Raw genomic sequence first — 905,967 nt, 5'->3', positions numbered from 1 at the left:
GACGGCGAGCAGAGCCGCTCCTTCATGTACATCGACGACTGCCTGCACGGCAGCCAGATGATCATGTGCGGGGACAGCGGCGAGCCGGTGAACCTGGGCTCCTCCGAGCTGGTGACGATCAATCAGCTCGTGGACATCGTCGAGCGGATCGCCGGTGTGCGCTGCGAGCGCAAGCACCTCCTCGACGCCCCGCAGGGCGTGCGCGGCCGCAACTCCGACAACACCCTGATCCGCGAGATCCACGGCTGGGAGCCGTCCGTCACCCTGCTCGACGGCCTCGAGAAGACGTACGCCTGGGTCTACGACCAGGTCAAGCGCTCCCACCAGTGATGCCCGACCGAGCATCAGGACAGGGAGTACCGATGCGGATCCTCGTCCACGACTACAGCGGTCACCCGTTCCAGGCGCAGTTGAGCCGGGAGCTGGCCCGCCGCGGTCATGACGTCGTCCACTCGACCTGCACGGCGTACGTCTCCGGCAAGGGCAACCTCGCCGGGGACACGCCCGGTCTGCGCTTCGCCACCATCGGGGACGGCACCGCGCTGAAGAAGGACGCCTATGTCCGGCGTCTGCGCCAGGAGACCCTGCTCGGTCTCGAACTGGCCCGGCAGGTACGGCGGGAGAAGCCCGACGTGGCACTGCTGTCCAACCTGCCGATCCCGGTGCTGGTGGTGGCGGCGGCCGTGCTGCGGCGGCTGCGCATCCCCTGGGTGCTGTGGCACCAGGACGTCACCGCCGTGGCGCTCAAGAGTTTCGCCGCCGAGGGCGTCGCCCGGTCGATGGGGATCGCGGCCAAGGTCTTCGGGGCGGGCGAGAAGTGGTCCGCGCGCAGGGCCGCGGCCGTGGTGGTGATCGCCGACTCGTTCCTGCGGATCCACCGCGAGTGGGGCACCGCCGACAAGGTCACCGTCATCCCCAACTGGGCGCCGCTGGACGAGATCGTGCCGGTGGACCGGGCCAACGCCTGGTCGGCCGAGCACGGGCTGAACGGGGTGCGCACCGTCCTCTACTCCGGCACCCTCGGCCTCAAGCACAACCCGGAACTGCTGGTCCAATTGGCCGAGCGGCTGCGCGGGCGCGGCTGCCCGGTACGGCTGGTCGTGGTCAACGACGGTCCCGCGGTGCCCGTGCTGCGCGAGGCGGCGGCCGCCCGGGGTGTGGAGCTGACCCTGCTGCCCTTCCAGCCGTACGAGCGGCTGCCCGAAGTCCTGGGCACCGGCGACCTGTTGGTCGTGCTCCTCGGCGCGGACGCCGGGGAGTTCTCGGTCCCGTCCAAGACGTTGTCGTATCTGTGCGCCGGGCGTCCGGTGCTCGGTCTGATGCCGGCCGGCAATCTGGCCGCCCACCTGCTGCGCCAGGCGGGCTCGGCGGTCTTCGCGCCGGAGGAGTCCGCGCTCGACGAAGCCTCCGTCTGGGCCGCCGGCATCCTGTCGGACCCGGCGCGCGCCGAGGCCCTCGGCAAGGAGAGCCGGGCCCTGGCCGAGCGGGAGTTCGCCCTGGAGGACTGCGCGTCCCGCTTCGAGGACATCCTGCGCTCGGTGAGTCTCCTCCCGGTGCGCTGAACCCCGCGCACGCGCTCTCCGCGGGCGGTCCGGCCGCGTACGGCGGCCGGACCGCCCGCCGTCGTCATCCGCGACGGCCGCGGTACAGCTCCTCCAGCCGGTCCACGACGGCACGGATGGAGAACACCTCGTCGATGGCCCGCCGCCCGGCCGCGGCCAGCCGCCCGCGCAGCGGGGCGTCGGCGAGCAACCGGCCCACCGCGTCCGCGAGTTCCTCCGGACTGCCGTCCGTCACCAACGCGGCCTGCCGGCTCGCCAGCTCGGCGGCGATGCCGCTGCTGTCCGTGCACACGACGGGAGTTCCCTCGGCCAGCGCCTCCAGGACCGTCATCGGGAACGGCTCCCGCACGCTCGGCAGGACGTACACGGCGGCCCGGCGGTAGGCGGCCAGCGCCGCATCGTGGTCCAGCGCGCCGCCGTAGGAGACCACGCCGGTCAGTCCGCGCTCGGCGATCAGCCGCCGCACCTCGGGCAGGGATCCCTCGTCGGCGCCGTAGAGCGTGAACCGGGCGCCGGTGTGCTCCTTGTGGACCAGGGCGGCCATCTCGACGAACGCCTCGGGGCGTTTGCGCGGGTGCAGCCGCGCCAGGAAGATCACCTCGCGGTCGCCGCGCACCCCGTCGCTCGCCTCCTCGGGGGCGCAGCGCAGGCCATTGGGCAGCGACACCAGCGGGGGTCCGTCGGGGCCCAACACCTCGGCCAGGTCCCGGCGTTCGTGCTCGGTGAGCACCAGACAGCCGCGCGCCCGGCGCAGCAGCGGCACGAACGCCCGGTCGAAGAGCCGGGCGACGGCACCGGTGCGGGGCGCGACCATGCCGTGGGTCTGGGTGACGAACTCCTTGCGCCGCAGCCGGGCGACGGCGAGACCGGCGAGGGAGACGAGGTCGCGCCCCGCGTGCAGATGCACGACGTCCGCCCGCCCCATGGCCCGCCACAGGTCCCGCAGCAGCAGCGGATGCATCAGGCCGAGGCAGCCCCGGCCGGGGACGATCCGCCACGCCGGGCGGGAGACGAACCGGACACCGCCCAGGCGGGGCGCGGCCGGTGCCGCGCCGCGCCACAGCGAGACCAGCGTCACGTCGTGTCCCCGCACCGCGCACTCCTCCAGTTGCGCGACGGCCACGCTGGTGGGGCCGCCGAACGCCCCGTCGTCGCTGACGAGGGTGACCACATGGACGATTCTCACGCCGGGACCGCCTTTCCGGCCTGCCCGGCCGGACCGGCCGTCAGGACCGCGCCCGACGCCAGGTCCTGGTGGGCGACGGCGCCGGCCCCGACCACCGCGCCCCGGCCGACGGTGACCCCGCGCAGCACGACACCGCGGGCCGCGACCCAACTGCCCGGCTCGAGACGGACGGGGCCGTTGTCGAACTCGAAGGTGGCGGAACGGCGGCGGTGGCTCCCGGTGCACAGCAGCGCACCCTGCGAGACACAGCAGTCGCTGCCGATGGTGACGGGTTCGAGGTTGAGGATCCAGGCGTCCTCGCCGATCCAGACGTCGTCGCCGATGTCCAGCTTCCAGGGCCAGTGGACGCGTACCCCGCGCCGGATCAGCACCCGCCGGCCGACGCGGGCGCCGAAGGCGCGCAGCAGGACGGGCCGCCAGCGGGCCGGGAACCACCATTTGACGAAGAGGAGATGGAGCGCGGCGTACCAGGCGGCCTGGATCAGCGGTGGGCGCCCCTTGTCGTATCCGGCGCCGGTGAAGCCGCGCAGGGACCGCGCCGGGACCGCGGGCCGGGCGGATGTGGTCTGTACCATGACGCGATCCTTCACGCCGCCGGGGACACCGCGGCCCGGTTCACCGCGTGTTGACGGCAGACGTGCCCGGATGGCGGACGTACGGCGAGGACGCGGCCCCGCGGGGAATCGGGGCCGCGTCCTCGTGCGGGGCCTCAGTAGGCGCCCTGGCCGTCCAGCACCGCGCGCAGGGTGCGGGCCATCACGTTCATGTCCCCGGCCAGCGACCAGTTGTCGACATAGCGCAGGTCGAGCGCGACGGTCTCGCGCCAGGACAGGTCCGAGCGTCCGCTGACCTGCCACAGTCCGGTCAGGCCCGGTTTGATGCTGAGCCGGCGCATCTCGACGCCGTTGTACTTGAGGACCTCCTCGGGCAGCGGCGGACGCGGCCCGACGAGGGACATGTGGCCGAAGAGGATGTTGAAGAGCTGGGGGAGTTCGTCCAGGGAGTAGCGGCGCAGGATCCGGCCCACCGGGGTGACCCGGGGGTCGCGCCGCATCTTGAACATATGGCCGTCGTTCTCGTTCTGTGCCTCCAGACCGCTCTTGAGCCGGTCCGCGTCGACCACCATGGTGCGGAACTTCCACATGGCGAACGTCTTCCCGTGCCGGCCGACCCTGGTCTGGCGGTAGAGCACGGGACCGGGTGAGCCGAGCCGGACGGCGAGCGCCAGCAGGACGAGCAGCGGGGAGAAGAACAGGATCAGGGCGAGGGCGCCGGCCCGGTCGAGCGCCGACTTCGCCACGGTGTGCGAACCGCGCTGGAGGGGCGGCGCGATGTGCAGCAGGGTGAGACCGGCCGCCGAGGTCAGCCGGATGCGCCGGCGGGCCACGTCGGTGATGCCGGGCAGCACCATGAGCGAGCGGCCCCCGTCGTGCAGGGCCCAGGACAGCCGGCGCATCCGCTCCCCGGACATCAGCCGGCCGGGGGCGACGAAGACCAGGTCGGCCGCGATCTCGTCGGCCGCGGTGAGCACGGCGAGCGCGTCCGTCTCCGGCGACTCGGGGGCCTCGCCGGGCAGCCGTACGTACTCCGGCACCCCGGAGCGCATCTCGCCGTCGCCCACCGGACAGGCGCCGACGACGACGTACTCGTGGTCGGTGCGCTGGGCGAGCTGCTCGACCACCGCGTCGACCGTGGGGGCCTCGCCGACGACCAGTACATGGCGCAGGGCGCGGGCGTTGCGGCGGGCGGCGAGCAGATGACGGTGGATCGACTTCTGGCAGACGGCGGTGAGGACGAGCGCCGGGATGAGGGCGGTGAACGCCTCGGCCGGCACACTGTCCAGACCGCAGACGACCCGGACCGTGGCCAGGGCGCCGACGAGGACCAGCCAGTCCCGTATCACGGCCCTCAGGCCGCCTCGGTCGCCCCAGGCCAGCGGGGTGTACCGCTTGCTGAACACACCGATCAGGGGCCACAGCAGGGCCGAGGCTGCGGCCAGGCGCAGCGGGTGGGGCTCATGGACCTCGACGAACGCCGCGGCGATCGGCAGGCCGGCGGCGAGGACGTCCACGGTCAGCGCCGTGGGACGGTACCAGTGTGCCCCGGTCTCCACGCGCCGGACCGGCGGGCGGGCCACGGGGATCGGCGCCTGTCGGGACATCGGGACTCTGAACAGCCGCATGGTCTCCTTCAAACCCCCAATCACGGATAGCGGGCGCGACCGCACGGACCATCGATGCGTACGACCACGCCCCTTCACATGATCCTTATATCACCGCATACATACCAATATCGGACTTTTGACCGCCGACCGTGCGGGCCCGGCCCACACATGGCGGCACGGCGCGGCGTGGGGCACGGTGGAGTGACGCGTGACAGACCCGACGCCGCCCGCGCGGCCGAGAGGAGCACCCGATGTCGAACCACACCTACCGGGTCACGGAGATCGTCGGAACCTCGCCGGAGGGCGTGGACGCGGCCGTGCGCAACGGCATCACCCGCGCCTCGCAGACCCTGCGCAACCTGGACTGGTTCGAGGTGACCCAGGTGCGCGGGCAGATCGAGGACGGCGAGATCGCCCACTGGCAGGTGGGACTGAAGGTGGGCTTCCGCCTGGAGGAGTCGGAGTGACGGAAGCGGCCGCCGGCTACGTCCGCCCTTCCCCCTCCTGAGCGGTCCTCAGCTCGGCGGAGGGGGCCGTCCAGCGCGCCCGGACGACGGTGAACCCGGCCCGTTCGGCGTCGACGCACACGAGTTCGTCGTCGTCCACCAGCATCCGCACCTCCCGGCCGCGGGCGAGCCGGCGCAGCACCTCCAGCTTGGTGCGCCGGGCGGGCCGCCGGTCGTGGTCGCGCCGCATGTGCACGTCCCCCTCGGGCAGCCCGTGCGCGGCGAGCCAGGCCAGGGTGTCGGCCCGGCAGCGCTCGGGCCGGCCGGTCAGATAGACGACCTCGCACTCCTCGGCGCTCTTCCGGGCCAGCGCGACGCCCTCCCGGATCGGCGGGTCCTGCGGCGCGGCGGCGAAGAACGCGTCCCAGTCGCGCGGCCTGCTCTCCAGGAACCGCTGCCGGTGGGCCGTGTCGGCCAGGGTGTTGTCCAGATCGAAGACGGCGAGCGGCGGTCTTTGGCTGTCGGTCACCCGGCCACCCTAGACAGCGCCCGCCGAACCGGCACGCCCGCCCGTTCGCCGCGGAATCCCCCGGGCGGCGCAGGGCGTTGAAGGCGGTATGAGTTCCGTCCTCGCCTCGGCCCGCTTCTCCGTGCTCGACCGCTCCCGCGTCCGCGAGGGCCGCACCGCCGCCGAGGCGCTGCGCGACACCGTGGACCTGGCCCGGGAGGCGGAGCGGCTCGGCTACCACCGGTTCTGGGTCTCCGAGCACCACGGCGTGCCCGGCGTCGCCGGATCCGCGCCCACCGTCCTCGCGGCCGCCGTGGCGGGCGCGACCCGCACCCTCCGGGTGGGCACCGGCGGGGTGATGCTGCCCAACCACCGCCCGCTGGTGGTGGCCGAGCAGTTCGGGGTGCTGGAGTCCCTGTTCCCCGGCCGGATCGACATGGGACTCGGCCGCTCGGTGGGGTTCACCGACGGGGTGCGCCGGGCGCTGGGCCGGGACCGGGACGACGCCGACGCGGACGACTTCGCCGCCCAGCTCGACGAACTGCTCGGCTGGTTCCGCGGCACCTCCCCCACCCGGGCGCACGCCTATCCCGCGGAGGGGCTGGCCGTGCCGCCGTTCGTGCTGGCCATGGGCGAGGGCGCGGCGATCGCCGCCCGCGCGGGTCTGCCCATGGTCATCGGGGATCTGCGCGACCGGGACCGGCTGCGCCGCGGCGTCGACACCTATCGCGCGGAGTTCCGGCCGTCACCGTGGGCGAGCGAGCCGTACGTCGTCGTCTCGGGCACGGTCGCCGTGGCCGGGACGCCCGAGGAGGCCCGCCGGATCCTGGTCCCCGAAGCCTGGTCGATGGCGTACGCGCGCACCCACGGCACCTTCCCGCCGCTGCCGCCCGCCGAGGCGGTCGAGGCGCGGGAGATGACCGCCAAGGAGCGCGGCTTCTACACGTCCGGTGTCGCGGGACAGCTCGCCGGCACCGAGGAACAGGTGGCCGACGAGCTGGAGGGCCTGCTCAAGGACACCGGCGCGCAGGAGGTCCTCGTCACGACCAGCACCTACGACCGTACGGCGCTGCTGGACTCCTACACACGGCTGGCCCGGATCGTGAACGGATCCGGGCCCGCCGTCTGACCGGCGTCACGCCGTCAGGTCTTGGCCGGATGGTCCGAGTGCACCACGATGTGGCCGTCCACCGCGTCCACCCGGGCCCGGTCGCCGGGGTTGAGCTGTCCGGAGAGCAGCAGGTCGGCGAGCCGGTCGTCGACCTCGCGCTGGATGGTGCGGCGCAGCGGACGCGCGCCGAAGTCGGGCTGGTAGCCGAGGTTGCCGAGCAGGTCGGCCGCCCCGTCGGTGACCTCCAGGTCCACGTCCTGGGCGCGCAGCCGGCGCTTGGTGTGTTCGAGCAGCAGATCGACGATCTCGCGGATCTGGCCGCGCTCCAGCCCGCGGAAGACGATGATCTCGTCGATGCGGTTGAGGAACTCGGGCCGGAAGTGCTGCTGGAGCACCGGCATCACCGTCTCGCGGACCGCCGTGTAGTCCTCCACCCCGGCCGCGAGGATCCGGTCGGCGCCGATGTTGGACGTCATGATGACCACGGTGTTCTTGAAGTCGACGGTCCGGCCCTGGGAGTCGGTGAGCCGCCCGTCGTCCAGGATCTGCAACAGCGTGTTGAAGACGTCCGGGTGGGCCTTCTCGATCTCGTCGAACAGGACGACGGAGTACGGCTGCCTGCGCACCGCCTCGGTGAGCTGGCCGGCCTCCTCGTGGCCGACGTATCCGGGCGGCGCCCCGACCAGCCGGGAGACGGTGTGCCGCTCCTGGAACTCGCTCATGTCGAGCCGGATCATGCGGTGCTCGTCGCCGAAGAGGGCGGCGGCCAGGGCGCGGGCCAGCTCGGTCTTGCCGACGCCGGTGGGGCCGAGGAAGAGGAAGCTGCCGACGGGGCGGTTCGGGTCGCTCATCCCGGCCCGGGCCCGGCGGACCGCGCGGGCGACGGCGGTGATCGCCTCGTCCTGGCCGACGACCCGCTCGTGCAGATGCTCCTCCAGCTTCATCAGCCGGGCCCGCTCCTCCTCGGTGAGCTGGGCGACCGGGATGCCGGTGGAGCGGGAGACGACCTCGGCGATGTCGTCGGCGGTGACCTTCGGGGTCGTCTCCTCCGACTTCTCGGCGCTGCCGTCCAGCTCGGCCTCCGCCTCCTTGATGCGGTCGCGCAGTTCCTTGGCGCGCTCGTACTCCTCGTCGGCGACGGCCTGGTCCTTCTCCCGGTTGAGGGCGGCGAGGCGGTCCTCGATCTCCCGGGTGTCGGCCAGCGGGGTGCGCGAGCGCAGCCGGACCCGGGCGGCCGCCTGGTCCATCAGGTCGATCGCCTTGTCGGGCAGGAAGCGGGAGGTGATGTACCGGTCGGACAGCTCGGCCGCCGCCACCACCGCCTCGTCGGTGATCCGGACCTGGTGGTGGGCCTCGTAGCGGTCGCGCAGACCGCGCAGGATCTCGATGGTGTCGTCCACGCTGGGCTCGCCGACCAGGATCGGGGCGAAGCGGCGCTCCAGGGCGGCGTCCTTCTCGATGTGCTTGCGGTACTCGTCGATGGTGGTGGCGCCGATGAGGTGCAGTTCCCCGCGGGCCAGCGCCGGCTTGAGCATGTTGCCGGCGTCCATGGCGCCCTCGCCGCCGCCTCCGGCGCCGACGACGGTGTGCATCTCGTCGAGGAAGAGGACGAGCCCGTCCCCGTGCTCGCCGACCTCGTCCAGGAGCTTCTTCAGCCGTTCCTCGAACTCGCCCCGGTACTTGGTGCCGGCCACCATCCCCGCCAGGTCGAGCGAGACCAGCCGCTTGCCCTCCAGGGTCTTCGGCACGTCGCCCGAGGCGATGCGCTGGGCGATGCCCTCCACGATGGCGGTCTTGCCGACCCCCGGGTCGCCGATCAGGACCGGGTTGTTCTTGCTGCGGCGGGAGAGCACCTCGATGGTCTGCTCGACCTCGTCGTCCCGGCCGATCACCGGGTCCAGCTTGCCGGCCCGGGCGTCCTCGGTGAGATCGCGGCCGAACTCGTCGATGGTCGGCGTGGAGCTGGGCGCCTTGCGCTCGCCGCCCTCGGGCATCCGGGTCGCGCCCTCCCAGCCGGTCTCGGCGAGCGTGCGGCCGGCCGCCGACTCGGGGTTCACGGCGAGGGCCCGCAGCAGATGCTCGGGGCCGATGTACGAGGAGCCCTCGGCGCGGGAGATCTGGTAGGCGTCGAGCAGCGCCCGCTTGGCGGCCGGGGTCAGGCTGGTGGGCTCGGTGCGCGCGCCGCCGCCGTGACCGGAGGAGAGGCGCTCACGGATCCGGTCGGGGTCGGCGCCCGCCTCGGCGAGCAGCCGGCGGGTGGAGTCCTGCGTGGTGGCGGCGGCCAGCAGATGCCGGGCGTCTAGGTCCTCGCTGCCCTCCTCGGCGGCGATCTCCCGGGCCTGAGCGACCAGCTCACGGGCCCGCTCGGACAGCAGGGAGCCGATGTCGACGCGCTGGGGCCGCCGGGCGGGCGAGGCGGGGCCGCCCCCGCCGGCGCCGCCGAAGAACCGGGACATCAGCTCGTCGAACTCCTCGAACGGGCTGCGTCCGAATCCGAATCCTGGAGTAGTCATGATCGCGGGCCTCCCCGGTTGCGGCGACAGGCATCGGCGCTAACCAACCTGCCACGGCACACGCGGCCCCGCACCCGCGCCGGTCACCGGGCGTGACGGGGTGGCCGGTGCGGGGACTCGCGGGGTCCGTCGTGACGTGTACGGAAGGCTCCCGCATGTCCAGTCCGCCCGCCCGAGGACTCCGGCGCCGTACACTCCCGCATGACCGACACCCGGCCGCCCTTGCTGCTCATAGACGTCGACGGCCCGCTCAATCCCTACGCCGCCAAGCCCACCCGGCGGCCCGAGGGGTACCTCACCCATCGGATGCGGCCGCGTGGCTGGGACGACCCGGCGGTGAAGCCCTTGCGGGTGTGGCTCGACCCCTCGCACGGCGCGGCCCTGCGGGCGTTGCCGTACGAGTTGGTGTGGGCCACCACGTGGGAGGCCGAGGCGAACGTGTGGATCGGGCCGCAGATAGGGCTGCCGGAGCTGCCGTACATCGACTGGGGGCCGGGCGCCCGGGAGCGGACGCCCACGGGTGTCTTCTGGAAGACCGAGCGGATCGTGGAGTGGGCCGCCGGACGGCCCTTCGCCTGGGTGGACGACGAAGTCGGCGACCGGGACCGCGAGTTCGTGACCCGCCGTCATCCGGGACCGGCACTGCTGCATCACGTCGACCCGCGCCGCGGTCTGCTCCCCTACGACTTCGCACGGCTCGCGGCATGGGCCGAGGCCCTGCGCGACGGGTAGGGCCTCTCTTTCGGATCTTGCCGAGGGTCGCGGGCCCTGGCACGCACATCTGCGGCGTTGTCGTCGGTTGCCGACGCTCCGCGTCGACGCCCTCCTCCGCCTTGCATCTGCACGCACCAGACCCCGCTCGGGCCCGCCGAGACGCACCGTCGCTCGGAGCCGGCCAGATCCGAAAGAAGGACCCTAGGCCCCCGCCGCCGAGGCCAGGGTCGCGCGGTCGGGGTGGGTGCCCGGCGGGATCAGCGGCAGCAGTTCCGCCTCGGCGATCAGGCCGCGGGTCGAGGCCACCCGCCACAGGGAGGCCGCCAGGGAGTCGTCGCCGACGTAGGCGGGCGCGGTGCTGGGCGCGCCCGTGGCGTCCCGGTAGCGGATGCGTACCGGCTGGACCGGGACCCCGGCGTCCAGGGCCGCCTGGAACACCGCCCGCCGGAAGGGCCCTCGGGCGCGGCCGCACCAGGTGCTGCCCTCCGGGAACACCGCGACGGCCCGACCCGCGCGCAGGGTTCCGGCGATCCGGGCGACCGTGCCGGGCAGTGCGCGCAGCCGGTCGCGGTCGATGAACAGGACGCCGCCGCGCGCGGCCAGCGCGCCCGCGACCGGCCAGGTCCGGATCTCGGCCTTGGCGAGCATCCTGGCCGGGCGGATCCCGGCCAGCAGCGGGACGTCCAGCCAGGAGATGTGGTTGGCGACCAGGAGCAGACCGCCGGCCGCGGGCGGCGCGGGCGCGCCGGTCACCCGGATCCGGACGCCGGCCGCCCGCACCACCGCCCGGCTCCACCGCCGTACCGCCCCGGCCGGGATCCGCGCCCCGAGCGGGGACAGTACGACGCCGGTGAGGACGAGCAGCAGGACGGCGGTGAGCCGCAGCACGGCCCGCGGTACGGCGGTGAGGCCGGCCGTCGTGCGGACGCAGCCCCGCGGGGTGCAGGGCGCGGTGGGCAGCCAGGCGCTCATGAGGCGGGGACGAGGGAGAGGAAGTGGCGCAGATAGCGCGGGTCGACCCGGCGCATCGACAGCAGCACGTACAGGTCGGCCACCCCGAAGTCGGGGTCGTGCGCGGGCTCCCCGCAGACCCGGGCGCCGAGGCGGACGTAGCCGCGCAGCAGGGCGGGCAGTTCGGTGCGTCCCGCGGGCGGCGGCACGGCCGGCACCCAGGGGCGCAGCGGCCGTACGCGGTGCTCCTCGGGGGCCAGGTGCCTGGCGCGGACCCGGTCCCAGGTGCCGACGGCGAGGGTGCCGCCGTCGGTGAGCGGGATCGAGCAGCAGCCGGCCAGCCACTCGTGGCCGCGGTCCACCATGTAGCGGGCGATGCCGGCCCAGATCAGGCCGATGACGGCGCCGTCGCGGTGGTCGGGGTGGACGCAGGAGCGGCCGACCTCGACCAGGTCGGGGCGGATCGCGTCGAGGCGGGTGAGGTCGAACTCGCTCTCCGCGTACAGCCGTCCGGCGACGGCGGCGCGCTCGGGCGGCAGCAGCCGGTAGGTGCCGACGACCTGTCCGGTGCCGGTGTCGCGGACCAGCAGGTGGTCGCAGTGGGCGTCGAAGGGGTCGACGTCGAGTCCCGGCCGCGGGGAGGTCAGCAGGGCGCCCAGCTCACCGGCGAACACCTCGTGCCGCAGCCGCTGCGCGGCCCGTACGTCGTCCTCGTCGCGGGCCAGGGTGACGGTGTAGCGGACGGGGGCGGTGGAGTGCGGGGGACGGTCGAGGGTGGATACGCCGGACATGGCTCACTCCTGGGGACGGGCCACAGCGGGGACGGTGGCGCTCCCCCTGTTTCTCCCGATCCCGGTTGGCGTGTACGTGACCGGTGCCGGGAGAACGGATGTGGGAATGCTGAATGCCAGGGTCCGGGCCGGGCCGGCGTCCTCGGGCAAGCCAGACGGGACCGGGGATGAGCACCACTCCCGGTCCCGCCCGTCCGCACCGTCGGCGAACGCTCTTCGCTGCTTTCCCGCCGCGGCCTACCGCTTGGCCGCCTTGCGGGTGGCGCGCAGCCACTCCTTGTTCATACCGGTGATGGAGACCAGCGGGATCCCCTTCGGGCAGGCCGTCGCGCACTCCCCGGCGAGGGTGCAGCCGCCGAAGCCCTCCTCGTCCATCTGCGCCACCATGTCGAGGACCCGGGTCTCGCGCTCGGGCGCGCCCTGCGGCAGCACGTTCAGATGGTTGACCTTGGCGGAGGTGAACAGCATGGCCGCGCCGTTGGGGCAGGCCGCCACGCAGGCGCCGCAGCCGATGCACTCGGCGTGCTCGAAGGCGAGGTCGGCGTCCGGCTTGGGCACCGGGGTGGCGTGGGCCTCGGGGGCGGCGCCGGTCGGGGCGGTGATGTATCCGCCGGCCTGGATGATCCGGTCGAACGCGGACCGGTCCACCACCAGGTCCTTGATCACCGGGAAGGCGGCGGCCCGCCACGGCTCGACGTCGATGGTGTCGCCGTCGCGGAAGGACCGCATGTGGAGCTGGCAGGTGGTGGTGCGCTCGGGGCCGTGCGCGTCGCCGTTGATGACGAGGCTGCACGCGCCGCAGATGCCCTCGCGGCAGTCGTGGTCGAAGGCGACCGGGTCCTCGCCGCGCAGGATGAGTTCCTCGTTGAGGGTGTCGAGCATCTCCAGGAAGGACATGTCGGGCGAGATGCCGTCCACCTCGTACGTGGACATGGCGCCGTCGGCGTCGGCGGCGCGCTGCCGCCAGACGCGCAGGGTGAGCTTCATGCGTAGCTCCGCTGGGTGGGGTGGACGTACTCGAAGACCAGGTCTTCCTTGTGCAGGGCGGGGGCCGTGCCGGTGCCGGTGAACTCCCAGGCGGCCGCGTACGAGAACTCCTCGTCGCGGCGGGCGGCCTCGCCGTCGGGGGTCTGGGACTCCTCGCGGAAGTGGCCGCCGCAGGACTCGGCGCGGTGCAGCGCGTCGAGGCACATCAGCTCGGCGAGTTCCAGGTAGTCGACGATCCGGTTGGCCTTCTCCAGCGACTGGTTGAACTCCTCGCCGGTGCCGGGGACCTTGATGCGGCGCCAGAACTCCTCGCGGATCTGCGGGATGCGTTCCAGTGCCTTGCGCAGTCCGGCGTCGGTGCGGGCCATCCCGCAGAACTCCCACATCAGTTCGCCGACTTCGCGGTGGAAGGAGTCGGGGGTGCGGTCGCCGTCGACGGACAGCAGCAGGTTCAGCCGGTCCTGGGTCTCGGCCAGCACCTCCTGGACGACGGGGTGTTCGGCGGTGATGTCGCCCTGGTGGGGGTTGCGGGCGAGGTAGTCGTTGATGGTGGCGGGCAGCACGAAGTAGCCGTCGGCGAGGCCCTGCATGAGGGCGGAGGCGCCGAGCCGGTTCGCGCCGTGGTCGGAGAAGTTGGCCTCGCCGATCGCGAACAGGCCGGGGACGGTGGTCTGGAGGTCGTAGTCGACCCACAGTCCGCCCATCGTGTAGTGCACGGCCGGGTAGATCCGCATGGGCACTTGGTACGGATCCTCGTCGGTGATCCGCTGGTACATGTCGAAGAGGTTGCCGTACTTGGCCTCGACGGCCTTGCGGCCCATGCGCTTGATGGCGTCGGCGAAGTCGAGGTAGACGCCCTGTCCGCCGGGGCCGACTCCCCTGCCCTCGTCGCAGACGTTCTTCGCGGCGCGGGAGGCGATGTCGCGCGGGACCAGGTTGCCGAAGGAGGGGTAGATGCGCTCCAGGTAGTAGTCGCGCTCGTCCTCGGGGATCCTGTTCGCCGGCCGGTCGTCACCCTTGGCCTTGGGGACCCAGATCCGGCCGTCGTTGCGCAGCGACTCGCTCATCAGCGTCAGCTTGGACTGGTGGTCGCCGGTGCGCGGGATGCAGGTGGGGTGGATCTGGGTGAAGCACGGGTTGGCGAAGTAGGCGCCGCGCCGGTGCGCCCGCCACACGGCGGTGGCGTTGGAGTTCATGGCGTTGGTCGACAGATAGAAGACGTTGCCGTATCCGCCGCTGGCGAGGACGACGGCGTCCGCGAAGTAGGTGTCGGTCTTTCCGGTGATCAGGTCCCGGGCCACGATGCCGCGGGCCCGTCCGTCGATCACGATCAGGTCGAGCATCTCGGTGCGGGGGTGCATCTCGACGTTCCCGGCCGCGATCTGCCGGCTGAGCGCCTGGTAGGCGCCGAGCAGGAGCTGCTGGCCGGTCTGGCCGCGGGCGTAGAAGGTGCGGGAGACCTGGACGCCGCCGAAGGAGCGGGTGTCGAGGAGTCCGCCGTACTCGCGGGCGAAGGGCACGCCCTGGGCCACGCACTGGTCGATGATCTCGACGGAGATCTGCGCGAGGCGGTGCACATTGGACTCGCGGGCGCGGAAGTCGCCGCCCTTGACGGTGTCGTAGAACAGCCGGTGGACGGAGTCGCCGTCGTTGCGGTAGTTCTTCGCGGCGTTGATACCGCCCTGCGCGGCGATCGAGTGGGCGCGGCGCGGGGAGTCCTGGTAGCAGAACTGGACGACGTGGTAGCCCTGTTCGGCGAGGGTGGCGCCCGCGGAGCCGCCGGCGAGGCCGGTGCCGACGACGATCACGGTGTGCTTGCGCCGGTTGGCGGGGTTGACGAGCTTGGCCTCGAAGCGGCGCGTGTCCCAGCGTTCGGCGACGGGCCCCGCGGGGGCCTTGGTGTCGACGAGCGGGGCGCCGGTCGTGTAGGCGGTGTAGTCGGTAGTCATGTTCAGCTCACCACTCCGGTCATGACGCCCACGGGTACGGCGATGAAGCCGGCCGTGAGCACCAGCGCGAGGACGTTCGCCGTGGCCTTCAGGGCGCGGTCGCGGCTGCGGCTGCCGGCGCCGAGGGTCTGGGCGGCACTCCAGAAGCCGTGCCGGACGTGCAGCCCGACGGCGAGCATCGCGACGATGTAGATGACGTTGCCGTACCAGGTGGAGAAGGTGTCCACGACGTTCTGGTAGGGGTGGCCCTCCTGGAAGCCGCCGCTGTGCACGGTGCCGGTCGTGAGGTCCAGGACGTGCCAGACGATGAAGAGCGCGAGGATGATGCCGCCCCAGCGCATGGTGCGGGTGGCGTAGCTCGCCCGCGCCTTCTTGTGCACGTACTGGGTGGGGCGGGCGCGGATGTCGCGGCGGCTGAGCTGGTAGGCGGAGACGGCGTGGGCGACGACGGCGGCCACCAGCACGATCCGGACCAGCCAGAGCGTCCACTCGTAGTGCATGAACGGTTCGCCGACCGTGCGCAGCCAGTGCGCGTAGTGGTTGAACTCGCCCGCCCCGAAGAAGATCTTCAGGTTTCCGATCATGTGGACGACCAGGTACAGCAGCATGATCAGGCCGCTGACGGCCATCACGGTCTTCTTGCCGACGGTGGAGTTCCACACCGTGCGCGCCATCGACGGCCGTCGGTCCGTCCGCGTTGCCAGAGCCATGCCGCCGACGCTAGGGCCGAACGGCCCCATCGGTCCAAGACATGGTCCGGCTCGTTTCGATAGGCCGTGCCTATCATGGCTGGATGCAGTTCCAGCAGCTCCAGTACTTCGTGGCGGTCGCCGAGACCCGGCACTTCACCCGGGCCGCCGAGCTGGTCCATGTCGCCCAGCCCTCGCTGTCCCAGCAGATCCGGGCGCTGGAGCGGGAGCTGGGGGCCGATCTCTTCCAGCGGGCGCGCGGCAACATCACGCTCACCGACGCGGGCGAGGCGCTGCTGCCGCTGGCCCGGCGGATCCTCGCGGACACCGAGACCGCGCGCTACGAGGTGCAGGAACTGGTGCAGTTGCGGGCCGGCCGGGTGCGGCTGGGGGCGACGCCGAGTCTGTGCACGGGGCTGCTGCCGGACGTGCTGCGTGCCTTCCACGACCGCTATCCGGGCATCCGGCTGCTGATCGAGGAGGGCGGCTCGCACGATCTGGTGCGGGAGCTGGCCCGCGGCGCCCTCGATCTGGCGCTGGTCGTCCTGCCGCTGCCGACACCGTCCCCGGCGCTGACCACGGTGGAGCTGCTGCGGGAGGACCTGGTCGTGGTGTCCTCGCCCGAGTCGCCCCGGCCGGGCGAGGGGCGGCGCGCGGTCCATGTCGCCGATCTGGAGGGCGAACGCCTCGTGATGTTCCGGCACGGCTACGACCTGCGGGAACTGACCGTCGCCGCGTGCCGGGCGGAGGGGTTCGAGCCGGACTTCGCGGTGGAGGGCGGTGAGATGGACGCGGTCCTGGGCTTCGTCCGGGCGGGCCTCGGCGTGGCGGTCGTCCCCCGCATGGTCGCCGCCCGCTCGGGCCTCGGCCTCCGCGTCACCCCCCTCGCCCGCCCCGGCCTCCACCGCACGATCGCCCTGGCCCACCGCAGCGACGTGGCTCCGCCGCGAGCGGCGAGGGAGTTGCAGCGGATGCTGCTGGAGCGGTGACGCCGGGGAGCGGGAAGGGGGCTTCCCGGCGGGGACACTCCCCCTCCTCAAGAAGCCCCGCCTCACCCGCCCTGAAGAAGGCCCCGTCTCACCCCGCGTCTCAGCCCGCCGCGTCCACCAGCGCCAGTTCGTGGAGGCGGTCCGGGGGGCCCGGGCGGGCGTAGTACCAGCCCTGGGCCGTGTCGCAGCCGAGGAGGCGGAGCTGTTCGGCCTGGGCGCCGGTCTCCACGCCCTCCACCGTGACCGCGAGGTCCAGGCTGTGGGCCAGGGAGACGATCCCCTCGACGATCTTGAGGTCGACGGGATCGGCGGGGAACTGCTGCATGCCCTGGGTGAAGGAGCGGTCCAGCTTGAGGACGCTCACCGGCAGCCGGCGCAGATTGGCGAGGTTGGAGTAGCCGGTGCCGAAGTCGTCCAGGGCGATGTCGACGCCCATCTCGGCGAGCCGGCGCAGCGGCTTGAGCAGATCGTCGTCGGCGCCGATCAGCGCCGACTCGGTCACCTCCAGGCACAGCACCCGCGGCTCGACGCCCGCCCGCTCCAGGATGTCGACCGTGTCCTGCACCAGACCGGGATGAGTGAGCTGGCACGGCGACAGGTTGACGTTGATCCGCACCGGATCCGTGTCCCCGGACCGCTCGCGCCACTGCCGGGCCTGGTCCACCGCCTGCTCCAGCACCCAGCGCCCCAGCGGCACGATCAGCCCGGTGTGCTCGGCGAGCGGGATGAACCGGTCGGGCCCGAGCACCCCGTGCTGCGGATGCAGCCACCGCACCAGCGCCTCCGCACCGCGCACCCCGCCGTCGCCGAGATGCACCAGCGGCTGGTACTCGATGAAGAACTCCCCGCGCTCCAGCGCGGCCGGCAGCGCGGTGGTCAGCCCGTGCCGGGTGATCGCGCGGGCGTCGGCCTCGGGGTCGGCCAGCTCGAAGCGGTTGCCGCCCGCCGACTTGGCCCGGTACATCGTGATGTCGGCGCTGCGCAGCACCTCCGCCGGACTGCGCTCGGCCGCCGGTCCCTCCACGATGCCGATGCTGCCGCGCACGGTCAGCTCCCGGCCGTCGATGCGCACCGGCGCCACCAGCGCGTTCTGGATCCGGGTGGCGAGTTCGTCCACCTCACGGTCGGTGTCGGGACCGGTGGTCAGCGCCACGAACTCGTCACCGCCGAGCCGCGCGACCATCTCGCCGGGCGCCGTCGCACAGGACTGGAGCCGGTCGGCGACCTCGACCAGCAGCCGGTCGCCGGCCGCGTGGCCGAGACTGTCGTTGATGGTCTTGAAGCCGTCCAGGTCGAGGTAGCACAGCCCGAACCGCTGGTCCCCACCGGCGCTCAGCACCTTCTCCAGCCGCTCGAAGAACAGCGTGCGGTTGGGCAGCCCGGTCAGCGCGTCATGGGTCGCCTCGTAGCGCAGCCGCAGGTTGAGCAGCCGGCGCTCGGTGGTGTCCTCCATCAGCGCGAGCTGGTACTGCGGCCGGCCGTCGGCGTCCCGCAGCAGGGAGACCGTCAGATTCGTCCACAGCACCGTGCCGTCCGGCCGGTAGAACGCCTTCTCCGTGTGGTAGTGCTCGCGTTCGCCGCGCACCAGCTCCTCGTAGAGCCGCCAGACCTGCGGGGCGTCCTCGGCGTGCGTCCAGTCACGGACGTTGCGGCCGCGCACCGTCTGCTCGGACCCGCCGAACATCCGCAGCATCGCGCCGTTGCACTCCAGGAGGTTGCCCTCCAGGTCGGAGATGCCGATCCCTATCGCCGCGCCCTCGAACACCGCGCGGAACCGGGCCTCCGTGGCGTGCAGCGCCTGCGCCACCACGCCCTGGGCCTGCAACGCGGCCCGGGCGATGGCCTCCTGCTCGGCCAGCGTCCGCTCGCGCAGCGCCTGGGCGTACCCGGCGGCCATCGCGTGCTGGAGCCGCGAGGCACGCGTGCGCAGCTCCTCCTGCGGGCCGTCCTCACCGCAGTACAGCACCAGATACGCGTCCACGCAGTCCAGCGCCCGGCTCAGCGCCTCGGGGTCCGTGCAGTGCGCCTCGACGAGGGCGGCGCCCACCTCCTTGCCGGTGTCGGCGTCGAAGGACCGCGCCAGCAGTCCGGCACGCAACCGCCGTGCCAGCGGCAGCAGTTGCCGCTCGAACTCCGGCCGGGTCAGCGAGGTCGAGGTCACCGGGAACACGGCCCGGCTCCAGATCGTCGCGAAGCGGCGCAGTCTGTCCTCCGGCCCGTCCGGCTCCGCGGTCACGCCGTACGCCCCACGCCGGCGAACCCGGAGAAGGCATAGGGATCCTCGTCCTCCGGTGCGGTGTCCGGCCGCCACTCGGGCATCGGCACCAGTCCCGGTTCCACCATGTCGTACCCCTCGAAGAACCGCGCGATCTCGTCGCGCGAGCGCATGATCAGCGGGTTGCGGATGTCCTTGTACACGTCCACCGCGCCCCCGGCCCGCTCGGTGGGCAACGGGATTCCCTCGTACGAGGCATGGGTGAGCACCAGCATGCTGCCGGGCGCCAGCGCCGCGCTCAGCTCGGCCACCGCCGTGTACGGGTCGTCCGCGTCCTCCACGAAGTGCAGTATGGCAACGAGCAGCAGGGCCACGGGCCGGTCCAGGTCGATCAGGGCACGCACCTGGGGGCTGTCGAGGATCTCCCGCGGCTTGCGCAGATCGGCGGCGACGACATCGGCGTCCGCGTTCTCCGCGAGTACGGCCTCGCTGTGCGCGACGGCCACCGGGTCGTGGTCGACGTAGACGACACGGGCGCCGGGGCGGGCCGCCTGGGCCACCTCGTGGACGTTGCCGAAGGTGGGGATGCCCGAGCCGATGTCGAGGAACTGCGTCACGCCCTCGCCCGCCGCCCAGCGCACCGCGCGCCGCATGAACGCCCGGTTCGCCTGCATGATCTTGGGCAGTCCCGGCATGAACTCCATCGCCTTGCGCGCCGCTTCCCGGTCGACCTCGAAGTTGTACGAACCGCCCAGGTAGTAGTCGTAGATCCGCGAGACACTGGGCACCGAGATGTCGATGCTCCGTGGGGCCCAGGCGGGACGCTCCATGTATCTCTCCAAGGCGTAGGCGATCCGGTGTTCGAGCTGAGGCTACTGATCGCCCGCCAAAGGGGCGAGCCGAAACGGAAATTGACCGTCCGTTCCCGGTCACTGCCTGCGGCGCGAGCCGAATTGACGCCCTCCGAAGGGCCCCGAAAAGCACCGAAGGATTCCGGAGAGTTCCGAAGTGGCCGGAAGGGCGGCGAAAGTCTACGCATACGGAGGACGCCCGCAGCACAGCGGTCCGCCCCCTCCGTGCGGCGCGGAGGGGGCGGACCGGGGGTCGGACGCCGGCGGCTGCGGGGATCAGCCCTGGGGAGGTGATCTCTTACTGCGCCGGGGCGCCGACCAGCTTTCCGTCGGGGGCGACGGCGTACCACTGGCCGCCCACGCCCTGGCCGTTGATGTCACCGGGCGACTTGTCACCGGCGAAGGTGTAGATCGGGGAGCAGTTGACGGTCATCTGCTTGATTCCGTCGCTGCGGGTGAAGCTCATCAGGCCCTTCTTCTGCACGCCCTTGGTGTCGTCGGTGGCGACCGGGGCGACGGCGGGCCACTTGTCCAGGCAGGCGCCGTTGCAGTTGGAGACCGGCTCGGGCCAGGCCTTGTCCTTGAGGAAGCGGTAGACCGTCATGCCGTTCTTGTCGACGACGATCTTGCCGAGGTTGGGGTCGTTGCGCACGGAGAGACCCGGCAGACCGGCCTCGGAACCGCCGCCGCCCGAGCCGGACGCCTTGGCCTTCTTGCCCTCGGGGGTCAGCGCGAACCACTTGTTGCCCACGCCCTGGCCGGTGGTGTCACCGGCGTTGGCGTCCTTGGCGTAGTAGTAGGCGGGCCAGCCGGCGACCGTGAGCTGCTTGGTGCCGTCGGAGCGGGTCACCTCGCCGAGCAGCGACTTGTCGATACCGTCGCCGGCCGTCACGTCGTCGGCGGCGACCGGGGGCCAGGCGGTGGCGCAGTCGCCGTCGCAGTTGGACTTCGGCGGTTCGGCGGTGTCGGAGTCGAAGCGGTAGAGCGTCTTGCCGTTGCCGTCGGTGAGGATCTTGCCCAGGTCGGTGGCGGCGCTGATGGCCAGTTCGCCCGCGCCGCCCGCGGCACCCGCGTCGGAGCCGCCCGGGCTCTCCGTGACACCGGCACCGACACCCGCGCCGACGCCGGACCCGGCACCCACGCCCGCGATCGAGCCCGGGGCGGTCGCGCCCACGTTCTCGCTCGAGCCGGACGTACCGCTTTCCTGACCGCACGCCGTCGCCAGCGTCAGCACGGCCACCACACTCGCCGCGAGTGAGGCGCTCCGCCAGGAGGTCTTCATCGTCAACAACTCCCCGATAGTCCTAAGGGTGTCGCAGCGCCCTGCTGCGCCGCCCACGGCACTGGGTACGCACGCGAGCGCCCGTTGTGTTCAAAGGCGGCGCGAAATTCTTTCCGCCAAACCCCTGGGCGCGGACTTCCCCCGATCGGGGCAATCCCCTCCCGGGCCCGGCGTGGTGGGCTGCGGAAAGCCGCATGATCTCGACGTGCATCGACCCGAACCGACCCGAACCGCCGTCGCCGCCCGGGTGTCGGCCCTGGTGACCGCCCTTCTGCTGCTCGCGGCGGTACCGGCCGGGGTGGCCGTGGCCGACGCGTGCGCCTGGGCCTCGACGGGGCCGGACGGCACCGAGGCGGTGGCCGTCGCCGGCAGCTCCACGACGGGCGGCGCGAGCGCCTGGACCGGCTCGGGCGGCCCGGGTTGGCCGAAGAAGCCGACGCCCCCGGTGTGCCCGCCGCCCCCTGAACCGACCCCGCCACCGCCTCCACCCCCTCCACCGCCGCCTCCACCCCCTCCGCCCCCGCCGAAGCCCACGCCGCCGCCCCCCGAGCCCACGCCGACACCCACACCGCCGCCGAAACCCCGGCCCACCCTCCGTCCGACGCCACCACCCCCGCCTGCCCCCCGCGCGGCACCCCGGCCGGCACCACCCCCGGCCCCCGCGCCACCGCCGAAACCCGCCCCGCCCCCGAAACCGCGCCCCACGCCCAAACCGACACCCACGCCCACGCCTTCGGCGACCCCGGTGCACTACCCGGCCTACCACTCCCCGCCCCGCCCGCGGCAGACCGGCGGCGGCCAGTCCCCCGTCACCTACGTCCTCCTCATCACCGTCCCCGCCCTGATCGCCGTCGCCGCACTGCGCCCCCGCTAGGGCCTCTCTTGCGGATCTTGCCGGGGTCGCGGGCCCTGGCACGCACTCCCCCAGAGGGGGGACCCCCAGCCGCGTTGTCGTCGGTTGTCAACGCTCCGCGTTGCCGCCCTCCTCCGCCTTGCAGCTACACGCACCAGACCCCGCTCGGGCCCGCCGAGACGACACCGTCGCTCGAAGCCGGCCAGATCCGAAAGAAAGACCCTGGCCCCCAGGAGGCCCCTCTTGCCGGAATGGCTTGTTCTTACCTTCGCGATGCTCGCCGCCTGCGCGGTGGTGATCGCCGTGACCCTCGTACGGCACCGGACGGCGGCCGAGGACGAGGATCCCTCCGAGACCCCGGACGTCATCGAGTACATGACGATGTGGATCGGTGTGGTGTACGCCATCGTCCTGGGCCTGGCCATCGCCGGGGTCTGGGAGGCGCGCGGGGTCGCGGAGGACCACGTCCAGACCGAGGCCCAGGCGCTGCACGAGATCTCGGAGCGGGTGCGGGTCTATCCGCCCGACGTCCGTGACCGCATTCGGGCGGATGTCAACGCCTACGTCGGACATGTCGTCACCGTCGAGTGGCAGGCGATGGCCGACAAGGGGGAGGTCACCGAGCGCGGGGACGAACTCCTGATGCGGCTGCGCGAGGACGTCACCGACTACGAGCCCGCGGACGATTTCCAGGCGCAGGCGTACCAGCCCCTGCTGGACCAGATGGCCACGGCCGACCAGGCGCGCAACGCCCGGGCCGGCTCGACCGGGGCGACCATGCCCGGGGTGGTGTGGTTCGGGCTGCTGGCCGGGGCGGCCATCACGATCGGCATGGTCTTCGCCCTCCAGATCCGGCGCACCACCAGAGAACTCGTGCTGGCCGGGCTGTTCTCGGCGCTGATCGCGTTCCTGCTGTTCCTCATCTGGGACTTCGACGCGCCCTACAGCCGGGGGGTCACCGCCTCCGCGGAACCCTTCCTGCACCACTTCCCCGGGGTGTCGCAGAAGTGAGGGGACGGTCCGGGGAACGGCGGCGCCACGCCGTCACCGTCCCCCGGACGCAGCAGCGTTCGTCCCCTGGGCGGCCCACACGCGTGCCCCATTCGCGCGACACCGATCGCGCCGACGCACACCTGTTCCTAGCGTTTCGGTCATCGAGGTGCATTTCCGGCGCGAACGGAACAGGTCCGTCGCCGCTCCTCGGGTACCGGAGGTTCCACCATGTCCGCGATACGCGTCGCTTCGGCCGCACTGCTGGGCGTGACCGCCCTGACCCTCTCCGCCCCGGCCGCCGTCGCGATCGGCGACGACGACCACTACGTCATGTCCACGGGCTACAGCGTGGTGCCGTCCCTGGTGGAGCCGGGCGGGCAGGTCAGCCTCCGGGTGGACCGCGAGGTCACCGGGTGCAGAAGTCATGTGACGGTGTCGTCGGGGGTGTTCGACGCGGTCACCATTCCGCGCGGATCGTCCTCGGCGGCGGCCGAGGTGGACTGGGACGCCAAGCCGGGGGCGTCGTACCGGGTGACGTTCAGTTGCGGCGGGCTGAGCGCCGTCAAGGATCTGACGATCGCCTCGGGGCGGCCGAGTCCGCTGCCGTATCCGTCGTACCACGGGGTGCACGCCGGTGAGGGCGGGAGTTTCGGCGGGTTCGATCTGAAGGAGATCGGTCTGGGGGCCGCGCTGATCGCGGGCGCCCTCGGTGCCGCGTACCACTTCTCGCGCCGCCGCACCGGCGAGGACGCCGGCTGACGGCCGGTGGGACGCAAGGGCTTCGCCCCGGAGACACGGAGGTCTCCGGGGCGAAGGAGGGCACACCGCTCAGGCGCGGCGCTCGGAGCGGCGGCGCATCCAGAACAGCGCGCCGCCGGCCGCGGCCGCGGCGACCAGGCCGCCGCCGATGGCCATGTCGGTCGGGGTGGCGCCGGTGGAGCTGCTGCCGCCGAGGCCGCCGCGGACACCGCCGATGACGGTGAAGGCGGCCGGAGCGGTCAGCGTCTGGCCCGAGCAGTAGACGGTGATGTCGTAGGGACCCGGGCGGGCGTTGTCGTTGATGGTGGCGGTGCCCCTGGCGGACTGGCCGACACCGTTGACGGGGGTCAGGTTCGACTGCGGGAAGGCGCTCGAGGTCATGTGACCGCCGGCCGGGCAGCCGTCGACGCTGACCGTGATCTGGCCGCCGCGGGCGATGACGCTGGGCTGGACGACGACGTTCCTCGGGTTGGCGGTCATGCCGTCCCGGGCGACGGCCGCCGGGGCGGCCAGGCCGAGAGCGACGGCCGCGGCGGCCGAGACCGCCGAGGCCGCCACGATTCGTGGCTTGCGCATGTGTTCCTCCGCGGAAGGCGCCCCGGGGCCCGTCCCCGGTGTGTCGGCGAGAAAGCGCCTCCCGGAACGACCCTCAGATGCCGTCTGCGCGCCCGCATTTCGAGAATGGTCCGTCCTGGTGAGCGGACACGCCGGGGGAAAAGCGTGCGCGGCGATATCGCCGCAGGTCACGGACCGTCAGAAAATAACTTTGGGCGGCAACTCGGATGGCGCACCGGACGGCTGGGGCGCCACCCGTTCGCCGTCGCCCCCGTCGCCGGTTTCCGTGCGGGGAATTAGCGTTCTCGTATGCGCGAAAGGACGTGGCGACGGCCATGTCGAAAGGGGCTGGCGAATGTCTGCGTATGAGCTGTCCGAGGCGGCGGAAGAGGAGGAGCGGCAGCAGCGGAAGCGGGCCCCTTGGGGGGTGATAGCGCTGGTGCTGCTGACCGGTCTCGCGCTCATCCGCAACGGCTCGGGGGAATTCGACATCGGGCCGCCGCAGCCCGCCGCCGCGGCGGCCGCGGACAGCCGGACCGGTGTGGGTGTGTTCGGCAAGGCGCCGGCCGCGCTGCCGTACGGGATGCCCGACCGGGTGCGGATCCCGGCGATCCAGGTCGACGCGCCGGTGATGCCGGTGGGGCTGGACGCGGACGGCTGGGTGGCCGCGCCGCCGCCGGAGGACCCGAATCTGGCCGGCTGGTTCACCGGGGGCGTGACACCCGGCGAGAAGGGCACGGCGGTCGTGGTCGGCCATGTCGACAACACACAGGGCCCCGCCGTGTTCTACGGACTCGGGGCCCTGAAGAAGGGCAATCGCGTCGAGGTGGTGCGGCAGGACGGAAAGACGGCCGTCTTCGAGATCTACGGCATCGAGGTCTTCGCGAAGAACGACTTTCCCGGTGACCGCGTCTACGCCTCCAAGGGCACCCCGGAACTCCGGGTGATCACCTGCGGCGGCGGTTTCTCCAAGGCGAACGGCTACGACGGCAACGTGGTCGCCTTCGCCCGCCTGGCCGAGGTCCGCTGACGGACCCCGGCCGGGCGGGGGGCCGCGGTGGCTAGGTGTACTGCCGGCGCGGCACGGTGATGTGGTAGCCGGAGTCGAGGAGCCGGGGCAGATAGCGGCGCAGGGCGGCGACGCTCTGGGAGCGGTCGCCGCCGGCGTCGTGGGAGAGCACCACGACGCCGGGTCCGGCGCCGTCCTGGACGCGGGAGACGATGGTGCCGGTGCCGGGGGCGGTCCAGTCGAGGGTGTCGACGGTCCAGGCCAGGGGTTCCATGCCGAGTTCGGCGCCGAGCTGGAAGGTGGTGCGGTTCCAGGCGCCGTAGGGGGCGCGGAACCAGCGCGGGGGCTCGCCGTAGCCGTCCTCGATGACCTCGCTGGTGCGGGTCATCTCGGAGCGGATCTGACGGCGGGTGAGCGAGGTCAGCAGGGGGTGCGACCAGGTGTGGTTGCCGACGACGTGCCCTTCGTCGGCCATCCGCGCCAGCAGGTCCTTGTGGTCGGTGGCCATCTCCCCGCACACGAAGAACATGGCGCGTACGTCGTACTCGGCGAGGGTGTCGAGGACTCCGGGGGTGTAGCGGGGGTCCGGGCCGTCGTCGAAGGTGAGGACCATGGTGCGGCCGCGGCCGGTCATCTTCAGCATGGGTTCGCTGCGGACCGGGGTGCGGCCGGGCGCGGTGCGCGGTGGACCGTATCCGGTCAGCGGCTGGAGGCGGTAGGCGGAGGGCTTCAGCGGGACGCCGCGGGCGGGGGCGCCGGCGGCCGGGGCGGCGGCTCGGACCGGCTTGTCGCCCGAGCCCCACGCGAGCAGTCCGGCCGTGCCGGCCGCTCCGACGGCGGTGGCGCCGGCGAGCAACACGCGGCGCCGCGTGAACAACTGATCCTTCTTCATGAAGACATCAGTCGCCCGTCGCGGCCCCGACGCACCACAGCGACACCGGTCCGGCGGCACGATTCCACCCGGGCGGGCGCAGGCCGGTGGCGGCGGGCGCGGATCCGTGTCAGCGGCGGCGGACCAGCGGGAACGGCAGGGTCTCGCGGATGGTCAGGCCGGTGAGGAACATGATGAGGCGGTCCACGCCGATGCCGAGGCCGCCGGTGGGGGGCATGGCGTATTCGAGGGCGTCGAGGAAGTCCTCGTCGAGTTCCATGGCCTCGGGGTCGCCGCCGGCGGCGAGCAGGGACTGTGCGGTGAGCCGGCGGCGCTGTTCCAGCGGGTCCGTCAGTTCGGAGTAGGCGGTGCCCAGTTCGGTGCCGAAGGCCACCAGGTCCCAGCGTTCGGCGAGCCGCGGGTCGGTGCGGTGCTGCCGGGTCAGCGGGGAGACGTCGGTGGGGAAGTCCTTGTAGAAGGTGGGGAGGCGGGTGCGTTCCTCCACGAGCCGTTCGTACATCTCCAGGACGACGTCGCCACGCCCGTCGTCCGGGGTGTACGGGACGCCGGCCCGGTCGCAGTGGCGCTGGAGGACGGTGAGGTGGGTGTCGGCGTCGACGCTCTCGCCGAGGGCGTCGGAGATCGCGCCGTAGACCGTGCGCACCGGCCACTCCCCCGAGATGTCGTACTCCTCGCCGTCCTTGTGGGCGAGCGGGGCGCCGTAGGCGGCGGTGGCGGCGCCCTGGACGAGTTCGCGGGCGAGGGTGAGCATGACGTCGTAGTCGGCGTACGCCTGGTACGCCTCCAGCATCGTGAACTCGGGGTTGTGCTTGTAGGAGACGCCCTCGTTGCGGAAGGTGCGGCCCAGTTCGAAGACCTTCTCCAGGCCGCCGACGCAGAGCCGCTTGAGGTACAGCTCGGGGGCGATCCGCAGATAGAGGTCGAGGTCGTAGGCGTTGATGTGGGTGGTGAAGGGGCGGGCGTTGGCGCCGCCGTGGATCTGCTGGAGCATCGGTGTCTCGACCTCCAGGTAGCCGCGCGTGAGCAGGCCCTGGCGCAGGGCCTGGACGGCGGTGGAGCGGGCGCGGATCACCTCGCGGGCGGCGGGGCTGGAGGCGAGGTCGAGATAGCGCATCCGGACCTTCGTCTCGGGGTCGGTCAGGCCGCGCCGTTTGTCGGGCAGGGGGCGCAGGCATTTGGCGGTGAGCTGCCAGGAGGTGACGAAGAGGGTCGGTTCGCCGCGGTCGCTGGTGCCCTCGGTGCCGGTGACGAGGATGTGGTCGCCGAGGTCGGTGTCGGCGCGGAAGGTGCCGAGCGCCTCGCGGGTGAGGGCGAGCTGGTGGTCGGCGGACCAGTCGCGCAGGGTCACGAAGACGATGCCGCCGAAGTCCCGGACCCGCATGATCCGTCCTGCCACGGTGGCCGTGTCGCCGGTGCGGACGTCGGCGAGGGCGTGGGTGCGCGCCGGGACGCCGACCGGATAGGGGTCGGTGCCCCGCGCGCGCAGCCGTTCGAGGGTGTGGCGGCGGACGCGGACCTGTTCGGGCAGGCCCGCGTCCGCCCCGCCGGTCCCGGTCTCGTCCCCTCCGTCGAGGCCGAGTTCCGCGGACGGCGGCAGTCCCTCGGTTCCGGCGGGCGGGGGCCCGGCCTTCGGGCTCCGCCGGCCCCACAGGGTGCGCAGGGAGGGCACGGAGACGAAGCCCTCGGCGATGCCGGAGGCCAGGCCCACCCGGGCCAGGGAGCCGGCGTCGCCGTAGCAGAGGAAGCGGGGGTACCACTCGGGGCGGTACTTGGCGTTGGAGCGGTACAGGGCTTCGAGCTGCCACCAGCGGGAGAGGAAGAGGAGCAGTCTGCGCCACAGCCGCAGCACGGGTCCGGCGCCGATGCGGGCGCCCTCCTCGAAGACCGAGCGGAAGACGGCGAAGTTCAGGGAGATCCGGCGGACGCCGAGCTTGGGCGCGGCGGCGCACAGGTCGGCGACCATGAACTCCATGACGCCGTTGGGTGCCTCGCGGTCGCGGCGCATCAGGTCCAGCGAGATGCCCTCGGTGCCCCAGGGCACGAAGGAGAGCAGGGCGAGGAGGCGGCCGTCGCCGTCGAGGGCCTCGACGAGGAGGCAGTCGCCGTCGGCGGGGTCGCCGAGCCGGTCCAGGGCCATGGAGAAGCCGCGTTCGGTCTCGGTGTCGCGCCAGGCGTCGGCGCGGTCGACGATCTCCTCCATCTCCTGGTCGGTGAGGGTGGAGTGGCGGCGGACCCGGCAGCTCGCGCCGGTGCGGCGGACGCGGTTGACGGCCTGGCGGGTGACGCGCATGTCGCGGCCGGAGAGGTCGAAGGAGGCCACGTGCAGGATCGCCTCGTCGCCGAGTTGCAGGGCGCCGAGGCCGGAGCGGGCGTAGGCGCGGGCGCCGTCCTCGGAGGCGCCCATGACGGCGGGCTGCCAGGCGTGCCGGCGGGCGGCGTCCAGCCATACGGCGATGGCGTGCGGCCATGCCTCGCGGTCGCCGACGGGGTCGCCGCCGGCCAGGCAGACGCCGGCCTCGACGCGGTAGGTGACGGCGGCCTTGCCGCTGGGCGAGAAGAGGCGGCCTTGTCGCGCCGGGTGGCGAAGTAGCCGAGGGAGTCCTGACCGCCGTAGGTCCTCAGCAGGGCGCGGATGCGGGACTCCTCGTCGCCGTGCAGGGCGGCTTCCATGCGCTGGGAACGGAACAGGGTGGCGGCGGCGTTGAGCAGGGCGAGGGCGCCGAAGAGGCCGAGCAGGAAGTAGAGGGCGTGCGGGGGCCGGCCGTCGAAGGAGCCGGGTGAGACCAGTCCGCCGAGGACCCGGTTGGCGGCCCAGCCGAGCCGCTGTCCCGCGGGCAGGGTGCCGGGGAACAGGGCGACCAGTCCCCAGCCGACGAGGATCGCGAGGGCGAGCCCGGCGGCCAGCACGAGCAGCGCGCGGCGGACCGCGCCCTTGCGGGAGACGGCGTAGAACTCCCCGCGGGCGACGACCAGCAGGGCCAGGGCGAGGGCGCAGACCACGAGCGAGGGGAGCGACGCGGCGTACAGGCCGACGGCCACCCCCGCGAGGTCGGTGAGGACGACCAGGCCGAGGTAGACCACCACCAGCCACCAGGCGATCTTCTTGCGGGCGGCGGTGGCGGCGGCCAGCAGGAAGAGGAAGACGGCGTAGGCGAGGTTGGCGCTGACCGGCACGATCACCAGGTCGAGAAAGCGGACGACCGGGCGCAGCAGCCGGCGCAGCGGCGGGAAGAGGGCGAGCAGGACGCACAGCAGGCCGAGGGCGCCGAAGAACACCGCGAAGCCTTGCGGCACACGGCTCAGCAGCCGCCCCGCGGACCGGGCACCCGGACCCGTACCGCCCTTGGCCGAGGTACTCGCCACGGTGGCACTCATGTTCCGACTGTAGGAACAGCGGGGCCGTGGCGCCCGTCGAAAGGGTGGGGGGCGGTGGGCGCCACCGGGGGTTTCGGTAGCCTCGGGGGGTGACGGAACAGCACGCGCCGCAGCCCGCGCACCGGTTCGAACGGGGTACGGACGGCCCCAAGGTGATCCTCGTCGGGGTGGACGGCTCCGATTCGTCGCTGCGGGCCGCGGCCTACGCGGGCGGTCTGGCCCGCCGCCAGAACGCCCTGCTCGCGGTGGTGTACGTCCAGCCCGTGATGACGGCGGGCGCAGCGCTCGGGGTGTCGGTCGCGGAGACGACCGACGAGATCGCGGAGGACCTGGTCGCGCAGATCCGGGAGGCGACCGAGCGCACGCGCGGGATATTCGACGTGCGCTGGGAGTTCCACACCTTCCGCGGGGACCCGTACAACGGGCTGGTGAAGGCCGCGGACGAGCTGAAGGCCGACGCGGTGGTGGTGGGCGCCTCCGAGCAGGCCGGCCACCGGATCGTGGGATCGGTGGCCGTACGGCTGGTCAAGGCCGGGCGATGGCCGGTGACCGTGGTGCCGTAGCCCGCCGCGGGCCGACTCGGCCGGTCAGAGGGTGCGCAGGAAGTCCGTGATCACGGCGGTGAACTCCTCGGGCTTCTCCATCATCGGGTAGTGCGCGGTGCCCTCGATCAGCACGGACCGGCCGTCGCGGACGGTGTCGGCCAGGCGCTGCGCCGCGGCGAGCACGTCGGGGGTGTCCAGGGCGCCGTTCAGGGTGAGCACCGGGACGTCGATCTTCGGCACCCGGGACCAGGTGTCGGTCACTCGCACGTGCCGGTCCTTCTCTCCGGGCCTGTGCTTGGAGAGGGTGTTCAGGGCCATCTCGGTCAGCCGCCGCGGGATGTCCGGGTCGACCTCGTCGAGCGTGCGGTGTGGGCCGGGCACGAAGCTCAGGAACGCCTTCAGCCAGCCCTCGACGTCCCCGGCGGCCAGGCAGCGGGCGGTCTCCGCCTGGATCTCCCGGTGCCAGGGGTCGGTGTCCCGGAACTCGCCGGTGGAGGCGCCGGCCACCACGGCGGCGCGCACCAGCTCCGGGTGTTCGAGCAGCGTGTCGGTGACGATCACCCCGCCCATCGAGACACCGGCCAGGACGGCGGGCCCCGCGTCGAGGTGGCGCAGCAGCGCGGCGAGGTCGTCGGGCCAGCGGAAGGGCCGGGTGGCGTTGGCGGAGGCGCCGTGGCCGCGGACGTCGGGCGCGATCACCCGGTGGGTGCGGGCGAGCGCCGGGATCACGTCGTCGAAGACCCGGTGGTCGACGAATCCGGAGTGGATCAGGACCAGCGGATCGCCGGATCCGGCCTCGCGGTAGGCGAGGTCCCCGTCGGCGGAGGCGAAGTACGTCATGTCCGAAGCAACGGCAGTCATGACAACCAAGGTGTCATCTTACGAGGAATTTGGCAACCAAGGTGTCATGTTGCCGGGGGTGCATGATGTGGGGGTGAACGACACCGCCCCGCCGCCTCCCGCCGACAGCCCCCTCCCACCCGACGAACTCGGCCACCGGCTCACCGAGGTCTTCGATCTGGTCGGCCCGCTCTACCGGCGCGCGCTGCGCAAGGTCGAACAGGGCGAGGCCGTGGAGGGCGCGTCCGTCGGGGTCCGCTCGGTGCTCGATCTGCTGCGCCGCAAAGGCGATCTGACGGTCCCTCAGCTCAGCCGGATCCAGGCGCTGAGCCGGCAGTTCGTGCAGCGCATGGTCAACGACGCGGCGGCGCACGGGTGGGTGGAGATCCTCCCCAACCCCGCGCACCAGCGGTCGTCGCTCATCCGGATCACCGAGGAGGGCCGGACCCTGATCGCCACCGTCCTGGACCGGGAGCACACCCTGAACCGCCAGGTCGGGGGCGATCTGACCGACGCGGAGGTACGGGCCTGCGTACGGGTGCTGCGGGAGATGCTGAGGACGTTCGACCACGTCGACGTCGACGACTGACCGCCCGCCCCCGCACCCGCCGCCGGCTCCCCTACTCCCCCATCACCAGCCCGTCCTTGGCGGCGCCCCGGCTCAGGACGACGTCCCGGATCCGGTCGCGCACGCCCTCGACGGCCGCGCCCTGGGCGAGGACCTGGTTGAGGTTGACCACCCGGCCCGCGTCGACGTCGTACATCTGCGGCACGAACTCGGCCTTGCGCACCTCCCAGCGGCCGCCGGCCTTCGCGGGCGGGGCGAAGGTGAAGCGGGCGACGGTGGACTGGTTGCCGCGCGGGTCGCGGGCGCCCGCGTTGTTGAACATCTCGCCGGCGACCTGGTCGCCCATGCCGTAGACCACCCAGGTGCCGTTGACCTTCTCGTACGCCTGCGGGACATGGGCGTGGGTGCCCAGGATCAGATCGATGTCGGGGCGGTCGCCGGTGCGGGATGCGGTGAGGGCGCGGGCCAGGGTCACCTGCCGGTCGTCCGGCGCGTCCTGCCACTCGGTGCCCCAGTGCAGGGAGACGACGACCACGTCGGCGCCCGCCTGCCGGGCGGCCTTGGCGTCGGCGAGGATACGGCCCTCGTCGATCAGGTTGACGGTCCACGGCTGCCCCTCGGGCAGCGGGATGCCGTTGGTGTCGTAGGTGTAGGCGAGGTGGGCGACCTGGGCCGGACCGGCGCGCATCAGCGTGATCGCGCTGCCCTCGGCCTGGGTGCGCGCGGTGCCCGCGTGGCGCACGCCGGCGCCGTCGAGCGCGTCGAGGGTGCGCTGCACGCCGGCGGCGCCGTCGTCGAGGCTGTGGTTGGAGGCGGTGGAGCAGCCGTCGTAGCCGGTCGCGGCGACGGCCGGGGCGATCTCGGGCGGGGACTTGAACACCGGGTAGCCGGTGTAGAGGCCGTCCGCGCCGTACACGGTCTCCATGTGACACAGCGCCAGATCGGCGCGGGAGACGACCGGTCGGATGCCCTCGAACATCGGGCGGAAGTCGTAGCCCGCGCCGCCGGCGTCGAAGCGCGCCCGGTCGATGACCGAGTCGTGCGGGACGATGTCACCGGAGGCGACGAGCGTGAAGCCGCGGCCGGCGGCCGGCGCCGGGTTCCCGGCCCGGTCCGCCGGGCGGTCGTCGCGGGCCTGGCAGGCGGCGGCCGCGGCGAGGATCGCGGTCATGGCGAGCGCCACCTGGTGTCTGCGGGCGAGGAACACCGGTTCACCTCAATTCTGACGCATTGTCATATTTACGCACGTACCACCTTTAGCTCATCGACGCGAAGGGGACGCCCCGGCACTCCCGTCGCCCGGCCCGATGCGCGCGATCGGCCTAGACGCGGTCGGCGCGGTCGGCGCGGTCCGACCGTTCGTCGTACCGTTCGCCGACGCGATCGACCGTCCGCCGCACGCCCGCGTGCGCGCCCTGTCCCGAAACCGTCCCTTGCGATGCCATACGCGCATGACCGCCGGGACCGCCCTCACCACCAGGACGACGACCGCCGAGCACGAGCTGGCCGCACTCCAGCGCGAGCACGGACGGCCGCTCTTCGCGCTGCTCCTGAGGCTCTGCGACGGCGATCGCCAGCGCGCCGAGGACCTCGTCCAGGAGACCCTGGTGCGCGCCTGGCAGAACCCCGAGGCGCTGCGCGCCGACGCCTTCGACTCCGTACGGCCCTGGCTGCTCACCGTCGGCCGGCGGCTCGCGATAGACGCGCGCCGGGCCCGGCAGGCGCGCCCCGCCGAGGTCGGGGACGCCGTCCTGGAGAACGCGCCGGTCTGCGCCGACCACGCCGAACGGGCCGCCGCGACCCTCGATGTGCGCGAGGCTGTGAAGACACTCACTCCCGAACACCGTGACGTCCTGGTGCTCGTGTACTTCCGCGGGGCCAGTGTGGCGGAGGCCGCCGAGACCCTCGGCATCCCGCCCGGTACCGTGAAGTCGCGCGCGTACTACGCGCTGCGCGCCCTGCGCCGGGTGCTTCCCGGTTACGCGCCCGACCTGGGCTGAAACCCGGCGTCGAGTCAAACCTCCGTAAAGTGCCTTGCCGTGGACCTCGGTTGAGCAGTCGGGTGTCCTTATCCGTGTTCCGGACCGGCGATCCCGGCATCGGGCGACGCGCACGCACCGGAGGAAGGCAGGAAGGGATGCTGCACAGAGGTCATCGGAGCACGGAAGGCCCCGGCGGCGGTGAACTCACCGTTCCCATGGCCTGGTTGTACGCCGAGTACATCGCCGACGAACTGCTGCGGACCGGCGATCTCATGCCGCCGACGTCCTTCGAGTTCCGCGCCGGGCGCGACGCGCTGGCCCTGACCATCTTCCTCTCCGACACCGACGGGGAACTGCCCGGCATCCGGGTCGTGACTCAGTTGGAGACCTGGCTTTCGCTCACGGCGTACGACCAGCCGTGGCAGAACTGGGTCGCGGAACGTATGTCTCAACTGAAGGCGGAGGCCGCCCGGTCGGACTCCCCCGCCCCCGATCTCGATCTGGCCGAGGCCGCCTGGCGCTGGCTGGAGGAGACCGAGCTGCTGGCGCCGGATCTGAACGCGGTTCCGGGCGGCGCCCCGGCCGGCGAGGACGAGGGTCCGAAGGTGTGGACGCCCGCCTGGCAGCTCGGTCTGCCCCTCGGCCACCTGGCGATTCATCTTTTCTAGATTCACACCAATCCGCGCGCGCGACCGCTCCGAACACCTGGGTCACGATTCGGTACGTGGCTTGAGTGATTCGGGTGCCTGGTCCGTACCGGTGGGAGCAAGGAGTAACCCCACTGGCACCCAAAGGCACGAGGTTTCGGCATGAGGTCCCTGGAAAGGCATCGCGACGTCGCCGCGTACGCGCTCGGCGTGCTGGACGAGGCGGAAGCCTTCCGTTTCGAGGACCACCTCATGGAGTGTGCGAGCTGCACCGCGCAGGTGACCGAATTCGGCCCCACCGCACGGCAGATGATGCTCTACCGCCGCGCCACCCCGCGCACGGTGCACCCCTTCGCGGGTCCCGGGCCGCGGCTCCTCGACCGGCTGCTCGGTGAGGTGGCGGCCAGGCGGCGGGCCGCCCGGCGCCGGCTGATGTTCGCCCTCGCCGCCTCGGTGGTCGTGGCCCTCGCCGGACCCGCCGTCGCGATGATGGCGGGCGGGGACGGCGGCGGTGACCCGGTCCGGGTCACCGCGACCGACGAGAAGTCCGGGGTGTGGGCCGAGGTCACCGTGGAGGACGCGGCCTGGGGCAGCCAGATCGAGCTGAAGGTGAAGGACGGCGCCGGTCCCCGGCCCTGCCGGCTGGTCGCCATCGGCCAGGACGGCTCCGAGCAGACCGTCACGAGCTGGACCGTCCCGCTGCACGACGCCCGCCCCAACACCATGCACGGCGGTGCCGCCTGGCACCCCGAGGAGATCGTCCGCTACGAGCTGCGCACCGCGACCGGCGAACACCTGGTGACCCTGCCGGTGGACTAGCCGCCGAGGCGATCTACCAGGTCAGGGCCTGTTCCAGGTCGGCGCCTGTTTCAGGTCGGCGCCTATTTCAGCAGCCGGGACATCCGGCGGTCCGCCAGCGGCTTCCCGCCCGTCTGGCAGGTGGGGCAGTACTGGAGCGACGAGTCGCTGAAGGACACCTCGCGGATGGTGTCCCCGCACACCGGGCACGGTTCCCCGGTCCGCCCGTGCACCCGCAGCCCCGTCTTCTTCTCCGCCTTCAGCCGCCCCGCGGCCAGGCCCCGGGAGCGGTCGACCGCCTCGGTGAGCGTGCCGCGCAGGGCCTCGTACAGCGTGTGGATCTCGGCCGGGGTGAGTGACGCGGCCAGCTTGAACGGCGACATCCGGGCCGCGTGCAGGATCTCGTCGCTGTAGGCGTTGCCGACCCCCGCGATCAGACTCTGGTCCCGCAGGGCGCCCTTGAGCTGACGCCGTTCCCCCGACAGCAGTGCGGCCAGCCGCTCCTCGTCGAAGTCCGGGGCCAGCGGGTCGGGGCCGAGCCGGGCCACCCCGGGCACCTCCGCCGGGTCCCGGACCACGTACACCGCGAGCCGCTTCTGGGTGCCGGCCTCCGTCAGGTCGAAGCCCTCACCCGTCTCCAGGGCCACCCGCAGCGCGAGGGGTCCCTTGCCGGGCCGGGGCGGTCCGTCGGGCAGCCGGTCCCGCCAGTGCAGCCAGCCGGCGCGCGCGAGATGCGTGACGAGATGCGGTCCGCCCTCCGTCCGGAAGTCCAGGAACTTCCCGAACCGGTGCACGGCGGTGACCTCGTGCCCCTCGACGGCGGTGAGCGGCGGGTCGTACGTCTTCAGGACGCTGATCGCCACCGGCAGGACGCGCACGATCTCTCGGCCGACGACACGCTCGGTGAGGAAGTCCTTGAGCGCTTCGACCTCGGGGAGTTCCGGCATACGTTCCAGAGTGCCACGCGGGACGGCAGGCGCTGCGGAGCGGCGGCGTCAGGACTCGTCCGGTACGACGAACTCGCACCACACGCACTTGCCGCCGCCCCGCGCCTCCACGCCCCAGACGTCCGCGAGCAGGTCCACCAGGAGCAGTCCCCGTCCGGAGACCCCCGACTCGCCCGCCTCGCGGCGGCGCGGCAGGGCGCTGGAGGAGTCCTCGACCTCGACCCGCAGCCGCCGGTCGGCGCCGGTGAAGGCCCGCAGGGTGACGATCGCGGCGCCCTCGGTGTGCATCAGGGCGTTGGTGATCAGTTCGTCGGCGACCAGCTCGATCTCGTCGGCGTGGTCGCGGGCGCCCCAGGCGCGGACGGCGGCGCGGATCATGTGGCGGGCCCCGGTGAGGGCCTCCGGGTCGCCGGGTGCCACGTGCTGCTGGAGCCGGCCGCCGGTGCGCGGGGTGTCCTGGCCGCGCCGGCGCAGCAGGAGCAGGGCCACGTCGTCGTCCCCGCCGCGCTCCTCGGCGACCTCGATCAGCCGGTCGGCGAGCCCGCGGACGTCCTCCGGGCCGGTGGCGATCAGGGCGGAGAGGCTGAGCATGCCGTCGTCGACGTCGGCGCCGGGCTGTTCGACCAGGCCGTCGGTGCACAGCAGCAGGGTGTGGCCGGGGTCCAGTTCGATGGTGCCGACGGGGTATTCGAGGCTGCCGAACTCGGCGGAGAGCCCCAGCGGCAGCCCGCCGGGGACGGAGATGCGCCGGCAGGTGCCGTCCCGGTCGCGCAGCAGCGGGTCGATGTGCCCGGCGCGGACGAGCTGGACGACGCCGGTGGACAGGTCGGCCTCGGCGTACAGGCAGGTGGCGAAGCGGTCGGTGTCCAGTTCGTGCAGGAAGACCGAGGCGCGGGCCATCACCGTGGCCGGGGTGTGGCCCTCGGCGGCGTAGGCCCGCAGGACGATGCGGAGTTGGCCCATGACGGCGGCCGCGTGGGTGTCGTGGCCCTGGACGTCGCCGATGACCGCGCCGACCCGTCCGCCGGGCAGCGGGATGACGTCGTACCAGTCGCCGCCGATGTCACGGCCCAGGGAGCCGCCGATGGTGGCGGCGCGGTAGCGGACGGCGATGTCGGCGCCGGGCACGCCGGGGATGGTGCGCGGCAGCATGGCCTGCTGGAGGCCCTGCGCGATGTCCTTCTCCTGCTCGTAGAACATGGCGCGCTGGAGGCTCTGGGCGATGCTGCTGCCGAGCGCGACGAGGATGTTGCGCTCCTCCTGGGTGAACCCGGCGCGGTTGCTGTAGAGCAGGCCCATCGCGCCGATCGGGTGGGCCTGGACGATCAGCGGCAGATAGGCCGCCGAGGTGATCTTCAGGTCGGTGATGTGCGGCCAGAGCACGGGGTAGCCGGCCGCGAACTCCTCGGGCGACTCGATGAACCGGGGGGTGAGGGTGCGCACCACCTCGCTCATCGGGTACGGCTCGTCGATCCGGGTGACGAGGGTGCCGGGGACGAAGCTGCCCTCGGGGCCCTCGGCGACCAGCCGGATGCGGCCCGCCTCGACCAGGCCCATGACGAGGCTGGTCGCGCCGAGGTGGGTGAGCCCGTGGGTGTCCTTGAGGACGTCGATGACGTCCTGCACGGTCCGGGCGTGGGCCAGGGCGGCGGTGGTGAGCTGGACGACGTTGGTCTGTTCGCGGCGGGCGTCGTCCAGGGAGGCGTCGTCGGCACGGGCGGCGAGGGCGCTCAGCTCGTCGGTGGCGTCACGGACGATGCCGACGATCCGGCGCGGGCGGCCCGTCCCGTCGCGCCGGATGTAGCCCTGGGTGTGGGTCCAGCGCAGGGTGCCGTCGCGCAGCCGCATCCGGAAGTAGGCGCCGTAGTTCTCGCTGCCGTCCTTGATCGCCTGGGAGACCAGTTCGTCCAGGCGGATGCCCTCGGCCGGCGGTACGCGCAGGCCGAGGGAGGCGGGGTCGCCGTCGAACTCGTCGGGCCTGAGGTCGAAGATCTCGTGCGCCCGGGCGTCCATGTGGAACTGCCCCGAGTCGAGGTCCCAGTCGAAGCTGCCCATGCGGTTGAGCGCCAGGATCGGATCCGGGTGGGCGGGCCAGTCGTCCGGGAGTGACAGGGCGCTCGCTCCCCGATCAACCATGGGCCCACCTTGCCAGGGTTTGTCCGATTCTTCGACCGGGGAGCGGCCGAGGGTCACCGTCCGCCGGTGAGGGCGTCGACGGGACTGGCGAAGACGGTGTCGGCGGACACTCCGGCTTCCTGGAGTTCTTGGAGTCCCTGGAGTCCGGCGTCGGGCTCTTCCGGGACCAGTCCGTCGGCGTCGGCCGTGTCGGACTCGTCGGGCCCGTCCGGGACCAGACCGCCGCCGTCGGGCAGGTCGGGCACCTCGGGAACGGTCTCGGGACCGAGGCCGTCAGGGGAAAGGCCATCGGGCGAGAGGCCGTCGGGGGAAAGACCGTCGGGGGAAAGACCCGACTCCAGGTCGGAGCCGAAGGGCTCGGCGAGCGCGTCGCGCGCCTCCCCGGCCGGGACGACCAGGCGGGTGCCCGGTGCCGGATCCGTACCGGCGTCGCCCCGCCCGGCGGCGAGGACCGTCGCGGCGATCGCGGCGACGGTGAGAAGGACTGTCGTGGGTAGTCGCACCGCGTTCTCCCGTATCACCCGATGTCATGTCGATGGCACTTCGTCCCTTATTGTCTGCTTCACTCGCCAGGGTTACGCAAACGGAGGACGCGGACACCCTGGGTGACGGGTCCGGAATGGAACGAAGGAGCGCACGGCCGTGGAGTGGTTCACCGCACCCGAGTACGGGCTGAGCCGGCTGGTCTTCCAGCGGGCGCTGGCCGCCGTGTACCTGGTGGCGTTCCTGACGGCCGCCCTCCAGTTCCGGGCGCTGCTCGGCGAGCGCGGGATGCTGCCGGTCCCCCGGTTCACCGCGCGGGTGGGCTTCCGGCGGGCGCCGAGCCTGTTCCACTGGCGCTACTCCGACCGGCTCTTCGCGGGCTGCGCCTGGACCGGGTGCGCGCTGTCGGCGGCGCTGATCGCGGGGGTGGACGGGCTGCTTCCGCTGTGGGCCGCGATGCTGCTGTGGGCGCTGCCCTGGGCGCTGTACCTGTCGATCGTCAACGTCGGCCAGACCTGGTACGCGTTCGGCTGGGAGTCCCTGCTCCTGGAGACCGGGTTCCTCGCGGTGTTCCTCGGCAACGACGAGGTGGGTCCGCCGGTGCTGGTGCTGTTCCTGCTGCGCTGGATCCTGTTCCGGGTGGAGTTCGGGGCGGGGCTGATCAAGATGCGCGGCGACGCGTGCTGGCGCCGGCTCACCTGCCTGGACCACCATCACGAGACCCAGCCGATGCCCGGCCCGCTGAGCTGGTTCTTCCACCGGCTGCCGAAGCCGCTGCACCGGGTCGAGGTGGCCGCCAACCATGTCACCCAGTTGGCGGTGCCGTTCCTGCTCTTCACCCCGCAGCCGCTGGCGACGGCCGCGGCGGCCCTGATGATCCTGACCCAGCTCTGGCTGGTGCTCTCCGGGAACTTCTCCTGGCTGAACTGGATCACCATCGTGCTGGCCGTGTCCGCCCTGGCCCTGCCCTCCGGCGACCGCTCCTTCCCCGCCGCCCCGCTCTGGTACGAGGTGGTGGTGTGCGCCGTGGCCGCGCTGCTGCTCTTCCTGAGCCACCGCCCGGTGCGCAACATGCTCTCCCGCCGCCAGGTCATGAACCGCTCCTTCGACCCGCTCCACCTGGTCAACACCTACGGCGCGTTCGGCAGCGTGAGCCGGGTCCGGCACGAGGTGGTCGTCGAGGGCACGCTCGACGAGGTCCCGCGCGAGGACTCCGACTGGCGGGAGTACGAGTTCAAGGGCAAGCCGGGTGATCCACGGCGCTGGCCGCGCCAGTTCGCGCCCTACCATCTGCGGCTCGACTGGATGATGTGGTTCGCCGCGCTCTCCCCCTCCTACGCCGGCGCCTGGTTCGGAGCGCTGGTGGAACGGCTCCTGGAGAACGACCGGGACACGCTGAGGCTGCTGCGCCGCTCCCCGTTCCCGCCGGACCGGCCGCCCCGGCACATCCGGGCCCGCCTCTTCCGCTACCGGTACACGAGTTGGCGCGAGCTGCGGGAGACGGGCGCGTGCTGGGAGCGGACGTACGTGCGCGAGTACCTGCCGCCGACCCGGCTGGCGACCACAGGAGAACCATCGCCGTGACGGCCTCTCGACGTGGGCCCGGCGGCGCGGCACAGTTCTCCTGGGTACTCGTCAGTAACGCCACGCACACCGAGGGAGTCGCCGTGACCGACTGGGCCGGCCGGACCGCCGTCGAGATCGCCGCCGCCGTACGCGCGAAGGAGGCCGCGCCCCGGGAGGTGGTGGCCGGGCACCTGGCGCGGATCGAGCGGCTGGACGCGCGCATCGGGGCGTTCCGCGTGGTGCGGACGGAAGCGGCGCTGGCCGAGGCCGACGAGGTGGCCGCCCGCCCGGACCTGGCCGAACTGCCGCTGGCCGGGGTGCCGGTGGCGGTCAAGGACAACATCGCCGTACGGGGCGAGGCCACGCTCGTGGGGTCGGCCGCGACCCCGGACACGCCGGCCGGCGCCGACCATGTCACGGTGGCCCGGCTGCGGGCGGCGGGCGCGGTGGTCGTGGGGCTGACAAATGTGCCGGAGCTGTGTGTCTTCGGGACCACCGAGGGCGTGTACGGCACCGCCCGCAATCCGTGGGACACCTCGCGCACGGCGGGCGGTTCGTCCGGCGGCAGCGCGGCCGCGGTGGCCGCCGGGATGGTGCCGCTGGCGCTGGGCAACGACGGCATGGGCTCCCTGCGCATCCCGGCGGCCAACTGCGGTCTGGTCACCATCAAACCGGGCCACGGGGTGGTGCCGGCGGGGATCGGTGAGGGCGACTGGTTCGGAATGTCGGAGAACGGCCCGCTGGCCACGACGGTGGCGGACCTCCGGCTGATGCTGTCGGTCCTCGCGGCCGCCGACGTGGCACCGCCCGAGGAGGCGCCCGGGGCGCTGCGGATCGCCGTCTCGGCGCGCAGTCCGCTGGCGGGGGTCGGGGTGAGCGCGCCGTACGCGGGCGCGGCGCGGGACGCGGCGGGGGTGCTGATGCGGGCGGGCCATCAGGTGCGGCGGGCCGAGCCGCCGTATCCGCTGTCGCTGTCGGTGACGTCGCTGGCGCACTGGACGGCGGGCACGGCGGTGGACGCGGCCGGTCTCGACAGCCGGCTGCTGACCCGGCGCACCCGGGTGCACGCGGCGATCGGCCGACGGTTCGTGAACCGGGTGCGGGACGGCGCGGCGCGGGAGGGGCTGCGGCGCCGGCTGGAGCCGTTCTTCGCGGAGTACGACGTGCTGCTCACCCCGGCGCTGGCGCGGCGCTCGCCCCGGTCCGGGCCGTGGCACGAGCGGGGCTGGCTGCGCAATGTCCTGGCGAACACGAACTACTCGCCGATGACCCCGCCGTGGAATCTGACCGGCTGGCCGGCGATGGCGGTGCCCTTCGGCACGCTGCCGTCGGGTGCTCCGGCCGCCGTACAGCTCGTGGGGCGGCCGGGTTCGGAGGGGGAACTGCTGCGGGTGGCGGAGCAGTTGGAGTCACTGCGTCCGTGGCACCGGACCGCCCCGCTGGAGGACTAGAGCCTGTCGGGGCGGTGTCCGGCCGGGAGGGTCAGTCCACGCTGGGCAGGATGTGGGGCTCGGCGAGGTCGTCCTCGTAGCCCGCGAGGCGGATCGGGGCGGAGCGGGCCCACACGTCGAGGCTGCGGATGTCGCCGGGCCTGCGGCCGGCCCGCTCCGGGCGTTCCTTGGGACGTTGCTCGCGATTCGTCTTCTCCGGTGTCACCGCGCACTCCTTATGTGTCGGGTCACCCTCGGGGCGTGCCGGTCAGTCTGCGATCCGGCGCTGAACGCTCCCTGGGGTCTGGCTGGAGCCGGTGGCGACGCTGTGGTGCCGGTGGCTCCGAGGAGAGCTGGCCGTTGTGAACCGGCTTGTCCCAGACGGACGGTGGGTGTGGGTGGCACTCCGTCCTGCTGTCCGTCGGCTACAGAGTAACCAGATGAGCGGGGGGTCGCTCGATAGGGCTGAAAATTTGGGGTAACCATGGCACGTCACCCGTATGTCCCCGCAGGTGAATTGAACCTTTATCCCTGTAAAAGCACCCACCGTGTTCACCCGTCCGGCGTACACGTGTCACGGCCGGGGCGGCTCCGGGAGCGTCCGGTGCGCAGTTCAGCCGGCGTTCGCCCGGCGGCAAGCGGGCCATGGTCTGCTGACGTACCGAACGGCTGTCTCGCGGGTGGACTCGGGAGGACTGACGCATGGAGCTGCGCGGCGTCGAGGAGCTGATGGACCTGCTGTACGCCTGCCGGGGCGTGCGGGACACCCCCGGGAGTCCGGGCGCTCCCGGGCCCGATCTGCACGAGCACGCGCTCCGCACGGCCGCGCTGCTGCGCCGAAGCCGCCCCGCGGACAAGGAACTCCAGCTCACCGGGCTGGTCCAGCCCATAGGCCGGCTGCTGCGCCCCACCGACCCCGCGGGCCGTGCCGAGCGGGCCGCCGAGGCCGTCCGTCCGCTGCTGGGCGCCCGGGTCGCCCGTCTGGTCGGGCTGCACCCGTGGCGCGGCGTCCCGGCGGACGACGATCTGCTCCGGCTGCGTCAGGCCGCCGAGGACGGCAGGACCGCCGGGTTCGACGCCGGGGTGCTGGAGGACTGGCGGACGGTGCTGGAGCTGGTCGCCGCCCGCAACGCCCGCCTCGGGGCGGTCGATTGAGGGCGCACCGCCGAACGACGGCGCGCCGCCCCCTAGAAGTCCTCCCGCGTCACCACTTGCCCGGCACGTAGTCCTTGAGGAAGACCCCGTACACGTCGTCGCCGGTCTCGCCGCGCACCACGGGGTCGTAGACCCGGGCCGCGCCGTCGACCAGGTCGAGCGGGGCGTGGAAGCCCTCCTCGGCCAGCCGCAGCTTGTCGTAGTGGGGGCGCTCGTCGGTGATCCAGCCGGTGTCGACCGAGGTCATCAGGATGCCGTCGGTCTGGAACATCTCCTGGGCGCTGGTGCGCGTGACCATGTTCATCGCGGCCTTGGCGGCATTGGTGTTGGGGTGTCCGGCGCCCTTGTAGCCGCGGCCGAAGACGCCCTCCATCGCGGAGACGTTGACGACGTAGGCGCGCTTGCTGCCGGCCCTGCGCGCGGCCTCGGCCATGGCCGGGCGGAGCTTGCTGATGAGGATGAAGGGCGCGGTGTAGTTGCAGAGCTGGGTCTCCAGCAGCTCCACCGGGGAGATCTGCTCGATGGTCTGCACCCAGGTGTTGGTGTCGACGACGTCGGGGACCAGCCCGCCCGCGTCGATGGCGGTGCCGTCGAGGTGCCGGGCCACGCTGGCGTTGCCGGCGACCAGCGCGAGGTCGGCGACCTGCTGGGCGTCCAGCCCGCTGATGCCGAGGGGCAGCGCGGCCAGACCGTCGACCGCTCCGGAGTTGAAGGCGCCGATGACCTGGTGGGCGGGCAGCTCACCGGCGGGCAGCGGGGCGCTCTCGCCCTCGACCAGGGCGGCGTAGGCGGTGGGCAGCCGGCGGACGGTCTGCGTCGCGTTGTTGATCAGGATGTCGAGCGGGCCCTGCTCGGCCACCTGGTCGGCCAGCGCGACGGCCTGGGCCGGGTCGCGCAGGTCGATGCCGACGACCTCCAGGCGGTGGATCCAGTCCCCCGAGTCGTCCATCGCCGTGAAGCGGCGGATCGCGTCCTTGGGGAAACGGGTCGTGATCGTGGTGTGCGCGCCGTCGCGCAGCAGCCGCAGCGCGATGTACATGCCGATCTTGGCGCGGCCGCCGGTGAGCAGCGCGCGCTTGCCGGTGAGGTCGGCGCGGACGTCCCGCTTGGCGCGGTTCAGCGCGGCGCACTCCGGACAGAGCTGGTGGTAGAAGTAGTCGACCTCGACGTACCGCGTCTTGCAGGTGTAGCAGGAGCGCGGGCGCTGGAGTATCCCCGCGATCTTCCCGGCCTCGGTGACCGAGGACGGCAGGATGCCCTCGGTCTCGTCGTCGATGCGCTGCGCGGAGCCGGTCGCGGTGGCCTCGGTGACCGCCTTGTCGTGGGCGGTCTTGGCGGCCCGGCGCTCCTGGCGGCGGCGCTGCTTCACCGTGCGGTAGATCCCGGCGGTCGCCCGGCGCACCGCGATCGCGTCGGGGTGGTCGACGTCCAGCTTGTCGAGCTCGTCGAGCACGGCGAGGCAGACGGCGAGCCGCTCGGGGTCGATGCCGGGGCCGTAGACCGTCTCGTCCATGGCCGCCGGGCCGTCCTCTGTCACCGTCATCGCGCTGCCGTTCCCTGATCGCCGTGCGGCGCTCCGACCGCGCCCGCTTTCGAACGGGGAAGTCTACGGAGCGCCGGGCCCCTCCTCCAAACCCGTTCCGGTCAAGGGCGGCAGGCCGTGATGAGTGTCTCCATCTCGGCGGTCAGGGCGTGCGCGAACCGGTCGAGATCCGGTACGGCCTCGGCGTCGGCGACCAGCCCGTAGTGGACCCGGCCGCGGTACGTCGAGACGGCGACCGCCAGGGACTGCCCGGCGGCGAGCGGGGCGTACGGGAAGACCTCGTCGACCTGGTTGCCGCCGAGCTTCAGACCGATGCCGGGCAGCGGGACACTGGTGACCAGGATGTCGAACCAGAGCCGGGCGGCCTGGCCGACCAGCGGTCCGCCGAGCCGGTGGCCGAGCGCCGGGACATGGTCGGCGAGCAGGGCGACGGCGCCCGCGCCCCGGCCGGGTCCGGCGTCCTTGTTGCGGTCCATGGCGGTGCGGACCTGCGCGAGCCGGCCGAGCGGGTCGGGGTCGTCGACCGGAAGCCGTATCAGGTACCCGGAGAGCCGGTTGCCCTGCGGGTGGGCGGTGCGCGGACGGCGCTGGGAGACCGGGATCAGGGCCCGGGGCCGGATGCCCTCGCTGCCGTCGCCGCGCTCGTCCAGCCAGCGGCGCAGCGCGCCGGCGACCAGGGCGATCAGGACGTCGTTGACGGTGCCGCCGACGACCTTGCGGACCCGGTGCACGTCGTCGAGGTCGAGGACGACCCCGGCGGTGCGGCGGGTGCCGGTGGGCTCGGCGGTGAGCGCCGACGACGAGCGCACCCCGAGGGTCGATACGGCGACGGAGGCGCCGATGTCGAGGGCGCGGCCCACGTCGGAGACGGCGCCGCGCAGCAGTCCGGGCAGCCGGCGCACGTCGGGCAGCAGACCGCGGGCGGGCTCGGCGGGGCGCGGCCGGGGCGCGGGCATGTCCAGCGGGTCCAGCACGGCGGCGGCCAGGGTCAGGGCGCGCAGTCCGTCGGCGAGGGCGTGGTGGAACTTGAAGAGCACGGCGAAGGACGACCCACCGGTCTCGCCCGGGATGACGTGGGCCTCCCACGGCGGGCAGCCGCGCTCCAGCGGGCACTCCATGAGCCGGCCGGCCTCGGCCTGGAAGTCGGCGGCCGCCGGATGCAGCCGGACGTGGTGGGCGGGGTCGAAGTCCGGGTCGCTCTCGCGCACCGCCCGCCCGAAGCCGAGCGGTCGCCACCGGTCCCGGATCCGCATGCGCAGCCCGGGGACGGCGGCCGCGCGGGCGGCCAGCAGGTCGGCGGCATGGGCGGCCGCGGCGGGCGAGTCCGCCGAGAACACCCCGAGGGCGCCCAGGTGCATGGGGTGCTCGGGCGAGTCGATGCTCCAGAACGCCAGGTCGAGGGGTGCCAGCAGATCATCAGCAGTCACGGGCTTGCCTCGCGTCGACGACGGGTGGACCGTCAGTCAACCCCGCACGGGCGATTACGGTCAAGCACGCTCATGCTACGCACAGTTAACAGCGGATTAAGTTCAGGGCACCCGCTGCCCCTTGCCCAGGGCGATCACCCCGGCCTTGGACACGGAGTACAGCTCGGCGTCCCGTTCCGGGTTCACACCGATGGTCGCACCCGGGGGCACCTCGACGTTCTTGTCGAGGACGGCGCCGCGCACCACCGCGCCCCGTCCGACGCGCACGTTGTCGTGCAGGATCGCCCCCTGGACGACCGCGCCCGGATCGACCACCACGCCCGGTGACAGCACGGAGCGGGTGACCTGCCCCCGGATCAGACAGCCCGCGCTGATGATCGACTCGCTGGCCATGCCGCCGGAGTTGAACCGGGCGGGCGACAACTGGTTGGCGTGGGTGTAGATCGGCCAGTCGCGGTTGAACAGGTTGAACGCGGGCCGCTCGGCGAGCAGGTCCATATGGGCGTCGTAGTAGGCGTCGAGCGTGCCGACGTCCCGCCAGTAGCCGCGGTCGCGGCTGGTCTCGCCGGGCACGTGGTTGGCGCTGAAGTCGTACAGCCGGGCCTCGCCGCGGGCGGTGAGCTGGGGCAGGATCGAGCCGCCCATGTCGTGCACGGACTGCTCGTCCTCGGCGTCCCGCTGGAGTGCCTCGATCAGGGCCTTGGTGGTGAAGACGTAGTTGCCCATCGAGGCGAACACGCACTCCGGGTCGTCCGCGAGACCGGGCGGGTCGGCGGGCTTCTCCAGGAACCGCTGGACGGTCTGCCCGTCGGAGCCCGGGGTGATCACCCCGAAGGCGGAGGACTCGGCGCGCGGGACCCGGATCCCGGCGACGGTCACCCCGGCACCGCTGTCGATGTGCTGGGCGAGCATCTGGCGCGGGTCCATGCGGTACACATGGTCGGCGCCGAACACCGCGACGTACTCGGGCCGTTCGTCGTGGACCAGGTTCAGCGACTGGAGGATGGCGTCGGCGCTGCCCAGGTACCAGCGCGGGCCGAGCCGCTGCTGCGCCGGGACCGGCGTGATGTAGTTGCCCAGCAGGCTGGACATCCGCCAGGTGGTGGTGATGTGCCGGTCCAGCGAGTGCGACTTGTACTGCGTCAGCACGCAGATGCGCAGGATGTCGGCGTTGACGAGGTTGGACAGCACGAAGTCGACGAGGCGGTAGGTGCCACCGAAGGTGACCGCCGGTTTGGCGCGGTCCGCGGTGAGGGGCATCAGGCGTTTGCCCTCGCCGCCCGCCAGCACGATCCCTAGCACCGAAGGTCCACCACGACGCATGGGCCGCTCCCCTCACCCTGGTAGAACCATGGTTGTCGGTAGAACCATGGTTGCCCCCGGCGGCCGAAACTAAGCCTGTTTGAGGATCTCCTCGTACAGGGCGACCGTGCGCCGGGCCACGGCGTCCCAGCCGAACTCCCCGACCGCGCGCGCCCGTCCGGCCTCCCCCATCCGGCGCCCGGCCTCCGGGTCGCCGAGCAGCGCGTCCAGCGCCCGCGCGAGACCCGTCTCGAACTCCTCGTCCAGGGTGACGAGCGTGCCGGTCACGCCGTCCTCCACGACCTCCGGGATCCCGCCGACCCGGGAGGCCACGACGGGCGTCCCGCACGCCATCGCCTCCAGATTGACGATGCCCAGCGGCTCGTACACCGACGGGCAGACGAACACGGCGGCGTGCGTGAGGAGTTGGATGACGTCGGGGCGCGGCAGCATGCGCGGGATCCAGTGCACGCCGTCCCGGGCCCGGCTCAGCGCGCCGAACAGATCGCGGAACTCCTGCTCGATCTCCGGGGTGTCGGGCGCGCCCGCGCACAGCACCACCTGCGCCGCCGGGTCGATGTCCCGTACGGCGCGCAGCAGTTGGGGGACGCCCTTCTGCCGGGTGATCCGGCCGACGAACAGCACGAACGGCCGGTCCGGGTCGAGCCCGATCCGGGTGAGCGCGTCGGTGCCGTGGTCGGGCCGGTACAGGGTGGTGTCGATGCCGTTGTGCACGACGCGCACCCGGTCCGGCGCGAGCGTCGGATAGCAGGCGAGGACGTCCTCGCGCATGGCCGAGGAGACGGCGATCACCGCGTCGGCGGCCTCCACCGCGGTCCGCTCGGCCCAGCTCGACAGGGCGTAGCCGCCGCCCAGTTGCTCCGCCTTCCAGGGCCGCAGCGGCTCCAGCGAGTGCGCGGTGACGACGTGCGGAACGCCGTACAGCTCCTTGGCGAGATGGCCGGCGAGCGCCGCGTACCAGGTGTGGGAGTGCACGAGGTCGCGGCCTTCGAGGGCGGCGGCCATGGCGAGATCGACGGAGAAGGTGCGCAGCGCGTCGTTGGAGCCGTCCAGCGCGGACCAGGGGCGGTGGCGCCGGACGCCCTCCGCCCGCTCCTTGACGGTGCCCTCGCCCCAGCAGTGCACATCGAGGTCGACGAGCCGCCGCACCTCGCGGGCGAGGAACTCGACATGGACGCCCGCCCCGCCGTACACGTCCGGGGGGTACTCCCGAGTCAGCAGTCCCACACGCACCCGGAACCCCCCGTTCTCCTCGGCCGGTTCCTCACATGGTCACCCAGACCGGCCGTGCGCGGAAGGGCGCGGCGGCCGTGTGAAGCAACAGTCGCCGCAGACGCCTCCGCCGGGCACCCGGTAGTAGAGGCAGCAGCTACGGCGGCGGAAGGCGGTCCCCGGTTCCGTCAGGGTGCCGGTGGGGGCGAGCAGGGGGTGGGTGAAGAGGTCGGCGGTGAGGGCACGCGCGTGCGCGGCGGCATCGGGGCGGCCGTGCGCACGGGCCCACTCCTGGAGCTGCCGGGCGGCCCCGGCCAGCGCCGACGCGGCGTTGCCGCGCAGCAGACCGGGGGCGAGGCGGTGGCGGGCGCGCAGGGTGGTGGCGAGGGGTTCGAGGTGGGCGTCGAGGACGGTCGCGACGAGCGACGCCGTATCTGCCGGTCTCGGGCGGATCTCGGCCGGCCACAGGTCGTCGGGGGCGCTGCCGTCCGGGTCCCAGCGCAGCAGCCGGGGATCGAGGTCGGGGATCCGGCCGTACAGGACCGCGCAGCCCAGCGTGATCGACCAGAGCCGGGCCGCGAGCCCCTGCTGCGCGATCGAGGCGGCCACCCGCTCCTCGGACGTGCGCAGCGCCCGCCCCACCTTCCGGACACGGAAAGTCAGCGGATCCCGGTAAACATCCCATGTTCGGTTCTCGTACACCTCCGCCAGGGTCGGCAGCGGGCGGGGCGGAACTCCGGCCGGGCGTAGGACGAAGAAGCCGCCGAGCGGGCGGAGGGCCGGAAGTGCGGGGTCGAGGTCCACGACGTGCAGTAGTACCAAGGAGGTCGGGGTCGGCGATCGGGGGGATCCCCCAGGGGTCACCCACCTGAGGGAGGACCGGGGGCCGGTCGTACTCCATCGGCAGTAGGACCCAATGCGTGCTCAGGGACGACGACGGGAACAGATCGACAGGGCATCGTGTTGCTCATGGAAGCCGACCGTTCGCCACGCCGGGCCCCGTGCCCCGCCCTCACGCAGAGGAGCAGCTCATGAGCGCCCTCGCGTTGTCCGTGGTTCTGTCGTTGGTGTCCGCCGTGGCCTACGCCGCCGGCGCGATCGTGCAGGAGCGGGTCGCGGTGTCCTCCCCGGACGCCGAACAGTACGCGCCGCTGCGCCGCGCGAGCTGGTGGGCGGCGGTCGCGCTGAACGGCCTGGGCGGTCTGCTCCATGTGGTGGCGCTCGCCTACGGCCCCCTGTCCCTGGTCCAGCCGCTGGGCGCGCTGACCATAGTCTTCGCGCTGCCGATGGCCGCGCTCTTCGTCGGCCGCAAGGCCGGTGCGACGGCCTGGCGCGGCGCGATCATGGCGACGGTCGGTCTGGCCGGTCTGCTGTCCCTGGTCGGCGCCTCCGACGCGCAGTCCCTGAGCACCCCGCAGCGGATCACGGTCGCCGTGGTCACCGCCGGCGCGGTGGTGGCGCTGATGGCCGCCGGGCGGGCCGCGCACCGGCACCCGGCCGTGCGCAGCGTGCTGCTGGCGACCGCGTCCGGTATCGCGTTCGGCATGTCCTCGGTGTTCACCAAGACCGTCGCGGTCGACTGGACCGGCGGCGTCTCGGCGGCCGACGTGCCCTCGCTCGCCGTGATCGGCGTCCTCGCCACCGCCGGCATCCTGCTCTCCCAGGCGTCCTACCGGGGCGCGGGCCTCGCGGCCCCGCTGGCCACGCTGACCGTGGTCAACCCGGTGGTCGCGGCCGCCGTCGGCATCACGATGTTCGGCGAGACGTTCCGCTACGGCAGCACGGGCACCCTGCTCGCGCTGGGCTGCGGTGTCGTCGCGGCGGGCGGGCTGATCCTGCTGACGACGGAGCGGTTGCAGGCGGCGCGGGCGGAGGGCGCGGACGCGGGCGCGGGCGCGGGCGCCGTGGAGACGTCCGAGGGCGGCCTCGAGAAGGCGGCGGTGACCGCCGAGCCCGTGCCCGAGCCCGTGCCCGTGGTGCTGCGGAAGGGCACCCTGGTGCCGGCCGCGGACGTGCTCGTAGCGGCGGCCGCCGGGGAGACCGTCCACGGCGACGACACCCCCGACGACCCCGACGGGGACGCGCCGGTCTTCTTCCACGGCTCGCTCTACGGCGGCGCGTACATCCCGATGCCGGTCGTGGACCGGCATCGGGTGCGGATCAAATCCTGACGCCACCGGCCCGCAGATAGCCCAGCGGGTCGACATCCGTACCGAACCCGGGCCCCGTCCGCACCTCGAAGTGCAGATGCGGGCCCGTGCTGTTGCCCGTGGAACCGGATCTGCCGATGCGCTGGCCGCCGCTCACCGACTGCCCGTCCCGGACGGAGATCGCGGACAGGTGGGCGTACTGGGTGTAGCGGCCGTCGCCGTGCCGGATGACGACCTGGTACCCGAAGGAACCGCCCCAGCCCGCGCTGACCACCGTGCCCGCGCCGACCGCCTTCACGGAGGTGCCGGTGGGCACGGGGAAGTCGACGCCCGTGTGATAGCCCTTCGACCAGGAGGAACCGCTCGCGTGGTACGGCGTACCGGCGGCGGCGCTGACGGGGGCGACCAGGGAATGGCCGGTTTCGGTTCTTTCCTTGGACTTGGCCTTCTGCTTGGTCTCCGCCGGCTTGTGGCTCTCCTTGTTCGGCTTCTCCTTGTTCTGCTTCTTCGCCGGGGCGTCCACGCGCAGCCGTTGGCCCGGGATGATCAGGTCGGGGTCGCCGCCGATGGTCGTGCGGTTGGCGGCGTACAGGCCACGCCAGCCGCCGCGGACGTCCTGCTCGTCGGCGATGCCGGAGAGGGTGTCGCCGCGGACCACCGTGTACATCTCGGCCTTGCCCGCGCGGGACTGGGGTGTGGCCTGGGGACGCACGTCTTCCAGGGAGGTCTTGGTGGTCTTGGTGGTCTCCTTGGCCTGCCCGGACGTGCCGTTGGGGTGGATGGCGGGGGTGTCGCCGCCGCGGGTGAGACCGGCCCGGACCGAGCAGACCGGCCAGGCGCCGGGCCCCTGGCCGTCCAGCACCTTTTCGGCCACCGAGATCTGCTGGTCCCGGGTGGCCAGATCCGCGCGCTGCGCGTACCGCTTGCCGCCGTACGCCTCCCAGGTCGACTGGGAGAACTGGAGCCCGCCGTAGTAACCGTTGCCCGTGTTGATGTGCCAGTTGTTGGTGGACTCGCACGCGGCGACCTTGTTCCAGGTGTCCACGTCGGCCGCCTGGGCCACGCCGGTGCCGATGAGCGGTATCGCCATGCCGGCGCCGCTCGCGGTGACGGTGAGCGAGGCCCGGTTGATCCTGTTCGGCTGATACCGGCGGTGCCGGCCGCGTACGGCCATGGAGATCCCCCTCGACATGCGTCAGGAGGGGCAAAAATAAGGGCCGCCGACCGGCCGGGACAAGGCGGCAATCAGCCGCCCTGGTCGCGGGTGCGGCCATGTGGGGACGGGCTGGATGGAGCACCATGGGTACGGGATTTCTTTCGCAGCCGGATCCCTCTCCAGCCTTGAGGAGCCAGTCGTATGACCACCTCCACGTCAGCCCAGATCGGCGTCACGGGACTCGCGGTGATGGGCCGCAATCTCGCCCGCAATTTCGCGCGCAACGGCTATACGGTCGCGCTGCACAACCGGACCGCGGCGCGGACGCACGCCCTGGTCGAGGAGTTCGGCGAGGAGGGCATCTTCGTCCCCGCCGAGACCGCGAAGGAGTTCGTGGAGGCCCTGGAGCGGCCCCGGCGCCTGGTCGTCATGGTGAAGGCGGGTGAGCCGACCGACGCGGTGATCCAGGAGTTCGCCCCGCTGCTGGAACCCGGCGACATGATCATCGACGGCGGCAACGCGCACTTCGCCGACACCCGGCGCCGGGAGCGCGAGCTGCGCGAGCAGGGCATCCACTTCGTCGGCGCGGGCATCTCCGGCGGTGAGGAGGGCGCGCTGCACGGGCCGAGCATCATGCCGGGCGGCCCGTCCGAGTCGTACGACTCGCTGGGGCCGATGCTGGAGCGGATCTCCGCGAAGGCGGCGGACGGCGCGCCCTGCGTGACGCACATCGGTCCGGACGGCGCCGGTCACTTCGTGAAGATGGTGCACAACGGCATCGAGTACGCCGACATGCAGCTCATCGGCGAGGCGTACCAGTTGCTGCGGGACGTCGGCGGGTTCACGCCGGCGGAGATCGCGGACATCTTCCGCACCTGGAACACCGGGCGGCTGGACTCGTACCTCATCGAGATCACGGCCGAGGTGCTGTCGCATGTGGACGCGGCGACCGGGCGGCCGTTCGTGGACGTGGTGGTGGACCGGGCGGAGCAGAAGGGCACCGGGCGCTGGACCGTGCAGATCGCCCTCGACCTGGGGGTTCCGGTGTCGGGCATCGCGGAGGCGGTGTTCGCGCGGTCGCTGTCGGGGCACGCGGCGCTGCGGGACGCCTCGCGCGAGCTGGCGGGGCCGACGCCGACGCCGCTCGGCAGGGAGGAGGCGGCGGCCTTCGCGGACCGGGTGGAGCAGGCGCTGTACGCCTCGAAGATCGTGTCGTACACCCAGGGCTTCCACGAGATCGCCGCGGGCAGCGAGGAGTACGGCTGGGACATCGACCTGGGGGCGGTCGCGTCGATCTGGCGGGGCGGCTGCATCATCCGCGCGGCGTTCCTGGACCGGATCCGCGCGGCGTACGACGCCCGGCCCGACCTGCCGAGCCTGCTGTCGGACGCCACGTTCGCGGAGGAGATCGCGGCGGCGCAGGACGACTGGCGTGAGGTGCTGGTGTCTGCGACGCGCAAGGGGGTCCCCACACCCGGCTTCGCGGCGGCCCTGGCGTACTACGACGCGCTGCGCGCCCCACGACTGCCTGCGGCGCTGACCCAGGGCCAACGGGACTTCTTCGGCGCGCACACGTATCGGCGTGTGGACCGCGAGGGCTCCTTCCACACGCTGTGGGGCGGGGATCGGGGGGAGGTGGAGGCGTAGGGGGTGGTGGGCGGGGGCGGGTCTGCGGGTGCGGGCCGGTGGGGGTGTTCGCGCAGTTCCCCGCGCCCCTGGGGGGTGACGGTGGGCGTCGCGTGAGGGGGTGCCGGGGGCGGCGGACCCTGCGTCTGCGGCTGCGGCCCGGTGGGGGCTGAGCGCGCAGTTCCCCGCGCCCCTGGGGGGCGGCGGTGAGCGTCGCCTGAGGGGTGCCGGGGCGGCGGACCCGACGTATGCGGCTGCGGGCCAGTGGGGGCTGAGCGCGCAGTTCCCCGCGCCCCTGGGGGGGTGACGGTTGGATCCCATGGCTACGGGCCGGTGGGGGCTGGGCGCGCAGTTCCCCGCGCCCCTGGGGGGCGACGGTGAGCGTCGGCTGAGGAGTCCCCGTGGGGGGCCGAGCGGGTGAGTGCCCGGAGCGCCGCCGGGTACGCGGGGGAATAGTCCAGAGCCGACACCGCGACCCTGCCGGGAGCCCCCGATGACAACCCCACCCCCCGTCCCCCCGGACCCGTACCCCACCCCGGTCCCACCCCCGACGCCTCCCCCGGGCCCGGACCCGACCCCAGGCCCTGACCCGATCCCCCAGCCCCCGGCCCCTCAACCCCCGGTCCCCCCGGACCCCATCCCCCCGGGCCCGGAACCAACTCCGCCCCCAGAACCGGGCCCACCCCTCACCTAACGCCAACCGTCACCCCCCTAGGGGCGCGCGGAACTGCGCGCCCGGCACCCCTCAGCCAACGCCCACGCTCACCCCCTAGGGGCGCGGGGAACTGCGCAAACAACCCACCGGCCCGCACCCGCAAACACCGGGCTAACAGCAACCGAACCCTTCAGCCGACCCCCACAGTCACGCCCCAGGGGCGCGGGGAACTGCGCGCCCGGCCCCCACCGGGCCCGCAGTCGCAGACGCCGGGGTCAGCTGCCACGGGACCCCCTCACGCTACGCCCACCGTCATCCCCTAGGGGCGCGGGGAACTGCGCGAACACCCCCACCGTCCCGCAGCCACGCAACCTCACCCCTGGGACGCCGCCCAAGCAGCCGCCGCAAGCCCCAGCCCAGGACTGGCCAGCACAGGAACGGACGTGATCGTCAGCTCCCGCGCCGGCGCCATCGACGCCTGCGCAAGGACAATCACGTCGGCATCCACCCCGCTCACCGCATCCGCAGCACCCGCGACCAGCCGCACATACCCCTCACCGTCCCCCACAGCGAAACGCTCGAACGCACCAGGGACAAGCACCGCACGAACCGTGACGCACCGCCCCGCCCGCCCCGCCTCCTCCTCGATCAGCTCGGTCGTAGGCGCGATCGTGCTCTCCACAGTCGCCAGGACAACGATCCGCGCCCCCGCAGCCACCGCCGCCGCGGCCATCGGCCGATCGACCCGCAGGACAGGCACCCCGACCACAGATCCCGCGGCCTCCGCCACCGCCCCGATCGTCGAACAGGTACAGAGCACGGCACGCGCACCCCCCGCAGCCACCCGCGCAAGAACGCCACGGATGTCGTCGGCAACCGCGTCCGGCCCATGCTCACGGGCCCGCGACAGCAGCTCCTCATCGACGTGGTGCCGCAGCTCCAACCCCGGATGGGTGTCATCGCGCAGGGCATCGAAGACCGGAACGTGGACAGGCGAGGTGTGCAACAGCGCAAGCATCGCCGTTCAGAACCGCCCCGGATGCGCGCGCAGCCAGTCCTTGGCCGCGCCGAGCAGCTCAGGATCGGCGGCCGGTGCCTCCTCCGGATGCCGGGCGGCCCACTTGACGACGTACGGGCAGAGCGGGGCAACGGGGACGCCCTCACGCGCGGAGATGCCGTACAACTCGCGCGCGAGGGACCCGGCGATGCCCTTCCCCTCATGGGCGGGCTCGACGATCGTGTGCACCGGGACCAGCGCCGGCCGGGGCGCCTCCAGGACGAAGTACTCGATGCGGCCCACGACCTCACCGCCGTCCCCGACGGCTTCGAGGCGCCCCGCCGCCCGGTCGTCCCGGATCTCGATGCCGCTCACGGTGCCGCTCTTGGGGTCGCTCATGGGGTCGCTCATGGATGCTCCCGGTGCGATGCGTACGGTGTCCCCGTCAGGCGGTCACTGCCTGCGGGCTGCGCTGCTGGTCGGAGCCCGGTACCGGCTCCGAGGGATCGGCGCCCAGCGTCACGATGCGGTTGTCGCGGTCCACGTGCACGACCCGCGGCACCAGCGCCCGCGCCTCGGCGTCGGCCACCTGAGCGTAACTGATGATGATCACCAGATCACCGGGGTGCACGAGGTGCGCGGCGGCACCGTTGATCCCGACCACCCCGGACCCGCGCTCCCCCTCGATGACGTACGTCTCCAGCCGCGCGCCGTTGGTGATGTCGACGATGTGCACCAGCTCTCCCGGAAGGAGATCGGCGGCGTCGAGAAGATCGGCGTCGATGGTCACGGATCCCACGTAGTGCAGGTCGGCCTGGGTGACGGTGGCACGGTGGATCTTGGACTTGAACATGGTGCGCAACATCGGGACACTCCCAAAAGTAGGCTCCCTGCCTGCGTATATGCAGGTCAAGGGCTGTTTCGACACCTTACAACGCGTCGCACGTCCGGACAGCCTTCCCCAGGTTTTCCTGGACTCATGCTGACCACTTGCCGACTTCCCTGACGCCTCGCCAGGTGATCGCGGAGGGCTTCGCCCACGCTCGCGGACCCCACCGCGGCGACAGCCCAAGCCTACGCAGCGCTCCCGAAGGACGTCCGTGATCACTGTCACGCGGACGGTCTGGACGGTGGTCAGGAGCGAAGGCCCTCGGCCGGAACTCGAACCACGCGCCGTCATAGGCCGACTGGCCCACTCCTCCCATCCACACCGGAACGCCGTAAGAGGGAACATGGCGGCTCCCGGTCCTGACCTCCCAGGAGTCGGAACTGGCCCCATGGCCGTTCCTGCGGAAATTCCCCTGGTGGCGACTCCGTTTCCGCCCCGAACACCCGGACTCCGAGAAGGCCCTCGACACCGCCTTGGACGAGCTGGTCGGTGCCGGCGTCCTCGGTTCCTGGACACGGGCCATCTACGAACCGGAAGAGACTGCCTTCGGCGGATGGGCGCCATCCGGCGTCATCCGCCCCGCGGTGAAGGGCTCCGATTCCCTTCGCGTTCACGGAGGCACCCCCGTGCTCATGGGGCCCGGAGGTGTGGAAAGTGTTATGCCCGGGGCGCCCGCTCGTCTCCTGCTGCGACAACCGCTCACCAGAGCAGCCACATCTGCTCTCGTCCGAGGATGTATCGCATGCGACATGACGGGTCCGACAGGGCCGACACGTTTCCGGACCGCCGCACGGTCGAGGCAGCCCGCGCCGGGGACGCCGGGGCCGTCGAGCGGCTCACCGCAGGAGTGCTGCCGCTGGTCTACAACGTCGTCGGGCGGGCGGCGGAGAGAGACCTCGATGTCGACGACATCGTGCAGGACACCATGGTCGCGGTGATCCGCGCACTGCCGGAACTGCGGGACGCGGCGAAGTTCCGCTCGTGGCTGGTGGCCATCGCGGTCCGTCAGCTCACCGACGCCCGGCGCCGGGCGCGGTCCGGCCGGCTGACGACCCTGGAGCACGCCGACGAACGGCACGCACCGGAACCCGACTTCGCGACCCTCTTCCTGCTGCGCCAGTCGCTCTCCGCCGAGCAGCGGCAGGTCGCCGCGGCCACCGCGTGGCTCGACCCGTCGCATCGCGACCTACTGTCGCTGTGGTGGCTGGAGGCGTGCGGACGGCTGTCCCGGAAAGACATCGCGGCGGCTGTGAACCTTCCGGCGGCTCATCTGGCGGTCCAGGTCCAGCGCATGAAGGGCCAGCTGGATGTGGCGCGGACGGTCGTCCGAGCACTGTCCCGCACCCCGCGCTGCGCAGAGCTGACCGAGCTCGCCGGCCCGGGTGACCCGGATCCCAGCCCCCTGCTGCGCAAGCGGATCGCCCGGCACCTGCGCTCCTGCCAGCCGTGCGGTCATCCCGCCGGCCGACTCGTCCCGCCCGAGCGGCTGCTCGCGGGCCTGCCCCTGCTCGTACCGGGCCGCACGGGAGATCCTGGAGCGGCCGGGGCGACGGGGTGGACCGGGCCGGCAGAGCAGCCGGCGCTCGGCGAGGCGGGGAGTCCGCCGGATGCCGTCGGCGGGCCGGGCCCGGGCGCGGACGACCCGGTCGGGGCCGGTGCCGCCGGCTCCGGGGGCCACCCCCACCCGGCCGCCATCGGCCGGCACACCGCTCACCGGCCGGCGCCCCGCGGGCACGGCCGTCGCACGACCGGCCGCACTCGTGGCGACCACGGTCTGCTCGGCGGGCTGTCCGCCAAGGCGACGGGCGCGACCGTCGCCGCCGGGGTGGCCGCGCTCGTCGTGACGGGCCTCGCCATGGTCCCTTCGGGGGCGGAGAACTCCGCCGACACGCGCAGTACGGCCTCCCAGGTGAGTCCGCCGGTGATGACGACGACAGGGAGGCCCTCCCCCACCGCGCCCAGGAGCGCCACCCCGCGCCGCCCCCAGCCCGCCTCCCCCGCCCCCGCCCCGTCTCCCGTCGACGCGCGCGTCCTCCGTACGTCCCTGCCCGCGAAGACGCCCGCCCCCACCTACTTCGTGAGCCCCGGCGGCAGCGACTCCAACCCCGGCACGTCGGCCGGATCCCCCTTCCGCACCCTCCAGAAGGCCGCGGACCTGGTCGAGCCCGGCGACGTCGTCGCCGTCATGAACGGCACGTACACCGAGCCCCGCAAGGGATCCAACGTGCTGACCATCAAACGCTCGGGGCGTCCGGGAGCTCCCATCACCTTCACGGCGTATCCCGGCCACCGGCCGGTCCTGAACCCGAGGACGGCCTGGAACGGCATCAGCGTCTACGGCGCGTCCCACATCGTCATCGAGAACCTGGAGGTCAAGGGCAACAACGCCGCCCTGTCCCTGGCCGACGCCGAACGCTCCTCGAGCAAGACCGACCCCACGTACAACACCAACTGCATATCCGTGGAGAAGAACCGGGAGTCCGGCACGTACCCCCACCACGTCGACATCACCGGCAACCTGGTGCACGGCTGCGCGGGCGGCGGGATCTCCGCGATCGAGGCCGACCACGTCGACATCATCGGCAACCACGTCCACTCCAACGCCTGGTTCACCGTCTACGGCACCAGCGGCATCTCCGTCCTCACGCCCCGCGACACCGGCGGCGGCGACCCCCGGACGTACAAAATCCGCATCACCGGCAACCGCGTCCACGACAACGAGACCAAGGTCAAGTGGGAAGGCTGCCACTGCTATTCGGACGGCAACGGCATCATCGTCGACACGACGAAGGGCGACCCCGAGCGCGGGAGGCCGGCCTACAACGGACGCGTTCTGGTCGCCAACAACATCAGCTACGACAACGGCGGTTCAGGTATCCACGCCTACAAGAGCCAACACGTCGACATCGTCCACAACACGGCCTACCTCAACGGCCGCAGCACCCGCATCACCACGCCCTACGCCAACATCTTCGCCCACGACAGCACCGACGTACGGCTCCTCAACAACATCGCCTACGGTCGCCCGGGCCAGGCGACCAACAGCACGTCCCGCAACGTGAACGTCACGTACGACTACAACATCTACTTCGGCGGCAAGGCACCCGAGACCAAGGGCCCGCACGACATCGTCGCCGACCCGAAGTTCACCGCCCCCGGCAAGAGCCCGGACGCCGACTTCCGGCTCACGAAGGGCTCACCCGCCATCGGCTCCGCCACCCCGTTCCCGGCCATGACCACCGACTTCACCGGAGCGACCCGCAAGGGTGGCGCGCCGGACCGGGGCGCGTACGGCTTCGGAGCCACCGCGCAGGCCGCCACGGGTGGCGGTGAGGCGTCGGCGCCGGGAGGGGAGAGCCCGAACGCGGGTGCCGGCGAACCGTCCGGTGACACGGAGGCGGGCCCCTCGGCCGGCGCGGACGCGGCCGACGGGGCGAGCGGTGACGACGACCCCGGCCTCACGGCCCACGGCGGGAGCCGACCGATGGCGCGGACCGGCGGGTTCGACCCGGTGCTGCCGCTGGGCATCGCCGCGGGCGTCCTGGTCGCCGGGGCCGGCCTGCTCGTGCTCACCCGGCGCAGGCGTTCCTGACCCGGCCGGGCCGTCCGTCGGGGCTGCCGGGAAACGGCCCGGACCCTGATCGCGGCGAGGGCGGCCGGGGCCGGACTAGTCCGGCCCCGGCCTGGTCATAGGCTGCCCCACGACGGCGATCGTCCCGGGCAAGCGAGTACATCCCTCGGCACCGCCGGTCGCCCGACGGCGACACGCTGAGGGCGTGAACATCGGTGTGCGGTCGTTCGGCGGACGTCGGGACCTCGTGGTGCGTTCCGAGCCCGCGGGGCAGGGAGAGACCGGCCGGAGCGACCGCCGAGCTCACGGCGAGCACCGCGCAGGCACCCAGGGCCGCCGCGAGCGTCACCCACGGGACCTCGATGGACGTCCGCACCGAGAGCAGGCCCAGCGTGCTCCACATGCCCATCAGGTTGAACCCGGCGACCAGCGTTCCCAGCAGTCCGCCGACCATGACCACCATCAGCGCCTCGGCGCACACCAGCCGCAGAACCTGCCACCCGGTTGCGCCGGCGAGCCGTGGCACAGCCAGCTCGCGGACCCGGTCGGAGGTCGCCATGACCATCGTGTTGGCCAGTGAGATACCCCGCCCGACGCACGCACCCGCCTGCCGCAGACCAGCGGCCACGGTGCCCGCGTCGGCACCGTCCGCGAGGCGTACGTCGACCCGGTCGACGGGTGCCGCGGGGGCATTGCGCGGGGTGACATGGACGCCGTTGTCGCCGGTGCCGATGGTCATGACCGCGGCGATCTTCAGGGACTTTTTCGTGCCGTCGCCGAGCCACACGTTCACGCGCTCGCCGACGGTGTGCTTCTGCCACTCCTCGTTGACGATGATCGAGTCGTCGTCCAGTTCGCTCACCTTCCGCGCGGCGAGCGGGAGACGGGCCGTTGCGAGCTTCCCATGCCCGGCCGGTTGAGCCGGAACCGGCGGTGGTCCGGGCGGCGCCCGGCTCTGTGGTGCCGGTGCGGCGGGAAGAACTGGACGTGACGGTGCTGCCGCCGGACTACCAGCGGATCATGCACGTCCTGGCCGATCGTGAGCGGGCCGACGAAGGGTCTGCGATCTGACGGCAACTCGCCAGTCTGTCGGGCCTCAAGGTCGTTCCGGCGATGATTGAAGGAGTGCGGCCCAAGGCGACGCGTGTGGCACCCAAGTTCGACCCGCAACCGAACCCGTCGGTACGACAAGAGCTACTTACGCGTCGGAGTGCTCCGGCAGGGCGAGCCAGTCCGACCAGGAGATCTCTCGGCCGAGGAAGCGCGGCTGCTCGAACGGCCAGTCGGCGGCGATCCACTGCGGCACCAGCTCATCGAGGGCCTGCTCGACCTTGCTGTCCACCAGCTCGTCCACCACCCACCAGGAGATCTCGCCGTCCGCGCCGGCCCTCTCCGGTGGGTCGATGTAGACGCAGCCGAGCAGAGCTGTCTCCTCCGCGTCGAACAGCGCGTAGTTGAAGGACTGGTGTGCGGCGATCTCCTTCTCGTGCCGCAACAGGTCGGCCTGGTCGGCCTCGTAGGTCATGGTGGCCGCAGGCCAGCCCCAGGCCGGGCCGAAGATGGTCCACAGCCGCTCGCGCGAACCCATCACAGCCGGATAGTCGAGCGGGGTGTCCGCCTCCCGGATCGGCCGCAGGTGGTGACCACTGCCCGGCAGCGGTACCAGGACGGGGTGGACGAAGTCATCGGGAAGCCAGCTCATAGCGCCCGACCGTAACAGCGCGCGGCCCTCCGGTCCTTTGGATTTAGCGCGAGTAGATCACACGATCGAAGGAGTCGGCCCCAAGTTGCCTGGCAGCCCCGAGCTTCTGCGGCACCCACGTGGTGGCGAACGCGATCGCGTGACGCACCAACCTGCGAAGTGGGTGGAGATGGCCGACCGCGAGACGCGCGCAGAGCTCTCGTCGCGGCCGGGCCGGCCGGTGCGGTGGGCAGCACGCCTGTCGGCGGCCGGTCACGACCTGCTCGCCTGCACCCGCGCCCGTCCTGCCCCGGCGCCCTCCCCGCCGCAGCCCGGGGCGCAGGACGTGTAACTGCTTCCGTCGCAGATGGTGGCGCTGCGCGTGTTCGTCGGGTTGACCGGGCAGTTGAAGTCGCCACCCGCCCAGGGCCTGGTGGAGCTGGCCGGTTCGGCAGCGGAGGCCAACCGCGGGATCCGCACCTGCGGTGGGGCCGCGCAGATCCGCTGCGGGCCGCCCGACGACCATGCCGCTGACGGGTATCGACGTCGGCTGAGCGCGGCGTGCCTCTACACCGTGGCGGGCATGCGCGCGCAGGCAGCGATGGTGTTGACGGCGATATGTGAAGTTGGTTCAGGCAAGATTTTCGTGAATGGTTCACGGGCTGTGACGTCGTCCGGATGTCACTCGTCGTAGTACTCGCCGTCATCTCCCTGGACCCGCGCGTTGAGAGCTTTCGCAACCTGGCGCATCTTCGCGATCAGAATGTCGCTCGGGTTCTTGGCCCTGATCTCTCCCGACGCCCAGTGCAAGGCGGTTCCGAACCGCTCTTCGTCAGGATGCGTGGTCATCACTGCAGACCACTGAGAGGGCCCGCTCCATTCAGACGGTGGAGGAATCATGGACAGGTCGGCGTCACTCTCCACGACTGCCTCCCATTCATGCGTGGCAATCCCCGGTCCGCCTTCGTCCCACCAGTCCTCACGCCGGGTGATGTGGATGTCGTAGCCCATGGCGCGAGACAGTAGACGACGCTACTGACAAGAGTCCGGGAGTCAGGATCTGCCGCTACCGCGTCTTGAGTCGATTGACGTGCCCTTCGACGACGCCGGAGCTGTAGTCCAGGGCCACTCCGGCCAGTACCGCATCAAGGTCCTGGCGCAGGACCCCCGCGAAGCCCTTGATCGGCAGCGGCGCGGTCCAAGAGTAGGCTCCCTGCCTGCGTATATGCAGGTCAAGGGCTGTTTTCACACCTTACGACGACACCAGCCTACGCAGCACACCCCGGGAGGTGTCCGTGATCACCGTCACTCGGGCGGGCGGGGCGGGCGGGGAACGCCGTCGGGGTCGCCGACGTTGGGGTGGATACAGTGCGCGCGACGCGCGAGACGGCACCCGGTCAGGAGGGGAAGCGTGACCGACACCAGCGATGCCCGGCCCGTCGACGGCGAGGCGGAGGCACGGGCGGATGCGCCGCGGAGGGGGCTGCTGCGCCGCGTGATGCGGTACGTCCCCCTGATCGCGCCCGTCCTGCTGTGGGCCGTGCCCTGCTGGGTGCTGCTGTTCGCCGGTCAGCACTGGCCGTTGCCCGTGACGCTGGCGGGCACCGCCCTGTTCGCGCTCGGTCTCGTCGTCATGCCGCTCGCGATGGCGCGCGGTCACGGTCGGCGCCAGCAGGACCGGGCGGCGATCGTCGGTGCGACCCTGCTGGGCGCGAGCTGGGTGCTGTTCACCTGGTCCGTGCTGCTCGGCGTCCTCCTGCGGCTCGCGCTGACCGTGGCCGGCGTCGGCGAGGGGCAGGACCGGGCCCGGATCGTCACCTGGGCCGTCCTCGGTGTGACGGCCGTCCTGCTCGTCTGGGGATACGCCGAGGCCCGCCGCGTGCCGCGCGTGCGCCGACTCGACGTGCAACTCCCCCGGCTGGGAGCCGGGTTGGACGGCACCCGCGTCGCCCTCATCACCGACACCCACTACGGCCCGCTCGACCGCGCCCGCTGGTCGGAGCGGGTGTGCGAGACCGTCAACTCCCTGGACGCCGACCTCGTCTGCCACACCGGCGACATCGCCGACGGCACCGCCGAGCGCCGCCGCGCCCAGGCCCTCCCCCTCGGCACCGTGCGCGCCACCCGGGCCCGGGTGTACGTCACCGGCAATCACGAGTACTACAGCGAGGCCCAGGGCTGGGTCGACCTGATGGACGAGCTGGGCTGGGAGCCGCTGCGCAACCGTCATCTCCTGCTCGAACGCGGCGGCGACACGCTCGTGGTGGCTGGCGTGGACGACGTCACCGCCGAGTCCTCCGGCGTGGCGGGCCACGGCGCGCATCTCGCCGGGGCGTTGGACGGCGCCGATCCCGAGTTGCCCGTCCTGCTCCTGGCCCATCAGCCCAAGTTCGTCGACCGGGCGGCGGCCGCGGGCATCGACCTGCAACTCTCGGGTCACACCCACGGCGGCCAGATCTGGCCCTTCCACCACCTGGTCGGCCTCGACCAGCCCGCCCTGGCCGGCCTCAGCCGCCACGGCACCCGCACGCAGCTCTACACGAGCCGCGGCACGGGCTTCTGGGGGCCGCCGTTCCGCGTCTTCGCCCCCAGCGAGATCACTCTGCTCGTACTCCGCGCACCGTGAACCCCACGAACCGGGCCCACCCGTCACGCCCGACGGCGAGGTGGGGCCGGGTCACGTCCTTGGAGTCGCGTATGTGGACGGCCTGTTCGCCGACGGCGACCTCCACGCAGTCGTCCCCCTGGGTACCGCTGTAACTGGACTTGAACCAGGCGAGTTCCGTCGTACTCATAGCTCTCCTCGCAGTCGCTCCAGCAGGCTCCGCGATTCTTTGGGGTTCAGGGCCTGCGAGCGCAGTGTGTCATAGCACTGGTAGAGGAGGCTCACCTCTTTCGCGTCGGAGATCAGGCGGCCGTTCTGCTGCCCTTCGGAGTACGCGAGCCGTCGCCGCTCCGGGGTCTCCAGCAACCGCACCGGACCGTCCAGGCACGCGTGGAACTCGGTGTCCAGCGGCATGACTTGAAGGGTCACATTGCGCGGCGCCGTCAGTTCCAGCACGTGGTCCAGCAGCCCACGCGTCACCTCGGCCCCGCCGAGCCGACGCCGGAACAGATGCTCCTCGACGATGAAGCTGAACGGTACGTTCGGCCGCTCGTACAACATCCGCTGCCGCTCCAGCCGCGCGAACACCTGGGCCTCCAACTGCTCGTCCGACAGCGGAGGAACACTGTTGTCGAACACGGCCCGCACGTACCCCTCGGGCTGCAAAAGCCCCGGCACGAGCCTGCACTCATACGTGCACAGACTCACCGCCACCTTCTCCAGCCGCGCCCACCGCCGGAACCAGGCCGCCAACCCCGGCTCGCCGCGCGTGAGATGACCCGCCGCCTTCCGCAGCGCGCCCGTGTTGCCCAGTGCCTCCCAGTGCCTCCTCCGCACGCTCCACGAACCGCTCGTCGGGCATCCGGCGCCCCAACTCCACCGACTCCACGGTGTACTTGGAGTACCGCACCAGCGTCCCGAACTCGACGCGACTGAACCCGGCGTGCTCGCGCAGGGCCTGGACGACCGCCCCGAACGTCCGCAGACTGTCGGACGGATCAGGCTCACGCTCCCCCACGCAAGCCTTCACATCGCTACGGTCCGTCATACGCGGCCACCTCCACGTGCGTACGTCCCCCGCGGCACCTCCGCGAACGACCGCACCCAGAGTGACGGCAACCCGCCCGTACCGTCCACAGAACGTGCCCGTACGCTGACACAGCGTACGGACGTCACCCTGAACTCGACCGGACGTAGATCCTCGTACGGCCCGACGCGAAGTCATGGGCGTAGATGTCGACGCAGCTCCGCAGACGCCTGCCCTCCGGAGTCCCGGTGTCCTCGGGGCAGAGCGAGGTCTTCCTCAGGTCCGACGTGATCGTCTCCGGCTCGGTCAGTCCCAGACGCGTGAACGGGGCGTCCCCCTTGTACGCGTCGGGCTCCGGCGCGATGTTGGCGATCATCCGGGTGCCCTCGGGCACCATCCGGGAGAGATAACCGTTCGCGGTGTCCTCAGCCAAGGTGAACGCCAGAATCCCCGTGCTGTACCGGGAGTTGCGCTTCACCGCAGCCCTCCGGTCCGTGGCCTCCTCGGGCATCCTGATCCCGATCCGTTCGCCGAGCCCGGCGGGAGTGACGCCCTTCTCCCAGCAGCAGTTCCTCTCCTCGGCGCCCGCATCGGACACAGCACGATCCCCGAGCAGCACCAGACCGACGATGCCCCCGGCCAACACCACAAGCACAACACCCAACACGACAAACACCCTGCGCCCACCCACCGACCGCACCGCGCTGGCCGCTCGACTCAACGTTTCGCCCTTCCCCTGCTCCACTGAACTTCTGTCCTGCGCGTCCGTACGCCTGAATCGCCTGAACGTACAGGTCCTTGACCCTCGACCTTGTCGAGGGCTCAGAGTTACGGGTGTGGAGAACGAGATGCGCAGCATCGGGGAGTTGGCGCGGGACTGCGGGCTGAGCGTGAGCGCGCTGCGGTTCTACGACCGGGCCGGTGTGCTGGTGCCCGCCTGGGTGGACCCGGTCAGCGGGTACCGCTGGTACGAGCCCGAGCAGTTGGAGGAGGCCCGGTTGCTGGCCCGGCTTCGCCGGGCGGGCATGCCGTTGGCCGACATCCGGCTCGTGCTGGCCGGCTGGGCCGGCACGGACACGGACCTGGTGCGCGGTCTCCTTGAGGCGCACCTGCGCCGTCTCGAACTCGGGCTGTCCGACGCCCGCAGCGAGTTCTCCACGCTTCGAGCCCTACTCGACCGCAGGGAGACCGACCCCATGACCTCGCTCCGCACCGCTTCCGTCCGACTGTCCCTCCCCTCACCGGAGTTGGCCGCCGCGCTGGACACGGTCCGTTTCGCCGCTAGCACCGACGGGGACCTGCCCGTGCTCGGCGGGATCCTGTTCGACTTCGAGGGAGGGGCGCTCCATCTGGTGGCCACCGACCGCTACCGGATGGCCGTCGCACGGGCACGCTCGACCGGATACGGCGGGCCTCGGACGCAGGTGGTCGTGCCCCTTCCGCTCGCCGACGCGATGCGGGCGCTGCTGACCGGCAAGGATCCCGTCCAACTCACGATGGACGGCGACCTCGTGACGCTGGAGGCCGGCGACCGTCAGACATCCGGCCGGAGTCTCGGCCACGAGTTTCCCGACTACCGCCGCCTCGTCCGACTCCCGGCCGGTCGCCGGGCCCACGTCGATACGGCAGCCTTCCGCCAGACCCTGGAGACCGGTCCGGTGCGCACGAGCGGGACCCGTGAGCCGAACGGCGGGCCCTACGACCTCAGCGTGCTCCGGGTGGCGGGGAACGGAACCGTGGTCGTGTGCGACGACGGTGACGACGCCCAGGACAACGTGGCCGTCAACCGCGAGTTCCTGCTGCACGCCCTCACCGCCGGCGCCCGGGACGAGCTGGTCCTAGAGCTGGGCGCGCCCACGGCACCGCTGGCGATCCGCCGACCCGACGACGAGGACACCTTCTCACTCCTGATGCCGGTCCGTCTGGACGACTGACAGCGGCCGTCCGCAGCCCGGCGGGAACGAGCGTGCTCTCCGTATGGCTCGTGCCGCGCATCGCGACGGTGCCGGTGGTCGCTCAGCCCTACTCGTTCCCTCCCGGCTCGCCCCCGCGCAGGCGGCGTGCTCGCTCGGCGATTCCTACGGCGAGTCTGCCCGTGGCCGAACCTGCGCGGTCGAGGGTCACCTTGCCGCGGCTTCTGGCGGCGTCGACGCCCTTCGCTCCGGTCTCGAGCGCCTTGTCCCGGACCTCGGCGGCCGCGTCGGCCCATCGTCTCGCGTCGGACGACCAGCCTCCGGACTCGATCCCTAGCCGCTCGTGGAAGTCGTGGACGCCGATCGCGACCTGGTTGCTCGACTGGACCACGGCCGGGGACTTGGCCGGGTGCAGTAGCACCTTCGCGTTGGCCCTGCCGGCGACCGCGTTCATCCGGGCCACCAGCCGCTCGGTACTGCGCGATATGAGGTCCCGCCGGTCCTGCCGGGCGGCCTTCAAACCGAGGCGATGGGCGTCCAGTTCGTCCGGGGACGCGTCCTGCACCCGGTCGAGTTCGAGTACGGCGATCGCGTCCTGCAGTTGGAAGCAGCGGGCCAGGACGACGAGCCACTCCCGGACCGGGGCCTCGGCCTCCCTGACCGCGGTGGCGAGATCGCCGATCTTGGACTGGCGCTCCATCCTGTCCGCGATCGCGTCGAGTTGGCGCAAGGCGTACACCTGGGTCTCCGCGATCGCCGTCGGCGCGTCCTGCACCTTCGACCACATGATCTCGTCGACCCTGCCCCTCTTCTCCCGGATGGTCATGGACTCGTCGATGACGAAGCCCACTCCGATCATGCGGGACAGCACCGTGTCCTTCTGGGCGCGCAGCACGTCGTCGACCTTCGCGTCGATCGTGGCGAGATAGTCGGAGATCTCTTCCATGCTCTGCTGCATCGCGACCTGCGACATGAGCTTCGCGGCATTGGCGAGAGCCGTCGGGTTGGTCATGAGCGATCGGGGTGCCTTCGCGAATTCCACGAACCCCTTGATCTGACCCTTCTGCCCCTTCAACACCCCTGTGCCGAGGCCCGTCTTCGAGCTTTCCCTCAGTCCGTACTTTCTGACGAGCTGTGCCGACTTCGGGGTGAGCTTCACCCAGCGGCCGGAGTTCTCCGCCAGCTCCGAACCTGCCTGTGCGACCGCGGCCCCGGCGTCGAAGACGGACTTGAGCCAATGCGATCCGAGGTCCTGGGAGGGCGACAGTCCTTCCGAGACGAGGAAGCGGTCGACGTCCGCCGCACGGCCCATGACCATCAGCCCATCGTCGTCGCTGATGAGCTGAATCTCGTTGTCCATCGCCCGCCCCTGAAGTCGCGTCCAGCACTTGCGCCGAGGGTACTGATCGGCGGCACCGCGTGACCGCCCACCGGGTCACTGCCCCACTCGGCCGTCCACGCGTTCGCGGAGGAGGTCGGCGTGGCCGCAGTGGCGGGCGTATTCCTCGATGCGGTGGATCAGGAGTTCGCGGACCGCGATGCCGTCCTTGCCGAGGCGTTCGCCCAGGTCGGGGTGGGCGGCGAGGGCGGCGTCCGTGGCGGCCTGTTCGCGGGCCAGGTCGGCGTGGGCGGCGTCCACCGTCGCCTGGTCGCCGATCGCCTGGTCGAAGTCCGCGTCACGGACGCCGTACAGCTTCGGCAGCGGGTCGGCGTCGGTGATCCAGTTGCGCCAGTCGCGTTCCACCTCGGCGAGGTGCCGGATCAGGCCGAGCAGCGACATCGTGGACGGGGGGACCGAGCGGCGGGCCAGTTGCTCGGGGTCCAGGCCGTCGCACTTCATCCGCAGGGTGTGGCGGTAGTTGGTCAGGAAGTCCTGGAGGGTGGCGAGTTCGCCGTCCGGGCTGACTCCGTCGCTGTTGCGGGGGTCGTCCGCCGGGTCGGTCCACATGTCGGGGTAGACGGTCGCCTGGGTCCAGCGTGCGGGTTCTTCGGTCATGCGCGCCATGGTCGTGCGGGCCGGGGCCGGGCCGCCAGCGAGTTATCCGTTCTGTACGGACGCACATGCCAGGCCTGATGATCGGAAGGTCCAGCTCATGCAATGAGACAAGGGTCTTACACCTCGCATATGCGCCAGTATGATCGGCGAAGGCATCGTGAGTTTCGCAAGAGTTCCCTGAAGAGTTCCATGTGAAGGAGTCAGACCGTGACGACCGCTTCCGCGCGCCGCGCCCGACGCACCCCCCGCACCCTTCGGGCCGCCGGTGCCGGGGTGGCCGTGCTGCTGGCCCTGAGCGCCTGCTCCTCCTCCGACGACTCCGACTCCGCCGGCTCCTCGCCGTCCGCGTCCGGCGGCTCGGAGAAGCTGTCCGGCACCGTCACCGTGTTCGCCGCCGCCTCCCTCAAGGAGAGCTTCACGACGCTGGGCAAGGAGTTCGAGAAGGCCCACCCCGGCACGAAGGTGACGTTCAACTTCGGCGGCAGTGACTCGCTGGCCGCGAGCATCACCGGCGGGGCGCCTGCCGACGTGTTCGCCTCCGCCAGCCCCAAGACGATGAAGATCGTGACGGACGCGAAGGACAACGCCACCGAGCCGGTCACCTTCGTCCGCAACCAACTGGAGATCGCCACCCTCCCCGGCAACCCCGACAAGATCACCTCCCTCAAGGACCTCACCAAGTCCGGGCTGAAGGTCGTGCTGTGCGACAAGGAGGTGCCGTGCGGCGCCGCCGCGCAGAAGGCCCTCGACGCGAGCGGGCTGAAGCTCACCCCGGTCTCCTACGAGCAGGACGTCAAGTCCGCGCTGACCAAGGTCGAGCTGAAAGAGGCCGACGCGGCCGTCGTCTACAAGACCGATGTGAACGCCGCGGGTGACAAAGTGGAGGGCGTGGACTTCCCCGAGTCGGCCGACGCCGTCAACGACTATCCGATCGCCCTGCTGAAGGACGCGCCGAACGCCGACGCCGCCGAGGCGTTCATCGCGCTGGTGCAGTCGCCCGAGGGCCAGAAGGTCCTGACGGGGGCCGGGTTCCTCCAGCCGTGACCTCCCCGCACGACAAGCCCGCCGCCGTGGCCGACACCCTGACGGGCGGTCCACGGCGCGGGCGCCCCCGCAACCGGGTGGGGCGCGGTGTCCCGCTGCCGCTGCTGCTGCCCGCCCTGCTGGGGCTGGCGTTCCTGGTGCTGCCGTTGGTCGCGCTGCTGGTGCGGACCCCGTGGGGCACCCTGTCGGACCAGCTCACCAGCCCCGAGGTGTGGCAGGCGCTGCGGCTGTCGCTCGTCTGCGCCACCGCCGCCACCGCGGTGAGCCTGGTGCTCGGCGTGCCGCTGGCCTGGCTGCTGGCCCGGGTGGAGTTCCCCGGGCGCGGGCTCGTGCGCGCCCTCGTCACCCTGCCGCTGGTGCTGCCCCCGGTGGTCGGCGGTGTGGCCCTGCTGATGGCCCTCGGCCGCAACGGCGTCGTCGGCAAGTGGCTCGACGCCTGGTTCGGGATCACCCTGCCCTTCACCACCGCCGGTGTGGTGGTCGCCGAGGCGTTCGTCGCGATGCCGTTCCTCGTGATCAGCGTCGAGGGCACGCTCCGCGCCGCCGACCCCCGCTACGAGGAGGCCGCCACCACCCTGGGCGCCTCCCGCTTCACCGCGTTCCGCCGGGTCACGCTGCCCCTGATCGCGCCGGGCGTCGCCGCGGGGGCGGTGCTCGCGTGGGCGCGGGCGCTCGGCGAGTTCGGGGCGACCATCACCTTCGCCGGCAACTTCCCCGGCCGTACCCAGACCATGCCGCTCGCCGTCTATCTCGCCCTCCAGAGCGACCCGGAGGCGGCGATCGCGCTCAGCCTGGTGCTGCTGGCCGTGTCGATCGCGGTCCTCGCCGGACTGCGCGACCGCTGGACGACGGCCTCATGACGGCCGCTGTTTCCGGTGCCCCGGCCGGTCTCGACGCACGTCTCGTCGTCGACCGCGGCGACTTCCGGCTGGACGTGGCGCTCACCGCCGCGCCCGGTGACGTCGTCGCGCTGCTCGGCCCCAACGGTGCCGGCAAGACCACCGCGCTGCGCGCCCTCGCCGGCCTCGTCCCGCTCACCGGCGGGCATCTGCGGCTGGACGGGGCGTCGCTGGAGCGGACCCGGCCCGAGTCGAGGCCGGTCGGTGTGGTCTTCCAGGACTACCTGCTCTTCCCCCACCTCACCGCCCTCGACAATGTGGCCTTCGGGCCGCGCTGCCAGGGCGTCGGCAAGGCGGAGGCCCGCGCCCAGGCCACCGTATGGCTGGAACGGATGGGCCTGTCCGCGCACACGGGCGCCAAGCCGCGCCGCCTCTCCGGCGGCCAGGCCCAGCGCGTCGCCCTCGCCCGCGCGCTGGCCACCCGGCCCCGGCTGCTGCTCCTCGACGAGCCCCTGGCGGCGCTCGACGCCCGCACCCGCCTGGAGGTACGCGCCGAACTCCGCCGCCATCTGGCCGAGTTCGAGGCCGTCGCCGTCCTCGTCACCCACGATCCGCTCGACGCGATGGTCCTCGCCGACCGGCTGATCGTCGTCGAGGACGGCCTGACCGTGCAGGAGGGCTCCCCGTCCGACATCGCCCGCCGGCCGCGCACCGACTACATCGCCCGGCTGGTCGGCCTCAACCTCTACCAGGGCCGCGCCGACGGGCACACGGTACGCCTCGACTCCGGCCCCAGCCTGACGACGACGGAGGACCTGTCGGGACCGGTCTTCGTGGCGTTCCCCCCGAGCGCGGTCACCCTGCACCGCGACCGCCCCACCGCCACCAGCGCCCGCAACCTCTGGCGCTGCGAAGTGGCCGGCCTGGAGTCCTACGGCGACCAGATCCGAGCCGACCTCACCGGCGAACTCCCCCTGGCCGCCGACCTCACGACGGTCGCGGCGGCGGAACTGGGCCTGCACCCCGGCACGGAGATCTGGGCAACGGTGAAGGCCGCGCAGACTCACGCCTATCCCGTGTGAGTGGCCTGAGGTGAACGACCGCGTGCGGGCGGCCCCGTGCGGACGGCCGCGTGTGAGTCGTCCAGCGTGGCGGCCCTGCGCGGGCGGCGCCATGTGGGCGGACGCGCTCAGCTCACCCGGGGCGGTACGACTCCCGCACGGCGGAAGACGTAAGGGAGCAGCGGCGCAGGTGCCTCTGGGCCGGGCGGCCCCGGGCGGCCAGGGGGCGGACGAGGTGAGCGGTCCGGCGCGAGCGCGCACGCCGGGTCGGGGTGGGCGACGTCACCGGTGAGGGCGTACGTCTGACGGCGGCTGTCGCCGACGCGGGCGGGCGGACCGGTGCGAGCGGCGCCCGTGATCAGCTCCGCTGAGGGCGCCCGTCGCGGTACGGCTCCGGGCCGGCGCGGCCGGCTTCGGGGAGGCCAAGGTGCGGAGGAGGTGGCGGTCCGGGCCGAGCGCGCACGCCGGGTCGGGGTGGGCGGCGTCACCGGTGAGGGCGTACGTCTGACGGCGGCTGTCGCCAATACCGGCGGACCCGTGCGAGCGGGGTCCCATACGGGCGGCCGCAGGTGAGCGGCCCCGAACGGGCAGCGCCCGTGAGCAGCCCCGCTCAGGGCACCCGTCGCCGTACGGCTGCGGCGCGGCAAGAGCGCGGACGAGGTGATCGTCCGGCGCAAGCGCGCACGCCGGGCCAGTACGGGCGGCGTCGCCGGTAAGGGCATACGCCGGCAGCCGCCGACGCGGGCGGGCGGACCCGTGCGAGCGGCCCCATACGGGCGGCCGCGTGCGAGCCGCCGTCCCGTACGGGCAGCCCCTGCGGGCCGCCCCGTGTGGGCGGCCCGGGCCGCGCCGTGTGAGCGGCGACGTTCAGCCCACCCGCCGGACACGCTACGGATGACGCGGTGGTCCGGCGCCGGCCCGCGCGCCGGGTCCGTGCGGGCGGCCCCCGTGTGAGCGGACGCGGTCAGGGCACCGGTCGTGGTGCCGCTCCCGGGCGGCGGGGGACGTACCGGGGTGGGGGCGCGGTCGGGGTGGTCAGGGTGTGGATGATGTGGTGGTCCGGGGAGAGGGCGCAGGCCGGGTCCGTGCGGGTGGGGTCGCCGGTCAAGGCGTAGGACTGGCAGCGGCAGCCGCCATGGTCCTCCTCGCGGCGGGGGCAGGTGGAACAGGGGCCGGTCATCCAGTCCGTGCCGCGGTAGCGGGCGAACGCCGGGGAGTGGTCCCAGATCCAGTCGAGCGGGCGGTCGCGGACGTTGGGCGGGTCGAGGTTCGGGAGGGATGCGGCGGCCGGGCAAGGCAGGGCCGTGCCGTCCGGCGTGACCGTGAGGGAGACGGCTCCCCAGCCGCCCATGCAGGGCTTGGCGACGCCGTCGAAGTAGTCGGGCACGACCCACACGAGTTCGACCTCGCCCGCCAGCCGCTCGCGGCACCGCTCTACGGTCTCCCGTGCGCGGGCCAACTGCTCGCGGGTCGGCAGCAGCGCGGCCCGGTTGAGCAGGCCCCAGCCGTAGAACTGGGTGTTGGCCAGCTCGATGCGGTCCACGCCCCAGGAGACGCCCAGGTCGACGAGCGCGCCGATCGCGTCGAGGTTGTCGCGGTGCAGCACCACGTTGAGGCCGAGCGGGAGCCCGGCCGCGCGGACCAGGGCCGCCGCCCGCTCCTTGGCCGCGAAGGAGGAGACGCGGCCGGCGATCCGGTCGTTGGCGGTGGCCTCGGCGTGCTGCACGGAGAGCTGGACGCTGCGCAGCCCGGCCGCCCGGAGCGCGTCGAGGCGGGCCTCGTCCAGTCCGGTGCCGCTGGTCACGAGCTGGGTGTAGACGCCGGCGGACTCGGCGGCGGCGACGATCTGCTCCAGGTCCGCCCTGAGCAACGGTTCGCCGCCGGAGAGGTGAGTGTGGACGACTCCGAGCGCGGCCGCCTGCCGTAGCACGTCCGCCCACTCGGCCGCCGTCAACTCGGATGAGCGGCGGGCCAGTTCTAGGGGATTCGAGCAGTAGGGGCAGTGGAGCGGGCAGGCGTGGGTGAGTTCGGCGAGCAGGGCCCAGGGGCGGGGCGGCGCCTCGCCGGGGGCGGGGTGCGGGACGGTCATCTCAGCCAGCCCTTCTGCCGCATCCCGTCCAGAAAGGCCGGGACCTCCGTGGCGACCGGGGCGCCGGGGTGGCGTGCGGCCAGCGTGCCGACGATGCCGTCCACGGTGCGGGTGCCGTCGCACAGGCCGACGACCTGACCGGCGTGGCCCGTGAGGACGACGACCCGTTCGGGCAGGACCAGCAGATCGGCGCCGCGCACCGGGTCGTGACGCAGCATCAGGGCGGGGGCGAGGGCGGGGCGCCAGGCGCGGCCGGCCGCCGCGGCGGTCATCCCCGGCCCCGTACGGCGTCGTAGCGCACCGCGTCGTACTGCACCGCGTCCAGCAGGGCCCACAGGACGTCGCACTTGAAGGTGAGCGCGGCGATCGCGCGTTCCTGTTGCTCCCGGGTGACGGCCCATTCGAGGACCAGCGCGAGCGCCTCCGCGCTGTCGCGCCGCCCCTGGTCGACCCGGGTGCGGAAGTAGGCGAGGCCGTCCGGCTCGATCCAGCGGTAGTGGAGTTCGAAGGCGTCGATGCGCCGCCGCATCAGGCCGGGCGCGGTCAGTTCGGTGAGCGAGGCGGCGACGGCCTCCAGCGGCGGGCGCAGCCGGCAGAAGTTGACGTATCCCTCGACCGCGAGCCGGACGCCCGGCAGGACGGCGTCGCCCGACAACAGGTCCTCGCGGTCCAGGCCCGCCGCCTCGCCGAGCCGCAGCCAGCGTTCGATGCCGCCCTCGCCCTCGCCGCGCCCGTCGTGGTCCTCGATCCGGCGCAGCCACATGCGCCGCAGCCGCGAGGAGTCGAGCTTCGCGGTGATCAGGGCGTCCTTGACGGGGATATGGCGCTGGTAGTGGAAGCGGTTGGCGATCCAGGAGCGGACCTCGTCCCGGGAGAGGTCGCCCTCGTGCATCCGGACGTTGAAGGGGTGGCGGTCGTGGTAGCGCTCCTGGGCCACCGTGCGCAGGCGGTCCTCGAACTCGGCCGGGGTCCAGGGGGCGGTCTGCGGGGCGAGTGCCGTGGTCACAGCTCGATCACCATCTCGTCGTCGGCCACCTCGATGCCCAGCCGGGCGAGCCGCTTGTGCTGCTCCGCCGCGGGGTCGACGAGGGGGTTGGTGTTGTTGAGGTGCGTGTAGAGGCGGCGGCGCGCGGACAGTCCGGCGAGGATGCCGGCGGTGCCGCCGGGGCCGTCGATCGGCAGATGGCCCATGCCGGTGGCGGTGCGGGAGGAGATGCCGGTGCGGCGGGGTTCCTCGTCGTCCCAGAAGGTGCCGTCGACGATGACGCAGTCGGCCTCGGCGGCGACCCGGTGCAGGGTGTCGGACCAGGCGGCCACGGCGGGGGCGTAGAGCGCGGTGCCGCCGGTGGCCGGGTCGTAGAGGCGCAGGGCGACGACCCAGGCGTCGTCCTCGGGGGCGTCGGCGGCGTAGCTGGGGCGTTTGGTGGAGACGGGTACGGCGCTGATCCGCAGGCCGCGGTCGGGCCGGCCGGAAGTGTCGCCGGTGAGGGACCGCGCGCCGTGGCAGGGCAGATCGCGCCAGGTCAGGGTGGTGTAGGGGCCGAGGACGGCGCCGAGGCGGAGCCGTTCGTCGAGGGCGCCGCGGACCGGGGCGGTGGCGTGGATCTCCAGGGCGTCGGCCTCGCGCAGCCGGGCGATGCCCAGGGTGTGGTCGAGTTCGGCGTCGGTCAGGACGATCCCGGCGATCGGGGTCTGCCGGGGTCCGGGGCCGGGGTGGAGGCAGGGGTGGGCCTCGATCTGGTCGCCGAGGTCGGGGGTCGCGTTGACGAGGTACCAGCGGCCGTCGTCCGTACGGACCGCGAGGGAGGCGTGCCGGCGGCGCCGCTCGGGATGCGCGCGTGCCCCGGAGCACCCGGGGCACGCGCAGTTCCACTGCGGGACGCCGCCGCCGGCCGCGGTGCCGAGCACACGCAGCAGCATGGCGGCGTGCTCAGCGGGCGGCGAGGGAGTAGGCGGTGACCTCCAGCGCGGTGTCGACGACGGTGTAGCCGGGCGTCTGCCAGGCGCCGTGGTCGGTGTGTTCCGCGGTGGGTGCGGCGGCCGTCTGCCGGGTCCGCTCGGTGGTCTCGTTCATGGTGGTGTGCCTTCCTGTGAGGCTGGTGGGGTTCACCCCTGCGTACGGATACGGGACGGAGGGGAGTCGGGGGCCGGTCACTTCACGGTGATCTTGAGGATGCGGTCCTTGTCGTCGCCGCCGTCGGTCGTGCCGAGCCACAGCTCGTCGGCGCCGGGCACCTTGGCGATCGCCCGCAGCCGCCCGTAGCTGTTCTTGTAGTACGACGTCCCGGTCTTCACGCCCTTGCCGGTGCTGTCGATGGGCAGGGCCCAGAGCCGCTGGCCGAGCAGGGTCGAGACGTAGACGACGTCGTTCGCGATGGCGATCTGCGCCGGTACGCCGCCCTCGTCCGGGTGCCAGACCTTCTTGGGGTCGGTCAGTCCGGCCTTGCCGCAGGAGCCCTCGCAGGTGGGCCAGCCGTAGTTGGCGCCGGGGGTGATCAGGTTCAGCTCGTCCCAGGTGGACTCGCCGATCTCGCTCGCCCAGAGCCGGCCGCGGGAGTCCCAGGCGAAGCCCTGCGGGTTGCGGTGGCCGAAGCTGTAGACCCGGGTGCCGAACGGGTTCCCGGGGGCCGCGGCACCGGACTTGGTGATCCGCAGGATCTTCCCGTTGAGGGAGTTCTTGTCCTGGGCGAGGTTGCGCTTGAGGGCGTCGCCGACGGCGACGTAGAGATAGCCGTCCGGGCCGAAGGCGATCTTGCCGCCGTTGTGGTCGCCGCCGCGGGTGATGCCGCCGAGGACGACGGTGTAGCCGCTCAGCGAGGTGCCGTCGAAGCGCATCCGCACGACCCGGATGTCACTGGCGGCGGTGTGCACGAAGAAGACGTCCTGGTCGGTGGTGCCGTTCCAGGTCGGTGACGGGGCGACACCCATCAGTCCGCCGCTGCCCACCCGGCGGGCCGGCGAGGGGTAGACGGTGTTCGGCACCGTGCCGACCTTCTTCTTGGTGCCGTCCCTGCCCTGGAGCCAGACGGTGGAGCTGCGCCGCTCGGTGACCAGCGCCTGCTTGCCGTCGGGCAGGAAGGTGATGGCCCACGGCCGCGTCCACTGTCCGGACAGCACGGAGACACCCGTGGGGGCGCCGACGGCGGCGGACTCCGCGGGGGCGGCGGTGTCGGCCGTGTCGGCCACGGCCGTCGCGGGCTGGAGGAGGCAGGCGCCGAGGAGGGCGGTGGCGGCCGTGGCCAGGGCGGTGACCGGACGGATCCGGTGCAGCGCCGAGCGCGCCGATCGAGACATGCGGGGGCCTTTTCTGTCGTGGGGGGACAGCCGGCCGCGTTCCGGGAGGGGTGCGGAGTACGGCGGCGCGTCGGAGAGGGCCGACATCAAGGAGTATTGACACCGGCCCCGCCCCCGGCCACCCGGGATCACCCATCCTGCTGACGGGCGCAACCGCGCACCGGACGGAATACGTATCCGGATACGTGTTTCTACTGAGGCCCGTCCTCCCATCGGCCGTCTACGTTCGGGGAGTCGGGGACGGGCACGGGGGACGAGGGGACCGAGTGGGAGACAAGACCCGCCGACGGCACAGGAGTTGGGTGCCGCTTCTGGTGACGGGTGTGCTGGTGGGCGGGTGTTCGGCTCCGGGAGGTGACGGGGACGAGGCGGGTGACCGTACGGCGTCCGGGTCCGGGCGTCCGCCGTCCGCCGCCGGTGCTCCCTCCCCCGTCTCCACGACTCCCTCCCCCGTCTTCGCACCCGACCCCTCGCTCGTGCCCGCCACCGCCTCCGGCGGGCGGAGTCTCGTCGACGCCGTGGTGTTCACACCGGCCGACTGGGGGCGCGGCTTCACCGCCCGGAACCCGGCCGAGAGCACGCCGGGTACCTGGGCCGTCCTGGACGGCGACTGCCGGTGGCAGCGCGAGCGGCTTCCCGCCGGGGTGCTGGCCGGGCTGTCGCGGTACAGCGTGCGGCGGGACGCCGGGGGCGCGGGCTCCGTCACGGTGACGGCCGTGGCCACCGTGCACGCCTCGGTGACGAGCGCCGACGGACAGCTCGTCACCACCCTGGAGGAGGTGCTGCGCTGTCCGGAGCAGCGGCCCCGGGACGGCGAGCTGATCAGCGGTCTGACCTCGACCGGCACGCCCTTCGGCGCCCGTGAGCAGAACTACGCCGACGACTCGGTCCTGGAGGTCGGCCTGTACGCCGAGCGCGGCGGCGCGGCCCAGCCGTACCGGTGGATGCTCGCCCGGCTGGGCACGGTCGTCGTGGCCGTCTCCGTGACCGGCTCGAAGAATCACCCCCAGGCCGAACTGGACCAACTGGGCGGCAACGCCCTCGCCCGGATGCTGGAACGCGTCCGGCAGCGGCTGGAGGCCAAGTGACGGAGCCGCTGCTCGCCACCGACCCCGCCCGGATCGCGGGCCACCGGCTGCTCGGGCGCCTCGGCGCCGGCGGCATGGGCGTGGTGTACCTGGCACGCTCGCCCGGCGGGACGCTGGTCGCGCTCAAGGTGATCCAGGCCGAGTACGCCGAGGACGGGGCGTTCCGGGAGCGGTTCCGGCGCGAGGCGGACGCCGCCCGCCGGACGGACAGCCCCTGGGTGGCCGGCCTCGTGGACGCGGGCCCGGGGGCCGTACAGCCCTGGCTGGCCACCGTGTTCGTGCCGGGCCCCTCGCTCGCCGAGGCGATCGCCGCGCACGGCCCGCTTCCGGTACGGAGTCTGCGCGTCCTGGGCGCCCGGCTCGCGGAGGCCCTGCGGGAGCTGCACGCGGCCGGTCTGGTGCACCGGGACGTCAAGCCGGGCAACGTCCTGCTCGCCCCGGACGGGCCCCGGCTGATCGACTTCGGCGTGGCCCGGGGCCCGGAGGACACCTCGCTCACCTCGACCGGGGTCGTCGTCGGCACGCCCGGCTATCTGCCTCCGGAACAGGCCGGGGGCGGGGTGGAGCCGGTTCCGGCCGGTGACGTCTTCTCGCTGGGCTGTGTGCTGGCGCACGCGGCCACCGGGCGGCCTCCGTTCGGCACCGGCGCGGCGGACGGGCTGCTGTACCGCACGGCGCACGACGCGCCGGATCTGGAGGGGCTCCCGGCGGAGCTGGCCGAGGTGGTGGGGCGGTGCCTGGCGAAGGAACCGGCTCGGCGGCCCACGGCCGACGACCTCGCCGACCTCCTCGGCCGGCCGACCACCGGCACGCCGATGCCCGATCCCCGGGTGGCATGGCGGGCGGACGCCGACGGGACCGCCGTACCGGAGGAGCGTGCGACCGACGACGGGTGGTTGCCCGAGCCCCTGGTCCGGCTGATCGCCGAGCGTTCGGCCGCCTCCCTCGCGCTGCCCGGCGTCGACGACACCGAGGTCGACGCCGAGGGCAAGGCAGGTGGGCCACTCAGGCGCCGGTTCCTGTTGCTGGGCGTCGGCGCCGCGGCCGTGGCGGTCGGCGGCGGTGCGGCCCTGTGGGCGGCCCTCTCCGACGGCGACGGCGGTACGGGCGGCGCCTCCGCATCCGGGAAACCCGTCCGCACCATCGGGCTGCACGCCGATCTGAGCGGTGACCAACGGACCGTCGGCCGGGCCCAGGAGCGTGGACTGCGGCTCGCCGTCGCGGAGTTCAACGCCGACGCGCGGCGGCCGTTCACCCTCGCCGTGCGGACCGTGGACGACGGCGGGGACCCCGGCCGGTCCCGCGCGGCGGCCGCGGAGCTGGTCGCCGACCGTTCCGTGCTCGCGGTGATCGGCGCCACCACGGACGCCACCACCCTCGCCTCGCTGGCCACCTACGACGCGGCGTCGCTGCCCCTGATCGCGGTGGCGCCCGGCGGCAGCGCGCTCGGCGCGGCGGGCAGCCGGTCCTTCCTCCAGGCGCGGGTGACGGACACGGTGCTGCCGTTCTATCTCGACGTGTATCTGCGCGGCACCGCCGGGTCGCGGAGCGTCGGGATCATCGACGACCGGGCGGCGGACGCCTACGCCTGGGAGATCAGCAGCACCCTCACCCGGATCCGGCAGAAGGGCCGGCTGCCCGCCGTGCCGAAGGTGGTCAGCGCGCTGCGGTCCGACTTCGGGCCCGCCCTCGACGCCTTCGCCGAGGGCGGCGCGGACTCCGTGGTCTTCGCCGGCTACCACGACCGGGCCGCCCTGCTGGCCCGGGAACTGACCGGGCGTGGCTTCCGGGGCGCGCGGACGGCGGCCGAGGGGGTGCTGGACGCCCGGTTCCTGTCGGCCGCCGGGGACGCGGCCGAGGGGTGGGTGATCGTGGCCACGGTCATGGATTCGGCCGCGGCCTCCGCCGCCCCGGGGGCCAAGGCGTTCAGCGCCGCCCACCGCGAGCGGTACGGCGCGCCGCCGGAGCCGTACGCCGTCGAGACCTACGACGTGGCCCGCATGGTCGCCGGCAGGCTGGTCGCCCTGGGCGCCGGGAAGGCGGCCCGCCCCGGCCTGGCGACGGCGCTGCGCTCGGCCGGCTACGAGGGGATCACGAAGAAGTTCGCGTTCGACGCGAAGACCGGGACCCTGGTCATCGACGGCACCGGCGTGCATCTGTGGAAGGTCGTCGGCGGCCGGTTCGCGTACCAGGGCGTGGCGCCGTTCCAGGTGTCCGCCTGAGGGGGTGTCGATGGAGTCGCTGCGCGGTGCCGATCCGGCCGCGATCGGGGGGTACCGGCTGCTGCGCCGGCTCGGTGCGGGCGGCATGGGCGTGGTGTACCTGGGGCGTTCGGCCGGGGGCGCGCTCGCCGCGGTGAAGGTGATCCGCGCGGCGCACGCCGGCGACCCGGGCTTCCGGGCGCGGTTCCGGCGTGAGGTGACGGCGGCGGGCCGGGTGGTCAGCCCGTGGGTGGTGCCGCTGCTCGACGCGGACCCGGACGCGCGGTCGCCGTGGCTCGCCACCGCGTTCGTGCCGGGCCCCGCGCTGTCGGAGGCGGTGGAGGAGTGCGGGCCGCTGCCGTACGCCTCGGTCCGTCTCCTGGGCGCCCGGCTCGCCGAGGCGCTGGCGGCGGTGCACGCGGCGGGGCTTGTGCACCGGGACGTCAAGCCCGGCAACGTGCTGCTCGCGGTCGACGGCCCCCGGGTGATCGACTTCGGGATCGCCCGTGCCCCGGAGGACACCGCGCTCACCGCGAGCGGGGCGGTGGTCGGCTCGCCCGGCTTCCTCGCCCCGGAGCAGGCCCTCGGCAGGGGGCGGGAGATCGGTCCGGCCGCCGACGTCTTCGCGCTGGGCTGTCTGCTGGCGTACGCCGTGACGGGTGAGCGCCCCTTCGGGGCGGGCGCGACGCCGGGCGTGCTGATGCGTACGGTCCACGACGACCCGGATCTGGACGGTGTCCCGGCGCCCCTGCTGCCGCTGCTGCGGAGCTGTCTGTCCAAGGAGCCGGGGGGCCGCCCGGCCATGGCCGAGGTGCGGACGGCCCTCGACCGTCAGGGCGACGGCGGCGCGGGTCGACTCCCGGAATCCGTCACCCGGTTGATCGCGCGCCGCGCCGCGGCCGTCCTCGCGCTGCCGGCCGTCGAGGCGACCGAGGTGCCGGGCACGCCGTCGGCCGACACCGTGCCCGGCGGTGACGAGCCGTCCGGCGGCGGCACGCGCCGTCGTCTCCTGGTGCTCGGCTCGGTCGCCGGGGTCCTGGGGGCGGGCGGAACGGCCGCCTGGTGGACGGCGCGAGGCCCCGGGCGCACCTCCGCGTCGGGCGGCGGAGCGCGGCTGCCGCGGCTGGGTCTCGCCGTGCACGCCGACCTGAGCGGCGCGGGCCGTGCCGTCGGACAGGCCCAGGAGCACGGGGTGCGGCTCGCCGTCGAACGGTTCAACTCCCGTACCGGGCGCGCCTTCGACCTGGCGCTCCACGTGCACGACGACGCCGGAGATCCGGCGCGGGCGCGACGGGTCGCCCGGCGGCTGATCGGCGACGAGCAGGTCCGCGCGGTGATCGGGCCGACCACCGACGCCTGCGCCGAGGCCGTCCTCTCCCTCTACGGGAAGGCCCGGCTGCCCATGGTCTCGGTGTCGGTCGGGCTGGTCGGGGTGTCGCCCGTCGCCGACCGGTCGTACGCGGCGCTGCGACCCGACGACATGACGCTGGCGGCACCAATCGCCGCGCACCTCGTGCGGTCCGTGCCGGCGGGCCGGGCCGTGCTGGTGGACGACGCGGCCGTGGGCGACGCGGGCTGGCAGACCCTCGGGCTGGTGGACGACGCCGTGCGGTCCGCGCGGCGCACCACGGTCCGGCGCACGCTCGCCGCCGGGGACGACTCGGACGCCGCGTTCCGTGCCCTGGCCGCGTCGGTGACCGCCGACCGGGCGGACGCGGTGGTGTTCTCCGGCGGGTACGCGCGTACTGCCCGGCTGGCCCGCGCGCTGGCTGCCGCCGGTTTCTCGGGGACGCGGCTGGCCACCCAACGCGCCCTGGATCCACGCTTCCTGACCGCGGCGGGTGCGGCCGCCGAGGGCTGGGTGTTCGCCGCGGCGTTCCTCGATCCGGTCCGGGTGCCGGCGGCGCGGGCCTTCGTGACCGCGCACCGGAAGCGCTTCGGGACCGCCCCGGGCTGGTACGCGGCCGAGGCGTACGACGCCGCGCTGTTCGTCGCCCGCGCGATGACGGCGCTGGGGGCGCCCCGCGCGGAGCGGGCCGCCGTCACCGGGCGGCTGCGCGAGACCGACCACCGGGGCGTCACCAAGCGGCTGCGCTACGACGCCGCCGCCTACCGCTACACCGACGCGATGTATCTGTTCCGGGCGGCCGGGGGCGGCTTCCGCTGGCTCGGTGAGTACCGGGACGTCACCGGGTGAGGGCGGGTCAGCCCGTGAACGGGTGGCCCGAGGGGCGGCCCGCCATCAGTGCTGCGAGGGCGGCCCGGGAGGAGACGCCGGTCTTGCGGTAGATGCGGGAGACGTGGGTCTCGACCGTGCGGCGGCTGAGGCAGAGCCGGTCGGCGATGGAGGGGCTGGTCAGACCCTCGGCGACGAGGCCGGCTATCTCCCGTTCGCGGGCGGTGAGTTCGGCGAGCCGGCGCTCGGGTCCCTCGGAGGCGCCGGCCACCGCGGGGCGGATCGCCTCGGCCAGGCCGGTCAGCATCTCGGCTCCCCCGGCGGCGGCGAGCCGCAGCCCGCGCTGCCAGGCGGCCTGCCCCTGCCGGGGTCCCTCCGGGCCGCCGGCGGCGAGCAGGGGCGCGCCGATGAGCAGGGAGAACGCCTCCCAGAACAGCGCGCCGCTGCGGGCGGCCTCGTCGGCGGCGGACACGAACAGTTCGGCCGCCGCGCGGGCGTCCCCGAGGCCGAGCGGGATGTGCGCGGCGCTGCGCATCGCCGAGGCCCGCTGCGCGGGCAGGTCGAGCCGCTCGGCCTCCTCGCGGGCCCGCTCGGCCCACTCGTTGGCGGACTCCAGGTCCCCGCCGGCGACGGCGGCCGTCACCAGGACCTCCAGGAACAGCGGCCGCATCGACGGCTGGAGCCGCCGCAGCCCGGGCCCGCCCGCGTACAGCACGGCTTCCTGGGCGCGGGCCGTGTCCCCGGCGGTGAGGGCGGCGTAGCCGAGCATGCACCAGGCGATGGAGGCCCACCAGTTGCCGCCGAGACCGGCCGCGGCGACGGCCTCCTCGGCGACGGCGAGGGGGCGGGGGTCGCCGGGCGGGCAGGCGGCGACCACGGCGTGCGCCTTGGTGGCGAGGACGAAGGCGAGGAGTTCGTCGCTGCCGATGCCGCGGGCGATGTCCTCGGCCTCGTCGGAGAGTTCGACCGCCGACACCGGCCGGCAGATCTGGACGTGGACGTGCGCCTTGCACAGCAGCAGATGGGGCAGCAGATAGAGCTGTCCGGTGCGGCGGGCGATGGCGAGGCCCCGGTCGGCGTGCCGTTCCGCGTCGGCGTGGCGTTCCAGGAACGCCTCCGCCCAGCCCAGCCGGGCCAGTTGCTCGCACAGGCCGGTGAGGTCGTCGTCCGGCAGCGAGTCGACGAGGTCGGCGGCCTGGCGGGCGTAGCGGTCGGCGGCGGCCATCTCCCCCTCGTACGCCTCCCCCAGCGCGGCGACGGACAGGGCGCCGGCCACGCCCACGTCGTCGCCGAGGGCGCGGGCGACCTCCAGGGTGCGGGCGACGTCGGCGCGGACGGTGGGGTACGAGGTGTCGTGCGGGGCGGAGGAGCCCAGTTCCAGGCCGAGGGCGACCTGGTCGGCGGGCGAGGGGACGGGGTCGTCGCGGTGCAGTTCGCGGCGGAGCAGGGCGACGGCCTCCGAGTAGCGGCCGAGGTGGCGTTCCATGACGGCGCACAGGACGACGGCGGAGGCCCGGGATCCGGCGCCGTCGCCGCCGGGGTCGGGCATGGCGATCACCTGGTGGAGCAGGTCGCGGCTCTCCCTGAGCTGTCCGCAGGCGCCCAACGCGCGGGCCCGGGACAGCATCAGCGAGCGGCGCTCGACGGCGCGGTCGGGGGTGTGCGGGAGGTGGCGCAGGACCACGTCGAGCCAGTGGGCGCAGCTCGCGGGCGCGGTGTGCGCGGCCTGTTCGGCGGCTTCGGTGAGGACGGCGACGGTCGCCGGGTCGTAGCCGGACAGCGAGCGTTCTGCGTGGTGGGCGCGTTCGGCCAACGGGGCGCCAGCACGGGCCAGTTCGGCGGCGGCGAGCCGGTGGGTCTCGGTGCGCAGCCAGGTGTCGGTGCCGTCGTGGACGAGGCTGCGCAGCACGGGGTGGCGCAGTGCGAGGCGGCCGTGCGGGCCGGTGCGCAGCAGGTCGCGCCGGGTGAGTTCGCTCAGGTCGGCGGCGAGGTCGGCCGGGGTGCGGCCGGTGACGGGGGCGAGCAGGGCGGGGGTGGCGTGGTCGCCGAGCGCGGCGACCGTCTCGACGAGGCGGCGCTGCGGTGCGGTCAGCGGGGTGAGTTCGTCGAGGAGCAGCGCGCCGAGGCCGGTGGTGGACAGCCGGCTCACGGAGGCGCCCTCCCGGTGGGCCTGGAGCAGGGCGAGGAGGTAGAGCGGGTTGCCCTCGCTGGCGGTGAAGAGCCGTATGGCCTGGTCGGTGGGGAGTCCGGCGGTGAGCCCTTCGACGCAGTCGCGTTCGGCGAGCGGTCCGAGGACCGTGCGGTGCACGGCACCGGTGTCGGTGCCGCGGACCAGGGTGGCGGTGAGCGGGGCGGGGCTCTGCCGGGCGCGGCGGGCGACGACCAGCAGGACGCGGGCGCGCGGGGGGTGCCGTACGAGGTGGTCGAGGAGTTCCAGGGAGGCGGGGTCGGCCCAGTGCATGTCGTCCAGCACCATCACCAGGGGGTCGGTGGCGGCGTGGGCGAGGAGGGCGGCGGTGGCCCGGTGCAGGCCGAAGCGGTCGGCGCCGCGGGGGGCGCCGGTGAGGACGGGGGCGGCCTCGGCGGCCGCCGGGAAGGACGCGCGTACGGCCGGGTCGAGGTCGGCGAAGGCGTCGGTGAACGGCTGGAAGGGGATGTGGCGTTCGTACTCGGTGGCCCGGCCGCGCAGCACGCCGGCGCCGAGCCGGGCGGCGCGCCGGCACAGTTCGTGGACGAAGCGGCTCTTGCCGATGCCGGCCTCGCCGCTGACGTCGAGCACCGCGGGTCGTGCGTCGGCGTCGCCCACCGGGTCCATGAGGTCCGTCTGCGGGGCCATGAGGTCCGCCAGGGCACGGTCGACGCGCGCGAGTTCGGCGTCTCTGCCGATCAGCGGTGTCCGTTCCGTCGTCATCCGTCACGCCCCCGCGCCCCGTGGTGGTCTGTCCGGTCATTCTGTCGTACGTCACGGACAGTCCCCTCCGTCCCGTCGTGCGACGGCCGGATCTCGCGCCTCGCGGAAGAGCATCCGCCGCCGGGCGGCGATTACGTAACCGGCCTACGTAACACCACGGTCGTCACGGCCCGCCGCGTCGCGAAGGATCACGCTGCTTGCACGGCGGAGCTGAGCGTGTGCGGGACGAGGAGGACGGTGTGGGCAGGTTCCGGTTCCGACCGGTGTACGAGGCGGTCTGCGAGGTCACGGTGGGCGGCCGCGTGCTGGTGGCGTACGCGGGGCATCGCAAGGTGATCCGGCTGGCGGATCCGGTGGCCCGCGAGGACGTGGCCGTGCTCGCCGGGCCGCGCACCTGGGTGCGGGCGCTGTGCGAGGTACGGGCGGACGGGCGGCCGCTGCTGGCGTCCGGCGGGCGGGACGGTGTGGTCCGGCTCTGGGACCTCGACGGCGGGGGCGCCCGGGTGGCGGACCTGCGAGGGCACCGCGGCTGGGTGAACGCCCTGTGCACGGTCGACGTGGCGGGGCGCGAGCTGCTGGCGTCGGCGGGGCGGGACCGGGTGCTCCGGATGTGGGACCCGGCCGACGGCCGGCTGGTGCGCGCGTTCGACACCGGGCGCGGCCGTGGCTGGATCTTCGCGCTGACCCGGCTCCGGGCGGGCGGGCGCACCCTGCTGGCCGCCGGGCACGGCACCGGCTCGGTGACGGTGTGGGACGCGGAGTCCGGTGAGCCGGAGGTGGAGCTGACGGGGCATCGCGGGTTCGTGTGGACGCTGTGCGAGGTCCCCGACGGCGAGGTGTCCGGCGACACGGGGTCCGACGGCGAGGGGTCCGACGGCACGGTGTCCGACGGCGGGGACGCCCTGCTGGCCTCCGCCGGCCGGGACGGGCTGATCCGGCTGTGGGACCTGCAAGGGCGGTGCGAGGTAAGGGCGTTCACCTCGGGCACCGGCCCGGTGTTCGCCCTGTGCCGGGCGGACGTCGGCGGGCGGACCCTGCTGGTGGCGGGCGGCGACGGCCCCGGCACCGCCGTCTGGGACCCCGCCACCGGCGAACGCGCCGCCTCCCTGGGCATGGACCTCGCCGGGCTGATCAGCGGCCACGGCTGGGTGCGCGGGGCCTGCCAGGTGCGCCCGGCCGAGGGCCCTCCTCTGATCGTCACCGCGGGCTACGACGACGGGCCCCGCGTGTGGGACGTGACGAAGGAGATCACCTGACCTCAGGGCAGGGCGGGCGCCGCCGGCTCCTCGAACTGGGTGCGGTACAGCTCGGCGTAGCGGCCGTCGGCGGCCAGCAGGGTGTCGTGGGTGCCGCGTTCGACGATGTGGCCGGCCTCGACGACGAGGATGAGGTCGGCGGCGCGCACGGTGGACAGCCGGTGGGCGATGACGACGGCGGTGCGGCCGCTGAGGGCCTCGGTGAGCGCCTCCTGCACGGCCGCCTCTGAGGTGTTGTCGAGGTGGGCGGTCGCCTCGTCCAGGATGACCACGCGCTGGCGGGCCAGCAGCAGCCGTGCGATGGTCATGCGCTGGCGTTCGCCGCCGGAGAGCCGGTAGCCGCGATCGCCGACGACGGTGTCGAGGCCGTCGGGCAGGGCGCGGACCAGGTCGTCCAGGCGGGCGCGGCGCAGCGCGTCCCACAGGTCGTCCTCGCCGGCGGCGGGCCGGGCGAGCAGCAGGTTGGCGCGGACGGTGTCGTGGAAGAGGTGGCCGTCCTGGGTGACCATGCCGAGGGTGGCCCGCAGCGAGGCGGCGGTCAGGTCGCGGACGTCGACGCCGCCGATCCGGACGGCGCCGCCGTCGACGTCGTAGAGGCGCGGCAGGAGCTGGGCGACGGTGGACTTGCCGGCGCCGGAGGAGCCGACGAGGGCGACGGTGCGGCCGGGTTCGGCGCGGAAGGAGATGCCGTGCAGCACCTCGGCGCCGCCGCGGGTGTCGAGCGTGGCGACCTCCTCCAGGGAGGCGAGGGAGACCTTGTCGGCGGACGGGTAGCCGAAGCGGACGTCCTCGAACTCGACGGAGACGGGTCCTTCGGGGACCTCGCGGGCGTCGGGTTTCTCCTCGATGAGCGGTGTCAGGTCGAGCACCTCGAAGACCCGCTCGAAGCTGACCAGGGCGCTCATCACCTCGACGCGGGCCCCGGCGAGTGAGGTGAGGGGCGCGTACAGGCGGGTGAGGAGCAGGGCGAGGGCGACGACGGCGCCGGGGTCGAGGGTGCCGTTCAGGGCGAGCCGGCCGCCGAGGCCGTAGACGAGGGCGAGGGCCAGGGCGGAGACGAGGGTGAGGGAGGTGATGAACACGGACTGGGCGGTCGCGGTGCGCACGCCGATGTCACGGACGCGGGAGGCGCGTTCGGCGAACTGGGCGGATTCGTCCTCGGGGCGGCCGAAGAGTTTGACGAGGGTGGCGCCGGGCGCGGAGAACCGTTCGGTCATCCGGGTGCCCATCGCGGCGTCGAGGGCGGCCGCCTCGCGCTGCATGCCGGCCATCTTGCGGCCCATCCGGCGGGCCGGGATCACGAACACCGGCAGCAGGACGAGCGCGAGCAGGGTGACCTGCCAGGACAGGGTGAGCATGACGGCGAGGGTGAGGACCAGGGTGACCAGGTTGGCGACGACTCCGGAGAGGGTGTTGCTGAACGCGCGCTGAGCGCCGATCACGTCGTTGTTGAGTCGGGAGACGAGCGCTCCCGTACGGGTACGTGTGAAGAACGCGACCGGCATTTTCTGCACATGATCGAACACGGCCGTGCGCAGATCGAGGATGAGCCCCTCCCCGAGCGTCGCCGACAGCCTCCTGCCCAGGATGCCGAGCGCCGCCTCCAGTACCGCGATCCCCGCGATCAGCAGGGCGAGGCGTACGACGGTGTCCGCGTCGCCGTGCGACACGATCGCGTCGACGACCCGTCCGGCGAGGACGGGCGTGGCGACGGCGAGCAGCGCGGACACCACCCCGAGCAGGACGAAGTGCGCGATCCGGCGGCGGTGCGGCCGGGCGAACGCGCCGATGCGGCGCAGGGTGGCGGGGTCGAAGGGGCGGCGTTCCTGCTGGGCGTTCATGACGCTGTACAACTGCGTCCACGCGGTGGCGTCCATGCTCATGGCAGCGAACGTAGAACCTCGACCAATGTTGAGGTCAAGCCCGGCGCCGGTCCGGTGTCTCCCCGTGCGAAGGATCCGATGACCGTACGAAACGTCCCGTCCCCGCGCCCGCTACCCCTGGTTGGCCCCGTGCCGCGACCCTCTGCGAGTGTGACGACCGTCCCCCTCCCCCGTGCCCCCCGGCGGTTCCCCGTCCGCCGGGTCCTGTGTCTCGTGCCGGTCCTGCTGGTGTCCGTGGTCGCGGTGCGGCACCACGCGGTGCTGGCCGAGGGCCTCGGCCGGCTGCGCACCGCCGAGTGGCCCTGGCTGCTGACGGCGGCCGCGGTGACCTGTCTGACCTGGGTGGCGGCGGCCGTCACCCGGCAGGGCGCCGTGGTGGAGCGGCTGCCCCGGCTGCGGCTGCTGGCGACCCAGTTCGCGGCGGGCGCCGCCAACCATCTGCTGCCGACCGGCCTGGGCGCGAGCGCCGTCAATCTGCGGTTCATGACCGTGTGCGGGGTGCCGCTGGCCCGCTCCTCGGCGGCTCTCGCGCTGTATCTGCTGGCGGAGGGGGTCGCCCGGGTCGGTCTGCTGGCGGTGCTGCTGCTGGTGTTCCCCGACGCGCTGCGGTTCGGCGCGCTGCTGCCCGAGTCGGCGTTCGGTCCCCTGGTGGCCGCCGCGGCGGCGGCCGTGCTCCTCGCGGCCACCGCGCTGATCCTCGTACGGCGGCTGCGGCGGGCGGTGTGGTCGTTCCTGCGGACGGCGCTCGGTGAGGCGCGGTCGGTGCACAGCCGTCCCGCCAGGGCGCTGGCGCTGTGGGGCGGCGCCCTGGCGTTCCCGGTGCTCCAGGCGTCCGCGCTGGTCACGGTGGGCCTGGCGCTGGGGCTTCCGGTGCCGGTGGCGCACATGGCGGTGGCGTATCTGGCGGCGACGGTCGCGGTGGCGCTGGTGCCCACCCCGGGCGGGATCGGCTCGGTGGAGGCGGCGCTCGTGCTCGCGCTGGTCGCGGCGGGCGCCCCGGTGGCACCGGCGACGGCCGTGGTGCTCGCCTTCCGGGCGGTCACCGTCTGGCTGCCGTTGCTGCCGGGGGCGTTGACGCTGGGCGCACTGGTGCGGCTGAAGGTGATCTGAGCGACGCGCGCGCCGGGGGCGCAACGCCTGTGAACTGGCCGAAGACGTCCGCCCGCTGAGAGCGCGGGGTACGAACTGCCGTGCCGGATACGGCAGGATGAACGGTCGCGCCCGCGTTCGGCGGAGGCGCGACCGCACATCCCGGAAACGAGCAGGTGACAAGGTGACGAGTCTTCACATCCGGCCCCCGGCGGCCCGGTTCGCGGCGCGGCGGCCCTCCGGAGGCGGCCGGTGAACCGCGCGCTCACTCTGGACGACGGCGTCCTCGCCGGTATCGCGCTGGCCGCGGGCTTCCTGGTGGCCTTCCTGTCGCGCGGACTGCTGCGCTGGCTGGCCAAGCACGCCAAGCGCACCAAGTGGAACGGCGACGACGTCGTGGTGGACGCCCTGCGCACGATGGTGCCGTGGGCCGCGATCGCGGGCGGCGCGGCGGCGGCCGCGGCGGTGCTGCCGCTGACCCGGGCGGTGCACCACACCGTCAACCAGTGCCTGACGGTGCTGCTGATCTTCGCGGTGACGGTGTCGGCGGCCCGGGTGGTCGCCGGGCTCGTGCAGTCCGTGACCTCCTCCCGCTCCGGGGTCGCGGGGTCGGCCACGATCTTCGTGAACATCACCCGGGTGCTGGTCCTCGCGATCGGCTTCCTGGTGGCGCTCCAGAGCCTCGGCATCTCGATAGCGCCGATGCTCACCGCGCTGGGCGTCGGCGGTCTGGCCGTGGCGCTGGCCCTTCAGGACACGCTCGCCAACCTCTTCGCGGGCATCCACATCCTCGCCTCCAAGACCGTGCAGCCCGGTGACTACATCCGGCTGAGCAGCGGCGAGGAGGGCTATGTCGAGGACATCAACTGGCGTCAGACGACGGTGCGGGCGCTCTCCAACAACCTCGTCGTCATCCCCAACGGCCAGCTCGCCAAGACGAACATGACCAACTTCATGCGTCCCGAGCAGCAGTTGACGATCCTGGTGCAGGTCGGGGTGGCCTACGACAGCGATCTGGAGCATGTGGAGCGGGTCACGACGGAGGTCGTCGCCGAGGTGATGACGGAGATCACCGGCGCGGTCCCGGAGCATGAACCGGCGGTGCGTTTCCACACGTTCGGCGACAGCCGGATCGGGTTCACGGTGATCCTGGGCGTCGGCGAGTTCAGCGACCAGTACCGGATCAAGCACGAGTTCATCAAGCGGCTGCACCGCCGCTTCCGGGACGAGGGCATCCGGATCCCGGCGCCCGCCCGCAACGTCTCGCTCCAGCCGGGCGCCGCGGTGGTCATCCCGCAGCAGCGCACTCCGGACGAGGCGGGCGACGTGTTCGCCGCCGCCCGCCTCGACAACTGACTGGCCGTCAACTATCTCAGAGAGTGGCGGAGTTCTCGTGCCGGTGCGCGCCCGTCGTGCGCCGGTGCGGGGCGACGAGGGACGGCGGCACCGGGGTGACCGTCCAGTCGGGGTGGCCCGGCATCCGCGGGGTCGTCGTGCCGTACAGCCAGTCGCGCAGGAAGCCGGAGACGTCCTGGCCGGAGACCCGGGAGGCGACGGCGATGTAGTCGTCGGTGGACGCCGAGGCGTTGCGGTAGCGGGCGAGGAAGGCCCGCTCGACGGCGCCGAAGGCGTCCTCGCCGATCAACTGCCGCAGCGCGTACAGGACGAGGACGCCGCCCAGATAGCGCTGGGAGTCGAAGAGGGTGGCGGCGGTCGGCGAGGCGACCGGGCCCGAGGTCCTGCGCCACTGGTCGCCGAGCGCGTACGTCGCCCGCATCCGGGCCTCCAGGGTGGTCAGGCCCAGGGAGTCCGCCCAGCCGCGCTCGTAGCGGTAGAGCAGGCCGTAGAAGTCGGCGTGGCCCTCGTTCAGCCAGAGGTCGGCCCAGGTGGCGGGGCTGACGCTGTTGCCGAAGTAGGAGTGGACCAGCTCGTGCATCATGTGCGAGCCGATCTTGGACTCCTCCTGGAGGAGGTAGTTCGGCTTGTACAGGGTGAGGGTCTGGGTCTCCAGGCCGGTGAAGTCGAAGGCGTTCGGGGCGTCGTTGTTGCAGGGCAGCAGCCCGTACGTCTCGAAGGGGTAGGCGCCGAGCCGCTGTTCGACCCAGTCCACCAGGGCCGGGGTGAGCGCGAGGGCGGGCTCCAGGGCCTCGGCGCGGGCGACGGGCACGACGTCGCGCAGGGGCAGCCCGTGCGGGCCCTGCCGCTCCTTGACCACGTAGTCGCCGACGGTGATCTGGACGACCTCGGTGGCGATCGGCGAGCGGGAGCGGTACGTGTACGCGGTCCGGTCGCCGGAGAGGGCCTCGGTGCGCACGAGGGAGCCGCTGGCGACGGCCTTCAGAGCGGCCGGGACGGTGATGCGGAAGCTGAAGTCCGCCTTGTCCGAGGGGTGGTCGTTGCAGGGGAAGACGGTGTGCGCGGAGTCGGGCTGCGGGCAGATCGCGAAACCGTCCGGGGTGGGCACCCAGGCGGTGTGCGGGAGCGTGCGGCGCGGGTCCGCGCCGTAGGTCACGCGCACACGGGCCTTGGCGCCGTCGGGCAGCGCCCGGGCCGGGGTGATCCGCAGCTTTTCGGCCACCTGTTCGAACTCGGCGGGGCGGTCGTCGACGCTCACGGAGCGCACGTCGAGCCCCAGGGCGTCCAGGGAGAGCCGGGTGAGGCGGCGGGTGGCCCGGATCCGCAGCGTGGCCGTGGCGTCCACCAGGGCGGTGCCGGCGTCGTAGGCGAGGTCGAGGTGGTAGGCGCGGACCCGGTAGCCGTCGTTGCCGAGGTCCGGGTAGACCGGGTCCCCGAGGGTCTCGGGCGCGGGTGCCGGACCGCCCCCACCGGTCCGGGCGGCCGCGGTGGCCGTGCCGTCCGCGCCGGCCGCCGTGGTCGCGGCGTGGGCGGCGTTCTGGCCGGTCAGGGCGGCGGCGGTGCCGAGCAGGGCGGCCGCGGGTGCCGTCACTCTGGTGCGATATCTCATGGTCCGCTTTCGATCGGGCGGCCGGGTGGTCGGTCCGGCCGTCGGATGAGTCGACGATCTACCTCCTTGACGGACGAAGCGGCGGGCTCGGTTGCTCCGGACGGGTGTATGGCCGGTTCCCGCGCGTGGCCGGATCCCTTCGGGTCCGCGGGCGGGGACCGGAGACGGACGGGGGCGGCCCCGGCCCGATCGCGCACGGACCGCGGGCGGACCACGCACGGGCCGCGGGCGGACCGCTGTCGAGCCCGGCCCGGTCACGAGATATCTTGATGTCGAGCAATGTTGCAGACGTGGACGTGGAGCGGAGCACCCGGTGACTGACTCGACCATCATCTATACCCACACTGACGAGGCCCCGGCCCTGGCGACGTATTCCTTCCTGCCGGTCGTCCAGGCGTACGCCTCGCAGGCGGGTGTCGCCGTGGAGACGCGGGACATCTCGCTGGCCGGCCGCATCATCGCGGTGTTCCCGGAGTACCTGACCGAGGACCAGCGCATCCCGGACGCCCTGGCCGAGCTGGGCGAACTGGCCAAGACGCCCGAGGCCAACATCATCAAGCTGCCCAACGTCTCGGCGTCGGTCCCGCAGCTCAAGGCCGCCGTGGCCGAGCTCCAGGCCCAGGGCTACGCGCTGCCGGACTACCCGGACGACCCGAAGACCGACGAGGAGCGGGAGATCCAGGCCCGCTACGACAAGGTCAAGGGCTCCGCCGTGAACCCGGTCCTGCGCGAGGGCAACTCCGACCGGCGTGCCCCCGCCTCGGTCAAGAACTACGCCAAGACCCACCCGCACCGCATGGGCGCCTGGTCCTCGGACTCGAAGACCAACGTGGCGACCATGGGCGAGAACGACTTCCGCTCCACCGAGAAGTCCGCCGTGATCTCCGAGGCCGGCGCCCTGCGCATCGAGCTGGTCGCCGAGGACGGCACCACCACCGTGCTGCGCGAGTCCGTACCGGTCCTCGCCGGTGAGGTCGTCGACGCCTCCGTGCTGCACGTCGCCGCGCTGCGCGAGTTCCTGACCGCGCAGATCGCCCGCGCCAAGGCCGAGGGCGTGCTGTTCTCCGTGCACCTCAAGGCCACGATGATGAAGGTCTCCGACCCGATCGTCTTCGGCCATGTCGTCCGCGCCTTCTTCCCGAAGACCTTCGAGCAGTACGGCGCCACGCTGGCCGCCGCCGGTCTCTCCCCGAACGACGGTCTGGGCGGCATCCTCAAGGGCCTCGACGCGCTGCCCGAGGGCGACGCGATCAAGGCGTCCTTCGACGCCGAGCTGGCCGAGGGCCCGGCCCTGGCCATGGTCGACTCCGACAAGGGCATCACCAACCTGCACGTGCCGTCCGACGTCATCGTCGACGCCTCGATGCCGGCCATGATCCGCACCTCCGGCCACATGTGGGGCCCGGACGGCCAGGAGGCCGACACCCTCGCGGTCCTGCCGGACTCCTCCTACTCCGGCGTCTACCAGGCCGTCATCGACGACTGCCGCGCCCACGGCGCCTACGACCCGTCGACCATGGGCTCGGTGCCCAACGTCGGTCTGATGGCGCAGAAGGCCGAGGAGTACGGCTCCCACGACAAGACCTTCGAGATCGCCACGGCCGGCACGGTCCGCCTGGTCGACCAGGCCGGTGACGTCGTCCTGGAGCAGCCGGTCGCCGCCGGTGACATCTTCCGCGCCTGCCAGACCAAGGACGCGCCGATCAAGGACTGGGTGAAGCTCGCCGTCACCCGCGCCCGCGCCACCGGCAACCCGGCCGTGTTCTGGCTGGACGAGACCCGCGCCCACGACGCCAACCTGATCGCCAAGGTCACGGCCTACCTGGCGGAGCACGACACCGAGGGCCTGGACATCCGCATCCTCGCCCCGGTCGAGGCCACCAAGCTGTCGGTGGAGCGCATCCGCCGCGGCGAGGACACCATCTCGGTGACCGGCAACGTGCTGCGCGACTACCTGACCGACCTCTTCCCGATCCTGGAGCTGGGCACCAGCGCCAAGATGCTGTCGGTCGTCCCGCTGATGGCGGGCGGCGGCCTGTTCGAGACGGGCGCCGGCGGCTCCGCACCCAAGCACGTCCAGCAGCTCGTCAAGGAGAACTACCTGCGCTGGGACTCCCTCGGCGAGTTCTTCGCGCTCGTGCCGTCCCTGGAGCAGTACGCCACGGCGACCGGCAACGCCCGCGCCAAGGTGCTGGCCGACACCCTGGACCGCGCCACGGCGACCTTCCTCAACGAGGACAAGTCCCCGACCCGTCGCGTCGGCGGCATCGACAACCGCGGCAGCCACTTCTACCTGTCCCTGTACTGGGCGCAGGAGCTGGCGCGGCAGACCGACGACGCCGAGCTGGCGAAGGCGTTCGCGCCGCTCGCCGAGACGCTCACGGCGGCCGAGCAGACCATCGTGGACGAGCTGAACGCCGTCCAGGGCCGGCCGGCCGACATCGGCGGCTACTACCAGCCCGACCCGGCGAAGGCGGCGGCGGTCATGCGTCCCTCCGCCACCTGGAACGCGGCGCTGGCGTCCCTGAGCTGACGCTCCTCGCGCGACGAACCGCCCCGGCCGGGACTCTCCGGCCGGGGCGGTTCGCTGTCCGCCCGTGACGGTTCGCCTGTGTCCACCCGTGCCGTTCACCTGTGTCCGCCTGTGCCGGTTCACCTGTCCTCCCGTTGCCTCCCGTTGCCGCCCGTTGCCGACGCATGTCGTTTGTGACGTCCTCATGTCATGGTTCGTGCGGGCCTGTCGGGGCCTGTCCGGTTGTGCTTACCTCGTCGCACGTTCGCGCTCTCCCCGCACGAGGAGCACCATGAGCACCCAGCCCGACACCTCGGCATGGTCGTTCGAGACCCGGCAGATCCACGCCGGCGCCGCACCCGATCCCACGACCGGCGCCCGCGCGACGCCGATCTACCAGACGACGTCGTTCGTGTTCCGCGACACCCAGCACGCCGCCGACCTGTTCGCGCTCGCCGAGCCCGGCAACATCTACACCCGGATCCACAACCCCACCCAGGACGTCTTCGAGCAGCGCGTCGCCGCCCTGGAGGGCGGGGTCGCGGCCGTGGCGCTGGCGTCGGGGCAGGCCGCCGAGACCCTCGCGATCCTGACGGTGGCGGGCGCGGGCGACCACATCGTGTCGAGCACCTCGCTGTACGGCGGCACGCACAACCTGCTCAAGCACACCCTGCCGCGGTTCGGCATCGAGGTGTCGTTCGTGGACGACCCCGACGACCCGGAGGCGTGGCGGGCCGCGATCCGGCCGAACACCAAGGCACTGTTCGCGGAGACGCTGGGCAACCCGCGCGGCAACGTCCTCGACATCCGCGCCGTCGCCGACGTGGCCCACGCGGCGGGGGTGCCGCTGATCGTGGACAACACGGTGCCGACGCCGTATCTGCTGCGGCCGATCGAGCACGGCGCGGACGTCGTCGTGCACTCGGCGACCAAGTTCCTCGGCGGCCACGGCACGGCCATCGCGGGTGTGGTGGTCGACGGCGGCACCTTCGACTTCGGCGCGCACGCCGACCGCTTCCCCGACTTCACCGAGCCGGACCCCAGCTACCACGGCCTCCAGTACTGGCCGGCGCTCGGCCCCGGGGCGTTCGCGGTCAAGCTGCGGGTGCAGTTGCTGCGGGACCTCGGCCCCGCGCTCTCCCCGCACTCGGCGTTCCTGCTGCTCCAGGGCGTGGAGACGCTGAGCCTGCGGATCGAGCGGCACTCGGCGAACGCGCTGGCGCTGGCGGAGTGGCTCCAGCGGCGCGACGAGGTCGCCGCCGTCCACTACCCGGGCCTTGAGTCCAGCCCGTGGTACGAGGCGGGGCAGCGGTATCTGCCGCGCGGCGCGGGCGCGATCGTCTCCTTCGAGCTGCGGGACGGTGTCGAGGCGGGCAAGCGGTTCGTGGACGCGGTCGAGCTGTTCAGCCACCTCGCCAACATCGGTGACGTGCGCAGCCTGATCATCCATCCGGCGTCCACGACCCACAGCCAGCTCGACGAGGAGCAGTTGGCGGCGACCGGCACCACGCCGGGTCTGGTGCGCCTGTCGGTCGGCATCGAGAACGTCGCGGACCTCAAGGCGGACCTGGAGGCCGGGTTCCGAGCGGCCAAGGGCGCGTAGGTGGCGCTGCCGACGACGGTCCCGCTTCCGCCGGCCACGGGGGCCTGGCGGGAGGGGGACCCGCCCGGGCGGCGCCGGTGGTACGCGGCCGAGCGGTCGCTGGCGCTGGAGGCGGGCGGTGAACTGCCGGGCGTACGGCTGGCGTTCGAGACCTGGGGGCGGCTCGCGGCGGACGGCTCCAACGCGGTGCTGGTGCTGCACGCGCTCACCGGGGACAGCCATGTGGTGGGCCCGGCCGGGCCCGGGCATCCGACGCCCGGCTGGTGGGACGGCCTGGTCGGACCGGGGCGGCCGCTGGACACCGACCGGTGGTTCGTGGTCGCGCCGAACGTGCTCGGCGGCTGTCAGGGCAGCACCGGGCCGGCCTCGGCACGGCCCGGCACCGGTGGCCGCTGGGGCGGCGCCTTCCCCTTCCTGACCCAGCGCGACCAGGTGGCCGCCGAGGCGGGGCTCGCGGACGCGCTCGCCATCGAGCGGTGGGCGCTGGTCGTCGGCGGCTCGATGGGCGGCATGCGGGCGCTGGAGTGGGCGGTGTCGTACCCCGGACGGGTGGACGCCCTGCTCCTGCTCGCGACGACGGCGGCGGCGAGCGCGGAGCAGATCGCCTGGGCGAACGTGCAACTGCACGCCGTCCGCGCCGATCCGCACTGGCAGGGCGGCGACTACCACGACACCGGGCGCGGCCCGCACGCCGGTCTGGGGCTCGCCCGCCGGCTCGCCCACATCACCTACCGCAGCGAACCGGAGCTGGCGCTGCGCTTCGGCCGGACCGCCCAGGGCACCGAGGAGCCCTTCCGGGGCGGCCGCTACCAGGTCGAGTCCTACCTCGACCATCACGCGGCCAAGCTGGTACGGCGGTTCGACGCGGGCAGCTATGTGGTGCTGACCGAGGCGATGAACGCCCACGACATCGGCCGCGGCCGGGGCGGCACCCGCGCCGCACTGGCCCGCGTGACGGCCCGGACCCTGGTGGCCGGCGTCGACTCCGACCGCCTCTACCCGCCGCCCCAGCAGACCGAACTGGCCGCCCTCATCCCCTCCGCGGACCACCCCCGGCTCATCGAATCCCCGTACGGCCACGACGGCTTCCTGATCGAGACGGACCAGGTGGCGGCCCTGGTCCACGAGATCCTCGGCTGAGACGACGGCCGCGCTCACCAGTCCCGCGGGGCGATCAGCTCCTCGATGTCGGCGTCCGGGAAGCCGTACGCCCCGGCGACGAACCAGAACTCCTCCGCTATCGCCTCCCGCGCGACCGTCTCGATCTCGCTGCCGGCCTCCCAGAAGGCGTCCTGGAGGGTGTTGAACTCCTCGGTGGCGGCATGCGTCAGCACGTACAGGGCGTCGACGTCGGCCGGCCGCTCGGTCTCGACGCGCTCGCACAGACGCAGCAGGATGCCCCGGCCCCGGTCCACCACCCGGTCCGGGTAGTAGTCGTCCCGGTAGAGCGCCTTCAGGAACGGGTGCCCCGTCACCTGCTCGTTCGTCACGGCCATGCCCGATTCCCCGTTCCCGACGCGTCGTGTTGTGATGGCTCCGTCGATCTCCTTCGATCATGCATCACGCCACTGACAACGCCCCGGGAGCCGCCCGATGTCCTCCGCCGACGCACCGTCCTTCGCGCTGCTGCCCGGCGGGGCCGGTTCGCCGGTGATTCTGCATGTGCCGCACTCGGCGCGGGAGATACCGGACACCGTGCGGGACGGGATCGTGCTGGACGACGGGGCGCTGGAGCAGGAGCTGGACCACATCACGGACGCGCACACCGCGGAGATCGCGGAGGCGGCGGGCCGGCTGGCCGCGGTGGCTCCGTGGCGGTTCGTCAACCGGCTGTCGCGGCTGGTCGTCGACCCGGAGCGGTTCCCGGACGAGCGGGAGGAGATGCGGGCCGTCGGGATGGGCGCCGTCTACACACGGACCACGCACCGCGAGGTGCTGCGGGCGGACGACGTCGGCCACGAGCCGCTGGTCGAGCGGTACTTCCGGCCGTACGCGCGGGCCGTGTCGCGGGCCGTGGCCGACCGGCTGGCCGCGGTCGGGCGGGCCGTCGTGATCGACGTGCACTCCTACCCGTCCGCGCCGCTGCCCTACGAGCTGCACGGGACCGGGCCGCGGCCGCCGGTGTGCCTGGGCACGGACCGCTTCCACACCCCGCCCGAGCTGCTCGCCGCCGCGCGGAAGGCGTTCGCGCCGGTCGGGGAGACCGGCCTGGACAGCCCGTTCGCCGGGACGTACGTCCCGCTGGAGTACTACGGGTCGGACGCCCGGGTGTCCGCGCTGATGGTGGAGATCCGCCGGGACACCTACATGACCGAGCCGGGCGGCCCCGCGGGCCCTGGACTGACCGCGCTGGCACGGGCGTTGGCGGACCTGGTGGACGCCGTGTCCTGACCGGCCGGCGCGCGGACCTCCCCTACGCGCGCAGCCACTCCGTGACGACCACCTCGCCGCCGGTGCGCAGCCGCAGCGCGAACGGGCCGCCGGACGGTCTGTCGCAGGTGAAGCGGCCCAGGGCGTCGGCGGTCAGCGGAACACCGGCGCGCGGGCCGTGCAGCACCTCGATGGAGGCGGTCTGCGGCGGCAGGAGCTGGCCCATCAGCCCGTCCCCGGTCACCTCGACGTCCACCGTGAGGTCGCCGGAGTGGAAGGTCAGCATCCGCGGCGCGTCCTCGGCTCCGCGCACCGGGATGGCGTCGGTCAGCGAGTCGAAGGTCAGCTCGGCGATCCGGGCGTCGAGGTCGTGCAGCGCGTACGCCTCGACCGCCGTCCGCCGCAGTTCGGCGGGGACCGGGTCGAGGATGGCGGCGGCCTGCCGCAGTTCCTCCTCCAGGGCGCCGAGGTCGAACTCCTCGTCGTCGAAGGTGTCTTCCCCCGGCCGGGGGCCATGGTCGTTGTCGTCGATGCCGTTCACAGTGCTCCCCGTGCGTCGAGTCGGGCCCGCAGGCGGCGCAGGCAGCGCTGGCGCATCGGTCCGATGCTGCCCACGGCGATGCCCAGGGCGGCCGACACCTCCTGATAGCTGGGCGGCGGTGAGGCGATCAGCACCCGCAGCAACTGCCGGCAGCGGTCGCCCAGCGCCTCGAACTCCTGCCAGAGGAAGCGGACGCGCTCGCTCTGCGCGGCCGCCTCCTCCGAGTCCAGTACCGATTCCTCCGGTGTGCGGTCCTCGCTGGCGCGGTCGAGGAGCTGCGGATCGTCGGTCGGTGTGAGCCGTCGGGCGCTCTTGATCACCTTCAGGCACTCGTTGCGCGCGGTGATCGCGAGCCAGGAACCCGCCTTGTCCGGTTCCCGGATCCGGCCCAGGTGCTGGGCGAAGCGGAACCAGACGGTCTGGTACACCTCGCTCCCGTCCGCGTCCGACAGGCGGTGCGAGCGCACCACCGACCAGACCAGCGGGCTCAGCCCTTCGACCAGTGCCTTCCAGGCCGCCGTGTCACCGTCGACGGCGGACTGGACGAGCGCGCCGACATCAGTACGGTCCACGGCCCCACCCCTCGTGTACGGCCTGTCATCGTACGCCGTGGCGGGGCATCGCTCGGACCTCATGACGGTGTCCTCATGACCGCTTCCTCATGCCGGCCCGACCGGGACCGGGCGCCAGGTGGCGGGCAGCAGAGCCGGCACGTGCGCGCCGCGCACCTCGGCGAACTCGACGTTCTTCTCCAGGAGTTGCCGGGCCGCCGCGCGCGGGTCGGTCTCCTGGTGGGCCGTCATGTGGGCGGCGACGAGTCCGGCCACCACGGGCGTCGCGAAGGACGTGCCGCTCCAGGACGCGTAGCCCTCGAACATCACCTGGTCCGGCTTGCCCGTGCCGTCGCTGAGGACGCCGTTGTGGCGCGGGGAGCGGCAGGTGCAGGCGTAGCCGAAGCCGTAGCGGCAGGCGTCGTAGGTGGAGTGCTGGTAGATGTACGGGACGGGGCTGTCGAAGCCGGTGAGGGCGCTGGTGAGGCGCTCGCCGGGGGCGTAGACGCGGACCCAGCCGCCGTGGTTGCTGAAGCAGGCGCCGTACTCGCCGTCGCCGCGCAGCGCGCCGACCGACAGGACCGCGTCGGCGTAGTCGGGCTGGGTGGCGTAGGCGGCGGGCCAGAAGGGGGTGGCGCTGGCGTTGTTGCCGGCGGCGGCGACCAGCAGGGTGCGCTGTCCCCTGAGCGCGCGCATGAAGCCCTCGACGCCGAGCAGTCCGTCGACGCGGCCGTTGGAGCTGCCGGCGGAGAGGCTGAGGATGTCGGGCCAGCCGCCTTCCTCGACGGCGTCGAACAGCGCCTCGCCGAAGGCGTCCTCCAGGATCGCGCCGGCGTCGTTGAGGGTGCCGCGCACGGTGACGGCGGTGTTGGGCGCGACGGCCGCGACGAGTCCGGCGATGAACGTGCCGTGTCCGACGTACTGCTGGAGGACGCCGTCGTCGTCCGTCTCGCGGATCTGGAGGTCGCCGTCGGTGTGGGCGAGCGGCGGGTAGGAGCGGTAGTCGTGCATCAGGCCGGTGTCGACGACCAGGACGCCGACGGCGCTCGCCGGGTCGTAGGTGCCCGGCGCCGGGGAGGGGTTGGGCTGCTCGGTGTGGGCCACGGGCACGGGCTCGTCGCCGGGGCAGGCGTTGACGGCGATGGACACCACGTGGTTGCGGCTGACGAGCCGGTGGCCGGTGCGGCCCTCCGCGGTGCGCAGCGCGCGCAGGGCTCCGGCGACGGCGTCGTCCCCGCCGCCGCGGATCCCGGGGCCGCGGTCGGAGGGGTCGCCGACCTGGATGCGGGTGATGCCGGAGCGGTTGGTCCGCGGTCCGGCGCGCCGTACGTGGTCGCCGACGAGTCCGGCGGTGGCGGTGAAGTGGTCGCGCACGGTGTCCTCGACGACCCGCGCCTCCTCGCCGTCGCGGGCGAGGACCACGCCCCGCTCGTAGATGAACTCGGCGGAGTCGTCCGGCCCCATCGCCAACGGGACGTCGGGCAGCGAGCGTTGGATCTGATCGAACTGCTCGTGGAATCGCTGTGGTGCCATGGCGTGTCCTCCCCAGTGCCGATGTCGTCAGTCTGAGCCGCGAGGCCCGGTCCTGATACAGCAGTTGCGACGGCCGGGACGGGGGGTGCGGTTGCGGACACCGAGGGTGCGTTCGTCCGCGCGCGCCCCACCCGTCCACCGGGCGCCGGGCGTGCACGCCGTCCACGCGCCGCCAAGTACGTTGACATGATGTCCAATTGATATCCCCGGATACGGCACCGAACGGGTGTGGGGTACCGGCCGGAGCACTACCATCCGTGGAGTGACAGCGGGAACAACGGGCAACGAATCGGTTCTCGAACTGCTGCCGATGGTGTTCGCCGCCCCCAACGACGCGTTGTCGCGGGCGGAAGGAGTCCTCGACACCGACCCGACGCCGTTGCACGCCTCGGTCGCCCATCAGGTGATCGGCATCTGGCAGCGGGACTGGGGCGATCTGCGGATCGCTCTGGACCATCTGCGGCGCGCCCGTGACCTCGCGGCCCGCGCGGACTCGGCGGAGCGCGAGGCCGATGTGCTGGCCACGCTCGGGGTGGCGCTGATCCACGCCGGGCGTACCCGGCAGGGCCTGGAGGCGTTCGAGCGGGGCGTGGAGCGCGGCAGCGGGCACACCCGCGCGCGGGTGCTGTACCGGCGGGCCTACTCCTGGTGGGTGCTCGGGCACCACCGCGAGGCGCTGGAGGACGTACGGCGGGCGATTCCCGTGCTGCGCGGGGCGGACGACGTCATCTGGACGGCGCGCGCCCTCACCCTGCGCGCCACCGTGCATCTCGCGCTCGGCTCGGTGGAGCGGGCGGAGGCGGACTTCACGGCGGCCGAGGCGCTGTGGGACACCACGGGCCAGGAGCACGACAAGGCGGACGCGGTGGAGAGCCGGGGGCTGGCCGCGTTCCGTTCCGGGGACGTCCCGGCCGCGCTGCGGCTGCTGGACGAGGCCGAGGAGCGGTACGCCAAGCTCGGCACGCCGACCTTCATGCTCAACATCCGGCGCTGCGAGGTGCTGATGGCGGCCGGGCTCGCGCCGGAGGCGCTGGCCGAGGCGGACGCGGCGATCGCGGTCCTCGACGGCATCGGCGGGCAGTCCACGCGCAAGGCGGAACTGCTGCTGGTGGCGGCGAGGGCGGCCAGGCTGGCGGGCGACCCGGGGACGGCGATCGCGCGGGCGGCGGTGGCTGAGCGGCTCTTCGCGGGGCAGCGGCGCGGCTGGTGGGAGACGCACGCCCGGCTGGTGCTGATCGAGGCGCGGGTGGCGACCGGGCGGGGCTCGGGCCGGCTGGTGGCGGACGCGGCCCGGCTGGCGGAGCGGCTGTCGGCGTTCGGGGCGCCCGCCGCGCCCGAGGCGTGGCTGCTGGCGGGCCGGATCGCGCTCGGCCTGGACTGGACGGCGGACGCCGAACGCTATCTGGAGATCGCGGCGCGCAGCCGCCGCAGCGGGCCGCCGCTGGCCCGGATGACGGGCTGGGCGGCGCAGGCCCTGTGGGCGCGGGCCACCGGCTCCGGGCGGGGCGTGCTGGAGGCGTGCCGGCGCGGCCTGGACGTGCTCGACGACCACCGGATGACGCTGGGCGCCTCCGAGTTGAGGGCGCGGGCCACCGCGCAGGGCGCCGAACTGGCGGCGCTGGCCCAGCAGGTGAGTCTGGAGCGGGGCGGGCCCCGGCAGTTGCTGGGCTGGAGCGAGCGGTGGCGGGCGACGGCGCTGTCCACCCCGCCGACCCGGCCGCCCGCCGACCCGGAGCTGCTGAGCGGGCTGACGGCCTTCCGGGAGATCGCGGCCCGCGCGGAGAGCGCGCGGATGGACGGGCGCCCGGTGCCCGCCCTGGAGCGGGAACAGCGCAGGCTGGAGCGGGAGATCCGGTCCCGGACCCTGCACAGCCGCGGGGACGCGCCCGGGGACGGCGCCCGGTTCCAGGCGAAGCGGCTCCTGGAGCGGCTCGGGGACACCCGGCTCGTCGAACTCGCCGTCCTGGACGGGCGGGTGCAGGTGCTGCTGTGCGGCGGCGGCAAGGTGCGGCGGTTCGCGGGCGGGCTGCTCGCCGAGGCGGAGCACGAGGCCGAGTACGTGCAGGCCGCGCTGCGCCGGCTGGCCCATCCGGGCGCGGAGGGGCGGCTGCCGCTGGCCGAGGCCGCCGGACGGCGTCTGGAGGAACTGCTGCTCGGTGAGGCGGCGGGGCATCTTGGGCCGGGACCGGTGGTCGTGGTCCCGCCGGCCCGGCTGCACCGGGTGCCGTGGGCGCTGCTGCCGTCGCTGCGGGAGCGGGTGGTCAGCGTGTCGCCGTCGGCGAGCGGCTGGCTGCGCGCCCGCGAGACCGAACCGCCACCCGGCCGGCGGCACGTCCTGGTGCGCGGGCCCGGCCTCGCCACCGGCGGGGCCGAGGTACCGGAGGTCGCCGGACGCTACGGTCGGCCCACGGTGCTGGAGCACGCCGACGCGCGCGTGCCGCGGGTGCTGGAGGAACTGGACGGGGCGACCCTCGCGCACATCGCGGCGCACGGCACCTTCCGCGCCGACAGCCCGATGTTCTCCTCCCTGCGGATGGCGGACGGCCCGCTGATCGTCCACGACTTCGAGCGCCTCGCCCGCAGCCCGTACCGGATCATCCTGTCGAGCTGCGACACCGCCCGGCTCGCCCCGGCCGGCGCCGACGAACTCCTCGGCCTGGTCACCGCGTTGCTGCCGCTCGGCACGGCGGGCGTGGTCGCGAGCAGCGCGCCCGTCAACGACGCCGCCGTGGTCCCCCTGATGCTGGCGCTGCACCGCGGCCTGAGCGGCGGCCTCTCCCTGGCCGAGGCCCTCCGCGACGCCCGCGCCGCCCTGCCCGGCGACTCCGTCCACCGGGCGACGGGCTGGGCGTTCACCGCGTTCGGGGCGGCCTGACCACTGACTGGGCCTCCTAGGCGGGCTGTTCCACCAGCCACGGCAGGGTCGTGCGGTCGGCGGTGCCGAGGCGGGCGTAGGCGCCGTAGAGGTGGTTGCCGACGGTGCGGACGGAGAGGGTGAGGCGCTCGGCGATCTGTCGGTTGGTGAGGCCGGCCGCGGCGAGGGTGACGATCTGGCGCTGGCGGGCGGTGAGTTCGCCCAGCGCCGGTCCGGACAGGGCCGGGGTGCGGGCGCCCTGGCAGCGGCGGGCGAGCGCGGCCGCGCGGGTGCGGGCGGTACGGGCCGCGGTGGGGTCGCGGTGCGCGGAGGCGGCCTGGGCGTACGCCTCGGCGGCGTACAACAGGAAGCCGCGCTCGCCGAGTTCGGCGGCCACCCGGTCCAGGGCGGCCCCGTCGGCACGGGCCAGCGCACGCGCGTGCCGGGCGAACACCCCGTCCGGCGGCAGCAGTTCGAGGGCCCGCTCGGGAGCACCGAGGCGTACGGCGTCGTAGGCGTCGGGGTCGTCGGTGACGCCGTCGTCGGTGGCGCCGTCGTCGGGGCCGGGTTCGCCCGACCGGGCTGCCGTCAGGGCGAGTTCGCGGCGGCAGGCAGGGTGCCGGGGTGTCTCGGACAGGCCCTCGCGGGCCCAGGCCGCGGCCTCGCGGAGTTCGCCGCGCAGCCGGGCGAAGCGGGCGCGGACGGCGGCGTACCCGGCCGGGACGGGCGCGCCCTCGGCGACCAGCCACTCCCCCACCGGGGTGCGGGCGGTGCGGACGTCGTCGCGGGCGATGCCGTCGAGCAGGGCGGCGGCCTCCGTGTCGAGGGCGTCGGTGAGCGGCCCGCGCAGCCCGGACAGCCGCCGTGCGCGCAGCCGTCCGGCGGTGGCGCGCAGCATCGTGCCGTGCAGGGGGTGGGCGAGGCGCACGGTGTCGTCGTCCGCCACCTCGATCAGGGCGTCCGCCTCCAGGCGTTCCAGGGCCCGCAGGTCCAGGGTGCCGGCGGGCAGCGGCAGGGGTTCGGCGAAGGCGAGGCGGTCCAGAGCCTCGCGCTCCTCGGGGCAGGGGCGAGCCAGGACGGCGGCGGCGCGCTCGCGCAGCGCCGGGGTCGGCGGCACCGGGCCGCGCCACGCCCACAGGCCGGTCTCGGGCAGGCGGGTGAGCAGGCCCGTGTCGTGGACGGCGGCCGTCAGGTCCCGCAGCAGCCGCAGGTCGCCCCGGCACAGCCCACGCAGCCGGTGCGCGGTGAGGGCGTCCAGGGGGCCGCCCGCCGCGGCCTCCAGGAGCGGGTCCGTGGCGTCGTCGGGGAGCGGCGCGAGGGCGAGCCGGGGCAGTGCCTCGCCGGTGCGCAGGCGGGTCACCGCGGCGGGCGCGGGCACGCCGTCCGTGACGGTGACCAGCAGCCGGGTGCGGCCCTGGACGGCGAGGTGGTGGAGCAGGGCGGCGGAGGCGTCGTCCAGCAGATGCGCGTCGTCGACGCACAGCAGCCGCACCCCGGACAGCAGGCGCACGGCGCGGTGGAGGGTGACGGACTCGGGCAGTACGGGGGCGAAGGCGCCGAAGGGGGTGGTCCGGGTCTCGGGGGTCGGGGACACCCGGACGCAGTCGGTGCCGCGCACCGCCTCGGCGGCCAGCCGGGTACGGCCGCAGCCGGCCGGTCCGGTCACCACGATCCCGGGCCGTCCCGCCGCCAACGACCGCCGCACCAGGTCGAGTTCCTCCTCCCGTCCGGTGAACGGCCAGTGCGGGCGCAGGGTCTCGGCGCGCGGTGCGACGGTGGCCGCCCGAAGCGGGGTCACGGCACGAGGTGTCACGGCGTGGGGAGTCACACCATGTGGAGTCGGTGTACTCACGCCTGATACAGGGCGACTTGAGTAGCCCCCGACTCAGGCGCCGGGGCGACGGGGCGCGGCACTGTGGGGGCATGACGGCCCGCTACTGCTCCCTGCCGCGGCAGCCGGCCCCCGTGTTCGCCCCGGGGCTGGCCGCCGAACGGCTCGGCGCGCTGCTCAGCGGGCGCCGGATGTGGGTCAACGGCACGGTCCTGCACTACCACTTCTTCGACGGCGAGGGCGACGGGTCGGTCATTGCCGTACCGGGTTCCGGCGGCACCCGGTGGGTGTCCTGGGTGGGCGACGAGGCCCAGCGGGACGTGGTGCGCGACTGCTTCGGCGCCTGGTCCGGGCTCGGCATCGGGGTGTCGTTCGCCGAGGTCGCCGACCGCTCGGAGGCGGAGCTGCGGATCGGCTTCCAGCAGGGCGACGGCTCCTGGTCGGCGGTGGGCCGTGACGCGCTGTTCGCCGGACTCGCCGAGCGCACCATGAACTTCGGCTGGGATCTGACCGCGCCCGGTGAACGGGCCACGGCCCTGCACGAGATCGGGCACGCGCTCGGTATGCAGCACGAGCACCAGAGCCCGTTCGCCGGGATCCACTGGGACGACGAGGCGGTGTACGCCGATCTGGCGGGCCCGCCGAACCACTGGAGCCGGGACCGCACCTACGTCAACATCCTGCGCAAGCTGGACCCTGCCGAGGTCAACGGCTCGGTGTGGGACCCGCATTCGGTGATGGAGTACCCCTTCTCCGCCGGACTGATCCTGGAGCCCGAGCAGTTCCGCGGGGGTGTCCATCCCAGCGGTGAACTGTCGGCGCTGGACAAGGAGTTCGTGCTGCGCTGGTATCCGTCGGCGGCCGCGCAGCCGCCGGAGCTGGTGCCGTTCCGGTCGGTGCCGCTGTCGCTGGGGCCGGGCGGGCAGGCCGACTTCGCGGTGGAGCCGCCGGAGACCCGCGAGTACACCGTCGGCACCTTCGGCGACGGGGACGCCGTGGTGGTGGTGTTCGAGGAGCGGGACGGCGTGCCCCGCTTCCTCGCGGGCCGCGACGACGGCGGCACCCCGGACAACGCCACGATCCGGGCCCGCCTGGTCAAGGGCCGCCGCTACTTCGTCCGGGTGCGGCTCTACTCCGGGTGGGGGTCGGGCCGTACGGCGGTCATGTGCTGGTGACACCGGCCACGACCGCCCTCGATACCGCAGTCCGGCGCCGGGGGAAGCGCCGGGATCACGTCCCCTCGGGGGAGGGTGACGTGATCCCGGCGCACCGGCGTCCCGCGGCCGGTGTCAGGGGGCCTCGGGCAGGTGCCCGCGGCGGCGCCACTCGTCGGCGAGCAGGGTGTAGGAGCGGACCCGGTCGGTGTGGTCGTGGGTGATGGTGGTGATGAGCAACTCGTCGGCGCCGGTGGCCTCCTGGAGCTGTTCCAGCCGGTCGGCGACCTGGGCCGGGGTGCCGGTGAACTGGGTGTCGAGCCGGTCCTGGACGAGGGCCTGGTCCTCGTCCGTCCAGGGCAGGGCGCGGGCCTGCTCCGGGGTGGGGAAGGCGATGGCGCCCTCGGCGGTGCGGATGCTGCGCACCCACGGCCCGTACCCGGCGGCCAGCTCCCGGGCGCGGTCCTCGTCCTCGGCGACGACGACATCGGCGGAGACGCTCACGTACGGCCGGTCGAGGGTCTCCGAGGGCTTGAAGCGGGCCCGGTAGCCGTCCACGGCCTCCAGGACGGTGGCCGGGCTGACGTGGTAGTTCGCCGCGAAGCGCAGTCCGCGGGCGCCCGCGACCTCGGCGCTGGTGCCGCCGCTGCTGCCCAGGATCCACACCTGGACGTCGGCGCCCTCGCCGGGCACGGCATGGGCCTCCAGGCCCTCCGGGGAGCGGTAGCTGCCGGCGAGCAGGGCGAGGAGGTCGTCGATCTGCTCGGCGTAGTCCTGGGACTCGGCGCCGGGCAGTTTGAGCAGTCTGAGCTGGAGGGCGATCCGCGGGGAGCCGAGGAGGTTCTCGAAGGAGAACCGGGGCGGGATGACCAGCCCGTTGGGCGCCCGGCCGTCGACCACCGGGGTCGCGGTGGGCGGCGGTTCGGCCGGGCGGCCGGAGGGGCCGCCGCCGGAGCGGCCCACGCCGAGGTCGAGCCGGCCGGGGTGCAGGGCGTCGATCAGCCCGAACTCCTCGACCGTGTTCAGCGCGGTGCGGTGGCCGAGCTGGACGGCCCCGGAGCCGAGCCGGATGGTGTCGGTCACGGCGGCGGTGAGGGCGAGGAGGACGGCGGGTGAGGTGCCCGCGACGCCGGGGTTGAGGTGGTGTTCGGCGAACCAGTAGCGGCTGTAGCCGACCTGTTCGGCCCGGCGGGCGAGGTCGAGGGAGTTGCGCAGTGCGTCGGAGGCCGTCGCCCCGGCCGGGACCGGGACCAGGTCGAGGACGCCGAGGGGTGTCTCAGGCACGGGCGGGCTCCTCCTCGGCGGGCGCCGCCGGGAGCACCGGGCCCCAGGCGAACGGCGGGTCGGGTATCTCCTTGCGCAGCACCGGCGCCACCTGCGCCTGGAACCGCTCCAGCGAGTCGCGGTGCTGAAAGTCCGTCAATCCGCTCGCGTCCGCCTGTAGATGGAGCACGGAGTGCCCGAACTGCTCGTGGTAGCGGTGGACTTTGTCGATCACCTGCTGCGGGCTGCCGATCAGGGCGGAGCTGCGCTCGACGAAGTCCTCCAGCGTCTCGAAGACGACGGGCAGGCCGGTACGGCGCTGGAAGTCGAGGTTGCTCTCGAAGATCGGCCGGTACGTCTCGCGCGCCTCCTGCGAGGTGCGGGCCACGTACACCCCGGCCGATCCGGCGCCGACCGCGATGTCCGCCGGGTCGTGGCCGTAGTGCTCCCAGCGTTCGCGGTAATGGCGGACCAGTTCGGCGTAGGGCTCGACGGGGTGGGTGACGTTCGCGGAGAACAGCGGGTCGCCGTAGCGGGCGGCCAGGTCCACGGACTCCTTGCTGGTGGCGCTGCCGTGCCAGACGCGGACCGGCCGCTGGTAGGGCCGGGGCCACACCTCGGCGTCCTTCAGCTCGGGCCGGAAGCGGGTGGCCGCGGTGACCTTGTCGTGGCGCCAGATCTGCCGGAACACCTCGTAGCTCTCGGCGTTGCGCTCCCACTGGTCCTCGGGGGTGACGTGGAACAGGTCGCGCTGGGCGGAGCCGTTGCCCTTGCCGATGATCAGGTCGAGGCGGCCGCCGGAGAGATGGTCGAGGGTGGCGTAGTCCTCGTAGGCGCGGACCGGGTCGAGGAGGCTGAGGGTGGTCACGGCGGTGAACAGCCGGATCCGCCGGGTCAGGGCGGCGACATGGCTGAGGACGACGGTCGGCGAGGAGGAGATGAACGGCCGTTCGTGCCGCTCCCCCACGCCGAAGCCGTCGAAGCCGAGTTCCTCGGCGAGCAGGGCGTTGTCGAGCACCTCGCGGAAGCGGTCCTGAGTGGACTTCAGGACGCCGGTGACCGGGTCCGGGCGGTGCACGATCAGGGTGATGGCGAGGAACTTCACGACGCGGCCCGCTCGTGGCGGATGTCGTCCGGGTGCGCGAGGCCGAGGTGGTCGCGCAGGGTGGTGCCCTCGTACTCGGTGCGGAAGACGCCCTGTTCCTGGAGGAGCGGGACGACCTGGTCGGCGAAGGTGTCGAGGCCGCCCGGGGTGAGGTGCGGGACCAGGATGAAGCCGTCGCTGGCGTCGGCCTGGACGTAGTCGTTGATGGTGCGGGCGACGGTCTCGGCGGAGCCGACGAAGTTCTGCCGGTTGCCGGTCTCGATGACCAGGTCGCGGATGGACCAGTTGTTCGCCGCGGCGCGCTCGCGCCATTCGCGGGCGGTGGCGATCGGGTCCCGGTACATCCGGACCTGGGCGCGGCCGCGGGCGATGTGGTGCTCGCCGGGGTCGGGGTCGATGTCGGGCAGCGGGCCCTCCGGGTCGTAGCCGGAGAGGTCGCGGTTCCAGACGAACTCCAGGTGCTTGATCGCGGTGGCGCCGCTGACCTGCTGGCGGCGGACGTCGCGGGCGATCTCCTCGGCCTCCGCGTCGGTGTCGCCGAGGACGAAGCTGGCGGCGGGCAGGATCAGGAGCTGGTCGGGGCGGCGGCCGTAGCGGGCGAGGCGGGACTTGACGTCGGTGTAGAAGGCGCGGCCGTCGTCGAGTCCGGCGTAGCGGCTGAAGATGGCGTCGGCGGCGGAGGCGGCGAACTCGCGGCCCTCGTCGGAGTCCCCGGCCTGGAAGATCACCGGGCGGCCCTGGGGGCTGCGCGGCACGTTGAACCGGCCGTGGATGTCGAAGTGCCGGCCCTCGTGGACGAACGCGCCGGCCTTGGCATCGCGCAGGAAGGTGCCGGTGGCCTGGTCGGCGAGGATCTCGTCGCCCTGCCAGGAGTCGAAGAGTTCGTTCGCCGTGGCGAGGAACTCCTTGGCGCGGGAGTAGCGCTCCTCCTGCGGGAGGAAGCCGCCGCGGCGGAAGTTCTCGCCGGTGAAGGCGTCCCAGGAGGTGACGACGTTCCACGCGGAGCGGCCGCCGGAGAGGTGGTCGAGGCTGGCGAACTGGCGGGCCACCTCGTAGGGCTCGTTGAAGGTGGAGTTGATGGTGCCGGTCAGTCCGAGGTGTTCGGTGACGGCGGCGAGCGCGGCGAGGACGGTGAAGGTGTCGGGGCGGCCGACGACGTCCAAGTCGTAGATCTTGCCGCCCTGTTCGCGCAGGCGCAGGCCCTCGGCGAGGAACAGGAAGTCGAACTTGGCGCGTTCGGCGGTGCGGGCGAAGTGGGCGAAGGAGCTGAACTCGATATGGCTGCCGGCCCGCGGGTCGCTCCACACGGTGGTGTTGTTGACGCCGGGGAAGTGCGCGGCCAGGTGGATCTGCTTCAGGGGCTTGCTCATGGTCGTCGGCTCTCCGTCCGGCTCAGGCTGCGGCATAGCGGTTGGCGGGGCGGGTCAGACCGAGGAGCCCGCGCAGGGTGTCGGCCTCGTAGGCGCGGCGGAAGGCGTCGCGGCGCTGGAGTTCGGGGACCAGGCCGCGGGTGATCGCCGGCAGGTCGTGGCCGGCGACGGCGGGGCGCAGCCGGAACCCGGTGAGTCCGGCCTCCTGGAACTCCTGGAGCAGGTCGGCGAGTTGGGCGGGGGTTCCGGTGAAGATCCGGGCGTCGCTCGTGAACTCCTCGCCCGCCAGGGCGTCGAGGCGCTCGCGGCGGGCGGCGGCCTCGGCGGGGTCCTCGTCGAGGAAGACCACCAGGTCACCGAAGATGTGCAGCGGTTCGGCGGTCCGGCCCACCGCGTCCTGTTCGGCGCGGATCTCGGCGACGATCGCGCGGGCCTGTCCGGTGTCGTGGGGCGTGACGAAGCCGAGGTCGGCGGCGCGGGCCACCAGCCGGTAGGGGACGGTGTCGTGGGCGAGGGCGGCGACCAGGGGCTGGCCCTGCGGCGGGCGCGGGGTGATGGAGGGGCCCTTGACGCTGAAGTGGCGGCCCTCGAAGTCGATGTAGTGCAGCTTGTCGCGGTCGATGAAGCGCCCGGTGGCCGCGTCCCGGATCTCGGCGTCGTCCTCCCAACTGTCCCAGAGCCGGCGGACGACCTCGACGTGGTCGGCGGCCTCGTCGAACAGGTCGGCCACCACCGGGCCGCGCAGGTCGTCGATCGGCGGGATCGTACGGCGGCCGAAGTGGGCGGCGTCGCTCTGCCGGCCGGTGATCTGGACGCGTACACCGGCGCGGCCGGTGCTGACGTAGTCCAGGGTGGCGATGGCCTTGGAGAGGTGGAAGGGCTCGGTGTGGGTGGTGACCGCGGTCGGCACCAGCCCGATGTGACGGGTGAGCGGGGCGACGCGGGAGGCGGTCAGGACGGCGTCGAGGCGGCCGCGGACCTGGTCGGTGCGGTCGTCCGGATCGAGGAAGTGGGAGGACTGGAGGCCGAGGCCGTCCTCGAAGGTGACGAGGTCGAGGAGGCCGCGCTCGGCCTCGGTGACCTGGTCGGCCCAGTAGCGGGCGGTGAACAGCTCGCGGGGGCGGGCGACCGGCTCGCGCCAGGAGGCGGGATGCCAGCCGGTGCCGTCGAGGGCGACGGCGAGGTGCAGCGGGGAAAGGGATGCTGAGGACACGGTGGTGCCTTCCTGGAGGTCCGTACGAGAGCGCACGTCACCCGCGCCATGGGGTGCGGCATCGGGGAACGGGTGTCAGGAGCGACAGAGCGCGCCGGCCACGCGCTGGAGGTCGATGTGGGCCCGGGAGTGGAGGTGCACGGCGTGGAAGGTGGACGTCACGGCCTTGCACCTCCCTCTCCCGGGGCGCGCTGTCGCGCCTCACATGCCTCTTCTACGGTGGAACGCCCTGGCCGGACCCGATGTTCCCGGCTGACGGCGTGTCAGGAATTGTCGAGCGGCAGGCCGGGCGGGTTCACCTCGGACTTGGCGACGGCCTCGTTGGAGAGGTTGTAGACCTCCAGCCACGTGGCGTACTGGCCGTTGTCGATGAGGTAGTTGATGGCCTCGGCGAGCGGCTCGGCGAGACCGCTGTCCTTCTTCGCGGTGGCGGCGATCAGGCCCTGGAGGGTCTCGCCCGCGCCGGAGAAGGTGCCCGCGTTGGCGGTCGCGTTGGCCGTGCCCGCGGTCTTGGCGACGTTGTAGGCGATGCCGGGGTTGGGGCCGAAGTAGGCGTCGATCTTGCCGCTGTTGAGGGCGAGATAGGTGCCGTTGCGGTCCGGGTAGTACTTGACGGTGAGCTTCTTGCCCTCGCTCTCCAGCTTCTTCTTCCACTCCAGCAGGATCTTCTCCTGGTTGGTGCCGGAGCCGACGGAGACGGTGAGTCCCGCGAGGTTCTTGTAGTCGCCGTCGAACTTCCAGGTGCTGGACTTCTTCACCTCCCAGCCGAGGTTGTCCTGGCGGTAGGAGGCGAACTCGTACTTCTTCTTGCGCTCCTCGGTGTCGGTGACGTTGGAGAAGGCCACGTCGACCTTGCCGCTGTCGATGCCGACGAACAGGTTCTCCCAGGTGAAGTTCTTGGTCTCGGGCTCCAGGCCGAGGACCGCCGCCACCAGTCGGCCGAGGTCGGGCTCGGCGCCGGTGAGGGTCTTCTGGTCGTCGCCGACGTAGGCCAGCGGGGCGAAGCCGGAGGGCAGGGCGCCGACGCCGATGGTGAGCTTGCCGCTCTTCTTCACGGCGTCCGGCAGCTTGGCGCTGATGGACTTCACCTCCGAGACCTTGATGGTGGTCTCCTTGGCGGCGCCGTTGGACACGCGGCCGACGGTCACGCCCCCGGCGGCGGCGCTGTCGGTCGTGGTGGCGGCGTCGCTGTCCCCACCGCAGGCGGCGAGCCCGGTGGCGAGGGTGGCGACCGCGGTCGCCGCGGTGATGCCGCGTATCAGGCTGCGTCGGGTGACGTGGGCAGACATGGGCCGTCCTTTGGTGCTGGGTGAGAGAGGGTGGTGGTGTGGGGGCGGGGTGGTGCGGGGTGGTGCGTGGGGGAGATCAGGGGGTGCGCGCGGGGTGCGCCCGGGTTGCGCGCGGGTCAGAGGACCTTGCTCAGGAAGTCCCGGGTGCGCTCGTGCTGCGGCTTGTCGAGGACCTCGGCGGGCGGGCCCTGTTCGACGATCCGGCCGCCGTCGATGAAGACGACGCGGTCGGCGACCTCGCGGGCGAAGCCGACCTCGTGGGTGACGATGACCAGGGTGGTGCCGCTGGTCGCCAGGTCCTTGATGACCGCGAGGACCTCGCCGACGAGTTCGGGGTCGAGGGCCGAGGTGGGCTCGTCGAAGAGGATGACGCCGGGGCGCAGCGCGAGGGCGCGGGCGATGGCGACGCGCTGCTGCTGGCCGCCGGAGAGCTGGCGGGGGTAGGCGCCGGCCTTGTCGGCGAGGCCGACCCGGTCGAGGAGTTCGCGGGCGAGTTCCTGGGCGGCGGGGCGGCTGAGCTTGCCGGTGGCGACGGGGGCGGCGGCGATGTTGTCCAGCACGGTGAGGTGCGGGAAGAGGTTGAAGTTCTGGAAGACGAAGCCGATGCGGCTGCGCTGGGTGAGGATGGCGCGTTCGCTCAGCTCGCGCAGCCGGCCGCCGTGCCGGCGGACGCCGATCGGCTCGCCGTTGATGCTGACATGGCCGATCTCCGGCTTCTCCAGGTGGTTGATGACCCGGAGCAGGGTGGACTTCCCGGAGCCGGACGGGCCGAGGATCACGGTGACCTCGCCGGGCCGTACGGTCAGGTTCACGCCGTCCAGGACGCGGTGGGCGCCGTACCACTTGTGCACGTCGTGCACCTCGACGGCGGCGGGCACGCTCGCCCCGGGGGCGGTGGTCGCCTCGGCGGTCTCGGTGGTCATACGGCGGCCTCCCGGCGGATGCGGGCGCGCAGGTCGGTGAACCCGGTCCGCAGTTTCTGCAACGGCGTCGGCGGCAGGGAGCGGGTGGCGCCCCGGGCGTAGTACCGCTCGACGTAGAACTGGGCGACGGACACCAGGCTGGTCAGGATCAGGTACCAGACGGTGACCACGAGCAGCAGCGGCACGATGTCGCCGGGGTAGGTGGAGCCCATGGTCTGCGCGGTGCCGAACAGGTCGAGCAGGGACACGTAGAAGACCAGGGAGGTGGCCTTGATGAGGCCGATGAGCTGGTTGACGTAGTTGGGGACGATCGAGCGCAGCGCCTGCGGGAAGACGATCTTGCGGAACTGGTAGCTCTTGGGCAGGCCGAGCGCGGCGGACGCCTCGTGCTGGCCCTGGTCGACGGAGAGGATGCCGCCGCGGACGACCTCGGCGGCGTAGGCGGCCTCGTTGAGGCTGAGGCCGACGACGGCGATCACCATGTCGGTGGCGAGCCGGGACTCGTCGAAGGTGAAGAAGGCCGGTCCGAAGGGGACGCCGACGCTCAACGTCTGGTACAGGGCACTGAAGTTGTAGAGGAAGAGCAGGACGACGATCAGCGGGATGGACCGCAGGGCCCAGACGTAGGTCCAGCTCACCGCGCGCAGCACCGGGCTCCTGGAGAGCCGGGCGAGGGCGAGCAGGATGCCGCCGAGAAGGCCGAGCACCGCGCTGTAGGCGGCGACTTCCAGGGTGATCAGCAGTCCGTCGAGGATGACGGGCCGCAGGAACCAGTAGCCGAAGCGGTCCCACTGGTAGAACGGGTTGGCGATCAGGCCGTGCGCGAACTGGGCGACCAGGACCAGGACGATCGCGGTGGCGATCCAGCGTCCGGGTCGTCGTAGCGGCTGAACGCGCTGTGCTGAGAGCTGTTTTGACGGGGTGTCGGCTATGGGCTTCGCGTCGAGGGTCGCGACGCCTGGGGGTTCGCTCATGAGGGGCTCCGGCGGAAGTCGGGCACCCCGGACGGGCACGGCCGTGGTGGCGGCCGCGGGAGGGCGCGCGGCGCACGGTCGTGTACGGAGAACCGGGGTGGGGCTGCGGTGGACGGCTCACCGCTCGGGCGGTGTGCGTCGGGAACGCGGCGGGGCGAGGGGAATGTGCTGCGGTGGTGCCGGGTCTGCTGGTGTCAGCCCCGACAGCGGGCACGGCCCGGTGCGGTACACAGTGCGCTGTTCACGCGGAGCAGATCGACGGCCCGGTCGGCGACGAGGGGCTGCTGCGCGGACGGACGGACGCAGCCCCGAAGGCGGCGGGGCGCCGTCCTGGGAGCTGCGTACATGGGACTCTCCGTCACTCGTGCGGCCCCCGCAGGGGCCCTCGCGCTTACCGGATCCGTGCGGTCACGTCATCCGGTCCGGTCGTCACCTGGGGCACCCCACCGCGATGCGAGGGTTGCCGGTCAGCAAGCCAGGGCTTGTCGCTGACGCTCATGACCGTTCTGGGCCGTAAGTAAAGACAGGCACCCGAACGAATGTCAACGCCGGTCCACGTGCTGGAACGGCTGCGGGGCCGCAACGGCCCCGCGTCCCGGGGCGGTTACGGGGCCGGCGCGATGTGGGCGGCCCAGTCCAGGATCTGCACGGCGGCGCCCGCGGCCTCCAGGCCCTGACAACGGGCGTGGTGGCGGCGGGCGATGCCGTCGAGGTCGAGGTGCGCGCCGAACGCGGGGTGCGCGGCGAGCCGGCGGGCGTGGGCCCACAGGGCGGGGTGGCCGGCGATGCGCTGCACGGCGGACGCGTCGAGATGATGGCGGTGCACGGTGTCGAGCTGCACCAGCGCGACCCACAACTCCACGTCGGCGGCGGTGATCTGATCGCCGATCAGGTACGGCTGCACGCGCAGTCCCTGGTCCAGCACGCCGAGGGTGTGGAGCAGGGTGTCGAGCGCGGCGGCGCGTTCCTCGTCGCCGGTGCCGGCCGTACCGGCGCGCTGCGCGGCCCGCTCGATGCCCTGGGCGCACATCCGCTCGACGGCGTCGATCTCGGACTCGGCGCCGCACGGGTACAGCGCGGTCCGGCCGCCGCCGAAGCGCCGGGCGAGGTCGCGGGCGATGTCGGGGCCGTGGGTGGAGACGATCCGGCCCGACCAGTCGTCGCTGAGCACGGGCGCGACGGCGGGTCCGGTGTAGTGGTGGGCGCTGGCGTCGTAGAGCGGGCGCAGCGCGGAGTGGCCGCCGTCGGGACAGTCGGGGACGGCGGGCAGGAACGTGACGGGACAGGCCCGTTCCAGGCCGAGGAGGCTGTGGGTGACGGCGATGCGCAGCCCGTCGGGGTCGGCGGCGGACAGATGGAGTCGGTAGCGGCGCGGCACGGCGTAGTGGCCGCTGCGGGCGTCACTGCCGATACGGCCCCGGAAGACGGGGACGGAACGGACCGTCAGCCGGGCGGCCGGTGGTGTGAAGGACATGACTCTCCCCGGGGGCGGCGCGCGCGGCGGACCGGCGCGCGGCGGATGCGACGACGGAGGACGACGGAACGGGGGGACCGTGCGGCCGCGCGCCGGGCGGGTGGTGCCCAGGGGGCATCACCGGGGCGGAGGGCGCGGTAGGGGCGGCCGGCTCAGCGCTGGGCGCTGATCGCGCTGCACACGCGCTGGAGGTCGATGTGACGGCGGGAGGTCAGAAGGGGCGACGACCATGACGTACGGCTCGCTCGGCCGGTGGCCGGCTCCTGTCGCCCCATGATTCCCTACCCGTTCACTAGGATTCCCGTACCGAGTGTCGATCCGGCCTCGCGCGGCGTCAAGGGGTCGTCCACCAGGTGAGTCGGCGAGGGGCGGGAAGGGCCCCGCGCACAAGTCGCCGGTGCCGGGTCACGCATGGCAGGTCACGCACGGCAGGTCGCCGTCGCGGCGAACGCGTCGGCCGCCGCGAGGTCGAACGTGCCGTGGTCGCTGCCGAGGCCCTGGGCGACGAGCGCCGCCGCGGCGCTGCCGAGCACGGCGGCGTCCCCCGGCGTACGGCCGAGGCTCACGCCCCGCAGATAGCCCGCGGAGAACGCGTCGCCGCAGCCGGTGGTGTCGACGACGTCCACGACGAACGCGGGCACCGGCTCCGCGCCGTCCTGCGTGACCACGAGCGCGCCCTCCCCGCCGCGGGTGACGGCGACGACACCGGCCCCGGCGGCGAGCAGCTTGCGCGCCCCCGTCAGCAGGTCGTCCTCGCCGGTGAAGCCGCGCACCTGGTCCTCGTTGGGCAGGAAGTGGTCGATGTACGGCAGGGCCGCCTCGATCTGCTCGAAGCTGCCGAGGACACCCGGCGCGAGCAGGTCGACGGAGGTGACGACACCGTGGTCCCGGGCGTACGACAGGATGCGCGCGGCGACGTCGACGCCGATCAGCTCGGGGCCGCCGAGGTGCAGATGGGTGGCCCGCGCGAGGGCGTCCCAGGGGACGTCGTCCGGGCCGTAGGTGATGTTGGCGCCGAGGAGGTGCAGCGAGGGCCGGTCGCCGTTGGGGCGGATCGGCAGGACGCTGGCGGAGGTGGCGGTGTCGGTGCGCCGGACCAGGAACTCGGTGCCGACGCCCGCCCTGTCGAGCAGCGCGACGAGCAGGTCACCGGTGGGGTCGCTGCCGACGGCACCGGCGCTGTGCACCTCGGCGCCCAGCTTGGCGAGGGTGAGGGCGGTGCCGCCGGCCGTTCCGGCGGCGGTCATCCGGATGTCCTCGACCAGGGTGGCGCCCTGCCCCTCGGGTATCGCCTCCACCGGCCGGACCAGGACGTCCAGCACGTGCACGCCCATCGTGAAGACCTTCATCGCTGCCCCTCCTGCACGGGTGGTACGGGTCGTACGGGTTGTACGGGTCGTACGGGTGATCCGGATGCCGCGGGTGCCACGGGGTGGGTGGTGCCGTAGTCGCGGGCGAGCGCGGCCTCGATCACCGCCCGCTGCTGCCGCTCGTCGAGGAAGCGGGGCCGGCCCATGGCGGCCGCGCGCTGGTACACACCGCAGGCCCATTCGAGAAGCAGGGCATGCTCGACGGCCCGGTCGAGCGTCGCCGCGTGGGTGACCGCACCGTGGTTCGCCATCAGCGCGGCACCGCGGCCGTCCAGGGCGGTGAGGACGGACTCGGCGAGTTCCGGGGTGCCGAAGGTGGCGTACGGCGCGACCCTGACCGTGCCGCCCAGCGCGAGCAACTGGTAGTGGATGCACGGGAGTTCGTCCAGTACGCAGGCGACGGCGGTGGCCATCGGGGCGTGCGTGTGGACGAGGGCTCCGGTGCCGCGCCGACGGTGCACACCGAGGTGGAGGTCGAGTTCGGAGGTGGGCCGCAGGGTGCCGGACACGAGCGTGCCGTCGAGGTCGACCACGGTGACCTGATCCGGGGTCAGTTCGGCGAGGACGGCTCCGGTCGCGGTGACGGCGACCAGGTCGCCGGTGCGCACGCTGACGTTCCCCGCCGTGCCGATCAGGAGGCCCTCGGCCCCCAGGCGGCGGCAGGCGTCCGCCACGGCGGCCCGTTCCTCGCTCAGCGCCGAGCTTGAGGCGGTCATGGGCGCGAAGGTAGCGTAAACGTGAAACAAAGTCACGTTCACGTTCGGAGACGATCCTTGGACCGGCCGACCCCGCCTCCCCTGCCCCAGCCGGACCCGCCACCCGGTGCCGCCGCCCTGCGCCGCACGCCCCGGCAGGCCCGCAGCAGGGCACGCCTCGCGCTGCTGCTGGCGGCCGCCGAGCGGATCCTGGTGGAGGAGGGCGTGGAGGCGCTGACCACGACCCGGGTCGCGGCGGAGGCGAAGGTGTCGGTCGGCTCGCTGTACCAGTACCTGCCGGACCGGGGCGCGATCATCGACGCCCTGGCGGCGGGCTGGTTCACCCGTCTCGAAGGGGTGATGGACGACCTCGCACGGACCGCGACGCGCGAGCGCTGGGAAGACCCGGTGGGTGTCCTCGTCGACACGTACGCGCACATCTACCGGACGGAACACGGCTTCCGCGCCCTGTGGTTCGGCAGCGGGCTCACCGAGCGCACCCGGGAGGCGGACCGCGAGCACAAACGCCGGATGGCCGACGGGATCCGCCGGGTCCTGCTGGCACTGGGCGTGGCCCGCGACGACGAGGCGCTCACCCGGTCCTGTCACGCCGCGATCCTCGCGGCCGACGCGCTCGCCCAGGAGGCGTTCCGCCGGGAGCCGGAGGGGGACGCGGCGCTGCTGGAGGAGGCGAAGGTGATGCTGCGGGGGTATCTGGGGGCGGTGGTGGCGCGGTACTGAGGCCGCTTCGGGCGGAGAACGCCGAAAGCCTGATGTCCTGCGCACGCCGAAAGCCGCTCTCCGAGGTCCGGAGAACGGCTTCCGATCGGTGATCCACCGGTCGGGACGACAGGATTTGAACCTGCGACCCCTTGACCCCCAGTCAAGTGCGCTACCAAGCTGCGCCACGTCCCGCCGCGTCGCCGAGCCGTTGAACTGCGGTGACGCGCGGGTCCAACCCTACCGCACCCGGCCGACCCCGACGGCCGGGACGGGATGCGCGGCCGGGTCAGTCGGCCAACGGGTGCTTCGCGTCCAGGAGTTGCGCGATCCGCTCGGCGACGGGCACGGAGGTGTTGGTGCCGGGGGACTTCGGGCCGACGGTCGTCGTGACCGCGATGGAGAGGCGCTTGTGCGGCTCGTACGCCATCACGGCCGCGTAGCCGAAGAAGGACGGGTTCTGGAGGACCCAGCCGTTCTTGACGACGACGCCGAGCCCGAAGTGGAACTTGTCGGTCATCGGCAGACAGACCGTGGCCGGGCACTTGGCGGTCGGCTTGCCGAGACCCACCGTGCCCGGGTTCAACTGCGTGCGGAAGGCCGCCGGCGAGAGCAGCTCGCCCGCTCCGATGCCCTGGCCGGAGCGGGCGAGGTCACAGATGTCCTGGGTGATGATCGCGCCGGGCGCGGTGGTCCAGGACGGGTTGAAGTACGTGGACTCCTCGTAGAAGCCGCGCTCGCTGTCGTAGGCGTGCAGGACGGGCTCCGGGATGACCGCGGTGGTGTTGCCGCGGGTGTTGCGCAGGCCCAGGGGGCGGTACACGCGCTGCTGGTGGAGGCGGTCGAGCGGGGTGCGGGTGATCTTCTCCAGGGCCTTGCCGAGGAGGACGAAATTGGCGTGCGAATAGCTCCAGTTGGTGCCGGGCTTGTACCACAGGGGGTGGCTCAGGGAGTAGCCGACGACCTCCTTCGGCGTCCAGTGGCGCCACGGGTCGGCGTAGAGCTTCTTCTGGAACGCCGGGTCGGTGACGTAGTCGTGCAGTCCGGAGGTGGAGGAGCCGAGCATGCGCAGGGTGATCTTGTCGGCGTGCGGCAGCTCGGGCAGCCAGCGGGACACCTTGTCGTCCAGGCTCACCTTGCGCTCCTGGACGAGTTGGCTGAGCACGGTGCCCATGAAGGCGATACCGACCGAGCCGGTGCGGACGTGCATGGCGGGGGTGGCGGGCACGCCCGTCATGGACTCGCCGACCGCGGCCGTGACCAGCGGGCGTCCGTCGACCGTGACGCGGACGATCGCGGCCTGCAGGTCGAGGTCCCGCTGGGCCTTGCGGACGATGTCGACGACCTTGCGCGCCTGGCCGGACGGCTTGTGGGTGGCGGTGCACGCCCGGTCCCGGGCGGCGGACGGGGCGGCAGCGGCAGGTCCGGCGGTGGCGGCGGTGGCCTGGAGGGTGGTGGCGAGAAGAGCGGCGGCACACAGAGCCGCCGCCGTACGGGTTCGCGTCATAGGCGCACTATGAGCCGATTGACTGGAAAGCTCGCATATCAACACTCCGGGCCCTCGCGCGCCGGACCCGTACGGACGCACGGGAGAGGGCCCTTCCCGGACACTCGGCAGTCGACACGCGGAGTTTTCCGAACCGTCGACCGGGGCCCGGAAAAGGGCGGCTCGATTCGGACATGTAATCCAAAGGAACGCATTTCTTTCGGTCGTTCATGTTTCCACGGTGTGAGTCGTGAGTGAACGGCGCCGGACGGCGTCGGACCCGAAAGGAATTCATCCGATTTCCTACGCCCCGGCGCCCCGCCCGCGAATGACCGAATCATTGCGCCTGGTTACCGGCCGATCGTTCGAACGTTGACCAGTGAGTAATAAGAGCACTACCTTTCAACGCGTTTCGAGCAAGCGTCTTTGCACGTGTTCGTGTTCCGTGCCTCGCCTTTGCTGTCTGTCCTGAACCCCCCACCCTGCGGTTTCTTCCTTGATTCGGAGAATCATGACGTCCGCTGCGCGTTCCGAGGACATGATCATCGGCATCACTCCTTTCGGTGAGCCCGACGCCGGACTCGCCCTGGCCGTCGCCCGGGCCGGCGGTCTCGGAGTGCTCGATCTGGGGCCCGGCGACCGAAGATCGAGGGAGGCGCTGGCCCGGCTGCGACGCGCGTCACCCGGCGGCTTCGGGGTCCGGGTGGGCCCCGGCTGCCGGCTCGCCCCCGACGATCTGGGAGCCGGCGGTCCGCACACGGTGGTCCTGGCGGCGGACGCCCCGTGGCCGGTCGCGCGGACCGCCGAGCGGCACCGGGTCCTGGTGGAGGTCACCGACCTGGACGGCGCGCGCGAGGCGGTGCGCGCGGGGGCGCACGGGCTGCTCGCGCGGGGTGCGGAGTGCGGCGGCCGGATCGGCGAGCTGAGCACGTTCGTCCTGCTCCAGCAGCTCCTGGCCGCCCCCGGTGTGGACCTGCCGGTGTGGGCGTACGGCGGTGTCGGGCCGCGCACGGCCGCCGCCGCGGTGGCGGGCGGGGCGGCCGGGGTCGTCCTGGACGTCCAGCTCGCGCTGCTCGCCGAGTCGGCGCTGCCCGAATCCGCGGCCGCGGCGCTGCGGACCATGGACGGCTCGGAGACCGTCGTCGTCGCCGGGCACCGTTTCCTGCCGCGCCGCGGCCCCGGCGCCCCGGAACTCCCCGCGGACGCCGCACCGGAGGCCGTGGCGGCGCTGCTCGGCGCCGGGGACCCGGCCGCCCGGCTGCTCCCGGTGGGCCAGGACGGCTTCCTGGCCGCCCGGTTCGCCGACCGCTGGGGCGATGTCCGGCGCACGGTTCGGGCGCTGCGCGACGCGGTCCTGGACGCCGTACGCGACGACACGGCCGTACGGGCGCTGCGGGCGGACTCTCCGATGGGGCGGGCGCTGGGGACGCGGCTGCCGTTGGCGCAGGGGCCGATGACGCGGGTGAGCGACGAGGCCGGGTTCGCCGCCGCGGTGGCCGCGGAGGGGGCGTTACCGTTCCTGGCGCTGGCCCTCGCGGACGGCGCGCGGACCCGCGCCCTGCTCGCCGCGGCCCGGGACGCGGTGGGCGACGCGCCCTGGGGTGTGGGGGTGCTCGGTTTCGCGCCGGAGGACGTGCGCGCCGCCCAACTGGACGCCGTACGGGAGCTGCGGCCGACGCACGCCATCATCGCGGGCGGACGCCCTTCGCAGGCACGGGTGTTGGAGGAGGCCGGCGTCCGGACCTTCCTGCACGTGCCGTCGCCGGGGCTGCTGCGGCAGTTCCTGGAGGCGGGGGCGCGGCGGTTCGTGTTCGAGGGCGCGGAGTGCGGCGGGCACGTCGGACCGCGCGCCTCCTTCCCGCTGTGGGAGGCCCAACTCGCCGTACTGGAAGACTTCCTGGCCGACTCCCCGGACTCCTCCGGCGACTCGACGGCCGCGGGGATCGAGGTGTTCTTCGCGGGCGGGGTGCACGACGAGCGCTCGGCGGCGATGGTGGCCGCGCTCGCCGCTCCGCTCACCGCGCGCGGGGCGGCCGTCGGCCTGCTGATGGGCACCGCCTACCTGTTCACCGAGGAGGCGGTGGCGCACGGCGCGATCCGGCCGCTGTTCCAGCGGCAGGTGCTGGCGGCGGAGCGCACCACCCTGCTGGAGTCGGCGCCGGGCCACGCCACGCGCTGTGTGCCCAGCCCGTTCGCGGCCGGGTACCGCGAGCAGGGGGCCCGGCTGCGCGCCGAGGGCGTCCCGGACCGCCGGATCTGGGAGGAGCTGGAGCGGCTCAACGTCGGCCGGCTGCGCCTGGCCAGCAAGGGAACGACCCGGGACGGCGACGGCACGCTCACCCCCGTCGACGAGGAACGCCAGCTCGCCGAGGGGATGTTCATGGCCGGGCAGGTGGCCGTGCTGCGCTCGGCGACCACCACGCTGGACGACCTGCACTCGGCGGTGACGACCGGAGCGGCCGCCCATCTCGCCGCGCGAGCGGCGGAGTTGGCGCCGGACGAGGCCATGGCGGCGGAGCCACCCGCCCCGTTGGACATCGCCGTCGTCGGGATGGCCTGCATGTTCCCTGGGGCGCCCGATCTGCCGTCCTTCTGGGCGAACGTCGTCGCGGGCACGGACGCGGTCGGCGAGGTACCGCCGCAGCGCTGGGACCCGGCCGTCCACCACGGCACGTCCACCCCGTCCAAGTGGGGCGGCTTCCTGCCCCCGATCCCCTTCGACCCGCTGCGCTACGGCATCCCGCCCGCCTCCCTCGGCCATGTCGAACCGGTCCAGCTACTGTCCCTGGAGGCCGCCCGGCGTGCCCTGGAGGACGCCGGATACGGCGACGGGGGAAGGGAGTTCGACCGGGCGCGCACCTCGGTGGTGTTCGGCGCGGAGGCGGGCAGCGACCTGTCGAACGCGGCCACCCTGCGGGCCGTGCTGCCCTCGTACTACGGCACGGTCCCGGCCGGGCTGGACGAGCAGCTCCCCCGGCTCACCGAGGACTCCTTCCCCGGCATGCTCGCCAACGTGATCTCCGGGCGGATCGCCAACCGGCTCGACCTCGGCGGCGCCAACTACACGGTGGACGCCGCCTGCGCCTCCTCCCTCGCCGCCCTGGACGTCGCCTGCAAGGAACTCGTCGGCGGCACCAGTGACGTGGTCCTGTGCGGCGGCGCCGATCTCCACAACGGCATCAACGACTACGTGCTGTTCTCCTCCGTGCACGCCCTCTCCCCCACCGGCCGCTCCCGGGCCTTCGACGACTCGGCCGACGGCATCGCGCTCGGCGAGGGCGTCGCCTGCGTCGTCCTGAAACGGCTCGCGGACGCCGAGCGTGACGGCGACCGGATCTACGGTGTCGTCAAGGGCCTGGGCTCCTCCAGCGACGGCCGCTCCCTCGGCCTGACCGCGCCCCGCCCCGAGGGCCAGCGGTCGGCGCTGGAGCGGGCCTACCGCAACGCGGGCGTCTCCCCGGCCGACGTCGGCCTGGTCGAGGCGCACGGCACCGGCACGGTGGTCGGCGACCGCACCGAACTGCGCATCCTGAGCGAGGTGTTCACGGAGGCGGGCGCGTCGTCCGGCGACTGTGTGCTCGGTTCGGTGAAATCGCAGATCGGGCACACCAAGTGCGCCGCCGGACTGGCCGGGCTGATCAAGACGGTCCTGGCGCTGCACACCGGCGTCCGGCCGCCCACCCTGCACATCGAGACGCCCAACGCGGCCTGGGACCGGGAGAGCAGCCCCTTCGCCTTCCACACGCAGGCCCGGCCGTGGGCGGCGCCGCCCGAGGAACGCGTCGCCGGGGTCAGCGCGTTCGGGTTCGGCGGCACCAACTTCCACGCGGTGCTGGCCGCGCACACCGACGGGGTGCCGCCGGTGCGCGGCCTGGACGCCTGGCCGGCCGAGCTGTTCCTCTTCCGGGGCCGGGACGAGCAAGCCGCCCGCCGCGCGGCGGACGACCTGCTGACGGCGGCGGAGGCCGAGGGGCGCCCGTGGCGGCTGCGGGACCTGGCGCTGAGCGCGGCCCGCCGGGCGGACGCGAGCGCGGACCCGGCGTGGATCGCGCTCGTGGCGGACGGCGTGGACGACCTCACCGCCAAACTCCGGCGCGCCCTGAACGGCGACCACGCGCCGCGGGACGGCGTGCACCTGGCCGGGCGGGACGGGGACGCCGAGGCGGGCAAGGTCGCGTTCCTCTTCCCCGGGCAGGGCAGTCAGCGGCCCGGGATGCTCGGCGAACTGTTCGTGGCCTTCCCCGAGTTGCACGCGTATCTGGAGCTCGGCCGGGCGCACGCGGGCGCGTTGTACCCGCCGGCCGCCTTCGACGACACCGGACGGGACCGGCAGCTCGCCGCGCTCACCGACACCCGGGTGGCCCAGCCCGCCCTGGGGATCACCGGGCTCGCGGCCCACGCCTGGCTGACCTCCGCCGGCGTCCGCCCGGACATGGCCGCCGGGCACAGCTACGGCGAACTGGTCGCTCTGAGCGCGGCCGGTGCCCTCGAACCGCAGACCCTGCTGGAGCTGAGTTCCGATCGGGCGGCGGCGATCCTCGCGGCGGCCGGGTCCGCGGGCCCGGAACCGGGCACCATGGCCGCCGTCGCGGCAGGCGCCGACCGGGTCCACGAGGCGCTGCGGACCACGGGCGCGCCGCCGTCGGTGGTCGTCGCCAACCTCAACTCCCCCCGGCAGACGGTGATCTCGGGCCCGACCGACGCCGTCACCGAGACCGTACGGCTGCTGCGCGCGGCCGGGTTCGGCGCGAAGCGGATCCCGGTGGCCTGCGCCTTCCACAGCCCGCTGGTGGCCGGTGCGGGCGAGCGGTTCGCCGAGGCGCTCGCGGCCCGCACCGTGCACCCGCCCGAGTTCCCGGTGTGGGCCAACCGCACCGCCACCCCGTACCCCGCCGACGCGGACGCCGTACGGCAGGGACTCGCCGCCCAGATCGGCGCCCCGGTGGCCTTCGCCGAGCAGATCGAGGCGATGTACGCGGCCGGGGCGCGCGTCTTCGTGGAGGCCGGTCCCGGAGCGGTGCTGACACGGCTGGCCGGGGAGATCCTCGGCGACCGTCCGCACCGCACGGTGGCCCCCGAGCCCCGCCCCGGCTCCGGGCTGCGCGGCTGGCTCGACGCGCTGGCCAAGCTCGCCGTCGCGGGGCTGCCGGTGCGTGCCGGAGGGCTGCTGCGCGGACGGGACGCGGTCGACGCCGTCCGCACGCCCGTCCCGAAGCGGCCCGGCTGGACGGTGGACGGCCATCTGGTCCGTACCGCCGACGGCGCGCTCCTGCCCGGCGCGCTCGCACCGGCCCGCCGGGTCGAGGCAGCAGCCGTGGCCTCTGTCGTGGAACCTCTGGAGACGACTGTGACGACGAACCCCCCGCACGGCGTCCCGTCCGACCGGGACGCGCTGATCTCCGAATTCCTGCGCACCAGCCGGGAGATGATCGCCGCCCAACGGGACGTGCTGCTCACGTACTTGGGGGCGGAACCGGCTGCCGCCCCCGCCGCCCCCGCCGTCGCGGGCCCGCCGGTGCTTCGGGCCGTGGCCGAACCGGCTCCCGTGGTCGTGGAGTCGGCGCCCGAGCCCACCGCCGCCGCCCCGGTCGGTGCGGACGTGGGGCAGATGGTCCTGGAGATCATCAGCGAGCGCACCGGCTATCCCGTCGACATGATCGAGCCCGATCTCGACCTGGAGGCGGACCTCAGCATCGACTCCATCAAGCGGGCGGAGATCGCCGGGGAGCTGGCCCGGCGCCTGGGCGCGGGCACCGGCGCCGACCTCGCCTCGATGGACGACGCCGAGCTGGAGGAACTGGCGAAGGCACGGACGGCCGCGGCGGTGACGGACTGGCTCAGGGTGCGTCTGAACGGGAACGGCGACGACTCGGCACCCCAGGCGACCGGCGGGGCGGCCCCCGACACGGACACCGCCGCACCCACCGGTGAGCCTCCCGTCCGGCACGTCCTGCGCCCGGTGCTCCTCGCCGCGCCGGACTCCGCCCCCGGCCCCGCCGCCGTCCTCACCGGCACCCGCTGGACGGTCCTCGGCGACGCCCCCGAGACCGCCGCCCTGCTGGCCGCCCACGGTGCCGAGGTCGTCGTACGCGGCCGGGAGCACGCGCTGTCGGAGGCGGACGGGCCGGTCGACGGTGTGCTGTACGTGGGGGCCCTGACGGACGCGGACGGTGCGCCGCTGCTGCCCGACGCGTTCCCCGTGCTCAAGGCGGCCCTGGCGCGCGGCCCGAGATGGCTGCTGGCCGTCCACGGCACGGACCGCACCGACGGCACGGCGTCGGACGGTCGGTCGGCGGGGCTGCGGGGGCTGTTCCGCACGGTAGCCCGTGAGTATCCGGAGACGGTCGCCCGGGTCGTGGAGGTGGCGGACGCCTCGCCGTCGGCCGTCGCGGACGCGGTGGTCGCCGAGGCCGTGGCCGCCGACCGGGAGCCGGTGGTGCTGCGGACGGCGGCGGGCCGGCACGGCTTCGAGCTGGTGGCGGCGCCGCTGGGCGTGCTCGGCGGCACCGGCGCGGGACCGGCCGGTGACGGCGCCGCGGAGGCGGCCGCGCTCGGCCTGGACCGGGACTCGGTGGTGGTCCTCGCGGGCGGGGCGCGGGGCATCACCGCGCAGTTCGCCGCCGCGCTCGCCGGTGCCGCCCGCTGCCGGCTCGAACTGCTCGGCCGGACACCCGCGCCGGACGGCCCGGAGGACCCCGACACCGCCGCCGCGCGCACCCCGGAGGCGCTGCGGGCCGTGCTCGCCGCCAGGGGCGGACTGAAACCGGCCGAGATCAACCGGGCCGTCGAACTCCTGCTCGCCCAGCGGGAGATCGCGGCCACGCTCGCCGAACTCGGCGCGCTGGGCAGCCGGGTGCGCTACCGCCCGGTCGACTTCCGTGAACCCGACGCGGTGCGGCAGGCGGTGAAGGAGATCCACGCCGAGCACGGGCGGCTCGACGGGGTGGTGCACGCGGCCGGTGTCATCGAGGACCGGCTGATCGCCGAGAAGAGCACCGAGTCCTTCCAGCGGGTCTACGCCACCAAGGCGACCGGCGCCGACGCACTGCTCACCGCCTTGGAGGAGCTGCCGACGGCACCGGCGTTCACCGTGCTGTTCGGCAGCATCGCCGCCGTCCTGGGCAACCGGGGGCAGGCGGACTACGCGGCCGCCAACGACGCCCTGGAGACGCTCGGTACGGCCTTCGCGGCCCGCACCGGGCACCGGGCGCTGACCGTGCACTGGGGGCCGTGGGCACCCGCCGCCGGGCACGCCGGGATGGTCGGCGCGGAGCTGGCCCGCGAGTACGCCCGGCGGGGCGTCCGGCTGATCGACCCCGAGGAGGGGACCGCGGCGCTGCTGCGGGAGCTGGCGTGGGGCGAGGAGTCGGCCACCGCGGTCGTCTACACCGCCTCGGGCTGGTGACGGCAGCGGTGACGCCCCGTCAGACTCCGGTCGCGATCGTCGGGATGGCGGTGCTGCTGCCGGGCGCCGCCGGGCTCGACGCCTACTGGCGCAATCTGCGCGACGGCGTGGACGCGATCGGCGAGGTGCCCGCCGGACGCTGGGACCCGGACTACTACCGTCCCGGCACAGCGTCCGAACCGGCCGTCGCCGACCGGGTGTACGCGCGGCGGGGCGGGTTCGTGGACGCGCTGGCGGAGGTGGAGGTCACCCGGTTCGGGATCATGCCGAACTCGGTGGCCGGGACCGAACCCGACCAGCTCATCGCCCTGCACGTGGCCTCGGCCGCGCTCGACGACGCGGGCGGCACGGCCCGGCTGCCCGACCGGGCGCGCGTCGGTGTCGTCCTGGGCCGGGGCGGCTATCTCACCCCCGGACTGGTCCGGCTCGACCAGCGGGTGCGCACGGCGGGCCAGCTCGTGCGCACCCTGGGCGAGCTGCTGCCCGACCTGACCGCCACTCAACTCGACCGGGTGCGGCAGGCTTTCACCGAGCGGCTCGGTCCCGACAGCCCCGAGGCGGCGATCGGCCTCGTGCCGAACCTCGCCGCCTCCCGGGTCGCCAACCGGCTCGACCTGCGCGGCCCGGCCTACACGGTGGACGCGGCCTGCGCCTCGTCCCTGGTCGCGGTCGACCAGGCGGTGGGCGAACTGGGCTCCGGGCGCTGTGACGTGATGCTCGCGGGCGGTGTCCACCACTGTCACGACATCACCCTGTGGAGCGTCTTCTCGCAGTTGCGCGCCCTCTCCCCCAGCCAGCGCATCCGGCCCTTCCACCGGGACGCCGACGGCATCCTGATCGGCGAGGGCACCGGCGTCGTCGTCCTCAAGCGGCTCGCGGACGCCGAGCGGGACGGCGACCGGATCTACGCCGTGATCCGCGGCACCGGAGTGGCAAGCGACGGCCGGGCCGCGGGACTGGTCAACCCGGACCCGGGCGGCCAGGCCCAGGCCGTACGGCAGGCGTGGCGGGCCGCCGGTCTCGACCCCGCCGCACCCGGATCGGTCGGCCTGCTGGAGGCCCACGGCACGGCGACCCCGGCGGGCGACGGTGCCGAACTGGCCACCCTCGCAGAGGTGTTCGGGCCACGGCACGCGCACGGACACGATGACGGGACGGCTGTCATCGGCTCGGTGAAGTCGATGATCGGGCACACCATGCCGGCCGCCGGCGTGGCCGGTCTGATCAAGGCCGCGCTCGCGGTCCACCACGGCGTGCTGCTGCCGACCCTGCACTGCGACGACCCGCACCCCGCGCTGGCCCGCACCCGCTTCCGCCCCCTGGAGAAGGCCGCCGACTGGGAGACCGGCGCCGGGCAGCCGGTGCGCCGGGCGGCGGTGAACGCGTTCGGGTTCGGCGGGATCAACGCGCACGTGGTGCTGGAGCAGGCGCCCGGCGCAGGGCCGGTGACGGCGGTCAGGGCCGCCCAGGTCGTCGAGCCCGAGCGCGTCCTCCTGCTCGCCGCCCCCTCCCCGGCCGCCCTCGCCGCGCTCCTCGACGCCGACGACACCACCGTGCGCGCCGGGGGCCTCGACCCCGCCACCGCGCGGCCGGACGCGGGACCGGCCAGGCTCGGCATCGTCGACCCGACCGCGAAACGGCTGGCCCTGGCCCGCCGCGTCGTCGCCAAGGGGCGTGCCTGGCACGGCCGCAGCGACGTCTGGTTCCGGCCGGGCCCCCTGCTGGGCACCGGGCACGGCAGGCTGGCGTTCGTCTTCCCCGGCCTGGAAGCCGAGTTCACGCCACGCGTCGACGACATCGCGGCCCGCTTCGGGCTGCCCGCGCCGGAGGTGCCGAGCGAGCGGTCCGGTGACATCGGCCGGCACGGCTTCGGTGTGGTCGCCGTGGGCCGACTGCTCGACACGGCGCTGCGCCGCAGCGGGATCGTGCCGGACGCGGTCGCCGGGCACAGCGTCGGCGAGTGGACGGCGATGGCGGCGGGCGGACTGTACGCCGGGGACGAGGTCGACGCCTTCATGGCGGAGTTCGACCCGGACAGTGTGCGCGTGCCCGGTCTCGCGTTCGGGGCGATCGGCGCGGGCGCCGACCGGGTCCTCGCCGCGCTGCGCGAGGAGGGCGGCGCGGATGCGGGCCTTGTCCTCTCCCACGACAACGCGCCGGGCCAGTCGATGGTGTGCGGCCCTGAACCGGCCGTCGAGGAGTTCGTCCGGGCGTTCCGGGCCCGGGGTGTGCTCTCTCAAGTGCTGCCGTTCCGGTCGGGCTTCCACACGCCGATGCTGCGGCCGCATCTCGCCCCGATCGAAGAGGCGGCGGCCCGCTTCCGGCTGCGTACGCCGCACACCCCCGTCTGGTCGGGGACGACGGCCGCCCCGTTCCCCGAGGACCCGGCCCGGATACGGGAGTTGTTCGTCCGGCACCTGCTGGAGCCCGTGCGTTTCCGGCAGTTGACCGAGGCGCTGTACGACTCGGGGCATCGGGTGTTCGTCCAGGTCGGACCGGGACAGCTCGGTTCGCTCGTCGGCGACACCCTGGGGAGCCGGGACCATCTGGTCGTCCCCGCCAACTCCCCGCACCGCACGGGCCTCGCGCAGCTCCGCCGGGTCGCCGCCGCCCTGTGGACGGCGGGGGCGGAGGCGGCACAGGCGCTCCTGGCGTCCCGGCCCACCGCGCAGCCCGCGCACCGGCGGCCTGCCGTACGCCTCGACCTCGGCGGCGCCCTGGTGTCCCTGGCACCGGAACGACTGGCCGCCCTGCGCGCGGAACTCCGTACCGAGACACGCATCTCTCCGCCTGCGGCCACCACGGCGCCGCTCGACACCCTCTCCGAACACCAGCCTCTCGCGGCCGAGTTGAGCGCCCTACTCCGCGAGACGGCGGACACGGCCGCCGCCCTCATGACCGCCCGGCCCGCGCCTCGCGCACTGCCCGCACCCCTGCGCACCACCGTCCGCGTCTCCCCCGACACCATGCCTTACCTCCTGGACCACTGCTTCTTCCCGCAGCGCCCCGGCTGGCCGGACGTGGCCGACCGGTGGCCGGTCGTGCCCGCGACGACGATCGTGCGGCACATGATGGACGCGGCCGCCGAGGCCGTGCCGGGCGCGGTGCCCGTCGCCGTGCACGGGGCGCGGTTCGAGGAGTGGCTGACCGCCACCCCCGCCGTGGACGTCCCGGTGACGGTGACGCCCGAGGGGCCGGACCGGGTGGCCGTCTCCTTCGGTCCGCGCGCCCGCGCCACGGTCGAACTGGCCCCGGAACACGCCCCGTTCACCGCCGCCCCCTGGCCGCTCGACCCGGCGCACGAGCGGGTCCCCGACCACACCGCCGCGCAGCTCTACGCGGAGCGCTGGATGTTCCACGGCCCGGCGTTCCAGGGGGTCACCGAGCTGACCGCGATCGGCGACCGCCATGTGCGCGGGGTCATCACCACCCCGTCGGCACCGGGCGCGCTGCTCGACAACGTCGGCCAGATCCTCGGCTACTGGATCATGGCGACCCGCACCGAGCGGACCGTCGTGTTCCCGGTCGGCATGCGGGAGATGCGCTTTCACGGCCCGCATCCGGCGGCGGGGACGGCGGTGGACTGCCACGTCCGGATCACCTCCCTCACCGACACCGTCCTGGAGGCCGATGTCCGGCTGACGGTCGACGGCGCGGTGTGGGCGGAGCTGTCCGGCTGGCAGGACCGGCGGTTCGACAACGACCCGCGGACCCGTCCGGTGGAGCGTTTCCCGGACCGCAACACGCTCTCCGAGGCCCGGCCGGGCGGCTGGTCGCTGCTGCACGAGCGCTGGCCCGATCTGGCCTCCCGCGAGCTGATCATGCGCAACTCCCTCGGTGGCGTGGAGCGTTCGGCGTACGCGGAGCACGCCCCGCGCGGGCGGCGCCAGTGGCTGCTGGGCCGGATCGCGGTGAAGGACGCGGTCCGCCGCTGGCTGTGGGACCACGGCGAGGGGCCCGTCTTCCCGGCGGAACTCCGGGTGCGCAACGACGACTTGGGCCGCCCGTACGTCACGGGTGTGCACGGCCGCGTGCTCCCGGCGCTGGACGTGTCCCTGGCGCACCGCGGGGAGGCGGGCGTGGCGATCGTCCGGCCCCACACCCCGGGGCCGGGCCCCGGTATCGACATCGAGGAGGTCGTCGACCGCACCCCGCAGACCCGTGCCACGGCTCTCGGTCCGGACGAACTCCGGCTGCTGCACAGGCTGTCGGCCGAAGACGGGGACTCGGAGGCGCGCTGGTTCACCCGGTTCTGGGCGGCGAAGGAGGCGGTCGCCAAGGCGGAGGGCATCGGGTTCGGCGGGCGGCCGCGGGACTTCACGGTGCTCGACGCGACCCCGTCCGGCGACCGGCTGACCGTCGCCGGCCGGCTGGAGCGCGCCTACACCGTGCACTGCGAGCCGTCCGTCAACCCGCCCGGCCTGCCGGCCCGGGAGTACGTCGTGGCCTGGACCACGGGCCCCGTCCCAGCGAAGGAGTACGACCGATGACGCCCGTCACCGCGGACGAGGGGACCGTCCTCGCCGATCTCACCGGCATGCTCGCGCGGCTCCTGGAGGACGAGTACGGCCTCGACGACGTCGAGATCGACATGGGGACGTCCTTCAACCGCGATCTGGAGCTGGAGAGCATCGATCTGGTGACCCTGGCCGGGATGCTCCAGGAGCGGTACGGCGAACGGGTCAACCTCGCCGAGTTCCTGGCCGGTCTGGAGTTCGACGAGATCATCGAACTCACCGTCGGCGACCTCGTGGAGTACGTGGTCGCGCAGCTCAGAGCGACGGAGGCGGGCTGAGCATGGCGATGGTCGACACCGGCGCCGTCCGGTTGCACGTCCAGCGGACCGGCCCGCGCCAGGGCCGCCCCGCCGTGGCCACCGTCGTCCTGGTCCACGGGCTGCTCACCGACAGCCTGGCCAGCTACTACTTCACCGTCGCCCCGGCGTTCGCGGCGGCCGGACTCGACGTGGTGATGTACGACCTGCGCGGGCACGGCCGCAGCGAACGCCCCGTGGGGGGCTACACCCTGGACCACAACATCGACGACCTGGAAGCCCTCCTCGACCGGCTGGCGGTGACCGGCCCGGTGCACCTGGTGGGCAACTCCTACGGCGGCACGATCGCGTTCGGCTACGCGGTGCGCCGGCCGGAGCGGGCCGCGAGCGTCACGCTGATCGAGTCCGAACCGGCCACCTCCGCCTGGGCGGTGAAGCTGGAGCGGATCCTGCACCGGGTGTCGGCCCAGCTCGCGGAGAACGAGCCCGAGGCCCTCGCCTGGGTCACCGCCCACCGAGGCCGGCACACCGCCCGGCTCGCCAAGGGCGCCGCACGGCTCGTTCGCGAGACCACCCTGAGCCAGGAGATCCCGGCCAGCCAAGTGCTGACGAGGGATCGGATCCGTACGGTGTCCTGCCCGGTGCTCGCCGTCTACGGCGGTGACTCCGACTTGGCCGAACAGGCGCCCCGGCTCAAGGCGTTGCTGCCGGACTGCAGGACCGTGGTCGTGCCCGGGCATGAGCACTCGGTCCTGGTGGAGGCGTCCGGGACGGTGGGCGGGCACATCCTGACCCTGGTCGAGGAGACGCTCCGGGTGGCCGTCCGGTGAGCCGGTTCCTGTTCGTCGTACCGCCGTTGGTCGGGCACATCAACCCGACCGTGGGCGTGGCCGCCGAACTCGTCGCGCGCGGACACCGGGTGGCGTGGGCGTGCCCCGATCCGGCGCTGGTGGCGCGGCTGGCGGGGGCGGATGCCGAGGTGTTCGGGTGCGCGGGTGCCGCGCCGGGTGAACGGCCCGCCGAGCTGCGCGGCCCGGAGGCGCTGAGGTTCCTGTGGGAGTGGTATCTGCTGCCGCTGGCGGAGGCGATGGCGCCCGGGGTGCGGGCGGCCGTCGGGGCGTTCCGGCCGGACGTGGTCGTCGCCGACCAGCAGGCGTTCGCGGGGGCGTTGACCGCCGAGCGGCTGGGTCTGCCGTGGGCGACCTCGGCCACCACCTCGGCGGAGTTCACCGACCCGCTGGCCGGACTGCCCAAGGTGCGGGAGTGGCTCGCGGAGCGGCTGGCGGAGCTGCGGTCGGCCCTCGGGGCCCCGGCGGCGGGCCCGGACCCGCGGTTCTCGCCGCGTCTGGTCCTCGCCTTCAGCACCCCGGAGCTGGCGGGCACGGCGGTCCCGGACACCGTCCGCTGGGTCGGTCCCTCGGTCGTGGGCAGGCCGGACGCCTCCGGCTTCCCGTGGGAGTGGCTGGACCCGGGGCGGGCCACCGTACTGGTCACCCTCGGCACCGCCAACACCGACGTCGGCGGCCGGTTCCTGGACACCTGCCGGAGTGTGCTGCGTGAGCGGGCGGACCGGGTGCAGTCGGTCCTGGTCGACCCGGGCGGCGTCCTGGACACGCAGGCGAAGGAACACGACAAGGACGTGCTGATCGTGCCGTCCGTGCCCCAACTCGCCCTGCTGGAAAGGGGTGTCGACGCCGTGCTCTGTCACGCCGGGCACAACACGGTGTGCGAGGCGCTGTGGCATGGCGTACCGCTGGTGGTGGCGCCGATCCGGGACGACCAGCCGGTGGTGGCCGGGCAGGTCGTGGACGCAGGGGCGGGGGTGCGGGTGCGGTTCGGCCGGGTCACGGCGCGGGGGCTGGGCGCGGCCGTCGACTCCGTCCTGGACGACCCGGCGTACCGGAACGCGGCGGCACGGATCGGCACGGCGTTCCGGGCCGCGGGCGGGGCGTCCGCCGCGGCGACCCATCTGACCGAACTGGCCGAGGAGTCGGGATGAGCGACGAGAGCGGGACCACCGAGCGGATCGCGGCCCTGCGCCCCGCCTACCGGGCCGACCTGGAGGCGGGCCCCGACCGGTTCTTCGAGCCGACGCGCACCGACTGCCCCTGGTGCGGCGGGACGGAGCTGAGCACCCGGCTGCGCACCACCGACCTGCTCCAGCACAAGCCGGGCCGTTTCACCCTGGACCGCTGCGGCGGCTGCGGGCACACCTTCCAGAACCCCCGACTCAGCCCGGCGGGGCTGGAGTTCTACTACCGGGACTTCTACGACGGGCTGGGCGAGAAGAAGCTCGGCGACACCTTCGGCGCGCGCACCGGGATGTACCGGCGGCGGGCCGAGGCGGTGCAGCCGTACATCCCGGCACCCAAGTCCTGGCTGGACGTCGGGACCGGGCACGGGCACTTCTGCGCGGTCGCCCGGGAGGTGCTGCCGGACACGGTGTTCGACGGTCTCGACTTCACCGACGGTGTCGAACTGGCCGAGAAGGCGGGCCGGGTGGAGCACGGCTACCGGGGCGCCTTCCCCGAACTGGCCCCGGAGCTGGCGGGCCGCTACGACGTGGTGAGCATGTTCCACTACCTGGAGCACAGCACCGAGCCCGACCGTGAACTGCGGGCCGCGCGGGAGGCGGTGCGGCCCGGCGGGCATCTCGTCGTCGAAGTGCCGGACCCTGAAAGCCGGTTCGCCCGCCTCCTCGGCCGCTGGTGGCTGCCCTGGCTCCAGCCGCAGCATCTGCACTTCGTGCCCGTGGCCAATCTCCGCCGACGCCTGACCGAGCTGGGCTTCACCGTGGTCGCGGAGCAACGTGCCGAGGCACATGACCCGGTGGACCTGCTGGCCGCCACCTGGCTGGCGCTGGACCACACGGCACCGCGGGAGGACGCGCCCTGGCTGCCCCGACGCCCGAGCGCCCTGCGCCGCGCCCTGCGAACGGCCCTCCTGCTGGCCGGCATCCCGGCCCTTCTGCTGGCCACGCTCCTGGACCGCCTCGTACTCCGCCCCCTGGCGGGCCGCCTCCGCCTCTCCAACGCCTACCGCGTCGTGGCCCGCCGCGACTGACCCCCGGCCACCGCTCAGGACACGCCGGCCAACGCCGCCTCGGCGACCACGCGGGCCACGGCCTCCGGCTGGTCGATCTGGACGGCGTGACCGGCGTCGGGGACCGTGACCAGGCGGACGTGCGGGCGCCCCTCCAGTCCGCGCCGTTCGCCGTCCGTCAGGCCGATCTCGTCGTGGTCGCCGCGCACCACCCAGACCGGGACCCCGGCCTCGCACAGCCGGGGGACCAGGGACGGATACCGGTCGAGATAGGCGTAGTACGCGCGCACGATCCGGCGGCAGGTCGCCGGGTCGTTGCCGCTCATCGCCGCCGCGAGCGCCTGGGCGCGCTCCGGGGGCAGTCCGCGGGCCACCGCCCGGGGCAGCAGGCCGAGCATGCCGGCCCACACCGCGATGCCCAGCCCCGGCACCCGGCCCACGGCGTCCAGCGCGGCCAGGGACCTCATCTCGTCGCCGCGCGAGAAGGCGGGCGACAGCAGCACCAGCGGGCCGGTGAACAGTCCGGCCGCCGCCATCTCGATCGCCACGTTGGCGCCGAGACTGTGCGCCACGACCACCTCGCAGCCGGTCTCGTCCGCGAAGGCGGCCATCAGCCGGGCGTACCCCTCCATGGTCACGTCCTCGGGGGCCTCGGTGCCGCCGAAGCCCGGCAGGGCCGCCGCGACCAGCCCGAGGCCCGCCACCGCCGGCTCGGCCATGACGTCCGCGAAGAACTCGGTCGTGCACAGCCCGCCCGGAATCAGCAGCACCCGCCGCGAGGCGTCCTCCGGCCCCGCCCGCCGAACGTCCCAGCCTTCACCCATACGACGAGCGTGACCCGTCCGGACGACCATCGCACCCCGAGCCGGGCGCCCCGAAAGAGATGCCGCTGGAGACGTGCCGCGCTCCGCGCCCGCCGGCGCGACCCGACGACATGTCCCCCCACCTCCCCGTTCCCGGGACACAATGTCGGCGCCGGAACCGCGCCCCCGCTCGTTAGGGTCGCCGCATGACCCACAGCTTCGCTCTGCACATCCCCGACGCCGATCTCGAACCCGACCCGCTCGACCCGGCGCAGATCGTCTCCGGCACCCCCGAGGTGAGCGGGAAGGTGGTCTGGGAGTCCGAGGACGGCCAGCAGATCCGGGGGATCTGGCAGATCACCCCGGGCGTGGTCACCGACACGGAGGCGGACGAGCTGTTCGTCGTGATCAGCGGGTCCGCGACCATCGAGGTCGAGGGCGGCGACACCTTCACCGTCGGCCCCGGCGACCTGGCCGTGCTGCGCGCGGGCGACCGTACGACGTGGACGGTCCACGAGACCCTGCGCAAGGCGTACGCGATCAACCTCTGAGCATCAGCCGCCGTCGGCCCTCCGCGTCAGCCGCCCGTCCGGCCTGCGCGTCAGCCGCCCGTCCGGATGTCCGGCGGCAGGTTGTACGGCGTCACCACCTGGATCGCCGACGGCAGGGTGGGCCCGGCGGGCGGCAGCGCGCCGTGGGCCCGCATCACGATGTGGCACGCCTCGCGCATGTCGTGCCGCAGGTCGTGGTGGAGGACCACGGACAGCCGGTGTTCGCGCAGCAGCCGGGTGTTGTCGTGGTCGAGGTCGTGCGCGACGAACACGGCGCACTCCCGGCCCGCGTCGGCGAAGGCGCGCAGGGTGGCGATGTTGCCGCCGCCGATCGAGTACACCGCCCGGATCTCCGGATCGCGGTCCAGGGCGGCGCGCACCAGGTCGTACTGGGTGGCGTCCAGGCCCTGGCCCTCGGCGATCTCGACCAGGGCCCGCCCGGGGTGGCGGGCCCGCATCGCACCGCGGAACCCCATCTCGCGCTCCTCCTCGTTGCGGAAGAAGCCGCTGGACAGGCTGGTCAGGACGTTGCCGGGCCGGTCCCCCAGCCACTGGCCCATCAGATAGGCGGCGGTGGCGCCCGCGGCGCGGTTGTCGATGCCGACGTAGGCCAGCCGGGCGCTGGCGGGCAGATCGGTGACCAGGGTGACGACCGGGATCCCGGCGGCCACCAGCCGGCCGACGGCCGCGGTGACCTCGGGGGTGTCGGGCGCCTTGAGGATCACGCCCTGGGAGCCGCGCCGGGCGATCCGGTCGAGGGTCGCGACCGGCTCGTCCACCGACCCGGTCTCGCGGAAGTGGAAGCGGGAACGCACCACGGCCGGGTGCAGGGACGGCAGTTCCGCCTCCAGCGCGGCGCGTACGGCGGTGCTGAACCGCTCGGGCGTCTGCATCACGATGTCGACCATGAAGGTACGGCCGACGAGCCGGACCTGGGTGCGCTGCCGGTCGAGGTCGGCGATGGCCCGCTCCACCTCACGCGCGGTCGACTCGCGCACCCCTCCCCTGCCGTTGAGGACCCGGTCCACCGTCGCCTCGCTGAGACCCGCCTGACGTGCGATCTCACGGATCGGGAAGGGATGGCCCACGGAACGCTCCTCGCCTCATCCTGAGGGGTTTTTGATGGCCGCCTGCTGGTTGTTCGACGGGTTTGTACTGACAAGAATGACAGCACGGATACGCCGCTGTCACGAAGGGACGCCGATGTCCTTCACCCCCGCAACCCCCGTCACCCCCGACTCCAGAGCGCTTCACGAGCGCGCCTGGCTCACCGAGCAGGACTGCGACCTCGACGTCCTGCGCACCCTCGTCGAGCGCACCACCGGCCTCGCCGACTACCCGCACGCCGCCTCGGTGGAGAGCAACGTCCTCGTCTACGACAGCGAGCGGCTGCGCGCCGCCGCCGGGAGCCGCGAGGTGCGCGCCGAACTGGTGCGGGCCTTCGCCGACGGCCCCGGGGTCGTGGTCCTCAAGGGCGCCTTCCCCGACCCGGCGGTGGTGGACCGGGCGACCGACGTCTTCGACGCGCTGATCGCCGAGCAGCACGCCGCGGGCGCCACCGCCGGCGACCACTTCGCCCGGCCCGGCGCCAACGACCGCGTCTGGAACGCCCTGGAGAAGGCCGCCCTGCACGACCCGGAGGCGTTCACCGACTACTACGCCAACGAGATCCTCGCCCTGGTGTCCCGGGCCTGGCTGGGCCCCGGCTACCAGATCACCTCCCAGGTCAACGTGGTCAACCCGGGCGGCACGGCACAGAGCGTGCACCGCGACTACCACCTGGGCTTCCTCTCCAACGAGACGGCCGCCGCCTACCCGGCGCACGTCCACCGTCTGTCCCCCGTGCTCACCCTCCAGGGCGCGGTGGCCCACTGCGACATGCCGGTGGAGTCCGGCCCCACGCTCTATCTGCCGTACTCGCAGACCTTCGAGCCGGGCTATCTGGCGTGGCGACTGCCGGAGTTCCAGGCGTACTTCGCCGAGCACCACGTCCAACTGCCGCTGGCCAAGGGTGATGCCGCGTTCTTCAACCCGGCGGTCTTCCACGCCGCCGGCACCAACCGCACCGCCGACGTACGGCGTATGGCGAACCTGCTCCAGGTGTCGTCGGCCTTCGGGCGCGCCATGGAGACCGTGGACCGCGAGGCCGTGGCGAACGCCGTCTTCCCAGTCCTGCTCAAGCGCCGGGCCGAGGGCGTGGACGAGGCGTGGCTGGAGCGGGTCGTCGCCGCGAGCGCCGAGGGCTACCCCTTCCCCACCAACCTCGACAGCGATCCCCCGGTCGACGGACTGGCCCCGCCCTCGCAGGCGGACGTGGTGCTGCGCGCACTGCGCGAGGAGTGGACCCCGCAGGCACTCCGGGACGAACTGCGGGCCGGCGCCGAGCGCCGTACGAGCTGAAAGGACCTTCCTTCCATGGGACTTCTCGACGACAAGGTCGTCCTCGTCAACGGCGGCAGCCAGGGCGTGGGCGCCGCCGTCGCGCGGGCCGCGGTCCGCGAGGGGGCGACCGTCGCCGTCACCGGGCGGCGCGCCGAGCCCGGCGAGGCGCTGGTGGCGGAGCTGACCGCCGCGGGCGGCACCGCCCTGTTCGTCCGGGCCGACCTGGCCGACGCCGAACAGGCGCGGACGTCGGTGGCCGAGGTGGTGACGGCGTACGGCCGGGTCGACTGCCTCGTCAACTCGGCGGGCCTCACCTCCCGGGGCACCCTGCTGGACACCACGCCCGAGCTGTTCGACCAGCACATCGCGATCAACCTCAGGGCGCCGTTCTTCGCGATGCAGGCCGCCGTCGCGGACATGGTGGCCCGCAAGGAACCGGGCACGGTCGTCAACATCATCACCTCCTCCGCGCACGGCGGACAGCCCTTCCTCGCCCCGTACGTGGCCGCCAAGGCCGGGCTGATCGGCCTGACCCGCAACGCGGCGCACGCCCACCGCTTCGACCGGGTCCGGATCAACGGCCTGAACATCGGCTGGACGGAGACCGAGGGCGAGGACGCCACCCAGCGGGCGTTCCACGGCGCCGGCGACGACTGGCGCGAGCAGGCGGCGGCCCGGCTGCCGATGGGCAAGCTCGGCCGGCCGGACGAGATCGCCGACTTCGTGGTGTTCCTGCTCTCCGAGCGGTCCGGGGTGGTCACCGGTTCGGTGATCGACTGGGACCAGAACGTGCTCGGCGGCCTCGACTGACCCCCGTTCCTCCCCTCCCTCTTCCCTCTCCCCTCTTCGCACCACCTCAAGGAGCCGCACCCCATGCGCATCGGAATCCTCGGCCTCGGCCGTATCGGCGCCTTCCACGCCGAGACCCTCTCCGGACTCGGCGCCGTCGAGACGCTCGTCGTCGCCGACCCCTACGCCGCGGCCGCCAAGGCCGCCGCCGAACGGTTCGGCGCCGAGGTGGCGGACTCCCCGGAGGCCGTGCTGGCCGCGGGCGTGGACGCGGTCGTGGTGGCCGCCGCGACCGACGCCCACCCGGGGCTGATCCTGGCCGCCGTCGAGGCCGGCGTCCCGGTGTTCTGCGAGAAGCCGGTCGCCCGCACCATGAGCGAGGGCGTCGAGGTCCTCAAGGCCGTTCAGGGCAGCGGGGTGCCGATCCAGATCGGCTACAACCGCCGCTTCGACACCGGGTTCGTCAACGCGCGCGCCGCCGTGCGCTCCGGCGAGCTGGGCCCGCTGCACACGGTCCGCTCGACCACCCTGGACCCGGCGCCGCCGCCCGCCGCGTACATCGCCGCCTCCGGAGGTATCTTCCGGGACTGTTCGGTGCACGACTTCGACATCATCCGCTGGGTGACGGGCCGCGAGGTGACCGAGGTGTACGCGGTCGGCGGCAACCGGGGCGCCGACTTCATCAAGGCCGCGGGCGACGCCGACACCACCGGCGCGATCCTCACCCTGGACGACGGCACGATCGCCGTTGTCTCCAACTCCCGTCACAACGCCCGGGGTTACGACGTCCGCATGGAGATCCACGGCTTCGCGGACTCCATCGCCGTGGGCCTGGAGGACAAGCTGCCGCTGCGCTCGGTGGAGCCCGGGGTCACCTTCCCGGCCGGCACCCCGCACGACTTCTTCATGGACCGCTTCGCGGCCGCCTACCGCGCCGAACTCACCGCGTTCACCGAGGTGGTGGCGGGCACCAGGACCTCGCCCTGCACGATCGAGGACGCCCTGGAGGCGGGCTGGATCGCGGAGGCGTGCACACTGTCGCTGGCCGAGCACCGGCCGGTGACGATCACGGAGGTGCGAACCGCCTGACGGAACACGGAGGTTCACGATCTGAGCGCGGCTCCGAGGGGGCCGCGCTCAGGCGTTGCGGGACACGGACGGGAAAGCGCCGACGCGCCCCCGCCCTGTTCGGCGGTGGCGCGTCGGCGCTGCTCTGCGAAAAGCCCTGCTGGGGCGCCTCAGTCTCAGGCGGTCTTCTCTCCCGGGGAGGCCGAGGAGGCCGAGGAAGCCGCGGAGTCCGCGGCGGCCGTGGAAGCCACCGGCGCCTTGAGATCCGTCTCCTCCGGCAGCTCCTCGACATCCACACCCCGAACCTGCGCCAACTCATGCTTGAGCGCCGCGAGTTCCGCACCGCCCGCCATGTGGTTGGTGAGTTCCTCCAGGCTGACCTCGTCACGGGAGGCGGAGAGTTCGAGCGTGCCGAGCCGCAGCACGCTGAAGTGGTCGCCGACCATGTAGGCGTGGTGGGGGTTGTGGGTGATGAAGATGACGCCGAGGCCGCGGTCGCGGGCGGCGGCGATGTACTTCAGCACCACGCCGGACTGCTTGACGCCGAGGGCGGCGGTGGGCTCGTCCAGGATGAGCACCCGGGCGCCGAAGTAGACGGCGCGGGCGATGGCGACGCACTGGCGCTGGCCGCCGGAGAGCGTGCCGATGGGCTGTTCGAGGTCGTCCAGGACGATGCCCATGTTGCGCAGTTCGGTGTCCGCGGTGCGCTTCATCGCGGCGATGTCGAGACGGCGCACCGGCCAGGGGCCCTTGGTCATCTCGGAGCCGAGGAAGAAGTTGCGCCACACCGGCATCAGCGGGACGGTGGCGAGGTCCTGGTAGACGGTGGCGATGCCGCGGTCGAGGGCCTCACGGGGGCTGGAGAAGCGGACGGGTTCGCCGTCCACGAGGAACTCGCCCTCGGTGTGCCGGTGCAGCCCGGAGACGATCTTGATGAGGGTGGACTTGCCGGCGCCGTTGTCGCCGAGCACACAGGTCACCCGGCCGGGGTGCACGGTCAGGTCGACGCCGTGCAGGGCGCGGATGTTGCCGTAGGACTTGCCGGCGCCGCGCAGTTCGACGAGGGGGTGCTCGCCCGCCCCGGGTGCGGGGTCCGTGAGGACCGCTCCGTGCGTTCCGGTTCCGTTGCTGGTGGTCATCGGGTCGGTCACCTCCGGGTCGCCGTGCGCTGGACCCACAGATTGATGAGGACGGCGCCGAGGAGCATCACGCCGAGGAACGCCTTGAACCAGTCGGGGTTCCAGCCGGCGTAGACGATGCCCTGCTGCACCATGCCGAACATGAAGGCGCCGAAGACCGGGCCGATGGCGGAACCGGCGCCGCCGGTGAGCAGACAGCCGCCGATCACGGCCGCGGCGATGTAGATCAGCTCCTGGCCGACGCCCTCGCCGGACTGGACGGTGTTGAACGAGAAGAGCTGGTGCATGCCGACGAACCATGCGCCGAAGCCGACCAGCATGAACAGCGAGATCTTGGTGAAGGTGACCGGGACGCCGACGGCGCGCGCGGACTCCTTGTTGCCGCCGACCGCGAAGATCCAGTTGCCGTACTTGGTGCGCAGCAGCACCCAGGTGGCCAGGGCCGCGAAGACCAGCCACCAGACGATGGTGATCTTGACCTGGACGCCGCCGATCTCGAAGGACGAGGCGAAGATCTTCTTGGCCTGGTCGAAGCCGTCCATGTCGCTGATGTCGTCGGTGGCCACGTTGCCGGTGATCAGCTTGGTGACCGCCAGGTTGACGCCCTGGAGGATCAGGAAGGTGCCCAGGGTGACCAGGAAGCTGGGCAGGCCGGTCTTCACCAGCATCCAGCCGTTGAACATGCCGATGCCCAGGGAGACCACCAGGGCGGCGATCACGCCGACCCACACGTTCATCGTGAGCTGGTAGCTGAGCATGCTCGCGGTGAGCGCCGAGGTGATCACCGCGACGCCGGCGGAGAGGTCGAACTCGCCGCCGATCATCAGCAGGGCCACCGGCAGGGCCATGATCCCGATGGTGGAGGACTGGTACAGGATGTTGGCCATCGAGGCGGCCTCGCGCACCGGCGGGGCCGTGATCAGGAAGAACACCCAGACGGCGAGGGCTCCGAGGAAGACCCCGACCTCGGGGCGGGCCAGCAGCCGCAGGGCGAGGGGGCGTCTCGTGGTCCGGCCGTCTGTCTGTTGCGGGCCGGAGGCCGGCGGTGTGGTCACCGCCGGCTCGGCGTGGTGGGTCATGCTCATCACCGGGTGCCCTTCGCGGCGAACGCCGCCACCGCGTCGACGTTGGACTTGTCGACGAAGGCCGGGCCGGTCAGCACCGGGGCCTCGCCGCCGCCCATGTAGTTGCCGTTGTTCTTGTAGAGCCACAGCGAGTCCACGGCGAGGTAGCCCTGGAGGTAGGGCTGCTGGTCGACCGCGAAGTCGACGGTGCCCTTGCTGATGGCGCTGGTCAGGTCCTTGTTGAGGTCGAAGGTGGCGACCTTGGCCTTGCTGCCGGCGTCGGACACCGACTGGCCCGCGGTCAGGGCGAAGGGGGCGCCGAGCGTGACGACGTAGTCGATCGCCTTGTCCTGGGTGAGCTTGGCGGTGATGGTCGACTTCACGGACGGCATGTCGGTGCCGTTGACGTAGAGGACCTCGGTGGTGCCGGAGAAGGTCTTCTTCACACCGTCGCACCGCTGGGTGAGGCCGATGTTGCCCTGCTCCTGGATGACACAGACGGCCTTCTTGGCGCCGGCGCTGTTGAGCCGCTTGCCGAGCGCCTCGCCCGCGACGGTCTCGTCCTGGCCGAAGAACTGGAGCAGGCCGAGCTTCTGCCATTCGCTGACGCCGGAGTTGAGGCCGACCACGGGTATCTTCGCGGCGTTCGCCTTGGCCACGACGTCCTTGAGGGCGTCCGGCTTGGCGAGGGTGATGGCGATGCCGTCGACCTTCTGGTCGATGGCGTTCTGCACCAGGTTGGCCTGGCCGCCGGCGCTGGGGTCGGCCGAGTAGACCAGCTTGACGTTGTCCTTGGCCGCGGCGGCCTCGGCGCCCTTGCGGACGATGTCCCAGAAGGTGTCGCCGGGCGACTGGTGGGTGATCAGGGCCACCGTCATCTGCGGGGTGCTCGCCTTGCCCGCGGAGGCGCCGTCGGCGCTCTCGTCGGACTTCTTCCCGCCCGAGCTGCTGGAGCAGCCGGCGACGGTCAGGGCCACCGCTGCGGCCAGGGCCACGACCGGGACGATTCTGCGGGAACGGGGCGAAGAGCTGTCCATCTTTCCTGCACCTCACTGTGCGACGGGAGAAAACACGGGGGATCACGAGGGAAAGGGAGGCGATCTCAGGGATCGGTGGCCCGCTACTGCTCAGGGTGGGGCCAGGGAGCCGGGACCGCGACCGTTCGGGTGACGTGGACTCGGTGTGTGCGCTGTTGGGACGGGATCCAATCCCTTGGCGGGTCCACTGTCAAGACTTTGTTAAGACATCATTTCACAAGCAGGTCCGAATGTAAGAACAAACCATTGACACAGGGGGCCGCGGGGACCTACACCTGGAAGACGCCACGGGTCGTACCGGGGCGAAAATCTACCCGCTGCGCAGGGGCGCACCCAAAGCGGCCAGGAGGTTTGCCCGATGGCGAAGACCGGCGAACGGAGCCGTGCGGCGGCCGGTTCGGTGCTGGACGGCCTGCACTTCGCGCTCGACCGCTCCAGCCCGGTGCCGCTCTACTACCAGCTCGCCCAGCAACTGGAGGCGGCGATCGAACACGGGGCGCTCGCCCCGGGGAACCTGCTCGGCAACGAGATCGATCTGTCGACCCGGCTCGGCCTGTCCCGGCCCACGGTCCGCCAGGCCATCCAGTCACTGGTCGACAAGGGGCTCCTGGTGCGCCGCCGCGGCGTCGGCACCCAGGTCGTGCACAGCCAGGTGAAACGGCCGCTGGAGCTGAGCAGCCTCTACGACGACCTGGAGGCCGCGGGACAGGGGCCGACCACGCGGGTCGTACGCAATGAACGGGTGCCGGCGAGCGCCGATGTGGCGGCCGCCCTGGGGACCGCGGAGGGCGCCGAGGTCACGCTCCTGGAGCGGCTGCGCTCGGCGCACGGCCAGCCGGTGGCGTTCCTGTGCAACTACCTGCCCCCGGCGCTGCTGGACCTCGACTCGGCCCGTCTGGAGGCGACCGGCCTCTACCACCTGATGCGGCTGGCAGGCATCACCCTGCACAGCGCCCGGCAGACCGTCGGCGCCCGCGCGGCGAACGCCGAGGAGGCCGCGCTCCTCGCCGAACGGGAGGGCGCGGCCCTGCTGACCATGCGGCGCACGGCGTACGACGACACCGGGCGCCCGGTCGAGTACGGGACGCACATCTACCGCGCGTCCCGGTACGCCTTCGACTTCCAGCTCCTGGTCAGGAGCTGAGGGCTGCTACCTGGGCGCCATGCGCAGCGCGCCGTCCATCCGGATCGTCTCGCCGTTGAGGTAGTCGTGGTCGACGATCGCCAGCGCGAGCTTGGCGTACTCCTCGGGCAGGGCCAGCCGGCGCGGGAAGGGCACGCCCGCCGCGAGCCCGGCGCGGAACTCCTCCGAGACGGTGGCCAGCATCGGCGTCTCCACGATGCCCGGCGCGATGGTGCACACCCGGATGCCGTACTGCGCCAGGTCACGGGCGGCCGGCAGGGTCAGCCCGACGACACCGCCCTTGGAGGACGCGTAGGCGGCCTGGCCGATCTGGCCGTCGTAGGCGGCGATGGAGGCGGTGTTGACGATCACGCCGCGCTGGCCGTTCTCGTCGGCCTCGGTCTCGGCGATGGCCTCGGAGGCGAGCGCGAGCACGTTGAAGGTGCCGCCCAGGTTGATCTGGATCACCTTGGCGTACAGACCCAGGTCGTGGACGCCCTTCTTGCCGAGGATCCGGGCGGACGGGCCGATCCCGGCGCAGTTGACGACCGTGCGCAGCGGCACGCCGGAGCCGGCCGCGGTGGCCACAGCCGCGCGGACCTGCTCGGGGTCGGTGACGTCGGCGGGCACATAGGTGACCCCGTCGACCACGGGCGCCTTGTCGACGCCGTCCTTGAGGTCGAGGGCGAAGACCCGGGCGCCGGCGCCGGCCAGGGCCTTCGCGGTGGCCGCGCCGAGGCCGGACGCACCGCCGGTGACAAGGGCGGCGGTGTGGGCGAGCTGCATCATCACTCCTTGCCGAGGACGGTGAGCACACCGCCCTCGTTACGGTCCAGCGCACGGGAGATGATCATGCGCTGGATCTGGTTGGTTCCTTCGAAGATCTGCATGACCTTGGCCTCGCGCATATAGCGCTCGACGGGGAAGTCGCGCGTGTATCCGTACCCGCCGAGGACCTGCACCGCGTCCGTGGTCACCTTCATGGCATTGTCCGTGGCCACGAGTTTGGCGATCGACGCCTCCCGTGTGAAGGGCAGCCCGAGGTCCTTCAGCCGCGCGGCGGCCAGCGCGGTGGCCCGCGCCGACTCGATCGCCGCGCCCATGTCGGCCAGCACGAAGGCCAGCCCCTGGTGCTCGATGATCGGCTTGCCGAAGGTCTCCCGCTCACGGGCGTAGCGCACCGCGTGGTCGAGGGCGCCCTGGGCGAGGCCGCAGGCCACGGCGGCGATACCGAGCCGGCCGTGGTCGAGGGAGGCGAGCGCGATCTTCAGACCCTGTCCCTCCTCCCCCACGAGCCGCTCGGCCGGCACCCGGACGTCGTCCAGCCGCATGGTGGCCGTCGCCGAGCCGGTCAGACCCATCTTCCGCTCCGGCGGATCGGCGCTCAGCCCCGGGGTGCCCGCCGGGACCAGGAAGCAGGAGATGCCGTGGGTGCGGTCGTCGGAGGTGCGGGCCATGACCGTGTAGAAGTCGGCGTAACCGCCGTGCGTCGTCCACGCCTTGGCGCCGTTGAGGACGTAGTCGTCGCCGTCGCGGACCGCGCGGGTCAGCATGGCCGCCGGGTCGGACCCGGCGTGCGGCTCGGACAGGCAGTACGCGCCGAGCAGCTCACCGGCGAGCATCTCGGGCAGCCAGCGGCGGCGCTGCTCCTCGGTGCCGAAGCGGGCCAGCGGGAAGCAGGACAGGGCGTGCACCGAGATGCCGACGGCGACGCTCGACCAGACGGCGGCGACCTCCTCCAGCACCTGGAGGTACACCTCGTACGGCTGGCCCGCCCCGCCGTCCTCCTCGGCGAACGGCAGTCCGAGCAGACCGCTGCGGCCGAGGGTGCGGAAGACGTCGCGGGGGAAGGTCCCGTCGGCCTCCGCGTCGGCCACCCGGGGTGCGAGTTCCTTGGCGGCGAGGGTGCGCGTGAGCTGGATCAGCTCGACGGCCTCCTCGGTCGGCAGGGCACGAGTGGCCGGCATGGCGACCTCCACGGTAGTACTGGAAGTGATACTGGAGTGCGTACGAACGTATCATTCACAGTACTGCACGAGGGTGTGCCGCAGCCAGGCGGAAGAGACGGGAAGCACGCCGGGTCAGGAGGTGACGGCGTGCACGATCAGGGAGGCGAGCTGCTCGTACGCCTCGGCGTCGGTCAGCCCGGTGCGGGCCTGGAGCTCGCCCTGCTGGATCTGGCGCATGGTCGCGGCGGCGACCTCCCCGACGAACGCGGTGTGCACGTCCCGGAAGGCGCCGCCGGACACCCCCTCGGCGATCAGCCGGCGGACCCGCTCGGCGGCCATCCGCGTATTGGCCTCGTAGACCTCACGGGCGGGCGGGAAGTCCGCCACGTCGTCCAGGAACCGGCGGGAGAGCGGGCGGAGCTGCTCGGCCACCGCCGTCAGATACACCCGGACCCGGTCGGACGGCTCGACGGTCTGCGCCACCCGCTTCTCCACGGCCTCGGTGGCCCCGCGGAAGTAGTGCTTGACGGCCTCCACGACCAGCCCCTGCTTGCTCCGCGCGAGCTGGTACAGCGTGGTCTTGGAACAGCGCAGCCGTACGGCGAGGTCGTCCAGGGTGAGGTCCGAGAACCCCTCCGCCGTGAGCAGCGCCACGAGTCGTTCCAGCAGGTCGGCCTGGCGGGCGGTGCGGCGGGTGGACGGCATGATCCCAGCCTAACCGCCCTCCCCGGCGCACCCCCCTCCCCGCCGACGGTTCAGTGCACGCCGTCGAGCCGGGCCCGCTGGTCCGCCGTCAGCTCCAGGTCCACGGCGGCGAGGCTCTCCTCCAGTTGGGCCACCGACGACGCCCCCGCCAGCGGCACGATCGGCGCCTCACCGCCCAACTGCCAGGCCAGCACCACCTGGTTGACGGTGGCGCCGGTCTCCCGGGCGACGTCCCGCAGCGCGGCGAGCCGGGCCGGGGTGCCCGGGTGGTCGTAGTCGGCGGGCAGCGGCTTGTCCTGCCGTACGTAGGCACCGGCGAGCAGCGGCGAGTAGGCGACCAGGGTGAGAGTCGGCTCGGCCCGCAGATAGCCGAGGAGTTCGGGACCCGCGTGCCCGAGGCTGCCGTCCGGGAACAGGTCGCTCGGCACGTCGAGGCGCGGGCGCAGATGGCTGTGCTGGTACTGGAGCACCTCGTAGCCGGGCAGCCCGGCCGCGGCGGCGAGCGCGCGGGCCCGCTCGACGCGCCACATGGCCTGGTTGCTCACCCCGAGCAGCCCGACCGTGCCCTCCGCGACCAGGCTCGCGAAGCCCTCGACGGTCTCCTCCTGCGGGACCGTGTGGTCGTCGATGTGCGCGTACAGCAGGTCCAGCCGCTCCACCCCGAGCCGCTCCCTGCTGCGCTCGGCCGCCTCCCGGATCACCTTGGCGGACAGGCCCTCGGGATTGTCGGTGTAGCTGGTCCCGGGGGCGAGGGGCCGGGCACCGACCTTGGTGGCGATGACCACCTCGTCGCCGATACCCCGGCTGCGGCGCCAGCGGCCGAGGAGTTCCTCACTCTGGCCGCCCTGACCGCCGTCCACCCAGAACGCGTAGTTGTCGGACGTGTCGATGAAGGTGCCGCCGGCCTCCACATACCGGTCGAGGATCGCGAACGACGTCGTCTCGTCCGTCAGCGATCCGAACAGCATCGCGCCGAGCGCGAGCACGCTGACCTCGCGGCGGGTGGCGGGGTCGGTGCCTATGGTGCGGTACTTCATGATGGATCCTCCCGTTCGGCCCGGATCCGTCCCTCGGCTCCGGCCCGAACGGGAGTCTTTCTGTTGAAGCGCACACGAAGGCAAGCCCCGAAAAAAACGAGGCCGCCCGAAAGTCCGCCGCGGAAAAGAAAACGGCCGCCTCGGATCTCTCCGAAGCGGCCTCGCGACTCGCGTGTCCACAAGTCGGGACGACAGGATTTGAACCTGCGACCCCTTGACCCCCAGTCAAGTGCGCTACCAAGCTGCGCCACGTCCCGGTGCGCGGTCCCCGCGGCACAGGCCGCGTGATCGCGCGGACAGCACTTTACCGCACCCGGGGCCGTACCCCGAAGACGGCCCCGGGCGGGACAATGGCCGTATGGGCGGTGCGACGAGCGGGGACACGGGGACACGGGACCGGGACGGCGAGGGGCGGGCGCGGAACGCGCGGCCCCGGGACGGGCTGGGACGGCCGCTGCCGTACGGCGCGGCGGGCGTGGAACGGCAGCCCGAGGGCGTCGTACGGACCCCGGCCGAGACCGTCGGGGAGGCACAGGCGCTGCTGGACGCGGGGAAGCCGTTCCACGCGCACGAGGTGTTCGAGGACGCCTGGAAGTCGGGGCCCGAGTCCGAGCGGGCGCTGTGGCGGGGGCTCGCCCAGCTCGCGGTCGGCCTCACGCACGCGGCCCGGGGCAATGTCACGGGCGGGGTGCGCCTGCTGCGGCGGGGCGCCGGGGCCGTCGAGGAGTGGGCGGGCACTGGCCCGGACCGGGCCCGGCCCTACGGTCTCGACCTCGCGGGGCTCACCGGCTGGGCGCGCGCCCTGGCGGCGGAGGTGGAGCGCACGGTCGCGCCGGTGGACGCGGCGGCCCGCGCCCCACGGCTGTACGGCGGCACCTGACCCCCGCGCGTGCGGCAGACTCGGGGCCGGGTGACCCCCGCGCGTGCGGCAGACTCGGGGCCGTGCGAAAGATTCATGTCATCGGTATCGGCGCGGGCGACCCCGACCACCTCACCCTCCAGGCGGTCAGGGCCATGCGGAGCACGGACGTGTTCTTCGTCCTGGACAAGGGCGAGGTGAAGAGCGATCTCACGCGGCTGCGCACGGACATGCTCGCCGCCCATCGGCCCGAGGGCGGCTACCGCGTGGTCGAGGCGAGGGACCCCGAGCGGGACCGGCGGGCGGACGGCGCGGCCTACTCCCCCGCCGTCGACGACTGGCGCAGCGCCCGCGCGGCCATCCTCGGGCGGCTGATCGCCGAGGAGCTGGGCGAGGACGAGAGCGGCGCGTTCCTGGTCTGGGGCGACCCCTCGCTCTACGACAGCACGCTGGCCGTCCTGGAAGAGGTGCTGGCCGGCGGCACGGTCGCGTTCACGTACGACGTCGTGCCCGGCGTCAGCAGCGTGTCGGCCCTGCTGGCCCGGCACCGGATCCCGCTGAACCGCGTGGCGCGGCCCGTGCAGATCACCACCGGCCGACGGCTCGCCGAGGGCTTCCCGCAAGGGGTGGACGACGTGGTGGTGATGCTGGACGCCCACCAGACCTTCCGGCGGTACACCGGGGACGACATCGACATCTACTGGGGCGCCTACATCGGCACCCCGGACGAGATCCTCGTCTCGGGCCCGATCGCCGAGGCCGGCCCCCGCATCGAGCGGCTGCGCGCCGAGGCACGGGAGCGCAAGGGCTGGATCATGGACACGTATCTGCTGCGCCGGAACCCGGGACAGCGCTGACCCGCGCGTTGTTAACCTCCCCACAAAAGCCGCGCATCCGCCGTCAGGAGCCCGCGCGATCACGCACCCTTCAGGGGTGAGCGAGATCCTGACGACGACCGCGCCGCCCGCGCCCCGGCTCCTGGACGGCTTCTCCCTGGAGATGACCGGCAAGGACGTGGCGCATCTGGAGGCGGCCCGGGAGGCCGTTCCGCCGGGCACCCGGGTCAATGTCGCCTTCCTCGGCACCGAGACGCAGGAACTGCGGCTCGCCGCGGTGCGGGCGGCGGCCCGGCTGGGCTTCGTCCCCGTCCCGCACCTCTCCGCGCGCCGGCTGCGTTCCCGGGCCGAGCTGGCGGAGTTCCTCGCCGCGCTCCGCGAGGCCGACGCCACCGAGCGCGTCTTCGTCGTCGGCGGCGACCCGGCCGTCCCGCGCGGCCCGTTCCCGGACACGCTGTCGGTGCTGCGCTCCGGGCTGCTCCAGGAGTACGGCGTCCGGCACGTCGGCGTCAGCGGCTATCCCGAGGGCCATCCGGCGATCGACGGGCCGGTGCTCTGGTCGGCGATCGAGGAGAAGGCCGCCGTGCTGCGGGAGCAGGGGCTCGACGGCAGTGTGATCACCCAGTTCGGTTTCGACGTCGAACCGGTCCTGACCTGGGTGGAGGAGCTGCGCTCGCGCGGGGTGGACCTGCCGGTGCGGGTCGGGGTGCCGGGTCCCGCCGGGGTGCGGCGGCTGCTGTCGTACGCGACCCGGTTCGGGGTGGGCACCGGCGCGGGCATCGCGCGCAAGTACGGGTTCTCCCTGACGAACCTGATGGGGACGGCGGGGCCGGACCGGTTCGTCCAGGACCTCGCCGAGGGGTACGACCCCGTCCGGCACGGCGATCTCGGGCTGCACTTCTACACGTTCGGCGGGCTCGCGGCCACGGCGGACTGGGTGGCGGCCCGCGCCTGACACTGAAGCCCCGGGGAGCGCCTACCGCAGGAGCAGGTGGACACCGCCCAGCACCGTCGCCGCGATGACGAGCTGCTCGAACAGCCGCTGGTCGATGCGGTGGACGGCCCACTTGCCGAGCAGCGCGCCGGGGACCACGAAGGCGACGAGCGCGGCGTCCAGCAGCAGCGAGCGGCCGTCGATGAGACCGAGCCCGACGCTGAACGGCACCTTCGACACGTTCACGATGAGGAAGAAGAACGCCGAGGTGCCGAGGAAGCCGAGCTTGCGGAAGCCCGCGGACAGCAGGTACATCGACATCACCGGGCCGCCCGCGTTGGCGACCATCGTGGTGAAGCCGCCCAGGACGCCGTAGGAGCGGGCCTTGATCCGGCCCGAGCGGGTGACCACCGCGTCGGGGCCGGGGGCCGACTCGGCGGTGCGGCGGCGCCACAGCGTGACGGCGGCCATCAGCAGCAGGATCGCGCCGATCGAGGTCCGTACCGCGCCGTCGCCCGCCCACTTCAGGAAGAGCGTGCCGAGCACCACTCCGGCGGCGACGGCCGGGAACAGCCGCAGCAGGGTGGGCCAGTGGGCGTGCCGCCGGTAGGTGAGGACCGCCAGGACGTCCCCGGCGATCAGCAGCGGCAGCAGCACACCCGTGGAGGCGCGGGCCGGCAGGACCGCGGCGAAGATCGCGAGGCTGACCGTGTTGGCGCCGCTGACGGCGGTCTTGGAGAAGCCGACGAGCAGCGCCGCGAGGGCGAGGGCGGCGAACTGCCAGCCGGTGATGTGCCACAACGTCATCGTGTTCATGCGGAGGCCGATGGTACGCACATCTAATGTCCACCGTACGGGGGACCCCACCGACCATCCGTCCGCACCATCGGAGGCGCCATGACCGAGCACGTCCTCACGGGCACCCGCGGCAGACTCGTCGCCCACGAGTGGCCGCACCCCGATCCCCGTTACATCGCCCTGCTGGTGCACGGGTACGGCGAGCACGCTGGCCGCTACGCCGAGATCGCCGGCGTGCTGAACCGGCACGGCGCCGCCGTGTTCGCGCCCGACCACCTCGGGCACGGCAGGTCGGAGGGCGAGCGGGTGGTGATCGAGGACTTCGAGGACGTGGTCACCGATCTGCACACCGTGGCCCGCCTCGCCCGGAGCGCCCGTCCCGGGCTGCCGGTCGTCGTCATCGGCCACTCCATGGGCGGGCTGATCGCCGCCCGCTACGCCCAGCGCCACGGCTCGTCCCTGGCCGCGCTCGTCCTCTCCGGCCCGGTGCTCGGCGTCTGGGAGCTGCCGGGCCGGCTGCTCGCCCTGGACGAGATCCCGGACGTCCCCGTCAGCCCCGCCGCGCTCTCCCGCGACCCGGCCGTGGGCGCGGCGTACGCGGCGGATCCGCTGGTCTGGCACGGGCCGATGAAACGGCCGACGCTGGAGGCGTTCGTCCGGACCCTGGAGACCGCGGCCGGGGCGGGTGACGTGGGCGCGCTGCCACTGCTGTGGCTGCACGGCGAGGACGACCGGCTCGTGCCGCCGCCGGGGAGCAGGACCGGAGTCGAGCGGCTGGCCCCCGGCCCGCGCACCGAGCGGATCTACCCCGGGGCCCGCCACGAGGTCTTCCACGAGACGAACCGGGCGGAGGTCTTCGCGGACCTGATCCGTTTCCTGGACGGCGTGCTCACCCGCTGAGACGGCCCGGCGGGGGCCCGTTTGCGCCGGTGGGGCGGGGGCACTCGGTCGCCGACCGCGTGGACGCGAGCAGGAGGAGTAATACGCATGGCTGTCGTCAAGAGCCCCCTTCCCGAGCCGGCCCGGCAGGTCACCTACGACGCCCTCCAGAGCACGCTGGTGGATCTTCTCGGGCTGTCGCTGATCGGGAAGCAGGCGCACTGGAACATCGTCGGACCGCGGTTCCGTTCGGTCCATCTCCAGCTCGACGAGGTGGTCGCGGCGGCCCGCGGGTTCGCCGACACGGTCGCCGAGCGGGCCTCCGCCCTCGGGCTGCCGCCCGACGGCCGACCCGAGACCATCGCCTCGGCCTTCACACTGCCCAGCCCGAAAGACGGCTGGCTGCGGGACGAGGAGGTCGTCCAGGTGATCGCGGAGACGCTGGGCGCCGCCATCGGGCGGCTGCGCGAGCGCATCACCGCCACCGAGGAGGCGGACCCGGTCACCCAGGACCTGCTGATCGGCATCACCGCCGAACTGGAGAAGCAGCGCTGGATGTTCGAGGCGGAGAACGTCACGAGCTGAGCCGCGCGAGCGCGGCCGACACCAGGGTGCGCGCCCCGGGCACGAGCACGGAGGTGTCCGGGGCGAAGGACGGACTGTGGTTCCCGGGCACACCGGCAAGTTTCTCCGCCAGGTCCCGCCCGGGGGCCGCGTCCCACACGGCCGCCGGGGTCGAGGTCACGTACCAGTAGTCGTACGGCACTCCCGGCGGCGCGAGGAGGGAGAAGTCCTCGCTGCCCATGACCGGGCCGAAGTCGAACACCGTGTGCGCGCCGAACAGTTCGCGGTGCACGGCGGCGATCTCCCCGTCCAGGACGGGGTCGTTGACCGTGCTGGGACAGCCGGGGACCACCGTGATGCCGGGCGGCACCGGGCAGCCCGCGGCGGCGCACTCGCCCTCCACGATCCGCCGGACGGCGGCCAGGACGCGGTCGCGCACCCGGGTGTCCTGGGTGCGCACGTTCAGGGAGAGCCGGGCCTCGGCGGGGATGACGTTGGCCTTCGTCCCGGCGTGGAAGCGGCCCACGGTGAGCACCACCGACTCGCCCGCCGCGACCTCCCGGGCGACGACGGTCTGGAGCCGGGTGACGACGTAGGCGGCCGTCACCACCGGGTCCACGGTCGACTCGGGCCGCGATCCGTGCCCGCCCACCCCGTGCACGACGACCTCGATGTCGTCGGAGGCCGACAGGGTCAGACCGGGGGTGTGCGGGAAGAAGCCGGCGAGGCCGGGCGCGACATGCTGGCCGAACAGCGCGTCGGGGCGCGGGAACCGCTCGTGGATCCCGTCCGCGACCATCGCCGCCGCCCCGCCGCCCGCCTCCTCGGCGGGCTGTCCGACGACCACCAGCGTGCCGGACCAGGTCTCGCGGGCCGCGGCGAGCGCCCCGGCGGCGGCCGCGAGCCAGGTGACGTGCAGATCGTGACCGCAGGCGTGCATCACGCCGTCGACGGTGGAGGCGTACGGCAGCCCGGTCGCCTCGGGCACCGGCAGCGCGTCCATGTCGCCGCGCAGCCACACCACCGGACCGTCGCCGCGGGCGAGGACCGCGACCACGCCGGTGCGGGCGACGCCCTCGGTCACCGTGTACCCGGCGGCGCGCAGCCGGCCGGCGAGCCGGGCGGCGGTGCGGTGTTCCTGGAAGGAGAGTTCGGGGTGGCGGTGCAGATCCCGGTAGAAGTCCTCCAGGTCCCCCTGTTCCAGGTCCGAGGTGATGTCACCGGCCAGCCGGGCCACGGCCGCCGCCGCGCTGGTGTCGCCTGCGCTCATGTCGCCTCCCGCCGCCGTCCTACCCGGGCGGGAGGCCCAGCACGCGCGTGATGGTGCGCAGCACCCCGTCGTCGTTGTTGGACGGGGCCAGATGGCGGGCCCGGCGCACGACCTCCGGGTGGGCGTTGGCCATGGCGAACGACCAGTCGGCGGCGTCCAGCATCTCCAGGTCGTTGAGGTAGTCGCCGAACACCATGGTCTGGGCGGGGGTGATGCCCAGCTCCCGCTGGAGCCGGCGCAGCGCGGCACCCTTGTTGGCGGTGCGGTTCATGACGTCGACCCAGTGCTCGCCGGAGACCACGACCTGGTGAGTGGCGGCGAACGCGGCGAGCGCCGGGGCGGTGGTCTCCTCGGCGGCCCCGAAGTCGAACAGGGCGACCTTGATCACGTCGTCGTCGACGGCCGCGGCGTCCTCGACGACCTCGCAGCGCAGGTAGTACTGCTCCACCTCGGCCAGGAAGGCCGGGTCGGAGCGCTCGACGTACGCGGACCGCTTGCCGCAGACCACGGCGCCCAGATCGGTGCCGGCGGCCGCGAGCCGTCGTACGGTCCCTACGAGGCGGGCCACGACGGCCGGGTCCAGCGGGTCGGAGCTGAGTTCCACGCCGTCGCGCACCACATAGGTGCCGTTCTCGGCGATGAACACCATCCCGTCGGCGACCTCCGCGAACTGGGCGGCCAGGGTGGCGTACTGGCGTCCGCTGGCCGGGGTGAAGAGGACACCGCGCTCGCGCAGCCGGGCCAGCGTGTCCCACAGTCCGGCGGGCGGCCGTTTGGCGTCGTCCAGCAGGGTGCCGTCCATGTCGGTGACGACCAGCCGGATGCCGGCGGGGTCGGCGCCGGGGCCGGGGACGGTCGGGCGGGGGGCGTGCGAGTAGGGCATGTCCTGCTTCCTGTGCTGCGTCCGGCGCCGTCCTGCCGCTGCGCACCGGCCGGACCGTCACCCTACCGGGGGACCCCGAAGCGGTCGGGACGGCGGTGACCGGCCCGGCCTGATGTGCTGTTCCGGCGGTCCCGGCGGCCGTGAAAGCCTGACGGACACGTACGGACGACCGATCGTGGAGGACGTATGACGACCCTGGCCGACCCGGTTCCCGGTGGCCGCCCCGGCGAGGTGGAGCGGGCCGGCGCGCTCGCCGGGGAACTGTCCGCGCGGGGCGTCCACGGCGTCGTCCTGTCGTACGTCGACACGGCCGGCGTGGGCCGGGTGAAGACGGTCCCGACGGCCCGGCTGGAGCAGGCGGTGGCCTGGGGCGTGGGCATGTCCCCGGTGTTCGACACGTTCCTCGCGAACGACCACATCGTCACCACCGATGTGCTCGGCTCCCCGGACGGCGATCTGCGGCTCCATCCCGACCTCGACCGGCTGGTGGCGCTGGCCGGGCAGCCGGGGTGGGCGTGGGCGCCCGTCGACCGGATCACCCAGGACGGCACCCGGCACCCGGGCTGCTCGCGCACGGTCCTGCGCCGGATCGTCGCCGACGCGGCGCGCGAGCACGGTCTCGCGTTCCGGGCCGGCATCGAGATCGAGTGGTCGGTGGGCCTGGACTCGGCGCCCGCCGGGGAGTTCGTCCCGGCGACGACCGGTCCCGCGTACGGGGCGACCCGGCAGGTCGAGCTGAGCGCGTACACCGCCGAACTGCTGGCCGCGTGCGCGGCGCAGGGCGTGGACGTCGAGCAGATCCATCCCGAGTACGCGCCGGGCCAGTTCGAGATCTCGGTGGGCGCCCTGGACCCGGTGGCGGCGGCCGACCGCAGTGTCCTGGTCCGCCAGACGATCCGGGCGGTGGCGCTGCGGCACGGGCTGCGGGTCTCCTTCTCCCCCGCCGTCACCGCCGAGGGCGTCGGCAACGGCGGGCACGTCCACCTCTCCGCCTGGCGCGACGGCGTCAATCTGCACGCCGGGGGCGCACGCCGGTACGGGATGACGGCCGACGCGGAGGCGTTCGCCGCCGGGATCCTGGACCGGCTGCCCGCCCTGACGGCGGTGACCGCGCCCAGCCCGGCCGGCTATCTGCGGCTCAAACCCTCCCAGTGGGCCGGGGTGTTCACCGCCTGGGGCCTGGAGACCCGGGAGGCGGCCCTGCGTCTGGTGCGGGGCACGGCCGGCGCCCGGGAGCGGCAGGCCAACGTCGAGGTGAAGCCCGTGGACCTGGCCGCCAACCCCTATCTGCTGCTCGGCACGCTGATCGCGGCCGGGCTGGACGGGATCGCGCGGGCCGCCGTCCTGCCGGAGGAGACCACCGGCGACCCGGCCGCGCTCCCCGCCGCCGAGGCACGGGCGCGGGGCGTACGGCGGCTGCCGACGTCCCTCGCCGACGCCGTCACCGCGTTCCGCGCGGACGAGGTGCTGCGCGACGCGCTCGGCCCGGTCCTCGCCGACGCGGTGGCCGCCGTACGGCAGGGTGAGATCGACGCCGTCGCCGGGCTGGACGACGAGCGGGTGGCCGCCGCCTACCGCTGGGTGTACTGAGATGGCCGGCGGCCCCGTCCACCAGGCGCTCGCGGACCTCGAGCTGGTGGACCACCACTGCCACGGCGTGGTCACCGTGCCGCTGGACCGGCCGGACTTCGAGGCGCTGCTCACCGAGGGCGGACGATGGCCCGGCACCACGACCTTCGACACCCCCGCCGGGGTGGCCGTGCGCCGGTACTGCGCGCCGGTGCTCGGCCTGGAGCGGCACGCCCCCGCCGACGTCTATCTGGCCCGGCGGGCCGAGCTGGGCCCGGCCGAGGTGAACCGGCGGTTCCTCGCCGCGGCCCGCACCGGGGTGTTCTGCGTCGACACCGGGTACACGCCGCAGCCGCTCACCAGCCCCGCCGAACTCGCGGCGGCGGCCGGGGCGGTGGCGCACGAGGTGGTGGCGTACGAGGTGGTCCGGCTGGAGTCCGTCGCGGAGGCCGTGGCCGGGCGGGGCGTCGACGCGGGCGGTTACGCCGACGCGTTCCGGTCGGCCGCGCTGGACGCGGTGCGCCGGCCCGGGGTGGTCGGCGTGAAGTCGGTGGCGGCCTACCGCACCGGCTTCGTGCTGGACCCGGCCCGGCCCTCGGACGCGGACGTGACCCGGGCGGCCCGGCGCTGGCTGGCCCGCGGCGGGCGGCTCGACGACCCGGTCCTGGTACGGCATCTGCTGTGGACGGCGGTGGACCTCGGACTGCCGCTCCAGCTCCACACCGGCTTCGGCGACCCCGACATCCGGCTGCACTCCGTGGATCCGGCCCATCTCACGGACTGGCTGCGCCTGATCGCGGGCACGATCCCGGTGCTGCTCCTGCACTGCTGGCCGTACCAGCGGCAGGCCGGTTATCTGGCCGCGGTGTTCGAGCAGGTGTACCTGGACGTGGGGCTGACCCTGCACCACGTCGGCCCCGCGCGGGCCCGGGCGGTCCTGGAGGAGGCGCTGGAGATCACACCGTTCCGCAAACTGCTGTACAGCTCCGACGCCTACGGTGTGGCGGAGTTCTACGGGCTGGGCGCGCTGGCGTTCCGCCGGGGTCTCGGGGAGCTGCTCCAGGACCGGGTGGACGCCGACGAACTGGCCCTGGCCGACGCGTTGCGCCTGGCACGCTGGGCCGCGGCGGACAACGCCCGCCAGGTCTACCGGCTTCCCGACGGACACTGAAAGTATGATCAAGCAATGTCAGACATGACCGAGACCACGCCCGGTTGGCTGAGTCAGGACGAGCTCGAACTGACCCGCGCCCGGATGCCGATCCTGTACGTCGAGGCCGTGCCCGTGCGCGTCGACGAGAGCGGCGAAGTCACCAGCATCGGCCTGCTGCTGCGCATCGGCCCGGACGGCAACGTCAGCCGGACCCTGGTCTCCGGCCGGGTCCTGCACCACGAGCGGGTCCGGGACGCCCTGCTGCGGCATCTGGAGAAGGACCTCGGCCCGGTGGCGCTGCCGCGGGTGCCGACCTCGCTCCAGCCGTTCACGGTGGCCGAGTACTTCCCGACGCAGGGCGTCACGCCGTACCACGACCCGCGTCAGCACGCGGTGTCGCTGGCCTACATCGTGCCGGTGTCGGGCGACTGCCGGCCGCGGCAGGACGCGCTGGACCTGGTGTGGTTCAGCCCCCAGGAGGCGGTCTCGCCCGCGGTGCAGAGCGAGATGCCGGGCGGACACGGCTTCCTGCTCCGCCAGGCCCTGTCCCACGTCGGCCTCTCGGCCTCCTGACCGGGATGGTTCCAGGTCAACGCGCGCTGATCGGCGCCGCCGGCAGCCGCCCCTGCACGCTCGTGGTGTGCCGGGGCTGCTGCTGCGGCGACGCCCGCAAACACCCCGGCTACGACCACGCCGGGCAGCTCGACCGGCTCCGCGCGGCGGCCGCCGCCTCCGACGGCGCCTTCCAGGTCCGTACGACGGACTGCCTGGGCCCCTGCGACCAGGCGAACGTCATCGTCGTCCAGCCCTCCACCGCGGGCCGCCGCGCGGGCGGCCGCCCCACCTGGGTCGGCTTCGCCACGGACGACGCCTCCACCACCGAACTCCTCACCTGGGCCACAGCCGGCGGCCCGGGCCTCGCCCCACCCCCACCGACCCTGGAACTCCAGTTCGTGAGCCCACCGAGAGCCGCCAGAGTCCGCAGCCGCCGCTGACCCCAGCAGTCGGCGAGATGCCCTCAGTGCACGTACGGATCGGTCAGTGGCAGCGGTGTCCGGGCCGCTTCCAGCGCCGGCTCCGGGAAGGCGGGGCCGGCGATGTAGAAGCGGGCGCGGGTGCGGCCGACCGGTGTGAGGACATCAGCCGCGACCAGGTCCCGGAGGTCGCGCTGAGCCCGCTGGAGACTCAGGTCCTCCGCTCGTTCGTAACGGGTACGACGTACCCGTCCGGACATCGCCACGTCGTGCAGCGCCGAGACCACCCTCTCCTCAAGTCCTCGGACGGTGGCGAACTCTCCGAGCACACGCCACACCTGACTCGAACGATCCAGGCGGCTGCGTACGGTCTGCGCCTGCTGGTGGTACGCGGTGAGGTTGAACCGCACCCAGTCGGAGACGTCCTGGTCGGGGCGGTAGGTGGCCCCCCGGCGCTGCAACTCGCGGTAGTACTCCCAGGTGTTGCCGGGGCGCCCCAGCCAAGCCTCGATCGAGGAGAACTCCGGGGCCAGTTCTCCCTCTCTCGCGATCACGAGTGTCTGCAGCGACCGGGACATACGGCCGTTGCCGTCCGCCCACGGATGGATGGCAACGAGATGCAGATGCGCCATGGCGGCCCGTACCAGCGGGTGGGTGCCGTCGTCCGTGTTCAGCCACTCGACCAATTCCCCCGTCAGCGTGGGAACATCGGCCGCATCCGGTGCCGTGTACGCCGCGATGCTGGGATCGCGGGCGTCCGTCACATACACCGCTCCGCGCCGCCACTGCCCGGCCGGCTTGCGCGGGCCGTGCCGGTGTCCCTGAAGCATCCAGTGGAGCGCGTTGAGCAATTCCTTGCTGTAACGGAAGTCCGCGACATCGTGCAGCGTCTGGATGTAGGCCATCATCCGCTGATAGGCGAGCGTCTCTTCGCGGTCCTCGTCCGAGACGTCGACATCCCGCTCGCCCTCCAGGAGGTCCTCGACGTCGACCGTGGACACTTTGAAGCCCTCGATCGAGTTGGAGGCCGCCACCGCGTCCGCGGTCAGGAACTTGCGCAGCCCTTCGGTCCACTTCGTCGGAGTGGACCGGACCTGCAGGCGCAGCGAGCGGCGAAGGTCTTCGATCTCACCGAGAACGCGCTGATCCTCGGCGTTCAGCGCAGGCGTGGGGAAGAGCATGCCCTCACGCTAGATTGACGCAAACATTACGTCAATGCGTCAGCCTTCACCCGGTCCACAAAATGACCAAGGGGCGGTTTCGGATTCCTCCGAAACCGCCCCTTGGCGACGACTCCATCGAGTCGGGACGACAGGATTTGAACCTGCGACCCCTTGACCCCCAGTCAAGTGCGCTACCAAGCTGCGCCACGTCCCGTTGCCTGTCTGACCTGGGGTTTCCCCTGGCCGGACGTGCAGGGAAACAATACCGCACTCGGGTCGGTGGTCGCGCACCCGTTTAGGCGGGGGCGGGTGCCGTCACTCCGGGGCGGGGAGGCCCAGCTCGGGGTAGGACTCCAGGAGGTGGGGCGGGGCCGCCTGGCGCCAGGAGTCGGCGAGGATGTCGCGCAGTTCCCGTTCGTCCTCGACGGCGGCGAGCCGGGCGCGGACCCAGGCGAACTGGGCCTCGTGGTCCGCGATCCAGAACTTCTCGGGCTCGGCGAGCACCAGTTCGTCGCGCTCCTCCTTGGGGCAGCGCACCGCGAGGGACGTCTCGTCCTCGGGCAGGGTGGCGAACATCTTCCCCGCGACCCGGAACGTGGGCATGCTCCAGGCGGTCTTCTCGGTCGTGTCCGGCAGGGAGAGGGCGACACGGCGTACGTCTTCTGCGTCGGGCATGCTCCGCACGGTAGCGGCTGCCACTGACAGTCACCCCGGGGCGACGCTCTTGTAGTACAGGCTGGTCGGCCGCAGCACGCCGTCCGGGCTCGCCGCGTAGTCGGGGATCACCCCGGCCAGGGTCCAGCCGGCGCCGCGATAGAGCCGTTCGGCGGGGCTGTCGGTCTCGGTGTCCAGGTGGAGCAGGGTGACCCCGGCGGCGACGGCGGCCCGCTCGGCGGTGTCGAGGAGGGCGCGGCCGAGGCCCTTGCCGCGCAGGTCGCCGTGGACCATCAGCTTGACCAGTTCGGCGCGGTGGCGGCTGTTGGGCTTGTCCGGGAAGGCCAGGCCGACCGTGCCGACGACCCGGCCGCCCTCCTCGGCCGTCCAGACGGCGAGGTCACCGGCGGCCACCGCACGGGCCCGGTCCCGCCACCACAGGACGGCGTCGGCGTGGTCGAGGGGCGCGAGGAAGCCGATCGAGGCGCCGCCGCGCACGGTGTCGACCAGCAGCCCGGCCAGATCGGCGGCCCGGTCGAGGAGCCCGGCGGCGTCGAGGCGGACGGTCGTCACGGCAACACCACCGCCAGCAGGTACCGCGCCTCCGTGTCGCCCGGGCACCGGAACCGGGTCGGCCCCCAGACCCGCAGCCGCAGACAGTCGCCCGGGCCGAGCCGGTGGGCGGCGTCCCGCTCGGTCACCTCCAGGGCGCCCTCCAGCACCCAGATGTGCTGTTCGAGGCCGGGCACGGGCGGCCGGTCGTAGGCGAGGTCGGCGCCCGGGGCGAGCCGCGCCTCGACCAGTTCGCCGCGCAGCGCGGGGTGCGGCGGGGACACCGAGCGCCGTTCGAAGCCGGAGGTCCGGTCCAGCCAGACGGACTGGTCGGTGGCGCGCAGCAAGGGCGCGGGTTCCCCCTCGACCTCGCTGAGCAGCCGGGACATGGTCAGTCCGTAGACCTGACAGAGCCGGTTGAGCAGGGCGGCGGTGGGGCTGATCTCGGCGCGCTCGGCCCGGGACAGGGTCGAGCGGCTGATGCCGCTGCGCTCCGCCACCTCGCCCAGGGACCAGCCGTGTTCGGCGCGCAGGATGGCCAGACGGGCGGCGAGCCGGGCGTCGACGGCGTCGGGAGCCACCGCTCCCTCGGGGTGTCTCATATCCGGGACGCTATCCCTGATGTGCGACGGGGGTGTTACGTGCGTCTTACAGCACGGCGGCCTCGCCGAGAGCGTCCAGGACGGGCCGGATCAGGGGGTGCTCCTCCGCGCCCCGCCGTACGGCGGCGAAGACCCGGCGGGTGGGGGCCGCCTCGTCTATCGGGCGTACGACGACACCGGTGAGGTCCATGCCGCGCAGCGCCGAGCGCGGCACGAGCGCCACACCCGCGTCGGCACGGGCGAGGGCGACGACCGCGCGGAAGTCGTCCGAGGAGTGTTCGAGCCGGGGCAGGAATCCGGCGTTCTCGCAGGCCAGGACCACCACGTCATGGCAGGGGTTGCCGGGGTAGGGGCCGATCCACGGGTCCTTGGCCAGCTCCGCGAGGGGCACCTCGGGGGCGTCGGCGAGACGGTGGCTGACCGGGACCACGGCGTCGAACGGCTCGGCGTACAGCGGGATGTGCGCGAGCCGGGGGTCGTCGGCGGCCGGGGCGCCCCGGTACTCGACGGCGACGGCGACGTCCACCTGCCGGTCGAGGACCATCGGCAGGCTGGCGTCGCCCTCGGCGTCCTGGACGCGGATCCTGATGCCGGGCGCGGTGCGGGCGAGCCGGGCCACCGCGGGCGCGACGACCAGGGCGATACCGGTGGCGAAGGCGGCGACGGTGACCGTGCCGGCCTCCCCGGAGCCGTAGGCGGCCAGTTCCGCCTCGGCCCGTTCGAGCTGGGCGAGGACGGCGTGGGTGTGGGCGAGGAGGATCTCGCCGGCCGGGGTGAGCCGTACGCCCTTGGCGCCGCGCTCGACCAGGCGGTGGCCGGTCTCCTGCTCCAGGGCGGAGAGCTGCTGGGAGACGGCGGAGGGGGTGAGATACAGCGCGGCGGCCGCCGCCGTCACGGTGCGGTGGTCGGCCACCGCACGGAGGATGTGGAGCCGCCGCGCTTCGATCATGGGATCGATTATCGCAATTTATCGGGGCCGTACGGACCACAGTCGGCCGCAGGGCCCGCTCAGCCCTCCGGTTCCGCTCAGCCCTCGAGTTCCGCGCGGGCCGCGACGAAGGCGTCCACCGCACGGTGGACGTCCTCGGTGGAGTGCGCGGCGGAGAGCTGGACGCGGATCCGGGCCTGGCCCTGCGGGACGACCGGGTAGGAGAAGCCGATCACGTACACCCCGCGCTCCAGCAGCAGCTCCGCCAGCCGGCCCGCCTTCGCCGCGTCGCCGATCATCACGGGCGCGATGGCGTGGTCGCCGGGGAGGATCTCGAAGCCCTCCTCGGTCATCCGGCGGCGGAAGAGCGCGGTGTTCTCGGCGAGCCGCACCCGCAGGTCGTCCGCCGACTCCAGCAGGTCGATGACCTTCAGGGAGGCGGCCGCGATCACCGGCGCGAGCGTGTTGGAGAACAGGTACGGACGCGACCGCTGGCGCAGCAGGGCGACGATCTCGGCGCGGGCGGCGACATAGCCGCCGGAGGCGCCGCCGAGCGCCTTCCCCAGGGTGCCGGTGATGATGTCCACCCGGTCCATCACACCGTGCAGTTCGGGGGTGCCGCGGCCGCCGGGGCCGACGAAGCCGACGGCGTGCGAGTCGTCGACCATGACCATCGCGTCGTAGCGGTCGGCGAGGTCGCAGATCTCGCGCAGCGGCGCCACATAACCGTCCATGGAGAAGACGCCGTCGGTGACGATGAGGCGGCGGCGGGCGTCCGACGCCTCCTTCAACTGCCGCTCCAGGTCCTCCAGATCACGGTTCGCGTACCGCATGCGGCGGGCCTTGGACAGCCGGATGCCGTCGATGATCGAGGCGTGGTTGAGGGCGTCGGAGATCACCGCGTCCTCGGGGCCGAGCAGGGTCTCGAAGACACCGCCGTTGGCGTCGAAGCAGGAGGAGTACAGGATGGTGTCCTCCTGGCCGAGGAACGCGGACAGCCGCGCCTCCAGCTCCTTGTGCACCTCCTGCGTGCCGCAGATGAAGCGCACGGACGCCATGCCGTAGCCCCAGCGGTCCAGGGCCTCGTGGGCGGCCGCGATCACCTCGGGGTGGTCGGCGAGACCCAGGTAGTTGTTGGCGCAGAAGTTGAGGACCTCGCCGGGGCGGCCGCCCGCGGTGACGGCGACGGTCGCGGACTGCGGGGTGCCGATGACGCGTTCGGGCTTGTGCAGTCCGGCGGCACGGATCTCGTCGAGGGTGGTCCGCAGGTCGTCGCGTACGGATTCGAACATGGGAAGCTCCTAAGGTGCTGCGCGGGAAGGGGAGTTACGCCGTCCAGTCCAGGATGACCTTGCCGCCCCTGCCGCTCGCGGCGTCCTCGAAGGCCGCCTCGAAGTCGCGGTGGCCGTAGCGGCCGGTGATCACGGGGGCGAGGTCGAGGCCGCCTTCGAGCAGCACCGACATGGCGTACCAGGTCTCGAACATCTCGCGGCCGTAGATGCCCTTGACGGTGATCATCGAGGTGACGATCCGGGCCCAGTCGACCGGGAACTCCTCGGCGGGCAGGCCGAGCATGGCGATCCGGCCGCCGTGCGTCATGTTGGCGATCATGTCGCGCATGGCCTCGGGGCGGCCGGACATCTCCAGGCCGATGTCGAAGCCCTCGCGCAGGCCCAGTTCGCGCTGGCCGTCGGCGATGGGCGTCCGGGCCACGTTCAGGGCGAGGCTGACACCGATCTTGCGGGCCAGCTCCAGCCGCTCCTCGCTCACGTCGGTGATCATGACGTGCCGGGCGCCGGCGTGCCGGGCGACGGCGGCGGCCATCAGACCGATCGGCCCGGCGCCGGTGATCAGCACGTCCTCGCCGACCAGCGGGAAGGACAGCGCGGTGTGCACGGCGTTGCCGAACGGGTCGAAGATCGCCGCGATGTCGAGGTCGACGGGGACCCGGTGCACCCACACGTTGGAGGCGGGCAGCGCGACGTACTCGGCGAACGCCCCGTCGCGCCCGACCCCGAGCCCGACCGTGGCCCGGCAGAGGTGGCGGCGGCCGGCGAGACAGTTGCGGCACTTGCCGCAGACGAGGTGCCCCTCGCCGCTCACCCGGTCGCCGACGGCGATGTCGGCGACGTCCCGGCCGGTCTCGACGACCTCGCCGACGAACTCGTGGCCGAGGACGAGGGGGGTGCGGATCGCCTGCTGCGCCCAGCCGTCCCAGGCCCGGATGTGCAGGTCGGTGCCGCAGATGCCGGTCCGCAGGACCTTGATCAGTACGTCGCCGGGGCCGATGGTGGGCTCCGGGACGTCCGTGAGCCACAGCCCGGGCTCCGCCTTCTCCTTGACCAGCGCCTTCAAGCTGCGGCTCCCGTGGGTGAGGTCCCGGGCGCGGGCAGGCCGAGGCGCCCCGCGTCCGGGGAGGGGTGAGGATTCGGACAGCAATCTGCCGTATTCCGCGCACCCGGTCCATCGAGCTTTTCTTAAGCGCCGCGTCAGCTTTCCTTAATCACCCGTCCGGCCCCCTACCGGCCCGGTCCCCTACAGCAGCGTCCGCGCCTCCAGCCGTACGGCGAGGTCGGCGGCCGTCGACTTGATGGTCTCCAGGCCGGCCTTCCCCCAGGGCCGGGGCGCGAGGTCGGCGACGCACACCGTGCCGAGGACCATGCCGGTGGAGTCGATGAGCGGGGCGCCGAGGTAGGAGCGGATGCCGTACTCGTCGACGAGCGGATTGCAGGCGAACCGCGGATAGTCGCCGACGTCCTCCAGGGCGAGCGCTCTGCGCCGGACGACGACGTGCGGGCAGTAGCCGTACTCGCGGGGCAGCCGACGGCCCACCGCGGGCTTGCCGCCGCGGGCGGCGCGGCCCCCTTCGGGGGTGTGCAGTCCGGCGAAGAACTGCCGTTCCTCGTCGAGGAAGTTGACCATCGCGTACGGCGTGCCGGTCAGCTCGGCGAGACGGTCCGCGAAGGCGTCGAGCGCGGGTTCCGGCTGCTGCCCGAGGCCGAGTCGGCGCAGCCTCAGGGTGCGGGCGGGAGCCTCGCTGTCCTGCGGGGTGAGCAGCAGACGACCGGCCGGGCGTGGCGGGTCGTAGCTCATGGCCGGCCTCCGTCGCTGGGGACGTGTGGCATGTGCGGCTCCGGTGGGTCGGGGACGGGGTCGGTCCGGTGCGGTGGGACGGGTGTACGGCGGGGGGCGGCTCGGGCGGGGTGTCACATGTGGGCGCCGCGGCTCGGCTGGGGGGTCGCGGGGGCGTGGGCGATGAGGTGCCGGACGAGGGTGAGCAGGGTCTGCACGCTGGACGCGGAGATCCGGGCGTCGCAGCGGACGACGGGGATCGCCGGGTCCAGGTCGATGGCGGCCCGTACCTCCTCGGGGTCGTAGCGGTGGGCGCCGTCGAACTCGTTGACGGCCACGATGAATCCGAGGCCGCGTTCCTCGAAGAAGTCGACGGCCGCGAAGCACTCCTCCAGGCGGCGGGTGTCGGCGAGGATGACCGCGCCGAGGGCGCCCTCGGAGAGTTCGTCCCACATGAACCAGAAGCGCTCCTGTCCCGGGGTCCCGAACAGGTACAGCACGTGCTGCGCGTCCAGGGTGATCCTGCCGAAGTCCATGGCGACGGTCGTCTCGACCTTGTTCTCGATGCCGTCGAGGTTGTCGGTCGCGGCGCTGACCGTGGTGAGCAGCTCCTCGGTACTGAGCGGCGCGATCTCGCTCACGGCTCCGACGAACGTCGTCTTGCCGACCCCGAACCCGCCCGCGACCAGGATCTTCAGTGCGGTCGGGAAGGGGTCGGGGCCGTCGTCGTGGTCGTAGGCGTCGTACCCGCCGCTCTCAGAGCTGTCGTCGTAATCCATCGAGCACTGCCTCCAGTAGGGCCCGGTCGGTGGGGTTGTGGTGGAACTCGGGGGGCTTGGTGGTCAGCGCCCCGCAGTCCACCAGGTCCGACAGCAGCACCTTGGTGACCACCGCCGGCAGCTTCAGGTGGGCGGACACCTCGGCGACCGGGACCGGGGCCCGGCACAGGTCGAGGGCCTGCGCGTGCTCGGGGCCCAGATAGCCGAAGGGGGTCACGCCGGTGGCCATCACCTGGGACATCAGGTCCAGGACGACGCTCGGCTCGGTGCGGCCGTTGCTGACCGTGAACGGGCGCACGAGCCGTCCGGCCGCGTCGTCGAGCCAGGGCCCGTCGCCGGCCGCCGCCACCCTCAAGGTCCCGTCACCGACTGTTCGACGGCGTGCTGCCGGGGCGCGGTCATCAGGTACGGCCGCACGCTCTTGACCAGCATCGACATCTCGTAGCCGAGCACGGCGGCGTCGGCCTCGCGGCCGGCCAGCACGGCGAGACAGGTCCCGGAGCCGGCGGTGGTGACGAACAGCAGCGTCGCGTCGAGTTCGACGACGACCTGCCGGACGTCCCCGCCGTCCCCGAACCTGACTCCGGCGCTGCGGCCGAGGGAGTACAGACCGGAGGCCAGGGCGGCCATGTGGTCGGCGCTGTCGGGGTCGAGGCCGTGGACCGACTTCACGAGTCCGTCGCTGGACAGCAGCACGGCGCTCGTGGTGTGCGGTACGCGCTGCACGAGGCCGCTCATCAGCCAGTCGAGATCGGAAACCTGGCCGGTCGGCGCGTCGCTCGCCATGGTGGATCGACTCCTTGGGGTACGAGGGCCGGCGGAAGCGGCGGTGGTGGGCGTGATCGCGCTGATCATCCGGAGGACGCGCTCCCGTCGTGCCGGGGGGTGTGGTGGTCACTGCCGGCACCGTGACCCGGTGCGGCCAGGGGCGGACTCGTCGCCTCGGATATCGCCCCCGCCCCCTCACCACCGGACCCCTGGAGCCGGGGGGTGAACGGGGCGGGGGTCCCGAAGGCGAGGGGCCGCCGAGCCGGACTCCCGGGGCGATCCGGGGTGGACCTGCGGGGCAGGATCGAGTGCGGAGCGGAGGCAGCCGGGGGCGCGGGATCCTCACCCGTCGCCGGCACTACGGGTTCCCCGGTACCGCTCGACCGGCCGACGGGCCACCCCGTACCCGTGGCGGGCGTACGGGCCGAACCCCCGGCCCAGGGGGAGCTGCCGGGCGCGTCGGTGGGCGGAGCCTCGGCGGGCGTGGCGGGCGAACCCGCGAGCGAGGACCCAGCCGGGGTGACCGCCCAGGACGACAAGGAGGCGGCGCGCTCTGCGGGCGGAGTCCCGGCCGGGCTGCCGGGGGGCGGAACATGGGCCGAGCCCCCGGTCAGAGACGGGTCGGCGAACCCACCCGTGGACGAGACCGAACCCGGACTGCCGCCCCAGGACGAGTCGGCGGACTGCCCTGCGGACGGCATCTCGGCGGGGCTGGAAGCCCAGGACGAGTTGGCAGACCGGTGGGCAGGTAGAGCCTCGGCAGAGTTGCCGACCTGGGACTGACCGGCGGGCTGCCCCGCGGGCGAAGCATCCACCGGGGTGCCGGACCAGGACGAGCCAGCAGGCCCGGGCTCGGTCGAAGTCCCGGCCTCGGTCAGGCTGGCAGGTCGCCCCGTGAGCGAGGTCTCCGCCAGACCGCCGGACCAGGGCGAGCCGGTGGGCCGGTCGGCGGATCGGGCCTCGGCCGGGTCCCCCGTCACGGGCGCGTCAGCAGGTCGTCCGGTGGGGGTGCCGGACCAGGACGAGATGGCAGGTCGAGCTTCGGGGGAACTGCCGGTGTCGGTCGGGTCGGCGGGTCGGTCGACAGGGTGGGCCCCGGTCGGGGAGGGGCCGGTGGCGCGGGGCTCCGGCTCCGTCTCGGATGCGGGGCGCGGGCGTACGACCGGGTTCGAGGCGGTGCGGAGGGCCGCTTCCAGGGCGCCGGACACCGGGTACGGGCTGCGGTCCAGGGACTCCCAGGACGGCAGGGGTTCCGATTCCTCGGCGCCCGGTTCGAGGTCCTCCGCCTCCAGGCTCTGTTGGGCCTCCGCGAGGCCGATGCCGCGCTGGAAGGCGGCCATCAGGCCGGGGTCGTGGCCGACGGGTTCCTCGTTGTCACTGCGTGGGGTGGGGCCGCCGCGAAGCTGGGGCACGATGTGTTCCTGGGCGCGGCGGCGGGGCAGCGAAGGCTTGCCCATGGTGCCGCGTACGGCACCGCTGCGCGGGACGGGCACGGTGCCCGCGTTGTTCTCCACGGTGGCCCGGTCGCCGGGCCGGATGCCGGGGACGGCCTCGGCAGGGTTGGCCCGTTCCTCGTGCGCGCCCCGGACCGGCAGTGGGGTCGCCCCGCGCTGGTGCGTGGCCGCCGGGTCGTGCCGCGGCGGCTCCGGCGACGCGTCGGACGGCCCCGGGCGGCCGTCTTCGGCGGGCCGTCCGGAGACGGGCCCGCCTCCGTCAGCGACACGTGCGCCGGGGACGTCCTGCGTGGCTGGTGTGGCGGGTGAGGCCGTCGCCGACCGGTCCCGGCGGGGCAGCCGGGGCTCGTGCGGGGCCGGGAGCGTGGGCCGCTCCTGCACGGCGGGGGAGGCTCCCGGGCCGGTCCCGTTCACGCCCGCCCCGCGCCGGGGGACGACGTCGAGCCCGGTACCGGGCGACGCCGACCGCACCCCGTGCGCCGGCGTCTCGGCCGACGGTCCCGGCAACTGCCCCGGCGCCGAGCCGCCCAGCAGCGCCTGCGGTACGACGAGGACCGCCTGGACCCCGCCGTAGATATTGCCCTGGAGCCGGACCCGGATGCCGTGGCGGCGGGCGAGCTGGGAGACGACGAACAGGCCGATGCGCCCGTCGGCGAGGAGCCGGCCGACGTTGACCTGGTCGGGGTCGGCGAGCAGGGCGTTCATCCGGCTCTGTTCGTCGACGGGCATGCCGAGCCCGCGGTCCTCGACCTCGACGGCGAGCCCGGAGGTGACGAGGTTGGCGCGCAGCAGCACCTGGGTGTGCGGGGCGGAGAACACCGTGGCGTTCTCGACGAGTTCGGCGAGCAGATGGATGACGTCGGCGACGGCGTGCCCGCGCAGTTCGCCGTCGATCGGCGGGACCAGCCGCACCCGTGAGTACTGCTCGACCTCGGCGATGGCGGAGCGCAGCACCTCGGTCATGGAGACGGGGTTGCTCCACTGCCGCCGGGAGACGGCCCCGCCGAGCACGGCGAGGTTCTCGGCGTGGCGGCGGATCCGGGTGGCGAGGTGGTCGACGTGGAACAGCCCCTTGAGCAGGGCCGGGTCCTCGATCTCGTTCTCCAGCTCGTCGAGGAGGGAGATCTCGCGGTGGACGAGCGACTGGAGCCGTCGCGCGAGGTTGACGAAGACCTCCAGCTTCTGTTCGCTGCCGGTCTGGCTGGAGAGCTGGGACGCCTGGACGACCGCCCCGACGGCCCCGTCGTGCGCGCGGGCGAGGTCGGCGGCGAGCAGTTCGAACTCGTCGGCGTCGTCGGGCGGCCCGCCGCGCGCCTTGCGCTGGGGCGGTGCCTCGCCGCGGCGCAGGGCCTCGGTGAGCGCGCGCAGGTCGGCCTCGCCGCGGGCGCTGTGCCGGCGCAGGGCGGCGACGCGGTCGCTGACGGCACGCGCGGCCCGGTCGGCGGCCACGGCGGCGACCACGATGCCGACGCCGGTGACCGCGACCGCGCCGGCCAGGACCGCCCACAGGGTGGCGCTGGGGCGGGCGCCGGTGGAGCGCACGGTGAACAGCACCGCCGCGGAGGCGCTCAGGGCGACCGCGGTCGGCGGCAGCACGGCGAGCCGCAGGAGCTGAGGCCGTATGTGTGTCTCGGCCGTCGCGGGTGCGGTGCGGGCGGCGGGCCGCCCGTGCCGTCCGCCCTCACGGCGGTCTGCGCGTGCGGCCGGTGCGCGGAGGTGAGACATCGGTGTCCTCGTACTGGGTCCGTCGGGCCTGGTGGCTCGCGCAGGGTGCGCGGCCCGGGCGTGCGCCATCGCGGTGTCGGTCGCGCGAGCTGAAGAATTCGGCCCGACGTCGCCCGACGGACACTCACAGTAGTCGTCAACGCATCAGGTGCGGTGGGCAGTTGACAAAGTCCCCCGCGGAGGGTCCCGCTCTGGTATGAGGCTTCGCACGGCAGACCGATACCGGAACGGCATCGCGCGCCAACCTCGGACAGAAATCGATCAGACCTGGTCGGAGCTGCTCCCGGACGAACAGGAGGGCCGGGGAGTCCTCGACTCCCCGGCCCTCACCGCCGTACGCCACTCGATCGCGTTCAGCCCGCCGGAACGACCTCCGGCGCCTCGCCGTCGCCCGGCGCACCCTTCTCGATGTCACTCTCGGTATCGGCTTTGGCCTTCGCTACCGGCTTCGCGTCCGACGGCCAGCCGCCCGCCGGGGCGTGCGCGGCGTCCCGCCACCACGGCCGGTCCGGGACGCTCTCCCCGCCCGGCTCGAAGGGCTCGCCCGGCCGCGGCAGCGCGACGGGCGCCCCCACCGCGCGCGCGGAGGCCAGGGTGCCCTCGCCCGGATCCGTCCACGCGTGCGTGGCGAGGTTGAAGGTGGCCCAGTGGATCGGCAGCAGCACGCCCGCCGGCCCGCCGCCCTGGAGATCGAGATGGGCCCGCACGCCCTCCTCGGGCGTCATGTGGATGTCGGGCCAGAAGTCCGAGTACGCGCCGATCTGGATCATCGTGGCGTCGAAGGGGCCGTGGTCGGCGCCGATCTCCTTGAAGCCGTCGAAGTAGCCGGTGTCGCCGCTGTGGTAGATCCGGTGCCGCTCGCCCTCCACGACCCACGACGCCCACAGCGTGTGCTGGGTGTTGCGCAGGCCGCGCCCGCAGAAGTGGCGCGCCGGTGTCGCGGTGAGGGTGAGCCCGCCGACCTTGGTCGCCTCGTGCCAGTCCAGCTCGCGCAGCCGGCCGGCGGACACGCCCCAGTGCTCCAGATGGGCGCCGACGCCCAGCGGCACGGCGAACAGGGTGTCGGTGCCGGCCAGCGCCTTGATCGTGGGCAGGTCCAGATGGTCGTAGTGGTCGTGCGAGATGACGACGACGTCGACCGGGCCGAGCGCGGCGATCGGCAGCGGGACCGGATGCAGCCGCTTGGGGCCCACGAAGGCGAAGGGGGAGCAGCGCTCGCCCCAGACCGGGTCGAAGAGCACCCGCTGCCCGTCGATCTCGGCGAGCACGCTGGAGTGCCCCATCCAGGTCAGCCGCAGGCCCGTGGCGGCCGGGCGGGCCAGGTCGGCGAGGGTGGTGGCGTGGACGGGGACCGTGCCCGCGGGGGCGCGGCGGGGCCGCTGCTCCTTGTCGAAGAAGACCTTGGCGAAGTCGAGCGGCGAGCCCGAGGGGCGGGTCCGCGCGGGACCGCCGGGGTTCTGGAAGACGCCGTCCTTGAAGTGGGGCGATCTGCGGATGCGCGCCATGCGCTCACCGCTCGGGTCCGCGCCGAAGGCCGCGGGCTGCACGGCGCGGAGCCCGGAGCTCAGGGAACGGAAACCGGACACGGTACCTCCAGGTGGAGTCGCTGAGGCATTCCATTATGGTCGCCCCCTCCGACAACGCCCCCGCGTCCCGGTGACGACGCCCCCGCGCCCCGGTGACGACGGCCGCCCGCTCCGCGTTGACAGGTTCCCGCCCAGCTCCGGATACTGACCCGCTGTTCAGTACACCGTCCGGTCGAGGAGACCCGATGACCACCGCGCTCCCCGAGGCCGCCGCCCCCTTCCTGTCCCTGACCTGGACCGACGACATCACCGGCCGCCGGGGTTTCCTGGTCGTCGACCGGCTGGTGCGCGGGGTGTGCAGCGGCGGGCTGCGGATGCGGGAGGGCTGCACCCTGGACGAGGTCACCGGGCTCGCCCGCGGCATGAGCCTCAAGGAGGCCCTGCACTACGACCCGCGGGCCCGTTACGTCCCCCTGGGCGGGGCCAAGGGCGGGATCGACTGCGATCCCCGGGACCCGGAGGCGTACGGGCTGCTGGTGCGCTATCTGCGCGCGGTACGGCCGTACGTGGAGAGCTGCTGGACCACCGGGGAGGACCTGGGGCTGAGCCAGGACCTGGTGGACCGGGCGGCCGCCGAGGCGGGCCTCGTCTCCTCCGTGCAGGCCGTGTACCCGCTGCTGGACGACGAGACGGCGGCCCGCGCGCGGCTCGCGGACGCCTTCGCGGTCGAGGTGGACGGCATCGGCCTGGACGAGCTGGTCGGCGGCTGCGGGGTCGCCGAGTCGGTGCTGACCGCCCTGGACCGGGCCGGGGTGCCGTACGCGGGGACGCGCGTCTCGCTCCAGGGGCTGGGCACCATGGGCGGGGCCACCGCGCGCTTCCTCACGCGCGCGGGTCTGCCGGTCGTGGCGGTCGCCGACGTCAAGGGGACGATCGTCAACCCGTCGGGGCTCGACGTGGAGGCGCTGCTCGCCGCGCGGGACGGCCACGGCACCGTGGACCGCGCGGCGCTGCGCCCCGCCGACCGTGAGCTGCCGGGGGACGCCTGGCTGTCGGTGGCGGCGGAGGTGCTGGTGCCGGCGGCGGTGTCGTACGCCGTCGGGGTGGAGGAGCAGGCGCGGATCGGGGCCGGGGTCCGGTGGATCGCCGAGGCGGCGAACATGCCGGTCCTGCCGGAGGCGGAGGCGCTGCTGCACACGCGTGGGGTGCGGGTGCTGCCGGACGTCGTGGTGAACTCCGGGACCAACGCCTGGTGGTGGTGGACGCTGTTCGGCGACATCGGCGCGGACGCGGACGAGGCGTTCGCGCACACGCGCGGCGCGATGCGGACGCTGGTGGACCTGGTGCTCACACGCGCGGAGGCGGACGGCACGACCCCGCGGGCGGCGGCGCACACGATCGCCGCGCAGCGGCTGACGGCGGTGACGGAGCGGTTCGGCCCCTGTCGGTGAGCCGTCGGAGCAGGTCATGGCTCTGTGTAGGGTGACCGCGTGGCGAGGGTGCGGTTGAGCGTGGCCGAGCGGCGCGAGGAGCTGCTGCGGGCCGCCATCGGGCAGATCGAGGCGCGGGGCGTGGCGGCCGTCAGGATCGCCGACGTGGCGGCGGCCCTCGGTGTGAGCAACGCGCTGGTGCTCTACCACTTCTCGACCAAGGAACAGCTCGTCGCCGCCGCCTTCGCGCGCGCCGCCGAGGACGATCTGGCCCGGCTGCGCAAGCTGCTCGGCCGGCGTACGACCGCACTGCGCCGGCTGCGCTCGGCGGTCCGCTGGTACGCCCCCACCGGCCAGGCCAAGGGCTGGCGGCTGTGGATCGAGGGCTGGGCGGTGGCCCTGCGCGAGCCCGCGCTGCGGGAGGTGGCCCGTGACCTCGACCGCGCGTGGAAGGCCGCGCTCACCGAGGTGATAGCGGAGGGCGTGGCCGCGCGGGAGTTCCACTGCCCCGACCCGTCGGCCACGGCCCTGCGGCTGACCGCCCTGCTCGACGGCCTCGCCGTCCAGCTCACGTCCTACGGCGGCACCCTGTCCCGTACCCGGGCCCAGGTCTGGGTCGACGAGGCCCTGGCCCGGGAACTCTGCCTGTCCCCCGAGACGTTGAGCACGCGGACCCGCAGAGAGCCCCCGGCCGAGCCGCCCGCCGAGGGCGGCGTCGGGCCGGGGGCCCGGCTGCGGACCAGGGGTCAGGACACCTCGTAGACGGCTGTCACCGTCGCCGTCGCGCGGATCTCGCCGGGGGCGGTCGGTACGGCTCCGCCGGTGCCGGCCGCGTCCGCGAACTGCGCCGTGGGGCGGGGGTAGCCGACGGAGTCCTCGCTGAGGGAGACCAGACGGCCCAGTTCATGGCCGCTGAGGCGGGCGAGCTGCTCGGCCCTGGCGCGGGCGTCGTCGTGGGCGGCCTCGCGGGCGCGGGCCTGGAGCGGGACCGGGTCGGAGACCTCGAAGGCGACGGAGTGGATGCGGCCCGCGTCGCCGGTGGCGTCGGTGATCGACTGGAGGACGGCCCCGGTCCGCTCCACCTCACGGACCTTCACGGAGAAGGACTGGGCGGCCTGGTAGCCCTTGAGCCGGGTGCTGCCGCCCTCGGTGTCGTAGACGGGCTGGAGGGAGATGTTGTCCGTGCGGACGTCCCGTTCGGCGACGCCCTGGGCGCGGACGGCGGTCAGCAGGGCGCCGGCCGCGGTGTTCTGCGCGTCGAGCGCGGCCTGCGAGGTGGCGCCGGTCGCCTCCACGGCCACGGCGACGACCGCGACGTCGGGCGGGGCGGTGGCGCTGCCCTCGCCGGTCACGGTGATGGTGGCGGGGGCGGGGTCGACGCGCGCGGCGGCGGGCCGGGCGGGCGACGCGGCGGCGGCGGGCGCGGCGACGGCCGGCAGCCCCAGGGCGAGGAGCGTGACGAGGGCCGCGGCGACGGGCGTACGGGTGGGGCGCATACGGAACCGGTCCTTCGGAGGGGCGGACGGGGCGGGTGATGTGCGGTCATCCCAGCACCCGGACCCGCGCGCGCCCGCGCACCACTCCCGTCCGATCACCTCACTGGTGGAGCGGCCGGTCGTACCTGTCGTGCAAACGGCGTCGGACGGCCGCCCCGTCCTCTCCGGTCACGCCACCGCCGAGATCCGGGTCCGGATGTCGTCGGGGGAGAGCGTGCCCTTGGCGGTCACATGGTCGCCCGAGGACTCCCCGCGCAGCCGCCGCCCGATCCACGGCACCAGGTACTCGCGCGCCCACTGGACGTCGTCCTTGCGGATCTCCAGGGTGCCGCGCGGCGGGAGCTGCGGCCAGGGCTGCTCCGGGTCGGCCGGCACCTCCAGGCCGAGGACCTGCCCGGCGCGCAGCGCCACCCGCGTGTGCCCCTCCGGGGAGAGGTGGAGGCGGTCGCCGTCCCAGGCCCGGCGGTCCTGCACGGACCGCAGGGACCACAGGTCGAGCACCGGGCAGCCGTAGCGGTCGGCGACGGCGCGAACGTGCCCGTTGTAGGTGGCGATCTTGCCGCGCAGATGCTTCAGGACGGGGACGCCACGGGTGTCGAAGCCGGTGGTCACCAGGACCGTGCCGGACACGGCGGTGAGTGCCGCGACCGCCCGCTCGAAGCGCTCGGCGACCTCGTCGGGGTCGGTGCCGGGCCGCAGGATGTCGTTGCCGCCGGCACAGAAGGACACGAGGTCGGGCGCGAGGTCGACGGCCTGCGGAAGCTGGTCCTCCATGATCTGGTCGAGCAGCTTGCCGCGCACGGCCAGGTTCGCGTACCGGAAGTCGCCCTCGGGTCGGCGGTCCGCGAGGAGTACCGCGAACCGGTCGGCCCAGCCGACGAACGCCCCGTCGGGGCCAGGGTCGCCGACGCCCTCGGTGAAGCTGTCCCCCACCGCCACGTACGACCCGATCACTGATCTGTTGTCATTCTTCGAATCGTCTGCCACGGCAGATCATGATTCACCTTCTAATGTGACTTACGCGACCGTAGGCAGGGGTTGACGGACGGTGAGATAAGCCACTCCTAAAGAGTTGGCCAACCAGGGAATAACGTCCCGCGGCACGTCGAAGGCCGGACCCCGGGGGGCGGGGTCCGGCCTTCGACGGCGCGTCAGGGCCTGTCAGGGCGCCTCAGGAAGCGCTGGTGCGGGGGTCAGCCGACCGAGACTCCGTGCGAGCGGAGGTAGGCGACCGGGTCCACGTCCGAGCCGTAGTTCGGCGTGGTGCGGATCTCGAAGTGCAGGTGCGGTCCGGTCACGTTGCCGGTGGCACCCGAGAGGCCGACCTGCTGGCCCGCGGTCACGGTCTGGCCGGCCGAGACGGAGAGCGAGGACAGGTGGGCGTACTGGGCGTAGTGGCCGTCGTTCAGCCTGATGACGACCTGGTTGCCGTACGCGCCGCCCCAGCCGGCGGAGACGACGGTGCCCGCCGCGACGGCCTTGAGGGAGGTGCCCGTCGGGACGACGAAGTCGACACCGGTGTGGTAGCCGCTGGACCACATGCTGCCCGACATCCGGTACGGCGTGCCGACCGTGGCGCCGGCCACCGGCAGGCTGAACCCGGAGGAGGCGGTGGTGGAGTTCTCGGCGGCCTGGGTGCTCGGCTGCGAGGACGACGCCTGGGAGTCCGAGGAGCCGGCGGACGACGAGGACTGCGCGGGCTGCGACTTCTGCGCAGGCTTCGAGGGCTGCACGGGCTTGGCGGACTGCGCCGACCCGCGCGCCTCGGAGGACTTGGGCGCGGTGGTGGGGGCGGAGGACGCGGCCTTCTTGCCGATCGACAGCTTCAGGCCCGGGTGGATCAGCGAGGGGTTGTCGCCGACGGCCCGCCGGTTGTCCTGGTACAGCCGCTGCCAGCCGCCGTCGACGCCCTGCTCGTCGGCGATCCGCGAGAGGTAGTCGCCGGAGCGGACGGTGTACGTGCTGTGCTTCGCGCCCGACTTGCCCGACTTGTGCGCCACCGGAGCCGCCTGCACGGTCTGCGTGGCCTTCTCCGCGGCCCGTTCCACGGTCTTCGCCACGGCCTGTTCCGGAACGGACGCCGCGGCGGACTGGGTGGGGGCCGCGTGGGCACCCGTGGCTCCCAGGAGCGGGAGGGCGAGAGCGGCTCCGCCGGTTCCGGCGGCGGCGATGGAGCGGGTGAATCGCTGGGACTTCGGACGGCGGTGCTTACCCTTCGCGGGCATGGCGCATTCCTCTCCGGCGCCTGCGAGGTGAGCTGTCGGGTGCGGACTGGAGATGTCCGGCCGTGCCGAGGCACGGCTTTACCCCAAGCCTGTTCCGGGACCGGAACAGGCGGTTGTGCCTGTGGGTCCCCCGCTCCTGCCGTGCACGGGTGAGTGTGCGGTCCCCGGACGGCGGCAGGATTAGGCGTCCGTCCGGATTGGTCTGGAACGTAGGCGACCGCGACGCACAGGGACAAGCAGAGGTTGTGCCGTTGACGCATTTCTCTTGATCCGCAGGGATACTTCCCGGTGACACTCCGTGTTTCGAATGGCCCCTTTTTCCCTTAACACCCTGGAAAAGCATGCGAATTACGTGAACATGACGGGCGACGCACGGTCACGGTATGACGCTGCTCACGTGACAGTGCTCCAGGATCCTTTATTCCAGAGCGAGTTGGAATGAAGGATTTCAATTCGGACAGAACGCTCAGATGCGACGCAGCCGGATAACCGCCGCATCGAGGTCACCGCTCAGCCCGGTCCGCATTCCGTGGTGCAGCAGCACCGCACCTCGGTGCACTTCGCCCGTTTCGCGGCATTCGTACGTCGCCGCCGGGTCGAGTCCGCGCAGCCGCAGCGCCGGGACGGGCTCGCCGTAGCGCTGGGCCTGGAGCCAGGCGAGGACGACGCTCTCGTCACCGCGCACGTACTGCACGGCACTGAGCCCGCCCGTCGGCGGGCGCAGCCGGTACAGGTCGCCCCGCTGCACGACGGGCCTGATCTCCTTGTAGAGGTCCACCCAGCGGCGGGCCTCGGCCAGCTCCTCCGCGCTCCACTCGGAGAGGTCCCCGCCGATCCCGAGCACCCCGGCCATGGCGCTCACGAACCGGAACCGCAGGGAGCTGACCCGGCCGTTGAGCTGGGTGTTGGGGCTGTCGGTGACCCAGGCGGCCATCACCCGGGCGGGATGGATCTGGCTGAAGCCGTGCTGGATGTCGAGCCGGTCCAGCGGGTCGGTGTTGTCGGAGGTCCACACCTGGTCGGTGCGGCTCATGATCCCGAGGTCGATCCGCCCGCCGCCGCCCGAGCAGGACTCGAAGGCCACCCCGGGGTGGGCGGCCCGCAGCCGGTCGAGCAGGGCGTACAGCGCCCGGACGTGGTCGACCCACAGGCGCTGCGGATAGGGGTCGTCCGGCCAGCCCGCGTCGGTGAAGCAGCGGTTGAAGTCCCACTTCACATAGTCGACGGGCGCGCTGGAGAGCAGCCCGTGGAGCTGGTCCCAGAGGTACTCCTGGACGTCCTCGCGGGCGAGGTTCAGCATGAGCTGATTGCGGAACTCCGTCCGCTTTCGTCCCGGTTGGAACTGCACCCAGTCGGGGTGCGCCCGGTACAGATCGCTGTCCGGGTTGACCATCTCGGGCTCGACCCAGATCCCGAACCGCATGCCGAGGGCGTGCACCCGGTCGGCGAGCGGCTTCAGGCCGTGCGGGAAGCGCTCGGGGTTGGGCCGCCAGTCGCCGAGTCCGGCCCGGTCGCTGGTGCGGGCCCCGAACCAGCCGTCGTCGACGACGAACAGCTCCACGCCGATCTCCGCGGCGCGCCGCGCCAGGGCGGCCTGCTGCTCCTCGGAGATGTCGAAGAAGGTGGCCTCCCAGGAGTTGAACAGCACCGGCCGGTCCCGCTCCGCGTCCGGGACGACATGGGCGCGCTGGTAGGCGTGCCAGGTGCGGCTGGCGCCGCCGAAGCCGCCGTCGCTCCACAGTCCGGCGAAGAGGGGCGTGGTGAAGGACTCCCCCGCGGCGAGCAGCAGCAGGCCGGAGTCGTCGTGGCCGGCGCCGCCGGTGATCTGCACGCGCGCGTCCGGGAGTTGCGCGACGGCGATGCGCCAGGAGCCGGACCAGCCGAGGGCACAGCCGTAGACCTCGCCGCGCTCCTCGGTGGCGTCGGTGTCGAGCGCCACCCAGGGCAGATGCTGGTGGCCGGTGTGGCCGCGGCGGCTGCCGATGACCTTCTCGCCGTAGGTCAGAGGCGCCCGGACCAGCCGGGACTCGGCGGCCCAGCGGCCGTGGAGCTGGGAGAGCCGCCAGCCGTCACGCTCGGGCAGGGTCCAGGTGGCGGAGTCGGCGCGCAGCAGCTCCTGGGGTTCACCGCCGTCGTTGCGCAGGGTCACCCAGCGCTCCACGACATCGCCGCGCATCCGGTAGTGCAGGGTGACCGACAGGCCGCCGTCCCGGAACCGCAGCCGCAGTTCGTCACCCGCGTCGCCCTCGGTGTCGTACCCCTCGAAGGTCCACTCGGTGCCGCGCCGTCCGGCCGTGCGCACCGACAGGGCGGGCCGTACGAAGCGGGGGCCGCCCTCGGCCGGGTACTCCTCGCGGCCGTCGAGGTGGGACTCGAAGGAGGCGCGGCCCTGGAGGGGGACGGCGGCGAGGGCCTCGGCGTCGGCGAGCGCGATCCGCGGGCCCCAGTGCAGATGGATCAGCTCGTCGGCCCCGGTGAGGTGGAGGGCGTAGCTGCTGGTGGGCCCCGAGAGGAGCCAGGTGCGGCCGTCCGCGGCGGTCTCGGGCCGCACGGCGCCCGGCTTCACGGTCTCGGGCATCAAAAACCCCCACTGATTCGAACAGGTGCGATCAAGGATCAACATAATCGAATGCGTGACGATGTCATGGCAACGCCCCTGGGCAACCCGTTGCCCGGGGAATCCATGTCGTATGGTCATGAAGGTCCCGTCGGCCATCACGAGCCGCGCCGGCGGCGCCCGACCGGGAGGGAGCCCCCGTGACGCAGCAGATCCCGTCGACCGAGCCCGAGCTGGCCGGTGTGCGCAATTTCCGTGACGTGGGCGGTCTGCCGACGGTGGACGGACGGCGGGTGCGGCACGGCGTGCTGTTCCGCAGCGGTCACCTCGCGCACGCGACCGAGGAGGACTCCGCGTTCCTCGCCTCCCTGGGCCTGCACACCATCTTCGACTTCCGCAACGCTGCGGACCAGAAGCTGGAGGGCCCGGACGTCGAGCTGCCGGGCGTGCGCAATGTGAACCTTCCGCTGTCGGACCCGGCGGACGGCGCGGAGTTCTGGAAGATGGTCCGCGACGGCGACCTCGACCAGCTCCGCGGGATCCTCGGCGACGGCAAGGCCGCGGACCGCATGATCGCGTCCTACCGCACGATCGTCGTCGAGCGCACCGCCGAGCACTCCCGGGTGCTGCACGCGCTCGCGGAGGACAGCGTCCCGGCCCTGATGCACTGCGCGGCCGGCAAGGACCGCGCGGGTCTGTCGGTGGCGGTGACCCTGCTCGCCGTGGGCGTGGAGCGCGACGCGATCGTCGCCGACTACCTGGAGTCCAACGCCAAGCACCGCCGCTACAAGGTGCACCGCAGCGGCTCCGCGTCCTCGGCCTACACCCCCGAGGTGATGGAGCTGCTCGGCCCGCTCTTCGACGCCCGCGCGGAGTATCTCGCGGCGGCGTTCGACACCGTCGAGACGACCTGGGGCGGTGTCGACACCTATCTGGAACAGGGGCTGGGGCTCACCCCCGCGACCCGCGAGCTGCTGCGCGAGCGCCTGCTCGACTGACCTCCGCCGACCGCGGACCCCTACTGGTTGGCCCCCACCTCGAACAGCAGCCAGATGAACGCCGCGAGGACGTGCCCCACCGCGATGTAGATGATCAGCCGGATCCAGATGCCGCGCGGCAGCCGTTCCTCCGTGTCGCTCATGGTGTCTCTCCAAGGTCTCCAGGGGCGGGGCCCAGGCACAGCGTGGCCGTGGGGCTCTGCAACAGGGTGTGGACGAACAGCAGGTCGACGCCGTCGGAGTCCTCGGCGGCGAGACGGTGCGGGGTCAGCGAGTCGAAGTGCGCGCTGTCCCCCGGTCCGAGCAGATGCGCGGTGTCCCCGAGGCGCAGCCGCAGCCGTCCCCGAAGGACGTGCAGCCACTCCTCCCCCGGGTGGACACGCACGATGTCGCCCTGCGAGCCGTGCGGGACATGCACCCGCAGGGCCTGCATCCCCCGGCCGGGCGCGCCGGACTGCCAGTAGGTCCAGCCGCCGGCCCGGGTCGGTTCCATGTCCGCGGCGCGGACGACGGCGTCCTGGTCGGCGACCCGTTCCCCGAGCAGCTCCGAGACCGTCGTACCGTAGACGCGGGCGAGCGCGAGCAGCATCGGCAGCGAGGGCTGACGGCGGCCCGTCTCCAGCCGGGACAGATGGGCCGGTGACATCGTGGCGGACCGGGCGGCGGCCTCCAGCGTGAGACCGGCCCGGCGGCGCAGGGACCGTAGCTGCGGTGCCACGGCGGGCAGCGCGTCGGCGGGGAGCGCGTCCGGAGGAGGCGCGTCGGGCGAACTCATACGTCCATTCAGCCCGAGTTTTGCCTCTGCGGCAAATTTCTTGCCTCAGAGGCAAAAGGCCGGAGGGACCCGGAGGGGACTCACCCCCCGGGCGCCTACCGGTTGGCCACCGCCTGCTTGATCAGGGTCTTGCCGAAGTCCCACATCAGCCCGTTCCCGCTGTGGGCGTCGTCCATCACCTCGGTGAAGGCGTCCACGAACCGGTCCACGTCCTGTTCGTCGACGACCAGCGGCGGGATCAGCTTGATCACCTCCAGATGGTCGCCGGAGACCTGGGTGAGGATCCGGTGCCGCTGGAGCAGCGGGACGACCACCATCTGCGCGAACAGCCCCTTGCGGGCGGTCTGGAGCATCGCCCACCGGCTGCGCAGCCCCAGTGAGCGGGGCCTGCCGAACTCGATGCCGATCATCAGGCCCCGGCCCCGGACGTCGGCGAGCAGCTCGTACTTCTCGGTCAGCGCCGACAGCCGCGAGCGCAGGAGGTCGCCGGTGACCCGGGCGTTGGCGACGATCTGCTCGTTCTCCAGCACGGACAGGACCGCGAGCCCGCCCGCCATCGCCTGCGCGTTGGAGCCGAAGCTCGCCGAGTGGACGAGCACCCGGTCGATCGACGCGTACACCTTCTTGAAGATCCAGTCCCGGCCGAGGGTGGCCCCCACCGGCACATAGCCGCCGGAGAGCGCCTTGGCGACACAGACCAGGTCGGGTTCGACGCCGTCCTCGTGCTGGTAGGCGTAGAAGTCCCCGGTGCGGCCGAGGCCGGTCTGCACCTCGTCGGCGATCAGCAGCGCCTTGTGCCGGTGCAGAAGGTCCTGCGCGGCGCGCAGATAGCCGGGCGGGGCCTCGTGCACGCCCTTGCCCTGGATCGGCTCGACGATCAGCGCGGCCACGTCGCCCTTCTTCAACTCCCGCGCCAGGGCGTCGAGATCGCCGAGCGGGACGGCCGTGTCGGGCAGCAGCGGGCCGAAGCCGTCGCGGAACCCGTCCTCGCCGTTGACCGACAGCGAGCCGGTGGTCAGTCCGTGGAAGGCGTGGTCGCAGTAGAGGATCCTGGGCCGGCCGGTGGCGCGCCGGGCGAACTTCAGCGCGGTCTCGACGGCCTCGGTGCCGCTGTTGCCGAAGAACACCCGGTCCAGATGGGGGCTGTGGGCCAGCAGCCGTTCGGCGAGCAGTCCGGGCAGCGGCTGGCAGTCGAAGCGGGTGAGGTCGGCGAGCGAGGCGTCGAGGACGTCGTGCAGCGCCTTGCGGACCACCGGGTGGTGGCGGCCCAGGCCCATCACCCCGAACCCGGCGAGCATGTCCAGGTAGTCGTTGCCGTCCGCGTCCCAGAAGTGGGCGCCCTCGGCCCGCTCGTAGACCTTGTCGAAGCCGATGGTGTGCAGCATGCGCGGGAGCTGGTGGTTGAGGTACCGGGTGTGCAGCTCGTAGCGCTCGGCTCCGCGCTCGGCCAGGAGGGCGCCGAGGTCGAACTCGTCGGTCATACGTCCTTCTCCTCGACTGTGCCCGCTTCTGTACCCGCTTCGGTGCCCGCCTCCTTGACGGCGAGGACCGCCAGGCTCGCGCTGATCCGCCCCGCGACCTCCACCGGGGTGAGGCCGATGTCCGCCAGCACCTCCGCGCGCTTGGCGTGCGCGAGGAACTGCTCCGGGATGCCGAACCGCCGTACGGGCACGTCCACCTCGGCGTCGCCCAGGGCCAGCGCCACCGCCGAACCGACCCCGGCGGCACGGCTGTTGTCCTCGACGACGGCCACCAGCCGGTGTCCGGCGGCCAGTCCGGGCAGCGCCGGGTCGACGGGTTTGACCCAGCGCGGGTCCACGACCGTGCAGCCGATGCCACGCGCCTGGAGCAGTTCGGCGGCCTGGAGGCAGACGGGGGCCATCACCCCGACGGCCACCAGCAGGACGTCCGGCGTCTCGGTGGTGTCGGAGCGGTGCAGGACGTCCATGCCGCCCACCCGGCCGACCGCCGGGATCTCCGGTCCGACCGACTCCTTCGGGAAGCGGACCAGGGTCGGCGCGTCGTCCACGGCGACCGCCTCCCGCAACTGGGCGCGCAGTTGCTCGGCGTCACGCGGGGCCGCGATCCGCAGGCCGGGGACGACCTGGAGGACGGACATGTCCCACATCCCGTTGTGCGAGGCCCCGTCGGCGCCGGTGACACCGGCCCGGTCCAGCACGAACGTCACCCCGCACCGGTGCAGCGCCACGTCCATCAGCAGTTGGTCGAAGGCCCGGTTGAGGAAGGTGGCGTAGACGGCGACGACGGGGTGGAGCCCGCCGGTGGCGAGGCCGGCCGCGCTGACGGCCGCGTGCTGCTCGGCGATCCCGACGTCCCACACCCGGTCCGGGAACCGTTCGGCGAAGGCGCCGAGGCCCACCGGGTGCAGCATCGCCGCCGTGATCGCCACGACGTCGTCGCGTTCCTCGCCGATCCGGACGATCTCGTCGCCGAACACCGACGTCCACGACGGCCCGCCGGACGGGGCGAGCGGCGCGCAGGTCAGCGGGTCCATCACCCCGACCGTGTGGAAGTGGTCCTCCTCGTGCGCGAGCGCCGGTTCGTAGCCGCGGCCCTTCTCGGTCAGGCAGTGCACCAGCACCGGCCCGTGGAAGCGCTTGGCGCGGCGCAGCGCGGACTCGACGGCCCTGAGGTCGTGTCCGTCGATCGGGCCGACGTACTTCAGGCCGAGGTCCTCGAACATGCCCTGCGGGGCGAAGGCGTCCTTGAAGCCCTTCTTGGCGCCGTGCAGCGACTCGTAGACGGTGTGACCCACCACCGGGGTGCGCAGCAGGACGTCCTTGCCCCAGGCGAGGACCTTCTCGTAGCCGTCGGTGGTGCGCAGGGTGGCCAGATGGTTGGCGAGGCCGCCGATGGTCGGCGCGTAGGAGCGCTCGTTGTCGTTGACGACGACGATCAGCGGCCGGTCCTTGGCGGCGGCGATGTTGTTCAGCGCCTCCCAGGCCATCCCGCCGGTGAGGGCGCCGTCGCCGACGACGGCGACCACATGGCCCTTCTCGCCCTGCACCTGGCGGGCCTTGGCGAGGCCGTCGGCCCAGCCCAGCGCGGTGGAGGCGTGGCTGTTCTCGATGACGTCGTGCTCGGACTCCTCGCGGGAGGGATAGCCGGACAGGCCGCCCTTGCCGCGCAGCTTGGAGAAGTCCTGACGTCCCGTCAGAAGCTTGTGGACATAGCTCTGGTGGCCGGTGTCCCACAGGATGCGGTCTCTCGGGGACTCGAAGACCCGGTGGAGCGCGACGGTCAGTTCCACCACCCCCAGATTGGGGCCGAGGTGCCCCCCGGTCCTGGCGACCGCGTGCACCAGGAACTCCCTGATCTCTTCGGACAGTTGGCCGAGTTCCGGCTCGGACAGCGCCTTCAGGTCGCGCGGCTGCCGGATGTTCTCCAGGATCGTCACGTCGGGCCCCCTTCGGTCCGTGCTCTTCAACTCACGGTGACGGCCGGCTCCCCCGCCGCGACGCCGTCCTGCTCAAGCTGTTCGGCGATCTTCATCGCCTCCTCGATCAGGGTCTCCACGATCTTCGACTCGGGGACGGTCTTGACGACCTCGCCCTTGACGAAGATCTGGCCCTTGCCGTTGCCGGAGGCGACCCCCAGATCCGCCTCGCGCGCCTCGCCGGGGCCGTTGACGACACAGCCCATGACGGCGACGCGCAGCGGCACCTCCATGCCGGTGAGGCCGGCCGTGACCTCGTCGGCCAGCTTGTAGACGTCCACCTGGGCCCGGCCGCACGACGGACAGGAGACGATCTCCAGACCGCGCTGCCTGAGGTTCAGCGACTCCAGGATCTGGTTGCCGACCTTCACCTCCTCGGCGGGCGGCGCGCTCAGCGAGACCCGGATGGTGTCCCCGATCCCCTGGGAGAGCAACGCCCCGAACGCCACCGCCGACTTGATCGTCCCCTGGAAGGCGGGACCCGCCTCGGTGACCCCGAGGTGGAGCGGGTAGTCGCACTGGGCGGCGAGCTGGCGGTACGCCTCGATCATCACGACCGGGTCGTTGTGCTTGACCGAGATCTTGATGTCACGGAAGTCGTGCTCCTCGAAGAGGGACGCCTCCCACAACGCCGACTCCACCAGCGCCTCGGGCGTCGCCTTGCCGTACTTCTGGAGCAGACGCCGGTCCAGGGAGCCCGCGTTCACACCGATGCGGATCGGAGTGCCGTGGTCGCGCGCGGCCTTGGCGATCTCCCTCACCTTGTCGTCGAACTGCTTGATGTTGCCCGGGTTCACGCGCACGGCGGCGCAGCCGGCCTCGATCGCCGCGAACACGTACTTCGGCTGGAAGTGGATGTCCGCGATCACCGGGATCTGCGACTTGCGGGCGATCGTGGACAGGGCGTCCGCGTCGTCCTGCGTGGGGCAGGCGACGCGGACGATCTGGCAGCCGGACGCGGTCAGCTCGGCGATCTGCTGGAGCGTCGCGCCGATGTCGGACGTACGGGTCGTGGTCATCGACTGCACGGAGACCGGGGCCCCGCCGCCGACCGCGACGGAGCCGACCTGGATCCGCCGCGACACCCGGCGCTCGGCGACCGGCCGGGCCGGTACTTCCGGCAGGCCCAGGGACACTGCGGTCACGGCCTCACTCCCGGTTCCCGGAGACCGTCTCGCGCATGGCGCGCAGCGACTCCTTGAGCGAGCCCATGGTGGCGAGGACGGCGGTCGGCTCGTAGCCGCAGTGCGCCATGCAGTTGGCGCAGCGCGGGTCCTTGCCGCGGCCGTACTTGTCCCAGTCGGTCTCCTCGATCAGCTCGCGGTAGGTCGGCACGTACCCGTCGCTCATCAGGTAGCAGGGGCGCTGCCAGCCGAAGAGCGAGTAGTTGGGGATCGCCCACGCGGTGCAGGGGAAGTCGACCTTGCCCTCCAGGAAGTCCAGGAAGAGCGGGGAGTGGTTGAGCCGCCACTTCCTGCGGTTGCCGCCCGAGAACGCCTTCTTGAACAGTTCCCGGGTCTGCTCCACGCCCAGGAAGTGCTCCTGGTCGGGCGCCTTCTCGTAGGCGTAGGCGGGCGAGATCATCATCTCGTCCACCTTGAGGTCGTCGTTGAGGAAGTTGAGGACCTCGATGATGGTCTGCGGGGTGTCGGTGTTGAAGAAGGTGGAGTTGGTGGTGACCCGGAAGCCGCGCCGCTTGGCCTCCTTGATGGCGGCTACCGCCTCGTCGAACACGCCCTCCTTGGCCACGGACTCGTCGTGCCGTTCGCGCAGTCCGTCGATGTGCACGGCGAAGGCGAAGTAGGGCGAGGGCGTGAACTTGTCCATCTTCTTGCGCAGCAGCATGGCGTTGGTGCAGAGGAAGACGTACTTCCTCTTGGCGACCAACTGCCGGACGATCTCGTCGATCTGAGGGTGCATCAGGGGCTCACCGCCCGCGATGGACACCATCGGCGCACCCGACTCCAGCACCGCGCCGACGGCCTGGGCGACCGGCATACGCTGTTTGAGGACGCCCGCCGGGTGCTGGATCTTCCCGCAGCCCTCGCACTTGAGGTTGCAGGCGAAGAGCGGCTCCAACTCCACGATCAGCGGGAACTTGTCCCGCTTGCGCAGCTTCTGTTCGGCGAGGTATGTAGCGACCTTGATGGACTGGCGCAGCGGCATGGCCATTCGGCTCACCTCCGGGGGAGCAGCACATTACGATGCCATTCGAAAAACGCGGGCAGTACGGAACGAAGGACACGGAAAGCCGATATTCCACCGCGTACCGTGCCGATCCGGACGAGTTCATGTTCAGGAGCGTCCACGACCACCCGGACGGCCGCAACCGGGCGCTCGCCGACGCGGACGGCGCTCAGCAGGGTGGCCGCCGACTCCATGTCGACCGCGATCGCGCCCGTCGCGAGCAGGTCGGCCCGCTCATGGCCGCGGACGACATGGTCGGAGCCGGTGACGGGTCCGGTGTGGACGGTGCGCCCGGGCAGGGTGCGCACGAGTTCCTTGACGAGCAGTTCGGTGCCGACGCACGGGACGGTGCCCCGTGGGTCGCGGGTCTCCTCGGCGACCACCAGATCGCCGGGGTGCATACCGGGGGCGAGTCCGGCGCAGAAGCCCGTGGCCAGCACGGCGGCGCCGCCGAGCACCGGGTCGGCGAGGACCCGGGTGACGGAGCGCTCCGCCGCCTTCGGCCCCATGCCGGAGCGCAGGACGGTGACGGGCCCGGCGGCCTCGCCGCGGTCGCCCATGCGCAGCGCGAGGTGCTCGATGCCGAGCGCGCAGGCGATCAGCAGCGGTGCCGGAACGGGCTGTGTGCCCATCAGCCCCCCTCTGCCTCGGCGGCGGCCCCGGTGGCGGGCCGGTCGGCGAACGGTTCGCCGTGGACGTACCGGCCGAGCGCGGTCAGCGGGAAGACCTGCCGGTAGAGGTGGTAGTTGATCGAGAAGTCCCAGGGGAAGCCGGTGCCGGTGAAGTACGGCTCGTCCCAGGAGCCGTCCTCGCGCTGGGTCTCCACCAGCCAGGCGACGCCGCGTTCGACGGCCTTGGAGTCCCGCTCCCCCGCCGCGAGGAGCGCCATCAGCGCCCAGGCGGTCTGGGAGGCGGTGGAGGCGCCGCGGGCGCTCCAGCGGGCGGGGTCCTGGTAGGAGCGCAGGTCCTCGCCCCAGCCGCCGTCGTCGTTCTGCACCCGCTCCAGCCAGCCGACCGCGCGGCGGATCGCGGGATGCCGGACGGGCAGTCCGGCGGCCGTCAGCGCGGGCACCACCGACCCGGTGCCGTAGACGTAGTTGACGCCCCAGCGGCCGAACCACGAGCCGTCCGGCTCCTGTTCGGCCAGCAGCCAGGCGATGCCGCGCCGGGTGCGCGGGTCGTGGGAGAGGCCCTCGACGGCGAGCATCTCGACGACGTGCGCGGTGACGTCCGCCGACGGCGGGTCGATGACCTCGCCGAAGTCGCAGAACGGCAGCCGGTTGGGGAACCGGCTGGTGTTGTCGACGTCGAAGGCGCCCCAACCGCCGTTCCTGGACTGCATGCCGAGGTTCCAGCGCACGCCGCGCGCGATGGCCTTCTCCATGCGCTGCGGGTCGTGGTGCTCGACGCGGCGCAGCGCGAGGACGACCTCGGCGGTGTCGTCGATGTCGGGGTAGTTGTCGTTGTGGAACTCGAACGCCCAGCCGCCCGGGGGCAGTTGGGGCCTGCGTACGGACCAGTCGCCGGGCCGTACGATCTGCTCGCCGAGCATCCAGTCGGCGGCCTTGACCAGTTGCGGATGGTCGGCGGGGACCCCGGCGTCGGCCAGCGCGATGGTCGCCAGACAGGTGTCCCACACCGGGGACTGGCACGCCTCGATCATCCGGGAGCCGTCCTCGCGCCAGACGGCGTACCGGTCGAGGGACTCCAGTCCCGCGCGCATCACGGGGTGCGCGAGGTCGTAGCCGAGCAGATGCAGGGCGATGATCGAGTACACGGCGGGCGGCTGGATGCCGCCCCAGGCGCCGTCGTTCTCCTGCCGCTCCACGATCCAGCGGGCGGCGGAGTTCAGGGCGGCCCCGCGCAGCCGGCGCACCGCGACCGTGCGATAGCCGCGCACGACCTTGTCGAGCCGCTGGAAGAGACCGTCCCAGGTGTGCAACGGGGCGAGCGGGCGGGGCGGGTTGGGGAGGTCGGGGTCGGTGTGCAGCTCGTCCAGCGGGAAGGGCGCCGGGCGCACCGGGCGTTTGGCCGAGACGACGGTGAGCGGGACGATCGTCTGCCGGGCCCAGCAGCCGAAGTTGTAGATGCTGAGCGGGAACCACTTGGGGAAGTACAGGAGTTCCGGCGGGAGTTCGGGAAGGTCCTCCCACTTCCACCAGCCGAACAGGGCCAGCCAGATCCGGGTGAAGACACGGGCGGCAGCGATGCCGCCCCGGTCGCGGATCCAGGCGGCGGCCAGGGCCATGTGGGGGGCGTCGGGGGCGTCGCCGGCCAGGCGCAGCGCGACGTACGCCTCGACGGTGGCGGAGAGGTCCGGCGGTCCGCCGTGGAAGGTGGCCCAGGTGCCGTCCTCCCGCTGCCGGCCGCGGACGAAGAGCGCGGTGGCCTGTGTGGTCGCCTCGTCACGGATGCCGAGGAACTGGCGGAGCAGCAGGTCCTCGGCGTCCATGGTGACGTTGGTCTCCAGGTCGCCCTTCCACCAGCCCTCGGCGTCCTGACGGGCGAGCAGATGGGCGGTGGCACGCTGGACCGCGCGTACGGCGGCTTCTTGTCCCCCGGCCGCCACGGGGATGGTGATGTCGGTGTCGGTGGCCGCGGCAGCGCGGGGCGGCAGGGCAGCCCCGGTGCTTCCGTCGGTCGTCGCTGTCATGGCTTCCCCTTCGTGCAGTGTGCATGTGGTGACTCTGCTGTGGGTCCGCCGTCGGCCGGTGCGCCTCTCGCCTCGCTGCACCGGCCGGCGACTACGCGAGGACTATTCGACCGATAGTGATCATCTCTTTCGTACGACGACGAAGTCGGCGAGCGCCGTGAACCGGTCCCGCACCTGCTCGGGCATGTCCACGGCGTTCAGGGCCTCGAGGGCGACGGTGTGCTGGCGGCGGGCCTCCTCGGCGGTCCACTCGCGGCCGCCGGCCTCCTCGATGAGCGCGGCGCGGGCCGCGAACTCCTCCTCGGAGAAGGTCGCGAAGTCGCTGCTCTTGGCGTCGGCCGCGAGGATCTCGCCGAGCCGCTCGGAGGCGGGCCCGTGCGCCGCGAGCGCGGCCACCACCGGCAGGGACTTCTTGCGCTGGCGCAGATCGCTCCAGGTCTGCTTCCCGGTGGCCTCCGGGTCGCCCCAGATGCCGAGGAGGTCGTCGACGGCCTGGAAGGCCAGGCCGAGGTGGTAGCCGTACCGCTCCAGGGCGTCGGCGGTGCGGTCGTCGGCGCCGCCGAGCACGGCGCCGATGGAGCTGGCGCAGGCCAGCAGGGCGCCGGTCTTGTTGCCCTCCATCTCCAGGCACTCCTCGACGCTGACGCGGTCGCGGTGCTCGTAGGAGATGTCCTGGGCCTGGCCGTCGATCAGGGCGCGGCTGGCGGTGGTCAGCCGGCGGGTGGCGCGGCCGGCCTCGACGGTGCCGAGTTCCAGCAGGACCTCGTTGGCGAGGGCGAACAGGGCGTCGCCGACCAGGATGGCCTGGGCGGGGCCGTGCACCTTCCAGACGGTGTCGCGGTGGCGGCGCTGTTCGTCGCCGTCCATCAGGTCGTCGTGCAGCAGGGAGAAGTTGTGGACCAGTTCGACGGCGACCGCGCCGGGCACCCCGGTCTCGGGGGCGGCGCCGGTGACCTCGGCGGAGAGCACGGCGAGCGCGGGCCGTACGGCCTTGCCGCCGTCGCCGTCGGTGGGCCGGCCCTGGGCGTCGATCCAGCCGAAGTGGTAGGCGGCGACCGTGTCCATGGGCGGCGCGAGCCGGTCGACGGCCGCCCGGAGCACCGGAGTGGCCAGGGTGCGGCCGCGCTCCAGGAGCGCGGCGACGTCCACCGCGGTCCTGCGAGCGGCCGGCGAGGCCGGTGGCACAGTGGGCACAGTTTCTCCTCTTGTAGCGGTACCGGAGGGGGTGCGGGGGTGTGCCGAGCCGTGCTGATCGAGCATCAGGCCGCCTCCTCGACAGCGAAGAGGTGGGTAGGTCGGGGCCGGCCGAGGGCGCTCAGGGCGGCGTCGGCCGCGCTCACGCCGCTGCGGACCGCACTCTCCATGGTCGCGGGCCACCCTGTGGCGGTCCACGCACCGGCCAGGTACAGGCCGGGGGCTTGGGTGCGGGCGCCGGGCCGCAGCCGTCCGACGCCGGGGGTGGGGGCGAACGTCGCGGTGCGCTCCCGGGTCACGAAGAAGTCCCGCACCTCGGCGTCGCGGGTGCCCGGCAGCAGCTTGCGCAGTTCGGGCAGATAGCGGGCGCGCAGGTCGGCGACGGGCAGGTCGATCTCGTCCTGGGCGGCCGACTGCGACACGGCGAGGTACTGGCCCTCGCGCAGTCCGGAGGCGCCGGTGCGGTCGAAGACCCACTGCACGGGGGTGCCGAGGGCGGCGAGGAAGGGCGCGCGCAGCACCGGGCGGTCGTAGACGACGTGGACGTTGAGGATGGGGGCGGTGCCGATGTCCAGCAGCCGTTCGCGGGCGTCGAGGGCCCCGGCGGGCAGCAGGTCGTACGTCTCGCGCTGGGGTACGGCGAGGACGACGGCGTCGGCGGTGAGCGTCTCGCCGGGAACCTGAACGTTCCAGCAGCCGTTGTCGGTGCGGGAGAGGGAGGTGACGCGGGTGCGGGTCTCGGTGCGTACGCCCGCGGAGTCGAGCGCCTTGCGGGCGAGCCGGTCGTGCAGCTCGCCCAGGGGCACGTGCGCCCAGCCGATGTCGGCGGCGCCGGGGTCGGAGAGCAGTCCGGTCTTGAACACCATGGCGGCGAGCGCCAGCGAGGAGTCCCCGGCGACGGCGTTGAGGGTGGCGACGCCGACCAGGTCCCACAGGGCCTCGACGGCGCGGGCCGACTGGCCGTGCGCGGTCAGCCAGCTCCCGAAGTCCTGTGTGTCGAGGGCCGGGTCGGTGAGGTCGAGTGCCTTGAGCGCGAGCGCGGCGCGGCCCACCCGGGCGCGTTCGGCGAGGGAGAGGTGCGGGTAGGCGGCGAGGCCGCGGCCCAGGTGCAGGGGGACGGGCAGCGGGTCGCGCCGCAGCCGGCCGAGCCGCCGCCCCTCGGGCCGGTCGACGTCGACGACGGGCACGTCGAGCCGGGGTTGGAGGGGGGCCAGCGCGCTGCCCTCGATGCGGTCGAGGAACCAGCGGTAGGCGGTGCAGCAGCGCAGATAGACGTGCTGGCCGTTGTCGACGGTCAGCTCACCGCGCTGGAAGGAGAAGGCGAGGCCGCCGAGCCGGGGCCGGCCTTCGAGCAGGGTGACGCGCACACCGGCGTCGGCGAGCGCGAGCGCGGCGGTGACACCGGCGAGTCCGCCGCCGACGACCACGGCGGTACGGCCCGCCCGCCGCGGGGCGTCCGGGAGCGGCGCGTGGCTCATGACGTCCCCTCCCCCGCGTCCGGGCCGAAACGATGCGCCGGCCGGCCGTGATGATTGAAGGCTGCACGGCCGACCGTCGCAGTCAGGGACGCCGTGCCGGTCCGGAGGGTTGCGTGCCGCTTCCCACCGGTTCGTCCGGCCCGGCCGGCCGGTACGGCTTTGTCGCCCGTGGCGTCCATCAGGCGTGCCTCCTGACGGTCCGCCGGGACGCGTGCCGGGCGTCCAGACCCGACAGTCCGCGCACGGCGACGTACGCCTTCTCCGGGCCGGGCAGCGAGACGCGGCCGCGCAGGACGGCCTCGGGGTCGCGCTCGATACGGTCCAGGAGGCGGCGGTAGATGCCGGCCATGGCGGCGACACAGGCGCCGCTGCGCCGGTCGAGCATGGGCAGCAGCCGGTAGCCCTCGGCGAAGAGGGTGCGGGCCCGGCGCACCTCGAAGTGCACGAGACCCGCGAAGTCGGAGCCCTCCGGCGGCTTCGGCCCGTCGAACCCGGCCGAGCAGCCGAACTTGGCGAGGTCGTCGGCGGGCAGATAGGTGCGCCCGCCCGTCGCGTCCTCACGGACGTCACGGAGGATGTTGGTGAGCTGGAGCGCGAGACCCAGCGTGTCGGCGTACTCGGGGGCGCGCTCGGCGCCGCGCGCGCCGGGTTCGGTGCCGAACACGCCGAGCGAGAGGCGTCCGATGGCGCCCGCCACACAGCGGCAGTACCCCTTCAGGTCGTCCCAGGTCTCGTAGGTCTCGCCGCGTACGTCCATCAGCACGCCGTCGATCAGCTCGTCCAGGCCGCCCAGCGGCACCGGGAAGGCGCGGGCGGTGTGGGCGAGGGCGACGGCCACCGGGTCGGTGTCGTCCTCGTCGACCTCGCCCTCGCGGACCCGGGTGAGCAGGGCGCGGGTGTCCTCCAGGCGCGCGATCTTGACCTCGTCGGCCAGGGCGCCGTCGCCGATGTCGTCGACACGGCGCGAGAACGCGTACAGCGCGGACATCGCGCGGCGCTTCGGTGTGGGCAGCAGCCTGATGCCGTACGCGAAGTTCCGGGCCTGCTGCCCGGTGACGGCCTCGCAGTAGCTGTAGGCGGCGAGTACCGGCGCGGACACGTGCGGTGACGGCTCCACGGTCCGGATCACCCCTCTCCTCGCAGGGTCACGCCCACCTCACGCAGCAACCGGAGCTTGCCGGGCTTGGGCGGGCCGGGAAGTACGTCGAATTCGGCGGCGGCGATCGCGTGGATCGCCGCCCGTCCCCCCGCCACGAACCCGGCGAGCAGCAGTCTCAGCCTGCCGTGGACGCTACCCACCAGGGGGGCGCCTTCATTCAGAAGGCCGCCGGCGCGTTGCGCCTCGTACGCGACCAGCGCGCGCACCGATGCGCCGGCGCTGTCCGCCGCGAGGTCGGACTCGCCGACGTGGAAACGTTTCATGTCCTCGGCGGGCAGGTAGACGCGGTCACGGCCGAGGTCCTCGGACACGTCCTGGAGGTGCTCGACGATCTGGAGGGCGGTGCAGATCGCGTCGGAGCGGCGGATCCGCTCGGGGGTGGCGGTGCCGGTCACGGCGAGGACCAGCCGGCCGACCGGGTTGGCGGACAGCTCGCAGTAGGCGACGAGGTCGTCGTAGGTCTCGTAGCGGGTGACGAGCTGGTCCTGGCGGTTGGCGGCGATCAGGTCCAGGAACGGCCCGGGGGTGAGGGAGCGGCGGCGGACCGTGGGCTGCAGGCGGCGCAGCAGGGGGTGGCGGGGCTCGCCGTCGAAGACCCGGCGCAGGTCGGCCTCGAAGGCGTCCAGCAGGACCATCCGGTCGTCGGCGTCGGCGGGCGCGACACCGAGCAGCCGGGCGTCGGCGCCGCCGGGGGCGAGGTCGCCGTCACCGATGTCGTCGACCAGGCGGGCGAAGCCGTAGACCGCCATGAGGTCGTCGCGCCAGGCCCGGGGCAGGAAGAAGGGCGCGACGGGGAAGTTCTCGTCGGCGGCCTTGGCGAGGGTGCCGCGCTCCGGGTCGCCGGTGCGGGGGGCGGCGGGCGCCGTCACCGGGGACTGCCCGGGGCAGGGACGGCGCACGCTGCGTTGAGCTGGGGAGTTTCCGTAGCCATTGCCGTCACATCTCCCGTTCTACACCGCCGACCCAAGACACACTATTTCGGACACGCCCGCCCGGCCGTCCCGGCGGAAGGTGTCGCGCATTATCGCCCTACTTGACGTGGTTCGGGACCTGTACAGCTTACGTTGTACAACGCAACATGGTTCGTGGGGGTGTCCCGCGCATCACAACAACACACCAATTGGCGCCAAGATTCCGAAGCGCGGCCGGAGTTGACGTTTCCTTTGCAGACGCCGGGCCCCGCCGGACAGTTCCGGCAGGGCCCGCGCATGTCGCCGCCTACTTGCCGGTGAACTTCTCGTACTCCTTGAGGACCTCTTCGGTCGGGCCGTCGAGGCGCAGTTCGCCGCGTTCCAGCCACAGCACGCGGTCGCAGGTGTCGCGGATCGACTTGTTGCTGTGACTGACCAGAAATACCGTGCCCGCCTGCTTGCGCAGCTCCCTGATGCGTTCCTCGGAGCGCTTCTGGAACTTGCGGTCGCCGGTGGCGAGGGCCTCGTCGATCATGAGGACGTCGTGGTCCTTGGCGGCGGCGATGGAGAACCGCAGCCGGGCCGCCATGCCGGAGGAGTAGGTGCGCATCGGCAGGGTGATGAAGTCGCCCTTCTCGTTGATGCCCGAGAAGTCGACGATCTGCTGGTAGCGCTCCTTGACCTGCTCGCGGGTCATGCCCATGGCGAGCCCGCCGAGGATGACGTTGCGCTCGCCGGTCAGGTCGTTCATCAGGGCCGCGTTGACACCCAGCAGCGAGGGCTGGCCGTCGGTGTAGACCCGGCCGCTCTCCGGCGGCAGCAGACCGGCGATGGCGCGCAGCAGGGTGGACTTGCCGGAGCCGTTGGAGCCGATCAGACCGATGGCCTCGCCCCGGTAGGCGACGAAGGAGACCCCGCGCACCGCGTGCACCTTGCGCACGCCGCGCGCCTCGTCGCCGGAGCCGCGCTTGACGATCCGGCTGAGGGCCGCGGTGGCGCTGCCCTTGCCGGTCCTGGCGCCGTTGACCCGGTACACGATGTGCACGTCGTCGGCGATGACGGTGGGGACGCGCTGTCCCGGAAGCTGCTCAGCCACGGCCGTACCTCTCCTCCGCCTTCCAGAAGTACAGGAAGCCGCCGACGGCGAACAGCAGGGCCCAGCCGACCGCGACCGCCCAGACGTGGTCCGGGAGGTTCTTCGAGCCGTACTCCTCGATGAGCGCGTAGCGCATCAGGTCCATGTAGATGGCCGCCGGGTTCCACTGCAGGACGTTCGCCACCCAGGCCGGCTTGTCCGCGAGGAAGACCGGGATGGAGAACATCACGCCGGACGCGTACATCCAGGTCCGCATCACGAACGGCATGAGCTGCGCGAGGTCCGGCGTCTTCGCGCCGGCCCGGGCGAACACCAGCGCCAGACCGGTGTTGAAGCAGAACTGGAGGACGAGGACGGGGACGATCAGCAGCCAGGAGGCGTCCGGGTAGCTGCCGAAGCCGATGACGACCAGGAACAGCACGATCATCGAGTACAGGAGCTGCTGGAGCTGCTGGAGCGCGAAGGAGATCGGCAGCGAGGCGCGCGGGAAGTGCAGGGCGCGGACCAGGCCGAGGTTGCCGGAGATCGCCCGGACCCCGCTCATCACCGAACTCTGGGTGAAGGTGAACACGAAGACGCCCGTGACCAGGAACGGGATGTACACGTCCTTGGACATCCCGCGGCTGGCGTTGAGCAGCACGCCGAAGATCATGAAGTACACGAACGCGTTGAGCAGGGGCGTGGCCACCTGCCAGAGCTGGCCGAGCTTGGCCTGGCTGTACTGCGCGGTCAGCTTGGCCCGGGAGAACGCCAGGATGAAGTGCCGGCGTCCCCAGAGCTGGCGGACGTACTCCCGCACACGGGGCCGGGCGCCGCTCACGGACAGCCCGTACTTGGCGGCCAGCTCCGCGGCCGTCAGGCCCTCGTCGGGCGACGGGGGCGCGCTCACCGCGACTCCGCCGTCATGCGTTGTCTCACTCACAAGTAGGAAACTTTCGTCTTCGCGATGCGCAGCCTTGACGGGGCTGGCATGAGCCGGGGGGCCCGCCGAACGTCCCGGGGAGCCCTCAGGGACGAGCTTGTCAGATCACCGGGGGCCGGCCCAGTCGGGTCAGCCGCCACACCGTACGCCACTTCATGGGCCTGCGTGGACCGCAGGGTGTGGTCCAGCCTTCCCGGAAGCCGCCGAGCCACGCCCGCAGCGCCGGCCCCGAGGGGCGCCGGGCCAGGGTGAGCAGCAGCCACACCCCGAGATAGACGGGGACCAGCGGGGCGGGCAGGTTCCGGCGGGCCAGCCAGACCCGGTTGCGGGCCACCATCCGGTGGTAGACCGCGTGCCGGGAGGGCGCCGTCGTGGGGTGGTGGAGGACCATGTCCGACCGGTAGTCGATCATCCAGCCCGCGTCGAGGGCCCGCCAGGCGAGGTCGGTCTCCTCATGGGCGTAGAAGAACTCGTCCGGCAGTCCACCCACGTCTGCGAAGACCTTCGTACGGACGGCGTTGGCGCCGCCCAGGAAGGTGGTGACCCGGGAGGAGCGCATCGGGTCGGCGGCGCGCAGCCGGGGGACGTGGCGGCGCTGGGTGACGCCGGTGTCCGGGTCGGCGATGCGGAAGCTGATGATGCCGAGCGCGGGGTCGGCGGCGAACGCCTCCCGGCACAGCGCGGCGGTGTCGTGCCGCGGCAGCAGGCCGTCGTCGTCGAGGAAGAGCAGGACGTCGACGTCCCGGCCGCCGGGTCCGAAGGACTCGATGCCGACGTTGCGGCCGCCGGGGATGCCGAGGTTCTCGGGCAGCTCGACCGTGCGGACGCCCTCGGGGACGTCCGGGACGGGCGAGCCGTTGCCGACCACGACGACCTCGACCGGGTCGCCGTCCTGCTGGGCGACGGAGTCGAGCAGGGCCCTCAGCTCGTCCGGCCGGTTGCCCATGGTGATGACGACCGCGCCGACCTTGACGCCACTCACTTCAGCCTGCTGGAGGCGAGGATGGACACCAGGTGCAGCACGGTCTGGAGCAGCGCGATGCCGGCCAGGACGGCCACCCCGAGCCGGGTGAAGAAGAGGTCGCCGCGCACCTGGTCCACGACCGCCAGGGCCAGGATCAGCAGGGACGCCTCGATGCCGAGGATCAGCCGGTGGAACTTGAGCGCGGCGGCCGCCCGGCGGGCCAGCGCCATGCCGGAGGAGCGCGGCTCGGCGGCCGCCTCCTTGACCGGCGGCAGCCCGCCCTGGTGGCGGGCGACGCCCACCAGGTCGGTCTCCGCCTTGATCAGGATGGCGCCGAGCGCGGCGAGCGTGCCGAGGAAGGCCCACAGCCAGTCGATCCGGCCCGTCCCCCACAGGTCGGCGGCGCGCAGACCGAAGCCGACCAGCACGGCGGCGTCGGTGAGATAGGCGCCGACCCGGTCCAGGTAGACGCCGTTCAGCGAGTACTGCTTCTTCCAGCGGGCGATCTCGCCGTCGACGCAGTCCAGCAGCAGATACATCTGCACGCAGACCACGCCGAGCACGGCGCCCGTGATCCCCGGCACCAGCAGTGCCGGGGCGGCGAGCACGCCGAAGACGGTCATCAGGTACGTGAGCTGGTTGGGCGTGACCCTGGTGTTCACCAGGTAGCGGTCGACCCGCAAGGACACCTCACGCATGTAGAGGCGCCCCATCCAGTGCTCACCGCTGCGCCGGTCCTTCACCCCCGGAGGGTGGACGACCGGTCTGAGTTCAGCTACCGATGGCCTTGACATAGTCGGCGTAGGTGTCCTTGATCTGTTCGGGCTTGAGGTCGAGGTGTTCGAGGATCGTGTAGCGGCCGGGCCGGGTCTCGGGGGCGAACTCCACGACGCGGACGAACTCGTCCACCGTGAAGCCGATCTCCTCCGGGAGCACCGGAAGCCCGTGTCTGCGCAGCACCTCGGCCATGTAGGCCGACTCGTCGTGGGCTCCGCGCAGATACATCGCGAAGGCCGCGCCGAGACCGCACTGCTCGCCGTGGGCGGCGGCCCGCTTGGGGAAGAGCAGGTCGAAGGCGTGGTTGATCTCGTGGCAGGCGCCGGAGGACGGGCGGGAGTCGCCCGAGACCGACATCGCGATACCGCTGAGCACCAGCGCCTCGGCCAGCACCTGGAGGAAGCCGGTGTCGCCGACCCCGCCCGGGTGGCGCAGGACGGCCTCGCCGGCCTGGCGGGCGATCGCGGCGGCTAGGCCGTCGATCTTCTCGCCCTTGACCCGGGCCGCCAGCTCCCAGTCCGCGATGGCCGAGATGTTCGACACCGCGTCGCCGATCCCGGCCCGTACGAACCGCACCGGGGCCTCGCGGATGACGTCGAGGTCGATCACGACGGCGATCGGGTTGGGCACGCCGTAGGAGCCGCGGCCCGCGTCGTTGTCGAGGGTGGCGACCGGCGAGCACAGTCCGTCGTGCGCGAGGTTCGTGGGGACGGCGACCAGCGGGAGGCCGACCCGTGCCGCAGCGAACTTCGCGCAGTCGATGATCTTGCCGCCGCCGAGGCCCACGACCGCGTCGTAGTGGCCGGCCTTTATGTCGCTCGCCAGCCGGACCGCGTCGTCGAGGGTGCCGCCGCCGACCTCGTACCAGGCGGCGCCGGGCAGGGACGGTTCGAGCCGGGCGCGCAGCCGGGCGCCGGAGCCGCCGCTGACGGCGACGGCGAGCTTGCCGGAGTGCGAGATGCGCTCGTCGGCGAGGACGCCCCCGAGGTCGTCGAGGGCACCCGGGCGGATGTCGACGACGACCGGTGAGGGGATGAGCCGGGTCAGTACTGGCACGCGATCTCCCGTCCCCGGGCGAGGTCGTCGTGGTTGTCGATCTCGACCCAGGCGACCTCGCCGATCGGGGCGACGTCGATCCGGAAGCCGCGGTCGACCAGCTCCTGGTAGCCGTGCTCGTAGAACTGCTGGGGGTCGGTCTCCCAGACCTTCTTCAGCGCGTCGGCCAGGTCGGGGGCGGCGTCGCCCTCGATGAGCGTGACGCCGATGTACTCACCGGTGGCCTCGGCCGGGTCCATCAGCTTGGTGATCTTCGTCATGCCCTGGGCGGGGTCGACGACGACCTTCATCTCCTCGTCGGCCAGGGACTTCACGGTGTCCAGCGCGAGGATGATCCTCTTGCCGTCGCCGCGGGCGGCGAGCAGGGTCTTCTCGACGGAGACCGGGTGCACGGTGTCGCCGTTGGCGAGGATCACGCCGTCCTTGAGGGCGTCACGGCCGCACCACAGGGAGTAGGCGTTGTTCCACTCCTCGGCCTTGTCGTTGTCGATCAGGGTGAGCTTGAGGCCGTACTTCGCCTCCAGCGCCTCCTTGCGCGCGTACACGGCCTCCTTGCGGTAGCCGACGATCACCGCGACCTCGGTCAGACCGATCTCGGCGAAGTTGCCGAGCGTCAGGTCCAGGACCGTGGGCTCGCCCTCTATGCCCGCGGGCCCCACCGGCACCAGCGCCTTGGGCAGGCTGTCGGTGTAGGGGCGCAGACGGCGTCCGGCGCCGGCCGCCAGCACGAGGCCGATCATGCGGGTTCTCCTTCGTCGTGTACGGCTGGGGCCCCTGCGGAGACCCAGAAGCGGGTGCTCTCGACGAGCACCACGAGGGCGACGGCCACGGCCAGGGCCGTGAGCGCGACCGTGAACTGCGCGCCGGTGAGCAGCGCGGCCAGCACGGCGACGAGCAGGGTCCGCCCGTCCTGTCCCCCGATGGCACGCACCAGCCAGGCCGGCGGCGCTCCGGCGTCGCCGCGGATGCGGTACACCGTGTCGTAGTGATGGTAGGCGACGGCGGCCACCAGTCCGAAAGCCGCCGGAAGCGCTCCGTTCACATCGGAGCGGGCCGCCAGGACCAGGACGGTCAGGTACTCGCCGGCCCGCAGGATCGGCGGGACCAGCCAGTCCAGGGCGCCCTTGAGGGGGCGGGTGACGGCCTCGGCCGAGGTGACGACGTACAGGGCGGCCGGCAGGACGACCCACCAGCTCGGGCCCCAGGCCCAGGCGGCGGCCACCACCAGGACGGCGCCGAGACCGGCACTGAGCGGTGCGATGCGGGGGCCGCGGCCCTTCAGGACGGGAACGAGCGCACCGACGAGCGGACCGTTGTCCGCGAGGTCCGCCAGTGCCCTGGCCGCCCGGTCCGTGCGGCGGGCCTTGCGGGTCAGCGAGCGCAGCACGCGTCCGGCCGTGGTGTAGGTCGCCGCGAAGGCGCAGCCGATCAGCAGGACGTAGAAGGTGATGCGGGGGGTGGTGACCGCCGTGAGGACGGCGATCATGGCCCAGCGTTCGCCGATGGGCAGGACGATCATCCGCCGCGCCCAGACCGTCCAGCCGACGCTGTCGAGCTTGCCGGAGAGGGCGGCGGTGGGGCTGGTGTTGGCCGTGGCGTCGTGGTTGGCCTCGTTGAAGGAGAAGTCCACGACGTGCCGGCAGGTCTGGAGGATCATCGCGCCCAGGGCGAGCGCCCACACGTCGTCGCCGCCGCGGGCCGCGCCGAGGGCGAGGCCGGCGTAGTAGGCGTACTCCTTGGCGCGGTCGAAGGTGGCGTCGAGCCAGGCACCGAGCGTGGAGTACTGGAGGGAGTAGCGGGCGAGCTGGCCGTCGGTGCAGTCCAGCACGAAGGACGCGATCAGCAGCACGCCTGCCGCGACGAATCCGCCCCGGGTGCCGGTGGCCGCGCAGCCGGCCGCGATCAGCGCGGTGATCAGGGAGGCGGTGGTGACCTGGTTCGGGGTCAGCCCGCGGCGGGCGCACCAGCGGGCGATGTAACGGGAGTACGGGCTGATGAAGAAGGTGGTGAAGAACCCGTCGCGGGCCTTCACGGCCGACTTCAGGCGTACGGCCTCGTCGTCGACGGCGGCCACGGCCTGCCGTGCCTCGTTGCGGGTCTGGGGGTCGGTGGGGACCTCGGCGACCAGACGGCCCAGCTCGGGGCGGTGGACGTCGTCACCCTCGGCCGCCAGGACGTCGGCGATCCGGTCGGCGAGGCTGTCCACCACCAGGGCGCCGCCGCTCGACGCGTTCTCGTGGGCCAGCGCGCGGGTGAGGGCGGCGCGGGCGGCGGGCTGCGCGGTGAGCGCGCCCGGCACCGCGGCGAGCGGGAAGCGGGGGTCGGTCAGACCGAGGCGCAGCGCGTGCGGGTGGCCCACGAAGCGGGCGTCGACCACGGCGACGCGCTCCTGGGCCGGTATCGCGGCGAGCAGGCTCCCGGTCTCGGCGGCGTCGGCGGCCGAGAGGACGTCGAAGCCGAGGGACCGCAGGTCGCTTTCGAGCGACGATCCGGGAACCGGCTGACCGGTGAGGATGGCGGTCGACAACCGAAGTCACTCCCTGGGTGCCGACGCGTCCGCGCCGGTCGTGTGCAGGTGGGGGCGCCCGTGGGGTGCACCGGGCGGGGCCGGGCGGGCGGCGTTGTCGGCAGAGGCTATCGGATGCCGGGAAGACCGTGTTCACCGGCCGTTCAGGCTCCCGTCGGCATGCTCCGGCCGTGCGGCGCGGTGCCGACGGACCCGGTCCGTGCCTGACGCGGACCGGCCTCCGCCGAGATCATCATGGGTGATCGGCGACCCGGCTCACAAACCGCGCCTCCCGAGCGGGCGGACATCGGGGACATTGCGGGCGGCGCCGGGGTGTCGGCATAGGGTGGGCGGCCATGACCTGGCTGATCACCGGCGGAGCCGGATACATAGGCGCCCATGTGGCGCGTGCCATGACCGCGGCCGGCGAGCGCGTCGTCGTCCTGGACGACCTCTCGTCCGGGGTGTCCGCCCGGCTGCCGGCGGACGTGCCGCTGGTGCGGGGCTCGTCGCTGGACGCCGCCCTGGTGGAGCGGGTGCTCGGCGAGCACGCCGTGACGGGCGTGGTGCATCTGGCCGCGCACAAGCAGGTCGGCGAGTCGGTGGCGCGGCCCACCCTGTACTACCGGGACAACGTCGGCGGTCTGGCCACCCTCCTGGAGACGGTCGCCGCGGCCGGGGTGCGCCGCTTCGTGTTCTCCTCGTCCGCGGCCGTCTACGGCAACCCGGATGTGGACCTCATCACGGAGGACACCCCGTGCGCCCCGGTGAACCCGTACGGCGAGACCAAGCTCGCCGGCGAGTGGCTGGTGCGGGCGGCGGGGCAGGCGCACGGCATGGCGACGGCCTGTCTGCGCTTCTTCAACGTGGCCGGGGCGGCCGAGCCCGTCCTGGCCGACACCGGGATCTTCAACATCGTCCCGATGGTCTTCGACCGGCTCACCCGGGACGAGGCCCCGCGGATCTTCGGCGCCGACTACCCGACCCCGGACGGCACCTGCGTCCGGGACTACATCCACGTCAGCGATCTGGCCGAGGCGCATCTCGCGGCGACCCGGCGGCTGTCCGCGCCGGACGCGGCCGGGGATCTGACGGTCAACATCGGCCGGGGCGAGGGCGTCTCGGTGCGTGAGCTGATCACCCTGATCGGCGAGGTGACCGGGGACACCCGTCCGGCGCTGGTGGAGGACCGGCGGCCCGGGGACGCGCCGCGCGCGGTCGCCGGGGCCGGACTGGCCGCGCGCGAGCTGGGCTGGACCGCGCGGCGCGGGGTGCGCGAGATGGTCGAGTCGGCCTGGCTGGGCTGGCAACTGCACCACGGCGCGCAGGCGGCGCCGACCCGCTGACGGGCCCGGCAAGCGCTCTGACCTGGGGATCGTTTCCGCAGGTCAGAGCATATGACAACGGTGTTCAGTGCCGCGTTGCCGGATACCCCCCACCCGTAGTTCACTGTGATCCCGGGCGACCACAGGGAGGCTGCTGCCATGGGGGCTGGGCACGACCACGGCCATACGCACACCCACGCACCGACGACCGGTACGGCCGCCGCGGCGTACCGGGGCCGGCTGCGGGTGGCGCTGGCGATCACGCTCACCGTGATGGTGGTGGAGATCGTCGGCGGGGTGCTCGCGGACTCCCTCGCGCTGATCGCGGACGCCGCGCACATGGCGACCGACGCGCTGGGCCTCGGCATGGCGCTGCTCGCCATCCACTTCGCCAACCGTCCCGCGAGCACCCATCGCACCTTCGGCTACGCCCGCGCGGAGATCCTCGCCGCGCTCGCCAACTGTCTGCTGCTGCTCGGGGTGGGCGGGTACGTCCTGTACGAGGCGGTGCAGCGGTTCTTCACGCCCGCGCCCACCGAGGGCGGGCTGATGATCTGGTTCGGCGCCGTCGGCCTGGTCGCGAACGTCATCTCGCTCACGCTGCTGATGCGCGGTCAGGCGGAGAGCCTGAACGTGCGCGGGGCGTTCCTGGAGGTGGCGGCGGACGCGCTGGGCTCGGTCGCGGTGCTGGTCTCGGCGGTGGTGATCCTGACCACCGGCTGGCAGGCCGCCGACCCGGTCGCCTCGCTGGTCATCGGGCTGATGATCGTGCCGCGCACGGTGAAGCTGCTGCGCGAGACGCTCGACGTGCTGCTGGAGTCGGCCCCCAGGGGCGTCGACATGGCGGAGGTGCGCGCCCATATCGTCGCCCTGGACGGGGTGGAGGACGTGCACGATCTGCACGCCTGGACGATCACCTCGGGAATGCCGGTGCTGTCGGCGCACGTCGTGGTCCGCTCGGACGTGCTGAACGCGATCGGCCACGAGAAGATGCTGCACGAACTCCAGGGGTGCCTGGGCGACCACTTCGACGTCGAGCACTGCACCTTCCAGTTGGAGCCGGTCGGCCACGCGCGGCACGAGGCGCGGCTCTGCCACTGAACCGGGTGCCCGCGGGAACCCGGTGCCGGAACGGACCCCGTGCCGGAACCGACCCCGTTCCGGATGGGAACAGCCGTTCTGGACGGTTCTCCGCCCACCCCGCCGGGCAAGATCACGCACGGGCCCGGCCGCCGTGCGCGGGACATGCGCGCGTTGGCGCGAAGTGCCGGGAGTGCCGGGCGCGTACGGCAGACTGGGGACGCGAGGACCGATTGCTAAGGATGGGTATGTCGATCACACCTGCCACCGCGAAGCACAGCTCGGCGGACGGCACCGCGGAAGCGATCTTGCTGGAGCTCGTCGACGAGAACGGCGTGACCATCGGCACCGCGGAGAAGCTCGCCGCCCACCAGCCGCCGGGGCGACTGCACCGCGCCTTCTCGGTGTTCCTCTTCGACGAGCAGGGCCGGCTGCTGCTCCAGCAGCGGGCGCTCGGCAAGTACCACTCCCCCGGTGTGTGGTCCAACACCTGCTGCGGCCACCCCTACCCCGGTGAGGCGCCGTTCGCGGCGGCCGCCCGGCGCACGTTCGAGGAGCTGGGAGTCTCCCCCTCGCTGCTCGCCGAGGCGGGCACGGTCCGCTACAACCACCCGGACCCGGCGTCGGGCCTGGTGGAGCAGGAGTTCAACCATCTCTACGTCGGGATGGTGCAGTCGGCGCTGCGGCCGGACCCGGAGGAGGTGGGCGACACGGCCTTCGTGACCCCCGCCGAGCTGGCGGAGCGGCACGCGAAGGACACGTTCTCGTCGTGGTTCATGACGGTGCTGGACGCGGCCCGTCCGGCCGTGCGGGAGCTGACGGGGCCGTCGGCCGGCTGGTGAGCCGGGGGCCGGTGGCCCTCAGGGCAGGCGCACGGGCTTGAGCGGCAGGGCGGCCCAGATGACCTTGCCGCCGCCCGCCGTGTGCTCGACGTCGCACACGCCGCCCGCCTCCCGGGCGATCTCGCGCACCAGGAGCAGTCCGCGGCCGCCGGTGCGGCCGTGGTCGGCCTCCAGGGCGGTCGGACGGTAGGGGTGGTTGTCCTCGACGGACACCCGCACCCACTCGGCCCCGACGGCGACCTCCACCGCGAGCACCGGCGACAGCAGGGCCGCGTGCCGTACGGCGTTGGTCACCAGCTCGGAGACGATCAGCAGGAGCCCCTGGACGAGATCGTCCGAGACGGGCACCCCCTGCCGGTGGAGCAGGTCCCGCACCGCGTGCCGGGCCTGCGGGACCGAGGCGTCCACGGCGGCGGCGGTGAACCGCCAGACGCCCTCGTAGGGCAGCGGCCGCGGCTCGTCCCGCGGAGGTCCCGGGGGCCCGAGAGGTGCGTCCGCCCCGCCTGCTGGGCGTGGGTCGGGCCCGCGCCCATGATCGTCCATCGTCCGGTCGCCACCCTCGCGCTCGATTGTCACCACACGTCGAGTGTTGGTAACAATGCGCTCCCCTCCGAACCACTGAACAGAAGTCAGCGATTATCGCCCGTTTTCGATCGTTCGCGAGTGAGGCGATCCACTCCGCGACCGTTCCTGTTCCGGCCATGCCGCCTTCGCGCACTCTTCGGGTTGTACGGGCGCGGCGGCCCCGTCGCCCTTTTCGTCCGGGATTCGCCCCCGGTTCGTCCGACGGCCGACGTGTCCGGGCCGGGAGGGCTGCGGTTAGCATCCGGGCCATGGAGCCCGAACTGCTGCACGGCGTCACCGACGGGGTCGCCACCGTCGTCCTGCACCACCCGGCGAAGCGCAACGCCATGACCGCCGCGATGTGGGCGGCCCTGCCGCCGCTGCTGGACACCCTGGCCGCCGATCCCCGGGTGCGGGTGCTGGTGCTGACGGGCGCGGGCGGCACCTTCTGCGCCGGGGCCGACATCTCCACGCTCCAGGGCTCGCCGGACGAGGCGCAGACGCTGGCCGTCCGGGCCGAGGAGGCCCTCGCGGCGTTCCCCAAGCCGACGCTGGCGGCCGTGAAGGGGCACTGCGTGGGCGGCGGCGCGCAGCTCGCGGGCGCCTGCGATCTGCGGTTCGCCGAAGAGGGCGCGCTGTTCGGGGTGACCCCGGCCAAGCTCGGCATCGTCTACCCGGCGTCCGCCACCCGGCGCCTGGTCTCCCTGGTCGGCCCCGGCGCCGCCAAGTACCTGCTGTTCTCCGGCGAGTTGATCGACACCGAGCGCGCGCTGCGCACCGGTTTCGTGGACGAGGTGCTGCCCGTCGACGCGCTCGACAAGCGGGTCGCCGAGTTCACCCGGGTACTGGTCTCGCGCTCCCAGCTCACCCAGGCCGCCGCGAAGGAGTTCGCCGACGGCCGCACCGACCGCGACGCCCACTGGAGCGCGCAGGCCCGGGCCAGTGACGACACCGCGGAGGGCGTCGCCGCGTTCCTGGAGCGCCGGGAGCCGCGCTTCACCTGGACCGTCCCGCGCTGACGGCCGCCGCCGCGCGGGGCCCGCTCCGGACCGCGCCGGGCCGCTCACCGTGCCGTGATCCCCGGGTGTCGGTCCCACCTGCCACAATTGCGGCGCAACCCCAGTCAAGAAGGCGGTACGGGATCGTGACGACACCCGGGTCCATCGAATCAGGGTCCATCGAAGGCAGGATCGCCGAGGAACTCGGCGTACGGGAGCGGCAGGTCAGGGCCGCCGTGGAGCTGCTCGACGGCGGCTCGACGGTGCCCTTCATCGCGCGCTACCGCAAGGAGGCGACCGAGATGCTCGACGACGCGCAACTGCGCACCGTCGAGGAGCGGCTGCGCTACCTGCGGGAGCTGGAGGACCGGCGGGCGGCGATCCTGGAGTCGGTGCGTGAGCAGGGCAAGCTCACCGACGCGCTGGAGGCGCAGATCCGCGGCGCCGAGACCAAGGCCCGGCTCGAGGACATCTATCTGCCCTACAAGCCCAAGCGGCGCACCAAGGCGCAGATCGCGCGGGAGGCGGGCCTGGAGCCGCTCGCCGAGGGCCTGCTCACCGACCCCGGTGTGGAGCCGCTCGCCGCGGCGGCCGCGTTCGTCGACGCCGACAAGGGCGTCGCCGATCCGCAGGCCGCGCTGGACGGCGCGCGGGCCATCCTCACCGAGCGCTTCTCGGAGGACGCCGACCTGATCGGCGAACTGCGCGAGCGCATGTGGGGGCGCGGCCGGCTGGTCGCCAGGGTGCGCGAGGGCAAGGAGGAGGCGGGCGCCAAGTTCGCCGACTACTTCGACTTCGCCGAGCCGTTCACCGCGCTGCCCTCGCACCGGATCCTGGCCATGCTGCGCGGCGAGAAGGAAGACGTCCTCGACCTCGTCCTGGAGCCGGAGGAGCCCTCCGAGCAGCCGGGTCCTTCGTCGTACGAGGGAATCGTCGCGTCGAGGTTCGGCATCGCCGAGCGGGGCCGGCCGGGCGACAAGTGGCTGATCGACACGGTCCGCTGGGCCTGGCGCACCCGGATCCTGGTGCATCTCGGCATCGACCTGCGGCTGCGGCTGCGCACGGCCGCGGAGGACGAGGCGGTGAACGTGTTCGCGGCGAACCTGCGCGACCTGCTGCTCGCCGCCCCGGCCGGCACCCGCGCGACGCTCGGTCTGGACCCCGGCTTCCGTACGGGCGTGAAGGTGGCCGTGGTCGACGCGACCGGCAAGGTCGTGGCGACGGACGTGATCTACCCGCACGTTCCGGCCAACAAGTGGGACGAGGCGATCGCCAAGCTGGCCCGGCTGGCGAAGGAGCACGCCGTCGAGCTGATCGCCATCGGCAACGGCACGGCTTCCCGCGAGACCGACAAGCTCGCCGGTGAACTGATCACCAAGCATCCCGAGCTGAAGCTCACCAAGGTGATGGTGTCCGAGGCGGGCGCCTCCGTGTACTCGGCCTCCGCGTTCGCCTCGCAAGAGCTGCCCGACATGGACGTGTCGCTGCGCGGCGCGGTGTCCATCGCGCGCCGGCTCCAGGACCCGCTGGCCGAGCTGGTGAAGATCGACCCGAAGTCGATCGGTGTCGGCCAGTACCAGCACGACCTGTCCGAGGTGAAGCTGTCGCGCTCGCTGGACGCGGTCGTCGAGGACTGTGTGAACGGCGTCGGCGTGGACGTGAACACGGCCTCCGCGCCGCTGCTCGCGCGGGTCTCCGGCATCACCTCCGGGCTCGCCGAGAACATCGTGGCGCACCGCGACGCCAACGGCCCCTTCACCGCCCGTACCCAGCTCAAGAAGGTGGCGCGGCTCGGCCCCAAGGCGTACGAGCAGTGCGCGGGCTTCCTGCGGATCCGCGGCGGTGACGACCCGTTGGACGCGTCCAGCGTGCACCCGGAGGCGTATCCGGTGGTGCGGCGGATGGTGAAGACCTCGGGGCAGGAGGTGGCGGCGCTCGTCGGCAACACCGGTGTCCTGCGGTCGCTGCGGCCGGACGACTTCGTGGACGAGACGTTCGGTCTGCCGACCGTCACCGACATCCTGAGGGAGCTGGAGAAGCCCGGCCGCGACCCGCGGCCCGCCTTCAAGACGGCCACCTTCAAGGACGGCGTGGAGAAGATCTCCGACCTGGCGTCCGGGATGGTCCTGGAGGGGGTCGTGACGAACGTGGCGGCCTTCGGGGCGTTCGTCGACGTCGGCGTCCACCAGGACGGTCTGGTGCATGTCTCCGCCATGTCGCGGACGTTCGTCAAGGACCCGCGGGACGTGGTCAAGCCGGGTGACATCGTCAAGGTGAAGGTCCTCGACGTCGACATCCCGCGCAAGCGGATCTCGCTGACGCTCCGGCTGGACGACGAGGCCGCGCCCCAGGGCCAGGACCGTCCGTCGGGCGGCGCCCGGCAGCAGCGCGGCGGTGACGGGCGTCCGCCGCAGCAGCGCCGGCAGAGCGGCGGGCAGGGCGGTGGCCAGCGGGGCGGCAACGGCGGTCAGCGCGCGGGCGGTTCGCGTCAGGCGCCGGCGCCGGCGAACAGCGCGATGGCCGACGCGCTGCGCAAGGCGGGCCTGCTCGACCCGAAGAAGGGCCGCGGCTGAGCCGGGGTGACGAAGGGCGGGCCCCGGTGTGGTGCCGGGGCCCGTCGGTTCAGCGTTCGGTCACCTTGCCGGCCGCGACCTCCAGGCGGCGGGTGACCCGGACCGCGTCCAGCATGCGCCGGTCGTGGGTGACAAGGAGCAGGGTGCCCTCGTAGGCGTCGAGCGCCGATTCGAGCTGCTCGATGGCCGGCAGGTCCAGATGGTTCGTCGGCTCGTCCAGGACGAGCAGGTTGACGCCCCGGCCCTGGAGCAGGGCGAGGGCGGCGCGGGTGCGCTCGCCGGGTGACAGGGTGACCGCCGCGCGTGTCACATGGTCCGACTTCAGCCCGAACTTGGCCAGCAGGGTGCGCAGTTCGACCGGTTCGGTGTCGGGGACGGCCGAGCGGAACGCGTCGAGCAGGGACTCCGGGCCGTGGAACAGCTTGCGCGCCTGGTCGACCTCGCCGATCAGGACGCCCGAGCCGACGGCCGCGTGCCCGGCGTCCAGCGGGATCCGGCCGAGCAGCGCGCCCAGCAGGGTCGACTTGCCCGCGCCGTTCGCGCCGGTCACCGCGACCCGGTCCGCCCAGTCGATCTGGAGGGTGACCGGTCCGAAGGCGAAGTCGCCGCGCCGCACCTCGGCGTCGCGCAGGGAGGCCACGACCGCGCCGGAGCGCGGGGCGGCCGCGATCTCCATGCGCAGCTCCCACTCCTTGCGGGGCTCCTCCACGACCTCCAGACGCTCGATCATGCGCTGCGTCTGGCGGGCCTTCGCGGCCTGCTTCTCGCTGGCCTCGCTGCGGAACTTACGGCCGATCTTGTCGTTGTCGTTGCCCGCCTTGCGGCGCGCGTTCTTCACGCCCTTGTCCATCCAGGAGCGCTGCGTCTGCGCCCGGTCCTGGAGCGCGGCCCGCTTGTCGGCGTACTCCTCGTAGTCGTCGCGCGCGTGGCGGCGGGCCACGTCGCGTTCCTCCAGATAGGCGTCGTAGCCGCCGCCGTAGAGGTTGATCCGCTGCTGGGCGAGGTCGAGTTCGAGGACCTTGGTGACCGTGCGGGTGAGGAACTCGCGGTCGTGGCTGACGACGACGGTGCCGGCGCGCAGGCCGGTCACGAAGCGTTCGAGGCGCTCCAGTCCGTCCAGGTCGAGGTCGTTGGTGGGCTCGTCGAGGAGGAAGACGTCGTAGCGGGAGAGCAGCAGGGAGGCGAGGCCCGCGCGGGCGGCCTGGCCGCCGGACAGGGACGTCATCGGCTGGTCGAGGCCGACGGCGAGGCCGAGCGAGTCGGTGACCTCCGCGGCGCGCTCGTCGAGGTCGGCGCCGCCCAGGTCGAGCCAGCGCTCCAGGGCGGTCGCGTAGGCGTCGTCGGCGCCCGGTGCCTCGTCGACCAGCGCCTGCGTCGCCTCGTCCATGGCGCGCTGGGCCTCGGCGACGCCGGTGCGGCGGGCGAGGAACTCCCGGACGGTCTCGCCGGGGCGGCGCTCGGGTTCCTGGGGCAGATGGCCGACGGTCGCGGTCGGCGGGGAGAGCCGCAGCTCGCCCTCCTCGGGCGCGGTGAGCCCGGCGAGCAGGGTGAGCAGGGTGGACTTGCCCGCGCCGTTGGCACCGACCAGCCCGATCACGTCCCCGGGGGCGACGACGAGGTCGAGCCCGGAGAAGAGGGAGCGGTCGCCGTGCCCGGCGGCGAGGTTCTTGGCGACAAGGGTGGCAGTCATCAGGTCGTAGATCCTAGGCCCTGCCGGCCCGTGGTCCCCCGCCCCCGTCCCCCGGCCCGGTCCGTCCCGGTCTCGCCGATCGGCGTGCGGTCGGCTAGCGTCCCGGCGTGAGTACTCGGGCGAACGGTGAAGTGGTCGTGGTCGGGGGCGGGGTGGTCGGGCTGACCACGGCGGTGGTCCTCGCCGAGCGGGGCCGGCGGGTGCGGGTGTGGACCCGGGACCCGGTGGAGCGCACCACCTCGGCGGTGGCCGGGGCGCTGTGGTGGCCGTACCACATCGAGCCGGTCACGGCGGCCCGGGCGTGGGCGCTGCGCTCCCTGGAGGTGTACGGGACGCTGGCCTCGCGGCCGGAGGAGACCGGGGTGCGGCTGGTCGACGGCGCGATGGGCGAGACGGACCTGGCGGACGTGGAGAGCTGGGCGGCCGGACGGCTGCCGGAGCTGCGCCGGGCCACGGCACGGGAGTACGCCCCCGGGCCCGCCGTGTGGGCGCGGCTGCCGCTGATCGACATGGCGGTGCATCTGCCGTGGCTGCGGGAGCGGTTGCGGCGCGCGGGCGGTGCGGTGGAGGAGCGCACGGTGTCCGATCTGGCGGAGGCCGACGGCCCGGTGGTCGTCAACTGCACGGGTCTGGGCGCCCGGGAGCTGGCCGGGGACGCGTCGGTGCGGCCGGTGCGCGGGCAGTTGGTCGTGGTGGAGAACCCGGGCGTCGACACCTGGCTGGTGTCCACCGCCCCGGACGGCGCGATGGCGTATCTGTTCCCGCAGCCGGGGCGGCTGCTGCTGGGCGGTACGTCCGAGGACGACGTGTGGGGGCTCGACCCCGACCCGGCGGTGGCCGAGGGGATCGTGGCGCGGTGCGCGGCGCTGCGCCCGGAGGTCGCGGGCGCGCGGGTCCTGGAGCACCGGGTGGGGCTGCGCCCGGTGCGCGACGCGGTACGGCTGGAGCGGACGGTCCTGCCGGACGGGCGGCCGCTGGTGCACCACTACGGGCACGGCGGCGCCGGGGTGACGGTGGCCTGGGGGTGCGCGGAGGAGGCGGCCGCGCTGGTCGCCTCCTCCTGACGCGTCGCCCGGTTCAGGGAGTCCGGGTCCAGGGGGTCCGGGTTCAGGGGTCCGGGTTCAGGGGATCCGGTGCGCCCGTGGTGCGGTGGGTACGCCGTCCAGGCGCCCGGGGGTCGTGGGCGGGCCCGCGACGCTCCCGGCCGTGGCGGCGGCGAAGGCGGGGGCGCCGCCGACGAACGGGACCCGGGCCGAGGTGCGGGCCAGGTCGAGGGTGAGGGTCGGGGTGTCGGCGGGCGGGTCGATCAGGTCCCTGTCGGTGCCCGCGACGTTCAGGGCGAGGCGGTGTCCGGCCGGGACGACATGGTCGGTGGCCGCCAGCTCGACGGTGATCGTGTACGGCCTGCCCGGGGTGAGCGGGGCGCCCTTGCCGGGGTCGGCGTGGGTGCCGAGGTCGGCCCAGCCCCGGCTGAGGACGGTGAAGCCGACGTCGGCCGTCGCCGCCCGCGTCTCCTTGTAGCAGGCACTGTCCCCCGCCGTGCTCGCGCCCCAGCAGGTGCGGTCGGTGAGCGTGGTGATGCCCTCGCCGCTCGCCGTGTAGTCCCGGATGGTGTCCGGGCCCAGGTCGACCAGGACGGCGCTGAGATGGGCGGTCGGGGTGGTGGGCGTGGCGGTGACGGTCACCCGGGAGGAGCCGGCCAGCCGCAGGTCGCGGGTGAGGGGCCCGGTGACGAAACCGGCCTTGTCGGGGGTCGGGGTGTCGACACGGGCGGCCCAGTCGCTCTCGCTCCGCCGGGGGTCGTCGGTGAAGGAGGCCGTGCCGGTGCCCTTGCGCAGACCGAGGGTGCCGACGCCGGGACGCGGTCCGGTGCCGGGGCGCAGGGTGGCGGCGCGGGTGCCGTTCGGCGGCCAGACCTTCGAGGTGACCCACTGGTCGGGGTGGCGTTCGATGTCGGCCATCGGCTCGCGGTCGATGCCGTTGTCGTAGCCGAGGAGTTCGTGGTCGAACCAGCGGTGGAGGGTGTCGACCCAGTCGGCGCGGCGGAAGTCGAAGGGGTCGACATGGCCGGTCTGGGAGAGCCAGATCTTGCGGTCGACGCCGTTCTCCGCGAGCGCGTCCCACCACTGCCCGAAGTGCCTGGCGCGGACGTTGAGGTCCTGGAGGCCGTGGACGACGAACACGCTGGCCTTGATCCGGCGGGCGTCCGCGACGTAGTCGCGCTCGGCCCACAGGGGCGTCAGGTCGCCGGTGCGCGGGGCGCCCTCGACCAGCCGCCGTCCCACCTCGGCGCAGCGGGGGCGGGCGTCGGGGCTGTTCACGTAGTCCGCGAGCCGGTCGGGGCCCGAGTCGTAGAGCGGGGCGCCCTGCTGGAAGTAGTAGTCGTACCAGGAGGAGATGGCGGCGATGGGGACGATCGTCCGCAGGCCCTTCACTCCGGTGGCGGCGACGCCGTTGGCGATGGTGCCGTCCCAGCTCTTGCCGATCATGCCGGTTCTGCCGTTGCTCCAGTCCGCGGCGGCGGTCGTGGCGCCGGTGCGGGTGGTGTACGCGCGGGCGCGGCCGTTCAGCCAGTCGACGACGGCCTTCGCGGAGCGGATGTCGGAGCGGCCGCCGACGTCCACGCAGCCGTCGGAGCGGCTGGTGCCGGCCAGGTCGACACCGACGACGGCGTAGCCGCGCGGGACGAAGTAGTTGTCGTAGAACAACGGCATCTGGACCACGCGGCCGTCCGCGTCGTACGTCTTGCGCTGGCTCTCGTTGCCGCGGCCGCAGCACGCGTAGTAGGGGCTGGCGTCCATGATGACGGGCACCTTGCGGCCCCGTTCGGCCGGTTCGCGGGGGCGGACGATGTCGACGGCGACCCGGTCGGGGCGTCCGTCGCCGTCGCCGTCGAGCCCGGTGTCGACCCAGACGGCCTCGCGGATCGCGTGCTCGTAGGAGTGGACGGGGCGGCTCTCGCGCGAGGCGCCGAGGCCCGTGGTGCCGTGGGCCGCCGCCGGGGTGAGGAAGGCGGCCGTCAGCAGGGTGACGGCGGCCGCCGCGAGCGTTCTCCAGATCGTGAAGCGCGTGCGTGTCGGCATGCGCGGGACGGTACTCGGGTCAACTCCCGTACAGAAGAGGGCCGTTGTGGCGGTCGTGGGCCGGGTGTGGCCGGATCACGTCCATGGGGGTGGTTCGGTCGTGACGGCCGAATGGCGATCGTGTGACAGCGGGGGCGTCGGCGGATCCTGGGCACAGGAAGTTCCTAGGCTTCCAACCGACCGTGTGTTCCCCCCACTTGGAGTTCCTGTGCATCCCAGACTCATCGCGCCGGGCGCACTCGCCGCCGCGTCCGTCCTGCTGGCGATCCCGGCGTCGGCCGCGAGCGTCGGACCCGGTGCGCCGGGCGTCGGCGACCCCTACTACCCGGCCTACGGCAACGGCGGATACGACGTCTCGCACTACGACCTCCGGCTGAAGTACCAGCCGGCCACGGACGAACTGGAGGGCACCGCGACGATCCTCGCGCGCACCACCCAGGATCTGTCGCGCTTCGACCTGGACTTCCTGCTCGACGTGGACGAGGTACGGGTCAACGGCGTGAAGGCCGCGTTCGCGTCCTCCGGCGAACATGAGCTGGAGATCACGCCGAAAACTCCGCTGGCCAAGGGCACGGCCGTCACGGTCGTGGTGCGGTACCACGGTGTGCCGTCCTCGAAGCAGGCGTACGGCTTCACGAGCTGGCACCGCACGCCGGACGGCGGGGTCGGCGCCAACGAGCCCGAGGCGGCCTGGTGGTGGTTCCCCAGCAACGACCACCCGAGCGACAAGGCCACCTACGACGTGTCCGTGCAGGTGCCCGACGGCACCCAGGCGATCTCCAACGGCACGCTCCAGTCGGCGGTCTCCCGGCTCGGCTGGACCCGCTACTCCTGGCGCTCGGACAAGCCGCAGGCCACCTATCTGGCCACGCTCGCGGTGGGCAGGTTCGACCTCACCACCGGGACCACGGAGAGCGGCATCCCGGTCGTCAACGCGTACAGCAAGGACCTGGGCGCGAACGCCGGGGCGGCGCGGGCGAGCGTCGAACGGACCGGGGAGATCGCCGACTGGCTGAGTGAGTACTTCGGCCCGTACCCCTTCAACGCCCTCGGCGGGTATGTGCCGAACACGAACACCGGGTACGCGCTGGAGACCCAGACCCGGCCCTTCTACAGCCCGCGGCAGTTCGCGAACGGCTCGAACACCTCGGTCGTGGTGCACGAGCTGGCCCACCAGTGGTACGGCGACCTGGTGTCCGTCGCCGGATGGAAGGACATCTGGATCAACGAGGGCTTCGCGCGGTACGCGCAGTGGCTGTGGTCCGAGCACGAGGGCGAGGGCACGGCGAAGGAACTCGCGGACTACGTCTACGCCTCGCACCCCGCCGACGACCCGTTCTGGAAGGTCGCGCCCGGGGACCCGGGGCCGGAGAACCAGTTCCACCTGGCCGTCTACGACCGGGGCGCGCTGGCCCTCCAGGCGCTGCGGGACGAGATCGGCGACGACGCCTTCTTCGCCGTGCTGAAGGGCTGGCCGCAGCGGTACGCCCATGGCAACGCGTCCGTCGAGGACTTCCGGCGGTACGCCGAGGAGGTGTCGGGGGCGGCGCTGGGTGCGCTGTTCGACACCTGGCTGTTCCAGCCGTCGAAGCCGACGGTGGCGGCGGCGCGCGCCGCGTCGCTGACAGTGCCTTCGGCTGCATCGGCGGCATCGGCGGCGGCGGTCGAGCCTCGGTCGTGGCGGAAGATCGCCGCGACGAACGGGGTGCACGACACGCACTGAGCGGCGTCCGAGCGCCCCTCAGTGGAGGGCGTCGCGGGTCGCCGCGGCGCTCTCCGTGGCGGGGATCGTGCAGGCGTACGCCCCGGCCTTCGCCCCGAACTCCGCGCATCTGAGCGGGGGTTCGCCGCCCAGACGGCCGTAGAGGAAGGCGGCGGCGAAGGCGTCGCCCGCGCCGTTGGAGTCCACCACCGGTGCGGGCGGTACGGCGGCCGGTACGTGCGTCAGCTCGCCGTCGGCCAGCAGACGCGCGCCGGCCGCGCCCGCCGTGGCGACGACGATCCGGGCGCGGCCGCGGTCGGCGATCCGGCGCATGGTCGCCTCGGGGTCGGTGAGCGCGGCGGCGGAGAGGAAGACGATGTCGGCGGCGTACGCGAAGGACGCGTGGTAGGGGTTCTCGCCGTCCCAGTCGTGCAGGTCGGTGGAGAGCGTGACGCCCGTCTCGCGCAGCACCGGCAGGGCGTCGGCGCAGGGCTGGGTCAGGGACACGTGCGCGTGGCGGCTCGCGCCGGCGAGCAGGCGCAGGGTGTCCTCGGGGAAGCGGTCGGCGGGGTGGGCGCGGCTGGTGTCGTACAGGGACAGGCGGCGGCCGTCCGGGCCGACCAGGTTGACCGCGCGCTTGGTGCCGAGGGGCTGGGGTACGGCGGTGAGGGCGATGCCGTGCTGGTCGTGCAGGGCGCGGACGAGGTCGCCCTCGGGGTCGTCGCCGAGGAAGTCCAGGTGGTGCGTGCGCAGGCCGAGGGCGGTGAGGCCGAGGGCGACGAAGTCGCCGGTCTGGCCGGCGCGGGTGCGGATCCCCTGGTCGATCATGTAGCTGTCGGCGTACGGGAGGGGTAGCTCGGGCACGTGGACGATCGTGTCGACGCCGGCTCCGCCTAGGACGAGGACGTCGATCTCTTTCGGCACGGGTGCCCCTTCCTGGGGTGTTGTCGGCGAGATCGCAGCGTATCCGCTGCCGCGGGGGTCGCAGTGGGTGAGTGCGGGTGGGTGGGGGCTGGTCGCGCAGTTCCCCGCGCCCCTTGGGGGCGGTCGTGGGTGTCGCAGTGTCGGTGGGACAGTGATACTGCTGCATATGACGATCGAGACCGAGGAGACGGACCTCACGGTCGACGAGTTGGCCGCTCGTGCCGGGGTCACGGTGCGGACCGTCCGCTTCTACAGCACCAGGGGGCTGCTGCCGCCGCCGGTGATCGGTCCGCGCCGGGTGGGCCGTTACGGGCCGCGCCATCTCGCGCGGCTCGCGCTGATCGAGGAGCTGCAACGGCAGGGCATGACGCTGGCGGCGATCGAGCGCTATCTCGGCGGGCTGCCGCCGGACGTGGACGCGCACGGGCTCGACCTGCACCGCGCGGTGGTCGCCTCCTGGGCGCCGGCCGACGTGGAGACGGTGACCGGGCAGGAGCTGGAGCGCCGGGCGGGGCGGCCGCTGTCCGAGGAGGACATCGGGCAGCTCACGGCGATGGACGTGCTGGAGGAGGCCGGTGACGGCTCCTACCGGGTCGACTCCACGCTGCTCGCGCTCGGGGTGCGGCTGCTGGACGTGCCGCTGTCGCCCGAGGTGATCCTGGCGGCCCGTACGACGCTGATCGAGCACTCGCGGGCGGCGGCGCACGAGCTGTCGCGGCTGCTGCGGGACGCGGTCGCCGAGCGGGACGCGCGGGACGTGAAGTCGCTGACGGCCCATATGCATCCGCTGGTGGTGCAGGCCCTGTTGACGACGTTCCAGCGGTCCCTGCGGGACGAGCTGCGGCAGTGGCTCACCGAGCCTCCGTCGGAGGAGTGAGTGCCACGCGCGGGACCCCGGGCTCGGGGTCCCGCGCGTGGGCCGTGCGTCAGGGGGTGTCGGTGAAGGTCTCGCCCTTCTCCGCCTTCTCCACCAGCAGGGCCGGAGGCAGGAAACGGTCGCCGTAGCGGTCGGCCAACTCCCGTGCCCGGGCCACGAATCCGGGCAGGCCGCCCTCGTAGCCGTTGATGTACTGGAGGACGCCGCCGGTCCAGCCGGGGAAGCCGATGCCGAAGAGGGAACCGATGTTGGCGTCGGCGACCGAGGTCAGGACGCCTTCCTCCACGAGGCGGACGGTGTCGAGGGCCTCGGAGAACAGCATGCGTTCCTGCATGTCCCGGAACGGGATCTCGGTCCCGGGCTTGGTGAAGTGCTCGCGCAGGCCCGGCCAGAGCCCGGCGCGCTTGCCGTCCACGTAGTCGTAGAAGCCGGCGCCTCCGCTGCGGCCGGGGCGCTCGAACTCGTCGACCATGCGGTCGATGACCGTGTCGGCCGGGTGCGGGGTCCAGGTGCCGCCGGCCTCCTCGACCGCGGTCCTGGTCTCGTTGCGGATCTTGCGCGGGAGGGTGAGGGTCAGTTCGTCCATCAGGGACAGGACCTTCGCCGGGTAGCCCGCCTGGGCCGCCGCCTGCTCGACCGACGCGGGCTCGATGCCCTCGCCGACCATCGCGACGCCCTCGTTGATGAAGTGGCCGATCACGCGGGAGGTGAAGAAGCCGCGGGAGTCGTTGACCACGATCGGCGTCTTGTTGATCTGGCGGACGAGGTCGAAGGCGCGGGCGAGTGCCTCGTCGCCGGTGCGTTCGCCCTTGATGATCTCGACGAGGGGCATCTTGTCGACGGGTGAGAAGAAGTGCAGACCGATGAAGTCGGCCTGGCGCTCGACGCCTTCGGCGAGGGCGGTGATGGGGAGCGTGGAGGTGTTGGAGCACAGCAGCGCGTCGGGGGCGACGATGTGCTCGATCTCCTCGAAGACCTTGTGCTTGAGGGCGGTGTCCTCGAAGACGGCCTCGATGACGGCGTCGCAGCCCGCGAGGTCGGCCGGGTCGGCGGTCGGGGTGATGCGGGCGAGCAGCGCGTCGGCCTTGTCCTGGGTGGTGCGGCCCCGGGCGACGGCCTTGGCGCACAGCTTCTCGCTGTAGCCCTTGCCCTTGGCGGCGGCTTCGGCGGAGACGTCCTTGAGGACGACGTCGATGCCCGCCCGGGCGCAGGAGTAGGCGATGCCCGCGCCCATCATCCCGGCGCCGAGGACGGCGACCTTGCGGACCTTGCGGGGCTCGACGCCCTGGGGCCGGTTGGCGCCGGAGTTGACGGCCTGGAGGTCGAAGAAGAACGCCTGGATCATGTTCTTCGACGTCTGCCCGGCCGCGAGTTCGACGAAGTAGCGGGCCTCGATGACCTGCGCGGTCTCGAAGTCGACCTGGGCGCCCTCGACGGCGGCGGCCAGGATGTTGCGCGGGGCCGGGTAGGGGGCGCCGTTGGTCTGCTTCTTCAACGTGGCCGGGAAGGCGGGCAGGTTGGCGGCGAACTTGGGGTTGGCGGGGGTGCCGCCCGGGATGCGGTAGCCGGGCTTGTCCCAGGGCTGGGCCGACTCGGGGTTGGCGTCGATGAACGCGCGTGCCTTGGCGAGGAGTTCCTCGGGCGTGGCGGCCACGTCGTCGATCAGGCCGTTCTCCAGGGCCTTGCGGGGGCTGTACTGGGTGCCCTGGAGCAGGACCTTCAGCAGGGCGTCGGCGATGCCGAGGAGACGGACGGTGCGGACGACGCCGCCGCCTCCGGGGAGCAGACCGAGGGTGACCTCGGGGCAGCCGATCTTGGAGCCGGGGGCGTCGAGGGCGACGCGGTGGTGGCAGGCGAGGGCGATCTCGTAACCGCCGCCGAGCGCGGCGCCGTTGAGGGCGGCGACGACCGGCTTGCCGAGGGTCTCGATACGGCGCAGGTGCCGCTTGATCTCCAGGCCGCCGTCGAGGAGTTGCTGCGCGGTCTCGGGGGTGACGCGGATCAGGTCGCGCAGGTCGCCGCCGGCGAAGAAGGTCTTCTTGGCGGAGGTGAGGATGATGCCGCGGATGGAGTCCTTCTCGGCCTCCAGGCGGTCGGTGACGGCGGCGAGGGACGCGCGGAACGCCGCGTTCATGGTGTTCGCGGACTGGTTCGGGTCGTCCAGGACGAGGGTGACGAGACCGGTGCGGTCCTGTTCCCAGCGGATGGTGGTGCTCTGTGTCATGACGGGGGTCTCCGTTGAAGTCGCTTGGTTCCGCCGGGGTTTCAGACGCGCTCGACGATCGTGGCGATGCCCATGCCGCCGCCCACGCACAGGGTGGCCAGGCCGTACCGCTTGTCCTGGCGCTCCAGTTCGTCGACGAGGGTGCCGAGGATCATCGCGCCGGTCGCGCCGAGGGGGTGGCCGAGCGCGATCGCGCCGCCGTTGACGTTCACCTTGTCCAGGGACAGGCCCATGTCCTTGACGAAGCGCAGCACGACCGCCGCGAACGCCTCGTTGATCTCCACCAGGTCGATGTCGTCGATGGTCAGCCCCGCCTTGGCCAGCGCCTTGCGGGAGGCGGGCGCGGGACCGGTCAGCATGATCGTCGGCTCGGATCCGGACACCGCCACGGACACGATCCGGGCGCGCGGGGTGAGGCCGTAGCGCTCGCCGACCTCCTTCGAGCCGATCGCGACCAGGGAGGCGCCGTCGACGATGCCGGAGGAGTTGCCCGCGTGGTGGACGTGATCGATGCGCTCCACCCAGTGGTACTTCTGGAGCGCCACCGCGTCGAAGCCGCCGAGTTCGCCGATGTCGGCGAAGGACGGCTTGAGCTTGCCCAGGGAGTCCGCGGTGGTGCCCGGGCGCGGGTGCTCGTCGTGGTCGAGGACGACCAGACCGCTGCGGTCCTTCACCGGGACCACCGAGCGGTCGAAACGGCCCTCCTTCCAGGCCGTCGCCGCCCGCTCCTGCGACAGCGCCGCGTACTCGTCGACGTCACGCCGCGAGAATCCCTCGATCGTGGCGATCAGGTCGGCGCCGATGCCCTGCGGCACGAAGTTGACCGTCAGGTTCGTCATCGGGTCGTTGAACCAGGCGCCACCGTCCGAGGCCATCGGGACACGGGACATCGACTCGACGCCGCCCGCGAGGACCAGGTCCTCCCAGCCCGAACGGACCTTGGCGGCGGCCAGGTTGACGGCCTCCAGACCCGAGGCACAGAACCGGTTCTCCTGGAGGCCGGCCACGGTGTCCGGCAGCCCGGCGGCGATCGCGGCGATCCGCGCGATGTCGGAGCCCTGGTCGCCGACGGGTCCGACGACGCCGAGCACGATGTCGTCGATCGCGGCCGGGTCGAGACCCGGGAAACGGTTGCGGAGTTCATGGATGAGGCCGACGACGAGATCGATCGGCTTGGTGCCGTGCAGGGCGCCGTTCGCCTTGCCACGCCCGCGCGGGGTGCGGATCGCGTCGTACACAAACGCTTCGGTGCTCACGAGGGGCCTTTCAGTGAGGGTCGGAGAGGACGGTCTCGGGGGTGGGGCGGGGCCGGTCGAGTCCGGGGGTGGGGCGGGTCTGGTCGCGCTCGGGGGTGGGGCGGGTCTGGTCGCGCTCGGGGGCGGGGGCGGCCTGGTCGCGCTCAGAGTCGGGGGCGGCGAGGTCACGCTCGCAGGCGGCGCTGGCCTGGTCGCGCTCGGGGGCGGGGCGGGGCCGGTCGCGCTCAGAATCGGGGGCGACGAGGTCACGCTCGGCGGCGGAGCCGACCCGGTCGTCCTCGGAGGCGGGGGCGGAGAGGTCGCGCGCGGGGGCGGGGGCGGCCTGGCCGCGCGCGGGGGCGGGGGCGGCCTGGTCCCGCTCGGGGGCAGGGCGGGGCCGGTCGCGCTCAGAATCGGGGGCGACGAGGTCACGCTCGCAGGCGGAGCCGGCCCGGTCGCGCTCAGAGGCGGGGCGGGTCCGGTCGCGCTCGGGGCCGGCGAGGTCACGCTCGGAGGCGGAGCCAGCCTGGTTGCCCTCGGAGGCGGGGCGGGTCCTGTCTCGCCCAGAGTCGGGGGCGGAGAGGTCACGCTCGACGGCGGAGCCAGCCCGGTCGCCCTCGGCGGCGGGGGCGGGTCCGTCGAGCAGGTGCGGGACGTCCCAGTCGCTGGCCACGGCGGCCGTGTCGGCGCCCGGCAGGGCCGGGCCGCTGTGGACCGTCGTGGGGGTCGCCGAGAAGCGGGGCGCGGGTGCGGGCTGGGTGATGCCGCCGTGGTCGGTGAAGGTGCCGCGGGTGGCGAGGTGCGGGTGGTGCGGCGCCTCGCGCAGCGACAGCACCGGCGCCACACAGGCGTCGGTGCCCTCGAAGACGGCCGTCCACTCCGCGCGCGTACGGGACTTGAAGCGGGCGGCGACGGCCTCGCGCAGTTCGCCCCAGCGCGTCCAGTCGTCGCGGGCGCCGCCGAGGTCGCCGAGGCCCAGGAGGTCCACGAACGCGTCGTAGAACTGCGGTTCGAGCGCGCCGACGGCCATGTGGCCGCCGTCGGCGGTCTCGTAGGTGCCGTAGTACGGGCAGCCGCCGTCGAGGAGGTTGGCGGCGCGCCGGTCCTGCCAGCCGCCGGCCGAGAGCATGCCGTGGATCATCGCGGAGAGGTGGGCGGTGCCGTCCACGATGGCCGCGTCGACGACCTGGCCGGTGCCGGTCGCGCGCGCGTGGTGCAGGGCCGCGAGGACGCCGACGACGAGGTAGAGGGAGCCGCCCGCGTAGTCGCCGAGCAGGTTGGCGGGGACCGGCGGGGGCGTGCCGGGGTCGCCGATCATGCCGAGGGTGCCGGTGAGGGCGATGTAGGCGATGTCGTGCCCGGCGCGGTCGGCGAGCGGGCCGTCCTGGCCCCAGCCGGTCATCCGGCCGTAGACGAGGCGGGCGTTGCGGGCGTGGCAGTCCGCGGGGCCGACGCCCAGGCGCTCGGCGACGCCGGGCCGGTAGCCCTCGATCAGCACGTCCGCGCGGGCGGCGAGGTCGAGCACGCGCGCGGGGCCGTCGGGTGCCTTGAGGTCGACGACCACGGACCGTTTGTTGCGGTTGGTCACGTCGTGCGCGGGGTCGATGCCGAGGGCGGGGCCGCCGGGGCGGTCGACCCGGACGACGTCGGCGCCGAGGTCGCCCAGGAGCATGGCGGCAAACGGGCCGGGCCCGATGCCCGCCAGTTCGACCACGCGCACTCCGGTGAGCGGGCCGCGCCCGGGCGGCGTGTGTGCCGTTGTCATCCAGCCCCCTTGCTGTGACACAACCGATGTAACACCAGTGATGCTAGGAACACGTTCCAGTGGTGACAAGAGGTGGCGAGCAAGCGCTTAGCCAGTCTAGGACGGAAGCGGCCCCGGCGGCGTACGGGCGGAGGGCCGTGCGCTCAGCGGGCGTCCAGCTCCGCTATGAGCCGTTTGGGTGCGATGGTGCGGTAGCTCTCCTCGACCCAGTCGCAGAGCAGCTCGGCGGGCGGGGCGCCCTGCTCCTCCAGCGGGATGCGCACCCAGCCCGACTTCCCCAGGCCGTATCCGGCGGGTTCGGCGCCCGGGGAGGCCAGCGCGTGCCCGTGCGCCGTCTCGTCCCGCAGCTTGCAGGTGACGCCCAGGGGGTAGCTGCCGTCGGCCACGCCCAGGAAGACGAACACCTTGCCGTTGACCTTGGCGACGGACTCGCTCCACGGGAACTCCTCGGCCGCACCGGGCAGACCGAGCGCGAACGCGCGTACTTTCTCCCATTTCCTCAGGGCGTTCCTGGCCACGGTCACCTGTCTGCCTCCGGGCTCGTCGTCGGGCTCCGCACTCCTCACGCTAGCCTCAGCCACCGACAGCGGCGCGGGCTGCGGGCACCGAGGGGTGCCGTGAGCGGACATGAGCGGACAAGGGGTGTCATGAGCAAGACAAACGGGACGGACCGCCCGTACGACATCGTGCTCTTCGGGGCGACCGGATTCGTCGGGACCCTCACCGCGGAGTACCTCGCCGCCCACGCGCCCGAGGGACTGCGCTGGGCCGTCGCCGGGCGCGACGAGGGCCGGCTGCGGGCGCTGCGCGAGCGGCTGGGCACGGACGTCGGGGTGCTGCGGGCGGACGTGTCCGAACCGGCGTCGCTGCGTGCCCTCGCGGAGCACACGCGCGTGCTGGCCACGACCGTCGGCCCGTACGTCCGCTACGGCGAGGACCTCGTCGCCGCCTGCGCGGACCTCGGGACCGACTATCTCGACCTCACCGGTGAACCCGAGTTCGTCGACCTCACCTACGTCCGGCACGACGCACGCGCGCGGGAGACGGGCGCGCGGCTGGTGCACGCGGCCGGCTTCGACTCCGTGCCGCACGACCTGGGCGCCTACTTCACCGTGCGGCAGTTGCCCGAGGGCGTGCCGCTGACCGTGGACGGCTTCGTGACCGCGGACGCCGCCTTCTCCGGCGGTACGTTCGCCTCCGCGCTCGGCCAGTTCGCGCGCGGCCGGCAGATGGCGGCGGCCGCCCGGGAGCGGGGCCGGCACGAGCCCCGTCTGATGGGGCGCCGGGTGGCGGCCCCCGTGGGCGGCCCCCGCTTCGCGGCGGAGGTCGGCGCGTGGGCGCTGCCGCTGCCCACGATCGACCCGCAGATCGTGCGCCGCTCGGCGAAGGCCCTGGAGCGCTACGGTCCCGACTTCCGCTACCGCCACTACGCGGCCGTACGACGGCTGCCGGTGGCCGTCGGCGGGGTCGCGGCCGTCGGGACGCTCGCCGTCGCCGCGCAGTTCCCGCCCGTCCGCCGCGCGCTGTCGGACCGGCTGAAGCCGGGCGAGGGGCCGAGCGCCGAGAAGCGGGCGCGGAGCTGGTTCAGCGTCAGGTTCGTCGGCGAGGGCGGCGGCCGGCGGGTCTACACCGAGATCTCGGGCGGCGACCCCGGCTACGACGAGACGGCCAAGATGTTCGCCGAGGGCGCGCTCGCCCTCGCCCTCGACGACCTCCCGCCGACGGCGGGGCAGGTCACGACGGCGGTGGCGATGGGCGACGCGCTCACCGAACGGCTGATCCGCGCGGGCATCCGCTTCCGGGTGGCGGCGACCCGCTGACCCGGGGCCGTCACTGGCCGATCGTCGCCTCCTGAAGCGCCCGCCGGCACAGGGAGTCGGCCCTGCGGGTGGTCTCCGGCAGCCGGAAGCGCGGGGTGAGCGCGAGGGTGTGCGCGCAGGCCCGCTCCAGGCTCACCCGGTGACCGACGGACACGAAGACCGGCTTGACGCCCGCCCTGGTCCGCAGGGCCCGCCCGACCTCCTCACCGCCCGCCGCGAGCAGCGGTGAGGAGGACCCGCGCGGCTCGCCGGGCTCGTCGTAGGTGAAGGTGAACGGGTTCTTGGCGACACCGATCGTCGGCAGGCCGGTCAGCACCCCGAGATGGCTGGCGAGACCGAACCGGCGCGGGTGGGCCAGCCCGTAGCCGTCGCAGACCACCAGCCCCGGGTCCCCGGGCAGCGCGTCGAGGGCCGCGAGCACGGTGGGAATCTCCCGGAACGCGAGCAGCCCCGGCACGTACGGAAACGAGATCCGCCCGACCGCGGTGGCCTCGGCGACCACATCGAGACTCGCCGCGTCCAGCACGACGGCGGCGGCCACGACGACGTCCCGCTCGTCGTCGTACGCCACATCGACCCCGGTCACCCGCCCCACCCCGACCTCGGGCCCCACCTCCCCGACCACCACCCGAGCCCGCAACTCGTCCTGCACGGCCCGCGCTTCTTCTTCGCCCGCGGGCCAGCCCGCGGGAACACCGACGGTTGTTGTCATAGTGCGCACGAGCGTACGGCCCCCGGGGACATGGGCGGCGGGCCGGGGAGAATGACCGGCATGACACGCCTCCGGTCTCCGTTCGGCAGATGGGATCCGGCCCCGCTTGGCGAGGTTGCCGCGAGGTTCTCCGGCGTGGAGTCCTGTTGGTGGGTGGCGGGGGGCCTCGCGATCGAGCTGGCGGTGGGCCGCCGGATCAGGAGCCACGGGGACGTCGACGTCCTCCTGCTGCGGCGTGACCAGCTCATGGCCCAGCAGGCTCTGGCGGGCTGGCAGTGGTGGGCCGCCGATCCACCGGGAAGCCTGCGCCCTTGGGCCCCGGACGAGGTACTGCCCCCGCACGTTCACGACATCTGGTGCCGACCAGGGCCCGACGCGCCTTGGAGCATCCAGATCATGCTCGACGAGTCCCACGGCGAGGAATGGGTGTCCCGGCGTGACGCCCGGGTGCGCCGGCCGATCAGCGCGCTGGGGACGACCTCGCCGGACGGTGTTCCCTTCCTCTCCCCCGAAGTGCAGCTCTACTACAAGGCCAAGGCATCCCGGCCCAAGGACGAGGAGGACTTCGCCGCCGCACTGCCCCTGCTCACGGATCATCAGCGGCAATGGCTCGTCGGCGCGATCTCCACGACGTACGGATCCCACCCTTGGATCGAGCGCCTTCAGGCGTGATGTTCCCCGTGCGGGTCAGTCCTTGCGCCTCACGACGGCCGGGGGCTGCCAAGTGCCGTCGAGGGCCTGGGGGTGGGGCCAGTAGGCGCGCAGGTAGAGGGAGAAGGGGCCCTCGGGGGCGGGGAGCCAGTTGGGGTGGGACTGGGCGTCGGTGGGGGGTCGGGCGCCGGCGTGGAGGGTGAGGGAGCCGTCGGGGTTGCGGCGGAAAGACGTGTTCTTGGTGCCCAGCGAGTACCGGTCGAGGTCGTTGGGGTGAAAGAAGTGGTGCTCGTTGTAGAGGGTGACCGACCAGAAGCCCCGCACCGGCGGCAGCCCGTCCGCGGGGAAGGTGAGGGTGTAGTCGTGGTCGCCGGTCAGCCGTTCGCCGTCCCGGTCGAGGTCCTGGTAGAAGTACGCGGTCTCGGACGGCAGGTTGACGAAGATGTTGGCCCTGGCCATCGCCGTGCGGCCGAGGTAGTCGCCGCCGAACGCCGCGCCGTTGCGCTGGGTGCTCCAGTGGTGTCCGAGCGGGATGCCGATGTTGCGGAACTCGAACAGCTCCCGCACCAGCGTGGCCTCGGCGTCGATCGCGGTGTCCCGCAGGACGGCCGCGGCACCGGGGCTGCGCGCGGCCTCGTCGAGCAGCGACCGCAGGACGGCGTACAGGGCCTCCTCGCCGGGGCGCGCCGGCACCTCGTCCAGGACGGCGGGCAGGAGGTCGAAGAAGGTCGCCGGGTCCACCCACCGGGTCTCCCGCTCGCCGCTGGTCGCGTCGCCGGCCGGGTAGAGCGGGGCCTCGGACCAGTCGGTGGTGCGCGGCCGTCCGGTGTACTCCGCGAGCGGGTAGGCCATGATCTGGTTCACCAGCGGCTGGATCGCGGCCCGGTCCGCGTCCGTGTCGTTCATGAAGACCCGCGGGATGCACACGGCGATACGCGTGTCGAAGCGGAAGACGCCCGCGATGCCCTCCGGGACAGGCCCGTCCCAGTCGGCCGGCGCCAGCAGGTGGCAGCCGGGCTCGGTGCCGTACATGGCGCCCAGACGCGCGAACGACTCGGTGCGCTGGTCGACGGCCTGGTAGACCCAGAAGCGGCCGCCGAAGTCCGGGACCTGGATCACCGACGGGCCCCTGCGGGCGTCCAGGATCCCGAACCCGTAGACGACGTCCTGGTTGGGGCAGGCCACCACCCGCTCCTGCGGGACGACGTAGTCGTGCAGCATGCCCAGCGAGCCCGGCGGGCCGACCGGCACGATGCCGCCCAGCAGGCCCGGCGCGGGTACCTGCTCCATGACGGTGAGCCGGTTGTGCAGGTTGACCAGCGGCCATCCCCACAGGTAGGCGAACCGGCCCAGGGTCCGCAGACTGTCGGCGGTCATCCGCTGCCCGGGGGCGGGGACCGGGAGGGCGGGGCCGAGGGGACCGTCGGCGGAGGGCGGAGTCGACATGGGGCGACCGTAAGCGTCCGCCCCCGGTACCACCCACCCGTGTTACGGCGAACGGGGAGGGAGACGTGCTCGGTTGCCGGTGGCCGGTCAGCGGTTCAGGCGGGCCACCCGGCCCTGCTCCCCCGCCGCCCAGCAGGACCGGTCGGCCGTGCACGTCACCGTGTCGTACGAGCCGGTGTCGATCGTGTGCCACGTGCGGCCCGCGTCCGTGGTCAGGTCGGTGCCGGTGGGGCCGACCGCGAGGGCCGTGGTGCGGGTGTGCGGGAGCCAGGTGACGCCGGAGCGGTAGGCGGGGGGTGCCGTGCGGGCGGGGCGCCAGGTGCGGCCGCCGTCGGCGCTCGTCGCGGCGGCGTGCGGGGAGGGCTGTTCGGGGCGGTAGTCGCCGCCGACGGCGAGGCCGTGCGCGCGGTCGCGGAAGGCGAGGGCGAACACCCCGCGCGCGGGGTCCCCGGCCGGGACCGGTGTGTCGGACGCGCTCCAGGTGCGGCCGCGGTCGGCGGAGTGCAGCACGCGCGCGCGTGCGGCCCCGCCGGTGGCCAGCCAGACGTCCCGCGGCCCGGCGGTGACCAGGCACTGACCGCCCGCCGCGAAGTCGGCCTCGCCCTCCAGGGCGGCCGGCATGCCCCGGTCCGGCAGCACCGTCCAGGTGCGGCCGCCGTCGCGGGTCGACAGGATGCGGAACCTGCCGTCGACCGGGTCGCTCATGGCGAGGCCGTGACGGCGGTCGAAGAAGGCCAGGCAGTCGTAGAAGGCGCGGGCGTCGGTGTTGCGGAAGGACTCCGTCCAGGTGGCCCCGCCGTCGTCGGTGCGGTAGACGCGTGACGCCTCGCCCTCGCCGATGGCCAGCACCACCGCGTGCCGCGCGTCGAACGCCTCGACGTCCCGGAACTGGAGGTCCGCGGCGCCCGGCGGGGAGACGTTCCGCCAGCTCGCACCGCCGTCGGTGGTGCGCAACACCGTGCCCTGGCTGCCGGCGACCCACGCGGTGTGCCGGTCGACGGCCGCGAGGCCCCGGAACCGTACGGCGGGGGTGCCGGTGTCCGTGAGTTCCCAGTGCGGGGCCGCGGAGGCGTGTGCCGATGCGGCGGTCGTCGTCAGGGAGACGAGCACCCCCGCGCACGCCACCGCGGCCGCCCGGGCCCTCTTCCGCTTCGGTCCCGCCGCCCGTACCGTGCGTCGCGTCTTCCCCAAGCGCCTCATGGCGGGGGAAGCTAGCCCACGGTTCCGGTGGCGTCCAGAGGACCTCGCTTCGTCTCGGGTTCGCCCCAACCGCCCCGGCCCGCACGGGAGATGGAACACGTCACTCGTGTGCATGAAACGCGGTGACCGAGGTCACTCGGAATCCGTGTGCACGAATCGGCCGGTTCCAGCGTCTCTATCGAGTGTCCGGCACCGTCCGACCGGCACCCGTCACATCGTCGTCGCAAGGGAGCAAGGCGTTGTCCACCGTCATCGAGCAGCCCGTAGAGGCCCGCCTGGTCGCCGCCGCGCCCCGGATGCCCAGCATCCCCGCGACGCTGCACTACGACCGCACCGATCCGTTCGCCGTCCGGATGACCTTCCCGGCCCCGGCCACCCTGGAGGGCGTGGAGGTCTGCTGGACCTTCGCCCGTGAGCTGCTCGCCGCGGGTCTGGACGACTCCGAGGGCCACGGCGACGTCCGCGTCCGCCCGTACGGCTACGACCGTACGGTGCTGGAGTTCCACGCCCCCGAGGGCATCGCCGTCGTGCATGTGCACTCGTCGGAGATCCGGCGCTTCCTCCAGGCCACGAACGACCTGGTGCCCTCCGGTCTCGAACACCTCCAGCTCGACCTGGACCACGATCTGGCGGAGCTGATGCGCGACGCGTGCTGAGCCCGCCGGAGAGGGCCGCCGTTAATCCTTTGACAGCGCCACCGGCTCCTTCTACCGTGTGAAACGGTCCTGTTGCCGCCGATTGGAGAAGGACGTTGCTCGTCTGAGGTCCTGAGACACCACGCCACACGCGTTACGTGTGTGTGCGCTGCGTGCGACCTCGGCGTTCGAGCCGTCCCTGCGCGACAGGGCTTTCCGTATGCCCTCGCGCTTACCGCTCCCCGCGGTGGTCGCCGCCTTCCGGTGTCTCGATACGTGTTGCCCTGACCGCACACGCAACCGCGAGGCCCGTTTTGACTCATTCCGCGACCCATTCCATCACCTGCTCCTCCCTCGCCTTCTCCTGGCCGGACGGCACCCCCGTCTTCGAGGACCTCGACGTCTCCTTCGGCCCCGGCCGCACCGGACTCGTCGGCGTCAACGGCTCCGGCAAGTCGACCCTGCTCAAGCTGATCGCCGGACGGCTCACCCCGTCCGACGGCTCGGTGCGCGTCGCCGGCGAGGTCGGCCACCTCCCGCAGAACGTGGCGCTCGACACCGCCCTGCGGGTCGACGAGGCGCTCGGCATCGCGGCCCGCCGGGCCGCTCTGCACGCCATCGAGGCCGGAGACGTCTCCGAGGAGCACTTCGAGACCGTGGGCGACGACTGGGACGTCGAGGAGCGCGCCCTGGCCACCCTCGGCGAGCTGGGGCTCGGCCACATCGGCCTGGACCGCACGATCGGCGAGGTGTCCGGCGGCGAGTCGGTGCTGCTGCGCCTCGCGGCCCTGCTGCTGCGCCGCCCGGACGTCCTGCTGCTCGACGAGCCCACCAACAACCTCGACCTGTACGCCCGCCGACGGCTCTACGCGGCCGTCGCGGCCTGGCCGGGCGTCCTGGTCGTGGTCAGCCACGACCGGGAGCTGCTCGACCTGGTCGACCAGATCGCCGATCTGCGCTCCGGCGGGATCACCTGGTACGGCGGCAACTTCTCCGCCTACGAGGAGGCCCTCGCCACCGAGCAGGAGGCCGCCGAACGCATGGTGCGGGTCGCCGAGGCCGACCTGCGCAAGCAGAAGCGCGAACTGGTCGACGCCCAGGTCAAGCTGGCCCGCCGCAAGCGGTACGGGCAGAAGATGTGGGACCAGAAACGCGAGCCGAAGATCGTCATGGGGGCCCGTAAGCGCGCGGCGCAGGAGTCCGCGGGCAAGCACCGCATCCTGCACGAGGAGCGCCTCGCCGAGGCCAGGGAGCGGCTCGACGACGCGGTGGACTCCGTCCGGGACGACGACGTGATCCGGGTGGACCTGCCGTACACGGCCGTCCCGCCGGGGCGCGGCGTCCTGAGCCTGCGGGACCTGGAACTCGCGTACGGCGCGCGCGTGGCGGGCGGTCTGGATCTGCACGGTCCCGAGCGGGTGGCGCTGATCGGGCGCAACGGCGCGGGCAAGACCACGCTGCTGCGCACGATCGCCGGGGAGCTGGCACCGGTGTCGGGCGAGGCGCACACGCATGTGCCGCTGCGTTTCCTGCCGCAGCGCCTCGACGTCCTCGACGGTGAGCTGACGGTCGCCGAGAACGTGGCACGGTTCGCGCCGGACGCCACCCCGAACCGGATCCGGGCCCGGCTGGCCCGCTTCCTGTTCCGGGGCGCCCGCGCGGACCAGAAGGCGGGCACCCTGTCCGGCGGGGAGCGCTTCCGGGCGGCCCTGGCGGCGCTGATGCTGGCCGAGCCCGCGCCGCAGCTCCTGATGCTGGACGAGCCGACGAACAACCTCGACATGGCGAGTGTGCGTCAGCTCACCACCGCCCTGGAGTCCTACGAGGGTGCGCTGATCGTGGCCAGTCACGACCTGCCGTTCCTGGAGTCCCTCGGGGTGACCCGCTGGCTGCTGCTGGACGGGGAGTTGCGGGAGACGACGGCCGAGGAGGCGGCGGACCCGGCGTAGCGGACGGCCGCGGCCGGGACGAGCGGGCGGGACGAGCGGGCGGGTCTCGGGAAAGGCACAGCCCGGCAACAGGGGTTTTGTCCTGGTGCACCGGGGCTGCATGATGGCTGACCGGCGCCGCCACCGACGGCGCGCCGGCAGGCCGTCCGCCGCGCGATCCGCCGGGCGGCCCTCCACCCCGCCGATCTACTCCCCCCGATCTGCTCCCCGCCGATCTACTCCCCCGCCGATTCGGAGACCTGGACGTGCCCACCAAGAAGGCCCTCATCCGCCGCCCCGGCCCGCGCCTCGCCGAGGGCCTGGTCACGCACATCGAGCGGGAGCCGGTCGATGCGGAGCTGGCCCTGGAGCAGTGGGAGGCGTACGGCGAGGCGCTGCGGGCGCACGGCTGGGAGACCGTCGAGGTCGACCCGGCCGACGACTGCCCCGACGCCGTGTTCGTCGAGGACACGGTGGTGATGTACAAGAACGTCGCGCTGATCGCCCGCTCCGGCGCCGAGTCCCGGCGCGACGAGGTCGCCGGTGTCGAGGAGGCCGTGGCGCACCTGGGCTGCTCGGTGAACTGGATCTGGGAGCCGGGCACGCTGGACGGCGGCGACGTGCTGAAGATCGGCGACACGATCTACGTCGGCCGCGGCGGCCGGACCAACGCGGCCGGGGTCCAGCAGGTGCGGGCCGCCTTCGAGCCGCTGGGCGCCCGCGTGGTCGCCGTTCCGGTGAGCAAGGTGCTGCACCTGAAGTCGGCGGTCACGGCGCTGCCCGACGGCACCGTGATCGGTCACATCCCGAAGGTGGACCGGCCGTCGCTGTTCCCGAGCTTCCTGGCGGTGCCGGAGGAGTCCGGGGCGCACGTCGTGCTGCTCGGCGGGGCGAAGCTGCTGATCGCGGCGAGCGCGCCGAAGAGCGCCGAGCTGCTCGCCGACCTCGGGCACGACCCCGTCGTGGTCGACATCAGCGAGTTCGAGAAGCTCGAAGGCTGTGTGACATGTCTCTCCGTCCGGCTGCGCGACCTGTACGCCTGACGGATGAAACCGATCACCTTTTCGGCCCCGGGACCTGCGGTTCCCGGGGCCGTTTCGGTGTACCCGAACACCCTCCGAAAACCCGGTTGATCAGCGGTCTTTACGGAGACCTTAACCTACGGATTCGTAACCTACGGATTCGTAGCCTACGATCCCGTAAGTTCCGGCGCTCGCCCGCCGGAGTGTTCGGCTCCGTTTCGCGTCCCCTGGAGTACCCCGTGACGATCACCTCCCCGCACCTCGGCAGCCCCGCCGTCTGGACCGACGCCAAACTGCTGTACGCGCTGGAGGAAGTGGTCGAGACCGAACTCAACCGGCATCTGAAGGTCGCCAAGGACTGGATGCCGCACGAGTACGTCCCCTGGAGCGACGCCCGCAACTTCCCCGGCCTCTTCGAGGACGGCGAGTCCTGGGACAAGGAGCAGTCGAAGGTCACCGAGATCGGCCGGATCGCGCTCGTCGTCAACCTGCTCACCGAGGACAACCTCCCGAGCTACCACCACGAGATCGCGTCCCTCTTCGGCCGGGACGGCGCCTGGGGCACCTGGGTGCACCGCTGGACCGCGGAGGAGGGCCGGCACGGCATCGTCATGCGCGACTATCTGCTCGCCTCGCGCGCGGTGGACCCGGACAAGCTGGAAGCGTTCCGCATGGCCCACATGAGCGAGGGCTTCGAGTCGGACAACCGCCACTCGATGCTGCACTCGGTCGCCTACGTCGCCTTCCAGGAGCTGGCCACCCGCATCTCGCACCGCAACACCGGCCACCAGTCCGGCGACCCCGTCTGCGACCGCATGCTGGCCCGTATCGCGACCGACGAGAACCTGCACATGGTCTTCTACCGCAACCTCCTCAAGGCCGCGTTCCAGCTCGCCCCCGACCTCACCATGCAGGCCGTGCGGGACGTCGTCGTGAACTTCCGCATGCCCGGCCACGGCATGCCCGGCTTCGAGCGGTTCGCCGCGCAGATGGCCATCGGCGAGGTCTACAACCTGCGCATCCACCACGACGACGTGCTCCAGCCGGTGCTGCGCCACCTCAAGGTCATGGACATCGACGGCCTCGGCCCCGAGGGGCAGCAGGCGCAGGACGAGCTGGGCCTGTTCATGGGCGGCCTGGACTCGGAGGCTTCGAAGTTCGACGAGAAGCTGGCCGCGCGCAAGGCCCGGATGGCGGCCCGCGCCGCCGGCTGACGCGCGAGCGTTCTCGGGCCGGGTCAGCGCGCGCGTCGTAGCTGGAGGCGTTCCTTCTCGGAGAGGCCGCCCCAGACGCCGAAACGCTCGTCGTTGGCCAGGGCGTAGTCGAGGCAGGCCATGCGCATCTCGCACATCCCGCAGATGCGCTTGGCCTCCCGCACCGAACTGCCCGGCTCGGGAAAGAAGAAGTCCGCCCCGGTCTGCGCGCACAGCGCCTCCCGCTGCCAGGCGAGGTCGGGAGTGGAGATCGTGTCCGTGTACATGCCGAGGATCGTGCCGCGCGGCGAAAAACGTTCGATCAACGTCGCATATACGTGCGGTCGGCGTGGTCGGTCATCCGTGCGGGCGGTGCGGCCGGTGGTTCGACGGCGGGCAGTCCGATGGTGGCCCCGCGGTAGGCCCTGACGCACGGCGGCGCGCGGAATGATCCGGACGGCGCGCCGTGACACCAGGCGCCGCGTCGTCACACCGCGCGCCGCACTCCGGCGGCGATTGTCAGTGGGCGGTGCCAGACTCGACAGGGCAGGCAACGGGACCCATCCGAGGAGGGCGCAGATGCTCACCACCCGTTTCGTCGACGGCGCTCCGAACTGGATCGACGTGGGCACGCCGGACATCGACGGCGCGACGTCCTTCTACGGCGCGCTCTTCGGCTGGCGGTTCGAGTCGGCGGGCCCCGAGGCCGGCGGCTACGGCTTCTTCCGGCTGGACGGCAGAACCGTGGCGGGCGGCATGCAGACCACCCCCGAGCAGGGCCCGCCGTCCTGGACGGTGTACTTCGCGACACCGGACGCGGACGCCACGGCCAAGACGGCCGAGCAGGCGCACGGCAGCGTGCTGGTCCCGCCGATGGACGTCATGGGGCAGGGCACGATGGCGATCCTCGCCGATCAGGCAGGGGTGTCGTTCGGCCTCTGGCAGGCGGCGCGGACCAACGGCGTGGACGTCGTGGGCGAGCCCGGTTCGCTGTGCTGGGTCGAGCTGTACACGCCGGACATCGCGGCCGCGGCCGCCTTCTACCAGGCCACGCTCGGTCTGGAGACGTGCGCCGTCGCCTTCCCCGGCGGCACCTACACCAGCGTCAACCCGGCGGGCCTCGGTGAGGACGCCGCGTTCGGCGGGGTCGTCCCGCTGGCCGACGATCCGGTCGAGGCGCGCACGGGCTCGTACTGGCTGCCGTACTTCGAGGTCACGGACGTGGACGAGATCGTGGCCCGGGCGCAGGAGCTGGGCGGCTCGGTGCGGATGCCGGCCACAGACGTGGAGAGCGTGGGCCGGCTGGCCCGACTGGCCGACCCGTACGGGGCACGCTTCGCGGTGATCAAGAGCGCGGGCCCGCAGCAGGCGTGACGCGGGGCGACTGCGCCCGGCCGGGGTGCGGTCAGGCCGAGGCGCGGCGCACCAGGGTGGTCGGCAGGACGAGACCGGCCGGCGGGTCGTCGGTGGCGTTCGGGTCGAGGCGGCGCAGCAGCAGCCGGGCCATGATCCGGCCCATCTCCTCGATGTCCTGACGCACCGTGGTCAGCGGCGGGTCGGTGCCCTCGGCGACGGGCAGCATGTCGTCGAAGCCGACGACGGCGACGTCCTCGGGCACCCGGCGCCCCTGCTCGCGCAGCACCCGCAGGGCGCCGGACGCGGCGAGGTCGTTGGCCGCGAAGACGGCGTCCAGGTCGGGCCGGCGGGCGAGGAGTTCCCGCATCGCCCGCTCACCGCCGCCCGGCGTGAAGTCGCTCTCCGCGACGAGATGCGGATCGGCGTCGCCCCGTACGTCCCGGAACCCCTGGAGCCGGTCCGCGGCGGAGGTCTGGTCGAGGGGTCCGGTGATGTGCGCGATCCGGGTCCGGCCGAGGCCGGCGAGATGGCGGACGGCCGCGCGGGCGCCGCCGCGGTTGTCACTGTCGACGTACACCGCGGCCTCGGGGCCCCCGTGCCAGTCCGGCCGGCCGCCGAACACGGTCGGGATGCCGGCGCCGCGGATCAGACCGGGCAGCGGGTCGTCGAGGTGCAGGGAGAACACCAGCGCGCCGTCGACATGGCCGCCGGCGAGATAGCGGGCCACGCGCGCGTGGTCGTCCCGGCCCTCGGTGAGCAGCAGCACGAGTTGGTTGTCGTGGGCCGTCAGCTCCTTGCTGATGCCGCGGAGCTGGAGGGCGAAGAAGGGGTCGGCGAAGACCCGGGTCTCGGGTTCGGCGATGACGACGGCGACCGCGTCGTGGCGTCGCGTCACCAGGCTGCGTGCGGCCTGGTTGGGCACGTACCCCAGTTCCTCGACGGCCTGCCGCACCCGCTCGACGAGCGGCTCGCGGACGCCGTCGCCGCCGTTGACGACCCGTGAGGCGGTGGCCCGGGAGACACCGGCCCGCGCGGCCACGGCCTCCAGGGTGGGGCGTGGCGCGGTCTCGGTCACGACGGGGCTCCTCCTCGGTGGATGCGGGACAGGATAACTCCGCGAGGCCAGGTGAAAACGCCCAGTCGCCCCAGTCCGCGCCCCCTGGGGCATCCCCTATGCCTCCCCCTTCTTCGCCCGGCTCGGCTGGACCCGTTTCGGCTCGCCCGGCATCTTCGGGTACTCCGGCGGATACGGCAGGTCGCCCAGCCCGTGCTCGTGTTCGTCGCGGCGGGCCAGTTCGAGGAGGGCGTCGAGGGAGAAGGCGTGATCGTCCATGTCCGCGTGGACGTCCCCGAGTTCGGCGAACCGGGCGGGCATGGTCGCGATGTCGAAGTCAGCGGGATGCGCCACCCCCACCTCCTCCCAGCGCAGGGGCGCCGAGACGGGCGCGTTCGGGCGAGGCCGCACGGAGTAGGCGGAGGCGATGGTCCGGTCACGGGCGGTCTGGTTGTAGTCGATGAAAATCCGCTCGCCCCGTTCCTCCTTCCACCACTTGATCGTGACCTGGTCCGGCATGCGCCGTTCCATCTCGCGGCCGACGGCGATCGCGGCGCGGCGCACCTGGGTGAAGGTCCAGCGGGGCTCGATCGGCACGAAGACATGCAGCCCACGCCCGCCGGAGGTCTTGGGCCAGCCGCGCAGACCGCCGAACTCGTCGAGTACGGCGCGCAGTTCGTGGGCCGCGCGGACCGCGTCGTCATAGTCCGTGCCGGGCTGCGGGTCGAGGTCGATACGGAGTTCGTCGGGACTGTCGACGTCGTCGCGGCGCACCGGCCAGGGGTGGAAGGTGAGCGTCCCGAACTGCGCGGCCCACAGCACGGCCGCCTCCTCGGTCGGGCACATCTCGTCGGCGCTGCGGCCGCTGGGGAAGGTGATGTGAGCGGTCGGGATCCAGTCGGGCATGTTCTTCGGCGCCCGCTTCTGGAAGAACGACTCCCCGCTCACCCCGTCGGGGTAGCGCTCCAGGGTGGTGGGCCGGTCGCGCAGGGCACGCAGAATGCCGGGCGCGACGGCCTGGTAGTAGCGGGCGACGTCCAGCTTGGTGAACCCCCGCTCCGGAAAGAAGACCTTGCCGGGACTGGACAGCCGCACCGTCCGTCCCCCCACCTCCAACTCCACCGCATCACCCATGCGAGCCACGCTAGGCGCAACCCCGAAAGCACGCATACCGGGCGATCCGGTAGGCGGGGGCGCAGAATCGCACTATGGATCTCCCGGTCATGCCGCCCGTCAAGCCGATGCTCGCCAAGTCCGTGGCGGTGATTCCGGAGGGGATGCAGTACGAGGCGAAGTGGGACGGGTTTCGGGCGCTCGTGTTTCGGGACGGGGGTGAGGTCGAGCTGGGGAGTCGGACCGGGAAGTCGTTGACCAGGTATTTTCCGGAGTTGGTGGAGGCGTTGCTCGGGCGGGTGCCGGAGCGGTGTGTGCTGGACGGGGAGATCGTGATCGCGCGGGAGGGGCGGCTGGACTTCGACGCGCTGACGGAGCGGATCCATCCGGCGGCCTCGCGGGTGCGGACGCTCGCCGAGCGGACGCCGGCGTCCTTCGTGGCGTTCGATCTGCTCGCGCTGGAGGACAGTTCCCTGGTCGACGTGCCGTTGGCCGAGCGGCGCGAGCTGCTCGCCGCGGCGTTGCGCGGGGTGACGCCGCCCGTGCATCTGGCGCCGGCGACGACGGATGTCGAGATCGCGCGGCGCTGGTTCGAGGAGTACGAAGGCGCGGGTCTGGACGGGGTCATCGCCAAGCCGCTCACGCTGCGTTATCTCCAGGACGAGCGCGCCATGTTCAAGGTCAAGCACGAGCGCACCGCGGACGTGGTCGTCGCCGGGTACCGCCTCCACAAGAGCGGGCCGGTCATCGGCTCGCTGCTGCTCGGGCTGTACGACGACCGCGGCGCCCTTCAGCACGTCGGGGTCGCGGCGGCGTTCACCATGAAGCGGCGGGCGGAGCTGGTGGAGGAGCTGGAGCCGTTGCGGATGGAGGATGTCTCCGGGCATCCGTGGGGCGCCTGGGCCGACGAGGCCGCCCATGAGAGCGCCCGGCTGCCGGGGGCGCCGAGCCGGTGGTCGGGGAAGAAGGACCTGTCGTGGGTGCCGTTGCGGCCGGAGCGGGTGGCCGAGGTGGCCTACGACCATATGGAGAACGGCGCCCGCTTCCGGCACACGGCCCGGTTCCGCCGCTGGCGCCCGGACCGTACGCCGGAGAGCTGCACGTACGCGCAACTGGAGGAGCCGGTGCGTTACGACCTCGCCGAGATCCTCGGCACTCCGCCCGCGGCGCCGGCGCCCTGATCAGGGGGTCATGAGGATCTTCACCGCGCCGTCCTGCTTGTGCTGGAACATCTCGTACGCGTGCGGCGCCTCGCTCAGCGGCAGCCGGTGCGTGGCGAAGTCGTCGACGCCGAGCGGGTCGTCATCGGTGAGGTAGGGCACGATGTCGTCGCTCCAGCGGCGGACGTTGGCCTGGCCCATGCGGATCTGGAGCTGCTTGTCGAACAGGGTGAGCATCGGCAGCGGGTCGGTCATCCCGCCGTAGACGCCGACCAGGGACAGGGTGCCGCCGCGGCGCACCATGTCGATGGCCATGTAGAGGGCGGCGAGGCGGTCGACGCTGAAGCGTTCCGCGAGCGGGCCGCTGATCTGGCGCGGCAGCATCGCGGCGGTGTTCTGGACCAGCCTGGCGGCCGCGCTGCCGTGCGCCTCGGTGCCGACGGCGTCGATCACGGCGTCGGGTCCGCGCCCGTCGGTCTCGTCCCGGACGGCCTCCACGAGTTCCTTCTCGCTGTCGAAGCCGCGCAGGTCGAACGTCTCCACCCCGCGCCCCCGGGCCCGCAGCAGCCGCTCGTCCACCAGGTCCACCCCGAACACCCGGCCCGCGCCGCGCGCCAGGGCGACCCGGCAGGCCATGTCACCGATGGGGCCGAGGCCGAGCACGGCCACGGTGCCGCCCTCGGGGACGTCCGCGTAGGCGACGGCCTGCCAGGCGGTGGGCAGCACGTCGGAGAGGTAGACGAACCGGTCGTCGGGCGGCCCCTCGGGGACCTTGATCGGGCCGAACTGCGCCTGCGGCACCCGTAGATACTCGGCCTGGGCGCCCGGCACCGCGCCGTACAGCCGGGTGTAGCCGAACAGGGCGGCGCCCATGCCCTCGCCGGTGACCTGGGTGGTCTCGCACTGGGTGGGCAGCGAGTTGAGGCACATCCAGCAGTTGCCGCAGGCGATCTGGAAGGGCACCACGACCCGGTCGCCCGCCATCAGGTCGGGAACGCCGGCGCCGACCTCCTCGACGATGCCCATGGGTTCGTGTCCGAGGATGTCGCCCGGGGTCATGAAGGGGGTGAGCACTTCGTAGAGATGCAGGTCGGAGCCGCAGAGCCCGGTGGACGTGATGCGGATGACGATGTCCGTCGGCTCCTGGATCTCCGGATCGGGCACGGTCTCCACGCGGACGTCCCGCTTCCCCTGCCAGGTCACTGCCTTCATGGTGTCGCGCTCCCTCCACGGGGCACCGGTCCGCCCGGTGGGTCCGGGGATCCCGGGTCCCGGCAGTCGCCCGGGTACCCGTGCCGCCACGACATGAATCACGGCAGCCCCTCGACCGGCCTCCCCCCGCCATGGCGCACACCAGTCCGACAAGCGCACAATCAAGTCACGGAACGGGGGTACCGAAGGTGGCGGACACGCGACGCGCGAGACGGGCCGTGGCGGCGGTGCTGGCCGCCACGGCGGCACTCTGCCTGACGGCGACCGGCTGCTCCACGTCCTCCGGTCCCCCGTCGGCGGACGACAGCCGCGGCGCGGACCGGCGGCCGAGCCCCAACCCCACGCCCCTGCCCACCGGCACGCCCACGGCCACCGCGACGGAAACCCCCGCCGTCGGCCCGGTGCTCGCCGTGAAGATCGACAACGCCCCCGCCGCCCGGCCGCACACCGGCCTGGACGCCGCGGACATCGTCTACGTCGAACAGGTCGAGGGCGGCCTGAGCCGTCTGATGGCGGTGTACGCGACCGCCGTGCCGAAGTCCGTCGGGCCGGTGCGCAGCGCCCGGGAGTCCGATCTGGAGCTGCTGGGACAGTTCCGGGAACCGGTGCTGGCGTTCTCGGGCGCGCAGGGCAAGCTGCTGCCGCTGATCGACCGGGCGCCCGTGGACCCCGTGACGCCGTCGGACGTGTCCGGCGCCTACTACCGGGGCACGAGCCGGGCCGCCCCGCACAACCTCTATCTGCGCCCGGCCCGGCTGCTGCCCACCCCGCCGGGCCCGGCCGGGCTGACCACCGGTTTCCGGTACGGCCCGGCCCCCGGGGGCGGCACGCCGAAGGCCACGCGGACCGTGCGCTATCCGGCCGCCCGTTTCACCTTCACCTGGTCGGAGCGGCAGGACCGCTGGCTCGTCGCCATGGACGGCCGCCCGGCCGTGACGACCGACGGCAAGCGGCTGGGGCCGGCCACCGTGGTCGTGCAGTACGTGACCGTGCGCCGGTCCGGCTTCCAGGACTTCCTGGGCAACAACACGCCGTACACGGAGACGGTCGGCTCGGGGCGGGCGGAGGTGCTGCGCGGGGGCCGTTCGTACGACGTGCAGTGGACGCGTCCGACCTCGCTGGACGGCACCCGGTTCACGACCGGTGACGGCACGCCCGTCGACTTCGCCGAGGGCCAGGTGTGGGTGGTGTACGCGAAGGCGCCCTGAGGCCCCGCGAGGAGACGCCCCCGTCAGGGCTGCCGCGTGACGACCGGTTCCCCCGGGTTGCGCAGCCCCTCCGCCGCGTCCGCGACCCGGCGGATGAGGTCCAGGAACAGGGTCTGCTCGTCGGCCGAGAGCGGGGAGAGGAACACCTGGTTCATCCGGGCGGTGCGCACGGTCAGTCGGCGGTGGGTACGCAGCCCCTCGTCGGTCAGCGCGAGCAGATAGCGGCGGCCGTCCTCCGGGTCGCGGACCTTGTCGAGCAGGCCCCGCCGGATGAGCCGGCTGATCACCTCGGCGACGGTGGAGCGGTCGAGGCCCACCCGCTCCCCCACCGTGCGCTGGTCGAGGTCCCGCTCCGCGACGAGCGCGTTGAGGACCGCGAACTGGGGCGAGGTGATCTCCTCGGAGACCATCGCGTTCCACAGCAGGTAGTGGGCCTGCTGGAGCCGCCGGGCCAGGTGCCCGGGGTGGCTGGTGAGGTCCACGGCGGCCATGTGCGCTCCTCGGCATGGTGAGAGATTTCGTCGGTGCACTGAACGATACCCGGTGATCCCTTGGGCGTCTCACCCCCGATGAACGATCGGACCGCTCGCGGCCTGGGGTCTTGACTGCGCCATACGGCGATGGCAGCGTGTGACCACCACCTCGGAGAGATAATCAGTGCCCTGATTAATTTGGTGGCAGGCAGAGAGGGGGCTCCCCGGATGGACAAGGTGGTGGCCACGGCCCTGGAGGCGGTGGCCGACGTGCCGGACGGCGCCTCGCTGGCGGTGGGCGGCTTCGGACTGAGCGGTGTGCCCGGTGTCGTGATCGGCGCCCTGTACGAGCGGGGCGTGCGCGGGCTGTCGGTCGTCTCCAACAACTGCGGGGCGATGGAGTCGGGCCTGGCGGTACTGCTCGCCGCCGGGCGGATCGCCCGCGTGACCGGGTCGTACATCGGCGCCAACAAGGAGTTCGCCCGCCAGTACCTGGCCGGGGAGCTGGAGGTCGAGCTGATCCCGCAGGGCACCCTCGCCGAGCGGCTGCGGGCAGGCGGCGCCGGCATCCCCGCCTTCTACACCCCCGCCGGAGTGGGCACCCAGGTCGCCGAGGGCGGTCTGCCGTGGCGCTACGACGGTGCCGGCGGCGTCGCGCTGGCCTCGCCGCCGAAGGAGGTGCGGGAGTTCGACGGCGTGGAGTACGTGCTGGAGCGCGGGATCCGCACCGACTTCGCGCTGGTGCGGGCCGCGAAGGGCGACCGGCACGGCAACCTGGTGTTCAACAAGTCCTCCCGGAACTTCAACCCGCTGGCCGCGACGGCCGGACGGGTGACGATCGCCGAGGTCGAGGAGCTGGTCGAGCCCGGGGAGATCGACCCGGACGCGGTGCATCTGCCGGGGATCTTCGTGCAACGGGTCGTGGCCCTCACCCCGGAGCAGGCGGCCGACAAGAAGATCGAGCGGCGGACGGTGAGCGTCTGATGGCCTGGACACGCGAGCAGATGGCGGCGCGGGCGGCCCGCGAGCTGGAGGACGGGCAGTACGTGAATCTCGGCATCGGGCTGCCGACCCTGATCCCGAACCATCTGCCGGACGGCGTCGAAGTGGTCCTGGAGTCCGAGAACGGCATCCTGGGCACCGGCCCCTACCCCGCCGAGGACCGGGTCGACCCCGATCTGATCAACGCGGGCAAGGAGACCGTGACGGTCCTGCCGGGCGCCTCGTTCTTCGACTCGGCGCTGTCGTTCGCGATGATCCGGGGCGGGCACATCGATGTCGCCGTGCTCGGCGCCATGCAGGTGTCCGAGGCCGGTGACCTCGCGAACTGGGCCGTGCCCGGCAAGCTGGTCACCGGGATCGGCGGGGCCATGGACCTGGTGCACGGCGCCCGCAGGGTCGTCGTCGTGATGACCCACACCGCCAAGGACGGCTCCCCGAAGATCCTCACCGAGTGCGCGCTGCCGCTCACCGGCACGGCGTGCGTGGACCGGATCGTCACCGACCTCGGCGTCCTGGACGTCACACCGGACGGGCTGCGGCTCGTCGAGACCGCGCCCGGGGTGAGCGTCGAGGACGTCGCCGCCGCGACCGGCGCCGAACTGACCGTCGCGGAGGAGCTGTTGTGAGACACGGAGGAACCGCCGTGAGAACCGTCTACGTCGTGGACGCCGTCCGCACCCCGGTCGGCCGCTACGGCGGCGCGCTCGCCGGGGTCCGCCCGGACGACCTCGCCGCCCATGCCGTACGCGAACTCCTCTCCCGTGCACCCGAGTTGGATCCGTCCCGGATCGACGACGTGTACGTCGGGAACGCCAACGGGGCCGGTGAGGAGAACCGCAACGTGGCCCGGATGGCGGCGCTGCTCGCGGGTCTGCCCACCTCGGTGCCGGGGGTGACGGTCAACCGGCTGTGCGCCTCCGGTCTGGAGGCGGTGATCCAGGCGGCCCGCGCCATCGCGGTCGGCGACGCCTCCGTGGCCGTCGCGGGCGGGGTGGAGTCGATGACCCGGGCGCCGTACGTGCTGCCGAAGCCGGACCGGCCGTTCCCCGCCGGGCACTCCGAGCTGTACTCGACCACGCTCGGCTGGCGCATGGTCAACCCGAGGATGGACCCGCAATGGACCGTCCCGCTGGGCGAGTCGGCCGAACTGATCGCCGAGAAGCACCAGATCAGCCGTGCGCGGCAGGACGCGTTCGCGCTGGACAGCCACCGCAAGGCCGCGAAGGCCCGGGCCGAGGGCCTGTTCGACGCCGAGCTGGCGCCGCTGTCCCTGCCGCGGCGCACGGGCGACCCGGTGCTCTTCGACGCCGACGAATGCGTACGGCCGGACGCCTCGCCGGAGGCGATGGCCGCGCTGAAGCCGTCCTTCCGTACCGAAGACGGCACGGTCACCGCCGGGAACGCCTCGCCGCTGAGCGACGGCGCGGCCGCGCTGCTCCTCGCCGACGAGGAGGGGCTGCGGGCCATCGGGCGCGAGCCGCTGGCACGGGTGTCGGCCACCGGGGTCTCCGCGACCGAGCCGCACTACTTCGGGCTCGCCCCCGTCGAGGCCGTGAACCGCGCGCTCGCCAAGGCCGGCCGGTCGTTCGCCGACCTGTCCGTCCTCGAACTGAACGAGGCGTTCGCCGCCCAGGTGCTGGGCTGTGTCGCCGAGTGGCCCGAGTTCGACCCGGCGATCCTCAATCCGCAGGGCGGGGCCGTCGCCCTCGGTCATCCGCTCGGCGCCTCCGGTGCCCGGCTCGCCGGGACGGTCGCCCACCAGCTCGCTCGCCGGGGCGGCGGCACCGGCGTCGCCACCCTCTGCATCGGCGTGGGCCAGGGCCTCGCCCTCGTCCTCGAACGCTGACACTCCCGGGAACCCACATGACTCTCACCCAGCAGGACATCGACCGCGAGATCGCCGCCGAACGGGCCGCCTACGAGAAACGGCTCGCGGACGGCGGCCCGGTCGAGCACCAGCCGCGCCGCGACTACCCGCCGTACCGTTCGTCGGCGCTGCGGCATCCGAAGCGGCCGCCCGTCACCATCGACGTGACCCAGGACCCCGAACTGGTCGAGCTGCACTCCCCCGCCTTCGGCGAACGGGACTTCACAGAGATCGACAACGATCTGACTCGGCAGCACCACGGCGAACCCATCGGCGAGCGCATCACCGTCTCCGGCCGGCTGCTGGACCGCGACGGGCGGCCGGTGCGCGGCCAGCTCGTGGAGATCTGGCAGGCCAACTCGGCGGGCCGCTACGCCCATCGGCGCGAACAGCACGACGCCCCGCTGGACCCGAACTTCACCGGCGTCGGCCGCACCCTCACCGACGCCGAGGGCCGCTACCGCTTCACGACCGTCCAGCCGGGCCCGTATCCGTGGCGGCAGCACCTCAACGCCTGGCGGCCCGCCCACATCCACTTCTCGCTCTTCGGCACGGCGTTCACCCAACGGCTCGTGACCCAGATGTACTTCCCGGGCGACCCGCTGTTCCGCTACGACCCGATCCTCCAGTCGGTGACGGACGACGCGGCCCGGCAGCGGCTGGTCGCGACCTACGACCACGCCCTGTCGGTGCCGGAGTTCTCGCTCGGCTACCACTGGGACATCGTGCTCGACGGGCCGCGGGCCACCTGGATCGAAGAAGGACGCTGACCTGCCATGACACGCATCGACCCCAGCCGGCCCGAGACCGTGCTGCCCACCCCGTCGCACACCGTCGGACCGTTCTACGGCCATGCCCTGCCGTTCCCCGGCGGCGGCGACATCGCCCCGGCCGGCCATCCCGCCACCGTCACCCTCCAGGGGTATGTGTACGACGGCGCGGGCGCCCCGCTGCCGGACGCCTTCCTGGAGCTGTGGGGCGCCGGTCCCGACGGACGGGTCCCGCACACCGACGGCTCCATGCGCCGCGACCCGGCCACCGGCGGCTTCCTGGGCCGCAACGGCGTGGAGTTCACCGGCTGGGGCCGGGTGCAGACCGACGCCGACGGCCACTGGACCGCCCGGACGCTGCGGCCCGGCGCGCGCGGGACCAGCGCCCCCTACGTGAGCGTGTGCGTGTTCGCGCGCGGTCTGCTGGTGCACCTCTTCACCCGGATCTATCTGCCCGGCGACGACCCCGCGACGGCCGCCGCGTTCGCCGCCGACCCGCTGCTGTCCCGGCTGGACCCGGCGCGGCGCGACACGCTGATCGCCTCCGACGACGGCGCGGGCACCTACCGTTTCGACATCCGCCTTCAGGGCGAAGGCGAGACGGTCTTCCTGGAGTTCCAGTGACACCAGCGACACCCGCGACACCAGCGACACCCGCTCACCCCGACGACGCCGGTCTGCTCGCCCCCGGGTGGACCGGCTCCCCCGCCGCCGCGGCGACCGCCGACGGCGCGTTCCTGCGCGCGCTGCTCGACGCGGAGGCCGCGCTGACCCGCGCCCAGGAGTCCCTGGGGCTGACCCCCGAGGGGGCCGGGGCGGCGGTCACCCGGGCGGCCGCCGGACCGTACGACGTCCGGTCCCTGGCCGAACGGGCCCGTGCGGGCGGCAACCCGGTGATCCCGCTGGTCGCCGACCTCACGGCGGCCACCGGCGAGACGTTCGGACCGTACGTCCACCGGGGCGCGACCAGCCAGGACATCATGGACACGGCCACCATGCTGGTCGCCGCCCGCGCCCTGGACCTGGTGCTGGCCGACCTCGGCCGCACCGAGCGGGCGCTCGCCGCGCTCGCGGCCCGGCACCGGGACACGCCCATGGCCGGCCGGACGCTCACCCAGCACGCCGTGCCGACGACCTTCGGGCTGAAGGCCGCCGGCTGGCGGTCGCTGGTCCTCGACGCCCGCGACCGGGCGACGGCCGTACGGGACGCGCTGCCCGCCCAACTCGGCGGCGCCGCGGGCACCTTGGCGGCCTTCGGCGCGTACGGCGCCCCCGACGCGACGGCGCTGCCCGCCGCGTACGCCGGTGAACTCGGCCTGCGGGCACCGCTGTTGCCGTGGCACACACTGCGCACGCCGATCGCCGACCTGGCCGGGTGCCTCGCCTCCTCGGCGGGTGCGCTGGGCAAGCTCGCGGCGGACGTGCTCACCCTCTCCCGCACGGAGATCGCCGAGGTGGCGGAGGGCGGCGGCGGCGGGGGGTCGTCCGCCATGCCGCACAAGGCGAACCCGGTGCGCGCCACACTGATCGCGGCCGCCGCCCGGCGCGCCCCGCAGCTCGCGGCGGTGCTGTACGGCTGTCTGGTGGCCGAGGACGAGCGGCCGACCGGGGCCTGGCACGCCGAGTGGGAGCCGCTGCGGGACCTGCTGCGGCTGGTCGGCGGGGCGGCCCGAGACGCCGCCGAGCTGGCCGAGGGGCTGCGGGTGCGGCCGGACGCGATGCGGGCGAACCTGGACCTCACCCATGGACTGATCGTCTCCGAGCGGCTGTCCGCCGAACTGTCGTCCGTGCTGGGCCGGGCCCGCGCGAAGGAGCTGCTCACCGAACTCGCCCCGCGTACCACCGCGGAGGGCCGCCCGCTCGCCGAACTGCTTTCGGAAGAGGCCGAGTTGCGGGGCATCGACCTCGGTGCTCTCACCGACCCGGCCCTCTACACCGGATCCGCCGGGATCCTCACCGACCGCGCCCTGGAGCGACGTTGACCGAGAAGCTGCTCAACCATCGTGCCGAGGGCCCGGATACGGCGCCCGCGCTGCTGCTCGGTCCCTCGCTGGGCACGTCGTACGCGCTGTGGGACAAGGTCGCGCCCGAACTGTCCGTCACGCACCGGGTGGTGCGCTGGGACCTGCCGGGGCACGGCGGCTCCCCCGCCGAACTGATCGGCCCCGGCGCCACCGTCGGGGATCTGGCCCGGCTGGTGCTGGCGCTCGCCGACTCCCTGGGTCTGGACCGGTTCGGGTACGCGGGGGTGTCGCTGGGCGGTGCGGTGGGACTGCACCTGGCGCTGCACCACCCGGAGCGGGTGTTCCGGCTGGCGGTGATCTGCTCGTCGGCCCACTTCGGCGGGGCGGCGCCGTGGGAGGAGCGGGCCGCGCAGGTGCGGGCCGAGGGGCTCGATCGGCTCGCGGAGAGCGCGAACGCCCGCTGGTTCACGTCCGGTTACACCGTGCCGGAGCTGGTGGCCGACCATCGCGCCGCCGACCCGGGCGCGTACGCCGCCTGCTGCGACGCGCTCGGCGCGTTCGATCTGCGGGAGCGGCTGGCCGAGGTGAGCGTGCCCACGCTGCTGGTCGCCGGGCGGCAGGATCCGGCGACACCGCCCGCGCATCTGCGGGAGATCGCGGACGCGGTGCCGGACGCGACGCTGGTCGAACTCCCCGGCGCCTCGCACCTGGCGCCGGCCGAGCGGCCCGAGGCGGTCCTCGCCGCGCTGCGGGCCCACTTCGACGGGCTCGCCGGGCGGGGCATGGAGGTGCGGCGCCAGGTGCTCGGCGACTCTCATGTGGACCGTGCGCAGGCCCGGCAGTCGCCGTTCACCGCCCGGTTCCAGGACTTCATCGCGCGCTACGCGTGGGGCGAGATCTGGACCGACCCGACACTGAGCCGCCGCGAGCGCAGCATGATCACCCTGACCGCCCTGGTCGCCCACGGCCACCACGACGAACTGGCCCTGCACGTCAGGGCGGCCCGCCGCAACGGCCTCACGCCGGAGGAGATCGGCGCGGTCCTGCTCCAGACGGCCGTGTACTGCGGTGTCCCGGCCGCGAACGCGGCGTTCGCGACGGCCCAACGGGTGCTGGAGGAAGAGGAGTAGAGGAGAACCGGGTGCGCCGCTAGTCGGAGTCCAGCGCGCCCAGTCCCTTCAACGCCTCTTCCGCCGTCGTGACCAGGCTGTCCGCGCCGCAGGTGCGGGCCAGGGCGAGGCCGCGGTTGAGTTCGGAGACCGAGCGGGCCAGAACGCCGTACTCGACGCGGGCGGCCGCGTGTTCGTACTGGCAGGGGGACGACTCCAGGTAGGTCGCCGCCTGTTGGGCCAGACGGACCGCGCGCTGTCCGGTCTCCAGGGCGGCGGCGCAGCGCAGGGCCTCGCCGATCGCCGTGTCGGTGCCGAGGCGTTCGGCCTGGCGGCGGGCCTCGGAGGCGAGCCGGGCGGCGCGGGCCGGGTCCTCGGTGGCCAGGGCGCGAGCGAGGTCGACGGCCCAGGGGACCATCACCGGGTTGAGGTGGCCGCGGGCGGCCGCCGCCTTCTCGGCCTCCTCCAGTTCGTTGACGCCGTCCTTGAAGCGGCCGACGGCGAGCAGCAGCCGGCCGCGCACGGAGCGCGGGTCGGGCAGCACGATCGTGGACGGGTAGGGCGGTCCGAAGTCGAACTCCTCGGCGACCCGCCACGCCTCGTCGACATGGCCGCGGGCGAGCAGGACGTCGACCAGGTTGCAGGTGGCCGACCAGTACAACGGCAGTCCGCGCCCGACGCGTTCGGCGAGGACGAGGGACTTGCGCAGGGACTCCTCGGCCTCCTTGAGACGGCCGCGGCGGCGCAGGCCGAGCCCGAGGTAGGCGTGGGCCAGGGAGGTGTGGCCGCCGCTCCAGCCTGCCGACTCGTAGGCGCGGACGGCTTCGTTGAAGAGGGTGTCGGCGCGGTCCAGGCGGTCGGTGTAGGCGTAGGAGCTGGCCAGCATCATCAGCAGTTCGATGCCCCACTGGGGGTCGGTCCAGCCGAGGCCCGGGGCGAGGCGGCCGTTGACGAGGGCGCGGTCGCAGAACTCGATGACCTCCTCGGCGTTCTCGCCGTGGGTCATGGCGTCGAAGCCGCGCAGGATGAGCAGGGCGCGTTCGGAGTTGTCCCGGCCGGCGCAGGTCGCGGCGAGCCGGGCCAGCCGGTCGGAGCGGGCCGGGGAGGCGACCTCCGCGTGGATGCCCTCCCACATGAACTGCACCGCCTGGAGCCGCATCTTGGCCGGGCCCGGGGCGTGCCGGGCGGCCTCCGCCTCGACGGTGCGGACGGCCTCCCCCAACTGGTCGTTGTGCATCAGCGCCTGGGACAGACGGATCACGGCGTCCACCCGCAGATCGCCGTCGAGGCCGGTCATGGCGAGGGCGGTGCGCAGATGGTCGACGGTCTTGGCGGGCGCGGTCAGCAGGGTGGCGCAGCCGAGGTCGTAGAGCACCTGCGCGTGCACCTCGGGGGCGGGCGGTTCGGCCAGGGCGCGTTCCAGACAGCGGCGGGCCGCGTCGGGCGCGCCGACGGCGAGGTGTTCGCCGGCCGCGCCGCGCAGTTGCTCGACGAGTTCCTGGTCGCCCTCGGGGTGGACCTGGATCAGGTGCCGGGAGGCGGCCGCGAGTCCCTTGCCCGCGTCGGTGACGACCTGGGCGGCGATGCCGTGCATCGCGGTGCGCAGACTGCCGGGGATGGAGTCGTAGACGGCGGTCGCGATCAGCGGGTGGACGAACTCGAGGTCGCCCTCGGCGACGGGCGCGGCCGCCGGGTCGGGGTCGGTCAGGATGCGGGCGGTGCGCAGGAGTTCGGCGCAGCGCACCGCGTCGTCGCGTTCCATGACGGCGAGCCGGGCCGCCTCGTCGATGGAGATGCCGACGCCGAGGATCGCGGCGGCCATGGCGAAGCGGGTGGCGTCGACGCCCAGTTCCTCCAGGCGGGCGACGAGTCCGCCGCCGCGGGCCGACTTGCTGAGCGGGCGCAGCTCGATGGCCGACGCCTCGCTCGGTTCGAAGCCGCTGTCGCCGACCTTGGCGAGGAGTTCGACGGTGTCGTAGGGGTTGCCGTCGGTGACGGCCCACACCTCGCGGCAGAACGCGCCGTCGGCGTGCGGGCCGAGGGTGGCGCGGGTGAGCCCGGCGACGGCGGCCGGGGTCAGCGCGCTGAGGCTGGTGACCGAGGGGCCGGCGACGGCGCCGATCGTGGCGAGGTGGTGGGCGGCGTCGCCCTTGATCTCGCCGGGCCTGCGGGCGACGACGACCAGCACGGACAGGTCGTCGAGGCGTTCGACGAAGGCGGCGAGCCAGCGCAGGGTCTCCAGGTCGGCCCAGTGCGCGTCGTCGATCAGCAGCACGAGCGGGTAGTAGCGCCTGGCGAGGCGTCGTACGGCGGCCACCAGGCCGTCGCACACGGCCTGCGGGTCGGGGTGCCCCTCGCCCGGTTCCGCTATGCCGAGGGCGGGTCCCGCGATGTCGTACCAGTCGCCGAGGTACTCGCGGGCCTCCTCCGGCAGCAGGGACAGCAGCGCCGGCTGGAGCAACTGCCGTACCACGTTGAAGGGGACGGCCCGTAGCGTCTCGCCGCCGCGGGCCGACCACACCGTGCAGTTGCGGGCCTCGGCGATGCGACGGGTCTCGGCCAGGAGTGCCGTCTTTCCCAGTCCCGCCTCGCCCCGGAGCACCAGCAGATGGCCCGAGGAGGACCGGTCGGCGCACAGGGTGTCCACCGCCTGCGCCAGAACGGCGACTTCCGCGTCGCGCTCCCACAGGGAAGCCGAGGCGGCCGCGGCCGGCCGTACCTCCGTCATCCCGCTACCTCCCCAAGTCGCCCGAACGACGTACAGACCACGAGCGTAGCCCTCCGGCGGCCCGTTCGGAGGCCGGTCCGCGCAGGTCCTGCCTCGACGGGTGACGGCGCGGCCCCCGGCAGGGCCCGACGGGCCTGCGGGGACGGCCCCGGAACGTCAACGACGGGCGACGCGAACCGAATTGACGTCGATTTCCCGCCAGCGGCGCCACGAGGGCGCGGGGAGGCGCCGGAGGGGCGCCGGCACGGATCGGGCTCCCTCTCATCCGCCTTTCACCGATGCCAAATACGGTGGGGGTATGACGCAGGTGACTCCTCCCGGGTGGTACCCCGACCCGGGGCAGAAGAATGACGGTCCCGCCACCGAACGCTGGTGGGACGGCACGGCATGGACGGACCAGACCCGCCCCGTGGGCTCGGCCGCCCCTTGGGGTCCGACCGCGCAGGCGCCGGCCGACGGAACGTACGGCGCGTACGGGGCGTACCCGACGTATCCGGCGTACCCCTCGCCCCCGGTGGGCGGCGGGCGGCGCGGGCTGCGCACCGGGATAGCCGTGGCGGTGGCGGTCGCGGTGCTGGCCAGTATCGGGGTCGGCGTGTGGGCGCTGGCCGGGGACGACGGCGGCTCGGGCGGCGGCAACGGCACCGCGCAGGGGTCCGGTGGACAGGACGGCGGGTCGTTCGGCGGGTCCGGGGGCTCCGGTGATTCCGGGGGCTCGGGCGACTCGGGCGGGTCCGGAGGCCCAGGTGGCTCCGGGGGCTCGGGTGGGGACACGCCCTCCCCCGGCGAGTCCGAGGCGCCGAAGATCAAGAGCGGTTCGGTGCCCGACCCGATCAACGGCATCAGCATCCCGATCCCGGACGGCTGGACCGGGCAGCAGATGAACGTGGGCGCGCAGGTGTCGTCCGACTCCACCTACCCCTGCCCCGGCGACACCTCCAAGACCTGCACCGAGGGCGGGGTGTACTCGGCGCCGGCCGAGGTGCTGGAGGCCACGGGCGACACCGCCGAGGAGGTGGCCAAGGCGGACATCGCGAAGAACGCGGAGGACTCCTACGGCGGTGACACCTACGGCGCGATCACCTCGCACAAGGTGCTGGCCTCCAAGGCCGTGACGGTGGCCGGGCAGAAGGGCTACCTGGTGCGCTGGCAGGCGGTCACCAGCAAGGGCGCCGACGGGATCGTCGAGTCGGTGGCCTTCCCGGCCCCGGCCGACACCGGACGGCTGGTGGTGCTGCGCTTCGGCGTCGACGCCGACCAGAGCGCGTCGGTCATCGACACCATCCTCAAGGGCGTGAAGGTGTCCAAGGGCGGTGGCAGCGGACAGGACGTCTGAGCCGCCGCGTCCGAGAGGCCGGAAGCACACCGGCCGGGTGGGGCGCCCCTCCGCTCAAAGGGGAGCCCCGCCCGGCCGGGGGTTGCGCGCCGCCCCCGTCCCCACGGTGCGGCGCGGTCAGGTCACCGTCCGGTCATCCCGGGGACGGCGGCCTGGGTCTGGGTGGGGGCCCGCGCCCCGGCGGGTGCCGGTGGCGTGCCCTGGGCGAGTCCGAGCGCCGGGAGGACGGCGGCCTCCACGAAACGCACCAGGTAGTCCTGGTCGGCGTACTCCCCGTCCACCACGGGACGGGCCCGGATCACTCCGAACATCTGCGCCGGTACGTACTCCAGCGCGGGATGGTCCGCGGCGACCTCCCCGCGTTCGACGCCGCGCCGCAGGATCTCCCGCAGGGCCTCGATCTCGGGGTCGATCAGCGCCTCGCGCAGCGCGAGCGCCAGTTCCTGGTCACCGGTGACGGCGTGGCCGAGGGCCTGGAGCAGCTTGGTGTCGTTCGTCGACCAGCGGCCGGTGGCACGGGCGGCCTCGCGCAGGTCCGCGGCGAGGGACCCGGTGTCGATCCCGGCGAGCCGCGCGGTCCGGCGCGAGCGCAGGGCCGCGACGACGAACTGCGGCTTGGTCTTCCACTGCCGGTAGAGCGTGGACTTGCTGCACCGGGTGGTGGCGGCGACCCCCTCCATGGTGACGGCCTCGTATCCGCACTCGCGGATCTGTTCCAGGACGGCGTCGAAGAACTCCTGCTCGCGCTGGGGCGTGAGCTTGGAGCGGCGCGTGGCGGTGACCGGCTCCGGTCCGTCCGCGGCCTGCGACGTCATCGTCCCTCCTCATGTCCGGCGTGGCGTGGTTCCAGTGTGGCGCATGTCAATCGATACGCCAGTGTACCGGTACTCGAACGTATCGGTACACTGCCGTATCGGTACGACACCGTATCGATCGATCAAACGCACCACCGTCAGTGAAGGGGCCGGGGGATGAATGCCCGCACCGAGCCTGGAAAAGCGGAGCCGGTCTCACCGGCACGGCCGCCGATAGCGCGCGAGCTGCTGCTCGTCGCCGGACTCTTCCTCGTCTACAAATTCGGGCGGCAGCTCGCCACGGGCCACACCGCCGAAGCCTTCCGCAACGCCCATGACGTCTGGCACGCCGAACGGTGGCTGCGCCTGCCGGGCGAGGGCGCGGTGCAGTCCCTGCTGCTGCACGGCGACACCCTGACCGAGGCCGCGAACACCTACTACGCGGCCGTCCACTTCCCGGCCACGCTCGCCTTCCTGGTCTGGCTCTATCTGCGGCGCCCCGCGCACTACGTGTGGGCGCGCCGCGTGCTGGCCGCGCTCACCGCGGCCGCCCTGGTGCTGCATCTGGCGTTCCCGCTGGCGCCGCCCCGGATGCTCGCGGCGACCGGACTGGTCGACACGGCCCGGGTGTACGGGCCCTCGGTGTACGGGCCGCCGCACAGCGACCACCTCTCCAACCAGTTCGCGGCGATGCCCTCGCTGCACTTCGGCTGGGCGCTGATGGTCGCGATCGGCCTGATCGTCGCGACCCGCTCGCGGTGGCGGTGGCTGTGGCTGCTGCACCCGCTGCTGACCCTGCTGGTGATCGTGGGCACGGCCAACCACTACTGGCTCGACGCGCTCGTGGCGGGCGCGCTGCTCGGGATCGTCGTCGCGGTCGTCCGCGCGCCCCGGCGGCGTGCCGTGACGAGCGCGGGGCGGGTCGTGGCGCGGGGCGTCCCGGTTCCGGCAGCGGCCGACGAACGCGTCTTCACACGAGCGGGAGCGGGCCGATGAACGCCACCCTGCTCGCCGTCGTCCTCTCCCTCTTCTCCGCCGTCGCCTACGCGTCCGCCGCGGTCGCCCAGGAGCGGCTGGCCTCCCGGTCCACCGGGACGGGCCTGCCGCGACTGCTGGGCAGCGGCGCCTGGTGGTGCTCGGTGGGACTGAACGCCGCGGGCGCGCTGCTGCACGTGGTGGCGCTGCGGTACGGGGCGCTGACCGTGGTGCAGCCGCTGGGCGCGCTGACGCTGGTCGCGGCGGTGCCGATGGGCGCCCGGATCGCGGGACGGCGGGTCACCGCGCCGGAGTGGCGGGGCACCGCCTACACGCTGGCCGGCCTGGCCGCCGTCCTGGTCACGGCGTCGGGACCGGCGCCCGACGATGTGCTGAGCGGGCCCGAGGCGGTGGCGGTGGCCGGCGCGACGGCCGTACTGATCGGGCTGCTGGCCCGGCGCGGCACCCGGCCCGGGCTGCGGCACGCGACCGCGTCGGGCTTCGCCTCCGGGGTGGCCTCGGCGCTCACCCAGACGGTGACGGTGGCCGCGACGGACGGCTCGGCACCGGTGCTGAGCGTGCGGGTGATCGGGGTGGCGCTGCTGGTCGCCGCGTTCGCGGCGGGCGGGCTGCTGCTGGCGCAGACCGCCTACCGGGGCGGACTGGGCGCTCCGCTCGCGATGGTGACGCTGGCGAATCCGGTCGCCGCCGCGGTGATCGGCCTGGCCCTCCTGGGCGAACGGCTCCAGGGCGGACCGACGGGCGTGCTCCTTGCGCTCGTCGGGGCGGGCCTCGCGGGGCGGGGTGTGGTGCTGCTCTCGCGGGCGGCGCCGGAGCCCGGAGCGGAGGACAAGGACGACTCGGACGACGCGCACCCCGTGGCCGTCGTGCTCGCCCTGAAGCCGGAGACGGCGTCGGCGGAACCCGCGCTGCTGCCCCGGCCCGCGACCGGACCGGGGCACCTCACACCGCTGTGAGCGTCAGCGGTGTGGGCCTAAGCGACGTGGGCGTCAGCGCCGTGCGTGTCAGTTGCGTGGGCGTCAGCGCCGTGCGTGTCAGTGGTGCGGGCGCGGTCAGCCCAGTCCGCGCGCGTCCTGCTTGAGCGCGGTGTCGACCGTCAGCGCGGTGGCGACGACCAGGCTCAGCAGCGGCTCGGGGAGCTGGTAGTGGATCTGGAGGACGTAGTTGTCCGCCGTGGTGAACATCGTCTTGGCGAGGCCCTCCCACGTCTTGGTGATCCGGGCGACCTCGTTCTGGGCGTGGTCGACGATCGCGAAGTTCCAGGCCCGCCAGTTCTCCGCCTTGATCGCGCCGACCTGCTGGCCGCCCGCGTTGATGGCGAAGTTGATCTTCCCGAAGACGTTCTGCTGGACGATCTCGCCGACCGGCGTCCCGTCGGGGCGCGTCACGATCACCCGCGACTTGAGGAACTTGGCCGGGCGGGTCAGCAGCAGCACCGGCTGACCGTGGACGTCACGGATCTCCAGGCGGTGCGTCAGGAACTGGTCGATGCTGGCGACGAAGCGCAGGACCTTGCGCAGCGCGCTCTGGCCGACCTGGATCACCGAGCCGAGCTGATTGCCCTGCTGGTCCATGACCTTGTACTCGTTGGTCAGCTCGATCAGCTTGGCCTTCTGGTTCACCACCAGCACGGGCTCGGTGAACAGGGTGCCGCCGCCGGGGCCGCTCGCGGCGACTCCGGCCTGCTGCTGCACCTGGCGCTGGACCCGGGGGTCCGGCCCGGCCTGCTGGTGCGGCACCTGCGGGGCGGGCTGCCCCTGGCCGGTGTGGGTGTGGTCGGTCCACTGGGTGCCGTCCCAGTAGCGCTGGGTCTGGGCCGCCCCGTGCGGATCCGGGTACCAGCCAGCAGGTGTGTTCGAATGCGTGGTCACCGGGGCACACTATCCCGAGCCCTCCGGGACCTGAACAGACCCCACCATGCGGTGTTCACCAGGCTTTTACCCCCGGCCGCTCCTTTCCGGTGGGCACCGCCTCGGTCCGCGCCTCGGTCCGTGCCTCAGTCCGTGCCTCGGTCCGTGCCTCAGTCCGTGGCGAGGCCCGGATCGCTCACCCCGGGACGGCCGTTCTCGACATGTCCGACGAACCGCCGCAGATAGGACGGCTGTCCGTCCGCGGTGACGGTGAGGTCGTACCACCGCCGGCTCGCGCCCAGGTCGACGGTGCGCCGCACGACGGCCCCGGAGCGCACCCGGACGGTGGTCGTACGACCGCTGCGGCCGTCCGCCAGCCGCAGCACGGCGGTGCCGGTGCCCCGGTGGGTGAAGGTGAGCCTGACGTCGTCGCCGACGTGCCGGGCGGTCACCTCGGGGCCGGTGCCGGTTCCCCTGAAGGCGCGCAGGAAGCCGTTGGGGCCGTGCACGGTCAGGTCGTACGAGCCGCCCGAGTACGCCGAGTTCCAGGTGTCGGAGACGGTCCGGCCGGCCGAGGCGGTGTAGTGCCACGGTCCGTCGGTGCGGTTGCCGGAGGTGACGAGGAAGACGGCGCCGGCCTCGGCGCCCGAGGCGAAGGTGAGCGTGATCCGGCCGGGCCCGCCGCCCTCCTCGGTCGCCGAACCGTCCACGTACGGCGCGTACTTGAGCGGGCGGGTGGGACGCGTGCCGCGCTCCTGCCGGGGCAGGACGCCCACGGCGGGCGGGGTCGGACGGTAGTCGGGGTGACGCTCGCGGTCCGGGGGCTCGTAGCCGTCGGTGTCGGGGAAGGCGACCGGCCCGGTGTCGGTGCGGGTGAAGTCGAAGGCCGAGGTGAGATCGCCGCAGACGGCCCGCCGCCAGGGTGAGATCTGGGGCTCGCACACCCCGAAGCGCTCTTCCATGAACCGCACGATCGAGGTGTGGTCGAAGGTCTCGGAGCAGACGTAACCACCCTTGCTCCAGGGCGAGACGACCAGCATCGGCACCCTCGGCCCGAGTCCGTACGGTCCCGCGACGCGGTTGCCGCCGCCCGGATAGAGGTCGAGGGTGACGTCGACCGTGGACCTGCCCCGCTCGTCGGAGGCCGGCGGGAGCGGCGGGACGACGTGGTCGAAGAAGCCGTCGTTCTCGTCGTAGGTGATGAACAGGGCCGTCCTCGCCCACACCTCCGGGTTGGAGGTAAGGGCGTCCAGGACCTGGGCTATGTACCAGGCTCCGTAGTTCGAGGGCCAGTTGGAGTGCTCGGAGAACGCCTCCGGGGCGGCGATCCAGGAGATCTGCGGCAGTGTGCCCGCCCGTACGTCGGCCCGGAGCACGTCGAAGTAGCCGTCGCCGTTGCGGACGTCGGTGCCGGTGCGGGCCTTCTCGTGGAGCGGGTCACCGGGCCGGGCGTTGCGGTAACTGTTGAAGTACAGCAGCGAGTTGTCGCCGTAGTTGCCCCGGTAGGCGTCCGGGATCCAGCCCCAGGAGCCGCGTGCGTCCAGGCCGTCGCCGATGTCCTGGTAGATCTTCCAGGAGACGCCGGCCCGTTCCAGGCGTTCGGGGTAGGTGGTCCAGTCGTAGCCGAGTTCCTCGTTGCCGAGGACGGGTCCGCCGCCGAGGCCGTCGTTGCCGGTGTGTCCGCTCCACAGGTAGTAGCGGTTGGGGTCGGTGGAGCCGATGAAGGAGCAGCGGTAGGCGTCGCAGACGGTGAACCGGTCGGCGAGCGCGTAGTGGAAGGGGATGTCCTCGCGGGTGAGGTAGGCCATGGTGGTGGTGCCCTTGGCGGCCACCCAGTTGTCGTAGCGGCCCCGGTTGTAGGCGGCCTGGCCGTCGGGCCAACTGTGCGGCAGTCCTTCCAGGAACCGCATGCCGAGGTCGTCGGCGGCCGGCCGGAACGGCAGCAACTCCCTTTCCCCGTACGGCTGGTGCCAGACCGACTTGCCGCTCGCCAGCGTGACCGGGTGCGGGTCGCCGAATCCGCGTACACCGCGCAGGGTGCCGAAGTAGTGGTCGAAGGAGCGGTTCTCCTGCATCAGGACGACGATGTGCTCGACGTCCTCGATCGACCCGGTGCGATGGTTCGCGGGCAGGGCGGCGGCTCGCTCGATGCTGCCGGACAGTGTGCTGAACGCCGTGGTGGCGCCAGCGACTTGGAGGAAGCGGCGCCGGTTGACCTCGGGCATGGGTGGGGGACCTCTCGGCGAAGGCGGCCTGTGCGACCGACTGTTGTGGGGGGCACGCGCGTCAGAAGTCTTCCCGGGACACGGAACACCGGGGAAGGGGCGGGTGGCGCCCGTGTGAAAGTCGACCGTACGCAGGGGGTGCGGGCGGCCCGCGGAACGCCGGAGTCCGGTGGGGGCGGAATTGCGGCGGGATGGCCGAGAAGTCGTGTCCGGTACGACGGCCGGAGAGACGGCGAATGGTCGGGTACACGCCAATAGCGGCCGTGACCTCCCGCGCGCCGATTCAGTGCGTCACCCACCGACTACAGTGCGCGTGTGCAGGCTTTCCGACGCCCTCACGGCTTTCCCACGCATTCTTCGCCAAGGGAACATTTCCGGCCGATCGCCGCATCCCGCATGATCCACGGGGACGACGCCGCTCGCGCCGCCTGCCTAGCCTCCCGGGCCATGCGATCACCTCTGATGCGACGCCTCGGCCTCGCCACCGTCCTGGCCGCCGTCCTCGCCGTGTTCGGCCTGGCCCCCAGCGCGAGCGCCGACCCGGCGCCGGCCACGCTGACCTTCGCCACGAGCGGCGCGACCACGACGCCCGGCGGCACGGTGGACCTGTCGATGACGATCACCAACAACCACAGCTACGACATCTGGTTCGTGTACCAGAGCATCGACCCGACCTGGCTCACCACCCAACGGCCTGATCTGAAGTACGCGTTCACCGGCTGCGCCCTGACCACCGCCGCCGGAAGCACCCCGTGTACGGGCACCGGACCCGCCAACCTCGGCGGCAACTACGGCACCACGGTCCCGCCCGGCCAGAGCCGTACCGTCACGCTGACGCTCCAGGTCGCGGCGGACTCCGGCTGCAACGGCAACATCGGCTTCTACTCGTACTTCTACGCCGAGTTCAGCGACAGCACGAGCATCAGCGGCGGGCCCGTCTACACGCCCGAGACGCGCGTCCTCTGCTCCTGAACTCCTGCCGGAAACCGGCCGGTTGGGACCGGAGATGACCTGAAATCAGTCTGTGACCAGGCCCACATCGTGGTCTGGACCACCGGCAGTGCGCCCGGCGGGCCCCCGTGGCCCGCCGGTGCGCCGTTCAGCGCCCGGACCAGCACACGGAGCCCTCGCGCCCATCGGACCCCGTCCGTCCCCCCGACGGAAAACCGTCCGATTCGGTTCCGGGACGGACCTGTAGGACACCTGCTCTTTTCCGTCATGTTTCGCAGCATGACCGCGAAAGCTACACAGACACACCACTATGTTGACGCGACGGATACGGGACGACTGGCTTCTGAGGGGGACGCCGGCGTCGCGTAAGGGGGTGCGTCCGCTCCATGGGAGCCGTGCTCACCCCTGCCCGGGGAGGGGACTTCACCGCATGAAGCGGACCACACGCACCACCGTCCTGACGGTGGGCGCGCTCATCGCCGCGCTCGGTCTGCCGGCCGGCGCGGCCCAGGCCGACGACACCACGCCCCGCATCGACCTGCGGGTGCTCGTGGTGAGCGACGGCGGACCGGCCACCGACGCGATCGCCGCGGAACTCGCGGCCGCCGGTACGCCGTTCACCGCGATCGACCTCGCCGACACCGGCCGTCCGGTGATCGACGCGGACTTCCTCGCGGACACGGTCGACGGCCGGCCGCGCGCCAAGTTCCAGGCCGTGGTCCTGCCCAACGACAATCCGTTCGCGGCCGGTTCGGCGGAGATGGCCGCGCTCGCCTCCTACGAGCAGACCTACGCGATCCCCCAGGTCGACGCCTACACCTACGCGCGTCCGGAAGCCGGTCTCCAGTACCCGGTGTACGGCGGCTACGCCGGCAGCCTCGACGGGGTGCAGGCCGCGGTGACGGCCGCCGGACAGGCCGGTCCCTTCGGCTATCTCGACGGGGCGGTCCCCTTCGAGGACAACGACGCGGCGGTGGGCGAGAGTTACGCCTATCTGTCGACCCCGGCACCCGGCGCCGACTTCACCTCCTACGTCGACGCGCCGATCCCCGGACAGTCCACCCGCGGCTCGCTGGTGGGCGAGTACCGGCACGACGGACGGCGCGAGCTGGTCGTCACGTTCGTCTACAACCAGTACCAGCAGCAGTTCCGGCTGCTGGCCCGCGGCATCGTGGAGTGGATGACCGGCGGGGTCCGTCTCGGCGCCTCCCGCAACTACTTCGCGGTCCACGTGGACGACGTGTTCGCCGCCGACGACCGCTGGAACACCACCCTGAACTGCACGCCCGGCGACGTCGACTGCACCGACCCGAACGCCACCCCGGACCCGATCCGGATGACCCCCGCCGACGTCACCTACGCCGCCTCCTGGCAGACCGGTCACGACTTCACCCTGGACCTCGCCTACAACGCGGCCGGCACCGTCGACCAGCGCGCCGACAACAACGGCGCCGACCCGCTCGCCGACGCCCTGCTCGCCGAGAAGGATCGATTCCGCTGGGTCAACCACACCTACACGCACGCCTTCCTGGGCTGTGTGCAGGACACCACGGTGGTGCCGTGGAAGTGCGACACCAACCCCGACGGCAGCGTGAAGTGGGTGAGCCGCGCCGAGATCTCCGACGAGATCGCCACCAACCGCGTGTGGGGCCAGACCGCCGGACTCCCGCTGGAGAACGACGAGTTGGTGACCGGCGAGCACTCCGGCATGAAGGTCCTGCCGCAGCAGCCCCAGGACAACCCGAACCTGGCGCTCGCCGTCGGCGACAACGGCATCGACTGGCTCGGCTCCGACAACTCCCGTGAGCCGCACCAGCGTCAGGTCGGCCCCGCCACCACCGTGCCGCGCTACCCGATGAACGTCTTCTACAACGCGGGCCGGGCCGCCGAGCAGGTCGACGAGTACAACTGGATCTACACCAGCCGCGCCCAGGGCGGCAGCGGCATCTGCGAGGACAACCCGGCCACCACCACCTGTCTGGCCGCCCCGCTGGACCCGGCCACCGGCTACACCGAGCACATCGTGCCGCTGGAGACCCGGATCGCCCTCGGGCACGTCCTCGCCAACGACCCCCGCCCGCACTTCATCCACCAGTCGAACCTGGCCGAGGACCGTATCGCCTACCCGGTCCTCAGCGGTGTCCTCGACGGCTACGACGACCTGTTCGCGGCCGACACCCCGGTGGTGAACCTGCGGATGAAGGACATCGGCGTCGAACTGGGGCGCCGTGCCGCCTGGCAGGCCGCCCTGGACGCCGGCCAGGTCACCGCGTACCGGATCGGCGACACGGTCACCGTGCAGGCACCCTCCGGCACGGCCGTCACGGCGACCCTGCCGGCCGGCAGCACACTGGCCGGCGGCGCGTTCGGGACGCCGTACGCGGGCGGGGTGTCCGGCTGGACGCCCGCCGGCGGCAGCCCGCTGGCGTTCGCCCTGCCGGCGTCCGCCGCGGCCCCGGCGGCCGACAGCGCCGAGGGACTCACGGCCACCGAGCCGGCGCCGGACACCCGGGTCCCGGCGGGCGTGCGCGAGCAGGTCCCGCCCACCGCGGGCGATTGAACCGCGTACCGCCGCACCGTCCCAAGGAGCGAGCCGGCCGCACCCGCGGCCGGAACCCCACCGGTGGCCCCGCACCCCGGGCCACCGGGCACGACCACCCCACACCTCGGCCGTGGAGCACACCGATGCACGTTCCCCATGGCGCGCGACGCCCCGGCGCAACGCGCGTCACCCTGCTCACCGAAGGCACCTACCCGCACAGTCACGGCGGCGTGAGCGTCTGGTGCGACCAGCTCGTCCAGGGCATGCCCGACCTCGACTTCGACGTCATCGCCGTCACCGGCACCGGACGCGAACCGGTCGTCTGGGACCTGCCCGCCCAGGTCGGCGAGGTGCGGTCCGTCCCCATGTGGGGCGCCCCGCCCGAGGGCCGCACCCCCAGGGGCCGCGCGCTGGCCCGACTGGCCGCCGCCTACGAGGAGTTCCTCACCGCGCTCCTCGACCCGCGCGCCGAGAGCGGCTTCGCCCCCGCGCTGTACGCGCTGGCCCGCGCCGCCGCCGACGGCACGCTCAGCCCGTTCCTGCGCGGCGACCGGGCGATCGCCCTGCTCACCTCGGTGTGGAACCGGCCCGGTCTCGCCGTGCGCGAGGCCCGGCCGACCGTGCACGACGCGCTCACCGCGACCGCGCTGCTGGAACACGCCCTGCGCCCGCTGGCCGCGCCGCCGCCGCGCACCGGAGTCGCGCACGCGGTCAGCGGAGGCGTCGCCGTCCTGCCGGGGCTCGCCGCGCTCGACCGGCACGGCGTTCCGCTGCTGCTCACCGAGCACGGCGTCTATCTGCGCGAGCGCTACCTCGGCTACCGCACCGCGCCCTACCGCTGGCCCGTGAAGGCGGTGATCCTCGGCTTCTTCCGGCTGCTGGCCGAGGAGAGCTACCGGCGGGCCGCCCTGATCACCCCCGGCAACCGCTACAACCGGCTCTGGGAGGAGGAGGGCGGCGCCGACCCCGGGTCGATCCGCACGGTCTACAACGGCGTGGACCCGGCCGCGTTCCCGCCCGCCGGGCCCGAGCCGGGGACGCTCACCCTGAGCTGGGCGGGCCGGGTCGACCCGATCAAGGACCTGGAGACCCTGATCCGCGCCTTCGCCCGCGTACGGGAGCAACTCCCGGACAGCCGACTGCGGTTGTTCGGCGGCACCCCGCGCGGTGGGGAGGCGTACCGGGAGCGCTGCGAGGCGCTCGCCGCCGAGCTGGGGCACGCGGACGCGGTCACCTTCGAGGGCCGGGTCGACGACATCAAGGACGCCTACGCGGCCGGGAACGTGGTGATGCTCTCCAGCATCAGCGAGGGGTTCCCCTTCACCCTGATCGAGGCCATGTCGTGCGGGCGGGCCACCGTCTCGACCGATGTGGGCGGGGTCCGCGAGGCGGTCGGCGACACCGGGCTCGTGGTGCCGCCGCGCGATCCGGAGGCGATGGCGGCGGCCGCGCTGGAGCTGCTGGGCGACCCGGCGCGGCGCCGGGCGATGGGCGAGGCGGCCCGGCTGCGGGTGATCGAACAGTTCACCCTGCGTCAGACCATCGACACCTTCCGCTCCATCTATCTCGAACTGCCCACGCTCCAGCGGCCGTCGGAGCCGGTCGCGGCCCCGGCCGCACCGCTGCCGACACCGGCACCGGCACCGGCACCGGCGGGCACGGTGGCCGGATGAGCGGGCCGATATCCCTGGAGCCGGGCGGCGCCGAGCAGGACACCCTGGCGCTGCGGCTGGCCGACGTCCGGCCGCGGCGGCGCCGTCCCCGCTGGGCCCTCGACGACAGCACGCTCGCCATCCGGCTGCCCCTGCGCGGCCCCGACGAGGACGCGGTCAGCCGGCTCGCCGCCGACCTCGCCGACCGCATCGGCCCGGCCGTCCACCCCTACGAGGTGGCCGCGCTGCTGGAGGCGGAGGGCCTGACCGCGGGGACGATCAAGGAGCGGTACGGCCATCCCGATCTGTTCTCGCTGGCCGCCGCACTGTACGAACGGGTCCCGCGGACCTTCCCGGAACCGGCCCGCGGGCCCGACCCGTGGCGTCCCGACACCGTGCGCTGCCTGCTGCGGGGCGTGCTGTTCGCCCTGCCCGGGCTGGCGTATCTGCTCACCGCGCCGCTGTGGGACGCGGGGGCCCATGCCTCCGCGTTGATCGTGGCGGGGCTGGTCTCCTGGGCCTGGGGGCAGGCGCTCGGCCACCGCGCGCATCTGCGGATGGTGGCAGGACGGCGGGAGGCGGCCCTGACGCTGCTGGCCGGCGCGCCAGCCGGAGCGGTGCTGGCCACGGCGGCCGGGGCGGTGTCCGGCGGGGTCGGCCCGGTGACCCTGGTGGTGGCCGCGCAGTCGCTGTACCTGGCGGCCGCCGGTGTGCTGCTGGTGCTGGCCCGGGAACGGCTGCTGCTCGCCGCGCTCACCCCGCTGGTCGCCGGGGCGGCCGTCCTGCCGTGGTGGGAGCCCGGCGAGGCGGCGCGTGCCGGGCTGCCCGCGCTGGCGCTGCTGGCCACGCTGGCGGTGACCGGGCGGGTGCTGTGGAGCGCGCTCGCGGCGAATCCGGCGTCCGGTGCGGCGGCCTCGGGGTCAGCGGCTTCGGGCGTCGTACGGCCGAGTCCGCTGCGCTCGCTGCCGTACGGACTGTTCGGGCTGGCGGCCGGGGTGCTCGTGCTGCTGGAGGGACGCCGGGAGCCGTACGCGGTGATCGTGCTGACCGTCAGCATGGGGCCCGCGGAGTGGCTGCTGTACCGCTACCGGGGCCTGTCGGTCGCCGCGCTGCGGGCCGCCGCCACGCCCGCCGGGTTCCTGCTGCGGTCGGCCGGGATCCTCGGCCTGTGTCTGGCGGCCTATGTGCTGCCGCTGTGGCCGGCCGCCCTGCTGACCGGCGCCGCGCCCGACGCCCTGCTCACGCTCGCGGCCGTCCTGTGGACCGCGCTGCTGCTCCAGGCGTTCGGCGCCGCCTGGCCGTCCGCGCTCGTCTGTCTCGCCACGGCGGCGGGCGCCGGGACCGTCACCCTGCTCGACGCGCCACCCGGGCCCGGCGCGGCCCTCGCCCTGAGCTGCGGCGCGGCCGCGCTCTGTCTCACCGGGTGCGCGCTGTGGCGGCTCGGCCGTCCCGCGCCGCACGCCTGACCGGCACCCGCCCGCCGTGCCCCTTGCACGGCCGGCTCACCCAACCCCCCCACTCAACCGACCGGAAGGACAACGGAGTTGACCGCCACACCGCTCGCCGCCGTCACCGGAGCCGAGGGTTTCATCGGCTCCCATCTCACCGAGGCGCTGGTCGCCTCGGGACACCGGGTCCGTGCCATGGCCCAGTACAACTCCTTCTCCTCGTACGGCTGGCTGGAGACCCTGCACCCCGACGTCCTGGACCAGGTCGAGATCGTCCTCGGTGACGTCCGGGACCCGGGCTCGGTCCGGGGTCTGCTCGACGGGGCCGACACGGCGTACCATCTGGCCGCGCTGATCGCGATCCCGTACTCCTACCAGGCGCCGCACAGCTATGTGGACACCAATGTGACCGGCACCCTCAACGTGCTGGAGGCGGTACGCGCGTTGGGCACGCCCCGGCTGGTGCACACCTCCACCAGCGAGACCTACGGCACCGCGCAGACCGTGCCGATCACCGAGGACCATCCGATCAACACCCAGTCCCCGTACGCCGCTTCGAAGGCGGGCGGGGACCGGCTGGCCGACAGCTACCACGCCAGCTTCGACACGCCCGTGGTGACGCTGCGGCCGTTCAACACGTTCGGTCCGCGCCAGTCGATGCGTGCCGTGATCCCCACCGTCATCGGTCAGGTCGCCGCCGGGCAACGGGCGATCACGCTCGGCGATCTGCGGCCGACCCGGGACTTCACCTTCGTCAAGGACACCGCGCAGGCGTTCCTCGCCGTCGGCAGCGCGCCCGCCGAGCAGGTGGTGGGCCGCACGTTCAACGCCGGGACCGGCGGGGAGATCTCGGTCGGCGATCTGGTCCAGTTGATCGGCAAGGTGATGGACACCGCGCTCGACGTCCGCGAGGACGAGGCCCGGATCCGGCCCGCCAACTCCGAGGTGATGCGGCTGGTCGCGGACGCCTCCCGGCTCACCGCGGCCACCGGCTGGCAGCCCGCGCACTCCCTGGAGGAAGGACTCGCGCACACCGTCGAGTTCTTCCGCGACCCCGCGAACCTGGCCCGCTACAAGACCGGCATCTACAACATCTGACACCCGTCCGGCACACCGCACGCGAGCACATCCGAGGAGTCCGAGGAGTCCGAGGAGTCCGAGAACTCCGAGTACCCGAGAACTCTGAGCACTCCGAGAGCTCCTTGAACTCCGAGAACTCCCAGAAGGAGGAGACCATGCACGCAGTGATCCTGGCGGGGGGCAAGGGCGTCCGGCTGCGGCCCTACACCACCGCGCTGCCCAAGCCGCTCGTGCCCATCGGCGACCAGCACGCCATCCTGGAGATCGTGCTGCGCCAACTTGCCGGCGCCGGCTTCACCCACTGCACCATCGCCATCGGCCACCTCGGCGAGATCATCCGCGCCTATGTCGGCGACGGCTCCGCCTGGGGCATGCAGATCGACTACGCCACCGAGGAGAGCCCGCTGGGCACCATGGGCCCGCTGCTCACCCTGCGCGAGCGGCTGCCCGAGACGTTCCTCGTGATGAACGGCGACATCCTGACCGACCTCGACTACGCGGACGTCCTGCGCACCCACCGGGAGTCGGGGGCGCCGCTGACCATCGCCACGTACGCCCGCAAGGTGCACATCGACTTTGGGGTACTCACCACCGACTCGGCCAAGGTGGTCGCCTTCACCGAGAAGCCCAGCATGAACTACCACGTCTCCATGGGCGTCTACGGCCTCTCGCGCTCCACCCTGGCCGACTACACGCCCGGACTCCCGCTGGGCTTCGACGAGTTGGTGCTCGATCTGATCAGAGCGCGCAACGAGCCGCACGCCTACGAGTTCGACGGCTACTGGCTGGACATCGGGCGCCCCGACGACTACGACCGGGCCAACGCCGAGTTCACCACCCGCAAGTCCCATCTGCTCAAGGGAGCCTGAGCACGTCATGCGCATTCTCGTCCTGGGCTTCACCGGATATCTCGGTGCCCATGTCGCCGAGCGGCTGCGCGTCCTGCCGGGCGCGCGCGTCCTGGGCGCCGGCCGCTCCGCCGGCGCCGCGTTCCCGGTCGACCTCGCCACGGCGCGCCCCGAGGAGCTGGCGAAGACCCTGGCCGCGGCCGCGCCCGACGCGGTGGTCAACTGCGCGGGCGCGACCGGCGGTGACGCCGTGACCCTCGCCGAGGTCAACGCGCGCGGACCGGCGGTGCTGTGCGAGGCGCTGCGCGAGGCGGCGCCGGGGGCCCGGCTGGTGCATCTGGGGTCGGCCGCCGAGTACGGCCCGGGGGCGCGGGGCACTCTGGTGACGGAGTCGGCGGCGACCTCCCCGGCCGGCCCGTACGGGGCGACGAAGCTGGCGGGCACGGCCGCGGTGACCGCGTCCGGGCTGGACGCGGTGGTGCTGCGGGTGGGCAACCCGGTGGGCCCCGGCGCCCCGGCCGCCGGGCTGCCCGGCCGGCTGACGGCCCTGCTGCGGGAGACGGACCGCGGCCCGGACGCGGTGCTGCGGCTCGGCGACCTGTCCGCCCACCGTGACTTCGTGGACGTACGCGACGTGGCGCGGGCCGTCGAACGGGCGGTCACGGCCCCCGCTCCGCTGCCGCCGGTGCTGAACATCGGCGCGGGCCGGGCGGTCCCGGTGCGCGAGCTGGTGCGGGGCCTCGCGGCGCGGGCCGGGTTCCGGGGCCGGATCGAGGAGACGGCGGACGGCGGCCGCTCGGTCCGCTCGGGCGAGGTGTCCTGGCAGTGTTCGGACATCGCCGCCGCCGAGGCCGCGCTGGGCTGGCGCCCGGTCCACACGCTCGACGAGGCGCTGGCGGCGCTGTGGGAAGCCGACGGCACGCGGTGAGCCCGCCGATGCCTTGGATCGCGCCGACTGCCCTGAATTTGCTGACTGCGCTGACTGCGCCGTTCCCGCCGGACGGCGCGCCGTGAGCCTGCTGATTCCGCTGTATGTGCACCCGGCCGACGATCCGGGCGCCTGGCATCGCCTGATCCAGGCGGCCGGGCGGACGTACGGTGTGATCCTCAACCCGGCGAACGGTCCCGGCGAGCGCCCCGACCCGGCCTTCACCGCGGCCGCCGGCGCTCTGCGGGAGGCGGGCGCGCGGGTCCTCGGGTACGTCGACACCGACTACGGGGTGCGCGAGCGCGCCGCCGTCCTGGACGACGTACGCCGCCACCAGGACTGGTACGCGGCCGACGGCTGCTTCCTCGACCAGGTGACGGCGACACCGGAGGCGCTGTGGGCCTGCCGGCGGCTGGTGCGGACGGTGCGCCGGGCGGGCGCCGGGACGGTGGTGCTCAACCCCGGGGTCCACCCGGCGCCGGGGTACGCCCGGCTCGCCGACCTGACCGTCACCTTCGAGGGGCACTGGTCGACGTACGTCTCGGCGTTCAGCCGCCCGGAGTGGGCCGCACGGCATCCGCCGGAACGGCTGTGCCATCTCGTCTACGGCGTCCCGGCGGCCCTGGTGCCGCTCGCGGTACGCACCGCGGGCGAGCGGGGCGCCGCCGTCTGCGGCCCGGTGACCGGAGAACTACCCAACCCTTGGGCCGAGTTGACCCCAGCCCTGACCGGATCGGAGTCATGAGGTACTACACGCTGAGGGCGATGCTGCTGGCGAGCGCGCTGGCCTTGGCCGGCTGTTCCGGCACGGGCGGCGGAGACGGCGGAGGCGGGGACGGTGCCACACCCCCTCCGAAGGGGAAACCACGCTGGCAGCCCCGCCCGGGCCTGGCCTGGCAGTGGCAACTGGACGGCCCGGTCGACCCGTCGGTGGACGTACCGGTCTACGACATCGACGGCTTCGAGAACACGGCGGCGGACGTGGCCCGGCTGCACCGCGACGGCCGCAAGGTCATCTGCTACATCAACGTCGGCGCCTGGGAGGACTTCCGCCCCGACCACGCCGACTTCCCCCGGTCGGTGCTCGGCGGCGCCAACGGCTGGTCGGGCGAACGCTGGCTGGACATCCGGAAGATCTCGGTACTGCGCCCGATCATGGAGCACCGCTTCGACATGTGCGCCGAGAAGGGCTTCGACGCGGTGGAACCCGACCTGGTGGAGGGCTACTCCAACGACACCGGCTTCCCCCTCACCGCCCGCGACCAGCTCCGCTACAACCGCATGATCGCCGACATCGCCCACGCCCGCGGCCTCTCGGTCGGCCTCAAGAACGACCTCCCGCAAATCCCGCAGCTCCTCCCCCACTTCGACTTCGCAGTCAACGAGGAGTGCGCCGAGTTCGACGAGTGCGCCCGCCTGTCCCCCTTCATCAAGGCCGGCAAGGCGGTCTTCCACGTCGAATACGCGGAACCCAACAGCACGTTCTGCACCGAGTCCCGCCGCCTGAACCTGTCGTCGATGCGGAAGCGCCTGGAACTGGGGGTGTGGCGAAAGCCGTGCTGAGCGCGGGGCCGACGGCCCCGAGCCCTCCTACGACGGTGTCACGCTCCCTTCGAAAACGGTGAGTTCCGGACATCCGATGTGCGATCGTCATGACCTGACGATGAACGCCGATCAGGCGAACCACAGTTACGGGGGGATCGTGCCGACGGAGGTGCCCGCTCAGCCGGTGAAGGCCGTCTCGGACTGGGGCGTCGGCAAGACCGACGACGTGCAGGCCGCCGCGGCCCGCAACGCGGCCGATTTCGTCGTCCGCATGGTGAGCGAAGGCGCCCTGGACCCGCACACCTGGCAGAGCCGTCACACGAGCTGACCTGACGTCAAGGGAGGGGCTTCGTGGCCCTGTTCAACAAGAAGGCACGCACCGTCGACTCGCTGATCCGCGAGGCCAACGCGGCGTTCGCCGACTTCTCGGCGGATCCCGAGTATGTCGAGAACGTGCTCAAACCCGTGCTGCCGAAGCTGTACGCCGCCGTCAAGATGCGGGAGTTCACGTCGACGGACCAACTAGAGGCGGTGGCGGCTCCGTTGAAGACGCTGCCGCCGCTCGACGCCGCGCTGTGTGCCGCGTCCGTGTTGCACGCCGCCGGACGGCTGCTGGCCTCGGACCCGTTGGGCGAGTCGCTGGCGAACTTCGTCGCCATCGCCGGCACGGCCGGTGCCTGGAAGGCGGTGCCGCTGGTCAAGGAGCCGCGGGACGTACGCCGTCTGATCGACGCGCTCAATGTGCTGTGGCGGTACGAACCCTCGCCCTACCGCGAGTTGGACCACGCCCAGGCCGTGTACGCCGGCGGGCATCTGTCCCTCGCCCTGGGGCTCGACCACGACGCGTTGACCAGCCGTTGGCGGGAGGCTCTCCGGCTGCTGTCCGAGGTCGACCCGGCGCTGGGCCGCAGCCCGCAGGAGCGCGAGAGGATCACGCGTACCCGGCAGCACCTGGAGCGGGAGTGGAGCGAACAGCTCGCGTCCCTCTCAACCGGGGAGTGAGATGGCCCGGTTCAAAGGGAAGGACGCCCGCATCGAGGCCGCCGCCGGGCTGTACCGCCGCTTCCTCTTCTCGGAGCCGGTGACCGTCCCCACCCTTGAGGACGCGGCGATGGCGGCGATCGTCAACGGCGTGGTCGACCGGGTCGCTCCCGGCGCCTCGCTGGGTGTCTCCCTGCCCGCACCGGACCCCGACCCCAACGCCCCGCGCATCGCCCTGCTCACGGAGGCGATCGCCCTGCTGGACCCGATGCTCGCGCGGCGGGTCCGCGCGCCCGGCCCCTTCGCGCTGTCGCTGGCGGCCCGCTGCCTGTACGCGCTGTACCGCGAGACGGGCGACACCGCACCGCTGCGACGCGCGGTCGAGCTGGGGGAACGCGCGGCCGCCGTCGCGGCCCCGACATCTGGCCCGGACCCGGCGGATCCGTACCCCGACATCGCGCACGAGTTGAGCATCGCGCTGCTCGACCTCGCCGCGCACGAGGAGGGAACGGACGCCCTCTTCCGCGCGGTGCACCACGCCGTGCGGGCCATTCGTGCGCCCTCCGCCTCCGACCGGCTCAAGGCCGCCTGCCAGAGCCTCCTCAGCCGTACCTTCACCGCGCTCTTCCAGCGCACCGGTGAGGACGAGCATCGTGAACAGGCCCTTCGCATGGCCGTGTTGGGCCGGGACTTCACCGAGGAGACGGTCAGCGCCGAGGACGGGTACGTCCTGGGCTCGCCGTTCCTGGCGGCCCATGAGGCGACCGGCTCGGTGCGCGACCTGGAAACCGCGATCGTGGCGTTGCGGGAGGCGGTGGACCGCGACCCCCGCCCGGACCATCTGCTGGCACTGGCAAGGGCGTTGCGCCTGATGTATCCGGTGAACGGCGACGAACGGGTCCTGCGCGAGTCCGTGACGATGTCACGGCGTGCCCTGGCCGCCGCCCGCCCGACGGAACCCGCGCGCCACCGGTACCTGGAGCAGGCGGCGTACGCCCGGCTGCTCAGCCACGCGGCGCACGGCGGCCGGGGTGTCGTGGACGTGGCGGTGCCCCTGCAACGCCTGGCGATCGGCTCCCTCCCCGAGGGCCACCCCGGCCGGCTCGACGCGGTCGGCGCCCTCGCCGACATCTGGCTGGCGCGGTACGAGAAGACGCGGTCCACCGCCGACCTGGACGGCGCGCTGGAGGCCACGCTGACGGCGATGCGGCTCAGCCGGGGGCGTTCCGACCGGCACCGGCACCTGGCCCGCTACGGCCGGGGCGCACGGCTGATCTACGAGGACACGGGCGACGCCTCCCATCTGGCGCGCGGCATCCACGCCACCCTGCGGGCGCTGAAGACCGACGATCTGCCCGCGGAACTGAAGGCGGCGTACCTGGTGCAGGGCGCCGCCCTGCTGCTCGACCACACGGACCGGGAACCGGACCCCGACATGCGGCGGGCCGCGCGGAACATGCTGTTCGAGTGCTCCAAGCTCGACCACGGGGACCTCCACGTGCAGATCGAGTGTGCCCGGCGGTGGGCGGATCTCGCCGTCTCGGAAGAGTCCTGGCACGAGGCCGGCCTGGCCCATCTCGGCGCGCTGCGCGCAATGGCGCGGCTGACCGCCACCGAGGTCAGCCGCCAGTCCCAGGAGAGCGCCCTGCGGCGTTTCTCCGGAATGGCCTCCATGGGCGCGGCCTATTCCCTGAACGCCGAGAGTCCGCTGGAGGCACTCACCCTCCTGGAACTGGGCCGCAGCGTTCTGCTGACGCAGGAACTCTCCCTCTACGACGAGGTACGGGCGCTGCGGAACTCCGCACCGGATCTCGCCCGTCAACTGGCCGAACAGCTCAAGAGGCGCGACGAGTCCGCCTCGGCGCTCGGCGCCCGCATGATCCTCGCGACCGCCGGTCTCCCGGGCGACGGACGCCTCGCCGACCGGCATCGGGTCGCCGGCCGCAATCTCCAGATCCTGCGGGCGCAGATCCGCGAGGTCCCGGGCCACGAGAGGTTCATGTCCGGGCTGACGGAGGAGGAGTTGCTGTCGGTGTCCGAGCGGGGGCCGATCGTCGTGCTCAACCTCAGCGCGCTCAGGACGGACGCGCTCGTCGTACGGCCGGACGGGGTCACGGTCGTGCCGCTGCCCGCGGTCACCCCGGAGAGGGTCGGCGCACTCGTCGACACGTTCCTGACGGCCGTGGAGGATCCGGACGACCACGGCGGCAAGGCGATGCTCGACGCCCTGGCCTGGCTCTGGGACCACATGGCCGAACCGGTGCTCGCGGTCGCGGCACCGCCGCCGGGCCCGAACAGCCCGCTCCCCCGCCTGTGGTGGTGCCCCACCGGCCCGCTGAGCCATCTCCCGCTGCACGCGGCCGGACACCACCTCGCGGGCGATGGGCGGACGGTCCTGGACCGGGTCGTCTCCTCCTACACGCCGACGATCACGGCCCTGAGCCGGGTGCGAGCCCGGCGGACCACCCCGTCGGCCGGTGCCGGGCTGCTGGCGGTGGCGGTCGGGCGGACGGCGAGCGGCACCGAAGTGCCGTTGCCGGGCGCGCACTCCGAGGCCGACGCGGTCGCCGCGATCCATCCGGCGACCACCGTCCTCGCCGACGGCGAGGCCACCCGGGCCCGGCTGCTGGCCGAACTGCCCCGGCACCCCCGGGCGCACTTCACGTGCCACACCCGCTCCGACCCCCGCTCGCCCTCCTTGAGCCGGCTGGTGCTGCACGAGGCGGACGACGAGCTGACGGTCGGCGACATCGCCCGACTCGACCTGTCGTCCGTGGAGTTGGCGTACCTGTCGATCTGTGACGCGGCGCGGCCCGGGGCGGAGATCCCCGACGAGTCGGTCCACATCGCGGGCGCCTTCCTGATCGCGGGTTACCCCGATGTCGTCGGCACGCTCTGGCCGATGCCGGACGCGACGGGCCGCCGGCTCGCCCGGCACTTCCACCGACGGCTCGCCGAGGGCGACGACCCGGCGCGGGCCCTGCACCTTACGACGGTCCGGGCGCGCCGCAACGCCCCTGGCCTGCCGGTCGGTTGGGCGAATCTCGTGCACATCGGCGGCTGACGGGCGGGGCGGCGAAAAGCCTTTGACGGCGCCGGGACACGTGGCTGATCGTGTGCCGGTCGCAGCCCACCCCCGAGGGAGTTCCGCATGATCGCAGTCACCGCCGCCTCCGGAGCCTACGGCCGACTGGTCGTCGCAGGATTAGGGCGACTGCTGCCCGCCGAGTCCGTCGTCGCCGTCGTCCGCGCGCCGGAGCGGGCCGAGGATCTCGCCGCCGAGGGGGTCGAGGTGCGGCGCGGGGACTACGACGATCCCGGCAGCCTGCGGACCGCGTTCAAGGGCGTGGACCGGCTGCTGCTGGTCTCCTCCCCCGAACTCGACCCCGCCCGCCGGATCATCCAGCACCGCACCGCCCTCGAAGCGGCCCGCGCCGCCGGGGTCGGTCATGTCGTCTACACGAGCTTCCTGGGTGCCGGCACCCGGCCCGAGGGGGTCACCGCGGCCCACCACGCCACCGAGCGCGCGTTGAGCGACAGCGGTCTGCCGCACACCGTGCTGCGCCACCCCTTCTACAGCGAGGCGTTCCTGCACGCGGGTCTGCGGGACGCCGTCGCCTCCGGTGAACTCCCGCACGGCACCGGAGGCCGTGGCCTCAACACCGTGTTCCGCGCCGACCTCGCGGAGGCGGCCGTACGTGTCCTCACCGAGGAACACCACCTGGGCCGGGCCCACGACTTCACAGGCACCCGGTGGACGTACCCGGAGCTGGCCGAGGTGCTGACAGCGGTGTCCGGCACCCCGGTCGTCGCACGGGAGCGCACCGAACCGGCTCCCGGCGCCCATGGTTGGCTGGAGAGCCAAGTGCGCGCCGGTGAGCTGGAGTTGGGGACCGACGACCTCGCCCATGTGCTGGGCCGTCCGCCCGTCACACTCAGAGAGGCGGTCACCGCCCTGCTCGCCTAGGAGAGCGCCCCTCGGCTCACGTGGTCACCGAGTAGGAGTGGGCGCCCGTCCCGGCCAGCGCGCCGCCGTCGACGATCAGGTACTCGTCGCGGATCGGGCGCCCCGCGAACCAGGACTCCAGGATCTCCCGGGTGCCGGCCGCGTAACGGGCCTGCGCGGAGAGGGAGGAGCCGGAGATGTGCGGGGTCATGCCGTGGTGGGGCATGGTGCGCCAGGGGTGGTCGGCGGGGGCGGGCTGCGGGAACCACACGTCGCCCGCGTAGCCCGCCAACTGCCCTGAGCGCAGGGCGCGGTCGACGGCGTCCCGGTCGACGATCCGGGCACGGGCGGTGTTGATGAGGTACGCGCCGCGCTTCATCGTGCCCAGCAGTTCGTCGCCGAACAGGCCCTCGGTCTCCGGGTGGAGCGGCGCGTTGACGGTGACGACGTCGCAGTGCGGCACCATGTCGGCCGCGCTCTCGTGGAAGACCAGCCCGAGTTCCCGCTCCAGTTCGCGCGGCAGCCGGTGCCGGTCGGTGTAGTGGAGCTTGACGTCGAAGGGCGCGAGGCGGCGCAGGACCGCGAGTCCGATGCGGCCGGCGGCGACCGTGCCGACGTGCATGCCCTCCAGGTCGTACGAGCGGGTCACGCAGTCGGCGATGTTCCAGCCGCCGTCGAGGACGACCTGGTGGGAGGGCAGGTAGTTGCGGACCAGGGACAGCGTCATCATCACCACGTGCTCGGCGACGCTGATGCTGTTGCTGTACGTCACCTCGGCGACCGTCACGCCGTGGGCGACGGCCGCGTCGAGGTCGACGTGGTCGGAGCCGATGCCGGCGGTGACGGCGAGCTTGAGGTTCTTCGCGGCGGCGATGCGCTCGGGGGTGAGGTAGGCGGGCCAGAAGGGCTGGGAGATCACCACGTCCGCGTCGGCGAGTTCACGGTCGAAGACCGAGCCGGCGCCGTCCTTGTCGGAGGTGACGACGAGGGTGTGCCCGGCCTTCTCCAGGTAGGCGCGCAGGCCGAGTTCGCCGGAGACGCTGCCCAGGAGGTGTCCGGGGGTGAAGTCGATCGCCTCGGGGGTGGGGGTGGTCTGGCCTCCCGGGTAGTGGTCGATCGCGGGGAGGTCGTCGCGGGCGTACGTCGTCGGGTATCCGTCGGTGGGGTCGTCGTACAGGACGCAGAGCACCTTGGCCATGTCACGGCTCCTCAACTGGCCTCGCGGGAAGGTGTGTTCACGATCGCCGCCGTCGAAGGGCCCGGTCAAAGCGATCCTCGCTATGGCCGTATAGCCGACAGCTATCAGTGCTCGTCCCCGCCGAGGTGGGCACGCAGGAGCGCGTCCAGGGCCTGGCGTACGTCGGCCTCGCGGGCGACCGTGAGCAGGGCGCCGGCGAGGACGGAGGGCGGCTCGTCCGGGCCGGTCACCAGGCCGACGCGCGGGCCGTGCGCGGGGCCTTCCAGGGGGACCACCCGCATGCCCTCCGGCACGCCGGACATGTGCAGCCACGCGTGCGAGATCACGCTCGACCACCGGCCGCCCGGCAGATGGGCGTACAGCCCGGCGACGGTGTCCGACTCGATCGCGGGCGCCGCCTTCGCGCCGTCGGCGGCGAAGCACTCGTCGATGATGCGCCGGTTGCGCATCCGCGGGCCGAGCAGACAGAGCGGGAGCGCCGCCGCCTGGGCCCAGCGCACGCGGGACACCCCGGCGAGCGGGCCGTCGACCGGTGTGAGCAGCACGTACCGCTCCTCGTAGAGCGGCAGTCGGCCCAGGCCCGCGAGGGCTTCGTCGTCGAGGTACGTCATCGCCGCGTCCAGTGCGAACTCGGTGAGCCCGTGCCGGATCTCCTCCGACGACAGCGACTCGATGCTCACCCGGGCGCGGGGATGGCGCTCGCAGAACGGGTTGGTCAGCAGGGACGCGACGGGCAGCGCGGTGGGGACCACGCCGAGGCGGAGCGTGCCGGTGAGCCCGTCCCGCAGGGCCGACAACTCCTGCCGCAGGCCGTCGCGTTCGGCGAGGATGCGGTGCGCCCAGGCGAGCACCACCTCACCCTCCGGGGTCAGCCCCTCGTACTTGCGCCCCCGGCGCACGATGGGCACGCCCAACTCGTGCTCCAGGCGCCGTATCGCGGCGGACAGCGACGGCTGGGAGACGTAACAGGCGGCGGCCGCGCGGACGAAGTGGCGCTCTCTGGCGAGCGCGACCAGGTATTCGAGCTGGCGCAGCAGCACGCAAGGCCCCCAAGGTTCGTCAGAGAGTCAGGAGTTCCTCGTGGAAGCCGCCGAACTCGCGCTCCCGGTGGACGAGATGGATCTCCAGGATCCAGTGGCAGCGGCGTCCGGCCTTGTCGGTGCGGCGCAGCGGGGTGTCGTTGGCGGGGGTGATGTACGACTCGGTGTCGGCGCCGTCGATCGTCTCGTGCGGGAACTCGCCGACCAGGTGCCCGGCGTGCCAGCCGCCGAGTTCCCAGCCGGCCTCGGTGGCCAGCCGCTCCACCTCGGCGTACAACTGCTTGCCGGTGATGTCCTCGTGCGCGGCGAAGTACCGCTTGCCGGCCGCGAACAGTTCGGGCAGGGCGTCGCGCAGCCGGTGTTTGTCGGAGTCGTCGCCGAGGACGAAGGTACGGCCGAAGTCGGCTTCGTACTCCTCGAAGATCGGCCCGAAGTCGGCGAACACGATGTCGTCCGCTGTGATGGTCCGGTCCGGGGGATTCTCCCGGTAGGGCGCCAGGGTGTTCGGGCCGGAGCGCACGATCCGCTTGTGCCAGTGCCGGGTGGTGCCGAACAGTTCGTTCGCCAGATCGCGCACCCGGTCGCTGACGGCCCGCTCGCTCTCGCCCGGCGCGACCAGGCCCCGCTTCCCGATCTCCGTGAAGAGCCGCTCGGCCTTGGCCTGGGCGTCCAGCAGACGTGCCGCCCGTGTGGGTTCATCATGTGCCATGGCATCGAAAGTACGCCTGTCACACATCGCATCTGCAAGCCCACCCGTATATTTTCCTCGCATGCGCGGTCATCCGATCCCTCCAGGACAGCGTCTTGTGCACGGCTGGCCCGTCTCGCACTACGGCCCGGTCCCCCGCTTCCGTCCCGAGCGCTGGAATCTGCGGGTCTTCGGTGCCACCGCCTCCGGCGAGACGCACGAGTGGCGGTTCGACGATCTGGCCGCCCTGCCGCGTGTCACCGTGGTCTCCGATCTGCACTGCGCGAGCGGTTCCACCTCCATCGGCCACGAGTGGTACGGCATCCCCGCCGCCGGCGTTCTGGACCTGGTCCCGCCCGCGCCGGGGACCACGCACGTCATGGCCTGGGCCGAGTACGGCTACTCCGCCAATCTGCGCCTCGGTGACTTCACCTCACCGCGGACGCTCCTGGCCACCCACCACGACGGCGAACCCCTCACCGCCGAACACGGCTTCCCGCTGCGCCTGGTCGTCCCCCACCTCTACGGCTACAAGAGCGTCAAATGGCTCCGCGGCATCGAGTACATGACGGCCGACCGGCGCGGCTTCTGGGAGGAGCGCGGCTACCACAACCTCGCCGACCCCTGGAAGCAGCAGCGGTACTCCTACCAGGAGGACGAGGAGGATGAGGAGGTCGAGGAGGACGACGGTGGCGGCTCGCCGCCGCCGACCGAGGCGCCGTCGGCGACCTGAACGCCGACGGTGCCCGGTCAGGCTGTGGGGGTGGGCACCACGGTGAGATGGTTCGCGGTACGGCGTGCGGTACGGGTCCTGCGGGGGGCCGGGGCGGGGCGCGGCTCGCGCAGGATCATCGTCAGCCGGGTGTAGCCCATGTCCTGGAGGGTGCGCGGGGTGTCGGCGACGATCCGGCACTCGGTGACCCCCCGGCGCGGGTCCGGGTGCAGCAGCGGGCGGATCGCGCCGTCGTGCTCCACGGCGCCCTCGCCGACCAGGCGGATCCAGTGCGGCAGGCCCTGCCGGTAGGCGGCCTCCATGAGCGGGTCCTGGGCGATCTCGCGGCGGATCGCCTGGAGCACATGGTCGTGACCGTGGCGCTCCAGCGCGGCGGCGAAGCCCGCGAGCATCGGCAGGCACCAGCTCGACTCGTGGTCACCGAGCAGGGTGGCCGCGTCGGGGTGGAAGAGGACGAACCGCAGGAAGTTGTCGCCCGGCAGCGCGGTCGGATGCGGGCTCATGTCCCGGAAAAGTGTCTCGAAAGCGGTGTTGGCCAGGACGACGTCCCAGCGGTGGTCGAGCACGACGGAGGGGAACGGCACGGCCTCGAGGTACCCGGCGTAGTCCTGGAGGTACGCCCGCGCCTCGGGACTGTCGGGGGCGGGCCGCGACGCGGTCCGCTGCCCTCCTGCCTGATACGCCATCGGGCGGTCACCCCTCTTGCCTCTGCGGCCTTCACGCGGCGTGCCGATCCTGCTGCCCTGACGCGAGTCGTGTCAACTATCGTGGCATTCGGCGCTCGTTGACGGCTGAAATTGGCCACAGTTGTGGCGAGACCTGGATGTGAGTTCGAAAGACCCGCTACTCTCCACGCAGTTCACGGCGCCCGTCTGTGCCTGTGAGAGGGACGTGAGAGACGTAGGAGACCTGTCGGTGTCGGATGGCTTCGAGGTTCCGGGCGCCACCGCGACGATACTGCTGTCGGCCGTCGTCGCCCGTGTCGCCGCACTCGCCGACCGGCTCGGTGTGGACCACGCGGAGGTCTTCGACACCCGGCGGCTGTCCGTCGCCTCCGGTGTCCCCGAGCCGGTGGTCAAGTCCCTGCTGGGCGGCCGCCCGGCCGGCGAGCCCGATGTCCAGGCCCGGTTCCTCCAGCGCCTGGACCTGCTGCGCCGCACCCGGCTGAAGCCGAACGGGCGCAGATACACCCAGCAGGAGATAGCCGACGGCGCCGGGATGTCCCGGCAGCAGGCGGGCGCGCTGATCAACGGCGACCGCCGCCCCACCATGGAGCACTGCGACGCCATCCAGCGCTTCTTCCGGGTGCACGCCGGTTTCCTCACGGCCGAGGACCCCGAGGCCCTGGCGGGCACCCTCCAGCACACCGAGCAGGAGCTGCTGCAGAAGCTCGCCGCACGGGAGGCCGCCGCGGCCGCCGAGGATCCGCTGGAGAGACTCCTGCAGGATCACGGGGTGCGCGGGATCGCCTGGCGGGCCGCGCAGTTGCCCACGGACCAGCACCGCGACAAGGTCGCCGAGTGGCTGGACATGCTCCTGGAGAGCGTGAAGCGGCCCGAGTCGTGATCCGGGGGAGAACTGTGGGCATCGCGAAGGAAATGCGCCGCCTGTGCGGCGAACTCGTCTCCGAGCTGGACCTCCCGGCCCCCGCGGCACCGGCCGATCTGTACACCGCCCTGTGCGACGGGATGAGCCGGCGCCGGGGCCGTCCGGTGCACTTCCGCATGGCCGCCTTCCCGGCCGACACGGCGAGCGGGCTGTGGCTCGACATGGCCGACCAGGACCTCGTGGTCATCGAGGAACGCACCGCGCCCGACCACCAGTTGGTGATCCTCGGGCACGAGCTGTGGCACATGAAGGCCGGGCACTGCGGCCACCATGTGGGCGGCGCGGCCGTCGCGGCCCGACTCCTCAAGGAGGGCGCCGACCTCCAGGCGACCGTGCTGCGGGTCGCGGCGCGCACCCGGTTCGACCAGGACGACGAGAAGGAGGCCGAGAGCTTCGGCCTGCTGCTCGCCAGCAAGTGCCGTGCGCTGCTGCCGGGTTCGTCGGCCCGGCGCGGCCGCCGCGACCATCTGGCGGGCCGGATCGAGGCGTCCCTGGGCTATCTGGGCCCCCAGGGCTGACGCGCCCGCCGCACTCCGTCGCGCCCCTGAAGGCCGTCAGGTCGCGCTGCGTTCGCTCGCCTCGCGCAGTTCCCGTACGGCCTGGTCGCTCAGCCCTGCCGCGTGGTGCGCCGGGCGGCCCTCGCGCAGAAGCGCCCGCCAGCGGTCCCGGCTCCAGTCGGCCGGGGCCGTGGTGCCGGTGAACTCCTCGATCAGGTCGCGGAACCGGGCGGGATCGCTGTGGAACGGGAAGTGCCCGGCGCCCTCGAAGATCTCCAGCCGGCTGCCCGGCATCGCCTCGTGCGCGCCGTAGGCGTGGCGGACCGGCACGACGCTGTCCCGGTCGCCCCACAGCAGCAGGGTGGGCATGCCGGCGGTCAGATAGCAGCGGTCGAGCATGGTCACCACCTGGCCCCGCCAGTCCACGACCGCGCGCAGGGTGCGGATGAAGGCGTTGCGGGACGTGTCGTCGGGGAGGGCGTCGACCAGGGTGAGCAACTCCGGCGCGTCCTGGCCGAGATCGGTGTCCAGGAGCCGCATCAGGCCCACGACGAGGCCGACATGGAGCCGCATCCCCGGTAACCGCAGGGCGGACAACGCCAGATGGGCGCCTGGGAGCGACACCAGCCGCAGGGCGGGGTTCACCTCGCGGCCGACCCCGCCCGCGCTGACCAGCACGAGCCGTTCGGTGCGCTCGGGGAACTGGTAGGCGAACTGCATCGCCACGCCGCCGCCGAGCGAGTGACCGACCAGGGTCGCCGACTCCACGCCGAGCGTGGTGAGCAGATCGCGCACACCGTTGGCGTACGCGGCCACCGAGTAGTCGGCGCGCGGCTTGTCGGAGGCGCCGTGCCCGAGGAGGTCGGGGGCGATGACGGTGTGGGTGCGGGCGAGGTCGGGGATCAGTTCGGCCCAGGTCGCCGAGGAGTCCCCGATGCCGTGGATCAGGACCAGGACGGGCCCCTCCCCGGCCATCCGGAAGGCGCGACGGTAGCCGTGCACCACCCGGTAGCGGAGTTCCAGTTCACCGTCCCCGACCGAGCGCAGCCGGGTGGCGCGCGCGGGGTGCCGCTGCGAGACATCGACCACGGGCTCGCCTCCTTGATGTGCGCTGCCTTTTCTCCAGCGTAGGGAGGCTTTCCCCCGGGGGGTTTCGAGGAGGTTTCGCCTCCGCTAAGCGGGCGAACCGGCGTGCGGCTCGACCGGATTGTCAGTGGTGCCCGGCAAGCTGGGAGGTGCGCCGTCGGATGGCGGCGTGCGCGCCGACCGGGCGCGTGGGAGCGACGCCGACACGGGGAGAGCCGACACCGATGCCCACAGCCGTACTGACCGACCGCGAGCGCACCGCCGTGCAGGCCTACCTGCGCCTCCTGCACACGGTCCGCGCCACGCTGGACACCGAGCACGCCGACCCGTCGCGGGTCCGCAGCGCCCCGATGGTCCCGCCCACCGTCCTGGCCGAGGCCGACGAGGCCCTGTCACAGGCGGGCCTCGCGGGCAACGAGGAGGAATTCTTCCGCCTCCTCGCGAGCTGGGGTCCCAGAGCCTGACCGTCCCGGCCCGGGGCCCGGTGGACGTCAGGCGTGGTGCACGGCGATCGCCGTCGTCACCAGGCCCCGGGTCGCCGTCCAGCGGCCGTCGAAGTGATCGACGCGGCGGCCGCCGACCATGGGGCCGGGGACGAGCAGGCGGGCGCGGAAGGTGCCGGTGAAGGGGGCGGAGGCCGCGTCGGAGGGGGGCGGTTCGGGGTGGAACTCGATGTCCGCCTCGCTGAAGTCCAGCCACTTCCGGGTGAGGGGGAACCACGCCTTGTAGACGGACTCCTTGGCGCTGAACAGCAGCCGGTCGCCGTGCAGCCCGGGGTGGTCCGCGGCCAGGCGCAGCAGCCGCTCCTGTTCGGCGGGCAGCGACACGGCGGACAGGACGCCCTCCGGGAGGGGTGCGTGCGGTTCGGCGTCGATACCGAGGGAGGCCAGGTCGGCGGCGCGGACCAGTGCGGCCGCGGCGTAGCCCTCGCAGTGGGTCATGCTGCCGGTCAGCCCGTCCGGCCAGCCGGGCGCGCCGCGCTCGCCGGGCAGCACCGCCTGCGGGGCCACGCCGAGCTTGTCCATCGCACGCCGCGCGCAGGACCGTACGACGGTGAACTCGCGGCGGCGTTTGGCGACCGCATGCACCATCAGCGCCTCCTCCTCCGGGAAGAGCGGCCCGTCGCCGAACTCGCGCACGCCGTCCTCGCCGAACGCCTCGACGGCCACCACCGACTCGGGCAGCAGATCCGCGATCACGGCGCCGTCACCTCCGTCGGCAGAATGCGCCGCAGCCGTCCCGGGGGCTGCGGACGCTTGCGCCACTCGCGCGGGTAGCCGACCGAGACCTCCTCGAAGCGGACGCCCTCGTGCCGGGTGGTGCGGGGGATGTGCAGATGGCCGTAGACCATCGCGGCGACGCGGAAGCGGTGGTGCCAGTCGGCGGTCAGGGAGGTGCCGCACCACATGGCGAACTCGGGGTGCCACAGGACGTCCATCGGGTGGCGGTCCGTCGGGTAGTGGTTGACCAGGACGGTCGGCAGCTCGTCGGGGATCGCGGCGAGCCGGCGCTCGGTCTCGGCGACCCGCGCCCGGCACCACGCCTCCCGGCTCGGGTAGGGGTCGGGGTGCAGCAGGTACTCGTCGTTGCAGACGATCCCCGTGCCGTGCGCGTACTCGAGGCCCTCCTCCTTGGTGGCGCAGCCCGCCGGGAGGAAGGAGTAGTCGTACAGAAGGAAGAGCGGGGCGACGGCGACCGGCCCGCCGGGGCCCTCCCACACCGGGTAGGGGTCCTCGGGCGTGATCACGCCGAGGTCGCGGCAGACGTCGACGAGATGCTCGTAGCGGGCGACGCCGCGCAGGGTGACGGGGTCCGAGGGATGGGTCCACAGCTCGTGGTTGCCGGGGGCCCAGATCACCTTTCGGAAACGGCTCGCGAGGGTCTTCAGGGCCCAGCGGATGTCGGCCACGTTCTCCGAGACGTCCCCCGCGACCAGGAGCCAGTCGTCGTCCGTCTCCGGTGCCATCTCCTCCACCAGGGCGCGGTTCTCGGGATAGCCGATGTGGAGATCACTGATGGCCAGCAGCCGTCCGGCGCCGTCACCGTCCTTCGACGTCACCCTGCGTTCCCCCGTTCCTGCGGTCCCACGTTCCGAGCCCTCGAAAGAGCACCACCACAGCACATTCGGGGCCGGGGAACAAGGCGGCACCGGACCACTGCGTGCGATCGTCCTGTGACCCACGGGTCAGGTCCTTACCCGACGTCGCCGCATTCGTGAACAAGATCAGAAAATCCGTAACACGGGCGTTGCACGCGGCACCCCTCGGAAGCCGTATGATCGCCCCACCACCACCGCCATGAACGTCCCTTCACGCAGGGCGGTTTGGTGACCCTCCACTCCCCCTGCCCGGGCCGGGCCCGCTTCGCCCTGCCCGCACACCGTGAAAGGCGGCCTCGCATGGTCTCTCGCGTACGCGTCTGGCTCAACCGCACGTACGCGGAGAACGTGTTCTTCATGGATCAGCTCCGGCGAAATCCGAGCGACCGCGCCGTCGAGATCCATGCGACGCACGGCGATGCCGACTCCCCCGTGCTGGCCGCCGCCGACACCGCGGACCTGGAGCCCGAGGGCCTGTCCCCCGCCGCCTACGTCGAGTACGCGCTCGACCAGTGCCAGCGCCGCGCGATCGACGTGTTCGTGCCCCGGCTGCACCAGGCGGCGATCGTGGCGCACCGCGCCGACTTCCGGTCGGTCGGTACGGCCCTGCTGGCGCCGACGCCGCAGGCCGTGGCCGTCTTCGAGGACAAGGTGATCGCCTACGAGGCGGTCCAGGCGATCGGGGTGCCGGTACCGCCGTGGTACCGGGTCCGTACGGCCGCCGAACTCGTCGCCGCCGTCGAGGAGTTGGAGGAGGCGGGGCACCGGGCGTGCTTCAAGCCGGCGTCCGGCGCGGGCGGGGTGGGCTTCCGCGTGATCACCCGCACCCCCTTCTCCCTCGTGCACCTCAGCGGCTTCCCCACCCCCTACGTCCCGCTGGACATGGTCGTGGACGCGCTGGAGCGCGCCGAGGAGAGCGTGGACTGGCTGGTGATGCCGCGGCTGGAGCAGCCGGAGGTGTCCGTGGACTGCATCACGGGGCCCGACAACCACCTGCGCATGGCGATCGGGCGCACCAAGAACGGCCGGCGCCGCGGCTTCACCCTGCACGAGCAGTGGCTGGAGCCGGCCCGGCGGATCGCCGAGGGCTTCGGGCTGCACTATCTGTCCAACGTCCAGTTCCGGATGTTCGGCGACCGGCCGGTCCTGATGGACGTCAACACGCGCCCGGCCGGCGGACTGCACCAGCTCTCCCTGTGCGGGGTCAACGCCCCCTGGGCGGCAGTGCAGTTGGCGCTCGGTGAGGACCCGGGGCGGATCGACCCGCCGTTCCTGGGCCAGGACTACACGGTGGTGTCGGGGCCGCGCCAGCTCCGCCCGGTCTCCTTGCCGCACCAGCGGGCCGAGGCGGCGGCCGACACCGGCGCCGCCGAGCCGCTGCTCCCGGCCGTCCCCTCCCCCGCCGAGCCCGTGGAGCCGGTCGCGTCCGTCGAGCGGGTCACGTCCGTCGAGCGGGTCACCTCGGTGGCGTCTGCGACGTCGGTCGAGTCCGCCCAGGTGACACCCGCCGGCGCGGCGGAGGCACTGCCCTTCTGACAACGGCCCACCCCTCGCCTCACCGGTATGGACCAATCCTGCCTCTCTCCTTGACAGCGGGATTGGTCCATACCACATTCGTTGCGCACCCTCTTGCACCTCTCTGCACTCCCGAACACCCCACATCTTCAGGGAGATCGCGTGCGCAGCACACTCTTCCGGCGTTCCAGACGCCGTCTCCTCGCCCTGCTCGGCACCGCCGCCCTCGCGTTCACCGGAGCGGTCGCACTCCCCGGCACCGCCCAGGCCGCGAACGTCCTCACCAACCCCGGCTTCGAGTCGGGCTCCCTCTCGCCCTGGTCCTGTTCCGGCAACCTCGGCTCGGTCGTCGCCTCCCCCGTGCACGGCGGCACCAAGGCCCTTGCCGGGGCGGTGAGTTCCGGTGACATCGCCAAGTGCTCCCAGACCGTCTCCGTACAGCCGAACACGGCCTACACGCTGAGCGGCTGGGTCCGCGGCAGCTACGTCTACCTCGGCGTCGACGGCGGCGCCTCGACCTGGACGACGTCGCCGTCGGCGTACAGCAGGCTGTCGGTGTCCTTCACCACCGGGGCCTCGCAGACCAGTGCCACGATCTATGTGCACGGCTGGTACGCCCAGGGCACCTACCAGGCCGACGACATCAGCCTCGACGGTCCCGGCGGCGGCACCGACACCCAGGCGCCGAGCACGCCCACCGGGCTGACCTCGACCGGCAAGACCTCCTCCAGCGTGTCGCTGTCCTGGAGCGCCGCCACCGACAACGTCGGCGTCACCGGCTACGACGTCTACAACGGCTCGACGCGGGCGCTCACCGTGTCCGGCACCTCCGCCACGGTCGGCGGACTGTCCCCGAGCACCGCCTACACCTTCACCGTGCGCGCCCGGGACGCCGCCGGGAACGTCTCCGGCGCCTCCTCCGCCGTCACGGTCACCACCAGCGCGGGCGGCGGTGGCGGAACCGGCTTCAAGCAGGCCGCCCCCTATCTCTACGAGGGCTGGGGCGACCCGCCGAGCGTCTCCACGGTGATGAGCGCGACCGGCGTCAAGTGGTTCACCATGGCGTTCATGCTGGACGGCGGCGGCTGCAACCCGATGTGGGACAGCAGCCGTCCGCTCACCGGCGGCGTCGACCAGAGCGTCATCAACCAGATCCGCGCGGCGGGCGGTGACGTGGTGCCGTCGTTCGGCGGCTGGTCGGGCAGCAAGCTCGGCGCCAACTGCTCCTCCGCGAGCGCCCTGGCGGCCGCCCTCCAGAAGGTGATCGACGCCTACGGGCTGAAGGCGATCGACATGGACGTCGAGAACAGCGACGAGTTCGAGAACGAGGCCGTGCAGGCGCGGATCCTCACCGCGCTGAAGACCGTCAAGGCCAACAACCCGGGCCTGAGGACGATCGTCACCTTCGGCACCTCGACCACCGGGCCGACCTACTTCGGCAACCGGCTCATCGAGCAGGCGAAGTCGCTGAACGCCGACATCGACGTGTTCACCATCATGCCGTTCGACTTCGGCGGCGGCTCCGACATGTACGGCAACACGGTCAACGCGACGGAGGGGCTGAAGAACAAGCTGAAGTCCACCTTCGGCTGGGACGACGCCACCGCCTACGCGCACATCGGCATCTCCGGCATGAACGGTCTCTCCGACCAGCAGGAGAACACGACACCGGCGATCTGGACCCACAAAAGTATTTAGAGGTGGTGTTCGGGTGGGCGTTCGATAACTTCGCCAATCAGAGCAAGCGTGTCGTCGAGCCGGGTGCACAGGCGGGTGACAAGCAGGATGAGGCTCGCATGATCCTGCTGGGTGAGATCGGCGACTTGAGCATCCTCGAGGTCTCGGCGTGCGAAGTCGATCCGGTCACGCTGGAGGTTGGTGAGGGCGGGGCGCTGCGTCGGGCCCTGCTCGTCGCTCATGGGGTGTCGCCTGTCCGTGTTCGGGTGCGGGAGGTAGTTGAATCGTGCAGTCATCGTTGACCAGTGGTTTCCGGGTTGGCAATGGGTGAATGATCACGTCATCAGAACGGGTGTTCTATCACTAGCGGGGTTGCGCTCGCGCCCGTTCCCTGATCTAGAAATGTACGGTCCGCAATACAGACACCCGTTCATGATCCCGGAAGCGTGGGCGCGTGCCATCCGCCCCGCCACCAGACTGGATCCTCGCCCGACGACGGGCCTTAGGAGACCGCATCCGCGAGACGCGGAACGACCGGAAGCTCTCACAGGAGAAGCTCGCTGACCTGGCTGGGCTGGACCGGCAGGCCGTCAACCGGATCGAGCTTGGTCACCAGGCTGCGCTGGTGGACAACCTCTTCCGAATCGCCCGCGCCCTCGATGTCCCCCTGCGGGACCTGTTCGGTGAGTGAGTGGCCCGCTGCTGGCACGGGGTGAGCCATGCGGCGGGCCACTCCGGCCGCCCCTCAGGCGGCCACCCGGCCTCGTGGCGCGGGGCAGCGCACGAGCCGGGAGCTATCAACCCCGGGGCGCCACGGTCCGCCGCAGGCAGTCCGGCCGGTGCGCGTACACCGTCGGCCGGGCACCGGACATGGATTCAGGGATCGTCTCGCGGTAGGGCTCGTCCGGACGGATGGGCTGCCCGCAACGGTCACAGGTCATCGCGTGGCCGCCCTGATGATCCGGCCGAGTGCACGTCCCACGGCGCAGTCCCCGTCGCAGTCGTCGCAGTCACGGCCGTGGATCTGAAGACCGAGCATGGCGACCTTGGCGGTGCAGCCGCGGCAGGCCCGCGGGAAGGCGCGCCGGTCGCCGATGCGCCGCGAGCCGAGGTCCACCGCGGTGTGTGGGGTGAGGGTCTCGCCGCCCCATACGCAGACGTGCCCGTCTAGGTGCGGGCCGGTCAGTGTCTCCGGGAGTGGCAGGAGTCGGTAGGCGTCTGCCGTGGATGGGCCGATGGAGACTGTGCCGGCTGCGGGTGGGGTCGTATGGTGTGCCATGTCGTCCTGCTCTCGTCAGGGTGGCCACGCCCCGGGCCGTGACAGCGGCCGCGGGGGCTTTCTCGTGAGTTCCGAGCTTAGACCTAGCTAGCTAGGGTTGCTAGGCGATCCAGGCTATGTCGTCTGGGTGAGCTGAGCCTGCCTAGCTTCGAGATCATGGATTGGAAGCCGGACGTGTCGAGATGGCAGCAGGTGTACGAGGTCATCGAGGGCCGGATTGCGGACGGCACGTACCCGCCGGGTTCACAGTTGCCCGGCGTCCTGGCGATCGTGGAGGAGTTCGGTATCGCGCAGATGACGGCGCGTCGGGTGCTGACGGAGTTGCGGGCTGCGGGGTTGGCGCAGATGCAGGTGGGTGTGGGGACGTTCGTGACCGAGTTGCCGCAGCCGCCCGCCGACTGACCCCGGGCATGACGAAGGGCCCCCACCGCCGAAACGGTGGGGGCGTGATCACTAGACTGCCGGTATGTCCCTCACCCTCCCGCTCCGGGATCCTGTGCGCCCTGCAACAGCCGTGAATGAGGCGATTCGGGCGATTGTGGTGCGGGCTCAGGGTAGGCCGTGGACGCATGCCGAGCGGGCCTTGTACGGGCTGCTGTTGGAGGAGTGGGCGGACGCGGTGCGGGCGGAGCAAATGGGCGTGGCGGCGTAGCGCCGTCGGACGGCCGCAGCGGTCCTCGCGTCGGCCCCAGAGCGCTTCTGTGCTGACGTCGGGTGCTGCTACATGGGGCGCGCGCTGGCCAGCCACGCACGGGACGCCCCTACGGTCAGGGTACGGTGACACGGCGACGCCCCGGCCACTGATCCTGGCCGGGGCGTTGCTTCACTTCGAGGGTGTTGCGTAGGACCGGAAGCCGATCCGTTCTGCTTCGGCGGCCAGCGTCTCTCGCCAGCCGTCCGGGGGCGGGTGCTCGGCGTCCTCGCCGTCACCTCGGTAGAACAGCCAGGGCTCCGAGTCCGGGTCGACTGCGATGAACTTGATGCCGAGCCGTCCGGCGTCGGCGATCAGGGTGTCGAGGGCGATGGAGAGCCCGCTGCGGATCTTGGCGTTGCGGACCGGGTAGCGGGTGTACAGCGTCCCCTCGGTCGAGACCTGCGCGGTGTCGGGATCGTTGTCAGCGAAGCCGTCGTCGGTGTAGTCGAGCTTGGCGTGCCAGCCGCCGTAGGGCTCGTCGTTGATGCGTTCGGCGAGGGGTGCCTAGGTGACGGTGATGCCGGTGGACCAGTAGCGGCCCGTCTTGCTGATCATGCGGTCTCCTTGTGGGGTTTGGCTTCGTGGTTGCGGACGCTGGCTTCGGCTCCGGTGTAGGTGCAGCCCGGCACGGAGCAGCGGACCCAGCCCCCGCCGGTGACCGCGGCGGCGGTGACGGACTTGTCGGGGCCGTAGCCGTGGGCGGCGAGGAGGCGGGGAACGGTGCCGCCGTATTCGGCTGCGACGAGCGCGGCTTCGGCGATCTTGTCGTGGCCTCTGGCGAAGAAGCTGCCGATGCCGGTCTCGGTGCCGCAGCCGCACCAGCAGAAGCCGGTCGGGATGAGTCGGTCGCTCACTGGGCTTCCTTGATCTCGGTGATGTCGAAGCTGAACGGCATGTCGCCGCCCGCTTCGTAGAAGAGGTCGCGGATGTCCTGCTCGACGATGTCGTCTGCCTCGTCCGTCTCGACGCGGATCGTCACGGTGAAGTTCTTCATGCCGCCAAGGTACTCAATCTAGGTTGGCATTCAAGGTGAACTAGAAAAGATACGTCAGGTGGTGACGTAGGATCCGCGCGTGGCCTCCTTCGACTTCCCCGACGCCCTGCTCGCCCTCGAAGCCCGCGCCTGGGCAGAGATCCAAGCCGGGCAACTCACCGTCGCCACCGCCCAGGCCGTGCAGCAAGCCGTTACCGCGTTCGCCGCGGAGGGCGGGCATGATCGGTACGAGGTCGAGATGGGGCTCAAGCGGGTCGTCCGGCACCCGGAAACGGCGGGCTAGCGGGAGCGGCGCAGCGTGCGTGCGGGTCAGGCTACTCGCCACCACCCACAACACGCGGACGCGTCGACATCCGGTACACGTCGGCAGAGAACCCGATCTGGCTGGCAGTCGGCTGCATAGCGCAGAGAGCGCGGCTGAACCCACCGAACGCTTCCACCGCGCCGCGCCGGAACACCTCCGCAGCCTGTTGCAGCCGGTCTGGCATGGCCGCCAGGGACGCGACCGTCTCCGGGCTCAGCTTCCTCGTCTCAGGGAGGACCGGCCCGCCCCATCCGGCAGGAAGCGGCAGCGGCGGGGGAGCCATGCCGCCTGGCGCCCACTCGTCGTCATGGCGGGCCACCTGGCTCAGGGCGCGGTTGGCGTTCGGGTACGGGCGGTAGGCCATGGCATCTCCTCTGCTCGCCACCAGGATGGCAGAGCATCACAGCCCGGCAGGCCATCCCGTCAACACAACGCCCCCACCTACGCGGTCGTTGAGTCCGTGATCAACCCCAACACCGCCAACGCCGCCGCCAACGACTCCCCAGCCGACCCATCCGCCCACGACCCCGACACCACCGGCCTGCCCACCGCCGCCGCCCCGAAAAACCCCACCGTGTTCGCCGCGCCGTCCAGCACATGACGCGTCGCCCCGTACAAGCCGTCCACGAACTCGACCTTGCCCGCCACCTGGCAGTTCTGGGCGTCCGCAGACAGCCGCAGATACGACCGCTGGGTCCCGTCGAAAGCGCCACCCGACCAGTTCGAGATCACCAGATCCGAGCCCGACGCCTCCAGGTCCAAGGCGCCGCCACCCCGCCGGAACCGATACCCCTTCCCCGTCCCCAACACAGCCAGATCAGCACCAGCCACCGTCACCCCACCGGTGAACGTCGCACCCGACAGCGCCGCCTTCCCATCCAGCGCCACCCCCAGACCCGACACCTGCCCCACCTCGACCGTGACCGGATCGCCGCCAGCCGCAGCATGCGACGCCGCGTGCGCAGTCGGAGTCCGCGCATCCGACAGACGGGAGTCGTCGCCAGCAGCCACCGTGCCAGCGTCGGTCCCCACATCGAGGACGGCCGCGCCGCCCAACCCGAGGTTGGAGCGGGCTGTTGAGGCGCTGGTGAGGTCGGACAGGTTCGCGGTCTTCTGCGCTGCACCCACAAGCCGCGGGTCGTCACCAGCCGCATACGTGCCCGCAGTCGACCCCACCACCGGCGCCGCCGGCGTGCCGTGCGTGTGATCCCCACGGGAGTACACCGCAGCCGCACCCGCCGAAGCCGACAGCCCGAAGGCGGTGGCCGCGGTCACCGTGTCCGACGGCAAGGCGGCCCCACCACCCGGCTGCCACGACACGGTCCCCTCAGACGCCTCCACCTCCACCAACTCCGCCAGCGTCACCTCCGGCACCGCTGCCGGCAAGAGCACGCTGTAGGCGCGGCCCGGAGCGTTCGAGAACTCCTCATCAACCCGGTACGTCCACCCCGACGGCTCGAAACCAGCCGCATCCGTCGCCAGCAGCTCCTGCGTGAACTCGCCCGACGCGCCCAACACCACATTGACCGGACCGAGCGCGATCACCCCATACTCCGCAGACACCACCCGCGGCACCGACGGCGTGAAACGGAGCCGGCCCGCATACACAGTGCCGTCCAGACCGCGGTACCCGGCCGCGCCAGCAGAGACCTCGACCGTCTCCACACCCTCGGGGAAGCTCATCCCACACTCCAGTTCACCGGCCGACCGCCTGCCATACCGTGACGCCGATAGCCGTCGCTGACGCCAGCGCGGCCACTGACTGCAACGGCCACTGCCGCGACGAGAGTGCGTCCACCTTCGCCTGCAACGGCTTCACCTCATCCTCGCGGACCTTGCGGACTTCGTCCTCCATGTCCTTGCGGAGATCACGCACGTCCTGCTCGGTACGGTTGGAGCGTTCTACCAGGACGGCGCACGAGGTTTTGATGTCGCCGATGTCGCGGCCGAAGTTCGCGAAGTCTCCGCGGAGATTCGCCAGTTCGGCCGCGAGAGCGGATGCTTCCGGGGGCGTCACGAGTGACGGCCGGCCGTGACGAGTGTGTCCTGTGCCTTTCCGCTGATGCCGGTGGGCTTGAGGAGTCCGAAGTGGGTGAGGACGCTGACGGCGAAGGAGACGAGGGCGAGGATGGCGGCGGTCTGCACGCTGTAGTCGTCGCCGTGCGGGCCCGCGTACTCGACCAGGAAGCCGTTCACCGTGGACAGGGCGAGGAGGAGGACGGCCTTCACGCCGGCGTGGGTGACGCGGGTGGTGACGAGGCCGACGAGGACGGGGAGGACGACGCTCACGAGGAGGCCGAGCCAGTAGGCGTTGTCGAGGGTGACGGTCACGGGGTTCTCCAGGGGGGGAGGGCGGGTTAGACGTTCGGGACTTTGAGGGCGGCCCATGAGGTGGGGCCGGGGATGCCGTCGGCGGCCGTGCCGGTGTAGCGGAGCTTGCGTTGCCAGGCTGCGTAGGAGGCGACGTCACCGGAGCCCCACGTGTCGGCGTTGGCCTGGGACTTGTACTTGTTGCAGCCGACGGCGATGAGCCGCTTGTGCATGGCCGCGATGATCGGCGAGCGGCGTCCGGCCCGGAAGAAGCCTGCGCCGGGGAACGGCTCGTACTTCGGCTTCGGCGCCTCGACGACGGGCTCGGTGGGGAATGCGGGCCAGGACAGCGGGTCGTTGTGGTTGTTCTCGGGGACCGCGGCGTGGGGGTACCAGCCGGGCTTGGTGGCCCAGTGGGTGGTGTTGCGGGTGCAGTTCTCTGGGCGGCCGTTGGGCCAGGCGTCCGGGACGCCCCACGACTTCACCCAGGCGTGCAGCTCGGGCCAGCCCTTGCAGGGCGTGTCCACGAGGCGCGGGTAGACGGCGGTGCCGACGCGGCAGTGGGGGAAGAACAGGGCTTCGATCTGGATGACGACGGACCCGGCCCGGTTGGTGCGCGTGCCGCCTGGGGCGTCTGCCAGGGACTTGCTGCGGGAGTTCGCGGGCACGAACTGTGTGACGCGGCCTGTGAACGGGTCCCAGAGCAGGTGGGGGGCGACGGCGCGGCCGGTGGGGTTCTTGCCGAAGTAGGCGACGAGGGTTTCGTAGGGGACGAGGTCCAGCGGCTTGGCAGCGGTGGCGTTGCGGTCCCAGGTGATGTGAGCCAGCGCCTTGGCGGGGCCGCCGTCGGTCGGCTGGTGGTCGCCTATGTCGAGCCGGGTGGCGCCCGGCATCCAGAGGTCGGGCATCGCGGGTCCTCCATCTGCCGTATGGGTTCTCCTTTAGATCGTAGCCTGGACTTGCTATTTGCCAACGATTCGAAGGTAGAGTCTTCGTAGTCCTCTCAGAGGGACCGGCGGCAGGGCCGTGTCCGTGCGGGTCGCAGCCCTGCCGCACCAACACCCGCACCCCACCCGCACAACCCGCACAGGAGCTTCCGTGGCCAGTGACATCACCCTCCCCGCGCAGCAGGGGCCCGGCCTGTACTACGTCTCCAGCGAGCAGCCAGACGGCACCACGACCGTCACCCGCATCGACCGGCAGCCGCCTGACGACCCTCGCGAACGCGCACTCTGCCGCGCCCTCCTCCTCCATGCGCTTGCCGAACTCGACCGCGCCAACAGGAGCCACCCGTGAGAGCCGTCTGCGCCGGGCTGGCGTTGTGGTTCGCGATCCTCGTCATCGCGCCCACCCTCGACGTCACCCTCACCGCACCAGCCACCGCGTGCTGGAGCAGCCGATGAACGACCTCCACGGCTGGATCACCCAGCAAGTCGATTGCGTCGAGCAGTTGATCGGCGAGAACGAGTGGCCGCCCAGCCAGAGCAAGGGCGTCCGACTCCGCTGCGAAGCCGACCGCCGCATCCTCAACCGGCACCGACTCGCCACCGAATGGACCTGGGAGCACAACGCGCCCTGCCACGGCTGCGGAACCAGTGGCTACGACGACACTCCCAACACCGACAACCTCAACGACTGCCCCGAGCTGCTGGACCTCGCCCACGCACACGGCATCACCGAAGAGATCCTCGCCGGACTCGACCAGCCGCTGACCGTCCGCCAGGAGCCGAAGCCGCGCGGCCCGCTCCCGGACACCCGCCGCGTCCCCGCCGCGCTGCGCGGGCCGGACTGGAGCAGCCAATGAGCAACGAGCAGGACACCGGCCTCCGCTGCCCACGCTGCGACTGCGCCGACCGCCTCCCGCAATGCGACCACTGCAAGATCTGCCCCCACGCGCGGCCCGTCGGCAAGGAGAAGAAGTGACCGCCGTCTTCATCACCCTGGGCATCGTCGTCGCGCTCGTCTCGATGTCCATCATCAACGCCGCCCGCGAAGTCGCCCTCGCCAAACACAAGGCCAACACCCAGCACTGCAACGGCTGCACGTGCGACAACAGCAAGGAGAAGAGCGCATGAAGGTCCTCGTCACGGGTGGCGCCGGATTCATCGCCTCATGGTGCCGACGCGAACTCATCGCACGCGGCCACCAGGTCCTCGTCATGGACCACCAAGACCGCCGCCAGCAGCTCGCCGACGGTGAGGAGTTCTTCCTCGGCGACGTCCGCGACGCCACCGCGGTGACCGAGGCCGCCGCGCACGTCGACGGCATCATCCACCTCGCCGCCGTCCTCGGCACCCAGGAGACCATCAACAACCCGAAGCCGAGCGCCGAGACGAACATCCTCGGCTCACTGAACGTCTTCGAGGCCGCCGCCCAGTACAACCTCAGCTGCGTCTACGCCGGCGTCGGCAACCACGCCTTCCGGACCATCGGCACGGGCTGCTACACGATCACCAAGTCGGCAGCCGAGGACCTCACCCGCATGTACAACCTCTACCGGGACGGGGGCCGGATCACGACCGTCCGCCCGGTCAACGCCTACGGTCCGGGGCAGTCCATCGCGCAGCCCTACGGCACGAGCAAGGTCCGCAAGATCCTCCCCGCCCTGACCTGCCGTGCGCTCACCGGGGCGGACATCGAGGTGTACGGGGACGGTACCCAGGTCTCCGACTGCGTGTACGTCGAGGACGTTGCGCGGGCGTTCGTGACGGCGCTGGAGCACACGGCCGTGAACGGGCCGACGGAGAAGCCGGTGGAGGTCGGTCCGCTGGAGTCCCGGACGGTGAACGACATTGCTCGCCTGGTCGCCGAGTACGCCGCCAAGGTGACGGGCCGGGAGCCGGTGGGGATCAAGCACCTGCCGATGCGGCCGGGCGAGGTCCCGAACGCGGTCGTCTCCTCCGACACGTCGACGTTGGCGCAGATCGGGATGACGGCCGCCGACTTCGTCCCGCTGGAGGACGGCATCCGGCGCACCGTCGACTACTACGCGCAGTCCTGGCTGCCGGGGTGGCTGGAGGGGGCTGAGGTCAGTGTCTGAGCCGGTTGCCCGCCTGCCTTACGAGCACACGCTCGCCGAGATCAACACCACGTCGTCGGGTCTCGGCGGCATCGAGGCGCTGCCCAGTGGCCGCCCCCGCGATCTCGACGGGCCGACAGCGATCGGTGTGCTGATGGTGCGTTCCAACCTCGCGATCGCCTCTGCCCTGCTGGCCGTCGCCGACGCATTGCGGTGCACGCCCGCAGACGGACCGGAGCGCTGACGTGGACGAGCACTACATCTCGATGGCCGGGCAGACCGAGGACACGCTGGCGTGGCTCGCCGCGCGCGGCTTCCTTGGCGCCGTCATCAGCAACCGAGACACGAGCGCCCTCCCGGTCCTGCTGATCGGCAAGCCCGGCGAGCACCCGGTCATGGCGGCGGTCGGCAACACCCTGCGGTGGGACGGCAACGCCCTCACCGTCGAGACCTGAGGAGGGCGCCGTGGCCCGCTTGCAGATCCTGCCCCTGCCCGAAGGCACGGGCGACGACCGGCCGCCGTTCGTCCTCGTCGTCGACCAGATGGAGCCGCAGCGCTACGTCGTGGGCGAGGGGATGGAAGGGCAGCCCGATCACTGGGACGTGGTCGCCAAGCGCATCGGTGCGCGCGGCGCGATCGTGCTCCCGGACACAGTCGAGATCCCCGCCAACGGGCCGCTGCCCCTGCCCGAGGTCGACGAGGTGAGCGAGGCCGACTTCACCACGATGGCCACCGCTGTGCATCAAGCCCTCGGCATCGACATCACCGAAGGCATGCCGGACATCGCGGGCTGGCTGCTCGCCGCCTGCCGCGAGCTGGAGAAGTCCGAGGCCGCGCGCACCCGCCTTCGCACCGAGCGGGACCGGGCGAACGAGGCCCTCACCCGCGTCCGCGACCTGACGGAGCAGCCTGAGGTCATGAACGTGAACCCCGAGTCGCCTTACGCCACCCAGGACGGGTACGCGCAGGGCATCCGCGCCGCCAAGCGCGCCATCGAGGACGAGCGCTCGCAGACCGCCGAGCACGGAGGCTGAGATGGGGCGCTTCCACTTCTGGGCCGCCGACACCGCAGGCTCGTCGTACTACCGGTCGACCCTGCCTGGGATCAGTCTCCAGTGGCTCGGCCACAACGTCAGCGGCGGCATGCGGTTGCCGCACGACTGGCGGGACCTGGACACCCTCGTCGGCTGCCGCGTCGCGAAGCCCGACCCGACCCAGATGTGGCGGTACTTCAAGCACGAGACCAGCACCCGCCTGGTCCTCGACCTGGACGACGACTACTTCCACATCGACCCCAGCAACCAGCGCGCGGCCGAAGTCTGGGACAGGGGCATGCTCGGCAGGCTGGCCGCGAATATGGCGTTGGCGGACGTCGTCACCTGCTGCTCCGAACCGCTGGCCGCAGTGCTGCGGGACTACGCGACCGACGTCCGGGTCATCCCGAACGGGCTGCCGGCGCAGTACCTCGGCCGGCCGCGCGACTACCTCGCGGAGGGCCGGCCACTCTCGGTCGGCTGGACTGGCACTTCGTCCACCGTGGCGGAACTCCCGGAGGCGGTACGGGCCCTGAACCGGATCGCGCAGTACGGGCGGCCGGGTGGGGTGCAGGTGCGGCTTGTGGGGATTGATGCGCGGCAGGCGATGGGGCTCGGCCTGAGTGGGCGCAGGGTGGGGGCGTTGGGCTGGGTGTCGAATGTGGATCACTATTTGCAGGCGTGTGCGGAGTGGGATGTGTGGGTGGCGCCGTACCGGGACACGGCGTTCAACCGGGCGAAGTTCCCGACGAAGTGGCTCGAATCCTCGGTGCTGGGTATCCCGTTGATCGCCTCTGACATCGAGCCGTACCGGCGGGTGATCCGGCATGGGGAGAACGGCTTCCTCGTGAAGTACGAGCATGAGTGGGGCCGCCTGTTGAAACGCCTCGTGGACGATCCGGAGTTGCGTCAGCGGGTCGGGATGACGGCGCGGGGTGAGGCGTCGTCCTCGATCATGCAGGCGTTGCATGTGCAGTGGCAGGCGGCCCTCACTGCGCCCGCGGAGGTGGCGGCATGAGCCCTGTCGATGAGATTCGTGCTGCCGCCGCGAAGCTGCTCAGCCTCGTGGAGCGCACGAGCGAGGCCCCATGGAGCACCACGTGGAACGCGCAGCAGTATGAGGTGAAAAGCCCCTCCGACCTCGACCCGATCGCCGAGTGGACCTACGGCATCGCCACTTGGGAGCCCGAGGCCAGCGCCCATCGCGCGGAGTGTGACACCGCCAACGCCGACTGGATCGCCACCATGCACCCCGGGGTGGGCGCCTTGCTCGCCAAGTGGCTGAGCACGGAGGCGGAGCTGCACGCCGACGATGTGGCGGCGGTGGAGGGCGACGGTGCTGGCGTCAACTGCGAGAACTTCCCCATGGCGCTCGCCATCGCCCGCGCGATCAACGGAGGCACGCCGTGAACGGCCCCGATCACTACCGGGAGGGCGAGCGTCTCCTCGCAGGCCAGCCCATCCACGCCGACGACCTCGCACGCGGAGTCGAGCCCGGCACGTGGCCGCCCACCCAGATGGAACTCCTCACGGCACAAAACCACTTCCTCGCCGCCCTCGTCGCGGTCCTCGCCGCCGACCGGTTCCCCGACAGCGTCACCTGGAACGAGGTACTCGGACCGTGAACATCCTCGTCACCGGGTCCGCCGGATTCATCGGCACCCACCTCGTCCAACAACTCGGCCGCCGCGGGCACCGGGTCACCGGCGTGGACAAGCGCCACGGACGCCCCACCACCGACCTGCCCGCGTTCCAGAAGACCGTGGACGCTGCCGAGCCCGACGTCATCGTCCACCTCGGCGCGAACTGCTCCACCAGCCGCAGCCTCACCGACCCCGCCCACGACTTCCTCCACAACGCCGTCGGCACCTTCAACGTTGCCGAAGCGGCCCGGCAGGCGGGCGGCATCCCCGTCATCTACACCAGCACCGTCAAGGTCAACCCCGGCGCCGACGGCCGCATCGCACCCCTCGGCCTGTCCAAGCGCGTCGGCGAGGACTACCTGAACCTGTACGCCGACCTCTACGGCCTGCCGCACGTCATCCTCCGCCCCTCCACCGTGTACGGCCCCGGACAAGACGGCACCAGCGAAAGCGGCTGGGTGACCTGGTTCCTCCGCGCCCTCTTCAACCGACGCCAGATCACCATCCACGGCGACGGCACCCAATCCCGGGACATCCTCTACATCGACGACTTCACCCGCCTGCTCATCGACATCTGCGAAAACCACACCGACTACCAGCGTGCCGAGCCCTACGACGTCGGCGGCGGACCCGACAACGAACTCAGCCTCCTCGACCTCCTCCACACCTGGGAGACCGACACCGGAGCACGCCCGGACATCGTCCACGACGAACGCCTCCCCGGTGACCTTCAGCGTGTGGTCACCGACAACACGGCGATCAACAACGTGCGCGGCTGGGCACCCACCACGAGCGCGCTCGACGGCCTTCGTTCCACCCTCGCTTGGATCGGAGAGCAGTGGTGAAGATCGGCGTCATCATCCCCGCCCGCAACGCCCTCCCCTGGATCTGGGAGATGCTCGACTCCGTCCAGGCCCAGACCCATCCGGCGCAGGCGTATATCGCCGAGGACCGGTCCGACGACGGCACCTACGAGCGACTCCGCGAGAACCCCCACCTGTACGCCGGCCTGAAGCGCAACCGGCGCCGGCTGGGCTGGGCTGGCAGTCTCAACGCCGCCGCGGCACTGGCGCTGGCCGACGGCTGCGATGCGGTGTTCACTGCGTCGGCGGATGACCGGCTGCATCCGGAGTGCATCGCCCGCTGCGCCGCGCTCCTTGACGGGGATGGCGGCAGGGACTTCGTCGTCCCGTATGCCCGGCAGTTCGGGGAGGCCGACCACGTGCAGGCGTCGCTCCCGGACGCGGGCCTGGACGACTTCGTGCGCTGGCCGCCGCTGATCGACAAGGCACTCATCCGGCGCGAGGTGTGGGAGAACCTCGGCGGCTACAGCCTGAAGGCCACCCCGCCCGGGACCTACGGGACGGCGGAGGACTGGGACTGGTGGATCCGCGTCTGGAAGGCCGGGTTCACAAGGTACGCGGTGGTGGAGGAGCCGCTTTACTTCGTGCGCGTCCACCCCGGCCAGCTCTCCGACACGCGCGGGCAGCATCACGCGGCGACCGTCGACCTCCTCGCCAAGCTCCATCCGGACCTGCCGTGGTCGGCGGAGTCCCGACGGTGGCCGCCACAGCACCGCACTACGAGGAGGGCGCCGTGAGCGTCAACATGCACGCCATCCTCGTCGGGCTCCTGTCCGTCAGCCACACCCCCGAACAGGCAGAACACGCCGCGCAAGAAGTTCTGGATCAGCACGCCCACGAACTGGCTGAGCAGCTGCGCCAGCTATGTGAGTGCGGCGGCCTGGGCAGGTGCTACTGCCCCTGTGCCGACGCCATCGACCCGAAGGCGCAGCGCGCCAGCACCGAAGGAGACAACCCGTGATCGACGGCAAGAAGGTCGTGGCCTGGACACCCTACGGACGGGTCCGGACCTACAGCATCCTGATCAAGTACCTGGAGCGCGACGTCCGCCGCGGCCTCATCGACGAGGCGTGGGCGTACATGAACACCGACCCCATCGGTCAGGAAGCCGACATCGCCTACGCCCACCAGCTCAACGAGCAGTACCCCTGGTTCCACCTCAAGCACCGGCCCGAGGGGATCGACCTCGGCAACCTGCCCAAGCAGCGGTATACGGGCCTGGCGTACCGGGAGATGACCGACCCGAACGCGGTCTACTTGAGACTCGACGATGATGTGGTCTACCTGCACGAATCGGCCGTGGAGAACCTCGTGCGGGCCCGGCTTCAGATGCCCGCCCCGACCGCGGTGTTCCCGGTGATCTTCAACAACGCCCTGTGCTCATACTTCCTCCAGGTCTGCCGCAAGGTTCCCCTGGAGTGGGGCGAGGTTAAGCCGTACTGCATGGACCCGATCGGCTGGGCGTCCGGCCCGTTCGCGGTGAAGCTCCACGAACTCCTCCTCGGCCACATCGAGACTGGAACCGTCGAGGAGCTGTACCTCTACCAGGACTTCCCCGTCCAGAATCCCAACGACGGCAGCAACGGCATGCAGTTCTCCGTGTCCTGCTTCGCGTCCCTCGGCAGCATGTACGCCGACCTCCCCGACGGTCCCGGGGTCCTCGTTCCGGATGAGGAGGAATCTTGGACCACCGTGCACCGGCCGCTCGCCATCGGCGTCCCCAACATCCTCCGCGGCGACGCGATCGTCAGCCACTACAGCTTCTTCACGCAGGGGCCGTTCCTAAACGCGGCCGGAATCCTGGACCGCTACCGAGAGGTGGCGGAGAAGCTGTGAGGACTTGCCAGGTGGGCGACTGCGCCCGGAAGCACTACGCCAAGGGGATGTGCTCGAAGCACTATCTTCGGGCCTGGTCCCGGAAGGACGGGACCGCGGAGGACCGTCCGCAGAAGACCGCGATGGAGCGCTACGCGGGCCTCGTGGACCGGAGCGGAGGCCCGGACGCCTGCCACCCCTGGATAGGCGCCGAGGGCAACGAATACGGCATCTTCTGGGACGGCACCTTCACTAAGCGCGGGCACTGCCACAACATGAAGGCGCACGTCTGGGGTTACCGCAACCGGGTCGGCTCACTGGCGGACGGTGAAGTGGTGCGGCACCTGTGCCACAACAAGCGGTGCCAGAACGAGCGCCACTGGGCGAAGGGCACGCCCCTGGATAACGCGCGTGATTCGGTGGCGGCCGGTATCCATCTCGGGCCGGGCAAGATGACGGCCGAACGAGTCGTTGAAGCGCGGCTCCGCTACGCCACTGGTCAGATCTCACAGCGCGCGCTCGCCGCCGAGTACGGCATCAGTGAGGGTCACCTCCGCAACATCGTCAACTGCCGCGTGTGGAAGCACGTCGGTCCTGTAAGGAAGGTCGCGTGATGGGCCAGCAGATCAGTGTCGAGGACGCGTTCCCGACGTTCCAGAAGGAGTGCCGCGAACTGTTCGAGAGGAACCTCGTCCTGCGCGCGCAGGTCGACATCCTCGAACGGCAGCTCGCTGCGGCGCAGGAGGAGAACGCCCGCCTCCAGCAGGCCGCCAGCGAGCCCGTGTCTGGCGGCCCGGACCTGGCAGCGGTGCCGCCATACCCGGACGAGGAGCGCGGCTAGCAAGGCCCGTCGCACGGTTCAGGCGATGCGCTGCCCGGCCACACCGCGGCAGGTGATGGTGTTGGATGCCGAGGCGGCGGACCATGTGGCGCAGAGGACCATGTCGTTGGCGGTGGTGGTGTCGCGAGTGACGGGCGCTGCCGTGATCGGTCCGATCGCCGTGTAGGTGGTCGCGTTGGTGAGGAAGTTGTGGGTGTACTTCGCCATCGGGGCCCATGTGCCGGATCCGCCTGTGGTGGCGCAGGCGAGGTAGAAGTCGAGGTCCCAGTAGCCGTCGGTTGCGCCCGAGCGGACGGTCACCGCGGGAAAGGTGACCATGGTGGTTCCGGCGGCGCCGCCGAGCTTACATACGAACGTCATCGTCGGCGTACCCGTCACACCTAGGGTTCCCCATGCTCGGATGCGGTAGACGGCGCCGGCCACGGCGTCGCCGGCGGGGATGGTGTAGGTGGCGATGGCGGTTTGGGTGGTGGAGTTGGCGAGTGTGGTGGCGGTGGAGAGGGTGGGGCGGAGGGTGGCGGATCCGATGGTGAGGGCGGCGTTGGTTCCGGTGAGGGCGAGGCGGCCGACGCCTGTTCGGGTGAGGGTGGTGTCGGCTGCTGTGGTTCCGGTGCCCCAGTAGGTGGCGCCGTCGGCTTCGACGAGGTAGCGGGATTGGGTGTCGCCGGTGATGCGGGTGGAGATGACGTCGTCGGTGGTGGCGGTGGCGAGGACGGCGAGGCTGGCGTTGCTGCTGCTGTTGCCGATGTTGAGTTGTTTGCCGGTGGTGAGGTCGAGGTCGGCGTTGAACGTTGAGCCGCTGTTGGGGATCTGCACCCAGGACGCGCTGGCGGGCAAGCTGCCGTTGGAGAAGTACGTCCGGTAGGAGGTGTCCGTCTCCATGATCGGTTTGCCGCTGTAGGGCGAGGACGGCCGGGTGGACGAGGTGCAGGCTTGGAAGCCGACGGCGGCGTCGAGCTTGTCGAGGTTCTGGCCGATGTCCTGGCTGTAGTCGACGTTCTCGGAGCCGTCGGAGGCGCTCTTGTACAGGCTGAGGCGGGTGGTGGGGGTGTCAGGCACGGCGGGCCTCCAGGGGGTCGAGCGGTCGGGCGGGGAGGTCCCCGTATTTGGTCAGCCAGCGGGTGGTGTCGACGGCTTCGCGCATGGCGCGGATGCGGTCGGGGTCGGGTTGGTGTGTGGCGCGGATGGGGGCGAGTCCGGCGGCGTCTCGGACGTCGATGCGGACGCGGCTGTTCTTGACGCGGTCGAGGTGTGCCTCGCGGGCGATGGTCGTGTTTTCGGCGGTGAGGAGGTCGATGCTGCCGTCTGCCCACTTTGGCTGCTGTCCGTCCTCGTCCTCGGCGAGTTCCATGAAGGGTTCGTGGAGGAGGATTTCGATGAGGGCGTCGGTGTCGGTGGGGTCGATGCCGTATTCGGCTGCACGCCATTCGAGGGCGGTGGTGGGCATTGTGTGGACGTGTGGCTTGCCGTCGCCGCGCGTCAGGGTGATTTCCCATGCGGGTGTTCCGGAGATCTGCCTTTGCCGTGTGTTTTGCACGGTCCATTTTTCGGCCATGGCGTGTCTCCTATACTCGGTAGATCCAGAAGTTGACGTTCATGCTTTGCGTGTTGTTCCAGGCGACTGTGAATCCGGTGGTGGAGATGGATTGCACACCCCATACAGTTGGGGTGGCGGTGCCGAAGTTGGAGGCGCGTAGGGTGACGATGGGGACCATGGAGGTGTCCATCGTCGGCCCATAGGTGAAAGATGCAGAAGCGACGCTGGTGAAAGTGACCGACCCCGTCCAGATTCCCTGGTTGGATGCAGGAACGGAGAAGTTTTCCCAGCGGCCGATGTGATATGTCTTGCCGGACGAAAAATTTAGGAAGTTTCCGTTAGTGGAATCGCTGGGGTTCCATCCGAATCTACCGTTCGTGGCGTCTGCATAAAGGTAGCCACCTCCGGTGGCGTCCTTGCTGTAACCACCGTAAAGGGCCTCCGGTGCGGCCCACGCGTACCCGCCGCGGGTCTGCTGGTCGCTGCTGCGGACGACATGGATGATCGCCCCGCGGTCTGTGATCAGGATGCGTGAGTGGACGTCGGTTCCGGAGTAGGAGTAGGTGCTGCTAAAAACACCAGTGCCGATTTCGCCACCCGCGTCGTAGGCATTCATTGCCGCGTACTCGGTTCCGTCGTTCGCGTAGAACCGGATTTCGGGTAGATAGGCTGCGGTGGGACTGATCTCAATTCGTTTCCCGATTGTTCCCGACACGAGCTGGCCGACAATGTTCACGCTGCCATCGGTCGCGTCGGCGAAGAAGGTTCGGGTTCCGGCGCTGTTGTACAGCTCGTATCCGCTGCCGGAGATCCGGGCGCGCGCTCCCGTGTCTGCGGTTTTGATCTCTCCTGCCATCACCCACGACGCGGAGATCGTTCCTGCCGTCACCTTGGACACGGTGAGGTCGGAGATGTGCGCGTCGTCGATCAGTAGCGCCGTTGCCGACGCGGCATCCGACGGGCCTGACTTGTTGCCCGTCTTGTCGACTGCGATGACCCGCACATAGCGGGCCGATGTCTCCTCCACCTGCGCGGTGAACACGACCGGGATCTGCGCCTGGATCATGCCCGCGTTCGCCGCGGTCTTCCCCACCAGAGTCGTCGCGTCCGGGGTGAACGTCGGCTCGTAGGAGACATGGACTTCGAGGTGGTCGAGGTCGGATTCCAGGTTGAACGTGCCGCCCGACGACTTGCCCAGCTCGTGCGTCACCTGCACTGCGATCCGCGACCCCGCCACCGACGGAGCGGCCGGTGTCGACGGCGGCAGATTGTCCTCGGACGCAACAAAAGTTGTCGTGCCCGACCACGATCCAACATTGCCTGTCTTGTCGACAGCCCGGATCTGAATGTCGTACCCGACCCCCGGCGACAGATCCTGCAACTGCGCAACGTTCGTGTCCCAGTTGACGACCATCGACTGCCACTGGCCGTCCGGAGCGGCGAACGGCTGCGCCCAGATCTGCATGTCCGACCAGCGGACCTGCGACACCTGCGACCACGTCGCCGGATAGATCATGTCTGCGTCGACCGCATACCGGATCTCGTAGTGCGACCCGTCCAACACCGTCGAGCCGTCCACGTTGTTCGGCGCGTTCCACGACACCACCACCCGCGCCCGCGTGAACCCCCGCGAGTCGAGATAGGCGGTCCCCGTGAACGGCTCGATCAGCGTCGGCACACCCGGCACGCTCGTGTCCGCATTCGGCCGGGACCCCACCGGCTCACCCGTGGACGACAGCGCCCGGTCGAACCCGCCGACCGTCACATACGTGCCAGCATCCGACGTCTCGATATGGTCCGTCAGGTCCAGCCACACGCCGTCCGCGGTCCGGTAGGCGACCGTGTACTCGTCGGTCACACCCCAACTGATCTCCGTGACCTGTAGCTTGATCGGGTTGAGACGCTGCCCCCGGAACGTGATCTCCACGTTCGTGTCAACGAGCCCCTTGTCGGGGTCGTAGGCGTACACGTAGTCGCCGAGCGCGAAATGCCCCTCGACGTCATAGTCCTGAATGTTCAGCCGCAGATCCTGCTTCGGCGCCACGAACTGCGACAACGCCAACTGCGCCCGCACCGACGCGTTCGCCGTGACCGTGTCCGACTCACTGACAAGCCGCGTCAGCTCCACAGCATTGCCATGAATGTCCTTGTACGAGGTCGCCGGGGAAATGTCCGCCGACCCGGTCGCGATGCTGGCGCCCTCGCCCTCGGCCAGCAGCACCACGCGGGTGGTGTAGTCCTCCACATCCCCCGTGAGATCCAGACTGCCAGGAACCCCGCGCATCGCCATGTCGTGGCCGGCACCACGGGCGACGACGGTGCACGTGGGCGTCGTCACGAACAGATCTGCCTCGGGGCCGGCGTCGAGGGTGCCGTCGCCGTTGACCCGCCACGACACCGGGACCGAGGTGGTGGACATGGTCTGGCACACGTACTGGATGGCGTCCCGTGGTGACTGCCACTGGTGGGTACCGGTGTACTGGCCTGCGACGGGGTGGAGGGTTCCTTCGGTGACGGCGCCGGATGCGGGGAGGAGCATGCGGATGGTGTCGGCGAAGGTGGCGGAGGCGGCCACCACAGCGTTCTCGTAGACGGAGCCCTTGCCGTCCTCGTCGCCGAGCCACATCGCCATGCCGACGCCGCTGATCTTGACGTTGTCGTTGGGGATCTTCGTGCGTGCGTCGTCCGCCAGCGAGTTCCCGCGGAGCACGCCGACGTATCGGGCCGCGGATAGCAGGTTGTCCCCCGCCTGGACCGGGTCGACGCGGCCGCGGATGATCGCAATGTGTCCGAAGTAGGCGAGGGCGTCGAGGGTTTCGCGGGGGATCGTCGGCAGCAGGTCGATCTCCCACTGGCCGAGCGCGTTGAGGGACTCCTGGACCGTCACCGGATCACCGCCTCACCGCATACGTCGCCTCTGGCAGACAGGCGACGTACATGTTCCGTAGGTCTGTTGCCGCGTCTCCTGAGACTGCAGAGCCGCCGCCGGCCGCCACACCGATCCAGAAGTCGAGGGCCGTCGTGCTGGATTTGATGACGCCTCCGTTGGCGTGGGCGGTGAAGGTGCGGGCGGAGCCGCAGGCGAAGCGGTTGCCGTCGCCGTCGTTGCCTGTGGCGGTCACGTACCCGGACGCTGCGAACGACGTGTTGGTCTCCAGCGTGGAGCGGTAGGCGGCGAGGGTGGCGCTGGTGCCGGTCTGGAGATAGCCCTCCACGAACCGGGATCCGCGGCGCAGCGACAGATCCAGCGTGGCGCGGCCCGGGGACTGGCTCTTCGTCAGCCGGACGATCACCTGCTCGGGGTCGTTGCGGAGCAGGGATGCCGAGTCCCACGAGGTGATTGACGCCCCGGAGCCCGCCACGGAGACATTCCACTCCTTGGAGTGCCAGGCCCCACCGGTGTACGCCTGCACATCGAGCGTGCCGGACGCGCCCGGTGTCACGTTCACCAGCCCGTTCGACAGCGCCCACGCGCTGGCGGGGACCGCGCGCTCGATGCCTTCCAGTTCGATGGGCGCGGCGGGGGTGGTGGTGTCGGTGATTCGGGCGCGGCCCTTGAGGTAGTCGGTGGGTGCGCATCCCCAGCGCGGTACTGCGGCGGCGGGCACGCTGCGGTAGACGGTCATGACCCCTTCCGCGGTGGTGCGGGTCATCGTGGTGGGGTTGGAGTTGCCGGTGTAGTAGCCGTAGTGGCCGATGGGTGGGGCATGCCAGCGTTCCCCGGACAGCCCGAAGTCGTTGAGACGCACCACGCCGGTCAGTCTCGACTGGAGGTCGACTTCGCCCGCGGTGCCGAGGCGGTCGAGGCCGATCTGCCAGTCCGCGGTCAGCACCTCGCCGCGATACTCGGTGATCGTGGACTGGCAGGACGTCACCTGGTAGTAGCCGTTCCGCTCGGGCTTGTCGGTGAAGGTGACCGGGATCGGGGACTGTGTTTCGAGGGCGTTGATGTTGTCGTGGGCGCCGACCAGTTGGAGCCGGGTGAGGGGTGGCATGGACTCCTGCCCGGACAGGTCCAGGCCGCGGCTGCCTGCGCCTTTCTCTGCCGCGGTGAAGACCTCTCGCAGCAGGGTGCGGGAGAGCTGGATACTGCCCCAGTCGTAGGCCATGGTCACCGCTTCCTGGAGTTCTCAAGCTTGCGGAGGGCTTCCTTCACGTCGTCTGCGAGGGCGACCGCGACCCGCTTGCGTTCGGCCGGGCTGGAGAAGTCGAACGTCCCGTTCACGCACACTTCGAGGCGCTCAACCGTCACGCTGCCGGCCGTCCCGCCACCGGTGACGAGCTGCTCGAACAGCTCGGTCTGCCGCGGGTCGAGGACTCGTTCCGGCTTCCGAGTCTGCTTGACGACCATCGTCGCCCCATCAGCAAGCAGGCCGCCCGAGTCGTACTTCGCGACTGGCGCGAAGCCCCACTGGGAGGTGAACAGGCGGTCGTTGTAGCCGCGGGCGCGGGAGCCGATGACCACGCCGTCCCCGCCGCGGGACTCGATGTTGACGCCGCCGATGGTGCCCGCCGTGTGGCCGACGCCGGCGTTGGTGATGCCGATCATGTACGGGCTCTTGAGGTTCCGCACCCAGCCGGACGGGCCGCTGCTCCCGACGAACGAGCCGGTTGCCCACCGGCGGTGTGGGCGCTCGCCGCGGATCACGGACTCGACCGCGGAGGTCAGACCACTACAGTCCCAGGAGGGGTTCCCGTTGCCGCCCCACTGGTAGGGCAGCCCGTTCTGGGTCCGCGCCCACGACAGGGCCTTCTGCACGGCGGGCCCGCCGACGGCCTTCTTGTCCTCGTTACCGAGGAAGGACAGCATGGAATCGAGGGCCTTGTTGGACATGCCCTTCATCAGCGACCCCATCCCCCCTGCGGGAATCGAGCCGATGAGCGGCTTGACCAGGGAGGCGATCGCCTTCTGCGCTGCGGCTTTGAGGCCGCCGACGACCAGGTCCTTGGCCCAGGAGGTGGCGGAGGAGATGGCGCCGCCGATCGCCGAGGTGACGGAGCCGACGATGCCGCCCTTGTCGAAGTGCTGCACCGGCCCCTGGTAGCGCTGCCGCTCTTCCTGCCGGGAGGGGTTGCCGCCTGTCTTCGTGGGGCGGTCGCGGCCGAGCATGGCGTCAATGCTCCGGTGGCCGCCGAGTTGGGCGACCTGCTGGGTGGAGAGGATGCGTTCGCCGGGGGTGAGCATGGCGGGGACGGTGTCGCGGTTGCCGGTGCCGGGGACGACGCCGCCCTTGTTGAAGCCGAGGCTGATGGCGGGGAGGGTGAGTTTGGAGGAGACGCTGCCTGCGACGGCGTTCCACATTTTGCGGATGCCTTGCATGTAGACCTTGTCGATGACCCATTTGACGGGGCTGGAGATCTTCGACTTGACGCCGTCCCAGATGGTGCCGAGTTCGGTCTTGAGGTTGGAGAAGGCGGTCTTCATGCCGGTCTTGAAGTTTGCGATCTTGGTGTTGATGGTGGTGAAGATCGAGCTGATCTTTGTGCTGATGCCGTTCCACAGTCCGTTCCACGTGTTGGTCAGGCTGGTCTTCAGCTCACCGAACTTGGTCTTGACGCTCGTCCACGCGTTGGTGATCGCCGTCCGCAGGCCCGTCCAGAAGCTGTCCCACTTCGTGCGCGCGCCGGTCCAGATGCCGTTCCAGGTGGTGATCAGCCAGTTCTTCAGGCTGGTGAACAGCTCCTTCGTCTTCGTCCACAGCGTGCCGAACCAGCCGAGGATCCCGTTGACCAGGTCGGGGACGATCGAATGACCGACGAGGACGTCGTACAGCCACTGGAACTTCTCCACGATCCACCCGACAACCTCGGTGGCCTTGTCGGCGAACTTCTGGAACCAGCCCACCACTGTGATGATCTTCGGGACGATCGCGCCGATCGCACCCGCCAGCAGCCCGGACATGAGCCCCGCCAGCCCGACAATCAACGGCAGCAACGGAGCGATCACCCGCAAAGCCAGCGTGATCAACGTCGCCGCCATCTCACCCAGCACCGGAATCAGCGGCATCACCGCCTCATACAGCGGCAGCAGCATCGGCGCCAACTGCCCGATCAGCTCACCAAACACGCCAACCGCAGGAATCAACGCCGTGATCACCGGCTTCAACCCCGTCACCAGCGCCCCTACCAGCATGATCAGCACATCGCCGATCACCGGCAGCACCGGCGCCAACGCCTTGATCACGACAGCAAGGAGATCCCCGATCGGCTGCAACAGCGGCACCACCGCACCGACCAGATCAACCAGGATCCCGCCCAGCTCCTGAACCACGGGCAGCAGCGCAACGATGATCGGCATCAGAGCCTTGCCCAACTCGGCCGCCAGATCAGCCAGGACAGGCCCGAACTTCGTCGCAAGCTCGGTCACCACCGGGGCGAGAGCGGCCAGCAGCGGCAACGCCGCCTCGATCACCGCCCCCAGAGTGCCGGCCAGCAGCTTGGCGATCGCGTTGACAGCCTGGAAGATGCTCGTCAGCGCCTTCTGCACCTCAGGCATCGCCGTGACCCGCCGCAGCTCAGCGAACACGGCTCCGAGCGCGCCCAGCGCGTCCCCGCCGCCGGCCGACGCGGCCTTCATGATGTTGCTGAGGGTGCCGAAAACATCGCCGAGCAGCTTCCCGAACTGCTTCGCGATCTCCACCGCGCCGTTGATTTTCTCTTCCAGCGCGCCCGACTCGAACGCCTGGCCGAGCTGCTCCGTGAACCGGGAAACCCCCGACCCCATCGCCGTCGTGATCCGCGTCAACGCCGGCTGCGCCGCGATACCCAGCTTCACGAACATCTCGCCGAACTGGCCCGGCACCTTCTCCAGGGGCTTCATGCTCTTCGTGAAGCCGTCGAACATCCGCTTCAGCAGGCCCTCGTCGGCGAGCCGTGTGAACGTGTCCATGAGGCCGCGGCCCATGTTGTTCAGCACCCCGGCCATGCCGACCAGCCCCGACCGCAGCGCGGGCAGCGACGCGGTGGCCATGCGGGTGAACGAATCGCCCAAGCCCCGGAAGAGGCGGTCCTGGACGTCCATGCGCAGGGCGGAGAACGCGGGCCCCATGTCGCGCACGGCGGTGACGAAGGCGCGCGCGTTCGGGGAGAGGCGGGCCATCGCGTCGGCGTAGGTGTTGGTGGCGGACGCGCCCCGTTCCTGGGCTGCGGTGACCGCCCGCTGGGCGTCGGCGAGGGACTCCTGAGCCGAACGCACCTGCCTGGATGCCGCGACCTGCGCGTCGGCCACACCCTGCTGCGCCTGGGCGAGGCGGTCCTGCGCGTCACGGACCGAGTCGGCGCCCTCCTTCGCCGTCTGCGCCGCAGCAGCCTGCGCGTCCGCCACATCCCTGGCCTGATCCGCGACCTTGCGCTGAGCGCCCGCAACCCTCTCCTGCGCGGCGACGACGGTCTCCGAGCCCTCCACCCCTGCCGCGTTGGCGGCCGCGGCCTCTTCGCGGAGCCGCTGGGTTTCGGTCTGCTGGTCCTTCAGCCGCTGGACGGCCTTGTCGTAGGCGAGCTGCGCGCGGGCGACATCGTCCGCCGACGCTGCCGCGCCCTTCGCCTTGACCGCAGCGAGTTCCTTCTCCGCATCCTGGAGATCGAACACGTTCTGTTTCTGGTCCAGCTCCGCGTTCGCGAGCCGCGAGTCCAAGTCTTCGAGCTGGTCGGCGGCTTCCTTACGGGCGTCGGTGAGATCCTCCTGCGCCCGCTTGGCGTCCTTGACCGCATCGGTCAGATCACGTTCGGCGTCCGCGACCCGGCGGAGTGCGGCCTGTCGGTCAGCGGCGGCCCGCACCTCGGCATCCCGCACATCCTCGGCGGCGTCCTTCACCCTGCGCTGCGCGTCGCTGATCTGCCGCGCCGCGTCCTGCTGCGCCTCCCGCAACGCCCGAGCGGACCGGGCCACAGCCAGATGCGCGGACGCCAAAGCGTTCGCCGCGGACGACGCCCCAGCAGACCCCTGCGCACTGGCCTGCGACGCCGCCTTGAACGCCCCGCCAACCCCCCGCAACCCAACAGCGAGGGCAGCGCCCATGGTGAGCAGGGAGCCCAGCGCGGGCACCGCCACCGCCACGGCAGGCCCCATCTGCACGATCGCCGACCCCAGCGACGCCACCGAGGGCAACGCCAGCAGAGCGGCCGCCGCGAGCTGCGCGAACCGCCCACCGAGCATGCCGACACCACCGGCCGCGTTGCTGGCGTTGGTGCCGAGCCCGGCAAGTCCGGCGAGGCTGCCGAGCATGCGGGCGCGGACGGTGACGGTGCGGTCGCGGGTGAGGAACCGCAGCGAGTTGGTGGCGGCTGTGGTGTCGGCGCGGGCTTGCACGGTCATCTGCCGGCGCCGGGTCAGGTTGGCGATGTCGTCGGCTGCAACGCGGGTGTCGACGTCGACACCGATGCGGACGCGGCGGCGCTGTGTGAGATTGCGGATCTCGTCGGCTGCGACGCGGGTGTCGGCGGTGGCGCGAATGTTGACGACACGGTCGGCGGTGAGACGGTCGAGGAGCTTCTTTGCGCGGTTGTAGGCGGCCTGCTGGATTTCGGGTGCGACGGAGACGGTCTGGGTGCCGGAGAGGCGGGCGAGTTTGGTCTTGGCTGTGGTGTCGTCGAACTGGGCGGTGAGCTTGACCGTGCGGTCGCGGGTCAGCTTGGCCAGTCCGCTGGCGGCGGCCTTGTCGTCCAGTTGGGCGGTGAGCTTGACGTGGCGGGCCTTGGCCAGGTTGCGCAGCGAAGTCGAGACGGCTTTGTCGTCGAGGTCGGCCGTGAGCTTCACAGTGAGCGGCTTGACCAGGGCGGCCAGCTTGGTTCGGGCCGCCTTGTCGTCGAGGTCCACGCCAAGCTTGACGGTGTTCTTCTTCGACTTCAGCCGGGCCATCGCACGGTCGTAGCCCGACTCGTCGGCTGTGACCTCGACGAACCCCTCGGCGATGCGAAACGCCCCGGCCATCTACCCTCCCTGTCCCACGCTGACCAGGCCGGGGAATTTGGCCCGGAACTGGGTCAGGCTCAGCTCTGTCACGTCGCCCCGTGTAGGGGCGGGGGTACTGCTGGTGCGGGTTGGGGTGCTGCTCGGGGGCCGGTCGTCTCGTTCGGCTTCGGCGCGGGCGGCCATGACGCCGGTGTAGGCGGTGAGGCGGTGCGCGAGGGCGAAGTAGCGGCGGGCGGAGATCTCTTGCTGTTCGAGGTCGATGCCGTAGACGGCGAGGAAATCGGCGTCCAGGTCGTCGAGGTGGTCGAGGACCCACAGGGTCTGGCCCGCCCGTTCGCCGATGGCGTCAGCCCACGGCGCACCGTACAGCCAGCCTCTGAGGGTGGTCAGCCACGCTGGGCTTTTCCCCCCTCCTCCTTCTTCTTGTCGGCTTGTCCGAGTGCCAGGTCCACGATCGTCTTCACGATCCGTTCCAACTGAGGTTCGGTGACGGCCTTGGACTGTTCCAGCGCCATGTAGGCGTCCTCGCCCAGGACGCGGATCAGAAGCGGCGGGGTGGCGAGTTCGTGTCCGGACTCGCGTGCCTGCCGCAGGTACTGGAGTGCGACGCCGGGGGCGATCTCGCGGGGGATCGTGTACTCGGTGTCGCCGATGTAGAAGAGCGGCACGCGGTCCTCTACGACGTCGTCGTCGGCTGCGATCCGGATCGGCTCGAAGCCGTCGAGCGGGTCGGCGGTGACGCTGGGCTTGGCGGCGGCCCTCTTGCGGGCCGCCGCCGTCTGACGGGTGGTGGATGCCATGGGTGGTACTCCTCGGAACGGGCAGGGTGTGCCGACGGTCAGGTCACTTCGTCGGTGATGTGGAACGGGGCGATCACCGAGCTGACGTAGTGGCCGGCGAACTTCACCGGGATCAGCGTCTGCTTGTCCTTCGTGTACGCCAGCTCGGACGACTCCGTGTTGAGCATGCGGCGGCCGATGATGCGGCGGCGGAGCTGCTCGGGCGCGTACCCGTCGAGGATGACCGCGAAGTAGTTCGGCTGCGTCGCCGAGCTGGTGACGTTGGGTTCGAAGCTCTTGTAGCCGGACCCGGACGCGGCGGTGCCGCCGTTGAGGCTGATGGAGAAGTTCTCCAGCGTGGCCTCCGCCAGCGACGTTTCGATCATGAAGTCCTGCTTCGTCAGCCGCGACCCGACACGGAGGGTGATCTGGTCGACTTCCAGCTCCGAGTAGGTCTGGTCCACGCTGAGCTTCACGCCGTCCTGGGTGCCGCCCATGTCCGTCCACGAGGACGCGGCCGGGGTGGTGTTGACGTCGGTGTCGGCCGGCTCGGCCGCCCCGTAATCGCCCTTGTAGAGGGTCGCCGGCCCCTGGATGAGGTTGGTGGTGTTGACGCTCACTGGTCAGCTCTCCTTGCTTCCGGTCCCGCCGGAGGTCTTCTTCGTGGTGGCCGGCGGCATGGGAGCGGCCGGGATCGTGGGGGCCGGGTCGTCGGCGAGGAGTCCCTGCCGCTTCAGGCTGCTGTATTCCTGGTCGTCGACTTCGATGGTCTGGTCGGGTCGCATGGTGGTGCGGACGGTCCGCTTCATCGGTAGGCGCTCCTCACGAGGGGGAAGGTGTGGTGGGCGTAGTGCGGGTGGAAGCGCAGCTCGATGCAGTCCTCGGCGCGCAGGCTCGGCGGACACGGCACGATCCGGATCGGCCCGGCCAGCAGGAACTCCAACTCGCCCCGGCTGTTGTGGACGATCACCCGGCCGTTCCAGGACAGGAGCTGACCGTGCGGCGTGTCCTCCTGCACCGCCCACATCCGGCTCACGACGGAACCTCCGTCCACGCGATGACCAGCCCAGGAATGCTGTAGCGGGCGTAAGACGAAGCGTCGTCGTGGATCCGCCGCGCCTCGCCGACCGTGTACGCCGACAGCACCTGCGCCTGCGAATAGCCAGCCGGGAGCGTGACCCTCTGCGGGACCGCCGCATGTTCCCAGCAGGCCGCCTCGATCGCGGACACAAGCGCGGCAGCCTTGTTCCACGGCGGCTTCTGAGACTGCGGGTTGACGGCCCAGCAGTCCACGCCGATCGCCGGATCGCGGAGCGGGACGTACAGGTTGGGGGTTCCTCCGGCGACGACGAGGGTGCAGAACCCGGACGCCGCCCAACTGCTGTTGTCCTTCGGCAGGGTCGTGGCCACGCGGTCGCCGACGACAGTCTTGAGCCAAGCCGCGGCGACGAGTTCGGGGGTGGCCCGCAGTTGGAGGCTCATGCCGTCCTCCGCTGGAAAAGAGCGGGACGCAAAAACGGCTGAGGCGGGCGGGCCGGCAGGTTGACCTTCTTCACCGGGTGGTCGGCGCCCTCCCAGTACAGGGCCTGCTTGAACCGGGGCGTGATGGTCATCGCGGGGAGGCCCATCTCGATGGCTGTGCAGTAGTTCACGTCCAGCGACCCGACCCGCAGGACTTTGCCTTGGACCTCGGCGCGGAGGGAGTCGTGGAGGCGGCTGGTGCGCTTGGGGACGAAGTCGCGGGCGTCGGAGAGGATGGCGTCGCCGATGACATCGCTGAGCCAGTCGTTGATCGCCGCGTCGACGTGCGCGCGTGCGCTGGGGTCGATCCGCACGCCGGATCGCGCCATGGCCGCCCTCCAGTGGCTGCAAAGTGGTAGCATTTTGGTTGTGGCTAGAGGAGATCGCCGGGAGTCGCTGAACCTTCGCGTCCCCCCGGAACTGAAGCGGCAGATCGAGGAGTACGCCCATCGGGCGGGCATCTCGATCAACGCCGCTGCCTGCGTTCTCCTCGCCGACGCCCTCCGCGTTGAACGGAGGCGCCAGGCGTGATCCGCGCGTACAAGTTCCTCCTGCGCCCCACGGCCCGTCAGGCGGTCGCGCTGGGCGAGATGATGCGGGACCACTGCTCGCTGTACAACGGCGCGCTCCAGGAACGCCGGGGCGCCTACCAGCACGACTCGAAGACCAACGTCCGGTACGGCATGCAGTCCGCCCAGTTGAGTGGCATCCGCGCCTTCGACCCCGAACGTCAAGGTCGCTGGTCGTTCTCCTCCCAGCAAGCCACCCTGCGCCGCCTCGACAAGGCGTTCCAAGCCTTCTTCCGCCGCGTCAAGGCCGGGCAGACGCCCGGCTACCCGCGCTTCAAGGGCGTCGGTCACTTCGATACCGTCGTCTTCCCGAAGGACGGTGACGGTTGCCGCTGGGACTCCACCCCGCACGACCCGCAGACTCGCGTCCGCCTCCAGGGGGTTGGCCATGTCCGCGTGCACCAGCACCGCCCGGTGCGCGGCCGTGTCAAAACGATCAGCGTGAAGCGTGAGGGTGGACGCTGGTTCGTCGTACTCGCCTGTGACGAAATGGACGCCGAGCCTCTCCCTGCAACTGGTGCCGTTGTTGGGGTCGATATGGGGGTGGCCCATTTCCTCACCACCAGCGACGGCCAGCATGTCGCCAACCCTCGGTTCCTGACTGCGGCAGCCGAAGACCTGGCGAGCGCGCAACGGCATCTGTCGACGTTTCCGACGCGGAAGCGCGCCCGTGATCGCTCGAAGGCTCACCAGGCAGCACTTCGCAAGGTGGCGACTCTGCACGCCAAGGTGCGCAGACAGAGGCTGGACCACGCCCACAAGACCGCGCTGGCCCTCGTCCGGGACCACGACGTGATCGTCCACGAGCGGCTGAACACGGTGGGGCTGACCAAGGCGCCTGCGCCGAAGCCTAACCCCGCAGCGCTTGGCGACTTCCTGCCGAACGGAGCCTCCGCCAAGGCCAGTACCAACCGCAACATCCTCGACGTGGGTTGGGGGGTATTCCTTGCGATCCTCGCCAACAAGGCTGAAAGTGCCGGTCGGACCGTTGTCGCAGTGGACCCCCGCAACACCTCCCGCACCTGCCCTGAATGCGGGCACGTTGCGAAGGAGAACCGCGTCAGCCAAGCAGAGTTCAAGTGCGTTGCGTGCAGACACGGCGCCAATGCCGACGTGGTTGGCGCACTGAACGTTCTCAGGACCGGGCTGGTCCTCTGTAACGCTGTATAGCCAGCGGTGCAGGAAGCCTGCCGCGTTCGCGGTAGGTGGAGTCACGGCCGCCTCCTCTCCGAAGGTGGTGTCTTACTTGGCCGCCCGGTCTCCCCGGACTGTGTGGCCTGTTCGGTTGTCGGTCAGGTGGTGCGGCGCAGGTCGAGCCGCAGATCAGCGGCCACGACCGGCGAGTTCATGGAGGACACGGCTTCGACGATGTAGACGGCGCCGGTGCGCTCGTCGCGGATGCGGTCCTGGTCGGTGATGTCGGTGCCTGCGGTGACGCGGCTGACGGCGTAGCGGACGATCCGCGGCGTCGGATCGTCCCTGGTGGTGACCCGGCGGGACTGTTCGGTGATCGACGCGACGATGCCGGTGTGGACCGGGGTGTCGGTGTCGGCTTCGTCGCCCCACGCATCGGTGGTCGTGCCGCGGTAGACGGTGATCGTGGTCGTCCCCACTGCGAGCATCAGCAGACCTCCCCGATCGGCCGCCAGCGCGGATCGTTGTCGTCTGCCACCGCAGAGGTGAGGTTCATGCGGGCCGGGATGCTGCCGGAGCCGCCCCGCCGCTGGATCCGCAGGCCGCGGTTGCGGCGCCACGACAGGCGGTCGATGCAGCGCTTAGCGAGCGGGGCGAGGATCAGGGCGTTGTCGTGCCGGAGCTGTCCAGAGACCTGGTCCTGGTTGAAGCTGGTGAGGTCGACGTTGGTGAACGCGTCCGGGTGCTGGGTGATCCATGCGGCCTGGTAGGCGACAGCCTGCTTGAGCAGGCGCAGGTTCTTCTCCGAGATCAGGCCGTCGTCGGATGCCTGCTCGGTGACATCCGCGAAGAGTTCGATGACGCCCTGCGCCTGTTCGACCTGGGCGGCGGTGGCGTTGATGCCGGTGTAGGTGATCACGTCGCTCGTCGTGGCCCACGTCATGACGGAACCCCCCGCCTGACGGACACCTCGTACACCCACACTCCGTCCCGGGTGGCAGCACGTCGGGCGTCACCGCGCGGAACGAGCCCGGCTGCGGCCGCGGCTTGGATGGTGGCCTGCCGGTGGGCGAGGTGGGTCTCCTCGTCCGGGCCGTCGGGCTCCGCGGGGAACGTTGTGGTGAAGGAGGCCGGGATCACAGACTCAGGGCTGCTGATCGGGGCCTGTACCGTGTCCTCGGGCCCCCGTCGGGCGTCGTGACCGGTGAGGCGCTGGATCAGGTCGGCGCGTGAGCGCGCGGTGCCGAGACCGCGGGCCTGACACGCCTCCCGCAGCTCCTGCACACTCATCTGCTCGTAATCCATCGCGTCTCCCACGCTGTTGGCCGGTGCCGCCGGGGTGGCACCCACCCGATCCCCGGCGGCGGTCCGAAAGGCCGGCTAGTCGGTGATGCGCTCCAGGACGGCTAGCGCCCGCTCGTGGCCGACTCCGAAGCCGCGGCGGACGCGGAACTTGACTGCGGTGTCGTCGGTGGAGTCCTGCGCGCGCGCCTGGTCGACCAGGGACTCGGGCTGGGAGCGGTCGCCTCGCTTGAGGAACTGGCGGTTGCCGTAGATGAGCAGGTCGTTGCCGGTCGGCGAGCCGGACAGGGCCCCGGAGACCTTGCATCCGCGCGACCAGGCGACCGTGGCGTCGAACAGCCGGTCCGGCGTGCCCCCGGTGCCCTCGATGAAGATGGGGCGGCCCTGGGAGTCGACGCAGTTACGGAACGCGTCGCGCCAGCCCGGCGCGGCGATGACGAGTTCGTCCGCCTTGCTCCAGTACTTGCCGGTCTCCACCCGCTTGAAGGTCGCGGACAGCTTCTCGTACAGCGACGCGCCGGCCGAGGAGGCGGAGAAGGAGGTGTTGTCGTCGTCCCACGACAGGTAGTTGTCGTCCGCGTCGTAGCCGGTGGCGGAGTTGGTGGTGCGCAGCGCCTTGTACACGCTGGTGAAGGGGGCAGTGGTGCCGTTCTCCGCCGCGGACACGCCGAGGCACGCGTTGTCGAAGGTGTCGGCATAGGAGATCGCCCAGTCCATGCCCTTGACGCGCAGGGTGTCGATGACGCTGTCGGCGTCGGCGAGGTCGTCCTCGTCCACGACGAACTGGGAGAGGAAGCGGCGGGCGGTGAGGGTGATGTAGTCGTTCGAGGACGCGTCGGGCGTGTAGGTGGTGCCCACAGAGACGGTGAGGCCGCCGGAGCGCAGGACGCGCTTGGTGGCGGAGGACATGGGGTGCGGTCGGCCGAAGCGCTCGACGGCGGAGTCCATGAGGACGCGGGAGATGACGTCGGAGTCCCACTCGATGGGGATCCAGTCGTTGATGATGTCGGTGCTGGCCACGGTGGGCACTCCAGGAAGGACGGGGGCTCACAGCCCGCACGGATGGTGGGTGCCCGTCCTGGGCGAACTGTGAGCTGTCCCGCTCGTTCCTGCGCACTGGGTGCGCGTCTAGCTGCGCAGGGCCCGCTCCGCGAGAGTCTCGGCCCATCCCTTGGGCTCCGGCTTGGGTGCAGGCTTGTCAGCCGTGTCCACCTTAGCCGCCGGTACACCATTCTGGCCAGAACCGCCAGTCGCATTGGACGTGGTGGACAACTGGCGGGTGCGCTTGAAGAACTCCGGCCACTCCGACCTGATCGCGTCGATCTGCTCCGACAGGCCCGTGATCTCGCCGTCGTCGTCGACCTCGACGTCGTCCAGATCGATCAGCTTCATCAGCGAGTTGAGGCGCTGCCCGTTCCACCCCGCCCCGGCCAGGGCCGAGTTGACGCCGGTGACGAGCGCCTTCGTCTTGCGCAGCCCCCGCAGCTCCGCCTCGGCCGCGGCCTTCTCGACCTGGCGGCGGATCTCCGCCGCGGTCGGCCCGGCCGGGGTGCCGCCCTGCGGCTCCGGCTCGGGTTCGGGGTCGTCGGCCTGGACCTTGTTGCCGGTCTTGGGGTCGATGCCGTGCTGGCGCAGGTACTTGCGGCGGGCCGCGGCCTCCGCGTCGGCCTTCCGCTTCCCTTCGACCAGCCTCTCGTACTCCTCGCGAGACGGCGGCTGCCAGTCGTCGGCAGGCTCGTCGTCCGGCTCCGGGTCGACGGATACGGTCGGTTCGGGTGCCGGTTCGTCGCCGCCGTCCGCGTACACGACGAACGGACTGCGGTAGGGGTGAGCCCAGCCGGGCATGTCGGGTGCCATCAGATTCTCCTCACGTGCGGGCTGCCGCAGTCGCGGCAGCCTGACGCCGGACACGCGCGGGCAGACCGCGGCGCGCCAGCAGGTCTTGGGCCGCCCTCCGCCGGGCGGCACGCGATTCGGACGGACGCTGCTCCCCGGCAGCGACCGACGTCAGAGCCTGGTCGCGCAACAGAGCAGGCAAAGTGCCCGGCCCGGTGTCCCAGTCAGGCATCCACGGGACTGCCCGGCAGCGGCAGTTCACGTGCAGGGGCGGGCCCTCGATCGGTGCCGCCGCAGCAGAGCGGCTGGCCGGGTCCATCGACAGACCGCCGGGGAACTTCCCGCCAGGAGCCGTGACGTGCCCCGAGTAGGCGGCGCAGCGCACACACGCCGTCGGCTCCGCCACCCACAACAGCGCCGCCCCGAAGTGGTCGGCGACCTGCGCCGCGCCGTCATTGACGGCCCGCTGAACCCCCCACGCCGCACCATGCCGCACCATGCCCGCAGCCCGCCGCGCAGCACCCACCCCCGCCAGAACACCCCGCCAGCCACTCCCCGCCACCATGCGCGGCGTCAGGAGCCGGCTCGCCGACCGCAACTGCTCCCCGATCCGGCCGGCCAGCGCCATCGCTGCCCGCGCCGCGTCGTCCGGCACCGCAACATCAGGGGTGTCGTGCTGCCGGCCGGTTGCGCGGGTCAGGAAGTTTGCTGCGTGCCAGGCGCCCAGCTCGGTGGCTTCCTCCAGCGCCCCGTCCAGGGTGCGCTGCGTCCGTCCGGGCATGCCCCGGGTGGCCTGCTCGACTCGGGCCCGCACGTCCGCGAGGAGACTCGCCAGCCTCGCCCCCGTGCCCGCTGCGGTGAGTGAGCCGAACGCGTTGATCCACCAGGCGAGGACGTCCCTCACCAGGGCGGCCAGTTTCGCGGCGGCGCCCGCGTCCGCGGTGTGCGCGACGCGATCCTCCAGCGTTCTGGCTTCGTCTGTCTGCCGTGTCTGGACCAGGTCGGCGAGCTGTTGCGGTGTGTGCGGGGCGGCCATCAGCGGTTGGCCTCGGTGCTGCCCAGAGTGGTGGCTGCGCCGAGCATGCTGTCGAGGATCTTGGTGACGTCGGTGGCTTCGATGGCGCCGAGTTGGACGCCGGTGCCGAGGGCCTGTACGGCGTTGCCGATCTTCAGGAGGAGGTCGGCGCGGCGGGCGAGTTCGGCGTCGTCGTCGAGGTCGCGCATCCATGCCTCGACCAGCTCGGGCGGGCAGCCCGCTTCGATGAGGGCGCGTTCGCGGGGCACACCGGCGTCGATCTTTGCGCTGGTGGTGGCCCAGCCTTCGGTGTCGTCGCGGTAGTCGGCGGGCTGCCAGCGCACGGTGACGTCGGGGTCGTCGTATCCGAGGAGGCGCAGCGCGAACTCGAAGGCGTCCTCGTGGGTGGCGCCCAAGCTGCGCTGCCGGGCCTGCACCCGGGCGGTCTGTGAGGCGCGCGCCTCGACCCGAGCTTTCCCGGAGATCGCGTCGCCGGTGGAGTCGAACTCTGAGAACGGAGTGGACGTGACCTGCGCCATCGCCTTTACATAGCGGTCGAACGGCTTCAGGTAGGTGTCCGAGTTCGCCGCCTCAAACTGCCCGACACCCTTCAAGCCTTGCAGCAGCCACAGCTCGCCCGGGTCGTTCCGCAACTGCGACGGGTTCCCCGGGCTCTCCGGATCGGCGCCCTCGTCGTAGGGCGAGTCGGCGTCGAAGTCCGCGCCCTGCATCCCCGACTGATCCACCGTCGGATCGATCAGCCCATACCGCTGCGGCAGACTCTGAAAATCGATCGTCGCCGCATGCGACACGACCAGCTTGTTGATGATCGACTGGGCGCCGTAAGCGGCATAGTGCTCGGGCCGGCCGTAAGGGCGGCCGGTGCGGTAGTGGAAAAAGGGGATCTCGCCCCACGGGTTGGGCAGGACCGCGTCCTGTCCGTCCTCGGTGTAGGGCTGCCACTTGTCCTGCTTGCCGCGGTGCCGGCCCTGCCACACCCAGCGTTCGATCCGTGCGGGATCCTCGTCGCTGCGGTGGGGGTAGTAGAGGTCGGCGCGGATCTGCTGGTCCTTGCCGCTGCCGTTGGTCCAGGACTTGATGGCGAGTTTCTTGCGGAGGGGGTTCTCCTCGTCGTAGATCACGCGGACGGTGGCGGCGCTGTTGACGAGCATGTCGACGTTGGCGACGTTCCCGTCCGGGTCGAGGGTGGGCCAGACCATGAGGTAGGCGTCGCCCTGCGAGCAGGCGCGGGTGTGGAGGCCGGGGAGTTCCTCGTCGAGCTGGTTCCGTTTGACGAGTGCCTTGATGTCCTCGTCGGCGTCGTCGTCGCCTGTGGTGATCGAAGTGATGTGGAGGCGGTCGGTGATGGCGGTGACGGGAATCCGCGCAAAGTTGATTTCGTCGAGTTCGTCGAGGTTCGACTTGGCGAGGAGGCGGGCGACCTTGTCGGAGGCGTAGATCTCGTCGACGTCGCCGTCGAAGTACGCCTCGGCTTTCGCGTAGCCGGGGCGGGCGGCGCACAGGTCGGCGAAGGCACTGACGAGATCTGGCGTACCGGCCATACCTACCCCTCCACTCCACGACACACCTTCGAATCGAAGGTTACGGCATGAAATGGCCGACAGGTGTGAAGGTGTCAGGTCATCTGGGGCTCACGGACCGCGTCGAAAGCTTCTTCCGCATCGGCGGCTTCAGGAACCGCAGGACAGCGTTGCCGACCGTATCGACGAGGTCATCGTTCGGCGCCTTCGGGAATGCCACCATCTGCTCCTCAAGCGCAGGCAGCGGCTCCGCGTGCATCACCCGCGTCGGGATCAGCTGATACAGATTGAGGAGGCGCTCCGCGCGCGTCTCCTTCTTCTCGCTGTTGGAGAAGGTGACGACTTTGACGGGCAGGTCATGGAGCACCTCAAGCCACAGGTCGCCCCCCTGGTTCGACTCGACGAGGATTGCGCCAATTTCGGGGAAGCTCTCCAGGATCTGCAGGATCCGGGCGCGCAACGGCTTGCCCTTGAGCTTGACGGCCTGCGCGAACTTCACCAGACAGCGCGCTGGCTGCGCGTCGCTGGCCGGCGCCCAGCTCACGACGGACAGGCCAGTGAAGTCGCTGGTCTTCTTTGTGGTGACGGCGCCGTCGACGGACAGGTAGGTGCGGGCGGTTGGAAAGGTGCCGTAAGTGAAGTCGCTCTCCGACCAGTAGGCGCCGTCTGCGGCCATGGGGTCGTTGAGGTAGTTCTTCCGGTAGCTGCGGGTGTGTTCGATCTTCTTCAGATAGGCGAGGGGCCACTTCGCCGGCCACATCGATCGTTCGCTGCCGTGGTCGTCGCGGATGATCGGCAGGTGGTGGTGGACGCGGAACTGCTGCTCGCCCACCCACGCGTTCATCTCGCCCCGCTCGCCCTTGCCCCACTTCACCAGTTGGTGCGTGACGCTTCCGGGGAGCGTGACCGTGCCCGACAAGACGACGCGGGCGTAGATGTTGAGCGGCAGGATCGCGTCCGTGACCGTCTTCAGCCGTTTCCCTGCCAGATAGGCGGAGTACGACGACTCGTCCGGCTCCACATCGTCGAGCAGTAGCAGGTCGGGGCGCAGTTGGCCGACCTTCATGCCGAGGCTGGAAGCGTCGATTCCCTTGGCGGCGAAGATGAAGCCGTTCGCCCGGATGACCATGTGCTTCGCATCGGACTCGGCCGACCCGGACGGCCGACGCCCCGCGGTGCACAGTTCCGGGAAGTCGCGGCGCAGCGCGGTGTTGCCGTCGACCTCTTTGCGGAAGGTGGCGAGGTGGAGTTCGGCCTGCGGCCCGGAGTCGGCGAAGACCGCGGCGAACTTGACGTGCCCGTGCGCGGCCGCCCACAGCGGGAGGATGAACAGCATCCATGTCGACTTGCCGGTGTCCCGGGGGGCGAGGAACGCGTCGCGCTGCTCCATGGGCGCGCGCGGTGGGATTGCCCAGTGGCGGGCGAGACGGACCCATTTGAGGTGGGCGTCGGCGAAGGTGATGTCACCTTCGGGGCTGCGTAGGTGGTGCAGGCAGTACAGGACAGCGAAGAGCAACGGGTCGTATTTGGTGGCCTCAATACGGGCGTCGCGGTATTCGGGGGTGCCGTCGAGGAGGCGCGCGTCGATGCCACCAACCCAAGCAGGGAAGTCGAACGTCTCGGCGTTCGCGGCCGGATCGTAGGGGTCGGTGATGCGCGTCCGGCCGACAGCGGTGGTCACTCGCCCCGTTCCCGCTCGGCGCGCAGATGGTCAACGACGCTGGCGTTCCTGGCGCGCATCTCAGCAACCATCTCCTGCAGGGCGATGTCCTGCTGGGTGACTTCGTGGACAGTGGCGTCGACCTTCACGGCGGCTTCGATGCCGGTGAGCTTGGCGCGCCTCTCGGCGTTCCTGTTCCTCGCGTCCTCGATCTTCACCAGTCGGTCGATGGCTTGGAGGACGGGGGTGTCGTCCTCCATCGGCGCATCGGTGGCGGGGTTGTAGATGACCTTGCCGTTGTTGACGACGATGTGGCGGGCGTCGAGAACCTCGCGGGCTTTCGCTTCGAGGCCGTTGAGGCGGAGGAGTTGGGCGTCGAGGCGCTCCAGCTCGATCCGGATGAGTTCTTCGCCGGGTTCGCGGATGGCGGCTTCGCGGACGGCGCGGAGGGCTTCGTTGACGGCTTGGGCGCTCGTGAAGCCGAGTTCGGGCATGGCGGCGATTTGGGCGGTGGTGTGGCCTTCGAGGCGGAGGCGGGCGGCTGCGGCACGGCGTTCTGCGGTTCGAAGGCTGGGGACGAAGCGTCCGTTGCCGGATCGGTCGTCGTTGTTGGGGTTGCCTGGTCTGCCCATGGTAGATGCCTCCCGCCAGCCTGTACCTTTGAATCGTAGGTTACGGCAGGCTTGAGACTTTGATTCGTTACCCGAGTGGGGTGATGGGGATGGCGTCCGACCGAGGAGGCCGCGCAGGCTTCGTCTACAAGGCGCGCCAATCCGCGTACCGCGCCCTGCGCCGACAAGGCGCCTCGAAGTCGAAGGCGGCCCGCATCGCGAACGCCGGGATCACCCGAGCCGGCCGCAGCACCATGGCCCGCAAGGCAGCCCGCACACGGCAAGTACAGGCTCGTAGGCGCCGCTGAGGTGGCGGGTGGGGTGGGGCCCCGGGGTGGCTGTGGCGGCGCATTCCGGGGCCCTGACGTTTCCAGAGACGCCTACCCCTTCGCCGTCTCGTGCCGGCCCCTGCTCGGCCAGTCCAGCAGAGCAAGGTGAACGACCCCGGCAATCAGGTAGGCCCAGCCTGTGTAGCGGATGACTTCCCGCCAGAAGGTGCCCCATTGCCGGATATCAAGTTCGGTGGCCGCGCCTGCGATGGTGAGGCCGCTGAGGATTGTGTAGATCGCGAGGGTTCGCCATCCGACGACGCCTCGACGCCAGGCGATGATGAACGGGACGAAGGTGAACGCGGTGAGGCTGATGGCTGGGATGCTGGCCCAGGCCCAGCGTTGCCAGGGGTGTGGGTACATGGGGCGTCTGGTGGATGGTGTCATGCGTTCCCCTGTTGGTGCGGGTTGTGGTGGCGGGGAGCGTAGACGCGGTGCAGGTCGGCGCGTGCCGGTTGTGACGGTGTCGTGACCGGATTGAGCGAGCAGCCCATGCGTGAGGGCCCCGTTCCGGATGGCGGCGTCCGGGGCGGGGCCCTCTGGCGTGCGGCAGGTCAGGCGGTCGGCGGGTTGCCGACACGGGAGGCGGGGTCGCTTGGGGTGGGCTGGCAGGTGTCGGCGTGGGTTTGGGCGTCGCGGCGGGCGAAGGGCAGGGACGCGTACCCGTGCCGGCTGGTGTGGCCGCCGGTGCATGTCCACGTGTAGGGCAGGTAGGTGTCGGCGGCGGTGATGTTGACGGTGTGGCCGTGGGGGGTGGGGATCTGGAGGACAGTGGTCATGGCGGGCTCCTAGGCGGCCGGGGTGAGGTTGTTGACGAACTCGGCGACGGTGGCGGCGGCCTCCGTCTCGGTGTCGTCGATCCAGGAATAGGCGATCTCGTGGCTGGGTCCGCCCCCGTCGAACGGCTCCGGGGAGAACACGAAGCCTTCGGTGAGGATGCGGCCGTCGTCCAGGAGACGGGTGACGACGAAGCCGGAGGGGGCGGGGGTGAACGCGGCGGGCATGGCGGCTCCTAGGCGGTGAGGGCGTCGGCGAGGAGGGCGACGCGGGTGGTGGCGGGGCAGTCGACGGGGTACAGCACCGTCACAGTGGCGAGGCCGTGGGCGGCGGTCATCGGTCGGCTTCCCGTGACGCAGCACGGGCGCGATAACGCGCCTTCTCCGCGTTCTTGCAGGTGCGGCAGAGCCGCGTGCCGTTCGGGCGTCGGTAGGTGTTTTCCGGGGTGAACTCGTGGCCGTTCTTGCAGTGGGTCTGCTCGCCGTTCGGGTGCCTGCGCTTGAGGTTCTCGACGTGGGATACCGCTTCGAGGTGCTGCGGGTTGACACAGTCACGCACGCGGCACCGGTGGTCGATCTCCAGTCCGTCGCCGATCGGGCCGACGAGCGCCATGTAGGCAAAGCGGTGGGCGTGGCCGACCTTGCTGGCGAAGCGGAATCGGCCATAGCCCTTATGGCTGATGAAGCCGGTCCAGCGCCAACAACCCTTCTCGTCGATCGCGACCTTGTCCAACAGGCGGCGCAAGTCACGAACGTTCGCAGTGAGACTGGTTCCATCCGGAAGGGCTACCGCCACAGGGGTCCAGCCCCGCAGGACCGCTTCGACTTCAGCGTGCGTGGACGGCTCCTTGCGGGTCTGGCTGGCGGTCTGGTTCGTCTGGTGCGCCGTGAAGTTGGTCTAGGCGGCCTCCGTGAAGAGGGCGGGGAGGAGGTGGCGGGTGGCCTTGTAGGTGCGGAGGCCGGCGTACAGGGCGGGGTCGATGGGGCCGTAGACGAGGACGTGGATCCACTTGCCGGTGGTGCGGTGCTGAGCCCAGACGCGGACCGCGTCGCCGCCGTGCGCCTTGCGGTAGGCCTTGGCGACGTGGCGGCCGAACCAGGACTGCTGTCCGTCGGGGAGGTCGCTGCCGCCGACGCGGTCGAGGAAGTCGCCGGTGCGGATGAGGCGGCCGGCTTCGACGTGGGTGGCGATGGTGCCGGAGAGGGTGCGGTAGCCGAGGGCCTTGGTGGTGGTGGCTGCGGCGCGGAGGGTGCGCTGGCGGCGCGTGTTGCGGGCGGTGCGGTTGCTGGCGATCATCTCGGCCCCCTTGGTCGATGCTGTCTATTTTCTAGACACTTAGAGCATGGCAGAGCCGGGGCCGCTTGTCTACTTCCTAGACGCATCCTGTCTAGGAATCAGACGGCGCCCGTGAGACCATGGCCGACATGACCGACTGGGAGAAGCAACTCGGCTGCCGCGCCACCAGCGTCGAACGCGCCAAAGAAGCACTCGACACAGACATCGCCGCCGCCCGCCTCGACGGGCACTCGTTCCGCGAGATTGGCGGGTGGGCCGGCGTGAACCACGAGCGCGCCCGCACCATCGCCATCCGTATCAACGGCGACTCCCGGACCCGCGACGAGTCCGAAGGCCCGAAAGCCCCACTCGGCGAGCCCCGTCTCGTCTCCGCGACTGAAGCTCTTCAGAGGCTGCGAGAAGCGCTTCCGCCTACACCCAGCAGTGAGGAGAGCAGCGAATGACCCCGCTCCCGGGCACGACCCGTTACCTGTGCCCGTTGGAATGCGGCTGGCACTACGACCAGCCGCCGCCCAAGTTCTCCGACCTTGACGGCATCGTCGCCGACCCGTCCGCCAGGGGCCTGAACGAGGCCATGAGCTCGGTTACGAGCCAGGCTCGCCTACGGCAGGTCGAGCGGACGGAGTGGGCGCTGCGTACCCACCTGGCCACGCACACGACGGAGGAGTTCGTGCGGACGATCCAGGGCCTGCGCCGGGAGATCGCCGAGCTGCGGGAGCGTCCTGTGGTGGGCGTGCGGCAGACCAAGGAGACACCGTGAGCATGGAAGACCTGGAAAGCTGGCTTGACGAGGAGGCCCCGAGCAAGCCGATCGTCCTCGCGCGAAGCGTACAAACATGCTTCGGCTGCCCATCCCAATGGGACGCGTGGACCAGCGACGGCAAGTACCTGTATCTGCGCTTCCGGTGGGGCAGCGGCACCGTGGACAACGATCAGGGCGAGACCATCGCCAGCTTCGACACAGACGACAAGTGGGCAGGAGTCATCGACCTCGACGAGTTCTGCGCCTGCGCTGGCCTGCAACTCGCGGACGACCACGAGCGAGCATGACGGAGGCCCCGCCCATCCCGGTGCGGGGCCTCTCTCGCGTGCGGGTTCAGGGCGTGGACGTGGAGTCCTCCAGGATCTTCCCCATGTCGACGTCCCCGTTCTCGTCCGTCCACCCGTTGTCATCCAGGACCTGCGACATCAGCAGCGCCGTGTAGTCGTCCTTCTTCACATCCTCGCACGCGTCCGGCTTGGCCTTGTCGCCGTCGGCCCGATCCTTCAGGGCCTGCGTGCAGTCGGCGACGACCTCGTCATACGACTTCTCCGACGAGCAGCCGACCGCGGCCCCGGCGAGCAGCAGCGTGGCGAGCAGGATGGTGGTGGTGCGGCGCATGGTCCCCCCAAGGACGGTTCGTGGGCGGATCGTAGCGCCGGGCGCCGACATGCCGGCCCGGGAATGGCGAAGACCCCGCCGGACGGGGGACGGAACCGGCGGGGTCTTCGTGGTGCCGGGCGCTACCCGACGCGAACCACCAGTGTGGCAGAGCGAGTCCCCTACCGGGTCCCGTAGACGAAGAAGGCCCTCCCCCGCAGGAACCCGCACCGAGCCCGCAGGGAAGGGGGCAGGGAACCCCACTGAAACCGGCTCTGACCAGCTACAACACGGACACTGCCTGCGCCTCCCACGCGTCCGCCGGGACCAGCCTCCACGTCCCCGCGTCCGTGCGCTCCACGTCCGGCTTCAACCCCTCGATCGCCTTCAGCACCTGCCGTTCGTCCAGGCCGGCCGCGGCCTGCAACTCGCGCCGCGTGCAGTTGCCGTATTTCACCAGCGCGGCCCGCACCTTCTCCTGGTTCGTGGCCCCGGGGACGGGCAGGATCAGGCGTTTCCCCACCGGGGCTTTCGCCGTCTCGCGGGCCAGGCGGGCGATCTCACGCCGGAAGTCCTCGCCGCGCAGCCACTGCACCCGGGAGCGGAACGGCCGCCCGTGGTCGGGGGTGTTGACGAGGATCTCGCCGGGCTTGGTGAGGCTGCCGGGGTTGTAGCCGGAGGAGCGGCCGAACACGAACTGGGCGTGGCCCTGGTCGTTCATGCGGGTGCTGATCCGGATCGCGTAGTTGCCGCGGGCGTCGGTCTTCCCGCCGAACACGCCGGACGACGGCTGCTGCGTCGCCGAGATCATGTGAATGCCGTATGCCCTGTTCAGGGCCAGGAACGACTCCACCTTGTCCGAGATCCGCTCCCCCTTCTTCCGTCCCTTGTCGCCCTGCCGGACCAGCTCGGCGTGCTCGTCGACGATGACGTACACCGCAGGCCGGCCGTGCTTGGCGGGGATCCATTCCTGGTCGCCGTGGTCGGCGAGGATGGCGCCGCGCTCGTCGAGCTCCTGCCGCATCCAGTCCATGAGGGCGTGTGCTTCCTCGGGGGTGGATGCGAGGTCCTGGAGGATCGGCAGCATCGGGGATAGCTCCGGGCTGCCGGGCTTCATGTCGACGCCGTACAGGACAGTGTCCGGACGCCCGGCGAGACGGATCGCTATCAGCCTGACGAGCGTGGACTTCCCGAACTTGGAGGACCCGGCGATCAGGGTGTGGGAGTAGGCCATCTCGATGGCGACGGGCTGTCCGAACTCGTCCCGGGACACGACGACCGGATCGAGGAACGTCGCACCGCGCTCGCTCTCGTAGGGCACCGCGGTGTCGAGGGGGTCGCCGTCGACGTAGTTGACGACGAGCTGGCTGGTGAGCGGGCCGTCGTCGAGGTGGAACGCCCCGTCGACGCGCATGGCGCCGGCCACCTTGGGCCAGCGTGCCTTGAGGGTGGCGCGGTCGAGGGTGGCCGGGCAGTCCAGGACAGCGCGCCAGCCGACGTCCGTGGCCTCGACCAGGCAGCCGGGCAGCTCGGCCTTGAGTGCCTCCCACACGGCGGTGCGCAGCTCCCGCTCCTCGACGGTGCGTCCGGACAGGTCCGGGCCGTCCGGGACAATGTCCGGTGCCGTCCGGACGGCGAGCTGGTGCGCGGCCGTCTGCTCGCGCAGGAGGAGGATGCGGTTCTTTGTGGTCTCCGCCTCGGCCTTGAGACCGTCGTGCCGGGTGGTGTGCCGGTACACGCCGCGCGCGGCTGCGGTGGCGCCGGCTGCGACGAGCCACGCGTAGAGGGTGGTCCAGCCGCCGACGGCGGTGGTGGCCCATGCCTGGGTGAAGACGCCGGCCGCGGCAACGGAGGACCAGGAGAGGTGGGCGGGCCATCCCTTGGAGAACGACGTCCAGGCGAGGCTCCCGGTGCCGGCTGCGGCGATGAGTTCGACGGCGGCTGCGCTGGTGCCGTATTGCAGGTCGGCAGCGAGGGCGGCAGCGGAGACGAGGCTGGGGGCGGTGAAGGTGGCGGCGAGGTCGGCTCGGGTGAGCTTCACGGTGGCGTGCTCCGGTGACGAGACGACCCCGCACGGGGCGGGGCCGGGGGTCGGGCGGGGTTAGAGGTAGGTGTTGCCGAGGCGCTTGGCGGTGCGGCGGATGCTGTCGGCCTTGAGGTCGGGGCGGAGGCGTACCGCGGTGTCGACGAGGGTGTCCGGGTGGATGTGTCCGGCCAGGGTCCGGACGAGGTCGGACGGTCCGGACGCCTGGTCCGCGATCGTCCGGAGGGGGTCCGGACGGCTGTCCTCGCTGGTTACCGGCTTGGGGGTGGACGCGTCGAGGGCGACGTCCGGAGTGGCGGACGGACGTCCGGACACCACGTCCGGACTGTCCTGGACGACCGTGTGGACAGTGTCCGCAGGCTGCTCCAGGGCGTACTTCTCGCGCTCGCGCTGGACCTTGGCGAGGGCGTTTTGCTCGGCGCGGCGGGCGTGGATCTCGCCGAGTTCCAGGGTGAGCCACGCCTGGGTGTCGTTGTCGAGGCGGCGGCTGGTGGCGAACATCAGGAGCCACCACAGGCCCTTCGCGAGCGCTGACACGAGCGCACCGAACGCGCCGATCCACGGCTTGTCGAGGAGCGCACCGTGGGCGAAGATCGCGGCCATGGAGGTGACGAGCGCGAGCCAGCCGATCGCCTTGGGGACCTTCTGCCGTCGGGGCTCGAAGCGCAGGACGTACTCGATGGCCATGGCAACGATCCAGGCGAGGTCGAAGACCCCGGCGATCATGTAGGAAGCCCATGCGGGGGCGACCATGTCGAGCATGCCGCCGACGCTGACGGTGGACCAGATGAGCGCGCCAATGACGACCACGGCTGTGGCTGCCCCGACTCCGCGCATGATCAGCTCGTCGGGGGTGAGCGGCGGGAGCTTCGCCGGCTCTTCGACGTAGTGGGTGCGTCCGTTGCGGGTGACCGGGCGGACGGTCGGGCTGTTCAAGGGGAGCCTCCGGGTGCGGGCGATCAGGCGCGGTGCGGGCGGGCGGTGCGGGGTCGGTGCGAACGGATTTGGTGGGTGACGTACACGCCGAGTCCGGCGATGGCGGCGGCGCCGGGGTTGTCGGCGGCCGCGGTGGCGATGCCTTGGACGATGGCCAGCACGAGGCCGGCGCCGAGCTGCGCCATGGATCCGACCGCCTGCGGGTGCATGGCGGCAAGGATGATCAGGCTGGCGATGAACAGGTTGCGGAGCAGGGTGCTCTGGCGGCGTGGCATCGGCGCTCCTCAGTGGTTGCGGCGGTGGTCGAGTTCGGTGAGTTCGGTGTTGATTTGGTCGTGCAGCTTGTTGGCGAGGTCTCGCTGCTGCGGGGTAGACATGGGGTCGCTCTCGATCTGGTGGGCGAGTCGGGCGCCGGCAGTGATGGCACCTTGGACTTGTTTGGTGGTGCGCTTGTCGCGGCACATGGCGGGCTCCCGGTGGTTGGTCGGATCTCTCCGTCCCACGCTCCGGGGCGGGGCGTGGGACGTGGGCTACCGGCCAGCCGGTCAGGTGAAGCGCTTGGTCTTCTCGCCGTAGAAGCCGTTGCCCGGGGTGGTGGTGTGGCTTTTGTGGATGCGGGCGTTGCCGTTCTTGGTGCGGACGGCGGGGTCTTCGGGGGTGGTCTCGTGGCCGCAGGCTTGGCAGGGCTTGCCGGTCTCGTTCTTGCTGAACAGGCCCATGGTGGGCCTCCTTTCGGTGGTGGCTGGGTGGGTGCCGGTCAGCGGGGCTGGTGGTCTATGCGGGCTGGCGCCATCCGCAGCGGCGGTTGGTGCAGGTCCACCAGGGGATGCCGGGCTTTTGGCGCATCGGGGCGCGGCACTTGGGGCAGGTCACTGGCTGTCCGTGCTGGCTCGGAGTTGGGCGTCGAGGATGGCGCTGCTGACGATGCGGCCGAGTTCGGCGGGCGTGTAGGAGGGGCTGTCAGGGCTGTTCAGCTTGTGGTCGAGTTCGGCTTCGGTGGCCTTGAGTTCGCGTTGCATCGCCTTGTCGAAGTTGGTGCTCATGGGTTGTTTCCTTTCGTGGGTGCCGGGCTGGCGGGACGGGAGGGGAGCCTGTCTGTCCGCCAGCCCGGCGGCTTAGTGGAGGGTGGTGTAGAGCGCGGTGATGGTGGTGGTGAGGCTGGCGAGTGCGAGGAGGAGTGCGGTGCGGGGGCGGGGCCGGCTCATTGTGTGAGGGCTCGTTCGAGGCGTGCGATGAGTTGGTGGGTTTGCGGGGGCAGCGGGGCGCGCGAGGGTTCGGGCTGCGCCGGGGTGGGCTGCTGGGGTTGCGGCTGGCTACGATCCACAGTGGACCTGCTCTTTCGTCGCTGTGAGAGGGGTCCACCCCTCGGCCCGGAGCGCCAACTCCACATGGGCTGAGGGGTTTTCCCTTTACCGAGTACGACCGTATCGAGAAGTATGGACAATGTCCACACCTCTCCGGGAGGATTACCCCATGCCCGACGCCCCCGAGCGGCAGCAGCCGGAGAGGGAGACGATGACCATCCCGAAACTCGCCGAGAGAGTGGGCAGGAGCCGCACCCTGATCCATCGGCTCGCCACAAATCCCGCCGAGGGCTGGCCGCCTCCCGTGTTCAGGCCGGGCTCATCCCGGCCGGAGTACGACGTCGCCTGGTTCGATCAGTACTGGGCGCAGCGGCAGGCAGGCATCCGGCAGGGGAAGCGCACGGATCTGGAGGGGCCCGGGGAGTAGCCCCGAACACAGCTGCGCCCCTCGCCACGGGAGATGGCGAGGGGCGCTTTGTGCTGTAGCAGCCCGGCGGCTACGAGCAGCGGGAGCAGCAGCCGGTGAGCCGATGGTACGCCCGTTACTGCTGCTCCTTCGTGGTGTCGGTCGCTTCGGTCGCTGCCGGGACAGGCGCGGTCCTGCCGGTCCGGTGGCACTTGCACCAGCGGCAGCTGTCCGGGCTGGGGAAGTGCACGCCGTTGCAGGGGCAGTGGACGGGGGCGGACTGGTTGACGAGGCGGGCGTCGATGGCTTCGAGGACGCGCATGACCACCCAGTCGACTGCGGGGTTGTGGCCTTGGTCGGCTGCCCTCACGGAGTCGCAGGCCTTACGCACGCGGGCGAGGGCGTTCTCGGCGCGTTCCCGACGTTCGGTTTCGCGGATGCTGGAGTCGAGGATCCGGGCACAGGCCTCGCATGTGGTGTGCCAGGTGAGGCGGTTCTCGTAGTCGGCGAGGGCGTCCAGCTCGCGCTTCAGTTCCGTCAGAACGGCGTTTGCGACGGCGCGTCGGGCGGTCAGCGGCAGCCACTCGCCGGCCGCGCGCAGGGCCGGTAGGACGGCGTTGAAGGCGCGGGCCTCGATCTGTGTCCACTCGTTGTGCTGGTCGGTCATCGGTTCTTCCTCCGTGCTGCGCGCTTCAGTGCGCGTCGGGTGGCGCGGTTGGGGCGGGGCGGCTGCGGATCGTTGAAGCCCGTCACGGTGGCGCGTCGAGCATGTGCTGGCCGCCGTCGAGGACCCATCCGTCGTTGTCGCGGATGGCTGCCGCGTACCGGTCGCGGCGCTCGTTGGACTGGGTGGGCGTCGGCAGGACAGCGAGCGTCGTGCGCAACGCTTCCAGCGCCTCGGGCGACAGGCCGACATCCACCGCCCACACCTGCGTGTCCACGTAGCTGACGTCCGGCAGGTGCAGGATCACGCCGCTCCGGTCAGGGTCGGGGGTGACGGTCGGTCGGGTCTCGTCGGCCGGGGGCTGGGTGGGCTGGTTCACGATCACTCCAAGATCAGTCGGTGGGGTCACGCGTCGGTCTTCGGCGCGATGTACGCGGCATGCCGGTAGTGCGGCACCGGATCCACCGCCGGGAGCAGCACACGGTCGCCTCCGTTGATCTCCTCACCGTCGCGGTGGTAGGACGGGCCGTCGGGGTCCTCGTGCTCGGCCTCCCACTCGGCCAAGCCCTCCACGGACAGGCCGTCGGGAGGGGTCTGGTCGCGGTACCAGTCCTCCGTGATGCCGAGTTGCTTGCGCTGCTCCTCGTCGAGGTCGGACACCTCGTGCTCGGTCGCGGCCTCCACGCGGAAGCACTCGGCCTGCGGCACGTGCTCGAACGCGTCGCGCAGCTCCTCCAGGCAGGCGACCATGCGGTCCTGCCAGGCGATCGGCATGCACTGCATCAACGTGCGGTTCAGCACCTGGTAGTTGCTGTAGCTGAGGCTGAACCAGCCGTGGATCGGGCCGGACATGCGGTTGTGCGGGGTGTCGGGGATGGGCTGCTGGGGCATGATCGGTTCCTCTCGGTACGGTGGTGGGCACGGCCGCTCCGGACACACCCCGGAGCAGCCGGCTGCGTGCGGTCACGCGGCGGCGGCCTGCTGGCCGAGGATGTGCTCGGCCGCGCGCTCCCCGATCCACCGCGAGTAGGCGGGAGGGATGGCCTCGCAGACTTCGCGGATGCCGAGCTTGATGTCGCCGCCGGCCGGGACCTTGATCCACGGCATGCCCATGGCGTCGCAGGCCGCGTTCTGCCACGCCCGGGAGTGCCGGCCGCCGTGGATGGACATGAACGGCTTCTCCGGTGTGGGCAGGTAGCCGTTCCTCGCGCACCGCTCGACGTGCTTGGGGTGGGCGGGCGCGGGCAGGTCCCAGTTCGTCTCGAACAGCCGGTGCCGGTACACGCGCAGACCGAACATCGGCCCGCACAGCAGCGCCGGATCCCGGAGTTCGGGTGCCGCGGCTTCCACGTTCTCGATCACGTAGGGCAGGCCGGCCGCCTCGAACGCGGCCCGGGTCGGGGCGATCAGGTCGGGATAGGTCTTGTGGTTGTAGGCGTTGAGCGGCGTGTACGCCTGGCAGGGCGGGGAGCCGTGGCCTAGGTCGTACTCGTGGCCGTGGGCGCGGATGTACTCGACGGCGTCGGCCTGGACGAACGTGAACGGGTAGTTGGGCTGGGGTTGGATATCGACGCCGACGACGTCGAAGCCGGCGAGCCAGTAGCCCATGGCCATGCCGCCGGCGCAGCAGTAGGTGTCGAGGACGGTGAGCCCGTTCGGGACGCGGGCGGGCGGGGTCATGCCGGGTCCTGGGTGGCGCCGGCGGCAACAGCGGCAGGGGCGGTCGTGTTGTGCGGGCAGTCGGTCCAGGCGACGACCGAGGGCAGGTCTTCAGGGCGGCCGTTGGCGGCGGTGCAGGCCGGGCAGATCTCCATCTCGCGGAGGTGGGTGCAGGTGTCGAGGTTGGGGACCTCGTTGCCGTCGTCGGTGACGTAGTCGTCGCATTCGCGTTCGACGCATGCGAGGCCGCCGACCTGGACGGTCTCGGGCTGATGGGCAGGCCTTTCGGGCATGGGCTTGTCCTTTCGGCGGGGGCGGATGCGACAGGCGGACCAGGGGACGAACTCCCCGTGGTCCTCGGAGCATTCGGCGCAGGCGTCACCGGCGGGGGTGTCGAGGCAGACGCGGGCGTCCTGGGGGCTCCAGACGTGGCGGTTGCTCCAGGCGTCCCACTCGTCGGTGGTGTCGTCGGGCTCGGGCCCGTTGGGGCATTCGCTGGGCTCGCATTCCCAGAACCAGGGCTCGGGCCGGTGGCCGTCTGTCGTGTTCATGGTGTCCGTTCTGTGGTGATGGATGGCATGCACGGAAAAGGGGGGCGGTGGTGTCGTTGGTTGGGGGTGGGTGTGGTGTGTGGTGGTCTTGTTGGTTTCCGCTGGTCAGGGGGCGGACCTGCTCGCAGTGGCGGACATGGGCTCGGTGCTGGTCGCGGTAGCCGGCGGCGAGCCAGGTGAAGACGACCGCGCCGGTGATGCCGGGTATGGCGGCGGGTGTGCCCCAGGGGATGGCGGTGAGGGCGAGGGTGAGGCTGGCGGTGGCGGCGGTCCAGCAGGTTCGGGCTTTGGCGCGGGCGGTCACGGTCGGGACTCCGGGCCGACGCTGTGCGGGGTCGCGCCGATGGCGGTGTCGTTCCACACGGTGCGCCCGACCGGGCCGCGGGCGCTGACGTGGTACTCGCCGTACTCGCCGTGCCCGGAGCGGTGCCAGGCGCGGAGGACACAGTGCAGGACACCGTCGTGGTACTCGCTGTCGAGGGTGGCGGTGCAGGGTGGGATGTTGGCGTGAGCCTCGGCAACGTGCTTGTCGGTCTGGCTCGGGTCTTGGGGTTCGTCGCAGTGGGGGCAGGTCTCGGGGACGTAGCTGGCGGGGCACGTGTTGGCCTTTCGGGTCGGGCGAGCAGCGGGTGCAGTGGCGCCCCTGGCGTCTTCGCGGGCGCAGAGCAGGAGGAACAGGTCGCGGGCCCGGTCGGCCCACATGTCGGCCGTGGCCTGGGCGCGTTCGTATTGGGCGCGGATGGCGTCGGTGCTCGCGCGGGCCACGAAGTCGTGGTCGAGGTGGGCCATGGCAGGTCTCCTGGTGGTGGGGCCGCCCCGGGTGGGGGCGGCCGACGGGCGGGGTCAGGCAGGGGTCTGGAATGTCCACCAGCCGTCGTAGCCGGGCGGGGTGGACGGGTAGTCGGCAAGCATCGGCCGGAGGGTCGCAAGGTGCTGCGCCTGGACGTCGAGGTCTTCGGCTCCCCAGTAGCCGACTCCGTCCCACCGTCCGTGGCAGTCGCCGCCGTACCGTCCGTCCAGACCCGCGGCAAGGACCGCCCGCGGGTCCTCGAGGTTCAGCGGCTCGGGCAGGTAGTGGCTGAACAGCATCATCGTTCCGATGCAGGCCCGGGTGACGCCGTCCTTGCGCCGGTACCAGACGGCGTTGGCGGAGCCGCTGAAGGCGTGGAGGTCGCCGCGCGGGTGCTGCTTGCCGGTGACGGTGGACAGGTCAATGGCGTAGGGCTTGCGGCTGATGAGGAAGCGGGTCTCACGGATCACGGTGTCTCCTGCTGGTCGAAAGCCTCTGAGTGGCTCTGTGAGGGCCGTTCCGGGGGCGGTGCGGGAAAACCCCCACCAACGCCCCGTGAGGCCGCCTGGCAACAACCCCGAGGGCGAGACGGGCCTGTTGCGGGCGGAGCGGTGGGCGGCACGGGAGTTGAGCGAAGCCGCAGGCGCCCGCCTGGCGCGCCCGTGGCGGGCTGAACCTCCGCCGGTGCGTTCGCGGGGACTTCGGCCGCGAGAGGGGCGCTGAGGGCTTTCCTCGCCCCCACCCGCCGTCGTTCCCGCCAGTCGATCCACGCCCCCACCGGCACGAGGACCGCGAACGCCCCGGCCGCGACCATGCAGGCGGCGATCACGGCCGGGAGACAGGCCGGCAGGGTCGTCACGGGGCGGCCGGGCCTGGGCAGGTCCACGGGTGGCTGAGCATGTCGAAGCCCCGCTCTTGGCAGGCCGGGCAGTCCTCCGCGTTCCCGCCAACGTGCCGCGTCTCCTGGGTGTCGGGCTGCTCCCCGACAACGGGCTCGATGCGGTGGCGGACGATGATGCCGGGCCCGGTGTCGATCCCGTCGTCGTGGCGCTCCACCAACTCGAACCAGGCGTCGTAGCCGTCCGGCAGTGGGGTGGCGGTGCCCCAGGGCTCCCACTCCAGGCGGCCGGTCACCTCGGCCTTCGACCGCATCCATGCCTCGGCGGCGCCCGTCGCTGCGTCTTGGTCGTTGGCGTAGCCGATCAGGTAGTCGGAGACGTTGCCGGGCTCGTAGACGGCTTCCCAGGCGGGGAGCAGGTCGGCGATGATCGCGTCCCGGCTGCCGTCCTGCGTCTCGGCGGGTTGTTCCTCGGCAGCCATCCGACGCAGCAGGTCCAGCGCCGCCTCGTCCTCCGCACCGAACTCGTCACCGCGCGAGGCCATCTCGTCGGCGGCCAGGTCCAGGGCGAAGGTCAGGAACTGCCGCTCGGTGGCGGACAGTGCGGTTTCGTGGAGCAGCGCGGCCCGACCGGAAGACGAGACGACGGGCGGGGCGGCGCGCTCCTCGGCCAGCAGCGCATCGATGTTCGCCTCCGCGCGGGCCGTGCTCAGCCCCGACTGCTGGAGGTACGCGACGAGTCGGGCACGGACGGTCAGGCGGGCGGTCTCGGGGTTCATGGCGGTCACCGGTCCTGCTCGAAGTTGACGGTCGCCAGCGACGCGAGTTCGTCGGCGTGACGGCGCTGCATCGCGTACAGCTCCCGCTCGTGCGGGTGGCACAGGGCGAGCGCACCCCAGCCGGGCCGCATCTTCGGGACCCAGGCCGCGCCGTAGCCTCCGCACGAGTTGCAGCGCAGGTTCCAGCCCATCCGCCCAGCGGCGGCGGCTTCCTCGGCGGTCGGCAGGGGCGGCCCGAACGGGTCGCGGGCGGTTTCGGTGGTGCTGGTCATCGGGGGTCCTTCCGTGATGGGGTGGGGGCACGGCCGCCCGGAATACGCCTCCGGGCGGCCGGCATGCGTGGGTGGTCACGCGGCTTGGTCGACGTGCAGCGCCAGGAACTGGTGGCCGATCCACTCGGAGTAGGCGGGCGGCACGGCTTGGCGGCCCTCGGTCTTGTTCATCCACGTGCAGCCCATCGCGTCCGCATAGGCGCGTTCGTCCTTGTGCTCGAACGCCATGAGCTTCCGGGCGCCCTTCGGGTGCCAGCAGGGCGGGAGCAGCTCCCCGCCGCCGCCCCACGACGTCTCGAAGACGCGGTGCCGACGGACGTTCAGGCCGAACTGGGAGCCGCACAGGATGTAATCCGGGCGCAGCGTCCCGTCCCACGCGGCTTCGGGAACGTTCTCGATGACCCACGGCCGGCCGGACGCCCGCTGAAGCTTCTTGCCGGGGGTGATCAGGTCGGGGTGGTTCTCCCGGCTGCCGCGCCACGCGGTGACCCGCGCCTTGGTCTGGCACGGCCAGGAGGCGTGGACGATCGCGTACCGCTCGACCTCGCCCGACTCGGTTATGGCGGCCAGGTATTCCAGGGCGTCGGCCTGGTGGAACTCGAACGGGTAGTTCGGCATGGGGAACTTGTCGACCCCGACGACGTCGAACCCGGCAAGCCAGTAGCCCCAGGAGAGGCCGCCGGCGCCGCAGCAGAGGTCGAGAACGGTGAGCCCGTTCGGGACGCGGGCGGATGCGCGGGCGGTCATTCCGGGTCCTGGGTGGTGCCGGCGGCAGCAGCGGCAGGGGCGGGCTCCAGGAGCGGCTCCCAGACGGCGCGCATCGTGGCCGCACAGTCGGCGAGGAACGCGCGCACTGCGGGTTCGTCGGCCTCCGTGACAGGGATCTGCTTCGACAGCAGCCACGCCTTGCGTTGGAGGACGAAAAACAGCAGCAGGTACTCGTCGCCGTCCCAGCCGTGGTGGCCGGGCTTGCGCCAGTCCCAGCGGATGAGGAAGTTCATGTCGCGGTCGCCGTCGACGAACCCTGTCTCGGCGGTGAAGTCCTGCCAGGAGGCGAAGTGCTCGTGCTGGCCGGTCTTGAAGAAGTTCCCTTCTGAGCAGTAGTACGGGTGATCGACTTCCCACAGGTGGGCGTCTGTCGTGTTCATGGTGTCCGTTCTGTGGTGATGGATGGCATGCACGGAAAAGGGGGGCGGTGGTGTCGTTGGTTGGGGGTGGGTGTGGTGTGTGGTGGTCTTGTTGGTTTCCGCTGGTCAGGGGGCGGGGGTGCCGCTGCCGGGGCAGGGGTGGCCGTGGGGTCCGTGTCGGCGGATGCGGCCGGCCAGGGTGATCAGGTGGCGGACGCAGCAGGCCGGGCATGCGGCCCGGTCACGGGAGGGCGGTTGGGGTTCGCCGCCGCGGGGGACGTGGAGGCCCCAGCCGGATGTTGTGAGGTATTCGGCGGCGCGTTCTGCTGCTCCGTGGGGGGTTTGCTGGTGGCTGGGGGTGGTGAGGCGGTAGTCGTCCAGGGCCGCCGCGATGACGGCGATCGCCGCGGGCGGGATGACGGTCACAGCTCGTGCTCCTTGATGAATTCCTCTTCCTCGGCGGCGTCAGCGTCGAAGCAGCGGACGCAGAGCCGGTAGTTCGGCAGGCCCTCGATACGGCGGGTGCACCAGTGGTCGCCCTGGTCCTCGATCTCCGCGATCAGTCGGGCGGCTTCGATGAGGTCGACGCGGCCGAGGGTGTCGATGCAGTCGTGGTCGGGCTTGCGGGGGAAGAGAGGGCGGGTCTGTCGGCAGCGGCGGCACTTGCCTTCGGCGGGCGGGGCGACGGTCATGCGGCTTGTCCCTTCTGGACAGGGGCGGTGCGGCGTTTGGCTTCGGCGATGAGTGCGAGGAGAGCGGGCCGGCATGCGGCGGTGTTGATGGCGCCGGTGCAGTCGGTGGCCGGTGGGATGTAGCCGGTCCAGACGTCGGGCCGGGCGTGGTTGATGGGTGGCTTGGTGAGCTGTTCGGCGAGGTCGGGGTGGCGGAGGACGAGGGCGCGCCGATGGGCGGCGGCGCGTTGGGCGTCGGCCATCTGGGTCTTGATGAATCGGCCGGCGTCGTTCTCGGCCATGAGGGCGCGGGCGTCGGAGAGGGTGATGGGCTCGCTCATGCGGCCATCCCCTTGCGTCGGTCGTCGCCCTTGAGTGCGACGCGTTCGCACATCTCGGTGAGGCGGGAGGCGATGCGTTCGCCGAGGGCGTCACGGAGTTGGGCGGGCGGGACGTTGCTGGTGAAGATGCCGGGCTTGCATTGCTCGTAGCGGTGGTTGATGAGCCGGTAGGTGACCTCTTCGGTCCACTCGGTGAGTTTGGCGGCGGCGAGGTCGTCGACGAAGAGGACGTCGGCGCCGACGATCTGCTCGAAGGTGGCTTCGCTGTCGCGGCCGGTGCGGGGGCGGAGTTGGGCGTAGAGGTCGGCGGCGGTGTAGGCAGCCCACTTGAGGGCGGCGCCGGTTTCGGCGAGGGCGCGGAGGACGGAGTAGGCGTAGTGGGTTTTGCCGGTTCCGGTGGGGCCGATGATGAGGAGGCTTCGGGTGGTCTCGGGGGTGGTGGTGACGGTGTGGGCCCAGGCGGTGGCGAGGTCGGTGGGGCGGGCGCTGATGTAGCGGCGGGGGACTTTGGACTCGAAGTGGGTGATGGCCCTCTGGCGCTGTTCTTCGGCGGCGTTGAGGAAGTGTTGGCGGACGAAGTCGAGTTCGGCGGGCTGGAGGGTGTCGTGTCCGGTCTTGCGGTTGAGGTAGTCGTGGATGCGGGCGGCGCCTTCGTTGGTGCCTTCGGGGGTGAGGAGGAAGTCGGTGGGGTCGGGGAGGATGTAGCGGCCGGCGGGGATGCCGAGGGCGGCGAGGTCGAGCTTGGGGCGGCGGTGGCTGGGTGGGGTCCAGTGGTTGGTCATGCTGGGGGTCCTTAGATGAGGGGTTCGTCGTAGACGGACTGGTCGGTGGGGTTGCGCCAGGGCTGCCAGCCGCCGGACACGGCGCGGAGCGCGGGACGTTCGCCGGGCGCTTGGGCGGAGGCGTAGTCGTCCTCGTAGCGCTCTTCACGCAGCCAGTTGGCGGAGTACTTCGTGTAGCGCTGGTCTTCGCCGGCCCGCTCTCGGGCGTAGGCCTGCGCAGCGGCCGCGATCTTCTCCGGGTCCGCGCCCTTCGCCAGGGCTTCGCGCCAGGCGGTGAGGGTGGCCGGGCGGTTGCGGCTCTTGGGGTAGACGATCCAGAAGGCTCCGAAGGCGGAGAGATCTTCGTCGTCTCGCTTGGCGGCGGCGGAAGAAGAAGTCGTGTTCTTCCCCGTGTTCGTCTCACCGTTTTCTTCTTTAGACGTACCAGCGTGTGGCACGTCGGAAAGCGGTACGTCGGTGCGACCTGCGGGAATGGTCATTTGCCCTGGTGGGACCGACGTACCGGCAGGTGGTACGTCGGTGGTGGTCTCCGACGTACCAGCGTGCGGCACGTCGGAGTGACCTGCGGTTTCTCGCGTTTCCGCAGGTGGCGCCGACGTACCAGCGTGCGGTACGTCGGTGAGGGTGAGCACGGTGCCGTACCGGCCTCCGGACAGGACGTCCTTGCCGGCGGAGAGATAGCCGTGTTCCTTCAGCTCGGCGAAGGCGGCGCGGAAGGCGCGGCGGCCGGGGCTGTTCTTGCCGTGCTTGGCGACGGAGGCGCGCCACATGTCGTCGGCGGTCGCCTCCCATCCGTCGGGTCGGCTGAGGAGTTCGACGAGGATGCCGCGCGCCATGTGGCTGAGTCGGTCGTCCCGCACGGTGGCGTTGGGGACTTGGAGGAAGTCCCCCGTCAGCCTGCTGCGCCGGATCTTCACGTGGTCTCTCTTCTCGCCGGTGTTACTGGTCAGGGCATGACGAACTGCGCCCCCTTCAGGGGGGCCTCGCCTTCCCGACGTAGTCCCTAGTGTACACTTGGGTACGCAGATGTACCTCAGCTACCCTGTGCGTATGCCTGCGAACACAAGCGCTGAGATCGGAATCCGCGACCTGAGGGCCAAGCTGTCCGACGTCGTGAACGACACCGCCGTCTACGGCCAGATCACCTACGTGACCAGCCGGGGTCGGCGCGTGGCCGCGATCGTGCCCGTACCGGACGCGGAAGCCATCGAGGAGAAGAAGAAGCCAGGGGGAGACAGTCCCCCGGCCTGACCGAGGAGACTGCCCGTGCCGCGTATCGACATGACCCGCCGGACCGCCCTGTACCGCCTCTTCGACACCGAGGGGCGGTTGCTCTACGTCGGGATCACCTTCAATCCCGACAACCGCTGGGCGGAGCACGCCACTTCCAAGAGCTGGTGGCCTGACGTCACCGAGAAGCGCATCGAGTGGCACGAGTCGCGGACCGACGCCGCTGCGGCCGAAGTCGCCGTGATCGCCGCCGAACTGCCGCTCTACAACAAGCAGGACAGCCCGCAGCCCTTCGAGGGCGTGACGACAAAGGAGGGCACCAAGCCGTCGCGCATCGTCCGCATCGACGACGACACGTGGGAGGACTACGGCAAGCTGTGCGCGGAGAAGGGCCTCGCGCGCGCGGCCGACGTGCGCATGTACATCAAGAGCGAGATCCGCGCGTACCAGCAGCGGCAGCGCTCCGAGTCCTGACACCGTCCCCCTCCTCTCCTCGCGGGCCCCAGACGGGGCCCGTTGTCGTGTGCGGCTACTGGCCGACGGGTGCCGTGCAGTGCTTGCAGAAGCCGGCGGCGGGCGGGACCGGGGCGTGGCAGCGGGGGCAGTTCATGCGGCTCTCCCCGCTTGCGCGGCGCGGGTGCCGCGCCAAACCGACACGGCTGAGTGCTCTCCGGTGGGACGTAGCGAGCGGTCGAAGCCGCAGTGTTCGAGGAGCCCGTCACGCACCAGGGACTGCGTGAAATTGCCCCAGTCGGCGCGGGCGCAGGGCGGTTCGGGGAGGTCGTTCTCGCGGGCGATCTCGTAGGTGGTGAAGCGCTGGCCAGTGCGCGCGGCTTCGACGAACGCGGGCCGGACTTGGTCGCACCAGGTGTGGTAGTCGGGGGCAGGGGTGGGGAGGGTGCCGTCGAGGGTGGGTTGTTGTGCGGGCATGGGGTCCTCCGTTCAGTCGAGGGGTGGGGCCGCCCCGGTTGGGGGAAGTCGGGGCGGCCCCGATTCAGTTGGTCTTGTGGTCGACGGCGGCCTGCGCCGCCCGGTAGGTGTGAGGCGAGGACCGGCGCTTCCCGGACGCGATCGCACGCGCGTCATGGACCCGCGAGTCGCTGATCGGCGACGGCGTCGTCCACGCCCCCGGCAGCCGCCCCTTGCCCGGCTGCGGCTCCGGCTTCCCGGCCAGCGCGGACGGGGTGTGGAGCGGGCAGGCAAGCCCGGGAAGGTACAGACGCACTCCCTCGGTCGCCTCGCAGTACCGCTGCTCGGCGCCGATCCAGTGCGCGCACCGGGCGCTCACGCGATCTCCGGGAGGCGGACCCCGCGGCGGCGCAGGATCGCCCGACGCTCGCCCTCCGACAACCCGCCCCACACCCCGACCGGCTCACGATGGTCGAGCGCCCACCGCCCGCACACCACCCGCACCGGGCACCGCCAGCACACCGCTTTCGCATGCCGCTCCGCCGCTTTTGCCGCAGGCGTGGCACCCACCGGGAACCAACTGTCGGGGTCCTCGCTGCGGCACAGTCCTTGCAACCGCCAGTCCCCACCCGGATCCGAGTCGGGCACCTGCCCGGTGTAGGCGCTCACGCCACGGCCCCGAGAACGGCGGCGTACAGGGCGCGGAGGCGGGCGTCTTCCATGTGGTCGGGCGCGACACAGTCCGGGAAGTTGCAGCCTGCTTTCACCCGCCCCTCCGGCTCCCGCCCATGCCCCATCCGGAACGCGATCCGTCGGGCCTGATGACTGCGGTTCTGCCAGGTGAGAACGGGCGCCCCTTCACGGCGCTGCCCCGTCCATTCCACATGCCCGCCCTCAACCAGTCGGGTGTGGGTGCGCCAGCAGTCGTCCAGCGGCGCCACCACCCGCGTCACGTTCGGCATGCCCTCCTCAGCCCGGATCCGGGCCACGCGCAGCGGGTTGGTGCGCAGCAAGATGCCGATCTGCCGGTTCGACATGCCCTGCCCGATCAGGGCGAGGACGTCTGTGCGGGTGCCGTTGGCGGCCGGCCCCTTCGGGAGGCGGCGGCGCTGCGCCTGCTCGTATTGGCGGCGGGCGTTGCGCATCGCCTGGTCTTCGAGGTGCGCTCCGGCGACACAGCCCGGCGTGTTGCAGGCGAGGGTGGCGCGGCCTTCGGGGTTGCGGCCGTGGCGGATGCGGAACGCGATGCGGTAGACGGAGTGGGAGGTGTGCCTGCGTTGGATGACGGGGGTGTCGCCGCGGCGGCCGCCGGTCCACAGGATGTGCCCGTCTGTGCTGGGCTGAGCGTGGGCGTGGTAAGCGGCTTCGAGGCTGGGGTGCTTGGGTGTGGATCCGCGCAGTGGTGCGGGGAGTCCGTGTTGGGTGCGGATTTTGTGGACGGTGGGCCGGCTGATGCCGAGCTGTTTGGCGATGGCGGTTTCGGTCATGGTGCCGAGGCGGAGAAGCCGCAGGACGGGTTCGCGGTCGATCTGTTGGGTGAACGGCATCAGGGGGTCACCTCCCGGGTGGTGTGCTTGCGGTTGTGGTCGCGTCCGGCTTTGCGGCAGTCCCGGCACACACAGCCCGCCTGGAAGCCGGCCAGGCCGTGGGTGGTGTGGCGGGTGGTGGGGAGCAGGCCGAGGGCGTCGAGGAACTCCTGCCGCTCGCCGACGCTGGTGCCGGCGAGTACGGCGTGGAGGGCGGCCCGCTGCACTTCCGTCGCGGTGTTCCCGGCGAGGGCGAGCGCGTCGAAACGCGGCAGGTCCGTACCCGCCGCCATCACGCGGCCCTCCCCATCTGCTCACGGTGGGCCTTCTGGACCCGCCACACGGTGCGGGGGCTGCACCCCACCAGCGCGGCGATCTCTTCCGGTTCCATGCCGCCCCGCTTCAAGAGCCGCAGGATCGCGGCTGTCCGTTCCTCACGCTCCGCGTTCGCCCGGCCAGCCTCACGCTGGCTCTTGGTCTGCCCGGCCCACAGCCCGTGCTTGTCGTGGGCGGTGACCTCGAGGTCGAGACGTGCGGTGTGTGCGGCGCACTGGGCGCGGACCGGGCAGCGGGCACAGATCCGTTTGGCCTCGGTGTAGTTGGCGCCGTCGTCGGAGTGCCACAGGCCGGGATCCGTCTGGGCGCAGCGGGCGTCAGCCATCCAGTCGTAGCGGCTCACGCGGCTACCTCCTTGGCGGCCAGGTGCCCGGCGAACTGGCGGCCGATCCACTCCGCGTAGGCGGGCGGGATCGCTTCGCGGATGCCGTCCCGGTTCATCCACGGCACACCCCACTCGCTGCGGATGATGCCGACGCCGGCGAAGTTCCCGATCGCCTGGATGGCCTCGCCGTTGAGGGCGGAACGGCCGAGCTTCACCTGGCGGACTGCGTGCTCCGGGTGTCCGGGCTGCGGGAGGGCCCAGCCGCCGGTAGAGAAGTAGCGGTGCCGGTACGTGCGGGCCAGGCCGAACATGGCACCGCACAGCATCACCGGCTCCCGCAGCTTCGGAACCGCCCCGCCCACGTTCTCGATCACATACGGCAGGCCGAGGTCTTCGAGCGCCACACGGGTGGGCTCGATCAGGTCCGGGTGCTCGTTGTCCTGGATCCGCTGGCAGTCGGAGTCGAACTGGCACGGCGGGGATGCGTGGACGAACGCGACCTCACGGCGGATCCAGTCGGCGTGGACGGTGAGGAAGCTGATCGCGTCGGACTGCCAGAATTCGTCGCCGATGTAGCGGGGCTGGTCGTCGAGGTCGACACCGACCACGGTGTATCCGGCGGCCTGGTAGCCGGCGGTGGCTCCGCCCTGGCAGCAGTACAGGTCGAGAACAGTGCGCTTCACCGGGCGCCCCCTGCCGTATGGATGGTGACGTGTCCGTGGGCGTCGCAGCGGTGGGCGCCCGCGTGGACGGCGACCGGTACTTCCGCACGGCAGCCGGCGCAGTACCCGAACGCGGCGACCGGCCAGCCCGGCCCGTGGACCGCGAGCGCCGGGATCAGATGGTGGCCGGGCACAAACTCCTCGACCGGCCGGCGACTGCCGCGGTGTCGGCCTGCTGCCGGAAGGGGGGTGAGTGCCCAGCGGATGACGAGGACGACCATGACGAAGGCCAGCGCGAGAACAGCAAGCCCCACCTGCGCGGTGCCGGTCATGATGTGGCCCCGTTCTGGCGGAGGTCGTGCAGCTCCCGGGTGTCCGCAACATGCGACGTCTGCAACTCGCTGACCCGCTCGTCCAGCAGACGGCAGCGTTCCTCCGCCCGCCTCAGCCGCGCCGACGGCCCCTCGCGGCGCACCAGCGGCGCACCGTCCAACGGCGCTTTCTCTCGCTCGTCCGCGGACACCGTGAGCGCGGCTCGGCGGCCTTCCTCACGAGCGGCCCGGACGCGCTCCTCCATGCGGTCGAGCTGCCTGGCCGCCTTCACCGCAAGGTCAGTCAGCTCGCGGACCTCGGCGCGCGCCTGCCACAGCGCGGGCAGGTAGCGGGCCACACCCTTCTGGAGACGGGCGACGCGGTCCTCCAGCCCAGCGAGGTGGTCCGGGTCCGACTCCGTCAGCCGGCTGATGCGGCGGCCGAGTTCGAGGGTTCGGTCGTGCAGCCGCTTGTTCGCGGAGTCTGCGTCCGCGAGCTGGCGCAGGATGCGCCCGCGGGTGAACTCGGCGGTCTCCTTGTCCTGGCGGGCGCGGTCGCGCTGGTCACGGAGGCGGGCGTTGTCGGCGCGCAGGGATTTGATCAGGGCGTCGTGCCGACGGCGGGAAACGAACGGTAGGAGGCTCATCGGGCGCCTCCGTCCTGCTGCGCCGGGATCAGTGGCCACTGCCCGTTGACGACCGCGGCTGGATCTTTCTGCCGCAGGTACTCCTGGAACGACGCCGCCTGCGCGGCCGCCCAGTCCTGCTGCTGGTCGTGGAGTTCGTGGAGGAGCGCGTTGCCGATCTCCCTGAACCTGGAGGCGATCCGCCATGCGACCCGGCACGCGGCAATCGCGTCCGCGTCTGCGGAGTGCGCCCCATCCAGAGCGACGTGATAGTGGGCGCACAGGTCGGTCAGTGTCCGCTTGCCGCGCCGGTACGGGTCGACGCCCTTGTCGAGGACGCGGGGGTCGATCACCTGCAGTTCGTCGCCCACCACCTCGGTGAGGGGCTGCACGCCGTACCGTCGGGCCTCCCTGTCCAACAGGGTCAGGTCGAACGGGGCGTTCATGATGACGAGCGGGGTCCCCGCGAGGATCACCTGCGTGAGTCCGGCGATCAGCTCCTCGATTGCCTCGGCTGCGTCCTCGCCGTCGGCCTTCGCCTTCGCTGTGGTTACGCCGTGGACGGCGGTGGCCTCCTCGGGGATGTCGACGCCCGGGTTGAGGAGCCAGTTCGCGGTGATCGGCTGCTGCTTGCCGCCGACCTCGACGATGCACGCGGTGACGATACGGTCCGTCTCGACGTCGACGCCGGTGGTCTCGGTATCGAATCCGGCCAGTCGGCCGAGGTGCCACGGGGTGGGCTGGTTCATGGTGTGGTCTCCTAGGTGAGCCCGGCGGCCGCATTACGGGTGCGGCCGCCGGGTGCTGGGTGGACTACCTGCTGCCGGGCTGCGCGGCCGTCGGCCACGTGGCCGGCTCGCGCGGGCCGTCGTCGACGACCTCGGCCGTGTACACGCCCTCGTCGTCCGGGCCCTCGTCGTTGCCGGAGGCGGCACCCTCGGCGCGCTTCTTTTCCTCTGCCTTGACCTCGTCCGCGCGTTGCTTAAGCGCCGCGATCAGGTCGTCCGTGAGGTGGCCCGCGGCGTGCGCGGCCCGGTAGACGTCTTGCACGTCGTCGACAGTCAGCGCCGCCAGGGCGTCGGCGAGGTAGTTCGGGCGGGGCGCCTCGATCGCCGCCCGCGCCTGCCCACCCGGGTCGAGGGCGGTCGCCGCGTTCATCGGGCCGGCCAGCGCCTGTCGCGGCGTCACGCCCCGCAGCTCGACCACGACGACGGGGAACTTCTTCGTCTCCCCGTTCGCGACCCGCTGCCGCGGCTCGATCCGCAACGTGACCGGCACGAACCCGTCACCGCGGGTGCCGGCGAGGACCATGTCGACCATGCCGCCCCACTCCTGCGCGGCGTAGAAGGAGTGGGTCTCGGCCCGCCACATGCCCATTCCGGACAGGTCGGGGAGCATCACGTTCAGGCGGGAGGTGGTGGAGCAGACGACGCCCTTCTTCTGCTGGTGCCAGTCCTCACCGAACCGTGCGAGGCAGATGCAGGGCTGCCGGGTCAACGTCTCCGTCTCGCCGTCGCAACGGCGCTGGCATCCCCCCTTCGACCACATCTCGTTGTACTGGTTGAGCGGATCCCCCGGGGTGATCAGCGCCTCGATCGAGGACGCCTTCGTGATGACCCGCCACTGGGAGATCGTCGAGTTCAGCGGCGCCCACTGCTCCACCTCGCCACCCCACAGAGCGGCAGCGGTACGAACGTGCTCCTCCGAGTGAGAGGTGATGACCCACGTCGCGGACCGCATGGGCCGGTTGCCCTGGGTGTATCCGGTACGGAGCCGGCCGTGCTCGGCGGCGCGGGCTTGGATGTTGCGGAGTCGGGAGCCCATCAGGCTGCTGCCTTTCGGTTGCGTCGCCTCGGCGCGGGCTCGTGCCCGGGAGCGAACAGCGCGGGGTAGGTGGACGGCGCGGCGTGCAGCCAGCGCGTGTTCTCCAGCGCGCCGCGGAACGCCCGGTGAGCGGTCCGGTCGGCAGGCATCGGCACGAGCGCGTGGGAGCCGGCGCGGAGGTTGAGGACGCCCGTGCGCTCGATGCGGGGCATCGGCTCCTCGGTGTCGTCGGGGAGGAGGACCGTCTCGCAGTACCGCAGCGCGGCAAGCTGGAGCGTGTTCTCCGGGTAGACAGACTTCGCGGGGCGGGTGGCCGAGGACTTGTAGTCGATGAGCCACAGCTCCAGCCGTCCGTCCGGCCCGGTCGGCAGCCACACCATGAGGTCCGCTGTGCCGGCGTAGCCGAGCCTGCGGTGGAGGCAGGTGATCTCGGTCGCGACGACGTGCTCGTCGAGGTCGATGCCCCACGAGGCGAGCCACAGGTCGAACTGGGCGAGGTAGGGCAGGACTTGCGGGTCGTCGGGGATCGGCGCCTTCAGGGCGCGTGCTTCGGCGGCGTTGTGGACGCGGTCGCCGAGGTCGGCGGCCTGCTCGCGGACGTCGCGGTGGACGGCCTTGAGTTCCTTCGTGAGCTCCGTGCGGTCGTCGGCGACGCGGTCGGCAATGACCTGCCAGCGGTCGAGTGTGTACTCGACGGTGAGCTTCACGCCCCACGGGACGAGGGCCATGGACTTGTTGACTGCGGTGTCGAGGACGTTGGTGACGGACACGAGGTCCGGCCCCCCGGCGGGGTCGCTGTAGTAGCGGCCCCGCGGGGTGTCGTGGGCGTGCTTGGGGTTGGTCACCCGTGGCCGTCCTTTCGGTGGCAGGGGCAGGGCAGCCAGGTCGACGCGCCAAGCCCGGCGAACAGGCCGGCGGCCATGTCGGCGGCCCATGCGGTGGTCGGGTTGGGGACGGGGAGGAGGTCGGCCAGGCAGACGGCGGCGACGGCGATGGCGAGGACGGCGACCGTGTGGGCGGCGACCAACAGCCGGTAGCGGAAGGTCACTGGGTCACCGCCTTCGGCTCGTACCAGGTGCAGCCCGGCGTCCCGTGCCGGATGAGGTGTCCGGCCACGACGAGGGCTTGCAGGTCGCGGGATGCGGTGCCGGGGCTGACCGGGTGGTGGCCCGCGTCCCGCAGGACACGGACGGCGCGGCCCGACTTCCACCTGCCGTGCGGGCCTGCCTGGATCGCGGCGAGGAGCGCGGCCTGGCGGTCGGCCTGCTGCCGCTGGCGGGCAACGAGCGCGGCGACGGCGGTCATGACGCGCGCCTGTCGGTCTGCTCGGGCAGGGGGTTGGCCTTGAGGTGGCGGCGGGTCGCGGCGTGCGACGGATGCTTGATCTGTGCCGCGCCCTTCGTGAAGCGGCCCGACGTCCGCCGCACCACCTCCGTCAACTCCGCGAGGAGACGCCGCAGGTCGGGCATGGTGACCTCGACCTGCGCCGTGTCCATCCCCGCCACGTCCTCGACCTCATCGAGCGCGGCGTCCAGCTCGCCCTCACGCGCCACCCCGCCGACCACAGCGGCGAGTTCGTCGAGCGCGTCCAGGACGGCATCCCGCGTGTCCGGGTCCGACCACTGCGCCACAAGCTGGATCAGGGTCTCGTTGCGGATCTGGTCAACACGCAGCACGCCGTGAAGGGCGTTGGCGCCCGTGTTGAACGACAGGCCCGGCTTGCTGGAGTGGTTCATGCCATGGCCCCTTTCGGGGAGGTGGTGAGGAGGATGAGGAGGGCGGCCGCGTCCCGGCAGAAGTCACGGGACACACGCACCAGGTGGGAGACGACAGCCCCCGCAGGCCGCACCACGGCCGCGAAGTCGGTCTCGACGAGGAGGAAGAACGGCACCAACGACGCGGCGAACAAGGCCACCGAGAACAACACCGCCGATGCCGGGGTGAGATCGGCGAACAGGAACGAGAGGAGCGCCATCACACGCCACCCGCCTCGGGCAGGTCGCGGCCCACCCGGTACGTGTGATGCAGACCGAACTCGTCGTCCGTCCGCAGCGCTTGCGTCGGAGCGAGCATCTGCGTCAGCCTGTCCGCCGACTTCGCCACCGAAGCGGCATCCTCCGCAGGCCATGCCACGGGCAGACCGAGCAGCTCCGCTAGCTGGCGGCGCGCCGCCGCGTGCCCCTGCCACCGGTCGTAGTCGTGACCGTTGTCCGGGTGGCAGTTGCGGATCGCGGTGATGTACTCGGCGCGCGCGGCAACGAACTTGGTGACGGCGGCCTCGCGCTGCTCCTTCTCCCGCAGTTCCTGCACCGCGTCGTCGAGCGCCTCGTTCGTCGAGTGCCGCTCCGCCAGCAGACGGTCGATCTCCGCCAGCAGGACAACCTCGTCCGCCTCCGGATCCTCCGCCCACTCCCGCATCACCGTGCACCGCTGGCACATCTCGCGATTCGGGTACTGCGACGGGCCCCAGACGTGCGGCAGGCGCTCGTCATCCGACTCGAACTGCGCGGCCTCACAGTGCGACCGCTTTCTGCGGATCAGCTCCAGACGGTCCGCCGACAGCGGCTGCGGCTCGGTACCCACCGGCATCGGCAGGGCATCCGCCGCCCCCACGATCACGTGCTCCGCCAACTCCGCCAGCGTCGCCATCACGAAGTCGGGGCACGTTTTCACGGCCTCCGGCGCGTACAAGGCGATCCCGCCCGACGTCACCGTCCGCCGCGTCCAACAGACGCCGTCCGCCGTGTTCACCACCAGCGGGGCGCTCACGCCGCCACCACCAGGGACTCGTCAGCCACCCGCGGCGCCGACGCCTGCTCCACCGTCAGCGGAACACCATGCCCCGTCAGCTCGAACCTGACGCCACGGAAACGATCCGACGACGCCAACCACACACTCGACCCGCCGGCCACCAGGTCCACCAGATCGGCCGGCAGACCGAGCGCCTCCCGCCACGCCTCGAAATGCGACGGGTGCATGAGCTGGACGGTGAACCAGCAGCCAGTGGTCTGGACGACGATGTACGGGCGCGGCAGCTCGGCGAACTCCGCGGCCAGCGCCATCAGCGCCTCGAAGACGGGCGCCTGCTCGCTCGCGCGTCCGGGGTCGGGCGCGGTGAACGCGGGGAGGAAGGTCTGGGATGATGTGGTCACGGGGACCTCTTTCTGTGATGAGGGGTTGCCGAAGTCGTGGGCTCGCCGGGCCGGGAAGTCGGGCGGGCCTTCGGCGTTAATGGGTGGATCAGGCGGCGTCAGCTACGGGTCCAGCGGCGGACACTTGCCGTGGCGCCGGGATCTCGCCAGCGGGGTTCGTCATGATTCGACGGAGCTTCTCGACCAGCTCATCGCTGGGCTCCGGCGCCTGCCGCACACGCTCACGGATGCGGGCGACGGTTGCGGGCCCGAGGATCGCCAGCCGCTCAGCGCGGGTCATGCGGCGGCCTCGATCGGCACGCGCTTGATGGTGGTGCGGAGGTCGAAGTTGTACGCCTCGGACAGGCGCATGGCGCAGTTCAGGTCAGGTTGGGCTTCGCCGCGGAGGTATCGGGACACGGATGATTCGGCGATTCCGGTCCTGCGTGCGATCGCGGCCTGCGTGTGGTCACCGTGCGCCCTTACTGCCTTGAGGAGTGCTCGGACGTCGAGACGGAACACGTAGTCACCTCCCTCTGTGGGGGGTTGGCAGGGGTTGGTGCTGGTGGAAGGGGGTTCCTTGCTCACGAGGGAGACTCTGCCATGTTCCTTGCTTGCTCGCAAGGGTTATCGCGCGCAACAATCCGTCGATTTTGAGTCGAACATGCGAGCGAATGCTGAAGTGAGCTGCGTTAATGCAGGTCAGTGGCCCAATAGGCACCCTTGCGCGCGAGGGATTTACTGGCTATCTCCCTAACTAGGGAGGTAGAGTCCGCAGACATGACCGATGGGACCCCCACCCGCGCGCAGCGATTCGCTGCCCTCGTCGTGCCAGCCGCAGAACGCAACGGCTACGCCGGCCACGGCGCCAAAGCACGCTTTGCGCGAGACACCGGCATGACCGAGAGCAGCGTCACCCGCATGTGGCAAGGAAGCGCCGTCCCCGACGGCCGGTTCTACGACGCCATCAGCCAAGTCACCGGCATCGACCTGGGCACCCTCCTCGTAGAGGGCGGGGTCCTGTCGCTCGAAATCCTTCAGTCACTGTCCGAAACGGATCGATCGCAGGTACAGTCAGCACTCACTCCGGAGGAAGCGGCTGACCGGCTAGGGATCAAAGTAGGACGCGAAATCTTCTACGCCACAGTCGAAGGACTCAAGCGTCTCGAGGATGAAGTCCCTGAAGACCGCTCCGACCGGGGAGGGACAGCAGCGCAGATGTGATGCGGGGGTACGGATGGACCTGACGAGCGGCACCCGAGCCACAGCGGCAACAGCGGTAGTGGTGATGCTCGGAGGTCTCGGCCTCACCGCGCACGGCGTGTGGCGGGAGCAGGCCACACTCTCCCTCGCGGGAGTCGTGCTCTGCATGGTCGCGCTTTCCCTGACCGTTCTCGCCGTGGTCTACCACTGGGTCACCGACACCAGCACCGAACGCATCGCGTTGGCCGCTGCCCAGCGCCAGGCCCAGCAGGAACGCGCCACCCATATCGCCGCGAAGGCGCAGCTCGAGAACGAACGCGCACGCCTCTATCAGGACCTCGCTGCCGACCGGGCAGCCGACGCCCAACGCCTCAAGGCCGAACGGGCATCCGTGGAAGCAGAGTTCGAGGATGCCCGCGCCAAGCTGGTCGCCGATTCCATGGAGATCCTGGCGTCCTGGTTCGTGAACGGAAAGATCCAGCCTCCCGAGGGCTGCACCGGCAACCTGATCCACTTCCCCAAGCAGACCGAAGAGCGCGACCGGGAGCAAGCCCCTATGCCCCGACAGCAGCCAGACCGGCCGCGGGCTCGGGAGCACGGAGTCGTCGGGCCCTGAACCCCGGCTCACCGAAGAACGACAGACGGATCCGGTCGTCATCCAAAGCCCGCCGACCTGACGCCTGAGCCTTGAACAGGCGCACCGTCACCACGCTACGGATCACCTCACGCTTCTGCTCCAGCGTCAGACCCCGCACCGCAGGCCGCCCCTCCTCCCCCGGCCGGCCGTTCCACACCTCGTCAGGGTCATCGGCCTCCAGCATCCGCAGCAGCAGTGGTGACACTCCCGCGAAGCTCTGGAGCTTCTTCCTCGCTGCTTCCAGCTTCGGCTCCAGCCGCGACTCCAGCGAAGCCAGCGATACCGCGGACAACTTGAAGCGGCCCAACTCCTCGTCGAACGTCTCCGCCAACTGCCGAGCCTCCGCCAACTGCTCCTCGAACACGTTGATCAGGCGTTGGGTTGCAGCCGCCATCTCCTTCACCTTGTCGTCCGCTGGGACGAGCGCAGCCCGCGCCTTCCGCTTGTCACTGAACCAGTCGATGACGGCCTCTTGCACGTAGGCGTCGATGCGCGCCTCAACGATTGAGGTGTCATTCGTGGCACAGCACAGGGTCGCCTTCCGCGTGGGACTGCCAGCCAGGTAGCGCAACGCCGCATGGTCGCCGCACTCCCCGCACAGCGCCAGATACGACAGCAGGTGGGCAACCTCGGAACCACGCTGCATCAACCGGGCCGGGTCAGTGAGTCGAGCCGTCACACGGTTGAACAGTGCGCGCCCCTCCGGAGTCTCCAGCCCTTTGAGCGGCAGCCATGCGGCTTTGACGGTTAGGCCCTTGTGGGTGCGCTCACCGAGGTAGACCCGGTTCAGGAGCATCGAGCGGACATACTGGTCCGTCCAAGGCTTCCCATCCGGCCGGGTCGCCTCTGGCTGCGCTTTCAGCCAGCGGACCAGGCCCCGCAGAGAGCCGCCCTCGTCAATGCGGTGCAGAGACTGGACAACGTACTTCCCACGTTCGTCCTCATGTTGCCCAGTGCAGCGCTGGCGTCCCCTGATGGTCGTGTACGTCCGGGTGTACCCGTAGTGCAGCTTGCCGTGTGGCATGCCGGCTGCCGCTTGAGACTTGGCCGTGCGTAGGTTTCCGTCACGGATGCCTTCCGCCTCGTCCTCCGCGTCAACGGCGTGCATGGCCGTGGCTTTGCGATCGTCCCGTCGGCTGAGGTCGTAGACCTGGCTGTTGTAGCAGAGGAGGGTGTCGGTCTCGATGCATGCCTTTCGAAGCCGGACGTATGCCTCAAGGTCCCGGTAGTACCGGCTGGCCTGGAAGGCGACGACGATGCGGCGGATGCCGGGCGGGGCTGGCTCTGTGATCGTTTCAATGAGCGCTTCAAAGTCGCTGCGGGTTTTACGGCCGTGCCTGCTGGCGGATGTGTCGGCGTCGTCGAACTCCCGCTGGATGCGCCAGTTGTGGCTGTTGCAGAGGGCTCTGCCGGTGGCGAGTTGGGCGGCGACGGAGCTTTCTGTGCCGTCGCCGTCGCTGTTGCGTCCGTAGAGGAGGGCTTCGAATGTGACGCCGGGGATGACGAGGTGCAGGTACTCGGGCGCGTAGGGCATGCGGGTGATGCTAGCGAAGTATTACCATCCCTAAATAGGTTTCTGGACCCAGATCCGTGACTGGGCCAACGCGCACCACCTCGCGCGGCTCGCCTTCTGGTCCGTCAACCGTGACCGGCCCTGCCCGGGCGGCGGAGTGACCAGCAACTGCTCGGGCATCAGCCAGAGCAACTGGCAGTTCACCTCCATCACGGCCGGCTTCACCGGCTAGGCGCGCGCCCTCGGGTCCCCCTGTTCCCCCGGATTCCGGTCCGGGGGAATCTTTTTCCGCGAGGGGTGTATCACGGGCCGTGGGGCGCGCTCTTAAAGGTGCAACCGTGAGGACCCGCCGGGGACGTCGGGGGGCGACGGGGGAAACCCCGGCGGGTCCGCGGGAGCACGGGGGAACGGGGGCAGGGGGAAGGACCACGGGGGGACACGGGGGTCCACGGGGGACGCCGGAGATCATGGGGGATCTCCGGGCACGGGGGATCGGGTCGGTCGGCCGCTGTCACGGGGAGCGGCCGCCCGATCACCCCTGACCGGGCCGACGCGCTAGCGCAGGTACGCCAGCCCCGGATGGACCTCCCGGTAGCCCTCGACCAGCCGGCGCGCGACGTTCACGGAATCGACGAGCGGATGCAGCGCGAACGCCTTCACCGCCATGGCCCGCGAGCCCGACTCGGCGGCGGCCAGCACCTCGCGCTCCACCGCCTTGACCGCCGTGACCAACCCGGCGGCGTGCCCCGGCAGCGGGGCGGCGGCCATCGGATGGGCGCCGTTGGCGTCGACCAGACACGGCACCTCGATCACGGCGTCCGCGTCGAGCGCGCCGAGGGTGGAGCCGTTGCGCACGTTGAGGATGAGCGTGGCGCGTTCGTCGCGGGCGATGGCCCGCATCAGGGCGAGCGCGACCTTCTCGTAGCCTCCGGAGAGGTCGTCGGCGTCCCGGTCGCCCGCGCCGGCCGTCTCGCGGTTCTCCGCCATGTAGGTGGCCTCGCGCTCGGCGCGGGTGCGGTCCCAGGCGGCCAGGGCCGCGGCGTCGGGGTCGCGCATCTCCTCGTAGAACCGGGCCTGTTGGCCGGCGAGGAAGGCACCGCGGGTCTTCTCGGCCTGCTGGTACGCGCGGACGGTCTCGCGGTTGAAGTAGTAGTAGTGCAGGTACTCGTTGGGGATCGCGCCGAGCGACCGGAGCCAGTCGACGCCGAAGAGCTTGCCCTCCTCGAAGGAGCCGAGCAGGCCGGGGTCGGCGAGCAGCCGGGGTAGTTCGTCGCGCCCCGCGACGCGCAGCCCGCGGACCCAGCCGAGGTGGTTGAGACCGACGTAGTCGATCCACGCCTCGTTCGGATCCGCGCCGAGGACCCGGGCGATACGGCGTCCGAGGCCGACCGGCGAGTCGCAGATGCCGATGACCCGGTCGCCGAGGTGGCGGGACATGGCCTCGGTGACCAGACCCGCCGGGTTGGTGAAGTTGATCAGCCAGGCGTCGGGGGCGAGCCGGGCCACCCGCCGGGCGATGTCCACCGCGACCGGGACCGTGCGCAGGCCGTAGGCGATACCGCCGGCGCCGACCGTCTCCTGGCCGAGGACGCCTTCCGCGAGGGCCACCCGCTCGTCGTCCGCCCTGCCCTCCAGGCCGCCGACACGGATCGCGGAGAAGACGAAGTCGGCGCCCCGCAGAGCGTCGTCGAGATCGGTGGTGGCCGTCACGGCGGGGGCGTCGGGGACGCCGGCCGCCTGCTCGGCCAGGACCCGGGCGACCGCCTGGAGCCGCCCGGCGTCCAGATCGTGCAGGACGACGTCCGTCACCCGTCCCTCGCCACGGTCGGTGAGGAGCGCCCCGTACACGAGCGGCACCCGGAACCCGCCGCCGCCCAGAATCGTCAGCTTCACACCCGCACCCTACTCGTCGCCGTCCTCACGGAAATCTCAGCCGACGGCCCGGTTCCTCAAAGGAACGGCCCAGGTGGGAGGCGCAGGATGCAGGCGCAATCGTGGACAACTCCGGAAGGGCCACCGTGGGCGCCTCGCACATACCGAACCGTTTCGAACGACAGCCGCGGCCGGAGCGGCCAGAGCGGCCCGAACGGCCAGAGCGGCCCGAACGTCCGCAGGGGTGGTCCCGGCGCGGCGTGCTGGCCGTGCTCGGGTCCGCCGTACCGGCCGTCGCGCTGACCGGGTGCGGTTCCGGCACGGCGGACGCCTCGGAGGCGCGGGCGGCGGCGGACGCGCAGGCGTCGGCGACGACCGGATCCGCCTCCCCGGCCGCCAAGGCCACGGCACCGCCCGTGATCTCGGTGACCCCCGCCGACGGCACGAAGAAGGCCCCGTTCACCAGCCCCGTCGAGGTCACCGTCACCGGCGGCACCCTCGCCTCGGTGACGGTGACCGGCAACGACGGCTCCACGCTGGACGGCGCCCTGGACGAGACGGGCACCACCTGGACGTCGTCCCGGAACCCGTACTCGGGGACCAAGTACACGGTCACGGCGAAAGCCTCAGGCGGCGTGACCGGGACCACCACGTTCGTCACCAAGTCACCCGGCGAGACCTTCGTCGGCCGTTTCACCCCGGAGGCGAACTCCATCTCCGGCGTCGGTATGCCGGTGTCGATCCGGTTCACGCACGCCGTGTCGGACCGGGCCGCCGTCGAGAAGGCGATCACGGTGACCGCGGAGCCCGCCGTGGAGGTCGTCGGCCACTGGTTCGACGACACCCGGCTGGACTTCAGGCCGCGGACGTACTGGGCGGCCGGGACCACGGTCACGCTCGGGCTGCGGCTGAAGGACGTCGAGGGCGCGGACGGTGTGTTCGGCGTCCAGTCGAAGGACGTCACCTTCCACATCGGCCGGTCCCAGATCAGCACCGTCGACCTGGCCGCCAAGGAGATGACCGTACGGCGGGACGGCGCCACCGTCGCCACCTACCCGGTTTCCGGCGGCGACGCCGAGCACACCACCTGGTCCGGGATCATGGTGATCAGCGAGCGGTTCGAGCAGACCCGGATGCAGTCCTCCACGGTCGGTCTCGGCGACGAGTACGACATCTCCGACGTGCCGCACGCCCAGCGGCTCACCACCTCCGGCACCTTCATCCACGGCAACTACTGGGCGGCGACAGGGGTGTTCGGCAGCCGGAACACCACCCACGGTTGCATCGGTCTGCACGACGCCAAGGGAGCGGGCGACGCCTCGACGCCGGGGCACGCGTACTACGCGGGATCCCTGCTCGGGGACGTGGTGATCGTGAGGAACTCGGGCGAGCGGACCGTCGACCCGGCCAACGGCCTCAACGGCTGGAACCTGTCGTGGGCGGACTGGCAGGCGGGGAGCGCGCTGTAGCGGCCCCTTCTTGCCTTCGGCCGGTGAACTCCCTTGTGGCACAAGAGATTTACCGGTCACACCTCTTGACGCCCGGGGTGACCGAGAGCACATTGGGCCCACTTTGAGAGCGCTCTCACCACAGGGCGCGAACAAACGCACCCGCTCCCCACTCCCCGCACCCCGTACCCGAGAGGCCCCCCATGAGTGCACCCTCCGGCACCCCCTCCAGAACGCCCGGCGGTCCGCCCGCCCGACGGCGTTCGCTGCGGCGCACGCTGATCGCCGTCCTCGGCACGCTCGCCCTGACGGCGGCCGCGGCGACCGCCGTCACCCTGCCCGCGAACGCCTCCGCCCCCACACCCCCGTCCGGCTGGACCCAGGTCTTCCTCGACGACTTCAACGGCGCCGCGGGCACCGGCGTCAACACGTCCAACTGGCAGTACAGCATCGGGACTTCATACCCGGGCGGCCCCGCCAACTGGGGCACCGGCGAGGTCGAGACGATGACGAACAGCACGAGCAACGTCTCGCTCGACGGCAACGGCAATCTGCGCATCACCCCGCTGCGCAACGCCGCCGGCAACTGGACCTCCGGCCGGATCGAGACGGTCCGCACCGACTTCCAGCCCCCGGCCGGCGGCAAGTTGCGCATCGAGGGCCGCATCCAGATGCCGAACGTCACCGGCACCGCGGCAGAGGGCTACTGGCCGGCCTTCTGGGCACTGGGCGCGCCCTACCGCGGCAACTACCAGAACTGGCCCTCCGTGGGCGAGTTGGACATCATGGAGAACGTCCAGGGCCGCAACCAGGTGTGGGCCACGCTGCACTGCGGCGTCAACCCGGGCGGCCCGTGCAACGAGACGGTCGGCCTCGGCAACTCCCGCGCCTGTCCCAACACCACCTGCCAGTCCGGCTTCCACACCTACACCCTGGAGTGGGACCGCTCGGTGAGCCCGGAGACGATCCGGTTCCTGGTCGACGGCGTCCAGTTCCACTCGGTGAACTCGGGCCAGATGGACGCGACGACCTGGGCCAACGCCACCCACCACGGCTTCTTCCTGATCCTCAACGTGGCCATGGGCGGCGCCTTCCCGGACGCGTTCGGCGGCGGTCTGGACAGCGGTACGGCCTCCGGGGTGCCGATGGTCGTCGACTACGTGCAGGTGCTGTCGTCCGGCGGCGGCACCACGCCACCGCCCACGACGCCTCCCCCGTCCGGCGGCCGGGACGCCTACGGCACGATCCAGGCCGAGTCGTACAACAGCCAGAGCGGTACGGGCACCGAGACCACCACGGACACCGGCGGCGGGCAGAACCTCGCCTCGCTCGCCAACGGCGACTGGGCGCTCTACCAGGGCGTCAATTTCGGCTCCTCGGCGGCGACCCAGTTCAGCGCCCGGGTCGCCAGCGGTGCGGGCGCCGGGATCAGCGGACTGGTCGAGGTGCGGCTCGACAGCCGTACCGCCGCGCCGATCGGGAGTTTCGCGCTGGCCAACACCGGTGGCTGGCAGTCCTGGCGGACCGTGCCGGCGAACATCGGCGCGGTCACCGGCACCCATGACGTCTATCTGACCTTCACCAGCGGCCAGCCGGCCGACTTCGTGAACGTCAACTGGTTCACGTTCGGGCGCTGATCCCCTCCTCCCGGCGCCGGGCGGTCCGACTCCGGGCCCCCGGCGCCGACGTGTCCCCGGGTCCGGATTCCGGTGTGTCGAGCAGCAGTTCCGCCCGGAACCCGGCCGGGGTCAGCCCGGTGCGGAGCTGGAAGAACTTGGAGAAGTTCGCCGGGTCGGGGAAGCCCACCGCCGCGCCCACCCGGCCGATCGGCAGCCCCGTGTGGGCCAGCAGCCGCTTCGCCTCCAGGACGACCCGCTTGTCGATGAACCCCTTGGGCGTCTCGCCGGTCGCGGCGCGCACCGCGCGGACCAGGGTGCGGCGGGAGTAGCCGAGGGCGTCGGCGTAGGCGCTGACACCGCGGTTGACGGCGAAGTCGCGCTCCACGGCGTCCCGGAACCGGGTGAAGGTGGAATCGGACCGCTGCCCGGCCTCCGCCGAGCTGGCCGCGAGATGCGCGAGGCGCAGCAGGAACGCGGTGAGGGAGTGCCGCAGGACGGCCGTGTGCAGGCTGGGCGGGAGGGTGGCCGCGTCCTCGTACTCCTGGCGCAGATGGGCCAGTCCGGCGCGCAGGGCGGCCTGCTGGGCGGGGTCGGGGCGGAGCAGGGGCGGCAGGTCGTAGCGGTAGAGGCCGGTGGCCTCGACGGTGGCGCGGGGCAGGAAACCGGGCTGCATGGTCAGGACGGTTCCGCGGTACCCGCCCGTCTCGGAGAAACGGTGGACCTGTCCGGGGCGGATCCACAGCAGGTCACCGGCGGCGGCCTCGTACTCCGCGAAGTCGATCATGTGGTGGACGGGGCCCTCGTCGAACAGCATCACCACGTGGAAGTCGATGCGGTGGACGCGGGTCAGGGGCGCGTCGGCGTGCCAGGTGCGGCCGGTGCCGAGGGGGCCGACCTGCATGCCGACGCCGCCGACGCTGAGTTCGACCGGGAAAGGGAAGGTCCGGATGCCGTCGGGGCGCACTTGGGGGTTTCTGTCCGCCATGTCCATCTCGTGCCGCCCCGCCCCTGCCGCCGCTGTCCCACTTTCACCACAGGCTGACACAGGAAGACCTACCCCCGCAAAAGTCAGACTTTTACTTTTGAACGCGCCCGAGCCGCTGCCGGAAAGAAGATGATCACAGTGACCGAAGCGCCCGCACCCGCGGAAGCCCTGAAGCGCCTCTCCGAGGAAGGCGTCTCGATCTGGCTGGACGACCTGTCGCGCGAGCGGATCCGCACCGGCAACCTGGCCGCGCTGATCGCCACGCGGAACGTCGTCGGCGTCACCACGAACCCGTCCATCTTCCAGGCCGCCATCGGCTCCGGCGAGGGCTACGAGGACCAGCTCGCCGACCTGGCCGTGCGCGGGGTCACGGTGGACGAGGCCGTACGGATGATGACGACCGCCGACGTACGGGCCGCCGCCGATCTGCTGCACGACACGTACACGACGACGGACGGCCGCGACGGCCGGGTCTCCATCGAGGTCGACCCGCGGCTCGCGCACGACCCCGCGGCCACCGTCGCCGAGGCCAGGCAGCTCGCCTGGCTGGTCGACCGCCCCAACGTGATGATCAAGATCCCGGCGACCGAGGCGGGCCTGCCGGCGATCACCGAGGTCGTCGGCCTCGGGATCAGCGTCAACGTCACGCTGATCTTCTCGCTGGAGCGGTACCGCGCGGTCATGGACGCCTACCTCGCCGGTCTGGAGCGGGCCCGGGCGGCCGGGACCGATCTGTCCACGGTCCACTCCGTGGCGTCCTTCTTCGTCTCCCGGGTGGACGCCGAGATCGACAAGCGGCTGACCGCCCTCGGCACCGGGCCGGCGCTCGCGCTCAGGGGACGGGCCGCGCTCGCCAACGCGCGACTGGCCTACCAGGCGTACGAGGAGGTCTTCTCGGGCCCCCGCTGGGCCGCGCTGGAGAAGGCCGGCGCCCACCCGCAGCGCCCCCTGTGGGCGTCCACCGGGGTGAAGGATCCCGCCTACAAGGACACCCTGTACGTGGAGGAACTGGTCGCCCCGGGCACGGTCAACACCATGCCCGAGGCCACCCTGGACGCCACCGCCGACCACGGTGACATCACCGGCGACACGGTGACCGGCGGCTACGCACAGGCCCGCGCCGACCTGGCCGCCGTAGCGGACCTCGGCATCTCGTACGACGAGGTGGTCACCCGTCTGGAGGACGACGGGGTCGCCAAGTTCGAGGCGGCGTGGGAGGACTTGCTGAGCACGGTCACGAAGTCGCTGACGAGCAGGGCAGCCGACGTGAACAAGGGAGCTGACGCGGAATGAGCACCATCCCTGTGTGGGACAACCCGCTGCGGGACCCCCGAGACCGGCGGCTGCCCCGTATCGCAGGACCGTCGGGCCTGGTCATCTTCGGGGTGACGGGCGATCTGTCCCGCAAGAAGCTGATGCCGGCCGTCTACGACCTCGCCAACCGCGGTCTGCTGCCGCCGGGCTTCTCGCTCGTCGGGTTCGCCCGCCGGGACTGGGAGGACGAGGACTTCGCGCAGATCGTCCACGACGCGGTCCGTGAGCACGCGCGCACGCCGTTCCGCGAGGAGGTCTGGCAGCAGCTCGCCGAGGGCATGCGGTTCATCCCCGGCGACTTCTCCGACGACGAGGCGTTCGAGCAGCTCAGGAAGGCCGTGGAGGAGCTGGACGCCTCCCAGGGCACCGGCGGCAACTTCGCGTTCTACCTCTCGGTGCCGCCGAAGTTCTTCCCGAAGGTCGTCGAGCAGCTCAAGAAGCACGGGCTGGCCAAGGCGCCGGACGGTTCCTGGCGGCGCGCGGTCATCGAGAAGCCGTTCGGGCACGACCTGGCGAGCGCCCGCGAGCTGAACGCGGTCGTGCACGACGTGTTCGAACCTGACCAGGTGTTCCGGATCGACCACTACCTGGGCAAGGAGACGGTCCAGAACATCCTGGCGCTGCGGTTCGCCAACACGATGTTCGAGCCGATCTGGAACCGGTCCTTCGTGGACCACGTGCAGATCACCATGGCCGAGGACATCGGCATCGGCGGCCGCGCCGGCTACTACGACGGCATCGGCGCCGCCCGCGACGTCATCCAGAACCACCTGCTCCAGCTCATGGCGCTCACCGCCATGGAGGAGCCCGCCTCCTTCGACGCGGACGCGCTGCTCACCGAAAAGCTCAAGGTGCTCAAGGCCGTGAAGCTGCCGGAGGACCTGGGCCGGCACACCGTGCGGGCGCAGTACGCGGCCGCCTGGCAGGGCGGCGAGAAGGTGCGCGGCTATCTGGAGGAGGAGGGCACCGACCCGGCCTCCACGACCGACACCTTCGCCGCGGTGAAGCTGAACATCGACAACCGCCGCTGGGCGGGCGTGCCGTTCTATCTGCGCACGGGCAAGCGTCTGGGCCGCCGGGTCACCGAGATCGCGGTGGTCTTCCAACGCGCCCCGCACTCCCCCTTCGACTCGACGGCGACAGAGGAACTGGGCCAGAACGCGATCGTCATCCGCGTCCAGCCCGACGAGGGCATCACCGTGCGCTTCGGCTCCAAGGTGCCGGGCACCTCGATGGAGATCCGGGACGTCACGATGGACTTCGCGTACGGCGAGTCCTTCACGGAGTCCAGCCCCGAGGCGTACGAGCGGCTCATCCTGGACGTGCTGCTCGGCGACGCCAACCTGTTCCCGCGTCACCAGGAAGTGGAAGAGTCCTGGAAGATCCTCGACCCGATCGAGGAGTACTGGGCGACACACGGCAAGCCGGCGCAGTACGCCTCGGGGAGCTGGGGACCCGAGGAAGCCGACGAGATGCTCGCACGAGACGGACGGAGCTGGCGCAGGCCATGAAGATCGACCTGACCGACACCACGGCAAGCAAGATCAACAAGGCGCTGGTGAAGGGGCGCCGCGCCATCGGCACCCCCGCCGTGGGCATGGTCCTGACGATGGTGATCGTCACGGACGAGGAGAACGCCTACGACGCGATCAAGGCCGCCGAGGAGGCGTCGCACGAGCACCCCTCGCGCACGCTGGTCGTCATCAAGCGCCACGCCCGCACCCCTCGGGAGCGCACGCAGTCCCGGCTGGACGCCGAGGTCCGGGTGGGCTCGGAGGCCGGCACCGGCGAGACGGTCGTCCTGCGCACCTACGGCGAGGTGTCCGACCACGCCGACTCGGTGGTGCTGCCGCTGCTGCTGCCGGACGCGCCCGTCGTCGTCTGGTGGCCGGTGGACGCGCCGGAGAACCCGTCCAAGGACCCGCTGGGCGCGCTGGCCCAGCGCCGGATCACCGACCTGTACGCCGTGGAGAACCCGCTGGAGGCGCTGCGGGCCCGCATCCGCACCTACGCCCCCGGCGACACCGACCTCGCCTGGACCCGGCTGACCCCGTGGCGCTCCATGCTGGCGGCGGCCCTGGACCAGGCACGGGTGCCGATCGTCTCGGGCGCGGTGGAGGCCGAGGCCGACAACCCGGCCGCCGAGCTGCTGGCGCGCTGGCTGGAGGCGCGCCTCGGCGTGACGATCGACCGGGTCGTCACCGCGGGGCCGGTCGTCACCGCCGTACGCCTGGGCACCGCGGACGGCGACATCGTCATCGACCGCCCCGAGGGCCCGCTGGCCACGCTGTCCCTGCCGGGGCAGCCCTCGCGCACCCTGGCGCTGAAGGTCCGCACCACCTCCGAACTCATCGCCGAGGAGCTGCGGCGCCTCGACGCGGACGAGATGTACGCCGTCGCCCTGCGGGGCGAGGGCACCAAGGAGACCGCCTCCCATGCCTGAGACTCCCCTGCTCGTCCGGCGGCCCGAGTGGACCGCCCTGGAGGACCACCGGGCCCGGTGGCAGGCGGGGCTGCGTGAGCTGTTCGCGACGGACCCCGGGCGCGCGGAGCGGTACGTGGTGCGCGTCGGCGATCTGCTCGTCGACTACTCGAAGAACCTGGTGACCGACGAGACGCTGGCCCTGCTCCAGGAACTCGCCGCCGCCACCGATGTGTTCGGGCTGCGGGACGCCATGTTCCGCGGCGAGAGGATCAACACCACCGAGGACCGCGCGGTCCTGCACACCGCGCTGCGCGCCCCCCGGGACGCGGTGATCGAGGTCGACGGCGAGAACGTCGTGCCCAAGGTGCACCGGGTCCTCGACCGGATGACGGCCTTCGCGGAGGAGGTCCGCTCCGGGCACTGGACCGGTCACACCGGCAGGCGCATCAGGAACGTCGTCAACATCGGCATCGGCGGCTCCGACCTCGGCCCCGCGATGGCCTACGAGGCGCTGCGGGCCTCCACGGACCGCTCGTTGACCTGCCGGTTCGTGTCGAACGTGGACGGCGCCGACCTGCACGAGGCGGTCCGCGACCTGGACCCGGCCGAGACGCTGTTCATCGTCGCGTCCAAGACCTTCACCACCATCGAGACGATCACCAACGCCACCTCGGCCCGCTCCTGGCTGGTCGAGGCTCTGGGCGGGGACGACAAGGCCGTGGCGAAGCACTTCGTCGCGCTGTCGACCAACGCCGGGAAGGTCGCGGACTTCGGCATCGACACGGCGAACATGTTCGAGTTCTGGAACTGGGTCGGCGGCCGCTACTCCTTCGACTCGGCGATCGGCCTGTCGCTGATGCTGGCCATCGGCCCGGCGAACTTCCGGGAGCTGCTGGACGGCTTCCACCTCGTCGACGAGCACTTCCGCACCGCGCCTCCCGAGTCCAACGTCCCGCTGCTGCTGGGCCTGCTGGGCATCTGGTACGGCAATTTCTTCGACGCGCAGTCGCACGCGGTGCTGCCGTACTCGCACTACCTGTCCAAGTTCACCTCCTATCTCCAGCAGCTCGACATGGAGTCCAACGGCAAGTCGGTGGACCGCGAGGGCCGCCCCGTGCAGTGGCAGACCGGGCCGGTGGTGTGGGGCACGCCGGGCACCAACGGGCAGCACGCCTACTACCAGTTGATCCACCAGGGCACGAAGCTGATCCCGGCGGACTTCATCGGCTTCGCCCGGCCGGTGCCGGAGCTGAGCGGTGAACTGGCCGCGCAGCACGACCTGTTGATGGCGAACTTCTTCGCCCAGACGCAGGCGCTGGCCTTCGGCAAGACACCCGACGAGGTCCGTGGCGAGGGCGTGCCCGAGGAACTGGTCGCCCACAAGACCTTCAAGGGCGACCACCCCACGACCACGATCCTGGCCCGGGAGCTGACCCCCTCGGTCCTCGGCCAGCTCATCGCCCTCTACGAGCACAAGGTGTTCGTCCAGGGCGCCGTCTGGAACATCGACTCCTTCGACCAGTGGGGCGTGGAACTCGGCAAGGTCCTCGCCAAGCGCGTCGAGCCCGCCCTGACCGACGGCGCCGACGTCCCCGGTCTCGACCCCTCCACCGCCGCCCTCGTGGCCGCCTACCGCGAACTCAGGAAGTAGTGAACGACATGCAGCTCGGTCTGATTGGTCTCGGCAAGATGGGCGGCAACATGCGCGAGCGGATCCGCCGCGCCGGCCACACCGTCATCGGGTACGACCGCAACCCCGACCTCACCGACGTCCAGGACCTCGCGGAACTGGTCGAGCGGCTCGACGCGCCGCGCACCGTCTGGGTGATGGTCCCGGCCGGCGCCGCCACCCAGTCCGTCATCGACGAACTCGGCGGCCTGCTGGAGGCCGGCGACACCGTCGTGGACGGCGGCAACTCCCGCTGGACGGACGACGAGAAGCACGCCGCCGAACTCGGCGCCAAGGGCATCGGTTTCGTCGACGCCGGTGTCTCCGGCGGTGTGTGGGGCCTGGAGAACGGCTACGCCCTCATGGTCGGCGGCGACAGCGAGCACGTCGACCGGCTCCGGCCGATCTTCGACGCCCTCAAGCCGGACGGGCCGTACGGCTATGTCCACGCGGGCAAGGTCGGCGCCGGGCACTTCTCGAAGATGGTCCACAACGGCATCGAGTACGCCATGATGCAGGCGTACGCCGAGGGCTGGGAGCTGCTGGAGAAGGTCGACTCGGTCACGGACGTACGCGAGGTCTTCCGGTCCTGGCAGGAGGGCACCGTCATCCGCTCCTGGCTGCTCGACCTCGCGGTCAACGCCCTGGACGAGGACGAGCACCTCGACAAGCTGCGGGGCTGGGCGCAGGACTCGGGCGAGGGCCGCTGGACGGTCGAGGCCGCGATCGACAACGCTGTGCCGCTGCCCGCGATCACCGCCTCGCTGTTCGCCCGCTTCAGCTCGCGTCAGGACGACTCCCCGCAGATGAAGATGATCGCGGCCCTGCGCAACCAGTTCGGCGGCCACGCGGTCGAGTCGGCGAAGGAGTAGCCCGACGGGGCCTAGGCCCTTGCCGCCGGGGCGGCCGCCGGGCCGGTGGCCGTCCCGGCGGTCGGCCGAGAAGATCGGGCGGCTCTCCGAGCGCGCGCCCGGCCGTGCGGGCCGGTGGCCGAGACGGACGCAGGATCGATCGCTCACGCCGACCTCCTCGAACGGCTCCTGACGACCCGTCTGATGCAGGCCCCGTGTGCGCAGCGCCAGTTGTCGCGGCCGGGGTCGGCACCGGCATCTGCGGCACACCGTCAGCCGGGCGACGCCGAGTGGGCCTGCGCCTACAGCAGGTTGACACCGGCCGAGCGGCGCGTCCGGCGGGCCTTCGCCACGGGCGCGGAGGTGGACTTCCGTGACGACGGCGAGGACACCGAACGGACCGTGCGGGCCTCGGTGTTGCGGGCGCTGCTTCTCAACGGGCCCCGGGAGCCGGGGGAGATAGCCGCCGTGAAGGTCCGCGGGGCCCGGATCACCGGCGCACTGGACCTGCGGTACGCCACTGTCGACAGCGTCGTCCATCTCACCGACTGCCGCTTCACGGCGCCGCCGGACCTCACCGGCGCCCATGTGCGCTATCTGAGCCTGCGCGACTCCGAGATGCCCGGTCTGTCGATGACCAGGAGCCGGATCGACGGCAGCCTGCGGCTCACGCGCTGCCGCTTCGACGGGCCCGTGCGGCTCGACGGGGCGCAGATCGCCGGGGCGCTGTTCCTGGAGGACGTGGAGATCCTCCCCGAGGGCGGGCCCGGGCCGGTGCTCCAGCTCAACCAGATCTCCGTGGACGACGACCTGTGCGCCCGCGGCCTGCACGCCCGCGGCGCGGTCCGGCTCGACGGTGCCGGAGTCGCCGGTTCGCTCGACCTGGAGGACGCCGACCTGTCCCACCCGGGCCGGACCGTCCTGGACGCGGAGGCCGTCGAGATCGGCGCCAATCTGCTCGCCCGCAGGCTGCGCGCCGAGGGCCGGATCGAACTGCGCGGCGCCCGGATACCCGGCCGTGTCGATCTGCTGGACGCCCGGCTGTCCAACCCGGGCGGCACCGCGCTGCGGATCAGCAGCAGTGTGATCGGCGAGTTCTGGCTGGGCCGGGGACCGCGGGTCCAGGGCATGCTGAACCTGCGGCGGGCCGAGATCAACCAGCTCGATCTGGACCCGGCGATGCTGCCCGACCAGGTGCGGCTGCTAGGGCCTGTCTGACAATTCCCGTCGTCGCCCGGAGGGCGGCCTCGCGGCGTCAGGTGCGTGCTCTCGGCGTGCCGGGCGTAGACCCTCGTACTGGACGTACTTGGGTCTGCGCCCGGTGCGGCGAGAGTGCGTGCATGGCGTCGCGAGGCAGGCGGGAATTGTCAGACAGGCCCTAAGACCTCACCTACACGTTCCTGACGCCGCACGAACCCGCCGAGCGCCGGCTGCCGATGCTGGAGCGCGACGGCGAGGGCTTCGACCCGCACGCCTACGAGCAGTTGACGGCCGCGTACCGGCGGATCGGCGACGACCAGGCCGCCCGGCTGGTCCAGCTCGCCAAGCAGCGCCGCCGCCGCTCCACGCTCCCCTGGTACGGGCGGGTGTGGGGCCGGCTCCAGGACGCGGCCGTCGGCTACGGCTTCCGCCCGCTGCGGGCCGCCGGCTGGCTGCTGTCCCTGCTCGCGGTCGGCTCGCTCGCCTTCGCCGGGCACCCCCCGCCGCCGCTGAAGCCGGGCGAGGCACCGGAGTTCGACCCGGTGTTCTACACGCTGGACCTGCTGCTGCCGGTGATCTCCTTCGGACAGGAGAGCGCGTTCGCCCCGACCGGCGGGTACCGGACGCTGGCGTACGTCCTCGTGGTCACCGGCTGGATCCTGGCGACGACCGTCCTGGCGGGCGTGACGAGGACCGTCAGCCGCCAGTAGGAATCCCGTACGCCCGCTCCACGCGCAGCCGCACCACCAGGCGGCGGTCGCGGACCATCGCGGCGCGGTAGTCCTCCCAGTCGGGGTGCTCGCCCAGGACGTCGCGGTACAGGCGGACCAGTTCCTCCACGGTGGCGTCGTAGGGGTCCTCGGCGACGGGCGTCAGGTCGGCGGTGGCCTCGACGACCGTGTAGGCGCGGTGGTCCGGGGTGGTGACGTGGAAGGACGCGCGCGGGTCACGGCGCAGGTTGCGGGTCTTGGCGCGGCCGTCGGTGACGGAGATCCGGACGACCTCCTCGTCCGGGTAGTAGTGGTGGGTGACGTTCGACAACTGGGGCCGTCCGTCGCGCTTGAGGGTGACCAGTACGCCGCTGCGGCCCTCGGAGAGCAGGGCGAGCAGCGCGTGGCGGGTCGTGTCCTGAGTCATGTCCCGCACAACAGGGCGCGGCCCGCGCCACATTCCCCCGACCGATGAGTAGACACTGTCTATTCCCGCCTGGTAGACAGTGTCTATGAGCGATCCCGAGAAGCCAGGACCGGACCTCCGCACCCGTCTCGTCGACGTCGGCGTGGACCTGGTGGCCCTGGAGGGCGCCGGCGCGCTGACGCTGCGGGAGATCGCCCGCCGGGCCGGGGTCTCGCACGGGGCGCCGCGCCGCTACTTCCCCACCCATCTGGAGCTGCTGTCGGCCATCGCCCGCCGCGGTTTCACCGAGCTGGCCGTCCGGGTGACCACGGCCCTCGGCGACGGCACCGCGGGCTCGCGGACCCAGCTCTCCGAACTGGGGCGCACCTACCTGGAGTTCGCTCTCGACAACGCCGGCATGTACGAGCTGATGTTCCGTCACGATCTGCTGGAGAGCGGCCATCTGCGGCTGCGGGACACCAGCCTGCCGCTGTTCGGCGTCCTGGTGGAGCTGGTCGGACGGGTCCGCGGACCCGAGTCGTCCCCCTCCGAGGCCCGCGCGGTCGCCGCCGCGCTGTGGGCGAACCTGCACGGCATCGCCCAGCTCTGGGGCTGGGGCAGCCTCCAACTCGCCACCGGGGCCGCCGACTTCACCCCACTGCTGCGCACCGCGCTGGACGCGCACCTCGGACCGGAGGACGGCCGGTGAGGCGGCCCCTGACGCTGGCGAGCAGTGTGGCGGGCGCCGCGATCGTCGCGCTCGACGGCACCGCGCTCACCGTCGCCCAGCCCACCCTGCGGCACGATCTGCACGCCTCGGTCGCCCAGGTCCAGTGGACCGGCACCGGCTATCTCGTCGCCGTGGCGGCCCTGTTGGTGTTCGCCGGACGGCTCGGCGACCGCTACGGACACCGCCGGGTCTTCGGTATCGGCATGCTCGGCTTCGGCGCCGCGTCGGCGGGCATCGTGGCGGCGCCCGACGTGCGCTGGGTGATCGGACTGCGGGTGGCACAGGGGGTGTTCGGGGCGCTGCTGCAACCGGCCACCCTCGGGATGCTGCGCACCGCCTATCCGCCCGACCGGCTGCGCACCCCGATCGCCGTACGGACGGCGGCCATCGGGGTGGCGGCGGCCGCGGGGCCGGTGGTCGGCGGGGCGCTCGCCACGGAGTTCGGCTGGCGGTCGGTGTTCCTGCTGAACCTCGCGCCCACCCTGCTGTTCGGCGCGCTCGCCCTCGCCTCCCGGGAGAAACGGCGACCGGCGACCGGCACCTCGGGCGAGAAGGCGCGCCCGTCCGCAGCCGGGCCCCTGGACCTCCCCGGCGCCCTGCTGCTCGGCACGTCCCTTGCGTGCCTGGTGCACACCCTCGTCACCCTCCCCCACCTGACCTGGTCGGCGCCCGCCGCCCTGCTCGCCGGGGCCGCCTTCGTCCGGCACGAGCGCCGCGCCCCCGCACCGACGCTGCCCGCGGACGTCATCGGCTCCCCCGCCGTCGGCGCCGCGCTCCTGCTGCTGGTCACGGTGTCGGCGGCCCTCAACGGCGGCCTGTTCGCCTGCGTCTACGTCCTCCAGGACGGCCTCGGTCTGACCCCGCTGCACAGCGCCCTGCTCGCCCTGCCCCTGCCGGTCCTGCTGATCGGCGCCGCGCCGGTGTCGGCCGTCCTGCTGCGCCGGGCCGGGGCCCGCGCCACGGTCACGGGGGCCACCGTCCTGCTCGCCGCCGGTCTGCTCGTGCTGGCCGCGGCCCCGGGACCGGTCCTGTTCTGCGCCGGGTTCGCGCTGGTCGGCGCCGGGTTCGGCACCGTGATGGTCGCGGCCACCCATGTCGTCGTACGCCGGGCCCCCGTGGCGTCGGCGGGCGTGGCGGGCGGGTTGCAGCAGACGGCGATGAACGTCGGTCCCGCGCTGGGCGTGGCGGCCGCGACCGTGCTGATGGGCACCGGCGCGGGCCGCTCGCCGCTGGTGCTGCTGGCCGTCGCGGCGCTGGCCGCCCTGCCGGTCTGCCGGGCCCTGCCCGGGCGTTCACCGCACGTCGGGGCCGCTGCACAGGCCGCAAAGAGCGACACACCCCACACGGGGCACGGACGGGAAACGGGTCCCTACGCCCGTTCCCTGGGCAACGATGGGCACTGAGATCGTCCGGCGTGACCGGCCGGACCGTACCTCGCACGAGCGCACCGGAGGTAGACGATGGCACTGCTGCGGCAAGAGGTGGACCCGATCGAGGTCGGACTGGACGCGAAGGCGCTGGACCGTCTCGACCAGCATGTGGCCCACCTCGTGGACGAGGGGCGGCTGCCCGGGTTCCTGCTGGCCGTCTCCCGGGGCGGCCGCGTCGCGCACCTCACCACGCACGGTCACCGTAATGTCGCCCGCGGGCTGCCCGTCGAGGCGGACACCCTGTACCGCATCTACTCGATGACCAAGCCCGTCACCTCGGTCGCCGCGCTCATACTGATGGAGGAGGGCCGGCTGGGGCTGGACGACCCGGTCGCCGACCACCTCCCGGCCTTCGCCGACCGGCGCGTGTACGCGGGCGGCTCCGGCACCGCCCTGACCACCCGCCCCGCCGAACAGCCGTTGCTGGTACGGCATCTGATGACCCACACCGCGGGCCTGACCTTCGCCTTCTACCACTGCCACCCCGTCGACGCCCTGTACCGCGAGGCCGGTCTGGAGTCGGCGGTGCTGCCCGGCTCCGATCTCGCGGAGACCGTCGACGCGTACGCGCGTCTGCCGCTCCAGTTCGAACCGGGCACCCAGTGGAACTACTCGGTCGCCACCAATGTGCTCGGCCGGATCATCGAGGTCGTCTCCGGGCAGCCCCTCGACACCTTCCTCACCGAACGGATCTTCCACCCGCTCGGCATGCCCGACGCCGGCTTCCACGTCACCCCCGACCGGACGCCCCGCCTGGCCGAGCTGTACGGCGACACCGACACCGGCGGCATCGAGCCGATCGCCGGACTGCCGCTGACCGGCCGCCCCCGCTTCCTGTCGGGCAGCGGCGGCATGGTGGCGACCGCCTACGACATCCACCGCTTCAGTGAACTGCTGCGCCGCCGCGGCACCCTCGACGATGTCCGTCTGCTCGCCCCGGAGACGGTCGACCTGATGACCCGCAACCATCTGCCGGACAACGCCGACCTGCGCGCCTTCGGCAGCCGCCCCGCCCACGACGAACCGGGCAACGACGGCGTCGGCTTCGGCCTGGGCGTCTCCGTGGTCGTCGACCCGGAGCGCACCCAGGCCCCCTCGGGACTCGGCACCTACGGCTGGAGCGGCGTCGCCACCACCACCTTCTGGATCGACCCGAGCCGCGACCTGAGCGTGCAGTTCCTGACCCAGCTCAGACCGAGACGGTCGCTCAAGCTCTACCCCGACCTCAAACGGCTGGTCCACGAAGCGGTGACGGACTGAACTCCAGTCCCTCGACGGCCAGTTCGCGCAGCCATACGGCGGCCCGCTCCGAGGTCTCTGCCGCCCGGCTCAGGCCCGCCGGCAGGACGCCGTCCAGGATGTGGCGGACACCGAGCGCGAGGGTGCGCGACACGCACCGCGCCATCGCGCTCTCCCGCTCGTCGCCCACCAGGTCGAGAAGCCGGCTCCCCGACCACACCCGGCCACTGCCCGCGTCGACCTCCAGCGACACCACGAGCACGACCCGGTCCCGGTCGGCGTCCGTGGTCGGGTAGGTGGCCGCCAACTCCCTTGCGAGGGCGGCGATCCGCTCGTCGTCGCCCGCCTTCAGCTCCTCGAACACCGGGGCCCAGGCCCGCAGCCAGCCGTCGAGCCGCAGGGTGCCGCGCACGAAGGTCTCCGCCCGCCAGGCCACGGGCAGCCCGTACTGCTCGACGAAGGGCACGCTGTCCCGGTTGGGATACACCTCGAAGGTCTCCCCGCCGACGGTCTGCCGACGGGTGGCCTCCCAGGGCCGCGCGGCGCCCCTCTCGGCGCCGTCCTCGATGTACCGGGCGGGTGAGCGCAGGGCGCCCAGCACCCCGAGCGGTGCCCAACTGAACCGGTAGCGGAAGTCGTTCGGGACCGCCGGAACGCCTCCGCAGTACGAGGTCAGCCGGTACGAGGCCGGGGTGTCGGCGCCGATCGCGGACCGGGCGCGGGCCACCAGGTCGTGCGCGAAGAGATGGTCGATGCCGGGGTCGAGTCCGGCCTCGGTCAGGACGGTGATCCCGGCCCGCCCGGCGGACGGCACCAGCTCCAGCACCGCGTCGGACACATAGCTGGAGCACGCGAAATGGGCCCGCCCCGCCACGCACGCGGCGAGCAGCGGGGCGTGTTCGGGCGCGGGGAGCATCGACACGACGACGTCCCCGGGCGCCAGTTCGGCGGTGAGCGCCGGGAGCGTGTACGCGCGCGGCTCGGCGCGCCCGGTGAGGCCGAGCGCGTCGAGCGCCCCCGCCGCCCGCTCGGCCGTCCTGTGCCACAGCCGGACCCGGGCGGCGCGTGCGCACAGGTCCGCGAGGCCGCTGCCGGTGGAGAGCCCGGCGCCGATCCAGTGGACGGTGCCGCTCGCGGGGACCCTCGGCTCAGACACGGCCGGACGCGCCTTCCTCGGCCCCCAGTTGTTCACTGCACGCCTGGCGGAATCGTTCCAGGCAGCGGTCCCACGGGGCGCCGTCGAAGTCGAGCAGGGCGGGCAGCAGGTCGCGCGAGAAGTCGGTGGCGGACTCGCGCGGCAGCAGCGACGGCAGGTTGTCGATCGCGATCAGGTCGAGCGGGGGTTCCTCGGTGAGGCGCCGTACCGGGTCCGTCCACTCGGTGGTGCGGTCGTAGACGGGCAGCACGTTGAGGGGCGAGCCGACGTCGCAGGTGACGTCGGAGACGGTGCGCAGCCGACGGGCCGGGTCGGCGAGGTCCGTCGGGCGGACGAACGGCGGGACGGGGGTGGTGGCGAGGACACAGTTGACCAGGACATCGTGGTCGAGCAGGGCCCGGCGGTCCAGGTCGCGGGTCTCGGCGAGGTCCCAGCCGGTCGGCTCGACGCCGGCCGTGGCGAACGCGGCGCGGGCACCCCGGCCGCTGCGGCCCAGGGCGCCGACGACGAGGGCGGTGAACTCGCGGTCGCCGGGGGCCGGGCCCAGAAGGACGTCCAGCTCGTCCTTGCCGGTGGGCCGCAGGGGTGCGGTCAGCCGGTCCCGCTCCTGGAGCACCGCGAGGGCCGCGCCGAGGTAGCCCGCCCAGTAACCGAAGGCGGCGAGGCGCCGGCCCTGGTCGTCGACGAGGTACTCCAGGTCGAGGAGGGCCCCTCCCCCGGCGGTGAAGCGGCGCAGCAGGTCGGCGGCACCGGGCTGCCGCTTGTAGGCGTGCCCGAAGAAGATGTGACGGTGCGTCAATCGAGGCGGTTCGTCGGGGAGTTCCTTCAGGCCGAGGATCACGGCGTCGTCCGGCGCCGAGACCCAGGAGCCCGCGGGGGCGATCCGGGCGCCGACGGCCTCGTACTCCTCGGCCGGGAAGACGCGTTGCGGGGAGTCCTCGACCGTGAGCCGTACGCCGGATCCGACCAGACGGCGGGCGTCGTCTGGGACGACCGGGGTGCGGCGTTCGGTGGAACGGACCTCGTGGCGCAGCCACAGGTGCAGGGCGGTCATACGCGGTTGACCTCCGGACGCGGGGCGTCGGCCGCGAACCGGCCGGCGCTCAGGGGGGTGACGTCCACGAAGGGTACGCGGCCGAGGTACAGGTCGCGGACGACCTCGCCGACGGCGGGTCCCTGGAGGAAACCGTGGCCGGAGAAGCCGGTGGCGTACAGGAAGCGGGAGACCGAAGTGGCCTCGCCGATCAGGGCGTTGTGGTCCGGGGTGACCTCGTACAGGCCCGCCCAGCCGCCGGTGCGGCGCAGGTCGAGCAGGGACGGGGCGCGGTGCTGCATGGCGGCGGCGAGGCGCGGGATCCAGCGGTCGTGGGGGTCGGTGGCGAAGCCGGGGCGCTCGTCCGGGTCGGACATGCCGACGAGGAGTCCGGGGCCCTCGGCGTGGAAGTAGAGGGTGCTGGTGAAGTCGATGGTCATCGGCAGATCGGGCGGCAGGCCGGGGACGGGTTCGGTGACCGCGATCTGCCGGCGCAGCGGCTGCACGGGCAGGTCCACGCCGACCATGGCGCCGACGGCGCGGGACCAGGCGCCGGCCGCGCAGATCACCGTGCCGGTGCTGATACGGCCGAGCGGGGTGGTGACCGCGGTGATGGCGTCGCCCCGGGTCTCGATGCCGGTGACGGCGGTGTGCCGCAGGATGTGGGCGCCGTGCCGGCGGGCGGCGGCCGCGTAGCCGTGCACGACGGCCTCGGGGGTGCAGTGGCCGTCGTCGGGCGAGAACGCGGCGGCCAGCAGTCCTTCGGTGCGGATCAGCGGGGAGAGGCGGCGTGCCTCGGCCGGGTCGACGAGCCGGCTGGGGACGCCCAGCGCGTTCTGGAGCCGGATGCCGGCCTCGAAGGAGGCGACCTCCTCGGGTGTGGAGAGGAGGAAGAGATAGCCGACCCGGCGCAGTCCGATGTCGTGGCCGATGTCCTGCCCGAACCGGGCGAACGCCTCCAGGCTGCGCGCGCCGAGCCGGATGTTCAGTTCGTCGGAGAACTGGGCGCGGACCCCGCCGGCGGCCTTCGAGGTCGAGCCCGCGGCGAGTTCGTCGCGCTCCACCAGCACGACGTCCCGCACCCCGGCGGCGGCCAGGTGGTAGGCGATGCTCGTGCCCATCACTCCGCCGCCGATGACGACGACCGAGGCATACGTGTCCACGCGGGCGGCTCCTTTCGGCGTCGGCCCCGGCCCGGGTACCGGGCCCGTTGCCGGGCGGGGCACCCGGGCCGGGGCCGACGTGCGCCATGACGGGTGTGCGCCATGACCGGCGTACGCCATGAGCGGTGCGTGCCATGGCCGTCGTGATCCCTACCCGCGCGGGGCCCGGATCCCCCCGAGCCGGGGACCTGTGGCTCGCGTCCGCCGGGCGACGGCCGAAAGGCCGCTCAGGACCAGTGCGCCACCGCGTCCAGATGGGGCAGCCGGTGGTCGAGGCGCTCCCGCTTGGTGCGCAGGTAGGTGATGTTGTTCTCGCACGGCTCGATCAGCAGGGGCACCTCCTCGGCGACCTGGATGCCGTTGTCCACGAGCGCCTCGCGCTTGCGCGGGTTGTTCGACATCAGCCGCACCGAGCGCACGCCCAGGTCCCGGAGCATCTCGGCGGCCACCTTGTAGTCGCGGGCGTCGACCGGGAAGCCGAGCGCGACGTTCGCCTCGACGGTGTCCAGGCCCTCGGCCTGGAGGGCCATCGCCCGCAGCTTGCCGAGCAGGCCGATGCCCCGGCCCTCGTGTCCGCGCAGATAGACGACTATGCCGCTGCCCTCGGCGACGACGGCCCGCAGCGCGGACTCCAACTGGTCGCCGCACTCGCAGTGCTGGGAGCCGAAGGCGTCACCGGTCAGGCACTCGGAGTGCAGCCGGGTCAGAACGCCCTCGCTGCCGATCTCGCCGTAGACCAGGGCCACTTGCTCGTCGCCGCGGTCGTGGTCGAGGTATCCCACGGCCTGGAATTTGCCGTACACGGTGGGCAGCGGCGCGTTCACGACGCGTTCCACTCCGGTGCGCTGCGAGGTCTTGGTGCCGAGTACGCCGATGTTCTCTGTCATGATCTGATTCCTAAGCGGAGACGAAAGGCCGGGACAAGATGAGTGGTTCGGAGATGAGGACGGCGGCGTACGGTCCGCTGCCCGCGGACACCACCGAGGACGTCCGGGCCCGCGGGGCCGGTGCGGCCGTCCAGGTGGCGGTGCTGCCCGTCGGCAGCTTCGAACAGCACGGTCCGTACCTGCCGTTGGCCACGGACACGCTCGTCGCCTGTGCCATCGCCCGGGAGATCGCCGAGGCATACCCGGTGCACCTTCTTCCGCCGGTGACCATCGCCTGCTCGCACGAGCACGCGGCCTGGCCTGGGACCGTCAGCATCTCCTCCGTGACCCTTCACGCGGTGGTACGGGACATCGCGGCGTCGTTGCGCCGCTCGGGCGTCGAGGCCCTGGTGCTGGTCAACGGACACGGCGGGAACTACGTCCTGGGCAACGCGGTCCAGGAGTCCTCCGCCCGCGGTGAGCGGATGGCGCTCTTCCCGGCCCCGGAGGACTGGGAGGCGGCGCGGGAACGGTCCGGGGTGGAGACCTCGCTGCTGACCGACATGCACGCCGGGGAGATCGAGACCTCGATCCTGCTGCACGCCCATCCCGAACTCGTCCGGCCCGGCCATGAGTCCGCCGATTTCGTCGCGGACGACCGTCGCCATCTGCTCACGCTGGGAATGTCCGCCTATACCGATTCGGGCGTCATCGGCCGTCCTTCCCTGGGGTCGGCGGAAAAGGGGAAGGAACTCCTGGCGAGCCTCGCGGATTCCTTCGGGACGTATTTCTCGCTGCTGACCGCGGATGCCGCGAACGTCTCGAACGCCTCGAACGTCTCGATCGCCTCGGGAGACGGCACCGTTTCCGCGTAGGCCGGCTCGGCGGTTCCGGCCGCGGCGTCGGCGCGCAGGCCGGTGTACCAGCGGACGACCAGGACGGCCAGGCCCGGCAGCGCGGCCACGAAACTCAGCACGCCGTACACCACGGAGACCGCGAAGCCGGTGCCCGCGCCGAGCCCGGCGGCGCCGAACGCCCAGGCGGTGACGCCCTCCCGAGGACCCCAGCCGCCGACGTTGAGCGGCAGGCCCATCGCGAGCAGCGCGAGGACCGCGATCGGCAGCAGGGCCGGCACGGAGGCGGTGGAGCCGGCCACCCGGGCGGCCACCACGAACATCCCGAGGTGCCCGGCCAGCACGACCAGGGACGACAGCGCGACCCCGGGCCCGTTGCGCCGGGACAGCAGCCCCTCGCGGGCCTCGGCGAGCAGCGCGCGGACCCGGCCGCCGCGGGCCGGTCCGGCCGAGCCGTTCATCCGGACCGCGAGGACGACGGCGAGCGCGCCCGCCCCGGCCAGCAGGACGAGCGGGGCGAGATGGCGCACCTCGTCCATCACCGGGGACGGCAGGGTGAGCAGCACCCCCGCTCCGGCCACGGCCAGCGCGATCTGCCCGGCCGTGCGCTCCAGCACCACGGCCCGCACACCGCGGCCGACGTCACCGGCGCTCTTCCCGTGCCGCACGGCGCGGTGCACGTCGCCGAGGATGCCGCCGGGCAGGGCCGCGTTCAGGAACAGCGAGCGGTAGTAGTCGGCGACGGCCGGGCCCAGCGGCAGCCGGATCCGCAGCCCGCGCGCGACCAGTGCCCACCGCCAGGCGCTGAACACGGTGGTGACGGCGCCGATGCCGAGCGCCACGAGCAGCGTCGGCCCGTCGATCCGGCGCAGTCCGTCCAGGAAGACGCCGGTGCCCATGCGCCACAGCAGGACGGCGAGGATGACCACCCCGGCGACCGTCCCGCCGTGGGTGCGCAGGGCGCGGGAGGTGAGCAGCCGGCGCAGCGCGGACGGCGCGGTCTCGGGCCGTCGTACGGCGTCGGCGGCGACGTCGGCCGTGTCGGCGGCGTCCGCCGTGCCGGACCACGCCAGGGGTGCCGTCGGCTCGGCCCGGGCGCCGACCGTGTCGGCACTCATCACGCGCCGCCCTTGGGCCGGGCGAGGGCCAGCAGGTCGCTGTGGTGGACGGCGACCCGCAGTTCGCCGGCCGCGCAGGCGGCGAGCCGCCGCTCCAGGTACGCCTGGGCGCGCTCGGCGAGTTCGGGGCGCTGCTCGACGGCCGCGCCGACCCAGCCGCGCAGCCACTGGGCGGTCAGGGCGGCGTGCTCGGGGCCGAGCCGCCAGGCGCTGGGGTGCACCTTGACGGTGGCGCCGTGCGCGCCGAACGCGTCGCAGGCCGCGCTCACCGAGTCGGGGCCGAGCAGTCCACCGCGCCGCTGGTGGTCGTTGAAGGCCGCGGCGAGTTCCTCGTCCAGCGGGTCGGGGGTGGCGAACTCGACGCGCCCGGCGACCGACAGGGTCAGCAGGGCGGGGCAGCCGGCGCCCGCGCAGGCGGCGGCGAGCGTCTCGACCTCCTCGCGGGTGAGGACGTCGAGCAGCGCCGACGCGGTCACCAGGGAGGCGCCGACCAGGGCGTCCGGGGTGAGCCGGGCGACGTCGCCGCGCCGGGTCTCCACGGTGACCCGGCTGCCGTCGGCGGCGGCGCGGGGCGAGGCGACGGCCGCGAAGTGCAGCAGGTAGGGGTCGCGGTCGTGGAGGATCCAGTGCTGGGGGCCGTCCAGCCGGGGGGCGAGCCAGCGGCCCATCGAGCCGGTGCCGCAGCCCAGGTCGTGGATGGCGAACCCGCCGCTGCGGCCGGGCAGGTTGGCGAGCCGGATGCGCAGCGGGTCCAGCAGGTCCAGGGCGCGTGCCGCCGCGTCGGCGGGCTCGCGCAGTTCGAGCCACTCGGGCGCGTACCGGGGCTGTTCCTCGTCGTCGGTCTCGCGCAGCCGGACGGTGGGGCGTTCGCCGGGGCGGGCCACGGGACCGGCGCCCGCGATCACACCGTCGGGGTCCTGCGGGCCGGGCTGGCCCGGGATGCCGCCGATCCGGCGGGCCAGGTCCGCGGGGGTCGCCGTCGTCTTCCTCATGCCGCCCTCCGGGGCTCGCTGGGGAGCCGGCTCAGCACGCCGGCCAGGCTCTGGGCGGTGGACGCCCAGCCGTTCAGGGCGGCCCGGCGGCCGCGGGCGGCCGCCTTCAGCCGCCGTCGGACGTCCGCCTCGCCGAACCAGCCGCGCAGTTCGGCGGCGAGGGCGGCCGGGTCCTCCGGCGGGACGAGGATGCCGGGCACTCCGCCGTCGGGGGCGCGGCCGACGGCCTCGGGCAGCCCGCCGACGTCCGTCGCGATGACCGGGATGCCGCGGGCGAGGGCCTCGGTGACCGCCATGCCGTAGGTCTCGGCGTAGGACGTGAGGACCATCAGGTCGGCGGCGGCGTAACTGGCGTCCAGTTCGGCGCCCGCCTTCGGGCCGGCCAGCTCCAGCCGGTCCTCCAGGCCGTAACGCCGGATGAGGCCGCGCAGATGGGCGACGTACTCCGGGTCCTGGCCGAGGCCGCCGACGCAGACGCAGCTCCACGGCAGGTCGGTGACCGTGGCCAGCGCCTCCACCAGACGGTGCTGGCCCTTGCGCGGGGTCACGGCGGCCACGCACAGCAGCCGGGAGACGCCGTCGGTGCCCGAGGCGAGCGGGGCGATGTCGGCGCCGGGCGCGGCGACGTGCACCTTCTCGGGGGCGAGGCCGTGGTGGGCGACCAGTCGGCGGACCGCCCACTCGCTGGTGGCGATCACGGCCGGGACCGCGCGGAGCACCTCGCGCTCCTTGGCGTCCAGTTCGGCCGCGACCTCGCGGGCGAGGCCCGTCTCGTCGCCGAGCGGGAGGTGGACGAGGACGGCGAGCCGCAGCCGCTCCGCCTCCGGGACGATGATCTCCGGGACACCGCAGGCGACGAGGCCGTCCAGCATGACGGCGGCGCCGTCGGGCAGTTCCCGCAGGGTGCGAGCGAGTTCGGCGCGGGCGGCGGCGTCCGGGCGGGGCCAGGCGCCGGGCACCGGGAGCTTGTGGACCTGCCAGCCGAAGCCGGGCAGGTCCAGGCAGACGCGCCGGTCGTAGGCGTTGCCGCCGCTGGGGTTGGCCGGGTCGTCGACCCCGCCGGGCAGGACGAAGTGCACGGAGCGCAGGGACATGGGGATGATGTCACCCGTCTTGGGAACGGCCGCTTGGGCGGGAACGTACGCGAGCGGCGTCTTGACCAGGGTCACGTCGGTCACAGCGCACGCTCGTAACTCGCCCAGGCGATGTGCGACTCGTGCAGGGTGACGGAGAGCGCGGAGATGCCCCGGGCGCCCTCGCCGAGCGCGCCCTTGTGGATCCGCTCCGCGAGCCGGTCGGCGACGGCCTTCGCCAGGAACTCGGTGGAGGTGTTGATCCCGGCGAACTCCGGCTCGTTGTCGAGGTTGCGGTAGTTCAGCTCGCTGACGACCGCTCCGAGTTCCTGGCTGGCGAGTCCCATGTCGACGACGATGTTGTCGTCGTCCAGCTCCTGCCTGCGGAAGGTCGCGTCCACCAGGAACGTGGCTCCGTGGAGGCGCTGCGCGGGTCCGAAGACCTCACCGCGGAAGCTGTGGGCGATCATGATGTGATCGCGGACGGTGACACTGAACAACGGACGACCCTCCAGGTGCGGCGCGTCTGGTCCTCCGGCACGGGACCGCCGGGGGATGCCGTGTAGTACGGCTCCCCGCTGCCCCGTGTTCAGCCGGATCTCACTCTTTTCTCAGGTCAGGCGCTCGTGCCGGCGCACGGTCAGGCGCTGGTGCCGTACCGCACGCGGTGGCAGAGGGCGGGGACCTCGCCCGACGCGAGCCGGGGCATCACTTCCGGCAGCTCCTCGAACGCGCTTTCTCCGGTGACGAGTGCGTCGAGCGCCGGATCGGCGAGCAGCTCCAGGGCGAGGGCGAGCCGGTCGGCGTAGGAGCGGTTCGCGCGGGCCGGGGAGACGGTGCCGACCTGGCTGCTGCGGATGACGAGGCGGCGGGAGTGGAACGCCTCGCCGAGCGGGAGGCTCACCTTCCGGTCGCCGTACCAACTGAGTTCGAGGACGGTGCCCTCCGGGCTCAGCAGTTCCAGGGAGCGGGCGAGGCCCTGCTCGGTGGCGCTCGCGTGCACGACGAGGTCGAGATCGCCGAGCGCGTCCGCGGGCTGCGCGAAGCCGACGCCGAGCGCCTCGGCGACCTTCGCGCGGGCCGGGTCGGCGTCCACCAACTGCACGCGGACGCCGGGGAAGCGGGCCAGCAGCGCGGCCACCGAGCAGCCGACCATGCCGCCGCCGACCACCGCGATCCGGTCGCCGACCAGGGGGCGCGCGTCCCAGAGCGCGTTGACGGCCGTCTCCACGGTGCCGGCGAGGACGGCCCGCGCGGCGGGCACGGTGTCGGGGACCGGCGTCACGGCGGTCGCGGGCACCACGTACCTCGTCTGGTGCGGGTAGAGGCAGAAGACCGTCCGTCCGACGAGGTCGTCCGGACCTTCCTCGACCAGCCCCACGTTCAGATAGCCGTACTTCACGGGGGCCGGGAAGTCGCCCTCCTGGAACGGCGCCCGCATCACGGCGTGCTGGTTCTCGGGCACCCCGCCGCGGAAGACGAGGGTCTCGGTGCCGCGGCTCACGCCGGAGTACAGGGAGCGGACCACGACCTCGCCCTCGGCCGGGTCCGGCAGGACGACGTCCCGGATCTCGCCCTGTCCCGGCGAACTCAGCCAGAACGCACGTGCCGCACGGTTCATCGTCGTCCTCCTGAACGATCCGCGAGTGGTGCACGTACCGAGGTGTGCACAGGTCGCGCACAGTACGCGGCCTTGATCGACTCTGTCACCTGGCCGGAGGATGTGCGGTGGCCCTGAACAACACTTACGACGCAAGGCTGGTCCAGCAGGAGACCGCTGTGGGAGCGGGCGTACAGATCCTGGTGCTGGCCCTGCTCGGCTCGGCGATCGGACTCGGGACGGCGGGCTGGATCACCGGCCTCGTCTTCGCGGTCGCCCTGTGGGCCTCGCTCTCCCGGGCACTGCACCGCTCGCAACTGCGCTCCTTCGGCCCGGCGAACCGGGTCACCCTGGGACGCGCCACGCTGGTCGGCGGGGTGACCGCGCTGGTCGCCGACTCCTTCGAGAGCGCACCGCCGGTGACCCTGCTGGTCGGTCTGACCGCGGTGGCGCTGCTGCTGGACGGTGTCGACGGCAAGGTCGCCCGCCGCACCGGCACCTCGACCGCCCTGGGCGCGCGCTTCGACATGGAGGTCGACGCCTTCCTGATCCTGGTGCTCAGCGTGTACGTCTCGATGGACCTGGGCCCGTGGGTCCTGCTGATCGGCGGCATGCGGTACGCGTTCGTCGCGGCGGCCCGGGTCGCACCGTGGCTGAACAACCCGCTCCCGCCGAGCATGGCCCGCAAGACGGTCGCCGCGCTCCAGGGCGTCTGCCTCCTGCTGGCCGGCGCCGGACTGCTCCCGCACGCCGGCAACCTCGCCGTCGCCCTGCTGGCCCTGGGCTCCCTCCTCTGGTCGTTCGGCCGCGACGTCCTGTGGCTGTGGCGCACGACGCGCACGGCTCAGACCGAGGACCCCCTTCCGATGGACACGAAGATCCTCGAACTCGAACTCGCGTAACCCTCCCCACCCCATCGAAGGGCCCGCACCGCACCACGGGTACGGGCCCTTCGGGTTGTGCCGGGAGCGCGTCGCGCTAGTCGGAAAGTCGGAAAGAGCGGCAGCGGCAAGACCACGCCTGACGGACTGTCTGTCCCTTCCCCGCCTCGCCACGGCCCCGGGTACCGAACCAGTCGGCGGAACTTCGGGACTGCTGGACAGTGAAGTTGCCTAGCAGTGCCGCACGCAGTCTGCCCACCAGGTCGACCGGGGAGCGTTCCGGGAAGCGTCGAAGTCGAAGGTCCGGACAGGGAACGGAACGGTGGCGGGGATTGTCCGATGCCCCGTCGTGATCATCGGGCGTACAACCCCGTGTGGATGCCGGCTGTCTTCAAGGCGCCGGAGGCATGAGCCTCCGGCGCCTTTCCGTGCAGATTGGGGATCAGGTGGGGAAACAGGTCTGGAGAGTCGTCGTGGCCGGATGTGCGGCGGCGGCGTTCACGACCGTGGCCGCGGCGCCGGCCGGGGCGGCCGAGGGCGGGGTGTCGTTCTCCCGTGTCCAGGTGAACGGCGGCAAGCCGATTGTGATCGGAGTGTCGGAGGTCGCGGTGCCCGCCTCCTTCCGGATGACGACCACGCACAAGTGGAACTATCCGGCGGTGTTCCTGTACCGCAAGGGGGCCGACCGGCTGTGGCACGCCATCGAGACGAGCGACTGCATCAAGGTGAAGTCGGACGTCTGCGACTTCAACGAGACGATGTACTTCGACCCGAGCGTGTGGGACATGCGCAACAGCGAGGCCGGGGCCTGGAAGGTCGGAGCCGAGGTGTACTTCAAGGGCGGCGGTGCGGACGTCGACGACAAGGGTCTGACGGTCCAGGTCAAGCGCAACTCCCGCCTCACCGTCAACGCCTCGCCCGAACCCGTGGCCAAGGGCAAGACCATCACGGTGACCGGAAAGGTCACCCGGGCCAACTGGGAGACCAAGAAGTACGGCTCCTACGGAGGCCGCCTGGTGGGCCTGCAGTTCAAGCCTGCCGGCGCCACCTCCTACACCACGGTGAAGAAGGTGTACTCGAACGGCTCGGGCAACCTCAGGACAACCGTGAAGGCATCCAAGACGGGCACCTGGCGCTGGGCGTACAACGGCAACACCACCACCGGACCGTCGACGTCGTCCGGGGACCACGTCGTGGTGAAGTGATGACCGCGGTGCCGACGGGCCGGCGCGCGCGGCGCCGGCGGTAACGGCTGCGACGGCCCAGGGCGTCGGGTCCGCCACGATCGGCGAACCCGACGCCTTGCGTCCTGACCGACCGAGACGGGCTCAGCCGCACCGCGGAGCCGGGGAACTCATGCACGTCCGTCATGGAACTCAACTCCCCCACAACCACGCTCAATCCTCAGATGAGCCCCCAGCGGTCAGCCCGACACCCCGCGAGAGGCGGCAGGGACACGGAGCCGGCCGCTACCCCGCGCCCGCCGCGTCGAGAAGGCGCACCAGCTCCTTCCTGCGGTAGCCGAGGAGGGACGCGCGGTGGGCGGCGGTCAGGAGGAGGTGGGCGATGATCTGGGCGCCGTAGCCGTTCTTGTCGGGGTCGAGCCATTCGCCGGGGTCCTCGATGCCGAGGCTGTTCATCACGAGGCCGTGCTCGCGGCGGATCTCGGTGACGGTGTGGGACACCGCGTCCAGGAGGGTGCGGCCCGGCCGCTCGCATTTCAGCGCGAAGCCGCCCCAGTCGACGGGCTCGCAGCCGCTGGGCGGGCGGGTGCGCAGGCCCTCGTACTGCTCGTGGCCGAAGCCGGTGTCGCCGAACTCGTCGTGCATCAGGGTGAAGCGGTGGGGCATGGTGTGCTCCCCGGCCGCCTTCTCGGTGTCGGTGTCGATGTCGTTTCGCTGTGCGTGCGGTCCCATCGTGCTGCCCCCGTGGTCGTCCGAAGCGGGAAGATCCCGTCACAGGGGCCAACGGTCCGGTGCCTTCCCGCGTGCCCGTCGGCGGGCTTGTCACCCGAACGCGTGAGCACGTTTTCTTCACGGTTCGCTGCAACCTTTTCCACATCACAAGAGTCCGCGTCTACACGCACGCGGATCTCCTCAGGTTCTGCCCTTGTCCCTGATCACGGCCGCACGCCGCCCCACGACGACAACCCGCACCCTGAGCGAGACCCACTTGATCGACAGCACCACCCCTCCTCCCTCCCCGGCGGAGACCCGCACCGAACGCCGCCGCCTGATCGAGGCCATCCGCGCCCTGCGCCGCCTCCTCGACAAGCGCCGTGCCTTCGAGGCGGCGGACCGTCGCCGGTTGAACCGCGAGGTGCGCGACCGGCGCCGGGCGGAGGCCACCGAGGGCAGGGCCCTTCAGCGCATACGCGAGAAGCTGGCCCGTGAGGAGCGTTCGCTCACCCGTCGGCTGAACGGCCTGGACGGCAGGCGCGACAGCCAGGAACGGCGCGCCCTCGCCGTCCTGCGCCGTGAGTCAATCGAGCGCGCTCTCACCAGCACGCACCTCAAGGCGAGCGAACTCAACGGCATCGGCAGCGGGCTGATCCGCGACCTCGGGGCGCACGGCATCCGCACGGCTGCCGACTTCAAACGGGTGAGCTGGGGCAAGGCCCCCAACGGCAAGGGCGGCGAAGTCCTCTACATCCACCGCACCCGCGGCGGCAAGGTCCACATCAACGGCATCGGCGAGCATCGGGGCCGTCCCCTCATGGAGTGGCGCCGGGCCGCGCTCGCCCGTGCCGAGGCCCGCGCCCCGCACGTGCTTCCCCCGGACGAACGCCACCGCATCGCCGAGATCATCGAGGCCGAACGCACCCGCCTCCGCGCGGAACTGGCCCAAGCGCCTCTCACCGCCGAAGCCGCCCGCGCCGAGGCCACGCGCCTGCACGCCGAAGCCGTCGAGCGTCTCACCGCGGCCGAGCGGGAGGCCGCCGGTCGCGCCGCGGAACGCCGGGCCGAGTTCGACGCCATGGCCGAACAACTCGTCGTCCTCCAGGCCGAACTGGCCGTCCACATGAAGCGGTACGGAGACGTGGGCCTTCGCGCACGCCGCGCCCAGTCACGTGCGCTCCGTCCCGCCCCGGCCTCCCTCACGTCACCCGACGCATCCGCCGTCAGCCCCGCCGCCCCATCCGCACCCGGTCTCCGCGCGAGCCTCGGCTGGTTGCTGCCCATCGTCGGCTTCGGGTTCGTGTCCGTCGTCGGGGTGGGGGAGTTGGGGGACGAGACGGCTCCCGTGTGGCTCAGGATCGTCTCCCGGCTCCTCGCCCTGGCGGCCACCGCGGAGCTGCTCCGGCTGTGGATCCCGCGCCGCCGGTGGCGGACCGCCGGTGCCATGCCCCAGGGGACGGGGTTCCAGGCATCCGGGATGTTCCTCTCCCTCGGCGCCGCCGGCATGTTCGCGGCCGAGGAGTCCGGCGTCCTCCTCCCCGCCTGTGTCGCCGCCGTCCTCGCCGTCCTCCTCCTGCTGGCCGGAACCGGCCATCGCATCAACCCAGCACAGCCCGCCCAAGGAGCCGCCGTATGACCGAGAACACCCCCGACAGACCGCAGACGGACGCCGCCCCGGAGCCGACGCCCGAGCCGACCTCGGACCCGACGGCGCCCACTGCCCCGGCCTCCGTACCGGCTCCGGCCCCGGCACCCCAAGCCGAAGCGATACCCGCGCCCGCGCCCGCACCTGCCCCGACCCCGACCCCCACCGCCGTCCCCCAGGCCGCCTACCCCACCGCTCCCCCGCCCGCCTACGCCGGCACGCCCTACCCCGCGGCCCCCTACCCACCGGTCCGTGTCGCGCCCGCGCCCAAGGGCTCCCGCAAGGGTGTCGTCGTCGCGCTCGGTGTCGTCGCCGCCTTGCTCGTCGGTGGGGGAACCGCCTGGTGGGTGCTGGGCGGTGACGGGGACGCGATGAGTCATGTCGAGGTGTCCGGCGGGAAGCTGACGGACAGTGAGAACAGCCTGCTCGACGAGGGCGAGGAGTGCGACGACTCCGACGAGTACACGTACAACGACTGCGACGCGACCACCGCGTACGAGTTCGTCTACAAGATCACGAACAAGGGTGACGAGCCCGCCAACTACGCCGTGATCGTCAACGGTTTCGACGAGGACGGCGACTTCGTCGGCCAGGCGTACTTCAGCGCGACACACCTCCGCCCCGGCCGAACCGATGCCGACACCGGGGAGTTCGACGAGTACGTCGAGTTGGAGGACGACCACACCCTGGCCGACATCGAGACCATCAAGGTGGCTCATGTCGAACGGGTCGCGCTGGCCAACTGACGTGCGGGGCCCGCCCCGAGCGGGGCGGGCCCCACGTCATCCAGCGCCTCTCACCCCTTCTGCTCCACCCGCACCCAGTCCACCTCCGCCCGCACTCCCCCACCCGCGATGCGGTCCACGCTGGACTGGGGCAGGCCCCAGTACGGGGTGGTGACCTTGTTCCAGCCGGCCGGGTAGGCGCCGCCGAGGGCGAGGTTGAGGATCACGTACTGGTTGTGGCCGAAGACCCACTGGCCGCGCGTGGACTCCAGTTTGTTGCGGGTCGTCTCCTGGACGAGGCGGTCGTCGACGTAGAAGCGCATGCCGGTCGGGGTCCACTCCACGGCGTAGGTGTGCCACTGGTCGGCGCGGCCGCCGTTCGGGTAGGTCTGGCGTTCACCGATGTTGCCGTCCGCGGAGTAGCCGGGGCCGTGCAGGGCGGTGCTGGTCCAGTCGGCGTAGCCGATGTTCTCCATGATGTCGGTCTCGCCGGAGGCGGGCCAGGACACGGCCGGGTCGTCGACGTCGCTGCCGAGCAGCCAGAAGGCGGGCCAGAAGCCGTCTCCCACGGGGAGCTTCATGCGGGCGCTGACCCGGCCGTAGGTGAAGTCGAAGCGGGTGTTGGTGTCGATACGGCCGGACGTGAAGTCGTAGGTGCCGCCGCCGGCCTGGGTGCAGCCCTTGCAGTGCTTGGCCTCCAGGATGAGGTTGCCGCCCTCGGTGCGGATGTTCTGCGTGGAGTCGACGTACGCCTGTGACTCGCCGTTGACCGGGCCCATCTCCGTACCGGTGCGCACCACACGCCACTTGGAGCGGTCGAGGGAGGCGCCGGTGAAGTCGTCGAAGAAGGTGGTCCGGTAGCTGCCGGACTGTTCGCCGGGCAGGGCCGGGTAGGCGGCCGCGGCGCTGCCGCCGGTGCCCCAGACCTCGAACTCGTAGAGGGAGTAGCCGAACTGGGCCGTGGCGGGGGCCGGGTTGTAGAAGGAGCGGCGTTCCTTGCCGAGCATGCGGACGTAGCGGCCGGTGACCGGCTGGGGCAGCCGGATGCTGTCGTGCCGGCCGACCGCGTCGCCCGGGGACTTGACGTCGGCGCGGCGGGCGGCGACCTCGGCGGCGGAGGGGCGGTGGACCGTGCGCCAGGTGCGGTTGTCGTCGGAGACCTGGAGTTCGTAGTCGACGGCGTAGGCCGCCTCCCAGTACAGGTCGACGGTGTCGATGGTGGACGGGGCGCCCAGGTCCACCGCGATCCAGCGGTCCTTGTTCCAGTCGCTGGACCAACGGCTCACGTCGTCCTTGAGGTTGGCCGGGCGGCCGCCGTCGGTGACGAACGCCGGGGAGTTGCCCGCGTGCTGGTAACGGTCCGCGTAGGCCGGGTGGTTGAGGGCCAGGTTGGCGCGGGTCGTGGCGGCGGGGGCCGGTTCGCCGCCGTAGACCTTGAAGTTCCACAGCGAGTAGCCCCAGGGGGTGCCGCGTTCCAGGCCCCGCAGCCGGATGTAACGGCCCGTCACTTCCTGGGGGTAGGTGTGGGCGGTGACCGAGCCCCCGGTGCCGGCGGTCTCGGTGTAGAAGGGGGTCCAGTCGGTGCCGTTCTTGGAGACCTCCAGGACGTAGCGCTTGCCGTAGGCGGCCTCCCAGTCCAGGACGACGCGTTCGACGCGGATGGTCGAGCCGAGGTCGACGCGCAGCCAGGCGTCGTCGGCGAAGTTGCTCGCCCAGCGGGTGGCGCCGTTGCCGTCGAAGGCGAGGCCGGGGGTGGTGCCGGGGTTCTCGCTGCCGGAGGCGGTGACGGCCGCGGGGTTCACGGCGTACGCGGCGGCGGCGCGGTCGGTGTCCCAGGCGGCCGCCGCGGCGGCGGGCCCGGCGGCGGGTTCGGCCGCGGCGGAGAACGCGGTGGCGCCGGCGAGCAGGGACAGGGTGGCGAGGGCGCTCACCAGAGCGCGGGTGGGCATGCGGCGGGTGGGGTCGGGCATGCGGCTCTCCTTGGTCGCGAGGCGCGGGCGTGGCGGGCCCGCACCACGGCATGGATATGACGTGCACCTGACAGTTCAGAAGTTGAATCGACAGTTCAGAAGGTGAATCCACGGTCCGGAACGTGGATCGATGGCGCCTCCGTGACCGGCGGGCTCCCGCACCCACCGGCCACGGAGGCCGTCTCTCAGGCGGCCTTGCGCACCCCTTCGCGGTGCCTGCGGACGATGTCCGCGTAGTGCCGCCCGGTGCCCTTGATGGTCCGGGTCTGGGTCTCGTAGTCGACGTGCACCAGCCCGAACCGCTTCTCGTAGCCGTACGCCCACTCGAAGTTGTCCAGCAGCGACCAGGCGAAGTAGCCGGCCAGCGGGGCGCCCCGGCGGGCTGCGGAGGCGCAGGCGGCGAGGTGGGAGGTCAAGTACGCCTGCCGCTCCGGGTCGTGCACGGTGCCGTCGGGGCGTACGACGTCGGGGTAGGCGGAGCCGTTCTCGGTGACGTAGAGCCGGCGGGCCCCGTACTCGTCGGTGAGGCGCATCAGCAGCGCCTCGATGCCGCTCGCGTCCACCTCCCAGTCCATGCCGGTGCGCGGCACGTCGGGCTTGCGGACGGAACGGGCGTAGGGGGCGGGGCCTTCGGGGTCGTCGGTCACCGTCACCGGGAAGTAGTAGTTGAGGCCCAGCCAGTCGAGCGGCTGCGCGATCGTCTCCAAGTCGCCCGGCTTCTCGGGGAGTTCGACCCCGTACAGCTCCCGCATGTCGGCCGGGAAGCCGCGGCCGTGCACCGGGTCGAGCCACCAGCGGTTGGTGTGGCCGTCGACGCGGCGGGCGGCGGCGAGGTCCTCGGGGCGGTCGCTCGCGGCGTGCACGGTGGAGAGGTTGTTGACGATGCCGATCTCGGCGTCCGGGGCGGCGGCGCGGATGGCCTGGGTGGCGAGGCCGTGGCCGAGCAGCAGGTGGTAGCTGGCGCGGACGGCCGCCGTGAGGTCGGTCAGACCGGGGGCCATCAGGCCCTCCAGGTGGCCGATCCAGGCCGAGCACAGGGGCTCGTTGAGGGTGGCCCAGTGGCCGACCCGGTCGCCGAGCCGTTCGGCGACGGCGGAGGCGTACGCGGCGAAGTGCTCCGCCGTGTCCCGCTCGGGCCAGCCGCCGCGGTCCTGGAGCACCTGCGGCAGGTCCCAGTGGTAGAGCGTGACGGACGGGGTGATGCCGGCGGCGAGCAGCGCGTCGACCAACTCGTCGTAGAAGGCGAGGCCCTTGGGGTTGACCGGGCCGTCGCCGCCCGGCACCACGCGGGGCCAGGCCACCGACAACCGGTAGGCGTTGACGCCGAGTTCACGCATGATGCCGATGTCGTCGCGCCAGCGGTGGTAGTGGTCGCAGGCGATGTCGCCGTGGTCGCCGCCGGCGGTCTTGCCCGGGGTGTGCGCGAAGGTGTCCCAGATCGACGGCGAACGGCCGTCCTCCGCCACGGCTCCCTCGATCTGGTACGCCGAGGTGGCCGTGCCCCACAGGAAGTCGTGCGGAAGTGCGGCGAGGTCGATGGTCACGTGATGTCCTTCGTGGTCAAGGGAGCCGGTCACTTGACGGCTCCGGCCGTCAGCCCGGCGACGAGATAGCGCTGGAGGAGCAGGAAGCCGGCCACCACGGGCACGCTGACGACCAGCGAGGCGGCCATGATCTGGTTCCAGTAGACGTCGTTGAGGGTCGAGTAGCCCTGGAGTCCGACGGCGAGCGTGCGGGTGGTCTCGTTGGTCATGACGGAGGCGAACAGCACCTCGCCCCAGGCCGTCATGAAGGCGTAGACCGCGACGGCGACGATGCCGGGGATCGCGGCGGGCACCACGACCCGGAAGAGCGCGCCGAGCGGCCCGCAGCCGTCGACCAGCGCCGCCTCGTCCAGGTCGCGCGGCACCGAGTCGAAGTACCCGATCAGCATCCAGATCGAGAAGGGCAGGGAGAAGGTGAGATACGTCAGGATCAGTCCGCCGCGCGAGCCGAACAGGGCGATGCCGGTGGCGTTGCCGATGTTGACGTAGAGCAGGAAGAGCGGGAGCAGGAAGAGGATGCCGGGGAACATCTGGGTGGACAGCACGGTGACCGTGAAGACGCGCTTGCCGCGGAAGTTGTAGCGGCTGACGGCGTAGGCGCTGAAGACCGCGATGACCACCGAGCAGACCGTCGCCGCGCCCGCCACGATCAGCGAGTTCACGAAGTAGCGGGCGAGCGGGACGGTCGACCAGATGTCGATGTACGGACGGATCGTCAGTTCGCTGGGCAGCCAGCGGAATTTGCCCGTGACGTCCGCGAGGGGCTTCAGCGAGCTGGAGACCATCACGTACACCGGGATCAGCACGAAGCCGGTGAGCAGGGTGAGGAAGAGCCGCCGCGTCCACAGGAAGGAACGCGGGGGCGCCATGGGCGAGTTGCGCGGCACGGTCGCCGTCGAGGGTTCAGGCATCGGCGGGCCTCCGTCCGCGCGAGGTGAGCGCGAGGTACACCCCGGTCACGGCCAGCAGGAAGAGCAGCAGCAGGACGGACATCGCGGAGCCGGCGCCGAAGTTCCAGGTGACGAAGGACGCCTGGTAGATGTGGACCGAGATGAGGTCCGCGGCCTCCGGGGCGGCCTTGCCGAACAGGACGTACGGCGTGTTGAAGTCGTTGAACGTCCATAGGAACAGCACCAGGACGAGGACCTGGTTGACCGGGCTCAGCGACGGCAGGGTGATGCGGCGGATCTGCTGCCAGATCCCGGCGCCGTCCAGGGCCGCCGCCTCGTACAGCTCCCGGGGGATGTTCTGCAGGCCGGCCATCACGATCAGGAAGGCGAACGGCCAGCCCTTCCACACCGATACGGTCAGCAGCGCCCAGAAGCTGTTGTCGCCGATCAGCCAGAACGACGGCTTGTCGGTGATGCCGAGCTGGTCGTGCAGGACGTGGTTCACCAGGCCGTTGTCGTGCTGGAACATGAACACCCAGGTGATCACGGCCGCGTAGACGGGCAGCGCGTACGGCACCAGGAACAGGGCCCGCAGCAGACCGCGGCCGCGGAAGGTGTCCTGCATGAAGATCGCGGCCGCGGTGCCGATCAGCCAGCACAGGCCGACCGAGAGCAGGGTGAAGGCGACCGTGACGAGGAACGAGTCCAACAGGGCCTCGCCGACGGGGGCGTTGAAGTCCACCGACAGCTTGTAGTTGTCGAGCCCCGCCCAGGGCGCCGTCCCCCAGTCGCGGATGTAGAACTGGGTGAGCTCCTTGAAGCTCATCACGATGCCGATCACCATCGGCACCAGATGGACGAGGAGTTCGAGGACCAGGGCGGGCAGGAGCAGCAGGTACGGCAGTCCGATCCGCCGGATCCGGCCGGGCCTGCGGCCCGGGGGTGCGGCCTTGACCGGGCGGACGCCCGGCCGGCCGCGTTCGATCGTGGTCGTCATCACGCTGCCGGCATCTGCTGCTGGGCCTTCTCCAGCCGCGCCTTGACCGACGCGGTGGTCACGGCGCGTCCGGCGGCCGCATCGGCGAAGAGTTCCTTGACGGCCGTACCGACGGCGGTCTCGAACTGCGACTCGTCGGCGACCTGGGGCAGGGCGGCGGCGCTCTTGGCGAGGGTGTCCTTCAGGACGGCCGTGGCCGGGGAGTTGAAGGCGGCATCCGTCTGGGCGGCGGCGACCGGCGGGATGGAGCTGTAGGCCGTGTTGAGGATCTTCTGCTCCTCGTCGCTGGTCATGAACTTCACGAACTTGGTGGCGCCGTCGAGGTTGTCGCTGTTCTTGAAGACGGAGATGTTGATGCCGGCGACCATGGAGTTGACCTGCTTGCCGGTGCCGGGGGCGCCGGACTGCACGGGCACCGGCGCGATGCCGTAGGCGTCCTCGCTCATGCCCTGGGACTTGAGGTTGGCCGACGCCGACTGCCACAGCAGCATCGCCGTCTTGCCCTTGGCGAAGTCGCTGACGGACTGGTTCTGCGCGTACTCGGCGTTGCCCACCGGTATCGCCTTGTCCTTCGCCATCAGGTCGACGTACTGCTTGACGGCCGCCACCGCGCCATCGGAGGTGAAGTCGGGCTTGCCGTCGGCGGTGAAGAAGTCCGCGCCGTGCTGCTTGGCGAAGGTGAAGACGTGGTGGACGTTCTCGGAGACGTTCGCGCCCTCGGCGCCCAGCACCTGCTTGCCCTTGGCCTGGATCTTCTTGCCGTCGGCGACCAGCTCGTCCCAGGTGGCCGGCGGCTTGGTGATCCCCGCGTCGGCGAAGATCTCCTTGTTGTAGTAGAGCGCGTAGGCCATCGAGTACAGCGGCACCGCGGCGGGGTCCTTGCCCTCGGCGCCGGTCGAGCCGAGCGCGGAGGCGACGAAGCGGTCCTTGCCGCCGATCTTGGCGAAGTTGGCGTCGTCCCACGGCAGGAGCGCGCCGGTGGCCTGGAGGGAGGCCGACCAGGTGTTGCCGATGTTCAGCACGTCGGGGCCCTGGCCGGACGTCGTGGCGGTGAGGATCCGGTTGAGCAGGTCGGACCAGGGCACGACCTCCAGCTTGACCTTGATCCCGGTCTGCTTCTCGAACTTGTCCAGCTCGGGCTGGAGCACCTTCTTGTCGATCTCGATGCTCGCGCCCTGGTTCGAGGCCCAGTAGGTCAGCGTCTTCGGCGAGTCGTTGGAGCCCTCGCCGTCGGTCGAGGACCCGCCTCCGCAGGCCGTCGCGGCCAGCGCGAGTGACATGACGACGGCGCCTGCGGCCGCGGCTCGGATGGTGCGCATGGGTCGGCTCCCGGTTGTGATCAGGGCTTAATTTAGGACGTGAGTTAAACCCCCGAAAGCGGTCGCGTCAAGGGTTTCGACAGGGCTGGCACAACTCGGTCGCCCCTCTTGACGCACCAGTTCGGGTAGTTGAAGCATTCTGCGGCAAGAGAGCGCTCCCAACCCCCATCACCGTTCACTTCCTGAACCAGGAGAGCCGCCCATGCCCCACACCTCGTCGTCCGGCACCCCCTCGGTGCGCCGCAGGACCCTGCTCGCCGCCGGCGCCGCCGCCCCCGTCCTGGCCGGGCTGGCCGCCGCTCCGGCCGCCGCGAGCGCGCCCGGGAACGCCGCGGCGAACGCGCCGACGCGCGCACAGGCCGCCGTACCGCACGATCGCGGCCGCGGGAAGCCGCGCCCCCTCCCCGGTGGCGGCGACCTCGGCCCCAACGTCCTGGTCTTCGGCCCGTCCACCCCGGGCATCCAGGCGCGGCTGGACGAGGTGTTCCGCAGGCAGGAGTCGGACCAGTTCGGCACCGGCCGCTACGCGCTGCTCTTCCGGCCCGGGACGTACCACGGTCTCAACGCCCAACTGGGCTTCTACACCTCGATCATGGGCCTCGGCCTCTCCCCCGACGACACCACGATCCACGGGGACGTCACGGTCGACGCGGGCTGGTTCGGCGGCAACGCCACGCAGAACTTCTGGCGTTCGGCCGAGAACCTGGCGCTCGTGCCGGCGAACGGCACCAACCGGTGGGCGGTCGCCCAGGCCGCCCCGTTCCGCCGCATGCACATCCGCGGCAGCCTGGACCTCGCCCCGTCCGGCTATGGCTGGGCCAGCGGCGGCTACATCGCCGACAGCCGCGTGGACGGCCAGATCGGCCCGTACTCGCAGCAGCAGTGGTACACCCGGGACAGCGCCATCGGCGGCTGGACCAACGGCGTGTGGAACATGGTGTTCTCGGGCGTCGAGGGCGCCCCCGCGCAGACCTTCCCCGACCCGCCCTACACCACCCTGACCACCACGCCCGTCTCCCGCGAGAAGCCGTTCCTGTACGCCGAACGGCACGGCGCCCTCCGGGTCTTCCTGCCCGCCAAGCGCACCCGCGCACGCGGGGTGAGCTGGGGCAACGGCACCCCGCGCGGCACCTCCCTGCCCCTGTCCCGCTTCTACGTCGCGAAGCCCGGCGTCAGCGCCGCCACCCTCAACCGGGCGCTCGCGCAGGGCCTGCACCTGCTGCTGACCCCGGGCATCTACCACCTCGACCGGCCGATCCGGGTGACTCGCCCCGACACCGTCGTCCTCGGCCTCGGCTACGCCACCCTGATCCCGGACAACGGCGTCACCGCGCTGACCGTCGCCGACGTCGGCGGAGTCCGGCTCGCCGGGTTCCTCGTGGACGCCGGACCGGTCAACTCCCGGACCCTGCTGGAGATCGGACCGCGCGGCGCCCACCGCGACCACTCCGCCAACCCGACGACCGTGCAGGACGTGTTCGTCCGGATCGGCGGCGCGGGCCCCGGCAAGGCCACCACCAGCCTGGTCGTCAACAACCGGCACACCATCGTCGACCACACCTGGGTCTGGCGGGCCGACCACGGCGAGGGCGTCGGCTGGGAGACCAACCGGGCGGACTACGGCGTCGTCGTCAACGGCGACGACGTGCTTGCCACCGGCCTGTTCGTGGAGCACTTCAACAAGTACGACGTGCAGTGGTTCGGCCAGCGCGGCCGCACGATCTTCTTCCAGAACGAGAAGGCGTACGACGCCCCGAACCAGGCCGCGATCCGCAACGGCGCGCTCAAGGGCTACGCCGCCTACAAGGTCGGCGACCGGGTGACCAGCCACGAGGGCTGGGGGCTCGGCAGCTACTGCTACTACAACGTCGACCCGACGATCGTGCAGCACCACGGCTTCGCCGCCCCCGTCCGGCCGGGTGTGAAGTTCCACAACCTGCTGGTGGTGTCCCTCGGCGGCAACGGCCAGTACGAGGCCGTCATCAACGACACCGGCGCACCGACGTCCGGCACCTCCACGGTGCCGTCCACGGTGGTGTCGTACCCCTGAGAGCCGGGGGGAGGGGCGGACGGACCGCGAGTCCGTCCGCCCCTCCCCCCCTTCACAGCGCTACGGCGTCGCCGCCACGGCCGGTGCCGGGGCGTACCCCGTCGGGCGGGCCGTGAAGGTGCCGCGGCCCTGGGTGCGGCTGCGCAGCCGGGTCGCGTAACCGAACAGCTCGGCCAGCGGCACGGTGGCGGTGACCACCGCCGAACCGCCGCGCACGCCCGAGTCGGTGACCCGGCCGCGCCGTGCCGCGAGGTCGCCGAGGACCCCGCCGACGGCCTCCTCGGGCACGGTCACCGTGACCTCGACGACCGGCTCCAGCAGGACCATCGCGCAGTCCCGCAGCGCCTCACGGAGCGCGAACCGGCCCGCCGTGCGGAAGGCCATCTCCGAGGAGTCCTTCACATGGGTCGCCCCGTCGGTCAGGGTGACCCGCAGCCCGGTCACCGGGTGCCCGCCGAGGGGCCCTTCGGCGAGGGCGTCCCGGCAGCCGGCCTCGACGGCACGGACGTACTCCTGCGGGACCCGCCCGCCGACGACGGCCGACCGGAAGTCGAACCCCTCCTCCAGCGGCTCCACATCGAGCACGACATGCGCGAACTGGCCGGCCCCGCCGTCCTGTTTGACGTGCCGGAAGACCAGACCGGTCACGCCGCGCGCGACGGTCTCGCGGTAAGTGACCCTGGGACGGCCGACGTTGACCTCCAGTCCGAGGGTGCGGCGGATCTTCTCCACCGCGACCTCCAGATGCAGTTCACCCATGCCCGACAGGACCGTCTGACCGGTCTCCGCGTCGGTCCGCACCACCAGCGAGGGATCCTCCTCGGCCAGCCGGGCGAGCGCCGAGGCCAGCCGGTCGGTGTCGGTGCCGCGCACCGCCTCCACCGCCACGGAGACCACCGGGTCGGGGACACCGGGCGGTTCGAGGACGAGCGGCGCCCCCGGCGCGCAGAGGGTCGAACCGGCGCGGGCCGACTTCAGCCCGACGACGGCCACGATGTCCCCGGCGACCGCCCGCTCCAACTGGGCGTGCCGGTCGGCCTGGACGCGCAGGATCCGCCCGATGCGCTCGCCGCGCCGCGAACCGGACTCCCACACCGTGTCTCCCTTCTCGATCGTGCCCGAGTACACCCGCAGATAGGTGAGCCGGCCCGTCGGCGTGGCACTGACCTTGAAGGCCAGCGCGGCCAGCGGGGCCGCCGGATCGGCCGGCCGCTCCTGCTCGGCGCCCTCGTACGTGCCGCGCACGGCGGGCACGTCCAGCGGGGACGGCAGATAGGCCACGACGGCGTCGAGGAGCGGCTCGATCCCGCGGTTGCGGTACGCCGAGCCGCACAGCACGACCACACCGTCACCGGTGCGGGTCAGGTCGCGCAGGGCGGCCGCCAGCGTCGCCGCGGACAGGGGCTCCCGCTCGCAGAACTCCTCCAGCGCGGCCGGATGCCGCTCCGCGACGGCCTCCTCCAGCAGCCGGCGCCGCCGCGCGGCCTCCTCCCGCAACTCCTCCGGTACGACGCCCTCGACGGCGCCTTCCCCGTCGTCGCCCCAGATCAGCGCGCGCATCCGGAGCAGGTCGACGACACCGGTGAAGCCGTCCTCGGCACCGATCGGCACCTGGACGACCAGCGGGACCGGGTGGAGACGGTCCCGGATCGACGCCACGGCGGTGTCGAGGTCGGCGCCCGCGCGGTCCAGCTTGTTGACGAACGCGATCCTCGGTACGCCGTACCGGTCGGCCTGCCGCCACACGGACTCGCTCTGCGGTTCCACACCGGCGACCGCGTCGAACACCGCCACCGCGCCGTCGAGGACGCGCAGGGACCGCTCGACCTCGTCGGCGAAGTCGACGTGCCCGGGGGTGTCGATGAGGTTGACACGGTGACCCTCCCAGTCGCAGCTCACGGCCGCGGCGAAGATGGTGATGCCGCGGTCGCGTTCCTGCGGGTCGAAGTCGGTGATGGTGGTGCCGTCGTGGACCTCGCCGCGCTTGTGCGTGGTCCCGGTGGCGAACAGGATCCGCTCGGTGACGGTGGTCTTCCCCGCGTCGACGTGGGCGAGGATGCCCAGGTTGCGCACGGTGGCGAGATGACGGTCGAGGTGGTTGCGCACGGCCCTTGGCCTTTCGGGTGTTCCGGTGAACGGGCGGCGCGATTCTCCGGACGACCGCCGGGACCCGCGGCAGGCTGCAAGGGCACACGTCGGCAGATGACGAAGGTGCTGCGTTGCAGTGCGGAGCGCTCAGGCGGTCGTCAAGACTTCCAGTGCCGGCCGCGCAGCGGGCACCGGACGGCCCGAGACACGAGGATCACCTCGAAGCGGGCTCGGGAAGCGGCGGCAGCGGTGTGGTCACGCATGGCCGACTCCCCTCGTACGTCGTGGTGCCGCGCGGCCCTCTGTCGTGGGCGGCGCGTGATCTGCGGTGAGTGTAGAGGCGAACGGGGGTGCTTCGCACGGGATTTATTTGTAGAAGTGCCGGCGCACCCGCCGCAGCCATGCGTCGGCGGCCCGCTCGTCGGGCTGTTCGGGCAGGACGCTGCGGGTGGTGGCGAACTTCTCCTCGAAGTCCCGCAGCAGCGGCAGCGCGGACTCCGGGTCGGCGGCCGCCCGCTCGCCGAAGGCGTGGTAGCTCTCCGGGTCCTCCACTCGGATCTCCAGCCGGCCGGTGGCGTACAGCTCGTAGCCCTGGGTGCACAGCCTGCGCAGGTGCCGGGCGTGCTTGGCGGTGCGCTTGCGGGTGTCGGACGAGAAGCTGCCGTCGCCCCGGCTGCGCAGCTTGCGGAACTGCTGGGTGGCGTAGCCGAGATAGGCGTCCCGGACCCGGTGCGCGCTCGGCAGGGTCCCCCGGATCGCGATGAGTTCGTCGCCGAGCGGGGTGCGCACCTCGTACAACTCGTCGGGCAGCCAGACGAGTTCCATCACCGTCGGATTGCCGCCGAGGGCCAGCCGGCACCACTTGGCGGCCTCGTGCAGGGTGCGGTCGGGGGCCGTGCTGACGTGCGAGTCCTGGGGCCGGCGCAGGCCGTGCAGTTCCTCCGTGGGCGCGGCGAACATACCGAGCCGGTCCACGTCGGAGCCGGGACGGGCGAGGCCGTAGGCGGTCGAGCCGACGATGCCGGACAGCAGGATGTTGGTGACGGTCACAGGAGCCCCCGGTGGTGATGGACCCGCCCCCGCGAACGGGCGACGGACCGCCATGATGCCCCGCGGCACGGCCCCGCCACCTCAGATTTTCCGGCCGCAGCGTCATTCCCGGGGACAGCGCCATGTGACATATTACTGCTGTGACCAACGGATCCAGCGGTGACGTGGTGGTCGTCGGCGCGGGCATGGTGGGCGCCGCGTGTGCGCTGTACGCGGCGCGTGCCGGGCTCGACGTGATCCTGGTGGACCGGGGTCCGGTGACCGGAGGAACGACCGGGGCGGGCGAGGGCAACCTCCTCGTCTCCGACAAGGAACCGGGCCCCGAACTCCGACTGGCCCTGCTGTCCGGCCGGTTGTGGCGGGAGCTGGCCGAAGAGGTGCCCTCAGCCGAGAGGTTGGGCACGGCCGAAGCGCTGGGCGCGGCCTTCGAGTACGAGCCGAAGGGCGGCCTCGTCGTCGCCTCCGGTCCCGCCGAACTCGCCGCGCTCACCGGTCTGGCCGTCGGACAGCGCGCCGCCGGAGTGACCGCCGTCCCCGTCGGCGCCTCCGAACTCCACGATCTGGAGCCGTACTTGGCGCCCGGACTGGCGGGCGGGATGCTCTATCCCCAGGACGCCCAGGTGATGCCCACCCTCGCCGCGGCCCACCTCGTACGCGCCTCCGGGGCCCGGCTGGAGACCGGCCGCACGGTGACCGGAGTGCTGCGCGGCCCCGACGGTGCCGTGCGCGGGGTCCGCACCGACCGGGGTGACCTGCTCGCCCCGGCCGTGGTGAACGCGGCCGGCACCTGGGGCGGCGAGATCGCCGCGCTCGCCGGGGTCCGGCTGCCCGTACTCCCCCGCCGGGGCTTCGTACTGGTCACCGAACCGCTGCCGCGCCGGGTACGGCACAAGGTGTACGCCGCCGACTATGTGGCCGACGTGGCCAGCGACTCCGCCGCCCTCCAGACCTCGCCGGTCGTCGAGGGCACCGCCGCGGGTCCGGTCCTGATCGGCGCGAGCCGTGAACGGGTCGGCTTCGACCGCTCCTTCTCCCTGCCCGTCGTCCGCGCCCTCGCGGCCGGGGCGACGCGCCTGTTCCCCTTCCTCGCGGACGTGCGGGCGCTGCGCACCTACCTCGGGTTCCGCCCCTATCTGCCCGACCATCTCCCCGCCCTCGGCCCCGACCCGCGCGTGCCCGGCCTGTTCCACGCCTGCGGGCACGAGGGCGCGGGCATCGGGCTCGCCACCGGGACCGGCCTGCTGATCGCGCAGGCGCTGACCGGCAAGACCCCCGAGCTGGACCTCTTCCCGTTCCGCCCCGACCGCTTCGCCGAGGAGGCCGCCGAGTGAACCCTCTGGAAGCCGAGGAGGCCGCCCCATGAACCCCCTGGAAGCCGAGGAGGCCGCCCCATGAACCCCCTGGAACTGGCCCGCGCTCACCCCGAGGCGCCGTTCACCGTCCGGTTCGACGGGCGGGAGATCGAGGCGCTGCCCGGCCGGACGATCGCCGCCGTGCTGTGGTCGGCCGGGATCACGGCCTGGCGCGGCACCCGGGGCGAGGGGCAGCCGCGCGGGGTGTTCTGCGGGATCGGGGTCTGCTTCGACTGCCTGGTCACCGTGAACGACCGCCCTAACCAGCGGGCCTGCCTGACCCCCGCCACACCGGGCGCGGACATCAGAACGCAGGAAGGAACGGGCCACGATGACTGAGCGCGCCACCCTTCCCCCACCAACTCGCCCGGATCTCGCGGTGATCGGCGCCGGTCCGGCCGGGCTCGCAGCCACCCTGGCGGGGGCCGCGCGCGGTGTCCACGTGACGCTGATCGACTCCGCCCCGCAGCCCGGCGGCCAGTTCTACCGGCAGCCCGCCCCGGGACTCGGCGCCCGCCGCCCCCGGGCGCTGCACCACCGGTGGCGCACCTGGGAGCGGCTGCGCACCGGCCTCGACGCGCACCTCGCGGCGGGACGCGTGACGTTGCTGAGTGACCGTCATGTGTGGTGCGTGGAAAGGAACACCGACCCCTCGCCCGCCCCTTTCACCGTCCACGCGCTGCTCGGCCCCGCGCAGGACGAGTCCGTGGCGATCCGCGCCGATGGCGTGCTGCTGGCGACCGGTGCCTACGAGAAGGTGCTCCCCTTTCCCGGCTGGACCCTGCCGGGTGTGGTCACGGCGGGCGGCGCCCAGGCCCTGCTCAAGGGCGGACTCGTACTGCCGGGCCGTACGGCGGTGGTGGCCGGCACGGGCCCCCTGCTGCTGCCGGTCGCCACCGGCCTCGCCGCGGCGGGCGCCACCGTCGTCGCGCTGGTCGAGTCGGCCGCCCCGAAGGACTTCGCCCAGCGGGCCCGCGTCCTCGCGGCGGCACCGGACAAGCTCGCCGAAGGCGCCGGGTACGCGGCCCAACTCGTGCGCCACGGAGTCCCCTTGAAGCTGGGGCATACGGTGCTGGAGGCACACGGCGGCGAACGGCTGGAGTCCGTGACGGTCGCAGCCCTCGGCCCCGACGGCCGCCCGGTACCGGGCACCGCGCGCCGTCTGCCCTGCGACACCCTCGCCGTCGGACACGGGCTGCTGCCGCACACCGATCTCGCGGACGGGCTCGGCTGCCGGCTCGACGGACCCGCCGTGCACGTGGACGACGAACAGCGCACCGACGTCCCCGGCGTGTGGGCGGCCGGGGAGGCCACGGGCGTAGGCGGCGCGGTCCTGTCGCTGGCCGAGGGGCACATCGCGGGACGGTCGGCGGCGGCCCGGCTGCGCGGTGCGGTGCCGGACCCGGCGGAGTGGGCCCCGGCGGACCGGGCCCGGACCAGGTCACGGGCGTTCTTCGACGGACTCGACGGGGTGTACGCGCCCCCGGCCCGCTGGGCGGAGCTGGTCACCGACGAGACGGTGGTGTGCCGCTGCGAGGAGGTCACCGCGGGCGCGGTCCGGGAGGCCGTGGGCTCGCTCGGCGCCGGTGATCTGCGCACCGTGAAGCTGCTGACCCGGGCCGGGATGGGCTGGTGCCAGGGCCGGATGTGCGAGGCCGGGGTGGCGGGCGTCGCGGGCTGCGCGCCGGTTCCGGCCCGCCGCCTGCCGGCCCGCCCGGTCCCGCTGGGCGTGCTGGCCGCGCAGCCGGATCGACCGCCACCCCCACCGCCGGACCGATGAACTGCCCGGCGCGGACAGTCACCCCGAGATCGACATCAGTGCAATGTCACACACCATGCTCCCCCTCCCCTCAATCGCTCCAGGAGAGGCCCTCCATGACCACCACGCCTGACCCCCGCCCCTGGCGCGGCGTCCTCGTCGCCACCGCGCTCCCCCTGGACGACGACCTCGCCGTGGACTACGACCGGTACGCCGAACACTGCGCCTGGCTGGTGGCGAACGGCTGTGACGGCGTCGTACCGAACGGATCGCTGGGCGAGTACCAGGTCCTCACCCCCGAGGAACGGGCCCGGGTGGTGGAGACCGCCGTGGCGGCGGTCGGCGGGGACCGGGTGATGCCGGGCGTGGCCGCCTACGGTTCGGCGGAGGCGCGGCGCTGGGCCGAGCAGGCGCGCGAGGCCGGATGCGGGGCCGTCATGCTGCTGCCGCCCAACGCCTACCGTGCCGACGAGCGGGCGGTGGTGGCGCACTACGCGGAGGTCGCCGAGGCGGGCCTGCCGGTCGTGGCGTACAACAACCCGATCGACACCAAGGTGGATCTGGTGCCCGAGCTGCTGGCTCGGCTGCACGGCGAGGGGCTCGTGCAGGCCGTCAAGGAGTTCTCGGGGGACGTCCGGCGTGCCTACCGGATCGCCGAACTCGCCCCGGAACTGGATCTGTTGATCGGCGCCGACGACGTACTCGTGGAGCTGGCGGTGGCGGGTGCCAAGGGCTGGGTGTCCGGGTATCCCAACGCGCTGCCGAGGGCCTCGGTCGAGCTGTACCGGTCTGCGGTCGCCGGGGATCTCGCCGCCGCGCTGCCGCTGTACCGGCGGCTGCATCCGCTGCTGCGTTGGGACTCGCGTGTCGAGTTCGTGCAGGCGATCAAGTTGTCGATGGACATCGTGGGCCGGCCCGGCGGGCGTTGCCGGCCGCCCCGGGTCCCGCTGACGCCGGAACAGGAAGCGGCCGTGCGCGAGGCCACCGAGCAGGCCGTCGCAGCGGGCCTGGCGTGACCGTGACCTTTTGACCACCCACCGGAGAGGGGACCTTGATGCGCAGCACACTCGTCCTGCACGCCGTCGACTCGCACACCGAGGGCATGCCCACCCGGGTGATCACCGGCGGGATCGGCACCATTCCGGGTGCCACGATGAACGAACGGCGGCTGTACTTCCGCGAACACCGTGACGACGTGAAGCAGTTGCTGATGAACGAGCCGCGCGGGCACGCGGCGATGAGCGGTGCGATCCTTCAGCCGCCGACCCGGCCTGACTGTGACTTCGGGGTCGTGTACATCGAGGTCTCCGGCTATCTCCCGATGTGCGGGCACGGCACGATCGGGGTGGCGACGGTCCTGGTGGAGACGGGGATGGTGGAGGTCGTGGAGCCGGTCACCACGATCCGGCTGGACACACCGGCGGGGTTGGTGGTCGCCGAGGTGGCCGTCGAGGACGGCGCCGCCCGGTCCGTCACCCTGCGCAACGTGCCGTCGTTCGTGGTCGGTCTGGACCGTGAGGCCACTCTGCCCGACGGCCGGACGGTGCGGTACGACCTGGCGTTCGGCGGGAACTTCTACGCGATCGTGCCGCTGGCGGAGTTCGGGCTGCCCTTCGATCGTGCCCGCAAGGACGACATCCTGCGGGCCGGGCTGTCCCTGATGGAGGCGGTGAACTCGGCGGGCGGGCCGGTGCATCCGGAGGATCCGTCGATCCGCGGCTGCCACCACGTCCATCTGACCGCGCCCGGCTCGACCGCCCGGCATTCCCGGCACGCGATGGCCATCCACCCCGGCTGGTTCGACCGGTCGCCCTGCGGCACCGGGACGAGCGCGCGCATGGCGCAACTGCACGCGCGAGGTGAACTCCCCCTGCACACCGAGTTCGTGAACGAGTCCTTCATCGGCACCTCGTTCACGGGACGGCTGCTCGGGACGACCGAGGTTGCGGGGCGTCCCGCGGTGCTGCCGAGCATCACCGGCCGTGCGTGGATCACCGGCACCGCGCAGTACCTGCTGGACCCGACGGACCCGTTCCCGGCGGGGTTCACGCTCTGAGAACACCCACGCCCACGCCACCGTAGATAATGGCGATACGTGACATGCCACCGAGGAGCCCCCGCATGACCGCCCCGCCCCCCAGCAGCCGGACGCCCGCCGCGTCCGGGACGCCGGGACCCGCCCTGCCGGTGCTCGGCGGCCGGCGCAGCAGTTACCGCGAGCGGGTCGCCGACGCGCTGCGGGCCGCGCTGATCGCGGGTGAACTGCGGCCCGGTGAGGTGTACTCGGCGCCGACGCTGGCCGCCCGGTTCGGCGTCTCGGCGACGCCGGTGCGGGAGGCGATGCTGGACCTGGCGAAGGAGGGGCTGGTCGACGCGGTCCCCAACAAGGGCTTCCGGGTCACGGAGGTCTCCGACCGGCAGCTCGACGAGTACACGCACGTCCGCGCGCTCATCGAGATCCCGACGGTGGTGGCGCTGGCCACGACCGCCGATCCGGTGTCGCTGGAGGCGTTGCGCCCGGCGGCCCGGGAGATCGTCGCCGCCGCGGTGGCGGGTGATCTGATCGCCTATGTCGAGGCGGACACCCGCTTCCACCTGGGCCTGCTGGCGCTGGCCGGGAACGGTCATCTCGTGGAGGTAGTACGGGGGTTGCGCGGCCGGGCCCGTCTCTACGGTCTCACCGCGCTGTCCGCGTCCGGCCGGCTGCTGGCGTCCGCCCAGGAGCATCTGGAGCTTCTGGACGCCCTGTCGGCGCGCGACGAGCGGGCCGTGCGGGAGATCATGACCCGGCATCTGGGCCATGTACGCGGCCTGTGGGCCTCCGCCACACCCGAGTGACCGGGTCGGCATCCGTGCCGTCCGTCTGTGATCCTTGTCGCCGTCGGCCGAGGAGTGGCGGGTGCGCCACATGGGCAGTCAACTGCGGGTCGGCGAAAGGATGGTGTCTTTCCTGTGGGGGAAGCCGTGCGTGTGTGTCTCATCGGTGCCGGGCTGTCGGGGCTCGCGGCGGCGCATGCCCTGAAGTCGGCGGGGGTCGGTTTCGTCTGCCTGGAGCGGTCTCCCGACGTCGGCGGCATCTGGCGTCGGCCCGGGGCGGGCGAGCGCGGCCCCGGCTATCTGTCGCTGCATCTCAACACCGCCAAGCAGCTCACGGGTTACTCCGACCACCCGATGCCGGCGTCGTACCCGCTCTTTCCCCGGCACAGCCAGTTCGCCGCCTATCTGCGCTCCTTCGCCGAGTGGGCGGGGCTCCTGGGCCATGTGGAGTTCGAGACGACCGTCGAGTCCGTACGGCAGGAGGCCGACGGTTCGTGGACCGTCGTCAGCCGGGACGCCCGCGGTGCCCGCACCTCCCGGAGTTTCTCCCAGGTGATCGTCGCCTCGGGGCACAACACGGAACCGTCGCTGCCCGCGCCCGCACCCGGTTCCGACACCTTCGAAGGAAGGATTCTCCACGCCCTGGACTACCACGACGGCAGCGACTTCGCGGGTCAGCGGGTGGTCGTCGTGGGGCTCGGCGCCTCGGCCGTGGACATCGCAGCCGATCTCTCCCGGCACGCGGCGGAGACGGTCCTCTCGGTGCGCCGGGGTCTGCATGTGCTGCCCAAGCAGTTGTTCGGCATGGCTCTGGACGAGATCGCGGAGGCCTCCTGGTGGACGGCCATGTCGCTGGAGGAGCAGCGCCGGTTCGTCGCGCAGGCCCTGCTCGTGGCACGGGGCAGGCTCGCCGACTACGGTCTGCCCGAGCCCGATCACCCGCTCTTCGCCTCCGCCGTCACCATCTCGGACGAGATCCTCAGCCGTATCCGGCACGGAGCGATCGCTCCGAAGCCCGCGATCGAGTTCCTGGCCGGCGAGCGGGTGGTGTTCACCGACGGCACGTCCGTGCGGGCCGACGCGATCGTCTACTGCACCGGGTACCGGATGGACTTCCCGTTCCTGCCTCAGGGCTGCCCGGTGAGCCGTCAGGGGGCGGTCGAGCTGTACAAGCGGGTGGTCGCCCCGGACCGCCCCGGCTTGTTCTTCGTGGGGCTGGTCCGGCCGTTGGGATCCATCACCCGGCTCGTCGAGGCGCAGTCGCGCTGGATCGCCCGGCTGATCACCGGTGAGTCGACGCTGCCGGAGCCGGAGGTCATGCACAAGGAGGTCGCCGGCTATCTGAGCGGCATCGCCGGGCAGTACGGGCAGCTCCAGGGCGCGTCGATCCAGGTCAACGTGGCGCCGTATCTGGAGGAACTGGCCGCGGAGTGAGGGCCCGGCGGGGGCCCGGGAGCGAGGGGAGCGGTCCGGCGACGTCGGCGTACGGCTCCCCTGCTCTTCGGAGCTAACGGCCAGGCACCGCGGCCGCGTTCTGCCGTGGGGCGACCGGTGGGCGGACGTGGTAGGCCTCGGAGGAGACGTACGCGGTCAGCCGGGGCGGACGTCCCGTCTGGTGGGCCAGGGCGAGGTAGGCGATGAGCCCGACGCCGTCCTCGGGGCGGCGCGAGGTGACGGCGGACAGGGCCCGCCACAGTGCGGCGGTGTCCATGCCGTAGCGGTCGAGCAGGGTCGTCGCCCTCGCCAGTGCCTCACCGTCGTGCCGGGCGTACCCGCGCACCGGCACGTGGATCGTGAAGCCGCTGGGTTTCGTCGTCTTCGTCTCGGTGAAGGCGTGGCAGGTGAGGGCGGGGCGTCCGGTGAGACGGTCGTCGGGCGCGCCGTAGCCGCCGAAGCCACCGGGGTGCCGTCCGGACGCGGTGCGGAAGAACGCCTCGATCTCGGCCGCTCCCGGTCCGGCGTCCATGCGGGACAGGCCCGACGCCTCCTCGGCGGAGAGGTTGTCGTGCCGTGCGTACACCTTCACCCGGGGGGTGTCCCAGTCACCGAGATCCAGAGCTAAAAAGGGGTAGCCGTCGGCGGGGGGCAGCGCGTCGAACGCCTTGTGGTGTCCGAGGCGGCGCAGGGCTTCCCATACGGTCCGGGCTGAGCGCTTGGCGCCGTTCGCGGCCGGGTTCAGATACGCCTTGAGCTTGGGCACCCCGCCGGGTACCAGTTCCAGCGCGCACCACAGGGCGAGGGGGCCCTCCGGGGAGGCCGGGAAGAACAGGTCCTCCAGCTTGTCCAGCGGGTCCGTGTCGAAGTGCCAGCGCCGGGCCATCTTGCGGATCACCCGCAGTCCCACGCGGCCGTTGCGGCGCAGGCTGTCCGTCGCGGACCCGGGATCCACGAGGACACGCAGCGAGGGCGACGCGTCGGGCAGGAAGGACAGTGAGAACTCGACCGGCGTGTGGTCGTCCGAGAGAAACGTGCACGAGGGCGGCGGGAGGTCGAGCGGCCGGTCGGCCGCGGGTCCCAGGGCCTTGAGCAGGACGCCCGCGTACGTCTCGGCGTCGGCGGGGCCGAGACCCGCGACGGGGCAGAGTCGCGTGAGCTGACTTGTCGTCAGGGAGCCGAGCGTGGGGACTTCACGGGGGCGGTGGACGCGTGGGAGGGTCACCGGGCCTCCCCCGTCGCGCCGGGAGCAAGAAGATACCCGCCTCGTGGGGCGGGTACGTTCTTGCCTGCGGGCCTGTGGAGTTGGGCTCTGGAGGAGGGGGCGGCGGCGCGCCCCTCGGTTATGTGCGGCCCGGACGGGGGCCGTGCGGCGGGATGCAGGGCGTGAGTGGCGTCGTCGGACATGCGTTTCATCATCCACGACACCTCCTTCTTACTCGTGAGCAACGCGGATACCGCGTTGCTCACTACCCCTGCGATTGAACCTTCATGCAATTGCGTGGAGGCGCGTGGATGTTGTGTGAATCACCTCGTCAGCCAGGTGAGGAACTTGCTCCAGACACCTGCCTGTTCGGGCCTGCGGCCGGGGGCGACGGGCTCGGGGGCGGCCTGCGCCTGGGCGCCGCTCTGCCGGCCGGGCCCCCTCGCCGGCGCGACCGGGGTGAAGCGGGCGGGAAGGGTGACGAGGCCGCGGCTGAAGGGGCCCGGACGCCACGTCAGGCTGTCCTCGGGAACCGTGATCTCCACGTCGGGCAGCCGGTTGAGGAGGTTCTCGATGGCGGTCACGGCGATGTGGCGCGCCGGGTCCTTCGAGGGGCAGGCGTGCGGACCGGCGCTCCACGCCAGGTGCGCCCGGTTGCTGCCCGCCTTGCGGGCCGCCGACAGGGCGGGACCGGTGTTGGCGGCCGCGAAGCTGATCAGCAGCAGGTCGCCCGCGGCGAACTTCTGGCCGGCGAACTCCACGTCGGACACGGGGTAGTGGGGCGCGTAGTTCGTCATCGGCGGGTTTTCCCACAGCGTGTCGTCCATGGCCTCCTCGATCAGTCCGCCCTCGTGGGCGTACCGGTCGTGGGTGAGGATGCGATGGAGGGTGTTGCCGATGAGGTTGACCAGGGCCTCGGCGCCGGCGCCCAGCAGCAGCGAGAGCTGATGGACCATCTCCTCGTCCGACAGCCCGGCGTGATGCTGCATCAGCCAGCTCGTGACGTCGTCGCCGGGCCGCTGCCGCTTGAGGGCGACCAGTTCGCCGACGGCCTGGAACAGCACCTCGGTGGCCTTCTCGGCGTTGACGCCGTCGAACATGCCGGAGATGCCGAAGAAGACTCGGTCGCCGATGTCGGCGGTGCACCCGAACAGCTCGTTGAAGACGAACAGCGGGAGCTGCCGGGCGTAGTTGCCGATCAGGTCGGCCGAACCACGCTCGCTGAACTGGGCGATGAGGAAGTCTGAGATGCGCTCGGTGCTGTGGCTGAGCCGCAGCGAGTCCACGCGGGCGAAGCTGTCCGTGATGGCCTGACGCAGCCTCAGGTGGTCGGCGCCGTCGGTGAACATGCAGTTGGGCCGGTAGGCCAGCAGCGGCAGGACCGGGCTGTCCGGCGCGATACGGCCCTCGTTGAGGTCCCGCCACCGGCGGGCGTCCTTGCGGAACGTGCCGGAGTCCTGAAGGAGTTGGAGCGCCGTCGCGTAGTCGGTGACGAGGGTGGCGTCGACTCCGGGGGCCAGCTCGACGGGGGCGGTCGGCCCGTGGTGGCGCAGATAGGAGTAGTAGGCCTCGGGGTCGGCCGCGAACTCCGGTCCGTACAGGGGCACTCTGCCGCCGGGCTGGTGCGCCGGGCACCCCGGCGGGGGTACCGGGGCGGTGGGTTGGTCCATGGTCGCTCCTAGTGTGCGCGGTCCTGCAGGTGACGGACGAGGGTGATCAGCGCTTCGGCCGAGGACCGCTCGTCGCGTGCGTCGCAGGTGACGACGGGGGTGTCGTCGAGCAGGTCCAGTGCCTCGCGCAGGGCCATCTCGTCGCGCAGCGGCGAGCCGTCGAAGTGGTTGACGGCGATGGCGTAGTCGAGTCCGTACTGCTCGATCAGATCGATCACGGCGAAGGAGTCCGCGAGTCGTTCGGGGTCGACCAGCACGAGCGCGCCGAGCGCGCCGCGTGCCATGTCCTCCCACATCTGTACGAAGCGCTGCTGGCCCGGCGTTCCGAACAGGTAGAGCACGACGCGGTCGCTGATCGTCAGCCGGCCGAAGTCCATGGCGACCGTGGTGGTGGTCTTGCCCTGGACTCCCTTGAGGTCGTCGACGGACTCGGCGGCCCGGGTCATCGTCTCCTCGGTGGTCAGCGGCTGGATCTCGGAGATCGCGCCGATGAACGTGGTCTTGCCCACCGCGAAGTGGCCGACCACGAGGATCTTGACCGCCGTCTGGGTCGCGCCCTCACGGACGTAGTCGTGCTCATCCAAACTTGGCCCTGAGACCATTCAGCACCTCCTCCAGGATCTCCCTGTCGGCGAGCGGGGCCCGCTGGACGGGCGGGCGGGTGACGAGGTAGCCGCCCTCGGTCAGGGCGGCGAGGAGGATCTTCACGACACCGAGGGGCAGTTGGGTGTGCCCCGCGATCTCGGCGACCGAGAGGTAGCCGGCCGCGCACAGGTCGAGCAGGCTCTGTTCCTCGGGGGACAGCCGGGTGGGCCGCTGCTGATGGTCGGCGGCGGCCGTGACCAGCGTGATGAGGGAGAGCTGCTCCTCGTCGGGCAGTCCGCGGCCCTTGGTGATGACGTACGGACGCACTAACTCCGGTGTCTGTGACTCCAGTTCGCCGAATCCCGTCATGACCGGGCGCCGAGGTTCTCGCGCGGCGGCGTGGTCAGCGCCTTGCCGAGCTGGCCGACGAGCTGCTGCATGCGGAAGGTGATGTCCTGCATGTCGACCTCCGGCGACGCCGAGACGCCGAGGTAGGCGCCCTCGCCGGCGGATATCAGGAAGACCCAGCCGCCGTCGAACTCGACGAGCGTCTGGCGCCATTTCTGGCTGCCGTCCTCGCAGAAGAAGGCGAGCGAGCGGCTGAGCGACTGCACGCCGCTCATCGCCGCGGCCACCCGGTCCGCGTCGTCCTTGCCGAAGTCCTGGGTCCGTGCCATCAGCAGGCCGTCGGCGGAGATCAGGACGGCGTGCAGGGCCCCGGGAATCTCCAGGGCGCTGTCAAGCATCCATGACAGGTCGTCGTTCACGAGAACTCATGCCCTTCGCTGCTCGTACCACGGGTGCTGCTCGACTGTTCCGGCTCCGGCTGGACGGCCCGGCCCGACCGGGTGCCGCGCTGGAAGGCGCCCATGATGGCGGCCGTCTCCGCACCGGAGCGGCCGGCGGTCGCGGGGCCCGCCGAGGGCGTGCCCGGCACGATCGCCATGGGCCGCTTGCGGCGGCGTTTCGGCAGGCCGTCGGAGGTGGTCATGGGCACCGCGGCCTCGGGTCCACCGCCTCGGGCCTGGGGGGCGGCGGCGGGGACGACCGGGGCCGGCTCCTTCTGCTCGGGAGCGCTGGTGAGCAGGTCGTGGGGCAGGAGCAGGACGGCGCGGACACCTCCGTAGGGGGAGCTGGAGTCCACGGACACCTCGAAGCCGAAGCGTTCGCTGAGGACGCCGATCACCGCGAAGCCGAACTGCGGCGGATTGCCGAGCGCGGAGACGCCGGAGACGCGGTCGCTGGTCAGCAGTCTTTCGGCGCGGGCCCGCTCCTCGTCGTTCATACCGACACCCGCGTCGTCGACGACGATACAGATTCCCTTGGGCACGGTACGAATGTTGATTTCGACAACAGTATCGGGGCTGGAATAACTCGTGGCGTTGTCGAGCAGTTCCGCGAGGGCCAGCGCCACGGGTTCCACGGCACGGCTGGTGATACCGAAGTCCACCTGCGAGAGAATTTCCACCCGCCGGTAGTGGCGGACTCTTCCCTGGGCGCTGCGCACCACGTCGTAGACCGATGCGACATCGCGCTGACGTCCCAGCCAGCCGTCGCAGAGCACGGCGATGGACTGGGCGCGGCGACCGAACTGGGAGTTGGTGTGGTCGATCTCCAGAAGGTCCTGGAGGATCACCGACTCGCCGTATTTGTTCTGGAGCCGGGAAACGATCAACTGCTGTTCCGCGGCGAGGCCCTGGAGTGTCCGCATCGCGGACTTCAGGACCGTTTTCGTAGCCTCGTCGGCTCTTTCCTGGGCTGCCTCGACGGATTTCGCGTACCCGTTCTCCAGCTCGATGTGCCGAGCCCGGAGATCTGCGAACTCCTGCCTTAACGTCCGCGCCGCCCTGCGCTGGCGAACTATGAGGGCGACGGAGACGAGTACGGCGACGAGGAGAGCCCAGAGTACCGGGTTCTGTATGTAATCAGTCATAAGACTCTCTTCAGGCGACTGACGGCCAGTTGCTGAATTCCCGTCAAATGCGGGTGGACCGGCGGACCGCCCGCACCGGGTTGCCGCCCGGACTGTCCCCGTAGTCGGAGATGTCGTCTTGCACCCATCCGCCCGCTCTACAAGCGAGCGTGATCGTATCACCACAAGAACGGGCCACCGACCGTCAATATGCGGACTATGGTGAACTTTGACGATGCGTCAGCGGCTGCGGTGAGCAGATCCGGGACAACGTCCCAGAAGCAGGCGGCAGGGCAACCGATAAACCGCCTTCCGGCAATTTCGGGCGGCAACGGGCGGCAAGGGGCGACAACCGAGCAATTGCTCCGTACCGGCGCCGGGAACGACAGAACCCGCATCCGGAGAACGCCGGATGCGGGCCTTGGAATCATCAATACTCACCGAGCGATTATTGATCGACACAGAGAGTGAGAGTGTCCGAGGGGGGACTTGAACCCCCACGCCCGATAAAGGGCACTAGCACCTCAAGCTAGCGCGTCTGCCATTCCGCCACCCGGACAAGGTGTCTGCCGCGCGGGTTCCCCCGCGGCGACATGGACAACAATACCAAGGTTTCGGAGTGCGTTTCACCTGCGTATCTGCCTGCCGGAACGACTACGGGTGACCATTCGCTCACTTCACGTCAGGACGTCACGACGTCAGCCGGTCCTCCGGGAAGTTCCCGGGCAGCCGCTCCCCCGCCGGGCCCCGGGTGACGGCGCGCACCAGCAGTTCGCCGCCGACGAAGGCGCCCCGCCAGGACGCGCCGAAGCCGCCGAACAGCTCGTCGCGGTCGCCGCGCGAGCGGGGCCGGCCGTGCCCCACCTTGAAGGCGCGGATGTGCGGGGCCAGCCGGTCGAAGGTGGCCCGGTCGTCGGTGGACAGGGTGGCGACCAGGGCGCCGTTGGAGGCGTTCATCGCGGCCAGCAGCTCGGCCTCCGTGTCGACCAGGACGATCGTGTCGACCGGGCCGAACGGCTCCGCGTGGTGCAGCGGCGAGGACGGCGGCGGATGGAGCAGGGTGACCGGCCGGACGTACGCCGAGGTGTCCTGGCCGGGCAGGAAGCGGCCGTCGGCGAGGCTGCCCCGGTACAGCGGGACCGCGCCGCGGTCGATGGCCTCGGCGACCTGGTCGTGGAGTTCCTTCGCCTTGGCCGCGTTGATCACCGGCCCGAAGTCGAGCCGGGGGTAGGGGTCGGTGCACCGTTCGACGGCCAGCGGGTGGCCGAGGGTCAGGGTGCGCACGGCCGGGAGGTAGGCGGCGAGGAAGGCGTCGAACAGCTCGCGCTGGACGACGAAGCGCGGGTAGGCGGTGCAGCGTTGCTTGCCGTAGTCGAAGAGCCCCGGGATCGTCGCCGCGAGGGTGTCCCAGTCCGAGTAGTTCCACACGCCCCAGGTGTTGAGTCCCTCCTGTTCGAGGATGTGCCGGGTGCCGAGGCCGGTGACGGCGGTGGCGACGGCGGCGCCGGTGTCGCGGCCGCCGACGAAGGAGACGCAGCCGATCTCGGGCGCCCGCACCAGCGCCTCGGACAGTTCGCCGCCGCTACCGCTGACGAGGGTGACCGGGACGCCCTCGCGGGCGGCGAGGGCGCAGGCCAGGGTGAGGCAGGCGACGCCGCCGTCGGTGGGGGTCTTGGCGATGACCGCGTTGCCGGCGAGGGCCTGCACCAACAGGGCGTGCGTGAGCACGCTCATCGGGTAGTTCCAGCTCGCGATGTTGGAGACGGGCCCGTCCAGCGGGGCCCGGCCGGCCGTCATCGCCTCGATGCCGTCGACGTACCAGCGCACGCCGTCCAGGGCGCGGTCGACGTCGGCCCGGGCCGCCCGCCAGGGCTTGCCGATCTCCCAGACGAGCAGCAGGGCGAGCAGGTCGCGGTGGGCGGCGAGGGCGTCGAGGGTGGCGGCGACCCGGGCCCGGCGTTCGGCGAGCGGCACGTGCCGCCAGGCGCGGTGCTGGTCGAGGGCGGCGCGGACGGCGCGGTGCGCGGTGGCCCCGTCCAGCCGGGGCGGTCCGGCGACGGGGCTCCCGTCGACCGGGCTGGTGGCGGGCAGCGGGCGGCCGTCCGCCTGCCAGCCGGCGTTCCAGAGGTTGAGGACACGGTCGTCGCGGAACGCCTCCGGTGCGACGGCGAGGCAGCGGCGCCAGGCGTCGGCCCAGGAGGTGCCGGACTTGAGGGTGAGGGTGGTGGTCATGGGCATGCTCCGCTCTCGGTGCACGGCGAGAGAAAGACGGGGTCAGGGGTGGAGGGGAAGGCGTCAGGCCGTCCCCTCCAGCGCGGCGAGGACGAGGCGGGCCGTCTCGGTCGGGGTGCCGCCGACCCGGACGCCCACCGCCTCCAGCGCCTCCTTCTTGGCGCGCGCGGTCCCCGAGGAGCCGGACACGATCGCGCCGGCGTGGCCCATCGTGCGGCCCTCGGGCGCGGTGAACCCGGCGATGTAGCCGACGACGGGCTTGGTGACGTGGTCGCGGATGTACCCGGCGGCGCGCTCCTCGGCGTCGCCGCCGATCTCGCCGATGAGGACGATCAGTTCGGTGTCGGGGTCGCTCTCGAAGGCGGCGAGGCAGTCGATGTGGCTGGTGCCGACGACCGGGTCGCCGCCGATGCCGACACAGGTGGAGAACCCGATGTCCCGCAGCTCGTACATGAGTTGGTAGGTGAGGGTGCCGGACTTGGAGACCAGGCCGATCCGGCCGGGCTTGGTGATGTCGGCCGGGATGATGCCCGCGTTGGACTGGCCGGGGCTGATCAGGCCGGGGCAGTTGGGGCCGATGATCCGGGTGCCGCGCGCCGCGGCGTACGCCGTGAAGGCGACCGAGTCGTGGACCGGGACGCCCTCGGTGATGACGACGGCGAGGCCGATACCGGCGTCGGCCGCCTCGGTCACGGCGGCCCGGACGAAGGCGGGCGGGACGAAGACGACGCTGACATCGGCGCCGGTCGCCGCGATGCCCTCCGCGACGGAGCCGAAGACGGGCACGGCGCGGTCGCCGAAGTCGACGGTGCGGCCCGCCTTGCGCGGATTGACGCCGCCGACGACGTCCGTGCCGGCGGCCAGCATCCGCCGGGTGTGCCGCATGCCCTCGCCGCCGGTCATGCCCTGGACGAGGACCCTGCTCTCCTGGGTGAGGTAGATGGCCATGGTGTGCGGTCTCCTCAGGCTGCGGTGGCGAGGTCGGCGGCGCGCCGGGCGGCGCCGTCCATGGTGGTGGCCTGCTCGACCAGCGGATGGCGGCGGGCGTCGAGGATCTCCCGCCCCCGGGCCGCGTTGTTGCCGTCGAGCCGGACGACGAGCGGTCGGGTCAGCCGTACGGTATCCAGGGCGCGCACGATGCCCTCGGCGACGGCGTCGCAGGCGGTGATGCCGCCGAAGACGTTGACGAGGACGGACCGTACGGCGGGGTCGGAGAGGATCACCGTGAGGCCGTCGGCCATGACCTGGGCGGAGGCACCGCCGCCGATGTCGAGGAAGTTGGCCGGGCGGGCGCCGCAGCCGGCCACCACGTCGAGGGTGGACATCACCAGGCCCGCGCCGTTGCCGATGATGCCGACCTCGCCGTCGAGGCGGACGTAGGTGAGGCCCTTGGCGGCGGCGGCCGCCTCCAGCGGGTCCCCGTACCCGTCCGTCTCGGAGCCCCAACGGGCCTGCCGGAAGGCCGCGTTGTCGTCGAGGGTGACCTTGCCGTCGAGGGCGAGGATCTGACCCCGGGTGGTGCGCACGAGCGGGTTGACCTCGACGAGCAGGGCGTCCTCGCGGACCAGGACCTGCCAGAGGCGGACCAGGACGTCGACGGCGCGGGCCGGCAGCCCGGCGGCCTCGGCGATCTCGGCCGCCTTGGACGCGGTGACGCCCTCGGCGGGGTCGACCGGCACCCGGGCGACGGCCTCGGGCCGGGTGGCGGCGACCTCCTCGATGTCCATGCCGCCCTCGGCGGAGGCGATCGCGAGGAAGCGTCCGCCGGCGCGGTCCAGTACATAGGAGACGTAGAACTCGGCCTCGACGGCCACGGGTTCGGCCAGCATGACCGTGCCGACCGTGTGGCCCTTGATGTCCATGCCCAGGATCTGACGGGCCGTGAGTTCGGCGGCGGCCGGGTCGGCGGCGAACTTGACGCCGCCCGCCTTGCCCCGGCCGCCGGTCTTCACCTGCGCCTTCACCACCGCGCGGCCGCCCAGCCGGCGGGCGATCTCCCGTGCCTCCTTGGGCGAGTCGGTGATCTCCGCCCTCGGTACCACGATGCCGTGTCTGTCGAAGAGTTGTCGTGCCTGGTGCTCGTACAGGTCCATTCCGGCTCCTTCCGAAAGTGCCGCACGCCCCCTGGACACCACCCACCGGATGCGGGATAACAAGCTTCATACAGTATTCGTCGACTGTATGCAATGTACCGCGAGACCTTCCACCCCCCTACGAAGGGACGGGACTTCGCCATGCCCGACGACCTGCCCGACGACCGCCCCCACGACCGGACCCCCGCCGCCCGGGACACGATCTCCGGTGGTCATCTCGTCGCCCGAGCCCTCAAGGCCGAGGGCGTCGACCGCATCTACACCCTGTGCGGCGGCCACATCATCGACATCTACGACGGCTGCGTCGACGAGGGCATAGAAGTCGTCGACGTGCGCCACGAACAGGTCGCCGCCCACGCCGCCGACGGCTACGCCCGGATCACCGGCAGGCCCGGCTGCGCGGTCGTCACGGCCGGCCCCGGCACCACCGACGCCGTCACCGGCGTCGCCAACGCCTTCCGCGCCGAGTCCCCGATGCTGCTGATCGGCGGTCAGGGCGCCCTCACCCAGCACAAGATGGGGTCCCTCCAGGACCTCCCGCACGTCGACATGATGACGCCGATCACCAAGTTCGCGGCGGCCGTGCCGGACACGGCACGGGTCGCGGACATGGTCTCCATGGCGTTCCGCGAGTGCTACCACGGCGCGCCCGGACCCTCCTTCCTGGAGATCCCGCGCGACGTCCTGGACGCGAAAGTGCCGGTGGAGAAGGCGCGCGTGCCCCGGCCCGGCGGCTACCGCGCCTCCACCCGCTCGGCCGGCGACCCCGAGGCGATCGAGAAGCTCGCCGACCTGCTCACCCACGCCGAGAAGCCCGCGATCCTGCTGGGCAGCCAGGTCTGGACGACCCGCGGCACCGAGGCGGCCGTCGAGCTGGTGCGCACCCTGAACATCCCCGCCTACATGAACGGCGCGGGGCGCGGCACCCTGCCGCCCGGCGACCCCCACCACTTCCAGCTCTCCCGGCGCTACGCCTTCTCCCACGCCGACGTCATCGTGATCGTCGGCACCCCCTTCGACTTCCGCATGGGCTACGGCAAGCGCCTCTCCCCGGCCGCGACCGTCGTGCAGATCGACCTCGACTACCGCACCGTGGGCAAGAACCGCGACATCGACCTCGGCATCGTCGGGGACGCCGGGCTGGTGCTGAAGTCGGTGACCGAGGCGGCCTCCGGGCGGGTGAACGGCGGCGCGTCCCGGCGCAAGGAGTGGCTGGACGAGCTGCGCGCCGCCGAACAGACCGCGCTCGACAAGAGGTTGCCGCAGCTCCGCTCCGACGCCTCCCCCATCCACCCCTACCGGCTGGTCAGCGAGATCAACGACTTCCTCACCGAGGACTCGATCTACATCGGCGACGGCGGCGACATCGTCACCTTCTCCGGCCAGGTCGTGCAGCCCAAGTCCCCCGGCCACTGGATGGATCCGGGCCCGCTGGGCACCCTCGGCGTCGGCGTGCCCTTCGTGCTCGCGGCCAAGCAGGCCCGGCCCGACAAGGAGGTCGTCGCCCTCTTCGGCGACGGCGCGTTCTCCCTGACCGGCTGGGACTTCGAGACGCTGGTCCGCTACGACCTGCCGTTCGTGGGCATCGTCGGCAACAACTCCTCGATGAACCAGATCCGTTACGGCCAGGCCGCCAAGTACGGCCCCGAGCGCGAGCGGGTCGGCAACACCCTCGGCGACGTCCGCTACGACGAGTTCGCCCGGATGCTGGGCGGTCACGGCGAGGAGGTCCGCGACCCCGCCGACATCGGCCCCGCGCTGCGCCGCGCCCGCGAGTCCGGGAAGCCGTCGCTGATCAACGTCTGGGTCGACCCGGACGCGTACGCCCCCGGAACGATGAACCAGACCATGTACAAGTGAGGTGAGTCCGTGCCCACGAAGGCCCTCGAAGGCGTCCGCGTCCTCGACATGACCCACGTACAGTCCGGCCCCTCCGCGACCCAGTTGCTCGCCTGGCTCGGCGCGGACGTCGTCAAACTGGAGGCACCGACCGGCGACATCACGCGCGGCCAGCTCCGCGACCTGCCGGACGTCGACTCCCTGTACTTCACGATGCTCAACTGCAACAAGCGCAGCATCACCCTCAACACCAAGACCGAGCGCGGCAAGGAGATCCTCACCGAGCTGATCCGGCGCTCCGACGTGCTGGTCGAGAACTTCGGCCCCGGCGCCGTCGACCGCATGGGGTTCACCTGGGAGCGGGTGCGGGAGATCAACCCGCGGATCGTCTACGCCTCCATCAAGGGGTTCGGCGACGGCCCGTACACCAGGTTCAAGGCGTACGAGGTCGTCGCGCAGGCCATGGGCGGGTCGATGTCGACCACCGGCTTCGAGGACGGGCCGCCGCTCGCGACCGGCGCCCAGATCGGCGACTCGGGCACCGGGGTGCACGCCGTGGCGGGCATCCTCGCGGCGCTGTACCAGCGCGAGCACACCGGGCGCGGCCAGCGGGTCAACGTGGCCATGCAGCACGCCGTGCTCAACCTGTGCCGGGTGAAACTCCGCGACCAGCAGCGCCTGGCGCACGGCCCGCTCGCCGAGTACCCCAACGACGACTTCGGCGACGAGGTGCCCCGCTCGGGGAACGCCTCGGGCGGCGGCCAGCCCGGCTGGGCCGTCAGGTGCGCGCCGGGCGGCCCGAACGACTATGTGTACGTGATCGTGCAGCCCGTCGGCTGGCGGCCGCTCAGCGAGCTGATCGGCCGGCCTGAACTGGCCGACGACCCCGAGTGGGCCACCCCGCGGGCCCGGCTGCCCCGGCTGAACAAGATGTTCCAGCTCATCGAGGAGTGGTCCTCGACCCTGCCCAAGTGGGAGGTGCTGGAGCGGCTCAACGCGCACGGCATCCCGTGCGGGCCGATCCTGTCCACCAAGGAGATCGTCGAGGACGCGTCGCTGGCCGCCAACGAGATGGTGGTGCGCGTCCCGCACCCGGAGCGCGGCGAGTTCCTGACCGTGGGCAGCCCGCTGAAGCTCTCCGACTCCCCCGTCGAGGTGACCACCGCACCGCTGCTCGGCGAGCACAACGCGGAGGTCTACGTCGGTGAACTCGGCCTCGGTGACGAGGAACTGCGGCTGCTCAAGTCGAACGGGGTGATCTGACGTGATGGCCGAGGACCGGACCGCCCGGGTGCGGGCCCTGCTCGACGCCGTACGGGCGTCGGGACGCACCGCGCTCACCGCGCCCGAGGGCAAGGTGGTCGCCGACGCGTACGGGATCGCCGTACCGGGTGAGGAGTTGGCGGCCGACGTCGAGGAGGCCGTGGCGTACGCGGCGCGGTTCGGCGGGCCGGTGGTGATGAAGATCGTGTCGCCGGGCATCCTGCACAAGACCGACGCCGGCGGGGTCGTCGTGGGTGTGGAGGGCGCGGCGGACGTACGGGCCGCGTTCCACCGGATCGTGGCCAACGCGCGGACCTACGACGCGACGGCGCGGATCGAGGGCGTACAGATCCAGGAGCTGCTGCCCGAGGGGCAGGAGGTCATCGTCGGGGCGGTCACCGATCCGACGTTCGGGAAGGTGGTGGCGTTCGGGCTCGGCGGGGTGCTGGTCGAGGTGCTGGGGGACGTCACCTTCCGGCTGGCGCCCGTGGACGCCGACGAGGCGCTGTCCATGCTCGACTCGATCCGGGCGGCGGAGATCCTGCGCGGGGTGCGCGGCCGGCCCGCCGTCGACCGGTGGGCGCTGGCCGAGCAGATCCGCCGGGTGTCCCAACTGGTCGCGGACTTCCCGGAGATCGCCGAGGTGGACCTCAACCCGGTGATCGCGACACCGGAGGGCGCGGTGGCCGCCGACATCCGGGTGATCCTCGCCGAGTCGCAGCCGGCGCCGCGCCGGACGTACAGCCGCGAGGAGATCCTCGTGTCGATGCGGCGGCTGATGCAGCCTTCGGCGGTCGCCGTGATCGGGGCGTCCGACGAGCGGGGCAAGATCGGCCATGCGGTGATGCGCAATCTGATCGACGGCGGCTTCGCCGGCGACATCCATCCGGTGAACCCCCGGGCCGATGACATCCAGGGCCGCAAGGCGTACAAGAGTGTCACCGACGTTCCCGGTGAGGTGGATGTGGCGGTCTTCGCGATCCCCGCCAAGTTCGTGGCGGCGGCCCTGGAGGAGGTGGGGCGCAAGGGGATCCCCAACGCCGTGCTCATCCCCTCCGGTTTCGCGGAGACCGGCGAGCACGAACTCCAGGCGGAGATCGTCGCCGTCGCCGAGCGGTACGGCGTGCGGCTGCTCGGGCCGAACATCTACGGCTACTACTCGACGTGGCAGGACCTGTGCGCCACGTTCTGCACGCCGTACGACGTGAAGGGCTCGGTGGCGCTGACCTCGCAGTCGGGCGGCATCGGCATGGCGATCCTGGGGTTCGCGCGCACCACGAAGACCGGGGTGTCGGCGATCGTGGGGCTCGGCAACAAGTCGGACCTCGACGAGGACGACCTGCTGACCTGGTTCGGCGAGGACCCGCACACGCAGTGCATCGCGATGCACCTGGAGGACCTCAAGGACGGGCGCGCGTTCGTGGCGGCCGCCCGGGAGACCGTACCGAAGAAGCCGGTGGTGGTCCTCAAGGCGGGGCGGACGGCGGCGGGCGCCAGGGCGGCGGGCTCGCACACCGGGGCGCTCGCGGGCGACGACGCGGTGTACGACGACATCCTGCGCCAGGCGGGTGTCATCCGGGCCGCCGGACTGAACGACATGCTGGAGTACGCGCGCGCGTTGCCGGTGCTGCCCACCCCGCAGGGCGACAACGTCGTGATCATCACCGGCGCGGGCGGCAGCGGGGTGCTGCTGTCGGACGCGGTGACCGACAACGGCCTGACGCTGATGGAGATCCCGCCCGATCTGGACGCGGCCTTCCGGGAGTTCATCCCGCCCTTCGGGGCGGCGGGCAACCCGGTCGACATCACCGGGGGCGAGCCGCCGTCGACGTACGAGGCGACGATCCGGCTCGGTCTGGAGGACCCGCGGATCCACGCGCTCGTCCTCGGCTACTGGCACACCATCGTCACTCCCCCGATGGTGTTCGCGGAGCTGACCGCGCGGGTGGTCGCCGAGTTCCGGGAGCGCGGGATCGTCAAGCCGGTGGTGGCCTCCCTCGCCGGGGACGTCGAGGTCGAGGAGGCGTGCCGGCACCTGTACGAGCGGGGCGTCGTGGCGTACCCGTACACGACCGAGCAGCCGGTGGACGTGCTCGGCGCCAAGTACCGGTGGGCGCGGGCGGCGGGGCGGTTGGGGGGCGGTTCATGACGTGACCGAGAGGGGGCCGGCCGGCGGGTGCGCGCCGGCCGGCCCCGGGACCCGGGCGCGCACGAAAGGCATTGGACAGGGGGCGCTGGCCAGAACTTTCGACGCAAGGGGTGCTGCACAGACATGACGACCACCGACTTCTCCACGTCCCTCCCCTGCCGGGAGGTGACGGACCGCAACGGCCGCGTGTACCGGATCGGCGAGACCGACCGGGACATCATGGGGCGGCCACGCTGGACCATGGTGCTCTTCCCCTGGATGGGCATGCTCGGCATCAGTTCCTCGGAGTACGCGTTCACCTCGGCCGAGGACACCCTGCACGAGGCCCATCTGTGGAACAGCGGGCACATCTTCTGGCTGATGGGCGTCTGGGTGTTCTTCCAGGCGGCCGTGGCCTTCCCCGCCGGGCAGCTCCGCGAGAGCGGCCGGCTCCCCGCGCGGTACGCGATGATGCTGGGCGCGCTCGGCACGGTCTGCGGCTATCTGTCGCTGGCGTTCGCGCCGCATGTGATCGTCGCCTATATCGGCTTCGGGATGTTCAGCGGGATCGGCGCCGGCCTGGTCTACGCGACCTGCGTGAACATGGTCGGCAAGTGGTACCCGGAGCGCAAGGGCGGCAAGACCGGCCTGGTCAACGGCGGTTTCGCCTATGGCTCCGTGCCGTTCGTGTTCCTGTTCACCTCGTACATGGACCTGGGCAACTACCAGGGCGTCCTGGTGCTGGTCGGTCTGATCTGCTGCTCGGTCGTGGCGTTCGCCGGCTGGTTCTTCAAGGATCCGCCGAAGAACTGGTGGCCGGCGCACGTCGATCCGCTGCGGATGACCGACGACCCGAAGATCCGCCGGGCGCTGGAGAAGAACCCGCCGGCGGTGAAGCAGTACACCCCGAGGGAAGCCGCCCGTACGCCGGTGCTGTGGATGATGTGGTTCTGTCTGCTGTGCACGGCCGGCATCAACATCTTCGGCATCGCCTTCCAGGTGCCGTTCGGCAAGGACATGGGGTTCGCGGGCGGGATCGTGGCCACGGCGATGTCCCTGAAGGCGATCGTCAACGGCACCGGGCGCGGGGTGATCGGCTGGATCTCCGACCGCTACGGCCGGCGCAACACGCTGATCATCGTCTGTGTGGTGCTGGGCACCGCCCAGTTCGGGGTGCTGGTCTCCGGGCAGATGGGCAGCATGCCGTTCTTCCTGTTCTGCTCCATGGTCTCCGGGTTCGGCGGCGGCGCGATCTTCCCGCTGTTCGCGGCGATGACCGCGGACTACTTCGGCGAGAACAACAACGCCTCCAACTACGGCATGGTCTACAGCTCGAAGCTGATCTCGGGCCTGGTGGGCTCCGGGATGGGCGCGGTGGTGGTCAACGCCTGGGACTACGAAGGGGCGTTCGTCATCGCGGGCTCCATCGGGCTGGCCTCCGCCGTCCTGGCGCTCTTCCTGCGGGCCCCGGACCGGCCGAACCCCCGCAAGGTGGTCCCCAACCCGCAGCCCCTCGGGGAGGAGACGGCCTGACCTGAACGGAACACCCACACGCGCGTGGAGCCCTCCCCAGCAGCCTGTACGGGTCCGGGGAGGGCCCGGGCGTGCGCGCTACTCCTCGGCGCGGTCGTGGTACGAGCGGCGGGTGTGTTCGGTGTGTTCGCGCATGAGGCGGGTCGCGCGCGCTTCGTCGTGGTCGGCGATCGCGGCGATCAGGTCGCGGTGCTCGATCCAGGACTGCCGGCCGCGCCGGCGGGCGACGGGGGTGTAGTACCAGCGCACCCGGCGGTCGACCTGGGCCGCGAGTTCGGCGAGGACCGCGTTGCCCGCCAGTTCCATGACCCGGGCGTGGAAACGGGCGTTGAGGGCGACGGCCGCGTCGATGTCGTCGTCCTCCGCGGCGCGCATGCCGAGGGCCAGGATCTCCTCCAGGGCCGTGATCCCGGCCTCGTCCGCGTGCGCGGCGGCGAGGCGAGCGGCCTCCGCCTCCAACAGCGTACGGACGGTGAGGAGTTGGTCGGCCTCCTCCTCCGTCGGCTCGTGCACGAACGCGCCCTGGGCGGGCCTGAGGTCCACCCAGCCCTCGGTGTTGAGCCGCTGGAGCGCCTCGCGCACGGGCTGCCGCGAGACCCCCAGATGCCCCGCCAGCTCGCTCTCCACGAGGTGCTGGCCGGGCCGGAGGGCGCGGGTGGTGATGAGTTCGAGCAGCGCCTCGTAGACGCGGTCGCGCAGCGGGCCGGGCCGTTCGAGCTTGGGCACCGCGCCCTGCGGCAGTCCTGTCGACAACATCGGTCGGGTCCCCTCCTGGGCAGCGCCGGGCAACCGCGGCCGGAGCCACGTGTTCGGCGGAACGCGGCCGCCGTCCGGGCCGGCGTACCGCCTACAGCCGAGTATCGATTGTCTTTCGTCTACAGTCTACGGCGCACCGATGCGAGAGCCCGGCGGGGTGGGCTCCGTCACGTCACCGCCTCAGGGGCAGCGCACGACCTGCCCGGCGTACGACAGGTTGCCGCCGAAGCCGAAGAGCAGCACCGGGTCGCCGGTGCCCACGACGCCCTGCTCGACGAGCTTGGAGAAGGCCAGCGGGATGCTCGCGGCGGAGGTGTTGCCGGACTCGGTGACGTCCCGCGCGACCACCGCGTTGACGGCGCCGATCTTCTCCGCGAGGGGCTCGATGATCCGCAGGTTCGCCTGGTGCAGGACGACGGCCGCGAGGTCCTCGGGCCCGAGCCCGGCCCGCTCGCACGCCTGCCGGGCCAGCGGCGGCAGCTTGGTGGTGGCCCAGCGGTACACGCTCTGCCCTTCCTGCGCGAACCGCGCGGGCTGCCCCTCGATGCGCACGGCGTGCCCCATCTCGGGCACCGACCCCCACAGCACCGGCGCGATACCGGGCTGGACGCCGTCGGGGCACGCCTCGACGACCGCCGCGCCCGCCCCGTCGCCCACCAGGACGCAGGTCGTGCGGTCGGTCCAGTCGGTCACCTCGGACATCTTGTCGGCGCCGATGACCAGCGCCCGGGTCGCCGCACCCGCCCGCACGGTGTGGTCGGCGGTGGCCAGCGCGTGGGTGAACCCGGCGCACACGACGTTGACGTCCATCGCGGCGGGGCTCGGCACGCCGAGGCGGGCGGCGACCCGGGCGGCCATGTTGGGCGAGCGGTCGACGGCCGTGGAGGTGGCGACCAGCACCAGGTCGATGTCCCCGGGCGTGAGGCCGGCGGCCGCGAGGGCCTTGGCGGCGGCGTGCGCGGCCAGCTCGTCCACGGGCTCGTCGGGGCCGGCGATGTGGCGGGTGCGGATGCCGACCCGGCTCCTGATCCACTCGTCACTGGTGTCGACCAGGCCCGCCAGGTCCTCGTTGGTGAGCACCTTGGCGGGCTGGTAATGGCCGACGGCGGCGATGCGCGAGCCGTTCATGTGGAGGTTCCCCTCGTTGCCGTGGGTTGCGGGATCCACCAGTCTGATCAGTGACTCACGGGTACGAGGACAGGTGTTACGACAGGAAACCGGCGCCGGGGTTGTCGGCTTCCCGCTATGCCCCGGACGTCCGGGCACTTCTCGAACACCTGCGCGCGGCAGGTCAGCCGGTGAAGAGTTTCGTGGCTTTCTGCACCAGTTCGTACAGGCCGTAGGCGAGCGGTATGCCCACCCACAGCCAGGCGAACGCGATCAGCGGCCGCCGGTCAGGCGGACTCGGACTGCTGTCGGGCCGGGACATCGGCGGCCTCCTTCGGGGCGGTGACACGGTGACGGGGGGCGACCGGGCGGACCAGTTCGTTGGCGACGAAGCCGACGGCGAGCAGCCCGATCATGATGAACAGGGACAGCGAGTAGAGGTCGGCGCCGTGCTTGCCGGCCTCCTCCTGCCGGTCGGCGATCCAGTTGACGATCAGCGGGCCGAGCACCCCGGCCGTCGACCAGGCGGTGAGCAGCCGCCCGTGGATCGCGCCGACCTGGTAGGTGCCGAACAGGTCCTTCAGATAGGCGGGGATCGTCGCGAAGCCGCCGCCGTAGAAGGAGAGGATTACCAGGGCGCAGAGGACGAACACCGGCTTGGAGGCGTCGCCGAGCAGGGCGATCACGGCGTACATGGCCGCGCCGACGCCCAGGTAGAGGCGGTAGATGTTCTTGCGGCCGATCAGGTCGGAGGTGGTGGACCAGCCGATGCGTCCGGCCATGTTGGCGGCCGAGAGCAGGGCGACGAAGCCGGCGGCGGCCGTGACGGAGACCGGGGTGGAGGTGTCGGCGAAGAAGTCCGTGATCATCGGGGCGGCCTTCTCCAGGATGCCGATGCCGGCGGTCACGTTCATGCACAGGACCACCCACAGGCACCAGAACTGCGGGGTGCGCACGGCGGCGGCCGCCGACACCCCTTCGCCCGTCACGGCGGAGGGTACGTCGGCACCGCCCGCCGTCCGCTCCGCGGGGCGCGGCACCCGCACCAGCAGCACCCCGAGCGTCATGAACACGGCGTACGACAGCCCGTGCACCAGGAAGGCGAGCGCGATGCCGGAGTGGTCGGCGCCGAAGGACTCCAGCATCCGCGCCGACCAGGGCGAGGCGATCAGCGCGCCGCCGCCGAAGCCCATGATCGCGATGCCCGTGGCCATGCCGGGCCGGTCGGGGAACCACTTGATCAGGGTGGAGACGGGCGAGATGTAGCCGATGCCCAGGCCGATGCCGCCCACGAAGCCGTAGCCGAGGACGATCAGCCAGTACTGCTCGGTGGCGGCGCCGAGCGCGGAGATCAGGAAGCCGGAGGAGAAGCAGACCAGGGCGACCGTCATCGCCCAGCGCGGCCCGTTGCGCTCGACGAGCGTGCCGCCGAACGCGGCGGACAGCCCGAGCATGACGATGGCGAGCTGGAAGGGCAGCGCGCTCTGGGTGCCGCTGAGCCCGAGCGCGGACTCCAGCGGCGGCTTGAACACGGACCAGGCGTAGGCCTGGCCTATGGAGAGATGGACCGAGAGGGCGGCCGGGGGGACGAGCCAGCGGCTCCAGCCGGCCGGCGCGATGGGGGGACTCATGGGACCCGGACGGTAGGAAGGATCACCGGAGTTGAGAAGCCGCCGCGTCGACGGTATGCGGTGAACGGTATGCGGGCTGCGCCGAACGGTCGGACCCCGCCGGGCGGTCGCGTGGGGGCTGCGCGAACCCTTGCCGCCTCAAGACCCATACTGTAGACAATATTCAGTCGACAGAGTTCGGCAGTTCCTCGGTACCCTCGACCGAACGGAGCTTCCCCGTCATGAAAGTCGCAGTCCTCGGCGCCGGTGCGATCGGTGCCTACGTCGGTGCGGCGCTCCATCGCGCCGGTGCCGACGTGCATCTCGTCGCCCGTGGACCGCATCTCGCGGCCATGAGGCGGGACGGGGTGCGGGTGCTCAGTCCGCGCGGCGACTTCACCGCCCGCGCCCACGCCACCGACGACCCGGCCGAGATCGGCCCGGCCGACTATGTCTTCCTCGGTCTGAAGGCCCACTCGTACGCGGCGTGCGGGCCGCTGATCGAGCCTCTGCTGCACGACACCACGGCGGTGATCGCCGCCCAGAACGGCATCCCCTGGTGGTACTTCCACCGGCACGGCGGCCCCTACGACGGCCAGCGCGTCGAGAGCGTGGACCCCGGCGGCGCGGTCAGCGCGGTGCTCGCGCCCGAACGGGCCGTGGGCTGTGTGGTCTACGCGGCCACCGAACTCGAAGCCCCCGGCGTCGTACGGCACTTGGAGGGCACCCGGTTCTCGGTCGGTGAGCCCGACCGCAGTGTCTCCGCGCGCTGTGTGCGGTTCGGCGAGGCCATGCGGGCGGGCGGGCTGAAGTGCCCGGTCGAGTCCGACCTGCGCAACGACATCTGGCTCAAGCTGCTCGGCAACATCTCCTTCAACCCGATCAGCGCCCTGTCCCGCGCCACCATGCGGCAGATGTGTCTGCACGGCGGCACCCGCCGGGTCATCGAGACCATGATGCGCGAGACGCTCTCGGTCGCCGAGGCCCTCGGCTGCGAGGTGGGCGTCTCCATCGAGCGCCGGCTCGCGGGCGCGGAGCGGGTCGGCGACCACCGCACCTCCACGCTCCAGGACCTGGAGCGCGGCAAGCCGCTCGAACTCGACGTGCTCCTCGCGGCGGTCGTCGAACTGGCGGAGATCACCGGCGTCCAGGTGCCCACCCTGCGCACCGTGCACGCCATCTCGGACCTGCTCGCCCTGAGGAGCGCCGCATGAGGAACCGTCGGCCCACGACCTACACCCGGCTCACCCACCCCCTGGTGCGCGACTCCCGTGACGAGCCCTTCCGCAGGGCCACGTGGGAGGAGGCCCTGGAGCGCGTGGCCCGGGGCCTTGCGCGCAACCGGGACGCGTTCGGCATGTTCTCCTGCGCCCGCGCCACCAACGAGACCAACTACGTGGCGCAGAAGTTCGCCCGGGTCGTCATGGGCACCCACAACGTCGACTCCTGCAACCGCACCTGTCACGCGCCGTCCGTCGCGGGCCTGTCGGCCGCCTTCGGCTCCGGCGGGGGCACCTCGTCGTACGAGGAGATCGAGCACACCGACCTCATCGTGATGTGGGGCTCCAACGCGCGCTTCGCGCACCCGATCTTCTTCCAGCACGTGCTGAAGGGCATCAGGAACGGCGCCCGGATGTACGCCGTCGACCCGCGCCGCACCTCCACCGCCGAGTGGGCGGAGAGCTGGCTCGGGCTCGACGTCGGCACCGACATCCCGATGGCGCACGCGATCGGCCGCGAGATCATCCACGCGGGCCTGGTCAACGAGGCGTTCGTGGAACGCGCCACCTCCGGCTTCGAGGAGTACCGCGCCCTCGTGGAGCCCTGGACGCTCTCGCTCGCACAGAAGGTGACGGGCGTACCGGCCGCCGCCATCAGGGAGTTGGCGCACGCCTACGCCCGCGCCGAGCGCGCCCAGCTCTGCTGGACCCTCGGGATCACCGAGCACCACAACGGCACCGACAACGTGCGCGCGCTGATCAACCTGTCGCTGCTGACCGGCCATGTCGGCCGGTACGCCTCGGGGTTGCAGCCCCTGCGCGGCCAGAACAACGTGCAGGGCGGCGGCGACATGGGCGCGATCCCCAACCGGCTGCCCGGCTTCCAGGACGTCCTCGACCCCGGCACCCGGCGGAAGTTCGAGACCGCGTGGGACACGGTCATGGAGCCGCGCCACGGGCTGAACCTCACGGAGATGTTCGAGGCGATGGAGGAGGGCACGCTGAAGGCCGTCTACTGCATCGGGGAGAACCCGGCGCAGTCGGAGGCCGACAGCGAGCAGGCCGTGCGCCGGATGCGGGCACTGGACTTCCTCGTGGTGCAGGACATCTTCCTCACGAAGACGGCCGAGCTGGCCGACGTCGTGCTGCCGGCCACCGCCGGCTGGGCGGAGACCGACGGCACGACCACGAACAGCGAGCGGCGCGTCCAGCGGGTCCGCCGGGCGGTCGCCCCGCCCGGTGAGGCGCGCGAGGACATCGACATCCTCTGCGACCTGGCGGGCCGCCTCGGCCACGACTGGAAGTACGCCGACGCCGAGGCCGTATGGAACGAACTGCGCTCGGTCTCCCCCGACCACTACGGGATGACGTACGAGCGGCTGGCGGAGCACCAGGGCATCCAGTGGCCCTGCCCGAGCACCGAGGACCTCGAACCCGGCTATCTGCACGGCAGGTTGTGGGATCCCGACCCGGTACGGCGGGGCAGGCGGGCGCCGTTCGGGATCGTGCGGCACGATCCGCCGGTCGATCTGACCGACGAGCGCTACCCGATCCGGCTGACCACCGGCCGCCGCCTGGACTCCTACAACACCGGTGTGCAGAGCGGCGGTTACGCCTCCCCGCTGCGGCGCGGCGAGTTCGTCGAGCTGTGCCCGGAGGACGCCGAGCGCTACGGCGTCGTCGTCGGCGAGGAGGTGCGGGTCGCCTCGCGGCGCGGGTCGGTCGTGGCACCGGTGTGGATCGACACCGCGCTGCGCCCCGGGCTCGCCTTCATGACCATGCATTTTCCCGACGAGGTGGACACCAACCGGCTGACGATCGAGGCGAACTGTCCGATCGCGGGGACGGCGGAGTTCAAGGCGTCGGCGATCCGGATCGAGAAGCTTCCGGCCGCGACCGGGGTGAGGTGACGCGTGGATCTGCGCTTCGGTGACAGCAAGCCGACCGACGAGGAACGAGCGGCCGTGGACGCCCTGTTGGGGCCGGCCGAGTCCGCCTGGGAGGGCGCGGACCGCACCGACGCCGACCTGCGCTGGGCTCGTGGCGGGCGGGCGGCCCGGGACCGCCGCGACCTGCTGCTGCCCGGACTGCACGCGATCAACGACCGGATCGGCTGGATCAGCGAGGGCGCCCTCGACCATCTGTGCCGACGGCTGACCGTGCCGCCGGCGGAGGCGTACGGCGTCGCCACCTTCTACGCGATGTTCTCCATGAGGCCCCGCCCGGCGACCGTCCTGCACGTCTGCACGGACCTGGCCTGCGCGGCGGCCGGGGCGGGCGACCTGTGCGCCGGCGTCGAGTCCCGGCTCGGCCCCGGCAGCGGGGTGGCGGTGGAGCGCTCCCCCTGCCTCGGCCTGTGCGAACGCGCCCCGGCCGCCCTCGCGATCAGGGCCGGCGACCCGGTGCGCACGGCGGTCTCGGCACCGGCCGACGTCGAGGCGGCCGTCGTCGCCGGGACCGCGCCGGACGCGGCGCCCGAGGAGCCCCCGGCGGCGTCGGCGGTGCCCCAGGCCGGACAGGACGGGCTCGTCCTGCTCCAGCGGGTCGGGGTGGTCGACCCGTCCTCGCTCGACGACTACCGCGCCCACGGCGGCTACACCGCGCTGCGCCGCGCCTTCGCGCTCGGCCCCGCCGGGGTGATCCGCGAGGTCACCGACTCCGGACTGCTCGGCCGGGGCGGCGCCGCCTTCCCCACCGGCCGCAAATGGCAGGCCACCGCCTCCCAGCCGGACCGCCCGCACCATCTGGTGTGCAACGCCGACGAGTCGGAGCCGGGCACCTTCAAGGACCGGGTCCTCATGGAGGGCGACCCGTACGCCCTGGTGGAGGCCATGACGATCGCCGGGTACGCGACCGGCGCCCACCGCGGCCATCTGTACCTGCGCGGCGAGTACCCGCGGGCCCTGCACCGGATGCGGCACGCCGTCGAGCAGGCGCGGGCCCGGGGGCTCCTCGGCGACGACGTGCTCGGGCAGGGGTTCGCCTTCGACATCGAGATCCGGCGGGGCGCGGGGGCGTACATCTGCGGCGAGGAGACCGCGCTGTTCAACTCCATCGAGGGCTACCGCGGCGAGCCGCGCTCCAAGCCGCCGTTCCCCGTGGAGAAGGGGCTGTTCGGCAAGCCGACCGTCGAGAACAACGTGGAGACGCTGGTCAACGTGCTGCCGGTGCTGACCATGGGCGCCCCGGCCTACGCGGCGATCGGCACCGGACGGTCCACCGGCCCCAAGCTGTTCTGCGTGTCGGGGAGCGTGGCGCGTCCCGGCGTCTACGAGCTGCCGTTCGGCGCGACGCTCGGCGAGGTCCTGGAGCTGGCCGGGGTGCGTCCGGGGCTGCGGGCGGTCCTGCTCGGCGGGGCGGCCGGCGGTTTCGTACGGCCCGACGAGCTGGACCTGCCGCTCACCTTCGAGGGCACCCGCGAGGCCGGCACCACCCTCGGTTCCGGTGTCGTCATGGCCTTCGACGGCACGGTCCCGCTGCCCCGGCTGCTGCTGCGGATCGCCGAGTTCTTCCGCGACGAGTCCTGCGGGCAGTGCGTGCCCTGCCGGGTCGGGACCGTACGGCAGGAGGAGGCACTGCGGCGGCTCGCGGACCGCTCGGGCGCGGCCGCCGCCGACGACGTCGCGCTGCTCAGGGACGTGGGCCGGGCGATGCGGGACGCCTCGATCTGCGGTCTCGGACAGACCGCGTGGAACGCCGTGGAATCCGCGATCGACCGTCTGGGGGCGTACGAATGACCGTGACACCGCTGGGGATCCCGCGCCGGCTGCTGGAGTTCACCCTCGACGGGGAGGCGGCCCGGGTCCCGGAGGGCGCGACGATCCTGGACGCCTGCCGGGCCGCCGGGAAGGACGTGCCGACGCTGTGCGAGGGCGACACCCTGCGGCCCAAGAACGCCTGCCGGGTGTGCGTGGTCGAGGTGGAGGGCGCGCGCACCCTGGTGCCGGCGTGCTCGCGGCGGGCCGAGCCGGGCATGGTGGTCCGCACGGACACCGAGCGGGCCCGGCACAGCCGCCGGATCGTCCTGGAGCTGCTCGCCTCCTCGGTCGACCTGTCGACGACGCCTCGGGTCGCGGAGTGGATCAAGGAGTACGAGGCGAAGCCGGACCGGTTCGGCCCCGACGCGGCCCGGCTGAACGAGACGCCGAAGATCGACAACGACCTGTACGTGCGCGACTACGCCAAGTGCATCCTGTGCTACAAGTGCGTCGACGCCTGCGGCGACCAGTGGCAGAACAGCTTCGCGATCTCCGTGACGGGGCGCGGTTTCGACGCCCGGATCGCCGTGGAGCACGACGCGCCGCTGACCGACTCGGCCTGTGTGTACTGCGGGAACTGCATCGAGGTGTGCCCCACCGGAGCGCTGTCGCCCCGCTCGGAGTTCGACCGGCGCGCGGCCGGGACCTGGGACGAGTCGGCGCAGACCCGGACCACCACGGTGTGCGCGTACTGCGGTGTGGGCTGTGGCCTGACGCTGCACGTGCAGGACAATGAGATCGTGAAGGTCACCTCGCCGCACGACAATCCGGTGACCCACGGGAACCTCTGCATCAAGGGCCGCTTCGGCTACCAGCACGTACAGAACCGGGGCTGATCACATGGGACGTGTCACCGAACGACGCAAGGTGCTCCGCATACGCGACGGGGCGGTCTCCACCCGGCCGGACACCCTGGTCGCGGAGGAACCGCTGGAGATCCGGCTCAACGGCAAGCCCCTGGCCATCACCATGCGCACACCCGGCGACGACTTCGCGCTGGCCGCGGGGTTCCTGGTGAGCGAGGGCGTCCTCGCCGAGCAGGACGACCTCCAGAACATCGTGTACTGCGCGGGCGCGACGGGTGGGGGCACCTCCCGCTCGAGCGGAGCCGAGAGCGGGGGAGGCTCGAACACCTACAACGTGGTGGACGTGCGCACGTCACCCGGGGTCACGGTCCCCGACATCACCCTCGAACGGAACGTGTACACGACCTCGTCCTGCGGCCTGTGCGGCAAGGCGAGCCTCGACGCGGTCCGTACGACGGCCCGCTGGCCGATCGCCGACACTCCCCCGGTCCGCGTCGAGCCGGAGCTGCTCGCGAGCCTCCCCGACCGGCTGCGCGCCGCCCAGCGGGTCTTCGACCGGACCGGGGGTCTGCACGCGGCCGCCCTGTTCTCCGAGGCGGGCGAGCTGCTGGACGTCCGCGAGGACGTGGGCCGCCACAACGCGGTCGACAAACTGGTCGGCCGCGCCCTCCAGAGCGGCGGGCTGCCGCTGTCCCGGGCGATCCTGCTGGTGTCGGGCCGCGCGTCCTTCGAGCTGGCGCAGAAGGCCGTGATGGCGGGCATCCCCGTGCTGGCCGCGGTCTCGGCGCCGTCCTCGCTGGCGGTGGACCTGGCCGCGGAGACGGGGCTGACACTGGTGGGCTTCCTGCGGGGCAGTTCCATGAACGTGTACGCGGGCGAGGACCGTATCGCCCTGCGGACCGCGGCCGCCCACGGCTGACCCGGTCCTCCCGCGACACGGCGGCGGGGCCCCACCCGGCGGGGAGCGCCCCCTGCGCCACGGGGCCCCGTCGCGAACACGAGTACGCCCGCCGCCCCGGTCACGGGTCTGGTCACCGCCCCGGCCGTCACCGAGCCACAGCGCTGGGAGCGCCCCTGCGCCACAGCGCCCGTCAGGGCCACGGGCCGGGCCACCACCCCGGCCGCGGGTTCACTCACCGCCCGCGCCATAGCCGCAGCGCGGGCAACGCACCCTGCGCCACAGCGCTCCGTCTCGGCCATCGGGCCTGGTCGGCCACCCCGGTCGCGGGCCGAGTCGTCGCCCCGTCGCGGGCTCGACCATCGCCCCGGTCACAGGCTCAGTCTCCACCCGGCCGTCGCCGAACCCCAGCGCGCGGAATGCCGCCTGCACCGCAGCGCCCCGTCACGGCCACAGGCTCGGCCGCCACCCGGCTCACGGGCTCAGCAGCCGCCCCGGTCGCGGGCTCAGTCGTCACCCCCCGTCGTCCCCGAACCGCACCCGTCCCGCCGTCACCACCGTGCCCAGGCGGGGGAAGTCGAGGCGGACCGAGGCGTCGTGTTCGGGCTCGGTGAGGGCGGTCATCGCGTCTTCCACGAAGACCAGGTCGTAGCCGAGGTCGGCGGCGGCGCGGGCGGTGGACTCGACGCCGAGGTTGGTGGCGATGCCGCCGAGCACCAGCGTGGTGACCCCGCGCTCGCGCAGCCGGTCGTCCAGCCCGGTGCCGCGGAAGGCGCCGATCGTCCGCTTGACGATCTCCACGTCGCCGTCCCGGAGCAGCCCGGGGACCAGCCCGCTGCCGGGCGGCTGCTCGGCGACCCCGGGACGCTCCACCCGGACCAGGACGACGAGCGCCCCGGCCGCGCGGAAGCCGTCCGCCAGCTTCTCGGCGACGGACAGCACTTCGGTGCCGCCACGGGGCGCGAGGGGCAGCGCGACGATCCGGTCCATCAGATCGACGAGGACGAGAGCGGTACGCGCGGGATCGAGCACGAGGGGTGCGGTCATGACGGAACGTTATCCGTCACCGCCCCGCCGTACCGGGCATCCGTGCCGACATGCGGGTCCACGGGATCGTTGGCGCGGCGTTTGGCGATGACCGCGCAGACCATGAGCTGCATCTGGTGGAAGAGCATCAGCGGCAGCACCGCCAGCGAGGCGTGCGCGCCGAACAGGACGCTCGCCATCGGCAGACCCGAGGCCAGGGACTTCTTGGACCCGGCGAACTGGATCGCGATCCGGTCCTCGCGGCCGAACCGCAGGGCCTTCGCGCCGTACCAGGTCAGGGCGAGCATCACCGCGAGCAGCACGGCCTCGACCGCCAGCAGTCCGCCCAGCCGGACCGGACTGACCTGCTGCCAGATGCCCTGGACCATGCCCTCGCTGAACGCGGTGTAGACGACGAGGAGGATCGACCCGCGGTCGACCAGCCCGAGCACCTTGCGATGCCGGGCGACGAAGGCGCCGATCCAGCGCCGCGCCACCTGGCCCGCCACGAACGGCACCAGGAGCTGGAGCACGATCTCCACGACGGAACCGGCCGAGAACCCGCCGCTCCCGCCGCTCCCGCCGAGCAGGGCGGCCGCCAGCAGCGGGGTGACGACGATCCCGACCAGCGACGAGAACGAGCCCGCGCAGATCGCGGCGGGCACATTGCCCCGGGCCATCGACGTGAACGCGATCGACGACTGGATCGTCGACGGGACCAGGGTGAGGAAGAGCAGCCCCTGGTAGAGCGGCTCGGTGAGGAACACCGGGACCAGACCCCGCGCGGCCAGACCCAGCAGCGGGAACACCACGAAGGTGCACACCAGGACCGTGACGTGCAGCCGCCAGTGGCGCAGCCCGTCCAGCGCCTCCCGGGTGGACAGCCGGGCCCCGTACAGGAAGAAGAGGAAGGCGATGGCGGCCGTGGCGGCGCCGGAGGCGACGTCCGCGCCGGTCCCGCGGGCCGGGAACAGCGCCGCGATCCCGACCGTCCCGAGCAGCAGCAGGATGTAGGGGTCGACCGGCATCCGACTCGGCCACGTCAGGCGTTTCACGGTGCTCCACGTACGGTTTCGAAGGTCTGTGCGTCGGGGCCGGAACGCCCCTCTCCATCGTCCTCCTCGCCTCCGTGATCGGGAATCCGGCATACCGTTCTGACTGTCATCACGGATCGCGATGACCGTCGGGAAACGGCCGTACGGTGGCCGTATGTACGAGCCCTCCCATCTGCGGACCTTCCTCGCGGTGGCCCAGACGCTGAGCTTCACCCAGGCCGCCCGCCGGCTCGGGCTGCGCCAGTCCACCGTCAGCCAGCACGTACGGCGGCTGGAGGACACCGTCGGGCGGACCCTGTTCAGCCGGGACACGCACTCGGTGGAGCTGACCGAGGACGGCGAGGCGATGCTCGGCTTCGCCCGCCGGATCCTGGAGGTGCACGAGCAGGCGTCGGCGTTCTTCACCGGCACCCGGCTGCGCGGCCGGCTGCGCTTCGGCGCGTCCGAGGACTTCGTCCTCACCCGGCTCCCGGAGATCCTGGAGGGCTTCCGGTACGACCATCCCGAGGTCGACCTGGAGCTGACGGTGGAGCTGTCCGGGACGCTGCACGAACAGCTCGCCGCCGGAAAGCTGGACCTGGTGCTGGCCAAGCGACGCCCCGAGGACCCGCACGGCGAGCTGGTCTGGCACGACGAGCTGGTGTGGATCGGCGCGGAGCGGCTCCGCCTGGACCCCGAGCGCCCGGTCCCGCTGATCGTCTTCCCGCCGCCCGGCATCACCCGCGCGCTGGCCCTGGAGGCGCTGGAGCGGCAGGGGCGGGCCTGGCGGATCGTGTGCACCAGCGGCAGCCTCAACGGACTGATCGCGGCGGCCCGCGCCGGGCTCGGGGTGATGGCCCACTCCCGTGGCTTCGTCCCGCCGGGCCTGGTGCGGGTCCCGGAGCGGGCCGGGCTGCCGGAGCTGGGCCAGGTGGACTTCGTCCTGACGCACGGCCACCGCCGGACATCGGCCCAGGGCGCGGCGGAGGCACTGGCGGCGGCAATCCTGGCCGGCGGCGACCGCCTGCACCGCCGCGGAACGTGAACCACCGCGGGGCGCGAACACCGCCGCGCAGGACGTGACCCGCCGCAGGGCATGCGCACCGCCGCGGAACATGAGCCGCCGCGGGACGTGAGCACGCCCGCGGAGCGTGAGCACTGCCGCGGGACATGAACACCGCCGCGCAGAAGGTGAGCCACCGCAGGGCATGCGCACCGCCGCGGAACATGAACCACCGTGAGACGTCAGCACGCCCGCGGAGCGTGAGCACTACCGCGCAACATGAACACCGCCGCGCAGAAGGTGAGCCACCGCAGGGCATGCGCACCGCCGCGGGACATGAGCCACCGTGAGACGTCAGCACGCCCGCGGAGCGTGAGCACTACCGCGCAACATGAACACCGCCGCGCGGGACGTAAGCCACCGCAGGGCATGCGCACCGCCGCGACACATACGCACCGCCGCGAGGCACAGGCACCGCCCCGCACGTAACCGGCCCGGGCAGATTCCGTGGAGATTACGGCACCGAAACTTACTCATACGTCAGCTTCGTGTCCGGCCCTGCCCCATGTGGCCCCATTTTCCGGCACTGACCAGCGTGGACGAGAGCTTCGTCGCCCTTCCGACCCCCTCCCGCACGGCCCGCGCGTGGGGTAGCTTTCACGGCGCTGTGCGGCCATGGGATGCGGGGTGCGGGAGTGCGCGAGTTCACCAACCCTCCGTCGGCGTCGGCACCGCCGCCGGTCGGCGGTCTGGCCGACGCCGTCTTCCGGCACGCCCAGGAGGACCCGCGGCACGTCGCCCTCGGCCGCAAAGACGAGCGCGGCGAATGGCGGGACGTGACCTCGGCCGAGTTCCGCGACGAGGTCCTCGCCCTCGCCAAGGGCCTGCTCGCCCAGGGCGTCCGCTTCGGCGACCGGGTCGCGCTGATGTCCCGTACCCGCTACGAGTGGACCCTGTTCGACTTCGCGCTGTGGACGATCGGCGCCCAGGTGGTGCCGGTCTACCCGACCTCCTCCGCCGAGCAGTGCTTCTGGATGCTGTACGACGCCGAGTGCACGGCCGCCGTCGTGGAGCACGAGGACCACGCCATGACGATCGCCACCGTCATCGACCGCCTCCCGCGACTGCGCCGGCTGTGGCAGCTCGACTCCGGATGCGTGCAGGAGCTGTACGAGGCCGGCGCGGGCGTCGAGGACGAGGTGGTGCACCGGCACCGGGAGGCCGTCACCCCCGACTCGGTCGCCACGGTCATCTACACCTCGGGCACGACCGGACGCCCCAAGGGCTGTGTCATCTCGCACGGCAACTTCATGTTCGAGGCCGACACGGTCATCGAACGCTGGGAGCCGGTGTTCCACTCCAAGAAGGGCGACGAGGCGGCGACCCTGCTGTTCCTTCCGCTCGCGCACGTCTTCGGGCGGATGGTGCAGATCGCCGCGTTCCGCGGCCGGGTCCGCTTCGGTCACCAGCCCGAGCTGCACGCGGCCGCCCTGCTGCCCGACCTGGCGGCGTTCCGGCCGACGTTCATCCTGGCCGTGCCGTACATCTTCGAAAAGGTGCTCAACGCGGCCCGCCGCAAGGCCGAACGCGACGGGAAGTCGGGGCCGTTCGAGAAGGCGGTCGAGGTGGCGGTGGCCTACGCGGACGCGGTGGAGGCGAAGGCGTGGGGCACCGGGCCCGGCCCGTCGGCGGGGCTGCGGATGCAGCACCAGTTCTTCGACAAGCTCGTCTACTCCAAGGTGCGCGCGGCGATGGGCGGCCGGGTCCGGCACGCCATGTCGGGCGGCTCGGCGATGGACCGCCGGCTGGGCCTGTTCTTCGCGGGCGCGGGCGTGCAGATCTACGAGGGGTACGGGCTGACCGAGTCGACGGCGGCCGCGACCGCCAACCCGCCGGAACGCACCCGCTACGGCACCGTCGGCCAGCCCATCCCGGGCGTGACCGTGCACATCGCGGACGACGGCGAGGTCTGGCTGCACGGCGGCAACGTCTTCCAGGGCTATCTGAACAACCCCAAGGCCACCGACGAGACCCTGCACGACGGCTGGCTGGCCACCGGCGACATCGGCTCCCTCGACGAGGACGGCTATCTCACCATCACCGGCCGCAAGAAGGAGATCCTCGTCACCTCCGGCGGCAAGAGCGTCTCACCGGGGGTGCTGGAGGAGCGGGTGCGCGACCATCCGCTGGTCAACCAGTGCATCGTCGTCGGCAACGACCGGCCGTTCGTCGCCGCGCTGATCACCCTCGACCCGGAGGCCGTCGAGCACTGGCTCCAGATGCGCGGCAAACCGCAGGCGGGCCCGGCCGAACTGGTGCTGGACAACGACCTGGAGACGGAGGTCCGCCGGGCCGTGGTGGCCGCGAACACGCTGGTCTCGCAGGCCGAGTCCATCCGCACCTTCCGTATCCTGGCCCAGCCCTTCACCGAGGAGCACGGCCTGCTGACGCCGTCGCTGAAGCTGAAGCGCAAGGCGATCGAGAACACCTACGCCGACGAGGTGGACGCGCTGTACAGCACCTGAGGCTCCGGGGCGTGAATTCCGCTGTCAGGAATGCATCACGGCCTGTGATCGTTGACGATGGGCGTATCAATTCCCTGACGGACAACCGAAGGATCAAGAGCTCGTGAGCAGCAAGGTCCCCCCGATCATCCTCAACAACGGCGTCGAGATGCCCTCGCTGGGCTTCGGCGTCTGGCAGGTGCCGGACGACGAGGCGGAGCGGGCGGTCTCCACCGCGCTGGAGGCCGGGTACCGCAGCATCGACACAGCGGCGATCTACGGCAACGAGAAGGGCACCGGCCGGGCCGTCGAGGCCGCCGGGCTGCCCCGCGAGGACATCTTCGTCACCACCAAGCTCTGGAACGGCGACCAGGGATACGACGCCACGCTCCGCGCGTTCGACGCCTCCCTGGAGAAGCTGGGCCTGGACCATGTCGACCTGTACCTGATCCACTGGCCGCTGCCGGCCCGTGACACGTACGTGGACACCTACAAGGCGTTCGAGAAGCTGTACGCCGACGGCCGGGCCAGGGCCATCGGTGTCTCCAACTTCCTTCCCCAGCACCTGGAGCGGCTGATCGGGGAGACCTCGGTGATCCCTGCGGTCAACCAGATCGAGCTGCACCCGCACCTCCAGCAGCACGCCCTGCGCGAGCTGCACGCGCAGCAGGGCATCGCCACCGAGGCGTGGTCCCCGCTGGGCCAGGGCAAGGGCCTGCTGGAGGTCCCGGCGATCGTGGCCATCGCCCAGAAGCACAACCGCACCCCGGCCCAGATCGTGCTCCGCTGGCACCTCCAGCTCGGCAACGTGGTGATCCCCAAGTCCGTGACGCCGTCGCGGATCAAGGAGAACATCGACGTGTTCGACTTCAGCCTCGACACCGAGGACCTGGCGGCGATCAGCGCGCTCAACGAGGACCGCCGCATCGGCCCGGACCCGGCCACGTTCGACGTCGGCTGACCGGACCTGTCCGCGGGAGGGGGGGCGCGACCGCACGGTCGCGCCCCCCTCTCGCGCACCGGGGCAACCTGGCCTAGACGGCCTTCACGGCGGTGTGCACGGTGTGGGCCGCCAGGACGAACAGGTCCGTCCTGCGGTGCAGGCCCGCCGGGTCGGCGGGGTCGAGCAGCCGGTCCAGGGTGGCGCGGTCGTCGGCGTCCAGGGCGTCGGCATAGCTGTCCCGGAGCCGGGAGAGCTGGTCGATCACATAGGCGCGGCCCCGGTCGGGCAGCGGGGCGGGCAGGTCGAGCAGGAAGCTGCGGCTGCGGGCGTGCTTGAGGCCGGCGGCGGCGAGCAGCGCCGACCAGTCCTCGACCACGTCGACCGAGCCCGGCAGATCGGCCCGCATCCGCGCGAACCACTCCGCCTCCAGCCCGTCGAGCCGGGCCTCCAGACTGGGGCGGCCGAAACCGAGGTCGCGCGGCAGGAACCGGGACGGCAGCCCGCCCTCCATGATCGCCAGGGTGCCGCCGGGGGCCAGCCGGTCCGCGAAGGCGGCGAGCGCGGCCCGCTGGTCGCCCAGGTGGTGCAGGCTGCGCCCGGCCCACAGCAGGTCGGCCGGGTAGTCCATGTCCTCCAGCACCCCGGGCAGATCCCCGGCGAGCGTGCCGAAGCGGTCGCTGTAGCCGAGGCGGGCGGCCCGCTCCTCGGCCCGCACCAGCAGCGGCGCGGAGCCGTCGACGGCCAGGACGCGGGCGCCGGGGAAGTTCTCGGCCATCAGACACGAGACGACCCCGGGTCCGCTGCCCGCGTCCACGATCAGTCCCGGCTCGGTGATCTCCTTGGCGAGCCAGGACAGGGCCCGCTCGTACAGGGGCGTGAACAGTTCGGCCTGGGCTTCGAGGTGCGGGGCCATCTCGGCCCAGTCGATGTCGGTGCCGTGGCCGTGGCCGTGGCCGAGCCCATGACCACTGCCATGACCACCGCCGTGACCGTGGTCGTGCCCGTGGCCGGGGGTGTCGTCGGATGCGTGCGGATGCGGGTCGTGCGCCATGGGGTCAGCCTCTCGCTCGGTATGCCGACAGCGTGCGCCGACGCACCGGGAGAAGGCCACTCCTGTTGCCGGTACGGCAAAACACCCACCGCCGAACGGCAAAAGCCGAGGCCCGCCGGGACCGGCCGGGAACAGGGCGGCCGGCCCCGGCGGCACCGCGTCCGCCGCTACGGCAGCGGCGGGTACGCGTTCTGCATCAACTGCTGGAACTGCGCCGGGAACCAGTGCCCGGACACCGGCGCGTCACCCAGCGCGCCCGACGGGTTGTTGCCGTTGCGCGGGTTGCCGGTGTAGGTCGGGTCGCACATCCGGTCGAAGCCCTTGCCCTCGTCGTTCGGGATGGCGGAGCTGGACCCGTCCGACTCGCCCGGCGGCTTCATCCACACATAGGCGTCGATCCCGGTGGCCGGGGCGGCCTGCGGGCGCTCACCGAGCCCGGCACCCGCCTGGTTGCACCAGTTGCCGATGTGGATGCGGCGGTCGAAACGGCCGCCGTCGACATAGGTGTCGACGCTGGTCGTGGCGCCCGGTCCGGCGGGCCGGGCGGAGCCGCCCCAGCCGTTGCGGGAGGTGTCGATCAGCATGCCGATGGCCGACCGGAAACCCGCGGTGACGAGCTGGTTGCGGAACCCCTGGGCGTACGACAGTTCGTCGACGTACCGGTTCCAGTCCACCCACTTCGACTCGCGGACCGACTTGCCGGCCACCGAGTCGCCGATGGTGAAGTTGTTCTCCTTCAGGGCGCTGTAGTTCGCCGTGTTGGTGATGAACCCGTGCACGTCGTCGACGGTCGCGCCCTCCGCGTTGGCCGCCTCGTAGAAGAGCTGGGCGGAGGGGGCGAAGTTGTCGTCCCAGCCGAGCCAGCCGTGGTGACCGGCGTCGATGTAGTTGTAGACGTTGGGGATCGCGCCGAGCTTGTTCAGCGCGTAGCCGACGCCCTTCACGTAGTTGCCGTTGGCCTTCATCGTGTCGCAGGCGGCGGTGGCGGTGGGCCGACTGCCCACGTTGGTCACCAGGTTGGGCAGCGAGTCGATCTCGATGGTGGTGACGATCCGCAGCGAGGCGTACTTGCTGTCGGCGAGGATCGCCGCGATCGGGTCGATGAACTCGCTCTTGTAGCGGCCGATCTCGGTCGGGCCGAGTTCGCCGTTGGAGGCGAGGGCCGCGCAGTCCCGGCCGGGCAGGTCGTAGACGACGAGCTGGACGACCTCCTCGCCGCTGCCCTTCTGGGCGAGGGCGGCGTCGAGGTGGTCGCGCAGGCCCATCCCGTCGCCCACGCCCTCGATGGCGGCGATCCGGTCCAGCCAGACGCCGGTGGGCTGGCCGGAGACGCGGCTGCCGCCCGGTTCGGCGGCGGCCTTCGCCGACCACTCCGGGTTCACGTACACCTTGGCGCCGGCGTACGGGTTGTCGACGCGGGTGGAGGGGGTGCCGGGGTCGGTCGGTCCCGGGTCGGTGGGTCCGCCGGTGCCGCCGTCGACATTGCAGGTGACGCCGTCGAGGGTGAACGTCGTGGGCAGCGCGTTGCCGCCGCTGTACGACGCCTGGAACCCGAAGCTGACCGAACCGCCGTTCGCCAGCGCGCCATTGTAGGACTCGTTGGCGGCGGTGACGGCCGTACCGGACTGGCTGATCTTGGCGTTCCAGCCGTTGGTGATCTGCTGGTTGCCGGCGTAGGCCCACTTCACCGACCAACTCGTCTTCGCGGCCGAGAGGTTGGTGACGGTGACATTCGCGGTGAAACCGGTGCTCCACTGGTTCTGCACCTGGTAGTCGACGGTGCAGGGGACGGCGGCGATGCCCGGGTCGCCCGGGACCACCGCCAGCGCGGTCCCGGAGGCCCCGGCGACCAGCGCCAGCGCGGCGAGTATCGCTGTTCTGCTACGGCTCATGAGTGCGGGTTTCCTTCTCCGTCGCGGGTGGTGTCGGTCCGGTCGTACGGTGGCGCCTTTCACTCGGGGGCACGCGGACGAGCGCGCGGCCGAATGCCGAACGCGGTGGAGGTGCGGGGTGTATCGACGCGGCGCGGTGGACGTGCGGGCGCGGCGTCATGGCCGCGGGGCGCGGCCGGTCCGGGAACGGTCACAGCCGGTCCCGGTCACGTCGGAGGACGTGACGTCGGCGGGCGTGACGGCGTCCCGGAAGCCGTCGGCTCCGGTGGGGAGTTCTGACGCGGAGGGTGTCGCATGAGCGACTCCTTGCAGCTCGGCGCCCGTGTGACGGACGCGTCGACTGATGGAATCGCTCCCACTGGTGCCTCGAAGCTAGCGCCAAGCACCGGGGAAGAACAGGGGAGTTACTGACTTTCCCTCAACAACGCGAGTCGAATGTTTTCGACTCTTCAAGCACCTTGACCCCTCCACCCGGCATCCCCACTATGGGAGCGCTCCCACTGGTTCAAGGCTTGTCGCTCCTCCCCCACTCCCGAGCCGCAAGGAGGAACCAGCACCATTTCGACTCGTGCACTTCAGTCACCCTGCTTCCGGGCCGCGTCGCCGTACCGTTCGGCCAGCTCAGCTACCGTGCGGGCGATCCGGTAGCGCAGTTCGGTGGGTTCCAGGACCTCGACGCCCGTGCCGAGGCGGAGGAACTCGGCGTGGGCGTGGTCCAGGGACTCGATGGGTACCGTGGCCCGTACCCAGCCGTCCGTGTCGGGCGGGCCCTCGACCGTCACCGGACGTCCGAGTGTCACCCCGGGCGCAAGGCGTACCACCGCCCGCCCCGTGTACAGGCGTTGATGGAAGTCGCGCTGATGGCCGGCCCACCAGGCGGCCAGGTCGAAGCTGTCCGGTCGGGTGAACTCCTCTTCCAGGACGTCGAGTTCGAGGATCTGGTCGACCCGGAACGTGCGCGGCCCGGGTCCGGCGACGACGTACCAGCGGCCAGCCTTGAGGACGAGGCCGTACGGTTCGAGGCGGCGGCGCACATCGGTGGGCTCGCGCCAGCGGCGGTAGGAGACGTCGAGCACGCGGTCGTTCCAGACGGCGTCGGCGACCGCCGGAAGCCACGGCACCGCGTCGGTGTCCGCGTACCAGCCGGGCGCGTCGAGATGGAAGCGGCCGCTGATCCGGTCGGCGTGCTCACGGACCGGTGCCGGCAGCGCGGCCCGCACCTTGAGCCGGGCGGCGGCCAGCACAGGCCCGAGACCGAGGTCGGCGGCGGGCCCCGGCGCCCCGGCGAGGAAGAGGGCCTCCGCCTCGGCCGTGGTCAGTCCGGTGAGCCGGGTGCGGTAGCCGTCCAGGAGCCGGTAGCCGCCCGCGTGCCCGGCGTCGCCGTACAGCGGGACGCCCGCCGCGGCCAGCGCCTCGACGTCCCGGTAGACCGTGCGCACCGACACCTCCAGCTCCCCGGCGAGCTGGGCGGCGGTCATCCGGCCCCGGGTCTGGAGCAGCAGCAGGATCGAGACGAGTCGGCTGGACTTCACTGACACATGGTGGCAGTAATGGGCGCTTAGCGTCCCGCCATGACCTTCACGGCCTTCCAGGAGAAGACACTGACCGCGCGGCCGCCGATCGAGGTGGCGGGCCGGTGGATCAAGCGCTACCACGTCACCGCAGACCCGGCGGGCATCGCGCCCGAGGTGGAGCGGGCGGCCTACGCCGTGCTGCCCGAGCTGCTGCCCGAGCCGGACGGCACCCCGCCTGCCACCTTCGTGGTCCTGCACCGGGGCGGGGACACCGGCGCCTATCTCAACGCCTATAGCTGGGTGTGGGACAACGTGCTGCACTACCGGGGCGCGGCGGCGGGCCAGCCGGCGCTGGGCTGCCCCGACCTCGACCCCACCCGCTTCGTCCGCCACGACCTGCCGTGGATCGGCTGCGTCTGGGAACTCCCCCCGGTCCTGCACGAACGGCACGCCTGGGTACGGCACTTGCTGCGCCCCGAAGTCCCCGACCTTCCGTCCTATCTGGCCGACGCCCTGCCCGACGGAACCACGGGAGAACGCACATGAGCGACCGGCACGACTTCGACTTCCTGCACGGCGAGTGGCTCGTCCACAACCGCCGCCGCACCGACTTCCTCGACCCGGACTCCGGCTGGGAGGAGTTCCCCGCCACGAGCCGCTGCCTGCCGCTGTTCGACGGGGCGGCCAATCTGGACGAGATCGATCTGCCGCACCTGGGTTCCCAGGGGCTCACCCTGCGGCTGTTCGAGCCGGTGCGCCGCACCTGGGCGCTGCACTGGTCCTCCAGCACCACCGGCACGCTGTTCCCGCCGGTCGTGGGCCGCTTCGAGAACGGGCTCGGCCACTTCCACGGCGACGACACCCACGACGGGAAGGACGTACGGGTGCGGTTCGTGTGGTCCGGGATCTCGGCCGACACCGCGCACTGGGAGCAGGCGTTCTCGGTGGACGGCGGACGGACCTGGCTGTCCAACTGGACGATGGCCTTCAGTCGGCCGGCTTCCGGAACGCCCGCAGGGTGAACTCCGGTTCCGGGCGCGGGCGTTCCTGGTCGGGGAGGGCCGCGAGCCGGGCGGCGAAGTCGTCGGCGAGGGGGTGGCCGGGCGGCAGGGTGACGAACCAGCCGCGGCGCAGATCGGTGATCGCGCGGCGCGGGCTGCGGCCCTGCCCCCGCCCGGGGAACCGGGCACGGCCCGCGGGCAGCAGCCCGCGGTCGGCTGCGTACCCCTCGACCAGGGCCTCCGCGTCGGACGCGGGCCGGTGGGGGCGGGAGGCGAGGACGACATCGATGTCGCTGCCCACGTTGTGCGAGGCGCCCTTGTCGACGGTGGTGACGTAGACACCGCCGGGCCGCAGCACGCGGGCGCACTCGGCGACGATCCGGCGCGCGTCGCCCTCGTCCTCGACGAGATGCAGCAGCCATACGCTCGTGACGGCGTCGAACACGCCGTCCGGGAAGGGCAGTCGGCGGCTGTCGGCGCGCACGATCGTGCCGGGCAGCCGGGCGGCGGCCTGCCGGGCCATCGCCGGGGACAGGTCGACGCCGGTCACCCGCAGACCGGGCCGGCCGGCCGCGAGCCGCCGGGTGACGATGCCCGTGCCACAGGCGACGTCCAGCAGCCGGGCGGCGTGCGACGGCCGGGCCGCGTCCGGCGGCAGCAGGCCGAGGACGGCCTCCGCGGCGGCGGCCGCCCGGGGCTCACCGCCGCGCATGGCGTCGTAGCGCTCGGCTTCCTCGTCGTAGTCCAGCACGCGCGCCCCCCGTCTCCTCGCCCCGCCCGCCCGCGGGTCAGCGCGCTCCGTGGGCGGGCGCCGCGTCCCGCACCCGCCGGGCGAGCGCGATGTCCAGGTCGGTGATCGCGCCGCCCGCGCTGTGCGTGCTGACGGCGAGGCCGACCGTGTCGTAGCCGAGGGTGATCTCGGCGTGGTGGTTCAGCTCGTCCTGGATGCGCGCGACATGGACGACCAGGGCGGCCGCGGCGAAGTGCGAGTCCAGCCGGTAGGAGCGGGTGAGCCGGCCGTCGTCCAGGGACCAGCCGGGCAGCTCGGCGAGCCGGTCCTCGATCTCCTTCTGCGAGAGCGGTTCCGCGGCCATGGCCTGACTCCCTCCGTGGGTGTCGCGTGCCTTCCAGCGTGCCACAGCCGGCCGGAAACGGCCCTGGTCAGATCGGCGGCGCATGCGCGAGGGCGGGGCGTGCGGAAGCCCGCCGGGGCGTACCGGACCGGCCCTCCGTTACGGTCGTACGCATGGCCTCCGTCGCGACCGGTCCGCACGCCCCCTCCCCCACCCCCACCCCCACCGCCGCCGCCGCACCGGGGGTCGGTCCGCTGTTGCGGGCCTGGCGGGAGCGGCGGCGGATCAGTCAGCTCGAACTCGCCCTGCGTGCCGGCTCCTCCGCCCGGCACATCAGCTTCGTGGAGACGGGCCGCTCCCGGCCCAGCGAGGAGATGGTGCTGCGGCTGGCCGAGCACCTCGACGTCCCCGTCCGCGAGCGCAACGCGCTGCTGCTGGCGGCCGGTCACGCCCCGCGCTACCCCGAGACCCCGCTGGACGACCCGGCGCTGGAGGCGCTGCGGGCCGGGCTGGAGACGCTGCTGACGGGGTACGAGCCGTATCCGGCGCTGGTGGTGGACGCGACGTACGACGTGGTCGCCGCGAACCGCGGGATCATGACGCTGCTGGACGGCGTCCCGGAGTCCCTGCTGACGCCGCCGCTCAACGCGATGCGGCTGACCCTGCACCCGAGCGGCCTCGCGCCGCGCATCCGCAACCTCCGTGAGTGGCGCGGCCATCTGCTGCACCAGATGGAACGGCAGATCGCCCTGCACCGCTCGGCACCGCTGCGCCGGCTGTACGAGGAGGTCGCCGCGTATCCCGTGCCGGAGGGCCGGGACGACGAACCCTGCGGACCCGTCCCGCACTTCGCGCTGCCGCTGCGGATCGAGCACGACGGGCGGCTCCTGTCGTTCGTGTCGTCGATCTCCACATTCAACACACCGATGGACGTGACGGTCGCCGAGCTGGCCGTCGAGACCTTCCTCCCGGCCGACCCCGAGACGGTCAAGTACCTGCGCATGACGGCGGATTGACGGAGCTTCAGGACAGTCGGCACGGTCCGTCCGCAACCGGCGGAAGGCGGCTCTCCGGATGTGGCGAAGACCTCCCTCGGTCCCGGTGAGCCCCCGTCCCGGACGTGGCACACTGGCCCGCGTGCCGACACGTAGGGGAGACGTGGCGTGAGTGAACGACGGCCCGCGCCCACGGTGGGGCAGGTGGTACTCGGCAGAAGGCTCCAGGAGTTGCGCGAGACGGCCGGACTGGCCCGCGAGGAGGCGGCCCGCGCACTGCGGGTGGCCCCGGCGACGGTCCGGCGCATGGAGACCGCGGAGGTCTCGCTGAAGATCCCGTACGTACAAGTGCTGCTGGACGCCTACGGCGTGCCGGCGGGAGAGGCGGCAGCCTTCATCACGCTCGCCGAGGACGCCAACCGGCCCGGCTGGTGGCAGCGGTTCCACGACGTCCTGCCCGAGTGGTTCAGCCTGTACGTGAGCCTGGAGGGCGCGGCCCGGCTGATCCGCTCCTACGAACCCCACTTCGTGCCCGGCCTGTTGCAGACCGAGGACTACGCGCGGGCCGTGCTGGAGGCCGGCACCGTCGGCCGCACCACGCCCGAGTCGCTGGAGCGGCACGTGTCGCTGCGCATGGCGCGGCAGCGGCTGCTGGACAAACCCGACCCGCCGCATCTGTGGGCGGTGCTGGACGAGACGGTGCTGCGCCGCCCCGCGAGTCTGGATCCGGCGGTGATGGCCGCGCAGTTGGACCGGATGCTGGAGCTGTCCGAGCGCGACCGGATCACGCTCCAGGTGGCCCGGTTCGCCGACGGCCCGCACCCGGGGACGGCCGCGCCGTTCACGCTGTTCCGCTTCGCCGAACCGGAACTGCCCGACATGGTGGTGACGGAGTATCTGACCGGTGCTCTGTACCTCGACTCGCGCAAGGAGGTCGCCGCGCATCTGGAGGTCCTCGACCACATGACGGCGCACGCCGCGTCCGCCGAACGCACCGTGCAGATGCTGCGGGACGTCCGCGACAGCCTGTGACCCCCGCCCCCCCCCCACCGCCGGACCTCGCACCCGTCACACCCGCCCCGCCCGATCCCCCCAGGAGAAGACCCCGCATGACCGAGTCCTCGGTACCCCGTATCGACACCAGCCGTCCCCACCCGGCCCGCGTCTACGACTGGTGGCTGGGCGGCAAGGACAACTACCCGGTGGACGAGGAACTGGCCCGCTCCATCCTCGCCGTGGACGGCACGGTGCGGCGCGGCGCGCGGGCCAACCGCCGCTTCATGATCCGGGCCGTGCGGGACTCCGCCGAGTCCGGGATCCGCCAGTTCCTCGACATCGGCACCGGGATCCCCACCGAGCCCAATCTGCACCAGGTCGCGCAGGGTGTGGCGGCCGAGGCGAGGGTCGTGTACGCCGACAACGACCCGATCGTGCTGCGGCACGCGCAGGCCCTGCTGCACAGCTCGCCCGAGGGGTCCACGCAGTACGTGCACGCCGACGTCCGCGATCGGGACGCGCTGCTCGAACGGGCCGCCGAATCCCTCGACTTCACCCGGCCGGTGGCGCTCTCCCTGGTGGCGCTGACGCACTACCTGGACGACAGCGGGTACGCGCTGGTGCGGGAGTACATGGCGCGGCTCGCCCCGGGCAGCCGGCTGATCCTGTCCCAGGTGACCCCGGATCTCAGCCCGGAGGCCATCGAGAAGGCGGCGAACGCCTTCCGGCGCAGCGGTACGCCCTTCCATCCGCGGTCCATGGCCGAGTTCGCGCGCTTCTTCGAAGGTCTCGAACTGCTCGGCCCGGGTCTGATCCCGGTCTCGGGCTGGCGGCCGGACCCCGAGGACGTGGCGCTCCAGGCCGAGGGCATCGTCCCGGTGTACGCCGGGGTCGCCACCAAGCCCTGACCGGGGGTCCTGGCCACCGAGGCTCGTCGTGCCTGGTCAGCGCGGTCCCGGCACCCGTACGGGTGCGGTGAACGGGTGCGCTCCCGCGCCCGCCCCTAGCGTCGTAGACCGGGGCGGGCGAGGGAGCGCAGGTGCCCGACACGCGGGCGTCGCCCCCGAGCGACTCGAAGGAGGCGTGATGCCCTCGGACGCCGTGCTGTACCAGGCCGCCGCGCTGTGTCTGACGTATCCCGACGACGCCCTGCGCGACCGGCTGCCGCTGCTGCGCGAAGCGGCGCCGCAGCTACGGGAGTTCGCCGATCACGCGGCCGTCACCCCGCCCGGCGAGCTCCAGGCGCACTACGCGCGGGTCTTCGACGGGGAGGACCCGCACAGCCTGTACCTCAGCCGCTGGCCCGGCGGGCTGCCGCTGGCGCGCTTCGAGGACCTCTACCGGGTGCACGGCCTGACGTTCACCGGCGAGGAACTGCCCGACTTCCTGCCGTCCGTACTGGAGTTCACGGCCCGTACCGGCGAGACGGAGCTGCTCACCGGGCACCGCGAGGGGCTGGAGCGGCTGCGCTCCCGGCTCACCGGCTCCGGTACGCCGTACGCCGCCGTCCTGGACGCGGTGTGCGCCGCGCTCCCGGCCCCCGGGGACCTGCGGGGCCGGTGAGCCGGGAGCGGGCCGGCGGGTCAGGCGAGCTTGGCCGACAGGGTGATCGTCGTGCCGGTGAGGGCCTGGCTGACCGGGCAGTTCTTCTTGGCGTCCTCGGCGGCCGCGGTGAACGCGTCCTCGTCGAGGCCGGGGACGGTGCCCTCCACGGTGAGGTGGATGCCGGTGATGCCCTCACCCGGCTGGAAGGTCACGTCGGCGGAGGTGACCAGCTTGGTGGGCGGGGTGCCCGCGCCGGCCAGTCCGTGCGAGAGGGCCATGGAGAAGCAGCTCGAATGGGCGGCGGCGATCAGCTCCTCCGGGCTGGTCTTGCCGTTCGCCGCCTCGGCGCGCGACGGCCACGACACCGGCTGCTCCCCGATACCGGAGGAGTCGAAGGTGACGACGCCGTTGCCCTGGAGCAGGTTGCCTTCCCAGACGGTGTGTGCGGAGCGCGTGGTGGCCACGGTGGTTCCTTTCGCGTGGGTGTCCCGTCGGACGGGTCTCTGTGTCCCCCATCCGATCACACTCTCGCTCACCGCACCCGGAACACCGGCCCCCGCGCCGTGAACGGCAGCCGGGCGCCCTGCGGGATCAGATAGGCGTGTTCGCGGCGGATCCGCAGGACGTCGCACCAGCCGTCGGTGATGACCAGCACGGGCGCCCCGCGCGGGAAGTCCTCGGCGCGCAGCAGGAGATCGACGCCGGGCTGGAGGACCGTACCGCCGCGGCCGTGCACCCGGACCCGGCCCGCGATGTCGGCGACCGGCAGATAACCGGCGTCGTGCGGCGCGGCGTCGCAGAAGACGACCCGGGCGGCGGGGACGTCCCGGGCCTCGGCGTAGGAGGCGATGGCGCCGAGGGCCTTGCCGAGGAGGGTGCGGTCCATGGAGCCGGAGGTGTCGAGGACCACCCCGAAGGTACAGCGGGCGACCTCCTCCGGCGGAAAGTAGCGTCCCGCGCGCGGGATGGACGGGGTGGACGCCTGACGGCGCGAGGGGCGGGAGAAGGAGCGCAGGGGTTCCGGGCGGGGCACGAACTCGTCGAACCAGCGGGCGAGTTGCGCGTCCCAGGGCAGCGGCGGGTGGCTGAGCGCGCGGATCTCCTCCACCAACCCGCCGGGCAGGAAGCCGCGTTCCTGCCGCTCGTGCAGATCGAGGCCCTGGGCGAGGCCGCGGCGGTAGAAGCCGTCGAGGTCGACATGGTCGCAGGGCGGGCCGAGCGGGCCGCCGAGGATGTCGCCGAGGCCCTTGCCGCGCAGGGTGGCGAGCCTGCGCATCCGGCGCAGATCGCCGGCGATCCGGTCGTAGACCTCCTCGGCGGACAGGCCGCTCAGTTCCGGGTCGTGGAGCAGTCCGTGGGGCATGGTGCCGACCTGCATCTCGCGCAGCCAGCCGTTGACGACGTAGTCGCAGGCGACGTTGAAGAGGTAGGGGTCGCGGGTGCCGCAGCGGTCGCCGTGGCGCAGGGCGGCGTGCAGCATCTCGTGGGCGAGCACGAACCGCCATTCGTCGTCGTCGAGTTGGTACAGCGGGTTGACGTAGATCTCGCCGGCCTCGGTGTCGACGGCGGCGACGCGGATGCCGTGGGCGCGGGCGAGTTCGGCGTCGGCGACGAGCCGGATGCCGGCCGCGATACCGCCGAGCAGCGGGTAGGAGGAGATGAACCAGCTCAGCGCGCGCTCCCAGGAGCGGGTGGGCGCCAGCTCGTCGTGGAGGGTGGCGCGGCGGCCGCCGGCCATGTCCATCGCGGCGGACACGGTCCGGGTCAGGGCGGTGGCGAAGGCCGCCTGCCGGTCGGGGGGCGGTCCCTGGCGCCAGAGGTCCCAGGGCGTCAGCACCTGGTCGGGTTCCGGTCCCGCGGTGCCGCAGTGCTCGTAGGCGGCGGGCAGTACGGCCCGGCGCCAGCGGGCGGCGAGCCGCTCCTCGTCGCCGTCGGGGTAGGTGAGCGGATGGTCCTCGGGCGGGGTGCCCAGCGGCGAGCTGAGCAGGAAGCGGTTGACGACGACGCAGCGGGCGGCGAGGTCGAACCGGTCCGGCTGGACCCGGGCGCCTTCGGCGGCCGGGAGGTGGCCGAAGCCGAGGTGGAGCGCGGCGTGGGCGAGGGACCAGGCCCACTGCGCGGGTTCGGCGAGGCTGGCGGGGTGGACGTGCGCGACGCCGTCGGAGTCGACGCGGACGAGTCCGTCGCGGGGTGCGAACGGGCACTCCGCGTCGCGGCAGACGGTGAAGGAGACGGCGTTCAGGGCGGGGTGGCCGCGCACCAGGGCGAGGCCCGCCTCGAACGCCTCCTGGGCGAGGTCGCGTTTCTTCTTCCCGCGGCCGGGGCGGCTCATCGGCGCGCCTCGACCAGCCGGGGCATGTCCCGGGCCGCCTCCACCAGGAACCAGGCGGGCAGCACGGGGTTGCCGTCGGCGTCGGAGGCGATGACGGTCTGCGCGACCTCGACGGATATCTCGGCGAGCTGGACGAGCAGCGACTTGGCGCGGTGGGCGGTCTGCCGGCCGTTCGCCGACATGTGCTCCTTGACGGCGGGGAGTTCCTTGACGAGTCGGCCGCGGAACGAGTCGGCGAGGTAGTAGAGCAGGTCGCGGTCCTCGACGCGGTGCGGCCAGGAGGCGTCGCCGCGCAGGACGGCCTCGATGCCGTACCGGCTGCGGACGATCTTGACGTAGCCGCAGAAGGCGGTGGCGTGCGCGGGCGTCAGGGTGCCGTGGGCGAGGACCTTCAGGGTGTCCTCGTCGAGGTCGCGGCCGAAGGAGTGCAGCGCGTCGGAGAGCATGTGCCAGGAGCGGGGCGTGGAGAACGGCTCCTCGGTCTTGGGCGGCTTGGACCACAGGTGGTCGGGGCGGTCGGTGAGGTGGTCGAGGATCCAGGGGTGGATGCCGTGGCCCGCGGCCCAGGCCAGCCAGTCCCGCGGGGACGCCTCCAGATGGACGTGGGCGAGACGGTTGACGAGCGCGGAGGCGATCGGCCGGGCGAGCGCGTTGTCGGTGGCGCGGTTGCCGGCGCCGATCACGATCGAGCCCGCGGGCAGTTCGTAGCTGCCGATGCGGCGGTCCAGGATCAGCGAGTAGAACGCCTTCTGCACATCGGGGGTGGCCGCGTTCAGTTCGTCCAGGAAGAGGCAGTACGGCTCGTCGCGGGCGATGGCCTCGGGCGGGCAGAACACGGAGCGGCCGTCGCGGATCTGCGGGACGCCGATCAGGTCCTCCGGGGCGAGCTGGGTGCCCAGCAGGCTCACGCACTCCAGTCCGAGCGATTCGGCGAACTCCCTGACCAGGGAGGACTTTCCGATGCCGGGGGCGCCCCAGAGGAACACCGGCCGGACGGTGGCCAGGCCGAGGAGGAGTTCGGGGACGCGGGAGGGGGTGACCGTGACGGCAGCCTGCAAGGCGGGGGCTCCTCGGGAGCGTTCGGGGGACGGGACGACACGGTCAGTGTGTGCGTACGGCTTCCCGGGCGCAGCCGATTTTCAGGCGGCCCGCTCCTGGCGCACCGGCTCCACCGGCACCTGGGGCCCCTCGGACTCGCGCAGCCAGCGGCGCAGCACGCGGTGCACGTGCTCGGCGCCGGCCAGCACCTCCCCGTCCGCGACGGGCTCGGACAGGGCGAGCGGGGAGAGCAGGAACGGCTTGGCCTGGGCGCCGCCGAGGCCGCCGTGGGAGCCGATCTGCTCCTCGAAGGCGAGGACCTCGCCGTCGGCCGGGTCGTGGCTGGAGTTGACCATGATGTCGGCGGTGTGCGGGAAGCCGTGGGTGCGGCGGACGGCGTCGGCGGCGCCGGGCCCGAAGGCGGCCAGCGGTCCTGGCTCCTCGTCGAGCCGGTCCAGCGGGATCGCCGCGCCGGCGGCGCCGAGGACGAGACCGCCGTGCTCCTCGCTGCGCACCAGCAGGAAGCCGACGCCGGGATGGTTGGCGAGGGTGGGGAGCAGGGCGGGGTGGCGGGCGTCGATCTCCTCCTTGCTCATCCGGTGCGGCACGTCCGGGAAGGAGATCAGGCCGAGGTTGCCGGAGGCGAGCACGATCGGCTCGGAGCGGCGGCGGGCGGGGCGGTGGCGTTCGCCGCTCTCCTCGACGGGCCGGCGCAGCGCGGCGCGGACGGCGGCGCGGGCCTCGGCGCCGCTGTGGGTGCGCTCGGCCTTCCGCGGCACGGGCAGTCCGCAGCCGGCCCGGACCAGATCGCCGAGGGTGAGGCCGTAGCGGGCGCGGAAGGTCTCGCCGGGGCTCTGCCCGTGGTCGGACAGGACGACGATCCGGTAGGGGCGGGGGGCGTGCTCGGCGACCTTCTCGATCAGGGCGAGCGCCCGGTCGAGGCGGCCGAGGACCTGGGCGGTGTCCCGGCCGAGCGGCCCGGAGTGGTGGGCCACCTCGTCGTAGGCGACCAGATCGGCGTAGACGGCGCTGCGGCCGGCGAGCAGGTCGCCGGTGACGGCGGCGACCACGACGTCCCGTTCGACGACGGTCGCGAAGGCGCGCACCAGCGGGTAGAGGCCGCCGCGTCCGACCCGCGGGCGTTCCTTGCGCAGCCGGGCGCGGGTGGACTGGCCGATCTCGCGGCCCACCTCGGCGGCGAACGACAGGGCGGTGCGCACGGCGTTGGCGGGGTCGGAGAAGTAGGCGAAGTAGCCGGCCCGGGAGCGGTTCTCGCGGCCGCGGCGGCGGGCGGCGATGGACAGCACGAGGGCCTGTTCGCCGGCTCCGCCGCTGAAGAGGTTGCCGCGGCTGGCGCCGTCGCCGGTCAGCAGGCCGCCCTCACCGGTGCGGTCGACGGCGCGGCGCTGGAGTTCGGCGGCGCTGGTGGGGCGGTTGCAGACCATCACCTCCCGGGTCTCCTTCTCGTACCAGCGGAAGGCGGGGACGTCGTGGTTGCTGCCGTGCAGGATGCCGAGCTGGCTGGCGCCGGTCTGGCTGGACCAGTCGGTGCGCCAGGGGGTGAGCCGGTGGCTGGGGGGTGCGCCGGTGCCGTCCTCGCCGAGCCAGCGGGCGACGGTCGGCATCAGACCCCTGCGCACGGCGTCGGCCAGCACGTCGTGCCCGACGCCGTCGAGCTGGAGGAAGACGGTGCCGGGGCCGGTGGGGCCGGGCGGTCCGCCGCGGCGGCGCCGGTCGGCGAGCCGGTACAGCCGGCGGCGGTAGGCGTCGTCGTCGCGGACGGCGAGCGCGCCGCCGGTCGCGGAGGCGACGGCGGACATCACGGCGGCGACGATCACGGCAGTCTCGGGCGCGGCCTCGGTCTGTCCCGAGGGGGTCAGCCGCAGGGCGATGAGCAGCAGGGAGCCGTTGAGGAAGAACACCAGCAGGCCGAGCACCAGGGCCGGTACGAGCAGCAGCAGGCGGACCATCAGCGGCCAGACCAGCGCCGACAGGACACCGAAGACACCGGCTCCGACGGCCGCGGTGACGGCGATGACGGTGGCGCTGTCGCCGTCGGCGGACTGGAGGCGGAAGTCGGGCAGGATCCCGGCGAGGACCAGCATGGTCAGGGTGGAGACGGCCCACACGGTGAGACTCCGCCCGGCCTGACTGACGGCTCGCCGCCACCGCACCCCACGCACGCCCCGTCCACCTCGCGTTCCGGCCCCGACGCCGGCGGGGTCCCTCCCCCACCCTGTCACATGGGGCGGACGGGCGGCCTGATGGACGGATCGCGTACCCGGTGGTCGGGCCGGTCGGCAGGCGGCGCGCTCGGCGGACGGCGCACGGCGCGCTCGGCGGGCGGCCCGCTCAGCGGCCGTCGTACCCGGCGGTCGGCATCGACAGACGCCGGTGCACGCGGGCCTTCATCTGGGCGTCGTAGGAGGGTTCGGCGAAGCCGACGGTCTCCACCCGCACCCCGCGCCGGGCGCATTCCTCGGTGAACTCCTCGACGTCCGACAGGGCGCTCTCCAGGACGCGGCGGCTGGGCGCGACGAACAGGTCGGCGCCGGGGCGGACGCCGTCCCACAGCACGCAGTGGTCGGCGCGCAGCCCGCGCACCAGCAGCTCCCTGCTCACCACATAGCCGCGCTGGGCGGCCCAGCGCGCGCACATGGCGTGCTGGCTGCGGGAGTCCACCAGGAAGGGATCGGCGTCCAGCTCCTCCAGCGGCGTCAGACTCGCGATCGCCGTGACCCGCACCGGTCCCATGGGGTCCCCCTCACCTCCGGGTTTCGCCGCCGACCCTACTCCTGCCCGTAGGCTTCGGGGGAGTCGCGCGAAGGAGGCAAAGAGGTGCCGGTGGAGATCACCTGGTGGGGTCACGCGACCTGCACGGTCGAGGATTCGAACGTGCGTGTGCTGACCGATCCTCTGTTCGCCCGCCGGCTCGCCCATCTGCGCCGCCGCCGGGGGGCGCCGCCTCCGCCCCGTGCCTGGCAGGCGGACGTCGCGGTCGTCTCCCATCTGCACGCCGACCATCTCCATGTGCCCTCGCTGGCGCGCCTCGCGCCGGGCACGCGCCTGCTGGTGCCCCTGGGTGCCTCGCGCGCCGTCCCCGCGCTGCGCAGGCTGGGCCATCTGCGGATCGACGAGATGGCGCCCGGTGACGTGGTCACCGTCGACGGCCTGCGGATACGTGCCGTGCCCGCCCGGCACGACGGACGGCGGCTGCCGGTCGGACCGCACCGCTCCCCCGCGCTCGGATACGTCGTCGAGGGCGAGGCGCGCACCTACTTCGCCGGGGACACCGGGCTCTTCGACGAACTGGCCGACGAGGTCGGGCCGGTCGAGGCGGCACTGCTGCCGGTGGGCGGCTGGGGGCCGTACCTCGGCGACGGACATCTGGACGCGGGGCGGGCGGCGGAGGCGCTGGCCCGGCTGGCGCCGCACAGCGCGGTACCGGTGCACTGGGGCACGTACTGGCCCATCGGCATGGACGCCGTGCGCCCCCATGAGTTCCATGCGCCGGGCGACGAATTCGTGCGCCTCGCGGCCGAGCGTGCGCCCCGCGTGGCGGTGCACCGGCTCGGGCACGGCGAGAGCGTCCGTCTGGAGGCCGCTCGGTGAAGTGGTGGCTCGCCGCCGCCGCGACGACCGCGCCGACGGCGTCGACACAGCAGGCGCTCGGCTATCCGTCGCTGTTCCTGCTGGTGTTCATCGGGGCGCTGGTGCCGGTGGTGCCGACGGGGGCGCTGGTGAGTTCGGCGGCCGTGGTGGCGTTCCATCGCATGGCGCCGTTCTCGCTGGCCCTGGTGTTCCTGACGGCGTCGCTCGCGGCGTTCTGCGGGGATGCCGCGCTGTACTGGCTGGGGCGGCGCGGGATGCGGTCGCGGGGCGGCTCGCGCTGGCTGGAGGCGATCCGGTCGCGGGCCCCGGAGGAGCGGCTGACCCAGGCGCAGGACAAGCTCGCCGACCACGGCACGACGGTGCTGGTGCTGTCCCGGCTGGTGCCGGCGGGCCGGATCCCGGTGATGCTGGCCTGTCTGATGGCCGAGTGGCCGCTGCGCCGCTTCGCCCGCGGCAATCTTCCCGCCTGTCTGGCCTGGGCGCTGACCTACCAGCTCATCGGGATCGTCGGCGGCTCCCTGTTCCCCGAGCCGTGGCAGGGCGTGGTCGCCGCGGTCGCCCTGACGCTGCTGATCAGCGCTGCCCCGAGCGTGTGGCGGCGGCTGCGGGGGCCGCAGCCGGGCTGAGCGTGTGGCGGTGGTCGTACGGCGTTGTCACAGGGACCCACTAGGGTCCCGCCCATGACATCGAGCACCGAACACGTCGTCGACTACGGGCAGTTCGCGGCCCGGCTCGCGGCGCCCCGGACGTCCCGCTGGGAGCTGCTGTCCGAGGTGCAGCGCGAGTGGGGCTTCGAGCCCGAGGAGTGGGACCCCGAGGACTGGGACCCGGAGCTGTGGGAGGACGACGAAGACGACGAGGACGAGGACGACGAGAAGGACGAGGACGACGACGAGGAGGCCCGGATCGACCGGAGCCTGCCCGTGCCGGTCGCGCTGCGGGAGTGGTGGACCTGGCCCGAGAACACCTTCATGGCCAACGCCCGCTGGTACTGGACCCACCCCGAGATGCCGCCGACGCTGCGCCCCGACCCCACCGGCTGGGGTGTCGCCCATGAGGTGCCGGAGGGCAGCCCGCTGCTGCCGCCCGGCGGGGACCGTCGGGTCTGTGTCTTCATGGCGGAGTACCAGTACTGCAACGAGTGGGGGTACCCGGCCGCCGAGGCGGGCCAGGACGATCCTCGGGTCCTGGTGAGCGTCGGCGGGGACGAGGGCTGGGTGGTGCAGGACCGCTCGGTCTCCGAACACCTTCTGCATCTCGCGCTGATGCGGCTGCCGTCCCGGTTCGGCTGGACGCTGGCGGTCCAGCGGGACGACCTCGACCGCGACCCCGCCGCCCTCGCCCGGCTCACCGCGGCCTACCCCGACATGGGGCTGCTGCCGTGGCGCGAACTGGCCGGTGACGTCGTGCTGCACGGCGGCCCTGATCTGATCGTCCGTCACGACCGCGGCATCGCCGACGACTACGTCCTGCTGCTGACCGGCCGCACCGAGGCCGCCGTCCGCGAGGCCGCCGCCCTGCTCGGCGCCCCCTGCGCGGGCCGCGACCCCGAACCGCCGCGCGTCTAGGGCCCGTTGGGAGAGTGACCGCATGACGTCCGCACTACCCACGCCGCTCGACCTCCTGGAGAACACCCCCTGGTACGACCTGGAGCACGCGTACGGCGAGGCCGACGACACTCCGCGGTATCTGTACCGGCTGCTGCACGACGACCCCGGGGAACGGTCGGAGGCGTTCGGCAGGATCGACTCGTCGCTGATCCACCAGGGGTACCTGTACAGCGCGACCGCCCCGGCCGCGCTGTACATGGCCGCGATCCTCGACGACCCGCGCGCGGGCGAGGACTTCGTCAGCCCCTACCCGTGGGACGGGCGCACGCGCCCGCTGCGGGCCGCGCTGCTCAACTGGCTCCGCGCCATGGCCCGTTCCTGCGCGTACGACGAGGACGACACCGAGGACGAGGACATCGTCGCCTGCCGGGAGGTGAGGCCGCTCGTGCTGGACGCCGTGCTGCCCTGGCTGGACGATCCGCAGCCCGCCGTGCGGTCAGCGGCGGTCGACGCGGCCGCCGAACTGCTGCGCGCGCCCGACCTCGCCCACCGTGTGCCGGAGGCCGCCGCGACACTGCGCCCGGTCGCCGAGGCGGGCGAGGACAGGGACGAACGCGGCACCGCCACGCTCCTGTTGGGCACCTGGGGCGAGGACGTCTCCGCGCTGCTCGCCGACGCCGACCCGGCGATCCGCGCCTGTGCCGCCCTCGCCCCCGCCCAGGCCGGCAACCCCACGGCCACGGCCGAACTGCTGGCCGCGCTGACCCGGCCGTGGGCCGCGGACGACTGGTTCCCCAGCCTCCACGGCTGGTTCCGCGCCCGGCTGGTCGCCGCCGCCGTGGAACGCGTCGCCACGTTCGAGGAACTCCTCCCCCAGGCCCTCGCGGTGCTCAAGGTCGCCTGCGACAGCACCGCGGAGGACGACTGGGGACCGCTGCTGCGCAAGGCGTTCCCCGACGGCCGCCGCTCCGACGACCCGCTCACCGACGCCCAGCGCCGCTTCCTGCGCACGCTCGCCGGCCACGACGACTACTGGAGCGCGTCATCCCACGAGACACGGGAGTGGCTGCGCTCCTTCGCGCTGCCCACCGACCGGGAGGCGCTCGCCGCCCTGACCTCCTGAACCTCGCCCGCTGTTCAGCCCGGCAGCACGCGGGAGCCGCCGATCGGCAGGTCCCAGAGCCGGTCGCGCGGCAGGCCCGCCGCCGCCCAGGCCGCCCGCACCCGGTGCAGGGGTTCGAGGACCGGCTCGGCGGAGAGCACGAAGGTGCCCCAGTGCATGGGGGCCATCCGGCGTGCCCCCAGGTCGAGCACGGCGCGGACCGCCTCGTCCGGGTCGCAGTGCACGTCACTGAGCCACCAGCGCGGGTCGTAGGCGCCGATGGGCAGCAGGGCCAGGTCGATACCGGGGTACCGCCGGCCGATGCGGGAGAACCAGTGGCCGTACCCGGTGTCGCCGGCGAAGTACACACGCCGCCCGTCGGGCGCGGTGAGCACCCAGCCGCCCCACAGGGAACGGCAGGTGTCGGTGAGGGTGCGCTTGGACCAGTGGTGGGCGGGCACGAAGTCGAGGCGCACACCGCCGAGTTCGGACGCCTCCCACCAGTCCAGCTCGGTGACCCGGGTGAACCGGCGGCGCCGGAACCAGACTCCGAGCCCGGCCGGTACGAACACCGGTGTGTCGCGCGGGAGTCGGCGCAGTGTGGGCGCGTCCAGATGGTCGTAGTGGTTGTGGCTGATGACGACCGCGTCGACGGGCGGCAGGCTCTCCCAGGGGATGCCGACGGGGGTGATCCGGGCCGGGGTGCCGAGGATCCGGCGGGACCAGACCGGGTCGGTCAGGACGGTCAGGCCGCCGATCCGCAGCACCCAACTGGCGTGCCCCGCCCAGGAGACGGCGACGGTGCCGGCGTCCGCGCGGGGCAGCGGGGCGGGCGCGAAGGGCAGCCGGGGGATGTCGGCGAGGCCCTCCCTGCCGGGGCGGACGGAGCCCTCGCGGGCGAACCGGGCGAGAGCCTTGAGGCCGGGCAGCGGGGCGGTCAGCCGGTCGTGGAAGGTGCGTGGCCACACCCGCCGTTCACCGGGCGGACGGGGTTCGGCGAGCGGCGGGAACGGGGGTGCGAGAGGGGCGGGTGCGGTGGCGGGGGCGGTGGTGTCCCCGGAGGGCGCCGGTTCCGCCGTGGTCGACTCGGACTGCTGCGTCATCGAGAGGGCTCCCCTCGCCGGGCGTCGTCGCGGAGATCGTCGAAGACCGCCGCGAGGCGCGTCAACGCGCGGTGCACGTGCGGCAGTTCCAACGGCGCGGAGGACGTGAGGCATTCCGTGCGCCGCGCGTCCGTGTCCCCGAGCAGCGGGCCGGTGGTCAGGCGGACGCGCAGCGCGGCGAGATCGTCGCCGAAGCGGTGTCCGCCGGGCGCGGGCATCCGCAGCCGGGCGGAGAGGAAGTCCTCCAGGTCCTGGGCGTCCCCGACGCCGCGCGGCGACAGCGCCTCGCGCAGCGGCTCCAGGTCGACGTACAGATGCCGTCCGGCGCGCGGCGGCAGGGCCAGCGCCCCCGCGCCGGTCACCGCCGTGTGCACCGCCCGGGCCAGCAGCGCGTGCAGCCGTGCGGTGGCGGCGACCCGGTCGGTGACCTCGGCGGGCTCGGTCAGGGCGTGGGCGGCGGCCGCGGCGACCGGGGCGGCCACGCGCGCGTCGAGGGCGGTGAGGACGTCGAGGACGCGCGCGTGCAGATCGTCCCCGGCAACCGTGGCGGGCAGACGGGCGACGGCGGCGGGCCAGCCGGCGGGCAGCAGGGCGCCGGCCAGGTCGGTGACGACGGTGACCCGTTCGGGCAGCATCTCGGCCGGGCCGACCGGGACGGTGTCCTGCGGGGCGTGCACGGTGTCGCGCCAGGTCTCGTCGCTGATCAGGTGCAGTCCCTCCGCGGCGGCGGCCTCCACGGCCTCGTGCAGCACCTCGGGCGGGGCCACGGTCGCGGTGGGGTCGTCGGCGACGGACAGCACCAGCAGCCGCGGGTCGCCGCCCTCGGCCCGCAGCCGTCGCACGGTCTCCAGCAGGGCGTACGGGTCGGGGACGCCGCCGCACTCGGCGGGCGTGGCCACGTGGAACACCCGGCGGCCGAGCAGCCGCGCGTACGGCGCCCACCAGGCCGCGCACGGCCGGGGCACCAGGACGTCGCCGCCGAGCGCGGCGGTCAGCGCGACCAGCAGCGCGGGCGCGCCGGGCCCGGCCACGACGCCCGCGGGGTCGACGGGGGTGCCGCGCCGCTCCCAGTAGCCGGCGGCGGCCGTCAGCAGCGCGGGTCCGCCGCCGACGGGTTCGCCGTCGGCGCGGCCGGCGGCCCCGGCGAGGACGGCGGCGAGGCCGGGCGGCACGGGCAGTCCGTCCACGGGGAACGGCGGGCCGTAGCGGACCGGCCCGTGTCCTTCGGGTTCCGTGCTCGGCATGGGTCCTCCGCGCGGTCCGTCCCTGGTGCCCTGTGCCCGGTGATGCGTGACATGTGCCCGGTGCTGCGTGACATGTGCCCTGTGGTACGCGACCTATGGCCCCCCGCGCGTCACGTGTGTCCGGTGGTGCGTGGCGCGCCGGTGCGGTCAGGCGTCCCGTGCGCGCCGGTACAGCCGGTGTCCGGCCGCGCCCGCCGCCCCGGCGATCAGCACGCCGCCGACGATCAGGGCGGGCACGGAGTCGCCGAGGGAGCCGCCGGCGCCGGCCCGTACGCCGTGCTCGACGGTGGGGGGCGCGCAGGGGTCGGCGCGGTCCCCTCCGCCGTGGGGTGGCGCGGAGGGGGAGCACGTGTGGTGGGTGGGGGCGGGGGTCGGCCGGCCGGTGCCGCAGGGCGAGCCGGTGTCGCCGTACTCCGGCGGACAGGATCCGCCGCCGCTCGCGCGGGTGATGTCGAAGGTGGCGCTCCAGGGGCTGCCCTCCCCGTCCGGCGGCGCCGGGCAGGTGCCGTCGACGGTCCAGGCGGTGTCGGGGCCGAGCCCCTCGTCCGCGTCGAGGTCGGCGGCGCCGCTGCTCCGGGCGGTGCCCCGGTAGGAGAGCCCGGCGGCCGGGTCGTCGGTGTCGGTGACCCGGGTGAGCCGGACGGTGCCGTCCGCGAAGGCCAGGGAGGAGGCGTCGATGGTCTCGGGGGCGGTGCCGCCCGGCGGGTCGCAGGTGACCGAGACGGTGACGCTGCCGCCCGGGTCGACGCTGCCCGGGCTGACCTCGGCCGCCGGATCCGCCGACGCGACCGGGCCGGCGGCGGCCAGCAGGGCACCGGCCAGGGCGACGGCGGACAGCAGGGGTGCGGTGCGGCGCATGGTGCGGCTCCTTCGGCCGGCGGCTGCGGGGCGGGGCCGCCGAGGCGGTCCCGCGAACCATCACAGCCCGCCCGGGGCCGTGCCGCGCGCGGCCGGACCCCATTCGCGGGACAGGGGCCCGCCATGCGGGTGACGTTCCGGCGTGGCGGAAGGAGCACCGTACGGGTCGCAGGGGTCCTGGGGCGGGCGGTCAGCCGCCGCCCGCGGACTCCCGGCCCCACTTGCCCACCGGGGTGCCGGCCTCGCGCCCGCGCCCGGCCGGGGCCCGGCGGGCGCCGTCGGGCGCGGCGGCGCGCTCCCGGGCCCCCTCACGGGTGCGGCCGGGGGCCACGAAGCGGCGGGGGTTGCGGCGCAGGTACTCGCCCTCCAGCCGCGCCATGCGGTCGTTGTGGGCGCGCAGGGCGTCGTTCGACCCGTACAGCAGGGTGTCGTGGCGCGTGCGGTGGATCGTCTCCAGCTCTTTCATGAGCTGCTGGTCGTCCAGCCGGTCAGGGTCGACTCCGGTCATCGTGGTGCCCCGCTCGTCGTTCCGACGTGTGCCTCCACTGTACGAACATTCGGGCCCGCGGGCCCCCGCACGGCGGAGGGCACCCGCCGGGGGCTACCTGGCCCGCTCCACCCGCCGCTCGTCCCACACCGGCTCCGGGGTCTCGCGGACCCGGCCGTCGCTGCCGAAGACCAGGTAGCGGTCGAAGGAGCGGGCGAACCAGCGGTCGTGGGTGACCGCGAGGACCGTGCCCTCGAACGCCTCCAGTCCTTCCTGGAGCGCCTCGGCGGACTCCAGGTCGAGGTTGTCGGTCGGCTCGTCGAGGAGCAGGGCGGTGACGCCCTCCAGCTCCAGGAGCAGGATCTGGAAGCGGGCCTGCTGGCCGCCGGAGAGCCGGTCGAAGGTCTGTTCGGCCTGTTGGGTCAGCTCGTAGCGGCGCAGCCGGGACATGGCCGCGCCCCGGTCCTGGGAGTGCTCCTGCCAGAGGATGTCGAGGAGGGTGCGGCCCTGGAGTTCGGGGTGGGCGTGGGTCTGGGCGAAGTGCCCGGGGACGACCCGCGCGCCGAGCTTCCAGGTGCCGGTGTGCGCCACGTCCTCGCCGGCCAGCAGCCGCAGGAAGTGCGACTTGCCGGAGCCGTTGGAGCCGAGGACGGCGACCCGCTCGCCGTAGAAGACCTCCAGGTCGAAGGGTTTCATCAGGCCGGTCAGTTCGAGCGCCTGGCAGGTGACGGCGCGGACGCCGGTGCGGCCGCCCTTGAGGCGCATGGTGATGTCCTGCTCGCGCGGCGGCTCGGGCGGCGGTCCCGCCTCCTCGAACTTGCGCAGCCTGGTCTGCGCCGCCTGGTAGCGGGAGGCCAGCTCATGGCTGATGGAGGCGGCCTGACGGAGGTTCAGGACGAGCTTCTTGAGCTGGGCGTGCTTCTCGTCCCAGCGGCGCCGCAGTTCCTCGAAGCGGGCGAAGCGCTCGCGGCGGGCCTCGTGGTAGGTGGCGAAGCCGCCGCCGTGCACCCAGGCGTCGGCGCCGGTGGGCGAGGGCTCCACGGAGACGATCTTCTCGGCGGCGCGGGAGAGGAGTTCGCGGTCGTGGGAGACGAAGAGGACCGTCTTGCGGGTCTCCTTCAGCCGGTCCTCCAGCCAGCGCTTTCCGGGGACGTCGAGGTAATTGTCGGGCTCGTCGAGCAGCAGGACCTCGTCGGTGCCGCGCAGCAGCGCCTCCAGGACGAGCCGCTTCTGCTCGCCGCCGGAGAGCGTGCGCACGAGCCGGAACTGCGCCTTGTCGTAGGGCACGCCGAGCGCGGCGGTGGTGCACATGTCCCACAGGGTCTCGGCCTCGTAGCCGTGCACCTCGGCCCAGTCGGAGAGGGCCTGCGCGTACTGGAGCTGGGCGGCCTCGTCGTCGACGGTCATGATCGCGTGCTCGGCCCTGTCGACGGCCTTGGCGACCTCCTGGATGCGGGGCGAGGACACCGACACGAGCAGGTCGCGCACGGTCGTCTCGTCCCGTACGGAGCCGACGAACTGGCGCATCACACCGAGGCCGCCGCTGACGGTGACGGTGCCGCCGTGCGGCTTCAGCTCGCCGGAGATCAGCCGCAGCAGGGTGGTCTTGCCGGCGCCGTTGGGCCCGACCAGGGCGACCACGGCCCCTTCGCCCACCCGGAAGGACACGTCGCCGAGCAACGCCCTCCCGTCGGGGAGGTAGTACTCGAGGTGCGCGGCTTCCAGATGTCCCATGAGGCGCATTCTGCGGTCCGGCCGCGACGGGCGGCAAACCGATTAGCGGACCCCGGGTTCCGCTCCGGCCGGTCCGCTGTCCCCGGCCGGGGTCACGGTGGCTCCCGCCCAGGCCAGCGCCTTCCAGCCGTCGGCCGGTGAGCCCTCCAGGATCACCGTGCCGGTGTTGGCGAGGCGGTGTCCTGCGGCGAAGGGGACATCGACGTTGTGGGCGCGGGCGGCGGACCAGGCGCGGATAGCGGCGCCGTGACTGACCAGGGCGACCGTTCCGGCGCCGGTCGCTGCGGCCTCGGCGACCACGGCGTCGTAGCGGGCCAGGAACTCCACGCCGTTCTCGCCGCCGGGCACGCGCGCCTCCACGTCTCCGTCGGCCCAGGCGAACACGGTCCGCATGTAGCGGACGGCGTCCGGGGAGTCGCCGGGCAGCATCTCCAGGTCGCCCGCGGAGATCTCCCGGATGCCGTCACGCACGCGTACGTCGAGACCGCGGGCGGCGGCCAGCGGCGCGGCGGTGAGCTGGGTGCGCACCAGGGTGGAGGCGTACAGGACCTCGATGTCCTCGTCGGCGAGGGCCCGCGGCAGGGCGGCCGCCTGCTGTGCGCCCAGCTCGGTCAGGCCGGGGCCGGGGGCGGCGGTGTCCAGCAGGTAGTCCACGTTGGTGGGGGTCTGGCCGTGACGGACGAGCAGCAGTCGCATGCGGTGAGCCTCCCGGGTCGGACCCGCTCCGCACCCCGGAACGGCCACCCCAGCGTACGCGCGGGGCCGCCGCCCGGACACCATGAGTCGTCCGCATGGTGAAACAAATGGTCTCAGCATGCGGCCATGGGCGTACGGTGATCACGTCGCCCGGGGCTCCCGGGAGCCCGGAGAGGTACGCCGAGAAGGGGTAGGTAGAGCCATGCCGAAAGCGCAGGAGACCGCCGTCTACACGCACGGGCACCACGAGTCGGTGCTGCGGTCGCACACCTGGCGGACCGCCGCCAACTCCGCGGCCTACCTGCTCGGTTCCCTGGAGCCGCACCAGCGGATCCTGGACATCGGCTGCGGCCCCGGCACCATCACCGCCGACCTGGCGGCCCTGGTCCCCGAGGGCCACGTCACCGGCGTCGACCACGCGGCGGGCGTCCTGGACCAGGCCCGCGCCACGGCCGCCGGCCGCGGACTGGCCAACGTCCGCTTCGAGACCGCCGACGTGCACGCCCTGCCGTACCCGGACGGCTCGTTCGACGTGGTCCACGCCCACCAGGTGCTCCAGCACGTGGGCGATCCGGTGCAGGCGCTGCGCGAGATGCTGCGGGTGACCGTGCCGGGCGGGCTGGTGGCCGTACGCGACTCGGACTACGCGGCGATGACCTGGTATCCGCCGTCCCAGGGGATGGACGACTGGCTGGACCTGTACCGCCGGGTGGCGCGGGCCAACGGCGGCGAACCGGACGCGGGGCGCCGGCTGAAGTCCTGGGCGCTGGCGGCCGGGTTCACCGACATCACGGCCACCTCCGCCACCTGGACGTTCAGCACCGCCGAGGAGCGGGCGTGGTGGAGCGGCCTGTGGGCCGACCGCACCCTGGCCTCCGCCTACGCCGAGCGCGCCACGGAGGGCGGCCACGCGACCGAGGAGCAACTCGAGTCAGTGTCCCGGGCGTGGCGGGAGTGGGGCGAGCGGGAGGACGGCTGGTTCTGCGTCCTGCACGGCGAGATCCTGTGCCGCAAGGACACGCGTCCTGGTGCGTGACAGGCCGTCCCCCGGCTCATGACAGGTCGCCGACGTCCGCGAAGGAGTACGCCGCCCACGGCCCGGCCAGCTCGACCCGGGCCCCCGGCACCTCCCCCTCCGCCCGGTGCACCGCCTCCACGAACTCCTCGGACCGCGCGCGGGGCACCAGATAGGCGCCGTCCAGGACGCTCTGCGGGCGGTTCGGCGGGGCCGTGATCCGGGGCGGGCTGAGCCGGACGTCGTCGGCGTGCGCGGTGAGCGTGCGGTGCAGCCGGTCGGCGAAATCGTGGATCTCCCGGGCCTCGTCGGTCTCCCCCGGCCCGCCGCCCGTGTCGTCGTACACGCGCACGCCCCACTCGACCCGCCCGTCGAGGCGCTCCAGGGTGTCCCGGAAGTCGTCCTCGTGCCGCTGCACCATCACGCGCACCGCGCTGTCGTCGGGGAAGACGGTGGCGGGCCGCAGCGGCAGCGGGGTGGTGACGGCGGTGAGCGCGTCGACGACCTGCTGGTGGGAGCGGGCGGTCTCCAGCAGCCAGGACCGGTCGGCGCGGTGGTCGCGCAGCGGCTCCTCGGCGAAGTCACGCTCCGGGACATGGCTGAGGACGGCGATCAGGCCGTGGTGGGCGAGCAGCCGCGGCGGATCGCCCGCGACGCCGCCGAGATCGGCCTGGAGCGGCGCGCCGAGCGGCCGGCAGACGGCGTAGACGTAGCGCAGACCCGTCACGGAGCCTCCTCCCGAACGTCCTCATGGTCCTCCCGGCCGCCGCCGTCCGCGAGCGCGCCGGACGGCGGGCTCACGCCACCACCGCGTTCTCCACCAGCAGCCGTGCGGAGACGGCGATGGACTCGGCGTCGATCCCGGCGGCGTGCAACTGCTCCTGCGGGGACGCCGACCCCGGCATGGTCCGTACGGCGAGCCGCACCAGGCGGGGCACCGGGCGGCCGTCGGTGAAGGCGTCCAGGACGGCGTCCCCGAGGCCGCCCTCCTCGTGGTGGTCCTCCACGGTCAGCAGGGCGCCGGTCTCCTCCGCCGCGCGCCGCAGCACGGCCCGGTCGACCGGCTTGACCGAATACAGGTCGACGACCCGTACGGCGATGCCCTCGGCGGCGAGCGCGTCGGCGGCGCGCAGCGCCTCGTGCACGGTGATCCCGGCGGCCACGACGGTCAGCCGGTCCGCGTCGGAGGAGCGCAGCACCTTGCTGCCGCCGATCGGGAACTCCTCGTCGGGCCCGTAGAGCACCGGCGCGGCGCCGCGCGAGGTGCGCAGGTAGCGGACGCCGTCGAGTCCGGCCATGGCGGCCACCAGCCGGGCCGTCTGATGGGCGTCGCACGGGTAGAGCACGGTCGAGCCGTACACCGCCCGGAACATCGCCAGGTCCTCCAGGCCCATCTGCGACGGCCCGTCCTGCCCGATCGCCACCCCGGCGTGCGAGCCGACCAGATTGATCCCGGCCCCGCTGATCGACGCCATCCGCACGAAGTCGTAGGCCCGGGTCAGGAAGGCGGCGAAGGTGGAGGCGTACGGCACGAAGCCGCGGGAGGCCATCCCGACGGCGGCGGCGACGAGCTGCTGTTCGGCGATGTAGCACTCGAAGAACCGCTCGGGGTGGTCCTTGGCGAAGTACTCGGCGCGGGTGGAGTCGCTCACCTCGCCGTCGAGGGCGACGACGTCCGCGCGGGCGGTGCCGAGGGCCGCGAGGGCCTTGCCGTAGGCGTCGCGGGTCGCGACCTCCTCGCCCCGCTCCCAGCGCGGCGGTTCGGGGCGGCCGGTGGGCACGGAGTGCAGCATGCGGGCGGCGGGCGGTTCCTGCACGCGAACGCGCAGGTCACGGCTGCCGCCGAGTTCCGCGATCGCCTCGTCGGCGTCGGGCAGCGGCTTGCCGTGCAGGCCCTCGCGGTCCTGGACGGCGGCGACGCCCTTGCCCTTGAGGGTGCGGGCGAGGATCGCGGTGGGCTGGCCGCGGGTGGAGAGGGCCTCGCCGTAGGCGCGGTCGACGGCGTCCACGTCGTGGCCGTCGACCTCCACGGTGTGCCAGTCGAAGCCCTGGAAGCGGCGGGCGTAGGCATCGAGGTCGTGGCCGTGGCGGGTGGGGCCGCGCTGGCCGAGCCGGTTGACGTCCACGATCACGACCAGGTTGTCCAGCCGCTCGTGCCCGGCGTGCTCGGCGGCCTCCCAGACGGAGCCCTCGGCCAGCTCGCTGTCGCCGCACAGCACCCAGACGCGGGCGTCGGAGTGCTCCAGCCGTTTCCCGGCGAGCGCGATGCCGATGCCCACCGGCAGGCCCTGGCCGAGCGAACCGGTGGCCGTCTCCACCCACGGCAGCCGGCGCGGGGTGGGGTGGCCCTCCAGGCGGCTGCCGAGGGTGCGGAAGGTGAGCAGTTCGTCGTCGTCGATCGCGCCGGCCGCCTTGTAGGCGGCGTAGAGCAGGGGCGAGGCATGGCCCTTGGACAGCACGAAGCGGTCGTTGCCCGGGTGGGCGGGGCGGTCGAAGTCGTAGCGGAGGTGGTGGGCCAGCAGGACCGCCATCAGGTCGGCGGCCGACATCGAGGACGTCGGGTGACCGGATTCCGCGGCGGCGGAGGCGCGCACGCTGTCCACGCGCAACTGCTGTCCGAGGTCGGTGAGTTCGGCGGTGTCCATGGGGTCAGTGATCTCCCTCGTTCTTCACGGGTTCGGGCGTCGGAGCGGTGATCGTCCGGGAGGTGTCCTCGCCGCCTCCGCCACCGGTCGCGGCCGCCCCGTCCGGCCGTTGCTCCCGCCGACGCCGCTTCCCCTCCTCCTTCACGGGCTCGGGCGTCGGGGAGGTGATGGTCCGGGACGTGTCCTCGCCTCCACCGCCACCCCTCGCGGGCGCGGCGTCGCGGCCCTCGTCCGCCGCCCGGCGGCCCCGGCCGCCGTCGCCCGCCCCCGCCTTCACGGGCTCGGGCGTCGGGGACGTGATGGTCCGGGAGGTGTCCGCACCCCCGCCACCACCGGTCGCGGCCGTCCCGCCCGGCCCTTGCTCCCGCCTGTGCCGCTCTCCCTCCTCCTTCACCGGGTCCGGTGTCGGGGAGGTGATCGTGCGGGAGGTGTCCTCGCCGCCTCCGCCGCCCCGGGCGGGCTGTCCGTCGGGGGCAGGGGGGTTCGCCGGATGCGGGGACGGGCCGGCCGGGACGCGGGCCAGTTCGGGGGAGGCCGTGTCGAGCGGCACCGACCAGGACCGGACCAGGCCCAACTGGACGGCCTGGCGCGGGAGTACGGCGTCCAGGAGCCAGTCGGAGACGACCCGGACCCGGTTGCCGGGGAGGGCGGCGAGGTGGTAGCCGCGGGTCACCAGGTGGGCGGGCAGCCCGGACAGCGGGACGCCCAGCGGATCGGCGGCGGCCTTCACACCGCCCAGGTCCACCACGAACCCGAGGTCCTTGTGCCGGTACGGCCGTGCCCTGCCGTCGCCGAGGGTCGCGGCGATGTTCCGCGCGGCCGTCCTGCCCTGCCGCCAGGCGTGCTGGGCGGTCATCGGCGTGTACTGTCCCGGATTCTCCAGATCGGGAACGGCGGCGGCGTCACCGAGGGCGAACACCTCGGGCCTGCCCGGCACTTGGAGGGTGGGCTCGACCAGGATCCGGCCGCGTTCCAGCGGCAGCCCGGTCGACTCGGCGAGCGGGTCGGGCCGTACGCCGACGCACCACACGAGACTGCGGGTGCCGACGAACTCGCCGTCGGTCAGCAGCACTCCGTCGCGGGTGGCCTCCTTCACGGAGGTCTCCGTGCGCACCTCCACGCCCCGCTCGCGCAGCACCCGGTCGGCGGTGCGCGAGAGGCGCTCGCCCAGCTCGGGCAGGACCCGGGGTGCGAGGTCGAGGAGCAGCCAGCGGGGCCGCATGCCACGGCGGAGCGGGTGGGCGCGGACCAGGGCGTCGGTGAACAGCGTGCCGTGCGCGGCGACTTCGGTGCCGGTGTAGCCGGCGCCGACCACCACGAACGTGCAGCGCGCCCGGCACTCCTCCGTGCTGTCGGCGGAGGCCGCCAGTTCCACCTGGCGGGTGATGTGGTCGCGCAGATAGAGCGCCTCGGGCAGACCGCGGAAACCGTGGGCGTGCTCGGCGACCCCGGGGACGGGCAGCAGCTTGTTGACGCTGCCGGCGGCCAGCACGAGCCGGTCGTAGTGCAGGGCACCCTCGCCGCCCTCGGGGTCGGTGTAGTGCACGGTGCGCGCGTCCAGGTCGATCCGGCCGGCCTCGCCGAGCACCAGCCGTACCCCGCGCAGGGTGCCCGGCAGGGACACGGTCACCCGGCGTGGCTCCAGGATGCCCGCGGCGACCTGGGGCAGCAGGGGCAGGTACAGGAAGTAGTCGGTCGGGTTGAGCAGGGTGATGTCGGCGCGCCCACGGGCCTCCCGGGCCAGGGTGCGGGCGGTGCGGTATCCGGCGAACCCCGCTCCGACGATCACGATGCGGGCTCGACTCACGGTGCGCCTCCGATCGATCTGGCTGGTGGCTGGCTGGCTGGCTGGCTGGTCCACGCCCCCCCGGGCGCGGGGCTCCGGCGTGTGCGCGAGGACGGCACGGGCCGCCCCGAGGCTCCCCGCGTCCCCCTGCCGGCCCCGGCCAAACGTCCCCCGCGCCCGCGGACCGGCCCGCGGTCACCCGCCGCGCGTCATGCCTCACGCACGGTGGTGCGGGCCTTCGGGGTCGATGTCGTCCCGGCCGGGGGCCTGGCCGGGCGCGGGTACGCGCGGGGCTTCGGGCGGGAGCGGCGGGTAGGGCGTGCCGAGCCCTCCGGGCGGGCCGGCGGGCGGGGTGCCGCCGTGCACGCGGGCGGGCGCGGCGGGCCGTTCCCCGGCGGCCCCGTGTCCGGGCCGGGCGGCGCCGCGCAGGGCGTAGGCGACCGCGCCGAGGACCACGGCGGTGATCAGTGCGGCGGTCCAGCCGGGAAGGGGGATGTCCAGGGCCAGCCCCACCGCGAGGGCGACCGCCGCACCCGCGTAGAGGGCGACTGCGCCGGACGCCGCGTACAGCGTGGCCTTGCGCCGCCGGCGGCGGGTCTGCTCGCGCAGTTCGTCGCGGATCGTCTCGCGTGCCACCTGGGCCAGTTCGTCGACGAGTTGCCTGTCGAGGTGCTCCAGGTGATCGGGGTGGGGGCCGAGGGGTTCCTTGCGTTCCATGGCGCGCCGGGTACCCGGGGCCCGGTCGGGATAACGCCCGGGAAGGGGATCGCGTGAAGGGATCACCGCGGCGGCGCCGGTCCAACTAGGCTCCCCCGTATGGACATTCTGGGAGCCACACTGCGTGTCTGTGTCGACGACCTGGACGCCTCGGTCGCCTTCTACGAGCGGCTCGCGGGCACCGGGGCGCTGCGTTTCGAGCGTGGCGGGGTGGCGGTCGCCGCGGTCGGCTGTTTCCTTCTGATGAGCGGTCCCGAGGCCGAGTTGGAGGTGCTGCGCAAGGTCAGTGCGACGATCGCGGTCACGGACGTCGACGAGGTGCACCGCACGCTCACCGAGCTGGGCGCGGACGTCCTCGCGGGCCCGGTGGCGACCCCGGCCGGCCGCAATCTGATCGCCCGTCACCCCGACGGCACGGTCTACGAGTACGCGGACCGCCGGTCGTCGTGACCGCTCAAGGGGCGCGCGGTCAGCCGGACTTCCACTGCTCGGACGTGATCGCCCAGCGTTCGTGGTCGCGCCAGTCCCCGTCGATGTAGATCATCCGCGGGGAGAACCCTTCGAGGCGGAAGCCGCAGGAGCGGGCGAGGGCGATGGACGCGGCGTTGCCGGGCTGGACGTTGATCTCCAGCCGGTGCAGCCGCAGCGGCCCGAAGGCATGGTCCACGACGAGCCCGAGCGCCTCGCGCATCAGCCCCCGCCCGGCCGCGTGCGCGAACGCGCCGTAGCCGAGGGCACCGCACTGGAAGCCGCCGTGCACGATGTTGTTGATGTTGACGAACCCGGCGAGGGACCCGTCCGCCCGGTCGCACACCAGGAACCCGGCCTTCGTCGGATCCTCGATCAGCCGCCCCGCGTACGCGGCGTACGCCTCGCGGGTGGCCGGCGGGAACAGCCAGGGCCGGTGCAGCTCCTCGCTCTCCCGGGCCCGGGCGGTGAACTCCGCCCCGTCCGCGTAGGTGAAGTGACGTATACCCACGCGGGGGCCCTCGGCGAGGTAGGGGGATGCGGTGTGCGGCATCCGGTCACCTTAAGGCCGACGGTCAGCGGCGGCGTCGCATGAAGTACGCCCCGCACAGTGCGCCGACCAGTGCAGTGGCGAGGAGGGCCGCCCACAGGGGCATGACGACCTCGGGGATCAGGAGTCTGATGGTGGTTTTGCCGGTGTTCTGGAAGATGAAGATCAGGGTGAGGACGGCGAGCACCAGCACCGTGATCCGGGCGGGCGTCACCTCCATGCGCCGGCCGCCGCGCTCGGAGGTCTTCGAGGACTTCGGACTCATACCTCCAGGGTGGGCCCGCGGCGGCCCTCACGCACGGTGAGGGCTCTCCGGGGGGGTGAAAGGGTCAGCGCAGGGCGGGCTCGTCGAGGGTCAGGGTGCCCGCCGCCGCGTCCAGCTCGGCGCTCACGCCGAGGGGCACGGTCAGCGCCCCCTCGCAGTGTCCGAAGCCCAGCTCCTCGACGACCGGGACGCCCAGGGCGCCGAGCCGGTCGGCGAACACCGGCCGCAGGCTGTCGTAGGGCCCGCAGTCCTTCCATGAGCCGAGGGCGATCCCGGCGACACCGTCCAGCCAGCCGGTGCGCAGCAGTTGGGTGAGGGCCCGGTCGACGGAGTACGGCGGCTCCGCGATGTCCTCGATCAGGAGCAGTCCGCCGCGCGCGCCGGGACGCGCGTGCGGGGTGCCGTAGCCGCTGGAGAGCAGGGTCAGACAGCCGCCGAGGGTGACGCCGCGGGCCCGGCCGGGGGCGAGGGCGGTGCCGCCGGAGGTGAGCGTGCGGACCGTCTCGGGGGCGAAAAGGGTGGCCCTGAGGTGGTCCTGGGCGCGGGCGCTCTTGACGAAGTCGACGCCGGCGGCGACGGGCCCGTACAGGGTGACCAGGCCGAGGCGGACGGCGAACGCCTCGTGCAGGGTGGTGCTGTCGCTGAAGCCGACGAACACCTTGGGCCCGGCCGCGCGCATCGCGTCCCAGTCGAGCAGGTCGACGACGCGCTGGGCGCCGTAGCCGCCGCGGGCGCAGATCACCGCGTCGACGGCCGGATCGCACCAGGCGGCCTGGAGGTCGGCGGCCCGGTCGGCGTCGGTGCCCGCGAGGTAGCCGAGGGCGGGGTCACGGTCGAGGACATGGGGTGCGGCCACCGGGTCGAGGTCCCAGCCGCGCAGCAGGTCCAGGCCGGCCTGGAGGCGTTCCTCCACGATCGGCCCGCTGGGGGCGACGACGGCGACCCGGGCGCCGGGGGCGAGCCGGGGCGGCCGGACGAGGTTCTTCACGGGGACAGCTCCAGGGTGGGGACGCCGGGCGGGCGCAGCCCGAACACCTGGGCGTACAGGGAGAGTTCGGCCTCCAGGGCGCGGACGACCGTGGCCGCCTGCCGGAAGCCGTGGCCCTCCCCCTCGAAGGTGAGGTAGGCGTGCGGCACGCCCCGGCCGGCCAGCCGGGCGAGGAAGCGTTCGGCCTGGACGGGCGGGCAGATCACGTCGTCCAGGCCCTGGAGCAGCAGGAACGGGGCGGTGATCCGGTCGGCGTGGGTGACGGGCGAGCGCTCGGCGTAGCGGGCGGGCACCTCGGCGAGCGGTCCGACGAGGCCGTCCAGGTAGCGGGACTCCAGGTCGTGGGTCTCGCCGCCGGCCCAGCCGGCCAGGTCGAGCACGGGGTAGCTGATGGTGCCGCACGCGTACACGTCGGTGCCGGTCAGGGAGGCGGCGGCGGTCCAGCCGCCCGCGCTGCCGCCCCGGATCGCCAGCCGGTCGCGGTCGGCGGTGCCCTCGTCGGCGAGTGCCAGGGCGACGGCCGCGCAGTCCTCGACGTCGACCACGCCCCACTGCTCGCGCAGCCGCTCGCGGTACGCGCGTCCGTACCCGGTGGAGCCGCCGTAGTTGACCTCGGCGACGCCGATGCCCCGGGAGGTGAAGTAGGCGATCTCCAGGTCCAGGACGAGCGGCGCCCGGTCGGTGGGCCCGCCGTGCGCCCACACGACGTACGGCGGCAGTTCGTGTCCCGGCGCGGCGCAGCCGGGGTTGTGCGGCGGGTAGACGTGGGCGTGGATCTCGCGGCCCTCGGGGCCGGTGAAGGCGCGGATCTGGGGTTCCGGGTAGTACGCCGGGTCCACCGCGTCGTCGTGCGCGGCGCCGATCACCCGGGCGCGGCCGGTGCGGGTGTCCAGCTCCACCACCTCGTAGGCGCTGCGCGGGGAGGCGGCCACGGTGACGGCCCGTTCGCCCCGTACGGCGAGGGCGGGGGCGAACTCGGTCCAGGGTCCGGCCGCGTCGACGAGTTCGCCGGTCTCGGGGTCGAGGACGCCGAGGGCGGTGGCGCCGCGCCCGTGGACGACGGCCACCAGACCGTCGGCGAGCGGCGCGAACCAGCGCAGTCCGAGCTTCCACAGCGCGCCGCCGAACTCCTCCTCGCGCGGGCAGACCGGCTCGTGGTCGCGGTAGAGGTTCCACCAGCCGCCGCGGTCGCTGGTGTAGAGCAGGGAGCCGTCGGCCGCCCAGTCGGCCTGGGCGACGGACTCCTCGGGTCCGCCGGCCACCGCGGCGGCGCCGGTGAGCGTGCCGTCGTCGCCGACGTCGGCGACGATCACCTCGGTGCCGTCCCACGGCATCCGCGGATGGTCCCAGGCCAGCCAGACGGCGCGGCGGCCGTCCGGTGAGATGCGGGCTCCGGTGACGAACCGCCGCCGGTCGTCGGTGAGTTCCCGCACGGCCGCGCGATCTGAGGCGGCGGAGCCGTCCAGCGGTACGGCGGCCAGGACGCGGCGGACGTCGGTGGGGGCGTCACCGGTGAACTCCTCCAGGACGCACCACACTTCGCCGCGCTCCGGCAGCACCTGCGGTTCGGCCCAGCGCAGTCCGCCGCCCACAGCCGAGACGGGGGTGAGCGGACGCGGCTCGTGGCCGGGTTCGAGGGCGTACAGCCGCTGGTCGGCGAAGTCCACGAACACCACGAGGGGTTCGCCGTCCGGGCGGGCCGTGCCCGCCCAGGGCAGGCCGCCGTACTCGACGACCCGGCTGCGGACGTTCCAGGGGGCGGGCAGGACGGACTCCTCCGTGCCGTCCGGGTGCCGGCGCACCAGGGTGCGGCGGCCGCCCTCGGCGGGGCGGGGCGCGGTCCACCAGATCTCGTCGCCGACGAAACCGACGTACTCGGGCCGCCCGTCGTGCGCGGCGGCGAGCGCGGCGTCGATCGGCGAGGGCCAGGACCCGTACGGCAGGATGTGCACGTTCTCCCCGCTCCCCTAGGCCGTGCGCAGGAAGCGGTCGAGGACGTCCACGCCGAAGCGCAGTGCCTCCACGGGGACGCGTTCGTCGACGCCGTGGAACATCGCCTGGTAGTCGAAGCCCACCGGCAGCCGCAGCGGCGCGAAGCCGTAGCCGGTGATGCCGAGCCGGGAGAACTGCTTGGCGTCCGTGCCGCCGGACATGCAGTACGGCACCACGTGCCCCTCGGGCGCGAACTCCTGGACGGCGGCCCGCATCTGTGCGTAGAGCGGGGTGTCCAGCGGTGCCTGGAGGGCGACTTCGCGGTGGTGGAACTCCCAGTCGACGTCGGGGCCGGTGAGGTCGTCGAGGGTGGTGCGGAACTCGTCCTCGCCGCCCGGGAGGAAGCGTCCGTCGACGAAGGCCGATGCCTCGCCCGGGATCACGTTGACCTTGTAACCGGCGCTCAGCATGGTCGGGTTGGCGCTGTTGCGGACGGTCGCCTCGACGAGGGAGGCGGCCGGGCCGAGCTTGTCGAGCAGCGCGTCGACGCCCGCCGCGTCGCTCAGATCGGCGTCGATGCCGTACAGGGCGGCGAGTTCGGTGAGCGCGGCGCGCACGGTCGGGGTGAGGCGGAGCGGCCAGCGGTGCTCGCCGATCCGGGTGACGGCGGCGGCCAGCCGGGTCACCGCGTTGTCGCGGTTGACCTTGGAGCCGTGTCCGGCGCGGCCGCGCGCGGTGAGCTTGAGCCAGCCGGTGCCGCGCTCCCCCGCGGCGATCGGGTAGATCTCGCGTCCGGCGCCGTCGTGGAAGGTGAACGCCCCGGACTCGCCGATCGCCTCCGTACAGCCCTCGAAGAGCGCGGCGTGCCGGTCGGCGAGGAAGCCGGAGCCGTCCTCGGCGCTGGCCTCCTCGTCGGCGGTGAAGGCCACCACGAGGTCGCGGCGGGGCCGTACGCCCTCGCGGGCCCAGGAGCGCAGCACCGCGAGGATCATCGCGTCCATGTTCTTCATGTCGACCGCGCCGCGCCCCCAGACGACGCCGTCGCGCACCTCCCCGGAGAAGGGGTGCACGCTCCAGTCGGCGGCCTCGGCGGGGACGACGTCCAGATGGCCGTGGACGAGCAGCGCGTCGGCGGACGGGTCGGTGCCCTCGATCCGGGCGACGACGTTGGCGCGTCCCGGGGTGCGTTCGAGGAGGACCGGTTCCACCCCGGTGTCGGCGAGCAGCGCGGCCGCGTACTCGGCGGCGGGCCGCTCCCGGCAGTCCCCGCCGCCCCGGTTGGTGGTGTCGATGCGAATGAGGTCGGAAGTGAAACGGACGACCTCGTCCCTCGCCTGTGCGTCAGCCATGGTGCTCCTCAGCCATACTGCTCCTCGATCGCCGCGGAGGCGATCGTGGTCACCGCCTTGAAGGTGCGGATGCCTTCGTACATCGTGCCGCTGGTGTACGCGATGCGGCGCTCGCCCGCCAGGCCCACCCCGGGGACGACGGTCGCGGCGCGGGCGAGGTGCTCGGCGTCGAACTCCACCTCGACGGTGAAGGGCCCGTCGCTCTCGGGCTCGCGGCGGACCGCGAGCGCGGCGGCCTCCTTGGCGGCGGCCCGGATGTCGGCGGCGGTGCGCGCGGGGGTCCGGCACACGGCCGCGTACCGCGAGACATGGTCCTTGACGGCGACCTTGAGCGCGCCGGGCGCGTAGCCGAGGGCGTCCTCGCAGGCCACGTCGTCCCCGGTGACGAGGACGACCGGGACGCCGTACTCGGCGACGACGTGCGCGTTGAGCAGGCCCTCGCTGGCCCGTACGCCGTTCAGCCAGACGCCGGTGATGGAGTTGGCGAGGTAGGTGTGGGCGAGGACGCCCTCCATGCCGGCGCCCGCGTGGTAGCCGACGAAGGCGATGCCGTCGACGTCGCCGTGCTGCACGCCCTCGACCATGGAGAGGTCCTTGTGTTTGCCGGTGAGCATCTGGGCGCGTTCGTCGAGCCGCTCCAGGAGCAGGTTGCGCATGGTCCAGTGGGCCTCGTTGATCAGCACCTCGTCGGCGCCGCCGTCGTAGAAGCCGCGGACGGCCGCGTCGACGTCCGAGGTGAACATCGCCCGGCAGCGCTCCCACTGGGGGGTGCCGGGCAGGACGTCGGCGGGCCAGGTGACGCCGGTGGCGCCTTCCATGTCGGCGCTGATGAGGATCTTCATGCGCGGGCTCCGTCCTGATCCGTCCAGCAGGCCCCGAGCTTAGCGGGCCGGGGCCGGGCGGCCCGTACGGCACCGCCCACCGCTCCGAAAATACCCCCTGGGGTATCTCTGCTACCGTGGAGTACGGGTTCGGATACCCCCGGGGGTAATTTCTCAGCGCATCGCAGTGAGGGAGAGTGCCGTGTTCTTTGCCGACGTCCTGGAGACCGAGGGGCTGGGCAACCGCAGCCATCTGGCGGGCGGGGCGCGGGCGGCCGTCGTCGTGGACCCGCCGCGCGACATCGACCGGGTGATCGCCGCGGCGGCCCGGCGCGGGGTGCGGATCGTCGCCGTCGCCGAGACCCATGTGCACAACGACTACGTGTCCGGCGGCCTGGAGCTGGCCCGGCTGACCGGGGCCCGCTATCTGGTGCCGGCCGGTGCCGAGGTGGCGTACGCGCGCGTGCCGGTCGCGGACGGGGACGTCGAGCAGGTGGACGAGGACCTGGTGCTGCGGGCCGTGGCCACCCCGGGGCACACCCCGCACCACACCGCGTACGTGCTGGAGGACTCCGGCAGGGCGGTGGCCGCCTTCACCGGGGGCTCGCTGCTGATCGGCGGCGTGGGCCGCCCCGACCTGGTCGAACCCCGGCTGACCGAGTCGCTGGCCCGCGCCCAGCACGCCTCCGCGCACCGGCTCGCGGCCGGTCTGGACGACGAGGTCGCCGTTCTGCCCACGCACGGCTTCGGCAGCTTCTGCTCGTCCGCCCCGGCCGGGCACACGCACAGCACGATCGGCGCCGAGAAGGCGTCCAACCCCGTGCTCGCGCAGGACGTGGACACGTTCGTGAAGGAGCTGTTGGCCGGTCTGGACGACGTCCCCGCGTACTACGCGCACATGGGCCCGGCCAACGCCCAAGGCCCCGCGCCCCTCGATCTGACCCCGCCCCGGCGGGCCGACGCGGCCGAGATCGCGCGCCGGCTGGCGGCCGGCGAGTGGGTGGTGGACCTGCGCAGCCGGACGGCGTTCGCCGAGGGGCATGTGTCCGGGTCGTTCAACTTCGAGGTCGACGGGCAGCTCGCGACCTATCTGGCCTGGCTGGTCCCGTGGGGCCGGCCGGTGACCCTGCTCGCCGCGACCGCCGAGGACGTCGCCCGCGCCCAGCGCGAGCTGGCCCGGGTCGGCATCGACCGCCCGGCCGCGGCGGCCGTCGGCGCCCCCGCCGACTGGCTCGCCGACGGGGTGGAGCCCGCCGCCTTCCCGCGGTCGACGTTCGCCGGTCTGGCGGCCGCCCGGGCGCGCCGGGAGGACGTGGTCGTCCTGGACGTCCGGCGGGACGCCGAGCGGGCGGGCGGCTGGATCGACGGCAGCACGCACATCCCGGTCCACCAGCTCCCCCGGCGGCTCGCCGAGGTGCCGCCGGGCACGGTGTGGGTGCACTGCGCGGGCGGGATGCGCGCGGCCGTCGCCGCGTCCGTGCTGGACGCGGCGGGACGGTCGGTGGTCGCCGTGGACGACGGCTTCGCCGCGGCCGCCGAGGCCGGGCTCCCCCTCGCCGCGGCCCCCGCTGAAGCCGGCGCCGAAGCCGCCGCCGAAGCCCCGGACGCATGAGCGCGCTGGTTCTGGCGCTGCTGGCCGGCGGTCTGGTCGGGCTGGCGCTGGGCGCGCTCGGGGCGGGCGGCAGCATCCTGACCGTGCCCGCGCTGATCTATTTGCTGGGCTTCGATCCGGCGGCGGCCACCACCGGCGCCCTGGTCATCGTGATCGTCACCTCGGTCACCGCGCTGGCCGCCCACGCCCGGACGGGGTCGGTGCGCTGGCGGGCCGGGCTGCTGTTCGCGGCGGCCGGACTGCTCCCCGCCGCCGTGGCGGGCGCCCTGTCGGCCCGGATTCCGGCGGGTGTGCTGACGGCGCTGTTCGCGGCGCTCGCCGCCCTGGCCGCCGTCCGGATGCTGCGCGGCGGGGCGCCGGGCGGCACCGGCCGGGTCTCCGGGGTACGTGCGCTGGGCGCCGGGGCCGGGCTGGGCGCGGTCACCGGGTTCCTCGGGGTCGGCGGCGGGTTCCTCGCCGTACCGGCGCTGGTGGGGGTGCTGGCCGTGCCGATGGACGCGGCGGTGGGCACCAGCCTGCTGGTGATCGTCGCCAACGCGCTGGTCGCCCTGGGCGCCCGGGCGTACACGGCCGTGGACCTGGACTGGGCGCTGATCCTGCCGTTCCTGGCGGCCGCCGTCCTGGGGGCGTGGGACGGCGGACGGCTCGCGGCGAAGGTGCCGGCCGCGACCCTGCGGCGGACCTTCGGCGCGGTGCTGCTGACGGTCGCGGCGGGGATGGCGGTGACGGCCGTGTGGTGAACGGACGCCCGGTGAGAAGCCGTTCCGCGAAACTGAAAAGCCGTTCCGCCAACCGCGGCGTCAGGCCAGCGACAGGAACAGCTTCTCCAGCCGGGCCCGCATCTGCGCGGAGTCCCGCACCTCAGGGTCCTCGCTGGTCATGCACTGTTCCAGTCCGGTCGCGATGATCGAGAAGCCGGCCCGGTCCAGCGCCCGCGAGACCGCGGCGAGCTGGGTGACCACGTCCTCGCAGTCCCGGCCCTCCTCGATCATCCGGATCACACCCGCGAGCTGGCCCTGGGCCCGCCGCAGCCGGTTGAGCGCCGACTTCAGCTCCTCGGCCGACATGTCGAGTTGCACGATTCCTCCTCCAGTGCCCCACATATACCCCCATGGGTATCCTACCCGCGGGGGACAACGTTTCGACGAAAGGATCTGTTCCGTGACCCCTCCCCCGACCGTCCCGGCCCGGCTGACCGCCGCCGAGGCGAGCGCCCGGTACGCCGAGTTCACCGTCGTCGACGTCCGCACCCCCGGCGAGTACGTCGGCGGCCGGCTGCCCGGCGCCCTCAACGTCCCGCTGGACCGGCTCGGCGAGGCCGCGTCCGCCCTCGCGGCGGCCGCCGCGCGCGGGCCGCTGCTGATCGTCTGCGCGTCCGGGGCCCGGTCCGCCCGGGGCTGCGAGCAACTCGTGGCGCTGGGCGTGGAGGCGGCGACGCTGGAAGGCGGCACCGGTGGCTGGGCGGCGGCCGGGCTGCCCGTGGAGCGCCCGTCGGGAGCGGTGGCCCGGTGGCCGATGGACCGTCAGGTCCGGCTGGCCGCCGGTGCCCTGGTGCTCGTGGGCTTCCTCGCGGGGCTGGTCTGGCCGCCCGCGCACTGGCTGTCCGGGCTGGTCGGCGCGGGCCTGTTCTTCTCGGGGGCGACCGGCACCTGCGGTATGGCCGTGCTGCTGGCGCGGCTGCCGTACAACCGGCCGCCGAAGGACGCGCGTCCCTTCGAGGAGACGCTGGCGCGGCTGGCCTCGGCCTGATCTCTCAGCAGCCGGCCGGCCACGGACCGGGACCGGCGACGAACGCCAGGCGGGCACGCAGCGCGGGGTGTTCGAGGTCCGTCAGGTCGCCGTCGGAGCGATCGGAGCCGTCGGGGTCGTCGGAGGTGTCGGAGTCGTCCGGTGGTGGCCGGCCCTCGGTGACGGTCCGGACGGTCCGCTCCCGTCGGCCGCCGCGTTCGGCGCGCCGGGCCACGCCCCAGTCGGGGGTGACGGCCACCCGCTCGTTCTGGCTGAACTCCATGACGGGGTAGCCGAGTTCGAGGATCTGCGCGGCGATGCGGGCACCGGCGCCGGCGCTCATGCCGGGCAGCATCTCGGGGAGCCTGCGGGCGAAGTCCTCGGCGTCGGGGACGTCGGTGTGCAGGGCGAAGCCGGGCGCGATGTGCTCGACGGCCGCGCCGCCGACGACGTCCGCCCGGTGCAGCGCGCCCGCGTCGGCGGCGAGCACGAGCAGCCGCTCCGGGCCGGGTCCGACCAGCGGGTAGGCCCACCAGAGCACATCGACGCGGTCGCGTTCGGGCACGGTCAGCCGGGCCCGTCCGGCGGCGGGGTGGCCGAGCCCGCGGTCGAGGGAGGGCTCCAGGCCGGGCCCGAGTCCGTCGTAGGCGTCGTACGCGCCGTACGGCGGGTCGTCGTCGGGGTCGGGGAGGGCGCCGGAGACGGGCAGCAGGTCGAGCGCGGGCCGGCCGATCGCCTCGGCCTCGGGGACGCCGAAGAGCCGGCGCGCGCCGGTGCTCCAGTGCGAGACGAGGCCCTCGCGGTCGACGACGACCGCCGCCAGCGGGACGCGCCCGGCGCTGCCGGTGCCGTCGCCCGTGGCGTCGTCCGCCGTGCCGCGGGGAGGTGCGTCTCTCTCGGTGCCACGGTCCACGGCCCAGGCCCTCTCTCCCCAGAGCTACGCAAGATCTGTTCCGTAACCACCACCGTACGGCGCGCGGCGGCGGGGATGTGCGGCAATTCTGGAATTGGTTTCGGCAGCACGCGCCGGGGCACGCGCCCGTGCCACGCGCCGGGGCGCGCGATCAGTCCTCGTGGCCGAGTTGCAGGTCACGCTCGGTGCGGCCGCCGCCCGCCACCTGGAGGACGGTGGCGACGGGCGGATAGCCGGCGGCGATGACGGTGTACTCGCCGGAGGACAGGTCGACGAAACGGAAGGTGCCGTCGGGGCCCGTGGTGAGGGTGTCGACCACATTGCCCGCGGCGTCGAGCAGGGTCACGCGGGCGTCCTCGACGGGCCGTCCGCCGCCCGCGCGCACGGTGCCGCGCAGTACGGCGCCGCCGGCCAGTTCGACGTCCTGGCGGGTCTCGCGGGACGCCTGGACGGTGACCGGCAGGGCGGCCGGGCGGAAGGCGGGCGCGCTGCCGGCGAGGGTGTACTCGCCGGCCACCAGGTCGGTGATGACATAGCCGCCCTCGCGCCCGCTGCGGGTGGCGGCGACGACCTCGCCGTGCACATTGGTGAGGGTGACGACGGCGTCCCGCACGGGCGTGCCGTCGGCGGTGACGACGGTCCCGGCGAGGCGTCCGGCGCCGCCGAGGACGACGTCCAGCTCGACGGGGCGTTCACCGACGGTGACGGAGACGGCCTGCGGCTGGTGGCCGCCGGCCGCGGCGATCAGGACGTAGGCGCCGGTGCCGGGCGTGGACAGCGCGTACCGTCCGTCGTCGCCGCTGGCGCCGCGCCCGATCTGCTGCCCCGAGACGTCGATGAGGGTGAGCGCGGCGCGCGGTACGACGGTGCCGTCGGGGTGCTGCACGGTGCCGCAGACGGGGATGCCTGCGGTGTACGGCGGGCGGAACGCGAGGGACGTCCGGTCGTCGGCGGGGTGGGTGCGGGCCTGCGGGACGGGCACGGGCGCGGGCTCCGTGCCGGCGGTGGGGTGGGACACCAGCGGTTTCTCCTTGAGGAAGCAGGCGATGAGCAGGCCGGCGACGAGCACGGGCACGAGGTACAGGAAGATCCTCGGCATGGCGTCGGCGTAGGCGCCGACGTAGGCGTCGCGCAGGGCCGGGGGCAGCGCGTGGACGAGCTGCGGGGTGAGGGACTCGGGGTCGGGCAGTCCGGCGTCGGCGGGCAGCCGCTCGTGCAGGGCGTCGGTGAGCCGGCCGGCGAAGAGGGTGCCGAAGACGGCGGCGCCGACGCTGCCGCCGATCTGCCGGAAGTAGTTGTTGGCGCTGGTGGCGGTGCCGAGGTCGGCGGGGCGCACGGAGTTCTGCACGGCGAGGATCAGCACGGGCATCGCGAGGCCGATGCCGGCGCCGAGGACGGCCATCCACAGGCTGTAGTGGAGGCGGGGCGTGTCGGCTTCGAGCCGGGAGAGCAGCCACATGCCGAGCGCGGAGAGCGCGCCGCCGAGGACCGGGTACAGCTTGTACCGGCCGGTGCGGCTGACGAGTTGGCCGGAGATCACGGAGGCGCCGACGATGCCGCCCATCATGGGCAGCATCAGCAGCCCGGACTCCGTGGCGGTGGCGCCGTCGGCCATCTGGAGGAAGGTCGGCAGATAGCTGGCCGCGCCGAACAGCGCGACGCCGGTCACCAGGCCGACGAGTCCGGTGACGTTGAAGACGGAGTCCCTGAACAGCCGGAGCGGGATGAGGGGTTCGGCGGCGCGGCGCTCGGTGAGCAGGAAGAGGAGGGTGGCCGCGGCCGCGCCGGCGCCGAGGCCGAGGACGACGCGCGAGTCCCAGGCGTACTCGGTGCCGCCCCAACTGGTCAGCAGGACCAGGCAGGTGGAGGCGGCGGCGAGCAACAGCGCGCCCAGGACGTCGAACCGGGGCTTCGCGGCCGGTTTGGGGAGGTCGAGGACGAGGGCGACGACGGCGAGGGTGAGCAGGCCGAAGGGGATGTTGACGTAGAAGCACCAGCGCCAGGAGAGATGGTCGGTGAAGTAGCCGCCGAGCAGGGGTCCGGCGACGGAGGCGAGGCCGAAGGCGGCGCCGATGAGCCCCATGAACCGGCCGCGTTCACGGGGCGGCACGATGTCGGCGATGATCGCCTGGACGCCGATCATCAGGCCGCCGGCGCCGACGCCCTGGACCGCGCGGAAGGCGATGAGCTGGTCCATGGTCTGCGCCCGGCCGGCCAGCGCGGAGCCGACGACGAAGACGACGATGGCGAACTGGAAGACGCCCTTGCGGCCGAGGAGGTCGCCGAGCTTGCCGTAGACGGGCAGTCCGACGGTGGCGGTGAGCAGATAGGCCGTGATCGCCCAGGACATCCGGTCCAGGCCGTGCAGTTCGCCGACGATCTTCGGCAGCGCGGTGGCGACGATCATCTGCTCCAGCGCGGCGAGGAGCAGCGCGAGCATCAGGGCGAGGAAGACCAGCCGCACCCGGCGGGGGCTCAGGGCGGGCGGCGCGGGGGCGGGTGCCGGGGGCGGCGGGTCCTGCGGACGCGCGGCCGTGACCGGCTCGTCCTGCACCAGCGTGGTCCCGCCCATGTACCGCTCCCCTCGTCGCACCTGCCCCACAGTTCCCGCGCAAAAGCGACAACTCCGAGCAAGCGCGACGAGTTACGGCACCATCCCGGTCACAAGGGAGAACCACCCGAACCGGTGAACGGGTTCAACACCCGGCGGGCGGCCGGGGGTTGGCCATCCGCGCTACTTCTCCACCTCGGTGGCGAGGCGCGCGAGGATCGCGTCGTAGATCCGGCCGAGGCCCTTGGGGGCGAAGGTGCGCTCGAAGAAGCCGCCGATCCCGCCGGCGCCGGTCCAGGTGGTGGTGACGACGACCCGGGAGCGGCCCTCGCCGGCCGGGGTGACGCGCCAGACGGTGACCATCGAGGAGTTGCGGTCCTTCTCGACCAGCTCGCCGTCGGTCGGCTCGGTGACCTCCAGGAGGCAGTCGCGGACCCGCTTGCTGGTGGCCTGGAGCTTCCAGTGGACGAGGGTGCCCTCGCCGTCGCCGCCCTCGCGCACCTCGTACTCGCTGAACTGTTCGGGCAGCAGCTTCGCGCGGGTGCCGCTGTAGTCGGCGAGCGTGTCGAACACCTTGTCCGGGTCCGCCGCGACGACGCGCTCGGTGGTGGCCTCGACCTGCGCCATGAGTTCCTCCAGGGCCTTGTATCTCGGGGTCGGGGCAAGCCAACCACCCCGGGACTCGGGCGCCCAAATCGGGGCCCGGAACCGGTCGCGGAGCGACCGAAACGGTGCGTCGAACGACCGTCCCGCACGATCATGGGAACACATGTTCTATTGTGGGGCCGAGTGCTACCGAGGAGGCGTTCATGCGCTGGGAGAACCTCACCGCGGAGGCCCGCCACGACCGGCCGGCCGACGCCGCGCTGTTCGGCGCGGACGCGGTCACGACCAGGACGTTCGACACGCCCGAGTTCGCCGGCATCACGTTCCACGAGATCCGGGCGCGCTCGGTCCTCAACCGGGTGCCGGGCGCCTCCCGGATGCCGTTCGAGTGGACGGTGAACCCCTATCGGGGCTGCACGCACGCGTGCGTGTACTGCTTCGCCCGCAAGACGCACAGCTATCTGGACCTGGACACGGGTGTCGGCTTCGACACCCAGATCGTGGTCAAGGTGAACGCGCCGGAGGTGCTGCGCCGCCAGCTCGGCTCGTCCCGCTGGCACGGCGACCACGTGGCGATGGGCACCAACGTCGACTGCTACCAGCGCGCGGAGGGCCGCTACCGGCTGATGCCGGGCATCCTGGCCGCGCTGCGCGACTACGCCAACCCCTTCTCGATCCTGACGAAGGGCACCCTGATCCTGCGCGATCTGGAGCTGCTGAGGCAGGCCGCGGAGGTGACGGAGATCGGCGTCTCCGTCTCGGTCGGCTTCACCGACCCCGGCCTGTGGCGGACCGTGGAGCCGGGCACCCCGGCCCCGGAGCGGCGCCTGGACGTGGTGCGCACGCTGACCGAGCACGGCATCGGGGTCGGGGTGCTGATGGCGCCGGTGATCCCGTTCCTCTCCGACGAGCCCGCCCAACTCCGGGCCACCGTACGGGCGATCGCGGCGGCGGGGGCCACCTCGGTGACCCCGCTGGCGCTGCATCTGCGGCCCGGCGCCCGCGAGTGGTTCATGGCCTGGCTCGGGCAGCACCACCCGCATCTGGTGCGCCGCTACGAGCGGCTGTACGCGGACGGCTCCTACGCCCCGAAGTGGTACCAGCGCCGGATCACCCGTCAGGTGCACGAACTGGCCGAGGAGTACGGGATCGGTCCCGCGCGCGGAGGGATGCCCCGCCGGATCCGGCCGCCCGAGCAGGAGGAGGAGCCGGCGCCGGCCGGGCCCACGCAACTCACCCTGATCTGAGCGCGTCCGAGGGCATCGGGCGCCCCAATCGGGTCAACTATCGTCAGATCGGGTTCTTACGGACGATCTTTCCGGGACGATGCGGCGAGGGCCGTGATCCACGCGGTCCGGCCACCGCCACCTCCGTCCTGGGAGGCTTCATGAACACTCGCGCAGCCGTGCTGTGCGCCGCCGCTGTCGTCGTCGTAGCGGCCGGGACCTGCGCCGCCGGGCCCGCCGCCGCCGGCACGTCGTCCACCGTGCGGGCGCCCGCGAAGATCGCCTGGAAGGCGTGCGGCACCGAGAGCCGTCCGACCCTCCAGTGCGCGTCCCTGAAGGTGCCGCTCGACCATCGCGAACCCGGCGGGGAGAAGATCACGCTGGCCCTGTCCCGCGTCCCGCACACCGCGAAGACCTTCCAGGGGCCGCTGCTGGTCAACCCCGGCGGCCCCGGCGGCAGCGGGACCTCGCTCGCCGGGTACGTGGCGTCGGCGCTGCCCAAGGCGGTCGCGGCGCAGTACGACGTCATCGGCTTCGACCCGCGCGGGGTGGGAAAGAGCACGCCCGCCCTGAAGTGCCGGCCGAACCACTTCGCGGCCGTGCGGCCGGACTCGGTGCCGTCGACCGAGGCGATCGAGCGGGCCAACCTCGACCGCGCCCGCGCCTTCGCCGAGTCCTGCGCGAAGAAGCACGCGCGTGTGCTGCCCTTCATCGACACGAAGAGCACCGTGCGCGACATGGACCTGATCCGCGCGGCGCTCGGCGCACCGAAGATCAACTACTTCGGCTACTCGTACGGCACGTATCTCGGCGCGGTCTACGCCAAGCTCTTCCCCGAGCGGGTGCGGCGACTGGTCCTGGACTCGGTCGTCGACCCCACCGGGGTCTGGTACGAGGACAACCTCACCCAGGACCTCGCCTTCAACGACCGTCACCGCGCCCTGATGGCGTGGATCGCCAAGCACGACACGGCGTACGGCCTGGGCAAGGACCCCGCGCGCGTGGAGGCCCGCTGGTACGCGATGCGGGCGGCGCTGGCGAGGAAGCCGGCGGGCGGCCGGGTGGGCGCCTCGGAGCTGGAGGACACCTTCCTGCCGGGCGGCTACTACGACGGCTACTGGCCCTACCTCGCCGACGCGTTCGCCGCCTACGCGAAGAAGAAGGACACCGGTCCGCTGGTCAAGGCGTACGAGACCTTCGGCGCCGTCGACGCCTCGGGGGACAACGGCTACAGCGTCTACACGGCGGTGCAGTGCCGGGACGCGTACTGGCCGCGCGACTGGGACGAGTGGCGCACCGACAACTGGTCGACGCACACCAAGGCGCCGTTCATGACCTGGAACAACGCCTGGTACAACGCGCCGTGCGCGTTCTGGCCGACCAGGCGGCTGGGCCCGGTCGACATCAGCAACGGCAAGCTGCCGCCGGTGCTGCTGTTCCAGGCGACCGACGACGCGGCGACCCCGTACGAGGGCGGCGCCATGGTGCACGCGCTGCTGCGCGGTTCCAGCCTGGTGGTGGAGCGGGGCGGCGGGAACCACGGCATCACGCTGAGCGGCAACTCCTGCCTGGACAAGCACCTGACGGCCTATCTGACCGACGGCACCGTCCCGCGCGGCACCGGCTCGGTCGACGCGGAGTGCAAGGCCCAGCCCGAACCGAAGCCGCTGGGCTCGAAGGTCGGCTCCCGCACGGCCCACGGCACGATCCTGCACGGCATGCTGGGCTTCCGCGGCTGACGGACGACCGCCGGGGGCGTTGTCAGACCCATGGTCCACCATGGGACACATGATCGAGCCGACCAGGATCCCCGCCCCCGACGGAGTCGCCCCCGCGTCCCAGTACACGCACGTGGTGACGGCCACCGGCCGTCTCGTGGCCGTCTCCGGCCAACTGCCGCTCGACGAGGGCGGCGCCCTGGTCGGCGCGGGGGACGCGGCGGCCCAGGCCCGTCAGGTCTTCGAGAATCTGAGCCGGTGCCTGGCCGCCGCCGGGGCGGCCTTCGACGACGTCGTCAAACTCACCTACTTCGTCACGGACATGGCCCATATGCCCGCGATCCGCGCGGCCCGCGCCGCCCACATACCCGACGACCGCCTCCCGGCCGCCTCGGCCGTCCAGGTCGCCGCGCTGGTCCGCCCGGAGTTCCTGATGGAGATCGAGGCGTTCGCGGTGGTCGCGGAGTGACCGCGGGGATCGGGGTGCGGGAGATGACCCTCGCCGACTGCGACCGGGTCTCCGAGATCCGGATTCGTGGCTGGCAGCGTGCCTACCGGGGGCTGATGCCGCAGTCGTACCTCGACTCGCTGAGCGTCGCCGAGGACGCCGCGCTGCGCCGCGAGCGCTTCACGCGGGCCGCGGACGGCGGGGGCGGTGAGGTGGTGAATCTCGTCGCCGAGCGGGGCGGGGCCGTGGTCGGATGGGCGGCGCTCGGGCCGTACCGGGAGGGCGAGGTCCGTACCGGGGACGCCGAGTTGTACGCGATCTATGTGTGCGGCGACCACCTCGGCAGCGGCGTCGGACACGCTCTGCTGGAGGAGTCGGTACGGCGGGCCGGGACCCGCGGGCAGGCCCGCCGCATGTATCTGTGGGTGCTGAGGGAGAACACCCCGGCCCGCCGCTTCTACGAACGCGCCGGGTTCCGCCCCGACGGCACCGAGGAACCCTTCGAGGTGGAGGGGACCGCGGTGCCGGAGGTGCGGTACGTGCGCCCGCTCGAAGGCTGAGGGCTCGCTCCGGGGCTGACGGGAGAGCGGGGTCAGCGCTGGTGGGGGATCAGCGTCAGCGCCCGCACCGCCGCCTCCGCGAGGGGCGGGTGGGCCAGGGCCTCGTTGAGGACGGGACGGGCCCGGTCGTCGCCCAGGGTGCCGAGGCCGTCGACGCAGGCGAGGGCCACCCGGCGGTAGGGGTCGTGCGGCTTCAGGCGCCGCCGCAAGGTGGTGATCAGGGCGGGTACGGACTCCGGCGCGCGCAGCTCCACCAGCAGCCGCACCGGGTGCAGGGCGTAGGCGACGCGCAGTTCGTTGGTGGCCAGGGCGGCGGCCGCGCGGGCGGTGCGCGGATCGCCGAGGCGGGCCAGCGCGTGGGCGGCGGAGGCGCAGCGCGGCGGGTCGCGGTGGTTGAGCAGCAGGACGAGCGCCTCGAAGGCGCGCCGGTCGCCCGCCACCCCCAGCCGGAACGCGGCCAGTTCCCGGGCCCACAGCGGCTGTCCCGGTGCGGTGAGGACGGCCGCCAGTTCGTCCTGGCCGACGGGGCCGGTGAGCCGCTCGTAGGCCGCCGTGCCGCCCGACTCCCGCCGTAAGCGCTCCGTGAGCATCCGCAACTCTTCGTCCATGAAGCCGAGCTTATGGGGGTCGTGGGGCCGCCGGGACCTACATCACAAACCCCGGGGGCTGGCGCGCTCGTTACCCACCGGTTAAGCTCAGACGAGCGAGTTACCCACTCGCGGCACTCCTCATGACGGCCTGGTGACGCAGCCGTCGTGAGCGCAGTCGGTTCGGTACCTCGTGTACCGCAGTACGACCCGGCCTCGGGACAGGGCCGGTCGGATCACCGGATCTCCCCCGTTCGTCTCTCCGGGCGTGTGCGCGCCCGCGGTGTACGGCACCGGGCGTGTGCGCTCGCAGCCCGGAATCACCCGCATCTCTCTTCACGCACCCCGGTGCGCCACGGCCCGCGAGGGCTCCCTCGGCGCACCCGGGCGTGTCTCCCAGTCGTCACCCTCTTTTCTGGAGTCCCGCGATGGCCACTCCCCTGTCCGACACCTCTCTGTCCCCGCTGCGGACGATCGCCGTGGTCGGCCTCGGCACCATGGGCACCGGCATCGCCGAGGTCCTCGCCAAGGCCGGTCGCACGGTGCTCGGCATCGACATCAGCGAGGCCCAGGCGGCGCGTTCGCTCGCCGGTCTGGAAGCCTCCACCGCCCGTGCCGTGGAGCGCGGCCGGCTGACCGGGCAGGAGCGCGCCGAGGCCCTGGCCCGGGTGCGCGTCTCCACCGACCTGCGCACGGCGGCCGACGCCGACCTGGTGATCGAGGTGGCGCCGGAGTCGTACGAGATCAAGCAGCAGATCTTCCGTGAGCTGGACGGGATCGTGCGTCCCGACGCCATCCTCGCGACCGGCACCAACGCGCTGTCCGTGACCCGGCTCGCCGCCGAGTCGGCCCGCCCGGAGCGGGTCCTCGGCCTGCACTTCTTCAACCCGGCGCCGGCCATGAAGCTGGTCGAGGTGGTCTCCTCGGTGCTGACCGCGCCGACCGCCGTCACCGCCGTCACCAACCTCGCCCTGGACCTCGGCAAGGAGCCCGTCGCGGTCGGCGACCGGCCCGGTTTCGTCGCCGACGGACTGCTCTTCGGCTACCTCAACCAGGCCGCCGCGATGTACGAGGCGCGCTACGCCTCGCGTGAGGACATCGACGCCGCGATGCGGCTGGGCTGCGGGCTGCCGATGGGCCCGCTGGCGCTGCTCGACCTGATCGGCGTCGACACCGCCCGTACGGTCCTGGACGCCATGTACGCCGAGTCACACGACCGGCTGCACGCGCCCGCCCCGATCCTCAAGCAGCTCAGCGAGGCGGGCCTGACCGGCCGCAAGGCGGGCCGCGGCTTCTACACCTACGAGGCGCCGGGCAGCGCCACGGTCGTGCCGGACGCCCTCACCCCGGCCGCCGGCGGCACCGGGACCGCGGGCCGGACCGTGCGCAGCGTCGGTGTCGCGGGCTCGGGCACGATGGCCTCCGGGATCGCCGAGGTCTTCGCCAAGGCGGGCTACGACGTCGTCCTGGCCGCCCGCAGCGAGGAGAAGGCGCAGACGGCGAAGGCCCGAATCGGCAAGTCGCTGGCGCGTTCCGTCGACAAGGGGCGGCTCACGGCGGAGGCCGCCGCGCAGACCCTGGAGCGGATCACCCCGGCCGGGTCCTACGACTCCTTCGCCGAGGTCGATCTGGCCGTGGAGGCGGTCGCCGAGGACCTGGAGGTCAAGCAGCAGCTCTTCGCGACGCTGGACAAGGTCTGCAAGCCGGGCGCCGTCCTGGCCACCACCACCTCGTCGCTGCCCGTCGTGGCCTGCGCCCGTGCCACCACGCGTCCGCAGGACGTGATCGGCATGCACTTCTTCAACCCGGCGCCCGCGATGAAGCTGGTCGAGGTCGTGCGCACGGTGCTGACCGCCGAGGACGTCCACGCGACCGTGCACGAGGTCTGCGGCACGATCCGCAAGCACGCCGTGGACTGCGGCGACCGGGCCGGTTTCATCGTGAACGCGCTGCTGTTCCCGTACCTGAACAACGCGATCAAGATGGTGCAGGAGCACTACGCCTCGCTGGACGACATCGACGCCGCGATGAAGCTGGGCGGCGGCTACCCGATGGGCCCCTTCGAGCTGCTGGACGTCGTCGGGCTCGACGTCTCGCTGGCCATCGAGAAGGTTCTGCACCGCGAGTTCCGGGACCCCGGGCTCGCGCCGGCGCCGCTGCTGGAGCATCTGGTGGCCGCGGGCTGCCTCGGCCGCAAGACCGGCCGTGGCTTCCGCGAATATGCCCGCCGCTGACGGCGTCGGCGACTGGTTCACAGACGACCGGGAGTGGGGCGGACTGCTCGGCCCCACCGGCGGACCCCCGCCCGTCGAGGGCGGGGGAAACCCCGGACAGGCGCACCGAGCTGCGCACATGCAGTACGTTCGGGTCATGCCCCAGCCCGCCAGGTCCTCACGTACACCAGCCACGCCCGACGCGCCGGAGAGTGCCGCCGGCGGCCGCGCGGCCGCCCAGCGCCTCAAGATGCGCCGAGAACTGGCGGCCGCGGCCATGGAGCTGTTCGCCACCAAGGGGTACGAGGCGACCACCGTCGACGAGATCGCGGCCGCGGCCGGGGTCGCCCGCCGCACCTTCTTCCGGCACTTCCGCTCCAAGGAAGAGGCGATCTTCCCCGACCACGACGACACCCTGATCCGCGCCGAGGCGGTGCTCAACGCGGCGCCCGCGCACGAGCATCCGCTCGACACGGTGTGCCGGGGCATCAAGGAGGTCATGAAGATGTACGCGGCCCGGCCGGAGATCTCGGTCGCCCGCTACAAGCTGACCCGCGAGGTGCCGACCCTGCGGGAGGCGGAGATCGCCTCGGTGGCCCGCTACGAGCGGCTGTTCACCCGCTATCTCCTGGGCCACTTCGACGAGCACGCGCACGACGACGACGCCAACGACGACCCGCTGCTGGCCGAGGTCGCCGCCTCGGCGGTGGTCACCGCCCACAACCATGTGCTGCGGCGCTGGCTCAGGGCCGGCGGCCAGGGCGACGTGGAGGCGCAGCTCGACCACGCGTTCGCGATCGTGCGCCGGACCTTCGGGACGGGCATCGGGGCCGGGCGGGGCACCGCGGCGTCCCCGCGGCCGGCGCCCGCGGCGGTCTCCGACCGGGGCGAGGTGCTGGTGACGGTCGCCCGCACGGACGCCCCGCTGGACGAGGTCATGCGGACCATCGAGCAGGCGCTCAAGGAGCGCTGAGGGGCCTCTCCCCCACGTTTCCGCGCTGTGACGACGGCCACCCCGACGGGGTGGCCGTTTTGGCGTGTCAGGGCACCTTTTCTCGTGGATTTCCCGGGGGTTTCGGAGCCCGTTCGATCGATCATCGCTCATTTGTTACGTAAAGATTTCACCTGAGCCCAGGTTGTGGCACTCAGTGCCTTGCGGCCTGGCACACGGTGTCATACGTTGAAGGAGTCCGGGCGGCCGGCGTGCAGAGACCATACGTACGCCGGCTGTCCCCGCAAGCACATGGCCTGCGCGCCCGGACGCCTGCGTCACAGGCACCCTCCCGCGCCACCAAGCGCTGCCGAACCCAGCACCACCCGCCGAACCGACGGCACCTCCCTCAAACCCTCAGCAGCACACCCGACGTAACCCTCAGCGCCCCGCCCTCAGGGCGCTCATCGCCGGAGGCAACACCGTGACCACACAGGCCATCCTGGACGCGATCCAGTCGCCGGACTCCACGTCCGCCGACTTCGCCGCCCTGCCGCTCCCCGAGTCGTACCGCGCCATCACCGTCCACAAGGACGAGACGGAGATGTTCGCCGGTCTGGAAACCCGCGACAAGGACCCGCGCAAGTCGATCCACCTCGACGACGTCCCCCTGCCCGAGCTGGGCCCGGGCGAGGCCCTGGTGGCCGTCATGGCCTCCTCGGTCAACTACAACTCGGTGTGGACCTCGATCTTCGAGCCGCTCTCGACGTTCGGCTTCCTGGAGCGCTACGGCCGGCTCAGCGAGCTGACCAAGCGCCACGACCTGCCGTACCACATCATCGGCTCCGACCTCGCGGGCGTGGTGCTGCGCACCGGCCCCGGCGTCAACTCCTGGAAGCCCGGTGACGAGGTCGTCGCGCACTGCCTCAGCGTCGAGCTGGAGTCGTCCGACGGCCACAACGACACGATGCTCGACCCCGAGCAGCGCATCTGGGGCTTCGAGACCAACTTCGGCGGCCTCGCCGAGATCGCGCTCGTCAAGTCCAACCAGCTCATGCCCAAGCCCGGCCATCTGAGCTGGGAGGAGGCCGCCGCCCCCGGTCTGGTCAACTCCACCGCCTACCGGCAGCTCGTCTCCCGCAACGGCGCCGGCATGAAGCAGGGCGACAACGTCCTGATCTGGGGCGCCAGCGGCGGCCTCGGCTCCTACGCCACGCAGTTCGCGCTGGCCGGCGGCGCCAACCCGATCTGTGTCGTCTCCAGCGAGCAGAAGGCGGACATCTGTCGCTCGATGGGCGCCGAGGCGATCATCGACCGCAGCGCCGAGGGCTACAAGTTCTGGAAGGACGAGCGGACCCAGGACCCGAAGGAGTGGAAGCGCTTCGGCAAGCGCATCCGCGAGTTCACCGGCGGCGAGGACATCGACATCGTCTTCGAGCACCCCGGCCGCGAGACCTTCGGCGCCAGCGTCTTCGTCACCCGCAAGGGCGGCACCATCACCACCTGCGCCTCCACCTCGGGCTACATGCACGAGTACGACAACCGGTACCTGTGGATGTCCCTGAAGCGGATCATCGGCTCGCACTTCGCCAACTACCGCGAGGCGTGGGAGGCCAACCGGCTCATCGCCAAGGGCAAGATCCACCCGACCCTGTCGAAGGTCTACGCCCTGGAGGAGACCGGCCAGGCCGCCTACGACGTGCACCGCAACCTCCACCAGGGCAAGGTCGGCGTGCTCTGCCTGGCCCCCCAGGAAGGTCTCGGCGTCCGCGACGAGGAACTGCGTGCCAAGCACCTCGACGCCATCAACCGCTTCCGCAACATCTGAGACACCCGAGGTCATAGATGACTGAGCGTCAGCCCGCCGAAGGCAGGCGGGAGAAGGACCGGCCGTGGCTCATGCGCACGTACGCCGGTCACTCCACGGCCGAGGCGTCCAACGAGCTGTACCGGCGCAACCTCGCCAAGGGCCAGACGGGTCTGTCGGTCGCGTTCGACCTGCCGACCCAGACCGGCTACGACTCCGACCACATCCTCGCCCGCGGCGAGGTCGGCCGGGTCGGCGTGCCGATCGCCCACGTCGGTGACATGCGCCGGCTGTTCCAGGACATCCCCCTGGAGCAGATGAACACCTCGATGACGATCAACGCCACCGCCATGTGGCTGCTGGCGCTCTATCAGGTCGTCGCCGAGGAGCAGGGTGCGGACATCACCCGGCTCCAGGGCACGACCCAGAACGACATCGTCAAGGAGTACCTGTCCCGGGGCACCCATGTGTTCCCGCCGGGACCCTCGCTCCGGCTGACGACGGACATGATCGCGTACACGGTCTCCCACATCCCGAAGTGGAACCCGATCAACATCTGCAGCTACCACCTGCAGGAGGCGGGAGCCACCCCGGTCCAGGAGATCGCGTACGCGATGTCCACCGCCATCGCCGTCCTCGACGCCGTCCGCGACTCCGGCCAGGTGCCGGCCGAGAAGTTCGGTGACGTCGTCGCCCGCATCTCCTTCTTCGTGAACGCGGGCGTCCGCTTCATCGAGGAGATGTGCAAGATGCGCGCCTTCGGCCGCATCTGGGACGAGGTCACCCGCGAGCGCTACGGCATCGAGAACGCCAAGCAGCGCCGCTTCCGCTACGGCGTCCAGGTCAACTCCCTCGGCCTGACCGAGGCGCAGCCGGAGAACAACGTCCAGCGGATCGTGCTGGAGATGCTGGCCGTCACCCTCTCCAAGGACGCCCGCGCGCGTGCCGTGCAGCTCCCGGCCTGGAACGAGGCCCTCGGCCTGCCCCGGCCGTGGGACCAGCAGTGGTCGCTGCGCATCCAGCAGGTGCTGGCCCACGAGAGCGACCTGCTGGAGTACGAGGACATCTTCGCCGGCTCGCACGTGATCGAGGAGAAGGTCCAGAAGCTGGTCGAGGACTCCCTCGCGGAGATCGACCGGATCCAGGAGATGGGCGGCGCGATGGCCGCCGTCGAGTCCGGCTACCTCAAGTCGCAGCTCGTCTCCTCGCACGCCGAGCGCCGGGCCCGGATCGAGTCCGGGCAGGAGAAGATCATCGGCGTCAACATCTTCGAGACCACCGAGCCCAACCCGCTGACCGCCGACCTCGACACGGCGATCCAGACGGTCGACCCGGCCGTGGAGGCCCGGGTCATCGCCTCGCTCCAGCAGTGGCGCGACACCCGCTACCAGCCGCCGTTCAACCACCCGCGCCCCTGCAAGGCGCTGGAGCGGCTGAAGGAGGCCGCCAAGGGCACCGACAACCTCATGGAGGCCACCCTGGAGTGCGCCCGCGCCGGTGTCACCACCGGCGAGTGGGCCGGGGCGCTGCGCGAGGTGTTCGGCGAGTTCCGCGCCCCGACCGGGGTGTCGTCCGCGCCGGTGGCCGTCCCCGCCGAACAGGGCTCCGCCCTCGCCGAGGTGCGCGCGAAGGTGGACGCCACCGCCCGCGAACTGGGCTCGGGCAAGCTGCGCTTCCTGGTCGGCAAGCCGGGCCTGGACGGCCACTCCAACGGCGCCGAGCAGATCGCCGTCCGCGCCCGCGACGCCGGCTTCGAGGTGGTCTACCAGGGCATCCGGCTCACCCCCGAGCAGATCGTGGACGCCGCCCTCGCCGAGGACGTGCACGCGGTGGGCCTGTCGATCCTGTCCGGCTCGCACGCCCAACTGGTCCCGGACGTGCTCGAACGGCTCCGTGTGGCCGGTGCCACAGATATACCGGTGATCGCCGGTGGCATCATCCCGAATGGTGACGCCGAGCAGCTCAAGGCCGCCGGTGTGGCCGCCGTCTTCACCCCGAAGGACTTCGACATCACCGGCATCATCGGCCGCATCGTCGACGAGATCCGGAAAGCGAACAAGCTCGACCCCCTGGAGGTCCCCGCATGACCGTCAACCGTCTGCGTCCCCGCCGCTCGTGTCTCGCGGTCCCGGGCAGCAACCCGCGCTTCCTGGAGAAGGCGCAGGGTCTCCCGGCGGACCAGGTCTTCCTGGACCTGGAGGACGCGTGCGCTCCGCTCGCCAAGCCCGAGGCGCGGCACACCATCGTCAAGTTCCTCAACGAGGGCGACTGGACGGGCAAGACCAGGGTCGTGCGGGTCAACGACTGGACGACCGAGTGGACCTACCGTGACGTCGTGACCGTCGTCGAGGGCGCCGGCCAGAACCTCGACTGCATCATGCTGCCGAAGGTGCAGAACGCCCAGCAGGTCGTGGCGCTGGACCTGCTGCTGACCCAGATCGAGAAGACGATGGGCTTCGAGGTCGGCCGGATCGGCATCGAGGCCCAGATCGAGAACGCCCAGGGCCTCAACAACGTCAACGAGATCGCCCAGGCGTCCCCGCGCATCGAGACGATCATCTTCGGCCCGGCCGACTTCATGGCGTCCATCAACATGAAGTCGCTGGTCGTGGGCGAGCAGCCGCCCGGCTACCCGGCGGACGCCTACCACTACATCCTGATGAAGATCCTGATGGCCGCCCGCGCCAACGACCTCCAGGCGATCGACGGCCCCTACCTCCAGATCCGCAACGTCGACGGCTACCGCGCGGTCGCGCAGCGCGCCGCCGCGCTCGGCTTCGACGGCAAGTGGGTGCTGCACCCGGGCCAGGTCGAGGCGTCCAACGAGATCTTCTCGCCGTCCCAGGAGGACTTCGACCACGCCGAGCTGATCCTGGACGCGTACGACTACTACACCTCCGAGGCGGGCGGCAAGAAGGGCTCCGCGATGCTCGGCGACGAGATGATCGACGAGGCCAGCCGCAAGATGGCCCTGGTCGTCTCCGGCAAGGGCCGCGCCGCCGGCATGCAGCGCACCTCCAAGTTCGAGATCCCGGAGGGCTGAACACCATGCAGTTCGGACGCACCTACGAGGAGTTCGAGGTCGGCGCGGTCTACAAGCACTGGCCCGGCAAGACGGTCACCGAGTACGACGACCACCTCTTCTGTCTCCTCACCATGAACCACCACCCGCTCCACATGGACGTCAACTACGCCGAGAAGACGACCGACTTCGGCAAGAACGTCGTGGTGGGCAACTACATCTACTCCCTGCTGCTCGGCATGTCCGTCCCGGACGTGTCCGGCAAGGCGATCGCCAACCTGGAGATCGAGTCGCTCCGGCACGTGGCGCCGACCTTCCACGGCGACACGATCTACGGCGAGACGACCGTGCTCGACAAGTGGCCGTCGAAGTCGAAGAACGACCGCGGCATCGTGTACGTCGAGACCAAGGGCTACAAGCAGGACGGCACGCTCGTCTGCGTGTTCCGCCGCAAGGTGATGGTGCCGACCGAGACGTACATCAAGGAGCGCGGCGGTGAGCAGCCCGGCCGCCCGGAGCTGAACACCCCCGCCGAAAAGACGGAGAAGTAGCCATGGCGCGACTCGCCCAGACCGCCGGTCTGACCGACATCCAGCAGGAGATCCTCTCCACCGTCCGCGACTTCGTGGACAAGGAGATCATCCCGGTCGCGACCGAGCTGGAGCACCGTGACGAGTATCCGCAGCAGATCGTCGACGGCCTCAAGGAACTCGGCCTGTTCGGCCTGATGATCCCGGAGGAGTACGGCGGCCTGGGCGAGTCGCTCCTGACGTACGCGCTGTGCGTCGAGGAGATCGCCCGCGGCTGGATGTCGGTGTCCGGCATCATCAACACGCACTTCATCGTGGCGTACATGCTCAAGCAGCACGGCACGCAGGAGCAGAAGGACCACTTCCTGCCGCGGATGGCGGCCGGCGACATCCGGGGCGCGTTCTCCATGTCGGAGCCGGGCCTCGGCTCGGACGTGTCGGCCATCACCTCCAAGGCCGTCAAGGACGGCGAGGAGTACGTCCTCAACGGCCAGAAGATGTGGCTGACGAACGGCGGAACGTCGTCGCTCGTGGCCGTTCTGGTGCGAAGTGACGAAGGACACCCCGAGGGCACCGCGCCCCACAAGTCGATGACGACCTTCCTGATCGAGAAGGAGCCCGGCTTCGGAGAGGTCCGCCCCGGCCTCACCATCCCGGGCAAGATCGACAAGATGGGCTACAAGGGCGTCGACACGACCGAGCTCATCATGGATGGCCTGCGGATTCCCGCCGACCGGGTGCTCGGCGGCGTCACCGGCCGAGGTTTTTACCAAATGATGGACGGCGTCGAGGTGGGCCGCGTGAACGTGGCGGCGCGTGGCTGCGGCGTCGCTCAGCGTGCGTTCGAACTCGGTGTCCAGTACGCCCAGCAGCGTCACACTTTCGGCAAGCCGATCGCCCAGCACCAGGCCATCCAGTTCAAGCTGGCCGAGATGGCTACCAAGGTCGAGGCGGCCCATGCCATGATGGTGAACGCCGCACGCAAAAAGGACTCCGGCGAACGAAACGACCTCGAGGCCGGGATGGCGAAGTACCTCGCCTCCGAGTACTGCAAGGAGGTCGTGGAGGACGCCTTCCGTATCCACGGGGGATACGGCTTCTCCAAGGAGTACGAGATCGAGCGCCTCTACCGGGAGGCCCCGATGTTGCTGATCGGTGAAGGCACCGCCGAGATCCAGAAAATGATCATCGGGCGCCGCCTGCTGGAGGAGTACCGGTTCCAGGGCTAGTTGTCAGGGTTGGGGGTGTTTTCTTCGAGAAGAAGATCACACCCCCTTGACCCACACCGGCAACCGACTCGGCTTCCTGACTTACCCAGTTGTGGCCCCGAACCGCTACGATCGCCGGAAAGCCGCCGTCCCCCCGTCGAAGCGCGGCATCATCCGCTACGAAGGTCATCCATGCCCCACAGCCAAACCTCTGCACACCGCGACAGCCTGGTGGGCGCACGCCTCGCGCGCGGAGCATCGCCGTGGCTCCTGCCGACCGTCGCCACCGCAGCCGTCAGCCTGGTCCGCGCCCGCCGCTCGGGCGTCGCCAAGGCCGTCGCCGTGCCCGCCACCGCTCTCGCGGCGGGCATGCTGTGGTTCTTCCGTGACCCCGAGCGCGAGATCGCCTCCGGGCGGGTCATCTCCCCCGCCGACGGTGTGGTGCAGAGCATCATGCCGTGGAAGGACGGGCGCACCCGGGTCGCGATCTTCATGAGCCCGCTCAACGTCCACGTCAACCGCGCGCCGCTCTCCGGCACGGTCACGTCGGTCGAGCACATCCCCGGCGGGTTCGTTCCGGCTTTCAACAAGGAGAGCGAGAACAACGAGCGCGTCGTCTGGCACTTCGACACCGAGCTCGGTGACATCGAGATGATCCAGATCGCCGGTGCCGTGGCCCGCCGTATCGTCCCCTACATCCCCGAGGGCACGAAGGTGGAGCAGGGCGACCGGATCGGTCTGATCCGCTTCGGCTCCCGCGTGGACATCTACCTGCCCGAGGGCGTGGAGGTCGCGGTCGAGGTCGGGCAGAAGACCGTGGCAGGGGTGACTCGCATTGACCGTGATTGACCCACAGACCCAGGCCGGCTGGGTGCCGGACGCCGACGAGGTGGACGAAGAGGAGGAGATGCCCCTCTCTCTCCGCCTGTCGATAGCGGACACCCTCACCCTCGGCAACGCCACGTGCGGGTTCATGGCGGTGTACTTCACCACCACCGGCATCCTGATCCCGCACCTCACCGGCAGCCAGGAATCCGGCATGGCCCGCCACAGCGCGGCCACGGCGGTCATCCTCATGCTCTGCGCGGCGGTCTTCGACCTCTTCGACGGGCTGGTGGCGCGCAAGCTGCGCTCCTCCCCGATGGGCGCCGAGCTGGACAACCTCTCGGACCTGATCAGCTTCGGCCTGGCCCCGGCGTACTTCGTCCTGGTCTACGGCATGGTCGCCGACGACGCCCACCAGCGGGTGGCGGCGGTCGGCGCGATCGTCGTCCTGCTGGCGGTCGTGCTGCGGCTCGCGAGATTCTCCTGTGTCACTCCGCGCAACGGCACCTTCCAGGGCATGCCCTCGCCGTTCGGCGCGCTGACGGTCGTCTCGATCGTGCTCCTGGAGCTGCCCTTCGTGGCGACGCTCCTCGCCATCCTGGGCACCGCCTGGCTGATGGTGAGCCGGGTCGAGTACCCCAAGCCGCGGGGCCGGCTCGCCGGCGCGATGCTGTCCTGGATCGTGCTGTCGATGGGCCTGCTGGCCGCGTGGGCGTTCGACGCCCCGAGCGGACAGCTCCTCCTGCAGACGGGCTGCGCGCTCCAGCTCGTCATGGGTGCGGTCATTCCGCTGTTCGCCACGGCTCGCCGGGTGAACAACTTCCGCGACAATCGGCGGGAGGCGCGGGCGGCGCAGTTGCCGTAGCGCCACACGCTCCGTGAGAGGGGCCCCGGGTCTTTGACCCGGGGCCCCTCTCGTGTGTTTCGGGTGCGGCGCCGTCGTGGCCGGTCGCGCAGTTCCCCGCGCCCCTGGAGGGGGTGGCTCCTCCGTGGGTGTCAGGTCAGGAAGTCTCGGGCGATCTGTTCCGCCACCCGCTCCAGGATCGGGCCCGCCTCGGAGATGCACGTGGTGATGTCCGGTTCGATCTCCGTCAGGGGGTAGGCCCGGCGGATGCCGGCCCGGCCGAGGGCCTGTGGGGGCAGGGCGAGGCGGCCGCAGACGGCGACGACCTCCTTGCCGGCCGCGCGGGCCGCCGCGGCGACCCCGGCCGGGGCCTTGCCGTGCAAGGTCTGCTCGTCCAGCGAGCCCTCCCCGGTGATCACCAGCTCGGCCCGCTCCAGGGCCGGGGCGAAGCCCAGCACGTCGAGCATCACCTCGATCCCGGGGCGGAACCGGGCGCCCAGGAGCAGCGCGCCGTAGCCGATGCCGCCCGCGGCGCCCGCGCCCGGCGCGGCCGCGTGCTCCGCCGCCTCGGGACCGACGGCGTCCTCCAGCACCTTCGCGAAGTGCGTCAGCGCCGCGTCCAGCGTCTCGACGTCGTCCGGGGAGGCGCCCTTCTGCGGGCCGTACACGGCCGGTGCGCCCTTCGGGCCGGTCAGCGGGTTGTCGACGTCGCTCGCCAGGACCAGGTCGACGGCGGACAGCCGGGGGTCGAGCCCCGACAGGTCCGCGCGGGCCAGCCGGGCGAGCCCGCCGCCGCCGGGGGCCACGGGCTCCCCCTCGTCGTCGAGGAACCGGGCGCCCAGCGCGGAGAGCATGCCCGCGCCGCCGTCGGTGGTGGCGCTGCCGCCGACCCCGAACACGATCGTCCGCGCGCCCGCGTCCAGCGCGGCCCGCAGCAGCTCGCCGGAGCCGTACGTCGACGCGGTGAGCGGGGCGAAGACCCCGGCCGGCAGCCGCTGGAGGCCGCTCGCCTCCGCCATCTCCACGACGGCGGTGTCCCCGCGCACCGCGAACGCGGCGGTGACCTCGTGACCGAGCGGCCCGGCGACCGGGACCTCCCGGCGTTCGAACCCGGCGGCGACCGCCGCGTCCACCGTGCCGTCCCCGCCGTCGGCGACCGGCAGGGCCTCGACCCGGGCCTCCGGTACGACCCGGCGCAGCCCGGCCGTCACCCGCTCGGCGACCTCCACGGCCGTCAGCGACCCCTTGAACTTGTCCGCGGCCACGAGCACCCGTCGGGTGCCCTGCGTTCCGGCGTCCGCCACGATCCGTCCCCTTGCTCTCCGGGCCCCGCACACGGCGGGGCCAGTCGCGCCGCTGCGACCTTAACCGGCCGACGCGTCCGCCGTCATGCGGTGCCCGAAGCCTGAAATCGGGTACACCGGAGCCATGACCTCTGTGGGCAGCGACCCGGAGTTCGCCGACCGAGTGCTCGGAGGCTGGCTCGGCCGGATCGCGGGCAACATGCTCGGCAAACCCGTCGAGCAGGGCGAGGTGTGGACCCGCGAGCGCATCGACGGCTATCTGCGCCGCGCGGACGCGCTGCCGCTCACCGACTATCTGCCGGAGCCGCCGACGGCGGAGGACGCGGCACTGCTGCGTCCCGAGTGGCGGGCCTGTGTCCGCGGGCGGGTGCGCGGAAGCTGCCGTGACGACGACGTGGACTACGCCGTCCTCGGGCTCGACCTGCTGGAGACGCACGGCTTCGGGTTCAGCACCGAGCAGGTCGGCGACCTGTGGCTGCTGCGGCTGCCCTACCGGCAGACGTTCACGGCGGAGCGGGCCGCCTACCGCAATCTCACCGCCGGGCTGCGGCCGCCGCTCACCGCGACGTACGACAACCCGTACCAGGAGTGGATCGGTGCCCTGATCCGGGCCGACATCTACGGCTGGACCTGCCCCGGCGCCCCGCGCGAGGCCGCCGCCCTGGCCCGGCGCGACGCCGTGCTGTCGCACACCGGCAACGGCGTGTACGGCGCGATGTGGGCGGCGGCGACGGTGTCGGCGGCGTTCACCGCGCCGACCGTCCGGCACGCCGTCGAGGAGGGGCTGACCGTCGTTCCGGCGGGCAGCCGGCTCGCGCGGACCGTGCGCCGGGTCGCCGCTCTGCGCGACGCGGGGCTGGCCTGGGAGGAGACGCTCGCGACGGCGGCGCGGGAGACGGCCGGGCTGGGCTGGATCCACACGGTCCCCAACGCGGCCGTTCTGACCGCCGGACTGCTGTACGGCGACGGGGACTTCACGCGCACCGTCGCGCTGACCGTCCGCGGCGGTCTGGACACCGACTCCAACGGGGCGACGGCCGGGTCCGTGGCCGGTGTCCTGACCGGGGCGGCGGCGATTCCCGGGCGCTGGACGGAGCCGTTGGAGGACACCGTGCGCAGTGCGGTGTTCGGGTTCGACGGGGTGCGGATCAGTGAGCTGGCGGAGCGGACGGTGCGGCTGGCGGCAACCCGCGCTCACAAGATCACTCCGCGAACTGATGAGCGTATGACCGCTGTTCACGCCGTGGGGGTGGCGGACACGGAGGGTGTCCGCGGGGCGGGGGGCTCGTGACCGGTCCGATGAGCGGCTCCGCGCAGTGGTTACCTTTAGTGAATGACCACTTCCAGCACGTCCGACTTCGCGGCGTACATCGCCTCCCTGCCCCGTGTCCTGGCCGGTGCCGCGGCGCTCTTCCGTGACACCGAGGGCCGGGTCCTGCTCGTCGAGCCCAACTACCGTGACGGATGGGCGCTGCCCGGCGGCACGATCGAGTCCGACGAGGGCGAGTCGCCGCGTCAGGGCGCGCGCCGCGAGACCCTGGAGGAGATCGGTCTCGACCGTCCGCTGGGGCGGCTGCTCGCGGTGGACTGGTCGACCGGTCCCGGCCGCCCGCCGCTGGTGGCGTACCTCTTCGACGGCGGGGTGCTCGACGAGCTGGACCTCAAGGAGATCAAGCTCCAGGAGGAGGAGCTGCTGTCCTGGCGCCTGGTCGCCCGCGAGGAGATCACCGAATATCTGCTGGGCTCGCTGGGCCTGCGGGTGCTGGCCGCGCTCGACGTGCTGACGGAAGGGTCGGACACGGCCGAGCTGGAGAACGGCCGCCGGGTGCTCTGAGGGCTCACCTCCGTGCCGTTCAGCCCTGCGTGTCGCTCGGCTTGGCGTCCACCTCGCGCAGCGCCTCGTCGCGTACGGCGGTCCGGGACTCGGTGCGGTGCCCGCGCGCGATGTAGTCGCGCACGACCAGCTCGACGGCGTCCTGCGGACTGCCCACACCGGAGAGAACCATGATCTCGACGACGAGTTCGGCGTCGAGGGAGACGGTGACCTTGGCCATGCCGGGACGGTAGCACCGCTGCGGGGCCCCGGATATCCGTTCGCGCCCCACGGCCCCGCCGACCTACCCTCGCCCCCATGAGCAAGCCCCTCGTCGCCGTCCTGACCGGCGCCGGTGTCTCCACCGACTCCGGCATCCCCGACTACCGCGGCCCGGACGGGCTGTGGCGCAGGGACCCGGAGGCCGAGAAGCTCGTCACGTACGAGTACTACGTCAAGGATCCGGAGATCCGGCGCCGCGCCTGGCGGATGCGGCGTGACACCGGGGCGCTGGGCGCCGAGCCGAACGTCGCGCACCGGGCCGTCGTGGAGCTGGAGCGCTCCGGGGTGCCGGTGCGGGTGCTCACGCAGAACGTGGACGGGCTCCACCAGCTCGCCGGGCTGCCCGCCCGCAAGGTACTCGAACTGCACGGCACGGCGCGGGAGTACGTGTGCGTCAAGTGCCATGGCCGGGGTCCCATGGCGGACGCGCTCGCCCGGCTCGACGCGGGCGAGGAGGATCCGCCGTGCCTGGAGTGCGGCGGTGTCCTCAAGCCCGCGACGATCATGTTCGGCGAGCGCCTCGACCCCGTCGTGCTCGGCGAGGCCGCCGCCATCGCCAAGGCGTGCACGGTCTTCCTCGCCGTCGGCACCAGCCTCCAGGTCCATCCGGCGGCGGGCCTCACCCAGGTCGCCGCCGACCACGGCGCCCGCCTGATCATCGTGAACGCCGAACCGACCCCGTACGACGACATCGCCGACGAGGTCGTACGCGAGCCGATCGGCACGGCCCTGCCCCGGGTGCTGGGCGCGCTGGCCGGCGAGGGCGCGTAGTGCGCGGCGAGGAGCCCGGGGTGGACGACGAACGGGCCGGAACGCGCTGGGTGTCACCGGCGCTCGTGCTGGGCGTTGTCTCGGGCGTGCGGTGGGGGCTCGCGTTTTAGGGCTCCGGGGTCTGAACTAGAAGAGCGCCGCTCCCGTTTCGTGGGTCAGGAGGCGGCGTTTGCGGGGGAGGCCGCCGCCGTAGCCGGTGAGGTTGCCGTCGGCGCCGACGACGCGGTGGCAGGGGACGATGATGCCGATGGGGTTGCGGCCGTTGGCGAGGCCCACCGCGCGGGCGGCGCCCGGGGTGCCGAGGGTGGCGGCGAGGGCGCCGTACGTGCGGGTCTCGCCGTAGGGGATTCTGCGGAGTTCGGCCCAGACCCTTTGCTGGAAGGGGGTGCCGTGCAGACGCAGCGGGACGGTGAACTCCTTGAGGTCGGCGGCGAAGTAGGCGGCTAGCTGTTCCTCGGTCTCCGTGAAGAGGGTGTCGTCGCGGGAACCGAAGGTCTCCTGGGGCGGGCGGTGGCGCTGGTCGGTCATGTAGAGGCCGCACAGGACGCCGTCGTCGTCGGCGACGAGGGTGAGCGGGCCGTACGGGCTGTCGATGACGGTGTGGTGTCTCACGCGGGTTTCCTTACGCGGGGAGGAAGTTGATGGGGTGGCTGTCGGTGGCCCACAGGTACTGGACCGCGTAGGCGCGCCAGGGGCGCCAGGCGGCCGCGCGGGCGGTGAGGGCCGCCGGGGTGGCGGGGAGGCCCAACTCGCTTGCGGCGCGCCGGACTCCGAGGTCGGTGGGGAGGAAGGCGTCGGGGTCGCCGAGGGCGCGCATCGCGATGACGTCGACGGTCCAGGGGCCGAAGCCGGGGAGGGCGAGGAGTCGGGCGCGGGTCTCCGTCCAGTCGCTGTCGACGTCCAAGTGCAGCTCGCCTGAGGCCAGTTGGTTCGTGAGCGTGGTGAACGTGGCCTGGCGGGTGCGGGGCATCGGCAGGGTCTCGGGGTTCACCGCCGCCAGCGCCTCGGGGGTGGGGAAGAGGTGGGTGAGGCCGCCCTCCGGGTCGTCCACCGGGTCGCCGTACGCCGTGACCAGGCGGGCCGCGTGGGTGCGGGCCGCCGCGGTGGAGACCTGCTGGCCGAGGACGGCGCGGACGGCGAACTCGGCCTCGTCGACCGTGCGCGGCACCCGGCGTCCCGGGGCCTTGTCGACCAGCGGCGCGAGCAGCGGGTCCGTGCGCAACTGGTCGTCCACGGCGACCGGATCGGCGTCCAGGTCGAGCATCCGCCGGCAGCGGCTGATGGCGACGGTGAGATCGCGCGGGTCGGTGAGGGTGAGGCGGCAGCCGATGTGGTCGGGGTGCGGGGTGAGGGCCACGACACCGTGCCCGTGGGGCAGGCGCAGGGTGCGCCGGAAGGAGCCGTCGCGCCATTCCTCCACGCCCGGTACGCCGGTCGCCGCGAGGTGTCCGAAGAGGTTGTCGGGGTTGAGCGGGGCGCGGAAGGGGAGGCGGAGGGCGAGGGTGCCCGGGGTCGCGAGGCCGGCCGGTCCGGCGCCGCCGCGGCCGGGCACGCGGGCGCGCAGTTCGGTCGGGGAGAGCGCGAAGACCTCCCGCACGGTGTCGTTGAAGGCGCGGACGGAGGCGAAGCCGGCGGCGAACGCCACGTCCGCCATGGGCAGTCCGGTGGTCTCGATGAGCAGCCGGGCCGTCTGCGCGCGCTGGGCGCGGGCCAGCGCGAGGGGTCCGGCGCCGAGTTCGGCGAGGAGCTGGCGTTCGATCTGGCGGGTGCTGTAGCCGAGGCGGACGGCGAGGCCCGTGACGCCGTCCCGGTCCACGACCCCGTCGGCGATCAGCCGCATCGCGCGGGCCACGAGGTCGGCGCGCTGGTTCCACTCGGGGGAGCCGGGGCTGGTGTCCGGGCGGCAGCGCTTGCATGCGCGGAAGCCGGCCTGCTGGCAGGCGGCCGCGCTGGGCAGGAAGGTCATGTTCTCCGGCTTGGGCGGTACCACCGGGCAGCTCGGCCGGCAGTAGATGCCGGTGGTCGTGACCGCGGTGAAGAACCAGCCGTCGAACCGCGCGTCCTTGGAGCGGACGGCGCGTACACAGCGGTCCCGGTCGGTGTGCATCCCGTTCTGCATGCGTCCAGCATCGGGGACCGGACCGGTCCGGCGCTGGCAGGAATCCGACATGGACCTTCGCCGGCCTGCACCGCTCCCCCGTCAGGTCACGGGGGTTCCTGGCGGGCCACCAGCGCGCAGATCACGAAGGCGTCGATCGCCATGACGGTGACCGACCACAGCGGCCGGTGCGGGAGGAACAGAAACTGGGTGACCAGGCTGAGGGCGGCGAGGAAGACGGCCGGGTAGCGGGCCCAGGCCGCGTCCTTGAGGAGGCCCGCCCCGGCGCCGGCGGCGAGGACGCCGAGGACCACGTGGATCCAGCCCCAGGCGGTCAGGTCGACGTCGTAAGCGGAGGAGCCGGTCCGGGGGTAGCCGCCGCCGTTCGCCGTCAGGGCCGGGATGCCCTGGAGCACGGCGAGGACGCCGCCGCACAGCATCAGCGTCCCGGCGAAGGCGACACCACCGGCGAGCCGGGCGTCCCGGGCCCGACGGGTGTCCTGCGGGGCCGGTGCGGCGCGGCGCGGGCCGCCGGGCGGGGCGGACCAGGCGCTGCCGATGTCGCCCTGCGGGGCGCGGTGCGGGTCGCCGGACGGCGAGGCGCCGGGTGGGGTCATACGGGGGTCTCCTTCGTGGACGCGTGGCCCGGCGGACCGCCGGTCACCGTGTCGTCCGCCGCCAGGAAGTCGGCCACGCTCAGCGCGAACAGCAGGGTGAGCGCCAGCCCGATGACGACCCAGCCGGTCGGGTACGGCCACAGGAGGTAGGTCAGGACGGTCGCCCCGACCAGGGTCCAGGTGATCCACGGCCGGAAGCGGCGGACGAACGGCCCGACCGGACCGGTGCGCAGCCCCGCGTGTCCCGCGGCGGCGCGGACCGCGGCGATGCCGGAGTGCCACAGATGCCGGACAAGACCGGCCGCGCGGCCGGGCCCGGTGAGCCAGGCGGCCACGGCCACCGTCACCCCGAGCGCGACCACGACCCGCACGCTGGTGCGCAGGAAGCGGGTCAGCGTGTCGTAGACGGCCCCGGCGGCGGGCTGGGAGACACCGGCCGGGAGGGCGTCGAGGTAGACGACCCGGAACACGCTGAGGGCGACGCCGAGCAGCAGGGTGGTGACGGCGAAGGCGAGCGCGGAGACGATCAGGGCGCGGCGGCGCCGGCCGGCGAGCAGGACGCCCGCCGCGACCAGCAGGACCGCCACGACGGGCAGCCAGAGCCCGGCCAGCTTCAGGAGGCGCACATAGGTGCGGATCCGGCCGATGTCGTCGGAGCGGACGAGGGTGAAGTCGGTGTGCAGGGTGGGGATGCGGCGGGCGACCGTCAGACCGTCGTCGGCGAGGCGCTCCTTGACGTCCTCGACGACCGGGGCGAGGTCGAGCGTGACGCTGTCCTTCTCCAGTCTGACGGCGCCGTCCCCGCTGCCGGTGAGCGCCTTGTCCAGGGTGTCATGGACGCGCCGGTTGGCGTCGGCCCAGATCCGTTCGAAGGCCGCCGAGGCGACGACCGCCCGCGCCTTGTCGTGGACGAAGCTGCGGACCGCGTCCTGAAGGGGCTCGCCCAGCGCGCCGAGCGCCTGTTCCAGCAGCGGCCGCCGGTCCGGGGCCGCGCTCTGGAGCAGGACCGGCAGGTCGAGCCGGGCCACGACGGCGTCGGAGACGGCGTCCGCGACGGCGTTCTGGACGTCCGGGTCGGAGGCCAGGGGGCGGACGGTGTCGACATAGCGGCCGGTGTCCCCGACCAGTTCGGCGCTCCAGGCGGCGACGACGCTCAGCGGGGCCAGCAGACAGCCGAGGACGACGAGGACCACCGCGAGCACGGAGCGCGCCCGGTGCCGGGCGGGCCCCTCAGTGGGGGCGGCGGTGGGGAGTGCGGCGCGGACCGTGTCCAGGTCCGTCTCCAGCGCCGCGACCCGGGCGCGCAGCAGCCGCAGTTCCTCCGGGTCGACGGCGTCCCCGGGGCCGGAGGGCGCACCGCTGTCCGGCATGGCGCGCTCCCTCGTCCGTCGCTCGCGTCCTGTGGCTGCTGCCAGGACATCGCGGGCGCCTTGGGACGGCGAGCGCGGCGGGGCCGTCCGGGTGAGCGGCCCCGCCGTCGGCTCACATGTTGATCATGTGGCCGGCCAGTCCGTGCACCGCCTCCTTGACGGCCTCGCCCAGGGTCGGGTGGGCGTGGACGTTGCGGGCGACCTCGTGGACGGTGAGGTCCCACTGCTGGGCCAGGGTCAGCTCCGGGAGGAGTTCGGTGACGTCGGGGCCGATGAGATGGCCGCCGAGCAGCTCGCCGTACTTGGCGTCGCTGATGAGCTTGACGAAGCCGGTGGTGTCGCCGAGGCCGTGCGCCTTGCCGTTGGCGGTGAAGGGGAACTTCGCCACCTTGACGTCGTGTCCGAGGTCGCGGGCCTGGGCCTCGGTGTAGCCGAAGCTGGCGATCTGCGGCTGGCAGTAGGTGGCGCGCGGGATCATCGCGTAGTCGAGTTCCATCGTCTCGGCGTCGGCGAGGGTCTCGGCGGCGATCACCCCCATGGCCTCGGCGGTGTGCGCGAGCATCAGCTTGGCGGTGACGTCGCCGATGGCGTAGAGGTGCGGGACGGACGTACGGCAGTGGCCGTCGACGTCGATCGCGCCCCGGTCGGTGACCTTGACGCCGGTGTTCTCCAGGCCGTAGCCGGTGACGTTCGGGGCGAAGCCGATGGCCTGGAGGACCTTGTCGGCCTCCAGGACCCGCTGGGCGCCGTCCTTGCCGGTGACGGTGACGCGGACCTGCGGGCCGGACTCGTCGATGGCGTCGACGCGGGTGGAGGTGAGCACGTCGATGCCCAGCTTGCGGTACTGGCGGGCGAGTTCGGCGGAGACCTCGGCGTCCTCCAGCGGGGCCATCCGGTCCAGGAACTCGACGACGGTGACCTTGACGCCGTAGTTGTGCAGGACGTAGGCGAACTCGATGCCGATGGCGCCGGCGCCCGCGATGACGATCGACTGCGGGAGGTCCTCGGCGAGGATCTGCTCCTCGTAGGTGACCACGCGCGCGCTGCGCTTGGTGCCGGGGAGCAGCTTGGGGGTGGCGCCGGTGGCGATGATGCAGTGGCCGAAGCCGATGGTGCGGGTGTTGCCGTCGTAGTCGCGCACCTGGAGGGTGTGCGCGTCGAGGAAGGTGCCGCGCCCGTCCAGCTCGGTGATCTTGTTCTTCTTCATCAGGTAGTGGACGCCCTTGACGCGTCCGTCGGCGACCTTGCGGCTGCGGCGGTACGCCTCGCCGTAGTCGAAGGTGACCTGGCCGTCGGCCCTGATGCCGAAGGTCTTCGCCTCGCGGGTGAAGATGTGCGCCAGCTCGGCGTTGCGCAGCAGGGCCTTGGTGGGGATGCAGCCCACGTTGAGACAGACCCCGCCCCAGTACTTCTCCTCGACGACCGCGACGCTCTTGCCAAGCTGGGCGGCGCGGACCGCGGCGACGTAGCCGCCGGGTCCGGCGCCGAGGACCACGACGTCGAAGCGTTCGTCCTGCTCGACCATGGAAGGTTCCTTTTCCGTGGAGTGCGCAGTGTCCGTGGTGCGCTGTGTCCGTGGAGTGCGCTGTCGGTGGTGCTTCGTTCCCTGCCGATTCTTTCCTAGTCGGTCGCCGTGGGCCGCCGGGAGAGCCGCATGGCGTCGTCGGCGTCCGCGAGCGGGCGCAGCCGGTAGGTGTACGCGTAGTCGCGGTCGGCGAACAGCTTGTACTCGTCGTGGGTGTGCGCGCCCCAACTGTTGTCGCCGCCGACGCCCATCTGCCGGTGGTTGACGCGCAGCACGACCTCGGGGCGTGGGGTGAGCTGGTAGGCGTGGCGGGCGCCCACGGAGAGGTCCTCGGGGGTGTGGTGCGAGGCGTTGACCTCCAGGAGCGGTTCGCCCGAGACGAGCAGTCCGCTGCCGTCGGGGCCGGTGAGCGCGATCCAGCGGATGTCGGTCCTGTTGCCGTTCTCCTGCGGGCGCAGATAGGGCGTGCCCTGTCCGGTGACGGTCCCGGAGTACAGGCCCACGTCGGTGGCGTTGTTGCGGTCCCAGTGGTTCTCCTCGGGGCCGCGGCCGTAGTAGCGCAGGTTCTCCAGCCGTCCGGGCAGGGTCAGCAGGGTGCCGACCTCGGGGATGTACGGCAGGGAGGGGGCGCCCGGGCGCAGGGTGTTGTCGACCTTGATCTCGCCGTTGCCGAACACGGTGTAGGTGGTGGTGTACGCCGATGCCGTGGTCGTGGGCAGGGTGCCGGTGACCTCGATCTCGACGGCGCGGTCGCGCAGCGCGCGCACGGTCACGGAGCGCACCTCGCGGCGGGCGCCGGCGTCGCGCCAGGTCTGGTTGCGGGTGTGCTGGCCGTTGCCGAGGTCGTTGTCGGTGGGGGCGCGCCAGAAGTTGGGGACCGGTCCGGAGGAGATCAGGTCGGCGCCGCGGGACCGGTAGGAGGTGATGAGGCCGGTCCTCCGGTCGACGGTGAGTGTGAAGTCGCGGCCGGTGACGGTGATGGTGGTGCCGGTGTCGGTGTGGGTGAGCGCGGGGACGCCGTCCAGCGGGCGGGGGGTGACGGCGGGGCTGCCGGAGGCGACCGGGAGCTGTGTCCTGGCGATCTCGAAGCCTGCCTTCGCCCACCGCGTGGCCTCGCGGGTGGTGAAGGTGAGTTCGAGGAAGTACTCGGCGCCCGGTGCGGGGGCGTCCGGCAGCCGGAAGGGCACGGTGATGTCCTTGCTCGACAGCGGGGCCACGTCGAGCTGGGCGCGGCTGAGCCGGCCGCGCTGGACGGTCCTTCCGTCGGCGACGAGCGCCCAGTGGCCGTCGAACTCGCGCAGGTCGGTGAAGAGGTACTCGTTGGTGAGCGTGACGGCGCCGCCCCGCGCCACCCGCTCCCCGTCGGCGGGGGTGGCGTCGACGGCCTGATAGATCCGCTTGACCTCGGCGGACTTGCCGGTGGGGGTGCGGTCGGCGGTGACGATGCCGTCGCCGGAGAAGGCGCCGTCGTTGGGGTTGTCGTCCCAGTCGCCGCCGTAGGCGAGGAACGTCTCGTCCCGGGGCCGCTTCTCGGTGACGGCGACGGTGGCGGCGTCGAACCAGAAGCGGACGCCGTCGTCGTCGGGGCCCCTGCGCTCGGAGGCCAGTTCGGCGGCGGTCAGGGCGCGGGCGTAGACCCGGGCGCGGCGGATCGTGCCGCTGAACTCGCGGGTCGGGTGGTCGGCGTCGGTGGCGAGGGAGAGCGCGGCGGTGGTGTGGTCGGGGCTCCGGGCGCCGGTCCTGGTGGCCCGGACCGTGCCGTCGACGTGCAGGGTGACGGTGCCCGTGTCCGCGTCGAAGACGCCGGCGACCTGGTGTTCGCGGCCGGTCCAGTCGTCCGGGAGCGGCCACCCGGCGCTGTACCACTGGCCGCCGCCGTGGACGAAGAACTCCAGGGTGCGGCCGGACTGCTTGAGGGCGTACTGGGTGTCGCCCTTGGCGACGATCGGCTGGTGGTAGCCGGCCGGGCCCGGGGTGACCCATGCCTCCAGGGTGAGCGAGCCGGTGAGGTCGAGGCGGGGGTCGCGGGCGAAGACGGTGCCGCCGTGCAGGCCCTCGGAGCGGCTGAAGGTGCCGGCGGGCGCGACGGTCTCGCCGGTCAGCGCGGCGGGCCCGGTCTCGGTGAACAGCCGGCGGGGCGGGGCCGGCCAGCGCAGGGCCTGGTCGGCGAAGTCCCAGATCCAGCCGCCCTGGAGGACGTCGTACCGGCGGACCAGGTCCCAGTACTTCTTGAAGTTGCCGTTGGAGTTGCCCATGCCGTGCGAGTACTCGATCATCACGTACGGCCGGGTGTCGGCGGTGTCCTTCGCCCGGGCCTCGACCCGGGCCGGGGTGTCGTACATCTCGGAGCGGATGTCGCTGATGCCGGGGCGGTCGTCGCCCTCGTACTGGATGACGCGGGTGGTGTCGTAGGAGCGGATCCAGTCGTGCATGGCGGTGAAGGTGCTGCCGCCGCCCGCCTCGTTGCCGAGGGACCAGATGACGACCGAGGCGTGGTTCTTGTCGCGGTGGACCATGTTCTGGGCGCGGGCCACGCAGGCGGCGGTCCACTCGGGGTGGTCGCCGGGGTACTCGGAGCGGATGCCGTGGGTCTCGAGGTTGGTCTCGTCGACGAGGTACAGGCCGTACTCGTCGGCGAGTTCGAGCCACCGCGGGTTGTTGGGGTAGTGCGAGGTGCGGACGGTGTTGATGTTCAGCCGCTTGATGAGCGTGATGTCCTCGACCATGTCGGCGTGCGTGAGCGCGGTGCCGCGCACCGGGTGCATCTCGTGCCGGTTGGTGCCGCGCAGCGAGACGGGCCGGCCGTTGACGCGCATGAGGCCGTCGCGCAGTGCGAAGGAGCGCAGGCCGACCCGGTGGGAGAGGGTCTCGGTCACCTTCCCCGCCGGGTCGCGCAGCCGGAGGACGGCGGTGTAGAGGTTCGGGTGTTCGGCCGACCACAGCCGGGGCCGGGGCACGGCCTTCGCGGCCCGTACGGTCTTCTCCTCGCCGGCGCCGAGCGTGACCGTCTGGACGAGGGGTCTGGGCCACACCGGATGCCCGTCGGCGTCGTGGAGCTGGGTCTCCACGGTGTACCGGCCGGCGCCCCGGCCGCCGTAGTCCCGCACGCTCGCCGTGACCGCCAGCTCGGCCTGCGTGTGGTCGTCGCTGAGCGGGGTCTCCAGCCGGAAGTCCCGCAGATGGACGGCCGGGGTGGAGAACAGGTAGACCGAGCGGAAGATGCCGCTCAGCCGGATCATGTCCTGGTCCTCCAGCCAGTCGCCGTCGGAGTAGCGGTAGACCTCGACGGCGATCTGGTTGACGCCCTCCCTGAGGTGCGGGGTGATGTCGTACTCGGCCGGGTCGTAGGAATCCTCGTGGTAGCCGACCAACTCGCCGTTGATCCACACGTAGTGGGCCGACTTGACGCCTTCGAAGTGCAGGAAGGTCCGCCGGCCGGCCCAGTCGCGCGGGACGGTGAAGGTGCGCCGGTACTGGCCGACGGGGTTGTAGCGGGTCGGGGCGGCCGGCGGGCGGGCCTCCTCGCCGAGGCCGTTGGCGCCCCACCAGGGGTAGGTGATGTTGATGTAGATCGGCCGGTCGTGTCCGTGGAGCTGCCAGACGGACGGCACCGGGATGGTGTCCCAGCCGCTGTCGTCGAGGTCGGTGCGGTGGAAGTCGGCGTCCCGGTCGTCGGGGCGGTCGGCGTACGCGAACTTCCAGGTGCCGTCGAGGTCGAGCCGGTACGGGGAGCGGGTGCGGTCGGCGGCGAGGGCCTGGCCGAGGGTGCCGTACGGCATCAGGGTGGTGTGCGCGGGCTCGGTGCCGAGGCGGAAGACGTCGAGCCGGCCGTTCCACTCGGGGGTGCCGTCGGCCGCGGCGGCCGGCCGGGTGCCGGCGGCGCCGGACAGGGCGAGCGCGCCGAGGACGGCGGTGGATCCTTCGAGGAGACGACGGCGGCTGACGACCACCCGCTGGGGGCGGTCCGGCCGGTCCATGGGCGACACGTGCGGGTGCGACATGACCACGACCTTCCTCGGGGGGAACCGTGCGGCTGCACGGACGGAGGGTGCGTCAGATCTTGTCGGATAGTGTTGATAAACCGAACAGTGGCGCGCCGCGATGGCCAAAATTCAACTCACTTCGGCGGAACGCGACTTGGCGGCCCCCCGCCTGCCCCTGTGCTCAGTACACGTCCCGCACGTACCGCTTGTCGGCCGCGAGCTGTTTGACGTAGGCCGCCGCCTCCGGCTCGGCGAGGCCGCCGTGCACGACGGCGACCTCCCGCAGCGCCCGGTCGACGTCCTTGGCCATGCGGGAGGCGTCGCCGCAGACGTAGAAGTGGGCGCCGTCCCGGAGCCAGGACCAGAGCTGGGAGCCGTGCTCGCGCATCCGGTCCTGGACGTAGACCTTGGCGCGCTGGTCGCGGGAGAACGCGGTGTCGAGCCGGGTCAGGGTGCCGTCGGCGCCCAGTTCGGTGAGTTCCCGCTCGTAGTAGTGGTCGGTGGCCCGGCGCTGTTCGCCGAAGAACAGCCAGTTGGGCGCCCGGTGGCCGCGGGCCCGGCGCTCCTCCAGGAAGCCGACGAAGGGCGCCACACCGGTGCCGGGGCCGACCATCACCATGGGGGTGGCGGGGTCGGCGGGCGGCCGGAAGTGCGGGGCGCGCTGGACGTGCACGGGCACCTCGGTGTCCGGGGCGGCGTCCGCGAGGAACGGCGAGCAGACGCCCTGGCGGGGCCGGCCGGCCAGGTTCTCGTAGCGCACCACGGAGACGGTGAGCGAGACGAGGTGGGGGTCCGTCAGCGGGCTGGAGGATATGGAGTACAGCCGCGGCTGGAGCCGGCCGAGCACCTCGGCCCACTCCTCGGCGGCGGCCCGGATCCCGAACTCGGCGGCCACGTCGACGGCCTGCCGCCCCCAGGACCACTTCGCCAGCTCGCCCTTGTTGTCGGGGCGCAGCAGTTTGCGCAGCTCGCGCGGGTCGCGGGTGCGTTCGGCGGTGAAGCGCAGCAGGGCCGGGGTGACCCGGGTGATGTCGAGGTGCCGCAGCAGCGCCTCACCGAAGGGCACCTCACCGGCGGCGCCGACCGGCACCGGGGTGCGCGCGTCGAGTCCGGTGACGGCCAGCCACTCCGCCACCAGGTCCGGGGAGTTGAGGGGCCGCACGCCGAGCGCGTCGCCCGCCTCGTACTCCAGCGGGGTGTCGCTGTCGCGGGTGTCGAAGGTGAAGCGCCGGACCTCCTTGCCGGAACCGGGGAGGCTCAGCAGCCGGTTGCCGGTGAGGCGGGCGGTGACGGGGGCGGGGCGCTTCGGGCGGGACGGGGCGAGGGCCGGGGCCGTGACCGGGGCCGGTGCCGGGGCCTGCGCCGGGGCCGGGGCCGGTGCCGGGGGCTGGAGGTCGGTGCCTTCCTTGAGGGCGGTCAGCACCTGGTCGAGCCATGCCTCGGCCTGCGGCTCGTAGTCCGGTTCGCAGTCGGTGCGGGGGGCCAGACGGACCGCGCCGAGGGCGTCCATACGGTCGTCCAGGCGCCGTCCGTGCCCGCAGAAGTCGTCGTAGGAGGAGTCGCCGAAGGCCAGGACGGCGTACCGGCGGCCGGTGAGGCGGCCGGTGTCGAGGGCGGCGAGGCCGTCCCAGAAGCCGCTGCCGTTGTCGGGGGCGTCGCCGTCGCCGAAGGTGCTGGTGATCAGCAGCAGGTCGGCGCAGGCGGGCAGGGCGGCGGGGTCGGCCTCGTCCATGGCGACCAGGGAGGCCGCGTGGCCGCCCGCGGTGAGCCGGGCGGCGGTGGTGGCGGCGAACTCCTCGGCGTTGCCGGTCTGCGAGGCCCACAGGATCACCACGCTGCGGGCGGTGGCGCGCTCGGACGCCGCCGGTACGGGGGCCGGGCCGGTGCGGGAGTACATGCCGGCGAGGGTGCCGTTGACCCACAGGGCGTGCTCGGGGCTGAAGGGCGCGTCCGGGGGCAGGACGGGGACGCCGGGGGCGCCGGCCGGGATGCCCGCGAGGAAGCCGACGAGGTACTGGCGCTCGGGTTCGGTGAGCACCGGCGGCGGGGCGGGGGCCAGCCCGAAGACGGAGGCGGCGGCTGACGCGGCGGCGGGCTGGACGGCGGCGGTCTCCAGGACGGTCGGGGTGACCGCCGTGACGGGCACCGCCGGCTGCACGGCGACCGGCGTGGACACCTTCGTCAGCGACACCGCGCACACCTTCAGCTCGGGCTGGAAGGAGAGCGGGTCGACGGCGTCGCTGGTCACGGCGTTGACGCTGAGGTACTCGCCGAACAGGTCGTTCCAGTGGAACGGCGCGAAGCAGCAGCCGGGCAGCACCCGGTCGGTGACCACGGCGGGCAGCACCGCGCGCCCGCGCCGCGAGGCGACCTCGACCGAGTCACCGTCGGTGACGCCGAGCGCGGCCGCGTCCTCGGGGTGGATCTCGACGAACGGGCCGGGGTCGAGCTTGTTGAGCTTGGCGACCCGGCCGGTCTTGGTCAGGGTGTGCCACTGGTGCTGGAGCCGGCCGGTGTTCAGGACGAACGGGTAGTCGTCGTCCGGCATCTCGGCGGGGTCCAGATGCGGGCGGGCGTGGAAGACGGCCCGGCCGGACGGGGTGGCGAAGGTGAGCGTGCCGTCCGGGTTCACATACCGGATGGGGTTGCGGTCGGGTCCCTCGGCGGTGGCGGCGGGCCACTGGACGGGGGTCTCGCGGAGCCGTTCGTAGCTGACTCCGCGCAGGTCGTAGCCGGTCTGCGGATTGTGGAACCGCTTGATCTCCTCGAAGATCTGCTCCGCGCTGTCGTAGGAGAAGCCGTCCTCGTAGCCCATCGCGCGGGCGACTGCGGCGATCAGACGCCAGTCGGCGGTGGCCTCGCCGGGCGGGTCGACGGCGGGGCGGGCCAGGGTGAGGTTGCGCTCGCTGTTGATCAGGACGCCCTCAGTCTCGGTCCACAGGGCGGCGGGCAGGACGACGTCGGCGTAGGCGTTGGTCTCGGTGTCGGCGAAGACGTCCTGGGCGACGACGAACTCGGCGGCCTCCAGGCCCTCGATGACGGTCCTGCGGTTGGCGACGGAGGCGACCGGGTTGGTGCAGATGATCCAGCACGCCTTGATCTCGCCGTCGGCCATCTTGCGGAACATCTCGACGGTGCCCTTGCCGACGCCGTCGGCGCGGATGGTGCCGGGTTCGAGGCCCCAGATCTCCTCGGTGAGGGCGCGGTCGGCGTCGACCAGCACCGAGCGCTGGCCGGGCAGGCCGGGGCCCATGTAGCCCATCTCGCGTCCACCCATGGCGTTGGGCTGGCCGGTGAGGGAGAACGGGCCGCTGCCGGGGCGGCAGATCTTGCCCGTGGCGAGGTGCAGGTTGATCAGGGCGTTGGTGTTCCAGGTGCCGTGCGTGGACTGGTTGAGGCCCATGGTCCAGCAGCTCGTCCACTCCCCCGCCTCGCCGATCAGCCGGGCCGCCTCGCGCAGATCGGCCTCGGGGACCCCGGTGATCGCGGCGACGGTCGCGGGCGGGTGGTCGGCGAGCAGGTCGGGCATCGCCTCCCAGCCCTCGGTGTACGCGGCGACGAAGTCGGGGTCGGTGTGGCCGTTCTCGTGCAGGAGGTGCAGCAGGCCGTTCAGGAGGGCGAGGTCGGTGCCCGGCGCGAGCTGGAGGAACAGGTCCGCCTTGGCGGCCGTGGCGGTGCGGCGCGGGTCGACGACGATGAGCTTGGCGCCCGCCTTCACCCGGTCCATCATCCGCAGGAACAGGATCGGGTGGCAGTCGGCCATGTTGGAACCGATGACGAGGAAGACGTCGGCCCGGTCGAGGTCCTCGTACGAGCCGGGCGGGCCGTCGGCGCCGAGCGACAGCTTGTAGCCGGTGCCCGCGCTCGCCATGCACAGCCGGGAGTTCGACTCGATCTGGTTGGTGCGCAGATAGCCCTTGGTCAGCTTGTTCGCCAGGTACTGCGCCTCCAGACTCATCTGGCCCGAGACGTAGAGGGCGACGGCGTCGGGGCCGTGCTCGTCCACGATCGCCCGCAGCCGCCGGGCCGTCTCGGCGACCGCCGTGTCCAGCGGGGCGGACTCCGGTTCCTCGCCCCGGTCCGCGCGCACGAGGGCGGTGGTGAGGCGGCCGGGCGCGGCGAGCATGTCGGCGGTGGTGGCGCCCTTGGTGCAGAGCCGGCCGCGGTTCGCGGGGTGCCGCTTGTCCCCGGACGCCTTCAGGACCGTACGGCGTCCGTCGGGTCCGCTGCCGATGTCGAGGACCATGCCGCAGCCGACACCGCAGTACGAGCAGACCGTGCGCACCTGGGCCACGGGCGACTCCCCTTCGTTCTGACGTCGTTCGTTCCGACTTCGTTTCGGTGATCGGCCTGATGAGAGCCACTGTGACCGTACGAAGTGTGCATTACGCAGGTGTCTCCCGGACCGGCCGTCGGGGGTTAAGCGCCCCGCACAGCGGCAGGGGGGCGGGTGTGAGTCCTTTGCCATCTTTGGATGGCATGACCGCGTCAAAGCTGTCAGGCTTCCGGCAGCCGTCGCTCCACCGTCAGGACAGTCACCGCGCGGCCCGGGATCCCGGCCGCCGGAAAGGAGCCACGTGAGACCCACGCCCCGCAGGGCCCTCGCCGCGACCGTGCTCGCGCTCGCCGCCACGGCCGCCCTGTCCCTCCCCGCCCCGCCGTCCGAGGCGGCCACCGCACCGGAAGCCGTCTGCACCCCCACCCAGGCCGTCGCCAACGGCGGCTTCGAGAGCGGCGCCGCCTCCTGGACCGCCTCCTCGGCGTCCCTGATCACCACCCGCGCCGGGCAGAGCGCGCACGGCGGCACCGGCTACGCCTGGCTGGGCGGCACCGGCTCCACCCACACCGACACGCTCACCCAGAGCGTGACCGTGCCCTCCGGCTGCGCCCGCGCCACCCTCTCCTTCTGGCTGCACATCGACACCGCCGAGACGACGAGCTCCACGGCGTACGACAAGCTCACGGCGAAGATCGGCTCGACGACCCTCGCGACGTACTCCAACCTCGACAAGAACACCGGGTACGCGCGGAAGTCCTTCGACGTGTCGGCGTTCGCCGGTCAGACCGTCACGCTCGCCCTCACCGGCACCGAGGACTCCAGCCTCCGCACGAACTTCGTCCTGGACGACATCGCCCTGGCCACCGAGGACGTCACGACCCCGCCCGCGGACGGCACCCGGACGCCGATCGCACCGTCGTACACCGTCTCCCTCAGCAGCGACACCACCGGCACGGTGTGGACCGGGCATCAGAGCGCGACCTTCACCAACGCCTCCGCGACCCCGCTCGCCGAGGTCTATCTGCGGCTGTGGGACAACTACCACGGCACCTGCTCCGCGCCGCCGATCACGGTCACGGGCGTCACCGGCGGGACGGCGGGCGCGCTCTCGGTCTCCTGCACGGCGCTGCCGATCACCCTGGCCACGCCCCTCGCCCAGGGGCAGAGCGCCACGATCGGCTTCGACCTCGGCATATCCGTGCCCAGCGGCGCCGACCGGTTCGGCCACGACGGTGCCTTCAGCTTCATCGGCAACGCGCTGCCCGTGCTGGCGGTGAAGGACGGCGCGGGCTGGCATCTGGACCCGTACACCAACAACGGCGAGTCGTTCTACTCGCTGGCCGCCGACTTCCGGGTCACCCTCGACCATCCGAGCGGCCTGCTGGTCCCGGCCACCGGCACCTCGGTCGACACCCCCGGCTCCAGCGGCCGCACGGTCACCACCGCGACCGCCACCCAGGTGCGCGACTTCGCCTGGGCGGCCGGGCCGTTCAGCAAGATCTCCGGCACCTCGGCGGCCGGAACCCCGGTCAACGTCTACTCCGTCACCGGGATCAGCTCCTCCAGCGCCCAGTCGATGCTGACCACCGCCCGCACCGCCGTCGACGCCCACGCCTCCCGCTTCGGCGCCTATCCGTACGGCGAGCTGGACGCCGTCATCGACAACAACTTCTGGTTCGGCGGCATGGAGTACCCCGGGTTCGTCCTCGACCTGGTCAGCACCACCGCGCTCACCCATGAGATCGGCCACCAGTGGTGGTACGGCATCGTCGGCGACGACGAGTACACGAGCCCCTGGCTGGACGAGTCGTTCACCGACTACGCCACCGACCTGGCGCTCGGCAAGACCGGCGCCAACTGCTGGAACAGCGTGTCCTGGGCGTCGTCCGCCGAGAAGATCACCAACTCGATGGCCTACTGGGACACGCACTCCTCCCGCTACTCCACCGTCGTCTACGGCTACGGCAAGTGCGCCCTGCACGACCTGCGGCGGCTGATCGGCGACACCGCCATGGCCAAGCTGCTGAAGGACTACGCCACTTCGCACTGGTACGGCGTCTCGACCACGGCCGAGTTCAAGGCGGCCGCGCAGGCCGCCACGACGACGGACCTGACGTCGTTCTGGACGACGCACCGTATCGAGGGCTGAACGGGCCTGCCGGGCGGCACGGTTGGCGCCGTGCCGCCCGGTCCGGACCGTCCACCTGGTCCAGCCGCCCGGCTCAGGTCACGGCGTTCCGCTCGGGAGCCGGATCGTAGGCGCCCGTCGTCACGATCTCCCGCAGGGAGGTCATCGCGTGCAGCAGGTCAGCGTGCGAGAGATGGAGCGCGTTGACGCCGAAGCGCAGCAGATCGGGGGCGCGCATGTCGCCGACGATCCCCCGGGCGGCGAGCGCCCGCACCAGACCGTAGGCGTGCGGGTGGCGCAACGACACCTGGCTGCCCCGGCGTTCGGGCTCGGCCGGGGTGACCGGCTCGAAGCCGAGGCCGTCCAGCAGGGTGCCGGCGCAGTGCAGCAGGAAGCCGGTCAGGGACAGGCTCCTGGCGCGCACCTGGTCCAGGTCGAGTCCGTCGAAAACGGTGAGCGCGGCCTCCAGGCAGAGCAGGGAGAGCATCGGGGGCGTGCCGACACGGCCCCGCGCGATCCCGGGGGCCGGGGTGTAGGTGTCGTGCAGTCCGAACGGGTCGGCGTGCCCGGTCCAGCCGGTCAGGGCGGGACTCCAGTGCTCGTGGTGGCGTTCGGCGACGTAGAGGAAGGCGGGGGCGCCGGGGCCGCCGTTGAGGAACTTGTAACCGCAGCCGACGGCGAAGTCCACGCCCAGCGCGTCGAGTCGGACCGGCATCGCGCCGGCCGCGTGGCACAGGTCCCACAGGACGAGCGCGCCGGCGTCGTGCGCGGCGCGGGTGAGCGCGGCCATGTCGTGCAGTTCGCCGGTGCGGTAGTCGACGGGCGAGTAGCCGACGACGGCGACCCGGTCGCCCTCGGCGGCGAGCAGTTCCCCCAGGTCGGCGGGGCGCACCCGGCGCGCCTCCAGGCCCTGCCGGGCGGCCACCGAGTCGGTGATGTACCGGTCGGTGGGGAAGTGACCGGGGTCGGTGACCAGCAGGGGGCGTCCGGGGCGCAACGCGGCCGCCGCGCCGAGGGCGTTGTAGAGCTGCACGCTCGTCGAGTCGCCGACTAGGGTCTGCCCGGGGGCGGCGCCGACGATCCGGCCCACCGTGTCGCCGACCCGCAGCGGCGCGTCCCACCAGCCGTGGGTGTTCCAGGAGGCGATGAGGTCGGTGCCCCACTGGCGGCGCAGGACGTCGTCGAGGACGGGCGGGACGGCGGCGGGCAGCGGGCCGAGCGAATTGCCGTCGAGGTAGACGACGTTCGCGGGGAGCAGGAACCGGTTACGGGTGTCCGCGAGGGGGGTGCGGGCGTCCAACTCGACTGCCATGAGGGTCAGTTCGGCGTGTGATGCCGACGGCGCGGTGGTCATGGGTGGGCGGGCTCCTCCGGTCCGGGCTCCTTGGGTGCGGGCTCCGGCCGCCCTGCGGCGCCGGTCCAGGGCGCGGACAGCCGGCGCAGGGTGTCGGCGACCGCGAGGGCGGCCGGGGCGCCCGGCTCGATCAGCGTGTAGTGGCCGGTGCCGGGCAGGACGACGGTCTCCAGGTCCCGGTGCACGGCCGCGTAGTCGGCGAACTGGGTGAGCGGGACCTCCTCGTCCACCTCGCCGTGCAGCAGCACCGTACGGACCCCGGTCGTACCGGCGCCCTTGAGCAGGGTCAGCGGGTCGACGGACGCCATCCGGGTCTCGAACTCCTCCGGGCCGCCCAGGAGTTGCAGCGCGGCGTCGTTGCTGAGCCGGTCCCGGCGGGTGGCGTCGAGGTCGGTCAGCGGGGCCAGGGCGAGGACGGCCGGGGGCAGGCGCGTGGTGTGCCAGGGGGATCCTGCCGGCAGCAGGGCGCGGGCGGCGCACCACAGCGCGAGATGGCCGCCCGAGCAGTGCCCGGCCAGCACGTACGGCCGTCCCTCGGGGAGGGTGTCGACGATCCGGGCGATGTCGTCGAAGGTCTCGGGGTAGCCGCCCGCGCCGCCCGATCTGCGGAAGCCGGGCAGCAGCACGGAGAAGCCCTGCTGTCCCAGGTAGGCGGCGAACGGGGTGAGGTGCATCCGGTCGTAGCGCCAGTAGCCGCCGTGCAGCAGGATCACCAGCGGCGCCGCCGGGTCCTCGGCGGGCCAGGCGTCGTAGGTCTGGTGCGGATGGTCGCCGTAGCGGCCGTGGACGGGGGCCAGGACCGGCCGCAGCGACAGGACCCGGGTCTCCTCCTCGGCGGCGAACGCCGAGATCTCCCTAGATGTCACCGCGCACCGCCCACAGTTCGGGGAAGACCAGCCGGTCCGCGCGGGCCCGGAGGAAGTCCACACCGGACGAGCCCGCGCTGCCGGTCTTGGCGCCCATGGCGCGGCGCACCACCATGACATGGTCGAAGCGCCAGCGGGTGACGCGTTCGGCGATGTCGGTGAGGAGTTCGCCGAGCGCGAGCAGCGGGTGGTGCTGCGGGCCGGTGTAGACCTGCCGCCAGACGGCGACGACCCCGGGGTCCGAGGCGTAGGGCTGTGTGACGTCCCGCTCCCGGACGTGCTCCGGCACGGGCAGGCCCTGCCGGTGCAGATAGCCCAACACCTCGTCGTAGAGCGAGGGTTCGCGGTGCGCGTCGCGCAGCGCCTCGTGGACCGCCGGGTCGCCCCGGTGGGCGCGGACCAGGGCGGCGGACTTCTCGCCGAGCAGGAACTCCATGTGCCGGTACATCGCGGACTGGAAGCCGGACGCCCGGCCGAACGCGGCCCGGAAGCCGTTGAACTGAGCGGGCGTCAGGGCGGCGATGGGCTGCCAGGAGTCCACGAGGGCGCCGACCGCGCGGCGGCTGCGCACCAGGGCGTCGGTGGCGGCGTCCAGGTCGTCCTTGGCGAACGCGTCCCGGGCGGTGCGCCATTCGTGGACGATCAGGGTGAACCAGAGTTCCATCACCTGGGTGGTGACGAGGAAGCCCATCTCGTCGGCGGCCTCGGTCAGCGGCTGCTGGAGGGAGTTGAGGACCGAGGCGTGCACATAGTCGTCGTAGGGGCTCGCGCCGGAAAACGGCTGGACCAGCGGGTCGTCCGGTGACAGGTCCGCGAGCGCGGACGTGCCGTCGTTCATCGATGGCTCCTTGGGGCTTCCACTCCGGAGGGAGAGGGGCGGGGGGCGGGGTCAGAGGCCGAGGTGGACGCCTCCGGTGGCGTCGATCCACTGGCCGGTCACCCAGCGGGCCTCGTCGCTTGCGACGAAGGACACCACGTCGGCGATGTCCGCGGGCGTGCCGAGCCGGTCGAAGACGGAGGCCGCGGCCAGCGCCTGACGGATCTGCGGGTTCTGGAGGGTGGGGTTGATCTCGGTGTCGGTGAAGCCGGGTGCGACCGTGTTCACCGTGATCCCCCGGGGGCCGAGCTGGAGGGCGAGGGAGAGGGTGAGGCTGTCGAGGGCGGCCTTGGTCATCGAGTAGGTGGCGATCGCCGGGTAGGCGATCCGGGTGGCGCCGGAGGAGACGGTGATGATCCGGCCGCCGTCCCGAAGCCGTCCGAGGGCCTGTTGGAGGATGAAGTACGGCGCCTTGGTGTTGACGGCGAAGACGCGGTCGTACTCCTCCTCGGTGACGTGCTCGATGGGCTTGGGCAGGGTGATGCCCGCGTTGTTGACGACGATGTCCACGCCCGGCTCCGCGTCGCGCGCGGCCAGGGCGCGGTCGAAGGCGTCCCAGAGGGCGGCGGCGTCGCCGGGGACGCCCAGTTCGGCGTGGACCGGGAAGGCGCGGCCGCCGGCCGCCTCGATCTCCTTCACCGTGCGCTCGGCGGCGCCGTGGTCGTGCCCGTAGTGCACGGCGACCAGCGCGCCCTCGCGGGCCAGGCGCCCGGCCACGGCCCGGCCGATCCCGCGGCTGCCTCCGGTGACCAGGGCGGTCCTGTCCTGGTGTCGTCCCGTGGTGGTGGTCAAGTGCGTGTCCTTAGCTGTCGGGTGTCAGGCGTCGAAGTCGAGGGTGAGGTCGGGGGTGGCGGGGCGGGCGCGGCAGGCGAGGGTGTAGCCGGCCGCGAGGTCGCGCGGGTCGAGGGCGTGCTGACGGCCCAGCGTCACCTCGCCGGAGACGACGAGGGCACGGCAGCTTCCGCAGACGCCGTCCCGGCAGGCGTACGGCACCTCGGGGCGGGCCCGCAGCACGGGGTCCAGCACCACGCGGTCGCCGGGGGCCATCGTCACGGCGGTGGTCCGGCCACCGATCACCGCGCGCACCCGGGAGGATCCGGGGGCGGGCGCGGAGGGGGCGGGGCCGTGGTCGTCGGGGAGTTCACCGGGCGCGCCGTCGGCGGAGAAGAGTTCCCGGCGGACCGTCCCGGCGGGTGCGCCCCAGGCGGCGAGGGCGGTGCGCACGATCTCGACCAGACCCCACGGCCCGCACAGGCTGAACGTGGTGGCGCGGTCGCCGGGGCGGGCGTCGAGCACCGTGAGCAGCCGCCGCAGCCGGTCCGCGTCGATCCGCCCGGTGAACAGATCGCTCTCCCGGCGCTCGCGCGAGAGGACGTACAGCGCGGTGAAGCGGTCGACGAACGCGTCCTTCAGCTCGGCGAGTTCGTCCGCCAGCAGGGCCGTGCCCGCCGTACGGGCGGCGTGCACCAGGGAGACCCGGCAACCGGGGTCGTCGCGCAGGGCGCCCGCGGCCATGGCGGCCAGCGGGGTGATGCCGCTGCCCCCGGCGATCAGCACATGGTGGGCGCCGGGGATCGGCGGAAGGCCGAACGTCCCGGTGGGCGGGGCGAGTTCGAGGGTGTCGCCGACGGCGAGGGCGGTGCGGGCGTGGGCGCCGAAGCCGTCGGAGGTGGCACGCTGGATGACCAGGCGCAGGGCGTCGGGTGCACCGGGCGGCGGGCACACCGAGTAGGCGCGGCGCAGTTCGCGGCCGGGCCGCCGATGGCGTACGACGACGTGCCGGCCCGGGACGGCCGCGAAGGTGGCGGCAAGGTCCGGGGGCACGTCCAGGGTGACGGCGACGGCGTCCTCGGTCAGCGGCTCCTTGCGCGTGACGGTGAGCGGGTACCAGCCGGTGCGGCGCGGGGAACGGGATGCGGTCGGGTTCATGGGCGCCTCACACCGTGGCCAGGTACGGGAACGTCTCGCGGCAGGACGCGCACACCAGGACCGACTGGCAGCGGGTCGGCCCGAACGGCGAGTGCGGGCGGGTGGCCCGGCTGCCGCAGTTCGGACAGGGTGCGCCGAGGCCGATCCGGACGGATCTCGGGGCGGTGGTCGGGCCGGGCGGGGCGATGCCGTGCTCGGCGAGCGCGCGCCGGCCGTCGGAGGTGATGCGGTCCGTGCTCCAGGCCGGGGTGAGCACCTGGCGGATCCTGCCGTCCGGGTGCCCGCACTCCGCGAGCGTCTCCGCGAGGGCGGCGGCGATCTCGGACAGCGCGGGACAGCCGAGGAAGGTGGGCGTGAACTCGACCTCCATCCGACCGTCCGGCGCCATGAACACGGCGTTCACAACGCCGAGTTGGCCGAGGGTGACGAAGGGCAGCTCGGGATCGGGGACGGCGTCGATCCGGGCGCGCACCTCGTCCACGGCGACGGCGAGCGGTCGGCCGGTCACCAGGTGCCTCCCGGGAACTGCCGCCGCACCGACTGGAGTTCGGCGACCAGCGGGCCGAACTCCTCCCCGTGCAGCCCCTGTCGCCCGCCGCGTGCCTCCCAGCGCGGGACGGGCACGGTCAGTCCGGCGCGCTCGATCACCGCCCCCACCCGCTCGCGCCACACCGGGTGCAGCGTCCGGGGCGACACGGCGGACCCGGCGGCGGACAGCCGTAGCGTCAGGTCGTCCTCGTCGAACAGCTCGGCGGTGTACGGCCATACGGCGTCCAGTCCGGCCCGCATCCGCCGGGCGCTCTCGGCGGTGCCGAGGCCCAGGCGTACGGTCCAGCCGTCGGCGTGCCGCCGGTGGTAGCCGACCTCCTTGGCGGCCCGGGCGGCGCAGGCCGCGAGCCCCGGTTCGGTGCTGTCGGCGAGCGCCTCGTAGAAGAGCACCGCGTAGTGGCTGTAGGCGAGTTGGCGGGCGACGGTGGTCGCGAAGTCGCCGTTGGGGAGCGCGGTGAGGAGCGTGTTGCGGAACTCGCGGTCCGGGCGGCCATAGGCGAGGTCGTCCTCGGTGCGGCCGGTGCCGTCCAGGGTGCCGCTCAGGGTGAGCAGGGCGCGGGCGTGGCCGATCAGGTCGAGGGCGATGTTCGACAGGGCGAGGTCCTCCTCGATCGTCGGCGCCCGGGTGATCCACCGGCACAGGCGCTGGCCGAGGACGAGGGCGTCGTCGCCGAGGCGGAGGGCGAGGAGGGCGAGGTCGTGGGACTCGCGGGTCTCAGTCGTCGGCATCGTGACCGTCATCGTCCTTGTCGTCTCCCCCGGTCATCGGGGCGAAGTGCTCGGGGTAGCGGTAGGGCTTGTGGCGGGCGTTGCTGAAGAAGGGGTCGCGTTCGGCGGGGGACGCGGCGTGCACGTCGGCGGAGCGCACCACCCACAGCGACAGCGGGTCGCCGCGCCGGGTGTAGAGGTCGCGGGCGTGTTCCAGGGCCATGTCGGCGTCGCTCGCGCGGACCGCGCCCACATGCTGGTGGGACAGGCCGCGGCGGGGCCGCAGGAACACCTCCCAGGACGGCGCCGCGCCTTCCCTCTCCGTCTCCCGCTCCCTGCCGCCGCTCACAGCGCGTCCTCCGCCGTCTCCCCGGCGCGGGCGGCGTACGCGGCGGCGGCCTCGCGCACCCAGGCGCCGTCCTGGTGCGCGGCGACCCGGTGCGCGACGCGCCGTCGGGCGGTGTGGGAGTCGTCGGCGAGGGCGCCGCGGTAGGTCTCCCAGTCGACGGGCCCGAAGTCGTAGTGGCCGCGTTCCTCGTTCCAGCGGATGCCGGGGTCGGGGAGGGTGAGGCCGAGGCTGTGCGCCTGGGGCACGCAGTGGTCGACGAAACGCTGGCGGAGTTCGTCGTTGGTGTGGCGTTTGATGCCCCAGGCGATGGCCTGCCGGGACACCTGGGCGCCGAGGGCCGCCGTGCGGGCGTCGGCGCCGCCGGCGAGCGTGTCGGGCGGTCCGAACATCAGCGCCACGGCGGGCAGCCACCAGCGGTCCACCGCGTCCTGGGCCATCTCCCGCTGGGCGGGGGTGCCCTCGCACAGGGCCTTCATCAGGTCGTAGCCCTGCCGGACGTGGAACGCCTCCTCCTGGCAGACCCGGCGCATCGCCCGCGCGTAGGGGCCGTACGACGTCCGGGTCAGCGGCGCCTGGTTGACGACGGCGGCGCCGTCCGTGAGCCAGGCGATGGCACCGGTGTCGGCCCAGGTCAGCGCCGGGTGGTTGAAGGTGGCGGCGTAGCGCTGGCGGCCCTGGTGCAGGGCGTCGAGCAGGTCGGCGCGGTCGGCGCCGAGGGTCTCGGCGGCGGCGTAGAGGTAGAGGCCGTGGCCGGCCTCGTCCTGGACCTTGGCGAGGAGCACGGACTTGCGGTGCAGGGAGGGGGCCCGGGTGAGCCAGGAGCCCTCCGGCTGCATGCCGATGATCTCGGAGTGGGCGTGCTGGGCGATCTGCCGCAGCAGCATGCGGCGGTAGCCGTCGGGCATCCAGTCGCGCGGCTCGACGGTCTCGCCGGCCCGCAGGAGGGCCTCGAAGTGCGCGGTGAGCGCCGCTTCGGAGTCCGTGATCGTCTCGGCCGTCTCCACTGTCACTCCCTCGCCTCGGACCGACCCCGGGGCGGACGGTCCGTGCTCCTGCGGACCTCCCCGGGGCTCTCACCGATACAAGAGGCGGTGGACCCGTCCCGCTATCCCGCCCGCCCGTGGCAAGTCCGCGTGACACATGTCACCCGGCGCGCCGGGGAGTGCGACGCGCCCTCGGCCCCTCTTCCCCTGATGACACGCAAGGACGAGCAGGACGAGATCGAATCGAAGGGGAAGTCATGAGCTCCATCAGGGAGTTGCTGGTCGAACTCACCGGCACGGTCGAGTACGCGGAGACCATCGGCGACGACGTCGACCTGGCGGGCAGCGGGATCGACTCCGGTGACCTGGTGCGGCTGGTGCTGCTGGTCGAACAGCGCACGGGGGTGGAGATCACCGCCGAGGACATGGAGAAGCTCCGGACGATCGGCGACTACGAGCGGTTCGTCTCCGAGCGCGCCGCCGGCGGTGTGTCGGGCGGCGCGTGATGTGGCTGACCCAGCTCCTGGAGCGCAACCGGCAGTGCTTTCCCGCCCGGTTGGCCCTCGTGGACGACCGCCGCTCGGTCACCTGGGCCGAGTTGGACGCCCGTACCGCCGAACTCGCCCGGGGTTTCGGTGAGCTGGGCATCGAGCGCGGTGACCGGGTCGCGGTGCTCTCCCTGGACCGGATCGAGGTGCTGGAGAGCTACTTCGCGCTGGCCCGGCTCGGCGCGGTGTTCGTGCCGCTCAACCACAGCCTCGCGGTGCCGGAGGTGGCCGGGATCATCGAGCGGGTCGGCGCGGTCGCGGTGCTCGGCGAGTCGGCGCTCCTCGACCGGCACACCGAACTGCCCGCCTGTGTACGGATCCGGGTGGCGCTCGACAAGCCGGTCTTCACCGCCCTCGGCACGGTCGCGGCGGACACCGCGCTGCCGGTGATCCCCGACTCGGATCCGGTCGCCGTGCTGCACACCTCGGCGACCACCGGGCAGGCCAAGGGCGTCACCGTGGACGAGGGGTCGTTCCGGGCCATCGCGCTCGGCTGGCTGGCCGTGGCCCGGCCCTCCGACGACATGGTGCTCGTCAACTGCTGCCCGCTGTACCACGGCAGCATGGTCGTCTCCCTGACCTATCTGGCGGCCGGGGCCACGGTGGTCCTGATGCCGGGCTTCACCCCGCAGCGGGCGCTGGCCGCCGTCGAACGGCACCGGGCCACGCACATCTGGCTGGTGCCGCAGATGCTGCGCTTCCTGCTCCAGGCCAAGGCGTCGCACAGCACGGACCTGTCCTCGCTGCGGGAGGTCCTCTACGGCGCCGCGCCGATGCCGCTCGACGTGTACGCCGACGCCGTGGACCGTCTCGGCTGCGGGTTCCGTCAGGTGTACGGCATGACGGAGGTCGGCGGCCCGTTCGTCACCCTGGGTCCTGAGGAGCATCCGGCGCCCGGTGACGCGGGCGCCCGGATCCCGTGCGGCCGGGTGATCCCGGGCATGTCCGCGCGCTCCCTCGGCAAGGACGGCCGGGAGACGGCCCGCGGCGAGGTCGGCGAGATCGTGGTGCGCGGCCCGGGGCTGATGCGCGGGTACTGGAACGACCCGGCGGCCACCGAGGAGGTGACCGTCGACGGCTGGGTGCGCACGGGCGACCTCGGGTTCCTGGACGAGGCGGGGCGGATCCATCTGGTCGACCGCAGCAAGGACCTGATCATCCGGGCGGGGCAGAACGTCTACCCGTCGGAGATCGAGCGGGCCCTGCTGACCCATCCGGCGGTCCGGGACGCGGCGGTCGTCGGCATCCCGGACGAGGACTTCGGGGAGGTGCCGCTCGCGTACGTGGTCGCCGAGGAGGGCACCGAGGCGCGCACGCTGCTCGCCCATCTCGGGGAGAACCTCGCGCCCTACAAGCGGCCCCGGAGCGTGGAGTTCATCGAGCAGGTGCCGCGCAACCCCGCCGGAAAGATCATCAAGAAGCTGCTGCGGGAAGGGAACTGAGGCACGCGAGCGGGATCGGGAGGGGCGGGCGACGCGGTGTCGCCCGCCCCTCCCGTCGTTCACGCGGCCACGCCGACGTCGTTCACGCGGCCGCGTTGACCAGGACCGCCATGTTGCCCGCCGGGTGCCGGTTCTCGTGCAGGAGCTGGTGGGCGAGGCCGATCTCCTCGAAGGCGAACGTCCGTGACAGGCACGGGTCGATCGCACCCTGGTCGATCAGCCGGGTCACCTCGCGCGCCTCGCGCCGGCTGGCCACGTGCGAACCCTGGAGCCGCTTCTGCCGCATCCACAGGAACCGCAGGTCGACATCGCCGTTGTAGCCGGTGGTGCCGCCGCAGATGACGACCATGCCCGCGTTGTCGGCCATGTAGATCGAGGTGGGGATGGTGTCGGCGCCGGAGTGCTCCAGCACGATGCGCGGCGCCCGGCGCTCCCCCAGCACCTCCCAGTAGCGGCGGCCGAAGGCGCGGGCGCCGGACAGCCAGGCGCTCATCGCGGCCTCGTCGTCGGTGTGCGGCAGCCGGCCCCAGTGGTCGAACTCCCGCCGGTCGATCCACCCCTTGGCGCCGAGCCGCATGCAGAACTCGCCGCGTTCCTCGCTGGAGACCACGGCGACCGGGATGCCGCCCGCGTGTTTGACGAGCTGGATGGCGATGCTGCCCAGACCGCCGGCGCCGCCCCAGATGAGGACGGGGTCGCCGGGCCGCACGGTGTGCGGCTGCCAGCCGAACAACTGCCGGTGCGCGGTGGCCGCCGTCGCCATGAAGCAGGCCGCCTCCGCCCAGTTCAGTCGGGCGGGCTTGGGATGCACCATGTAGTCGTCCACGACCGCGAACTGGGCGAAGGAGCCGTAGTTCTCCTCGTAGCCCCACACCCGCAGCGAGGAGGAGGTCACCGGGTCGGCGCCGAGCCGGATGTCCTCGGCCGACTCGTCCCAGCGGCACGCGAGGACGGTCACCTCGTCACCGAGACGCACTCCGCGCGCGCCCTCCCCGACCGCCCAGACGATGCCGGACAGGTCGGAGCCGCCGATGTGGAAGTCCTCGGTGGCCCCCTGCTTCTGCCGGGCGCCGATCACGTCGAGCGGTGAACCCAGCGCCGCCCACACGTTGTTGTAGTTGACGCCGGCCGCCATCACCTTGATCAGGACCTGGCCGGGCAGCAGCGGCGGCACGTCCACCACCTCGGTGCGGAAGGCGCCGATCGGCTCGCCGTAGCGCTCCTGACGGATGAGCGAGGCGTACATCCGCCGGGGTGCCGTACCGAGTTCGGGGGCGTCGCCGAGTTCGTACAGGTCCTTGGTCACGGGCAGTCTCCTGAGCGTCGGTCCGGTGCTGCTGGTGGAAGGGTCGGGGCGGGCGGCGGTCAACCGGCGTTCCGGCGCAGTGCCTTGGCGACCGCCGCGCCGATGAGGGCCATCGGGGCGGGCTCGGTCATCTCGTAGTGGCCGCAGGGCACGGCGTGGTCGTCGAACGAGCCGTCGACCCAGGGGCGCCAGGCGTCGGCCTTGCCGGGGGCGAGCGAGAGGTCGTCGCCGGTGCCGGGGGCGTCCTGGGTGGCGCTGAAGAACAGCACGTCGCCGTGGAACACCTTGGGCGCGAACTGCGGTGCGATGCGCAGGTTGTTGCGCATCACGGCGGCGATCGCGGCGGCCTCGGCACGGGTCACGGGGGCGGCCGTCGTCGGGTCGTCGGCCGGGTCCTCGGGGATCCGGCTCAGCACGGCATCGACATCGGCGGCACGGGTGTCCGGGCCCTGGAGGTCCAGTCCCGCCACGCGGGCCAGGAGCGCCGCCACCTGCCGTTCCGCCTGGACGGGGTCGTGGGTGGTGCCGTGCGGCTGGGGCGCGTCCAGCAGGGCGAGCAACTCGACCTCCTGGCCCTGCTCCTGGAGCGCGCAGGCCATCGCGTGGGCCACGAAACCGCCGTAGGACCACCCCAACAGCCGGTACGGGCCCTGTGGTTGGACCTCGCGGATCAGGTCCACGTACCCGGCCGTCATCGCGGCGGCGTCCGGGGCGGGCGGCCGGGTGCCGTCGAGGCCGAACGCCTGGACGCCGAACACGCGCTGGTCCGCGCCGAGATGGGGCAGGAGTCCGGCGTACCGCCAGGAGACGCCCGCACCGGGGTGGAGGCAGAACAGGGGCGTCCCGGTGCCCTCGGCGCGCAGCGGGAGCAGCGGGCGCAGGGCGTCGGGGCCGGGTGCCCGCCGGGCGGCGGTCAGCAGTCCCGCGACGGTCGGGGTGGCCAGCAGCGCGGCCGCGGGCACGTCGAGGACCCCGGTCTGGCGGAGCCGTCCGGACAGCAGCACGGCCCGCATCGAGTCGCCGCCGAGGTCGAAGAAGTTGTCGTGCACGCCGATCCCGTGGACGCCGAGCGCCTCCTCCCACAGGTCGGTGACCGCGCGCTCCTCGGCCGTGCGCGGCGCCAGGTGCTCGGTGGTCAGCCGGGGGCGGGGGACACGGGCGCCGGTCGCCTCGGGGGCGGGCGCGGGGTCGTCGTCGTGGGCGGGGGCGGTGGCGCCGGGGGCGTCGATCCAGTGCCGGCGCCGCTCGAAGGCGTACCCGGGGAGCCGGACGCGGCGGCGGTGCGCGCCGTCCGTGACATCGGGCAGCGCGGCGTCCACCCCCGCCGCCCACAGCCGGCCCAGCGCCTGTGCCAGGACGAAGCCGTCGGGGCCCTCGGCCTTGGCGTGCCGCATGGTCGTCACGGTCACCGGTGCCTCGTCCGCGAGACGGGCGCGGGCCAGTTTGACCATGCCGTCGCCGGGCCCGATCTCCACCAGGACGGGCCGGTCGCGCTCCCAGAGAGCGGCGATCCCGTCCGCGAACCGGACCGTGCGCCGGGTGTGGGCGACCCAGTGGCCGACGTCGGTGGCCTGGGCGTCGGTGATCCACGTGCCGGTGACATTGGTGACGTAGGGCACGGCGGGCGGCCGGAGCCGCAGGGTGCGCAGTCGGTCGGCGAAGGTGCCGAGGACGGGATCGAGGACGTGCGAGTGGGCGGCGGCCGGCATCCGCAGCCGCCGGAACGGCACGCCCCTGCGGGCGAGTTCGGCCTCCAGCCGCTCCACGGCCTCGGTGCGGCCCGCGACCGTACAGGCTTCGGGGCCGTTGACGGCGGCCAGCGACAGATCCGGGCCGAGCAGCGGGGCGAGGTCCTCGGCCGGGGCCGCGACACCGACGGTGGCTCCGCCGCAGGCGGCGATGAGCCGGATGCGTTCGGCGACCACGGGCAGCATCTCTTCGAGGTCCATGACACCGGCCAGGCAGGCCGCGGTGTACTCGCCGAGGGAGTGACCGATGAACGCGTCGGGGCGCACCCCCTGCTCGATCAGCGTGCGGGCGACGGCGTACTCGGTGACGACCAGGGCCAGGAACGCGTCGGTGCTGCCCGGCTCGACCCGCTCGAACAGCGCGGTGCGCAGGTCGTCGCCGGTCACCGGCCGCAGGATGCGCGCGCAGTCGTCCACCGTGTCCCGGTAGACGGCGTGGTCGCGGTACAGGCCGGCGCCCATGCCCACGTACTGGGTGCCGCCGCCCGGCAGCAGGAACGCCACCCGCGGCGGATCGTCCGGCACCGGCGGCAGGGGCGGCGCGGGCGTGCGCAACGCGGTCACGGCCTCGGCGACGGTGGTGGCGGTGACGGCCGTACGGTGGCGCAGGGCCGGGCGGTCGGTGCGCAGGGCGCGGGCGAGGTCGTCCAGACGGGTCGCCGGGTGGCGTTCCAGGTGGCGGGCGAGGGCCTCGGCCTGCCCGGGGAGGGCGCCGGCGGTGCGGGCGGAGAGGGGGAGGACGTGGCGGCGTGCGTCGGGCGCGGCCGGGGCCGGGGCCGGCGTCTCGGTGGTGGCCGGGGCCTCCTCCAGGATCACGTGGGCGTTGGTGCCGCCGACGCCGAAGGCGCTGACGGCCGCGCGCCGGGGGTGATCGGCGGCCGGCCACTCCTCCAGCGTGGTCGGCACCCGGAACGGTCCGGAGGCGAAGTCGATGAGCGGGTTGGGCCGGTCGAAGTGGAGGCTGGGCGGGATCCGCCGGTGCTCCAGGGCGAGGACGGCCTTGACGAATCCGGCGATCCCGGCGGCGGCGCCGAGGTGTCCGATGTTCGTCTTCACCGACCCCAGGGCGCAGAATCCGCGCCGGTCGGTACTCTGCCGGAACGCCTCGGTCAGCGCGGCCACTTCGATGGGGTCGCCGATGTGGGTGGCGGTGCCGTGCGCCTCGACCAGGCCGATGGTGCCGGCGTCGACGTCGGCCTCGGCCTGGGCGGCGAGGACCACCTCCGTCTGGCCGGGGGCGCTCGGCGCGGTGAAACCGACCTTGCGGCGGCCGTCGTTGTTCACCGCCGAGCCCCGGACGACCGCGCGGATGCGGTCGCCGTCGGCGAGGGCGTCCGCCAGCCGCTTGAGGACGACCGCGCCGACGCCGTCGCCCGAGGAGGTGCCGGCCGCGTCCGCCGCGAAGGCACGGCAGCGCCCGTCCGGCGAGAACGGCCCGCCGGGCACATGCCGATAGCCCAGCAGGGCCGAGGGGTTGAGGGAGACGGCGGCGGCGAGCGCGGTGTCGCAGCGGTGGTCGAGCAGGTCCTGACAGGCGGTGTGCAGGGCGACCAGCGCGGTCGAGCAGGCCGTCTGGAGCGACAGGCTGGGCCCGGTCAGGCCCAGCTCGTAGGAGATTCGAGTGGCCAGTGTGCCCAGGGAGTTGGCGGTGGCCGCGTGGACCAGCGCCACCGAACCGGGCTGCCCGGCGTAGCGGGGGTGCAGATGGCCGGGGTAGTAACGGCTGTCGCCCGCGCCCGCGTAGACCCCGGTCGTGCCGTCCCGCGCCGCGCGCAGACAGCCCGCGTCCTCCAGGGCGTGGTAGGCGGTCTCCAGCAGGAGCCGCTGCTGCGGATCGACCACCGCCGCCTCGGCGGGGCTGAAGCCGAAAAACTCCGCGTCGAAGCGGTCGATGCCGTCGATGACGGACGCCATCCGGACGAGGTTCGGGTCGTCCAGGTCGCGGGGGTCTCCGCCCGCCGCGAGGAACTCCTCGTCGGTGACGGGCCGTACGGCGTCCCGTCCGGCGGCGAGGTTCTCCCAGAACGTGTCGACGTCGTCGGCGCCCGGGAAGCGGGCCGCCATGCCGATCACGGCCACGGCGGGCGGGGCGTCGTCGTCCTGCCCGGTGAAGTGGTCCGCCATGGAGTCAGACACGGGGTCAGACACGGGGTCAGCCATCGCGCCGGTCCTTTCGTTCGCGTGCGGTGCGGTCCGCGCGGCGGGCGCCACGGGCCGCGCGTTGCCGTTGCGCCTGGGCACGGGCCTGGTCGAGCGGGGTCGACGGAGCGGCGGCCTCGGGCGCGTCCGGTACGGCGGGTGCGCCTGACACGGCCGCCAGGCCGGACAAGTGCCGCGCCAGGTCCCGTACCGTCGGGCGGGCGAACAGGTCGACCACCCCCAGCTCGCAGCCGAACGCCTCGTTGACCGCTGACCGGGCTCCGACCAGGAGCAGCGAATTGCCGCCCAGGTCGAAGAAGTTGTCGTCGCGGCCCACCCGGTCGCGGTGCAGCACCCGGCACCAGATCTCCGCCAAACGCGCCTCCAGCCGCCGCAGTTCCTCCTCGGCACCCGGGTCGGCGGCCGGCCGCGCGGTGCCGGTCGAGCGCAACACCCAGGCGCCCGCGAGGTGTTCGGCGCCCCGGGCCGCGGCGGTGTACAGCGCGCCGAGGTCGGTTCCGTCGTCCAGTCCGACGCGGGCGACGGCCCGCCGCACCTGCCGTACCGGGCCCACGACATGGCTGCGGACCCAGGGGGCGGTGCGGTCGGCGCCGATCAGCAGATGGGGTTCGTCCAGTGAGCGGGCGAAGTCGAACGAGCGCAGCGCGGCGGCGGTGTCGAGCACCCGGTAGCCGCGGGCCTCGGTGAGCGAGGTGAGGCCGTAGCCGCGGCTCATGCCGGTCTCGCGCCACATGCTCCACGCGAGGCTCTGCGCGGGCAGCCCGGAACGGCGGCGGTGCACGGCGAGGGCGTCGAGGAAGGCGTTGGCGGCCGCGTAGGCGGAGTTCATCGAGCCGCCGAACCAGCCGTTGACGGAGGAGAAGGTGACGAAGGACTCGACGGGGTGTTCGGCGGCGATCCGGTGCAGGGTCAGGGCGCCGCGCACCTTGGCGTCCAGCGCGGCCCGCCAAGTACCGGCGTCCAGGTCGCGGGCGGGCCGCTCGGCGAAGGCTCCGGCGAGATGCAGGATCGAGGTGAGCGGTACGCCCCACGCCTCGGCGGCCTCGCGTACGGCGGCCCGGACCTGGCCGGGGTCGGTGACGTCGGCGCGGGCGTGACGCACCTCGCCGAGCCGGCCCAGACGGCTCAGGAGATCGGCCCTGACCTGCCCTTCCGGACCGCCGCTCGCCTCCCCGCGGCCGATGAGCAGCACCCGAGTGCCGGGCGTGGTGCCGAGCAGATGCGCGGCGACCTCGGCACCGACGCCCCCCAGCCCGCCGCTGACCAGGTGGAACCCCTCGGTGGACGGGGGCGCGGTGCGTGGCACGGGGTCGGCGAGCGGGGCCAGTCGGCGCACATGGCGGTGGCCGTCACGGTAGGCGATCTCGGCGTCGACGGGCGGGGCCGCCGCCTCGGCGAGCAGGAAGGCGGTCGCATCACCGGCGTCTCCGTCCGGAAGGTCGACATGCACGCCCCGCAGCCAGGGGTGTTCCTCCCGCAGCGACTTGAGCAGGCCCACCGCCGGGGCGTGGGCGCAGGCCGGTGCCGGGTCGTCGGGCAGCACGGCCTGCGCGCCACTCGTCACTAGGAGCAGGGTCAACGGTGTGTCCCGGCCCTGGTCGTGACGGTCCGTCAGCGTACGGGTGAGCGCCAACAGGGACAGTGCGGGGTCGTCGTCGTCCGGTTCGGGAAGGACGACGGTCGCGTCCAGCGCGCCGAGGTGCAGTACGGCGTCCACGCCTCGCCCGTCGGCCGCGAGGGCGTCCAGGAGCCTGCCGTGGTCGTCCGCGTCGGCGGCGCGCACCCGGTAACGGGCGGCGTCCAGACGCTCGTACGCGGGACCGTCCGCCACGACGGTGCACAGTCCGCCCTCGGCGCGCAGCCGGGCGGCGACGGACGTGGCCAGCGCGGCGGCCCGGGTGCCGTTCCCGGCGAGGACCAGCGTGTGGCGTCCGGCCGGGGGCGCGGGCGGGTGCAGCAGTCCGGCGCGCTGCCACACGGGCCGCAGGAACCAGTCGGGCAGAGTGGCGGCGGTGCCGAGCAGTATCTGGGAGGCGCGGGCCCGCTCGTCGAAGTCGCCGGCCTCGAAGCCCTTGCGGAGCTTGGTGCGCTGGATCTTGCCGATCTCCGTCTTGGGGATGTCCTCCGGGGCGACCGGCAGGAGGTGGGCGGGGCTGACGCCGATCTCCCGGGTGACCGTGCCGGCGATCTCGCGCAGTGCGGCGGCCTCGTCCTGGCCGGGGGCGAGGTGGAAGAACAGGGCGAGTTCGTCGGTGGTGGCGTCGGGGTCGCTGCGCACGGCGACGGCCGCGGTGAAACTCCGTACCACGTGCGGGAGTTGCTCGACGCAGGACTCGATCTCGTGGCTGTAGTGGTTGACGCCGTTGACGATGATGACGTCCTTCACCCGGCCGGTGATGTACAGCTCGCCGTCGCGCAGGAACGCCAGGTCGCCGGTGTCGAACCAGCCGTCCTCGGTGAACGCCTCCGCGTTGGCACGGGCGTTGTCGTGGTAGCCGGGGGTGACGGAGGTGCCGCGGACCTGGAAGCGGCCGGCCTCGCCCTCGGCGAGCACGGTGTCGTGGTCGTCGACGACCCGCATGGCGAACCCGGGGTAGGGCAGTCCGCAGCTCACGAACGCCTCGTCGTGGCCCGGGGGTTCGGCGGGCAGGACGGCGTCGGTGACGACGGAGCAGGTCTCGGACATGCCCCAGCCGGGGTGCATGACGTCCTGCGGCAGGCCGAACGGGCGCAGGGTGTGCAGGAAGGCGCGGGCGGCGGAGGCGACGACGACCTCACCGGCGTTCATCACCAGCCGCATCGGCGACAGGTCCCAGGCGCGGTCCGCGAACCGGTCCGCCTGGGCGGCGAGCAGTCCGAACGCGAAGTTGGGCGCCCAGGTGACGCTGACCCGGTGCCGGTCGGCGAGGTCCATCCAGCGCGTCGGGTCCTCCAGGATCCAGGAGGTGGGCGCGTGGATCTGGCGGCAGCCGAGGTAGACGTCCCGCAGATGGAACATGACGACGCCGGTCACATGGTCCATCGGGATCCAGTTGAGGCTGACGTCGTGCGCGCCGAGGCCGTTCGTCGCCTCGGTGGCGGCGGAGCGGGTGAGCACACCGCGGTGGGTGACGCGGACGGCCTTGGGCAGGCCGGTGCTGCCGGAGGTCATCAGCATCAGGAGCAGGTCGTCGGGGGCGGCGGGGTGCCAGTCGCGGTCCTCGGGCGCCCGGCGCAGCGCGTCGGCGGTGGTCAGCCGGACGCCGGACAGCGGCCCGTCGTCGGCGAGTTGCCGCAGTCCGGGCTCCTCTGCGGGCGAGGCGACGATCCACGGCCGGTCCAGCATCCGCCAGATGCCCTCCAGTTTGGTCAGGGCGGCCGAGGAGGTCTCGTAGGAGGCGGGCACGGTCAGCGGGACGGCGACGAACCCGCCGAGGACGCACCCCCAGAGCACGGCGACGAAGTCCTCGGTGTCGGAGCACTGGAGGACGACCTTGTCGCCGGGGCGCAGGCCGTGCGCGCGCAGTCCGGCGAGGACGCGGGAGGCTTCCGTGACGAGGGAGGCGTAGTCGCGGCGGGTCTCGGAGCCGTCGGCGCGGACGTGCACGATCTCGCCGTGCGCCCGTTCGGCGGCCCGGGTGAGCGCCTCGGCCCAGCCGGACACGGACGGTTCGGGCAGCGGCCCGCCCTCGCTGAGCGCCGGCACCCGCTCCCGCCGTACGGCGTCCGCGTCGGGGGCGTTGCCCGGCGCGGCCGTCGCGGTGCGGGGCGGTCCGGTGTGGACGCGGCCCAGGTCCTCGGCGAGGTCCTCCACCTCGGCCTCGGCGGTGTGGACGCCGGGGACGCGGGCGAGGAGGTCCCCCCACGCGGTGGCGGCGGTGCGGTCGACGGCGGGCAGCGCGCGCAGCGCGGCGGTGTCGAGGCCGCCGTCGGGGGTGCGCGGCAGGATGGTGACGGCGGTGATCCGGGGCGTGGCACCGGAGTTGTCGTCGAGGAGTTGCTCGACCTGGGCGGCTGCGCCCGCCCGGCCGGGCACGACGTACAGCGACGGCGGGCCCGGCGCGTCCTCGGGCGGCAGGGCGACGGCGTCCCGGACGCCCGCCACGGTCCGTGCGGCCGCGGCGAGTTCGGCCGCCGAGTCCATGGGGGCGGGGCTGCTGCCGGTGGCGGCCGGCGGGGCCGGGAGGGCGCCGACGGGCAGGCCGGGGTCGGCGCAGACCGCCGTGAGCGCGGCCGTCAGCGCCTCGGTGAAGCGGGTGACCGTGTCGGCGGCGTACAGGTCGGTGGCGTACTCGACGTGCAGGTCCAGGCCGTCGGGTGTGCCGTGCGGGTCGTGCCGTTCGAGGACGTCCACGAACAGGTCGAACTTGGCGGTGCCGGTCGCCGTGGGCCGCAGCGGGGTGCGCCGGTCGCCGAGCCGGAGCACGGCCGGTTCGTTGTTCTGGAGGGCCAGCATCACCTGGAAGAGGGGGTGACGGGCCGGGTGGCGGCGCGGGTTGAGCGCGTCCACCAGCAGGTCGAACGGCAGGTCCTGGTGGTCGAGGGCGGCGAGGTCGGCGCGGGTCGTACGGGCGAGGAGGTCCCGGAAGGCCGGGTCGCCCGCGGTGTCGGTGCGCAGCACGAGGGTGTTGGTGAGCAGGCCGATCACATCGTCCAGGGCGGGTTCCGAGCGTCCGGCGACCGGCGTGCCGATCGCCACGTCGGGGCCGGCGCCCCAGCGGGAGAGCAGGGCGCCCAGGACGGTGTGCAGCACCATGAAGAGGCTGGTGTCCTCGGTCTCGGCCAGCCGCAGCAGCGCCCGGTGCAGGGCGGGGTCCACGGTGGCGGAGACGCTCGCGCCGTGCCCCCGGGCGGTGGCGGGGCGGGGCCGGCCGGCGGGCAGGGTGCTCTCCTCGGGCAGCCCGGCCAGGGCTTCCCGCCAGAACGCGGTGAGGTGCGCGGCGCGGCCCGGTCCCCCGGGGCCGGGGTCCAGCACCCGGCGCTGCCACAGGGCGTGGTCGGCGTACTGCACGGGCAGCGGTTTGCCGTGCGGTGCGCGGCCCTCGCGGCGGGCCTCGTAGGCGGCGCTCAGATCGTCGGCGAAGGGACGCAGCGACCAGCCGTCGGCGGCGCTGTGGTGGAACACGATCAGCAGGGTGCGGGTGTCACCGCTGCCGAACACCCCCGCCCACAGGGCGCTTTCACGGGTGAGGTCGAACCGGCGCCGCGCGGCGGCGGCGACATGCGCCCCCACCTCCTCGCCCGGACAGTCCACGACCCGCACCTCGGGCCGCAGCGCACCGGGTGGCAGGATCCGCTGGTACGGCTGCCCGTCGGGACGGTCGCCGTCGGCGATGACCGTCCGCAGACTCTCGTGCCGGTCCACGACGTCGGCCAGGGCCGCGCGCAGCGCGTTGTCGTCCAGCGTGTCGTGCAGGGGGACGACCAGCGGGATGTTGTAGGTCGCGGCGGCGCCGTCGAGGCGGTCGAGGACCCACATGCGTTCCTGGGCGTAGGAGAGGGGTACGCGCTCGGGGCGCGGGCCCGGTTCCAGTGCGGGCAGCGGGGGTGCGGTCGTGGCGTCCGCGGCGAGGCGGGCGGCGAGCGCGGCCGGGGTGGGGGTGTCGAAGAGGACGGCCAGCGGGATCTCGCGGCCGGCCTCGACCCGTAGCCGTGCCAGCAGGCGTACGGCGAGCAGGGAGTGGCCGCCGAGTTCGAAGAAGCTGTCGTCCACCCCGACGGAGTCGGCGGGCAGCCGCAGCACCTCGGCGAACAGGGCGCTTACGAGGGCCTGTTCGGGGGTGGTGGGGCGCTGGGCGGCGGGCGCCGGGGTGAACTGCGGGTCGGGCAGGGCGCGGACGTCGAGCTTGCCGTTCGCGGTCAGCGGCAGCGCGTCCAGCAGGACGGTCGCGGCCGGGACCATGTGGGCGGGCAGCCGTTCGGCCAAGTGGGCGCGGAGGAGGGCCGGTTCGGGCGGTTCGGCGCCGTCCCCCGTGTCCGGGACGGCGTAGGCGACGAGCCGGGTCTCCCCGTCCTCGGCGGGCCGGGGTACGACGGCCGCGGCGGCGACGGCGGGGTGGGCGGCGAGGACGGCCTCGATCTCGCCGGGCTCGACGCGGAACCCGCGGATCTTCACCTGCTGGTCGGCGCGCCCCACGTAGCGGAGCAGGCCGTCGGCGGTGCGGCGGGCGAGGTCGCCGGTGCGGTACATCAGCGCGCCGGGCGGCCCGTACGGGTCGGGCAGGAAGCGTTCGGCGGTCAGCTCGGGCCGGTCGAGGTAGCCGGGGGCGACGCCGGCCCCGGACACGTACATCTCCCCGGTGACACCCGGCGGGACGGGCTTCCCGGCCGTGTCGAGGAGGTGGACGCAGAGGTCGGCGAGCGGCACGCCGATCACGCCGTTCCGCTGCCGGTCGTCCAGGTCGGCGGGGGTGAGCCGGTGGTGGGTGACATGGACGGTCGTCTCCGTGATGCCGTACATGTTGACCAGCGCGGGCCCGTCGAGCCCGTACCGCTCGGTCCAGGGCCGCAGCCGCTCGGGGCGCAGCGCCTCGCCGCCGAAGACGACGTACCGCAGACCGGCGCAGGGGTCGCCGGGTTCGTCGAGGTCGGCGCGGATCAACTGCTCGAAGGCGGACGGCGTCTGGTTGAGGACGGTGACGCGCTCGGCGCGCAGCAGCCGCAGGAAGTCGCGCGGCGAGCGGCTGACGTCGTACGGCACCACGACGAGCCGTCCGCCGTGCAGCAGCGGCCCCCAGATCTCCCAGACGGAGAAGTCGAAGGCGTACGAGTGGAACAGCGTCCACACGTCGTCGGCGCCGAAGTCGAAGTGCTCGGCGGCGGCCGCGAAGAGCCGCAGGACGTGCGCGTGCGGGATCGGTACGCCCTTGGGGCGGCCGGTGGAGCCCGAGGTGTGGATGATGTAGGCGATGTCGTCGGGGCCGGTGGCGCCGGTGCGTTCGGCGTCGGTGAGGTTCCCGGCCGGGCGGCCGGCGAGGTCGTCGTCCGTCTCCGGGGTGCCGAGCACGACGGTGGGCGCGGGGACCGGCGGGAGCGTGGGGGCGGTGCCGGTGTCGGTGACGAGGACGGCGGGCGGGACGTCCTCGGTGACCAGGCGCAGCCGTTCGGCGGGGTGCCCGGTGTCCAGGGGCAGATAGGCGGCGCCGGTCTTCAGGACGGCGAGCAGGGCGACGACCAGACGGGTGGAGCGGGGCAGCGCGAGCGCCACGACGCGGCCGGGTCCGGCGCCGTGGCCGGTGAGCAGCCGGGCGAGGCGGTTGGCCTCGGCGTTGAGCGCGGCGTAGCCGAGGGTCTCGCCGTCGTAGGTGAGGGCGGGCGCGTCGGGTGTCCGGGCGGCCTGTTCCTCGAAGCGGGCGGTGAGGGTGGTGGTGACCGGGTAGGAGCGTGCGGGCCGGGTGGCGGGCTCCTCCCCCGGCAGCAGCAGCGTGAGGTCGGCCACCGGCGACTGGGCGTCGGCGGCGGTGAGTTGGCGCAGGAGGTGCAGGAACCGCCGTAGGTGCAGGTCGAGTTCGGCCTGTTCGTAGACGGCCGGGTTGGCGTCGAAGGCGATCCACAGGCCGCCGGGTTCGGCGCCGGGACGGACGGAGATCTGGAGGTCCTCGACGGCGCCGCCGGACAGGTGGTGGGAGGTCGAGGGGTGCCCGGCGAAGACCAGGTCCTCGGAGAAGGGCACGATGTTCACGACCGGGCCGTGCACCCGGTTTCCGGCGCCCAGCAGGCCGAGGTCGCGGCGGACGGACTCGCCCCGGTACTGCTGGTGGGCGCGTAACGCGCGCAGTTCGGCGGCCACGTGCCGGAGCAGGTCGCCGACCGGGGCGAGGGGTTCGGTGCGGATCCGCAGCGGCAGGATGTCGGAGGCGGTGCCGGGGGTGCGCAGCGCGGCCGAGCCCGGCCGGCTCATGGTGGCGAGGCCCAGCACCAGGTCGTCGGCGCCGGTCATGCGGTGCAGGTAGGCGGCGACGGCCGCGACGACGAGGTCCGTGCGGGAGACCTCCGACGCGCCTGCGGTGAGCGCCAGTTGGGCGGCCTCGGCGGGGGTGAGGTCGCATGTGGCGCGCAGGAAGGGGGCGGTGGGGGGCGCGGTGTGCTCGGTGAGCCGTACGGGGGCGGGCAGTCCGGCGAGCCGGGCGGCCCAGTGGTCGCGGTCGCGGGTGTGGCGCGGGGAGGCGAGGTAGGACTCCTCCTCGTCCCGCAGCCGGGTGACCGACTCGAAGCGGGACGGCGGCGGTTCCTCCCCGGCGGCCAGGGCGCTGTAGGTGTCGGCGAGCCGGCGGGCGACGAGCTTGTAGCTGTAGCCGTCGAGCAGGATGTGATGGGCTCTCAGGAACCACAGATGGCGGTCGGGGGCGACGGTGATCAGCGCGTGCGAGAACAGCGGCCCGGTCACCAGGTCGCAGGGGATGGCGAGATCGCGCCGGATCCAGTCCTCGGCGGCGGCCCCGGGGTCGGGTTCGGCGCTGACGTCGACACGGTGCAGCGGCCAGTCACCGGGATCCTCGGCCCGTTCGGCGCGCGGCCCGTCCGGGGTGTCGGCGAAGCGCAGCGCGAAGGTGTCGGCCTCCGCCACGGTCCGCCGCAGCGCGGTCTCGAACAGCTCCGGGTCGACCGGCCCGTGGATCTCCACGTACTCACCGGTGTTGTACGCGGCGGCGTGCTGCGCGAGCCGCCCGGCGAACCACAGTCCCTCCTGGGCTCCCGACAGCGGTCGACGTTCGTGCTCGTGGACTGACATGGCACCAACCCTCAACTGGCGAGCGGGTGTTCACGCGCCCCGCCCGCCCGTCCGGCGGGCGGCCGGGGGCGGGTGAAGCCGGAACAGGCGTACGCGGCACCACCGGCCGCCCGCGCACCGGACCGACGCGCCGGGGCGGCACGCGGTGAACTCGGTGGCGGAAAGGCGGCACGGTGGCCGAAATAGCGGCACGGTGGCCGTGAATGGCGTAAGGAAACGGATGCGCCCGACGGCGCGGGAATCGTCTGGTCGGGGAACGATCATCTGCCGACGCATCACTCTGCACGACCGGCCGTCGGACCGTCAAGGCGCCTCGATACGTGCGGAATGACGCACGGAATATCGTGCGCGAGGTTTTTTCGGACGCGCCGCCGGTGTTTCCCGGCCCCGGGAATTGATTTAGGACATCCTTCCGAGCCTCTCGGTGAACACCCCCTGAATCAAACCTCTGACCTGCAACGACTGAGCTGTCGGACCGAAATCGCTCCGCCTGGCACCGCTTCCACACCCCGAAGGAAGGCTTGATCCAGGTTGTGAATCAGTCAACTTGAGCTGTTCTTGAGGTTGTCGGCGGATACCTTGGTCGAGTGTCCGCACTCACGAGGGATTCGACAGCATGCCCTTTCCACTGAGTGGAAAGCGTGGACACCCTTCCCCTTTCCCCTGGTTTCCATTGGATGGAAAGCACATCCGTCGGACGTGAATCCGACGGGAAGAAAGGCTGAACGCATGCGACGCGAACTGTGTCCGGTGGAGACCCTGTACGTCCCCCAGCGGAGCCGGGCGGTCCTGTCCTGCACCCTGGACGGCCCCGTCGACACGGCGGCGCTGGCGGCGGCGTTCGACGCCGTGACCGCCGAACAGCCCACCCTGCGCACCCGGATCGTCCCGGTGGAGGGCGGCGGCCACGCCCTCGAACCACTGCCGGAGCCCGAACGCCCCCGGCTGACCACGCGGCCGCCGGGCGAGGACGCCTACGCCGAGGAGCTGAACACCCCGCTGACCGTGGGCGGTCCACTGGCACGGGCCGTCCTGATCGGCGAACCGGGCGGGCACACGCACACGTTCGTGCTGACCGTGGACCATGTGATCACCGACGGACACAGCGCCATCACCCTGCTGAACCGCCTCTGGGACCGGTACGGGGAGCGGCTCGCCGCCGGCTCCGACAACGATGCCGAGCCCCGCCCGCCGGCCTGGCCGGCCCCGGTCAGCACGCTGCTCCCTCCGGCCGACGAGGCAGACACGGCCGCGTACTTGAAGCGCCGCGTCGAGGACACGCAGCTCCGCCCGGTACAGCTCCTCCCCTATGACGTCCCTTCCGGAGGCGGACCGGACCACCGCATCGAGGTGGCACGGCTACGGCTGAACCTCGACGAGACTCTCCGGCTGCGCACCGCCGCCCGCACGGCCGGCCTCTCCGTGCACGGCCTGATCGGCGCCGCCCTGCTGCTCGCGGTGCGCCGGCGCATGGACGGCACGGGCTCGCGCGTCCTGGCCTGCATGTCCCCCGTGGACGTCCGCTCCCGCCTCACCCCGCCGCTGTCGGCCGAGGTCATGGTGGCCGCCGTCACCGCGCATCTGCACACGCTGGAGGTGCGCCCGGACAGCTCACCGCACGACCTGGCCCGGGAGTTGGGCGCGGCGCTGGGCGACCACATCGAACGCGGCGACCACTTCCGGGAGATGCGGATCATGCCGGACGTCCCGCGCCATCCGGCCCTTCAGATGGGCACCGTGATCAACACCAACATGGGCGCGGTGTCCGGCCCCCGCCTCCCGGACGGCCTGCGGGTGACGGACGTACGGCTCGTCCCGGCCCGCGAGCACTACTTCCCGCAGGCCGGCCGCAGCCCCCTGATGGCCTGCGTGACCACCTTCGACGGCCGCCTCGCCATCGAGTTTCCGCACCACACGGCGTGCTTCAGCACGGACTTCATGGCCGCGCTGCGGGACGAGGTCGGCGCCACGCTGCTGAGCCTGACCGCTGGGGCCGGCTCACCCCGAACCCCCGAACAGACGGTCACGGCCTGACGGGGCCGACCTTCCCTCCCTCCCGGCCTTCCCTCCCTCCCGGCTTCCCCTTCCCAAGGAGCGACCCTCCGAGATGAAGACCGAGCACGAACCCCCCACCCCCGTCGCCGACCTGCTGTCCCGGGCGCGGGCCGGCGACGCCCAGGCCATGAACGACCTGCTCACCGAGATCACCCCGTACGTCGCCCACGTCTGCTTCCCGATCGCCCGCGACAACGCCTCGGACGCCGTCCAGGAAGCCCTGCTGGCCATCTACCGGGGACTCGGCACGCTACGGGAACCCGCCGCCTTCTACGGCTGGGTCCGCTCCGTGACCGTCCGGGAGGCGATCCGCACGGCCAAACGCCTGAAGGCGGAGGCCACGGGCACGGAACTGGACTCCGGCCACCCGGCGAACCCCTTGGACGCGGTCCACATCAACGACGTCCTGGACCGCCTCTCCGCCCCTCACCGCCAGGTCCTCACCCTGCGCTTCTACGGCCTCAACGAGGACGAGATGGCCGCCACCCTCTCCCTCCCCGTGGGCACCGTCCGCTCCCGCCTCTACCGAGCCCGCCGCCGCTTCCAGGAAGCCTGGCAACCCCACGCGGCCTGAGCGCGCCCGGGCGCTGTTCGGTCAGCGGAGCTGGGTTTCGAAGGTGTCGTACGTGTGCTGGTCGAAGAGGACGAATCTGGCCTCCTCGACGTTCGTCGGTGTCGTGCGGACCGTGTGGAGGGCGATGCGGGCCGCGTCGGCGACGGGCCAGCCGTAGATGCCGGCCGAGACGGCGGGGAAGGCGATCGTGCGGGCGCCGAGTTCGTCGGCGACGCGGAGGGACTCGCGGTAGCAGGAGGCGAGGAGGGCGGAGCGGTCCTCCGTCGGGCTGTAGACCGGGCCGACGGTGTGGATGACCCAGTGGGCGTCCAGCGCGCCGGCCGTCGTCGCGACCGCGCGGCCGGTGGGGAGGCCCTTGCCGTAGTGGGAGGCGCGCAGACGGCGGCAGTCGTCGAGGATCGCGGGGCCGCCCCGGCGGTGGATGGCGCCGTCGACACCGCCGCCGCCGAGCAGCGAGGAGTTGGCCGCGTTGACGATGGCGTCCACGGACTGGTCGGTGATGTCTCCCTGGACGAGCTTGATCGTGATCGTGGTCATGGGCGTGTGTATAGCAGGGCGGTCAGTCGCGTCCGCGCAGGTTCCGCCAGACGGCCTTCGCCGCGTTGTGGCCGGACATGCCGTGGACGCCGGGGCCCGGCGGGGTGGCGGAGGAGCAGAGGTAGACCGCCGGGTGCGGGGTGGAGTACGGGGAGAGGGACAACCGGGGGCGCAGCAGGAGCTGGAGTCCGGAAGCCGCGCCGGTGGCGATGTCGCCGCCGACGTAGTTGGCGTTGCGGGCGGCGAGTTCGGCGGGGCCGGCGATCGCGCGGGCCAGGACGCGGTCGCGGAAGCCGGGCGCGAAGCGCTCCAGTTGGCGTTCGATGACGTCCGTGAGGTCGCCCGTCCAGCCGTTGGGCACATGGCCGTACGCCCAGAAGACCTGCTGTCCGGCCGGGGCGCGGCCGGGGTCGACGACACCGGGCTGCACGGTGATCAGGAAGGGCCGCTCGGGCGCCCTGCCCTCGCGGGACGCGGCGCGCAGCGCGGCCCCGATCTCCGCGCTGTCGGCGCCGATCTGCACGGTGCCGGCGACCCGCGCCTCCGGTGCCGTCCACGGGACGGGCCCGTCCAGGGCGTAGTCGATCTTGAAGGCGGCCGCGCCGTACCGGAACCCCTCGTAGTAGTTGCCGAGTCCCGCGATGCGGGCGAGGGCGGTGGGCGAGGTGTCGAAGACGTAGGCGCGGGCGGGCGGCAGGTCGTCGAGGCGCTTGACCTCGTAGTCGGTGTGGACGGCGCCGCCGAGATCCTTGAGGTAGGCGGCGAGCGCGTCGGAGACGGCCTGGGAGCCGCCGCGGGCGACGGGCCAGCCGCGGGCGTGGGCGGCGAGTGCGAAGACCAGGCCGACGGCACCGGTGCCGAGGCCGTTCAAGGGGGCCATGACATGGCCGACGAGCCCCGCGAAGAGTGTCTTGGCGGGTTCGTCGCGGAACCGGCGGGTCAGCCAGGTGGAGGGGGGCAGTCCGGCGAGCCCGAACCGGGCGAGGGTGACCGGATCGCGCGGCAGGGCGGTGCGCGGCAGGGACATGAAGTCCCGTACCAGCGTGTCCCACTTGGGCAGGAACGGCTCGACGAGCCGCCGGTACGCGCCCGCGTCCCGCGGTCCGAAGGAGGCGGCGGTCTCGGCGACCGACCGGGAGAGCACGGCCGCGCTGCCGTCGAGGAACGGGTGGGCCATGGGGAGTTCGGCGTGCAGCCACTCCAGGCCGTACCGCTCCAGGGGCAGGGCGCGGAACGCGGGCGAGTTGATGCCGAGCGGGTGCGCGGCGGCGCAGGGGTCGTGCCGGAAGCCGGGGAGGGTCAGCTCCTCGGTGCGGGATCCGCCGCCCACGGTCCCCTTGGCCTCGAAGAGCGCCACCGAGAAACCGCGCCGGGCCAGTTCCACCGCGGCGGTCAGCCCGTTGGGCCCCGCTCCCACCACGACCGCATCGAGCATCGACGGCACATCCGACCCCTTCGTCAGCCGGAAGCCGCCGTAGACCGGTGGCCTCCGGGGCCAGGATATGCCGGGGGTACGACAGCGCCACGGGCGCGGGGTCGTCCACCGTCACCTGACCGCGCGCCCACGGCTCACGCTCCGGACAGCAGGCCCGCGATCCGCCGGGCGGTCGCCGCGTCCCGGGCGGCCGTGAACGGCAGGGTGTTGCCGCCGGTGATCCGGAACGGTTCACCGGTGAGCGTCAGATGCGTACCGCCCGCCTCCTCGACCAGCAGCAGCCCGGCCGCGTGGTCCCAGGCCGCCTCCCAGGAGAAGGCCGTGGCGTCCGACTCGCCGCGGGCGACGGCCAGATACTCCAGCCCCGCCGATCCGCAGGGGCGCGGCGCGACGCCGTCCGTCCGCAGGGCGAGCAGGGCGCGCTTCTGCTCGTCGGTGGTGTAGTCGGGGTGGGAGGTCGCCACCCGCAGATCGCGGCCGGCCTCGGGCGGGCCCGCGAACAGCCGCTCCCCGTCCAGGAAGGCGCCGCCGCCCCTGACGGCCGTGGCCAGTTGGTCGCGCACCGGGGCGTAGGTCCAGGAGGCGAGCAGGACACCGCGGTGGGCCAGCGCGACCAGCGTGCAGAAGCCGTCCTCGCCGTGCACGAACTGCCGTGTGCCGTCGACCGGGTCGATGATCCACACGGGTGCGTCGCCCCGTATCGCCTCGTACGTCAGCGGGTCGGCGTGCACCGCCTCCTCGCCGACGACGACCGAGCCCGGCAGCAACGCGCCGAGCGCCTCGGTGAGGAACAGCTCGGCCTTGCGGTCTGCGTCGGTCACCAGGTCGTGCGGGCCGCTCTTCTGGTCGATCTCGTGCGCGGCGAGCTGCCGGAAGCGGGGCAGGATCTCGGTGGCGGCGGCCTTGCGGAGCGCCTCCTCCACGTCGTCGGCGTGCCGGGCGAGAAACTCGTCGATGGTTTCCATGTCTTCGATCATGCCTCCATGAGAGCACGCCCCACTGACAATCCCTTCCTCGCCGGTGCACTCCGGGTGGAAAAGGGATGAACACCGTGCGACGCCGACACGGGCCACGGCGAGCCCTACTTGTCCCTTTTATTGGCAATCACCCGACGATGTCTCGGGCGGCTTCGCACCCCTTCGTCACCGCGCCACCACGGAGCGAGTTTTCCCTATCCACCCCACAGGGAGTCGTGTGACACTGGCGTCCTTGTCCGCATCGCGGACTTCCGTCCGCACCGACCCCCACGAAAGTGCGCCGTGCGTTCACTGCCTCTGCCGCTCGCCCTCACCGCGCGTCTGTCCCCGGTGGCCGTGCTGGCCTGCGCGGGCTGGGCGCTGACCACCCCCGCGGCCTCCGACACGCAAGACCCGGCGGCCAAGGACACCACGACGCAGACCCAGTCCGAGCAGTCGGCGTCGGGCGAGTCCGAGGCGTCCGCGCCGAAGAAGACGTACGCGGCCGCGCCCGCCCCCTGCACCAGTGTCACGACGAAGACGATCACCGCGCTGGTGCCGGGTGCCAAGAAGGCCGGCAAGGAGATCCCGTCCACGGACACCGACGTGCGCCGCACCTGCTCCTGGAACGCGCTCAAGGAGTACGACTACCGCTGGCTCGACGTCTCCTTCGAGATCACCGAGTCGGACGACGCGGCCGAGAAGTCGTACACCTCGCGGGTGTCGGACAAGAGCGGCGGCGGGGCCGTGCCGGGGCTCGGCGACGCGGGCTACTCGGTCGTGAACCTCACCACCGAGGACAAGCAGCAGACCCGCGAGGGTGTCGTGCTCGCCCGGGTGGGCAACGCGCTGGTCATCGTGACGTACAACGGCAGCGACTTCGAGTCGAAGAAGGCTCCCGCCACGGACGTGATCAACAAGGGGGCCATCAAGGCGGCGAAGGACGCCGTGGCCGCGCTCCAGAAGCAGGGCGGCTGACCGGAGGAGCAGCGCACACTCCCCCGGCCGCCCGGTCGCCGCGCGTGTCAGGCGTCGGCGCCTTCCCGCTGCCGTCCGCGCAGCAGCATCAGGGCCAGATAGACGGCCATCGAGGTGCCGAGGCCGACCGCCCAGCCGTAGTCGGCGAGGGGTTCCAGGGCCGGGATGGGCCGGCCGTCGATGAGCGGTTTGAAGGTGGCGCCGCCGATGGCGAGGACACCGCCGGTCACGAAGGCCACCACGGCCCGCCAGTTCCAGCCGCCCTCGTACCAGTAGCGGCCGCCGGCCCGGTACAGGTCGGTCAGGTCGAGCTTGCCGCGGCGCAGGATCCAGTAGTCGGCGATCAGGATGCCGGCGACGGTGCCGAGCAGCCCGCCGACCAGACCGAGCCAGGTGAAGATGTAGCCCTGCGGGTCGGAGTACAGCTTCCAGGGGAAGATCAGCACGCCGAGGACACAGGTGGCGAGCGCGCCGGTGCGGAAACTCAGCTTTCTGGGCGCGATGTTGGAGAAGTCGAAGGCCGGGGAGACCAGGTTGGCGGCGATGTTCACCGACAGGGTCGCCACCAGCACGGTGACCAGGGCGAAGAGCAGACCGACGACGTTGTCCGTCTTGGCGGCGAGCTGGACCGGGTCCCAGATCGTCTCGCCGTACACGGCCTGACTGCCCGAGGTGACCATGACGGACAGCAGCGCGAAGAGCGTCATCGTGGTGGGAAGTCCGAGCGCCTGTCCCCAGGTCTGGGCTCTCTGGGACTTGCCGTAGCGGGTGAAGTCCGGGATGTTCAGCGACAGGGTCGACCAGAAGCCGATCATGCCCATCAGGGAGGGCCAGAACAGCTTCCAGAAGTCGGCGCCCCAGCCGAGCTGGGAGGGCTGGTCCAGCAGCGGGCCGAAGCCGCCGGCCTTGTTGCTCATCCAGATCAGCATCACGAACGCGCCGACGAGCACGAAGGGCGCGGCCCAGTTCTCGAAGCGGCGGATCGTCTCCATGCCCCGGTAGATGATGGCCACCTGGATCGCCCAGAAGATGGCGAACGACAGCCACATGGTCCAGGGGTAGCCGCCGATCTTCCCGGCGTCGCTCCAGCCGTTGCCGATCAGCTTCCCGGCGAGGAAGTAGATCGCCTCGCCGCCGATCCAGGTCTGGATGCCGAACCAGCCGCAGGCCACCAACGCCCGTACGACGGCGGGGAGGTTGGCGCCGCGGATACCGAAGGAGGCGCGGGCGAACACCGGGAAGGGGATGCCGTACTTGGGTCCGGCGTGCCCGGTGAGGAGCATCGGGACCAGCACGATCACATTGGCCAGCGCGATGGTGAACACCGCCTGCTTCCAGTCCATGCCGACGGCGATGAGACCGGAAGCGAGCGTCCAGGACGCCGTGTTGTGGGCCATGCCGACCCACAGCGCGGAGAAGTTGTACGTGGTCCAGGTGCGCTTCTCCACCGGGACCGGCAGCAGGTCCTCGTTGGCGTAGGGGCCGCTGGGCTGCGGCGAACCAGGGGCGATCTCCACCCTGCCGTCGGCGAGGGTGACTTGGGAGGTCGGCGGTATCGCCGTGGGAGCGGTGTCGGTCATGGGCAGGCCAATCGAGCGAGAGGTGGATCCGGAAAGGCCGTGCGGGTCTCCGGCGGTCCCCTCCCCGCACGGTCCGCGGGGAGGGGGGAACAGGAGTGGGGGGCTGGGAAATCGACGAACCCGGGCGGGTGAGCCGTAGAACTGGCGGGTCGGCGGCCGACCTGGCGGGTCAGCCGTTGACGGCGGGGATGACCGTCGTGCCGTACGCGTCGATGACCTTCTCGCGCGCGTCGTGCATGTCGTAGACGGCGAACTGGTCGACGCCCAGCTCGCGCAGGGCGTTCAGCTTCTCGATGTGCCGTTCCACGGGGCCGATGAGGCAGAACCGGTCGACGATCTCGTCGGGCACGAACGCGGTGTCGGGGTTGTCGGCGCGCCCGTGGTGGGAGTAGTCGTAGCCCTCGCGCGCCTTGATGTAGTCGGTGAGTTCCTCGGGGACGGCCGCGGAGTGGGCGCCGTACTTGGACACCAGGTCGGCGACGTGGTTGCCGACCATCCCGCCGAACCACCGGCACTGCTCACGGGCGTGGGCGAGCGCCTCGGGCGAGTCGTCGTCGGTGACGTACGCCGGGGCGGCGACGCAGATCTTCACCTCGGAGGGGTCGCGGCCGGCGGCGACGGCCGCGTCCTTGACGGCCTTGACCATGTATTCGGTGAGGTAGAGGTCGGCGAGCTGGAGGATGAAGCCGTCGGCCTCCTCGCCGGTCATCTTGAGCGCCTTGGGGCCGTAGGCGGCCATCCAGACGGGGAGTTGCGCGTCTTCCTTGATCCAGGGGAAGCGGACGACGGTGCCGCCGAGATCGGCCTCCTGGCCGGAGCCGAGCGCCCGGATGACCTTCATGGCGGCGCTGATCCGGGCGAGGGTGTTGGGGGTGCGGCCCGCGACGCGCATCGCGGAGTCGCCGCGGCCGATCCCGCACACCGTGCGGTTGCCGAACATGTCGTTGAGGGTGGCGAAGGTGGAGGCGGTGACCTCCCAGGTGCGGGTGCCCGGGTTGGTGACCATCGGGCCGACGGTCAACGTGTCGGTGTTGGCCAGGATCTGACTGTAGATCACGAACGGTTCCTGCCAGAGCACGGCGGAGTCGAAGGTCCAGCCGTAGGTGAAGCCGTTCCGCTCGGCACGCCGCATCAGCTCGACGACCTTCGAGGCCGGCGGGTCGGTCTGTAGGACGAGTCCGAAGTCCATGAGCGCCACTCCTAGTTGAGGTACTGACAGGTGGAGCGCGGGGTGTAGACGCCGTGACCGGCGTGTCCGGTGTACTCCCGCTCGGTGATGACCGGTTCGCCCCGCGAGAGGACCGTCTCGACGCGGCCGGTGAGGCGCTTGCCCTCGTACGCCGAGTAGTCGACGTTCATGTGGTGGGTCTCGGCGGAGACGGTCTGCTCGGCGTGCGGGTCGTAGATCACCACGTCGGCGTCGGCGCCGGGGGCGATCGTGCCCTTCTTCGGGTACATGCCGAACATCCGGGCCGGGGTGGCGCAGGCGATCTCGATCCAGCGGCGGCGGGAGATCTGCCCGTCGACGACGGCCTGGTGGAGCAGGTCCATCCGGTTCTCGACGCCCGGCAGCCCGTTGGGGATCTTGGAGAAGTCCCCGCGGCCCAGCTCCTTCTGGCCGACGAAGCAGAAGGGGCAGTGGTCGGTGGAGACCACCTGGAGGTCGTTGGTGCGCAGGCCCTGCCAGAGCTTGGCCTGGTGCTCCTTGGGCCGCAGCGGGGTGCTGCACACGTACTTGGCGCCCTCGAAGCCGGGTTCGGCGAGGTTGTCGGTCGACAGGAACAGATACTGGGGGCAGGTCTCGCCGAAGACGTTGAGTCCGTCGTCGCGGGCCCTGGCGAGTTCGGCGACCGCCTCCGCCGCCGAGACGTGCACGACGTACAGGGGCGCGCCAGCGACCTGCGCGAGCTTGATGGCGCGGTGGGTGGCCTCGGCCTCCAGGAGCGCCTTGCGGACCTCGCCGTGGTAGCGGGGGTCGGTCTCGCCGCGGGCCAGGGCCTGTTCCACGAGGACGTCGATGGCGATGCCGTTCTCGGCGTGCATCATGATCAGGCCGCCGTTCTCGGCGGAGCGCTGCATGGCGCGCAGGATCTGGCCGTCGTCGGAGTAGAAGACGCCCGGGTAGGCCATGAACTGCTTGAAGGAGGTGACGCCTTCCTCCACGAGCAGGTCCATCTCCTTGAGCGTCTCCTGGTTCACATCAGAGACGATCATGTGGAAGCCGTAGTCGATCGCGCAGTTGCCCTCGGCCTTGGCGTGCCAGGCGTCCAGTCCCTCGCGCAGGGTGTGGCCGACGCTCTGCACGGCGAAGTCGACGACGGTGGTGGTGCCGCCCCAGGCGGCCGCGCGGGTGCCGGTCTCGAAGGTGTCGGAGGCGAAGGTGCCGCCGAACGGCAGCTCCATGTGGGTGTGGACGTCGACCCCGCCCGGGATCACGTACTTCCCGGTGGCGTCGATGACCTGATCGGCGGTCCAGGCGTCCGCGGCCGGGGTGCCGGAGGCGGCGAGGGCGGCGATACGGCCGTCCTCGATCAGGACGTCGGCGTGGATCTCGTCGGACGCGGTGATGACGAGTCCGCCGCGGATGATTTTACGGCTGCTCATATTCCGTCTCCGGAGCGGTAGTTGGTCCTTGGCGGGTGGATGCCCGGGCGGGCGGGCGGCTCCCCGCGCCCCCTCGTGCGCGGAGTGCGCGGGGTGCGGGGAACCGCGTCGGTCACGGCGCGGTCAGCGGGCCGTACGCCTCCGGGCGGCGGTCGCGGTAGAACTGCCAGCGGTCGCGGACCTCGCGCAGCTTGGCCATGTCCAGGTCGCGGACGACGAGTTCGCTCTCCTTGTCGCTCGCCACCTCGCCGACGAACTGGGCCTCCGGGTCCACGAAGTACGAGGTCCCGTAGAAGTCGTTGTCGCCGAGTTCCTCGGTGCCGACCCGGTTGATCGCGCCGACGAAGTACTCGTTGGCGACGGCCGCCGCCGGCTGCTCCAGTTGCCACAGATAGGCGGACAGACCGCGCGAGGTGGCCGACGGGTTGAAGACGATCTCGGCGCCCGCGAGGCCGAGCGCCCGCCAGCCCTCGGGGAAGTGGCGGTCGTAGCAGATGTAGACGCCGACCTTGCCGACGGCCGTGTCGAAGACCGGCCAGCCCACATTGCCGGGCCTGAAGTAGAACTTCTCCCAGAATCCCTTGACCTGCGGGATGTGGTGCTTGCGGTACTTGCCGAGGTAGCTGCCGTCGGCGTCGATCACGGCGGCCGTGTTGTAGAGGACGCCGGGCTGCTCCTCCTCGTACATCGGCAGCACGAGGACGATGTTCAGTTCCCGGGCGAGCACCTGGAAGCGCTGGACGATCGGACCGTCGGGGATCCGCTCGGCGTACTCGTAGAACGCGGGGTCCTGGACCTGGCAGAAGTACGGTCCGTAGAACAGCTCCTGGAAGCACAGGACCTGAGCGCCCTGCGCGGCCGCGTCGCGGACCGCCTGCTCGTGGACCTGGATCATCGATTCCTTGTCGCCGGTCCAGGCCGTCTGGAAGACGGCGGCACGGATCACTGGGCTCATCGGGACCTCCGGTCGCTCGGTGTGCGAGGAGCCTAGGAAGACCTGAAGACCCATTTGAGTTGCACCGTGTCACGTCTGCGGGAGTGCGGCGTGTCACCGTGTCACGTCTTTCCCGACTCATGTTTCACCGCCGTTTTCCCAGGTCGTGGCAGGTTTCAGCCCTGTTGCGCGTCGTGCGCGAGGAGCGCGATGTGCACGGAGGCGGCCTGTTCGAAGTCGTCCAGGTCGACCCCGAGCCGCGCCTCTATCGCCTCCAGACGGCGGTACAGGGCGGGCCGGGAGACGTGGTGGAGCTGGGCGGTGCGCGACTTGTTGCGGCCGGTGGCGAGATAGGTGCGCAGCACGGCGAGGAGGTCGTCGGCGGCGGCCGCGCACAGCAGTCCGTCCAACTCCCGCTCGGCGAAGGACTGCACATGCGGGTCGTCCCGCAACAGACGGACCAGGCCGCGCAGATGGACGTCCTTGAGGCGGACGACGGCGGGCAGGTCGAGGGCGGCGGAGGAGTCGGCGACGGCGTCCGCGACGTGCTGGGCCTCACGCAGTCCGGCGGGGACGTCGTCCCAGGCGGTGCGCGGGTCGGCGGCGGCGACCACGGTGTGCCGCTCCCCCGACTCGGTGCGCAGCCGGGCGGCGAAGTGCGCGGCGAGCGCGGTCGCGTCCTGGTCGCGGGCGAGGCTGAGCAGGACGGCGGTGGCACCGTGCGTGCACTCGGCCACCAGGCCGGACAGGCCCAGCAGCCTCAGCATGCGCTCCAGTTGGGCGGGCTCGCCGTCCGGGACGACCAGCGGGACGAACGTCCGCCGGTTGACGGGGAGTCCGGCGGCGCGGGCGCGCGGCAGCAGTTGGCGTGCCGGTACGACACCGGAGAGCAGGTCGGTGAGCAGGCTCTGCGCGGACTGCTCCTCCCAACTGTGGGCGGCGTTCCCGCCGAGCATGCGGTGCAGCACCAGGGCCTCGGCGGCGCGGTCGGCGAGCAGCTTCCCGCCGGCGGTGTCGCCGCGGTAGCCGCAGAGCATGATCTGCCCCCAGCGTTCGCCGCGGCCGCCGAGTTCGGCGCGGATCCAGCCGTCGCCCTCGCTGCCTCCGGCCTGCCGGGCGATGCGCTCCCAGTCGCGCAGCACGTCGTCCACCGCGGACCGCTCCCCGGCGGTGGCGAGGACCCGGTGGGCGAGGTTGGTGACGACGACGGGGCAGCCGGTGTGATGGGCGATCTCGTCCAGGAGCCGTTGCAGCGGCGCCCCGGCGGTGATCAGCCCGGTGAGGGCGGTGCGTACGGCCTCGGAGAGGCTGACGGCGGCGAACTTGCGCCGCACCAGCCGTGATTGGACCTCCTCGGTGAGTTCGGCGAACGGGAAGGGCCGGTGCAGGACGACCATGGGAAGCCCGCACCGCTCGGCTGCGCGTCGCATGACGTCCGGGGTGGTCGGGAAGGCGCGTCCCAGGCCGAGGACGACGGCGGCGGCCTCGGCGCGGTGCAGGGAACGGATGTACTCGGCCTGGGCGTTGTCGTCGCCGGCGAGGAGGACGCCGGTGGTGAGGACCATCTCGCCGCCGGTGAGCATGACGCCGACGTCGGCGGCCTCGGCGACATGCACCCAGCGCACCGGCCGGTCGAGCTGGGCGGCGCCGGCCACCACCTCTGGTTCCCCGGCGAGGACCCGTTCCAGGGTGAGGACCCGGCGGACCGACAGGGCGGGTTCCAGGGGGTCGACGGGGCCCCAGGTCTCCAGGGTGGTGGTCATGGCGGTGTTCCCTTGCTCGACCGGCGTTCGGGGTGCCGGGGTGCTCCTTCGGTGGTCGGGGGGCCGGGGTGGTGCTACTGGGTGCTCCTCAGGGCGCTTTCGAGGATCGCGGCGCCCTCCTCGGCCTCGGCGACGGTCAGGGACAGCGGCGGGGCGATGCGCAGGGCGCTGGTGTCGTGGCCGCCGCCCTTGCCGATCAGCAGGCCGCCGGCGCGGGCCGCCTCCAGCACGGCGGTGGCCCGGTCGGGGTCGGCGCGGTCGGTGCCGGGTCTCGTCAGCTCGACGCCGATCATCAGGCCCCGGCCGCGCACCTCGCGCACTCCCGGGTCCTGGGCGGCGACGGCGCGCAGCCGTTCGATGAGCAGGCCGCCGACCCGGCGGGCGTTGCCCTGGAGGTCGTGTTCGAGGAGGAAGGTGAGGTTGGCGAGGCCGGCCGCCATGGTGAGCTGGGTGCCGCCGAAGGTGGAGATGCTGTTGGCGTCGAGGCAGTTCATGATCTCGGCGCGGGCGATCACCCCGCCGATGGAGGCGCCGTTGCCGATGCCCTTGGCGAAGGTGACGATGTCCGGCGGGCCGTTGCGGGCGTGTGCCTGCCAGCCCCAGAAGTGGTCGCCGGTGCGGCCCCAGCCGGTCTGCACCTCGTCGGCGATCCACAGGACGCCCCGCTCGTGCAGCACCTCGCGGAAGGCGGCGTAGAGGCCGTCGGGGGGCGAGGTGAACCCGCCGACGCCCTGCACCGGTTCGGCGATGAGGGCGGCGGGCGGGCGGGTGTGGCCGAGGAGGTCCCTGAGGTCGTCCACGCAGGCGGCGATGAACGCCTCGTCGTCGAGGTGGGCGAAGGGGCCGCGGCGGCGCACCCCGCCGTGCACGTAGAGCGTCTGGAGCGGGGAGAGCGAGGTCGGGGACCAGCCGCGGTTGCCGGTGATGCCGACGGCGCTGAAGGAGCGGCCGTGGTAGCTGTTGCGCATCGCGAGGACGGTGTTGGAGCGCCGGTAGGTGGTGGCGAGCAGCAGCGCGGTGTCGTTGGCCTCGGTGCCGGAGGTGGTGAAGAAGACGCGGGCGTCCGGGATGCCGCTGAGCTGGGCGATCCGCTCGGCGAGGTCGACCATCGGCCGGTTGAGGTACAGGGTGGAGGAGTGGACGATCCGTCCGGCCTGTTCGGCGACGGCCTTGGTGACCTCGGGCAGGGCGTGCGCCGTCATGGTGGTGAGGATGCCGCCGAAGAAGTCGAGGTAGCGGGTGCCGTCGGCGCCCCAGACGTGGCGGCCTTCGCCGTGGGTGATCTCCAGGGGCTGTTCGTAGTAGAGCGCCAGCCAGTCGGGCAGGACGCGGCGGTGCCGCGCGTACAGGTCGTTCACGGCTTCACCAGCCCTTCGTAGGCGTCGGGTCGGCGGTCGCGGTAGAAGGCCCACTGCTGCCGCACCTGGTCGATCAGGTCGAAGTCGAGGTCGCGGACGACGAGTTCCTCGTCGCGGTCGCTGGCGACGTCGCCCACGAACTGCCCGCGCGGGTCGACGAAGTACGAGGTGCCGTAGAAGTCGTTGTCCCCGTACTCCTCGACGCCCACCCGGTTGATGGCCGCGACGAAGTACTCGTTGGCGACGGCGGCGGCCGGCTGTTCGAGCTGCCAGAGGTAGGAGGACAGGCCGCGGTGGGTGGCGGAGGGGTTGTAGACCAACTGGGCGCCGTTGAGGCCGAGTTGGCGCCAGCCCTCGGGGAAGTGGCGGTCGTAGCAGATGTAGACGCCGACCTTGCCGACGGCCGTGTCGAAGACCGGCCAGCCGAGGTTGCCCGGCTTGAAGTAGTACTTCTCCCAGAAGCCCTTGACCTGCGGGATGTGGTGCTTGCGGTACTTGCCCAGGTAGGTGCCGTCGGCGTCGATCACGGCGGCGGTGTTGTAGTAGAAGCCGGACTGCTCGATCTCGAACACCGGGACGACGATCACCATGCCCGTCTCGCGCGCCAGCTCCCGCATCCGCCGCACGGTCGGCCCGTCGGGGACCGGTTCGGCCCAGCGGTAGTGCTCGGGGTCCTGGACCTGGCAGAAGTAGGGGGCGTTGAACACCTCCTGGAACCCGATGACCTTCGCGCCCCGCTCGGCCGCCGCGCGGGCGTGCTCCTCGTGTTTCGCCACCATGGACCCGGTGTCACCGGTCCAGGTGGCCTGAACCAGTGCGGCGCGTACGACGTTGGCCATGAGCTGCTCCTTCGACGGGACGTCAGAGCCTCTACGCCCGTAGACGAAGGTCGTAGAGGGACGAACGTAAGCCTCCAGGAGGGGCTTGCCAAGACCATCGTCGTTAACCCGCGGAGTCGATCGCGTTTCACACTCCGGTGGGTGAGTCGCACGCCGGACGGCCTACGTCCCGGCCCGCCGCGCGGGACCGCTCAGGCGGTGAGGCCGGCGACCCGCAGCGCGTGGACGAGGTCCCAGTGGCATTCGTCGGAGACGCCCCGGGCGGCCTCCAGGAGCAGCGGGACGAGGGTGTGCGGGTCCGGGACGACACTGCGGACCGCCTCCTCGGGGGCGCGGACCCGGACGTACGCGTCGAGCAGCGCCGTCATCTCGCGGTGGCGCCCCTCCGCAGCCAGCACCAGCACGGCGTGCCCGATCTCGGCGGCCGGGCGGGCGACGCCCTGGCGCAGGATCTGCTCGCCGTCGGCCGTGCGCCCTACGGCGACCAGGGCGTCCGCGGCGGCGACCAGCCGGTCGGCGGGCAGGGAGGCGGCCTCCCACAGCAGGGTCGTCCAGTCGGCGGAGAGCCCGGCCCGCCGGAGTTCGGCGGCGAGCAGCGGCATCCGGGCGGCGGGCCAGTGCGCGCACTCCGCGAGCAGGGCGTGCGCCTCACCGCTGAGACCCTGGGCGCGCAGCGCGACCAGCCGCTCCACCGCCGCGACGGTCTCCTGCCGGGCCGCCGCGTCCAGCGGCTCACGGCGCGGCTCGTCGCGCGACGCGTCCGCCTCGGCGTCCGCCCCGGCGAACCGGGCCCCGCGCGGCGAACGGCGCGCGGCAGGAGCGGCGGTGGGGGCGAGGACGGGATCGGCGGACACGGCCTCGCGCGGTACGGCCGCCGGATCCGCCGCGGGCGGTGCCGCGCTCGGCGGTACGACGACGGGGGCGGCCTCCTCCGCGTCGGCCTCGGCGAAGTCCATCCCGGCGAAACGGGCGCTGCCGCGGCGGCGCTTGCGCTGTTTGGGCACGGTGGGGGCGGGGGGAGCGGGGGGACTCTCGGGAGCGGCGGGGTGGTGGAGGCGGCCGGCCCGGGTTCGGGTGCCGCCACGGCGGGGTCCGGGCGGTGGGGTTCGGATCCGGCCACGGGCGCGGTCTCGGCCCGGGCTCGCGGTGCCTCGGTCTCGTGCGGACCGGGTGTGCCGTACGTGCCGTGGGGCCCGTACGGGGCGGGTGCGGCGTACCGTCCCGCGCTCCCGCTCCCGCTCCCCCTCGCCTGCCCGCCGCCCGTGCGCAGGGCGTTCGCCGTGCGGCGGTCGAACTCGGCGATGCGGTGCCGGAGTTCGGCGCAGCGGGCGGTGGCCCGCGCGTGGTCGTCCTGGGCCCAGGCGAGGTCGACGCGGAGCGCGTCGGCCTCCTCGCGGGTGGCCGCGGCGGCGAGCCTGCGGCCCAGCTCGGCCTGGCGCTCGGCGGCGTAGCGCTGTTCGCGGAGCATGACGTCGAGGCGGTCGGCGAGGGCGTCACGGCCGCCGGGCCGGGCGTCGTGCGCGGCGAGGGCCGCGATGTGCAACGGCCGTACGCGGTACGCCTCCTGGGCGGCGGCCGGGGCGCCGTAGTCGGTGGCGAGGTCCTGGAGCAGGGCCTCCACCACGTCCCAGGGAGGCACCTCGCGTCCCTCGGCACAGGCCCGCATGCCGTCGGGGTCGCGCCGCCAGAACACCGCGCACCAGCCGGAACCCTGGTCGAGGCGCACCAGCAGTCCGTTCAGGTAGCTTGCGAACTCCCGCACTCGGCCCGGGAGTTGATCCACAGTCATCGCCCAACTCCCGCCCGACCGGAACACTCCGATCCGCAAGAAAACACCATCTGTGTTACAGCGCGGCTACAGCGGGTTTTCAACCGGGACGCGACGGGCGCCGGGCGATACATCGACCGAAAAGCGACCACCCGGTCGCGGGAGGGCTCAGGCCACGGCGGGCGCCTCCGTCACGGCGTGCGCGCATGCCCCGGCCAGTGCGTCCATGGACAGTCCGAGCGCGCCGGCCAGCGCGGCGACGGTGAAGAAGGCCGGGGTCGGGGCCCGGCCGGTCTCGATCTTGCGGAGCGTCTCGGCGGAGATACCGGCGGCCGCGGCGATCTCGGCCATGCTCCGGCCGCCGCGGGACTCGCGGAGCAGCCGGCCGAGCCGTTCGCCGCGCTCGCGCTCTTCTGGGGTCAATGGGGTGCGCACCATGACACCATTCTAATACCGGTATAGTAATTGGCATGGTGGAACTGAAGACAGACGCGTCGATCGATGCCATGTACGCGGCGGGCCAGGTCGTCGCACGTGCCCTGACGGCCGTGCGCGACGCCGCCGACGTGGGCGTTTCCCTGCTGGAGCTGGACGAGGTGGCGCGCGGTGTGCTGCGGGAGGCGGGTGCGACGTCGCCGTTCCTCGGGTACCGGCCGTCCTTCGCGCCGGTGCCCTTCCCTGCGGTGCTCTGCACCTCGGTGAACGACGCGATCGTGCACGGCGTGCCCACCGGGTACCGGCTGCGGGACGGCGATCTGCTCTCGATCGACTTCGGCGCGCAGCTCAACGGGTGGGTGGGCGACTCGGCGCTCAGCGTCACCGTGGGGACGGCCCGCCCGGAGGACGCCCGGCTGATCGAGACGGCCGAGCGGGCGCTGGCGGCGGGCATCGGGGCGGCGGTGGTCGGCAACCGCATCGGGGACATCGCGCACGCGGTCGGCACGGTGTGCCGTGCGGCGGGCTACGGCATTCCGGACGGCTTCGGGGGTCACGGGATCGGGCGCCGGATGCACGAGGACCCGGGGGTGCCCAACGAGGGGCGGGCCGGGCGGGGGATGCGGCTGCGGCACGGGATGGTCCTCGCGATCGAGCCGATGGTGATCGCGGGCGGGACGGACGGGTACCACGCGGCGTCCGACGGCTGGACCCTCGTCACGAACGACGCGTCCCGGGCGGCCCACGCGGAACACACGGTGGCCATCACGGACGGGGGGCCGCGGGTGCTTACGGCGCGGTGAGCGGCGGTTTCGGTGACGGGTGCGGGTAGGTGGGGGCGGATCGCGCAGTTCCCCGCGCCCCTGAGGGGTGGGGCTGGGCTGAGGCGGCGCTGTCGAGTGCGGGTGCGTGGGGGCCGGGCGCGCAGTTCCCCGCGCCCCTAGGGGGTTGCGGTGGCCCGGCGCGAACAAGGCGACGCCTGTTCCCGACGCCCGGACTCCCCACCCAGGGGCGCGGGGAACTGCGCGCCCAGCCCCAACACACCCGCACCCACTCCCCGACGGCGAGCCCCACCCACCCCAGGGGCGCGGGGAACTGCGCGACCAACCCACACCCACCCGCACCCACTCTCCCACGGCCGGACCCCCCACCCCAGGGGCGCGGGGAACTGCGCGATCAACCCACACCGACCCGCACCCGGACCCGAGGCCCGCCGCACATGCCGGTCACAAGTGAACGTGCAATCGTGGTGTAGCCCGGCACGGACACCCGCACGCGTCGATCGATCGGAACGCCATGACCAGCGGCTACCCCAGCCCGGAGGGCTACGGCGACCCCTTCGGTGAGTTCCTGGCCCGCTTCTTCGGCGGGCCCCGCCCCGGCCCCCGCCAGATCAACATCGGCCAGCTCCTGAGCCGCCCCGCCCGTGACCTGGTCCGCGGCGCCGCCCAGTACGCCGCCGAGCACGGCAGCCGCGACCTCGACACCGAGCACCTGCTGCGCGCGGCCCTGTCGGCGGAGCCGACCCGGGGGCTGCTCAGCAGGGCCGGCGCGGACCCCGACTCGCTCGCCTCGCAGATCGACGAACGCTCGGGCCCGGTCCAGCACCCGCCGGGCGAGGTGCCCCCGCCGACCTCGCTGTCGCTCACCCCCGCCGCCAAGCGCGCCCTGCTGGACGCCCACGACCTGGCGAGGTCGCGCGGCGCCGGGCACATCGGCCCCGAGCACGTGCTCAGCGCCCTGGCCGCGAACCCGGACTCCGCGGCCGGGCACATCCTGAACGCGGCCCGGTTCGCGGCGCCGTCCCTGCCGCCCGAGGGCGCCGAGACCACGCAGGTCCATCCCGAACGGCAGCGGCCCACCGACACCCCCACCCTGGACAAGTACGGCCGCGACCTCACCGGCCTGGCCGCCCAGGGCCGTATCGACCCGGTGATCGGACGCGACGACGAGATCGAGCAGACCATCGAGGTGCTCTCCCGGCGCGGCAAGAACAACCCGGTGCTGATCGGTGACGCGGGCGTCGGCAAGACGGCCATCGTGGAGGGCCTCGCGCAGCGCATCGTGGACGGCGACGTGCCGGACGTCCTCGACGGCCGCCGCGTGATCGCCCTGGACCTGACGGCCGTCGTGGCCGGCACCCGCTTCCGCGGCGACTTCGAGGAGCGGCTCAACGCGATCGTCGGCGAGATCCGCGCCCACTCCGACGCGCTGATCGTGTTCATCGACGAACTGCACACCGTCGTCGGCGCGGGCGGCGGCGGTGAGGGCGGCGCGATGGACGCCGGGAACATCCTCAAGCCGGCGCTGGCCCGCGGCGAACTGCACATCGTGGGCGCGACGACGCTGGAGGAGTACCGCAGGATCGAGAAGGACGCGGCGCTGGCCCGCCGCTTCCAGCCGATCCTGGTCCCCGAGCCGTCGGTGGCGGACGCGATCGAGATCCTGCGCGGGCTGCGCGACCGCTACGAGGCCCATCACCAGGTCCGTTACACCGACGAGGCGCTGGTCGCGGCCGTGGAGCTGTCCGACCGCTATCTCACCGACCGGCGGCTGCCCGACAAGGCCATCGACCTGATCGACCAGGCCGGCGCCCGGGTGCGGCTGGGCTCCCGGACCAAGGGCACCGACGTGCGCGCCCTGGAACGTGAGATGGAGCGGCTGGCCCGGGACAAGGACCAGGCGGTCGCCGACGAACAGTACGAGCAGGCCACCCGGCTGCGGGACCGGATCACCGAGCTGAAGGAGCGGATCGCCGAGGAGAGCGGCGAGGACGCGGCCGACGAGGGACTGGACCTGGAGGTCACGGCCGAGGCGATCGCCGAGGTGGTGTCCCGGCAGACGGGCATCCCGGTCGCCCGGCTCACCCAGGAGGAGAAGGACCGCCTGCTGGGCCTGGAGGAGCATCTGCACGAGCGGGTCGTCGGCCAGGAGGAGGCCGTCCGTGTGGTGGCGGACGCCGTGCTGCGCTCGCGCGCCGGGCTGGCCAGCCCGGACCGGCCGATCGGCAGCTTCCTCTTCCTCGGCCCGACGGGCGTCGGCAAGACCGAGCTGGCGCGGGCCCTCGCGGAGGCGCTGTTCGGCAGCGAGGAGCGGATGGTCCGGCTCGACATGAGCGAGTACCAGGAACGGCACACGGTGAGCCGGCTGGTGGGCGCCCCGCCCGGCTATGTGGGCCACGAGGAGGCCGGACAGCTCACCGAGGTGGTGCGCCGGCACCCGTACTCGCTGCTGCTGCTCGACGAGGTCGAGAAGGCGCACCCGGACGTCTTCAACGTCCTGCTCCAGGTCCTGGACGACGGCCGGCTCACCGACTCCCAGGGCCGTACGGTCGACTTCACCAACACGGTGATCGTGATGACCAGCAACCTGGGCTCGGACGCGATCAGCAAGCAGGGGGCCGGCATCGGCTTCGGGTCGGGCGGCGCGGAGGCCGACGAGGAGGCGCGGCGCGAGCGGATCCTGCGGCCGCTGCGCGATCACTTCCGTCCCGAGTTCCTCAACCGGATCGACGAGATCGTGGTCTTCGACCGGCTGACCGACGCCCAACTGCGGCGGATCACCGACCTGTTGCTGGAGCAGACCCGGCGGCTGCTGCGCGCCCAGGACATCCAGGTGGAGTTCGCGGACGAGGCCGTCGACTGGCTGGCCGAGCGCGGCCACCAACCGGAGTACGGGGCACGCCCGTTGCGCCGGACGATCCAGCGCGAGGTGGACAACCAGCTCTCCCGGCTGCTGCTCGACGGCCGCGTCAAGGAGGGCGAGCGGGTGCGGGTGGAGGTCGAGGACGGACGGCTGGCGTTCCGTACGCGTCCGCCCGCCCCCGCCTCCACGCCGTAGGACCGCCCCCGCCTCCGCGCCGTAGGGCTCCCCCCGTCTCCGCGCCGTAGGACTAGGGAGCCGCCGCCGGGCGCACCACCTGGGCCGAGCCGCCGCCGCGGCGGACGGTCTCGGCGGCGGCCAGCCACCGGCCGTCCGGCAGCCGCTGTACGCCGGTGGCGGCGCCGATCTCCGGGTTGAGCCGGAAGGAGTGCCCGATCCCCTCCAACTGCCCCCGTACGGGGCTGTCGTAGAGGCCGGGTTCGAGTTCGGTCTGGGCCGCGTTGCGCTGGCTGGCGCGAGGTGCGGCGATCGCGTCGACGAGCGGCAGACCGCGGTCGAGGAAGCCGGTGAGGGTCTGGAGGACGGTGGTGATGATGGTCGCGCCGCCGGGCGAACCGAGCGCCACCACCGGCTTGTTGTGCCGGTCGAGGACGATCGTCGGGGCGATCGAGGACCGCGGCCGCTTGCCGGGACCGGGCAGATTCGGGTCGTGGACGGCCGGGTCGGCCGGGGCGAAGGAGAAGTCGGTCAGTTCGTTGTTGAGGAGGAAGCCGCGGCCGGGGACGGTGATGCCGCTGCCGCCGGTCTGCTCGATGGTCAGCGTGTACGAGACGACGTTGCCCCACTTGTCGGCGACCGTGAGGTGCGTGGTGTTCTCGCCCTCGTAGGTCGTCGGGGCGGCCGTGCCGCCGGTGGCGCAGGCGGCCGGGCGGCGCGGGTCTCCCGGGGCGAGCGGGCTGGTGAGGACCGCGTCGTCGCTGATGAGGCAGGCGCGGGAGTCGGCGTACTTCTGCGACAGCAGTTGCCCGGTGGGGACGTTCTCGAAGGCGGGGTCGCCGACCCAGCGGCCGCGGTCGGCGAAGGCGATCCTGCTGGCCTCGATGAACCGGTGCAGGTACCGGGCCTGGCCGGCCTTCGAAAGGTCCGTGTTCTCCAGGATGTTGAGGGCCTCACCGACGGTGGTGCCGCCGGAGGAGGAGGGCGCGATGGAGTAGACGCCGAGACCGCGGTAGGCCGTCCGGGTGGGCGCCTGCACCTTGGCGCGGTAGGCGGCGAGATCGCGGGTGGTGAGCTCGCCGGGGCGCGCGTTCCACTGCGAAGCCGGGTCCACGGGCGGGTGGTTGACGGTGTCGACGACGTCCCGGCCGATGGCGCCCCGGTACAGGGCGCGCACGCCCTTGCGGCCCAGTTCGGCGTAGGTCGCGGCGAGGTCGGGGTTCTTGAACGTGGAGCCGACGACGGGGAGTTGCCCGCCGGGCAGGAACAGCCGGGCGGTGTCGGGGAAGTAGCGGAAGCGGGTCTCGTTGGCGGCGGTCTGGGAGCGGAAGGTGTCGTCGACGGTGAAGCCCTTGCGGGCCAGGCGTTCGGCGGGCTTGAGGAGGGTGCCGAGCGGCCTGCTGCCCCAGCGGTCGAGCGCGGTCGCCCAGGTGGCGGGCGTGCCCGGGGTGCCGACGCCGAGGCCGCTGCTGACGGCGTCGGCGAAGGCGAGCGGCTTGCCGTTCTCCAGGAAAAGGCCGGAGTCGGCGGTGAGCGGCGCGGTCTCCCGGCCGTCGATGGTGTGCACGGTGCGGGACTTGGCGTCGTAGTGGACGAAGTAGCCGCCTCCGCCGATGCCGGCCGAGTAGGGCTCGGTGACGCCGAGGGCGGCGGCGGTGGCGACGGCCGCGTCGACGGCGTTGCCGCCCTTGCGCAGCACCTCGATGCCCGCGGCGGAGGCGTCCGCGTCGACGCTGGCCACGGCGCCGCCGTAGCCGACGGCGACGGGCACCTTGGCGACGGGGTCGACGGGCTTGCCGCCGGGGGCGGGTGGCGCGGCCGCCCCCACCGACACCGTGGCGGCGCAGACCGCAAGGACCGACAGTTTCCGCGCGACAGGGCGACGCATCCGTACCTCCAGTCGGGGACCGTCCGCGCAGCGTAACCACATCACGGGGGCCCCGACAGGGTGCCTGCGCGCGCTGTCATACGACTGCCACACCTCGAACACGGGTACGTCAATCGCATGAGGGACCGCTACCATGCGCGCCCATGAACGACGACGTGCGCAACATCGTCCTGGGTGTGGTCGCGGCGGGCATCAGCGCCGCGCTCGGCTGGGTGGCCCGGACCTATCTGTGGCGCCGGAAACTCCGGCGCAAGCGGGCGTTCTTCGGGCTGCCGGAGAACTCCGAGTGCCTGCTCGTGGTCAACCGTGACGCGGGCAGCGCCGATCTCGCGGTGCACCGCCATGACGTGTTCGCGCTGCTGGAGCTGTCCGCGCTCATCAAGGACTGCGGGGCCAACGCCGAGGTGATCACGCAGGACGCGGCCCGTCAGGGGTTCGGGGAGCGGACGGAGTTCTGCGTCGGCGGGCCCGGGTCGAACCGGCGGATGGCGGCCCACATCAACGCCATGCTGCCCGGGGTGCGGATCAACACCGATCCCGAACCGGGCCCGGACAAGCTGGCGTTCCAGATCGGCGCCGAGCACTACCGGATGGAGTCGGGCGTCACCGAGTACGTGATGCTGGCCCGGCTCACGGCCGGGCGGCGGCGCGCGGGGCGGCCGGTGTTCCTGTTCTGCGGCCAGCGGGCGATCACCAACCAGGCCGCGACCCGCTATCTCGTGCGCAATCACGAGCGGTTGGCGCGCAAGCACGGCAACAACTCCTTCGTGCTGCTGCTGAAGGTCATCAACTCGGCGGCGTACGGCCCGGATGTCGTCGATCTGGTCGCCGACGTGACACGTGCGGCACAGGCTCCGCTACCGGAACCGGAAAACGTTACCGCCTCGTAACTTACCGACGGGTTACCACAGGTACGGCGCGGAGGTTACCGTCGGGTCACTTTGACGTGACACGCCTAGGAGTGTGCCCCGTGGGACGATCGCGCCGCACCGCCCTGCGTACGACCGCCGCCGGAGCCCTCTCGGCCTCCCTGATCGCCGGCGGCGTCCTCGCCCTCACGCCGGACGCGCACGCCGCCGGAGTCAGAGCCGGAGCCGGCACCGCGACCGCGACCCGAGCCGGTACGGATGTCCGGTACGTCGACATCACCGCGGCCGACGGCACCGTCCTCAAGGCCAACGTCGTCACCCCGACCGGCGCCGCCGACGGCACCCGCCACCCGCTGGTCGTGCTCCCGACGAGCTGGGGCTTCCCGCAGATCGAGTACCTGGCGCAGGCGAAGGAACTCGCCGCGTCCGGCTATGTCGTGCTCAGCTACAACGTCCGCGGCTTCTGGCAGTCCGGCGGCGGGATCGACGTGGCCGGCCCGCTCGACGTCGCCGACGCCCGCACGGTGCTCGACTGGGCCCTCGCCCACACCCCCGCCGACCCGGACCGCATCGGCATGGCGGGCGTCTCCTACGGCGCCGGGATCAGCCTGCTGGCGGCCGCGCACGACCCGCGGGTCAGGGCCGTCGCCGCGCTCAGCGGCTGGGGCGATCTGATCGAGTCCATCTACTCCGGACGCACCCAGCACCTCCAGGCGGCCGCGCTGCTCGACACCGTGGGCCGGGTCGCCGGGCGGCAGAGCCCGGAGACCCGGGAGGTGTTCTCCGCGTTCTACTCCTCGGACCTGTCCAAGGAGAAGGAGATCCTCGCCTGGGGGCAGAAACGTTCCCCCGAGGCGTACGCGGACCGGCTCAACCGCAACGGCACCGCGGTGCTGCTGGCCAACGGCTGGGGCGACACGATCTTCCCGCCGAACCAGTCCGTCGCCCTCTACGAGAAGCTGACCGGCCCCAAGCGCCTCGAACTGCGGCCCGGTGACCACGCCACCGCCGAACTCACCGGCCTGTTCGGGATGCCCAACGACGTCTGGAACGACAGCAGGCGCTGGCTGGACCACCACCTCAAGGACACGGCGAACGGCATCGAGCGCGAACAGCCCGTCCAGCTCAAGTCCCGTTCCGCGGGCGGCTACGAGGGCTATCCGGACTGGAAGTCGGTGAGCGCCGACCGCCGCAGGATCGCCCTCACGGACACCGCCACGATCCACACGAACGTCAACTCGGGCGCCGACGGCGGCATCGTGTTCCTGTCCAGCATCCTCGACCAGATCGCCCGGCTGCCCCCGATGGCGTCGATCCCGCTGCTCCCCCGCGCCTGGGCCGCCGTATGGCAGTCGGAGCGGTATCCCACGGCCCAACAGGTGCGCGGTACGGCGGCGTTGCACACCACGGTCACCCCGACCGAGGAGAGCGGCACCCTCGTCGCGTACCTCTACGACGTGGGGCCGCTCGGCCTCGGCAAGCTGGTCACCCACGCGCCGTACACCTTCCACGGACGCACGCCCGGACAGCCGTTCGGCCTCGATCTGGAGCTGTACTCCACGGCCTACGACGTCCCGGCGGGGCACCGGCTCGCCCTGGTCGTCGACACGGTCGACCCGCTCTACATCGAGCACAACCCGTCCGGCGCGCGGCTGACCTTCTCCTCGCCGGAGAACGACCCGTCGTACGTGTCGGTTCCGCTGCGCGAGCAGTGATCTCCGGCCGGTCGCCGGGCGGGTATGGCTCAGTGACCGCTGCCCCGGGTCATGGGAGATGAACGGCCCACTCTAGTCCTTCGGTCCGCGAACCGGCACCCGAGCGGCCGGTGATCAGGTCTCCGCCACCTCTCCGTAGAGCTGCGACAGTTCGGGAACGCCGCTCGTGGCCCACTCCTGACCGGCCGTCACCACGTCGAACTCCCGGCCGGAGAGCAGCCGTACGACGGGCTGGCCGTCCGGCCGGAAGTCCCACGCGGCGCCGCGCACGGTCCGCACGATCACCGTGCCCAGATAGAGCCCGGCGTCGTTGCCGAGCCACGGCAGGATCTCCGCGTCGTCCCGCCAGCGCGGCAGCAGTTGGTCCAGCGCCTCCAGGGAGGCCGTGGTGTCGTCCAGACGGATTCCCGCCCGGGCCGCCTGCGAGCGCAGCAGCTCGCACTCCGAGAGGAGTTCGGCCACCCCCTCGGGATCCGCAACGATCACCGCTTCACCGGCTTTCTTGCGCCTGTTGCCCAGAAAAGGGATGTTCATACGTCCAGCGTGTCATTCGCACCGACGTGCGCACCACAGGCGCGCGGGCAGGAGCGTCCGGTCGAATTCCCGCGCCGCACACGCATGGCGCGTTGACCCGCGCCCCCGCCGCCCCTAGCCTCGCCGGCCGAGGCCGTCGGTCTCTCCCTGCTGTGCGGGCTACACGTCGAGATCGACCACGACCGGTGCGTGGTCCGAGGCGCCCTTGCCCTTGCGCTCCTCGCGGTCGACGTAGGCGTCCTTGACGGCCTGGGCGAACGGCGCGTTCCCGTACACCAGGTCGATGCGCATGCCGCGGTTCTTGGGGAACGCGAGCTGGCGGTAGTCCCAGTACGTGAACGGGTGGTCGTACTTCAGGGGGCGCGGCACCACGTCCGACAGGCCGGCCTCGCGCAGGGACGCCAGGGCGGCCCGCTCGGCCGGGGTGACATGGGTGAGGCCCTCGAAGGCCGCGACGTCGAACACGTCGTCGTCGGTCGGCGCCACGTTGTAGTCGCCGAGGACCGCGAAGGGGCGGCTGCCCGCCGCGTCCCCGGCGACGGCCGCCTTGAGGGCCTCGAACCACTGGAGCTTGTACGCGTAGTGCGCGTGGTCCACCTCGCGGCCGTTGGGCACGTAGACCGACCAGACGCGGACCGGGCCGCAGGTCGCGGAGATCGCGCGCGGTTCCACGACGCCGTCGTAGCCCGGGTCGCCGGGCAGGCCCTTGACCACGTCGTCGAGACCGGCGCGGGAGATCACCGCCACGCCGTTCCACCGGCCGGTGGCGTGGACCGCCGCCTCGTAGCCCCGCTCGCGCAGCGCGTCGAACGGGAACTGGGCCTCCGCGAGCTTGGCCTCCTGGAGGCAGAGCACGTCCGTGCCGCTGCTCTCCAGCCAGGCCAGCAGCCTCGGCAGACGGGCGGTGATCGAGTTCACGTTCCAGGTCGCGATGCGCATGCCTGACAACCTACCCGGCGCCACCGACACTCACAGGGCCGTGCTCTCCCCCGGCGCCAGCCGCAGATGCCGGGCGCCGCCGAGCGCGCCGATCTGGTTGTCGTAGATCGGGCGGGCCAGGTCGGTCAGAAGGGCGTCGTGGACGTCGTAGGCGCGCTGGGGCTTGACCTCGCGGACGTAGTCGATGACCTCCGAGATCTTGCTCCAGGGGGCCATGACCGGGAGCATCAGCGTCTCCACGGCGTGGTCGGGGACGGTCAGGGCGTCGCCGGGGTGGAAGACGCGGCCGCCGTCGACGAGGTAGCCGACGTTGGTGATGCGCGGGATGTCCGGGTGGATGACCGCGTGCAGCTCGCCGTGGACCTGCACGTCGAAGCCGGCCGCGGTGAAGGTGTCGCCGTGGCCGACGGTGTGGACGCGGCCGGGGAAGGCGGCCGAGATCCGGTCGGCGACCGAGCGCAGCGTCCAGATCTCGGCGTCGGGACGGGCCTCCATGGCGGCGCGCAGCCGCTCCTCGCTGAAGTGGTCGGGGTGCTCGTGCGTGACCAGGACGACGTCCGCGCCGACCGCGGCGTCCGCCTCGCTGAAGGCGCCGGGGTCGATGACCAGCGTGCGCCCGTCCTTCTCCAGCCGGACGCACGCGTGCGTCTTCTTCGTGAGCTTCATGGTCGTCATGGGTCCATCCTGCCGCCGGCGGCCCGCGGCGGGCGCTCACTCCTGCGGCGTGGTCTCCTCGCGGATGATCCGCTGCGCGACCCGGAAGGCGCTGCCGGCCGCCGGGACACCGCAGTACACGGCCGTCTGGAGCAGCACCTCCTTGATCTCGTCCGGGGTGAGCCCGTTGCGCAGGGCGGCGCGGGTGTGGACGGCCAGCTCCTCCAGGTGGCCGCCGGCGACCAGCGCGCCCAGCGTGACGCAGGAGCGGGAGCGCCGGTCGAGGCCGGGGCGGTCCCAGATCTCGCCCCAGGCGTAGCGGGTGGCGAACTCCTGGAAGTCGCCGGAGAAGTCGTCGGCCTGGGACAGCGCCCGGTCCACATGGGCGTCCCCGAGGACCTCGCGGCGCACCTTCAGCCCGGTGTCGTACGGGTCGGGGCGGCCCGCGGCCTGCGGCGGTTCGACCAGCGGGGCGGGCGCGATCTCCGCGACGGGCACCGGCTGCGGGGGCGCGCTCAGCACCGCCCGGACGGGGATGCCCGGGACGACGGTCCGCCCGGCGTCGGGCGCCGGCTGCCAGGCGGTGGAGAAGTGGCGCACCAGCAGGTCGGTGACGGCGGCCGGCTGCTCCACCGGGACCAGATGGGAGGCGCCCGGTACGACGGCCAGCCGGGCGTCGGGGATGCCCGCGACCAGGGTGCGCGCCTCGGCGGGCCCGGTGACCTGGTCGTCCGATCCGGCCAGGACCAGCGTCGGGACGCCGATCAGACCCAGCTCCGACCGGACGTCGAACGCGGCGAGCGCCTCGCAGGCCGCGATGTAGCAACCGGGATCGGTGGTACGCACCATCTGCACGGCCCACTCGGTGATCGCGGGCTGCGCGGCCGCGAAGCCCGCCGTGAACCAGCGGTCGGGCGAGGTACGGGCGATCGGGTCCAGTCCGTTGGTCCGCACGACCACCCCGCGCTGACGGAACTCGTCGGGCGTGCCGAACCGCGGCGAGGCGGCGATCAGCGCGAGCGAGGCGACCCGCTCGGGGTGCCGCAGCGCGAGCTGGACCCCGACCGCCCCGCCGAGCGCACAGCCCGCGTATCCGAACCGCTCCACCCCGAGCCCGTCGAGCGTAGCGAGCAGCCGGTCGGCGAGATCCCCGACGGAGACCGCCGGGTGCGCGGGGGCACCGCCGTGCCCGGGCAGGTCGTAGCGGAACACCCGCCACTGCTGCACCAGTTCGGGGATCTGACGATCCCACATGTGCCAGGTGGTACCCAGTGAGGGACCGAGGATCAGGACCGGGGCGTCTTCCGGGCCGTCAAAGCGGTATTGCAGGGTGTTCATCGGTGTCTCACTCACCCGCCTGAGCCTCTCATCTGTCACGAGATGTCACATCGCCGGGGTGAACGTAGCGGGCCTCGCCTCGCTCCGACACCGCCGGACCGCCGACGGGAGCCCAGGTATTCGTTCTCCTGCATGTACGCGTGGCCTCCAGGCGGGTTCGAAGGCTTGACCGTAGCCGCAGGCTCCCGGTTACAGCCACTGGCTAGAACAAGCGATCGGATCCCGAATCCACGTCGCCCCGATCCTGCCGGCCATACGGCTGGCAAGTCTGCTCTTCCGACAGTCCGCGGGGCTCAGCCCCACCCCTCCGCCGAGGTCCGGAACTGGTACCGCTTCCAGTGGCCGAGGGATGCCCCCCGATCGCCATCCCGCTTCACCCCTCCTACGTGAACTGCAGATTTCGAGCTTCTTGCATCTGCGTAAGTACCGAGTCTTGTAGGGCAGTTGGCGTGGTGTTAATTTGAATTTGGGAGCGATCCCACCCCCACCTTCCGCTCCTGTCACGGTGCACCACCACACCCTGCACCGCGTTGTCCCTCCCGTCGGATTCCTCCCCGCACCTTCGTGCCGCGCGGCCGGGGAAGCGGCATCCGACATCAGTTCCGTGTGTGTCACGCCGCACCTTGCCGCCGCACCGACACCTCCCTTCGTCGGCTGCGCACCTGCCGTGCCCTGAGCACGGCAAGCGTCCCTGTCCGCGCATCCGTGCCGTGCGAGGACGCCGAGCCTGCCCCCACCCGGCTTCATCGGCACAAGCCTCGGGCCGCGCCCCCTCACCACGTGACGACGTTGCGTCCGCACCGTCGGTGGCTGACGCGCGCCCCGATGCCGCATGCCGCATTCACTCCACGAGGAGGCCGATATGCGTTCCCCCGCAACCACACCCCGTCGCCGTTTCAAGGCCCGCCGCTGGCTGATCCCCCCGCTCGCCGCGCTCGTCCTGGCGCTCAACCCGCTGCTCAGCCCCACCGCCGACGCGGCCATCGGCGGCAGCTTCGTCGACAATCTCGACTCCTTCGACACCGGCCGCTGGCACAAGGCGGACAACTGGACCAACGGCAGCATGTTCAACGTCGGCTGGCGCGCGGACCACACCTGGTTCAGCGGCGGCGTCATGGGCATCAACCTCGACAACGCCACCTGCCCGAGCGGCTGCTCGGGCAAGCCCTACGCATCCGGCGAGTACCGCTCCAACGACCTGTTCACGTACGGGCGTTTCGAGGCGCGGCTCCAGGCGGTCAAGCGTCCCGGCACGGTGACCGGCTTCTTCACCTACACCGGGCCGAGCGACGGGCAGCCCTGGGACGAGATCGACGTCGAGATCCTCGGCAAGAACACCACCCAGATGCAGACCAACTACTTCACCAACGGAGTCGGCGGGCACGAGACCGTCATCAACCTCGGCTTCGACGCCTCCGCCGGCTTCCACGACTACGCCATCGAGTGGTGGAACCAGGGGACCATCAACTGGTTCGTCGACGGCAAGCTGGTCCACCAGGAGAACGGCTCCCGCGGCGCGCTCCCCACCCACCCGATGCGCATCATGACCAACCTCTGGCCGGGCATCGGCGTCGACAGCTGGCTCGACCCCTTCGTCTACCCCGGCACCACCCTCACCGCCCGCTTCGACCGGCTGAAGTACACCAAGTACTGATCCGATCCGATCACACGGACGGTCCGATCGCACGGGCCGGGGTCGGCGCACGGCTCTCCGCCGCCGTGCGCCGACCCCCGGCATCTGCGATCAACCGTCCGCCAGGCGGATGTCCCGAACCTCATCTCCCACTCCGCAGCCCGCCGCGCGCCGCGACTGTCACCATCCTGACTTACGTCACGACCTGTGCCCCCGGCCGACGATCGGCGGGACGTGCCCTTCGGTCGGGGGCGCCTAGGCCATAGGATCTTTGTGGAGGTGCCGGCGGCACTTTTTCCGGAGGGAGCGGGAATGGCGGAGAGTCCTGCGCAGGGGCGGAAGGGCGGTCCGGCGGCACCCCAGTTGCGGCTGGACGAGCTGCTGGAGGGGCTTCAGGCGCAGATCGCGCAGGTCCGTGCGACGCGGGACCGGGTGCACACGCTGCTGGACGCGGTCCTCGCCATCGGCTCCGACCTGGATCTCGACGTGGTCCTGCGGCGGATCACCGAGTCGGCCGTGACCTTGGTGGACGCCCAGTACGGGGCGCTCGGCGTGCTCGGTGACGAGGGGAAGATCCGGCAGTTCATCACCGTCGGCATGGACGAGGAGACCGTCCATGGCATCGACCACTACCCGGAGGGGCAGGGCATCCTCGGGCTGCTGATCCGCAAGCCGGAGCCGCTGCGGCTGCCGGAGCTGGGCCGCCATCCCGACTCGGTGGGCTTTCCCGCGGGGCATCCGCCGATGACCACCTTCCTGGGGGCGCCGGTGCGGGTGCGCGACCAGGTGTTCGGCAATCTGTATCTGACGGACAAGCGTGACGGCGCGGAGTTCGACGACGACGACGAGGCGGTGCTGCGCACGCTGGCGGCCGCGGCCGGTGTCGCGATCGACAACGCCCGCCTGTACGAGGACGCCCGGCGCCGGGAGAAGTGGCTGGCGGCCAGCAGCGAACTGACCCGCAGCCTGCTGTCGGGCGCCGACCCGGACCGGGTCCTGCACCAGGTCGCCGCGACCGTCAGATCGCTGTCCGGCGCCGCCCTGGTGACGCTCGCGGTGCCGTTCGAGGGCGGCGACGAACTGGTGATCGAGGCGGCCGACGGCGAGGGCGCCGAGCAGGTGCACGGACTGGTCCTGCCCGCCCCCACACTGGCCGCGAAGGTCTTCACCTCCAATCAGCAGATCACCAGCGCCGCGCTGTCCGACGAACCGCAGGGCGGCGGCGGCTCCGCCGCGCAGATCGCGCTGGGGCCGGGGTTCCTGCTCCCGCTCGGCAGCGCCGAACATGTGCGCGGGGTCCTCCAGGTCGCCAATCTGCCCGGCGGCGACGCGTTCACCGACGCCACCATGGCCATGATCACCGGCTTCGCCGACCAGGCGGCCCTCGCCCTGGAGATCGCCGAGCACCGGCGCGAGGCGGACCATCTGATGGTGCTGACGGACCGCGACCGCATCGCCCGTGACCTGCACGACCTGGCCATCCAGCGGCTGTTCGCCTCCGGGCTGACCCTGAACTCCGTCCTCGGCCGGGTCTCCGACCGTCCGCAGGTCGCCGAGCGGGTGCAGCGGGTCGTCGAGGACCTCGACGACACCATCAAGACCATCCGGGGCACCATCTACGCCCTGCACGAACGCGACCGCACCGACGGGCGCGGCGGGCTGCGCGCGAAGGTGCTCGCCGAGACCGACCGGGCCGCGGCCGCGCTCGGTTTCACCCCGGCCCTGCGCATGACCGGCCTGCTGGACACCGCGGTACCGCCCGGTCACGCCGAACATCTGCTGGCGGTGCTGCGCGAGGCCCTCTCCAACGCCGCCCGGCACGCCCACGCGACCGGCGTCGAGGTCACCGTCGAGACCGACGGCAGCCGGCTCCGGCTGCGCGTCGCGGACAACGGCACCGGTATCGACCCGGCCGTCACCCGGCGCAGCGGCCTGGACAACCTGCGTCGGCGCGCCACCGAGCTGGACGGCAGTCTCACCCTGACGTCGAACGAACCGACGGGCACGGTGGTGGAGTGGTCCGTGCCGCTGTCCTGACCTGACCTGATCCCTGCCCCGGCACAGCCTCCCGCCCCGCCTCAGCCGACGCGTTCCCAGCCGCGGCGCGGCGGGCGGGTGCCGAGGCGGGTGTCGCGGCTGCGGTAGACGATGTAGGGGCGGGTGAGATAGCCCAGCGGCGCGGTGAGCATGTGCACGAGCCGGGTGAAGGGCCAGGCCGCGAAGAGCAGCAGCGCGCTGATCGCGTGCAGTTGGAACAGCACCGGTGCGCCCGCCATCAGGTCCGGGTCCGGCTGGAAGTAGAAGATCGACCGGAACCAGGGGGAGATCGTCTCCCGGTAGTCGTATCCCCCGCCGACCAGGTTCGCGGCCACCGTGGCGGACAGGCCGAGCACGATGGTCACCGTCAGCGAGACGTACATCGCCTTGTCGTTGCGGGTGGTGGCGGAGAAGACCGGGCCGACGGTGCGGCGACGGTAGATCAGGACGGCCAGGCCGCCGAGCGTGGCGACGCCCGCGATCGTGCCGAGGACGACCGCCGTGACGTGGTACGTGTGCTCGCTGATCCCGGCCGCCTCGGTCCAGCTCTTGGGGATGACGAGGCCGCCGATGTGGCCGAGGATCACGACGAGGATGCCGAAGTGGAACAGCGGGCTGCCGATGCGCAGCAGCCGCCGTTCGTAGAGCTGCGAGGAGCGGGTGGTCCAGCCGAACTTGTCGTAGCGGTAGCGCCAGACGTGCCCGAGCACGAACACGGCCAGGGCGAGGTACGGCAGGACGACCCACAGCAGGATGCCGCCGGTGCCGGCCTCGGCCGCCAGGGTGAGGGGCTGCGCGGGCGCGGTCATCGGGGACCTCCTACGACGGGGTCGGGCAGGAACACGGGCGACGAGGAGGGCGGCGAGGACGGCGACGCGTACGGGTCCAGGCCGACCTGTTCCTCGGGCGGGCCCTGCGCGGCGAGCCGTAGGACGGCCTCGCGGTCGTCGCCCGCGAGGCCGGGCAGGGTGGCCGACACGGAGTCCAGGACGTGGGCCCAGGGCGAGTCGTCGTCGGTCAGGGCCAGGCGCAGCAGTTCCAGACCGGCCCGGTGCTCGGTGAGCAGCCGGGCCCCGGTGTCGGGGGCGCCGGCGGCGAACTCCAGGACGACGGCGAGATGGTCGGGCAGTTCGTCGTCGCCGAGCCGCCAGCCGGCCGCGGTGTACGTCTGCTTCAGCCGCAGCAGGGCGGTGCCGCGCTGCCGGGTGTCGCCGTGCGCGTAGTAGGTCAGGTAGGGGCAGCAGCGCTTGCGGTGGTCGAAGGTGGCGACGTACGCCGCGCCCAGGTCGGCGACGGAGGTCCGGCCGGCGTGCGCGGTGAAGCGGAGCAGGGGGCCGGCGACGGATTCCGGCAGAGTGGCGGCGACCCGGCCGGCCAGGTCCAGGTGCCGGGCGAACCCTTCGTCGGGGTAGGCGAGCAGCAGGGACTGGACCTGCCAGGCGTGGGGGTGCCAGGGGCGGAGGCGGAGGGTGCGGGCGCTCTTCCACTTCATGACTTCGGCTCGCCTTCCCCTTCGCCCTCGCCGGACGGCCGGCCCGGGAACAGGCCGGGTGGGGAGCCCTTGCCGTCCCAGTTGAGGAGGTTGACGCGGGTGGCCCTGCCGGTGGGGGTGGTGTGGGTGTCGGCGGTCTGCCGGTCGCGCAGGACGTGGAAGTTCTCGACGGCGATGGGAGCGGCGCCGCCCGAGGTCTCGCCGAAGGGTCCGGAGCCGCCCATGCCGGGGCCGCCCTCGTAGTCCAGGCTGCACTCGGTGGCGAGTTCCTCCAGGCGGTGGGCCTGTTCGGCGTGGGCGGGCGGGATGACGTACCGCTCGTCGTACTTGGCCAGGGCCAGCAGCCGGTACATGTCGTACATCTGCTCCTCGCCCATGCCGACCGCCTTGCAGATGGTGCCGTCGGGTTCGCGGCCGAGGTTGATGTCGCGCATGTAGGAGCGCATGGCGGCCAGGCGGCGCAGGACGGCGTCCACCGGGGCCGGATCGCCGGCCGTGAACAGTTGGGCGAGGTAGTCGACGGGGATGCGCAGGGCGTCGACGGCGGCGAACAGGGTGCGGTGGTCCTCGGCGTCCCGGCCGGTGTCGCGGACGGCGTCGACCACCGGGGAGAGCGGCGGGATGTACCAGACCATGGGCAGGGTGCGGTACTCCGGGTGCAGCGGGAGGGCGACCTTGTAGGTGTTGATCAGGGCGTGGACCGGGGACCGCTGGGCCGCCTCGATCCAGTCCCGGGGGATGCCCGCCCGCTCCGCCGCGGCGACCACCTCGGGGTCGTCCGGGTCGAGGAAGACCTGCCGCTGGGCCTCGTACAGGCCGGTGTCGTCCGGGGTGGTGGCGGCCTCCAGGACGCGGTCGGCGTCGTAGAGGACGAGGCCGATGTAGCGCAGCCGGCCGACGCAGGTCTCGGAGCAGACGGTGGGCAGGCCGACCTCTACGCGCGGGAAGCAGAAGGTGCACTTCTCGGCCTTGCCGGTGCGGTGGTTGAAGTAGACCTTCTTGTACGGGCATCCGGTCACGCACATCCGCCAGCCGCGGCAGCGGTCCTGGTCGACCAGGACGATGCCGTCCTCCTCGCGCTTGTAGATCGCGCCGGAGGGGCAGGAGGCCGCGCAGGACGGGTTGAGGCAGTGCTCGCAGATCCTCGGCAGATAGAACATGAAGGTCTGCTCGAACTCGAAGGTGATCCGCTCGGAGACCTCGTTGAGGACGACGTCCTTCTCACGGGTCGCGGCCGAGCCGCCGAGGTCGTCGTCCCAGTTCGCCGACCAGGCGATCTTCATGTCCTTGCCGGTGATCAGGGACTTGGGGCGGGCGACCGGGGTGTGGTCCTGGAGCGGCGCGTTCGTCAGGGTCTCGTAGTCGTAGGTCCAGGGCTCGTAGTAGTCGTCGAGCGAGGGCAGCACCGGGTTGGAGAAGATCGTGATGAGCTTCTTGAACCGGCCGCCGGCCTTCAGCGCGAGGTTGCCGCGCTTGTTCAGCTCCCAGCCGCCCTTCCAGGTGTTCTGGTCCTCGTAGCGGCGGGGGTAGCCCTGTCCGGGCCGGGTCTCGACGTTGTTGAACCACACGTACTCGACGCCGGTGCGGTTGGTCCACGCCTGTTTGCAGGTGACCGAACAGGTGTGGCAGCCGATGCACTTGTCGAGGTTCATCACCATCGCCATCTGGGCCATGACGCGCATCTCAGTACTCCACCTCCTGGGAGGAACGGCGGCGGATCACGGTGACTTCGTCGCGCTGATTGCCGGTCGGGCCCAGGTAGTTGAAGGCATAGGTCAACTGGGCGTAGCCGCCGATGAGATGGGTCGGTTTGATCAGCAGCCGGGTCAGGGAGTTGTGGATGCCACCGCGACGGCCCGTGGTCTCGGTGCGGGGCACGTCGATCAGCCGGTCCTGGGCGTGGTGCATGTAGACGGTGCCCTCGGGCATACGGTGCGAGACGATCGCGCGGGCGGCGACGACGCCGTTGCGGTTGACCGCCTCGATCCAGTCGTTGTCCCGGACGCCGACCTTGGCCGCGTCCTCGGTGCTCATCCAGATGGTGGGTCCGCCCCGGGACAGCGAGAGCATGAACAGGTTGTCCTGGTACTCGGAGTGGATCGACCACTTGTTGTGCGGGGTGAGGTAGCGCACGGTCAAGCCGAGTTCGCCGGTGTCGCCGATCCGGGGTTCACCGAACAGGGCGTGCATGTTCAACGGTGGTCGGTAGACGGGGAGTTGTTCGCCGAGGGCGGCCATCCAGTCGTGGTCGAGATAGAAGTGCTGGCGTCCGGTGAGGGTGTGCCAGGGCTTGAGGCGTTCGACGTTGACGGTGAACGGCGAGTAGCGGCGCCCGCCGGTCTCCGATCCGGACCACTCCGGGGAGGTGATGACCGGCACGGGTGCGGCCTGGGTGTCGGCGAACGTGATCTGCCTGCCCTCGTGTTCGGCGGCGAGGTCGGCCAGCGGGGTGCCGGTGCGGGCCTCCAGGGTGTGGAAACCCTGGGTGGCCAGATGGCCGTTGGTGGTGCCCGACAGGGCCAGGATCGCCTCGCAGGCGTGCACGTCACGGGCGATGGAGGGGCGTCCGTCGGCCGCTCCGCCGCGTGCGAGGCCGTTCTTGTGGCGCAGGTACTCCAGTTCGCGTTCCAGCTTGAAGGTGACGCCCTTGGTGGTGGCGCCCAGGCTGTCGAGCAGCGGGCCGAGCGCGCCCATCTTGTCGGCGACGGCGCCGAAGTCGCGCTCCACCGTGATCAGTTTGGGCATGGTGCGGCCGGGCTCGGGCTCGCACTCCCCGGCCTTCCAGTCGCGCACCCGGCCCCGGGGGTTGGCCAGTTCGTCGGGGGTGTCGTGCAGCAGCGGGGCGGCCACCACGTCCTTGCGGACGCCCAGGTGTCCGGCGGCCTGACGGCTGAACTCCCGGGCGATGGTGTGGAAGGCGTCCCAGTCGGTGCGGGTCTGCCAGGGCGGGGCGATGGCCGGGTTGAAGGCGTGCACGAAGGGGTGCATGTCCGTGCTGGACAGGTCGTGCTTCTCGTACCAGGTGGCGGCGGGCAGGACGACGTCGGAGAAGACGGTCGTGCTGGTCATCCGGAAGTCCATGGTCAGCAGCAGGTCGAGCTTGCCCTCGGGGGCCTCCTCCCGCCACACCACGTCCCGGGGGCGGGCGTCCGGCGGTGCCTCGGCGGCGCGGACGGAGGAGTCGGTGCCGAGGAGGTGTTTGAGGAAGTACTCGTTGCCCTTGGCGGAGGAGCCGAGCAGATTGGCCCGCCACACCGTCAGCACGCGCGGGAAGTTGGCCGGGGCGTCGGGGTCCTCGCCCGCGAACCCCAGCCGCCCGGCCTTGAGTTCGGCCACCACGTGCTCACCGGCCGGGCGTCCCGCCGCCTCGGCCTCGTCGGCCAGGTCGAGGGGGTTGCGGTCGAAGGTCGGGTAGGACGGCATCCAGCCCATCCGCGCCGACTGGGCGATCACGTCCGCCGTGGTCCGGCCGGCGAACGGGCCGCCGCCGGCCGCGGACAGGGTGTCGGCGGAGAACGGGTCGTAGCGGAACTGATCGCTGTGCAGATACCAGTAGGCGGTCTGGATCATCAGCCGGGCCGGGCGGTTCCAGTCGGCGGCGGTCGCGATCGCCGAGTAGCCGGTGATCGGGCGCACCTTCTCCTGGCCCACGTAGTGCGCCCAGCCGCCGCCGTTGACGCCCTGGCAGCCGGTCAGCGTGGTCAGGGTCAGGAACGCCCGGTAGATGGTGTCGGAGTGGAACCAGTGGTTGGTGCCCGCCCCCATGACGATCATCGAACGGCCGCCGGACTCCTCCGCGTTGGCCGCGAACTCCCGGGCGATCCGGGCGGCCTTGGCGGCCTCCACACCGGTGACGGCGGCCTGCCAGGCGGGGGTGTACGGCTCGTCGGCGTCGTCGTACCCGGTGGGCCAGCGGCCGGGCAGGCCCGCGCGGGCCACGCCGTACTGGGCGAGCAGCAGGTCGTAGACGGTGGTGACCAGCCGACCGGCGACCCGGCGGACGGGGACACCGCGCCGCAGCCGGCCGGCGCTGCCGTCGGGGGCGTCGAAGCGGGCCAGTTCGACGGCGACCGGGGGCTCCTCGCCGCCCTCGGCGGTCAGCAGGGGCCGGGTGTCGCCGAGGTCGAGGTTCCAGCGGCCGGCGCCGGTGTCGCCGTAGCGGTCGCCGAGGGTGCCGTTCGGTACCACCGGCCGCCCGTCGGCCGCGTCGAGCAGCACGGTGCGGAACTCGGCGTGCTCGGCCCGCGCGGCCTCGCCGCCCAGGTCGGCGGCGGTCAGGAACTTGCCCGGCCGGTAGGTGCCGCCGCCCGGCTCATCCCCGGCCTCGCCCCCGGTCTCGGTCTCGGCCTCGGCCTCGTCGAGAGTGACCAGGAAGGGCAGGTCCGTGTACGTCCTGACGTAGTCGGTGAAGTACGGGGTGGCCCGGTCGACGAAGAACTCCTTGAGGATCACGTGCCCCATGGCCATCGCCAGCGCCCCGTCGGTGCCGGGCCGGGCGGCGAGCCACTCGTCCGCGAACTTCACGTTGTCCGCGTAGTCCGGGGAGACCGCCACCACCTTCTGCCCCCGGTAGCGGGCCTCCGCCATCCAGTGCGCGTCCGGGGTGCGGGTCACCGGCAGATTGGAGCCCCACATGATCAGATAGCCGGCGTCCCACCAGTCCCCCGACTCCGGTACGTCGGTCTGGTCGCCGAAGACCTGCGGCGAGGCAACCGGCAGATCGGCGTACCAGTCGTAGAACGACAGCATCACGCCGCCGAGCAGCGAGTAGAAGCGGGCGCCGGCGGCGTGCGACACCATCGACATCGCCGGGATCGGCGAGAAGCCGGCGAGCCGGTCGGGGCCGTACTCCTTGATCGTGTGGACGTGCGCGGCGGCGACCATCTCCACCGCCTCGTCCCAACTCGCCCGCACCAGACCGCCCTTGCCGCGCGCCTGTTTGTAGCGGCGGGCCCGCTCGGGGTCGGAGACGACGTCCGCCCAGGCGGCCACCGGATCGCCCAGGCGGGCCTTCGCCTCGCGGTACATCGACAGCAGCACACCGCGCACGTACGGGTAGCGCACCCGGGTGGGCGAGTAGGTGTACCAGGAGAAGGCGGCGCCGCGCGGGCAGCCGCGCGGCTCGTACTCGGGGCGGTCGGGGCCGACGGAGGGGTAGTCGGTCTGCTGGGCCTCCCAGGTGATGATGCCGTCCTTGACGTACACCTTCCAGGAGCAGGAGCCGGTGCAGTTCACGCCGTGCGTGGAGCGGACCACCTTGTCGTGCGACCAGCGGTCCCGGTAGAAGGCGTCCGCCTGGCGGCCGCCCTTCTTGTGCAGGGTCCGCAGGTCGTCGGAGACCTCGGCCCGGGTGAAGAACCGGCGGCTGCGCACCAGCGCCTCGGTCAGCCCGTCGTCCATGCCCGCAGCCTGTGCCTGGCTGGTATCCATGCCCACCGTGCCACTCCGTTCCGGGCGCGCGGGCCCGTACGAGTCGTGATCAAGTCCGGCCGCGAACGACTCTACGACCGCCGTCCCCGGGAAGGTCAACGGTCGTACCACGATCAGCAGAACACGGTGCGCGGGCGCCCGCCCGGCCGGACGGGCCGGCCGGGTGGGCCCGGCGGGTCTCCGCGGCGCCGTGACCGGCGGCGGAGGTACGGCGTCAGGGAGCCGTCCGGGACAAGGGGCTGCCCGCCGTGGCGCGGACCTTCTCGACCGCCTCCCAGTCCTCGGTGCCGAGGACGGCGAGCGCGGCCGGGAAGACGCCGTCCTGCTCCTTGAGGATGTGGTCGCGCAGCAGCGCCATGGTCGCGAGGAGCCGGTGCGGCCAGTCCGGGTCCGCCGGGGTGACGCCGTCCGCGGCCTCGGCGAGCACCGCCTCGACGCGCCGGTGTTCGGCCTCCAGGGCGGCGATCTGCTCGGGGAACTCCTCGGCCATCACCGGGAACAGGCCGTGCTCCTCGACCTGTGTGTGCGGGCCGAGCACGGCGGCGATCCGCCGGGCGACCCGGGCCATCCCGGCCACGTCACCGGCGCGGTGGGCGGGGCCGAGGTGGCTGATCAGGCGGACGACCTCGTCGTGCTCGCGGGTCAGCTCGTCGATGGACGCCAGGGACTGGCAGCCGCAGTACTCGCACATCGGGGGTCCCCTCCTTCGGCAGGTGGCCGGGGTGCTCAGACGGTGGTGTGCGCGGTGCCGGTGCGCTGTCCCCGGCCGGGTCCTGACGCCCGGTCCTCGCCCTCGACGGCGGCGCGGACCCGGGTGAGGGTGAAGACCAGCGCGGCGGCGGCCACGACCGCGAGCAGGGCGAGACCGACCGCGTACGACTCGTACGCGCCGTACAGGGAGCCCATCACCAGCGGCGGGAGGAAGCCGCCGAGGCCGCCCGCGGCGCCGACCACACCGGTCACCGAGCCGACCTTGCTGGCCGGGGTCAGCAGGGCCACCAGGGCGAAGGTCGCCCCGCTGCCCGCGCCCAGCGCGGCGGCCATGGCCAGGAAGGCGAGGGTGCCGGCCGGGGCGAGCGCCGGGGTGAAGGACTGCGCCACCGCACCGGCCACCACCACGGCGAGCGAGCCGGACAGCACCCGGACCGGGCCCAGCCGGTCCGACAGCCAGCCGCCCATCGGGCGCATCGCCACCGCCAGGAGCACGAACCCGGCCATGCGGTTCGCGGCGTCGGCCTGGGTGAGCCCGTAGCCGGTCTTGAGGTAGGTGGGCAGGTAGACGGAGAAGGCGACATAGCCGCCGAACGCGACCGCGTACAGCGCGGACGCCTGCCAGGTGATGCTCAGGCGGGCGGTGGCGGCCAGCCGCCGGGCCAGGGGCTCGGTCGGGACGGTCCGGCCGGGCGCGTCCCGCAGCAGCAGGGCGGCGGCCACCGCGTACACGGCGAGCAGGACGGCGGTGAGCACGAACGGGGTGGCCATGCTGCCCGCGTCGACCAGCTTCACGGTGGTCAGGGCGCTGATCGCGGTGCCGCCCATGCCGGCGCCGAAGACGCCGATCGCCATGCCGCGCCGCTCCGGCGGGAACCAGGCGTTCACGAAGGGCACGCCGACGGCGAACGCGGTGCCGCCGACCCCGAGGAAGAACCCGCCGGCCAGCAGGGCGGCGAGCGAGGAGTGCCCGGCCAGACCGAGGTAGAGCACCGGGACGATGGTGACCGCCGTGACGATCGGGAACATGATCCGGCCGCCGAACCGGTCGGTCAGCGCCCCGACCGGGATCCGGCCCAGGGAGCCGACCACGACCGGCACCGCGACCAGCAGCGACTGCTCGAACGACGACAGGTCGAGGCTGTCCTTGAAGCGCGGGCCGAGCGGGCTCAGCAGCGCCCAGGCCCAGAAGTTGACGGCGAAACCGATCGTGGCCAGGGCCAGCATCAGCCAGGCCCGGCCGGGCACCGGGGCGCCCGACGGTGAGCTGCCGCTCTTCGACTTCGACGGCTGGACCATGGTGTCCGTCCTTTTCTCGGCTGCCTCGGCTGCCTCTGCGCGGTGGTACGACGCCCGACGGCATCGTGTACTCACTGTCCGCATCCGGACGTGCGGGCGGCATGGGCCATGAGTCCCTGCCGGGGGACGGACGGGCCCCCTCCGACGACCCCGTGCGTCCCTCCCCCACCATCGTCTCCCCGGGGCGCCCCGGCCGCTCCGCGCACGCCACCGGGGTAGGGCCGGTCGGCCCTACCCCGGGCCGCGCCCACCAGGGACGATGGGACGATGTTCCCGACAGACGGCTTTCGCGCACTCGACCGGCAGGAGTGCCTGCGCATGCTGGCCAAGGTGCCGGTCGGCCGCGTGGTGTACACCCGGCAGGCCCTGCCGGCGGTGCTGCCCATCAACTTCTCGCTGGACACGGACGCCTCCGTGCTGCTGTGCACCTCGCCGGGCTCGGACCTCGTACGCGCCATCGACGGTGTCGTGGTCGCCTTCGAGGCGGACGAGTTCAACGCGGCGACCCGGTCCGGGTGGAGTGTCGTCGTCACCGGGCGGGCGGGCGTGGTCACGGACCGGGCCGAGCACGAACGGCTGACGCAGACCGGGCCCACCTCCTGGATGCCGCTGCGGGACGTGGTGTTCGTGCGGATCGAGTCCGAGATGGTCACGGGGCGCGAACTCAACGGCGGGCTGAGCACGCCCTGAGCCGAGCGCGCCCTGCGGTGTGACGGCGGCTCACGGCGCCTCGTCCGCCGTCGCGCGGGGGGTGCGGGCGCCGTCCGGGCCGTAGCCGAAGCGGATCAGCAACTGGGGGTGGCAGCGCCGCCTCGATCCGGCCATCGCCTGCCGCAGGTCCGGCCATTCCATGGCCTGGTGCAGCATCGAGGTCCGTACGCCGTGCGCGGTCGCCGTGAGCAGCACGCGCTCCAGCGCCTGTCCCGCGCGCAGCCAGTCCTCCCGCCGGTCGTGGTTCGTCCACAGCAGCGCGAGCTGGACGTGGCGTTCGAAGCGCAGGGTGGGGAGCTGGGGTGCGGGCGGCGCGCCGGTGAAGTCGCGCACCGGGACCCGTCCGGAGGCGTCCCGCGGGCCCAGGGCCGTCAGGGGGACGCCGTAGGGGGCGGCCGTGCCGGGGGCGGTGAGCCAGGTGCGCACCTCGGCCGTACGGGCCGGGTGGACGGCGTTGCGGGACTCGGCGGCCGCCGTCAGACGCAGCAGACGGCGGGTCGTGACGATGTCGGGGACGTCGAGATGGGCGCCCTCGGCGCGGGCCGCGCCGGTCATCTCCATCACGACCGGGTCCGGCACGGTACGGCCCGTGAACGGCATCCGGCTGGTGCGGCGCCGCTCGATCGCCCCGTACAGCTCGCGCGGATCGCGCAGGGCCGAGGGTCCGGCGACGGGCCCGGTGAGCTGCACGGTGGCCAGCAGGTCGGGATCGTCCTCGGCGGGCCGCAGCCGGACGAGGGGCTCCCAGCCGAGGTGCTCGGCGGCGACCCGCAGGTTGAAGACGGCGGCCCCCACCGACAGGTACTGGGCGCGGGCCTGCGGATCGGTCATCGGCAGCGGCCGCCGCCGGTCGACGCGGACCAGGATCGACCTGCTGTCCGGGTCCAGGCCGAACCGCCAGGGCTGCGTGTTGTGGATCGACGGCGCGGCCACCGCGGCGGCCAGCAGGGTCTGAACCGCCGGGGCGTCGACTTCACGGCTCTGCATGACGGCTCCTTCACCGATGTCCCTCCGTTCCGTCAACTCTGCGCCGCGCGCGCCGTCCGGAGGAGGGTTGACCGGCCCCGGAGAGGGGCCATCCGGCCTCAGTTCGAGGGGAGGGAGGTCCTGGGGCCGGTCTCCTGGCCGCGCGGGCCGGGGGGTCGCACGGGCGGGAGGCCGGGAGGCCGGGGGCCGGGAGGCCGGGGGCCGGGAGGCCGGGAGGCCGGGAGGCCGGGGGCCGGGAGGCCGGGGGCCGGGAGGCCGGGGGCCGGGAGGCCGGGAGGCCGGGGGCCCCGGGCGGGCGCCGGGCGGGCCCCGGGCGCACAAGTCACGTCGTCGGCAGGGCCGTTGCCAGCAGGACGATGCCGAGGGAGCCCATCAGGGAGACGACGGCCAGGGCGCGGGCCAGGTCGGGGCGGTTCCTGGCGTGGGCGACGCCATGGGCGGCCGCGGCGAGCATGACCAGGACGAAGAGGGCGAGTTTGGTCGCGAGGGTGCGGCCGTAGCCGGGTTCGGCCAGGGACGCCCAGGTGACGCCCCGGTGCCAGGCCATGGCCCAGCCCGTGGCGAGCTGCACGGGCAGGAACACCGCGCCGGTCAGCATCCCGAACCGGCGGCCGGCCGCCGCGGTGAAGGCGTCCTTGGCCTCCGGGGCGAGCAGACGGCGGGCCAGCGGCAGGACGACCAGGGTGAGCGCCAGTTGGCCGCCCACCCACAGCGCCGCCCCGGCCACATGCGCGAAGCGCACCACGGACCACCAGCCGACGGTGTCCATCAGTCCGTCACCTCCACCGTGCCGTGCGCTCCCGCCTCGGCGTGCCGCATGTCGTGGTCGACGAACGCGTAGTGGCCGGCCTCGGGGAACGTCGTCTCGACGAACCCGCCCTGCGCCGCGGCCAGGTCCAGCACCTGCGAGCCGCCCGCCGCATCCGGTTGCAGCAGGTAGGCGCCCTCCTTGTACACGGTGTCGAAGACGGTGCCGACGATGTGGAAGGCGATCCCGTCGGAGGGCCCGGCGGCGACGACCCAGAAGCGGGCCCGTTCACCGGCCCTCACCTTCAGGGGCCGTTGGGCGTACTGGCCGGCCACGCCGTTGAACACCCAGGCGTCGGGGGTGTTCCGGCGCATCCTCGCCACCTGGGCCGTGCTGCCGGGCGTGCCGAGATAGAGCTGCGAGGAGACCAGGACGTAGGTGTGGTCGGCCTTCGCCAGGCCGGGCGGGTCGATGACGACGGCGCCGTACATGCCGTTGCCGAGGTGCTGGAGCATCGGTGCGGTGGAGCAGTGGTAGAGCCAGGCCCCGGCGCGCTCGGCGCGGAACCGGTAGACCAGGCGCTCGCCGGGCCGGAGGGTGCGCATGGGCCGGTCGGGGGCGAGGGAGCCGGCGTGGAAGTCGATGCCGTGGCCCATCGCCGCGTCGTCGTTGACGAGAGTGACCTCGAAGACGTCGCCGACGCGGCCGTGCAGGGTGGGGCCCGGTGCGGTGCCGCCGAAGGTCCACATCCGCTGCCGTACCCCCGGGGCGACCTCGACCGTGCGCTGTACGGCGCGCAGTTCGACCTTGTGGACCGTGCCGCCGGGGACGGGGGCCAGGGCTGCGTCGCGGGCCCGGAAGCCGGTGGAGAAGTCGGCGGAGAGGTCCGGGCCGCGGCCGTCCTCGTCCGCGGTGGCGGCCGTGGTGTGGCCCGCGTGTCCGCCGCCGGTCGTGCCGTCCTTCACGACGATGTCCATGGTCATCCCGGCGGCCCGGTGGCCCGGCAGGGTGCACCACGCCTCGCGGTCGGCGGTGACCGGGCCGAGGTCGAGCACGCGGGTGTCGTTCCTGCCGAGCATCGGGGTGGCGGGGCCGTCCTCGATCTTGAGGTCGTGGCGCTGGGTGTCGGTGTTGGTGACCTTCAGCCGGAGCGCGGTGCCCGCGGCGACCTCGATCCGGGCGGGCCGGATGCGCATGCCGGCGAGGGTGACGGCGACCGTGCGGGTGGTTCCGGCGCCGGGGCCGGCCGTTCCCGCGGCGTTCGTCGTGCCGCCGGTGCCGCCACCGGTGTCGCCGCCGCTGTTGGCCACGAGCACGGCCAGCACGATGACGACGGCGCCCGCGGCCGTGCCCCAGAGGGGGGAACGCCGTGCCGCCGCTGCGGCCTGTTCACCCGCGTCCCGGAGAAGGCCCCGTCCGCTGCGGAGCAGGACGCGCACGACCAGCGCGAGGAAGGCGGCCGCACCCGCCCCGGCGGACACCGCGCCGACGGTTCCGGCCGGGGCGGGCAGCGGGAGGGCGAGCAGGGCGACGCCGAGGTTGAGGAGGACGAGGCGGGGCACCCAGGCCCGTTCGAGCACGGCCCGCAGGGCGGCCCGCTCCTTGGGGCCGGTGGCGAGCACGATGGGCAGCAGATAGGTGAGGGCCCCGATCAGCACCTGCGCGACCAGCCCGACGAGCAGGACGGGGAGCAGCGCCCCGGTGTCCCGCAGTGCGTCGAGCGGTCGTACGGCCAGGAGGACCAGGTCCGCGACCACGCCGGCCAGCGTCCAGCCCAGGGCGGCGGCCAGTGTCCAGGCGGCGGCCGCCGAGATCGCGGGCCGTCGGCGGACCGTCCGGGCGAGGAGTCGGGCGGCGAGGGCGACACCGGCCGCGTATCCGGCGACACCGGCCACGGCGCCGGGGCGCCACCCGGCGGCGAGCCCGGCCACGGCGATCAGCAGGCCGCCCCCGGTCAGGATCAGCACCCGGCGCGCCAGGACGGTGGTGCGCTCGGCCATCCGGACGCCGAGCACGGTGGGCCAGAGCATGAACAGGGTGCCCAGCACGGGCAGTCCGATCCAGCCGAGGAGGGTGGCGTGCACATGGGCCAGCTTCAGTCCGGCGTAGTGCTGCGGGCCGCCCCTGCCGGTGGCGAGCAGCCAGCCCAGCACCGCGCCGACGATCAGCGCCGCCGCGGCGGCCCGGTAGTAGTCGGCGATCGGGGCGAGCCGTCCGCCCAGCGCGCCCCGGCCCAGGCGGACGAGGACGACGAGGTGCGCGGTGATCGCGGCGATCAGCAGGGCGGACCCGGCACCGAGCAGGAGCGGCCGGTCGGCCCACATCCCGGTGAGGACGCCCACGGCGCCGAGATTGACGGCGGCCAGCCGGGTGTTGCTCCAGCGCCGGTCCGGCAGCCGGGCGTGCAGCATGGCGACGGCGAAGTGCTCGCTCCACACCACGACGGCGGTGGTGGCGGCGCCGACCAGGAACAGATGGACGGCCAGCCAGCGGCCCGCGGGCAGGGTCTGCTGAACGCTCGCCGCCAGCAGCGCGAGCACCACCCAGGCCGCGACCAGACCGTGGGCGGCCAAGTGACGGCGGCGCGGGCCGGACGCCTTGAACCTGCTGGGCGGACGGTCGCCCTCATGAACTGATGTACCGTCAACTTCCTTGTCGTGCACGGCTTTCCTCCAGCAGCGCGGCCAGTTCCCGGCGGCGGGGGAAGGAGCCGGGGACGTATCCGCACCACGGTTCCTCGGCGTACGGGTCGCCGGTGACGCCGTACGCGCGGGAGCGGGAGCCGCCGCAGACCCGGCGGAACTCGCACGCGCCGCACCGGCCGCCCAGCCGGTCGGCGTCCCGCAGCCCGTTGAACAGCTCCGAGGCGCGGTAGATCTCGGTCAGCGGTGTCTCGCGGACGCTTCCGGCGCCGAGCGGCAGGAAGCCGCTGGGGTGCACGGTGCCGGTGTGCGAGACGAAGACGAAGCCGCGGCCCGCGTTGACGTCCAGCGGCGGGCGCCGCACCCTCCGCACTTGGCGCGCCTCAGAGTTCAGCCCCAACTCGGCCGCCCGCTCGGACAGTTCGCGGTACAGCGGGCCGAGTCCGAGGACCGTCGCATGGTCGTCGCCGGTGGCGGCGAGGACATGGCGTTGCAGGGCGACGCGGCGGAAGTGGTGGGCCTCGGTGGTCTTGGCGGGCACGGTCAGGCCCACGTCGTGCACGAAGTTGAGGACGTCCTCCACCTCGCCCGGGGTGAGGGCGCCGAGTCCGCGGCCGCGGCCGGTGGGCACCAGGAAGAAGGCGCTCCACAGCATCGCCCCGTGGTCGGCGACCAGGCGCACGATGTCGGGGAGGTCGTGCAGGTTGTGCCGGGTCACCGTGGTGTTGATCTGCACCTTCATGCCGAGTGCGCGGGCCGCGTCCCAGGCGTCCAGGGTCCAGCGGAACACCCCTGGCACGCCGCGGAAGGTGTCGTGGATCGCGGCGGTGGAGCCGTCCAGGCTCAGGGAGAGTCCGACGGCGCCCGCCGTGTGCAGTTCCCGCAGGCGCCGCGCGGTGAGGGTCGGGGTGCCGGACGGGGAGACCGCGACCCGGACGCCGATCTCCTTGCCGTACGCGACGAGTTCGGTCAGGTCGGGGCGCTGGAACGGGTCGCCGCCGGTGATCACGAACAGCGGTGCGGGGTGCCCGAAGGCGGCCACCTGGCGCAGCAGGTCGCGGGCGGCGGCGGTGTCCAACTCGCGCGGGTCGCGGTCGGGGACGGCCTCGGCGCGGCAGTGCAGACAGGCCAGTGGGCAGGCGCGGGTGGACTCCCAGATGACGATGAACGGCCGTTCGCCGGAGTCGTGCCGCTGACGGCGGACGGCGTGACCGTGTGCGGCGGGCGGGCCAGCGGCGTGAGCGTGTGCGGCGGGTGGGCCCTCGGCCCGGGCGGGCGTGCTCATCGTGTCGCCCTGCCCAGGGCCCTGACGCTATGTCCGGCCGCCCTGGAGTCAGGGCAGACGAGGCGGGCGGCCGGACGGTGGCCGGGCCGGACCGTGCGCGGCACCCACCGCGAACGGCAGCGGTGGAATCGGCCTCGACGGCGGTCGACGTGGTCGTGCACGGGATACCTCCGGATCGGTCGCCGTCAGCTTCCACCGGCGGCGGTGCCCGGCGCGGCGGCCGATGGTCTCCTCCGGCAGGGCCGATGGTCCCTTTTCGGTCAGGGACGGTTCGGGGCGTTCGGGGGGTCAGGGACGGTTCGGGGAGGGGGCGGTGAGGGCGTCCGCGGTGGCCACCAGGGCGACGCCGAGCCCGGTCAGCGCGGCGCCGAGGCCGGTGACCAGGGTCGTGAGGTGCCATGCCTGGTAGGCGGACATCAGCGAGCCGCGCAGGGACTGGGCCATGAACGCGGTCTGGCGGAGCTTGGCGAGCTTCTCGTCGTCGCCGCCGGAGGCGTGCAGCTCCTCGGTGATCTCGGCGTAGGTGCGACCGCCGGTGGCGAGGGCGAGGTTGCCCTTGATGAACTCGGCGTAGGCGTGCGCCTCGGGGCCGGTCTCCACGCGGCGGCCGGCGTGGGCGGCGAGATCGGCGGGCAGCCCCTGGCGGGGGAAGGTGATCTTCTGGGCGGCGAGTTCGGCGCGGATCTCCTTCCGGCCGCTGCGGCCGCGCAGCACCATCACCGGTCCGGCGACGCCCAGGGCCGTGCCGACCGCCCCGAGCAGGGTGGCGGCGCGGCGGTGCGATGCGTCCATGACGTGTGCCTTTCTATGCTCATGCGTCGGCGAGGTCGAGGGCTCAGCATGCAACGGGCGGCGCGGCCGGTACCCGGCCGACCGGGTCCCTCCACCGGGACCATTGGTCCCTGCCGCGGCCGGCCGGATGGGGCCGGAAGGTCGGGCGGCAGGGACCGCCGGCCCCGGGTGCGGTCGGGGGTCGCGCCCCTAGCGTTCCGGCCATGGAGAACGATCAGAACGCCCGCCGACCGAGGCCGCGCACCGGTACGGACTGGCCGCTGACCGCCCGCCGGCTGCTGACGCGGGGCGAGGTGTCGGCCGACGGACGCGCCGTGTTCGGCACGGGCGACCCGAAGTGGGAGGGCTTCTACCGGGACCGGTGGGCGCACGACAAGGTGGTGCGTTCCACGCACGGCGTGAACTGCACCGGCTCCTGCTCGTGGATGGTGTACGTCAAGGACGGCATCATCACCTGGGAGCACCAGGCGACGGACTATCCGTCGATCGGCGCGGACTGCCCCGAGTACGAGCCGCGCGGCTGCCCGCGCGGTGCGTCGTTCTCCTGGTACACGTACTCGCCGAGCCGGGTCCGCTACCCGTATGTGCGGGGCGCGCTGCTGAAGCTGTGGCGCGAGGCCCGCAAGCGGCTGGGCGATCCGGTGGCGGCCTGGGCGGAGATCACCTCCGACCCGGCGAAGGCGCGCGCGTACAAGCGGGCCCGCGGCAAGGGCGGGCTGGTGCGGGCCGACTGGGACGAGGTCGCCGAGCTGGTCGCGGCGGCGCAGGTGCACACGGTCAAGGAGTACGGCCCGGACCGCGTCGCGGGCTTCTCGCCGATCCCGGCGATGTCGATGGCGTCCTTCGCGGCCGGGGCCCGGTTCCATTCGCTGATCGGCGGGACCCTGCTGTCGTTCTACGACTGGTACGCGGATCTGCCGGTCGCCTCGCCGCAGGTCTTCGGCGACCAGACCGACGTCCCGGAGGCGGCGGACTGGTGGAACGCGGGCTATCTGATCATGTGGGGTTCCAACATCCCCGTCACCCGCACCCCGGACGCCCACTTCCTGACCGAGACCCGTTACAACGGCACCAAGGTGGTGGCGGTCAGCCCCGACTACGCCGACAACGTCAAGCACGCCGACGAGTGGGTCTCACCGCACCCGGGCACGGACGGGGCGCTGGCGATGGCCATGGGGCATGTGATCCTGCGCGAGTTCCTCGTCGACCGTGAAGTCCCCTACTTCCAGGACTACTTGCGCAAGTTCACCGACGCGCCGTTCCTGGTGGCCCTGCGGGAGCACGCCGGGGGCGCGCTGGTCCCGGGCGGGTTCCTGACCGCCGCCGATCTCGGACGGGACACCGAGCACGCCGAGTCCAAGACGGTGCTGCTCGACTCGGCCACCGGTGAGCCGGTGGTCCCGAACGGCTCGCTCGGCTTCCGGTGGGGGGAGGCCGAGCCGGGCCGCTGGAACCTCGATCTGGACGGCATCACACCGGAGTTGAGCCTGCTCGAACGGGCCGAGGACACGGTGACCGTGGCGCTGCCCCGCTTCGACGAGGGCGGCACGGAGGGCGGCTCGGTGATGGTCCGGGGCGTGCCGGTCCGCGAGGTCGGCGGGCGCCTGGTGACCACGGTGTTCGATCTGATGCTGGCGCAGTACGGCGTGAAGCGGCCCGGGCTGCCGGGCAGTTGGCCGTCGTCGTACGAGGACGCGTCCGAGCCGTACACCCCGGCCTGGCAGGAGACGATCACCTCGGTGCCGGCCGCGCAGGCGGCCCGGATCGCCCGGGAGTTCGCCCGCAACGCCGAGCGCACCAAAGGCCGTTCGATGATCGCGCTGGGCGCGGGCACCAACCACTGGTTCCACTCGGACACCATCTACCGGGCGTTCCTGGCGCTGGTGACGATGACCGGCTGCCAGGGCGTGAACGGCGGCGGCTGGGCGCACTACGTGGGGCAGGAGAAGGTCCGTCCGGTGACCGGGCAGCAGCATCTGTCGTTCGCGTTCGACTGGCAGCGGCCGACCCGGCACATGGCGGGCACCTCCTACTGGTATCTGAACTCCGACCAGTGGCGCTACGAGGCGTTCGGGCCGGACGAGTTGGCCTCGCCGCTGGGTGAGGGCCGGTTCGCGGGCAAGGGGTTCGCGGACTGTCTGGCGCAGGCCGTGCGGCTCGGCTGGACGCCCGGCCATCCCGGCTTCGACCGCAACCCGCTCGATCTGACGGACGAGGCGGCGCGCGCGGGCCGCCCGGTCGCCGAGCACATCGTGGACGAACTGACGTCGGGCCGGCTGCGGTTCGCCGTCGAGGATCCCGACAACCCGGCCAACTTCCCGCGCGTGCTGACCGTGTGGCGGGCCAACCTGCTGGGCTCGTCGGGCAAGGGAAACGAGTACTTCCTGCGCCATCTGCTGGGCGCCGACGCGGCCGTGCGCTCCGAGGAGACCCCGCCCGAGCAGCGGCCCCAGGACGTGGTGTGGCGGGACGAGGCGCCCGAGGGCAAGCTCGACCTGCTGGTCTGCATGGACTTCCGGATGACGTCGACCGGCCTGCTCGCCGACGTCGTCCTGCCGGCGGCCACCTGGTACGAGAAGGACGACCTGTCGAGCACGGACATGCACCCCTTCGTGCACGCCTTCACCCCGGCCATCGCCCCGCCCTGGCAGGCCCGTACCGACTACGACACCTTCCTCACGATCGCCGACCGGTTCAGCGAGCTGGCCGCGGAGCACCTGGGCACGCGGACCGACGTCCTGGCGGTGCCGCTGCTGCACGACACCCCCGACGAACTCGCCCAGCCGGGCGGTGTGGTGCGGGACTGGAAGGCCGGCGAGTGCGCGCCGGTGCCGGGGCGGACCATGCCGAAGCTGGTCGTCGTCGAACGGGACTACGCGGCGATCGGGCAGAAGATGCGGGCCGTCGGTCCGCTCCTCGACACCCTGGGCACCACGACCAAGGGCATCACCGTCCACCCGGACCGGGAGATCGAGGAACTGCGGCACCGCAACGGCACCGTCCGGGACGGGATCGCCGCCGGACGGCCGTCGCTGGCGACCGCCTCCGACATGTGCGAGGCGATCCTCGCCCTGTCCGGCACCACCAACGGCCGGCTGGCCACCGAGGGCTTCCGCGAGATGGAACGGCGGACCGGCAGCGAGGGGCTCGTCGCACTGGCCGCCGAACGGGAGGCCGAGCGGATCACCTTCGCCGACACCCGCACCCAGCCCCGCTCGGTGATCACGTCCTACGAGTGGTCGGGCAGCGAGACCGGCGGCCGCCGCTACTCGCCGTTCGTCATCAACACCGAGCACCTCAAGCCCTGGCACACCCTCACCGGCCGCCAGCACTTCTTCGTCCAGCACGACTGGATGACCGAACTCGGCGAGCAACTCCCCGTCTACCGGCCGCCGTTGAACACGCCCCGGCACTACGGCGACGAGCACCTGCACGAGGGGGACCGCGCGGAGGTCACCGTGCGCTATCTGACCCCGCACTCCAAGTGGTCCATCCACTCCAACTACCAGGACAACAAGTACATGCTCGACCTGTCCCGCGGCGGCCCCACGGTCTGGATGTCCACCGCCGACGCCGAGAAGATCGGCGTCAAGGACAACGAGTGGATCGAGGCGTACAACCGCAACGGCGTCGTCGCCGCCCGGGCCGTGGTCACCCACCGGATGCCGGAGGGCACCGTGTACATGTACCACGCCCAGGACCGCACCGTGAACGTGCCGAAGACCGAGGTCGGCGGGAAGCGCGGCGGTATCCACAACTCCCTGACCAGGCTCCTGCTCAAGCCCACCCATCTCGCGGGCGGCTACGCGCAGTTCACCTACGCCTTCAACTACTACGGCCCCACCGGCAACCAGCGCGACGAGGTCACCGTGATCCGCCGCCGCGCGCAGAACGTCGAGTACTGAGGAGTACCGGGATGCGTGTCATGGCCCAGGTGGCGATGGTGATGAACCTCGACAAGTGCATCGGCTGCCACACCTGTTCGGTCACGTGCAAACAGACGTGGACCAACCGCACCGGCGTCGAGTACGCCTGGTTCAACAACGTCGAGACCAAGCCCGGTGTCGGCTACCCCCGCCGCTACGAGGACCAGGAGCAGTGGAAGGGCGGCTGGATGCTCGACCGGCGCGGACGGCTCGTCCTGCGCTCCGGCGGGCGGATCAAGCGCCTGCTGTCCCTGTTCTCCAACCCCGACCTGCCGTCGATCGAGGACTACTACGAGCCGGTCACCTACGACTACGACAATCTCGTCAGCGCCCCCGCCCAGGAGGACATGCCCGTCGCCCGGCCCCGCTCCGTCCTCACCGGCCGGCCCACCGCCATCACCTGGGGCGCCAACTGGGAGGACGGCCTGGGCGGCGCGCCCGAGCACGCCGGCGGCGACCCCAACCTCAGCGGGGAATGGGCGCGGAAGGTGAAGTTCGAGTTCGAGCAGACCTTCCTCTTCCATCTGCCCCGCCTGTGCGAGCACTGCCTCAACCCGGCCTGTGTGTCGGCCTGTCCGTCCGGCGCGATGTACAAGCGGGTCGAGGACGGCATCGTCCTGGTCGACCAGGACCGCTGCCGCGGCTGGCGGATGTGCGTGACGGCGTGCCCGTACAAGAAGGTCTACGTCAACCACGCCACCGGCAAGGCCGAGAAGTGCACCTTCTGCTTCCCGCGCATCGAGGCCGGGCAGCCGACCGTCTGCTCCGAGACCTGCGTGGGCCGGCTGCGCTACCTCGGTCTGCTCCTCTACGACGCCGACCGGGTCGGCGAGGCCGCCGCCACCCCGGACGAGAGGGACCTCCTCGACGCCCAGCGCGGCGTCTTCCTCGACCCGCACGACCCCGAAGTGCGGGCCGCCGCACGGGAGTCCGGCATTCCCGAGGACTGGCTGGACGCCGCCCGCCGCTCCCCCGTGCACGACCTGGTGGCCCGCTACCGGGTGGCGCTGCCGCTGCACCCGGAGTACCGCACGCTGCCCATGGTCTGGTACGTGCCGCCGCTCTCCCCCGTCCTCGACGCCGTCGACGCGGCGGGCGGCGACCAGGACGACCCCGACCATGTCTTCGCCGCCGTCACCCGGCTGCGGATCCCGCTGGAGTATCTGGCGGAGCTGTTCACCGCCGGGGACACCGACGTGGTCGGCGGAGTGCTGATGAAGCTCACCGCCCTGCGCTCGTACATGCGGGAGCGCACCCTCGGCGAGAGCGGCGACGAGGCCGTGCTGAAGGCCGTCGGTCTCACCCCGCGCGAGGCGGAGGACCTGCACCGGCTGCTCGCCGTCGCCAAGTACCAGGACCGGTACGTCGTCCCCGCCGCCCACAAGGAGGACGCCGCCGCGCTGACCGCGATGGAGAACCGCTGCCCGGTCGAGACGTCCGGCGACACCGGACCCCGCAAGGTCATGCTCGGCATCCCCGCCCTGCGCCGCGACACCACCGCCGGAGGCCGCAAGTGAGCCCGCTCCCCGCCACCATCCCCGCCCTGGTCCGCACCCGTGTCCGCGCCGCCGTGCGCCGCCCGGCCCGGCTCACCCCGGAGGAGACGGCGAGCCGCGCGCTGACCCTGCGGCTGGTGTCCCTGCTCCTCCAGTACCCCGACGCCGAACTGGTCTCCGCCAGGGACGAGTTGGGCACCGTGGTGGCGGCGCTGCCGGACACGCCCGCGGCCGGGCATCTGGCCCGGTTCACCGACTGGTTCGCCGCGCAGGACGCCGAGGCGCTGGAGCGGCACTACGTCGAGACGTTCGACCTGCGCCGCAGGAGCGGCCTCTACCTCACCTACTACCTGCACGGCGACACCCGCCGCCGGGGCATGGCCCTGCTCACCCTCAACCAGCGCTACCGGGCCGCCGGTTGGGTCACCGACGGCGGGGAACTGCCCGACCACCTCCCGGTCGTCCTGGAGTTCGCCGCCCTGGCGGGCCCGGGCGGCGGCGAGGCGCCGCTGCGTCAGCACCGGCGCGGACTGGAGCTGATCCATACGGCGCTGACCGACGCCGGCTCCCCGTACCGGCACGTCCTGGCCGCGCTGATCGGCCTGCTGCCGCCGCCCACCGAGGCGGACCGCGAGGCGGTGGCCCGGCTGGTGGCGGAGGGTCCGCCGGAGGAGGAGGTCGGACTCGACCCCTACGGAGCCCACGGAGCCTACGGACCTGACGGCGCCCACGGCCCCTACGGGTCCCCCGGCCCTTACGGGTCCTACGGGAACGGGGAGTTCGCCCCGCCGGGCACGTTCGTGCCGCCCACCCCGGCCCGCCCCACGGAAGGTCCCCGATGAACAGCACGTCCGACCTGCTCCTGTGGGTCGCCGTCCCCTACGTCTGCCTGGCCGTGTTCGCCGTCGGACACGTCTGGCGCTACCGGCAGGACCAGTTCGGCTGGACCTCCCGCACCAGCCAGCTCCTCGAACACCGCTGGCTGCGCTGGGGCAGCCCGCTGTTCCACCTGGGCGCCTTCATGGTGATCGCCGGTCATGTCGTCGGCCTCGCCGTGCCCGACACCTGGACCGAGGCCGTCGGCATCACCGAGCACACCTACCACACCACCGCCGTGTGGGCCGGTTCGGTCGCGGGCGTCGCCATGGTCGCGGGCCTCGGCATGCTGTGCGCCCGCCGGCTGCTGACCCGCCGGATCAGGCTCGGCACCGACCGCAGCGACAAGCTCCTCTTCCCGCTGCTCACCGCCACCGTCCTGCTGGGCATCACCGCCACCGCCGCCCACAACGTCTTCGGCCCCGGCTACGACTACCGGGAGACCGTCTCCGTCTGGTTCCGCGGCCTGTTCGTGCTCCGGCCCCGGCCCGAGGCCATCGCCGACGCCCCGTTCCTCTTCCAGGCACACGCCCTGACCGCCTGTCTGCTCTTCGCCGCCTGGCCGTTCACCCGGCTGGTCCATGTGTGGAGCGCCCCCATCGGCTACCTGGCCCGGCCGTACCTGGTCTACCGGCGGCGCACCGCACCGGCCGCCGCCACCGCCCCGACGTCCGCCCCGAAGGCCGGGGGCCGCACCGGGCGGGCCGCATGAGTCACGGACCCGCGCTCGCTCCGGACGGCACCACGGACGCCCGGCGCCCGCGCGCGGTGGGCGCGAGCCGTCGGACGGGCTGGGCGATGGTCCTCACCGGGGCCGTCGGCTGGCTCGCCTCCTTCCAGCTCACCGTGGACGACTGGCGGCTGCTGCGCGATCCCGGCTACCGCCCGGCCTGCAACCTCAGTCCCGTCGTGAGCTGCGGCAGCGTGATGTCCAGCCCGCAGGGCAGCGTGTTCGGCTTCCCCAACATGCTGCTCGGGCTGGGCGCCTTCGCCGCCGTGACCGCGCTGGGCGTCACCGTGCTCTGCGGGGCGCGGCTGCCCCGCCGGCTGTGGCTCGCGCTCGACGCCGGGGCACTGGTCGGCGTGGCCTTCGCGCACTGGCTGATCGGGCAGTCGCTCTACGAGCTGAACAAGCTCTGCCCGTACTGCGCCGTCGTCTGGATCGTCACCATCGGCCTGTTCTGGTACGTGACCCTGCACTGCCTGGAACAGGGCGTCGTCCCCGCGCCCCGGGGTCTCCTGGAGGTCGTGCGCGACACCCACTGGATGCTGCTCGTCACCTGGTACGCGGTGATCGCCCTGCTCGTCCTCACCCGTTTCTGGCCGTACTGGAGCAGCCTGCTCTGACCCGTCACCGCACTCCCGAGAGAAGGCGAGGCACGACCATGGCATCGACGAATCCCTCGGCCGGACCGAGGCACACCCCCCTCCCCGGCGCCGGGCTCGACGCCGCCCGGATGCCCGGACACTGGCTGCTCGCCCGGCTGGGCAAGCGGGTGCTGCGCCCCGGCGGTGTGGAGCTGACCCGGTGGATGCTGGACACCGCGGGCATCGGCCCCCGGGACCGGGTGGTGGAGCTGGCCGCCGGGCTCGGGGCCACCGCCCGGCTGACCCTCGCCCGCGGCCCCGCCGCCTACACCGCCGTCGACCGCGACCCCGCCGCCGTGGCCACGCTCGGCGCCCTCGCCGCCCCCGGCCCCACCGAGGTGCGGGCCGTACGCTCGGACGCCGCGGACACCGGGCTGCCGGGCGGCACGGCCACCGTCGTCTACGGCGAGGCGATGCTGACGATGCAGCCCGAACCGGCCAAGCGGCGCGTCGTACGGGAGGCGCGCCGGCTCCTCGACGGCACCGCCGGCCGGTACGCCGTCCACGAACTGTGTCTGCTGCCCGACGGGCTGGACCCCGCGCACGCCGAGCTGATCGCCGCGGACCTCAAGGACGCCCTCCACGTCGGCGCCCGCCCCCTGACGCCGACCGGCTGGCGCGAACTCCTCGCCGCCGAGGGGTTCACCGTCACCGCCCGCAGAACCGCGCCGATGGCGCTGCTCGAACCGCGGCGGCTCGTCGCCGACGAAGGGCTGCTCCCCGCCCTGCGGATCGCCGGACGGGCGCTGCGCGACCCGGCCGTCCTGCGCCGCGTACGGCAGATGCGCCGCGTCTTCCGTCGGCACGGCGCCCATCTGGGCGCGATCTGCCTGATCGCCGTTCCCACCCCGCCCGAGCCCTGAGGAGGCATCCCGATGACCGTCACCGTGATCAGCGACCTGGCCGCCGAACTGACCGTGCCCGAGGACGGCACGCTCAGCCGCGTCCTGTACCGCGACGACCGGCTGCGCGTGGTCGGCTTCGCCTTCGCCACCGGCCAGGAACTCACCGAGCACACGTCCGCCCTGCCCGTGGTCATCCAGGTCGTCCGGGGCCGGCTCGACCTCGTCCTGGGCGAGGAGAAGACCGAGGCGGTGCCGGGGAGCTGGATCCGTCTGCCGGCGCGGCTGCCGCACAGCGTGCGCGCCGTCGAGCCCAGCGTGATGCTGCTGACGATGCTGCCCGAGGCCGGGGCGCCCCCGGCGGCGTGAAGCCGGTCCGAGGGGCCAGGTCACACGATGTCGAGGACGTCCGTCACCGGGCGGCGCGGCGTGACCGGGCCCCTGGGGCCGTAGCCGATGCGCAGCACCATCTGCACCAGGCCCGTGCCCGCGCCCGGGTCGCGGGCCAGCAGGCGCAGCTCGCGGTCCTCCAGGGCGTGCGAGGTCAGGGAGGTGGCCAGGTCGGCCAGGGTGGCCTCCAGCAGGACGCGCTCCATGGCCTGGCCGGCGCGCAGCCAGTCGGCGGGGCGGTCGCCGGGGGTGCTGAGCAGGGCCAGGTGCGGGGTGTGCTCGAAGGAGGTGGTGCCGCGGTCGGCCACCTTCCGGCGTCCGGCGAAGTCCCGCTGGGGGGCCTTGCCGTCCCGTTCGCGCGGCCCGAAGGCGTACTCGGGGACGCCGTCGACGGCGGTGTCCGCCTCCGGGCCGAGCCGGGTCCAGCGCACCACGTCCTCGTTGACCTCGGGGTTCATCACGTCGCGGTTCTCCGCGTCGCGCACCAGGTCGAGCACGGTCTCGGCGTGCCAGGCGCCGGGGAACAGCAGCTCGGCGCCCTCCCGTACGGCGGCCTCCCGCAGCGTGGCCCGCAGTTCCTCGGGCACCTCCTTGTCGGCGAAGGGGTGCCGGCTGGTGTGCCGCTCCCGGATCGCGGGGTGCAGCCGCGCCAGCTCGTCGTCGGGCAGCCGCCCGGCGGCCGGGTCGGGGCCGGCCAGGTCCACGGCGGCGAGCAGCAGCGGGTCCCCCGGCTCGGGCAGCAGCCGGGTCTCCGGGACCAGGCCGGCGTGCGCGGCGGCGACGCGGAGGTTGAACAGCGCCGCGCCGCAGCCGATGTGCAGCGCCCGGTCGTCGGGGTCGGAGTGCGGCATGGCCCGCTCCAGGTCGGCGTACAGCAGCAGGCGGCGCTCGCCGGTCGCACGGCGGAACCGCCACGGCTGCGCGTTGTGCATGGACGGGGCCGCGGTGGCGTCCGCCACCAGGGCCACCACCGTCCCGTCGTCGAGTCGCGATGGCATGGCGCCCTCCTCACAGGATGGTCGCTCGCCGTCGGACGTCCGGCAACCCGGGCACCCCGGGCCGGGCAGGTCCCCGGGCTCCCCCGCCGGCCCCGGGCTCACCGCAGGTCAGTGCCCTTCCTGCCGGAGCCTGTCCTGGGCCTGGGTGGCGATGACGGCGGCCTGGATGCGCCGCTCCACGCCGAGCTTGGCGAGCAGTCGGGAGATGTGGTTCTTGACGGTCTTCTCGGCGAGGTAGAGGCGCTGGCCGATCTGGCGGTTGGTCAGGCCCTCCCCGATGAGGGCCAGGATCTCCCGCTCCCGCTCGGTCAGACCGGGCAGCGCGTCGGGCTCGGGCTCCGGCTCCTGGCTCTGGCGCAGCCGGGCCATCAGCCGGGCGGTGGCGCTGGGGTCCAGGAGGGACTGCCCGGCGGCCACCGTGCGCACGGCGGAGACCAGGTCGGAGCCCTGGATCTGCTTCAGCACGTATCCGGACGCGCCCGCCATGATCGAGTCGAGCAGGGCCTCCTCGTCGTCGAACGAGGTCAGCATCAGACAGGCCAGCTCCGGCATCTGCGAGCGCAGCTCCCGGCACACGGTCACCCCGTCGCCGTCGGGCAGCCGGACGTCGAGGACCGCGACCTGCGGACGCAGCGCGGGCACCCGGACCAGGGCCTGCTGGACGTTGGCGGCCTCGCCGACGACGGTGATGTCCGGTTCGTCGTTCAGCAGGTCGTGCACCCCGCGCCGTACCACCTCGTGGTCGTCCAGGAGGAAGACCCGGATCGGGTTGTCGGGACCGGGCTGCTCGCCGTCCGCCATCGGAACGCTCCTTGTTCGTGATCCCGGACCGGACAGCCGGGGTCTGTCGGACCCTACCGACTCCTCCGGGGCGGGATCCAGGCCGGGTTGTCACCCGGGCCCGTTCCGTTCAGCTCGTGGGCACGAGGACGACGGGGCAGTGGGAGTGGTGCAGCAGGACATGGGCGACCGGGCCGACCGGCGGGCCGGGCATGCCCCCGCCCCGGCTGGTGCCGATGACGACGACATCGGCCTCGCGGGTGCCGGCGAGCAGGGCGTGCGCCGGGCCGGTGCGGACCGTGCGGACGTCGACCTCCACGGTCGGGTACTCCTCGCGCAGGCGGGCGACGCCGAACCTCGGCACGGCCTCCTCCGCCCGGTCGTCGCGGGCCTGGCGTTCCTGGCCGGGGCTGGTCGCGGCCACCAGGGAGGGCAGTTCGGGTGTGGTGAGCCGGTGCGTCACGGCGTGCACGACCCGCAGCCGGACCCCGCGGCGCGCCGCCTCCTGGAAGGCGTGGACGGCCGCCGGGGCGTCGGCGTCGCTCTCCAGACCGAGCAGCACCTCCCGCCCCTGGGCGCCGGTGCGGTCCCCGCGGACGACGAGCAGCGGGCCGTGCACGCGGGCGGCCAGGCGCCAGCTCACCGAGCCGGCCAGCAGCCCGGAGACGCCGCCGAACCCCCGGGTGCCCACGACGGTGAGCACCGCGCTCTCGCTCTCCCGCGCGAGCACCCGTACGGCACCGCCCTCCACGCCCCTGGTCTCCACCGGCAGCCCGGGATGACGGTCCCGGACCCGGTCGGCGGCCGACGCCAGCACCGGCCCGGACTCGTCGCGGTCCGGTACGGCGTAGACGACGCGCAGCGTCGTGCCGTACCGCGTCGCCTCCTCGGCGGCCGCGTCCAGCGCCCGTACGGAGACCGGCGAACCGTCCACTCCCACGACCACATGACGGTCGGTCATCGGCCTGTTCCCTTCTTCGGTGCGGTGCTCGGGTTCGTCGGGACGGCGCCTCGGCCTCGGCCTCGGCCGAGGGCCGTGTCCGGGTCGCGGCGCGGGCTCGCGGTGCCTTCGGGGCCGTATCCCAGGCGGATCAGCATCTGGACGTGGCTGGTGCGGCCGGGGGTCGGGCTCAGGGAGCGGCGCAGGTCGGGCCACTCCAGCCCCTGGTGCAGCAGGGAGGCGCGCAGCCCGTGGGCCGTGGCGAGGAGCCACACGTGCTGGAGCGCCTGTCCGGCCCGCAGCCAGTCCGCACGGCGGTCGTGCTCGGTGATCAGCACGGCGACGGCGGGTTCCGCCTCGAACGGCCGGGCGACCAGCTCCTCGGTGTGCCGCCGCGCGGTGAAGTCCCGCAGGGGGATGCGTTCGCACGCGTCCTGGGGACCGAGCACGGCCCGCGGCAGGCCGGTGTCGGGAGCGGGCCGCAGGTCCTGGTGGACCCAGCGGTTGCTCTCCGCCGCGCGGTCGGGGTCGGCGCGGTTGCGGCGCTCGGCCTCCGCGGTCAGCCGCAGCAGGCGCGCCGTCTCGACGGGGTCCGGGAACCACAGCCGCGCGCCCTCCGCGCGGGCCGCCTCGCCGAGTTCGCCGCGCACGTACGCGGGCAGCGGCTGCCCGGTGAAGGGGAGCCGGCTGCTGTGCCGGCGCCAGATCGCCTCGTAGAGGTCGGCGCGGTGGCCGGTGGGGCGCCGGACGCCGGGCCCCGCCAGACGGACGACCGCGAGGAGACCGGGGTCCTGCGGACAGGGCAGCAGTCGCCCGACCGGGGACCGGGCGCCGTGCGCGATCGCGACCCGCAGGTTCAGGAGGCTCGCCCCGACCGAGAGATGCAGGGCGCGGCCCGCCGGGTCCGTGTACCGCAGGCCGCGTTCGGGGACGGCGCGCACCTGGAAGGTGCCGGACCCGGGGTCCAGGCGGAACGCCCACGGCTGGGTGTTGTGGATCGACGGCGCGGCGACCGCGGCCGAGACCCAGGTCTGCGGGATCACGGCGTCGAGGGTGGTGCTCGGCATGACGTCCTCCTCACGCGTCGCGCGGGACAGGTGGGTTGTGGCGGAGTGCCAGGGCGTCGCGCACCGCGCCGAGCACGTAGGCGACCGCCGTGGAGAGCACGAGCAGCACCGCGTACGGCTTCCAGGACTCCCAGGTCCGTGCCGGGGCCTCCCCCGGTGACGTGGTCACCGCGCTCACCTCCGGTCCGTCCACTGCGCCGGGTCGTCCGTCGTCCCCGCCGGGTGCGGTACGACGACCACCGGGCAGGCGGAGTGGTGCAGTGCCGCGTGGGCGACCCGTCCGAGCTGGAGCCCGAAGCGGCCGCCGCGGCGCCTCGCGCCGACGACCAGCAGATCGGCCTCGTGCGAGGCGTCGACCAGCACCCGGCGGGCGGGGCCCTCGACGGTACGGCGGCGTACGTCGACGTCCGCCGGGACGTCCCGCAGCGCCGCGTCCAGCTCCTCGACGGCCTGCTCCTCGTGCAGCCGGGCGGGCTCACCGGCGAGCAGCGGGTGGTCGGTGCTCTCCCGCGCCGGGCACCGCCACGCCCGTACGGCGTCCAGCGGCACGCCACGCCGCCGGGCCTCCTCGTGGGCGAACCGCACCACCGGCGAGTCCTTCGTCTCGTCGCCGACGCCCACCACGACACGGCCGCGCACCGGGGGCGTCGCCTGGTGGTCGTGCCCGCCGCGCAGCACGATGACCGGGCAGTCGGCGTGGGCGGCGACGGCGAGGCTGACGGAGCCGAGCAGCGCCTCCGCCAGGCCACCGCGGCCACGGGTGCCGACGACCAGCGCGGAGGCGTTGCGGCCCTCGCGCACGAGGGCGTACTCGGGTTCCTCCAGGACCACGTCGGCGGTCACCCGCAGGGCGGGCTGCCGGGCGCGTGCCCGCCGGGCGGCGGCGCCGACGACGTCCTGGGCCAACGGCACCGCCGACGGCCGGCCGATGTCCCGGGCGAGCGCGGCGCCCTCGTACCGCTCCCACAGGCAGGCGTACACCACCCGCAGCGGCACCCCGCGCAGGACGGCCTCGTCGGCCGCCCAGTCGACGGCCCGCAGGCTCGGCTCGGAACCGTCCACGCCCACGACCAGGGGCCTGGGGAGGGCTCGTGCGGCCGGTGCGTCCATGGTTCTCACTCCCTGGGTCGGTACGGCTTCCGGTTTCAGGGTGGCGGCGGGGGAACGGTCCGGTGCAGAGCCCGCAGGTCCCCTGCCGCAGGGCCGAACGGAGGCCGTCCCGGTGCCGAGTGGCCCGACGACGGCCGGCCCGATGGACCGAAGTGCCCCGACTCATGGGGCCGTTCGGCCCCTCTTGGGCCAACTCCGGTCAACGGCGCCGAAACACGGGCGGGCGACTGCTAGACAGGAGATCGCCCGCCGGATCCGACGCGGTGCCCGCCCCTCGCTCTTCCTTCTGTCCCTGCCCGGGAGGCCCTCATGCTGTCCGCAGAATCCGCCGCCGTGGTCCGTGCCACCCTGCCCGCCGTGGCCGGGGCGCTCGACGAGATCACGGCCCGCTTCTACGGCACGATGTTCCGCGACCGGCCGGAACTCCTGGACGGGATCTTCAACCGGGGCAACCAGGCCAGCGGGGCCCAGCGGCAGGCGCTGGCCGGTTCGATCGCCGGGTTCGCGACCGCGCTGCTCGACGATCCGGACACCCGCCCGGACGCGCTGCTCGACCGGATCGCGCACAAACACGCGGCGGTCGGTGTCACCGACGACCAGTACACGATCGTGCACAAGTACCTGTTCGGCGCGATAGCCGAGGTGCTCGGCGACGCCGTCACCGCGGAGGTCGCGGCCGCCTGGGACGAGGTGTACTGGCTGATGGCCGGCGCGCTGATCGGCCGGGAGGCCCGGCTGTACCAGGACGCGGAGGTCGCGCCCGGCAAGGTGTGGCGGCAGTGGACGGTCGTCGAGCGGCGCACCGAGACCCCGGACGTGGTGTCGTTCCTGCTCCGCCCCGCCGACGGCCTCCCGGCGCCGCGGGCCCGCGCGGGCCAGTACGTGAGCGTGCGGGTCCTGATGGGCGACGGGGTGCGCCAGCCGCGCCAGTACAGCCTGTCCTCGGACCCGGGCGGGGACCTGCGGCGGATCACCGTCAAACGGGTCACCGGCACCGACGACGCGCCCGACGGCGAGGTCTCCGCGCTGCTGCACGACCAGGTGCGCGAGGGCGACGAACTGACCCTCTCCGCGCCCTTCGGCGATGTCTTCCTCGACGACCCCGCCGACGCCGGTACCCCGGTCGTCCTGGTCTCCGCGGGCATCGGCGGCACCCCCATGGCGAGCATCCTGGCCCATCTCGCCGCCCTCGGCTCGACCCGCCCGGTGCTGGTCCTGCACGCCGACCGCTCCCCCGCCGACCACGCCCTGCGCGCCGAAATCCGCGACCTCGTCGATCAACTGCCCGATGCGCGTGCCGAGTTCTGGTACGAGCGCCCCGGCTCGGAGGAAGGCGTCGCCCACGAGGGCCTGATGGACCTGGCGGGTGTCGAACTGCCCTCGGAAGCAACGGTGTTCCTGTGCGGGCCGCTGCCGTTCATGCGCGACGTCCGCGCGCGGCTTCTGGGCGCCGGGATCCCGGCGCAGCGGATCCGCTACGAGGTCTTCGGCCCCGACCTGTGGCTGCCCGGCGCCACGGTCTGAACGACACGGGCCGAACGATACGGCCCGGACGACACGGACCCGGACGGCACGGGCCGTCCCACCGCACTCCAGGAAAGGAACTGTCATGACCGGCAAGGACACGCGCACGACCGCCCCCGCCCCCGCCTCCGGCGTGCTGCTGCGCGCGGACGGCGAGGTGGACGCGGAGACACTGGCGTACGCCCGCACCAAGATCGACGCGGTGGTGGGCCGGCCGGGTCTGCCCGCCGTCAGCGGCGAGGTGCACCTCACGAGGTCGTCCGCCCCGCACGCGGGCCGGCCCTGGTCGGCGACGGCCGCCCTCCACGTCGGACGGCACGAGGTGGTCGTCCTCGCCGAGGCGGCCACCGGACATGAGCTGGTCGACCAGCTCCAGGACCGGCTGCGCCGCCGGACCGACAAGGCGGCACACGCCGGACGGGACGACCGGCGGGCGGCGGCTCCGCCGTGGCGCGGCGGGGTCGGGTCCGCGTCGGCCTGAGTCCCCCGCCCCCGGGACGGGCCCGGCCGGTGACGGTCCACCGGCCGGGCCTCGGCGTGTCACCCGGGCTGCCGCGCGGGCTCAGACCGCGCGCACCGGGTGCCGTACGACGGCGTCGAACAGGTAGCCCTGGGTGTTGGGGACGGTGGTGTCGGGCTGGGTACGGCCCGCGCTGTCGGTCGCCCGCGCGAGCAGGGTGTACGAACCTGGCGCCGAGGGACGCCAGTTCGTGGACCAGCGGACCCAGCCGTGCCGGCGCGGGGTGTCGTGCAGCCGGGCCCGCCGCCAGGACGCGCCGCCGTCGGTGCTCACCTCGACCCGGACCACACCGCCCGCCCCCGACCACGAGCGTCCGGTCAGCCGGTGCGCCACGCGCGCGTCGAGAGCCGCGTCCCAGTCCAGCTCCCAGGCGCTCTTGACGGTCTGCCGGCTCAGCGGGCGCTGCCGCCCTCGGGGTACGCGGCGCCGAACAGCCGGTAGAAGTCGGTGTTCCAGGGCGAGTAGAGCGGCTGGGCGGCCACCTCGATGTCGCCGACCCACTTGACCGACGCGATGCCGATCCAGGACGGCACGACGACCCGGACCGGGAACCCGTGGTCGTACGGCAGCGGTTCGCCGTTCATCGCGTAGGCGAGGAGGACGTCGTCGAGGGCCTTGGACAGCGGCAGCGGGCGGCGGACCCGGCCGAGGTTCGTGCCGTCCGCGGTGACGTAGTCGGGGTCGAGGCCGCGGGGCAGCACGTCCACGGCCCGCCGGTGCAGACCGGCGCGCCTGAGGACGTCCGCGAGCCGCACCCCGCGCCAGCTCGCCGTGCCGATCGCGCCGAGCGTCCAGGCCGTGCCGCTGACCGGCTGGCCCTGCTGGCTCGTGAAGAAGCTGCGGCCGTTGCCCGCGCACTCCACGAACGCCGTGCGGGTGACGGCCGGCAGCCGCTTCAGGTCGCGGAGGGTGAGGTCCACGGGGCCGCCGCGCAGGCCGTCGCCGTGCACGGTGAGCCGCCAGTCGGCCGCGTCCAGGACGGGCGTGGAGGTGTGGTTGCGGACGAAGAAGCGGTCGGCGGGGGTGTGGTAGCCGGTGCCGGCGAAGGAGGCGAACTTCGACTCGGCGTTGGTGCCGCGGACGGTGAACCGGTCGTCGGGGAGCGGCTTCACGATGCCGGGGGCGGTGCTCGCGGGGGCGGTGCTCGCGGGGGCCGCGAGGGCGGGCGTGGCGAGGGCGGGGGCCGCGAGGGCGGGGAGGGCGCCGCCGCTCGCGAGTCCCGCGGCGGCCAGGAGACGGAGCATGTCGCGGCGGGCGACGCCGTCGGCGCGGGCCTCACCGGCCAGCCATTGGCGCAGTCTGCGGCGGTCGTAGGCGGATTCGGACGTGGAGACGGGCATGGGGGCCTGCCTTTCCGGGGCGGGGACTTTCCGGGGCGGGAAGGGGCGGTGCGCGAGGTGTGGTGCGGGAGGTGTGGTGCGGGAGACCTGGACCGGGCGGGCGGTCACGGGCGTGCCGCGGCCACGTCCCTGGCAGGTGGGGTGGGGAAGAGGTGACTCAACAACAGCCGCGCGACAGCGACGCGCGGGACCGCGGAACGGGGCGGTGGGTGTCGAGGTTCACGGGGGCCATGGTAGGAGACGGCGGTGAAGTCGTCCCGTACTTCCGGGAGTTCGGGCGTTCGACGGTGCGCTCGGGCCGGTCAGGGTTCCTCGGGGTCGTCGCCGCCGAGGCCGGTGAGGGCGCCGACGGGGTCCGGGTCGGGGGTGCCGCGGGGCCACCAGTCGTCACGGCCCGGCTCGGACTCGTAGGCGTACCACAGGCCGTCGCGGCCGAAGCGGAGTTGGAGACCGCCCCGGGGGTGGGTGAGGTGGTTGCGCCAGGGCCGGAAGGCGGGGAGGTCGGCGGCCAGGAGCAGCGGGCGGGCCCGGTCGAAGCGGCCGGCCGGCGGGTCCCAGGGTTCCTCCAGGACGGTGAGGCCGTCCGGGCCGCCCTGCCGCCAGGCGGCGACCGCGCGCGCCAGGTCGGCCGGGGTGCGGCCGGTGGCGGAGGCGAGCGAGGCGTAGAGGGAGCGGGTGGCGGCGGTCAGCCCGGTGCCGGGGCGGGCGGCGGCGAGCCGTACCGCGTCCTGCCACAGGGTGAGTTCGCCGATCTCGTCGTGGCCGGTGGCCAGCAGGGCGTGGGCGCGGGCGGCGGCGTCGGTGGCGAGCTGGTCGAGCTGGAAGGCGTCGGGTCCGCCCGGCGCGGACGGGTAGGCCGGCGGCTGCTCGGGGTGCGCGGGCGTGGCCGACGGGGGCGGGAGCGGCGGGAGTCGGCGCGCGGCGAGGGCCTCGGTGGCGCGGACGCCCGGCAGCGGTGCCGGGTCCCGCTCCTGGGCGGCGCGGGCCGCCCGCGCGGCGTTACGGCGGGACAGCGCGTCCAGCAGCTCGCGTTCGCCCCGGCCGCGCAGCAGGAGCAGCACGAACGGGTCGGCGTCCAGGAGACGTGCGGTCTGGTAGCACAGGGCGGCGGCGTGCTTGCAGGGGTGGCCGCGGTCGGGGCAGGTGCAGTGCGGATCGAGGTCGCCGGGGCCGGGCAGCAACGGCACCCCGCACTCGGCGAGCGACTCCGGCATCTCCTTGTCGAGCAGCGCGGCGATGTGCGCGGGGCGCTCCACTGCGGCGTCCAGGAAACGCTCCCAGTCGTCGGCGCCGAACGTGCGCAGCCGCACCTGTACGCGGTAGGGCCGGGGGCGGCTCCCGCGCACGTACGCGAGGACCAGCCCCGGGGTGACCGTGATGGCGTCCACGCTGCCCTGCTCGGCGTAACTCCGCCCCCGCGCCAGCCGCTTGGCGTCCAGCGCCCCCTCCTCCAGGGCGGCGACCCAGGCATTCCCCCACCAGGTCTCGGCGAACCGGGACGCGGCGGGCCGGGGCGCGAGGGCGGGAAAGGTACGCCGATGATCGCCGTCCCGGGCGGGGGCGGCCATGGAACGGGGCACGTGGGCCGCCACCCCCGACTCCACGTCCGGCTCGGGCTGAGGCTCGGGCTCGGAGGCGTCCGACGGCATACGAAACGCCCCGGCGAGCACCTGCCGCACGGCCCGGGCCCGATCCCGGGAAACATCCCCGGCCCCGGCACGCGCGACGGCGTCGACGGCCCGCTCGGCGGGCGTCCGAGCCGCACGCGAGCCAGACGCCTCCCCTCTACGGGCCTCGGCCCGAGCCGCCCGCAACGCCTCCCGAGCAAGATCCCCGGGCCGCACACCGCCCGACTCCGCGGGCCGACGCTCACCGGCCGCCGGGGTCCCGTCCGCAACCGGGCCCACGGGACGACCGGTGGAGCCGACAGGCTCAACCGAGTGCCCGTCCGCCGACACGGAACCGGCGGGGCGCCGCAGAGCTGCCCGCACAGCGTCCCCCGGCCTCGTCCCACCCGACCCCCGGACCCCGTCCACGGCCTCGCCGAAAGGCACGGGATCCGTCACACCACCGTCGGCCGAGACCATCCGACGCCGCAGGGCAGCCCGCGCAGCGTCACCCGGCCTCGGCGGGCGAGGCTCGTCCGACTGTGGAGGCTCGTCCGCCGCCTCGATACCGGGTGCAGAGCCCGCCACGCCACGCAGGGCGGCACGCGCCACGTCGCCCGGCCTCGCAGCCCGGGGCGCGTCCGACTGCCGAGGCTCGTCCACGGCCTCGATTCCCGGGGCGGAGCCCGCCAGGCCGCGCAGGGACGCACGCACCACATCCCCCAGCCTCGGCATGTCGGGCTCGTCCGCCGTCTCGCTGCCAGGGGCGGAGCCCGACGGGCCGCGCAGGGCCTCGCGCGCCGCGTCGCCCGGCCTCGACGCCCAGGACTCACCCAACTCTCGGGACACATCCGACTGCTGAGGCCCGTCCACGGCCTCGGTACCCGGGGCGGAGCCCGCCAGGCCGCCCAAGAGCGCGCGCACCGCATCACCCGGCCTCGGCGGGCGGGGCCCGCCCGGCGCCAATGGCTCGTCCGACGCACCGGACCCGCCCGGCAGCCGAGACTCGTCCGCCGCCTCGGCGCCCGGCACCGGATCCGTCGCACGATCGGCGCCCGGCACCGGGCCCATCGCACCACCCGCACCCGGCACCGGATCCGTAGCACCACCGGCACCCGGCGCCGGAACCGCCGTGCCGTCGGTGCCGGCGGGCGTCGCGCCACCCCGCAACGCCGCACGCACCGCATCCCCCGGGCTGGCATCGCGGTGGGAGGCCGCTTCCTCCGTCGACGGCGTCGAAGGGCGGCCCCGGTCGCGCGCCGCGCGCAGGGCTCGGCGGGCCGCGTCGGCGGGGCTGGTGCCGGGGTTCGGGTTCTGCATCACGCCTCCCTTCGCAGGCGGACCAGGTCGGTCAGTTCGCGGTCCGTCAGTTCGGTGAGGGCGGATTCTCCGGAGCCGAGGATCGCGTCGGCCAGGGCGCGCTTGGCCTGGAGCATCTCGGCGATGCGGTCCTCGACGGTGCCCTCGGTGATGAGGCGGTGGACCTGGACGGGCTGGGTCTGGCCGATGCGGTAGGCGCGGTCGGTGGCCTGTTCCTCCACGGCCGGGTTCCACCAGCGGTCGAAGTGGACGACATGGCCCGCGCGGGTGAGGTTGAGGCCGGTGCCGGCGGCCTTGAGGGAGAGCACGAGGACCGGGGTGGCGCCGCTCTGGAAGCGGTCCACCATGCGTTCCCGCTCGGGCACCGGTGTGCCGCCGTGGAGCAGGTCGACGGGGATCGCGCGGGCGGCGAGGTGCGCGGTGATGAGGCGGGCCATGCCGACGTACTGGGTGAAGACGAGCGCGGAGCCGTCCTCGGCGAGGAGCGTGTCGAGGAGTTCGTCGAGCAGGGCGAGTTTGCCGGAGCGGGCGGCGAGGGCGTCGCCCACGGCGGTCGCCTCCTCCTTGAGGTACAGCGCCGGGTGGTCGCAGATCTGCTTGAGCGCGCCCAGCAGCTTGAGCACCAGGCCCCGGCGGGCGATGCCGTCCGCCGTCTCGATGGCGAGCAGCGACTCCCGCACCACCGCCTCGTAGAGCGCCGCCTGTTCGCGGGTGAGCGGGACCGGGTGGTCGGTCTCGGTCTTGGGCGGCAGCTCGGGGACGATCCCGGGGTCGGACTTCTTGCGGCGCAGCAGGAACGGGCGGACCAGCCGGGAGAGCCGCTCCACGGCCTCCGCGTCCTCGCCGTTCTCCACGGCACGCGCGTGGCGGGCGCGGAAGGACTTCAGGGGGCCGAGGAGTCCGGGGGTCGTCCAGTCGAGCAGGGCCCACAGTTCGGACAGGTTGTTCTCGACGGGCGTGCCGGTGAGCGCCACGCGCGCGGGCGTCGGGATGGTGCGCAGCGCCTTCGCGGTCGCCGAGTAGGGGTTCTTCACGTGCTGGGCCTCGTCGGCGACGACCATGCCCCACGGCTGTCCGGCGAGCGCGGGCGCCGCGGAGCGCATGGTGCCGTAGGTGGTGAGGACGAAGCCGCCGGTCAGGTCGTCGAGGCTGCGGTCGGTGCCGTGGAAGCGGCGGACGGGGACGCCGGGCGCGAAGCGGTGGATCTCGCGCTGCCAGTTGCCGAGGAGGGAGGCGGGGCAGACCACCAGGGTCGGTTCGGTGCGGGCCCGGCGCAGGTGCAGGGCGATCACGGTGACGGTCTTGCCGAGACCCATGTCGTCGGCGAGGCAGCCGCCGAGGCCGAGGGAGGTCATGAGGTCCAGCCAGGCCAGGCCCCGGAGCTGGTAGTCGCGCAGGGTGGCCCGCAGGCCGGGGGGCGGATCCGCGGGCCGGACGCCCGCGGTGAGACGGTCGCGCAGGGTGGCCAGCGCGCCGACGGGCACCGCCTCGACCGGTTCGCCGTCGACCTCGGCGGTGCCGGTGAGCGCGGCGGACAGGGCGTCGACCGGGTCCAGCAGGCCGAGTTCGCGCTTGCGCGCCTTGCGGACGAGCGCCGGGTCGACCAGGACCCACTGGTCCCGGAGGCGGACGACGGGCCGGTGGGCCTCGGCGAGCGTGTCCATCTCGGCTTCGCTGAGCGGATCGCCGCCGAGCGCCAACTGCCAGCGGAACTGGAGGAGTTCGTCGCTCTCGAAGAAGCCGGTGCCGTCGGTGGCCGAGCCCGGCGCGGGCCGTACGACGGCGGCGGCGCTGAGGTCCTGGGCGAGGTCGCGCGGCCAGTGCACGGCGACCCCGGCGGCGGCGAGGCGGGTCGCGGCCACGCCGAGCAGATCGCCCAGTTCCTCCTCGGACAGGGCGAGGACGTCGGGGGTGTCCTGGTCGGCGAGCCGGGCGAGCGGGGGCCATACGCGGGCCGCGCGGCGCACGGCGAGCGCGGCGTCGACCCGCGCGCGGGGCCCGAAGGCGGTGTCGGCGGCGCCCGCCCACAGGGTCGCCGCGTCCGTCACCAGGGTGGGGTCGGCGAGGCTGTGCACCTGGACGATCGCGGCGCCCGCGCGGCGCGCCGACTCCCCGTCGTCGAAGAGGTCGTACGCCGAGAGGTCCAGGCGGAGCGAGATCCGCACGCCCGCGTCCATGCCGGCGGCGACCTCGGCGGCCCAGTCGTGGGCGGCGGGGCCGGGAAGCCGCTGGGGCGGGCGGTCCGCGAAGGGCTTCCCGCACGCGTGCGGCGCGGCGGGGGTGCGGGGCAGGGTGTCCGCGACGGCGTCCAGGAAGGAGCGCATCAGGGCCTCGGGCTGCGGCAGGCGGAGCGCGCCGGGGCCGGGCAGCGGGACGGCGTGGCCCTCGGGGGGCAGGGCGGCGGCGACGGCGCGCAGGTGTGCGATGTCCTGCGGGTCGAGCGGGCCGGCCCGCCAGGCGTCGTGGCCCGCCGGGGTCAGGCCGGGCAGCAGACGGCCGCGCGCGGCGAGCCGCAGGGCGTGCAGCGCGGCGGCGCCCCAGCAGGCGGTGGCGGGATGGGCGGCGGGGTCGCGGCGGGCGTGGACGAGCAGCGGGAGCGCCTTGTCGAGGGGCAGCGACAGGGCGGGCGCCGGCCTGCGGCGCACGGAGCTGCCGTGCGGGCGGACGACGGTCAGCTCGGTGGGCTCCGCGTGCGGGGTGTCGGGCAGCGGGCCGCTGTCGGGGTCCCACAGGGCGATCCGGCCGTCGCGCGGGAGGGGCGCGGGCAGGAAGACGGCGGCGAGCCGTACGGCGGCGGCGTGCGCGGCCACGGGTACGGCCGCGGCGCGCTCTGTCGTACGCATCGTCCACCTCCCGCCCGCCTGTCGGATCACTCGTCCTCGACTCTACGGGCGGGGTCCGACAATCGGCCCCGGCGGCCTGTCCGAGCGGCGCGGACCCGGGCGGGGCCGGCCCGTCAGGGCACCGTGCGCGAGACGACGTACACCATGGGGTATATCGGGTTCTGGTGGTTCACGACGACGTCCAGGGTCGGCGTCGGGTTCTTCCGCTCGCGGACCAGGCCGTAGTACTCGCCGGTGCGCGCGCCGGGTCCGGAGAACCGCCAGCCGGTGATGTCCCGGTCGCGGGCGCTGATCGTGATGTCGTCCTTGCGCAGGTCGTCGCGGCTGACGCCGATGTCGGAGAGGAACTGGTCGAGTCCGGCGTGCGTGGTCTGGAACTGCACGTAGAGCCGGCTGGTCTTCCAGTTGTTCGTCTCGTAGTAGGCGACCTGGTTCGAGGGGTGCGGGACCGGCACCTGGTAGAGGCGGCGCTGGACCTTGGACGGCCAGCCCTCGGTCAGTCCGGTCGCCGAGTACTTGGCCTCCTTGTCCTTGCCGCTGTCGCGGCTCTGGTTGGCGGAGATCACCAGGTAGCCGGCCGGGACGCCGATGAGCAGCACGATGATCAGCAGGGTGAGCGCCCTGCGGCGGATCACATGGCGGCGGTCCTCGGGCGGGCGGGGCGGTTCGTCGGGCGGTGTGGCCTGGCGGGGCAGCGCGGCGGTCACGCGGTGTCCCGGGCGCGGCGGGCCGCCTCGGTGAACCGTTCGAAGCGCTCGTAGCGCTCCACGCGGCGGCGCTTGGCGCGCCGGAAGCGGCGGGCGACCAGCCGGGACAGGTCGGCGGCGCCGACCATGCCGGCCTCGGGGCCGAGCTGGGCGCGCACGATCCGGGCCTCGGGGCGGTAGCCGCGGCCGGTGAGCTGGCGCTTGAAGGCGTCCCGCGCGGGCGCGATGAGGAGGTCGTCGGCGGCCGAGACACCGCCGCCGATCACGAAGCAGGAAGGGTCGAGGGCGGCGGCGAGGTTGGCGATGCCGACGCCGAGCCACTGGCCGATGTCCTGGAGCAGCTCGATGCACATCGCGTCGCCCTCGCGCGCGAGTTCCGTGATCATCGGCCCTGTGATGTCACCGATCTGCCCCTTGACGTGCTCGATGATCCCGTAGGCCACCGGGGAGTCGGCGGCGGCCAGCTCCTTGGCCTCCCGGACCAGCGCGTTGCCGGAGCTGTACTGCTCCCAGCAGCCGCGGTTGCCGCACGGGCAGCGGTGGCCGCCGGGGACGACCTGCATATGGCCGAACTCGCCGGCGACGCCGTACTTGCCGCGCTTGACCTGGCCCTCTTCGAGGATGGCGCCGCCGATGCCGGTGCCGAGGGTGATCATGACCAGGTGGTCCTCGCCGCGGCCGGCGCCGAAGCGCCACTCGGCCCAGGCGGCGGTGTTGGCGTCGTTGTCGACCAGGACGGGCACCGCCAGCCGGTCGGAGAGCCGGTCCCTGAGGGGCTCGTTGCGCCAGGACAGATGGGGCGCGAACAGCACGCGGTTGCGGTCGGCGTCGACCCACCCGGCGGCGCCGACGCCGACCGCGTGCACGTCGTGGCGGTCGGAGAGGTCCAGGACGAGTTCGACGATCGTGTCCTCCACGACCTTCGGGCTCTTGGACTTGTCCGGGGTCTCCGCGCGGACCTTCTCCAGGATGTTGCCGTCGGCGTCGACGACACCGGCCATCACCTTGGTGCCGCCGATGTCGATGCCGACCGTGGGCACCCGGGGTGCGGTCAGGTGCGAGCGGCGCTCCCTGGTGCCCACCGTGCGCAGGGCGGGGGCGCGGCGGGAGCCGATGGGGGCGGTGAAGTTGCCGTAGGTGCTCATCAAGGCCAAATTCTGCCTCACGCGTACGGCGGGTGCCGTACAGGGGACGAAGGCCCCTTCCGGTCGCATTGTCCGGACAATACGACGATCAAGGCGAGCCCTGGAGACGGCCCGGCGCGCTCAGGACCGTACGAGGAGCTGGAACTCGAACGAATAGCGGCTCGGCCGGTAGATGTGGTCGCCGAACTCCACGGCGCGCCCGGTGTCGTCGAAGGTCGTGCGCTGCATGGTGAGCAGCGGGGCGCCCTCCGCCTCGGTGAGCCGCTCGGCCTCATCGGCGGTGGCGGCGCGGGCGCCGATGGACTGGCGGGCGCTGTGCAGGGTGATCCCGGCGGCGCGCATCAGCCGGTACAGGCCGGTCGCCTCCAGCCGGCCGGTGTCCAGTTCGAGCAGGCCGGCGGGCAGGTGGTTGCACAGGTAGGCCATGGGTTCGCCGTGCGCGAGGCGCAGCCGCTCCACCCGGTGCACCTCGCTGCCCTCGGCGACCGAGAGCGCGGCCGCGACCTCGGCGGACGCGGACTCGACGGTGTTGACCACGACGGTCGTCGCGGGGCGCTGGCCGGCCGCCTCCAGGTCGTCGAAGAGGCTGCTCAGCTCCAGGGGCCGCTTGACCTGGCTGTGCACGACCTGGGTGCCGACGCCCCGGCGGCGCACCAGCAGTCCCTTGTCGACGAGGGACTGGATCGCCTGGCGCACGGTCGGGCGGGACAGGCCGAGCCGGCCCGCCAGCTCGATCTCGTTGCCCAGCAGGCTGCCCGGGGTGAGCGATCCGTGCTCGATCGCCGCCTCGAGCTGCTGGGAGAGCTGGAAGTACAGGGGGACCGGTGAGCTACGGTCCACACGCAGGTCGAGCGTCACGGTCGGGTCCACTTCTGGTTTCTGCACCCGCCGAGCGTAGCTCCGGGCGCTGTTGACGGGAAGTTGTGTAGTTAGATTGTCCGGACATACACATTGACACAGGCCCGCCTGCGAGGTCACTTTGTTCTCATGCGCATCGGGGTCATCGGGACGGGCCGCATCGGCACCATTCATGCGAACACACTCAGCCGTCACCGCGAGGTCGGATCCCTGATCCTCACGGACGCGGACCACGCGCGGGCCCAGGCGCTCGCGCTGCGGCTCGGCGAGACGGCCGCCCCGGGGGTGGAGGAGATCTTCCGCTGGGGCGTGGACGCGGTGGTGATCACGGCCTCCACCGCGGCGCACGCCGAACTGATCGGCCGGGCGGCGCGCAGCGGGCTCCCGGTGTTCTGCGAGCAGCCCATCGCCCTGGACCTGACGGGCACGCTCCAGGCGATCGCCGAGGTGGAGGCCGCGGGAACGATCCTCCAGATGGGCTACCAGCGCCGCTTCGACAAGGGGTACGCCGGGGCGCGGGAGGCGGTGCGGTCCGGACGGCTCGGGCGGCTGCACACCGTACGGGCGCTGACCTCGGACCAGTCGCCGCCGCCGGCCGACTGGCTGCCGGTCTCCGGCGGCATCTTCCGGGACGCCCTCATCCACGACTTCGACTGTCTGCGCTGGGTCACCGGGCGCGAGGTGCGGGACGTGTACGCGACCGGGTCCGACGCGGGGCCCGCGATGTTCCGCGCGGCGCGGGACGTCGACACGGCGGCCGCGGTCCTCACGCTGGACGACGGCACGCTCGCCACGGCCACGGCGACCCGGCTGAACGGCGCGGGCTACGACGTCCGCATGGAGCTGGCCGGTGAGCTGGACCAGATCGTGGTGGGGCTGGACGACCGCACGCCGATCGCCTCCACCGAGCCCACCGGTCCCCCGGCCGCCGACAAGCCCTGGACGGGCTTCCTGGAGCGCTTCGGGCCCGCGTACGAGGCGGAGCTGATCGCGTTCGTGGAGGTGCTGCGGGGTGAGCGCCCCAACCCGTGCGACGGCCGCGAGGCGCTGCACGCGCTGCGGATCGCCGAGGCGTGCGAGACGTCCCGCCGGGAGCGCCGGGCCGTGTCGATGGCGGAGATCCCGGGGGCGACGGCCGGGATCGAGTGAGCCGGGGCGCGGGCGGGGTGCCGTACGCGCGGGCCACCGCGCCGTTCGTCACAACGTCCCGGACCTCCGGCTAGCGCCCGTCCTCGTCGAGGAGGCCCGCGTCGTAGGCGAGCAGGGCGATCTGGACGCGGTTGTTGAGGTCCAGCTTGGCAAGGATGCGGGAGACATGGGCCTTGACGGTGGCGACGCTCATGAACAGGGCCGCGGCGATCTCGGCGTTGGACAGTCCCCGGCCGACGGCGACGGCGACCTCGCGTTCGCGTTCGCCGAGGCCGGCGAGCCGTTCACGCGCGCGTGCGTGGCGGGTGTCGGCCGCCGTGCCGGCCGCGTGGGCCATCAACTGGCGGGTGACGGTGGGCGACAGGACGGGGTCGCCGCCCGCGACCCGGCGCACCGCGTCGAGGATCTCGGCGGGCGGCGTGTCCTTGAGGACGAACCCGGCGGCGCCCGCGCGCAGCGCCCGCAGCACCTGTTCGTCGGCGTGGAAGGTGGTGAGGACGACGACCTGCGGGGCGTCCGGCCGGGCCCGTACCCGCTCCGTGGCGACGATGCCGTCCACGGCCGGCATCCGGATGTCCATGAGGACGACGTCGGGCCGGGTGCGCTCCACGAGCGCCTCGACCTCGCCGCCGTCCGCGGCCTCGCCGACGATCTCGATGTCCTCGGCGCCGCCCATCATGAAGGACAGACCGGCCCGCACCAGCGGATCGTCGTCGACGAGCAGGAGTCTGATCGCAGTCATGTGCCTTACGTAATCACGGTTGCGGCCGCCGAGTTGAGCCCTGGACGACTACGCCGCGGGCCAGGGCAGCCAGGCCCGCACCTCGAACCCGCCGTCCGCGCGGGGGCCGTGCTCCAGGCTGCCGCCGGTCAGGGTGGCGCGTTCGGTCAGCCCGATGAGGCCCTGGCCTGAGCCGGGGACGGGCGGGACGTGACCCTCGGGGGCCGGGTTGCGCACGGTCAGGGAGAGCCCCTCGCCGGGGCCGCCGGTGACGGTCACGGCGACCTCGGCGCCCGGCGCGTGCTTGCGGGCGTTGGTGAGGCACTCCTGCGCGATGCGGTAGGCGGTGCGTCCGACGGAGGCGGGTACGGAGCCCGGGTCGGTGATCCGCTGGTCGAGGGTGACCTTGGCGCCGGCCTCGCGGGACTCGCCGACGAGGGCGTCCAGGGCGGCCAGGGTGGGCTGGGGGCGGCCGCCCTGTTCGTCGGGCTCGCCGGCCCGCAGGACGCCGATGATCTCGCGGAGGTCCTGGAGCGCCTCGTGGGCGCTCTCCCGGATCACCCCGGCGGCCCGCGCGATCTCCTCACGGGGCGCGTCCGGCCGGAACTCCAGCGCGCCCGCGTGCACGCTGAGCAGGGTCAGCCGGTGGGCGAGCACGTCGTGCATCTCGCGCGCGATGGCCTCCCGGGCCAGCCGCTGCGCCTGCTCGGCCCGCAGCCGTGCCTCGGTCTCGGCCCGCCGCGCACGGTCGCGCAGGCTCACCATGAGCAGCCGCTTGGACCGTACGACCATGCCCCACCCGATGACCGCGACGCAGAAGACGGCGCTGAACACCACCGCCGGGCCGTAGCCCAGCTCGGGGTCGGGGCGGACCCACATCAGCAGCGGGAGCAGGGCGATCTGCACGCCGCCGACCCAGGCCACGTACCGGAAGGGCCGGTGCACGGCGAGGGTGAAGAGGGCGACCGCGCCGACCCCGGCCGAGGTGGTCGAGACGAAGGCGAGGGGCAGCGTGGCGACGGCCAGACCGAGCGGCCAGCGGCGGCGCAGCCAGACCGCGCCGCAGGCCAGGGCGCCGAGCAGCAGATCGAGCGCGACGAGCACCTGGGGCAGGTCCTGGTCGCCGGTGAGCGGCTCGGCGGCGGCCAGACCGATGCCGATGGCGATCAGGAAGCAGGTGAGGTCGACCACCCAGTCCCGCGCGGTACGCCGGGGCGGCCGGCCGGGACGCTCGGCGTCCGGGTCCAGCTCCGCGACCACGGCGGACGGCAGCAGCCACCGGTGCCGCGCGAATCTCGGCGCCGTACGCATCGCGCCGTCGTCGGCCCTCATGACCATCCCGGTCCCTCGCGGTCCCTCATGGTCGACAAATCTACGCAGCGGAGGGCTCTGTCACCTCCCCGTGGACCGGATCACCTACCGAAGGGACGGGGGCGTGGCCGAAGGTCGCGGTGGGGACCTACTTTCGGCGCGGTTCCCGCCGCCTTTTCGGGCCGTCGGCGCGCACGCATCGACTTGGCGAGCGCCGCGTCCAGGGATCTGTTCTCTTCGACGGTGAGGATGTTCCTTATTCCGGCGTTTTTCACCCAGCCGTTCAGAAGGGCGTGCGAGCCGCCCAGCCTGAGCGAATAGGACCACAGGCTTTCGCCTGTCGCATCACCGTTCCACCCGGCCGCCCATTGGAGCAGATGAAATCTTTTCTGCTCGCGGTCATAACGCACAGATTGCATCGTCATCTCGCCGAGAATTCTCCGCACCTGCCAGTGTTTTCGACGATTGTTCATCAGCCGGGTACGGATCGAAAGAGATTTGAGCGGTTCCTGAGGTTGGCCGCCGGACCCGCGCCCCGTCCGTCAGGGCCGCGGCCGCGTCACCGTGTCGAGGTAGAAGGCGTCGATGCTCTGCACCGCCTGCTCGAACTCCTCCAGGTTGACCGGCTTGGTGACGTACGCGTTGGCGTGGCTGCTGTAGGCGCCGGTGACGTCGTCCGGGGCGGTGGACGTGGTGAGGACGACGACCGGGATGGTCTGGAGGTCCTCGTCGGACTTGAGGATCTTCAGCAGCTCACGGCCGTTCATGCGCGGCATGTTGAGGTCGAGGACGATCAGGTCGGGGCGGGCGTTGCCGTCGCCGCGCAGGTGTTCCAGCGCGGCGACTCCGTCGGTGACCTGGACCAGGTTGCGGGCTCCCCGCTCCGCGAGGGCTTCCTCGATGAGCATGGCGTCGGCCACGTCGTCCTCGACGAGCAGGACGTCGAACGGGCGGGCAGGGGTGGTCATCATCGGATGCTCCGTGGGCTGTTCGTCGGAGTGGTGGAAGAGTCCCGGCCAGCGGCGCCGGGCTCCTTGCCGGGTCATGCCGCAGGCGGCGCCGAGCTGTGGGTAGCCGGCGCCGGCGCGGGCGGCGGCCACGGCCGCTTCCCGCTGGAGCCGCTCGGCGGCCCGCCGTACGTGGTCCAGCAGGTGGAGGAGGGCCAGGGCCTGGGCCGGGTCGTCCGTCGGCGGGTCCCCGGGAGCCTTGAGGAGCTGGTCGGAGAGGCGCCGCACAAGGTCGCCGACCGCGTCGTCGGCGACGACGGCCGTCTCCTGCGGGGTGGTCCGCAGGTGGAAGTTCTTGCCAGGCATGCCCGGCACTCTAGGCTCCCGGGACCACCCGCGACAACAACCGTTGTCGCCCTCTAGAGTGTGCTGGCCGCGCCTTCGGGCGGCTGTCGCAGCGAGGAGCCCTCCCAGGATGACCGGCAACACCAGACCACCGCGTGCACCGTGGCTCGCCAGGTGGACGACCCGGCGATGGCTTCGTGTCGGGGCGGCCGTGTCCCTGGCGGTCCTGGCCGTCCTCGGCACGGCGGGAGCATGGGTCCTGGCGCGGACCGAGACGATCAGCAACGACCTCGTCGACGTCCGCTCCCCCGCGCTGACCGCGGCGATCCGTCTGGAGTCGGCGCTGCTCAACCAGGAGACGGGCATCCGCGGTTACGGCGCCACCGGCACACCGGCGTTCAAGGTCCCCTACACCGAGGGCCTCGCCGAGGAGAAGACGCGCACGGCGCAGCTCGCCGGGCTGCTCCAGGGCGACAAGGCCCGGCTGGCGGACCTGGAGGCCGTACAGGACGCCGTGGAGCGGTGGCAGGAGCGGATCGCGCGGCCGATCGCGGCCGCGCCGCCGGGTGCGCCGTCGCCGCTGGCCACCGAGCGTGCGGCGGAGGGCAAGAGCGCCTTCGACGACGTCCGGGCCGCCCTGGGCGAACAGCAGGAGCGGCTCCGCGCGGACCGGGTCCAGGCCCGGGACGACCTGATGTCCGTCACGGCGTTGCGCAACGGCGTGTTCGGCGCCATCGCCGTCCTCATCGTGGTGCTGACGGCCTTCGTCTTCGAGGGGCTGCGGCGCGGCATCAACCGGCCGCTGGAGCAACTCGCCGCGGACGCACGGGTGATCACCGACGGCGACTTCGGCCACCCCATCTCCCCGACCGGCCCCGCCGACCTGCGGCGCCTCAGCGGTGAGATCGACTCCATGCGCCGCCGTCTCGTACGGGAGCTGGCCTTCACCGAGGAGGCACGGCAGCGGCTCGACGCGCAGGCCGCGGAACTCCAGCGGTCCAACGCCGAGTTGGAGCAGTTCGCGTATGTCGCCTCGCACGACCTCCAGGAGCCGCTGCGCAAGGTGTCCAGCTTCACCCAGCTCCTCCAGCGGCGCTACGGCGGCCAACTCGACACCCGGGCCGACCAGTACATCGAGTTCGCGGTCGACGGCGCCAACCGGATGCAGACCCTGATCAACGACCTGCTGGACTTCTCCCGGGTCGGGCGGATGCACAACACCCATCAGAGCGTGGACCTGGAGAAGGTCTTCGAGCGGACCGTGTCCGCGCTGAGCATCGGCATCGAGGAGGCCGGCGCGACGATCACCCACGATCCGCTGCCGACCCTGGTCGCCGACCCGACCCAGATGGGCATGCTCTGGCAGAACCTGATAGGCAACGCCGTCAAGTTCCGCCGCCCCGACCGGGCGCCTGCGATCCATGTGACGGCGGAACGGGACGGCGACCTGTGGCGGTTCTCCGTCACCGACAACGGCATCGGCATCGCGCCCGAGTACGCCGACAAGGTCTTCGTGATCTTCCAGCGGCTGCACACGAAGGACTCCTTCACCGGCAGCGGCATCGGGCTCGCGATGTGCAAGAAGATCGTCGAGTTCCACGGCGGCACCATCGCCGTCGACACGGAGTACCGGGAGGGCACCCGGCTCGGGTTCACCCTGGCCCCCGAGCCGCCGGAGAGCCCCGTGCGCCCGGTCCTGCCGGAGGCCGAGGGCCCCGGCGCGGAGCAGACGCGCAGACCGCGGTCATGAGGACGGGCCCCGAGGCGGCGCCCGACGAACCGGTGTACCGCATCCTTCTGATCGAGGACGACGACGGCGACGCCCTGCTCGTGGAGGAACTCCTGCACGACACCGGGATGCGGTTCGAGCTGACCGTCCGCACCACGCTGGCCGCGGCCCGCTCCGCGCTCGCCGGCGCGCCGATCGACTGCGTCCTGCTCGACCTGCATCTGCCGGACGTGTCCGGCATCGACGCCGTCGCCGCCGTCCGCGGCATGGCGCCGCACACCGCGGTCATCGTCCTGACCGGGCTGTCCGAGGCCCAGGCGGGCACCGACGCCATGGCCGCCGGCGCCCAGGACTTCCTGGTCAAGGGCAAGGTCGAGGCGGACCTGCTGCACCGCACCCTGCGCTACGCCGTCTACCGCAGCCAGACCGAACGCGCGGGCGCCGAGGCTCAGGCCGCGCGGCTGCGCGCGGAGGAGAACGCCCGGCTGGAGCGCGGTCTGCTGCCGCAGCCGATCCTCGGCACGTCCACGGTGCGCGTCACCTCCCGCTATCTGCCCGGCACCGCGCTCGCCCTGCTGGGCGGCGACTTCCTCGACGTGGTGGAGGGCGACGACGGTCTGCTGCACGCCGTCGTCGGCGACGTCAGCGGACACGGCCCCGACGCCGCCGCGCTCGGCGTCTGCCTGCGCATCGCCTGGCGCTCCCTCGTGCTCGGCGGGCACCGCGGCGAGGATCTGCTGCACCTGATGGAACGCATCCTGATCGCCGAACGCGGCAGCCAGCAGCTCTTCGCCACCTGCACCCTCCTCACCCTCGACCAGGACTCCCCCAGCGCCACCTTCCATCTCGCCGGCCACCACGAACCCCTGCTCACGACGGCCGACGGCACCCGGGAACTGAGCGCCGCGCACGGCATCGCGCTCGGCATCCTCCCCGAGCAGCGCCACTGGCCCGCCACCGTCGTCCCGCTCCCGGCGAGCGGCGCCCTCACCCTGTACACCGACGGCCTCACCGAGGGCCACGACGGCGAGACGACCCGCCGGCTCGGCGTCGAAGGACTCCTGGCCCTGATCGAGGACCTCCCCCACACCGACCCGGTCACGCACGTCGACCACCTCATCCGCAGAACCCACGAACTCAACGCCGGCCGCCACTCCGACGACCTCGCGGTCCTCCGCCTCGACTGGAACCGGGGCGCCTGAGCGGCGGACGGGAACGTCCGTTCAGCCGATCGTGCGCTATCGCGAAACATGGCGGCACCCTTCGTCTCCGGCACGGCCTGGTCCAGGCAGCCCGCCACTGGCAGCGCGGCCTCAAGAGCTCCAGATGCGCAGAGAGCCGTCCCCCGACCCGGGAGATGTCAGGGGGTGATGTCAGGGGTAGCCCGGGTGACCTGCCTGCGCCGATAGCCGTACAAACGAGGAGAACAGAGAAACCAGGGGACACAGCAGCACCCGAGCCCCAGCACGCACGACGCCCAGGGACCTTCACCATGTACGACCGAACCGGCGCGCCTGTCGCCTCCAGCAATTCGTTCGCCATGCGCACGCTCCCGGCCAGCGACCGCTCACCGGCGACGGCGAGGTCGTGGACCCGGGCGAGGTTGCGGGACTGGCGACTGTCCGCGCTCCAGGACGACGCGCTGCTGATCGTGTCCGAACTCGTCAGCAACGCGGTCAGGGTCGGGGGCCGTGTCACGTTGGAGATGCGCACGGCGCACAGGGCGGGACGACATGCTCTCCGCATCGATGTGGTCGACGAGGGACGGGGACTCCCCGGCCGCGTGGGAGCGAGCGCCCCGCCCGATGTCGCGGCCTGTCATGGCAGGGGCCTGCCCCTGGTCGACTCGCTCGCCGAGGCATGGGGAAGCGAGTGCCGGATGGACGGCCACCATGTGTGGGCCGCCTTGCGGCACAGCGCCACGGCCGGGATCGCGGGAGCGGCGGACTGATGCGGGGCGGGACAGGTCCGCGCACCGCTCGTACCGTAGGTCACACAGCAGATCCGACCGAGTGAGGACCGCGCATGCTGTTGGAGCGCGATGCTGAATTGGCCGCTCTCAGGACCGCTGTCGACGATCCGAGCACGGCGGCGGTTGTGGTCCGGGGCGGCCCGGGGCTGGGCAAGACCGTGCTTCTGCGGGAGGCGGAACGGCTTGCCGGTGAGGCGGGCATGCAGGTCCTCACCGCTCGTGGAACCGAACTGGAAGGCAGCTATGCGTTCGGCGGCATCCGTCAACTTTTCGAACGCATTCTCGATACTCGCCCTGATCTGCGGGACGAACCCGCGGTGGCGCCGGGACTCGCCGCCCTCGACGCGCGAGCGCCCGAGCCGGGCCCCGGCGACTTCGCGGTCCTCCACGGTCTGTACCGGCTCACCGAACTGCTGACCCGGACCGCACCCGTGGCTCTGGTGATCGATGACCTTCAGTCGTTGGACCTCCCGACGCTGCGCTTCCTCACCTATCTGCTGCCACGCCTGCGCGACTTCCCGGCCGTGGGGATATGGAGCACCAGACCCGCCTCCGGCCCTGTCCGCGAGGCGATCACCGAGCTGCTCGGCGACCCCGCCTGCCGTGTCCTGACGCCGGCCCCTCTCACCTTGTCGGCCGCACGGGAGGTCATAGCCCTCCATCTCGCTCTTCCAGCCGATGCCGCGTTCGTCGAGGCGTGCCACACGGCGGCCGAAGGCAATCCCTTCCTGCTCTCCGAGCTGGCCCGGGTCGCCGCGGCCGCTCAGGTGCCGCCCACCGCGTCCCATGCCCACAGGATCGCCGGCCTGGGCGCCGAGGCGGTACGGCATCGCATCTCCCTCTGGTTCGGGCGTCTCAGCACCGCGACGGTGAGCGTGGCACAAGCCGTCGCCGTGCTGGGAGGCGACGCCACGCTCCGGCACGTCGGCACGCTTGCCGGCCTGCGGCTGGAGGTCGTGGCACAGGCGGCCGACGCTCTACGGGAGGCGGATCTGATGGCCGTCTCGCCGGCCACGGCCGGCGGCGCCGTGGGGGACATCTTCCTGGACTTCGTCCACCCTCTGGTGCGGGAGGCGATCTACGAGGACATGGGGATCGTCCGGCGCATCGACGCGCACCGCGATGCCGTCGCGCTGCTGCGGGCCGCGGGAGCGCCGCTCGAGCACGCGGCGTCGCATCTGCTGCTCATCCCGCCGGAGCATTCGACCGCGCATGCGCTGCTCCTGTGGAGTGCGGCCGAGGAGGCTATGCGGCGCGGCGCACCCGCCGCAGCCCTGGACTACCTCCGCCGCTGCCGCCAGGAGGACGCTCCTGACCAGGACGAACGGCGCTTGCTGACGGACATGCTCGCGGCGGCCGAACTCGTCGACGGTGACGCGACGGTCGAATGCGTCGACGCCCTGCTGACCAAGGTGCACGACCCCCTGGAACGGGCCGCTCTGATGGTCAAGGCAGGCAACGCCCTGCACGGGCTGGGTCGTGCGGAGGCGCTCACTGCCATGGCCGAGCGGGCCGCCTACGAACTGCCCACCACCCCCGAAGCCGAACCGGTACGGCAGTTCATGGACGCGTGCGTCGTCGCGGCGACCTTGCTGGGGCGCAGGCAGTCGCCAAAGGTACGCGGCATCCTCGCCCGCTGGGAGCAGGATCCCCCTCATGAGGGCTGGGCCGGCGCCGTCGTGGACGGAGTGTGGGCGGGCATGGAACTGCACGCGTGCTCCCCGGTCGCCGTGGAGCTGGCGCGCCGAGTCCTCAAGGGCAACGACCTCCTCGAAGGGTCGCTGGCCTCCGCGTGGTTCGCGCTCATCCTCGCCGACGACGAGTCCGTGCTGGCGAGCATGGAGGCGGCACTGCGAGACACCCGCCGACGCGGTGCGTCCCGCGGCCTGGCGGCCGTTCTGTGCTCGCGGGCCCTGGCTCGGCTCCGTGCCGGCCGGCTCCCCCAGGCCCACGCCGACGCACAGCAAGCAGCCCGTGCGGCGCTCGCGTGCCGTCACCACCTCCTGCACATGCTCGCCCTCCATGTGCAGGCGGAGGCCTCCTTGGAAGAGGGCCGGCAGGACGAGGCCCGGCATCTGCTCGCCGGATCGGTGGCAGCACGAGCCAACGAAGCACCGCTGAGCATTTTCACCGCTCCCCTGAAAGGGACGTACTGTCGGCTCCTGGCCGTCCGGGGCGCGTTCGACGAGGCGGCCGAAGCATGGCAGGAGCTGGGCTGGACGTATCGGAACGAGGCCATCGGCGGGCGCAATCCCGCGTTCCTGCCCTGGCGGTCCGCCGCCGCCGAGTCCCTGACCGCCCTGGGACGGGTCGCGGAAGCCGAGCGTCTCGCGCGGAGCGAGGTTGCCGACGCTCGCGCATGGCGCGGCCCCGGAGCGCTGGGGCGGGCCTTGCGTGCACTCGCCCGGGCACGCCCCAGGCAGCAGAGCCTCGCCTGCCTGGAGGAGTCCCACGCCGTACTGAGCAGGTCGCCCGCGGTACTCGAACGCGCCAAGACCGAGCTGGCCTGGGGAAGCGCACTACGACAGAGCGGACAGCGCCGCGAGGCCCGAAGGATGCTGACGCAGGCACTCGACACGGCGGTGCGCAGCGGTGCCCTGCCCCTCGCGGAAACGGCAAGGCGAGAACTGCGAGCGGCCGGCGGCAGGCCGGCTCCGATCGGCGCTCGCGGCATCGAGACGCTGACCCCGTCGGAGCTCCGCACGGCCGAACTGGCGTCGAGCGGGCTGAGCAACCGCGAGATCGCCGACCGGCTGTTCGTGACCCCCAAGACGGTGGAGGGCCATCTCGCGGCCGCCTACCGCAAGTTGGAGACGGACCGGCGGGGGCTCATCGCCAACCGCGCCGCCCTCTTCGGCAGTCGGTGACTCCCCACTTGTACACAACGAATGGGCACAGGAAAGCAGCTTCGATGAATGACACCATCCTTGTCACCGGTGGAACCGGGAACCTGGGCAGCCATGTGGTCACGCGGCTCGCGCGGCAGGACTGTCGGGTCCGTGTCCTCTCACGGCGCCCGCCGACAGATCAGGGCTCGCCCGCCGTGGAGTGGTGCACAGCAGATCTCGCCATCGGTGACGGGATCGATTCGGCACTCGACGGTGTCGGCACGGTCATCCACTGCGCCACCGACGGCCGCACCCGCCACGGTGACGTGGCGGCCACCCGGAACCTGCTCGACGCCGCGGGCCGCGCGGGCGGACCCCACATCGTCTATGTCTCCATCATCGGCGTGGACCGGCACCCGCTGCCCTACTACCGGGCCAAGTACGACAGCGAGCGGCTGCTCGAGTCGTCCGGGCTGCCGTACACGATCCTGCGTGCGGCCCAGTTCCACGAGATGCTCCACTTCGCGCTCAGCCGGGCCGCCCGGCTGCCCGTCGTGCCCGTGCTGGCCGGGACGTGCTTCCAGAGCGTGGACACGGCACATGTCGCCTCGCGTGCGGTGGATCTCGCGGTCGGCATGCCCCGGGGCCGGGTCGCGGATCTTCCGGGACCACAGACGCTGACGATGGCCGCGCTGGCCCGCGCCTACCTACGGGTGTCCGGTGCACGGCGGCCCGTGCTTCCCGTGCTTCTCCCCGGACGCGTGCCCCGCGCCTACCGGGAAGGGCTGCATCTGGCCTCGGCTCCCCTGCCCGGCAGCCGCACCTTCGAGGACTTCCTCGCCACTGGACCTGCGGTCAGGGTGCCGGCGGCGGCACGGAAGAGGGCTCCTTGAGAGGGATGTCGTCCATCCCCGACCGGGACGGGCCGTGGCCCCTCGTCGGGCGTGATGACGCACTGGCCGCGGTCACCGGGGCGCTGCACCACCCCAGAGTGCGTGCGGTGCTCGTGCACGGTCCGGCGGGCGTCGGCAAGTCGCGGCTGGCCGAGGAGTGCCTGGACCGAGCCGCGCGGTCCGGACTCCGTACCGCGCGGGCCGTCGCCACCGCTGTGGCGTCCGCCGTACCGCTGGGTGCGCTCGCCCATGTGATCCCGGCCGGGACCGATCTGTCGGACCCGGTCGCCGGGTTCGCGGCGGTCGACGCCGCACTGAGCCGCGACGGCGGGGGCAGGCTGGTGCTGCTGGTCGACGACCTGCACCTGCTGGACGCGACTTCGGTGATGCTCCTGCGCCAGTTGATGGATTCCGGGACTGCTGTCGTCGTCGGCACGGTCCGGACCGGAGTGCCGTTCGAACTGTCGGCGGCCTTCGGCAACGACGACACGGTCTGCCGGATCGACGTGGAGGAGTTCCGCCCCGACGAGGTGGCCGGCGTCCTGCGGACCGTGCTCGGGGGCCCGGTGAGCGCGCATGCCGTGCACGAACTGCACACGGCGAGCGGGGGCAACGCCCTGTACCTGCGCGAACTGGTCCTCGGAGCGCTCAGGAGCGGCGCGCTGCACAGCGACGGCGAGGTCTGGCACTTGCTGAAGGGCCTCGGCAGTGGGACAGCGCGTCTGAAGGAACTGATCGCGACGCGGCTCGCCCACGCACCGCGATCCGCCGCCGGGGCCGTCGAACTCCTCGCCCTGTGCGAACCCGTCGCCCTGACGGACATCCAGGAGGTGGCCGGGGCGGAGGGAGTGCTCGAACTGGAACGGCACGGACACATCCGGCTGGTCCGCGACCGCCGCCGCCACACCGTCGTACTCACCCATCCCCTGTACGGCGAAGTCGTACGTGCCTCGCTCCCCGAACTGCGGCGCAAGGCGATCCTTTTGAGCCAGGCGGAGAGGGTCGAGGCACGTGGTGCCCGGCGGCAGGACGATCCGCTCCAGCTCGCCTCCTGGCGGCTGTCCGCGACTGGGACAGCCGATCCTGAGCAACTGGAACTCGCTGCGGCCCTGGCCCGGCACAGCCACGACTACCCCCAGGTGGTCCGGCTCTCGCGGGCGCTGCCCGCGGACCGGCACACCGTCCGCAACCGGCTGCTCCTCGCCGACGCCCTCATGGAGCTGGGCCGTTCGGCCGAGGCGGAGGACGTACTCGGCGAGGCGGACGCGTTGGCCACGACCGAGGAGGACCGGCTCGCCATCGTTCTGGCCTACTCGACGAACGCCCTGTGGGGCATGGCTCACGCGGGGCGTGCTCAGGAGGTGACAGCCGCGCACGGTGCGTTGCTCGGCTCGCCGCGGGTACGACGGATCCTCACGATCAACGAGGGGTGCATCAGGACCGCGATCGGCCGACCCGGCAGTGGACTGGAACTCCTCGAAGAGCTGGGCGACGCTCCCGGCTCGCCGCATGACGCCCCCGTCTGGCTGGGCGGTGCGGCGGTGAAGACCAGGGCGTTGCAGATGACCGGCAGAATCGGGCAGGCCTTGGCCTGGGCCGAACACGCCAGTTCCCTGCACCGTGGTCTGGAGCGGCGGCCGCGCCGGACGGCTCTGGCGGCTCCCCACCCCGCCGTTCAGCAGGCCCCCGTCGTCCTGGCCCTCGCCGAGGACGGCCGTCTGGCCGAGGCCCGGGACCTGGGCTTGGAGTTGTACAGCGAACTCGTGGGCTCTGAGGCGGGGTTGGTCCGGATGTGGGTGGCGTTCTTCCTGGCCCGGGCGGAGTGGCTGGCGGGCCGCGTGTCCGCTGCGCGCCGCTGGTACGCCGAGTGCATCGCGCTCGGCCGGACCCGCCACCGCACCCGGCCCATGCGTGAGGCACTGGGCGGGCTCGCTGCGGCCATCGCGCTCCAAGGCGACGCCCACGGTGCCGCCGAGACGCTCGCCGACCTCGACAGGGCCGACGATTCGATGGCCGAGCGCGAGTACGACACGTTCGTGCCCTCTCCCGGCCGGGCCCTCGGGGAGGCATGGGCGATGGCGGCCACCGGCAGGCTGGAAGACGCCCGCGTGACGCTGCTGCGCGCCGCCGACGGCCTGGAGGGCACGGGCAACCTCTCCGGCCAGGGCATGCTGCTGCTGGACGTGGCGCGGCTCGGCGGTGCGGCGATCGTCGCCGGTCGTCTCGCGGGCGTCGCAGCGCGGTCCGACGGACGGCTCGTGCACGCCCATGCGGAACTCGCCGCAGCCCTGGCCGAGAACGACGGCGTGGCGCTGCTGCGGCTCTCGGAGCGGCTCGCCGAGATGGGGTGCGAGCTGTCGGCCGCCGAGGCGGCCGGCGCGGCGGCCGCCGCCTTTCGCCGCGCGGGGAACCCCCGGAGCGCGGCCGGCGCCGCGGTACGGTCCGCCGCACTCGCCGAAGGCTGCGAAGGGGCCCGGACACCGTTGCTGGCCGCGGCGGCCATGACGGTTCCGCTCACCCGGCGGGAGGCGGAGATCGCCTGGCTGGCCGTTTCGGGGGCGACCAGCCCGGAGATCGCGGGTCACCTGGTGCTGTCCGTGCGCACGGTCAACAACCACCTGGGGCGCGTGTACGAGAAGCTCGGCGTGACGAGCAGACGGGAACTGGCGCGGATGATGCCGCTGGTGCGGACTGCAAAGCCCTGACCGTCCTTGGAGACCCTGCGGCCGTGTGCGCCCGGGAGCAACTGAGCACCTGCTACTCATCCACTTCCCTGCCCTGATTTCTATTCTCTGGTTGCTCCAGCTCATTTCACACGCATCACAGCGCGCCCGGAGAACAAGGAAATGCAGGGAAAAAAATCATGCCCATCGTGAACCGAGCAACGAGAACAGCGATTCTCAGCCTGGCGATGGTGCTTCTGGTGTCGGTGTTGAATTCACTGGCGTCGTTCCAGGAGTCCGGATCAGGCTTGGTTGGACTTTCGACGGACGAGCCTCCGCCGCTTCCGGCGGGGGCATCATTCACCGATACAGCGACGGATCTGGCCAAGGGCGCCTCCGTGGGATACCTTCCCGGCGATCTGAAGGTGTCCGCGAACGGTGACGCATCCTACGCCATTCCGCTCGACGTGCCGGTCGGCCCCGGCGGTCTTCAGCCCTCCGTAAGTCTCAATTACTCCAGCAGGGGCGCCAACGGTGTCCTCGGGGTGGGCTGGTCCGTCGGGGGCCTCTCGGCCGTCGCGCGCTGCGGAAAGTCCTTCGCCGCCGACGGGAAGCAGACCGGTGTCCACTTCCGCGAACGTGCCGGCGACGGCCAGGACGCCGACCGGTTCTGCCTGGACGGCAGCAGACTGAAGGCGGTCAAGGGCGACTACGGGGCCTCCGGTGCGGAGTACCGCACCGAACAGGAGTCGTTCGCGAAGATCGTCTCGCTCGACGCGGACAGTCAGGGCCCCGGCTGGTTCAAGGTCTGGCTGAAGAACGGGCGCATCCGGGAATACCGCCCACAGACAGCCACGCAATGGGCGGAGGGCGGACATGGCGCCACTGCCCGATTCGTATGGCTGCTGACAAAGGAGAGCGACCGCTCCGGCAATTCGATCGACTATTCCTACACCAAGAGCACGTCATCGTTTCCGGGATCGAGCGAACAGCTCAGTGCCGAGGTGACCATCGACCGCATCTCCTATTCTCTCGGCAGTGGGGACGAGCGCGTCAGATACATTCAGTTCGAGTACGACAAGGAACGCGCCGACCCGTCCTTCTCCTGGCAGTACGGGGTCCGTACGCACCTCAAGAAGCGGCTGAACGCCGTCAAGATGTTCGGCCCCGATCCGGCGAAGGCCGCCCTGCTCTGGCAGTACTACCTCGACTATGACTCCAGCCCCGTGACGGACCGCAGTCGGCTGGCCTCGGTCCGGAAGTGCGGGCAGGAGGGCGGATGCCTGTGGGCCAGGAAGTTCGACTACGGCGGGCAGGCACCGAAGTTCACGGCCAGGACCGTGGTGGACGATTTCGATCCGGGCGGGGGTCTGCTGTCCCTCGCCTACGAGGCACAGTCGCGCCATGCCCAGGCCGGTGACTTCGACGGCGACGGCGCGGACGATGTGATCGTCTACAACCCGGTGGCGCTGCATCCCGACGGCGAGGGCTATGTGCTGCTGGGCAAGAAGAACGCGGACGGAACGATCGCCCCGCTCGGTCGGAGGGTCGCGCTGACCGGAGCGTTCGACGACGGCAATTCACTGGAGCGGATCCTGCCGGTGGATGTCGACAGCGACGGGATCATGGACGTCTTCGTCCAGGATCCGCAGGGGGACGCCCCCTACGCGGCGTTTCTGCACTGGGACGAGGACAGTGACTCCTTCGTGCGCGGCGGGAGCCGCGGCGCCTCGATACCAGTGAATTTCAGCCCCCGGGCCGTCATCGACTTCGGTGACACCGACGGGGACGGCCGGGTGGACCTCTTCGAGGGCGAGGACCGGGGCAATCCCGACGGGCGGACTCCGGCTCAGGAGCCCCCGCTGGGCTCGCCGGGTCCCGACGGCCTCTGGGGTGACGAATGGCGTGTACGGATCAACACGGGAGCCGGATTCTCCGGTCCCGTCGCCACGTCGAAGCGCCTGAGTCTGTCCCGGGACGGCCGCGACGTGGTGGACACGGACGGCGACGGCCGCGCCGAACTACGAGAGTGGAACGCCACGTTGTACCGGCGCGACGACGCTTCGTACGTGATGTACGCCCAGGAGGCGGAGTCCGGGGACTCCAGGTTCCTCGGTGCGTGGCAGACCGCGGACGGTCGCTTCGGCCACCTGGGAGACTTCAACGGGGACGGCCTCCAGGACCGAGGCGTACTGCGGGGCGTGGACAACGGCGCCGGGGGAACCCAGCCGCAGGGCTTCGACGTGGAGTACAGCACCGGAAACGGGGCCGTCCGGGAGGAATTCGCGGACACCCCGGTCTGGGACTCCTTCAGCCTTCCCGACCGCACTGCCTCGATCTTCGGGACGGAATTCCGCTGGCCCGGGGAGAAGCGTGCCAAGGCGAGGATCAGCGTCGCCGACATGGACGGCGACCACCGCTCCGACGTCGTGATCTTCCACGACCGGCCCCTGGCAGGGGCCGGCCCACTCCACGCGGGGGTCACCGTACTGACGGCCGCCGGCAAGCGTTACGACCTGCCCCATGCGGCCAGCCCGCTGAGCGATGTCCTCAGCGAGCAGGCCTGGCGGATGAGCGAGGTTGCCGACTTCAACGGCGACGGAATGCCGGACATTCTCTCCCCCGTGAAGGACGGCGACCGGTATCGGCTCGTCGTCCAGGAGAACGAGGGATCCGCGCCGGACGTGCTGAGGAGCGTCTCCGACGAGAAGAGCGCCTGGCCGCGGGAGCGGATCACCTACTCCACGGAGTGGTCCAACCAGCCACGGGTGACCGCTGCGCCCAAGCTGTCCTTCCCCACGACACCCCTCCGCCGCAGGGGCATGGCGTTCGTGCGGAAGGTGGAGTCGCGTACCCACCTGGTCGACCCCGCCAACGAGAACGCGGTGCGCTCGCGGGCCAGGATCACCGAGTACGCGTACGAAAACCCGGTCCTGGATCTTCAGGGGCGCGGATTCCTCGGATTCGGCACGACGTTCGTCTGGGAGCCACAGCGTCCGGCCGAGACCATCACCACCTACGACAACGACAAACGCGTCGAAGTCGACGCCACGACGCACTCCTACGCCTATCCGTTTGCGGGGCGGCCACGCGACATCACCCGTATGGTTCCGATTCTGACCTCCGACGAGACCGCCCAGCACCCGCGCACTGCGCGGACGGCGCGGGTGACCGCCACACGCCACGACGACGAACTGGTGAAGCTCCATGGCGGCGCGGTGTATCTGGTCCGCCCGAAGAACACGGCCCTGCCCGGCTACAACCAGCAGAGACAGGAGTGGGAGGAAGCCGTATCCCTCGACTGGGACCTGTCCGAGGCGGACAACCCGTTTCCCCGCGCCCACATCTACCGGGCCGGGGACGTGAGCGACGGATACTCCCGCTTCACGTTCCGCGCGAGCACACAGGACGAGTACGGCAACGCCACGATCCAGGAGCGCAAGGTCCTGGGGAAGGACGAGTCGGAGCGGGGCGTCACCGAGCGCACCAGCACGGCGTTCGACCTGTCCGCCGCGCGCGTGTCCGACTGGTTGACCGGCCTGCCCGACCACACCGTGGTGACCCGCGTCGAGGCGGACGACACACCCACCGACCCGCACCGCGCGTCCCGGCGCACCGACTTCACGTACGACGTGGCGGGGCGACTCACGGAGACGTCGGTGCAGAAGACCGCCGCCGATGCCGACCAGCACAGCACGCGCAGCATCGCATACGGCGACAAGGGCGAGGTGACCTCGGTCAAGGAGACGACCGACACACCGGGCACACCGGCGCGCGAGGTCAGATACGAGTACACCCCTCTGCTCGACGGCTGGCCCGACGAGAGGATCTACGCGACCCAGGTTTGGTCCGTCCACGACCAGTTGCCGTACCGCCCCAGCACCTGGAAGGTCACACATCCGGGCCTGGGCGTCGTCCTGACCGAGACGGACGCCAACGGAGTCAGGTCGTCGACCCGCTACGACGACCTGGGACGTCCGGTGCAGCAACGGCCCCCGGGGCAGGACCCGGTGACCGTCGCCTACAGCGCCCGGGCCGACAGCTACGGCAGCGGTGTCAGCGGCGTCCATGTGACGAACACCCGTGGCGAAGAGGTCAGCCGTACCACCCTCGACGTTCTCGGCCGCACCATCACGGAGCGCGTACGGGGCTTCGACGGGGCCACTCTGGCCACGGACACGGCATATGACGTCCTCGGACGCCAGATCTCGCGCTCACGCCCCTACCGGGTGAGCGGCACCTCCGCCGCGACAGAGTTCCACCGCACGACCTACGACAGCCTGGACCGCCCGCTCAGAGTGACCGCGCCCGACGACAGCGACGTCGAGCACCGGTACTCGTTCTTCACGACCCGTACGTTCGACGCCCGCCGACACGAGTCCTACTCCACCGTGGACCTCGAAGGGCGTGTCGTGCTCAGCGCGAACGTGCTGGGAGGCGACGCGGAGGACACCAAGGTCCGTTTCGGGTACGGACCGTTCGACGTACTGGAGAAGGTGACCTCCCCCCAGGGCAAGGTGACCACCGCCCGGTACGACGCCCTGGGCCGCCCCACCGCGCAGACCGACCCCGACACGGGAACCCTCTCCCTGAAACACAACGGCTTCGGTGAGATCCGCGAGTTGTACCACGTGGGTCTGGGCAAGGGCCGGAGCACAGTGTTCGACGATCTGGGCAGGGTCACGCGGGTGGACGACTTCACCGGCGCAGTCGCCCATGACGTGACGGCGAGCGCGACATCGGTCTGGGACACCGCCCCGCACGGCATCGGCCGGCCGGCCAGGAACACCAGCACCGACCGCGTGGAGACCGCCTACCGGTACGACGCCCACGGCCGCACGGCGGGAACGGACTGGACCGACCGCTCCGAGGTCTCACCGCCGACCTACAGCGTCGACTACGGCTACGACGCCGCAACGGGCCGTCCGACGACCACGGCCTACCCGGAGGTCCCCGGCCGGCCGCGCCTCACTGTCCGCAACACCTACAACGCGTACGGGCATCTCTCCGAGATCGGTGACGCCACCCCAGGGAAGCCCTACCAGCGGCTGTGGCGGGTCGACGAACGCACCACCGATCTGGCCCTCACCCGGGCCACGTACGGCGACGGCTCGGTGTCCGTCCGCGGCTACCACCCGCACACCGGACGGCTGAACACCCTCACCACGACCGGCTCCACGGCCGCCAAGGTGCTCGACCTGACGTATCAGTACTGGGACGACGGGACGGTCAAGGAGGTCACCGACCGGGCGGTGAGCCCGACCCGCACGGAGACGTTCGGTTACGACGCAGCCCACCGGCTCACCGACTGGGACCTCACACGCGGCACCAGCACGGTCGCCACCGACTACCACTACAGTCCCGACGGCAACCTGACGACCACGGACAAGGACGGCACCACGGCCCAGACCAACTCCTACACCCACACCGACCACCCACACGCCGTCAGCACAGTCACGGTTGGCACCCAGACCTCCGTTGCCTACGGCTACGACGAGGCGGGGCGCCAGACCTCGGCCGACAGTCGGCGCCACACCTACGCGTCCCTCGGCATCCTCCCGGCGACGGTCAGCCTGGGCGCCAACAAGACCTGGACCTTGACGTACGACGCCGCCGGGCAGCGCTTCACCAAGGCCATGGGCACAACCAGGACCACGTACGTCGCGGGCCTGTACGAAAAGCGCGCCACATCGAGCGGAACAAGTCATGTCTTCCACGTGGGCGGCCCCGAGGGTCCCGTCGCGGACATCACGTACACCGCGTCCGGGCAGTCCACCGGCTACCTTCACACCGACCGCCTGGGATCGGTCACCGCGGTCGCTCCGGACACCGGCAGCGCGGCACAGCGGTTCCACTACGAGCCCTTCGGCGCCCGGAGCAATGCGGACGGAACTCCGTACAACGGTCCCGTCGCCACCACGCGCAACGGCTTCACGGGGCATGAGCACGACGACGAGCTGGGTCTGATCAACATGGGAGGACGGCTCTACGACCCGCTCGCCAAGCGGTTCACCACAGCGGACCCGGTCGCGGGCAGCACGGTGTCCAGTCAGCGCTGGAACCCCTACAGCTATGTCCAGAACAATCCGGTCAACGCCGTGGACCCGACGGGCTACGACGGACTCGACATCGGTGACGGCGGTATGTCCACCGGCACCCTGTCCGGGGCCGGATACACGGCTCAGCTACCGGTGGGCGTCGCATTCGCCAACGGCACCTTCACCGAGACCGCCGCGCCACCCGCCACCTGCTCGACGACCATGGGGATGTGCGGCCCCGGCTCCGACACCCCCTCGCAGGCCACGGACAACACAGCCGCCGGAGTGGGTTCGCGGGGTGCGAACAACGACGCCGACTACCGGGAAATGTACCGCCAGGCGCATCACTGCGGGCCCCGCGGCTGCGAGGCGGTGAACACCCCCGCCGGGCCCACAGACGGAGCGGAGGGCAGCGGCGCCGTCGCCGACGGCGCGGGCGGGGCCGATCCCGGTCTCGTACTCGCTCCCGAGCCGGAGCCGTTCTATGTCGGCGATCTGATCGTCAACACGGTCCTCGGTCCGCTCACCGCTGCCAACGATCACGATCCCGCGCTGATGGGAATCATCGGGATTCCCGGTCTCGCCAGAGGGCTGACGCCGTTGGCCGCCGCGGCAGGTCAGAGACTCGTGCCGCCGGCCTTCCCGGCCGGGCTCGGTTTTGCGGAGACTGCGGTCGAGATCGAACGGCGGGCCGTCGTCTACGGCTGGGACCACGTCACCCTGGGGCAGGGGCTCTCGTCCATGGAGGCGCAGTTGGTCGCGGATGTCCTCAAGGCCCCGTCTGTGGTGGTCGGGCGCTCCATCAACGTGGCCGGGCGTGGCCATCTCATGCTCGACGACTGGCTGATGGTCAAGGGCGAGGAGTGGACCGCTCGCTACCAGGAGGTCTACAACTACGCCGTGTACGGGCGCACGGCGGGTGGCTCCCCGGTGGGGGTGATGGCCGGGGGAGCGTATACCGCGACCGAAGTGAAGGCGGCTGAGGCCGGCGCCGAGGTGTCGGGGATCGCCAACACTCCGATGTGGTGGGAGTGACCGACGATCACGGCACGTAGGAGTGGCCCGGCTCCTGCCTTCGGGCAGGGGCCAGGCCCCTTTTCATGCTTCTCCGCGGCGAAGCTCTTCTGAGTAACGACTGCCCATACCGGACGAGGGAATTCTCCATAGCCTCGGCACAGCACTGCCCTTCCGGGCACGATCGAGGAGTTTTCGTGGGCAACAATCTCTGGAAATTTGCAACCGCCGCCACGGCGTTGGGCGTCGCCGGGTTCCTGCTGGTCGACGCACCGTCCGCCGAAGCCGCGAGCAACGTGATCCGTAACGGAGGTTTCGAGGACGGAAGTTCGGGCTGGACCTCCGCCTGGAGTTCCATCGGTGCGGCTCCGTATCACTCGGCCATCAACAACACCCTGCCCTTTCGGCCGCACATCGGAGCATGGAAAGCCGAGCTGGGCGGGGACGGGCTGGGAGGCGAGGGTTTCAACGGCCAACAGAGCGTCTCGCAGACAGTCACCCTGGAGCCCAAGACTCGCTACATCTTCTCGTACTGGCTGTATGTGACGCCCAGGACGGCCGGATTCAGGGAGCTCGAAGTGACGGCCTCAGCAGGAGGTCACACGTACCGGTTGGACTACCGGACGAACAAGGACGTGAATTCGGGATACCAGAAGGTGAACGTCCAGCTCCCTCAGGATCTGGTCTTCACGACCGAACAGCGCGTGCGCTTTTCCTTCACCGCTGTGGAGGACGCTGTGAACGGGAGCCCATTCCTCCTCGACGACGTATCACTTTCTCCGGTGGCGAATTCGCGATAGTGGCGAGGCGTCACCCCTGAGGTCGGTGCTGCTGACGCATACGGGCCTGGCACCGTCTTCTGACGGTGCCAGGCCCTCAGTGTGCCGCTGCTCAGCCGCTCACACCGTATTGAGTGCTGCGTCGCGCAACGTGCCCAGCGTGTCGCCGAACAGGCGGGACTTGATCGTGGCCAGGGTCGTGGCGTCCTTGGCGCCGATGGCGTGTGCCAGTTCGAGCGCCGTGGGCAGCAGGCCGTCCTCCGACGTGGCCGCGTGCACCAGGCCCAGTTCGGCCGCACGTTCACCGCCGTAGCGGCGGCCGGTGAGCATGGCCTCGTGGGCGGTCGGCCGGGAGAGGCGTGCGGTGATGAGGGCGTTCATACCCGGTGTGAAGGGGAGGCCCAGGTCGACCTCCGGGAGACAGAAGTAGCCGCGATCGGCCCGCATGACGCGGACGTCATGAGCGAGGGCCAGCATCGCGCCGGCCGCGAACGCATGCCCCTGGACAGCGGCGATGGTGACGACGGGAAGCGACAGGACGCGGGCGAACAGCTCGTGCGTCGCGATCATCAAGTCGTTCAGCCGGCTGGGGTTGGCCCCGATCCAGTCCAGGTCGAGCCCCGTCGACCAGTACTTGCCGTCGGCGACGGTGATGAGCGTGCGCGGGGAGCCCTGAGCATCCAGTTCGTCGAGAGCACGGTGCACGGCCGCGACCCAGTCCAGGTCGAAGCGGTTCTCGCCGTCCCCGAGGTGGAGGGTGCAGACGGTTCCGTTCAGCGTGTGCAGGGTGGGCATGAGGTCAGCCTTTCGACGGGTGCGAGTTCGGATCGTCGGGCGTCAGGTACGGCCGACGGCCGCGACGCAGATGTTCGGCCCCATCACGTCAGCCCCACGGCGTGGACGCCTGGGCAGCCCGTACTCAATTTCCTTTCCACGCACCCCGGGGCACCGCCCGCACGGATTGAGCAACACCTGCTCAATCCGCTGCTCCGGACAGCGCTTTAGCGTCGAATCGCCGCAGAAAAGCGGTCATCAAGGAGAGGAGCCGCCCGTGAAGTCCGGGTCGCACAACCACAATGAGATCGTCGTCCAGAACCCCGCGGGGGCGTCGGCCACCGCCGCATCCAGCAAGCCTTGCCCGCGTGACATCGAGGCGGCCGCGTCCCCGAGTGCCGGGCCGATCGGCTGCAATCACAACCAGATCGGCGTGCTGAACCACAACCACATCAGTGTCCGTGGCGCGTAAGCACGCATGATGAGAACACCCCGGTTCCGGCGTTGCGTAAAGACCGCCGATATTCCGCCGACCGCCGTCGTGGCGCTCTTCGGCGAATTCCTGAGCAGCGCCGGATCCGGTACTACCTTCCCCTATCTGGTCGTCTACCTCCACGACGTCTGCGGACTGACCGGCGGCCAGGTCGGAGCAGTGCTCGTCGGCCGCTCGCTGGCCGCCGTCGCGGGGTCCGTGCTGGGCGGCGCCCTGAGCGACCGGCACGGGGCCCGTCGTACCGTCGTCGCGCTCGCCGCCACGGCCGCCTCGGCCGCGGCCGTGCTGGCGACCGCGCACGGACACCCCGTCTGGCCTCGAGTCGTCGCGGCGATGGTGTGCACGGGTGCGGAGGCGGCGCTCGTACCGGCGATGGACGCGCTGCTGGCCCGCTCGGTGCCGGAACACACCCGGGAGAAGGCCTTTTCCTGGCGCAACACCGTCGTGACCTCCGGGGCGTTGCTCGGCGTCGTCGGCGCATCCACCGCGCTCGGCACGTGGGGCGTCTCGACGGGACTGCGCTGGGTGTACGCCCTGGACGCGGCGTCGTTCGTGATGCTCGCCGTGCTGGTGCGCCGGGCGGGCGGACCTCCCCAGGGCACGCCCCATGGACAGGCTCGCCTCCATGACCGTCACGCCGGGCAGGACCACGGCTACGCCGCCGTCGCTCGCGATCCCGCGATGCGCCGGACGTTCTTCTTCGTGCTGCTCGTGGTGGCAGCCGGGTTCACGCCGCTTCAGACCGGCCTGCCCGTCGTGACCGTCCTGACTCGTCATGTCGACGTCCTCGGCTGGCTGTTCGCCGCGAACATGATCGTCGTCGCGGTTCTCCAGGTGCCTGCGCAGCGCGTGCTGGCGCGTTTCCCCCGGCCGCTCGTGCTGGCCGGCGGGACCGCGCTCATGGGCGGGGCGTGGGTGGTTCTCGCCCTGAGCACGGACCACGGGGTCGGGAGCCTCCTCGCAGCGGCCGTGGTGTTCGCCCTGGGCGAGGTCGCCTACATGCCGGTGGTCGCGGCGCTCGTCAACGACCTTGCGCCGCCGGGACTCGCCGGACGCTACAACGGCGCCCACACCCTCGCTTGGACGAGCGGATTCGCCGTCGGCGCCCCGGCCACGGGTGCGCTTCTCGGGTCCGACTCCGTCCGTCCGTTCTTCGCCGCCTCGGCCGCTGTCCTCGGCCTGGCCGCACTTGGCGCGCTGACCCTCGCCCGTCGGCGGAAAGGGAACCACAGATGATCAAGCACGAGTCGCCGCCTTCCTTGCGCAAGGCCATCGCTCATGCCGAGCAGGCGCTGGAGGCGGGCCGGGCCGAGCAGGCGGAACGTCTGCTGCGGAGCGCGCTGACCCCCCGCCCACGGGCGGGCGCCGCCGCACACGGAACCCACACAGCAGAGGGCCTGGAGGCACGGGGCATGCTGGCCGCCTGCTGGCGCATGCGGGGCAGGTACCGGCACGCCGAACTGCTGCTCTCCGCGACACTCGCGGCGGCGGAGTCCGTCACCGGCGCTTCGTCGCCCACCGTCGCCTGGCTGTGCAACCAGGCGGGCATCCTCGGCAAATACACCGGAGACTTCGACATCGCGGAGGTCCGATACCTCCGGGCGCTGGAAATCTACCAGGAGGCGTTCGGGCCGGTCCACGACACGGTGGCCATGGTCTGCCACAACCTCGGCGGCCTGGCCCACGCCCGCGGCGACGCGCAGGCCGGGGAGCCGTGGGCCGCCCGCGCCGTACAGATCCGCACCCGGCTGCACGGCGCCGGCCATCTCCTCACGGCGCTCGACACCGCCGCGTGGGCCGCCCTGCTCGACGGCTGCGGGCGCCCGGAGGAGGCCGAGCACTGCCTGCGGAAGGCACTGGCCGTCTTCCACGACGTCCACGGCCCTGACCACCACGATGTGGCCGTCACCCTGCACAATCTCGCCGCCCTGGAACACCGACGCGGAGAGCTCCGTGCGGCGGTCCTGCACTATGCCGACGCCCTGCGCCTCAAGGAACGCCTGCTGGGCCCGGACCACCCCGACCTGGCACCGACGCTCGCCAACACGGCGGCCCTGAGCGAGGCCCAGGGCGACACGGCACACGCCCAGGCCCTGTACGGGCGGGTGATCCACCTGCTGCACCACCGGGTGCACGCCACACATCCCACCCTGACCTCGGCACGGGCGGCACTCGCCCGGCTTGCCGCCACCCCCGACGAACGGACCCCTCGATGACCGACACAGCCCCGACGGCGACCCGCGGCTCGGTGCTCGCGGAAGCTGCCATCTGGCCGGCCTTCATGATCGTGGCAGTGCTGCACGCGTTGCCGACCGGGCTCAACCCACTGACGGACATGGTCAGTGAGTACGCACTCGGCAGATACAGCACCCTCACGAAGGCATGCTTCCTGGCGATCGCGGTCTCCGCGTACTGTCTCGCCGTCGGTCTGCGCAGCGCACTGCCGCCCGTACGAGCCGTCAAAACCGCGACCACCGCGCTCACCGTCATGGCGGCGGCCACCGCGGCGCTGCCGTTCTTCGCGGCCGACCCCGACCGGCCGTCGACCCCTCACGGCTGGGTCCACCTGGCCGCGGCACTGCTCGGCATGGTGTCGCTGATCGTGGCGGCGTTCGCGGTCGCGGCGCACACCCGGTCCCACTCGGCGTCCCGCCCGTCATCGGCGCTCCTCACCCGCCTCGGCTTCGCCTGCGCGGCGGTCATGAGCGTGAGCCTCGTGCTCATGCTGGCGCGCGTGTTCCCTGGTCTCACCGAACGCGTCCTCATCCTCGCCGGAATGGTGTGGATCGGTGCCGTCGCCCGTTCACTGCGGCACTGAGGAAGCGGCGCCCATGACCACCGACGACCCGACCCGCCGCACACGGACCCTGTGGGCGCTGACGATCACCAGCGCCGCCGGCTTCATGATCGGCCTGGACAATCTCATCGTCACCACCGCCTTGCCGGCCATCCGCCAGGATCTGGGCGGAGGCATCGACGACCTCTCCTGGACCGTCAACGCCTACACGCTCTGCTTCGCCGCGCTCCTCATGACGGGCTCGACGCTGGGCGAACGGTTCGGCAGACGCCGGATGTTCGTCATCGGGCTGGCCGTCTTCACCGCGGCGTCCGCCGCCGCGGCCCTCGCTCCCGGTCTGCCCGCGCTGATCGCGGCCCGAGCCGTCCAGGGGCTGGGCGCGGCCGTGCTGCTCCCGCTGACACTGACCCTGCTGACGGTCGCCGTGCCGGCCGAGCGCAGAGGCATGGCCTTCGGCATCTGGGGCGGGGTGAACGGCAGTGCCGTCGCTCTCGGCCCTGTCATCGGCGGCGCGGTGATCGACCAGCTCTCCTGGCAGTGGATCTTCTGGCTGAACGTTCCCGTCGGTCTGCTCCTGCTGCCCGTCTCCCGGCTCCGCCTGGCCGAGAGCCACGGCAGCGCCCGCAGGCTCGACGTGCCGGGCACTCTGCTCGCCGCTTCCGGTGTCTTTGCCCTGGTGCTGTCCCTCGTACGCGGCGAGAGCGCGGGCTGGCGCAGTGCGGAAGTCCTCGCGGGCTTCGTGGTGGGTGCGGTGCTGCTCGTCGTCTTCGTGCGGTGGGAACTCCGGACCTCGTCCCCGATGCTGCCGATGCGCCTTTTCCGGCATCGGGCCTTCAGCGTGGTCAACGCCATCGGTCTGCTGAACTTCTTCGGCCTGTTCGGCTCTGTCTTCCTGCTCACCCAGTACCTCCAGGGTGTGCAGGGCTACTCCCCGGTGGAGGCAGGGGTGCGGATGCTTCCCTGGACCGCTCTGCCCATCGTGGTCACCCCGTTCGCGGGCATGCTCTCCGACCGTGTCGGCAGCCGCGGCATCCTCGTCTTCGGACTCGCCCTCCAGGCCGTGGGGATGGCCTGGTACGCGGCAGTCACAGCGCCCCGCGTGTCCTACGCCGCGCAGATACCGCCGCTGGTCCTTAGCGGGCTGGGCATGTCCCTGTTCCTGGCGCCCGTCGCCAATGTGGTGATGAGCAGCGTCCGCTCCGAGGAGCAAGGCATCGCCTCGGGCGCCAGCACCTCCCTCCGCAACATCGGCGGTGTGCTGGGGGTGGCCGTGTCCGGCGCGGTCTTCTCGGCGAACGGCGGGTACCGGTCCGCGGCCCTGTTCGTCGACGGGCTCCGTCCCGCGCTGTTCATCGGGGCCACGGCCTTCGCGGTGGCGTCCGTGGCGGCGTTGATGCTGAGCAACCGCTACTCAAGACCGTCCCGGCATCGAGCGGAGAACCTGAGACCGTCCGGCACCGGCACTGCCGGACCGCCGTCGACGGACAGCCGGCCGTCGACACCCGGACCGACGACCGACGACGAAAGGCAGCCCGGAGCGTGAAGACCTGGTCCGTCCCCGGTTTCAGCGAGATCCGCGAGCTGGGGGCAGGTGGCAGCGGGCGCGTGGTGCTGGCCGTGGAGACCGCCACGGGCAGGCGTGTCGCCATCAAGTACCTGAGCGAACAACTGCTGGAGGACACACACTTCCGGCGGGAGTTCCGTGCCGAGGCCCGGCTGCTTCAGGAGATCGTCTCCCCCCATGTGGCGCATCTGCGCCACTACGTCGAAGTCCCGCACGGCGCTGCCATGGTCCTGGAACTGGTGGACGGTCCCAGCCTGCGGGTGCTGCTTCGACGGGAAGGCGCCACGGTGCCCGAGGCCGCGTTGACGGTCCTCAAGGGCTCGCTGCTGGGCCTGGGCGCGGTGCACCGGCAAGGCATCGTGCATCGCGACTACAAGCCCGAGAACGTACTGATCACGACCGACGCCGTGTCGAAGCTCGTGGACTTCGGCATCGCGGCCCGCGACGGCAGCACGCCCTCCGCCGTCGCCGGCACGCCCCCGTATATGGCGCCCGAGCAGTGGCAGGGCCGTTCCCCCACCGCCGCCACGGATGTGTACGCCGCGACCGTCACCTTCTTCGAGTGCGTGACCGGGTTTCGGCCCTACGGCGGCGACAGCGTGGCCGAGATCGCGACCGGGCACCTGACTGCGGACGTGCCAGCGTGGAAGGCGCCGGAACCCGTCCGCCCTCTTGTGCTCCGGGGCATGGCCAAGGACCCGGCCGAACGGTTCGCTTCCGTGGACGAGTTCCTCGACGCGTTGGAAGCCATGGCGACCGCGGGCTACGGCCCCGACTGGGAGGAACGCGGCAGGCGCTCCCTTGCCTCACTCGTCGTCGCGCTGCTGATGAACCTGTCACGCCCTCGAACCGGCGAGCCGGGGGCGACGACCGAGCTGGCAACAACGGAGACGACACCGGAAGATGCGCCGACGGACATTCCCGATCACCGCACCGCACCGGGCGTCCGCAGCAGCCGCGCCTCCCGCCGCACCCCGGTCGTCATCGGCGGCGCCGCGGCTCTGCTGGTCGTCGCCACCGCCGCAGGCGTGCTGGCGAACCGGCCGTCGGCGAACGACGCGGCCCATGCCACGCCCGCGTTCGGGACATCCAGCGGCACTTCGGCCCCGCCCGTCGGCACTGCGGATTCCTCACCAGGTGGCCCCACGCCACGTCACGCGCCCACGCACGACTCCGCCCCGCCAAGTCCCCCGGCCCCGGGCACGACGAGGCCCAAGGAAACGAACCCGGGCGGCGGCGACGCAAGCGGAACGCCCGGCGGTACGCCGCGTACGACCGCACCTCTGGACGACGACGCAACGATGCCGTCGGCCGCACCGCCCGCGTCGGCGTCCGGCGTCGCCATGCGAGTGAGCGCTGTCCATATCACTTCCCTCAAGGAGGCCGCGCCGGTCCGCGGTGCGGAGGCGACGGTCACCGTCACCACGACCCGTCCCGACCCCGTCACCCTGGAACTGACCTGGTACGACAGCGACCAGGCCGGCGTTCCCGGCGCCCGGAACGGCAGCACGGAGGTGTACCGGCTCAGCGGACGCACCACCTATCGACTCACCACGCGCCACGAGTTCACCACGTGTCCGGCGTACTGGGGCCTGCGCGCCCGCAGTACACCGGCCGCTCTCTCGGGCGACATCTATCAGGACATGGGTGCGCTCGCGTGCATCCTCCAGCCGCGCGGCTGAGCGGGACCGGAGAGGCCAGGAGCATGCGACGCCACGACGAGGACGACTACCCGGAGTACCTTTCGACCGGCTGGAGCGCGCCCTCCGAAACCAGCGAGCGCCGACGGCCGTCGGACGAGCCGACGACGGCAGTGACCGTGTGGCGTACACGCGTGTACCCGGTGCACTCACCGCCCTCGTCGGCCGAGCCCCACCGGAGCGGGACCACCATGGTCTGGCGAGGCGTGACCCAGGGCCCTGTATCGCGCCGCTCCCGGTCGAGGCTCGGATCGAGGTCCAGGTCGTTCGGCCTCTTGGTCCTGCTCCTGGCCGCCGCCCTCCTGGCGTGGCAACAGCTCCCGTCCGCAGAACTGGCCGTCACCGAAGTCACCGTGACCGTGCACCCGGACGAGCTGGGCTGCGACGGTACGGCTGAAGTCATCGCGGTCGTCCTGACCAACGGGGCGGCCGGCAGTCTTCGGTACCGGTGGCTGCGCAGCGACGGCACCGACTCGGGGGAGCTGCGCGAACGCGTGCGCGCGGGTCAGCGTGAGGTGCGGCTGCCGCTGCTGTGGCGCTTCCACGGCACAGGCACGCACCGGGCCCGCGCGATGCTCGACCTGGAGCCCGGGCGACGCTCGGCGTCGACGACGTTCACCTACCGCTGCCGTTGAGGCGAAGTTCCGCAGCGGACGAGTCGCAGCACCTTACGTAACCGGTTATAGTGGTTACATGGACTCCGCCGCCAAGGGCCTCACCCTCCGCTCCCACACAGGCGTCGCCTATCGCTTCGATCCCGGCGCGCTGTGTCTGGAGCTGCTGACCACCGGCGGACCCGGTCCGTACCGGCGGTACGAGGTGCTGCACGCGCCCGTGGACGTGGGTGCGTGGGCGGAGCGGTCGCGGCTGGAGCCGACGCCCGTGCCGGAGGTGTCCGAGGCGGAGGTGGCCGGTCTGCGCGAGCTGCGCGACGCGCTGTTCCGGGTGGTCGACGCCCATACGCGCGGTGAGCCGTATCCGCCCCGCGACCTGGAGATCCTCAACGCGGCGGCCGCCCGCCCGGCCCTGGCCCCCGCGATCGCGCCGGACGGCAGCCGGCTGTGGGCCGGCGCTCCCACCGGGACGCAGCTCGCGGCGACCGTCGCACGGGACGCCGTCGAGCTGCTGACCGGACCCTTCGCGCACCGGATCCGCACCTGCGCCGCCGAGGACTGCCATCTGATCTACGTCGACACCTCGCGCCCCGGCCGCCGCCGCTGGTGCTCGATGGAGCACTGCGGCAACCGCCACAAGGTCAGGGCCCTGCGCGCCCGTCACACCGAGGAAGGATGACCGTCATGCCCACAGGACTCACCAAGGACGCCGGCTGGCAGATCGGCGTGTCCCGCACCCTGCCCCACCCCGTGGCCGTCGTCTGGGAGTTCGTCAGCGGCCCCGAGGGACTCGCCCTCTGGCTCGGCCCCGGCGCGGACCTCACGCCGGAACGCGGCACCCCGTACCGGACGGCCGACGGGGTCACGGGCGAGGTGCGCGGCTACCGCCCCGCCGACCGCATCCGGGTCACCCACGGCACCACCACGGTCCAGGTCGCCCTGGCCCCCGCCGCCGACGGGGCCCGCACCATGCTCCGCTTCCACCAGGAGCATCTGACCAGCGCCGAGGAGCGCGAACGGCGGCGGACGCACTGGCAGCACGTCATGGACCGGGTCGCCGCCGCCCTCGACGCGCGGTGACGACCGACGGCCCGCCGAACGTCACTCGTCGTCCGGCAGCGCGTACGTGCCGTACCGCGGACTGCCGTCCGTGTCGTACGTCTGGAGGGAGACACCGGCGGGGGTGACGCGGCCGGACGTGCGCCGGAAGGCCGTCGGCACCGTGCCCTCGGGGAACAGGCGTAGGCCGGAGCCCAGCACCACCGGGAACGTCAGCACATGGATGGTGTCGAGGAGCCCGAGGTCCAGCAGGGAGCGGACGAGGGCGCCGCTGCCGTGGACCTGGAGTTCGCCGTCGGTGCGTTCCTTGAGCGCCGTGATCTCCTTGACGAGGTCGCCGTCCACGACCGTGGTGGCGTTCCACTCCGGGTCGGTGAGGGTGGTCGAGACGACGTACTTCGGCAGGGCGTTCAGCTTCGTGGCGACGGGGTTGTCGGGGTCGGTCACCTTGGGCCAGTAGGAGGCGAAGATGTCGTAGGTGCGGCGGCCCAGGAGGAACGCGCCGACCCTGCCGAAGACCTCGTCCACGAACCGGCCGAAGTCCTCGTCGCCGTACGGGAAGCTCCAGCCGCCGTGCTCGAAGCCGCCGCGGGTGTCCTCCCCGGGGCCGCCGGGCGCCTGGTAGACGCCGTCGAGTGTCACGAAGATCTGGGAGACGAGCTTGCCCATGGTGATCGCCTGCTTCCGGGTGCGGGGTCGTCTGTCATCAGCTCAGACCCCGCCCGGCCCCGCAACTCATCGGTCCGGCCGGTGTACGTCGGAAACCGGCCGGACCGCGGGCGTCAGCCGCCCAGCTCCTGGTGGCGCGCCGCCAGCCGGGCCGCGCCCTCCTCGGTGAGCGAACCGAACAGCCGCAGCCGCGAGATGCCACCGTCGGGGTAGATGTCCACGCGCGCGTGGGTGCCGACGACCGGAGCCGGGAGCACGAAACGGTGGTTGGTGTCGGGCTGGAGGCGCGTGCGCGGCAGGATCTCGGTCCACTCACCGCTTACTTCCTCCCCGCCGTCCCGGACCGAGACCGACGCCCACCCCGCGCTGTTGCCCTTCAGATACGCCGTGTCGATCTCCAGGGCGCGGATCTCGGCCTGCGCCGCCAGCCGGTAGCGGATCCAGTCGTGGCCGCGGTCGCGGCGGCGCCGGGTCTCCCAGCCGTCGTCCATCTTCCGGGAGCGGCCGGGCTGGATGGTGTTCGACGCCGGGGAGTAGAAGAGGTTCGACGCGTCCTCGGCCCGGCCGCCGTTCTCCAGGGCGACGACATCGAAGGTGCCGAGGACCGCCAGCCAGGCGGGATCGGGGACGACCTCGCCGTACACACGCAGCCGGGCGATGCCGCCGTCCGGGTGCTGGTTGACCCGCAGGTGGGTGAAGCGCTGCTCCACGGAGACGGCGAAACCGTTCGCCGCGTGCCCGCCGACGGGCGTGCGCGGGACCAGGGTCGTCCACTTGACGTCGCCGCCCAGCAGTTCCCGCTCGGAGGGGGTGCCGGCGACCGAGGCGCCCTCGACGGAGACGGCCTGCGGGTAGTTGCCGCGGAAGTGGGCCGTGTCGACGACGATCCCGCGGACCACACCGGGCGCGCCCAGCCGGACCAGGGCCCAGTCGTGGTCGTCGTCGGCGGGCCACGGGTGGTCGGCGGAGACGCCCCGGCGGCGGCGGGTCTCCCAGCCGTCCATGATCTTGCCCTTGTGGCCGAAGTGCTCGGGGTCGAACTCGGCGCGCCCGGGCAGCAGCAGGTTCTCGCGCTGGGCGAAGAACTCGTCCCCGGCGGCGACGACGGCCGCGCCGAGCCGCCGGTCGGCGAGGTCGGCGTGGTGGGTGAAGGGGAAGTCGGCCGTGCGGTAGTCCGCGTACGGGTCGCCGCCGCCGTAGGGGTTCGCGTCGCCGGTGAAGTGCGGGATCGCTGCCACGGTGATCAGGTCTTCCTTTCCAGGGGTCGGCCGGAGCGAGAGGAGACGGTGCGGGTGAGGAGTTCGCCGCGCGGCGCGGTGAACTCGCCGTCCGCGTAGACGCGTTGACCGCGCAGCCAGGTCGACCGCACGACGCCGTACAGGGTGCGGCCTGCGTACGCGGTGACAGGGTTACGGTGGTGGAGGGCGGCCGGGTCGACGGTGAAGGCCGCGTCGGGCGCGAGGACGGCGAAGTCGGCGTCGTGGCCCGGCGCGATGGCGCCCTTGCGGCCGTCGAGGCCGACGAGTTCCGCCGTGCGCGCCGACATCCAGTGGACCACGTCCTCCAGGCCGTGTCCGCGTGCGCGGGCCGCCGTCCAGACGGCGGAAAGGCTCAGTTGGAGGCCGGAGATGCCGCCCCAGGCGGTCGCGAAGTCGGCGGTCTTGAGGTCGGCGGTGGACGGGGAGTGGTCGGTGACCACACAGTCGATCGTCCCGTCGGCCAGCGCCTGCCAGAGCAGATCCTGGTTGGCGGCCTCGCGGATGGGCGGGCAGCACTTGAACTCGCTGGCGCCGTCCGGGACTTCCTCGGCGGTGAGGGTGAGGTAGTGGGGGCAGGTCTCGACGGTGAGGCGCACGCCGTCCGCCTTCGCCGCGCGGATCAGCGGCAGCGCGTCCGCCGAGGACAGATGCAGGACGTGCACGCGTGCGTGCAGACGGGCGGCCTCGGCGATCAGCGCGGCGATCGCGGTGTCCTCCGCGCCTCGGGGCCGGGAGGCGAGGAAGTCGGCGTACTTCGAACCGCCGTGCCGCGGTGCGGCGTTCAGGTGGTCCGGGTCCTCGGCGTGCACGATCAGCAGCCCGCCGAAACCGGCGATCTCGGCGAGGGAGCGGGCCAGTTCGGTCCGGCCGAGGTGCGGGAACTCGTCCACGCCGGAGGGTGACAGGAACGCCTTGAAGCCGAACACCCCGGCGTCGTGCAGCGGGCGCAGGTCCTTGACGTTGTCGGGCAGGGCGCCGCCCCAGAAGCCGACGTCGATGTGCGCCTTGTCGGCCGCGACCTCCCGCTTCACGCGCAGGTGTTCGGCCGTGGTGGTCGGCGGCAGGGAGTTGAGCGGCATGTCGACGAGGGTGGTGATGCCGCCGGCCGCCGCCGCGCGCGTCGCGGTCCAGAAGCCCTCCCAGTGCGTGCGGCCGGGGTCGTTGACATGGACGTGCGTGTCGACCAGGCCGGGCAGCAGGACGTCGTCGCCGAAGTCCTCGCGCCGGGCGCCCTCGGGGACGGGTGCGTCGTACGGCAGGACGGCCGTGACGCGTCCGGCGGAGACGGCGACCGAGGCGGCGCGTGTCCCCTCCGGGGTGACGACCCGCGTCGAACGCAGCACCAGTTCGGCGTCGGACACCGGGGACCCCCTCTCTCTCGTTCAACGTTCTGTTGAAGGAGTCTTCATCTCCGCCTCTCACGCCGTCAAGAGCACACTTCTCCAGAGTGCCCCACCGTCGCCACACTGGATGTTTCCATGCAGTGAAATTATGATTCCGTAGAGCAGAAGGCGGCGACGCGCCACCGGGGAGCCCGCGAGCCGCCGGGTACGCTTCAGCTCTTCCGCCAGTGATTCAGCCAGTCATTCCGCCAGTTCCGAGTCCTGCCAGGTCCGAAGGGAACGCGCCGTGCCGAGGTCGAGCGCCAGCACCACCGACTCCGCCAAGTCCACCGGCGGAGGCGTCCAGTCCCTCGAGCGCGCCTTCGACCTCCTGGAGCGCATGGCCGACGCGGGCGGCGAGGTCGGCCTGAGCGAACTGTCCGCCCACAGCGGGCTGCCGCTGCCCACCATCCACCGGCTGATGCGCACCCTGGTCTCCTGCGGATACGTCCGTCAGCAGCCCAACCGGCGGTACGCGCTGGGCCCCCGGCTGATCCGGCTCGGCGAGTCGGCGTCCCGGCTGCTCGGCACCTGGGCCCGGCCGTATCTGGCCCGGCTGGTCGAGGTGACCGGCGAGACGGCGAACATGGCACTGCTCGACGGCGACGAGATCGTGTACGTGGCGCAGGTGCCGTCCAAGCACTCGATGCGGATGTTCACCGAGGTCGGCCGGCGGGTGCTGCCGCACTCCACGGGCGTCGGCAAGGCCCTGCTCGCCGGCTTCCCCGACGCCGAGGTGCGCGCCCTGCTCCAGCGCACCGGCATGCCCGCCGCGACCGAGAAGACCCTCACCACCCCGGAGGAATTCCTCGCGGCGCTCGCCGAGGTGCGGCGGTCGGGCTACGCCGTGGACGACAACGAGCAGGAGATCGGCGTGCGCTGCCTGGCCGTGTCGGTGCCCGACTCCCCCACGGCGGCGGCCATCTCCATCTCGGGTCCGGCGGGACGGGTCACGGAGGCGGCCACCGACAAGATCGTGCCGGTCCTGAAGCAGGTCGCGACGGAACTCTCCGAGGCCCTCGCGAGCCAGAACCCCTCCTGACGGCCGCGCTCAGTCGCCCGGCCGCGGCGACCCCCCGAACAGCTCCACCGCCCGGCGCACCTCCGCCAGACCCCGCGTCAGCGCGCTGACCGAGCCGATCGCGCCCGCGACGAGCAGCAGGGAGCGGCGCAGGCGCGGTATCTCGGGTGTGCCGCCGGCGGCCATCGCGGCCAGCGCGGCGAGTTCCTCCTCGGCGATGTCCCGGTCCGCGAACTCGGCCGGGTGCGCGGCGAGTTCGCGGCGCAGCCGGGACACCGCGTGCCACAGCTCCGAAACCCGCCGGTCCTCGTCGCCGTCGGTCACAGCCTCGGTCACAGCCTTCTGCTCCACGCTCCGCAACGCGTTCCTCCCCCTCGCACGCCGTTGTGCGCCTCCCCCACAGGCGCCCAGTTAACGCCACTTCGGGCCTCCGGCGCCAGTCCGCTGCGTCATCGCCTTGCTGCGCTGAGTGATCGCGAGCGGGCCGGGTGCGGTATGCAGGAGCCATGACCTACACGGAGGACGAAGTCGTCGGACTGGTGCTCGCGGCCGGCGGGGGCCGGCGGCTCGGCGGGCGGCCCAAGGCGCTGCTGACGTACCGGGGGCGGCCGCTGGTGGAGCACGCGGCCGGGGTGCTGCGCGCCGCCGGCTGCACCCGGGTGCATGTGGTCCTGGGGGCGGCCGCCGACGCCGTACGGGAGGCCGCCCGGCTCGAAGAGGAGGGGTGGGTGGTGGTGGAGAACCCGGAGTGGGAGGAGGGAATGGGCACGTCACTGCGGTGCGGGCTCGATTCCGTCACCGGGTCGGGCGCGCAGGCGGCGCTGGTGTCGCTGGTCGACCAGCCGGGCATCGGCGCGGAGGCGGCGGCCCGGGTGCGGGCCGCGTTCCGGGGCGAGGAGACCCTCGCGTCGGCCGCCTACGACGGGGTGCGCGGGCATCCGGTGCTGTTCGGCGCCGCGCACTGGGCGGGCGTCGCGGCGAGCGCGACCGGCGACCAGGGGGCGCGCGCCTACCTCCGGGCGCGGGAGGCGGCGATCACGCTCGTGGAGTGCGGGGACGTGGCCCGGCCGTACGACATCGACACGCCCGCGGACCTCGCCCGACTGGAGTGAACCCGGGCCTCTCGGCAGGTCTCTCGACATCGACAGACCATTGATCTTCCACGATGAGGAAACTACTATCCACAAACATCCACCGATAGGAAGCACGGAACCTCCCGGCACCCGGTGCCACGCTCGCTGAAGGAAGTGACCGCTCATGTCCGCACCAGCGCCGTCCCCGCTGGCCATCGTCGACGCCGAGCCCCTGCCCCGGCAGGAGGAGGTCCTCACCGAGGAGGCCCTCGCCTTCGTGGCCGCGCTGCACCGGCGTTTCACCCCGCGCCGTGACGAGCTGCTCGCCCGCCGCGCCGAGCGCCGCGCGGAGATCGCCCGCACCTCCACCCTGGACTTCCTCCCGGAGACGGCAGCGATCCGCGCCGACGACTCCTGGCGGGTGGCGCCCTCCCCGGCGGCGCTGGAGGACCGCCGGGTGGAGATCACCGGCCCGACCGACCGCAAGATGACCGTGAACGCCCTCAACTCGGGCGCCCGGGTCTGGCTCGCGGACTTCGAGGACGCCTCCGCGCCGACCTGGGAGAACGTCATCCTCGGTCAGCTCAACCTGACCGACGCCTACACCCGCCGTATCGACTTCACGGACCCGGTCTCCGGCAAGTCGTACGCCCTGAAGGACGCCGACGAACTCGCCACCGTCGTGATGCGGCCGCGCGGCTGGCACCTGGACGAGCGCCATCTCCAGGTGGACGGCGAGGAAGTGCCCGGCACCCTGGTCGACTTCGGGCTGTACTTCTTCCACAACGCGCGGCGGCTGCTCGACCTCGGCAAGGGCCCCTACTTCTACCTGCCCAAGACCGAGTCCCACCTCGAAGCCCGCCTGTGGAACGACGTGTTCGTCTTCGCGCAGGACCACATCGGCATCCCGCAGGGCACAATCCGCGCGACCGTTCTGATCGAGACCATCACGGCCGCCTACGAGATGGAGGAGATCCTCTACGAACTCCGCGACCACGCCTCGGGGTTGAACGCGGGCCGCTGGGACTACCTGTTCTCCATCGTGAAGAACTTCCGGGACGGCGGCCCCCGGTTCGTCCTCCCCGACCGCAACGCCGTCACGATGACGGCGCCGTTCATGCGCGCCTACACCGAACTCCTCGTGCGCACCTGCCACAAGCGGGGCGCGCACGCCATCGGCGGCATGGCGGCCTTCATCCCCTCCCGGCGCGACGCCGAGGTCAACAAGGTCGCCTTCGAGAAGGTCCGCGCCGACAAAGACCGTGAGGCGAACGACGGTTTCGACGGCTCCTGGGTCGCCCACCCCGACCTGGTGCCGATCGCCCTGGAGTCCTTCGACCGGGTCCTGGGCGAGCGGCCGAACCAGAAGGACCGGCTGCGCGAGGACGTCCACGTCGAGGCGGCCGACCTGATCGCGGTCGACTCGCTGGACGCGAAGCCCACGTACCCGGGCCTGGTCAACGCCGTTCAGGTCGGCATCCGTTACATCGAGGCGTGGCTGCGCGGACTCGGCGCGGTCGCCATCTTCAACCTCATGGAGGACGCGGCCACCGCCGAGATCTCCCGCTCTCAGATCTGGCAGTGGATCAACGCCGGGGTGGAGTTCGAGAACGGTCTGAAGGCGACCCCCGAGCTGGCCCGCGAGGTCGCCGCCGACGAACTGGCCAACATCCGCGCGGAGTTGGGCGAGGAGGCGTTCGCCGCCGGGCACTGGCAGCAGGCGCACGATCTGCTGCTGGAGGTGGCGCTCGACGAGGACTACGCCGACTTCCTCACCCTGCCCGCCTACCGCCTGCTGCGCGGCTGACGCCGAAAGGCGCTCACGCGGGTGTGTCCGAGTGGCCCAGGGACTTCCCCGGGGCCACTCGGTCGCGGACCAGCCGCTTGACCGCCGTAGGCTCCGGGAAACCCTGCTCGCGGCGGTCCCAGACCACCTCGTCACCGACCCGCACGACGAAGACACCGCCCTTGCCCGGCTTCAGCGACAGCTCGGTCAGCTCGGCCTCGAAGGTCGTCAGCAGCTCCTGGGCCAGCCAGGCGGCACGCGGCAGCCAGCGGCACTGGGTGCAGTACTCGATCTCGACCCGCCGCTCGTCCGTCATGTGAGGTGCACCGACCAATCCTGTTCGGCGGCCGGCTTGCCGTGCAGGTCGGGGACCCGCTTGAGCCAGTCCGGCCGTTCTCGTTCCGTCCGCGCCGCACGCCGGGCCTGCTCGGCGGCGAGTTCCTCCCGGCTGGGGAAGTCGGTGGGCAGCCACTCCGCGGAGGCCCGCACGCGCGCGTGGAGATACGTCACGTACGCCTCCCGGGCCTCGTCCGGCGTCGCGAAGTCGGTGAGCCAGGCGTCCGGGACCTCGGCGACGATCCCGCGCAGCAGCTCCTCGGTGACCTTCGGCGCGAGTTCCGCGTCGGCGGCGCGCACGTCGGGGCCGTAGTGGCCGAGGGCGTGATGGCGGAAGTCGTAGGACTTCGCGGGGTCGGAGGCGTCCCAACGGTGGTGGAAGACCAGCGCCGCGCCGTGGTCGATGAGCCACAGGCGCGGGGGCACGGTCCCGAAGGTCGGCCAGATCATCAGGTTGGAGCTGTGGACCGTCCGGTCGACGTTCACGGTGAGGGCGTCGAGCCAGACGATCCGGCCGGCCTCCAGCGGGTCCACCGGGAACGTCTTCGCGGCCTCGGGGGTGAAGTCGCGGGCGCCCGGCAGGAAGTCCATGCCGAGATTGCGTCCCGCGCTCGCGCCGTGCAGGTCGCGCACCTCCTGGTGCGGCTCCTCGTCGGCGACGGCCGGATCGAACTCCACGAACACCAGTTCGGGGAAGCGCAGCCCGAGCGCCCGCGCCAGCTCCCCGACGATCACCTCGGCGACCAGCGCCTTCCGCCCCTGCGCCGACCCGGTGAACTTGACGACGTACGTCCCCAGGTCGTCCGCCTCGACCACCGCGGGCACGGAGCCGCCCGACCGCAGGGGTGCGATGTACCGGGTCGCGGTGACCTCTCTCAGCATGTCCTCAGGCCGATCTCGTCGCTGGGCGACCATCGTAACCAGGGGCGGGCCCCGGTGCGGAACGCCGTTGTCAGTCACCGCTTCCGGGGACCGGCGTCGGCACCGGCTGCTCGTCCGCCGTCTTGACCGTGCTGCTCGCGGCCAGGGCGCGGATGGTGGGGAGTTCGGCGTAGAGCTGGTCGCCGGGGCACAGGGTGTTGTAGCCGTCGCGGTGGCCGTGGATGGTGGAGAAGTTCAACTGGGCGCCCAGCTTCCAGGACTTGCGGAAGTAGTTGGTACCGTCCGCCCCGGCGGTGAGCGTGGTGGTGCCGGTGGGGTCGACGCCGTACTGGCCGAGTTTCCAGGCCGCGAGCCGGGCCACCGAGCTGAGGACCGCCTCGCTGGGCGCGGCGGTGGTGTACGTGCCGAGGACGGCGACGCCGGTGGTCTGGGAGTTGAAGCCGTACGCGTGGGCGGCGAGCACCGGGCGGTCGACGCCGCCCTTGCGGCCCTCGTAGATCGTGCCGCAGGGGTCGACCAGGAAGTTGTAGCCGATGTCCTTCCAGCCCAACTGCTGTACGTGGTAGGCGTAGATGCCCCGCAGCACGGCCGGCGCCTGGGCGCAGGTGAAGCTGTTGGAGTCGGCGGTGTGGTGCACGACCACCGCCTTGACCTTGCCGCCCGCGAGATAGGCGGGGGCCGCCGGGCTGATCGACTCGTCGGCGCCCCATCCGGCGCGCAGGACGATCGCCGGGCGGGGCGCGGACGCCGTACCGGGGGCGCCCTGCGCGGGAGCGGCCGGGAGCCGGGCCGACTGCGGGGCGGGGGCGTCCCGCCCGGGGTCGATCAGGTCGAGTTGCAGCCCCGCAGGCAGGGCGGACACCTCGTCGGCCGACGCGGCGACCCGCACCTCCGCGCCGTCGGAGAGCCCCACCCACAGGGGGTCGGTGCCGCCGCGCAGTGCCGTCTCGTCGCCCTGGCCCTCCTCACTGTCCAGCGTGCGCCACTCCGACCACTCGCCCGTCTCGGCGGCGCGGGTGCGCACCTCCACGGTCCCGACGAGGCGCACCGCCGGATCGTCCCAGGTGACGCCGAGCATGCTGAACGGCCGGGTGGCCACGGCGCGCAGTACGGCGCCGCGTTTGTCGGGCGTGACCACGACGGCCCGCTCCTCGCTGCGCGCCCCTGCCGAGGCCGGTGTCCGAGGGCGGTCCTGGCCGTGGGCCGACGGCAGGAACGCCTGGAGGGACGCGATCGCGACGACCCCCGCCACACCCCAGTGCACCTTGCTCCACATGTGTGAACTCCCCTGCTGTCCGTGACCTGGTGAGGACGAGCAGTGAGCGTGCCAGCCGCGCCGCGATCATCGGGTAATCGACACGGGGAGGGGGGTGACGTCAGGGGAGGAAGCCCCGGGCGGGTGACGGGGTGGGGGCCGGGTGGCGCAACCGGGCGCCGGCTCCTGTGGGTGTGTCATGCACCGGAAGGCGTGTCATGCACCGGAAGGCGTGTCATGCACCGGCCAGCGGATTCGGCAGTGGCACATAGCGCGCGTCCGCCCCGTCCGCGCCGGTCCAGCGCAGCAGCAGGTTCGTCTTGCCGGGCAGGGTGGGCGCGGTGAGCAGGGCGTGCGCCTCGGGCAGGTCGTGACGGACCAGCTCGCGGCGGACGGCCGGCCAGGGGTCGAGCCCGGGGTGCCGTTCGGCGAGAGCGGCGGCGATCTCCAGGAGGTGGTTGACGACCAGGCAGTACACCAGCCGCTCCCAGCCCGCGGCGCGGTCCACCTCCGGCAGCAGCTTCACGCCCTCGGCGTCCCGGAACAGCGCCTGCTCCGGCGTACCGTCCGGGCCGACGGCGACCAGCGTGTTCTGGACATGGGCCTCCAGGACGACACCGTGGTCGGCGAAGGCCGCGAGCACCGGCGGGACGACGGCGGCCAGGTACGCCTCCCACCAGGCGGCCGGGTCCGTCGTCGCGGCGAGCGGGCTGCCGTCGAAGCCCTCCGCGAGCCCGGCGGCGAGCAGCGGGGTCGTGCCGGGGCGGAGGTGGCCCCGCAGTCCGTCGCGGACCAGGACGGCCAGCTCCTCGAAGGCGAATCCGGCGGTGCGGTAGCCGCGGTCGCTCAGCCAGGCCGCGGGACCGCCGCCCGCCTCGAACGCCTTCGCGACGGCCTCGTCGGTACGGCGCAGCCGCAGCAGGTCGTGCCGCCACAGCCTGCGGATGTCGTTGGTGATGCGCACGTCGAGGCTGAACTTCAGGAACAGGTCCCGCTCGGGCGCGTACAGCGTGCGGACGGCGGCGGTCGGCCAGGTGTCGAAGGCGGTGGTGCCGAGCCGGATCAGCCGACCGTCGGCGAGGGCGGGGGCCAGCCGGGCGCCCGTCAGGTCGAGCTGCCAGGGGTGGGCGGGCAGCAGCCGGTAGCCGGGCGGTGCCGTGCCGAGCGCGTCCAGGGCGGACGTGTCGCCCTCCTCGACGACCGTGTCCTCGCGCACCCCCAGCAGCACCAGCGGGAAGCGGGCGTACGCCTCCGGCGCGTACGGCAGCCAGCGGGCGGCCGGGGCGCCGCCGCGCGCCTTGGGGGCGGGGTGGTGGGGGTGGCCGGTGACCAGGGACTGCTCGGAGCGCCGGTACGGGTCGGCGGGCGGGACGGCACGCGCGCGTGCGGCGAGCAGGGCGGCGACCACGTCCCTGCTGTCGATGATCTCGGTGGGCAGTTCGTCGTTGGACAGGCCGGTGCGGCGGCACAGTTCCTCGGCGGTCAGCTCGACCAGGGCGCGATGCCCGAGCGGGTGCCAGGTGCCGTCCGCGTTCACCTCGGGGTCGGCGGGGCGCCGGGTGCCGCGCACCCGCAGCAATCGGCCGGTGCCGGGGAGCCGGTACACGAACCGGCCGTGCCCTTCCGGATGTTCCGGCAGGGGTTCGGCGACCTCCCGCAGCAGGCAGTTGAGCAGGGGCGCGGCCGCGTAGGCGTCGGCCGCGCCGTCCTCTGCGGGAGCCGCCGCGAGTGCTGCGGCCTCGGCGGACGGGGGGCTGAGATCGGCGCGGTCCACGGTTCCCTACGGTTCATTCGTGCGGAGACGATCAGTATCGCTGCCGTCGCGACCTCGCCGTGACGGGATGGCCTTAACGGTCCGTACCCGACTTGTGCCTGTATTCGTACCCTGATCCGTCGCCGTATCCGCGTCCGTGTCTGATTCGACCTCCGCACCGAGGAGTCCGCCTGTGCACCGTCCCCCCACCGCCGCCGAGGCCGAGGTGGCCGCCGAACTCGCCGCCGAACTCGCCGTCGTACGGCCCGACCTCGGCCCCCGGTTCACGGCCGCGCTGCCCGGTGCCCGGGCGGCCGTGCTGACCCGGCTGTGGCGGGCCCTGGCGCATGAGCCGCTGCCCTGGATCGCGGGGCGGGAGCGGGGCGCGGAGGGCCTCACGCTGCGGCTGCGCGACGGGCGCCGCCTGCACGGCCCGCTGTCCGACCCGTACGCCACCACGGCGTATGTGGGCCAAGTGCGGCTGGACGGGGTGGCGTACGACGATCCCGCCCGGCTGACGGCGGCGCTGAGGGTGCCGCACGGCGACGGCTTCGCGGTCGAACTCGGCCACAGTGTCGCGTCCTTGGCGCTGTCACGGGCCGGGCAGCCGACTGCCGGGGTTCACTCGAAGGAGTGGCCGGTGCACGACTGGGAGTGGGAGCGCAGGGTGGTCGACGGGCACCCCTACCACCCCAACTGCCGTTCCCGGCCCGGATTCACGGTGGCGGAGGAGCTGGCCTACGGTCCGGAGCACGGGCCCGTGGTACGGCTGGGGCTGCTGCCGGTGCCGGTGGCGGAGTGTCTGGTGTCGGGCGAGTGGCCGGCCGAACTGCGGGACGGGCGGCGGCTGGTGCTCCCGGTGCATCCGTGGCAGGCGGCACACGTCCTCAAGCGCACCTGCGAACAGGGCGTCTCCGCGCACCCGTTGATGTCGTTGCGCACCCTCGCGCTGCCGGACGGACCGCATGTGAAGACGGCGTTGAGCACGCGTCTGACGTCCTCGGTCCGGGACATCTCCGTCGGCTCGGTGGCCGCTTCGGCGGCGCTGTCGGCGTTCGGGGAGATCCTGGCCGCCCGTTCGGACGGACTGCTGCACGTGACCCGGACCCTGGGCGCGGCCACCGCCAACTCACCCGACCTGGCGGCGGTGTTGCGCGAGTCGCCCGCCGTCCACGGCGGACCGGGCGAGCACGTCGTCCCGGTGGCCGCCCTCGCCACCACCGGCCTGCCCGACTCCCCCGCCTGGTCGGCCGACTTCGCGCGGCTGTGCCTCACGGTCGGACTGCGGCTGCTGGAGCTGGGCGTGGCCCTGGAGGCGCACGGACAGAACCTGCTGGTCGTGCTGGACCCGTCCGGCGCACCCCTGCGTCTGGTCTACCGCGACCTCGCCGACATCCGGGTGGGCCCGGCGCGACTGGCCGCCGCCGGGATCCCCCTGCCCGACGAACTCCCCGCCCGTATCCGCACCGACGAGGTGACGGCCCTGCGGCGCAAGCTCTTCGGCTCCCTGATCTGCGGCGCGCTCGCGGCCACCCTGGGCAGCGGCGCGCACCTTGCGGCGGCCCTGGAAGCGGCGGTGCGGGACCTGCCGCCCGGCCCCGATCTGACGGCCCTGCGCGGGGAACCCCTCCCGGTGAAGGCGCTGACGCTGATGCGTCTGTCCCCCGGCAGCCCCGGCGACCAGTGGACGAGCCTCCCCAACCCGCTGACCGCGACGACGGCTTGACCTCCGCGACGGACCCCGTTTTGTGGCCGGACACTCCTGATCACTAGGATCCGCCGATGATCAGAACACAACGGCTGGCGGCGGGCGTCTGTGCCCTGCTCGCCGCGCTCACGGCGGGGCTCGCGTTCCCGTCCGGGGCCGCCGCCGACGAGATATCCGCCCTCGCGCCCAAGGTCGACCTGGTTCTCGACGTCAGCGGGTCCATGCGGACCAAGGACATCGACGGCGGGACCCGCATGGCCGCGGCCAAGCAGGCGTTCAACGAGGTGCTGGACGCGACGCCCGAGGAGGTCCAGCTCGGCATCCGCACGCTGGGCGCCAACTACCCCGGCAACGACCAGAAGACGGGCTGCAAGGACACCGCCCAGCTCTACCCGGTGGGCCCGCTGGACCGCACCGAGGCGAAGGCGGCGGTGGCCACCCTGTCGCCGACGGGCTGGACGCCGATCGGCCCGGCCCTGCTGAAGGCGGCCGACGACCTCGACGGCGGCTCCGGCTCCAAGCGGATCGTGCTGATCAGCGACGGCGAGGACACCTGCGCCCCGCTCGACCCGTGCGAGGTGGCCCGCGAGATAGCCGCCAAGGGCATCGGCCTGACCATCGACACCCTCGGCCTGGTGCCCAACACCAAGATGCGGCAGCAGCTCAGTTGCATCGCCGAGGCCACCGGCGGCACCTACACCTCGGTCGAGCACACCGACGAACTCACCGACAAGGTGAACCAGTTGGTGGACCGCGCGGCCGACCCGGTGGTGACCCCGGTCGCCACCGAGGGCGCGGACTCCTGCGCCGAGGCGCCCACCCTGAAGTCCGGGCTCTACACCGACCGTGAGGAGTTCGGCCAGGAGCGCTGGTACCGGGTCGACGTCGAGCCGGGCCAGGAACTGCGCGCCTCGGTCAGCGTGTCGTCGGACCGGGCCATGAACCCCCACTACGGCGTGCTGCTGCGGGCGGTCACCGTGCACGGCCGGGAGATCGTGCGCGGCGAGGCGTCCGGCATCGGCCGTACCGACGTCGTCTCCACCGGTCTGCGCTACCCGAAGGCGGAGAGCGACGACGACGAGGCGGCGGCCGAGGCGGTCTGTCTCCAGGTGACCAACTCCTACTCGGCCGCGGCCGGTGTGAAGACCACGCCGGGCATGCCGGTGGAGCTGACCGTGGACGTGGTCGACTCCCCCTCCCCCGCGTCCGACGTGGCCTCCTTCGGTCTCGGCCGCGGCTGGTGGCTGCTCGCCCTGCTGGTGCTGGTCGGCTTCCTCGCCGGAGTCGTCTGGGGCTGGGTGTCCCGCTGGCGTGTCGCGGTCTGGAGGACCAACTGATGCGAATCACACGAGTGCTGAGCGGCGCCCTGCTGGCGCTGGGGCTCGCGGCCGGTCCCGCCGCCGCCGACTCCACCCCCTCCGCGAGCCCGTCCGAGGACGGCACGGGACCCACCTCGGCCGGCACGTCGTTCCGTACGGCGACGGAGGTCGAGCAGGGACAGACGGCCACGGCGAGCGCGTCCACGGGTGACTACCTGTACTGGTCGTTCCCGGCCGACTCGGGCGGACGGCCCACCGTGAAGGCGACGGTGAAGCTGCCGGACCAGCACGCGTCCCAGACCTGGCAGGTCGATGTGTACGACGGTCTGCGGCGCCGTCAGGCGTGCCAGTACGGCGCCCAGACCCGCACCGCCGCGGAGGGCACCGCGTCCGTCGAGCTGACCTGTGTGCTGCGCACGGTCCGCGCCTGGTCGGAGCCGTGGGCGAACGACCCGCTGCCGGGCACGTACTACGTCCGGCTGACGGCCACCGGTCTGAAGGCGTCCGACCTGGGTCTGCCGATGAACGCCGAACTCCGCGTGGAGTCCAAGCACATCGGCGGCTCGGCGGCGGTCGACGGCTCACTGGCGGAGCCGCTGATCCCCGGCGTGGCGGTGCAGTCGGCCGCGCAGGACGAGGACGAGGACTCGTCGGCGTCCGCCGTGCTGTCGAGCCTGGAGCCCGACGACGGCTGGGCGTCCGGCTGGTGGTCCGACCGCTGGGTGTGGTCCGGGATCGGCGCGGTGCTGGCCGCGCTGGCGGGCATCGGCGGCTACACCCTGACCCGCGGCTCGGGGCGGCCCCGGCAGGTGCCGCCGGGCGCCTGACCGGCCGCCTTACGGCATGAGCCCCGGGAGGCCCACCACGACCGCGTGGTGGGCCTCCTCTCATGTCGCGCACCGGTCCTGACCGTCCGTCACGCCTCGCGCAGTTCCTTCGCCAGCGTCCCGTCGCCCGTGACCTCGATCCTCCCCGCGCGCACGGCGTCCGGCACCGCGAGTTCCCCGCGCGCGACGGCCGCCGCCGTGTCGGCGTCGAGCGTGAGCCGGGCGTCGGGCTCCCGGGGCGCGCGGCCGTCGCCGTGGACCGGCCCCTCCACCGTCCCGACGTGGAGATGGAAGTCCCCTTCCTCCAGCCGGACTTCGACCAGCCCCTCGCCCTCCAGGCCGCGCAGCAGCGGGAGCGCGAACCAGTGCGCGCGCAGCGCGTCGGTGGGCCGGCGCTCGCCGAGTTCCGCCTCGCCCCAGGCCCCGAGCGCTTGCAGCACCGGCAGCAACTCCCGGCCACGTGCGGTGAGTTCGTACACGAAGGCCGCGCCGGGCGGGGGCAGCCGGCGCCGGGTGGCCAGGCCGTCGCGCTCCATGTCCTTCAGCCGTCCGGCGAGCACGTCCGTGCTGACGCCCGGCAGGTCGGCGTGCAGATCCGTGTAGCGGCGCGGGCCGGCGAGCAGCTCCCGGACGATCAGCAGGGTCCAGCGGTCACCCACGACGTCGAGGGCGCGGGCGGCGGAACAGTACTGGTCGTAGCTTCGGCGAGGTGACATGCGACGCAGTCTAGACATGTTGTTGGACTTTCCAAGCTCGAGCTTGGTAAAACCAAGCGACACCACGAACCGGAGGGGCGAGCGCGCATGGAGTTCCGGCAGTCCAACAAGCTGAGCGAGGTCTGTTACGAGATCCGCGGCCCGGTGATCGAGCACGCCGACGCGCTGGAGGCGGCGGGCCACAGCGTGCTCCGCCTCAACACCGGCAACCCCGCGCTCTTCGGGTTCGAGGCGCCGGAGGAGATCCTCCAGGACATGATCCGCATGCTGCCGCAGGCGCACGGCTACACCGACTCGCGCGGCATCCTCTCCGCCCGCCGCGCGGTCGCCCAGCGCTACCAGGACCTGGGCCTGGAGGTCGGCGTCGACGACGTCTTCCTCGGCAACGGCGTGTCCGAGCTGGTCTCCATGGCCGTACAGGCGCTGGTGGAGGACGGCGACGAAATCCTCATCCCCGCCCCCGACTTCCCCCTCTGGACGGCGGTGACCACCCTCGCGGGCGGCAAGGCGGTCCACTACCTGTGCGACGAACAGGCCGACTGGTACCCCGACCTGGACGACATGGCGGCGAAGATCACCGACCGCACCAAGGCCGTCGTCATCATCAACCCCAACAACCCCACCGGCGCGGTGTATCCGAAGGAGATCGTCGAGGGCATCCTCGATCTGGCCCGCCGGCACGGCCTGATGGTGTTCGCCGACGAGATCTACGACCAGATCCTGTACGACGACGCCGTCCACCACTCGGCCGCCGCCCTCGCCCCCGATCTGGTGGTGCTGACCTTCTGCGGTCTGTCGAAGACGTACCGGGTGGCGGGCTTCCGTTCCGGCTGGCTGGTGGTGACCGGACCCCGGCAGCACGCGCGCGACTATCTGGAGGGCCTGACCATGCTGGCCTCCATGCGCCTGTGCGCCAACGCGCCCGCCCAGTACGCCATCCAGGCCGCGCTCGGCGGCCGGCAGTCCATCCGCGACCTCACCGCGCCGGGCGGCAGGCTCCATGAACAGCGCGACGTGGCCTGGGAGAAGCTCAACGAGATCCCCGGCGTCTCCTGTGTGAAGCCCAAGGGCGCGCTGTACGCGTTCCCGCGCATCGATCCCAAGGTGCATCCGATCCACGACGACGAGAAGTTCGTCCTCGATCTGCTGCTGCGCGAGAAGATCCAGGTGGTGCAGGGCACGGGCTTCAACTGGCCCGCCCCCGACCACTTCCGCGTCCTCACCCTCCCCCACGCGGACGACCTGGAGGCGGCCATCGGACGGATCGGCAGGTTCCTGAGCGGATACCGGCAGTAGGAGCGCTTACGGTGACCGCATGGGTGATCTTTTTCTCGTGCGGCACGGTGAGACCGAGTGGTCGCGGTCCGGTCGGCACACCGGGTGGACCGACGTCCCGCTGACCGAACACGGCCGGGACGAGGCGCGGCGGCTGGTGCCGATGATCCGCTCGCACCGGATCGGGGCCGCGTTCGTCAGCCCGCTCCAGCGCGCGCGGGAGACCGCCGAGCTGATCGGGCTGCGCGACTTCCGGATCGACACCGACCTGCGCGAGTGGGACTACGGCGGCTACGAGGGCGTCACGACCGTACAGATCCACCGGGAGCGGCCCGACTGGTTCCTGTTCACGGACGGGGTCGCGCCCGGGCCGCCCGAGCATCCCGGGGAGAGCCCGGACGAGGTCGGGGAGCGGGCCGACCGGATGCTGGCCAAGATCGACGCGGCGCACGCCAACACCGAGGGGTGTGTGGTGCTGGTGGCGCACGGGCACTTCCTGCGGGTGCTGACCGCCAGGCGGCTCGGGCTGCCCGCCTCCGAGGGCGCGCACTTCCAGCTCGCCACCGGGACCCTGTCCCGGCTGGGCACCGAGCACGGGCGGCCGGTGATCGCCGCCTGGAATGTCAGACCCGGGCCGTAGCCTTCGAGTGGACAGCGGAACGCACGAAGGGGCATGCCGTGAGCCGAGCGCCGACCGCCGCGCAGCGGCGTGTGATCGACGCCGCCGAACCGGTCACCGGGCGGCTGCGGGGCACGCCCGCGCAGCTCGCGGCGCTGGTGAAACGGGGGCTCGCCTTCCGGCACCCGAGGCCGCCGCACGACCACTTCCTGACGCCGGCCGGGCATCGGATACGCGAGGCGCCCCCTGAACCCGGGTCCGGGCCTGGGCCCGTGCCCGTGCCTGCCGCGGAGACGCCGGCCGCCGCCGACAGCGGTGTGTTCGCCGCGCGGGTCGGCGGTGAGGCGGAGGCGGTCCCTACCGGGCCCGCCCGCGCGCGGGAGGTGCACAGCGCCTGGCAGGGGCTGCTGGAGCTGCGCCGGATGACCAATCCGGACGGCGCTGCGGACCGCCCGTGCGGCTGGGAGCGTACGCATCTGGTGCGGGCGGCGGCGCTGGCGCTGGAGGCGGCCGGGCACCGGCCCGCCGGGCCTGACGCCACAGAGGGCTACCGGGTGCGGGCCACCCCGCAGCCCGAGGCGGTCGCCGTGTCCGCGCTGGACGACGGGACACTCGCCGCCTGCGCGGCGACACTGGAGAAGGCGGGCTGGCAGACCGGCGCGCACACCGAGCCCCGGACGAGGGCGCGCTATCTCCTGGCCTCCCCACGCCGCAGATGAGGCGACATGCCAAGATCGGTGTCCGCTACACCAGTCGTCTGCATCAGTCGTCTGCATCAGCCGCCGTCGCGAAGGGACAGCCATGCACGAGCCGTTTTCGGTCCGGGTCACCGTCCGGGGGTACGAGACCGACACCCAGGGCCATGTGAACCAGAGCGTGTACCTCAACTACGCCGAGCACGCCCGCTGGTCCCTGCTGCACGCCGCGGGCATCACCCAGACCGCCCTGCAAGCCCGCGGAGTGGGCCCGGTCGCCCTGGAGACGACCATCCGCTACCGCCGCGAACTGCTCGCCGGTGACGAGGTCGACATCACCTGCGCCTTCCTGTGGGGCGAGGGGAAGACGTTCCGGATCGAGCAGACGATACGCAAGGCGGACGGCACGGTGTCCGCCGACATCACGGCGGTCGGCGGTCTGCTGGACCTGAAGGAGCGGCGTCTGGTGGCCGACCCTCGGGAGCACTTCAAGGAACTGGCCTCGGACCCGGGCCTGTTCGGACTGTAGGCGCCGCCGGCCGGTGCCGGCCTCGGCGGTTCAGTCGGTCTCGCGCCGCTCGTCGTAGGCGGCCCGGGCCTCGGCGACGTAGACCCTGTTGCGCTCGGCCCAGTCCGTGAGTTGTTGCAGGGTCTTGTGCAACTCCTCCGCCACCGGCGTCAGTTCGTACTCCACCTTGGGCGGCACCGTCGGGTGCACGGTGCGGGTGACGAGGCCGTCGCGCTCCAGATTGCGCAGGGTGAGGGTCAGCATGCGGCGGCTGATGCCCTCGATGCTGCGCTCCAGCTCGGTGAAGCGGATCGGCCCCTGCGCGGCGGCGACCAGGATCTGCACGCTCCATTTGCCGGAGACCCTGTCAAGAACTTCGCGGACCGGGCAGGCGTGCGCGTTCACGACCTGGGCGGTTACACCGGTGTTCCCCTGGGACATCCGACTGCCTCCTTACGCCGGTCTCCATGGTCACTCACGATGTTCCCCGTTACAAGTCGTGCACCAATGGAGAATACGGAGGCCACGCCGCTATGACGGCCCTCGCCGGAACACCGACACCCGTCCCCGAAGGGGACCGCTCCCGCCGGGCGTCCCTCGCCGTGCTGTGCGCGGGGACGCTCATGACGATCCTGGACGGCAACATCGTCACCGTGGCGATGCCTGCCATCCAGAACGACCTGGGATTCAGCGGTCCGGGCCTGGCCTGGGTCGTCAACGCCTATCTGATCGCCTTCGGCGGTCTGCTCCTGCTGGCCGGCCGGCTCGGGGACCTGGTCGGGCGCAAGCGGATGTTCACGGCGGGCCTCGCCGTGTTCACGGTCGCGTCCGTGCTGTGCGGGGTCGCCACCGGCCAGGGCATGCTCGTCGCCGCGCGCGCCCTCCAGGGGGTGGGAGGTGCGATGACCTCGGCGGTGGTGCTGGGCATGCTGGTCACGCTCTTCCCCGAACCGCGCGAACAGGCCCGTGCCATCGCGGTGTTCAGCGCGGTCGGCGCGGCGGGCGGTGCGCTCGGCACCTTCCTCGGCGGGGCGCTCACCCAACTCGTCGGCTGGCATTGGATCTTCCTCATCAACCTGCCGATCGGCGCGGTGGCCCTGTGGGCGGCCGTGCGCGTCCTCGCCCCGGAACAGGGCTCCGGGCTCGGCCGGGGCGCCGACTACCCGGGCGCGGCGCTGGTCACCGGGGCGCTCATGCTCACGGTGTACGTCATCGTGGGCGCCGGTGACCGCGACGGCACCGCCACCGCGCTCCTCGCGCTGCTCGCCGTCGCGCTGTTCACGGGGTTCGTGCTGCGCCAGGCCCGGGCCGCCCGTCCGCTGCTGCGGCTGCGCCTGTTCGGCTCCCGGCTGCTCAGCGGGGCGAACGCGGTCCAGATCCTGATGATCGCGACGATGTACGGCTTCCAGTTCATCGGCGCGCTGTACCTGCAACGCGTCCTCGGATACGGCGAGTTGGCCACCGGTACGGCATTCCTCCCCGCACCGGTGGTGATCGGCGTCCTGATGCTCGGGCTGTCGGCCCGCACCGTCGGCCGGTTCGGACCGTACCGGGTGCTGCTCACCGGGCTGGCGCTGATCGCCGTAGGCATGGCGCTGCTCGGCCGCGCACCGGCGGAGGGTTCCTACGCCGTCGACTTCCTGCCGGCCATGCTGCTGATGTCCGTCGGCTTCGCCGCGGCGATGCCCGCGCTGACCGGGCTCGCGATGTCCGGGGTCCGCGCGGAGGACGGCGGCCTGGCGTCGGGTCTCTTCAACACCACGCAGGTGGTGGGCGGTTCACTGGGCCTGGCGGTCCTGACCACCCTGGCCGCGAGGCGCACGGCCGACGCGCTGACCACGGGCACGGAACTCCTCCCCGCGACGGCGGAGGGCTACCGCCTGGCCTTCCGCACGGCGGCGGTGATCGCGACGGCGGCACTGATACTGGCGGCGGCGGTCCTGCGAGACCGCGAAAGCCGACGCGACGGCGGTGGGTGACCGCTCCGGGGCGCGCACGCACGGCGCACGCGCCCCGGCCACGGCCGCCGCGGGCCCCTGCACAGGAACCCCGGCCACCGACCGAGGGCCGTCCCCCTCGATCGGAGTCATACGGTCGCTCCGGGCGCACGAGCCCGGGCAAGCGGGGCCGACCGCGAGCCCGGCGGCCCGGACACGGCGCCCCGAGCCGGGCCTTCTCGGACCCCGGCGGCCCAGCCGCCCAGCTCCGACCAGGCGAATCAGCGCCAGCGCCCCGTCGAAGCCCCTCGGATCCGGCGTCATGAACTGCGCCGACCACCCAGCCCCTCGGCTCGGCCCCAGCCCCTCAGCTCGGGCCCCAGCCGCTCAAGCCCGGTGCCCAGCCGCTGTCACGCCCCCGCCGCAAGCCCCGCCAACCGTCGCGCCTGCTCCCTCGTCGCGCGAGCGATGGTGTCCTCGTCGGCGAGGGTCAGATGGCTGTCGGCGACGATCTGGCGGCCGTTGACGAAGGACGCCGTGACCGGGGCGGCCGCGCCGAAGACGAGGGCGGTGACCGGGTCGGCGATGGAGGCGTGGGCCAGGGTGTCCATCCTCCACAGGACCAGGTCGGCCAGCTTGCCCGGTTCCAGGGAGCCGATCTCCCGGGCCCGGCCCAGGACTTGGGCGCCGCCGTACGTGCCGAGGCGCAGGGCCTGGCGGGCGTTCAGGGCGGCCTCGCGATGCGCGCCGAGGCGGTTGATGAGCAGGGCGTTGCGCAGTTCGGTGTGGAGTTCGCCGGACTCGTTGGACGCCGTGCCGTCGACGCCGAGGCCGACCGGGACGCCGGCCGCGAGCAGGTCGGGGACGCGGGCGATACCGGCCGCGAGGCGGGCGTTGGAGGAGGGGCAGTGGGCGACCCCTGTCCTCGTCCGGGCGAAGGCGTCGATGTCGGAGTCGTTCATGTGGACGCAGTGCGCCATCCACACGTCCTCGCCGAGCCAGCCGGTGGACTCGAAGTAGTCGGTCGGGCCCATGCCGAACAGCTCGTGGCAGAACTTCTCCTCCTCGACCGTCTCCGAGCCGTGCGTGTGCAGCCGCACCCCCAGCCGACGGGCCAACTGGGCGCCCTGGCTCATGAGTTCGGTGGAGACGGAGAAGGGCGAGCAGGGCGCGACGGCGACCTGGGTCATCGCGTCGAAGGAGGCGTCGTGGTGCCGCCGTACCGTCTCCTCGGTGGCGGCGAGGGCGTCGTCCAGGGTCTCGACGGCGAAGTCCGGGGGCAGTCCGCCGTCCGACTCGCCACGGTCCATGGAGCCCCGGGCGAGGGTGAACCGCACGCCCATGTCCCGCGCCGCGCCGATGATGGTGGCGGAGAGGTCGCCGGCCCCGCGCGGGAAGACGTAGTGGTGGTCCATGGCGGTGGTGACCCCGCCGCGGGCCATCATCGCGAGGGAGCCCTGGGCGGCGGCGTGGACCATCCGTTCGTCGATGCGCGCCCAGGTCGGGTAGAGCGCGACGAGCCAGTCGAACAGGTTGTGGTCGGTGGCCAGACCCCGGGTGATCCACTGGTAGAAGTGGTGGTGGGTGTTGACCAGACCCGGCGTGACCAGATGCCCGGTGGCGTCGATCCGCCGTACGACGTCGGCCAGTTGGCCGGGGGCCCGCCCCGCGCCGAGCGACTCGATTCGGTTGCCGGCGATGACGACGTACCCGTTCGCGTACTCGGTGTCGTCGGCGTCCACGGTCGCGATCGCACAGTTCTCGATGACGATGCGCTGGGTCATCGTGCGTCCTCTACTTTCCGGGTCCGGCTCAGAGGTTGGTGAGGTCGGCGGGGATCCGCGCCTCGCAGCCGTCCCGCAGGACGGTGGCCTCGATCAGGCCGTAGGGGCGATCGGCGGCGAAGTAGACCTCGTTGTCGTTCTTCAGCCCGAACGGCGCCAAGTCCACCAGGAAATGGTGCTTGTTGGGGAGGGAGAAGCGGACCTCGTCGATCTCGTCGCGCCGTTCGACGATCCGCGAGCCCATCGCGTAGAGGGTCTGCTGGAGGGAGAGCGAGTACGTCTCGGCGAACGCCGCGAGCAGATGCCGCCGCGTCTCCCGGTAGGAGGTCTCCCAGTCGGGCATCGGCCGTGTGTCGTCGGACCAGTTGAAGCGCCAGCGCGCGGAGACCTCGGTGGCGAGGATCCGGTCGTGCGCCTCGGGGAGCGTCGTGTACTTGTCCTTGACGTACCCCCAGAACTCGGAGTCCGTGGAGTTCAGCACGACGAGGTCCTTCAGCCCGGAGACGACCTCCCACGAGGTGCCGTCGTAGGTGATCTGCGTCAGCCGGGTCTCCTGGCCGGTGCGGGCGAACGAGTGCGCGCCCTCGCCGCCGTGCTCGATCCGCTCCCAGCCGTACTCCTCGATCCGGATACGGGCCCGGTGGATCGGCTCCTGCGAGGTCACGAAGTGGCGGGCGAGATGGATGCCGAACTGCTCGGCGGACTCGATGCCGTGCTCCTTGGCGAACGCGTACACCGTGTTCTTGGTGGTGTCGGTCGGCAGGACGTTGGCGTTGGAGCCGGAGTAGTGGACGTCCTCCATGTCGCCGCTCAGCGACACGGAGACGTTGAGGTCCTTGATGTGGTGGGTGGCGCCCTGCCGCGTGATCCTGACGACCCGGTTCTCGGCCTTGCCGTACTGGTTCTGTCCCAGCACCGGGCGGGCGGGGCGGGAAGTGTCTGCCATAGCTAGCTCCCTCGGTAAACGGAGTAGCCGAACGGGTTGAGCAGCAGCGGTACGTGGTAGTGCTCGCCGGCCGTCACCGCGAAGGTGACGGTCACCTCGGGGAAGAACACGGCACCGCTGTCCCGGTTCGCGGGGGCGTCCTGCTGCGCATCGGCTTGCTTCTTCGCGGATGTCTTCACGGATGTCTTCGCGGATGTCTCGAGATACGCCTCGGTGTCGAAGTCGAGGCGTACATGGGTGGTGCCCTCCGGCAGCGCCGGGAGGTCCTTGCAGCGGCCGTCCGCGTCGGTCGCGGAGCCGCCGAGCGGCTGCCAGGGCGCGTCCCGTCCGGCGCGGGCGGCGAGCCGGACGGCGACGCCGCGGGCGGGGCGGCCGACGCTGGTGTCGAGGATGTGGGTGGACACGGAGGCGGTGGTGGCCGGGGTGCCGGTGCTGGTGCCGGTGCTCGTGCCGCTGCTCATGGTGCTCTCAGACCTCCTGCGTTCGGTCCTCTTCGACGGGGCCGGCGATACGGGCGAGCCGGATACGGTTGATCTTTCCCAGCTCGGCGCGGACGATCTCGCGTTCCCGCTCGGGCGGGTTCCCGAGCCGTTCCCGGAGCGCGTCGCGCATCTGCTCGCCGGTCCTGCCGGTGGCGCAGATGAGGAAGACATGGCCGAACCGGTCCTGGTAGGCCAGGTTCAGTTCCAGCATCTCCGCCCGCAGTTCCTCGGAGGCGCCGGCCATCCCGCGCTGTTCGCGGGCCGAGGTCGGGTCGCCCGGCTTCGGGCGGCCGATCGGCGGATGCCCGGCCATCGCCTCGGCCAGATCGGCCGCGGTCAGCTCGCCCATGGCGGCGTCGCCGGCGGCGTACAGGTCCTCGACGGTGGCGTACGGGCGGGCCGCGAGCAGCCGGTCCACCCATGCCGTGGCGGCGCAGGCGTCCAGGAGGGCGGCGCGGGCCGCGGACTCCTCCAGGCCGTTGAACCGGGTCAGACCTTCGGGCGTGGAAGTCGACGTCACGGGGTCAGCTAACGCCTCCCCGCGACACCGCGTCAACACTTTGTTGAAAATTCCGGGTTACGGGGCCGTGGGATCAGCCCGGCCGACGCCGAGCCCGTCGCTCAGCTCCCCTTCTCCCGATTCAGGTAGTTGTAAACGGTGAAGCGGCTCACCCCGAGCGCGCTCGCCACGGTCTCCACGCCGTGCCGTACGGAGAAGGCGCCGCGCGCCTCGAGTATCCGTACGACCTCCTGCTTGGCCTTGCGGTCGAGGTCGGCGAGCGGCTTGCCCTTCTTGCGCTCCATCGCGGCGAGGATGTGATCGAGGGAGTCGGCGAGCTGCGGCAGGCGTACGGCGACGGCGTCCGCGCCCTCCCAGACGAGCACCACGTCGTCCGGGCCGGCCTCGTCGGGCGGGAGCAGCTCGCCGCCCATCGCGTCGACCAGGGGTTTGACGGCCGCGATGAAGGGCTCGTCGCCCGCGGGGCTCACTCGCCCTCGCCCAGGACGTTCACCTGGAGCGAGATCCGGGTGGCGCCCGCGCCGAGGGACTCGCGCAGCAGGGCGTCCACGGCCGCGAGCACGACGTCGGTGCCGCCCTCCACGGTGTTGCCGAACGGTCCGACGTCCACCGCGTCCAGGTCGGCCGCCTCGATCACCGCACGGGCGGCCAGCGCGTGCGCGGGCGCCTCGTCGAGATCGAAGGGTTCGGTCGTGAACTCCACTCTCAATCGCACCCGCTCAACCTAACGCCCACCACGCCCTTCCGCCGAGCCCTCTTGACAAGCTGCGAACCCCGGCGGCAATCTTCCAATAAGCAGAAACAAACTTCCGCATTACGGAATTTGGCCGCACGCCACTCGCCCCGGAAGGGAGCGCGCCCCCGCATGCCACTCTTCGAATCGGGCACCTTCGCATCAGGCACCGCCGAAGACCACCGCTTCAGCGTCAACCTGTCGATCCTCTTCACCGAACTCCCGCTCCTGGAACGCCCTGCGGCAGCCGCCGCGGCCGGCTTCGACGCGGTCGAGCTGTGGTGGCCCTGGCCCGACTCCCCGACCCCCGCCCCCGCCGCGCTCGACGCGCTGAGGCGGGCGATCGAGGACGCGGGCGTACGGCTCACCGGCCTGAACTTCTACGCAGGACAGCTTCCGGGCCCCGCCCGCGGCGCCCTGTCGCTGCCCGGCGAGGAGTCGGAGCGCTTCCGGGCCAACGTCGAGGTGACCGCCGGATTCGCCGCCTCCCTAGGCTGCACCGCGCTCAACGCGCTCTACGGCAACCGCGTCCCCGAGGCCGACCCGGCCGCGCAGGACGCGCTCGCCCTGGAGAACCTGGTGCTGGCCGCCCGCGCCGCCGACCGGATCGGCGCGATCCTGCTGGTCGAGGCGCTGAACCGGATCGAGTCACCGCACTATCCGCTGGTCGGCGCACCGGCCGCGGTCGCGGTCGCCGACCGGGTCAACGAGGTGACGGGGCTCGGCAACGCCACGTTCCTGATGGACCTCTACCACCTGTCGATGAACGGCGAGGACCTGCCGCGGGTGATCGACACGTACGCCCACCGCACCGGCCACGTCCAGATCGCCGACAACCCCGGCCGCGGCGCGCCGGGCACCGGCACGCTCCCGCTCGCGGACCTCCTCGACCGGCTGCGCAAGGCGGGCTACGACGGCCGGATCGGCCTGGAGTACAAGCCGGGCGACCGCCCGAGCGCCGAAGCCTTCGACTGGCTGCCCCGCTGATCCCTCACCCGAGAGGCACCCCGCGATGACCCACGCACTCCCCAAGATCGCCTGGATAGGTCTCGGCATCATGGGCTCCCCCATGTCCGAGAACCTGCTCAAGGCGGGCTACGACGTCACCGGCCACACCCTGGAACAGGACAAGCTGGACCGCCTCACCGCCGCCGGCGGCACCGCGGCCGCGTCGGTCGCCGAGGCGGTCGCCGACGCCGATGTGATCATCACGATGGTGCCCGCGTCACCGCAGGTCGAGGCCGTCGCCTACGGCCCCGCGGGCATCCTGGAGAACGCCCGCGCCGGCGCCCTGCTGATCGACATGTCCTCCATCACCCCGCAGACCTCCGTCGACCTGGCGACGGCCGCGCGGCACAAGGGCATCCGCGTCCTGGACGCCCCGGTGTCGGGCGGCGAGGCCGGTGCGATCGAGGCCGTCCTGTCCATCATGGTCGGCGGCGACCAGGCCGACTTCGACGAGGCGAGGCCGCTCTTCGAGGCGCTGGGCCGGACCGTCGTACGGTGCGGTCCGCACGGCTCGGGCCAGACCGTGAAGGCCGCCAACCAACTGATCGTCGCCGTGAACATCCAGGCGTGCGCGGAGGCCGTGGTCTTCCTGGAGAAGTCGGGCGTGGACCTCGCGGCGGCGCTCGACGTCCTGGCCGGCGGCCTCGCGGGGTCGACCGTACTGGCCAGGAAGAAGGACAACTTCCTGCGGCGGGACTTCCGGCCCGGCTTCCGGATCGACCTCCACCACAAGGACATGGGCATCGTCACCGACGCCGCCCGCACCGTCGGCGCCGCCCTGCCCGTCGGCGCGGTCGTGGCCCAGTTGGTCGCGAGCCTGCGCGCCCAGGGCGACGGCGGCCTCGACCACTCCGCACTCCTGCGCACGGTCGAACGCCTCTCCGGCGACCGGGTCTGAGGACCCCCGAGACCTCCGGGCGGCGCCCCCGCCGACACCTGCCCTGTCGCGCCAAGGCGGGGGCACCGCCCGGAGCACCACCTCACCTCACCCAGTCCGTCCGCACCGCGGGAACGACCCGCGCGGCGCGGACCGGGCGAGGACCGCGGCGGCGTGCACGCCAGTGCGGTGGCGAGGGCCCCGGCCCCCTTCCCGACCTGAGGGAGGGCGGACCGGCCCTCCGCACCCGCCGCGGTCCCCGCCATCCCCCTTCCCCCCCGGCGCTCCACGTGCGGATCCGCGGCGCCCGCAGGACGCTGAGGGCATGGGCAATCCGACACGGTTTCCGCACATCGTGGTCCACCCGCCGGCGCTGGACGGCTCCCGGCGCGTCACCTCCGGCGACACGGTCCTCGGGGTGGCCTCCCACCTCGACGACGTCGTCGAGATCCTCCGGCTGGCCGACCTGGACCGGATCGAGGTGGAGGTGAGCGACCTCATCGAATGGCAGGGCGGCGGCCCGGACGACTGGCCCGGCCTCTCCGAACACCACGAACAACCGGAACCGTAGCCACCCCGCCCCAACCTCAAATCAACCTCTGAACATCGGTCAGCAGGCTTCAACCGGCTTTGTCCCGGGGCACATTGTGGTCAGGCGGGGCCCGCCGGCACGGGGGCGGCGGGCCTCCGCTGGAACAGCGCGGCCTCCCCGCCGCGCGACTCAGCCTCTGAGGTCTTTGACCATGACCGCCAGCAGCGGGGCATCAGCGAACGGCCGTCGCTCACCGACCCGGGTGTACCCCCACGATTCGTAGAGCGTCTGCACCTTCGGGTGGGTCACGTCGACCAGGAGTACGGCGACGTCCTCTGTGCGTTCCTTCAGCAGCGCTTCGTGGAGGCGTTCGGAGACGCCCTGCTTCCGCCATCGCGGCCGCACCATGAGTTCGGACACCGCGTAAGTGGAGCTGCAGCCGTCGTGCGGCTCATAGTCGGTGGATCGCCACCACTCCCGCCCGGGCGCGAGCGGCGCGCCGTAGGCGAAACCGGTCGGCTCGTCTCCGTCGTAGGCCACGACGCACGAGAAGTCCTCCATGCCTGACCAGTGGTCGACGAACCAGGGAAATCGCTGGTTGAAGGGGTCGTCCATGGCGTCGGCGTAGGCGTCGTCGTGCACGTCGATGAGCAGTTGCCGGAGGCTCTCGGGGAGGTTTCCGTGCTGGAAGTGACGCAGGTCGATCACGTTCAGCTCCAATCGGCACGTAGGCGGTCTGCCCATGCGCGCGCGTAAGCGGTGGAGGGGGCCAGGACGAGCAAGCCTCGATGGAAGTCGCCGACGAGCGTGCGCATGCGTCCGGGAAGCGGGGCGCCGTCCATGATGGCGAAGACGTCGGCAGCGGTGGCCGTGGCCTGTTCGATGTCCCCTTGTTGGAGTTGCGCGAGGGCGAGCTGACCGGTCGCCAACGCCCGGTTGCGGCGGAAACCGGGCGGGATCCTGGCAAGGGCACGATGGGCCATGGCCTCGGCATGGGCATACCGTCCGCTGCGGTTGTGGACGATCGCGCCGAGATGGTCGAGTTCGGACTGGCCGTAGAAGTCGGTCCAGCGGGGACGCCGGTGTTCGGGGGCCTTGGCAAAGGTGTCCTCGGCGGACCCGAGATGCCGCAGGGCGTCACGGCCCTCACCGAGCGCCGCGTACGCAAGAGCGGCTCGGACCCGCCCCAGCGAGTCGAAGAACGGATCCCTACGAGCGACCGAGGAGGCTTGTGCCACCTGCGCCGCCGCGAGGGCTTCGGGCCAGTTGCGGCGCTGGGAGGCGAGCATCGACACGGTGACCCACACACGCACCTGCGTGGGGCCGTCCTGGGAGAGCCCCGCGTATGTGGCGGATTCGTTCAGGTACCTCTGCGCCCGGTCCAGATTGCGGGCGTCGACGCAGGACCATGCGGCCATGGCGGTGTATTCGGAGGCCAGCGCGTACAAGGACCGGCGGACGCGCTCACCGGCGTTGCGCTGCTGAAGCTCCAGCACACCGTCGCGGCCCCGGACAGCGGCCCTCTCCAGTTCCGCGTGCCCGCCTTGGCGGTCGTCGGCTTCGACGAGGGCGTTCATCCCCGCGGCCACTCGGGCGACATCCGTCATACCGACCGCACGACGCTGCGCCATCAAGGGAACCGCGGCGGCTGCGGTCCCGGTGGCCGAGGCGATGAAGGCGCGGCGCCGCACGGGGTCCTCCTGCGGAAGCGGCATGGTGTGTGGTGCTGTGAACCCTAAGTCCTCGACGGAGCACCCGAACACCCTCTCCAGCGCCGCGCAGGTACGTCCGATAGGGCGGCGGGAGGTCCCGTTGAGGAGGTTGCGGACGGTGCGGTCGGAGACGTCACCGGGCCTGCCGGTGATCTCTGTCAGGGCAGTGTTCATCCGACCGGCCAACTCTTCCTGCGTGAGCCCGAGTTCCTCCATCCGGCTCTTGAGAATGGCGTTCGCTCCCATGAACCGACCGTAGCCCTGCGGTCACTTTCCGCACCAGGCCCGAGGTCACCGGATCGCAAAGTCTTCCGGTTCACGGAGGAGCGGCAGGACACGACTTTTCCTGTTCGCCGTTGGCCAGGAGCCGTTGACTTGGCATCAGACATCGCGCAACAGGCGTCGCAGCCTCGGAGGGATGCCCCCTTGACCATGACCACCGCCCGATCGACAGGGACCGGTCTCCCGGGCTACACGGAGACGATGCCGTGCGAGCCGCAGTCCGCACGCCGCGCACGGCTGCTCGTCTGCGCGGCTCTGGACGCCTGGGGCATAGGCGAGTTGGCCGAGGTGGGCACTCTGATCGTCACGGAGCTGATCAGCAACGCCGTCAGCCACACGCCCTGCCGTGTGATCCGGGTCGTGATTCGGCATGAGACGGCCGAAGTCATTCGGATCGGCGTTGCCGACAAAAGCCGGGACGCCCCGGAGCCGGGCTGTCCTGAAGGTCTGGGCAGAACTGCGGGCGCCGGCCGCATGCGGTCCCGGTCGGACCGCGGAATCCCCGTCCGGCCTCGAAGAACAAGACCTTCCGACAGATCCGACAGAGAGGAAGACCATGTTCAATCACATGGACCGATTCCCCACAGGAAGCCCGCTGCCGCAGGGACATCTGACGGCGGCCCCCTGGGGTCTGCGTCGTATCGCCCCGTACCCGCCCATGGAGGGGCCTGCCTACGCGACGGTGGCGCTGGACCCGGTGACGCAGACGGCGCGGTACTTCGACCCGTCCGGGGCGCCCGCCCTGTCCCCGGGGCACGGCACATCCTCCGGCACGAATCCCTCGACCGGCACTACGGGCCAGGGCGACGGCAACAGCGACTCCCCGGACAGTGACACGGGGAACGACACCGACCAGTGACCGTGGTGACGAACGACGATCGTCCGGTCCTGGTCGTCACCAACCTCGACGACCCGACCGCGGACTTCGTGATCGCCGAGCTGCACGACCGGGGTGTCCCGGTCGTGCGGTTCGACTCCGGTGACTTCCCCGCCACTCTGTCGTGTTCGGCCACCATCGGTGGCGCGGACACGTGGCGGGGAAGCGTGCAGACCCCGAGCCGACGTGCCGACCTGAGTGCGGTGCGTTCCGTGTACTACCGGCGTCCCTCGGGGTTTGCCTTCCCCCACCTCGACAAGCAGGACGAGCGGTTCGCCTCGGCCCAGGCGCGCCACGGGCTCGGCGGCATCCTGACGTCCCTGACCGGCTGCCTTTACGTCAACCACCCCCATCGCATCGGTGATGCCGAGTACAAACCGGCAGGTCTGGCGGCAGCGGCGGCAGCCGGCTTCACGCTTCCGCCGACGTTGATCACCAATGTTCCCGACGACGCGCGGGCCTTCATCGAGGCGCATGGTCCCGTCATCTTCAAGCCGATCTCGGTTCCCCTCTATCTGGTCGACGGCAAAGCTCAGACCGTCCCCGTGACCGAGGTGACCGCCGACGAGATCGACGACTCCGTATCGGGCACCATGCACCTCTTCCAGAAGCGGGTGGACAAGGTTGCCGACATCCGAGTGACGGTGATCGGCGAGCAGACCTTCGCCGTGCAGATCGACTCCGGTCTCCTCGACTGGCGCACGGACTACGGCACCCACACGTACACGCCTCTCGCCGCACCACCCGCGGTGGAGCGGTCGATGAGGGCCTACCTGAAGCACTTCGGACTCGTCTTCGGGGCGTTCGACTTCGCCCTGACCGACCGTGGTGAGTGGATCTTCATCGAGTGCAATCCTTCCGGACAGTGGGCGTGGATGGAGCCGCCGACCGGACTGCCGATGACGGCAGCACTCGCCGATCTCCTGCAAGGAGGACACCGTGACCGGTGAGACCGACACAGAGACGGTCGCGGCCGATCTCCGCCGTCGGCTCGCCCGACAACTGGAGGAGGACGGCCGGTTGCACTCGCCGCAGTGGCGGGCCGCCCTGGAGGCCGTGCCCCGCCACAGGTTCGTCCCGCGTTTCTACCGGGAGAGCCACGCCCCGGGCGTCACCGCCTGGAAGCCGGTCACACCGGAGACCGTCGGCGAGGAGGAGTGGCTCCGGCTCGTCTACACCGACGAGACATGGGTGACCCAGTTCGACGGCCGGGGCATCGACTGGGCTGCCCCCGAGGTGATCAGCAACGCGACCCCCACGTCCTCGTCGACGCTGCCGAGCCTCGTGGTCCGGATGCTCGAAGACCTCGATGTGCAGGACGGCATGAACGTCCTGGAGATCGGCACCGGAACCGGCTACTCGACAGCACTCATGTGCCACCGGCTCGGCAGTGAGAACGTGACCTCGGTCGAGACGGACGAGGGCGTGTCCCGACGAGCCGGCCACGCTCTCACCGGATCCGGCCACACCCCCCACCTGGTGGTGGGAGACGGTCGCACAGGCCACCCCGGCGGAGCCCCGTACGACCGGCTGATCGCCACATGCGGCTTCCGTAACATCCCGCCCGCCTGGCTGTCACAGGTCCGTCCGGGCGGCGTCATCCTCACCACCCTTCGCGGCTGGATGCGCTCCCTCGGCCTGGCCAAACTCATCGTGGCCGGTGACACGGCGAGCGGCTGGTTCAGCGAGGACGGCCCGAGTTTCATGATCGCCCGCCAGCAGGACGCACCAGAGAGCCTCGGCGTGGTGCCGGGCCCCGACGACGGGACAGCACGCAGAGCCGTACGCGGACCGGACCTTCTCACCCGCTCCGGGCCGGCGTTCATGGCGCAGCTCGCGGCACCGGACGCCCGTTTCTTCTCGACGGCGGTCGGAGGCGACCCGGTCAGCACATTTCTGCTGGACAGCGTTACGGGTTCCTTCGCCGTCCTCGCTCCCACTGACGGCGGCTGGCAGGTCAGACAGGGCGGCACCCGCCGCCTGTGGGACGCGATCGAGTCGGCGGTGGCAACCTGGGAGGAGTACGGTTCACCGAACACTTCGGCGTTCGGAGTGACCGTCTCCCGCGACCGGCAGGCCGTCTGGCTCGGGAACCCGCACGGCCCCCAATGGACACTGCCCTCCTGAGACGGCCGCCACCGACGCGAGGAACGCCAGGATGAACGACGAACCGCTGAAGGACTGGGCGGAACGCCGTGACGCGAGGATCGGCCGACTTCGCGCCGTGCCCGTCGCGCCCGGCGACGGGCCCAGGGCATCCCATCTGAACCCGGACGCACCCCGCGCCATCGAGCGCTGGAACGGGCACGCATGGGAGCCGTACGGGTTCGCCGCCTGCCTGGCCGATGCCAAGGCCGTCCTGTACCCGGAGGCCAATGAGCCCTCGCCGCCGGTGCCGGTACCGAAGCAGCTCGGCGTCGGCACCGGCAAGCACCGCAAACCCCAGGCGCCCAGGAAGGAAAGTGGCGGCCGGACGCAGGGGTGAGAAGCCCACCAGGGCCCCGGATCGGGACGTCACACCTTCAGTGTTCTGATCGACGTCGGCGCGTGCCACGGCTCGGTCGCCGTCTCCTCGAACTCCACGACGTTTCCTATGTCGTTGGTCGTGGACATCGCGATGTTCGTAACGCGCTCCAGGATCGCCTCGACGACGACCGGCACCTGGAACTGCGCGGCCAGCTTCTTCGCCCGCTCGAAGGCGGCGCCCAGGTCGGCGGGGTCGGTCACCCGGATCGCCTTGCAGCCGAGGCCCTCGGCCACCTTGACGTGGTCGACGCCGTAGGCGCCCAGCTCGGGTGAGTTGACGTTCTCGAACTCCAGCTTGACCTGGAAGTCGATGTCGAAGGCCCGCTGCGCCTGGCGGATCAGGCCGAGGTAGGAGTTGTTCACGAGGACGTGGATGTACGGGATCCGGTGCTGCGCGCCGACCGCCAACTCCTCGATCATGAACTGGAAGTCGTAGTCCCCGGAGAGCGCGACGACCTGGGCCCCGGGGTCGGCCTGGGCCACGCCAAGCGCCGCCGGGATCGTCCAGCCGAGCGGGCCCGCCTGGCCGCAGTTGATCCAGTGCCGGGGCCGGTGGACGTGCAGCATCTGGGCGCCGGCGATCTGTGAGAGGCCGATGGTGGTGACGTACCGGGTCTCCGGTCCGAACGCCTTGTTCATCTCCTCGTAGACGCGCTGCGGTTTGATCGGGACGTCGTCGAAGTGCGTACGGCGCTGGAGCGTGGCCCGCCTCTCCTGCGCGGCGGCCGCCCAGGCGGAGCGGTCGGGGAGCCGGCCTGCCGCCCGCAGTTCCCGCGCCGCCTCGACGAAGAGCGTCAACGCCGCCTTCGCGTCGGAGGCGATGCCGTAGTCGGGGGCGAAGATGCGGCCGATCTGGGTGGGTTCGACGTCGACGTGCACGAAGGTGCGGCCCGCGGTGTAGACGTCGAGACGGCCGGTGTGGCGGTTGGCCCAGCGGTTGCCGATGCCGAGGACGAAGTCGGACTCCAGGAAGGTCGCGTTGCCGTAGCGGTGCGAGGTCTGGAGGCCGACCATCCCGGCGTTCAGCTCATGGCCGTCGGGGATCGCGCCCCAGCCCATCAGGGTGGGGATCACCGGAACGCCCGTCAACTCGGCGAATTCGACAAGGAGTTCGCAGGCGTCGGCGCCGATGACCCCGCCCCCGGCGACGATCAGGGGGCGCTCGGCGGCGTTGAGCATGCCGAGGGCCTTGTCGATCTGGGCGCGGGTCGCGGCCGGTCTGAAGACCGGCAGCGGCGCGTAGGTGTCGGGGTCGAACTCGATCTCCGTCTGCTGGACGTCGACCGGCAGGTCGATCAGCACCGGGCCCGGCCGCCCCGAGCGCATCACGTGGAACGCCTGCTGGAGGACGCCGGGGACCTGGGCCGCCTCCAGGACGGTGACCGCCATCTTGGTCACCGGGGCCGCGATCGAGGCGATGTCGACGGCCTGGAAGTCCTCCTTGTGGATCACGGCGGTCGGCGCCTGCCCGGTGATGCACAGGATCGGGATCGAGTCGCCGATCGCCGAGTACAGGCCGGTGATCATGTCGGTGCCGGCCGGGCCCGAAGTGCCCACGCAGACACCGATGTTGCCCGGGTGGGCGCGGGTGTAGCCCTCGGCCATGTGCGAGGCGCCCTCGACATGGCGGGCGAGGGTGTGCCGGATGCCGCCGGACGCCTCGAGCGCCGCGTAGAAGGGGTTGATCGCCGCGCCGGGCACCCCGAACGCGGTGGTGACGCCCTCGCGCCTGAGGATCTCGACTGCCGCGCGGGCAGCGGTCATGCGAGCCATCGCGTACTCCCATCCTCCCCTAGTGATTTTCCGTATCGTGGAATTTGTTTTCTGCTATCTGGAAGCAATGTAAGAGGGTGCGCGAAGGTCGTCAAGAGACGGACAAGCGGGGGCCGGAGGAGGACGATGGGGGCCATGTCCGAGAGCGTGCCGGTGCGCTGCCCGGCCTGCCGGCGCGAGCGCCTCTACACCGCGCCGTCCTATCCGTGCGCGTGCGGTGCCCCCGTCACCCCGGTGCTCGACCGCCGTACGGCAGCGGCGGCCGTCGTCCGCCGGGTGTGGGATGAGGAGTGGATCACCCTGCGCTGCGGGGCCTGCGGGCGCCGCGACCAGTGGCCGCGGCCCGAACTGGGCTGCCCCTGCGGAACGGTGCTGCACATACCCGTGACCGGTGCGAACGGCGGCGGGGCGAAAGACGACGAGGCGGGCGGCGCCGGGCGGCGCGGCTTCCGTACCGTCGCCATCCGCAGCGCGCTCGACGCCGTCACGGCCGCCGCGCTCTATCTGCGCTGGCTCGGCCACGACGACGTCCGCCGGGCCGACCAGCGGCCCACCTCCGGGATCGGGCTCGCCGCGCGCGGGCTGCTGGCCCAGGTGGACCCGAGCGCCCGCCCGGCCACGCTGCGGGACGTGGAGTGCCTGTGGCTCACGGCGATGACGGAGTCGGCGCGGTGCGTGTACTTCTCCCTCGCCGGGTACGCCCCCGAGGCCCGCGCCGGCGCCGACCGGCTGCCCGTCCCGCTGTTCCTGCTGGACCCGACGGGCACACCGCGCCCGCTGAACGCCCCGGCGGCCGCACTGGACGCCGGGGGCGGCGGCGGCGCGGGCGGCGCGGCCGGCGCCCGAGGTGGTCAGCCGCCGTAGTTCTCCCGGAGTTCGATCTTGCGGATCTTGCCGGACACCGTCATCGGGAACGTCTCCAGCACCTGGAGCCGGCTGGGGATCTTGTAGTGCGCGAGGCGCCCCTCGCAGAAGGCCCGCACGTCCTCCAGCGTCGGCGGGTCGGCCGGGTCGCGCGGGATCACACAGGCGAGGACCTCCTCGCCGTACTTCTCGTGCGGTACGCCGACGACCTGGACGTCCTGGATGCCGGGGTGGCCGTAGAGGAACTCCTCGATCTCGCGCGGGTAGATGTTCTCGCCGCCCCGGATGATCATGTCCTTGATACGGCCGACGATCTCGACGTAGCCGTCCTCGCGCATCACCGCGAGGTCCCCGGTGTGCATCCAGCGGCCCGCGTCGACGGCCTCGGCGGTCTTCTCCGGCTCGTTCCAGTAGCCGAGCATCACGCTGTAGCCGCGGGTGCACAACTCCCCCGCCGTGCCGCGCGGTCGGGTCACTCCGGTGACGGGGTCGACGACCTTGACCTCGATGTGCGGCAGGACGCGGCCGACGGTGCCGGTGCGGTGCTCCAGGTCGTCCTCGCGGCGGGTCTGGGTGGACACCGGCGAGGTCTCCGTCATGCCGTAGGCGATCGACACCTCCGACATGTTCATCTCGCCGACCACCCGTTTCATCACCTCCACCGGGCACGGCGAGCCCGCCATGATGCCGGTGCGCAGGGTGGAGAGGTCGTAGGAGGCGAAGTCGGGGAGGTTCAACTCCGCGATGAACATGGTCGGGACGCCGTACAGGGACGTACAGCGCTCCCGCTGGACCGCCTCCAGGGTGGCCCTCGGGTCGAAGGCCGCGGCCGGGATCACGATGCAGGCGCCGTGCGAGGTCGCCGCCAGATTCCCCATCACCATGCCGAAGCAGTGGTAGAAGGGCACCGGGACGCAGATCCGGTCCTGTTCGCTGTAGTCGATCATCTCGCCGACGAAATAACCGTTGTTGAGGATGTTGTGGTGGGAGAGCGTGGCGCCCTTGGGGAAGCCCGTGGTGCCCGAGGTGTACTGGATGTTGATGGGGTCGTCGCAGGACAGCTCGTCGGGGCGGGCGTCCGGGTTCGCGCGGGCCAGCAGCGCGTCCCAGCTCGGGTCGCCGATGAACACCGCCTCGCGCAGGGCGGGGCAGCGGGGCCGGACGTCCTCGATCATCGCCCGGTAGTCGCTGGTGCGGTGGCTCACGGAGGCGAACAGGAGGGAGATTCCAGCCTGGTTGAGGACGTACTCGACCTCGTGGGTGCGGTAGGCCGGGTTGATGTTGACCATGATCGCGCCGACGCGTGCGGTGGCGTACTGGACGAGCACCCACTCCGCGCAGTTGACGGCCCAGATCCCCACCCGGTCGCCCTTGGCGACGCCGGCGCCGAGCAGGGCCGAGGCCAGCCGGTCGACGTCGGCGCCGAACTCGGCGTAGGTCCAGCGCCGTTCGGACGGTACGTCGACCAGCGCCTCGCGCTCCGGCCAAGTCGCCACCGCCCGGTCCAGGTTGGCGCCGATGGTGTCGCCGAGCAGGGCGGTCGCGCTGGTGCCATGGGCGTACGAGAGCGCGGGCTTCGAGAGTGCGGGCCTCGAGAGTTCGGGCCTCGAGAGTTCGGTCACCGGAAGTCCTCCTCGCGGTACTCCTGCTCCGACCCCGCCGCCGTCGCCTCACGCAGCTCGATGCGCCGGATCTTGCCGCTGACCGTCTTGGGCAGCGGGGCGAACTCCAGTCGTCGGACGCGCTTGTAGGGGGCGAGGACGTCCCGGGAGTGCTCGAAGAGCACCTTCGCGGTGTCCGGCCCCGGCTCCCAGCCCTCGGCGAGCACCACGTACGCCTTGGGCACGGCGAGCCGCAGTTCGTCCGGGGCGGGGACGACGGCCGCCTCGGCCACCGCCTCGTGCTCCAGCAGCGCGCTCTCCAGCTCGAAGGGGCTGATCTTGTAGTCGGACGCCTTGAAGACGTCGTCGCTGCGGCCGACGTAGGTCAGATAGCCGTCGTCGTCCCGCGACCCGATGTCACCGGTGCGGTAGTAGCCGTCGGCCATCGCCTCCGCCGTGCGGTCGGGGTCGCCGTGGTAGCCGGCCATCAGGCCCACCGGGCGGTACATGAGGTCGAGCGCGATCTCCCCCTCGCGGACGCCGGGTTCGCCGGTCACCGGGTCGAGCAGCTCCACCCGGTAGCCGGGTCCGGGGCGGCCCATGGAGCCGGTCTTCAGTTCCTGGCCGGGGCTGTTGGCGATCTGGACGGCCGTCTCGGTCTGCCCGAAGCCGTCCCGGACGGTGACGCCCCAGGCGCGCCGGACCTGCTCGATGACCTCGGGGTTGAGGGGTTCACCGGCGGCCACGGCCTCGCGGGGCGGGGTGCGCAGGGCGGTGAGGTCGGCCTGGATGAGCATGCGCCAGACGGTGGGCGGGGCGCAGAACGTGGAGACGCCCGCGCGGTCCATCTCCGCCATCAGCCGGGCCGGGTCGAAGCGGGTGTAGTTGTGGATGAAGACGGTCGCCTCGGCGTTCCACGGGGCGAAGAGGTTGGACCAGGCGTGCTTGGCCCAGCCGGGCGAGGAGATGTTGAGGTGCACGTCGCCGGGGGTGAGGCCGATCCAGTACAGGGTGGCCAGATGGCCGATCGGGTACGAGGTGTGGGTGTGCTCGACCAGCTTGGGACGGGCGGTCGTCCCGGAGGTGAAGTAGAGCATCAGCGGGTCGTCGGCCCGGGTGGGGCCGTCGGGGGTGAAGCCGGCGGGGGCGTCGTAAGCGTCCTCGTAGGCCAGCCAGCCGTCGGGGGCGCCGCCGACGGCGATCCGGGTGTACTCGCCGGGCACCTCCTCGAACTTGGCGGTGTCGGCGGTGCGGGCCAGGACGTGCCGGACCCGGCCGCGCTCCACGCGGTCGCGCAGGTCGGCGGGGCCGAGCAGCGGGGTGGCCGGGATGACGACGGCGCGCAGTTTCATCGCGGCGAGGGCGGTCTCCCACAGTTCGGCCTGGTTGCCGAGCATGACGAGGACGCGGTCCCCGGCGTCGACCCCGGCCGCGCGCAGCCAGTTCGCGATCCGGTCGGAGCGTTCGGACAGCTCGGCGAAGGTCAGCCGGGTCTCGGTGCCGTCCTCCTCGACGATGTGCAGGGCGGTGCGGCCGTTGCCGTCGGCGATGACGTCGAACCAGTCCAGGGCCCAGTTGAAGTGCTCGGGGCGGGGCCACTCGAAGCCCTCGTAGGCGGTCGTGTAGTCCTCGCGGTGCTCCAGCAGGAAGTCCCGTGCCCTGCGGAAGCTCTCCGTCGCCGTCGTCATCCGTCCTCCTCGCTCCGTCGGTGTCGGGCCGTCGGCTCCGGACCATTGCCCGGCGGCTCCCTCACATCGTGTAATCCGTGATGCGGGTCTCACCACCCCCGAACGGGGGTGTCGGGTCGGCTCCCCGCGGATGGTGGATGGGCACGGAAAGGGCGAGGACGTGGCAGCAGAGACGGCCGGGACGGCTCAGATCGGCGGCGCGCTGGCGCGGCTGCGGCGGGCGACGGGGCTGCCGGTCGCCTTCGGCGGTCTGGTCGAGCCGGGGCGGCACCGGATGCGGATCAGCGAGTTCAGCGGCGCGGCCACGCTCGCGCTCAGCGGTCTCGCGGTGACCTCGGGGAACGGCCTCGGCGGCAAGGCGGTCGCGCTGGCCAGGCCGTACGCGGTGACCGACTACTCGCGCTCGCGCCGGATCAGCCACGAGTACGACGCGGCCGTCGCCGAGGAGGGCCTGCGCTCGGTGCTCGCCGTCCCGGTGGTGGTACGACGCCGGGTGCGGGGCGTGCTGTACGGCGCCCTGCGCACGGCCCAGCCGCTGGGCGACCGCACGCTGAACGCGGCGGTGGAGGTGGCACGGGACGTGGAACAGGCGCTGGTCGCCGGCGACGAGGCGCGCGAGCTGCTGACGGCGGCCCGGCCGGGGCCCGGTCACGGCGCCGAGCGGGAGCGGGTCCGCGAGGCGCACGCCGCCCTGCGCGCCCTGGCGCCCCGGATCGCCGACCCCGCGCTGCGCGCCGAACTCCTGGACGCCTGCGGCCTGCTGACGCCCGCGGACGAGACCCACCCGGGCCCCGGCGGGCCGGCGCCCGTCCTCGCGCCGCGCGAACTGGACGTCCTGGCGTGCGTGGCGGCGGGCGCGACGAACGCGGCCACCGCCGAACGCCTGGGCCTGCGCACGGAGACGGTCAAGGGCTACCTCCGCTCGGCGATGCGCCGCCTGGGCGCCCACACCCGCGGCGAGGCGGTGGCCACGGCCCGCCGAGCGGGGCTCCTGCCGTAACGGCGCCACCTGGTCCCCTGCTGTATCGGCGTGCCTGGTCCCCTGCGGTATCGGCGCTGCCTGGTCCCCTGCCCCGGCGGACCGATCGGGCATGCGCGCCGCAGCGGACCCTGCGACCGGCCACCGGGGGCCACCCCCGGCACAGGCACGTCGCCCGCGCCCCCCGCCGCGGACGACCGGAAGTGAGCCTCCGCGCAAGGCCGTCCGCCCGGGCCTCCTGCCCTCGGCGTCCGGGCCGTGGCAGAGTGCTGACATGTCCGGGGTTCACCCGTTCGGCAGCGTTCGGATCCAGCCAGGGAGGGGTTCCGCGTCCGGCTCGTGGGGAGCCCTCACGAGCAGCTTCCATTCATCGGCGGCCGTGATGAATTTACCTGTGCGTCATGTTGTTATCTGCCTCACTTCGCTGACCCTCCGAATTTCAAAGAGTCGTTGCCTAGAATTTGGCTGGGACACGACACCCGGAGGGGAGCGGTAACCGTGCGACGGGAGTTCAAGGAGCCTGCCAGATGCCGCCCCGACCTGGTCATCGGCAGGGAGGAGCTGTTCGGTTCCGCCCGTGACCAACTGGCGCGCGGCGGCAGTGTGCTGCTCCACGGGCCCGCCGGAATAGGAAAGTCGACCGTGCTGCGGGCATTGGCCGCGGATTACGGCGACTCCGCGCACACCGTGTTGCGCTGCTCGGCGACCGAGTCCGAATCGCATCTGCCGTTCCTGGCGCTGGCGGACCTCTTCGGTCTGGTCCTCGACGAGGTCTCGGACAAGCTGCCGTCGGCCCAGCGCACGGCCCTGGAGTCGGCGCTCACCGGCCGCGGCGAATCGACCCTGCAACGCGACGGCCTGGCGCTGCGTCTCGCCGTGCTCTCCGCGCTGCGCGCGCTCGCCGCCACCGGCCCGGTGCTGCTCGTCGCCGACGACCTCCAGTGGCTGGATCCGGCCAGCGCCGAACTGCTCGGCTTCGCCGCCCGCCGGCTCGGCGACACGCCCGTCCAACTGCTGTCCGCGGTCCGGACCGAGGGCCAGGAGTACGACCGCCATCTACGCGCGTCTCCGCCGGACACCCTCGCCGTCCGCCTCAACCCGCTCTCCCGCGGCCAGGTCTCCGCACTGCTCGACCACCGCGGCTACACCGCGCTGCCCCGCTCGACCGTGCGGGAGATCCACCGCACCAGCGGCGGCAACCCGCTGTTCGCCCTGGAGCTGGGCCGCGCGCTCGGCGAGAGCCCGACCCCGCCGCGCCCCGGCGAGCCGCTGCCGGTGCCCACCTCGCTGCGCGCCCTGGTGCTCAGCCGGCTCGACATGCTCTCCGACGAGGCCCGCCGCACCCTGCTGGTGGCCAGCGCCGGCGCCCGCCCCACCCTGGCCCTGCTGCACGCGGCCGGCCGGGAGAACGCCGAGGCCGAGACCGCCCAGGCGGCCGCGCTCGGGCTGCTGGCGACCGAGCCGGAGGAGCCCGCCGTACGGTTCGCGCATCCGCTGATCTCGGCGGCGCTGTACGCGGAGGCGCCCGCGCAGGAGCGCCGGGCCGCGCACGCGGCGCTGTCCACGGCGGCCTCGGACCCGATCGAGCGGGCCCGCAACCTGGCGCTGGCGACCACCGGCACCGACCCGGAGGTGGCCGCCCGGCTCGCCGAGGCCGCCGCGCTGGCCCGGGACCGCGGCGCCCCCTCGGTCGCCGCCTCCCTCGGACTGCTCGCCGCCCGGCACACCCCGCCGGACGGCGCCGTCGCCCCGGACGAGCGCCGGCTCCAGGCCGCCGAGGACGCCATCACCGCCGGCGAGGTGGACCTCGCCCGGGACATCGCGCGCGAGGTGCTGACCCGGGCGACCGTGCCCGCCGACCGGATCCGGGCCTGGGAGGTGGTGATCGAGGCCGCCGGGCAGTCGCTCGGCGAGGTCGACGCCGTCTTCCCGCAGGCGCTCGCCGACGCGGGCGACGACCCCCGGCTGCTCGCCCTGGTCCACTACCGGCTGGCCTGGCGCAAACTGATCGTCGAGGGCGACTTCGCGCAGGCCCGCCAGGAGGCCGCGCACACCGCGGAGCTGGCCGCCCGGGGCGGTGACCGCCGTACGGAGCTGTTCGCGCTCTCCTTCCAGGGCTCGACGGAGATCCTGATGGGTCATCCGCTCGCCCCCACCACCATCAAGCGGGCCCTCAAGGAGCCCCAGGACCCGTATGTGGCGTGCCATCACAACGGCGCCGGCATGGCCCGGTTCCGCTGGCTGCTGATGAGCGACCAGCTCCCCGACGCCCGCGCCACCATCACCGCGCTGCTGCGCGAGGTGCGGCGGCGCGGGATGGTCGAGAGCGAGGTGCACTTCCAGCGGTTCCTGGCCGACACCGAACTGCGCTCCGGGCACTGCGGACGCGCCCTCGACCTGGCCCGCGAGAGCCTCAAGCTGGCCCGCGACTCCGGCATCGGCCTGGGCGCGTCCGCGATGCTCACCTCGCTGGCCGAGGCGTCCGGCGGTGACGTGGGCAAGGCGCTGGTGCTGGCCAGGGAGGCCGCCGACCACGCCGAGGAGGACGGCGACCAGATGTACCTCTCGCGGGCGCTGGCCGCGCTCGGCTACGCCCAACTGGTGGCCGGGGACGCCGCGGGCACGGTCGCCTCGCTGCGCCGGGTGCGCGAGCTGGAGCAGGGCATGGGCATCACCGACCCGGCCCGCGGCCGCTGGCAGGGCGACCTCGCCGAGGCGCTGGTCCGGGTGGGCGAACCGGGCGAGGCGCAGGACGTCATCGACGTCAGCCGCGAACACGCCCTCCGGCTCGGCCGGGAGAGCGTCCTCGCGGTGCTGGACCGCGCCGAGGCCCTGGTGCGGGCGGCGCACGGCGACCACGAGGCGGCGCTGGCCCGGCTGACGTCCGTCCAGGACCGGCTGGCCAAACTGGGCTACGGCCTGGAGGAGGCGCGCGCCGCGTTCGCGCACGCCCGGCTGCGCGCCCGGCAGCCCGGTCCGACGTCGTACGACGAGGCGGCGCGGCTGTTCCGGCGGTGCCGGGCGCTGCCCTGGCTGCGCCAGGTGGACGCGGCGGCCCTGGAGGAGACGGACGGGGCCCGCCCGGCCGCCCCGCCCGCGCAGGCCGCCGACGCGCTGGAGGGGCTGGCCTCGATGGAGCGTCAGGTCGCCGCGCTGGTCATGGAGGGCGCCACCAACCGGGAGATCGCCGCGCGCCTGTTCATCAGCGTGAAGACCGTCGAGGCGACCCTGACCCGGGTCTACCGGAAGCTGGGAATCCGCTCGCGGGTGGATATTGTCCGACTGGCGGCGGGGCGCCACGCCAAGTGAGCGGGGCGCGGGGTTAACTGCCCTCGCGGATCCACGGAACACGGACCCGTCGGACCCTGTGCGCCCCCTGTGTACGACCGAGGGTTTTCCCTGCCCCAACTCCCTTAGGGGGTTCCCTCATTGGGAGGTGGGTGCGCCGGGCCCTAGCGTTCGTGATGTGCCGCTCGCCCGGGCAGACGGGGGTCGGTCCCGCGACCCCCGTACACACCCCCCACGCCCGTGCGAACCCCCCACCGGCAGCTCCCCCCACAAGGAGATTCATGTACGGGCTCAACCGTGCCAGGAAGGCCGCCGCAGTCGTCGCGGCGGCCGCCGCGGCGGCGGCGACCTGTCTGCTCAGCGCCCCCACCGCTGTCGCAGCGCCGCAGCCGATCGTCGGCGGCACGACGACCACCACGACCGCGTACCCGTTCATGATGCAGATCACGGACGCCTCGCAGAACCAGTTCTGCGGAGGGACGCTCGTCTCCCCGACCAAGGTCGTCACGGCCGCGCACTGCATGGTCGGAGAGAGCACGAGCAGTGTGCGCGTCGTCGGCGGCCGCACGTACCTCAACGGTACGAACGGCACGGTCAGCCGGGTCAGCAAGATCTGGATCCACCCGAACTACACCGACGCCACCGACGGCGAGGACGTGGCGGTGCTGACCCTGTCGACGTCGATGCCGTACACCACGGCGTCGTACGTCACCTCGTCCCAGACCGATCTGTACGCGGCCGGCACGACGGCCCGCGTCCTGGGCTGGGGCACGACCTCACAGAACGGCAGCTCCTCCAACCAGCTTCGGACGGCGACCGTGCCGATCGTCTCCGACTCCGGTTGTGCGAGCTCCTACGGTTCGGACTTCGTGCCGTCCGACATGGTGTGCGCCGGATACTCCTCCGGCGGCGTAGACACCTGCCAGGGCGACAGCGGCGGTCCCCTGCTCATCGGGGGCGTCCTGGCAGGGATCACTTCTTGGGGCGAGGGCTGTGCCCAGGCCGGTCACCCGGGTGTCTACACCCGGCTGACCGCCTTCTCCGGCCTGGTCGCCACGCAGGTGAACTCCTGACGGGTCACCGCGTACGCCCCATGAACTCCTGAGCACCCCTCAGGTGAATGCCAGGGGGCGCTGCGAGCCTCCACGAGCGGCCCGCAGCGCCCCCTATCCACGTCCCGCGTCACCGCTCCACGACCGTCCCGAACCGCAGGTCACGGGGCTCCCCCGGGTGCAGCGCGGCCAGCATCCGCTCGGCCTCCCCGGCCACCTCCCGCCGCTGCCCCGCGGTGAGGCGCCCGAACGGTTCGACGACGAGCGCGTCCTCCTCCAGCCGCCACACGCCCGCGAGGAACCCGTCGACGAGCAGGGTGCGGTACGCCTGGTTGCCCCGCCAGGTGCGGCCCCGGTAGTCGGACGGGACGACGCGGGTGCGGTCGGCGTGGGAGAGCAGCAGGTTGTCGAACTCGGGCAGGAACCGGGGCGGGGCCGGGGTGTCCGGGTCCGGGCGGGGGGCGTCCGGGAGGTCGAACAGCTCGACGCCGTGCTCGTCGCGGAAGGTGACCAGGCGGGGCCGCAGCCGCTCGAAGGCGTCGCGCAGCCGGGTGAGCCCGGCCCAGGTCTGCATGTCCTTGACGGAGGCCGGTCCGAAGGCGGCGAGGTAGCGCGTCACGACGTCGTCCGGCGCCGGGGCGGGTTCGGCGGGCCGGCCGAGCCAGTGCTCGGCGGTCGTCAGCGCGACCTGTCCGCTGCGGTCCCACAGCCCGCGCGGGGTGACCTGGACGAGCGGGAGCCGGCAGCGGGCCGCGAGCCCCAGCGACTGCGGGTCGGCCTCGGGCCACCGCGCGGACAGCGCCTCGCGCAACTGCGCCATCGTGCGCGGCTCCTCCTCCACGAGGTCCCGGGCGAGCCCCGCGAGTTCGTCCAGGTCCACTCCGGCCAGCCCCTTGCGGAACGCGTTCAGCTCGCGGTCGCGGGCGGGCTGCACCAGCGGCCGCAGGGTGAGCGCGTCGTCGGCGGTGTGGGTGTGGATCGTGGAGCGCATGGTGACGATCCGGACCACCTGGCGGTCGGCCATCGGCGCGGACAGGTCCTCGGGACGGAATCCGGCGAGACGGGCCGCGAGCGCGTAGTACGGCGGCCTGACGTTCTGCGCCTGGAGCCCGAGCAGATGGGTGACGGCCTCCGTCGCCGCCAGCGCGGCGGGCCGCAGCAACAACTGCCGTTCGAGGGTCGCGCGGTTGAGTGCGCGGGCGTCGAGCACGGGGGCGGCGGGGGTCGGCTTCGTCATGGACGGGACGGTAGCGGGGATCGAGGACAGATGCTGTCCGCTGTGGGCGTCCGCATGGCACCGGGGTGCCGGACGAGTGCCTCGTAACGTCCTCGCCGCTGGGCGTTGACAAGGGCGGGGCGGCCCCGTGCCGATCGGGGCCGCCCCTCGGGGTGTGTCGGTCACGGGGTCAGGAGGAGGCTGTCGCCGCGTTCCTTGGCGGCCGTGTAACGCCGGGCCACGTCCTGCCAGTTGACGACCGCCCACATCGCGTCGATGAAGTCGACCTTCTGGTTCTTGTACTGGAGGTAGAAGGCGTGCTCCCACGCGTCGAAGACCAGGATCGGGGTGGAGCCCTGGCCGACGTTGCCCTGGTGGTCGTAGACCTGCTCGACGATGAGGTGGCCGGAGAGCGGCTCGTAGGCGAGGACGCCCCAGCCCGAACCCTGGGTGGTGGCCGACGCCTTGGTGAGCTGTGCCTTGAAGTTCGCGAAGGAGCCGAAGGATTCGGCGATCGCGTCCGCCAACTCGCCCACGCCGTCCGCCTCCAGCGGCTCGCCGCCGCCGTCGCCGGTCATGTTGTGCCAGTAGATGCTGTGCAGGATGTGCCCGGAGAGATGGAACGCCAGGTTCTTCTCCAGGCCGTTGATCGAACCCCAGGACTCCTTGTCCCGGGCCTCCGCGAGCTGCTCCAGGGTGTCGTTCGCGCCCTTGACGTACGCCGCGTGGTGCTTGTCGTGGTGCAGCTCGATGATCTCGGGGCTGATGACCGGGGCGAGCGCCGCGTAGTCGTACGGAAGCTCCGGGAGCGTGTAAACCGCCATGTCCAACGTCCTCCGACGTTATTGCGAATGGTATGCAAGTGCACGCTAACAGCAGAAGGGTGCCGGTGCTGATCAGCCGTAGGACCTAGGACCAGGGACGTGTCGCCGCGTGTCGCCGCCGTGCTCCGCGTGTGCGCTGGGTGTGCGCCGGTGTGTGAGCCGTCCCACGCCGCCTTCGCGCCCCCCGTTGTCGCTTGTCAGGGGCCTCGTACGGGCACTACTGTCACCACGCCTCGGTGAACGGGAAATCGGTGTGAAACCGGTGCGGCCCTCGCCACTGTGATCGGGAAGTCCGGCTCCGGCCCTCACGGGCAGCCACTGGGTCCTCGGACCCGGGAAGGCGGAGCACGGACGGTGGTACCCGTCAGCCAGGAGACCGGCCGGGGCGCGTCAACCATCCACGAGGTGCTGGAGAGGGTCTGCTGAACCATGCACATAGCCGAGGGTTTCCTCCCGCCGGCGCACGCCGTCGCCTGGGGCGTCGCGTCCGCACCATTTGTCGTCCACGGAGTCCGTTCACTCACCCGTGAGGTCAGGGAGAACCCCGAGAGCACCCTGCTGCTCGGCGCCTCCGGGGCCTTCACCTTCGTCCTCTCCGCCCTGAAACTGCCGTCCGTGACGGGGAGTTGCTCCCACCCCACCGGCACCGGCCTGGGCGCCATCCTGTTCCGGCCGCCGATCATGGCCGTCCTGGGCACCATCACCCTGCTGTTCCAGGCGCTGCTGCTCGCCCACGGCGGGCTCACCACGCTCGGCGCCAACGTCTTCTCCATGGCGATCGTCGGACCATGGGCCGGATACGCCGTCTACAAACTGCTGCGGCGCTTCGACGTGCCGCTGATGGTCGCGGTGTTCTTCGGCGCGTTCGCCGCCGACCTGTCCACCTACTGCGTGACCAGCGTGCAGTTGGCGCTGGCGTTCCCCGACCCGGGCAGCGGATTCCTGGGCGCGCTCGGCAAGTTCGGCTCCATCTTCGCCGTCACCCAGATCCCGCTGGCGGTCAGCGAGGGTCTGCTCACGGTGTTCGTGATGCGGCTGCTGGTGCAGTCGAGCAAGGGTGAACTGACCCGGCTCGGTGTGCTGGTGACCGGCGGCCGGAACCGGGGCGGAGCCGACAACGGCGCCTCCGCCGACGCCGGCACCGAGGCGGTGGCCCGATGAACCGCAACACGAAGATCAACGCCCTGCTGCTGCTCGTCGTGGCCGCGCTGGCCGTCCTGCCGCTGGCCCTCGGGCTCGGCGACCACAAGGAGGAGCCGTTCACGGGCGCCGACGCCGAGGCGGAGACGGCGATCACCGAGATCGAGCCGGACTACGAGCCATGGTTCTCCCCGCTCTACGAACCGCCGTCCGGCGAGATCGAGTCGGCGCTGTTCGCCGTCCAGGCGGCGCTGGGCGCCGGGGTCCTCGCCTACTACTTCGGCGTGCACCGGGGCCGGCGCCAGGGCGAGGAGCGGGCTCTGGCCCGCCAGGACGCCCCGGACACCGGCTCGGCCGCATCGGCCCCATCGGCCGAGAGCACCTCCGCCGGCCCCGCCGCCGAACGGGCCTGACCGGGTGCTGCCGATCGACGCGGCGGCGCACAGCAGTCGCTGGCGCCGCCGCCATCCCGTGGACAAGGCCGTGCTCGGGCTCGGCCTGACCGCTCTCGCCGTCTGTCTGCCGCCCTGGCCCGGCGCCGCGCTCGTCCTGGTGACCGCTCTCGCGGTGCTGCTGGGACCGGCCGGGGTGCCGGGCCGCCGGCTGTGGCGGGCCTACCGGGTGCCGCTCGGGTTCTGCGTCACCGGCGCGGTCACCCTGCTCGTCCAAGTGGGCGGCCCCGGCGGGCTCGTGGGCTGGGCGGACGGCGGTGCCGTACGCGCCGGGGAACTGCTGCTGCGCACCTCGGCCGCCTCGCTCGGCGTTCTGCTGTTCGCGTTCACCACACCGATGTCCGACCTGCTGCCGCGCCTGGTCAGGGCCGGGGTGCCCGCACCCGTCGTGGACGTGGCGCTGGTGACGTACCGGATGAGCTTCCTGCTGCTCGACTCGATGCGGCGGATCCGGGAGGCGCAGGCGGCGCGGCTCGGGCACACCAGCCGGGCCGCGGAGTGGCGGGCGCTGGCCGGGCTCGGCGCGACGGCGTTCGTCCGAGCCTTCGACCGGGCGGCGCGGCTCCAGGCCGGTCTCGCCGGGCGCGGCTACGACGGCACCCTGCGCGTCCTCGTGCCCGAGGCCCGGGTCTCCGTCCGTTTCACGGCGGCCAGTGTCGCGCTCCTCGCCGCGCTGGCCGCCCTCACCCTCGTCCTGGAAAGGCCGCCGACGTGAGCGAGCCCGTGCTGGTCGCCCTGCGGGGCGCCTCTTTCGCCTACGAGGACGGCCCTTCGGTGCTCGACGGGCTGGACTTCGAGATCCGCGCCGGACGCGCGCTCGCCCTGCTGGGGCGCAACGGCAGCGGCAAGACCACGCTGATGCGGCTGCTCAGCGGGGGACTTCGGCCGCACGCCGGCCAACTGAGCGTCGAGGGAAGCCCGGTGGGCTACGACCGCAAGGGGCTGACCCGGCTGCGGACGACGGTGCAGCTCGTGGTGCAGGACCCCGACGACCAGTTGTTCGCCGCATCCGTCGGCCAGGACGTGTCGTTCGGGCCGCTGAACCTCGGCCTGTCCGACACGGAGGTGCGGGCCCGCGTCGACGAGGCGCTCGCCGCCCTGGACATCACGGGCCTGGCCGAACGGCCCACCCATCTGCTGTCGTACGGGCAGCGCAAGCGGACGGCCATCGCGGGCGCCGTCGCGATGCGTCCGCGTGTGCTGATCCTGGACGAGCCGACCGCCGGGCTCGACCCCGACGGCCAGGAACGGCTGCTGGTCACCCTCGACGGGCTGCGCGCGTCCGGCACCACGGTGGTGATGGCCACCCATGACGTCGACCTCGCCCTGCGCTGGGCCGACGACGCGGCGCTGCTCACGCCGTCCGGCGCCCACACCGGCCCGGCGGCGGACATGCTGGCCCGCGCGGACCTGCTCGCACAGGCCGGGCTCCGACTGCCGTGGGGTGTCGCCGCCGCCGAACTGCTGCGCGCCCGGGGCATGTTGACGGACGGCACGCCCGGCCCGCGCACGGCGGAGGAACTGGCCGCGCTGGCCGCCGCGCCCACCGGGAGGTGACGGGCGTCCTCAGGGGGCGCCGGGTGCGGTGGCGTCGTTCATGCCCCGGAGCTGCTGGATGTCGCCGCCGACCTTCTCCCGGGCGGGCTCCAGCAGTTCGGGGCGTCCGCTGACCACCCAGCGCGGGCCGACCAGATAGGTGCCGCCGTAGATGCTCGCGGAGTCCAGCCAGGTCAGCTTGAACTTCTCCGCCGGGAAGGTCGTGATGAGGTAGTTCGCCTTCGCGGAGCGGCAGGTGCCCTCGCGGAGTTCGTCGGCCTCGGTGCGGATCGCGGGCTCGCAGCCGAGCAGACCGGCGATCACCTCGACCTTCGGCGGGGCGACCACCCCGGCGGCGGGCGTGGCGGAGAGCCGCGACGCGCCTTTGTCCTCCGCCGGCTTGGCGGCGTCCGCGCCCGCTCCGCACGCCGTGGCCAGCGGGAGCAGGGCCAGCCCGGCGACGAGCGCGGCGGCGCGCAGGGGGCGGGCGAGGGATCTGCTGCGGCCGGGGGGTGCGGGCTGCGACTGCTGTGGCACGTGCCTCTCCGTGTTCGAGTCTGCGACATGACGGCTGTCCAGTGGTACGGGCGGTGCGGGACGGTCGTTCACGAGCGTTGACGGGGTCATGCCCAGCCCCTATCTTCTGGCCGGGGTTGCGAACCTAGTTCGAAATTACGAACACACGATGCTGACCACACGACCATGCTGACCATGGGAGAGGCAATGTCGAGACCCGCACCCGCCCGCCTGTTACTGACCGTCCTCGTCACCCTCGCGGCCCTGCTCACCGGCGCACCCGCCACCCCCGCCCACGCCGCCGCACCCGAATCCCCCGCCGTGACCTACACCAACCCGATCGCCGCTCAACGCGCCGACCCGCACATCGTCAGACACACCGACGGCTACTACTACTTCACCGCCACGGTCCCCGCGTACGACCGCATCGTGCTGCGCCGGGCCACCACCCTCCAGGGGCTCTCGACCGCCCAGGAGGTGACCATCTGGACCAGGCACAGCAGCGGCGTCATGGGCGCTCACATCTGGGCGCCGGAGATCCACTTCATCGAGGGCAGGTGGTACGTGTACTTCGCGGCCGGCGCCACCGACGACGTATGGGCGATCCGGATGTACGTCCTGGAGGGCACCGGCGCCAACCCGCTGACCGCCGCCTGGACCGAGAAGGGGCAGATCAGGACCACGTGGGAGAGCTTCTCGCTCGACGCCACGACCTTCGTCGTGGGCGGAGTGCGCTATCTCGCGTGGGCGCAGCGCAATCCGGCCGAGGACAACAACACCAGCCTGTTCATCGCCCGGTTGGCCAACCCCTGGACGATCAGCGGGACTCCGGCGGAGATCTCGCAACCCACGCTGTCCTGGGAGACCGTGGGGTACAAGGTCAACGAGGGGCCCGCGCTGATCCAGCGCGGCGGCAAGGTCTTCCTGACCTACTCGGCGAGCGCCACCGACGCCAACTACTGCCTGGGCATGCTCACCGCGTCCGCGACGGCCGACCTCACCTCCCCCGCTTCCTGGACGAAGAGCACGTCGCCGGTGTTCAGGTCGAGCGAGGCGACCTCGCAGTACGGGCCGGGCCACAACTCGTTCACCGTGTCCGAGGACGGGACGTCGGACATCCTCGTCTACCACGACCGCGGTTACCGGGAGATCAGCGGCGATCCGCTGAACGACCCCAACCGCCGCACCCGGGTGCAGAAGGTGTACTGGAAGGCCGACGGCACCCCCGACTTCGGCATCCCGGTCGCCGACGGGGTCACCCCGCAGCGCTTCTCGTCCGCCAACCACCCCGACCGCTTCGTCCGGCACTGGGAGTTCCGCGCCAGGATCGAGGCGGGTGTCAGCCCGCTCGCGGACTCGCAGTTCCGCGTGGTGACCGGGCTGGCCGGCACGGGCACGGTGTCGCTGGAGTCCGCCAACTACCCCGGCCACTACCTGCGGCACCGGAACTTCGAGGTGTGGCTGGAGCGGAACGACGGCACGGCCGCCTTCGCCGCCGACGCGGCCTTCCACCGCCGGACGGGCCTCGCGGACACGACGGGCGTCTCCTTCGAGTCGTACAACTACCCGGGCCGGTACGTCCGTCACCACGACCACTTCCTGTACGTACAGACGCCGGGCACGGCGACCGACCGGGCGGACGCCACCTTCCACACGCAGTGAGCGACCCGGCCGCGAGGGGCCGTAGGACTGCGCCAACTGTGTGAGGCGAGGGGGAACCGTCCGCCCCGCGCCGTGAACTCCCTACGATCACAGGTGTGGTCACCTTCCAGCTCGAACGCACGGTCCCGCTCCCCCTGGAGGAGGCGTGGCGCCGGCTCACCGAGTGGCACCGGCACGGCGATGTGGTCCCGCTGACGCGCGTCACCGTCGTCACTCCGCCGCCGACCCGCGAGGGCACGGTGTTCGTCGCCCGCACGGGCGTCGGACCGCTCGCCGTCGACGACCGGATGGAGGTCACCGTGTGGTGTCCGCCCGTGGGGGACGAACCCGGGCTGTGCCGGCTGGAGAAGCGCGGCCGGATCGTCAGGGGCTGGGCCGAGATCGAGGTGCGGCCCGGTCCCGGCGGCCGGGCCCGGGTGATCTGGCGGGAGGAACTGCGGGTGCGTCCGCTGCCGTCCGCCGCCGATCCTTTGCTGGGCTCGGCCTCCCGGCGGATGTACGGGCAGGCGGTCAACCGGCTGCTGCGCCGCCCCTGAAACCCGCTGGTCAGCGGGGGCGACCGGATGTCAGGGTGGCGCCATGACGGACACGGGTGAGGTCGAGGCGCTGGCGGCGGACGGTCTGCGATGGCTGCTCGGGGCCGCGCGGGACACGGGGCGCGGCGGGCTCGGCTGGCCGGTCGGACCGTCGGACGACGAGGTCGACCCGATGCTCTACAACGGCACCGCCGGGGTGGTCCCCGTACTCCTGGAGGCATGGCGGCACTTCGGGGACGACCGGTACGCCGACGTCGCCGTGCGCGCGGCGCGTTCGCTGGCCGACGCGGTCGACGGACACGACGACGACTCCCTGTACTTCGGCCGCACCGGGATCGCGCTCGTGCTGCGTGCCGTGCACCGCGCGCTGGACTGTCCGGAGGCCGACGCGGCGGCCGGGCGGGCGCTGGCGGGGGTGCGGTCGCGGTTCGACGGAACGCGCTGGGGCGAGCTGTTCGAGCTGATGGGCGGCAACGCGGGGATCGGACTGGGCGCCTGGGCCGCCGGGGACCCCGAGCTGGCGCTCCTCGCCCTGGAGCCGTACGCGCGCACCGCCGAGCCGACGGCGGCGGGGGTCACCTGGGAGTTCCGGGCCGGGGTGCCGGAACGGCTGCACCATGTCTCGCACGGCACGCTCGGGATCGCCTACGCGCTCGCCTCGGTCGGGGCGGCAGCCGGGCGCGCCGATCTGGTCGACCTGGCGCGGGCCGGGGTCGCGGACGCCGTGTCCCGCGACGAGGGCGGTCCCGACGGGCTGCTGATACCGCACTCCGCGCCGCAGTACCGGCCCGATGTCGTCCAGCGGTACAGCTACGGCTGGTGTCACGGCCCGGCCGGGGACGCCCAGGTGTTCCGGCTGCTGCGGGACGTCCTCGGCGATCCGGGGTGGACGGAACTCGCCGACCGGTGCTGGCACACGGTCACCGGCTCCGGACTACCGCAGCGCCTCCGTCCCGGCTTCTGGGACAACAACGGCCGCTGCTGCGGCACTTCGGGCGTGCTGGCGCTGGCCTGCGACCGGATGGCCGAGCAGGGCGACTCCGGGGACTTCGCCGGGGTACTGGTGGCGGACCTGCTCGCACGGGCGACCCGGGACGCCGAGGGGGCCCGCTGGTCCAACGTCGAGCACAAGGCCGACCCGAGCACGCTGGAACCGGAGACCGGGTGGGCGATGGGCAACGCGGGCATCGTCCGCGAACTGCTGCGGTACGCCCGCGTCTGCGGAGGCGGCGACCCCGCCTACGCGTTCACCTGGCCCGACCAGCCGGTGGTGCGGGTTCAGGACGCCGAGCCGATCGGCCCGGCGGGGGCCGACGCGGGAGCGTGACGGCTGGGCGCGCGCGGACACGGGTGCCGGTCCCCGCCGCCCCGCCCGACCGGCTGACACCGGCACGCCCGGACTCGACCCCGCCGATGCAACGGCTCCCCCCCCCGCTCACACACCGAACCGCTCCGCGTCACCGGGGAGCTGACGTCACGTCGGGCCGGATCAGAGCGTGTGCCCTGGTGCCGGTGGCCCACTCCATGACCCGGCCCCTCACGCCACCGACCCGATCCGCCCCGTCGGGGCCGATGTCGCGTCGTGGTGGATCGGGGTGTGGGCGCCGGTGAGGGGGACGCCGGTGCCGCCGCGGCGGTTCGCGACGATCTCCGCGGCGATCGACAGGGCCGTCTCCTCGGGTGTGCGGGCGCCGAGGTCCAGGCCGATGGGTGAGCGCAGGCGGGCCAGTTCGAGTTCGGTGACGCCGACCTCGCGGAGCCGTTCGTTGCGCTCCAGATGGGTGCGGCGTGACCCCATCGCGCCGACGTAGGCGACCGGCAGCCGCAGCGCGAGGCGGAGCAGCGGGACGTCGAACTTGGCGTCGTGGGTGAGGACGCACAGCACGGTGCGGGAGTCCACCCGCGTGCGCTCCAGGTAGCGGTGCGGCCAGTCCACGACGATCTCGTCCGCCTCCGGGAAGCGGGCCCTGGTCGCGAAGACGGGCCGGGCGTCGCACACCGTGACGTGGTGGCCGAGGAACTTGCCGACGCGGACCAGCGCGGACGCGAAGTCGATCGCGCCGAACACGATCATGCGGGGCGGGGGCACGGCGGACTCCACGAGGACGGTGAGCGGGGCGCCGCAGCGGGAACCCTGGGCGCCGATCTCCAGCGTGCCGGTGCGGCCCGCGTCGAGGAAGGCGCCGGCCTCGGCGGCGATGGTGCGGTCGAGTTCGGGGTGGGCGCCGAGTCCGCCGTCGTACCGGCCGTCGGGGTGGATCAGCAGGGCGCGGCCGACCAGGTCCGCGGGGCCGGACACCACCCGGGCCAGGGCGGCCGCCGTACCGCTCGCGGCGGCGGCGAGGGCGGCCGTGACGACCGGGCGGACCGGGTCGTCGGCCCGCACCGGGGTGACGAGGATGTCGATGACCCCGCCGCAGGTCAGACCTACGGCGAAGGCGTCGTCGTCGCTGTAGCCGAAGCGTTCGAGGACGGGTTCGCCGTCCTCCAGGGCCTGCCGGCACAGGTCGTACACCGCGCCCTCCACACAGCCGCCGGAGACCGAGCCGATCGCCGTGCCGTCGGCGTCGACCGCGAGGGCGGCGCCGGGCCGGCGGGGCGCGCTGCCGCCGACGGCGACCACGGTGGCGACGGCGAAGTCACGGCCCTGCGCGGCCCATCGGTTCAGCTCCTCGGCGATGTCGAGCATGTCTCGGTCTCCTTGGCGGCGGGTTCGGGGAGGGAACGGCTAGTGCACGCCCAGCCAGCCCTCGATGGGCGAGAGGGCGAAATAGATCAGGAAGACCACGGTGAGGACCCACATGAAGGGCCCGATCTCCCGTGCCTTGCCCTGGGCGGTCCTGATGGCGACGTGGGAGACGACTCCGGCGGCCACGCCCGTGGTGATGGTGTAGGTGAAGGGCATCAGGACGACGGTGAGGAAGACCGGGACGGCGGTGGCGCGGTCGGCCCAGTCGACGTGCCGGGCGTTCATCAGCATCATCGCGCCGATGACGACCAGGGCGGCGGAGGCGACCTCCTGCGGGACGATCGCGGTGAGCGGGGTGAAGAACAGACAGGCGGCGAAGAGGGCGCCGGTGACGACGGAGGACAGGCCGGTGCGGGCGCCCTCGCCGACCCCGGTGGCGGACTCGATGAAGACGGTCTGCCCGGAGCCGCCCGCCACACCGCCGATGGCGCCGCCCGCGCCGTCGATGAACAGGGCCTTGGACAGTCCGGGCATCCGGCCCTTGTCGTCGGCGAGTTGAGCTTCCGTGCCGACGCCGATGATGGTGGCCATCGCGTCGAAGAACCCGGCCAGGACGAGCGTGAAGACGATCAGGCCGACGGTCATCGCGCCGACCTCGCCCCAGCCGCCGAACTCGACGTGCCCGAAGAGCGAGAAGTCGGGCATCGACAGGGCGCCGCCGTGCAGTTCGGGGGCGCCGGCCGCCCACTGGTCCGGGTCGACGGCACCGGTGGCATTGAGGACGGCGGCGACGGCCGTGCCGCCGACGATGCCGATGAGGATGGCGCCGGGGACGTTCCGGGCCTGGAGCATGAAGATCAGCAGCAGGGTGGCGGCGAACAACAGCACGGGCCAGCCCGTCAGTTCGCCTTTCGGGCCGAGGGTGACCGGGGTCGCCTCGCCCTGGTGCACGAAGCCGGACTTGTAGAAGCCGATGAGGGCGATGAACAGGCCGATGCCCATGGTGATGCCGTGTTTGAGGGCGAGCGGGATCGCGTTCATGATCATCTCGCGGAGGCCGGTGACGACCAGGAGCATGATGACGACGCCGTACATCACGCACATGCCCATCGCCTGCGGCCAGGTCATCTCCGGGGCGACCTGGGAGGCGAGGACGCCGGAGACGGACAGTCCGGCGGCCAGGGCGAGCGGGACCTTGCCGACGAAGCCCATCAGCAGGGTGCTGAGGGCGGCGGCGAACGCGGTCGCGGTGATCAGCGCCTGCCGGCCGAGCGTGTCGCCGCCGACGTCCTTGCCGGACAGGATCACGGGGTTGAGCAGCAGGATGTACGCCATCGCCATGAAGGTGGTGACACCGCCGCGCACCTCGCGGGCGACCGTGGATCCGCGCCGGGAGATGCGGAAGTACCGGTCGAGCCAGGACCGTCCGGCCGGGGCGCCGGGGCTCTCGCCCCCGTCGTCGGCGGTGGTGGTCGGTTCCAGTGACTGCTGGGTCATGTGGGCCTGCTCCCAAGGTTCATAGGGGCACCCGCGCACGACGGCCTGACGGCACGTCAACCACCTGCATGGCTGCGGGATTTGGGAAGGTGGGTCGGCCGCACGACCCGGGGGACGGCCCGAGACGAACGATCTGGGATGCGCCGGGCGGGCGCGCGGAGCGTGTGACGTTCCGTGCGCCGCCCCGGCAACTCGTGTGCTACGCCGTGCCGGTGAGGTGTTCCGGCCGGACCGGCGTGCGGTTCAGCTCCAGCCCGGTCGCCGCGCGAACGGCCGCCAGGACCGCCGGGGTGGACGACAGGGTGGGTGCCTCGCCGACGCCGCGCAGCCCGTACGGGGCGTGGTCGTCGGCGAGTTCGAGCACGTCGACGGGGATGGTCGGCGTGTCGAGGATGGTGGGGATGAGGTAGTCGGTGAAGGAGGGGTTGCGCACCTTCGCCGTCTTGGGGTCGACGATGATCTCCTCCATGACGGCCACCCCGAGACCCTGGGTCGTGCCGCCCTGGATCTGGCCGATGACGGACAGCGGGTTGAGCGCCTTGCCGACGTCCTGGGCGCAGGCCAGCTCGATCACCTTGACCAGGCCGAGTTCGGTGTCCACCTCCACGACGGCGCGGTGCGCGGCGAAGCTGTACTGCACATGGCCGTTGCCCTGGCCGGTGCGCAGGTCGAAGGGTTCGGTCGGCCGGTGCCGCCACTCCTCCTCGACCTCCACGGCCTCCTCGCCGAGGACGTCCGCGAGGTCGGCGAGGACCTCACCGCCGTCGGTGACCACCTTGCCGCCCTCCAGGAGCAGTTCGGCGGTGGCCCAGGCCGGATGGTAGGTGCCGAACTTGCGGCGGCCGATCTCCAGGACCTGCTCGCGGACCAGTTCGCAGGCGTTGCGGACGGCGCCGCCGGTGACGTAGGTCTGCCGGGAGGCCGAGGTGGAGCCGGCGGAGCCGACCCGGGTGTCGGCCGGGTGGATGGTGACCTGGGCGACGCCCAGTTCGGTGCGGGCGATCTGCGCGTGGACGGTGACCCCGCCCTGGCCGACCTCCGCCATCGCCGTGTGCACGGTGGCCACGGGCTCCCCGGCGACGACCTCCATCCGGACCCGGGCCGTCGAGTAGTCGTCGAAGCCCTCGGAGAAGCCGACGTTCTTGATGCCGACCGCGTAGCCGACGCCGCGCACGACGCCTTCGCCGTGGGTGGTGTTGGACAGACCGCCGGGCAACTGCCGTACGTCGGCCTCCTCGCCGGCCGACAGCCACTGGCGCTCCGGCGGCATCGGCATCGCCTTGACGCGGCGCAGGAGTTCGGCGACCGGGGCGGGTGAGTCCACCCGCTGGCCGGTCGGCAGCAGGCTGCCCTGCTCCATGGCGTTGAGCTGCCGGAACTCCACCGGGTCCAGGCCGAGTTCCTTGGCGAGCTTGTCCATCTGCGCCTCGTAGGCGAAGCACGCCTGGACGGCGCCGAAGCCGCGCATCGCCCCGCAGGGCGGGTTGTTGGTGTAGAGGGCGATGGCCTCGATGTCGACGTCGTCGACGACGTACGGTCCGATGCCGAGCGAGGCGGCGTTGCCGACGACGGCCGGGGAGGCGGAGGCGTACGCGCCGCCGTCCAGGACGATCCGGCACGTGACGTGGGTGAGTTTTCCGTCGCGGGTGGCGCCGTGCTCGTAGGTCAGTTTGGCGGGGTGGCGGTGGACGTGTCCGAAGAAGGACTCGAACCGGTTGTAGACGATCTTGACGGGTTTGCCGGTGCGCAGGGCGAGCAGACAGGCGTGGATCTGCATCGACAGGTCCTCGCGGCCGCCGAACGCGCCGCCGACCCCGGCCAGCGTCATCCGTACCTTGCTCTCGGGCAGGCCGAGGACGGGCGCGATCTGGCGCAGGTCGGAGTGGAGCCACTGGGTGGCGATGTAGAGATGGACGCCGCCGTCCTCCTCGGGCACGGCGAGGCCGGACTCGGGGCCGAGGAACGCCTGGTCCTGCATGCCGAAGGTGTACTCGCCGCGGACGATCACGTCGGCCCGGCGGGCGGCGGCGGCCGCGTCGCCGCGCACGATCGGCTGGCGGTGGACGATGTTCGGGTGCGGGACATGGCCGATGTGGTGGTCGTCGCGGTTCTCGTGGACCAGGATCGCGTCCGGGGCGGTCGCGGACGCCTCGTCGGTGATGACGGGCAGCTCGCGGTACTCGACCTTGATCTTGGCGGCGGCGCGGCGGGCGGTCTCGGGGTGGTCGGCGGCGACGATGGCGACCGGCTCGCCGTGGTGGCGGACCTTGCCGTGGGCGAGGACGGGGGTGTCCTGGATCTCCAGGCCGTAGTGCTTCACCTCGGCCGGCAGGTCGTCGTACGTCATGACGGCGTACACCCCGGGGGTGGCGAGGGCCTCGGAGGTGTCGAGGGAGACGATCTCGGCGTGGGCGACGGTGGAGCGCAGGATCTGGCCCCAGAGCATGTCCTCGTGCCACAGGTCGGAGGAGTACGCGAACTCGCCGGTGACCTTGAGGGTGCCGTCGGGGCGCAGCGTCGACTCGCCGATGCCGCCCTTGGTGGGTGAGCCCTGGGTGATCTTGGTGGGGGTGCCGGTGGGAGCGCCGTCGGTCATGGGATCAGACCGCCTCTGCCTGCCGGGCGGCCGCGAGGCGGACCGCGTCCATGATCTTCTCGTAGCCGGTGCAGCGGCACAGGTTGCCCGAGAGCGCCTCGCGGATGTCCGCGTCGCTGGGGTCGGGGTTGCGCTCCAGCATCTCGTCGGCGGCGACCAGCAGCCCGGGGGTGCAGAAGCCGCACTGGACGGCGCCGGCGTCGATGAACGCCTGCTGGACCGGGGAGAGTTCGGCGTCCGTGGCCTCGGTGGGCGTGGCCTGCGCGGGTGTCTCCGGGCTGTGGGTGTGCGTGCCGCAGGCTCGCTGCCGGGCGTGGTCGGCGAGGCCCTCCACGGTGATCACCTCGCGGCCCTCGGCCTGGCCGGCCGCGACCAGGCAGGAGCACACGAGCACGCCGTCCAGACGGACCGTGCAGGAGCCGCACTCGCCCTGCTCGCAGGCGTTCTTGGAGCCGGGCAGGCCGAGGCGCTCGCGCAGCACGTACAGGAGGCTCTCGCCCTCCCACACGTCGTCGGCCTCCCGCTCACGTCCGTTGACGGTGATGTTGACGCGCATCAGGCGGCTCCCTCGGTCTGGCGGCGGGCGCCGCGGTAGGACTCCCAGGTCCAGGTCAGTGTGCGGCGGGCCATGACGCCGACCGCGTGGCGGCGGTAGCTCGCGGTGCCGCGGACGTCGTCGATCGGGTTGCAGGCGGCGGCGCACAGGTCGGCGAACTGCTTGGCGACCGACGGTGTGACGATCTTTCCGTTGTCCCAGAAGCCGCCCTCCTCCAGCGCCGCGTTCAGGAACTCCTCGGCCGTCTTCGCCCGGATCGGGGTCGGGGCGGCGGATCCGATGCCGGTGCGGACCGTCCGGGTGTCCGGGTGCAGGGCGAGGCCGAAGGCGCAGACGGCGATGACCATGGCGTTGCGGGTGCCGACCTTGGAGTACTGCTGGGGGCCGTCGGCCTTCCGGACGTGGACGGCGCGGATCAGTTCGTCGGGGGCGAGCGCGTTGCGCTTCACACCCGTGTAGAAGTCGTCGATCGGGATGAGCCGGGTGCCCCGCACGGACGCGGCCTCGACCTGGGCGCCGGCCGCGAGAAGGGCGGGGTGGGCGTCGCCGGCCGGGGAGGCGGTGCCGAGGTTGCCGCCGACGCCGCCGCGGTTGCGGATCTGCGGGGAGGCGACCGTGTGCGAGGCGAGGGCGAGGCCGGGGAGTTCGGAGCGCAGGTTCTCCATGATGTGCGTGTAGGGCACGGAGGCGCCGAGCCGCACGCTGTCCTCGCCGACCTCCCACTCCTGGAGGTCACCGATGCGGTTGAGGTCGAGGAGGTACTCGGGCCGCCGGTGGTCGAAGTTGATCTCGACCATCACATCGGTGCCGCCGGCGATCGGCACGGCGGTGGGGTGCTCGGCCTTCGCGGCGAGCGCCTCCTCCCAGCTTGCGGGACGAAGGAAGTCCATGACCGGCTCTCTTCTGCGTCTCGGGAGTCGATGGGTTCGAGCCGGAATCGAGTGCGGCGGCCCGGGCTCGTTCATGTGCTGTTCACGCGGAGTGGGGTCAGTACACCGCGTGGTACTCCGACCGGGTCAGTCACGGAAACCATGAAGGAGTTGGCTGGTCGGGGCAGCCATCTTGTAGATTCGTATGAACGGAGGGCCTCGGTAACCTCCTCGTTTTCTCGTGGAAACGTAGGAAACAACCTGGCAATCACAGAATGCGGTCCGTGACCGTCTCAAGACAAGGAACGGCGGCGACGAGATGCGGCTGCGCGCACTTCTGGACACCGACGCGCTGGGCCTCAGGCTCCTCGGCGGCGGGGACGAGCTGGACCGTTCGGTCCGCGGGGTGATGACCACCGACCTGCGGGATCCCAGCCGTTACCTCTCCGGCGGCGAGCTGGTCCTCACCGGGCTGGCGTGGCGCCGGGACGCGGCCGATTCCGAGCCGTTCGTACGGATCCTGGCGCAGGCCGGGGTGGCCGCGCTGGCGGCCGGCGAGGCCGAGCTGGCGGATGTGCCGGAGGATCTGGTGACGGCCTGCGCCCGGCACCGGCTGCCGCTGTTCGCGGTCCATGAATCGGTTGCCTTCGCAACGATCACCGAGCATGTCGTACGGCAGGTCAGCGGCGAGCGGGCCGGGGACCTCGCGGCCGTCGTCGACCGGCACCGGCGGATGATGACCTCGGGACCGGCGGGCGGCGGCCCGGACGTCGTCCTGGATCTGCTCGGCACCGACCTGGATCTGCGGGCCTGGGTGCTCTCGCCCACCGGACGGCTGATCGCGGGCTCCAAGGCTCCCGGTCGGAGCGGGTCGGGCGAGCTGTGGGGGCGGCTCGCGGCGGAGCATCTGGCGGCCGTGCGCACCGGCCGGCCCGGCCCCCACCGGGTGCAGGTCGACGGTACGACGTACTCGCTGTTCCCGGTGCGCGGCGGCGGCCGGGCCCCGCAGGGTGCCCGGGACGCGCGCGAGAGCGTGCTGTCGGACTGGCTGCTGGCCGTGGACGCGGACGCCGGGGACTGGGCCGCGGAGCGGCTCGACCTGCTGCACGGTGTCACCCAGCTCATCGCCGTCGAGCGGGACCGGCGGGACGCGGCGCGCACGGTGCGCCGGCGGCTGGCGCAGGAGGTGCTGGAGCTGGTCCAGACGGGCGCGGCCCCGGCGGAGATCGCGGCGCGGCTGCGGGTGGCCGCGCCGGTGCTGCTGCCCGGCCTCGGGACGGCCCCGCACTGGCAGGTGGTGGTGGCGCGCGTCGAGTGGGACGACGGCGGCCTGGAGGCCGGGCGGATCGCGCAGGCGCTGCTGGAGGAGATCCTCGTCGACCCGCAGGCGACGGGCCCCGAGCCGTCCGACCGGATCGCGGTCGCGCACACCGGGGACGAGGCGGTCGCCCTGGTGCCGCTGCCGGCGGTCTCCGCCGAGCACGACAGCGCCGAGACGGGTCTGCTCGCCGACGCGCTCCTGACGGCCGTACGGGAGCCGTTGACGGCCGGGCTCGACGGCGACGGGCGGCTCACGCTGGGGGTCAGCGCGGCGGTGCTCTCGGCGGAGGGGCTGCGCGGGGCGCTGGAGGAGGCGCGGCACGCGCGGCGGGTGGCGGCGGCGCGGCCCGGCCGGGTGTGCGCGGCGGGACACCAGGAACTGGCCTCGCACGTCCTGCTGTTGCCGTTCGTCCCCGACGACGTGCGGCGGGCGTTCACGGCGCGGCTGCTCGACCCGCTGCGCGAGTACGACCAGCGTCATCGCGCCGAGTTGATCCCCACGCTGGAGGCGTTCCTCGACTGCGACGGCTCGTGGACGCGGTGCGCCGCCCGGCTGCACCTCCACGTCAACACACTGCGCTACCGGGTGGGCAGGATCGAGCAGTTGACGAGCCGTGATCTGTCGCGCCTCGAGGACAAGCTGGATTTCTTCCTGGCGCTGCGGATGAGCTGACACGGGCCGCGCTCCGTTGAAACCCTTGAGGGCGGAACGTCCCACGACTTTGTGAAATCCTTCACCCGCCCCCTTGGCCCGGTGCCGCGATTCGTGCTGAGATGCGGCCACCACTCATAGCTCGACGGCGCGCTCGGGGAGGGCAACGTGGCGCATTCCGCCATGTCCGGTACCGGAACGACCTCAGGTGAGGATCCTCTCCAGACGGCGGTGTGGCGGTTGCGCTCGCGGGCCTGCTGGGCCGACGCGGCGGCGCTGCTGCCGGCGGACACCGCGCAGGGCGCGATCCAGCGGGCCGGCCTGCTGGTGGAACGCTGTCTGTACACCGAGCAGGGCTGGCAGGACGCCGAGGACGCGCTGCGCACGGCGGAGGCGCTGGCCCACGGCGACGAGGAGCGGGGCGCGGCCGCTTGTGAACGCGGGCACCTGGCCTACGCGGCGACGGTCCACGGGGTGCGCGACCGGGTGGACGAGGCGCGGGCGGCGCTCGGCAGGGCGGCGGCGCTGATTCCGCCGGACGCGGCCGGGAGGGGGCTGCTGGACTTCCGGCGCGGGCTGCTCGCGGAGAACATCGCGCGCTCCCCGCAGGCCGCCCGGGCGGCGTACCGGCGTGCGCACGCGGCGGCCGCGGCCCACTCCGACTCCCTGCTGCTGTCGTTCACCTGGCGCCATCTCGCGGGACTCGCCCTGCGCGACGGCGAGATGGCCGAGGCCCGGCACGGCTTCGCCGAATCCCTGCGCATCCGGGAGGAGTTGGGCTACCTGGTGGGCACGGCCCCGGCCCTCGCCTCCCTGGCCGACGCCGAGGCGGAACCGGAGGCATCCCGCCTCCGGGAGGAGGCCCGCCGCCTCTTCCGCCTCCTGGGCGGCGTCCCCACCTGGCTGACCCGCCAACTGTCGGTACCACCGGCGGCTACGGCCTAGGAGACGTTCCCGGCCCGGGGCCCACGGGCGGGACACGAGCCATGTGCGCCGCCGCACAAGGGGCGGATCAGGGGGTCCGCAGCCGGAAGGCGCCGAGCGGGCAGGGGCCCGCGGCGCGTTCGTGCGTCGGGTCACATGGGGCGGTCAGGCCGTCGCCGTGAAGTGGGTCTGGATCAGCGTGCGGGCCGTTTCCTGGTCGCCGGTGGTGAGGGCGTCGAGGAGGGCCAGGTGTTCCGTGGCGTCGGCGAGGAGGTCGGCGCGGTCACGGCGGGTGGGGACGTTCGTGAGGGGCCACTGGGAGCGCCGGTGCAGGTCCTCCGCGATGCCGACGAGCTGCTCGTTGCCCGAGAGGGTGAGCACGGCGCGGTGGAAGACCCGGTCGGCCTCCGCGTACGTGGCCCGGCAGCCGCTCGCCGCCGCGCGCGCCGTCGCCTCCGCGAGGGGCCGCAGGTCCGCCCACCGCTCGGCCGGCACCGTCCGCGCGAGCCGGAGCATCACCGGTACCTCGATCAGCGCCCGCACCTCGGCGAGTTCGGCGAGTTCGCGTACGCCGCGCACCACGACCCGGAACCCCCGGTTGGGCACGACCTCGACCGCGCCCTCCAGCGCGAGCTGCTGCATCGCCTCGCGGACCGGCGTCGCGGAGACCCCGAAGCGCTCGCCGAGCACCGGCGCCGAGTAGACCTCGCCGGGCCGCAGGTCCCCCGCGACCAGCGCGGTGCGCAGCGCGTCGAGGATCTGGCCGCGCACGGAGGCCCGCTGGACGACAGGACGCGGCAGCGCCGGGTGCGGGATCGGGATCTCGCTGTGGGTGTGCTCGCCGCGCACGGCCCCCGGCGGCTCGCACCGCTCCCGGTCCGCGTCCCCGGCGGGCGACGTCCGCGCCTGCGCCGGAACCCGCGCCCGCCCGGCCCCGTCGCGGGGGATGCCGGGGATTCCCGGAGCGGCGGCGCCCTGCGTGCCCTGCTTCACGGGTCCTCCCGGCGGACGTTTCGGTACTTGGGGTCATTACGGCGGCTTGTTACTCGCCCGTCAAGCACCTTAGGCCCCCTGGCCGCCAGTTCAAATCCCGCACATAATGAGTAAGGTTAGGCTTACCTCCAGACACCCCTCACGTCACACTCGCGGATCGGTGGTTCCGGTATGCCCACAGCCCCGTCGGTCACCGCGGCGGCGTACGCCCGTCTCACGGAGGTCCTGCCGGGCCTGACCGTCACGGAGCTGGCGCCCGGCGAGCCCGCTCCCCGGGGCGGCGGCTGGGTCTCGGCGGCCGCGCTCGCGGCGGGCGGCGCGGAGCTGGACACCTTCCTGGCCTGGGACGACGACCAGGTCGTCCGGGACTACGAGGTCCGGGCCCGCCCGGACGTCGTCGCGAGCTTCGGACTGCACCGGTACGCCTGGCCCGCCTGTCTGCTGATCACCGTGCCGTGGTTCCTGACCCGCCGGGTGCCGCGCTACCCCGTGACCGACGTCTCGTACGACCGCACCGGCGAGGTGATGCGGATGGCCGTGCGCCCGCCCGTCTCCTTCGCCTGTCTGCCGGACGACCCGGCGGCGGCGCTGCCCGGCGCCCGGGTGGTCGCGGACGAGGAGGCGCTGCGGGCCGAGGTGCGCGAGGCGGTCGCCGAGCACCACGAACCGATACTGGCCGGCTTCGGGCCGCGCACCCGGCGCCGCGGGCGCGCCCTGTGGGGCATGGTGACGGACGAGATCGTCGAGGGCCTGTGGTACGTCGCCGAGCTGCTCGGCCCCGAGGAGCAGGAGCGGGCCCGGCGCGAACTGGAACTGCTGCTGCCCGGCAGCACCCGGCCGTACGTCGGCTCGGCCGCCTTCCGCGAGCTGACCGCCCCGGACGGGCGGGCGCTGCCGACCCGGGACCGGGCGAGCTGCTGCATGTTCTACACGGTGCGTCCCGAGGACACCTGCGACACCTGCCCGCGCACCTGTGACGCCGACCGGGTCGCCAAACTCACCCTCGCCACCGCCGGCTGACGCACCCTCACGCCCGCGTTCGGCCGTCTTGGCACGGGGGCCGGCTGACGTCCCGTAAGATCACCGGACGACAGCACTCCCCGTGTGGTTACGGTTACTTCACAACTTCCTCACCGGTCGCGGGAACTTTCCGTCGAACCACCCGTACGGGTAGTCTTATTCGAACTCAACTCCCGCCCCTCATGCGGCAGTTCGAGCAGAACGTCGCCCTGGGCATCCCCTTGCACCTCCTTGGCGGCCTCTTGCCCCGAAATCCCCTGAGGGACGCCGGGAGTGGGCCAATATGGCGGGCGTTACGCCCTATCCCAATGCAAGGGACCCCAGATGAGACTGACCGACATATCGCTGAACTGGCTGCTTCCGGGCGCCGTACTGCTCCTGGGCATGCTGGCGGCGGTGGCGGTGCTCAGGCGCGGCAAGAACTCCTCGGGGAAGGACACGAGTTCGGACGACTCGTGGGAGCGCAGCGAGGAGCGCCGCAGGCGCAAGGAAGCGGTCTACGGCATCGCCTCCTATGTATTGCTGTTCTGCTGTGCGGCCGTCGCGGCCGCGCTCTCCTACCGAGGACTCGTCGGCTTCGGCCGCGAGAACCTGAGCCTCTCCGGCGGCTGGGAGTACCTCGTGCCGTTCGGCCTGGACGGGGCGGCCATGTTCTGCTCCGTCCTCGCGGTGCGCGAGGCCAGCCACGGTGACGCGGCGCTCGGCTCCCGGATACTGGTGTGGACGTTCGCGGGCGCCGCGGCCTGGTTCAACTGGGTGCACGCGCCCAGGGGCCTCGGGCACGACGGCGCGCCGCAGTTCTTCGCGGGCATGTCCCTGTCCGCCGCGGTGCTCTTCGACCGCGCGCTGAAGCAGACCCGTCGCGCCGCGCTGCGCGAGCAGGGCCTGGTCCCGCGTCCGCTGCCGCAGATCCGAGTGGTGCGCTGGGTGCGGGCCCCCCGTGAGACCTACAGGGCCTGGTCCCTGATGCTCCTGGAGGGCGTGCGCAGCCTGGACGAGGCCGTCGAGGAGGTCCGCGACGACAAGGCCCGCAAGGAGGAGGCCAAGCTGCGCCGCCGTGAGCAGCAGCGCGTCGAGCGCGCCCAGCTCAAGGCCATCAGCCGTGGCCACGGCCGCTGGCCCGGCCGCGGTGGCGGCGGTGGCGGCGGCGCCCGCCAGCTCGAGGCCCAGGCGACTCTGGAGCGAGCGACCGCCGAACGGGTCCCGGCGGAGCCTGCCATAGCCAACTCGGCCGAGCAGCTCCCGGTGCGCAACCGGCCGTCCCTCCAGCCGGTCCGCCAGAGCTCCGACCCGCTCACCGTCGACCTCACCGCCGAGGACGACACGATGGCCCTGCCGCGGCTCGACTCCCTGGAGCGCAAGCTCAAGGACCTTGAGCAGCAGTTCGGCTGATCGACGGGCGACACACGGGAAGGGGCGCGACCCGCAGGGGCCGCGCCCCTTCCCGTTCCCCATGACCGTCAGGGACCGTCCGGCCGACGCTACGCCGCTCCGGCGCCCAGCTCGAACCACACGGACTTCCCGACGCCGTGCGGCCGTACGCCCCAGGCGTCCGCGAGGGCCTGCACCAGGATCAGACCGCGGCCGTGCGTGCCGTCGTCGGCGATCGGCACGCGCGGCCGCGGCCGGCGGCCCACGAAGTCCCGTACCTCCACCCGGAGTCCGGCCGGTGACACGGTGGCCGTCAGCACCGCGTCCCGGTCCGTGTGGACGAGCGCGTTGGTGACCAGTTCGCTGGTGAGCAGTTCGGCCGTCTCGGAACGGCCGGGCTTGCCCCAGCCCTGCAACAGCTCGCGCAGGGCGCGGCGCGCCTCGGGCACCGCCCGCAGATCCGCCCGCCCGAGCCTGCGGCTGAGCCGCGACGCCCGCTCCACGGCGCCGGCTTCGTCGTCGTCCTCCACGTTCCGCCTTGTCGCCGAGGTGTGCGCGATCGCCGTCGGACCGCTGCCTCGTGCCTGCCTCTTCATGACCCCCGCCCGCGTGCCGATGTCGGTCCCCTCCTGCTCGAACACGTTCACGGGGATCCTTGCCCGGACGGCGGCGGGCCAGTCATGTCGAGTCGCGGACGACCGGGTGTTCGGCCATGTTGCGGCCATGTTGCGATGGGCCGGGGCGAGGGGCGCGGCGGACACGGCGGGCGGACGCGACGGCCCGGCCGGACCCTGCCCGGTGCGCGGACGGCCGGCGCCGGGCCGGGAGCGCGCCGTACGGCGGCGGCCGCGACGCTCCCGGCGCACGCGGCCCCACCGCCCCCGGCCGTCAGCCGCCCGCACACCGCCGCCCGGCGACGGTTGTCACTGGTCCAGGCCACCTGGCCGAGCTGCCGCGGGAAACCGACGGAACACCGGAGGGAGAGCTTCCGTTACGGCGCCGTGGGCGGCCGGGGGCCGTCGCGCGCCCGCGTGCACCGGCGCACACCGGCGTGTCCGGTGCATGGCGGAAGCCGGTGCGCCCCCTCCGCGCACCGGCTTCCCACCCCTTCACCGTCCGTCACCCCGAGCGTTCGCCGTCCTGTCACCGGTCCGCTCCGCCCGCTTCCGGGCCCGCACACCGGGAGGACGGCCGACAGGACAGACGGCCCACCCCGCCTCCGCCGGATCGCCGACCCGCCCCTGCCGATCCCGTCGTAGCCGCGGAGGTGCCGGGGCGGTGGTCGTCCGCCGTCGGCCTCCCCTCGGCGCCCCGGTCACGCTCGGTCGAAGTTGGCCGGAATCGACCGCACGGGATGCCGGAGTCGGAGTCCGTCAGTGGAGCTTGTTGACGGCTTTGGTCGTCGTCTTCTTGAACGCCTTCACCGGCGCGTTCCCGAAGTTCCCCATCTGACCCCAGTCGACGACCGTCACGGTCTTGCCGTCCCGGCCGACGCCGAGGAGCCGGATGTCGGTCGAGCCCCAGGCGCTCTTCACGTGCAGGCCGTAGACATGGGCGCCCTCCTCGACGGCGAGCGTGCCGTAGTCGCGGAGCGTGGCGTCGATCTCCGGGTAGGCCCGCTCGATCCGCTTCGCGCAGGACTTGATGTCCTTGTTCACCCGCGTGTACCGGCCCTTGGCCGCGCTGACGCTCGACGCCTTGACGGAGACCTGGCGGGCGGTGGTGTCCAGGTCGGTCCAGAACTCGCGGTGCCAGGTGTTCGAACCGCCGCCGCCCAGGGCCATGCCCAGACAGGTGTCCAGCTCGATGACCTCCGGGACACCGGCCGTGACCCGGCCCGCGGACCAGGTGGAAGTGGCGTGCGGCGGAAGGTCCTTGGCCGCGAGGAAGCCGGGCGCCTTCGGCGCGGCGGCGCCCGCCGGTACGGTGAGGACCGTACCGAGGGTGAGTCCGGTGACGGCCAGTGCGGTGAGCGCCGTGAGCATGGCGGTCGACCGGGTGTGCTTGGGCATGAGTGTTCCCCCGTGGATGTGTGAATGAGCCCGTGAAGACGGGTGCGAACCCGTGGAGACGGGTGCGGGACGGCCGCTGCGGCGCCGGCGACACCATGAGCATCGACGGTCGCGGAGGCCGGGGCAACGGTCTCCGGGCGATCGACGGCGGTGGAACCATCCCAGGCCATCTGACGTGCAGATATGTAGGTGCCTGGGATGACCGTCCCGGGCCGGGGACGACGAGGACGGGACCGGTTCACGGTGTCGAGCGATGAGGACGTCGCGGAGTTCGCGGCGCTGCTGACGGAACTGAAGGCGCGGACGGAGCGCAGCTACGGCTCCCTCGCGCGCCGGCTGGGCATGAACACCTCCACGCTGCACCGGTACTGCGCGGGGGAGGCCGTACCGCAGGACTTCGCGCCCGTGGAACGGCTGGCCGAGTTCTGCGGGGCGACCCCCGAGGAACGTCTCGAACTGCACCGCCGCTGGCTGCGCGCGGTGGCGGCACGTCAGGCGCGGGCGCGCGGGGCGGAGGCGGGGGGCGAGGAGACGGCGGCTGCGGAGGCCGCGGCGGCGCCGGAAGCTCCGGCCGAGGTGGAGAGCGTGCCCCAAGGCATGCCCCACGGCGTGCCTCAGGACGCCGACTCCGTCCCCGTGGCCACCCCTTGGTACCGCCGCCGTCGCGGCTCCGTCCTCCTCGGGGTCGCCTGCGCGCTGCTCGCCACGGTCGGCACGCTCTCCGCGCTGCCCGCCGACCGTCCCTCGAACCACCCGTCGGCCGCCGGTACGGGCGCCGCCGCCGGACGCGGCCCCGCCGCCACGGCGACGGCCGGGACGGCGGACCCGGCCTCCTCCTCCCCCACGTCGGGCGCCTCGCCGTCGGCCTCCGGCTCGGCCGGAACCTCACCGGGCCCCCAGGGGTCGTCCGGGACCACCCCGAGCGCGACCCCCGTCCCCTCCTCGGGGTCGGGGTCGGGCTCGGGGTCGGGGTCGGGGGTTCCGCTCACCTGGACCGCGGACTCCCAGGTGTGGGCGCTCGGCTGCGGTCACGACTACGTGGTCGACCGGCCGCCGTCCCGGGTCCCGCCGCCCCCGGCCGCGCAGGACGCCGGGGCCTGGGCGGCGGCGCAGGGCGCGGTGCACGGGCGGGAGACCAACGTGCAGATCACGGTGCAGGGGCGCAGCTCCACGGCGGTCGTCCTGACGGCGCTGCGGGTCCGGGTGGTCGGCCGCGCCACGCCCCTGGCCGGTACGGCGTACGCCATGGACCAGGGGTGCGGCGGCTCGATCACGCCCCGGTCCTTCGCCGTCGACCTGGACAAGGACCGCCCGGTCGCCCGCTCGGTCCCCGGCAGCGATGCGGGCACCCCGATCCCGGCGGTGCGGATGCCCTACCGGGTCTCGGCCGAGGACCCCGAGGTACTGCTGGTCACGGCCCGCACCAAGACCTGCGCCTGCGACTGGTTCCTCGAACTCGACTGGTCCTCCCAGGGCCGCACCGGCACGGTCCGGATCGACGACCGCGGCCGCCCGTTCCGCACCACCGGCATCGAGGGCCTGTCCCGGTACATGTACGACACCGGCGAACGCCGTTGGCGGCCGTACGTCTGAACCGTCGTCTCAAGGGCGGGGCACGTTGCGGAGGTTGGAGCGGGCCATCTGGAGCATGCGGCCCACTCCGCCGTCCAGGACCATCTTGGAGGCGGACAGCGCGAAGCCGGTGACCATCCCGGCGCTGATCTTCGGCGGGATGGACAGGGCGTTGGGGTCGGTGACGACGTCGACCAGGGCCGGGCCCTTGTGCCGGAAGGCGCTCTTCAGCGCGCCCGCGAGCTGCTTGGGCTTCTCGACGCGCAGGCCGAAGACACCGCAGGCGCGGGCGACGGCGGCGAAGTCGGGGTTCTTGTTGGTGGTGCCGTAGGACGGCAGTCCGGCGACCAGCATCTCCAACTCGACCATGCTCAGCGAGGAGTTGTTGAAGAGAACGACCTTCACCGGCAGGTCGTACTGCGCCAGGGTGAGGAAGTCGCCCATCAGCATGGTGAAGCCGCCGTCGCCGGACATCGACACGACCTGGCGGCGGCGGTCGGTGAACTGGGCGCCGATCGCCATGGGCAGCGCGTTGGCCATGGAGCCGTGGGAGAACGAACCGATCACCCTGCGGCGGCCGTTGGGGGTGAGATAGCGAGCGGCCCAGACATTGCACATCCCGGTGTCCACCGTGAACACGGCGTCGTCGTCGGCGAGTTCGTCGAGGACGGAGGCCACGTACTCGGGATGCAGCGGGACATGCTTCTCGACCTTGCGGGTGTACGCCTTCACCACCCCCTCCAGCGCGTTCGCGTGCTTCCTCAGCATCCGGTCGAGGAAGCGCCGGTCGTCCTTGGGCCGTACCCGCGGGACGAGACAGCGCAGGGTCTCGCGGACGTCGCCCCACACCGCGAGGTCCAGCTTCGAGCGCCGGCCGAGGTGTTCGGGCCGTACGTCGACCTGGGCGATCCGCACGTCGTCGGGCAGGAAGGCGTTGTACGGGAAGTCGGTGCCCAGCAGGATCAGCAGCTCGCACTCGTGGGTGGCCTCGTAGGCGGCGCCGTAGCCGAGGAGACCGCTCATCCCGACGTCGTACGGGTTGTCGTACTGGATCCACTCCTTGCCGCGCAGGGCGTGGCCCACCGGGGACTTGATCTTCCCGGCGAGTTCCATGACCTCGGCGTGCGCGCCGGCCGTGCCGCTGCCGCAGAAGAGGGTGACGCGGTCGGCCTCGTCGATCATCCGGACCAGGGCGTCGATCTCGGCGTCGCCGGGGCGCACGGTGGGCCGGGTCGTCACGAGCGCGGTCTCCACCGGCCGGTCGGGGGCGGGTTCGGAGGCGATGTCGCCGGGCAGGGAGACCACGCTGACACCGCCGCGGCCGATGGCGTTCTGGATGGCGGTGTGCAGCAGGCGCGGCATCTGCTTCGGGTTGGAGATCAGCTCGCTGTAGTGGCTGCACTCGCGGAAGAGCTGGTCGGGGTGGGTCTCCTGGAAGTATCCGAGGCCGATCTCGGCGGACGGGATCTGTGAGGCGAGGGCCAGCACCGGGGCCATCGAGCGGTGGGCGTCGTAGAGGCCGTTGATGAGGTGCAGGTTGCCGGGTCCGCAGGAGCCGGCGCAGGCCGCGAGCCGGCCGGTGATCTGGGCCTCCGCGCCGGCCGCGAAGGCGGCGGTCTCCTCGTGGCGGACGTGGACCCAGTCGATCCCCGAGTGGCGGCGCACCGCGTCGACGACGGGGTTGAGGCTGTCCCCGACGACGCCGTACAGGCGCCGGACCCCGGCGCGGGCGAGGATGTCCACGAACTGTTCGGCGACGTTCTGCTTGGCCATGGAGGGACGCACCTCTTCGGGTCTCGTCGGTTCCGCTCGGGGTTCCCGTCGGGGTTCCGTTCGGGGATCCCTCGGGGTTCCGCTCGGGTTCGGTTCCCTCCACAGTGGCCGGGGCCGCCCGGTTACGCCTCCCAGACGGCCGCCGCCGTACGGTCGTCGGCGTAGCCCTTCACCCTGACCTGGGTGTCGGCGAGGAACGCGGCGAGGCCGGGCGGGGTGGGGTCCGACCAGCGTCCCGTGAGGTGTGCGGAGAGTCCGGGCTCGCCGCGCAGCGGTTCGGCGAGGCCGCCGGTGCACATCAGGAGCGTGTCGCCCGGCCGGGCCACGGACGCCCGGAACCGGAAGGGTTCGCGGGGCGGCTCGGGCGGCTGCCCGTAGGGGTCGGGCGCGGTGGTGACACCGAGGTCCATGGTGAGCCGGTCGCCCTCGGGGGTCTCGGCGGGCGGCGCCCCGAAGCCGACGACCGGCCCGCCCGCGGTCTCGCCCACCTGCGGCTCGATGTCCCGCCAGGCGCCGTCGCGCAGCCGGAACAGTCCGCCGGCGCCGACCCCGAAGAAGACCCGGACCCGGCAGTCGGGGTCGGCGGGCAGCAGCAGACAGCGCAGGGTGGCCGCGTACGCCTCGGGCTCCAGGCCCTGTTCGGCGGCGCCGGCGCGGAGTTTGCCGAGGCTGCGGTCGGTGAGCCGGTGCAGTCCGGACTTCAGGTCGCCGCGCCGGGCGGCCCTGATGTCCTCGGCGAGCCGGACATGACTGCGCCCGACGGCCCGCGCGATCCACCGGCACGCCTCGGCGGCCGCCCGGTGCGCGCCGGGGGTCGCGCGGGCGCCGGTCGCCATCGCGACCAGGACGAGGGCCCGGTCGCCGGTGCCGAAGCGGGCGGTGAGCAGGGCGTCGCGGCGCGGCTCGCCTCGGTACCGCGCGGAGTCCCCGCGCACCGACGCGGCCCGCAGCACGCACGCCCCGTACCGGGCGCCGTCCAGGACGGTGTCGGGGACCAGGTCGTCGAGGTCGTCCGGGTCGGCGGCGGGCAGGGCGGTGGGTTCGGCGTCGTAGGTGGGGGGTCCGGAGCCGACGTAGGCCGGGGGGCGGGTGAGGGAGGCGGGGGGTGGGGTGAGGGGGGTGTCGGGGGTGGTCTCGGGGGCGTGTTCAGGGGCGTGTTCGGGCGCGTGGTCCGGGGGCGGTGGGGTGAGGGGGAGGTCTACGGCGGTGGGTGGGTGAGAGGGGGGTTCGGCCGGGGGGCGGGGTGGGGCCGACGGGGGTGCGGGGGTGGTCGGGGGTGCGGGAGCCGTTGGGGGCGTGGAAGCCGTTGGGGGTGCGGAAGCCGTTGGGGGCGTGGGCGTGCCGTGTCCGGCGAAGCCGGGGGGCAGGGGGGCGGGTGGCTCCCAGGGCCCGCCGGTCACTGGGCCGTTCCAGTTCCCGCTTCCGGCGCCGCGCCCCGTGCGGTCGCGCGGCGCGGGCACCACGGGCGGGGGCGCCGCGGGCGTGGGTGCCACGGGCGGAGGCGATACGGGCGGAGGCGTTACGGGTGGTGGCCCCGGGGGCGTGGCCGTCCCGCTCTCCGTCCGCCACCAGTCGCCCGGCCCGCCGCTCTCCGCACGCGGCTCCGGGATCGACACGACCGCGTCACTGACGTCACTGACGTCACCGCCGCCCCCGGTGTCCCCGGTGTCCCGCGCGTCACCCGAGTCGCCCCGCTCCCCCGCCGTACCCGCGGGACGTACCGCTCCCGAGGCCGAGGCGAATCGGTCGTCGAGGGAGTCGGCGGTGGGCGCAGGGCCCGTGTCCGCGGTGGAGTCGTCGTAAAGCTGCCCCCACCAGTCGTCCTCGTGACCGGTGGGCCTTCCCCCCTGCTGGCTCATGCCCCCGATTGTCCACCGCACGGGCCGGTTGAAAACGGGGCATCGGGAAAATGCGGGCCGGGAACCGCTGTCGAACAGCGGGTCGGGTGACGCAGTGGACACCAGTGCGAGACTTCGGGGCGATGGAGGTCGCCGGACGGTCCCACCCCCCACGGGAGAACCGTCCGGCGACTTGAGGTGACCCGGACCCACATCCCCTATGCGCCCCTGCGCGTCATGGGTCCGGACCACGTTCCGGGGTGCCCGGGCGGCCACGGATGATCACGACGGCCCGGCGTGGTCCACACCTTTGCAGAGGGGGCGCCCGTGCGGCGATGCTGTGTCACGGCGGGAATGCGCCATGGCGGTTTCCCGCCGGTGATCGCCCGGCCGAACAGAGCACGACGGGCAGGACAGGCTCAGGAGGGGGCGACGTGATGCTGGGGGCGATCGGGCTCGACGGAACGCACGAGACGGCGTACCGGGCGCTGGTGGCGCTGGGCGCCGCCGATGTGCCCGATCTCGCGCGCCGGTTGGCGCTCGGCGAGCACGACACCGAGCGCGCGCTGCGGCGGCTGGAGCGGCACGGACTCGCCGCGCAGTCCTCGGGCCGGCCCGGCCGCTGGGTCGCCGCACCGCCGGGTGTCGCGCTGGGCGCGCTGCTGACCCGGCGGCGGCACGAGCTGGAGCAGGCGGAGCTGGCGGCCGCGCTGCTCGCCGAGGAATACCGGGCGGCGGCGGCCGAGCCGTCCGTGCACGACCTGGTCGAGGTGGTGACGGGCGCCGCCGCCGTCACCCAGCGCTTCCTCCAGATCCAGCTCGGGGCGAGCGAGGAGGTGTGCGCGCTGGTCACGGGCACGCCGGTGGCGGTGACCGGGGTGGAGAACGAGGCGGAGGAGCAGGCCGCCCGGCGCGGGGTCCGCTACCGCGTCGTCCTGGAGCGGGCGGTGCTGGACCAGCCGGACGGGGTCACGGAGCTGACCGCGGCGCTCGGCCGGGACGAGCGGGTGCGGGTCGTGGAGAAGGTGCCGACGAAGCTGGTGGTGGCCGACCGCGCGCTCGCGCTGGTGCCGCTGACCGGCCGTTCGGCGGAGCCCGCCGCGCTGGTGGTGCACGCGAGCGGGCTGCTGGAGCTGCTGTCGGGTCTGTTCGAGTCGGTGTGGCGGGACGGTCTGCCGCTGCGGCTGGGCGCGGACGGCACCGTCACCGAGCGGGCGCCCGACGGCCCCGACCCCGTCGATCTGGAGATCCTCTCCCTGCTGCTGGCCGGGCTCACCGACGCGAGCGTGGCCAAGCAGCTCGACCTGGGCCTGCGGACCGTACAGCGCCGGGTGAAGGGCCTGATGGAGCTGACGGGAGTGTCGACCCGGCTCCAGCTCGGCTGGCACGCGTACGAGCGCGGCTGGGTGGCGCGGGAGCACGGGGACGGCGGGGTGCGCGGGCAGGGCCCGGGAGCGGTGCCTGCCCCAAGGTCTTGACCTGCGGTTTCTCCGGGGCTCGGGCACCCTGGGCAGATGGGAGCGTGGGAACTCCTGCTGGTCGGCGTGGTCATCCTGTTCGGCCTGTGCGGAGTGCTGGTGCCCGGGGTGCCGGGGTCGTGGCTGGTGTGGGCCGCGGTCCTGTGGTGGGCGCTGAAGGATCCGCGGCCGGTCGCCTGGGGGGTCCTGGTCGGTGCGACCGTCGCGCTGCTGCTGTGCCAGGTGGTGCGCTGGGCCCTGCCGCCGCGCCGGCTGCGGGAGGCGGGGGCGACCCCCCGGATGGCGGTGTACGCGGGGGTCGGGGCGTTCCTCGGTTTCGTGCTGGTGCCGGTGGTCGGCGCGATCCCCGGCTTCATGGGCGGTGTCTACCTCTGCGAACGTCTCCGTCTCGGCGGCCACGGCGAGGCGCGGGCGGCGCTGCGGACGGCGATGCGTTCGGGCGGCTGGAGCGTCCTCGCGGAACTGTTCACGTGTCTGCTGATCGCGGGCGCGTGGGCGGGGGCGGAGCTGTGGGGCTGAGGCGTCGCCGCCTATGACGGCGGCATCGGCAGCACGCCCTCCAGCGCGAGCAGCCGCGTCTTGCGCTCGATCCCGCCCGCGTACCCGGTGAGGGAGCCGTCGGCGCCGATCACCCGGTGGCAGGGGCGCAGGATCAGCAGCGGGTTGGCGCCGATCGCGCCGCCGACGGCTCGGACGGCGGGGCGGGAGGCGCCGATCCGGGCGGCGATCTCGCCGTACGTCGTGGTCGCCCCGTAGGGGAGGGCGTCCAGGGCGTCCCACACCCGCTCGCGGAACTCGGTGCCCCGGGCGCGCAGCGGCAGCCGGAACTCCTTCAGCTCGGCGGCGAAGTAGGCGGCGAGCTGTTCCTCGGCGGCGCGGAAGGGCCCGGGGTCCTGGAGCCAGCCGTCCTGGACGGTCCGCCCGCCCTTCTGCCCCGGCACGGAGAGGGAGGTCAGGGCCCCGTCGGGGTCGGCGGTGAGCAGCAGCGGCCCGACGGGGCTCTCGACGCTGGTCCAGTAGACGAGTTCGGGCATGTTCATGTTCATGGTCATGAGGTGAGGTCCTCCGCAGCGCGCAGATGGTGAAGGGCGTAGGTGCGCCAGGGGCGCCAGGTGTCGGGGACGGCGGTGCCGGGCGGTGCGACGTCGGGGTCCCCGAGGGCGCGGGCCCGGATCGCCGCCACGGTACGGCCGTCAAGGCCCGGCAGGGCGAGCAGGGCGGCCTGGGCGTCGTCCCGGTCGGCGCCGGGGTCGAGGCGGACGGCGCCGTCGGCGAGCGCCGCCGCGAGGGTGCCGAGGGGTCCGGGGGCGGCGGCGAGGGCGGCCGGTTCGGGGAAGAGGTGGGTGAGGGTTCCGGCGGGCGCGTCGAGGGCCTTGCCGTGGGCGCGGACGAGTTCCGCGGCCCCGGTGGACCCCACCAGGGCCCGGACGGCGTACTCCTCCGGGTCGGCGGCGCCCGGCGCGCGCAGTCCGGGCCGGGCGGCGACCAGCGGGGCGAGCCGGGGGTCGGCGCCGAGCCGCTCGTCGACGGCGTACGGGTCGGCGTCCAGGTCGAACAGCCGTCGCAGCCGTTGTACGGCGGTGGTGAGGTCGCGCGGGTCGGTGAGGCTCAGCCGGGCGTCCAGCCAGCCGCCGGGGTGCACGGCCGTGGCACGTCCCGGGTCCTGGGCCCGCTCGTCGACGGCGACGATCCCGGTGCCGTACGGCAGGCGCAGCGTACGGCGGTAGGTGCGGGTGCCGGGCGGACCGCTCACCTCCTCCACGCCGGGCACGGCCTCGCGGGCCAGCAGGTCGAACACCGGTCCGGCCGGGTAGGGGCCGCGGTGGGCCAGCCGCAGGGGGATGCCGGAGGCCGGGGTGGCCGTCCGCGATGCGCCGCGCACGGCGGCCCGCAGCTCGGTCGGGGTGGCCGCGTACACGGTCCGTACGGTGTCGTTGAACTGGCGCACGCTGGCGAACCCGGACGCGAACGCGATCTCCGTCACCGGCAGTCCGGTGGTCTGGAGCAGGGTCCGCGCGGTGTGGGCGCGCTGGGCCCGGGCGAGCGCGACGGGGCCGGCGCCCAGTTCGGCGGTGAGCTGCCGCTGCACCTGGCGGGCGCTGTACCCGAGCCGCACGGCGAGCCCGGCGACGCCCTCCCGGTCCACGACACCGTCCCCGATCAGCCGCATGGCCCGGCCCACGACATCGGCCCGCACGTTCCAGTCGGCGGACCCGGGAACGGCGTCCGGCCGACACCGCCGACAGGCCCGGAACCCCGCCCCCTGCGCGGCGGCGGCCGTCGCGAAGAACCGCACGTTCGGCCGCTTGGGCGTCACGGCGGGACAGCTCGGCCGACAGTAGATCCCGGTCGTCGTGACCGCGAAGAAAAACTCCCCGTCGAACCGAGCATCCCGACTCCGCACGGCCTCGTACCTGCTGTCCAACTCCGTCATGCCACCCAGTCTTCGCCCCCACGGGGGATGGTGCTAGCGGAAATCGGACGTGGGGGTGGGGGCGGGACGGGCCACTGTCAGCGCGGCGGCGTCGGCCTCCACGCACCCCGTCCCCGCTTCGCCTCGCCCGCCGCGCGGCCCTCGGCGCGCTTGCGTTTCCAGTCCTGGCGGATGTCGGCGCGGAGGCGGGCGTCGGACTTGGCGACGATCCACTGGTTCTCGCGGACGAGCTTGCGGTAGCTGTCCAGGCGGCGGACGGGGAGGTCGCCGTCGTCCACCGCGGCCAGGACCGCGCATCCGGGCTCGCGTTCGTGCGCGCAGTCCTGGAAGCGGCAGTGCCGTGCGTACTCCTCGATCTCGGTGAAGACCTGGCCGACCCCGCCGCCGGCGTCGAAGAGGCCGACGCCGCGCAGGCCGGGGGTGTCGATGAGGACGCCGCCGCCGGGCAGGAGCAGCAGGTTGCGGGTGGTCGTGGTGTGCCGGCCCTTGCCGTCCATGTCCCGGGTGGCCTGGACGTCCATCACGTCCTGGCCCACGAGGGCGTTGGCGAGGGTCGACTTTCCGGCGCCGGACGCGCCGAGCAGCACGGTCGTGCCCTGTCCGAGGAGTGCGGCGAGGTCGCCGACGCCCTCGCCCTCGCGGGCGCTGACGGTGAGGACCGGGACGCCGGGCGCGGTGGTGGTGACGTCCTGCACGAGGTACGACAGCGCGACCGGGTCGGGCACGAGGTCGGCCTTGGTGAGGACGACGACGGGCTGGGCGCCGGATTCCCAGGCCAGCGCGAGGAACCGTTCGACCCGGCCGAGGTCGAGTTCGACGGCGAGGGACATCGCGACGACGGCGTGGTCGACGTTGGCGGCGAGGATCTGGCCCTCGGACCGCTTGGAGGAGGTGGAGCGCACGAACGCGGTACGGCGCGGCAGCAGCTCCCGTACGTACCGGGGGTCGAGGCCGTCGGGGTCGACGGCGGCCCAGTCGCCGGTGCAGACGACCTTCAGCGGGTCGCGCGGTACGACGAACTCGGTGTCGGCGCGGACCGTACCGGCCTCGGTGACGACGTCGCACAGGCCGCGGTCGACCCGGACGACCCGGCCGGGCAGCAGGCCCCGCTCGGCGTACGGCGCGAACGCGTCCGCCCAGCCCTCGTCCCAGCCGTAGGCGGCGAGAGGGTGCGACGACATCGGGACGGAGGAAAGGGAAGAGGAAAGCGAGACAGACAAGGGGTGACCCTTCACAAGGGCGGCCCCGGCGCCGCGCTCATGGGCGCGGAAGGAGATCAGGTCAGCCGGAGGCCGTGGAGGTGGAGCGGACGATCGTCTGGTGGCTGCGGTGAGCAGCACCCGTGGTGGCGACAGTCATCGGTCACACCTCCTGTTCCGGGATCCGGTCGTGAAGAACGCGTGGAGCCCGCCCAGGATATGCAGGCGTCCACGGGCCCGCCACGCATTTACGGGCGGGCCCGGAGACGGTCAGGCGCCCGCGCACTCCCGCCCGTTGAGCGTGAACCCCTGCGGTGCGGGGTTCGTGCCCTGCCAGGAGGCGATGAAGCCGAAGGAGAGGCTTCCGCCGGGGGCGACGGTGCGGTTGTAGTGGGCGGCGGACGCCACGACGCGGGTGCCGTTCTGGGTGAAGGCCGCGTCCCACATCTGGTTGACCCGCTGGCCGCCGCGGAAGGACCAGGCGACGCGCCAGTCGTCGAGGGCGTCGTCGGTGGTCACCGTGACCGTGGCCTGGAAGCCGTCGGACCACTGGTCGACGAGCCGGTAGGCGACCGTGCAGGCGCGGTCCTCGGCGCCGGACGACTGGCCGGTGCCCGTCCCGGCGGTGGCGGAGGAGGTGCCCTGCGGTTCGGGGTCGGGCCGGTCGTCCGCGGTGGGGCTCGACGTGGCGGCGGCCGACCGCGTCGGGCGTGTGGTGGACGGCGCGGCGGAGGTGCCGGCGGGAGCGCTGGAGGTGGCGGGGGCGGCCGGGAGGGAGGGGTCGCCGGGTCCGGCCACGGGGGTGCTGTCGGCGGCGCCGCCCTGCGCGTCGGTGACGGTGCCGTCGCCGCCGGACTTCATCGACATGGCGAGGGCCAGCACGGAGACCAGGACGGCCGCGGCGGCGAGCCCGCCCCGCAGCACCCGGGCGCGGCCGGTGAGAGCCGGGGTGGGCTCGCCGTCCTGGTCCGGTGTGTCGGGGCGTCCGGCGCCGAGACGGACCTCGGCGGCCCGGCGGCGGCGCTCCAGATAGGCGAGGCCGCCCCAGCCGATGACGCCGCCGGCCAGCGCGGCGGGCAGCCCGCCGCCGTGCAGCCGCAGACAGGCGGCGGCCTCCGCGCACTCGACGCAGGTGGCGAGGTGCCGGGAGAGGTCCTCGGGCGTCTCGGCGGTGGGGGAGCGGGTGACGGCGTCCAGCAGCCGGACGTAGCTGCGGCACTCGGCCGGCATCGGGGTGTCGATGTGATTGCGGTGGCAGCGGTCCCTGAACAGGCCGCGGACCTGGTTGAGTTCCTCGACGGCGGCGGCCGGGTCGAGGCCGTGCCTGCGGACCACGGAGTGCAGGGGCAGCGCCTCCACCTCCGCGAGCCACAGCAGGGTGGCGTCCTGCTCCTGCATGTCGCGCAGTCCGCGCAGCGCTATGGGGCGGCTGAGCGGCGGCCCCGTGAAGCGGGCGGCCTTCTCGGAGTTGAGCCAGAGCCGCAGGTCGGGGTCGAGCTTGTGGCCCTGTCCGGCGGCCTCCCAGGCGGCCGCCGTCTGGCGAACGGCCGTCAGCAGCAGGGGGATCCGGGGCAGCCGGGGAGAACGGCGCCCCGCTCCCCGTACGCCCCCGCCCTCGGCGGCGCGGGCCTCGCGTATGCCGAACGCGAACGCCTCGCGGGCCAGTTGATTGGCCGCCGTGGAGCCGGAGGTGCACAGGTCCGCGTACGACAGGACGGCGTCCCAGCACTCGGAGAACAGTGCCGCCTCGACGGCGTCCTTCGGGGTAGGCAGGTCGGGCATGAGTCTCCTGCATCCACAAGCGAGGTCAACTCACCATGACGGCAATGGAGTTGGGGGGAACCTCGCGGCAGTCGCAGAGCTTTTCACGTGACCGACACACCTGACAAGCGGCTCCCGCACGGACACTGACGGCACGGACACCGACCGTGCGGGGACCGACGAACCGTGCGGGGACTATACGGCCGTCGCCTCCTGCGCCGGAAGACTGTCCATGAAGGAACTGACGGAGAACACGGCGCGGCCGGGGCCGGGCGGGCCGTATCCGGGGGGCGAGGCGAGCCCGAACTCGTCCATCGTGGCGCGGTACGCCTCCAGCAGCCGGATGTGGTACTCCAGCGGCGCGCCCTGCGGATTGGCCTTGCCCAGCGGGGTGGTCGGCTCCGGGCACCAGGTGGTGAAGCGCGGGGTGATGCCGTGCGACATGAAGAAGCGCAGCCCCTCGGTGGTCGACGCGATCGCCTCGTCGACGGTGGTGAAGCCGAACGGTTCGGCCATCTCCACGCCCGCCACGAAGTTGGGGATCACATTGCGCGCGCCGAACACCTCGGCGGAGTCGAGGATGCGCTGGTGCCATACGTCCCGGCCGACGTAGCGCTCCTTGCCGGGGCAGTACATCTTGAACAGATACTCGTCCCACACCTCGTAGTTGGGGTGGTAGATCTGCACGCCGTAGTCCTTGAACCGCTGCACGTCGTCCCGGGGCAGCGCCTGGGCGACGACCTTGCCGATCCAGCGGCCCGGGAAGTGCTCCTCGATGGCCTTGGCGTACCGGCCGTAGAAGTCGGCCTCGTCGCGGCCGCCGACCGTCTTGGTGATGGCGCCGCCGGTGAGGGTGTAGGCGGTGGACGCCTTCGCGGTGTCGTACTTGTCGATGATCTCCAGGGCCTCCAGCACCTCGTCGACGTCCTTGACGCCGGTGTAGGGCCGGCCGGCCGCCTTGTGCTGGCGCCAGTTGTGGTTGATGTCGCAGTACTGGCACTCCTCCTTGGCGCCGAAGTACTGGCAGACCCGGAAGACGGTCAGATAGATCAGATAGCCCCACTGGATGGTGGGGGCGACCTCCATGACGGACTTCCCGTTGGAGAGCGTGTGCCGGTAGTACTCGGGCATCGGCGGCACGCCGACGTCCGCGATGCGCTTGCCGTCGAGGTAGAGCCCGAGGAGCCCCTCCTCGTCGGCGGCCACCCGGTACGGCGAGGCCGGGTTCACCCGCACGGACACCACGGTGCGCCGCAGGTCGTAGGGCCCGCCGGTGAGGATGATCTCCTCCGGCGGCCGGCGCAGCGCGGCCTCGCCCAGCTCGGGCAGGGTGCCGTGGTCGAAGGAGAAGATGAAGTACGACTTCGGCTTGACCTCCCCCGATTCGTTGTCGCTCAGGGCGGAGGGGTCGAAAGCCACTCCCCCGCGCAGGAGGTCCTCTTTGAAGACGGCCTCCCGCGGAACGTGCGGAAACCGCTCCATCAGATCCTCGACCAGCGCGGTACGGCTGCCCATCCCTCTGTCCTCCCGGCTCAGGCGTACGACTCCTCACGGTATGCCCCCGGGGTGGCGAGCGTGGGGGCGGGGGGCCTCGTGTTGCGGGCGCGGTAGGTTCCACCTGGGAACTCCGGGTTCCCGATCTCCTCGGGAAGGCAGCAGTCGGATGTCGAACACGACCGGTACGAACGGGAGCGGTACGGGCGCGAGCGGTGCGAATCCGTCCAGTGTGGTGCGTACCGGTGCGAACTGGACGGGCACCAACTGGGCGGGCAACATCACGTTCGCCGCGCGGGAGCTGCACCGCCCGGCGACGCCGGAGGCCCTGCGCGCGCTGGTGGCGGGCGCCGCGCGCGTGCGGGTGCTGGGCAGCGGGCACTCGTTCAACCTGATCGCCGAGCCGGGCGCGGACGGTGTGCTGCTCTCGCTGGACGCCCTGCCGGCCGAGATCGACGTGGACACGACGGCCCGGACCGTACGGGTCGGCGGCGGAGTGCGGTACGCCGAGCTGGCGCGCCGGGTGCACGAGCAGGGTCTCGCACTGCCGAACATGGCCTCCCTGCCGCACATCTCGGTGGCGGGTTCGGTGGCGACGGGCACGCACGGCTCGGGCGTCCGCAACGGCTCGCTCGCCGCGCCCGTGCGGGAGGTGGAGGTCCTCACGGCGGACGGTGCGACCGTCACCGTCGGCCGGGACGACCCGCGGTTCGGCGGCGCCGTCACCTCCCTGGGCGCGCTCGGCGTGGTCACCGCGCTCACCCTGGACCTGTCCCCCGCCTTCGAGGTCGAGCAGCATCTGTTCACCGAACTCCCCCTGGAGGGGCTGGACTTCGAGACGGTGGCCGGGGCCGCGTACAGCGTGAGCCTGTTCACCGACTGGCGTGCGCCGGGCTTCCGTCAGGTGTGGCTGAAGCGGCGCACCGACCAGCCGCTCGCCGCGTTCCCGTGGGCCACGCCCGCGACCGAGGCCCTGCACCCGGTGCCGGGGATGCCCGCGGTCCACTGCACGGAGCAGTTCGGGGTGCCGGGGCCGTGGCACGAGCGACTGCCGCACTTCCGGGCCGAGTTCACGCCGAGCAGCGGCCAGGAGCTCCAGAGCGAGTACCTGATGCCGCGCGAGCACGCCCTCGGCGCCCTGCGCGCGCTCGACGGGATCCGGGCCACGGTGTCGCCGGTGCTGCAGACCTGCGAGGTGCGCACGGTCGCCGCCGACGAGCAGTGGCTGAGCCCGGCGTACGGGCGCGACTCGGTCGCCGTGCACTTCACCTGGGTGGAGGACACGGCGGCGGTGCTTCCGGTCGTGCGGGCGGTGGAGGCCGCGCTGGAGCCCTTCGCGCCGCGGCCGCACTGGGGCAAGGTGTTCGAGACACCGGCCGCCGCGCTGCGGGAGCGGTATCCGCGGCTCGACGACTTCGCGGCGCTGGTGCGGGAGCTGGATCCGGCCGGGACGTTCACGAACGCGTTCGTACGGGGCGTGCTGGAGAGCTGAGCCGGCGGCGACCGGCCGCCGGAAGCGACCACCGTGATCAGGGCGGACTTAATCAAGCCCCTTTCCGAACCCCTTGTCGAACCTCCGGGTGCCGCCCTAGCCTGACGTGCGGCGAGAGGAGTCCGATGAAGCGCGGCACGTCCCGTGACATCCGCACCGCGAACCGCTACGAGGTGCTGCGCCAGATCATCGCCGCCTCCCCCACCTCCCGCCAGGAGCTGGCGGCCGCCACCGGACTCTCCCTCGCCACGGTCGCCACGCTCGTCGGCGAGCTGCTCGACCTCCGCATGATCACGGAGGTCGGTTTCGAGGACTCGGCGGGCGGCCGCCCCCGCGGTCTCGTGGCCGTCAACGCGGCGGGCGGCGCGCTGATCGGCGTCGACATCGCCGAGACGTACGTCCATGTCGAGCTGTTCGACCTGGCGCTGAACGTCCTGGCCCGCGCCGAGGAGCACATGCGCCCCGGCGAGAGCCGGCCGGAGCGGGTGGTCGCCCATGTGACGGCCGCCGTCGGCTCGGTGGTGGCGCAGGCCGGCGTCGAGGCGGCCCGGGTGCTCGGCGTCGGGGTGAGCGTGCCGGGACAGGTGGACCGCGACACCGGTGTCGCCGAGTACGCGCCCAACTGGGACTGGCACGACGTGCCGTTGCTCGACCTGCTCTCCGAACACATCCCCTACCCGCTCCACTTGGACAACCCGCTGCGCGCCAGCGCGGTCGCGGAGCTGTGGTTCGGGGCGGCGCGCGGTCACGGCGACGCGGTCGTGGTCAACCTCGGCACGGGCGTGGGCGCCGGTCTCGTGCTGGGCGGCGGGCTGCACCGGGGGGTCAGCAACAGCGCGGGCGAGTGGGGGCACACCACGCTGGTGCTCGACGGCCGGCTGTGCCGCTGCGGCAACCACGGCTGCGTGGAGACGTACGTCGGCGCCCTCGGGATCATGCAGAACCTGCGTGAACTCAGCCCGCGCAGCCCGCTGTTGCATCCCGGGGACCAGACGGCCACGATCGACGCGCTGGCGGCCGGGGTCGCCGCGGGGGACCCGGTGGCCGTCAAGGTCGTACGGGACACGGCCCGTTACCTCGGGGCCGGTATCGCCGTGCTGGTCAACGTGCTCAACCCCGAGGTGGTCGTGCTGAGCAGTTGGGTCGCCGCCCGGCTCGGCGAACCGCTCCTGGACGAGGTGTGCGAGGCGGTCGCCCGGCACGCGCTGCGACGACCGCTGGCCGCCAACCGGATCGTGCTGTCCCCCATCCCCACCGACCCGGTCTGCCTGGGGGCGGCGACATTCGCGCTCGAAGGGGCGCTCCAGGCGGTGAGCCAGCGGCGCAATGCGGGGGCACGCGGCCGGACGGCACCGCCGGCCTGACACCGATGCGGCTCTCTTCGCAGGCGCGATAGGACGTCGGAGGCACCTAGAGACGTTCGACATTCCGAACGATCGACAACTCTTCGAACAGACTTCGTCTGATCCCTTGCCGAAGCATTGGCCGAAGGTTAGCGTCCCGCTCCGCAACCAGATGTGAGCCGCCGCCTCCGAGAGTTCCGGACAAGGACGTCAGCATGTCGGCACCGAGCAAGAGCAACTGGTCCCGCCGTTCCCTCCTCCGCACCGCCACCGGTCTGGCCGCGGCCGGTGCGCTGACCGCCTGCGGCGGCAACAACGGCCGAGGCGGCGGAAGTTCGGGGGACGGGCTCGTCCAGTACTTCCACGCCTACGGCGAGGCGGGCACCGAACAGGCCATCAGGCGGTACGCCAAGGCGTACCAGGACGCGAACGTCAGCACCCAGTGGATCACCGGCTCGAACTTCGAGAGCAAGCTCTTCGCGTCGCTGCTCACCGACAAGGCGCCGGACCTCTTCGAGTTCCACCCGCAGATCCAGCTCGTCAGGAGTGGACAGGTCGCCGATCTGACCGACATCGTCGAGCCGGTCAAGGACGACTTCAACCAGGCCGACATCCAGTCGCACACGGTGGACGGCAAGATCTACGGCGTCCGGATGATCGACGACCCGCAGTTCTTCTTCTACCGCAGGTCACTGCTGGAGAAGGCCGGGATCGGTGTCCCGCAGACCCTGGACGAACTGCTCGAAGCGGCGGCCCGGCTCACCACGGACAAGGTCAAGGGCGTCTACCTCGGCAACACCCTGCACGCGGTCGTCCGCCCGCTGATCTGGGCGGCCGGCGCCGACACCCTGGACGCGGACAACCGGCCCGCGTACCACACCGACGCGGTCGTCGGCGGCATCCGGCAGATGCGCGAGCTGTTCACCAGCGGCGATCTGCTCCTCGACGCGCCGGCCGACTACTGGGACCCGTCCGCGCTCGTCCAGGGCCTGACCGCCATCCAGTTCTGCGGCATGTGGGCCATGCCCGTGATGCAGAAGGCGCTCGGCGACGACCTCGGCGTCTTCCCCTTCCCCAAGGTCGGCGACGCGGGCAAACCCGCCGTCTACAACGGGGGTTGGTCGATGTTCGTCAACGCCAAGAGCGAACGGGCCGAGGAGGCCAAGGAGTACGTGAAGTGGCTGTGGATCGACCGGAAGGAGTACCAGGAGGACTGGGCGCTCTCCTACGGCTTCCACATCCCGCCGCGCACCTCGATCGCACGGTCCGCCGAGAAGCTCAAGTCCGGCCTCCCGGCCGAAGGGGTCGAACTCTTCGACCGGTACGGCCACTTCGACAACATCGGCTGGACCCAGGCCATGATCAAGGCGACGGAGGACGTCTTCGCCGACGCCGTGCGCAAGGGCGGTGATCCCGAGGCCGCGCTGGACCGGTGCGACAAGGTGGTGGGCGCCGAGCTGAAGAAGCTGTTCGGATAGGCCGGCGGACGGACCCCGAGATGCCGACCACGACCGGGCGCGCCCGGACCCGAGCGTCCGCCGCCTTCACCTTCTGGCTCTTCACCGGGCCGTTCCTCGCCGGCCTGCTGGTCTTCGTCTACGTCCCGATCGGCTGGAGCGTCTGGCTCAGCTTCTTCGAGGCCCGCTTCACCGTCACCCCCAGCACGTTCGTCGGTCTCGACAACTACCGCGCCATGCTGGAGAACGACAACTTCACCGGCGCGCTGGGCACGTTCACCGTGTTCGCCGCGATCATCGTGCCCACCACGTGGGCGCTCTCGCTCGGACTGGCGCTGCTGGTGAACCGGCTGCGGTTCATGCGGGCGTTCTTCCGGTCGGTCTTCTTCCTCCCGACCGCGTGCAGTTACGTGGCCGCCTCCCTCATCTGGAAGATGTCCCTCTTCAACGGCGTCCGCTTCGGTCTGGCGAACACCGTCATCGGCTGGTTCGGCGTCGAGAACATCGCCTGGCTCGCCGACCCCGACCCGCCCTGGTACTGGCTGGTCATCGTCAGCGCGCGGCTGTGGCTCCAGTCGGGCTTCTACATGATCCTCTTCCTCGCCGCGCTCCAGAACATCCCGGGCGAGCTGTACGAGGCCGCCGCGATCGACGGCGCGAAGCCCGGCTTCCAGACCTTCCGCCACATCACGCTGCCGCAACTGCGGGCCACCTCGACGGCCGTGATCCTGCTGCTTCTGATCGCCGCCTACCAGGCGTTCGACGAGTTCTTCAACCTGCTGTCCAAGACCACCTGGGGCCGGCCGCCGCTGGTCGAGCTGTACTACACCGCGCTCGGCGACAGCCAGGACTACGGCGCGGGCAGCGCGGGCGCGGTGATCCTCACGCTGCTGATCATCGTCGTCACCCTGTTCCAGGGCAGGATCATGGGATTCGGAAGGGGCGGGGACTCCGGATGACCACCACCTCGAACGGGACGCGGCGCACCTCGCGCCTGGGCCTCCACCTGGCCGTCGGCGTCGCCGCGCTCCTCTTCCTCGTGCCGTTCTACGTCCTGGTCCGCAACGCCCTCGCCACGGACCCGGAGATCACCGGCGAGGAGTGGACGCTGTTCCCCACGGACATCCGGTGGGGCAACGTCACCGAACCCTTCCGGGACACCACCGTCGACTTCGGCCGGGCGATGGTCAACTCCCTCGTCGTCGGCGTCCTGCACACCGTCGGTACCCTGCTGGTGTGCTCGCTGGCCGGCTACGGCCTGGCCCGCATCCCGTACCGCCACGCCGACAAGGTCTTCTACGGCGTCCTGTTCACGCTGATGGTCCCGACGGCCGTCACCTTCGTACCCGGCTTCGTGCTGGTGTCGTCCCTCGGCTGGATCGACTCCTACCGCGGCCTGATCATCCCGGGTCTGTTCAGCGGCTTCACCTGCTTCCTGTTCCGGCAGTACTTCCTGGGCTTTCCCAGGGAGTTGGAGGAGGCGGCCCGGGTGGACGGCCTCGGCCACTGGGGCGCCTACTGGCGGATCGTCGTCCCCAACTCCCTGAACTTCTTCGCCGCGATCGCCACGATCACCTTCATCAACGGCTGGAACTCCTTCCTGTGGCCGCTGGTCATCGGCCAGGACCCGAGCGCCTGGACGGTCCAGGTGGCGCTGTCCTCGTACATGACCAACCAGACCGTCAACTACCACCTGATCTTCATGGCCACGGCCCTGTCCCTCCTCCCCCTGCTGTGCGTGTTCCTCTTCCTCCAGCGCTGGCTGGTCCAGGGCATCGCCCAGTCCGGCATCAAGGGCTGACCGGTGCGCCGGGAGCCGGATACGAAGATGCGGTGGACCAGCCTCGTGTCCGACGATGACCTGCATGAACGATCCCTTCCCCGGGCCCCGGCCGCGCGAGGTCCGCCCCGGCGAGCACCCCGCCTGGGACGAGGCGCTGGCGCTCGTCAACCGCGATCTGGCCGCTCTGCTGCCGGGGCGCGGGCCGCTGCGACTGCTGGCCGTGCCGTCCGATGCCGACGTCGAGTGGGAGCCGCCCGAGCACGTGTACGTGGCCCTCCCGGACGGTCGCTGGCACGGCAATCACCTGGACCACGCGTCACAGACCGACCCCGCCGACGCGCTCGCCTCCGTGGCGGACGCGGCGCAGGACACGGTGCTGGAGTGCCTGTGGCAGGTGTGGCCGGTCTGCGTCGAACACCGGCTCGGGATGCATCCGGGCCAGGACGACGACCGGGTGGTCTGGGAATGCGCGGGAGGCCGCGAACCACAGGACCCGGCGCACGTACGGACGATCGGCGAGCTGGGCTGAAGTCCCGCCCCCCCCCGCTCCATACTCTCGCTCCCCCCACAACCGGAGACACCCCCACATGAGACGACTCATCGGCACGCTCTCGGCCGGCCTCCTCGCGCTGGCCGGGCTGACCGCGACCGCCGCCGCCCCGGCGCAAGCGGCCTCCGACACGGCCGCCGCCTCGGGCTCCTTCGACGTCCTGACGTACAACGTCGCGGGTCTGCCCGAGGGCCTCAGCTCCGGGCGCCCGGCGACCAACACCCCGCTGATCTCACCCCGGTTGGCGCCGTACGACATCGTGAACGTCCAGGAGGACTTCAACTACCACGCGGCGCTGTACGCGGGCGACAACCACCCGTACCGTACGGCGACCAGTGGGGGCGCGGTCTTCGGCGACGGGCTCAACACCCTGTCCGACCACCCCTTCCAGGACTTCGAGCGGGTGCGCTGGAACGACTGCACCGGCACCAACTGCCTGACCCCGAAGGGCTTCACGCTGGCCCGGGTCCGCCTTGCGGAGGGTGTGTTCGTCGACGTCTACAACGTGCACACCAACGCCGATGCCTCGGACGCCGCGCTGGCCGCCCGGCGCGCCAACATCGCGCAGTTGTCGGACTTCGTCCGGGCCCACTCGTCCGGCAACGCGGTGATCGTAATGGGCGACACCAACACCCGCTACACCCGCGCCGGTGACACCATCCGCACGCTCGCCGACGAGAACGGGCTGACGGACGCCTGGGTGCGGCTGGTGAAGGGCGGCACCCGACCGGCGCAGGGCGCGGACGCGCTGCTGTGCCCGACGACGGCACCGCCGGACGACTGCGAGGTGGTGGACAAGGTCCTCTACCGGGGCGGCCCGCTGTTCTCCCTGACCGCGACCCGCTATCACAACGAGTGGGCCTCGTTCCTGGACTCCGCGGGCGGCAATCTGTCGGACCACTTCCCGCACACGGTCGACTTCTCCTACACCCTCGACTCCGCGCTGCGGGCCAGTGACTTCTTCGGCGGCCCGCACGGCACCGCGTTCAACGACGCCGACGACCTGCCCGCCGCCCCGGCCCCACGCACCCTGACCCTGCGGGGCGGCTCCCGTCTCGACGCGGTGACGCTGACGCACGACGACGGGACGGCGCTGACCCACGGCGGCACGGGAGGCACGGCCACGTCACTGACCCTGGCGGCGGGCGAGCACCTCACCTCCGTTAAGCTGACGCAGGGTCAGAAGGACGGCCGTACAAGGATCTTCTCGGCGGCCTTCACCACCGACAGGTCCCGCACGCTCTCCGCCGGGTCGGCGACGACGGACACCGTCACCTTCACGGCCCCCGCCGGTTGGCAGATCGTCGGCTTCACCGGCCGCTCGGGGGCCGAGGTGGACAAGCTGGGCGTCCTGTACGCGCCGATCACCTGAGCCCCCGAGCCCCTGTTCCGCTCACACGCGGGAGACGCTCCCGCAGCTCTCGTCACGGTCCTCGCCGATGTCCCTGCGCCGGTCGTACGGGTCCACCGTGGGCCCGGTCTGTGCGGGGCCGGTGGACTCGGCGGAGGAGCCGGGGGTGGTGGGGAAGTGCGGGTGCAGGAAGCCGTCGTAGACGTCACAGGCGGAGTTGCCGGCCTCCTCGTCGTACCGCACGACGAGGAGCCGTCCCGCGGTGACGTCGTAGTGCGCCGGGTCGGGCAGCTCCACGTCGAGCACCCGGCGCACGATGGTGCGGGTGACCTCCACGGAGCCGTCGGCACGGACGACGGGGTAGACGAAGGTGTAGTCGGCGTGCACGGCCACACCGCCGTTCTTGCCCTTCCCGAACGTGATCCGGCCGCGTGTCTTGACCACGTCGCCGACGACCTTCACCTCGTCGGGGTCGAAGCGGCTGAACATCAACAGCGGGTCGTCGGTCTTGCTCGGGGCCCGCAGCGAGGCGTTCAACCGGTCGAGTAGTTCGGGCTGTTTGGGGTCGAGCACCGAGAGCGCGGCGGTGGGGCGCTCCCCGCGCAGGCTCTTCGGGTCGAGGTTGGCGGCGATCAGCAGTTTCCGGGTCAGCTCCAGCGCTTCCGCCACGCGTTCCTTCGGCTCCTTCCCGACGGGCTTCGCGTCCGGCAGGAGGATCCCGGCCTCGCCGTCGGCCCAGCGGAGCGCCGGGGACCCGGCGAACGGTCGGTCGAGGGTGGGGACTTGGCGGGGCACGTCCTCCGGTGCCTCGGTCGGCCGGGCGGTCTCCGCGGGAAGCGGTTCCGTGACGGCCTCGGGCTCGTTCCGTCCGAACGGGTCGCCGGGGATCAGGGACGGCTTCAGCGCGACGGCCAGCAGGGCGACGCAGGCGGCCACGCCGAGGGCCGACCAGATCTTGCCGCGCCGCACGCGCCGGGCCGCCGCGTCGGGCGCGGTCCGCCAGGCCGCGGGCGTCTCGCCCCGGGCGTCCTGCTGCCGCAGCCGCTCGGTGACCATGCGGGCGCGCGCGGAGGGCTCCTTGGGCGCGGCGGCGGTGCGCGCTTCGCTCTCCTCAAGGAAGGCGCGCAGCGCCTCGTCGGATATGGAGGAGCCGTCTGCGGGCTCTTCGGGGGATCTGCCGGCCACGGTGGGGAAACGCCTTTCTTCGGCCTCCGGTTCGTTTCCCCTAGGGGACATCCCAGCCGTTCGACCAGTTGCCCCTGCCATCCATCTGGTTGATGTGAACCTGATCACAGCGGGGATCGCGCCGACCCGTCCCGCCCTCGCACGCGCGGCTTAGGATCTCAGGGACGTCGTGTACGGGATCTCCCGGACGTCCGCACCCCGTACCCCCCGTACCCCCGTACCCCTGTATCTCCACGCACCCGCAAGGCGGAACCCATGCCCCGAGTCGGACTCTCCACCGACCGTCTCGTCGCGGCCGCCGCCGAACTGGCCGACGAGGCCGGGTTCGAGGGGGTCACCCTCTCGGCGCTGGCCCGGCGGTTCGGGGTGAAGGACGCGAGCCTGTACTCGCATGTGCGGAGCCTCCAGGACCTGCGGACGCGGCTCGCGCTGCTGGTCGGCGGCGAGATGATCGACCGGATCGCGGTCGCCGTCGCCGGGCTGGCCGGCCGCGACGCGCTGGTCGCCTTCGCCGGGGCGTACCGGGAGTACGCGCTGCGGTACCCCGGGCGGTACGCGGCGACCCAGATCCATATCGACCAGAGCGCGGCGGCCGACAGCCCGGAACTGCGCCGCACCGCCGAGATCACCTACGGGATGCTCCGGGGCTACGGCCTGGCCGAACCGGATCTCACCGACGCCGTCCGGCTGCTGCGCAGCACCTTCCACGGGTACTGCGCCCTGGAGGCCGGGGGCGGTTTCGGGGCGCCCCGGGACGTCCAGCGGTCCTGGGACAAGGCCGTCGACGCCCTGCACATGGCCCTCACCCACTGGCCCCGCGAGGCCGACGGCGCGGACTCGGCCTGACGCCCGCCTCGGCGGAGGCGGGCGTCAGGCCGTCTGGAGAGATTGCCTGGTCAGTCGAAGGGCAGGCGCAGGACCGCCCGCTCCCCGGTGCCGAGGGTGCTGGGCGCGTTGCCCAGGGCGTTCCACACCTTGACCTGCACGGTTCCGTCGCTCAGATCGCAGAGGGTGCCGGTCGCGGAGGCCAGTCCGGCGCTCTCGGTGTAGTGCTCCCAGCCGGGGACCGGGTCGGTGGCGAAGTAGCGGTACGTCTCGACGCGGTCCCAGGTGCCACCGCTGCCGGAGCAGTCGTACGACACCTGGATCTGGACGCCGTTGCCGACGACGTTTCCGGCGTCGACGGACAGATCGAACCGGGTACCGCCCCCGGTGCGGTCCAGGTCGAGCCCGGACGCGGTGTAGGTGAGCGGCTTGTACGGGGTGCCGTCACGGTTGGCGCCGTCGGCGGACGGGACCGTCGCACTGCCCGCGGTGCCGGCCGTGGCCGACAGCTTCCCGTCGTCGGTCAGATAGAGGGTGGGCGAGGAGCCGGTGCCGTCGGACGAGGTGGGCGTCGGGGTCGGTGACGGGGAGGAGGTGGGGGTCGAGGTCGGGGTGGACGTGGGGGTGGAGGTCGGGGTGGACGTGGGGGTGGAGGTCGGGGTCGGGTCGGGGTCCGGGGCGCCGCCGGACGCGCTGCCGCCGGACCAGACGTGGGCGCCGGCCGTGACGGTCCGGCCGGCGGGCACCTGGACGGTGGTCCCGTCGGAGAAGCGCACGGTGGCGTCGGTGTCGGTGATGTTGGAGGCGACGTAGGTGCGGGCGCCGTTCTTGACGAACACGCTGGTCAGCGGATGGTCGGCCGTGACGGTGGTGTCCACGGTGCCGAGGGCCGCGAGGTTGCGGATCCAGTGGAAGGTGTGGGCCTTGCTCTCGCCCTCCTCGGAGGTGAAGGACGGGTTGGCGCGGAAGGCGGCGAGGGCCGCGTCGCCGTCGCCCAGGGCGAGGTACTCGTACCAGATGTCGGTCCAGATGGACGGCTGGGTCCGGCCCGACTGGTCCAGCATCTCCTGGTAGTTGGTCCTGACGTAGGCGGGGTCGTAGCCGAGGTAGAGGTGTCCGCCGGTCACCGGCAGCAGGTTGATGCCCTGGATCTGCTCGGGGGCGCTGGAGAACCAGGTCGAGTAGGAGCCGCCGTTGCTCCAGACCATGCCGACTCCCTTGTGCGGGAAGGCAGTCGGATAGATCTGGTCACGGGTGTCGAACCAGTAGTCCTGGATGGCGGCGGCCTGGGTGACGTACATGTAGATGCCGGCGTCCCGGACGGCCGTGTCGCCGGTGGCGATGCCCCACTGGATGAGCGCGTTGTCGAAGTTCATGCCCTCGGAGGAGGACTCCTGGTTGTTGCCCGCGGCGAACGAGCCGTGTCCCGACGCCCAGTCGTGTCCGGCGTAGATGTCGAAGTCGCGCAGGTAGGGGAAGCGTTCGTCGGTGCGGTCGTAGTTGTTGGCGTCGCGGATGAGCAGGTCGATCATGCCGCCGTAGCGGTCGCTGTCGGCCCAGGCGGGGTCGAACTTGGCGAGGGTCGCGGCCGCGGCGATGTAGTAGCCGTAGTGGAAGTGATGGTCGTTCAGCTCCTGGTCGGAGCCGTAGGAGGCGGGGTAGCCGATCAAGGTGCCCCACTTGTCGTCGTAGTAGAACAGCCGGCTGGTCTCGCCGGGTGACGCGGTGAGCCAGTCCGTGAGCTTGGACTTGATCGCGGACAGGGCGGCGTCGCGGACGGCGGTGTTGCCGGTCTGGTCGGCGATCTCGGCCAGGCGTGCGGCGCGGCCGAGGCCCTTGCCCGTCCAGTAGGTGTCGTCGGCCTGCTGGCGGGTGGGGTCGCCCAATTCGGCGTTGAGATAGTTCTGGAGGGTGGCGGCGTCGGCACCGGAACTGTCGGCGACGGCCGGTACCTCGGGTAGCACTCCGTGGTAGAGCATCGAGGTCGTGAAGGACGTGATGCCGGTGAGCACCTTCAGCGGGCCGCGCGAGGAGACGTACGTCTGCGACAGCGGGCTGCCGCCGGCCAAGTAGCGCCACTGGTGCGGGAGAAGAGCGGCGGCCGTGCCGGTCTCGGAGCCCTCACGGGCGGTGGTGGTGAAGCGGTACGTGGTGGTCAGGGTGCTGTCCGCCTCGTCGTACCGGTAGGACACGGCCGTACCGGTGACATGGGCGTGGGCGTACTTGGCGTACTCGGTCGCGAGCGCGGTGCGGTCGGCGGCCGGGGTGGACGAGGTGGTCGGCAGGACGGCGATCGAGAAGTAGTCCTTGCCCGCGAGGGTGGAGGTGAAGGTGGAGCCGCTGACCGTCCAGGTGGCGCCGGTCGGGGCGAAGGCGACGTAGTCGTGGCCGTTGACCGAATAGCCGATCCTGGGGCCGGAGTTGGACCAGACGTCGACCGTCGCGCCGGCCGCGGCCTTGATCTGTGCGTTGCCGCCGGTCGCCCGGTAGTAGGTGAACGGCAGTCCGGAGCCGATGGTCGCCCGCAGGGTGCGGGTGCCGTCGCTGAGGTAGGGGGTGACGGTCCAGTCGCTCCAGTCGTCGACCTTCACCTCGGGGGCGGCGAGGCCGGTGACACCGGCGACGAAGTCCTCCTGGTACTCGTAGTGGTACTCCCCCACGCCCTTGGCGCTGCCGGAGATCGACGGCCGGGTGCTGTAGGAGACACCGAGCCCGCCCGACTGGGCGAGGAAGCCGAGCGGCTGGGCGAACAGGGGCTCGCCGTATGCGCAGTTGGTGCGCTTCCACAGGATCGACGACCACCAGTCGTTGGTGGGCACGCCACCTGACGGGGCGTTGTCCGTCACCCAGCGGCGCGGGTTGGTGGACAGGTCTCCGCAGCCCGAGGGCAACGGACCGGGCGCCGTGGTGGTGTAACTGCCCGCCCCCACCGTGCCGGCGTCCGCCGACGTGGAGTTGAGCACGGTGAGCACCGCGCCGAGCAGGGCGGCGAGGGTCATGAACAGCACCGCACGCCGCCAGGGCGCGGGAGCGGATCTCGGCACGGCGGCCAATGGCTGAACACTGGCACTTGGCATGGGGGCACCCTTCGACAGGAGGCAGAGCGAATGCCCGACCCACACCCGGGAATCGGTCCGGACGGACTTTCATATCCCAGGGAGTGGCGCCGGTAAGTGGGGACTCTTGCGACTTGAGAGCGCTCTCAACCCGGGAAGGCTAGGCTCACCCCAAGGGGGCGTCAATACAAGTCACAGTGATCGTTCAACTAGGTTGTGGGGGGCGGGGGTTGAGGTGTTCCCGGGACGAAAGTGATGTGCGGGCACTGGCACCGGTGCGCAACCCCCGCGTGACCTGCACGGCTTCGTACGGATCGAGGTTGGGGGGCGGGTGATGACGGCGGCTCCCGGGTGGCACCCTGGGGCGATGAAATCTGGAACCGACGCCTCCGAGAACAGCTTGCGGCGTCTGCTCAATGAGTGGGATCCGGTCGGCGTCGCCGACGATGTGCAGGACGAGTACGACTGCATGCTCGCCCCTCTTCTCCAGCGGCTCCGCGGCGGCGCCGACGAGCCGGAGATCGCCGAGTTCCTGCGCCACGAGCTGGAGGACCACTTCGGCCTCACCCCTCTGCCGTCGGAGCCGAAAGCTATGGCGGCCCGGGTGATCTCCTGGTGGGCGCACGCCGACAGGACGGGCGGCACCGGCTCCGCGTAGCCGAGCTCGGGCATGGACGGCCTCGCCCGCGCTACGGGTGAAATTCGCCCCGTTTATGCAGCGAGACGCGCGTAGTTGGTGCGCTGTACCTTGACGCCGTGGACTACCTGGTTGAACTGAGGCGTGAGCTGGACGCGTTCGGTGCTCTGCTGGACGGAGGGGACCTGTCCGCTCCCGTCGAGCACTGCGGCGGATGGAGGCTGGTCGACCACGCCCTCGGCCGACCGACCCCGATGGACCCCGCACTCGCCGCCGACGGCGTCGCCGAGGTCTTCGACACGATGGCGCTCCGCATGATCGCCAAGGGCGCCGCGACGCCACCCTCACGTGCCGTACGCCTCACCACCACCGACACCGGCCACGCCTGGACCTACGGCCCGGACGAACCGGTCGCACAACTCTCCGGCACGGCCGAGGATCTGCTCCTGCTGCTGTGGGGCCGCAAGCCCCGGGACACGGAATCGGTGACCTGGGAGGGGGACCGCGAGGCGGGGTTGGCCGTGCTGGCGGGGCCGCTCGTTCCTTGAACCGGTGGTTCAGCTCCGCCAGGCTCCGTCGGCAAGACGGACATCCTTGAAACTTCCCTCCGTGACGCGCCTGGGAATCTCCTCCCATTCCCGGATCACCCTGCGCTTGCCGTCCGGGATATGGGGCCAGTCGTCCCGGCTTACCGTCTTTCCCGCGTAGATCGGTTCCCAGGACGTGGCGTAGAAGGGGCCGATCTCCGGAACCAGGGTTGCCAGGCAATGGAGGGTACGGCGGTGGTACCACTTACTGACTGCCGTGATCCTCAGACCCGACGCGAGGGCTTCCCGTAGATGGGGAAGCGACAGTTCTACGTTCTGCCAGGTGTTGGAAGCCTGGTCTTCGCAACGGATCACGGATTCGGGAACTCCGCGCTCGATGAGAAGCCGACGGAACACCTGCCCTTCCACGATTCCGCTGTGCCGATTGACCCCACCGGTCGTGATGATCAGCGGCGCCAGTCCTTTGTGATAGCGCTCCACCGCGACCTCGACAGGAGCCATCTGATTCGTCCCGAAGAGGAAGTACGCGGTCGGCTCATCCGGAGGTGGCGACGCCTCGATGTCCACGAAACTCCCCATTTCGCGGATCTGCTCCGCACTGAGACCGTTACCGCTCATGGCGCCCGCGCCTTTCCTAATCGATGAATGACTAGACACTGTGTCCGGTCAGCCTGTCGGCCACTTCCCTGTATCTGGTGCCGTAGCTGGACGGATGTTCACCGCGCTGCCGTGCTTCCGGGCGATAGAGCGTCTGAATCACGGACTTGGTGGCGGACACCGCCTCCGCGTGGCGCCCCAACAGCATCAGCGACGTCGCCGTGTACGGAGGATCTTCCCCCGGCGAGATCGAGAAGGCGCCGCTGGTCTTGACGTCACCGGGAAGTCGGGCGATCTCCTGCGCGGCGTATCGCCTCGCCCTCTCGGTCCGGTCGCCGTCTCCCGCCATTGCCGCGGCCCGCATCTCCTGTGTGGCCAGCTTCGCGTGGACCATGGTTCCCGGAGAGGTGTCGCTCTGCCCCCGCAAAGCCAACGCCACCGACTCGTGCGCCCTGCCTTGATAGAAGGCGATCAGCGACTTCGTCAGGACAGCCCACCCCGACAGCTCCGGGTACCCCACCTCCTGACTCCGTCGTTCCGCGTCACCGCACCACACGTACGACGCCGCATGCGCGCCCATGTCACACGCGGCGATACCCAGCAGACACGAGATCCAGCCGATGGAGAGCGTGATTTCCCTGCGCTGACTCTCCGGGAGGACGGCGTCGAGGAAACGGCTCGCGTGCGTTCTCACCGTGAGCAGTTCGTCGTACACCTCGGCGGGGGGCATCGAGCAGATCGTCCGGGTGTAGTGGTCGATCAGTTCCCCGAGAACCATCGGAAGCGTGCTCGCACTGTCATTGCTCATGACTTCGAGGGCCTGGACCACACGCTGACCTTTGTGGAACTGCGACACCGGTGCGGATAACACCCTCTGGTCCTGGAATCGATTCGCGCCGTCGTTCGTTTCCCAGGGACGCGCCGACAGCCCGAGCATCTCCCCCGGGATTCCGAATCCGTCCGCCACGCGCTCGACCACTCCGCTCCCCCGAATACCGCGGACGCCACGGATGATGTCGCTCACCCGCGAGCTGGTCATCTTGCCGATCGCGGCAGCCATCAGGGCGTGGCTGGAGCCGGTACGCCGGTTGACCAGTCGGAAGATCTCCTGGAAATCGCGGGCGGCGCAGGCACGGCGCATGGCGTCGCTGTGCAGCAGCGTTTCGGAGATGGTCAGCGCGTAGCCGCTACGCCTGGCCATGCGATCGTCCATGGGCGCCACCTGGTGGAACGGATGTGATCTCCCATCAGGGTAGCCGTGGCCGGTCCGACGAGGTTCCCCAAAGCGCGTGGCGGGGTTCCCCCTTCACGGTTCCACGAGGAGCCCCGCCGGCCGCAAGCTCTTCACACGCCACGGCCCCTACGCCCGGGGCGACGACGAGCGGCGGCAGGAGGCTCACGGCAGTGCCCAAGGCGACACACGGACTCGGTGGAGATCACCACCGGACGGAAGCGGACACCGACGCACGGCAGGACGAGTACACGACCTATGCGCCGTCGGGGGAGACGTGCTCCGAGTGCGAGCGGAAGATCGAGTCGCTCGAGCAGTGCCGCCGGATCTCGGGCGGTCGTTCCTCAGCCGGTCGCACCGTCCGCTACCGGCACTTGGAGTGCCTCGACCGTGTGTCGGGCGAGAGGGGGAACGGTCATGCCGACACCACTCGCTGAGCTGCGCACCCCACGCCCGGGAGCGGTCGACGCCGCACGGTGCCCGGTGTGCGGAAGCCTGCGGGCCGAACTCGCCGCGGCGTTGCGAGCGGGAGACGCGCACGCGGCCCGGGCCACGGTGCACGCCATGCACACGCACATGGTCTATGGCCACCCGAACGACCCGCGCAACAGGCCGCGTCGTGAGGCATGGCCCAGCTATCTCAACCCGCCGTAGCCGCCCGCTCCGTCGCGCTGCGTTCCACGCAGAACTCGTTGCCCTCCGGGTCGGTGAGGACGGCCCAGCCCGTGCCGTCCGGGCGGCGCTGGTCGTCGAACAGCGTGGCGCCGAGGGCGAGCAGGCGGGTGACCTCCTCGTCGCGGGTGCGGTCCTGGGGCTGGACGTCGAGGTGGACGCGGTTCCTGACCGTCTTGGGGTCCGGGACCGTCACGAAGAGCAGCCCCGCGCCCTCGATCAGCGCCTCCGGGTCACCCGGCTTGTCGTCGTCGTGGAGGGGCTGGCCCAGGACCTCGGACCAGAAGCTGCCCAGGGCGTAGGCGTCGGAGCAGGAGAAGGTCACGTGATGGATGGCAGACGTCATGGAGGGATTCTTCTGCACGCGCTTCCCATCGGCAACGGAGATCAACTCCTCAGTCGACGAGCGGCGTTACTTCCACCGTGTCCCGGCTCAGGGTCACACGCCAGGCCGGGCCGTCCTGCCAGTGGACGTCGATCTCGTTCGGTGTCGGGCGTCGTACGGAGGCCGTCTTGTCGAGGGGTTCCGACCTCGTCGCCGGGTCCACCGTGAGTCTCGCCAGGGCCACGAACAACATCGTGTCGTCCGTGATGTGGCCCGTCAGGGAGTCGTCCAGGCCCAGGGCGGGCAGGAGTTCTGCGTTCTCGGTCGGCCAGCCCGTCACCCGTACGGGAGTACCCGGGGGCGCCCCCGTCACCCGGTGGATGCGCACCTCCGACGCTCCCCGTACCAGGACGACGCTGGTCACCCTCGCTCCCCCGCCCGCCGTGTGCCGGGACGCGGCCCAGCCGTCGCCGACCCCGAGCGGTTCGATGCCGGTGCGGGTCGGGTCGCCGTCGAGGATCACGCTGTTGTCGTACGACGGTGAGGGCGCCGTCAGGGTCGAGTACGCCAGGCGGGTGTAGTGGGGGTCGTAGCGGGCGTCCTCGCTGCCGTGGTTGTGGAGGCGGACCAGTCCGTCCGAACGGGTCGACTGGAGAAGCCAGTTGGGGGCGGTGAGCGGCGTCGCCGCGTCCTCGCGTTCCGTCGGGCCCGGTTCCTCTCGGGCCGTCCAGACCTCGTGGTCCGGCGGCAGGAGCAGGCCGAGGAAACCCTTGCTCGCCCAGTAGGGGGAGGCGGGGCCCGAGTAGCCCTGGAGGACCGAGGGGTCGGGACCGTGCCAGCCGAGGGTGAGCAGGCCGTGGGGGTCGACGGCGCCCCGTTCCAGGAAGTGTTTCAGCGCGCCCGAGGCGAGGCGGCGGGTCTCGCCGGGGGGCAAGGGGGTCCGGCCGGTCAGGGCACCCAGCCACAGGGGCGCGGCGGTGGCGAAACGGTAGGTGAGGGACCGGCCTTGGCGCAGGGGCGCGCCGTCGCCGCCGAACAGGCGGGCGTATGAGGCGAGATGGGCCTCCAGGCGGTCGCCGTAGAGTGACAGGAGGTCCTGGTCCTTCGCCAGCCAGGCGTGCAGGACCGGGTAGAGGTGCATGGCCCAGCCGTTGTAGTAGTCGAAGGCGCGGCCCGGGCCGTCGCTGTACCAGCCGTCGCCGACGTACCACGCCTCGATGCGTTCCAGGCCACGGTCGATCGCCGCGCGGGAGGCTTCCGGCGCGTGACCGACCGACTCCAGGAATCCGCCCACCGTGACCGGGAACAACTCCCAGTTGCAGGGCCAGGGTTGAGCCGTCAGCGCGTCTCCGAGCCAGTCCGCCGCGCGTCGGCGTACGGCGTCGTCCAGACGGTCCCAGAGGAGGGGGCGGGTCAGGCGCAGGGCGAGGGCGATCGACGCGGCCTCGACCAGCGGCTGGCCGCGGTCCTCGATCCGGGGCCAGACACCCGAGACCCCGGCCGCGAGGCCGTCGGCGTAGCGCTCCAACGCCGTCTCGTCACGTCGGAAGGCGGCGAGGAGGAACGTACGGGCGTACCCCTCCAGCCCGTCGGAGAGGCGGCCCGACCAGCTCTCGTGGTCGCCGGGGAGGTGGTAGAGGGCGTGGTCCTCGGTGGCGTACGGCGTCACGGCGGCCAGCAGGGCGTCGGCGGCGGCCTCCCAGTGGGCGCGGGTGTAGCCGGTGAGGGGGCTGAGGGCGTGATCGGGCGGGGGCAGGCGCATCGGCGGTTTCCGTTCCTTCTCCTCGCCCAGTAGGGGGTACGGGCCTGGAGGCGCCCCGGTTCCGGTCGGGGCGCCCCCAGGGGCTTCATCCCACCCGCACCGTGCCCTTGGGCACCAGATGCCGGGTGACGAGTTCGTCGCGGACCAGCTCCGCGTAGACCGTGGCACCGTGTACGGAGGTGTGCGTGTTGTCGCGTTTCTCGTTGTAGAGGTACAGCGCCTTGGAGCCCTCGACGCCCAGGGACTCCACAAGTGCCTTGGTCCGGGCGGTGAGGTCGATCAGCGGGACGTCCCGGTCGGCGGCGACCGAGCGGATCACCGCCGGGTGGTCGACGCCGAGTCCGTTGACCAGAAGGGCTGTTCCGTTGTCGAGCGTGCCGTCGGCGTTGAACCAGCGGCGCACGATCGGGGTCACCAGAACCGGTCGCCCGCCCTTCTCCCTGACGCCCGCCACCAGTGTCTCCAGGTTCGCCCGGTACGTCACCTCGTCGGTCGTCTTGTCGTTGTGCGCGAGCTGGATCAGGACCGGGTCCCCGGGCCGGACCCTCGCCTGCACGGTGGCCCACAGCAGCGGGTTCCCCAGGTAGGTGACCGTACTCTCCCCCGAGTCGGCGTGGTTGGCGACCGCGACGCCCTCGCGCAGGAACTGCGGCAGCTCCTGTCCCCACCCGGCGTAGGGCTCGCCGGGCTGGTCGCAGACCGTGGAGTCGCCGACGAGGAAGAGACGGTGGGCGTGCCGGGCCGGGGTGACCCTGATGGCGGCGAGCGCGGGCGCCGTTCCGCCGAACGTCAGATCCAGGCCGGCGGTTCCCTCGGCGCCCGTCGGTTCGCCCTCGGGGGTGCGGACGTCGACCGTGAAGCCGCGGGTGACGCGCCCGCCGGCCGGTACGGCGGTCTCGGGGAGCAGGGCGCGCCGGGTCTCGCCGGTGACGGCGGTGCTGGACGCGGTGTCGCCGCCGAGGACGAGCCGGACGTCGTAGGTGCCGGGCGGGACGTCGAAGTGGCAGGCGGTCGCGGTGCAGTTGGCGATCCCTAGCGGAGACGGGCCGCCGTGCGCCTGGGCGGTGGCGGGTACGGCCGTGCAGACGGCGGTCAGGGTCAGCGCCGCCGACACGGCGAGGGCGAGTCGTCTCACTGCGGGCTCCTCCGGTACGACGGCACTCCTGGCGGCTGGACCGTACCGTCTCCGGGCAAGCGCTTTCTAGACCCCGCGCCCCCCGCGTGTCACCCGTGCCTCACCCGCGCGTCACGCCCTTCGCGTCATGTGCCGCGCGTCCACTGCTGGTTGGTCCCGCCGTTGCAGGTGTACGTGATGATCGCGGCGGAGTTGGCGGTGGACGCGCCGCTCACGTCCAGGCATTCGCCGGACGCCCGGGACCTCACGGTCACGTAGTTCCCGGTCGCCGTGAGGGACCACTGCTGGGCGGTGTCGGTCGCGTCGCAGTTCTCCTGGGTGACCGTCGTGGCGTTCTCCCGCACGCACAACGAGCTGTGGCGCAGGACGAGTTGGTGGTAGCCGTCCCCCACGGACCTGAGCCAGTACTTCTGGTTGCCGCCGCCGTTGCAGTCGTACTGCTTGATCTGCGCACCCTGCCACAGCGACTGGCCGGTGACGTCGGCGCACCTGGCGGAGTGCCGGGCGATCAGCGTGTCGTAGGTGGCGGCGGTCCCGCTCACCGTACCGGCGGCCGTGTCGACGGTGACCTCCGGACTCCAGGCCATGGACAGGGAGGTCGAGGTCGAGGACGGGAACGTCAACGGCAGCCAGACGTAACGGGAATCGTCGACCGTGCCGCCGAAGGAGTTGCCCCAGCGGTCGCCGAGGTAGAGGTACGAGGTGCCCGAAGTCCCCTGCACGGGAAGGACGTACGCGGTCTGGGAGCCGTAGGCCGTGGAGTCGCCGACGTTCGTCATCGCCGTCCAGGGGCCGGCCGGGCTGGGCGCGGTGGCGTACCGCTGCTGGTTGGGGCTCCAGCCGGTCGCGCCCGAAGTCAGCATGAAATAGACGCCGTTGCGCTTGAAGAAGGCCGGTGCCTCGCGGTGGCCGCCGGGCCAGGGGTTGGCCACCAGGCTTTCGACGGCCGTGTAGTCGGCGGTGAGACGGTAGATGTGCAGGTCGTAGTTCTCGTTGGCGGCAGAGACCATGTATCCGGTGCCGTCGGTGTCGACGAACGCCGTGATGTCACGGGACATGTGCACACCGAGCGGACGGAAGCTGCCCCGGTAGGTGTAAGCGCCGTCGACCGTGGTGGAGACGGCTACGGCGGCACGGGCCTCGCCGTAGTCGGTGCCGTTCTCCTTGTGCATCCACATGACGAACGTGCCGGTGGCGGCGTTGTAGACGACCTTGGGCCGCTCGATGTAGGCCGTGTTCAGCTCGGCCGCGCTGGACCGGGTCAGGACGCGGTTTCTGAACTCCCAGGTCTTGAGGTCGGTGGAGCGGTAGGCGTCCACGGAGCGGAAGGTGTTGTCCGCGTTGCGGTCCTCGCCGAACCAGTAGTAGTAGTCGCTGACTTTGATGATTCCGCCGCCGTGCGCGTGCACGGCGTTGCCCGAAGTGTCGGTGAACTGGACGCCGTTGGGGACGGTCCGGGCCACGGCCCCCGCCGGTCCCGCCGTGGCGAGGGCGCCGAACAGGGTCAGGCAGAGGGCGAGCAGGGTGGTGTACGCACGTCTCATCGTGACTCTCCGTCTACCCCATCGGTTCGGTATCACGAACGGCATATGGAATGGCGAACACGGAGAAGGTAAGCGGGTGTCATGAGCGGGTCAACCAATCCGGCGCGACTTGCGGGAAAGCCCTTGCCGGGGATTAGCGTCATGACATGACCAGCGACACCCCGCCGCCCACTCCCGCTCCGGCTCCCGCTCCGACTCCGACTCCCGTGTCCCCTCCCTCTGCGGACGCCTCCCTCGCCGCGGCCCTCGCCGCCGGGACCGTCGTCCTCGACGGCGGCATGTCGAACCAGTTGGAGGCCGCCGGGCACGATCTGAGCGACGAGCTGTGGTCGGCACGGCTGCTCGCCGAGCGGCCCGAGGCGATCACCGAGGCGCATCTCGCGTACTTCGAGGCGGGCGCCGACGTGGCCATCACCTCCAGCTACCAGGCCACCTTCGAGGGCTTCGCGCACCGGGGCATCGGGCGCGAGGAGGCCGCCCGGCTGCTCGCCCTGAGCGTCGAACTGGCCCGGGACGCGGCCCGGCAGGCCCAGGACAAGCAGGCCCGGGACAAGGGGGTCACGCGCCCGCTGTGGGTCGCGGCGTCGGTGGGCCCCTACGGGGCGATGCTGGCGGACGGCTCGGAGTACCGGGGGCGGTACGGGCTGAGCGTCGACGAGCTGGAACGCTTCCACCGCCCCCGCCTGGAGGCGCTGGCCGCCGCCGCACCCGATGTCCTGGCCTTGGAGACGGTGCCCGACGCCGACGAGGCCGAGGCGCTGCTGCGGGCGGTGCGCGGACTCGGGGTGCCGGTCTGGCTGTCGTACTCGGTCACCGGTGACCGTACGCGGGCCGGTCAGCCGCTGGAGGAGGCGTTCGCCCTCGCCGCCGGCCGGGACGAGGTGATCGCGGTCGGCGTGAACTGCTGTGTGCCCGAGGACGTGGACGCCGCCGTCGCGACCGCGGCACGGGTCACGGGCAGACCGGTCGTCGTCTACCCCAACAGCGGCGAGGTCTGGGACGCGGACGCCCGCGCGTGGCGGGGCCGTTCCACGTTCGCCGCCGAAGAGGTGCTGCGCTGGCGGGAGTCGGGCGCCCGGCTGATCGGCGGCTGCTGCCGGGTGGGGCCGGAGGCGGTCGCCTCGATCGCGCGCACGCTCGGGGCGGCGTGAGCGGAGAGGGCGGCGCGCGTCGGCCCGGGAGACGCCCCGCCGGGTCTGGGAGGCACCCCTCCTAGCCCGGAAAGCGCCCCGCTAGGTCCGGGAGGCACCCTGCCAAGGTCCGGGAAGCGCACCGCCGAGCCAGGAAGCGCCCCGCCAGGGCCGGGAAGCGCACCGCCTGGCCCGGGAGACGCCCCGCCAGGGCCGGGAAGCGCACCGCCTAGCCCGGGAGGCACCCCGCCAGGGCCGGAAAGCGCACCGCCAGGTCCGGAAAGCGCACCGCCAGGCCCGGGAGACGCCCCGCCTGGCCCGGGACACGCCCCGCCAGGTTCAGGAAGCGCACCGCCAAGGCCGGGAGACGCCCCGCCTAGCCCGGGAGGCATCCCGCCGGGGCCGGGAGGCACGCCGCCAAGTCCAGGACGCGCACCGCCGAGCCAGGAAGCGCCCCGCCTGCCCCGGAAGGCACCCCAGGCCCGGAGTTCACCGCCGACCTGTTCGGCCGGCTCCTCCCCCGGCTTCCTCCGTCCCTTCCGCCCCTTCCGCTCCCCTCGCCCGCCGCAGCCGTCGTACCGCCGATCTGAGTTCCGTGCCGCGCGTCGCCCGGCCGCCGGGGACCGGCTCCGAGCGCAGGACGACGGCACGCGCGGGCCGCTCGGCGGCCGCGGCCGTCGCCCACAGGGCCATCTCCGCATCGCGCGGGCCGTACGCGGTGTACGGCTCCCGCACGGCACGCCCGCTGTCGGTGTCACCCGTCCTGCCACTCCGACCGGGGGCATCCAGGCCACTCGTCTTGCCACTCCGTCCGGGGGCGTCGGTGGCACCCGTCTCGCCACCCTCACCAGGGGCGTCGGTGGCACCCGTCTCGCCACCCTCACCAGGGGCGTCGATGACACCCGACTCGCCACCCTCACCGGGGACGTCGACGTCGCCGAAGATCCGCACCGGGTGCGTCGCGTCCCAGGGCTGCCAACCCGGGTCGCCCATCCGCGCGAACCGCACCCACGCGCCGTGCATCGCGGCGGCCAGGCCGTGCGGGGCGCCCTCGCCGGCGAGCTTCGCGGACACGGGTGTGTCGCCGGTGCCGAAGACGAAGCCGAGTTCCAGGGCGTGGCAGGCGCCGAGGCCGGGGCGGAGCGACGGCCAGGCGAACTCGTAGACGTACGCCCTCCCCGGCCGGGCGTCCGCCAGCCGGTGCAGCGGCAGGCGCAGCAGATGGTCGGTGACCATCTGGCCCACGATGTCGGCGGTACCGGACTCCGGATGCAGGACGCGGTAGCCGCGCGGCACCTCGTGGCCGCAGTGGCAGCGGGCCATGGCACCGGCGAGGGCGACGGGACCGAGCCGGTCGACGCGTTCCAGGAGGCCGCCGGGGACGAGCCAGAGCCGGTACTCGTCCCGGGTCCAGCCGAGCAGGAGGTCGGCGCCGTCGGCCGCGCCGCCCTCGATCAGCGCTTCGAGCGGATCGCGCGGGACGACATCGCCGTCCACGACGATGCCGAAGGCCGGGCCGCCCAGCACCGGGCTGCTGAGCCTGCCGACGTCGGCCTGCGTCCGCAGCAGCAGATCGCGGTCGACGGCGGCGAACGCCTCGGCGGTGGCGGGGATCTTGAGCCGCGTCGCCATACGGCGCACCATGCGCCGGACCTTGTCCCGTTCGAACGCCTCCGGCGGCCCGCTCTGGAGGACGGCCCGCCGGAACAGGCCCTGGGCCTGCGGGGAGGCGATGAGCGCGCCGACACCGATCGCCCCCGCGGACTGCCCCGCAAGGGTGACCCTGTCGGGGTCGCCGCCGAAGGCCCTGACGGACCGGTGGACCCACTCCAGCGCGGCGAGCTGGTCGCGCAGCCCGGGGTTGGCGGGGGCGTCCGGGAACAGGCCGTACCCCTCGACGCCCAGGCGGTGGTTGATCGACACGAAGACGACGCCGTCGCGGGCGAAGTGCTGCCCGTCGTACACCGGAACACCCGAGGAACCCCTGGTCAGGGCGCCGCCGTGCAGCCACACGATGACGGGCAGGCCGGCGCCGGGGCCGGGCGAGGGCGTCCAGACGTTGAGGTTGAGACAGTCGTCCCCCGGCACGACCGGGTCGGACAGGTACTGGGCGAAGGCTTCGGAGTACGGCGGTTTCGGCGCCGTCGGGCCGAACGCGCCCGCGTCCCTGACCCCGTCCCAGGGTTCGGGCGGCTCGGGTGGCCGGAACCGTCGGGGTCCGAAGGGGGGTGCCGCGTAGGGGATGCCCCTGAACACGGCGACACCTCGCTCGTACCTACCCCGTACGGCCCCGTAGGGGGTACCGACCACGGGGTCCGGCCGGGTGTCGTCCGCAGGGTCCGCCTGGTCCGTCTGGTCCGCCTGGTCCGCCGTCATCTGCTCACCAGCCCTTCGCCGCGCTGTCACGCCTTCGTGCCAGTGCACCGGTACCTCCACAGCACCACAACGGCGGCCGCTATTCCGGCGCAGGGGCCCGCGGCAGGGCCGTTCGAGGGACCCCGCCGCACTCACCCCCGTCCCGTGAACCTGTGAAGGCTCCCCTCCGACCGATTGACCCCCTCTCCGCCCCCGACCTACCGTAGAAGGCGCTTTCAGCAACCGCTTCCCCCCTCCTCCCCTTCACCGCTTCCCCGCTTACCCCGGCCTCCGGGAGGGTCATGCCCGACGCCCCGCCGCCACCCAGGGCCGTGTTCGCCATGGATCCGGTGCATCTGCCGCTGCTGTTCCCGCCACCCCTGATGGCCCGGTTGCGGCGCGCGGCGGACATCGACCCCACGCTCGTCGTCCGCGACTTCACGGGCACGACCGCGCGCCCGGCCCTATCCGACGCCGAGATCCTGATCACCGGCTGGGGCTGCCCCCGCCTGGACGCGGACGCCCTGGCCGTCGCGCCCCGGCTGCGCACGGTCCTGCACGCGGCGGGCTCCGTCCGCTCACTCGTCGGCGAGGCCCTCTGGGATCGCGGGGTGAGCGTCTCCAGCGCGGTCACCGCCAACGCCGTCCCGGTCGCCGAGTACACCCTGGCCATGATCCTTCTCGCCGGCAAGGACGCGCTCGGCCATCGCGACCGCTACCGCCGCACCCACACGCCGCCCACGCCCGACCGGACCGCCGCCACCGGCAACCACGGCCGCCGCGTCGGGGTCGTCGGCGCCTCGCGCATCGGGCGTCGGCTCCTGCGCCTTCTGCGCCCGCACGACCTGGAGGTCCTCCTCCACGACCCCTACCTGGACCCCGGGGAGGCGGCCGACCTCGGGGCCCGGCTCCTGCCGCTGGAGGATCTGCTGCGGCTCAGCGACATCGTCACGCTGCACGCGCCGGACATCCCCGAGACCCGGCATCTGCTGAACCGGGCCCGGCTCGGGCTCATCCGCGACGGCGGCGTCCTGATCAACACCTCGCGCGGCGCCCTCGTCGACCACAGCGCGCTCGTCGACGAACTCGTCTCCGGCCGCCTGCACGCCATCCTGGACGTCACCGAACCCGAGCCCCTGCCCGCCGATTCCCCGCTCTACCGCCTGCCCAACGTCTTCCTCACCCCGCACATCGCGGGCTCCCTCGGCAACGAACTCCAGCGCATGGGCGGGATCGTCGCCGACGAACTCGACCGCGTCACGGCGGGGCTGCCGCTCGCGCACCGGGTACGGCGTGCGGATCTCACCCGGGTCGCCTGACATCGAGCACATCCGCCGCACGGTCTCTTCACGTGCCACGACGGCCGACCTAGGATAGCAAGCGCTTTCTATGCTTTCACACGGGGTCGGAGAGGTGGTCCTGCATGATGAGCAGAGCGCACACGGCGGCGGTGCGGGCATGACGACCGGACCGACCCTGGCCGTGGTGGCGCGCGAGGCGGGGGTGTCCGTGCCGACCGCGTCCAAGGTGGTCAACGGACGCGAGGACGTGGCCCCCGAGACCCGACGCCGGGTCACGGAGGCGCTGAACCGGCTCGGCTATGCCCGCAGGCCGCGCTTCGACCAGACGAAACCGCCCCGCCTGGTCGACCTGGTGGTGCCCTTCGACGAGTCGACCGCCCACCGCCGGACGCGGGAACTCCTCGACCTGCCGGACCCGCCGACGGCCGTCTTCGTCTGCTCCGACCGCATGGCCCTCGGCGTGTACCGGGCAGTGCTGGAACGGGGGTTGAGGATTCCCTACGACATCAGCGTGGTCGGCTTCGACGATCTGCCGGAGTCTCGCTGGGCCGCTCCCGCCCTGACCACCGTCCGGCAGCCGCTGGCGGAGATGGCGGCCACGGCCCTGCGGCTGCTGGTGCGGATGATGGACGGGGAGTGCCCGGAGGGGACCAGGACCGAACTGTCGACCCGGCTCGTGGAACGGGCGAGCACGGCACCGCCGCCTGCCCGCGCACGCTGATCCATGCCTGGGGGTCCCGTCCCGTCTCAGACGCCGGCCTCCCGCACCACCGGCCGACGGCGCGCGATGTTGCGTTCCAGCAGTTGGGTGGCGGTGCGCACGCCGACCGCGTCCGTGGCGTCCGACGCCGGCAACCGGCCGTCGGTGCGCCGGAGTTCGGTGAGCGCGGAGTGCACGGCCTGGTGGGCGGCGAACAGGCACGGGGTGCTGTAGATCGCCACGTCCACGCCGAGTTCGGCGAGTTCGGTCAGGGAGAGGCGCGGGGACTTGCCGCCCGCGATCTGGTTGAAGAGCAACGGCTTGTCGCCGACGACCTTCCGGATCCGCCGGATCCACTCCACGCTGCGGACGCCGTCGACCAGGACCACGTCCGCGTCGGTGGCGGCGAGGGTCTCGGCGCGGTGCAGGATGTCGTCCTCGTCGGTGGCGTCGGTGCGGGCCACGACGACCAGGTCCCGGCGGGTCGCGAGCACCAACTCCAGCTTGGCGAGGTACTCGTGCAGCGGCAGCACCTGCTTGCCGTCGGCATGCCCGCAGCGACGGGGCCGCTGCTGGTCCTCCAGGACGACACCGGACGCGCCGATCCGCTCCAGGCCCTCCACCACATGGCAGGCGACCTCGGGATCGACGTAGCCGTCGTCGATGTCGACCAGCAGATGGTGGGCCGGGAACGCGCCCCGCAAGCGCTGCACGAACGCCATCATGTCCGGCCAGGCGATGAATCCGATGTCCGGCAGCCCGTAGTACGAGGCCGCGAAGCCGAAGCCGGAGACGAACATGCCGTCGTAGTGCTGCGCCGCGATCGACGCCGAGTACATGTCGTACACGCCGATCAGCGGGGTCGTGCCCGGGTCCGCGATCCGCTCCCGCAGCCTGCTCCCGTACGTCAAGGTCCGGTTCCTCCCGATAGCCGTGTCACCGACTACCGAGGATCTCCGCGCGGCCCTCGCACGTGCGCCTCGCCTCCGGCCGCACTCACTCCTTCGGAGCACACGGTTCACCGCAGAAACGTCACTGGACGGCGGCGCCGCCCTCTCACCCGCCCTCGCCCACGCTGTTGTCGGGCGCCCCGTCGCCCTCCGAGGGCAGGTCCCCGCGCTCCACCGGCTCACCGCGGTCCGCCGCAGGGGGCAGCAGGGCGTCCAACTCCTCCGCGGACGGCCGATGGACATTCTCGGCGGCCTCACGCAACACGTCCCGCGGCACGCCCTCGCCCCCGAGATGGATGACGAACCCCTCCTTCGGCACCGCGAACTCCCGACGCTCCCCGGCGCTGCGGAACCAGAAGTCACCGTCACGGACACAGGTCGTGGACCCACCGGAGGAGTCGCCCACGGGCTGCTCCGGACAGCTCTCGGCGGTCATGCTCCCTCGATCCACGCTGAGTTGAAGGTGCTTGCCCTCCTTCTGCGAGACATAGACGGCGGAGAACCCGTCATCCCCGAACACACCCACCGACTGCTGCGCGAGCGTGTAGCCGGAGGCGTCGGTCACGTACACATGCTCCGGGGCGATCCCCAACGCGCTCGCACGGGAGGCAAGTTCGCCAGGATCCGCACCTGCCGCCGTCTCGGTACCGCAGGCGACGGCGAGGGCGGGCAGCAGCAGGAGCACGGGGAGAGCGCGCACGGTACGGATCATGCACTCATCCTGACGCACAGGTGTTCGCCAGGCGCGGAGATTTCGGTGCCGTACGCGTTCCCGCCGCGAGCGCACGGCACTGACCTAAGCTGCCCACCGACCAGCCGACGAAGGGACCCTCACCGTGGCTCAGCCGCAGTCCGACGCCCAGCCCGAAGTCCTGCCGCCCGCCGTCGAGTCCATGACCGTGCTGGTCGCCGCCGTCATCGTCCACGACCGGGACACCAACCGGATCGTCCTCCTCCAGCGCGGCCGGAACGCCAAGTTCGCCCAGGGCAAGTGGGACCTGCCGGTCGGCAAGAGCGAGCCCGGCGAGCCCATCACCGAGACCGCGGTCCGGGAGCTGCACGAGGAGACCGGCCTGACCGTGAAGCCGGAGGCCCTGGAGGTCGCCCACATCGTCCACGGCGCCTGGGGAGTCGAAGCCCCGAACGGATTCCTCACGGTCGTCTTCGCCGCCCACGAATGGATCGGTGAACCCGAGAACCGCGAACCCCACAAGCACGCCCAGGTCCGCTGGATCCACGCCGACGCCTTTCCCGAGAACTTGGTGGCCACCACCGCAAGGGCCCTCCGCCACTATCTGGAGGGAGGCTCAGGGGTATCCCTGCACGGCTGGAGTTCATCCTGAGGCACACGACACGCGGGACGCACAACTGTTCGTAAGGCAAGGTGATTTCGGTGCCCTACGCGTAGGCTCGGGTGGGATGAACACCATTCCGGCACACCTCGACCACATCGTCCTCGCGACTCCCGACCTGGCGGCGACCGTGGCCGAGTTCGCTCGGCGTACCGGGGTGGTGCCGGCGCCGGGTGGGGTGCATATCGGGTTCGGGACTCGTAATTGCCTGGTCGGGCTGGGCGGTGGGGCCTACTTGGAGATCCTCGGGCCGGACCCGGAGCAGTCCGCGCCGGCCGGGCCTCGCCCCTTCGGTGTGGACGGGCTCGACTCGGCGCGCACGATCACCTGGGCGATCAGTCCGTCCGACATCGACGCCACGGTCGCCACTGTCCGCGTCCACGGCTATGACCCGGGTGACGTGAGAGAGATGAGCCGGCGGCGGCCGGACGGCACCCTGCTCGAGTGGCGGTTGACCGACGGCGGCACCCCGCATCCCTCCGGTCTGGTGCCGTTTCTGATCGACTGGGCCGACGCGGTCCATCCGTCCGCGTCGGATCTGCCGCTGACCCCGCTGCTGGAACTGACCGCCACCGCACCCGACCCCGAGGAGGTCCGCCCCGTGCTCAGCGCCCTCGGGACGGATCTGGTGATCGGCGAGGGGCCCGCGGGGTTCTCCTTCACCCTCGACACCCCGAACGGGCCGGTCACCTTCACCTGACAGTGCCCGGTGACTGCCGTCCCGTCCACGCCTGTACCTCGGACAGATGCTCCGCCTGGAGCCCTGCATGACGTCGACTCGGATCAGGAGGTCGCCGCGCGAAGGGTGTGCGCCCGGCAAGTGTCGTCGCCGATCCACACGAAGGGTGGCAGGCTGGGCTTCAGGAGCGATCCGTGGAGCGCGAGGAGGAGTGCGCGGGTGAAGGCGGTGGAGCCCAGCCGGGCTGCCGACCACGGTCGGGAGGCCGGGCCGGTGGTGTATCTGCTGGTCGGGCTGACCGGGTCGGGCAAGACCATGTATGCCCAGCGGCGGCTGGAGCCGGCCGGAGTGGTGCGGCTGTCGGTGGATGAGCTGGTTCACGCCCGGCACGGCCGCTACGGCGTGGACTATCCGGAGCGGGACTACTTCGCCCTGGAGGCTCCAGTGGTCGCCGAGGTGCGTGAGCGCCTGGCGAAGCTGGTTGCAGCAGGCCGGGACGTCGTATTGGATCACGGGCTGTGGCTGCGCTCGGCCCGCCTCGAGTGGAAGAAGCTGGTCGAAGAGGCCGGCGGTCGGCCGCGTCTGTTGTACTTCCCTGTCGAGCGGGCCGAGTTGCTGCGGCGCCTCGGGGAGCGCAACCTGCGAGAGGACGCCAACGCGCTGACCGTCACGGAGTCGGCGCTTGACGACTTCTACGCCCGGTTCGAACCGCCCGAGGGTGAGGGCGAGGAGATCATCGGGCCCGACTGGTTCTGATTCTCCCTTGCGGTCGGCGGCCGCCAGGTGGTCACCAGCCCGGTCGCCTGTGCGGCCCACCATGCGGGGACGGTCCGGAGTGAGACGGGCCGGAAGCCCAGGTGCGGGGAGTCGACCGCGATTCGGCCGTCGTGCCGGCGAAGGTGCTGGAGCAGTCGGCGGGCCTCGGCGAGCCGGGCCGGGGAGCCGGTCTTCCAGGTTCCGTCCGCCGAGTGCGCAGCCCGCCGTTCGATGTCCTGCCGTACTCCGTCGCGCCACTTGAAGTGGTGAACGGCGACCGGTGGCCGGTTGGCCGGACGGTGACCCTCGGCGCGGTGGTTTCCGGAGGCCACGGCGACGCCGGAGTGCGCGAGCACGATCTTGCGGGGGTCACCGCGCAGGAGCCGGTGAGTGAGGAAGGCGCCGAGCGGATACGCCGTGTCCAGGCCCGTCTGCGGGTCCCAGCCGGTAAGGGAGCCGTCAGCGGTGACACGGTCGAGCATCAGCCCGCCCACCACGCGGTGCCCGGCGTGCTCGGCCCGGGCGATCATCTCGTCCAGCGGAACGGGGTACTGCTGGAACTCGTCGGCGTCGGCGAGCAGGTGCCAGCCGGGCCCTGCCTGCTGCCGCAGGGCGTCCCTGAGTGTGCCGTTGGTGTGCTCGTGCCACGGGCCGCTGCCGACGGCGGTGGGGATGATGCCCAGCTCGCGGCTGGCGGCCAGGAGTTCGTGCCGCCGCTCCTCGGGGACGTGTTCGGGAAAGTGGAAGGCGATGAGGAACCGCTCGATGCCCAGGAGCCGGTAATGGCAGACCCAGGCGGCCAGCAGCGGGACTTCGACGGGGCCGATGACGGAGACCAGCGGCGGAGGTGTGATCAGCATCGTGACCCCTTCGTACGGAGGGAGGCGAAGGTGTGGGTGAGGAAGTCGGCCTGCTCGTCGGCCGTCCACATGCCCAGCAGGCGGGGCGCGGCGGGGCCGGGCCGGCCAAGTGGTCGGCGGATGACGGTGTGCAACGCGTCGGCGAGCCCGTTCGAGTCGCCCACGGGGAAGGTCAGGGCCCAGGGCAGGCCGCGAAGGCGGGCGGTGAGGGCCGCATCGTGGTCGGAGACGATCAGCGGGACGCCGAGGCGGGCGGCATCCATCACCAGCCCGGATTCCTTGCCGATGCCGGGGTGCCGGGCGACCAGGGCGGCGTCGGCCGCGGCGTAGACCAGCCGCAGCACGGCGTCCGTGACAGGGCCGGACACGGTGTGCAGGCTCAGGTCGGGCAGGGCCCGCCACCGTTCGAGAACGATTGCGTCGAGCGGGGCCCCGATGACCAGGAGGTGCAGCGGTTCCTTCAGCCGGGACAGGGCGGCATCGATGACGGCGATGTCCTTGTAGGGCCACCATCCGCCCACCAGGCACACCACGGCTTCTGCGGCGGGGATACCGAAGGCAGTCCGGCCGCCCTCGCGTTCGGCGTCGGTCAGGCGGCGGCCGTCGTCGACCGCGAAGGTCCGTACCACCGCAGCCAGATCCGGGAAGGCCGCCGCCATCCGATCGCCCACCGCCTGTGTCGGGTACACCGCGACGGCCCGCTTCTCGCCCCGGCGGGCAAGTCTGGCGAGGAGCCGTACGGCGGCGTCCTCGGTGGTGACCTGTTCGTGGACGAACCGCAGATGCGGCTGTCCGCCGAGGAGGGCCGCAGCCCCGTGCAGAGCCTCACTCGCGGTCAGGATCACCACCGCCCCGGCGCGGGGCCGGAGGTGGCGGGAGGTCCGCAGAGCCGATGCCTCGGCCAGGCAGCGGGCGATGAGGGTGATCTGATGCGGCAGCCGCCGTAGGCGGTGGGGCCAGCGGCGCGAGCGGAAGATGCGCTGCCCTGCTGCGGCGAGCCCGGCCATGAGGCGGGACAGGGCCAGCAGTACTGCCGCAGCTCGCCCGGCCGGGGCGGTCGCCAACTGCGCGCCGGCCTCCCGCAGGGCCGTGACCGTCTCGCGGGCGATCCCGTGCGGGGCGATGGCCAGGCTGCCCGGGCGGGCCTGGGCAAGCACCACCAGCGTGCGCTGGTGGTGGCCGCCCAGCCGGTTCGCGTACGGCTCGATGAGTACGAGCGGACCGGTCATCCCGAGACCGCCTGGTCCCCATGGGTGGCGGTGAAGCGGTCCCGCAGCCAGGTGGGGTCGTTGAGGTGGTCGAACAGCTTGGGGGCGCCGGCGGCCCCACGAGCAAAGTCGACGCCCTCTTGGGCTCCGGCGGCGGCGTAGGCGGCGAACTCCCCGTCCCGGCTCATGGTCCACGCCTCGACTCGTCTGCGGGCGTCGTCGTCGGCCATGCCGTACTCGCTGCCGCGAGCGAGCATCACGCACTCACGGAAACCGGCCTTCCAGGCGTGGAAGGGGCTCTGGTTGAACCGGGTGACGCCCGCGCATTGTTCGGCGAACTCGATACGGCCCGGAAGGGCGGCGAGCACGTCAACCGCCTCGCCCATCTCGCGCAGTGCACTGCGGCGGATCAGCTTCAGCCCGCCGTATCCGTAGGTCAGGCCGTTGACCGGGTTGACCGCCCGCCACACCCGCATGGACACGCCCTCGTCCAGCGGCGCGACGACGGCGGGGTCGAAGCCGGTGTCGATGGCGAAGTCACCGTCGGAGAGGAAGAACTGCTCACGGTCGACGACCTCGGCGCACAGCCGGTAGGCCCGGCGCATCCCGTGCACACCGTGCACGCGCTTGACCATCCCGCCGAGCGTCCGTTGCAGGCGGGCGTGGAGGGAACCGGCCATCGGCTCGTCGTAGGAGAGGAAGACCGCGTCGAACCTGGTCACGCGATCGCCTCCAGGTAGCGGGCGGCGACCAGGGCCGGGGCGAGGTCGGCGGTGGAGGCGTGGGCGCGCTTGGCGTGCAGGGCGTGGAACTCGTCGTCGGTGGCGAGGCGTTCGGCCAGGGCGACGGCCTCGGCCCGGGTGGTGAAGCACAGCTCGGCATCGATGTGCTGGGCGAGCCAGCCGAGGCGCGGTGAGATGACCGGCAGCCCCATGCCCTGGCAGTCGATCACGCTCATGGACCAGGGGCAGCCGGGACGGAAGGGAGCGATGCCGAAGCGGGCGCCCGCCAGTAGGTTCTTGTAGCGGACCCGGTCACCCCGGTCGGAGACGATCTGGACGTGGGGCAGGGCGGCGAGCCGGTCGCGCATGTTCTCGGGGCTGTCGTCCAGGCCCGTGCGCTCGGCGCGGCGTCGGCCGAACAGGTCCATCACCCGCAGCCGGATGACGCCGGAGGCGGCCAGGTCGCGGGCCAGGTGCACGAACTGCTCGGTGCCGTAGTGCGCGTACAGCCGGTGGTTGTAGACACCGATCGCCCCGGCGCCAGACGTGGGCCGGCCGGTGACGGGAGCACGGACAAGACGCTCGTCACGCGGGGCGGGCACCACCCGCAGCTTCTCGCCGAGGTCCACGGTCATCCGGGCGGCAGCGTCCGACACCCAGGAGGCGGCCGTGGAGGAGTGGACCATCACCCGGTCACAGGCGGCCAGCCCGGCGGCGAAGGCTAGCAGGACGGGCTGTCCGAGCGCCGCGTCGTTCAAGGACGGATCGAGCAGGAGCCAGCCTCCGCTGGTGAAGGAGAACGGCAGGTAGTGGCAGTACCCGGCCAGCAGTGCGTCTGATCCGGCCTCCAGGAGGGCAGTGCGGATCGCCGGGGCCTCCTCGATCTGGTTGGCCACCACCGCGTCCGGCCTGACGCCCCGGATCAGCGCCACCAGTTCATCGATGTCCGCGGAGAAACGGGCCCGGTACTTCGTCCCCGGTGCTTTCGTCCGGTGGAAGCCGCAGCGGGCATCCCCGGCCGCCGCCGGTGCGGCGACGGTCACCTCGGTCCCGGCGTCGGCCAGGGCCGGAGCGAGCAGATCCGCGAAGATCCACCCCGAGTCGGCCGAAAGCCGGTCCGGGTTGGAGATGTTGAGCAGGTACAGCACTCGCATGTGCGTCGCCTCCCTCTGTCCGCCCGGAGGGTCGATCCGGGCCCGTGAGGGAAGGAAACCGGCGACGCGGGCCATGACGGGATGATGAACTTGGATCACTCACGGTTCATTCATGCTCACCAACAAGTGACGCGGGGGCGGCGTTCGATGGACGCGCAGGGCGACGAGATCACCGTCGAGCAGGCGGCCGGGGACTACGCGGCCGAAGTGGCACGGTGGCGGGAAGTACGCGGAATGTCCAAGCGGGCGCTGGCACTGGCCATGGGGTTCGACCCGTCCTACGTCAGCCATGTCGAGTCGGGCCGTCACAAGCCCAGCGAGGAGTTCTCACGCCTCGCCGACGAAGCTCTGAACGCCGGGAAGGCGATCTGGCGGCGCTGGTGCGAATACGAGCAGGTGCGGGCCCGGACCCGGCGTCCGGCAGCCGCTCCGTCCGCCCAGCGCAGGCCCGAGCAGCCGTACGCGACCGGATCGGCCCTCGTCGTCGAACACGACGCGGCACGGCTCCAGTACGACGGCAGCAAGTATCGGCTCACCATGCGCCGCCGACTGCGGAACACCGGCGATGAACCGGTGACCCGGTACCTGATCCGGATCTCCGTGGACCGCTACCCCGGCGACCCCGAACGCTCCAACGCGCACTACCGGGCCCACCCGCTGACCTGGAACGAACTCGCCCTCGCCGCGACCTGCCGGGGCGAGGCGATGAGCTGGCAGGTGAAACACGACCGCGACGCCTTCAAGGAAGTCTGGCTGGTGTTCGACAACGAGCACGGCCGCTTCCCGCTCTACCCGGGTGAGTCCGTGTGGATCGAGTACGCCTACACCGTCGGCGACGACAAGTGGGGCAACTGGTTTCAGCGAGCCGTTCGCCTGCCCACCGAACAGCTCGAAGTCCGACTCGTCTTCCCCACCGCGCTCGACCCGGTCGCGTGGGGCACCGAGACGTCCATGACCGCCGAAGCCTCTCCGCTGCGGACCCCGCCTGTGCTCAGCGACGACGGGGAGCTGAGGCGGTTCACGTGGATCACGACCACACCTGCCCTGCACGCTCGGTACCGTCTGGAGTGGCGTTTTCGGGCACGGCCCGAACGCGACATGAATCAAGGGGAGTTCAGGTGACCGACGTGCGGCCCAGTCAGCAGATGCGAGACCTCGGCGTCGTCCAGCACGGAGCCGGCATCCTCGCCGAAAGGGCCCGCGGTTTCGACCTGCCCGCAGAACGCGACGAGGCCGAGCGCACCACGGACGAGTTGTTCACCGCCATGGAACGGATCGGCCGGGTCCACCCCTTCGCCAAGGGCATGGGCATCGCCGCTCCACAGATCGGCATCGGACGCGCCGCCGCCGTCGTCCAGCCGCCCGGCGACGCCCCGGCCATCATCCTGCTCAACCCACGGATCACCTCCCGCTCCGACGAGTTGGACGAGCAGTACGAAGGCTGCCTGAGCTTCTTCGACGTCCGCGGCCTCGTCCCCCGCCCCCTGAGGATCACCGTCGAGACCACGGCTCTGACCGGCGAAACCGTCACCGCCGTGTACGAACGTGGCCTCGCCCGCCTCATCCACCACGAGGTCGACCATCTTGACGGCCTGCTGTACACCACCCGCATGAGAACCGGGGTCGATCCGATTCCGGTGGAGGAGTACCGGCAGACCGGCCGGGCCTGGGCGTACGAGTGACGGCCGGCGAGAGAAGCTCCCCCGCGCTGCCCTGTCCGTTTTCTTCAAGACCTGTCGGCCGGTTCCTTCCTACCGTGGCCCCATGAGCACACGATTCGATGCCATTGGGCTGGTCGTCTCCGACATGGCCGCCGCTGTCGCCTTCTACCGTCGGCTGGGGTTCGCGTTTCCCGAGGGGGCCGAGCGGGAGGCGCATGCCGAGGCCGGGGTGGCCGGTGGGTTGCGGTTGTTGCTGGACACCGAGGACACCGTGCGGTCGTTCCATCCGGGGTGGCGTGCGCCGGTCGGCAGTGGGCGGCATGCGCTCGCCTTGCGCTGTGACGGGCCGGACGAGGTCGACGCGGTGTACGAGGAGTTGGTGGGCGCCGGTCATCATGGCGAGCTGAAGCCGTGGGACGCCTTCTGGGGGCAGCGGTACGCCGTGGTGCACGACCCGGACGGCAACGCCGTCGATCTGTTCGCTCCGCTAGCCGACGAGTAGGGATCCGAGCGTTCGGCCCGTGAACTCCTTGACGTCGCGGGCCAGATGGGCCTGGTCGGCGTATCCGGAGCGGGCTGCCGTGTCGGCGTACGGCAGGCCCTCGCGGGCCAGGGCCAGGGCGTGCTGGAGGCGGAGGATGCGGGCCAGGGTCTTGGGGCCGTAGCCGAAGGCGGTGAGGGAGCGGCGGTGCAACTGGCGGCTGGACAGGTCGAGTTCGTCCGCGACCGTGGCGACCGGGCTGCCCGCGGCGAGGGCCGTCACCAGTCGGTGCAGGGGCGGGTCGGGTGGCGCCGCCCGTTCCAAAGCGAGGTTCTCCAGGGCCGTCGTCGGGTGGGGTGCGGCGGCGATCCGGGCGGTCAGGCGGCGTACCTCCGCGGCGGGCCAGAGGTCCGTCAACTCGACTCGGCGGTCGAGGAGTTCGTGTGCGGGGACGCCCAGGAGCGCCGGGGCCGTGCCGGGGAAGAAGCGGATGCCGGTCCAGGGGGTGGGCGGGCCGTCGGGGTGGTACGCCCGGGTGTCGGGGCCCGCGACGAGCAGCCTGCCCTCGTGCCAGAGCAGGTCCATGCAGCCGTCCGGCAACACCGGCTGGGTGGCGGACGTGCCGGGGCCCGGCGAAGGCGTGTTCGTCCAGACCACCGCGCCGGTCAGCCGGGAGGGCCGTTCCTCGTACACGTACGCCAGGCTACGCCGCCCCCGGCCGTGCCTCCCGTGCCCGGTACTCCTGCGGGCTGACGCCGTACATGCGCTTGAAGGCGGTGGACAGGGCGAAGGCGCTGCCGTAGCCGACCTGGCGGGCGATCGCGCCGATGGTCTCCTCGGTGGCGTGCAGCCGGTCGGCGGCGAGGGCGAGGCGCCAGCCGGTGAGGTGGGTCATCGGGGGTTCGCCCACGAGGGCGGTGAAGCGGCGGGCCAGGGCGGCGCGGGACACGCCCGCCTTCGCGGCGAGGGAGGCGACCGTCCAGGGGTGGGCCGGATCGTCCTGGACGAGCCGCAGGACGCGCCCCACGACCGGGTCGGCCTGTGCCCGGTACCAGGCCGGGGCCGCCGCCTCGGGGCGGGCGAACCAGGCCCGCAGGGCGGCGATGACCAGCAGGTCGAGCATCCGGTCGAGGACGACCTCCTGGCCGGGTTCGTCGCGCGCGATCTCGTCCATGAGCAGCGGGGTGAGCGGGCAGGGCCACTCCCGGGAGGTGAGGGAGAGCAGCGGCGGCAGGGCGTCCAGGAGGCGGGCACTGATCTCGCCCCGCATCAGGTAGGTGCCGATCAGGAGGACCGTGGAGCCGTCGAGCCGGTCGCCCCAGGCGCGGACGCCGAGGTCCATGGAGCCGTTGAGCAGACGTCCGTCGGGGTACGCGCACTCCCCGCCCGGCAGGATCAGTGCCTGTGGGGGTGTGGCGGGGTCGTCGGCGCAGGTGTAGGGCGCGGGGCCGCGCGCGATGGCCAGGTCGCCCGCGGTGAGCCGGATCCGCTCGCCGTCGTCCGGTACGACCCAGCCCTCGCCACGCACCATGAGCATGACGGTCAGCGGTGCCCGGTCCTCGACGCGTACGGACCACGGCGGGTCGAAGCACGCGCGGATCATGAGGGCGCCACGCGCGCGTGGACCCTCGAGGAGTCCTGCGAGAGCGTCCATGCGGTCAGCGTAGACGCGCGCCGAGGCGTAGACGCGCGCTTATGGGAATGAGCCTTTCGGCCATGGGAACGCGCGGCGGACGGCGATTCACTGGGGGCATGACGACACGGACGAGTACGACGGTGGTGGTGACCGGGGCGACCGGTCGGGCGGGCGCCCGGGTGGCGCGGGCCGCGGAGGCGGCGGGTCTGACGGTGCGGGCGGCTTCCCGCGCGCGGGGTTTCGACTGGCGGGACCGTTCGACGTGGGAGCCGACCCTGCGGGGCGCGGACGCGGCGTTCCTGGTGTTCCCGACGGATGTCGGCTCCCCGGAGGCGGCCGAGGCGGTCGGGGCGCTCGCCGAGGAGGCGGTGTCGCTCGGGGTGCGGCGGCTGGTGCTGCTGTCCGCGCGGGGCGAGGAGCTGGCGCTGCCGACGGAGGCGGCGGTGCGGGTGCCGGGCGCGCGCTGGACCGTCGTACGGGCGGCGTGGTTCGCACAGAACTTCAGTGAGGGGCCGCTGGTGGAGGAGCTGCGGCTGGGCGGTGAGCTGGTGTTCCCGGGCGGGGAGGTGCGGGAGCCGTTCGTCGATCTGCGGGACGTCGCCGAGGTGGTCGTGGCGGCGCTGACGGCGGGCGAGCGGTACGCGGGGCAGGTACTGGAGGTGTCGGGGCCGCGGCTGCTGACGTTCGGGGAGGCGGTCGCCGAGGTGGGCCGGGCGGCGGGCCGGGAACTGACGTACACGCCGGTGCCGGCACGGGAGTACGGGGAGCGGCTCGCGGGGTTCGGCGTGCCGCCGCGGGAGGTGGAGTTCCTGGTGGAGCTGTTCGGGTCGCTGCTGGACGGCCGTAACGCGTATCTGTCGGACGGCGTCCGGGAGACGCTGGGACGGGCGCCGCGGGACTTCGGGGAGTTCGCGCGGGAGGCGGCGGACGCCGGGGTCTGGAAACCCTGAGCCCCGGGAGCCCCCTCATCCCCCGGTCGGGGGCCCCTCCGGTCGGGGCCCCTCCGGTCGGGGGCCCTCCGGTCGGGCGCCCCTCACTTGCCCGTAGGAAAGTCGTCCTCCCCGCCCTGCCCGTGCTCCTGCTGGTGCCCGTGCCCCTTGGGCGCGGTTCTGGCGTGGGTGCGCAGGCGGGCCGTGACGTCGTCCGGGGGGAGGAAGCGGGACCAGCGTTCGGGGAACTCGGAGGGCATGTCCGGGTCGTCGGGGTCGTCGTCCTCGTGGGAGCGGGCGGCGGCCAGCCGGGCGACGTACTCGGCGACCTCCTCCTCCCGCTGGCGTTCGTTGGCGGCGCGGGCGGCGGCCGTGGCGGCGGCCGGCCAGACCCGGTCGATCGCGGCGTTGACGGCGGCGCCGACCAGCACGGCGAAGGCGGACACACCGATCCACAGCAGGACGGCGACGGCCGCGGCGAGGGAGCCGTAGATCGTGGCGCCCTCGATGGTGTTCGTGAGGTAGATGCGCAGCAGGAAGCTGCCGAGGACCCACATGGCGAGGGCGACGAGGGCGCCGGGGACGTCCTCGATCCATGGGGAGCGCACGGGCACGGACACGTGGTAGAGCGTGGTCAGGAAGGCGATCGACAGGACGATCACGACCGGCCAGTACAGGACCTGGACCACGGTCGTCGACCAGGGCACGATCCGCACCACGGCGTCGGGACCGGCCACCATCAGGGGCAGCGCGACCGAGCCGATCAGCAGCGCGGCGACGAACAACAGGAACGCCACGAGCCGGGTCTTGACGATGCCGCGCACGCCGTCGAGGCCGTACATCACGGTGATGGTGTCGATGAAGACGTTCACGGCCCGGGATCCCGACCAGAGCGCGAAGAGGAAGCCGATGGAGATGACGTCGGGGCGGCCGCCCTTCATCACGTCGTCCAGGATGGGCTGCGCGATCTCCCTGACACCCTTGTCGGACAGGACCGTGCGGGACGCCTCGATGAGGTTGGTCTCCAGGCTGCTGATGGAGTCGGTGCCGGTCCAGTCGTCGACGTAGCCGAGCAGGCCGATGAGGCTGAGCAGCAGGGGCGGCACGGACAGCAGCGTGAAGAAGGCGGCTTCGGCGGCGAGGCCGAGGATGCGGTACTCGATGCAGGAGTTGACGGTGTCCTTGAGCAGCAGCCAGGCGGTCCTGCGCTTGGAGACGTTCCGGTAGAGGGCACGCGCCCGGTGGAGACGCCCGGAGGGGCTCCCAGGTTGCTCGGATGACTGACTTGCTGGCTGCACGCCCTAAAGGTATCCGCCGTTCGGGTCCGTACTCACCTCCGGCGGCGCCGTGCCACAGGTCGGCGGAGTGACGGGCCACCGTCGGCGGGGCGACACGCCACCGGTCGGCGAGGGGACGCGCGCCACCGGTCCGCGGGGCGACGCGCTGTCTGCGGGCGGTCATGACCGCCGTACCCGGGGGTAGGTTCGCGGTATGGCAGGCAGGACGCACACGGTGACCAATCAGCCCCCTCCCCTGACCGGGTACGACGTCTACGGGACCGACCGCGCCCTGGTGGCCGCGGTGGAGCGCCATCTCGATCCGGAGCTGCTCGACGAGGCGGGCGGGGAGCTGTCGGCGCTGGGGCGGTCCGCCGGGGCGGCGCAGCTCCAGGAGTGGGCGGAGCAGGCGAACGCGTACCCGCCTCGGCTGCGCACGCACGACCGGTACGGGCGGCGGATCGACGAGGTCGACTTCCATCCGGCGTGGCACCGGCTGCTCGGCAAGGGGGTCGGGGCCGGGCTGACGGCGGCCTGGGTCCGGCCGGGCGGGCATGTGCGGCGGGCGGCGGGGTTCCTGGTGTGGACGCAGGTCGAGGCGGGCACCTGCTGTCCGCTGTCGATGACCCACGCGGCCGTGCCGGCGCTGCGCGCGGATCCGGAGCTGGCCGCCGAGTGGGAGCCCCGGCTGACGTCGGTGATCTACGACCGTGAGCTACGGCCCGCCCCGCTGAAGGCGGGGGCGCTGTTCGGGATGGGGATGACGGAGAAACAGGGCGGCAGCGACGTCCGCGCCAACGCGACGGTGGCGACGCCGCTCGCCGAGGCCGGGACGTACACGCTGACCGGGCACAAGTGGTTCTGCTCGGCGCCGATGTCGGACGGTTTCCTGGTCCTCGCCCGCACGGCGGACACCGCCGAGGACGACGGTCCGACGTGTTTCCTGGTGCCGCGGGTGCTGGCGGACGGCAGCCGCAACCCGTTCCTGCTCCAGCGGCTCAAGGACAAGCTGGGCAACCGGTCGAACGCGTCGGCCGAGGTGGAGTTCGACGGGACGTGGGCGCGGCGGGTCGGTGCCGAGGGGCGCGGGGTGCGCACGATCATCGACATGGTGGCGGCGACCCGGCTGGACTGTGTGCTGGGCTCGGCCGGGCTGATGCGGCAGGCGGTCGCGCAGGCGGTCCACCACTGCACGCACCGTGCGGCGTTCGGCGGGAAGCTCGTGGACAAGCCGCTGATGCGCAACGTGCTGGCGGACCTCGCGGTGGAGTCGGAGGCGGCGACGACGCTCGCGCTGCGGCTCGCGGCGGCCTGCGACGACGGCAGCGAGCGGGAGCGGGCGCTGCTGCGGATCGCGGTGCCGGCCGCGAAGTACTGGGTGACCAAGCGGTGCGCCCCGCTGGTGGTGGAGGCGGCGGAGTGTCTCGGCGGGAACGGGTACGTCGAGGAGTCCGGGATGCCGCGGCTGGTGCGCGAGTCGCCGCTGAACTCGGTGTGGGAGGGCGCGGGCAACATCCAGGCGCTGGACGTGGTGCGGGCGCTGCGGCGGGAGCCGGCCGCGCTGAACGCGTATCTCCAGGAGGTGGGGGCGGCCCGGGGCGCCGATCACCGGCTGGACGGGGCGATCAAGGGGCTGCTGACGGAGCTGGCCGATCTGAGCGAGGTGGAGGCGCGGGCGCGGCGGCTGGCGGAGCGGTTCGCGCTGGTGCTCCAGGGGGCGCTGCTGGTGCGGTTCGCGCCGCCGGAGGTCGCCGACGCGTTCTGCGCCTCACGGCTGGGCGGGGACGGGGGCGCGGCGTTCGGGACGCTGCCGCCGGGGCCGGCCCTCGCGGCGATCGTGGAACGGGCCGCGCCGTACGCCTGAGCCGGGGCGGTCCCGCGCGACCGACACGAGGGTGGCCCGGCGTGGTCCGGGCGGCGGTCGACAGGTCGCGGGGGTGGTGCTGCGCCGACACGGCACCACCCCCGCAGCCTTGGCCCTGCGAGGCCGGCATTCGCCGCTCGGGACGGCGTGCCTCAAGTTTCGGACACGGTACGCGTGTTCACCAGGGTTGCAGGGGGTTGCAACTTCCCGGTGGTTGTGACCGGAGTGGTCCCTTCCGTCCCCGGTGGACGGCAAGATGGGGACCGCCGACAAGACCGGAAACAGTCGGCGCAGGAACTTGACATCCGGTCGTCCCGTCAGCGCGCTCCCCGGGAGGCTCCTGTGGCCCGTCCGCCGATGAACGTGCCGCGGTTCGCGGCCGTGGACGCCGCGCGGGCGGCGCGGGTGCTCCACGAGGTGCGGGACGCGGCGCTGGCCGGTCAGCGCACGCCGGTCGCGCCGCGTCCGGTGATCGAGGAGTCCTGGCAGCGGATGCTGCGCAGCGGGGTCGATCCCGAGCACGACGTCCGGGCGGGGCTGCTGAGTGCGGAGGAGGTGCGGCGGCGGCGCGAGGAGTCGCCGTTACGGGACGTACTGCCGGTGCTGCGCGAGGGGTTGCTGTCCGTCGCGGACGTCGCCCACCACATCATGGTCGTCGCCGACGCGGAGGGCCGGGTGCTGTGGCGGGAGGGCAGCGGGCAGGTGCTGCGCAAGGCGGACGGGTTCGGCTTCGAACTGGGCGCCGACTGGGCGGAGGAGACCGTCGGCACCAACGGGGTGGGCACGCCCGCGGTGGTCCGGCGGCCGGTGCAGGTGTTCGCCGCCGAGCACTTCGTACGGTCGCACGCCACCTGGACGTGCGCGGGCGCGCCGATCAGCGATCCGCGGGACGGGCGGCTGCTCGGAGTGGTCGATGTGAGCGGCCCGTTGGAGACGATGCATCCGGCGACGCTCGCCTGGGTGGACGCGGTGGCCAAGCTCGCCGAGGCCAGACTGCGGGAGGTGCACACGCGTTCGCTGGAGCGGCTGCGGGCCGTCGCGGCGCCGGTGCTGGCGCGGCTCGGCGGCCGGGCGACGGTGGTGGACGCGGACGGCTGGACGGCGGCGGTGACCGGGATGCCGTACGCGGGGCGGATCGCGCTGCCCAAGTCGCCGTCGGCGGGCCCCTGCCGACTGCCCGCGCTGGGGCCGTGCGTGCTGGAGCCGCTGGCCGAGGGCTGGCTGGTGCGGCCCTCGCCCGAGAGCGCCGAGCCGGCGCCGGCGGGTGGCACCCGGATCGTGCTGGATCTGAGCCGGCCCCGCCGCTGGTCGGTGTCGGTGTCGGGCGTCGGGGGCGACTGGTCGCACGAACTCACGCCCAGGCACGCCGAGTTGCTGTATCTGCTGGCGGTGCGCCGTGAGGGGCGCAGTGCGTCGGGGCTGGCCGAGGACATGTTCGGCGACCCGGCGCGCCGGGTGACGGTACGGGCCGAGCTGTCCCGGGTACGGCGGTATCTCGGCGGGTTCCTGGAGCACCGGCCGTACCGCTTCCGTGAGGAGGCGGAGGTCGAGGTGCTCCTGCCGGCCGATCCCCGGGACCTGTTGCCGCACTCGACGGCGCCCGCGGTGGTCCGGGGCCGCGACACGGCGCGGCGGGACGGACGTTCATGACGGGGCCCGCGGTGCCGTCCCGTGTGCGCACCGTGGTCGCGCTGCTGCACGCGGTGCCACCTTCGGTGTAGTTGCGCGGTCTTCGGCCGTGACGCGGGTCGGCTGCCGTAGCATTCCTCCACGGGTCACCCCACCTGCTCCTCGATCAACGTACGGATCAACAGGCGCAGTTGGCCCGACTCGGGAGGACGAATGAGACATCGCGGCCGACACCGCCGGCGCAGGCGAGGCAGGGCGCTGCGCGGGTTCCTGACGGGAACCGCCCTCGCGCTCACCGCTGCCGCCACCCTGATCAGCGCCTCCCAGGCGACGGTCACCGACGACGGTCCGGGCGGTCTGAAGCCGCTGACGTCGGCCGCCGAGACCGTACCGCTCGGGCTGACCGAGGAACTGGTGCCGCAGGCGTCCCTGGACCGGCTGGCCGGTGCGATGGGCCGCCCGGTCGGGGTCGGCGCGGTGCTGGCGGGCGCGGACCACACCCTGCGCGACAGCGACGACTGCTCGTCCGAGGAGCGGGCGGCGCTGCCGGTCGCCCCCGCCGCCACCCGCGCGTACTGCTGGAACCCGCAGGACACCGACGGCTGGCGGCCGGGCGCGGTCACCACCTCGGGGGACGCGGACGACGACGGCGTGTGGGGCACCAACCGGGTGATCCTCTCCGCCTGGTCCCGCAGCGGCGGCTCCGCGGCCGACCGGGGGCTGGCCCGGGTCGCCTTCGTCGACGCCAACGACCTCGGTCACCTCTCCTACGCCTGGGCGCTGCTGGCCGTGCCGGTGGACGGCGGCCGGGACTACCGGGGGCTGGTCTCGCATGTCTCCGGGATGGTCTGGTACCAGGACAAACTGCTGGTCACCGCCGACGACGGGGACCGGTCCGCGCTCTACGTGTACGACATGAACCGGGTGCAGCGCGCCACCGTGGAGTCCGAGGCGGTCGGCCGGGTGCCGGGCGGCTGGTCGGCACACGGCTCCCGGTACGTCCTTCCGGCGATCGCCAGCTACCGGCTGAGCGATGCGAAGGGCGCGGCGCATCCCGCCACCGTCTCCCTCGACCGCAGTACGGCGCCGGACAGCCTGGTCGCCGGCGAGTGGACCCTGGACGACGGCGACCGTGACGCCCGGCTGTGGCGCTGGTCCTTCAGTACGCTCCCGGGCGACGAGGGGCTGCTCGCGGCCGACGACACCGGGCTCGTGCAGGCGACGGAGGCGTACGCGACGGAGGTGACCGGTCTGCGGGGCGTGCTGTCGTACGCGGGCGGCTGGTACGTGACCCGGGCGGCGGAGGCACGCGAGGAGCACGGCGAACTGTGGCGGCAGACCGTCGACCCGAAGCGCGAGGACGACGACAGCGACGCGAGCGACGGCGGCTTCGCGCGCTCCGCCGACGGCAAGGGCGGGGACCCGGCGGCCCGGCCCGCGGTCTGCGACGGCGCGGAGAGCCACCGCTGCTGGAGTCCGCAGACCGAGTCCCTGTCGTACTGGCAGGAGACCGGCGAGGTGTGGACCCAGTCGGAGCGGGTGCTGTTCGCCCTGCCGCTGATGTCCCTCACCCGGGCGGTGCGGTAGGCGGGCGGGGCGCGCACAGGGGCGCGGGCGCCGGCGCGATCGACAGACGCGCAGGTCGGGTGGTTCCCTGGCGGCATGACGAACATCCCCGTGACCACCTGGTCCCTGGAGCAGACCGCGCCGACCGACCTGCTGCCGGCCGCCGCGCCGGACGGCGACGTCCGGATCGTCCGCGCCGAGATCCCCTCGCCCGAGTTCAGCCGTTTCCTGTACGCATCCGTCGGCGGCGACATCCGCTGGATCGACCGGCTGGGCTGGCCGTACGCGCGCTGGGCGGAGCATCTGGCGCGGCCGGGCGTCGAGACCTGGGTGGCGTACGACCGGGGCACCCCGGCGGGGTACGTGGAGCTGGAGCCGCAGGACGACGGTGTGGTGGAGATCGTCTACTTCGGGCTGATCCCCGCCTTCCGCGGCCGGCGGATCGGCGGACACCTGCTGTCGTACGGCACCGCCCGCGCCTGGGACCTCGCGGAGCGCTGGCCGGGGCTGCCGGAGACCAAGCGGGTGTGGCTGCACACGTGCAGCCTGGACGGCGAGCACGCGATGGCGAACTACCAGCGCCGGGGGTTCACGCTGTTCGACACCAAGGTCGAGGAGCAGCGCGAGGTGTCCACACCGGGCCCCTGGCCGGGTGCATACCCTGTCTGACCTGCACCGACAAGAGGTGGCGCGCAGCTTGTGACCGACACCACCCTTGTCTCACATCTCGGGACAAGGGTGTCCGCATCGCGGACGAAGGTGGACTGTGTCCAGAACGCCGTGCCACGCTTCCGTCATGTCCGGAACTGGAATTGCCTTGGTGAGTCGGCGGCACGTCGACCTCGGCCGCATGTCCAGCGCCATCTGTCCGGTGAGCTGAGAGCCCCAGCACCACCGACGTCTTCCGCTTCGAGCTTCCTGCCGCGCAATGATGCGCAGTCATGCCCCATGCGCCCGTGCGCGCAGGTCAGAGCCGCTTTCCGCCTGTCCCGAAGGACGATTTCACCATGGCCGCCACCCCGCAGAACCCTGCTGCCTCCGCGCCCCGCCGCAAGGTGAGCCGTCACCGTGGCGAGGGTCAGTGGGCCGCGGGCCACTTCACCCCGCTCAACGGCAACGAGCAGTTCAAGAAGGACGACGACGGTCTCAATGTGCGGACACGCATTGAGACGATCTACTCCAAGCGCGGCTTCGACTCGATCGACCCCAACGACCTGCGTGGCCGCATGCGTTGGTGGGGCCTCTACACCCAGCGCAAGCCCGGGATCGACGGCGGCAAGACCGCGGTCCTGGAGCCGGAGGAGCTGGACGACAAGTACTTCATGCTGCGCGTGCGCATCGACGGCGGCCGGCTGACCACCGAGCAGCTCCGGGTGATCGGCGAGATCTCGCAGGAGTTCGCCCGGGGCACGGCGGACCTCACCGACCGGCAGAACGTGCAGTACCACTGGATCCGTATCGAGGACGTCCCGGAGATCTGGAACCGCCTGGAGGCGGTCGGGCTGTCCACCACCGAGGCCTGCGGCGACACCCCCCGGGTGATCATCGGCTCGCCGGTGGCGGGCATCGCCGAGGACGAGATCATCGACGGCTCCCCCGCGATCGACGCGATCCACAGCCGGTACATCGGCACCAAGGAATTCTCGAACCTGCCCCGCAAGTTCAAGACCGCGATCTCCGGCTCCCCGCTTCTCGACGTCGCCCACGAGATCAACGACATCGCGTTCGTCGGCGTCGAACACCCCGAGCACGGGCCCGGCTTCGACCTGTGGGTCGGCGGCGGACTGTCCACCAACCCGAAGATCGGCGTCCGGCTCGGCGCCTGGGTGCCGCTGGACGAGGTCCCCGACGTCTGGGCGGGTGTCATCGGCATCTTCCGCGACTACGGCTACCGGCGGCTGCGCACCCGCGCCCGCCTGAAGTTCCTGGTCGCCGACTGGGGTGCGGAGAAGTTCCGGCAGATCCTGGAGACCGAGTACCTCCACCGCGCGCTCGTGGACGGCCCCGCGCCCGCCGAGCCGGTGGAGCGCTGGCGCGACCACGTGGGCGTGCACCGGCAGCGGGACGGCCGCTTCTACGTCGGTTTCGCCCCGCGGGTCGGCCGGGTGGACGGCGCCACGCTGTCGAAGATCGCCGACCTGGCCGAGGCGCACGGTTCCGGCCGGGTGCGCACCACCGTCGAGCAGAAGATGATCGTCCTCGACGTCGAGGAGGGACAGGTCGACTCGCTGGTCGAGGCGCTGGAGGCGCTGGACCTCACCGCCCGGCCCTCCCCGTTCCGGCGCGGCACCATGGCCTGCACCGGCATCGAGTACTGCAAGCTCGCCATCGTCGAGACGAAGGCGCGCGGCGCCTCGCTGATCGACGAACTGGAGCGCCGCATCCCGGAGTTCGACGAGCCGATCACCATCAACATCAACGGCTGCCCGAACGCCTGCGCCCGCATCCAGGTGGCGGACATCGGTCTCAAGGGACAGCTCGTCCTGGACGGCAACGGCGAGCAGGTCGAGGGCTTCCAGGTGCACCTGGGCGGCGCGCTCGGCCTCGAGGCCGGCTTCGGCCGCAAGGTCCGCGGTCTGAAGGTCACCTCCCAGGAACTGCCCGACTACGTCGAGCGGGTGCTGAAGCGGTTCCAGGACCAGCGCGAGGACGGCGAGCGGTTCGCCGCCTGGGCCGCGCGCGCCGACGAGGAGGCCCTGTCATGAGCGAGCGGGCCGCCCCCTTCCACTGCCCCTACTGCGGCGACGAGGACCTGCGTCCGAACGAGCAGGGCCACGGCGCCTGGGAATGCGCGGCGTGCAACCGCGCATTCCGGCTGAAGTTCCTCGGGCTGCTCGCCCGCGGCGTTCAGCGCACCGAACCGGGAGGGGACCGGATATGACGACGCTTCAGGAAGACCGTGACACCGAGGAGTTGAAGGCGCTCGCCGAGGAGGCGGGCCGCGACCTGGAGGACGCCTCCGCGCTGGAGATCCTCCGGTGGGCGGTGGACACCTTCGGCAAGGGCTTCTGCGTCACCTCGTCCATGGAGGACGCGGTCGTCGCCCATCTGGCCTCCCGGGTCCTCAAGGGCGTGGACGTGGTGTTCCTCGACACCGGCTACCACTTCCCCGAGACCATCGGCACCCGGGACGCCGTCGAGGCCGTGATGGACGTCAACGTCATCACCCTGACGCCCCGTCAGACCGTCGCCGAGCAGGACGCCGAGTACGGGCCGAAGCTGCACGACCGCGACCCCGACCTGTGCTGCGCGCTGCGCAAGGTGCGCCCGCTGGAGGAGGGGCTCGCCGGCTACACGGCCTGGGCCACCGGACTGCGCCGCGACGAGTCGCCGACCCGGGCGAACACCCCCGTCGTCGGCTGGGACGAGAAGCGCCGCAAGGTCAAGATCTCGCCGATCGCCCGCTGGACGCAGGACGACGTCGACACGTACCTCACCGAGCACGGTGTGCTGTCCAACCCGCTGCTCATGGACGGCTACGCCTCCGTCGGCTGCGCCCCCTGCACCCGCCGGGTCCTCGAAGGCGAGGACGCCCGCGCCGGCCGCTGGGCCGGACGCGCCAAGACCGAGTGCGGACTGCACGGCTGACCCCCCATGACACCGACATTGGAGAACCACGTGACGAGCGGAGCCACCGTCTGGCTCACGGGTCTGCCGAGCGCCGGCAAGACCACCATCGCGTACGAGCTGGCCGGCCGGCTGCGCGAGGAGGGCCACCTCGTGGAGGTGCTCGACGGCGACGAGATACGCGAGTTCATCTCGGCGGGCCTCGGCTTCTCCCGCGAGGACCGGCACACCAACGTGCAGCGCATCGGCTTCCTCGCCGAACTGCTCGCCCGTAACGGCGTGAAGGCGCTCGTCCCGGTGATCGCGCCCTACGCCGACAGCCGCGAGGCGGTCCGCAAGCGCCACCAGGAGAGCGGGACCTCGTACCTGGAGGTGCACGTGGCGACCCCCGTCGAGGTGTGCAGCGAGCGGGACGTGAAGGGCCTGTACGCGCAGCAGGCGGCGGGCCGGCTCACCGGGCTCACCGGTGTCGACGACCCGTACGAGGTACCCGAGTCGCCCGATCTGCGGATCGAGTCCCAGGACCAGACCGTGCAGGAGTCCGCGGCGTCGCTGTACGCGCTGCTCACCGAGAGGGGCCTGGTGTGACCGCCGTAACCGAGGCGCACGAGGGTACGGTCCGTCCGTACACCCTCTCCCACCTGGACGCTCTGGAGTCCGAGGCGGTGCACATCTTCCGCGAGGTCGCGGGGGAGTTCGAGAACCCGGTGATCCTCTTCTCCGGCGGCAAGGACTCCATCGTCATGCTGCACCTGGCGCTGAAGGCGTTCGCGCCCGCCGCGGTGCCCTTCGCGCTGCTGCACGTGGACACCGGGCACAACTTCCCCGAGGTGCTGGAGTACCGCGACCGGGTGGTCGCCGCCCACGGGCTGCGTCTGCACGTGGCGTCCGTGCAGGAGTACATCGACCGCGGCGTGCTCAGGGAGCGCCCCGACGGCACCCGCAACCCGCTCCAGACGCTGCCGCTCACCGAGCGGATCCAGGCGGAGAAGTTCGACGCGGTCTTCGGCGGCGGGAGGCGCGACGAGGAGAAGGCGCGGGCCAAGGAACGCGTGTTCTCGCTGCGCGACGAGTTCTCCCAGTGGGACCCGCGCCGCCAGCGCCCCGAGCTGTGGAACCTCTACAACGGCCGCCACGCCCCCGGTGAGCACGTCCGGGTCTTCCCGCTCTCCAACTGGACCGAGCTGGACGTGTGGCAGTACATCGCCCGCGAGGACATCGAGCTGCCGCAGATCTACTTCGCGCACGAGCGCGAGGTGTTCCAGCGGTCCGGGATGTGGCTGACCGCGGGCGAGTGGGGCGGTCCGAAGGACGGCGAGACGGTCGAGAAGCGCCTGGTGCGCTACCGGACCGTGGGTGACATGTCCTGCACGGGCGCGGTGGACTCCGACGCCACGACGCTGGACGCCGTCATCACCGAGATCGCCGCCTCCCGGCTCACCGAGCGCGGCGCCACCCGCGCCGACGACAAGCTCTCCGAGGCCGCGATGGAAGACCGCAAGCGCGAGGGGTACTTCTAAGCATGAGCACGACCGCGGAACTCACCGCCACCACGCTGCTGCGGTTCGCCACCGCCGGTTCCGTCGACGACGGCAAGTCCACCCTCGTCGGACGGCTGCTGCACGACTCCAAGTCGGTCCTCACCGACCAACTGGAGGCCGTGGAGCGGGTCTCGGCGAGCCGGGGCCAGGAGGGCCCGGACCTCGCCCTGCTCACCGACGGGCTGCGCGCCGAGCGCGAACAGGGCATCACCATCGACGTGGCCTACCGCTACTTCGCCACCCCGCGGCGGCGGTTCATCCTCGCCGACACCCCCGGGCATGTGCAGTACACCCGCAACATGGTCACCGGCGCCTCCACCGCCGAGCTGACGGTGATCCTGGTCGACGCCCGCAACGGCGTCGTCGAGCAGACCCGCCGGCACGCGGCGCTCGCCGCCCTGCTGCGCGTCCCGCACGCGGTCCTCGCCGTCAACAAGATGGACCTGGTCGACTACGAGGAGTCCGTGTTCGCCGCGATCGCCGAGGAGTTCACGGCGTACGCGACCGAGCTGGGCGTCCCGGAGGTCACCGCCATCCCGATCTCGGCGCTGGCCGGGGACAACGTCGTGGAACCGTCCGCGAACATGGACTGGTACGGCGGCCCGACCGTCCTGGAGCACCTGGAGACCGTCCCGGTCAGCCACGACCTGGCGCACTGCCACGCCCGGCTGCCCGTGCAGTACGTGATCCGGCCGCAGACCGCCGACCACCCCGACTACCGGGGCTACGCCGGCCAGATCGCCGCCGGCACGTTCCGGGTCGGCGAGCCGGTGACGGTCCTGCCGTCGGGCCGTACGACGACGATCGCCGGGATCGACCTGCTGGGCACCCCGGTCGACGTGGCGTGGACGACGCAGTCGGTGACCGTGCTGCTCGCGGACGACGTGGACGTCTCGCGCGGCGACCTGATCGTGCCGACCAAGGACGCGCCCGCGACCACCCAGGACGTGGAGGCGACCGTCTGCCACGTGGCCGACCAGCCGCTCACGGTCGGGCACCGGGTGCTGATCAAGCACGGCACCCGCACGGTCAAGGCGATCGTCAAGGACATCCCGTCCCGGCTCACGCTCGACGACCTGTCCCTGCACCCGCATCCGGGACAGCTCGTCGCCAACGACATCGGGCGGGTGAAGATCCGTACCGCGGAGCCGCTGCCGGTGGACTCCTACGCGGACTCGCGCCGCACGGGCTCGTTCATCCTGATCGACCCCGCGGACGGCACCACGCTCACCGCCGGCATGGTCGGGGAGTCGTTCGCCTCCCCCGAGCCGGTCAAGGACCAGTCCGACGACGACGGTTGGGACTTCTGAGACATGAACTCCACCGACTACTACTCCACGTTCGCGAAGGAGGGCGGCCGCGTCGGCAGCGGCGCCCTCGGCAGCGGGCAGGGCGGGGTGGCCCGATGTGCGGCATGACGTACGCGCACTGCCTGCGCGCCCCGTCCCCCCACCCGACGTCCCGGAAGCGACGAAGACCTTCTGCCGATTTCCCGGCCACGACCTGAAAACCCGTGACCGCCGGGCCAACGAGAGGAACCCCTCCCGTGCCTGCCAACCGCTCCACGTCTCTTCGCCGCGGCCTCGCCGCCGTAGCCGCACTTCCCCTGCTCACCCTCGCCGCCTGCGGTTACGGGTCCGACTCCAAGGACGACTCGTCCAACCAGAAGGTCGCCGCCGGCGCGAAGAAGATCGACGGCCTCGACTCCGTCAAGATCGGCTACTTCGGCAACCTGACCCACGGGACCGCCCTCGTCGGCGTGAACAAGGGCTACTTCCAGAAGGCCCTGGGTGCCACCAAGGCGACCTACCAGGTCTTCAACGCGGGGCCCTCCGAGATCGAGGCGCTCAACTCCGGCTCCATCGACATCGGCTGGATCGGCCCCTCCCCGTCGATCAACGGCTACACCAAGTCCGCGGGCAAGAACCTGCGCATCATCGGCGGTTCGGCCTCCGGCGGTGTGAAGCTCGTGGTCAACCCCGACAAGATCAAGTCCGTGAAGGACGTCAAGGGCAAGCGGATCGCCACCCCGCAGCTCGGCAACACCCAGGACGTGGCGCTCCTCAACTGGGCCTCCGAGCAGGGCTGGAAGGTCGACGCGGAGAGCGGCAAGGGTGACATCTCCGTCATCCGTACGGACAACAAGGTCACCCCGGACGCCTACAAGGCCGGTTCCATCGACGGCGCCTGGGTGCCGGAGCCGACCGCGTCCAAGCTGGTCGCCGAGGGCGCGAAGGTGCTGTTCGACGAGGCCGACCTGTGGCCCGACAAGAAGTTCGTGATCACGAACATCATCGTGTCGCAGAAGTTCCTCGACGCGCACCCGAAGGCCGTCGAGGCGGTGCTGAAGGCGTCCGTCGACGCCAACAAGTACATCAACGCCAACCCCGACGAGGCGAAGGCCGCGGCCAACGCCCAGCTCAAGGTGGACTCCGGCAAGGAGCTGCCGGCGGACGTCCTGGACCCGGCGTGGAAGTCGATCCAGTTCACCAACGACCCGCTGGCCTCCACGCTGAACACCGAGGCCGAGTACGCGGTGAAGGCCGGTCTCCTGGAGGACCCGCTGCTGAAGGGCATCTACGACCTCACGCTCCTCAACAAGGTCCTCGCGGCCGCGGGTGAGAGCCCGGTCGACGACGCCGGTCTCGGCGTCAAGTAACCCGACGGTCCGCCAAGTCCCCAGGAGGTGACGACCATGGCCACCACCCTCGCCAAGGCCGACGGTGCCGAGACGGTGGAGCACGCCGCGCGCATCGAGCACGTCTCGAAGTCCTTCGCCGGTCCCGCCGGGCAGCAGCTCGTCCTGGACGACATCACCCTCGATGTCGCGCCGGGCGAGTTCGTCACCCTCCTGGGGGCCTCCGGCTGTGGCAAGTCCACACTGCTGAACCTGGTGGCGGGTCTCGACGACCCGTCGTCGGGCAGCATCACCACCGACGGGCGTCCCGCTCTGATGTTCCAGGAGCACGCCCTGTTCCCGTGGCTGACCGCGGGCAAGAACATCGAACTCGCCCTGAAACTGGGCGGGGTCGCCAAGGCCGACCGGCGCGGCCGGGCGGAGGAACTGCTCGAACTGGTCCGGCTGACGGGCTCGTACGACAAGCGGGTGCACGAACTGTCCGGCGGTATGCGGCAGCGCGTCGCGCTGGCGCGGGCCCTCGCGCAGGACGCCCGGCTGCTGCTGATGGACGAGCCGTTCGCGGCGCTCGACGCCATCACCCGCGATGTGCTGCACGACGAACTGACCCGGATCTGGGAGGAGACGGGGCTGTCCGTCCTGTTCGTCACGCACAACGTGCGGGAGGCGGTCCGCCTCGCGCAGCGCGTCATCCTGCTGTCCTCCCGGCCGGGGCGGATCGCGCGCGAGTGGACGGTCGGCATCCCGCAGCCGCGTCGGATCGAGGACGCGCCCGTGGCCGAACTGTCCCTGGAGATCACCGAAGTCCTGCGTGGGGAGATCCGCCGTCATGGCCAGCACTGAGACGAAGTCGACGGACACCCGCACGGGGGACGACGGAGAGCGGGACGAGGCGGAGCGGATCGCCTCGGTGGAGGCGGGGCTCGACGCGCTGGAGACCGGGGTCGTCAGCCGTACGCCGTTCCGGCAGACCTTCGTCAACAAGATCCTGCCGCCGATCGTCGCGATCGCCGTGGTGATCGTGGTCTGGCAGGCCCTGATCACCTTCAAGATCGTGGACGATCCGACGAAGCTGCCCTCGCCGGGCGACGTCGGCGCCGAGTTCCAGGAAGCCTGGCTGGAGGGCCGGCTCCTGGAGTACATCTGGACCAGCGTCTCGCGCGGTCTGCTCGGCTTCGTGTTCGCGCTGGCCATCGGCACCCCGCTGGGGCTGCTGGTGGCGCGGGTGAAGTTCGTGCGTGCGGCGATCGGCCCGATCCTGTCCGGCCTCCAGTCGCTGCCGTCGGTGGCGTGGGTACCGCCGGCCGTGCTCTGGCTGGGTCTGAACAACTCGATGATGTACGCGGTGATCCTGCTGGGCGCGGTGCCGTCCATCGCCAACGGTCTGGTCTCCGGCATCGACCAGGTGCCGCCGCTGTTCCTGCGGGCGGGCCGCACGATGGGCGCCACCGGGCTCAAGGGCGCCTGGCACATCGTGCTGCCGGCCGCGCTGCCCGGCTATCTGGCGGGCGTGAAGCAGGGCTGGGCGTTCTCCTGGCGCTCGCTGATGGCGGCGGAGATCATCGCCTCCTCGCCGGACCTGGGCATCGGTCTGGGCGCGCTGCTTGAGAACGGCCGCAACGCCAGCTCGATGTCGATGGTGTTCGAGGCGATCATCCTGATCCTCTTCGTCGGCATCGCCATCGACCTGCTGATCTTCAGTCCGCTGGAGCGGCGGGTGCTGCGCAGCCGCGGTCTGCTGGTCAAGAGCTGAGGCGGCGCGTATGCACCGGGAACCGGTCCTCCTCGTCATCGCCCACGGCAGCCGTGACCCACGGCACGCCGCGACCGTCCACGCCCTGGTACGGCGGGTACGGTCGCTGCGGCCCGGGCTGCGCGTGGAGACCGGTTTCCTGGACTTCAACATCCCTTCCGTGCAAGGGGTGTTGGAGTCACTGGCGGCGCGGGGCGTACGCGACGTGGTCGCCCTGCCGCTGCTGCTGACCCGCGCCTTCCACGCCAAGGCGGACATCCCGGCGGTCCTGCGGGACGCGCCACCGCGCCTGCGGATCCGCCAGGCGGAGGTACTGGGCCCGTCCCCGCTGCTGCTGTCGGCACTGGAGCGGCGGCTGTACGAGACGGGACTGACCCCCGCCGACAAGTCCTCGACCGGGGTCGTCCTGGCCTCGGCGGGGTCCACCGACCCGGAGGCGATCGCGGTGATCGCAGACATCGCGCGGGAGTGGCGGCACACCGGCTGGTGCGCCGTGCGACCCGCGTTCGCCTCCGCGGCCCTCCCCCGCACGGAGGACGCGGTACGCGCGCTGCGGAAGCTGGGCTGCGCCCGGGTGGCCGTGGCCCCGTACGTCCTGGCCCCCGGCCGCCTGCCGGACCGCATCGCCCGCGGCGCGGCCGACGCGGACGTCCTGGCCGACGTCCTCGGCCCGGCCCCGGAAGTGGCCCGCCTCCTGCTGGAGAGGTACGACGGGGCCCGGGTGCCCGCGCTGGCGGCTGTGGGGGCCTGAGGGCCCCGGGTTCGTCCCGGGGCGGAGTCGACCTTGCCCCAGGGGCAGGGCCGAGCATGCGCCGCATGGACGACTTCCACGGCAGATACCTGAAGCAGACGCCCTACAGCGACCCCGGTGACCTCGGTGACCTCGGCGCCGGCATCACCGGCCTCCCGCGCGATCCGGGACGGCTGGCCTCGCTCGTACGGGATCTGATCATCCATCGCGGCGAGGGCGGGCGCTTCGGCCATGCCATCCCCGTACAACGGCTGCGCGACGACGCCGAGTCGCGGTACGTCGGCGAGCTGCTGCGCATCCTGCGGAGCCGCTCGGACCGGCCGCTCACCGCACCGCGGCCGCCCGAGGAGCGGTTCGTCGGCACCTGCCGGGACTTCGCCCTGCTGCACTGCTCGCTGCTGCGGGCCACGGGCACACCGGCCCGGATCCGCTGCGGCTTCGTCACGTACTTCGACGAGGACTTCCACGCCGACCACTGGATCACCGAGTACCTGGCCCCGGACGGGAGCCTGCGGCTGGCCGACCCGCAGGTCCACCACGGGTACGACGCGCCCTTCGACCCGGTCGACCTGTCCCGTGAGGCGTTCCTGCAGGCGGTCGACGCCTGGCGGATGTGCCAGGAGGGGCGGGCCGACCCGGAGTCGTTCGGTGTGCGGGACCTCAACGGGATCGCGGGGCTGGCGTACACGGGCCTGTGGTTCGTGCGGGCCGACGTGCGCCGGGACCCGGCCGCCCGCAACGGGGTCGAGGTGCTGCCCCGGGACGACTGGGGCCGGCCGGTCCTGGACGACGGCTCGCTCACCGAGGAGGACCTCGCCGTGATCGACGCGGTCGCGGCGGCATCCGAGGCATCCGGTGAGGCGGAGCTGCGTCGGCTGTAAGAGGATCCCCGGCCGGCTGTGCCGGACGAGATCACCTCGTGCACCGCCTACGGCGGCGTCCGGCGGGTCACTCTGTCAGTTCCACGAGCTTGACCACGGTGTTCCAGTTGCGGGTGGTGACGATCAAGCCCCTGGTCAGCCGGGGGCGGGCGAGCTGCTCGGCAAGCTTGGAGCGGCCGAGGCCGTCGGGGGCGTAGAGATAGAGGGCTCGATCGCCCAGGCGGAACTCCTCCGGGAGATGGGCGGCCTGATCGATCCCGGCGAAACGCTCGGCGTCGACGGGGGCGGAGAAGTAGGTGACGTGCAGTTGCTTGGGCTGGAGGCCGGCGGCCGGGAACGGACAGGCCTCGGCGACCGCCTTCAGATAGGCGTGGTCGCGGACGATCACGTCGACGGCGAAGCCGAACTGCTTCTCGATCGCCTGGGCGAGCTCAGCGGCGAGGGACTCCTCGTCGCCGTGATCGGTGCCGAAGACGGCCTGGCCGCTCTGCAGGTACGTACGGACGCCGTCGTGGCCGAGGCCCTCCATCAGGGTGCGCAGCCCGGCCATCGGGAGCTTCCGGTTGCCGCCCACGTTGATTCCGCGCAGGAGTGCGGCGTACATCGTCGTCATGACCTCAGCGTAAGACCTGTCCCAGCGGTGGAGCGGTGGGCGGACCCCTGATCATCGCCCCCGAGATCTCCCGGTATCACAAGGGGGCAAGCCCGTCATGGGGAAGCAGGAAACTCGGGTACGGGGCCTGGCCGCCCGGGCCGGCGGCGGGAGCGCCCGGTCGAGTTCCAGAGCTTCCCCTCGGCGCCGGTCCCGGTGACCTTGTCTGCGAAGACGGGCGGGATCGCGTACGTGACCCGGTGGCCACACGCCCCGAGTTCGCGGATCACCTCGAGACTCAGGTTCACGTGACCGTGGGCGGCAATGGAGAACATGGCGATGTGGGCACGAACAGTCATGCACCTGACAGTATGCGGGACGAGGCGTCTCGTGCTCCTGGTTAGGTTCAGGGGGTCAGCGCCTCGTGCAGCCGCAGCCACTGTTCCGGCGCCACTCCCCCCACGAGCACCCCGGGATCCACACCCGCGGCCCGGAACGCGGCGTTGATCCGCCGCCTCGGACGGGCCCGCCGCAGCGACGCGTGCAGCGAACCCCCGACCCCGGCGAAGCCCGGCTCGACCAGACACCGCAGGCCTCGGTAAGCGGCGTCGTCGAGCAGCGCGACGGCACGCCGATCGATGTACAGGGCCCCGGCGTCCACCCCCGGCACGGGCCGGAACCTGTGCCGACCGATCCGGTCCAGCAGCGCCTGCGGGCGTACTCGAGCTGGGTGGTCATGCGAGGACCCCCGGTTCTTCGTAACCCCCAGGCTCGGGCGACGGTCCGGGCACCACGGCTGGGCGGTGGCCGTTCTGATCCTCGGTGCGGTCGGTGTCGGAGCCCGGGGTGCCGGAGAGCCCCGGCGGGTCGTCTCCGCCAGAGTAGTTCCCGCCGGGGCCGCTCCCGTTCCGCAGTCGTATCACCCGCTTGTACGCGCGACGAGCGAGCGTGAGCGTCCGTTCGATGCCCCCGCTGAGAAAGATGAGATCGCAGGCCACCATGGTCAGCGCGAAGCTCGTCAATCCCATGAGCACGGCGATGGACACGTGGAACCCGATCGAGACCAGGGCCGCCCACGGGCGGATGCGCCGCACGAGGATGCCGAGGGGGAAGTATTGATCCGAAACGGTTTGGGTTCTGGGTCGTTGGAGGGGTGTGAGCGATCTGGTGGGGGACGCGCGGCATCTGTCGCCGTCGGCGCAGGAGGCCCTGCGGCTGCGGGCGGTGGCCGCGTTGGTGGCGGGGCGGGACCGTGAGGACGTGGCGGCGGTGTTCGGGGTGTCGCTGAAGGCCGTCGACATCTGGTGGGCGAAGTGGCTGGCCGGCGGTCGGGAGGCTCTGGTGATGCGGCCGCGTGGTAAGCCGGTCGGGGTGCACCAGGTGCTCGGGGAGGCCGAGCAGGCCGCTGTGCGGCAGGCGGTCCTCGATCACCGGCCCTGTGACGTGGGGCTGAGTGGGCAGTTGTGGACGCGGCGGCTGATCGGTGACCTGATCGCGAAGCTGTACCGGGTACGGCTGACCGAACCGGGGGTGGGCAAGTACCTGAAGCGGTGGGGTCTTTCCTTCCAGCGCCCGGACAAGAGGGCCGTCGAGCAGGACCCCGAGGCCGTCCGGCGCTGGCACGCCGAGACCTGGCCCAAGATCCGGGCGAGGGCGAAGGAGGACGGTGGGGAGATTCTCTTCGCCGACCAGGTCGGCATCCGCTCCGACCAGGTCACAGGCCGCACCTGGGGAGAGAAGGGCAAGACCCCCGTCGTGCGACGGGCCGGGAACCGGTTCTCGGTGAACGCGATGTCGGCGATCAGCACCAAGGGCCGGATGCACTTCATGGTCTTCACCGAGAGTTTCACCGCCGAGGTGATGTGCCGCTTCCTGGACCGGCTCGCCGGCCACTTCGACCACAAGGTCCATCTCGTGGTCGACGGGCACTCCGCCCACCGCTCGAAGAAGGTCCGCGACTGGCTCGCAGCCCACCCCGACGACGTCGAGCTGCACTTCCTGCCCCCGTACTCGCCCGAGCTCAACCCCGACGAACTCGTCAACGCCGACCTCAAGCACAGCCTGCCCAAGCAGCACCGAGCCCGGAACCAGGCCGAACTCGCCGCCGAGACCCGCCGCTTCTTCCGCAGACGCCAGCGCCAGCCGCACATCGTCCGCGGCTACTTCGGCGGCCCACACGTCCGCTACGTCCTGGACGAGAACCCCATGAGTTTCTGATCAATATAAGCCAACCGCCGTGTGGAAGAGGTCAGTTCACGGCAAGGTGGTCGGCGAGAGTGAGAGCGTCGGAGATCGCGTAGCCCCTTGTTAATCTCGGCGCGGGTCGTGGCCAGGGGCGGCGCCGTCCACCCGCCCCTCCTCCTCGATCATGCGATGTTGGACAGGGCGGCCGCGAGGGAGGTGGGGTTGCGACTGGGCACCGCGCACACTGCCCGGCCTGTGCCGGTGCGACACTGACGGCGGATGGCCGGTACCCGACGGTCGAAGACGTGGGCGAGGGAGGTGGACGAGGCACGGGCCCGAAACGTACTGGCCGCGGCGGGAGTGCTGCCCGGCGCGGTCCGCGAGGCACGGCTGCTCGCTCTGGGCGAGAACGCGGTGTTCGCCGCCGGCCCGGCCGGGTGATCCGGGGCCCGTCGACTCTCGGGGGAGTCGACGGGCCCTTTCCCGTGGTCACCGCCGGGGCAGCTCGGCCTCGATCAGGTCGGCCGCGCGGCGGGTGCCGCCCTCCCGGGCCGTCTCGGTGGCGATGGCGTTCAGCCGGCGGGCCGTCTCCGGGTCGTCGACGAGCGCCAGGGCCGCCTCGCGCAGGGCCTCGGCGGTGGCGTCGGCCGTGTCCAGCCGCCGGGCGACGCCGAGCCCGGCCAGCATGTCCGCGTTGCCGAACTGGTCCGCGGCCTGCGGTACGGCGATCATCGGGGTGGCGGTGGCCAGCCCTTCCTGGCTGCCGCCCGCGCCGGCGTGGGTGACGAACAGGTCGGCCTGCCGCAGGATCGCGAGCTGCGGCACCCAGGAGTGCACCTCGACGTTCCCGGGCAGGGCGCCCAGGTCGGCCGGGTCGACGTGCTTGCCGATCTGGAGGACCAGGTGCCAGCCGGGCAGGCCGGCGAAGGCGCGTACGCACTCCCGGTAGAAGTCGGGCCGCTTGGTGAAGGCCGACCCCAGGGAGACCAGGACGACCTTCTCGGCGCCGGCGGGCCGCGTCCACTCCCCCTCACCGGTGCGGTCGCCCTGGCAGGCGCCGACGAAGGAGTACACGCGCTCGTCGACCCGGTCGGCGAACGGCTGGAGAGCCTTGGGGATCAGCACCAGGGACCGGTCGGGGCGGCCCATGAAGGCGTCGGGGTCGAGGGTCAGGCCGTTCTCCTCCAGCCAGGTCCGGAAGCGGGCGTAGTACGCCTGCCCCCGCGGGGTCTGCTTCGGCTCGGCCCACATGGGCTCGGCGACCTCCTCCTCGTACCCCTCCCAGGCGACCAGGTTCGGGGAGAGCGAGACGGCGGGCACGCCCCAGCGGTGGGCCAGGACACGGGCCGGGTAGGCGGTGATGTCGTGCAGGACGAGGTCGGGCTCGTCGCCCTCGTAGGCGGCGGTCAACTGGGGCAGGGCCTGCATCGCGTCGGCGAGGAACGGCTCGACGTTGTCCAGGAGGGTGGTGCCCCAGGCCGACGGGTCGTCGTCGGGCGAGGGCAGCGTGGAGTTCCAGGGCTTCACCTCGGCTCCGGTCGCGGCGACCTTCTCGGCGAACAGGGGCGGAACGGCGTAGGTGACCCGGTGGCCGCGCGCGACCAGTTCGCGGATCACTTCCAGGCTGGGGTTCACATGGCCGTGGGCGGCGATGGAGAACATGGCGATGTGGGCGCGTCGTCGGGTCATGCCACCGACCTTAGGCGAGACGAGACGTCTCGTGCAACATCAATTCCGGGAAAGATCCGCGCACATCCGAGAAAGATCCGCCCACACCGTCCGACCTGTGCGAATGCGAGACTGATCACCGGAAACGGCGGACGGACGGGCGACACGGAGGCGGCGATGGACGAGGCGGCGGCACGGGACGTACTGGCCGCGGCGGGGGTGCTGCCCGGCCCGGCCGGGGACGCGCGGCTGCTCGCCCTGGGCGAGAACGCTGTGTTCGCCGCGGGTGACCTGGTGGTGAAGGTGGGCCGGACCGCCGAACTCCTGGACCGGGCCCGGCGGGAGCTGGACGTCGCGGCATGGCTGGCGGAGGCGGACGTCCCGGCGGTACGGGCGGCCGCGCCGGAACCGCTGCTGGTGCGCGGGCACCCGGTGACGGTGTGGCACCGGCTGCCCGATCCCGTACGGCCCGCCGGACCGCGCGATCTGGCGGTGCTGCTGCGACGGCTGCACGCCCTGCCCGCACCCGCCTTCGGGCTGCCGCCGCGCGATCTGCTGTCCGGGGTGGAGCGCTGGCTGCGCCTGGCGGGCGACGCGGTCGACCCCGCGGACGCGGCCTATCTGCGCGAGCGCCGCGACGGCTTCGCGGCGGCGGCCGCCGCGCTCACCCCGCATCTGCCGCCGGGGCCGATCCACGGGGACGCCCTGCCCCGCAATGTGCACATCGGGCCCGACGGTCCGGTCCTGGTCGACCTGGAGACCGTCTCCGCCGATCTGCGGGAGCACGATCTGGTGGTGATGGCCCTCTCGCGGGACCGCTACGGGCTGCCCGCGCGGGAGTACGACGCCTTCACCGAGGCGTACGGCTGGGACGTACGGGAGTGGGAGGGGTGTGGGGTGCTGCGCGGTGCGCGTGAGACGGCGAGCTGCGCCTGGGTGGCCCAGCACGCGCCCGCGAACCCCGGGGCGCGGGCGGAGTTCGAGCGCCGGGTGGCGTCCCTGCGGGACGGGGACGCGGCGGTGCGCTGGTACCCCTTCTGACGGGGCGCCGGGGAAGCGGCGCCCGCCGGAACCTCGGCCGGTGGCGTCAGCCGGCGGGGGTGTCCGCCAGTTCCCGGACCGGCCAGACGCCGTCCACCACGGCGTCCGGCTCGCCCTTGCGGCGCAGGAAGCTCTGGAAGTCGGCCGCCCACTCGGCGTACCACTCGATCTGGCGGTGGTGCAGCTCGGCCGGACCAAGGGCCGCGATCTTGGGGTGCCGGCCAGCTATCGCACGGGCCAGCCGGGCGGCGGCGAGGGCGTCCGCCGAGGCGTTGTGAGCGGCGTCGAGCGGGACGCCGTACTCGGCGCAGACCGCTTCGAGGGTGCGCTTGCCCCGGCGGTAGCGGTCGGCCCGGCGGTCGATGGTGTACGGGTCGATCACCGGTGCCGGGTCCACGCCGCCGAGACGGTCGCGCAGGGACGGCAGTCCGTGGCGCCGCAGTTCGGCGGTGAGGAGGGTGAGGTCGAAGGCGGCGTTGTAGGCGACGACCGGGACCCCGGCGCGCCAGTAGCCCGTCAGGACGTCGGCGAGGGCGTCGGCCACCTGGTCGGCGGGGCGGCCCTCGGCGGTGGCGCGCTCATTGCTGATGCCGTGCACGGCGACGGCGTCGGCCGGGATCTCCACGCCCGGGTCGGCGAGCCACTCCCGGTGTCCCAGGACCTGTCCGTCCCTGACCTCGATCACGGCCCCTGTGACGATGCGCGCCTCGCGCGGGTCCGTCCCGGTCGTCTCCAGGTCGAAGCCGACCAGCAGCTCCTGGTACCAGGCCATGCGTGGCCCCCCTTCTCGGTGGTGCTTTCCCCCAGTGGTCCCCACCTTCGCACGGGCCACTGACAATGAGAGGAGAGCCCTCCACTTCAGGACACAGGGCGCGAATCCGCCCAAGCCAGCTCGAACTCCTCGCGGTACGCCGAGAAAAGTCCGACTTCTTCTGCCTCGCCGGACTTGACCACCCGGTTGCCGTTGCGCAGCACCAGCACGGGCGCCTCCATGCCGCGCATCCGCCGCAGATAGGACTGGACGACGGCGACGCCGTCGGTGCCGTCGCCGTCGACGAGGTAGGCGGTGAAGCGGGGTGTCTCGTCGTACACCTGGATCTGGAAGGCGCCCGGGTCGCGCAGCCGGGAGCGGACGCGGCGCATATGGAGGATGTTCATCTCCACCGAGCGGCTCAGCTCGCCCCGTTTCATGCCCAGTTCGCGTTCGCGGCGCTTGACGGCGCTGGAGGCCGGGTTGAGGAAGAGCAGCCGGATCCGGGCGCCGGCCTCGGCGAGCCGGACCAGCCGGCGGCCGGAGAAGTTCTGCACCAGCAGGTTGAGGCCGATGCCGATGGCGTCGATGCGCCGGGAGCCGTCGAAGATGTCCTCGGCGGGGAACTGGCGCAGCAGCCGCACCCGGTCGGAGTGGACGGCGACGACGTCCGCGTACCGGTCGCCGACGAGGTCCTCGACGGCGTCCACGGGCAGCCGACGCGCGGACGGTACGTCGCCGCTGGTGCCGAGCATCTCCAGGAGCCGTGCGGAGGCCCGTTCGGCCTGGCCGAGGACGGCCTCGGACAGGGCGCGGTTGCGGGAGACGACGTTGCGGGTCACCTCCAGCTCGTCCAGGGCGAGTTCGACGTCCCGGCGGTCGTCGAAGTACGGCTCGAAGCACGGCCAGTGCTGGACCATCAGCTCGCGGAGCTGGGGCAACGTCAGGAAGGAGATGACATTGTCGTCGGCCGGGTCGAGCAAGTAGCCCTTGCGGCGGCTGACTTCGCGGACGGCGACCGCGCGCTGCACCCATTCCTGTCCGGCGGGGCCGGCCGCGGCGACCACCCAGTCGTCGCCGTGGACGGGTTCGTAGATGGGGCGCAGTACGGCGGCCACGACGGCGCGCAGCCGCTGTTCCACGAGGTTCAGCCAGATGTAGGCCCGGCCGGCCCGCTGGGCGCGGGTGCGTACCTCGCGCCAGGCGTCGGCGTCCCAGTCCAGCTCCGGGCCGATGGAGTTGGTCTCCATCGGCCGGGCCAGGGACACCGTGCCGGGCGGGGCGTCTGTGGAGTTCCCCTCGTGACTGTCGTCACCAGGGGGCAGCTCCAGCCCTCCCGAGCCCACCCGCGCACCGCCTTCCGCTCCCCCGAGCTCTCCCTGTGCCAACGATCAAGGAAGGGTACTCCGGGAGCGGTCGGCGATGCAGCCGGATGGGCAGGTCGTTTCTCAACTTCCGTTGTTCGGACGACCGTTCTGACCCGCGAGGGCCGGCGGAGTGAGCGGATTCATAGCGGTGACATCGCGGGGGACGATGGAGAAGCCCTGCCAGTGGACCGGCATCGGCTGCTGGTCCTCGTCCCGCGCGATGTGGTGGAAGCCGACGTTGACCCAGGTCACCGGGTGCTTGAGGGTCTGGCCGTTGACCCACTTGTCGACGGACTTCGGGTGACCGGCGCCGCAGGCGAGGGGGTTGTTGTTGGCGTACATCTCGCACTTGTTGTACTCGGTGAAGTAGACGTCGTGCTTGGTGAAGGGACGTCCGGAGTACTTGGTGGTGGCGCCGGGGACCAGCTCGTAGCTGCGCGGGTGGCCGTCCTTGTTCTTGCCGATGTTGCTGACGACCCGCCACCAGCGCATGTTCTTGGCGTCGCCCGCGAGTTCCTTGGTGACGGGGGTGCGCTTGGTCTTGGCGGTCGGTCCCTGCTGGCCGCTCGCCGGCGGGCTGACGACCGAGTCGTACTGCTCGATCTTGTTGGCGGAGGAGGCGTCGAGGCCGAAGTCCAGCCGCCAGAAGACGTTGTGGCTGTGGCTGGTCGCGTACGCCTTGGCGCCCTTGCCTATCGGCCAGCCGCGGCCGTCGCCCGCGTCGTAGTCGAAGGGCGAAAGGCTGCCGGTGGCACCGACGTTCATGTTGACGGTGCCGTCGTCGGAGAAGCGCCACTCGGTCATGTACTCGTACCAGCCGACCTTGTTGACCGTGTAGACGAGCAGGTCCTTGCCCTGGGCCTGGTAGACCTTGTTGCCGGTGTCGGCCTGCATACGGTAGGCGTGGCCGCGTGAACGGGTCGTGGTGCACAGGCCCTTGACGTTGGGGTGCGCCGGGTCGAAGGACTCGGGGACCTTGACCGTCTTGATGGTGCCGCCGGGACACTCGGCGGGGGCCAGATTCACCAGCCCGGAGCCGAAGTTGTAGTCGGTGACGTCGTTGTACTCGTTCTTGCCGTCGTCGTATGGGACGTGGATCTGGGCGAGTTTGGCGCTGGTGAGGACGCGGATCGGCTTGGGCTCGCCGGGCGGCTGGTAGGTGACCTTCTCCAGGACGAGCCCGGACTTGGCCTCGTAGCGCCAGCACATGCGCCAGGTGGTGCCGGTGGAGAGCTTCTGTTCGATGCGGTAGGCGGCGCTGCAGTCGGCGGCCGGCGCGGGGGCGGCCTTCGGCTGGGCGACGGCGGGGCCCGCCCCGGCGGTCGCGCCGGCGGCCAGCGCGGCCAGCGACAGGCCGAAGGCCGCTCCCTTGCGGGTACGGCTGATGTGGTTCACGCGCATGTGGACATGACTCCTAGACATGAAGGACACGCGGAGCTGGTGGGAAGGGTGGACGCGGCGCGGCTCAGCCGGTGAGTTCGACGACCTTGGCGGTGCTGAGGTCGATCACCAGGGACCGCGCGTCGATCCACGGGCCGTTCTTCACCTTCGGCAGCAGGCGCACGCAGCGGTGCTTTCCGCATTGGTCGAGCGCGGCAGGCTGGGCGCCCGGCACCGCGCGGTAGATCATGCTCGCGAGCTGGAGCTGATCGGGCGAGGTGAGCTGGGAGCCGGTCGCGTCCTGGTAGTCGGCGCGCAGTCCGGCGCCGAGCGGGTCGGCGATCAGCAGCCGGCCCGCCTCGTCCTGCTCGGCGCTGCTCAGCGGCGGCTGCACCCCGGTCTGGGTGGCGGTGTTCTCGACCTTGCCGGTGTCGAGGTTGACGGTCTTGGTGACCACCGAGTCGTTCTTGTAGTCGTAGAACGTCACGTCGGCGCGCCGGGGCGCCTTCGGGTCGTCCAGTTCGTCGGCCTCGGGCGCGGCGAGGTCCACGCCGAGGCGCTGCGGTCCGCGGTCGCCCTCGACGTCCTGGGCGGCGTTGAAGAGCTGGCGGCTGAGCGCGATGCGCTCGACGCGCTTCAGCTCGTCGTCGGTGAGCGGGTCGCGGCCCGTGCCCTTCCGGCCCTCCGACGGGGCCTCCTCGACGACGCCGGGCGCCACCGCGCCGCCTTGGCCGTCGGCCGCGCCCTGTCCTGTCGCTTGTCCGGCCGTCTGTCCGGCCCTGGTCCCCCCGGTGTCGTCCGCCCCCGCCGTGCTCGGCAGGGTGATGCCGACCATCACGGCTGTCGCGGCCACCGCGAGGGCCGTTCCCGCCACCACCTTGCCCAGGTGGCGGCGCACTGTCGTGCGCACAATTGCCCCCTACTCCCCCTGATGCGCGGGAGTACGTCTGATTGCCCCACTGGTTCGGCATACGCCGTATGCCGGCGTATGCGCTGGTCGCCAGGTAAGAGGGCCGTAAGTCGCGGGTGGTTCCCTCACTTTCGGGGAGACTCGGGGGCAAGGCGCCAGCGGCGCGGCGGCACACCTGAAAGAGTCGTTCCATGCAGGTCTGGCCTGGAGAGGCGTATCCCCTCGGTGCCACGTACGACGGCGCCGGAACGAACTTCGCGGTCTTCACGGAGGCCGCGGACCGAGTGGAGCTGTGTCTGCTGCACGACGACGGCTCGGAAACGGCGGTGGAACTACGGGAGAGCGACGCGTTCGTACGGCACGCGTACCTGCCCGGCATCATGCCCGGACAGCGCTACGGCTTCCGGGTGCACGGCCCGTACGAGCCCGCGCGCGGGCTGCGCTGCAACTCGGCGAAGCTGCTCCTCGACCCCTACGCGAAGGCGGTCGCCGGTGAGGTGCACTGGGGCGAGGAGGTGTACGGCTACCACTTCGGCGCCCCCGATCGGCGCAACGACCTGGACTCGGCCCCGCACACCATGACGTCGGTCGTGGTCAACCCGTACTTCGACTGGGGCGACGACCGGCCGCCGCGCACCGAGTACCACCGGACGGTGATCTACGAGGCGCACGTCAAGGGTCTGACGATGCGCCATCCGGGGCTGCCGGAGGAGCTGCGCGGCACCTACGCGGGGCTCGCCCATCCGGCGCTGATCGAACACCTGACCACGCTCGGGGTGACGGCGCTGGAGCTGATGCCGGTGCACCAGTTCGTCAACGACCACCGACTGGTCGACATGGGCCTGAACAACTACTGGGGCTACAACACGATCGGGTTCTTCGCCCCGCACAACGCGTACGCCTCCTGGGGCGACCGCGGCCAGCAGGTGCTGGAGTTCAAGTCGGCGGTGCGGGCGCTGCACGAGGCGGGGATCGAGGTGATCCTCGACGTGGTCTACAACCACACCGCCGAGGGCAACCACCTGGGGCCGACGCTGTCCTTCCGGGGCATCGACAACGAGCGGTACTACCGCCTTTCGGAGGACCGCCGCTTCTACACGGACACCACGGGCACCGGGAACTCGCTGCTGATGCGGTCCCCGCACGTCCTCCAGATGATCATGGACTCGCTGCGGTACTGGGTCACCGAGATGCATGTCGACGGGTTCCGCTTCGACCTGGCGGCGACCCTGGCCCGGCAGTTCCACGAGGTGGACCGGCTGTCGTCGTTCTTCGACCTGGTGCAGCAGGACCCCGTCGTGTCCCAGGTGAAGCTGATCGCCGAACCGTGGGACGTGGGCGAGGGCGGCTACCAGGTGGGCAACTTCCCGCCGCTGTGGACCGAGTGGAACGGCAAGTACCGCGACACGGTGCGCGATCTGTGGCGGGGCGAGCAGCGCACGCTCGCGGAGTTCGCCTCCCGGCTGACCGGCTCCTCCGACCTCTACCAGGACGACGGGCGCCGGCCGCTGGCCTCCATCAACTTCGTGACCTGCCACGACGGGTTCACCCTGCGGGACCTGGTGTCGTACGACGAGAAGCACAACGAGGCCAACGGGGAGGACAACCGGGACGGCGAGAGCCACAACCGGTCGTGGAACTGCGGGGTGGAGGGCGAGACCGACGATCCCGGGGTGCGCGAGCTGCGGGCCCGGCAGATGCGGAACTTCATGGCGACGCTGATGCTGTCCCAGGGCGTGCCCATGATCAGCCACGGGGACGAGTTCGGCCGCACCCAGCGGGGCAACAACAACGCCTACTGCCAGGACAGCGAGCTGGCGTGGGTGGACTGGCCGCAGGACGGCGACGACCTGCTGGAGTTCACCCGGGCGCTGGTGTGGCTGCGCCGGGAGCATCCGGTCTTCCGGCGGCGCCGCTTCTTCCACGGCCGGCCCGTGGAGGGCACCCACGACGAGCTGTCGGACATCGCCTGGTTCACCCCGGAGGGCGAGGAGATGGTCCAGCGGGACTGGGACCGGGCGCAGGCGTCGGCCATGTCGGTGTTCCTCAACGGCAACGCGATCTCGGAGCCCGGCCCGCGCGGGGAGCGGATCGCGGACGACTCCTTCCTGCTGCTGTTCAACGCCTCACCGCGGTCCCTGGAGTTCGTGGTGCCGGTGGACCACGGGCGGCAGTGGCAGGTGGTCGTCGACACCGCGGACCCGGCCGCGGTGCCCCGGGAGGGCGGCCGCAAGGTGCAGGCCGGGGACCGGCTGACGCTGGTGGACCGGAGCATGACGGTGCTCCAGCGGCCCGCGTAGCCGGGACGGCGGGCGGGCACGCGCGCGATGCGGGCCGGCGGGCGGGCCCGGACACGCGCGCGATGCGGGCCGGCGGGCGGGCCCGGACACGCGCGCGATGCGGGCCGACGGGCCCGGCCGGGGGCACCCGGTCGGGGCCCGGGTGACACGAATCGGGGCCGGGCGGGTACGTAGGGTTGCATGACCCCTGCGCCCGCTGTCCCTGTCGTGCCCACGGCCACCTACCGGTTGCAGCTCCAGCCCGCGTTCCCGTTCGCCGCCGCGGCGGCCGCGGTGCCGTATCTGGCCTCGCTGGGTGTGTCCCATCTGCATCTGTCGCCGGTCCTGGAGGCGGTGCCCGGCTCCCTCCATGGCTACGACGTGGTCGACCACACGCGTGTGCGTGCGGAACTCGGCGGCGAGGACGGCCTGCGGGAGCTGGCGCGCACCGCGCGCGAGCACGGGCTCGGCCTGGTCGCGGACATCGTCCCCAACCACATGGCGATGGCCCCGCGTCACAACCGCGCCCTGTGGGAGGTGCTGCGGGAGGGCCCGAAGTCGCCGTACGCGCGCTGGTTCGACATCGACTGGGAGGCGGGCGGCGGCCAGGTGCTCGTCCCGGTGCTCGGCGGTCCCGTCGGCGCCGAGCTGGAGCACCTGCGCGTCGAGGACGGCGTCCTGCGCTACCACGAGCACGCCCTTCCGCTGCGGGACGGCACCGAGGAGCTGCCGCTGCCGCAGCTCCTGGACGCCCAGTGGTACCGGCCGGTGTGGTGGCGGCTGGCCCGCACCGAGCTGAACTACCGGCGGTTCTTCAGCATCTCGGAGCTGATCGGGGTGCGGGTGGAGGACCCGGAGGTGTTCGAGGCGACCCACGGCACGCTCCTGCGGCTGCTGCACGAGGGCGTGCTCGACGGGCTGCGCGTCGACCACCCGGACGGCCTCGCCGACCCCGACACCTATCTGGACCGGCTGCACGAGGCCACCGGCGGCCGCTGGACGGTCGTCGAGAAGATCCTCGCGGACGACGAGCGCCTGCCGCCCTCCTGGCCGGTGGCCGGCACCACCGGATACGACGCCCTGCGCCGCGTCGACGGCCTGTTCACGGACCCCGAGGGCGCCGGGGAGCTGCTGGAGCACTACCGGCGCTTCGCGGCCCCGCAGACGGACCGGGGCGGCGACTGGGCGGCCACCGCGCGCAGGGCGGCGTACGGGGTGCTCGGGCACGAGCTGGCGGCCGAACTGGACCGGCTGACCCGGGCCGCCTCCCGGGTCTGCGCGACGGCCCACGACCCCGCCCTGCGCGACCGCGCCCCCTGGGCGCTGCGCACGGCGCTGGTGGAGCTGCTGGTGCGCCTGGAGGTGTACCGGCCGTACGCCTCGGGCGATCCGGCGGCCGTGGTCACCGAGGAGGCCGCCGAGGAGGCGCGGCGGGCCTTCGTGGTGTCCGAGGAGGCGGGCGCGGTCGACGTGGTGCGCGCGCTGGTGCTCGGCGGCACGGGTCCCGCGCGCGCGGAGTTCCGGGCCCGGTTCGCGCAGACGGCGTCCGCGCTGCGCGCCAAGGCGATGGAGGACACGGCGTTCTACCGGTACGTGCCCTTCCTCGCGGCGAACGAGGTGGGCGGCGAGCCCGGCGCCCCGGGGGTGTCCCCGGCGGACTTCCACGCGTACTGCGCGCGCGTGCAGCGCGACTGGCCGGCGGGCGGGACGGTGGTGTCGACGCACGACACCAAGCGCAGCGCCGACGTACGGGCCGCGCTGGCGGTGCTCACCGAGTGCCCCGGGCGGTGGGCGGAGGTCCTGGCGCGGGCCACGCACGCGGAGGAGGCCGAACCGGACGGGCAGCTCGCCTGGGCGGCCTGGCAGACCGCCTTCGGGCTCGGTCCGGCAGACCCGGAGCGGATCCGGGAGGCGATGCTCAAGCACGCGCGCGAGGCGGGCCTCTACACGAGCTGGACCGAGCAGGAACCGCCGTACGAGGACGCGGTGGCCGCGTTCGTCGCGACGGGGCCGTGCGGGGTGCCGGGGCGGTGGGTGGCCGCCCTGCGCGAGGAGCTGGCCCCGCACATCCGGGCCAATGTGCTCGGCACGGCGCTGACGCATCTGACGATGCCGGGCGTGCCGGACGTCTACCAGGGCACGGAGCACGAGTACCTGGCGCTGGTGGACCCCGACAACCGGCGTCCGGTGCAGTTCCCGCCGCCGGAGCCCGCCGACGGAGGTGAGGCGCCCGGGGAGAGCGTGAAGGGTGCGGTCACCACCGCCGCGCTGCGGCTGCGCCGGCGGCGGCCCGAGGTCTTCGGCACGTCCGCGACGTACGAGCCGCTGGTCGCCGAGGGGCCGGCCGCCGCGCACTGTCTGGCCTTCGCGCGCTCCGGCGAGGTGGTGACGGCGGTGACCCGGCTGTCGCTGCGGCTAGCGGAGGCGGGCGGCTGGGGGGAGACGCTGCTGCCGCTGCCGCCGGGGCGGTGGGCCGACGCGCTGGCCCCGAAGGGGACCGGGCGGGAGTTCACCGGGCACGCGCGCGTGGCGGAGCTGTTCGAACGGCTGCCGGTGGCCCTGCTGGAGCGGGTCGGCTGAGCGGGAACCGGTGACCCGGCCTGGGTGACCTGGCCCTACGGCCGAAAAGTGCCGACGGCATAGGCGCGCGGCGGTCCGGCCCGTGCGCCTCTGCCTCCGGGCGCCCCCTGGCGCCGCCCCGAGGGACCACTTGACAGTTCCCCGGGGCCGTGGGGTACTGCGGAATGCGAGCAGGGTGGACATAACGGGGGTGAGTCTCCTGCCGGTGCTGCGTTACCCGACGGTGACCGAACTGACCAGCGCCGCCCGGGCGCTGACCGCCCAGTACCCCGGCCTGTGTGTGCTGCGGCAGGTGGGTCTCTCCCGCGCGGGCCGCCCGCTGCACCTGCTGTCGGTGGGGCACGCCCGGCGCGCCGTCCTCGTCGTCGCGGGGGCCCACGCCAACGAGCCGACCGGTGGCCCGACCCTGCTGGCCCTGGCCGAACGGGTCCTGCACGAACGCGAGTTGCGCACCGGGACGTCCTGGCACTTCCTGCTGTGCGCGGACCCCGACGGGGCGAGCCTGCACATCACTCCGGCGCCGCGCAGTCTGCTGGAGTACCACCTCGGCTTCTTCAGGCCCGCGGGACCCGAGCAGCCGGAGTGGTCGCCCGCCGTGCTGCCGCCGGACCGGCTGCCGCCCGAGACCCGGGCGCTGACCCGGGTCATCGACGAGCTGCGCCCCTACCTCCAGGTGACGCTGCACGGCACCGATCTGGGCGGGAGCTGGGTGCAGTTGACGCGGGACATCCCGGGGCTCGCGGAGCCGTTCGCCAAGTCGGCGGCGCAGCTCCACATCCCGGTGGAGACGGGCGCCTCGGACGCGGCGGGCTGGCCGGCGTCCGGCCCCGGCGTGCACGTGATGCCGGACCCCGGCGCGGACGCGGCCTACCCGAGCATGCCGGACGACGCCCGGCACAGCACCTGGTACCACGCCCACCGCTACGGCGGTCTCACGGCGGTCGTGGAGGTGCCGATGTGGGCGAGCGACCTGGTGGACGACCCGGCGCCGCATCCCGCGCCGGCCGCGGCGATCCGGCGCCTCGCGGAGCGGCTCCAGCGGGACGCGCGGGAGGTGGAGCGGGTGCTCACCGAGGCGCTGCCACGGCTGGAGGGCGACGAGGGGCCGCTGCTGCGGGCCGCCAAGTGGGCGCTGGAGCTGGTGCCGGGGCTGGCCTCGGACTGGATCCATGTGCCGCCCGCGGACACCACGATGGCGTACGTCGGCAGTGTGGACGCCTTCGCGCGCCGGCTGCCGCTCAGGGCGGCCGCGATGCTGTGGCGGGTCCTCCAGGAGACCGACGACCACGCGGCCCCGCGTCTCGAACAGCTCGTCGAGACATGGAGCGACGCGTTCGCCGTCCGCTTCCGGGCCCGCTGGGTGCCGCTGGAGCATCAGGTGGAGCACCAGTCGCGGACGGTGGTGGCGGCGGCGCTGCACGCGCGCGAGGGGGCGGCGTAGGGCGCACGCGCGCGAGGGCCCGGCGTTGGGCACACACGCGTGAGGGCCCGGCGTAGGGCACCCACACGCGTGAGGGGGCTGCCGACCGTCGGGCGCCCGTGCACGCCCCGTCCCGCGTAGGGCACACGCGCGTGAGGTAGCGGCATAAGGGCACACGCGCGCGATGGAGCGGCACGAGGGCACACGCGCGTGAGCCACCCAAGCCGCGCCGCCCCACGCCGCCCCACGCTCCCCCGGTCACATCCCGGGCGTCTCCGCCCCCGCCCCCGTCAGGTCGGCCAGGTCCGTCAGGTCGACGAGGCCGGCGAGGTCCGCCAGGCCCGCGACACCCGCGGCGTCCGCCCCGCCCGCCAGGTCCGTGCCGTCCCCCGCGTCGGTCTTGTCGAGGGCGAACACCGCGCCCGTCAGCGCCTCCAGTTCGCAGTCGTTGCCGTAGGTCTGGCTGAACTCGACCGGCTGTCCGCCCCACCGTCCGCTCGCGCGGGCCGTGACCGGGGCGTAGAGCATCGCGCAGATGGCGCCGGGCCGCGGCGCGAGCCGGGCGGGGTCGCCGTCGGCCGCCGCGAGCTGTCCGCACGCCTCGGCGGCGCGGGAGTGGCCCTGGGGCGGCGCGCACAGCAGCACGGCGCTCCGGGTCTCGCCGGACTGTCCGGTGCCCCGGGTGACGGTGAGCCGGAGCCAGTCGCCGGGGCGCGCGTCACCGGAGACCGCGTGGGCCGGGACGGCGGCCGCGGCGAGAAGGAGGGCGGTGGCGACGGCGGGAAGGGCGCGCCGGCGGGGCGCGGTGGGGAAGAAGTGCGTCATTCCCGGTGCATCGGCACGGCGGGCCGCGTCCCCCAGTGCGGCTCACCCGTTCGTGCGCGCGGCGCGTGCCGTCCGGCGAGGTCGAACGCGGCGAGCACCACCCGCGCCTGGTACTCGGCCTGGCGGGCGACGGGGATCCAGCGTGCCCCGCTGTCGTCGCGGTAGGCGGCGCACCAGGCGTCGATGAGCCGGTCGAGCACCGGCAGCGCGCCGGCCGGGTCGCGGCCCGCGCGGGTGACGAGCTGGTGCAGCAGGCCCGCGGTGCGGACGGCGATCCGGCGGCCCGCGATCCGCAGGGCGGTCAGATGGGCGTTGGTGAGCGGCGGCAGCGGGCGGGCGGGGTCGGTGGTGGCCGGGTCCCAGGCGTCGGCCAGGCCGGGGCAGACCAGGAGGTAGTCGTCCACGGGGGCGAGCAGCCGCGCCACGTCGGGCGTGCCGCCGAGATGGGGCCGCACGCGCGCGAGGAGGTGCTCCAGCACGCGCGCGTCGTGGCGCAGGGTGGTGCTGACGGCGTGCAGCGCCGCGCCGGGGTCGGCGGGCGGGGCGCCGTCCTGGACGCCGGGCACGCCCCACATGGGCGCCTCCACGACGGCGGTGACCGTGCCGTACCGGAGCGGGTGGCACCAGGTCGACTCGACGGCGGCCTCGGTGATGGCGGCGGCCAGGCCGCGCGGGCGGGGCCGGGGGATCCGGTAGACGGCCGGGCCCAGCCGGGGCCAGTACAGGGTGTCGTAGGGGCCGAGTTCGCGGGGGATGCCGAGGCGGGCGGCGGCGTGTGCCATCCGGCGGTCGAGGCCGGGCAGGTCGCGGGTGAGTTCCACGAAGCCGCCGCCGACGTCGACGCCGTGCAGCGAGCACTGGAAGAACGGTTTCAGCTCGTCCTGGAGGCGGAGCAGGGCCCGGGTCTCCGGGAGCGCGGCGGCGGCCGCCCCGTCGGGCAGCCACTCGGGCTGTTCGTGGAAGCCGGGCCGGAAGAAGTTCCGGAAGTAGCGGCCGAGGCTGTAGGGGCCGGTCAGCCAGCCCTCGTTGCGGCGCAGGCCGTCGGGGTCGAGGCAGAGCAGCAGGTTCCAGGTGGCGTCGGCGCCCTCGGTGAGCCGCGGGTCGGCCAGGACGCGTTCGGCGAGGCGCAGGACGGTGGCGCCGCCGACCGGCTCGTTGGCGTGCGGTCCGGCGACGACGAGGGCCTGCCGGGAGCCCCGGCCGAGGGAGAGCAGCCACAGGGGGGTGCCCGCGCGGGAGACGCCGACGCGGCGGAGCCGGGCGTCCCGGGAGCGGCGGCCGGCCAGGAGGGCGGCGCGGGCCGCGAGTTCGTCCACGGTCGGGTAGCGCGGGAGGGGCGGCAGGGGGCACACCTCCACGGGGCGGCGCCGTCGGTTCACCGGGCGTGTCCGGCATACGCACAGTGAGTCATCGGCCAGGGGTTCGTCAACACCGCCCCGGGCGGCGGGACTTGGGCCTCGCGGGGCCGATGTGGGGGTCTGTCCCGGTCAGTTCACCGAGAGCCGGAACGCGATCCGTCCGAAGGCGACCATGTCCCCTTCGCGGACCACGGCGGCGCCGATGACCCGGCGGCCGTTGACGGTCGTGCCGTTGGTGGAGCCGAGGTCGCGCAGCACCCACATGCCGCCCTGGCGGCTGAGTTCGGCGTGCACCCGCGAGACGCTCTCGTGGGTCAGCCGCAGCCCGCTCGCCGGGTCGCGGCCGATGCGCAGGGCGTGTTCGGTGCCGGGGTGCGGCAGCAGCAGCTTGGGCAGCCGCTCGGCCTGCCAGGCCCGCCGCAGCCGTACGGTGAACCCGGACACCGCCTCCACGCTGCCGAAGATCACCCGGGACAGGCGGCTCTCCTTGGGCAGGTCGGCGGTGAGCGCCGCGAGTTCCTCGGAGCGGCGGGCGGCGAGGGCCAGCTCCATGCGCCGGATGAAGGTGTCGTGCGACAGGCGGCCCATGGCGACGCCGTCACGCAGCACCTTCAGCGCCTTGTCGCGCTCCACGTCCGACAGCCGGGCGGGATACGCGTTGAACTCGAAAGACGACGTCACGCTCGTGATTGTCGGTCAGTGAACCCCGGGTGTCCAGAAAACGAGTGAACGCCCGCACGCGCGCGTGGCCGACGACACCCTGCGCAATGGGGGTGTTTCAAAAGCGGATCGATCCCCGGTGCAGCACGATGGACGCACGCCATCACGCTCAGCAGACGAAGGGGAACCGTCCGTGCAGTTCGAGGTGTGGGCACCGCAGGCCGATCGTGTGACGCTCCAGTGCGACGGCGTCGCGAGCGCGCTGGAGCGCGATCCCGAGCGGGCCGGCTGGTGGACCGGCGAGGCGAGCGCGCAGGACGGCTCGCGGTACGGGTTCGCGCTCGACGACGGCCCGGTGCGCCCCGATCCGCGCTCGCGCCGCCAGCCGGACGGCCCGGACGGGCCGAGCGCGGTCGTCGACCACGGCCGGTACGACTGGCGGGTCCCGTGGCCCGGCCGCGCGCTGCCCGGGGCGGTCCTCTACGAGCTGCACGTGGGCACCTACACCCCCGAGGGCACCCTGGACGCGGCCGCCGAGCGGCTCGGGCATCTCGCGGCGCTGGGCGTCACCCATGTCGAGCTGATGCCGCTGTGCCCGTTCCCCGGCCGGCACGGCTGGGGGTACGACGGGGTCGCGCTGTGGGCGGTGCACGAACCGTACGGCGGGCCCGAGGCGCTGAAGCGGTTCGTGGACCGGGCGCACGAACTCGGCCTGGGTGTCGTCCTGGACGTCGTCCACAACCATCTCGGGCCGTCCGGGAACTATCTGCCGGAGTTCGGGCCGTACTTCACCGACCGCCACCACACCCCGTGGGGCGCGGCCGTCAACCTGGACGCCCCGGGCTCGGACGAGGTGCGGGCGTTCCTGCTGGGCAGCGCGCTGGCGTGGCTGCGGGACTACCGGCTCGACGGGCTGCGCCTCGACGCCGTGCACGCGCTGGCGGACACGCGCGCGTACCCGTTCCTGGAGGAGCTGTCGGCGGCCGTGGACGCGCTCGCCGCCGAGAGCGACCGGCCGCTGTTCCTGATCGCCGAGTCCGATCTGAACGACCCGCGGCTCGTCACGCCCCGCAGCGACGGCGGGCTGGGCCTGCACGCGCAGTGGAACGACGACTTCCACCACGCGCTGCACACCGCGCTCACCGGCGAGTCCCAGGGCTACTACGCCGACTTCGCGCGCGCCCCCTTCACCGCGCTCGCCAAGACCCTGACCGGCGGCTACTTCCACGACGGCGGGTGGTCCGGCTTCCGGGGCCGCCGGCACGGCCGCCCGCTGGACCGGACCCGGATCCCCGCACACCGGCTGCTCGGCTACGGCCAGACCCACGACCAGATCGGCAACCGCGCCCAGGGCGACCGGCTGTCGGCGGCCCTCTCCCCCGGCCTGCTGGCCTGCGCGGCGGCCCTGACACTGACCGCGCCGTTCACACCGATGCTGTTCATGGGCGAGGAGTGGGCGGCCGGCACCCCCTGGCAGTACTTCACGGACCACCCCGACCCCGAGCTGGCGGAGGCCGTACGGCGGGGCAGGCGGCGGGAGTTCGCGGAGCACGGCTGGGCCGAGGACGAGGTGCCCGACCCGCAGGACCCGGCGACCCGCGACCGCTCCTGCCTGGACTGGTCCGAGCCGGAGCGCGCGCCGCACGCGCGGGTGCTGGCCTGGTACCGGGAGCTGATCGCGCTGCGGCACGCGCACCCGGACCTCACGGACCCCGACCTCACCGACATCAAGGTCGCCCATGACGCCGAGGCCGGCTGGCTGGCGTTCCGGCGCGGGGACGTCCGGGTCGCGGTGAACCTCGGCAAGGAGACCGCGGAGATCCCCCTCGGCACCCGCCCGGCCCGGATCCTGGCCGCGTGGGAGCCGGTGCGGGGGCCGGGCGAGGACGGGCTGCTGCGGGTGCCGGCGGAGTCGTGCGTGGTGCTGGAGCAGGAGTAGGGGCAGAGGCAGGGGCAAGCGCCCGCGATACGGCTGTACGGCGATACGGCTATACGGCGTCCCCCGCCGGGTCTCCCTCGCCCCCGTCCTCTCCGTCCTCTCCGCCCTCCCGGAACTCGGTCACCCGCTCCAGCAGGATCGCCTCCCACGCCCGCCGCAGCCGGTTCCGCAGCAGCGGCAGGGGGTCGTCGGCGCCGTGGCCCTCCAGGCGTTCGGCGAGGCGGACGACGGTGTCGCAGCGGGCCAGCCAGAGGCCCCGCAGGCAGGGGCGGGCGCCGTAGCCGGCGAGGGTGGCGGCGCGGACGGCCGCGCCGGAGCCGACCGCGAGGGCGAGTCCGGCGATGTCCTCGGCGGGGTCGCCGAGGACCGCGTCCGTCCAGCCGAGGACGCCGCGCACCCGCCCGTCGGCGCTGACCACCAGGTGCTCGCCGCGCAGCCGGTGGTGGACGAGGACGGACGGGGCCGGCCGGGCGGCGAGCTGGGCCGCGCCGGGCGGGGTGAGCTGGTTCAGCAGGCCGGCGTCGAACTCGTCGGCGCGGGCGAGACGGCGGGCGGCGGCGACGGCCATCCGGCGCAGCGCCTCCAGGGAGCGCGGGGCGGCGCGCGGCACGCCGAGCGCCTCGGCCTGCCGGGGCTGCACCTCGCGCAGTCCGCCGAGCAGCCCGGCGAGGTCGGCCTCGCCGACGGCGGACACGTCGTGCTCCTCGGCCGTGCCGCCGGGCAGCTTGGTGTCGAGGGTGTAGGCCAGGCCCGGGGACCACTCGCCCTGGGCGAGTCCGGTCGGCAGGGCGACGGGGACGTGCGGCCGGACGAGGTCGCGCAGCCGCAGTTCGCGGCGCTGCCGCGCGGAGGCGTCCCGGTCGGGGGCGAGCCGCAGGACGTGCCGGGGGCCGACCCACCAGGTGAAGGCGGGGTCCTCCGCGCGGACCGGGCGCACCTCGGGGCCCGGACCGCCGCTGCCGCTCTCCTCGACGAGCGCGCGGACCAGCCCGCGGACGGTGTCCGCGGTGGGTACCGGTGCCTGGGTCATGGTCGCGCCGCTGCCGTTCGGGTGGGTTCCGTCAGTTCCGGGCTCCTGGGGGCGTGGGGGTCAGTCCACGAGGACCAGGTCGCGGGTGGTGTGGTTGAGACGGCGGCCGCCGTCCTCGGTGACGGTGACGATGTCCTCGATGCGCACCCCGAACCGGCCGGGCAGATACACGCCGGGCTCCACGGAGAAGCACATGCCGGGCACGAGCGGCCGCTCCTCGCCCTCGATCATGTAGGGCGGCTCGTGGGTCGTGACGCCGATGCCGTGGCCGGTGCGGTGGATGAAGTACTCGCCGTACCCGGCGTCGGTGATGACCGCGCGGGCGGCCCGGTCGACCTCCTGGCAGGCGACCCCGGGGCGCACGGCGCGGAATCCGGCCTCCTGGGCCTCGCGGACGAGGTCGTGCACGCGGCGTTCCTCGTCGGTGGGTTCGCCGACGTGGACGGTGCGGGAGGTGTCGGAGCCGTAGCCGTCCTTGAGGCCGCCGAAGTCCAGGACGACCATGTCGCCCTCCTCGATGACCCGTTCGCCGACCTCGTGGTGCGGGTTGGCGCCGTTGGGTCCGGAGGCGACGATGGTGAAGTCGACCTGGGAGTGCCCGAACCGGCGGAGCAGATCGGCGAGTTCGGCGCCGACCTCGGTCTCGTGGCGGCCGCTGAAGCGCACCTTCCTGATCTCCTCGAAGGCCCGGTCGGCGGCCTCGGCGGCGGCCGCCATCAGCTCCAGCTCCGCGCTGTCCTTGACGGCCCGCAGCATGGGCAGCGCGTCGGTGAGGGAGGTGTACGAGGTGGCGGGCAGCGTCCGCTGGAGGCCCAGCAGGTGCATCGCCCAGGCGTTGTCGCTGATGCCGAACCGGCCGGACGTGTCGAGGAGGCCGGCGGTGGCGGCGTAGGGGTCCTTGCCGTCGGTCCAGTCACGCAGGGTGAGCGCGGGGGCGCCGGCCGCCTTGGCGGCGTCGGGGGCCTCCAGGGTCGGCACGACGAGGACGGGGTCGGCGCCGGGGACCAGGACGAGCAGGGTGAGCCGTTCGGTGGCCGCGGTGGGCGCGTAGCCGGTGAGCCAGACGAGGTCGGGGCCCGGCGCCACCAGGAGCCCGGCGAGGCCCGCGTCGGCGGCCTGGCCGGCGGCCCGCTCCATACGGGCCCGGTAGTCCTCGGCGGCGAAGGGCGCACGTGCGGTGCCGGTCATCCGGGCCTCCCTGGACGGACGTGGTGACTACGGGCAGCATCCTGCCCGCACTGCGGGAGCCGCGCGAGCCGGTCGCACGGGTTTTCGCCCCGTGACGGGCACGAAGAGCGGGTCGGGCTGCCGTCCGACGGACATTCGTCCCGGTGGACGGCTTTCAGGCGACAACGCCGGGCACGACGCTCAACTGCTGGTATGCGCCGCTTTCATGACGAACGGTCAGCTCGACCTCCTCGCCGGGTCCCGCCGCCCGCACCGCCCGCAGCAGGTCGGCGGCCGAGTCGATCCGGGTCTCGCCGAAGTTCAGCAGGACGTCGCCGCGCACCAGACCGGCCCGGTAGCCCGGCCCGGGGACGTCGACGGCGACGATCCGGGCGCCCTCCCGGTCCGCGTCCATGACCTCCACACCGAGGGTGGCCCGGGCGGCGGGCGCCTCGGCGGGGACGGGAGAGGCGGACGGGCGTGGCGGCGCCGTGGACACGGACGCCCGCTGGAGTTCCGCGAGCCTGCTCATGCCGATCACGGTCGCCCCGACGGTGCCGAGTCCGACACCGGTCAGGACGAGGACCGTGCCGACGAGCAGCCCGGTCAGCAGGGTCGCGAGCCGCCGGTGCCTGCGGCGGGCGGCGTGCGGGCGCGGGGTCCGGGCGCCCGGGTCGGGGTCGTCGCCGGGCTCCTGGCCGGGCAGGGGCTTGGGACGCAACGCGGTCTGTTCCATGGATCGCCTCCGGCTGGTGCTCTACCCGGCGGAACGGCACCTGACCTGCCACGAACGAGTGAGACTGACCCAGGGTCAACGGCGGTAGGCCCGGAACCGGCACCCGTCGGCCGTACCGGCGCACACGCGTTCGATCCGGTGGACGACCCGGGGTGCGGTGAGCGACGGCTCGCGCCCGCACCCGATGGTCCGGGTGCCGGCGCGAGCCGCGGTGGAGCATGCCGCGCGGGCGGGGCGTCAGCCCGTGTGACCCTCGCCGTGGCCGCCGTGCGCCCCGCCGTGGTCGAACTTCAGGGCCTCGGGCGGCATGACGACGAACGGCCGCATCATGCCCATGTCCTCGTGTTCGAGGAGGTGGCAGTGGTACATGAACCGGCCGTACGCCCCGTCGAACTTGCCCATCACGCGCAGCCCTTGCGGGCCCGGCACCTGGAAGACGTCCTTGTGTCCCAGCTCGTTGGGGGCGAGCGGGACCGGGGTGTCCGGGTCGAGCCGCACCGGGGTGCGGGTGCCGCCGAGGGCGAGGTCGAAGCCGGACGCGTCGTAGGCGTCGCGGCCGAGGACCTGGAAGTCGGCCAGGTGGATGTGCATGGGGTGGAGGATCGGCGAGAGGTTGAGGAAGGTCCACTGCTCGTGGGTGCCCTCGCCGATGGTGAAGCCGAGACCGTCGTTGAACGTGCGTGCCGTACGGCGGTACGTCTTGGTACGGCCGTCGGCGCCGGTCACCTGGATGACGCCCTCGGCGGGGACCTGGACGTCGGCCGGGTCCTCGACCTCGGCCATCTCCCAGATTTCCGGGTGGCCGCCGGAGCCCTTGGTGCCGGGCGGGGTCAGCACGATCAGCCGGTGGCCGTGCGGGATGTCGTGGCTCATCCGGCGGAAGGACCCGGAGAGCACCTCGGGCAGCGCGAAGGAGTCCTCCTCGCAGGTCTCGCGGACCCGGAACTCCATCACCTCCGGGTAGCGCACCCCGCCCAGCGGATCCGGCGTCCCGGCGGGCGCGCCCGGCCCCTTGTCGACCAGCCGCAGCCGGCGGCCGCCGAGCGCGCGGAAGTCGACCAGCAGGTCGAACCGCTCGGCCGGGGCGGCGCTCAGCACCGGCAGGGTGTCGTCGAAGTCGACGGGCACCGGGCGCGGCAGCAGTCCGCCGTCGCTGCCGATCTGGTGGACGACGCCCGGCACCGGCCGGTCGTCCTCGTCGATCAGGACGAGGTTGTAGATGCGCGCGTTGGACGCGTTGACCAGCCGGAGCCGGTACCAGCCGTCGTCGACGTCGGCGTACGGCCAGATCCGGCCGTTGACCGTGGTGTACGGGCCGAAGAACGGGATGGACACCGGCTTGCCGGTCTCCGGGTTGGACTGCTGGACGATCACCGTCTTGTGCAGGAGCCGTCCGTTGAGCCGGCCGTCCTCGTCGGTGTCGAGGTTGCGGTCGGCGATCAGCAGCGGGATCTCCCGGTCGCCGGAGGGCAGGCCCAGGGCGTCCTCCTCGTCGTCACGGACCAGGTAGGTGCCGTACAGGCCCGCCATCACGTTCCACCGGGTGATGTTCATGGCGTGGTCGTGGTACCACCACTGGGTCGCCTGGTGGTCGTTCGGATACTCGGAGAGCTGGGCGTCGCCGAAGCCGACGGCGTTGTCCGCCCAGCCGTCGTTGCCGCCGCCGGTCTGCGCGCCGTGCAGATGGGTGACGGACCAGGCGGGCAGCGCGGCGACGTCCTTGTTGGGTTCGACGCCGCCGCGCCCCGGTTCGGTGTTCGGTGCCGGGGTGCCCGGCGGGCCGAGGGGCACCTCGACGGAGGTGACCGGGTACTCGCTCCCCTTGGGGATGCGGTTGGTCCAGGCGATGCGGACGCGCTGTCCGCGCCGGACCTCGATGGTGGGGCCCGGCACCTGGCCGTCGTAGCCCCACATCAGGGTGGGCGGGAGCTGCGGGTGCAGGCGCACCCAGGTGGGGCGCAGGGCGATCTCGGTCTCCCGCGTCACCTCGTCCGAAGCGGGCCGCAGGACGGGCGGGACGGTCAACGGCGCGGCGAACGGTGTCAGTTCACCGGGCGCCGGTGCCTGCTCCCGCTCCTTCGCCAGAACGTCGTCCGCCAGGACTCCGTCCGCCAAGACTCCGTCGATCGGGTCGATCCGGTCGTCGCTCTGCTCGATCATGTCGGTCAAGGTCGAACACCCCCGTGTTCTGTCGGTCGTTCCCCTTGCCCCATGAGACGCCCGGCGCCCCTCGCGCGTTCCCTGAATGCCCTATTCCGTATATGAAAGTCCGGAAAGCAGCAGGTGTGGGGGCGGAGTGGCCGAAGAGCGGTCCGGGACGAACCCGTGCGCCCGGCTCGCCAGGTACGCGGACTTGTAACGGTCCACCCGGCGATGCCAGTTGAGGATGCCCGACAGCCAGTTCTGGAGGTCGGCCACGTAGTTGTCCATCGCCGCGCGCGCCTCGGCCGACAGGTCGAAGTCGTCGTACAGGACCGGGAGTTCGTGGGCGATGATGTGCTCGAACTGCTGCATGCGCTGGGTCATCAGATCGTGGACGACGGCCAGCGCGGCCGGATAGTCGCAGCCGAAGAAGTGCTGCACGACGAGGACCGCGTTGTGCATCTCCCCCTCGTACTCGATCTCCTTCTGGTACGAGAACACGTCGTTGGTCAGGCACGCGTAGTCGATGGCCGCGTTCTCCAGGGCCTGGACGGGCCCGGTGCGGTAGATCTCGGGCGGGACGGCCGGGCCCTGGCCCATCCGGCACAGGCTCAGGGTGAGGTCGGAGCCGAAGGTGGCGCGGCGCATCTCCAGATAGTCGACCGGGTCGGGGACGCGGTTCTGGAGCTGGTTGGACAGCTCCCACACCCAGCTCTCGGTCATGGTGTCGACCGCGTCGCGCAGGGTGCGCCGCTGGTCCGGGGTCATCGCGGCCGTGGTGACGGCCCACAGGTCGATCAGGCCGCGCTCCATGGCGTTGACCGGGACGACGGGCGCCTCCTCGCCGTCCACCGGCATACAGGCCGACAGCCGGGCCGTGGTCAGCCGGGCGGCGGCGAGGTCCCGGCGGCCGCCGAACACCAGCGGGTAGTAGTCGTCGCCGTAGGTGCCCCAGGCGAGCCAGCGGGCGCTGAGGTCGAGGGCCTCCGGGGTGGCGTCCGGGTCGAGGCCGGCCGAGCAGAGCGGGAGGTCGTAGGCGGCGAGCTTCTCCTCGTCCCAGACGCCCTCCTCCAGCATGCCCATGGTGTGCATCCAGGCGGTCAGACGCGGCCGGCACGCCTCCAGGTGCGGGCTCAGCGCGACCTGGTACGGCATGTGGAAGTCGGGCAGCAGCGAGGGGCCGACCTTCTGGAACGGCACGTGCGCGTACGCGCGCAGACGCTCCGCCGCGGCCGAGGCGAGCAGCGCGACGACGTCGGAGGCGGAGGTTCCGGGGCCGGTCAGGCGCTGCCAGGGCGCGGCGGAGACCGCGCCGCCGTTCATGTAGCGGCTGGAGCGCATGTGCCATTCGTGGCCGCCGGACTGCCAGTCCTGAAGTCCCTTGGCGTACGCGGCGACCGCGGCCACCTCGTCGGGCCGCAGCCCCTTCTCCAGGGCGACGGCGGGGACTTCGGTGAACGCGGTGTGCTCGAACTGGTGGAGACGGGAGGTGAGGACGTCGTTGACGGTGTCGGCGGCCTCCTGGGTGGTACAGCCGAAGAACGTCTCCAGGACGAGCACGCCGTTGCTGTTCTCCCCCTCGTCCTCCACCTCGCGCTGGTAGGAGAACAGGTCGTTGCGCAGATGGACGGCGTCGGAGAACGTCTCCATCAGCACCCGCAGCGGCCGCGTCCCGGCGACGGCGGCGGGGACCTCGGCGGTCGCGTACTCCACGAGCCCGGCCGACCAGGGGGCGCCGCCCACCTTGCGGCGCATCTCGATGTACTCGACCGGGTTGGCGATCCGTCCCTCGTTGATGTTGGACAGTTCCCACATCGACTCGTTGAGCAGATGTTCCGTCGCGACGGCGAACCGGGCTCGCCAGTCCGGCGACATCGCCGGGATCGTGCGCGCCCAGAGGTCCTTGAGGCCGGCCTCCACCGGGTTGAGCGGCTCGGGGACGGGCGTCGCCGGGTCCATCGGCATGAACAGCGGGAGCCGGTCCAGGTGCGCCTTGCCGGCGGCGCGGTCGGGGGTGCGCTTGAACATGTCGAGGAAGTGGTCGTCGAAGAAGAACACCCACACGTACCAGTCGGTGATCAGCGACAGCGCGGGGCCGTCGCAGTCGGGGTGGGTGTAGGCGCAGAGCAGACCGTAGTCGTGCGCGTCGAGATCGGCCTGCTCCCAGATCCCGGACCCCTCCAGCATGCCCATGTCGCGCGCCCACTGTGTCGAGTGGGCGCGCGCCTCCTCGACGTGCGGGTTCAGCCGCGCGGGGTGCGGCAGGTAGAAGTGCGGGAGTTCGAACGGCTGCTTCATGGCCGGGGCCCTACCCGTGCCCTTCGGCGGCCATCCGCACGGCACCACATGATCACACCATCCAGTGAATCGGACGGGAAGCCGTGCCCATGGCCGGAGTTCGGGGTGGGAGTTCGGGGTGGGGGCCCCGGGTTGCCGTCAGGGGCGCACCTGGACGAGGGCGTGGGTGCCGCCGGTGCGCCAGCGCTGTCCCTCGGCGGCGACCAGGCCGGACTCGGTCCCGGCGGACAGGCCGGTGATCACATCGGACTTCAGGGTGCGCAGGGCGGCCACCGGGCCGGGGAAGTACGCGGTGACGTCGGCGAAGGGGGTGGTCGGCGGCCAGCGTCGGTCGCCCACCAGACGGCGGTAGTTGAGGTCGCCCTTGACGAGGGTGAGGGCCGCCCCGGCGAACTCCGCGCGCAGGTCCGGCGGGAGTTCGGTGAACGGCAGCGGGGCGGCGGAGAATGGATGGGCGCGGACCGTGAGGGTGCCGTCCGCCAGGGCCGCCCACAGCCGCCGGCCGTGCTCGGCGGCCGCTCCGGGCGCGGCGGTCAGTCTGCGCAGGGCGTCGACGACGTCGGTGGGCGTGGCGTCGGAGACGTAGTACGGGTACGGCTTGACGTGCAGGACGACCCGCCCGGCCCGGCCGGTCGCGAGGAGGTGGGCGGCGAGGAGGAGATCGGGGATCAGCTCACGGCCGGCGTTGTCGGCGATCAGGCAGACGGTGGGCGCCTCGTCAGCGGGTGGGAGCACGGGTGGGAGCAGAGCCCACAGTGTCTCGCTGTCGTCGGCGACCAGCGCCGGTACCGCGTCGCGGGTGGCGGCCTCGCTGTCGGAGAGGCGGAAGCCGAGGTCGGCGCGGTTGCCCCAGAGCGAGCCGTGCAGCAGGGCGCGGGCGCGTTCGGCGGCGGGGCGGGTCTCCAGGGCGTCGAGGGCGGCCAGTTCCTCGTCGGTCTCGGGCGCGTCGAGTTCGGCGAGCTTGAAGGGGCGGAAGGGGTCGATGCCCTGCCAGACGCCGGGCCCGAAGTAGCCGACGGCGTCGAGGAGTCGGCGGTAGAAGTAGCTCTCGGACCACAGCCAGGGCACGTCGAACCAGGACCGGCCCACGGATCCGTCGAGGCCCCAGTCCCGCCAGCGGGCGAGGTCGTGCGCGTCGGCGGGGAGCGGTTCGACCACGCCCTTGGCGCAGCTCTCCAGGAGTGCGTCCAGGGCGTGGTGGACGGCGGGGTCGTAGGGGAAGGCGTCCCGCACCTGCCGGATGATCGCCGGGTGGCGTTCGGCCAGGACGCCGTGGGGGAAGGAGCCGGGCTCGTCGCCGAGGATCACGGGCGGCGGGGCGGGGGTGTCGGGCATGCGGCTCACCGTACCGCGCACGCACGGGCTTCCCCGGGTGTCTCCTCGCCGTGCCTCGCCGTGCCTCGTCGTGCCTCGCTGTGCCCCGGCCGTGCCTCGTCGTGCCCGTCAGCCGGCCATGATCTCCCGTTCCAGGCGGGCCGCCAGGGTGAGGTAGCGGGGGCGGCGGGGCACCGGGACCAGGCCGCGGATGAGGACGTGCCACATCTCGGCCATCCGGCGGGGCAGCCGGGCGGCGGGTTCGCGGGAGCGGCCGACGACCCGGGTGCCGACGAAGAAACAGACCAGGGAGTGCGCGACGGCGTCCACGTCGACGTCCGGGTGGATGTCGGACTCCTTGACCGCGCCGACCAGCCGACGGCTCATCAGGTCAAGCCACTCGGCGAAGGGATGGCGCAGCGGCGGTTTGACCGCGACGCCCCCGGTGGCGAGGCGGAGCCCCGCGCGGGTGATCGGACCCTCGACCGACAGCCGCGCGAGGCCGAACGTGAGGCGCATCAGCGCTTCGAGGGCGGGATAGCCCCGGTCGTCGATGTCACCGGCGACGCGGCGGGAGGCCTGGGACTGGAGTTCCATGATGGCGTGCGCCAGGTCCTCCTTCGCCGCGAAGTGGAAGTACAGGGCGCCCTTGGTGACATGGGCGTGCTCGACGATGTCACTGAGGCTGGTCGACTCGTAGCCGTGCCGGTCGAACAGATCGGCTGCGGCCGTGATGATCGTCGCGCGGGTCTGTTCGGCGCGTAGCTGCCTCGCCATCGAGTGGACTCTCCCGGGGCCGGTAAAGAACGGGTCGTGCCGTTTGTTTCTTACCCCCTGTACACAATAGCTCACGGCGCAGCGGTGCCCACCAGGCACTCGAAGAACGTCGACTCCCGCTGTGTGCCCACGACTTGCAGGCCGGTCGCGCCGTCGCCCTTGATGTCGATCCACAGCGGTTCGTCCAGCTCGGCGTACTGATGGAAGCGCGCGTGGTACGCCACCGGCGCGTGCCCTTCGGGGCCGTGCAACCGGGCGGCCTGGCGGGCGGCTTCGAGGAGCAGCATGCCGGGGACGTGGTCGAGCGGATGGTCGAAGAAAACGGGGTGTGCGGTATCTACTCGCAGTCGCCAGCGGTCGGGTTCGCCGGTCGCGGCGAGGACGACGTCGGTGGGCAGCGGGCGCTCGACGGCGGCCGGCGGCAGGCCGGGCGGGACGGGCGGCGCGGTCACCGACCGGGGGGTGCGGCCGCCGCGCAGTCTGCGGTAGACGGACGGGCCGACGCTGGTGAAGGCGACGTCGGCGAAGGCGACTTGGCCGCCGTCGCGCAGGACGTGCGCGGTGTAGCGGGCGGACGTCAGCCGGCGGCCGCGCATCCCGACGTCGGTGAAGGCGATCTCGATCTCGGGCTCGGCCGGGAACGCTCCGACGGTCAACCCGCCTGCCTCCGTGTCGACTTGGAACTCCTGGAGGACGAACTGATGATCCAGGGGTACCTCGTACTCGGTATGCGCCAGGAGCGTTCCGGCCTGCCGGACGGACTCGACGACGAGCAGCGGGTCGTACGCCGTCCAGTCCGGGGACACGTGTAACCCGTGTGCTCGGGGCCACTGCGCCGACACCGTGAACCGGTCGTCGGCCGTCCGCCGCCAGCCGGTGAGCAGGGTCTCCGCGACGGCTGCACGGTGCACCAGTTGGCGCGGCACGGTTGCGGTCAGCGTCGGAGCGTCGGCAAGCTGCCGTGGTCGAGTCATGTCTCTCCCTACGGGTCCCCACGGTTCCCACGGTCTCCCGAAGGCAACGGCAGACGGCGGACCGTCCGCTCCGGTTGGCGTTAGAGTACGAGGCGACCGGTTTGTTTTCAATGAGATCAGTCGACGGCATCCTATGATCGGGCCGGACCAGTGGACGATCGGTGGGAACGGCCAACTAGGTGCCGTTAAGGGGCTCTTATGGCGAAACAGGAGCGCGCCATCAGGACGCGCAGGGCGATCCTGGAAGCGGCCGGCGCGGTCTTCGACGAGCACGGCTACACGTCCACCACCATCGCCATGGTCCTGGAGCGCGCCGAAGTCACCAAGGGCGCCCTGTACTTCCACTTCCCGTCGAAGGTGTCTCTGGCCCAGGCGGTGCTGGACGAGCAGGTGCCGTTCGGGGCGGTTCCGCCGCAGCCGTGCAAGCTCCAGGAGATCGTCGACATGACGTTCGTGGTGGGCCAACGGCTGCTGGGCAACGCGCTGTTGCGGGGCAGCGTACGGCTGGCGGTGGACCAGGAGACGCCCGCCGGGGTGGACCACGGGGAGCCGTTCCTGCAGTGGGCGCGGCGGTTGACCACGCTGCTCGAAGTGGCCCGTGACCGGGGTGAGTTGCTCCCCACGGTGAAGCCGCCGGAGACGGTGGAGCTGCTCGTGGGCGCTTTCACCGGCGTCCAGTTGATGTCGCGGGCGCTGACCGGCCGGGCGGATCTGGGCGACCGGCTGGCGGTGCTGTGGGCGCACATCCTGCCGAGCATCGCCGTGCCCGGTCTGCTGCCGGCGCTGGACGCGCGGGCGGACCGGGGGCTGCGGGTGCTGGCCTCGTCCCGGGAGTGGGCTCAGGAGCACGGCGAGGAGCACGCCGAGGAGCGCGCCGCCTCCTGAGGACAGACGTGCGGCGGGCCGGCCGGTGTCCATCCACACCGGCCGGCCCGCCCGTCGGGTTCACGGTCTAGAAGGTCAGCTTCCAGCCGTTGATCCGCCCCGTGTCCTGCGCGGCGGTGTCCTGGACGCGCAGCTTCCAGGTGCCGTTGGCGGTCTCGGAGGAGGCGTTCACCGTGTACGTGGTGATGACGTTGTCCGCGGAGTCCGAGGAGCTGGCGGACTTCAGCCGGTAGGCGGTGCCGTCGGGGGCGACCAGGTCGATCACCAGGTCACCGCGGTAGGTGTGGGTGATGTCGACACCGACCTGGAGGGCGCTCGGGGCGTTGCCGGTGCGGCCGGTCACGGTGATCGGGGACTCGACGGCGGCGCCCCGGTCCGGGATCGCCACCACGGTGGAGCTGGAGAAGACGGTGCCGGTCGAGCCGCCGGTGCCGGTCACGGCCGCCACGGTCTTCGCGGCGTCCGCCAGGCCCGCACCGCAGCCGCCCGAGCAGGCGCCGGGCAGGGGACGGGCGTTGTTCTTGATCGCGGTCTCGATCTGCGCCGGGGTGAGCGACGGGTTCGCCGACTTCAGCAGCGCGACCAGGCCCGCGATGTGCGGGGTGGCCATGCTGGTGCCCTGGTAGTAGGCGTAGTTCTCGGAGGACGGCGTCTTGGTGCCGGAGTTCAGCGTGGACAGGATGCCGTTGGCGGTGCCGGTGCTGGTCTGACCGCCGGGGGCCGAGATGTCCACCAGGGAGCCGTAGTTGGAGTAGGACGCCTTGGCGCCGGTGCGGTTGGTCGCGGCGACCGAGATGACGTTGTTGCAGTTGCCGGGCGAGTGGTTCGCCACGTTGTCGCTCTCGTTGCCGGCGGCCACGACGACCGTCGTGCCGCGGTTCACGGCGGCGGTGATCGCGCTCTGGGTCGCCGAAGTGCACGCCCCGTCGCCGCCGAGGCTCATGTTGATGACCTTGGCGACATTGGAGTTGGCGGGGACGCCGGAGACGGTGCCGCCGGACGCCCAGGTGATCGCGTCGATGATGTCGGAGTCGTAGCCGCCGCACTTGCCGAGGACCCGGACCGGGGAGATCTTCGCGCCGTACGCGATGCCCGCGACACCCTTGTTGTTGTTCGTGACGGCGGCGATGGTGCCGGCCACATGGGTGCCGTGCCAGGACGAGGAGGCGGCGGGGACGCCGGATCCGCACTCGTTGGCGTTGTACCAGTCGCCCGGGTCGGCCGGGTTGGCGTCACGTCCGTCGCCGTCGGCGGAGACGGCGGTGTCGCCGATGAAGTCGTAGCCGCCGACGATGTTCGCGGCCAGGTCGGAGTGGGCCACGTAACCGGTGTCGATGACGGCGACGGTGACACCGGCGCCGGTGGTGGTGGCCCACGCGCCGGGCACGTTCATACCGGCCGTGGACTCGAAGAGGTCCCACTGCTTGGCGTACTCGGTGTCGTTGGGGTCCGCCTTGGGGGTGTTGAGGCGGTCCGGGACCACATAAGCGACCTGCGGGTCGGCCTGGTAGCGGGCGACGACGTCGGCGACGTCCGCGCCGGTGAGGTTCTCGCCCAGGTCGACGAGGGCGGCGCCGGTGCCGAGCCGACGGCTGAAGTCGAGTTCCTCGCCGGCCTGTTCGCCCTTGGCGGCGGCGTCGGCCTTCGCGGCGGCGTTCGACGTGGCCTCGGCGGCACCGGACTTGTAGCCGACGATCAGACGCTCGGCCGGGGTGCCGGGCGCGGCCTCGGTCTGCGCCGCGGGAACGGCGGCAGCGGCGGCGGACGAGCCGGGGGCGACGGCCTCCTGGGCGGCGGCCGACGCGGTGGACGCGACGGTGAGCAGGGCGGCGGAGAGCGCCGCGGCGGATATCAGCTTCCGCCGGGGAGCGGGTGTGGGGCGCAAGGGCGTGCCTTTCCTGGCCGGCTCCGGGCAGCGCGGAGCGGCGGTCGAGACGCTTCGACGTCGAAGCGGAGGGGGGTGGGGCGCGAGGGCCGGCCAGAACGCGGCAGCGGACTCGTCCAGGGGTTACCTGTGGGTCGGCTGTGGTGGAACGATAGGCAAAGAAACGGTCACAGGGATACAGGGGAAACCCTCGATCCGGCCGGAAACCCACCCTCCACCTCGGCGACTTGACCGCGGATGCCCTGCTTCGGACCCTCCGGCGGGGCCGCGTACCGGCCCGTCGCCGCGGTGAACGCGCCGGGCCGGATTCCCGTACTGGAGCGGACAGACCGTTCCCGCCGGCCGAGGAGACCTCCCCGATGCCCCGGATGACCACACACCGCACCGCCGCCCTGGCGGCCGCCGCCGTGACCCCGCTCCTGGTGAACCTGTGGGCCGCGGGTCCCGCCCTGGCGCACGGCGCGCCCACGGATCCCGTGAGCCGGGTGTACGGCTGCTCCCCGGACGGCGCGCAGAACGGCACCGCGGCCTGCCGGGCCGCCGTCGCCGCGAACGGCTCCCCGTTCACCGCCTGGGACAACCTGCGCGTCCCGAACGTCAACGGCCGGGACCGGCAGACCGTTCCGGACGGCAAGCTGTGCAGCGGCGGGCTGCCCGCCTACAAGGGGCTCGACCTGGCCCGCTCCGACTGGCCGTCGACGAAGGTGACGCCGGGCGGCACGCTGCGGATGACGTACGCGTCGACGATCCCGCACACGGGCACGTTCAAGCTGTATCTGACCAAGCAGGGCTACGACCCGTCGCGGCCGCTGACCTGGAGCGACCTTCCGGACCGTCCGTTCGCGGAGATCAAGGACCCGAAGCTGACGAACGGCGCGTACCGGTTCGGCGCGCAATTGCCGACCGGCCGGACGGGCCGTCAGGTGCTGTACACGATCTGGCAGAACACCAGCACGCCCGACACGTACTACTCCTGCTCGGACGTGGTGTTCCCGGGCGGCGGCACGGGCGGCGGGGCCGGGGCGCAGAAGGGCGGGACGGCGGCGAAGAAGCCGTCGGCGTCCCCTTCGGCCACACCCACGGCGTCCGCGTCACCGTCGTCGTCCCCGTCCCCCGTCTCCGCGAGTCCGTCGGCGTCGACCGCGGCGGCGGGGACCGGCGGCGACGGTGCGAAGTCCGCCGCCGACACCGGGCAGGGCGCCCCGGTGGCGAACGCCACCGAGGCGGGTTCCGGACCGTCCACCCGCCTGCTGGCGGGTGGCGCGGCCACGGTGCTGGCGCTCACCGGCGCCACGGCTCTGTTCCTGCGCCTGCGCAGGCGCTGAACCGCCTCACATCAGGGGTCAGTTGACGTTGACCGCCGCGCCGCCGCTGGTCACCGGGGCGTACTTCGCGGTGAAGTAGCCGTTGGCGAAGCACAGCGAGGAGCCGGACGACTTGGTGAACTGCTGGGCGGTGAAGGTGATGCTGCTGTCCGTGTTGTCGGACGTGCCGGTCAGGCTGGAGGCCTGGTAGACGCAGTTGATGGAGCCGAGCAGGGTGCGCAGCACCACCGTGGTCTGGATGGTGGAGCCGCTCGCCGGGGTCACGGTGAGGGTGCCGTCCGAGGAGGCGCTCGCCGTGTACGGCAGGTTGTTGACGGTGATGCTGGTGACGCCGAGGACGCCGACCACGTTCGCGCTGCAGTTGCCGAAGGAGTGCGCGGTGAGCGACTCGGTGGCGGTGCCGGGCGCCTCCGGGTTGTCGGTGACGGTGGCGGCGAACTCGGAGCTGGCACAGGAGACGCCGCTGGTGCCGGTCGCGCTGGAGTAGAGGGTGGCGTTGGTGCCGGTGGCCAGCGACGCGTTCAGGACGTCACCGACCGCGACGTCGCCGCCCGCGATGGTGAGGACCGCGCCCGCCGCCGCGGCCGGGGTGATGGCCGGAAGCGTGAGGGCGACAGCGGTGCCGACGACAGCAAGGAGGGGGCGAATACGCATGCGGGTGCCTCTTTCTCAACTGATGACGCTCATGGGGGAGTTGTGGGGGTCGATGGGGGTGATCGGGGGTGATCAGGGGTGATCGGGGGTGATGGGGGGTGATGGCGATCGATGGGGCCGCCGTCGCCGGGCCGGGACGCCTTCTCCGTACGTGAAGGACCGGTGACGGCGGCCGGACGGGACCGGCCGGCGACCGGCCGGAAAGCACGGGGGGTGGGCACTCTCCGGCCGGCCGTGCCGGTTCCGTGGGGGGATGCGGACTCGTGCGCCGACGGCCCGTCGCGGGGACGGGAAACCGCCGGTCGTGATGCGAACGTCCGGGACGCGGCGGAGCACGCCGCGGGAACGGATCCGGCGCCACGGATCCGGGCTGGGCCACCGAGAGTTGTAGACCTGATACTCCGTCAACGTCAATACGTTGTAGGTAAGTTGGCGATGAACACGGTTTTTCCACAACTCCCTTGACCCCTTGGTGTAACCATCGGTAACTTCCTCGATGGCTACTGCCGCGTAACCAGAAAGCCCTTACGTCCTCCGGGAGTCGCAGGGGCGGTGCGCGGCAGCCGCTGTCCGCGCCAGGACAACGCGCCACTGAAGCCCACTTCGCACGACTTCAGCGCATGGGAGCAGACATGGCCTCGTCCTCGGACGTCACGTCGTCCGCCGAGAACACCCCCGGGGAGCCGGAGAACGGATCCGCGGTCAGACGCGGCCGGGTCCGGCTGCGCCGGGCCGCGGTGATGGCGGTGCCCGCCGCCGCGGTCGCCGCCGCACTGGCGGTGCTCACCGCCGAGGGAGCCCTCGGGGTACAGTTCGCGATCTCCGGCATGCCGTTCGTGGTCACCGCCGACAAACTCGAAGGTGAGGGGTTCGCGCAGTTCGGCGGCCTCGACAACATGATCGAGAACAGCCCCAACGAGGGCGACACCGGCGGCCAGGTGCTGGTAGTCACCTCGGTCGTGAAGAACGGCAAGCTGACCAACCTCTGCCAGAGCGTCGACCTCGGCGGCATCCAGCTCGTGCTCACCGCGGGCGACGGCTCCACGCCGGTGAGCGTGAAGAACCTCGCCATCGACTCCGACGACATCACCGGCAACGCCGAGTTCAACAACATCGAGATCGGCCGGGACTCCAGCACCTTCGACAAGGTGCCGATCAAGGGCCCCGAGGGCGTCTACGGCCAGCAGGCGGACAGCGTCGTCATCACCGACCTGTACCAGCACAACTACGCCGCCACCGCCGCCGTCTTCAAACTCCCCAACCTGCACATGCGGTTCGGCGGCAAGGGCTGCCCGCAGTGAGCCGCGCCCAGGAATGGCGGAGCGGCTTCCGGCAGTGGCGGGGCCGCCGGCCCTTCGCGGGCGGGGTCCTGCTCACGCTGGCCGGCGGGGAGATCCTGCTGACCATGAAGGCACCGCTGCCGGTGATCCTGCACGTCGGCATGCAGGGCCTGGCGGGATATCTCCTGCCGGCCCTGATGGTGCTCTGCGGTCTGCTCATCCTCTTCAACCCGGCCCAGCGGCTGTTCTACTCCGTGGTGGCCGTGCTGCTGTCCCTGGGCACCTGGCTCACGTCGAACATCGGCGGCTTCGTCATCGGGATCCTGCTGGGGGTCGTGGGCAGTTGTCTGACCTTCGGCTGGCTGCCCGACCAGGAGCCGAGGGTGAGCCGCCGCGCGCGGCGCGCTGACGCCGGAACCTTTTCGTCGGTCCGATAGTTTCTACATTGCTGTAGAGGTATTTGGATCACGAGCGTCAGGAGCGCACATGGCCCTGTGGGACCGCATCAAGGAGTCCGCGTCGACGATGCAGACCCAGTTGACGGCGAAGAAGAACGACCTGAAAAGCGGTGCCTTCCGGGACGCGAGCATGGCGATGTGCGCCCTGGTCGCGGCGGCGGACGGCACCGTCGACCCCTCCGAGCGGCAGCGCGTGGCCCAGCTCATCGCGGGCAACGAGGTGCTTCAGAACTTCCCCGCCGACGATCTGCGCCGCCGTTTCGAGGCCAACCTCGACAAGCTCACCGCCGACTTCGCCTTCGGCAAGGTGAGCGTGCTCCAGGAGGTGGCCAAGGCCAAGAAGAAGCCGGCCGAGGCACGGGCCGTCGTCCAGATCGGCATCGTCATCGGCGGCGCCGACGGCCACTTCGACAAGGACGAGCAGGCGGTCGTCCGCGAGGCGTGCTACGCCCTCGACCTGCCGCCGCACGAGTTCGACCTCTGAGCGACCCCTTTTCCGTGAGTCCCGGGTGCGGGCCGGACGGCACCACCGGCCCGCCCCCCGGGACTCCCGGTGCCGGGGTCGTCGTAGGCGGCACGGCACCCCGGCGGCGACAAGACCTCAGGTCTGTACGGGCGTTCACTTGACTACCGGTGGTCACTGGCGGTTGGCTCCGAGCCTACGCACGGTCTCCCCCGGTGCCCCACCCCCGCGCACCGGCGGAGCCGGCCCTTCCTCCTGCTCTGCCGCACAGCGAGGTGCAGCCCCCCATGACCACTCCCCGCGCCACCGCCCCGGCCGTTCTGGCCGCCGCCTGTTGTCTCCTCCTCGGTCCCCTGCTCGCCGGCTGCACCGCCGGCGCCCCGCCCGGCCCGGACTCCGGTGCGGCAGGCCGCCCGGCCGGCCGGATCAAGGTCGTCCTGATCACCCACGGGGCCGAGGGCGACGTCTTCTGGGAACGCGTCCGCAAGGGCGCCGAGGCCGCGGCCGCCAAGGACCGCGTCGACCTCACGTACGCGAGCGACGCCGACGCCGCCGGACAGGCCCGACTGGTGCGGGACGCGATCCGCGACCAGGCCGACGGCATCGCGGTGACGCTCGCCAAACCGCGGGCGATGGCGGAGCCGGTGGCCGAGGCCCGGGCCGCCGGGATCCCGGTGGTCGGCCTCAACTCCGGTATCGACGCCTGGCGTTCGGCCGGACTGCTGGAGTACTTCGGCCAGGACGAGAGCCTCGCGGGGCGCGCCGTCGGCGACAGGCTGGACGACCTCGGCGCCGAGCACGCCCTGTGCGTCATCCACGAGCGCGGCAACATCGCCCTGGAGGCGCGCTGCGCCGGTGTGAAGAAGACCTTCGCCGGACGCACCGAGATGCTCTACGTCGACGGCACCGACATGGACGCGATGACCGCGGCCGTGACGGCGGCGCTGCGCCGGAGCCCCGACGTGGACGAAGTGATCACCAACGGGGCGCAGTTCGCGCTCGCCGCGGTGACGTCGGCGAAGCGGGCGGGCAGCGGGGCCCGGGTCGCCACCTTCGACCTCACCGGGGAGCTGGTCGAGGCGGTCCGCGACGGCAGGGTGCAATTCGCGGTGGACCAGCAGCCCTATCTCCAGGGCTATCTGGCCGTGGACGCGCTCTGGCTCCACGAGACCAACGGCAACGTCAGCGGCGGCGGTGTGGCCCCGGTGCTGACGGGCCCCGCCTTCGTCACGAAGGCCGATGTCGCCTCGGTGGCCCGCTTCGCCGCCAACGGCACCCGCTGACCGCTAAGTTGGCCCCGCCCGGACAGCGCGTCCGGCATGCCTCCCCGCTAGGACGACCATGTCTGCACGGACCGGTGCCCGGCCCCGCCGTATCGGCTCCATACGTCTCTCCCTGATCCTCCTCGCCCTGGTGCCCGGCGTCACCCTCGCCGCGATGTGGAGCGTGACGACGATCCAGATGTTCTCGGAGGGACTGCGGCTGCGCGCGCAGACCGAACTGAGCCGGTCGACCGGCGCCATGGGCACCGAGGCCACCCTCGCGCTCCAGCAGGAGCGCAGCCTGTCGGCGGTGTGGCTGGCCACGCCCGAGGGGGCCAGGGCGCCCCTGGAGGCGGCGCGGCTGCGGACGGACGAGGCGGTCGCCCGGCTCGTCTCGCGGGCCGACGACATCCAGCAGGCGCCCGCCCGGGTCCGGGACCGCATGTACTCGGTGGTCGCCTCCGTGAGCAGCCTGGAGTACTACCGGGGACAGGTCGACGACCCCACCGACATCACGGCCGCGCAGGCGCTGGACCAGTACACCTCGATCATCGACGACCAGATCCACGCCTTCCAGGAGCTGTCGCAGGTCGACGACGGCGACCTCGCCTCCCAGGCCGGACCGCTCGTCGCGCTGGAGCACGCGGCGGAACTGGTCTCCGAGGAGGACCTGTACCTCACCCTGGCCGGACCGCGGCGGCGGATGGACGAGCCGACCTGGGCGGCGTTCACCCAGACCGTGAACGCGCGCCGCTGGCTGGTGCGGGACCAGATCGTCCCCACCCTCACCGGTTCCACGAAGACCCGGACCGAGGAGATCCTCCGGAGCGCCCAGTGGCGGACCCTGGAGGCCATCGAGGACCAGGTGCTGGCGGCCCGGCCGGACCGGACCGCGGACGGCGACATCCCGCTGCCGGACGTGGGGAGGCAGTGGCGGGCGGCGCTCGTGAAGGTCTCCGACGCGTACTCGGCGCTCATCCGGCAGGAGACCGGGGCGCTGCTCACCCGCAGCGCGGACGACGCCACCGCGCTGCTGGTCAAGGCGGGCGCGCTGAGCACCGGCGGTCTGGTGGCGCTGCTGCTGTGCGTGGCGATGTCCTGGCGGATCACGCGTTCGCTGTCCCTGCGACTGCGCGGACTGCGGCTGGCCACGCTGAGCCTGGCGCAGGAGCGGCTCCCCGACGTGGTGGCGCGGCTCGACCGGGGAGAGACGGTCGACGTGGACTCGGCGACTCCGCCCCTGGACTACGGCGGCGACGAACTGGGCCAGGTGGCCCAGGCGTTCAACACGGCCCAGCGCACCGCCGTGCACACCGCCGTCGAACTCGCCGACACCCGGCGCGGCTTCCAGAAGGTCATCCTCGGCATCGCCCGGCAGAGCCAGAACCTGGTCAACCTCCAGCTCGGCAAGCTCGACACCCTGGAACGCGCCCACCGGGACCCCGAGGTGCTCCAAGGACTGCGCGAACTCGACTCCACAGCCAGCCAGTTGCGGCGCTACCAGGAGAACCTCGTCATCATCAGCGGGGGCCGGCCCGGCCGCACCTGGCCCGAGCCGGTGGCGCTGGACGACATCCTGCGCGGCGCGGTCGGCGAGGTCGCCGAGTACCGTCGGGTGGAGGTGCGCGCCGCGGAGGAGGCGGCGATCGTGCCGCCCGCCGTGGCCGACGTGATCCATCTGCTGGCCGAGCTGATCGACAACGCGACCTCCTACTCACCGGCGCCCCACCCGGTCGAGGTGCGGGCCGTGCCGGCCGCCGAGGGGCTGGCGATCGAGGTCGAGGACCGCGGGCTCGGTCTGTCCGAGGAGGACTACGCCTCCTTCAACGCCCAGTTGGCGGTGGAGCCGGCGTTCGACGTGGTGGCGCTCGCCGACGACCTGCGGCTCGGCATGTTCGTGATCGCCCGGCTCGCCACGCGGCACGGCGTCTCCGTGACGCTGCGCCCCTCGGCGTACGGCGGGACGACCGCCCTCGTGCTCCTCCCGCCCGACATCGTGGTGCGCGACGAGCGGCCCCGGCCCGCTGCCCCGAGCCCGGCCCCGCTCCCCCGGCGGACCCTGCGCACTCCCCGAGCGAACCTTGTCGTCGAACCGCGCGCAGAGGATCACGACTCGCTCAACTCCCTTGCCGTTTCGGACGACTTCACGGCAGAACGCGCCGCCTCCTCGCTGGGCGCGTTCCAGCGCGGCACGCTCCAGGCCCGCGAGGAAAACACCACCGCGGACACCGACTCGGACACCGACACAGGCACCGACACAGGCACCGCCGCGGACGCGGACACCGGCACGGACGCCGGCCCGCCGAAGACCCCGACCCCCCTCCCTCCCGCCGACCGCTCATGAAGGACACCGCCATGACACTCCCCGTCCCCGCCACCAACCCCCAGCTCGACCAGCTCCTCACCGGCCTGGTCGACCGGGTCGCCGATGTGAACCAGGCCGTCGTGCTCTCCGAGGACGGGATGGTGGTGAGCAAGTCCACGGGGTTCCTGCGCGAGGACGCCGAACGGCTGGCCGCGACCGCCTCCGGCCTGATGAGCCTCAGCAAGGGCGTCAGCATGGACTTCCGGGGCGGCCCGGTGCGGCAGGCGCTCATCGAGATGGCCCACAGCTATCTGATCCTCACCTCGGCGGGACCGGGGGCCAATCTCGTCGTGCTGACCGGCTCCAAGGCGGACGTCGGCGTGGTGGCGTACCAGATGAACATGCTGGTGAAGAAGATCGGCGAGCACCTCAGCGCGGCGCCGCGGAACGGTCTGGGCCGGATCTGACCGGCGCTCAGCGGGCTGTCGCCGATTTCCGGCCAAGCCCGCTGAGCCGATTGACGCCCCTCGGCCTCACCCCTACCTTCTGACCGACTTGCCGAACCACGTTCGAGATATCGACCATACGGCACCGGTTGGAGCACGCATGACTCCCTCGCCCCGCCCGCACCCCTCCCGCCGTCTCGTCCTCGGGATGGCAGCCGCCACGCCGCTGGCCGCGACCGGCGCCCTGACGCTCGGCGCCGGCACCGCCCGGGCGGCCGACGCGGCGTATGTGATGAGCTATTTCACCGAGTCCACCAACCTCGGCGACGGCACCGACTACGGACTGCATCTGGCCGTCAGCACGGACGGACTGCGCTGGACCCCGCTGAACCAGAACAACCCGGTGGTCACACCCACGGAAGGGGCGCTGGGACTGCGCGACCCGTTCGTGCTGCGCAAGCAGGACGGCACGTTCGTGGTGCTCGCCACCGACCTCAAGGGCACCGACTGGAGCTACAACAGCCAGTACATCCACGTCTGGAACTCCACCGACCTGCGCACCTTCACCGGCTACCACCGTCTGAAGCTGCACGCCATGACGACCCACAGCTGGGCCCCGGAGGCGTTCTGGGACGCCGGACGCGGCCGGTACGCGATCATCTACTCGTCGGTGAACTCCAGCGGCCACAACGTGCTGATGGTGAACCACACCACCGACTTCGTGACGGTGTCGGCCCCGCAGGTCTTCTTCGACCCCGGGTACGACGTGATCGACGGCGACATGGCCGTCGGTGTGAACGGCGTCAACTACCTCTACTTCAAGAAGAACCAGACCCTGGTGGGCGCCCGGTCCGCCTCCCTCGACCCGGGCAGCTTCACGGAGTTCAGCACGGGCGTGGCACACGGCGGCACCGAGGCGCCGACCCTGGTCAAGTCCCTCACCACCGGAGACTGGTGGCTCTGGGGGGACACGTACACACCCAACGGCGTCTTCTACGCCTGGCAGTCGGGCGATCTGGCGTCGGGCACCTGGACGCCGCTCGACCAGCGGACCTACACCCAGCCGGTCAACTCCAAGCACTGCGGCATCACGACGATCACCGCGGCCCAGCACACCGCCCTGCTCGCCCACTGGGGCGCCCCGGCCTGGAACCGGCTCAAGTCGTACAACCATCCGGCCCGTTACGTCCGCCACTCCGGCTTCGTCGGCCGGATCGACGTCTACCCGGTCGAGCCGTACAAGGACTCGCTGTGGACGCTGGTGCCGGGCCTCGCGGACAGCTCCGGGGTGTCCTTCCGCTCGGTCAGCCACCCGACCCGCTATCTGCGCCACTACGACTACCAGGTGCGCCTGGACGGCGACGACGGCACGGCCGTGTTCGCGGCCGACGCCACCTTCCACCGTACGGCGGGTCTGGCGGACGCGAGCTGGACGTCCTTCCGGTCGCACAACAACCCGACCCGGTATCTCCGGCACGCCGACTACGTCCTGCGTGTGGACCCGGTGTCGACGGACACGGACCGGCAGGACGCCACCTTCCAGGTCGGCCACTGATCCGCCGTACGCCTCACAACGCGGCCAGTACCGGCAGGAGTTCGGTCGCCGCCGTCACATCGCCGGTGAGCGGGCGGTCGTCCGTGCCGAGCGGCAGGGCGGCCGACGCCACGGCGAACGCGGCGACCGGCGGCGGCGCGGGCAGCAGCCGCAACGCCCGTACGGCGGAGACGAGTTCGCAGGCCAGTACGGTGGCGTAGGCGTCCGTGGCGCGCAGGGTCTGGCGGGCGGCCTGGCCCGCGAAACTGGCCGCCTCCTCCAGGCCCCGGGAGAGGACGGCGTGTCCCACCGAGGCCGGGGCGGCGCACGAACGCAGCTCCGCGAGCGCCGAGTTGGCGGTGTACTCCAGGATCATCGTGCCCGAGCTGCTCGCGGGCCCGACGGCGAGGAAGGCGGACAGTCCGGTGAGCCCCGGGTCGCCGAGCGCGGTGAGCCGGGCGGCGGAGAGCTGGGCGGTCTGGAGCAGGGCGAGGTTCGCCGCGTCCAGGGCCAGGCCCAGGGGCGCGGCGAAGAAGCCGCCGTGGTGGTAGGCGGCGGTGCCGTCGAGGGTGATGACGGGGTTCTCCGAGGGGCAGTTGACCTCCACCTCGACGGTCTCGCGCAGCCGGTCGGCGGCGTCCAGGGCACAGCCGTGGGCCTGCGGGAAGGCCCGGAAGCCGAACGGGTCCTGGATCCGCCGGCCGGGCGGCCCCGAGGCCCGCTCGTCGAGCCCGAGGTGGCGCCGTACCTCGGCGGCGGCGCGGGCGGCGCCGGGGTAGGGCCGCAGCGCGTGCACGGGCGCCGCGTACGCCTCCGCCGAGCCGGACACGGCGGCCAGCGACAGCGCGGCGACGACATGGGTGGCCCGCAGGAGGGTGTCCAGCCCGGACTGCGCGAGGGCGGCCTGTCCGAGCGCGAGCGCGTTGCTGCTGAGCAGGGCGAGCGCGTCACCGGGGCGGAGGGTGACGGGTGCGGGCAGCGCGGCGGGCCCCGCCGGGACGACGGGCGGGGCGTCCTCCGGCGCGGGTCCGCCCTGGAGCACCGCGGGCTGCACCGCCGACGGCAACTCCCCCTTCATCCAAGGGCGTTCGCCGATGAGCGTGAGGCCGGTCTGGGCGAGGGCCGTGAGGTCGCCGGTGCCCACGGCGCCGTACTCGTGGACCTCCGGGTGGACGCCCAGGCGCAGGGCCTCGGTGAGGGCGTCGATGAAGGCGGGCTGGATGCCGGAGCCGCCGGCGAGGAGCTGGTTGGCGCGGACGGCGAGCATCGCGCGGACCTGGCGGGCCGGAAGCAGCGCCCCGGCGCCGCCCGCGTGGCTGCGCAGCAGCCGCAGCCCGTGCGCGCGCTCGTCGTGCGGGTCGACCGGCACGGAGCGCTGCGCGCCGACGCCGGTGCCGCGGCCGTAGAGGCTCCCGGTGGCGGCGAGGCGTTCGGCGGCGCGCCAGGAGCGCAGGGCACGGTCCCGTGCCTCGGGGGCGACGGCGGGCACGGCCGCACCGTCGGCGAGCGCGATCAGCTCGCCGACGGTGAGGGTGGTGCCGTTCAGGACGACCCGGCCGGGGCCGTCCGGTGTGCGCTCCACGGGTGGTTCAGGGGTCGGGCCGGGATCAGTCCAGGCCCACCGACTTCAGCCACTCCTTGGCGACGTCCAGCGGGTCCTTGCTCTCCAACTGCACCTGGGAATCCAGGTCGAGCAGGGTCTTGGTGTCCAGCTTGGCGGAGACGGCGTTCAGCGCGTCGATCGCCTCCTGGGTGAGGCCGCTCTTGTAGGCGAGGGGCGTCACGTTGGCGAAGCCGAAGAGGTTCTCCGGGTCCTGGAGGACGACGAACTTCTCCTTGGTGATCGTCGGGTCCGTGGTGAAGATGTCCGCCGCCTGCACGGTGTTCTTCTTCAGCGCCGCCTGGGTCAGCGGGCCGCCCGCGTCGAGCGCCTTGAAGGACTTGAACTTCAGCCCGTACACCGACTCCAGGCCGACCATGCCCTGCTGGCGGGTCTGGAACTCGGGCGAGCCGCCGAGGATCAGCTCGGGGGCGATGTCCTTGAGGTCGGCGAGCGTCGACTCACCGGTGAGGTTGTACTTCTTGGCGGTCTCCGCGTTGATCGTGACGGAGTCCTTGTCCTCGGCCGGCGAGGACTCCAGCAGCGTCAGCTTGGAGTCGAGCTTGGCCGACGCGGCCGCGTTCACGGTCGCGAGGGACTTCTGCTCGGCCTTGGGGTCGAGGTAGGCGAGCAGCGAGCCGTTGTACTCCGGCAGAACGGTGATGGAACCGTTCTTGAGCAGGCCGTACGTCGTCTCGCGGCTGCCGATGTTGGGCTTGTAGGAGACCTTGATGCCCTTGGCCTTCAGGGCCTCGCCGTAGATGTCGGCGAGCAGGATGCTCTCGGCGAAGTTGTTGGACCCGACGACGACGGTGCCGCCGGCCGCCTTGTCACCGGCCAGGGGGTCGTCGGCGGTGTCGTCGGACGAGGAGGAACATCCCGCCAGCAGGGCCGCGCTCGCGGCGAGCGCGACGGCCGCCGCGCCGGGGTGGTTCCTGAAGGACCTGGACCTGCTGCTGTGGGCGTTGGAAGTCACGGTTCCGTTCCGAGCTCTGGGGGGCGAGGACGTGTCGCGGTGGAGCTGTCGAGGCGCGCCGTCGGCACGGTCGGACCGGTGGACGGGCGAACGCTCTGGCCTGATCCAATCCACCCCGTTCTCGGTCAGTCAAGTGCGGTCCATCTGTCGATTGGGTTCGTTTCATGGGGACTTGTGTGTTGTTCGGCCGCCAATCGTGCAGAACCTGGGGGCGCTTCGTAATGGATTCTTGACGTAGGGCAACACACGGGGCCGTACAAAGAAGCGATAGTGTCCCCAGAGTTGACGTCAACCACGGCGGTGTGCGGGGGCCGCTCGGGTGCCGTTCCGTACATCCGGTCACACGCGTGCCCGTCATCACGCTCGCAACACCCCCTTGAAGGAGGCCCGGTGTCCACGAAAGAGGTGGACGCGCCCGCCCGGTCGGCCCGTTCGGCACCGTCGTCCCCGCGACGGGGACTGCGGGGATTCGCCGACCGATGGCCCTTCCAGCGCAAGCTGAACGTACTCGTCGGTATCCCGCTGACGGTGATCGCCCTGCTCCTCACGTACCTGATCGTCGATCTGGTGCAGGAGTCCAACCGTGCCGAGTCGGCGGCCCAACTGGTGCGGGACAGCGCCCAGGTGGCCCAGCTCGTCGCCGAACTCCAGGACGAGCACCAGCAGGCGGTCCTGCTCTCCGTGCGCTACCAGGCGTCCTTCGACGGGGGCACGCCCTCCACCGACGCCTACCGGCAGTCCCAGCTCGCCGTCGACGCGCAGGTCCGCAAGGTGGTCGACGCCTTCGGCGACCGGCTGCCCGACACCGAGGCACAGGCGCTGCGCGAGGTCCAGGGCCTGGCCGGCCTGCGGGACACCATCGAGCAGGGCTATCTGCCCGCCGACAACATCGACCCGGCGTACGCGAACGCGGCCAAGGCCCTCATCGACGGCCTCGGTCTGGACCGCAACACCGGTCTGGCGACCACCTTCACCGGCAACCTGCTCGACTCGCTGCTGCGCGCCGACGCCGCGCACGGCGCCTACGAGACCGGTGTGTTCTCCGCCCGGACCGGTGACAGCAACGCGCTCATCGAGTTCACCGGCGCGGTCGGCTCCTACGAGGTGTACCAGTACCAGGCCGAGCGGTTCGCCCGGTTCGCCACCGAGGCGCAGACCGACCGGCTGCACGGCATCGAGCACAACTCCTCGCAGGCGGTGATCGGCCAGCACTTCGCCGAACTCGCCGTGGATCCCTCGGCGTTGCAGGCGGAGTCCAAGGCCGACATCCGGACCGCGTTCCGGGCGGCCCTCGCCTCCTACCCCGAGTACAGCGCGCAGTCCGAGACACGGCTGAAGATCACCACGTCGCTGATCGACGACATCGCCGACCGCGCCGACGAGGCCGCCTCCAGCGCCGAGTTGCGCGCGGGCCTGCTGCTGAACCTGGCGCTGCTCAGCTTCGTCCTGTGGATCGCCTTCTCCGTGCTGGTCCGCCGTTCCGTGGTCCGGCCGGTGCTGGCGCTGACCGGCGCCGCGCAGGAGGTCGCCGACATCGCCGGGCGCGAGCTGGCCCGGGTGGCCGACGACGACGCCGAGGAGTCCGGCCCGCCGAAGCTGCGCGAACTGCCGGTCACCGCCGACGACGAGATCGGTGAACTCGCCGAGGCGTTCAACAACGTGCAGACCACCGCGGCCGCCCTGCTGGAGCGCCAGGTGCTCAGCCGGCGCAACGTCGCCGAGATGTTCGGCAACGTCGGCCGCCGCGTCAGCAACCTGACCACCCGTCAGCTCGCCCTGATCGACGCGGTGGAGCGCGGCGAGACCGACCCGGCGCTGCTCGAACGCCTCTACTCCATCGACCACATCGCCGTCCGGCTGCGCCGCAACGCCGACAGCCTGATGCTGCTCGCCGGCATCCGCGAGACCGTCCTCGACTCCGGTCCGACCGCGCTCACCAACGTGGTGCGCGCCGCGCTCGGCCAGATCGAGGGCTTCCAGCGGGTACGCCTGTACGCCGGTTCCGAGACGATCGTGGAGCCCGACATCATCGGCGACCTCACGCTGATGATCGCCGAACTCCTGGAGAACGCCGTGTCGTTCTCGCCCGAGGGCAGCGCCGTCGAGGTGGCGGTGGACTCCGCGGAGGGCGGCGCGACGATCACCGTGGCCGACCACGGCCTCGGCATGAGCGCCGAGCGGCTGGCCGAGGAGAACGCCCGTCTGGTGCGCCGTGAGCGTCTCGACCTGGTGCCGACGAAGGTGCTCGGCCTGTTCGTGGTCGGCGCCCTGGCCCGCCGCTGGGACATCGACGTCGCCCTCTCCCGCACCCCGGGCGGCGGTGTGACGGCCGAGGTGACCATCCCGTCGTCCCTGCTGCTGACGCTGAGCGGTGTGGACGGACCGGCGGACGCCTCGGCTCCGGCCGAGCTGCCCGCCCCGTCGGCGCCGTCGTCGGGCCCGTCCCGCGCGTCCTCCGTACCGTCCTGGGCCGTCACCGAGGACACCGAGGAGGCCGGCCCGCTCCCCCGCCGCGTGCCACGCCGCGAGCAGGAGCAGGAGCAGGAACAGGAACAGGAGACGGCCGCGGAGCACGAGTCCGTCGGGGAGGCGTCCTCCGAGGCGACCGCCCCGCAGGGGACCGCCGACGCACCCGACCCGGTGACCTCCGTCCCGCCGGCGGCCCCCGTGCGCTCCGGCGTCCCGGCCGTCCCGACCCCCCGCACCAGCTCCGAGGGCACCTCGCCCCTGGCCACCGCCCCGGAGCCGAAGCAAGAACCGGCGCCCGCACGGGCGCCCGCACCGGCACCCGCACCCGCACCCGCACCCGCACCCGACCGCACACCCGCCAACGGCCACGCCTCACCCGGCGCTGCCACAGCCACCGGCGACGACGGCCCCCGCCCCCTGCGCCGCCGGGTGCGCGGAGCGACCCTGCGGACCACCGCGGACGCCGCTCAGCAGGCGGCCCGCCAGGCCGCCCGCCCCGCCGACGCGGACGCCGTCCGCAGCGCGCTGGAGGAGTTCGAGGCGGCCGTCGAACGCGCCCACCGCGACTCCGTCGGCGACACCGGCGAACACGCACGGCCGCACCCGCAGCCGACCCCCGAGCCCACCCCCACCGAGCACCACCAGAACCACCAGAACCACCTTCCGGAAGGAGCCGAGCAGTGAGCACGTCGACAGGTGAGACTCCCTCGGGAGACGCCACGCCGACCGATCTGCGCGCCGCCGCAGCCGACTTCACCTGGCTGCTCAACCGTTTCGCCACCGAGACGGCCGGCGTCGTGGACGCGATCGCGGTGTCCTCCGACGGCCTGCTGATCGCCGTGTCGGAACTACGCGAGCACGCCGACTCCGAGCGGCTGGCCGCGATCGTCTCCGGCATCACCAGCCTCGCCGCGGGCGCCTCCGGCAACTACGGCCTGGGCGGTCTGAACAAGGTCATCATCGATCTGGAGGGCGGTCACGTCCTGGTCTCCGCGATCGGCAGCGGCGCCGTGCTCGGCGTGGTCACCGACAAGGAGGCCAAGCTGGGCAACATCGCCTACGAGATGACGGTGTTCGCCAACCGCGCGGGCACCGCGCTCAGTCCGCAGCTCGTGCTGGAGCTGAAGAACAGCGTCGGCGCCACGCGGACGCGCTGAGCGTCCGGCACCGCAGGAACCGCAGAGGAAGCGAACGACACCGATGGCGGACGGCCGGACTCCGGACGACGTGGACGACGACGGACTCGCACCGGTCCGCCCCGCGTCCGCCGTACGGCCCTTCCTGGTCACCGCGGGCCGGGTGGCGGGCGCGGGCGAGGCGTCGTCCGGCCGGACGATGCCCGTCGAGACCCAACTGGTCGCGACCAGTGAGGGACTCGCCGTGCTCGACCGGCTCTCGTTCGAACAGCACGACATCGTCGCCGCTTGCAGGCAACCGCAGTCGATCGCGGAGATCGCCGCCAGACTGAAGCTGCACCTGAACGTGGTGCGGGTCCTCGCCGAGGACCTGCGGACGGCGGGGCAGCTCTCCGTGCACGTGCCCGACTCCGGCGTCACCCATGACGCGTCCGTACTGCGCAGGGTTATCGATGGCCTGCGGGCCATCCCCGACTCCCGGGGGGTACTCCGTGACTCCGACTGAACCGCTGGTCCGAACCCGGACCGGCCAGGCCGCCGTGCGGCCGCCGCTGCCGGTGAAACTGGTGATCGCGGGCGGCTTCGGCGTCGGCAAGACCACCGCCGTCGGCTCGATCTCCGAGATCGAGCCGCTCACCACCGAGGCCGCCATCACCGAGGTCGCCGCGGGTGTGGACGACCTCAGCCACACCCCCACCAAGACCACGACGACGGTCGCGATGGACTTCGGCTGCATCACCATCGACCCGACCCTGAAGCTCTACCTGTTCGGCACCCCCGGGCAGGAACGGTTCGGCTTCATGTGGGACGACCTCGTGGAGGGCGCGGTCGGCGGCCTCGTCATCGTCGACACCCGCCGGCTCGACGACTGCTACGCGGCCGTGGACTACTTCGAGCACAAGCAGATCCCGTTCGCGGTGGCCGTCAACGCCTTCGACGGCCGGGTGGCGCACACGCTGGACGAGGTCCGCTGGGCCCTCGACGTGTCCGACGGTGTCCCGATCCTGGTCTTCGACGCCCGCGAACGGGGCTCGGTGCGGGACGCGCTGCTGGTCGTCCTGGAACAGGCTCTGGCCCGCTCGGAGGGCTGAGCGCAGGCGCCGCACACAAGGACCACAAGGGCAAGGACAAGGGCGGCTCGCCGGACGGAGATCCGTCGGCGGGCCGCCCTCGTACGTCGCACCCGTCTCAGTTGCTGCGCCGCACCCCCGCCGACACCGCCACCCGGCCCACCGCCCAGAACAGCCCGAGCGTGACGAGGGCGAGGCCGGCGACCAGGGTGGCGCCGCCGACGACCTTCTCGTAGTCGCGCTGGTAGAGGCCGTCGACGATGTACCGGCCGAGGCCGCCGAGGCTGACGTACGCGGCGATGGTGGCCGTGGAGACGATCTGGATGGCCGCCGAGCGCAGCCCGCCCAGGATCAGCGGGAGAGCGACGGGGAGTTCGACGCGCAGCAGGACCCCGGCCTCCCTCATGCCCATGCCCCGCGCGGCGTCCACCGGGGACCGGTCGACGGAGCGCACCGCCTCGTAGGTGGTGACCAGGATCGGCGGGACGGCGAGCACCACCAGCGGGATCATCACCGGCAGCATGCCGAAGCCGATCAGCATGGTCATCAGCACCAGCAGACCGAAGGTCGGCAGCGCCCGCGCGGCGGTGGCGATCAGCGACAGGGTGTTCCCGCCGCGTCCGAAGTGCCCGGTGAGCAGACCGACCGGCAGTCCGATCAGGGCGGCCAGGGCGAGCGCCTCCAGGGTGTATCCGATGTGCTCGCCCACCCGGGTGGGGATGCCGTCGTAGCCCTGCCAGTGCGCATGGTCGCTGAAGAACGCCTGGACGTAGTGGAGTACGTTCACGGGGCCACGGCCTCCTTACGGACGCGGAGGTCGGCGCGTCCTGCCGTGCCGCTCGGCATCCAGGGCGTCAGCAGGACCCGCAGGCCGACCAGCAGGGCGTCGGCGAGGATCGCGAGGACGGCCATGGTGAGCACGGCGTTCCAGGCGAGTTCGGGCCGGTTGTAGATGGTCGCGTCGTGCAGCAGATTGCCGAGGGCGCCCTGGTTGCCGATCAGGGTGCCGACGCTGACCAGGCTGATGCTGGACACGGTCGCCACCCGCAGGCCCGCGATGATGGCGGGCACGGCGATCGGCAACTGGACCTGGACGTACCGGCGTACGGGTCCGAAGCCCATGGCGGTGGCGGCGGCGAGGGTCTCCTGCGGGACCGAGCGGACGCCGTCGACGATCGCCGGGACCAGGACGACGAGCGTGTAGACGGTGAGCGGGATCATCACCGTGGTCTCGGTCTGGCCGGTGTAGTCGATGAGGACGACGAAGAACGCCAGCGACGGGATCGCGTAGAGGACCGTCGTCACCCACAGGACGGGCGGGTACAGCCAGCGCAGCCGGACGCAGAGCTGGGCGAGCGGCAGCGCGAGCAGCAGTCCGCCCAGGACCGGCAGCAGCGCCTCGCGCAGATGGAGCCCGATCAGACCGGCCCAACTGTGCTGGAGGTCGCTGGGAATGTCGAAGAAGCGGTTCACCAGGCGGCCTTCTGCACGGCGGCGGGCCGCTCCGCGAGGGCGTCGGCGGCATCCGTCTCGGTGGCGTGGGCGCCGCGGATCGCCTCGCCGATGGCCGTCTGGGAGACGACACCGGCGGCCCGTCCCTCGCCGTCGACGGCGACCGCCCAGCCGGTCGGGGAGAGCACCGCGCAGTCCAGCGCGGCCCGCAGCGAGTCCCGCCCGGCGACGAACGGCCGCCCGTAGGGCAGCAGTCGGCCGGTGTCGACGTCCCCGGCGGTCAGCTCCCGCGGCTCGCTCCAGCCGAGCGGCCTGCCGTCCAGGTCGGTGACGAGGAGGTAGGGGACGTCGTCGGAGGTGCGGGCGGCGATCTGCGCGGCGCTCGCGTCGACGGCGACGATCGGCGTGGTCAGCAGGTCGAGTCCGGCGGAGGAGAAGAACGACAGGCGCCGGATGCCGCGGTCGGCGCCGAGGAAGTCCTCGACGAACGCGTCGGCCGGCTGGGAGAGCAGCTCGGCGGGCGGCGCGAACTGCGCGAGCCGGCCGCCGGTGCGCAGTACGGCGACCATGGTGCCGAGCTTGACCGCCTCGTCGATGTCATGCGTGACGAAGACGATCGTCTTGCCCAACTCTGCCTGAATGCGCAGAAGTTCGTCCTGGAGACCCTTGCGGACGATGGGGTCGACGGCGGAGAACGGCTCGTCCATCAGCAGCACCGGCGGATCCGCGGCGAGCGCCCGCGCCACGCCGACGCGCTGCTGCTGGCCCCCGGAGAGCTGGTAGGGGTAGCGCTTGGCCAACGAGGCGTCGAGGCCGACGCGCTCCATCAACTCCCGTGCCCTGGCACGGGACTTGTCCTTGCTCCAGCCCAGCAGCCGGGGCACGGTGGCGATGTTGTCGACGATCGTGCGGTGCTGGAAGAGCCCGGCGTTCTGGATGACGTAACCCATCGACCGGCGCAGGTTGTTGACCGGCTGCTGCCGGGTGTCCTGGCCGTCGATGGAGATGGTGCCCTCGCTGGGTTCCACCATCCGGTTGATCATCCGCAGTGTCGTGGTCTTGCCGCATCCCGAGGGGCCGACGAGGACGGTGATCGCGCGGTCCGGTATCTCCAGGGAGAGCCGGTCCACCGCCACCGTGCCGTCCGGGTACCGCTTGGTGACTGAATCTATCCGTATCAAAACGCCGAACGCCCTTCGGGTCTGCCACGATCCGCCCGTTCTCGGCCATCTGAGTTCGAGCCGTTGCGGGGAGAGTCTAGACCGCTTGTGTTGCGGGGGTTTTGACGGGAGACGGGTCAGGCGCCCCGCGCGTCGATCGCGGCCTGGAGGGACTCCCGGTAGCCGTCGCTGGTGACCGTCGCGCCGGACACCGTGTCGATGTCCGCGCTCTGCGCCTCCAGGGTCGCCGCGATCAGCCGGGGCACGGCGGCCGCGGTCTGCGGATGGTCCGGCTGCTTGAGCAGCCTCACGGCCGTGATCGTGTCCCCGTCGTAGGTCAACTGGACCTGGACGTCGCCCTTTTCGGTGCGGACGGTCGTCCCGGTGACGGTGTCCCCGGCGGTGGCGCTTCCCTCCGCAGGGTCCACGGAGACGGACGACGCGGCAGGGGCCGACGGCTCGTAGCGCCAGACGGGGATCAGTCCCGCCACGGACAGGACCAGGACGGGCAAAGCTCGCTTCACGGTGCTGTTTCTCCCTGTTTCATCCGGCCAGGCTGAAGCGTTCGAAGTGGATCTGCCGCGCGGGCACGCCCAGTTCGCGCAGGGTGCCGAGGACCGCGGTCATCATCGGCGGCGGCCCGCACAGGAAGACGTCCCGTTCGGCGATGTCCGGTACCAGCGCGGCCAGTTCGCGCGGACCCAGCCGGTCCGGCACCGGCGGCCCGGTGACCAGGTGCAGGTCGGCGCCCTTGGCGAGGGCCAGTTGACGCAGTTCGTCGTGGAGCACGGCGTCCCGCTCCGCTGCCACCCGGTGGACCACCACGGCATGCCCGTCGATCTCCTCCAGGAGCGCCCGGACCGGCGTGACGCCGACCCCGCCGGCGATGAGCAGGGAGGCGGGTCGGGTGCGGTGCAGCGCGGTGAACGCGCCGTAGGGTCCCTCGGCGAACACCCGGGTGCCGGGCCGCAGATGGCGCAGGGACGCGGAACCGGCACCGGCCGCCTTCACGGTGAGCCGCAGCCGGGTGCCGTCGGGCGCGGCCGACAGGGAGTACGGATTCGCCTGCCACCAGCGGTCCCTGGTCAGGAACCGCCACAGGAAGAACTGGCCGGCCCGGGCGGGCAGTCGGTCCAGGTGCCGTCCGGTGATGTACACGGACACCACCTGGTCGTTCTCGGGGACGACGGCCTCGACGCGCAGCCGGTGGCGGAGGTTGCGGCGCAGCGGCAGCAGCAGCCGGCCGGTCACCAGTGCCGCCCCGGCCGTGATCCACAGGGTGTACCAGTACGCCGTGGCGGCGGCCGACGCGGTGAAGGTCGTCCCGACGGCGACCTGGTGGGTGAAGGCCAGGACCACGGCGGCGTAGGTGTAGAGATGGATGAAGTGCCAGGTCTCGTAGGCCAGTCGGCGGCGGGCCCGGCGGGCGGAGACGGCGCCGACGACCAGGATCAGCGCCGTCGCGACGGTGGCGCGCAGCACGCCCTCGACGGTCTCGGCCAGGTCGACGAGCTCGCTCACCGGGTCCAGCGACGAGGACCGGGCGTATCCGAAGGTGATGAACACCAGGTGTGCGACCAGCGTCCAGAGCAGGCCGAAGCCGGTCCAGCGGTGCCAGTTCGTCAGCCGGTCCATGCCGATGCGGCGGTCGAGCCAGGGCAGCCGGGCGACCAGCAGCAGTTGGAACGCCATGAGCAGGGCGCCGTACAGCCCGGCGAACCGGCCGATGACGACGAGTGCGTTGGAGGCGAAGCCCGCCTGGACGGCGAGGAGGGTCACGACGGCGGCGTTCGCCGCGAGCAGCGCGTACAGGCCGGTGCGGGCCACGGCTGCGGGCCGTACCGAGGTGGGGGACACGGGCGGCGACGGGGCGGTGGGGACGGTCGTCACGGGAGGAAGCTCCTTGATCGGATCCTCGTTCAGATCCTCGGAACCCGAGCTTCGCCGTGCTTCGCTGTCGTTTTCCTGTCGTACGACTTTCAAAGGCGTATCGATCTTCGGCGGGCGGCGGACGGGGCTGCTGCGGTCCGGGGCCGGTGGCGCAGTATGGGCGGGTGGAAAAAGTACGACTCCTCGTCGTGGACGACGACCCGCCGATCGCCGACCTCGTGGCGACGGTCGCCCGCTACGAGGGCTGGGACGCCGTCACCGCGAACTCGGGCGAGGAGGCGCTGCGCCGCGCCGCGGAGTTCCGTCCGGACATCGTGGTGCTCGACCTGATGCTGCCCGACCTCGACGGCTTCGGTGTCCTGGACCGGCTGCGGCGCTCCGGCACGATGGTGCCGGTGGTGTTCCTCACCGCCCGCGACGGGGTGGCCGACCGGGTGGCGGGACTGACCCGCGGCGGTGACGACTACCTGGTGAAGCCGTTCGCGGTGGAGGAGTTGATGGCGCGGCTGCGGACGGTGCTGCGGCGCAGCGCCGGGCCCGCCTTCCAGCGCTCGGTCCTGCGGGTGGCGGACCTGACCATGGACGAGGACACCCGCGAGGTGCGCCGCGCCGGACGGCCCCTCACCCTGACCCCGACCGAGTACGAGGTGCTGCGCTATCTGATGCGCAGATCGCCGACCGTCCTCACCAAGGCGCAGATCCTCGACCATGTCTGGGAGTACGGCTTCGGCGGTCGCTCCAACGTGGTGGAACTGGTCGTCAGCCGGCTGCGCCGCAAGCTCGACGCGACCGGCGAGGACCCGCTGATCCGGACGGTCCGCGGCTTCGGGTACGCGATACGCCAGGCGTCCGAATGAGCGGCGGCCTCAGGGGCCTGCGCCGGTCGTACCGGCGGCTCCGGCTCGGCACCCGGCTCGCGCTGGGTCTCGGCGCGCTCGCGCTGGTGGTGTTCGCCGTGGTGGGCACCGCCCTGACGACGTACATGCGGGACTATCTGTCGGCGCAGCTCGACGACCAGCTCAAGCTCGCGCAGGTCGCCCAGTCCAAGAGCATCGCGGACTCCGGCACGCTCGCCGGCAAGAAGTACTACAGGTGGTACTACGCGGTGTACGACGTCCGGGGCGGCGTCCCCGTGCTGCGCGGGCCGGAGGACCCGGCCGATGTCCCCGAGGACGTCGGTGTGCTCACCGCCCTGGCCCGTGAGCGGACCGCCACCGGCACCGAGGTGCTGCGCACCGCGCACCTCGACGGCGAGGGCGGGTACCGGCTGCGGGCCTGTGAGGTGGAGCCCGGGGTGATCCTGGTCAGCGGCGCGCCGCTGGACGGCATCGAGGACACCGTGCGGATGCTCGTCACGATCCAGGTGGTGATCTTCGGTCTGGCGCTGCTGGCCCTGGTGGTGTTCGGCCGGGCGATGCTGCGGCGTGGTCTCCAGCCGCTGAGCGACATGGCGCGCACCGCGCACGGCATCGCCTCGCACGACCTGTCCGAGTCGGCGTCCCGGCTGCCGCTGCGCGCGGAGGCGCCGGGCGGCGGGCCCGAGGTGGAGGAGCTGCGGACGGCGTTCAACACGATGCTGGAGCACATCGACGCCTCCCTGGCCGTGCGCGCGGAGGCGGGGCAGCGGCTGCGGCGGTTCGTCGCGGACGCCTCGCACGAACTGCGCACGCCCCTGATGTCGGTCCGCGGCTACGCCGACCTGTTCCAGTACGCGGCCGCCAACGCGCCCGAGGAGCGGGAGCGGCATCTGGCCCGGCTGCGCGCCGAGGCCGCCCGGATGGGGTTCCTCCTCGACGATCTGCTGCTGCTCGCGCGGCTGGACGCGGCCGAGGTGGACGCCGCCCCGCTGCGGATGGCGGACACCGATCTGGTGGACCTGGTCGGGCAGGCGGCCGACGCGTTCCGGGCCGGCCATCACGGCCACCCGCTGACGGTCCTGCCGGGCCCGGCCTCGGTCCGGCTGCGGCTCGATCCGCACCGGGTCCGCCAGGTGCTGGACAACCTGCTCACCAACGCGGCCGTGCACACCCCGCCCGGCACCCCGGTCTCGGTCGGCGTGCTGGCCGCCGGCGGCACGGCACGGGTGCGGGTCGCCGACCGGGGTCCCGGGATCCCGCCGGGCGACCGCGACCAGGTCTTCGACCGCTTCTACCGCGTCGACAAGGCCCGCAGCCGGGACCGCGGGGGCAGCGGCCTCGGGCTGTCCGTGGCCCGCTCCCTGGTCCAGGCCCACGGCGGCACCCTGGACCTGGACGGCGGGCCGGGGGCGACGGTGTTCACGGTGACGCTGCCGCTGGGCGGGCCGGGGGCGTAGCGCGCGGGGGCACGGGCAGAACTCTCACAGCGTCGCCGTACCCCTTCGCCCCTCCGCCCGCGTGCCGTCGGACTGCGGACACCGCGCCGTCACGCGCGGAGGGGATGTTCTCCCGCGTTCCCCGCCGCTCCACCGCCCCCTGCCTGCCAGCCCCTGCCCGCCGCCCCCTGCCTGCCAGCCTCTGCCCGCTGCCCCCCGCCTGCCACCTCCACCCCCTGCCTGTCGCCCCGCCTCCCCGCTCAGGGCCTGATCCGTCACCGCTGCCGCGTGCGGACACGTGACGTGGAAGGACGACGTGCGCCGTGACCCCGCTCCCGCTCCCGCTCGACACCGCCACCGGCACCGCCGCGGCCCCGCCGGTCCCCCCGCCGTCGGAACCCCCGGCCCCCTCCCCCGCGCTTCCCGGCGCCACCCTCGCCCGGTACGCCCTCAGCCTGCTCCCGCTGCTGTATCTCGGGGTGTGGGCGGCCGTCGACTGGCACGCCGTGCGCGACGGCACCACGCGGCTGGCCACCGCCGACCCGTGGTGGCTGCTGGCCGGGCTCTTCTTCACCTACCTCGGCGCGGTCGCCGCCGCCTGTGTCCGGCAGGGCGCGATCCAGGACCGGCTGCCACCGGGTCTGCTGGTCGCCTCCCAGATCGCCGCGGGCGCCGCGAACCACGTCCTGCCCGCGAGCCTCGGCGCCCACGCGGTCACCGTCCGCTTCCTCCAGCGGCAGGGCGTCCCGCTGGCCCGCGCGACCGCGTCGATCGGGCTGTACTCGCTGGTCAGGGCATTGGCGAAGACACCTCTGGTGCTCGCCTTCCTCTTCATGGCCCCGGTGGCGGCGCTCATCCCCGACGACCGCGCCCTGCTGCTGGCCGCCGTGGGGATCGTGCTGGCGCCCGCGGTGGGCGCGCTGCTGGTCGGCGTGGTCCGGCCGCTGCGCGGCCCCGCGCTGGGGTTCGTGCGCACGGCCCTCACCGACGTCCGCCGGCTGCACACCCGTCCGGCCAGGTTCGTGCCGCTGTGGGGCGGGGCGCTGGCGGCGCCGCTGATCCAGGCGTGTGTGGTGGCGTCGGTGGGGAAGGCGCTCGGGCTGCCCCTGAGCTGGCCCGAGCTGCTCTTCGCGTTCCTCGCGGCGAGCACCGCGGCCGGTGCCGTCCCGGCGCCGGGCGGGATCGGTCCGGTGGACGCGGCCCTGGTGCTGGCGCTGGCCGGGTACGGCGCCCCGCTGGCCCTGGCCACGGCCACCGTCATCGGCTACCGCACGCTGACGGTGTGGGTGCCGCTGCTGCCCGGGATGCTGGTGCTCTCGGCGCTGGTGCAGCGGCGGCACCTGTGAGCGTCACCTCTGGACAACGCCACCCGGGGCGCGGGCCTCAGCCCTCGTCCGGCGCGAGCCGCAGCGAGACGCTGTTGATGCAGTACCGCTGGTCGGTCGGGGTCGGGTAGCCCTCCCCGGCGAAGACGTGCCCGAGGTGCGAGCCGCAGCGCGCGCACCGCACCTCGGTGCGGACCATTCCGTGGGAGCGGTCCTCGATCAGCTCCACCGCGTCGGTGTCCTTCGGGTCGTAGAAGGACGGCCAGCCGCAGTGCGAGGCGAACTTGGTGTCGGAGGTGAACAGTTCGGCGCCGCACGCCCGGCAGGAGTACACGCCCTTGGTCTTGGTGTCGGTGTACTCCCCGGTGAAGGCGGGCTCCGTGCCGGCCTGCCGGAGCACGGCGTACTCGGCGGGCGTCAGCTCCGCCCGCCACTGCTCGTCCGGCTTCTCGACGTCGTACGACATGAGCCTCAACCCTTCTGCTGCGGACTACCGTGCGAGACGGTCCAGGATGCGCGGGCCCAGGTCGGTCACGTCGCCCGCGCCCATGGTGAGAACGAGATCACCGGGCTTGGCCATTCCCGCGACCACGTCCGGCACCTCGCCCTTGTCGTGCACCGGGGTCACGTCCGCGCCCGCGGCCCGGGCGGCGTCGATGATCAGGGCGCTGGTGACGCCGGGGACCGGGTCCTCGCGGGCCGGGTAGATGTCGAGGACGACGGAGGCGTCGGCCAGGGTGAGGGACTCGCCCATCTCCTTGCCCAGCTCCTGGGTACGGGAGAACAGGTGCGGCTGGAAGACGACCAGGATGCGGGCGTCACCGGCCGCCGCGCGCATCGCCTCCAGGTCGGCCGTCATCTCGGTGGGGTGGTGGGCGTAGGAGTCGATGACCTGGACGCCGGCGGCCTCGCCCTTGAGCTGGAGGCGGCGCTTGACGCCGGTGTAGGCGGCGAGGGCGGGGGCGAGTTCCCCGGCCGGGATGCCGAGGGCCACACCGGCGGTCAGCGCGGCGACGGCGTTGTGCGCGTAGTGGCGTCCCGGCACGGACACCGTGAAGGTGATCTCCTGCCCGTCCAGCAGGACGGTGACCAGGCTCTTCAGGCCCTGCGGTACGACGGACAGCACCCGGACGTCGGCGTCCTCGGCCTCGCCGTACGTCACCACGCGCACGCCGTCGACGCGCCGGGTCAGTTCCCGCGCGCCCTCGTGGTCGGCGGAGATCACCAGGGTGCCGCCGGGCACGATCCGGCCGGCGAAGGTCTCGAAGGACTCGTAGATCTCGTCCATCGAGGCGTAGTTGGCGTGGTGGTCCAGCTCCACGTTGAGGACGATCGCGACCTCGGGGGCGTACTTGTGGAAGCTGCGGTCCGATTCGTCCGCCTCGGCGACGAAGATCTCGCCGTCGCCGTGCAGCGCGTTGGAGCCGGGCGCGTCCAGGTCGCCGCCGATGGCGTAGGAGGGGCGGCGGCCCAGCGCCGACAGCGAGACGGCCAGCATGGAGGTGGTGGTCGTCTTGCCGTGGGTGCCCGCGACCGCGATCGGCCGCAGCCCGTCCATCAGCGCGGCGAGCGCGTCGGAGCGGTGCACGACCGGGACGCCCAGCTCGGCCGCGCGGGCCAGCTCGGGGTTGTCCTGCCGGATCGCCGAGGAGACGACGACACAGCTCGCGTCGTCGGCCAGGTGCTCCGCCGCGTGCCCGATGTGCACGGTGGCGCCCAGGGCCCGCAGCGCGGCGGCCGTCTCCGACTCCTTGGCGTCGCTGCCGGCCACCCGGGCGCCGCGCTGCGCGAGGATCTTGGCGATCCCCGACATCCCGGCGCCGCCGATGCCGATGAAGTGCGGTCGGTCCATGGCGGGAGGAAGGCCGGGTGCCATGCGTGTCTCCTGGTGGTACGGCGAACGTTCAGTCATCCCGAACCCTATGGCACGGGCTCTGCGGCACGGGCCGTCGCCGTACGGAACGCCTCACGCCTTGCTGTGGGAGAACAGCTTGAGCACGGGCACGCCCACCTTGTGGCGGGCCCGCGAGGCCCAGTCGCGGTGGAAGAACTCCTCCACGTAGTGCGGGTCGGTGAGCACGATCACCTCGTCCGCCCCGGCCTCCTCCACCAGGGTCTTCAGCGCGTCCAGCGGATGGTCCTCGACCAGCCGTCCGGTCGCGTCGTGGCCGGCCGCGTTCAGTGCCTGGAGGGAGACCTCCAGGGCTCGTTCCCCGAACCCCTTCGCCTCCTCCCCCTCGGGGGTCTCCCGCTCGCGCGCGGCCTCGTCCAGTTCGCCGAGCGCCACGTCGTCGATGGCCCGCAGCAACCGGTCGGCCTGGTCGCCGCGTGGCTGGAGCAGCACATGGAAGGAGACCTCCTCGTCCCCGTGCAAGGTGGCGACGAACTCCACGTCGGCGGACGTCAGGGCCTTCTCGATCATCAACACACTTGTGAACACCAGCGCCCCATTCTCCTGCGGAAACCATCCTTCCCCGTGCCAGCACGGGAACTGCGAGTCCTAGTCTGCCCACCCGAAGCTAACCGGAACGGCAGATTCCGCCGTTTTCGGGACCTTGGGGGTGTCGGATCCGGGGTCGCACACCTGCACGACTAACCCCGTCCGGGCGTTTCAGGCCCGCCCGTACCTGCCGAAGAGGAACCCGTCCTCCTCCAGCAGGGACATCAGTGCGAACCGCTGCGGCACCGGGACCGACGGGCCGCCCGCGATGCGCTGCGCGTCCCCCGCCGTGAGCATCGGCGAGACGGTCAGGCACAGCTCGTCGAGGACCCCGGCGGCGACGAACTGCCCCAGCAGCCGGGGGCCGCCCTCGGTGAGCAGCCGGGTGTGCCCCAGCTCGGCGAGCGCCCGGACCGCGCGCGCGGGGTCGACGCCCATGCCGTCGCCCGCGATCACCACCCGCGCGCCCGCCTTCTCGGCGGCGGCCACCCGGTCGGGGGCGGCCGCGGCGCCGGTCAGCAGCAGGGTGGGCACCAGGGGGGAGGTGAACAGCGGGAGCGAGAAGTCGAGGTCCAGGCTCGCGGTGACCACGGCGATCGCCGGGGCGGGCCCCTGCCCGGCCGCCTCCCGCCGCGCCGCGAACTCGGCCCGCGCGCGGGCCGGCCGGTACTGCTCCTGCCGTACGGTCTCCGCGCCCGCGACGATGACATCCGCGAGCCCCCGCAGGGTGCCGAAGATCCGCATGTCGGCGGCGGTGGAGATGGGCTGGGACCGCCCGTCGTGCTGGGCGGCGCCGTCGAGCGTGGACACCATGTTGGCCCGCAGCCGGGGCCGCGGCTCCCCGGGAGCGGGCGGCGGGTAGGCGTACGCCTCGGCCAGCTCGTCGAGACTCCACTCCCGCTCCTGGCCGGAGGTCGTCGGTGCTGTCTGGTCGGTCACAGGGAACAGCCGTCGCATGCGAGGCAGTCTGGCACGGCGACTAGCATGGGGAACCGTGTCGTCTTCCACCCCCGCTCCCGGCATCGACGCGATAGCCGACGCGGCCCCGCTGTCCCTGTGCGCCCGTGAGCCGTTCGTCCCCGCGGACCGGCTGGTCGCCGAGATGGTGCCGCCGCCGCGCTTCGACTCGGTCCGCTTCAGCACCTACATCCCGGACCCGAACCAGCCGAGCCAGACCGAGGCGGTCGGTGTCCTGGAGGGCTTCGCGGGCGGGCTCGGCGGAGCGCACGCCGTGGGCTCCGCCAAGCGGGGGTTCCTCGGCTTCGGCCGGGCGAAGACCCCCAAGGCCCCGGCCGGCCCGCGCGGCGTCTATCTGGACGGCGGCTACGGCGTCGGCAAGACCCATCTGCTCGCCTCGCTCTGGCACGCCACCCCGGCCGAGCCCGCGCTGAAGGCGTTCGGCACCTTCGTGGAGCTGACCAACCTGGTCGGCGCCCTCGGCTTCCAGCAGACGGTGAGCACGCTCTCGGGCCACCGGCTGCTCTGCATCGACGAGTTCGAGCTGGACGACCCGGGCGACACGGTCCTGGTCTCCACCCTGCTCGGCAAGCTGGTGGACGCCGGTGTCGCGCTCGCCGCCACCTCCAACACCCTGCCCGGCAAGCTGGGCGAGGGCCGGTTCGCGGCGGCCGACTTCCTGCGCGAGATCCAGGGCCTGTCGGCGCACTTCCGCGCGCTGCGCATCGACGGCGAGGACTACCGGCACCGCGGTCTGCCCGAGGCACCGGCGCCGTACTCCGACGAACAGGTGACCAAGGCGGCGTACGCCACGCCGGGCGCCTCGCTGGACGACTTCCCGCATCTGCTGGACCACCTCGCCAAGGTCCACCCCAGCCGCTACGGCGCGCTGACGGACGGCCTGAAGGCCGTGTGCCTGACGGACGTGCGGCCGGTCCCCGACCAGTCGACGGCCCTGCGGCTCGTCGTCCTGGCCGACCGGCTCTACGACCGCGAGGTCCCGGTGCTGGCCTCCGGGCTCCCCTTCGACCGGCTGTTCAGCGAGGAGATGCTGAACGGCGGCTACCGCAAGAAGTACTTCCGGGCCATCTCCCGCCTCACCGCGCTGGCCCGCGACGCCCAGCGGCTCGTCGAGCCCCGGTAACGTTCGGTAACACCAGCTTCGCGCCACACGACCCTCGCTTTTGAGGCGCACTTTTTCTGGAAACGCCCAGTTAACCCTGCAAAGTTCTTTGCAGGGTTAACGTGTTTCTTGACCTGTCGTTGACCAACCATTGGTCTGGACTAGAGCTGCCGCATGGCGTGAACCGCCCGGAGGGAGGCGCATGTTCCGAGGTACGGCCGCCCGGGCGGCCGTGGCGTTCGTCGCCGCCGTCCTGCTCGCCCTCCCGTTCCTCGCACCCGCCCCCTCGTTCGCACATGCGTACACCGCACACAAGGCCGAGACCAGGACCCAGCCCGGGGCCGCCCCCTCCGCCCAGGCCCCGCGCGAGGCGTACGTCACGGTCCGTGACTGCGGCCACCTCGGCGGCGCCGCCGATCCCCTCCGCTCCCGCGACCGCCACCGCGTCGCGTTCACCGCCGCCCCGGCCCCCCAGGAGCCCGAGCGCGCCCCGCTGGCGCCGGAGCCCACGGCCCGCCACGGCCGGGACCGCCCGGCCGAACCCTACGACCGCCCGTCGAGACCCTCGGCCGGCCGTTCCCCGGCGGCACTCCAGGTCTTCCGCTGCTGACGGCCGCGCGGCACCCGCAGAACCGCAGTTCCCCCACTGTCCTGTGTTTTGCACGTCCGACGCGCCCCCACAGCGCGCCAGGAGGAGTCACCACGTCATGCAGCCCCTCATCGACAACGCCCGTACGTTCGGACAGCGCCCTGAGGAGTTCGCCGAGCTGGCCGAGGGCCAGTCTCCGCAGGTCCTGTTCATCACCTGCTCCGACTCGCGGGTCGTGCCCGCGCTGATCACGGGCGCCCGCCCCGGCCAGCTCTTCGAGCTGCGCACCGCGGGCAACATCGTTCCCCCCTACGGCTCCGACCGCCCCACCGGCGAGGCGGCCACCGTCGAGTACGCCGTGGAGGTCCTCGGCGTCCAGGACGTCGTGGTCTGCGGTCACTCGCACTGCGGTGCCGTCGGCGCGCTGGTGCGCGGCGACGACCTCGACGCCGTCCCCGCCGTCCGCGACTGGCTGGCGCACGCCGCGGACGAACCCGGCGGCGCCGACCCGAAGGACCCGGCGGTCGCCCTCGCCGTCCAGCACCACGTCCTCGCCCAGTTGCTCAGGCTGCGCTCCTACCCCTGTGTGGAGAAGCGGCTCGCGGACGGCCGGCTGCGGGTGCGCGGCTGGTACTACGAGGTCCACACCGGCGCGGTGCTGGAGCACCGTGTGGACACCGACAGCTTCGAAGCCCTGTGAGCGGCCCGACGCCCGCCCCCGCGGACTCCCGGCGCATACCGCGATTCCCCCGCCCCGGGCGGGACCGGTTCCCGCACCTCGGGCAGGACTTCGCCGCCTCGCTCGTCGTCTTCCTGGTGGCGCTGCCGCTCTGTCTGGGCGTGGCCGTGGCCTCCGGGGTGCCGGCCGAGCTGGGGCTCGTCACCGGCATCGTCGGCGGTCTCGTCACCGGGCTGATGCGCGGCAGCAGCCTCCAGGTGTCGGGGCCGGCCGCCGGGCTGACCGTGCTGGTGCTGGAGGCGGTGCGGGAGTTCGGACTGCCCGTCCTCGGGGTGATCGTCCTGGCCACGGGTGTCCTCCAGATCGCGATGGGGGCCCTGCGGCTCGGCCGGTACTTCCGGGCGATCTCGGTCTCCGTGGTCGAGGGCATGCTCGCCGGGATCGGCCTGGTGCTGATCGCGGGCCAGTTCTACTCGCTGATCGGCGCCGAGGCCCCGGGCTCGGGGACGGCGAAGATCGCCGGGCTGCCCGGGGCGCTGCGGGAGGCGGCCGGCTCCACCACGGCGACCGCCTCCCTGGCGCTCGGCGCGGGCACCGTCGCCGTCCTGGTGCTCTGGCCGCGGCTGCCGGCCGCGGTGCGGACCGTGCCCGGCCCGCTGGCCGCGGTCGGCCTCGCCGCGCTCGTCGCATTCGCGCTGGACCTGCCGGTGGCGATGGTGGAGGTGCGGGGGCTGCTGGACTCGGTGCGGCCGCCGACACCGTCCGCCCTCGGTGACGTGGCGGTCCTCGGGCTGCTCGGCACGATCGTCGCGTTCACGCTGATCGCGTCCGCCGAGTCGCTGTTCAGCGCGGCCGCGGTGGACCGGCTGCACACCGGCCCGCGCACCGAGTACGACCGGGAGCTGGTCGCGCAGGGCGCGGGCAACACGGTCTGCGGGCTGCTCGGGGCGCTGCCGATGACCGCGGTCATCGTGCGCAGCGCGGCCAACGTCCGGGCGGGCGCCCGCACCAAGGCGTCCCGGGTGCTGCACGGCGGCTGGCTGCTGCTGTTCGCGGCGCTGCTGCCCGGCGTGCTGGCGCACATCCCGCTCCCGGCGCTGGCCGGGGTCCTGGTCCACGCGGGCGCCAAGCTGGTTCCGGTGCGGGCGCTGGCGACGCTGTGGCGCGACCATCGCGGCGAGGCGCTGGTCCTGGTCGTCACCGCGGTGTCGATCGTCGTGGCCGGCATGTTCGAGGGCGTGCTCATCGGGATCGGCCTGGCGGTCGCCAAGACGGCCTGGGACTCCTCGCACATCCGGCTGGAGGTCGTGGACAAGGGCGCCGGTCCCGTGCAGGCGTATCTGTCGGGCAACGCGACCTTCCTGCGGCTGCCGAAGATACTCGACAGCCTGGAGTCCCTTCCGCAGGACCGCCCGGTCGAGCTGGACATCTCCGGTCTGCACCACCTCGACCACGCCTGCCGCACGGCGCTGGAGACCTGGGCCGAGCGGCACAGCACGACGGGCACCGATCCGGTGCGGGTCACGGCCGGCTAGACCGGTCCGCGTCCGAGCCGCCGGGGCCGGTCTTGGCCCCGGCGGCGCTTGCGGGCATATCGTTGTATATACGGACGGATCGGCCCGGACGTCGAGGAGGTCGCCATGCTCCAGGAAGTGCTGGGGGCGGCCCTGGCGGCGGGTGCCGCGGGCCTCGTGTATCTCGGGGCGGCCGCCCGGGTCGTCAAACAGTACGAACGCGGTGTGGTGCTGCGGCTCGGCCGGCTGCGCGGCGACGCCCGGGAACCGGGGTTCACCCTGGTGGTCCCGGCCGTGGACCGGATGCACAAGGTCAACATGCAGATCGTGACGATGCCGGTCCCCGCGCAGGAGGGCATCACCCGCGACAACGTCACCGTACGGGTCGACGCCGTCGTGTACTTCCGGGTGGTGGACGCGACGGCCGCCGTCATCAACGTCGAGGACTACCGGTTCGCCGTCTCCCAGATGGCCCAGACGTCCCTGCGCTCGATCATCGGCAAGAGCGAGCTGGACGATCTGCTGTCGAACCGGGAGAAGCTCAACGAGGGCCTGGAGCTGATGATCGACAGCCCGGCGGTGGGCTGGGGGGTGCAGATCGACCGGGTGGAGATCAAGGACGTGTCGCTGCCGGAGTCGATGAAGCGCTCCATGGCCCGCCAGGCCGAGGCCGACCGGGAGCGCCGGGCGCGGATCATCAACGCGGACGCCGAACTCCAGGCGTCGAAGAAGCTCGCCGAGGCGGCGGAGCAGATGTCCGACCAGCCCGCCGCGCTCCAACTGCGGCTCCTCCAGACGGTCGTCGCGGTGGCCGCCGAGAAGAACTCCACCCTGGTCCTCCCCTTCCCGGTGGAACTGCTGCGCTTCCTGGAGAAGGCCCAGCAGCAGGTGACGGTCCCGGCCGCTCCACCCGCTCCACCCGCTTCTCCACCCCCTGCTCCCCCCGCTCCCCCCGCTCCCCCGCGGGCTTCTCCACCCGCTCCCCCGCGGACCCTGCCCGACGGCGAGCCGCAGCCCCCGGCCGCCCAGCCGCATCCGCCGGCGCCCCGGCACGAGCCGCCCGCCGCCTCCACGGAACTCGACAGGTGACCCTGTGCCTTAGTGACAGGGTGACACGGGCGCCGGGCGTGGTTCCGGGGGCGGGCGCGGGGTGGTAGACACAGCGGGATCACAGTTCCTGTCCCCCAGCAGGAAGGTTCCCGCATGTCCGCGACACGTCGTCAGATCCTCGCCCGTACCGGCGCTTTGGGAGCGGGCATCGCCTTCTCCGGCGCGCTCTCCGACCTCTTCGCCGGCACGGCCGCCGCACAGGACCTGGGACACGGCGGCTACGGCCCGCTCGTCCCCGACCCGGAGGGCCTGCTCGACCTCCCCGAAGGCTTCCGCCACCGGGTCCTGTCCCGCGAGGGCGACCCGCTGCGCTCCGGCGAGGGCCCGGTCCCCTCGAACCACGACGGCATGACGGCCCTGCCCGGCCGCCGGGGCCGTGAGCACGTCGTCCATCTGGTCCGCAACCACGAGAACCGTCCCACCGCCCGGTACCGGGTCCCTGCGGTCGAGGGCCTGACCTACGACCCGGCCGGCCTCGGCGGCTGTACGGCCCTCACGCTGGATTCCCGCGGCCGGGTGCTCGCCGAGCGGGTCGCCGTCGCCGGTACGGCCGTCAACTGCGCGGGCGGGCCCACCCCTTGGCACACCTGGCTGACCTGCGAGGAGACCGAGGACAGGGCCGGCACCAACGGGTACACCAAGGACCACGGCTTCGTCTTCGAGGTCGATCCCGCCGACCCGCGCCGCACCGGTGCCGTCCCGCTGACCGCGATGGGCCGCTTCCAGCACGAGGCGGTGGCCGTCGACCCGCATCTCGGGGTGGTCTACGAGACGGAGGACGCGTTCCAGGAGCCGTTCGGCCTGTTCTACCGGTTCCTGCCGAGGAAGCCGCTGGGCGGGATCGGTTCGCTGCGCGCGGGCGGCCGGCTCCAGGCGATGCGCGTCCCCGGCGTGCCCGACCTCTCCTCGATCCAGCGCACGGGCACGGTCTTCGACGGCGTCGAGTGGGTCGACGTGCCCGACCCGCTGGCCACCGGGACCCCCACCCGGCTCCAGGACTACGGTCCGCGCGGCATCACGCACGCCCAGAAGCTGGAGGGCTGCTACTGGGGCGGACGGTCCGTGTACTTCGTGTCGTCGTTCGCGCGCAGCGCGGAGGGCTCGGCGGCCGACCACTACGGCCAGGTCTGGCGCTACGACCCGGCGCGGCGGCGACTCACCCTGGTGGTCGTCTTCGGCCCGGACACCGATGTCCGGCTGCCGGGCGAGTCGCCGGACAACATCTGTCTGGCCGCGGGCGGCGGTCTGATGGTGTGCGAGGACGGCGAGGGCGCCCAGCACGTCTTCGGCGTCACCCGGCACGGCGAGGTCTATCCGATGGCCCGCGGCCGCCAGAACATCGGCACTCCGGAGGCGCCGGAGTGGGGCGAGTTCGCCGGGGTCACCTTCTCGCCCGACGGCCGCACGATGTACGTCAACTGCTACACCCCCGGGACGACGTTCGCGGTGACCGGCCCCTGGCGCCGCTAGCCGCCCGTGCCGCCGCCCGTCACCGGCCGGGTGGCGGCACGCCCGGCCGGGTGACGCCCCGGAGAGCCGGTTCCCCTCCCACCACGAAGGCCACTTTCCGGGTCATACGTTCGTACGATGATCCTTCCCGTACGTCGTCTCGCCCTGCTCTGCGCCCTGGGCGCGCTCGGGGCCGGACTCACCGCCTGCGGCACGACTCCGGCAGCGCCCCGTCCGCCTCACCCAGCGCCCACCGCCCACCGGGCCGTCCCCACCCGGCCGCCGACGCTCGCCCCGGGCCCCGCCGGACTGCCCCCCGTCTTCGAGCACGGCCCCCGCACGGCCGGGAAGACCGTCGCCCTCACCTTCGACGCCGACATGACCGCCGACCAGGGACCGCGCGCGGCGGCGGGCGAGCACTTCGACAACCCGGGGCTGATCGCCGCCCTGCGGACACTGAAGGTGCCGGCCACCGTGTTCATGACCGGCCGCTGGGCCGAGGAGTACCCCGCCCAGGCCCGCGCCATCGGCCACGACCCCCTCTTCGAGATCGCCAACCACTCCTACAGCCACTACGCCTTCACCGCGGACTGCTACGGCCTGCCGACCGTCTCCGGGGACCGCATGCGGGCCGACGTGGAGCGCGCGTACACCGCCTTCCGCCGCGCCGGCGTACCCGACCCGATGCCGTACTTCCGCTTCCCCGGCGGCTGCTACGACGGCCGGGCCCTGCGCGCGGTGAGCGGCACCGGGGTCACCGCCGTGCAGTGGGACGTGGTGAGCGGGGACGCCTTCGCCACCGACGCGGACGCCGTGGCCCAGGACGTCCTGGCCGGGGTGCGCCCGGGATCCGTGGTCGTCATGCACTGCACCCGCAGCGCCGCCCCCGCCACCGAACGCGCGGTCCGCACGATCGTCCCCGAACTGCGCCGCCAGGGCTACCGCTTCGTGAAGGTCTCCGAACTGATCGCCACCGCCAGCGGCCGCTGACCACCGGGGCCACGGCTCGTACGCTGGACACATGAGTGAGGACACCTACTGTCTGATCGACGCGACCAAACCCCCCACGGCCGAAGGCCCGCCCTACGCGGACTGCGTCCTGTGCCGCGAACCGACGGAGTACCCGGAGTCGTACAAGGGGATCACCCTGTGCCCGGTCTGCGAGTGGCGGGAGGCCGAACGCACGTCGTGCTCAGGGTGAGCGACGGGAGGCGCCGCCCTTCCGTCCTTTCCCGGCCGCTCCGGGAGCGGATCTTGGGGCTGGCAGACTGGAGGACGTGACGAGTGATGCGGTCGTTCCCGGCGACAGTCCTTTTCGTTCCGAGCGGTCCGTGCGGGACGAGGCTCCGCAGTTCGTGCTGCCTCTGGTGGTGCGGATCGAGCGGGCGGAGCCGCCGGGGCGTACGGACGCGCTGGAGACGGCCGCGCGGGCGGTGCTGACGCTGCTGGCCGACGAGCGGGCGCGCGGCGAGGGCGAGTGGGCGCGGGCGGTGCGGGACTGGCAGGACGCCCGGATCCGCAAGGTGGTGCGGCGGGCGCGCGGTGCGGAGTGGCGGCGGGCCGAGGCGCTGCCCGGCATCACGCTCACCGGCAAGGCGGCGGAGGTGCGGGTCTTCCCGCCCGTCCCGCTGGACGGCTGGCCCAAGGATCTGGCCAGGCTCCAGGTCTCCGGCACCGACCTGGACGACCCGGAGCCGCCGGGGGACGCCGCTCCGGGGACGCCGGTGATCTGGTTCAACCCCGGCCTCGCCATGTCCGCCGGCAAGGCGATGGCGCAGGCCGGACACGGCGCCCAGCTCGCCTGGTGGGAGCTGTCGGAGCGGGAGCGGAACGCCTGGCGCGAGGCCGGTTTCCCGCTGGCGGTGCGGACCGCGACGGCCGGGCGGTGGAGTGAGCTGACGACGAGCGGTCTGCCGGTGGTCAGGGACGCCGGATTCACCGAGATCGCGCCCGGCAGCGCCACGGTGGTCGCCGACCATCCGGCGCTGCGCTGAGAGCGGCCAACCTCAAATGTTCCTCTGAAGGCGGGGCCCGGACGGTTCAGGGGAACTCCGCGGGGTCATACCCCCGTCACCACCGAGGGGGCACGGCACGAAGGAGGCGGGGGCCATGGCACGACTGGGGACGGGCATCGGCTGGCGGCCGGAGATCGCGGACGCCGTGGAGCGGATGCCGGGCATCGACTGGGTCGAGGTCGTGGCGGAGAACACCTGCCCCGGACACCTCCCCGACTCCCTGCGACGGCTGCTCGACCGCGGGGTCACCGTGGTCCCGCACGGCGTCTCGCTGGGCGTCGGCGGCGCCGACCGGCCCGACGCCGGACGGCTGGCCGCGCTCGCCGAACGGGCCGAGGCGCTGGGCTCGCCGCTGGTCACCGAGCACATCGCGTTCGTCCGCGCGGGCGGCCCGCTGACCACCACCGCCCGTCTGGAGGCCGGGCATCTGCTGCCGGTCCCGCGCACCCGCGACGCCCTCGACGTGCTCTGCGAGAACGTGCGCGTCGCGCAGGACGCGCTGCCCGTGCCGCTCGCCGTCGAGAACATCGCCGCGCTCATCGCCTGGCCGGGCGAGGAGATGACGGAGGGACAGTTCCTCTACGAACTGGCGGACCGGACCGGCGTACGGCTCCTGATCGACGTCGCCAACCTGCACACCAATCACGTCAACCGCGGCGAGGACCCCGCCAAGGCGCTCGCCGAACTGCCCCTGGAGGCCATCGCGTACGTCCATGTCGCGGGCGGCTTCGAACGGGACGGCGTCTGGCACGACAGCCACGCCCACCCGGTGCCCCCGCCGGTGCTCGACATCCTGGCCGACCTCGCGTCCCGGGTGTCCCCGCCGGGCGTGCTCCTGGAGCGCGACGAGAACTTCCCCGAACCGGGCGAGCTGGAGCGCGAGTTGGACGCGATCAGAGAAGCGCTCGGAGAGGCGGTCGGAGAGGCGGTCAGCGTGGAGGGCGAGGCTTCCCCGCGGGAGCCGGGCGGTCGCGCCGACGTGTCCGCCGCCGGTGACGCGACCCGGCAGCGCCTCGGGCTCGCCCAGGCCGCTCTGCTGTCCGCGCTGGTCGCGGGGACCCCGGCGCCGGAGGGCTTCGACCGGGTCCGGCTGGGCGTCCAGGCGCGGTCCCTGGCGGCGAAGCGGGCGGACGTGGTGGCCAAGGTGGCTCCGGAACTCCCCGAGATCCTGGGCACCGGCTACCGCCCGGCGTTCCTGGCCTACGCCCAGGGCCACCCGATGCGCGGCGGATACCGGCAGGACGCCCTGGACTTCGCCGAGCACGTCCTGCTCGGCGGGAACCCGGCCGAGGGCCGGTCCCGGCGGGAGCTGCGGCGCTGGTGGCTGGACCGCTCGGGCCCCGCCCCGCGGTCCCGTTCACGGCTGGCCCGGGTGGGACGCTCGCTGACCGGGCGGTGAGGGCGTGAGGGTGGTGAGGGCGTGAGGGTGGAATCGGGGCGACTTTCACCCGTTCGGCGGTTTCCGGAAAGGGCGCAGTAAACTACGCCGTCCCGCACCCGATCGAGCCGAGCGTGCGGTGCCGTGCACAGGAGGCACCATGCGACCCCGTCCCCCGGTCCAGGGCCGAGGCATCATCAGCGGTACCGGTCTCGTCATGGTGTGCCTGGCCGCGACCCTCGTGGCGCTGCTCCTCCCGGTCCTGTCCTACCTGGGCCGGTCCGACGAGGGCGGGTCCGGCGGCGGCGTGGACGTGCTGAACGCGCAGAGCGTGGTGACCCCCTACGGGCCGTTGTCCGCCCTGGACCGGGAGTTCGTCACCAAGGTGCGGCTGGCCGGGCTGTGGGAGCTGCCCGCCGGCGTCCAGGCCGAGGAGAAGGGCACCACGGACGCCGTACGGACGGCGGGCCGGCACCTGGTGGAGGGGCACGCCTTCCTGGACGAGCGGGCACGGGACGTGGCGGCGAAGCTGGGCCTCCCGCTGCCGAACGAGCCCGACGAACAGCAGCGGACCTGGCTGGCGGAGCTGGACGCGGCGCGCGGCCGGGCATTCGACTGGACGTTCGCCAACACCCTGCGGGTCGCCCACGGGCGGGTGTTCTCCCTGGTGGCGCAGGTGCGGGCGGGCACCCGCAACTCGCTGGTCCGCGCCCTCGCCGACGACGCCAACTCGACCGTGCTGGACCACATCCGGGTCCTGGAGGCCACCGGGCTCGTCGACTACGACGCCCTGGCCCGGGAGTTGGCGGCGAGCGGCACACCGTCGTCCACCCGCTCCAGCGCCCCGCCCGGCCTCACCGGCGATCCCGGCACGGTCGTCCCGCTGTCCCCGCCGCCGGACCCGAACCCGGACCCGAACCCGGCCCCGAGCTATGCGCTGCCGCCCGCCGCGACGAGTCCGCCGCCCTCCTGAATCCACCGGAACGTCACATATCCGCGACGCCGTGTCCGGATGGTGAAAACGGTGTGGCGGCGGGCCCGGGTGACGGCATAGAAAAACGACATGTTCTGGGTCCTTCTCCTGGTGTTGGCATGGGGCGCCGCCGGTGCGGCGTGCGCCCGGCTGTGTCTGGCCGCCGTCCGCGCGGCGGCCGTCGGCCGGGACACGGACCCGGACCGCCGCCACGGCAGCGCACACGACCTGACGCTCTACGAGGCGGCGTTCCTGTCCGGCGGACCCGGCAGGGTCGCCGAGCTGACCCTGGTCTCGATGGCCCGTCAGCGTCGGCTGCTGCTCGCCCACACCGGCTGGGCGACCGTGGTGGACCCGCACGGGCAGGACGAGATGGAACGGTCCGTCATCGGGGCCATCGGCCCGCAGGGCCAGTCCCGGATAGCGCCGGTACGGGCCGCGACGGCGGCCGCGGACGCGGTGCGCTCCCTCGCCGACCGACTGGTGCGCGCGGGTCTCGCGGTGCCGGACGGTCCCCGTACGACGGTGACCACCGGGGTGCGGCAGGTGCGCGGCGCCGCCCTGCTGGTCCTGGCGCTGGGCACGGTGGCGCTGTCGATGCCGGGCGAGACGGGCATACCGCGCTGGCACGTCGCCCTGTGGTTCGCGCTGCCGCTGGCGCTGACCCTGGGCTGTCTGGCGATCGCCCGGGTCGAGGTGCCGCCGGGCGCCCGCTGGGCCTCCCCGGCCGGTCAGCGACTGCTGGGCACGCTGGCCGGGCGGGCGGACGACACCGGCACCGGCACCGGCACCCGCGCCGACGGGAGCGCGGCGGACGAGCGGGCGTATCTGACATCGGTCGCCGTGCTGGGGATACGGGCGGCCGAGCCGCATCTGAGGGCCGCCTTCGGACACCGCGAGCCGTTCCCCCGCGACTGAGACTCTCCTGTCCCTCGCAGGGGGCATTGGCGCCGACACCCGGGGGCGGTGCTTGCCTTCCCCCTGGCCCGAACCAAACATCCCTTTTGTCGCACCGCCGTGTGGCACCGCGCATCGAAGGGACTCGCATGAGAGCCGCCGCCCTCTGTTCGGCCACCGGAGCCCTGCTCCTGACCGCCCTCTCCGCCGCCCCGGCGGGCGGAGTCCCTGACAGCACCGGTACGGCCGCCGGCGCCCCCGCCGGTGTCGCCTTCGCCGGTGTCGCCCTCGCCGCCGCGCGGGCCGCCGAGGAGGGCGTGACCTTCGGCGCCTGCCCGGAGGCGCAGGACCTGCCGGGCTCGATGCAGTGCGGCACCGTCACCGTCCCGCTCGACTACGCCGAGCCCGAGGGCCGGCAGATCAAGCTGACGGTCAGCCGGGTGCGGGCCACCCACACCGACCCGGGCAACAGCAAGCGCCGGGTGCCCCGGCAGGGCGCGCTGGTCTTCAACCCCGGCGGCCCGGGCGGCTCCGGACTGTACTTCCCCCTGATCGGCCTGCTGCCGGAGTGGAAGCGGATCGGCGCCGCCTACGACCTCGTCGGCTACGACCCGCGCGGCGTCGGACGCTCGGCGCCCCTGTCCTGCCAGGACCCCAAGGGCTTCTTCAAGGGGCCCTCGCCCGCGCCGGTCCACCCCTCGGAGTCGTACAAGCGGGAACGCGTCGCGCGGGCGAAGGCGTACGCGCGCGGCTGCGCCAAGCGCGCGGGCAGCGCCCTGCCGCACTACAACTCGCTGAACAACGCCCGCGACCTGGACGTGCTGCGGGCCGCGCTGGGCGAGGAGAAGCTGACGTTCATGGGCTCCTCGTACGGCACCTACTTCGGGGCCGTGTACGCGACGCTGTTCCCCTCGCACGTGCGGCGGATGGTGTTCGACGCGGCGGTGAACCCGGCGCCGGAGAAGATCTGGTACCGCAACAACCTCGACCAGTCGATGGCGTTCGAGAGCCGCTGGACCGACTTCCGCGAGTGGATCGCCCGGCACGACAAGGTGTACGGGCTCGGGCGGACGGAACAGGCGGTGCTGCGCAGCTACGAGCGGGCGCGAGCCAGGCTGGCCGCGGAGCCGGCCGGCGGGACGGTCGGTCCCGGCCAGCTCCAGAGCGCGTTCCTCCAGGCCGGGTACTACGACGACTTCTGGCCGCACCGCGCGCGGGCGCTCTCGGAGTATCTGAAGGGCGACCCCGAGGAGCTGATCGCGCAGGCCGGTCCGATCACCGAGGCCGCGGCGGAGGCGGAGAACGCCTCGGCGGTGTACACGGCGGTGGAGTGCAACGACGCGTCCTGGCCGACCGACTTCAGGACCTGGGACCGCGACAACACGCGGCTCGCCCGGGTGGCGCCGTTCGAGACCTGGGACAACGTGTGGGCGAACCTGCCGTGCGCGTACTGGCCGGCCGCCCGGCAGCGGCCGCTGGACGTGCGGACCGGCCCCGGCGAGCTGCCGCCGACGCTGATCCTGGCCGCCGAGCGGGACGCGGCCGCCCCCTACGACGGGGCGCTGGAGATGCACCGGCGGCTGACCGGCTCGGTGCTGGTGACCGAGCGGGACTCCGGCACGCACGGCATCGCGGGCGGGCCGAACGCCTGCGTCAACGCCCACCTCGACGCGTATCTGCTGGAGGGACGGCTGCCGGTGCGGCGCGCGGCCTGCGCACCGCACCAGGAGCCGCGGCCGACGGACCTGGGCGACGAGGCGGTGGAGCCCCGGACCAGGGTCCTGCGTCCGGCGGTCTGATCAGGCGAGGCCCGCGACCAGCTCGGCGACGTCCTTGCGGCGGCCCGTGTAGAACGGGACCTCCTCGCGGACGTGCAGCCGGGCCTCGGAGGCCCGGAGGTGGCGCATGAGGTCGACGATGCGGTACAGCTCGTCGGCCTCGAACGCCAGGATCCACTCGTAGTCGCCCAGCGAGAACGACGCGACCGTGTTGGCGCGGACGTCGGGGTAGCCGCGGGCCATCTTGCCGTGGTCGGCGAGCATCCGGCGGCGGTCCTCGTCGGGCAGCAGGTACCAGTCGTAGGAGCGCACGAACGGGTACACGCTCACGTAGTCGCGGGGCGTCTCGTCGGCGAGGAACGCCGGGATGTGCGAGCGGTTGAACTCGGCGGGGCGGTGCAGCGCCATGTTCGACCAGACCGGTACGAGGGCGCGGCCCAGCTTGGTGCGGCGGAAGAGGTTGTACGCCTCCTGGAGCTGGTCGCTGGTCTCCGCGTGCCACCAGATCATGACGTCGGCGTCGGCGCGCAGTCCGGACACGTCGTAGGTGCCGCGGATCGTCACGTCCTTGGCGGCGAGCTGGTCGAACAGCTCCTGGACCTCGTCGGCGTAGCCCGCGCGGTCCTCGGGGAGGGCGTCCTTCAGCTTGAAGACGGACCACAGCGTGTAGCGGATGACCTCGTTGAGGTCCTTGGCCAGCTTGCCCTTGTTCGGGATCCGGGCGGGCTCGGTGGTGGGGGCGTCGTCACTCATGGCCCTATTCTCCCGCTCCGCCGTGCAGGCTCTGCACCGGGTGGGCCGTCAGCTCGCGGGCGGCGTCCGGGTCGCCGTCGAGCTGGTCGACGGCCGCGTACGCGCTCGCGATGCAGGCCGGGATGCCGACGCCGTCGTAGGGCGCTCCGCAGACGGCGAGGCCGGGGAGCTTGGCGATGTGCTCGCGGATGCGTGCCACGCGCGCGTGGTGGCCGACCGGGTACTGGGGCAGGCCGTCGGTCCAGCGGGTGACGCGGGTCTCCAGCGGGGTGGCGTCCAGGCCGGTGGCGGCGCGCAGGTCGTGCCGGGAGACGTCGGCCAGTTCGGCGTCGGTGCGCCCGAGGATCTCCGTCTCGCCGTACCGGCCCACGGAGGTGCGCAGGACGACGACGTCGGGGTCCTCGTCGGCGATCCAGCCCCACTTCTGGGAGGCGAAGGTGGACGCCTTGACGGTGCGGCCGTCGACGGGCGGGACGAGGAAGCCGCTGCCGGCCGGCAGCGCGGTGTCGGCGCGGCGGTAGGCGAGGGTGATCAGGGCCATGGAGGCGTACTCGACGGCGGCCAGGTCCGCGGCGGCGGCCGGGGACTCGGGGGCGAGCAGTCGGGCGGCCACGGGGGCGGGGGCGGCGACGACCACGGCGTCCGCGTGCAGCAGGCGCTCCCCGGCCCGCACCCGCCAGCCGCCCGCGGCCTCGCGGCGCAGCTCGTCGACGGGCACCCGCGTGTGGATCTCCCCGCCGCGCGCGCGGACGGAGTCGGCGACGGCGAGCGGCAGGGAGCCCACGCCGCCCTCGACGCCCATGAACACCGGGCCGGACTGCCCGCTCTCGGCGGCCTTCGCCTGGAGGGAGCGGACCGCCTCGGTGAGCGAGGTGTGGCCGCGTGCGGCCTCGAAGAGCTGCGGGACGGCCGAGCGCATCGAGATGCGGTAGGCGTCGCCCGCGTAGACGCCGCCGAGGAGCGGTTCGACCAGGCGGTCGACGACCTCGCGGCCCAGCCGCGCCGCCACGTACTCGCCGACCGCGACGTCCTCGCCGGTCTCGGTGCGGGGCAGGCCGGCGTCGCGTTCGATGCGGGCGAGTCCCTCGTCGGAGAGCACGCCGCTCAGCGCGGCGGCCGTGCCGGGGACGCCCATGACATGGCCCTTGGGCATGGGGCGCAGGGCGCCGCGGGTCCAGATCGAGGCCGTCGCGGTGGCGGGCGGGGTCAGCCGGTCGCCGAGGCCCACCTCGCGCGCGAGGCCGACCGCCTCGGGGCGGCGGGCCAGCATCGACTCGGCGCCCAGGTCGACCCGGACACCGGCGATCTCGCCGGGCAGCAGCTTGCCGCCGACCCGGTCGGACGCCTCCAGGACCGTCACCCGCGCGCCGCGCTCCAGCAGCCGGTGGGCCGCGGCCAGCCCGGCGATCCCCGCTCCGACGACGACCACGTGCCGCCGCGTGTCCGTACCCGTTGCGCTCATGTCCCCACTCTCTCAGACCCCACCGACAGCGCCGCCAGGGCCTTGTGGCCCCTTCGCGTCCCGACCGTGATCTGTTCGGAACCGTCGCCGCCGAACATCCGGGGCGGGTACGGCGTCGAAGTGTCGAGAAAGCAGCCGACACGACCCTCGGGGGGTTCGCAGACATGCGCACACGACGTTCCGTACGACCGGCCCAGGCGTTGGCCGGTGTCCTGCTGGCCGCGGGCCTCGCCCTCACCGGGTGCAGCGCCGCGGGCGGCTCGGGGGACTCCAGCTCCGACAAGGCGGCCGTGCCCGACGCCCGGTCCGAGGCCCAGGCGGGCGGCTTCCAGGAGGACGCCAAGCAGGGCGCGGGCGACAGCGGTTCGCAGGCCACGTCGGCGCCGAAGGTCACCCCGAACCGCATCATCCGCACCGCCTCGCTGACGGTGCAGGTCAAGGATGTGACCGACGCCCTCGACGAGGCCCGTACGACCACCGAGAACGCGGGCGGTTACGTCGGCGACGAGTCCACCACCCGGGACGGGGACGGCACCGAGCGCACCCGGCTCGTCCTGCGGGTGCCGGTGGCGCGGTACGACGACGTCCTCGCCGACCTCCAGGGCGCGGGCAAGCTGCTGGAGCGCACGGCGAAGGCGCAGGACGTCACCGACCAGGTCGTCGACGTGGAGAGCCGGATCAAGACGCAGCAGGCCAGCGTCGCCCGGGTCCGGGAGCTGATGGACCAGGCCACCAAGCTGAGCGACGTGGTCACCCTGGAGGGCGAGTTGAGCCGCCGCGAGTCCGATCTGGAGGCGCTGCTCGCCCAGCAGGCGTCCCTGAAGGACCGCACCAGCCTGGCGACCGTCACCCTCAACCTGCGGGAGAAGCCGGTCGAGGAGGCCGCCGGGGACGACGACCCGGGGTTCGTGGACGCGCTCGCGGGCGGCTGGGACGCGTTCGTGACGATGCTGCGCTGGATCGCCGTCGCGTTCGGCGCGGTGCTGCCGTTCCTCGTGGTGGCCGCGCTGCTCGTGGCGGGGTGGCTGCGGCTGCGCCGGGGGCGCCGCCGGACGTCCCCGGCGGGCGAGCCCGGGCAGGACTGAAGTACCGGGCCCCCGTAGCGTGTTCGTATGAGCATGGAACGACTGGTCGTGATCGGCGGGGACGCCGCGGGCATGTCCGCGGCGTCCCAGGCCCGCCGCCTCAAGGGGCCCGGGGAACTGGAGATCGTGGCGTTCGAGCGCGGCGGCTTCACCTCGTACTCGGCGTGCGGCATCCCGTACTGGGTCGGCGGGGCCGTCCCGGACCGGGACGCGCTGATCGCCCGGACGCCCGAGGAGCACCGGGCCCGCGGGATCGGGCTGCGGCTGCGCACCGAGGTCACCCGGATCGACGTGGCCGGGCGGCGCGTACGCGCGCGTGACCTCGATGCCGGGACGGAATCCTGGACGTCGTACGACAAGCTCGTCATCGCGACCGGGGCGCGGCCGGTCCGGCCGGAGATGCCCGGGGCGGACGCGGCGGGGGTGCACGGGGTGCAGACCCTCGGCGACGGGCAGGAGCTGATCGAGACGCTGGCCCGCGCGCGGGGGCGGCGGGCCGTGGTCGTCGGCGCGGGCTACATCGGTGTGGAGATGGCCGAGGCGCTCATCGACCGCGGCTTCGAGGTGACGGTCGTCAACCGGGGCAGCGAGCCGATGTCGACGCTCGACCCGGACATGGGCCGGCTGGTGCACCGGGCCATGGAGGGCCTCGGCATCACCATGGTGAACGACGCCGAGGTCACCGGCGTGCGCACCGGCGACGACGGCCGGGTGCGGGCGGTGGTCACCGAGGCCGCCGAGTACCCGGCGGACGTGGTCGTCCTCGGCATCGGGGTCCGCCCGGAGACCTCGCTGGCCGAGGCCGCCGGGCTGCCCCTGGGCGCGCACGGCGGTCTCCTCACCGACCTGGCGATGCGGGTGCGCGGACACACCGACATCTGGGCGGGCGGCGACTGCGTGGAGGTCCTCGACCTGGTGTCGGGGCAGGAACGCCATGTGCCGCTGGGCACCCACGCCAACAAGCACGGCCAGGTCATCGGGACCAACGCGGGCGGCGGCTACGCCACCTTCCCGGGCGTCGTCGGCACGGCCGTCAGCAAGGTGTGCGACCTGGAGATCGCCCGCACCGGGCTGCGCGAGAAGGACGCGCGCCGGGTGGGGCTCCGGTTCGAGACGGTCACCATCGAGTCGACCAGCCGGGCCGGCTACTACCCCGGCTCCTCCCCCATGACCGTCAAGATGCTCGCCGAGCGCCGCACCGGTCGGCTGCTCGGGGTGCAGATCGTCGGCCGCGAGGGCGCGGGCAAGCGGGTGGACATCGCGGCGGTGGCCCTGACGGCCGGGATGACGGTGGAGCAGATGACGGCCCTGGACCTGGGCTACGCCCCGCCGTTCAGCCCGGTGTGGGACCCGGTCCTGGTGGCCGCGCGCAAGGCGGCGGCGAAGGTCCGCGAGGCCGGTTAGGGCCTTTCACTGGCCCTAGGCGGTCCCGCTGAGCCGCGGCAGGGTGGAGACCGGGGCGGTGACGGAGGAGGTGGAACCGGACCCGGAGGCGGACGTCGACTCCGTCGGCTTGGCGTGCGCGGCCGACGCGGGCCGGGACCGCAGCCGGTGCGCCACCGCCTCGTCCAGCGTCACCGGCCGCTGCATCTGCGAGGCGAGCCGCCCGGCCTCCTGGCCGAGCCGGGCCACGTCCTCCCAGGGCAGCCGGATCACCAGGGATATCTCCGCCTCGCCGTCGGGCGTGGCGTGCATCGGGGGAGCAACTCGGTCGGTCATCGCCTGATCCTCACGTCATCGCCGCGCGCCGCCTGCGCCGGGCCGCGGCCGTTGCCGGTTCATACGCACGGCCCGAGAGCGGTGTTCACCGGTTCGCCCACCGATTCACCCGGCGGATCGGGGGCAGTAGTCCCTTGTGGTCATCCCCGTCCATGACGTGAACCCGGTCCGCCGCACACCCGTCGTCACCTACGCGCTGATCGCCGCCAACGTCCTCGTGTTCTTCTTCATGCCCGGCCTGTCCGGTTCCGTGGCCGGGGACAGCACGCTCGCCCAGACCTGCCATCTGCACGCCTTCCTGGAGCAGTACGCGGCCGTGCCGACCGAGCTGATCCACCATCGGCTGCCCCGGCTGGTCCCCACGGGCGACACCCACGCCGGCGGCTGTCTGCTCGGCCCGCCGGACTACGACAAGTCCCCGCTGTTCAGCGTGTTCACCGCGATGTTCCTGCACGGCGGCTGGCTGCACCTGCTGGGCAACATGCTGTTCCTGCTGATCTTCGGGAACAACATCGAGGACCGCATGGGCCACGTCCGCTTCGCACTGTTCTACGTCGTCTGCGGCTACGCGGCGTCGTACGGCTTCGCGCTGCTGAACGCCGACTCCACCGACCCGCTGATCGGGGCGTCCGGCGCGATCGCGGGTGTGCTGGGCGCCTACCTGGTGCTGTATCCGAGGGCCCGGGTGTGGGTGCTCGTGCCGTTCCTGGTCTTCCTGCCGCTGCGGCTGCCGGCCTGGCTGGTGCTGGGCTTCTGGTTCGTGCTCCAGGCCGTCTACTCCTCCGGCGAGGGCGTCTCCGAGGCCGGCACCGTGGCGTACGCGGCGCACATCACGGGGTTCCTCGCGGGCATGCTGCTCGCCTGGCCGCTCAAGGCGGGCACGCCCCCGCCGCCGGAGCCGCGCGGCCTGCTGTTCGGCAGACGGGCACGGCCCCGGCACACGTGGTGAGAGCGGGGCGGACGCCTACAGATCCGCCGCGCTCAGCCGGTCCGGGCCGGTCGTGGTGCGCACCGTGGTGATCATCGAGCGGACGGTCTCCACGGACGGGACCCCGACGGGGCCGCCGCGCCAGGCGAGCAGCGCCTCCAGGGTCCGGTCGTCGGCGAAGGGGTCCAACTCGGTCGGCAGGGCGAGCCGGTGCTGTTCGCGCTTCTCGGGTGTGTCCTGGCGGCGCCGGAAGAAGGTGACGAGGGTCTCCCAGGACGTGGGGTCGGCCGCGAGCAGATGGAAGAAGTCGCGGTGCCGGCTGCGGATCACCAGGAGAGCCGCCAACTGGAGCCGGAACGCCCGGTCTTGTGCGGATCCGGCCTGGGCGGCGGCGATCCCCAGGGCCATGTTGAAGACGTTCACGAAACGCTTCAGGCGCCGCGGATTGGCGCCGAGCCCGCGCCGCAGCAGCTCCCAGAAGTCGTCGTCGTCCTCCCGTTGCACGACGTACGACGCGAACGCCGAGCGCAGGGTCTCGAAGGAGACGTCGGGCAGGAAGAACGGCAGTTGGACGATCTTGTCGAGATAGGCCAGCCCGGACACCACCTCGGCGGGCGCGTCCTTGAACGCGTCGCCGAACTTGTTGGTGGCGACGGCGGCCAGCACGTCCAGGTCGAGGGCGAGGACGAACACACAGCGGGACTCGCCGAGGAAGAGCTTCAGCGACTCCAGGACGGTCATCGCCGACTCCGGCGTACAGCGGTCCAGGTCGTCCACGAAGACGACCAGTCGCCCGTCGGTGCCGACGAACTCCTCCACCGCGTCCCGGAAGTCGTTCTCGAAGCGGTTGATCTGCCGGTACTGCTCGGCGTCCCCCTCGGCGAGTTCGGTGAGCATCGTGTCGACGTCACCGCTCTTGACCACCCCGCCGGTGGCCAGCGAGGCGGCCGTGCCGAGACCGGCGCGCACGGAGAGCCAGGTGGCGGCCTTGGCGAGGCGCAGGGCCTTCTCCCGCAGCCCCTGCTTCGTCTCCATCTCCGCCAGGATGGTGTGCAGCAGCGCCGCCCACACCTCCACCTTGCGGTCGTACTTCCAGGGGTTGAACCAGATGGTGGGGACCTTCTTCTCCTTCAGCCGGTGCTCCCACAGCCGCAGCAGACTCGACTTCCCGGTGCCCCAGGAGCCGAACACACCGACGGTGAGCGGCAGGGGCTCGGCCCGTTCGACGGCGGCGTGCAGCATGCTGACGTAGGGCCCGAAGTGGAAGGCGTCGTCGGCGGGTTCGGTGACGGGGTTGTCGGTCAGCAGGCGCAAGGCGGTTCCTTCGGTCGTGCGCGAGGGCGGGCTGGGACGCGTCGGTTCGTTCAGGCGGGCACCCGTTCGGCGTGGGCGCGGAAGGCGAGGAGGGCCGGGTCGTCGGGTCCGAGGGAGCGGGACCAGACGGCGAGCGCGGCACGGGCCTGCCGCGCGGCGACCTCGGCGTCCCCGACGGCGGCATGGTGCTCGATCACGGCGAGGACCAGCGCGCCGGTGGTCTCCGGTGGCTCGCGCAGTGCCGCCGGCAGGTCGAGCCGGTGGGCGATCTCGGCGATCCGGGCCCGGGCCACGGGATCGGCGGGATCGGCGGGGTCGATCGGGTCCTTGGGGAGGGCGGCCGAGAGCAGGGCCAGCGCGGACCGTTCGGCAGCCGCTCGCTCGTTGGGCCCCATCACCGTGGCCCGCATGACGGTGTGCAGGGCCGGATGCGTCTCGACGACATCGCGGTCGACGACGGCCAGCGCCTCGTCGGCGAGCCGCCGCAGGGCGAGATCGAGGCCGATCTTGTCGTGCAGCACACCGTCCGGTCCGGCGTCGTCCGGCCCCGGCCCCGGCCCGGTGACCGCGGACAGCAGCTCGAAGGAGACCGGGCCGGTCCCCAGAGAGATCAGCACCCGCAACAGTTCGGCGGCGGCCGGGTCGGTCTCGCCCAGCTCCGCCACCGCTTCCTTCCACACCGCGGCGAGCCGGACGTCGTACTCGGCCGGGCCGCCGCGCAGCAGCAGCTCGGCGCAGAGCCGGTCGAAGCCCTCCAGATGGTCGGTCACGCTCAGCCGGCGCTGGGCCAGCGAGCGGCCGAGCTGGATCAGCAGCGGCGGCAGGTTCCCGGCGCGCCCGGCGACCGCGTCGGCCTCCTCGTCGGTGAGCCAGTCCGCGGAGTCGCGCAGCAGCGCCCGGCTCTCGTCGCGGTCCAACGGCCCGACGCGTAAAGGGTGTTCGGCCCGTTCGGCCCATCTGGTGTGACGGCTGGTGACCAGGATGTGCCCGGCGTCGAGCGGAAGGTACTCGAAGAGCTTCTCCGGGGAGCCCGCGTTGTCCAGCACCAGGAGCCAGCCGCGGTCGACGCGGCCGGTGCGCAGCCGGTCGAGCACGGCGTCCACCGACCCCCGGCCGTCGCGCGGGCCCGGCACGGACAGGGCCTGGCCGAGCCGGTCGAGGGACAGGGCGAGGCTCTGGTCGTCCGCCGCCCGGCACCACCAGACGAAGTCGTAGTCGTCGCCGTACCGGTGGGCGTACTCGCGCGCGGTCGTCGTCTTGCCGACGCCCGCGATCCCGTGCAGCACGCAGAGTCCGTCGCCGTCGGGGCGGACCAGGGCCGCGCGGATCGTCCGCAGGAGTTCCTCCCGGCCCACGAAGTGCTGGTTGCGCGGGGGCGCGACACCGCGGACGCTCAGGGGCGGGCCGTCCCGGCGGACGCGCCGCGGGGAGCGCGCGGGCGTGACCGACGGGAGCGGGCCGCTGCCGCGCGCCCAGACGGCCGGGGGCAGGATCGTCCCGGCCAGTTCCAGCGCGCGGCCGGCGTCGGAGCGGGTCAGCCGCTCGGTGAGCAGCCCGGCCGCTCCGTCGCGCAGGACGTGGGCGCGCTGTCCACCGGCGTCCCGGTCACGCTCGGGCGCGCGGACCAGCAGACCGCTGTAGAAGACCTCGGCGACGGCCCCGTCCGTCCCGGCCGCCCCGGCCGTCCCCGGCAGCAGGTCGCGGCGCAGGGCACGCAGGAGATCTACGGTGACGAGCGGGGACACCGCGAGCAGCGCGGCGAGACGCACCGGCACGGGTCCGGCGAGATCCTCCAACGTCCGGATGAGGGCGGCGGGTTCGGTGCTCGGCGCGGGCGGCGCGAGGTCCGCCCAGACGCCGGTTCCGGCGCCGGAGGGGATGCCCTCGCCGTCGTACCAGCCGCTCGTGGGACCGGCCACGAGCCGGGCCCAGCCCTCGACGGCACCCTCGTCGTCCAGGGGCAGCAACGGGACCGCGCTCTCGGCGCGCAGTCCGGCGGCCGCCTCCAGGCTGCCCGGCCGGAGAAGGCATTCCAGCCAGGCGGTGGGGGTGCCGGGGCGGGCCGCACGCCAGCGGAACGGGGCGAGCGGAACGGCCGCGCGGTGCCGCAGCGGCGGGGGCAGGGGGTGCAGCACGGCGGTCGCGCAGGAACGGCCCCGCCGTTCGAGCAGCTCGACGGCACGGCCGTCCTGCCAGGCGGGGCCCACACAGTCGCTGAACACGAGCAGTGCCTGGTGTCCCGGCGTGGGCTCGGGGGTGGCGTCGAGCCGCAGTTCGCCCGGGGCGGAGCTGTCGATGGTGTGGACGCGCACGTCGTCGAAGGGGGCCTGGTCGAGGGCGGTGCGCAGATCGTGGACGGCCTGGGTCCACAACTCCATCGAGGGCGCGTCGTCGACGACCAGGTCTGCGGTGAGACGCGGGCCGCCGTCCAGGGGGCGCAGTGCGCTCAGCAGCGCGGCCGGGTTCATCACGGGGCACCGCCGTCGCCGGGGGCGTCCAGCAGCTCCGACAGCTCCACCGGCAGCGGCCGTTCAGGGTCGGCGTAGACAAGGGTCACGCGGGCAGGGCCACCGGCGCTGTACTCGACTGCCTGCCGTGCCCGCCAGGACCGGACGGCGTCCGGGATCTGCTCCAGGGGGACGGTGCGCGCCAGCTCCATGAGGGCGGCCTGGGTCGCGGGCCGCGGGTCCGGCGTCCAGATGAACACCGGGACGCCCTGGAGCAGGGCGAAGGCGACCTGGTCCGTGGCGACCTCGTCCGCGGCGGGCGGAAACGTCAGTTCGGTGGCGTCGAGGATCAGGGCCCGGCCCCCGGCTCCCTCCACCCAGCGCGGCTCGCGTGCCGCGGGAGGTGTGTCCTTGAGCCGGTCCCACCGCCGGTGCCAGCGCCTACGTCCGCTGTACAGACCCGTCAGTTCGGCGGGGCGCACGACGACCGGGTAGCCCCAGCCGAGCGCCGACGGTACGGGGTCCGTCGCGACGAGGAAGAGGTCCACGGGCAGAGTCAGCAGGGAGTACGGCAGCACGAACTCGATCAGCGGGGCAGGCCCCGGCTCCTGCGCCTCGAACCGGCGTACGACGTCTCGGACCACCCATTGCAAGTCCTCGCGGGGCACGGACCGGTCCGACCAGAGCGTGTAGGTGCTGCCGTCCGGCCTCGTGACCCGGCACGTGAGGTGGTAGGCCGTCTCCTCCCAGGCCGGGCCCACGTCGAAGGCGAGAACGGGCGGCTCGACCGCAGAACGGATGACGAAGGGCCGCCGTTTCCTCCCCCGCCGCCGCTCGACCGTACGCTCCCAGGTCCCCTGGTCCCCCACCGCGCCGACCGGCAGCAGCGAGGGCGCCGAGAGTTTGTCCACCAGCGCCGCGAACGCCTCCAGTTCCGCGCTGCCGGGGTCGTACACCCGCAGTACGTCGACCAGGAGGCGCAGGCTGCGTGCGTCCCGCCCGAGCTGCCGCACCAGGTGCATCGCCCTGCCCCGGGTGGACACGACCCCGTCCGGCCCCAGGTCGGTCCCGGGCGGCAGGCCCGTCCGCAGCTCGTCCACCAGCAGGGGGAACAGCAACGGGTCCCGCACCACGGGCACCGCCACCAGGGACTCCACCAGTTCGCCGTGCTCCCGCAGGGCGAGGCCGTCGGCCGGGGCCAGGCCGGGGATGCGGTCCAGGGCCGCCGAGAGCGGCAGGAACCGGCCGTGCCGCCCGTCCGGAGGGTGCTGGAGGGCGGTCACGATGCCGACCACGGCGCCCTCGGCGTTGATCACCGCGCTGCCGCTGAAGCCCGGCCGCGGTGACTCCACGTCGAAGTCGAGCCGTCCCCAGCCGTCCGGGGTGTCCGGTGCGGGCGCCTCGCGGACGGCGGCCCGAAGCTCCCCGTCGGGGGTGAGGAGCCGGACCTGCTGACCGGCCTCGGCCACACCGGCCCGGAACGGGGAGGGTGGCGGCGCGGTCCGGTTCAGGGCGAGCAGCGCGGCGTCGCCGGAGGAGTCGCGCAGGGGCAGCCAGCAGCCGGGGAGCACCTCGGCCGTGGTCTCCTCGGGAGGCTCGTCCGGCGTGCCGAGCAGCGTCACGCGCACCGAGGCGCGGGGGCCGTCGTCGCTGTGCGGGTCGAGGCCCAGCGCGCCGCTCACGACATGGGCGCAGGTCAGGACGTAGGAAGGGGTGATCAGGACGCCGGAACCGGCCGGCACGCCGTCGCGGCCCTGGATCTGGACCCGTCGGGGAAGCGCCCCCTCCACGTCCCCCGCCACCGCGCCCCCCGTTTCGCCGTCGCCGACGATTATCGGGCCGGGGGGCCGCTCACGTCAGCCGAACGGACGGAACGGGGGCCGCCGTTCCGCCGTTCTACCGGGCGGTCTGCGTGTGGACGTACTCCACGAGGCGGGTCAGCGCGTCCGGGTCGGTGGACGGCATCACGCCGTGGCCGAGGTTGAAGACGTGGCCCTCCAGCCCGGCGGCCGACTCCAGGACCTCGCGGGCCTTGGTCTCGACGGCCTCGGTGCCGGCGAACAGGACGGTCGGGTCGAGGTTGCCCTGGAGCGCCTTGCCGGGGCCGACCCGGCGGGCGGCCTCGTCGAGCGGGACGCGCCAGTCGACGCCGACGACGTCCGCGCCGGCCTCGCCCAGCAGGCCGAGCAGCTCACCGGTGCCGACACCGAAGTGGATGCGCGGGACGCCGTAGTCCGCGACGGCGTCGAAGACCTTCGCGGAGGCGGGCAGCACCGAGCGGCGGTAGTCCACCGGGGCGAGGGCACCGGCCCAGGAGTCGAAGAGCTGGACGGCGCTCGCGCCCGCCTCGATCTGCACCTTCAGGAAGGCCGCGGTGATGTCGGCGAGGCGGTCGAGCAGGTCGGCCCAGAGCTGCGGGTCGCCGTACATCATCGCCTTGGCGTTCTCGTACGTGCGGGACGGGCCGCCCTCGACGAGGTAGCTCGCGAGGGTGAAAGGCGCGCCGGCGAAGCCGATCAGCGGGGTGGCGCCGAGTTCGTCGGTGAGCATGCCGATGGCCTCGGTGACGTACGCGACGTCCTCGGGGGTGAGGTCGCGCAGCCGGGCCAGGTCGGCGCGGGTGCGGACGGGCTGCTCGACGACCGGTCCGACGCCGGGCTTGATGTCGAGGTCGATGCCGATGGCCTTGAGCGGGACGACGATGTCGCTGAAGTAGATCGCCGCGTCCACGCCGTGCCGGCGGACCGGCTGGAGGGTGATCTCGGTGACCAGGTCGGGCCGCATGCAGGAGTCGAGCATCGCCACGCCCTCGCGGACCTTGCGGTACTCCGGCAGGGAGCGCCCGGCCTGCCGCATGAACCAGACGGGCGTGTGCGGCACGGGCTCGCGCCTGCACGCCTTGAGGAAGGCACTGTCGTAGGTCGCTGTCGGCTGCCGGCCCGCGGGGCTCTCGTTCGCGCTCACGCCGGCAAGTCTCCCACGCCGTCGGGGGCCGTCCGGCCGGGCCCCGGACCGCCCGGGGCCCGTGCGCGTGTTCGCCCAGCGCGCAGCCGTCCGAGGTGGCCGCGCGGGTGTCTTGCCCTGCGCGAGGCCCCGGTTCCCCTTAATCTTCCCCGCATGGCTGCGGCTCAGGGACGACTGTCGGACGGCGCTGGCGGGATGGACGAGGCGAACGGGGGGAACGGGGCGAACGGAGCGGACCGGGACGGGAGCAGGTCGCTGCCGCTGCCCTTCCGGGCGGCGGTCGACGCGCTGCGGGCGGCGCGGCTGCGGCCGCAGATCGAGATCGATCCGACGCCGGCCCCGAAGAAGCTCGCCCCGTTCGCGTACGCGCTGGAGGCGGCGGTGGTGGACGGCGACCAGGATCTGGCCGACGGCAGGCTGGTGCTGCTGCACGATCCGGACGGGCACGACGCCTGGCGCGGAACGTTCCGCCTGGTGACTCTGGTCCGGGCCGAGCTGGAGCCGGAGATGGCGGCGGACCCGCTGCTGCCGGAGGTGTGCTGGTCCTGGCTGACCGGTGCGCTCCAGGCGCGCGGGCTGACGTACGGCGAGCCGAGCGGCACGGTCACCCGGGCCAGTTCGCACTACTTCGGCGGGCTGGCCGAGCGGCCGGCAGCCTCGCAGATCGAGATCCGGGCCTCCTGGACGCCCCGCGAGGGGCTGGGCGGGGTGCCGGACACGGGGGCGCATCTGGCGTCCTGGTGCGATCTGCTGGCGCAGGTGGCGGGGCTGCCGCCGGCCGGTCCCGGGGACGCGTCGGTGGTCACGCTGCCGCAGCGGCGGGGTCCGCAGTCGCGCTGAGGGGCACGTTCGGGTTTCGGGTGGGGCCGCCCACCCGTTCGGCCGCCCCGATGGGCGATCTCTTTGTCGATACGGCCACTTTCGATCCCGTAATGCACTCAGACAAACCGATTCGATCTTCGGATGATCGATCGCGTGTCCGAATTGCACGGATTGTTACTCACTAGATCGTGATCATTTTCTAAAGGACGCCGGGTTCGCTGCCGAAGACGACTGTGACCTTGAAAGCACGGTTCGTCCCGGCTTCCTCCCCACAAGCCCCCCACGAGCCGGCCCGTCCCCCACCCAGGAGGCCTGGTGTCCGTTCTCCTCGAGCAGCCCGCAAGCCTGGTCGCCTACCGCCCGAACAAGCCCACCGCGATGGTGGTCGTGGCCGACCCGCGTGTCCGATCCACCGTCACCCGTCATCTCTGGGCGCTCGGTGTGCGCGATGTCATCGAGGCCTCGTCCGTCGCGGAGGCTCGTCCCCGCATCGGCAACCCCCGCGACATCTGCGTCGCCGACGTCCACCTGCCCGACGGTTCGGGCCTCACCCTCCTGTCCGAGACCCGCGCCGCGGGCTGGCCCAACGGGCTGGCCCTCTCCGCCGCCGACGACATCGGCGCCGTCCGCAACGCCCTCGCGGGCGGGGTGAAGGGCTACGTCGTCACCGGCACCCGCACCAACGTCGGCCTCCCCAGCCGGCCCGGTGCCGCCCCCATCGGCGCGGCCGCGGCCCGCCTCCACCGCCGCCCCCCGGGTGCCCCGAGCCACCCGGGCGGCTACCGCGAGCTGTCCGGCCGCGAGGTCGAGGTCCTGCGCCTGGTCGCCGAGGGCCAGTCCAACAAGGCCATCGGCGTCTCGATGGGCCTGTCCGCGCTGACCGTCAAGAGCCACCTGGCCCGCATCGCCCGCAAGCTCGGCACGGGCGACCGTGCCGGGATGGTGGCGGTCGCCCTGCGGACCGGCATCATCCACTGAGCCCACCGAGCACCGAGCCCACCGGGCACACCGACCTGGTTGACCGGTTTACGACCCTGCGGCGCCCGTCGGCGGAACGTTCCGTCGGCGGGCGCCGTCGATACACAGATACCCTTGACAGGTGACCGACGCCCAAGAAACCGCAGCAGCCAGTTCACTGCGAACCACCGGAGGCGCCCCTCCGGACGACGGCGGATCCACTGGTTCTCCTGTTTCCGGGGCGCGCACGACCGAGCCGGCGCCCGAGCCGGCCCCCGCACCCGTTCCGCTGCTCGAACCCCGCGAGGGCATTCCGCCCGTCGTCGCCGACGCCGCCTCCCTCGCCGAGGTGATCGCCGCGTTCGCCGCCGGCTCCGGCCCCGTCGCCGTGGACGCCGAGCGGGCCTCCGGCTACCGCTACGGACAGCGCGCCTATCTGGTGCAGCTCCGGCGCGAGGGCGCCGGCAGCGCGCTCATCGACCCCGTGGCCTGTCCCGACCTGTCCGGGCTCGGCGAGGCCCTGTCCGGCGTCGAGTGGGTGCTGCACGCGGCCACCCAGGACCTGCCCTGTCTGCGCGGCATAGGCATGGTGCCGACGCGGCTGTTCGACACCGAGCTGGCCGGACGGCTGGCCGGGTTCCCGCGGGTCGGTCTGGGCGCCATGGTCGAGGGCGTCCTCGGCTTCGTCCTGGAGAAGGGACACTCCGCGGTCGACTGGTCGACCCGCCCCCTCCCCGAGCCCTGGCTGCGGTACGCCGCGCTGGACGTCGAGCTGCTCGTCGACCTGCGGGACGCGCTGGAGGCGGAGCTGGACCGGCAGGGCAAGCTGGAGTGGGCCCACCAGGAGTTCGACGCGATCGCCTCGGCCCCGCCGCCGGAGCCCCGCAAGGACCCCTGGCGCCGTACGTCCGGCATGCACAAGGTGCGCCGTCGGCGGCAGCTCGGGGTGGTGCGGGAGCTGTGGGAGACCCGCGACCGGATCGCCCAGCGGCGGGACGTGTCCCCGGGCAAGGTGCTGTCCGACGCGGCGATCGTCGAGGCCGCGCTCTCCCTGCCGGCCAATGTGCACGCGCTGTCCGCGCTGAACGGCTACGGCCACCGGATGGGGCGCCGCCAGCTCGAACAGTGGCAGGCCGCGGTCGACCGGGCCAAGTCGCTCAGCGAGGCCCAGTTGCCGCAGCCGGGCCAGCCGGTGGCGGGACCGCCGCCGCCGCGGGCCTGGGCCGACAAGGACCCGGCGGCCGCCGCCCGGCTCAGCGCGGCCCGCACGGCCGTCTCCAAGCTGGCCGAGAAGCTGAACATGCCCCAGGAGAACCTGATCGCCCCGGACGCCGTCCGCCGCGTCTGCTGGGAGCCACCGCAGCCGGCCGACCCCGACTCGGTCGCCACGGCCCTCACCACCCTCGGCGCCCGCCCCTGGCAGGTGGACCAGGTGGCCCCGGCACTGGCAGCGGCCCTGACCGACTGACCGCCCCGGGGGGCCTGTACGGCAGCACCGGGCACGGCGACATACCCGCGCCGACGCGGCCGCCCTGCCAGGAGTCGGACCCCGCCACCCTCACCGGGCTCGGCGCCCCCTGGGCTCCCCCGGCCCCGTGACCCGCGGGATCGGGTACGGCGAAAACAACGGGGCGCGGGCTCGCCGGAAGGGTTGGCGCCGAGCCGCCGGTCGCGCCGGGACGGCAGAGGCAGGGCGTCCGGCGCGGCGGTGCGCCTGTGCGGACGGCCGTCGAGATCGCGCCAAGATCTTGGGTGGGTGCCCGCTCCCGTCGGTCCGGCGTTACGTCGGTGGTGTGACCTTCGCCGCTTGGGGCTCCGGGGCTGGGCAGCTACGTTACCCACAAGTAGCATGGGCGCTGAGCGCGCGCTCAGCTCTGCGCGCCGCAGCAGTGCCATCCCGCACCCTGGAGGAGAGCCATCGTGCCTCGTACCGTCAGGGACGTCGTCTTCGTCGACGGCGTCCGCACCCCGTTCGGCAAGGCGGGCCCGAAGGGCATCTACCACGAGACCCGCGCCGACGACCTCGTCGTGAAGGCGATCCGGGAGCTGCTGCGCCGCAACCCCGGTCTCGACCCCAAGAAGATCGACGAGGTCGCCATCGCCGCGACCACGCAGATCGGTGACCAGGGCCTGACCCTCGGCCGCACCGCCGGCATCCTGGCCGGTCTGCCGACCTCCGTGCCCGGCTACTCCATCGACCGCATGTGCGCCGGCGCCCTGACCGCCGTCACCGCGGTCGCCGGTTCCGTGGCCTTCGGCGCGTACGACGTCGCCGTGGCCGGCGGTGTCGAGCACATGGGCCGGCACCCGATGGGCGAGGGCGTGGACCCCAACCCGCGCTTCGTCAGCGAGAAGCTGGTCGACGAGTCCGCCCTGTTCATGGGCATGACCGCCGAGAACCTGCACGACCGCTACCCGCAGATCACCAAGCTGCGCGCGGACGAGTACGCGGTGCGCTCCCAGGAGAAGGCCGCCAAGGCGTACGCCGACGGCAAGATCCAGGCCGACCTGGTGCCGGTCTCGGTGCGCCGCACCAACCCGGAGGCCGGTGAGACGGGCTGGGGCCTGGTCACCGCCGACGAGCCGATGCGCCCGGGCACCACCCTGGAGAACCTCTCCGGCCTCAAGACCCCCTTCCGGGTCCACGGCCGGGTCACCGCGGGCAACGCGGCCGGTCTGAACGACGGCGCGACCGCCTCCCTGATCGCGTCCGAGGACTTCGCGCGCGAGAACGGCCTGCCGGTCAAGATGCGCCTGGTCTCCTACGCCTTCGCGGGCGTGGAGCCGGAGGTCATGGGCTACGGCCCGATCCCGGCCACGGAGAAGGCGCTCGCGCAGGCGGGTCTGTCGATCTCCGACATCGGTCTGTTCGAGATCAACGAGGCCTTCGCCGTCCAGGTGCTGGCCTTCCTCGACCACTACGGCATCGCTGACGACGACGCGCGCGTCAACCAGTACGGCGGCGCCATCGCCTTCGGTCACCCGCTGGCCTCCTCCGGCGTGCGTCTGATGACGCAGCTCGCCCGGCAGTTCGAGGAGCAGCCGCAGGTCCGCTACGGCCTGACCACCATGTGCGTCGGCTTCGGCATGGGCGCCACGGTCATCTGGGAGAACCCGCACTTCGAGGGGGACAAGTGAGCACCACCACCGAACTGCTCAAGGGCGCGGCCGAGCTGTTCCCCGACGAGGTCGTGACCCAGGCGCACGTACGCCACCTGGACCTGCCGTTCGGGGCGGGGCGCTTCGCCCTGATCACCCTCGACAACGGCTTCGACCACACCAAGCCGACCACCTTCGGCCCGCAGTCCCTGGCCAACCTCGACGCCGCGATCGACCGCGTCGAGGCGGAGGCCGCGGCCGGCGAGATCGTGGGCGCGGGCATCACCGGCAAGCCGTTCATCTTCGCCGTCGGCGCCGACCTCAAGGGTGTCGAGCTGCTGAAGGAGCACAAGGACGCGCTGGCCATCGGCAAGGGCGGCCACGAGGTCTTCAAGCGCCTCGCGGCGCTGGCCGTGCCCACCTTCGCCTACTACAACGGCGCGGCGATGGGCGGCGGTGTCGAGGTCGGTCTGCACTGCTCGTACCGCACCGTCTCCAAGGCGCTGCCCGCGTTCTCGCTGCCCGAGGTCTTCCTCGGTCTGGTGCCCGGCTGGGGCGGCTGCACGATCCTGCCGAACCTGATCGGCGCCGACAAGGCCGTCTCGGTGATCATCGAGAACAGCCTCAACCAGAACAAGCAGCTCAAGGGCAGCCAGGTCTTCGAACTCGGCATCGCGGACGCGCTGTTCGAGGGCGCGGACTTCCTGGAGCAGTCGCTGCTGTGGACCGCGCGGGTCCTCAAGGGCGACATCGAGGTCGAGCGTCCGGTGATCGACCGCGGTGAGGCCTGGGACCAGGCCGTCGCACGCGGCCGGTTCGTCGCCGACTCCAAGGTGCACGGCGCGGCCCCGGCCGCCTACCGCGCGCTGGACATCATCGCCGCCGCCAAGAACGGCGACCTCCAGCAGGGCTACGACGCCGAGGACATCGCGCTCGCCGACCTGATCATGGGTGGTGAACTGCGCGCCGGCATCTACGCGTTCAACCTGGTGCAGAAGCGCGGCAAGCGCCCGGCCGGGGCCCCGGACAAGAGCCTGGCCCGTCCGGTCACCAAGGTCGGTGTCGTCGGCGCCGGTCTGATGGCCTCTCAGCTCGCCCTGCTGTTCCTGCGCCGTCTGGAGGTGCCGGTCGTGCTGACCGACATCGACCAGGAGCGCGTGGACAAGGGTGTGGGCTACGTCCACGCCGAGATCGAGAAGCTGCTCGGCAAGGGCCGGATCAACCAGGACAAGGCCAACCGCCTCAAGGCCCTGGTCTCCGGTGTGCTGGACAAGGCCGAGGGCTTCGCGGACGCGGACTTCATCATCGAGGCCGTGTTCGAGGAGATCGGCGTCAAGCAGCAGGTGTTCGCCGAGGTCGAGGCGGTCGCCCCGGCGCACGCGATCCTCGCCACCAACACCTCCTCGCTGTCGGTCTCCGAGATGGCGTCGAAGCTGAAGAACCCCGAGCGGGTCGTGGGCTTCCACTTCTTCAACCCGGTCGCGATCCTGCCGCTGCTCGAGATCGTGCGCGGCGAGAAGACCGACGACGCCTCGCTGGCCACGGCGTTCGCCGTCGCCAAGAAGCTGAAGAAGACGGCCGTCCTGGTCAAGGACGCCCCGGCGTTCGTCGTGAACCGCATCCTGACCCGCTTCATGGGCGAGGTGCAGAACGTCATCGACGAGGGCACCCCGGTCGAGGTCGCGGAGAAGGCGGTGGAGCCGCTCGGCCTGCCGATGTCCCCGCTGGTCCTGCTGGAGCTGGTCGGCCCCGCGATCGGTCTGCACGTCTCCGAGACGCTCAACCGCGCGTTCCCGGACCGCTTCACGGTCTCCGCGAACCTCGCGGCGGTCGTCAAGGCGGGCAAGCGCGGCTTCTACGTCTACGACAGCGGCAAGCCGGAGCTGGACCCCGAGGTCGCCGCGCTCCTGAAGCAGGGCGACAACGTCCTGACCGAGGAGCAGGTGCGGGCGCGGGTGCTGGACGCGGTGGCGCAGGAGATCGGGCTCATGCTCGACGAGGGCGTCGTCGCCGAGGCCCAGGACATCGACCTGTGCCTGATCACCGGCGCGGGCTGGCCCTTCCACCTGGGCGGCATCACGCCGTACCTGGACCGCGAGGGCGTCTCCGAGCGGGCGAACGGCAAGAAGTTCCTGGCTCCGGGCGTGGCGTCGGTTCCGGCGTAACACCTCAGGGATGCCGAAGGAGGGCCTCCGCCGATACGGCGGGGGCCCTCCCGTCGTTCCGCCTGTCTCAGACCTCCAGCCAGGCTCTGAGGGCCAGGCCGGGTTCGTCCTTGCGGCGGGTGAGGAGCAGTCGGCCGGTGGAGGGGGACAGGGTGGCGGCGGCGACCCGGTTCTCGTGGTCCAGGGCGAGCGCCACCTCGGCGTCGTCGGGCAGTTGGGGACCTGACTCGGTCCACCAGGCGCCGGCCGACTCCTGTTCGGTGGGGTAGGCGGCGAAGGCCACCCGGCCGCTCGCGGAGCGCTGGGCGAGCAGGGTGCAGTCGTGGCCGTCGAGTTCGCAGCGGATCGCGGCGACGGGGCCGGGGCCGGCCGCAGGGAGCACGGCGACCGGCTTGTCGCCGGGGCGCCAGGCGTGGATGTCGCCGGAGGCGTCGGTGAAGAAGAGCGTGGTGTGCTCGGCGGAGGTGGCCAGCGCGCGCAGGGTGCCGCGGCGCACGGTCACGTCGAGGGTCTCCTCCAGCACGGGCGGGCTGCCCGGCTCGCGCTGCCGCCAGTAGTGGAGGCCACCGGTGCCGACCGCGTACACCTCCACGCACCCCGACTCCCCGGTGACGGCCGCCGGTTCGGCGACGATCCCCTCGCCCTTGAGGTCGCGCCAGGGGTCCCAGCCGCCCTTCTCCTTCTGGGCGGCCATGCCGAGGGCGCCGGTGGAGCTGCGGACGAAGACATGGGCGCGGCCCTGGGCGTCCACCGCGACGGCGGGTACGCCGGTACGGGCGCCCTTCTTGTCGGGATGGCCGACCGGGACCCAGTCCAGCGGGGCGAGGAGGGGCCGGTAGTGGGTGGAGTGCACCACGCCCGCCTCGCCCTTCACGGTGGACCGCCAGGACGCCAGGTGACCGTAGCCGTCGGGTCCGTGGCCGACGGCGAGGACCGCGTGCACCTTCTGGGGGCCGCCGACCGTACGCGGGGCGTCCCAGGGGCCGCCCGGGGTGCGTTCCGCCCTGCACAGCACGGCGCCGTCCGACGCCAGATAGACACTCAGCCGCCCGTCGCGGCCGCGTATGAGCCAGTCGCCGTTCACCCGATCACTGTATGACGGCCCTCCCCCGCCCACGTCCGCCGGGCCCGGGGGAACGGCCGTCCGTGGGACGCTGGCCCCATGGACGACGACGGCACTCCCCTGCTGGTGATCGTGGACGGCGCGAACGTCGTCGGCTCGGTGCCCGACGGCTGGTGGCGCGACCGCCCGGCCGCCGCCCGCCGCCTCCGCGACCACCTGGCGACGAACGGCCTGCCGGGCCACCCCGGCCCGGTGGAAATCATCCTGGTCGTCGAAGGCGCGTCCCGCGACGTCGAACCGGTCCCCGGCGTCCACGTCGACCCGGCCCCCGCCGACGGCGACGACCACATCGTCACCCTGGTGGCCACCGCCCCCACCCGCCCCCGCCTGGTCATCACAGCCGACCGCGAACTGCGCCGCAGGGTGACGGAACTGGGCGCGAAGGTCGCGGGGCCGCGAGCGGTACGAGGCTGAGGGCAGGGGGCGAGGCCGGTCGGACCGGTCACACCGTGTCGGCCGGGGCAGCAGGCTGTTCGCCACGGCCCAGGCGGCTGTGGGAGCGGCCGTAGAGGAAGTAGACGACCGCGCCGATGGCCATCCAGGCGGCGAAGCGGATCCAGGTTTCGGCCGGGAGGTTGATCATCAGCCAGAGGGAGGCCAGGACCGAGACGATCGGGAGGAAGGGGACCCACGGGGTGCGGAAGGCGCGGTGCAGGTCGGGGCGGGTGCGGCGGAGGACGATGACGCCGATCGCGACGACCACGAAGGCGAACAGGGTGCCGATGTTGACCAGCTCGGCCAGCTCGCTGAGGGGGGTGAATCCGGCGAGGATCGCGATCAGCACGCCGAGCAGGATCGTCGGGCGGTGCGGGGTCTTGAAGCGGGGGTGGACCTGCGAGAAGAAGCGCGGCAGCAGTCCGTCGCGGCTCATCGCGAAGAACACCCGGGTCTGCCCGAGGAGCAGGATCATGCAGACCGTGGTGAGACCGACCGCCGCGCCGAAGCTGATGAAGCCGGCGAACCACGGATGCCCGGTGGCCTTGAAGGCGTCGGCGAGCGGCGCGGTGATCGACAGCTCGGTGTAGTGCTGCATGCCGGTGACCACGATCGACACGGCGACGTAGAGGGTGGTGCAGATCAGCAGCGAGCCGAGGATGCCGCGCGGCATGTCGCGCTGCGGGTTCCTGGTCTCCTCGGCCGCCGTGGCGACGACGTCGAAGCCGATGAAGGCGAAGAAGACGACGGAGGCGGCGGTGAAGATGCCCATCACGCCGAAGTTGGAGGGCGCCCAGCCGAACATGAGCTGGATGAGCGGGGCCTGGAGGTTCCCGCCCGCCTCCACGGTCTGCGCCTTCGGCACGAACGGGTCGTAGTTCGAGCCCTCGATGAAGAAGGCGCCCGCGATGATCACGGTCAGGACGACGACGAGCTTGATCGCGACGACCAGGGCGGTGACCCGCGCGGAGAGCTTGGTGCCGATGACGAGGATCGCGGTGAGCACCAGGACGAGCACGGCGGCGAGGATGTCGAAGCCGAAGCCGTCGGCCCCGTCCCTGCTGCCGAGCGCGTCCGGCAGATGCCAGCCGGCGTTGTCCATCAGCGAGGCGACGTAGCCGGACCAGCCGACGGCCACCACCGCCGTACCGAGGGCGAACTCCAGGACCAGGTCCCAGCCGATGATCCAGGCGGGCAGTTCGCCGAGCGAGGCGTAGGAGAAGGTGTACGCCGATCCGGCGACCGGCACGGTCGAGGCGAACTCGGCGTAGCAGAGCGCGGCGAGCGCGCAGACGACGCCGGCGACGACGAACGCCAGGGCGACGGCGGGCCCCGCGTTGTTCTTGGCCACCGTGCCGGTCAGGACGAAGATGCCGGTGCCGATGATGACGCCGACGCCGAAGACCGTGAGGTCCAGGGCGGACAGGGTTTTCTTGAGCGCGTGCTCGGGCTCCTCGGTGTCGAGGATGGACTGCTCGACGTTCTTCGTCCGGAAGAGGGTGCTGCTCATGTGCGCGTACCTCCCACGCTGCGTCGTCCCAGACATGATCGAGAGGGCGTACTTGCGTATGCCCCGGCCCGGGCGCGTTAACGCGAATGGGCCGGTTCGACCACCCTTCGCAGTGGTCGAACCGGCCCATCCGGTCGTGTCGGGTGGCGTCAGTCGCGCGCGGGCTGCACCGACTCCACGGTGGCGGCGCCGTCGTAGCGCCCGTCGAGCCGGGCGACCAGGCCGGTGACCTGGCGGGCGATGTCGGGGGCGGTCAGGCCGATCTCGGCCATGACCTCGGCGCGGGAGGCGTGGTCGAGGAAGCGCGGCGGGATGCCGAAGTCGCGCAGCGGGACGTCGACGCCCGCGTCCCGCAGGGTCTGCGCGATCGCGGAGCCGACACCGCCGACGCGGCTGTTGTCCTCGACGGTGACGACGACCCGGTGCCGTTCGGCGAGCGGGGCCATGGCCTCGTCGACGGGTTTGACCCAGCGCGGGTCGACCACGGTGGTGGTGATGCCCTGCCTCTCCAGCAGGCCCGCGATCTCCAGGCACATCGGCGCCAGGGCGCCCACGGAGACCAGCAGCACGTCCGGCGTGTCGGTGCCGGGCTCGCGCAGCACGTCCATGCCGCCGACGCGTCCCACGGCGGGTACGGCGGGGCCCACGGCGCCCTTGGAGAACCGTACGACGGTCGGCGCGTCGTCGACGGCGACGGCCTCGCGGAGCTGGGCGCGGACCTGGTCGGCGTCGCGCGGGGCGGCGAGCCGGAGGCCGGGGACGACCTGGAGGATCGACATGTCCCACATGCCGTTGTGCGAGGCGCCGTCGGTGCCGGTGACACCGGCCCGGTCCAGCACGAAGGTCACGCCGCACTTGTGCAGGGCGACGTCCATGAGGACCTGGTCGAAGGCGCGGTTGAGGAAGGTGGCGTACACCGCGAAGACGGGGTGCACGCCCGCGTGGGCGAGGCCGGCCGCGGAGACGGCGCCGTGCTGCTCGGCGATGCCGACGTCGTAGACCCGGTCGGGGAACGCCTTGGCGAAGCGGTCCAGGCCGACGGGCTGGAGCATGGCGGCGGTGATCGCGACGATGTCGCGGCGCTCCTCGCCGAGCTTGACCATCTCCTCGCCGAAGACGGACGTCCAGTCGGCGCCGGAGGTGGCGATCGGCAGTCCGGTGTCGGGGTGGATCTTGCCGACGGCGTGGAAGCGGTCGGCCTCGTCCTGGAGGGCGGGCTGGTAGCCGCGGCCCTTCTCGGTGAGGCAGTGCACGATCACGGGGCCGCCGAAGCGCTTGGCGCGGGCCAGCGCGGACTCCAGGGCCTCGATGTCGTGGCCGTCGATCGGGCCGACGTACTTCAGGCCGAGGTCCTCGAACATGCCCTGCGGGGCGATGAAGTCCTTGAGGCCCTTCTTGGCGCCGTGCAGGGTGTCGAAGAGCGGCTTGCCGACGACCGGGGTGCGCTCCAGGACCTCCTTGGTGCGGGCCAGGAACCGCTCGTAGCCGTCGCTGGTGCGCAGGGTCGCCAGATGGTTGGCGAGGCCGCCGATGGTCGGCGCGTAGGAGCGCTCGTTGTCGTTGACGACGATGACCAGCGGGCGGTCCTTGGCGTCGGCGATGTTGTTGAGCGCCTCCCAGGCCATGCCGCCGGTGAGCGCGCCGTCGCCGATGACGGCCACGACATGGGCGTCGCGGTCGAGGATCTCGTTGGCCTTGGCGATGCCGTCGGCCCAGCCGAGCACCGTGGAGGCGTGGCTGTTCTCGATGACGTCGTGCTCGGACTCGGCCTGCGAGGGGTAGCCGGACAGGCCGCCCTTCATCTTCAGCCGGGAGAAGTCCTGGCGGCCGGTGAGCAGCTTGTGGACGTAGGACTGGTGGCCCGTGTCCCACAGCACCTTGTCCTTCGGGGACTCGAAGACGCGGTGCAGGGCGATGGTGAGCTCGACCACGCCGAGGTTGGGGCCGAGGTGGCCGCCGGTCTTGGACACGGCGTCGACGAGGAAGGTCCGGATCTCCTCTGCCAGCTGGTCCAGCTCCTCCAGGCTGAGCCGGTCCAGATCGCGCGGTCCCCTGATGCGGGTCAGCAGCGGCACCCGTGCCTCCTTGCAGTTGAGCTGATCGAGCTGTTGCCGGGCTTGTCGAGTCTAATGTTCCGTCCCGGCGGCCGGACTCCGGGCCATGCGTCATAGGTCACGCGATCGGCCGTACCCATCATGGGGCTTTCCTATGACATGTCGTTCGTGCCGTTCTCATGACACGGCCGGGCCCGGCACAGGACACGGCTGTGCCCGGCACCTCCCGGTGCCGGGCACAGTGACGTTCCTGCCAGGGGTCAGCCGCGGCCGGCGGCCTTCTGGCTCTTGCGGGAGACCGAGTCGATCACGACCGCGCCGAGCAGAACACCACCGGTGATCATGTACTGGATCGAGGTGTTCATGTTCAGCAGGTCGAGGCCGGTCTGGATCGACTGGATGACCAGCATGCCCAGGAGGGCCGACCAGACGGTGCCGCGGCCGCCGAAGAGGCTGGTGCCGCCGATGACGGCCGCCGCGATGGCGAGCATCAGCACGTTGCCGCCACCGGCGCTGAGCGTGGCGCTCGCGGTCTGGCCGGCGAAGAACATACCGCCGATCGCCGCGAAGCCGCCGGAGATGGCGAACACGGTGATGCGGATCAGCGGCACGTTGATACCGGCGCGGCGCGCGGCCTCGATGCCGCCGCCGACCGCGAAGACCTTACGGCCGTAGGTGGTGCGGCGGAGCACGAAGTCCACGATCACCAGGGCCGCGAGGAAGATCACCAGGGCGTTGGAGACGCCGGAGGCGTTGTTCAGCACCGCGGCGGCGACGAAGGAGGCGACGGCGAGGGCGCCGACGCGCAGCAGGATCTCGCTGGTCGGGCGGAACGGCACCCCGGCGATCCGGCGGCGGCGCTGCTCACCGAAGTTGCCGATGAGGGTCAGCACGACACCGAGGCCGGCCAGCAGGTAGGCGCCGATGATCGCCTGGTCCATGAAGAAGCTGTTCTGGCCGAGCAGGTGGATCGGGCCCGTCTCGGACGGGATGTTGATCGTGCCGCTGGAGCCGAGCAGCCACAGCATCAGACCGTTCCAGCCGAGGAAGCCGGCCAGGGTGACGACGAACGCCGGTACGCCGATCTTGGCGAAGAACCAGCCCTGCATCGCGCCGATGGCGATACCGGTGACGACCGCGAGGACCAGGGCCAGCCAGGGGTTCATCCCGTTGTTCACCGCGAACACGGCGAACAGGGTCGAGGACAGACCGCTGACGGATCCGACCGACAGGTCGATCTCGCCGAGCAGTAGCACGAACACCAGGCCGATGGCGAGCATGCCGGTGGCCGAGAGGTAGTAGCTGATGTTCGAGAGGTTGTCGGCGCTCAGGAAGCGGTCGTTCTGGAGCTGGAAGATCGTCCAGATGACGATCAGGCCGACGACCACCGGGAGCGAGCCCAGCTCGCCGCCCTTGACCTTGCGCTTGAACTCGGTGACGTAGCCCCGCAGGCCCTCTTCACGGACCAGCAGACGCGGGTCGACGACGGCGACCGGGGCGGCCGTGGGGTCGTCCGCGGGGGCGACGGTCTCCTGGCCCTCGACGACGCCCTCGGCCTTGGCGACCTTCTCGGGCTCGGGGTTGCCGCTCTTCACGGTCTTCGACGTGTCGCTCACTGTGCCGCCTCCGCGGTGCGCCGCCCCGCACGACGGGTCACGGCGTTGTCCGTGGCTCCGGTGATGGCGGCGATGATCTCTTCGTGGCTGGTGTCCTTCACCGGGAAGGAGCCGTTGTTCTTGCCCAGGCGCAGGACGGCGACGGTGTCCGCGACCGCCTTGACGTCGGCCATGTTGTGGCTGATGAGGATGACGCCGAGGTTGCGCTCGCGAAGCCGCTCGACCAGGTCGAGGACCTGCGCGGTCTGCTCCACGCCGAGGGCCGCGGTGGGCTCGTCGAGGATGACGACCTTCGGGTCGCCGATGAGGGCGCGGGCGATGGCGACGACCTGGCGCTGACCGCCCGAGAGGCTGGCGATCGGGATGCGCACGCTCGGGATGCGGATCGAGAGCGTGGAGAGCAGCTCGCGGGCGTTCTTCTCCATCGTCACCTCGTCGATGACGCCGCGGTGCAGCAGCTCACGACCGAGGTAGAGGTTGCCGACCACGTCGAGGTTGTCGCAGAGCGCGAGGTCCTGGTAGACGGTGGCGACGCCGAGTCCCTGGGCGTCGTGCGGCTTGGTGATGCTGACCGGCTTGCCCTCCCACTCGATGACTCCCTCATCGATGGGGTGGACGCCGGCGATCGTCTTGACCAGAGTGGACTTACCTGCGCCGTTGTCGCCCACCAGGGCGACCACTTCTCCGGCGTGGACCTCCAGCTCGACGTCGGTGAGTGCCTGCACTGCACCGAATCGCTTGGAGACTCCGCGCAACGCCAGCACGGGCGTAGCGGACACGTGAACCATCTCCTTCGCCGCCTGACCGGCGGGGATGCCGCGCTTGGGGTGGGGCGCGGAGGGACGTGCGGGACCGGGCGGGAGCGCCTCGGTGCCGTACGAGGTTTACAAGATGAACATGCGCGAATCCGTGGCACTTGGCAACGGCTCCGTCCGACGCCCGCCCCGGCAGCGGGGTGTGAAGGTGGGGCAGGCGTCGGCGGGGTCTCGCGGGACCGCGCGGTGCGGTCGGGGCCCGGACCCCTCAGCGGGATCCGGGCCGCGGTGCGCGCTGTGGCGCGTTCCGCTTACTGCAGGCCGGCGGCCTTGCACGCGGCGGCGTACTCCGCGGTGCAGATCTCGGCGACCGTGTACAGCTTGTCCTTGATGACCGTGTCGTTGATGTTGGCCTTGGTGACCGACACCGGGGTCAGGAGCTGCGCCGGGACCTTGTCGCCGGAGCCGCTGGTCACCTCGCTCGTGGCCAGGGACTTGATGTCCTTGCCCTCGAGCAGGTTGACCGCGAGCTGGGCGGCGGCGTCGGCCTGCGGCTTGAACGCCTTGTAGACGGTGGAGGACTGGGTGCCGGCGACGATCCGCTGGATACCGGCGAGCTCGGCGTCCTGGCCGGTCAGCGGGATGCCGCTGATCTTCGCGCCCTTGAGGGTGTTGGCGATGCCACCGGCCATGCCGTCGTTGGCCGAGTAGACGCCGGCGATGTTCTTCGCGCCGAGCTGGGTGATGGCCGCGGACATCTTCTGCGCGGCGACCGTGTCCTTCCACAGGCCGGACTGCTCGTAGGCGATGTCGACCTTGCCGTCGAGCGCCTTGTGGGCACCCGCCTTGAACTGGCCGGCGTTCGGGTCGGCGTCGTCACCGTTGATCATGACGACCTTGGCCTTCGGGGTCGCCTTGTCGCCGAGGGAGGCGAGCAGGGCCTCGCCCTGGAGCTGGCCGACCTTGACGTTGTCGAAGGAGACGTAGGCCGAGACCGGGCCCTGGGCGAGACGGTCGTACGCGATGACCTTGACGCCCTTGTCCACCGCGGACTGGATGGAGGACTTGATGGCGGCCGAGTCCTGCGCGGAGACCACGATGACCTTGACGCCCTTGGTCACCATGCTGCTCATCTGCTGCGCCTGCTTGGCCGGGTCGGCCGCGGCGTTGGCGTACTGCACGTCACAGTCGTCGCAGAGTTCCTTGACCTTGGCCTCGAAGAACGGCCGGTCGAACTTCTCGTAGCGCGTGGTGACGCTGTCGGGGAGCAGAAGGCCGATGGACTTGTTGTCCGAGCCGCTGCTGCCGGAGTCGTTGTCGTCGTCGCCGGCCTTGCCGCACGCGGCAATCGAGAGCGCCATGGACACGGCGGTGGCGCCGATCACGACTCTACGCATCGTAGCGTTCATTGGGGTGTGCCTCCCTGACAGGGCCGCAACGCTGCGGCCGAGGTGGCTCGAAGTCAACTCGGCCGCAAGTTCGACGTCAAGAAGTAAATACTTAACGAGATGGCAACGGCGTCATGCGTTCTCTAAGTGAAGGCAGGTGTCGCGGTGGACAGGGAGCCGTCCAAAAGGGTCGAATCACCCATCTCGCTGAGTGCGAGAGCGAGTGCTCCGAGCACCTCCGCACGACCCCCGAGTGCCCCTGGGAGAACGGAAAGCTGACGCGCCGCACTGGGGATCGCATAGCGGCCGACGGACTCTCTGATCGGGCCGAGCACCAGCTCACCGGCCTCGGCGAGATCGCCGCCCAGGACCACTCGGCTCGGGTTCAACAGGTTGCAGAGATTGGCGACTCCACTGCCGATGTGACGGCCGACGTCGGCGATCACCCGACGGCAGCCCGGATCTCCGTCCCGGGCCAGCCGCACGACGCCTTCCATCGTCAGATCCGTGCCGTGACTGGACTGGAGGAGCGGCAGCACATAGCGCGCGGCCGCGAAGGTCTCCAGGCAGCCCCGGTTTCCGCAGCGGCAGACGGGGCCGGATTCATCGAGTGTAATATGCCCGATTTCTCCCGCAGTGCCGCCAGGCCCGCGATAGATCTTCCCCTCGATCACCAGACCGGCCCCCACACCGCTCGCGACCTTGATGTAAGCAAGATCACGTACGCCCCGGCCACTGCCCCAGACCATCTCGCCCAGGGCGCCCAGATTGGCGTCGTTGTCCACGTGCACCGGCACTCCGAGGCGCCCCCGCAGCTCCTCGGCGGGTCTGGTGCCGATCCAGCCGGGCAGGATCGCCGACGAGCCCAGCGTGCCGGACTCCAGATCGATCGGCCCCGGCACGCCGAGGCCCACCCCCGCGATCTTCGTCCGGTCCACCCCGGTGGCCTCGATCAGACGGCTGACCAGTTGTTCCGCCCGGTCGAAGCCCTGTGAGGACGAGGCGTCCACGTCCAGCGGTTCGGACTCCTCGGCGAGCACCTGATGGGCCAGATTGCCCACCGCGACCCGTAGATGGGTATGGCCGAAGTCCACCCCGATGACGATGCCGGCGTCCCCGCTCAGCGATACGCTGCGGGCCCGGCGTCCGCCGGCGGAGGTGGGCGTGACCTCGACGGTCCCGCCGTCCTTCAGCTCCCGCACGATGTTGGAGACGGTCGCCGCCGACAGACCGGTCGTCCGGGCGATCTCCGCCTGGGTGAGGGACCCCGCCAGGCGCACGGCACGTACGACCCGCTCCAGGTTGGCTCGGTGCAGCGACGACTGCGACCCCGGAGTCTCCACGACGACCTCCTGCGCGCGGGACCGCTTCGATGAGGCCCCGTCCATGTCCAACTAGTGAACTCTAAGCTGAGCTGTTCGGGTTGCCTCCCGTCAAGAGGTTGAACAGTTTCCGCACGGTCGAACACTTCTGGCACCGGTGACGCTCCGTATCGTCGCGGGGTGTGCGGGGGTGGCTGCGGGGTGTTGCGGGAAAGCCCTTCCAGGTCGTGAACGCCGGGTGCGAAACCGACTGCGGAGCGATGAAAAGCGGCGTACACGGACACCGCGTGCGGCGGAGATCCATGTACGCCGTGTGAAGGCGCGGGGTCTACTTGAGCGCGCCCGCCGTGAGTCCCTGCACCACCTGCCGCTGGAAGACGATGTACGCCCCGAGGACCGGCAGCATCGCCATCACCAGCCCCGCGAACAGGCCCGACCAGTCGCCCTTGTAGCCCTGGCTGACCGCGAGCTGGACCAGGCCCTGGGTGAGGACGCGCTTGTCGGGGTCGGTGTTCAGGACCGTCGGCAGCATGTACTGGTTCCACTGGCCCAGGAAGTTGAAGATGCCCACGCTGATCAGGCCCGGCTTGGCCATCGGCAGCATGATCTGGAAGAACGTCCGGCTGTGCGAGGCGCCGTCGACGAAGGCCGCCTCCGCCACCGAGGACGGCAGCGTGCGGAAGAACGCCGTGAGGAAGAACACCGTGAACGGCAGCGAGTACGCGATGTAGACCAGGATCAGCCCGTGCAGCGTGTTGAGCAGGCCCATGTTGTTCACCACATAGAACAGCGGGACCAGCGCCAGCATGATCGGGAAGCTCATGCCGCCCACGAACAGGTAGTAGATGAAGCGGTTGCCCGGGAAGTCGAACCGGGCCAGCACGTAGGCCGCCATCGAGCCGAGGACCAGGGTGCCGATCAGCGAGCCGCCCACCACCAGGACGGTGTTCAGGAAGTAGTCGCTCATGTTGGCCTGGGTCCAGGCCCGCGACCAGTTGCCGAAGTGCAGCCGGTCCGGCAGCGACCAGGGCGAACCGAAGATGGAGCGGTCGTCCTTGAAGGACGTCATCACCGCCCACAGCAGCGGCAGGACCACCATCACGGCCCAGAGCACCAGGACGCCGTGCGAGAAGACGTTGAGGACCCGGCCGTCGGACCCGCGCCGCGGCCGCTTGCCGCCGGCCGGCAGGTCGATCTTGGTGACGGGCAGGGACGCGGGGGGTTCGGTCGTCTTCATCAGTACTCCAGCCGCTCGCGCCGCCCCAGCCGCATCACGACGGCGGCGAAGGCCAGCGTCACGACGAGCAGCGCGACGCCGATGGTGGTGGCGTAGGCGGCCTGACCGTCCCGGAACGCCCTCTGGTACACGTACAGGACCATCACGGTGGTCGAGTAGTCGGGACCGCCCGGACCGGTCGTCATGATCTGCACGACCGCGAACGACTCGGCGCCCAGGGCCAGGATGCCCATGTAGACCCAGCCGGACTGCACGGTGTCCCAGAGCAGCGGCAGGGTGATCCGGAAGAACGTGGTGGAGCGGTTCGCGCCGTCCAGCAGCGCCGCCTCGTACAGGTCGGCCGGGATCGAGGCCATGCCCGCCGAGAACAGGACGACGAAGAAGCCGACCGTGGACCAGACGAGCACCGCCATCACGCACCACAGCGCGAGGTCCGGGTCGCCGAGCCAGAGCGGCTGGACGCCGTCGAGACCCACCCCCCGCAGGAACGAGTTGATCGCGCCGCTGTCCGGGTTGTACGCGAAGGCGAACAGCAGCGCGACGATGGCGATCGAGAGCACCTGCGGGAAGAAATACACGATCTTGTAGAAGGACGATCCCCGCACTCCGGAGACGACCGGACCGCTCTTTCTGCGCCGGCCGCCCACATTGATCATGAAGGAGAGGAACAGGGCGAACCCGATCGTCACGACCGGCACCAGGAGGGCGAACAGCAGACTGTGCTGGAGGGACTTCCAGAAAATCTGGTCGTCCAGCATCCTGCGGTAATTGTCGAGACCGACCATCTTGAATTCGGGGCTGAGTCCGGTCCAGTCCGTGAACGAGTAGTAGATGGACTGGATGAACGGCCAGACCACGAAGAGTGCGTACAGTCCCAGGGGCAAGGCCAGAAACCCCACGATGAACCGGTACTTGCCGTGTTGCATCGCCACTCCGGTGCCGTCGTGAATGCGGTCGCTGATGCGGTTACTGGTGCTTGTAGTGCTTGATCGAGCTGTCCTTGGCAGCCGCGTCGGCATAACCCTGGATCTTCTTGACGGCCTCCGCCGGAGTGAGCCGGCCGGCCATCATCTCGCCGAGCCCGCCGACGCCGATCTGCTCCTTCTGCAACTGCACGTACCAGTCCTGGAGCCGCGGGTTCACCACGTTGTCGCCGGCCTTGTCCAGCGCGGCCACACCGGACTTCAGACCCGGGGTGAGGGTGATGCCGTCGGTGCCGCCGTTGAACGCGGTGAGCGACTTGACCTTGGCGGTGAAGTTCCTCGACGACGCCTCGCTCAGCATGATGCGGAGCTGTTCCATGCCGCCGGAGGTGTTCTTCGCCTTGGCCGGGACGACGAACGGCTCGCCGCCGGAGGCCCAGATGGTGCCGAACGGCATCTTGTCGGAGGAGTCGATGCCGGTGGGCGCGGAGACCGCGAGGTCGAAGTCGGCCGGGATGACGTTCGCCGACTCGTTCTCCACCCAGGAGCCGTTGGGGAGGAACAGGGCCTTGCCCTGCGCCCAGGCGGTCTGCGACTGGATGTGGTCCAGGCCGGGGGTGCCCTTGAGGACGTAGCCCTTCTGGTACAGCTCGTAGTACGCCTCGAAACAGGTCTTGACGGCCGGGTGCTTCCAGGCGTTCGGCTCCAGGTTGTCGATGGCGTCGAGGACATCGCGCCCGCCGACCTTGCCGATCATCGGGTAGAGCGAGAAGGGGAGGTAGTACGGGTACTTGCCCGCGTACGTCCAGCCGGCGATGCCCTTCTTCTTGGCCTTGGCGCAGACCGCGAGCATCTCGTCCCAGGTCTCGGGATAGGTCGCGTCGAGCGAGTCGAGGGCCTTCTGCGAGTACCAGACGCCGTACACCGTGTAGGCGTAGTACAGGATCCACACCGGGTCGCCGTCGAACTGGCCCATCTCGACGATGCCGGGGCGCAGGGTGTCGCGGACCTTCTTGGCCGGGTCGTCGTAGGACGGGGCGTCGAGCAGCGGGGTGAGGTCGGCGAGCTGCTTCTTGCCGACCAGGACGCCCATGTCCATCTGCTCGGCACCGGAGTTGTCGATGAGGTCGGGCGGGGTGCCCTGGTTGAAGCGGGGCTGGAGCGTGGACTGGATCTTCTGGGTGGCCGCGAACTTCACCTTGGCACCGGGGAAGTTCTTCTCGTAGATCTTCACGGCGTCCTCGGCGTACTCCTTGCCGAAACCGCCGTCGAAGAGGACGAATTCCATCTGGGCGGTCTCATTGACCGCGAGCGGGTTCTTGTCCGTCTTCTTTCCCGCTTTGGCCTTGTCCTCGCTGCCGCCACCGCTGCTGGCACAGGAGGTCAGGAAACTCATCGTGGGGACGGACAACAGGCCCAGTGCGGCGGACCGCCTGATCAGATCGCGGCGGCCGACACCCGTGGAGTGATCATTCTCGGAGGTGGATCCCATGCTCAAGTCCTCGCCTTCTCCAGGACTCAGGCGGTGAACCGGATCCTCCCCGGCACCGCGGTCAGGTCAAGCAGGGTCGTGCGGATCGCGTGAATTGCCGACAGGTATAGTCCACTTCCCGCCAGCCGGGCAAGATCGAATGCAAGGTTGGTCATCGGTCTTTTCCGAGTTGAGACCTGCCGGACATATGAACCGGCCTGGTCCGGACTTATGAACCGGCTGTGCGCGGCGTGACGGAAAATTCGCGACATACCCCCCGGACGCCACCGTCAACACCCTTGACATCGCTGGCCACTTGACCCACTACTGGTCCTTGCGTCGAGTATTGACAACGTTGTCCAGACGATCGCAGGGAGGGTGCTGGCGTATGCGGCACAGAGCGCGGCACGGATGGGGTCCGGCCGTCGTCGTCACGGCTGCTTTCACCTTGGCGGTGGCCTCGCAGGGGGCCGCCGTCGCACTGCCGGGCAAACCGGCGAAGGCCGACCGGGAGTTCGCGTCCTCGTTCGAGGCGGACGAGCCGGCGCCGGACTGGCTGAACACCGTGGACACCACGGCCGGCGGCGGCAAACGCGCCTCGGGCGTCGACGGCGGCTACAGCTCCGGCATCCCGGGCAATGTCACCGATCACGTCACGGACGTGCGGGCGAGCAGCGAGAACACCGGCGGCGGGGAGGTGAAGGAGAACCTCGTCGACGGCGAACCGACCACCAAGTGGCTGACGTTCGCCACCACCGGCTGGGTGGAGTTCGACTTCGACAAACCCGTCAAGCTCGCGACCTACGCCCTCACCTCGGCCAACGACTACGCCGAACGCGACCCCAGGGACTGGACGTTGAAGGGGTCCACGGACGGCAAGGACTGGAAGACGGTCGACACCCGGGCCGGCGAGTCCTTCCCCGAACGGTTCCGGACCAAGAGCTACGACCTCGCCGAACCGGCCGAGTACCGGTACTTCCGGCTCGACGTCACGAAGAACAACGGCGCCTCGGGCATCCTCCAGCTCGCCGACGTCCAGTTCTCCACGGGCGGCGGTGACAACCCGGTCCCGCAGGACATGCTGTCGCTGGTCGACCGCGGCCCGAGCGGATCCCCGACCGCCAAGGCGGGCGCGGGCTTCACCGGAAAGAAGGCCCTGCGCTACGCGGGACGCCATACGGCGACCGGGCGGGCGTACTCGTACAACAAGGTCTTCGACGTGAACGTGGCCGTCGGCCGCGACACCCGGCTCTCCTACCGGATCTTCCCGTCGATGGCGGACGGCGACCGTGACTACGCCGCCACGAACGTCTCCGTGGACCTGGTCTTCACCGACGGCACCTCGCTCAGCGGCCTCGGCGCGAGCGACCAGCACGGGTTCGGGCTGACGCCCCGGGAGCAGGGCGCCTCGAAGGTGCTCTACGTCAACCAGTGGAACAACGTGGTCTCGCGGATCGGGTCGGTCGCGGCCGGGAAGACCGTCGACCGGATCCTGGTGGCCTACGACTCCCCCGGCGGCCCGGCGAAGTTCCGCGGCTGGCTGGACGACGTCGTGATCGACCGCGCGGCGCCCGAGAAGCCGAAGGCGCATCTGTCCGACTATGCGCTGACGACCCGCGGCACCAACTCCAGCGGCGGCTTCTCCCGCGGCAACAACTTCCCCGCGACGGCCGTGCCGCACGGCTTCAACTTCTGGACCCCGGTCACCAATGCGGCGTCCCTGAGCTGGCTCTACGACTACGCGCGCGGCAACAACGACGACAACCTGCCGACGATCCAGTCCTTCAGCGCGAGCCATGAGCCGAGCCCCTGGATGGGCGACCGGCAGACCTTCCAGGTGATGCCGTCCGCCGCGTCCGGCACCCCGGACACCGGCCGGGAGGCGCGGGAGCTGGCCTTCCGGCACGAGAACGAGACCGCGCGGCCGTACTACTACGGCGTACGGTTCGAGAACGGCCTGAAGGCCGAGATGACCCCGACCGACCACGCGGCGGCGCTGCGCTTCACCTACCCCGGCGACGACGCGAGCGTGCTGTTCGACAACGTCACGGACCAGGCGGGGCTCACGCTCGACACCGCGAACGGGATCGTCACCGGCTACTCGGACGTCAAGTCCGGGCTGTCGACGGGCGCCACCCGGCTCTTCGTGTACGGCGTGTTCGACAAGCCCGTGACGAGCGGGGCCTCCAGCGGCGTCAAGGGGCATCTGCGCTTCGACGCGGGCGCCGACCGCACGGTCACCCTGCGCCTGGCCACCTCGCTGATCAGCGTCGACCAGGCCAAGGACAATCTGCGCCAGGAGATCCCGGACGGCACGTCCTTCGACACGGTGAAGAAGCGCGCCCAGCGCGCCTGGGACCGGATCCTCGGCAAGGTCGAGGTCGAGGGCGCCACCCCGGACCAGCTCACCACCCTGTACTCCAGCCTGTACCGGCTGTACCTGTACCCCAACTCGGGCTTCGAGAAGGTCGGTTCGAAGTACCAGTACGCGTCGCCGTTCTCGCCGATGCCCAACCCGGACACCCCGACGCACACCGGCGCGAAGATCGTCGACGGCAAGGTGTACGTCAACAACGGCTTCTGGGACACCTATCGGACCACCTGGCCCGCGTACTCGTTCCTGACGCCCTCTCAGGCGGGCGAGATGGTCGACGGGTTCGTCCAGCAGTACAAGGACGGCGGCTGGACCTCGCGCTGGTCCTCCCCCGGCTACGCCGACCTGATGACCGGCACCTCCTCGGACGTGGCGTTCGCCGACGCGTACGTCAAGGGCGTCGGCTTCGACGCGAAGGCGGCGTACGACGCGGCCGTGAAGAACGCGACCGTCGTCCCGCCGTCCTCCGGCGTGGGCCGCAAGGGCATGGCCACCTCGCCGTTCCTCGGCTACACCTCCACCACCACCCACGAGGGCCTCTCCTGGGCGATGGAGGGATACGTCAACGACTACGGCATCGCGAAGATGGGCGAGGCGCTCTACAAGAAGACCGGTGACAAGCGCTACAAGGAGGAGTCGGAGTACTTCCTCAACCGCGCCCGGGACTACGTGAACCTGTTCGACTCCAAGGCGGGCTTCTTCCAGGGCCGGAACGCGCAGGGCGGCTGGCGCGTGGACTCGTCCGCGTACGACCCGCGGGTGTGGGGCCACGACTACACGGAGACCAACGGCTGGGGCTACGCCTTCACCGCCCCGCAGGACAGCCGGGGCCTGGCCAACCTGTACGGCGGTCGCGGCGGGCTCGCCGACAAGCTCGACGAGTACTTCGCCACGCCCGAGACCGCGTCCCCGGAGTTCGTCGGCTCCTACGGCGGTGTCATCCACGAGATGACCGAGGCGCGGGACGTCCGGCTCGGCATGTACGGGCACTCCAACCAGGTCGCCCACCACGTCATCTACATGTACGACGCGGCCGGGCAGCCCTGGAAGGCGCAGAAGAACGTCCGTGAGGTGCTCTCCCGCCTCTACACCGGCAGCGAGATCGGGCAGGGCTACCACGGCGACGAGGACAACGGCGAGCAGTCGGCCTGGTACCTGTTCTCGGCGCTCGGCTTCTACCCGCTGGTGATGGGCAGCGGCGAATACGCCGTCGGCTCACCGCTGTTCAAGAAGGCGACCGTCCATCTGGAGAACGGACGGGACCTGGTGGTCGAGGCGCCGAAGAACAGCGCGAAGAACGTGTACGTGCAGGGTCTGAGGGTCGACGGCCGTGCCTGGACGTCGACTTCACTGCCCCACTCGCTGCTGGCGAAGGGCGGGGTGCTGGAGTTCGACATGGGGCCGAAGCCGTCGTCGTGGGGCACCGGCAAGAACGCGGCGCCCGTGTCGATCACCCAGGACGACAAGGTGCCGGCGCCGCGGGCGGACGTGCTGAAGGGCGAGGGGGCGCTGTTCGACGACACGTCGGCGTCCTCGGCCACCGTCACGACGGTCGACCTGCCGGTCACCGGCACCACGAAGGCCGTCCAGTACACGCTGACCTCGGCCGCCGACCGCACGAAGGCACCGGCCGGCTGGACCCTCCAGGGCTCGGCGGACGGCACCACGTGGAAGACGCTGGACACCCGGTCCGGCCAGTCGTTCGCATGGGACCGGCAGACCCGGGCCTTCACGGTGGGCAAGCCGGGGGCGTACGCGAAGTACCGCCTGGTGCTA

The 905,967-nt window shown here is 72.4% G+C and carries 811 protein-coding genes, 4 tRNA genes, 16 pseudogenes and 3 riboswitches (2 of these 834 running past the window's edge); of the genes and pseudogenes, 368 read left to right on the top strand and 463 right to left on the bottom strand.

Features of this window, described 5'->3' with window-relative positions; translation table 11 throughout:
• On the top strand, nt 1-330 hold the 3' end of the coding sequence (locus AFM16_RS33600; RefSeq protein WP_078636183.1) for an NAD-dependent epimerase/dehydratase family protein. 651 nt of this gene lie to the left of the window's left edge; only the last 330 of its 981 coding nucleotides appear in the window; its start codon lies off the left edge, out of view; the stop codon is at nt 328-330.
• A gap of 32 nt (nt 331-362) precedes the next feature.
• Nucleotides 363-1,562 (top strand): glycosyltransferase family 4 protein, encoded by a 1,200-nt coding sequence (locus tag AFM16_RS33595; RefSeq protein ID WP_078636182.1) that lies wholly within the window; start codon nt 363-365, stop codon nt 1,560-1,562.
• Between the two features lie 64 nt (nt 1,563-1,626).
• Here AFM16_RS33595 and AFM16_RS33590 read toward each other — a convergent pair whose 3' ends face one another.
• The 3 genes from AFM16_RS33590 to AFM16_RS33580 form a co-directional block, all read right to left on the bottom strand.
• A complete protein-coding gene (locus tag AFM16_RS33590; RefSeq protein WP_078636181.1) occupies nt 1,627-2,748 on the bottom strand; it encodes a glycosyltransferase in 1,122 nt (373 codons plus the stop codon).
• Complete coding sequence (locus AFM16_RS33585) at nt 2,745-3,323, bottom strand: LbetaH domain-containing protein (protein WP_078636180.1); 579 nt, start codon at nt 3,321-3,323, stop codon at nt 2,745-2,747. The genes AFM16_RS33590 and AFM16_RS33585 overlap by 4 nt, the downstream gene beginning before the upstream one ends.
• A 134-nt stretch (nt 3,324-3,457) precedes the next feature.
• Nucleotides 3,458-4,930 carry a sugar transferase gene (locus AFM16_RS33580; protein ID WP_179123340.1) on the bottom strand — a complete coding sequence of 491 codons (1,473 nt, stop codon included), beginning with the start codon at nt 4,928-4,930 and terminating at the stop codon, nt 3,458-3,460.
• Nucleotides 4,931-5,163: 233 nt separating this feature from the next.
• On the opposite strand from AFM16_RS33580, the gene AFM16_RS33575 reads away from it, so the two are divergent.
• On the top strand, nt 5,164-5,379 hold the full coding sequence (locus AFM16_RS33575; protein ID WP_078636179.1) for a dodecin: 216 nt from the start codon (nt 5,164-5,166) through the stop codon (nt 5,377-5,379).
• A 16-nt stretch (nt 5,380-5,395) separates the two neighbouring features.
• On the opposite strand, the gene AFM16_RS33570 is transcribed toward AFM16_RS33575, so the two are convergent.
• Nucleotides 5,396-5,887: a phosphatase domain-containing protein gene (locus tag AFM16_RS33570; RefSeq protein ID WP_078636178.1), complete on the bottom strand. Its 492-nt coding sequence runs from the start codon at nt 5,885-5,887 to the stop codon at nt 5,396-5,398.
• Nucleotides 5,888-5,975: 88 nt separating this feature from the next.
• Between AFM16_RS33570 and AFM16_RS33565 the strand changes: the two genes are divergently transcribed.
• Nucleotides 5,976-6,995, top strand: coding sequence for an LLM class flavin-dependent oxidoreductase (locus tag AFM16_RS33565; RefSeq protein WP_078636177.1), 1,020 nt, complete (start codon nt 5,976-5,978; stop codon nt 6,993-6,995).
• 14 nt (nt 6,996-7,009) lie between these two features.
• Here AFM16_RS33565 and AFM16_RS33560 read toward each other — a convergent pair whose 3' ends face one another.
• The gene (locus tag AFM16_RS33560) at nt 7,010-9,490 is read right to left on the bottom strand and encodes an ATP-dependent Clp protease ATP-binding subunit (RefSeq protein ID WP_078636176.1); all 2,481 of its coding nucleotides are present in this window, start codon (nt 9,488-9,490) and stop codon (nt 7,010-7,012) included.
• A 201-nt stretch (nt 9,491-9,691) separates the two neighbouring features.
• On the opposite strand from AFM16_RS33560, the gene AFM16_RS33555 reads away from it, so the two are divergent.
• Nucleotides 9,692-10,222, top strand: a complete 531-nt coding sequence (locus tag AFM16_RS33555) for a hypothetical protein (RefSeq protein WP_078636175.1) — start codon at nt 9,692-9,694, stop codon at nt 10,220-10,222.
• A 183-nt stretch (nt 10,223-10,405) separates the two neighbouring features.
• Here the strand turns inward: AFM16_RS33555 and AFM16_RS33550 are convergent, their stop codons facing one another.
• The 5 genes from AFM16_RS33550 to AFM16_RS33530 form a co-directional block, all read right to left on the bottom strand.
• The gene (locus AFM16_RS33550; protein ID WP_078636174.1) at nt 10,406-11,176 is read right to left on the bottom strand and encodes a lysophospholipid acyltransferase family protein; all 771 of its coding nucleotides are present in this window, start codon (nt 11,174-11,176) and stop codon (nt 10,406-10,408) included.
• Complete coding sequence (locus AFM16_RS33545) at nt 11,173-11,946, bottom strand: GNAT family N-acetyltransferase (protein WP_078636173.1); 774 nt, start codon at nt 11,944-11,946, stop codon at nt 11,173-11,175. The genes AFM16_RS33550 and AFM16_RS33545 overlap by 4 nt, the downstream gene beginning before the upstream one ends.
• Nucleotides 11,947-12,183: 237 nt before the next feature.
• On the bottom strand, nt 12,184-12,933 hold the full coding sequence (locus AFM16_RS33540) for a succinate dehydrogenase/fumarate reductase iron-sulfur subunit (protein WP_030791582.1): 750 nt from the start codon (nt 12,931-12,933) through the stop codon (nt 12,184-12,186).
• Nucleotides 12,930-14,882, bottom strand: a complete 1,953-nt coding sequence (locus AFM16_RS33535; RefSeq protein ID WP_078636172.1) for a fumarate reductase/succinate dehydrogenase flavoprotein subunit — start codon at nt 14,880-14,882, stop codon at nt 12,930-12,932. The genes AFM16_RS33540 and AFM16_RS33535 overlap by 4 nt, the downstream gene beginning before the upstream one ends.
• Before the next feature lie 2 nt (nt 14,883-14,884).
• Nucleotides 14,885-15,556 carry a succinate dehydrogenase gene (locus tag AFM16_RS33530; RefSeq protein WP_078636171.1) on the bottom strand — a complete coding sequence of 224 codons (672 nt, stop codon included), beginning with the start codon at nt 15,554-15,556 and terminating at the stop codon, nt 14,885-14,887.
• A 119-nt stretch (nt 15,557-15,675) separates the two neighbouring features.
• Between AFM16_RS33530 and AFM16_RS33525 the strand changes: the two genes are divergently transcribed.
• Complete coding sequence (locus AFM16_RS33525) at nt 15,676-16,560, top strand: LysR family transcriptional regulator (protein ID WP_078636170.1); 885 nt, start codon at nt 15,676-15,678, stop codon at nt 16,558-16,560.
• A 100-nt stretch (nt 16,561-16,660) separates the two neighbouring features.
• Here AFM16_RS33525 and AFM16_RS33520 read toward each other — a convergent pair whose 3' ends face one another.
• From AFM16_RS33520 to AFM16_RS33510, 3 genes are all read right to left on the bottom strand, one after another.
• Entirely contained in the window at nt 16,661-18,796 is a 2,136-nt protein-coding gene (locus AFM16_RS33520; protein WP_078636169.1) for a putative bifunctional diguanylate cyclase/phosphodiesterase, read from the bottom strand.
• Nucleotides 18,793-19,605 (bottom strand): SAM-dependent methyltransferase, encoded by an 813-nt coding sequence (locus tag AFM16_RS33515; protein ID WP_078636168.1) that lies wholly within the window; start codon nt 19,603-19,605, stop codon nt 18,793-18,795. The genes AFM16_RS33520 and AFM16_RS33515 overlap by 4 nt, the downstream gene beginning before the upstream one ends.
• 319 nt (nt 19,606-19,924) lie before the next feature.
• Entirely contained in the window at nt 19,925-20,908 is a 984-nt protein-coding gene (locus tag AFM16_RS33510; protein ID WP_078636167.1) for an SCO0930 family lipoprotein, read from the bottom strand.
• Nucleotides 20,909-21,653: 745 nt separating this feature from the next.
• Here AFM16_RS33510 and AFM16_RS40275 point away from each other — a divergent pair.
• From AFM16_RS40275 to AFM16_RS33495, 3 genes are all read left to right on the top strand, one after another.
• The gene (locus AFM16_RS40275) at nt 21,654-21,782 is read left to right on the top strand and encodes a hypothetical protein (protein ID WP_256861377.1); all 129 of its coding nucleotides are present in this window, start codon (nt 21,654-21,656) and stop codon (nt 21,780-21,782) included.
• A 222-nt stretch (nt 21,783-22,004) separates the two neighbouring features.
• Nucleotides 22,005-22,772 carry a bestrophin-like domain gene (locus AFM16_RS33500; RefSeq protein WP_078636166.1) on the top strand — a complete coding sequence of 256 codons (768 nt, stop codon included), beginning with the start codon at nt 22,005-22,007 and terminating at the stop codon, nt 22,770-22,772.
• Nucleotides 22,773-22,982: 210 nt separating this feature from the next.
• Nucleotides 22,983-23,513 carry a hypothetical protein gene (locus tag AFM16_RS33495; protein ID WP_030798149.1) on the top strand — a complete coding sequence of 177 codons (531 nt, stop codon included), beginning with the start codon at nt 22,983-22,985 and terminating at the stop codon, nt 23,511-23,513.
• Nucleotides 23,514-23,582: 69 nt separating this feature from the next.
• Here the strand turns inward: AFM16_RS33495 and AFM16_RS33490 are convergent, their stop codons facing one another.
• A complete protein-coding gene (locus AFM16_RS33490) occupies nt 23,583-24,089 on the bottom strand; it encodes a hypothetical protein (protein WP_078636165.1) in 507 nt (168 codons plus the stop codon).
• Between the two features lie 334 nt (nt 24,090-24,423).
• Here AFM16_RS33490 and AFM16_RS33485 point away from each other — a divergent pair, with 334 nt between their 5' ends.
• Complete coding sequence (locus AFM16_RS33485) at nt 24,424-25,098, top strand: class F sortase (RefSeq protein WP_078636164.1); 675 nt, start codon at nt 24,424-24,426, stop codon at nt 25,096-25,098.
• A 31-nt stretch (nt 25,099-25,129) separates the two neighbouring features.
• On the opposite strand, the gene AFM16_RS33480 is transcribed toward AFM16_RS33485, so the two are convergent.
• Both AFM16_RS33480 and lysX read right to left on the bottom strand, forming a co-directional pair.
• The gene (locus AFM16_RS33480; RefSeq protein WP_078636163.1) at nt 25,130-25,969 is read right to left on the bottom strand and encodes a polysaccharide deacetylase family protein; all 840 of its coding nucleotides are present in this window, start codon (nt 25,967-25,969) and stop codon (nt 25,130-25,132) included.
• Nucleotides 25,970-26,078: 109 nt separating this feature from the next.
• Nucleotides 26,079-29,344 (bottom strand): annotated as a pseudogene (gene lysX / locus AFM16_RS33475) (bifunctional lysylphosphatidylglycerol synthetase/lysine--tRNA ligase LysX).
• 89 nt (nt 29,345-29,433) lie between these two features.
• On the opposite strand from lysX, the gene AFM16_RS33470 reads away from it, so the two are divergent.
• Nucleotides 29,434-29,907: a universal stress protein gene (locus AFM16_RS33470; protein ID WP_078636162.1), complete on the top strand. Its 474-nt coding sequence runs from the start codon at nt 29,434-29,436 to the stop codon at nt 29,905-29,907.
• Between the two features lie 24 nt (nt 29,908-29,931).
• Here the strand turns inward: AFM16_RS33470 and AFM16_RS33465 are convergent, their stop codons facing one another.
• Entirely contained in the window at nt 29,932-30,750 is an 819-nt protein-coding gene (locus tag AFM16_RS33465) for an alpha/beta fold hydrolase (protein WP_078636161.1), read from the bottom strand.
• 46 nt (nt 30,751-30,796) lie between these two features.
• Here AFM16_RS33465 and AFM16_RS33460 point away from each other — a divergent pair, with 46 nt between their 5' ends.
• Entirely contained in the window at nt 30,797-31,318 is a 522-nt protein-coding gene (locus AFM16_RS33460) for a MarR family winged helix-turn-helix transcriptional regulator (RefSeq protein ID WP_078636160.1), read from the top strand.
• A 31-nt stretch (nt 31,319-31,349) separates the two neighbouring features.
• Here the strand turns inward: AFM16_RS33460 and AFM16_RS33455 are convergent, their stop codons facing one another.
• Nucleotides 31,350-32,468 (bottom strand): CapA family protein, encoded by a 1,119-nt coding sequence (locus AFM16_RS33455; protein ID WP_078637172.1) that lies wholly within the window; start codon nt 32,466-32,468, stop codon nt 31,350-31,352.
• Nucleotides 32,469-32,748: 280 nt separating this feature from the next.
• Between AFM16_RS33455 and AFM16_RS33450 the strand changes: the two genes are divergently transcribed.
• The 3 genes from AFM16_RS33450 (at nt 32,749) to AFM16_RS33440 (ending at nt 34,745) form a co-directional block, all read left to right on the top strand.
• Entirely contained in the window at nt 32,749-33,297 is a 549-nt protein-coding gene (locus AFM16_RS33450; RefSeq protein ID WP_030798129.1) for a sigma-70 family RNA polymerase sigma factor, read from the top strand.
• 137 nt (nt 33,298-33,434) lie between these two features.
• On the top strand, nt 33,435-33,947 hold the full coding sequence (locus tag AFM16_RS33445) for a hypothetical protein (protein ID WP_030798128.1): 513 nt from the start codon (nt 33,435-33,437) through the stop codon (nt 33,945-33,947).
• Nucleotides 33,948-34,088: 141 nt separating this feature from the next.
• On the top strand, nt 34,089-34,745 hold the full coding sequence (locus AFM16_RS33440; RefSeq protein WP_078636159.1) for a zf-HC2 domain-containing protein: 657 nt from the start codon (nt 34,089-34,091) through the stop codon (nt 34,743-34,745).
• Between the two features lie 62 nt (nt 34,746-34,807).
• On the opposite strand, the gene AFM16_RS33435 is transcribed toward AFM16_RS33440, so the two are convergent.
• From AFM16_RS33435 to AFM16_RS33425, 3 genes are read right to left on the bottom strand one after another with little or no spacing between them, the layout of a single operon-like run.
• Nucleotides 34,808-35,671: an Fpg/Nei family DNA glycosylase gene (locus tag AFM16_RS33435; protein WP_030798125.1), complete on the bottom strand. Its 864-nt coding sequence runs from the start codon at nt 35,669-35,671 to the stop codon at nt 34,808-34,810.
• Nucleotides 35,672-35,719: 48 nt separating this feature from the next.
• Nucleotides 35,720-37,807 carry a SpoIIE family protein phosphatase gene (locus tag AFM16_RS33430; RefSeq protein ID WP_030798124.1) on the bottom strand — a complete coding sequence of 696 codons (2,088 nt, stop codon included), beginning with the start codon at nt 37,805-37,807 and terminating at the stop codon, nt 35,720-35,722.
• Between the two features lie 53 nt (nt 37,808-37,860).
• The gene (locus AFM16_RS33425; RefSeq protein WP_143648502.1) at nt 37,861-38,310 is read right to left on the bottom strand and encodes a hypothetical protein; all 450 of its coding nucleotides are present in this window, start codon (nt 38,308-38,310) and stop codon (nt 37,861-37,863) included.
• Between the two features lie 139 nt (nt 38,311-38,449).
• Between AFM16_RS33425 and AFM16_RS33420 the strand changes: the two genes are divergently transcribed.
• Nucleotides 38,450-39,874, top strand: coding sequence for a lipase maturation factor family protein (locus tag AFM16_RS33420; protein WP_078636158.1), 1,425 nt, complete (start codon nt 38,450-38,452; stop codon nt 39,872-39,874).
• Nucleotides 39,875-39,957: 83 nt separating this feature from the next.
• A complete protein-coding gene (locus tag AFM16_RS33415; RefSeq protein ID WP_078636157.1) occupies nt 39,958-41,307 on the top strand; it encodes an amidase in 1,350 nt (449 codons plus the stop codon).
• Between the two features lie 31 nt (nt 41,308-41,338).
• Here AFM16_RS33415 and AFM16_RS38815 read toward each other — a convergent pair whose 3' ends face one another.
• Nucleotides 41,339-41,512: a hypothetical protein gene (locus AFM16_RS38815; protein ID WP_107419207.1), complete on the bottom strand. Its 174-nt coding sequence runs from the start codon at nt 41,510-41,512 to the stop codon at nt 41,339-41,341.
• A gap of 476 nt (nt 41,513-41,988) precedes the next feature.
• On the opposite strand from AFM16_RS38815, the gene AFM16_RS33410 reads away from it, so the two are divergent.
• Complete coding sequence (locus AFM16_RS33410) at nt 41,989-42,441, top strand: hypothetical protein (RefSeq protein ID WP_030798118.1); 453 nt, start codon at nt 41,989-41,991, stop codon at nt 42,439-42,441.
• A 49-nt stretch (nt 42,442-42,490) separates the two neighbouring features.
• Here AFM16_RS33410 and AFM16_RS33405 read toward each other — a convergent pair whose 3' ends face one another.
• The 5 genes from AFM16_RS33405 to AFM16_RS33385 form a co-directional block, all read right to left on the bottom strand.
• The gene (locus AFM16_RS33405; protein WP_078636156.1) at nt 42,491-43,984 is read right to left on the bottom strand and encodes an SDR family NAD(P)-dependent oxidoreductase; all 1,494 of its coding nucleotides are present in this window, start codon (nt 43,982-43,984) and stop codon (nt 42,491-42,493) included.
• Between the two features lie 101 nt (nt 43,985-44,085).
• On the bottom strand, nt 44,086-45,411 hold the full coding sequence (locus AFM16_RS33400) for a wax ester/triacylglycerol synthase family O-acyltransferase (protein WP_078636155.1): 1,326 nt from the start codon (nt 45,409-45,411) through the stop codon (nt 44,086-44,088).
• Between the two features lie 102 nt (nt 45,412-45,513).
• Entirely contained in the window at nt 45,514-46,734 is a 1,221-nt protein-coding gene (glgC, locus tag AFM16_RS33395) for a glucose-1-phosphate adenylyltransferase (protein ID WP_030798111.1), read from the bottom strand.
• A 69-nt stretch (nt 46,735-46,803) separates the two neighbouring features.
• The gene (gene glgA / locus AFM16_RS33390; protein WP_078636154.1) at nt 46,804-47,967 is read right to left on the bottom strand and encodes a glycogen synthase; all 1,164 of its coding nucleotides are present in this window, start codon (nt 47,965-47,967) and stop codon (nt 46,804-46,806) included.
• A gap of 39 nt (nt 47,968-48,006) precedes the next feature.
• Nucleotides 48,007-48,768 (bottom strand): (2Fe-2S)-binding protein, encoded by a 762-nt coding sequence (locus tag AFM16_RS33385; RefSeq protein ID WP_179123339.1) that lies wholly within the window; start codon nt 48,766-48,768, stop codon nt 48,007-48,009.
• Nucleotides 48,769-48,977: 209 nt separating this feature from the next.
• Between AFM16_RS33385 and AFM16_RS33380 the strand changes: the two genes are divergently transcribed.
• Nucleotides 48,978-50,117 carry a DMT family transporter gene (locus tag AFM16_RS33380; protein WP_078636152.1) on the top strand — a complete coding sequence of 380 codons (1,140 nt, stop codon included), beginning with the start codon at nt 48,978-48,980 and terminating at the stop codon, nt 50,115-50,117.
• On the opposite strand, the gene AFM16_RS33375 is transcribed toward AFM16_RS33380, so the two are convergent.
• Nucleotides 50,107-51,270 carry a transglycosylase family protein gene (locus AFM16_RS33375; RefSeq protein WP_078636151.1) on the bottom strand — a complete coding sequence of 388 codons (1,164 nt, stop codon included), beginning with the start codon at nt 51,268-51,270 and terminating at the stop codon, nt 50,107-50,109. The two genes, AFM16_RS33380 and AFM16_RS33375, sit on opposite strands and share 11 nt — an antisense overlap.
• Before the next feature lie 183 nt (nt 51,271-51,453).
• On the opposite strand from AFM16_RS33375, the gene gnd (AFM16_RS33370) reads away from it, so the two are divergent.
• The gene (gene gnd / locus AFM16_RS33370) at nt 51,454-52,899 is read left to right on the top strand and encodes an NADP-dependent phosphogluconate dehydrogenase (protein WP_078636150.1); all 1,446 of its coding nucleotides are present in this window, start codon (nt 51,454-51,456) and stop codon (nt 52,897-52,899) included.
• Nucleotides 52,900-53,906: 1,007 nt separating this feature from the next.
• Here gnd (AFM16_RS33370) and AFM16_RS33365 read toward each other — a convergent pair.
• From AFM16_RS33365 to panD, 3 genes are all read right to left on the bottom strand, one after another.
• Nucleotides 53,907-54,551 carry an aspartate/glutamate racemase family protein gene (locus AFM16_RS33365; RefSeq protein WP_078636149.1) on the bottom strand — a complete coding sequence of 215 codons (645 nt, stop codon included), beginning with the start codon at nt 54,549-54,551 and terminating at the stop codon, nt 53,907-53,909.
• Nucleotides 54,552-54,557: 6 nt separating this feature from the next.
• Nucleotides 54,558-54,905 carry a GNAT family N-acetyltransferase gene (locus tag AFM16_RS33360; protein WP_030798611.1) on the bottom strand — a complete coding sequence of 116 codons (348 nt, stop codon included), beginning with the start codon at nt 54,903-54,905 and terminating at the stop codon, nt 54,558-54,560.
• 70 nt (nt 54,906-54,975) lie between these two features.
• On the bottom strand, nt 54,976-55,395 hold the full coding sequence (panD, locus tag AFM16_RS33355) for an aspartate 1-decarboxylase (RefSeq protein WP_030798614.1): 420 nt from the start codon (nt 55,393-55,395) through the stop codon (nt 54,976-54,978).
• A gap of 766 nt (nt 55,396-56,161) precedes the next feature.
• Between panD and AFM16_RS33345 the strand changes: the two genes are divergently transcribed.
• Nucleotides 56,162-59,011: a sigma-70 family RNA polymerase sigma factor gene (locus AFM16_RS33345; protein ID WP_179123338.1), complete on the top strand. Its 2,850-nt coding sequence runs from the start codon at nt 56,162-56,164 to the stop codon at nt 59,009-59,011.
• A 244-nt stretch (nt 59,012-59,255) separates the two neighbouring features.
• On the opposite strand, the pseudogene AFM16_RS33340 reads toward AFM16_RS33345, so the two are convergent.
• A pseudogene (locus AFM16_RS33340) lies at nt 59,256-59,885 on the bottom strand (ABC transporter permease); the annotation flags it as partial.
• Here AFM16_RS33340 and AFM16_RS39590 point away from each other — a divergent pair.
• A complete protein-coding gene (locus AFM16_RS39590) occupies nt 59,882-60,061 on the top strand; it encodes a hypothetical protein (protein WP_179123337.1) in 180 nt (59 codons plus the stop codon). The pseudogene AFM16_RS33340 and the gene AFM16_RS39590 sit on opposite strands and share 4 nt — an antisense overlap.
• 127 nt (nt 60,062-60,188) lie before the next feature.
• Here the strand turns inward: AFM16_RS39590 and AFM16_RS33335 are convergent, their stop codons facing one another.
• Nucleotides 60,189-60,692 (bottom strand): GNAT family N-acetyltransferase, encoded by a 504-nt coding sequence (locus AFM16_RS33335; RefSeq protein WP_078636146.1) that lies wholly within the window; start codon nt 60,690-60,692, stop codon nt 60,189-60,191.
• A 169-nt stretch (nt 60,693-60,861) separates the two neighbouring features.
• Here AFM16_RS33335 and AFM16_RS40800 point away from each other — a divergent pair.
• A pseudogene (locus tag AFM16_RS40800) lies at nt 60,862-61,365 on the top strand (DUF6417 family protein).
• Here AFM16_RS40800 and AFM16_RS33330 read toward each other — a convergent pair.
• The gene (locus tag AFM16_RS33330) at nt 61,353-61,682 is read right to left on the bottom strand and encodes a hypothetical protein (protein ID WP_030790481.1); all 330 of its coding nucleotides are present in this window, start codon (nt 61,680-61,682) and stop codon (nt 61,353-61,355) included. The pseudogene AFM16_RS40800 and the gene AFM16_RS33330 overlap by 13 nt on opposite strands.
• A gap of 400 nt (nt 61,683-62,082) precedes the next feature.
• On the opposite strand from AFM16_RS33330, the gene AFM16_RS33325 reads away from it, so the two are divergent.
• The gene (locus AFM16_RS33325; RefSeq protein ID WP_030790483.1) at nt 62,083-63,297 is read left to right on the top strand and encodes a metallophosphoesterase; all 1,215 of its coding nucleotides are present in this window, start codon (nt 62,083-62,085) and stop codon (nt 63,295-63,297) included.
• Here the strand turns inward: AFM16_RS33325 and AFM16_RS33320 are convergent.
• The 3 genes and pseudogenes from AFM16_RS33320 to AFM16_RS33310 form a co-directional block, all read right to left on the bottom strand.
• Nucleotides 63,269-63,466 carry a DUF397 domain-containing protein gene (locus AFM16_RS33320; RefSeq protein WP_078636145.1) on the bottom strand — a complete coding sequence of 66 codons (198 nt, stop codon included), beginning with the start codon at nt 63,464-63,466 and terminating at the stop codon, nt 63,269-63,271. The genes AFM16_RS33325 and AFM16_RS33320 overlap by 29 nt on opposite strands.
• Nucleotides 63,463-64,324, bottom strand: a pseudogene (locus tag AFM16_RS33315) (helix-turn-helix domain-containing protein). The gene AFM16_RS33320 and the pseudogene AFM16_RS33315 overlap by 4 nt, the downstream one beginning before the upstream one ends.
• Before the next feature lie 124 nt (nt 64,325-64,448).
• Nucleotides 64,449-65,048 carry a hypothetical protein gene (locus AFM16_RS33310; RefSeq protein WP_078636144.1) on the bottom strand — a complete coding sequence of 200 codons (600 nt, stop codon included), beginning with the start codon at nt 65,046-65,048 and terminating at the stop codon, nt 64,449-64,451.
• A gap of 91 nt (nt 65,049-65,139) precedes the next feature.
• Here AFM16_RS33310 and AFM16_RS33305 point away from each other — a divergent pair, with 91 nt between their 5' ends.
• On the top strand, nt 65,140-66,237 hold the full coding sequence (locus AFM16_RS33305) for a DNA polymerase III subunit beta family protein (RefSeq protein ID WP_256861376.1): 1,098 nt from the start codon (nt 65,140-65,142) through the stop codon (nt 66,235-66,237).
• 88 nt (nt 66,238-66,325) lie between these two features.
• Here the strand turns inward: AFM16_RS33305 and AFM16_RS33300 are convergent, their stop codons facing one another.
• On the bottom strand, nt 66,326-67,576 hold the full coding sequence (locus AFM16_RS33300) for a hypothetical protein (protein ID WP_078636142.1): 1,251 nt from the start codon (nt 67,574-67,576) through the stop codon (nt 66,326-66,328).
• A gap of 75 nt (nt 67,577-67,651) precedes the next feature.
• The gene (locus tag AFM16_RS33295) at nt 67,652-68,212 is read right to left on the bottom strand and encodes a DinB family protein (protein ID WP_078636141.1); all 561 of its coding nucleotides are present in this window, start codon (nt 68,210-68,212) and stop codon (nt 67,652-67,654) included.
• A gap of 207 nt (nt 68,213-68,419) precedes the next feature.
• Here AFM16_RS33295 and modA point away from each other — a divergent pair, with 207 nt between their 5' ends.
• The 3 genes from modA to AFM16_RS33280 are packed head-to-tail and all read left to right on the top strand — an operon-like array spanning nt 68,420 to nt 71,177.
• Nucleotides 68,420-69,256, top strand: coding sequence for a molybdate ABC transporter substrate-binding protein (modA, locus tag AFM16_RS33290; RefSeq protein ID WP_030790502.1), 837 nt, complete (start codon nt 68,420-68,422; stop codon nt 69,254-69,256).
• On the top strand, nt 69,253-70,116 hold the full coding sequence (locus tag AFM16_RS33285; RefSeq protein ID WP_030790506.1) for an ABC transporter permease: 864 nt from the start codon (nt 69,253-69,255) through the stop codon (nt 70,114-70,116). Before modA ends, AFM16_RS33285 begins: the two co-directional genes overlap by 4 nt.
• On the top strand, nt 70,113-71,177 hold the full coding sequence (locus AFM16_RS33280) for an ABC transporter ATP-binding protein (RefSeq protein WP_078636140.1): 1,065 nt from the start codon (nt 70,113-70,115) through the stop codon (nt 71,175-71,177). Before AFM16_RS33285 ends, AFM16_RS33280 begins: the two co-directional genes overlap by 4 nt.
• A gap of 943 nt (nt 71,178-72,120) precedes the next feature.
• On the opposite strand, the gene pqqE is transcribed toward AFM16_RS33280, so the two are convergent.
• The 6 genes from pqqE to AFM16_RS33250 all read right to left on the bottom strand — a co-directional run bounded on the left by pqqE (nt 72,121) and on the right by AFM16_RS33250 (nt 76,539).
• Nucleotides 72,121-73,245, bottom strand: coding sequence for a pyrroloquinoline quinone biosynthesis protein PqqE (gene pqqE / locus AFM16_RS33275; protein WP_078636139.1), 1,125 nt, complete (start codon nt 73,243-73,245; stop codon nt 72,121-72,123).
• The gene (pqqD, locus tag AFM16_RS33270; protein WP_030790512.1) at nt 73,242-73,517 is read right to left on the bottom strand and encodes a pyrroloquinoline quinone biosynthesis peptide chaperone PqqD; all 276 of its coding nucleotides are present in this window, start codon (nt 73,515-73,517) and stop codon (nt 73,242-73,244) included. The genes pqqE and pqqD overlap by 4 nt, the downstream gene beginning before the upstream one ends.
• The gene (gene pqqC, locus AFM16_RS33265; protein ID WP_030790514.1) at nt 73,514-74,251 is read right to left on the bottom strand and encodes a pyrroloquinoline-quinone synthase PqqC; all 738 of its coding nucleotides are present in this window, start codon (nt 74,249-74,251) and stop codon (nt 73,514-73,516) included. The genes pqqD and pqqC overlap by 4 nt, the downstream gene beginning before the upstream one ends.
• Nucleotides 74,248-75,165 (bottom strand): pyrroloquinoline quinone biosynthesis protein PqqB, encoded by a 918-nt coding sequence (gene pqqB, locus AFM16_RS33260; RefSeq protein ID WP_078636138.1) that lies wholly within the window; start codon nt 75,163-75,165, stop codon nt 74,248-74,250. The genes pqqC and pqqB overlap by 4 nt, the downstream gene beginning before the upstream one ends.
• A 10-nt stretch (nt 75,166-75,175) precedes the next feature.
• Nucleotides 75,176-75,319: a pyrroloquinoline quinone precursor peptide PqqA gene (gene pqqA / locus AFM16_RS33255; RefSeq protein ID WP_078636137.1), complete on the bottom strand. Its 144-nt coding sequence runs from the start codon at nt 75,317-75,319 to the stop codon at nt 75,176-75,178.
• A 77-nt stretch (nt 75,320-75,396) separates the two neighbouring features.
• Nucleotides 75,397-76,539: a PQQ-dependent sugar dehydrogenase gene (locus AFM16_RS33250; RefSeq protein ID WP_078636136.1), complete on the bottom strand. Its 1,143-nt coding sequence runs from the start codon at nt 76,537-76,539 to the stop codon at nt 75,397-75,399.
• A 476-nt stretch (nt 76,540-77,015) separates the two neighbouring features.
• On the opposite strand from AFM16_RS33250, the gene AFM16_RS33245 reads away from it, so the two are divergent.
• From AFM16_RS33245 to AFM16_RS33235, 3 genes are read left to right on the top strand one after another with little or no spacing between them, the layout of a single operon-like run.
• On the top strand, nt 77,016-77,627 hold the full coding sequence (locus tag AFM16_RS33245; protein ID WP_051780694.1) for a hypothetical protein: 612 nt from the start codon (nt 77,016-77,018) through the stop codon (nt 77,625-77,627).
• Nucleotides 77,624-79,849, top strand: coding sequence for a bifunctional serine/threonine-protein kinase/ABC transporter substrate-binding protein (locus tag AFM16_RS33240; RefSeq protein WP_078636134.1), 2,226 nt, complete (start codon nt 77,624-77,626; stop codon nt 79,847-79,849). The genes AFM16_RS33245 and AFM16_RS33240 overlap by 4 nt, the downstream gene beginning before the upstream one ends.
• A gap of 10 nt (nt 79,850-79,859) precedes the next feature.
• A complete protein-coding gene (locus AFM16_RS33235; RefSeq protein ID WP_078636133.1) occupies nt 79,860-82,025 on the top strand; it encodes a bifunctional serine/threonine-protein kinase/ABC transporter substrate-binding protein in 2,166 nt (721 codons plus the stop codon).
• 7 nt (nt 82,026-82,032) lie between these two features.
• Here the strand turns inward: AFM16_RS33235 and AFM16_RS33230 are convergent, their stop codons facing one another.
• Nucleotides 82,033-84,915 (bottom strand): helix-turn-helix transcriptional regulator, encoded by a 2,883-nt coding sequence (locus AFM16_RS33230; protein ID WP_179123336.1) that lies wholly within the window; start codon nt 84,913-84,915, stop codon nt 82,033-82,035.
• Nucleotides 84,916-85,154: 239 nt separating this feature from the next.
• On the opposite strand from AFM16_RS33230, the gene AFM16_RS33225 reads away from it, so the two are divergent.
• Nucleotides 85,155-86,171: a WD40 repeat domain-containing protein gene (locus tag AFM16_RS33225; RefSeq protein WP_167797299.1), complete on the top strand. Its 1,017-nt coding sequence runs from the start codon at nt 85,155-85,157 to the stop codon at nt 86,169-86,171.
• A gap of 2 nt (nt 86,172-86,173) precedes the next feature.
• Here the strand turns inward: AFM16_RS33225 and AFM16_RS33220 are convergent, their stop codons facing one another.
• Entirely contained in the window at nt 86,174-88,048 is a 1,875-nt protein-coding gene (locus AFM16_RS33220; protein WP_078636131.1) for an ABC transporter ATP-binding protein, read from the bottom strand.
• Nucleotides 88,049-88,204: 156 nt separating this feature from the next.
• Between AFM16_RS33220 and AFM16_RS33215 the strand changes: the two genes are divergently transcribed.
• Nucleotides 88,205-89,164, top strand: a complete 960-nt coding sequence (locus AFM16_RS33215) for a lysylphosphatidylglycerol synthase transmembrane domain-containing protein (protein WP_245177861.1) — start codon at nt 88,205-88,207, stop codon at nt 89,162-89,164.
• A 231-nt stretch (nt 89,165-89,395) separates the two neighbouring features.
• Complete coding sequence (locus AFM16_RS33210; protein ID WP_078636129.1) at nt 89,396-90,499, top strand: mechanosensitive ion channel family protein; 1,104 nt, start codon at nt 89,396-89,398, stop codon at nt 90,497-90,499.
• Nucleotides 90,500-90,515: 16 nt separating this feature from the next.
• Here the strand turns inward: AFM16_RS33210 and AFM16_RS33205 are convergent, their stop codons facing one another.
• On the bottom strand, nt 90,516-92,108 hold the full coding sequence (locus AFM16_RS33205; RefSeq protein ID WP_078636128.1) for a M1 family metallopeptidase: 1,593 nt from the start codon (nt 92,106-92,108) through the stop codon (nt 90,516-90,518).
• A 313-nt stretch (nt 92,109-92,421) separates the two neighbouring features.
• Between AFM16_RS33205 and AFM16_RS33200 the strand changes: the two genes are divergently transcribed.
• The 3 genes from AFM16_RS33200 to metX all read left to right on the top strand — a co-directional run bounded on the left by AFM16_RS33200 (nt 92,422) and on the right by metX (nt 97,363).
• Nucleotides 92,422-94,641, top strand: a complete 2,220-nt coding sequence (locus AFM16_RS33200; protein WP_030790551.1) for an NADP-dependent isocitrate dehydrogenase — start codon at nt 92,422-92,424, stop codon at nt 94,639-94,641.
• A 271-nt stretch (nt 94,642-94,912) separates the two neighbouring features.
• Entirely contained in the window at nt 94,913-96,223 is a 1,311-nt protein-coding gene (locus AFM16_RS33195) for a bifunctional o-acetylhomoserine/o-acetylserine sulfhydrylase (RefSeq protein ID WP_030790554.1), read from the top strand.
• Nucleotides 96,224-97,363: a homoserine O-acetyltransferase MetX gene (gene metX / locus AFM16_RS33190; protein ID WP_078636127.1), complete on the top strand. Its 1,140-nt coding sequence runs from the start codon at nt 96,224-96,226 to the stop codon at nt 97,361-97,363.
• A gap of 14 nt (nt 97,364-97,377) precedes the next feature.
• Here the strand turns inward: metX and AFM16_RS33185 are convergent, their stop codons facing one another.
• Complete coding sequence (locus AFM16_RS33185; protein ID WP_078636126.1) at nt 97,378-97,719, bottom strand: DUF5713 family protein; 342 nt, start codon at nt 97,717-97,719, stop codon at nt 97,378-97,380.
• A 97-nt stretch (nt 97,720-97,816) separates the two neighbouring features.
• Here AFM16_RS33185 and AFM16_RS33180 point away from each other — a divergent pair, with 97 nt between their 5' ends.
• Complete coding sequence (locus tag AFM16_RS33180) at nt 97,817-98,614, top strand: N-formylglutamate amidohydrolase (protein ID WP_078636125.1); 798 nt, start codon at nt 97,817-97,819, stop codon at nt 98,612-98,614.
• Between the two features lie 22 nt (nt 98,615-98,636).
• On the opposite strand, the gene AFM16_RS33175 is transcribed toward AFM16_RS33180, so the two are convergent.
• The 3 genes from AFM16_RS33175 to AFM16_RS33165 all read right to left on the bottom strand — a co-directional run bounded on the left by AFM16_RS33175 (nt 98,637) and on the right by AFM16_RS33165 (nt 101,218).
• On the bottom strand, nt 98,637-99,125 hold the full coding sequence (locus AFM16_RS33175; protein WP_107419336.1) for a hypothetical protein: 489 nt from the start codon (nt 99,123-99,125) through the stop codon (nt 98,637-98,639).
• 5 nt (nt 99,126-99,130) lie between these two features.
• Nucleotides 99,131-99,706, bottom strand: coding sequence for an RNA polymerase sigma factor (locus AFM16_RS33170; protein WP_030790569.1), 576 nt, complete (start codon nt 99,704-99,706; stop codon nt 99,131-99,133).
• A gap of 87 nt (nt 99,707-99,793) precedes the next feature.
• Nucleotides 99,794-101,218, bottom strand: coding sequence for a S8/S53 family peptidase (locus AFM16_RS33165; protein WP_078636123.1), 1,425 nt, complete (start codon nt 101,216-101,218; stop codon nt 99,794-99,796).
• A 310-nt stretch (nt 101,219-101,528) separates the two neighbouring features.
• On the opposite strand from AFM16_RS33165, the gene AFM16_RS33160 reads away from it, so the two are divergent.
• Complete coding sequence (locus AFM16_RS33160; protein ID WP_078636122.1) at nt 101,529-104,093, top strand: CHAT domain-containing protein; 2,565 nt, start codon at nt 101,529-101,531, stop codon at nt 104,091-104,093.
• A 16-nt stretch (nt 104,094-104,109) separates the two neighbouring features.
• Here AFM16_RS33160 and AFM16_RS33155 read toward each other — a convergent pair whose 3' ends face one another.
• The gene (locus AFM16_RS33155; RefSeq protein ID WP_078636121.1) at nt 104,110-105,870 is read right to left on the bottom strand and encodes a LuxR family transcriptional regulator AbsR2; all 1,761 of its coding nucleotides are present in this window, start codon (nt 105,868-105,870) and stop codon (nt 104,110-104,112) included.
• Nucleotides 105,871-105,995: 125 nt separating this feature from the next.
• Here AFM16_RS33155 and absR1 point away from each other — a divergent pair, with 125 nt between their 5' ends.
• Complete coding sequence (gene absR1 / locus AFM16_RS33150) at nt 105,996-107,078, top strand: beta-glucuronidase AbsR1 (protein ID WP_078636120.1); 1,083 nt, start codon at nt 105,996-105,998, stop codon at nt 107,076-107,078.
• A 114-nt stretch (nt 107,079-107,192) separates the two neighbouring features.
• Here absR1 and AFM16_RS33145 read toward each other — a convergent pair whose 3' ends face one another.
• The 12 genes from AFM16_RS33145 to AFM16_RS33100 form a co-directional block, all read right to left on the bottom strand.
• A complete protein-coding gene (locus AFM16_RS33145) occupies nt 107,193-108,341 on the bottom strand; it encodes an LLM class flavin-dependent oxidoreductase (protein WP_078636119.1) in 1,149 nt (382 codons plus the stop codon).
• Nucleotides 108,334-109,425: an LLM class flavin-dependent oxidoreductase gene (locus AFM16_RS33140; RefSeq protein ID WP_078636118.1), complete on the bottom strand. Its 1,092-nt coding sequence runs from the start codon at nt 109,423-109,425 to the stop codon at nt 108,334-108,336. The genes AFM16_RS33145 and AFM16_RS33140 overlap by 8 nt, the downstream gene beginning before the upstream one ends.
• Entirely contained in the window at nt 109,422-110,795 is a 1,374-nt protein-coding gene (locus AFM16_RS33135; RefSeq protein WP_078636117.1) for an NtaA/DmoA family FMN-dependent monooxygenase, read from the bottom strand. Before AFM16_RS33135 ends, AFM16_RS33140 begins: the two co-directional genes overlap by 4 nt.
• Nucleotides 110,796-110,817: 22 nt before the next feature.
• Complete coding sequence (locus tag AFM16_RS33130; RefSeq protein WP_078636116.1) at nt 110,818-112,008, bottom strand: LLM class flavin-dependent oxidoreductase; 1,191 nt, start codon at nt 112,006-112,008, stop codon at nt 110,818-110,820.
• 75 nt (nt 112,009-112,083) lie between these two features.
• Nucleotides 112,084-112,149 carry a putative leader peptide gene (locus AFM16_RS40690; protein ID WP_323188800.1) on the bottom strand — a complete coding sequence of 22 codons (66 nt, stop codon included), beginning with the start codon at nt 112,147-112,149 and terminating at the stop codon, nt 112,084-112,086.
• Between the two features lie 122 nt (nt 112,150-112,271).
• Nucleotides 112,272-113,297 (bottom strand): transporter substrate-binding domain-containing protein, encoded by a 1,026-nt coding sequence (locus AFM16_RS33125; RefSeq protein WP_078636115.1) that lies wholly within the window; start codon nt 113,295-113,297, stop codon nt 112,272-112,274.
• Between the two features lie 116 nt (nt 113,298-113,413).
• Nucleotides 113,414-114,220 carry an amino acid ABC transporter ATP-binding protein gene (locus tag AFM16_RS33120; protein ID WP_078636114.1) on the bottom strand — a complete coding sequence of 269 codons (807 nt, stop codon included), beginning with the start codon at nt 114,218-114,220 and terminating at the stop codon, nt 113,414-113,416.
• Nucleotides 114,217-115,194 carry an amino acid ABC transporter permease gene (locus tag AFM16_RS33115; protein WP_078636113.1) on the bottom strand — a complete coding sequence of 326 codons (978 nt, stop codon included), beginning with the start codon at nt 115,192-115,194 and terminating at the stop codon, nt 114,217-114,219. Before AFM16_RS33115 ends, AFM16_RS33120 begins: the two co-directional genes overlap by 4 nt.
• Nucleotides 115,195-115,576: 382 nt before the next feature.
• Nucleotides 115,577-115,697, bottom strand: a riboswitch (SAM riboswitch).
• 101 nt (nt 115,698-115,798) lie between these two features.
• Entirely contained in the window at nt 115,799-116,668 is an 870-nt protein-coding gene (locus tag AFM16_RS33110; RefSeq protein WP_030790606.1) for a glutathione S-transferase C-terminal domain-containing protein, read from the bottom strand.
• Between the two features lie 152 nt (nt 116,669-116,820).
• The gene (locus AFM16_RS40685; RefSeq protein WP_323181703.1) at nt 116,821-116,943 is read right to left on the bottom strand and encodes a putative leader peptide; all 123 of its coding nucleotides are present in this window, start codon (nt 116,941-116,943) and stop codon (nt 116,821-116,823) included.
• 144 nt (nt 116,944-117,087) lie between these two features.
• Nucleotides 117,088-118,017 (bottom strand): carbohydrate kinase family protein, encoded by a 930-nt coding sequence (locus AFM16_RS33105; RefSeq protein WP_078636112.1) that lies wholly within the window; start codon nt 118,015-118,017, stop codon nt 117,088-117,090.
• Nucleotides 118,014-118,754: a class II aldolase/adducin family protein gene (locus tag AFM16_RS33100; protein WP_078636111.1), complete on the bottom strand. Its 741-nt coding sequence runs from the start codon at nt 118,752-118,754 to the stop codon at nt 118,014-118,016. Before AFM16_RS33100 ends, AFM16_RS33105 begins: the two co-directional genes overlap by 4 nt.
• A gap of 57 nt (nt 118,755-118,811) precedes the next feature.
• On the opposite strand from AFM16_RS33100, the gene AFM16_RS33095 reads away from it, so the two are divergent.
• Entirely contained in the window at nt 118,812-119,474 is a 663-nt protein-coding gene (locus tag AFM16_RS33095; RefSeq protein WP_245177858.1) for a TetR family transcriptional regulator, read from the top strand.
• A 100-nt stretch (nt 119,475-119,574) separates the two neighbouring features.
• Here AFM16_RS33095 and AFM16_RS33090 read toward each other — a convergent pair.
• Nucleotides 119,575-119,648 (bottom strand) — tRNA-Pro (locus AFM16_RS33090).
• Nucleotides 119,649-119,742: 94 nt separating this feature from the next.
• Entirely contained in the window at nt 119,743-120,960 is a 1,218-nt protein-coding gene (locus tag AFM16_RS33085; RefSeq protein ID WP_078636110.1) for a serine hydrolase domain-containing protein, read from the bottom strand.
• A gap of 490 nt (nt 120,961-121,450) precedes the next feature.
• On the opposite strand from AFM16_RS33085, the gene AFM16_RS33080 reads away from it, so the two are divergent.
• From AFM16_RS33080 to AFM16_RS33055, 6 genes are read left to right on the top strand one after another with little or no spacing between them, the layout of a single operon-like run.
• Nucleotides 121,451-128,344 carry a type I polyketide synthase gene (locus AFM16_RS33080; RefSeq protein ID WP_078636109.1) on the top strand — a complete coding sequence of 2,298 codons (6,894 nt, stop codon included), beginning with the start codon at nt 121,451-121,453 and terminating at the stop codon, nt 128,342-128,344.
• 44 nt (nt 128,345-128,388) lie between these two features.
• Nucleotides 128,389-132,834, top strand: coding sequence for a beta-ketoacyl synthase N-terminal-like domain-containing protein (locus AFM16_RS33075; RefSeq protein WP_245178022.1), 4,446 nt, complete (start codon nt 128,389-128,391; stop codon nt 132,832-132,834).
• Nucleotides 132,831-133,139: an acyl carrier protein gene (locus AFM16_RS33070; protein WP_030790626.1), complete on the top strand. Its 309-nt coding sequence runs from the start codon at nt 132,831-132,833 to the stop codon at nt 133,137-133,139. Before AFM16_RS33075 ends, AFM16_RS33070 begins: the two co-directional genes overlap by 4 nt.
• Nucleotides 133,140-133,141: 2 nt before the next feature.
• Nucleotides 133,142-133,948, top strand: a complete 807-nt coding sequence (locus AFM16_RS33065; protein ID WP_078636107.1) for an alpha/beta fold hydrolase — start codon at nt 133,142-133,144, stop codon at nt 133,946-133,948.
• A complete protein-coding gene (locus AFM16_RS33060) occupies nt 133,945-135,117 on the top strand; it encodes a glycosyltransferase (RefSeq protein ID WP_078636106.1) in 1,173 nt (390 codons plus the stop codon). Before AFM16_RS33065 ends, AFM16_RS33060 begins: the two co-directional genes overlap by 4 nt.
• Entirely contained in the window at nt 135,114-136,181 is a 1,068-nt protein-coding gene (locus AFM16_RS33055; protein ID WP_179123335.1) for a class I SAM-dependent methyltransferase, read from the top strand. The genes AFM16_RS33060 and AFM16_RS33055 overlap by 4 nt, the downstream gene beginning before the upstream one ends.
• 14 nt (nt 136,182-136,195) lie before the next feature.
• Here AFM16_RS33055 and AFM16_RS33050 read toward each other — a convergent pair whose 3' ends face one another.
• Nucleotides 136,196-136,984, bottom strand: coding sequence for an alpha/beta fold hydrolase (locus AFM16_RS33050; RefSeq protein WP_167797297.1), 789 nt, complete (start codon nt 136,982-136,984; stop codon nt 136,196-136,198).
• Nucleotides 136,985-137,169: 185 nt separating this feature from the next.
• Between AFM16_RS33050 and AFM16_RS33045 the strand changes: the two genes are divergently transcribed.
• Nucleotides 137,170-137,514: a cupin domain-containing protein gene (locus AFM16_RS33045; RefSeq protein ID WP_030790650.1), complete on the top strand. Its 345-nt coding sequence runs from the start codon at nt 137,170-137,172 to the stop codon at nt 137,512-137,514.
• A gap of 50 nt (nt 137,515-137,564) precedes the next feature.
• Here the strand turns inward: AFM16_RS33045 and AFM16_RS33040 are convergent, their stop codons facing one another.
• A complete protein-coding gene (locus tag AFM16_RS33040; RefSeq protein ID WP_078636104.1) occupies nt 137,565-138,602 on the bottom strand; it encodes a LacI family DNA-binding transcriptional regulator in 1,038 nt (345 codons plus the stop codon).
• A gap of 115 nt (nt 138,603-138,717) precedes the next feature.
• Here AFM16_RS33040 and AFM16_RS33035 point away from each other — a divergent pair, with 115 nt between their 5' ends.
• The 3 genes from AFM16_RS33035 (at nt 138,718) to AFM16_RS33025 (ending at nt 141,774) form a co-directional block, all read left to right on the top strand.
• A complete protein-coding gene (locus tag AFM16_RS33035; RefSeq protein WP_078636103.1) occupies nt 138,718-139,914 on the top strand; it encodes a phytanoyl-CoA dioxygenase family protein in 1,197 nt (398 codons plus the stop codon).
• 15 nt (nt 139,915-139,929) lie between these two features.
• Nucleotides 139,930-140,706 carry an SDR family oxidoreductase gene (locus AFM16_RS33030; protein ID WP_078636102.1) on the top strand — a complete coding sequence of 259 codons (777 nt, stop codon included), beginning with the start codon at nt 139,930-139,932 and terminating at the stop codon, nt 140,704-140,706.
• 63 nt (nt 140,707-140,769) lie between these two features.
• Nucleotides 140,770-141,774, top strand: coding sequence for a Gfo/Idh/MocA family protein (locus AFM16_RS33025; RefSeq protein WP_078636101.1), 1,005 nt, complete (start codon nt 140,770-140,772; stop codon nt 141,772-141,774).
• A 155-nt stretch (nt 141,775-141,929) separates the two neighbouring features.
• Here AFM16_RS33025 and AFM16_RS33020 read toward each other — a convergent pair whose 3' ends face one another.
• Genes AFM16_RS33020 through AFM16_RS33010 form a run of 3 tightly spaced genes read right to left on the bottom strand, consistent with a single transcriptional unit; the run spans nt 141,930 to nt 144,993 of the window.
• Nucleotides 141,930-142,892: an ATP-binding cassette domain-containing protein gene (locus tag AFM16_RS33020; protein WP_078637168.1), complete on the bottom strand. Its 963-nt coding sequence runs from the start codon at nt 142,890-142,892 to the stop codon at nt 141,930-141,932.
• A gap of 8 nt (nt 142,893-142,900) precedes the next feature.
• Complete coding sequence (locus AFM16_RS33015; RefSeq protein WP_078636100.1) at nt 142,901-143,977, bottom strand: ABC transporter permease; 1,077 nt, start codon at nt 143,975-143,977, stop codon at nt 142,901-142,903.
• Nucleotides 143,977-144,993: a sugar ABC transporter substrate-binding protein gene (locus AFM16_RS33010; protein WP_078636099.1), complete on the bottom strand. Its 1,017-nt coding sequence runs from the start codon at nt 144,991-144,993 to the stop codon at nt 143,977-143,979. Before AFM16_RS33010 ends, AFM16_RS33015 begins: the two co-directional genes overlap by 1 nt.
• Before the next feature lie 358 nt (nt 144,994-145,351).
• Here AFM16_RS33010 and AFM16_RS33005 point away from each other — a divergent pair, with 358 nt between their 5' ends.
• Nucleotides 145,352-146,137, top strand: a complete 786-nt coding sequence (locus tag AFM16_RS33005) for a GntR family transcriptional regulator (RefSeq protein ID WP_030790669.1) — start codon at nt 145,352-145,354, stop codon at nt 146,135-146,137.
• Between the two features lie 6 nt (nt 146,138-146,143).
• On the opposite strand, the gene AFM16_RS33000 is transcribed toward AFM16_RS33005, so the two are convergent.
• The 5 genes from AFM16_RS33000 to AFM16_RS32980 form a co-directional block, all read right to left on the bottom strand.
• Entirely contained in the window at nt 146,144-146,902 is a 759-nt protein-coding gene (locus tag AFM16_RS33000) for an SDR family NAD(P)-dependent oxidoreductase (protein WP_078636098.1), read from the bottom strand.
• 2 nt (nt 146,903-146,904) lie between these two features.
• The gene (locus AFM16_RS32995) at nt 146,905-148,083 is read right to left on the bottom strand and encodes an acyl-CoA dehydrogenase family protein (RefSeq protein ID WP_030790675.1); all 1,179 of its coding nucleotides are present in this window, start codon (nt 148,081-148,083) and stop codon (nt 146,905-146,907) included.
• A gap of 114 nt (nt 148,084-148,197) precedes the next feature.
• Nucleotides 148,198-148,770 carry a TetR/AcrR family transcriptional regulator gene (locus tag AFM16_RS32990; RefSeq protein ID WP_030790678.1) on the bottom strand — a complete coding sequence of 191 codons (573 nt, stop codon included), beginning with the start codon at nt 148,768-148,770 and terminating at the stop codon, nt 148,198-148,200.
• Between the two features lie 50 nt (nt 148,771-148,820).
• The gene (locus tag AFM16_RS32985) at nt 148,821-149,807 is read right to left on the bottom strand and encodes an aldo/keto reductase (protein WP_078636097.1); all 987 of its coding nucleotides are present in this window, start codon (nt 149,805-149,807) and stop codon (nt 148,821-148,823) included.
• A 183-nt stretch (nt 149,808-149,990) separates the two neighbouring features.
• Nucleotides 149,991-150,064, bottom strand: a tRNA-Pro gene (locus tag AFM16_RS32980).
• Between the two features lie 101 nt (nt 150,065-150,165).
• On the opposite strand from AFM16_RS32980, the gene AFM16_RS32975 reads away from it, so the two are divergent.
• From AFM16_RS32975 to AFM16_RS32965, 3 genes are all read left to right on the top strand, one after another.
• Nucleotides 150,166-150,687 carry a DUF309 domain-containing protein gene (locus AFM16_RS32975; RefSeq protein WP_078636096.1) on the top strand — a complete coding sequence of 174 codons (522 nt, stop codon included), beginning with the start codon at nt 150,166-150,168 and terminating at the stop codon, nt 150,685-150,687.
• Between the two features lie 62 nt (nt 150,688-150,749).
• Nucleotides 150,750-151,523 carry a precorrin-6A synthase (deacetylating) gene (gene cobF / locus AFM16_RS32970; RefSeq protein ID WP_078636095.1) on the top strand — a complete coding sequence of 258 codons (774 nt, stop codon included), beginning with the start codon at nt 150,750-150,752 and terminating at the stop codon, nt 151,521-151,523.
• 142 nt (nt 151,524-151,665) lie between these two features.
• Complete coding sequence (locus AFM16_RS32965; protein ID WP_078637167.1) at nt 151,666-152,457, top strand: methylenetetrahydrofolate reductase; 792 nt, start codon at nt 151,666-151,668, stop codon at nt 152,455-152,457.
• Nucleotides 152,458-152,478: 21 nt separating this feature from the next.
• Here the strand turns inward: AFM16_RS32965 and AFM16_RS32960 are convergent, their stop codons facing one another.
• Nucleotides 152,479-153,252, bottom strand: coding sequence for a sulfite exporter TauE/SafE family protein (locus tag AFM16_RS32960; protein WP_078637166.1), 774 nt, complete (start codon nt 153,250-153,252; stop codon nt 152,479-152,481).
• A gap of 81 nt (nt 153,253-153,333) precedes the next feature.
• Here AFM16_RS32960 and AFM16_RS32955 point away from each other — a divergent pair, with 81 nt between their 5' ends.
• On the top strand, nt 153,334-154,134 hold the full coding sequence (locus tag AFM16_RS32955) for an alpha/beta hydrolase (protein WP_078636094.1): 801 nt from the start codon (nt 153,334-153,336) through the stop codon (nt 154,132-154,134).
• A gap of 87 nt (nt 154,135-154,221) precedes the next feature.
• The gene (locus AFM16_RS32950) at nt 154,222-154,698 is read left to right on the top strand and encodes a Dps family protein (protein ID WP_078636093.1); all 477 of its coding nucleotides are present in this window, start codon (nt 154,222-154,224) and stop codon (nt 154,696-154,698) included.
• Here the strand turns inward: AFM16_RS32950 and AFM16_RS32945 are convergent.
• Together AFM16_RS32945 and AFM16_RS32940 are read right to left on the bottom strand one after the other, a co-directional pair.
• Nucleotides 154,688-155,947: an amidohydrolase gene (locus AFM16_RS32945; RefSeq protein WP_078636092.1), complete on the bottom strand. Its 1,260-nt coding sequence runs from the start codon at nt 155,945-155,947 to the stop codon at nt 154,688-154,690. The two genes, AFM16_RS32950 and AFM16_RS32945, sit on opposite strands and share 11 nt — an antisense overlap.
• Nucleotides 155,948-155,966: 19 nt before the next feature.
• Nucleotides 155,967-156,830 (bottom strand): Cof-type HAD-IIB family hydrolase, encoded by an 864-nt coding sequence (locus AFM16_RS32940; RefSeq protein WP_078636091.1) that lies wholly within the window; start codon nt 156,828-156,830, stop codon nt 155,967-155,969.
• Between the two features lie 186 nt (nt 156,831-157,016).
• Between AFM16_RS32940 and AFM16_RS32935 the strand changes: the two genes are divergently transcribed.
• Genes AFM16_RS32935 through AFM16_RS32920 form a run of 4 tightly spaced genes read left to right on the top strand, consistent with a single transcriptional unit; the run spans nt 157,017 to nt 160,547 of the window.
• Nucleotides 157,017-158,420, top strand: a complete 1,404-nt coding sequence (locus tag AFM16_RS32935; protein WP_078636090.1) for a type I glutamate--ammonia ligase — start codon at nt 157,017-157,019, stop codon at nt 158,418-158,420.
• 1 nt (nt 158,421) lies between these two features.
• Complete coding sequence (locus tag AFM16_RS32930; RefSeq protein WP_078636089.1) at nt 158,422-159,570, top strand: amidohydrolase family protein; 1,149 nt, start codon at nt 158,422-158,424, stop codon at nt 159,568-159,570.
• Nucleotides 159,571-159,594: 24 nt separating this feature from the next.
• Nucleotides 159,595-160,125, top strand: a complete 531-nt coding sequence (locus AFM16_RS32925) for an NUDIX hydrolase family protein (RefSeq protein WP_030790736.1) — start codon at nt 159,595-159,597, stop codon at nt 160,123-160,125.
• Between the two features lie 5 nt (nt 160,126-160,130).
• A complete protein-coding gene (locus AFM16_RS32920; RefSeq protein WP_078636088.1) occupies nt 160,131-160,547 on the top strand; it encodes a hypothetical protein in 417 nt (138 codons plus the stop codon).
• Nucleotides 160,548-160,570: 23 nt separating this feature from the next.
• Here AFM16_RS32920 and AFM16_RS32915 read toward each other — a convergent pair whose 3' ends face one another.
• The 14 genes and pseudogenes from AFM16_RS32915 to AFM16_RS32845 form a co-directional block, all read right to left on the bottom strand.
• Complete coding sequence (locus AFM16_RS32915; protein WP_078636087.1) at nt 160,571-161,707, bottom strand: Fic family protein; 1,137 nt, start codon at nt 161,705-161,707, stop codon at nt 160,571-160,573.
• A gap of 122 nt (nt 161,708-161,829) precedes the next feature.
• Nucleotides 161,830-161,903, bottom strand: a tRNA-Pro gene (locus AFM16_RS32910).
• Nucleotides 161,904-162,004: 101 nt separating this feature from the next.
• Nucleotides 162,005-162,364 carry an MmcQ/YjbR family DNA-binding protein gene (locus AFM16_RS32905; protein WP_078636086.1) on the bottom strand — a complete coding sequence of 120 codons (360 nt, stop codon included), beginning with the start codon at nt 162,362-162,364 and terminating at the stop codon, nt 162,005-162,007.
• Between the two features lie 30 nt (nt 162,365-162,394).
• Entirely contained in the window at nt 162,395-162,916 is a 522-nt protein-coding gene (locus AFM16_RS32900; RefSeq protein ID WP_078636085.1) for a GNAT family N-acetyltransferase, read from the bottom strand.
• Nucleotides 162,913-163,497: a helix-turn-helix domain-containing protein gene (locus AFM16_RS32895; RefSeq protein ID WP_078636084.1), complete on the bottom strand. Its 585-nt coding sequence runs from the start codon at nt 163,495-163,497 to the stop codon at nt 162,913-162,915. The genes AFM16_RS32900 and AFM16_RS32895 overlap by 4 nt, the downstream gene beginning before the upstream one ends.
• 46 nt (nt 163,498-163,543) lie before the next feature.
• A complete protein-coding gene (locus tag AFM16_RS32890) occupies nt 163,544-164,446 on the bottom strand; it encodes a LysR family transcriptional regulator (protein WP_078636083.1) in 903 nt (300 codons plus the stop codon).
• Between the two features lie 77 nt (nt 164,447-164,523).
• Nucleotides 164,524-165,717 (bottom strand): glycine C-acetyltransferase, encoded by a 1,194-nt coding sequence (locus tag AFM16_RS32885; RefSeq protein ID WP_078636082.1) that lies wholly within the window; start codon nt 165,715-165,717, stop codon nt 164,524-164,526.
• 34 nt (nt 165,718-165,751) lie between these two features.
• On the bottom strand, nt 165,752-166,780 hold the full coding sequence (gene tdh / locus AFM16_RS32880; RefSeq protein WP_078636081.1) for an L-threonine 3-dehydrogenase: 1,029 nt from the start codon (nt 166,778-166,780) through the stop codon (nt 165,752-165,754).
• Nucleotides 166,781-166,960: 180 nt separating this feature from the next.
• Nucleotides 166,961-167,518, bottom strand: coding sequence for a GAF domain-containing protein (locus tag AFM16_RS32875; protein WP_078636080.1), 558 nt, complete (start codon nt 167,516-167,518; stop codon nt 166,961-166,963).
• A gap of 113 nt (nt 167,519-167,631) precedes the next feature.
• Nucleotides 167,632-168,276: a GTP-binding protein gene (locus AFM16_RS32870; protein ID WP_030790761.1), complete on the bottom strand. Its 645-nt coding sequence runs from the start codon at nt 168,274-168,276 to the stop codon at nt 167,632-167,634.
• Nucleotides 168,254-168,625, bottom strand: a complete 372-nt coding sequence (locus AFM16_RS32865) for a DUF742 domain-containing protein (RefSeq protein WP_030790763.1) — start codon at nt 168,623-168,625, stop codon at nt 168,254-168,256. The genes AFM16_RS32870 and AFM16_RS32865 overlap by 23 nt, the downstream gene beginning before the upstream one ends.
• 2 nt (nt 168,626-168,627) lie before the next feature.
• On the bottom strand, nt 168,628-169,062 hold the full coding sequence (locus tag AFM16_RS32860) for a roadblock/LC7 domain-containing protein (protein ID WP_030790766.1): 435 nt from the start codon (nt 169,060-169,062) through the stop codon (nt 168,628-168,630).
• A gap of 1,277 nt (nt 169,063-170,339) precedes the next feature.
• Nucleotides 170,340-172,223 (bottom strand): annotated as a pseudogene (locus AFM16_RS39585) (sensor histidine kinase); the annotation flags it as partial.
• A 353-nt stretch (nt 172,224-172,576) separates the two neighbouring features.
• A complete protein-coding gene (locus tag AFM16_RS32845; protein ID WP_078636079.1) occupies nt 172,577-173,809 on the bottom strand; it encodes an MBL fold metallo-hydrolase in 1,233 nt (410 codons plus the stop codon).
• Nucleotides 173,810-173,994: 185 nt separating this feature from the next.
• Between AFM16_RS32845 and AFM16_RS32840 the strand changes: the two genes are divergently transcribed.
• Nucleotides 173,995-175,200: a Glu/Leu/Phe/Val dehydrogenase dimerization domain-containing protein gene (locus AFM16_RS32840; protein ID WP_078636078.1), complete on the top strand. Its 1,206-nt coding sequence runs from the start codon at nt 173,995-173,997 to the stop codon at nt 175,198-175,200.
• A gap of 60 nt (nt 175,201-175,260) precedes the next feature.
• Nucleotides 175,261-175,941 (top strand): TetR/AcrR family transcriptional regulator, encoded by a 681-nt coding sequence (locus AFM16_RS32835; RefSeq protein ID WP_245178020.1) that lies wholly within the window; start codon nt 175,261-175,263, stop codon nt 175,939-175,941.
• Here AFM16_RS32835 and AFM16_RS32830 read toward each other — a convergent pair.
• The 4 genes from AFM16_RS32830 to AFM16_RS32815 all read right to left on the bottom strand — a co-directional run bounded on the left by AFM16_RS32830 (nt 175,926) and on the right by AFM16_RS32815 (nt 181,478).
• Nucleotides 175,926-176,675, bottom strand: a complete 750-nt coding sequence (locus AFM16_RS32830; RefSeq protein WP_078636076.1) for an SIMPL domain-containing protein — start codon at nt 176,673-176,675, stop codon at nt 175,926-175,928. The genes AFM16_RS32835 and AFM16_RS32830 overlap by 16 nt on opposite strands.
• A gap of 168 nt (nt 176,676-176,843) precedes the next feature.
• On the bottom strand, nt 176,844-177,629 hold the full coding sequence (locus AFM16_RS32825) for an SGNH/GDSL hydrolase family protein (RefSeq protein ID WP_030790791.1): 786 nt from the start codon (nt 177,627-177,629) through the stop codon (nt 176,844-176,846).
• A gap of 239 nt (nt 177,630-177,868) precedes the next feature.
• Nucleotides 177,869-178,900, bottom strand: a complete 1,032-nt coding sequence (locus tag AFM16_RS32820) for a M23 family metallopeptidase (RefSeq protein ID WP_030790794.1) — start codon at nt 178,898-178,900, stop codon at nt 177,869-177,871.
• Nucleotides 178,901-178,904: 4 nt separating this feature from the next.
• A riboswitch (cyclic di-AMP (ydaO/yuaA leader) is annotated at nt 178,905-179,062 on the bottom strand.
• A 304-nt stretch (nt 179,063-179,366) separates the two neighbouring features.
• Entirely contained in the window at nt 179,367-181,478 is a 2,112-nt protein-coding gene (locus AFM16_RS32815) for an alpha-galactosidase (RefSeq protein WP_078636075.1), read from the bottom strand.
• Nucleotides 181,479-181,657: 179 nt separating this feature from the next.
• Between AFM16_RS32815 and AFM16_RS32810 the strand changes: the two genes are divergently transcribed.
• The gene (locus AFM16_RS32810; protein ID WP_030790800.1) at nt 181,658-182,455 is read left to right on the top strand and encodes a tyrosine-protein phosphatase; all 798 of its coding nucleotides are present in this window, start codon (nt 181,658-181,660) and stop codon (nt 182,453-182,455) included.
• A 20-nt stretch (nt 182,456-182,475) separates the two neighbouring features.
• Here AFM16_RS32810 and AFM16_RS32805 read toward each other — a convergent pair whose 3' ends face one another.
• The 20 genes from AFM16_RS32805 to AFM16_RS32715 all read right to left on the bottom strand — a co-directional run bounded on the left by AFM16_RS32805 (nt 182,476) and on the right by AFM16_RS32715 (nt 203,611).
• Nucleotides 182,476-182,598 (bottom strand): DUF6126 family protein, encoded by a 123-nt coding sequence (locus tag AFM16_RS32805; protein ID WP_037875862.1) that lies wholly within the window; start codon nt 182,596-182,598, stop codon nt 182,476-182,478.
• Nucleotides 182,595-183,230: a helix-turn-helix domain-containing protein gene (locus AFM16_RS32800; RefSeq protein ID WP_030790802.1), complete on the bottom strand. Its 636-nt coding sequence runs from the start codon at nt 183,228-183,230 to the stop codon at nt 182,595-182,597. Before AFM16_RS32800 ends, AFM16_RS32805 begins: the two co-directional genes overlap by 4 nt.
• Nucleotides 183,231-183,325: 95 nt before the next feature.
• A complete protein-coding gene (locus AFM16_RS32795; RefSeq protein WP_078636074.1) occupies nt 183,326-184,711 on the bottom strand; it encodes an aspartate aminotransferase family protein in 1,386 nt (461 codons plus the stop codon).
• Nucleotides 184,708-186,648, bottom strand: coding sequence for a 1-deoxy-D-xylulose-5-phosphate synthase (gene dxs, locus AFM16_RS32790; RefSeq protein WP_030790808.1), 1,941 nt, complete (start codon nt 186,646-186,648; stop codon nt 184,708-184,710). Before dxs (AFM16_RS32790) ends, AFM16_RS32795 begins: the two co-directional genes overlap by 4 nt.
• Nucleotides 186,649-186,674: 26 nt before the next feature.
• Nucleotides 186,675-187,832 (bottom strand): flavodoxin-dependent (E)-4-hydroxy-3-methylbut-2-enyl-diphosphate synthase, encoded by a 1,158-nt coding sequence (gene ispG, locus AFM16_RS32785; RefSeq protein WP_078636073.1) that lies wholly within the window; start codon nt 187,830-187,832, stop codon nt 186,675-186,677.
• Nucleotides 187,833-187,836: 4 nt separating this feature from the next.
• On the bottom strand, nt 187,837-188,859 hold the full coding sequence (gene hpnH, locus AFM16_RS32780) for an adenosyl-hopene transferase HpnH (protein ID WP_030790811.1): 1,023 nt from the start codon (nt 188,857-188,859) through the stop codon (nt 187,837-187,839).
• Nucleotides 188,860-188,864: 5 nt separating this feature from the next.
• On the bottom strand, nt 188,865-189,506 hold the full coding sequence (locus AFM16_RS32775) for a 5'-methylthioadenosine/S-adenosylhomocysteine nucleosidase family protein (RefSeq protein ID WP_030790814.1): 642 nt from the start codon (nt 189,504-189,506) through the stop codon (nt 188,865-188,867).
• Nucleotides 189,506-191,527, bottom strand: coding sequence for a squalene--hopene cyclase (gene shc / locus AFM16_RS32770; protein ID WP_078636072.1), 2,022 nt, complete (start codon nt 191,525-191,527; stop codon nt 189,506-189,508). The genes AFM16_RS32775 and shc overlap by 1 nt, the downstream gene beginning before the upstream one ends.
• Nucleotides 191,528-191,647: 120 nt before the next feature.
• A complete protein-coding gene (locus tag AFM16_RS32765) occupies nt 191,648-192,712 on the bottom strand; it encodes a polyprenyl synthetase family protein (protein WP_030790820.1) in 1,065 nt (354 codons plus the stop codon).
• Nucleotides 192,713-192,786: 74 nt separating this feature from the next.
• Complete coding sequence (gene hpnE / locus AFM16_RS32760) at nt 192,787-194,199, bottom strand: hydroxysqualene dehydroxylase HpnE (protein ID WP_078636071.1); 1,413 nt, start codon at nt 194,197-194,199, stop codon at nt 192,787-192,789.
• Nucleotides 194,196-194,378 carry a DUF6380 family protein gene (locus AFM16_RS40680; RefSeq protein WP_353962394.1) on the bottom strand — a complete coding sequence of 61 codons (183 nt, stop codon included), beginning with the start codon at nt 194,376-194,378 and terminating at the stop codon, nt 194,196-194,198. The genes hpnE and AFM16_RS40680 overlap by 4 nt, the downstream gene beginning before the upstream one ends.
• The gene (hpnD, locus tag AFM16_RS32755) at nt 194,378-195,328 is read right to left on the bottom strand and encodes a presqualene diphosphate synthase HpnD (protein WP_030790826.1); all 951 of its coding nucleotides are present in this window, start codon (nt 195,326-195,328) and stop codon (nt 194,378-194,380) included. The genes AFM16_RS40680 and hpnD overlap by 1 nt, the downstream gene beginning before the upstream one ends.
• The gene (gene hpnC, locus AFM16_RS32750) at nt 195,325-196,227 is read right to left on the bottom strand and encodes a squalene synthase HpnC (protein ID WP_078636070.1); all 903 of its coding nucleotides are present in this window, start codon (nt 196,225-196,227) and stop codon (nt 195,325-195,327) included. Before hpnC ends, hpnD begins: the two co-directional genes overlap by 4 nt.
• Before the next feature lie 349 nt (nt 196,228-196,576).
• A complete protein-coding gene (locus AFM16_RS32745) occupies nt 196,577-197,365 on the bottom strand; it encodes an ABC transporter ATP-binding protein (protein ID WP_030790832.1) in 789 nt (262 codons plus the stop codon).
• Nucleotides 197,358-198,287: an ABC transporter permease gene (locus AFM16_RS32740; RefSeq protein ID WP_030790835.1), complete on the bottom strand. Its 930-nt coding sequence runs from the start codon at nt 198,285-198,287 to the stop codon at nt 197,358-197,360. Before AFM16_RS32740 ends, AFM16_RS32745 begins: the two co-directional genes overlap by 8 nt.
• 100 nt (nt 198,288-198,387) lie before the next feature.
• Nucleotides 198,388-199,233 carry a glycosyltransferase family 2 protein gene (locus tag AFM16_RS32735; RefSeq protein ID WP_051780708.1) on the bottom strand — a complete coding sequence of 282 codons (846 nt, stop codon included), beginning with the start codon at nt 199,231-199,233 and terminating at the stop codon, nt 198,388-198,390.
• Between the two features lie 32 nt (nt 199,234-199,265).
• Nucleotides 199,266-200,045, bottom strand: a complete 780-nt coding sequence (locus AFM16_RS32730) for a CDP-alcohol phosphatidyltransferase family protein (RefSeq protein ID WP_078637165.1) — start codon at nt 200,043-200,045, stop codon at nt 199,266-199,268.
• Entirely contained in the window at nt 200,023-201,084 is a 1,062-nt protein-coding gene (locus AFM16_RS32725; protein ID WP_030790843.1) for an iron-containing alcohol dehydrogenase family protein, read from the bottom strand. Before AFM16_RS32725 ends, AFM16_RS32730 begins: the two co-directional genes overlap by 23 nt.
• Entirely contained in the window at nt 201,072-201,824 is a 753-nt protein-coding gene (locus AFM16_RS32720) for a phosphocholine cytidylyltransferase family protein (RefSeq protein WP_030790846.1), read from the bottom strand. Before AFM16_RS32720 ends, AFM16_RS32725 begins: the two co-directional genes overlap by 13 nt.
• A complete protein-coding gene (locus AFM16_RS32715) occupies nt 201,821-203,611 on the bottom strand; it encodes a DUF5941 domain-containing protein (protein ID WP_078636069.1) in 1,791 nt (596 codons plus the stop codon). The genes AFM16_RS32720 and AFM16_RS32715 overlap by 4 nt, the downstream gene beginning before the upstream one ends.
• Nucleotides 203,612-203,946: 335 nt before the next feature.
• Between AFM16_RS32715 and galE the strand changes: the two genes are divergently transcribed.
• The 3 genes from galE (at nt 203,947) to idi (ending at nt 206,837) form a co-directional block, all read left to right on the top strand.
• Nucleotides 203,947-204,936 (top strand): UDP-glucose 4-epimerase GalE, encoded by a 990-nt coding sequence (galE, locus tag AFM16_RS32710; RefSeq protein ID WP_030790853.1) that lies wholly within the window; start codon nt 203,947-203,949, stop codon nt 204,934-204,936.
• A 138-nt stretch (nt 204,937-205,074) separates the two neighbouring features.
• On the top strand, nt 205,075-206,016 hold the full coding sequence (locus AFM16_RS32705; protein WP_030790857.1) for a cation diffusion facilitator family transporter: 942 nt from the start codon (nt 205,075-205,077) through the stop codon (nt 206,014-206,016).
• Between the two features lie 227 nt (nt 206,017-206,243).
• Entirely contained in the window at nt 206,244-206,837 is a 594-nt protein-coding gene (gene idi / locus AFM16_RS32700; protein ID WP_030790860.1) for an isopentenyl-diphosphate Delta-isomerase, read from the top strand.
• An 18-nt stretch (nt 206,838-206,855) separates the two neighbouring features.
• On the opposite strand, the gene AFM16_RS32695 is transcribed toward idi, so the two are convergent.
• Entirely contained in the window at nt 206,856-207,380 is a 525-nt protein-coding gene (locus AFM16_RS32695) for an ATP-binding protein (RefSeq protein ID WP_078637164.1), read from the bottom strand.
• 290 nt (nt 207,381-207,670) lie between these two features.
• Here AFM16_RS32695 and AFM16_RS32690 point away from each other — a divergent pair, with 290 nt between their 5' ends.
• Both AFM16_RS32690 and AFM16_RS32685 read left to right on the top strand, forming a co-directional pair.
• A complete protein-coding gene (locus AFM16_RS32690) occupies nt 207,671-208,420 on the top strand; it encodes an enoyl-CoA hydratase/isomerase family protein (protein ID WP_078636068.1) in 750 nt (249 codons plus the stop codon).
• 125 nt (nt 208,421-208,545) lie between these two features.
• Complete coding sequence (locus AFM16_RS32685; RefSeq protein WP_078636067.1) at nt 208,546-210,972, top strand: Tex family protein; 2,427 nt, start codon at nt 208,546-208,548, stop codon at nt 210,970-210,972.
• Between the two features lie 49 nt (nt 210,973-211,021).
• On the opposite strand, the gene AFM16_RS32680 is transcribed toward AFM16_RS32685, so the two are convergent.
• Nucleotides 211,022-212,662 (bottom strand): ABC-F family ATP-binding cassette domain-containing protein, encoded by a 1,641-nt coding sequence (locus AFM16_RS32680; RefSeq protein WP_078636066.1) that lies wholly within the window; start codon nt 212,660-212,662, stop codon nt 211,022-211,024.
• 107 nt (nt 212,663-212,769) lie between these two features.
• Here AFM16_RS32680 and AFM16_RS32675 point away from each other — a divergent pair, with 107 nt between their 5' ends.
• Nucleotides 212,770-213,726, top strand: coding sequence for an FAD-dependent oxidoreductase (locus AFM16_RS32675; protein ID WP_078636065.1), 957 nt, complete (start codon nt 212,770-212,772; stop codon nt 213,724-213,726).
• Between the two features lie 57 nt (nt 213,727-213,783).
• Here AFM16_RS32675 and AFM16_RS32670 read toward each other — a convergent pair whose 3' ends face one another.
• The gene (locus AFM16_RS32670; RefSeq protein ID WP_078636064.1) at nt 213,784-215,745 is read right to left on the bottom strand and encodes a Xaa-Pro dipeptidyl-peptidase; all 1,962 of its coding nucleotides are present in this window, start codon (nt 215,743-215,745) and stop codon (nt 213,784-213,786) included.
• Between the two features lie 208 nt (nt 215,746-215,953).
• Between AFM16_RS32670 and AFM16_RS32665 the strand changes: the two genes are divergently transcribed.
• Complete coding sequence (locus AFM16_RS32665; protein WP_078636063.1) at nt 215,954-217,468, top strand: M1 family metallopeptidase; 1,515 nt, start codon at nt 215,954-215,956, stop codon at nt 217,466-217,468.
• An 18-nt stretch (nt 217,469-217,486) separates the two neighbouring features.
• Here the strand turns inward: AFM16_RS32665 and AFM16_RS32660 are convergent, their stop codons facing one another.
• The gene (locus AFM16_RS32660; protein WP_078636062.1) at nt 217,487-218,371 is read right to left on the bottom strand and encodes a PfkB family carbohydrate kinase; all 885 of its coding nucleotides are present in this window, start codon (nt 218,369-218,371) and stop codon (nt 217,487-217,489) included.
• Nucleotides 218,372-218,537: 166 nt separating this feature from the next.
• On the opposite strand from AFM16_RS32660, the gene AFM16_RS32655 reads away from it, so the two are divergent.
• A complete protein-coding gene (locus tag AFM16_RS32655) occupies nt 218,538-219,248 on the top strand; it encodes a MerR family transcriptional regulator (protein ID WP_078636061.1) in 711 nt (236 codons plus the stop codon).
• 49 nt (nt 219,249-219,297) lie between these two features.
• Here AFM16_RS32655 and AFM16_RS32650 read toward each other — a convergent pair whose 3' ends face one another.
• From AFM16_RS32650 to AFM16_RS32635, 4 genes and pseudogenes are all read right to left on the bottom strand, one after another.
• Nucleotides 219,298-221,472 (bottom strand): 3-hydroxyacyl-CoA dehydrogenase NAD-binding domain-containing protein, encoded by a 2,175-nt coding sequence (locus AFM16_RS32650; RefSeq protein WP_078636060.1) that lies wholly within the window; start codon nt 221,470-221,472, stop codon nt 219,298-219,300.
• A 41-nt stretch (nt 221,473-221,513) separates the two neighbouring features.
• The gene (locus AFM16_RS32645) at nt 221,514-222,728 is read right to left on the bottom strand and encodes an acetyl-CoA C-acetyltransferase (RefSeq protein ID WP_078636059.1); all 1,215 of its coding nucleotides are present in this window, start codon (nt 222,726-222,728) and stop codon (nt 221,514-221,516) included.
• A 613-nt stretch (nt 222,729-223,341) separates the two neighbouring features.
• A pseudogene (locus AFM16_RS32640) lies at nt 223,342-224,472 on the bottom strand (CaiB/BaiF CoA transferase family protein); the annotation flags it as partial.
• A 143-nt stretch (nt 224,473-224,615) separates the two neighbouring features.
• Nucleotides 224,616-224,996 carry an MmcQ/YjbR family DNA-binding protein gene (locus AFM16_RS32635; RefSeq protein WP_030789600.1) on the bottom strand — a complete coding sequence of 127 codons (381 nt, stop codon included), beginning with the start codon at nt 224,994-224,996 and terminating at the stop codon, nt 224,616-224,618.
• 123 nt (nt 224,997-225,119) lie between these two features.
• Here AFM16_RS32635 and AFM16_RS32630 point away from each other — a divergent pair, with 123 nt between their 5' ends.
• Nucleotides 225,120-226,292 carry a saccharopine dehydrogenase family protein gene (locus AFM16_RS32630; RefSeq protein ID WP_078636057.1) on the top strand — a complete coding sequence of 391 codons (1,173 nt, stop codon included), beginning with the start codon at nt 225,120-225,122 and terminating at the stop codon, nt 226,290-226,292.
• 10 nt (nt 226,293-226,302) lie between these two features.
• Here AFM16_RS32630 and AFM16_RS32625 read toward each other — a convergent pair whose 3' ends face one another.
• Nucleotides 226,303-227,004: an endonuclease V gene (locus AFM16_RS32625; protein ID WP_078636056.1), complete on the bottom strand. Its 702-nt coding sequence runs from the start codon at nt 227,002-227,004 to the stop codon at nt 226,303-226,305.
• Between the two features lie 60 nt (nt 227,005-227,064).
• On the opposite strand from AFM16_RS32625, the gene AFM16_RS32620 reads away from it, so the two are divergent.
• Nucleotides 227,065-227,676: a nucleotidyltransferase domain-containing protein gene (locus AFM16_RS32620; protein WP_078637163.1), complete on the top strand. Its 612-nt coding sequence runs from the start codon at nt 227,065-227,067 to the stop codon at nt 227,674-227,676.
• A gap of 15 nt (nt 227,677-227,691) precedes the next feature.
• Here the strand turns inward: AFM16_RS32620 and AFM16_RS32615 are convergent, their stop codons facing one another.
• Together AFM16_RS32615 and AFM16_RS32610 are read right to left on the bottom strand one after the other, a co-directional pair.
• On the bottom strand, nt 227,692-229,101 hold the full coding sequence (locus AFM16_RS32615; protein ID WP_078636055.1) for a DUF1254 domain-containing protein: 1,410 nt from the start codon (nt 229,099-229,101) through the stop codon (nt 227,692-227,694).
• An 87-nt stretch (nt 229,102-229,188) separates the two neighbouring features.
• On the bottom strand, nt 229,189-230,301 hold the full coding sequence (locus AFM16_RS32610) for a WD40/YVTN/BNR-like repeat-containing protein (RefSeq protein WP_078636054.1): 1,113 nt from the start codon (nt 230,299-230,301) through the stop codon (nt 229,189-229,191).
• Between the two features lie 239 nt (nt 230,302-230,540).
• Here AFM16_RS32610 and ssgD point away from each other — a divergent pair, with 239 nt between their 5' ends.
• The 4 genes from ssgD (at nt 230,541) to AFM16_RS32590 (ending at nt 235,100) form a co-directional block, all read left to right on the top strand.
• Complete coding sequence (gene ssgD, locus AFM16_RS32605; protein WP_078636053.1) at nt 230,541-230,957, top strand: spore wall synthesis regulator SsgD; 417 nt, start codon at nt 230,541-230,543, stop codon at nt 230,955-230,957.
• A gap of 293 nt (nt 230,958-231,250) precedes the next feature.
• Complete coding sequence (locus AFM16_RS32600) at nt 231,251-232,885, top strand: ABC-F family ATP-binding cassette domain-containing protein (RefSeq protein ID WP_030789583.1); 1,635 nt, start codon at nt 231,251-231,253, stop codon at nt 232,883-232,885.
• A 245-nt stretch (nt 232,886-233,130) separates the two neighbouring features.
• Nucleotides 233,131-233,907 (top strand): dimethylargininase, encoded by a 777-nt coding sequence (gene ddaH / locus AFM16_RS32595; protein WP_030789580.1) that lies wholly within the window; start codon nt 233,131-233,133, stop codon nt 233,905-233,907.
• A gap of 218 nt (nt 233,908-234,125) precedes the next feature.
• Entirely contained in the window at nt 234,126-235,100 is a 975-nt protein-coding gene (locus AFM16_RS32590; protein ID WP_030789577.1) for an acyl-ACP desaturase, read from the top strand.
• A 23-nt stretch (nt 235,101-235,123) separates the two neighbouring features.
• On the opposite strand, the gene AFM16_RS32585 is transcribed toward AFM16_RS32590, so the two are convergent.
• Complete coding sequence (locus tag AFM16_RS32585) at nt 235,124-235,366, bottom strand: WhiB family transcriptional regulator (protein WP_051780625.1); 243 nt, start codon at nt 235,364-235,366, stop codon at nt 235,124-235,126.
• Nucleotides 235,367-235,658: 292 nt separating this feature from the next.
• On the opposite strand from AFM16_RS32585, the gene AFM16_RS32580 reads away from it, so the two are divergent.
• Nucleotides 235,659-236,453 (top strand): VOC family protein, encoded by a 795-nt coding sequence (locus tag AFM16_RS32580; RefSeq protein WP_030789571.1) that lies wholly within the window; start codon nt 235,659-235,661, stop codon nt 236,451-236,453.
• A gap of 31 nt (nt 236,454-236,484) precedes the next feature.
• Here the strand turns inward: AFM16_RS32580 and AFM16_RS32575 are convergent, their stop codons facing one another.
• A complete protein-coding gene (locus AFM16_RS32575; RefSeq protein WP_030789568.1) occupies nt 236,485-237,510 on the bottom strand; it encodes a LacI family DNA-binding transcriptional regulator in 1,026 nt (341 codons plus the stop codon).
• Between the two features lie 96 nt (nt 237,511-237,606).
• Nucleotides 237,607-238,623 carry a non-homologous end-joining DNA ligase gene (gene ligD / locus AFM16_RS32570; protein WP_078636052.1) on the bottom strand — a complete coding sequence of 339 codons (1,017 nt, stop codon included), beginning with the start codon at nt 238,621-238,623 and terminating at the stop codon, nt 237,607-237,609.
• Between the two features lie 74 nt (nt 238,624-238,697).
• Between ligD and AFM16_RS32565 the strand changes: the two genes are divergently transcribed.
• The gene (locus AFM16_RS32565; RefSeq protein ID WP_078636051.1) at nt 238,698-239,783 is read left to right on the top strand and encodes an ATP-dependent DNA ligase; all 1,086 of its coding nucleotides are present in this window, start codon (nt 238,698-238,700) and stop codon (nt 239,781-239,783) included.
• Here AFM16_RS32565 and AFM16_RS32560 read toward each other — a convergent pair whose 3' ends face one another.
• A complete protein-coding gene (locus AFM16_RS32560; RefSeq protein WP_030789559.1) occupies nt 239,784-240,974 on the bottom strand; it encodes a zinc-dependent alcohol dehydrogenase in 1,191 nt (396 codons plus the stop codon).
• Between the two features lie 188 nt (nt 240,975-241,162).
• Between AFM16_RS32560 and AFM16_RS32555 the strand changes: the two genes are divergently transcribed.
• Complete coding sequence (locus tag AFM16_RS32555; protein ID WP_245177855.1) at nt 241,163-242,182, top strand: DUF3048 domain-containing protein; 1,020 nt, start codon at nt 241,163-241,165, stop codon at nt 242,180-242,182.
• 23 nt (nt 242,183-242,205) lie between these two features.
• Here the strand turns inward: AFM16_RS32555 and AFM16_RS32550 are convergent, their stop codons facing one another.
• Nucleotides 242,206-242,673, bottom strand: a complete 468-nt coding sequence (locus AFM16_RS32550) for a MarR family winged helix-turn-helix transcriptional regulator (protein ID WP_030789555.1) — start codon at nt 242,671-242,673, stop codon at nt 242,206-242,208.
• A 210-nt stretch (nt 242,674-242,883) separates the two neighbouring features.
• On the opposite strand from AFM16_RS32550, the gene AFM16_RS32545 reads away from it, so the two are divergent.
• From AFM16_RS32545 to pcaDC (AFM16_RS32515), 7 genes are read left to right on the top strand one after another with little or no spacing between them, the layout of a single operon-like run.
• Nucleotides 242,884-243,639 carry a CoA transferase subunit A gene (locus tag AFM16_RS32545; RefSeq protein ID WP_030789553.1) on the top strand — a complete coding sequence of 252 codons (756 nt, stop codon included), beginning with the start codon at nt 242,884-242,886 and terminating at the stop codon, nt 243,637-243,639.
• Entirely contained in the window at nt 243,639-244,283 is a 645-nt protein-coding gene (locus tag AFM16_RS32540) for a CoA transferase subunit B (protein WP_078636049.1), read from the top strand. Before AFM16_RS32545 ends, AFM16_RS32540 begins: the two co-directional genes overlap by 1 nt.
• A gap of 17 nt (nt 244,284-244,300) precedes the next feature.
• Nucleotides 244,301-245,503 (top strand): thiolase family protein, encoded by a 1,203-nt coding sequence (locus AFM16_RS32535; protein ID WP_078636048.1) that lies wholly within the window; start codon nt 244,301-244,303, stop codon nt 245,501-245,503.
• A gap of 17 nt (nt 245,504-245,520) precedes the next feature.
• Nucleotides 245,521-246,294, top strand: a complete 774-nt coding sequence (pcaH, locus tag AFM16_RS32530) for a protocatechuate 3,4-dioxygenase subunit beta (RefSeq protein ID WP_078636047.1) — start codon at nt 245,521-245,523, stop codon at nt 246,292-246,294.
• Nucleotides 246,295-246,300: 6 nt separating this feature from the next.
• Nucleotides 246,301-246,918: a protocatechuate 3,4-dioxygenase subunit alpha gene (gene pcaG / locus AFM16_RS32525; protein WP_078636046.1), complete on the top strand. Its 618-nt coding sequence runs from the start codon at nt 246,301-246,303 to the stop codon at nt 246,916-246,918.
• Nucleotides 246,915-248,276, top strand: a complete 1,362-nt coding sequence (pcaB, locus tag AFM16_RS32520) for a 3-carboxy-cis,cis-muconate cycloisomerase (protein WP_078636045.1) — start codon at nt 246,915-246,917, stop codon at nt 248,274-248,276. The genes pcaG and pcaB overlap by 4 nt, the downstream gene beginning before the upstream one ends.
• A complete protein-coding gene (gene pcaDC / locus AFM16_RS32515) occupies nt 248,273-249,388 on the top strand; it encodes a bifunctional 3-oxoadipate enol-lactonase/4-carboxymuconolactone decarboxylase PcaDC (RefSeq protein ID WP_078636044.1) in 1,116 nt (371 codons plus the stop codon). Before pcaB ends, pcaDC (AFM16_RS32515) begins: the two co-directional genes overlap by 4 nt.
• A 19-nt stretch (nt 249,389-249,407) precedes the next feature.
• Here pcaDC (AFM16_RS32515) and AFM16_RS32510 read toward each other — a convergent pair whose 3' ends face one another.
• Complete coding sequence (locus AFM16_RS32510) at nt 249,408-252,095, bottom strand: ATP-binding protein (protein WP_078636043.1); 2,688 nt, start codon at nt 252,093-252,095, stop codon at nt 249,408-249,410.
• Between the two features lie 298 nt (nt 252,096-252,393).
• Between AFM16_RS32510 and AFM16_RS32505 the strand changes: the two genes are divergently transcribed.
• On the top strand, nt 252,394-253,431 hold the full coding sequence (locus AFM16_RS32505) for a DUF2510 domain-containing protein (RefSeq protein WP_078636042.1): 1,038 nt from the start codon (nt 252,394-252,396) through the stop codon (nt 253,429-253,431).
• Nucleotides 253,432-253,553: 122 nt separating this feature from the next.
• On the opposite strand, the gene AFM16_RS32500 is transcribed toward AFM16_RS32505, so the two are convergent.
• Nucleotides 253,554-254,246 (bottom strand): TetR/AcrR family transcriptional regulator, encoded by a 693-nt coding sequence (locus AFM16_RS32500; RefSeq protein ID WP_245177854.1) that lies wholly within the window; start codon nt 254,244-254,246, stop codon nt 253,554-253,556.
• Nucleotides 254,247-254,402: 156 nt separating this feature from the next.
• Between AFM16_RS32500 and AFM16_RS32495 the strand changes: the two genes are divergently transcribed.
• Together AFM16_RS32495 and AFM16_RS32490 are read left to right on the top strand one after the other, a co-directional pair.
• Nucleotides 254,403-255,221, top strand: coding sequence for a phosphatase PAP2 family protein (locus AFM16_RS32495; protein WP_078636041.1), 819 nt, complete (start codon nt 254,403-254,405; stop codon nt 255,219-255,221).
• Complete coding sequence (locus AFM16_RS32490; protein WP_030789526.1) at nt 255,218-256,177, top strand: DMT family transporter; 960 nt, start codon at nt 255,218-255,220, stop codon at nt 256,175-256,177. Before AFM16_RS32495 ends, AFM16_RS32490 begins: the two co-directional genes overlap by 4 nt.
• Before the next feature lie 96 nt (nt 256,178-256,273).
• On the opposite strand, the gene AFM16_RS32485 is transcribed toward AFM16_RS32490, so the two are convergent.
• Together AFM16_RS32485 and AFM16_RS32480 are read right to left on the bottom strand one after the other, a co-directional pair.
• Nucleotides 256,274-257,092: an LURP-one-related family protein gene (locus tag AFM16_RS32485; RefSeq protein WP_078636040.1), complete on the bottom strand. Its 819-nt coding sequence runs from the start codon at nt 257,090-257,092 to the stop codon at nt 256,274-256,276.
• 149 nt (nt 257,093-257,241) lie between these two features.
• Entirely contained in the window at nt 257,242-259,296 is a 2,055-nt protein-coding gene (locus AFM16_RS32480; protein WP_078636039.1) for a phosphocholine-specific phospholipase C, read from the bottom strand.
• Between the two features lie 447 nt (nt 259,297-259,743).
• On the opposite strand from AFM16_RS32480, the gene AFM16_RS32475 reads away from it, so the two are divergent.
• The 13 genes from AFM16_RS32475 (at nt 259,744) to AFM16_RS32415 (ending at nt 275,238) form a co-directional block, all read left to right on the top strand.
• Nucleotides 259,744-260,268: a hypothetical protein gene (locus AFM16_RS32475; protein ID WP_078636038.1), complete on the top strand. Its 525-nt coding sequence runs from the start codon at nt 259,744-259,746 to the stop codon at nt 260,266-260,268.
• A 409-nt stretch (nt 260,269-260,677) separates the two neighbouring features.
• Nucleotides 260,678-262,807: a hypothetical protein gene (locus AFM16_RS32470; RefSeq protein ID WP_078636037.1), complete on the top strand. Its 2,130-nt coding sequence runs from the start codon at nt 260,678-260,680 to the stop codon at nt 262,805-262,807.
• Between the two features lie 125 nt (nt 262,808-262,932).
• Nucleotides 262,933-264,462, top strand: a complete 1,530-nt coding sequence (gene pelF / locus AFM16_RS32465) for a GT4 family glycosyltransferase PelF (protein WP_078636036.1) — start codon at nt 262,933-262,935, stop codon at nt 264,460-264,462.
• Nucleotides 264,459-265,907 (top strand): hypothetical protein, encoded by a 1,449-nt coding sequence (locus AFM16_RS32460; protein ID WP_078636035.1) that lies wholly within the window; start codon nt 264,459-264,461, stop codon nt 265,905-265,907. Before pelF ends, AFM16_RS32460 begins: the two co-directional genes overlap by 4 nt.
• 78 nt (nt 265,908-265,985) lie before the next feature.
• Nucleotides 265,986-266,987 (top strand): GDP-mannose 4,6-dehydratase, encoded by a 1,002-nt coding sequence (locus tag AFM16_RS32455; RefSeq protein WP_030789508.1) that lies wholly within the window; start codon nt 265,986-265,988, stop codon nt 266,985-266,987.
• 137 nt (nt 266,988-267,124) lie between these two features.
• A complete protein-coding gene (locus tag AFM16_RS32450) occupies nt 267,125-267,838 on the top strand; it encodes a nucleotidyltransferase family protein (RefSeq protein ID WP_030789505.1) in 714 nt (237 codons plus the stop codon).
• A gap of 7 nt (nt 267,839-267,845) precedes the next feature.
• Nucleotides 267,846-268,745, top strand: coding sequence for an NAD-dependent epimerase/dehydratase family protein (locus tag AFM16_RS32445; RefSeq protein WP_078636034.1), 900 nt, complete (start codon nt 267,846-267,848; stop codon nt 268,743-268,745).
• An 82-nt stretch (nt 268,746-268,827) separates the two neighbouring features.
• Complete coding sequence (locus AFM16_RS32440; RefSeq protein ID WP_078636033.1) at nt 268,828-269,490, top strand: spherulation-specific family 4 protein; 663 nt, start codon at nt 268,828-268,830, stop codon at nt 269,488-269,490.
• The gene (locus AFM16_RS32435) at nt 269,487-270,308 is read left to right on the top strand and encodes an endo alpha-1,4 polygalactosaminidase (RefSeq protein ID WP_167797293.1); all 822 of its coding nucleotides are present in this window, start codon (nt 269,487-269,489) and stop codon (nt 270,306-270,308) included. The genes AFM16_RS32440 and AFM16_RS32435 overlap by 4 nt, the downstream gene beginning before the upstream one ends.
• Nucleotides 270,309-270,408: 100 nt before the next feature.
• Nucleotides 270,409-270,618, top strand: a complete 210-nt coding sequence (locus AFM16_RS32430; RefSeq protein WP_078636032.1) for a hypothetical protein — start codon at nt 270,409-270,411, stop codon at nt 270,616-270,618.
• 23 nt (nt 270,619-270,641) lie between these two features.
• A complete protein-coding gene (locus tag AFM16_RS32425) occupies nt 270,642-271,292 on the top strand; it encodes a hypothetical protein (protein WP_078636031.1) in 651 nt (216 codons plus the stop codon).
• A 1-nt stretch (nt 271,293) separates the two neighbouring features.
• Nucleotides 271,294-274,335 carry a CHAT domain-containing protein gene (locus AFM16_RS32420; RefSeq protein WP_078636030.1) on the top strand — a complete coding sequence of 1,014 codons (3,042 nt, stop codon included), beginning with the start codon at nt 271,294-271,296 and terminating at the stop codon, nt 274,333-274,335.
• A gap of 87 nt (nt 274,336-274,422) precedes the next feature.
• Complete coding sequence (locus AFM16_RS32415) at nt 274,423-275,238, top strand: NAD(P)H-binding protein (protein WP_030789484.1); 816 nt, start codon at nt 274,423-274,425, stop codon at nt 275,236-275,238.
• A gap of 16 nt (nt 275,239-275,254) precedes the next feature.
• On the opposite strand, the gene AFM16_RS32410 is transcribed toward AFM16_RS32415, so the two are convergent.
• The 3 genes from AFM16_RS32410 to AFM16_RS32400 form a co-directional block, all read right to left on the bottom strand.
• The gene (locus AFM16_RS32410; RefSeq protein ID WP_030789481.1) at nt 275,255-276,415 is read right to left on the bottom strand and encodes an NAD-dependent formate dehydrogenase; all 1,161 of its coding nucleotides are present in this window, start codon (nt 276,413-276,415) and stop codon (nt 275,255-275,257) included.
• 104 nt (nt 276,416-276,519) lie between these two features.
• Nucleotides 276,520-277,455 carry a LysR family transcriptional regulator gene (locus AFM16_RS32405; protein ID WP_078636029.1) on the bottom strand — a complete coding sequence of 312 codons (936 nt, stop codon included), beginning with the start codon at nt 277,453-277,455 and terminating at the stop codon, nt 276,520-276,522.
• Between the two features lie 19 nt (nt 277,456-277,474).
• Nucleotides 277,475-278,164, bottom strand: coding sequence for a M24 family metallopeptidase (locus AFM16_RS32400; protein ID WP_030789478.1), 690 nt, complete (start codon nt 278,162-278,164; stop codon nt 277,475-277,477).
• A gap of 61 nt (nt 278,165-278,225) precedes the next feature.
• Between AFM16_RS32400 and AFM16_RS32395 the strand changes: the two genes are divergently transcribed.
• Nucleotides 278,226-278,876, top strand: coding sequence for a molybdopterin-dependent oxidoreductase (locus AFM16_RS32395; RefSeq protein ID WP_051780618.1), 651 nt, complete (start codon nt 278,226-278,228; stop codon nt 278,874-278,876).
• Nucleotides 278,877-278,893: 17 nt separating this feature from the next.
• Here the strand turns inward: AFM16_RS32395 and AFM16_RS32390 are convergent, their stop codons facing one another.
• The gene (locus AFM16_RS32390; protein WP_030789472.1) at nt 278,894-279,562 is read right to left on the bottom strand and encodes an MmyB family transcriptional regulator; all 669 of its coding nucleotides are present in this window, start codon (nt 279,560-279,562) and stop codon (nt 278,894-278,896) included.
• Between the two features lie 229 nt (nt 279,563-279,791).
• Between AFM16_RS32390 and AFM16_RS32385 the strand changes: the two genes are divergently transcribed.
• Both AFM16_RS32385 and AFM16_RS32380 read left to right on the top strand, forming a co-directional pair.
• Nucleotides 279,792-280,442: a helix-turn-helix domain-containing protein gene (locus AFM16_RS32385; protein ID WP_030789469.1), complete on the top strand. Its 651-nt coding sequence runs from the start codon at nt 279,792-279,794 to the stop codon at nt 280,440-280,442.
• Nucleotides 280,443-280,474: 32 nt separating this feature from the next.
• Complete coding sequence (locus tag AFM16_RS32380) at nt 280,475-281,002, top strand: hypothetical protein (RefSeq protein ID WP_030789466.1); 528 nt, start codon at nt 280,475-280,477, stop codon at nt 281,000-281,002.
• A gap of 36 nt (nt 281,003-281,038) precedes the next feature.
• On the opposite strand, the gene AFM16_RS32375 is transcribed toward AFM16_RS32380, so the two are convergent.
• Nucleotides 281,039-282,070 carry an alpha/beta fold hydrolase gene (locus AFM16_RS32375; protein ID WP_030789463.1) on the bottom strand — a complete coding sequence of 344 codons (1,032 nt, stop codon included), beginning with the start codon at nt 282,068-282,070 and terminating at the stop codon, nt 281,039-281,041.
• A gap of 221 nt (nt 282,071-282,291) precedes the next feature.
• Between AFM16_RS32375 and AFM16_RS32370 the strand changes: the two genes are divergently transcribed.
• A complete protein-coding gene (locus AFM16_RS32370; RefSeq protein ID WP_030789460.1) occupies nt 282,292-282,531 on the top strand; it encodes a hypothetical protein in 240 nt (79 codons plus the stop codon).
• A 27-nt stretch (nt 282,532-282,558) separates the two neighbouring features.
• Here the strand turns inward: AFM16_RS32370 and AFM16_RS32365 are convergent, their stop codons facing one another.
• Nucleotides 282,559-283,266 (bottom strand): 4'-phosphopantetheinyl transferase family protein, encoded by a 708-nt coding sequence (locus AFM16_RS32365; RefSeq protein ID WP_078636028.1) that lies wholly within the window; start codon nt 283,264-283,266, stop codon nt 282,559-282,561.
• Complete coding sequence (locus AFM16_RS32360; protein ID WP_030789454.1) at nt 283,263-284,126, bottom strand: metallophosphoesterase family protein; 864 nt, start codon at nt 284,124-284,126, stop codon at nt 283,263-283,265. The genes AFM16_RS32365 and AFM16_RS32360 overlap by 4 nt, the downstream gene beginning before the upstream one ends.
• Before the next feature lie 339 nt (nt 284,127-284,465).
• Here AFM16_RS32360 and AFM16_RS32355 point away from each other — a divergent pair, with 339 nt between their 5' ends.
• On the top strand, nt 284,466-285,701 hold the full coding sequence (locus tag AFM16_RS32355) for an ATP-grasp domain-containing protein (RefSeq protein ID WP_245177853.1): 1,236 nt from the start codon (nt 284,466-284,468) through the stop codon (nt 285,699-285,701).
• Nucleotides 285,702-285,842: 141 nt separating this feature from the next.
• Nucleotides 285,843-287,378, top strand: a complete 1,536-nt coding sequence (locus tag AFM16_RS32350) for a carbohydrate binding domain-containing protein (RefSeq protein ID WP_078636027.1) — start codon at nt 285,843-285,845, stop codon at nt 287,376-287,378.
• On the opposite strand, the gene AFM16_RS32345 is transcribed toward AFM16_RS32350, so the two are convergent.
• On the bottom strand, nt 287,375-287,599 hold the full coding sequence (locus tag AFM16_RS32345) for a hypothetical protein (RefSeq protein ID WP_078636026.1): 225 nt from the start codon (nt 287,597-287,599) through the stop codon (nt 287,375-287,377). The genes AFM16_RS32350 and AFM16_RS32345 overlap by 4 nt on opposite strands.
• Nucleotides 287,600-287,811: 212 nt before the next feature.
• Between AFM16_RS32345 and AFM16_RS32340 the strand changes: the two genes are divergently transcribed.
• Entirely contained in the window at nt 287,812-288,048 is a 237-nt protein-coding gene (locus tag AFM16_RS32340; protein WP_078636025.1) for a helix-turn-helix transcriptional regulator, read from the top strand.
• Between the two features lie 246 nt (nt 288,049-288,294).
• Here the strand turns inward: AFM16_RS32340 and AFM16_RS39170 are convergent, their stop codons facing one another.
• Nucleotides 288,295-288,636, bottom strand: a complete 342-nt coding sequence (locus tag AFM16_RS39170) for a hypothetical protein (RefSeq protein ID WP_143648497.1) — start codon at nt 288,634-288,636, stop codon at nt 288,295-288,297.
• A 156-nt stretch (nt 288,637-288,792) separates the two neighbouring features.
• Between AFM16_RS39170 and AFM16_RS32330 the strand changes: the two genes are divergently transcribed.
• Nucleotides 288,793-289,038: a GntR family transcriptional regulator gene (locus AFM16_RS32330; RefSeq protein ID WP_078636023.1), complete on the top strand. Its 246-nt coding sequence runs from the start codon at nt 288,793-288,795 to the stop codon at nt 289,036-289,038.
• Nucleotides 289,039-289,881: 843 nt separating this feature from the next.
• Here AFM16_RS32330 and AFM16_RS32320 read toward each other — a convergent pair.
• Both AFM16_RS32320 and AFM16_RS39580 read right to left on the bottom strand, forming a co-directional pair.
• Nucleotides 289,882-290,184 carry a hypothetical protein gene (locus AFM16_RS32320; RefSeq protein ID WP_245177852.1) on the bottom strand — a complete coding sequence of 101 codons (303 nt, stop codon included), beginning with the start codon at nt 290,182-290,184 and terminating at the stop codon, nt 289,882-289,884.
• On the bottom strand, nt 290,181-290,324 hold the full coding sequence (locus AFM16_RS39580) for a hypothetical protein (RefSeq protein WP_167797292.1): 144 nt from the start codon (nt 290,322-290,324) through the stop codon (nt 290,181-290,183). The genes AFM16_RS32320 and AFM16_RS39580 overlap by 4 nt, the downstream gene beginning before the upstream one ends.
• A gap of 79 nt (nt 290,325-290,403) precedes the next feature.
• Between AFM16_RS39580 and AFM16_RS32315 the strand changes: the two genes are divergently transcribed.
• Entirely contained in the window at nt 290,404-290,607 is a 204-nt protein-coding gene (locus AFM16_RS32315; RefSeq protein WP_078636021.1) for a hypothetical protein, read from the top strand.
• 31 nt (nt 290,608-290,638) lie between these two features.
• On the opposite strand, the gene AFM16_RS32310 is transcribed toward AFM16_RS32315, so the two are convergent.
• The 5 genes from AFM16_RS32310 to AFM16_RS32290 form a co-directional block, all read right to left on the bottom strand.
• Nucleotides 290,639-290,992, bottom strand: coding sequence for a hypothetical protein (locus AFM16_RS32310; protein ID WP_078636020.1), 354 nt, complete (start codon nt 290,990-290,992; stop codon nt 290,639-290,641).
• A 77-nt stretch (nt 290,993-291,069) separates the two neighbouring features.
• Nucleotides 291,070-292,311: a hypothetical protein gene (locus tag AFM16_RS32305; protein ID WP_078636019.1), complete on the bottom strand. Its 1,242-nt coding sequence runs from the start codon at nt 292,309-292,311 to the stop codon at nt 291,070-291,072.
• Between the two features lie 13 nt (nt 292,312-292,324).
• Entirely contained in the window at nt 292,325-292,645 is a 321-nt protein-coding gene (locus AFM16_RS32300) for a hypothetical protein (RefSeq protein WP_078636018.1), read from the bottom strand.
• The gene (locus tag AFM16_RS32295) at nt 292,642-292,959 is read right to left on the bottom strand and encodes a hypothetical protein (protein WP_078636017.1); all 318 of its coding nucleotides are present in this window, start codon (nt 292,957-292,959) and stop codon (nt 292,642-292,644) included. The genes AFM16_RS32300 and AFM16_RS32295 overlap by 4 nt, the downstream gene beginning before the upstream one ends.
• 26 nt (nt 292,960-292,985) lie before the next feature.
• Nucleotides 292,986-293,846 carry a peptidoglycan-binding protein gene (locus AFM16_RS32290; RefSeq protein WP_078636016.1) on the bottom strand — a complete coding sequence of 287 codons (861 nt, stop codon included), beginning with the start codon at nt 293,844-293,846 and terminating at the stop codon, nt 292,986-292,988.
• A 190-nt stretch (nt 293,847-294,036) separates the two neighbouring features.
• On the opposite strand from AFM16_RS32290, the gene AFM16_RS32285 reads away from it, so the two are divergent.
• From AFM16_RS32285 to AFM16_RS32220, 17 genes are all read left to right on the top strand, one after another.
• Complete coding sequence (locus AFM16_RS32285) at nt 294,037-294,234, top strand: hypothetical protein (RefSeq protein WP_078636015.1); 198 nt, start codon at nt 294,037-294,039, stop codon at nt 294,232-294,234.
• A 103-nt stretch (nt 294,235-294,337) separates the two neighbouring features.
• The gene (locus tag AFM16_RS32280; protein ID WP_078636014.1) at nt 294,338-294,742 is read left to right on the top strand and encodes a hypothetical protein; all 405 of its coding nucleotides are present in this window, start codon (nt 294,338-294,340) and stop codon (nt 294,740-294,742) included.
• Nucleotides 294,739-294,861: a hypothetical protein gene (locus tag AFM16_RS40265; protein WP_256861375.1), complete on the top strand. Its 123-nt coding sequence runs from the start codon at nt 294,739-294,741 to the stop codon at nt 294,859-294,861. The genes AFM16_RS32280 and AFM16_RS40265 overlap by 4 nt, the downstream gene beginning before the upstream one ends.
• The gene (locus tag AFM16_RS39575) at nt 294,858-295,013 is read left to right on the top strand and encodes a hypothetical protein (RefSeq protein ID WP_167797291.1); all 156 of its coding nucleotides are present in this window, start codon (nt 294,858-294,860) and stop codon (nt 295,011-295,013) included. Before AFM16_RS40265 ends, AFM16_RS39575 begins: the two co-directional genes overlap by 4 nt.
• Complete coding sequence (locus tag AFM16_RS32275; protein WP_078636013.1) at nt 295,010-295,978, top strand: NAD-dependent epimerase/dehydratase family protein; 969 nt, start codon at nt 295,010-295,012, stop codon at nt 295,976-295,978. Before AFM16_RS39575 ends, AFM16_RS32275 begins: the two co-directional genes overlap by 4 nt.
• Nucleotides 295,971-296,201 carry a hypothetical protein gene (locus AFM16_RS32270; RefSeq protein ID WP_078636012.1) on the top strand — a complete coding sequence of 77 codons (231 nt, stop codon included), beginning with the start codon at nt 295,971-295,973 and terminating at the stop codon, nt 296,199-296,201. Before AFM16_RS32275 ends, AFM16_RS32270 begins: the two co-directional genes overlap by 8 nt.
• Nucleotide 296,202: 1 nt before the next feature.
• Nucleotides 296,203-296,412: a hypothetical protein gene (locus AFM16_RS32265; RefSeq protein ID WP_078636011.1), complete on the top strand. Its 210-nt coding sequence runs from the start codon at nt 296,203-296,205 to the stop codon at nt 296,410-296,412.
• Nucleotides 296,413-296,422: 10 nt separating this feature from the next.
• Nucleotides 296,423-296,992 carry a hypothetical protein gene (locus AFM16_RS32260; RefSeq protein ID WP_078636010.1) on the top strand — a complete coding sequence of 190 codons (570 nt, stop codon included), beginning with the start codon at nt 296,423-296,425 and terminating at the stop codon, nt 296,990-296,992.
• A 1-nt stretch (nt 296,993) separates the two neighbouring features.
• Nucleotides 296,994-298,010, top strand: coding sequence for a glycosyltransferase (locus AFM16_RS32255; RefSeq protein ID WP_078636009.1), 1,017 nt, complete (start codon nt 296,994-296,996; stop codon nt 298,008-298,010).
• A complete protein-coding gene (locus AFM16_RS32250; RefSeq protein WP_078636008.1) occupies nt 298,007-298,402 on the top strand; it encodes a hypothetical protein in 396 nt (131 codons plus the stop codon). The genes AFM16_RS32255 and AFM16_RS32250 overlap by 4 nt, the downstream gene beginning before the upstream one ends.
• Nucleotides 298,399-298,617 (top strand): hypothetical protein, encoded by a 219-nt coding sequence (locus AFM16_RS39570; protein ID WP_167797290.1) that lies wholly within the window; start codon nt 298,399-298,401, stop codon nt 298,615-298,617. Before AFM16_RS32250 ends, AFM16_RS39570 begins: the two co-directional genes overlap by 4 nt.
• Nucleotides 298,614-299,480, top strand: a complete 867-nt coding sequence (locus tag AFM16_RS32245; protein ID WP_167797289.1) for an NAD-dependent epimerase/dehydratase family protein — start codon at nt 298,614-298,616, stop codon at nt 299,478-299,480. Before AFM16_RS39570 ends, AFM16_RS32245 begins: the two co-directional genes overlap by 4 nt.
• Nucleotides 299,477-300,235 (top strand): glycosyltransferase family A protein, encoded by a 759-nt coding sequence (locus AFM16_RS32240; protein WP_143648495.1) that lies wholly within the window; start codon nt 299,477-299,479, stop codon nt 300,233-300,235. Before AFM16_RS32245 ends, AFM16_RS32240 begins: the two co-directional genes overlap by 4 nt.
• Entirely contained in the window at nt 300,232-300,459 is a 228-nt protein-coding gene (locus tag AFM16_RS32235) for a hypothetical protein (protein WP_078636005.1), read from the top strand. The genes AFM16_RS32240 and AFM16_RS32235 overlap by 4 nt, the downstream gene beginning before the upstream one ends.
• A complete protein-coding gene (locus tag AFM16_RS32230; protein ID WP_078636004.1) occupies nt 300,456-301,334 on the top strand; it encodes a hypothetical protein in 879 nt (292 codons plus the stop codon). Before AFM16_RS32235 ends, AFM16_RS32230 begins: the two co-directional genes overlap by 4 nt.
• An 11-nt stretch (nt 301,335-301,345) precedes the next feature.
• Nucleotides 301,346-301,927: a hypothetical protein gene (locus AFM16_RS32225; protein WP_078636003.1), complete on the top strand. Its 582-nt coding sequence runs from the start codon at nt 301,346-301,348 to the stop codon at nt 301,925-301,927.
• Nucleotides 301,924-302,154 (top strand): hypothetical protein, encoded by a 231-nt coding sequence (locus AFM16_RS32220; protein ID WP_078636002.1) that lies wholly within the window; start codon nt 301,924-301,926, stop codon nt 302,152-302,154. The genes AFM16_RS32225 and AFM16_RS32220 overlap by 4 nt, the downstream gene beginning before the upstream one ends.
• Before the next feature lie 18 nt (nt 302,155-302,172).
• Here the strand turns inward: AFM16_RS32220 and AFM16_RS32215 are convergent, their stop codons facing one another.
• From AFM16_RS32215 to AFM16_RS39560, 11 genes are all read right to left on the bottom strand, one after another.
• A complete protein-coding gene (locus tag AFM16_RS32215; RefSeq protein ID WP_078636001.1) occupies nt 302,173-303,213 on the bottom strand; it encodes a hypothetical protein in 1,041 nt (346 codons plus the stop codon).
• Complete coding sequence (locus AFM16_RS32210) at nt 303,206-303,709, bottom strand: hypothetical protein (protein WP_143648493.1); 504 nt, start codon at nt 303,707-303,709, stop codon at nt 303,206-303,208. Before AFM16_RS32210 ends, AFM16_RS32215 begins: the two co-directional genes overlap by 8 nt.
• Nucleotides 303,710-303,719: 10 nt before the next feature.
• Entirely contained in the window at nt 303,720-306,578 is a 2,859-nt protein-coding gene (locus tag AFM16_RS32205) for a fibronectin type III domain-containing protein (RefSeq protein ID WP_078635999.1), read from the bottom strand.
• Nucleotides 306,579-306,582: 4 nt separating this feature from the next.
• A complete protein-coding gene (locus AFM16_RS32200; protein WP_078635998.1) occupies nt 306,583-307,800 on the bottom strand; it encodes a hypothetical protein in 1,218 nt (405 codons plus the stop codon).
• A 2-nt stretch (nt 307,801-307,802) separates the two neighbouring features.
• A complete protein-coding gene (locus AFM16_RS32195; RefSeq protein WP_107419195.1) occupies nt 307,803-312,620 on the bottom strand; it encodes a hypothetical protein in 4,818 nt (1,605 codons plus the stop codon).
• Nucleotides 312,621-312,988: 368 nt separating this feature from the next.
• Complete coding sequence (locus AFM16_RS39565) at nt 312,989-313,402, bottom strand: hypothetical protein (protein WP_078635997.1); 414 nt, start codon at nt 313,400-313,402, stop codon at nt 312,989-312,991.
• 38 nt (nt 313,403-313,440) lie between these two features.
• Nucleotides 313,441-314,001, bottom strand: coding sequence for a phage tail tube protein (locus AFM16_RS32185; RefSeq protein ID WP_078635996.1), 561 nt, complete (start codon nt 313,999-314,001; stop codon nt 313,441-313,443).
• 3 nt (nt 314,002-314,004) lie between these two features.
• Entirely contained in the window at nt 314,005-314,190 is a 186-nt protein-coding gene (locus tag AFM16_RS32180) for a hypothetical protein (protein WP_078635995.1), read from the bottom strand.
• Nucleotides 314,187-314,417, bottom strand: a complete 231-nt coding sequence (locus AFM16_RS32175) for a hypothetical protein (protein WP_078635994.1) — start codon at nt 314,415-314,417, stop codon at nt 314,187-314,189. Before AFM16_RS32175 ends, AFM16_RS32180 begins: the two co-directional genes overlap by 4 nt.
• On the bottom strand, nt 314,414-314,863 hold the full coding sequence (locus AFM16_RS32170; RefSeq protein WP_078635993.1) for a hypothetical protein: 450 nt from the start codon (nt 314,861-314,863) through the stop codon (nt 314,414-314,416). The genes AFM16_RS32175 and AFM16_RS32170 overlap by 4 nt, the downstream gene beginning before the upstream one ends.
• Nucleotides 314,860-315,231: a hypothetical protein gene (locus AFM16_RS39560; protein ID WP_078635992.1), complete on the bottom strand. Its 372-nt coding sequence runs from the start codon at nt 315,229-315,231 to the stop codon at nt 314,860-314,862. The genes AFM16_RS32170 and AFM16_RS39560 overlap by 4 nt, the downstream gene beginning before the upstream one ends.
• On the opposite strand from AFM16_RS39560, the gene AFM16_RS40675 reads away from it, so the two are divergent.
• Both AFM16_RS40675 and AFM16_RS32155 read left to right on the top strand, forming a co-directional pair.
• On the top strand, nt 315,137-315,433 hold the full coding sequence (locus tag AFM16_RS40675) for a toxin-antitoxin system HicB family antitoxin (protein WP_143648491.1): 297 nt from the start codon (nt 315,137-315,139) through the stop codon (nt 315,431-315,433). The genes AFM16_RS39560 and AFM16_RS40675 overlap by 95 nt on opposite strands.
• The gene (locus AFM16_RS32155) at nt 315,430-316,641 is read left to right on the top strand and encodes an RNA-guided endonuclease InsQ/TnpB family protein (RefSeq protein ID WP_078635990.1); all 1,212 of its coding nucleotides are present in this window, start codon (nt 315,430-315,432) and stop codon (nt 316,639-316,641) included. Before AFM16_RS40675 ends, AFM16_RS32155 begins: the two co-directional genes overlap by 4 nt.
• Before the next feature lie 122 nt (nt 316,642-316,763).
• On the opposite strand, the gene AFM16_RS32150 is transcribed toward AFM16_RS32155, so the two are convergent.
• From AFM16_RS32150 to AFM16_RS32110, 9 genes are all read right to left on the bottom strand, one after another.
• Nucleotides 316,764-317,093: a hypothetical protein gene (locus AFM16_RS32150; protein WP_078635989.1), complete on the bottom strand. Its 330-nt coding sequence runs from the start codon at nt 317,091-317,093 to the stop codon at nt 316,764-316,766.
• Nucleotides 317,093-317,548, bottom strand: coding sequence for a hypothetical protein (locus tag AFM16_RS32145; RefSeq protein WP_078635988.1), 456 nt, complete (start codon nt 317,546-317,548; stop codon nt 317,093-317,095). Before AFM16_RS32145 ends, AFM16_RS32150 begins: the two co-directional genes overlap by 1 nt.
• A complete protein-coding gene (locus AFM16_RS32140; protein WP_078635987.1) occupies nt 317,545-317,910 on the bottom strand; it encodes an SAP domain-containing protein in 366 nt (121 codons plus the stop codon). Before AFM16_RS32140 ends, AFM16_RS32145 begins: the two co-directional genes overlap by 4 nt.
• Nucleotides 317,911-317,985: 75 nt before the next feature.
• A complete protein-coding gene (locus tag AFM16_RS32135; protein WP_209313236.1) occupies nt 317,986-318,927 on the bottom strand; it encodes a hypothetical protein in 942 nt (313 codons plus the stop codon).
• A 108-nt stretch (nt 318,928-319,035) separates the two neighbouring features.
• The gene (locus AFM16_RS32130; RefSeq protein ID WP_078635986.1) at nt 319,036-319,764 is read right to left on the bottom strand and encodes a phage scaffolding protein; all 729 of its coding nucleotides are present in this window, start codon (nt 319,762-319,764) and stop codon (nt 319,036-319,038) included.
• Between the two features lie 10 nt (nt 319,765-319,774).
• Nucleotides 319,775-320,779: a hypothetical protein gene (locus AFM16_RS32125; protein ID WP_078635985.1), complete on the bottom strand. Its 1,005-nt coding sequence runs from the start codon at nt 320,777-320,779 to the stop codon at nt 319,775-319,777.
• The gene (locus tag AFM16_RS32120) at nt 320,779-322,320 is read right to left on the bottom strand and encodes a phage portal protein (RefSeq protein ID WP_078635984.1); all 1,542 of its coding nucleotides are present in this window, start codon (nt 322,318-322,320) and stop codon (nt 320,779-320,781) included. The genes AFM16_RS32125 and AFM16_RS32120 overlap by 1 nt, the downstream gene beginning before the upstream one ends.
• A 79-nt stretch (nt 322,321-322,399) precedes the next feature.
• Entirely contained in the window at nt 322,400-323,980 is a 1,581-nt protein-coding gene (locus tag AFM16_RS32115) for a hypothetical protein (protein WP_078635983.1), read from the bottom strand.
• The gene (locus AFM16_RS32110; RefSeq protein WP_143648489.1) at nt 323,977-324,591 is read right to left on the bottom strand and encodes a hypothetical protein; all 615 of its coding nucleotides are present in this window, start codon (nt 324,589-324,591) and stop codon (nt 323,977-323,979) included. Before AFM16_RS32110 ends, AFM16_RS32115 begins: the two co-directional genes overlap by 4 nt.
• An 83-nt stretch (nt 324,592-324,674) precedes the next feature.
• Here AFM16_RS32110 and AFM16_RS40770 point away from each other — a divergent pair, with 83 nt between their 5' ends.
• On the top strand, nt 324,675-324,878 hold the full coding sequence (locus AFM16_RS40770; RefSeq protein WP_431523104.1) for a DUF7218 family protein: 204 nt from the start codon (nt 324,675-324,677) through the stop codon (nt 324,876-324,878).
• 72 nt (nt 324,879-324,950) lie between these two features.
• Here AFM16_RS40770 and AFM16_RS32105 read toward each other — a convergent pair whose 3' ends face one another.
• The 5 genes from AFM16_RS32105 to AFM16_RS32085 all read right to left on the bottom strand — a co-directional run bounded on the left by AFM16_RS32105 (nt 324,951) and on the right by AFM16_RS32085 (nt 326,972).
• Entirely contained in the window at nt 324,951-325,262 is a 312-nt protein-coding gene (locus AFM16_RS32105; protein WP_078635981.1) for a hypothetical protein, read from the bottom strand.
• Between the two features lie 191 nt (nt 325,263-325,453).
• The gene (locus AFM16_RS32100; protein ID WP_078635980.1) at nt 325,454-325,678 is read right to left on the bottom strand and encodes a hypothetical protein; all 225 of its coding nucleotides are present in this window, start codon (nt 325,676-325,678) and stop codon (nt 325,454-325,456) included.
• Nucleotides 325,679-325,687: 9 nt separating this feature from the next.
• Nucleotides 325,688-325,903, bottom strand: a complete 216-nt coding sequence (locus tag AFM16_RS32095) for a hypothetical protein (protein ID WP_078635979.1) — start codon at nt 325,901-325,903, stop codon at nt 325,688-325,690.
• 106 nt (nt 325,904-326,009) lie between these two features.
• The gene (locus AFM16_RS32090; protein WP_209313235.1) at nt 326,010-326,420 is read right to left on the bottom strand and encodes an HNH endonuclease signature motif containing protein; all 411 of its coding nucleotides are present in this window, start codon (nt 326,418-326,420) and stop codon (nt 326,010-326,012) included.
• Between the two features lie 153 nt (nt 326,421-326,573).
• On the bottom strand, nt 326,574-326,972 hold the full coding sequence (locus AFM16_RS32085) for a hypothetical protein (protein WP_078635978.1): 399 nt from the start codon (nt 326,970-326,972) through the stop codon (nt 326,574-326,576).
• A 128-nt stretch (nt 326,973-327,100) separates the two neighbouring features.
• Between AFM16_RS32085 and AFM16_RS32080 the strand changes: the two genes are divergently transcribed.
• From AFM16_RS32080 to AFM16_RS32070, 3 genes are read left to right on the top strand one after another with little or no spacing between them, the layout of a single operon-like run.
• Nucleotides 327,101-327,415: a hypothetical protein gene (locus AFM16_RS32080; RefSeq protein WP_143648485.1), complete on the top strand. Its 315-nt coding sequence runs from the start codon at nt 327,101-327,103 to the stop codon at nt 327,413-327,415.
• Nucleotides 327,412-327,732 (top strand): hypothetical protein, encoded by a 321-nt coding sequence (locus tag AFM16_RS32075; RefSeq protein WP_078635976.1) that lies wholly within the window; start codon nt 327,412-327,414, stop codon nt 327,730-327,732. Before AFM16_RS32080 ends, AFM16_RS32075 begins: the two co-directional genes overlap by 4 nt.
• Before the next feature lie 2 nt (nt 327,733-327,734).
• Nucleotides 327,735-328,022: a hypothetical protein gene (locus tag AFM16_RS32070; RefSeq protein ID WP_078635975.1), complete on the top strand. Its 288-nt coding sequence runs from the start codon at nt 327,735-327,737 to the stop codon at nt 328,020-328,022.
• Between the two features lie 46 nt (nt 328,023-328,068).
• Here the strand turns inward: AFM16_RS32070 and AFM16_RS32065 are convergent, their stop codons facing one another.
• The 6 genes from AFM16_RS32065 to AFM16_RS39550 form a co-directional block, all read right to left on the bottom strand.
• A complete protein-coding gene (locus AFM16_RS32065) occupies nt 328,069-328,353 on the bottom strand; it encodes a hypothetical protein (RefSeq protein ID WP_078635974.1) in 285 nt (94 codons plus the stop codon).
• 262 nt (nt 328,354-328,615) lie between these two features.
• Nucleotides 328,616-330,373: an FtsK/SpoIIIE domain-containing protein gene (locus AFM16_RS32060; RefSeq protein ID WP_078635973.1), complete on the bottom strand. Its 1,758-nt coding sequence runs from the start codon at nt 330,371-330,373 to the stop codon at nt 328,616-328,618.
• Between the two features lie 60 nt (nt 330,374-330,433).
• Nucleotides 330,434-331,312: an inorganic phosphate transporter gene (locus AFM16_RS32055; RefSeq protein ID WP_078635972.1), complete on the bottom strand. Its 879-nt coding sequence runs from the start codon at nt 331,310-331,312 to the stop codon at nt 330,434-330,436.
• A 23-nt stretch (nt 331,313-331,335) separates the two neighbouring features.
• A complete protein-coding gene (locus AFM16_RS39165; protein ID WP_078635971.1) occupies nt 331,336-331,587 on the bottom strand; it encodes a hypothetical protein in 252 nt (83 codons plus the stop codon).
• Between the two features lie 270 nt (nt 331,588-331,857).
• A complete protein-coding gene (locus tag AFM16_RS39555; RefSeq protein WP_167797288.1) occupies nt 331,858-332,031 on the bottom strand; it encodes a hypothetical protein in 174 nt (57 codons plus the stop codon).
• A gap of 150 nt (nt 332,032-332,181) precedes the next feature.
• The gene (locus AFM16_RS39550) at nt 332,182-332,355 is read right to left on the bottom strand and encodes a hypothetical protein (protein WP_167797287.1); all 174 of its coding nucleotides are present in this window, start codon (nt 332,353-332,355) and stop codon (nt 332,182-332,184) included.
• A 430-nt stretch (nt 332,356-332,785) separates the two neighbouring features.
• Between AFM16_RS39550 and AFM16_RS32040 the strand changes: the two genes are divergently transcribed.
• Nucleotides 332,786-333,043, top strand: a complete 258-nt coding sequence (locus AFM16_RS32040) for a hypothetical protein (protein WP_245177851.1) — start codon at nt 332,786-332,788, stop codon at nt 333,041-333,043.
• A 115-nt stretch (nt 333,044-333,158) separates the two neighbouring features.
• On the opposite strand, the gene AFM16_RS32035 is transcribed toward AFM16_RS32040, so the two are convergent.
• The 16 genes from AFM16_RS32035 to AFM16_RS31960 form a co-directional block, all read right to left on the bottom strand.
• On the bottom strand, nt 333,159-333,689 hold the full coding sequence (locus tag AFM16_RS32035) for a hypothetical protein (protein ID WP_078635969.1): 531 nt from the start codon (nt 333,687-333,689) through the stop codon (nt 333,159-333,161).
• A gap of 82 nt (nt 333,690-333,771) precedes the next feature.
• Complete coding sequence (locus AFM16_RS32030) at nt 333,772-334,065, bottom strand: hypothetical protein (RefSeq protein WP_143648483.1); 294 nt, start codon at nt 334,063-334,065, stop codon at nt 333,772-333,774.
• 26 nt (nt 334,066-334,091) lie between these two features.
• Entirely contained in the window at nt 334,092-334,577 is a 486-nt protein-coding gene (locus AFM16_RS32025) for a hypothetical protein (protein WP_078635967.1), read from the bottom strand.
• 72 nt (nt 334,578-334,649) lie between these two features.
• Entirely contained in the window at nt 334,650-335,366 is a 717-nt protein-coding gene (locus tag AFM16_RS32020; RefSeq protein WP_078635966.1) for a DNA cytosine methyltransferase, read from the bottom strand.
• Nucleotides 335,363-335,896, bottom strand: a complete 534-nt coding sequence (locus AFM16_RS32015; protein WP_078635965.1) for a hypothetical protein — start codon at nt 335,894-335,896, stop codon at nt 335,363-335,365. Before AFM16_RS32015 ends, AFM16_RS32020 begins: the two co-directional genes overlap by 4 nt.
• 300 nt (nt 335,897-336,196) lie before the next feature.
• Entirely contained in the window at nt 336,197-336,685 is a 489-nt protein-coding gene (locus AFM16_RS32010; protein ID WP_078635964.1) for a hypothetical protein, read from the bottom strand.
• A gap of 54 nt (nt 336,686-336,739) precedes the next feature.
• Nucleotides 336,740-337,156 (bottom strand): hypothetical protein, encoded by a 417-nt coding sequence (locus AFM16_RS32005; protein WP_078635963.1) that lies wholly within the window; start codon nt 337,154-337,156, stop codon nt 336,740-336,742.
• Between the two features lie 385 nt (nt 337,157-337,541).
• Nucleotides 337,542-338,303 carry a hypothetical protein gene (locus tag AFM16_RS32000; RefSeq protein WP_143648481.1) on the bottom strand — a complete coding sequence of 254 codons (762 nt, stop codon included), beginning with the start codon at nt 338,301-338,303 and terminating at the stop codon, nt 337,542-337,544.
• A gap of 5 nt (nt 338,304-338,308) precedes the next feature.
• On the bottom strand, nt 338,309-338,575 hold the full coding sequence (locus tag AFM16_RS31995; RefSeq protein ID WP_078635961.1) for a hypothetical protein: 267 nt from the start codon (nt 338,573-338,575) through the stop codon (nt 338,309-338,311).
• A 75-nt stretch (nt 338,576-338,650) separates the two neighbouring features.
• Nucleotides 338,651-339,322: a DNA cytosine methyltransferase gene (locus AFM16_RS31990; protein WP_078635960.1), complete on the bottom strand. Its 672-nt coding sequence runs from the start codon at nt 339,320-339,322 to the stop codon at nt 338,651-338,653.
• Nucleotides 339,319-339,723 (bottom strand): hypothetical protein, encoded by a 405-nt coding sequence (locus tag AFM16_RS31985; protein ID WP_078635959.1) that lies wholly within the window; start codon nt 339,721-339,723, stop codon nt 339,319-339,321. Before AFM16_RS31985 ends, AFM16_RS31990 begins: the two co-directional genes overlap by 4 nt.
• A gap of 105 nt (nt 339,724-339,828) precedes the next feature.
• Nucleotides 339,829-340,128, bottom strand: coding sequence for a hypothetical protein (locus tag AFM16_RS31980; RefSeq protein WP_078635958.1), 300 nt, complete (start codon nt 340,126-340,128; stop codon nt 339,829-339,831).
• Nucleotides 340,125-340,394 carry a hypothetical protein gene (locus AFM16_RS31975; RefSeq protein ID WP_078635957.1) on the bottom strand — a complete coding sequence of 90 codons (270 nt, stop codon included), beginning with the start codon at nt 340,392-340,394 and terminating at the stop codon, nt 340,125-340,127. The genes AFM16_RS31980 and AFM16_RS31975 overlap by 4 nt, the downstream gene beginning before the upstream one ends.
• The gene (locus AFM16_RS31970) at nt 340,391-340,714 is read right to left on the bottom strand and encodes a hypothetical protein (protein WP_078635956.1); all 324 of its coding nucleotides are present in this window, start codon (nt 340,712-340,714) and stop codon (nt 340,391-340,393) included. Before AFM16_RS31970 ends, AFM16_RS31975 begins: the two co-directional genes overlap by 4 nt.
• Nucleotides 340,711-341,496: an ATP-binding protein gene (locus AFM16_RS31965; protein ID WP_078635955.1), complete on the bottom strand. Its 786-nt coding sequence runs from the start codon at nt 341,494-341,496 to the stop codon at nt 340,711-340,713. Before AFM16_RS31965 ends, AFM16_RS31970 begins: the two co-directional genes overlap by 4 nt.
• A gap of 11 nt (nt 341,497-341,507) precedes the next feature.
• Nucleotides 341,508-342,413, bottom strand: coding sequence for an LvrA C-terminal domain-related protein (locus AFM16_RS31960; RefSeq protein WP_078635954.1), 906 nt, complete (start codon nt 342,411-342,413; stop codon nt 341,508-341,510).
• Between the two features lie 133 nt (nt 342,414-342,546).
• On the opposite strand from AFM16_RS31960, the gene AFM16_RS31955 reads away from it, so the two are divergent.
• Both AFM16_RS31955 and AFM16_RS31950 read left to right on the top strand, forming a co-directional pair.
• Nucleotides 342,547-342,747 carry a type II toxin-antitoxin system prevent-host-death family antitoxin gene (locus AFM16_RS31955; protein ID WP_078635953.1) on the top strand — a complete coding sequence of 67 codons (201 nt, stop codon included), beginning with the start codon at nt 342,547-342,549 and terminating at the stop codon, nt 342,745-342,747.
• Between the two features lie 15 nt (nt 342,748-342,762).
• Nucleotides 342,763-343,200: a GIY-YIG nuclease family protein gene (locus AFM16_RS31950; protein WP_078635952.1), complete on the top strand. Its 438-nt coding sequence runs from the start codon at nt 342,763-342,765 to the stop codon at nt 343,198-343,200.
• A 132-nt stretch (nt 343,201-343,332) separates the two neighbouring features.
• On the opposite strand, the gene AFM16_RS31945 is transcribed toward AFM16_RS31950, so the two are convergent.
• From AFM16_RS31945 to AFM16_RS31855, 19 genes are all read right to left on the bottom strand, one after another.
• Nucleotides 343,333-343,656: a hypothetical protein gene (locus AFM16_RS31945; RefSeq protein ID WP_078635951.1), complete on the bottom strand. Its 324-nt coding sequence runs from the start codon at nt 343,654-343,656 to the stop codon at nt 343,333-343,335.
• Between the two features lie 64 nt (nt 343,657-343,720).
• A complete protein-coding gene (locus AFM16_RS31940; protein ID WP_078635950.1) occupies nt 343,721-344,014 on the bottom strand; it encodes a hypothetical protein in 294 nt (97 codons plus the stop codon).
• Nucleotides 344,011-344,283 carry a WhiB family transcriptional regulator gene (locus tag AFM16_RS31935; protein WP_078637156.1) on the bottom strand — a complete coding sequence of 91 codons (273 nt, stop codon included), beginning with the start codon at nt 344,281-344,283 and terminating at the stop codon, nt 344,011-344,013. Before AFM16_RS31935 ends, AFM16_RS31940 begins: the two co-directional genes overlap by 4 nt.
• Nucleotides 344,284-344,300: 17 nt before the next feature.
• Nucleotides 344,301-345,182: a hypothetical protein gene (locus tag AFM16_RS31930; protein ID WP_078635948.1), complete on the bottom strand. Its 882-nt coding sequence runs from the start codon at nt 345,180-345,182 to the stop codon at nt 344,301-344,303.
• A complete protein-coding gene (locus tag AFM16_RS31925; RefSeq protein ID WP_078635946.1) occupies nt 345,182-345,454 on the bottom strand; it encodes a hypothetical protein in 273 nt (90 codons plus the stop codon). Before AFM16_RS31925 ends, AFM16_RS31930 begins: the two co-directional genes overlap by 1 nt.
• Complete coding sequence (locus AFM16_RS38795; protein WP_107419191.1) at nt 345,454-345,840, bottom strand: WhiB family transcriptional regulator; 387 nt, start codon at nt 345,838-345,840, stop codon at nt 345,454-345,456. The genes AFM16_RS31925 and AFM16_RS38795 overlap by 1 nt, the downstream gene beginning before the upstream one ends.
• Complete coding sequence (locus AFM16_RS31915; protein ID WP_107419190.1) at nt 345,837-346,505, bottom strand: DNA cytosine methyltransferase; 669 nt, start codon at nt 346,503-346,505, stop codon at nt 345,837-345,839. Before AFM16_RS31915 ends, AFM16_RS38795 begins: the two co-directional genes overlap by 4 nt.
• Nucleotides 346,502-346,816, bottom strand: coding sequence for a hypothetical protein (locus AFM16_RS38790; RefSeq protein ID WP_107419189.1), 315 nt, complete (start codon nt 346,814-346,816; stop codon nt 346,502-346,504). Before AFM16_RS38790 ends, AFM16_RS31915 begins: the two co-directional genes overlap by 4 nt.
• Nucleotides 346,813-347,442 carry a hypothetical protein gene (locus AFM16_RS31910; RefSeq protein ID WP_078635944.1) on the bottom strand — a complete coding sequence of 210 codons (630 nt, stop codon included), beginning with the start codon at nt 347,440-347,442 and terminating at the stop codon, nt 346,813-346,815. Before AFM16_RS31910 ends, AFM16_RS38790 begins: the two co-directional genes overlap by 4 nt.
• Complete coding sequence (locus tag AFM16_RS31905; protein ID WP_078635942.1) at nt 347,439-348,170, bottom strand: 3'-5' exonuclease; 732 nt, start codon at nt 348,168-348,170, stop codon at nt 347,439-347,441. The genes AFM16_RS31910 and AFM16_RS31905 overlap by 4 nt, the downstream gene beginning before the upstream one ends.
• 64 nt (nt 348,171-348,234) lie before the next feature.
• Nucleotides 348,235-349,245, bottom strand: a complete 1,011-nt coding sequence (locus AFM16_RS31900; RefSeq protein ID WP_078635940.1) for a recombination directionality factor — start codon at nt 349,243-349,245, stop codon at nt 348,235-348,237.
• Complete coding sequence (locus AFM16_RS31895; protein WP_078635938.1) at nt 349,245-350,090, bottom strand: hypothetical protein; 846 nt, start codon at nt 350,088-350,090, stop codon at nt 349,245-349,247. Before AFM16_RS31895 ends, AFM16_RS31900 begins: the two co-directional genes overlap by 1 nt.
• A complete protein-coding gene (locus AFM16_RS31890; protein WP_078635936.1) occupies nt 350,087-350,293 on the bottom strand; it encodes a hypothetical protein in 207 nt (68 codons plus the stop codon). The genes AFM16_RS31895 and AFM16_RS31890 overlap by 4 nt, the downstream gene beginning before the upstream one ends.
• Nucleotides 350,290-350,550, bottom strand: a complete 261-nt coding sequence (locus tag AFM16_RS31885; RefSeq protein WP_078635934.1) for a hypothetical protein — start codon at nt 350,548-350,550, stop codon at nt 350,290-350,292. The genes AFM16_RS31890 and AFM16_RS31885 overlap by 4 nt, the downstream gene beginning before the upstream one ends.
• Complete coding sequence (locus AFM16_RS31880) at nt 350,547-350,981, bottom strand: hypothetical protein (RefSeq protein WP_078635932.1); 435 nt, start codon at nt 350,979-350,981, stop codon at nt 350,547-350,549. The genes AFM16_RS31885 and AFM16_RS31880 overlap by 4 nt, the downstream gene beginning before the upstream one ends.
• Nucleotides 350,978-351,220, bottom strand: a complete 243-nt coding sequence (locus tag AFM16_RS31875) for a hypothetical protein (RefSeq protein WP_078635930.1) — start codon at nt 351,218-351,220, stop codon at nt 350,978-350,980. Before AFM16_RS31875 ends, AFM16_RS31880 begins: the two co-directional genes overlap by 4 nt.
• On the bottom strand, nt 351,220-352,014 hold the full coding sequence (locus AFM16_RS31870) for a hypothetical protein (protein WP_078635928.1): 795 nt from the start codon (nt 352,012-352,014) through the stop codon (nt 351,220-351,222). Before AFM16_RS31870 ends, AFM16_RS31875 begins: the two co-directional genes overlap by 1 nt.
• Entirely contained in the window at nt 352,011-352,397 is a 387-nt protein-coding gene (locus AFM16_RS31865) for a hypothetical protein (RefSeq protein ID WP_078635926.1), read from the bottom strand. The genes AFM16_RS31870 and AFM16_RS31865 overlap by 4 nt, the downstream gene beginning before the upstream one ends.
• A 276-nt stretch (nt 352,398-352,673) precedes the next feature.
• The gene (locus AFM16_RS31855; protein ID WP_078635922.1) at nt 352,674-352,898 is read right to left on the bottom strand and encodes a helix-turn-helix domain-containing protein; all 225 of its coding nucleotides are present in this window, start codon (nt 352,896-352,898) and stop codon (nt 352,674-352,676) included.
• Nucleotides 352,899-353,156: 258 nt separating this feature from the next.
• Here AFM16_RS31855 and AFM16_RS31850 point away from each other — a divergent pair, with 258 nt between their 5' ends.
• Entirely contained in the window at nt 353,157-353,600 is a 444-nt protein-coding gene (locus AFM16_RS31850) for a helix-turn-helix domain-containing protein (RefSeq protein ID WP_078635920.1), read from the top strand.
• A gap of 13 nt (nt 353,601-353,613) precedes the next feature.
• Entirely contained in the window at nt 353,614-354,195 is a 582-nt protein-coding gene (locus AFM16_RS31845; protein ID WP_143648479.1) for a hypothetical protein, read from the top strand.
• Here the strand turns inward: AFM16_RS31845 and AFM16_RS31840 are convergent.
• Nucleotides 354,134-355,750, bottom strand: a complete 1,617-nt coding sequence (locus tag AFM16_RS31840) for a recombinase family protein (protein ID WP_078635916.1) — start codon at nt 355,748-355,750, stop codon at nt 354,134-354,136. The two genes, AFM16_RS31845 and AFM16_RS31840, sit on opposite strands and share 62 nt — an antisense overlap.
• Nucleotides 355,751-356,284: 534 nt before the next feature.
• Nucleotides 356,285-357,622, bottom strand: coding sequence for a 6-phospho-beta-glucosidase (locus AFM16_RS31835; protein WP_078635914.1), 1,338 nt, complete (start codon nt 357,620-357,622; stop codon nt 356,285-356,287).
• 125 nt (nt 357,623-357,747) lie between these two features.
• Between AFM16_RS31835 and AFM16_RS31830 the strand changes: the two genes are divergently transcribed.
• Both AFM16_RS31830 and AFM16_RS31825 read left to right on the top strand, forming a co-directional pair.
• Nucleotides 357,748-359,070, top strand: a complete 1,323-nt coding sequence (locus AFM16_RS31830) for a L,D-transpeptidase (protein WP_370628151.1) — start codon at nt 357,748-357,750, stop codon at nt 359,068-359,070.
• A gap of 182 nt (nt 359,071-359,252) precedes the next feature.
• On the top strand, nt 359,253-360,686 hold the full coding sequence (locus tag AFM16_RS31825) for a glycoside hydrolase family 16 protein (RefSeq protein ID WP_030789438.1): 1,434 nt from the start codon (nt 359,253-359,255) through the stop codon (nt 360,684-360,686).
• Here AFM16_RS31825 and AFM16_RS31820 read toward each other — a convergent pair.
• The gene (locus AFM16_RS31820) at nt 360,670-361,653 is read right to left on the bottom strand and encodes a helix-turn-helix domain-containing protein (protein ID WP_078635910.1); all 984 of its coding nucleotides are present in this window, start codon (nt 361,651-361,653) and stop codon (nt 360,670-360,672) included. The two genes, AFM16_RS31825 and AFM16_RS31820, sit on opposite strands and share 17 nt — an antisense overlap.
• A gap of 129 nt (nt 361,654-361,782) precedes the next feature.
• On the opposite strand from AFM16_RS31820, the gene tal reads away from it, so the two are divergent.
• From tal to AFM16_RS31785, 7 genes and pseudogenes are all read left to right on the top strand, one after another.
• Nucleotides 361,783-362,946 carry a transaldolase gene (tal, locus tag AFM16_RS31815; RefSeq protein ID WP_030789433.1) on the top strand — a complete coding sequence of 388 codons (1,164 nt, stop codon included), beginning with the start codon at nt 361,783-361,785 and terminating at the stop codon, nt 362,944-362,946.
• Nucleotides 362,943-364,478: a glucose-6-phosphate dehydrogenase gene (gene zwf / locus AFM16_RS31810; RefSeq protein ID WP_078635907.1), complete on the top strand. Its 1,536-nt coding sequence runs from the start codon at nt 362,943-362,945 to the stop codon at nt 364,476-364,478. Before tal ends, zwf begins: the two co-directional genes overlap by 4 nt.
• Nucleotides 364,475-365,410 (top strand): glucose-6-phosphate dehydrogenase assembly protein OpcA, encoded by a 936-nt coding sequence (gene opcA, locus AFM16_RS31805; protein ID WP_030789431.1) that lies wholly within the window; start codon nt 364,475-364,477, stop codon nt 365,408-365,410. Before zwf ends, opcA begins: the two co-directional genes overlap by 4 nt.
• On the top strand, nt 365,403-367,043 hold the full coding sequence (gene pgi, locus AFM16_RS31800) for a glucose-6-phosphate isomerase (RefSeq protein WP_078635905.1): 1,641 nt from the start codon (nt 365,403-365,405) through the stop codon (nt 367,041-367,043). The genes opcA and pgi overlap by 8 nt, the downstream gene beginning before the upstream one ends.
• 8 nt (nt 367,044-367,051) lie before the next feature.
• The gene (gene gnd, locus AFM16_RS31795; protein ID WP_030789427.1) at nt 367,052-367,933 is read left to right on the top strand and encodes a phosphogluconate dehydrogenase (NAD(+)-dependent, decarboxylating); all 882 of its coding nucleotides are present in this window, start codon (nt 367,052-367,054) and stop codon (nt 367,931-367,933) included.
• A 114-nt stretch (nt 367,934-368,047) separates the two neighbouring features.
• Complete coding sequence (locus AFM16_RS31790; RefSeq protein WP_143648477.1) at nt 368,048-369,130, top strand: hypothetical protein; 1,083 nt, start codon at nt 368,048-368,050, stop codon at nt 369,128-369,130.
• A gap of 164 nt (nt 369,131-369,294) precedes the next feature.
• A pseudogene (locus tag AFM16_RS31785) lies at nt 369,295-369,822 on the top strand (membrane-associated oxidoreductase); the annotation flags it as partial.
• On the opposite strand, the gene AFM16_RS31780 reads toward AFM16_RS31785, so the two are convergent.
• Nucleotides 369,809-370,249, bottom strand: a complete 441-nt coding sequence (locus tag AFM16_RS31780; protein ID WP_030789417.1) for a PPOX class F420-dependent oxidoreductase — start codon at nt 370,247-370,249, stop codon at nt 369,809-369,811. The pseudogene AFM16_RS31785 and the gene AFM16_RS31780 sit on opposite strands and share 14 nt — an antisense overlap.
• Before the next feature lie 85 nt (nt 370,250-370,334).
• Between AFM16_RS31780 and AFM16_RS31775 the strand changes: the two genes are divergently transcribed.
• Genes AFM16_RS31775 through AFM16_RS31765 form a run of 3 tightly spaced genes read left to right on the top strand, consistent with a single transcriptional unit; the run spans nt 370,335 to nt 373,648 of the window.
• Nucleotides 370,335-370,937 carry a TetR/AcrR family transcriptional regulator gene (locus AFM16_RS31775; RefSeq protein ID WP_078635901.1) on the top strand — a complete coding sequence of 201 codons (603 nt, stop codon included), beginning with the start codon at nt 370,335-370,337 and terminating at the stop codon, nt 370,935-370,937.
• The gene (locus AFM16_RS31770; protein ID WP_078635899.1) at nt 370,934-372,361 is read left to right on the top strand and encodes an MFS transporter; all 1,428 of its coding nucleotides are present in this window, start codon (nt 370,934-370,936) and stop codon (nt 372,359-372,361) included. The genes AFM16_RS31775 and AFM16_RS31770 overlap by 4 nt, the downstream gene beginning before the upstream one ends.
• Nucleotides 372,362-372,418: 57 nt before the next feature.
• A complete protein-coding gene (locus AFM16_RS31765) occupies nt 372,419-373,648 on the top strand; it encodes a serine hydrolase domain-containing protein (protein WP_078635897.1) in 1,230 nt (409 codons plus the stop codon).
• Here the strand turns inward: AFM16_RS31765 and AFM16_RS31760 are convergent.
• The 4 genes from AFM16_RS31760 to ribA form a co-directional block, all read right to left on the bottom strand.
• A complete protein-coding gene (locus tag AFM16_RS31760) occupies nt 373,614-374,783 on the bottom strand; it encodes a saccharopine dehydrogenase family protein (RefSeq protein WP_078635895.1) in 1,170 nt (389 codons plus the stop codon). The two genes, AFM16_RS31765 and AFM16_RS31760, sit on opposite strands and share 35 nt — an antisense overlap.
• Complete coding sequence (locus AFM16_RS31755) at nt 374,776-375,837, bottom strand: saccharopine dehydrogenase (RefSeq protein WP_078635893.1); 1,062 nt, start codon at nt 375,835-375,837, stop codon at nt 374,776-374,778. The genes AFM16_RS31760 and AFM16_RS31755 overlap by 8 nt, the downstream gene beginning before the upstream one ends.
• On the bottom strand, nt 375,834-376,979 hold the full coding sequence (locus AFM16_RS31750) for an NAD(P)/FAD-dependent oxidoreductase (protein ID WP_030789399.1): 1,146 nt from the start codon (nt 376,977-376,979) through the stop codon (nt 375,834-375,836). Before AFM16_RS31750 ends, AFM16_RS31755 begins: the two co-directional genes overlap by 4 nt.
• A 227-nt stretch (nt 376,980-377,206) precedes the next feature.
• Complete coding sequence (gene ribA / locus AFM16_RS31745) at nt 377,207-377,866, bottom strand: GTP cyclohydrolase II (protein ID WP_030789396.1); 660 nt, start codon at nt 377,864-377,866, stop codon at nt 377,207-377,209.
• Nucleotides 377,867-377,904: 38 nt separating this feature from the next.
• On the opposite strand from ribA, the pseudogene AFM16_RS31740 reads away from it, so the two are divergent.
• A pseudogene (locus AFM16_RS31740) lies at nt 377,905-378,564 on the top strand (creatininase family protein); the annotation flags it as partial.
• Here AFM16_RS31740 and AFM16_RS40670 read toward each other — a convergent pair.
• From AFM16_RS40670 to AFM16_RS31715, 5 genes are all read right to left on the bottom strand, one after another.
• The gene (locus AFM16_RS40670; RefSeq protein WP_078635889.1) at nt 378,537-379,817 is read right to left on the bottom strand and encodes a lysylphosphatidylglycerol synthase transmembrane domain-containing protein; all 1,281 of its coding nucleotides are present in this window, start codon (nt 379,815-379,817) and stop codon (nt 378,537-378,539) included. The pseudogene AFM16_RS31740 and the gene AFM16_RS40670 sit on opposite strands and share 28 nt — an antisense overlap.
• Nucleotides 379,817-380,809, bottom strand: a complete 993-nt coding sequence (locus tag AFM16_RS31730; RefSeq protein ID WP_107419186.1) for an SAM-dependent methyltransferase — start codon at nt 380,807-380,809, stop codon at nt 379,817-379,819. The genes AFM16_RS40670 and AFM16_RS31730 overlap by 1 nt, the downstream gene beginning before the upstream one ends.
• On the bottom strand, nt 380,806-381,987 hold the full coding sequence (locus tag AFM16_RS31725; protein WP_030789383.1) for a glycosyltransferase family 4 protein: 1,182 nt from the start codon (nt 381,985-381,987) through the stop codon (nt 380,806-380,808). The genes AFM16_RS31730 and AFM16_RS31725 overlap by 4 nt, the downstream gene beginning before the upstream one ends.
• The gene (locus AFM16_RS31720; protein ID WP_030789380.1) at nt 381,984-382,382 is read right to left on the bottom strand and encodes a 6-pyruvoyl trahydropterin synthase family protein; all 399 of its coding nucleotides are present in this window, start codon (nt 382,380-382,382) and stop codon (nt 381,984-381,986) included. The genes AFM16_RS31725 and AFM16_RS31720 overlap by 4 nt, the downstream gene beginning before the upstream one ends.
• A 140-nt stretch (nt 382,383-382,522) precedes the next feature.
• Nucleotides 382,523-383,503 (bottom strand): zinc-dependent alcohol dehydrogenase, encoded by a 981-nt coding sequence (locus AFM16_RS31715; RefSeq protein WP_078635887.1) that lies wholly within the window; start codon nt 383,501-383,503, stop codon nt 382,523-382,525.
• A 107-nt stretch (nt 383,504-383,610) separates the two neighbouring features.
• Between AFM16_RS31715 and AFM16_RS31710 the strand changes: the two genes are divergently transcribed.
• Both AFM16_RS31710 and AFM16_RS31705 read left to right on the top strand, forming a co-directional pair.
• Entirely contained in the window at nt 383,611-384,384 is a 774-nt protein-coding gene (locus tag AFM16_RS31710) for a CDP-alcohol phosphatidyltransferase family protein (protein WP_030789376.1), read from the top strand.
• 425 nt (nt 384,385-384,809) lie between these two features.
• Nucleotides 384,810-385,568, top strand: a complete 759-nt coding sequence (locus AFM16_RS31705) for a hypothetical protein (RefSeq protein ID WP_030789373.1) — start codon at nt 384,810-384,812, stop codon at nt 385,566-385,568.
• Between the two features lie 264 nt (nt 385,569-385,832).
• Here AFM16_RS31705 and AFM16_RS31700 read toward each other — a convergent pair whose 3' ends face one another.
• Nucleotides 385,833-386,279 (bottom strand): hypothetical protein, encoded by a 447-nt coding sequence (locus tag AFM16_RS31700; RefSeq protein ID WP_245177849.1) that lies wholly within the window; start codon nt 386,277-386,279, stop codon nt 385,833-385,835.
• Nucleotides 386,280-386,472: 193 nt separating this feature from the next.
• Between AFM16_RS31700 and AFM16_RS31695 the strand changes: the two genes are divergently transcribed.
• Together AFM16_RS31695 and AFM16_RS39545 are read left to right on the top strand one after the other, a co-directional pair.
• Nucleotides 386,473-387,897 (top strand): coiled-coil domain-containing protein, encoded by a 1,425-nt coding sequence (locus tag AFM16_RS31695; protein ID WP_078635885.1) that lies wholly within the window; start codon nt 386,473-386,475, stop codon nt 387,895-387,897.
• Nucleotides 387,894-388,652, top strand: coding sequence for a hypothetical protein (locus AFM16_RS39545; protein ID WP_167797284.1), 759 nt, complete (start codon nt 387,894-387,896; stop codon nt 388,650-388,652). The genes AFM16_RS31695 and AFM16_RS39545 overlap by 4 nt, the downstream gene beginning before the upstream one ends.
• Before the next feature lie 50 nt (nt 388,653-388,702).
• On the opposite strand, the gene AFM16_RS31680 is transcribed toward AFM16_RS39545, so the two are convergent.
• The 5 genes from AFM16_RS31680 to AFM16_RS31660 form a co-directional block, all read right to left on the bottom strand.
• A complete protein-coding gene (locus tag AFM16_RS31680; RefSeq protein ID WP_179123395.1) occupies nt 388,703-390,580 on the bottom strand; it encodes a discoidin domain-containing protein in 1,878 nt (625 codons plus the stop codon).
• Between the two features lie 206 nt (nt 390,581-390,786).
• Entirely contained in the window at nt 390,787-392,145 is a 1,359-nt protein-coding gene (locus AFM16_RS31675) for a GH1 family beta-glucosidase (protein ID WP_030789362.1), read from the bottom strand.
• 29 nt (nt 392,146-392,174) lie between these two features.
• Nucleotides 392,175-393,014, bottom strand: coding sequence for a carbohydrate ABC transporter permease (locus AFM16_RS31670; RefSeq protein ID WP_030789359.1), 840 nt, complete (start codon nt 393,012-393,014; stop codon nt 392,175-392,177).
• A 34-nt stretch (nt 393,015-393,048) separates the two neighbouring features.
• Nucleotides 393,049-394,032: a carbohydrate ABC transporter permease gene (locus AFM16_RS31665; protein ID WP_030789357.1), complete on the bottom strand. Its 984-nt coding sequence runs from the start codon at nt 394,030-394,032 to the stop codon at nt 393,049-393,051.
• Complete coding sequence (locus AFM16_RS31660) at nt 394,032-395,351, bottom strand: ABC transporter substrate-binding protein (RefSeq protein WP_030789354.1); 1,320 nt, start codon at nt 395,349-395,351, stop codon at nt 394,032-394,034. The genes AFM16_RS31665 and AFM16_RS31660 overlap by 1 nt, the downstream gene beginning before the upstream one ends.
• A 202-nt stretch (nt 395,352-395,553) precedes the next feature.
• On the opposite strand from AFM16_RS31660, the gene AFM16_RS31655 reads away from it, so the two are divergent.
• Nucleotides 395,554-397,401 carry a pectate lyase-like domain-containing protein gene (locus AFM16_RS31655; protein WP_078635877.1) on the top strand — a complete coding sequence of 616 codons (1,848 nt, stop codon included), beginning with the start codon at nt 395,554-395,556 and terminating at the stop codon, nt 397,399-397,401.
• Nucleotides 397,402-397,461: 60 nt separating this feature from the next.
• Here the strand turns inward: AFM16_RS31655 and fusA are convergent, their stop codons facing one another.
• The gene (gene fusA / locus AFM16_RS31650; RefSeq protein ID WP_078635875.1) at nt 397,462-399,507 is read right to left on the bottom strand and encodes an elongation factor G; all 2,046 of its coding nucleotides are present in this window, start codon (nt 399,505-399,507) and stop codon (nt 397,462-397,464) included.
• Between the two features lie 348 nt (nt 399,508-399,855).
• Entirely contained in the window at nt 399,856-400,539 is a 684-nt protein-coding gene (locus tag AFM16_RS31645) for a nucleotidyltransferase domain-containing protein (RefSeq protein WP_078635873.1), read from the bottom strand.
• Nucleotides 400,540-400,679: 140 nt separating this feature from the next.
• Between AFM16_RS31645 and AFM16_RS31640 the strand changes: the two genes are divergently transcribed.
• From AFM16_RS31640 to AFM16_RS31610, 7 genes are all read left to right on the top strand, one after another.
• The gene (locus AFM16_RS31640; RefSeq protein ID WP_078635871.1) at nt 400,680-401,870 is read left to right on the top strand and encodes an NAD(P)/FAD-dependent oxidoreductase; all 1,191 of its coding nucleotides are present in this window, start codon (nt 400,680-400,682) and stop codon (nt 401,868-401,870) included.
• A 60-nt stretch (nt 401,871-401,930) separates the two neighbouring features.
• Complete coding sequence (locus AFM16_RS31635) at nt 401,931-402,230, top strand: (2Fe-2S)-binding protein (RefSeq protein WP_078635869.1); 300 nt, start codon at nt 401,931-401,933, stop codon at nt 402,228-402,230.
• Nucleotides 402,223-403,671, top strand: a complete 1,449-nt coding sequence (locus tag AFM16_RS31630; RefSeq protein WP_078635867.1) for an NAD(P)/FAD-dependent oxidoreductase — start codon at nt 402,223-402,225, stop codon at nt 403,669-403,671. The genes AFM16_RS31635 and AFM16_RS31630 overlap by 8 nt, the downstream gene beginning before the upstream one ends.
• A gap of 95 nt (nt 403,672-403,766) precedes the next feature.
• Nucleotides 403,767-404,666, top strand: a complete 900-nt coding sequence (locus AFM16_RS31625; RefSeq protein ID WP_078635865.1) for a dihydrodipicolinate synthase family protein — start codon at nt 403,767-403,769, stop codon at nt 404,664-404,666.
• Between the two features lie 38 nt (nt 404,667-404,704).
• Nucleotides 404,705-405,706 carry a proline racemase family protein gene (locus tag AFM16_RS31620; protein WP_078635863.1) on the top strand — a complete coding sequence of 334 codons (1,002 nt, stop codon included), beginning with the start codon at nt 404,705-404,707 and terminating at the stop codon, nt 405,704-405,706.
• A 65-nt stretch (nt 405,707-405,771) separates the two neighbouring features.
• Entirely contained in the window at nt 405,772-406,488 is a 717-nt protein-coding gene (locus AFM16_RS31615) for a GntR family transcriptional regulator (protein WP_078635861.1), read from the top strand.
• A gap of 126 nt (nt 406,489-406,614) precedes the next feature.
• Nucleotides 406,615-407,901: a flavin-containing monooxygenase gene (locus AFM16_RS31610; protein WP_078637152.1), complete on the top strand. Its 1,287-nt coding sequence runs from the start codon at nt 406,615-406,617 to the stop codon at nt 407,899-407,901.
• A gap of 73 nt (nt 407,902-407,974) precedes the next feature.
• On the opposite strand, the gene AFM16_RS31605 is transcribed toward AFM16_RS31610, so the two are convergent.
• From AFM16_RS31605 to sucC, 10 genes are all read right to left on the bottom strand, one after another.
• Nucleotides 407,975-409,126, bottom strand: a complete 1,152-nt coding sequence (locus AFM16_RS31605; protein WP_078635859.1) for a tryptophan dimethylallyltransferase family protein — start codon at nt 409,124-409,126, stop codon at nt 407,975-407,977.
• A gap of 302 nt (nt 409,127-409,428) precedes the next feature.
• Nucleotides 409,429-410,775 (bottom strand): cytochrome P450, encoded by a 1,347-nt coding sequence (locus tag AFM16_RS31600; RefSeq protein ID WP_078635856.1) that lies wholly within the window; start codon nt 410,773-410,775, stop codon nt 409,429-409,431.
• Nucleotides 410,776-410,783: 8 nt separating this feature from the next.
• Nucleotides 410,784-411,377 (bottom strand): GTP-binding protein, encoded by a 594-nt coding sequence (locus tag AFM16_RS31595; protein WP_030789330.1) that lies wholly within the window; start codon nt 411,375-411,377, stop codon nt 410,784-410,786.
• A complete protein-coding gene (locus tag AFM16_RS31590) occupies nt 411,352-411,729 on the bottom strand; it encodes a DUF742 domain-containing protein (protein ID WP_030789328.1) in 378 nt (125 codons plus the stop codon). Before AFM16_RS31590 ends, AFM16_RS31595 begins: the two co-directional genes overlap by 26 nt.
• Nucleotides 411,726-412,127, bottom strand: a complete 402-nt coding sequence (locus AFM16_RS31585; protein WP_030789326.1) for a roadblock/LC7 domain-containing protein — start codon at nt 412,125-412,127, stop codon at nt 411,726-411,728. Before AFM16_RS31585 ends, AFM16_RS31590 begins: the two co-directional genes overlap by 4 nt.
• Nucleotides 412,124-413,293: an ATP-binding protein gene (locus AFM16_RS31580; protein ID WP_030789324.1), complete on the bottom strand. Its 1,170-nt coding sequence runs from the start codon at nt 413,291-413,293 to the stop codon at nt 412,124-412,126. Before AFM16_RS31580 ends, AFM16_RS31585 begins: the two co-directional genes overlap by 4 nt.
• Before the next feature lie 453 nt (nt 413,294-413,746).
• A tRNA-Leu gene (locus AFM16_RS31575) sits at nt 413,747-413,831 on the bottom strand.
• 131 nt (nt 413,832-413,962) lie between these two features.
• A complete protein-coding gene (locus tag AFM16_RS31570) occupies nt 413,963-415,504 on the bottom strand; it encodes an aldehyde dehydrogenase family protein (protein ID WP_078635854.1) in 1,542 nt (513 codons plus the stop codon).
• 63 nt (nt 415,505-415,567) lie between these two features.
• A complete protein-coding gene (gene sucD / locus AFM16_RS31565; RefSeq protein ID WP_030789320.1) occupies nt 415,568-416,452 on the bottom strand; it encodes a succinate--CoA ligase subunit alpha in 885 nt (294 codons plus the stop codon).
• Nucleotides 416,453-416,466: 14 nt separating this feature from the next.
• The gene (gene sucC, locus AFM16_RS31560) at nt 416,467-417,597 is read right to left on the bottom strand and encodes an ADP-forming succinate--CoA ligase subunit beta (protein ID WP_078635852.1); all 1,131 of its coding nucleotides are present in this window, start codon (nt 417,595-417,597) and stop codon (nt 416,467-416,469) included.
• 141 nt (nt 417,598-417,738) lie between these two features.
• Here sucC and AFM16_RS31555 point away from each other — a divergent pair, with 141 nt between their 5' ends.
• From AFM16_RS31555 to AFM16_RS31540, 4 genes are all read left to right on the top strand, one after another.
• Nucleotides 417,739-419,457, top strand: a complete 1,719-nt coding sequence (locus tag AFM16_RS31555) for a thiamine pyrophosphate-binding protein (RefSeq protein ID WP_051780617.1) — start codon at nt 417,739-417,741, stop codon at nt 419,455-419,457.
• 9 nt (nt 419,458-419,466) lie between these two features.
• Nucleotides 419,467-420,699, top strand: coding sequence for a formyl-CoA transferase (gene frc, locus AFM16_RS31550; protein WP_078635850.1), 1,233 nt, complete (start codon nt 419,467-419,469; stop codon nt 420,697-420,699).
• 4 nt (nt 420,700-420,703) lie between these two features.
• Nucleotides 420,704-422,848 (top strand): acetate--CoA ligase family protein, encoded by a 2,145-nt coding sequence (locus AFM16_RS31545; protein ID WP_078637151.1) that lies wholly within the window; start codon nt 420,704-420,706, stop codon nt 422,846-422,848.
• A gap of 123 nt (nt 422,849-422,971) precedes the next feature.
• Complete coding sequence (locus tag AFM16_RS31540; RefSeq protein ID WP_078635848.1) at nt 422,972-424,360, top strand: OFA family MFS transporter; 1,389 nt, start codon at nt 422,972-422,974, stop codon at nt 424,358-424,360.
• A 78-nt stretch (nt 424,361-424,438) separates the two neighbouring features.
• Here AFM16_RS31540 and AFM16_RS31535 read toward each other — a convergent pair whose 3' ends face one another.
• The 4 genes from AFM16_RS31535 to AFM16_RS31525 form a co-directional block, all read right to left on the bottom strand.
• Nucleotides 424,439-425,116 (bottom strand): GntR family transcriptional regulator, encoded by a 678-nt coding sequence (locus AFM16_RS31535; RefSeq protein ID WP_078635846.1) that lies wholly within the window; start codon nt 425,114-425,116, stop codon nt 424,439-424,441.
• A gap of 180 nt (nt 425,117-425,296) precedes the next feature.
• A complete protein-coding gene (locus tag AFM16_RS31530) occupies nt 425,297-426,244 on the bottom strand; it encodes a beta-ketoacyl-ACP synthase III (RefSeq protein ID WP_030789300.1) in 948 nt (315 codons plus the stop codon).
• Nucleotides 426,245-426,407: 163 nt separating this feature from the next.
• Entirely contained in the window at nt 426,408-426,545 is a 138-nt protein-coding gene (locus AFM16_RS39540; protein WP_167797283.1) for an MFS transporter small subunit, read from the bottom strand.
• Nucleotides 426,511-427,854 carry an OFA family MFS transporter gene (locus AFM16_RS31525; protein WP_078635844.1) on the bottom strand — a complete coding sequence of 448 codons (1,344 nt, stop codon included), beginning with the start codon at nt 427,852-427,854 and terminating at the stop codon, nt 426,511-426,513. Before AFM16_RS31525 ends, AFM16_RS39540 begins: the two co-directional genes overlap by 35 nt.
• A 221-nt stretch (nt 427,855-428,075) precedes the next feature.
• Here AFM16_RS31525 and AFM16_RS31520 point away from each other — a divergent pair, with 221 nt between their 5' ends.
• The 5 genes from AFM16_RS31520 to fdhD are packed head-to-tail and all read left to right on the top strand — an operon-like array spanning nt 428,076 to nt 434,536.
• Nucleotides 428,076-429,047: a 2-dehydropantoate 2-reductase gene (locus AFM16_RS31520; RefSeq protein WP_078635842.1), complete on the top strand. Its 972-nt coding sequence runs from the start codon at nt 428,076-428,078 to the stop codon at nt 429,045-429,047.
• Complete coding sequence (locus AFM16_RS31515; protein ID WP_078635840.1) at nt 429,044-430,963, top strand: molybdopterin oxidoreductase family protein; 1,920 nt, start codon at nt 429,044-429,046, stop codon at nt 430,961-430,963. Before AFM16_RS31520 ends, AFM16_RS31515 begins: the two co-directional genes overlap by 4 nt.
• A gap of 3 nt (nt 430,964-430,966) precedes the next feature.
• The gene (locus AFM16_RS31510; RefSeq protein WP_078635838.1) at nt 430,967-432,790 is read left to right on the top strand and encodes an NAD(P)H-dependent oxidoreductase subunit E; all 1,824 of its coding nucleotides are present in this window, start codon (nt 430,967-430,969) and stop codon (nt 432,788-432,790) included.
• A complete protein-coding gene (locus AFM16_RS31505; protein WP_030789284.1) occupies nt 432,787-433,647 on the top strand; it encodes a 2Fe-2S iron-sulfur cluster-binding protein in 861 nt (286 codons plus the stop codon). Before AFM16_RS31510 ends, AFM16_RS31505 begins: the two co-directional genes overlap by 4 nt.
• Before the next feature lie 4 nt (nt 433,648-433,651).
• A complete protein-coding gene (gene fdhD, locus AFM16_RS31500) occupies nt 433,652-434,536 on the top strand; it encodes a formate dehydrogenase accessory sulfurtransferase FdhD (RefSeq protein WP_030789281.1) in 885 nt (294 codons plus the stop codon).
• Nucleotides 434,537-435,028: 492 nt separating this feature from the next.
• Here fdhD and AFM16_RS31495 read toward each other — a convergent pair whose 3' ends face one another.
• Together AFM16_RS31495 and AFM16_RS31490 are read right to left on the bottom strand one after the other, a co-directional pair.
• A complete protein-coding gene (locus AFM16_RS31495) occupies nt 435,029-435,562 on the bottom strand; it encodes an isochorismatase family protein (protein WP_179123333.1) in 534 nt (177 codons plus the stop codon).
• Entirely contained in the window at nt 435,559-436,596 is a 1,038-nt protein-coding gene (locus AFM16_RS31490; RefSeq protein WP_245177846.1) for a bile acid:sodium symporter family protein, read from the bottom strand. The genes AFM16_RS31495 and AFM16_RS31490 overlap by 4 nt, the downstream gene beginning before the upstream one ends.
• 154 nt (nt 436,597-436,750) lie before the next feature.
• On the opposite strand from AFM16_RS31490, the gene AFM16_RS31485 reads away from it, so the two are divergent.
• The 3 genes from AFM16_RS31485 to AFM16_RS31475 all read left to right on the top strand — a co-directional run bounded on the left by AFM16_RS31485 (nt 436,751) and on the right by AFM16_RS31475 (nt 441,043).
• On the top strand, nt 436,751-437,620 hold the full coding sequence (locus AFM16_RS31485) for a LysR substrate-binding domain-containing protein (protein WP_030789273.1): 870 nt from the start codon (nt 436,751-436,753) through the stop codon (nt 437,618-437,620).
• Between the two features lie 653 nt (nt 437,621-438,273).
• A complete protein-coding gene (locus tag AFM16_RS31480; RefSeq protein ID WP_078635834.1) occupies nt 438,274-440,103 on the top strand; it encodes an AMP-dependent synthetase/ligase in 1,830 nt (609 codons plus the stop codon).
• Between the two features lie 103 nt (nt 440,104-440,206).
• Nucleotides 440,207-441,043 carry an aldo/keto reductase gene (locus AFM16_RS31475; RefSeq protein WP_078635832.1) on the top strand — a complete coding sequence of 279 codons (837 nt, stop codon included), beginning with the start codon at nt 440,207-440,209 and terminating at the stop codon, nt 441,041-441,043.
• A 73-nt stretch (nt 441,044-441,116) separates the two neighbouring features.
• Here the strand turns inward: AFM16_RS31475 and AFM16_RS31470 are convergent, their stop codons facing one another.
• The 3 genes from AFM16_RS31470 to AFM16_RS31460 form a co-directional block, all read right to left on the bottom strand.
• Nucleotides 441,117-442,076 carry a class I SAM-dependent methyltransferase gene (locus AFM16_RS31470; protein WP_078635830.1) on the bottom strand — a complete coding sequence of 320 codons (960 nt, stop codon included), beginning with the start codon at nt 442,074-442,076 and terminating at the stop codon, nt 441,117-441,119.
• Nucleotides 442,077-442,243: 167 nt separating this feature from the next.
• Nucleotides 442,244-443,968 carry a glycoside hydrolase family 6 protein gene (locus AFM16_RS31465; protein ID WP_078635828.1) on the bottom strand — a complete coding sequence of 575 codons (1,725 nt, stop codon included), beginning with the start codon at nt 443,966-443,968 and terminating at the stop codon, nt 442,244-442,246.
• A 575-nt stretch (nt 443,969-444,543) separates the two neighbouring features.
• Nucleotides 444,544-445,500 (bottom strand): helix-turn-helix transcriptional regulator, encoded by a 957-nt coding sequence (locus AFM16_RS31460; RefSeq protein ID WP_078635826.1) that lies wholly within the window; start codon nt 445,498-445,500, stop codon nt 444,544-444,546.
• Nucleotides 445,501-445,539: 39 nt separating this feature from the next.
• Here AFM16_RS31460 and AFM16_RS31455 point away from each other — a divergent pair, with 39 nt between their 5' ends.
• Entirely contained in the window at nt 445,540-446,028 is a 489-nt protein-coding gene (locus AFM16_RS31455) for a hypothetical protein (RefSeq protein WP_078635824.1), read from the top strand.
• A complete protein-coding gene (locus tag AFM16_RS31450; RefSeq protein ID WP_078635822.1) occupies nt 446,025-446,504 on the top strand; it encodes a hypothetical protein in 480 nt (159 codons plus the stop codon). Before AFM16_RS31455 ends, AFM16_RS31450 begins: the two co-directional genes overlap by 4 nt.
• On the opposite strand, the gene AFM16_RS31445 is transcribed toward AFM16_RS31450, so the two are convergent.
• Together AFM16_RS31445 and AFM16_RS31440 are read right to left on the bottom strand one after the other, a co-directional pair.
• On the bottom strand, nt 446,470-447,234 hold the full coding sequence (locus AFM16_RS31445) for a class I SAM-dependent methyltransferase (protein ID WP_078635820.1): 765 nt from the start codon (nt 447,232-447,234) through the stop codon (nt 446,470-446,472). The genes AFM16_RS31450 and AFM16_RS31445 overlap by 35 nt on opposite strands.
• Before the next feature lie 37 nt (nt 447,235-447,271).
• The gene (locus tag AFM16_RS31440) at nt 447,272-447,577 is read right to left on the bottom strand and encodes a 4a-hydroxytetrahydrobiopterin dehydratase (protein WP_030789249.1); all 306 of its coding nucleotides are present in this window, start codon (nt 447,575-447,577) and stop codon (nt 447,272-447,274) included.
• 152 nt (nt 447,578-447,729) lie between these two features.
• On the opposite strand from AFM16_RS31440, the gene AFM16_RS31435 reads away from it, so the two are divergent.
• From AFM16_RS31435 to AFM16_RS31420, 4 genes are all read left to right on the top strand, one after another.
• Nucleotides 447,730-448,572, top strand: coding sequence for a helix-turn-helix domain-containing protein (locus tag AFM16_RS31435; protein WP_078635818.1), 843 nt, complete (start codon nt 447,730-447,732; stop codon nt 448,570-448,572).
• A gap of 147 nt (nt 448,573-448,719) precedes the next feature.
• Nucleotides 448,720-449,583, top strand: a complete 864-nt coding sequence (locus tag AFM16_RS31430) for a Sco1979 family transcriptional regulator (protein WP_030789243.1) — start codon at nt 448,720-448,722, stop codon at nt 449,581-449,583.
• Between the two features lie 77 nt (nt 449,584-449,660).
• Nucleotides 449,661-450,455, top strand: a complete 795-nt coding sequence (locus AFM16_RS31425; RefSeq protein WP_030789240.1) for an SAM-dependent methyltransferase — start codon at nt 449,661-449,663, stop codon at nt 450,453-450,455.
• 178 nt (nt 450,456-450,633) lie between these two features.
• Nucleotides 450,634-451,110: a nitrate reductase molybdenum cofactor assembly chaperone gene (locus AFM16_RS31420; RefSeq protein WP_078635816.1), complete on the top strand. Its 477-nt coding sequence runs from the start codon at nt 450,634-450,636 to the stop codon at nt 451,108-451,110.
• A 20-nt stretch (nt 451,111-451,130) separates the two neighbouring features.
• Here the strand turns inward: AFM16_RS31420 and AFM16_RS31415 are convergent, their stop codons facing one another.
• From AFM16_RS31415 to AFM16_RS31395, 5 genes are all read right to left on the bottom strand, one after another.
• The gene (locus AFM16_RS31415) at nt 451,131-451,556 is read right to left on the bottom strand and encodes an OsmC family protein (protein ID WP_030789234.1); all 426 of its coding nucleotides are present in this window, start codon (nt 451,554-451,556) and stop codon (nt 451,131-451,133) included.
• Between the two features lie 68 nt (nt 451,557-451,624).
• Entirely contained in the window at nt 451,625-453,424 is a 1,800-nt protein-coding gene (locus tag AFM16_RS31410) for a vWA domain-containing protein (protein ID WP_078635814.1), read from the bottom strand.
• Nucleotides 453,421-454,482: an ATP-binding protein gene (locus tag AFM16_RS31405; protein ID WP_030789223.1), complete on the bottom strand. Its 1,062-nt coding sequence runs from the start codon at nt 454,480-454,482 to the stop codon at nt 453,421-453,423. Before AFM16_RS31405 ends, AFM16_RS31410 begins: the two co-directional genes overlap by 4 nt.
• Nucleotides 454,483-454,563: 81 nt before the next feature.
• Nucleotides 454,564-456,591, bottom strand: coding sequence for a phage holin family protein (locus AFM16_RS31400; RefSeq protein ID WP_370628150.1), 2,028 nt, complete (start codon nt 456,589-456,591; stop codon nt 454,564-454,566).
• A 223-nt stretch (nt 456,592-456,814) separates the two neighbouring features.
• The gene (locus AFM16_RS31395) at nt 456,815-457,216 is read right to left on the bottom strand and encodes a hypothetical protein (RefSeq protein ID WP_030789218.1); all 402 of its coding nucleotides are present in this window, start codon (nt 457,214-457,216) and stop codon (nt 456,815-456,817) included.
• Between the two features lie 84 nt (nt 457,217-457,300).
• Here AFM16_RS31395 and AFM16_RS31390 point away from each other — a divergent pair, with 84 nt between their 5' ends.
• From AFM16_RS31390 to AFM16_RS31370, 4 genes are read left to right on the top strand one after another with little or no spacing between them, the layout of a single operon-like run.
• The gene (locus tag AFM16_RS31390; protein WP_078635811.1) at nt 457,301-458,074 is read left to right on the top strand and encodes an MBL fold metallo-hydrolase; all 774 of its coding nucleotides are present in this window, start codon (nt 457,301-457,303) and stop codon (nt 458,072-458,074) included.
• Nucleotides 458,071-458,700: a DedA family protein gene (locus AFM16_RS31385; RefSeq protein ID WP_030789212.1), complete on the top strand. Its 630-nt coding sequence runs from the start codon at nt 458,071-458,073 to the stop codon at nt 458,698-458,700. The genes AFM16_RS31390 and AFM16_RS31385 overlap by 4 nt, the downstream gene beginning before the upstream one ends.
• A 54-nt stretch (nt 458,701-458,754) precedes the next feature.
• Nucleotides 458,755-459,642 carry a hypothetical protein gene (locus AFM16_RS31375; RefSeq protein ID WP_167797282.1) on the top strand — a complete coding sequence of 296 codons (888 nt, stop codon included), beginning with the start codon at nt 458,755-458,757 and terminating at the stop codon, nt 459,640-459,642.
• 22 nt (nt 459,643-459,664) lie between these two features.
• Entirely contained in the window at nt 459,665-460,747 is a 1,083-nt protein-coding gene (locus tag AFM16_RS31370) for a hypothetical protein (RefSeq protein ID WP_078635807.1), read from the top strand.
• 14 nt (nt 460,748-460,761) lie between these two features.
• Here the strand turns inward: AFM16_RS31370 and AFM16_RS31365 are convergent, their stop codons facing one another.
• The 6 genes and pseudogenes from AFM16_RS31365 to AFM16_RS31340 all read right to left on the bottom strand — a co-directional run bounded on the left by AFM16_RS31365 (nt 460,762) and on the right by AFM16_RS31340 (nt 466,848).
• Nucleotides 460,762-461,829 (bottom strand): MBL fold metallo-hydrolase, encoded by a 1,068-nt coding sequence (locus AFM16_RS31365; RefSeq protein ID WP_078635804.1) that lies wholly within the window; start codon nt 461,827-461,829, stop codon nt 460,762-460,764.
• Nucleotides 461,826-463,073: an aminotransferase class I/II-fold pyridoxal phosphate-dependent enzyme gene (locus AFM16_RS31360; protein ID WP_078635802.1), complete on the bottom strand. Its 1,248-nt coding sequence runs from the start codon at nt 463,071-463,073 to the stop codon at nt 461,826-461,828. The genes AFM16_RS31365 and AFM16_RS31360 overlap by 4 nt, the downstream gene beginning before the upstream one ends.
• 147 nt (nt 463,074-463,220) lie before the next feature.
• Nucleotides 463,221-463,931: a hypothetical protein gene (locus tag AFM16_RS31355; protein ID WP_078635800.1), complete on the bottom strand. Its 711-nt coding sequence runs from the start codon at nt 463,929-463,931 to the stop codon at nt 463,221-463,223.
• Between the two features lie 271 nt (nt 463,932-464,202).
• Nucleotides 464,203-464,439: pseudogene (locus AFM16_RS31350) on the bottom strand (DUF6158 family protein); the annotation flags it as partial.
• A 93-nt stretch (nt 464,440-464,532) separates the two neighbouring features.
• Nucleotides 464,533-466,152, bottom strand: coding sequence for an ABC-F family ATP-binding cassette domain-containing protein (locus AFM16_RS31345; RefSeq protein WP_030789199.1), 1,620 nt, complete (start codon nt 466,150-466,152; stop codon nt 464,533-464,535).
• A 42-nt stretch (nt 466,153-466,194) separates the two neighbouring features.
• Nucleotides 466,195-466,848, bottom strand: coding sequence for a histidine phosphatase family protein (locus tag AFM16_RS31340; RefSeq protein ID WP_030789196.1), 654 nt, complete (start codon nt 466,846-466,848; stop codon nt 466,195-466,197).
• Nucleotides 466,849-467,050: 202 nt separating this feature from the next.
• Here AFM16_RS31340 and AFM16_RS31335 point away from each other — a divergent pair, with 202 nt between their 5' ends.
• The gene (locus tag AFM16_RS31335; RefSeq protein ID WP_078635795.1) at nt 467,051-467,884 is read left to right on the top strand and encodes a methyltransferase domain-containing protein; all 834 of its coding nucleotides are present in this window, start codon (nt 467,051-467,053) and stop codon (nt 467,882-467,884) included.
• 16 nt (nt 467,885-467,900) lie between these two features.
• Here the strand turns inward: AFM16_RS31335 and AFM16_RS31330 are convergent, their stop codons facing one another.
• The 4 genes from AFM16_RS31330 to AFM16_RS31315 all read right to left on the bottom strand — a co-directional run bounded on the left by AFM16_RS31330 (nt 467,901) and on the right by AFM16_RS31315 (nt 473,011).
• Nucleotides 467,901-468,590 (bottom strand): GvpL/GvpF family gas vesicle protein, encoded by a 690-nt coding sequence (locus AFM16_RS31330; protein WP_078635793.1) that lies wholly within the window; start codon nt 468,588-468,590, stop codon nt 467,901-467,903.
• Nucleotides 468,591-468,660: 70 nt separating this feature from the next.
• Nucleotides 468,661-470,508 carry a transketolase gene (locus AFM16_RS31325; RefSeq protein ID WP_078635791.1) on the bottom strand — a complete coding sequence of 616 codons (1,848 nt, stop codon included), beginning with the start codon at nt 470,506-470,508 and terminating at the stop codon, nt 468,661-468,663.
• A 4-nt stretch (nt 470,509-470,512) separates the two neighbouring features.
• On the bottom strand, nt 470,513-472,315 hold the full coding sequence (locus AFM16_RS31320; protein ID WP_245177845.1) for an NAD(P)/FAD-dependent oxidoreductase: 1,803 nt from the start codon (nt 472,313-472,315) through the stop codon (nt 470,513-470,515).
• 195 nt (nt 472,316-472,510) lie between these two features.
• Nucleotides 472,511-473,011, bottom strand: a complete 501-nt coding sequence (locus tag AFM16_RS31315) for a phage holin family protein (RefSeq protein WP_078635789.1) — start codon at nt 473,009-473,011, stop codon at nt 472,511-472,513.
• 99 nt (nt 473,012-473,110) lie between these two features.
• Between AFM16_RS31315 and AFM16_RS31310 the strand changes: the two genes are divergently transcribed.
• Entirely contained in the window at nt 473,111-473,461 is a 351-nt protein-coding gene (locus AFM16_RS31310; RefSeq protein WP_078635787.1) for a VOC family protein, read from the top strand.
• 19 nt (nt 473,462-473,480) lie between these two features.
• Here AFM16_RS31310 and AFM16_RS31305 read toward each other — a convergent pair whose 3' ends face one another.
• The 6 genes from AFM16_RS31305 to AFM16_RS31280 form a co-directional block, all read right to left on the bottom strand.
• Nucleotides 473,481-474,032: a GNAT family N-acetyltransferase gene (locus AFM16_RS31305; protein WP_030789174.1), complete on the bottom strand. Its 552-nt coding sequence runs from the start codon at nt 474,030-474,032 to the stop codon at nt 473,481-473,483.
• Nucleotides 474,033-474,054: 22 nt separating this feature from the next.
• Nucleotides 474,055-474,294: a hypothetical protein gene (locus AFM16_RS31300; protein ID WP_030789171.1), complete on the bottom strand. Its 240-nt coding sequence runs from the start codon at nt 474,292-474,294 to the stop codon at nt 474,055-474,057.
• 64 nt (nt 474,295-474,358) lie between these two features.
• Entirely contained in the window at nt 474,359-475,282 is a 924-nt protein-coding gene (locus AFM16_RS31295) for a S66 peptidase family protein (RefSeq protein ID WP_030789168.1), read from the bottom strand.
• A complete protein-coding gene (locus AFM16_RS31290; RefSeq protein ID WP_078635785.1) occupies nt 475,279-477,234 on the bottom strand; it encodes a prolyl oligopeptidase family serine peptidase in 1,956 nt (651 codons plus the stop codon). The genes AFM16_RS31295 and AFM16_RS31290 overlap by 4 nt, the downstream gene beginning before the upstream one ends.
• Nucleotides 477,235-477,249: 15 nt before the next feature.
• Nucleotides 477,250-478,563, bottom strand: a complete 1,314-nt coding sequence (locus AFM16_RS31285) for a M20/M25/M40 family metallo-hydrolase (protein ID WP_078635782.1) — start codon at nt 478,561-478,563, stop codon at nt 477,250-477,252.
• Nucleotides 478,564-478,571: 8 nt separating this feature from the next.
• Entirely contained in the window at nt 478,572-479,405 is an 834-nt protein-coding gene (locus AFM16_RS31280) for a M55 family metallopeptidase (protein WP_030789160.1), read from the bottom strand.
• 181 nt (nt 479,406-479,586) lie between these two features.
• Here AFM16_RS31280 and AFM16_RS31275 point away from each other — a divergent pair, with 181 nt between their 5' ends.
• Nucleotides 479,587-480,996, top strand: a complete 1,410-nt coding sequence (locus tag AFM16_RS31275) for an MBL fold metallo-hydrolase (RefSeq protein ID WP_078635780.1) — start codon at nt 479,587-479,589, stop codon at nt 480,994-480,996.
• Nucleotides 480,993-481,736, top strand: a complete 744-nt coding sequence (locus tag AFM16_RS31270) for a sulfite exporter TauE/SafE family protein (RefSeq protein ID WP_078635778.1) — start codon at nt 480,993-480,995, stop codon at nt 481,734-481,736. Before AFM16_RS31275 ends, AFM16_RS31270 begins: the two co-directional genes overlap by 4 nt.
• A gap of 60 nt (nt 481,737-481,796) precedes the next feature.
• Here AFM16_RS31270 and AFM16_RS31265 read toward each other — a convergent pair whose 3' ends face one another.
• Nucleotides 481,797-482,075 (bottom strand): metal-sensitive transcriptional regulator, encoded by a 279-nt coding sequence (locus tag AFM16_RS31265; RefSeq protein ID WP_030789151.1) that lies wholly within the window; start codon nt 482,073-482,075, stop codon nt 481,797-481,799.
• Nucleotides 482,076-482,157: 82 nt separating this feature from the next.
• Between AFM16_RS31265 and AFM16_RS31260 the strand changes: the two genes are divergently transcribed.
• The gene (locus AFM16_RS31260; protein WP_245177844.1) at nt 482,158-482,745 is read left to right on the top strand and encodes a rhodanese-like domain-containing protein; all 588 of its coding nucleotides are present in this window, start codon (nt 482,158-482,160) and stop codon (nt 482,743-482,745) included.
• 37 nt (nt 482,746-482,782) lie between these two features.
• Here the strand turns inward: AFM16_RS31260 and AFM16_RS31255 are convergent.
• The 3 genes and pseudogenes from AFM16_RS31255 to AFM16_RS31245 all read right to left on the bottom strand — a co-directional run.
• A pseudogene (locus AFM16_RS31255) lies at nt 482,783-483,637 on the bottom strand (PAS domain-containing protein); the annotation flags it as partial.
• Nucleotides 483,638-483,788: 151 nt separating this feature from the next.
• A complete protein-coding gene (locus AFM16_RS31250) occupies nt 483,789-486,209 on the bottom strand; it encodes an MFS transporter (RefSeq protein ID WP_078635776.1) in 2,421 nt (806 codons plus the stop codon).
• Between the two features lie 162 nt (nt 486,210-486,371).
• Complete coding sequence (locus AFM16_RS31245; protein WP_030789144.1) at nt 486,372-486,815, bottom strand: SRPBCC family protein; 444 nt, start codon at nt 486,813-486,815, stop codon at nt 486,372-486,374.
• A 182-nt stretch (nt 486,816-486,997) separates the two neighbouring features.
• Here AFM16_RS31245 and AFM16_RS31240 point away from each other — a divergent pair, with 182 nt between their 5' ends.
• From AFM16_RS31240 to AFM16_RS31225, 4 genes are all read left to right on the top strand, one after another.
• Nucleotides 486,998-488,041, top strand: coding sequence for an Rv2578c family radical SAM protein (locus AFM16_RS31240; protein ID WP_078635774.1), 1,044 nt, complete (start codon nt 486,998-487,000; stop codon nt 488,039-488,041).
• 140 nt (nt 488,042-488,181) lie between these two features.
• Nucleotides 488,182-489,759, top strand: coding sequence for an alpha/beta hydrolase (locus tag AFM16_RS31235; RefSeq protein ID WP_078635772.1), 1,578 nt, complete (start codon nt 488,182-488,184; stop codon nt 489,757-489,759).
• Nucleotides 489,760-489,808: 49 nt separating this feature from the next.
• A complete protein-coding gene (locus tag AFM16_RS31230) occupies nt 489,809-490,207 on the top strand; it encodes a RidA family protein (protein WP_030789138.1) in 399 nt (132 codons plus the stop codon).
• Nucleotides 490,208-490,230: 23 nt separating this feature from the next.
• Nucleotides 490,231-490,746, top strand: coding sequence for a GNAT family N-acetyltransferase (locus tag AFM16_RS31225; protein ID WP_078637148.1), 516 nt, complete (start codon nt 490,231-490,233; stop codon nt 490,744-490,746).
• 32 nt (nt 490,747-490,778) lie between these two features.
• Here AFM16_RS31225 and AFM16_RS31220 read toward each other — a convergent pair whose 3' ends face one another.
• On the bottom strand, nt 490,779-491,354 hold the full coding sequence (locus AFM16_RS31220; protein ID WP_078635770.1) for an adenylosuccinate lyase: 576 nt from the start codon (nt 491,352-491,354) through the stop codon (nt 490,779-490,781).
• 407 nt (nt 491,355-491,761) lie between these two features.
• Here AFM16_RS31220 and AFM16_RS31215 point away from each other — a divergent pair, with 407 nt between their 5' ends.
• The 9 genes from AFM16_RS31215 to pssA all read left to right on the top strand — a co-directional run bounded on the left by AFM16_RS31215 (nt 491,762) and on the right by pssA (nt 502,734).
• A complete protein-coding gene (locus AFM16_RS31215; RefSeq protein ID WP_030789131.1) occupies nt 491,762-493,567 on the top strand; it encodes a 3-hydroxyacyl-CoA dehydrogenase family protein in 1,806 nt (601 codons plus the stop codon).
• Nucleotides 493,568-493,703: 136 nt separating this feature from the next.
• Nucleotides 493,704-494,519: a TetR family transcriptional regulator gene (locus AFM16_RS31210; protein ID WP_037875646.1), complete on the top strand. Its 816-nt coding sequence runs from the start codon at nt 493,704-493,706 to the stop codon at nt 494,517-494,519.
• A gap of 442 nt (nt 494,520-494,961) precedes the next feature.
• A complete protein-coding gene (ccrA, locus tag AFM16_RS31205; protein ID WP_030789127.1) occupies nt 494,962-496,305 on the top strand; it encodes a crotonyl-CoA carboxylase/reductase in 1,344 nt (447 codons plus the stop codon).
• A gap of 17 nt (nt 496,306-496,322) precedes the next feature.
• On the top strand, nt 496,323-498,371 hold the full coding sequence (locus AFM16_RS31200) for an ethylmalonyl-CoA mutase (RefSeq protein WP_030789126.1): 2,049 nt from the start codon (nt 496,323-496,325) through the stop codon (nt 498,369-498,371).
• Nucleotides 498,368-499,327 (top strand): HpcH/HpaI aldolase/citrate lyase family protein, encoded by a 960-nt coding sequence (locus AFM16_RS31195; RefSeq protein ID WP_030789124.1) that lies wholly within the window; start codon nt 498,368-498,370, stop codon nt 499,325-499,327. Before AFM16_RS31200 ends, AFM16_RS31195 begins: the two co-directional genes overlap by 4 nt.
• A 5-nt stretch (nt 499,328-499,332) precedes the next feature.
• Nucleotides 499,333-499,857: a MaoC family dehydratase gene (locus AFM16_RS31190; protein ID WP_030789121.1), complete on the top strand. Its 525-nt coding sequence runs from the start codon at nt 499,333-499,335 to the stop codon at nt 499,855-499,857.
• A 2-nt stretch (nt 499,858-499,859) separates the two neighbouring features.
• Nucleotides 499,860-501,065: an acyl-CoA dehydrogenase family protein gene (locus AFM16_RS31185; RefSeq protein ID WP_030789118.1), complete on the top strand. Its 1,206-nt coding sequence runs from the start codon at nt 499,860-499,862 to the stop codon at nt 501,063-501,065.
• A 171-nt stretch (nt 501,066-501,236) separates the two neighbouring features.
• Nucleotides 501,237-501,893, top strand: coding sequence for a phosphatidylserine decarboxylase (locus AFM16_RS31180; RefSeq protein ID WP_030789115.1), 657 nt, complete (start codon nt 501,237-501,239; stop codon nt 501,891-501,893).
• Between the two features lie 22 nt (nt 501,894-501,915).
• Nucleotides 501,916-502,734: a CDP-diacylglycerol--serine O-phosphatidyltransferase gene (pssA, locus tag AFM16_RS31175; protein WP_078635766.1), complete on the top strand. Its 819-nt coding sequence runs from the start codon at nt 501,916-501,918 to the stop codon at nt 502,732-502,734.
• Between the two features lie 131 nt (nt 502,735-502,865).
• On the opposite strand, the gene AFM16_RS31170 is transcribed toward pssA, so the two are convergent.
• Nucleotides 502,866-504,017 (bottom strand): glycerate kinase, encoded by a 1,152-nt coding sequence (locus AFM16_RS31170; protein WP_078635764.1) that lies wholly within the window; start codon nt 504,015-504,017, stop codon nt 502,866-502,868.
• 124 nt (nt 504,018-504,141) lie between these two features.
• Between AFM16_RS31170 and AFM16_RS31165 the strand changes: the two genes are divergently transcribed.
• Both AFM16_RS31165 and AFM16_RS31160 read left to right on the top strand, forming a co-directional pair.
• Nucleotides 504,142-505,308, top strand: a complete 1,167-nt coding sequence (locus tag AFM16_RS31165) for an ADP-ribosylglycohydrolase family protein (protein ID WP_078635762.1) — start codon at nt 504,142-504,144, stop codon at nt 505,306-505,308.
• A 42-nt stretch (nt 505,309-505,350) separates the two neighbouring features.
• The gene (locus tag AFM16_RS31160; RefSeq protein ID WP_078635760.1) at nt 505,351-505,851 is read left to right on the top strand and encodes an NUDIX domain-containing protein; all 501 of its coding nucleotides are present in this window, start codon (nt 505,351-505,353) and stop codon (nt 505,849-505,851) included.
• Nucleotides 505,852-505,870: 19 nt separating this feature from the next.
• Here the strand turns inward: AFM16_RS31160 and AFM16_RS31155 are convergent, their stop codons facing one another.
• Entirely contained in the window at nt 505,871-506,071 is a 201-nt protein-coding gene (locus tag AFM16_RS31155) for a hypothetical protein (RefSeq protein ID WP_030789097.1), read from the bottom strand.
• 77 nt (nt 506,072-506,148) lie between these two features.
• Here AFM16_RS31155 and AFM16_RS31150 point away from each other — a divergent pair, with 77 nt between their 5' ends.
• Nucleotides 506,149-506,883, top strand: coding sequence for an SIR2 family NAD-dependent protein deacylase (locus tag AFM16_RS31150; protein WP_078635758.1), 735 nt, complete (start codon nt 506,149-506,151; stop codon nt 506,881-506,883).
• Nucleotides 506,884-507,009: 126 nt separating this feature from the next.
• Here AFM16_RS31150 and AFM16_RS31145 read toward each other — a convergent pair whose 3' ends face one another.
• The 7 genes from AFM16_RS31145 to AFM16_RS31115 all read right to left on the bottom strand — a co-directional run bounded on the left by AFM16_RS31145 (nt 507,010) and on the right by AFM16_RS31115 (nt 520,722).
• The gene (locus AFM16_RS31145) at nt 507,010-507,495 is read right to left on the bottom strand and encodes a methylated-DNA--[protein]-cysteine S-methyltransferase (protein WP_078635757.1); all 486 of its coding nucleotides are present in this window, start codon (nt 507,493-507,495) and stop codon (nt 507,010-507,012) included.
• 10 nt (nt 507,496-507,505) lie between these two features.
• On the bottom strand, nt 507,506-509,002 hold the full coding sequence (locus AFM16_RS31140) for an AlkA N-terminal domain-containing protein (RefSeq protein WP_078635755.1): 1,497 nt from the start codon (nt 509,000-509,002) through the stop codon (nt 507,506-507,508).
• 86 nt (nt 509,003-509,088) lie between these two features.
• On the bottom strand, nt 509,089-509,598 hold the full coding sequence (locus AFM16_RS31135; RefSeq protein WP_078635753.1) for a DUF7144 family membrane protein: 510 nt from the start codon (nt 509,596-509,598) through the stop codon (nt 509,089-509,091).
• Complete coding sequence (locus tag AFM16_RS31130) at nt 509,595-510,968, bottom strand: hypothetical protein (RefSeq protein WP_078635751.1); 1,374 nt, start codon at nt 510,966-510,968, stop codon at nt 509,595-509,597. The genes AFM16_RS31135 and AFM16_RS31130 overlap by 4 nt, the downstream gene beginning before the upstream one ends.
• 112 nt (nt 510,969-511,080) lie before the next feature.
• Complete coding sequence (gene lpdA, locus AFM16_RS31125; protein ID WP_078635749.1) at nt 511,081-512,493, bottom strand: dihydrolipoyl dehydrogenase; 1,413 nt, start codon at nt 512,491-512,493, stop codon at nt 511,081-511,083.
• 95 nt (nt 512,494-512,588) lie between these two features.
• Complete coding sequence (locus AFM16_RS31120) at nt 512,589-516,494, bottom strand: glycoside hydrolase family 2 TIM barrel-domain containing protein (RefSeq protein ID WP_078635746.1); 3,906 nt, start codon at nt 516,492-516,494, stop codon at nt 512,589-512,591.
• Nucleotides 516,495-516,657: 163 nt separating this feature from the next.
• A complete protein-coding gene (locus tag AFM16_RS31115) occupies nt 516,658-520,722 on the bottom strand; it encodes a bifunctional nitrate reductase/sulfite reductase flavoprotein subunit alpha (protein WP_245178017.1) in 4,065 nt (1,354 codons plus the stop codon).
• Nucleotides 520,723-521,053: 331 nt separating this feature from the next.
• Between AFM16_RS31115 and AFM16_RS31110 the strand changes: the two genes are divergently transcribed.
• Nucleotides 521,054-522,904 (top strand): M1 family metallopeptidase, encoded by a 1,851-nt coding sequence (locus AFM16_RS31110; RefSeq protein ID WP_078635737.1) that lies wholly within the window; start codon nt 521,054-521,056, stop codon nt 522,902-522,904.
• A 73-nt stretch (nt 522,905-522,977) separates the two neighbouring features.
• On the opposite strand, the gene AFM16_RS31105 is transcribed toward AFM16_RS31110, so the two are convergent.
• The 9 genes from AFM16_RS31105 to paaA are packed head-to-tail and all read right to left on the bottom strand — an operon-like array spanning nt 522,978 to nt 530,525.
• A complete protein-coding gene (locus tag AFM16_RS31105; RefSeq protein WP_078635734.1) occupies nt 522,978-524,237 on the bottom strand; it encodes a kynureninase in 1,260 nt (419 codons plus the stop codon).
• Nucleotides 524,234-525,103: an alpha/beta hydrolase family protein gene (locus AFM16_RS31100; RefSeq protein WP_078635732.1), complete on the bottom strand. Its 870-nt coding sequence runs from the start codon at nt 525,101-525,103 to the stop codon at nt 524,234-524,236. The genes AFM16_RS31105 and AFM16_RS31100 overlap by 4 nt, the downstream gene beginning before the upstream one ends.
• Nucleotides 525,093-525,941 carry a tryptophan 2,3-dioxygenase gene (locus AFM16_RS31095; protein WP_078635730.1) on the bottom strand — a complete coding sequence of 283 codons (849 nt, stop codon included), beginning with the start codon at nt 525,939-525,941 and terminating at the stop codon, nt 525,093-525,095. Before AFM16_RS31095 ends, AFM16_RS31100 begins: the two co-directional genes overlap by 11 nt.
• A 51-nt stretch (nt 525,942-525,992) precedes the next feature.
• Nucleotides 525,993-526,772, bottom strand: coding sequence for an SDR family oxidoreductase (locus tag AFM16_RS31090; RefSeq protein ID WP_078635728.1), 780 nt, complete (start codon nt 526,770-526,772; stop codon nt 525,993-525,995).
• A gap of 24 nt (nt 526,773-526,796) precedes the next feature.
• On the bottom strand, nt 526,797-527,909 hold the full coding sequence (locus AFM16_RS31085; protein WP_078635726.1) for a 2Fe-2S iron-sulfur cluster-binding protein: 1,113 nt from the start codon (nt 527,907-527,909) through the stop codon (nt 526,797-526,799).
• Between the two features lie 7 nt (nt 527,910-527,916).
• The gene (gene paaD, locus AFM16_RS31080) at nt 527,917-528,417 is read right to left on the bottom strand and encodes a 1,2-phenylacetyl-CoA epoxidase subunit PaaD (protein ID WP_078635724.1); all 501 of its coding nucleotides are present in this window, start codon (nt 528,415-528,417) and stop codon (nt 527,917-527,919) included.
• Nucleotides 528,414-529,187 (bottom strand): 1,2-phenylacetyl-CoA epoxidase subunit PaaC, encoded by a 774-nt coding sequence (gene paaC / locus AFM16_RS31075; protein ID WP_245177843.1) that lies wholly within the window; start codon nt 529,185-529,187, stop codon nt 528,414-528,416. Before paaC ends, paaD begins: the two co-directional genes overlap by 4 nt.
• Nucleotides 529,174-529,515, bottom strand: coding sequence for a 1,2-phenylacetyl-CoA epoxidase subunit PaaB (paaB, locus tag AFM16_RS31070; protein ID WP_030789053.1), 342 nt, complete (start codon nt 529,513-529,515; stop codon nt 529,174-529,176). Before paaB ends, paaC begins: the two co-directional genes overlap by 14 nt.
• On the bottom strand, nt 529,512-530,525 hold the full coding sequence (paaA, locus tag AFM16_RS31065) for a 1,2-phenylacetyl-CoA epoxidase subunit PaaA (protein WP_030789050.1): 1,014 nt from the start codon (nt 530,523-530,525) through the stop codon (nt 529,512-529,514). Before paaA ends, paaB begins: the two co-directional genes overlap by 4 nt.
• A gap of 230 nt (nt 530,526-530,755) precedes the next feature.
• On the opposite strand from paaA, the gene AFM16_RS31060 reads away from it, so the two are divergent.
• Both AFM16_RS31060 and AFM16_RS31055 read left to right on the top strand, forming a co-directional pair.
• Entirely contained in the window at nt 530,756-531,004 is a 249-nt protein-coding gene (locus tag AFM16_RS31060) for an acyl carrier protein (protein ID WP_030789047.1), read from the top strand.
• Complete coding sequence (locus AFM16_RS31055) at nt 531,004-532,488, top strand: class I adenylate-forming enzyme family protein (RefSeq protein ID WP_078635720.1); 1,485 nt, start codon at nt 531,004-531,006, stop codon at nt 532,486-532,488. Before AFM16_RS31060 ends, AFM16_RS31055 begins: the two co-directional genes overlap by 1 nt.
• A gap of 82 nt (nt 532,489-532,570) precedes the next feature.
• Here the strand turns inward: AFM16_RS31055 and ccrA (AFM16_RS31050) are convergent, their stop codons facing one another.
• From ccrA (AFM16_RS31050) to AFM16_RS31040, 3 genes are read right to left on the bottom strand one after another with little or no spacing between them, the layout of a single operon-like run.
• Nucleotides 532,571-533,800, bottom strand: coding sequence for a crotonyl-CoA carboxylase/reductase (gene ccrA / locus AFM16_RS31050; RefSeq protein ID WP_078637147.1), 1,230 nt, complete (start codon nt 533,798-533,800; stop codon nt 532,571-532,573).
• 53 nt (nt 533,801-533,853) lie between these two features.
• The gene (locus AFM16_RS31045; protein WP_245177841.1) at nt 533,854-537,678 is read right to left on the bottom strand and encodes a type I polyketide synthase; all 3,825 of its coding nucleotides are present in this window, start codon (nt 537,676-537,678) and stop codon (nt 533,854-533,856) included.
• A gap of 16 nt (nt 537,679-537,694) precedes the next feature.
• Nucleotides 537,695-546,412: a non-ribosomal peptide synthetase gene (locus tag AFM16_RS31040; protein WP_078635718.1), complete on the bottom strand. Its 8,718-nt coding sequence runs from the start codon at nt 546,410-546,412 to the stop codon at nt 537,695-537,697.
• A 729-nt stretch (nt 546,413-547,141) separates the two neighbouring features.
• On the opposite strand from AFM16_RS31040, the gene AFM16_RS31035 reads away from it, so the two are divergent.
• Nucleotides 547,142-548,446 carry a phthiocerol/phthiodiolone dimycocerosyl transferase family protein gene (locus AFM16_RS31035; protein ID WP_078635716.1) on the top strand — a complete coding sequence of 435 codons (1,305 nt, stop codon included), beginning with the start codon at nt 547,142-547,144 and terminating at the stop codon, nt 548,444-548,446.
• 73 nt (nt 548,447-548,519) lie between these two features.
• Complete coding sequence (locus AFM16_RS31030; RefSeq protein ID WP_030789029.1) at nt 548,520-549,041, top strand: RNA polymerase sigma factor; 522 nt, start codon at nt 548,520-548,522, stop codon at nt 549,039-549,041.
• A gap of 21 nt (nt 549,042-549,062) precedes the next feature.
• Here AFM16_RS31030 and AFM16_RS31025 read toward each other — a convergent pair whose 3' ends face one another.
• From AFM16_RS31025 to AFM16_RS31015, 3 genes are all read right to left on the bottom strand, one after another.
• On the bottom strand, nt 549,063-549,578 hold the full coding sequence (locus AFM16_RS31025; protein WP_078635714.1) for an O-acetyl-ADP-ribose deacetylase: 516 nt from the start codon (nt 549,576-549,578) through the stop codon (nt 549,063-549,065).
• A 22-nt stretch (nt 549,579-549,600) separates the two neighbouring features.
• Entirely contained in the window at nt 549,601-551,013 is a 1,413-nt protein-coding gene (locus AFM16_RS31020; RefSeq protein WP_078637145.1) for a phytoene desaturase family protein, read from the bottom strand.
• Between the two features lie 134 nt (nt 551,014-551,147).
• Nucleotides 551,148-551,990: an inositol monophosphatase family protein gene (locus tag AFM16_RS31015; RefSeq protein ID WP_078635712.1), complete on the bottom strand. Its 843-nt coding sequence runs from the start codon at nt 551,988-551,990 to the stop codon at nt 551,148-551,150.
• A gap of 282 nt (nt 551,991-552,272) precedes the next feature.
• Here AFM16_RS31015 and AFM16_RS31010 point away from each other — a divergent pair, with 282 nt between their 5' ends.
• Nucleotides 552,273-552,947 (top strand): superantigen-like protein SSL4, encoded by a 675-nt coding sequence (locus AFM16_RS31010; RefSeq protein WP_078635710.1) that lies wholly within the window; start codon nt 552,273-552,275, stop codon nt 552,945-552,947.
• 47 nt (nt 552,948-552,994) lie between these two features.
• Here the strand turns inward: AFM16_RS31010 and AFM16_RS31005 are convergent, their stop codons facing one another.
• The 9 genes and pseudogenes from AFM16_RS31005 to AFM16_RS30965 all read right to left on the bottom strand — a co-directional run bounded on the left by AFM16_RS31005 (nt 552,995) and on the right by AFM16_RS30965 (nt 564,231).
• The gene (locus tag AFM16_RS31005; RefSeq protein WP_078635708.1) at nt 552,995-554,527 is read right to left on the bottom strand and encodes an NCS1 family nucleobase:cation symporter-1; all 1,533 of its coding nucleotides are present in this window, start codon (nt 554,525-554,527) and stop codon (nt 552,995-552,997) included.
• 169 nt (nt 554,528-554,696) lie between these two features.
• The gene (locus AFM16_RS31000) at nt 554,697-555,716 is read right to left on the bottom strand and encodes a TIGR03842 family LLM class F420-dependent oxidoreductase (protein WP_078635706.1); all 1,020 of its coding nucleotides are present in this window, start codon (nt 555,714-555,716) and stop codon (nt 554,697-554,699) included.
• An 11-nt stretch (nt 555,717-555,727) separates the two neighbouring features.
• Nucleotides 555,728-557,131, bottom strand: a complete 1,404-nt coding sequence (gene hydA / locus AFM16_RS30995; protein ID WP_078635704.1) for a dihydropyrimidinase — start codon at nt 557,129-557,131, stop codon at nt 555,728-555,730.
• Between the two features lie 112 nt (nt 557,132-557,243).
• Nucleotides 557,244-558,086 (bottom strand): nitrilase-related carbon-nitrogen hydrolase, encoded by an 843-nt coding sequence (locus AFM16_RS30990; RefSeq protein ID WP_078635702.1) that lies wholly within the window; start codon nt 558,084-558,086, stop codon nt 557,244-557,246.
• A 155-nt stretch (nt 558,087-558,241) separates the two neighbouring features.
• Nucleotides 558,242-559,828 carry a PucR family transcriptional regulator gene (locus AFM16_RS30985; RefSeq protein ID WP_078635701.1) on the bottom strand — a complete coding sequence of 529 codons (1,587 nt, stop codon included), beginning with the start codon at nt 559,826-559,828 and terminating at the stop codon, nt 558,242-558,244.
• 74 nt (nt 559,829-559,902) lie between these two features.
• On the bottom strand, nt 559,903-561,186 hold the full coding sequence (locus tag AFM16_RS30980; RefSeq protein ID WP_078635699.1) for an aspartate aminotransferase family protein: 1,284 nt from the start codon (nt 561,184-561,186) through the stop codon (nt 559,903-559,905).
• Nucleotides 561,183-562,025 carry a nitrilase-related carbon-nitrogen hydrolase gene (locus AFM16_RS30975; RefSeq protein ID WP_078635697.1) on the bottom strand — a complete coding sequence of 281 codons (843 nt, stop codon included), beginning with the start codon at nt 562,023-562,025 and terminating at the stop codon, nt 561,183-561,185. The genes AFM16_RS30980 and AFM16_RS30975 overlap by 4 nt, the downstream gene beginning before the upstream one ends.
• 191 nt (nt 562,026-562,216) lie before the next feature.
• Nucleotides 562,217-563,814 (bottom strand): annotated as a pseudogene (locus tag AFM16_RS30970) (hypothetical protein).
• 147 nt (nt 563,815-563,961) lie between these two features.
• Nucleotides 563,962-564,231 (bottom strand): helix-turn-helix domain-containing protein, encoded by a 270-nt coding sequence (locus tag AFM16_RS30965; protein ID WP_030788992.1) that lies wholly within the window; start codon nt 564,229-564,231, stop codon nt 563,962-563,964.
• Nucleotides 564,232-564,263: 32 nt separating this feature from the next.
• Here AFM16_RS30965 and map point away from each other — a divergent pair, with 32 nt between their 5' ends.
• Nucleotides 564,264-565,031, top strand: coding sequence for a type I methionyl aminopeptidase (map, locus tag AFM16_RS30960; protein ID WP_078635695.1), 768 nt, complete (start codon nt 564,264-564,266; stop codon nt 565,029-565,031).
• Between the two features lie 493 nt (nt 565,032-565,524).
• On the top strand, nt 565,525-568,068 hold the full coding sequence (locus AFM16_RS30955) for an ATP-dependent Clp protease ATP-binding subunit (RefSeq protein ID WP_078635693.1): 2,544 nt from the start codon (nt 565,525-565,527) through the stop codon (nt 568,066-568,068).
• Between the two features lie 52 nt (nt 568,069-568,120).
• On the opposite strand, the gene ggt is transcribed toward AFM16_RS30955, so the two are convergent.
• Entirely contained in the window at nt 568,121-569,935 is a 1,815-nt protein-coding gene (gene ggt / locus AFM16_RS30950; RefSeq protein ID WP_078635691.1) for a gamma-glutamyltransferase, read from the bottom strand.
• Between the two features lie 143 nt (nt 569,936-570,078).
• On the opposite strand from ggt, the gene AFM16_RS30945 reads away from it, so the two are divergent.
• Together AFM16_RS30945 and AFM16_RS30940 are read left to right on the top strand one after the other, a co-directional pair.
• Entirely contained in the window at nt 570,079-570,825 is a 747-nt protein-coding gene (locus AFM16_RS30945; protein ID WP_179123332.1) for a hypothetical protein, read from the top strand.
• An 80-nt stretch (nt 570,826-570,905) separates the two neighbouring features.
• A complete protein-coding gene (locus tag AFM16_RS30940; RefSeq protein WP_078635689.1) occupies nt 570,906-572,519 on the top strand; it encodes an alpha/beta fold hydrolase in 1,614 nt (537 codons plus the stop codon).
• A gap of 114 nt (nt 572,520-572,633) precedes the next feature.
• Here AFM16_RS30940 and AFM16_RS30935 read toward each other — a convergent pair whose 3' ends face one another.
• The 4 genes from AFM16_RS30935 to pcaDC (AFM16_RS30920) all read right to left on the bottom strand — a co-directional run bounded on the left by AFM16_RS30935 (nt 572,634) and on the right by pcaDC (AFM16_RS30920) (nt 575,999).
• Entirely contained in the window at nt 572,634-573,053 is a 420-nt protein-coding gene (locus AFM16_RS30935) for a DUF6278 family protein (RefSeq protein ID WP_030798193.1), read from the bottom strand.
• Between the two features lie 159 nt (nt 573,054-573,212).
• Nucleotides 573,213-573,992, bottom strand: a complete 780-nt coding sequence (locus tag AFM16_RS30930) for an exodeoxyribonuclease III (protein ID WP_030798191.1) — start codon at nt 573,990-573,992, stop codon at nt 573,213-573,215.
• A gap of 30 nt (nt 573,993-574,022) precedes the next feature.
• Nucleotides 574,023-574,658: an MBL fold metallo-hydrolase gene (locus tag AFM16_RS30925; protein ID WP_078637143.1), complete on the bottom strand. Its 636-nt coding sequence runs from the start codon at nt 574,656-574,658 to the stop codon at nt 574,023-574,025.
• Nucleotides 574,659-574,703: 45 nt separating this feature from the next.
• Nucleotides 574,704-575,999 (bottom strand): bifunctional 3-oxoadipate enol-lactonase/4-carboxymuconolactone decarboxylase PcaDC, encoded by a 1,296-nt coding sequence (pcaDC, locus tag AFM16_RS30920; RefSeq protein WP_030798187.1) that lies wholly within the window; start codon nt 575,997-575,999, stop codon nt 574,704-574,706.
• 847 nt (nt 576,000-576,846) lie between these two features.
• Here pcaDC (AFM16_RS30920) and bglS point away from each other — a divergent pair.
• Both bglS and AFM16_RS30910 read left to right on the top strand, forming a co-directional pair.
• Entirely contained in the window at nt 576,847-577,638 is a 792-nt protein-coding gene (gene bglS, locus AFM16_RS30915) for a beta-glucanase (protein ID WP_030798185.1), read from the top strand.
• A gap of 291 nt (nt 577,639-577,929) precedes the next feature.
• Nucleotides 577,930-579,654, top strand: a complete 1,725-nt coding sequence (locus tag AFM16_RS30910; protein ID WP_030798173.1) for a sensor histidine kinase — start codon at nt 577,930-577,932, stop codon at nt 579,652-579,654.
• Nucleotides 579,655-579,695: 41 nt separating this feature from the next.
• Here AFM16_RS30910 and narI (AFM16_RS30905) read toward each other — a convergent pair whose 3' ends face one another.
• The 6 genes from narI (AFM16_RS30905) to AFM16_RS30880 form a co-directional block, all read right to left on the bottom strand.
• The gene (gene narI, locus AFM16_RS30905) at nt 579,696-580,463 is read right to left on the bottom strand and encodes a respiratory nitrate reductase subunit gamma (protein ID WP_078635685.1); all 768 of its coding nucleotides are present in this window, start codon (nt 580,461-580,463) and stop codon (nt 579,696-579,698) included.
• Nucleotides 580,460-581,146, bottom strand: a complete 687-nt coding sequence (gene narJ / locus AFM16_RS30900) for a nitrate reductase molybdenum cofactor assembly chaperone (RefSeq protein WP_037877287.1) — start codon at nt 581,144-581,146, stop codon at nt 580,460-580,462. The genes narI (AFM16_RS30905) and narJ (AFM16_RS30900) overlap by 4 nt, the downstream gene beginning before the upstream one ends.
• Nucleotides 581,143-582,828, bottom strand: a complete 1,686-nt coding sequence (gene narH / locus AFM16_RS30895; RefSeq protein ID WP_030798167.1) for a nitrate reductase subunit beta — start codon at nt 582,826-582,828, stop codon at nt 581,143-581,145. Before narH (AFM16_RS30895) ends, narJ (AFM16_RS30900) begins: the two co-directional genes overlap by 4 nt.
• A 1-nt stretch (nt 582,829) precedes the next feature.
• Nucleotides 582,830-586,576 (bottom strand): nitrate reductase subunit alpha, encoded by a 3,747-nt coding sequence (locus tag AFM16_RS30890; protein WP_030798165.1) that lies wholly within the window; start codon nt 586,574-586,576, stop codon nt 582,830-582,832.
• A 214-nt stretch (nt 586,577-586,790) separates the two neighbouring features.
• On the bottom strand, nt 586,791-587,267 hold the full coding sequence (locus AFM16_RS30885; protein WP_078635683.1) for a hemerythrin domain-containing protein: 477 nt from the start codon (nt 587,265-587,267) through the stop codon (nt 586,791-586,793).
• Nucleotides 587,268-587,302: 35 nt separating this feature from the next.
• Nucleotides 587,303-588,586 (bottom strand): MFS transporter, encoded by a 1,284-nt coding sequence (locus AFM16_RS30880; protein WP_078635681.1) that lies wholly within the window; start codon nt 588,584-588,586, stop codon nt 587,303-587,305.
• Nucleotides 588,587-588,853: 267 nt separating this feature from the next.
• On the opposite strand from AFM16_RS30880, the gene AFM16_RS30875 reads away from it, so the two are divergent.
• The gene (locus tag AFM16_RS30875; RefSeq protein ID WP_030798158.1) at nt 588,854-589,276 is read left to right on the top strand and encodes a pyridoxamine 5'-phosphate oxidase family protein; all 423 of its coding nucleotides are present in this window, start codon (nt 588,854-588,856) and stop codon (nt 589,274-589,276) included.
• Nucleotides 589,277-589,306: 30 nt separating this feature from the next.
• On the opposite strand, the gene AFM16_RS30870 is transcribed toward AFM16_RS30875, so the two are convergent.
• The 5 genes from AFM16_RS30870 to AFM16_RS30850 all read right to left on the bottom strand — a co-directional run bounded on the left by AFM16_RS30870 (nt 589,307) and on the right by AFM16_RS30850 (nt 595,751).
• Nucleotides 589,307-590,284, bottom strand: coding sequence for an Acg family FMN-binding oxidoreductase (locus tag AFM16_RS30870; protein WP_078635679.1), 978 nt, complete (start codon nt 590,282-590,284; stop codon nt 589,307-589,309).
• 322 nt (nt 590,285-590,606) lie between these two features.
• Nucleotides 590,607-591,053, bottom strand: a complete 447-nt coding sequence (locus tag AFM16_RS30865) for a hypothetical protein (protein ID WP_030792268.1) — start codon at nt 591,051-591,053, stop codon at nt 590,607-590,609.
• Complete coding sequence (locus AFM16_RS40510; protein WP_078635677.1) at nt 591,053-593,695, bottom strand: multicopper oxidase domain-containing protein; 2,643 nt, start codon at nt 593,693-593,695, stop codon at nt 591,053-591,055. Before AFM16_RS40510 ends, AFM16_RS30865 begins: the two co-directional genes overlap by 1 nt.
• The gene (locus AFM16_RS30855) at nt 593,676-594,959 is read right to left on the bottom strand and encodes a TIGR04053 family radical SAM/SPASM domain-containing protein (protein WP_078635675.1); all 1,284 of its coding nucleotides are present in this window, start codon (nt 594,957-594,959) and stop codon (nt 593,676-593,678) included. The genes AFM16_RS40510 and AFM16_RS30855 overlap by 20 nt, the downstream gene beginning before the upstream one ends.
• A gap of 288 nt (nt 594,960-595,247) precedes the next feature.
• Nucleotides 595,248-595,751, bottom strand: coding sequence for a hypothetical protein (locus AFM16_RS30850; RefSeq protein WP_051780758.1), 504 nt, complete (start codon nt 595,749-595,751; stop codon nt 595,248-595,250).
• 203 nt (nt 595,752-595,954) lie between these two features.
• On the opposite strand from AFM16_RS30850, the gene AFM16_RS30845 reads away from it, so the two are divergent.
• From AFM16_RS30845 to AFM16_RS30815, 7 genes are read left to right on the top strand one after another with little or no spacing between them, the layout of a single operon-like run.
• Nucleotides 595,955-599,656 (top strand): nitrate reductase subunit alpha, encoded by a 3,702-nt coding sequence (locus AFM16_RS30845; protein ID WP_078635673.1) that lies wholly within the window; start codon nt 595,955-595,957, stop codon nt 599,654-599,656.
• Nucleotides 599,657-599,667: 11 nt separating this feature from the next.
• Nucleotides 599,668-601,194: a nitrate reductase subunit beta gene (gene narH, locus AFM16_RS30840; RefSeq protein WP_030792250.1), complete on the top strand. Its 1,527-nt coding sequence runs from the start codon at nt 599,668-599,670 to the stop codon at nt 601,192-601,194.
• Nucleotides 601,191-602,015, top strand: coding sequence for a nitrate reductase molybdenum cofactor assembly chaperone (gene narJ, locus AFM16_RS30835; RefSeq protein WP_078635670.1), 825 nt, complete (start codon nt 601,191-601,193; stop codon nt 602,013-602,015). The genes narH (AFM16_RS30840) and narJ (AFM16_RS30835) overlap by 4 nt, the downstream gene beginning before the upstream one ends.
• Entirely contained in the window at nt 602,012-602,761 is a 750-nt protein-coding gene (gene narI / locus AFM16_RS30830) for a respiratory nitrate reductase subunit gamma (protein WP_078635668.1), read from the top strand. Before narJ (AFM16_RS30835) ends, narI (AFM16_RS30830) begins: the two co-directional genes overlap by 4 nt.
• On the top strand, nt 602,758-603,396 hold the full coding sequence (locus AFM16_RS30825; RefSeq protein WP_063754148.1) for a vitamin K epoxide reductase family protein: 639 nt from the start codon (nt 602,758-602,760) through the stop codon (nt 603,394-603,396). Before narI (AFM16_RS30830) ends, AFM16_RS30825 begins: the two co-directional genes overlap by 4 nt.
• 38 nt (nt 603,397-603,434) lie before the next feature.
• On the top strand, nt 603,435-604,280 hold the full coding sequence (locus AFM16_RS30820) for a class I SAM-dependent methyltransferase (RefSeq protein WP_078635666.1): 846 nt from the start codon (nt 603,435-603,437) through the stop codon (nt 604,278-604,280).
• A 12-nt stretch (nt 604,281-604,292) separates the two neighbouring features.
• Nucleotides 604,293-604,628, top strand: a complete 336-nt coding sequence (locus AFM16_RS30815; protein WP_030792235.1) for a cupin domain-containing protein — start codon at nt 604,293-604,295, stop codon at nt 604,626-604,628.
• Between the two features lie 20 nt (nt 604,629-604,648).
• Here AFM16_RS30815 and AFM16_RS30810 read toward each other — a convergent pair whose 3' ends face one another.
• The 6 genes from AFM16_RS30810 to AFM16_RS30785 all read right to left on the bottom strand — a co-directional run bounded on the left by AFM16_RS30810 (nt 604,649) and on the right by AFM16_RS30785 (nt 609,544).
• Nucleotides 604,649-605,647: an Acg family FMN-binding oxidoreductase gene (locus tag AFM16_RS30810; protein WP_078635664.1), complete on the bottom strand. Its 999-nt coding sequence runs from the start codon at nt 605,645-605,647 to the stop codon at nt 604,649-604,651.
• A gap of 108 nt (nt 605,648-605,755) precedes the next feature.
• Nucleotides 605,756-606,448: a response regulator gene (locus AFM16_RS30805; protein ID WP_030792231.1), complete on the bottom strand. Its 693-nt coding sequence runs from the start codon at nt 606,446-606,448 to the stop codon at nt 605,756-605,758.
• A gap of 109 nt (nt 606,449-606,557) precedes the next feature.
• Nucleotides 606,558-607,388 (bottom strand): universal stress protein, encoded by an 831-nt coding sequence (locus AFM16_RS30800; RefSeq protein WP_179123331.1) that lies wholly within the window; start codon nt 607,386-607,388, stop codon nt 606,558-606,560.
• Nucleotides 607,385-608,434 (bottom strand): Acg family FMN-binding oxidoreductase, encoded by a 1,050-nt coding sequence (locus AFM16_RS30795; protein WP_078635662.1) that lies wholly within the window; start codon nt 608,432-608,434, stop codon nt 607,385-607,387. Before AFM16_RS30795 ends, AFM16_RS30800 begins: the two co-directional genes overlap by 4 nt.
• A gap of 10 nt (nt 608,435-608,444) precedes the next feature.
• Nucleotides 608,445-608,603, bottom strand: coding sequence for a hypothetical protein (locus AFM16_RS39535; protein WP_167797278.1), 159 nt, complete (start codon nt 608,601-608,603; stop codon nt 608,445-608,447).
• 5 nt (nt 608,604-608,608) lie between these two features.
• A complete protein-coding gene (locus AFM16_RS30785) occupies nt 608,609-609,544 on the bottom strand; it encodes a universal stress protein (protein ID WP_078635658.1) in 936 nt (311 codons plus the stop codon).
• Between the two features lie 309 nt (nt 609,545-609,853).
• Between AFM16_RS30785 and AFM16_RS30780 the strand changes: the two genes are divergently transcribed.
• Complete coding sequence (locus tag AFM16_RS30780; protein ID WP_078635656.1) at nt 609,854-611,068, top strand: globin domain-containing protein; 1,215 nt, start codon at nt 609,854-609,856, stop codon at nt 611,066-611,068.
• Between the two features lie 85 nt (nt 611,069-611,153).
• Nucleotides 611,154-611,549: a hypothetical protein gene (locus AFM16_RS30775; protein WP_078635654.1), complete on the top strand. Its 396-nt coding sequence runs from the start codon at nt 611,154-611,156 to the stop codon at nt 611,547-611,549.
• A gap of 81 nt (nt 611,550-611,630) precedes the next feature.
• On the opposite strand, the pseudogene AFM16_RS30770 reads toward AFM16_RS30775, so the two are convergent.
• The 6 genes and pseudogenes from AFM16_RS30770 to AFM16_RS30745 all read right to left on the bottom strand — a co-directional run bounded on the left by AFM16_RS30770 (nt 611,631) and on the right by AFM16_RS30745 (nt 621,408).
• Nucleotides 611,631-612,928: pseudogene (locus AFM16_RS30770) on the bottom strand (sulfite oxidase).
• A gap of 302 nt (nt 612,929-613,230) precedes the next feature.
• A complete protein-coding gene (locus AFM16_RS30765) occupies nt 613,231-615,015 on the bottom strand; it encodes an SWIM zinc finger family protein (protein ID WP_107419180.1) in 1,785 nt (594 codons plus the stop codon).
• Nucleotides 615,016-615,854: 839 nt separating this feature from the next.
• Nucleotides 615,855-618,698: an SCO1167/SCO6262 family helicase gene (locus AFM16_RS30760; RefSeq protein ID WP_078635652.1), complete on the bottom strand. Its 2,844-nt coding sequence runs from the start codon at nt 618,696-618,698 to the stop codon at nt 615,855-615,857.
• A gap of 113 nt (nt 618,699-618,811) precedes the next feature.
• Complete coding sequence (locus tag AFM16_RS30755) at nt 618,812-619,405, bottom strand: hypothetical protein (protein ID WP_030792203.1); 594 nt, start codon at nt 619,403-619,405, stop codon at nt 618,812-618,814.
• Nucleotides 619,402-620,550 (bottom strand): ROK family glucokinase, encoded by a 1,149-nt coding sequence (locus tag AFM16_RS30750; RefSeq protein ID WP_030792201.1) that lies wholly within the window; start codon nt 620,548-620,550, stop codon nt 619,402-619,404. Before AFM16_RS30750 ends, AFM16_RS30755 begins: the two co-directional genes overlap by 4 nt.
• Nucleotides 620,551-620,670: 120 nt before the next feature.
• A complete protein-coding gene (locus AFM16_RS30745; RefSeq protein ID WP_179123393.1) occupies nt 620,671-621,408 on the bottom strand; it encodes a GntR family transcriptional regulator in 738 nt (245 codons plus the stop codon).
• A 129-nt stretch (nt 621,409-621,537) separates the two neighbouring features.
• Between AFM16_RS30745 and AFM16_RS30740 the strand changes: the two genes are divergently transcribed.
• The gene (locus AFM16_RS30740) at nt 621,538-622,557 is read left to right on the top strand and encodes a Gfo/Idh/MocA family protein (protein WP_030792195.1); all 1,020 of its coding nucleotides are present in this window, start codon (nt 621,538-621,540) and stop codon (nt 622,555-622,557) included.
• Nucleotides 622,558-622,627: 70 nt separating this feature from the next.
• Here the strand turns inward: AFM16_RS30740 and AFM16_RS30735 are convergent, their stop codons facing one another.
• The 4 genes from AFM16_RS30735 to AFM16_RS30725 all read right to left on the bottom strand — a co-directional run bounded on the left by AFM16_RS30735 (nt 622,628) and on the right by AFM16_RS30725 (nt 625,902).
• Nucleotides 622,628-623,299 carry a response regulator gene (locus AFM16_RS30735; RefSeq protein ID WP_078635648.1) on the bottom strand — a complete coding sequence of 224 codons (672 nt, stop codon included), beginning with the start codon at nt 623,297-623,299 and terminating at the stop codon, nt 622,628-622,630.
• Nucleotides 623,300-623,347: 48 nt separating this feature from the next.
• Nucleotides 623,348-624,610, bottom strand: coding sequence for a sensor histidine kinase (locus tag AFM16_RS30730; protein WP_078637140.1), 1,263 nt, complete (start codon nt 624,608-624,610; stop codon nt 623,348-623,350).
• Between the two features lie 80 nt (nt 624,611-624,690).
• Complete coding sequence (locus AFM16_RS39155; protein WP_143648469.1) at nt 624,691-625,062, bottom strand: hypothetical protein; 372 nt, start codon at nt 625,060-625,062, stop codon at nt 624,691-624,693.
• A gap of 69 nt (nt 625,063-625,131) precedes the next feature.
• Nucleotides 625,132-625,902, bottom strand: a complete 771-nt coding sequence (locus AFM16_RS30725) for a response regulator (protein WP_030792186.1) — start codon at nt 625,900-625,902, stop codon at nt 625,132-625,134.
• A 109-nt stretch (nt 625,903-626,011) separates the two neighbouring features.
• On the opposite strand from AFM16_RS30725, the gene AFM16_RS30720 reads away from it, so the two are divergent.
• The 6 genes from AFM16_RS30720 (at nt 626,012) to AFM16_RS30695 (ending at nt 636,008) form a co-directional block, all read left to right on the top strand.
• Nucleotides 626,012-627,631, top strand: coding sequence for a sensor histidine kinase (locus AFM16_RS30720; protein ID WP_078635646.1), 1,620 nt, complete (start codon nt 626,012-626,014; stop codon nt 627,629-627,631).
• Entirely contained in the window at nt 627,628-628,812 is a 1,185-nt protein-coding gene (locus tag AFM16_RS30715; RefSeq protein ID WP_078635644.1) for a PP2C family protein-serine/threonine phosphatase, read from the top strand. Before AFM16_RS30720 ends, AFM16_RS30715 begins: the two co-directional genes overlap by 4 nt.
• A 290-nt stretch (nt 628,813-629,102) precedes the next feature.
• A complete protein-coding gene (locus AFM16_RS30710; RefSeq protein WP_051780752.1) occupies nt 629,103-629,561 on the top strand; it encodes an ATP-binding protein in 459 nt (152 codons plus the stop codon).
• A 74-nt stretch (nt 629,562-629,635) separates the two neighbouring features.
• A complete protein-coding gene (locus tag AFM16_RS30705) occupies nt 629,636-632,449 on the top strand; it encodes a helix-turn-helix transcriptional regulator (protein ID WP_078635642.1) in 2,814 nt (937 codons plus the stop codon).
• A 44-nt stretch (nt 632,450-632,493) separates the two neighbouring features.
• Nucleotides 632,494-633,303, top strand: a complete 810-nt coding sequence (locus AFM16_RS30700; RefSeq protein ID WP_078635640.1) for an SDR family oxidoreductase — start codon at nt 632,494-632,496, stop codon at nt 633,301-633,303.
• A gap of 5 nt (nt 633,304-633,308) precedes the next feature.
• Nucleotides 633,309-636,008, top strand: coding sequence for a LuxR C-terminal-related transcriptional regulator (locus AFM16_RS30695; RefSeq protein ID WP_078635639.1), 2,700 nt, complete (start codon nt 633,309-633,311; stop codon nt 636,006-636,008).
• Between the two features lie 115 nt (nt 636,009-636,123).
• Here the strand turns inward: AFM16_RS30695 and AFM16_RS39530 are convergent, their stop codons facing one another.
• Nucleotides 636,124-636,354 carry a hypothetical protein gene (locus tag AFM16_RS39530; RefSeq protein ID WP_167797276.1) on the bottom strand — a complete coding sequence of 77 codons (231 nt, stop codon included), beginning with the start codon at nt 636,352-636,354 and terminating at the stop codon, nt 636,124-636,126.
• A 10-nt stretch (nt 636,355-636,364) separates the two neighbouring features.
• On the opposite strand from AFM16_RS39530, the gene AFM16_RS30690 reads away from it, so the two are divergent.
• Both AFM16_RS30690 and AFM16_RS30685 read left to right on the top strand, forming a co-directional pair.
• Nucleotides 636,365-643,039, top strand: coding sequence for an RHS repeat-associated core domain-containing protein (locus tag AFM16_RS30690; RefSeq protein WP_167797275.1), 6,675 nt, complete (start codon nt 636,365-636,367; stop codon nt 643,037-643,039).
• 176 nt (nt 643,040-643,215) lie between these two features.
• Nucleotides 643,216-643,818 (top strand): carbohydrate binding domain-containing protein, encoded by a 603-nt coding sequence (locus AFM16_RS30685; RefSeq protein WP_030792155.1) that lies wholly within the window; start codon nt 643,216-643,218, stop codon nt 643,816-643,818.
• A 99-nt stretch (nt 643,819-643,917) separates the two neighbouring features.
• Here the strand turns inward: AFM16_RS30685 and AFM16_RS30680 are convergent, their stop codons facing one another.
• Nucleotides 643,918-644,592, bottom strand: a complete 675-nt coding sequence (locus AFM16_RS30680; RefSeq protein ID WP_030792152.1) for an enoyl-CoA hydratase-related protein — start codon at nt 644,590-644,592, stop codon at nt 643,918-643,920.
• 256 nt (nt 644,593-644,848) lie between these two features.
• On the opposite strand from AFM16_RS30680, the gene AFM16_RS30675 reads away from it, so the two are divergent.
• From AFM16_RS30675 to AFM16_RS30635, 9 genes are all read left to right on the top strand, one after another.
• Nucleotides 644,849-645,043, top strand: coding sequence for a hypothetical protein (locus tag AFM16_RS30675; RefSeq protein WP_030792148.1), 195 nt, complete (start codon nt 644,849-644,851; stop codon nt 645,041-645,043).
• 9 nt (nt 645,044-645,052) lie between these two features.
• Nucleotides 645,053-646,300, top strand: a complete 1,248-nt coding sequence (locus tag AFM16_RS30670) for an MFS transporter (RefSeq protein ID WP_167797274.1) — start codon at nt 645,053-645,055, stop codon at nt 646,298-646,300.
• A complete protein-coding gene (locus AFM16_RS30665) occupies nt 646,297-647,280 on the top strand; it encodes a tetratricopeptide repeat protein (RefSeq protein WP_051780750.1) in 984 nt (327 codons plus the stop codon). Before AFM16_RS30670 ends, AFM16_RS30665 begins: the two co-directional genes overlap by 4 nt.
• Complete coding sequence (locus AFM16_RS30660; RefSeq protein ID WP_078635633.1) at nt 647,277-647,882, top strand: DUF998 domain-containing protein; 606 nt, start codon at nt 647,277-647,279, stop codon at nt 647,880-647,882. The genes AFM16_RS30665 and AFM16_RS30660 overlap by 4 nt, the downstream gene beginning before the upstream one ends.
• 13 nt (nt 647,883-647,895) lie before the next feature.
• Nucleotides 647,896-649,404: an MFS transporter gene (locus AFM16_RS30655; protein WP_078635631.1), complete on the top strand. Its 1,509-nt coding sequence runs from the start codon at nt 647,896-647,898 to the stop codon at nt 649,402-649,404.
• A complete protein-coding gene (locus tag AFM16_RS30650) occupies nt 649,401-651,107 on the top strand; it encodes a serine/threonine-protein kinase (protein ID WP_078635629.1) in 1,707 nt (568 codons plus the stop codon). The genes AFM16_RS30655 and AFM16_RS30650 overlap by 4 nt, the downstream gene beginning before the upstream one ends.
• A gap of 293 nt (nt 651,108-651,400) precedes the next feature.
• Nucleotides 651,401-651,760, top strand: a complete 360-nt coding sequence (locus AFM16_RS30645) for a hypothetical protein (RefSeq protein WP_078635627.1) — start codon at nt 651,401-651,403, stop codon at nt 651,758-651,760.
• A 58-nt stretch (nt 651,761-651,818) separates the two neighbouring features.
• Entirely contained in the window at nt 651,819-652,418 is a 600-nt protein-coding gene (locus AFM16_RS30640) for a CGNR zinc finger domain-containing protein (protein ID WP_078635625.1), read from the top strand.
• Nucleotides 652,419-652,423: 5 nt separating this feature from the next.
• Nucleotides 652,424-652,819: an SRPBCC family protein gene (locus tag AFM16_RS30635; RefSeq protein ID WP_078637139.1), complete on the top strand. Its 396-nt coding sequence runs from the start codon at nt 652,424-652,426 to the stop codon at nt 652,817-652,819.
• A gap of 21 nt (nt 652,820-652,840) precedes the next feature.
• Here the strand turns inward: AFM16_RS30635 and AFM16_RS30630 are convergent, their stop codons facing one another.
• From AFM16_RS30630 to allB, 3 genes are all read right to left on the bottom strand, one after another.
• Entirely contained in the window at nt 652,841-653,467 is a 627-nt protein-coding gene (locus tag AFM16_RS30630; protein WP_078635623.1) for a dihydrofolate reductase family protein, read from the bottom strand.
• A gap of 113 nt (nt 653,468-653,580) precedes the next feature.
• A complete protein-coding gene (gene alc / locus AFM16_RS30625) occupies nt 653,581-654,705 on the bottom strand; it encodes an allantoicase (protein ID WP_078635621.1) in 1,125 nt (374 codons plus the stop codon).
• Between the two features lie 5 nt (nt 654,706-654,710).
• Nucleotides 654,711-656,087, bottom strand: coding sequence for an allantoinase AllB (allB, locus tag AFM16_RS30620; RefSeq protein WP_078635618.1), 1,377 nt, complete (start codon nt 656,085-656,087; stop codon nt 654,711-654,713).
• A 268-nt stretch (nt 656,088-656,355) separates the two neighbouring features.
• On the opposite strand from allB, the gene AFM16_RS30615 reads away from it, so the two are divergent.
• On the top strand, nt 656,356-657,150 hold the full coding sequence (locus AFM16_RS30615; RefSeq protein WP_030792111.1) for an IclR family transcriptional regulator: 795 nt from the start codon (nt 656,356-656,358) through the stop codon (nt 657,148-657,150).
• 9 nt (nt 657,151-657,159) lie between these two features.
• Here the strand turns inward: AFM16_RS30615 and AFM16_RS30610 are convergent, their stop codons facing one another.
• Nucleotides 657,160-657,453, bottom strand: a complete 294-nt coding sequence (locus AFM16_RS30610) for a DUF5955 family protein (RefSeq protein WP_030792108.1) — start codon at nt 657,451-657,453, stop codon at nt 657,160-657,162.
• 182 nt (nt 657,454-657,635) lie between these two features.
• On the opposite strand from AFM16_RS30610, the gene AFM16_RS30605 reads away from it, so the two are divergent.
• Complete coding sequence (locus tag AFM16_RS30605) at nt 657,636-658,241, top strand: nucleotidyltransferase family protein (protein ID WP_078635616.1); 606 nt, start codon at nt 657,636-657,638, stop codon at nt 658,239-658,241.
• A gap of 145 nt (nt 658,242-658,386) precedes the next feature.
• On the top strand, nt 658,387-660,009 hold the full coding sequence (gene aceB, locus AFM16_RS30600; protein WP_078635614.1) for a malate synthase A: 1,623 nt from the start codon (nt 658,387-658,389) through the stop codon (nt 660,007-660,009).
• A gap of 13 nt (nt 660,010-660,022) precedes the next feature.
• Here aceB and AFM16_RS30595 read toward each other — a convergent pair whose 3' ends face one another.
• The 4 genes from AFM16_RS30595 to AFM16_RS30580 all read right to left on the bottom strand — a co-directional run bounded on the left by AFM16_RS30595 (nt 660,023) and on the right by AFM16_RS30580 (nt 664,235).
• Complete coding sequence (locus AFM16_RS30595; RefSeq protein ID WP_078635611.1) at nt 660,023-660,304, bottom strand: Rdx family protein; 282 nt, start codon at nt 660,302-660,304, stop codon at nt 660,023-660,025.
• Nucleotides 660,301-661,206: a HipA family kinase gene (locus AFM16_RS30590; protein WP_078635609.1), complete on the bottom strand. Its 906-nt coding sequence runs from the start codon at nt 661,204-661,206 to the stop codon at nt 660,301-660,303. The genes AFM16_RS30595 and AFM16_RS30590 overlap by 4 nt, the downstream gene beginning before the upstream one ends.
• 70 nt (nt 661,207-661,276) lie before the next feature.
• A complete protein-coding gene (locus tag AFM16_RS30585) occupies nt 661,277-662,482 on the bottom strand; it encodes a peptidoglycan recognition protein family protein (RefSeq protein ID WP_078635607.1) in 1,206 nt (401 codons plus the stop codon).
• A 214-nt stretch (nt 662,483-662,696) separates the two neighbouring features.
• The gene (locus AFM16_RS30580; RefSeq protein ID WP_078635605.1) at nt 662,697-664,235 is read right to left on the bottom strand and encodes an IucA/IucC family protein; all 1,539 of its coding nucleotides are present in this window, start codon (nt 664,233-664,235) and stop codon (nt 662,697-662,699) included.
• A gap of 172 nt (nt 664,236-664,407) precedes the next feature.
• Here AFM16_RS30580 and AFM16_RS30575 point away from each other — a divergent pair, with 172 nt between their 5' ends.
• Genes AFM16_RS30575 through AFM16_RS30565 form a run of 3 tightly spaced genes read left to right on the top strand, consistent with a single transcriptional unit; the run spans nt 664,408 to nt 668,068 of the window.
• Nucleotides 664,408-665,940 (top strand): IucA/IucC family protein, encoded by a 1,533-nt coding sequence (locus AFM16_RS30575; RefSeq protein WP_078635603.1) that lies wholly within the window; start codon nt 664,408-664,410, stop codon nt 665,938-665,940.
• A 56-nt stretch (nt 665,941-665,996) separates the two neighbouring features.
• Nucleotides 665,997-667,259 carry a VWA domain-containing protein gene (locus AFM16_RS30570; RefSeq protein WP_078635601.1) on the top strand — a complete coding sequence of 421 codons (1,263 nt, stop codon included), beginning with the start codon at nt 665,997-665,999 and terminating at the stop codon, nt 667,257-667,259.
• Complete coding sequence (locus tag AFM16_RS30565; RefSeq protein WP_078635599.1) at nt 667,259-668,068, top strand: hypothetical protein; 810 nt, start codon at nt 667,259-667,261, stop codon at nt 668,066-668,068. Before AFM16_RS30570 ends, AFM16_RS30565 begins: the two co-directional genes overlap by 1 nt.
• A gap of 89 nt (nt 668,069-668,157) precedes the next feature.
• Here the strand turns inward: AFM16_RS30565 and AFM16_RS30560 are convergent, their stop codons facing one another.
• Nucleotides 668,158-668,784, bottom strand: a complete 627-nt coding sequence (locus tag AFM16_RS30560) for a winged helix-turn-helix transcriptional regulator (protein ID WP_030792081.1) — start codon at nt 668,782-668,784, stop codon at nt 668,158-668,160.
• An 87-nt stretch (nt 668,785-668,871) separates the two neighbouring features.
• On the opposite strand from AFM16_RS30560, the gene AFM16_RS30555 reads away from it, so the two are divergent.
• The 4 genes from AFM16_RS30555 to AFM16_RS30540 all read left to right on the top strand — a co-directional run bounded on the left by AFM16_RS30555 (nt 668,872) and on the right by AFM16_RS30540 (nt 671,902).
• Nucleotides 668,872-670,080, top strand: a complete 1,209-nt coding sequence (locus AFM16_RS30555) for a pyridoxal phosphate-dependent aminotransferase (RefSeq protein ID WP_078635597.1) — start codon at nt 668,872-668,874, stop codon at nt 670,078-670,080.
• Nucleotides 670,081-670,099: 19 nt separating this feature from the next.
• Nucleotides 670,100-670,699 carry a histidine phosphatase family protein gene (locus AFM16_RS30550; RefSeq protein ID WP_030792077.1) on the top strand — a complete coding sequence of 200 codons (600 nt, stop codon included), beginning with the start codon at nt 670,100-670,102 and terminating at the stop codon, nt 670,697-670,699.
• Between the two features lie 38 nt (nt 670,700-670,737).
• Nucleotides 670,738-671,397, top strand: a complete 660-nt coding sequence (locus AFM16_RS30545; RefSeq protein WP_078635595.1) for a hypothetical protein — start codon at nt 670,738-670,740, stop codon at nt 671,395-671,397.
• A gap of 82 nt (nt 671,398-671,479) precedes the next feature.
• Complete coding sequence (locus tag AFM16_RS30540) at nt 671,480-671,902, top strand: acyl-CoA thioesterase (protein WP_078635594.1); 423 nt, start codon at nt 671,480-671,482, stop codon at nt 671,900-671,902.
• 30 nt (nt 671,903-671,932) lie between these two features.
• On the opposite strand, the gene AFM16_RS30535 is transcribed toward AFM16_RS30540, so the two are convergent.
• Nucleotides 671,933-672,322, bottom strand: a complete 390-nt coding sequence (locus AFM16_RS30535; RefSeq protein WP_030792071.1) for a winged helix-turn-helix transcriptional regulator — start codon at nt 672,320-672,322, stop codon at nt 671,933-671,935.
• 92 nt (nt 672,323-672,414) lie between these two features.
• Between AFM16_RS30535 and AFM16_RS30530 the strand changes: the two genes are divergently transcribed.
• On the top strand, nt 672,415-673,860 hold the full coding sequence (locus AFM16_RS30530; RefSeq protein WP_078635592.1) for an MFS transporter: 1,446 nt from the start codon (nt 672,415-672,417) through the stop codon (nt 673,858-673,860).
• A gap of 368 nt (nt 673,861-674,228) precedes the next feature.
• On the opposite strand, the gene AFM16_RS30525 is transcribed toward AFM16_RS30530, so the two are convergent.
• The 6 genes from AFM16_RS30525 to AFM16_RS30500 all read right to left on the bottom strand — a co-directional run bounded on the left by AFM16_RS30525 (nt 674,229) and on the right by AFM16_RS30500 (nt 678,265).
• Nucleotides 674,229-675,602, bottom strand: coding sequence for an 8-oxoguanine deaminase (locus AFM16_RS30525; protein ID WP_078635590.1), 1,374 nt, complete (start codon nt 675,600-675,602; stop codon nt 674,229-674,231).
• A 28-nt stretch (nt 675,603-675,630) separates the two neighbouring features.
• Nucleotides 675,631-676,548, bottom strand: coding sequence for a factor-independent urate hydroxylase (gene pucL / locus AFM16_RS30520; protein ID WP_078635588.1), 918 nt, complete (start codon nt 676,546-676,548; stop codon nt 675,631-675,633).
• A 2-nt stretch (nt 676,549-676,550) separates the two neighbouring features.
• Nucleotides 676,551-677,009, bottom strand: a complete 459-nt coding sequence (gene uraH, locus AFM16_RS30515; RefSeq protein ID WP_078635586.1) for a hydroxyisourate hydrolase — start codon at nt 677,007-677,009, stop codon at nt 676,551-676,553.
• A 7-nt stretch (nt 677,010-677,016) separates the two neighbouring features.
• Nucleotides 677,017-677,550: a 2-oxo-4-hydroxy-4-carboxy-5-ureidoimidazoline decarboxylase gene (gene uraD / locus AFM16_RS30510; RefSeq protein ID WP_078635584.1), complete on the bottom strand. Its 534-nt coding sequence runs from the start codon at nt 677,548-677,550 to the stop codon at nt 677,017-677,019.
• A gap of 101 nt (nt 677,551-677,651) precedes the next feature.
• Nucleotides 677,652-678,020, bottom strand: coding sequence for a helix-turn-helix domain-containing protein (locus AFM16_RS30505; RefSeq protein ID WP_030792051.1), 369 nt, complete (start codon nt 678,018-678,020; stop codon nt 677,652-677,654).
• Nucleotides 678,017-678,265, bottom strand: a complete 249-nt coding sequence (locus AFM16_RS30500) for a hypothetical protein (RefSeq protein WP_037876047.1) — start codon at nt 678,263-678,265, stop codon at nt 678,017-678,019. Before AFM16_RS30500 ends, AFM16_RS30505 begins: the two co-directional genes overlap by 4 nt.
• A 150-nt stretch (nt 678,266-678,415) precedes the next feature.
• Here AFM16_RS30500 and AFM16_RS30495 point away from each other — a divergent pair, with 150 nt between their 5' ends.
• The 3 genes from AFM16_RS30495 to AFM16_RS30485 all read left to right on the top strand — a co-directional run bounded on the left by AFM16_RS30495 (nt 678,416) and on the right by AFM16_RS30485 (nt 680,739).
• A complete protein-coding gene (locus AFM16_RS30495; RefSeq protein ID WP_078635582.1) occupies nt 678,416-679,270 on the top strand; it encodes a TIM barrel protein in 855 nt (284 codons plus the stop codon).
• A gap of 25 nt (nt 679,271-679,295) precedes the next feature.
• On the top strand, nt 679,296-680,189 hold the full coding sequence (locus AFM16_RS30490; RefSeq protein ID WP_030792041.1) for a 2-hydroxy-3-oxopropionate reductase: 894 nt from the start codon (nt 679,296-679,298) through the stop codon (nt 680,187-680,189).
• 304 nt (nt 680,190-680,493) lie between these two features.
• Complete coding sequence (locus AFM16_RS30485) at nt 680,494-680,739, top strand: hypothetical protein (protein ID WP_030792038.1); 246 nt, start codon at nt 680,494-680,496, stop codon at nt 680,737-680,739.
• A 150-nt stretch (nt 680,740-680,889) separates the two neighbouring features.
• On the opposite strand, the gene AFM16_RS30480 is transcribed toward AFM16_RS30485, so the two are convergent.
• Both AFM16_RS30480 and AFM16_RS30475 read right to left on the bottom strand, forming a co-directional pair.
• Nucleotides 680,890-681,444, bottom strand: a complete 555-nt coding sequence (locus tag AFM16_RS30480; protein ID WP_078635580.1) for a GNAT family N-acetyltransferase — start codon at nt 681,442-681,444, stop codon at nt 680,890-680,892.
• Nucleotides 681,411-682,658, bottom strand: a complete 1,248-nt coding sequence (locus tag AFM16_RS30475) for a helix-turn-helix domain-containing protein (RefSeq protein ID WP_078635578.1) — start codon at nt 682,656-682,658, stop codon at nt 681,411-681,413. Before AFM16_RS30475 ends, AFM16_RS30480 begins: the two co-directional genes overlap by 34 nt.
• A gap of 592 nt (nt 682,659-683,250) precedes the next feature.
• Between AFM16_RS30475 and tgmA the strand changes: the two genes are divergently transcribed.
• Genes tgmA through AFM16_RS30455 form a run of 4 tightly spaced genes read left to right on the top strand, consistent with a single transcriptional unit; the run spans nt 683,251 to nt 686,056 of the window.
• Complete coding sequence (tgmA, locus tag AFM16_RS30470) at nt 683,251-683,553, top strand: putative ATP-grasp-modified RiPP (protein WP_078635576.1); 303 nt, start codon at nt 683,251-683,253, stop codon at nt 683,551-683,553.
• A gap of 5 nt (nt 683,554-683,558) precedes the next feature.
• Nucleotides 683,559-684,521 carry an ATP-grasp ribosomal peptide maturase gene (tgmB, locus tag AFM16_RS30465; protein ID WP_078637138.1) on the top strand — a complete coding sequence of 321 codons (963 nt, stop codon included), beginning with the start codon at nt 683,559-683,561 and terminating at the stop codon, nt 684,519-684,521.
• Nucleotides 684,511-685,698, top strand: coding sequence for an ATP-grasp peptide maturase system methyltransferase (gene tgmC / locus AFM16_RS30460; protein ID WP_078635574.1), 1,188 nt, complete (start codon nt 684,511-684,513; stop codon nt 685,696-685,698). The genes tgmB and tgmC overlap by 11 nt, the downstream gene beginning before the upstream one ends.
• Before the next feature lie 31 nt (nt 685,699-685,729).
• The gene (locus AFM16_RS30455; RefSeq protein WP_078635572.1) at nt 685,730-686,056 is read left to right on the top strand and encodes a DUF6087 family protein; all 327 of its coding nucleotides are present in this window, start codon (nt 685,730-685,732) and stop codon (nt 686,054-686,056) included.
• Nucleotides 686,057-686,085: 29 nt separating this feature from the next.
• Here the strand turns inward: AFM16_RS30455 and gcl are convergent, their stop codons facing one another.
• Nucleotides 686,086-687,870: a glyoxylate carboligase gene (gene gcl, locus AFM16_RS30450; protein WP_078635570.1), complete on the bottom strand. Its 1,785-nt coding sequence runs from the start codon at nt 687,868-687,870 to the stop codon at nt 686,086-686,088.
• A gap of 135 nt (nt 687,871-688,005) precedes the next feature.
• Here gcl and AFM16_RS30445 point away from each other — a divergent pair, with 135 nt between their 5' ends.
• Nucleotides 688,006-688,734 (top strand): hypothetical protein, encoded by a 729-nt coding sequence (locus AFM16_RS30445; protein WP_078637137.1) that lies wholly within the window; start codon nt 688,006-688,008, stop codon nt 688,732-688,734.
• On the opposite strand, the gene AFM16_RS30440 is transcribed toward AFM16_RS30445, so the two are convergent.
• Both AFM16_RS30440 and AFM16_RS30435 read right to left on the bottom strand, forming a co-directional pair.
• Entirely contained in the window at nt 688,722-690,356 is a 1,635-nt protein-coding gene (locus tag AFM16_RS30440) for an AMP-binding protein (RefSeq protein ID WP_078635568.1), read from the bottom strand. The genes AFM16_RS30445 and AFM16_RS30440 overlap by 13 nt on opposite strands.
• Complete coding sequence (locus AFM16_RS30435) at nt 690,353-692,023, bottom strand: AMP-binding protein (RefSeq protein ID WP_078635566.1); 1,671 nt, start codon at nt 692,021-692,023, stop codon at nt 690,353-690,355. Before AFM16_RS30435 ends, AFM16_RS30440 begins: the two co-directional genes overlap by 4 nt.
• 130 nt (nt 692,024-692,153) lie before the next feature.
• On the opposite strand from AFM16_RS30435, the gene AFM16_RS30430 reads away from it, so the two are divergent.
• From AFM16_RS30430 to AFM16_RS30415, 3 genes are all read left to right on the top strand, one after another.
• Nucleotides 692,154-693,023, top strand: coding sequence for a helix-turn-helix transcriptional regulator (locus tag AFM16_RS30430; RefSeq protein ID WP_078635564.1), 870 nt, complete (start codon nt 692,154-692,156; stop codon nt 693,021-693,023).
• Between the two features lie 477 nt (nt 693,024-693,500).
• A complete protein-coding gene (locus AFM16_RS30425) occupies nt 693,501-696,311 on the top strand; it encodes an ATP-binding protein (protein WP_179123327.1) in 2,811 nt (936 codons plus the stop codon).
• 260 nt (nt 696,312-696,571) lie between these two features.
• The gene (locus AFM16_RS30415) at nt 696,572-697,363 is read left to right on the top strand and encodes a S1 family peptidase (protein WP_078635560.1); all 792 of its coding nucleotides are present in this window, start codon (nt 696,572-696,574) and stop codon (nt 697,361-697,363) included.
• A gap of 109 nt (nt 697,364-697,472) precedes the next feature.
• On the opposite strand, the gene AFM16_RS30410 is transcribed toward AFM16_RS30415, so the two are convergent.
• Both AFM16_RS30410 and AFM16_RS30405 read right to left on the bottom strand, forming a co-directional pair.
• Nucleotides 697,473-698,579: a winged helix DNA-binding domain-containing protein gene (locus AFM16_RS30410; RefSeq protein ID WP_078635558.1), complete on the bottom strand. Its 1,107-nt coding sequence runs from the start codon at nt 698,577-698,579 to the stop codon at nt 697,473-697,475.
• 161 nt (nt 698,580-698,740) lie between these two features.
• Complete coding sequence (locus AFM16_RS30405; RefSeq protein WP_030791994.1) at nt 698,741-699,382, bottom strand: superoxide dismutase; 642 nt, start codon at nt 699,380-699,382, stop codon at nt 698,741-698,743.
• Between the two features lie 217 nt (nt 699,383-699,599).
• Nucleotides 699,600-699,781, top strand: a riboswitch (cobalamin riboswitch).
• Nucleotides 699,782-699,811: 30 nt separating this feature from the next.
• On the opposite strand from AFM16_RS30405, the gene AFM16_RS30400 reads away from it, so the two are divergent.
• Genes AFM16_RS30400 through AFM16_RS30385 form a run of 4 tightly spaced genes read left to right on the top strand, consistent with a single transcriptional unit; the run spans nt 699,812 to nt 702,531 of the window.
• Complete coding sequence (locus tag AFM16_RS30400; RefSeq protein ID WP_078635556.1) at nt 699,812-700,543, top strand: energy-coupling factor ABC transporter permease; 732 nt, start codon at nt 699,812-699,814, stop codon at nt 700,541-700,543.
• A complete protein-coding gene (locus AFM16_RS30395) occupies nt 700,540-700,935 on the top strand; it encodes an energy-coupling factor ABC transporter substrate-binding protein (protein WP_078635553.1) in 396 nt (131 codons plus the stop codon). Before AFM16_RS30400 ends, AFM16_RS30395 begins: the two co-directional genes overlap by 4 nt.
• A gap of 4 nt (nt 700,936-700,939) precedes the next feature.
• Complete coding sequence (cbiQ, locus tag AFM16_RS30390) at nt 700,940-701,689, top strand: cobalt ECF transporter T component CbiQ (RefSeq protein ID WP_078635551.1); 750 nt, start codon at nt 700,940-700,942, stop codon at nt 701,687-701,689.
• The gene (locus AFM16_RS30385) at nt 701,686-702,531 is read left to right on the top strand and encodes an ATP-binding cassette domain-containing protein (protein WP_030791985.1); all 846 of its coding nucleotides are present in this window, start codon (nt 701,686-701,688) and stop codon (nt 702,529-702,531) included. The genes cbiQ and AFM16_RS30385 overlap by 4 nt, the downstream gene beginning before the upstream one ends.
• Before the next feature lie 9 nt (nt 702,532-702,540).
• Here AFM16_RS30385 and AFM16_RS30380 read toward each other — a convergent pair whose 3' ends face one another.
• Nucleotides 702,541-703,047: a hypothetical protein gene (locus AFM16_RS30380; protein ID WP_245177837.1), complete on the bottom strand. Its 507-nt coding sequence runs from the start codon at nt 703,045-703,047 to the stop codon at nt 702,541-702,543.
• 186 nt (nt 703,048-703,233) lie between these two features.
• Between AFM16_RS30380 and AFM16_RS30375 the strand changes: the two genes are divergently transcribed.
• The 3 genes from AFM16_RS30375 to AFM16_RS30365 all read left to right on the top strand — a co-directional run bounded on the left by AFM16_RS30375 (nt 703,234) and on the right by AFM16_RS30365 (nt 706,551).
• On the top strand, nt 703,234-704,688 hold the full coding sequence (locus AFM16_RS30375; RefSeq protein WP_078635549.1) for a family 43 glycosylhydrolase: 1,455 nt from the start codon (nt 703,234-703,236) through the stop codon (nt 704,686-704,688).
• A 95-nt stretch (nt 704,689-704,783) separates the two neighbouring features.
• Nucleotides 704,784-705,224 (top strand): SRPBCC family protein, encoded by a 441-nt coding sequence (locus AFM16_RS30370; RefSeq protein WP_030791979.1) that lies wholly within the window; start codon nt 704,784-704,786, stop codon nt 705,222-705,224.
• A 43-nt stretch (nt 705,225-705,267) separates the two neighbouring features.
• On the top strand, nt 705,268-706,551 hold the full coding sequence (locus AFM16_RS30365; protein WP_078635547.1) for a lanthionine synthetase LanC family protein: 1,284 nt from the start codon (nt 705,268-705,270) through the stop codon (nt 706,549-706,551).
• Between the two features lie 210 nt (nt 706,552-706,761).
• Here AFM16_RS30365 and AFM16_RS30360 read toward each other — a convergent pair whose 3' ends face one another.
• The 5 genes from AFM16_RS30360 to AFM16_RS30340 all read right to left on the bottom strand — a co-directional run bounded on the left by AFM16_RS30360 (nt 706,762) and on the right by AFM16_RS30340 (nt 713,452).
• On the bottom strand, nt 706,762-707,913 hold the full coding sequence (locus AFM16_RS30360; RefSeq protein WP_078635545.1) for an XdhC family protein: 1,152 nt from the start codon (nt 707,911-707,913) through the stop codon (nt 706,762-706,764).
• Between the two features lie 39 nt (nt 707,914-707,952).
• Complete coding sequence (locus tag AFM16_RS30355; protein WP_030791962.1) at nt 707,953-709,410, bottom strand: NCS2 family permease; 1,458 nt, start codon at nt 709,408-709,410, stop codon at nt 707,953-707,955.
• Nucleotides 709,411-709,609: 199 nt separating this feature from the next.
• Nucleotides 709,610-712,006: a xanthine dehydrogenase family protein molybdopterin-binding subunit gene (locus tag AFM16_RS30350; protein ID WP_030791959.1), complete on the bottom strand. Its 2,397-nt coding sequence runs from the start codon at nt 712,004-712,006 to the stop codon at nt 709,610-709,612.
• 4 nt (nt 712,007-712,010) lie between these two features.
• A complete protein-coding gene (locus tag AFM16_RS30345) occupies nt 712,011-712,562 on the bottom strand; it encodes a (2Fe-2S)-binding protein (RefSeq protein WP_030791956.1) in 552 nt (183 codons plus the stop codon).
• Nucleotides 712,562-713,452, bottom strand: coding sequence for an FAD binding domain-containing protein (locus tag AFM16_RS30340; RefSeq protein ID WP_030791954.1), 891 nt, complete (start codon nt 713,450-713,452; stop codon nt 712,562-712,564). The genes AFM16_RS30345 and AFM16_RS30340 overlap by 1 nt, the downstream gene beginning before the upstream one ends.
• Nucleotides 713,453-713,750: 298 nt before the next feature.
• On the opposite strand from AFM16_RS30340, the gene AFM16_RS30330 reads away from it, so the two are divergent.
• Nucleotides 713,751-715,424 (top strand): PucR family transcriptional regulator, encoded by a 1,674-nt coding sequence (locus tag AFM16_RS30330; RefSeq protein WP_030791951.1) that lies wholly within the window; start codon nt 713,751-713,753, stop codon nt 715,422-715,424.
• A 147-nt stretch (nt 715,425-715,571) separates the two neighbouring features.
• Complete coding sequence (locus AFM16_RS30325) at nt 715,572-716,348, top strand: hypothetical protein (protein ID WP_030791948.1); 777 nt, start codon at nt 715,572-715,574, stop codon at nt 716,346-716,348.
• A 144-nt stretch (nt 716,349-716,492) separates the two neighbouring features.
• Here the strand turns inward: AFM16_RS30325 and AFM16_RS30320 are convergent, their stop codons facing one another.
• Complete coding sequence (locus AFM16_RS30320) at nt 716,493-717,320, bottom strand: GntR family transcriptional regulator (RefSeq protein WP_078635542.1); 828 nt, start codon at nt 717,318-717,320, stop codon at nt 716,493-716,495.
• A gap of 171 nt (nt 717,321-717,491) precedes the next feature.
• On the opposite strand from AFM16_RS30320, the gene AFM16_RS30315 reads away from it, so the two are divergent.
• On the top strand, nt 717,492-718,340 hold the full coding sequence (locus tag AFM16_RS30315) for a (2Fe-2S)-binding protein (protein ID WP_078635540.1): 849 nt from the start codon (nt 717,492-717,494) through the stop codon (nt 718,338-718,340).
• Between the two features lie 324 nt (nt 718,341-718,664).
• Nucleotides 718,665-719,732 (top strand): DUF2637 domain-containing protein, encoded by a 1,068-nt coding sequence (locus AFM16_RS30310; RefSeq protein ID WP_078635538.1) that lies wholly within the window; start codon nt 718,665-718,667, stop codon nt 719,730-719,732.
• A gap of 89 nt (nt 719,733-719,821) precedes the next feature.
• Here the strand turns inward: AFM16_RS30310 and AFM16_RS30305 are convergent, their stop codons facing one another.
• The gene (locus tag AFM16_RS30305) at nt 719,822-720,307 is read right to left on the bottom strand and encodes an ATP-binding protein (protein ID WP_078637134.1); all 486 of its coding nucleotides are present in this window, start codon (nt 720,305-720,307) and stop codon (nt 719,822-719,824) included.
• Nucleotides 720,308-721,084: 777 nt separating this feature from the next.
• Entirely contained in the window at nt 721,085-721,723 is a 639-nt protein-coding gene (locus AFM16_RS30300) for a hypothetical protein (RefSeq protein ID WP_030791935.1), read from the bottom strand.
• Nucleotides 721,724-721,966: 243 nt separating this feature from the next.
• Between AFM16_RS30300 and AFM16_RS30295 the strand changes: the two genes are divergently transcribed.
• Nucleotides 721,967-723,316, top strand: coding sequence for a helix-turn-helix domain-containing protein (locus tag AFM16_RS30295; protein ID WP_078635536.1), 1,350 nt, complete (start codon nt 721,967-721,969; stop codon nt 723,314-723,316).
• A 9-nt stretch (nt 723,317-723,325) separates the two neighbouring features.
• Here the strand turns inward: AFM16_RS30295 and AFM16_RS30290 are convergent, their stop codons facing one another.
• Both AFM16_RS30290 and AFM16_RS30285 read right to left on the bottom strand, forming a co-directional pair.
• On the bottom strand, nt 723,326-725,068 hold the full coding sequence (locus tag AFM16_RS30290) for a pyruvate dehydrogenase (RefSeq protein ID WP_030791932.1): 1,743 nt from the start codon (nt 725,066-725,068) through the stop codon (nt 723,326-723,328).
• A gap of 122 nt (nt 725,069-725,190) precedes the next feature.
• On the bottom strand, nt 725,191-726,927 hold the full coding sequence (locus AFM16_RS30285) for a protein phosphatase 2C domain-containing protein (RefSeq protein ID WP_078635534.1): 1,737 nt from the start codon (nt 726,925-726,927) through the stop codon (nt 725,191-725,193).
• A gap of 416 nt (nt 726,928-727,343) precedes the next feature.
• On the opposite strand from AFM16_RS30285, the gene AFM16_RS30280 reads away from it, so the two are divergent.
• Together AFM16_RS30280 and AFM16_RS30275 are read left to right on the top strand one after the other, a co-directional pair.
• Nucleotides 727,344-728,384: a helix-turn-helix transcriptional regulator gene (locus tag AFM16_RS30280; protein WP_078635532.1), complete on the top strand. Its 1,041-nt coding sequence runs from the start codon at nt 727,344-727,346 to the stop codon at nt 728,382-728,384.
• A gap of 36 nt (nt 728,385-728,420) precedes the next feature.
• Nucleotides 728,421-728,903: a DUF456 domain-containing protein gene (locus AFM16_RS30275; RefSeq protein WP_078635530.1), complete on the top strand. Its 483-nt coding sequence runs from the start codon at nt 728,421-728,423 to the stop codon at nt 728,901-728,903.
• 11 nt (nt 728,904-728,914) lie between these two features.
• Here the strand turns inward: AFM16_RS30275 and AFM16_RS30270 are convergent, their stop codons facing one another.
• From AFM16_RS30270 to AFM16_RS30250, 5 genes are all read right to left on the bottom strand, one after another.
• Complete coding sequence (locus tag AFM16_RS30270; protein WP_107419178.1) at nt 728,915-729,436, bottom strand: methylated-DNA--[protein]-cysteine S-methyltransferase; 522 nt, start codon at nt 729,434-729,436, stop codon at nt 728,915-728,917.
• Complete coding sequence (locus tag AFM16_RS30265; RefSeq protein WP_030792935.1) at nt 729,433-730,818, bottom strand: bifunctional transcriptional activator/DNA repair enzyme AdaA; 1,386 nt, start codon at nt 730,816-730,818, stop codon at nt 729,433-729,435. Before AFM16_RS30265 ends, AFM16_RS30270 begins: the two co-directional genes overlap by 4 nt.
• Before the next feature lie 77 nt (nt 730,819-730,895).
• Nucleotides 730,896-731,999, bottom strand: a complete 1,104-nt coding sequence (rsgA, locus tag AFM16_RS30260; protein WP_078635528.1) for a ribosome small subunit-dependent GTPase A — start codon at nt 731,997-731,999, stop codon at nt 730,896-730,898.
• Between the two features lie 288 nt (nt 732,000-732,287).
• Nucleotides 732,288-733,799 carry a cellulose-binding domain-containing protein gene (locus tag AFM16_RS30255; protein ID WP_078635525.1) on the bottom strand — a complete coding sequence of 504 codons (1,512 nt, stop codon included), beginning with the start codon at nt 733,797-733,799 and terminating at the stop codon, nt 732,288-732,290.
• A gap of 174 nt (nt 733,800-733,973) precedes the next feature.
• Complete coding sequence (locus tag AFM16_RS30250; protein WP_030792942.1) at nt 733,974-735,293, bottom strand: radical SAM protein; 1,320 nt, start codon at nt 735,291-735,293, stop codon at nt 733,974-733,976.
• 148 nt (nt 735,294-735,441) lie between these two features.
• Here AFM16_RS30250 and AFM16_RS30245 point away from each other — a divergent pair, with 148 nt between their 5' ends.
• The 7 genes from AFM16_RS30245 to AFM16_RS30215 all read left to right on the top strand — a co-directional run bounded on the left by AFM16_RS30245 (nt 735,442) and on the right by AFM16_RS30215 (nt 743,269).
• Complete coding sequence (locus AFM16_RS30245; RefSeq protein WP_078635522.1) at nt 735,442-736,764, top strand: FAD-binding protein; 1,323 nt, start codon at nt 735,442-735,444, stop codon at nt 736,762-736,764.
• 125 nt (nt 736,765-736,889) lie between these two features.
• Complete coding sequence (locus tag AFM16_RS30240) at nt 736,890-738,128, top strand: ROK family transcriptional regulator (RefSeq protein ID WP_078635519.1); 1,239 nt, start codon at nt 736,890-736,892, stop codon at nt 738,126-738,128.
• Between the two features lie 194 nt (nt 738,129-738,322).
• Nucleotides 738,323-739,585: an ABC transporter substrate-binding protein gene (locus tag AFM16_RS30235; RefSeq protein WP_078635517.1), complete on the top strand. Its 1,263-nt coding sequence runs from the start codon at nt 738,323-738,325 to the stop codon at nt 739,583-739,585.
• Between the two features lie 20 nt (nt 739,586-739,605).
• Nucleotides 739,606-740,523, top strand: a complete 918-nt coding sequence (locus AFM16_RS30230) for a carbohydrate ABC transporter permease (protein WP_078635515.1) — start codon at nt 739,606-739,608, stop codon at nt 740,521-740,523.
• The gene (locus AFM16_RS30225; protein WP_078635513.1) at nt 740,520-741,365 is read left to right on the top strand and encodes a carbohydrate ABC transporter permease; all 846 of its coding nucleotides are present in this window, start codon (nt 740,520-740,522) and stop codon (nt 741,363-741,365) included. Before AFM16_RS30230 ends, AFM16_RS30225 begins: the two co-directional genes overlap by 4 nt.
• 64 nt (nt 741,366-741,429) lie before the next feature.
• Nucleotides 741,430-741,876, top strand: coding sequence for a hypothetical protein (locus AFM16_RS30220; protein ID WP_179123326.1), 447 nt, complete (start codon nt 741,430-741,432; stop codon nt 741,874-741,876).
• 58 nt (nt 741,877-741,934) lie between these two features.
• On the top strand, nt 741,935-743,269 hold the full coding sequence (locus tag AFM16_RS30215; protein ID WP_078635509.1) for a jacalin-like lectin: 1,335 nt from the start codon (nt 741,935-741,937) through the stop codon (nt 743,267-743,269).
• 21 nt (nt 743,270-743,290) lie between these two features.
• On the opposite strand, the gene AFM16_RS30210 is transcribed toward AFM16_RS30215, so the two are convergent.
• Entirely contained in the window at nt 743,291-744,433 is a 1,143-nt protein-coding gene (locus AFM16_RS30210; RefSeq protein ID WP_078635507.1) for a hypothetical protein, read from the bottom strand.
• A 255-nt stretch (nt 744,434-744,688) separates the two neighbouring features.
• On the opposite strand from AFM16_RS30210, the gene AFM16_RS30205 reads away from it, so the two are divergent.
• Entirely contained in the window at nt 744,689-745,279 is a 591-nt protein-coding gene (locus AFM16_RS30205) for a TetR-like C-terminal domain-containing protein (protein WP_078635505.1), read from the top strand.
• A gap of 50 nt (nt 745,280-745,329) precedes the next feature.
• On the opposite strand, the gene AFM16_RS30200 is transcribed toward AFM16_RS30205, so the two are convergent.
• Nucleotides 745,330-748,302: a glycosyl hydrolase gene (locus AFM16_RS30200; protein WP_256861372.1), complete on the bottom strand. Its 2,973-nt coding sequence runs from the start codon at nt 748,300-748,302 to the stop codon at nt 745,330-745,332.
• Nucleotides 748,303-748,681: 379 nt separating this feature from the next.
• Between AFM16_RS30200 and AFM16_RS30195 the strand changes: the two genes are divergently transcribed.
• Nucleotides 748,682-748,972 carry a hypothetical protein gene (locus tag AFM16_RS30195; protein ID WP_078637132.1) on the top strand — a complete coding sequence of 97 codons (291 nt, stop codon included), beginning with the start codon at nt 748,682-748,684 and terminating at the stop codon, nt 748,970-748,972.
• Between the two features lie 98 nt (nt 748,973-749,070).
• Nucleotides 749,071-749,499: a hypothetical protein gene (locus AFM16_RS30190; RefSeq protein ID WP_078635500.1), complete on the top strand. Its 429-nt coding sequence runs from the start codon at nt 749,071-749,073 to the stop codon at nt 749,497-749,499.
• 9 nt (nt 749,500-749,508) lie between these two features.
• Here the strand turns inward: AFM16_RS30190 and AFM16_RS30185 are convergent, their stop codons facing one another.
• Nucleotides 749,509-750,117 carry a YdcF family protein gene (locus AFM16_RS30185; protein ID WP_078635498.1) on the bottom strand — a complete coding sequence of 203 codons (609 nt, stop codon included), beginning with the start codon at nt 750,115-750,117 and terminating at the stop codon, nt 749,509-749,511.
• Between the two features lie 31 nt (nt 750,118-750,148).
• Entirely contained in the window at nt 750,149-751,309 is a 1,161-nt protein-coding gene (locus AFM16_RS39525; protein ID WP_179123325.1) for an NsdA family TPR-like regulatory protein, read from the bottom strand.
• Between the two features lie 435 nt (nt 751,310-751,744).
• Between AFM16_RS39525 and AFM16_RS39150 the strand changes: the two genes are divergently transcribed.
• Nucleotides 751,745-751,981 (top strand): hypothetical protein, encoded by a 237-nt coding sequence (locus AFM16_RS39150; protein ID WP_143648465.1) that lies wholly within the window; start codon nt 751,745-751,747, stop codon nt 751,979-751,981.
• Here AFM16_RS39150 and AFM16_RS30170 read toward each other — a convergent pair.
• The 4 genes from AFM16_RS30170 to AFM16_RS30155 all read right to left on the bottom strand — a co-directional run bounded on the left by AFM16_RS30170 (nt 751,968) and on the right by AFM16_RS30155 (nt 756,765).
• On the bottom strand, nt 751,968-752,345 hold the full coding sequence (locus AFM16_RS30170) for a VOC family protein (RefSeq protein WP_078637131.1): 378 nt from the start codon (nt 752,343-752,345) through the stop codon (nt 751,968-751,970). The genes AFM16_RS39150 and AFM16_RS30170 overlap by 14 nt on opposite strands.
• A gap of 49 nt (nt 752,346-752,394) precedes the next feature.
• Nucleotides 752,395-754,086 (bottom strand): DUF2264 domain-containing protein, encoded by a 1,692-nt coding sequence (locus AFM16_RS30165; protein ID WP_078635494.1) that lies wholly within the window; start codon nt 754,084-754,086, stop codon nt 752,395-752,397.
• A gap of 85 nt (nt 754,087-754,171) precedes the next feature.
• Nucleotides 754,172-755,221 (bottom strand): rhamnogalacturonan acetylesterase, encoded by a 1,050-nt coding sequence (locus tag AFM16_RS30160; RefSeq protein WP_078635492.1) that lies wholly within the window; start codon nt 755,219-755,221, stop codon nt 754,172-754,174.
• 125 nt (nt 755,222-755,346) lie between these two features.
• Entirely contained in the window at nt 755,347-756,765 is a 1,419-nt protein-coding gene (locus AFM16_RS30155) for an RICIN domain-containing protein (protein ID WP_078635490.1), read from the bottom strand.
• Nucleotides 756,766-756,911: 146 nt separating this feature from the next.
• On the opposite strand from AFM16_RS30155, the gene mmuM reads away from it, so the two are divergent.
• Nucleotides 756,912-757,916 carry a homocysteine S-methyltransferase gene (gene mmuM / locus AFM16_RS30150; protein ID WP_078635487.1) on the top strand — a complete coding sequence of 335 codons (1,005 nt, stop codon included), beginning with the start codon at nt 756,912-756,914 and terminating at the stop codon, nt 757,914-757,916.
• 468 nt (nt 757,917-758,384) lie between these two features.
• Here mmuM and AFM16_RS30145 read toward each other — a convergent pair whose 3' ends face one another.
• A complete protein-coding gene (locus tag AFM16_RS30145; protein WP_245178015.1) occupies nt 758,385-760,205 on the bottom strand; it encodes a carboxylesterase/lipase family protein in 1,821 nt (606 codons plus the stop codon).
• 347 nt (nt 760,206-760,552) lie between these two features.
• Here AFM16_RS30145 and AFM16_RS30140 point away from each other — a divergent pair, with 347 nt between their 5' ends.
• Together AFM16_RS30140 and AFM16_RS30135 are read left to right on the top strand one after the other, a co-directional pair.
• Nucleotides 760,553-761,569 (top strand): hydroxyacid dehydrogenase, encoded by a 1,017-nt coding sequence (locus AFM16_RS30140; protein WP_179123324.1) that lies wholly within the window; start codon nt 760,553-760,555, stop codon nt 761,567-761,569.
• A gap of 139 nt (nt 761,570-761,708) precedes the next feature.
• Nucleotides 761,709-762,272 (top strand): LacI family DNA-binding transcriptional regulator, encoded by a 564-nt coding sequence (locus AFM16_RS30135; protein WP_078635481.1) that lies wholly within the window; start codon nt 761,709-761,711, stop codon nt 762,270-762,272.
• Between the two features lie 26 nt (nt 762,273-762,298).
• On the opposite strand, the gene AFM16_RS30130 is transcribed toward AFM16_RS30135, so the two are convergent.
• Both AFM16_RS30130 and AFM16_RS30125 read right to left on the bottom strand, forming a co-directional pair.
• Complete coding sequence (locus AFM16_RS30130) at nt 762,299-763,162, bottom strand: isocitrate lyase/PEP mutase family protein (protein ID WP_078635479.1); 864 nt, start codon at nt 763,160-763,162, stop codon at nt 762,299-762,301.
• A gap of 145 nt (nt 763,163-763,307) precedes the next feature.
• Complete coding sequence (locus AFM16_RS30125; protein ID WP_030793010.1) at nt 763,308-763,913, bottom strand: hypothetical protein; 606 nt, start codon at nt 763,911-763,913, stop codon at nt 763,308-763,310.
• Nucleotides 763,914-764,037: 124 nt separating this feature from the next.
• Here AFM16_RS30125 and AFM16_RS30120 point away from each other — a divergent pair, with 124 nt between their 5' ends.
• From AFM16_RS30120 to AFM16_RS30110, 3 genes are all read left to right on the top strand, one after another.
• On the top strand, nt 764,038-764,544 hold the full coding sequence (locus AFM16_RS30120; RefSeq protein WP_030793013.1) for an NUDIX domain-containing protein: 507 nt from the start codon (nt 764,038-764,040) through the stop codon (nt 764,542-764,544).
• Between the two features lie 76 nt (nt 764,545-764,620).
• Nucleotides 764,621-765,253 carry a VOC family protein gene (locus AFM16_RS30115; protein WP_078635477.1) on the top strand — a complete coding sequence of 211 codons (633 nt, stop codon included), beginning with the start codon at nt 764,621-764,623 and terminating at the stop codon, nt 765,251-765,253.
• Nucleotides 765,254-765,451: 198 nt separating this feature from the next.
• Nucleotides 765,452-765,988 (top strand): ATP-binding protein, encoded by a 537-nt coding sequence (locus tag AFM16_RS30110; RefSeq protein ID WP_245177835.1) that lies wholly within the window; start codon nt 765,452-765,454, stop codon nt 765,986-765,988.
• Here AFM16_RS30110 and AFM16_RS30105 read toward each other — a convergent pair.
• The 4 genes from AFM16_RS30105 to AFM16_RS30090 are packed head-to-tail and all read right to left on the bottom strand — an operon-like array spanning nt 765,925 to nt 769,932.
• Nucleotides 765,925-766,848 carry a glycosyltransferase family protein gene (locus tag AFM16_RS30105; RefSeq protein WP_078635475.1) on the bottom strand — a complete coding sequence of 308 codons (924 nt, stop codon included), beginning with the start codon at nt 766,846-766,848 and terminating at the stop codon, nt 765,925-765,927. The genes AFM16_RS30110 and AFM16_RS30105 overlap by 64 nt on opposite strands.
• Complete coding sequence (locus AFM16_RS30100) at nt 766,842-768,077, bottom strand: glycosyltransferase family protein (protein ID WP_078635473.1); 1,236 nt, start codon at nt 768,075-768,077, stop codon at nt 766,842-766,844. Before AFM16_RS30100 ends, AFM16_RS30105 begins: the two co-directional genes overlap by 7 nt.
• On the bottom strand, nt 768,074-768,778 hold the full coding sequence (locus AFM16_RS30095; protein WP_078635471.1) for a hypothetical protein: 705 nt from the start codon (nt 768,776-768,778) through the stop codon (nt 768,074-768,076). The genes AFM16_RS30100 and AFM16_RS30095 overlap by 4 nt, the downstream gene beginning before the upstream one ends.
• A complete protein-coding gene (locus AFM16_RS30090) occupies nt 768,775-769,932 on the bottom strand; it encodes a glycosyltransferase family protein (protein ID WP_078635469.1) in 1,158 nt (385 codons plus the stop codon). Before AFM16_RS30090 ends, AFM16_RS30095 begins: the two co-directional genes overlap by 4 nt.
• A 147-nt stretch (nt 769,933-770,079) precedes the next feature.
• On the opposite strand from AFM16_RS30090, the gene AFM16_RS39710 reads away from it, so the two are divergent.
• The 3 genes from AFM16_RS39710 to AFM16_RS30075 all read left to right on the top strand — a co-directional run bounded on the left by AFM16_RS39710 (nt 770,080) and on the right by AFM16_RS30075 (nt 772,095).
• Nucleotides 770,080-771,054: a helix-turn-helix domain-containing protein gene (locus AFM16_RS39710; protein ID WP_078635467.1), complete on the top strand. Its 975-nt coding sequence runs from the start codon at nt 770,080-770,082 to the stop codon at nt 771,052-771,054.
• Nucleotides 771,051-771,614: a peptide deformylase gene (locus AFM16_RS39705; RefSeq protein WP_209313233.1), complete on the top strand. Its 564-nt coding sequence runs from the start codon at nt 771,051-771,053 to the stop codon at nt 771,612-771,614. Before AFM16_RS39710 ends, AFM16_RS39705 begins: the two co-directional genes overlap by 4 nt.
• A gap of 82 nt (nt 771,615-771,696) precedes the next feature.
• Nucleotides 771,697-772,095 (top strand): VOC family protein, encoded by a 399-nt coding sequence (locus AFM16_RS30075; RefSeq protein WP_078635465.1) that lies wholly within the window; start codon nt 771,697-771,699, stop codon nt 772,093-772,095.
• On the opposite strand, the gene AFM16_RS30070 is transcribed toward AFM16_RS30075, so the two are convergent.
• On the bottom strand, nt 772,081-772,767 hold the full coding sequence (locus tag AFM16_RS30070; RefSeq protein ID WP_078635463.1) for a helix-turn-helix domain-containing protein: 687 nt from the start codon (nt 772,765-772,767) through the stop codon (nt 772,081-772,083). The two genes, AFM16_RS30075 and AFM16_RS30070, sit on opposite strands and share 15 nt — an antisense overlap.
• 10 nt (nt 772,768-772,777) lie before the next feature.
• On the bottom strand, nt 772,778-773,728 hold the full coding sequence (locus AFM16_RS30065; protein ID WP_078635461.1) for an AraC family transcriptional regulator: 951 nt from the start codon (nt 773,726-773,728) through the stop codon (nt 772,778-772,780).
• Nucleotides 773,729-773,826: 98 nt separating this feature from the next.
• On the opposite strand from AFM16_RS30065, the gene AFM16_RS30060 reads away from it, so the two are divergent.
• Nucleotides 773,827-774,660: a Rossmann-fold NAD(P)-binding domain-containing protein gene (locus AFM16_RS30060; RefSeq protein WP_078635460.1), complete on the top strand. Its 834-nt coding sequence runs from the start codon at nt 773,827-773,829 to the stop codon at nt 774,658-774,660.
• Nucleotides 774,661-774,743: 83 nt separating this feature from the next.
• Here the strand turns inward: AFM16_RS30060 and AFM16_RS30055 are convergent, their stop codons facing one another.
• Nucleotides 774,744-775,937 carry a YihY/virulence factor BrkB family protein gene (locus tag AFM16_RS30055; protein ID WP_078635459.1) on the bottom strand — a complete coding sequence of 398 codons (1,194 nt, stop codon included), beginning with the start codon at nt 775,935-775,937 and terminating at the stop codon, nt 774,744-774,746.
• A 193-nt stretch (nt 775,938-776,130) separates the two neighbouring features.
• On the opposite strand from AFM16_RS30055, the gene AFM16_RS30050 reads away from it, so the two are divergent.
• From AFM16_RS30050 to AFM16_RS29975, 16 genes are all read left to right on the top strand, one after another.
• Nucleotides 776,131-777,780, top strand: a complete 1,650-nt coding sequence (locus AFM16_RS30050) for an acyl-CoA dehydrogenase family protein (RefSeq protein ID WP_078635457.1) — start codon at nt 776,131-776,133, stop codon at nt 777,778-777,780.
• Between the two features lie 357 nt (nt 777,781-778,137).
• On the top strand, nt 778,138-779,430 hold the full coding sequence (locus tag AFM16_RS30045; RefSeq protein WP_245177834.1) for a GAF domain-containing protein: 1,293 nt from the start codon (nt 778,138-778,140) through the stop codon (nt 779,428-779,430).
• 192 nt (nt 779,431-779,622) lie between these two features.
• Nucleotides 779,623-780,996, top strand: a complete 1,374-nt coding sequence (locus AFM16_RS30040; RefSeq protein ID WP_078635455.1) for a hypothetical protein — start codon at nt 779,623-779,625, stop codon at nt 780,994-780,996.
• A gap of 75 nt (nt 780,997-781,071) precedes the next feature.
• Entirely contained in the window at nt 781,072-781,644 is a 573-nt protein-coding gene (locus AFM16_RS30035; RefSeq protein WP_078635453.1) for a GNAT family N-acetyltransferase, read from the top strand.
• Between the two features lie 127 nt (nt 781,645-781,771).
• The gene (locus tag AFM16_RS40665; RefSeq protein WP_309474722.1) at nt 781,772-781,855 is read left to right on the top strand and encodes a putative leader peptide; all 84 of its coding nucleotides are present in this window, start codon (nt 781,772-781,774) and stop codon (nt 781,853-781,855) included.
• A 127-nt stretch (nt 781,856-781,982) separates the two neighbouring features.
• Nucleotides 781,983-783,680 carry a nitrite/sulfite reductase gene (locus AFM16_RS30030; RefSeq protein WP_078635451.1) on the top strand — a complete coding sequence of 566 codons (1,698 nt, stop codon included), beginning with the start codon at nt 781,983-781,985 and terminating at the stop codon, nt 783,678-783,680.
• Nucleotides 783,677-783,856, top strand: a complete 180-nt coding sequence (locus AFM16_RS30025) for a hypothetical protein (RefSeq protein ID WP_078635449.1) — start codon at nt 783,677-783,679, stop codon at nt 783,854-783,856. The genes AFM16_RS30030 and AFM16_RS30025 overlap by 4 nt, the downstream gene beginning before the upstream one ends.
• A complete protein-coding gene (locus AFM16_RS30020) occupies nt 783,853-784,563 on the top strand; it encodes a phosphoadenylyl-sulfate reductase (protein ID WP_078635447.1) in 711 nt (236 codons plus the stop codon). Before AFM16_RS30025 ends, AFM16_RS30020 begins: the two co-directional genes overlap by 4 nt.
• A 6-nt stretch (nt 784,564-784,569) precedes the next feature.
• Complete coding sequence (cysC, locus tag AFM16_RS30015; RefSeq protein ID WP_078635445.1) at nt 784,570-785,130, top strand: adenylyl-sulfate kinase; 561 nt, start codon at nt 784,570-784,572, stop codon at nt 785,128-785,130.
• The gene (gene cysD / locus AFM16_RS30010) at nt 785,127-786,062 is read left to right on the top strand and encodes a sulfate adenylyltransferase subunit CysD (RefSeq protein WP_030793055.1); all 936 of its coding nucleotides are present in this window, start codon (nt 785,127-785,129) and stop codon (nt 786,060-786,062) included. Before cysC ends, cysD begins: the two co-directional genes overlap by 4 nt.
• A gap of 2 nt (nt 786,063-786,064) precedes the next feature.
• Entirely contained in the window at nt 786,065-787,393 is a 1,329-nt protein-coding gene (locus AFM16_RS30005; protein ID WP_030793058.1) for a sulfate adenylyltransferase subunit 1, read from the top strand.
• 236 nt (nt 787,394-787,629) lie between these two features.
• On the top strand, nt 787,630-788,742 hold the full coding sequence (locus AFM16_RS29995) for an aliphatic sulfonate ABC transporter substrate-binding protein (protein WP_030793063.1): 1,113 nt from the start codon (nt 787,630-787,632) through the stop codon (nt 788,740-788,742).
• Nucleotides 788,743-788,778: 36 nt separating this feature from the next.
• The gene (locus AFM16_RS29990; RefSeq protein WP_030793067.1) at nt 788,779-789,564 is read left to right on the top strand and encodes an ABC transporter ATP-binding protein; all 786 of its coding nucleotides are present in this window, start codon (nt 788,779-788,781) and stop codon (nt 789,562-789,564) included.
• Complete coding sequence (locus AFM16_RS29985; protein ID WP_078635442.1) at nt 789,551-790,474, top strand: ABC transporter permease; 924 nt, start codon at nt 789,551-789,553, stop codon at nt 790,472-790,474. The genes AFM16_RS29990 and AFM16_RS29985 overlap by 14 nt, the downstream gene beginning before the upstream one ends.
• A gap of 10 nt (nt 790,475-790,484) precedes the next feature.
• Nucleotides 790,485-791,225: a sirohydrochlorin chelatase gene (locus AFM16_RS29980; protein ID WP_078635440.1), complete on the top strand. Its 741-nt coding sequence runs from the start codon at nt 790,485-790,487 to the stop codon at nt 791,223-791,225.
• Between the two features lie 65 nt (nt 791,226-791,290).
• A complete protein-coding gene (locus AFM16_RS29975; RefSeq protein WP_245177833.1) occupies nt 791,291-792,106 on the top strand; it encodes a transglutaminase domain-containing protein in 816 nt (271 codons plus the stop codon).
• A 67-nt stretch (nt 792,107-792,173) separates the two neighbouring features.
• On the opposite strand, the gene AFM16_RS29970 is transcribed toward AFM16_RS29975, so the two are convergent.
• The 4 genes and pseudogenes from AFM16_RS29970 to AFM16_RS39515 all read right to left on the bottom strand — a co-directional run bounded on the left by AFM16_RS29970 (nt 792,174) and on the right by AFM16_RS39515 (nt 793,744).
• Nucleotides 792,174-792,719 carry a DUF1697 domain-containing protein gene (locus tag AFM16_RS29970; RefSeq protein ID WP_030793080.1) on the bottom strand — a complete coding sequence of 182 codons (546 nt, stop codon included), beginning with the start codon at nt 792,717-792,719 and terminating at the stop codon, nt 792,174-792,176.
• 158 nt (nt 792,720-792,877) lie between these two features.
• Nucleotides 792,878-793,091, bottom strand: a pseudogene (locus AFM16_RS40250) (macrolide-inactivating glycosyltransferase); the annotation flags it as partial.
• A gap of 13 nt (nt 793,092-793,104) precedes the next feature.
• Nucleotides 793,105-793,404: pseudogene (locus AFM16_RS29960) on the bottom strand (rRNA adenine N-6-methyltransferase family protein); the annotation flags it as partial.
• A gap of 28 nt (nt 793,405-793,432) precedes the next feature.
• Nucleotides 793,433-793,744 (bottom strand): hypothetical protein, encoded by a 312-nt coding sequence (locus AFM16_RS39515; protein ID WP_167797117.1) that lies wholly within the window; start codon nt 793,742-793,744, stop codon nt 793,433-793,435.
• Nucleotides 793,745-793,853: 109 nt separating this feature from the next.
• Here AFM16_RS39515 and AFM16_RS29950 point away from each other — a divergent pair, with 109 nt between their 5' ends.
• Both AFM16_RS29950 and AFM16_RS38760 read left to right on the top strand, forming a co-directional pair.
• Nucleotides 793,854-794,915 carry an IS630 family transposase gene (locus AFM16_RS29950; protein WP_209313206.1) on the top strand — a complete coding sequence of 354 codons (1,062 nt, stop codon included), beginning with the start codon at nt 793,854-793,856 and terminating at the stop codon, nt 794,913-794,915.
• A 285-nt stretch (nt 794,916-795,200) separates the two neighbouring features.
• Nucleotides 795,201-795,311 (top strand): annotated as a pseudogene (locus AFM16_RS38760) (aminoglycoside phosphotransferase family protein); the annotation flags it as partial.
• Between the two features lie 60 nt (nt 795,312-795,371).
• On the opposite strand, the pseudogene mgt reads toward AFM16_RS38760, so the two are convergent.
• Nucleotides 795,372-796,611 (bottom strand): annotated as a pseudogene (gene mgt, locus AFM16_RS29945) (macrolide-inactivating glycosyltransferase).
• Nucleotides 796,612-796,727: 116 nt separating this feature from the next.
• Here mgt and AFM16_RS29940 point away from each other — a divergent pair.
• Complete coding sequence (locus tag AFM16_RS29940) at nt 796,728-797,591, top strand: phosphotransferase enzyme family protein (RefSeq protein WP_078635430.1); 864 nt, start codon at nt 796,728-796,730, stop codon at nt 797,589-797,591.
• A gap of 46 nt (nt 797,592-797,637) precedes the next feature.
• Here AFM16_RS29940 and AFM16_RS29935 read toward each other — a convergent pair whose 3' ends face one another.
• The 4 genes from AFM16_RS29935 to AFM16_RS29920 all read right to left on the bottom strand — a co-directional run bounded on the left by AFM16_RS29935 (nt 797,638) and on the right by AFM16_RS29920 (nt 801,999).
• Nucleotides 797,638-798,363, bottom strand: a complete 726-nt coding sequence (locus AFM16_RS29935; protein WP_030793100.1) for a 3'-5' exonuclease — start codon at nt 798,361-798,363, stop codon at nt 797,638-797,640.
• Nucleotides 798,364-798,449: 86 nt separating this feature from the next.
• On the bottom strand, nt 798,450-799,688 hold the full coding sequence (locus tag AFM16_RS29930; RefSeq protein WP_078635428.1) for a DUF5919 domain-containing protein: 1,239 nt from the start codon (nt 799,686-799,688) through the stop codon (nt 798,450-798,452).
• 102 nt (nt 799,689-799,790) lie between these two features.
• Nucleotides 799,791-801,110, bottom strand: a complete 1,320-nt coding sequence (locus AFM16_RS29925; RefSeq protein ID WP_030793105.1) for a copper amine oxidase — start codon at nt 801,108-801,110, stop codon at nt 799,791-799,793.
• 64 nt (nt 801,111-801,174) lie between these two features.
• Nucleotides 801,175-801,999 (bottom strand): hypothetical protein, encoded by an 825-nt coding sequence (locus AFM16_RS29920; protein ID WP_030793110.1) that lies wholly within the window; start codon nt 801,997-801,999, stop codon nt 801,175-801,177.
• A gap of 191 nt (nt 802,000-802,190) precedes the next feature.
• Between AFM16_RS29920 and glgX the strand changes: the two genes are divergently transcribed.
• From glgX to AFM16_RS29905, 3 genes are all read left to right on the top strand, one after another.
• Nucleotides 802,191-804,299 carry a glycogen debranching protein GlgX gene (gene glgX, locus AFM16_RS29915; RefSeq protein WP_030793113.1) on the top strand — a complete coding sequence of 703 codons (2,109 nt, stop codon included), beginning with the start codon at nt 802,191-802,193 and terminating at the stop codon, nt 804,297-804,299.
• 180 nt (nt 804,300-804,479) lie between these two features.
• Nucleotides 804,480-806,858 carry a malto-oligosyltrehalose synthase gene (gene treY, locus AFM16_RS29910; RefSeq protein ID WP_030793116.1) on the top strand — a complete coding sequence of 793 codons (2,379 nt, stop codon included), beginning with the start codon at nt 804,480-804,482 and terminating at the stop codon, nt 806,856-806,858.
• Between the two features lie 190 nt (nt 806,859-807,048).
• A complete protein-coding gene (locus tag AFM16_RS29905) occupies nt 807,049-808,299 on the top strand; it encodes a M14 family zinc carboxypeptidase (RefSeq protein ID WP_030793119.1) in 1,251 nt (416 codons plus the stop codon).
• Nucleotides 808,300-808,536: 237 nt separating this feature from the next.
• Here AFM16_RS29905 and AFM16_RS29900 read toward each other — a convergent pair whose 3' ends face one another.
• From AFM16_RS29900 to AFM16_RS29890, 3 genes are all read right to left on the bottom strand, one after another.
• Nucleotides 808,537-809,103: an SSI family serine proteinase inhibitor gene (locus AFM16_RS29900; protein WP_078635425.1), complete on the bottom strand. Its 567-nt coding sequence runs from the start codon at nt 809,101-809,103 to the stop codon at nt 808,537-808,539.
• Nucleotides 809,100-810,419: a M14 family zinc carboxypeptidase gene (locus AFM16_RS29895; RefSeq protein WP_078637127.1), complete on the bottom strand. Its 1,320-nt coding sequence runs from the start codon at nt 810,417-810,419 to the stop codon at nt 809,100-809,102. Before AFM16_RS29895 ends, AFM16_RS29900 begins: the two co-directional genes overlap by 4 nt.
• 171 nt (nt 810,420-810,590) lie before the next feature.
• Complete coding sequence (locus AFM16_RS29890) at nt 810,591-811,142, bottom strand: FHA domain-containing protein (RefSeq protein ID WP_078635423.1); 552 nt, start codon at nt 811,140-811,142, stop codon at nt 810,591-810,593.
• Nucleotides 811,143-811,314: 172 nt separating this feature from the next.
• Here AFM16_RS29890 and treZ point away from each other — a divergent pair, with 172 nt between their 5' ends.
• Nucleotides 811,315-813,060, top strand: coding sequence for a malto-oligosyltrehalose trehalohydrolase (treZ, locus tag AFM16_RS29885; RefSeq protein WP_078635420.1), 1,746 nt, complete (start codon nt 811,315-811,317; stop codon nt 813,058-813,060).
• 49 nt (nt 813,061-813,109) lie between these two features.
• Here treZ and AFM16_RS29880 read toward each other — a convergent pair whose 3' ends face one another.
• The 8 genes from AFM16_RS29880 to AFM16_RS29845 all read right to left on the bottom strand — a co-directional run bounded on the left by AFM16_RS29880 (nt 813,110) and on the right by AFM16_RS29845 (nt 823,498).
• Nucleotides 813,110-814,090: an aminoglycoside phosphotransferase family protein gene (locus tag AFM16_RS29880; RefSeq protein ID WP_078635417.1), complete on the bottom strand. Its 981-nt coding sequence runs from the start codon at nt 814,088-814,090 to the stop codon at nt 813,110-813,112.
• A 60-nt stretch (nt 814,091-814,150) separates the two neighbouring features.
• Entirely contained in the window at nt 814,151-815,278 is a 1,128-nt protein-coding gene (locus AFM16_RS29875) for an aminopeptidase P family protein (RefSeq protein WP_030793138.1), read from the bottom strand.
• 154 nt (nt 815,279-815,432) lie between these two features.
• Entirely contained in the window at nt 815,433-815,993 is a 561-nt protein-coding gene (locus AFM16_RS29870; protein ID WP_078635414.1) for a PDZ domain-containing protein, read from the bottom strand.
• Nucleotides 815,994-816,230: 237 nt separating this feature from the next.
• The gene (gene phsA, locus AFM16_RS29865) at nt 816,231-818,153 is read right to left on the bottom strand and encodes an O-aminophenol oxidase PhsA (protein WP_078635412.1); all 1,923 of its coding nucleotides are present in this window, start codon (nt 818,151-818,153) and stop codon (nt 816,231-816,233) included.
• Between the two features lie 90 nt (nt 818,154-818,243).
• Nucleotides 818,244-820,433 carry a germacradienol/geosmin synthase Cyc2 gene (cyc2, locus tag AFM16_RS29860; protein ID WP_078635409.1) on the bottom strand — a complete coding sequence of 730 codons (2,190 nt, stop codon included), beginning with the start codon at nt 820,431-820,433 and terminating at the stop codon, nt 818,244-818,246.
• A gap of 138 nt (nt 820,434-820,571) precedes the next feature.
• Nucleotides 820,572-821,768 carry a damage-control phosphatase ARMT1 family protein gene (locus AFM16_RS29855; RefSeq protein WP_078635407.1) on the bottom strand — a complete coding sequence of 399 codons (1,197 nt, stop codon included), beginning with the start codon at nt 821,766-821,768 and terminating at the stop codon, nt 820,572-820,574.
• A 108-nt stretch (nt 821,769-821,876) separates the two neighbouring features.
• Nucleotides 821,877-822,524, bottom strand: coding sequence for a ScbR family autoregulator-binding transcription factor (locus AFM16_RS29850; RefSeq protein ID WP_078635404.1), 648 nt, complete (start codon nt 822,522-822,524; stop codon nt 821,877-821,879).
• Between the two features lie 71 nt (nt 822,525-822,595).
• Nucleotides 822,596-823,498 (bottom strand): ScbA/BarX family gamma-butyrolactone biosynthesis protein, encoded by a 903-nt coding sequence (locus tag AFM16_RS29845; protein WP_078635402.1) that lies wholly within the window; start codon nt 823,496-823,498, stop codon nt 822,596-822,598.
• 198 nt (nt 823,499-823,696) lie between these two features.
• Between AFM16_RS29845 and AFM16_RS29840 the strand changes: the two genes are divergently transcribed.
• On the top strand, nt 823,697-824,383 hold the full coding sequence (locus AFM16_RS29840; RefSeq protein ID WP_051780815.1) for a ScbR family autoregulator-binding transcription factor: 687 nt from the start codon (nt 823,697-823,699) through the stop codon (nt 824,381-824,383).
• A 67-nt stretch (nt 824,384-824,450) separates the two neighbouring features.
• On the opposite strand, the gene AFM16_RS29835 is transcribed toward AFM16_RS29840, so the two are convergent.
• Nucleotides 824,451-826,268 (bottom strand): S8 family peptidase, encoded by a 1,818-nt coding sequence (locus AFM16_RS29835; protein ID WP_030793160.1) that lies wholly within the window; start codon nt 826,266-826,268, stop codon nt 824,451-824,453.
• Nucleotides 826,269-826,627: 359 nt separating this feature from the next.
• Here AFM16_RS29835 and AFM16_RS29830 point away from each other — a divergent pair, with 359 nt between their 5' ends.
• Nucleotides 826,628-827,593, top strand: coding sequence for a lytic polysaccharide monooxygenase (locus tag AFM16_RS29830; protein ID WP_078635399.1), 966 nt, complete (start codon nt 826,628-826,630; stop codon nt 827,591-827,593).
• Between the two features lie 18 nt (nt 827,594-827,611).
• Here AFM16_RS29830 and AFM16_RS29825 read toward each other — a convergent pair whose 3' ends face one another.
• On the bottom strand, nt 827,612-828,247 hold the full coding sequence (locus AFM16_RS29825; RefSeq protein ID WP_078635397.1) for a Tat pathway signal sequence domain protein: 636 nt from the start codon (nt 828,245-828,247) through the stop codon (nt 827,612-827,614).
• Between the two features lie 632 nt (nt 828,248-828,879).
• On the opposite strand from AFM16_RS29825, the gene AFM16_RS29820 reads away from it, so the two are divergent.
• From AFM16_RS29820 to AFM16_RS29790, 7 genes are all read left to right on the top strand, one after another.
• The gene (locus AFM16_RS29820) at nt 828,880-829,548 is read left to right on the top strand and encodes a DUF6230 family protein (RefSeq protein ID WP_078635394.1); all 669 of its coding nucleotides are present in this window, start codon (nt 828,880-828,882) and stop codon (nt 829,546-829,548) included.
• Nucleotides 829,545-829,964: a DUF6114 domain-containing protein gene (locus AFM16_RS29815; protein ID WP_179123322.1), complete on the top strand. Its 420-nt coding sequence runs from the start codon at nt 829,545-829,547 to the stop codon at nt 829,962-829,964. Before AFM16_RS29820 ends, AFM16_RS29815 begins: the two co-directional genes overlap by 4 nt.
• A gap of 49 nt (nt 829,965-830,013) precedes the next feature.
• Nucleotides 830,014-830,469 carry a tellurite resistance TerB family protein gene (locus AFM16_RS29810; RefSeq protein WP_030793173.1) on the top strand — a complete coding sequence of 152 codons (456 nt, stop codon included), beginning with the start codon at nt 830,014-830,016 and terminating at the stop codon, nt 830,467-830,469.
• A gap of 266 nt (nt 830,470-830,735) precedes the next feature.
• Nucleotides 830,736-831,731: a substrate-binding domain-containing protein gene (locus AFM16_RS29805; protein WP_030793174.1), complete on the top strand. Its 996-nt coding sequence runs from the start codon at nt 830,736-830,738 to the stop codon at nt 831,729-831,731.
• A 58-nt stretch (nt 831,732-831,789) separates the two neighbouring features.
• Nucleotides 831,790-834,054: a sensor histidine kinase gene (locus tag AFM16_RS29800; RefSeq protein ID WP_078635389.1), complete on the top strand. Its 2,265-nt coding sequence runs from the start codon at nt 831,790-831,792 to the stop codon at nt 834,052-834,054.
• 11 nt (nt 834,055-834,065) lie between these two features.
• Nucleotides 834,066-834,482: a roadblock/LC7 domain-containing protein gene (locus tag AFM16_RS29795; protein WP_030793179.1), complete on the top strand. Its 417-nt coding sequence runs from the start codon at nt 834,066-834,068 to the stop codon at nt 834,480-834,482.
• Between the two features lie 139 nt (nt 834,483-834,621).
• Entirely contained in the window at nt 834,622-836,016 is a 1,395-nt protein-coding gene (locus AFM16_RS29790) for a glycoside hydrolase family 43 protein (RefSeq protein WP_078635386.1), read from the top strand.
• 13 nt (nt 836,017-836,029) lie between these two features.
• On the opposite strand, the gene AFM16_RS29785 is transcribed toward AFM16_RS29790, so the two are convergent.
• Together AFM16_RS29785 and AFM16_RS29780 are read right to left on the bottom strand one after the other, a co-directional pair.
• Nucleotides 836,030-837,577 carry an aromatic amino acid ammonia-lyase gene (locus tag AFM16_RS29785; protein ID WP_078635383.1) on the bottom strand — a complete coding sequence of 516 codons (1,548 nt, stop codon included), beginning with the start codon at nt 837,575-837,577 and terminating at the stop codon, nt 836,030-836,032.
• Nucleotides 837,578-837,602: 25 nt separating this feature from the next.
• Entirely contained in the window at nt 837,603-838,571 is a 969-nt protein-coding gene (locus tag AFM16_RS29780) for an ABC transporter substrate-binding protein (protein WP_030793188.1), read from the bottom strand.
• A gap of 390 nt (nt 838,572-838,961) precedes the next feature.
• Between AFM16_RS29780 and AFM16_RS29775 the strand changes: the two genes are divergently transcribed.
• The 4 genes from AFM16_RS29775 to AFM16_RS29760 are packed head-to-tail and all read left to right on the top strand — an operon-like array spanning nt 838,962 to nt 843,267.
• Nucleotides 838,962-841,724 carry a sensor histidine kinase gene (locus AFM16_RS29775; RefSeq protein WP_078635380.1) on the top strand — a complete coding sequence of 921 codons (2,763 nt, stop codon included), beginning with the start codon at nt 838,962-838,964 and terminating at the stop codon, nt 841,722-841,724.
• Nucleotides 841,721-842,197, top strand: a complete 477-nt coding sequence (locus AFM16_RS29770) for a roadblock/LC7 domain-containing protein (RefSeq protein WP_030793193.1) — start codon at nt 841,721-841,723, stop codon at nt 842,195-842,197. Before AFM16_RS29775 ends, AFM16_RS29770 begins: the two co-directional genes overlap by 4 nt.
• 43 nt (nt 842,198-842,240) lie before the next feature.
• Nucleotides 842,241-842,681, top strand: a complete 441-nt coding sequence (locus tag AFM16_RS29765; protein WP_030793196.1) for a DUF742 domain-containing protein — start codon at nt 842,241-842,243, stop codon at nt 842,679-842,681.
• Complete coding sequence (locus AFM16_RS29760; RefSeq protein WP_030793200.1) at nt 842,668-843,267, top strand: GTP-binding protein; 600 nt, start codon at nt 842,668-842,670, stop codon at nt 843,265-843,267. The genes AFM16_RS29765 and AFM16_RS29760 overlap by 14 nt, the downstream gene beginning before the upstream one ends.
• Nucleotides 843,268-843,364: 97 nt before the next feature.
• On the opposite strand, the gene AFM16_RS29755 is transcribed toward AFM16_RS29760, so the two are convergent.
• From AFM16_RS29755 to AFM16_RS29735, 5 genes are all read right to left on the bottom strand, one after another.
• The gene (locus AFM16_RS29755) at nt 843,365-844,033 is read right to left on the bottom strand and encodes an ABC transporter permease (protein WP_030793203.1); all 669 of its coding nucleotides are present in this window, start codon (nt 844,031-844,033) and stop codon (nt 843,365-843,367) included.
• Complete coding sequence (locus AFM16_RS29750; RefSeq protein WP_078635378.1) at nt 844,030-844,719, bottom strand: ABC transporter permease; 690 nt, start codon at nt 844,717-844,719, stop codon at nt 844,030-844,032. The genes AFM16_RS29755 and AFM16_RS29750 overlap by 4 nt, the downstream gene beginning before the upstream one ends.
• The gene (locus tag AFM16_RS29745) at nt 844,716-845,879 is read right to left on the bottom strand and encodes an ABC transporter ATP-binding protein (protein WP_078635375.1); all 1,164 of its coding nucleotides are present in this window, start codon (nt 845,877-845,879) and stop codon (nt 844,716-844,718) included. The genes AFM16_RS29750 and AFM16_RS29745 overlap by 4 nt, the downstream gene beginning before the upstream one ends.
• A gap of 116 nt (nt 845,880-845,995) precedes the next feature.
• Nucleotides 845,996-846,382 (bottom strand): FMN-binding protein, encoded by a 387-nt coding sequence (locus tag AFM16_RS29740; RefSeq protein WP_078635372.1) that lies wholly within the window; start codon nt 846,380-846,382, stop codon nt 845,996-845,998.
• A 19-nt stretch (nt 846,383-846,401) separates the two neighbouring features.
• Nucleotides 846,402-847,748, bottom strand: coding sequence for a ferredoxin reductase family protein (locus AFM16_RS29735; protein WP_078635369.1), 1,347 nt, complete (start codon nt 847,746-847,748; stop codon nt 846,402-846,404).
• 164 nt (nt 847,749-847,912) lie between these two features.
• On the opposite strand from AFM16_RS29735, the gene AFM16_RS29730 reads away from it, so the two are divergent.
• The 3 genes from AFM16_RS29730 (at nt 847,913) to AFM16_RS29715 (ending at nt 851,387) form a co-directional block, all read left to right on the top strand.
• Entirely contained in the window at nt 847,913-848,605 is a 693-nt protein-coding gene (locus AFM16_RS29730; protein ID WP_078635367.1) for a response regulator transcription factor, read from the top strand.
• The gene (locus AFM16_RS29725) at nt 848,602-850,062 is read left to right on the top strand and encodes a sensor histidine kinase (protein ID WP_078635365.1); all 1,461 of its coding nucleotides are present in this window, start codon (nt 848,602-848,604) and stop codon (nt 850,060-850,062) included. The genes AFM16_RS29730 and AFM16_RS29725 overlap by 4 nt, the downstream gene beginning before the upstream one ends.
• 302 nt (nt 850,063-850,364) lie before the next feature.
• Nucleotides 850,365-851,387 (top strand): lysylphosphatidylglycerol synthase transmembrane domain-containing protein, encoded by a 1,023-nt coding sequence (locus AFM16_RS29715; RefSeq protein ID WP_078635360.1) that lies wholly within the window; start codon nt 850,365-850,367, stop codon nt 851,385-851,387.
• Between the two features lie 37 nt (nt 851,388-851,424).
• On the opposite strand, the gene msrB is transcribed toward AFM16_RS29715, so the two are convergent.
• The 4 genes from msrB to AFM16_RS29695 all read right to left on the bottom strand — a co-directional run bounded on the left by msrB (nt 851,425) and on the right by AFM16_RS29695 (nt 854,763).
• Nucleotides 851,425-851,832: a peptide-methionine (R)-S-oxide reductase MsrB gene (msrB, locus tag AFM16_RS29710; protein ID WP_030789628.1), complete on the bottom strand. Its 408-nt coding sequence runs from the start codon at nt 851,830-851,832 to the stop codon at nt 851,425-851,427.
• Between the two features lie 24 nt (nt 851,833-851,856).
• Nucleotides 851,857-853,242, bottom strand: a complete 1,386-nt coding sequence (murC, locus tag AFM16_RS29705; protein ID WP_030789631.1) for a UDP-N-acetylmuramate--L-alanine ligase — start codon at nt 853,240-853,242, stop codon at nt 851,857-851,859.
• 90 nt (nt 853,243-853,332) lie between these two features.
• Complete coding sequence (locus AFM16_RS29700; RefSeq protein WP_030789634.1) at nt 853,333-853,806, bottom strand: putative universal stress family protein; 474 nt, start codon at nt 853,804-853,806, stop codon at nt 853,333-853,335.
• A gap of 171 nt (nt 853,807-853,977) precedes the next feature.
• The gene (locus AFM16_RS29695) at nt 853,978-854,763 is read right to left on the bottom strand and encodes a pyrimidine reductase family protein (protein WP_030789637.1); all 786 of its coding nucleotides are present in this window, start codon (nt 854,761-854,763) and stop codon (nt 853,978-853,980) included.
• Here AFM16_RS29695 and zapE point away from each other — a divergent pair.
• The 13 genes from zapE to AFM16_RS29630 all read left to right on the top strand — a co-directional run bounded on the left by zapE (nt 854,762) and on the right by AFM16_RS29630 (nt 868,289).
• On the top strand, nt 854,762-855,907 hold the full coding sequence (gene zapE, locus AFM16_RS29690; protein ID WP_370628094.1) for a cell division protein ZapE: 1,146 nt from the start codon (nt 854,762-854,764) through the stop codon (nt 855,905-855,907). The genes AFM16_RS29695 and zapE overlap by 2 nt on opposite strands.
• Before the next feature lie 181 nt (nt 855,908-856,088).
• Nucleotides 856,089-856,496: a hypothetical protein gene (locus AFM16_RS29685; RefSeq protein ID WP_030789642.1), complete on the top strand. Its 408-nt coding sequence runs from the start codon at nt 856,089-856,091 to the stop codon at nt 856,494-856,496.
• Between the two features lie 97 nt (nt 856,497-856,593).
• Nucleotides 856,594-857,175: a carbonic anhydrase gene (locus tag AFM16_RS29680; RefSeq protein ID WP_030789645.1), complete on the top strand. Its 582-nt coding sequence runs from the start codon at nt 856,594-856,596 to the stop codon at nt 857,173-857,175.
• Between the two features lie 35 nt (nt 857,176-857,210).
• Nucleotides 857,211-858,689 carry a SulP family inorganic anion transporter gene (locus tag AFM16_RS29675; protein ID WP_078637126.1) on the top strand — a complete coding sequence of 493 codons (1,479 nt, stop codon included), beginning with the start codon at nt 857,211-857,213 and terminating at the stop codon, nt 858,687-858,689.
• A gap of 105 nt (nt 858,690-858,794) precedes the next feature.
• Entirely contained in the window at nt 858,795-859,757 is a 963-nt protein-coding gene (locus AFM16_RS29670; protein ID WP_078635357.1) for a slipin family protein, read from the top strand.
• Between the two features lie 114 nt (nt 859,758-859,871).
• Nucleotides 859,872-861,248, top strand: coding sequence for an alkaline phosphatase PhoX (locus AFM16_RS29665; RefSeq protein WP_078635356.1), 1,377 nt, complete (start codon nt 859,872-859,874; stop codon nt 861,246-861,248).
• 117 nt (nt 861,249-861,365) lie between these two features.
• A complete protein-coding gene (locus AFM16_RS29660; RefSeq protein WP_078635355.1) occupies nt 861,366-862,217 on the top strand; it encodes a polysaccharide deacetylase family protein in 852 nt (283 codons plus the stop codon).
• A 31-nt stretch (nt 862,218-862,248) separates the two neighbouring features.
• Entirely contained in the window at nt 862,249-862,428 is a 180-nt protein-coding gene (locus AFM16_RS29655; RefSeq protein ID WP_078635352.1) for a hypothetical protein, read from the top strand.
• A 76-nt stretch (nt 862,429-862,504) separates the two neighbouring features.
• Nucleotides 862,505-863,221 carry a peptidyl-tRNA hydrolase gene (locus AFM16_RS29650; protein WP_078635350.1) on the top strand — a complete coding sequence of 239 codons (717 nt, stop codon included), beginning with the start codon at nt 862,505-862,507 and terminating at the stop codon, nt 863,219-863,221.
• Between the two features lie 115 nt (nt 863,222-863,336).
• On the top strand, nt 863,337-864,641 hold the full coding sequence (locus AFM16_RS29645; RefSeq protein ID WP_078635347.1) for an MbnB/TglH/ChrH family RiPP precursor modification enzyme: 1,305 nt from the start codon (nt 863,337-863,339) through the stop codon (nt 864,639-864,641).
• A gap of 139 nt (nt 864,642-864,780) precedes the next feature.
• A complete protein-coding gene (locus tag AFM16_RS29640; protein WP_078635345.1) occupies nt 864,781-865,593 on the top strand; it encodes a DUF4142 domain-containing protein in 813 nt (270 codons plus the stop codon).
• Between the two features lie 90 nt (nt 865,594-865,683).
• Nucleotides 865,684-866,511 (top strand): TIGR04222 domain-containing membrane protein, encoded by an 828-nt coding sequence (locus AFM16_RS29635; RefSeq protein ID WP_078635343.1) that lies wholly within the window; start codon nt 865,684-865,686, stop codon nt 866,509-866,511.
• A 128-nt stretch (nt 866,512-866,639) separates the two neighbouring features.
• Nucleotides 866,640-868,289: an alpha/beta hydrolase gene (locus AFM16_RS29630; RefSeq protein ID WP_078635340.1), complete on the top strand. Its 1,650-nt coding sequence runs from the start codon at nt 866,640-866,642 to the stop codon at nt 868,287-868,289.
• On the opposite strand, the gene hemQ is transcribed toward AFM16_RS29630, so the two are convergent.
• Nucleotides 868,290-869,021 carry a hydrogen peroxide-dependent heme synthase gene (hemQ, locus tag AFM16_RS29625; RefSeq protein WP_030789680.1) on the bottom strand — a complete coding sequence of 244 codons (732 nt, stop codon included), beginning with the start codon at nt 869,019-869,021 and terminating at the stop codon, nt 868,290-868,292. It abuts the gene before it with no gap.
• 4 nt (nt 869,022-869,025) lie between these two features.
• Nucleotides 869,026-870,483: a protoporphyrinogen oxidase gene (gene hemG / locus AFM16_RS29620; protein WP_078635338.1), complete on the bottom strand. Its 1,458-nt coding sequence runs from the start codon at nt 870,481-870,483 to the stop codon at nt 869,026-869,028.
• A gap of 164 nt (nt 870,484-870,647) precedes the next feature.
• Here hemG and AFM16_RS29615 point away from each other — a divergent pair, with 164 nt between their 5' ends.
• Both AFM16_RS29615 and AFM16_RS29610 read left to right on the top strand, forming a co-directional pair.
• Complete coding sequence (locus AFM16_RS29615) at nt 870,648-871,568, top strand: DUF4349 domain-containing protein (RefSeq protein ID WP_078635335.1); 921 nt, start codon at nt 870,648-870,650, stop codon at nt 871,566-871,568.
• A gap of 27 nt (nt 871,569-871,595) precedes the next feature.
• Nucleotides 871,596-872,972 (top strand): FAD-dependent oxidoreductase, encoded by a 1,377-nt coding sequence (locus tag AFM16_RS29610; protein ID WP_078635332.1) that lies wholly within the window; start codon nt 871,596-871,598, stop codon nt 872,970-872,972.
• Nucleotides 872,973-872,987: 15 nt separating this feature from the next.
• Here AFM16_RS29610 and AFM16_RS29605 read toward each other — a convergent pair whose 3' ends face one another.
• Nucleotides 872,988-873,287 carry a hypothetical protein gene (locus AFM16_RS29605; RefSeq protein ID WP_030789692.1) on the bottom strand — a complete coding sequence of 100 codons (300 nt, stop codon included), beginning with the start codon at nt 873,285-873,287 and terminating at the stop codon, nt 872,988-872,990.
• 136 nt (nt 873,288-873,423) lie between these two features.
• On the opposite strand from AFM16_RS29605, the gene AFM16_RS29600 reads away from it, so the two are divergent.
• Nucleotides 873,424-874,236 carry a rhomboid family intramembrane serine protease gene (locus AFM16_RS29600; protein ID WP_030789695.1) on the top strand — a complete coding sequence of 271 codons (813 nt, stop codon included), beginning with the start codon at nt 873,424-873,426 and terminating at the stop codon, nt 874,234-874,236.
• Nucleotides 874,237-874,251: 15 nt separating this feature from the next.
• On the opposite strand, the gene AFM16_RS38750 is transcribed toward AFM16_RS29600, so the two are convergent.
• From AFM16_RS38750 to hemE, 4 genes are all read right to left on the bottom strand, one after another.
• Complete coding sequence (locus AFM16_RS38750; RefSeq protein WP_107419175.1) at nt 874,252-875,529, bottom strand: KAP family P-loop NTPase fold protein; 1,278 nt, start codon at nt 875,527-875,529, stop codon at nt 874,252-874,254.
• 50 nt (nt 875,530-875,579) lie between these two features.
• The gene (gene fxsT, locus AFM16_RS38745) at nt 875,580-877,997 is read right to left on the bottom strand and encodes an FxSxx-COOH system tetratricopeptide repeat protein (protein ID WP_107419174.1); all 2,418 of its coding nucleotides are present in this window, start codon (nt 877,995-877,997) and stop codon (nt 875,580-875,582) included.
• Nucleotides 877,997-879,778 (bottom strand): VMAP-C domain-containing protein, encoded by a 1,782-nt coding sequence (locus tag AFM16_RS29590; protein WP_078635329.1) that lies wholly within the window; start codon nt 879,776-879,778, stop codon nt 877,997-877,999. Before AFM16_RS29590 ends, fxsT begins: the two co-directional genes overlap by 1 nt.
• 94 nt (nt 879,779-879,872) lie before the next feature.
• The gene (hemE, locus tag AFM16_RS29585; RefSeq protein ID WP_078635327.1) at nt 879,873-880,940 is read right to left on the bottom strand and encodes a uroporphyrinogen decarboxylase; all 1,068 of its coding nucleotides are present in this window, start codon (nt 880,938-880,940) and stop codon (nt 879,873-879,875) included.
• 153 nt (nt 880,941-881,093) lie between these two features.
• Here hemE and AFM16_RS29580 point away from each other — a divergent pair, with 153 nt between their 5' ends.
• The 5 genes from AFM16_RS29580 to AFM16_RS29560 all read left to right on the top strand — a co-directional run bounded on the left by AFM16_RS29580 (nt 881,094) and on the right by AFM16_RS29560 (nt 887,983).
• Nucleotides 881,094-881,780, top strand: a complete 687-nt coding sequence (locus AFM16_RS29580; protein ID WP_037875695.1) for a DUF3000 domain-containing protein — start codon at nt 881,094-881,096, stop codon at nt 881,778-881,780.
• A 297-nt stretch (nt 881,781-882,077) separates the two neighbouring features.
• Nucleotides 882,078-882,740 (top strand): response regulator transcription factor, encoded by a 663-nt coding sequence (locus tag AFM16_RS29575; protein ID WP_030789712.1) that lies wholly within the window; start codon nt 882,078-882,080, stop codon nt 882,738-882,740.
• A gap of 121 nt (nt 882,741-882,861) precedes the next feature.
• Nucleotides 882,862-884,187 carry a ribonuclease D gene (locus tag AFM16_RS29570; RefSeq protein ID WP_078635324.1) on the top strand — a complete coding sequence of 442 codons (1,326 nt, stop codon included), beginning with the start codon at nt 882,862-882,864 and terminating at the stop codon, nt 884,185-884,187.
• A 452-nt stretch (nt 884,188-884,639) separates the two neighbouring features.
• Nucleotides 884,640-885,857: a thiolase family protein gene (locus AFM16_RS29565; RefSeq protein ID WP_030789718.1), complete on the top strand. Its 1,218-nt coding sequence runs from the start codon at nt 884,640-884,642 to the stop codon at nt 885,855-885,857.
• Nucleotides 885,854-887,983 (top strand): 3-hydroxyacyl-CoA dehydrogenase NAD-binding domain-containing protein, encoded by a 2,130-nt coding sequence (locus tag AFM16_RS29560; RefSeq protein WP_030789721.1) that lies wholly within the window; start codon nt 885,854-885,856, stop codon nt 887,981-887,983. Before AFM16_RS29565 ends, AFM16_RS29560 begins: the two co-directional genes overlap by 4 nt.
• Before the next feature lie 67 nt (nt 887,984-888,050).
• Here AFM16_RS29560 and AFM16_RS29555 read toward each other — a convergent pair whose 3' ends face one another.
• A complete protein-coding gene (locus AFM16_RS29555; protein ID WP_078635321.1) occupies nt 888,051-889,067 on the bottom strand; it encodes a DUF8189 domain-containing protein in 1,017 nt (338 codons plus the stop codon).
• 78 nt (nt 889,068-889,145) lie between these two features.
• Between AFM16_RS29555 and AFM16_RS29550 the strand changes: the two genes are divergently transcribed.
• On the top strand, nt 889,146-889,520 hold the full coding sequence (locus AFM16_RS29550; protein WP_078635318.1) for a PIN domain-containing protein: 375 nt from the start codon (nt 889,146-889,148) through the stop codon (nt 889,518-889,520).
• 28 nt (nt 889,521-889,548) lie between these two features.
• On the opposite strand, the gene AFM16_RS29545 is transcribed toward AFM16_RS29550, so the two are convergent.
• The 10 genes from AFM16_RS29545 to AFM16_RS40245 form a co-directional block, all read right to left on the bottom strand.
• Nucleotides 889,549-891,051 (bottom strand): amino acid permease, encoded by a 1,503-nt coding sequence (locus tag AFM16_RS29545; RefSeq protein ID WP_078635315.1) that lies wholly within the window; start codon nt 891,049-891,051, stop codon nt 889,549-889,551.
• 149 nt (nt 891,052-891,200) lie between these two features.
• The gene (gene dxs, locus AFM16_RS29540; RefSeq protein WP_078635312.1) at nt 891,201-893,126 is read right to left on the bottom strand and encodes a 1-deoxy-D-xylulose-5-phosphate synthase; all 1,926 of its coding nucleotides are present in this window, start codon (nt 893,124-893,126) and stop codon (nt 891,201-891,203) included.
• A gap of 239 nt (nt 893,127-893,365) precedes the next feature.
• Nucleotides 893,366-894,721: a sugar ABC transporter permease gene (locus AFM16_RS29535; protein WP_030789731.1), complete on the bottom strand. Its 1,356-nt coding sequence runs from the start codon at nt 894,719-894,721 to the stop codon at nt 893,366-893,368.
• Nucleotides 894,718-895,509: an ATP-binding cassette domain-containing protein gene (locus tag AFM16_RS29530; protein WP_030789732.1), complete on the bottom strand. Its 792-nt coding sequence runs from the start codon at nt 895,507-895,509 to the stop codon at nt 894,718-894,720. Before AFM16_RS29530 ends, AFM16_RS29535 begins: the two co-directional genes overlap by 4 nt.
• A gap of 278 nt (nt 895,510-895,787) precedes the next feature.
• A complete protein-coding gene (locus AFM16_RS29525) occupies nt 895,788-896,873 on the bottom strand; it encodes a sugar ABC transporter substrate-binding protein (protein ID WP_037875699.1) in 1,086 nt (361 codons plus the stop codon).
• A gap of 134 nt (nt 896,874-897,007) precedes the next feature.
• Nucleotides 897,008-898,207 carry an ROK family transcriptional regulator gene (locus AFM16_RS29520; RefSeq protein WP_030789734.1) on the bottom strand — a complete coding sequence of 400 codons (1,200 nt, stop codon included), beginning with the start codon at nt 898,205-898,207 and terminating at the stop codon, nt 897,008-897,010.
• 307 nt (nt 898,208-898,514) lie between these two features.
• Nucleotides 898,515-899,423 (bottom strand): carbohydrate ABC transporter permease, encoded by a 909-nt coding sequence (locus AFM16_RS29515; protein ID WP_030789735.1) that lies wholly within the window; start codon nt 899,421-899,423, stop codon nt 898,515-898,517.
• Nucleotides 899,423-900,349, bottom strand: a complete 927-nt coding sequence (locus AFM16_RS29510; protein WP_030789736.1) for a carbohydrate ABC transporter permease — start codon at nt 900,347-900,349, stop codon at nt 899,423-899,425. Before AFM16_RS29510 ends, AFM16_RS29515 begins: the two co-directional genes overlap by 1 nt.
• Nucleotides 900,350-900,389: 40 nt before the next feature.
• The gene (gene ngcE, locus AFM16_RS29505) at nt 900,390-901,838 is read right to left on the bottom strand and encodes an N-acetylglucosamine/diacetylchitobiose ABC transporter substrate-binding protein (protein WP_030789737.1); all 1,449 of its coding nucleotides are present in this window, start codon (nt 901,836-901,838) and stop codon (nt 900,390-900,392) included.
• A 26-nt stretch (nt 901,839-901,864) separates the two neighbouring features.
• Nucleotides 901,865-901,993, bottom strand: coding sequence for a hypothetical protein (locus AFM16_RS40245; protein ID WP_256861367.1), 129 nt, complete (start codon nt 901,991-901,993; stop codon nt 901,865-901,867).
• A gap of 212 nt (nt 901,994-902,205) precedes the next feature.
• Here AFM16_RS40245 and AFM16_RS29500 point away from each other — a divergent pair, with 212 nt between their 5' ends.
• Nucleotides 902,206-905,967, top strand: the 5' portion of a protein-coding gene (locus AFM16_RS29500; protein ID WP_179123321.1) for a GH92 family glycosyl hydrolase. 42 nt of this gene lie beyond the right edge of the window; only the first 3,762 of its 3,804 coding nucleotides appear in the window; the start codon lies at nt 902,206-902,208; its stop codon lies off the right edge, out of view.

Source organism: Streptomyces antibioticus, assembly GCF_002019855.1.
Lineage (GTDB): Bacteria > Actinomycetota > Actinomycetes > Streptomycetales > Streptomycetaceae > Streptomyces > Streptomyces antibioticus_B.
Note: the sequence above shows the minus strand (reverse complement) of the source record. Positions and strands in the feature narration are given on the sequence as shown.

What these genes read in the sequence shown, in the direction of transcription:
- AFM16_RS30140 (WP_179123324.1), top strand. Translation starts at nt 760,553, where the DNA reads ATGCCCGACGCCCCGCCGCCACCCAGGGCCGTGTTCGCCATGGATCCG.
- AFM16_RS31200 (WP_030789126.1), top strand. Translation starts at nt 496,323, where the DNA reads ATGACTGAGCGTCAGCCCGCCGAAGGCAGGCGGGAGAAGGACCGGCCG.
- AFM16_RS32330 (WP_078636023.1), top strand. Translation starts at nt 288,793, where the DNA reads ATGGATTGGAAGCCGGACGTGTCGAGATGGCAGCAGGTGTACGAGGTC.
- AFM16_RS31820 (WP_078635910.1), bottom strand. Translation starts at nt 361,653, where the DNA reads ATGGCGGACAGAAACCCCCAAGTGCGCCCCGACGGCATCCGGACCTTC.
- AFM16_RS31875 (WP_078635930.1), bottom strand. Translation starts at nt 351,220, where the DNA reads ATGGCGCTCCTCTCGTTCCTGTTCGCCGATCTCACCCCGGCATCGGCG.
- AFM16_RS33540 (WP_030791582.1), bottom strand. Translation starts at nt 12,933, where the DNA reads ATGAAGCTCACCCTGCGCGTCTGGCGGCAGCGCGCCGCCGACGCCGAC.
- AFM16_RS29695 (WP_030789637.1), bottom strand. Translation starts at nt 854,763, where the DNA reads ATGCGACGGCTGTTCCCTGTGACCGACCAGACAGCACCGACGACCTCC.
- AFM16_RS32015 (WP_078635965.1), bottom strand. Translation starts at nt 335,896, where the DNA reads ATGAACACGACAGACGGCCACCGGCCCGAGCCCTGGTTCTGGGAATGC.
- AFM16_RS30590 (WP_078635609.1), bottom strand. Translation starts at nt 661,206, where the DNA reads ATGCTGAGAGAGGTCACCGCGACCCGGTACATCGCACCCCTGCGGTCG.
- AFM16_RS30220 (WP_179123326.1), top strand. Translation starts at nt 741,430, where the DNA reads ATGAACGATCCCTTCCCCGGGCCCCGGCCGCGCGAGGTCCGCCCCGGC.
- pcaG (WP_078636046.1), top strand. Translation starts at nt 246,301, where the DNA reads ATGACACGCATCGACCCCAGCCGGCCCGAGACCGTGCTGCCCACCCCG.
- AFM16_RS31360 (WP_078635802.1), bottom strand. Translation starts at nt 463,073, where the DNA reads ATGCCGAGCACGGAACCCGAAGGACACGGGCCGGTCCGCTACGGCCCG.
- pgi (WP_078635905.1), top strand. Translation starts at nt 365,403, where the DNA reads ATGCCTGAGACTCCCCTGCTCGTCCGGCGGCCCGAGTGGACCGCCCTG.
- AFM16_RS33120 (WP_078636114.1), bottom strand. Translation starts at nt 114,220, where the DNA reads ATGACCACCGAGACCGCCGAGGCGACCACCGCCCCCGGGGCGAGCGTG.
- AFM16_RS30880 (WP_078635681.1), bottom strand. Translation starts at nt 588,586, where the DNA reads ATGGTCCAGCCGTCGAAGTCGAAGAGCGGCAGCTCACCGTCGGGCGCC.
- fdhD (WP_030789281.1), top strand. Translation starts at nt 433,652, where the DNA reads ATGGGACGTGTCACCGAACGACGCAAGGTGCTCCGCATACGCGACGGG.
- AFM16_RS31015 (WP_078635712.1), bottom strand. Translation starts at nt 551,990, where the DNA reads ATGATCGAAGACATGGAAACCATCGACGAGTTTCTCGCCCGGCACGCC.
- AFM16_RS30640 (WP_078635625.1), top strand. Translation starts at nt 651,819, where the DNA reads ATGGACTCCGCCGCCAAGGGCCTCACCCTCCGCTCCCACACAGGCGTC.
- hpnE (WP_078636071.1), bottom strand. Translation starts at nt 194,199, where the DNA reads ATGAGCCACGCGCCGCTCCCGGACGCCCCGCGGCGGGCGGGCCGTACC.
- AFM16_RS31285 (WP_078635782.1), bottom strand. Translation starts at nt 478,563, where the DNA reads ATGGCTGACGCACAGGCGAGGGACGAGGTCGTCCGTTTCACTTCCGAC.
- AFM16_RS32800 (WP_030790802.1), bottom strand. Translation starts at nt 183,230, where the DNA reads ATGAGTTCGCCCGACGCGCCTCCTCCGGACGCGCTCCCCGCCGACGCG.
- AFM16_RS30310 (WP_078635538.1), top strand. Translation starts at nt 718,665, where the DNA reads ATGAGACTGACCGACATATCGCTGAACTGGCTGCTTCCGGGCGCCGTA.
- AFM16_RS30125 (WP_030793010.1), bottom strand. Translation starts at nt 763,913, where the DNA reads ATGATCCGTACCGTGCGCGCTCTCCCCGTGCTCCTGCTGCTGCCCGCC.
- AFM16_RS32625 (WP_078636056.1), bottom strand. Translation starts at nt 227,004, where the DNA reads ATGACAACAACCGTCGGTGTTCCCGCGGGCTGGCCCGCGGGCGAAGAA.
- AFM16_RS32085 (WP_078635978.1), bottom strand. Translation starts at nt 326,972, where the DNA reads ATGATCGCCAGCAACCGCACCGCCCGCAACACGCGCCGCCAGCGCACC.
- AFM16_RS31885 (WP_078635934.1), bottom strand. Translation starts at nt 350,550, where the DNA reads ATGACCGCCGTCGCCGCGCTCGTTGCCCGCCAGCGGCAGCAGGCCGAC.
- AFM16_RS32695 (WP_078637164.1), bottom strand. Translation starts at nt 207,380, where the DNA reads ATGGACGATCATGGGCGCGGGCCCGACCCACGCCCAGCAGGCGGGGCG.
- AFM16_RS32895 (WP_078636084.1), bottom strand. Translation starts at nt 163,497, where the DNA reads ATGAGACACCCCGAGGGAGCGGTGGCTCCCGACGCCGTCGACGCCCGG.
- AFM16_RS31155 (WP_030789097.1), bottom strand. Translation starts at nt 506,071, where the DNA reads ATGGCCAAGGTCACCGTCTCCCTCGACGCCGAACTCGTCGTCGAGATC.
- AFM16_RS30050 (WP_078635457.1), top strand. Translation starts at nt 776,131, where the DNA reads ATGGCAGGCAGGACGCACACGGTGACCAATCAGCCCCCTCCCCTGACC.
- pqqB (WP_078636138.1), bottom strand. Translation starts at nt 75,165, where the DNA reads ATGCTGCTGCGTGTGCTCGGCACCGCGGCCGGCGGCGGCGTCCCGCAG.
- gnd (WP_030789427.1), top strand. Translation starts at nt 367,052, where the DNA reads ATGCAGCTCGGTCTGATTGGTCTCGGCAAGATGGGCGGCAACATGCGC.
- AFM16_RS32920 (WP_078636088.1), top strand. Translation starts at nt 160,131, where the DNA reads ATGGTTCCAGGTCAACGCGCGCTGATCGGCGCCGCCGGCAGCCGCCCC.
- AFM16_RS31395 (WP_030789218.1), bottom strand. Translation starts at nt 457,216, where the DNA reads ATGGGACCGGTGCGGGTCACGGCGATCGCGAGTCTGACGCCGCTGGAG.
- AFM16_RS31455 (WP_078635824.1), top strand. Translation starts at nt 445,540, where the DNA reads ATGACCTTCACGGCCTTCCAGGAGAAGACACTGACCGCGCGGCCGCCG.
- AFM16_RS30775 (WP_078635654.1), top strand. Translation starts at nt 611,154, where the DNA reads ATGACCGGCAAGGACACGCGCACGACCGCCCCCGCCCCCGCCTCCGGC.
- AFM16_RS32355 (WP_245177853.1), top strand. Translation starts at nt 284,466, where the DNA reads ATGGTCTCTCGCGTACGCGTCTGGCTCAACCGCACGTACGCGGAGAAC.
- AFM16_RS30360 (WP_078635545.1), bottom strand. Translation starts at nt 707,913, where the DNA reads ATGCTCGACATCGCCGAGGAGCTGAACCGATGGGCCGCGCAGGGCCGT.
- AFM16_RS30875 (WP_030798158.1), top strand. Translation starts at nt 588,854, where the DNA reads ATGTTCCCGACAGACGGCTTTCGCGCACTCGACCGGCAGGAGTGCCTG.
- AFM16_RS31635 (WP_078635869.1), top strand. Translation starts at nt 401,931, where the DNA reads ATGAACCCCCTGGAACTGGCCCGCGCTCACCCCGAGGCGCCGTTCACC.
- AFM16_RS31465 (WP_078635828.1), bottom strand. Translation starts at nt 443,968, where the DNA reads ATGAGCCGTAGCAGAACAGCGATACTCGCCGCGCTGGCGCTGGTCGCC.
- AFM16_RS30805 (WP_030792231.1), bottom strand. Translation starts at nt 606,448, where the DNA reads ATGGCGGACGGCGAGCAGCCCGGTCCCGACAACCCGATCCGGGTCTTC.
- AFM16_RS32120 (WP_078635984.1), bottom strand. Translation starts at nt 322,320, where the DNA reads ATGGCCGGTACGCCAGATCTCGTCAGTGCCTTCGCCGACCTGTGCGCC.
- AFM16_RS32065 (WP_078635974.1), bottom strand. Translation starts at nt 328,353, where the DNA reads ATGCGCCGCACCACCACCATCCTGCTCGCCACGCTGCTGCTCGCCGGG.
- AFM16_RS32410 (WP_030789481.1), bottom strand. Translation starts at nt 276,415, where the DNA reads ATGGCCAAGGTGCTCTGCGTCCTGTACGACGACCCCACCGACGGATAC.
- AFM16_RS32445 (WP_078636034.1), top strand. Translation starts at nt 267,846, where the DNA reads ATGCGCATTCTCGTCCTGGGCTTCACCGGATATCTCGGTGCCCATGTC.
- AFM16_RS31730 (WP_107419186.1), bottom strand. Translation starts at nt 380,809, where the DNA reads ATGAGGAAGACGACGGCGACCCCCGCGGACCTGGCCCGCCGGATCGGC.
- AFM16_RS33205 (WP_078636128.1), bottom strand. Translation starts at nt 92,108, where the DNA reads ATGAGATATCGCACCAGAGTGACGGCACCCGCGGCCGCCCTGCTCGGC.
- AFM16_RS29810 (WP_030793173.1), top strand. Translation starts at nt 830,014, where the DNA reads ATGGCCCTGTGGGACCGCATCAAGGAGTCCGCGTCGACGATGCAGACC.
- AFM16_RS32915 (WP_078636087.1), bottom strand. Translation starts at nt 161,707, where the DNA reads ATGCTCTTCCCCACGCCTGCGCTGAACGCCGAGGATCAGCGCGTTCTC.
- AFM16_RS31555 (WP_051780617.1), top strand. Translation starts at nt 417,739, where the DNA reads ATGCCCGACGACCTGCCCGACGACCGCCCCCACGACCGGACCCCCGCC.
- AFM16_RS29685 (WP_030789642.1), top strand. Translation starts at nt 856,089, where the DNA reads ATGTTCCGAGGTACGGCCGCCCGGGCGGCCGTGGCGTTCGTCGCCGCC.
- AFM16_RS31225 (WP_078637148.1), top strand. Translation starts at nt 490,231, where the DNA reads ATGACCCTCGCCGACTGCGACCGGGTCTCCGAGATCCGGATTCGTGGC.
- AFM16_RS32585 (WP_051780625.1), bottom strand. Translation starts at nt 235,366, where the DNA reads ATGTACACGGACACGATCTCCACTCCCGACCTCGCCTGGCAGCGGGAG.
- AFM16_RS32400 (WP_030789478.1), bottom strand. Translation starts at nt 278,164, where the DNA reads ATGGCACATGATGAACCCACACGGGCGGCACGTCTGCTGGACGCCCAG.
- AFM16_RS31990 (WP_078635960.1), bottom strand. Translation starts at nt 339,322, where the DNA reads ATGACCGCCCGCGCATCCGCCCGCGTCCCGAACGGGCTCACCGTTCTC.
- AFM16_RS31520 (WP_078635842.1), top strand. Translation starts at nt 428,076, where the DNA reads ATGAAAGTCGCAGTCCTCGGCGCCGGTGCGATCGGTGCCTACGTCGGT.
- AFM16_RS33435 (WP_030798125.1), bottom strand. Translation starts at nt 35,671, where the DNA reads ATGCCGGAACTCCCCGAGGTCGAAGCGCTCAAGGACTTCCTCACCGAG.
- AFM16_RS31270 (WP_078635778.1), top strand. Translation starts at nt 480,993, where the DNA reads ATGAGCGCGCTGGTTCTGGCGCTGCTGGCCGGCGGTCTGGTCGGGCTG.
- AFM16_RS33020 (WP_078637168.1), bottom strand. Translation starts at nt 142,892, where the DNA reads ATGACCACCAGCAACGGAACCGGAACGCACGGAGCGGTCCTCACGGAC.
- AFM16_RS31435 (WP_078635818.1), top strand. Translation starts at nt 447,730, where the DNA reads ATGGCCTCCGTCGCGACCGGTCCGCACGCCCCCTCCCCCACCCCCACC.
- AFM16_RS30700 (WP_078635640.1), top strand. Translation starts at nt 632,494, where the DNA reads ATGAATGACACCATCCTTGTCACCGGTGGAACCGGGAACCTGGGCAGC.
- AFM16_RS30740 (WP_030792195.1), top strand. Translation starts at nt 621,538, where the DNA reads ATGCGCATCGGGGTCATCGGGACGGGCCGCATCGGCACCATTCATGCG.
- AFM16_RS32145 (WP_078635988.1), bottom strand. Translation starts at nt 317,548, where the DNA reads ATGACGTGGGCCACGACGAGCGACGTGATCACCTACACCGGCATCAAC.
- AFM16_RS33545 (WP_078636173.1), bottom strand. Translation starts at nt 11,946, where the DNA reads ATGTCCGGCGTATCCACCCTCGACCGTCCCCCGCACTCCACCGCCCCC.
- AFM16_RS30195 (WP_078637132.1), top strand. Translation starts at nt 748,682, where the DNA reads ATGAAATCTGGAACCGACGCCTCCGAGAACAGCTTGCGGCGTCTGCTC.
- AFM16_RS30365 (WP_078635547.1), top strand. Translation starts at nt 705,268, where the DNA reads ATGACGGACACGGGTGAGGTCGAGGCGCTGGCGGCGGACGGTCTGCGA.
- AFM16_RS31765 (WP_078635897.1), top strand. Translation starts at nt 372,419, where the DNA reads ATGGCACTGCTGCGGCAAGAGGTGGACCCGATCGAGGTCGGACTGGAC.
- AFM16_RS32275 (WP_078636013.1), top strand. Translation starts at nt 295,010, where the DNA reads ATGAAGGTCCTCGTCACGGGTGGCGCCGGATTCATCGCCTCATGGTGC.
- AFM16_RS30165 (WP_078635494.1), bottom strand. Translation starts at nt 754,086, where the DNA reads ATGCGCCTGCCCCCGCCCGATCACGCCCTCAGCCCCCTCACCGGCTAC.
- AFM16_RS31220 (WP_078635770.1), bottom strand. Translation starts at nt 491,354, where the DNA reads ATGGACGAAGAGTTGCGGATGCTCACGGAGCGCTTACGGCGGGAGTCG.
- AFM16_RS29940 (WP_078635430.1), top strand. Translation starts at nt 796,728, where the DNA reads ATGGACGAGGCGGCGGCACGGGACGTACTGGCCGCGGCGGGGGTGCTG.
- AFM16_RS31130 (WP_078635751.1), bottom strand. Translation starts at nt 510,968, where the DNA reads ATGCCGGACAGCGGTGCGCCCTCCGGCCCCGGGGACGCCGTCGACCCG.
- AFM16_RS33365 (WP_078636149.1), bottom strand. Translation starts at nt 54,551, where the DNA reads ATGCTTGCGCTGTTGCACACCTCGCCTGTCCACGTTCCGGTCTTCGAT.
- AFM16_RS30355 (WP_030791962.1), bottom strand. Translation starts at nt 709,410, where the DNA reads ATGACCCAGCAGTCACTGGAACCGACCACCACCGCCGACGACGGGGGC.
- AFM16_RS33100 (WP_078636111.1), bottom strand. Translation starts at nt 118,754, where the DNA reads ATGACCGCCTCAAGCTCGGCGCTGAGCGAGGAACGGGCCGCCGTGGCG.
- AFM16_RS31905 (WP_078635942.1), bottom strand. Translation starts at nt 348,170, where the DNA reads ATGAACCAGCCCACCCCGTGGCACCTCGGCCGACTGGCCGGATTCGAT.
- AFM16_RS33220 (WP_078636131.1), bottom strand. Translation starts at nt 88,048, where the DNA reads ATGGACGCCACCGCGTGGACGCAGTTGTACAGCGTCATGAACGCCCAG.
- AFM16_RS29615 (WP_078635335.1), top strand. Translation starts at nt 870,648, where the DNA reads ATGCGCACACGACGTTCCGTACGACCGGCCCAGGCGTTGGCCGGTGTC.
- AFM16_RS29795 (WP_030793179.1), top strand. Translation starts at nt 834,066, where the DNA reads ATGACACTCCCCGTCCCCGCCACCAACCCCCAGCTCGACCAGCTCCTC.
- AFM16_RS33280 (WP_078636140.1), top strand. Translation starts at nt 70,113, where the DNA reads ATGACGGCCGCTGTTTCCGGTGCCCCGGCCGGTCTCGACGCACGTCTC.
- AFM16_RS31955 (WP_078635953.1), top strand. Translation starts at nt 342,547, where the DNA reads ATGCCTGCGAACACAAGCGCTGAGATCGGAATCCGCGACCTGAGGGCC.
- AFM16_RS31590 (WP_030789328.1), bottom strand. Translation starts at nt 411,729, where the DNA reads ATGACGGGATTCGGCGAACTGGAGTCACAGACACCGGAGTTAGTGCGT.
- AFM16_RS33165 (WP_078636123.1), bottom strand. Translation starts at nt 101,218, where the DNA reads ATGGCACCACAGCGATTCCACGAGCAGTTCGATCAGATCCAACGCTCG.
- AFM16_RS30705 (WP_078635642.1), top strand. Translation starts at nt 629,636, where the DNA reads ATGCTGTTGGAGCGCGATGCTGAATTGGCCGCTCTCAGGACCGCTGTC.
- AFM16_RS31115 (WP_245178017.1), bottom strand. Translation starts at nt 520,722, where the DNA reads ATGGTCCTCGACATCGGCAGCGGACCCGACGGACGCCGTACGGTCCTG.
- narH (WP_030792250.1), top strand. Translation starts at nt 599,668, where the DNA reads ATGCGTGTCATGGCCCAGGTGGCGATGGTGATGAACCTCGACAAGTGC.
- zwf (WP_078635907.1), top strand. Translation starts at nt 362,943, where the DNA reads ATGAGCACCATCCCTGTGTGGGACAACCCGCTGCGGGACCCCCGAGAC.
- AFM16_RS29550 (WP_078635318.1), top strand. Translation starts at nt 889,146, where the DNA reads ATGGACGACGACGGCACTCCCCTGCTGGTGATCGTGGACGGCGCGAAC.
- AFM16_RS30030 (WP_078635451.1), top strand. Translation starts at nt 781,983, where the DNA reads ATGGCCGCCACCCCGCAGAACCCTGCTGCCTCCGCGCCCCGCCGCAAG.
- AFM16_RS30300 (WP_030791935.1), bottom strand. Translation starts at nt 721,723, where the DNA reads ATGCCCAAGCACACCCGGTCGACCGCCATGCTCACGGCGCTCACCGCA.
- AFM16_RS33380 (WP_078636152.1), top strand. Translation starts at nt 48,978, where the DNA reads ATGAGCGCCCTCGCGTTGTCCGTGGTTCTGTCGTTGGTGTCCGCCGTG.
- AFM16_RS30235 (WP_078635517.1), top strand. Translation starts at nt 738,323, where the DNA reads ATGTCGGCACCGAGCAAGAGCAACTGGTCCCGCCGTTCCCTCCTCCGC.
- AFM16_RS32150 (WP_078635989.1), bottom strand. Translation starts at nt 317,093, where the DNA reads ATGCTCGCAGTGGGGACGACCACGATCACCGTCTACCGCGGCACGACC.
- AFM16_RS32730 (WP_078637165.1), bottom strand. Translation starts at nt 200,045, where the DNA reads ATGTCAAGGCCATCGGTAGCTGAACTCAGACCGGTCGTCCACCCTCCG.
- AFM16_RS30490 (WP_030792041.1), top strand. Translation starts at nt 679,296, where the DNA reads ATGACCCACGCACTCCCCAAGATCGCCTGGATAGGTCTCGGCATCATG.
- AFM16_RS32395 (WP_051780618.1), top strand. Translation starts at nt 278,226, where the DNA reads ATGCGCGGTCATCCGATCCCTCCAGGACAGCGTCTTGTGCACGGCTGG.
- AFM16_RS30280 (WP_078635532.1), top strand. Translation starts at nt 727,344, where the DNA reads ATGCTGGGGGCGATCGGGCTCGACGGAACGCACGAGACGGCGTACCGG.
- AFM16_RS33180 (WP_078636125.1), top strand. Translation starts at nt 97,817, where the DNA reads ATGTCCTCCGCCGACGCACCGTCCTTCGCGCTGCTGCCCGGCGGGGCC.
- pcaH (WP_078636047.1), top strand. Translation starts at nt 245,521, where the DNA reads ATGACTCTCACCCAGCAGGACATCGACCGCGAGATCGCCGCCGAACGG.
- AFM16_RS31985 (WP_078635959.1), bottom strand. Translation starts at nt 339,723, where the DNA reads ATGAACACGACAGACGCCCACCTGTGGGAAGTCGATCACCCGTACTAC.
- AFM16_RS30595 (WP_078635611.1), bottom strand. Translation starts at nt 660,304, where the DNA reads ATGACGGACGAGCGGCGGGTCGAGATCGAGTACTGCACCCAGTGCCGC.
- AFM16_RS29845 (WP_078635402.1), bottom strand. Translation starts at nt 823,498, where the DNA reads ATGACTCGACCACGGCAGCTTGCCGACGCTCCGACGCTGACCGCAACC.
- AFM16_RS30855 (WP_078635675.1), bottom strand. Translation starts at nt 594,959, where the DNA reads ATGAGCACGCCCGCCCGGGCCGAGGGCCCACCCGCCGCACACGCTCAC.
- AFM16_RS31340 (WP_030789196.1), bottom strand. Translation starts at nt 466,848, where the DNA reads ATGCGACTGCTGCTCGTCCGTCACGGCCAGACCCCCACCAACGTGGAC.
- AFM16_RS39545 (WP_167797284.1), top strand. Translation starts at nt 387,894, where the DNA reads ATGACCGAGAACACCCCCGACAGACCGCAGACGGACGCCGCCCCGGAG.
- AFM16_RS31580 (WP_030789324.1), bottom strand. Translation starts at nt 413,293, where the DNA reads ATGACTGATTACATACAGAACCCGGTACTCTGGGCTCTCCTCGTCGCC.
- AFM16_RS33515 (WP_078636168.1), bottom strand. Translation starts at nt 19,605, where the DNA reads ATGGAGCGTCCCGCCTGGGCCCCACGGAGCATCGACATCTCGGTGCCC.
- AFM16_RS29580 (WP_037875695.1), top strand. Translation starts at nt 881,094, where the DNA reads ATGGCTGCGGCTCAGGGACGACTGTCGGACGGCGCTGGCGGGATGGAC.
- AFM16_RS32025 (WP_078635967.1), bottom strand. Translation starts at nt 334,577, where the DNA reads ATGCCCCAGCAGCCCATCCCCGACACCCCGCACAACCGCATGTCCGGC.
- AFM16_RS32990 (WP_030790678.1), bottom strand. Translation starts at nt 148,770, where the DNA reads ATGCCGTCCACCCGCCGCACCGCCCGCCAGGCCGACCTGCTGGAACGA.
- AFM16_RS39525 (WP_179123325.1), bottom strand. Translation starts at nt 751,309, where the DNA reads ATGGACGATCGCATGGCCAGGCGTAGCGGCTACGCGCTGACCATCTCC.
- AFM16_RS32615 (WP_078636055.1), bottom strand. Translation starts at nt 229,101, where the DNA reads ATGTCGACTCCGCCCTCCGCCGACGGTCCCCTCGGCCCCGCCCTCCCG.
- AFM16_RS39550 (WP_167797287.1), bottom strand. Translation starts at nt 332,355, where the DNA reads ATGAGCACCAACTTCGACAAGGCGATGCAACGCGAACTCAAGGCCACC.
- AFM16_RS33450 (WP_030798129.1), top strand. Translation starts at nt 32,749, where the DNA reads ATGACCGCCGGGACCGCCCTCACCACCAGGACGACGACCGCCGAGCAC.
- AFM16_RS29525 (WP_037875699.1), bottom strand. Translation starts at nt 896,873, where the DNA reads ATGCGTAGAGTCGTGATCGGCGCCACCGCCGTGTCCATGGCGCTCTCG.
- AFM16_RS30290 (WP_030791932.1), bottom strand. Translation starts at nt 725,068, where the DNA reads ATGGCCAAGCAGAACGTCGCCGAACAGTTCGTGGACATCCTCGCCCGC.
- AFM16_RS29640 (WP_078635345.1), top strand. Translation starts at nt 864,781, where the DNA reads ATGCGACCCCGTCCCCCGGTCCAGGGCCGAGGCATCATCAGCGGTACC.
- AFM16_RS30985 (WP_078635701.1), bottom strand. Translation starts at nt 559,828, where the DNA reads ATGACCACCACCCTGGAGACCTGGGGCCCCGTCGACCCCCTGGAACCC.
- AFM16_RS33480 (WP_078636163.1), bottom strand. Translation starts at nt 25,969, where the DNA reads ATGAAGAAGGATCAGTTGTTCACGCGGCGCCGCGTGTTGCTCGCCGGC.
- panD (WP_030798614.1), bottom strand. Translation starts at nt 55,395, where the DNA reads ATGTTGCGCACCATGTTCAAGTCCAAGATCCACCGTGCCACCGTCACC.
- AFM16_RS33030 (WP_078636102.1), top strand. Translation starts at nt 139,930, where the DNA reads ATGGGACTTCTCGACGACAAGGTCGTCCTCGTCAACGGCGGCAGCCAG.
- AFM16_RS32345 (WP_078636026.1), bottom strand. Translation starts at nt 287,599, where the DNA reads ATGAGCGACGAGCAGGGCCCGACGCAGCGCCCCGCCCTCACCAACCTC.
- AFM16_RS32380 (WP_030789466.1), top strand. Translation starts at nt 280,475, where the DNA reads ATGCGCCGCCTGTGCGGCGAACTCGTCTCCGAGCTGGACCTCCCGGCC.
- AFM16_RS32310 (WP_078636020.1), bottom strand. Translation starts at nt 290,992, where the DNA reads ATGGCCTACCGCCCGTACCCGAACGCCAACCGCGCCCTGAGCCAGGTG.
- AFM16_RS31665 (WP_030789357.1), bottom strand. Translation starts at nt 394,032, where the DNA reads ATGACGACCACGATCGAACGCGGCCGGCCGGGCGTCCGCCCGGTCAAG.
- AFM16_RS31325 (WP_078635791.1), bottom strand. Translation starts at nt 470,508, where the DNA reads ATGGACACCGCCGAACTCACCGACCTCGGACAGCAGTTGCGCGTGGAC.
- AFM16_RS30885 (WP_078635683.1), bottom strand. Translation starts at nt 587,267, where the DNA reads ATGTGCGAGTACTGCGGCTGCCAGTCCCTGGCGTCCATCGACGAGCTG.
- AFM16_RS31970 (WP_078635956.1), bottom strand. Translation starts at nt 340,714, where the DNA reads ATGAGCGAGCCCATCACCCTCTCCGACGCCCGCGCCCTCATGGCCGAG.
- AFM16_RS40245 (WP_256861367.1), bottom strand. Translation starts at nt 901,993, where the DNA reads ATGACCAACCTTGCATTCGATCTTGCCCGGCTGGCGGGAAGTGGACTA.
- AFM16_RS31945 (WP_078635951.1), bottom strand. Translation starts at nt 343,656, where the DNA reads ATGCCCGCACAACAACCCACCCTCGACGGCACCCTCCCCACCCCTGCC.
- AFM16_RS33080 (WP_078636109.1), top strand. Translation starts at nt 121,451, where the DNA reads ATGACGTCCGCTGCGCGTTCCGAGGACATGATCATCGGCATCACTCCT.
- AFM16_RS33460 (WP_078636160.1), top strand. Translation starts at nt 30,797, where the DNA reads ATGTTGCCGGGGGTGCATGATGTGGGGGTGAACGACACCGCCCCGCCG.
- AFM16_RS33405 (WP_078636156.1), bottom strand. Translation starts at nt 43,984, where the DNA reads ATGACGGTGACAGAGGACGGCCCGGCGGCCATGGACGAGACGGTCTAC.
- AFM16_RS33535 (WP_078636172.1), bottom strand. Translation starts at nt 14,882, where the DNA reads ATGACTACCGACTACACCGCCTACACGACCGGCGCCCCGCTCGTCGAC.
- AFM16_RS30780 (WP_078635656.1), top strand. Translation starts at nt 609,854, where the DNA reads ATGCTGTCCGCAGAATCCGCCGCCGTGGTCCGTGCCACCCTGCCCGCC.
- narI (WP_078635668.1), top strand. Translation starts at nt 602,012, where the DNA reads ATGAACAGCACGTCCGACCTGCTCCTGTGGGTCGCCGTCCCCTACGTC.
- AFM16_RS32460 (WP_078636035.1), top strand. Translation starts at nt 264,459, where the DNA reads ATGAGCGGGCCGATATCCCTGGAGCCGGGCGGCGCCGAGCAGGACACC.
- AFM16_RS32370 (WP_030789460.1), top strand. Translation starts at nt 282,292, where the DNA reads ATGCCCACAGCCGTACTGACCGACCGCGAGCGCACCGCCGTGCAGGCC.
- AFM16_RS30890 (WP_030798165.1), bottom strand. Translation starts at nt 586,576, where the DNA reads ATGGATACCAGCCAGGCACAGGCTGCGGGCATGGACGACGGGCTGACC.
- AFM16_RS31310 (WP_078635787.1), top strand. Translation starts at nt 473,111, where the DNA reads ATGGACATTCTGGGAGCCACACTGCGTGTCTGTGTCGACGACCTGGAC.
- AFM16_RS31680 (WP_179123395.1), bottom strand. Translation starts at nt 390,580, where the DNA reads ATGCCCACCCGCGCTCTGGTGAGCGCCCTCGCCACCCTGTCCCTGCTC.
- AFM16_RS30090 (WP_078635469.1), bottom strand. Translation starts at nt 769,932, where the DNA reads ATGCGAGTGCTGTACCTGCTCAACATCTCCAACCCGGACCGGCTTTCG.
- treY (WP_030793116.1), top strand. Translation starts at nt 804,480, where the DNA reads ATGACCCCTGCGCCCGCTGTCCCTGTCGTGCCCACGGCCACCTACCGG.
- AFM16_RS30655 (WP_078635631.1), top strand. Translation starts at nt 647,896, where the DNA reads ATGACCACCGACGACCCGACCCGCCGCACACGGACCCTGTGGGCGCTG.
- AFM16_RS31160 (WP_078635760.1), top strand. Translation starts at nt 505,351, where the DNA reads ATGACCACTTCCAGCACGTCCGACTTCGCGGCGTACATCGCCTCCCTG.
- AFM16_RS32550 (WP_030789555.1), bottom strand. Translation starts at nt 242,673, where the DNA reads ATGGCCGCCGTGGACCTCACCAGCCACCCCGGGCACCTGGCCCGGCGG.
- AFM16_RS30550 (WP_030792077.1), top strand. Translation starts at nt 670,100, where the DNA reads ATGGGTGATCTTTTTCTCGTGCGGCACGGTGAGACCGAGTGGTCGCGG.
- AFM16_RS32490 (WP_030789526.1), top strand. Translation starts at nt 255,218, where the DNA reads ATGAACGCCACCCTGCTCGCCGTCGTCCTCTCCCTCTTCTCCGCCGTC.
- msrB (WP_030789628.1), bottom strand. Translation starts at nt 851,832, where the DNA reads ATGTCGTACGACGTCGAGAAGCCGGACGAGCAGTGGCGGGCGGAGCTG.
- AFM16_RS33195 (WP_030790554.1), top strand. Translation starts at nt 94,913, where the DNA reads ATGAGCACCCAGCCCGACACCTCGGCATGGTCGTTCGAGACCCGGCAG.
- lpdA (WP_078635749.1), bottom strand. Translation starts at nt 512,493, where the DNA reads ATGGTCGAGCAGGACGAACGCTTCGACGTCGTGGTCCTCGGCGCCGGA.
- AFM16_RS33055 (WP_179123335.1), top strand. Translation starts at nt 135,114, where the DNA reads ATGAGCGACGAGAGCGGGACCACCGAGCGGATCGCGGCCCTGCGCCCC.
- hpnH (WP_030790811.1), bottom strand. Translation starts at nt 188,859, where the DNA reads ATGGCCATGCCGCTGCGCCAGTCCATCAAGGTCGCTACATACCTCGCC.
- AFM16_RS30680 (WP_030792152.1), bottom strand. Translation starts at nt 644,592, where the DNA reads ATGCCCACCCTGCACACGCTGAACGGAACCGTCTGCACCCTCCACCTC.
- AFM16_RS33595 (WP_078636182.1), top strand. Translation starts at nt 363, where the DNA reads ATGCGGATCCTCGTCCACGACTACAGCGGTCACCCGTTCCAGGCGCAG.
- murC (WP_030789631.1), bottom strand. Translation starts at nt 853,242, where the DNA reads ATGGCACCCGGCCTTCCTCCCGCCATGGACCGACCGCACTTCATCGGC.
- AFM16_RS31525 (WP_078635844.1), bottom strand. Translation starts at nt 427,854, where the DNA reads ATGAGTCCCCCCATCGCGCCGGCCGGCTGGAGCCGCTGGCTCGTCCCC.
- AFM16_RS32450 (WP_030789505.1), top strand. Translation starts at nt 267,125, where the DNA reads ATGCACGCAGTGATCCTGGCGGGGGGCAAGGGCGTCCGGCTGCGGCCC.
- AFM16_RS30350 (WP_030791959.1), bottom strand. Translation starts at nt 712,006, where the DNA reads ATGACCGACGGCGCTCCCACCGGCACCCCCACCAAGATCACCCAGGGC.
- AFM16_RS32680 (WP_078636066.1), bottom strand. Translation starts at nt 212,662, where the DNA reads ATGACTGCCACCCTTGTCGCCAAGAACCTCGCCGCCGGGCACGGCGAC.
- AFM16_RS33025 (WP_078636101.1), top strand. Translation starts at nt 140,770, where the DNA reads ATGCGCATCGGAATCCTCGGCCTCGGCCGTATCGGCGCCTTCCACGCC.
- AFM16_RS39155 (WP_143648469.1), bottom strand. Translation starts at nt 625,062, where the DNA reads ATGAACAATCGTCGAAAACACTGGCAGGTGCGGAGAATTCTCGGCGAG.
- cyc2 (WP_078635409.1), bottom strand. Translation starts at nt 820,433, where the DNA reads ATGAAGCAGCCGTTCGAACTCCCGCACTTCTACCTGCCGCACCCCGCG.
- AFM16_RS31365 (WP_078635804.1), bottom strand. Translation starts at nt 461,829, where the DNA reads ATGACGCAGCAGTCCGAGTCGACCACGGCGGAACCGGCGCCCTCCGGG.
- AFM16_RS32960 (WP_078637166.1), bottom strand. Translation starts at nt 153,252, where the DNA reads ATGAACACGATGACGTTGTGGCACATCACCGGCTGGCAGTTCGCCGCC.
- AFM16_RS30480 (WP_078635580.1), bottom strand. Translation starts at nt 681,444, where the DNA reads ATGGGCAGACCGCCTACGTGCCGATTGGAGCTGAACGTGATCGACCTG.
- AFM16_RS32965 (WP_078637167.1), top strand. Translation starts at nt 151,666, where the DNA reads ATGACCGGCAAGGACGTGGCGCATCTGGAGGCGGCCCGGGAGGCCGTT.
- AFM16_RS30865 (WP_030792268.1), bottom strand. Translation starts at nt 591,053, where the DNA reads ATGGACACCGTCGGCTGGTGGTCCGTGGTGCGCTTCGCGCATGTGGCC.
- AFM16_RS29610 (WP_078635332.1), top strand. Translation starts at nt 871,596, where the DNA reads ATGAGCATGGAACGACTGGTCGTGATCGGCGGGGACGCCGCGGGCATG.
- AFM16_RS29985 (WP_078635442.1), top strand. Translation starts at nt 789,551, where the DNA reads ATGGCCAGCACTGAGACGAAGTCGACGGACACCCGCACGGGGGACGAC.
- tgmA (WP_078635576.1), top strand. Translation starts at nt 683,251, where the DNA reads ATGTTCAATCACATGGACCGATTCCCCACAGGAAGCCCGCTGCCGCAG.
- gcl (WP_078635570.1), bottom strand. Translation starts at nt 687,870, where the DNA reads ATGGCTCGCATGACCGCTGCCCGCGCGGCAGTCGAGATCCTCAGGCGC.
- AFM16_RS31825 (WP_030789438.1), top strand. Translation starts at nt 359,253, where the DNA reads ATGAGTGCACCCTCCGGCACCCCCTCCAGAACGCCCGGCGGTCCGCCC.
- AFM16_RS30585 (WP_078635607.1), bottom strand. Translation starts at nt 662,482, where the DNA reads ATGTGGAGCAAGGTGCACTGGGGTGTGGCGGGGGTCGTCGCGATCGCG.
- AFM16_RS29510 (WP_030789736.1), bottom strand. Translation starts at nt 900,349, where the DNA reads ATGCAACACGGCAAGTACCGGTTCATCGTGGGGTTTCTGGCCTTGCCC.
- AFM16_RS30340 (WP_030791954.1), bottom strand. Translation starts at nt 713,452, where the DNA reads ATGGACTTCCTTCGTCCCGCAAGCTGGGAGGAGGCGCTCGCCGCGAAG.
- AFM16_RS39560 (WP_078635992.1), bottom strand. Translation starts at nt 315,231, where the DNA reads ATGGCGCGATCCGGCGTGCGGATCGACCCCAGCGCACGCGCGCACGTC.
- sucD (WP_030789320.1), bottom strand. Translation starts at nt 416,452, where the DNA reads ATGGCCATCTACCTCACCCAGGAGAGCAGGGTCCTCGTCCAGGGCATG.
- AFM16_RS30955 (WP_078635693.1), top strand. Translation starts at nt 565,525, where the DNA reads ATGACCAGCGGCTACCCCAGCCCGGAGGGCTACGGCGACCCCTTCGGT.
- AFM16_RS32035 (WP_078635969.1), bottom strand. Translation starts at nt 333,689, where the DNA reads ATGACCGACCAGCACAACGAGTGGACACAGATCGAGGCCCGCGCCTTC.
- AFM16_RS31470 (WP_078635830.1), bottom strand. Translation starts at nt 442,076, where the DNA reads ATGGCGCACGACCCGCATCCGCACGCATCCGACGACACCCCCGGCCAC.
- AFM16_RS29800 (WP_078635389.1), top strand. Translation starts at nt 831,790, where the DNA reads ATGTCTGCACGGACCGGTGCCCGGCCCCGCCGTATCGGCTCCATACGT.
- AFM16_RS29870 (WP_078635414.1), bottom strand. Translation starts at nt 815,993, where the DNA reads ATGGAACAGACCGCGTTGCGTCCCAAGCCCCTGCCCGGCCAGGAGCCC.
- tal (WP_030789433.1), top strand. Translation starts at nt 361,783, where the DNA reads ATGATCACAGTGACCGAAGCGCCCGCACCCGCGGAAGCCCTGAAGCGC.
- AFM16_RS32985 (WP_078636097.1), bottom strand. Translation starts at nt 149,807, where the DNA reads ATGAAGTACCGCACCATAGGCACCGACCCCGCCACCCGCCGCGAGGTC.
- AFM16_RS33015 (WP_078636100.1), bottom strand. Translation starts at nt 143,977, where the DNA reads ATGAGCATGACCCACCACGCCGAGCCGGCGGTGACCACACCGCCGGCC.
- opcA (WP_030789431.1), top strand. Translation starts at nt 364,475, where the DNA reads ATGAAGATCGACCTGACCGACACCACGGCAAGCAAGATCAACAAGGCG.
- AFM16_RS32560 (WP_030789559.1), bottom strand. Translation starts at nt 240,974, where the DNA reads ATGAAGGCAGTGACCTGGCAGGGGAAGCGGGACGTCCGCGTGGAGACC.
- AFM16_RS29655 (WP_078635352.1), top strand. Translation starts at nt 862,249, where the DNA reads ATGAGTGAGGACACCTACTGTCTGATCGACGCGACCAAACCCCCCACG.
- AFM16_RS30285 (WP_078635534.1), bottom strand. Translation starts at nt 726,927, where the DNA reads ATGAGCCAGCAGGGGGGAAGGCCCACCGGTCACGAGGACGACTGGTGG.
- AFM16_RS33445 (WP_030798128.1), top strand. Translation starts at nt 33,435, where the DNA reads ATGCTGCACAGAGGTCATCGGAGCACGGAAGGCCCCGGCGGCGGTGAA.
- AFM16_RS33330 (WP_030790481.1), bottom strand. Translation starts at nt 61,682, where the DNA reads ATGGGCTACGACATCCACATCACCCGGCGTGAGGACTGGTGGGACGAA.
- AFM16_RS29935 (WP_030793100.1), bottom strand. Translation starts at nt 798,363, where the DNA reads ATGGCCTGGTACCAGGAGCTGCTGGTCGGCTTCGACCTGGAGACGACC.
- fxsT (WP_107419174.1), bottom strand. Translation starts at nt 877,997, where the DNA reads ATGAACCCGGCCGCGCTGCTGAGCGCACTGCGCCCCCTGGACGGCGGC.
- rsgA (WP_078635528.1), bottom strand. Translation starts at nt 731,999, where the DNA reads ATGTCGTCGCACCCTCTCGCCGCCTACGGCTGGGACGAGGGCTGGGCG.
- AFM16_RS30135 (WP_078635481.1), top strand. Translation starts at nt 761,709, where the DNA reads ATGACGACCGGACCGACCCTGGCCGTGGTGGCGCGCGAGGCGGGGGTG.
- AFM16_RS29840 (WP_051780815.1), top strand. Translation starts at nt 823,697, where the DNA reads ATGGCGAAACAGGAGCGCGCCATCAGGACGCGCAGGGCGATCCTGGAA.
- AFM16_RS30665 (WP_051780750.1), top strand. Translation starts at nt 646,297, where the DNA reads ATGATCAAGCACGAGTCGCCGCCTTCCTTGCGCAAGGCCATCGCTCAT.
- AFM16_RS29635 (WP_078635343.1), top strand. Translation starts at nt 865,684, where the DNA reads ATGTTCTGGGTCCTTCTCCTGGTGTTGGCATGGGGCGCCGCCGGTGCG.
- glgX (WP_030793113.1), top strand. Translation starts at nt 802,191, where the DNA reads ATGCAGGTCTGGCCTGGAGAGGCGTATCCCCTCGGTGCCACGTACGAC.
- AFM16_RS32210 (WP_143648493.1), bottom strand. Translation starts at nt 303,709, where the DNA reads ATGGCCGAAAAATGGACCGTGCAAAACACACGGCAAAGGCAGATCTCC.
- pqqA (WP_078636137.1), bottom strand. Translation starts at nt 75,319, where the DNA reads ATGAACGAGACCACCGAGCGGACCCGGCAGACGGCCGCCGCACCCACC.
- AFM16_RS30760 (WP_078635652.1), bottom strand. Translation starts at nt 618,698, where the DNA reads ATGCGTACGACAGAGCGCGCCGCGGCCGTACCCGTGGCCGCGCACGCC.
- paaC (WP_245177843.1), bottom strand. Translation starts at nt 529,187, where the DNA reads ATGCCGACGACTGAGACCCGCGAGTCCCACGACCTCGCCCTCCTCGCC.
- AFM16_RS31035 (WP_078635716.1), top strand. Translation starts at nt 547,142, where the DNA reads ATGCGACGCGAACTGTGTCCGGTGGAGACCCTGTACGTCCCCCAGCGG.
- AFM16_RS32075 (WP_078635976.1), top strand. Translation starts at nt 327,412, where the DNA reads ATGACCCCGCTCCCGGGCACGACCCGTTACCTGTGCCCGTTGGAATGC.
- AFM16_RS32940 (WP_078636091.1), bottom strand. Translation starts at nt 156,830, where the DNA reads ATGCCCTACTCGCACGCCCCCCGCCCGACCGTCCCCGGCCCCGGCGCC.
- AFM16_RS31190 (WP_030789121.1), top strand. Translation starts at nt 499,333, where the DNA reads ATGCAGTTCGGACGCACCTACGAGGAGTTCGAGGTCGGCGCGGTCTAC.
- bglS (WP_030798185.1), top strand. Translation starts at nt 576,847, where the DNA reads ATGCGTTCCCCCGCAACCACACCCCGTCGCCGTTTCAAGGCCCGCCGC.
- AFM16_RS30630 (WP_078635623.1), bottom strand. Translation starts at nt 653,467, where the DNA reads ATGGGCAAGCTCGTCTCCCAGATCTTCGTGACACTCGACGGCGTCTAC.
- AFM16_RS31425 (WP_030789240.1), top strand. Translation starts at nt 449,661, where the DNA reads ATGACCGAGTCCTCGGTACCCCGTATCGACACCAGCCGTCCCCACCCG.
- AFM16_RS30185 (WP_078635498.1), bottom strand. Translation starts at nt 750,117, where the DNA reads ATGAGCGGTAACGGTCTCAGTGCGGAGCAGATCCGCGAAATGGGGAGT.
- AFM16_RS31300 (WP_030789171.1), bottom strand. Translation starts at nt 474,294, where the DNA reads ATGAGTCCGAAGTCCTCGAAGACCTCCGAGCGCGGCGGCCGGCGCATG.
- AFM16_RS32480 (WP_078636039.1), bottom strand. Translation starts at nt 259,296, where the DNA reads ATGCCCGAGGTCAACCGGCGCCGCTTCCTCCAAGTCGCTGGCGCCACC.
- AFM16_RS33575 (WP_078636179.1), top strand. Translation starts at nt 5,164, where the DNA reads ATGTCGAACCACACCTACCGGGTCACGGAGATCGTCGGAACCTCGCCG.
- AFM16_RS30040 (WP_078635455.1), top strand. Translation starts at nt 779,623, where the DNA reads ATGAGACATCGCGGCCGACACCGCCGGCGCAGGCGAGGCAGGGCGCTG.
- AFM16_RS32540 (WP_078636049.1), top strand. Translation starts at nt 243,639, where the DNA reads ATGGCCTGGACACGCGAGCAGATGGCGGCGCGGGCGGCCCGCGAGCTG.
- AFM16_RS29980 (WP_078635440.1), top strand. Translation starts at nt 790,485, where the DNA reads ATGCACCGGGAACCGGTCCTCCTCGTCATCGCCCACGGCAGCCGTGAC.
- AFM16_RS32795 (WP_078636074.1), bottom strand. Translation starts at nt 184,711, where the DNA reads ATGACCGACGAGTTCGACCTCGGCGCCCTCCTGGCCGAGCGCGGAGCC.
- AFM16_RS32280 (WP_078636014.1), top strand. Translation starts at nt 294,338, where the DNA reads ATGAACGACCTCCACGGCTGGATCACCCAGCAAGTCGATTGCGTCGAG.
- AFM16_RS30785 (WP_078635658.1), bottom strand. Translation starts at nt 609,544, where the DNA reads ATGGACGCACCGGCCGCACGAGCCCTCCCCAGGCCCCTGGTCGTGGGC.
- AFM16_RS31040 (WP_078635718.1), bottom strand. Translation starts at nt 546,412, where the DNA reads ATGTCAGTCCACGAGCACGAACGTCGACCGCTGTCGGGAGCCCAGGAG.
- AFM16_RS29680 (WP_030789645.1), top strand. Translation starts at nt 856,594, where the DNA reads ATGCAGCCCCTCATCGACAACGCCCGTACGTTCGGACAGCGCCCTGAG.
- AFM16_RS31755 (WP_078635893.1), bottom strand. Translation starts at nt 375,837, where the DNA reads ATGACCGCCCTGCACCTGTGGCTGCGCCACGAGGTCCGTTCCACCGAA.
- AFM16_RS32670 (WP_078636064.1), bottom strand. Translation starts at nt 215,745, where the DNA reads ATGCCGACACGCACGCGCTTCACGATCTGGAGAACGCTCGCGGCGGCC.
- gnd (WP_078636150.1), top strand. Translation starts at nt 51,454, where the DNA reads ATGACCACCTCCACGTCAGCCCAGATCGGCGTCACGGGACTCGCGGTG.
- AFM16_RS31235 (WP_078635772.1), top strand. Translation starts at nt 488,182, where the DNA reads ATGAACACTCGCGCAGCCGTGCTGTGCGCCGCCGCTGTCGTCGTCGTA.
- AFM16_RS31120 (WP_078635746.1), bottom strand. Translation starts at nt 516,494, where the DNA reads ATGTCGCACCCGCACGTGTCGCCCATGGACCGGCCGGACCGCCCCCAG.
- AFM16_RS29825 (WP_078635397.1), bottom strand. Translation starts at nt 828,247, where the DNA reads ATGCGTATTCGCCCCCTCCTTGCTGTCGTCGGCACCGCTGTCGCCCTC.
- AFM16_RS29515 (WP_030789735.1), bottom strand. Translation starts at nt 899,423, where the DNA reads ATGAAGACGACCGAACCCCCCGCGTCCCTGCCCGTCACCAAGATCGAC.
- AFM16_RS32505 (WP_078636042.1), top strand. Translation starts at nt 252,394, where the DNA reads ATGACGCAGGTGACTCCTCCCGGGTGGTACCCCGACCCGGGGCAGAAG.
- AFM16_RS31140 (WP_078635755.1), bottom strand. Translation starts at nt 509,002, where the DNA reads ATGCAGAACGGGATGCACACCGACCGGGACCGCTGTGTACGCGCCGTC.
- AFM16_RS30215 (WP_078635509.1), top strand. Translation starts at nt 741,935, where the DNA reads ATGAGACGACTCATCGGCACGCTCTCGGCCGGCCTCCTCGCGCTGGCC.
- AFM16_RS31545 (WP_078637151.1), top strand. Translation starts at nt 420,704, where the DNA reads ATGGCCGAGGACCGGACCGCCCGGGTGCGGGCCCTGCTCGACGCCGTA.
- AFM16_RS32875 (WP_078636080.1), bottom strand. Translation starts at nt 167,518, where the DNA reads ATGAGCTACGACCCGCCACGCCCGGCCGGTCGTCTGCTGCTCACCCCG.
- AFM16_RS32905 (WP_078636086.1), bottom strand. Translation starts at nt 162,364, where the DNA reads ATGCCCGACGCAGAAGACGTACGCCGTGTCGCCCTCTCCCTGCCGGAC.
- AFM16_RS30495 (WP_078635582.1), top strand. Translation starts at nt 678,416, where the DNA reads ATGCCACTCTTCGAATCGGGCACCTTCGCATCAGGCACCGCCGAAGAC.
- AFM16_RS32945 (WP_078636092.1), bottom strand. Translation starts at nt 155,947, where the DNA reads ATGAGCGCAGGCGACACCAGCGCGGCGGCGGCCGTGGCCCGGCTGGCC.
- AFM16_RS31965 (WP_078635955.1), bottom strand. Translation starts at nt 341,496, where the DNA reads ATGACCAACCACTGGACCCCACCCAGCCACCGCCGCCCCAAGCTCGAC.
- AFM16_RS39150 (WP_143648465.1), top strand. Translation starts at nt 751,745, where the DNA reads ATGCCGACACCACTCGCTGAGCTGCGCACCCCACGCCCGGGAGCGGTC.
- AFM16_RS33490 (WP_078636165.1), bottom strand. Translation starts at nt 24,089, where the DNA reads ATGCGCAAGCCACGAATCGTGGCGGCCTCGGCGGTCTCGGCCGCCGCG.
- AFM16_RS30750 (WP_030792201.1), bottom strand. Translation starts at nt 620,550, where the DNA reads ATGAGCACCTACGGCAACTTCACCGCCCCCATCGGCTCCCGCCGCGCC.
- AFM16_RS30225 (WP_078635513.1), top strand. Translation starts at nt 740,520, where the DNA reads ATGACCACCACCTCGAACGGGACGCGGCGCACCTCGCGCCTGGGCCTC.
- AFM16_RS31060 (WP_030789047.1), top strand. Translation starts at nt 530,756, where the DNA reads ATGAGCTCCATCAGGGAGTTGCTGGTCGAACTCACCGGCACGGTCGAG.
- AFM16_RS30560 (WP_030792081.1), bottom strand. Translation starts at nt 668,784, where the DNA reads ATGTCACCTCGCCGAAGCTACGACCAGTACTGTTCCGCCGCCCGCGCC.
- AFM16_RS33085 (WP_078636110.1), bottom strand. Translation starts at nt 120,960, where the DNA reads ATGACGCGAACCCGTACGGCGGCGGCTCTGTGTGCCGCCGCTCTTCTC.
- AFM16_RS32510 (WP_078636043.1), bottom strand. Translation starts at nt 252,095, where the DNA reads ATGACGGAGGTACGGCCGGCCGCGGCCGCCTCGGCTTCCCTGTGGGAG.
- AFM16_RS30045 (WP_245177834.1), top strand. Translation starts at nt 778,138, where the DNA reads ATGAACGTGCCGCGGTTCGCGGCCGTGGACGCCGCGCGGGCGGCGCGG.
- AFM16_RS31410 (WP_078635814.1), bottom strand. Translation starts at nt 453,424, where the DNA reads ATGAGCCGCCCCGGCCGCGGGAAGAAGAAACGCGACCTCGCCCAGGAG.
- AFM16_RS40265 (WP_256861375.1), top strand. Translation starts at nt 294,739, where the DNA reads ATGAGCAACGAGCAGGACACCGGCCTCCGCTGCCCACGCTGCGACTGC.
- AFM16_RS33045 (WP_030790650.1), top strand. Translation starts at nt 137,170, where the DNA reads ATGACCCACAGCTTCGCTCTGCACATCCCCGACGCCGATCTCGAACCC.
- map (WP_078635695.1), top strand. Translation starts at nt 564,264, where the DNA reads ATGGTGGAACTGAAGACAGACGCGTCGATCGATGCCATGTACGCGGCG.
- AFM16_RS31845 (WP_143648479.1), top strand. Translation starts at nt 353,614, where the DNA reads ATGGACCTGACGAGCGGCACCCGAGCCACAGCGGCAACAGCGGTAGTG.
- ggt (WP_078635691.1), bottom strand. Translation starts at nt 569,935, where the DNA reads ATGCGTCGCCCTGTCGCGCGGAAACTGTCGGTCCTTGCGGTCTGCGCC.
- AFM16_RS32610 (WP_078636054.1), bottom strand. Translation starts at nt 230,301, where the DNA reads ATGAGGCGCTTGGGGAAGACGCGACGCACGGTACGGGCGGCGGGACCG.
- AFM16_RS31995 (WP_078635961.1), bottom strand. Translation starts at nt 338,575, where the DNA reads ATGACCAGCACCACCGAAACCGCCCGCGACCCGTTCGGGCCGCCCCTG.
- AFM16_RS30315 (WP_078635540.1), top strand. Translation starts at nt 717,492, where the DNA reads ATGCCCACAGCCCCGTCGGTCACCGCGGCGGCGTACGCCCGTCTCACG.
- AFM16_RS30870 (WP_078635679.1), bottom strand. Translation starts at nt 590,284, where the DNA reads ATGCAGAGCCGTGAAGTCGACGCCCCGGCGGTTCAGACCCTGCTGGCC.
- AFM16_RS32095 (WP_078635979.1), bottom strand. Translation starts at nt 325,903, where the DNA reads ATGCCCGCCGCGTTCACCCCCGCCCCCTCCGGCTTCGTCGTCACCCGT.
- AFM16_RS32870 (WP_030790761.1), bottom strand. Translation starts at nt 168,276, where the DNA reads ATGGATTACGACGACAGCTCTGAGAGCGGCGGGTACGACGCCTACGAC.
- AFM16_RS32655 (WP_078636061.1), top strand. Translation starts at nt 218,538, where the DNA reads ATGACGATCGAGACCGAGGAGACGGACCTCACGGTCGACGAGTTGGCC.
- AFM16_RS29970 (WP_030793080.1), bottom strand. Translation starts at nt 792,719, where the DNA reads ATGACGACGATGTACGCCGCACTCCTGCGCGGAATCAACGTGGGCGGC.
- AFM16_RS33135 (WP_078636117.1), bottom strand. Translation starts at nt 110,795, where the DNA reads ATGAGCAAGCCCCTGAAGCAGATCCACCTGGCCGCGCACTTCCCCGGC.
- AFM16_RS30795 (WP_078635662.1), bottom strand. Translation starts at nt 608,434, where the DNA reads ATGCCGAGCACCACCCTCGACGCCGTGATCCCGCAGACCTGGGTCTCG.
- AFM16_RS32650 (WP_078636060.1), bottom strand. Translation starts at nt 221,472, where the DNA reads ATGACACAGAGCACCACCATCCGCTGGGAACAGGACCGCACCGGTCTC.
- AFM16_RS32735 (WP_051780708.1), bottom strand. Translation starts at nt 199,233, where the DNA reads ATGGGCAACCGGCCGGACGAGCTGAGGGCCCTGCTCGACTCCGTCGCC.
- idi (WP_030790860.1), top strand. Translation starts at nt 206,244, where the DNA reads ATGTCGATCACACCTGCCACCGCGAAGCACAGCTCGGCGGACGGCACC.
- AFM16_RS30530 (WP_078635592.1), top strand. Translation starts at nt 672,415, where the DNA reads ATGACGGCCCTCGCCGGAACACCGACACCCGTCCCCGAAGGGGACCGC.
- AFM16_RS30930 (WP_030798191.1), bottom strand. Translation starts at nt 573,992, where the DNA reads ATGCGCATCGCGACCTGGAACGTGAACTCGATCACCGCCCGTCTGCCG.
- AFM16_RS32890 (WP_078636083.1), bottom strand. Translation starts at nt 164,446, where the DNA reads ATGATCGAAGCGCGGCGGCTCCACATCCTCCGTGCGGTGGCCGACCAC.
- AFM16_RS30810 (WP_078635664.1), bottom strand. Translation starts at nt 605,647, where the DNA reads ATGCCATCGCGACTCGACGACGGGACGGTGGTGGCCCTGGTGGCGGAC.
- AFM16_RS32830 (WP_078636076.1), bottom strand. Translation starts at nt 176,675, where the DNA reads ATGCGCCCCACCCGTACGCCCGTCGCCGCGGCCCTCGTCACGCTCCTC.
- AFM16_RS30455 (WP_078635572.1), top strand. Translation starts at nt 685,730, where the DNA reads ATGAACGACGAACCGCTGAAGGACTGGGCGGAACGCCGTGACGCGAGG.
- pelF (WP_078636036.1), top strand. Translation starts at nt 262,933, where the DNA reads ATGCACGTTCCCCATGGCGCGCGACGCCCCGGCGCAACGCGCGTCACC.
- shc (WP_078636072.1), bottom strand. Translation starts at nt 191,527, where the DNA reads ATGACAGCGACGACCGACGGAAGCACCGGGGCTGCCCTGCCGCCCCGC.
- AFM16_RS32290 (WP_078636016.1), bottom strand. Translation starts at nt 293,846, where the DNA reads ATGCCCGACCTCTGGATGCCGGGCGCCACCCGGCTCGACATAGGCGAC.
- AFM16_RS32305 (WP_078636019.1), bottom strand. Translation starts at nt 292,311, where the DNA reads ATGAGCTTCCCCGAGGGTGTGGAGACGGTCGAGGTCTCTGCTGGCGCG.
- AFM16_RS30005 (WP_030793058.1), top strand. Translation starts at nt 786,065, where the DNA reads ATGAGCACGACCGCGGAACTCACCGCCACCACGCTGCTGCGGTTCGCC.
- AFM16_RS31315 (WP_078635789.1), bottom strand. Translation starts at nt 473,011, where the DNA reads ATGGAACGCAAGGAACCCCTCGGCCCCCACCCCGATCACCTGGAGCAC.
- AFM16_RS39540 (WP_167797283.1), bottom strand. Translation starts at nt 426,545, where the DNA reads ATGTCCCGGCCCGACAGCAGTCCGAGTCCGCCTGACCGGCGGCCGCTG.
- AFM16_RS31210 (WP_037875646.1), top strand. Translation starts at nt 493,704, where the DNA reads ATGCCCCAGCCCGCCAGGTCCTCACGTACACCAGCCACGCCCGACGCG.
- AFM16_RS33320 (WP_078636145.1), bottom strand. Translation starts at nt 63,466, where the DNA reads ATGAGTACGACGGAACTCGCCTGGTTCAAGTCCAGTTACAGCGGTACC.
- AFM16_RS30730 (WP_078637140.1), bottom strand. Translation starts at nt 624,610, where the DNA reads ATGAGGGCCGACGACGGCGCGATGCGTACGGCGCCGAGATTCGCGCGG.
- hydA (WP_078635704.1), bottom strand. Translation starts at nt 557,131, where the DNA reads ATGAGCAGCCGTAAAATCATCCGCGGCGGACTCGTCATCACCGCGTCC.
- AFM16_RS29975 (WP_245177833.1), top strand. Translation starts at nt 791,291, where the DNA reads ATGGACGACTTCCACGGCAGATACCTGAAGCAGACGCCCTACAGCGAC.
- AFM16_RS30255 (WP_078635525.1), bottom strand. Translation starts at nt 733,799, where the DNA reads ATGCCCGACCTGCCTACCCCGAAGGACGCCGTCGAGGCGGCACTGTTC.
- AFM16_RS31925 (WP_078635946.1), bottom strand. Translation starts at nt 345,454, where the DNA reads ATGGCGGCGGGTACGGACCTGCCGCGTTTCGACGCGCTCGCCCTCGCC.
- AFM16_RS30825 (WP_063754148.1), top strand. Translation starts at nt 602,758, where the DNA reads ATGAGTCACGGACCCGCGCTCGCTCCGGACGGCACCACGGACGCCCGG.
- AFM16_RS33185 (WP_078636126.1), bottom strand. Translation starts at nt 97,719, where the DNA reads ATGGCCGTGACGAACGAGCAGGTGACGGGGCACCCGTTCCTGAAGGCG.
- AFM16_RS31495 (WP_179123333.1), bottom strand. Translation starts at nt 435,562, where the DNA reads ATGACCGCACCCCTCGTGCTCGATCCCGCGCGTACCGCTCTCGTCCTC.
- AFM16_RS30765 (WP_107419180.1), bottom strand. Translation starts at nt 615,015, where the DNA reads ATGGTCTCGGCCGACGGTGGTGTGACGGATCCCGTGCCTTTCGGCGAG.
- AFM16_RS30395 (WP_078635553.1), top strand. Translation starts at nt 700,540, where the DNA reads ATGAACCGCAACACGAAGATCAACGCCCTGCTGCTGCTCGTCGTGGCC.
- AFM16_RS31370 (WP_078635807.1), top strand. Translation starts at nt 459,665, where the DNA reads ATGACGTCCGCACTACCCACGCCGCTCGACCTCCTGGAGAACACCCCC.
- pucL (WP_078635588.1), bottom strand. Translation starts at nt 676,548, where the DNA reads ATGGCAGACACTTCCCGCCCCGCCCGCCCGGTGCTGGGACAGAACCAG.
- AFM16_RS31630 (WP_078635867.1), top strand. Translation starts at nt 402,223, where the DNA reads ATGACTGAGCGCGCCACCCTTCCCCCACCAACTCGCCCGGATCTCGCG.
- AFM16_RS33550 (WP_078636174.1), bottom strand. Translation starts at nt 11,176, where the DNA reads ATGAGCGCCTGGCTGCCCACCGCGCCCTGCACCCCGCGGGGCTGCGTC.
- AFM16_RS39580 (WP_167797292.1), bottom strand. Translation starts at nt 290,324, where the DNA reads ATGAAGAACTTCACCGTGACGATCCGCGTCGAGACGGACGAGGCAGAC.
- AFM16_RS31540 (WP_078635848.1), top strand. Translation starts at nt 422,972, where the DNA reads ATGACGACCACCGACTTCTCCACGTCCCTCCCCTGCCGGGAGGTGACG.
- AFM16_RS33110 (WP_030790606.1), bottom strand. Translation starts at nt 116,668, where the DNA reads ATGTCCTTCACACCACCGGCCGCCCGGCTGACGGTCCGTTCCGTCCCC.
- AFM16_RS32720 (WP_030790846.1), bottom strand. Translation starts at nt 201,824, where the DNA reads ATGATCGGCCTCGTGCTGGCGGCCGGCGCCGGACGCCGTCTGCGCCCC.
- AFM16_RS30060 (WP_078635460.1), top strand. Translation starts at nt 773,827, where the DNA reads ATGACGACACGGACGAGTACGACGGTGGTGGTGACCGGGGCGACCGGT.
- AFM16_RS33300 (WP_078636142.1), bottom strand. Translation starts at nt 67,576, where the DNA reads ATGGACAACGAGATTCAGCTCATCAGCGACGACGATGGGCTGATGGTC.
- AFM16_RS30275 (WP_078635530.1), top strand. Translation starts at nt 728,421, where the DNA reads ATGGGAGCGTGGGAACTCCTGCTGGTCGGCGTGGTCATCCTGTTCGGC.
- AFM16_RS31375 (WP_167797282.1), top strand. Translation starts at nt 458,755, where the DNA reads ATGACATCGAGCACCGAACACGTCGTCGACTACGGGCAGTTCGCGGCC.
- AFM16_RS32415 (WP_030789484.1), top strand. Translation starts at nt 274,423, where the DNA reads ATGATCGCAGTCACCGCCGCCTCCGGAGCCTACGGCCGACTGGTCGTC.
- AFM16_RS31250 (WP_078635776.1), bottom strand. Translation starts at nt 486,209, where the DNA reads ATGGGCGGGACCACGCTGGTGCAGGACGAGCCGGTCACGGCCGCGCGT.
- AFM16_RS32935 (WP_078636090.1), top strand. Translation starts at nt 157,017, where the DNA reads ATGACGACCCTGGCCGACCCGGTTCCCGGTGGCCGCCCCGGCGAGGTG.
- AFM16_RS33000 (WP_078636098.1), bottom strand. Translation starts at nt 146,902, where the DNA reads ATGCAGCTCGCCCACACCGCCGCCCTTGTCACCGGCGGTGCGTCCGGC.
- AFM16_RS33065 (WP_078636107.1), top strand. Translation starts at nt 133,142, where the DNA reads ATGGCGATGGTCGACACCGGCGCCGTCCGGTTGCACGTCCAGCGGACC.
- AFM16_RS33295 (WP_078636141.1), bottom strand. Translation starts at nt 68,212, where the DNA reads ATGACCGAAGAACCCGCACGCTGGACCCAGGCGACCGTCTACCCCGAC.
- uraH (WP_078635586.1), bottom strand. Translation starts at nt 677,009, where the DNA reads ATGAGCAGCGGCACGAGCACCGGCACCAGCACCGGCACCCCGGCCACC.
- AFM16_RS29820 (WP_078635394.1), top strand. Translation starts at nt 828,880, where the DNA reads ATGGCCTCGTCCTCGGACGTCACGTCGTCCGCCGAGAACACCCCCGGG.
- AFM16_RS31020 (WP_078637145.1), bottom strand. Translation starts at nt 551,013, where the DNA reads ATGCTCGATGCGGTCGTGGTGGGAGCGGGGCCCAACGGGCTGACCGCC.
- AFM16_RS33530 (WP_078636171.1), bottom strand. Translation starts at nt 15,556, where the DNA reads ATGGCGCGCACGGTGTGGAACTCCACCGTCGGCAAGAAGACCGTGATG.
- galE (WP_030790853.1), top strand. Translation starts at nt 203,947, where the DNA reads ATGACCTGGCTGATCACCGGCGGAGCCGGATACATAGGCGCCCATGTG.
- AFM16_RS30935 (WP_030798193.1), bottom strand. Translation starts at nt 573,053, where the DNA reads ATGAACATCCCTTTTCTGGGCAACAGGCGCAAGAAAGCCGGTGAAGCG.
- AFM16_RS32470 (WP_078636037.1), top strand. Translation starts at nt 260,678, where the DNA reads ATGAAGCGGACCACACGCACCACCGTCCTGACGGTGGGCGCGCTCATC.
- AFM16_RS30305 (WP_078637134.1), bottom strand. Translation starts at nt 720,307, where the DNA reads ATGAAGAGGCAGGCACGAGGCAGCGGTCCGACGGCGATCGCGCACACC.
- AFM16_RS32020 (WP_078635966.1), bottom strand. Translation starts at nt 335,366, where the DNA reads ATGACCCCGCCCGCCCGCGTCCCGAACGGGCTCACCGTCCTCGACACC.
- AFM16_RS32950 (WP_078636093.1), top strand. Translation starts at nt 154,222, where the DNA reads ATGGCTGTCGTCAAGAGCCCCCTTCCCGAGCCGGCCCGGCAGGTCACC.
- AFM16_RS32040 (WP_245177851.1), top strand. Translation starts at nt 332,786, where the DNA reads ATGCCCGACGCCCCCGAGCGGCAGCAGCCGGAGAGGGAGACGATGACC.
- zapE (WP_370628094.1), top strand. Translation starts at nt 854,762, where the DNA reads ATGCGAGGCAGTCTGGCACGGCGACTAGCATGGGGAACCGTGTCGTCT.
- AFM16_RS32580 (WP_030789571.1), top strand. Translation starts at nt 235,659, where the DNA reads ATGCTCACCACCCGTTTCGTCGACGGCGCTCCGAACTGGATCGACGTG.
- AFM16_RS33345 (WP_179123338.1), top strand. Translation starts at nt 56,162, where the DNA reads ATGCGACATGACGGGTCCGACAGGGCCGACACGTTTCCGGACCGCCGC.
- AFM16_RS32820 (WP_030790794.1), bottom strand. Translation starts at nt 178,900, where the DNA reads ATGCCCGCGAAGGGTAAGCACCGCCGTCCGAAGTCCCAGCGATTCACC.
- hemG (WP_078635338.1), bottom strand. Translation starts at nt 870,483, where the DNA reads ATGAGCGCAACGGGTACGGACACGCGGCGGCACGTGGTCGTCGTCGGA.
- AFM16_RS31025 (WP_078635714.1), bottom strand. Translation starts at nt 549,578, where the DNA reads ATGACCACGATCACGATCAAGCTCGTCCAGGGAGACATCACCGACCAG.
- AFM16_RS32255 (WP_078636009.1), top strand. Translation starts at nt 296,994, where the DNA reads ATGGGGCGCTTCCACTTCTGGGCCGCCGACACCGCAGGCTCGTCGTAC.
- AFM16_RS31595 (WP_030789330.1), bottom strand. Translation starts at nt 411,377, where the DNA reads ATGGTCTCAGGGCCAAGTTTGGATGAGCACGACTACGTCCGTGAGGGC.
- AFM16_RS32000 (WP_143648481.1), bottom strand. Translation starts at nt 338,303, where the DNA reads ATGAACCCCGAGACCGCCCGCCTGACCGTCCGTGCCCGACTCGTCGCG.
- AFM16_RS32110 (WP_143648489.1), bottom strand. Translation starts at nt 324,591, where the DNA reads ATGGGCAGACCAGGCAACCCCAACAACGACGACCGATCCGGCAACGGA.
- AFM16_RS31105 (WP_078635734.1), bottom strand. Translation starts at nt 524,237, where the DNA reads ATGACCACCGCGCCGTCGGCATCACACGCCGAACTGACCCTCATGGCA.
- AFM16_RS31345 (WP_030789199.1), bottom strand. Translation starts at nt 466,152, where the DNA reads ATGGGACATCTGGAAGCCGCGCACCTCGAGTACTACCTCCCCGACGGG.
- narJ (WP_037877287.1), bottom strand. Translation starts at nt 581,146, where the DNA reads ATGAAGTGGAAGAGCGCCCGCACCCTCCGCCTCCGCCCCTGGCACCCC.
- ligD (WP_078636052.1), bottom strand. Translation starts at nt 238,623, where the DNA reads ATGGGTGATGCGGTGGAGTTGGAGGTGGGGGGACGGACGGTGCGGCTG.
- AFM16_RS31930 (WP_078635948.1), bottom strand. Translation starts at nt 345,182, where the DNA reads ATGCCGTTCACCCAACAGATCGACCGCGAACCCGTCCTGCGGCTTCTC.
- AFM16_RS33230 (WP_179123336.1), bottom strand. Translation starts at nt 84,915, where the DNA reads ATGACGACGGAACGGACACCGCTGATCGGCAGAGACGCCGAACTCGCG.
- AFM16_RS30800 (WP_179123331.1), bottom strand. Translation starts at nt 607,388, where the DNA reads ATGACCGACCGTCATGTGGTCGTGGGAGTGGACGGTTCGCCGGTCTCC.
- AFM16_RS31420 (WP_078635816.1), top strand. Translation starts at nt 450,634, where the DNA reads ATGCCCTCGGACGCCGTGCTGTACCAGGCCGCCGCGCTGTGTCTGACG.
- AFM16_RS30075 (WP_078635465.1), top strand. Translation starts at nt 771,697, where the DNA reads ATGAGCACACGATTCGATGCCATTGGGCTGGTCGTCTCCGACATGGCC.
- AFM16_RS31230 (WP_030789138.1), top strand. Translation starts at nt 489,809, where the DNA reads ATGATCGAGCCGACCAGGATCCCCGCCCCCGACGGAGTCGCCCCCGCG.
- AFM16_RS33005 (WP_030790669.1), top strand. Translation starts at nt 145,352, where the DNA reads ATGGCGAAGACCGGCGAACGGAGCCGTGCGGCGGCCGGTTCGGTGCTG.
- AFM16_RS31215 (WP_030789131.1), top strand. Translation starts at nt 491,762, where the DNA reads ATGGCCACTCCCCTGTCCGACACCTCTCTGTCCCCGCTGCGGACGATC.
- AFM16_RS33495 (WP_030798149.1), top strand. Translation starts at nt 22,983, where the DNA reads ATGTCCGCGATACGCGTCGCTTCGGCCGCACTGCTGGGCGTGACCGCC.
- narI (WP_078635685.1), bottom strand. Translation starts at nt 580,463, where the DNA reads ATGACCGCGCCCGCGCAGCCCCTCACCCTGGCGGCCGAGGCCGGCACC.
- AFM16_RS30445 (WP_078637137.1), top strand. Translation starts at nt 688,006, where the DNA reads ATGTCCGAGAGCGTGCCGGTGCGCTGCCCGGCCTGCCGGCGCGAGCGC.
- AFM16_RS32840 (WP_078636078.1), top strand. Translation starts at nt 173,995, where the DNA reads ATGACCACCGCGCTCCCCGAGGCCGCCGCCCCCTTCCTGTCCCTGACC.
- AFM16_RS30965 (WP_030788992.1), bottom strand. Translation starts at nt 564,231, where the DNA reads ATGGTGCGCACCCCATTGACCCCAGAAGAGCGCGAGCGCGGCGAACGG.
- AFM16_RS30065 (WP_078635461.1), bottom strand. Translation starts at nt 773,728, where the DNA reads ATGGACGCTCTCGCAGGACTCCTCGAGGGTCCACGCGCGCGTGGCGCC.
- AFM16_RS30375 (WP_078635549.1), top strand. Translation starts at nt 703,234, where the DNA reads ATGTCGAGACCCGCACCCGCCCGCCTGTTACTGACCGTCCTCGTCACC.
- AFM16_RS29880 (WP_078635417.1), bottom strand. Translation starts at nt 814,090, where the DNA reads ATGACCCAGGCACCGGTACCCACCGCGGACACCGTCCGCGGGCTGGTC.
- AFM16_RS32630 (WP_078636057.1), top strand. Translation starts at nt 225,120, where the DNA reads ATGAGCAAGACAAACGGGACGGACCGCCCGTACGACATCGTGCTCTTC.
- AFM16_RS30910 (WP_030798173.1), top strand. Translation starts at nt 577,930, where the DNA reads ATGGCGGAGAGTCCTGCGCAGGGGCGGAAGGGCGGTCCGGCGGCACCC.
- AFM16_RS30525 (WP_078635590.1), bottom strand. Translation starts at nt 675,602, where the DNA reads ATGACCCAGCGCATCGTCATCGAGAACTGTGCGATCGCGACCGTGGAC.
- AFM16_RS31910 (WP_078635944.1), bottom strand. Translation starts at nt 347,442, where the DNA reads ATGAGCCTCCTACCGTTCGTTTCCCGCCGTCGGCACGACGCCCTGATC.
- AFM16_RS30850 (WP_051780758.1), bottom strand. Translation starts at nt 595,751, where the DNA reads ATGGACGCATCGCACCGCCGCGCCGCCACCCTGCTCGGGGCGGTCGGC.
- AFM16_RS29660 (WP_078635355.1), top strand. Translation starts at nt 861,366, where the DNA reads ATGATCCTTCCCGTACGTCGTCTCGCCCTGCTCTGCGCCCTGGGCGCG.
- AFM16_RS31535 (WP_078635846.1), bottom strand. Translation starts at nt 425,116, where the DNA reads ATGTTGTCGACAGGACTGCCGCAGGGCGCGGTGCCCAAGCTCGAACGG.
- AFM16_RS32250 (WP_078636008.1), top strand. Translation starts at nt 298,007, where the DNA reads ATGAGCCCTGTCGATGAGATTCGTGCTGCCGCCGCGAAGCTGCTCAGC.
- AFM16_RS33160 (WP_078636122.1), top strand. Translation starts at nt 101,529, where the DNA reads ATGGTGTTCGCCGCCCCCAACGACGCGTTGTCGCGGGCGGAAGGAGTC.
- AFM16_RS31280 (WP_030789160.1), bottom strand. Translation starts at nt 479,405, where the DNA reads ATGAAGATCCTCATCAGCGCCGACATGGAAGGCGCCACCGGCGTCACC.
- AFM16_RS39710 (WP_078635467.1), top strand. Translation starts at nt 770,080, where the DNA reads ATGGACGCGCAGGGCGACGAGATCACCGTCGAGCAGGCGGCCGGGGAC.
- AFM16_RS32195 (WP_107419195.1), bottom strand. Translation starts at nt 312,620, where the DNA reads ATGGCCGGGGCGTTTCGCATCGCCGAGGGGTTCGTCGAGGTCACAGCC.
- AFM16_RS30725 (WP_030792186.1), bottom strand. Translation starts at nt 625,902, where the DNA reads ATGCCTGGCAAGAACTTCCACCTGCGGACCACCCCGCAGGAGACGGCC.
- AFM16_RS33070 (WP_030790626.1), top strand. Translation starts at nt 132,831, where the DNA reads ATGACGCCCGTCACCGCGGACGAGGGGACCGTCCTCGCCGATCTCACC.
- AFM16_RS31670 (WP_030789359.1), bottom strand. Translation starts at nt 393,014, where the DNA reads ATGGCGCCCCCGCGTTCCTTCCTGTGGACGCGGCGGCTCTTCCTCACC.
- aceB (WP_078635614.1), top strand. Translation starts at nt 658,387, where the DNA reads ATGTCCGCACCAGCGCCGTCCCCGCTGGCCATCGTCGACGCCGAGCCC.
- AFM16_RS32500 (WP_245177854.1), bottom strand. Translation starts at nt 254,246, where the DNA reads ATGACGTCGCAGGCCGCGGACGGACCGGAGCCGGTCACCGCCACGCGC.
- AFM16_RS29670 (WP_078635357.1), top strand. Translation starts at nt 858,795, where the DNA reads ATGCTCCAGGAAGTGCTGGGGGCGGCCCTGGCGGCGGGTGCCGCGGGC.
- AFM16_RS32620 (WP_078637163.1), top strand. Translation starts at nt 227,065, where the DNA reads ATGACACGCCTCCGGTCTCCGTTCGGCAGATGGGATCCGGCCCCGCTT.
- AFM16_RS31030 (WP_030789029.1), top strand. Translation starts at nt 548,520, where the DNA reads ATGAAGACCGAGCACGAACCCCCCACCCCCGTCGCCGACCTGCTGTCC.
- AFM16_RS31485 (WP_030789273.1), top strand. Translation starts at nt 436,751, where the DNA reads ATGTACGAGCCCTCCCATCTGCGGACCTTCCTCGCGGTGGCCCAGACG.
- AFM16_RS39565 (WP_078635997.1), bottom strand. Translation starts at nt 313,402, where the DNA reads ATGGCATCCACCACCCGTCAGACGGCGGCGGCCCGCAAGAGGGCCGCC.
- AFM16_RS33105 (WP_078636112.1), bottom strand. Translation starts at nt 118,017, where the DNA reads ATGAAGGTCTTCACGATGGGCGTGCACGTGCTGGACGTCCTGGTCCGG.
- AFM16_RS30115 (WP_078635477.1), top strand. Translation starts at nt 764,621, where the DNA reads ATGAACACCATTCCGGCACACCTCGACCACATCGTCCTCGCGACTCCC.
- AFM16_RS31625 (WP_078635865.1), top strand. Translation starts at nt 403,767, where the DNA reads ATGACCACCACGCCTGACCCCCGCCCCTGGCGCGGCGTCCTCGTCGCC.
- AFM16_RS29665 (WP_078635356.1), top strand. Translation starts at nt 859,872, where the DNA reads ATGTCCGCGACACGTCGTCAGATCCTCGCCCGTACCGGCGCTTTGGGA.
- AFM16_RS32815 (WP_078636075.1), bottom strand. Translation starts at nt 181,478, where the DNA reads ATGCCCGAGACCGTGAAGCCGGGCGCCGTGCGGCCCGAGACCGCCGCG.
- AFM16_RS33335 (WP_078636146.1), bottom strand. Translation starts at nt 60,692, where the DNA reads ATGAGCTGGCTTCCCGATGACTTCGTCCACCCCGTCCTGGTACCGCTG.
- AFM16_RS29765 (WP_030793196.1), top strand. Translation starts at nt 842,241, where the DNA reads ATGGCGGACGGCCGGACTCCGGACGACGTGGACGACGACGGACTCGCA.
- AFM16_RS29875 (WP_030793138.1), bottom strand. Translation starts at nt 815,278, where the DNA reads ATGACCGGCACCGCACGTGCGCCCTTCGCCGCCGAGGACTACCGGGCC.
- AFM16_RS30540 (WP_078635594.1), top strand. Translation starts at nt 671,480, where the DNA reads ATGCACGAGCCGTTTTCGGTCCGGGTCACCGTCCGGGGGTACGAGACC.
- AFM16_RS30670 (WP_167797274.1), top strand. Translation starts at nt 645,053, where the DNA reads ATGAGAACACCCCGGTTCCGGCGTTGCGTAAAGACCGCCGATATTCCG.
- AFM16_RS29900 (WP_078635425.1), bottom strand. Translation starts at nt 809,103, where the DNA reads ATGACGCACTTCTTCCCCACCGCGCCCCGCCGGCGCGCCCTTCCCGCC.
- AFM16_RS29990 (WP_030793067.1), top strand. Translation starts at nt 788,779, where the DNA reads ATGGCCACCACCCTCGCCAAGGCCGACGGTGCCGAGACGGTGGAGCAC.
- AFM16_RS32860 (WP_030790766.1), bottom strand. Translation starts at nt 169,062, where the DNA reads ATGGCGAGCGACGCGCCGACCGGCCAGGTTTCCGATCTCGACTGGCTG.
- absR1 (WP_078636120.1), top strand. Translation starts at nt 105,996, where the DNA reads ATGACGGCCCGCTACTGCTCCCTGCCGCGGCAGCCGGCCCCCGTGTTC.
- AFM16_RS31240 (WP_078635774.1), top strand. Translation starts at nt 486,998, where the DNA reads ATGCGCTGGGAGAACCTCACCGCGGAGGCCCGCCACGACCGGCCGGCC.
- AFM16_RS30475 (WP_078635578.1), bottom strand. Translation starts at nt 682,658, where the DNA reads ATGGGAGCGAACGCCATTCTCAAGAGCCGGATGGAGGAACTCGGGCTC.
- AFM16_RS29645 (WP_078635347.1), top strand. Translation starts at nt 863,337, where the DNA reads ATGGCACGACTGGGGACGGGCATCGGCTGGCGGCCGGAGATCGCGGAC.
- AFM16_RS32885 (WP_078636082.1), bottom strand. Translation starts at nt 165,717, where the DNA reads ATGTTCGAATCCGTACGCGACGACCTGCGGACCACCCTCGACGAGATC.
- AFM16_RS30565 (WP_078635599.1), top strand. Translation starts at nt 667,259, where the DNA reads ATGCGAATCACACGAGTGCTGAGCGGCGCCCTGCTGGCGCTGGGGCTC.
- AFM16_RS40770 (WP_431523104.1), top strand. Translation starts at nt 324,675, where the DNA reads ATGGGGATGGCGTCCGACCGAGGAGGCCGCGCAGGCTTCGTCTACAAG.
- AFM16_RS40680 (WP_353962394.1), bottom strand. Translation starts at nt 194,378, where the DNA reads ATGGACGCCACGGGCGACAAAGCCGTACCGGCCGGCCGGGCCGGACGA.
- AFM16_RS39165 (WP_078635971.1), bottom strand. Translation starts at nt 331,587, where the DNA reads ATGCCACGCCGCCAGAGCACCCTGCTCCGCAACCTGTTCATCGCCAGC.
- AFM16_RS30170 (WP_078637131.1), bottom strand. Translation starts at nt 752,345, where the DNA reads ATGACGTCTGCCATCCATCACGTGACCTTCTCCTGCTCCGACGCCTAC.
- AFM16_RS33555 (WP_078636175.1), top strand. Translation starts at nt 9,692, where the DNA reads ATGACCGACACCCGGCCGCCCTTGCTGCTCATAGACGTCGACGGCCCG.
- AFM16_RS31600 (WP_078635856.1), bottom strand. Translation starts at nt 410,775, where the DNA reads ATGGACCAACCCACCGCCCCGGTACCCCCGCCGGGGTGCCCGGCGCAC.
- AFM16_RS32495 (WP_078636041.1), top strand. Translation starts at nt 254,403, where the DNA reads ATGAATGCCCGCACCGAGCCTGGAAAAGCGGAGCCGGTCTCACCGGCA.
- AFM16_RS30735 (WP_078635648.1), bottom strand. Translation starts at nt 623,299, where the DNA reads ATGACTGCGATCAGACTCCTGCTCGTCGACGACGATCCGCTGGTGCGG.
- AFM16_RS31775 (WP_078635901.1), top strand. Translation starts at nt 370,335, where the DNA reads ATGAGCGATCCCGAGAAGCCAGGACCGGACCTCCGCACCCGTCTCGTC.
- AFM16_RS32125 (WP_078635985.1), bottom strand. Translation starts at nt 320,779, where the DNA reads ATGGCCGCCCCGCACACACCGCAACAGCTCGCCGACCTGGTCCAGACA.
- AFM16_RS30485 (WP_030792038.1), top strand. Translation starts at nt 680,494, where the DNA reads ATGGGCAATCCGACACGGTTTCCGCACATCGTGGTCCACCCGCCGGCG.
- AFM16_RS32390 (WP_030789472.1), bottom strand. Translation starts at nt 279,562, where the DNA reads ATGGCGTATCAGGCAGGAGGGCAGCGGACCGCGTCGCGGCCCGCCCCC.
- AFM16_RS31150 (WP_078635758.1), top strand. Translation starts at nt 506,149, where the DNA reads ATGAGCAAGCCCCTCGTCGCCGTCCTGACCGGCGCCGGTGTCTCCACC.
- AFM16_RS33560 (WP_078636176.1), bottom strand. Translation starts at nt 9,490, where the DNA reads ATGACTACTCCAGGATTCGGATTCGGACGCAGCCCGTTCGAGGAGTTC.
- AFM16_RS31900 (WP_078635940.1), bottom strand. Translation starts at nt 349,245, where the DNA reads ATGGGCTCCCGACTCCGCAACATCCAAGCCCGCGCCGCCGAGCACGGC.
- AFM16_RS33440 (WP_078636159.1), top strand. Translation starts at nt 34,089, where the DNA reads ATGAGGTCCCTGGAAAGGCATCGCGACGTCGCCGCGTACGCGCTCGGC.
- AFM16_RS33455 (WP_078637172.1), bottom strand. Translation starts at nt 32,468, where the DNA reads ATGACCGCGATCCTCGCCGCGGCCGCCGCCTGCCAGGCCCGCGACGAC.
- ribA (WP_030789396.1), bottom strand. Translation starts at nt 377,866, where the DNA reads ATGACAGAGAACATCGGCGTACTCGGCACCAAGACCTCGCAGCGCACC.
- mmuM (WP_078635487.1), top strand. Translation starts at nt 756,912, where the DNA reads ATGACCAGCGACACCCCGCCGCCCACTCCCGCTCCGGCTCCCGCTCCG.
- AFM16_RS30245 (WP_078635522.1), top strand. Translation starts at nt 735,442, where the DNA reads ATGTCGAACACGACCGGTACGAACGGGAGCGGTACGGGCGCGAGCGGT.
- AFM16_RS32565 (WP_078636051.1), top strand. Translation starts at nt 238,698, where the DNA reads ATGGATCTCCCGGTCATGCCGCCCGTCAAGCCGATGCTCGCCAAGTCC.
- AFM16_RS33485 (WP_078636164.1), top strand. Translation starts at nt 24,424, where the DNA reads ATGTCTGCGTATGAGCTGTCCGAGGCGGCGGAAGAGGAGGAGCGGCAG.
- AFM16_RS30945 (WP_179123332.1), top strand. Translation starts at nt 570,079, where the DNA reads ATGAACGACGACGTGCGCAACATCGTCCTGGGTGTGGTCGCGGCGGGC.
- AFM16_RS30845 (WP_078635673.1), top strand. Translation starts at nt 595,955, where the DNA reads ATGGAGAACGATCAGAACGCCCGCCGACCGAGGCCGCGCACCGGTACG.
- AFM16_RS31335 (WP_078635795.1), top strand. Translation starts at nt 467,051, where the DNA reads ATGCCGAAAGCGCAGGAGACCGCCGTCTACACGCACGGGCACCACGAG.
- AFM16_RS30820 (WP_078635666.1), top strand. Translation starts at nt 603,435, where the DNA reads ATGGCATCGACGAATCCCTCGGCCGGACCGAGGCACACCCCCCTCCCC.
- AFM16_RS33010 (WP_078636099.1), bottom strand. Translation starts at nt 144,993, where the DNA reads ATGGACAGCTCTTCGCCCCGTTCCCGCAGAATCGTCCCGGTCGTGGCC.
- AFM16_RS29545 (WP_078635315.1), bottom strand. Translation starts at nt 891,051, where the DNA reads ATGAGCAGCACCCTCTTCCGGACGAAGAACGTCGAGCAGTCCATCCTC.
- AFM16_RS31180 (WP_030789115.1), top strand. Translation starts at nt 501,237, where the DNA reads ATGCCCCACAGCCAAACCTCTGCACACCGCGACAGCCTGGTGGGCGCA.
- AFM16_RS40675 (WP_143648491.1), top strand. Translation starts at nt 315,137, where the DNA reads ATGGCGTCGCCGATGACATCGCTGAGCCAGTCGTTGATCGCCGCGTCG.
- AFM16_RS31195 (WP_030789124.1), top strand. Translation starts at nt 498,368, where the DNA reads ATGACCGTCAACCGTCTGCGTCCCCGCCGCTCGTGTCTCGCGGTCCCG.
- AFM16_RS31305 (WP_030789174.1), bottom strand. Translation starts at nt 474,032, where the DNA reads ATGCCGCACACCGCATCCCCCTACCTCGCCGAGGGCCCCCGCGTGGGT.
- AFM16_RS38790 (WP_107419189.1), bottom strand. Translation starts at nt 346,816, where the DNA reads ATGACCGGCACCGCGCAGGTGGGGCTTGCTGTTCTCGCGCTGGCCTTC.
- AFM16_RS29855 (WP_078635407.1), bottom strand. Translation starts at nt 821,768, where the DNA reads ATGCCCGACACCCCCGCCCCGCCGCCCGTGATCCTCGGCGACGAGCCC.
- narH (WP_030798167.1), bottom strand. Translation starts at nt 582,828, where the DNA reads ATGCGCGTCATGGCCCAGATGGCGATGGTGATGAACCTCGACAAGTGC.
- AFM16_RS29925 (WP_030793105.1), bottom strand. Translation starts at nt 801,110, where the DNA reads ATGCGCGTGAACCACATCAGCCGTACCCGCAAGGGAGCGGCCTTCGGC.
- AFM16_RS40685 (WP_323181703.1), bottom strand. Translation starts at nt 116,943, where the DNA reads ATGGGGCGACAGGAGCCGGCCACCGGCCGAGCGAGCCGTACGTCATGG.
- AFM16_RS30660 (WP_078635633.1), top strand. Translation starts at nt 647,277, where the DNA reads ATGACCGACACAGCCCCGACGGCGACCCGCGGCTCGGTGCTCGCGGAA.
- AFM16_RS30925 (WP_078637143.1), bottom strand. Translation starts at nt 574,658, where the DNA reads ATGAAGCTCACGAAGAAGACGCACGCGTGCGTCCGGCTGGAGAAGGAC.
- AFM16_RS30155 (WP_078635490.1), bottom strand. Translation starts at nt 756,765, where the DNA reads ATGAGACGTGCGTACACCACCCTGCTCGCCCTCTGCCTGACCCTGTTC.
- ngcE (WP_030789737.1), bottom strand. Translation starts at nt 901,838, where the DNA reads ATGGGATCCACCTCCGAGAATGATCACTCCACGGGTGTCGGCCGCCGC.
- AFM16_RS30815 (WP_030792235.1), top strand. Translation starts at nt 604,293, where the DNA reads ATGACCGTCACCGTGATCAGCGACCTGGCCGCCGAACTGACCGTGCCC.
- AFM16_RS30720 (WP_078635646.1), top strand. Translation starts at nt 626,012, where the DNA reads ATGACCGGCAACACCAGACCACCGCGTGCACCGTGGCTCGCCAGGTGG.
- AFM16_RS30410 (WP_078635558.1), bottom strand. Translation starts at nt 698,579, where the DNA reads ATGACGAAGCCGACCCCCGCCGCCCCCGTGCTCGACGCCCGCGCACTC.
- AFM16_RS31085 (WP_078635726.1), bottom strand. Translation starts at nt 527,909, where the DNA reads ATGAACCCGACCGCATCCCGTTCCCCGCGCCGCACCGGCTGGTACCCG.
- AFM16_RS31570 (WP_078635854.1), bottom strand. Translation starts at nt 415,504, where the DNA reads ATGACCACCACCCTCACCCTCAAGTCCGGCACCTCCTGGGCCGACGCC.
- AFM16_RS33050 (WP_167797297.1), bottom strand. Translation starts at nt 136,984, where the DNA reads ATGGGTGAAGGCTGGGACGTTCGGCGGGCGGGGCCGGAGGACGCCTCG.
- AFM16_RS30265 (WP_030792935.1), bottom strand. Translation starts at nt 730,818, where the DNA reads ATGACGGAGTTGGACAGCAGGTACGAGGCCGTGCGGAGTCGGGATGCT.
- AFM16_RS31715 (WP_078635887.1), bottom strand. Translation starts at nt 383,503, where the DNA reads ATGAACCGTGCGGCACGTGCGTTCTGGCTGAGTTCGCCGGGACAGGGC.
- AFM16_RS30240 (WP_078635519.1), top strand. Translation starts at nt 736,890, where the DNA reads ATGAAGCGCGGCACGTCCCGTGACATCCGCACCGCGAACCGCTACGAG.
- AFM16_RS32690 (WP_078636068.1), top strand. Translation starts at nt 207,671, where the DNA reads ATGGAGCCCGAACTGCTGCACGGCGTCACCGACGGGGTCGCCACCGTC.
- AFM16_RS29605 (WP_030789692.1), bottom strand. Translation starts at nt 873,287, where the DNA reads ATGACCGACCGAGTTGCTCCCCCGATGCACGCCACGCCCGACGGCGAG.
- AFM16_RS32475 (WP_078636038.1), top strand. Translation starts at nt 259,744, where the DNA reads ATGCGATCACCTCTGATGCGACGCCTCGGCCTCGCCACCGTCCTGGCC.
- AFM16_RS32080 (WP_143648485.1), top strand. Translation starts at nt 327,101, where the DNA reads ATGACCGACTGGGAGAAGCAACTCGGCTGCCGCGCCACCAGCGTCGAA.
- AFM16_RS32420 (WP_078636030.1), top strand. Translation starts at nt 271,294, where the DNA reads ATGGCCCGGTTCAAAGGGAAGGACGCCCGCATCGAGGCCGCCGCCGGG.
- AFM16_RS33075 (WP_245178022.1), top strand. Translation starts at nt 128,389, where the DNA reads ATGGCGGTGCTGCTGCCGGGCGCCGCCGGGCTCGACGCCTACTGGCGC.
- AFM16_RS31780 (WP_030789417.1), bottom strand. Translation starts at nt 370,249, where the DNA reads ATGACTCAGGACACGACCCGCCACGCGCTGCTCGCCCTGCTCTCCGAG.
- AFM16_RS32805 (WP_037875862.1), bottom strand. Translation starts at nt 182,598, where the DNA reads ATGAGCGACACGGAGGAACGGCTGCCGCGCGGCATCTGGATCCGGCTG.
- AFM16_RS30415 (WP_078635560.1), top strand. Translation starts at nt 696,572, where the DNA reads ATGTACGGGCTCAACCGTGCCAGGAAGGCCGCCGCAGTCGTCGCGGCG.
- AFM16_RS31135 (WP_078635753.1), bottom strand. Translation starts at nt 509,598, where the DNA reads ATGACCCCACCCGGCGCCTCGCCGTCCGGCGACCCGCACCGCGCCCCG.
- AFM16_RS31165 (WP_078635762.1), top strand. Translation starts at nt 504,142, where the DNA reads ATGACCTCTGTGGGCAGCGACCCGGAGTTCGCCGACCGAGTGCTCGGA.
- AFM16_RS32200 (WP_078635998.1), bottom strand. Translation starts at nt 307,800, where the DNA reads ATGGCCTACGACTGGGGCAGTATCCAGCTCTCCCGCACCCTGCTGCGA.
- AFM16_RS30105 (WP_078635475.1), bottom strand. Translation starts at nt 766,848, where the DNA reads ATGCTGATCACACCTCCGCCGCTGGTCTCCGTCATCGGCCCCGTCGAA.
- AFM16_RS30635 (WP_078637139.1), top strand. Translation starts at nt 652,424, where the DNA reads ATGCCCACAGGACTCACCAAGGACGCCGGCTGGCAGATCGGCGTGTCC.
- hemQ (WP_030789680.1), bottom strand. Translation starts at nt 869,021, where the DNA reads ATGAGTGACGACGCCCCCACCACCGAGCCCGCCCGGATCCCGAACAAG.
- AFM16_RS30535 (WP_030792071.1), bottom strand. Translation starts at nt 672,322, where the DNA reads ATGTCCCAGGGGAACACCGGTGTAACCGCCCAGGTCGTGAACGCGCAC.
- AFM16_RS33235 (WP_078636133.1), top strand. Translation starts at nt 79,860, where the DNA reads ATGGAGTCGCTGCGCGGTGCCGATCCGGCCGCGATCGGGGGGTACCGG.
- AFM16_RS30345 (WP_030791956.1), bottom strand. Translation starts at nt 712,562, where the DNA reads ATGCGCGTCAACATCACCGTCAACGGACGTGAGCGGGAGGCCGACGAC.
- AFM16_RS29790 (WP_078635386.1), top strand. Translation starts at nt 834,622, where the DNA reads ATGACTCCCTCGCCCCGCCCGCACCCCTCCCGCCGTCTCGTCCTCGGG.
- AFM16_RS32140 (WP_078635987.1), bottom strand. Translation starts at nt 317,910, where the DNA reads ATGGATTACGAGCAGATGAGTGTGCAGGAGCTGCGGGAGGCGTGTCAG.
- AFM16_RS30205 (WP_078635505.1), top strand. Translation starts at nt 744,689, where the DNA reads ATGCCCCGAGTCGGACTCTCCACCGACCGTCTCGTCGCGGCCGCCGCC.
- AFM16_RS30250 (WP_030792942.1), bottom strand. Translation starts at nt 735,293, where the DNA reads ATGGGCAGCCGTACCGCGCTGGTCGAGGATCTGATGGAGCGGTTTCCG.
- AFM16_RS31850 (WP_078635920.1), top strand. Translation starts at nt 353,157, where the DNA reads ATGACCGATGGGACCCCCACCCGCGCGCAGCGATTCGCTGCCCTCGTC.
- AFM16_RS33465 (WP_078636161.1), bottom strand. Translation starts at nt 30,750, where the DNA reads ATGACTGCCGTTGCTTCGGACATGACGTACTTCGCCTCCGCCGACGGG.
- AFM16_RS31440 (WP_030789249.1), bottom strand. Translation starts at nt 447,577, where the DNA reads ATGGCCGCGGAACCGCTCTCGCAGAAGGAGATCGAGGACCGGCTCGCC.
- AFM16_RS40670 (WP_078635889.1), bottom strand. Translation starts at nt 379,817, where the DNA reads ATGAGTGCCGACACGGTCGGCGCCCGGGCCGAGCCGACGGCACCCCTG.
- AFM16_RS39555 (WP_167797288.1), bottom strand. Translation starts at nt 332,031, where the DNA reads ATGGGCCTGTTCAGCAAGAACGAGACCGGCAAGCCCTGCCAAGCCTGC.
- AFM16_RS30605 (WP_078635616.1), top strand. Translation starts at nt 657,636, where the DNA reads ATGACCTACACGGAGGACGAAGTCGTCGGACTGGTGCTCGCGGCCGGC.
- AFM16_RS33430 (WP_030798124.1), bottom strand. Translation starts at nt 37,807, where the DNA reads ATGGTTGATCGGGGAGCGAGCGCCCTGTCACTCCCGGACGACTGGCCC.
- AFM16_RS30430 (WP_078635564.1), top strand. Translation starts at nt 692,154, where the DNA reads ATGGTGGATGGGCACGGAAAGGGCGAGGACGTGGCAGCAGAGACGGCC.
- sucC (WP_078635852.1), bottom strand. Translation starts at nt 417,597, where the DNA reads ATGGACCTGTACGAGCACCAGGCACGACAACTCTTCGACAGACACGGC.
- AFM16_RS33375 (WP_078636151.1), bottom strand. Translation starts at nt 51,270, where the DNA reads ATGGCCGTACGCGGCCGGCACCGCCGGTATCAGCCGAACAGGATCAAC.
- AFM16_RS31355 (WP_078635800.1), bottom strand. Translation starts at nt 463,931, where the DNA reads ATGCGCCGCACCGCACCCCTGCTGTCCGCCGTCGCCCTGGCCGGTGCC.
- AFM16_RS30270 (WP_107419178.1), bottom strand. Translation starts at nt 729,436, where the DNA reads ATGACCATGAACATGAACATGCCCGAACTCGTCTACTGGACCAGCGTC.
- AFM16_RS30715 (WP_078635644.1), top strand. Translation starts at nt 627,628, where the DNA reads ATGAGGACGGGCCCCGAGGCGGCGCCCGACGAACCGGTGTACCGCATC.
- AFM16_RS33525 (WP_078636170.1), top strand. Translation starts at nt 15,676, where the DNA reads ATGCAGTTCCAGCAGCTCCAGTACTTCGTGGCGGTCGCCGAGACCCGG.
- AFM16_RS32975 (WP_078636096.1), top strand. Translation starts at nt 150,166, where the DNA reads ATGGGCGGTGCGACGAGCGGGGACACGGGGACACGGGACCGGGACGGC.
- AFM16_RS31660 (WP_030789354.1), bottom strand. Translation starts at nt 395,351, where the DNA reads ATGCGCACCATCCGAGCCGCGGCCGCAGGCGCCGTCGTCATGTCACTC.
- AFM16_RS31615 (WP_078635861.1), top strand. Translation starts at nt 405,772, where the DNA reads ATGACCGCCCCGCCCCCCAGCAGCCGGACGCCCGCCGCGTCCGGGACG.
- AFM16_RS40665 (WP_309474722.1), top strand. Translation starts at nt 781,772, where the DNA reads ATGTCCGGAACTGGAATTGCCTTGGTGAGTCGGCGGCACGTCGACCTC.
- glgC (WP_030798111.1), bottom strand. Translation starts at nt 46,734, where the DNA reads ATGCGTCGTGGTGGACCTTCGGTGCTAGGGATCGTGCTGGCGGGCGGC.
- AFM16_RS31095 (WP_078635730.1), bottom strand. Translation starts at nt 525,941, where the DNA reads ATGAACGACGGCACGTCCGCGCTCGCGGACCTGTCACCGGACGACCCG.
- AFM16_RS31620 (WP_078635863.1), top strand. Translation starts at nt 404,705, where the DNA reads ATGCGCAGCACACTCGTCCTGCACGCCGTCGACTCGCACACCGAGGGC.
- AFM16_RS32705 (WP_030790857.1), top strand. Translation starts at nt 205,075, where the DNA reads ATGGGGGCTGGGCACGACCACGGCCATACGCACACCCACGCACCGACG.
- AFM16_RS30710 (WP_051780752.1), top strand. Translation starts at nt 629,103, where the DNA reads ATGTACGACCGAACCGGCGCGCCTGTCGCCTCCAGCAATTCGTTCGCC.
- AFM16_RS30035 (WP_078635453.1), top strand. Translation starts at nt 781,072, where the DNA reads ATGACGAACATCCCCGTGACCACCTGGTCCCTGGAGCAGACCGCGCCG.
- AFM16_RS31530 (WP_030789300.1), bottom strand. Translation starts at nt 426,244, where the DNA reads ATGAACGGCTCGCGCATCGCCGCCGTCGGCCATTACCAGCCCGCCAAG.
- AFM16_RS32775 (WP_030790814.1), bottom strand. Translation starts at nt 189,506, where the DNA reads ATGGGCACACAGCCCGTTCCGGCACCGCTGCTGATCGCCTGCGCGCTC.
- AFM16_RS31505 (WP_030789284.1), top strand. Translation starts at nt 432,787, where the DNA reads ATGACCGTGACACCGCTGGGGATCCCGCGCCGGCTGCTGGAGTTCACC.
- AFM16_RS33250 (WP_078636136.1), bottom strand. Translation starts at nt 76,539, where the DNA reads ATGTCTCGATCGGCGCGCTCGGCGCTGCACCGGATCCGTCCGGTCACC.
- AFM16_RS31000 (WP_078635706.1), bottom strand. Translation starts at nt 555,716, where the DNA reads ATGGACTTCGGACTCGTCCTACAGACCGACCCGCCGGCCTCGAAGGTC.
- AFM16_RS32995 (WP_030790675.1), bottom strand. Translation starts at nt 148,083, where the DNA reads ATGCCGGCCACTCGTGCCCTGCCGACCGAGGAGGCCGTCGAGCTGATC.
- AFM16_RS33035 (WP_078636103.1), top strand. Translation starts at nt 138,718, where the DNA reads ATGTCCTTCACCCCCGCAACCCCCGTCACCCCCGACTCCAGAGCGCTT.
- AFM16_RS33115 (WP_078636113.1), bottom strand. Translation starts at nt 115,194, where the DNA reads ATGAGCGAACCCCCAGGCGTCGCGACCCTCGACGCGAAGCCCATAGCC.
- AFM16_RS31185 (WP_030789118.1), top strand. Translation starts at nt 499,860, where the DNA reads ATGGCGCGACTCGCCCAGACCGCCGGTCTGACCGACATCCAGCAGGAG.
- AFM16_RS33585 (WP_078636180.1), bottom strand. Translation starts at nt 3,323, where the DNA reads ATGGTACAGACCACATCCGCCCGGCCCGCGGTCCCGGCGCGGTCCCTG.
- AFM16_RS30020 (WP_078635447.1), top strand. Translation starts at nt 783,853, where the DNA reads ATGACGACGCTTCAGGAAGACCGTGACACCGAGGAGTTGAAGGCGCTC.
- AFM16_RS30405 (WP_030791994.1), bottom strand. Translation starts at nt 699,382, where the DNA reads ATGGCGGTTTACACGCTCCCGGAGCTTCCGTACGACTACGCGGCGCTC.
- AFM16_RS33125 (WP_078636115.1), bottom strand. Translation starts at nt 113,297, where the DNA reads ATGTCTGCCCACGTCACCCGACGCAGCCTGATACGCGGCATCACCGCG.
- AFM16_RS32170 (WP_078635993.1), bottom strand. Translation starts at nt 314,863, where the DNA reads ATGAGCCTCCAACTGCGGGCCACCCCCGAACTCGTCGCCGCGGCTTGG.
- AFM16_RS29805 (WP_030793174.1), top strand. Translation starts at nt 830,736, where the DNA reads ATGACCACTCCCCGCGCCACCGCCCCGGCCGTTCTGGCCGCCGCCTGT.
- AFM16_RS30400 (WP_078635556.1), top strand. Translation starts at nt 699,812, where the DNA reads ATGCACATAGCCGAGGGTTTCCTCCCGCCGGCGCACGCCGTCGCCTGG.
- AFM16_RS33410 (WP_030798118.1), top strand. Translation starts at nt 41,989, where the DNA reads ATGGAGCTGCGCGGCGTCGAGGAGCTGATGGACCTGCTGTACGCCTGC.
- AFM16_RS32070 (WP_078635975.1), top strand. Translation starts at nt 327,735, where the DNA reads ATGGAAGACCTGGAAAGCTGGCTTGACGAGGAGGCCCCGAGCAAGCCG.
- AFM16_RS32430 (WP_078636032.1), top strand. Translation starts at nt 270,409, where the DNA reads ATGAACGCCGATCAGGCGAACCACAGTTACGGGGGGATCGTGCCGACG.
- AFM16_RS33580 (WP_179123340.1), bottom strand. Translation starts at nt 4,930, where the DNA reads ATGCGGCTGTTCAGAGTCCCGATGTCCCGACAGGCGCCGATCCCCGTG.
- AFM16_RS30570 (WP_078635601.1), top strand. Translation starts at nt 665,997, where the DNA reads ATGATCAGAACACAACGGCTGGCGGCGGGCGTCTGTGCCCTGCTCGCC.
- AFM16_RS29725 (WP_078635365.1), top strand. Translation starts at nt 848,602, where the DNA reads ATGAGCGGCGGCCTCAGGGGCCTGCGCCGGTCGTACCGGCGGCTCCGG.
- AFM16_RS32545 (WP_030789553.1), top strand. Translation starts at nt 242,884, where the DNA reads ATGGACAAGGTGGTGGCCACGGCCCTGGAGGCGGTGGCCGACGTGCCG.
- AFM16_RS31975 (WP_078635957.1), bottom strand. Translation starts at nt 340,394, where the DNA reads ATGACCGTCGCCCCGCCCGCCGAAGGCAAGTGCCGCCGCTGCCGACAG.
- AFM16_RS30435 (WP_078635566.1), bottom strand. Translation starts at nt 692,023, where the DNA reads ATGACGACGGCGACGGAGAGCTTCCGCAGGGCACGGGACTTCCTGCTG.
- AFM16_RS33565 (WP_078636177.1), top strand. Translation starts at nt 5,976, where the DNA reads ATGAGTTCCGTCCTCGCCTCGGCCCGCTTCTCCGTGCTCGACCGCTCC.
- AFM16_RS30975 (WP_078635697.1), bottom strand. Translation starts at nt 562,025, where the DNA reads ATGGCCAACGTCGTACGCGCCGCACTGGTTCAGGCCACCTGGACCGGT.
- AFM16_RS32010 (WP_078635964.1), bottom strand. Translation starts at nt 336,685, where the DNA reads ATGGCCCACCTCGACCACGACTTCGTGGCCCGCGCGAGCACCGACGCC.
- AFM16_RS32955 (WP_078636094.1), top strand. Translation starts at nt 153,334, where the DNA reads ATGACCGAGCACGTCCTCACGGGCACCCGCGGCAGACTCGTCGCCCAC.
- AFM16_RS32100 (WP_078635980.1), bottom strand. Translation starts at nt 325,678, where the DNA reads ATGACCACTGTCCTCCAGATCCCCACCCCCCACGGCCACACCGTCAAC.
- AFM16_RS30230 (WP_078635515.1), top strand. Translation starts at nt 739,606, where the DNA reads ATGCCGACCACGACCGGGCGCGCCCGGACCCGAGCGTCCGCCGCCTTC.
- AFM16_RS31880 (WP_078635932.1), bottom strand. Translation starts at nt 350,981, where the DNA reads ATGAACCACTCCAGCAAGCCGGGCCTGTCGTTCAACACGGGCGCCAAC.
- pqqE (WP_078636139.1), bottom strand. Translation starts at nt 73,245, where the DNA reads ATGACCGTCCCGCACCCCGCCCCCGGCGAGGCGCCGCCCCGCCCCTGG.
- AFM16_RS32130 (WP_078635986.1), bottom strand. Translation starts at nt 319,764, where the DNA reads ATGGCACCCGACATGCCCGGCTGGGCTCACCCCTACCGCAGTCCGTTC.
- AFM16_RS31655 (WP_078635877.1), top strand. Translation starts at nt 395,554, where the DNA reads ATGCCCCACACCTCGTCGTCCGGCACCCCCTCGGTGCGCCGCAGGACC.
- AFM16_RS30100 (WP_078635473.1), bottom strand. Translation starts at nt 768,077, where the DNA reads ATGACCGGTCCGCTCGTACTCATCGAGCCGTACGCGAACCGGCTGGGC.
- AFM16_RS31450 (WP_078635822.1), top strand. Translation starts at nt 446,025, where the DNA reads ATGAGCGACCGGCACGACTTCGACTTCCTGCACGGCGAGTGGCTCGTC.
- pqqD (WP_030790512.1), bottom strand. Translation starts at nt 73,517, where the DNA reads ATGACCGCCGCGGCGGCCGGCCGCGCCTGGCGCCCCGCCCTCGCCCCC.
- AFM16_RS30990 (WP_078635702.1), bottom strand. Translation starts at nt 558,086, where the DNA reads ATGAGCCCAGTGATCCGTGCCGCCGTCTTCCAGACGGCCTGGACCGGC.
- AFM16_RS31055 (WP_078635720.1), top strand. Translation starts at nt 531,004, where the DNA reads ATGTGGCTGACCCAGCTCCTGGAGCGCAACCGGCAGTGCTTTCCCGCC.
- AFM16_RS30330 (WP_030791951.1), top strand. Translation starts at nt 713,751, where the DNA reads ATGCGGCTGCGCGCACTTCTGGACACCGACGCGCTGGGCCTCAGGCTC.
- cysC (WP_078635445.1), top strand. Translation starts at nt 784,570, where the DNA reads ATGACACCGACATTGGAGAACCACGTGACGAGCGGAGCCACCGTCTGG.
- AFM16_RS39170 (WP_143648497.1), bottom strand. Translation starts at nt 288,636, where the DNA reads ATGGCACACCATACGACCCCACCCGCAGCCGGCACAGTCTCCATCGGC.
- AFM16_RS31700 (WP_245177849.1), bottom strand. Translation starts at nt 386,279, where the DNA reads ATGGGACCGCACGCACAGCGAAACGACATCGACACCGACACCGAGAAG.
- AFM16_RS32435 (WP_167797293.1), top strand. Translation starts at nt 269,487, where the DNA reads ATGAGGTACTACACGCTGAGGGCGATGCTGCTGGCGAGCGCGCTGGCC.
- AFM16_RS30555 (WP_078635597.1), top strand. Translation starts at nt 668,872, where the DNA reads ATGGAGTTCCGGCAGTCCAACAAGCTGAGCGAGGTCTGTTACGAGATC.
- AFM16_RS31515 (WP_078635840.1), top strand. Translation starts at nt 429,044, where the DNA reads ATGAGGAACCGTCGGCCCACGACCTACACCCGGCTCACCCACCCCCTG.
- AFM16_RS31840 (WP_078635916.1), bottom strand. Translation starts at nt 355,750, where the DNA reads ATGCCCTACGCGCCCGAGTACCTGCACCTCGTCATCCCCGGCGTCACA.
- AFM16_RS29850 (WP_078635404.1), bottom strand. Translation starts at nt 822,524, where the DNA reads ATGGCGAGGCAGCTACGCGCCGAACAGACCCGCGCGACGATCATCACG.
- AFM16_RS32925 (WP_030790736.1), top strand. Translation starts at nt 159,595, where the DNA reads ATGACCGAGACCACGCCCGGTTGGCTGAGTCAGGACGAGCTCGAACTG.
- AFM16_RS31245 (WP_030789144.1), bottom strand. Translation starts at nt 486,815, where the DNA reads ATGGCGCAGGTCGAGGCCACCACCGAGCGCGTCGTCGCGGCGGACCCG.
- AFM16_RS29630 (WP_078635340.1), top strand. Translation starts at nt 866,640, where the DNA reads ATGAGAGCCGCCGCCCTCTGTTCGGCCACCGGAGCCCTGCTCCTGACC.
- AFM16_RS31005 (WP_078635708.1), bottom strand. Translation starts at nt 554,527, where the DNA reads ATGACCGACACCGCTCCCACGGCGATACCGCCGACCTCCCAAGTCACC.
- AFM16_RS32180 (WP_078635995.1), bottom strand. Translation starts at nt 314,190, where the DNA reads ATGAAGCGGACCGTCCGCACCACCATGCGACCCGACCAGACCATCGAA.
- AFM16_RS29830 (WP_078635399.1), top strand. Translation starts at nt 826,628, where the DNA reads ATGCCCCGGATGACCACACACCGCACCGCCGCCCTGGCGGCCGCCGCC.
- AFM16_RS29530 (WP_030789732.1), bottom strand. Translation starts at nt 895,509, where the DNA reads ATGGTTCACGTGTCCGCTACGCCCGTGCTGGCGTTGCGCGGAGTCTCC.
- AFM16_RS32930 (WP_078636089.1), top strand. Translation starts at nt 158,422, where the DNA reads ATGGCCGGCGGCCCCGTCCACCAGGCGCTCGCGGACCTCGAGCTGGTG.
- AFM16_RS32105 (WP_078635981.1), bottom strand. Translation starts at nt 325,262, where the DNA reads ATGTACCCACACCCCTGGCAACGCTGGGCCTGGGCCAGCATCCCAGCC.
- phsA (WP_078635412.1), bottom strand. Translation starts at nt 818,153, where the DNA reads ATGATCGAGCAGAGCGACGACCGGATCGACCCGATCGACGGAGTCTTG.
- AFM16_RS30695 (WP_078635639.1), top strand. Translation starts at nt 633,309, where the DNA reads ATGTCGTCCATCCCCGACCGGGACGGGCCGTGGCCCCTCGTCGGGCGT.
- AFM16_RS30025 (WP_078635449.1), top strand. Translation starts at nt 783,677, where the DNA reads ATGAGCGAGCGGGCCGCCCCCTTCCACTGCCCCTACTGCGGCGACGAG.
- AFM16_RS33510 (WP_078636167.1), bottom strand. Translation starts at nt 20,908, where the DNA reads ATGAAGACCTCCTGGCGGAGCGCCTCACTCGCGGCGAGTGTGGTGGCC.